This window comes from Natronorubrum bangense, assembly GCF_004799645.1.
Classification (GTDB): domain Archaea; phylum Halobacteriota; class Halobacteria; order Halobacteriales; family Natrialbaceae; genus Natronorubrum; species Natronorubrum bangense.
Genome location: NZ_CP031305.1, coordinates 445933 through 1346158 on the forward strand (window position 1 = coordinate 445933; position 900226 = coordinate 1346158).

At 61.8% G+C, this 900226-nt stretch carries 887 protein-coding genes, 10 tRNA genes, 3 rRNA genes and 3 pseudogenes (2 of these 903 running past the window's edge); 483 read left to right on the forward strand and 420 right to left on the reverse strand.

Features of this window, described 5'->3' with window-relative positions; all coding sequences use genetic code 11:
• The 15 genes from DV706_RS02300 to DV706_RS02370 form a co-directional block, all read right to left on the reverse strand.
• Positions 1 to 220, reverse strand: partial view of a CBS pair associated ParBc domain-containing protein gene (locus DV706_RS02300; RefSeq protein WP_006066765.1) — the beginning only. The gene continues 581 nt to the left of window position 1, outside the view; only the first 220 of its 801 coding nucleotides appear in the window; its start codon is at positions 218 to 220; its stop codon lies beyond the left edge, outside the window.
• A gap of 62 nt (positions 221 to 282) precedes the next feature.
• A complete protein-coding gene (locus tag DV706_RS02305; RefSeq protein WP_006066764.1) occupies positions 283 to 1782 on the reverse strand; it encodes a DHH family phosphoesterase in 1500 nt (499 codons plus the stop codon).
• A gap of 49 nt (positions 1783 to 1831) precedes the next feature.
• Positions 1832 to 3361, reverse strand: coding sequence for an NADH-quinone oxidoreductase subunit N (locus DV706_RS02310; protein WP_006066763.1), 1530 nt, complete (start codon positions 3359 to 3361; stop codon positions 1832 to 1834).
• Positions 3361 to 4887 (reverse strand): complex I subunit 4 family protein, encoded by a 1527-nt coding sequence (locus DV706_RS02315; protein WP_006066762.1) that lies wholly within the window; start codon positions 4885 to 4887, stop codon positions 3361 to 3363. Before DV706_RS02315 ends, DV706_RS02310 begins: the two co-directional genes overlap by 1 nt.
• Positions 4884 to 6920: an NADH-quinone oxidoreductase subunit L gene (nuoL, locus tag DV706_RS02320; RefSeq protein WP_006066761.1), complete on the reverse strand. Its 2037-nt coding sequence runs from the start codon at positions 6918 to 6920 to the stop codon at positions 4884 to 4886. The genes DV706_RS02315 and nuoL overlap by 4 nt, the downstream gene beginning before the upstream one ends.
• A 1-nt stretch (position 6921) precedes the next feature.
• The gene (gene nuoK / locus DV706_RS02325) at positions 6922 to 7227 is read right to left on the reverse strand and encodes an NADH-quinone oxidoreductase subunit NuoK (RefSeq protein ID WP_006066760.1); all 306 of its coding nucleotides are present in this window, start codon (positions 7225 to 7227) and stop codon (positions 6922 to 6924) included.
• Positions 7224 to 7616: a hypothetical protein gene (locus DV706_RS02330; protein ID WP_006066759.1), complete on the reverse strand. Its 393-nt coding sequence runs from the start codon at positions 7614 to 7616 to the stop codon at positions 7224 to 7226. The genes nuoK and DV706_RS02330 overlap by 4 nt, the downstream gene beginning before the upstream one ends.
• Entirely contained in the window at positions 7613 to 7882 is a 270-nt protein-coding gene (locus DV706_RS02335) for an NADH-quinone oxidoreductase subunit J (RefSeq protein WP_006066758.1), read from the reverse strand. The genes DV706_RS02330 and DV706_RS02335 overlap by 4 nt, the downstream gene beginning before the upstream one ends.
• Before the next feature lie 2 nt (positions 7883 to 7884).
• On the reverse strand, positions 7885 to 8346 hold the full coding sequence (locus DV706_RS02340; protein WP_006066757.1) for a NuoI/complex I 23 kDa subunit family protein: 462 nt from the start codon (positions 8344 to 8346) through the stop codon (positions 7885 to 7887).
• Positions 8343 to 9419, reverse strand: coding sequence for a complex I subunit 1/NuoH family protein (locus DV706_RS02345; protein ID WP_006066756.1), 1077 nt, complete (start codon positions 9417 to 9419; stop codon positions 8343 to 8345). Before DV706_RS02345 ends, DV706_RS02340 begins: the two co-directional genes overlap by 4 nt.
• Positions 9420 to 9421: 2 nt before the next feature.
• On the reverse strand, positions 9422 to 11077 hold the full coding sequence (locus DV706_RS02350; RefSeq protein WP_006066755.1) for an NADH-quinone oxidoreductase subunit D: 1656 nt from the start codon (positions 11075 to 11077) through the stop codon (positions 9422 to 9424).
• Positions 11074 to 11781, reverse strand: coding sequence for an NADH-quinone oxidoreductase subunit B (locus tag DV706_RS02355; RefSeq protein WP_006066754.1), 708 nt, complete (start codon positions 11779 to 11781; stop codon positions 11074 to 11076). Before DV706_RS02355 ends, DV706_RS02350 begins: the two co-directional genes overlap by 4 nt.
• Positions 11778 to 12191 (reverse strand): NADH-quinone oxidoreductase subunit A, encoded by a 414-nt coding sequence (locus DV706_RS02360; protein ID WP_006066753.1) that lies wholly within the window; start codon positions 12189 to 12191, stop codon positions 11778 to 11780. The genes DV706_RS02355 and DV706_RS02360 overlap by 4 nt, the downstream gene beginning before the upstream one ends.
• 445 nt (positions 12192 to 12636) lie before the next feature.
• Positions 12637 to 13269 (reverse strand): AIR carboxylase family protein, encoded by a 633-nt coding sequence (locus tag DV706_RS02365; RefSeq protein ID WP_006066752.1) that lies wholly within the window; start codon positions 13267 to 13269, stop codon positions 12637 to 12639.
• Positions 13270 to 13310: 41 nt separating this feature from the next.
• Positions 13311 to 14477: a 5-(carboxyamino)imidazole ribonucleotide synthase gene (locus DV706_RS02370; RefSeq protein ID WP_006066751.1), complete on the reverse strand. Its 1167-nt coding sequence runs from the start codon at positions 14475 to 14477 to the stop codon at positions 13311 to 13313.
• Between the two features lie 170 nt (positions 14478 to 14647).
• Here DV706_RS02370 and ribH point away from each other — a divergent pair, with 170 nt between their 5' ends.
• From ribH to DV706_RS02410, 8 genes are all read left to right on the forward strand, one after another.
• A complete protein-coding gene (gene ribH / locus DV706_RS02375) occupies positions 14648 to 15064 on the forward strand; it encodes a 6,7-dimethyl-8-ribityllumazine synthase (RefSeq protein WP_006066750.1) in 417 nt (138 codons plus the stop codon).
• Complete coding sequence (locus DV706_RS02380; protein ID WP_006066749.1) at positions 15061 to 16209, forward strand: pyridoxal phosphate-dependent aminotransferase; 1149 nt, start codon at positions 15061 to 15063, stop codon at positions 16207 to 16209. Before ribH ends, DV706_RS02380 begins: the two co-directional genes overlap by 4 nt.
• A gap of 114 nt (positions 16210 to 16323) precedes the next feature.
• On the forward strand, positions 16324 to 17073 hold the full coding sequence (locus tag DV706_RS02385) for an HNH endonuclease (protein WP_049889853.1): 750 nt from the start codon (positions 16324 to 16326) through the stop codon (positions 17071 to 17073).
• Positions 17074 to 17173: 100 nt separating this feature from the next.
• Positions 17174 to 17276, forward strand: a tRNA-Gln gene (locus tag DV706_RS02390).
• A gap of 292 nt (positions 17277 to 17568) precedes the next feature.
• Positions 17569 to 18894 (forward strand): phosphoglucosamine mutase, encoded by a 1326-nt coding sequence (gene glmM / locus DV706_RS02395; RefSeq protein WP_006066747.1) that lies wholly within the window; start codon positions 17569 to 17571, stop codon positions 18892 to 18894.
• A 226-nt stretch (positions 18895 to 19120) separates the two neighbouring features.
• Positions 19121 to 20806, forward strand: a complete 1686-nt coding sequence (locus DV706_RS02400; RefSeq protein ID WP_049889852.1) for an alkaline phosphatase family protein — start codon at positions 19121 to 19123, stop codon at positions 20804 to 20806.
• Between the two features lie 103 nt (positions 20807 to 20909).
• Positions 20910 to 21572: a helix-turn-helix domain-containing protein gene (locus DV706_RS02405; RefSeq protein ID WP_006066745.1), complete on the forward strand. Its 663-nt coding sequence runs from the start codon at positions 20910 to 20912 to the stop codon at positions 21570 to 21572.
• A 380-nt stretch (positions 21573 to 21952) separates the two neighbouring features.
• Entirely contained in the window at positions 21953 to 23608 is a 1656-nt protein-coding gene (locus DV706_RS02410; RefSeq protein WP_136350778.1) for a right-handed parallel beta-helix repeat-containing protein, read from the forward strand.
• A 26-nt stretch (positions 23609 to 23634) separates the two neighbouring features.
• On the opposite strand, the gene DV706_RS02415 is transcribed toward DV706_RS02410, so the two are convergent.
• A complete protein-coding gene (locus tag DV706_RS02415) occupies positions 23635 to 24711 on the reverse strand; it encodes a polysaccharide deacetylase family protein (protein WP_006066743.1) in 1077 nt (358 codons plus the stop codon).
• A 392-nt stretch (positions 24712 to 25103) separates the two neighbouring features.
• Between DV706_RS02415 and DV706_RS02420 the strand changes: the two genes are divergently transcribed.
• On the forward strand, positions 25104 to 26726 hold the full coding sequence (locus DV706_RS02420) for a flippase (RefSeq protein ID WP_006066742.1): 1623 nt from the start codon (positions 25104 to 25106) through the stop codon (positions 26724 to 26726).
• A 327-nt stretch (positions 26727 to 27053) separates the two neighbouring features.
• Here the strand turns inward: DV706_RS02420 and DV706_RS02425 are convergent, their stop codons facing one another.
• On the reverse strand, positions 27054 to 28103 hold the full coding sequence (locus tag DV706_RS02425) for a glycosyltransferase family 2 protein (protein WP_136350779.1): 1050 nt from the start codon (positions 28101 to 28103) through the stop codon (positions 27054 to 27056).
• Positions 28103 to 28348 carry a hypothetical protein gene (locus DV706_RS02430; protein ID WP_006066741.1) on the reverse strand — a complete coding sequence of 82 codons (246 nt, stop codon included), beginning with the start codon at positions 28346 to 28348 and terminating at the stop codon, positions 28103 to 28105. The genes DV706_RS02425 and DV706_RS02430 overlap by 1 nt, the downstream gene beginning before the upstream one ends.
• 192 nt (positions 28349 to 28540) lie before the next feature.
• Here DV706_RS02430 and DV706_RS02435 point away from each other — a divergent pair, with 192 nt between their 5' ends.
• Together DV706_RS02435 and DV706_RS02440 are read left to right on the forward strand one after the other, a co-directional pair.
• Positions 28541 to 29539 carry a glycosyltransferase family 2 protein gene (locus DV706_RS02435; protein ID WP_006066740.1) on the forward strand — a complete coding sequence of 333 codons (999 nt, stop codon included), beginning with the start codon at positions 28541 to 28543 and terminating at the stop codon, positions 29537 to 29539.
• Between the two features lie 76 nt (positions 29540 to 29615).
• Entirely contained in the window at positions 29616 to 30755 is a 1140-nt protein-coding gene (locus DV706_RS02440) for a sugar-transfer associated ATP-grasp domain-containing protein (RefSeq protein ID WP_006066739.1), read from the forward strand.
• Positions 30756 to 30814: 59 nt separating this feature from the next.
• Here DV706_RS02440 and DV706_RS02445 read toward each other — a convergent pair whose 3' ends face one another.
• Complete coding sequence (locus tag DV706_RS02445) at positions 30815 to 32149, reverse strand: polysaccharide deacetylase family protein (RefSeq protein ID WP_049889845.1); 1335 nt, start codon at positions 32147 to 32149, stop codon at positions 30815 to 30817.
• Between the two features lie 217 nt (positions 32150 to 32366).
• Between DV706_RS02445 and DV706_RS02450 the strand changes: the two genes are divergently transcribed.
• Both DV706_RS02450 and DV706_RS02455 read left to right on the forward strand, forming a co-directional pair.
• The gene (locus DV706_RS02450; protein WP_006066737.1) at positions 32367 to 34067 is read left to right on the forward strand and encodes an asparagine synthetase B family protein; all 1701 of its coding nucleotides are present in this window, start codon (positions 32367 to 32369) and stop codon (positions 34065 to 34067) included.
• A gap of 159 nt (positions 34068 to 34226) precedes the next feature.
• Positions 34227 to 34760: a hypothetical protein gene (locus DV706_RS02455; protein WP_006066736.1), complete on the forward strand. Its 534-nt coding sequence runs from the start codon at positions 34227 to 34229 to the stop codon at positions 34758 to 34760.
• A gap of 27 nt (positions 34761 to 34787) precedes the next feature.
• Here DV706_RS02455 and DV706_RS02460 read toward each other — a convergent pair whose 3' ends face one another.
• The gene (locus DV706_RS02460) at positions 34788 to 35375 is read right to left on the reverse strand and encodes a DUF7344 domain-containing protein (protein WP_006066735.1); all 588 of its coding nucleotides are present in this window, start codon (positions 35373 to 35375) and stop codon (positions 34788 to 34790) included.
• A 388-nt stretch (positions 35376 to 35763) separates the two neighbouring features.
• On the opposite strand from DV706_RS02460, the gene DV706_RS02465 reads away from it, so the two are divergent.
• Positions 35764 to 36756 carry a DUF1616 domain-containing protein gene (locus DV706_RS02465; protein WP_006066734.1) on the forward strand — a complete coding sequence of 331 codons (993 nt, stop codon included), beginning with the start codon at positions 35764 to 35766 and terminating at the stop codon, positions 36754 to 36756.
• Positions 36757 to 37483: 727 nt separating this feature from the next.
• On the opposite strand, the gene DV706_RS02470 is transcribed toward DV706_RS02465, so the two are convergent.
• From DV706_RS02470 to DV706_RS02485, 4 genes are all read right to left on the reverse strand, one after another.
• Positions 37484 to 39463, reverse strand: coding sequence for a DUF2206 domain-containing protein (locus DV706_RS02470; protein WP_006066733.1), 1980 nt, complete (start codon positions 39461 to 39463; stop codon positions 37484 to 37486).
• Positions 39453 to 40415 (reverse strand): glycosyltransferase, encoded by a 963-nt coding sequence (locus DV706_RS02475; protein ID WP_006066732.1) that lies wholly within the window; start codon positions 40413 to 40415, stop codon positions 39453 to 39455. Before DV706_RS02475 ends, DV706_RS02470 begins: the two co-directional genes overlap by 11 nt.
• On the reverse strand, positions 40412 to 41485 hold the full coding sequence (locus tag DV706_RS02480) for a DUF354 domain-containing protein (RefSeq protein WP_006066731.1): 1074 nt from the start codon (positions 41483 to 41485) through the stop codon (positions 40412 to 40414). Before DV706_RS02480 ends, DV706_RS02475 begins: the two co-directional genes overlap by 4 nt.
• A gap of 109 nt (positions 41486 to 41594) precedes the next feature.
• A complete protein-coding gene (locus tag DV706_RS02485; protein WP_006066730.1) occupies positions 41595 to 42995 on the reverse strand; it encodes a nucleotide sugar dehydrogenase in 1401 nt (466 codons plus the stop codon).
• Positions 42996 to 43353: 358 nt separating this feature from the next.
• Here DV706_RS02485 and DV706_RS02490 point away from each other — a divergent pair, with 358 nt between their 5' ends.
• From DV706_RS02490 to DV706_RS02500, 4 genes are all read left to right on the forward strand, one after another.
• Positions 43354 to 44043 carry a helix-turn-helix transcriptional regulator gene (locus DV706_RS02490; protein ID WP_006066729.1) on the forward strand — a complete coding sequence of 230 codons (690 nt, stop codon included), beginning with the start codon at positions 43354 to 43356 and terminating at the stop codon, positions 44041 to 44043.
• 577 nt (positions 44044 to 44620) lie between these two features.
• A complete protein-coding gene (locus tag DV706_RS21400) occupies positions 44621 to 44767 on the forward strand; it encodes a hypothetical protein (protein ID WP_161569786.1) in 147 nt (48 codons plus the stop codon).
• The gene (gene glmS / locus DV706_RS02495; RefSeq protein ID WP_006066727.1) at positions 44767 to 46575 is read left to right on the forward strand and encodes a glutamine--fructose-6-phosphate transaminase (isomerizing); all 1809 of its coding nucleotides are present in this window, start codon (positions 44767 to 44769) and stop codon (positions 46573 to 46575) included. The genes DV706_RS21400 and glmS overlap by 1 nt, the downstream gene beginning before the upstream one ends.
• A gap of 779 nt (positions 46576 to 47354) precedes the next feature.
• On the forward strand, positions 47355 to 47747 hold the full coding sequence (locus DV706_RS02500; protein WP_136350780.1) for a hypothetical protein: 393 nt from the start codon (positions 47355 to 47357) through the stop codon (positions 47745 to 47747).
• Between the two features lie 95 nt (positions 47748 to 47842).
• Here the strand turns inward: DV706_RS02500 and DV706_RS02505 are convergent, their stop codons facing one another.
• Positions 47843 to 48775: a carboxypeptidase-like regulatory domain-containing protein gene (locus tag DV706_RS02505; protein ID WP_006066724.1), complete on the reverse strand. Its 933-nt coding sequence runs from the start codon at positions 48773 to 48775 to the stop codon at positions 47843 to 47845.
• Positions 48776 to 49159: 384 nt separating this feature from the next.
• Here DV706_RS02505 and DV706_RS02510 point away from each other — a divergent pair, with 384 nt between their 5' ends.
• Positions 49160 to 50998 (forward strand): carbamoyltransferase family protein, encoded by a 1839-nt coding sequence (locus DV706_RS02510; RefSeq protein ID WP_006066723.1) that lies wholly within the window; start codon positions 49160 to 49162, stop codon positions 50996 to 50998.
• 73 nt (positions 50999 to 51071) lie between these two features.
• On the opposite strand, the gene DV706_RS02515 is transcribed toward DV706_RS02510, so the two are convergent.
• On the reverse strand, positions 51072 to 52061 hold the full coding sequence (locus DV706_RS02515; protein ID WP_006066722.1) for a glycosyltransferase family 2 protein: 990 nt from the start codon (positions 52059 to 52061) through the stop codon (positions 51072 to 51074).
• 345 nt (positions 52062 to 52406) lie between these two features.
• Here DV706_RS02515 and DV706_RS02520 point away from each other — a divergent pair, with 345 nt between their 5' ends.
• Positions 52407 to 53369 (forward strand): glycosyltransferase, encoded by a 963-nt coding sequence (locus tag DV706_RS02520; protein ID WP_049889850.1) that lies wholly within the window; start codon positions 52407 to 52409, stop codon positions 53367 to 53369.
• A gap of 32 nt (positions 53370 to 53401) precedes the next feature.
• Here the strand turns inward: DV706_RS02520 and DV706_RS02525 are convergent, their stop codons facing one another.
• Positions 53402 to 54433: an FkbM family methyltransferase gene (locus DV706_RS02525; protein ID WP_006066720.1), complete on the reverse strand. Its 1032-nt coding sequence runs from the start codon at positions 54431 to 54433 to the stop codon at positions 53402 to 53404.
• Between the two features lie 333 nt (positions 54434 to 54766).
• On the opposite strand from DV706_RS02525, the gene DV706_RS02530 reads away from it, so the two are divergent.
• Complete coding sequence (locus tag DV706_RS02530; protein ID WP_006066719.1) at positions 54767 to 55225, forward strand: SPW repeat domain-containing protein; 459 nt, start codon at positions 54767 to 54769, stop codon at positions 55223 to 55225.
• A gap of 122 nt (positions 55226 to 55347) precedes the next feature.
• On the opposite strand, the gene DV706_RS02535 is transcribed toward DV706_RS02530, so the two are convergent.
• Positions 55348 to 55839, reverse strand: a complete 492-nt coding sequence (locus tag DV706_RS02535) for a hypothetical protein (protein WP_006066718.1) — start codon at positions 55837 to 55839, stop codon at positions 55348 to 55350.
• Positions 55840 to 56002: 163 nt separating this feature from the next.
• Between DV706_RS02535 and leuS the strand changes: the two genes are divergently transcribed.
• From leuS to DV706_RS02560, 5 genes are all read left to right on the forward strand, one after another.
• Positions 56003 to 58711 carry a leucine--tRNA ligase gene (gene leuS / locus DV706_RS02540; RefSeq protein ID WP_006066717.1) on the forward strand — a complete coding sequence of 903 codons (2709 nt, stop codon included), beginning with the start codon at positions 56003 to 56005 and terminating at the stop codon, positions 58709 to 58711.
• A 185-nt stretch (positions 58712 to 58896) separates the two neighbouring features.
• Positions 58897 to 59184, forward strand: coding sequence for a HalOD1 output domain-containing protein (locus tag DV706_RS02545; RefSeq protein WP_006066716.1), 288 nt, complete (start codon positions 58897 to 58899; stop codon positions 59182 to 59184).
• Positions 59185 to 59292: 108 nt separating this feature from the next.
• Positions 59293 to 59895 (forward strand): DUF420 domain-containing protein, encoded by a 603-nt coding sequence (locus DV706_RS02550; protein WP_006066715.1) that lies wholly within the window; start codon positions 59293 to 59295, stop codon positions 59893 to 59895.
• Between the two features lie 54 nt (positions 59896 to 59949).
• Positions 59950 to 60432: a pyridoxamine 5'-phosphate oxidase family protein gene (locus tag DV706_RS02555; RefSeq protein ID WP_006066714.1), complete on the forward strand. Its 483-nt coding sequence runs from the start codon at positions 59950 to 59952 to the stop codon at positions 60430 to 60432.
• A 74-nt stretch (positions 60433 to 60506) separates the two neighbouring features.
• Positions 60507 to 63608 carry a PAS domain S-box protein gene (locus DV706_RS02560; protein ID WP_006066713.1) on the forward strand — a complete coding sequence of 1034 codons (3102 nt, stop codon included), beginning with the start codon at positions 60507 to 60509 and terminating at the stop codon, positions 63606 to 63608.
• Positions 63609 to 63644: 36 nt separating this feature from the next.
• Here DV706_RS02560 and DV706_RS02565 read toward each other — a convergent pair whose 3' ends face one another.
• Both DV706_RS02565 and DV706_RS02570 read right to left on the reverse strand, forming a co-directional pair.
• Entirely contained in the window at positions 63645 to 64418 is a 774-nt protein-coding gene (locus tag DV706_RS02565; protein ID WP_006066712.1) for an ABC transporter permease, read from the reverse strand.
• A complete protein-coding gene (locus DV706_RS02570) occupies positions 64415 to 65395 on the reverse strand; it encodes an ABC transporter ATP-binding protein (RefSeq protein ID WP_006066711.1) in 981 nt (326 codons plus the stop codon). Before DV706_RS02570 ends, DV706_RS02565 begins: the two co-directional genes overlap by 4 nt.
• A 152-nt stretch (positions 65396 to 65547) precedes the next feature.
• Between DV706_RS02570 and DV706_RS02575 the strand changes: the two genes are divergently transcribed.
• The 17 genes from DV706_RS02575 (at position 65548) to DV706_RS02655 (ending at position 81313) form a co-directional block, all read left to right on the forward strand.
• A complete protein-coding gene (locus tag DV706_RS02575; RefSeq protein WP_006066710.1) occupies positions 65548 to 66504 on the forward strand; it encodes a TIGR03557 family F420-dependent LLM class oxidoreductase in 957 nt (318 codons plus the stop codon).
• Positions 66505 to 66659: 155 nt separating this feature from the next.
• Complete coding sequence (locus tag DV706_RS02580) at positions 66660 to 68012, forward strand: cobyrinic acid a,c-diamide synthase (protein ID WP_006066709.1); 1353 nt, start codon at positions 66660 to 66662, stop codon at positions 68010 to 68012.
• Positions 68013 to 68278: 266 nt separating this feature from the next.
• Positions 68279 to 68953, forward strand: a complete 675-nt coding sequence (cbiT, locus tag DV706_RS02585) for a precorrin-6Y C5,15-methyltransferase (decarboxylating) subunit CbiT (protein WP_006066708.1) — start codon at positions 68279 to 68281, stop codon at positions 68951 to 68953.
• The gene (locus DV706_RS02590) at positions 68950 to 69819 is read left to right on the forward strand and encodes a cobalt-factor II C(20)-methyltransferase (RefSeq protein WP_006066707.1); all 870 of its coding nucleotides are present in this window, start codon (positions 68950 to 68952) and stop codon (positions 69817 to 69819) included. The genes cbiT and DV706_RS02590 overlap by 4 nt, the downstream gene beginning before the upstream one ends.
• Complete coding sequence (locus DV706_RS02595) at positions 69819 to 70763, forward strand: cobalt-precorrin-4/precorrin-4 C(11)-methyltransferase (RefSeq protein ID WP_006066706.1); 945 nt, start codon at positions 69819 to 69821, stop codon at positions 70761 to 70763. The genes DV706_RS02590 and DV706_RS02595 overlap by 1 nt, the downstream gene beginning before the upstream one ends.
• Positions 70764 to 70765: 2 nt before the next feature.
• Positions 70766 to 71749 carry a cobalt-precorrin 5A hydrolase gene (gene cbiG, locus DV706_RS02600; protein ID WP_006066705.1) on the forward strand — a complete coding sequence of 328 codons (984 nt, stop codon included), beginning with the start codon at positions 70766 to 70768 and terminating at the stop codon, positions 71747 to 71749.
• The gene (locus DV706_RS02605; RefSeq protein ID WP_006066704.1) at positions 71746 to 72624 is read left to right on the forward strand and encodes a precorrin-3B C(17)-methyltransferase; all 879 of its coding nucleotides are present in this window, start codon (positions 71746 to 71748) and stop codon (positions 72622 to 72624) included. The genes cbiG and DV706_RS02605 overlap by 4 nt, the downstream gene beginning before the upstream one ends.
• Positions 72625 to 72645: 21 nt before the next feature.
• On the forward strand, positions 72646 to 73674 hold the full coding sequence (gene cobJ / locus DV706_RS02610; protein ID WP_006066703.1) for a precorrin-3B C(17)-methyltransferase: 1029 nt from the start codon (positions 72646 to 72648) through the stop codon (positions 73672 to 73674).
• Between the two features lie 2 nt (positions 73675 to 73676).
• The gene (locus DV706_RS02615) at positions 73677 to 73943 is read left to right on the forward strand and encodes a ferredoxin (RefSeq protein WP_006066702.1); all 267 of its coding nucleotides are present in this window, start codon (positions 73677 to 73679) and stop codon (positions 73941 to 73943) included.
• Positions 73940 to 74686, forward strand: a complete 747-nt coding sequence (locus DV706_RS02620) for a hypothetical protein (RefSeq protein ID WP_006066701.1) — start codon at positions 73940 to 73942, stop codon at positions 74684 to 74686. The genes DV706_RS02615 and DV706_RS02620 overlap by 4 nt, the downstream gene beginning before the upstream one ends.
• A 55-nt stretch (positions 74687 to 74741) precedes the next feature.
• The gene (locus DV706_RS02625; RefSeq protein WP_006066700.1) at positions 74742 to 75968 is read left to right on the forward strand and encodes a CbiX/SirB N-terminal domain-containing protein; all 1227 of its coding nucleotides are present in this window, start codon (positions 74742 to 74744) and stop codon (positions 75966 to 75968) included.
• A gap of 52 nt (positions 75969 to 76020) precedes the next feature.
• Positions 76021 to 76392, forward strand: a complete 372-nt coding sequence (locus DV706_RS02630; RefSeq protein WP_006066699.1) for a DUF3209 family protein — start codon at positions 76021 to 76023, stop codon at positions 76390 to 76392.
• 2 nt (positions 76393 to 76394) lie between these two features.
• Positions 76395 to 77669 (forward strand): outer membrane protein assembly factor BamB family protein, encoded by a 1275-nt coding sequence (locus tag DV706_RS02635; protein ID WP_006066698.1) that lies wholly within the window; start codon positions 76395 to 76397, stop codon positions 77667 to 77669.
• 220 nt (positions 77670 to 77889) lie between these two features.
• Positions 77890 to 78771, forward strand: a complete 882-nt coding sequence (locus DV706_RS02640) for a hypothetical protein (protein WP_006066697.1) — start codon at positions 77890 to 77892, stop codon at positions 78769 to 78771.
• Positions 78768 to 79196: a hypothetical protein gene (locus DV706_RS02645; protein ID WP_136350781.1), complete on the forward strand. Its 429-nt coding sequence runs from the start codon at positions 78768 to 78770 to the stop codon at positions 79194 to 79196. Before DV706_RS02640 ends, DV706_RS02645 begins: the two co-directional genes overlap by 4 nt.
• Before the next feature lie 60 nt (positions 79197 to 79256).
• Positions 79257 to 80351, forward strand: coding sequence for a midas domain-containing protein (locus tag DV706_RS02650; RefSeq protein WP_136350782.1), 1095 nt, complete (start codon positions 79257 to 79259; stop codon positions 80349 to 80351).
• 50 nt (positions 80352 to 80401) lie between these two features.
• Positions 80402 to 81313 (forward strand): hypothetical protein, encoded by a 912-nt coding sequence (locus DV706_RS02655; protein ID WP_006066693.1) that lies wholly within the window; start codon positions 80402 to 80404, stop codon positions 81311 to 81313.
• Positions 81314 to 81422: 109 nt separating this feature from the next.
• Here the strand turns inward: DV706_RS02655 and DV706_RS02660 are convergent, their stop codons facing one another.
• On the reverse strand, positions 81423 to 81638 hold the full coding sequence (locus tag DV706_RS02660; RefSeq protein ID WP_049889842.1) for a hypothetical protein: 216 nt from the start codon (positions 81636 to 81638) through the stop codon (positions 81423 to 81425).
• 106 nt (positions 81639 to 81744) lie between these two features.
• On the opposite strand from DV706_RS02660, the gene DV706_RS02665 reads away from it, so the two are divergent.
• The 9 genes from DV706_RS02665 to DV706_RS02705 all read left to right on the forward strand — a co-directional run bounded on the left by DV706_RS02665 (position 81745) and on the right by DV706_RS02705 (position 94375).
• Positions 81745 to 82176, forward strand: a complete 432-nt coding sequence (locus DV706_RS02665) for a universal stress protein (RefSeq protein ID WP_006066691.1) — start codon at positions 81745 to 81747, stop codon at positions 82174 to 82176.
• Between the two features lie 147 nt (positions 82177 to 82323).
• A complete protein-coding gene (locus DV706_RS02670; protein ID WP_006066690.1) occupies positions 82324 to 82818 on the forward strand; it encodes a universal stress protein in 495 nt (164 codons plus the stop codon).
• An 87-nt stretch (positions 82819 to 82905) separates the two neighbouring features.
• Positions 82906 to 84942 carry a cation:proton antiporter gene (locus DV706_RS02675; protein WP_006066689.1) on the forward strand — a complete coding sequence of 679 codons (2037 nt, stop codon included), beginning with the start codon at positions 82906 to 82908 and terminating at the stop codon, positions 84940 to 84942.
• A 150-nt stretch (positions 84943 to 85092) separates the two neighbouring features.
• Entirely contained in the window at positions 85093 to 87069 is a 1977-nt protein-coding gene (gene acs, locus DV706_RS02680) for an acetate--CoA ligase (protein WP_006066688.1), read from the forward strand.
• 135 nt (positions 87070 to 87204) lie between these two features.
• Entirely contained in the window at positions 87205 to 89427 is a 2223-nt protein-coding gene (locus DV706_RS02685) for a bacterio-opsin activator domain-containing protein (protein WP_006066687.1), read from the forward strand.
• A 286-nt stretch (positions 89428 to 89713) separates the two neighbouring features.
• Positions 89714 to 91687 carry an acetate--CoA ligase gene (gene acs / locus DV706_RS02690; RefSeq protein WP_006066686.1) on the forward strand — a complete coding sequence of 658 codons (1974 nt, stop codon included), beginning with the start codon at positions 89714 to 89716 and terminating at the stop codon, positions 91685 to 91687.
• A gap of 151 nt (positions 91688 to 91838) precedes the next feature.
• On the forward strand, positions 91839 to 92246 hold the full coding sequence (locus tag DV706_RS02695; RefSeq protein WP_006066685.1) for a DUF4212 domain-containing protein: 408 nt from the start codon (positions 91839 to 91841) through the stop codon (positions 92244 to 92246).
• Positions 92243 to 93913 (forward strand): solute symporter family protein, encoded by a 1671-nt coding sequence (locus tag DV706_RS02700; protein ID WP_049889841.1) that lies wholly within the window; start codon positions 92243 to 92245, stop codon positions 93911 to 93913. Before DV706_RS02695 ends, DV706_RS02700 begins: the two co-directional genes overlap by 4 nt.
• 3 nt (positions 93914 to 93916) lie before the next feature.
• Positions 93917 to 94375 carry a universal stress protein gene (locus DV706_RS02705; protein WP_006066683.1) on the forward strand — a complete coding sequence of 153 codons (459 nt, stop codon included), beginning with the start codon at positions 93917 to 93919 and terminating at the stop codon, positions 94373 to 94375.
• Positions 94376 to 94516: 141 nt separating this feature from the next.
• Here DV706_RS02705 and DV706_RS02710 read toward each other — a convergent pair whose 3' ends face one another.
• The gene (locus DV706_RS02710) at positions 94517 to 94753 is read right to left on the reverse strand and encodes a hypothetical protein (RefSeq protein ID WP_006066682.1); all 237 of its coding nucleotides are present in this window, start codon (positions 94751 to 94753) and stop codon (positions 94517 to 94519) included.
• Positions 94754 to 94959: 206 nt separating this feature from the next.
• Between DV706_RS02710 and DV706_RS02715 the strand changes: the two genes are divergently transcribed.
• From DV706_RS02715 to DV706_RS02735, 5 genes are all read left to right on the forward strand, one after another.
• Positions 94960 to 95508, forward strand: a complete 549-nt coding sequence (locus DV706_RS02715) for a tRNA (cytidine(56)-2'-O)-methyltransferase (protein WP_006066681.1) — start codon at positions 94960 to 94962, stop codon at positions 95506 to 95508.
• A 211-nt stretch (positions 95509 to 95719) separates the two neighbouring features.
• Positions 95720 to 95953: a hypothetical protein gene (locus DV706_RS02720; RefSeq protein ID WP_049889840.1), complete on the forward strand. Its 234-nt coding sequence runs from the start codon at positions 95720 to 95722 to the stop codon at positions 95951 to 95953.
• An 88-nt stretch (positions 95954 to 96041) separates the two neighbouring features.
• The gene (tfe, locus tag DV706_RS02725; RefSeq protein WP_006066679.1) at positions 96042 to 96566 is read left to right on the forward strand and encodes a transcription factor E; all 525 of its coding nucleotides are present in this window, start codon (positions 96042 to 96044) and stop codon (positions 96564 to 96566) included.
• Positions 96566 to 97246 (forward strand): DUF2110 family protein, encoded by a 681-nt coding sequence (locus tag DV706_RS02730; protein ID WP_006066678.1) that lies wholly within the window; start codon positions 96566 to 96568, stop codon positions 97244 to 97246. The genes tfe and DV706_RS02730 overlap by 1 nt, the downstream gene beginning before the upstream one ends.
• Positions 97247 to 98020 (forward strand): DUF5803 family protein, encoded by a 774-nt coding sequence (locus tag DV706_RS02735; protein ID WP_006066677.1) that lies wholly within the window; start codon positions 97247 to 97249, stop codon positions 98018 to 98020.
• A gap of 105 nt (positions 98021 to 98125) precedes the next feature.
• Here DV706_RS02735 and DV706_RS02740 read toward each other — a convergent pair whose 3' ends face one another.
• Positions 98126 to 98584: a chemotaxis protein CheW gene (locus DV706_RS02740; protein ID WP_006066676.1), complete on the reverse strand. Its 459-nt coding sequence runs from the start codon at positions 98582 to 98584 to the stop codon at positions 98126 to 98128.
• Between the two features lie 160 nt (positions 98585 to 98744).
• Between DV706_RS02740 and DV706_RS02745 the strand changes: the two genes are divergently transcribed.
• From DV706_RS02745 to DV706_RS02785, 9 genes are all read left to right on the forward strand, one after another.
• Positions 98745 to 99545 (forward strand): chemotaxis protein CheW, encoded by an 801-nt coding sequence (locus DV706_RS02745; protein WP_006066675.1) that lies wholly within the window; start codon positions 98745 to 98747, stop codon positions 99543 to 99545.
• Between the two features lie 139 nt (positions 99546 to 99684).
• Positions 99685 to 100047, forward strand: coding sequence for a chemotaxis protein CheY (gene cheY, locus DV706_RS02750; RefSeq protein WP_006066674.1), 363 nt, complete (start codon positions 99685 to 99687; stop codon positions 100045 to 100047).
• A complete protein-coding gene (gene cheB / locus DV706_RS02755; protein ID WP_006066673.1) occupies positions 100044 to 101213 on the forward strand; it encodes a chemotaxis-specific protein-glutamate methyltransferase CheB in 1170 nt (389 codons plus the stop codon). Before cheY ends, cheB begins: the two co-directional genes overlap by 4 nt.
• Positions 101206 to 104388 (forward strand): chemotaxis protein CheA, encoded by a 3183-nt coding sequence (locus tag DV706_RS02760; protein ID WP_049889839.1) that lies wholly within the window; start codon positions 101206 to 101208, stop codon positions 104386 to 104388. The genes cheB and DV706_RS02760 overlap by 8 nt, the downstream gene beginning before the upstream one ends.
• Positions 104389 to 104422: 34 nt before the next feature.
• Positions 104423 to 105028, forward strand: coding sequence for a chemotaxis protein CheC (locus DV706_RS02765; protein WP_049889838.1), 606 nt, complete (start codon positions 104423 to 104425; stop codon positions 105026 to 105028).
• On the forward strand, positions 105025 to 106281 hold the full coding sequence (locus DV706_RS02770; protein WP_006066670.1) for a chemotaxis protein CheC: 1257 nt from the start codon (positions 105025 to 105027) through the stop codon (positions 106279 to 106281). Before DV706_RS02765 ends, DV706_RS02770 begins: the two co-directional genes overlap by 4 nt.
• Complete coding sequence (locus DV706_RS02775; protein WP_006066669.1) at positions 106278 to 106799, forward strand: chemotaxis protein CheD; 522 nt, start codon at positions 106278 to 106280, stop codon at positions 106797 to 106799. Before DV706_RS02770 ends, DV706_RS02775 begins: the two co-directional genes overlap by 4 nt.
• The gene (locus tag DV706_RS02780; protein WP_006066668.1) at positions 106796 to 107650 is read left to right on the forward strand and encodes a CheR family methyltransferase; all 855 of its coding nucleotides are present in this window, start codon (positions 106796 to 106798) and stop codon (positions 107648 to 107650) included. The genes DV706_RS02775 and DV706_RS02780 overlap by 4 nt, the downstream gene beginning before the upstream one ends.
• An 81-nt stretch (positions 107651 to 107731) precedes the next feature.
• Complete coding sequence (locus tag DV706_RS02785; protein WP_006066667.1) at positions 107732 to 109000, forward strand: hypothetical protein; 1269 nt, start codon at positions 107732 to 107734, stop codon at positions 108998 to 109000.
• A 10-nt stretch (positions 109001 to 109010) separates the two neighbouring features.
• Here DV706_RS02785 and DV706_RS02790 read toward each other — a convergent pair whose 3' ends face one another.
• Genes DV706_RS02790 through DV706_RS02820 form a run of 7 tightly spaced genes read right to left on the reverse strand, consistent with a single transcriptional unit; the run spans position 109011 to position 117589 of the window.
• A complete protein-coding gene (locus DV706_RS02790; protein WP_006066666.1) occupies positions 109011 to 109853 on the reverse strand; it encodes a DUF7289 family protein in 843 nt (280 codons plus the stop codon).
• The gene (locus tag DV706_RS02795; protein ID WP_006066665.1) at positions 109853 to 110347 is read right to left on the reverse strand and encodes a DUF7266 family protein; all 495 of its coding nucleotides are present in this window, start codon (positions 110345 to 110347) and stop codon (positions 109853 to 109855) included. The genes DV706_RS02790 and DV706_RS02795 overlap by 1 nt, the downstream gene beginning before the upstream one ends.
• Positions 110344 to 110814, reverse strand: a complete 471-nt coding sequence (locus DV706_RS02800) for a hypothetical protein (RefSeq protein WP_006066664.1) — start codon at positions 110812 to 110814, stop codon at positions 110344 to 110346. Before DV706_RS02800 ends, DV706_RS02795 begins: the two co-directional genes overlap by 4 nt.
• Complete coding sequence (locus DV706_RS02805; RefSeq protein WP_006066663.1) at positions 110808 to 111458, reverse strand: DUF7288 family protein; 651 nt, start codon at positions 111456 to 111458, stop codon at positions 110808 to 110810. Before DV706_RS02805 ends, DV706_RS02800 begins: the two co-directional genes overlap by 7 nt.
• A 2-nt stretch (positions 111459 to 111460) precedes the next feature.
• Positions 111461 to 111979, reverse strand: a complete 519-nt coding sequence (locus tag DV706_RS02810; protein ID WP_006066662.1) for a DUF7287 family protein — start codon at positions 111977 to 111979, stop codon at positions 111461 to 111463.
• A gap of 1 nt (position 111980) precedes the next feature.
• Positions 111981 to 114044: a type II secretion system F family protein gene (locus DV706_RS02815; protein WP_006066661.1), complete on the reverse strand. Its 2064-nt coding sequence runs from the start codon at positions 114042 to 114044 to the stop codon at positions 111981 to 111983.
• Entirely contained in the window at positions 114041 to 117589 is a 3549-nt protein-coding gene (locus tag DV706_RS02820) for an ATPase, T2SS/T4P/T4SS family (protein WP_136350783.1), read from the reverse strand. The genes DV706_RS02815 and DV706_RS02820 overlap by 4 nt, the downstream gene beginning before the upstream one ends.
• A 352-nt stretch (positions 117590 to 117941) precedes the next feature.
• Between DV706_RS02820 and DV706_RS02825 the strand changes: the two genes are divergently transcribed.
• The 6 genes from DV706_RS02825 to DV706_RS02855 all read left to right on the forward strand — a co-directional run bounded on the left by DV706_RS02825 (position 117942) and on the right by DV706_RS02855 (position 123845).
• On the forward strand, positions 117942 to 119243 hold the full coding sequence (locus DV706_RS02825; RefSeq protein WP_136350784.1) for an ABC transporter substrate-binding protein: 1302 nt from the start codon (positions 117942 to 117944) through the stop codon (positions 119241 to 119243).
• Between the two features lie 42 nt (positions 119244 to 119285).
• Positions 119286 to 120176, forward strand: coding sequence for a branched-chain amino acid ABC transporter permease (locus DV706_RS02830; protein ID WP_006066657.1), 891 nt, complete (start codon positions 119286 to 119288; stop codon positions 120174 to 120176).
• Positions 120173 to 121372 carry a branched-chain amino acid ABC transporter permease gene (locus DV706_RS02835; protein ID WP_006066656.1) on the forward strand — a complete coding sequence of 400 codons (1200 nt, stop codon included), beginning with the start codon at positions 120173 to 120175 and terminating at the stop codon, positions 121370 to 121372. Before DV706_RS02830 ends, DV706_RS02835 begins: the two co-directional genes overlap by 4 nt.
• The gene (locus DV706_RS02840; protein ID WP_006066655.1) at positions 121369 to 122136 is read left to right on the forward strand and encodes an ABC transporter ATP-binding protein; all 768 of its coding nucleotides are present in this window, start codon (positions 121369 to 121371) and stop codon (positions 122134 to 122136) included. Before DV706_RS02835 ends, DV706_RS02840 begins: the two co-directional genes overlap by 4 nt.
• Entirely contained in the window at positions 122133 to 122849 is a 717-nt protein-coding gene (locus DV706_RS02845; RefSeq protein WP_006066654.1) for an ABC transporter ATP-binding protein, read from the forward strand. The genes DV706_RS02840 and DV706_RS02845 overlap by 4 nt, the downstream gene beginning before the upstream one ends.
• Before the next feature lie 228 nt (positions 122850 to 123077).
• Positions 123078 to 123845, forward strand: coding sequence for an SDR family NAD(P)-dependent oxidoreductase (locus DV706_RS02855; protein ID WP_006066653.1), 768 nt, complete (start codon positions 123078 to 123080; stop codon positions 123843 to 123845).
• Between the two features lie 63 nt (positions 123846 to 123908).
• On the opposite strand, the gene DV706_RS02860 is transcribed toward DV706_RS02855, so the two are convergent.
• The 3 genes from DV706_RS02860 to tatA form a co-directional block, all read right to left on the reverse strand.
• Entirely contained in the window at positions 123909 to 125012 is a 1104-nt protein-coding gene (locus DV706_RS02860) for a phosphotransferase family protein (RefSeq protein ID WP_006066652.1), read from the reverse strand.
• 446 nt (positions 125013 to 125458) lie between these two features.
• Positions 125459 to 125531, reverse strand: a tRNA-Arg gene (locus tag DV706_RS02865).
• A gap of 16 nt (positions 125532 to 125547) precedes the next feature.
• Complete coding sequence (gene tatA, locus DV706_RS02870) at positions 125548 to 125862, reverse strand: twin-arginine translocase TatA/TatE family subunit (RefSeq protein WP_006066651.1); 315 nt, start codon at positions 125860 to 125862, stop codon at positions 125548 to 125550.
• Between the two features lie 239 nt (positions 125863 to 126101).
• On the opposite strand from tatA, the gene DV706_RS02875 reads away from it, so the two are divergent.
• Positions 126102 to 126581, forward strand: a complete 480-nt coding sequence (locus tag DV706_RS02875) for a redoxin domain-containing protein (protein ID WP_006066650.1) — start codon at positions 126102 to 126104, stop codon at positions 126579 to 126581.
• A 209-nt stretch (positions 126582 to 126790) separates the two neighbouring features.
• A complete protein-coding gene (locus tag DV706_RS02880) occupies positions 126791 to 127606 on the forward strand; it encodes an HD domain-containing protein (RefSeq protein ID WP_006066649.1) in 816 nt (271 codons plus the stop codon).
• A 254-nt stretch (positions 127607 to 127860) separates the two neighbouring features.
• Here DV706_RS02880 and DV706_RS02885 read toward each other — a convergent pair whose 3' ends face one another.
• Positions 127861 to 128094 (reverse strand): hypothetical protein, encoded by a 234-nt coding sequence (locus DV706_RS02885; protein WP_006066648.1) that lies wholly within the window; start codon positions 128092 to 128094, stop codon positions 127861 to 127863.
• Between the two features lie 150 nt (positions 128095 to 128244).
• On the opposite strand from DV706_RS02885, the gene DV706_RS02890 reads away from it, so the two are divergent.
• Positions 128245 to 128439: a XapX domain-containing protein gene (locus DV706_RS02890; protein WP_006066647.1), complete on the forward strand. Its 195-nt coding sequence runs from the start codon at positions 128245 to 128247 to the stop codon at positions 128437 to 128439.
• Between the two features lie 104 nt (positions 128440 to 128543).
• Here DV706_RS02890 and DV706_RS02895 read toward each other — a convergent pair whose 3' ends face one another.
• From DV706_RS02895 to DV706_RS02920, 6 genes are all read right to left on the reverse strand, one after another.
• Positions 128544 to 129845 (reverse strand): 5'-deoxyadenosine deaminase, encoded by a 1302-nt coding sequence (locus DV706_RS02895; protein WP_006066646.1) that lies wholly within the window; start codon positions 129843 to 129845, stop codon positions 128544 to 128546.
• 102 nt (positions 129846 to 129947) lie between these two features.
• Complete coding sequence (locus DV706_RS02900) at positions 129948 to 131786, reverse strand: FAD-binding protein (protein ID WP_006066645.1); 1839 nt, start codon at positions 131784 to 131786, stop codon at positions 129948 to 129950.
• A 1-nt stretch (position 131787) separates the two neighbouring features.
• Positions 131788 to 132666 (reverse strand): succinate dehydrogenase/fumarate reductase iron-sulfur subunit, encoded by an 879-nt coding sequence (locus DV706_RS02905; RefSeq protein WP_006066644.1) that lies wholly within the window; start codon positions 132664 to 132666, stop codon positions 131788 to 131790.
• 1 nt (position 132667) lies between these two features.
• On the reverse strand, positions 132668 to 133033 hold the full coding sequence (locus DV706_RS02910) for a succinate dehydrogenase hydrophobic membrane anchor subunit (RefSeq protein ID WP_006066643.1): 366 nt from the start codon (positions 133031 to 133033) through the stop codon (positions 132668 to 132670).
• Positions 133033 to 133428, reverse strand: coding sequence for a succinate dehydrogenase, cytochrome b556 subunit (sdhC, locus tag DV706_RS02915; protein ID WP_006066642.1), 396 nt, complete (start codon positions 133426 to 133428; stop codon positions 133033 to 133035). Before sdhC ends, DV706_RS02910 begins: the two co-directional genes overlap by 1 nt.
• Positions 133429 to 133658: 230 nt before the next feature.
• Complete coding sequence (locus DV706_RS02920; RefSeq protein WP_049889837.1) at positions 133659 to 134768, reverse strand: succinylglutamate desuccinylase/aspartoacylase family protein; 1110 nt, start codon at positions 134766 to 134768, stop codon at positions 133659 to 133661.
• 163 nt (positions 134769 to 134931) lie between these two features.
• Between DV706_RS02920 and DV706_RS02925 the strand changes: the two genes are divergently transcribed.
• The 4 genes from DV706_RS02925 (at position 134932) to katG (ending at position 141538) form a co-directional block, all read left to right on the forward strand.
• The gene (locus DV706_RS02925; protein ID WP_006066640.1) at positions 134932 to 135681 is read left to right on the forward strand and encodes a GNAT family N-acetyltransferase; all 750 of its coding nucleotides are present in this window, start codon (positions 134932 to 134934) and stop codon (positions 135679 to 135681) included.
• A gap of 452 nt (positions 135682 to 136133) precedes the next feature.
• Positions 136134 to 137603 (forward strand): flippase, encoded by a 1470-nt coding sequence (locus tag DV706_RS02930; protein ID WP_006066639.1) that lies wholly within the window; start codon positions 136134 to 136136, stop codon positions 137601 to 137603.
• Between the two features lie 212 nt (positions 137604 to 137815).
• The gene (locus tag DV706_RS02935) at positions 137816 to 139159 is read left to right on the forward strand and encodes a RimK family alpha-L-glutamate ligase (protein ID WP_006066638.1); all 1344 of its coding nucleotides are present in this window, start codon (positions 137816 to 137818) and stop codon (positions 139157 to 139159) included.
• Positions 139160 to 139393: 234 nt separating this feature from the next.
• Positions 139394 to 141538: a catalase/peroxidase HPI gene (katG, locus tag DV706_RS02940; protein WP_006066637.1), complete on the forward strand. Its 2145-nt coding sequence runs from the start codon at positions 139394 to 139396 to the stop codon at positions 141536 to 141538.
• A gap of 114 nt (positions 141539 to 141652) precedes the next feature.
• On the opposite strand, the gene DV706_RS02945 is transcribed toward katG, so the two are convergent.
• On the reverse strand, positions 141653 to 142888 hold the full coding sequence (locus tag DV706_RS02945; RefSeq protein WP_006066636.1) for a hypothetical protein: 1236 nt from the start codon (positions 142886 to 142888) through the stop codon (positions 141653 to 141655).
• 271 nt (positions 142889 to 143159) lie between these two features.
• On the opposite strand from DV706_RS02945, the gene DV706_RS02950 reads away from it, so the two are divergent.
• Positions 143160 to 143765, forward strand: a complete 606-nt coding sequence (locus DV706_RS02950; RefSeq protein WP_006066635.1) for a DNA-3-methyladenine glycosylase family protein — start codon at positions 143160 to 143162, stop codon at positions 143763 to 143765.
• A gap of 83 nt (positions 143766 to 143848) precedes the next feature.
• Here DV706_RS02950 and DV706_RS02955 read toward each other — a convergent pair whose 3' ends face one another.
• A complete protein-coding gene (locus DV706_RS02955; RefSeq protein ID WP_136350785.1) occupies positions 143849 to 145708 on the reverse strand; it encodes an L-aspartate oxidase in 1860 nt (619 codons plus the stop codon).
• Between the two features lie 123 nt (positions 145709 to 145831).
• Here DV706_RS02955 and DV706_RS02960 point away from each other — a divergent pair, with 123 nt between their 5' ends.
• Positions 145832 to 146365: a metal-dependent hydrolase gene (locus tag DV706_RS02960; protein ID WP_006066633.1), complete on the forward strand. Its 534-nt coding sequence runs from the start codon at positions 145832 to 145834 to the stop codon at positions 146363 to 146365.
• Positions 146366 to 146789: 424 nt separating this feature from the next.
• Here the strand turns inward: DV706_RS02960 and DV706_RS02970 are convergent, their stop codons facing one another.
• The gene (locus DV706_RS02970) at positions 146790 to 149345 is read right to left on the reverse strand and encodes a heavy metal translocating P-type ATPase (RefSeq protein ID WP_006066632.1); all 2556 of its coding nucleotides are present in this window, start codon (positions 149343 to 149345) and stop codon (positions 146790 to 146792) included.
• A 98-nt stretch (positions 149346 to 149443) separates the two neighbouring features.
• The gene (locus DV706_RS02975) at positions 149444 to 150193 is read right to left on the reverse strand and encodes a helix-turn-helix domain-containing protein (protein ID WP_006066631.1); all 750 of its coding nucleotides are present in this window, start codon (positions 150191 to 150193) and stop codon (positions 149444 to 149446) included.
• Between the two features lie 58 nt (positions 150194 to 150251).
• On the opposite strand from DV706_RS02975, the gene DV706_RS02980 reads away from it, so the two are divergent.
• Positions 150252 to 150782, forward strand: a complete 531-nt coding sequence (locus DV706_RS02980) for a hypothetical protein (RefSeq protein WP_006066630.1) — start codon at positions 150252 to 150254, stop codon at positions 150780 to 150782.
• Between the two features lie 388 nt (positions 150783 to 151170).
• Here the strand turns inward: DV706_RS02980 and DV706_RS02985 are convergent, their stop codons facing one another.
• Positions 151171 to 152322, reverse strand: coding sequence for an acyl-CoA dehydrogenase family protein (locus DV706_RS02985; RefSeq protein WP_006066629.1), 1152 nt, complete (start codon positions 152320 to 152322; stop codon positions 151171 to 151173).
• Positions 152323 to 152437: 115 nt separating this feature from the next.
• On the opposite strand from DV706_RS02985, the gene DV706_RS02990 reads away from it, so the two are divergent.
• Together DV706_RS02990 and DV706_RS02995 are read left to right on the forward strand one after the other, a co-directional pair.
• Positions 152438 to 154420 carry a 3-hydroxyacyl-CoA dehydrogenase/enoyl-CoA hydratase family protein gene (locus DV706_RS02990; RefSeq protein WP_006066628.1) on the forward strand — a complete coding sequence of 661 codons (1983 nt, stop codon included), beginning with the start codon at positions 152438 to 152440 and terminating at the stop codon, positions 154418 to 154420.
• 153 nt (positions 154421 to 154573) lie between these two features.
• Positions 154574 to 155146: a HalX domain-containing protein gene (locus DV706_RS02995; RefSeq protein WP_006066627.1), complete on the forward strand. Its 573-nt coding sequence runs from the start codon at positions 154574 to 154576 to the stop codon at positions 155144 to 155146.
• A 161-nt stretch (positions 155147 to 155307) separates the two neighbouring features.
• Here DV706_RS02995 and DV706_RS03000 read toward each other — a convergent pair whose 3' ends face one another.
• The 4 genes from DV706_RS03000 to DV706_RS03015 all read right to left on the reverse strand — a co-directional run bounded on the left by DV706_RS03000 (position 155308) and on the right by DV706_RS03015 (position 157858).
• Positions 155308 to 156459: an acyl-CoA dehydrogenase family protein gene (locus DV706_RS03000; protein ID WP_006066626.1), complete on the reverse strand. Its 1152-nt coding sequence runs from the start codon at positions 156457 to 156459 to the stop codon at positions 155308 to 155310.
• Positions 156460 to 156594: 135 nt separating this feature from the next.
• On the reverse strand, positions 156595 to 156972 hold the full coding sequence (locus tag DV706_RS03005) for a cupin domain-containing protein (protein WP_006066625.1): 378 nt from the start codon (positions 156970 to 156972) through the stop codon (positions 156595 to 156597).
• 115 nt (positions 156973 to 157087) lie between these two features.
• On the reverse strand, positions 157088 to 157516 hold the full coding sequence (nikR, locus tag DV706_RS03010) for a nickel-responsive transcriptional regulator NikR (protein ID WP_006066624.1): 429 nt from the start codon (positions 157514 to 157516) through the stop codon (positions 157088 to 157090).
• 117 nt (positions 157517 to 157633) lie between these two features.
• Positions 157634 to 157858 (reverse strand): hypothetical protein, encoded by a 225-nt coding sequence (locus DV706_RS03015; RefSeq protein WP_006066623.1) that lies wholly within the window; start codon positions 157856 to 157858, stop codon positions 157634 to 157636.
• 284 nt (positions 157859 to 158142) lie between these two features.
• On the opposite strand from DV706_RS03015, the gene DV706_RS03020 reads away from it, so the two are divergent.
• The 4 genes from DV706_RS03020 to DV706_RS03030 all read left to right on the forward strand — a co-directional run bounded on the left by DV706_RS03020 (position 158143) and on the right by DV706_RS03030 (position 162798).
• On the forward strand, positions 158143 to 158967 hold the full coding sequence (locus DV706_RS03020) for a creatininase family protein (RefSeq protein ID WP_006066622.1): 825 nt from the start codon (positions 158143 to 158145) through the stop codon (positions 158965 to 158967).
• A gap of 134 nt (positions 158968 to 159101) precedes the next feature.
• Entirely contained in the window at positions 159102 to 159704 is a 603-nt protein-coding gene (locus tag DV706_RS22535) for a PAS domain-containing protein (protein ID WP_338043237.1), read from the forward strand.
• Positions 159596 to 162274, forward strand: coding sequence for a PAS domain S-box protein (locus tag DV706_RS03025; protein WP_338043238.1), 2679 nt, complete (start codon positions 159596 to 159598; stop codon positions 162272 to 162274). The genes DV706_RS22535 and DV706_RS03025 overlap by 109 nt, the downstream gene beginning before the upstream one ends.
• Before the next feature lie 68 nt (positions 162275 to 162342).
• Positions 162343 to 162798 (forward strand): hypothetical protein, encoded by a 456-nt coding sequence (locus tag DV706_RS03030; protein ID WP_006066620.1) that lies wholly within the window; start codon positions 162343 to 162345, stop codon positions 162796 to 162798.
• On the opposite strand, the gene DV706_RS03035 is transcribed toward DV706_RS03030, so the two are convergent.
• Positions 162783 to 163451, reverse strand: coding sequence for an O-methyltransferase (locus DV706_RS03035; protein WP_006066619.1), 669 nt, complete (start codon positions 163449 to 163451; stop codon positions 162783 to 162785). The two genes, DV706_RS03030 and DV706_RS03035, sit on opposite strands and share 16 nt — an antisense overlap.
• Positions 163452 to 163595: 144 nt before the next feature.
• On the opposite strand from DV706_RS03035, the gene DV706_RS03040 reads away from it, so the two are divergent.
• Positions 163596 to 164204: a LysE family translocator gene (locus DV706_RS03040; RefSeq protein ID WP_240756844.1), complete on the forward strand. Its 609-nt coding sequence runs from the start codon at positions 163596 to 163598 to the stop codon at positions 164202 to 164204.
• Between the two features lie 218 nt (positions 164205 to 164422).
• On the opposite strand, the gene DV706_RS03045 is transcribed toward DV706_RS03040, so the two are convergent.
• Complete coding sequence (locus DV706_RS03045) at positions 164423 to 165097, reverse strand: HD domain-containing protein (protein WP_083902045.1); 675 nt, start codon at positions 165095 to 165097, stop codon at positions 164423 to 164425.
• Positions 165098 to 165303: 206 nt separating this feature from the next.
• On the opposite strand from DV706_RS03045, the gene DV706_RS03050 reads away from it, so the two are divergent.
• The 3 genes from DV706_RS03050 (at position 165304) to DV706_RS03060 (ending at position 167809) form a co-directional block, all read left to right on the forward strand.
• The gene (locus DV706_RS03050; protein ID WP_006066616.1) at positions 165304 to 165720 is read left to right on the forward strand and encodes a cobalamin B12-binding domain-containing protein; all 417 of its coding nucleotides are present in this window, start codon (positions 165304 to 165306) and stop codon (positions 165718 to 165720) included.
• Positions 165717 to 166790 carry a methylmalonyl Co-A mutase-associated GTPase MeaB gene (meaB, locus tag DV706_RS03055; RefSeq protein ID WP_006066615.1) on the forward strand — a complete coding sequence of 358 codons (1074 nt, stop codon included), beginning with the start codon at positions 165717 to 165719 and terminating at the stop codon, positions 166788 to 166790. Before DV706_RS03050 ends, meaB begins: the two co-directional genes overlap by 4 nt.
• 68 nt (positions 166791 to 166858) lie before the next feature.
• Complete coding sequence (locus DV706_RS03060) at positions 166859 to 167809, forward strand: alpha/beta fold hydrolase (protein ID WP_006066614.1); 951 nt, start codon at positions 166859 to 166861, stop codon at positions 167807 to 167809.
• 17 nt (positions 167810 to 167826) lie between these two features.
• On the opposite strand, the gene DV706_RS03065 is transcribed toward DV706_RS03060, so the two are convergent.
• From DV706_RS03065 to DV706_RS03080, 4 genes are all read right to left on the reverse strand, one after another.
• Positions 167827 to 168222 carry a Zn-ribbon domain-containing OB-fold protein gene (locus DV706_RS03065; RefSeq protein WP_006066613.1) on the reverse strand — a complete coding sequence of 132 codons (396 nt, stop codon included), beginning with the start codon at positions 168220 to 168222 and terminating at the stop codon, positions 167827 to 167829.
• A complete protein-coding gene (locus tag DV706_RS03070; protein WP_006066612.1) occupies positions 168219 to 169385 on the reverse strand; it encodes a thiolase domain-containing protein in 1167 nt (388 codons plus the stop codon). Before DV706_RS03070 ends, DV706_RS03065 begins: the two co-directional genes overlap by 4 nt.
• Positions 169386 to 169494: 109 nt before the next feature.
• On the reverse strand, positions 169495 to 170553 hold the full coding sequence (locus tag DV706_RS03075) for a M20/M25/M40 family metallo-hydrolase (RefSeq protein ID WP_006066611.1): 1059 nt from the start codon (positions 170551 to 170553) through the stop codon (positions 169495 to 169497).
• Between the two features lie 97 nt (positions 170554 to 170650).
• Positions 170651 to 171172 carry an SRPBCC family protein gene (locus DV706_RS03080; RefSeq protein WP_006066610.1) on the reverse strand — a complete coding sequence of 174 codons (522 nt, stop codon included), beginning with the start codon at positions 171170 to 171172 and terminating at the stop codon, positions 170651 to 170653.
• A gap of 120 nt (positions 171173 to 171292) precedes the next feature.
• On the opposite strand from DV706_RS03080, the gene DV706_RS03085 reads away from it, so the two are divergent.
• The 11 genes from DV706_RS03085 (at position 171293) to DV706_RS03135 (ending at position 183146) form a co-directional block, all read left to right on the forward strand.
• Positions 171293 to 172075: an FAD-dependent oxidoreductase gene (locus DV706_RS03085; protein WP_006066609.1), complete on the forward strand. Its 783-nt coding sequence runs from the start codon at positions 171293 to 171295 to the stop codon at positions 172073 to 172075.
• Positions 172076 to 172159: 84 nt separating this feature from the next.
• Positions 172160 to 172843, forward strand: a complete 684-nt coding sequence (locus DV706_RS03090; protein ID WP_006066608.1) for a hypothetical protein — start codon at positions 172160 to 172162, stop codon at positions 172841 to 172843.
• Between the two features lie 62 nt (positions 172844 to 172905).
• Positions 172906 to 174108 carry a bifunctional phosphopantothenoylcysteine decarboxylase/phosphopantothenate--cysteine ligase CoaBC gene (coaBC, locus tag DV706_RS03095; protein ID WP_006066607.1) on the forward strand — a complete coding sequence of 401 codons (1203 nt, stop codon included), beginning with the start codon at positions 172906 to 172908 and terminating at the stop codon, positions 174106 to 174108.
• Positions 174109 to 174279: 171 nt separating this feature from the next.
• Positions 174280 to 174873, forward strand: coding sequence for a DUF7344 domain-containing protein (locus DV706_RS03100; protein WP_006066606.1), 594 nt, complete (start codon positions 174280 to 174282; stop codon positions 174871 to 174873).
• A 175-nt stretch (positions 174874 to 175048) separates the two neighbouring features.
• The gene (gene hpt / locus DV706_RS03105) at positions 175049 to 175618 is read left to right on the forward strand and encodes a hypoxanthine/guanine phosphoribosyltransferase (RefSeq protein ID WP_006066605.1); all 570 of its coding nucleotides are present in this window, start codon (positions 175049 to 175051) and stop codon (positions 175616 to 175618) included.
• 312 nt (positions 175619 to 175930) lie between these two features.
• Complete coding sequence (locus tag DV706_RS03110) at positions 175931 to 177898, forward strand: ABC transporter substrate-binding protein (protein ID WP_049889822.1); 1968 nt, start codon at positions 175931 to 175933, stop codon at positions 177896 to 177898.
• Positions 177899 to 177948: 50 nt separating this feature from the next.
• The gene (locus DV706_RS03115; RefSeq protein ID WP_006066603.1) at positions 177949 to 178902 is read left to right on the forward strand and encodes an ABC transporter permease; all 954 of its coding nucleotides are present in this window, start codon (positions 177949 to 177951) and stop codon (positions 178900 to 178902) included.
• Positions 178895 to 179935: an ABC transporter permease gene (locus DV706_RS03120; RefSeq protein WP_006066602.1), complete on the forward strand. Its 1041-nt coding sequence runs from the start codon at positions 178895 to 178897 to the stop codon at positions 179933 to 179935. Before DV706_RS03115 ends, DV706_RS03120 begins: the two co-directional genes overlap by 8 nt.
• Complete coding sequence (locus DV706_RS03125) at positions 179932 to 181050, forward strand: ABC transporter ATP-binding protein (protein WP_006066601.1); 1119 nt, start codon at positions 179932 to 179934, stop codon at positions 181048 to 181050. The genes DV706_RS03120 and DV706_RS03125 overlap by 4 nt, the downstream gene beginning before the upstream one ends.
• Positions 181043 to 182431 (forward strand): ABC transporter ATP-binding protein, encoded by a 1389-nt coding sequence (locus DV706_RS03130; protein WP_006066600.1) that lies wholly within the window; start codon positions 181043 to 181045, stop codon positions 182429 to 182431. Before DV706_RS03125 ends, DV706_RS03130 begins: the two co-directional genes overlap by 8 nt.
• 175 nt (positions 182432 to 182606) lie before the next feature.
• Positions 182607 to 183146 (forward strand): hypothetical protein, encoded by a 540-nt coding sequence (locus tag DV706_RS03135; protein WP_006066599.1) that lies wholly within the window; start codon positions 182607 to 182609, stop codon positions 183144 to 183146.
• A gap of 162 nt (positions 183147 to 183308) precedes the next feature.
• Here DV706_RS03135 and DV706_RS03140 read toward each other — a convergent pair.
• The 3 genes from DV706_RS03140 to DV706_RS03150 all read right to left on the reverse strand — a co-directional run bounded on the left by DV706_RS03140 (position 183309) and on the right by DV706_RS03150 (position 184580).
• Positions 183309 to 183383: transfer RNA gene (locus tag DV706_RS03140), tRNA-Met, on the reverse strand.
• Positions 183384 to 183449: 66 nt separating this feature from the next.
• Positions 183450 to 183896, reverse strand: coding sequence for a GtrA family protein (locus tag DV706_RS03145; protein WP_049889836.1), 447 nt, complete (start codon positions 183894 to 183896; stop codon positions 183450 to 183452).
• A gap of 417 nt (positions 183897 to 184313) precedes the next feature.
• Positions 184314 to 184580 (reverse strand): HAH_0734 family protein, encoded by a 267-nt coding sequence (locus DV706_RS03150; RefSeq protein ID WP_006066597.1) that lies wholly within the window; start codon positions 184578 to 184580, stop codon positions 184314 to 184316.
• Positions 184581 to 184721: 141 nt separating this feature from the next.
• On the opposite strand from DV706_RS03150, the gene DV706_RS03155 reads away from it, so the two are divergent.
• From DV706_RS03155 to DV706_RS03185, 7 genes are all read left to right on the forward strand, one after another.
• Positions 184722 to 185003, forward strand: coding sequence for a 50S ribosomal protein L44e (locus DV706_RS03155; RefSeq protein ID WP_006066596.1), 282 nt, complete (start codon positions 184722 to 184724; stop codon positions 185001 to 185003).
• A 5-nt stretch (positions 185004 to 185008) separates the two neighbouring features.
• On the forward strand, positions 185009 to 185182 hold the full coding sequence (locus DV706_RS03160) for a 30S ribosomal protein S27e (RefSeq protein WP_006066595.1): 174 nt from the start codon (positions 185009 to 185011) through the stop codon (positions 185180 to 185182).
• Entirely contained in the window at positions 185179 to 185979 is an 801-nt protein-coding gene (locus tag DV706_RS03165) for a translation initiation factor IF-2 subunit alpha (protein WP_006066594.1), read from the forward strand. Before DV706_RS03160 ends, DV706_RS03165 begins: the two co-directional genes overlap by 4 nt.
• Before the next feature lie 3 nt (positions 185980 to 185982).
• Positions 185983 to 186162: an RNA-protein complex protein Nop10 gene (locus DV706_RS03170; RefSeq protein ID WP_006066593.1), complete on the forward strand. Its 180-nt coding sequence runs from the start codon at positions 185983 to 185985 to the stop codon at positions 186160 to 186162.
• A 6-nt stretch (positions 186163 to 186168) separates the two neighbouring features.
• Entirely contained in the window at positions 186169 to 186936 is a 768-nt protein-coding gene (locus DV706_RS03175) for a proteasome assembly chaperone family protein (RefSeq protein ID WP_006066592.1), read from the forward strand.
• A gap of 675 nt (positions 186937 to 187611) precedes the next feature.
• On the forward strand, positions 187612 to 189156 hold the full coding sequence (thsA, locus tag DV706_RS03180; RefSeq protein WP_006066591.1) for a thermosome subunit alpha: 1545 nt from the start codon (positions 187612 to 187614) through the stop codon (positions 189154 to 189156).
• 91 nt (positions 189157 to 189247) lie between these two features.
• Entirely contained in the window at positions 189248 to 189622 is a 375-nt protein-coding gene (locus tag DV706_RS03185) for a HalOD1 output domain-containing protein (RefSeq protein WP_006066590.1), read from the forward strand.
• Here the strand turns inward: DV706_RS03185 and DV706_RS03190 are convergent, their stop codons facing one another.
• Positions 189623 to 190471, reverse strand: a complete 849-nt coding sequence (locus tag DV706_RS03190; RefSeq protein ID WP_006066589.1) for an SAM hydrolase/SAM-dependent halogenase family protein — start codon at positions 190469 to 190471, stop codon at positions 189623 to 189625. It lies immediately after the preceding gene.
• Positions 190472 to 190537: 66 nt separating this feature from the next.
• The gene (locus DV706_RS03195) at positions 190538 to 191056 is read right to left on the reverse strand and encodes a nicotinamide-nucleotide adenylyltransferase (protein ID WP_006066588.1); all 519 of its coding nucleotides are present in this window, start codon (positions 191054 to 191056) and stop codon (positions 190538 to 190540) included.
• A gap of 252 nt (positions 191057 to 191308) precedes the next feature.
• Between DV706_RS03195 and lonB the strand changes: the two genes are divergently transcribed.
• The 3 genes from lonB to DV706_RS03210 are packed head-to-tail and all read left to right on the forward strand — an operon-like array spanning position 191309 to position 194846.
• Entirely contained in the window at positions 191309 to 193510 is a 2202-nt protein-coding gene (gene lonB, locus DV706_RS03200; protein ID WP_006066587.1) for an ATP-dependent protease LonB, read from the forward strand.
• A 6-nt stretch (positions 193511 to 193516) separates the two neighbouring features.
• A complete protein-coding gene (locus tag DV706_RS03205; protein ID WP_006066586.1) occupies positions 193517 to 194467 on the forward strand; it encodes a CPBP family intramembrane glutamic endopeptidase in 951 nt (316 codons plus the stop codon).
• Positions 194468 to 194492: 25 nt separating this feature from the next.
• A complete protein-coding gene (locus tag DV706_RS03210) occupies positions 194493 to 194846 on the forward strand; it encodes a hypothetical protein (RefSeq protein ID WP_006066585.1) in 354 nt (117 codons plus the stop codon).
• A 40-nt stretch (positions 194847 to 194886) separates the two neighbouring features.
• Here DV706_RS03210 and DV706_RS03215 read toward each other — a convergent pair whose 3' ends face one another.
• A complete protein-coding gene (locus tag DV706_RS03215) occupies positions 194887 to 195357 on the reverse strand; it encodes an MGMT family protein (protein ID WP_006066584.1) in 471 nt (156 codons plus the stop codon).
• A gap of 118 nt (positions 195358 to 195475) precedes the next feature.
• Here DV706_RS03215 and trpC point away from each other — a divergent pair, with 118 nt between their 5' ends.
• From trpC to DV706_RS03235, 4 genes are read left to right on the forward strand one after another with little or no spacing between them, the layout of a single operon-like run.
• The gene (gene trpC, locus DV706_RS03220; RefSeq protein WP_006066583.1) at positions 195476 to 196261 is read left to right on the forward strand and encodes an indole-3-glycerol phosphate synthase; all 786 of its coding nucleotides are present in this window, start codon (positions 195476 to 195478) and stop codon (positions 196259 to 196261) included.
• A 37-nt stretch (positions 196262 to 196298) separates the two neighbouring features.
• Positions 196299 to 197564: a tryptophan synthase subunit beta gene (gene trpB, locus DV706_RS03225; RefSeq protein WP_006066582.1), complete on the forward strand. Its 1266-nt coding sequence runs from the start codon at positions 196299 to 196301 to the stop codon at positions 197562 to 197564.
• Entirely contained in the window at positions 197561 to 198565 is a 1005-nt protein-coding gene (gene trpA, locus DV706_RS03230; RefSeq protein WP_006066581.1) for a tryptophan synthase subunit alpha, read from the forward strand. Before trpB ends, trpA begins: the two co-directional genes overlap by 4 nt.
• 24 nt (positions 198566 to 198589) lie before the next feature.
• Entirely contained in the window at positions 198590 to 199387 is a 798-nt protein-coding gene (locus DV706_RS03235; protein WP_006066580.1) for a 2-amino-3,7-dideoxy-D-threo-hept-6-ulosonate synthase, read from the forward strand.
• 18 nt (positions 199388 to 199405) lie between these two features.
• On the opposite strand, the gene DV706_RS03240 is transcribed toward DV706_RS03235, so the two are convergent.
• On the reverse strand, positions 199406 to 200374 hold the full coding sequence (locus tag DV706_RS03240) for a phosphorylase family protein (RefSeq protein WP_006066579.1): 969 nt from the start codon (positions 200372 to 200374) through the stop codon (positions 199406 to 199408).
• Positions 200375 to 200466: 92 nt separating this feature from the next.
• On the opposite strand from DV706_RS03240, the gene DV706_RS03245 reads away from it, so the two are divergent.
• Positions 200467 to 201045 carry a SprT family zinc-dependent metalloprotease gene (locus tag DV706_RS03245; RefSeq protein WP_006066578.1) on the forward strand — a complete coding sequence of 193 codons (579 nt, stop codon included), beginning with the start codon at positions 200467 to 200469 and terminating at the stop codon, positions 201043 to 201045.
• A 56-nt stretch (positions 201046 to 201101) separates the two neighbouring features.
• A complete protein-coding gene (locus tag DV706_RS03250; RefSeq protein WP_006066577.1) occupies positions 201102 to 201635 on the forward strand; it encodes a hypothetical protein in 534 nt (177 codons plus the stop codon).
• 24 nt (positions 201636 to 201659) lie between these two features.
• Here the strand turns inward: DV706_RS03250 and DV706_RS03255 are convergent, their stop codons facing one another.
• Positions 201660 to 202337, reverse strand: a complete 678-nt coding sequence (locus DV706_RS03255; protein WP_006066576.1) for an HAD family hydrolase — start codon at positions 202335 to 202337, stop codon at positions 201660 to 201662.
• Positions 202338 to 202511: 174 nt separating this feature from the next.
• Between DV706_RS03255 and DV706_RS03260 the strand changes: the two genes are divergently transcribed.
• Positions 202512 to 203705: a 3-dehydroquinate synthase II gene (locus tag DV706_RS03260; protein ID WP_006066575.1), complete on the forward strand. Its 1194-nt coding sequence runs from the start codon at positions 202512 to 202514 to the stop codon at positions 203703 to 203705.
• A 130-nt stretch (positions 203706 to 203835) separates the two neighbouring features.
• On the opposite strand, the gene DV706_RS03265 is transcribed toward DV706_RS03260, so the two are convergent.
• The 5 genes from DV706_RS03265 to DV706_RS03285 form a co-directional block, all read right to left on the reverse strand.
• Complete coding sequence (locus DV706_RS03265; RefSeq protein WP_006066574.1) at positions 203836 to 204282, reverse strand: zinc ribbon domain-containing protein; 447 nt, start codon at positions 204280 to 204282, stop codon at positions 203836 to 203838.
• A gap of 146 nt (positions 204283 to 204428) precedes the next feature.
• The gene (locus DV706_RS03270; RefSeq protein WP_006066573.1) at positions 204429 to 205496 is read right to left on the reverse strand and encodes a CAP domain-containing protein; all 1068 of its coding nucleotides are present in this window, start codon (positions 205494 to 205496) and stop codon (positions 204429 to 204431) included.
• Positions 205497 to 205673: 177 nt separating this feature from the next.
• Positions 205674 to 206357 carry a type I 3-dehydroquinate dehydratase gene (locus DV706_RS03275; protein WP_006066572.1) on the reverse strand — a complete coding sequence of 228 codons (684 nt, stop codon included), beginning with the start codon at positions 206355 to 206357 and terminating at the stop codon, positions 205674 to 205676.
• A gap of 190 nt (positions 206358 to 206547) precedes the next feature.
• On the reverse strand, positions 206548 to 206802 hold the full coding sequence (locus DV706_RS03280; RefSeq protein WP_338043239.1) for a UPF0058 family protein: 255 nt from the start codon (positions 206800 to 206802) through the stop codon (positions 206548 to 206550).
• 123 nt (positions 206803 to 206925) lie between these two features.
• Positions 206926 to 207906 carry a transcription initiation factor IIB gene (locus tag DV706_RS03285; RefSeq protein WP_006066570.1) on the reverse strand — a complete coding sequence of 327 codons (981 nt, stop codon included), beginning with the start codon at positions 207904 to 207906 and terminating at the stop codon, positions 206926 to 206928.
• A gap of 219 nt (positions 207907 to 208125) precedes the next feature.
• On the opposite strand from DV706_RS03285, the gene yjjX reads away from it, so the two are divergent.
• The 3 genes from yjjX (at position 208126) to DV706_RS03300 (ending at position 210158) form a co-directional block, all read left to right on the forward strand.
• Entirely contained in the window at positions 208126 to 208671 is a 546-nt protein-coding gene (yjjX, locus tag DV706_RS03290) for an inosine/xanthosine triphosphatase (RefSeq protein ID WP_006066569.1), read from the forward strand.
• A gap of 360 nt (positions 208672 to 209031) precedes the next feature.
• Positions 209032 to 209265, forward strand: a complete 234-nt coding sequence (locus tag DV706_RS03295) for a DUF7123 family protein (RefSeq protein ID WP_049889821.1) — start codon at positions 209032 to 209034, stop codon at positions 209263 to 209265.
• A gap of 203 nt (positions 209266 to 209468) precedes the next feature.
• Positions 209469 to 210158 (forward strand): HAD family hydrolase, encoded by a 690-nt coding sequence (locus DV706_RS03300; protein WP_006066567.1) that lies wholly within the window; start codon positions 209469 to 209471, stop codon positions 210156 to 210158.
• A gap of 27 nt (positions 210159 to 210185) precedes the next feature.
• Here DV706_RS03300 and DV706_RS03305 read toward each other — a convergent pair whose 3' ends face one another.
• The 6 genes from DV706_RS03305 to metG form a co-directional block, all read right to left on the reverse strand.
• Positions 210186 to 210803, reverse strand: a complete 618-nt coding sequence (locus tag DV706_RS03305) for a winged helix-turn-helix transcriptional regulator (protein WP_006066566.1) — start codon at positions 210801 to 210803, stop codon at positions 210186 to 210188.
• 82 nt (positions 210804 to 210885) lie between these two features.
• A complete protein-coding gene (locus tag DV706_RS03310; protein WP_006066565.1) occupies positions 210886 to 212034 on the reverse strand; it encodes an SPFH domain-containing protein in 1149 nt (382 codons plus the stop codon).
• 73 nt (positions 212035 to 212107) lie between these two features.
• Entirely contained in the window at positions 212108 to 212704 is a 597-nt protein-coding gene (locus DV706_RS03315; RefSeq protein WP_006066564.1) for an NfeD family protein, read from the reverse strand.
• Between the two features lie 75 nt (positions 212705 to 212779).
• The gene (locus tag DV706_RS03320; RefSeq protein ID WP_006066563.1) at positions 212780 to 213187 is read right to left on the reverse strand and encodes a DUF7312 domain-containing protein; all 408 of its coding nucleotides are present in this window, start codon (positions 213185 to 213187) and stop codon (positions 212780 to 212782) included.
• Between the two features lie 88 nt (positions 213188 to 213275).
• Positions 213276 to 215033, reverse strand: a complete 1758-nt coding sequence (gene pyk / locus DV706_RS03325) for a pyruvate kinase (protein ID WP_006066562.1) — start codon at positions 215031 to 215033, stop codon at positions 213276 to 213278.
• 68 nt (positions 215034 to 215101) lie between these two features.
• A complete protein-coding gene (gene metG / locus DV706_RS03330; protein WP_006066561.1) occupies positions 215102 to 217210 on the reverse strand; it encodes a methionine--tRNA ligase in 2109 nt (702 codons plus the stop codon).
• 324 nt (positions 217211 to 217534) lie between these two features.
• Here metG and DV706_RS03335 point away from each other — a divergent pair, with 324 nt between their 5' ends.
• Positions 217535 to 218902, forward strand: a complete 1368-nt coding sequence (locus DV706_RS03335) for a sodium-dependent transporter (RefSeq protein WP_006066560.1) — start codon at positions 217535 to 217537, stop codon at positions 218900 to 218902.
• 13 nt (positions 218903 to 218915) lie between these two features.
• On the opposite strand, the gene DV706_RS03340 is transcribed toward DV706_RS03335, so the two are convergent.
• The 5 genes from DV706_RS03340 to DV706_RS03360 all read right to left on the reverse strand — a co-directional run bounded on the left by DV706_RS03340 (position 218916) and on the right by DV706_RS03360 (position 224470).
• Positions 218916 to 219257, reverse strand: coding sequence for a hypothetical protein (locus DV706_RS03340; RefSeq protein ID WP_006066559.1), 342 nt, complete (start codon positions 219255 to 219257; stop codon positions 218916 to 218918).
• 283 nt (positions 219258 to 219540) lie between these two features.
• A complete protein-coding gene (mfnA, locus tag DV706_RS03345; RefSeq protein ID WP_006066558.1) occupies positions 219541 to 220626 on the reverse strand; it encodes a tyrosine decarboxylase MfnA in 1086 nt (361 codons plus the stop codon).
• Between the two features lie 135 nt (positions 220627 to 220761).
• Positions 220762 to 223089 (reverse strand): phosphoenolpyruvate synthase, encoded by a 2328-nt coding sequence (ppsA, locus tag DV706_RS03350; RefSeq protein WP_006066557.1) that lies wholly within the window; start codon positions 223087 to 223089, stop codon positions 220762 to 220764.
• Positions 223090 to 223281: 192 nt separating this feature from the next.
• Positions 223282 to 224079, reverse strand: coding sequence for a methyltransferase domain-containing protein (locus DV706_RS03355; RefSeq protein ID WP_006066556.1), 798 nt, complete (start codon positions 224077 to 224079; stop codon positions 223282 to 223284).
• Between the two features lie 7 nt (positions 224080 to 224086).
• Positions 224087 to 224470: a nascent polypeptide-associated complex protein gene (locus tag DV706_RS03360; protein ID WP_006066555.1), complete on the reverse strand. Its 384-nt coding sequence runs from the start codon at positions 224468 to 224470 to the stop codon at positions 224087 to 224089.
• 118 nt (positions 224471 to 224588) lie between these two features.
• On the opposite strand from DV706_RS03360, the gene DV706_RS03365 reads away from it, so the two are divergent.
• Positions 224589 to 225203, forward strand: a complete 615-nt coding sequence (locus tag DV706_RS03365) for an HD domain-containing protein (protein ID WP_006066554.1) — start codon at positions 224589 to 224591, stop codon at positions 225201 to 225203.
• Between the two features lie 155 nt (positions 225204 to 225358).
• On the opposite strand, the gene DV706_RS03370 is transcribed toward DV706_RS03365, so the two are convergent.
• The gene (locus tag DV706_RS03370) at positions 225359 to 225850 is read right to left on the reverse strand and encodes a PUA domain-containing protein (protein ID WP_049889834.1); all 492 of its coding nucleotides are present in this window, start codon (positions 225848 to 225850) and stop codon (positions 225359 to 225361) included.
• Between the two features lie 103 nt (positions 225851 to 225953).
• Here DV706_RS03370 and DV706_RS03375 point away from each other — a divergent pair, with 103 nt between their 5' ends.
• Positions 225954 to 226136 carry a hypothetical protein gene (locus DV706_RS03375; protein WP_006066552.1) on the forward strand — a complete coding sequence of 61 codons (183 nt, stop codon included), beginning with the start codon at positions 225954 to 225956 and terminating at the stop codon, positions 226134 to 226136.
• Positions 226137 to 226283: 147 nt separating this feature from the next.
• Here DV706_RS03375 and DV706_RS03380 read toward each other — a convergent pair whose 3' ends face one another.
• Entirely contained in the window at positions 226284 to 226781 is a 498-nt protein-coding gene (locus tag DV706_RS03380) for a LabA-like NYN domain-containing protein (protein WP_006066551.1), read from the reverse strand.
• 101 nt (positions 226782 to 226882) lie between these two features.
• On the reverse strand, positions 226883 to 227692 hold the full coding sequence (locus DV706_RS03385) for a M48 family metallopeptidase (protein WP_006066550.1): 810 nt from the start codon (positions 227690 to 227692) through the stop codon (positions 226883 to 226885).
• 359 nt (positions 227693 to 228051) lie between these two features.
• Between DV706_RS03385 and dapA the strand changes: the two genes are divergently transcribed.
• The 7 genes from dapA (at position 228052) to DV706_RS03420 (ending at position 235476) form a co-directional block, all read left to right on the forward strand.
• Entirely contained in the window at positions 228052 to 228981 is a 930-nt protein-coding gene (gene dapA / locus DV706_RS03390) for a 4-hydroxy-tetrahydrodipicolinate synthase (protein ID WP_006066549.1), read from the forward strand.
• The gene (gene dapB, locus DV706_RS03395) at positions 228978 to 229745 is read left to right on the forward strand and encodes a 4-hydroxy-tetrahydrodipicolinate reductase (protein WP_006066548.1); all 768 of its coding nucleotides are present in this window, start codon (positions 228978 to 228980) and stop codon (positions 229743 to 229745) included. The genes dapA and dapB overlap by 4 nt, the downstream gene beginning before the upstream one ends.
• A complete protein-coding gene (locus DV706_RS03400) occupies positions 229742 to 230578 on the forward strand; it encodes a 2,3,4,5-tetrahydropyridine-2,6-dicarboxylate N-succinyltransferase (protein WP_006066547.1) in 837 nt (278 codons plus the stop codon). Before dapB ends, DV706_RS03400 begins: the two co-directional genes overlap by 4 nt.
• A 94-nt stretch (positions 230579 to 230672) precedes the next feature.
• Complete coding sequence (locus DV706_RS03405; protein WP_006066546.1) at positions 230673 to 232013, forward strand: metallophosphoesterase; 1341 nt, start codon at positions 230673 to 230675, stop codon at positions 232011 to 232013.
• Positions 232014 to 232086: 73 nt separating this feature from the next.
• Positions 232087 to 233355, forward strand: coding sequence for a diaminopimelate decarboxylase (gene lysA, locus DV706_RS03410; protein ID WP_006066545.1), 1269 nt, complete (start codon positions 232087 to 232089; stop codon positions 233353 to 233355).
• A 127-nt stretch (positions 233356 to 233482) separates the two neighbouring features.
• Positions 233483 to 234316, forward strand: coding sequence for a diaminopimelate epimerase (gene dapF / locus DV706_RS03415; protein ID WP_136350787.1), 834 nt, complete (start codon positions 233483 to 233485; stop codon positions 234314 to 234316).
• Positions 234313 to 235476 (forward strand): M20 family metallopeptidase, encoded by a 1164-nt coding sequence (locus DV706_RS03420; RefSeq protein ID WP_006066544.1) that lies wholly within the window; start codon positions 234313 to 234315, stop codon positions 235474 to 235476. Before dapF ends, DV706_RS03420 begins: the two co-directional genes overlap by 4 nt.
• A gap of 30 nt (positions 235477 to 235506) precedes the next feature.
• Here DV706_RS03420 and DV706_RS03425 read toward each other — a convergent pair whose 3' ends face one another.
• Together DV706_RS03425 and DV706_RS03430 are read right to left on the reverse strand one after the other, a co-directional pair.
• Positions 235507 to 235923: an EamA family transporter gene (locus DV706_RS03425; protein ID WP_136350788.1), complete on the reverse strand. Its 417-nt coding sequence runs from the start codon at positions 235921 to 235923 to the stop codon at positions 235507 to 235509.
• Positions 235923 to 236345 (reverse strand): EamA family transporter, encoded by a 423-nt coding sequence (locus DV706_RS03430; protein ID WP_006066542.1) that lies wholly within the window; start codon positions 236343 to 236345, stop codon positions 235923 to 235925. Before DV706_RS03430 ends, DV706_RS03425 begins: the two co-directional genes overlap by 1 nt.
• Before the next feature lie 1037 nt (positions 236346 to 237382).
• On the opposite strand from DV706_RS03430, the gene DV706_RS03435 reads away from it, so the two are divergent.
• Positions 237383 to 238075 (forward strand): hypothetical protein, encoded by a 693-nt coding sequence (locus DV706_RS03435; protein WP_240756810.1) that lies wholly within the window; start codon positions 237383 to 237385, stop codon positions 238073 to 238075.
• 20 nt (positions 238076 to 238095) lie between these two features.
• Here the strand turns inward: DV706_RS03435 and DV706_RS03440 are convergent, their stop codons facing one another.
• A complete protein-coding gene (locus DV706_RS03440; protein ID WP_006066538.1) occupies positions 238096 to 238869 on the reverse strand; it encodes a CPBP family intramembrane glutamic endopeptidase in 774 nt (257 codons plus the stop codon).
• A 267-nt stretch (positions 238870 to 239136) separates the two neighbouring features.
• Here DV706_RS03440 and DV706_RS03445 point away from each other — a divergent pair, with 267 nt between their 5' ends.
• Positions 239137 to 240789, forward strand: coding sequence for a long-chain fatty acid--CoA ligase (locus DV706_RS03445; RefSeq protein ID WP_006066537.1), 1653 nt, complete (start codon positions 239137 to 239139; stop codon positions 240787 to 240789).
• A gap of 27 nt (positions 240790 to 240816) precedes the next feature.
• Here the strand turns inward: DV706_RS03445 and purB are convergent, their stop codons facing one another.
• Positions 240817 to 242202: an adenylosuccinate lyase gene (purB, locus tag DV706_RS03450; protein ID WP_006066536.1), complete on the reverse strand. Its 1386-nt coding sequence runs from the start codon at positions 242200 to 242202 to the stop codon at positions 240817 to 240819.
• Positions 242203 to 242379: 177 nt separating this feature from the next.
• Here purB and purH point away from each other — a divergent pair, with 177 nt between their 5' ends.
• A complete protein-coding gene (gene purH, locus DV706_RS03455) occupies positions 242380 to 244017 on the forward strand; it encodes a bifunctional phosphoribosylaminoimidazolecarboxamide formyltransferase/IMP cyclohydrolase (RefSeq protein ID WP_006066535.1) in 1638 nt (545 codons plus the stop codon).
• 317 nt (positions 244018 to 244334) lie between these two features.
• On the opposite strand, the gene carA is transcribed toward purH, so the two are convergent.
• A complete protein-coding gene (gene carA / locus DV706_RS03460) occupies positions 244335 to 245411 on the reverse strand; it encodes a glutamine-hydrolyzing carbamoyl-phosphate synthase small subunit (protein WP_006066534.1) in 1077 nt (358 codons plus the stop codon).
• Positions 245412 to 245513: 102 nt separating this feature from the next.
• Between carA and DV706_RS03465 the strand changes: the two genes are divergently transcribed.
• Positions 245514 to 245927, forward strand: a complete 414-nt coding sequence (locus DV706_RS03465; RefSeq protein ID WP_006066533.1) for an Lrp/AsnC family transcriptional regulator — start codon at positions 245514 to 245516, stop codon at positions 245925 to 245927.
• Positions 245928 to 246008: 81 nt separating this feature from the next.
• Here DV706_RS03465 and DV706_RS03470 read toward each other — a convergent pair whose 3' ends face one another.
• Positions 246009 to 247109: a GNAT family N-acetyltransferase gene (locus DV706_RS03470; RefSeq protein ID WP_006066532.1), complete on the reverse strand. Its 1101-nt coding sequence runs from the start codon at positions 247107 to 247109 to the stop codon at positions 246009 to 246011.
• A gap of 256 nt (positions 247110 to 247365) precedes the next feature.
• Between DV706_RS03470 and DV706_RS03475 the strand changes: the two genes are divergently transcribed.
• Entirely contained in the window at positions 247366 to 247941 is a 576-nt protein-coding gene (locus DV706_RS03475; protein ID WP_006066531.1) for an NUDIX hydrolase, read from the forward strand.
• A 192-nt stretch (positions 247942 to 248133) separates the two neighbouring features.
• Positions 248134 to 248466, forward strand: a complete 333-nt coding sequence (locus DV706_RS03480) for a DUF7853 family protein (protein WP_049889818.1) — start codon at positions 248134 to 248136, stop codon at positions 248464 to 248466.
• Positions 248467 to 248483: 17 nt separating this feature from the next.
• On the opposite strand, the gene DV706_RS03485 is transcribed toward DV706_RS03480, so the two are convergent.
• Both DV706_RS03485 and DV706_RS03490 read right to left on the reverse strand, forming a co-directional pair.
• Positions 248484 to 248789, reverse strand: coding sequence for a hypothetical protein (locus DV706_RS03485; protein ID WP_006066529.1), 306 nt, complete (start codon positions 248787 to 248789; stop codon positions 248484 to 248486).
• 52 nt (positions 248790 to 248841) lie between these two features.
• Positions 248842 to 249870, reverse strand: coding sequence for a zinc-binding dehydrogenase (locus DV706_RS03490; protein ID WP_006066528.1), 1029 nt, complete (start codon positions 249868 to 249870; stop codon positions 248842 to 248844).
• Positions 249871 to 249975: 105 nt separating this feature from the next.
• Here DV706_RS03490 and DV706_RS03495 point away from each other — a divergent pair, with 105 nt between their 5' ends.
• The gene (locus DV706_RS03495) at positions 249976 to 250710 is read left to right on the forward strand and encodes a MogA/MoaB family molybdenum cofactor biosynthesis protein (RefSeq protein WP_006066527.1); all 735 of its coding nucleotides are present in this window, start codon (positions 249976 to 249978) and stop codon (positions 250708 to 250710) included.
• A 1-nt stretch (position 250711) separates the two neighbouring features.
• Positions 250712 to 251449, forward strand: coding sequence for a 5-formyltetrahydrofolate cyclo-ligase (locus DV706_RS03500; protein ID WP_006066526.1), 738 nt, complete (start codon positions 250712 to 250714; stop codon positions 251447 to 251449).
• A 499-nt stretch (positions 251450 to 251948) separates the two neighbouring features.
• Here DV706_RS03500 and DV706_RS03505 read toward each other — a convergent pair whose 3' ends face one another.
• From DV706_RS03505 to DV706_RS03520, 4 genes are all read right to left on the reverse strand, one after another.
• The gene (locus DV706_RS03505) at positions 251949 to 252275 is read right to left on the reverse strand and encodes a DUF7126 family protein (protein WP_049889817.1); all 327 of its coding nucleotides are present in this window, start codon (positions 252273 to 252275) and stop codon (positions 251949 to 251951) included.
• Positions 252272 to 253189, reverse strand: a complete 918-nt coding sequence (guaA, locus tag DV706_RS03510) for a glutamine-hydrolyzing GMP synthase (RefSeq protein ID WP_006066524.1) — start codon at positions 253187 to 253189, stop codon at positions 252272 to 252274. Before guaA ends, DV706_RS03505 begins: the two co-directional genes overlap by 4 nt.
• Entirely contained in the window at positions 253189 to 254874 is a 1686-nt protein-coding gene (pyrG, locus tag DV706_RS03515) for a glutamine hydrolyzing CTP synthase (RefSeq protein ID WP_006066523.1), read from the reverse strand. Before pyrG ends, guaA begins: the two co-directional genes overlap by 1 nt.
• Before the next feature lie 198 nt (positions 254875 to 255072).
• Positions 255073 to 255447, reverse strand: a complete 375-nt coding sequence (locus DV706_RS03520; protein WP_006066522.1) for a hypothetical protein — start codon at positions 255445 to 255447, stop codon at positions 255073 to 255075.
• 201 nt (positions 255448 to 255648) lie between these two features.
• Between DV706_RS03520 and DV706_RS03525 the strand changes: the two genes are divergently transcribed.
• Both DV706_RS03525 and DV706_RS03530 read left to right on the forward strand, forming a co-directional pair.
• Positions 255649 to 256572 carry a PH domain-containing protein gene (locus tag DV706_RS03525; protein ID WP_006066521.1) on the forward strand — a complete coding sequence of 308 codons (924 nt, stop codon included), beginning with the start codon at positions 255649 to 255651 and terminating at the stop codon, positions 256570 to 256572.
• A 21-nt stretch (positions 256573 to 256593) separates the two neighbouring features.
• The gene (locus DV706_RS03530; protein ID WP_006066520.1) at positions 256594 to 256968 is read left to right on the forward strand and encodes a cyclophilin-like fold protein; all 375 of its coding nucleotides are present in this window, start codon (positions 256594 to 256596) and stop codon (positions 256966 to 256968) included.
• Positions 256969 to 256976: 8 nt separating this feature from the next.
• Here DV706_RS03530 and DV706_RS03535 read toward each other — a convergent pair whose 3' ends face one another.
• Together DV706_RS03535 and infB are read right to left on the reverse strand one after the other, a co-directional pair.
• Positions 256977 to 257180, reverse strand: coding sequence for a hypothetical protein (locus tag DV706_RS03535; RefSeq protein WP_006066519.1), 204 nt, complete (start codon positions 257178 to 257180; stop codon positions 256977 to 256979).
• Between the two features lie 69 nt (positions 257181 to 257249).
• Positions 257250 to 259049: a translation initiation factor IF-2 gene (gene infB, locus DV706_RS03540; RefSeq protein WP_006066518.1), complete on the reverse strand. Its 1800-nt coding sequence runs from the start codon at positions 259047 to 259049 to the stop codon at positions 257250 to 257252.
• A gap of 117 nt (positions 259050 to 259166) precedes the next feature.
• On the opposite strand from infB, the gene DV706_RS03545 reads away from it, so the two are divergent.
• Together DV706_RS03545 and DV706_RS03550 are read left to right on the forward strand one after the other, a co-directional pair.
• Positions 259167 to 259412 carry a PRC-barrel domain-containing protein gene (locus DV706_RS03545; protein WP_006066517.1) on the forward strand — a complete coding sequence of 82 codons (246 nt, stop codon included), beginning with the start codon at positions 259167 to 259169 and terminating at the stop codon, positions 259410 to 259412.
• A 4-nt stretch (positions 259413 to 259416) separates the two neighbouring features.
• A complete protein-coding gene (locus tag DV706_RS03550) occupies positions 259417 to 259875 on the forward strand; it encodes an NOB1 family endonuclease (RefSeq protein ID WP_006066516.1) in 459 nt (152 codons plus the stop codon).
• A 97-nt stretch (positions 259876 to 259972) separates the two neighbouring features.
• Here the strand turns inward: DV706_RS03550 and DV706_RS03555 are convergent, their stop codons facing one another.
• The 3 genes from DV706_RS03555 to DV706_RS03565 all read right to left on the reverse strand — a co-directional run bounded on the left by DV706_RS03555 (position 259973) and on the right by DV706_RS03565 (position 262905).
• Entirely contained in the window at positions 259973 to 261097 is a 1125-nt protein-coding gene (locus DV706_RS03555; RefSeq protein ID WP_006066515.1) for a CPBP family intramembrane glutamic endopeptidase, read from the reverse strand.
• A gap of 105 nt (positions 261098 to 261202) precedes the next feature.
• Positions 261203 to 262504 (reverse strand): glucose-6-phosphate isomerase, encoded by a 1302-nt coding sequence (locus tag DV706_RS03560; RefSeq protein ID WP_136350789.1) that lies wholly within the window; start codon positions 262502 to 262504, stop codon positions 261203 to 261205.
• A gap of 83 nt (positions 262505 to 262587) precedes the next feature.
• Positions 262588 to 262905, reverse strand: coding sequence for a hypothetical protein (locus DV706_RS03565; protein ID WP_006066513.1), 318 nt, complete (start codon positions 262903 to 262905; stop codon positions 262588 to 262590).
• 122 nt (positions 262906 to 263027) lie between these two features.
• Here DV706_RS03565 and DV706_RS03570 point away from each other — a divergent pair, with 122 nt between their 5' ends.
• The 3 genes from DV706_RS03570 (at position 263028) to DV706_RS03580 (ending at position 266195) form a co-directional block, all read left to right on the forward strand.
• On the forward strand, positions 263028 to 263501 hold the full coding sequence (locus DV706_RS03570) for a DUF5812 family protein (protein ID WP_006066512.1): 474 nt from the start codon (positions 263028 to 263030) through the stop codon (positions 263499 to 263501).
• A gap of 181 nt (positions 263502 to 263682) precedes the next feature.
• The gene (secF, locus tag DV706_RS03575) at positions 263683 to 264567 is read left to right on the forward strand and encodes a protein translocase subunit SecF (RefSeq protein WP_006066511.1); all 885 of its coding nucleotides are present in this window, start codon (positions 263683 to 263685) and stop codon (positions 264565 to 264567) included.
• Positions 264567 to 266195 carry a preprotein translocase subunit SecD gene (locus DV706_RS03580; protein ID WP_006066510.1) on the forward strand — a complete coding sequence of 543 codons (1629 nt, stop codon included), beginning with the start codon at positions 264567 to 264569 and terminating at the stop codon, positions 266193 to 266195. The genes secF and DV706_RS03580 overlap by 1 nt, the downstream gene beginning before the upstream one ends.
• A gap of 33 nt (positions 266196 to 266228) precedes the next feature.
• Here DV706_RS03580 and DV706_RS03585 read toward each other — a convergent pair whose 3' ends face one another.
• From DV706_RS03585 to DV706_RS03595, 3 genes are all read right to left on the reverse strand, one after another.
• Positions 266229 to 267239, reverse strand: a complete 1011-nt coding sequence (locus DV706_RS03585) for a sodium:calcium antiporter (RefSeq protein ID WP_006066509.1) — start codon at positions 267237 to 267239, stop codon at positions 266229 to 266231.
• 56 nt (positions 267240 to 267295) lie between these two features.
• Positions 267296 to 267979: a ribonuclease HII gene (gene rnhB / locus DV706_RS03590; RefSeq protein ID WP_006066508.1), complete on the reverse strand. Its 684-nt coding sequence runs from the start codon at positions 267977 to 267979 to the stop codon at positions 267296 to 267298.
• A 132-nt stretch (positions 267980 to 268111) separates the two neighbouring features.
• The gene (locus DV706_RS03595; protein ID WP_006066507.1) at positions 268112 to 269491 is read right to left on the reverse strand and encodes a tRNA pseudouridine(54/55) synthase Pus10; all 1380 of its coding nucleotides are present in this window, start codon (positions 269489 to 269491) and stop codon (positions 268112 to 268114) included.
• Between the two features lie 157 nt (positions 269492 to 269648).
• Here DV706_RS03595 and DV706_RS03600 point away from each other — a divergent pair, with 157 nt between their 5' ends.
• From DV706_RS03600 to DV706_RS03610, 3 genes are all read left to right on the forward strand, one after another.
• A complete protein-coding gene (locus DV706_RS03600; protein WP_049889816.1) occupies positions 269649 to 270755 on the forward strand; it encodes a S1C family serine protease in 1107 nt (368 codons plus the stop codon).
• Between the two features lie 275 nt (positions 270756 to 271030).
• Positions 271031 to 271222, forward strand: coding sequence for a DUF7511 domain-containing protein (locus DV706_RS03605; protein ID WP_006066505.1), 192 nt, complete (start codon positions 271031 to 271033; stop codon positions 271220 to 271222).
• A 10-nt stretch (positions 271223 to 271232) separates the two neighbouring features.
• Positions 271233 to 271415 (forward strand): hypothetical protein, encoded by a 183-nt coding sequence (locus DV706_RS03610; protein WP_006066504.1) that lies wholly within the window; start codon positions 271233 to 271235, stop codon positions 271413 to 271415.
• Positions 271416 to 271624: 209 nt separating this feature from the next.
• Here the strand turns inward: DV706_RS03610 and DV706_RS21635 are convergent, their stop codons facing one another.
• Positions 271625 to 271798 carry an HVO_A0556 family zinc finger protein gene (locus DV706_RS21635; protein WP_006066503.1) on the reverse strand — a complete coding sequence of 58 codons (174 nt, stop codon included), beginning with the start codon at positions 271796 to 271798 and terminating at the stop codon, positions 271625 to 271627.
• 205 nt (positions 271799 to 272003) lie between these two features.
• On the opposite strand from DV706_RS21635, the gene trmY reads away from it, so the two are divergent.
• A complete protein-coding gene (gene trmY / locus DV706_RS03615) occupies positions 272004 to 272600 on the forward strand; it encodes a tRNA (pseudouridine(54)-N(1))-methyltransferase TrmY (protein ID WP_006066502.1) in 597 nt (198 codons plus the stop codon).
• A gap of 79 nt (positions 272601 to 272679) precedes the next feature.
• Positions 272680 to 272752: transfer RNA gene (locus DV706_RS03620), tRNA-Pro, on the forward strand.
• A 957-nt stretch (positions 272753 to 273709) separates the two neighbouring features.
• Here DV706_RS03620 and DV706_RS03625 read toward each other — a convergent pair.
• Positions 273710 to 274675, reverse strand: a complete 966-nt coding sequence (locus DV706_RS03625) for a transcription initiation factor IIB (protein WP_006066501.1) — start codon at positions 274673 to 274675, stop codon at positions 273710 to 273712.
• 459 nt (positions 274676 to 275134) lie between these two features.
• Here DV706_RS03625 and DV706_RS21930 point away from each other — a divergent pair, with 459 nt between their 5' ends.
• From DV706_RS21930 to DV706_RS03640, 3 genes are all read left to right on the forward strand, one after another.
• Positions 275135 to 275362 (forward strand): hypothetical protein, encoded by a 228-nt coding sequence (locus DV706_RS21930; protein ID WP_240756812.1) that lies wholly within the window; start codon positions 275135 to 275137, stop codon positions 275360 to 275362.
• A gap of 260 nt (positions 275363 to 275622) precedes the next feature.
• Entirely contained in the window at positions 275623 to 276354 is a 732-nt protein-coding gene (locus DV706_RS03635) for a hypothetical protein (RefSeq protein WP_006066499.1), read from the forward strand.
• Between the two features lie 154 nt (positions 276355 to 276508).
• Positions 276509 to 278029: a DUF4397 domain-containing protein gene (locus DV706_RS03640; protein WP_136350790.1), complete on the forward strand. Its 1521-nt coding sequence runs from the start codon at positions 276509 to 276511 to the stop codon at positions 278027 to 278029.
• A gap of 86 nt (positions 278030 to 278115) precedes the next feature.
• Here the strand turns inward: DV706_RS03640 and DV706_RS03645 are convergent, their stop codons facing one another.
• Positions 278116 to 278391, reverse strand: a complete 276-nt coding sequence (locus DV706_RS03645) for a PadR family transcriptional regulator (RefSeq protein WP_006066497.1) — start codon at positions 278389 to 278391, stop codon at positions 278116 to 278118.
• Between the two features lie 180 nt (positions 278392 to 278571).
• Here DV706_RS03645 and DV706_RS03650 point away from each other — a divergent pair, with 180 nt between their 5' ends.
• Positions 278572 to 279138 carry an NUDIX hydrolase gene (locus DV706_RS03650; protein ID WP_006066496.1) on the forward strand — a complete coding sequence of 189 codons (567 nt, stop codon included), beginning with the start codon at positions 278572 to 278574 and terminating at the stop codon, positions 279136 to 279138.
• Positions 279139 to 279230: 92 nt separating this feature from the next.
• Here DV706_RS03650 and DV706_RS03655 read toward each other — a convergent pair whose 3' ends face one another.
• Both DV706_RS03655 and DV706_RS03660 read right to left on the reverse strand, forming a co-directional pair.
• Positions 279231 to 280367: a hypothetical protein gene (locus DV706_RS03655; protein WP_136350791.1), complete on the reverse strand. Its 1137-nt coding sequence runs from the start codon at positions 280365 to 280367 to the stop codon at positions 279231 to 279233.
• A gap of 372 nt (positions 280368 to 280739) precedes the next feature.
• Positions 280740 to 282149 (reverse strand): hypothetical protein, encoded by a 1410-nt coding sequence (locus tag DV706_RS03660; RefSeq protein ID WP_136350792.1) that lies wholly within the window; start codon positions 282147 to 282149, stop codon positions 280740 to 280742.
• 333 nt (positions 282150 to 282482) lie between these two features.
• Here DV706_RS03660 and tgtA point away from each other — a divergent pair, with 333 nt between their 5' ends.
• From tgtA to DV706_RS03685, 5 genes are all read left to right on the forward strand, one after another.
• Positions 282483 to 283964 carry a tRNA guanosine(15) transglycosylase TgtA gene (tgtA, locus tag DV706_RS03665; protein WP_006066492.1) on the forward strand — a complete coding sequence of 494 codons (1482 nt, stop codon included), beginning with the start codon at positions 282483 to 282485 and terminating at the stop codon, positions 283962 to 283964.
• 189 nt (positions 283965 to 284153) lie between these two features.
• Positions 284154 to 286091: a NosD domain-containing protein gene (locus DV706_RS03670; protein WP_205849538.1), complete on the forward strand. Its 1938-nt coding sequence runs from the start codon at positions 284154 to 284156 to the stop codon at positions 286089 to 286091.
• A complete protein-coding gene (locus tag DV706_RS03675; RefSeq protein ID WP_006066484.1) occupies positions 286084 to 286821 on the forward strand; it encodes an ABC transporter ATP-binding protein in 738 nt (245 codons plus the stop codon). Before DV706_RS03670 ends, DV706_RS03675 begins: the two co-directional genes overlap by 8 nt.
• Positions 286818 to 287714 (forward strand): ABC transporter permease, encoded by an 897-nt coding sequence (locus DV706_RS03680; RefSeq protein WP_006066485.1) that lies wholly within the window; start codon positions 286818 to 286820, stop codon positions 287712 to 287714. Before DV706_RS03675 ends, DV706_RS03680 begins: the two co-directional genes overlap by 4 nt.
• Before the next feature lie 104 nt (positions 287715 to 287818).
• Positions 287819 to 288304 carry a 2Fe-2S iron-sulfur cluster-binding protein gene (locus DV706_RS03685; RefSeq protein WP_006066486.1) on the forward strand — a complete coding sequence of 162 codons (486 nt, stop codon included), beginning with the start codon at positions 287819 to 287821 and terminating at the stop codon, positions 288302 to 288304.
• 80 nt (positions 288305 to 288384) lie between these two features.
• Here DV706_RS03685 and DV706_RS03690 read toward each other — a convergent pair whose 3' ends face one another.
• On the reverse strand, positions 288385 to 288972 hold the full coding sequence (locus tag DV706_RS03690) for a nitrous oxide reductase accessory protein NosL (RefSeq protein WP_006066487.1): 588 nt from the start codon (positions 288970 to 288972) through the stop codon (positions 288385 to 288387).
• A 157-nt stretch (positions 288973 to 289129) separates the two neighbouring features.
• Between DV706_RS03690 and DV706_RS03695 the strand changes: the two genes are divergently transcribed.
• A complete protein-coding gene (locus DV706_RS03695) occupies positions 289130 to 289813 on the forward strand; it encodes an SCO family protein (protein ID WP_006066488.1) in 684 nt (227 codons plus the stop codon).
• A gap of 71 nt (positions 289814 to 289884) precedes the next feature.
• Here the strand turns inward: DV706_RS03695 and DV706_RS03700 are convergent, their stop codons facing one another.
• Positions 289885 to 290193, reverse strand: coding sequence for a HalOD1 output domain-containing protein (locus DV706_RS03700; protein WP_006066489.1), 309 nt, complete (start codon positions 290191 to 290193; stop codon positions 289885 to 289887).
• A gap of 247 nt (positions 290194 to 290440) precedes the next feature.
• On the opposite strand from DV706_RS03700, the gene DV706_RS03705 reads away from it, so the two are divergent.
• Positions 290441 to 290803: a TRAM domain-containing protein gene (locus DV706_RS03705; protein ID WP_049889832.1), complete on the forward strand. Its 363-nt coding sequence runs from the start codon at positions 290441 to 290443 to the stop codon at positions 290801 to 290803.
• Between the two features lie 194 nt (positions 290804 to 290997).
• On the opposite strand, the gene DV706_RS03710 is transcribed toward DV706_RS03705, so the two are convergent.
• Positions 290998 to 292917: a NosD domain-containing protein gene (locus DV706_RS03710; RefSeq protein ID WP_136350793.1), complete on the reverse strand. Its 1920-nt coding sequence runs from the start codon at positions 292915 to 292917 to the stop codon at positions 290998 to 291000.
• Positions 292918 to 293038: 121 nt separating this feature from the next.
• Here DV706_RS03710 and arcS point away from each other — a divergent pair, with 121 nt between their 5' ends.
• Entirely contained in the window at positions 293039 to 294790 is a 1752-nt protein-coding gene (arcS, locus tag DV706_RS03715) for an archaeosine synthase subunit alpha (protein ID WP_006066482.1), read from the forward strand.
• A gap of 276 nt (positions 294791 to 295066) precedes the next feature.
• A complete protein-coding gene (locus DV706_RS03720) occupies positions 295067 to 295984 on the forward strand; it encodes a formyltransferase family protein (protein ID WP_006066481.1) in 918 nt (305 codons plus the stop codon).
• A gap of 39 nt (positions 295985 to 296023) precedes the next feature.
• Here the strand turns inward: DV706_RS03720 and DV706_RS03725 are convergent, their stop codons facing one another.
• A complete protein-coding gene (locus DV706_RS03725) occupies positions 296024 to 297931 on the reverse strand; it encodes a NosD domain-containing protein (protein ID WP_006066480.1) in 1908 nt (635 codons plus the stop codon).
• 118 nt (positions 297932 to 298049) lie between these two features.
• Here DV706_RS03725 and DV706_RS03730 point away from each other — a divergent pair, with 118 nt between their 5' ends.
• A complete protein-coding gene (locus DV706_RS03730; protein ID WP_006066479.1) occupies positions 298050 to 298658 on the forward strand; it encodes a nitrous oxide reductase accessory protein NosL in 609 nt (202 codons plus the stop codon).
• Between the two features lie 10 nt (positions 298659 to 298668).
• Complete coding sequence (locus DV706_RS03735) at positions 298669 to 299265, forward strand: nitrous oxide reductase accessory protein NosL (RefSeq protein WP_006066478.1); 597 nt, start codon at positions 298669 to 298671, stop codon at positions 299263 to 299265.
• 52 nt (positions 299266 to 299317) lie between these two features.
• Here DV706_RS03735 and DV706_RS03740 read toward each other — a convergent pair whose 3' ends face one another.
• The 9 genes from DV706_RS03740 to DV706_RS03780 form a co-directional block, all read right to left on the reverse strand.
• The gene (locus DV706_RS03740) at positions 299318 to 300169 is read right to left on the reverse strand and encodes a sulfite exporter TauE/SafE family protein (RefSeq protein WP_006066477.1); all 852 of its coding nucleotides are present in this window, start codon (positions 300167 to 300169) and stop codon (positions 299318 to 299320) included.
• Positions 300166 to 300429 carry a hypothetical protein gene (locus tag DV706_RS03745; RefSeq protein WP_006066476.1) on the reverse strand — a complete coding sequence of 88 codons (264 nt, stop codon included), beginning with the start codon at positions 300427 to 300429 and terminating at the stop codon, positions 300166 to 300168. Before DV706_RS03745 ends, DV706_RS03740 begins: the two co-directional genes overlap by 4 nt.
• A gap of 92 nt (positions 300430 to 300521) precedes the next feature.
• Positions 300522 to 300947, reverse strand: a complete 426-nt coding sequence (locus DV706_RS03750) for a DUF7471 family protein (protein WP_006066475.1) — start codon at positions 300945 to 300947, stop codon at positions 300522 to 300524.
• A gap of 30 nt (positions 300948 to 300977) precedes the next feature.
• Positions 300978 to 301637: a nitrous oxide reductase accessory protein NosL gene (locus DV706_RS03755; RefSeq protein ID WP_006066474.1), complete on the reverse strand. Its 660-nt coding sequence runs from the start codon at positions 301635 to 301637 to the stop codon at positions 300978 to 300980.
• Between the two features lie 146 nt (positions 301638 to 301783).
• The gene (locus DV706_RS03760) at positions 301784 to 303466 is read right to left on the reverse strand and encodes a bacterio-opsin activator domain-containing protein (RefSeq protein ID WP_006066473.1); all 1683 of its coding nucleotides are present in this window, start codon (positions 303464 to 303466) and stop codon (positions 301784 to 301786) included.
• On the reverse strand, positions 303463 to 303927 hold the full coding sequence (locus tag DV706_RS03765; protein WP_006066472.1) for a response regulator: 465 nt from the start codon (positions 303925 to 303927) through the stop codon (positions 303463 to 303465). Before DV706_RS03765 ends, DV706_RS03760 begins: the two co-directional genes overlap by 4 nt.
• A gap of 1207 nt (positions 303928 to 305134) precedes the next feature.
• Positions 305135 to 306001 carry an FAD binding domain-containing protein gene (locus DV706_RS03770; protein ID WP_006066471.1) on the reverse strand — a complete coding sequence of 289 codons (867 nt, stop codon included), beginning with the start codon at positions 305999 to 306001 and terminating at the stop codon, positions 305135 to 305137.
• Entirely contained in the window at positions 306001 to 308373 is a 2373-nt protein-coding gene (locus DV706_RS03775; protein WP_006066470.1) for a xanthine dehydrogenase family protein molybdopterin-binding subunit, read from the reverse strand. The genes DV706_RS03770 and DV706_RS03775 overlap by 1 nt, the downstream gene beginning before the upstream one ends.
• Positions 308366 to 308848, reverse strand: a complete 483-nt coding sequence (locus tag DV706_RS03780; protein WP_006066469.1) for a (2Fe-2S)-binding protein — start codon at positions 308846 to 308848, stop codon at positions 308366 to 308368. The genes DV706_RS03775 and DV706_RS03780 overlap by 8 nt, the downstream gene beginning before the upstream one ends.
• A 260-nt stretch (positions 308849 to 309108) precedes the next feature.
• On the opposite strand from DV706_RS03780, the gene DV706_RS03785 reads away from it, so the two are divergent.
• The 7 genes from DV706_RS03785 to DV706_RS03815 all read left to right on the forward strand — a co-directional run bounded on the left by DV706_RS03785 (position 309109) and on the right by DV706_RS03815 (position 314206).
• Positions 309109 to 309966 carry a GNAT family N-acetyltransferase gene (locus tag DV706_RS03785; RefSeq protein ID WP_049889830.1) on the forward strand — a complete coding sequence of 286 codons (858 nt, stop codon included), beginning with the start codon at positions 309109 to 309111 and terminating at the stop codon, positions 309964 to 309966.
• Positions 309967 to 309996: 30 nt separating this feature from the next.
• On the forward strand, positions 309997 to 310383 hold the full coding sequence (locus DV706_RS03790) for a hypothetical protein (protein WP_006066467.1): 387 nt from the start codon (positions 309997 to 309999) through the stop codon (positions 310381 to 310383).
• Between the two features lie 45 nt (positions 310384 to 310428).
• Positions 310429 to 310914 carry a hypothetical protein gene (locus DV706_RS03795; RefSeq protein ID WP_006066466.1) on the forward strand — a complete coding sequence of 162 codons (486 nt, stop codon included), beginning with the start codon at positions 310429 to 310431 and terminating at the stop codon, positions 310912 to 310914.
• A 152-nt stretch (positions 310915 to 311066) separates the two neighbouring features.
• Entirely contained in the window at positions 311067 to 312041 is a 975-nt protein-coding gene (locus tag DV706_RS03800) for a TackOD1 domain-containing metal-binding protein (protein WP_136350795.1), read from the forward strand.
• 264 nt (positions 312042 to 312305) lie between these two features.
• The gene (locus DV706_RS03805) at positions 312306 to 313418 is read left to right on the forward strand and encodes a glycosyltransferase (protein ID WP_049889829.1); all 1113 of its coding nucleotides are present in this window, start codon (positions 312306 to 312308) and stop codon (positions 313416 to 313418) included.
• Between the two features lie 102 nt (positions 313419 to 313520).
• The gene (locus DV706_RS03810) at positions 313521 to 313871 is read left to right on the forward strand and encodes a hypothetical protein (RefSeq protein WP_006066463.1); all 351 of its coding nucleotides are present in this window, start codon (positions 313521 to 313523) and stop codon (positions 313869 to 313871) included.
• 50 nt (positions 313872 to 313921) lie between these two features.
• Positions 313922 to 314206, forward strand: a complete 285-nt coding sequence (locus DV706_RS03815; RefSeq protein WP_006066462.1) for a ubiquitin-like small modifier protein 1 — start codon at positions 313922 to 313924, stop codon at positions 314204 to 314206.
• 134 nt (positions 314207 to 314340) lie between these two features.
• On the opposite strand, the gene DV706_RS03820 is transcribed toward DV706_RS03815, so the two are convergent.
• The 4 genes from DV706_RS03820 to DV706_RS03830 all read right to left on the reverse strand — a co-directional run bounded on the left by DV706_RS03820 (position 314341) and on the right by DV706_RS03830 (position 317961).
• Positions 314341 to 315471: a M24 family metallopeptidase gene (locus tag DV706_RS03820; RefSeq protein WP_006066461.1), complete on the reverse strand. Its 1131-nt coding sequence runs from the start codon at positions 315469 to 315471 to the stop codon at positions 314341 to 314343.
• Entirely contained in the window at positions 315468 to 317342 is a 1875-nt protein-coding gene (locus tag DV706_RS03825; RefSeq protein WP_006066460.1) for a UvrD-helicase domain-containing protein, read from the reverse strand. Before DV706_RS03825 ends, DV706_RS03820 begins: the two co-directional genes overlap by 4 nt.
• A gap of 147 nt (positions 317343 to 317489) precedes the next feature.
• Positions 317490 to 317648 (reverse strand): DUF7563 family protein, encoded by a 159-nt coding sequence (locus tag DV706_RS22540; protein WP_449406814.1) that lies wholly within the window; start codon positions 317646 to 317648, stop codon positions 317490 to 317492.
• 127 nt (positions 317649 to 317775) lie between these two features.
• Entirely contained in the window at positions 317776 to 317961 is a 186-nt protein-coding gene (locus DV706_RS03830) for an HVO_0416 family zinc finger protein (RefSeq protein ID WP_006066459.1), read from the reverse strand.
• Positions 317962 to 318135: 174 nt separating this feature from the next.
• Between DV706_RS03830 and ubaA the strand changes: the two genes are divergently transcribed.
• Positions 318136 to 318975: an SAMP-activating enzyme E1 gene (ubaA, locus tag DV706_RS03835; RefSeq protein ID WP_006066458.1), complete on the forward strand. Its 840-nt coding sequence runs from the start codon at positions 318136 to 318138 to the stop codon at positions 318973 to 318975.
• Here the strand turns inward: ubaA and DV706_RS03840 are convergent.
• From DV706_RS03840 to DV706_RS03855, 4 genes are all read right to left on the reverse strand, one after another.
• Positions 318972 to 319997 carry a hypothetical protein gene (locus DV706_RS03840; protein ID WP_006066457.1) on the reverse strand — a complete coding sequence of 342 codons (1026 nt, stop codon included), beginning with the start codon at positions 319995 to 319997 and terminating at the stop codon, positions 318972 to 318974. The two genes, ubaA and DV706_RS03840, sit on opposite strands and share 4 nt — an antisense overlap.
• Positions 319998 to 320049: 52 nt before the next feature.
• Positions 320050 to 320835: an SDR family oxidoreductase gene (locus DV706_RS03845; RefSeq protein ID WP_006066456.1), complete on the reverse strand. Its 786-nt coding sequence runs from the start codon at positions 320833 to 320835 to the stop codon at positions 320050 to 320052.
• Between the two features lie 120 nt (positions 320836 to 320955).
• Positions 320956 to 322431 carry a sodium:solute symporter family protein gene (locus tag DV706_RS03850; RefSeq protein WP_006066455.1) on the reverse strand — a complete coding sequence of 492 codons (1476 nt, stop codon included), beginning with the start codon at positions 322429 to 322431 and terminating at the stop codon, positions 320956 to 320958.
• Entirely contained in the window at positions 322428 to 322700 is a 273-nt protein-coding gene (locus DV706_RS03855) for a DUF3311 domain-containing protein (RefSeq protein WP_006066454.1), read from the reverse strand. Before DV706_RS03855 ends, DV706_RS03850 begins: the two co-directional genes overlap by 4 nt.
• 174 nt (positions 322701 to 322874) lie before the next feature.
• On the opposite strand from DV706_RS03855, the gene DV706_RS03860 reads away from it, so the two are divergent.
• Positions 322875 to 323681 (forward strand): ArsR/SmtB family transcription factor, encoded by an 807-nt coding sequence (locus DV706_RS03860; protein ID WP_006066453.1) that lies wholly within the window; start codon positions 322875 to 322877, stop codon positions 323679 to 323681.
• A 105-nt stretch (positions 323682 to 323786) separates the two neighbouring features.
• The gene (gene dnaG, locus DV706_RS03865) at positions 323787 to 325193 is read left to right on the forward strand and encodes a DNA primase DnaG (RefSeq protein WP_136350796.1); all 1407 of its coding nucleotides are present in this window, start codon (positions 323787 to 323789) and stop codon (positions 325191 to 325193) included.
• A 230-nt stretch (positions 325194 to 325423) separates the two neighbouring features.
• On the opposite strand, the gene DV706_RS03870 is transcribed toward dnaG, so the two are convergent.
• Together DV706_RS03870 and DV706_RS03875 are read right to left on the reverse strand one after the other, a co-directional pair.
• The gene (locus DV706_RS03870) at positions 325424 to 326656 is read right to left on the reverse strand and encodes an orc1/cdc6 family replication initiation protein (protein ID WP_006066452.1); all 1233 of its coding nucleotides are present in this window, start codon (positions 326654 to 326656) and stop codon (positions 325424 to 325426) included.
• Between the two features lie 957 nt (positions 326657 to 327613).
• Positions 327614 to 328960 (reverse strand): DUF92 domain-containing protein, encoded by a 1347-nt coding sequence (locus DV706_RS03875; protein ID WP_006066451.1) that lies wholly within the window; start codon positions 328958 to 328960, stop codon positions 327614 to 327616.
• A gap of 218 nt (positions 328961 to 329178) precedes the next feature.
• Between DV706_RS03875 and DV706_RS03880 the strand changes: the two genes are divergently transcribed.
• Entirely contained in the window at positions 329179 to 329784 is a 606-nt protein-coding gene (locus DV706_RS03880) for an undecaprenyl diphosphate synthase family protein (protein ID WP_006066450.1), read from the forward strand.
• Between the two features lie 43 nt (positions 329785 to 329827).
• Here the strand turns inward: DV706_RS03880 and uppS are convergent, their stop codons facing one another.
• Positions 329828 to 330784, reverse strand: coding sequence for a polyprenyl diphosphate synthase (uppS, locus tag DV706_RS03885; protein WP_006066449.1), 957 nt, complete (start codon positions 330782 to 330784; stop codon positions 329828 to 329830).
• Positions 330785 to 330911: 127 nt separating this feature from the next.
• Here uppS and DV706_RS03890 point away from each other — a divergent pair, with 127 nt between their 5' ends.
• The 3 genes from DV706_RS03890 to hemA all read left to right on the forward strand — a co-directional run bounded on the left by DV706_RS03890 (position 330912) and on the right by hemA (position 333590).
• The gene (locus tag DV706_RS03890) at positions 330912 to 331316 is read left to right on the forward strand and encodes a DUF5778 family protein (protein ID WP_006066448.1); all 405 of its coding nucleotides are present in this window, start codon (positions 330912 to 330914) and stop codon (positions 331314 to 331316) included.
• A gap of 277 nt (positions 331317 to 331593) precedes the next feature.
• Complete coding sequence (locus DV706_RS03895) at positions 331594 to 332250, forward strand: precorrin-2 dehydrogenase/sirohydrochlorin ferrochelatase family protein (RefSeq protein ID WP_006066447.1); 657 nt, start codon at positions 331594 to 331596, stop codon at positions 332248 to 332250.
• Positions 332247 to 333590 (forward strand): glutamyl-tRNA reductase, encoded by a 1344-nt coding sequence (gene hemA / locus DV706_RS03900; protein ID WP_006066446.1) that lies wholly within the window; start codon positions 332247 to 332249, stop codon positions 333588 to 333590. Before DV706_RS03895 ends, hemA begins: the two co-directional genes overlap by 4 nt.
• A gap of 40 nt (positions 333591 to 333630) precedes the next feature.
• On the opposite strand, the gene DV706_RS03905 is transcribed toward hemA, so the two are convergent.
• The gene (locus DV706_RS03905; RefSeq protein ID WP_006066445.1) at positions 333631 to 333810 is read right to left on the reverse strand and encodes a hypothetical protein; all 180 of its coding nucleotides are present in this window, start codon (positions 333808 to 333810) and stop codon (positions 333631 to 333633) included.
• A 152-nt stretch (positions 333811 to 333962) separates the two neighbouring features.
• Here DV706_RS03905 and DV706_RS03910 point away from each other — a divergent pair, with 152 nt between their 5' ends.
• The 3 genes from DV706_RS03910 (at position 333963) to DV706_RS03920 (ending at position 335386) form a co-directional block, all read left to right on the forward strand.
• Entirely contained in the window at positions 333963 to 334244 is a 282-nt protein-coding gene (locus DV706_RS03910; protein WP_006066444.1) for a 4a-hydroxytetrahydrobiopterin dehydratase, read from the forward strand.
• Between the two features lie 9 nt (positions 334245 to 334253).
• Positions 334254 to 334640, forward strand: coding sequence for an LWR-salt protein (gene lwrS / locus DV706_RS03915; RefSeq protein ID WP_006066443.1), 387 nt, complete (start codon positions 334254 to 334256; stop codon positions 334638 to 334640).
• Positions 334641 to 334756: 116 nt separating this feature from the next.
• Positions 334757 to 335386, forward strand: a complete 630-nt coding sequence (locus tag DV706_RS03920; RefSeq protein WP_006066442.1) for an HAD family hydrolase — start codon at positions 334757 to 334759, stop codon at positions 335384 to 335386.
• 9 nt (positions 335387 to 335395) lie between these two features.
• Here the strand turns inward: DV706_RS03920 and DV706_RS21405 are convergent, their stop codons facing one another.
• Complete coding sequence (locus DV706_RS21405) at positions 335396 to 335542, reverse strand: hypothetical protein (RefSeq protein WP_161569788.1); 147 nt, start codon at positions 335540 to 335542, stop codon at positions 335396 to 335398.
• 275 nt (positions 335543 to 335817) lie between these two features.
• Here DV706_RS21405 and DV706_RS21640 point away from each other — a divergent pair, with 275 nt between their 5' ends.
• Entirely contained in the window at positions 335818 to 335994 is a 177-nt protein-coding gene (locus DV706_RS21640) for a hypothetical protein (protein ID WP_006066441.1), read from the forward strand.
• 65 nt (positions 335995 to 336059) lie between these two features.
• On the opposite strand, the gene DV706_RS03925 is transcribed toward DV706_RS21640, so the two are convergent.
• Positions 336060 to 336713 (reverse strand): helix-turn-helix domain-containing protein, encoded by a 654-nt coding sequence (locus DV706_RS03925; RefSeq protein WP_006066440.1) that lies wholly within the window; start codon positions 336711 to 336713, stop codon positions 336060 to 336062.
• Between the two features lie 101 nt (positions 336714 to 336814).
• Positions 336815 to 338767, reverse strand: coding sequence for a molybdopterin biosynthesis protein (locus DV706_RS03930; RefSeq protein ID WP_006066439.1), 1953 nt, complete (start codon positions 338765 to 338767; stop codon positions 336815 to 336817).
• Positions 338768 to 339088: 321 nt separating this feature from the next.
• On the opposite strand from DV706_RS03930, the gene DV706_RS03935 reads away from it, so the two are divergent.
• Both DV706_RS03935 and DV706_RS03940 read left to right on the forward strand, forming a co-directional pair.
• Entirely contained in the window at positions 339089 to 339409 is a 321-nt protein-coding gene (locus DV706_RS03935) for a hypothetical protein (RefSeq protein ID WP_006066438.1), read from the forward strand.
• 77 nt (positions 339410 to 339486) lie between these two features.
• Positions 339487 to 340614: an EstA family serine hydrolase gene (locus DV706_RS03940; RefSeq protein WP_006066437.1), complete on the forward strand. Its 1128-nt coding sequence runs from the start codon at positions 339487 to 339489 to the stop codon at positions 340612 to 340614.
• A gap of 31 nt (positions 340615 to 340645) precedes the next feature.
• On the opposite strand, the gene DV706_RS21645 is transcribed toward DV706_RS03940, so the two are convergent.
• Positions 340646 to 340786 carry a hypothetical protein gene (locus DV706_RS21645; RefSeq protein ID WP_006066436.1) on the reverse strand — a complete coding sequence of 47 codons (141 nt, stop codon included), beginning with the start codon at positions 340784 to 340786 and terminating at the stop codon, positions 340646 to 340648.
• A gap of 86 nt (positions 340787 to 340872) precedes the next feature.
• The gene (locus DV706_RS03945; RefSeq protein ID WP_006066435.1) at positions 340873 to 342180 is read right to left on the reverse strand and encodes a molybdopterin molybdotransferase MoeA; all 1308 of its coding nucleotides are present in this window, start codon (positions 342178 to 342180) and stop codon (positions 340873 to 340875) included.
• Between the two features lie 130 nt (positions 342181 to 342310).
• Between DV706_RS03945 and DV706_RS03950 the strand changes: the two genes are divergently transcribed.
• The 3 genes from DV706_RS03950 (at position 342311) to DV706_RS03960 (ending at position 345539) form a co-directional block, all read left to right on the forward strand.
• Positions 342311 to 342676 (forward strand): Hsp20/alpha crystallin family protein, encoded by a 366-nt coding sequence (locus tag DV706_RS03950; protein WP_006066434.1) that lies wholly within the window; start codon positions 342311 to 342313, stop codon positions 342674 to 342676.
• 76 nt (positions 342677 to 342752) lie between these two features.
• Entirely contained in the window at positions 342753 to 344393 is a 1641-nt protein-coding gene (locus tag DV706_RS03955) for an ABC1 kinase family protein (RefSeq protein ID WP_049889815.1), read from the forward strand.
• A gap of 54 nt (positions 344394 to 344447) precedes the next feature.
• Positions 344448 to 345539, forward strand: a complete 1092-nt coding sequence (locus tag DV706_RS03960) for an enolase-like domain-containing protein (protein ID WP_006066432.1) — start codon at positions 344448 to 344450, stop codon at positions 345537 to 345539.
• 38 nt (positions 345540 to 345577) lie between these two features.
• On the opposite strand, the gene DV706_RS03965 is transcribed toward DV706_RS03960, so the two are convergent.
• Complete coding sequence (locus DV706_RS03965) at positions 345578 to 346150, reverse strand: hypothetical protein (RefSeq protein ID WP_006066431.1); 573 nt, start codon at positions 346148 to 346150, stop codon at positions 345578 to 345580.
• Positions 346151 to 346358: 208 nt separating this feature from the next.
• On the opposite strand from DV706_RS03965, the gene DV706_RS03970 reads away from it, so the two are divergent.
• The 5 genes from DV706_RS03970 (at position 346359) to DV706_RS03990 (ending at position 349892) form a co-directional block, all read left to right on the forward strand.
• A complete protein-coding gene (locus DV706_RS03970) occupies positions 346359 to 346733 on the forward strand; it encodes a translation initiation factor IF-5A (RefSeq protein WP_006066430.1) in 375 nt (124 codons plus the stop codon).
• The gene (speB, locus tag DV706_RS03975; protein WP_006066429.1) at positions 346733 to 347647 is read left to right on the forward strand and encodes an agmatinase; all 915 of its coding nucleotides are present in this window, start codon (positions 346733 to 346735) and stop codon (positions 347645 to 347647) included. Before DV706_RS03970 ends, speB begins: the two co-directional genes overlap by 1 nt.
• 80 nt (positions 347648 to 347727) lie before the next feature.
• Positions 347728 to 348231, forward strand: a complete 504-nt coding sequence (locus tag DV706_RS03980; protein ID WP_049889828.1) for a GNAT family N-acetyltransferase — start codon at positions 347728 to 347730, stop codon at positions 348229 to 348231.
• A gap of 305 nt (positions 348232 to 348536) precedes the next feature.
• Positions 348537 to 349028, forward strand: a complete 492-nt coding sequence (locus tag DV706_RS03985) for a universal stress protein (RefSeq protein ID WP_006066427.1) — start codon at positions 348537 to 348539, stop codon at positions 349026 to 349028.
• A gap of 96 nt (positions 349029 to 349124) precedes the next feature.
• Positions 349125 to 349892 (forward strand): Nif3-like dinuclear metal center hexameric protein, encoded by a 768-nt coding sequence (locus DV706_RS03990; protein ID WP_006066426.1) that lies wholly within the window; start codon positions 349125 to 349127, stop codon positions 349890 to 349892.
• A gap of 25 nt (positions 349893 to 349917) precedes the next feature.
• Here the strand turns inward: DV706_RS03990 and DV706_RS03995 are convergent, their stop codons facing one another.
• Positions 349918 to 350424 carry a small multi-drug export protein gene (locus DV706_RS03995; RefSeq protein ID WP_006066425.1) on the reverse strand — a complete coding sequence of 169 codons (507 nt, stop codon included), beginning with the start codon at positions 350422 to 350424 and terminating at the stop codon, positions 349918 to 349920.
• 106 nt (positions 350425 to 350530) lie between these two features.
• Positions 350531 to 350866: a pyridoxamine 5'-phosphate oxidase family protein gene (locus DV706_RS04000; RefSeq protein WP_240756846.1), complete on the reverse strand. Its 336-nt coding sequence runs from the start codon at positions 350864 to 350866 to the stop codon at positions 350531 to 350533.
• Between the two features lie 301 nt (positions 350867 to 351167).
• Here DV706_RS04000 and DV706_RS04005 point away from each other — a divergent pair, with 301 nt between their 5' ends.
• The 3 genes from DV706_RS04005 (at position 351168) to DV706_RS04015 (ending at position 355247) form a co-directional block, all read left to right on the forward strand.
• Positions 351168 to 351398: a hypothetical protein gene (locus DV706_RS04005; protein WP_006066423.1), complete on the forward strand. Its 231-nt coding sequence runs from the start codon at positions 351168 to 351170 to the stop codon at positions 351396 to 351398.
• Positions 351399 to 351686: 288 nt separating this feature from the next.
• Complete coding sequence (locus DV706_RS04010) at positions 351687 to 353273, forward strand: ATP-binding protein (RefSeq protein ID WP_161569789.1); 1587 nt, start codon at positions 351687 to 351689, stop codon at positions 353271 to 353273.
• 402 nt (positions 353274 to 353675) lie between these two features.
• Positions 353676 to 355247, forward strand: coding sequence for an HU family DNA-binding protein (locus DV706_RS04015; protein ID WP_136350797.1), 1572 nt, complete (start codon positions 353676 to 353678; stop codon positions 355245 to 355247).
• 333 nt (positions 355248 to 355580) lie between these two features.
• Here DV706_RS04015 and DV706_RS04020 read toward each other — a convergent pair whose 3' ends face one another.
• Positions 355581 to 356576, reverse strand: a complete 996-nt coding sequence (locus tag DV706_RS04020) for a linear amide C-N hydrolase (protein WP_006066420.1) — start codon at positions 356574 to 356576, stop codon at positions 355581 to 355583.
• A gap of 639 nt (positions 356577 to 357215) precedes the next feature.
• Here DV706_RS04020 and DV706_RS04025 point away from each other — a divergent pair.
• The gene (locus DV706_RS04025; protein ID WP_006066419.1) at positions 357216 to 357965 is read left to right on the forward strand and encodes an MIP/aquaporin family protein; all 750 of its coding nucleotides are present in this window, start codon (positions 357216 to 357218) and stop codon (positions 357963 to 357965) included.
• 94 nt (positions 357966 to 358059) lie between these two features.
• On the opposite strand, the gene DV706_RS04030 is transcribed toward DV706_RS04025, so the two are convergent.
• The 3 genes from DV706_RS04030 to DV706_RS04040 form a co-directional block, all read right to left on the reverse strand.
• Positions 358060 to 358815 (reverse strand): aldo/keto reductase, encoded by a 756-nt coding sequence (locus DV706_RS04030; protein WP_006066418.1) that lies wholly within the window; start codon positions 358813 to 358815, stop codon positions 358060 to 358062.
• A 204-nt stretch (positions 358816 to 359019) separates the two neighbouring features.
• The gene (locus tag DV706_RS04035) at positions 359020 to 359790 is read right to left on the reverse strand and encodes a methyltransferase domain-containing protein (protein WP_006066417.1); all 771 of its coding nucleotides are present in this window, start codon (positions 359788 to 359790) and stop codon (positions 359020 to 359022) included.
• Positions 359791 to 359792: 2 nt separating this feature from the next.
• The gene (locus DV706_RS04040) at positions 359793 to 360194 is read right to left on the reverse strand and encodes a carboxymuconolactone decarboxylase family protein (RefSeq protein WP_006066416.1); all 402 of its coding nucleotides are present in this window, start codon (positions 360192 to 360194) and stop codon (positions 359793 to 359795) included.
• Between the two features lie 285 nt (positions 360195 to 360479).
• On the opposite strand from DV706_RS04040, the gene DV706_RS04045 reads away from it, so the two are divergent.
• Positions 360480 to 360980 carry an FxLYD domain-containing protein gene (locus DV706_RS04045; protein ID WP_006066415.1) on the forward strand — a complete coding sequence of 167 codons (501 nt, stop codon included), beginning with the start codon at positions 360480 to 360482 and terminating at the stop codon, positions 360978 to 360980.
• A 73-nt stretch (positions 360981 to 361053) separates the two neighbouring features.
• On the opposite strand, the gene DV706_RS04050 is transcribed toward DV706_RS04045, so the two are convergent.
• The gene (locus DV706_RS04050; protein ID WP_006066414.1) at positions 361054 to 361398 is read right to left on the reverse strand and encodes a hypothetical protein; all 345 of its coding nucleotides are present in this window, start codon (positions 361396 to 361398) and stop codon (positions 361054 to 361056) included.
• 105 nt (positions 361399 to 361503) lie between these two features.
• Positions 361504 to 362319 (reverse strand): PspA/IM30 family protein, encoded by an 816-nt coding sequence (locus DV706_RS04055; RefSeq protein WP_006066413.1) that lies wholly within the window; start codon positions 362317 to 362319, stop codon positions 361504 to 361506.
• A 120-nt stretch (positions 362320 to 362439) separates the two neighbouring features.
• On the opposite strand from DV706_RS04055, the gene DV706_RS04060 reads away from it, so the two are divergent.
• Entirely contained in the window at positions 362440 to 363054 is a 615-nt protein-coding gene (locus DV706_RS04060; RefSeq protein WP_006066412.1) for an alpha/beta hydrolase, read from the forward strand.
• Positions 363055 to 363251: 197 nt separating this feature from the next.
• Positions 363252 to 364043 (forward strand): DUF4382 domain-containing protein, encoded by a 792-nt coding sequence (locus tag DV706_RS04065; RefSeq protein ID WP_006066411.1) that lies wholly within the window; start codon positions 363252 to 363254, stop codon positions 364041 to 364043.
• Between the two features lie 193 nt (positions 364044 to 364236).
• Here the strand turns inward: DV706_RS04065 and DV706_RS04070 are convergent, their stop codons facing one another.
• Together DV706_RS04070 and DV706_RS04075 are read right to left on the reverse strand one after the other, a co-directional pair.
• Complete coding sequence (locus DV706_RS04070; protein WP_006066410.1) at positions 364237 to 366093, reverse strand: ATP-binding protein; 1857 nt, start codon at positions 366091 to 366093, stop codon at positions 364237 to 364239.
• A gap of 161 nt (positions 366094 to 366254) precedes the next feature.
• Complete coding sequence (locus DV706_RS04075; protein WP_006066409.1) at positions 366255 to 366887, reverse strand: DUF7344 domain-containing protein; 633 nt, start codon at positions 366885 to 366887, stop codon at positions 366255 to 366257.
• Positions 366888 to 367354: 467 nt separating this feature from the next.
• On the opposite strand from DV706_RS04075, the gene DV706_RS04080 reads away from it, so the two are divergent.
• Positions 367355 to 367690 (forward strand): DUF7113 family protein, encoded by a 336-nt coding sequence (locus DV706_RS04080; RefSeq protein ID WP_006066408.1) that lies wholly within the window; start codon positions 367355 to 367357, stop codon positions 367688 to 367690.
• Here the strand turns inward: DV706_RS04080 and DV706_RS04085 are convergent.
• Positions 367687 to 368967 (reverse strand): DNA double-strand break repair nuclease NurA, encoded by a 1281-nt coding sequence (locus DV706_RS04085; protein ID WP_006066407.1) that lies wholly within the window; start codon positions 368965 to 368967, stop codon positions 367687 to 367689. The genes DV706_RS04080 and DV706_RS04085 overlap by 4 nt on opposite strands.
• 136 nt (positions 368968 to 369103) lie before the next feature.
• On the opposite strand from DV706_RS04085, the gene DV706_RS04090 reads away from it, so the two are divergent.
• The gene (locus DV706_RS04090; protein ID WP_086010030.1) at positions 369104 to 369394 is read left to right on the forward strand and encodes a hypothetical protein; all 291 of its coding nucleotides are present in this window, start codon (positions 369104 to 369106) and stop codon (positions 369392 to 369394) included.
• Positions 369395 to 369472: 78 nt separating this feature from the next.
• On the opposite strand, the gene DV706_RS04095 is transcribed toward DV706_RS04090, so the two are convergent.
• Positions 369473 to 369889: a thiol-disulfide oxidoreductase DCC family protein gene (locus DV706_RS04095; protein ID WP_006066405.1), complete on the reverse strand. Its 417-nt coding sequence runs from the start codon at positions 369887 to 369889 to the stop codon at positions 369473 to 369475.
• Positions 369890 to 369999: 110 nt separating this feature from the next.
• Here DV706_RS04095 and gpmI point away from each other — a divergent pair, with 110 nt between their 5' ends.
• The gene (gene gpmI / locus DV706_RS04100; protein ID WP_006066404.1) at positions 370000 to 371523 is read left to right on the forward strand and encodes a 2,3-bisphosphoglycerate-independent phosphoglycerate mutase; all 1524 of its coding nucleotides are present in this window, start codon (positions 370000 to 370002) and stop codon (positions 371521 to 371523) included.
• A gap of 16 nt (positions 371524 to 371539) precedes the next feature.
• Here the strand turns inward: gpmI and DV706_RS04105 are convergent, their stop codons facing one another.
• Positions 371540 to 372844, reverse strand: a complete 1305-nt coding sequence (locus DV706_RS04105; protein ID WP_006066403.1) for an MFS transporter — start codon at positions 372842 to 372844, stop codon at positions 371540 to 371542.
• Positions 372845 to 372847: 3 nt separating this feature from the next.
• A complete protein-coding gene (locus DV706_RS04110; RefSeq protein ID WP_006066402.1) occupies positions 372848 to 373957 on the reverse strand; it encodes an MBL fold metallo-hydrolase in 1110 nt (369 codons plus the stop codon).
• An 86-nt stretch (positions 373958 to 374043) separates the two neighbouring features.
• On the opposite strand from DV706_RS04110, the gene DV706_RS04115 reads away from it, so the two are divergent.
• Positions 374044 to 374772, forward strand: coding sequence for a helix-turn-helix domain-containing protein (locus tag DV706_RS04115; protein WP_006066401.1), 729 nt, complete (start codon positions 374044 to 374046; stop codon positions 374770 to 374772).
• A gap of 205 nt (positions 374773 to 374977) precedes the next feature.
• A complete protein-coding gene (locus tag DV706_RS04120) occupies positions 374978 to 376267 on the forward strand; it encodes an O-acetylhomoserine aminocarboxypropyltransferase/cysteine synthase family protein (protein ID WP_006066400.1) in 1290 nt (429 codons plus the stop codon).
• 36 nt (positions 376268 to 376303) lie between these two features.
• On the opposite strand, the gene DV706_RS22015 is transcribed toward DV706_RS04120, so the two are convergent.
• Positions 376304 to 376483 (reverse strand): hypothetical protein, encoded by a 180-nt coding sequence (locus DV706_RS22015; RefSeq protein ID WP_083902043.1) that lies wholly within the window; start codon positions 376481 to 376483, stop codon positions 376304 to 376306.
• Between the two features lie 181 nt (positions 376484 to 376664).
• Between DV706_RS22015 and DV706_RS04130 the strand changes: the two genes are divergently transcribed.
• On the forward strand, positions 376665 to 377192 hold the full coding sequence (locus DV706_RS04130; protein WP_006066399.1) for a DUF5813 family protein: 528 nt from the start codon (positions 376665 to 376667) through the stop codon (positions 377190 to 377192).
• Positions 377193 to 377235: 43 nt separating this feature from the next.
• Here the strand turns inward: DV706_RS04130 and DV706_RS04135 are convergent, their stop codons facing one another.
• Positions 377236 to 377466, reverse strand: a complete 231-nt coding sequence (locus DV706_RS04135; RefSeq protein ID WP_006066398.1) for an Lrp/AsnC family transcriptional regulator — start codon at positions 377464 to 377466, stop codon at positions 377236 to 377238.
• A gap of 121 nt (positions 377467 to 377587) precedes the next feature.
• Between DV706_RS04135 and DV706_RS04140 the strand changes: the two genes are divergently transcribed.
• Both DV706_RS04140 and DV706_RS04145 read left to right on the forward strand, forming a co-directional pair.
• Positions 377588 to 378307 (forward strand): potassium channel family protein, encoded by a 720-nt coding sequence (locus tag DV706_RS04140; protein ID WP_006066397.1) that lies wholly within the window; start codon positions 377588 to 377590, stop codon positions 378305 to 378307.
• The gene (locus DV706_RS04145; RefSeq protein ID WP_006066396.1) at positions 378307 to 378537 is read left to right on the forward strand and encodes an Lrp/AsnC family transcriptional regulator; all 231 of its coding nucleotides are present in this window, start codon (positions 378307 to 378309) and stop codon (positions 378535 to 378537) included. The genes DV706_RS04140 and DV706_RS04145 overlap by 1 nt, the downstream gene beginning before the upstream one ends.
• A gap of 132 nt (positions 378538 to 378669) precedes the next feature.
• On the opposite strand, the gene tmk is transcribed toward DV706_RS04145, so the two are convergent.
• Positions 378670 to 379278 carry a dTMP kinase gene (gene tmk, locus DV706_RS04150; RefSeq protein ID WP_006066395.1) on the reverse strand — a complete coding sequence of 203 codons (609 nt, stop codon included), beginning with the start codon at positions 379276 to 379278 and terminating at the stop codon, positions 378670 to 378672.
• Positions 379279 to 379381: 103 nt separating this feature from the next.
• On the opposite strand from tmk, the gene DV706_RS04155 reads away from it, so the two are divergent.
• From DV706_RS04155 to cofG, 4 genes are all read left to right on the forward strand, one after another.
• Positions 379382 to 380269 (forward strand): complex I NDUFA9 subunit family protein, encoded by an 888-nt coding sequence (locus DV706_RS04155; RefSeq protein WP_049889827.1) that lies wholly within the window; start codon positions 379382 to 379384, stop codon positions 380267 to 380269.
• 188 nt (positions 380270 to 380457) lie between these two features.
• Entirely contained in the window at positions 380458 to 381636 is a 1179-nt protein-coding gene (locus tag DV706_RS04160; RefSeq protein WP_006066393.1) for a tubulin/FtsZ family protein, read from the forward strand.
• A gap of 154 nt (positions 381637 to 381790) precedes the next feature.
• Positions 381791 to 382465 (forward strand): 2-phospho-L-lactate guanylyltransferase, encoded by a 675-nt coding sequence (cofC, locus tag DV706_RS04165; protein WP_006066392.1) that lies wholly within the window; start codon positions 381791 to 381793, stop codon positions 382463 to 382465.
• A 57-nt stretch (positions 382466 to 382522) separates the two neighbouring features.
• Positions 382523 to 383710: a 7,8-didemethyl-8-hydroxy-5-deazariboflavin synthase subunit CofG gene (gene cofG / locus DV706_RS04170; protein ID WP_006066391.1), complete on the forward strand. Its 1188-nt coding sequence runs from the start codon at positions 382523 to 382525 to the stop codon at positions 383708 to 383710.
• Here cofG and DV706_RS04175 read toward each other — a convergent pair.
• Complete coding sequence (locus DV706_RS04175) at positions 383707 to 384159, reverse strand: nucleoside deaminase (RefSeq protein ID WP_006066390.1); 453 nt, start codon at positions 384157 to 384159, stop codon at positions 383707 to 383709. The genes cofG and DV706_RS04175 overlap by 4 nt on opposite strands.
• 116 nt (positions 384160 to 384275) lie before the next feature.
• Here DV706_RS04175 and DV706_RS04180 point away from each other — a divergent pair, with 116 nt between their 5' ends.
• On the forward strand, positions 384276 to 384917 hold the full coding sequence (locus DV706_RS04180; RefSeq protein ID WP_006066389.1) for a cyclase family protein: 642 nt from the start codon (positions 384276 to 384278) through the stop codon (positions 384915 to 384917).
• Positions 384918 to 384921: 4 nt separating this feature from the next.
• On the opposite strand, the gene DV706_RS04185 is transcribed toward DV706_RS04180, so the two are convergent.
• Both DV706_RS04185 and cofH read right to left on the reverse strand, forming a co-directional pair.
• Positions 384922 to 385200 carry a hypothetical protein gene (locus tag DV706_RS04185; RefSeq protein WP_006066388.1) on the reverse strand — a complete coding sequence of 93 codons (279 nt, stop codon included), beginning with the start codon at positions 385198 to 385200 and terminating at the stop codon, positions 384922 to 384924.
• A 72-nt stretch (positions 385201 to 385272) separates the two neighbouring features.
• Positions 385273 to 386646: a 7,8-didemethyl-8-hydroxy-5-deazariboflavin synthase subunit CofH gene (cofH, locus tag DV706_RS04190; RefSeq protein WP_006066387.1), complete on the reverse strand. Its 1374-nt coding sequence runs from the start codon at positions 386644 to 386646 to the stop codon at positions 385273 to 385275.
• Positions 386647 to 386809: 163 nt separating this feature from the next.
• Here cofH and DV706_RS04195 point away from each other — a divergent pair, with 163 nt between their 5' ends.
• Positions 386810 to 387829, forward strand: coding sequence for a phosphoribosylaminoimidazolesuccinocarboxamide synthase (locus tag DV706_RS04195; protein ID WP_006066386.1), 1020 nt, complete (start codon positions 386810 to 386812; stop codon positions 387827 to 387829).
• Between the two features lie 49 nt (positions 387830 to 387878).
• Here the strand turns inward: DV706_RS04195 and DV706_RS04200 are convergent, their stop codons facing one another.
• On the reverse strand, positions 387879 to 388178 hold the full coding sequence (locus DV706_RS04200; protein WP_006066385.1) for a hypothetical protein: 300 nt from the start codon (positions 388176 to 388178) through the stop codon (positions 387879 to 387881).
• Positions 388179 to 388334: 156 nt separating this feature from the next.
• Between DV706_RS04200 and DV706_RS04205 the strand changes: the two genes are divergently transcribed.
• Positions 388335 to 388604, forward strand: a complete 270-nt coding sequence (locus DV706_RS04205; RefSeq protein ID WP_006066384.1) for a MoaD/ThiS family protein — start codon at positions 388335 to 388337, stop codon at positions 388602 to 388604.
• Positions 388605 to 388610: 6 nt separating this feature from the next.
• Here DV706_RS04205 and DV706_RS04210 read toward each other — a convergent pair whose 3' ends face one another.
• Positions 388611 to 389918, reverse strand: coding sequence for an acetamidase/formamidase family protein (locus tag DV706_RS04210; protein ID WP_006066383.1), 1308 nt, complete (start codon positions 389916 to 389918; stop codon positions 388611 to 388613).
• 116 nt (positions 389919 to 390034) lie between these two features.
• Between DV706_RS04210 and DV706_RS21650 the strand changes: the two genes are divergently transcribed.
• Positions 390035 to 390193 carry a DUF7576 family protein gene (locus tag DV706_RS21650; protein WP_006066382.1) on the forward strand — a complete coding sequence of 53 codons (159 nt, stop codon included), beginning with the start codon at positions 390035 to 390037 and terminating at the stop codon, positions 390191 to 390193.
• Between the two features lie 44 nt (positions 390194 to 390237).
• Here the strand turns inward: DV706_RS21650 and DV706_RS04215 are convergent, their stop codons facing one another.
• The 4 genes from DV706_RS04215 to DV706_RS04230 all read right to left on the reverse strand — a co-directional run bounded on the left by DV706_RS04215 (position 390238) and on the right by DV706_RS04230 (position 393236).
• On the reverse strand, positions 390238 to 391188 hold the full coding sequence (locus DV706_RS04215; RefSeq protein WP_006066381.1) for a formyltetrahydrofolate deformylase: 951 nt from the start codon (positions 391186 to 391188) through the stop codon (positions 390238 to 390240).
• A 198-nt stretch (positions 391189 to 391386) separates the two neighbouring features.
• Complete coding sequence (locus DV706_RS04220) at positions 391387 to 391644, reverse strand: hypothetical protein (protein WP_006066380.1); 258 nt, start codon at positions 391642 to 391644, stop codon at positions 391387 to 391389.
• A 62-nt stretch (positions 391645 to 391706) separates the two neighbouring features.
• Positions 391707 to 391937 carry a DUF7511 domain-containing protein gene (locus DV706_RS04225; protein WP_006066379.1) on the reverse strand — a complete coding sequence of 77 codons (231 nt, stop codon included), beginning with the start codon at positions 391935 to 391937 and terminating at the stop codon, positions 391707 to 391709.
• Between the two features lie 12 nt (positions 391938 to 391949).
• Positions 391950 to 393236 (reverse strand): GTP-binding protein, encoded by a 1287-nt coding sequence (locus DV706_RS04230; protein WP_006066378.1) that lies wholly within the window; start codon positions 393234 to 393236, stop codon positions 391950 to 391952.
• 85 nt (positions 393237 to 393321) lie between these two features.
• Here DV706_RS04230 and DV706_RS04235 point away from each other — a divergent pair, with 85 nt between their 5' ends.
• The 4 genes from DV706_RS04235 (at position 393322) to purQ (ending at position 396131) form a co-directional block, all read left to right on the forward strand.
• Complete coding sequence (locus DV706_RS04235; protein WP_006066377.1) at positions 393322 to 394557, forward strand: FAD/NAD(P)-binding protein; 1236 nt, start codon at positions 393322 to 393324, stop codon at positions 394555 to 394557.
• Between the two features lie 100 nt (positions 394558 to 394657).
• Entirely contained in the window at positions 394658 to 395029 is a 372-nt protein-coding gene (locus tag DV706_RS04240; RefSeq protein ID WP_006066376.1) for a rhodanese-like domain-containing protein, read from the forward strand.
• A gap of 169 nt (positions 395030 to 395198) precedes the next feature.
• Positions 395199 to 395450 carry a phosphoribosylformylglycinamidine synthase subunit PurS gene (gene purS, locus DV706_RS04245; protein WP_006066375.1) on the forward strand — a complete coding sequence of 84 codons (252 nt, stop codon included), beginning with the start codon at positions 395199 to 395201 and terminating at the stop codon, positions 395448 to 395450.
• A complete protein-coding gene (purQ, locus tag DV706_RS04250; protein ID WP_006066374.1) occupies positions 395451 to 396131 on the forward strand; it encodes a phosphoribosylformylglycinamidine synthase I in 681 nt (226 codons plus the stop codon). It abuts the gene before it with no gap.
• Positions 396132 to 396261: 130 nt separating this feature from the next.
• Here the strand turns inward: purQ and DV706_RS04255 are convergent, their stop codons facing one another.
• Together DV706_RS04255 and DV706_RS04260 are read right to left on the reverse strand one after the other, a co-directional pair.
• Entirely contained in the window at positions 396262 to 397362 is a 1101-nt protein-coding gene (locus DV706_RS04255) for an archaeosine biosynthesis radical SAM protein RaSEA (protein WP_136350798.1), read from the reverse strand.
• Positions 397363 to 397498: 136 nt separating this feature from the next.
• Complete coding sequence (locus DV706_RS04260) at positions 397499 to 397687, reverse strand: HVO_0649 family zinc finger protein (protein WP_006066371.1); 189 nt, start codon at positions 397685 to 397687, stop codon at positions 397499 to 397501.
• Between the two features lie 111 nt (positions 397688 to 397798).
• Between DV706_RS04260 and DV706_RS04265 the strand changes: the two genes are divergently transcribed.
• The 3 genes from DV706_RS04265 to DV706_RS04275 all read left to right on the forward strand — a co-directional run bounded on the left by DV706_RS04265 (position 397799) and on the right by DV706_RS04275 (position 402191).
• Positions 397799 to 399715: a bacterio-opsin activator domain-containing protein gene (locus DV706_RS04265; RefSeq protein ID WP_049889812.1), complete on the forward strand. Its 1917-nt coding sequence runs from the start codon at positions 397799 to 397801 to the stop codon at positions 399713 to 399715.
• Positions 399716 to 399813: 98 nt separating this feature from the next.
• Positions 399814 to 400008 (forward strand): DUF1328 family protein, encoded by a 195-nt coding sequence (locus DV706_RS04270; RefSeq protein ID WP_006066369.1) that lies wholly within the window; start codon positions 399814 to 399816, stop codon positions 400006 to 400008.
• Positions 400009 to 400268: 260 nt separating this feature from the next.
• The gene (locus tag DV706_RS04275) at positions 400269 to 402191 is read left to right on the forward strand and encodes an aldehyde ferredoxin oxidoreductase family protein (RefSeq protein WP_006066368.1); all 1923 of its coding nucleotides are present in this window, start codon (positions 400269 to 400271) and stop codon (positions 402189 to 402191) included.
• Positions 402192 to 402573: 382 nt separating this feature from the next.
• Here the strand turns inward: DV706_RS04275 and DV706_RS04280 are convergent, their stop codons facing one another.
• Positions 402574 to 402960 (reverse strand): winged helix-turn-helix domain-containing protein, encoded by a 387-nt coding sequence (locus tag DV706_RS04280; protein WP_006066367.1) that lies wholly within the window; start codon positions 402958 to 402960, stop codon positions 402574 to 402576.
• A gap of 129 nt (positions 402961 to 403089) precedes the next feature.
• Here DV706_RS04280 and DV706_RS04285 point away from each other — a divergent pair, with 129 nt between their 5' ends.
• Both DV706_RS04285 and DV706_RS04290 read left to right on the forward strand, forming a co-directional pair.
• The gene (locus DV706_RS04285; RefSeq protein ID WP_006066366.1) at positions 403090 to 403755 is read left to right on the forward strand and encodes a helix-turn-helix domain-containing protein; all 666 of its coding nucleotides are present in this window, start codon (positions 403090 to 403092) and stop codon (positions 403753 to 403755) included.
• A gap of 138 nt (positions 403756 to 403893) precedes the next feature.
• Entirely contained in the window at positions 403894 to 404043 is a 150-nt protein-coding gene (locus DV706_RS04290) for a DUF7560 family zinc ribbon protein (protein ID WP_006066365.1), read from the forward strand.
• 51 nt (positions 404044 to 404094) lie between these two features.
• On the opposite strand, the gene DV706_RS04295 is transcribed toward DV706_RS04290, so the two are convergent.
• The 4 genes from DV706_RS04295 to DV706_RS04310 form a co-directional block, all read right to left on the reverse strand.
• On the reverse strand, positions 404095 to 404547 hold the full coding sequence (locus DV706_RS04295) for a pyridoxamine 5'-phosphate oxidase family protein (RefSeq protein ID WP_049889811.1): 453 nt from the start codon (positions 404545 to 404547) through the stop codon (positions 404095 to 404097).
• A 95-nt stretch (positions 404548 to 404642) separates the two neighbouring features.
• On the reverse strand, positions 404643 to 405023 hold the full coding sequence (locus DV706_RS04300) for a hypothetical protein (RefSeq protein ID WP_006066363.1): 381 nt from the start codon (positions 405021 to 405023) through the stop codon (positions 404643 to 404645).
• Positions 405024 to 405284, reverse strand: coding sequence for a hypothetical protein (locus DV706_RS04305; RefSeq protein ID WP_006066362.1), 261 nt, complete (start codon positions 405282 to 405284; stop codon positions 405024 to 405026).
• A gap of 109 nt (positions 405285 to 405393) precedes the next feature.
• Positions 405394 to 405684 (reverse strand): DUF7533 family protein, encoded by a 291-nt coding sequence (locus DV706_RS04310; protein WP_006066361.1) that lies wholly within the window; start codon positions 405682 to 405684, stop codon positions 405394 to 405396.
• Positions 405685 to 405818: 134 nt separating this feature from the next.
• Between DV706_RS04310 and DV706_RS04315 the strand changes: the two genes are divergently transcribed.
• Positions 405819 to 406424, forward strand: coding sequence for a riboflavin synthase (locus DV706_RS04315; protein ID WP_136350799.1), 606 nt, complete (start codon positions 405819 to 405821; stop codon positions 406422 to 406424).
• A 111-nt stretch (positions 406425 to 406535) separates the two neighbouring features.
• On the opposite strand, the gene DV706_RS04320 is transcribed toward DV706_RS04315, so the two are convergent.
• Both DV706_RS04320 and DV706_RS04325 read right to left on the reverse strand, forming a co-directional pair.
• Positions 406536 to 406886 carry a hypothetical protein gene (locus DV706_RS04320; protein WP_006066359.1) on the reverse strand — a complete coding sequence of 117 codons (351 nt, stop codon included), beginning with the start codon at positions 406884 to 406886 and terminating at the stop codon, positions 406536 to 406538.
• Positions 406887 to 406956: 70 nt separating this feature from the next.
• Positions 406957 to 407964, reverse strand: coding sequence for a PrsW family intramembrane metalloprotease (locus DV706_RS04325; RefSeq protein ID WP_049889810.1), 1008 nt, complete (start codon positions 407962 to 407964; stop codon positions 406957 to 406959).
• Between the two features lie 249 nt (positions 407965 to 408213).
• Here DV706_RS04325 and DV706_RS22545 point away from each other — a divergent pair.
• Positions 408214 to 408309, forward strand: a pseudogene (locus DV706_RS22545) (DUF7532 family protein); the annotation flags it as partial.
• Positions 408310 to 408424: 115 nt separating this feature from the next.
• A complete protein-coding gene (locus DV706_RS04330; protein ID WP_006066357.1) occupies positions 408425 to 409855 on the forward strand; it encodes a DUF402 domain-containing protein in 1431 nt (476 codons plus the stop codon).
• 10 nt (positions 409856 to 409865) lie between these two features.
• Here DV706_RS04330 and DV706_RS04335 read toward each other — a convergent pair whose 3' ends face one another.
• The 7 genes from DV706_RS04335 to DV706_RS04365 all read right to left on the reverse strand — a co-directional run bounded on the left by DV706_RS04335 (position 409866) and on the right by DV706_RS04365 (position 417122).
• Positions 409866 to 410324 (reverse strand): NUDIX hydrolase, encoded by a 459-nt coding sequence (locus tag DV706_RS04335; RefSeq protein ID WP_006066356.1) that lies wholly within the window; start codon positions 410322 to 410324, stop codon positions 409866 to 409868.
• A 108-nt stretch (positions 410325 to 410432) separates the two neighbouring features.
• The gene (locus DV706_RS04340; RefSeq protein WP_006066355.1) at positions 410433 to 411422 is read right to left on the reverse strand and encodes a bile acid:sodium symporter family protein; all 990 of its coding nucleotides are present in this window, start codon (positions 411420 to 411422) and stop codon (positions 410433 to 410435) included.
• 137 nt (positions 411423 to 411559) lie between these two features.
• Positions 411560 to 411709, reverse strand: coding sequence for a DUF7560 family zinc ribbon protein (locus DV706_RS22550; RefSeq protein WP_006066354.1), 150 nt, complete (start codon positions 411707 to 411709; stop codon positions 411560 to 411562).
• Positions 411710 to 411886: 177 nt separating this feature from the next.
• Positions 411887 to 412687: a hypothetical protein gene (locus DV706_RS04350; protein WP_006066353.1), complete on the reverse strand. Its 801-nt coding sequence runs from the start codon at positions 412685 to 412687 to the stop codon at positions 411887 to 411889.
• 173 nt (positions 412688 to 412860) lie between these two features.
• Complete coding sequence (folP, locus tag DV706_RS04355) at positions 412861 to 415353, reverse strand: dihydropteroate synthase (protein ID WP_006066352.1); 2493 nt, start codon at positions 415351 to 415353, stop codon at positions 412861 to 412863.
• Between the two features lie 112 nt (positions 415354 to 415465).
• The gene (locus tag DV706_RS04360; protein ID WP_240756815.1) at positions 415466 to 416302 is read right to left on the reverse strand and encodes a DUF5518 domain-containing protein; all 837 of its coding nucleotides are present in this window, start codon (positions 416300 to 416302) and stop codon (positions 415466 to 415468) included.
• A gap of 31 nt (positions 416303 to 416333) precedes the next feature.
• On the reverse strand, positions 416334 to 417122 hold the full coding sequence (locus tag DV706_RS04365) for an ABC transporter ATP-binding protein (RefSeq protein WP_006066350.1): 789 nt from the start codon (positions 417120 to 417122) through the stop codon (positions 416334 to 416336).
• 246 nt (positions 417123 to 417368) lie between these two features.
• Between DV706_RS04365 and DV706_RS04370 the strand changes: the two genes are divergently transcribed.
• The gene (locus tag DV706_RS04370) at positions 417369 to 419030 is read left to right on the forward strand and encodes a hypothetical protein (RefSeq protein WP_006066349.1); all 1662 of its coding nucleotides are present in this window, start codon (positions 417369 to 417371) and stop codon (positions 419028 to 419030) included.
• A gap of 82 nt (positions 419031 to 419112) precedes the next feature.
• Here DV706_RS04370 and carB read toward each other — a convergent pair whose 3' ends face one another.
• A complete protein-coding gene (carB, locus tag DV706_RS04375; protein ID WP_006066348.1) occupies positions 419113 to 422289 on the reverse strand; it encodes a carbamoyl-phosphate synthase large subunit in 3177 nt (1058 codons plus the stop codon).
• A gap of 245 nt (positions 422290 to 422534) precedes the next feature.
• Here carB and DV706_RS04380 point away from each other — a divergent pair, with 245 nt between their 5' ends.
• On the forward strand, positions 422535 to 424457 hold the full coding sequence (locus DV706_RS04380) for a hybrid sensor histidine kinase/response regulator (RefSeq protein ID WP_193787989.1): 1923 nt from the start codon (positions 422535 to 422537) through the stop codon (positions 424455 to 424457).
• A gap of 8 nt (positions 424458 to 424465) precedes the next feature.
• Here the strand turns inward: DV706_RS04380 and DV706_RS04385 are convergent, their stop codons facing one another.
• Together DV706_RS04385 and DV706_RS04390 are read right to left on the reverse strand one after the other, a co-directional pair.
• On the reverse strand, positions 424466 to 425002 hold the full coding sequence (locus tag DV706_RS04385; RefSeq protein WP_006066346.1) for a DUF5815 family protein: 537 nt from the start codon (positions 425000 to 425002) through the stop codon (positions 424466 to 424468).
• A 245-nt stretch (positions 425003 to 425247) separates the two neighbouring features.
• Complete coding sequence (locus DV706_RS04390; RefSeq protein WP_006066345.1) at positions 425248 to 427194, reverse strand: primary-amine oxidase; 1947 nt, start codon at positions 427192 to 427194, stop codon at positions 425248 to 425250.
• Between the two features lie 230 nt (positions 427195 to 427424).
• Here DV706_RS04390 and DV706_RS04395 point away from each other — a divergent pair, with 230 nt between their 5' ends.
• Complete coding sequence (locus DV706_RS04395; protein WP_006066344.1) at positions 427425 to 428255, forward strand: TrmB family transcriptional regulator; 831 nt, start codon at positions 427425 to 427427, stop codon at positions 428253 to 428255.
• A gap of 29 nt (positions 428256 to 428284) precedes the next feature.
• Here the strand turns inward: DV706_RS04395 and DV706_RS04400 are convergent, their stop codons facing one another.
• The 6 genes from DV706_RS04400 to DV706_RS04425 form a co-directional block, all read right to left on the reverse strand.
• Positions 428285 to 429151: an ABC transporter permease subunit gene (locus DV706_RS04400; protein WP_006066343.1), complete on the reverse strand. Its 867-nt coding sequence runs from the start codon at positions 429149 to 429151 to the stop codon at positions 428285 to 428287.
• Positions 429148 to 430065: an ABC transporter ATP-binding protein gene (locus tag DV706_RS04405; RefSeq protein ID WP_006066342.1), complete on the reverse strand. Its 918-nt coding sequence runs from the start codon at positions 430063 to 430065 to the stop codon at positions 429148 to 429150. The genes DV706_RS04400 and DV706_RS04405 overlap by 4 nt, the downstream gene beginning before the upstream one ends.
• Before the next feature lie 167 nt (positions 430066 to 430232).
• Positions 430233 to 431132, reverse strand: a complete 900-nt coding sequence (locus DV706_RS04410; RefSeq protein ID WP_006066341.1) for an ArsR/SmtB family transcription factor — start codon at positions 431130 to 431132, stop codon at positions 430233 to 430235.
• A gap of 117 nt (positions 431133 to 431249) precedes the next feature.
• A complete protein-coding gene (locus tag DV706_RS04415) occupies positions 431250 to 431660 on the reverse strand; it encodes a DUF7124 domain-containing protein (protein WP_006066340.1) in 411 nt (136 codons plus the stop codon).
• Between the two features lie 81 nt (positions 431661 to 431741).
• A complete protein-coding gene (locus DV706_RS04420; protein WP_006066339.1) occupies positions 431742 to 431969 on the reverse strand; it encodes a hypothetical protein in 228 nt (75 codons plus the stop codon).
• Positions 431970 to 432261: 292 nt separating this feature from the next.
• Entirely contained in the window at positions 432262 to 433500 is a 1239-nt protein-coding gene (locus DV706_RS04425; RefSeq protein WP_136350800.1) for an NAD(P)/FAD-dependent oxidoreductase, read from the reverse strand.
• Positions 433501 to 433769: 269 nt separating this feature from the next.
• Here DV706_RS04425 and DV706_RS04430 point away from each other — a divergent pair, with 269 nt between their 5' ends.
• Positions 433770 to 434366 (forward strand): DUF6149 family protein, encoded by a 597-nt coding sequence (locus tag DV706_RS04430; protein WP_006066336.1) that lies wholly within the window; start codon positions 433770 to 433772, stop codon positions 434364 to 434366.
• A gap of 150 nt (positions 434367 to 434516) precedes the next feature.
• On the opposite strand, the gene DV706_RS04435 is transcribed toward DV706_RS04430, so the two are convergent.
• Positions 434517 to 435902, reverse strand: a complete 1386-nt coding sequence (locus DV706_RS04435; RefSeq protein WP_006066335.1) for an ABC transporter substrate-binding protein — start codon at positions 435900 to 435902, stop codon at positions 434517 to 434519.
• A 404-nt stretch (positions 435903 to 436306) separates the two neighbouring features.
• Between DV706_RS04435 and DV706_RS04440 the strand changes: the two genes are divergently transcribed.
• The 3 genes from DV706_RS04440 (at position 436307) to DV706_RS04450 (ending at position 440982) form a co-directional block, all read left to right on the forward strand.
• Complete coding sequence (locus DV706_RS04440; protein ID WP_205849540.1) at positions 436307 to 439489, forward strand: methyl-accepting chemotaxis protein; 3183 nt, start codon at positions 436307 to 436309, stop codon at positions 439487 to 439489.
• Between the two features lie 236 nt (positions 439490 to 439725).
• The gene (locus tag DV706_RS04445; protein WP_006066333.1) at positions 439726 to 440613 is read left to right on the forward strand and encodes a homoserine kinase; all 888 of its coding nucleotides are present in this window, start codon (positions 439726 to 439728) and stop codon (positions 440611 to 440613) included.
• 15 nt (positions 440614 to 440628) lie between these two features.
• The gene (locus DV706_RS04450) at positions 440629 to 440982 is read left to right on the forward strand and encodes a hypothetical protein (RefSeq protein WP_006066332.1); all 354 of its coding nucleotides are present in this window, start codon (positions 440629 to 440631) and stop codon (positions 440980 to 440982) included.
• Here DV706_RS04450 and DV706_RS04455 read toward each other — a convergent pair whose 3' ends face one another.
• From DV706_RS04455 to DV706_RS04465, 3 genes are all read right to left on the reverse strand, one after another.
• Positions 440983 to 441411, reverse strand: a complete 429-nt coding sequence (locus DV706_RS04455) for a pyridoxamine 5'-phosphate oxidase family protein (protein ID WP_006066331.1) — start codon at positions 441409 to 441411, stop codon at positions 440983 to 440985. It abuts the gene before it with no gap.
• 151 nt (positions 441412 to 441562) lie between these two features.
• Entirely contained in the window at positions 441563 to 442471 is a 909-nt protein-coding gene (pdxS, locus tag DV706_RS04460; protein ID WP_006066330.1) for a pyridoxal 5'-phosphate synthase lyase subunit PdxS, read from the reverse strand.
• 82 nt (positions 442472 to 442553) lie between these two features.
• On the reverse strand, positions 442554 to 443333 hold the full coding sequence (locus DV706_RS04465) for an acetoacetate decarboxylase family protein (RefSeq protein WP_006066329.1): 780 nt from the start codon (positions 443331 to 443333) through the stop codon (positions 442554 to 442556).
• Positions 443334 to 443443: 110 nt separating this feature from the next.
• Between DV706_RS04465 and DV706_RS04470 the strand changes: the two genes are divergently transcribed.
• On the forward strand, positions 443444 to 444139 hold the full coding sequence (locus DV706_RS04470; protein WP_049889808.1) for a DUF1405 domain-containing protein: 696 nt from the start codon (positions 443444 to 443446) through the stop codon (positions 444137 to 444139).
• 75 nt (positions 444140 to 444214) lie between these two features.
• On the opposite strand, the gene DV706_RS04475 is transcribed toward DV706_RS04470, so the two are convergent.
• From DV706_RS04475 to DV706_RS04485, 3 genes are all read right to left on the reverse strand, one after another.
• Entirely contained in the window at positions 444215 to 444571 is a 357-nt protein-coding gene (locus DV706_RS04475) for a DUF7344 domain-containing protein (protein ID WP_006066327.1), read from the reverse strand.
• A 236-nt stretch (positions 444572 to 444807) separates the two neighbouring features.
• Positions 444808 to 447576, reverse strand: coding sequence for a valine--tRNA ligase (locus DV706_RS04480; protein WP_006066326.1), 2769 nt, complete (start codon positions 447574 to 447576; stop codon positions 444808 to 444810).
• 291 nt (positions 447577 to 447867) lie between these two features.
• Positions 447868 to 448533 carry a hypothetical protein gene (locus DV706_RS04485; RefSeq protein ID WP_006066325.1) on the reverse strand — a complete coding sequence of 222 codons (666 nt, stop codon included), beginning with the start codon at positions 448531 to 448533 and terminating at the stop codon, positions 447868 to 447870.
• 182 nt (positions 448534 to 448715) lie between these two features.
• Here DV706_RS04485 and DV706_RS04490 point away from each other — a divergent pair, with 182 nt between their 5' ends.
• Entirely contained in the window at positions 448716 to 451301 is a 2586-nt protein-coding gene (locus DV706_RS04490) for an efflux RND transporter permease subunit (RefSeq protein ID WP_006066324.1), read from the forward strand.
• A gap of 57 nt (positions 451302 to 451358) precedes the next feature.
• Complete coding sequence (locus DV706_RS04495) at positions 451359 to 452411, forward strand: zinc-binding dehydrogenase (RefSeq protein WP_006066323.1); 1053 nt, start codon at positions 451359 to 451361, stop codon at positions 452409 to 452411.
• A 672-nt stretch (positions 452412 to 453083) separates the two neighbouring features.
• On the opposite strand, the gene DV706_RS04500 is transcribed toward DV706_RS04495, so the two are convergent.
• The 4 genes from DV706_RS04500 to DV706_RS04515 form a co-directional block, all read right to left on the reverse strand.
• Positions 453084 to 453986: an HFX_2341 family transcriptional regulator gene (locus DV706_RS04500; RefSeq protein ID WP_006066322.1), complete on the reverse strand. Its 903-nt coding sequence runs from the start codon at positions 453984 to 453986 to the stop codon at positions 453084 to 453086.
• 72 nt (positions 453987 to 454058) lie between these two features.
• A complete protein-coding gene (locus tag DV706_RS04505) occupies positions 454059 to 456050 on the reverse strand; it encodes a bacterio-opsin activator domain-containing protein (protein WP_006066321.1) in 1992 nt (663 codons plus the stop codon).
• Positions 456051 to 456188: 138 nt separating this feature from the next.
• The gene (locus tag DV706_RS04510; RefSeq protein ID WP_006066320.1) at positions 456189 to 456860 is read right to left on the reverse strand and encodes a hypothetical protein; all 672 of its coding nucleotides are present in this window, start codon (positions 456858 to 456860) and stop codon (positions 456189 to 456191) included.
• A 36-nt stretch (positions 456861 to 456896) separates the two neighbouring features.
• A complete protein-coding gene (locus DV706_RS04515; RefSeq protein WP_136350802.1) occupies positions 456897 to 457355 on the reverse strand; it encodes a Tfx family DNA-binding protein in 459 nt (152 codons plus the stop codon).
• A 143-nt stretch (positions 457356 to 457498) separates the two neighbouring features.
• Between DV706_RS04515 and DV706_RS04520 the strand changes: the two genes are divergently transcribed.
• The gene (locus DV706_RS04520) at positions 457499 to 458452 is read left to right on the forward strand and encodes an AAA family ATPase (protein WP_006066318.1); all 954 of its coding nucleotides are present in this window, start codon (positions 457499 to 457501) and stop codon (positions 458450 to 458452) included.
• 98 nt (positions 458453 to 458550) lie between these two features.
• On the opposite strand, the gene DV706_RS04525 is transcribed toward DV706_RS04520, so the two are convergent.
• The 6 genes from DV706_RS04525 to DV706_RS04550 all read right to left on the reverse strand — a co-directional run bounded on the left by DV706_RS04525 (position 458551) and on the right by DV706_RS04550 (position 465219).
• A complete protein-coding gene (locus DV706_RS04525) occupies positions 458551 to 459555 on the reverse strand; it encodes an MBL fold metallo-hydrolase (RefSeq protein ID WP_006066317.1) in 1005 nt (334 codons plus the stop codon).
• A gap of 61 nt (positions 459556 to 459616) precedes the next feature.
• The gene (locus DV706_RS04530) at positions 459617 to 461287 is read right to left on the reverse strand and encodes a DUF7519 family protein (protein WP_006066316.1); all 1671 of its coding nucleotides are present in this window, start codon (positions 461285 to 461287) and stop codon (positions 459617 to 459619) included.
• Positions 461284 to 462696: a DUF58 domain-containing protein gene (locus tag DV706_RS04535; RefSeq protein WP_006066315.1), complete on the reverse strand. Its 1413-nt coding sequence runs from the start codon at positions 462694 to 462696 to the stop codon at positions 461284 to 461286. The genes DV706_RS04530 and DV706_RS04535 overlap by 4 nt, the downstream gene beginning before the upstream one ends.
• On the reverse strand, positions 462693 to 463415 hold the full coding sequence (locus DV706_RS04540) for a DUF7269 family protein (protein ID WP_006066314.1): 723 nt from the start codon (positions 463413 to 463415) through the stop codon (positions 462693 to 462695). Before DV706_RS04540 ends, DV706_RS04535 begins: the two co-directional genes overlap by 4 nt.
• Complete coding sequence (locus DV706_RS04545) at positions 463408 to 464622, reverse strand: DUF4129 domain-containing protein (RefSeq protein WP_136350803.1); 1215 nt, start codon at positions 464620 to 464622, stop codon at positions 463408 to 463410. Before DV706_RS04545 ends, DV706_RS04540 begins: the two co-directional genes overlap by 8 nt.
• A gap of 129 nt (positions 464623 to 464751) precedes the next feature.
• Complete coding sequence (locus DV706_RS04550; protein WP_006066312.1) at positions 464752 to 465219, reverse strand: TRAM domain-containing protein; 468 nt, start codon at positions 465217 to 465219, stop codon at positions 464752 to 464754.
• A 205-nt stretch (positions 465220 to 465424) separates the two neighbouring features.
• Between DV706_RS04550 and DV706_RS04555 the strand changes: the two genes are divergently transcribed.
• The 3 genes from DV706_RS04555 to DV706_RS04565 all read left to right on the forward strand — a co-directional run bounded on the left by DV706_RS04555 (position 465425) and on the right by DV706_RS04565 (position 468271).
• Positions 465425 to 466216, forward strand: coding sequence for an electron transfer flavoprotein subunit beta/FixA family protein (locus DV706_RS04555; protein ID WP_006066311.1), 792 nt, complete (start codon positions 465425 to 465427; stop codon positions 466214 to 466216).
• Positions 466213 to 467166, forward strand: a complete 954-nt coding sequence (locus tag DV706_RS04560; RefSeq protein WP_006066310.1) for an electron transfer flavoprotein subunit alpha/FixB family protein — start codon at positions 466213 to 466215, stop codon at positions 467164 to 467166. Before DV706_RS04555 ends, DV706_RS04560 begins: the two co-directional genes overlap by 4 nt.
• A 262-nt stretch (positions 467167 to 467428) precedes the next feature.
• Complete coding sequence (locus DV706_RS04565) at positions 467429 to 468271, forward strand: polyprenyl synthetase family protein (RefSeq protein ID WP_006066309.1); 843 nt, start codon at positions 467429 to 467431, stop codon at positions 468269 to 468271.
• A gap of 86 nt (positions 468272 to 468357) precedes the next feature.
• On the opposite strand, the gene DV706_RS04570 is transcribed toward DV706_RS04565, so the two are convergent.
• Positions 468358 to 469488, reverse strand: coding sequence for a DUF373 family protein (locus DV706_RS04570; RefSeq protein ID WP_006066308.1), 1131 nt, complete (start codon positions 469486 to 469488; stop codon positions 468358 to 468360).
• 134 nt (positions 469489 to 469622) lie between these two features.
• Between DV706_RS04570 and DV706_RS04575 the strand changes: the two genes are divergently transcribed.
• Positions 469623 to 470618, forward strand: coding sequence for a radical SAM protein (locus DV706_RS04575; protein WP_006066307.1), 996 nt, complete (start codon positions 469623 to 469625; stop codon positions 470616 to 470618).
• 325 nt (positions 470619 to 470943) lie between these two features.
• Here DV706_RS04575 and DV706_RS04580 read toward each other — a convergent pair whose 3' ends face one another.
• Positions 470944 to 472290 (reverse strand): helix-turn-helix transcriptional regulator, encoded by a 1347-nt coding sequence (locus DV706_RS04580; protein WP_006066306.1) that lies wholly within the window; start codon positions 472288 to 472290, stop codon positions 470944 to 470946.
• Positions 472291 to 472502: 212 nt separating this feature from the next.
• Between DV706_RS04580 and DV706_RS04585 the strand changes: the two genes are divergently transcribed.
• Complete coding sequence (locus tag DV706_RS04585) at positions 472503 to 473705, forward strand: DUF7096 domain-containing protein (RefSeq protein ID WP_006066305.1); 1203 nt, start codon at positions 472503 to 472505, stop codon at positions 473703 to 473705.
• A 72-nt stretch (positions 473706 to 473777) separates the two neighbouring features.
• Positions 473778 to 474284 (forward strand): type IV pilin, encoded by a 507-nt coding sequence (locus tag DV706_RS04590; RefSeq protein ID WP_006066304.1) that lies wholly within the window; start codon positions 473778 to 473780, stop codon positions 474282 to 474284.
• Between the two features lie 37 nt (positions 474285 to 474321).
• On the opposite strand, the gene DV706_RS04595 is transcribed toward DV706_RS04590, so the two are convergent.
• The gene (locus DV706_RS04595) at positions 474322 to 474945 is read right to left on the reverse strand and encodes a methyltransferase domain-containing protein (protein ID WP_006066303.1); all 624 of its coding nucleotides are present in this window, start codon (positions 474943 to 474945) and stop codon (positions 474322 to 474324) included.
• 157 nt (positions 474946 to 475102) lie between these two features.
• On the opposite strand from DV706_RS04595, the gene ahaH reads away from it, so the two are divergent.
• The 11 genes from ahaH to DV706_RS04650 all read left to right on the forward strand — a co-directional run bounded on the left by ahaH (position 475103) and on the right by DV706_RS04650 (position 486138).
• Complete coding sequence (gene ahaH / locus DV706_RS04600; RefSeq protein WP_006066302.1) at positions 475103 to 475435, forward strand: ATP synthase archaeal subunit H; 333 nt, start codon at positions 475103 to 475105, stop codon at positions 475433 to 475435.
• The gene (locus DV706_RS04605; protein ID WP_006066301.1) at positions 475422 to 477635 is read left to right on the forward strand and encodes a V-type ATP synthase subunit I; all 2214 of its coding nucleotides are present in this window, start codon (positions 475422 to 475424) and stop codon (positions 477633 to 477635) included. Before ahaH ends, DV706_RS04605 begins: the two co-directional genes overlap by 14 nt.
• Before the next feature lie 5 nt (positions 477636 to 477640).
• Positions 477641 to 477904: a hypothetical protein gene (locus DV706_RS04610; protein ID WP_006066300.1), complete on the forward strand. Its 264-nt coding sequence runs from the start codon at positions 477641 to 477643 to the stop codon at positions 477902 to 477904.
• A gap of 22 nt (positions 477905 to 477926) precedes the next feature.
• Entirely contained in the window at positions 477927 to 478508 is a 582-nt protein-coding gene (locus DV706_RS04615) for a V-type ATP synthase subunit E (protein ID WP_006066299.1), read from the forward strand.
• Positions 478505 to 479572 carry a V-type ATP synthase subunit C gene (locus tag DV706_RS04620; protein WP_006066298.1) on the forward strand — a complete coding sequence of 356 codons (1068 nt, stop codon included), beginning with the start codon at positions 478505 to 478507 and terminating at the stop codon, positions 479570 to 479572. Before DV706_RS04615 ends, DV706_RS04620 begins: the two co-directional genes overlap by 4 nt.
• Complete coding sequence (locus DV706_RS04625; protein WP_006066297.1) at positions 479569 to 479898, forward strand: V-type ATP synthase subunit F; 330 nt, start codon at positions 479569 to 479571, stop codon at positions 479896 to 479898. Before DV706_RS04620 ends, DV706_RS04625 begins: the two co-directional genes overlap by 4 nt.
• 4 nt (positions 479899 to 479902) lie before the next feature.
• Positions 479903 to 481666 carry an ATP synthase subunit A gene (locus tag DV706_RS04630; RefSeq protein ID WP_006066296.1) on the forward strand — a complete coding sequence of 588 codons (1764 nt, stop codon included), beginning with the start codon at positions 479903 to 479905 and terminating at the stop codon, positions 481664 to 481666.
• 2 nt (positions 481667 to 481668) lie between these two features.
• Positions 481669 to 483087, forward strand: coding sequence for an ATP synthase subunit B (locus DV706_RS04635; RefSeq protein ID WP_006066295.1), 1419 nt, complete (start codon positions 481669 to 481671; stop codon positions 483085 to 483087).
• Between the two features lie 158 nt (positions 483088 to 483245).
• Positions 483246 to 484859, forward strand: a complete 1614-nt coding sequence (locus tag DV706_RS04640; protein ID WP_006066294.1) for a long-chain-fatty-acid--CoA ligase — start codon at positions 483246 to 483248, stop codon at positions 484857 to 484859.
• 142 nt (positions 484860 to 485001) lie between these two features.
• Complete coding sequence (locus DV706_RS04645; RefSeq protein WP_049889804.1) at positions 485002 to 485721, forward strand: V-type ATP synthase subunit D; 720 nt, start codon at positions 485002 to 485004, stop codon at positions 485719 to 485721.
• An 18-nt stretch (positions 485722 to 485739) separates the two neighbouring features.
• The gene (locus DV706_RS04650; protein ID WP_006066292.1) at positions 485740 to 486138 is read left to right on the forward strand and encodes a DUF6276 family protein; all 399 of its coding nucleotides are present in this window, start codon (positions 485740 to 485742) and stop codon (positions 486136 to 486138) included.
• A 213-nt stretch (positions 486139 to 486351) separates the two neighbouring features.
• Here DV706_RS04650 and DV706_RS04655 read toward each other — a convergent pair whose 3' ends face one another.
• The 4 genes from DV706_RS04655 to DV706_RS04670 all read right to left on the reverse strand — a co-directional run bounded on the left by DV706_RS04655 (position 486352) and on the right by DV706_RS04670 (position 489446).
• Positions 486352 to 486750 (reverse strand): DUF5811 family protein, encoded by a 399-nt coding sequence (locus DV706_RS04655; protein ID WP_006066291.1) that lies wholly within the window; start codon positions 486748 to 486750, stop codon positions 486352 to 486354.
• An 83-nt stretch (positions 486751 to 486833) separates the two neighbouring features.
• On the reverse strand, positions 486834 to 487313 hold the full coding sequence (locus DV706_RS04660) for a pyruvoyl-dependent arginine decarboxylase (protein ID WP_006066290.1): 480 nt from the start codon (positions 487311 to 487313) through the stop codon (positions 486834 to 486836).
• Positions 487314 to 487376: 63 nt separating this feature from the next.
• Positions 487377 to 488609 (reverse strand): proteasome-activating nucleotidase Pan2, encoded by a 1233-nt coding sequence (pan2, locus tag DV706_RS04665; RefSeq protein ID WP_006066289.1) that lies wholly within the window; start codon positions 488607 to 488609, stop codon positions 487377 to 487379.
• Between the two features lie 159 nt (positions 488610 to 488768).
• The gene (locus DV706_RS04670) at positions 488769 to 489446 is read right to left on the reverse strand and encodes a DUF2306 domain-containing protein (protein ID WP_006066288.1); all 678 of its coding nucleotides are present in this window, start codon (positions 489444 to 489446) and stop codon (positions 488769 to 488771) included.
• Positions 489447 to 489621: 175 nt separating this feature from the next.
• On the opposite strand from DV706_RS04670, the gene DV706_RS04675 reads away from it, so the two are divergent.
• Positions 489622 to 490284, forward strand: coding sequence for a helix-turn-helix domain-containing protein (locus tag DV706_RS04675; protein ID WP_006066287.1), 663 nt, complete (start codon positions 489622 to 489624; stop codon positions 490282 to 490284).
• A gap of 40 nt (positions 490285 to 490324) precedes the next feature.
• On the opposite strand, the gene pepF is transcribed toward DV706_RS04675, so the two are convergent.
• A complete protein-coding gene (gene pepF / locus DV706_RS04680) occupies positions 490325 to 492136 on the reverse strand; it encodes an oligoendopeptidase F (RefSeq protein ID WP_006066286.1) in 1812 nt (603 codons plus the stop codon).
• Positions 492137 to 492278: 142 nt separating this feature from the next.
• On the opposite strand from pepF, the gene DV706_RS04685 reads away from it, so the two are divergent.
• Positions 492279 to 494930: a PAS domain-containing sensor histidine kinase gene (locus DV706_RS04685; RefSeq protein ID WP_136350804.1), complete on the forward strand. Its 2652-nt coding sequence runs from the start codon at positions 492279 to 492281 to the stop codon at positions 494928 to 494930.
• Positions 494931 to 494961: 31 nt separating this feature from the next.
• Here the strand turns inward: DV706_RS04685 and DV706_RS04690 are convergent, their stop codons facing one another.
• The 3 genes from DV706_RS04690 to truA form a co-directional block, all read right to left on the reverse strand.
• Positions 494962 to 495282 (reverse strand): NifU family protein, encoded by a 321-nt coding sequence (locus DV706_RS04690; protein ID WP_006066285.1) that lies wholly within the window; start codon positions 495280 to 495282, stop codon positions 494962 to 494964.
• A gap of 115 nt (positions 495283 to 495397) precedes the next feature.
• Complete coding sequence (locus tag DV706_RS04695; protein ID WP_006066284.1) at positions 495398 to 495640, reverse strand: hypothetical protein; 243 nt, start codon at positions 495638 to 495640, stop codon at positions 495398 to 495400.
• 42 nt (positions 495641 to 495682) lie between these two features.
• Positions 495683 to 496531: a tRNA pseudouridine(38-40) synthase TruA gene (truA, locus tag DV706_RS04700; protein ID WP_006066283.1), complete on the reverse strand. Its 849-nt coding sequence runs from the start codon at positions 496529 to 496531 to the stop codon at positions 495683 to 495685.
• 102 nt (positions 496532 to 496633) lie between these two features.
• Between truA and DV706_RS04705 the strand changes: the two genes are divergently transcribed.
• Complete coding sequence (locus DV706_RS04705) at positions 496634 to 497602, forward strand: nucleoside hydrolase (RefSeq protein WP_006066282.1); 969 nt, start codon at positions 496634 to 496636, stop codon at positions 497600 to 497602.
• A 17-nt stretch (positions 497603 to 497619) separates the two neighbouring features.
• Here DV706_RS04705 and DV706_RS04710 read toward each other — a convergent pair whose 3' ends face one another.
• Positions 497620 to 499002, reverse strand: a complete 1383-nt coding sequence (locus DV706_RS04710; RefSeq protein WP_006066281.1) for a sulfatase family protein — start codon at positions 499000 to 499002, stop codon at positions 497620 to 497622.
• 164 nt (positions 499003 to 499166) lie between these two features.
• Here DV706_RS04710 and DV706_RS04715 point away from each other — a divergent pair, with 164 nt between their 5' ends.
• The 4 genes from DV706_RS04715 (at position 499167) to DV706_RS04730 (ending at position 505353) form a co-directional block, all read left to right on the forward strand.
• Entirely contained in the window at positions 499167 to 500678 is a 1512-nt protein-coding gene (locus DV706_RS04715; RefSeq protein WP_240756817.1) for a sulfatase, read from the forward strand.
• A gap of 129 nt (positions 500679 to 500807) precedes the next feature.
• Positions 500808 to 502016 carry a beta propeller repeat protein gene (locus DV706_RS04720; RefSeq protein ID WP_006066279.1) on the forward strand — a complete coding sequence of 403 codons (1209 nt, stop codon included), beginning with the start codon at positions 500808 to 500810 and terminating at the stop codon, positions 502014 to 502016.
• Positions 502017 to 502088: 72 nt separating this feature from the next.
• The gene (locus DV706_RS04725) at positions 502089 to 504626 is read left to right on the forward strand and encodes a heavy metal translocating P-type ATPase (protein ID WP_136350805.1); all 2538 of its coding nucleotides are present in this window, start codon (positions 502089 to 502091) and stop codon (positions 504624 to 504626) included.
• Positions 504627 to 504795: 169 nt separating this feature from the next.
• Complete coding sequence (locus tag DV706_RS04730) at positions 504796 to 505353, forward strand: flavodoxin domain-containing protein (RefSeq protein WP_006066276.1); 558 nt, start codon at positions 504796 to 504798, stop codon at positions 505351 to 505353.
• Here the strand turns inward: DV706_RS04730 and DV706_RS04735 are convergent, their stop codons facing one another.
• The gene (locus DV706_RS04735) at positions 505354 to 506712 is read right to left on the reverse strand and encodes a restriction endonuclease (protein ID WP_006066275.1); all 1359 of its coding nucleotides are present in this window, start codon (positions 506710 to 506712) and stop codon (positions 505354 to 505356) included.
• A gap of 127 nt (positions 506713 to 506839) precedes the next feature.
• On the opposite strand from DV706_RS04735, the gene DV706_RS04740 reads away from it, so the two are divergent.
• Both DV706_RS04740 and solA read left to right on the forward strand, forming a co-directional pair.
• The gene (locus tag DV706_RS04740) at positions 506840 to 507244 is read left to right on the forward strand and encodes a hypothetical protein (RefSeq protein ID WP_006066274.1); all 405 of its coding nucleotides are present in this window, start codon (positions 506840 to 506842) and stop codon (positions 507242 to 507244) included.
• Between the two features lie 99 nt (positions 507245 to 507343).
• The gene (solA, locus tag DV706_RS04745; RefSeq protein ID WP_006066273.1) at positions 507344 to 508474 is read left to right on the forward strand and encodes an N-methyl-L-tryptophan oxidase; all 1131 of its coding nucleotides are present in this window, start codon (positions 507344 to 507346) and stop codon (positions 508472 to 508474) included.
• Between the two features lie 15 nt (positions 508475 to 508489).
• On the opposite strand, the gene DV706_RS04750 is transcribed toward solA, so the two are convergent.
• Positions 508490 to 509410: an LLM class oxidoreductase gene (locus DV706_RS04750; protein ID WP_006066272.1), complete on the reverse strand. Its 921-nt coding sequence runs from the start codon at positions 509408 to 509410 to the stop codon at positions 508490 to 508492.
• 197 nt (positions 509411 to 509607) lie between these two features.
• On the opposite strand from DV706_RS04750, the gene DV706_RS04755 reads away from it, so the two are divergent.
• From DV706_RS04755 to DV706_RS04770, 4 genes are all read left to right on the forward strand, one after another.
• Positions 509608 to 510213 (forward strand): GNAT family N-acetyltransferase, encoded by a 606-nt coding sequence (locus tag DV706_RS04755; protein ID WP_049889803.1) that lies wholly within the window; start codon positions 509608 to 509610, stop codon positions 510211 to 510213.
• An 89-nt stretch (positions 510214 to 510302) separates the two neighbouring features.
• Positions 510303 to 510971 carry a thiamine phosphate synthase gene (thiE, locus tag DV706_RS04760; RefSeq protein WP_006066270.1) on the forward strand — a complete coding sequence of 223 codons (669 nt, stop codon included), beginning with the start codon at positions 510303 to 510305 and terminating at the stop codon, positions 510969 to 510971.
• Positions 510964 to 511803, forward strand: a complete 840-nt coding sequence (gene thiM / locus DV706_RS04765) for a hydroxyethylthiazole kinase (protein WP_006066269.1) — start codon at positions 510964 to 510966, stop codon at positions 511801 to 511803. The genes thiE and thiM overlap by 8 nt, the downstream gene beginning before the upstream one ends.
• A 75-nt stretch (positions 511804 to 511878) precedes the next feature.
• Positions 511879 to 512151, forward strand: coding sequence for a DUF7553 family protein (locus tag DV706_RS04770; RefSeq protein ID WP_006066268.1), 273 nt, complete (start codon positions 511879 to 511881; stop codon positions 512149 to 512151).
• Positions 512152 to 512166: 15 nt separating this feature from the next.
• On the opposite strand, the gene DV706_RS04775 is transcribed toward DV706_RS04770, so the two are convergent.
• Together DV706_RS04775 and DV706_RS04780 are read right to left on the reverse strand one after the other, a co-directional pair.
• Positions 512167 to 512802, reverse strand: a complete 636-nt coding sequence (locus DV706_RS04775; RefSeq protein ID WP_006066267.1) for a hypothetical protein — start codon at positions 512800 to 512802, stop codon at positions 512167 to 512169.
• A 252-nt stretch (positions 512803 to 513054) separates the two neighbouring features.
• Positions 513055 to 513918 (reverse strand): sulfurtransferase, encoded by an 864-nt coding sequence (locus tag DV706_RS04780; protein WP_006066266.1) that lies wholly within the window; start codon positions 513916 to 513918, stop codon positions 513055 to 513057.
• Between the two features lie 282 nt (positions 513919 to 514200).
• Here DV706_RS04780 and DV706_RS04785 point away from each other — a divergent pair, with 282 nt between their 5' ends.
• Entirely contained in the window at positions 514201 to 515004 is an 804-nt protein-coding gene (locus tag DV706_RS04785; protein WP_006066265.1) for a sulfurtransferase, read from the forward strand.
• 9 nt (positions 515005 to 515013) lie between these two features.
• Here DV706_RS04785 and DV706_RS04790 read toward each other — a convergent pair whose 3' ends face one another.
• The gene (locus DV706_RS04790) at positions 515014 to 515235 is read right to left on the reverse strand and encodes a type II toxin-antitoxin system HicB family antitoxin (protein WP_006066264.1); all 222 of its coding nucleotides are present in this window, start codon (positions 515233 to 515235) and stop codon (positions 515014 to 515016) included.
• A gap of 342 nt (positions 515236 to 515577) precedes the next feature.
• Here DV706_RS04790 and DV706_RS04795 point away from each other — a divergent pair, with 342 nt between their 5' ends.
• Both DV706_RS04795 and DV706_RS04800 read left to right on the forward strand, forming a co-directional pair.
• A complete protein-coding gene (locus DV706_RS04795; RefSeq protein WP_006066263.1) occupies positions 515578 to 516969 on the forward strand; it encodes a signal recognition particle protein Srp54 in 1392 nt (463 codons plus the stop codon).
• Between the two features lie 119 nt (positions 516970 to 517088).
• Positions 517089 to 518060, forward strand: a complete 972-nt coding sequence (locus DV706_RS04800) for a hypothetical protein (RefSeq protein WP_136350806.1) — start codon at positions 517089 to 517091, stop codon at positions 518058 to 518060.
• A gap of 12 nt (positions 518061 to 518072) precedes the next feature.
• On the opposite strand, the gene DV706_RS04805 is transcribed toward DV706_RS04800, so the two are convergent.
• The gene (locus tag DV706_RS04805) at positions 518073 to 519191 is read right to left on the reverse strand and encodes a M20 family metallopeptidase (RefSeq protein ID WP_006066260.1); all 1119 of its coding nucleotides are present in this window, start codon (positions 519189 to 519191) and stop codon (positions 518073 to 518075) included.
• A 120-nt stretch (positions 519192 to 519311) separates the two neighbouring features.
• Complete coding sequence (locus DV706_RS04810; RefSeq protein ID WP_006066259.1) at positions 519312 to 520943, reverse strand: globin-coupled sensor protein; 1632 nt, start codon at positions 520941 to 520943, stop codon at positions 519312 to 519314.
• A 168-nt stretch (positions 520944 to 521111) separates the two neighbouring features.
• Between DV706_RS04810 and DV706_RS04815 the strand changes: the two genes are divergently transcribed.
• A complete protein-coding gene (locus tag DV706_RS04815) occupies positions 521112 to 522986 on the forward strand; it encodes a PINc/VapC family ATPase (RefSeq protein ID WP_006066258.1) in 1875 nt (624 codons plus the stop codon).
• A 217-nt stretch (positions 522987 to 523203) separates the two neighbouring features.
• Here the strand turns inward: DV706_RS04815 and DV706_RS04820 are convergent, their stop codons facing one another.
• The 3 genes from DV706_RS04820 to DV706_RS04830 all read right to left on the reverse strand — a co-directional run bounded on the left by DV706_RS04820 (position 523204) and on the right by DV706_RS04830 (position 525865).
• Complete coding sequence (locus DV706_RS04820; RefSeq protein ID WP_006066257.1) at positions 523204 to 523986, reverse strand: lycopene cyclase domain-containing protein; 783 nt, start codon at positions 523984 to 523986, stop codon at positions 523204 to 523206.
• A gap of 165 nt (positions 523987 to 524151) precedes the next feature.
• Complete coding sequence (locus tag DV706_RS04825) at positions 524152 to 525027, reverse strand: bacteriorhodopsin (protein ID WP_006066256.1); 876 nt, start codon at positions 525025 to 525027, stop codon at positions 524152 to 524154.
• Positions 525028 to 525193: 166 nt separating this feature from the next.
• Positions 525194 to 525865, reverse strand: a complete 672-nt coding sequence (locus tag DV706_RS04830) for a bacteriorhodopsin (protein WP_049889802.1) — start codon at positions 525863 to 525865, stop codon at positions 525194 to 525196.
• 220 nt (positions 525866 to 526085) lie between these two features.
• Here DV706_RS04830 and DV706_RS04835 point away from each other — a divergent pair, with 220 nt between their 5' ends.
• Positions 526086 to 526694 carry a hypothetical protein gene (locus DV706_RS04835; RefSeq protein ID WP_049889801.1) on the forward strand — a complete coding sequence of 203 codons (609 nt, stop codon included), beginning with the start codon at positions 526086 to 526088 and terminating at the stop codon, positions 526692 to 526694.
• A gap of 596 nt (positions 526695 to 527290) precedes the next feature.
• Positions 527291 to 528193, forward strand: coding sequence for an NAD+ synthase (locus DV706_RS04840; RefSeq protein ID WP_006066253.1), 903 nt, complete (start codon positions 527291 to 527293; stop codon positions 528191 to 528193).
• Here the strand turns inward: DV706_RS04840 and DV706_RS04845 are convergent, their stop codons facing one another.
• From DV706_RS04845 to DV706_RS04875, 7 genes are all read right to left on the reverse strand, one after another.
• The gene (locus tag DV706_RS04845; protein ID WP_006066252.1) at positions 528194 to 528607 is read right to left on the reverse strand and encodes a hypothetical protein; all 414 of its coding nucleotides are present in this window, start codon (positions 528605 to 528607) and stop codon (positions 528194 to 528196) included.
• A 47-nt stretch (positions 528608 to 528654) separates the two neighbouring features.
• A complete protein-coding gene (locus DV706_RS04850) occupies positions 528655 to 528948 on the reverse strand; it encodes a MarR family transcriptional regulator (RefSeq protein ID WP_006066251.1) in 294 nt (97 codons plus the stop codon).
• A gap of 484 nt (positions 528949 to 529432) precedes the next feature.
• On the reverse strand, positions 529433 to 530611 hold the full coding sequence (locus tag DV706_RS04855) for a DUF5305 domain-containing protein (protein ID WP_006066250.1): 1179 nt from the start codon (positions 530609 to 530611) through the stop codon (positions 529433 to 529435).
• Between the two features lie 144 nt (positions 530612 to 530755).
• Positions 530756 to 531925 (reverse strand): signal peptidase I, encoded by a 1170-nt coding sequence (locus DV706_RS04860; protein WP_006066249.1) that lies wholly within the window; start codon positions 531923 to 531925, stop codon positions 530756 to 530758.
• Positions 531926 to 532029: 104 nt separating this feature from the next.
• Positions 532030 to 533169, reverse strand: coding sequence for a hypothetical protein (locus DV706_RS04865; protein WP_006066248.1), 1140 nt, complete (start codon positions 533167 to 533169; stop codon positions 532030 to 532032).
• 69 nt (positions 533170 to 533238) lie between these two features.
• Complete coding sequence (locus tag DV706_RS04870; RefSeq protein WP_136350807.1) at positions 533239 to 533802, reverse strand: hypothetical protein; 564 nt, start codon at positions 533800 to 533802, stop codon at positions 533239 to 533241.
• Between the two features lie 350 nt (positions 533803 to 534152).
• On the reverse strand, positions 534153 to 535073 hold the full coding sequence (locus tag DV706_RS04875; protein WP_006066246.1) for a hypothetical protein: 921 nt from the start codon (positions 535071 to 535073) through the stop codon (positions 534153 to 534155).
• Positions 535074 to 535271: 198 nt separating this feature from the next.
• Between DV706_RS04875 and DV706_RS04880 the strand changes: the two genes are divergently transcribed.
• From DV706_RS04880 to DV706_RS04895, 4 genes are all read left to right on the forward strand, one after another.
• Positions 535272 to 535814, forward strand: coding sequence for a DUF7344 domain-containing protein (locus DV706_RS04880; protein ID WP_006066245.1), 543 nt, complete (start codon positions 535272 to 535274; stop codon positions 535812 to 535814).
• 205 nt (positions 535815 to 536019) lie between these two features.
• Positions 536020 to 539358, forward strand: coding sequence for a DUF7289 family protein (locus DV706_RS04885; protein ID WP_136350808.1), 3339 nt, complete (start codon positions 536020 to 536022; stop codon positions 539356 to 539358).
• A gap of 111 nt (positions 539359 to 539469) precedes the next feature.
• Complete coding sequence (locus DV706_RS04890; protein WP_006066243.1) at positions 539470 to 539793, forward strand: EMC6-like membrane protein; 324 nt, start codon at positions 539470 to 539472, stop codon at positions 539791 to 539793.
• A 2-nt stretch (positions 539794 to 539795) separates the two neighbouring features.
• Positions 539796 to 541610: a ribosome biogenesis/translation initiation ATPase RLI gene (locus DV706_RS04895; protein WP_006066242.1), complete on the forward strand. Its 1815-nt coding sequence runs from the start codon at positions 539796 to 539798 to the stop codon at positions 541608 to 541610.
• A 65-nt stretch (positions 541611 to 541675) separates the two neighbouring features.
• Here the strand turns inward: DV706_RS04895 and DV706_RS04900 are convergent, their stop codons facing one another.
• Positions 541676 to 542458, reverse strand: a complete 783-nt coding sequence (locus DV706_RS04900; RefSeq protein WP_006066241.1) for a hypothetical protein — start codon at positions 542456 to 542458, stop codon at positions 541676 to 541678.
• Positions 542459 to 542755: 297 nt separating this feature from the next.
• Positions 542756 to 543277: an archaemetzincin family Zn-dependent metalloprotease gene (locus DV706_RS04905; protein WP_006066240.1), complete on the reverse strand. Its 522-nt coding sequence runs from the start codon at positions 543275 to 543277 to the stop codon at positions 542756 to 542758.
• 39 nt (positions 543278 to 543316) lie between these two features.
• On the opposite strand from DV706_RS04905, the gene DV706_RS04910 reads away from it, so the two are divergent.
• Together DV706_RS04910 and DV706_RS04915 are read left to right on the forward strand one after the other, a co-directional pair.
• Entirely contained in the window at positions 543317 to 543721 is a 405-nt protein-coding gene (locus tag DV706_RS04910) for a UPF0146 family protein (RefSeq protein WP_006066239.1), read from the forward strand.
• 85 nt (positions 543722 to 543806) lie between these two features.
• The gene (locus tag DV706_RS04915) at positions 543807 to 544466 is read left to right on the forward strand and encodes a metalloprotease family protein (RefSeq protein ID WP_006066238.1); all 660 of its coding nucleotides are present in this window, start codon (positions 543807 to 543809) and stop codon (positions 544464 to 544466) included.
• 105 nt (positions 544467 to 544571) lie between these two features.
• Here DV706_RS04915 and DV706_RS04920 read toward each other — a convergent pair whose 3' ends face one another.
• Positions 544572 to 545591 (reverse strand): DUF4350 domain-containing protein, encoded by a 1020-nt coding sequence (locus DV706_RS04920; RefSeq protein ID WP_006066237.1) that lies wholly within the window; start codon positions 545589 to 545591, stop codon positions 544572 to 544574.
• Positions 545588 to 546526 carry a S49 family peptidase gene (locus DV706_RS04925; RefSeq protein ID WP_006066236.1) on the reverse strand — a complete coding sequence of 313 codons (939 nt, stop codon included), beginning with the start codon at positions 546524 to 546526 and terminating at the stop codon, positions 545588 to 545590. Before DV706_RS04925 ends, DV706_RS04920 begins: the two co-directional genes overlap by 4 nt.
• Positions 546527 to 546631: 105 nt before the next feature.
• Between DV706_RS04925 and DV706_RS04930 the strand changes: the two genes are divergently transcribed.
• Both DV706_RS04930 and DV706_RS04935 read left to right on the forward strand, forming a co-directional pair.
• A complete protein-coding gene (locus tag DV706_RS04930) occupies positions 546632 to 547612 on the forward strand; it encodes a hypothetical protein (RefSeq protein WP_006066235.1) in 981 nt (326 codons plus the stop codon).
• Between the two features lie 122 nt (positions 547613 to 547734).
• Entirely contained in the window at positions 547735 to 548610 is an 876-nt protein-coding gene (locus DV706_RS04935; RefSeq protein ID WP_049889800.1) for a TIGR01548 family HAD-type hydrolase, read from the forward strand.
• Positions 548611 to 548642: 32 nt separating this feature from the next.
• On the opposite strand, the gene DV706_RS04940 is transcribed toward DV706_RS04935, so the two are convergent.
• Positions 548643 to 549098, reverse strand: coding sequence for a response regulator (locus tag DV706_RS04940; RefSeq protein ID WP_006066233.1), 456 nt, complete (start codon positions 549096 to 549098; stop codon positions 548643 to 548645).
• A gap of 176 nt (positions 549099 to 549274) precedes the next feature.
• Between DV706_RS04940 and DV706_RS04945 the strand changes: the two genes are divergently transcribed.
• Positions 549275 to 550867 carry an FAD-dependent oxidoreductase gene (locus DV706_RS04945; RefSeq protein WP_006066232.1) on the forward strand — a complete coding sequence of 531 codons (1593 nt, stop codon included), beginning with the start codon at positions 549275 to 549277 and terminating at the stop codon, positions 550865 to 550867.
• A gap of 1 nt (position 550868) precedes the next feature.
• On the opposite strand, the gene DV706_RS04950 is transcribed toward DV706_RS04945, so the two are convergent.
• On the reverse strand, positions 550869 to 551696 hold the full coding sequence (locus tag DV706_RS04950) for a glycerophosphodiester phosphodiesterase (RefSeq protein WP_006066231.1): 828 nt from the start codon (positions 551694 to 551696) through the stop codon (positions 550869 to 550871).
• Between the two features lie 194 nt (positions 551697 to 551890).
• Between DV706_RS04950 and DV706_RS04955 the strand changes: the two genes are divergently transcribed.
• From DV706_RS04955 to DV706_RS04970, 4 genes are all read left to right on the forward strand, one after another.
• The gene (locus DV706_RS04955; protein WP_049889790.1) at positions 551891 to 552148 is read left to right on the forward strand and encodes a hypothetical protein; all 258 of its coding nucleotides are present in this window, start codon (positions 551891 to 551893) and stop codon (positions 552146 to 552148) included.
• A gap of 86 nt (positions 552149 to 552234) precedes the next feature.
• Positions 552235 to 552903 carry an NADPH-dependent F420 reductase gene (npdG, locus tag DV706_RS04960; protein ID WP_006066229.1) on the forward strand — a complete coding sequence of 223 codons (669 nt, stop codon included), beginning with the start codon at positions 552235 to 552237 and terminating at the stop codon, positions 552901 to 552903.
• A 311-nt stretch (positions 552904 to 553214) separates the two neighbouring features.
• On the forward strand, positions 553215 to 554165 hold the full coding sequence (locus DV706_RS04965) for an ABC transporter substrate-binding protein (protein ID WP_006066228.1): 951 nt from the start codon (positions 553215 to 553217) through the stop codon (positions 554163 to 554165).
• Positions 554166 to 554172: 7 nt separating this feature from the next.
• Positions 554173 to 554601 carry a desampylase gene (locus DV706_RS04970; protein ID WP_006066227.1) on the forward strand — a complete coding sequence of 143 codons (429 nt, stop codon included), beginning with the start codon at positions 554173 to 554175 and terminating at the stop codon, positions 554599 to 554601.
• Between the two features lie 15 nt (positions 554602 to 554616).
• Here DV706_RS04970 and DV706_RS04975 read toward each other — a convergent pair whose 3' ends face one another.
• From DV706_RS04975 to DV706_RS05000, 6 genes are all read right to left on the reverse strand, one after another.
• A complete protein-coding gene (locus DV706_RS04975) occupies positions 554617 to 556101 on the reverse strand; it encodes a sulfatase-like hydrolase/transferase (protein ID WP_006066226.1) in 1485 nt (494 codons plus the stop codon).
• A 62-nt stretch (positions 556102 to 556163) separates the two neighbouring features.
• Positions 556164 to 556973 (reverse strand): 2-oxo acid dehydrogenase subunit E2, encoded by an 810-nt coding sequence (locus tag DV706_RS04980; protein ID WP_006066225.1) that lies wholly within the window; start codon positions 556971 to 556973, stop codon positions 556164 to 556166.
• 75 nt (positions 556974 to 557048) lie between these two features.
• A complete protein-coding gene (hisS, locus tag DV706_RS04985; protein WP_006066224.1) occupies positions 557049 to 558347 on the reverse strand; it encodes a histidine--tRNA ligase in 1299 nt (432 codons plus the stop codon).
• 87 nt (positions 558348 to 558434) lie between these two features.
• The gene (locus DV706_RS04990; RefSeq protein ID WP_006066223.1) at positions 558435 to 559031 is read right to left on the reverse strand and encodes a DUF7411 family protein; all 597 of its coding nucleotides are present in this window, start codon (positions 559029 to 559031) and stop codon (positions 558435 to 558437) included.
• A complete protein-coding gene (locus DV706_RS04995) occupies positions 559031 to 559381 on the reverse strand; it encodes a DNA-binding protein (protein ID WP_006066222.1) in 351 nt (116 codons plus the stop codon). The genes DV706_RS04990 and DV706_RS04995 overlap by 1 nt, the downstream gene beginning before the upstream one ends.
• 103 nt (positions 559382 to 559484) lie before the next feature.
• The gene (locus DV706_RS05000) at positions 559485 to 559940 is read right to left on the reverse strand and encodes a 30S ribosomal protein S19e (RefSeq protein ID WP_006066221.1); all 456 of its coding nucleotides are present in this window, start codon (positions 559938 to 559940) and stop codon (positions 559485 to 559487) included.
• A 119-nt stretch (positions 559941 to 560059) separates the two neighbouring features.
• On the opposite strand from DV706_RS05000, the gene thiL reads away from it, so the two are divergent.
• Positions 560060 to 560947 (forward strand): thiamine-phosphate kinase, encoded by an 888-nt coding sequence (gene thiL, locus DV706_RS05005; RefSeq protein ID WP_006066220.1) that lies wholly within the window; start codon positions 560060 to 560062, stop codon positions 560945 to 560947.
• Between the two features lie 14 nt (positions 560948 to 560961).
• Here thiL and DV706_RS05010 read toward each other — a convergent pair whose 3' ends face one another.
• The 3 genes from DV706_RS05010 to DV706_RS05020 form a co-directional block, all read right to left on the reverse strand.
• Positions 560962 to 562125, reverse strand: a complete 1164-nt coding sequence (locus tag DV706_RS05010) for a site-2 protease family protein (protein WP_006066219.1) — start codon at positions 562123 to 562125, stop codon at positions 560962 to 560964.
• A gap of 166 nt (positions 562126 to 562291) precedes the next feature.
• The gene (locus DV706_RS05015) at positions 562292 to 562531 is read right to left on the reverse strand and encodes a DUF7123 family protein (RefSeq protein WP_006066218.1); all 240 of its coding nucleotides are present in this window, start codon (positions 562529 to 562531) and stop codon (positions 562292 to 562294) included.
• Between the two features lie 255 nt (positions 562532 to 562786).
• On the reverse strand, positions 562787 to 563614 hold the full coding sequence (locus tag DV706_RS05020) for a molybdopterin synthase (protein WP_006066217.1): 828 nt from the start codon (positions 563612 to 563614) through the stop codon (positions 562787 to 562789).
• Positions 563615 to 563722: 108 nt separating this feature from the next.
• Here DV706_RS05020 and DV706_RS05025 point away from each other — a divergent pair, with 108 nt between their 5' ends.
• The 5 genes from DV706_RS05025 to DV706_RS05045 all read left to right on the forward strand — a co-directional run bounded on the left by DV706_RS05025 (position 563723) and on the right by DV706_RS05045 (position 570899).
• Positions 563723 to 564763, forward strand: coding sequence for a CapA family protein (locus DV706_RS05025; protein ID WP_006066216.1), 1041 nt, complete (start codon positions 563723 to 563725; stop codon positions 564761 to 564763).
• A gap of 159 nt (positions 564764 to 564922) precedes the next feature.
• A complete protein-coding gene (gene pyrH, locus DV706_RS05030) occupies positions 564923 to 565648 on the forward strand; it encodes a UMP kinase (protein ID WP_006066215.1) in 726 nt (241 codons plus the stop codon).
• Positions 565645 to 567339, forward strand: a complete 1695-nt coding sequence (gene lysS / locus DV706_RS05035) for a lysine--tRNA ligase (protein WP_006066214.1) — start codon at positions 565645 to 565647, stop codon at positions 567337 to 567339. Before pyrH ends, lysS begins: the two co-directional genes overlap by 4 nt.
• A gap of 76 nt (positions 567340 to 567415) precedes the next feature.
• Positions 567416 to 569242, forward strand: coding sequence for a site-2 protease family protein (locus DV706_RS05040; protein ID WP_006066213.1), 1827 nt, complete (start codon positions 567416 to 567418; stop codon positions 569240 to 569242).
• A 148-nt stretch (positions 569243 to 569390) separates the two neighbouring features.
• Positions 569391 to 570899 carry a heme-binding protein gene (locus DV706_RS05045; RefSeq protein ID WP_006066212.1) on the forward strand — a complete coding sequence of 503 codons (1509 nt, stop codon included), beginning with the start codon at positions 569391 to 569393 and terminating at the stop codon, positions 570897 to 570899.
• 80 nt (positions 570900 to 570979) lie between these two features.
• Here DV706_RS05045 and DV706_RS21660 read toward each other — a convergent pair whose 3' ends face one another.
• Positions 570980 to 571150 (reverse strand): hypothetical protein, encoded by a 171-nt coding sequence (locus DV706_RS21660; protein ID WP_006066211.1) that lies wholly within the window; start codon positions 571148 to 571150, stop codon positions 570980 to 570982.
• Between the two features lie 87 nt (positions 571151 to 571237).
• Between DV706_RS21660 and DV706_RS05050 the strand changes: the two genes are divergently transcribed.
• Positions 571238 to 571693, forward strand: coding sequence for a hypothetical protein (locus DV706_RS05050; RefSeq protein WP_006066210.1), 456 nt, complete (start codon positions 571238 to 571240; stop codon positions 571691 to 571693).
• A gap of 44 nt (positions 571694 to 571737) precedes the next feature.
• On the opposite strand, the gene DV706_RS05055 is transcribed toward DV706_RS05050, so the two are convergent.
• Together DV706_RS05055 and DV706_RS05060 are read right to left on the reverse strand one after the other, a co-directional pair.
• Positions 571738 to 572121 carry a DUF5611 family protein gene (locus tag DV706_RS05055; RefSeq protein ID WP_006066209.1) on the reverse strand — a complete coding sequence of 128 codons (384 nt, stop codon included), beginning with the start codon at positions 572119 to 572121 and terminating at the stop codon, positions 571738 to 571740.
• Positions 572122 to 572212: 91 nt separating this feature from the next.
• Positions 572213 to 573253 carry a DUF7093 family protein gene (locus DV706_RS05060; RefSeq protein ID WP_049889799.1) on the reverse strand — a complete coding sequence of 347 codons (1041 nt, stop codon included), beginning with the start codon at positions 573251 to 573253 and terminating at the stop codon, positions 572213 to 572215.
• A gap of 177 nt (positions 573254 to 573430) precedes the next feature.
• On the opposite strand from DV706_RS05060, the gene DV706_RS05065 reads away from it, so the two are divergent.
• From DV706_RS05065 to DV706_RS05080, 4 genes are all read left to right on the forward strand, one after another.
• Positions 573431 to 573730, forward strand: coding sequence for a DUF6432 family protein (locus DV706_RS05065; protein WP_006066207.1), 300 nt, complete (start codon positions 573431 to 573433; stop codon positions 573728 to 573730).
• 39 nt (positions 573731 to 573769) lie between these two features.
• Positions 573770 to 574861 (forward strand): CAF17-like 4Fe-4S cluster assembly/insertion protein YgfZ, encoded by a 1092-nt coding sequence (ygfZ, locus tag DV706_RS05070; protein WP_006066206.1) that lies wholly within the window; start codon positions 573770 to 573772, stop codon positions 574859 to 574861.
• 81 nt (positions 574862 to 574942) lie between these two features.
• Positions 574943 to 576250: a TIGR00341 family protein gene (locus DV706_RS05075; protein ID WP_006066205.1), complete on the forward strand. Its 1308-nt coding sequence runs from the start codon at positions 574943 to 574945 to the stop codon at positions 576248 to 576250.
• A gap of 93 nt (positions 576251 to 576343) precedes the next feature.
• The gene (locus tag DV706_RS05080; protein WP_006066204.1) at positions 576344 to 577774 is read left to right on the forward strand and encodes an FAD-binding oxidoreductase; all 1431 of its coding nucleotides are present in this window, start codon (positions 576344 to 576346) and stop codon (positions 577772 to 577774) included.
• Positions 577775 to 577799: 25 nt separating this feature from the next.
• On the opposite strand, the gene DV706_RS05085 is transcribed toward DV706_RS05080, so the two are convergent.
• Positions 577800 to 579230, reverse strand: a complete 1431-nt coding sequence (locus DV706_RS05085) for an MATE family efflux transporter (protein ID WP_006066203.1) — start codon at positions 579228 to 579230, stop codon at positions 577800 to 577802.
• Positions 579231 to 579279: 49 nt separating this feature from the next.
• On the reverse strand, positions 579280 to 580377 hold the full coding sequence (locus tag DV706_RS05090; RefSeq protein ID WP_006066202.1) for a geranylgeranyl reductase family protein: 1098 nt from the start codon (positions 580375 to 580377) through the stop codon (positions 579280 to 579282).
• Positions 580378 to 580502: 125 nt separating this feature from the next.
• On the opposite strand from DV706_RS05090, the gene DV706_RS05095 reads away from it, so the two are divergent.
• Positions 580503 to 582569, forward strand: a complete 2067-nt coding sequence (locus tag DV706_RS05095) for an SLC13 family permease (RefSeq protein WP_006066201.1) — start codon at positions 580503 to 580505, stop codon at positions 582567 to 582569.
• A 72-nt stretch (positions 582570 to 582641) separates the two neighbouring features.
• Positions 582642 to 584027 carry a cryptochrome/photolyase family protein gene (locus tag DV706_RS05100; RefSeq protein ID WP_006066200.1) on the forward strand — a complete coding sequence of 462 codons (1386 nt, stop codon included), beginning with the start codon at positions 582642 to 582644 and terminating at the stop codon, positions 584025 to 584027.
• 14 nt (positions 584028 to 584041) lie between these two features.
• Here DV706_RS05100 and DV706_RS05105 read toward each other — a convergent pair whose 3' ends face one another.
• The 7 genes from DV706_RS05105 to DV706_RS05135 all read right to left on the reverse strand — a co-directional run bounded on the left by DV706_RS05105 (position 584042) and on the right by DV706_RS05135 (position 587947).
• On the reverse strand, positions 584042 to 584611 hold the full coding sequence (locus DV706_RS05105) for a GTP-dependent dephospho-CoA kinase family protein (RefSeq protein WP_006066199.1): 570 nt from the start codon (positions 584609 to 584611) through the stop codon (positions 584042 to 584044).
• Positions 584612 to 584613: 2 nt separating this feature from the next.
• Complete coding sequence (gene spt4, locus DV706_RS05110) at positions 584614 to 584811, reverse strand: transcription elongation factor subunit Spt4 (RefSeq protein WP_006066198.1); 198 nt, start codon at positions 584809 to 584811, stop codon at positions 584614 to 584616.
• Between the two features lie 2 nt (positions 584812 to 584813).
• Positions 584814 to 585383: a DNA-directed RNA polymerase gene (locus tag DV706_RS05115; RefSeq protein ID WP_006066197.1), complete on the reverse strand. Its 570-nt coding sequence runs from the start codon at positions 585381 to 585383 to the stop codon at positions 584814 to 584816.
• Positions 585384 to 585776 (reverse strand): PIN domain-containing protein, encoded by a 393-nt coding sequence (locus DV706_RS05120; protein ID WP_006066196.1) that lies wholly within the window; start codon positions 585774 to 585776, stop codon positions 585384 to 585386.
• 14 nt (positions 585777 to 585790) lie between these two features.
• Positions 585791 to 587023, reverse strand: coding sequence for a translation initiation factor IF-2 subunit gamma (locus DV706_RS05125; RefSeq protein WP_006066195.1), 1233 nt, complete (start codon positions 587021 to 587023; stop codon positions 585791 to 585793).
• A 149-nt stretch (positions 587024 to 587172) separates the two neighbouring features.
• Positions 587173 to 587607, reverse strand: coding sequence for a cupredoxin domain-containing protein (locus DV706_RS05130; protein WP_006066194.1), 435 nt, complete (start codon positions 587605 to 587607; stop codon positions 587173 to 587175).
• 112 nt (positions 587608 to 587719) lie between these two features.
• The gene (locus DV706_RS05135) at positions 587720 to 587947 is read right to left on the reverse strand and encodes a DUF7511 domain-containing protein (protein WP_006066193.1); all 228 of its coding nucleotides are present in this window, start codon (positions 587945 to 587947) and stop codon (positions 587720 to 587722) included.
• A 361-nt stretch (positions 587948 to 588308) separates the two neighbouring features.
• On the opposite strand from DV706_RS05135, the gene DV706_RS05140 reads away from it, so the two are divergent.
• On the forward strand, positions 588309 to 589049 hold the full coding sequence (locus DV706_RS05140; RefSeq protein ID WP_006066192.1) for a DUF7260 family protein: 741 nt from the start codon (positions 588309 to 588311) through the stop codon (positions 589047 to 589049).
• Positions 589050 to 589075: 26 nt separating this feature from the next.
• Here the strand turns inward: DV706_RS05140 and ppk1 are convergent, their stop codons facing one another.
• From ppk1 to DV706_RS05175, 7 genes are all read right to left on the reverse strand, one after another.
• Positions 589076 to 591862, reverse strand: a complete 2787-nt coding sequence (gene ppk1, locus DV706_RS05145) for a polyphosphate kinase 1 (RefSeq protein ID WP_006066191.1) — start codon at positions 591860 to 591862, stop codon at positions 589076 to 589078.
• 155 nt (positions 591863 to 592017) lie between these two features.
• Positions 592018 to 593022, reverse strand: coding sequence for a phosphate signaling complex PhoU family protein (locus DV706_RS05150; protein ID WP_006066190.1), 1005 nt, complete (start codon positions 593020 to 593022; stop codon positions 592018 to 592020).
• A 1-nt stretch (position 593023) separates the two neighbouring features.
• Positions 593024 to 593701 (reverse strand): phosphate signaling complex protein PhoU, encoded by a 678-nt coding sequence (gene phoU, locus DV706_RS05155; protein ID WP_136350810.1) that lies wholly within the window; start codon positions 593699 to 593701, stop codon positions 593024 to 593026.
• A gap of 2 nt (positions 593702 to 593703) precedes the next feature.
• Positions 593704 to 594540: a phosphate ABC transporter ATP-binding protein PstB gene (gene pstB / locus DV706_RS05160; RefSeq protein ID WP_006066187.1), complete on the reverse strand. Its 837-nt coding sequence runs from the start codon at positions 594538 to 594540 to the stop codon at positions 593704 to 593706.
• A gap of 1 nt (position 594541) precedes the next feature.
• On the reverse strand, positions 594542 to 595441 hold the full coding sequence (pstA, locus tag DV706_RS05165) for a phosphate ABC transporter permease PstA (protein WP_006066186.1): 900 nt from the start codon (positions 595439 to 595441) through the stop codon (positions 594542 to 594544).
• Positions 595438 to 596439 carry a phosphate ABC transporter permease subunit PstC gene (gene pstC, locus DV706_RS05170; protein ID WP_006066185.1) on the reverse strand — a complete coding sequence of 334 codons (1002 nt, stop codon included), beginning with the start codon at positions 596437 to 596439 and terminating at the stop codon, positions 595438 to 595440. Before pstC ends, pstA begins: the two co-directional genes overlap by 4 nt.
• A gap of 15 nt (positions 596440 to 596454) precedes the next feature.
• Positions 596455 to 597486, reverse strand: coding sequence for a PstS family phosphate ABC transporter substrate-binding protein (locus DV706_RS05175; RefSeq protein WP_136350811.1), 1032 nt, complete (start codon positions 597484 to 597486; stop codon positions 596455 to 596457).
• A 410-nt stretch (positions 597487 to 597896) separates the two neighbouring features.
• Here DV706_RS05175 and DV706_RS05180 point away from each other — a divergent pair, with 410 nt between their 5' ends.
• The 5 genes and pseudogenes from DV706_RS05180 (at position 597897) to phnC (ending at position 603074) form a co-directional block, all read left to right on the forward strand.
• Entirely contained in the window at positions 597897 to 598892 is a 996-nt protein-coding gene (locus DV706_RS05180; protein WP_006066184.1) for a phosphate uptake regulator PhoU, read from the forward strand.
• 456 nt (positions 598893 to 599348) lie between these two features.
• The gene (gene phnD, locus DV706_RS05185; protein WP_006066183.1) at positions 599349 to 600422 is read left to right on the forward strand and encodes a phosphate/phosphite/phosphonate ABC transporter substrate-binding protein; all 1074 of its coding nucleotides are present in this window, start codon (positions 599349 to 599351) and stop codon (positions 600420 to 600422) included.
• Positions 600423 to 600542: 120 nt separating this feature from the next.
• Positions 600543 to 601292 (forward strand): annotated as a pseudogene (phnE, locus tag DV706_RS22465) (phosphonate ABC transporter, permease protein PhnE); the annotation flags it as partial.
• A 57-nt stretch (positions 601293 to 601349) separates the two neighbouring features.
• The gene (phnE, locus tag DV706_RS22470; protein ID WP_049889797.1) at positions 601350 to 602183 is read left to right on the forward strand and encodes a phosphonate ABC transporter, permease protein PhnE; all 834 of its coding nucleotides are present in this window, start codon (positions 601350 to 601352) and stop codon (positions 602181 to 602183) included.
• 69 nt (positions 602184 to 602252) lie between these two features.
• A complete protein-coding gene (gene phnC, locus DV706_RS05195; protein WP_006066181.1) occupies positions 602253 to 603074 on the forward strand; it encodes a phosphonate ABC transporter ATP-binding protein in 822 nt (273 codons plus the stop codon).
• Between the two features lie 95 nt (positions 603075 to 603169).
• Here the strand turns inward: phnC and DV706_RS05200 are convergent, their stop codons facing one another.
• Positions 603170 to 603802: a histidine phosphatase family protein gene (locus tag DV706_RS05200; RefSeq protein WP_006066180.1), complete on the reverse strand. Its 633-nt coding sequence runs from the start codon at positions 603800 to 603802 to the stop codon at positions 603170 to 603172.
• Between the two features lie 149 nt (positions 603803 to 603951).
• On the opposite strand from DV706_RS05200, the gene DV706_RS05205 reads away from it, so the two are divergent.
• Positions 603952 to 604965, forward strand: coding sequence for a DUF5787 family protein (locus DV706_RS05205; RefSeq protein ID WP_006066179.1), 1014 nt, complete (start codon positions 603952 to 603954; stop codon positions 604963 to 604965).
• Between the two features lie 28 nt (positions 604966 to 604993).
• Here DV706_RS05205 and DV706_RS05210 read toward each other — a convergent pair whose 3' ends face one another.
• The gene (locus DV706_RS05210; protein ID WP_006066178.1) at positions 604994 to 605818 is read right to left on the reverse strand and encodes an MBL fold metallo-hydrolase; all 825 of its coding nucleotides are present in this window, start codon (positions 605816 to 605818) and stop codon (positions 604994 to 604996) included.
• 198 nt (positions 605819 to 606016) lie between these two features.
• Between DV706_RS05210 and DV706_RS05215 the strand changes: the two genes are divergently transcribed.
• Entirely contained in the window at positions 606017 to 606478 is a 462-nt protein-coding gene (locus DV706_RS05215) for a universal stress protein (RefSeq protein WP_006066177.1), read from the forward strand.
• A 13-nt stretch (positions 606479 to 606491) separates the two neighbouring features.
• Here the strand turns inward: DV706_RS05215 and DV706_RS05220 are convergent, their stop codons facing one another.
• Together DV706_RS05220 and DV706_RS05225 are read right to left on the reverse strand one after the other, a co-directional pair.
• A complete protein-coding gene (locus DV706_RS05220; protein ID WP_006066176.1) occupies positions 606492 to 607055 on the reverse strand; it encodes a GNAT family N-acetyltransferase in 564 nt (187 codons plus the stop codon).
• A 2-nt stretch (positions 607056 to 607057) separates the two neighbouring features.
• Positions 607058 to 607426 carry a universal stress protein gene (locus DV706_RS05225; protein WP_049889795.1) on the reverse strand — a complete coding sequence of 123 codons (369 nt, stop codon included), beginning with the start codon at positions 607424 to 607426 and terminating at the stop codon, positions 607058 to 607060.
• A gap of 182 nt (positions 607427 to 607608) precedes the next feature.
• Here DV706_RS05225 and DV706_RS05230 point away from each other — a divergent pair, with 182 nt between their 5' ends.
• The 4 genes from DV706_RS05230 (at position 607609) to DV706_RS05245 (ending at position 611833) form a co-directional block, all read left to right on the forward strand.
• A complete protein-coding gene (locus DV706_RS05230) occupies positions 607609 to 609045 on the forward strand; it encodes an ATP-binding protein (protein WP_006066174.1) in 1437 nt (478 codons plus the stop codon).
• A 129-nt stretch (positions 609046 to 609174) separates the two neighbouring features.
• Positions 609175 to 609957 carry a histidinol-phosphatase HisJ family protein gene (locus tag DV706_RS05235; RefSeq protein WP_006066173.1) on the forward strand — a complete coding sequence of 261 codons (783 nt, stop codon included), beginning with the start codon at positions 609175 to 609177 and terminating at the stop codon, positions 609955 to 609957.
• A 110-nt stretch (positions 609958 to 610067) separates the two neighbouring features.
• On the forward strand, positions 610068 to 610535 hold the full coding sequence (locus tag DV706_RS05240; RefSeq protein ID WP_006066172.1) for a universal stress protein: 468 nt from the start codon (positions 610068 to 610070) through the stop codon (positions 610533 to 610535).
• 50 nt (positions 610536 to 610585) lie between these two features.
• Positions 610586 to 611833: a DHH family phosphoesterase gene (locus tag DV706_RS05245; protein WP_006066171.1), complete on the forward strand. Its 1248-nt coding sequence runs from the start codon at positions 610586 to 610588 to the stop codon at positions 611831 to 611833.
• 148 nt (positions 611834 to 611981) lie between these two features.
• Here the strand turns inward: DV706_RS05245 and DV706_RS05250 are convergent, their stop codons facing one another.
• The 4 genes from DV706_RS05250 to DV706_RS05265 form a co-directional block, all read right to left on the reverse strand.
• Positions 611982 to 612680, reverse strand: coding sequence for a hypothetical protein (locus DV706_RS05250; RefSeq protein ID WP_006066170.1), 699 nt, complete (start codon positions 612678 to 612680; stop codon positions 611982 to 611984).
• Positions 612681 to 612761: 81 nt separating this feature from the next.
• Positions 612762 to 613190 (reverse strand): DUF5807 family protein, encoded by a 429-nt coding sequence (locus DV706_RS05255; protein ID WP_006066169.1) that lies wholly within the window; start codon positions 613188 to 613190, stop codon positions 612762 to 612764.
• 121 nt (positions 613191 to 613311) lie between these two features.
• Complete coding sequence (locus DV706_RS05260) at positions 613312 to 613749, reverse strand: DUF7112 family protein (RefSeq protein WP_006066168.1); 438 nt, start codon at positions 613747 to 613749, stop codon at positions 613312 to 613314.
• A 26-nt stretch (positions 613750 to 613775) separates the two neighbouring features.
• Positions 613776 to 614177, reverse strand: coding sequence for a 30S ribosomal protein S6e (locus DV706_RS05265; protein ID WP_006066167.1), 402 nt, complete (start codon positions 614175 to 614177; stop codon positions 613776 to 613778).
• Between the two features lie 136 nt (positions 614178 to 614313).
• Between DV706_RS05265 and DV706_RS05270 the strand changes: the two genes are divergently transcribed.
• The 3 genes from DV706_RS05270 to DV706_RS05280 all read left to right on the forward strand — a co-directional run bounded on the left by DV706_RS05270 (position 614314) and on the right by DV706_RS05280 (position 616335).
• Entirely contained in the window at positions 614314 to 614598 is a 285-nt protein-coding gene (locus tag DV706_RS05270) for a hypothetical protein (RefSeq protein ID WP_006066166.1), read from the forward strand.
• A 124-nt stretch (positions 614599 to 614722) separates the two neighbouring features.
• Positions 614723 to 615424: a TetR/AcrR family transcriptional regulator gene (locus DV706_RS05275; RefSeq protein ID WP_006066165.1), complete on the forward strand. Its 702-nt coding sequence runs from the start codon at positions 614723 to 614725 to the stop codon at positions 615422 to 615424.
• Positions 615421 to 616335 (forward strand): hypothetical protein, encoded by a 915-nt coding sequence (locus DV706_RS05280; RefSeq protein WP_006066164.1) that lies wholly within the window; start codon positions 615421 to 615423, stop codon positions 616333 to 616335. Before DV706_RS05275 ends, DV706_RS05280 begins: the two co-directional genes overlap by 4 nt.
• A 105-nt stretch (positions 616336 to 616440) precedes the next feature.
• On the opposite strand, the gene DV706_RS05285 is transcribed toward DV706_RS05280, so the two are convergent.
• A complete protein-coding gene (locus DV706_RS05285; protein WP_049889789.1) occupies positions 616441 to 617850 on the reverse strand; it encodes an APC family permease in 1410 nt (469 codons plus the stop codon).
• A gap of 450 nt (positions 617851 to 618300) precedes the next feature.
• On the opposite strand from DV706_RS05285, the gene DV706_RS05290 reads away from it, so the two are divergent.
• On the forward strand, positions 618301 to 619713 hold the full coding sequence (locus DV706_RS05290) for an aspartate aminotransferase family protein (RefSeq protein ID WP_049889788.1): 1413 nt from the start codon (positions 618301 to 618303) through the stop codon (positions 619711 to 619713).
• A complete protein-coding gene (locus DV706_RS05295; protein ID WP_006066161.1) occupies positions 619713 to 620876 on the forward strand; it encodes an acyl-CoA dehydrogenase family protein in 1164 nt (387 codons plus the stop codon). Before DV706_RS05290 ends, DV706_RS05295 begins: the two co-directional genes overlap by 1 nt.
• Before the next feature lie 18 nt (positions 620877 to 620894).
• Here the strand turns inward: DV706_RS05295 and DV706_RS05300 are convergent, their stop codons facing one another.
• The gene (locus DV706_RS05300) at positions 620895 to 621410 is read right to left on the reverse strand and encodes an Lrp/AsnC family transcriptional regulator (RefSeq protein ID WP_006066160.1); all 516 of its coding nucleotides are present in this window, start codon (positions 621408 to 621410) and stop codon (positions 620895 to 620897) included.
• A 133-nt stretch (positions 621411 to 621543) separates the two neighbouring features.
• On the opposite strand from DV706_RS05300, the gene DV706_RS05305 reads away from it, so the two are divergent.
• The gene (locus tag DV706_RS05305; protein ID WP_006066159.1) at positions 621544 to 622818 is read left to right on the forward strand and encodes an MBL fold metallo-hydrolase; all 1275 of its coding nucleotides are present in this window, start codon (positions 621544 to 621546) and stop codon (positions 622816 to 622818) included.
• A 52-nt stretch (positions 622819 to 622870) separates the two neighbouring features.
• Here the strand turns inward: DV706_RS05305 and DV706_RS05310 are convergent, their stop codons facing one another.
• Entirely contained in the window at positions 622871 to 623611 is a 741-nt protein-coding gene (locus tag DV706_RS05310; protein WP_006066158.1) for a DUF5518 domain-containing protein, read from the reverse strand.
• Between the two features lie 364 nt (positions 623612 to 623975).
• Here DV706_RS05310 and DV706_RS05315 point away from each other — a divergent pair, with 364 nt between their 5' ends.
• Both DV706_RS05315 and DV706_RS05320 read left to right on the forward strand, forming a co-directional pair.
• Positions 623976 to 625190, forward strand: coding sequence for an MFS transporter (locus DV706_RS05315; RefSeq protein WP_006066156.1), 1215 nt, complete (start codon positions 623976 to 623978; stop codon positions 625188 to 625190).
• 116 nt (positions 625191 to 625306) lie between these two features.
• Positions 625307 to 626095, forward strand: a complete 789-nt coding sequence (locus tag DV706_RS05320; protein ID WP_006066155.1) for an HpcH/HpaI aldolase family protein — start codon at positions 625307 to 625309, stop codon at positions 626093 to 626095.
• A gap of 47 nt (positions 626096 to 626142) precedes the next feature.
• Here the strand turns inward: DV706_RS05320 and DV706_RS05325 are convergent, their stop codons facing one another.
• Entirely contained in the window at positions 626143 to 626544 is a 402-nt protein-coding gene (locus DV706_RS05325) for a DCC1-like thiol-disulfide oxidoreductase family protein (RefSeq protein ID WP_006066154.1), read from the reverse strand.
• Positions 626545 to 626756: 212 nt separating this feature from the next.
• On the opposite strand from DV706_RS05325, the gene DV706_RS05330 reads away from it, so the two are divergent.
• Positions 626757 to 627446 carry a sensor domain-containing protein gene (locus tag DV706_RS05330; RefSeq protein WP_006066153.1) on the forward strand — a complete coding sequence of 230 codons (690 nt, stop codon included), beginning with the start codon at positions 626757 to 626759 and terminating at the stop codon, positions 627444 to 627446.
• A gap of 95 nt (positions 627447 to 627541) precedes the next feature.
• Complete coding sequence (locus DV706_RS05335; RefSeq protein WP_006066152.1) at positions 627542 to 628789, forward strand: hypothetical protein; 1248 nt, start codon at positions 627542 to 627544, stop codon at positions 628787 to 628789.
• Between the two features lie 3 nt (positions 628790 to 628792).
• Here the strand turns inward: DV706_RS05335 and DV706_RS05340 are convergent, their stop codons facing one another.
• The 7 genes from DV706_RS05340 to DV706_RS05370 all read right to left on the reverse strand — a co-directional run bounded on the left by DV706_RS05340 (position 628793) and on the right by DV706_RS05370 (position 633975).
• Positions 628793 to 629962, reverse strand: coding sequence for an MFS transporter (locus DV706_RS05340; protein ID WP_006066151.1), 1170 nt, complete (start codon positions 629960 to 629962; stop codon positions 628793 to 628795).
• A 306-nt stretch (positions 629963 to 630268) separates the two neighbouring features.
• Positions 630269 to 630580, reverse strand: a complete 312-nt coding sequence (locus tag DV706_RS05345) for a HalOD1 output domain-containing protein (RefSeq protein ID WP_161569790.1) — start codon at positions 630578 to 630580, stop codon at positions 630269 to 630271.
• Positions 630581 to 630790: 210 nt separating this feature from the next.
• Positions 630791 to 631690: a phosphogluconate dehydrogenase (NAD(+)-dependent, decarboxylating) gene (gene gnd / locus DV706_RS05350; protein ID WP_006066148.1), complete on the reverse strand. Its 900-nt coding sequence runs from the start codon at positions 631688 to 631690 to the stop codon at positions 630791 to 630793.
• Positions 631691 to 631828: 138 nt separating this feature from the next.
• On the reverse strand, positions 631829 to 632266 hold the full coding sequence (locus DV706_RS05355; RefSeq protein WP_006066147.1) for a hypothetical protein: 438 nt from the start codon (positions 632264 to 632266) through the stop codon (positions 631829 to 631831).
• Between the two features lie 94 nt (positions 632267 to 632360).
• Entirely contained in the window at positions 632361 to 632825 is a 465-nt protein-coding gene (locus tag DV706_RS05360; protein ID WP_006066146.1) for a hypothetical protein, read from the reverse strand.
• Between the two features lie 55 nt (positions 632826 to 632880).
• Entirely contained in the window at positions 632881 to 633435 is a 555-nt protein-coding gene (locus DV706_RS05365) for a hypothetical protein (RefSeq protein WP_006066145.1), read from the reverse strand.
• A gap of 57 nt (positions 633436 to 633492) precedes the next feature.
• Positions 633493 to 633975 (reverse strand): deoxyuridine 5'-triphosphate nucleotidohydrolase, encoded by a 483-nt coding sequence (locus DV706_RS05370; RefSeq protein ID WP_006066144.1) that lies wholly within the window; start codon positions 633973 to 633975, stop codon positions 633493 to 633495.
• A 271-nt stretch (positions 633976 to 634246) separates the two neighbouring features.
• On the opposite strand from DV706_RS05370, the gene DV706_RS05375 reads away from it, so the two are divergent.
• Positions 634247 to 636217, forward strand: coding sequence for an aconitate hydratase (locus tag DV706_RS05375; protein ID WP_006066143.1), 1971 nt, complete (start codon positions 634247 to 634249; stop codon positions 636215 to 636217).
• Between the two features lie 282 nt (positions 636218 to 636499).
• On the opposite strand, the gene DV706_RS05380 is transcribed toward DV706_RS05375, so the two are convergent.
• From DV706_RS05380 to DV706_RS05395, 4 genes are read right to left on the reverse strand one after another with little or no spacing between them, the layout of a single operon-like run.
• Positions 636500 to 637297 (reverse strand): ABC transporter permease, encoded by a 798-nt coding sequence (locus DV706_RS05380; protein ID WP_006066142.1) that lies wholly within the window; start codon positions 637295 to 637297, stop codon positions 636500 to 636502.
• A complete protein-coding gene (locus tag DV706_RS05385) occupies positions 637294 to 638142 on the reverse strand; it encodes an ABC transporter permease (RefSeq protein ID WP_006066141.1) in 849 nt (282 codons plus the stop codon). The genes DV706_RS05380 and DV706_RS05385 overlap by 4 nt, the downstream gene beginning before the upstream one ends.
• Positions 638139 to 639239 (reverse strand): ABC transporter ATP-binding protein, encoded by a 1101-nt coding sequence (locus DV706_RS05390; protein ID WP_006066140.1) that lies wholly within the window; start codon positions 639237 to 639239, stop codon positions 638139 to 638141. The genes DV706_RS05385 and DV706_RS05390 overlap by 4 nt, the downstream gene beginning before the upstream one ends.
• 6 nt (positions 639240 to 639245) lie before the next feature.
• Complete coding sequence (locus DV706_RS05395) at positions 639246 to 640322, reverse strand: ABC transporter substrate-binding protein (RefSeq protein WP_136350812.1); 1077 nt, start codon at positions 640320 to 640322, stop codon at positions 639246 to 639248.
• A gap of 154 nt (positions 640323 to 640476) precedes the next feature.
• Here DV706_RS05395 and DV706_RS05400 point away from each other — a divergent pair, with 154 nt between their 5' ends.
• The 5 genes from DV706_RS05400 (at position 640477) to DV706_RS05420 (ending at position 645720) form a co-directional block, all read left to right on the forward strand.
• Entirely contained in the window at positions 640477 to 641298 is an 822-nt protein-coding gene (locus tag DV706_RS05400) for an enoyl-CoA hydratase/isomerase family protein (protein WP_006066138.1), read from the forward strand.
• A gap of 2 nt (positions 641299 to 641300) precedes the next feature.
• Positions 641301 to 643505 carry an acetate--CoA ligase family protein gene (locus DV706_RS05405; protein ID WP_006066137.1) on the forward strand — a complete coding sequence of 735 codons (2205 nt, stop codon included), beginning with the start codon at positions 641301 to 641303 and terminating at the stop codon, positions 643503 to 643505.
• Positions 643502 to 644320, forward strand: coding sequence for an enoyl-CoA hydratase/isomerase family protein (locus DV706_RS05410; RefSeq protein ID WP_006066136.1), 819 nt, complete (start codon positions 643502 to 643504; stop codon positions 644318 to 644320). Before DV706_RS05405 ends, DV706_RS05410 begins: the two co-directional genes overlap by 4 nt.
• Positions 644317 to 645144 (forward strand): carbon-nitrogen hydrolase family protein, encoded by an 828-nt coding sequence (locus DV706_RS05415; protein ID WP_006066135.1) that lies wholly within the window; start codon positions 644317 to 644319, stop codon positions 645142 to 645144. The genes DV706_RS05410 and DV706_RS05415 overlap by 4 nt, the downstream gene beginning before the upstream one ends.
• Before the next feature lie 78 nt (positions 645145 to 645222).
• Positions 645223 to 645720, forward strand: a complete 498-nt coding sequence (locus DV706_RS05420; protein WP_006066134.1) for an Lrp/AsnC family transcriptional regulator — start codon at positions 645223 to 645225, stop codon at positions 645718 to 645720.
• Positions 645721 to 645830: 110 nt separating this feature from the next.
• On the opposite strand, the gene DV706_RS05425 is transcribed toward DV706_RS05420, so the two are convergent.
• From DV706_RS05425 to DV706_RS05445, 5 genes are all read right to left on the reverse strand, one after another.
• Positions 645831 to 646412: a hypothetical protein gene (locus DV706_RS05425; protein ID WP_049889787.1), complete on the reverse strand. Its 582-nt coding sequence runs from the start codon at positions 646410 to 646412 to the stop codon at positions 645831 to 645833.
• Positions 646413 to 646543: 131 nt separating this feature from the next.
• Positions 646544 to 647896, reverse strand: a complete 1353-nt coding sequence (gene ftsY, locus DV706_RS05430) for a signal recognition particle-docking protein FtsY (protein WP_136350813.1) — start codon at positions 647894 to 647896, stop codon at positions 646544 to 646546.
• A 21-nt stretch (positions 647897 to 647917) separates the two neighbouring features.
• Positions 647918 to 648358: a prefoldin subunit alpha gene (gene pfdA, locus DV706_RS05435; RefSeq protein ID WP_006066130.1), complete on the reverse strand. Its 441-nt coding sequence runs from the start codon at positions 648356 to 648358 to the stop codon at positions 647918 to 647920.
• A complete protein-coding gene (rpl18a, locus tag DV706_RS05440; RefSeq protein ID WP_006066129.1) occupies positions 648358 to 648531 on the reverse strand; it encodes a 50S ribosomal protein L18Ae in 174 nt (57 codons plus the stop codon). Before rpl18a ends, pfdA begins: the two co-directional genes overlap by 1 nt.
• Before the next feature lie 151 nt (positions 648532 to 648682).
• Complete coding sequence (locus tag DV706_RS05445; protein WP_006066128.1) at positions 648683 to 649636, reverse strand: DUF6159 family protein; 954 nt, start codon at positions 649634 to 649636, stop codon at positions 648683 to 648685.
• Between the two features lie 108 nt (positions 649637 to 649744).
• Between DV706_RS05445 and DV706_RS05450 the strand changes: the two genes are divergently transcribed.
• Positions 649745 to 650056, forward strand: a complete 312-nt coding sequence (locus DV706_RS05450; RefSeq protein ID WP_006066127.1) for an ASCH domain-containing protein — start codon at positions 649745 to 649747, stop codon at positions 650054 to 650056.
• Positions 650057 to 650107: 51 nt separating this feature from the next.
• On the opposite strand, the gene DV706_RS05455 is transcribed toward DV706_RS05450, so the two are convergent.
• From DV706_RS05455 to DV706_RS05490, 8 genes are all read right to left on the reverse strand, one after another.
• A complete protein-coding gene (locus tag DV706_RS05455) occupies positions 650108 to 650773 on the reverse strand; it encodes a translation initiation factor IF-6 (protein ID WP_006066126.1) in 666 nt (221 codons plus the stop codon).
• Between the two features lie 2 nt (positions 650774 to 650775).
• A complete protein-coding gene (locus DV706_RS05460) occupies positions 650776 to 651054 on the reverse strand; it encodes a 50S ribosomal protein L31e (RefSeq protein WP_006066125.1) in 279 nt (92 codons plus the stop codon).
• 2 nt (positions 651055 to 651056) lie between these two features.
• Complete coding sequence (locus DV706_RS05465; RefSeq protein WP_006066124.1) at positions 651057 to 651209, reverse strand: 50S ribosomal protein L39e; 153 nt, start codon at positions 651207 to 651209, stop codon at positions 651057 to 651059.
• A 149-nt stretch (positions 651210 to 651358) separates the two neighbouring features.
• The gene (locus tag DV706_RS05470; RefSeq protein ID WP_006066123.1) at positions 651359 to 652327 is read right to left on the reverse strand and encodes a hypothetical protein; all 969 of its coding nucleotides are present in this window, start codon (positions 652325 to 652327) and stop codon (positions 651359 to 651361) included.
• Positions 652328 to 652484: 157 nt separating this feature from the next.
• Positions 652485 to 653042 (reverse strand): RNA 2',3'-cyclic phosphodiesterase, encoded by a 558-nt coding sequence (thpR, locus tag DV706_RS05475; RefSeq protein ID WP_049889785.1) that lies wholly within the window; start codon positions 653040 to 653042, stop codon positions 652485 to 652487.
• 66 nt (positions 653043 to 653108) lie between these two features.
• Positions 653109 to 654173, reverse strand: a complete 1065-nt coding sequence (locus DV706_RS05480) for an ABC transporter ATP-binding protein (RefSeq protein WP_006066121.1) — start codon at positions 654171 to 654173, stop codon at positions 653109 to 653111.
• Entirely contained in the window at positions 654170 to 654988 is an 819-nt protein-coding gene (locus DV706_RS05485; protein WP_006066120.1) for an ABC transporter permease, read from the reverse strand. The genes DV706_RS05480 and DV706_RS05485 overlap by 4 nt, the downstream gene beginning before the upstream one ends.
• Positions 654985 to 655962: an extracellular solute-binding protein gene (locus DV706_RS05490; RefSeq protein ID WP_006066119.1), complete on the reverse strand. Its 978-nt coding sequence runs from the start codon at positions 655960 to 655962 to the stop codon at positions 654985 to 654987. The genes DV706_RS05485 and DV706_RS05490 overlap by 4 nt, the downstream gene beginning before the upstream one ends.
• A gap of 223 nt (positions 655963 to 656185) precedes the next feature.
• On the opposite strand from DV706_RS05490, the gene DV706_RS05495 reads away from it, so the two are divergent.
• The 3 genes from DV706_RS05495 to DV706_RS05505 all read left to right on the forward strand — a co-directional run bounded on the left by DV706_RS05495 (position 656186) and on the right by DV706_RS05505 (position 659041).
• A complete protein-coding gene (locus DV706_RS05495) occupies positions 656186 to 657814 on the forward strand; it encodes a hydroxysqualene dehydroxylase (RefSeq protein WP_049889784.1) in 1629 nt (542 codons plus the stop codon).
• Positions 657815 to 657883: 69 nt separating this feature from the next.
• Complete coding sequence (locus DV706_RS05500; RefSeq protein WP_006066117.1) at positions 657884 to 658744, forward strand: tetratricopeptide repeat protein; 861 nt, start codon at positions 657884 to 657886, stop codon at positions 658742 to 658744.
• 6 nt (positions 658745 to 658750) lie between these two features.
• A complete protein-coding gene (locus DV706_RS05505) occupies positions 658751 to 659041 on the forward strand; it encodes a DUF424 domain-containing protein (protein WP_006066116.1) in 291 nt (96 codons plus the stop codon).
• Positions 659042 to 659067: 26 nt separating this feature from the next.
• Here DV706_RS05505 and DV706_RS05510 read toward each other — a convergent pair whose 3' ends face one another.
• Positions 659068 to 659943: an ABC transporter permease gene (locus tag DV706_RS05510; protein WP_006066115.1), complete on the reverse strand. Its 876-nt coding sequence runs from the start codon at positions 659941 to 659943 to the stop codon at positions 659068 to 659070.
• The gene (locus DV706_RS05515; RefSeq protein ID WP_006066114.1) at positions 659940 to 660920 is read right to left on the reverse strand and encodes an ABC transporter ATP-binding protein; all 981 of its coding nucleotides are present in this window, start codon (positions 660918 to 660920) and stop codon (positions 659940 to 659942) included. Before DV706_RS05515 ends, DV706_RS05510 begins: the two co-directional genes overlap by 4 nt.
• A 233-nt stretch (positions 660921 to 661153) precedes the next feature.
• On the opposite strand from DV706_RS05515, the gene DV706_RS05520 reads away from it, so the two are divergent.
• From DV706_RS05520 to DV706_RS05540, 5 genes are all read left to right on the forward strand, one after another.
• Entirely contained in the window at positions 661154 to 662398 is a 1245-nt protein-coding gene (locus DV706_RS05520; protein WP_006066113.1) for an aminotransferase class V-fold PLP-dependent enzyme, read from the forward strand.
• A 65-nt stretch (positions 662399 to 662463) separates the two neighbouring features.
• Entirely contained in the window at positions 662464 to 663102 is a 639-nt protein-coding gene (locus DV706_RS05525; protein WP_006066112.1) for an HD domain-containing protein, read from the forward strand.
• Positions 663103 to 663211: 109 nt separating this feature from the next.
• Complete coding sequence (locus DV706_RS05530) at positions 663212 to 663460, forward strand: hypothetical protein (protein ID WP_006066111.1); 249 nt, start codon at positions 663212 to 663214, stop codon at positions 663458 to 663460.
• Positions 663461 to 663645: 185 nt separating this feature from the next.
• Positions 663646 to 664065 (forward strand): Fe-S cluster assembly sulfur transfer protein SufU, encoded by a 420-nt coding sequence (gene sufU, locus DV706_RS05535; protein ID WP_006066110.1) that lies wholly within the window; start codon positions 663646 to 663648, stop codon positions 664063 to 664065.
• Positions 664066 to 664317: 252 nt separating this feature from the next.
• A complete protein-coding gene (locus DV706_RS05540) occupies positions 664318 to 664587 on the forward strand; it encodes a HalOD1 output domain-containing protein (protein ID WP_006066109.1) in 270 nt (89 codons plus the stop codon).
• Between the two features lie 13 nt (positions 664588 to 664600).
• Here the strand turns inward: DV706_RS05540 and radA are convergent, their stop codons facing one another.
• The 4 genes from radA to htpX form a co-directional block, all read right to left on the reverse strand.
• A complete protein-coding gene (gene radA, locus DV706_RS05545; RefSeq protein WP_006066108.1) occupies positions 664601 to 665632 on the reverse strand; it encodes a DNA repair and recombination protein RadA in 1032 nt (343 codons plus the stop codon).
• A gap of 133 nt (positions 665633 to 665765) precedes the next feature.
• On the reverse strand, positions 665766 to 666962 hold the full coding sequence (locus DV706_RS05550; RefSeq protein ID WP_006066107.1) for an outer membrane protein assembly factor BamB family protein: 1197 nt from the start codon (positions 666960 to 666962) through the stop codon (positions 665766 to 665768).
• Between the two features lie 291 nt (positions 666963 to 667253).
• Entirely contained in the window at positions 667254 to 667859 is a 606-nt protein-coding gene (gene pspAB, locus DV706_RS05555; RefSeq protein ID WP_006066106.1) for a PspA-associated protein PspAB, read from the reverse strand.
• Positions 667860 to 667883: 24 nt separating this feature from the next.
• On the reverse strand, positions 667884 to 668768 hold the full coding sequence (gene htpX / locus DV706_RS05560) for a zinc metalloprotease HtpX (RefSeq protein WP_006066105.1): 885 nt from the start codon (positions 668766 to 668768) through the stop codon (positions 667884 to 667886).
• Between the two features lie 324 nt (positions 668769 to 669092).
• Here htpX and DV706_RS05565 point away from each other — a divergent pair, with 324 nt between their 5' ends.
• Positions 669093 to 670232 (forward strand): 60S ribosomal export protein NMD3, encoded by a 1140-nt coding sequence (locus tag DV706_RS05565; RefSeq protein ID WP_006066104.1) that lies wholly within the window; start codon positions 669093 to 669095, stop codon positions 670230 to 670232.
• Positions 670225 to 671376: a class I SAM-dependent methyltransferase gene (locus tag DV706_RS05570; RefSeq protein WP_006066103.1), complete on the forward strand. Its 1152-nt coding sequence runs from the start codon at positions 670225 to 670227 to the stop codon at positions 671374 to 671376. Before DV706_RS05565 ends, DV706_RS05570 begins: the two co-directional genes overlap by 8 nt.
• Positions 671377 to 671705: 329 nt before the next feature.
• On the opposite strand, the gene DV706_RS05575 is transcribed toward DV706_RS05570, so the two are convergent.
• Positions 671706 to 673523 (reverse strand): helicase C-terminal domain-containing protein, encoded by a 1818-nt coding sequence (locus DV706_RS05575; protein ID WP_006066102.1) that lies wholly within the window; start codon positions 673521 to 673523, stop codon positions 671706 to 671708.
• 160 nt (positions 673524 to 673683) lie between these two features.
• Between DV706_RS05575 and DV706_RS05580 the strand changes: the two genes are divergently transcribed.
• Positions 673684 to 673771 (forward strand) — tRNA-Asp (locus DV706_RS05580).
• Positions 673772 to 673821: 50 nt separating this feature from the next.
• Here the strand turns inward: DV706_RS05580 and DV706_RS05585 are convergent.
• The gene (locus tag DV706_RS05585) at positions 673822 to 674067 is read right to left on the reverse strand and encodes a DUF7561 family protein (RefSeq protein ID WP_006066101.1); all 246 of its coding nucleotides are present in this window, start codon (positions 674065 to 674067) and stop codon (positions 673822 to 673824) included.
• 79 nt (positions 674068 to 674146) lie between these two features.
• Between DV706_RS05585 and DV706_RS05590 the strand changes: the two genes are divergently transcribed.
• The 3 genes from DV706_RS05590 to DV706_RS05600 are packed head-to-tail and all read left to right on the forward strand — an operon-like array spanning position 674147 to position 676846.
• Positions 674147 to 675160 carry a YkgJ family cysteine cluster protein gene (locus tag DV706_RS05590; RefSeq protein WP_006066100.1) on the forward strand — a complete coding sequence of 338 codons (1014 nt, stop codon included), beginning with the start codon at positions 674147 to 674149 and terminating at the stop codon, positions 675158 to 675160.
• 55 nt (positions 675161 to 675215) lie between these two features.
• The gene (locus DV706_RS05595) at positions 675216 to 676160 is read left to right on the forward strand and encodes an NAD(P)H-binding protein (protein WP_006066099.1); all 945 of its coding nucleotides are present in this window, start codon (positions 675216 to 675218) and stop codon (positions 676158 to 676160) included.
• Positions 676157 to 676846, forward strand: a complete 690-nt coding sequence (locus DV706_RS05600) for a DUF7530 family protein (RefSeq protein ID WP_006066098.1) — start codon at positions 676157 to 676159, stop codon at positions 676844 to 676846. Before DV706_RS05595 ends, DV706_RS05600 begins: the two co-directional genes overlap by 4 nt.
• A gap of 30 nt (positions 676847 to 676876) precedes the next feature.
• Here the strand turns inward: DV706_RS05600 and DV706_RS05605 are convergent, their stop codons facing one another.
• The gene (locus tag DV706_RS05605) at positions 676877 to 677050 is read right to left on the reverse strand and encodes a DUF5786 family protein (protein ID WP_006066097.1); all 174 of its coding nucleotides are present in this window, start codon (positions 677048 to 677050) and stop codon (positions 676877 to 676879) included.
• 102 nt (positions 677051 to 677152) lie between these two features.
• Between DV706_RS05605 and DV706_RS05610 the strand changes: the two genes are divergently transcribed.
• Positions 677153 to 678160, forward strand: coding sequence for a DUF5784 family protein (locus tag DV706_RS05610; protein WP_049889781.1), 1008 nt, complete (start codon positions 677153 to 677155; stop codon positions 678158 to 678160).
• A gap of 100 nt (positions 678161 to 678260) precedes the next feature.
• A complete protein-coding gene (locus DV706_RS05615) occupies positions 678261 to 679322 on the forward strand; it encodes a zinc-dependent alcohol dehydrogenase family protein (protein WP_006066095.1) in 1062 nt (353 codons plus the stop codon).
• A gap of 159 nt (positions 679323 to 679481) precedes the next feature.
• On the opposite strand, the gene DV706_RS05620 is transcribed toward DV706_RS05615, so the two are convergent.
• Positions 679482 to 679769 carry a DUF5789 family protein gene (locus tag DV706_RS05620; protein ID WP_006066094.1) on the reverse strand — a complete coding sequence of 96 codons (288 nt, stop codon included), beginning with the start codon at positions 679767 to 679769 and terminating at the stop codon, positions 679482 to 679484.
• Positions 679770 to 679928: 159 nt separating this feature from the next.
• Here DV706_RS05620 and DV706_RS05625 point away from each other — a divergent pair, with 159 nt between their 5' ends.
• Positions 679929 to 680726, forward strand: coding sequence for a PHP domain-containing protein (locus DV706_RS05625; protein ID WP_136350814.1), 798 nt, complete (start codon positions 679929 to 679931; stop codon positions 680724 to 680726).
• 56 nt (positions 680727 to 680782) lie between these two features.
• Positions 680783 to 680947: a DUF6757 family protein gene (locus tag DV706_RS21665; RefSeq protein ID WP_006066091.1), complete on the forward strand. Its 165-nt coding sequence runs from the start codon at positions 680783 to 680785 to the stop codon at positions 680945 to 680947.
• Positions 680948 to 681002: 55 nt separating this feature from the next.
• Here the strand turns inward: DV706_RS21665 and DV706_RS05630 are convergent, their stop codons facing one another.
• On the reverse strand, positions 681003 to 681326 hold the full coding sequence (locus DV706_RS05630) for a 4Fe-4S dicluster domain-containing protein (protein ID WP_006066090.1): 324 nt from the start codon (positions 681324 to 681326) through the stop codon (positions 681003 to 681005).
• Positions 681327 to 681450: 124 nt separating this feature from the next.
• Complete coding sequence (locus tag DV706_RS05635) at positions 681451 to 682626, reverse strand: MFS transporter (RefSeq protein ID WP_006066089.1); 1176 nt, start codon at positions 682624 to 682626, stop codon at positions 681451 to 681453.
• Positions 682627 to 682824: 198 nt separating this feature from the next.
• On the opposite strand from DV706_RS05635, the gene DV706_RS05640 reads away from it, so the two are divergent.
• From DV706_RS05640 to DV706_RS05665, 6 genes are all read left to right on the forward strand, one after another.
• Entirely contained in the window at positions 682825 to 683400 is a 576-nt protein-coding gene (locus DV706_RS05640; RefSeq protein WP_240756824.1) for a PH domain-containing protein, read from the forward strand.
• Between the two features lie 223 nt (positions 683401 to 683623).
• A complete protein-coding gene (locus DV706_RS05645) occupies positions 683624 to 684637 on the forward strand; it encodes an asparaginase (RefSeq protein WP_049889780.1) in 1014 nt (337 codons plus the stop codon).
• Positions 684638 to 684718: 81 nt separating this feature from the next.
• Complete coding sequence (locus DV706_RS05650) at positions 684719 to 686329, forward strand: succinic semialdehyde dehydrogenase (protein ID WP_006066086.1); 1611 nt, start codon at positions 684719 to 684721, stop codon at positions 686327 to 686329.
• Positions 686326 to 687432 carry an SDR family oxidoreductase gene (locus DV706_RS05655; RefSeq protein WP_006066085.1) on the forward strand — a complete coding sequence of 369 codons (1107 nt, stop codon included), beginning with the start codon at positions 686326 to 686328 and terminating at the stop codon, positions 687430 to 687432. The genes DV706_RS05650 and DV706_RS05655 overlap by 4 nt, the downstream gene beginning before the upstream one ends.
• Before the next feature lie 102 nt (positions 687433 to 687534).
• The gene (hemB, locus tag DV706_RS05660) at positions 687535 to 688563 is read left to right on the forward strand and encodes a porphobilinogen synthase (protein ID WP_006066084.1); all 1029 of its coding nucleotides are present in this window, start codon (positions 687535 to 687537) and stop codon (positions 688561 to 688563) included.
• A 466-nt stretch (positions 688564 to 689029) separates the two neighbouring features.
• Positions 689030 to 690763, forward strand: coding sequence for an ammonium transporter (locus DV706_RS05665; RefSeq protein ID WP_006066083.1), 1734 nt, complete (start codon positions 689030 to 689032; stop codon positions 690761 to 690763).
• A gap of 70 nt (positions 690764 to 690833) precedes the next feature.
• Here DV706_RS05665 and DV706_RS05670 read toward each other — a convergent pair whose 3' ends face one another.
• Complete coding sequence (locus DV706_RS05670) at positions 690834 to 691724, reverse strand: DMT family transporter (protein WP_006066082.1); 891 nt, start codon at positions 691722 to 691724, stop codon at positions 690834 to 690836.
• 104 nt (positions 691725 to 691828) lie between these two features.
• Here DV706_RS05670 and hemL point away from each other — a divergent pair, with 104 nt between their 5' ends.
• The 3 genes from hemL to DV706_RS05685 all read left to right on the forward strand — a co-directional run bounded on the left by hemL (position 691829) and on the right by DV706_RS05685 (position 695260).
• The gene (hemL, locus tag DV706_RS05675; protein ID WP_006066081.1) at positions 691829 to 693175 is read left to right on the forward strand and encodes a glutamate-1-semialdehyde 2,1-aminomutase; all 1347 of its coding nucleotides are present in this window, start codon (positions 691829 to 691831) and stop codon (positions 693173 to 693175) included.
• 70 nt (positions 693176 to 693245) lie between these two features.
• Positions 693246 to 693929, forward strand: coding sequence for a hypothetical protein (locus DV706_RS05680; protein ID WP_006066080.1), 684 nt, complete (start codon positions 693246 to 693248; stop codon positions 693927 to 693929).
• 233 nt (positions 693930 to 694162) lie between these two features.
• On the forward strand, positions 694163 to 695260 hold the full coding sequence (locus DV706_RS05685) for a glutamate-cysteine ligase family protein (protein WP_006066079.1): 1098 nt from the start codon (positions 694163 to 694165) through the stop codon (positions 695258 to 695260).
• 33 nt (positions 695261 to 695293) lie between these two features.
• Here DV706_RS05685 and DV706_RS05690 read toward each other — a convergent pair whose 3' ends face one another.
• A complete protein-coding gene (locus DV706_RS05690) occupies positions 695294 to 696145 on the reverse strand; it encodes a hypothetical protein (RefSeq protein WP_006066078.1) in 852 nt (283 codons plus the stop codon).
• A gap of 123 nt (positions 696146 to 696268) precedes the next feature.
• The gene (locus DV706_RS05695) at positions 696269 to 696838 is read right to left on the reverse strand and encodes a DUF6789 family protein (RefSeq protein ID WP_049889779.1); all 570 of its coding nucleotides are present in this window, start codon (positions 696836 to 696838) and stop codon (positions 696269 to 696271) included.
• 348 nt (positions 696839 to 697186) lie between these two features.
• On the opposite strand from DV706_RS05695, the gene DV706_RS05700 reads away from it, so the two are divergent.
• Both DV706_RS05700 and DV706_RS21670 read left to right on the forward strand, forming a co-directional pair.
• Entirely contained in the window at positions 697187 to 697543 is a 357-nt protein-coding gene (locus tag DV706_RS05700) for a hypothetical protein (RefSeq protein ID WP_006066076.1), read from the forward strand.
• Between the two features lie 219 nt (positions 697544 to 697762).
• The gene (locus DV706_RS21670; RefSeq protein WP_169331117.1) at positions 697763 to 697900 is read left to right on the forward strand and encodes a hypothetical protein; all 138 of its coding nucleotides are present in this window, start codon (positions 697763 to 697765) and stop codon (positions 697898 to 697900) included.
• Positions 697901 to 698085: 185 nt separating this feature from the next.
• Here the strand turns inward: DV706_RS21670 and DV706_RS05705 are convergent, their stop codons facing one another.
• Positions 698086 to 699036, reverse strand: a complete 951-nt coding sequence (locus DV706_RS05705; protein WP_006066075.1) for a twin-arginine translocase subunit TatC — start codon at positions 699034 to 699036, stop codon at positions 698086 to 698088.
• 141 nt (positions 699037 to 699177) lie between these two features.
• Here DV706_RS05705 and DV706_RS05710 point away from each other — a divergent pair, with 141 nt between their 5' ends.
• The 3 genes from DV706_RS05710 (at position 699178) to DV706_RS05720 (ending at position 702487) form a co-directional block, all read left to right on the forward strand.
• The gene (locus DV706_RS05710; protein ID WP_136350815.1) at positions 699178 to 701517 is read left to right on the forward strand and encodes a twin-arginine translocase subunit TatC; all 2340 of its coding nucleotides are present in this window, start codon (positions 699178 to 699180) and stop codon (positions 701515 to 701517) included.
• A gap of 44 nt (positions 701518 to 701561) precedes the next feature.
• Positions 701562 to 701738: a ribbon-helix-helix domain-containing protein gene (locus DV706_RS05715; RefSeq protein ID WP_006066072.1), complete on the forward strand. Its 177-nt coding sequence runs from the start codon at positions 701562 to 701564 to the stop codon at positions 701736 to 701738.
• A gap of 458 nt (positions 701739 to 702196) precedes the next feature.
• Positions 702197 to 702487, forward strand: a complete 291-nt coding sequence (locus DV706_RS05720; protein ID WP_049889777.1) for a hypothetical protein — start codon at positions 702197 to 702199, stop codon at positions 702485 to 702487.
• 4 nt (positions 702488 to 702491) lie between these two features.
• Here the strand turns inward: DV706_RS05720 and DV706_RS05725 are convergent, their stop codons facing one another.
• Positions 702492 to 703277, reverse strand: coding sequence for a 23S rRNA (uridine(2552)-2'-O)-methyltransferase (locus tag DV706_RS05725; protein WP_006066070.1), 786 nt, complete (start codon positions 703275 to 703277; stop codon positions 702492 to 702494).
• Positions 703278 to 703540: 263 nt separating this feature from the next.
• Between DV706_RS05725 and DV706_RS05730 the strand changes: the two genes are divergently transcribed.
• Both DV706_RS05730 and DV706_RS05735 read left to right on the forward strand, forming a co-directional pair.
• Positions 703541 to 704284 carry a DNA polymerase sliding clamp gene (locus DV706_RS05730; RefSeq protein ID WP_006066069.1) on the forward strand — a complete coding sequence of 248 codons (744 nt, stop codon included), beginning with the start codon at positions 703541 to 703543 and terminating at the stop codon, positions 704282 to 704284.
• A gap of 69 nt (positions 704285 to 704353) precedes the next feature.
• Positions 704354 to 704686: a HalOD1 output domain-containing protein gene (locus tag DV706_RS05735; RefSeq protein ID WP_006066068.1), complete on the forward strand. Its 333-nt coding sequence runs from the start codon at positions 704354 to 704356 to the stop codon at positions 704684 to 704686.
• Between the two features lie 23 nt (positions 704687 to 704709).
• On the opposite strand, the gene DV706_RS05740 is transcribed toward DV706_RS05735, so the two are convergent.
• Positions 704710 to 705576 (reverse strand): alpha/beta fold hydrolase, encoded by an 867-nt coding sequence (locus DV706_RS05740; protein WP_006066067.1) that lies wholly within the window; start codon positions 705574 to 705576, stop codon positions 704710 to 704712.
• Between the two features lie 95 nt (positions 705577 to 705671).
• On the opposite strand from DV706_RS05740, the gene priL reads away from it, so the two are divergent.
• Entirely contained in the window at positions 705672 to 706754 is a 1083-nt protein-coding gene (gene priL, locus DV706_RS05745; protein ID WP_006066066.1) for a DNA primase regulatory subunit PriL, read from the forward strand.
• A gap of 29 nt (positions 706755 to 706783) precedes the next feature.
• On the opposite strand, the gene DV706_RS05750 is transcribed toward priL, so the two are convergent.
• A complete protein-coding gene (locus DV706_RS05750) occupies positions 706784 to 707140 on the reverse strand; it encodes a hypothetical protein (protein WP_006066065.1) in 357 nt (118 codons plus the stop codon).
• Positions 707141 to 707182: 42 nt separating this feature from the next.
• On the reverse strand, positions 707183 to 707446 hold the full coding sequence (locus tag DV706_RS05755) for a DUF7472 family protein (protein WP_006066064.1): 264 nt from the start codon (positions 707444 to 707446) through the stop codon (positions 707183 to 707185).
• 345 nt (positions 707447 to 707791) lie between these two features.
• Here DV706_RS05755 and DV706_RS05760 point away from each other — a divergent pair, with 345 nt between their 5' ends.
• Positions 707792 to 708433 carry an SWIM zinc finger family protein gene (locus DV706_RS05760; protein WP_006066063.1) on the forward strand — a complete coding sequence of 214 codons (642 nt, stop codon included), beginning with the start codon at positions 707792 to 707794 and terminating at the stop codon, positions 708431 to 708433.
• A gap of 93 nt (positions 708434 to 708526) precedes the next feature.
• Complete coding sequence (locus DV706_RS05765) at positions 708527 to 710341, forward strand: acyl-CoA dehydrogenase family protein (protein WP_006066062.1); 1815 nt, start codon at positions 708527 to 708529, stop codon at positions 710339 to 710341.
• Between the two features lie 24 nt (positions 710342 to 710365).
• Here DV706_RS05765 and DV706_RS05770 read toward each other — a convergent pair whose 3' ends face one another.
• Complete coding sequence (locus tag DV706_RS05770) at positions 710366 to 710662, reverse strand: hypothetical protein (RefSeq protein ID WP_006066061.1); 297 nt, start codon at positions 710660 to 710662, stop codon at positions 710366 to 710368.
• A 61-nt stretch (positions 710663 to 710723) separates the two neighbouring features.
• On the opposite strand from DV706_RS05770, the gene DV706_RS05775 reads away from it, so the two are divergent.
• Complete coding sequence (locus DV706_RS05775) at positions 710724 to 710930, forward strand: zinc ribbon domain-containing protein (RefSeq protein WP_006066060.1); 207 nt, start codon at positions 710724 to 710726, stop codon at positions 710928 to 710930.
• 40 nt (positions 710931 to 710970) lie between these two features.
• On the opposite strand, the gene hjc is transcribed toward DV706_RS05775, so the two are convergent.
• The 3 genes from hjc to DV706_RS05790 form a co-directional block, all read right to left on the reverse strand.
• Positions 710971 to 711492, reverse strand: a complete 522-nt coding sequence (hjc, locus tag DV706_RS05780; RefSeq protein ID WP_006066059.1) for a Holliday junction resolvase Hjc — start codon at positions 711490 to 711492, stop codon at positions 710971 to 710973.
• A gap of 85 nt (positions 711493 to 711577) precedes the next feature.
• Positions 711578 to 712390, reverse strand: coding sequence for a CPBP family intramembrane glutamic endopeptidase (locus DV706_RS05785; protein ID WP_006066058.1), 813 nt, complete (start codon positions 712388 to 712390; stop codon positions 711578 to 711580).
• A gap of 113 nt (positions 712391 to 712503) precedes the next feature.
• Positions 712504 to 717279, reverse strand: coding sequence for a PAS domain S-box protein (locus DV706_RS05790; protein WP_240756826.1), 4776 nt, complete (start codon positions 717277 to 717279; stop codon positions 712504 to 712506).
• Positions 717280 to 717525: 246 nt separating this feature from the next.
• Between DV706_RS05790 and DV706_RS05795 the strand changes: the two genes are divergently transcribed.
• Positions 717526 to 717783, forward strand: coding sequence for a HalOD1 output domain-containing protein (locus tag DV706_RS05795; RefSeq protein ID WP_006066055.1), 258 nt, complete (start codon positions 717526 to 717528; stop codon positions 717781 to 717783).
• A gap of 42 nt (positions 717784 to 717825) precedes the next feature.
• Positions 717826 to 718620, forward strand: a complete 795-nt coding sequence (locus DV706_RS05800) for a PAS domain-containing protein (protein WP_006066054.1) — start codon at positions 717826 to 717828, stop codon at positions 718618 to 718620.
• A gap of 91 nt (positions 718621 to 718711) precedes the next feature.
• Here DV706_RS05800 and DV706_RS05805 read toward each other — a convergent pair whose 3' ends face one another.
• The 3 genes from DV706_RS05805 to DV706_RS05815 all read right to left on the reverse strand — a co-directional run bounded on the left by DV706_RS05805 (position 718712) and on the right by DV706_RS05815 (position 722736).
• A complete protein-coding gene (locus DV706_RS05805) occupies positions 718712 to 720001 on the reverse strand; it encodes an adenosylhomocysteinase (RefSeq protein WP_006066053.1) in 1290 nt (429 codons plus the stop codon).
• Positions 720002 to 720327: 326 nt separating this feature from the next.
• Positions 720328 to 721287, reverse strand: a complete 960-nt coding sequence (locus DV706_RS05810; protein ID WP_006066051.1) for a hypothetical protein — start codon at positions 721285 to 721287, stop codon at positions 720328 to 720330.
• 150 nt (positions 721288 to 721437) lie between these two features.
• Positions 721438 to 722736 (reverse strand): amidohydrolase, encoded by a 1299-nt coding sequence (locus tag DV706_RS05815; RefSeq protein WP_006066050.1) that lies wholly within the window; start codon positions 722734 to 722736, stop codon positions 721438 to 721440.
• A gap of 155 nt (positions 722737 to 722891) precedes the next feature.
• Here DV706_RS05815 and DV706_RS05820 point away from each other — a divergent pair, with 155 nt between their 5' ends.
• On the forward strand, positions 722892 to 723890 hold the full coding sequence (locus DV706_RS05820; protein WP_006066049.1) for a stage II sporulation protein M: 999 nt from the start codon (positions 722892 to 722894) through the stop codon (positions 723888 to 723890).
• Between the two features lie 25 nt (positions 723891 to 723915).
• Here DV706_RS05820 and DV706_RS05825 read toward each other — a convergent pair whose 3' ends face one another.
• From DV706_RS05825 to DV706_RS05835, 3 genes are all read right to left on the reverse strand, one after another.
• Positions 723916 to 726522: a heavy metal translocating P-type ATPase gene (locus DV706_RS05825; protein WP_136350816.1), complete on the reverse strand. Its 2607-nt coding sequence runs from the start codon at positions 726520 to 726522 to the stop codon at positions 723916 to 723918.
• 137 nt (positions 726523 to 726659) lie between these two features.
• Positions 726660 to 726968, reverse strand: coding sequence for a hypothetical protein (locus tag DV706_RS05830; RefSeq protein ID WP_006066047.1), 309 nt, complete (start codon positions 726966 to 726968; stop codon positions 726660 to 726662).
• Between the two features lie 169 nt (positions 726969 to 727137).
• On the reverse strand, positions 727138 to 729117 hold the full coding sequence (locus DV706_RS05835; RefSeq protein WP_136350817.1) for an acetate--CoA ligase: 1980 nt from the start codon (positions 729115 to 729117) through the stop codon (positions 727138 to 727140).
• Positions 729118 to 729240: 123 nt separating this feature from the next.
• Between DV706_RS05835 and hisG the strand changes: the two genes are divergently transcribed.
• A complete protein-coding gene (hisG, locus tag DV706_RS05840) occupies positions 729241 to 730104 on the forward strand; it encodes an ATP phosphoribosyltransferase (RefSeq protein WP_006066045.1) in 864 nt (287 codons plus the stop codon).
• A gap of 6 nt (positions 730105 to 730110) precedes the next feature.
• Here hisG and DV706_RS05845 read toward each other — a convergent pair whose 3' ends face one another.
• Together DV706_RS05845 and DV706_RS05850 are read right to left on the reverse strand one after the other, a co-directional pair.
• Positions 730111 to 730506, reverse strand: a complete 396-nt coding sequence (locus DV706_RS05845; protein ID WP_006066044.1) for a DUF7344 domain-containing protein — start codon at positions 730504 to 730506, stop codon at positions 730111 to 730113.
• A gap of 280 nt (positions 730507 to 730786) precedes the next feature.
• Entirely contained in the window at positions 730787 to 731347 is a 561-nt protein-coding gene (locus tag DV706_RS05850; RefSeq protein WP_005554970.1) for a TATA-box-binding protein, read from the reverse strand.
• 204 nt (positions 731348 to 731551) lie between these two features.
• Between DV706_RS05850 and DV706_RS05855 the strand changes: the two genes are divergently transcribed.
• Positions 731552 to 732667 (forward strand): methyltransferase domain-containing protein, encoded by a 1116-nt coding sequence (locus DV706_RS05855; protein WP_006066043.1) that lies wholly within the window; start codon positions 731552 to 731554, stop codon positions 732665 to 732667.
• 52 nt (positions 732668 to 732719) lie between these two features.
• Here DV706_RS05855 and DV706_RS05860 read toward each other — a convergent pair whose 3' ends face one another.
• Positions 732720 to 733376: a class I SAM-dependent methyltransferase gene (locus DV706_RS05860; protein ID WP_006066042.1), complete on the reverse strand. Its 657-nt coding sequence runs from the start codon at positions 733374 to 733376 to the stop codon at positions 732720 to 732722.
• A gap of 319 nt (positions 733377 to 733695) precedes the next feature.
• Here DV706_RS05860 and pheS point away from each other — a divergent pair, with 319 nt between their 5' ends.
• Both pheS and pheT read left to right on the forward strand, forming a co-directional pair.
• Positions 733696 to 735222 (forward strand): phenylalanine--tRNA ligase subunit alpha, encoded by a 1527-nt coding sequence (gene pheS / locus DV706_RS05865; RefSeq protein ID WP_006066041.1) that lies wholly within the window; start codon positions 733696 to 733698, stop codon positions 735220 to 735222.
• Positions 735222 to 736937, forward strand: coding sequence for a phenylalanine--tRNA ligase subunit beta (pheT, locus tag DV706_RS05870; protein WP_006066040.1), 1716 nt, complete (start codon positions 735222 to 735224; stop codon positions 736935 to 736937). Before pheS ends, pheT begins: the two co-directional genes overlap by 1 nt.
• Before the next feature lie 308 nt (positions 736938 to 737245).
• Here pheT and DV706_RS05875 read toward each other — a convergent pair whose 3' ends face one another.
• Positions 737246 to 737443 carry a hypothetical protein gene (locus DV706_RS05875; protein WP_006066039.1) on the reverse strand — a complete coding sequence of 66 codons (198 nt, stop codon included), beginning with the start codon at positions 737441 to 737443 and terminating at the stop codon, positions 737246 to 737248.
• A 234-nt stretch (positions 737444 to 737677) separates the two neighbouring features.
• Between DV706_RS05875 and DV706_RS05880 the strand changes: the two genes are divergently transcribed.
• On the forward strand, positions 737678 to 737986 hold the full coding sequence (locus DV706_RS05880) for a non-histone chromosomal MC1 family protein (RefSeq protein ID WP_006066038.1): 309 nt from the start codon (positions 737678 to 737680) through the stop codon (positions 737984 to 737986).
• A 213-nt stretch (positions 737987 to 738199) separates the two neighbouring features.
• Positions 738200 to 739723, forward strand: a complete 1524-nt coding sequence (locus tag DV706_RS05885) for an amidase (RefSeq protein WP_006066037.1) — start codon at positions 738200 to 738202, stop codon at positions 739721 to 739723.
• On the opposite strand, the gene DV706_RS05890 is transcribed toward DV706_RS05885, so the two are convergent.
• Together DV706_RS05890 and DV706_RS05895 are read right to left on the reverse strand one after the other, a co-directional pair.
• A complete protein-coding gene (locus tag DV706_RS05890) occupies positions 739691 to 740365 on the reverse strand; it encodes a type 1 glutamine amidotransferase (protein WP_006066036.1) in 675 nt (224 codons plus the stop codon). The genes DV706_RS05885 and DV706_RS05890 overlap by 33 nt on opposite strands.
• 112 nt (positions 740366 to 740477) lie before the next feature.
• A complete protein-coding gene (locus DV706_RS05895; RefSeq protein WP_006066035.1) occupies positions 740478 to 740702 on the reverse strand; it encodes a hypothetical protein in 225 nt (74 codons plus the stop codon).
• A gap of 164 nt (positions 740703 to 740866) precedes the next feature.
• On the opposite strand from DV706_RS05895, the gene DV706_RS05900 reads away from it, so the two are divergent.
• From DV706_RS05900 to DV706_RS05910, 3 genes are all read left to right on the forward strand, one after another.
• A complete protein-coding gene (locus DV706_RS05900; protein WP_006066034.1) occupies positions 740867 to 742939 on the forward strand; it encodes a MutS-related protein in 2073 nt (690 codons plus the stop codon).
• Between the two features lie 71 nt (positions 742940 to 743010).
• Entirely contained in the window at positions 743011 to 744105 is a 1095-nt protein-coding gene (locus DV706_RS05905) for an aminopeptidase (protein ID WP_006066033.1), read from the forward strand.
• 222 nt (positions 744106 to 744327) lie between these two features.
• Positions 744328 to 744747, forward strand: coding sequence for a universal stress protein (locus tag DV706_RS05910; RefSeq protein WP_006066032.1), 420 nt, complete (start codon positions 744328 to 744330; stop codon positions 744745 to 744747).
• Here DV706_RS05910 and DV706_RS05915 read toward each other — a convergent pair whose 3' ends face one another.
• From DV706_RS05915 to DV706_RS05935, 5 genes are all read right to left on the reverse strand, one after another.
• On the reverse strand, positions 744748 to 745512 hold the full coding sequence (locus tag DV706_RS05915) for an SDR family oxidoreductase (RefSeq protein ID WP_006066031.1): 765 nt from the start codon (positions 745510 to 745512) through the stop codon (positions 744748 to 744750). It lies immediately after the preceding gene.
• A 518-nt stretch (positions 745513 to 746030) separates the two neighbouring features.
• Entirely contained in the window at positions 746031 to 746534 is a 504-nt protein-coding gene (locus DV706_RS05920; protein ID WP_006066030.1) for a hypothetical protein, read from the reverse strand.
• Between the two features lie 93 nt (positions 746535 to 746627).
• A complete protein-coding gene (locus tag DV706_RS05925) occupies positions 746628 to 747284 on the reverse strand; it encodes an alpha/beta hydrolase (protein ID WP_006066029.1) in 657 nt (218 codons plus the stop codon).
• Positions 747281 to 747904: a VOC family protein gene (locus DV706_RS05930; RefSeq protein ID WP_006066028.1), complete on the reverse strand. Its 624-nt coding sequence runs from the start codon at positions 747902 to 747904 to the stop codon at positions 747281 to 747283. The genes DV706_RS05925 and DV706_RS05930 overlap by 4 nt, the downstream gene beginning before the upstream one ends.
• Before the next feature lie 5 nt (positions 747905 to 747909).
• A complete protein-coding gene (locus tag DV706_RS05935) occupies positions 747910 to 748539 on the reverse strand; it encodes an NAD(P)/FAD-dependent oxidoreductase (protein ID WP_006066027.1) in 630 nt (209 codons plus the stop codon).
• Between the two features lie 361 nt (positions 748540 to 748900).
• Here DV706_RS05935 and DV706_RS05940 point away from each other — a divergent pair, with 361 nt between their 5' ends.
• Positions 748901 to 749971: a glutamate-cysteine ligase family protein gene (locus DV706_RS05940; RefSeq protein WP_006066026.1), complete on the forward strand. Its 1071-nt coding sequence runs from the start codon at positions 748901 to 748903 to the stop codon at positions 749969 to 749971.
• A gap of 40 nt (positions 749972 to 750011) precedes the next feature.
• Here DV706_RS05940 and DV706_RS05945 read toward each other — a convergent pair whose 3' ends face one another.
• Positions 750012 to 751205 (reverse strand): C45 family autoproteolytic acyltransferase/hydolase, encoded by a 1194-nt coding sequence (locus DV706_RS05945; protein ID WP_006066025.1) that lies wholly within the window; start codon positions 751203 to 751205, stop codon positions 750012 to 750014.
• Between the two features lie 235 nt (positions 751206 to 751440).
• Here DV706_RS05945 and DV706_RS05950 point away from each other — a divergent pair, with 235 nt between their 5' ends.
• The 3 genes from DV706_RS05950 to DV706_RS05955 all read left to right on the forward strand — a co-directional run bounded on the left by DV706_RS05950 (position 751441) and on the right by DV706_RS05955 (position 752666).
• Positions 751441 to 751554: a transcriptional regulator gene (locus DV706_RS05950; RefSeq protein WP_240756828.1), complete on the forward strand. Its 114-nt coding sequence runs from the start codon at positions 751441 to 751443 to the stop codon at positions 751552 to 751554.
• A 131-nt stretch (positions 751555 to 751685) separates the two neighbouring features.
• Positions 751686 to 751856: a hypothetical protein gene (locus DV706_RS21410; protein WP_161569791.1), complete on the forward strand. Its 171-nt coding sequence runs from the start codon at positions 751686 to 751688 to the stop codon at positions 751854 to 751856.
• A 357-nt stretch (positions 751857 to 752213) separates the two neighbouring features.
• Entirely contained in the window at positions 752214 to 752666 is a 453-nt protein-coding gene (locus DV706_RS05955; protein ID WP_006066023.1) for a universal stress protein, read from the forward strand.
• A 76-nt stretch (positions 752667 to 752742) separates the two neighbouring features.
• On the opposite strand, the gene DV706_RS05960 is transcribed toward DV706_RS05955, so the two are convergent.
• From DV706_RS05960 to DV706_RS21415, 4 genes are all read right to left on the reverse strand, one after another.
• Complete coding sequence (locus tag DV706_RS05960) at positions 752743 to 754530, reverse strand: BCCT family transporter (protein WP_006066022.1); 1788 nt, start codon at positions 754528 to 754530, stop codon at positions 752743 to 752745.
• 712 nt (positions 754531 to 755242) lie between these two features.
• Positions 755243 to 755317, reverse strand: a tRNA-Arg gene (locus DV706_RS05965).
• Positions 755318 to 755363: 46 nt separating this feature from the next.
• The gene (locus tag DV706_RS05970; protein ID WP_049889776.1) at positions 755364 to 755741 is read right to left on the reverse strand and encodes a YccF domain-containing protein; all 378 of its coding nucleotides are present in this window, start codon (positions 755739 to 755741) and stop codon (positions 755364 to 755366) included.
• Between the two features lie 213 nt (positions 755742 to 755954).
• A complete protein-coding gene (locus DV706_RS21415; protein WP_006066020.1) occupies positions 755955 to 756326 on the reverse strand; it encodes a hypothetical protein in 372 nt (123 codons plus the stop codon).
• A 363-nt stretch (positions 756327 to 756689) separates the two neighbouring features.
• Between DV706_RS21415 and DV706_RS05980 the strand changes: the two genes are divergently transcribed.
• From DV706_RS05980 to DV706_RS06000, 5 genes are all read left to right on the forward strand, one after another.
• Positions 756690 to 757313: an AAA family ATPase gene (locus DV706_RS05980; protein WP_006066019.1), complete on the forward strand. Its 624-nt coding sequence runs from the start codon at positions 756690 to 756692 to the stop codon at positions 757311 to 757313.
• The gene (locus DV706_RS05985) at positions 757310 to 757723 is read left to right on the forward strand and encodes an RNA-binding domain-containing protein (protein ID WP_006066018.1); all 414 of its coding nucleotides are present in this window, start codon (positions 757310 to 757312) and stop codon (positions 757721 to 757723) included. The genes DV706_RS05980 and DV706_RS05985 overlap by 4 nt, the downstream gene beginning before the upstream one ends.
• Positions 757724 to 757829: 106 nt before the next feature.
• On the forward strand, positions 757830 to 759362 hold the full coding sequence (locus DV706_RS05990) for a carboxypeptidase M32 (RefSeq protein ID WP_006066017.1): 1533 nt from the start codon (positions 757830 to 757832) through the stop codon (positions 759360 to 759362).
• A gap of 214 nt (positions 759363 to 759576) precedes the next feature.
• The gene (locus DV706_RS05995; RefSeq protein WP_006066016.1) at positions 759577 to 760320 is read left to right on the forward strand and encodes an SDR family oxidoreductase; all 744 of its coding nucleotides are present in this window, start codon (positions 759577 to 759579) and stop codon (positions 760318 to 760320) included.
• Positions 760321 to 760499: 179 nt separating this feature from the next.
• The gene (locus DV706_RS06000) at positions 760500 to 761024 is read left to right on the forward strand and encodes a hypothetical protein (RefSeq protein ID WP_006066015.1); all 525 of its coding nucleotides are present in this window, start codon (positions 760500 to 760502) and stop codon (positions 761022 to 761024) included.
• A gap of 179 nt (positions 761025 to 761203) precedes the next feature.
• Here DV706_RS06000 and DV706_RS06005 read toward each other — a convergent pair whose 3' ends face one another.
• A complete protein-coding gene (locus tag DV706_RS06005) occupies positions 761204 to 761473 on the reverse strand; it encodes a thioredoxin family protein (RefSeq protein ID WP_006066014.1) in 270 nt (89 codons plus the stop codon).
• 256 nt (positions 761474 to 761729) lie between these two features.
• Here DV706_RS06005 and DV706_RS06010 point away from each other — a divergent pair, with 256 nt between their 5' ends.
• Entirely contained in the window at positions 761730 to 762971 is a 1242-nt protein-coding gene (locus DV706_RS06010) for an FAD/NAD(P)-binding protein (RefSeq protein WP_006066013.1), read from the forward strand.
• A 34-nt stretch (positions 762972 to 763005) separates the two neighbouring features.
• Here the strand turns inward: DV706_RS06010 and DV706_RS06015 are convergent, their stop codons facing one another.
• Positions 763006 to 764274 (reverse strand): FAD/NAD(P)-binding protein, encoded by a 1269-nt coding sequence (locus DV706_RS06015; RefSeq protein WP_006066012.1) that lies wholly within the window; start codon positions 764272 to 764274, stop codon positions 763006 to 763008.
• 261 nt (positions 764275 to 764535) lie between these two features.
• On the opposite strand from DV706_RS06015, the gene DV706_RS21675 reads away from it, so the two are divergent.
• From DV706_RS21675 to DV706_RS06045, 7 genes are all read left to right on the forward strand, one after another.
• Positions 764536 to 764688 carry a C2H2-type zinc finger protein gene (locus tag DV706_RS21675; protein WP_006066011.1) on the forward strand — a complete coding sequence of 51 codons (153 nt, stop codon included), beginning with the start codon at positions 764536 to 764538 and terminating at the stop codon, positions 764686 to 764688.
• A gap of 392 nt (positions 764689 to 765080) precedes the next feature.
• Entirely contained in the window at positions 765081 to 765248 is a 168-nt protein-coding gene (locus tag DV706_RS06020) for a 30S ribosomal protein S14 (protein ID WP_006066010.1), read from the forward strand.
• A 121-nt stretch (positions 765249 to 765369) separates the two neighbouring features.
• Positions 765370 to 765531 carry a preprotein translocase subunit Sec61beta gene (locus DV706_RS06025; RefSeq protein ID WP_006066009.1) on the forward strand — a complete coding sequence of 54 codons (162 nt, stop codon included), beginning with the start codon at positions 765370 to 765372 and terminating at the stop codon, positions 765529 to 765531.
• 124 nt (positions 765532 to 765655) lie between these two features.
• Entirely contained in the window at positions 765656 to 766279 is a 624-nt protein-coding gene (pdxT, locus tag DV706_RS06030; protein WP_006066008.1) for a pyridoxal 5'-phosphate synthase glutaminase subunit PdxT, read from the forward strand.
• Between the two features lie 84 nt (positions 766280 to 766363).
• The gene (locus tag DV706_RS06035) at positions 766364 to 766831 is read left to right on the forward strand and encodes a bifunctional nuclease family protein (protein WP_006066007.1); all 468 of its coding nucleotides are present in this window, start codon (positions 766364 to 766366) and stop codon (positions 766829 to 766831) included.
• A complete protein-coding gene (hisE, locus tag DV706_RS06040) occupies positions 766832 to 767116 on the forward strand; it encodes a phosphoribosyl-ATP diphosphatase (protein WP_006066006.1) in 285 nt (94 codons plus the stop codon). It abuts the gene before it with no gap.
• 106 nt (positions 767117 to 767222) lie between these two features.
• Complete coding sequence (locus DV706_RS06045; protein ID WP_006066005.1) at positions 767223 to 767570, forward strand: four-helix bundle copper-binding protein; 348 nt, start codon at positions 767223 to 767225, stop codon at positions 767568 to 767570.
• Positions 767571 to 767635: 65 nt separating this feature from the next.
• On the opposite strand, the gene DV706_RS06050 is transcribed toward DV706_RS06045, so the two are convergent.
• Entirely contained in the window at positions 767636 to 768043 is a 408-nt protein-coding gene (locus tag DV706_RS06050; RefSeq protein ID WP_006066004.1) for a DUF5518 domain-containing protein, read from the reverse strand.
• 81 nt (positions 768044 to 768124) lie between these two features.
• On the opposite strand from DV706_RS06050, the gene DV706_RS06055 reads away from it, so the two are divergent.
• Positions 768125 to 769120 (forward strand): NOG1 family protein, encoded by a 996-nt coding sequence (locus DV706_RS06055; RefSeq protein ID WP_006066003.1) that lies wholly within the window; start codon positions 768125 to 768127, stop codon positions 769118 to 769120.
• Positions 769121 to 769172: 52 nt separating this feature from the next.
• Entirely contained in the window at positions 769173 to 769481 is a 309-nt protein-coding gene (locus tag DV706_RS06060; protein WP_006066002.1) for a hypothetical protein, read from the forward strand.
• A gap of 87 nt (positions 769482 to 769568) precedes the next feature.
• On the opposite strand, the pseudogene DV706_RS06065 reads toward DV706_RS06060, so the two are convergent.
• Positions 769569 to 770860, reverse strand: a pseudogene (locus DV706_RS06065) (TIGR00341 family protein).
• A 125-nt stretch (positions 770861 to 770985) separates the two neighbouring features.
• On the opposite strand from DV706_RS06065, the gene engB reads away from it, so the two are divergent.
• Complete coding sequence (gene engB, locus DV706_RS06070; RefSeq protein ID WP_006066000.1) at positions 770986 to 771603, forward strand: GTP-binding protein EngB; 618 nt, start codon at positions 770986 to 770988, stop codon at positions 771601 to 771603.
• Between the two features lie 14 nt (positions 771604 to 771617).
• On the opposite strand, the gene ddh is transcribed toward engB, so the two are convergent.
• Together ddh and DV706_RS06080 are read right to left on the reverse strand one after the other, a co-directional pair.
• Complete coding sequence (gene ddh / locus DV706_RS06075; protein WP_006065999.1) at positions 771618 to 772547, reverse strand: D-2-hydroxyacid dehydrogenase; 930 nt, start codon at positions 772545 to 772547, stop codon at positions 771618 to 771620.
• A 264-nt stretch (positions 772548 to 772811) separates the two neighbouring features.
• A complete protein-coding gene (locus DV706_RS06080; RefSeq protein ID WP_006065998.1) occupies positions 772812 to 774143 on the reverse strand; it encodes an NUDIX domain-containing protein in 1332 nt (443 codons plus the stop codon).
• A gap of 215 nt (positions 774144 to 774358) precedes the next feature.
• On the opposite strand from DV706_RS06080, the gene DV706_RS06085 reads away from it, so the two are divergent.
• The 9 genes from DV706_RS06085 to DV706_RS06125 all read left to right on the forward strand — a co-directional run bounded on the left by DV706_RS06085 (position 774359) and on the right by DV706_RS06125 (position 783970).
• Positions 774359 to 775045 carry a cupredoxin domain-containing protein gene (locus DV706_RS06085; protein WP_006065997.1) on the forward strand — a complete coding sequence of 229 codons (687 nt, stop codon included), beginning with the start codon at positions 774359 to 774361 and terminating at the stop codon, positions 775043 to 775045.
• A gap of 92 nt (positions 775046 to 775137) precedes the next feature.
• Positions 775138 to 775641 carry a metallophosphoesterase family protein gene (locus DV706_RS06090; protein WP_006065996.1) on the forward strand — a complete coding sequence of 168 codons (504 nt, stop codon included), beginning with the start codon at positions 775138 to 775140 and terminating at the stop codon, positions 775639 to 775641.
• A gap of 56 nt (positions 775642 to 775697) precedes the next feature.
• On the forward strand, positions 775698 to 776255 hold the full coding sequence (locus tag DV706_RS06095; RefSeq protein WP_006065995.1) for a ribbon-helix-helix protein, CopG family: 558 nt from the start codon (positions 775698 to 775700) through the stop codon (positions 776253 to 776255).
• A gap of 141 nt (positions 776256 to 776396) precedes the next feature.
• A complete protein-coding gene (locus DV706_RS06100; RefSeq protein WP_006065994.1) occupies positions 776397 to 777602 on the forward strand; it encodes an Nramp family divalent metal transporter in 1206 nt (401 codons plus the stop codon).
• Positions 777603 to 777606: 4 nt separating this feature from the next.
• On the forward strand, positions 777607 to 779685 hold the full coding sequence (locus DV706_RS06105) for a hydantoinase/oxoprolinase family protein (protein WP_006065993.1): 2079 nt from the start codon (positions 777607 to 777609) through the stop codon (positions 779683 to 779685).
• Positions 779685 to 781337 (forward strand): hydantoinase B/oxoprolinase family protein, encoded by a 1653-nt coding sequence (locus DV706_RS06110; protein ID WP_006065992.1) that lies wholly within the window; start codon positions 779685 to 779687, stop codon positions 781335 to 781337. The genes DV706_RS06105 and DV706_RS06110 overlap by 1 nt, the downstream gene beginning before the upstream one ends.
• A 5-nt stretch (positions 781338 to 781342) precedes the next feature.
• Complete coding sequence (locus tag DV706_RS06115) at positions 781343 to 782077, forward strand: maleate cis-trans isomerase family protein (protein WP_006065991.1); 735 nt, start codon at positions 781343 to 781345, stop codon at positions 782075 to 782077.
• 82 nt (positions 782078 to 782159) lie between these two features.
• A complete protein-coding gene (locus DV706_RS06120; RefSeq protein WP_006065990.1) occupies positions 782160 to 782930 on the forward strand; it encodes a coenzyme F420-0:L-glutamate ligase in 771 nt (256 codons plus the stop codon).
• Between the two features lie 20 nt (positions 782931 to 782950).
• On the forward strand, positions 782951 to 783970 hold the full coding sequence (locus DV706_RS06125) for a 5,10-methylenetetrahydromethanopterin reductase (protein WP_006065989.1): 1020 nt from the start codon (positions 782951 to 782953) through the stop codon (positions 783968 to 783970).
• Positions 783971 to 783990: 20 nt separating this feature from the next.
• On the opposite strand, the gene DV706_RS06130 is transcribed toward DV706_RS06125, so the two are convergent.
• Positions 783991 to 784191 (reverse strand): hypothetical protein, encoded by a 201-nt coding sequence (locus DV706_RS06130; RefSeq protein WP_006065988.1) that lies wholly within the window; start codon positions 784189 to 784191, stop codon positions 783991 to 783993.
• Positions 784192 to 784371: 180 nt separating this feature from the next.
• Between DV706_RS06130 and DV706_RS06135 the strand changes: the two genes are divergently transcribed.
• The 6 genes from DV706_RS06135 (at position 784372) to yciH (ending at position 789788) form a co-directional block, all read left to right on the forward strand.
• On the forward strand, positions 784372 to 784620 hold the full coding sequence (locus DV706_RS06135; RefSeq protein WP_394295351.1) for a DUF7573 domain-containing protein: 249 nt from the start codon (positions 784372 to 784374) through the stop codon (positions 784618 to 784620).
• A 93-nt stretch (positions 784621 to 784713) separates the two neighbouring features.
• The gene (locus tag DV706_RS06140) at positions 784714 to 784908 is read left to right on the forward strand and encodes a cold-shock protein (protein ID WP_006065986.1); all 195 of its coding nucleotides are present in this window, start codon (positions 784714 to 784716) and stop codon (positions 784906 to 784908) included.
• Positions 784909 to 785056: 148 nt separating this feature from the next.
• Positions 785057 to 786031, forward strand: a complete 975-nt coding sequence (locus tag DV706_RS06145; RefSeq protein WP_006065985.1) for an AAA family ATPase — start codon at positions 785057 to 785059, stop codon at positions 786029 to 786031.
• 2 nt (positions 786032 to 786033) lie between these two features.
• The gene (locus DV706_RS06150) at positions 786034 to 787125 is read left to right on the forward strand and encodes a DUF58 domain-containing protein (RefSeq protein ID WP_136350818.1); all 1092 of its coding nucleotides are present in this window, start codon (positions 786034 to 786036) and stop codon (positions 787123 to 787125) included.
• The gene (locus DV706_RS06155; RefSeq protein ID WP_006065983.1) at positions 787122 to 789407 is read left to right on the forward strand and encodes a transglutaminase TgpA family protein; all 2286 of its coding nucleotides are present in this window, start codon (positions 787122 to 787124) and stop codon (positions 789405 to 789407) included. Before DV706_RS06150 ends, DV706_RS06155 begins: the two co-directional genes overlap by 4 nt.
• An 87-nt stretch (positions 789408 to 789494) precedes the next feature.
• Positions 789495 to 789788 carry a stress response translation initiation inhibitor YciH gene (gene yciH / locus DV706_RS06160; protein ID WP_006065982.1) on the forward strand — a complete coding sequence of 98 codons (294 nt, stop codon included), beginning with the start codon at positions 789495 to 789497 and terminating at the stop codon, positions 789786 to 789788.
• A gap of 117 nt (positions 789789 to 789905) precedes the next feature.
• Here the strand turns inward: yciH and DV706_RS06165 are convergent, their stop codons facing one another.
• Entirely contained in the window at positions 789906 to 790280 is a 375-nt protein-coding gene (locus DV706_RS06165) for a rhodanese-like domain-containing protein (RefSeq protein ID WP_006065981.1), read from the reverse strand.
• Positions 790281 to 790471: 191 nt separating this feature from the next.
• Here DV706_RS06165 and DV706_RS06170 point away from each other — a divergent pair, with 191 nt between their 5' ends.
• Positions 790472 to 790717 (forward strand): hypothetical protein, encoded by a 246-nt coding sequence (locus DV706_RS06170; protein ID WP_006065980.1) that lies wholly within the window; start codon positions 790472 to 790474, stop codon positions 790715 to 790717.
• 24 nt (positions 790718 to 790741) lie between these two features.
• Here DV706_RS06170 and DV706_RS06175 read toward each other — a convergent pair whose 3' ends face one another.
• The 4 genes from DV706_RS06175 to rimI all read right to left on the reverse strand — a co-directional run bounded on the left by DV706_RS06175 (position 790742) and on the right by rimI (position 792824).
• Positions 790742 to 791314: an NUDIX hydrolase gene (locus DV706_RS06175; RefSeq protein ID WP_006065979.1), complete on the reverse strand. Its 573-nt coding sequence runs from the start codon at positions 791312 to 791314 to the stop codon at positions 790742 to 790744.
• 65 nt (positions 791315 to 791379) lie between these two features.
• The gene (locus tag DV706_RS06180; protein WP_006065978.1) at positions 791380 to 791790 is read right to left on the reverse strand and encodes a DUF5809 family protein; all 411 of its coding nucleotides are present in this window, start codon (positions 791788 to 791790) and stop codon (positions 791380 to 791382) included.
• A 45-nt stretch (positions 791791 to 791835) separates the two neighbouring features.
• On the reverse strand, positions 791836 to 792264 hold the full coding sequence (locus DV706_RS06185; RefSeq protein ID WP_006065977.1) for a DUF5810 domain-containing protein: 429 nt from the start codon (positions 792262 to 792264) through the stop codon (positions 791836 to 791838).
• Positions 792265 to 792341: 77 nt separating this feature from the next.
• Positions 792342 to 792824, reverse strand: coding sequence for a ribosomal protein S18-alanine N-acetyltransferase (gene rimI, locus DV706_RS06190; protein WP_006065976.1), 483 nt, complete (start codon positions 792822 to 792824; stop codon positions 792342 to 792344).
• A gap of 365 nt (positions 792825 to 793189) precedes the next feature.
• Here rimI and DV706_RS21680 point away from each other — a divergent pair, with 365 nt between their 5' ends.
• The 3 genes from DV706_RS21680 to DV706_RS06200 all read left to right on the forward strand — a co-directional run bounded on the left by DV706_RS21680 (position 793190) and on the right by DV706_RS06200 (position 794264).
• On the forward strand, positions 793190 to 793336 hold the full coding sequence (locus DV706_RS21680) for a hypothetical protein (protein ID WP_169331116.1): 147 nt from the start codon (positions 793190 to 793192) through the stop codon (positions 793334 to 793336).
• A 53-nt stretch (positions 793337 to 793389) separates the two neighbouring features.
• Positions 793390 to 794079: a DUF7119 family protein gene (locus DV706_RS06195; protein WP_006065974.1), complete on the forward strand. Its 690-nt coding sequence runs from the start codon at positions 793390 to 793392 to the stop codon at positions 794077 to 794079.
• Between the two features lie 111 nt (positions 794080 to 794190).
• A tRNA-Lys gene (locus DV706_RS06200) sits at positions 794191 to 794264 on the forward strand.
• A gap of 655 nt (positions 794265 to 794919) precedes the next feature.
• On the opposite strand, the gene DV706_RS06205 is transcribed toward DV706_RS06200, so the two are convergent.
• From DV706_RS06205 to DV706_RS06225, 5 genes are all read right to left on the reverse strand, one after another.
• Positions 794920 to 794995 (reverse strand) — tRNA-Cys (locus DV706_RS06205).
• A gap of 133 nt (positions 794996 to 795128) precedes the next feature.
• Positions 795129 to 795250, reverse strand: a 5S ribosomal RNA gene (gene rrf / locus DV706_RS06210).
• Positions 795251 to 795375: 125 nt separating this feature from the next.
• Positions 795376 to 798293: ribosomal RNA gene (locus DV706_RS06215) — 23S ribosomal RNA — on the reverse strand.
• A gap of 225 nt (positions 798294 to 798518) precedes the next feature.
• A tRNA-Ala gene (locus tag DV706_RS06220) sits at positions 798519 to 798590 on the reverse strand.
• A 152-nt stretch (positions 798591 to 798742) separates the two neighbouring features.
• Positions 798743 to 800217, reverse strand: a 16S ribosomal RNA gene (locus DV706_RS06225).
• Together the 16S, 23S and 5S rRNA genes with 2 tRNA genes alongside form the textbook arrangement of a ribosomal RNA operon.
• Before the next feature lie 925 nt (positions 800218 to 801142).
• Between DV706_RS06225 and DV706_RS06230 the strand changes: the two genes are divergently transcribed.
• Both DV706_RS06230 and DV706_RS06235 read left to right on the forward strand, forming a co-directional pair.
• A complete protein-coding gene (locus tag DV706_RS06230; protein WP_006065488.1) occupies positions 801143 to 801520 on the forward strand; it encodes a winged helix-turn-helix domain-containing protein in 378 nt (125 codons plus the stop codon).
• The gene (locus DV706_RS06235) at positions 801517 to 801813 is read left to right on the forward strand and encodes a DUF7521 family protein (protein WP_006065487.1); all 297 of its coding nucleotides are present in this window, start codon (positions 801517 to 801519) and stop codon (positions 801811 to 801813) included. Before DV706_RS06230 ends, DV706_RS06235 begins: the two co-directional genes overlap by 4 nt.
• A 232-nt stretch (positions 801814 to 802045) precedes the next feature.
• Here DV706_RS06235 and lpdA read toward each other — a convergent pair whose 3' ends face one another.
• The 5 genes from lpdA to lipA all read right to left on the reverse strand — a co-directional run bounded on the left by lpdA (position 802046) and on the right by lipA (position 808505).
• Complete coding sequence (gene lpdA, locus DV706_RS06240) at positions 802046 to 803482, reverse strand: dihydrolipoyl dehydrogenase (RefSeq protein WP_006065486.1); 1437 nt, start codon at positions 803480 to 803482, stop codon at positions 802046 to 802048.
• A gap of 57 nt (positions 803483 to 803539) precedes the next feature.
• Complete coding sequence (locus DV706_RS06245; RefSeq protein ID WP_006065485.1) at positions 803540 to 805162, reverse strand: dihydrolipoamide acetyltransferase family protein; 1623 nt, start codon at positions 805160 to 805162, stop codon at positions 803540 to 803542.
• 1 nt (position 805163) lies between these two features.
• Complete coding sequence (locus DV706_RS06250) at positions 805164 to 806162, reverse strand: alpha-ketoacid dehydrogenase subunit beta (RefSeq protein WP_006065484.1); 999 nt, start codon at positions 806160 to 806162, stop codon at positions 805164 to 805166.
• Position 806163: 1 nt separating this feature from the next.
• Complete coding sequence (gene pdhA, locus DV706_RS06255; RefSeq protein ID WP_006065483.1) at positions 806164 to 807270, reverse strand: pyruvate dehydrogenase (acetyl-transferring) E1 component subunit alpha; 1107 nt, start codon at positions 807268 to 807270, stop codon at positions 806164 to 806166.
• A gap of 272 nt (positions 807271 to 807542) precedes the next feature.
• Positions 807543 to 808505, reverse strand: coding sequence for a lipoyl synthase (gene lipA, locus DV706_RS06260; RefSeq protein ID WP_049889710.1), 963 nt, complete (start codon positions 808503 to 808505; stop codon positions 807543 to 807545).
• Between the two features lie 158 nt (positions 808506 to 808663).
• Here lipA and DV706_RS06265 point away from each other — a divergent pair, with 158 nt between their 5' ends.
• The 3 genes from DV706_RS06265 (at position 808664) to DV706_RS06275 (ending at position 812338) form a co-directional block, all read left to right on the forward strand.
• Entirely contained in the window at positions 808664 to 809179 is a 516-nt protein-coding gene (locus DV706_RS06265; protein WP_006065481.1) for a PH domain-containing protein, read from the forward strand.
• Positions 809180 to 809302: 123 nt separating this feature from the next.
• Positions 809303 to 809902, forward strand: a complete 600-nt coding sequence (locus DV706_RS06270; RefSeq protein ID WP_006065480.1) for a hypothetical protein — start codon at positions 809303 to 809305, stop codon at positions 809900 to 809902.
• 72 nt (positions 809903 to 809974) lie between these two features.
• On the forward strand, positions 809975 to 812338 hold the full coding sequence (locus tag DV706_RS06275; RefSeq protein ID WP_006065479.1) for a DEAD/DEAH box helicase: 2364 nt from the start codon (positions 809975 to 809977) through the stop codon (positions 812336 to 812338).
• Between the two features lie 24 nt (positions 812339 to 812362).
• Here the strand turns inward: DV706_RS06275 and DV706_RS06280 are convergent, their stop codons facing one another.
• On the reverse strand, positions 812363 to 813040 hold the full coding sequence (locus tag DV706_RS06280) for an HAD family hydrolase (RefSeq protein WP_006065478.1): 678 nt from the start codon (positions 813038 to 813040) through the stop codon (positions 812363 to 812365).
• A 294-nt stretch (positions 813041 to 813334) separates the two neighbouring features.
• Positions 813335 to 813931, reverse strand: a complete 597-nt coding sequence (locus DV706_RS06285) for a DJ-1/PfpI family protein (RefSeq protein WP_006065477.1) — start codon at positions 813929 to 813931, stop codon at positions 813335 to 813337.
• A gap of 268 nt (positions 813932 to 814199) precedes the next feature.
• Between DV706_RS06285 and DV706_RS06290 the strand changes: the two genes are divergently transcribed.
• The 9 genes from DV706_RS06290 (at position 814200) to DV706_RS06330 (ending at position 821232) form a co-directional block, all read left to right on the forward strand.
• On the forward strand, positions 814200 to 814751 hold the full coding sequence (locus DV706_RS06290) for a hypothetical protein (protein WP_049889709.1): 552 nt from the start codon (positions 814200 to 814202) through the stop codon (positions 814749 to 814751).
• 84 nt (positions 814752 to 814835) lie between these two features.
• A complete protein-coding gene (locus DV706_RS06295; protein WP_240756831.1) occupies positions 814836 to 815057 on the forward strand; it encodes a hypothetical protein in 222 nt (73 codons plus the stop codon).
• A 317-nt stretch (positions 815058 to 815374) separates the two neighbouring features.
• Entirely contained in the window at positions 815375 to 815623 is a 249-nt protein-coding gene (locus DV706_RS06300) for a hypothetical protein (protein ID WP_006065474.1), read from the forward strand.
• A gap of 111 nt (positions 815624 to 815734) precedes the next feature.
• On the forward strand, positions 815735 to 816859 hold the full coding sequence (locus DV706_RS06305) for a DUF7343 domain-containing protein (RefSeq protein WP_006065473.1): 1125 nt from the start codon (positions 815735 to 815737) through the stop codon (positions 816857 to 816859).
• A gap of 174 nt (positions 816860 to 817033) precedes the next feature.
• Entirely contained in the window at positions 817034 to 817729 is a 696-nt protein-coding gene (locus tag DV706_RS06310) for a hypothetical protein (protein WP_006065472.1), read from the forward strand.
• A 55-nt stretch (positions 817730 to 817784) separates the two neighbouring features.
• Entirely contained in the window at positions 817785 to 818015 is a 231-nt protein-coding gene (locus DV706_RS06315) for an Lrp/AsnC family transcriptional regulator (protein ID WP_006065471.1), read from the forward strand.
• Between the two features lie 64 nt (positions 818016 to 818079).
• Complete coding sequence (locus tag DV706_RS06320) at positions 818080 to 818856, forward strand: endonuclease NucS (RefSeq protein ID WP_006065470.1); 777 nt, start codon at positions 818080 to 818082, stop codon at positions 818854 to 818856.
• A 92-nt stretch (positions 818857 to 818948) separates the two neighbouring features.
• A complete protein-coding gene (endA, locus tag DV706_RS06325) occupies positions 818949 to 820001 on the forward strand; it encodes a tRNA-intron lyase (RefSeq protein ID WP_006065469.1) in 1053 nt (350 codons plus the stop codon).
• 85 nt (positions 820002 to 820086) lie between these two features.
• Positions 820087 to 821232, forward strand: coding sequence for an FtsZ/tubulin family protein (locus tag DV706_RS06330; protein WP_006065468.1), 1146 nt, complete (start codon positions 820087 to 820089; stop codon positions 821230 to 821232).
• A gap of 46 nt (positions 821233 to 821278) precedes the next feature.
• On the opposite strand, the gene DV706_RS06335 is transcribed toward DV706_RS06330, so the two are convergent.
• Complete coding sequence (locus DV706_RS06335) at positions 821279 to 822961, reverse strand: PQQ-binding-like beta-propeller repeat protein (protein WP_006065467.1); 1683 nt, start codon at positions 822959 to 822961, stop codon at positions 821279 to 821281.
• A 193-nt stretch (positions 822962 to 823154) separates the two neighbouring features.
• Between DV706_RS06335 and DV706_RS06340 the strand changes: the two genes are divergently transcribed.
• Entirely contained in the window at positions 823155 to 824735 is a 1581-nt protein-coding gene (locus tag DV706_RS06340) for a tryptophan--tRNA ligase (protein WP_006065466.1), read from the forward strand.
• 104 nt (positions 824736 to 824839) lie between these two features.
• On the opposite strand, the gene DV706_RS06345 is transcribed toward DV706_RS06340, so the two are convergent.
• The 3 genes from DV706_RS06345 to DV706_RS06355 all read right to left on the reverse strand — a co-directional run bounded on the left by DV706_RS06345 (position 824840) and on the right by DV706_RS06355 (position 827745).
• Positions 824840 to 825574, reverse strand: coding sequence for a hypothetical protein (locus tag DV706_RS06345; protein WP_006065465.1), 735 nt, complete (start codon positions 825572 to 825574; stop codon positions 824840 to 824842).
• 81 nt (positions 825575 to 825655) lie between these two features.
• Positions 825656 to 826849 (reverse strand): inorganic phosphate transporter, encoded by a 1194-nt coding sequence (locus tag DV706_RS06350; protein ID WP_006065464.1) that lies wholly within the window; start codon positions 826847 to 826849, stop codon positions 825656 to 825658.
• Positions 826850 to 827022: 173 nt separating this feature from the next.
• Complete coding sequence (locus DV706_RS06355) at positions 827023 to 827745, reverse strand: DUF5828 family protein (RefSeq protein ID WP_006065463.1); 723 nt, start codon at positions 827743 to 827745, stop codon at positions 827023 to 827025.
• A gap of 267 nt (positions 827746 to 828012) precedes the next feature.
• Between DV706_RS06355 and upp the strand changes: the two genes are divergently transcribed.
• The 5 genes from upp to DV706_RS06380 all read left to right on the forward strand — a co-directional run bounded on the left by upp (position 828013) and on the right by DV706_RS06380 (position 834281).
• Positions 828013 to 828690, forward strand: a complete 678-nt coding sequence (gene upp, locus DV706_RS06360) for a uracil phosphoribosyltransferase (RefSeq protein WP_006065462.1) — start codon at positions 828013 to 828015, stop codon at positions 828688 to 828690.
• A 445-nt stretch (positions 828691 to 829135) separates the two neighbouring features.
• On the forward strand, positions 829136 to 830092 hold the full coding sequence (locus DV706_RS06365; RefSeq protein WP_136350819.1) for a TAXI family TRAP transporter solute-binding subunit: 957 nt from the start codon (positions 829136 to 829138) through the stop codon (positions 830090 to 830092).
• Positions 830093 to 830125: 33 nt separating this feature from the next.
• Positions 830126 to 830650, forward strand: a complete 525-nt coding sequence (locus DV706_RS06370; RefSeq protein ID WP_006065460.1) for a DUF1850 domain-containing protein — start codon at positions 830126 to 830128, stop codon at positions 830648 to 830650.
• Positions 830651 to 830657: 7 nt separating this feature from the next.
• Positions 830658 to 833360, forward strand: coding sequence for a TRAP transporter permease (locus tag DV706_RS06375; protein ID WP_006065459.1), 2703 nt, complete (start codon positions 830658 to 830660; stop codon positions 833358 to 833360).
• A 51-nt stretch (positions 833361 to 833411) separates the two neighbouring features.
• Positions 833412 to 834281: a hypothetical protein gene (locus DV706_RS06380; RefSeq protein WP_006065458.1), complete on the forward strand. Its 870-nt coding sequence runs from the start codon at positions 833412 to 833414 to the stop codon at positions 834279 to 834281.
• A 26-nt stretch (positions 834282 to 834307) separates the two neighbouring features.
• Here the strand turns inward: DV706_RS06380 and DV706_RS06385 are convergent, their stop codons facing one another.
• Positions 834308 to 834928 carry an IMPACT family protein gene (locus DV706_RS06385; RefSeq protein WP_006065457.1) on the reverse strand — a complete coding sequence of 207 codons (621 nt, stop codon included), beginning with the start codon at positions 834926 to 834928 and terminating at the stop codon, positions 834308 to 834310.
• A 226-nt stretch (positions 834929 to 835154) separates the two neighbouring features.
• Between DV706_RS06385 and DV706_RS06390 the strand changes: the two genes are divergently transcribed.
• Together DV706_RS06390 and DV706_RS06400 are read left to right on the forward strand one after the other, a co-directional pair.
• Positions 835155 to 835346 (forward strand): hypothetical protein, encoded by a 192-nt coding sequence (locus DV706_RS06390; protein WP_006065456.1) that lies wholly within the window; start codon positions 835155 to 835157, stop codon positions 835344 to 835346.
• 208 nt (positions 835347 to 835554) lie between these two features.
• Positions 835555 to 835959 (forward strand): DUF7522 family protein, encoded by a 405-nt coding sequence (locus DV706_RS06400; RefSeq protein WP_006065455.1) that lies wholly within the window; start codon positions 835555 to 835557, stop codon positions 835957 to 835959.
• Here the strand turns inward: DV706_RS06400 and DV706_RS06405 are convergent, their stop codons facing one another.
• A complete protein-coding gene (locus tag DV706_RS06405) occupies positions 835960 to 836463 on the reverse strand; it encodes a hypothetical protein (protein WP_006065454.1) in 504 nt (167 codons plus the stop codon). It abuts the gene before it with no gap.
• Positions 836464 to 836613: 150 nt separating this feature from the next.
• Here DV706_RS06405 and DV706_RS06410 point away from each other — a divergent pair, with 150 nt between their 5' ends.
• Together DV706_RS06410 and DV706_RS06415 are read left to right on the forward strand one after the other, a co-directional pair.
• Complete coding sequence (locus DV706_RS06410; protein WP_006065453.1) at positions 836614 to 837324, forward strand: prolipoprotein diacylglyceryl transferase; 711 nt, start codon at positions 836614 to 836616, stop codon at positions 837322 to 837324.
• Between the two features lie 73 nt (positions 837325 to 837397).
• Positions 837398 to 838654, forward strand: a complete 1257-nt coding sequence (locus tag DV706_RS06415; protein WP_136350821.1) for a glycosyltransferase family 2 protein — start codon at positions 837398 to 837400, stop codon at positions 838652 to 838654.
• A gap of 26 nt (positions 838655 to 838680) precedes the next feature.
• Here the strand turns inward: DV706_RS06415 and hisB are convergent, their stop codons facing one another.
• Positions 838681 to 839268: an imidazoleglycerol-phosphate dehydratase HisB gene (gene hisB / locus DV706_RS06420; RefSeq protein WP_006065451.1), complete on the reverse strand. Its 588-nt coding sequence runs from the start codon at positions 839266 to 839268 to the stop codon at positions 838681 to 838683.
• A gap of 293 nt (positions 839269 to 839561) precedes the next feature.
• Here hisB and DV706_RS06425 point away from each other — a divergent pair, with 293 nt between their 5' ends.
• The 3 genes from DV706_RS06425 to DV706_RS06435 all read left to right on the forward strand — a co-directional run bounded on the left by DV706_RS06425 (position 839562) and on the right by DV706_RS06435 (position 842484).
• On the forward strand, positions 839562 to 839831 hold the full coding sequence (locus DV706_RS06425; RefSeq protein ID WP_006065450.1) for a hypothetical protein: 270 nt from the start codon (positions 839562 to 839564) through the stop codon (positions 839829 to 839831).
• Between the two features lie 99 nt (positions 839832 to 839930).
• A complete protein-coding gene (locus tag DV706_RS06430; protein ID WP_136350822.1) occupies positions 839931 to 841460 on the forward strand; it encodes a TrkH family potassium uptake protein in 1530 nt (509 codons plus the stop codon).
• Between the two features lie 103 nt (positions 841461 to 841563).
• Positions 841564 to 842484: a manganese-dependent inorganic pyrophosphatase gene (locus tag DV706_RS06435; protein ID WP_006065449.1), complete on the forward strand. Its 921-nt coding sequence runs from the start codon at positions 841564 to 841566 to the stop codon at positions 842482 to 842484.
• A gap of 562 nt (positions 842485 to 843046) precedes the next feature.
• On the opposite strand, the gene hisA is transcribed toward DV706_RS06435, so the two are convergent.
• Positions 843047 to 843784 (reverse strand): 1-(5-phosphoribosyl)-5-[(5-phosphoribosylamino)methylideneamino]imidazole-4-carboxamide isomerase, encoded by a 738-nt coding sequence (gene hisA, locus DV706_RS06440; protein WP_006065448.1) that lies wholly within the window; start codon positions 843782 to 843784, stop codon positions 843047 to 843049.
• A gap of 126 nt (positions 843785 to 843910) precedes the next feature.
• On the opposite strand from hisA, the gene DV706_RS06445 reads away from it, so the two are divergent.
• The 3 genes from DV706_RS06445 (at position 843911) to DV706_RS06455 (ending at position 847537) form a co-directional block, all read left to right on the forward strand.
• Complete coding sequence (locus DV706_RS06445) at positions 843911 to 845767, forward strand: SLC13 family permease (protein ID WP_006065447.1); 1857 nt, start codon at positions 843911 to 843913, stop codon at positions 845765 to 845767.
• A gap of 139 nt (positions 845768 to 845906) precedes the next feature.
• Positions 845907 to 847070, forward strand: a complete 1164-nt coding sequence (locus tag DV706_RS06450; protein WP_136350823.1) for an inorganic phosphate transporter — start codon at positions 845907 to 845909, stop codon at positions 847068 to 847070.
• 41 nt (positions 847071 to 847111) lie between these two features.
• Entirely contained in the window at positions 847112 to 847537 is a 426-nt protein-coding gene (locus DV706_RS06455) for a universal stress protein (RefSeq protein WP_006065444.1), read from the forward strand.
• Between the two features lie 160 nt (positions 847538 to 847697).
• Here DV706_RS06455 and DV706_RS06460 read toward each other — a convergent pair whose 3' ends face one another.
• Positions 847698 to 848477 (reverse strand): hypothetical protein, encoded by a 780-nt coding sequence (locus DV706_RS06460; RefSeq protein WP_049889706.1) that lies wholly within the window; start codon positions 848475 to 848477, stop codon positions 847698 to 847700.
• Between the two features lie 329 nt (positions 848478 to 848806).
• On the opposite strand from DV706_RS06460, the gene DV706_RS06465 reads away from it, so the two are divergent.
• The 3 genes from DV706_RS06465 to DV706_RS06475 all read left to right on the forward strand — a co-directional run bounded on the left by DV706_RS06465 (position 848807) and on the right by DV706_RS06475 (position 851784).
• Positions 848807 to 849988, forward strand: a complete 1182-nt coding sequence (locus tag DV706_RS06465; protein WP_049889704.1) for an inorganic phosphate transporter — start codon at positions 848807 to 848809, stop codon at positions 849986 to 849988.
• Positions 849989 to 850254: 266 nt separating this feature from the next.
• The gene (gene fer, locus DV706_RS06470; protein WP_006065441.1) at positions 850255 to 850644 is read left to right on the forward strand and encodes a ferredoxin Fer; all 390 of its coding nucleotides are present in this window, start codon (positions 850255 to 850257) and stop codon (positions 850642 to 850644) included.
• A gap of 144 nt (positions 850645 to 850788) precedes the next feature.
• The gene (locus DV706_RS06475) at positions 850789 to 851784 is read left to right on the forward strand and encodes an A24 family peptidase C-terminal domain-containing protein (protein ID WP_049889707.1); all 996 of its coding nucleotides are present in this window, start codon (positions 850789 to 850791) and stop codon (positions 851782 to 851784) included.
• Positions 851785 to 851787: 3 nt separating this feature from the next.
• On the opposite strand, the gene DV706_RS06480 is transcribed toward DV706_RS06475, so the two are convergent.
• A complete protein-coding gene (locus DV706_RS06480; protein ID WP_006065439.1) occupies positions 851788 to 852012 on the reverse strand; it encodes a hypothetical protein in 225 nt (74 codons plus the stop codon).
• A 71-nt stretch (positions 852013 to 852083) separates the two neighbouring features.
• Positions 852084 to 852539, reverse strand: coding sequence for an HIT family protein (locus DV706_RS06485; protein ID WP_006065438.1), 456 nt, complete (start codon positions 852537 to 852539; stop codon positions 852084 to 852086).
• 168 nt (positions 852540 to 852707) lie between these two features.
• Here DV706_RS06485 and DV706_RS21685 point away from each other — a divergent pair, with 168 nt between their 5' ends.
• From DV706_RS21685 to DV706_RS06500, 4 genes are all read left to right on the forward strand, one after another.
• On the forward strand, positions 852708 to 852878 hold the full coding sequence (locus DV706_RS21685) for a hypothetical protein (RefSeq protein ID WP_006065437.1): 171 nt from the start codon (positions 852708 to 852710) through the stop codon (positions 852876 to 852878).
• An 843-nt stretch (positions 852879 to 853721) separates the two neighbouring features.
• Complete coding sequence (locus tag DV706_RS06490) at positions 853722 to 854708, forward strand: CDP-glycerol glycerophosphotransferase family protein (protein ID WP_006065436.1); 987 nt, start codon at positions 853722 to 853724, stop codon at positions 854706 to 854708.
• Positions 854696 to 855376 (forward strand): NTP transferase domain-containing protein, encoded by a 681-nt coding sequence (locus tag DV706_RS06495; protein WP_006065435.1) that lies wholly within the window; start codon positions 854696 to 854698, stop codon positions 855374 to 855376. The genes DV706_RS06490 and DV706_RS06495 overlap by 13 nt, the downstream gene beginning before the upstream one ends.
• Positions 855377 to 855529: 153 nt before the next feature.
• Positions 855530 to 856228, forward strand: coding sequence for a glycerophosphodiester phosphodiesterase (locus tag DV706_RS06500; protein ID WP_136350824.1), 699 nt, complete (start codon positions 855530 to 855532; stop codon positions 856226 to 856228).
• 148 nt (positions 856229 to 856376) lie between these two features.
• On the opposite strand, the gene DV706_RS21690 is transcribed toward DV706_RS06500, so the two are convergent.
• Complete coding sequence (locus tag DV706_RS21690; protein ID WP_006065432.1) at positions 856377 to 856535, reverse strand: DUF7556 family protein; 159 nt, start codon at positions 856533 to 856535, stop codon at positions 856377 to 856379.
• Positions 856536 to 856823: 288 nt separating this feature from the next.
• On the opposite strand from DV706_RS21690, the gene DV706_RS06505 reads away from it, so the two are divergent.
• The 6 genes from DV706_RS06505 (at position 856824) to DV706_RS06530 (ending at position 862918) form a co-directional block, all read left to right on the forward strand.
• Entirely contained in the window at positions 856824 to 857675 is an 852-nt protein-coding gene (locus DV706_RS06505; protein WP_006065431.1) for a CBS domain-containing protein, read from the forward strand.
• Positions 857668 to 859452: a glycine--tRNA ligase gene (glyS, locus tag DV706_RS06510; RefSeq protein ID WP_136350825.1), complete on the forward strand. Its 1785-nt coding sequence runs from the start codon at positions 857668 to 857670 to the stop codon at positions 859450 to 859452. The genes DV706_RS06505 and glyS overlap by 8 nt, the downstream gene beginning before the upstream one ends.
• Before the next feature lie 72 nt (positions 859453 to 859524).
• Complete coding sequence (locus tag DV706_RS06515) at positions 859525 to 860496, forward strand: acetamidase/formamidase family protein (RefSeq protein ID WP_006065429.1); 972 nt, start codon at positions 859525 to 859527, stop codon at positions 860494 to 860496.
• 164 nt (positions 860497 to 860660) lie between these two features.
• Positions 860661 to 861800, forward strand: coding sequence for a bacterio-opsin activator domain-containing protein (locus tag DV706_RS06520; RefSeq protein WP_006065428.1), 1140 nt, complete (start codon positions 860661 to 860663; stop codon positions 861798 to 861800).
• A gap of 46 nt (positions 861801 to 861846) precedes the next feature.
• A complete protein-coding gene (locus tag DV706_RS06525; RefSeq protein WP_006065427.1) occupies positions 861847 to 862176 on the forward strand; it encodes a HalOD1 output domain-containing protein in 330 nt (109 codons plus the stop codon).
• 157 nt (positions 862177 to 862333) lie between these two features.
• Complete coding sequence (locus DV706_RS06530) at positions 862334 to 862918, forward strand: diacylglycerol/polyprenol kinase family protein (RefSeq protein ID WP_006065426.1); 585 nt, start codon at positions 862334 to 862336, stop codon at positions 862916 to 862918.
• A 4-nt stretch (positions 862919 to 862922) separates the two neighbouring features.
• Here the strand turns inward: DV706_RS06530 and DV706_RS06535 are convergent, their stop codons facing one another.
• Positions 862923 to 863429 carry a TspO/MBR family protein gene (locus DV706_RS06535; RefSeq protein ID WP_006065425.1) on the reverse strand — a complete coding sequence of 169 codons (507 nt, stop codon included), beginning with the start codon at positions 863427 to 863429 and terminating at the stop codon, positions 862923 to 862925.
• A 141-nt stretch (positions 863430 to 863570) separates the two neighbouring features.
• Between DV706_RS06535 and DV706_RS06540 the strand changes: the two genes are divergently transcribed.
• Both DV706_RS06540 and DV706_RS06545 read left to right on the forward strand, forming a co-directional pair.
• Positions 863571 to 865217, forward strand: a complete 1647-nt coding sequence (locus tag DV706_RS06540) for an HTTM domain-containing protein (protein ID WP_006065424.1) — start codon at positions 863571 to 863573, stop codon at positions 865215 to 865217.
• A gap of 98 nt (positions 865218 to 865315) precedes the next feature.
• Positions 865316 to 867748, forward strand: a complete 2433-nt coding sequence (locus DV706_RS06545; RefSeq protein WP_006065423.1) for a DEAD/DEAH box helicase — start codon at positions 865316 to 865318, stop codon at positions 867746 to 867748.
• A 29-nt stretch (positions 867749 to 867777) separates the two neighbouring features.
• Here DV706_RS06545 and DV706_RS06550 read toward each other — a convergent pair whose 3' ends face one another.
• The 3 genes from DV706_RS06550 to DV706_RS06560 form a co-directional block, all read right to left on the reverse strand.
• Complete coding sequence (locus DV706_RS06550) at positions 867778 to 868515, reverse strand: Sjogren's syndrome/scleroderma autoantigen 1 family protein (protein WP_049889703.1); 738 nt, start codon at positions 868513 to 868515, stop codon at positions 867778 to 867780.
• A gap of 112 nt (positions 868516 to 868627) precedes the next feature.
• Positions 868628 to 869167 carry a hypothetical protein gene (locus DV706_RS06555; RefSeq protein WP_006065421.1) on the reverse strand — a complete coding sequence of 180 codons (540 nt, stop codon included), beginning with the start codon at positions 869165 to 869167 and terminating at the stop codon, positions 868628 to 868630.
• A 33-nt stretch (positions 869168 to 869200) separates the two neighbouring features.
• Positions 869201 to 869662 carry a TIGR00725 family protein gene (locus DV706_RS06560; RefSeq protein WP_006065420.1) on the reverse strand — a complete coding sequence of 154 codons (462 nt, stop codon included), beginning with the start codon at positions 869660 to 869662 and terminating at the stop codon, positions 869201 to 869203.
• A gap of 180 nt (positions 869663 to 869842) precedes the next feature.
• On the opposite strand from DV706_RS06560, the gene mdh reads away from it, so the two are divergent.
• Entirely contained in the window at positions 869843 to 870757 is a 915-nt protein-coding gene (gene mdh, locus DV706_RS06565) for a malate dehydrogenase (RefSeq protein ID WP_006065419.1), read from the forward strand.
• Between the two features lie 52 nt (positions 870758 to 870809).
• Here the strand turns inward: mdh and DV706_RS06570 are convergent, their stop codons facing one another.
• Entirely contained in the window at positions 870810 to 872303 is a 1494-nt protein-coding gene (locus DV706_RS06570) for a cytochrome P450 (RefSeq protein WP_006065418.1), read from the reverse strand.
• Between the two features lie 81 nt (positions 872304 to 872384).
• Here DV706_RS06570 and DV706_RS06575 point away from each other — a divergent pair, with 81 nt between their 5' ends.
• Positions 872385 to 873038 (forward strand): helix-turn-helix domain-containing protein, encoded by a 654-nt coding sequence (locus DV706_RS06575; protein WP_006065417.1) that lies wholly within the window; start codon positions 872385 to 872387, stop codon positions 873036 to 873038.
• Between the two features lie 5 nt (positions 873039 to 873043).
• On the opposite strand, the gene DV706_RS06580 is transcribed toward DV706_RS06575, so the two are convergent.
• Positions 873044 to 873289 (reverse strand): ferredoxin, encoded by a 246-nt coding sequence (locus DV706_RS06580; RefSeq protein ID WP_006065416.1) that lies wholly within the window; start codon positions 873287 to 873289, stop codon positions 873044 to 873046.
• 220 nt (positions 873290 to 873509) lie between these two features.
• Here DV706_RS06580 and DV706_RS06585 point away from each other — a divergent pair, with 220 nt between their 5' ends.
• Positions 873510 to 874496, forward strand: coding sequence for a poly-gamma-glutamate hydrolase family protein (locus tag DV706_RS06585; RefSeq protein WP_006065415.1), 987 nt, complete (start codon positions 873510 to 873512; stop codon positions 874494 to 874496).
• A gap of 149 nt (positions 874497 to 874645) precedes the next feature.
• Positions 874646 to 875854 (forward strand): inorganic phosphate transporter, encoded by a 1209-nt coding sequence (locus tag DV706_RS06590; RefSeq protein ID WP_006065414.1) that lies wholly within the window; start codon positions 874646 to 874648, stop codon positions 875852 to 875854.
• 9 nt (positions 875855 to 875863) lie between these two features.
• Here the strand turns inward: DV706_RS06590 and DV706_RS06595 are convergent, their stop codons facing one another.
• Entirely contained in the window at positions 875864 to 876295 is a 432-nt protein-coding gene (locus DV706_RS06595) for a universal stress protein (protein WP_006065413.1), read from the reverse strand.
• A 106-nt stretch (positions 876296 to 876401) separates the two neighbouring features.
• On the opposite strand from DV706_RS06595, the gene DV706_RS06600 reads away from it, so the two are divergent.
• Positions 876402 to 878750: an ATP-dependent DNA helicase gene (locus DV706_RS06600; RefSeq protein WP_136350826.1), complete on the forward strand. Its 2349-nt coding sequence runs from the start codon at positions 876402 to 876404 to the stop codon at positions 878748 to 878750.
• A complete protein-coding gene (gene cgi121 / locus DV706_RS06605; protein ID WP_006065410.1) occupies positions 878750 to 879256 on the forward strand; it encodes a KEOPS complex subunit Cgi121 in 507 nt (168 codons plus the stop codon). Before DV706_RS06600 ends, cgi121 begins: the two co-directional genes overlap by 1 nt.
• Before the next feature lie 102 nt (positions 879257 to 879358).
• Here cgi121 and DV706_RS06610 read toward each other — a convergent pair whose 3' ends face one another.
• Positions 879359 to 880159, reverse strand: a complete 801-nt coding sequence (locus tag DV706_RS06610; protein ID WP_006065409.1) for an iron-sulfur cluster assembly protein — start codon at positions 880157 to 880159, stop codon at positions 879359 to 879361.
• On the reverse strand, positions 880159 to 881223 hold the full coding sequence (locus DV706_RS06615) for an amidohydrolase family protein (RefSeq protein ID WP_006065408.1): 1065 nt from the start codon (positions 881221 to 881223) through the stop codon (positions 880159 to 880161). The genes DV706_RS06610 and DV706_RS06615 overlap by 1 nt, the downstream gene beginning before the upstream one ends.
• Before the next feature lie 178 nt (positions 881224 to 881401).
• Between DV706_RS06615 and DV706_RS06620 the strand changes: the two genes are divergently transcribed.
• Positions 881402 to 882445 (forward strand): NAD(P)-dependent alcohol dehydrogenase, encoded by a 1044-nt coding sequence (locus DV706_RS06620; protein ID WP_006065407.1) that lies wholly within the window; start codon positions 881402 to 881404, stop codon positions 882443 to 882445.
• A 23-nt stretch (positions 882446 to 882468) separates the two neighbouring features.
• Here DV706_RS06620 and DV706_RS06625 read toward each other — a convergent pair whose 3' ends face one another.
• A complete protein-coding gene (locus DV706_RS06625) occupies positions 882469 to 883050 on the reverse strand; it encodes a VIT1/CCC1 transporter family protein (protein WP_006065406.1) in 582 nt (193 codons plus the stop codon).
• 2 nt (positions 883051 to 883052) lie between these two features.
• Positions 883053 to 883337 (reverse strand): DUF211 domain-containing protein, encoded by a 285-nt coding sequence (locus DV706_RS06630; protein WP_006065405.1) that lies wholly within the window; start codon positions 883335 to 883337, stop codon positions 883053 to 883055.
• Positions 883338 to 883430: 93 nt separating this feature from the next.
• On the opposite strand from DV706_RS06630, the gene DV706_RS06635 reads away from it, so the two are divergent.
• Positions 883431 to 884765, forward strand: a complete 1335-nt coding sequence (locus tag DV706_RS06635; RefSeq protein ID WP_006065404.1) for an oxidoreductase — start codon at positions 883431 to 883433, stop codon at positions 884763 to 884765.
• 203 nt (positions 884766 to 884968) lie between these two features.
• On the opposite strand, the gene DV706_RS06640 is transcribed toward DV706_RS06635, so the two are convergent.
• Positions 884969 to 885041: transfer RNA gene (locus DV706_RS06640), tRNA-Gln, on the reverse strand.
• 101 nt (positions 885042 to 885142) lie between these two features.
• Positions 885143 to 885700, reverse strand: coding sequence for a homing endonuclease associated repeat-containing protein (locus DV706_RS06645; protein ID WP_136350827.1), 558 nt, complete (start codon positions 885698 to 885700; stop codon positions 885143 to 885145).
• Positions 885701 to 885812: 112 nt separating this feature from the next.
• On the opposite strand from DV706_RS06645, the gene DV706_RS06650 reads away from it, so the two are divergent.
• From DV706_RS06650 to cysE, 3 genes are all read left to right on the forward strand, one after another.
• Complete coding sequence (locus DV706_RS06650) at positions 885813 to 886403, forward strand: IMP cyclohydrolase (protein ID WP_006065402.1); 591 nt, start codon at positions 885813 to 885815, stop codon at positions 886401 to 886403.
• Between the two features lie 101 nt (positions 886404 to 886504).
• Entirely contained in the window at positions 886505 to 887173 is a 669-nt protein-coding gene (locus DV706_RS06655) for a metallophosphoesterase family protein (RefSeq protein WP_006065401.1), read from the forward strand.
• A gap of 211 nt (positions 887174 to 887384) precedes the next feature.
• Complete coding sequence (gene cysE / locus DV706_RS06660; protein WP_006065400.1) at positions 887385 to 887894, forward strand: serine O-acetyltransferase; 510 nt, start codon at positions 887385 to 887387, stop codon at positions 887892 to 887894.
• A gap of 237 nt (positions 887895 to 888131) precedes the next feature.
• Here the strand turns inward: cysE and DV706_RS06665 are convergent, their stop codons facing one another.
• From DV706_RS06665 to DV706_RS21695, 6 genes are all read right to left on the reverse strand, one after another.
• Positions 888132 to 889367: an MFS transporter gene (locus DV706_RS06665; protein WP_049889701.1), complete on the reverse strand. Its 1236-nt coding sequence runs from the start codon at positions 889365 to 889367 to the stop codon at positions 888132 to 888134.
• A 197-nt stretch (positions 889368 to 889564) separates the two neighbouring features.
• Positions 889565 to 889936, reverse strand: coding sequence for a hypothetical protein (locus DV706_RS06670; RefSeq protein ID WP_006065398.1), 372 nt, complete (start codon positions 889934 to 889936; stop codon positions 889565 to 889567).
• A 113-nt stretch (positions 889937 to 890049) separates the two neighbouring features.
• Positions 890050 to 891450 carry a phosphoglucomutase/phosphomannomutase family protein gene (locus tag DV706_RS06675; RefSeq protein WP_136350828.1) on the reverse strand — a complete coding sequence of 467 codons (1401 nt, stop codon included), beginning with the start codon at positions 891448 to 891450 and terminating at the stop codon, positions 890050 to 890052.
• Between the two features lie 89 nt (positions 891451 to 891539).
• Entirely contained in the window at positions 891540 to 892526 is a 987-nt protein-coding gene (locus DV706_RS06680; RefSeq protein WP_006065396.1) for a hypothetical protein, read from the reverse strand.
• Between the two features lie 79 nt (positions 892527 to 892605).
• Positions 892606 to 892854, reverse strand: coding sequence for a GIY-YIG nuclease family protein (locus tag DV706_RS06685; protein ID WP_006065395.1), 249 nt, complete (start codon positions 892852 to 892854; stop codon positions 892606 to 892608).
• Positions 892855 to 893009: 155 nt separating this feature from the next.
• On the reverse strand, positions 893010 to 893159 hold the full coding sequence (locus DV706_RS21695) for a DUF7563 family protein (RefSeq protein WP_169331112.1): 150 nt from the start codon (positions 893157 to 893159) through the stop codon (positions 893010 to 893012).
• A gap of 589 nt (positions 893160 to 893748) precedes the next feature.
• Here DV706_RS21695 and DV706_RS06690 point away from each other — a divergent pair.
• Positions 893749 to 893916 carry a DUF1931 family protein gene (locus DV706_RS06690; protein ID WP_005578700.1) on the forward strand — a complete coding sequence of 56 codons (168 nt, stop codon included), beginning with the start codon at positions 893749 to 893751 and terminating at the stop codon, positions 893914 to 893916.
• Positions 893917 to 894079: 163 nt separating this feature from the next.
• Here DV706_RS06690 and fni read toward each other — a convergent pair whose 3' ends face one another.
• The gene (fni, locus tag DV706_RS06695) at positions 894080 to 895141 is read right to left on the reverse strand and encodes a type 2 isopentenyl-diphosphate Delta-isomerase (RefSeq protein WP_006065394.1); all 1062 of its coding nucleotides are present in this window, start codon (positions 895139 to 895141) and stop codon (positions 894080 to 894082) included.
• 124 nt (positions 895142 to 895265) lie between these two features.
• On the opposite strand from fni, the gene DV706_RS06700 reads away from it, so the two are divergent.
• A complete protein-coding gene (locus DV706_RS06700; protein WP_006065393.1) occupies positions 895266 to 895697 on the forward strand; it encodes a hypothetical protein in 432 nt (143 codons plus the stop codon).
• The gene (locus DV706_RS06705; protein WP_136350829.1) at positions 895694 to 895891 is read left to right on the forward strand and encodes a hypothetical protein; all 198 of its coding nucleotides are present in this window, start codon (positions 895694 to 895696) and stop codon (positions 895889 to 895891) included. The genes DV706_RS06700 and DV706_RS06705 overlap by 4 nt, the downstream gene beginning before the upstream one ends.
• Positions 895892 to 895894: 3 nt before the next feature.
• Here the strand turns inward: DV706_RS06705 and rpiA are convergent, their stop codons facing one another.
• The gene (gene rpiA / locus DV706_RS06710) at positions 895895 to 896602 is read right to left on the reverse strand and encodes a ribose-5-phosphate isomerase RpiA (RefSeq protein ID WP_136350830.1); all 708 of its coding nucleotides are present in this window, start codon (positions 896600 to 896602) and stop codon (positions 895895 to 895897) included.
• A gap of 148 nt (positions 896603 to 896750) precedes the next feature.
• Here rpiA and DV706_RS06715 point away from each other — a divergent pair, with 148 nt between their 5' ends.
• Positions 896751 to 897515, forward strand: a complete 765-nt coding sequence (locus tag DV706_RS06715) for an ABC transporter ATP-binding protein (protein ID WP_006065389.1) — start codon at positions 896751 to 896753, stop codon at positions 897513 to 897515.
• Positions 897515 to 898804 carry an ABC transporter permease gene (locus tag DV706_RS06720; RefSeq protein WP_006065388.1) on the forward strand — a complete coding sequence of 430 codons (1290 nt, stop codon included), beginning with the start codon at positions 897515 to 897517 and terminating at the stop codon, positions 898802 to 898804. Before DV706_RS06715 ends, DV706_RS06720 begins: the two co-directional genes overlap by 1 nt.
• Positions 898805 to 898832: 28 nt before the next feature.
• On the opposite strand, the gene DV706_RS06725 is transcribed toward DV706_RS06720, so the two are convergent.
• Positions 898833 to 899381 (reverse strand): DUF5518 domain-containing protein, encoded by a 549-nt coding sequence (locus DV706_RS06725; protein ID WP_006065387.1) that lies wholly within the window; start codon positions 899379 to 899381, stop codon positions 898833 to 898835.
• A gap of 52 nt (positions 899382 to 899433) precedes the next feature.
• Positions 899434 to 900226 carry the 3' portion of an AI-2E family transporter gene (locus DV706_RS06730; RefSeq protein ID WP_006065386.1) on the reverse strand. Its footprint extends 338 nt past the window's final position, so the window shows 793 of its 1131 coding nt (coding positions 339-1131); its start codon lies beyond the right edge, outside the window; its stop codon occupies positions 899434 to 899436.

Sequence of the window (900226 nt, forward strand, 5' to 3'; positions counted from 1 at the left end):
CTTTGAAAATGGGGTCGCTGTCGTCGGCCAGCAACAGATCACGAGCACTAATAAACCCCTCAACGCGGCGTCGCTCACAGACAGGAAAACCACTGTGTTCGTCGCTCTCGGCGATTCGCGATGCGACATCGCCGACGGTCGCGTCGGGGGCAACCGTCGCCACGTCGCGTGTCATATACTCCTCGACCTGGGGCTTGCTCCTGTCCGACACGACATCCATGCGTTACCCAAGGGTCCCTGGAAGCAAAAGACTGTCTTCTGACTGGATACGCGGACACGACACTACGCCGATCCCTCGTCCTCACCGCTGGTAAACAGCCATTCGCTGGTCTGGGTGTAGGCTCCAACCGACGTCCCGGGCCGAGTCTCGATCGCTTCGAAAAACCGGTTCGTAATCACTTCCTCGACGACGCTGACGATCGACTCGACCTCGTCTTCGTCGTCGGTACTCGCCAGAATCCCGATCTCGAGTTGGGCGCCGGCCATATCTGCATGGCCACCGGCGCTGCCGATCCGGTTGAACCCATCTCGAAGCGTTTCACCGAGGTCGACGTCGGCCGCCCGCGACCGCGCCGAGAGAAACGCCATCTCATCCCGGAAGCCAAAGACCAGCGTCGTCTCGACACCATCCATCGCCAGCAGTTGATCGGCCGCCTGTGGCAAGGCATCACGATCACTGATCCGACCGACGCTGGCGACGGCGACCGTGTCACGCTGGACGCGGTTTTTGATCGCTCGAGCGATCGTCTCCAGTGTCTCCCCTTCGATCGTTGGCTGCTCGATTTGGTGTAGAACCGATGTGTCGACGTACGGACAGAGGACCGATGCGGCGTTGAAATCCGCCGGTGACACCTCTCTTGTGAAGTCGTTCGTATCGATCCGGATGCCATACAGCAACGCCGTTGCCGTCGCTACTCTGGGCTCGAGACCGAACCGACTGAGATAGTCGGTCAGGACGGTGCTGGTCGCGCCGGCGTGTTCACGGAGATCTACGAACTCGCCGGGAACCGGTCCGCGAGGCGGATGGTGGTCGATGACGATATCCACGTGAAGGTCTTCGGGTAACTGATCGTTGACTCCCGGACGGGAGTGATCGACCAGCGCGAACGCGTCGTACGCGTCGAGAGAATCCGTCGGCGAGAGGTTCCGAAGATCGAGACCAAGCAGGTTGACCATCGCGCGGTTTTCCTGGTGTGATATGTCCCCGAAGTAACAGGCGTCGCCCTCAACACCAACCTCCGCGGCGATATCGACCAATCCGACAGCGCTTGCGATCGCGTCGGGATCCGGGTTGTCGTGCATGACGACCGCCAGCCGCCCGTCGATCGTCGAGAGCTGTTTTCGAAGCCCAATCGCGGCGTCGGCAGACGGACAGACGACCCCATCGAGGATGTGATCGACCATCGCAGTCTCGGCATCGACAACGTGGTCTGCGAGGTCATCGAACGCTGGCCGATCAGCGTCCGTCGCGTTCCCGCCGAGATAGGCGATAATCGATGCCGTCTGGAATTTCGCTCGAGCATCCTCGAGTGCTGCCCGGTTGACGTCGGTCCGATCGCTGGCGATAAATATCACGTCCGGCGACTCGATGTTCGCGATCACCGACGGATCGGTCGGGTCGGCGTGTCGGGCCGGAATACTCTCATCGCGAAGTGCCTCGACGATGCTCTCGTCGTCGGTCACGACGAGCAGTCGATCGCGACCAGTGTCGTCGTACTCGTGGAGCCGTTCGGCGACCTGACGACCGACCGTTCCACACCCGAGCACGAGCCGGAAAACCATGTATCGCGGCTTGCCACCGAGACGGGTAAAAACTACCGGCTGAGCGCCGTCAGGCGAGTGCCGCTGCAGCCGCGTCGGTTGCGGCGTCGGCGATCGGGCCGAAGCCGGCAAGCAACGCAACCGTCATTACGGCAGCGACGACGATCGCTGCGTAGAGACCGACTGGCTGGTCGAGCGCACCACGGTCAGCAACCGGTTCTTCGATCAGGACCGCCTTGACGAGCCGTGAGTAGTAAAACAGCGAGAGCGCGCTGTTTATCACCAGTGCTGCGGCGACGAGCAGCATGGCGGTGCTCCCGACACCGATTGCGCCGGTAAAGAGGAAGTACTTGCTCCAGAAGCCGGCAAACGGCGGCACGCCGGCGAGACTGAACATGAAGACCGCCAGCGCAGCACACGCGATCGGTGCCTGTGCCGACAGGCCGTTGTAGTCCTCAAAGGTGCGGCCGACGCCCCAGTGTTCGGCCAGGCCCACGAACAGGAACGCGCCCGTGTTCATGAAGCCGTAGATGAGCAGGTGCATCAGTGCCGCACCCATCACGAGTTCGCCACCGTCGGCCGTCAGTCCTGCCAGCCCGATCAGCACGTAGCCGGCGTGACCGATCGAGGAGTAGGCGAGCATCCGCTTGACGTTGTTCTGGGTCGCTGCCGCGAAGTTCCCGACCGTCATCGTGACGATTGCGAGGATGATGAACGCGATCGTCCAGTCGAGCCCGATCAGCTGTTCTGTCGCTGCGATCGGGAACGCTTCGGTGAACACACGGAACGCGATCACGAAGCCAGCAGCCTTCGAGGCCGACGAGAGGAACGCACTGATCGGTGCTGGCGCCCCCTCGTAGGCATCAGGGGCCCAGAAGTGGAATGGAACGCTTGCGGTCTTGAACGCAAACCCACCGATCAGCATGAGGATCCCGAGCCCGAGCAGGCCACCGTAGCCATCCGCACCGCCCTCCTCGATAACCGCCGCGATGTTCTGGAGCTGGAGATGCCCCGTTGCACCGTAGACCAGCGAGATCCCGTAGACGAAGATCGCCGACGAGAGTGCGCCGAGCAGGAAGTACTTCAGTCCCCCTTCGACGCTTCCGCGGTTGTCTTTCAGAATCGCCACGAGCGCGTAGGACGGAAGACTGGCCAGCTCGAGCGCGATGAAGATCGTCACGAGACTGTTTGCAGCGGCCATCATCGACATCCCGGTCGCAGCGAGGACGATGAGCGAGTAGTACTCGGCCTGGTAGGCGTGGCCGATCATGTAGTCATAGCTTGCGACCGCGACCAGCGCGGTGACGATCGCGATGACGATCATGAAGTACAGCGCGAGCTGGTCGATGACGAACTGGTCGCTGAGAATACCGATCTCACCCAGGCCGCCGTCGATCGTCGGTGTCCCGACGCCGGCAGTGATAAACCAGACGGCGACGACCATCGACGCCAACGACCCACCGGCCGCGGTTCCAGCCAGCAGCGAGCGGTTGCTCGAGTGCGGTGAGACGCTGTCGAAGACGAACAGCGCCATCGCGGTTGCGGCCAGGATCAATGCCGGTGCGAGTGCTGTCCAGCCGGGCAGGTCAAACACCGCCATTACTGTTCACCTCCGGTCAGGATCGGATCAACTGCGTCGGTTATCATCTCGAAGATCAGGTCAGGAGCGACACCAAGTGCGATGATGAGGCCGAGCAACACGAACATCGGCACGACGTCGTGCAGCGGGGCGCGGGTCACTTCGTAGTCGGTTTTGAGTTCGTACGGACCGAAGACAGTGCGCTGGAGTGCAAACAGCAGGTAGCCCGCGACGATGACGATACCGAACATCGCCAGCGACGTGAGCAGCTGCGAGTACGGGAGCTGTTCGGAGCCAAAGGCTCCAAAGAAAATCGTGAACTCGCCGAAGAATCCACTCATCAGCGGCAGTCCCATGTAGCCGAAGGCACCGGCAACGAGGATGCCCACAGCGACGGGCATCCGATCTGCGATTCCCGACATGTCGGTGACGAGCCGGGTGTGGGTGGCGTTGTAAATGACGCCGACGGCCATGAACATCAGCCCCGAGATGAGACCGTGTGAGACCATCTGGAACGTCGCACCGCCGACTCCGAACTGCGTGTAGGCGATCAGGCCGAGAATAACGTAGCCCATCGAGGAGACGGAGGAGTAGGCGACGATCCGTTTCAGGTCAGTCTGTGCGAGTGCGAGCATCGCACCGTAGATGACGCTGATCACGGCGATCGCCGCGATCGGCACCGCATAGGTCGCGACCTGCTCCGGGAACATCGTGAAGTTGAACCGCAGCAGTGCATAGGTCCCCATCTTCAACAAGACACCAGCCAGCAGCACCGACGCGGGTGTCGGTGCTTCAACGTGGGCATCCGGCAGCCACGTGTGGAACGGGACGATGGGCACTTTCACTGCAAAGCCGAGGAACATCGCGATAAAGACCACCGAGGCGAGTGTCGTTCCCTCGAGTCCGAGGAAGCCCTCTGGACCGGTGGTGAGCATCGCGTCCGCGACTTCGGGGAGCGCAAAGCTCGTGACGGTGTCACCGAGCCCGAAGACGAGCGCGATGAACGCACCGAACATCACGAGCGACGCCACGTTCGTGTAGACGAAGAACTTGATCGCGGCGTACTTCCGGCGTGGGCCGCCCCAGATACCGATTAGCAGATACATCGGGATCAGGACTGCCTCCCAGAAAATGAACCAGAGGAAGAAATCGAGTGCAGCGAAGACACCGATCAGGTTCGCCTCGATGAACAAGAGCAGCCCATAGAACTGGGACTCGCGTTCATCGATCGGTGTCCACGAACTCATGATCGCAAGCGACGTGAGGACCGTCGTCAGGACGACAAGCGGCAGGCTGATGCCGTCGAGACCGACGAACCACGCGATTGAGTACTCGCCGAGTTGCAGCCACTCGACGTGGGACTCGAAGGCGAGCGTGCCATCGAGCAAGGCGTTCCCGCTGCCGTCGAACGCCGTAAACATCCACAGGCTGAGCACGGCGGGCACGAGGCTGATCGCAAATGCCAGCCTGCCCGCGATACGATTTGGCGCAACGAACGTGACCAGTGCGCCGACCAGTGCGACCGCAATCAGTGCTTCGATCATCATAGGAACCACCCTCCATACAGTCCGAGCACGAGCAGTAAGCCGATGAACCCGGCCACCAGCAGTGCCGCGTAGTTCGTCACGATACCCGTCTGGATGCGTTTCACCCAGCTACTGCTGAACAGGCTGACAGACGAGATGCCGTTTACCGTCCCGTCGATGACGGTCCGATCGAATCGATCCGCGACTCGTGCAACCGGCTGTGTAACTCCTTCTGCGAGCCAGACCTGATACTCGTCCTGGTAGTAGTTGGCTTCAGCGACCTTTCCGACGCTACCCAGCCGTTCTTTGTGCGCGACCGGCTCGGGAACGTTGTACAGTTTCCAGGCCAGTCCGGCACCCGAGAAGGCAAGCAGCAAGGAGACACCGGCAGCGATCAGGACAGTCTGTTGTTCGGTGCCGATCTCGCCTGTTTCGTAAGCCAGCAACTCACCGTAGGCGCCGTAGGTCAGCCCCTCGAGTGCGCCGTACTCGCCGTCGAGCCAGGACTCGAGGAAGGTGAGTTCGATGCCGGTGAGTTTGTAGACTGGTGCGAGATTCGCGATCCCGGCCACGACAGCGAGGATCCCCAGTGTGATCAGTGGAAGCTTGATCGCCCAGCCGACCGGGTGTGGGTCCTCGGCAGCCTCGGAACGAGGCTCACCGTGGAAGGTCAGGAAGACCATCCGGAAGGTGTAGAAGCCGGTGAAGAAGACGGCGACGAGCGCCATTGCGTAGGCGGCGAGGATAACTGGCTCCTCTAAGCCGACGATCATTGCGTCGTACAGAATTTCGTCTTTGGACCAAAAGCCCGAGAACGGGATGATTCCGGCGAGCGCGAGCGCGCCCGCGAGGAACGTGTAGTAGGTGACCGGCGCTTTGTCTTTGAGGCCACCCATCTTCCACATGTCCTGTTCGTGGTGCATGAGGACGATGACGGCTCCGGCACCGAGGAACAGCAGCGCCTTGAAGAAGGCGTGGTTCATGAGGTGGAAGACGCCAGCGACGTAGCCGCCGACGCCGAGTCCCAGCATCATGTAGCCGTACTGGCTGATCGTCGAGTACGCAAGCACCTGTTTGATGTCGTCTTTGACGACACCCATCGTCGCCGCAAACAGTGCGGTAAAGCCGCCGACGAAAGCGATGATCGCCAGCGCCGTCGGGCTGAGTGCGTAGTAGCCGAACATCCGGGCGACCAGATAGACACCGGCTGCGACCATCGTCGCCGCGTGAATCAGTGCGGAGACGGTGGTTGGACCTTCCATGGCGTCAGGAAGCCAGGTGTGGAAGGGGAACTGTGCGGACTTGCCGAGGACACCACCGAGCACGAGCAGCCCGGTGATCGTCACCCACGTCTGGGCGTCAAAGCCGAACAGCTGTGTGTCGTCGTTGATCGCGGTTTCGGCTGCGGCGATGAACGACTCGTCGCCGGCGAACGCGACCGTCCCGAACGTCGCTGCGATTGCGACAACCCCGATCAGGAAGAAGTAGTCACCGAAACGAGTGACCAGGAACGCCTTCTTCGCGGCCGACGGTGCAGATCGCGTTCGGAACCAGAACCCGATCAGCAGATACGAACAGAGGCCGACGAGTTCGAAGAACATGAACGCCATCAGCAGGTTGTCCGCGTAGACAAAGGCGAGCATGCTGAACGTAAAGAGACCGAGCCCGGCGTAGTACCGGGGGAGTCCCGTCTCACCTTCCGCGTTCATGTAGCCGAGACTGAACACGTGGACGAGGACGGCGACGAGTGAGACGATCACCAGCATCAGCGCCGAGAGCGGATCGATCAGGATCCCGAACGTGAACGCGATCCCCTCAGCACCGACTTCGCTCGCAGCGTCGCCGGCTGTCCACTCATAGAGCGTTTCGTGATACACTTCACCACTCGCAACGGCCGCAAGCATCACAAGCGAGAGCAGTAACGAGCCTGCTGTCGCGAAGATACCCGCAATTGCTCCCTTCTTCGGCAGCCACTTGCCGAACGTCAGAGCAACGACGAAGGCCACGAGCGGGAACGCCGCAATCGCTGGAGCATAATCGAATACACCTTCCATCTTACCACCTCATCGTCGTCGGAACCGTGACGTCGACGTCACGGAAGTTACGGTACAACACCAGGATGATCCCGAGTCCAACAGCGACCTCTGCAGCGGCAAGCGCCATCGTAAACAGCGCAAACACCTGCCCCGTGAGGTTGCCGTGATAGAACGCAAAGGCGATCAAGTTGATATTCGCTGCGTTCAACATCAACTCAACGGACATCAAGAACATTAGTGCGTTGCGACGCGTCAAGACCCCGAAGAGACCGATACAGAACAGCCCCATCGACAGCAGGATGTAGTACTCGATGGCGATGCTCATCGATCGTCACCTCCACTCGAGTCGGATACGCCACGAGTGGTGTCCGAACCCGTGCTCGAAAGCGGCGAGACTGGCTCGCCACCCTCCTCGCGTTTTGCGAGGACGAGCGAGGCGTCGAGTGCCGCATCGAGTGCGATTGCAACCAGCAAGAACGACGCGAGGAACGGCTCAGTTGCACCGATCGAGCCCTCTGTCGACTGCAACACATCGAGGTCGAACATCGCGTAGCCGATTTCGGACGTAATCGCGATCCCGTCTGGATAGCCGGCGTTTGCCATCGACGCAAACGACGTGTTCAGGACGATCAGTGCCATCAGCCCGAAGAGGGCGACGGCAAGCAGTCCTGGCAGCAGCGTCTTTCCAACTCTAAACTGTGGCCCGGTCGTCATGTCTGTACCACCTCGTCGGACGCCTGCTCGTCACGCTGAGTCAACATCACCGCGAAGGTGATGAGGATGAGCACCCCGCCAACGTAGACGAGAATCTGCATCATCGCGACGAACTCGGCAGCGAGCATCACGTAGTGAACCGCGATACTCAAAAGCGCCACACCGAGCATCAGCGCCGAATGCCACGGATCCTGCAAGAGGACCACGCAAAGCGCGCTGGCAAGCGTCACGAACGCAAACAGTGCGAACGCGATCGTTTCCATCATTGTTACTGGTAATCCACGTCTCCGTCTCCCTCGCCGATCCACGCACCCCGGTCAGGCTCACGTGACTCGAGCGGGTCAATATCTTTATACCACGGTACCGCTCGCAGCTGGTCTTTGTTGTAGACCAGATCGTGTTTGGTGTCGCCGGTGAACTCGAAGTTCTGTGTCAGCAAGATCGCATCGACAGGACAGACCTCCTCACAGAGCCGACAGTAGATACACTGCCCGATGTTGAGGTTGTACTGTTCGCCGTTGCGCTTGTCGTCCATCACGATCTGAATCGTGTCGTTTGGACAGACGTTCTCACACTGACGACACCAGATACAGCGCTCCTGGCTGAACTTGTGGACGCCCCGAAACCGCGGGGAGACGTCCGGTGCAGTCTCGGGATACTCGACGGTGAACGTCGAGCCATCCAGTGCGTGTTTCATCGTCGTAGCCATGGATTTGAGTAGTCCGATCATGCAATCAGCCCCACAATTACTGCGGTAATGACGAGATTAGCGAACGAAAGGACGAGCAGTCCTTTCCAGCCGATCTCGATGAGTTGGTCGATCCTGACACGTGGGATCGCCGAGCGAAGCCACTGGGTCAGGAAGAACACCGCCCAGATCTTGATGATGAACCAGACGATGCCCGGCAGCACGGGTCCGGCCGGGCCACCGAGGAAGATCGTCGCGATGATCGCCCCACCGAGGAAGATGTGGATGAACTCCCCGAGGTAGATCAACACGAAGTAGACGCTCGAGTACTCGGTCTGATAGCCAGCAACGATCTCTGTCGGCGCTTCGGGCGTGTCGAAGGGGTTACGGCCGACTTCAGCGAAGTTCGCTATCAGAAAGAGCACGAACGCGAACGGGTTGACCAGCGCATACCACGCTGGAATGTCGAGGCCGCCGAGGGAGACGAGCGTCTGTGCCTGTGCATCGACGATCGTACTCATCTGCAGTGAGCCGGCGAAAATAACGACCGACATCCCGGTGACGACCAGCGGAATCTCGTAGGCAACGTTCTGTGCGACCGCCCGCAGGCCGCCGAGCATCGAGTACTTGTTCGCCGACGCGTAGCCAGCCATCACCAGCCCGATGCTGGCGATGCCGGCGACCGCGAAGACGAACGCGAGGCCGACCTCGGGGTCTGCGAGGTGAATCCCGCTGCCCATCGGGATCACGGCAAATCCGAGCAGCGCCGACGATGCGATGATGAGCGGCGCGAGATCGTACGCCGGTCGATCGGCATCTTCGGGGATAATGAGCTCTTTTGAGAGCAGTCGCACGGAGTCGGCGACGATGATCAGCAAGCCGGCCGGACCGAGGCGATTAACGGCGATCCGGTCGGTGAACGCAGCCGTGATCTTTCGTTTCGCCCACGGACCGGCGACACCGGTCATCGCCAGCATGATGTTGCCGACGATAAACGCCGCGAGGAACGTCGCGAGCAGTTCGCCGCCGACACCGAACTGATCTAAGCCGGTCAGCTCGCCGATTCGCTCGGGGAGCAACACGGTGTCTGTCTGTAACGGGAGTGCACCAACCATACTTACCGATCCACCTCCCCAAGAACGATGTCGAGACTGCCCAGTGAGGCGACCAGGTCAGGGATGTACTCCCCTTCGGACATGACCTCGAGCGCCGAGAGGTTGTGGAAACACGGACTTCGGATCTTGAACCGGCCGGGTTTGTCCGTTCCGTCCGATCGAATGTAGATCCCGAGTTCACCTTTCGCGCCTTCGACCGCACGGTAAACTTCCGTGTCGGCGTCCGGTTTGAGCGTCCGTGGAACGTTTGCCTGTACCTCGCGGTCGTCTTCGGGCCAGTCCTCGAGCAAGTCGAGACACTGCTCGATAATCTTTGCCGACTCCTCGACTTCCTGCATGCGAACGAGGACGCGCGCGTAGTTGTCGCAGCCGTCTTCGGTGATGACGTCCCACTCCAAGTTCTCGTAGTAGCCGTAGGGGTCGTCACGGCGAAGATCGTAGTCGACGCCGGAGCCACGGGCGACGGGGCCCGTACAGCCGTAGTCTTTGACATCCTCGGGTTCCAGAACGCCGGTGTTGTGACACCGAATCTGGAAAATCTCGTTCGAGGTGATCATGTCGTTGTACTCGTCGACTTTCGCCGGTAGTTCGTCGAGGAAGTCCCGGGTCTTTGCGATGAACTCATCGCGCGGTTCGGGCAGATCCCAGGCGACCCCACCGAGTCGGAAGTAGTTGAACATCAGCCGCTGGCCAGTGAGATCCTCGAGGATGTCCTGGACGACCTCCCGGTCACGGAACGCATACTGGAAGACGGCGGTAAAGTCGCCGTAGACGTCCAGTGCGAACGTTCCGAGTGCGAGCATGTGCGAGGCGATCCGGCACAGTTCAGCGCCCATCGTTCGGATGATCTGGGCGTATTCAGGCACGTCGATATCTGCCATATCTTCGGCCGCACGGGCGTACGCCCACTCGTTTAAGAGTCCGGCCGAGACGTAGTCCCAGCGGTCGGGGTACGGCATGATCTGGTGGCGATAGGTGCTCTGCTGGCACATCTGCTCTTCACACCGATGGAGGTAGCCGATGTCGGGATCGACATCGACCACCGTCTCGCCGTCCAACACCGTCTTGACGTGGAGCACGCCGTGAGTTGCGGGGTGGTGTGGACCGATGTTTAAGAACATCGTGTCCGACTCCTCGTCGTGGTGATCGGGCTGGATCGGATTGGCGTGTTCCGACAGCGTGACGATCTGTGGTTTCTCCTGATCGTACCCCTTCGAGAGCGGATGGCCTTGCCACGTCTCTGGCAGGAGAATCCGTCGCGGGTCGGGATGGCCCTCGTAGTCGATTCCGACGAGGTCGAACGCTTCACGCTCGTGCCAGTCTGCCGTCCGGAAGACGGGTTCGGCAGACTGACTGACGGGGTCGTCGGTCGACGTCGGAACGACCACCGAGACCTCCTGAGTCGGATCGGCGTACTTTTTGAGGTGATAGATCGATTCGTACCGATCTGAATACTGCTGGGCGGTGAGACAGGAGAGGTGATCGAAGCCGGCTTCGTCTCGGAGGTCGGTCAAGACATCCTGGACGTCGTCCGGTCGGATGACGAACCCCGGCGCGTTGAGATGATCGTCGCGACCGAGTGCACGATCACCGAGTAACGCCTCGAGATCGCCTTCGCTGACCTCGATCGGCTGCTGTCGCTCGAGTTCCGTGCTCATGGTGAATCAGCCCAGTTATACCGCATGACGAGGTCGTCCTCGTCGATTTCGCTCGCGAGTTTCTGCACGAGTTCGTCTTTCGGTAAGTCGCCGAACTGCTCGAGTTCGTACGGCTTGACGACAACTGGCGACGACTCGCCGTTTTGAATCCGTTCCTGGAGTTTGGCGACGCCGTAGATGAGCGCCTCCGGCCGGGGCGGACAGCCCGGCACGTGGATGTCGATCGGGATGATCTCCTCGGCACCCTTGACGACGTTGTATCCTTCCTGGAAGGGGCCGCCGGAGATCGTACACGATCCCATCCCGACGACGAACTTGGGTTCGGGCATCTGGTCGTAGACGCGCTTCATGCGGGGGCCGAACTTCGAGACGATCGTTCCGGGGACGATCATCACGTCGGCCTGTCGCGGTGAGGCGCGAGGAACACCAGCACCGAAGCGATCGAGGTCGTGTTTAATCGCGTAGGTGTGGATCATCTCGATACTACAGCAGGCGATCCCGAACTGTAGCATGAACATCGAGTTGCCCCGGACCCAGTTCATGAACTGATCGAACTTCGTGAGGATAAACGGCGATGCGCCGAATGCCTCCCGAAGTTTGGAGTTGAACCGGTCGTCCGGCCCTTCGCCGATCCGCGAGTCGCGGGTATCCGTCGACGGGGCGGTGCTGCCGTGGATCGATTGCCGTGGATTGTTGCTGCTCATTGTCGATCACTGCCAGACGTTGCCTGACTGGGTGTCTGTGCCCACTGTACTGCACCGGTGCGCCATGCCCATGCGAGTCCGACCATCAGAATGGCGACGAACAGCAGCATCGGCCCGAGGATCTCGAGCAGCGAGACGGCGTCCGATTCGACGGCATCCAGGTAGACAACCGCCCAGGGGAACAGAAGGACGGTCTCGATATCGAAAACGACGAACAGAAGCGCAACCATGTAGTACTGGATGTTGAACCGAATGCGCGTCCCGCCGGTTGGAACCTCGCCACTCTCGTAGGTGGCGCGTTTACTCGTTTCAGGGACTGACGGCCGCAAGAGGTACGATACCGCCATCATTCCGAGCGGTATCAGTAGTCCGACGAGCGCCAGTGCCCCGATCGCGATCCAATCATTCATCTCCGTAACGTTCGAGGGTTCAAACCGCACGCATATAAGGGTTGATTGTTCGTTTTTCGGCAGAACACGGACTCCAACGCCGTCTTTCGTGATGAATCACGCACTTGGGTTTTACTCAGTTGTCATTCGTAGCTATCGAGAATCAAACTAATCAAGATCTGTGAGCCATGGCTGTTTTCCGCCAGCGTGGACCGTTGGGTCCGGTAGGCCCTGATTTTCTACCGGCGACGATCTCGCTCAAGCGCTGTCAACTATCCGACGTGCGGGCTGCTGGCTCGCTATCGTAACACCTGCACTGAGGGACACACTACCAACGGCCGTCGTGCGATCAGGTGCGTGCTGACGGGTAGTCAGCAGTAACACTCAGCGATCGCGTGACTGTCTTGAACGCGCGCTGAATCGTGGCCTCCACTCGAGAGACCAGCGTCTCAGCTCGACCAGGTCGTTACTCGCGTGTAAACTCCGCCGTGCCCTGGTCGTGTACGTCTCGAGAGACTGCACCGACACCCTCGCGGAGGTCGTCGTGGTAGGCAACGAGTCGGTCACGAACGGTCTCGTGTTGGCGGGCAAGAATCTGGGCCGCCGAGAGCGCGGCGTTGAACGATTTGCCGGCGTCGACGGCGACCAGCGGTGCGCCGGTGGGCATGCCAATGACGCTGTCGACGGATTTCTCCTGGACTGGGACGCCGATCACCGGCAGCGGGTAGGCGATCGAGGCCGTCATATTCGGCAGGTCGGCCGACTTCCCGCCCGCGCCGGCGATGATGACCTCGAGGCCGCGATCCTCGGCTGTCTCGGCGTACGCCGTCATCAGATCCGGGGTGCGGTGGGCCGAGGTGACGTACGTCTCGAACGTAAAGCGCTCTGCGGGCGGGCTCTCGTAGTCGGTCTGTTCGGCAAAGTCGAGCTCGTCGACGAAGGCGTCGTAGGCGCCGCGGCGCTTCCCGCCGGTCATCATGACCTCGAGGTCAGAATCACTTCCCATGACGATCCCGACGTCTGGCGTCTCCGCTGCTGGGCGGTCCTGTTCGGCTTCACGGTGTAGACGGTCGATCAGATCGCTGACGCTGTCGCTCATAGGAAAGGATGGTCGGGCAGGTGACTTCAATCCGCCCGAAATCACTCCGCCGTGAACGTGAGGGCGTCCTCGAGTTCACGTGCAGTCTCGAGGAGAGCCTCGACGTCGGTATCCGGATCGCTACCCGAAACCGTCACGTGGCCCATCTTACGGCCCGGACGGGACGTACGCTTGCCGTACCAGTGGAGGTGTGCACCGGGGGTCTCGAGGATTTCGTCGATGTCTCGCAGCCGTGCGTCTTGATTCTCCGTGACGTCGGCCAGCAGGTTCGTCAGTGCTGTTGGCGAGCGCAGTTCGGTTGAGCCAAGCGGCCAGCCGAGGACGGCTCGGGCGTGCTGTTCGAACTGGGAACTCTGTGCGCCCTCGATCGTCCAGTGGCCCGAGTTGTGCGGACGCGGGGCGATTTCGTTGAGCAGGATTTCATCACCGCTCGTTTCAAAAAGTTCGATTCCATACACGCCGCGCCCGTCCATCACTTCGAGGACATCGCGGGCGACCTCGTAGGCGCGTTCGGAAGCGGCCTCGATCGAGCGTGCGGGGACGATCGTCTCCCGAAGGATCTCGTCTTCGTGGATGTTCTCGCCGAGCGGGAAGGTCGCGACCTCGTCGTCGCCTTTGACGGCGATGACTGAGACCTCGCGTTCGAACTCGACGAACGCTTCGACCATTGCAGGGCCGGCGACCGACTCGAGGGCGTCCTCGGCGTCTTCTTTCGATTCGACGGGGACGTTCCCGCGGCCGTCGTAGCCACCAGTCCGCGCTTTCAACATGACTGGTGCGCCGTAGTCGTCGATCGCCGCGCGGATGTCGTCGGCGCTGTCGACCGCACGGAACGGCGGCACCGGAACGCCGGCGTCCTCGAGTTCCCGTTTCTGGACGAGTTTGTCGTGGATCGTCCGTAGTGTCGACGGCTTCGGGTGCACGGGCGTCCCCGTATCCTCGCTGATGCGCTCTAAGACGTCCTGGTCGGCGAGTTCGATCTCGAACGTGAGCACGTCCGCGCGGGCGGCGAGTTCGCGAATTCCCGCTTCGTCGTCGAAGTCGGCGACGATCTGATCGCGGGCGACTGGCGCGGCCGGGCAGTCCGGTGTCGGATCGAGCACGACGACCTCCACGCCAAGCGGCGACGCGGCCTCGGCGAGCATCCGCCCGAGCTGTCCGCCACCGACGACGCCAAGCGTCGGTCCCGGCATCTGTAGCGTTGTCATTGCGCGAACGGTTGACGTTGCCCGGGGTTAAGGGTTCCCAATAGAACGACGCGGTTCGAATCTCGATCGCTGTCCGTCCCGCCGGTTGCGGGTGATTTATCGTGATCGATTATCCGGGTTTGTTACTCGATAACGGTACCTCTTTTACCCATCCACTCTACCGCTCGCGTATGACCACGCTCGGACTGGTGGTCGCGGAGTTCAACCGCCCGATCACCGAGCAGATGGAGCAGGAGGCCCTCGAGGCGGCCCAGGCCGCCGGTGCCGAAGTACACGAAACAGTCACCATCCCGGGCGTCTACGACGCCCCGTTGGCGGCGGACCGACTCGCCCGACTCGAGGCAGTCGATGCCGTGGCCGTCATCGGGACGGTCATCACGGGTGACACCGACCACGATCAGGTGATCACCGACGCGACCGCTCAGCGACTCGCTGACGTGAGTCTCGAGCGTGACACGCCCGTGACTCTCGGCGTGACAGGGCCCGGTATGTCCGCCGCCGAGGCACGCGAACGCGTCGCAAACGCGGCGAAAGCCGTCGACGGCGCACTCGATCTCGTCGCACAACTTCCCGACCCAGACCAATGACTATGGAATTCACTGACCGCGTAACCCGAGTCGAACCGTCCGCAACGCTCGCGATTTCCGCACTTGCGACCGAACTCGAGGCCGACGGCGCAGACGTCGTCGACCTCTCCGTCGGCGAACCCGACTTCCCGACGCCGCGGAACATCACCGACGCCGGACAGGACGCGATGGACGCCGGCCACACGGGCTACACGACCTCGGCTGGCATTCTCGAACTTCGCGAAGCGATCGCCGACAAGCTGGCCGACGACGGCCTCGATCACACGGCCGACGAGATCATCGTCACACCCGGCGCCAAACAGGCGCTCTACGAAATCGTGCAGGCACTCATTCAGGACGGCGACGAGGTCGTCCTGCTCGATCCTGCGTGGGTCTCCTACGAGGCGATGGTCAAGATGGCCGGCGGCGACCTCACGCGCGTCGACCTCTCCGACGCTGACTTCCAACTCGAGCCAGCGCTCGACGACCTCGCGGAGGCCGTCTCCGACGAGACCGAGCTGCTGGTCGTCAACTCGCCGTCGAACCCGACCGGCGCGGTCTACTCCGACGCCGCACTCGAGGGTGTTCGCGATCTGGCCGTCGAACACGATATTACTGTCATCTCCGACGAGATCTACAAGGAGATCACCTACGGTGTCGAGCCGACGAGCCTGGGCACGCTCGAGGGCATGGCCGAGCGCACCGTGACGGTCAACGGCTTCTCGAAGGCGTACTCGATGACCGGCTGGCGGCTGGGCTACTTCGCCGGTCCCAAGGACCTGATTGATCAGGCCGGCAAGCTCCACAGCCACTCGGTCTCCTCCGCGGTGAACTTCGTCCAGCACGCCGGCGTCGAAGCCCTCGAGAACACCGACGAGGCCGTCGAAGAGATGACCGAGGCGTTCGAAGAACGGCGTGACCTCGTCGTCGACTTACTCGACGAACACGACGTCGACGTCGCCGTCCCCGAGGGCGCATTCTACATGATGCTCCCCGTCGACGACGACGACCAGGCCTGGTGTGAGGGCGCGATCGAAGACGCCCACGTCGCGACGGTTCCCGGCAGCGCGTTCGGGACGCCCGGCTACGCGCGGATCTCCTACGCCGCGAGTGCAGAGCGACTCGAGGAAGGCATCGAGCGATTGGCAGAGGAAGGCTACCTGTAACGCCGCTGCTGGCGTTTCGACTCGATCACTTTTCGACGGTGTCTCACGCCAGCGACGGCTGTCTCTCGAGTGTCCGTCCTCGAGTTTATACGGGATGACGAGGCCAACCCTGTCGTGGACTGTCCAACGTGCGGGAAGACGCTCTCGACGGAGCGTGGCATGCGCCAACACTACACGAAAGTCCACGGCGAGCCACTGCCGAATCGAACGTGTCGTGGGTGTGGCCTCGAGTTCTACGACCCGAAGGCCAGACGGGAGTTCTGTGAGGACTGTAATCCGAACGCTGGCGAGCACAACGGCAACTGGAGCGATGCGATGGAGACGACGTCCTGTGAACGGTGTGGCGAAGCGTTCGACTACTACCCGTCGAACAAGGACGGGAAGTACTGTTCGTCGTGTGTCGACGCCGCCGACGGCCTCCTTCCCGAGAATCCAGCGACGAAAGGTGACCGAGTAGCAGTCCACTGTCGGTCATGTGACACCGAACTTGAGGTTCGGCCGGCGCGACTCGAGGAGCAAACACGTGGCTTCTTTTGCACACTCGAGTGTTACGGGACGTGGCTTTCGGAGACCGTTGTCGGCCCTGCCCATCACCAGTGGAAGGGTGGCCCAATTCCATATGGGCAGAGATGGTGGCGGATTCGGCGGCAGGCACTCGAGCACGACGACTACGAGTGTCAACACTGTGGGGCAGACGCCGACGAACTCGGACAGAACCCGGATGTCCATCATCGACAGCCTGTCCGATCGTTCGACCAGCCCGACGCTGCACATACGATGGACAACGTGATCACGCTCTGTCGGAGCTGTCACCGGCGTGTAGAAGAAGGAACAATAGTGGTGTCGCCTCGCGACGAAAGGTAACACTATTGTACGACGGTGGTCTATCCAGCGAGTGAAGTCCCGTGGTGGCGAGCAGTTCCGGTAGAACTGCGAGGTACGCGGGTCGACAAACAAAGTGAGAAGTCCCGTGGTGTAGTGGCCAATCATATGGGCCTTTGGACGTGTTCGGTTTGGTCCGTCACGGAAGACAGCCTATGACGGCGGTTCGAATCCGCCCGGGACTACTTCTGCTGCGAACAAACTCGTGAGCAGCAGGTATCCTCGGCGGTTCGAGCCCAGCAGACGAGAGGATTCGAGTCTGCGCGGTTCGAATCCGCTCAAGACTACATTACAACTATTTTTTGTGAAATTAAGTCTGGTAGCGGTCGAACTACGTCTCTCACTGACCAAACTCGAGAGCGCCTCCCATCGATTCGAACCCGCAACTGGCCGTGAGACGCGTCTTACTGATACCATAGTCCGCAATCAGATCGTTAGCGGCCCTATAGTAATCCCCGTTTCCTCGAGGGGACAGGTATGTTCGGAACGAGCGGAATCCGAGGCCCAGTTGGAGACGATGTGACAGCCGACCTCGCCCTCGCCGTGGGGCGGGCGGTCGCCTCCGAGGGCTACGAGCGCGTTGTGGTTGGACGGGACGCTCGAGAGAGTGGGACGATCCTCGCAGAGGCACTGATCGCCGGCGTACGGGAGTGTGGAACGGACGTCCTCGAGGTCGGCGTCGCACCGACACCGACGATCGCAAGGGCTGTCCCGTGGACGGACGCGGATGCGGGAGTCGTCATCACGGCCTCGCACAACCCTGCGCCGGACAATGGGATCAAACTCTGGACGGCGTCGGGCAAAGCCTTCGGCCCCGACCAGCGGGAGGCTGTCGCCACGCGAGTCGAACGCGAGGCGTACGACCTCAAACCCTGGAACGAACAGGGCGCACTCGAGTCACTCGACGGTGTGTTAGCACACCATGCCAGCGAACTGACCGACGCGGTGTCGATCGACGACCCGCTGAGCGTCGTCGTCGACGTCGGCAACGGAACTGGCGGGATCACCGCCCGCGTGCTGGCTGCGTTGGGTTGTGATGTCGTGACGCTGAACGGCCAACAGGACGGGAGCTTTCCGGGCCGAGCGAGCGAGCCGACTCGAGAGACGCTCGCCGGCCTCTCGTCGCTGGTGGAATCGACAGACGCCGACCTCGGAATTGCCCACGACGGCGACGCCGATCGGATGATGGCTGTCGACGAGACTGGCGCATTCGTTCCCAAAGACGTGCTGTTCGCGCTGTTCGCACGTGAGGCTGCGGGTGATGGCGACGTCGTCGCCGCCCCAGTCGGGACGAGTATGACCGTCGACGACACGCTCGCGAAAGTCGGAGCGTCAGTTACACGAACGCCGGTCGGCGACGTGTTCGTAGCCGAAGCAGCGAAACGGCCGGACGTCGTCTTCGGCGGCGAGCCAAGCGGGGCCTGGATCTGGCCGACCGAGACGCTGTGTCCAGACGGCCCGCTCGCGGCGTGCAAACTCGTCGAACTCGCCGCCGAGCGCGGACCGCTCTCGACGCTCGTCACGGGGATCGAGACGTACCCCATCCGACGAACGTCACTCGAGGTCGAGGACAAAGCTGCGGTGATGGACCGTGTTCGTGAGCACGTCCACGAGCGCTACGACGACGTCGAGACGCTTGACGGGGTCTCCATCACTGTCGACGACGGTTGGATGCTCGTGCGAGCCAGCGGGACTCAGCCGATCGTTCGAGTGACGGTGGAGGCCCGAACCGAGTCGCGAGCCGAGGAGTTAGCAGCCGATGCCGTGGCGATCCTCGAGCACGCAATCGAAGCGGGCACGTGACCCACGGTGGACAGACGCCGGGTCTCGAGGGTCCGAGATCGGGTGTGTCGACCTAGTCACGCGCCTGTCACGAACCTGATTTTCGGGTTTACAGCCGTTTTAGCGAGCCGATAATGAAGTGTCTCGTCAACCCCGTTTCGGGTAGTTCACTGTGCAGTATCGACCACCGTCGCTACCGGAGCGGTGGTGGGTGACCGAGACAGGATACGACGAGACATATGAAACGATGAGTGAGGCCTTCGACCGCGACGACGACGCATCGACGACGACTACCACGAGCGACTCGCGCGGATTGGAGACGCTGGTGATCGGGATCGACGCGGGGTGTCTTCCGGTCTTCGAGCGACTGTTCGAAGACGACCGCATCCCGACTATCGAGCGACTCTGTTCGGAGGGCGTGACGGCGCCACTCGAGTCACAGATTCCGCCGTGGACGCCGAGTGCGTGGCCCTCGATCTACACTGGAGTCAACCCCGGAAAACACGGCGCGGTCGGCTTCGTCGGTTACGACGGCTACGACTGGCACGTCACGAGCAACGACGACGTGCACGAACACCCACTATGGACGTTGCTTGACCGTCATGGTCACTCGAGCGTCGTCGTCAACGCCCCTGTGACGCATCCACCGGATGAGTTCGACGGCGCGGTAATTCCCGGCTTCCTCGGTCCCGAAGATCCCGACTGCCACCCCGACGGAGTGCTGGACGACGTTCGTGACGCGATCGGTGACTACCGTGTGTATCCGAAGTACACACGCGACGACGACTCGCTGTCCGACGTCGAAAAGATCGCAGAGTATGAGACGCTGGTGGGCATGCGCGGAGCGGCGTTTCGATATCTCGTCGACGAGTTCGAGCCGGATCTCGGCTTCGTCCAGTTCCAGAAGACGGATACGGTGTTTCACGAGTTCGACGGCGACGAGGCGATGGTCGAGCGTGTCTATGAGGCGACCGACGAGCAGATCGCATCGATCCTCGAGGCGTACGACCCAGACCGCATCTTCCTCGTCAGCGACCACGGTATGGGGCCGTACGACGGCTACGAGTTCCAACTCAACGAGTTCCTTCGCGATGAAGGCTACCTCGAGACGACGACAGGTGGCAAGGGGATGCCGTCGTGGACGCCGATGCGAAGACGGCTCCGTGAAGGCGAGGAGTACGACACCTGGGAGCCGGGGACGGCTGCGCGCCTCGCGGCGGTCGCCGCTCGATCCGGAATTACGGCCCGTCGGATCAGGATCGCCCTCGAGAAGGTGGGCCTCGCGGAGGTCGCAAAGAAGTACGCGCCGGGTGGTGTCTCTCGGACGGCGAACGAGCAGGTCGATTTCGCCAACTCGAAAGCGTACGTCCGCGCCCGGACCGAGCTTGGCGTTCGGATCAATCTCGAGGGACGCGATCCCGAGGGCGTCGTCCCAGTCGACGAGTACGACGAAGTGCGTGAAGAACTCATCCGAACGCTTCAGGCCGTCGAAACACCTGATGGAGAACCGTTTTTCGAGACGGTTGCCCCACGCGAGCAGTACTTCCACGGCGAGAACGCCGACGATACTGTCGATATCGTAACGATTCCGAACGAGTTCGAACACGCTCTCTCCGAACAGGTCGGCGACGGCGAGTACTTCGGGCCGGTGGAGCCGTGGAATCATAAGCTCGATGGTGTGTTCGTGGCGATGGGCGAGGGAATCGACGAGTCGCAGTCGCTCGAGCACGTCCATCTGTTCGACGTTGCGCCGACGGTCATAGCCGCGATGGGCGTTCCGGTCAGCGACCGCATGGATGGGACCGTCGCTCCGATCGTCGATCCCGTCGACTCGATCTCGTATCCGACGGTCGGTGAATCGGAGCAACGAGAACAGGCGTCACCGGACGAAGCGGTCACAGATCGGTTGGCCGATCTCGGCTATCTGAACTGAGCTGTCGGCCCAGCACAGACGGTTGCAGCCGCTGCAACTGCGGCTACGCGTCTGATAAATAAGGGGATCGAATCCGACGGTACAGCACGTCACAAGCATCTCTATGGGATTTATCGCCGAAGTGCAGCTCTCTCACGACGATCTAGTGCTGGTACCGACGATCAAACAACTACCTGAGGTCACGTTCCGGTATGAGTACAGGACAACAGCAGACGGCCGTTCCCACCAGTTTGTGTCCGCGTTCAGCGATGAGTATACCGCACTCGAGGAGGCGATGGAGGGGGATCACACGATCTCGAACCCGACACGCATCGCGACGTTCGAGAGCCGGGCCGTCTATCGAGTAACAGTCGAAACTGACATCCAGATCATCCCCGATGACTGCGCCGAGTGTGGCCTGTTCGTCTTCACGGTTTCGAGCAACGAGCGAGGGTGGGTTGCGCGTGTTCATCTCCCGGATCGCGACGCACTGGCCACGTACCGAGAGTGTTGTCGACGTAACGATATATCGTTTCACGTAACCCAGCTACACGACTCGTCGGTATCCGACGATGGGACGTACGTCCTCTCCGAACAGCAGTATGAAATTCTCACGATGGCGTACTACGCCGGCTATTTCGATGTGCCACGGGAAAGTACACAGGATGACCTCGCCGGCCATTTCGGGATCTCCGATTCGGCGGTCTCGAAACGACTTCGCCGTGCTATTGCGGACCTGATCGCTGGCACGATCGAAAACGATCGCTCCACTCCTGAGCACGAATGAGTGCGTTCGGAACCGATCGTATCCCCAGTCGCCACTGCGAGAACGTTACAGTAACAACTAAACCGGTTTCCACACCGACACAGAGCTATCGTTCAATGGGATGTACACTGCCGGTCGGTGGCTACTGTACTGCGATGTGTTTAGCTGGTTCCGCAGTTGGCTTCAACCGACTGGTCCCACATGGCGACGGCTTAGCTAGCTATTAAGCGGCTGTCTCGAGACCGAAGACGCTGATGGCATCGGTCCGAACGATGACGATTTGGCGCTGTGAAACTGTTGACAGTATTGAAACAGTGACAGCTGTCGGTCGAACTTAAAACGTTGCTATCCGAACGGATAGTTACTGAACCCCTTCATTACTCATACTAAAATGACTATCAATGTCGGAACGAAGTGGGATGCAGAACTCGGATGGGAGGGGGACGGCTCGTTCTCGGTCACCTCGTGACACGACCACTCGATCGTCGCCCGAGGATCGAACTGGACCACAACGATCACGACGAACGTTTTTACAGGGGTTGACGGTCGCTGGTGTTGCCGGAGTTGGATTGGCGTCGGCTGCCAGCGGGACGTCGGAACCGTTTGGACAGTATTACGACGACTATGAGAACGTCGTCGACGTCGTCGAGGCCGGGGCAGACGACACCGGAACCGAATCGATTACACCGGTTCTCGAGGAGGTCCGGGCTGATCAGACACTGTTCGTCTTTCCTGAAGGGAAGTACTATATGGACGAGCAGTTCCGGTTTACTGGGTTCGACAACATCGGCTTCGTCGGTGAGAACGCGACACTCGTGCCAGCGAACTACCACGACTTCGACGGGCCACGGTTCCGCCTGTTTCGACTCGGTGTGTCGTATCGCCCCGGTGATCGCCTTCGATTCGAGGGGTTCAACGTCGATCAGACAGCCCCTGATACGGGCATTCGGGTGATCGAGGCGGCCATTGCTCAACAGCTCGAGGTTCGAGATATCAGTATTGCTGGAGAACACGACAGCGGGACGTGGGGGCCTGGGATGTTTGCCATCACCGACCCGAGCGGACATGGAACTGTCGAGCGCTTCCGCGCGCCGGATGGCGGGCTTCACGCCGACGAGACGCCCAACGCGGGCAACATGTGGCGAGGCCCGATCGGGATCGAAGCGAACACGAACGTCGGCCACCTCGAGTTCAGAGACTGCGAACTCGGCGGGTTCCCGGACAACGGGCTGTACGCTGTCAATGACGAGGGGCAGATTACTGTCGACGGCGGCCGCTTTGCAAACAGCAACGGCGCAAACGTCCGCCTCGGTGGCGAGGGGAGCCAGATCAAGAACGCGACCATCGAGGTCGATCGGACCCGGTCCTACGACAACAGTCAGCGGGGGATCCGACTCGAGAACGGCGACGAACTCCACGTCGACGACGTCGAGATATCGATCACCGCACCACAGCCGACCAGCCATGCGATTTCGGTGATGAACAGCTGCGAGACAGCACGCATCGAGGATACAACGATCGAGATCAGTGGCGAGCAAGTAAACCACGGAATCGTCGTCTCGCCACAGGCAGGGTATACACACATCGTCGGCGGCGAAATCGTCCACGAACCGGCCGGTGGCTATCCCATCTGGATTCGGGAGACGGACACGCAAGATCAGATACTCGTCGAACTTCTCGACGTGTCGGGCGAGGCCGGTGTCACCTCGGCTGGCTTCCGCGACGGCATTCGGTGTGGACGGAACAACTGCCGGTTCAGTCACGTGACCGTCGACCAGCCTGGCCGCAGCGGCGTCGATCGAAACGGGCTCGTTATCACGGGTGACGAGGCCACGATCTACAAAGGAACCTTCCGCGCGAGCCAGTACCCCTACGTCGACCAGGGTAACGGGAACCATCTCCGGAACTCGGACGCTGAGTCGTATCGCGACGGTCTCGAGGGCGTCCGTCTCTACCCGGATATCGATGGCCCCGAATTCAGAGTGAACCGGATCGTCAACGGCATTGACGATCTCGGTGCCAACGATGTCCTGACCTGGCGCAACACCTACGAATAACACGCTCGCAGGGGCGACGACAGCAGTCAGCTGCCGTTCCCAGCAGTTGCCCGGATCGCATCACGAAGCGTCAGGACCTCGAGGTCGCGCTCGACGACCCACTCGAGGGTTTCGCGGATTCGTTCCGGGGTGACTTCTTCTTTGAACGTGTGTGCACCGAGTATGCCAAGCGCGTCTTCCGCGGCGACCTGATCGAGCTGTGCCTCGACGGCCTCGCGGCTGGTGAACTCGACGAAGTAGTCGCGTCGCGTCTCGAACGGGTCGAACGTATCGGGATCGTTGACCATCGAGCCTGGCTGCACGTTCGCGATTCCATCGTAGTGCTCCCTCGCAATGTCGACCGTCCGTTCGTCGACGATATCGTAGGGCGCAAGCAGCGTGTCGACCTCGAACCCCAGCGACTCGAGTTCTTCTTTCGATCCGCCGAGGAACTCGTGCATGACGTCTTCTGGATAGCGTTCGACCGTCTCACCCGCCTGAAACGACGTTCCAAGCGGCTCGGCGAACTCGAGATAGCCGCCGACATCGTCCTGGTCGGAGTCGACGACAGTCCGACGAACGCGCTCGTTTCCGTCAGTGATCTCGAGGTCGTAGCCGTGATGGAAGCCGTGGTTGCGCTGTTCCGGGTAGATTCGGACGTCGTCCGGCCCGGCGTCCGCGACGAGTTCGAACGCTCCCAGCGCGGTGTGAGCGGTCGTGTGTGAGCTGATCTCCCAGCCAGCGTCGGCGAGTTCCTCGAGGTGGTTGACAGCCATCCAATCGGTGCCGTTGAACTCCTCGCGGCCGATCCACTCAGTGACGATACCCGTACTCGCGGGCGCATCGAACTCCTGATGGACCGGGAACGCCTGCTCGTAGTCCTCGATCGGCCCGTCGTCGTAGACGAAGACGACAGCACCGCCGTCGATGCTCGGGCTATCGTCCGATTCACCTGACCCACCGTCACTCTCGTTTCCGTTGGGATCGGTTGACTCGCCGTCCTCGTCGGTGTCGTTTGCTGTCCCGAGTTCGCCTGCCAGGCCGTCAATACATCCGGCTGTCAGCCCGATCGCGCCTGCTCCAGCTACACCGATGAAGCGACGGCGCGTCGATTCGTGACTCATCGTTGTTGGAACGCACTCGAGTGAGTGTGCCTATACTTATACCTCAGTTAAGCCCCTGTTCGATGGAGCGTTGGCGCTGTTCACTCGGGCGCTCATCGACGGCTAACCGTTCGGATCGCCAGCAGGTCGGTTGGCAACACTCGCTATCGTAGCCACTGACCGTCAGTGCGCACCTGATCGCACGCCAACTGTGCGATCGGTGTGCAACCAGTTTCAGTTGTTACTATCGCTCATCGGACTCCCGGCTGCTGATTCGTCCGCCAGCGGCGTTTAATACGCGTATAATAAGGCCCCCTCGGCGGCATCGATTCAACACTGTGGCTATCGCTTGCGAAAACAGCCGACCGTGCGGGGATGGGGCCCGTTGGTCGTCGATTATAGGGAGTTGAACAGTGAACAGAAGTATCGCGAGTGGTGTGTTTTCGGTCGTCAGCGCGAAGGTCATCGTCCTCGTCGTGACTGCTGTCTCGACGCCGCTTTTGTACCGGTTTCTCGGCGCCTCGGCGTTCGGGGACTACGCGTTCTTGCTGTCGGTGTTCGCCATCTACATGATCTTTGTCAGCTCCGGCATCACCGACGGCGTTCGGAAGTTCCTCGCTGAGGACCGCAACGCAGCCAACTGGAGCGAACACGTCGTCGGCTTCTACTTTCGACTGGCGATCGTTCTTGCCGCCGTTGGTTCCCTGTTGTTGGTCGCTGCTGCCCAGTTTGGGATCGTTGCGCTCGCGTTCGGAGACGAGCTGACGATCTACTTCTATGCCCTCGCCGTGCTCGTGCTCACGGCGCAGTTTCGTGATTACGCCCGAAAGACGCTCATGGGATTCGGCCTCGAGCGATACTCGGAGCCGCTGAAGGTCCTCGACAAGCTCGGCTTCGTCGTGGTCGCGATTCCACTCGTTTACGTCGGCTACGGGGTAATGGGGGCGCTCGCTGGCCACCTATTTGCGAGCGCACTCGTCGCTGCTGTCGGGCTCGTCCTCGTCCACCGTCGAATCTCGCTGTCGTGTCTGTTCAGTCGGCCGACGAAGCGGTTCCCGCGAGCAGAGATGCTCACGTTCAACTCGATGAGCATCGTTCTCGTGTTCCTGTTGATGTCGCTCTATCACATCGACATCGTGATGCTCCAGCGATTTGCCGAGAGTTCGGACGTGGGTAACTACCGGGCGGCACTCACACTCGCCGAGTTCCTCTGGTTCGTTCCGCTAGCACTGCAGACCGTGTACGTCCACTCGACGTCGGAGCTGTGGTCGAACAACCGTCACCGGAAGATTACGGAGCTCGCTTCCCGGACGACGCGGTATACGTTTCTGCTGACAGCCGTCATGGCGGTCGGTCTCGCGGCACTTGCGGATATCGCCGTGCCGCTCTATTTCGGCTCCGAGGCAGAGCCAGCGGTCACACCGCTGTTGTTGTTGCTCCCAGGCGCACTCGGGTTCGCGCTTGCACGGCCGATTCTCGCTGTCTCACAGGGGAACGGGACGCTTCGGTACCCGGTCGCGGCCACCGGCACCGCAGCCGTGATCAATGTCTCGCTCAACGCCGCCCTGATCCCGCGATACGGGATGCACGGAGCAGCCATCGCGACGAGCGTCGGCTACGGCACGATGTTCGCCTTTCACTGCTGGAGCGCTCGGCTCGTCGGCTTCAACCCACTTGCCGATGCCCGACTCGGACAAGTGACCGTGACGACCGTTCTCGCAGCTATCCCCATCGTCGCGCTCTCGATGGCGATCCCGAATCAGTTGCTGGCGCTTGCAGTCGTCCCACCGGTCGGCTTCGTGATTTTCCTCGTCTTCGCGTTGCTCACCGGCGCGCTGGATCCAGCAGAGCCGTTCGAGATTCTGGCGGCGTTTCCCGACCCGATCGGCTCGAGAGCGGACTCGGTCCACAGCCGCCTTGAGGGACGCTTGAGTGGTGACACGACACGAAACTGGTTGCAGAATCTGCTGTTCGTCGCCGGACTCTCCTTGCTCGTCTCGGGACTCGCGCTCGGAATCCTCGACGCCAGTATTTGACCTCGTTTCGCTGGCAGCTTCTTCGACGTGGTGGCGCTGTACACCTCCCGTTTTCTGCCTCGGGACTCCGTGCTTCGCTCGGAACCACTCGGCGCAAAATCTACGATAAAAAGGCCGCTCGTTCCGACGGTCGGCGTTTTGGGTGACAGAGTTGGCCGACGACGAGTCTACGCTCTGCTGTACCGGTCTCCCGGTGCACCCGCAGGGAGGGTCGCGGGTACACCGGCACTAACTGATAGCAGTCCGTACAAAGCGCGTATCAGTAGCGATCCGGTCTCTGCTCGAGTCAAACGACGACACCGGAAACCAGTGCTCCGCCTCGCCCCGTCACTGAATCTGGCGCTCGAGGTGTTCGCTCTCGGCCATGTCGAACACCATAGCAAACAGCAACAGCGTGATACCCGCGAGCGTTGCCAGCACGCTCGTTTGCCCGACCGAAACGCCGGCGCCAAGCAGTGTCGAGAGCAGGGTCAGCCCTGCGCCGGCGACGCCAGCCGCGGCCGTTCCGGCCCCGATGAAATAAAACAGCGCGAGGGGGTGAAAATCGAGCACGAGATACTTTGTCTTGAGTCGCCACAGGAAGTTCCGCAGCAACATCGACGAGACCTTCGGGATGTAATCGGAGTAGATGATACTCGACTCCTCGTCACCGTAGACGGCTGGCATCGCGACATCAGCGACCCGCATGCCCTGCACGTTGAGCTTGACGAGCAGGTCGTTACAGTAGCCGTAGTACTCGTAGAGTTCCTCGAGGTCGATCGCCGCCAACGCGTCGTGAGAAATCGCCGTGTAACCGTTCTGGGGATCCATCGTCTTCCAGTATCCCGAGGCGATCTTCGTCAGAAACGTCAGGATCGAGTTCCCGACGAACCGAAACCGCGGCATCGCGGCGCGGTACTCCGTGGAGAGCAGCCGATTTCCTTTCGCGTAGTCGGCCTCGCCCTCGACGATCGGATCGAGCAGGCGTGGCATTTGGGAGAGGTCCATCTGCCCGTCCGCGTCGACAGTGACCGTCGCGTCCACACCGTCCTCGAGGGCGGCGAGATAGCCGGTTTTGATCGCGCCACCGGCACCACGGTTCTCGCGATGTTGGATCGGGACGACCCGGCCGATGGGGTCGTGAACCGCGGCTCGAGTGGCGAGTGCGGATGCTCCACCGTCCGCGACGAGCGTGTCACCTGTTGTGGTGGGGACCGATCTCGTCTTCGCATCGGCTCGAGCAGCCTCGAGAATCTCGTTCCAGGTGTCGTCAGTTGATTGGTCATCGATCACGTAGAGTCGGTCGACGGACGCTGGCATCTCGCGGATGACGTCGCCGACGAACCCCTCCTCGTTGTAGGCGGGTATCACGACACCGACGGTTGCACCCCGATACATCAGGCCCCCTCCAGCAGTTCCGTCGCGGTGACGACGTCGGCGTGTTGCTCGCCGGTGCGATCCACGAAGCACTCATTCGAGAGGTCGGAACGGTTGCGTGCGGCCCCGTACTGGGTCGACTGCAGTCTGGGTGATAGCCCCTTCTCGTCCGACCTCCACCGCTCGTCGAAGAGACAGCTGGCAGGGCCACCCGCTCCAGCCACGCCAGCAGTGGCCACGACTGATCGTCGGTTTCGAGTCGTCATTGCCGCCGTTGACGAATCTATCGCTCTTTCTTATACAGTGGTTAGGCAGTTGCGTGGCCGGGCAGCGCTTCGATCGGCGATCCACAGGCCTGTTCGATAGCGCCTGTTCGAACGGGAACTACCGGCTACGCGACTGCCGTGTGTGGTTTACCAACTCGATAATAATGCACTGGAGTCGGGTAGCATCTAGAAATGACTCGTGTTAGTGTCATTATCCCGACGTACAACAGAGCAGCGACGCTTCCCCGTGCGATCGACAGCGCTCTCGAGCAGACAGTCGACGACCTCGAGGTCGTCGTCGTCGACGATGGCTCGACGGACGAGACTGGGTCAGTGCTAGCCAGCTACGAGGACCCGCGAGTGCGTCCCGTCGTCCACGCGACCAATCAGGGCGCCAACGTCGCCCGGAACACGGGGATCGAACACGCCCGTGGCGAGCACGTTGCGTTTCTCGATTCGGACGACGAGTGGCATCCCAAAAAACTCGAGCGACAGCTCGAGTGTCTCGAGAACCGCTCGAGCGAGTGGATCGGCGTCTACTGTGCGTCTGCGTTCGAACTGTCGGGGACGAGCGGTCGGGCTCGGACAGCTGCCGCATCCGTCCTCGCCCGTGGTGACGAAACGCCCACGAGAGAAGGTGGCGAGGAACTGGTCGGTGAGATTCTGGCGGACAACGTCCAGCCAGGGGCTGGCTCGACGTTACTCGTTCGAACGAGCGTCGCCAGAGCGGCCGGCGGGTTCGACGAGACGCTCGATCGGTTTCAGGACCCCGAGTTCTGTCTCCGCGTGCTCGAGCACGGGAAACTCGCCTACGTCGACGATGTGCTCGTTCGCCGAGAGGAGACCGGCCATCCGCCGGCAGACGTGATCAAAAACGCGAGTGAGCAGTATCTGTCCGCGTACGAAAACGAGGTGGAGTACTTCGAAACGGCGGGCTACGAGATCAGATCGACGCACGAGCTCATTCTTGCAAAGCGGTACTTCGCCGAGGGACGACTTCTGCAGGGCATTTGGCACGCCCGAAACGCGTCGATTTCGGCGCGACATCTGCCCGGGCTTTGCTGGGCAGCCGGCGCTGGCGTTCAGCGCCGGCCGATTCCGATCGCTACAACAGTCGGCTTTCTACTCGTCGCAACTGTCCTGGCCTGGATCGGGCTCTCACAGCGTATGCCGACGGCATCGTCCACGTAGCCACTCTCGTTGCGTTCACCTTTGAAACGGTCTTGACTGGTTGGTAACTAATACACTCACGCTGGCAGAGCCAGTCATGACCATTCGGGCACTGTATCATACGGCAAGAGGGCTGCAGGGACTCACAGCAGCCGAACGCGAGTCGACGGCCTCACGATCGATCCGTCGCCGACTGTGGCTCTGGCGCCGTGGCTTCGTCAGCCAGTCGGACGCCGTGTACGATCTCGATGAAGCGAGCTACGAGGAGTATCTGAGCGACTACCAGCGATACGTACGGACAAAGCGGATCAACGGGACGTGGTCGGTTGCGCTGTCGAACAAACTCCTGTTTCACCGAGTGATGCAGCCGTTTGACGATCAGCGGATGGCCGTCTATGGGATGCTCCGCGACGGAACGTTTCATGCCGTCGACGCGGGGACGATGCCGTCTCCTCGAGAGGTGACCGACGGTGGATCGACCGTCTCAGCGGCGACCGATGACGGCCACGGAACAGCCACGGAAACGCACAACGCCGCCCAACGAGTCGTCGAACGACTCGAGGACGAGCAGCGACTGGTCCTCAAGTGGGTCCACGGTGGCGGCGGAAACAACGTCTTCCTCTGTACGCGGACCGAAGACGGCTATCAGGTAAACGACGACCACTACACCGAAGCGGAGTTCCGGTCGCTGGTCGCCAGCCTCGACGAGTATCTCGTCTGCGAGTTCGTCGAACAGGGCTCGTTTGCGGCCGGTCTCTACCCGACGACACCGAACACGATTCGCCTCATCACGATGTACGACGAGGTCGCCAACGAGCTGTTTATCGCCGCGGCGATTCAGCGGATCGGAACCGACGCGTCCGCGCCGCTGGACAACTTCACGCAGGGTGGTCTTTCGGCTGCAATCGACCTCGAGACGGGTGAACTCGGCCCCGGCGCGCAGCCACCCGACGGCGACGGCGTCGAACGACACCTGACCCACCCCGACACTGGAGCGCCAGTCGAAGGGGTGTCCGTTCCCGGCTGGGATCGGATTCGGGAGCAGGTGCTCGAGATGGCGGACGCCTGCTCGTTCGTCCCGTATATTGGCTGGGACGTCATCGTTACCGGGCCAGACGGAGAGTTTTCCGTCATCGAAGCGAACAGCTATCCTGGCCTCAAGTCGATCCAGGTCCACGGACCGCTGTTGGCAGACGACCGTGTCCGGCGGTTCTACGAACGGATGGATGTCTGTTAGGCTGAGAAAGAATCGGTCGACTGATCAACACGGCAGTCGACGACGAGCGACGAGAACGATCAGTAGTGCTGGGCGGTCCGCATCTCCCAGAGGTCGTCGAACGTAATAACTTCGACATCTGCGTCGTCAATATGCTCGAGGAGCGCTTCGTAGTCGTCCTCGGGCATCGTATTGTGCGATTCGAACGTGTGGAAGTTCAAGATCGTACACTGGTTGTGCGCCGCGGCGAGATCAACACACCGTTTCGAAGTCTCGAGGTCGTTACCGATCGTTCGCGGCAGCGCAAGCGGATCGAAGCCGTAGACACTCGTCGTGTTGACGTCGCCGGCCTGATTGAATCCACCGCAGTAGTGATAGTCGGTTTTGTACTCGAGGCTCGTCTTGTTGTAGCTGTTGTGCGGGTAGACGATGTAGTCGGCCCCTTCGAACTCGTTGTCGATGTACCACTGTTTGTCAAACCGGAGTCGGGACTCCATCTCGGCTCCCTCGTCGTACTCGTGAATCGGCGTGTGCGTTCCGTGGACGACGATCTGATCGCCCGCCTCCTGACGCTCTTGCAGTTCCGAGACCGACATGATGCCGTCACGACCCTGCTCCGTCCAGCTCGGAACCGGTGCCTGAACGGTTCGGAAGCCGTACTCGTCGTGCAGCGGCGAGGCGATGTCGTAGTAATCACGGTTGCCGTCGTCCCAGGACAGCATGACGTACCCCTGATCGGGTTTTTCGTGAGTCCGCAGGTCGTCGAACCAGACCTTCGCCTCGTCCATGTCGTGGCGGACCTCTATTTGCAGCGTCTCGAGATTATCCATCGACGGCTCGTACTGGCTCTGCTCGAAGACACCCGGACTCGAGCGGAACCAGCCGACGTCGGGGCTTCGGTAGGTAATCTCCCGCAGCGAGTACACCTTTCTGCTTCCAAACCGGTCGAAGAGCCACACGTTGATCGTGATGTTCTGTGGCGTCGTCGTCCGAACGGCAAAGGAGAGATCTAATCCGGTCAGATCTTCTCCCTCGAGGCTGCGTTCGGCGATGATGCGTTCCTCGCCGTTCGACTCGAGTTTGAAGCTCTGGTCGCCGTCGAAGACGACGTCCGTGTCCGCTTCGCCGGACCCCTGTACGACCTCCCAGCCCTCGAGATCGCTAAAGTCGTCAAAGGAGTCGCCCGGCTGTCGGTACTGCTCTCTGCTGTTGTACTCAGTTTCGAGCGGTGGAACGCCGTCGGCGAGCGCCGCAGCAGTTTCGCCGTCCGAATCGGACGCGTTCCCGTTCGAGGAGTCGCTGCTATCTCGGTCCGTTACCGACTCGAGACGGTCAGCACAGCCCGCCAACCCGGAAATCCCGGCCGCACCAGAGAGGGCGAGAAGTCGTCGTCGCGTCATTCGATTCTGTGACATCGTGAATCGATGATATCGACAGTACAACCATTATTATGGGTTTGATAGGCGGATTCGTCCGTCAGCCAGATCGGTGTTTGACGGCCGTGCTGGCGCTTAACGGTAGCATAGTTAATGACGACTCGTCCGGAGGAAAGACCAGTTGCGCGTACGCGAGTGCGGTGTCGGCTATGAAATCGACAGCTCGCCTCCCGATCGTGTACGGTGATCCTCGACGATGAACAGGGAACTCTTCGGTGTGTTCGGCGGTATTGAGACGTTCGATCGACTTAGATCCAGCACTGAGTTCGACGAAATCCTCGACGGGCCGACGGTTACAGTCGGGATTAGAGATGCTGATCTCGGTGTCCCAGGGTGGAGCGCCCGATACACCGGCGACGATGGCGTCTGCGTTATCTGGGGCGAGGTGTACGTCCCCAGTGACGGCTCAAACGCCGCACGGTGGCTCCTCGAGCGATATGAGACGGACGGCGCCGACGCACTGTCGGCACTCAACGGGTCGTATCTCGCCGTCATCGATACTGCGGCGAGCGACGGCGCGTTCGTCGCCACCGATCCGGTGCGGTCTCGAGAGTGTTTCTACACCGACGAGCCCGGGGTTCGAGCGTTTGGAACCGACGCCGCCGAAGTCGGCCGAACGATCACGGAGCCAACGATCAACCGGAACGGTGTCCTCGAGTTTCTGCATCTCGGCGTTATCCTTGGCGAAAAGACTGCGATCACGGAACTCGACCGGCTTCCGATCGATAGCAAACTGACAGCGACCGCAGTCGAGTCGCTCGATCGATTCGTCTACCAACCACAGGAGTTCGAGTACGCGAGCGAACTCGCTGAACGCCTCGAGCGCGCGTTTCAACGCCGATCAACACTCCCTGGACGAAAGGGCGTGCTCCTCTCGGCCGGCTACGACTCACGCATTATCCTCTCGCAGGTATCCGATATCGATCACAGCTACACCGTCGGTGCACCGGGCGCACAGGAAGTCCATGGAGCAAAACAGCTCGCCAAGCAGTACGACTCCGGTCACACCGCGTTTCCGCCGGACGAGCGGTATCTCCGTCCCGACGAGTCGAAGATTCGATACTCGCAGGGGATCAAAGAATCGCTCCACATCCACCACGCTGGTTACACGGATGAAATCGGGGTTGAGACGATGTATCACGGCCTCCTCTGTGATACGTTCTTCCGCGGCCATTTCACCGCACAGGACACCGTCGATATCCTGGATAAACGAGTGCCGCTCGGACGGCTCGATCCCGATCCGAACCCCGTCGACGTCTTGCTCGAGAAGTTCGGCTACGACCGTGCGGCCAGTCTCGAGATTGCCGACCGAACGTCGTTCGACACCGACCCAGAGACGTTCGTTCGGGAGGCGATCGCCGATGAGTTCGACTCGAGAGGGTCGCGAGCGGAGACGATACAGAACACGCTCACCTGCGTTGGAATCGCCAACCAGCCGTCGATACCGTTTCACAACCACCTGTCGGACCAGTTCATCACGTCGTTTCTGGCGACGGACCGCGAGCTGATCGTCTGGCATCTCCAAACGCCGCCAGCTCACCGAACGACCGACACCTTCCTCGAGGCATGTCAACAGCTCGATGGCGATATTTTGCGACAGCGACCACCCGACCGACCCCATGACAGCACGCTCCTCAACGAGGTCGAAGGATTCGTTCGTCGGAAGACGCCGTTACTTCAGTCGTTTCAACCTCCGTGGCCGAACCGTGAGGTCCTGTTTGATCGATACGACCTCGATCAACAGCTGCTATCCGATGCCGAACATGTCCATCCGCTGCCGGCCAGGCACAAACTCCGGTTCACCGACCTTCGCGGTTGGCTCGAGTGCTGGTGGGAGTCACCACCGTCACTCCTCGCGGAGCAGCCATCGCGATCCCAGATACCGAATACTATTTAGATACTGTCCTGAGCACTACTAAATAACGTCCCTTCACTCTTTGATTGTCATATTTGCATCGTACAAAAAACAGGCGGAAACACTCTAACAAGGAGGTATATTGTTCGTAATCATGGAACCGTGAGAATATTTATATACCAATGGGTTTTAGCGTGGAATATGCGTCTGACACCGTCTTGGTTTCGCTCTTCATCGGACGATTCTCCGGAAGAGCGACCCGGGGATTCAGAGACCACTTCGGAGGTCACGATCTATCATTCTCCACCAAGTGATCTCTCGAAGACCAACACGAAGACGGAGCAAGCTGCGGAGTTTATTCCCGAATCGGATACGGCGCTGTTAGGTGTCCTCGACGAGATGCGTTCGCCAACGACTGTCGACGAAGTTACTGATCAGTTGGTCCGGCCCGCTCGGCCACCGATTGACACCTGGGCGACTGTTCACGAAAAATTACATCAGGACCGACTTCCGGAACTCGAGACAGCGGGGTATCTCGAGTTCGACACGGACCAGGGGACGATCGAGTATCAGACAACCGCCGCAAGCACGGAGTCACGACTTTCATCGGCTACTCAGCCGCTCTCGTTGCTCAAAAGTCTGTTTGCGCTCATCACACTGATCGCTGTTTCGGTGCTTTTTGCCCTGGCGGTCGCATCCGTTACGAACACGACTCCAGTTTTGCCCGTCTTGTGACAGCCATAGCGAGGTCGTCGAGTACAGTCAGTCGATAAGCCGGCTGATCGTCAGCACCGTAAATAGCAGGAGGATCGATGCGCTCAACGCGATACCAGAGAGGAGCGAGACGATCGGCAGTTCGATCACTGCACCGAGCAAGAGGACATAACAGAAGACCGTGGCGCTGATGTAGTAATCGTCCCAGCTGCTCTCAGAATGCTGTTCGTCCGTTGTGTCAGTCGATGGCTCTATCTGGAGATACTGATCGATCTGATCTGCAAGCGGTTTTCGAACGACGATGCCACGGTTCTGTTGGTAGTCGATTATCCCTGCCTTGTCGAGCTTCGAGAGATGGGACTGATAGAGCGGGATGTAGACACGCTGGCGTTGAGTCGACGTGAGTTCTTGCACAGTGGTGTCGTGCTCCCACGCGGCCACTTGTTCTGCGATATCGCGCATTCGGACGGGCCCCTCTGTACCACGGAGATATCTGAGGACCATCCGACGACGTTCGTTTTGTAGGAGATGGAAGATTTCGTCTTTCGAGAACGCAGGCTCTTCGGTAGGACGGTCAGACTCATCGCTCACATCTACCTCACCCTGTTGTTCCGAGCTGATATGTGTCGATTTCATCGCACCAATCTGCCCTAATCAGAAGTAGGTAATAAAGCATTGGATCCCTTCCGATGTAAAATGTATTCTTTCGCTATTTTCATCGTCGCTCGCTATTCTTCAAGAGTTTTCAAAACTGCCGAGAAGCTACTTCTAAAGCGCTCTAGACAAGGATTCTAATAGAGCTAAGCGATTTATTACACAAAATATACTCGAATATATCTCCCAAGAGAATTCCGTTTTAGCGATTGTTTCGTTCTATGGAACAGTTCAGAACCGCCGAAAGAGCCTTATGCAGATCCAGTGTCGATATTATTAGACATCGGCGTCAGACGGCCGTCAGACTTGCCCGTTCGAACGGGACTTACCTGGGCGATAATAAACCATCGTCACACCAATTATCGGCCATATGAGCGACACTCACTGGTGGTTTTTCGACCTGACAGCCGTCATCGTGCTCACTGGCGCCCTCACATTCGGGGTTTTTTCTGGCATTGATGGGACTGCACGGATTCTGCTGACGATCCCACTCGTCGTCTTCTTTCCCGGGTATGCGCTCGTCTCGGCCATGTTCCCGGACAAGCCAACCAACAACTCTCGGTCGTTCGACGAAGCGAAAACTGGTCTCGGGAATCCACTTTTAGTCACCGGAGGACTCGAGACGATCGAACGGCTAGTCCTCTCAACTGTCTTTAGTGTTGCACTCGTTTCTGCGATCACCCTTTTGACGTCCGTAACCCCTGGGGGTTTGGCCCTCGAAACGGTGCTCCCCGGAATCGCGTTGGTCACCGTCGCCCTCGCACTTCTCGCGATCGGCTCTCGCTATCGATGTCCGCCGAATCAGCGATTCATTCCACCACTTTCGATGGGGGGGCTGTTTTTCACCCAGCAACGGCCCACTGCCTACGATCGATCGAACACCCGACCGTACAACATCGCGATCGTGATCGGATTACTCCTGTTGGTTGCAAGCGGTGGGTTCGCGATTACCAACCAACCACAATCAGACGGGTTTACCGAGTTTTCAGTGGACACTGAGAACGTCACCGGCGAGACCGACAGCATGTACGAGTCGACATACACTGCCGGAGAGTCCCAGGAGGTGCAGGCCACGATCACCAACCAGGAACACGAAGAGCACACCTACACAACCGTGGTGCTACTCGAGGGGGTGAGCTACGACGATGGTGGGGTGACTGTCCACGAGACGGACGAAGTGGACCGCGCGTCGGCAACAGTCGCTGACGGCGACACACACCAGCAGACACTCGAGTTCACGCCATCGATGGAGGACAACGATCTTCGACTGACACTGTTGCTCTACGACGGCGAGCCGCCAGCAGAGCCCACAGCAGAGAACGCATACCGGACAGTGCAACTCCCGATCGAGGTCGAGTCATAGCCACTGATCGTCACTGCACACCGCATCACACGACAACGTGATGGGTGAGCCACCGGCTCAGTCGGGACGACGACGTGACCACTATCGGGTCGTGTCTCATCGTCTTCATACTCGAGTCGAGCGCCCGACCACCGGCATTCCACCTACTGTCGGTCACGCTTTTCGAGGGCGTTTGGAGCGGTACTGGAGGCGTCGAGAGGGGTGAGTGACCGAGAGGCTCGTGGCGCCGTGATGAGGGCGTGCTGTACGCCCGGGACCGTCGATCGATTCGCAATCGAAGTGGGGGTCCGCCTTACGGGTCATCGAGGCACGCTCGTGGGCTGTTCGGAACAGGGACCAGTGTCGTAGCGAGATGATGGCGTCACCAGTCGATCTCTGGTGTGCAGAGCGGCCCCGATCGAACCCACGATACAGAGACAGCCCGATCAGCTACGGACAACGACTGACTCGGCATGTTGATTTCAGTGAGTCTTGAGACGACCGAGTTCACGCTCTGTGCCTCTGACCCCCCTCTGCTGGGGACAGCTGATGCTCTCGACGGAGCCCTCGAGACGCCTTCACTGTCTCAAACGGAGGCCCACGCGTGTCTACATACACGATATCCCAGCAGACGGCCACACATAGTAGTCAAAACCAGCGTTCGGATTCGGGGTTGTCGGCCCTACTCATCGAACCAGACGAGTGAGTTGTCGCTCTGCCCCGGATACCGAACGTCTCGTCCCAACGACTAGCTGGACGCCGGCGAGGCCGCACACATCGTCACATCACCGTTCGTGTAGACTGTGGCCTGCGCCGGCGAACAGAGCCGCGTCTGGGAGATCTGTTCGATCCGTCCGTTTCCATCGGCGTCGTTGAAGTACGTCGCGCCGGTCGACTGTGTCGATCGGTAGACGGCGTAGTCATGCTCTGCGATGCCGTCATCTGGCACCGTCGCTGTCGTCGTCGACGGATATGCACCCGTTCGGCTAAACACCGTCTGATACGGATGGTCCGTGTGAAGTTGCTGGTCCGGACGGATCTCCTGGCCGCTTGGCGAGCCGGTCAGGTGACCGATCGATTCGACAGCGGCGAGTTCGGACTCGTCGTAAGCGAGCCGTTCGTGTTGCTCATCGAAGACCGGATTGTCGACGTTGCTCTCGACCGCGAACATCATCGCACCCGGGTAGATGAGCACGAACACCAAGAGCACAGAGACGACGATTTTGGGATTGAGCCCCTGGCTGAGCGTTCGAAGGCCGATCGCGCCGAGGATCGCCATCGGTGCAAACAGGAACGCAAACCAGCGGGTCGGGATGAAGTTCCTGATGCCGAACATCGGCAGGCCAAGGACGAACACCAGCATGAACGCCGCCGCCAGCAAGAGCGTGAACACGGACTGTTCGGCCCGTCGCCTGTGGACGACGTACAGACAGCCGACGAACGTCGCCCCGAGCAAGAACAGAAAGCCAAGGGCGTCGACGTAGGGTACGACCTGCTCGAGCAGCGTTGGTGTCGCCTCGGCCCCCGACTCGGGCGCCTCGGCCGAGGTACCACTCGCGATGTTGAGGAAGCCGGCACTCTCCTCGAGTGTCTGGCTGAAGTAACTCAGGACAGTCGCCAGAAACGACTGCTGACGGTACGGTGTCAGCGACCAGACGAAGATCGTCAGCCCGATGTTGAAGGCAACGAGCCCGACGAGGTTGACCGGCTTTTTCGCCCGGAAGACGCTCGTGTCGAACCGCGTCAGCCCGAGCGGGCCGACCTCGAAGACGAGTTGTGCGAGAAACGCCGCGAGTAACACCACGAGCATGATGAACGTCGACACCTGGTGGGTGAGGATGACGGCGACGCTCATCAACAACAGCAACGAGAAGTCGCGCACGGTGTACTCGATTCGCATTACTCGGATCAACGCATACACCATGCCGAGGAAGAAGACCAGCCCCAGACTCGTGGGGATCAGATGGAGCCCCCACATCGAGACGTGGCTCGCAAACGCAAAGAGCGCCGTTGCCAGCGTCGCCCATCGCTGTGAGACGAGGAGGTTCGTGGTCGCGTAAATGAGCAACACCGAGAGTGGCATCACGATACCGACGGAGAGGTACAATGCCACGCGAAACGGGACGTCGTAGAGCACCGAGGAGGCAGCGACCAGCAGGTGATAAAACGGTGATGCGTAGTGTTTGTCGTCGGAAATCCCACCGACGGACCCTTCCTCGAGGATCGCGTGTGTAAGCTCTGCGTGGGTCCAGATGTCGATGCCGATGTATCCTGTCGTCGCATACAGTGCGGTAAACCGGAAGACGAACGCAAAGAGGACGATCTGGAGCAAGAGGAGCCCCGGTTTGAAATCGCGGTCGTTCGCAAACACGATCTGACCGACGATGAGCGTCCCGACGACACTTGCCAGCGCGAAAAAGACAGTCGTCCGTGCTCCCTGTATCGCTGGCAACACTACCAGCGCAGAAAGGCCAGCTAAAACGACCGTCGGGAGTGCCATGGTGACTGGCGACGGCAGCGTCGGAATCGTCGCCGTGTCCTCCTGTTGATACAGGCCAATAAGATACAGCAGACACGCCGTCCCAAGGACGAGCGGGACGGTGTTGAGGTACAGCTGTGACGCGAAAAACCGTAGCGGGAGCAGCGCCAGCGCGATCAGGAGGCCAGCGATCGCCGCAACGGTGTCGAGCCGAAACGGACGGAGCTCCGAGAGCGATTTATACCCCATGACCGGCCTCCGTTCGGTGACTCGTCGGCTCGTCTCGGCCGAGGACGCGGCGATACAGCCCGTGGAGGTCCGCTCCCAGTGCCTCGATGCCGAGTCCATCGATCGTCTCGCGACCGTTGGCCCTGCTGTCCGATTCGACGACGGCCTCGAGTCCGCCGATCAGTGCATCATCGTCGTCGCTGACGACGCAGTTTTGCACGTGTTCGATCGTCTCGCGGACGAATCCAACGTCGGTCGAGACGACCGGGAGGCTACATGCGGCGGCTTCTTTGACGACCATCGGCCCACTCTCTCGCTTTGAGGTGACGAGCAGAACATCACTTGCGTTCATATAGTCGGGTATTTTATCATGGTCGACGCCGGTGACCGTTCGGAGTTCGAGGTCGACGGCCGCTCGGTCGACGAGCCGTCGAGCACGGGGATAATCCTTCACGGCACGGCTGGAGTCGTATGGAAAGAGCGCGATCGGTCGGTCGGTGTCCCAGCCGATTCGGTCCCGTGCCTCCGCTTTGGGCATCGGTCGAAAGAGCTCCGTGTCGACGCCGAACGGAATGAGTTCGTGGTCGGTCTCGAGTGCACGTGACATCGTTCGGGTGGGAACGACCGTCGCGGCCGCGTGACGGGCACTGTACTGGCTGAGCGATCGCAGCCACGACTGCTCGCTCATCAGGTCCGTCCCCCACAGAGTCACGACCACTGGCCGGGTTCGCTGGGCGAGGGCAAACGGTGCGACGAGCCCGTAGTTCGCGTGGACCAGATCGTACTCCCCTGACCGAAGCGTCGAGCGGATCTTCGGGTAAAACCGCAGATAGTCCGTCGGCGACCGGGTCGAATCACCTCGATGTGCGCCGGGGACGCTACAGACGGTACAGTCGACGCCACGCGCCTCGAGCGCCGACACCTGCTGGTCGAAAAACGGTCGCGGTGAGGTGACCAACTGGAGTACTTTCATGATTCGCTTGGATTGGTTGCAGAGGCTGATCGGTTCGACGCCTGTGGCCCCGCGATCGTCTCGAGTTGTCGGACGACGAATGCCGTCACGTCGATCCGGTCCTCGAGCAGGCGCTCGCGATGCCGTGTCCACGTGTCGGCGGGCTCCTCGAGGACCGAATCGAGCCGATCGAGTGCGCGCGTGTGGCGGTCCTGACCGTTGAAACCAAACAACAGCCCGTACTCGTTCTCGAGTTCGGCCGTGTAGCCGAGGGTAGCCGGATTCACGTAGATCGCTGGCGTCCCGAGCACCGCTGCCTCGGCGGCGGTCGTTGCCCCTTCGCTGACGACCACGTCGGCGACAGCGAGCAGATCGTGCATTCGTTCCGGCGACGTCGTGAACTGGTAGGATGCGAGGTCGGCTGGGGGCTCGCCTTCCACGGTCAGCAGGACCGAACAGCCCGCGGCCTCGAGCCGATCGATGACCTCGCGCGGATCGTCGAACCCGCCGTGGCCGACGTCGTGTGAAGCCTCCCAGCTGCTGAGTCGGACGAGGGCGAACCGGTCGTCGGGCTCGAGTCCGACGTCCTCGAGGACCGTCGGATCGGGCTCGAAACGATCGGGATGGAGGTAGGCGAGTTCGTGATATCCCGGGTAGCGCTGCTGAGCCGGCCCGATTTCGGTTCGGTAGCACGACGGTGTACAGATCACGTCCGCGAACGGGTAGGCGAGTTTCGTGATGAGCGTCGCGTGTTCGGTGTCGTAGAAGACGACACTCTTTGTGCCCAGTATCGACGCCACGTGGGCAGCAGCGACGCCACCGATCGCCGTGATCACGTCCGGCTCGATCCGTCGCGCCCGGGCCAGCAGTCGCATCTCGTAGGTCGCCTGCACGGCCGCCAGCGAGAGCAGCGAGCCCGACTCGCCAGCCAGCACCTCGTGGTCGATGTCGTACGCCTCGAGGAGCGCGATTGCGACGTCGCTCTCGCGGGCGAAGACGTGGACCTCGTGGCCACGGGACTGCAGTTCCTCGATGGGGTGGCGAAAGAAGTGGACGTGTCCAGGATGCTGGATCGTCACCACGACGTGCATCGTCAATTCACCCCCCTGCTGCTGGTGTGTTCTCGAACGGCAACCGCCATGGCTGGACTCTCTAGCACTCTCGAGGCGGTCCCGACGTCGAGCACATGACTGTGGTGGCTCATAACCGTCGGTAGACAAACCCCGCCTCGGCGGCTGCGTCTTCCTCGAGTGCCCCAGTGACGTCGATCAAGGCCGGATCGTCCGCGAGTTCGGTCGAGACAGCCTCGAGATCTAGCTGTTCGAACTCCTCGTGAGGGGTCGCGAGCATGATGGCGTCGACTCCCTCGAACGAAAGTCGCTCCTGGGCTTCGATCCCGAACTGCTCTTGGATCGTCTCGTCGTCCACGAACGGATCGAATCCCTCGATATCGATCTCGTACTCCTGGAGGGTGTCGATGACTGCCTCGACTTTCGAGCTTCGAATGTCACCGACTCCGGGTTTGTACGAAAGTCCGAGTACAAGCACCCGGCTCTCGCGAAGCGTCTTGTGACACTCGTTGAGCGCCTTGATCGTCAGTTCGGCGACGTGGTCGGGCACCGACTCGTTTACCTTTCGACTCGTCTGCATAAGTTCCGGTTCGAACCCTTCCTGGGCCGACCGGTAGGTGAAAAAGTACGGATCGACGGGGATGCAGTGGCCGCCGACCAACCCTGGTCGGTAATCGTGGAAATTCCACTTCGTGCCCGCGGCCTCGAGGACCGCCTGGCCGTCGACATCCAGGCGCTCGAGTGCCATCGAGAGCTCGTTGACGAACGCGATGTTGAGGTCACGCTGGGTGTTCTCGACGACCTTGCAGGCTTCGGCGACCTCGATCGATGGGGCCCGGTGGACGCCTGCGTCGACGACCGACTCGTACAGGGTCGCGACATCGTTGAGCACCTTTTTGTTCTGTCCACTGACGACCTTGACGACGTCTGCGAGGCCGTGTTCTTCGTCGCCGGGTGTTGCGCGCTCTGGCGAGTAGCCGACGAAGAAGTCTTCGCCGGCGGTGAGGTCGGATGCGTCCTCGAGCGCTGGCACGAGGACGTCGCGCGTCGAGCCAGGGTAGACGGTCGACTCGAGAATAACTGTGCTACCGGGATTCATTTTCGAACCGACCGTGGTCGCTGCGCTTTCGATGTAGCTGAGGTCGGGCTGGTTGTCCTCGTCGATCGGCGTCGGAACGGCGATGATGATGTAGTCCGCCTCGCTGATCTGGCTCGCGCTGGTCGTATAGGAGATCTCACCGTCCTGAATGGAGTCGTCGGAGAGATCGCCGGTCGTATCGACGCCAGCCTGCAGTTGCTCGACTGTCGATTCGTCGATGTCGTATCCGATGACGCGATAGTTCGACTGCGCGAACCCAACTGCAAGCGGCAATCCAACGTAGCCAAGCCCGACGACACAGATCGTTGCCTCGCGGATCGACTGGTCGTCGGTGTGTCGAAGGGTGGTTCCCTTGTCACTCGTCTGTACTGAGTGCCGATCGCTTGCTTGTCCGTCCCCTCGTGTCTCCGTATCGCTGATTGTCGTGGTCATGGATGATGCGGTGTCGCTGGACCGTCACACGACTGGGTGCGACGGTAGCTCCGGGCCAGTCCGCTCGTCTGCAACTGCCGGATGTTCCTCAGAACACCCAACTCACCATGACGGGTTTACTATACCGCGGATAAACGGTTGTAGCAGGGGCATCTGACGACGAATCCGACTGCTTTGTGGAGCTACAGCCACCTCAGCAGGCTTCGGACAGAATCGCCCGTATGAGTGTTTAAACCGTTGTTAAACGGAACTATACAGACCTATAATGAAGTCACCGTACGTCCCATCACCAGTGCGGTCGGCGCGAGTACGACCATCGTGGTCACTCACAGGCTGACCGTATCAGAACCGCGAAACCATGGTGCACACTTCCCAGATCGGAGTCAAAACCGCATTGCGGTCGATTCACGAGACGAGATCGGCCGACATAGTGCCGGCTTTGAGTTACCATCTCGACGGACAGACGGTCGCATCAACGTTCCGCACGGCTGGTGGTCAGCCCGACGGACTGTTGTCTTGGATGTCATTCCTTCGTGTTGCAACGCTCTGGGAAACAGCCCTGATCGTGGTTCTGTTCTTGCTGGTCGGCGGGCTCGTCGGTGTCCGTCTCGCCGAGACGTTGTCAAAACGTAACGGCGGGATTGCCACGCTCTTGACAGCATCAGCGGGAACAGTCGGCACGACGGATGCAGATGGGCACGCAGTCGACACAGCAGCCGACCGCCCGGTCGAACCGGCAGCAGCCGATAGCTCACCCACTGATGTGCACTCGTATGCGCAGTATTTCTCTCCTGAAACACCATCAGTTCTCTTGAGCGACGAGGGAAAGGTGGTCAGATTGCTCGTTGCAAATCACGGCCGCATTCGCCAACATCAGATCGCTGAGGAGACTGGCTGGTCGAAGTCGAAAGTGAGCAGAATCTGCTCGCAAATGCACGACGACGGCATGATCGAGAAGACATCGGCCGGTCGAGAGAATGTTATCAGTCTGTCTGACCAGGTCGACACCGCGACACAGTCAGACGACGCCGGGAATCCGGTTCCGTAGACGCACCGCTTCGATCCACTTGGCCGGGTTGCTGTGCCGACGTACTGGTTTGCCCGCACCCGACCCTGCGGGTACACCGGTACTGACCGCCAGCAGTCCGTCTCAATCAGCGAACGAAAACCCGCGTGGATCCGAATCAATCGCACCACCCACCGTTTCTGACGGGTGCAGGTTGTCCCCGATAGCTGACTCGAGACAGTGGAGACGCTGTTGGACGACCGTTAGTGCTCCCGATTACGACACGACAGACAGCGGCGTGAACTCGAGCGATGAACGGTTTATTTTGTGACTCCACCTCTCTCCAAGACGGACGATCACAGCCGTGTCACGCAGGGAGTGGACACCAGCGCCGTCTTGCGATAGCCAGGTCTTGTCGTTCGAGACGAATCGAACGACGATCGCGAAATCACCATCCAACGGACAGGAGAGGACCTTGTTTGCAATATCTGCAACCGAGCGCAGCGTTGTACAACCGATGGCGACTGTCTTATTCGTGGTATAGTAATGGGCTGTCCCCAACTGGAGAGGAGTAGAGACCCGACGGCCGGTAATCGGCGAACACGGGTCGGTGACAACAATGACAGACACACGTACTGCATCTCAGGCAGCCGTCCCGAACCGACTGGATACGACCGTTGCGAACGTGACACACCCCATTGCATCCCGTTCGTCTGGTGATGTGACGTGGTCGACGACTGTCGCTCGAACGACGGTGGTTGGCTAATGTGTGGTATTATTGCGCGTATCGGTCACGGCGACGCGGCAGACACACTCTTGTCGGGTCTGGAGAACCTCGAGTACAGAGGCTACGACTCGGCAGGAATCGCCGTCCAGAACGGTTCCGGCGTCAAGGTTCACAAGTGTTCAGGAGAGGTTTCAGACCTCAAATCGACGCTGAGCGGACGTCCAAACGGGAATATGGGAATCGGCCATACCCGATGGAGTACCCACGGACCGCCGACCGACGAGAACGCTCATCCACATACGGATACCGTTGGTGACGTCGCCGTCGTTCACAACGGAGTCATCGACAACTACGACGAGCTGAAAGCCGACCTCAAAGCGAAGGGCCACGAGTTCGAAAGCGACACCGACACGGAAGTGATCCCACATCTCATCGATGAGTACCGGGAGAAAACCGGCAACACCGAACTGGCAGTCCAACGCGCCGTCGACACGCTCGAGGGAAGCTACGCGATCGCTGCGATCGTCGACGGCGAGGAAGCAGTGTACGCCGCACGGAAAGGCTCGCCGCTCGTGCTCGGGCTGGACGACGAAGAGTGGTTCCTTGCCAGCGACGTGCCGGCATTTCTCGACCACACCGAAGACGTGATTTACCTCGAGGATGGCGACCTCGTCGTTCTCGAGCCCGACTCCTACCGGATCACCGACCTCGAGGGACAGCCAGTCGATCGGTCGGTCGACACCGTCGACTGGGATCCCGAAGACGCGGGAAAAGGCGAGTACGACCACTACATGTTAAAAGAAATCAACACACAGCCGACGGCGCTCTCGAATACGATCGAGGGTCGGATCGAAGACGGCGACGTCGCCTTCGAGGACCTTTCTGCTGGCTCGTTTGCGGACGTCGACACCGTCCAGTTCGTCGCCTGTGGCACCTCCTATCACGCGGCGATGTACGGCGGACAGCTGTTGCGAGCCGCAGGGGTCCCGACTGAGGTGCTTCGTGCAAGCGAGTACGAAACGACGTCGGGACCGGTCGACGAGAACACACTCGTCGTCGCCGTCACACAGAGCGGCGAGACGGCCGACACGCTTGATGCCGTTCGAACGGCCACCAGCCGCGGTGCACGATCGCTCGCCGTGACGAACGTCGTCGGCTCGACGGCGGCACGCGAAGCCGACGATGCGATCTACATTCGTGCTGGACCGGAGGTTGGTGTCGCCGCGACGAAGACCTACTCCTCACAAGCAGTCACGCTTGCGTTGCTCACTCAACAGCTCGCAGCTGACGTGCCGGACGCAACGCCAGCTGCCGATCGAGCCGCGATGCTCGAGGCACTCGAGTCGCTCCCAGAGCACGTCGAAACCGTCCTGGAGACGTCGCAGGCCGAGGCGCTCGCCCGTGAGACGCTCGACAGCAAGTCGTACTTTTTCATCGGGAGCAGACTCGGTCACTCCGTCGCACTCGAGGGAGCGCTGAAATTCAAAGAGATTACCTACGAGCACGCGGAAGGGTTTGCTTCGGGCGAACTCAAACACGGGCCACTCGCCCTCGTCACCGAGGAGACGCCAGTGATCGCAGTACTGACTGGCAGCGGCGACGAGAAGACGAAGACGAACGCGATCGAGGCCAACTCCCGCGGTGCGCCGATTATTGCCGTCGGTTCGGACGGTCATCCCCTCAGCGACGTCGCTGACGCACAGCTGTCGATTCCCGAGACCCACCCCGTCTGGGCAGGGCTGCTCGCAAACGTCCAACTCCAGTTGCTCTCCTATCACGCCGCAAATCTGCTGGAGCGACCGATCGACAAACCACGGAACCTCGCCAAGAGCGTGACGGTTGAGTGATCGAACCGGCTCGTTTGTAGTGTCGAGTTCGACGAGACGTTCCTGCCTCGAGTGAACTAGCGATCCGTTCTCGCCACGCCGTGTTCATTCGCCCAGAGATATTGCTTAAACTGTCTTTAATTTAGATATATGTCTAGTTCTAGTACTAATTGCTATACAAATATCCACAAAGTACTTATTACGAGAGCGAACGAGATTCACTAACCGAAGATAGTCATAGAATCCATATGATCGTAGACTGGATCAAACAGTACACCGAAACAACCCGACACGCAACCGTTCACCACGAGTGTCGACGCTGCGGAAAGACCGTTACGGCCGATGACACCACCTGTCCGCTCTGTGGATCGGACGAGATCGCAACCATTCCACTGTAAGCGTCGGCTTCGAGACGAGCCACACCATCCTGTCGCGCTCGCGATGGACCTCGAGCGTCGCAGCGTCATCCGTCGCCGATTGATCAGACGGCTCATCGCACGCGACGAGGCTTCGAGCCGCGAGCGACGGCCGTCAGTTCCCGGATGCGTCTCATCCTGGCGCTGTGACGAAGACCGCGCTTCGAGTGCTACTGACTCGGTCCGTCTCAAATCGAGCCATTGCGCTACTGTGTGCACGGAGCAGTCGTTGCTATCCACGCCCTCGATGGTGGCCTCTCTTTGTATCCAGCGTCTACTGTGACTCTCGAGTCGACTCCTGGAAAGCGTGCTGGCCGAACCTGTTCGGAGAGACGGGCTACTGGACGAACATTTATGTCACGCGACATGAATGTTGAGAAGCGCATGTCCTCGCAACTCCGTGTAGCTCAGCACCTCCTCGCTGCGTTCGTCCTGTTGATTGCCATCAGCACGTTTCTTGGACTGCCACGGCCGTATCCGTCGTGGCCGACGCTTGGGCCACTCCCGATCAATCCGGAGCTGCTCGTGCCGGGTGCGCTCGGTTTCGTTGCACTCCTCGAACCGATCCACCAAGGGCTCAACGTTGGGTCGGTCACCATCGCGACCGTCGGCGCGGTGACGCTGTGGCTCGCAGCGACGAGTGTGTACACGTTGTCCGCGTCGTCCACGGGCGGTGTCTTCTGGGGTGGGTTTTTGACGCTACTCAGCGGCGCCGTGCTCGCCGGTCTAATCCTCGTTCAGCGTGTCGTCTACCGACGTCGACAGGGCGCTGCGTAGCGATTCGAGCCGTGGAAGCGGACACGAAACAGCACTGTTCACTGTTCGAGTCTCGAGTACTGCTGCCGAGAAGGAGCCGATTCTGACAGCGCCGCTCAGTCCTCTTCGAGTGTCAGCGTCACCGTTTTGTCGTCGCCGTCGATTTCGACATCCGTTTCAGCGTCGTCGTAGTTGTCCGCAACCGCGATCACTGTGTAGTCGTCGTCCTCGAGGTCGAACTCGGCCTCGCCGTCCTCGTCGGTCTCCTCCTCAGCGACCGTCGGGGAGAAGAAATTATCTTCCATGACTTCGACGGTGGCGTCTTCGATCGGGTCGCCATCGTCGTCCTCGACGACGGCTGTTAACGTGTGTGTCTCGTCGTCATCGTCATCTGCCTCGAGTGTTAGCGTCACCGTTTCGTCGTCACCGTCGATCTCGACGTCGGTTTCAGCTTCGTCGTAGCCGTCTGCAGAGGCAGTAACCGTGTACTCACCGTCCTCGAGGTCGAAATCGGCTTCACCGTCCTCGTCGACCAACTGGTCTTCGGAGCCGTCAACGTCGACGGTGGCGTCGTCGATCGGCTCACCGTCGTCGTCTTCGATGATTGCCGTTAGCGTGTGCGTTTCGTTATCGGCGTCGTCATCGCTGTCATCGCTACTCTCGTCACTTCCGTCGTCGCTGTCGTCGCTATCGCCGTCATCGCTACTCTCGTCACTTCCGTCGTCGCTGTCATCGCTATCGCCGTCATCGCTACTCTCGCCGCTTTCGTCGTCGCTGTCATCGCTATCGCCGTCATCGCTACTCTCGCCGCTTTCGTCGTCCGAGTCATCACTACCGGCATCGGCATCGGCCGCATCACCCTCGGCAGTCGATTCTGAACTGCCCCAGTCGTCGCTGAGAGAGCCGATTGCACCGCCGACGGCACCACCACCCGCAGCGAGTACGAGTCCAGCGGCTAACAACACCACGCCGCTGACAGTGAGCAGTATCTGGATACTCGTCTGAATCGATCGTGTCTCCGAACGCTGTTGTCGGACGTTGCGACGCATAATCGATCTCTGGTTTTAGAACGCGGATAGTCGTCTGCGGTGTGTACTACACGGGCAGTCGTGACGCACGATTCGGTGCATTGGCAGACAGTTTCTCAGCGCTACAGTTCACTATACGGCTGCTAAAACCGTTCAGCTCACGTGAACTGTCCCGGGACGAGGATCAGAACTCCCGGTATCGGCCGCGAGCACGTCTGCCACTGGCGATGGGACGATAACCACTTTCGGACCAATTGTCACATCGTGTGCCGACTGTTCTGTGTCGTCCGAGCCGACGGGCCACTGACCAGCCAAAACCGAGCCAGAACCGTCATCCGAAGCCCACTCGAGAGGGCATTTAATAGGCTCATAGTATCAGTCGGTGGGGAGAGATGTTCAACGAAGATGAGTGACTATCGACTCGCGTTCAAACCAGCGATCGGACTGTACGGACAGCACGACCCCAGTGCTGTCCTGTTCGAAGATGGAACGCCAGTCTTTGGCATCGAAGAGGAGCGGTTGACTCGAGAGAAACACGCCACCGAGACGTTTCCGACGAACGCCATCGAAGCCTGTCTCGACTACCGCAACCTCGAGTTCGACGATCTCGGGACGATCATCCTCCCGTACGATCCCAGCCTCCGCGCTCGGATCCGCTCACACTACATCACCGACGCGCTCCGGGCACCTGGTCTGACGAGAACGCTCTCCGCACTCGAGAACACGATCGTCACCGAAGCCCAGAGTCGGCTGGCACCGACGCGCCAGATCGAACACCGCCTTGCCGAGATCGATACACCGGTGCCACCGATCGAGCTGCGCTCTCACCACCGCTGTCACGCCGCCAGCGCGTTCCATCCATCGGGGTTCGACGAGGCGCTCGTCGTCACGATCGACGCAAAAGGTGAGTACGACTCGACTGTCGTCTGGCGCGGCGACGAAACTGGACTGACTCGCGTGCACACGTACGAGCATCCGAACAGTCTCGGTCTCTTCTTTGCAGTTATTACGGAGTATCTCGGCTACCGGATGTTCAACGGCGAAGGCAAGGTGATGGGACTCGCACCCTACGGCGAGGAGAACCCGTCGATCGAGCGGACGTTGCGCGAGCTGATCGACGTCGGCGCAGACTACGACGTGACCGAGGTGACCAAACGCTGGGGCACCGGCCACGGCGTCAGTCTACTCGAGGATGTCTTCGGCCGCCCGCGAAAGGCGTCGCCGGAGGAGTTCGATCAGTGGGAGAAAGACCTGGCGTATACGGCACAGAAACTGCTCGAGGAGATCGTCCTCGATATCGTCCAGGCGTATTCGGGGACGGTCAAGAGCGGAAACGTCGCCCTCGCTGGCGGGGTCGCGCTCAACTGCAAACTCAACAAACGGGTTCGTGAGGCCACCGTCGTCGATGACGTCTTTGTCCAGCCTGTCGCCCACGATGCTGGACTCGCACTCGGTGCGGGCTGGATCGGACAGGACCCTGCGTCGGTCGAGCCCCTGTCGACGGTCTATTTCGGTCCCGAGTACGATCTCGAGGCGATCGAATCGCGGCTCCAGACGAACAAGATCGCGTACGCAGAACCAGACGATCTCGAGGGATATGTCGCCAAGCGACTCGCCGACGGTGCGCTTGTCGGCTGGTTCCAGGGCCGAATGGAGATGGGGCCACGGGCGCTGGGGGCACGAAGTATTCTCGCCGACCCACGAACGGCTGCCTCGCGTGATCGCGTCAATCGGTTCGTCAAACACCGCGAGGAGTGGCGCCCGTTCGCTCCCTCGATGCTCGAGGAGGCCGCCGAGGAGTATCTCGTCGATGGCCAGCCTGCGCCGTTTATGATCGATGCGTACGACGTCCGCTCCGAGAAGTTGGACGAACTCGAGGCAGTCGTCCACCCGGCAGATGGCTCGACGCGCCCACAAACCGTTCGCGAAGACCAGCACCCACGATACCATCGTCTGCTCTCGGCGTTCGAGGACATCACGGGCGTTCCGGTGCTGTTGAACACGTCGTTCAACGACCACGGCGAGCCGATCGTCAACACGCCGACGGAAGCGGTCAAGGACTTTTACGGCATGGGGCTCGATCTGCTCGTTCTTGGAGACTACGTTCTCGAAAAGCCGACACAGTTGGTCGACAACCCAGACCGGATCGGCGAAGCAACCGTCAACCCGGCCGCCGGGGAACAGGAGTCAGGCACCGACGAGACAGCAACAGGACCACGGTCTGGCGAGCAACTGGTACAGTAATCTCGAAAAACCGACCGGTTTGACTCGAGTGACTGGTTGTCGCGTTCGGGTCGGTCGACTCATCTGTCGTCGATTACGTTTGTGGCTCGAGTAAGCCCTCGGCCGACCGCTCGAGCTGGGTATCTGTGACAACATCCCGACCGAACCGAGCAAAATCGAGCGCAGACGATCCCAGAACAGCAAAGCAGCAGATCGCGAGGCCGGTGACCGTCGGCCCGTGCTTTGTGGCTTCTAGGCCGTATCGAAACGCCCGCCGTCGGTTGTTCCGGGAGATCTCTGCCCAACCGTATGAGACGTGGCGGCCGTATCGGAGGCGGCGTTCGATGGCCGGGTGGCGTTCGATCTCGTCACGATATTTTGACCAGATTTTGCCCGAGATATCCCCAGCCTCGTCGAGATCGAGTTGGAGCCGTTCGGGTCGGTCATCGGCCATCTGCGTCGTGACGTTGTGGTCGTGAAACTGGCGAACGACTAGCGGTTCGTCGACGTACTCGAACTCGTACTCGCGGGCGATCCGAATCGTCTGGTCCCAGTCTTCGCCGCGTTCGAAGTCAGTGTCGTACGTGCCGACCGTCTCGAAACACTCAGTCCGGATCATGTGGCTCGAGTACGGTTTGAGATCGAACTGGGCGAGGATATCCGGATAGATGTCACCACGCATCGATGGCGTATACGAACCGACAGTCCGGCCGTTCTGTCTGATGTGGCCACCAGTGTAGACGACGCCACAGTCCGGCTGCGCCGCCATGACGGCGAGTTGTGTTTCGACTTTCTCTGGAGCCCAGCGGTCGTCGTCGTCCAGAATACAGATATATTCGCCCCTGGCGTGTTCGATCGCCCGGTTCCGGCTGGCCGCGATTCCGAGGCGCTCGTCGTTGTAGATCGGCCGTACACGGTCGTCAGCAGCGTACTGCTCGAGGACGGCCTGTGTTTCGTCGACAGGAGGATCGCAGACGATCACGACTTCGATTTCGTCGTGGGTCTGGGCGAGTGCAGTCTCGACGGCCCCGTCGATAAACGAGGGTCGATCGTAGGTCGGGATAATAACACTGACGAGCGTCATCTCCGTGACTCACCTGCTGGTCGGCCCCGACAGGCAAGACTGTGAGTGCGCGCTACGAGAGACATAGCTGAACTCATCAGCAGACAGTACTTATTCATGCGCAGGATTATCACCATTTCACGATCGCTTCACCGTGATTGTCGCGAGTTAGAGACCGATTGCTCGAGTCGATCGTGAAGAGACACATTCGTGCTCAGTTGACTGGATGCGGCGGAATAGAGACCGTTTTGGATGGATTACTGTCGTGAGTCTGTGATCGTCGTGGCGCGAAGGGTGTCGCTACTTTTGGCGATCCTGCTCGAGTGTTTGACCAGCGATCGAGGACACGCCCGACTACAGTCGCTCATGAACGCAGACAGCACACACGAGGATCGACGGATGGATGCATGGCACAGCGACAGATGGCCAACGGTTTCAGTGATCGTTCCGGTCTATAACGATCCGTCGGGGCTTCGAGACACGCTCGACTCGCTGACGAGACAGACGTATCCGGACGCTGCACACGAGATCCTGGTCGTCGACAACAACTCGACGGACGAAACACCAGCGGTTGCGCGGGCGTATGCGGACAAACACGACCAGGTCACGTTTCTGGTCGAAGAAGACAGACAGAGTTCCTACGCGGCACGGAATACGGGCATCGATCATGCACACGGCGAGATCTTCGCGTTCGTTGATGCCGATATGCTGGTCGAAACCGAGTGGCTCGCGGACGCGATCACGGCGTTTGCGGACACTGATGCCGAGTACATGGGCTGTAACGTCGAAATGCTGCCCTCGGAAGACCGTGAGTCCATCGCCGAGCGGTTCAATCTGCAGACTGCCTTCCCAATTGGCCACTTCATCGAGACGCTCGAGTTCGCACCGACGTGTTGTCTGGTCGTCCATCGAACAGTTCTCGATGACGTCGGCGCATTCGATCCACGACTGATCTCGGGTGGCGATCGGGAGTTCGGCAATCGAGTGCGTGATTCGGGTCGAGAGCTCCACTTCGCCCCGGAGGTGACGATGTACCATCCCACTCGCTCGACGACCGATGCGATGGTACGAAAGTCACGCCGGATCGGGCGCGGCCTCTACCAGCTGCGAACGTTCCATCCCGATCAGTACGACAGTTGGCTCCCGCTTGCGCTCAACCCGATGCCGTTTCTCCCGCCACGACTCGAGCAGCTCCGAGCGATCGACGACTGGGAGGCACTCTCCCGTCGCGAGAAGGCCGGCTTCTATCTGTTGTCGTACGCACGAAACGTTTCGAACGGCATCGGTCGGCTCGAAGAGATGGTCCGGCGGCGTCTGCTCCCACGTTAAGAGAGTGTGCCGGCCCGACCGTAGTTCGCACGTTACTTCCGTGCGATGAGTTCGATTGAGTGATCGCTCTCAGCCATCGCCCGCCGAAGGTCGCCAATGTCATCGACATCGCATTCGAGGCCGTGCCAGCGACGTTCGTCGGGGACGCCGGCCGCAGCATCGGTCCGAACCGCCGAAACGACCTCAAAGCCAGTGTCCGCAAATCGATTGATGAGTTCTGTCTTCGATTCCGAAGTCAACTCGAGCGGGTGGAGTTCGACGTAGACGAGCGTTGGTCCGGAGGCTTCGAGAACGTCAGTCAGTCCCGCGAGGACGTCACGCTCGTAGCCCTCGACGTCAAATCGGACGACGTTGATCGATTCTGGGGCGAGGTCACGGGTGGCGAGATATCGATTCCCCGTCGTCTGCTCGACCGAGATGGTTTCGCTGCTCTCGGCTCGCGTTTCGTCACCCGATTTTGGGTCACGAACTCGATGCTGGTTCGAGTGCGTGCTCAGTTCCATCTCGACAGTTCCGGTCTCGTCACCGAAAGCAAGCTGTTCGACGACGGTCACGTCGTCGTAGCCGTTGTGCGCGATGTTCTGTGTGAGGAGGTCGACGTTCGACGGGATCGGCTCGACTGCGTGAATTCGTGCTCGATCGCCGAGGATCTCGGCCTCGATCGCACAGAAATACCCGATATTCGCGCCGATCTCGAGGACGTGGAGTGGGCCGTCGACATCCTCGGCGAGTCGCTCGAGCGCTCGTCTGAAGGCGACAGTCGAGCAGTACTCGTGGACGCCGTAGGCAAGTAGCGTTCGCGAGATGCCGGCGTCTGCCGTATCGACGATCAGTTCGTGATCGGCGATCTCGACTGCTTGATACCGGCTGTCCTCGAGTCGAAATTCGTAGTACGGGTTCCAGCCGGTGAGCAGTTCCGTGGCGAATCCGACGGTGGCACCGGGCTGACCTGCACGCAGCAACCGCCCGAGTTTCCGGCCCTCGAGACGCAGATGTCGTGCGATACGCGACGTTCTGCCAGCTGTCGAGCGGAGCCGCGTCGTCGGTGTTTGGCTCTCGTTCATCGAATCGGTTGTGACAGTGTCCAACTCAGTCGAGCGCCCATACGTGGCTGTGATGGTATTTCATACGTGTAGATAAGTCTGGAGAGCGCTTTCGGTCAGTGAGACGACGGCAATTTACGGACTCGAATCCGGGCTGGAGTAACCAGGTATTAACCGAGTCACAGGTGGGCGACCAGTAGCTGATTGGCGCGGCGAAAGCGGATCTTGTTCGAGCGCGCCAACTGCACGGATCAGTGGCGCTGGATGGCGGTTTCAGTCTGGGCCTGAGCGGCAGACTGGAACAGTCACGACGCTTTTTGCGAGGTCCCGGCCGTCGTTTAGCTGGCGATCATTATGAGCGAACCCACGACCAGCGATCCAACTGGAGAGACACGCACCCGAGGCAAAGGTGAACCGGAGAGCCAGAAATGGCTCAGTGGCATCGTCTCCGTAATCGGCCTGTTGATCGCCATCTCACCGGCGATCTACGAGAGCGCGGCGTCTATGGCATGGAACAACGTCCTGGTGGGAGCAGCCATCTTCCTGCTCGCGGGATACAACTACTATCGACTCACCAACGGCTACTCGACCAGTACCGGCGTGATGTCACTCGTCGCCCTGCTTGCGCTGTGGACCATTGCCACTCCGTTTGCCTTCGAGGGGCAGTTCGCGATGGACGGACTCGATGTCGCAGCCCAGGGACTCGTCTGGAGTAACGTGATTGGAGGTATCATCATGGCAGTACTCGCTGGGTACATCGCGTACGCAGCGCGGACGGCTGTCCGGGCTGGGACGGCAGCCGGAACGAGCTGATCTCTCATACGGGCCGTTGTCCGTCAGTGCCGGCGCGATCGCAGGATGTTGCGGTCGCGTCGGGAACTCGAGACAGCACGCCGTATCAGCCAGCACCAGCGGTGTTCTCCGTCTGCGATGGCTTACGGTGGACCGGCAGTGTTGGGTGGCCCAGCATCGTCGGGTGCACCGACATCATTCGGCGGGCCAGCGTCCGCTGGCGGACCAACATCGCTTGGCGGTCCGTCGTCGTCATCGAACGGTCCGTCATCCAGCCCGCTCGGTGGCTCTCCCTCGACCAACTCCGCCGGGTCGTCGCCGTCGAACGGATCAGAGCGGTTATTGACGTCCGAAACCGGTTGCTCCCCCGCAGCCGGTTCGGTAGCACCATCGACTGTGTCCTCATCGTTCAGCCCAGCGTCAGAACCGTTGCTGGTGTTCTCGGCAGCCGTCATCCCATCACTCGAGTCGCTTTCCGGCTGCTCGGATTCGGAGTCGTCGGTCGAACTCGGCTGGTCGGGTCCCATAGCGGGGGCGAAGAGGAGCCCGAGAGCGACAAAGGTGAGCAAGACGACCACGATAGTCACGAGTACCGTCGTCGGTGTCGCCTCCGGCGCATCGCGTGAACGTGCCATTCGGTGAGACTGCGGTTCGGTTCCGATCGACTTTGTTACGGTCAGCCAACAGCCACCCGCTCGAGACGGCTGTCTCGGGCAGCGTTGTACACGAACCCCGTTGTGAACAGCCGAACAATGAAATAGCCGGCACACCCAGTACTCCCCAAGACTGCTCGCTACTATGACGAACCATTACGATCACGCGCAAGTCCAGGAGTTCTGGCAGTATGTTTGGGAGCGCGACGACGTCTATGCGCTGCCCGAGGACGCCAACGACCCAACCTACGTTCTCGGAATGTTTCCGTACACGTCCGGAACGCTCCATATGGGCCATATTCGCAACTACGCGATCACCGACGCGTACTCACGATATCGCCGGATGCAAGGCGATGACGTCCTCCACCCCATGGGGTGGGACGCCTTCGGGCTGCCCGCCGAAAACGCCGCGTTTGAGCGCAAGACCGATCCCCAATCCTGGACGGAGGCGTGTATCCGCCGGATGCGCGAGGAACTCGAGACCATGGGCTTTGGCTACGACTGGTCTCGCGAGATCACGACCTGCGAGCCGGTGTACTACCGGTGGAATCAGTGGCTGTTCAAACGCCTCTACGAGGCAGGGCTCGTCGAGTACGACTCGGCAGCGGTCAACTGGTGTCCTGACTGCGAGACCGTCCTCGCCGCAGCACAGGTCGAGGAACGCGAGGTCGAACGCAGTGAGACCTCGGAGTCAGCGAGCGGCGACGCCGCGAACCGCGAGGTTGAGCGCGTCTGCTGGCGGTGTGAGACACCCGTCGATCGGCGCGAACTCGACCAGTGGTTTTTCACGATTACGGACTACGCCGAAGAACTCTACGACGGCCTCGAGGACCTCGAGGACTGGCCCGAAGGCGTCCGCGAGATCCAGCGCAACTGGATCGGCCGTCAGGAGGGCGCACGGATCACGTTCGCGGTCGCCGACCACGGCGACGTCGACATCTTTAGCACGCGGCCAGAGACGATCCATGGGGCGACGTATCTCGCGGTCTCGCCCGGCCACGACCTCGCTCGAGCGCTCGCCGAAGCCGACGACGAGGTGGCCGACTATATCGAAGACGCCCGCGAACGCGATCCGAGCGAGGTCGGCCTGTCTGGAATCGAGACGGATGCGACGGCGATTCACCCACTCACCGGGGCGGAACTGCCCGTCTACGTGGCTGGCTACGTCTTAGAGGACGTCGGCACCGGCGCAGTGATGGGCGTTCCCGCTCACAACGAGCGCGACCACGCGTTCGCGAGCGAACACGACCTGCCGGTCGAAGGCGTGATCGTCCCCGACGGTGACACGCCGCTCGACCTCGAGGAGGGGGCCTTCACCGGCGAGGGCGTCCTCGAGGCAAGCGGCGAGTACGACGGCGTGGCGAGCGAGACGGCTCGAGAACGGATCGTCGCCGACCACGACGCCCTCGCGGAAGACGTCACCTACCGGCTGCGAGACTGGCTGATCTCCCGCCAGCGCTACTGGGGGACGCCGATTCCCGTTGTCCACTGTGAGGACTGTGGCCACGTGCTCGTGCCGGATGAGGAGCTGCCGGTCGAACTCCCCGAGTTCGTTCGCACCACCGGGAACCCACTCGAGGAACACGAGTCGTTCCGCGAGACCGACTGCCCGGAGTGTGGCGGCCCGGCCCGCCGCGAGACGGATACGATGGACACGTTCGTCGACTCCTCGTGGTACTACCTGCGCTTTCTCTCGCCGGATCTCGAGGATGCTCCGTTCGACACCCAACTGGCCGAGGAGTGGCTGCCGGTCGACGTCTACGTCGGCGGCGAGGAACACGCGATCCTCCATCTGCTCTACACACGATTCTTCACACGGGCGCTCGCGGATCTGGACTTGCTCGATCGACGCGAACCCATCACGGAGCTCAAGAGTCAGGGGACGGTGTTGTACGACGGCGAGAAGATGTCCAGTTCGAAAGGCAACGTCGTCGCGCCACAGGAGTACGGCGCGGAGACGACGCGGCTGTTCGTCCTCTCGGCAGCCCACCCCGAACAGGACTTCGAGTGGACCGCAAACAACGTTCGCGGAGCCTACGATCTCCAGCAGACGCTCTACGATATGGCGTCCACGTTCGTCGAAGAAGGCGACACCCGCATCGAGACGCGAGCCCACGACGAGTACATTGCCCGGGAAATCGACCGGACGATCGCCGCCGTGACCGACGAGTACGAGCGGTTCCGGTTCCACCGCGCTGCCACAGAGATTCAGGAGCTGGCACGGCGACTTCGGCGCTACCGGGCCTACGATCGGCCACACGAGGAGATCTACCGACGTGGCCTGCTCACACTCGCAGCCCTGATCTCGCCGATGGCACCCCACCTCGGCGAGGAGCTGTGGAACAAGCTCCGCGGCGAGGGACTGGTCGTCGAAGCCGACTGGCCAACAGCCGAACGCGACGTGAGCCAGTACCGACTCGAGCGCCAACTCGTCGAGTCGACGCTTGCAGACGTCCGTGATATCGTCGACGTCGCCGCGATCGACGAGCCGGAACAGATCGAGCTCGTTATCGCCCAAGACTGGAAGTACGACGTGGCACGGCTCGTCGCTGAAGCCACCGACGAAACCATTGATGACGTCGATACTGGCTCGCTCGTCGACCGCGTCCTGGCGGCCGATCTCGAGGGTGATCGTGAGGCCGTCGCGACGTTTGTCGTCGACCTGGCCGAACAGGTCGGACGGACGGAGCTCGAACAGCTCCTCGATGCCGAAGAGGAACTGGCAATCGCAGAGCAGAGCGCGTGGCTGCTCACCGACGAGTTTGGCGCCGATGTGGTCGTCCGACGGGCGACCGATGGCGACGATTCGGTTGGAAGCAGCCGGCCAGGCAAGCCAGCGATTCATATCAGCTAGCTGCCCGTCGTGTCTCGAGGTGGGCCGTGTGAGTGACAGCGAGGGGAGTGGTGTTATCGACTCACGATAGCCAGATAACCAAACGGGGCTGTACGCTCCAATACCGGTAATCAGCGGTCGTGTTCCTGTCAGAAATAAATCGGAGAAAGACAGTTTTATTTCATCGGGTTTGATACAGTGGCAATATGACTGCGGGGGGCCACGATCATGTCGACAGACCGAATCGGAACGAACCGAGTCAAGCAGTCGTCGAAGCGATCGCCGAAGCAGAAGACGTTCCCACCAGACAGGTGCGGCCACCAACGTACGAATCGTTACACGCCGCTGTCGATCCAGAGGCGCTCGACCGTCTGTTTGCGCCTCGAGCCGACGGCACACCACGAGCCGGTGGGCAAGTCTCGTTTCCGTTCTGTGGCTACGACGTGACCGTCGAACAGAACGGGTCGGTTACACTCGAGAAGACGATCGACTGATCGCGTGCGGTGGTGTCGACACGACTGCTGGTTCACCGGCAAGGTGAGACGCGAGTTTTCTGGTCGGGAACAGCAAGACAGATACGGAGCCTGTCCTAACGCAGCATAATGGCAACCGCCACCGCGAGACGACGGCTTCGAGAACAGCCACTGGCTGCCACGATCGCGCTGACGATCGTCGGCTATGCGCTGGTCATTGGAACGTTCCTTCTCGACCTTCCGATCTATCCGGATCTCACGCAGGGACAGGTCAACCTGCTCACCCATGCCATCGCAGTCATCAATGCGGCGACGACCGTGTTTCTGGCCGCCGGCTGGTACTGGATTCGTGCCGGCGAGGTCGAAAAACACCGTCTGTCGATGATCACGGCGTTCGTACTGATATTGCTGTTCCTCGTTGTCTACCTGACCCGCGTCGGGGGCGGGGGAGATAAGCTCTTTGTCGGTCCTGATCCGGTCTACTACGCCTACCTGATCATGCTGGCGATCCACATTATCCTCTCGATCGTCGCCGTCCCGGTCGTCCTCTATGCGTTGATTCTTGGGCTGACCCACACCCCGTCGGAACTGCGGAACACCGCCCACGCGAAGGTCGGCCGCATCGCCGCCGGCTCGTGGATTCTGAGTCTCGTCTTGGGCGTCGTCACGTACCTGATGCTCAATCACATCTACAGCTACGAGTTCGGGATCGTTATCGGACCCCTGTTTTAGCCGACTCGAGCCCGTCGGCTCGGTATTTTAGGCCTCGAGCCCGTTGTGACTGCTATGCACGTTCGTGGAACCCTCTCACAGTCGGCGATCACCAGCTTTCTCGAGGAGACGACAGCCCCGGTCAGAGTCGCCTGTCGGACCCCACAGGACCACCTCTGGATGTGTTCGCTGTGGTATCGACTGGCGGACGAGTCCACCGAAACCAGCGGGGACGACTGGCGACTGCAGTGTGCCACGTCGGCTGGGGCGGACATCGTCTCGTTTCTCGAGGCCGACTCCGAGGTCGCCTTCGAGGTGTCGACGAACGACCCGCCGTACACGGGCGTCAGAGGGCGGGGCACCGCAACGATCGAGCCGGACCCGGAAAAGGAGACGCTTCAGATGCTTCTCGAGCGCTACCAGGTCGGGCCGAAGTCGGATCTGGCACGGAACCTGCTCCGTGAGGAGCGCGACGAGGTGACGATCACGGTCGAGCCCGCGGTGGTGTACGGCTGGGACTTTTCAGATCGAATGGGAGACGCCAGAAAGCGGACGTAGCGACGCCGCCGACGACATGCCGGCAGTATTCCGAGGGAAGCCTTTAGGCTTATCTGGCGACTAACCCAAGCGAGATGGATCCGTCGTCCACCAGTACTGAAGCGACACTTCAGCGTCGCGTTCGCCAGCAGCAGGCCGTCGCTGATTTCGGCCGTCGAGCACTCGGGTGTGATGATCTCGAGGCGCTGTTTCGGGACGCAACACAGACGGTGGCCACGACGTTAGAGATGGATACGTGCGCGGTTCTCGAGTTTGTATCCGGCGACAGTCAGTTCTTGCTTCGAGCGGGCCATGGATGGAGCGAGGAACACGACGGACGGACAACGATTCCCGTCGATTCGGATACACAGCTCGGGTACACGCTCGAGGCGGCAACGCCGGTCGTCGTCGACGACCTGCGAACCGACGAGCGGGTCACCAGATCGGCGCTGCTTCGCGAGGTCGACGCTGTCAGTGGCCTCAGTGTCGTCATCGGACCGGACGAGGAGCCGTGGGGGGTACTCGGAGCATACACGACGAGCAAACGTGAGTTCGACGAGGGAGAGACGGCGTTCGTCGAATCCGTCGGGAACGTTCTTGCGTCGGCCATCGAGCGCGACCGTGTGAGCCGTCGTCGCGATGCGGAAGCGATGCTCAAAGACAAGCTCGTCGATACGAGCCCGATCGGCATCACCATCGTCGACAGCGATGGTGTGATGCAGTTTGCCAACGACCGTGCCGAGGCTATTTTCGGCCGGAGCAGAGAGCGGATCAACGAACTCAGATTCGACGACCCCGAATGGGACGAAATCGGACCCGACGGCGAACCGCTCGAGCGCAAGGAACTACCGTTCCCGCGGATCGTCGAGTCGGAAGCGCCGCTGTTCGACCAGGTCAGCGGCGTCTTGTGCCCGGACGGCGAGCGCGTCTGGATCTCGGTCAACGGCGCACCGCTGTACGACGATCGCGGCGATATCGATGGCGTCGTCTTCGCCATCGAGGACATTACGGCACAGTTCCTTCGAGATCGGGCACTCGAGCGCTACGAGACAATCGTTGAAACGGTCTACGATGGAATCTATGTGCTCGACGACGAGCGTCGGTTCGAACTCGTCAACGATGCCTTCGCCGAGTTGACCGGATTCTCCCGCGAGGAGTTACGCGGGCAACACGCCTCCGTCGTGTTCGGCGATGCGTTCGAATCGACCGAATCCAGCCAGCTCGAGGCCGCAGACGGGACACAAAGCTCGACGTTCGAGGAGACGATCTTGACGGACACGAACGGGACGGAGCGTCTGACGATCGAGAACCGGTTTACGATCCACCAGACAGCGAGCGGAACGAAACGATTCGGGATCATCCGTGACATCACCGAACGCAAGCAACTCGAGTCGGCGCTTCGAGCCGAACGCAACCTGAAAGACCGGATCCTCGAGACGAGTCCGGTCGGGATCACGCTGATCGACGCCGACGGGATGAACGTTTTCGCGAACGACCGCGCCGAAGAACTGTTCGGCCGCTCGCTTGAAGAGCTTCGGACGTACGTTCACGACGACGATCGGTGGAACCTCATCGACGAAGACGGCGAGTCGCTGTCCGGAGCGGAGCTGCCGTTTACGACCGTCAAAGAGACCGGCGAGCCAGTGTACGACGAGGTGCTCGGCATCGACCAGCCGGACGGAACGCGAGTGTGGCTGTCGGCCCACTGTAGTCCGCTGTTCGACGCCGACGGGACGTTCGACGGCGCAGTGTACGCGCTCAGAGATATCACCGAACAAAAACGCCTCGAGAGTGAACTCGAGCAGACGCTCAACCGGGTTACCGACGCGTTCAACGCGATCGATACGGACTGGAATTTTACGTACGTCAACGAGCGCGCCTCGGAGTTGCTCAACGCCGAGGATCGTGAACTGGTCGGCAAGAACGTCTGGGAAGAGTACCCAAGCGCCGCTGGCTCGACGTTCGAACGGCAGTACCGGCAGGCGATGGAAACCCAGGAGACAGTCACGTTCGAAGAGTACTCACCTGTGGCCGACGCCTGGCTCGAGGTGGCTGTCTACCCCTCGGAGACGGGGCTGTCGGTGTACTTTAGGGATATCAGTGAACGAAAAGCACGCGAACGTCGACTCAAACAGTTCGAGCGGATCGTCGAAACGGTCAACGACGGCGTCTACGTCACGGACGGTGAGGGCACCTTCGTTTTCGTCAACGACGCGTTCGTGTCGATGGCCGAACAGACACGTCAAGAGTTGCTTGGTTCTCACGGCTCGGTCTTTTTCGGCGATCGGTTCGTCGACACGGACGAGGCGGAGTGGCACGAACTCGTCGCTGGTGAGCGCGACTCGGTCGAGTTCGAGACGGCCGTCACCGGACCGGGTAGTGAAACGCACACGGTCCAAAACAAGTTCGTTCCCCTCGAGATGGACGGCGAAACGGGCCGCGTCGGCGTCACTCGTGACATCACTGACCGAAAAGCGCGCGAGCGCGCCCTCGAGGAATCGAACGAACGGTTAGAACAGTTCGCGTACGCCGCATCCCACGACCTGCAAGAACCCTTGCGGATGGTCTCGAGTTACTTACAGCTCATCGATCGACGGTACACCGACGAACTCGACGAAGACGGGCAGGAGTTCATCGAGTTCGCCGTCGACGGCGCTGAACGGATGCGGGAGATGATCGATGGGCTGCTCGAGTTCTCCCGGGTCGAGACACGGGGCGAACCGCTCGAACCGGTCGAGTTAGATGACGTCCTCGCTGATGTTCGCAGAGACTTGGCTGTCCAGATCGAGGAGCACGACGCCGAGATCACTGCTGAACCGCTGCCCTGCGTCGAAGGCGACGGCAACCAGTTGCGCCAGGTGTTCCAGAATATCCTCTCAAACGCCATCGAATACGCGGGCGACGACCCCCCACGGATCGACGTCTCGGCTCACCGTGCTGGCAGCAAGTGGGCGATTTCGGTCAGCGACGAGGGTATCGGCATCGACCCCGACGACACAGACCGCATCTTCGGGTTGTTCAACCGACTCCACGCTGCCGGCGAACACGACGGGAGCGGCATCGGACTCGCGCTCTGTAAACGCATCATCGAGCGCCACGGCGGGCGGATCTGGGTCGACTCCGTGCCCGGTGACGGGGCGACGTTCTCGTTTACACTGCTAGCGGAAGGCGAGACAGAAGCGAACACACCGCGATAACTGCGTCGTAACACTCGAGTCGGATCGAGCGGAACGTCAGTCAGTTCGTGGGATCGAGCGGGCACCGATCGCGAACACGGTCCCAGCAACGACGACGAGAATCCCAAGATTTGCAAGCACAGGGTCGATCCCGGCCACGTCGGCTGCGCCGGCTTCGGGGTACGTCGCCGCTCGGACACCGCGAGCAAAGTACGTCAGCGGCGAGAGGTTGACGAACGGCTCGAACCAGCCGGGGAGTTGATCGAGGGCGATGAACGTCTCCGAGAGAAAGAGCAGGGGAAGCCCGATAGCGTTGCTGGCAGCGATCGCACCGTCCTGTGAGTCGGTGTAGCTCCCGAGTATCGCGCCCATACCGCAAAAGCAGATAACGCCGATGAGGACGTAGACGATCAGGATCGGCGTGAAGACGATCTCGGCACCCGTCAGCGCGATCACCAGACCGAGAATCAGCAGGCTCGCGAGGCCGATAATCACGGCGTTGACGGCCGTTTGGGCGAGCAGCCATTCGGCGCGGGTCAGCGGTGTCGTCGCGAGCTTTTCAAAGCGGTTCCCTTCGCGGTGGCGGGCGACCTCACTACCCATCCGCGACAGCGGCGTAAAGAGCACGACGACGGCGAGATAGCCGGGTACGTAGTACGCTGGCTCCTCCGCGAACAGTCCACCGCCAGCTGGATCCGTTCGCACGAGCGCGCCGAAGATGACGATCAGGATCACTGGGAAAAAGAACGTAAAGAAGACCGCCGTTCGGCGTCGAACGAACGAGCGCCATCCAGCGCTGGTTTCAGCACGGACGCGACCAAGGCGGCTCATGCCGTCTCACCCGTCTGTTGGAGATCCGCCCCATCGTCCGTCTCATCTGCGCGGTCAGTCCGTTCGAGTTCCGTCCCGTCGGCTAACGCGAGATAGACGTCCTCGAGGTTAGGTTCGGACCACGTCAGCCCGGTGTACTCGAGGTCGTGACGCTCGAGATAGTCGACGACAGTGGCGATCGCCACTGGATCGATGTCGCGAACGACAACGACGCTGTCTGGGGTTTGGCCTCGACCACGTTCCGGCCGGTCAACCGGGTACTCGAGGTCGGCGAACGCGTCGGGACCCGCGGCCGTCTCGATCGTCAGCCGACTCGAGCCGCCGTGTTCGCGGACGAGTTCGGTGGGGGTTCCTCTGGCGATAACCGAGCCATCGGCGAGGAGGCCGACGCGGTCGGCCAGCCGTTCGGCTTCGGCCATATCGTGGGTCGTAAGGAGGACCGTCGTTCCGCTTGCGGCGAGCTCTTCGATCAGTCGCCACACCGTCCGTCGGCCGGCGGGGTCGATCCCCGTTGTCGGTTCGTCCAGAAAGAGGACATCTGGATCGTTGACCAGCGTTGCGCCGACGCAGACCCGACGCTGCTGGCCACCGGAGAGATCCTCATACCACGTCTCGCCCGTATCGGCGAGGCCGACGTCTGCGAGCACGTCGTCCGGATCACGCGCGTTGTCGTACAGCCCTGCATAGTACGCGATCAGCTCGTGGGCGCTGAGTCGGTCCGGCGGCGAGAAGTTCTGTGGGAGCACGCCGAGTCGGCTGCGGTCGACAGCCATCGGCGAGTCACCCATAATACGTGCTCGCCCCGAATCGGGCTCAGTCGTTCCCGTCAGCGCGCGCACGAGTGTTGTCTTCCCGGCCCCGTTCGGGCCGATCAGTGCAAAGACCTCGCCACCCTCGACGGACAGCGACGCTCCCGACAGCGCGACCGTCTCGCCGTAGGTCTTTCGTACGTCCGTCGCCTCGACTACGGCTTCCATACGGAGCGCTACCCACGCGTGGCGGGTAAGGGGTTCGATCCCGGATCCCGGCCTTTTCATCCCATCCCCGACACACCACAGCCCTCTCACGGGCGCGTTCCTGCCCCTGCAGGCTCAATCGTTACCGGTTTTGTCGTCGTACTGAGCCGGGCATGACAACACTCGGATACGCCCTCTCGAGCGAAGAGCACGGCCCCACAGCACTCGTTGAGAACGCCCGCCATGCCGAGGAGGTGGGATTCGAGTTCGTCTCGATCTCGGATCACTTCCATCCCTGGGTCTCGGCGCAAGGTGAGTCGCCGTTCGTCTGGTCGACGCTGGGTGGGATTGCGGCGACAACCGACGAGATCGACGTCGGTGTCGGTGTCACCTGTCCCACGTTCCGGATCCACCCGCTCAACGTTGCCCACGCCGTTGGGACCGTCGCCGAAATGTTCGATGGGCGCTTCACGTTCGGCGTCGGCACCGGCGAGAACCTGAACGAACACGTCACCGGGAAGCGGTGGCCGGAACACGACGTCCGCCTCGAGATGCTTACGGAGGCGATGGAGCTCATGCAAGCGCTCTGGACGGGCGAGACCACGAGCCACCACGGCGAGCACTTCACGGTTGAGAACGCACGCCTGTACACCGTTCCCGACGAGCAGCCGACGACGATCGCAAGCGCGTTCGGCCCGCAGACGGCGCGGTGGGCCGCCGACCACGGCGACGGGCTCTGGTGTTCCGGTCCACAAGCGGATGTCGTCGACGCCTACGAGGATGCCGGCGGTGACGGGCCCACGTACACGCAGCTGCATGTCTGCTACGCCGAAACTGAGGCGGACGCGATCGACACCGTCCACGAGTACTGGCCCAACGGCTCGCTGCCGGGTGAGCTCCCACAGGTGTTGCCAACACCAGCCCACTTCGAGCAGGCGGCCGAGCTGGTCGACCGCGAGGATATCGCCGAGGCCGGGACCGTTACTGATCCCGACCCGCAGGCCCACATCGACAGCATCGAGCAGGCAATCGACGCCGGCTACGATCACGTCTACGTCCATCAGATCGGCCCTGATCAGGCGGGACTGCTCGAGTTCTACGAGGAGTCGGTGTTGCCGTCGTTTCGGTGACTCTCCACGGCGAGGGGCCCGACCGAATCAGCCATGAGATCGCTCGATCGACTGCGTTGTGACAGTCAACAGCGCCTCTCGCTGGCCACCTAGCAAACGACGGTCCCAGCAGCACCGACGGATTCAAGTTCAGTTGTCCGAACGCAACTACAATGATGAACGGATTCGTCCTCGGCGGTGTCAGCTCCGGCGTCGGGAAAACGGTCGCGGCGCTGTCGATTATCCAGGCACTCGAGGACGCCGGTTACGCAGTCCAGCCCGCCAAAGCAGGCCCGGATTTCATCGATCCGAGCCACCACGAGGCGATCGCCGGCCGCCCCTCTCGCACGCTCGATCTGTGGCTCTGCGGTGAGGACGGTCTCCGGCGGAACTACGCCCGCGGCGAGGGCGATGTCGACGGGTCACACCCGTCTACCCGGGGGACGTCGTCCCCCGCTATCTGCGTCGTCGAGGGCGTGATGGGGCTCTACGACGGCGACGGCTCGAGTACGGCGATGGTCGCCGAAGCGCTGGATCTCCCGGTGGTGCTCGTCGTCGACGCCAAAGCGGGGATGGAAAGCGTCGCGGCGACGGCGCTTGGGTTCCAACAGTACGCCGAGACCATCGGCCGCGATATCGAGGTCGCTGGCATCGTCGCCCAGCGCGCCCACGGCGGCCGCCACGAGCAGGGGATCCGAGACGCGCTGCCAGACGATCTCGAGTTTTTCGGACGGATCCCGCCAAACCCGGACCTCGAGATCCCGGACCGCCATCTCGGCCTCGAGATGGGCGCGGAGGCTGCACTCCCGCGAGAGGCGCTGCGGGAGGCCGCCGAATCGCTTGCAGCCGAGCGACTGGCCGCGGTTGCAGACGAACCGTCTGCGCCCGAGACGCCGACCAACGCTGCCGATCCTGTCGACGCGACGGTCGCTGTCGCCGACGATGCTGCCTTCTGTTTCCGGTATCCGGCCACCCTCGAGCGGTTTCGCGAACGGGCCGAGCTGGTGACGTTCTCGCCTGTTGCGGGCGACTCCGTCCCCGACTGCGACGGCGTCTATCTGCCGGGTGGCTACCCCGAACTCTACGCCGCAGAACTCGAGTCGGCCGGCACACTCGCCGAACTCGGAACGCTGGCCAGCGAGGGACTCCCTGTCCTCGGTGAGTGTGGTGGACTGATGGCCATGAGCCAGTCGTTGACGACAGCCGAGGGCGAGACGAGCGAGATGGCCGGCATCCTGCCAGCGGACGTGACGATGCACGACCGCTATCAGGCACTCGACCACGTCGAACTCGAGGCCACCGAGGGGACGCTGACGGCCAACGCTGGCGACCGGATTCGGGGCCACGAGTTTCATTACTCGAGCGCCGGCGTCGACGCCGACGCCCGCTTTGCCTTCGAGACGGTGCGCGGCGACGGGATCGACGGCGGTCACGACGGGTTGACCGAGTACAACTCGCTTGGCACCTACGTCCACGTCCACCCCGAAAGCGGGGCGTTCGATCGGTTCCTCGAGCGCCTCGAGCGGTGACAGCGGCTTCTTTCGTGGGATCGCAGCCCGTTCTTTCGCCCCCGGCGGTCGCTGACTGCCCCCTCTCGGCCGTGACTGTGGCAGTGGTGTCGGTTCAGTTGCTGGACGAGCGCTCTCCGTGGGCCTCTGAAGTGTGAACGCACCGCTGCTGGACGTCATGCTGTACTGACCAATAGCGATTGTACTACCGCAACTACCCCTGGGCAATCGGAGTTGGGCTACAACAAACAAAATTGTTTTAGGGGCGGCCGCTGTTGCCACGGGTGATGCCACCCATCGCGCTGCCATACGACGCGAAGGCCGGACCCACGAAGCCGGAGGTTCGGGCCGTCGTCCACTCGAAACTCGCACTCGAGGACGACGACCACTTCGCGGAGGTTGGCTCCTGTACGGGAGCCATCACGATCGAAGCCGCACAGCGGGCCGCGCGGGTGACCGCACTCGAGCGGAAACCCGAACGGCTCGAGACGACCGAGCAGAATCTGGCCGCCAACGAAGACGCGATCCGGGCCGACGTCGACCTCCGGAACGTGGAAGCGCCCGCGGGGCTTCCTGACGACGCTGACGCGCTCTTTTTGGGCGGCAGTCGAAACTTCGAGGCCGTCCTGGATCACGCTGTCGACACCGAAATCGATCGCGTGGTCATGAACGTCTCGCGGCTCGAGGTCGCAGGGAAAGCAACGGAAGCGTTCCGCGAGCGCGGGATTCTCGAGGAGGTCGTCCAGTTCCAGGTGAGCCACGGCTACGAACTCGCCGGCGCGACGAGTTTCAACTCGGACAACCCGGTCTACATGCTGGTCGGGAGCGCGACGCCGAGCGACGAGGACGACGGCGGCAAAACGGTCGCTGCCGACGGCGGTGAGCGATCCTTGTCGGAGCAAAGCACCGACAGCGGCCGAACCGTCGCTGGCGATTCGAAGAGCGGAGGGGGTCAGCGATGACGCTCTACGGCGTTGGCCTCGGCCCCGGCGAAGCAGATCTCGTGACTGTTCGTGGAAAACAGGTTCTCGAGGCATGTGACGTCGTCTACTCACCGGGTCGCCTCTCGAGAAGTGTCGCCCTCGAGCACGTCGACGAGTCGAAGATCGGAGATGTGGATTTCCCGATGACGAGAGACGAGGAAAAGCTGCGGTCGGCATGGAAGGAGGCCGCTGCAGAGATCGCCCCGAACGCACGCGACGGCGACGTCGCCTTCGTCACGCTCGGTGATCCGAACGTCTATTCGACGTTCGGCCATCTGCGCCGGACGATCGATGCGTTCCACCCCGATGTCGAGTTGGAGATCGTCCCCGGTGTGAGTGCGGTCACTGCGTTCGCGACCGCAATGGGCGTCGAGATCGAAGCCGGCGCGGGACTCTCGCTTCGCGAGGCCGCAAACGGGGCCAGCCCGACAGGGCCGGACCGGATGATCCTGTTCAAAGTCACCGACGCGCCTGCGACCCACGATGGCCTCGTCGACGCTGGCTACGAGGTGACCTACGGCCGCCGACTGTTCATGGAGCAAGGCGAGACGATCATCACTGACGATCCCGAGGAGATCGACGAGCGTGACTACTACACGCTTGCCTACGCCGAGAAGGAAGCCCTCGAGATCGAGCAGGCGACAGCGGCGTTCCAGCGACAGTCTGGCACCGAAGACGAGACAGGACTGTCCTCGAGGACAGCCGAGAGCGACACCGGAAGCGACGAGAGCACTCGAGCGGAGACGACCACGGCCGGTGAACCGGTCGGACTCGGAAGCGAACTGCACGAACTCGAGCGGTCGGAAGGGTTCGAACATGGCGACTGTGAACAACACTGGTACTGATGGAAGAGACGACACCACCTGACGAGACGGCGGAGACAGTAACCGAGACGGAACCGAAACTGCGACCTGACGGTGGCGATCCCCAAGAGGCGATCGACGCACAGGGCGATCGGCGCCGTGAGGGACTCGACGACCGAATCTTCGACCACAACGCCGGCGACGAACAGGACGGCATTCCGTTCGTCGGCGCTGGTCCCGGCAACCCGCGGCTGCTGACCGTCGCGGGGAAGGAACTGCTCGAGGCGGCCGACCTCGTCGTCCACGCGGGGTCACTGGTCAACAGCGAACTGCTGGACGAGTACTGTGCCCACGCCGAACTCGTGAACTCGGTCGGCAAGGACCTCGAGGAGCTTATTCCGCTAATGAGAGACGCCTACGAGGACGGCGAGAACGTCGTCCGCCTGCACAGTGGCGACCCCGCGATCTACGGGGCCGCACTCGAGCAGATGGACGCACTCGAGCACGAGGGCGTGCCGACCTACTTCGTGCCGGGTGTCACGTCGGCCTTCGCAGCCAGCGCGACGCTACGGACCCAACTGACGCTCAACGAGGTCTCGAACCACGTCGCGTTCACTCGGCCACAGGGCAAGACGCTGACTGAGGAAGAAGACCACATCTCCGAGTTCGTGGAGATGGGCGACGTAACGACCTGTATCTACCTCGGGACACACGCCGTTCGCGATACGATGGATCGGTTGCTCGCGGACGACCACGACCCCGAGACGCCCGTTGCAGTGATCTACCACGCCTCATGGCCCGACGAGGACGTCATCGTCGGCGACATCGGGACGATCGCGGACAAAGTCGAGGAGGCGGGCTACCGTGCGTCGGCGATGGTCGTCATCGGCGACGCCGTGACTGGTGCGGGCTACGAGCGCTCGTTCCTCTACGGTGACTGGGCGAATCGCGGTTCAAACGACGCTGACGAAGCCGAGAGTGACTAATCATGAGCACTGACGACGACAACTCGAGTACGGATACGGATTCGGGCGGCCACTGTTCGACGCCGGATTCGGACGGCGAAGTCGCCGAGGAGATTGCGATTATCTCCTTCGAGCGCAAGATGGACACTGCCGAGGAGATCAAAGCCGAACTCGAGGATCGCTACGAGACGATCGAGATCCTCGAGTACCACGGCGACGTCTTCGAGGAACACTGGGGCGAGTACGACTGCTTTATCGGCCTGATGGCCTCCGGAATTGCAATGCGCAAGACCGCGCATCTGTTAGACGACAAGTGGGACGACCCCGCGATCTGTGTCGTCGACGAGGAACTGACGTGGGCGATTCCGATCACGGGCGGCCACCACGGCGCGAACCAGGTCGCACAGGATCTGGCGACGATGGGGGCGATCCCGGCGATGACCACCGCGAGCGAGGCCGCCGGCAAACAGGGAGTCGAATCCCGCGCGAAGGCGATGGACACCCACGTCGTCAACGGCGACTCGACCGTGAAGACGAATCTCGCCGTCCTCGACGACAATCTCGGCCCCGTTGCCCGACTCGAGGGCCCCAAGGCTGTCCTCGTCGGCGACGACGTCACCGTTCTCAAGCGCAACAAAGACGAGGGCTGCGTCATCGGCACTGGAAGCGTCTCCGGAGCCGATACGGAGTCGTTCATCGCAGCCTGGGAACGCGCGCTCGAGCAGACCGACTACGACTTCGACGACGTCGAGTTCGTCGCGACGGCGACTCGAAAGGAAGACGAACCGGGGCTGCTCGAGGCGGCCCAGGAACTCGATCTCGGCGTCGTTGCGTTCGACAAGGAAACCCTGCTCGAGCACGAGGGGCCGACACCGTCGAAATCGAAGGAGTTGATCGGCTGGCCCGGCGTCTCGGAGGCCAGTGCGATCGCCGGCGGGGCCGAACAGGAACTGGTCCTCGAGAAGATCGGTTACGAAAACGAGGTTACGGTGGCGATCGGGCGATGAGTTCCGAGAGCGACACCTCGGATTCGGTGGCCGACGGCACCCCAGACGACCACGGCACCCTCTACGTCGTCGGCATCGGCCCCGGGCTGCCAGATCACATGACTGCAAAGGCAAAGCGAGTCATCGAATCGGCGGACGTGGTCATCGCCTCGAGTCTCTATCAGGAGTTCCTGCGCGACGACGGCACGCTGCCCTCGAAAGAGGCCGTCAACGACGACGGCTTCGCGACACGCGACGATGGGTTCGAACAGGAGATCGTCCGTTCGACGATGGGCCGACAGATCGAACTCGCTCGCGCGGCGTTCGACTACGTCCGCGAGGGGAAAGACGTCGCCCACGTCTCGGGCGGCGATCCGTCGGTCTACGGCAAATCGGATCTCATCTTCAAGATGGCCGAGGAGGAGGGCGCGACGGACGTACCGATCGAAATCGTTCCCGGCCTCACGGCGGCACTCGGCGGCGCGGCGAACGTCGGCGCGCCGTTGTGTAACGACTTCTGTACGATCTCGCTGTCCGATAAGTGGCGCGGCTGGGACGAGATCGAGGAGAAACTGCGCGCAGCGGCAATTTCGGACTTCGTGATCGTCCTTTACAACTGCTGGCGAAACTACGAGAAGGCCGTCGAGATCGTCCGCGAGGAGCGGACCGACGACGCCTACGTGGCCATCGTCAACGACGCCGGCCGTGAGGATGCCGGCCGAAACGGCGAGAGCCAGTTCATCACCAGCCTCGGCGAGGCAGCCGACCACGACGACAAGGTCTCGGGGATGGGCACCTCGCTGATCATCGGCAACCACGAGACCGACACCTGGCGCAACGACGACCGAACGTATCTCGTCACCCCGCGCGGCGGGCGTGACGTCGACGACTTCTGACTACTAATCACCACGACATCCATGAGTACGGACACCAACACGGACGCTGACGACGAATCGACTTCCAAGTGTGGCGCTTCGACGACCGAAACGGAAACCTCGAGTGGCTCCAAATGCGGTGGCTCATCGAGCGAGACCACCGACGACTCGAGTTCGAAATGCGGCGCCTCGAGTTCCAGTTCCTCGTCCTCGAGTAGCTCCAAATGCGGCGCCTCGAGTTCCGACGACGAGTCGAACGAGCAGGAAGTCGGCGCGACGATCGAGGACTTCGACGCCGAGCCCGGCCAGCTGATCGCCGTCGGCCTCGGCCCTGGCCATCCGGAGGGGATGACCAAACGAGCCAAGGACGCCCTGCTCGAGGCCGACCACATCGTCGGCTACACCACCTACATCGAACTCATTCCGGACGAGATCACCGAGCAGGCCGACGACATCTACGACACGCCGATGTGTGGCGAGGTCTCGCGCACGGAGGAATCGATCGACCGCACGCTCGCGGGCAACGACGTGGCGATCGTCGGCAGCGGCGACCCTAACGTCTATGCGCTCGCAGGGCTGGCCCTCGAGATCTTGGAGTCCAAGGGCGCGACGGCGTCGATGGTCGACTTCGAAGTCGTGCCCGGCGTGCCGGCGGCCCAGTCCTGTGGGGCCCGGCTGGGTGCCCCCCTCGTGAACGATACCGTCTCGGTCTCGCTGTCGGACCATCTGGTTCCAATGCCCGAAATCGAGTCCCGACTGCACGCGGTCGCGAGCGAAAACTTCACTATCACGATCTACAACCCCTGGAGCCGCAAACGCCGGGAGAACTTCGAGAAGTGCTGTGAGATCCTGCTGACTCACCGTGACGAAGACACGCCGGTCGGCATCGTCCACGGCGCCGGCCGCGAGGACGAGCAGGTGATGATCACCGAACTCAGCGAACTCGAGGCGCTCGGCGAAAGCGAGATCATCGACATGACGACGACGATCGTCGTCGGCACGGAGGACACCTACGTCTGGGACGACCGGATGGTCACGCCGCGTGGCTACGAGACGAAGTACGACTACTGACCATGCCACGCTACGAAGTCACCATCGAAAAGGACGCCTGTGACGGGATCTTCGCCTGTCTGACCCGCGACCCGCGATTTATCGAGGGTGCGGACGGCCTCGCGACGATCGACCCGACCGCAGATCCGGTCTACGACTGCGAGGGCGAGGTCACCGATACTGACGAACGGGTCGTCGCGACGTTCGACGATGACCGCATCGAGGAAGCTCGACAAGCCGCGGCAGCCTGCCCGACGGACGCGATTATCGTTGAGGAGGTGGGCGAATGAGCGACAGCGAGTTGTCGACCGACGGCGATCTCGAGGTTGCGGTCCCATCGGACCCGCTCGCGGGCCATCCCGCGACCGCGTACTTCTGGGGCCACGTCGCTGGCAGTGGGCGCGTGGTTCGGAGCGAAGCGAGAGCCACGGACAGCGACCGGCGACGACGCGAACATCTCGAGGTCGTCACCACCGACGAGCACTCTGCGCAGGTGCTCGCCGCGATTGCAGGTGGCGACATCGACCACGAGACGAGCAGCCGCGAGTACGCCCACGACACGTCGATCACGCGCACCGAAGACGAGTACACGCTCTCGATCGGCAAGGGCGAGGATAGCGAGGAGCTGTTAGGTCGCACCACCGCACTCTCGCTGCCCGTCGACGGCCGTGGAAACTACCGCTTTGGGGCGTTCTCGAGTCACGATCGCGAACTCCTTCGCGGCCTGCTCGAGGGCTGTGGGACGATCTGTTTCAAGTCCTCGAGTGGCACTGTCGGGATCTCGTTCGTCCACGACGACCGCGCGCTGCTCGAGGCGACACGGGAACTGCTCGCCGACTGTCCGGTCGACACACCCGTCGGCGAGCTTTCGGAGACGTCCTCGGGCGGCTACTGGTTCGGCGTCGACGACGATGCCGTCCCCGAGTTTGGCACGTGGCTCTACGAAGGCTGCGAGACAACTGGCCTGTTCGCGCCGAGCCGGCGTCGAAAACTCGAGCGGAGTATCGAGCAGGCAGACAGCTACGACGAGTAACCACCCCGAGCGCCGTGTTCGAACCGCGTTCAGTATCCACCCATACCAACAACTGATGAGCAAATCCGACGATTCCAGATCCACGTCCGCATTCGACGACGAGGCCGTCCTCCTGGTGGGGCATGGCTCCCGTCGAGCAAAGTCGAACGAACAGGTTCGAGAGCTCGCTGCCGGCCTCGAGTCGCGACTGGGGATTCCGGTCGATGCAGCGTTTCTCGAGCTGGCAGAGCCGGCGATCGATGACGCAATCGCGGAACTCGCAGCCGTCACGTCACAGGTAACTGTCGTCCACTGCTCGCTGTTCGCTGCGAGTCACGTCAAAAATGACGTGCCGCTGGCGATCGAACAGGCCCGGGCGACCCATGACGTCGAACTCAACAACGGCGCACATCTCGGCATCCATCCGGCGATTCTGGATCTACTTGATGAGCGAGCCGCGTCGGTCGAATCAGAACTGGATGTCGACCGCACCGACGACGACGTCGCCGTCGTCGTCTGTGGGCGTGGCTCGAGCGATCCGGATGCCAACGGCGACGTCCACAAGCTGGCCCGACTGCTGTATGAAGGCCGCGCGTTCGACCGCGTCGAAGCGTCGTTTATCGGCGTCACTGAGCCGACGCTCGAGGACACCCTACATGGCCTCTCGAAGCACCGTCCCGACGCGGTCGTCGTCCTCCCCTACATGCTCGGCGACGGCGTCCTCACCCAGCGAGTCCGGGACTGGACGGCCGAGTTCGACGACGACTACCCCTACGTCGACGCGCTGGCGGGCGACCCACTTGGCACGGACTCGCGACTGCTCGACGTTTTCGCCGACCGCTGGCAGGAGGCTCGAACCGATAGCGTCGAGATGTCCTGTGACACGTGCAAGTACAAAGTCGACCTCGAGGGCTACGAAGAAGATGTCGGCGGCGCACGGGCCATGCTCCGGGCGCTGGCTCATCAGGACGCCCACGCGGATCGAGAGGACGTCGACGACGAACCACACACCCACGACGCGCCGGAAAAGCACGTCATGGTCTGTACGAACCGGACCTGTGCCGACATGGGGTCGCCCGCGGTGCTCGAGCGCCTTCGCCAGAAAGCTCGCGACTCCGAGCACTGCGATGCCCGCATTACGCGGTCGTCCTGTCTCGGTCGCTGTGGCGACGGACCGATGGTTGCCGTCTACCCTGACGGGATCTGGTACGGCGACGTCGCAGCCGAGGATGCCGAACGACTCGTCGCAGATCATCTGGATCGGGACCGCATCGTGAGCGACCTCGTCGACCAGACGCTGTAGCAGACGCATAGACACACGACCAACCCACGACCACGAAATTACAGAACTAGATATGAGCTGTCACGAAATCGAAGCGGTACGACTCGGATTGATGAACGTCCTCGGCGTCGGGGACCAGAGCGCCCGCGAGCACGCGGAGAAAGAACTCGAGGGCCATCTCGAGGGCCCCATCGAAGGCCTCGTTGAGGCCGACACCCTTGCAGAGATCCAGCGCCACCTCGATGCGGCGTTGGTCGACTTGGAGGAGGAAGTCGCAACCATGGACAGCGAGGACCCCGAGTACGATTACACCCGGGGTCGACTGCTCGAGGTCCGCAACGCAGAGCGTGCGGTCGAGCGGCTGAGTGTTCAGGGCGAGAGCATCGTCGACGGGATGGGTGAGGCCCACGACACCCTCCACGAGACGTTCCCGGTCGAGGAGTGAGCATGGCTGGAACCGCTGGCTCCGAACCAGAGCACGAGCGATCGCTCCAACGACGACCGCTTGGCGAGATCGAACCGGCTCGCAGCCGGCACATGTGGACTCGCTCTGCGGTCGCCACGACTGGCGACCTCGTCGTCACCGGCGAGTGGGACGGAACCGTAACCGCCCACGAGGCCGACTCCCTCGAGCCCCGCTGGACTGTTACCCATCCGGATCACGCCGTCGGGATTACGACGCTTTCGGACGATGAGACGGCCGCCAGCGCTGCTGCCGTCGTCGTCGCCGGTCGCGGCGAGACGGGAACGATCGCGGTCTACGACGCCGAGACGGGCGAACAACGCTGGCAGTACGATACTGCCGCGGACATCGGCACTGCGGTCAAAGACAGCGTCTTCTACCTGCCCTACGTCGTCTCGCTCGAGACGGACGGAGACCGACTGTACGCGGCCGCAAGGCGCTACGAGCGCGACGGCGAGCATCGACAGTGGCACAGCACCGTCTACGCGTTCGACCCCGACGGCTCGGTTCGCTGGACCTACGAGACCGACGCCTCACCGATCGCGATCGATCTCGACACCGACGGTGACCGCTTAGCCGTCGGCTACAATCGCTGCATGGGCGACCACGACAACGGACTCGTCGTCCTCGAGACGGACACGGGCGACCTCGAGTGGACCTGGGACCCCGGCACCGAGGGCGATCGACGCGTCGGCGACGTTTCGTTCGACGGCGACGTGATCGCGGTCTCGAGTCACGGCGACAAACGGGGCTACCTGCTCGGTTCTGGCGGGGCCGAGCGCTGGGCCGTCGATCTGGCGACCGAAACAGAGGTCGACGGCGAGACGCTGTATGCGTACCCGAACCACGTCTACGCGAACGACGGCCGAGTCGCGTTCGTCACTGGGAACACCTACGCCCTCGAGCGCCGCGAGACCGAGAGTCGTCATCCGAACGAGCATCGGATCGCGACGTTCGATTCCGACGGTAGCCTCCTGTGGGATGAGCAGGTTCGCGGGTTCGTCCACGGACTCGCCACCGATGGTGACACGCTCGTCACACCGTGTGCCCAGAACTTCCGCGTTCGTGACCCCGAGACCCACGCCGTTCGCTGGTTCGACCTCGAGTCCGGCCCAACCGGCGTCGACTCGCTCGCAGGAATCGCGACCGCCGCTGCCGTCGACGGTGAGACCATCGCCGCGATCGAAGAGCCCGTCGAGTATCACGACGAGGGCGACCGGCGCGGCGAGTACGCGCTTCGCGTCGGGTCGCTCGAGTAAGCGGGCCAGACGACTGATCGATTTTCCATTAAGCTGGTCACTGCAGCAGTCGCACACGCAAGGCCAATCCCCACAATGCCGTCTGCCGTCTTGTTTTCGTAGAATGACACTGAGCCAAGAACGAGATGGATCCGAAGAGTGTTCGGATCCCGTGGCGGTCCATACCTGCTCGAGGAACCGCTGCGTCGACAAGCAGGCGAGATCGCCGGATCACAGGGTGATGACCGACGGCGGCCAGGCCGAAGTGACGGTGGAAGACGAGAGCGAGGAAGCGGGCGACGATGAATCGACGACCGACGAGGAAGGTGAGACGGAATCTTCAGCCGACGAGGGTGAGGAAGAAGACGAAACGGCGGAGGCGACCGAGGCCGAGGAGGACTCAGCCGAAGAAGAAGAAGCCGAGGAGGACTCAGCCGAAGAAGAAGAAGCCGAGGAGGACTCAGCCGAAGAAGAAGAAGCCGCCGAGGAGGAATCAGCCGAGTACCACGTCGAAGATGCCGAGGACGTCTACCAGGACGACGACGCGTCCGGCGTCCTCCATCTCGATCTCGATGGCCTGTTCCTCGACCTGCTTGGCCTCGAGGTGAACCTGAACCCGGTGACGCTCGACGTCTCAGCCCGTCCAGGCGAGAGTAACCTGCTCGGGAACCTGTTGTCTGCAGTGACCGGCCTTCTCGATGGTGCTGGCGGCCTCTCAGACGCAGTATCGTCACTCCTGGACAAGCCGAAGGAACTGCTCAGCAGCCTGCTGGAGAAACCGAAAGCGCTCCTCAGCGGACTGGCGAGCAAGCCAAAAGAACTGCTCAGCAGACTCTTCGGGCTTGGCGGTGACGAATCGGAAACCGATGCCGAGGAACCGGAAGCCGAGACCGAAGAGACCGAAGCGACAGACGATGAGTCCAGTGGTCGGATCGCCAACGCCTGGAGCTGGCTGAAAGAGAAGCTACTCGGGCTCATCCCCGGCTTCCCGATCGAAGACCTCGTGGCAACGGTCGTCAGCCGGGTAATCGAGCAACTGATCGAGCAGCTCGAGCCGGATCGCGAGCAAGTCGAGTCAGACTCCCAGTCCGACGCAGCGTCACAGACGGAGGCGTCATCATGAGTGAGCAATCGAAATCAGTGACCCAGCGAATCGACTACGGAAAGATCGCCGAGAACGTTGACGTCGATGAGCTCGTCGAGGGAACGCAGTGGGAAGACGAAATCAACGAAGAGAAGCCGCTCGGCGAAGCACTCGGCGGTCAGATCGGTGCACTCGTCGGTCGAAAGGTCGGCGAATCAGTCGGCCGAACGATCGGTGAGCTGGTCATCGAGGAACTGCTCGGTCCCGACGAGGAAGCCGAAGACGAACCGGCGGAGGAAGCCGAAGACGAACCGGCGGAGGCAGAAGACGAACCGGCGGAGGAAGCCGAAGACGAACCGGCGGAGACAGAAGACGCCGGCGACGACACGGAAGGTAAGGGGGAAAGCGACAACGCTGAAGCCGACGACGCTGCGGCCACGGACGAAGACGAGGAAGAAGAGTGACCATGCTATCGTATCAACTGCTCTCCGACGGATCGGATGTCCCGCCTCGAGGTGAGTTCGATGAGTGACGCCGGGTTGAAACAGCTGGTTGCCCAAGAGGTGAGCAATCAGGTCGCGGTAGCCGATCTGCTCGGTGACGGCTCCATCGAAGACGGTATCGATGGTGGCGAGATCGGTGCCGCGGTCGGTCGCGAGTTCGGCGCTCGAGCGGGACGGGAACTGGGGTCATCGATCGGCCGCGCGATCCACGAGACGATCGCCGAGGGGATCGAAGCCGAAAAAGACCGCCAAGAGCTGCAGTCGGATCTCACGACGGCGATCCGGGACGCCCTCCGCGAGACGATCGACGAAAACGGCGCCAAGGAATCGGTCCAATCGCTGGCACAGGGCGCGACCGAAGGGAGTAGCCTCGAGGGACTCCTCGAGAGCGACGGAGAGGAATCGACAGACGAGGCGGATGAAGCCGACGCAGAGGGCGACGAAGCCGACGAAGAAAGCGAGGAGTCCGGTGCTCGAGCGGCGGTCGAGTCGGCCGCCAAGGACGTAAGCGAGGCCAGCGGACTCGACGATGTCCTCACGGACGACGATGCGGACGAATCTGGGGACGACGAGATGACGGAGGACGACGAAGCCGAGACGGAAGGCGACAGCGAACTGGACGCCGAGGAGGATGCGGCGGATGAAAGCGACGGCGAACCGGATGCAGAGGAGGACACGGCGGACGAAAGCAACGGCGAATCGGATGCAGAGGAGGACACGGCGGACGAAAGCGACGGCGAACCGGATGCAGAGGAGGACACGGCGGACGAAAGCGACGGCGAACCGGATGCAGAGGAGGACACGGCGGACGAAAGCGACGGCGAACCGGATGCAGAGGAGGACACGGCGGACGAGAGCGACGGCGAATCGGATGCCGAGGGTGATGGTGAAGACGACTCCGAAACGTCGGCCGAGGATCTCGAAGGGCTCCGGAAAGACACGCTCACGGACTTTTTGGGGGTAATGTCCTACGACGATCTGCAATCGGTCGCAAAGGACGTCGGTGTGAAGGCAAACCTCAGCCGCGAGGAGATGACCGACGAAATCGTCGCGGCGGTGACGGACGACGAGTCGGACGCCGAATCGGCGGACGAGGCGGACGCGGAAGCCGAGTAATCGATCGAGATCGACGCCTCGAGTGCGGGTTCAGAACCGAGACACGACAGATGAGCCAAGAACTACGCGAACACGTGAACGAGGTACTGCGCGAGGCCGATGCGTCCAGCGGCTCGCTCGTCGAGACGAGCGACTCGGACGAGGAAGACGACGAAGCGGCCCAGACGGACCTGCTCGAGACCGCGACAAAGGCGAACGACCTGCTCGAGTCCGCCAGTCCGGACGACCTGCTCGAGGCAGTCGGCCTAGACACGCTCCCGGACGGGACCGAACCGGATTCGGTTCCCGAGGCGATCACGCAGGGAGACCCGGAGCACGTCGAGGAGTTACAGCGACTGGTAGCACTCTCGAAACTCGCCGACCGGGGCGATGACGAGACGCTTGAGGAGGCCGTCGGCGAGTTACGGGAATCGATCGGCGACGAGGCGGAAGGCGACGACTCCGAATCGGAGACCGACGCTAAAGCGGACACAACTGACGAGTCCGAAAGCGATGACAATAGCGCTCGAGAGACGATCGAGTCGGCCGCTGAGACCGTGAGCGAGGCCAGTGGCCTCGACGATGTCCTCGAGAGTGACGGTGACGACGCGTCGGCCAGCGGCGAATCCGATGCTGGCAGAGCAGAGACATCCAGTGAGCTCGGCGAGCAGCTTCGATCGGCAATGGAGTCCTCGTTCGACGGGATCGGTGACGACCTCGAGAACCTCCGGGACCGACTCGAGGAGGCGAGCGCCGACGCCGTCGACGGGGAAGCGGAGAGTGACAGCGAGGACGAAGCGAGCGATGACGAAGCTGACGCGGACGAAGACGACGGATTGCTCGATATCGACCTCGAATCAAACCAGGACCGCGGCACGTCCGGTGGCAGCGGAACCCGCTACTCGACAATGGCCCCGCCGCCGTCGGAGCGAGCCGATATGAAAGGGACCGCGCGTCACTCGACGATGCCCGACAAGGGCTGATCGGCCACTCGAGTCGGTCGTCGTCTCTCCAGGCGGGTGCCAGACAAGAGACCGCTGTCGACACCGAGCGGGCAAAGGACTGCTCCGGGACGATCAGCGCCGTTGGCGACTACTCGTCGTTCCAGTCGTCGAGGAACAGTCGAATCCCCATCACTGGAATGAACAAGAAAAACGCCAACAATACCATGCCGAGGAAAATCGTACTGATAAATTGCGTAGAGAGCGTTGGTGTGACGATCAGTGACGCCAGAAGAACGCCGCCAACGATCGAAACGATCATCAGGATAAGGAGATCCGTGCGCCTGACCGGGACTTCCTCAGTCATACGTGAACGTACGAATCCAATCATATAGTGCTACAAGGTTTCGATTCGGGGGGTCGAGTTCGGTAACAAGGACAGGACTTACTGGGAGTATCCTGTATGAAGACGCATGTACGAGTCGATTCTGGTCGCGACTGATGGGAGCGAAGCGGCACGCGAGGCCATCGCCCACGCAGTCGAACTCGCCCGACAGTTCGACGCGAGGCTGTACGGGATCGCCGTCCTCGAGAGTCGAACCGAGTACGACAACGCGATCGTCGACCCCGCAGAGGCCAGGCGACGACAGCGCGAGCAGGCCAACAGCGTGCTCGAGACACTCGAAGAAACTGCGACTGAGGCCGGCGTGACGGTCAAAACGGATGTCCGAACGGGTGTCCCGTACGAAGAGATTCTCGCATACGCGAGTGAACAGGATGTAGATGCAATCGTGATGGGTGCCCGCGGCCGCTCGTCGTTCCGGCGCGCACTTCTCGGGAGCACCGCAGATCGTGTCGTCAGATCCACGACTCGCCCAGTCATGTTGATTGACGAACCAGCCTGATACGGACTGCTGGAGTCAATTACCGCCGATCACCGACCCCGTCTCTGGTGATCGGCGGTCACTCGGTACAGCAGACCGTATGAAACGACGCCGTTCTGGCTTGTCGAAGACCGAACATTTACTTCCACTGTCGTATGAGATACGGGTATGACGCTACTCGTCCCGTTCGATGGTTCGAAGTTGGCACAAAACGCACTCGAGAAGGCCTCCACGTTCGGTGACCTACTCGATGAGGAAGTCGTCGTACTGACGGTCATCCCCGACGACGACGAGTACGCGCGAGAGCGAGGCTGGATTACGGCGGGCGAACCGTTCGATCTCGAGGCGATTGAAGCGGGAATGAAAACGCGAGCCGGAGAGGTTGCCCCGGAGGCAACGGTCCGGACCGAGCGTGTCAGCTCCGACGAACCGACGTCGACGTCCACAACGGATGTCGTCCGCGAAATTCGGCGAGTCGCAGGCGAGGTCGAAGCGTCGGTCGTCTTCATCGGTTCGGAGAACGCTGGCTCCGTGATCGCACCACAGTCGAGTGTCGGAAGCCCGGTCGCAAACGACCAGCGCTACGACGTGTACGTCGTTCGCGAACCCGGTGACTCGGTCGATCCCGAAGACATCGCTGACATCGACTCAACGATCGAGTAAGCGAGACTGTCGTGCTCGCCGCCCAATGACGAACGCGGATACGAGATCCACGTCCCGTACGGGCACTGCTGGCGGGAGCGCCATCTGATGGCGCCGTTTCTGACGCTTCCAGTCACCGATCCAATTCTCATCTTCGGACTGGCGATGATCGTCTTTCTGATCGCCCCGCTCGTACTGGACCGATACCGACTGCCGGGGATCATCGGCGTTATCCTCATCGGGGCGGTCATCGGCCCGAACGGGCTCGGCGTGCTCGAGCGCGACGAGACGATCATCTTGCTCGGTGAGGTCGGCATCGTCTATCTGATGTTCGTTGCGGGTCTCGAAATCAACCTCTCCCAGTTCATCGAGTACAAATATCGGAGCCTCGTCTTTGGACTGCTCTCGTTTGTCATCCCACAGGTGGTCGGAACGGTCGTGGGCTACTACGTGCTTGGGCTTTCTGTTGGGACCGCAGCCCTGTTTGCAGCCATCTTTGCGTCCCATACACTGCTTGCGTATCCGGTGGTCAGCCAGCTCGGGATCGCGAAAACCGAAAGCATCACGGCGACGATCGGCGGCACGATCATCACCGACACGCTCGCGCTGCTCGTGCTTGCCATCGTCATTGCCGGCGCGGAAGGCGACCTCGGGGCCAGTTTCTGGCTCGAGTTGACGGTCGGACTCACGCTCTTTTTCGTCGGTGTCTGGCTGCTCGTCCCCCGGATCGGACGGTGGTTCTTCCGGACGGTCGACCAGGAGAGTTACGTCGAATTCCTGTTCGTGATGGCCGTGTTGTTCGTCTGTGCCTCGCTCGCAGAACTCGCCGGCGTCGAACACATCGTTGGGGCGTTCCTCGCCGGCCTGGTCCTCAACCGGCTCATCCCAGAAAGCGGCCCGCTTATGAACCGAATCGAGTTCGTCGGAACCGCCCTGTTTATCCCTTTTTTCTTGCTGTCGGTCGGCATGCTCGTCGATGTTCGCATCCTGACTGCGGGACTCGAGACGCTGTTGATTACCGCCGCGCTCATCGGGCTCGTCCTCACGACGAAGTACGCCGCGGCTTGGCTGACGGCGTGGCGCTATGGGTACTCGACAGCGGAGACGATGGTCATGTTCGGACTGTCAGTCGGCCAGGCTGCAGCGGCGCTTGCGATCGTTCTCATTGGGTTCGACGCGGGACTGTTCGGCGAGGAGATGCTCAACGCCGTCGTCTTGATGATCCTCATCGTCAGCGTCATCAGTCCCGCCGTCGTCGATCGCTACGGGCGAGCGATCGTCCGCGTCTCAGCGCACACCGAGTACGATCCACGAACCGCACCACAGCGAGTCATGGTCCCGTTTTCACGTGACTCTCAGTACCGTGATCTACTCCTCGATCTCGCGATGATCGTTCGGAAAGCAGCGGACGAACAGCCGCTGTACACGGTTAGCATCGCACAGCCGGGCGCTCGAGCCGAGGCCGAAGTCGCTGCAATCGAATACTCACTCGAGGAGACAGCGGCGTACACTGCCGGCGCTGAAGTGCCCGTCGAGCGCCAGACCCGCGTCGAGAGCAACGTCGCGTCGGGTATCGTCAGGGCTGCCCTCGAGAACCGAATCACGACGCTGGTCATCGGCTGGGACGGCACGCCGCGCCACCAACGTCTCTTCGGCGACGTAATCGATCGGATTCTGATACAGTCGGAACAGCTCGTGTTAGTTTCACACGTCCGTCAACCGCTGAACACGACGAGCGAAATCGTTGTCATCCTCCCGCGTGGGATTGACCACAACGACGGGTTCTACGAGGCTGTCCACACGGTCGAGCATCTCGCAGAACAGATCGGTGCGCCGATCCGGGCAATCGTCGTCGATGGGAACCCCGAGCAGTTCGAACGACTGTTCGGACTGGTCGAGCCGGACGTTCCCGCGACCTTCGAACGGGTCGATAACTGGGATGACGTCTCGACTCGGCTTCGCGAAGACGTCGACGAGACGGCTCTCGTCGTCCCGATGAGTGCCCGTCGCGGAACGATGGGCTGGCAGTCGGCGCTTCGAACGCTTCCAACTGAGATTGCGACAGCGACGGATGGGAACTTCATCATCATCTACCCGGCTGTCGGCGACCGGAGCGACGATCGACAGTTCCTCCAGTTTCGATAACGGTCCCAGCTCGTTGGTGAGTCGAACCACGGCGTCGGTGTGACGACACAGACAACACCGGCAGTTCCAGTGTGAGCGTTGTTCGAACTGTCATCCAGACACCGTTCGGAGGAACGTTTATTCCGCTGACTATCTTCGGTTCGAACGATCATGGCCGATCGGAACGGGTGGGGACGCGACCGTCCCGTCCTCACCGGATCGCCCCGAAGCCCGCCGCCGTCGTTCGTCGAGCAGGCGAACGTCACGGATCCGGGGATCTATGACGAGTTCGAGGAGAACTGGCCCGAGTGCTGGGAGCAGGCAGCTGACCTGCTGTCGTGGGACCAGTCGTATGAGACCGTCCTTCGTGATGAAGAGGCCCCGTTTTACCAGTGGTTTCCGGGCGGGAAACTGAACGCCGCCGCGAACTGTGTCGACCGCCACCTCGAGTCCGGACGCAAGACCCACACTGCGATCCGCTGGGAGGGCAAACACGGCGAGCGCAAGACTTACACCTACCAGGATCTCTACGTCGCAGTCAACGAGTTCGCCGCGGCCCTGCGCGATCTCGGTGTCGAAGAAGACGATGTCGTGACGATCTATCTGCCGATGATTCCGGAGTTACCGATCGCGATGCTGTCGTGTGCCCGGATCGGCGCCCCACACAGTGTTGTTTTCGCCGGGTTGTCGGCCGATGCGCTAGCCACGCGGATGGACGCCGCCGACAGCGAGTATCTGGTCACCTGCGATGGCTACTACCGCCGAGGGGATGCGTTCAATCAGAAGAGCAAGGCGGACAACGCCCAGCTCAAACTCGAGCAAGATGTCCGGACGGTCGTCGTTGATCGACTCGGCGATGACCTCCCACACGTCCTGGGGGACGACGAGTACGATTATCACGGCCTTCGAGAGACATTTGCGGGCGAAACGATCGAACCGGTCCCCAGAGACGCCGAGGATATGCTGTTTCTGATGTACACGTCGGGAACGACCGGCGAGCCGAAAGGCGTCGTCCACACGACAGGTGGGTATCTGGCCCACGCGGCCTGGACGAGCCATGCTGTCCTCGATGTCAAACCCGAAGACACCTACTGGTGTGCGGCTGACATCGGCTGGATTACGGGCCACTCATACATCGTTTACGGCCCGCTGGCACTCGGGACGACCACGGTAATGTACGAGGGCACACCGGATTATCCTGATCGGGACCGACTCTGGGAGATCGTCGACCGAAACGCAGTCGACATCTTCTACACCGCACCGACGGCAATCCAGGCGTTCATGAAATGGGGGTCGGAGTACCCTGCTCGTCACGATCTCTCCTCGCTGCGCCTGCTTGGCACTGTCGGGGAGCCGATCAGTCCGCGACCGTGGAACTGGTATTACGAACACATCGGGAACGAGCGCTGTCCAATCGTCGACACCTGGTGGCAAACTGAGACGGGTGCAGTGACGGTGTCGACGCTTCCGGGAGTCAGTGAGATGAAACCCGGTGCGGCCGGCCCAGGTCTGCCGGGAATGGACATCCGCGTGATCGACGAGTCCGGAACGGAGGTCGATCCCGGCGACTCCGGCTATCTCACCATCGCCCGCCCGTGGCCAGGGATGGTCCGGACGCTGTACGACGGCGATGAGCGCTTCCGGACGGAGTACTGGGATCGCTTTTCCGATCCCGACACTGACGAGTGGCACTATTTCAGCGGTGATGCTGCTCGGGTCGACGAAGACGGCTACATCACCGTCCTCGGCCGTGTCGACGACGTGATCAACGTCTCTGGTCGACGACTAAGCACGACAGAGATCGAGAGCGCGATCACTGGCGTCGCCGGTGTCGCCGAAGCTGCCGTCGTCGGTCGCTCGAGTGAGACGAACGGAACGGACGTCTACGCCTACGTCAGCACCGAAGGTGGGTACGACGACGACATGGCCGTTCGCGAGGCGATCATCGACAACATCGAGACGGCGATCGGACCGATCGCGCGTCCAACGAACATCCTCTTTACGCCTGAACTTCCCAAGACGCGCTCGGGGAAAATCATGCGCCGGCTCCTCGAGGATGTCGCAAACGGCGAGGAACTCGGTGACACGAGTGCGCTGCGGAACCCGGAAATCGTCGGCGAAATCCAGGCTGAGATTGGCGAGGAGTGAGTTCGCGACCTCGTTTCGGAGATTCATATACTCCGAAATCGAAGCCGAGAGAAATACCGGTAGAAAGTCGATATCCTATCGCAAACGGTGTGACAGCCGACACAATTATATTCGTGCTATTAGAAAAGACGAATCATGAGTCTCGAGGGGACTGACTCGTCGGTACTGTCACGTGAGCGCTACGAGTCGCTCCTCGATGCCGCCGAAACGTATCGCGAGGCGCTCGTCGTCCAGCTCTGTGGTGACGTCGGGCTCCGACCGACGGAGCTCACCGAACTAACGATCGAGAGCGTCGAGCAGGTAAGAATCGAGCCGCCACGCTACCTGATCCGGGTTCCAGCGGTCGATGGCAGGTCGGGACGAACAGCGTATCTGCCGACCCACGTCGAACGGGAACTGCGCCGATATGCACAGAGCAACGGCCTCTCCACCGATGACCGGATCTTCCCCGTCACGGCGCGCCGGCTCCAGATGCTCGTCTCGGACGTCGCCGACCGGGCCAGCGAACTGTACGACCAGCCGGCGCTTGCCGATCTCTCGACGAGCGACCTGCGACAGTTTTTCGCTCGCACTGCGCTCGTCGATCATGCGGTCAACCCCAGAGTCGTCAAAACCGTCGGCGGCTGGGGGAGTTTCGAAGCACTCGAGCCGTACCTCCCCGAGCCGACGGACGCGGAGATCGTCGATGCCTTCGATGCCACCGAACGGCCGTCTGGACCGGGTCATGGTCGCTCGAGGACACAGGCTGGACCGATGGTGAGCGACGACAGCGTCATCCGGCTGCTGTTGGCTGCAAGCGACCGCTATGCACTGATTCGCCTCGATGCAGACGGCTACGTCGAACGCTGGAATCGCAGTGCAGCGTCGATGTTCGGCTATCGGGCCAGCGAAATCGTCGGCACGCACGTCTCGACGTTCTATACGGACAACGCCGTCAACGATGGCGTCCCAGAGCGGGCGTTGTCGGCTGCCTTAGAGGAAACTGGCTACGAAAACGAAGGGTGGCGTGTCCACAAGGACGGATCCCAGTTCCGGGCGACCGACGTCATCTCGCCGCTCCGAGACGACCGTGGTCGCCATCGCGGCTTCGCCGTCTTCGTTCGTGACGTCTCAGCCTCACATGCGGAACTCGAGGGCGTCCGCTCACGCCGCGACGAACTCGAAGGGCGCTATGCGGTTGCCCGAGCCCACCGCGCGGTCGCGCGGTCGTTGCTCGAATCGACCGACCACGAGGAAGTCGAGACACGGACCTGCACAGCACTGACCGGTGGGCGAGCCTACGAATACGCCTGGATCGACCGAGCGACCGTGACGGACCGCCGGACTGACTGGCGGGCCTCGAGCGGGATCGAACCCACGGACGTCGATCGTCTCGTTCCGGAGCAGTGGCTAGAAGACGGGCCAACGACGGACGATGGCAGCGCTGCGGTCTCGGTTGTCACCGACGTGAGCCTCGATGTCGAGAACGGAGACAACGGTGCGTCAGCGGACAAGACCGGAGCCATCGCACGCGTCCCACTCCCGTACGGCGATACGGTGTACGGAACGCTGACGGTCGTGACCGACAGACCGGCGGCGTTCGATGCCGACGAACGCCAGTGGCTCGAGACGATCGGGGAGCAGGTCGGATACGCGATTGCCGCCATCCGACGGCGAAACCTCCTGTTGTCCGACCGCGTCGTCGAACTCGAGTTCGCCTGTCGCGACGACGATTCGTTCTTCGTCGACGCCTCACAGCGTCTTGGCTGTCGGTTCGAACTCGACTCGCTCGTTCCGATTTCGGAGTCGACGCAGCTGTACTATCTCCGCCTGCAGGGGGCGTCGCCGGCCGACGTCTTCGACCTCGCAGCGGACGACCCCGGCATCGACGACTGTCGGCTGGTTGAGACCGACGAACATGGGTGGCGTGTCGAGTTCGTCGTCGAGGGTTCTTCACCGACGTTGACCCTTACCGAGTACGGCGTCACCGTTCTCAATGCTGCCACTGAAGACGGTCTAACGACGATTACGGCCGAATCTGCAGCCGATGCAGATCTGCGAACGATCCTCGCTGGCCTTCGCTCCGGGTTCCCCAACTCGGAACTGGTCGGCAAACGCGAAGCCGAACGAACCGTCCAGACCGCCCGCGAGTACCGAGAGGGACTCGAGGACCGCCTGACAGATCGCCAGGAGGCGTCGCTGCGGGCTGCATACTTCGGGGGGTACTACGACTGGCCGCGCGAGAGTACTGCCGAAGAGATCGCCGATGCGATGGGCGTCTCATCGCCGACGCTGCACAATCACCTCCGAAAAGGCCAACACGAACTCCTGCGAACGTTCTTCGACGACCCATCCGGGGAGTCGTCCACGAACAACTAACGACACGTCGCTGACTCGAGGTGTCTCATCTGAGCCGATATCGCCGTTGGGTTTCGGCCGGCGATACTAAGCCTCTAGAGGAAGGCGATCCCCAATCCATTCTGGGCCGTGACTGGGCGCGCTCGACGGCAACCACCGTGTCGCATGACCGATTAGCACGGAATTTGGCCGCATATGCTCTCCTAATACAGTCAATATCCCCTAGGTTACCTCCCTGTATAGGGCCCAATTTTGCACAACTAGATGCCGGCTTTACTATGGTAGTTGCATATTGAGCTGTTGTATCATGTCACAGGAGGATGGCAGTCTCGAGGCTCGCCTCGAGGAGCAAGACACGTTTGAGCCGCCCGAGTCGTTCGTCGAACAGGCGAACGTCTCGGATCCGGGGATCTATGAGGAGTTCGAAGAAAACTGGCCGGACTGTTGGGAACGCGCCGCGGAGTTTCTCGACTGGGAGGAGGAGTACGACGACGTCTTAGACGAGTCGGACGCACCCAGCTACCAGTGGTTTACGAACGGAAAACTCAACGCATCGCAGAACTGTCTCGACCGCCACGTCGAGGACGGGGCGAAAAACCGGGCTGCAATCAAGTGGGAAGGAGAGCTTGGCGAGACGCGAACGTACACGTACGGTGACCTCCTGAACGAGGTCAACGAGTTCGCGTCGACGCTACGTGACCTCGGCGTCGAGGAAGACGACGTCGTCACGCTGTACATGCCGATGGTACCCGAGCTCCCGATCGCGATGCTCGCATGTGCCCGTCTCGGTGCCCCTCACAGCGTCGTTTTCGCCGGCTTCTCGGCCGATGCGCTGGCGACTCGGATGAACGACGCCGACAGCGAGTATCTGATCACCTGTGATGGTTACTACCGTCGCGGTGACGCACTCGATCATATTTCGAAGACCAACGAGGGACTTGAGGACGTCGAACACGAGACGACGACCGTTGTCGTCGACCGACTCGGCGACGCTCTCGAGCACTCTCTCTCGGAGAACCAGCACGACTACGACGAGCTGATCGACGAGCACGCTGGCGAAAGCGTCGAGCCGGTCTCTCGAGACGCCGAGGATATGCTGTTCCTGATGTACACGTCGGGAACAACGGGTAAACCCAAAGGCGTCAAACACACGACGGGTGGCTACCTCGCCTACTCCGCGTGGACGTCTCACTCGGTGCTCGACCTGAAACCTGAGGATACCTACTGGTGTTCGGCCGACATCGGCTGGATTACGGGTCACTCGTATATCCTCTACGGGCCGCTCGCGCTCGGAACGACCACCGTGATGTACGAGGGAACGCCGGACTACCCAGACAAGAATCGCTTCTGGGATATCATCGAACGAAACCGAGTCGACGTCTTCTACACCGCGCCGACGGCGATTCGCGCGTTCATGAAGTGGGGCGAGCAGTACCCTGCACAGCACGACCTCTCCTCGCTGCGCCTGCTTGGCACCGTCGGGGAGCCAATCAACCCACGCGCGTGGAAATGGTACTACGACCACATCGGCGGCGGCGACTGTCCGATCGTCGACACCTGGTGGCAGACCGAAACCGGTGGCCACATGATCACGACCCTGCCCGGCGTTTGTGATATGAAACCCGGCGCGGCCGGTCCCGGCCTGCCCGGCATCGACGCACAGATCGTCGACGAGGCTGGCGAGGAAGTCGACGCTGGCCAGGCGGGGTACCTGACAGTCCAGAAACCGTGGCCCGGCATGCTCCGGACGCTGTATCAAAACGACGAGCGCTTCGTTAACGAGTACTGGACGGAGTACTCCGACCCAGAGAACGACGAGTGGGTCTACTTCCCCGAAGACGGCGCGAAAATCGACGAGGACGGCTACATTACCGTCCTCGGCCGTGTCGACGACGTAATCAACGTCTCCGGTCACCGACTAGGCACGATGGAGATTGAGTCGGCTGTCGTCGGCGTCGAAGGGGTCGCCGAAGCCGCCGTCGTCGGCGGCGACCACGAGGTCAAAGGCGAGGCCGTCTACGTCTACGCCATCCCCGAAGACGGCTCCGAGCCCGGTGCTGAACTCGAGGAGAAAGCCATCGAGGCGATCCTCGACTCGATCGGGCCGATCGCCAAACCCGAGGAAGTGATCTTCACCCACGAGTTGCCGAAGACTCGATCCGGGAAGATCATGCGCCGCCTGCTCGAGGACATTGCAAGCGGCAACGAACTCGGTACCACGTCGACCCTGCGCAACCCCGAGGTCGTCGACGAGATCGCAGAACAGGTCAACGAAGACTAATCTGGGGCACTTTCTTTCAGAGAACAACCACGGACGACACGAACACAGCCACATTACATGACAGAGAATATCACTCACAGATTGGGACGAACCACCGACACAGACGGTGGCGTGCCGACTGAATCACGCGACAAAATTGGAGGAGAAACGAATGGGAGATAACGAACCACAAACCGATGGCGGAACCGCCACGGGAAGAGAGGGAGCACAGACCGTCGACTACCTGGACGAAGAGATTAATCTGTTCAAGCCAGCGACCCCGTTCATGCGGGACAACCTGAAGATGATCTTCGGGCTATTCGCGATTTGGCTGGCGTTCGTCTTCGGCCCGGTGACGGCGAGCTACTTCGCGCCGGAGTTTATGACTGAGACGCGAGTACTCGGTGGCTACCCGCTCAACTTCTTCCTGACGGCAATCGTCGCCCCGGCTGCTGCGCTGGTGCTGTCGGCAGTCTACGCCTGGTACCGCGACAAACTCGACGCGAAGTACGGTATCAGCCACGAGACAGAAGAGGAAACCGGTGCGGCCGCAACCGCCACGGACGGAGGTGAACAATGATGGAGTCGGTTCTCCTGCAGTACGAAACCGCACTCGACCCCGGTTTCAAACTCATTCCGGCGCTGACCGTCATCGGGATGATGGTGCTGTTCCTCGGTGTTGGATACTTCTTCCGGGTCGCCGCAGTCGACGAACTGTGGGTTGCCGGTCGATCTATCGGTCCGATCGAGAACGGGATGGCGATCGGTGCAAACTGGATGAGTGCTGCATCGTACCTCGGTGTCGCAGCACTGATTGCGACAGCAGGGTACTACGGCCTTGGCTTCGTCGTCGGCTGGACGACAGGATATTTCATCCTGCTGATCTTCATGGCCGCACAGTTCCGTCGCTTCGGGAAGTACACCGCACCCGACTTCGTCGGTGACCGATTCTACTCCCAACGCGCACGCGGTCTCGCTGCGTTCACCACGCTCGTCATCGCGTTCGTGTACGCAATCGGCCAGGGGAGTGGCATGGGCCTGATGGCACAGTACATCCTGGGCCTGTCCTACGAGGCTGGTGTGGTCATCTTCATGGGTGTCACGATCGCCTACGTCGCGCTCTCGGGCATGCTCGGGACGACCAAGAACATGGCGATCCAGTACGTCATCCTCATCATCGCGTTCACGCTCGGTCTTTACGCCGTCGGCTGGTCGCAGGGCTGGTCGACCGTCTTCCCGTACCTCGAGACCGGTCCGGAGACGGCCATGCTCATCGACGAGCTCAACCAGCAGTTCGCCGAGCCGTTCGCATTTAGTACCTTCTACGCGTGGGTCGCGCTGACGGTCAGCCTGATCCTCGGGACGTGTGGTCTCCCACACGTCCTCGTGCGTTTCTACACGGTCGACAACGAGCGGACCGCCCGCTGGTCGACCGTCTGGGGACTGCTGTTCATCTGTATCCTGTACTGGGGTACTGCAGTGTACGCCGTCTTCGGCGGACTGCTGTACGAAGACCCAGCACAGCCGGGTGCTGAAACGGCAGTGACCGAGGGTGTTGCAGACACCTTCATGGGAATGCCTGCTGCAGACAGTGACGCACTCGTTGCGCTGACGGCCCAGCTCGCGGATCTTCCCGAGTGGCTCGTCGGCCTCGTCGCCGCTGGTGCCGTCGCTGCCGCACTGGCGACGACTGCGGGACTGTTCATCTCCGCGTCGTCGGCAGCCGCACACGACATCTACACAAACCTCTACAAACCGGAGGCGACCCAGCGCGAACAGATGATCGTCGGCCGATTGACGATCCTCGGCATCGGGGTCCTCGTCACGCTCGTCGCACTGAACCCACCCGCACTGATCGGTGAACTGGTCGCGATGTCGTTCGCAATCGCAGCCTGTGTGTTCTTCCCGGTGTTCTTCCTCGGTCTGTGGTGGGAGAACGCCACTCGAGAAGGTGCGCTGGCTGGGATGGTCACCGGCATCGTCGTCTCCTTCGGTGCGATCGCAAACGATACCGCGATTCCGATGTACACTGGCGTCGAAGGCGCCGTCTCCGCGGAACTCGCCGCAATCGTGCCAGGACTCGCCTCGGCGCTCGTCGGCGTGCCACTCGCCTTCGCCGCGATCATCATCGTCTCGCTGATCACTGAGGACCCACCACAGGACGTCAAACGTCTCGTCCGACAGTGTCACAGCCCAGAGCCGATGGAGCAGATGGAATCCGCAGAAGACGTCACCGCTGACGACTGATCAATGTACGATACAATACTCGTCCCAACTGACGGCAGTAACGTTGCAGAGAACGCTGTCGAGCACGCAATCGACATCGCAGCGAAATACGACGCCACAGTCCACGCACTGTACGTCATCGACACGAGCGCGATGGACATCGGGCTTGGCGCCGAACAGGTCGACCGGATTCGACAGGGCAAGTACGACGAAATGCCCGAAATCAAGGAACGAGCCGACGCGGCCACCGGCTCGGTCGCCAAGCGTGCCAGCGAACACGGCCTCGAGGTCATCGAGTCGGTCGGTGCCGGACAGCCACACGACCGGATCGCTGGCTACGCTGAGAAAAACGACGTCGACATGATCGTCATGGGATCGGCCGGTCGTGGCGGAGTCAAACGGGTCTTACTCGGCAGTGTCGCCGAGCGAACCCTTCGGTCGACGGACATCCCCGTCCTCGTTGTCGACATCCGAGAAGAGTAACTGCGTCGTCGTTGCTCGTTCCTTTTTGTTGTCGTATCGCTACCTGATGCCTCGAGAGTGATCAGAACGCGACAACGCGGCATTCGAATCCGGCCGGGACATCCAGCGATGGAGTGTGCCCGATTGTCTCTCCGTTACTCGTCACTGACTGGTGTCTTTCTCCTGGCTCCCTTTTGCGAGCTCGAGGTTCCAGAACAGCCCGAAGTACGCGACGATACCGGCGAGCATGAGCATGTAGTACGCCCACGTCGGCCCGTCGATCACCTGGAAAATGAGATCGACCATCGTCACCCAGACGATCGCAAACACGAGGTCGACGATCACGCCCCATTTGTCTTCTCGAGCAGTCGCAATCCATTCTCGAACGGGCGTCACCATCCCACCACCTGCTTCGACACAGTGTCACACAGCATGTGGAGTGCTACGGCAGGCCCCTCAAAAAGCCTACCGTCAGCGACGGCTCCGTCGCGCGGTTGCAGTTATCCACCGTCTCCGCGCCACGACAGCGACCGGCGACAGACCGACTGGAGACCCCAGACGCGGGAAACCGAACCCACATATGAGAGACAACAGAAGAGTCGAGCATGAACGAGACACCCGAGGTCGTCATCCTCCGACTCGGTCACCGCCCCGGCCGTGACGAGCGAATGACGACCCACGTTGGGCTGACCGCGCGGGCGCTGGGCGCCGACCGCGTCTGCCTCCCGGACAACGCTGGCCAATCAAAAGCGACCGTCGCAGATATCACCGACCGCTTCGGCGGCCCCTTCGACGTCGAGTTGACGGACTCGCCACAAGCGATGGTCCGCAACTGGGACGGAAAGGTCGTCCATCTCACGATGTACGGCGAGCGCGTCCAAGATGTCGAAGGCGAGATTCGAGACGCCCATCGAGATGCTGGTGAGCCACTGCTCGTCGTCGTCGGTGCTGAAAAGGTCCCCTTCGACGTCTACGAGGAAGCCGACTGGAACGTCGGCGTCACCAACCAGCCCCACTCCGAGGTCGCCGGACTGGCCGTCTTTTTGGACCGGCTGTTCGAGGGCCGCGAACTCGAGCGCGAGTGGGACGACGCGGATCGGCAAGTGATCCCGATGGAGACGGGCAAACGCGTCGAATCGGTCGGCGAGGAGTAGCCAGCACCTGGGCCGGTGACGTATAGTAGCCACTGCAAGTCAATGCACACCTGATCGCACGACAGCTGTGCGATCAGGTGTACATCGTTGCAGTTGTTACTATAGCTGAACGGATCGGTCTAGAGGGTGCAAGATCGTGGTGTGTCGATCGGACGAATAGCAGTTTCCTATCGACAGTATAGTTTTTCTGCCAGGGCGACGCAGATCCGGTATGGGTTCATCGATGTCGCTTCCGCGGACGCCGATTGAGTGGTTCATGCTCGGACCAATCCTCGTCGTCCTCAACGTCGTCGTCTTGCTCGCGACCAACCACACGCTCCCAGCAGCGGTCGCGATGGGTATCTTCTACGGGTTCGCGATGGCGCTCGTGCTCGTCATCGTCGCAACCGTCTGGAATACGCTTCGTGAGTCGAACGAGAGCTCGAGCGTGGATTCGACGGACTAACCATCGGGACTGTTCGGCTCCCGTCTTCGCCCCACGGACGCGGGGTAGTTGACAAGACTTAATGGACCGACGGCGTTACACATAGGTAATGGCTTTTGAGGACCTGCTCGAGGACCCGGTTATCCAGAAGTACTTACACGAGCTGGTCGGTCCCAAGGGAATGCCCGTGGCGGCAGCACCGCCGGACGGGGAAGTGACCGACGAGGAACTCGCAGAGGAACTGGACCTCGAGTTGAACGACGTGCGGCGCGCGCTGTTTATCCTGTATGAGAACGATCTCGCCAGCTACCGACGGCTGCGTGATGAGGACTCGGGGTGGCTTACGTATCTCTGGACCTTCGAGTACGACAACATCCCAGAAAACCTCGAAGAGGAGATGTACCGCCTCTACGACGCCTTAGAAGAGCGTCAAGAGTACGAGCGCAACCACGAGTTCTATCTCTGTGAGATCTGTTCCATCCGCTTCGAGTTCGGTGAAGCGATGGAGTTCGGGTTCGAATGTCCCGAATGTGGCTCGCCGCTGGAATCGATGGATAACGATCGACTCGTCAATTCGATGGACGACCGCCTCGACGCCCTCGAGGACGAACTCAACATCGACGCGGACGCCTAATGGTCGTCCTCGCAACCAAACTCTACGTCGAGGGCGACGCACGCCAGCGCTCGCTCGACTCGCTTCGCTCGCTGGTCGACAACGAGGTCGGCGATCTCGACGTCGAGTTCGAACTCGGCGTGCGCCACGACGATTTCCCCTCCGTTACGATCGAGGGCGACGACGCGACCGTCGCCCGAAACGTCCTCGGCGAGGAGTTCGGCGAAATCGTCCCCGATCTCGAGGCCGGTGAGACGTACGTCGGCACGCTCGAGTCGTGGGACGATGACGGCTTCGTCCTCGACGCGGGACAGGGCGACGGCGTTCGGATTCCGACCGACGAGCTCGGACTCGGTCAGGGAACGGCATCACAGATCCGCGAACGCTACGGATTAGTTCAACATATGCCACTGGAGTTCGTCTACGGCGGCGACGACGAATCGTCACGGCTTGCGGAAGAAGCACAGGACCGCCTCTACGAGTGGACCCGTGGGAACGGACGACTCAACGTCAACAGCGCCACCCGTGCGGAGGTTCGAGCAACGCTCAACCGTGCTGGGCACGCCCAGGACTACGTCACCGTCGAACGACTCGGCCTGCTAGAGCAGAGCGTTATCTGCACCGAAGACACCGACCCACCGGGGCTGCTAGCGAGCGTGGGTGAGTATCTCCCAGCGGAGCTCCGCTGTGTTGTTCCGTAAATGAATCGCCGGCTCGTTTTCGCAGTGCTCGCGGTTGGTTTGCTCGTCGGATTAGCCGGCTGCACGGCGCTTTTTAGCGGTATTTCAGACGAAGAGCTCGACCGCGAGCAGGAGTACGACGACCTCCGGGAGGGCGATGCTGATGTGACGATCGATATCGAAGGCGGCAGTCTCATCAGCAACAGCGAGTTCCGTGCCGTCTACGACTTGAACGATACCGAGGAGCTGTCACTGTATCGATCGAACATCTACAGCGACCGGGCGCTCGATATCCACAGCGTCCGCTACTGGCATCCAAACGGGACCGAGATGACGGGCTCAGAGCTGGATATCGAACAGAGTGATACGAGCACTGACGTTCGCGTTCCCGACGGCAACGGGACGCTCGCGTTTTCGGGTGATGCCGGGCGCAAGACGTTCACTCTGCCAGCCTACATGCATGGGTCGTACGAGGTGACGATCCCCGACAGCCACCGGACATCGAACTTCCTGTTCGGAAGTGTCAGTCCGAGCGGCTACGACCGTGAGATCGTCGACGATCAAGAGCGGCTGACGTGGGAGGACGTCGACAGCACCGTCTCGCTTCGATACTATCTCGCTCGAGACATTCCGTTGTTTATCGGGCTCGTGACGACTGTCGCTCTGATCGGCGGTGTTGGCATCGCGTACTACTATCGGCAGGTCAAACGCCTCCGAGAACAGCGCGAAGAGCTGGGACTCGACGTCGAACTCGACGACGATTCCGACGACGGACCACCGCCGGGAATGCGATAACCGGTCCGTCTCACCCACTCGACCACCAGTCAAGAGCCACTCCGAGAGTAGTCAGCAGTGCCGCTCGAGACGTTTGGTAATCCACTGTACGGATAGCAGACTGTCTCAACCGTGAATCGTTTGCTCGTCGAGCCAGATGACGTCGTCACCATCGAGTTCGAGACGACCCTTGACGTGTGTCAGTGTGGTGTTCGTTTGTGTCGGCTCGAGACGGTCCAGATGGACCGTTTGGGTAGCGTCGACGTCGTCGACGAGCCAGCCGTAGTAGGCATCGTCGGCGTCGGTAGCGGTAAAGACGAGCAGTTTCGGATCATCGATCCGCGTCATCGTCTGTGAGGAGGCCGTAAACGCCCGCGGGAGATCGATAACCCGGACCCGTTCACCGGCAACAGAGACTGACCCTGCGTTCCACGGGTCGTCCGCCGAAGCGATAGATCGGTCGTCCGCTACGCCGAGAACGGATGCGACGGCATCGGCCCTGACACAGTACCGTTCGCCCTCGAGGTCGAACGTGAGGACGGTAACCGGGTCGTCGGTCTGGTCGCTCTGTGTCGCCGATCCCATTCTGGTGCGTACTTTCAGAGAGAGAAAATAAAGATTTCGAGATAAAGCGCCTGTAATAACGCTGAAAACGGTGTGATCGAGTCGAGACGAGACAGTGCCGGGGTCGCCAGCGTTCGGAGTCAATGTTTTAGTCATGGAACTTGATACACGAGCAGGAACAATGGCCCCGGATCTGTCCGAAAAGTTACTCGGAATCGATATTGACGGCGCTGACGATCAACGACGCCAGGATGCGGGCGACTCGGAAGAAGAGCAAGAAGAGCTCGAGCGGTTCGTCTTCTTCAAGAGCGGGAGTAACCGACTCGCAGTGTCGGTCGACGCTGTGAGAACGCTTGCAGAGCTTCCCGAAGAGCTGACGCGAGTCCCACGGACGCCACCGGCGATTGAGGGCATGGTTGATCTCCGTGGTGAGGTCACCGCGGTGATCGATCCCACCGTCCACTTCCCAACTGACGACAGCGAGACCCAACGTGGTCGAGAACGGCTGCTCGTGCTCGATCGTCCGTCCGACCAGCAGTCAGCAGCGATTCGGGTCGACGATGTCATCGGCGTTGAGACGGTTCCGGTGAGCAACGTGCTCGACGAAGCGACAGTCGAAGACCGGCCGTTCTCCAGCGACCCGCTGACACACCCGCTCGTCGATGCGCTCATCGAACAAGAACACGAGCATGAGGCCGACGACGATGGAATCGTCGCCACGACTGAATCGGGAGTCGAAAGCAGTTCTGCGGCAGGAACAGCGACCCAAGCCGGTGTTGGGATGACGTCGTCGCCGCTGGGATCGAGCCATGCCAACTCGAGTGACGACACTGGGACACCGTTTTCGCTCGACGCAGACGAGACGGCGACCGACTCGTCAGACGAGACTGAAGCACCTCGAGAACTCGTTATCGAGGTGACGCCACTGGTCGACATCGAAACGCTTCTGCTGGCGTCCGGACGCCGGGACCAACAACCGTAGGAAAACTGCGACGGATTCGGGTGGCTGATCTGGGCGTTGAGTGTGCTCTCTGCTCCGTATTCGTTGCTTATCAGACTTGATAACAGGGAGACAGCATTTATGGTAGTCGTATTGTTATCAGCGGTTGGTGTACTACTGAATGTCGACAGGGGTGCTCATCGTAGACGACTCTCATTTTATGCGGAATTTACTGCGCCAAATCTTGGAACAGGATTACCGCATCGTTGGAGAGGCGTCTAACGGCGCCGAAGCAGTCAAACTGTACAAAGAACACGACCCCGATATCGTTATGATGGACATCGTGATGCCGAAAGCAAACGGCATCAAAGCCACCGCGGCGATCAAGAAGATCGACCCGGATGCGCAAGTCATCATGTGTACAAGTGTCGGGCAACGTGAGAAAATGAAACTCGCCGTGAAAGCTGGTGCCGACGGCTACGTCACGAAGCCGTTCGAAGAACCCAGCGTCAGAAAGGCCCTTTCAGACGTCGTTGCGGCATGACGCGGGTACTCGTTGTTGACGACTCGCCGTTTATGCGGACAGTCATCAGCAACGCGCTCACAACCGCTGGCTACGACGTCGAAACAGCAACGAACGGCTCGAAAGCCATCGAGGCTGCCGCGGCATACGACCCCGATGTCATCACGATGGACGTCGAAATGCCAGAAATGGACGGGATCGACGCCGTCGAACAGATCATGGCGACGAATCCGGCCTTAATTCTCATGCTGAGTGTCCACACGGATCGTGGAACCGAGGCGACGCTCGATGCGCTCGAGCGTGGTGCCGTCGACTTCCTTCACAAACCCGACGCATCGGACTCACGAACCGTGACTCATCTCAGTTCCGACATCGTCGAGAAAGTCGACGAACTCGCTGATGCAAACGCGTCGTCGGTCGCGCTCGCCCGCGCCGCTGCATCCGTGCATGCGACGCGATCGAGTCAACCAAACGGCGCAGTCACGACAGTCACTGAGATCGGTGGCGAAACGCAGACCGAACCAGCACAGTGTGAGTCGACTGGCCCCGACTTCGAGACGACGACCGAACCCGGAGTCGAAGACGAGCGTGCGGACAATCCAACCGTCGTTATCGGAGCATCGACCGGTGGTCCGAAGATCATCGAGGAGCTGTTCGAACGGCTCCCGATCGATCTCGGTGCGAAGATTCTCATCGTCCAGCATATGCCTGCGGAGTTCACCGAGCGCTTCGCCCAGCGCCTCGATTCACGCAGCGAGTACGATATCCGCGAAGCGGTGGACGGTGACCTGATCCGTTCTGGAGAGGCAGCGGTTGCACCGGGCGACGCCCATCTCGAGGTGGCGACCAACGTCGGCGGCCTGCTTCGGGTACGCCTCGACGACGGGGAGCGGATCCATGGCGTGCGACCGGCGATCGACGTCACGATGCAAACAGCAGCCGAACAGGTCGATGACCGACTCTGTGGCGTTGCCCTGACCGGGATGGGTGCCGACGGCGCAGCCGGCATCGAGGCGATCAAGACCGCCGGCGGGCACACCATTGCACAGGACGAGGCGACGAGTCCAGTCTTTGGAATCCCGTATCAGGCAATTCAAACGGGCTGTGTCGACGCCGTCGTACCCGCCACAAAGCTCGTCGAGACGATCGTCGACGCGTTCAATACGGATGGTGAGACCGATGACTGATTATCTGACCGACTTCGTTCAAGAGAGCGAAGAACGAATTACGGAGCTGAACAACGCGTTGCTCACCTTCGAGCGCGAGCCGACCAACGACGAGGCGATGGAAAGCATCTTCCGCGTCGCGCATACGCTCAAGAGCAACTGTGGTGCGATGGGACTCGACGCTGCGAGCGATCTCGCACATGCGATCGAGGACCTCCTCGATGCCGTCCGAACGGACGACCTCGAGGTGACGCCCGAACTGATGGACGTGATCTTCGAAGGAGTCGACGAACTCGAGACGCTGCTCGACGAAGTCGCAGCCACTGGCGAGACCGAAACCGATCCGTCGGCGACGATCGAGGCGCTTCGTGAGCACCTCGACAGCCAGACAGCGTCGGTCGTCGTCACGACCCCTTCGGCCGAAGAGATCGATACCGTCCTCGAGCGGGTCGACCCGCCGGAGGACGACGATCACGAGATCTATCTGAGCCGGCTCGGACTCACTGAGTGCGACAACGCCAACAACGGTGTGCTCGTCGTCGATGCCCTGATCGATGCGTTCGATCTGCTTGGCACCGAGCCACCACGCAGCGATATCGAAGCCGGTGACGACGACGGCCGAATCGACGCCGTCTTCGCCAGTGCGGTCGGAAAAACCGCCATCGAATCCGGTCTCGAGCCGGTCGAGGCGGTTGCCGACTTCGAACTCGTTACCGTGACCGATCGGTTCGAATCGCTCGAGGCCGCGGACACAGAGCCGTCGGGTTCGGAACACACCGAACCGCAATCGGCTGATCCCGGTGACGAGATTTCGTCGGACGAAGCCAAGGAACTCGAGGTCGACGAACTGCTCGATGAGTTCGACGAGTTCGATAACTTAGACGAGATGGTCGAGGACGTCGAGGACGACGACCTCGAAATGTTCGATGATATGGGTGACGCTGGCTCGTTCGACGACCTCCTCGACGAGACACAGCCGGATGACGACGAACACTCGAGTACGTCTACAGCTGACCACGGATCGGCCGCGGCGTCAGAGACGGCTGCCGATGCTGATTCGACAGCCGACGAGTCCAGTGAGAGCGTCGACGACGCCAGTGCAGTGTTCAACGAACTCAAAGACGAAGTCGAGATGGTCGGCTTCGACGAACTCCAGGACGAACTCGATGAACTCGAGTTCGACGAGTTCGACAGCGACGACGAGGTCGGGATGGACGAACTCATCGGTGAGGACGTCGACGTCCACGATGATTCGTTCCTCGACGAGACAGCTGACAGCGAGATCGATGAGCTGCTGGTCGAGGCGGACGACGCCGACGCGGACACAGCGTCGGCGACACCAGCAGCCGAGTCGTCACCCGAGGCCGAGACAGCGACCCGCTCCGAGCCGGATGGCGAACACGACACCGAGCCGTCGACAGCGACTGCGAGAGACGATGCTCCCGACCCCGTCGACGACACGACTGGGCCGCTCGAGACCGGCGAAGATGGGGCTGCAGAGCCCACCGACGCCGAAGCCGACGCAGTCGCCGAGAGCGAACCCACAGATCACTTCGGAACGACTCTCGAGGACGACGCCGATTCGAGAGCGGAGTTCACCGCTGAGTCGGCTGCAGAGCCGTCTGCTGACGACGCCACCGACGGGTCGCCCAGCAACGAGGCGTCAGACGATCCGTTTGCCGGTGATGATGACTTCGAGAACTACACCGGGTTTACCGGGTCTGAAGACGAGTCCACCGAGGCGTCGACTGAGTTCACGTCGTTCGATGACGACGCGTTCGACGACGATTTCGACGATGAGGCGTTCGAAGACGACGTGTTCAGCGACGACGACTTCGATACTGCCTTTGGCGACGATTTCGATCCCGACGCCGGCAGCACCGACTCGAGTTCGTCGGCGCTCTCGGGGACGCCTACAGAGTCGTTCGGTGACGACGCAGTCGAGACCGAAAGCGAGGGCGACGACGTTATCCGACGGATCGACGAGCCGACGTTCGGGCAGCCGGAGATTACGATCCCCGAAACGACCGATCAGCCGGCTGTCGACGAGCAGACCGACGACGTTCAGTCGATCAGAGTCGACGTCGAACAGATCGATTCGTTGCTGACCCTCGTCGAAGGGCTGGTGACGACACGTGTCCGACTCCGGGATGCAGTTTCCGAAGGCGAGGACACCGCTGCACTCGAGACGGAACTCGACGATCTATCGGAGGTGACCACAGAGCTTCAGGAGACGGTGATGGATATCCGACTCGTCCCACTGGAATCGGTCGCAAACCGGCTTCCTCGTGTGGTCCGAGACATCGCACGCGAACAGAACAAAGAGATCGAGTTCGAGATGACCGGCGAGAGCGTCGAACTCGACCGGAGTATTCTCGATCGGATCGGCGACCCGCTGATCCATCTGGTCCGCAACGCCGTCGATCACGGGATCGAATCGCCCGACGAACGCGAGCAAGCGGACAAGTCCCGCGATGGAACCGTCGAAGTCCACGCCGATCGCCTGCGTGATAGTGTGACGATCACGGTCGAAGACGACGGCAGCGGACTCGATCCCGATCGACTCCGATCCGAGGCTGTCGAAGCCGACGTCATCACTGAAACGGAGGCTGCCACGTTGTCGGATGCGGATGCCTACGAGCTTGTCTTCCATCCCGGCCTCTCAACGACCGACGAGGTAACAGACGTCAGCGGCCGCGGCGTCGGGATGGACGTCGTCAAACGGACGATTGAGGACCTCGAGGGGACTGTCTCGATCGAAAGCGAACGCGGCGAGGGGACACGCGTGAACATGACGGTTCCGGTGACGGTTGCGATCGACGACGTGCTCTTCCTCGAAAGCGGCGGCGAGGAGTTTGGCATCCCGACGAAAGCCGTGCTGGATATCGAATCCGCCAGCAGGCTAGAACAGAGTGACGGTCACCCTGTTCTCCCCGGAAGCGATGGCGAGTATTCGCTCATCCAACTCGCCGACGCACTCGAGACGCCGAACGCGGGAGCCAACGGCGACGGCATGCTCGTCCGTATTCGGGACGACGTCCGCCCGGTCGTGTTACACTGCGACCGCGTCCGCGGCCAGCAGGAAGTCGTCGTCAAGCCGTTCGAGGGGTTCATGGGCGGCATTCCGGGACTCAGCGGTGCAACGGTACGGGGACGGGGGGAGGTAGTCAACATTCTTGACGTGACGACATTATGACAATTAACGAACACCCACACCCACGGAGGAATCCATGACGCTAATGGTCGACATTCGAAAGTTGAGTCTTATCAATGAAATGGCGAAAGTCGGGACGAACGGCGTCGCCGACAACATGAGCAAATTGACGGGCGAGAACGCCCAGATGGAGGTCACGAAAACGAACTTCATCGACATCGACGACATCGGATCACAGCTCGATCCAGGCAAGCGAGTCGGCGTTCGCGTCCGATTGCTCGATCCGCCACACGGACACATCCTCATCCTCTTCCCCGAGGCGAGTGCAAAGAAAATCACGGCGATCATGCTTCGAGACGTCGTCGACGACATCTCCGACGTCTCGGGTAAGATGGCCAGAAGCGCCGTCGAAGAGATGGGGAACATGATGGCGAGTGGCTTCATCGACGGCTGGGCCGACGTCCTCGGTCGCGCGATCGATATCGCAGCCCCCCAACTCGTCTATGCACAGACAGGGGAGATCGTCACCCGGACAGCCGGGCTCGGTGGCGACGATCTCGCGCTGTTTTTCGACTCCGATCTGACCGTCCCAAGCTATCAGATCGAGGCCGAAATATACGCCTTCCCCGAGTTAGCGGAGTTCGTCGAAATGGTCAACAACATGGAAACGCCGACGACATGAAACTCGACGTCAACGCACTCGGAACGTTCTACCGGATGGCTCGAGAGGGTGCCGGACTCGCCGCTGGCCGGTTGACGCATATGACCGGCGTCGAGACACAGGTCGGCGTCACGAAACTCAACTTCATGCGCGGCGAGGAGATCCGCCGAGAGTTCGAGGACTCGACGGAGAAAGTCGGCGTCCGTGTCAAACTGACCGGTGCGATCGAGGGCTACTCGATGATCGTCTTCGAACGAGAGAACGCGTTTCGCATCATCGAAACCCTGCTCTCGGAGTCGGGCGCTGACGACGCTGTTGACGTCGACGGCGAGTTCGATGAAATGACACAAAGCGCCGCGACCGAAGTCGGCCACATCATGAACAGCGGGTTCGTCGATGGCTGGGCCGACGTGCTGGAAGCAGTGATCGACGTCTCAACCCCCGAGTTCGTCGAAGGACAGTCCGCAGAACTCTTCTTCGGCGACATCGAGGAGACGCCCGACGACGATGACCTCGCGTTGCTCTTCCAGAGCCAGATCGAAACCGTCGGGACTGAAATCGGCTTCAGCCACTACCTCTTCCCGAAGCGGGCGTCGATGGCGTCGCTGCTCGATCGGCTGCGAACGAGCGGTGGCATCGAGTACGATAAACTCGATGGCTTCGACCGCATGGCTGAGCGCGGCGCCAAAGAGATCGCCAACACAGCCACGACGCTGACTGGCATCGAAACCAGCGTCGATATTCGACGGCTGAACTTCGTCTCACTCGAGGCCATCCCCCAACAGCTTCCGGACGAAACGCTCGTCGGCGTCGCCTTCGAGTTCGATGGGATGCCAAGCGGCTATCTACTCTTCCTGTTCGACGAGGAGTCCGCCCACGAGATCGTCGATGCGATGGTTCCGATGGCTGTCGACGAGGACGGGTTCGGCGAGATGGGGACGAGCGCGATCAAAGAACTCGGCAACATCATGGCCAGTGGCTTCCTCGATGGCTGGGCGAACGTGTTGGATACGACGATCGACCACTCACCACCGGAGTTTATTCACGACATCGGCGCCGCAGCGGTCGATCCCGTGATCATCCAGCTCGGCGAGAACCAAGAGTTCACGTTCGTCTTCGACACCGTCGTCATGGCCGACGGCCGTGAATTCGACTGTGAAGTGTACGCGATCCCGGATGAAAACGACTTAGAGCGTGCGCTGAACGACCTCGAGGTCGATCGCATCGAGGAAACGCCGACGACAGCTGAATTTCAGGAACTCGATAACACATGAAGACGTACGGAAGCGAGCCAGGTGCACCGACACCGGTTCAGGTCGGAATCTCTGAGCTGGTTGTCAGCGAAGGCGACGATACGCTCAAATCCTACGGATTGGGGTCGTGTCTCGCGATCGCGCTGTACGATCCGGACAGAGAGATCGGTGGACTTGCACACGTTATGCTACCGGATGGTGATGCTGCCGAAAACAGCGATCGCAAGCCCGGCAAATACGCCGACACCGCGATCCGGGCACTGCTTCGACGGATGGTCGAACAGGGCGCCAACTACACCGCCGTTGAAGCGAAAATCGCCGGCGGCAGCGATATGTTCGAGTTCGAAAGCTTCGGTGAGGGAGTTGGCCAGCGAAACATCACCGCGGCCAAGGCGGAACTCGAGAAACTCGGCGTCCCGCTCATTGCCGAAGACGTCGGCGGTGACCACGGCCGAACCGTCGAGTTCACACCTGGAACGGGAACCCTCATCATCAAAACCGCTGACAAAAGCGTCGAACACGGGGTGACGGAGCTGTGACCAACGAGGAGTTCGATGCGCTGTTGGCATACGTCGAGGACGAACTGGCGTTTGCGACGAGTCACTACAACGATAGCTATCTCGACCGGCGAATCTCCTCGCGAATGCGTCGGACCCAAAGCGAAACGTACACCCAGTACCTCGACACGCTTCGAGCTAATCCCGACGAACAGACGGCGCTGCTCGAGGCGCTGAGCATCAACGTCACCGGTTTCTTCCGGAATCCCGACGTCTGGTCGGGAATCCGTGAGGTACTGCAGTCTCTCAGCGACGCCAACAACACCGTTCGCGTCTGGAGTGCCGCGTGTGCTGACGGCCGTGAGCCATACTCGGTCGCGATGCTCGCTCACGACGATCCACTTATCGACGAATCTGCCGTCACAATTCTTGGGACTGATATCAGCGAACCGGCGCTCGAGACCGCCAAAAGTGGCGTGTACGAGGCATCCAGAACCATCGATCTCGATGAGCAACTTGGCTTCCTCGACGACTACACCAGATACGTCGATCGAGACGGCAACACGTTTCGGCTCAAAGACGATGTCAAACGTAACGTCACCTTCGAGCGCCATGATCTGATCAACGACGAGCCTAAAACGGGGTTCGATCTCGTGATCTGCCGGAACCTGTTTATCTACATCGACAACGAGTACAAACAGTCGATGCTTCGGACGATCGCCCGCTCGATCCGCCGAAACGGCGTGCTCGTCATCGGGAAGGCAGAAACGATCCCCCCAACCCTCAAGTCCGCGTTCACCGTTCGTGACAGTCGACTCCGGATCTATCACCGGGAGTCGACAGAGACGAACGGCCTGGCCTGTAATCAGCCAAATCCAAACTCGAGACCGTAAGATCGTAGCCGTTCTGGACGCCGATCACGGCGGTTGAAACACACACGGGAGCTTACATACTGGCACACCGAACACTCACCAATGAGTGCACTCGACCTGCAGGCCTTTGTCGATCGTTCCCGGGTGCTCGTGGATTCGACACCCCCTACGACGGGCCGGGAAACACGTGCCTGGCTCGTCGACCCGTTTCTCGCGACACTCGGCTGGGACATCCACGCCGACTCGTGTGTAACCGATACGACCGTCGACGGCACAGCCCTCGAATACGTCTGCTCGGTCGATGGGATCCCAGCGCTGTTCGTCGCCGTCGAACCGCTCGACGGCTCACTGAGCAAATCTCGCGCCGTGGCGCTTCTCGAGACGATGGCCTGGACAGGCGTCGACCGCGCAATCTACACCAACGGCGAGACGTTTCTCTTCCTCGCCGGCACGACCGATGTCGAACAGCTCGCATGCCAACTGCCGTCGCTTTCTGACCACGAATCCGCACTCACACACTACTCACAGGCAGCGGTTTCTCGTCGCCTCGAGCGCCACTCCCGCACATTCGTCGCCCGCCAACTCGCTGTCGAGCGGCCGGCACTCCTCGAGTCGATCGTCACAGCCCTCACGAATGCAACCGAACAGGGCGACGTGTACACCACGGAGTTCGAATCTGCCACCGAACGATTCCTCGAGCAACTCGTCGCCTCGTTTGCGGATGACACTCGCGGGCCTGTCGCTGGTGACCTCGAGTCGTCCAGCCCCACGGACGTCTCGGTTCGGTTTTCCGAAACCGATATTTCGGACGACTCTCCCGTCGACCAGCAGCCGGTGACCGAAACCGAACCGTCACGTGATGACACCGCTGGTGCTTCTAGTTCCGACAGAGGACCATCGGACCAACCCGATACGGACTCGAGTGGTTCCAGTGGCGACTCTAGAGCCGACGCCGCCGACACCGATTCACCGACGCCGAGAGAGCGCAACGTTGAGGACTCGGGCGAGTCAGCGTCTACTGACGACGGCGAGTACGTCGTCCGGTTTTTCAACGACCACACCTCCATCGGCGCGATCGGCCACTCGAGTTCAGCACAGGCGTTGCTCGGCACCGCGGAGTATCTTTTCGACCGTGGCCTTTCCGGCGTCTCTGTTCCCTGGCAGCCCGATGAGACAGCCGACGACTGTGCCGTCCTGAACGACTCACCAACACACGCCGATGGCTCGCCGATGACTGCGCCACAGCAGCTCTCGAACGGGCTCTATCTCGAGACCGCCGGAACCGTCGACGACCACGCCGCTCGCGTCGACGCGCTCGTGGCTCGAGCCGGCTTGCGAGCGATGTTGACCGGCGACTGGGAGCGAGAATAAGCTGTAACAGTTAGTACTCGAGGTCGACTTCGACGATGGTGACGACGACTCGCTCGAGGTCGCTACATGTCCGTTTGATCTGATCACTTTCGTCGGCAGTATCCGTCCAACTGCCCTCAGTATCGAGTATCGAATCCCACGCATCGTCGTATGCAGTATCGCCCTCATCGATCGCGATAGAAACGCTGTCGACCTCGTCGGTGTAAACAGCACTACTGCGGCTTTCGACGGACATCGTGACGCCCAGTCCGCTGCTGCTCTGGACCGATCGGTCGTCTGCCGAGATCGTAACGAGCGAGATGACCGCTGCCTCGCGATCATCGCTACACACTATCTGGGGCTGTTTGCGAACGAGACTCCACTCTTCGGAGTCATCACCACGGACGAGGCCACCACCTTCGTAGGCGATCCGATCACCATCCGACGTATAAGCGAACTTGCCCAAATCGAGCGTTTCGCCGGTGGTGTAATACTGCGAGAAGTTCGCCTTATCTCTGTCAGTATGATTAATTGATTTGTTCTCACCACGTTTCTCGATCAAAATGTCGAGATTGGTTCCACTGTCACTCGATCTGACAGCCCCATCTCGCAACGAGAGTTCGCCGTAACGCTGGTTGATGCCGCTGTATCGGATGACGTCGTTGAAGTTGTCCGCAAGCGCGTCCATCGCCCGCTCGGCGTTGACGAGTTGTTCGTTTTCCTGGTAGTCGTCCATCGCCTGAAACCCGGTCGAGTACAGAATGCCGACAGAGCCGAGGATAATCGCGAAGACGAGAACGAATGCGACGACTTCGGAGACTGCCCGGTCGTCGTTCCGGGGTCGTCCGCTGGCGTCTGGCTTATGTTGTTTCATCAGTCCACCGCCTCCAGTTCGATACCGTCACCCTCGTATTTGATTTCAATCGTCCCGCCTCGAACGGACTGTGGCGGTTCCTTGATCTGGTCACCGTCGACTGCGACGGGTACGTAGACCGTTACGTCGATGTCCTGGGCAGTCAGTCGTAGACAGGTCGTCGAATCGTTAAGCAATGAGGCATCCACCTCACTACAATCCTCTTTCAACGCCACAGAGTACTGTGAGTTCGCGACGGATCGTGGGTGCTCGGCTGTGAGCGTGACCCTATCGTTGCTCTCGTTTGCGATCTGATCGACGTTATCGATCTCACCCGCCAGTCGCTCGCCGACGGTCTCGAGTGACGTCTGTGCCGACCGTTCGGTCTCCGTCTCGAGCATCGTACTGCCGGACATCAACAGCATGGCGATGAGGATCGTCGTGATCCCGATCGTCAGGACGTGTGTGAGCGCGATCGACATCCCGCGGTCCGTCTCGTGTCTGGGTCCGATCATGAGTTCTCTGGGCAGTCGCTAGCTTTGATCGTTCGTTCTTGTTCGTAGTGGTGCTCGTTCGAGTCGTACGTGATCGTGACGGTCGCATTGTCGCCTGCATAGATCTCATCAGCGTCCGCGCTGATATTCACCACTGCTGGACTCGAGTGGGCAGTCGAATTCTGATACAGATCATTGAACGCCGTGATGTTCTTTTTGGCCAGATCATCGTCGTCCTGCTCAGCGATCAGACATCCGACCCCTTGTTGAATCTCGAGTTCGGTCGCTTCAGCAGTGGTCGCACTCTGGCCCGTCTCGGATGACGAGAGCGTCTCGGTGTAGACGACGCCGTTGAACACGACGACGACGCCGAGGATGATGAACGCGAGCGCGAGCGCGCCGATGAGGATCACTTGTCCTCGCTCGGTTCGAGTAGACTCACACGAGCGATTTCGCTCTCGACGTTCGCGAAGACGATCAGTCACCATACGGCGACGCGCACCTCCACCACGTTGTAGACTTTGGAGTCATCATCAGTTGCTCGAGGAATTGGATAGTCATCATTTTCATCAACTGTTCCAGGACCACCCGTCAGTTCGTCATCCTGAAATAATGTCACCATGTAACTCGCAGTCACCGCTTCGGATTCGCCCTGATAGACGAGATACTCGCTTTCGTATTCGTCTTCAGATTTGTTCCAGTAGACGAGTTCAACGTTGTAACTCATCCCACGTTCGGTGAACCGGTCCGAGAGGATCTCTCCGAGGACGAACTCGTCATACAACTCTGTCTGGTTCGATGCGTTGTAGTATCCTGTCACAGAGTCGCTTTCACTCGGATTGTGGAACTCAGAGGGGTCTGCACTGTCGCTGTCGTTCCAGTAGCGAACCATCTCGGAGAGATTCTTCTTTTCATCATGGTCCGCCGCCGCAGCGACGACGAGTGCATCCTGTGTCTCCTGTTGAACCTGTGATTGGGCCGTCCGGTCTGCTAACCCACCCGTCGTCGGCGTGATGACGACCGACTGCAGTGCCAACAGGATCGCCATCAAGACGATCATGGCACTGATGAACCCCTCGAGAGTGTAGGCCTGTCCTCGGTCACTGTCGTTCGTAGAGTCGACTCGAGGCATGGTTACCACACCCTCACGACGAGTCTGTACGCCGCCTCGTCGCCGAGGCCTGATGGCGGCTCGTTGATCGTCACGATTCGGGCCGAACTGGCCGCTGACTGACCGTTGTACTCGTGACCGATCGACATGACCGTTTCGCTCTCGTTGAGCTGTTCGATCTGCACGCTCACTTGGTCGCCTGCGGTCCGAAGGCCGACGCGCTTGTCCAGTTCGCCATCGGCTTCGTCGAACGCGGTCCCGTTGATCGTGTTCGGTGACGTATCCGAATCCGACAGATTGTCCACCAGCCGATCCGCGATCCGATCCGCCTGTGCCGTCTGTCCGCCGCTGACTGACGAATCGAACGGCGTCAGAATCGTCGGCAGAAAGGTAAAGACGAAGGCGACGGCCAGAATGAACACGCCGATCCCAACCGCGAAATCCTGCGTGGTCTGGCCACGATCGCGCAGCGAAATCGACAGCGTCCGCTGGCGGCGGCCTCGAGCCCGCCCATTCCGGTTTTGCGTTCGTTTCCGAGTCATCTCAGGCCACCAGTGTCCAGCCGACGAGTGCGACTGTCGCGAGGATGACGGCGTATTTCAGGCCGCTGAGCAGGTCGGCATCCCGGATGTAGCCACAGATGAACCCGGAGATGATCGCCTGCATCGTCACGGCGTGGAAGAACAACACCGAGAGCATGTCGACCTGAATGTTGTCGCTCAGGTCGGCCTGTGCGAGTTCGCCACCACCACCACCGCCATCCGTGTCGCCACCGGTGGACTCGAGGCCAGCCATCGTATCGATGAACTGGGTTTTGAGGATCGCAATCACGGCAAGCACCGTCATGAACGTCATGATGATGATCACGACCTGCATCCGGGTTCGGGACTTGCGTTCCCGTTCGATGTCGTCGTGGTTCTCGCTGGCGCGGGCGGCCGTCCGAAGGACGTCCGAAATCTGGTTCGACGCCTCTTGGGCTTCCGTGATCAGTCGGGTCGTCCGAGCGAGGCGAGGGATGTGGTATTTGTTGTTAAATTCGATGAACGCCTGTTTCAGGCTCGTTCCGTAGTTGACCTTCGTGTGCATCACCTCGAACTCGCGCGCCAGCTTCCCGCTGGTCGTCTCCGAGACGGCCTTGAGCGACTCGAGCAACGTCAGCCCGGTGTCGTTCGAACTCGAGAGTTTTCGGAGGTCCTCAGAGAGCTGGCTGACGACGGCGTTTCTGTGCCGGACGTTCCACTCGCGGAAGATCGCCAGCGGAATCGCCATGATGTACAGCGGGACGTAGACGTAGATGAACGTCCCCCAGACGGCGTTGCCAAGGAGCTGGTCCCACGAGGTGGGGGCCGAGCCGTTGACCATCGCCATGGTGACGATCACGAGCGATGCGGGCAGTGTCAGCGCGAGCGTAAAGAGGGGGTTGTCCCGGAAGAAAATATGTGGCCTGCGGAGGACTTCCTTCGTCTCGTAGGTCCCCTCCCGGTTTTTGATACGGTCAAAGACGCTGTGTTCGCCCGTGAACTGCTCGATGAGGCCGAGATTTAACACGCCCTGATCTCGTTGGGTCTCAGTCCGCTGTTCTGTGTTCCCCATCGAGAGGTAGCCATCACCCGGCTCGTCGTGTTTGACCGTCGAGACTAACACGAGAAAGCCGATTCCGGTCAGTGGAATCAGCCCGTAAACGGTCATGTACAGCATCTGATCCGTCACCTCCGCCTGCGGAATCATCTGCATGACGACCATGATGATGATCAGCAAGAGCGGAAACAGCGACAGCGTCATGTACATCTCGCCGAACAGCTCGAGCGTCTCGAGTGTGAGTTCCTGTTCTTGCTTTGCAGTCCGCAGATGCTTTTCTTTCTTGTCTTCCAGAAAGCTCTCCATGTCACCGCCGCTGTTGACGATCGAGAGCATATCCGTCAGAAACTGCGACAGCTCGTCACTCGGCGTCTCGAGGGCCTGTTTTCTGATCGCGGTTCGGTAGTCGATATCGAAGTACTCAGTCTCTTTGACGATGCTCTGGAACTCCATGGCCACCTCGCCGTAGGTGTCGTCGGCCTGGGCCATCGCCTCGATGATCTCGAGTTGGTTCAGGCCACCGACCGACAGCGCGTACATAAACGAGACCGAGTCGGTCAGCAACATGTTGATCTCGCGTTTGCGAGCCGAGGCACGCGAGTAGGGGATTGCAACGAGCGAGCCGAAACCGAGCGCAAAACCGATCGAGCCAAAGATGAGGCCGGTGACGAAGACGAGCGCCGGCACTCGGAACGTTTCGATAAGTTCGAGGACCAGTTCGCTGCTAACCGGAATGCCGAGAATTTCGTCGACCTGGACGAGCCCTGTTGCGAACAGGCCGTATCCGAGCAACAGCCCGAGCAACCACAGTGCAAGTCCGCTGATAAAGCCGATACCGAGTGCTCTGGAGAGATAGAGTTCGACCGTATCGGTCATCCGAGCCTGTGCGAGTTTCGTCTCGACGTCGCTGACGAACTCGCTGTCCTCGCTGAACAACCGATCGTACAGGGGATAGAACGTCTCTCCTAAGATATTGGAGCCGCCCGAAATCCCGCCGGAGCCGCCACTGCTGTCGGTCTGTAAGCTCATGAGTCGGTCTCCTCGTCACTGTCGTCGAACAGCCTGGTGTCCTCGTCGTCGTCAGTCTCGTCACGCTGTCTGAAAATCGAAGTATCGGTCTGAGCGTGCGCACTGCTATCGTCGAACAGCGAGCCGTCGTCTGTCTCATCGTCGTCGTCGGTAGAGAAGATCGAATCGGAGTCGCCGGCGAAGATCGACTCCGATTCGTTGGCGGCGGATTTCGAATCAGTCACACTGCCGGAATCCGTGCCTGCTTCGGCATCGGGTCTCTCCTTCGCCATCTCTGCTGCGGTGTCGCTCTCGTCGGTTGTCTCGAGTTGATCGCTGAAATCACCTGCCGTATCGTCGTCCGAGTCGGGATCGAAGATAGACGCGAAATCGTCGTCCTGCGACACCGATTCGAAGGCAGCGTCGTTCTGGCCCGTCTCGGCTGTGTCGTCGAGTTTGTCGACCGTCTCATCGATATCATCGAAGAGGCCACCAAGCGCCTCGTCCGTAGAGTCATCTCCAGGGTCTGCGTCAGGCGTCGGCGGTGCCGAATCAGTTCCAGAAGCCGGCGCGGATGCGGGTTCGTCGTCAGCCGACGAATCGGCTGCTGTCTCGAGTTCGACTGGACGCTCGTCTCCTGTCTCTTCGTCAGCTGGACGCCCGTCGTCTGCTTCAGGCGTCGACTCGCCCGACTCGGGTTCTGCTGTCGGCGCGGGCAGTGTTTCCTCAGCGGCCGGCGTATCCGTCGCCGTCTCGGGTGTTGGATCGTCAGGACTCGAGTCAGCCGTCTCGCCGTCGTCAGTGATGTCGAACCCGGTATCATCACTGAGCCATGCAGGCTCGTCAGTGTCCTCGCTCGAGGCAGTGTCGAACGTGGTCGAACTGTCGCCGAGTTCCCACTCGTCTTCGTCGACACTGGTGTCGACCTCGCCGGCGAACTCGAACTCGTCGGTTTCGGCGCGGTCGACGTCGATCGTCTCTTCCTGTTCGACCCCGCTGAGTGCGCTTGCGAGGCCGCTTGGTACCTTCCCGCGGTACTCCTCGAACAACGACTCTTCGGCCCGCTCTAAGAGGTCCATCGAGAGATTGTAGGTCTCGTCGGTCGCCTCCGGCCGGGGCACGAGTTCCTCTTTCTCTTGATCGACGTCAATCAGAACGCTCTCCATCTCGCGTAAGTCCTCGAGGCTGTCTTCGAGATAGCCGTTTGCGATCAGCGTCAGGATCGTGTCCGGATCGTTGATAAACGCCTGAACCGTCGCTGCAACCTCTGCATACGTGTTCAGCCCGTTTTTGATGAGGTAGGCGATGATAACCTCGCGTTTGAACAGTTCTTCCTCGAGTTTCTCTTTGCTCCAGCCACGGTCGAACTGGATCTCTTCTAAGGTGTTGGAGTCCCCCATCTTGAGGAACTCGTCGGTTTCGGCCTGCCACTGATAGACGTCTTGAACGTTGATTTCGTCGTGTTCGGCCTCGTAGTGGTTGATCTCGGTCAGCGATTTGTTTCGCCGAACTTTCCGGCCCTGCACCCGGGTCTGGGTCTGGATCGAAACCAGATCCAGCGCCGTGAACATCGTCTTCGAGACGTTGATCGGGTCCGTCGTAAATCGTTTGAGGACTTCGTCGACGGAGTCGGCATGGAACGTCGTGTACGTCGTGTGGCCGGTCGACATGACCTGGAACAGCGTCCGGCCTTCCTCACCCCGAATCTCACCCATCACGATGTAGTCTGGTCGCTGGCGCAGTGCGGCCTCGAGCAGGTCGAACTCGTCGACGTCACCCTGTTCGTCGTCGGCGAAGGAGGGTCGGGTAACGCTCGCGATCCAGTTACGCTGTGGGAGTTCGACCTCGCGAGTGTCCTCGATGGAGACGATTTTCGCACTCGAGGGGATAAACAGCGAGACCGCGTTCAGCGATGTCGTCTTCCCGGATGCCGTCCCGCCGGCGAAGATCAGGCTCTTGTGGTTCTCGATGGCAAGCCAGAGAAACGCCATCTCATCGAGGCTGAACGTGTTCCAGTTGATGAGGTCGATCGGCGTGAACGGGACGTCCTTGAACTGCCGAATGGTGTAGTTGGTCCCGTGGTCAGAGACTTCTTGTCCCAGTGTCAACTGTGCACGCGAGCCGTCTGGCAAGGTCGCGTCGACCTGTGGGAGCCGTTTACTGATCCCCTTGCCCGACCGCTGGGCCAGTTTGACCACGAAGTCGTCGAGTTCGTCCTCCCCGTGATAGATGTTCGAGATAATCTGTTCGTATTCGGAATGGTAGACGAAAACCGGGGAGTTGTAGCCGTCGACGGAGATGTCCTCGACGTTGATGTCGTGTTTGATGCCGTCGATACGCTCGTAGCCGATGAAGTCCCGTTTGAGCTGATAGAGGAGCTTCTCGACCTGATACTCCGACAGCGTGTCCGGATCGTCCGCGAGAATCGCGGGTTCGGGTCGAACTGAGATGCCCTCGAGCGGTGTTGGTCCAGACTCCTCGTCCACATCGTCTTCGTCGTCGTCGAGCAACGTCTGCAGTGTCTCGAGGAGGTTCTTTTGGGTGCCGGCAGCGGATTTTTCGAAGAGGTCGTACCGCTTCAGCAGGCGTCGGGTTTCGTCTTCGATAACCGTCCGGCGGCCGTCCTCGGTTGCTTTCTCTTTGATCCCGTCCTCGGAGTATTTGATCGCCGTCCGAAGTTTGCCCGAGAGGAACTCCTGGAGTTCCTGCTCGATCTCGTTTCGGTACGGCTCGATCATGTAGTATTTCTTTTCGTTTTCCTTCTCGGAGTGGAAGATGACGACGTAGGCGTAGGGTTTGTTCACCCAGTAGCGCTCGACCTCCCGAAAGTGGGTCTTCTTGTCCATCGGGACGGCCTTCTCGAGATCGTAGCGATTGGAGACGGTGGTGTTGCCTGCAGCCGTCGAGAAGAAGTCATCTTCGTCGATCTCCTCTTGAATGTTGACGGTTCGTTCCTCGATGAGGTCGTCCAGAACCATCGCAGCCTCGTCGCCGGCGAACAGCCGCTGCTCGATACTGTCGGGATCGAATCCGAGCGCGTCTTCCTCGTCGTGACGAATAATCTTGCCATCGCTGTCGCGCGGCCGGGAGCCGTCGTCTTCGTAGTAGTACTCCCATTTGTAGTGTTCCCACGTCCAGACGTCTTTGGTGACAGGTGTCGTCTCCGGGTCGACGTACTCGAGAAATGCCTCTTGAAGCGTTTCGGCGTTCGGTTTCGCTGGATCAGCGATAACCGACTCGAGGGTGTCTGGATGTCTGCCGAGGTAGGAAGCGGGGTCGAAGTCGACCCGGTTCCAGTCATCCCCGTGAGGGACTGTCGGTTCGACCGTTTCGTCGGTATCGAGTCCAAGTTGGTCGTCAACCTCGGGTTCGGGGTCCGGGTAGAGCGCAGAAACTTCGTCACCGTGTCCGTGTTCTGCCATGAAATCCGCCCACGTATACTCTCCGACGCGGACGCCCGAATCCGAGTCCTGTTCGTGGGATTTTCGATCCGCCGACGCTGGTTCAGATGCCTCGTCTTCAGAAAAATTCCCGGCATCTGATTGGTCGGCCTCGTCAATAGCCATTGAATTCAACCTATCTTTCCCCCTTCAAAAAAGTCACGTGCATATTACCACATCTGATAACTTCGCGGGGTATAGTCACTAGTTCTGATACGAATGTGTGATTGAATGTAGTCATTATCTGCGTGTAGCGTCGTTTGATACCACAAGGCACACAACGGACAGCTCGGATGGATCATATGGGTAAACACACTGACTCAGGGACGTGACTGAGAGCAGCCACGGTTCGAACGTAGAAGATGGTTGTAATTATATGAATATATGTCATCTTCCCTATGTGCATTCTGTATAAACATAATATTTTTATATTTACCATACAGTGTTGTTGCTGTGATTGTCTGTGGTTAACAATAACATGATGAATGGTCACAAGGGTAATACTTCTCGAGTGGCAGCAGGAAAAACAGGAGTTGGTCGACGAACGTTCCTGAAAACGACCGCTGCTAGTGCCGGACTCGCGACGGTCGCAGGTTGCCTCGGTGGCGGCGACGATGGTGGGATCTCGCTCGGTGCACTGTACATCACCTCGGGGTTCGCGTCACTGTACGGTGAAGAGGCAGCACGAGGCTACGAACTGGCTGTCGAAGAAATCAACGACAACGGTGGGATCGATGGCGAAGAGGTTACGGTTATCTCCCGGGATACGGAAGGCGACGCCACCACGGCGGGTCGACAGATGCGGAGTCTGATCGAGGAGGAAGGCGTCGACGGCCTCTTTGGGTTAGACAGCAGTGGGGTCGCACAGGCGCTGGCACCACAGGTCGCTGAGTTCCAGATGCCGTTTATGGTTACACACGCAGCGACGCCATTTCTGACGTCGCCGGAGGGAGAACACGAGGACTCGGTTGGCAACGAATACGTCTTCCGGAACGCCAACAATCTCACACAGGACATCTACGGTGCGGCACGTGTCGCCGACGAACTCGACGCAACCGAGTGGGCGACGATCGGGCCGGACTACGCGTTCGGGTACGAGACCTGGGATTACTTCCAGGCGTTCTGTGAGGGACTCGGCGTTGACGCGGAGTTTACCACCGAACAGTACCCGGGGCTCGAGACAGGTGATTACTCGCCGTACATCAGCGCGGTCATGGACGAAGAGCCCGACGGCGTCATCACGCCGCTGTGGGGGGCCGACCTGACGACGTTCCTCGGACAGGCCGAGGACGCTGGCTGGTTCGATCAGATCGATCACACGCTCTTCAGCGTCGGTATGGGAACGGATCTGCCTGCCGATGGATCGCCGCTGGTCGAAGGCGAGCACGCATCGACACGGTACGATCCGTTCGAGCCAGATACAGACGAGAACAGTTCGTTCCGCGAGCAGTACTACGACGAGTATGACAATCTTCCGACGTACAACGCAGAGGGAGCCTACCGAGCAGTCTACCTGTACAAGGGGGCGATCGAATCGGCCGGCAGCACCGGTCCGGACGAACTGGTAGAGACGTTCACCGGCATGGAACACTCCGGGCCGGTCGGAGACTACCGATTCAACGAGGAAACGAACCAGGCGACCGTGCCATCTATCTGGGGCACAGTCAGCTACGACGACGAGTGGGAGAGCAACGTCCTCGATCCCGTTGACGTCTACGAAGCCACACCAGACGTAGTGAACGACGCACTCGGCGACTCCGACCTCCCGTCGGGAGTCTGATCACTTCGTCGCTGTAGTCATACCATCGAAAATGTTACAACAATGTTAGACACAATTGCCTTTATTGGGCTGTCAGATGTTATCAATGGCCTGAGCCTCGGGAGCCGCCTGTTCCTGATCGCCGTCGGTTTGAGTTTGATCTTCGGCGTGCTCGGCGTCCTGAACTTCGCGCACGGGGCCTTCTACATGATCGGGGCCTACGTCGCACTCGCCGTGACGAACAACCTCGTCGATAACTTCTGGCTCGCGGTCATCATCGGCGCAACGGCCGTCGGCATCATCGGTGTGCTCATCGAGGTCAGCACGATCCGGCCACTCTACGGTCGACTCGAGGGTGACCTCGACCAGCTTATCGTTACGTTCGGATTCGTCCTCATCATCCACGAGGCGATCCGGTTTGTCTGGGGCTCGCAGCCACTCTCGAGAATGGACTACCCTGCAGCTCTCGACTTCTCCGTCTCGATTGGCGGCAGTACGTTCCCTGCCTACCGATTGTTCGTCATCGGTGCCGCGTTCGTCGTCATGCTCGGGTTGTGGGTGTTCATTACGAAGACGTACTTCGGCGCACTCGTGCGCGGGACGTCGTCGGACCGGGAGATGGCGTCGATTCTCGGCGTCGATGTGCCGCGGCTGTACACCGGGGTCTTTTTTCTTGGGAGCTTCCTCGCCGGTCTCGGTGGGGCGCTCGCTGCACCGCTGCAGTCGATCAGCCCAGCGCTCGGTGATCAGGTTATCATCGACGCGTTCATCATCGTCGTCATCGGCGGGCTCGGCTCGCTCTCCGGTGCGTTCGTCGGCGCGATGTTCGTCGGTATGATGCAAGCGATCGGCCCACAGTTCATGGCAGCCGGCCACATCGCAATCCCGTTCCTCGCGATGGTGCTCGTGTTACTGTTCCGTCCAGAAGGACTGTTCGGAGGGTTCGGCGAATGAGTACACAAGACAACAGCATCGGTGCACGGATCGGCACCTTCGGCCGAGAAGCCGTCCAGAACGGCTGGACCAGAGAACGGTTCACCGTGCTCGGGTTGATCGGGATGGTCCTGGTCGGACTCGGTCCCTCTTTCCAGGTGTACCTGTTCACCGAGTTCCTGATCATCGCACTGTTTGCGCTCGCGTTTAATCTCTTGTACGGCTACACCGGCCTGCTGTCGTTCGGCCACGCGTTGTTCTTCGCCGGCGGCTCCTACGGACTCGCAATCGTCATGCGTGACCTCCAGCCGCTCATCGCAGACGCGGTCGGCAGTGGTGTCGCGCCGCTCGTGACCTTCGTCGTCGGCGGCATCGTCGGCGTCCTACTGGTCGTCCTGATCGCGATCCCAGTTGGCTGGCTCTCTGTCCGACTCGAGGAGATCTACTTCGCGTTGATCACACTCGCGTTCGGAATGCTTGGCTTCTCGCTGATCGTCCAGAACCCAGGCGGTCTCACGAACGGCACCGACGGCGTGCTCGTCCTGCTCGGGCTCGTCGAACTCGGTGGGATGGAGTTCAGACTCGGCGATCGTCGGGTCTACTACTATTTGACGCTGGCAGTCGTCCTCGCGTCGACGTACGCCCTCTGGCGGATCGTCAACTCACCGTTCGGGACGATCTGTAAGTCGATCCGCGAAAGCCCCGACCGGGCCGCTGCACTCGGCGTCGACGTCCGCCACCATCGGTGGATGACGTTCATCCTCTCGGCGTTTTTCGTCGGGGTTGCCGGCGTCCTGATCGCCGGCTTAGCAAGCGTCGCCTCGCCGTATCACTCCCACTGGACCCAGAGTGCAACCGCCGTCGTGGCCACCGTCATCGGCGGCGCGACGTTCTTTGCCGGACCGATTGTCGGGGCGTTCATTTACCTCTACGTCCGTTGGGGGATCAGCCGCTTCCCGGCGCTCGAGGCCCACTGGGAGTTCTTCTTCGGGGTTATGCTCATCGTCACCGTGCTCTACTTCAAGCAGGGTGCCGTCGGTGGGTTGCTCATGCTCCACGCGTGGCTCCTCGAGGTCCAGGCGGTGTACGAACGCGACGGCGCTGGCGCTGCAGCGTCGTTCGTCAGTGAATCGGTCAGCAACAAACTCAGATCGGTGGGCGATCGCTTGACGTCGACGGGACACGGCGACGCTGCCGATGGAGGTGGGAAGCAATGACGACAGTGCTCAAAACCGAAAATCTTCGTAGACAGTTCGGCGACCTCGTCGCCGTCAACGACGTCTCGCTCGAACTCGAGGAGGACGAGATTACCAGTATCATCGGCCCGAACGGGGCTGGGAAGACGACGTTCTACAATCTGTTGACAGGGGTGCTCGAGCCGACATCGGGTGCGATCCACCTCTGGAAGGACGGCGAGTTACAAGATATCACCGACGCACCGCCCCACGTGGTGGCCCAAAGCGGCCTCTCGCGGTCGTACCAGATTACGAACGTCTTTGAGCGGCTGACCATCCGTGAGAACGTCCAGGTCGCTCGAATCGCCCATGAGGGGCGGACGCTCGATATCCGTTCGCGTGCGGCCAACGACGAGCAACTCAACGCGGACGTCGATGAACTGCTCGAACTCACGAACCTCACCGACATGGCGGAGGTGACGTGTGACAAACTAAGTCACGGTGAAAAGCGCAACGTCGAGATCGCGCTTGCGCTCGCGATCGAGCCGACGGTGTTCTTGCTCGACGAGCCGACGGCCGGGATGAACCCGACCGAGACGAAAGAGATCGTCTCGCTCATCCACGAACTGAACGAGGACATCGACGCGACATTCGTCGTCACCGAACACGACATGGACGTCGTCACCGACATCTCGGATCGGATCGTCGTCCTCGCCGACGGGGCGGTCCTTGCGGACGGCGATCCACAGGCGGTCCTCTCGGACGAACGCGTGACGGAAGCGTACCTGGGGAGTGAGGCAGTATGACAGTACTCGAACTCGACGACATCGACACGTACTACGGGAACAGCCACGTCCTCCACGGCGTCTCACTCGAGCTTGCAGAGGGTGAAGTCGTCGCCCTGCTCGGCCGCAACGGGGCCGGAAAGACGACGACGATGCGATCGATCATGGGCGTGACGCCGCCACGGCGTGGCTCGATCGTCTACCGCGGCGAGAACATCGTCGGCAAATCGCCCGATAAATTAAACGAGCGCGGCATCAATCTGGTGCCCGAAGACCGTCGGGTGTTCCCGACGTTGTCCGTTCAGGAGAACCTCGTGCTCGCGCACAAACTCGCCGCCGACCCGAAACCGATCGAGGAAATGTACGAGCTGTTCCCGATCCTCGACGAGTTGCGGACAAGCGATGCCCAGAACTTGAGCGGGGGCGAACAGCAGATGCTTGCAGTCGCACGCGCGCTCGTCCAGCGTCCCTCGTTGCTCTTGCTCGACGAGCCGACCGAGGGGCTCGCCCCGGTCATCGTCGACGACTTACAGGAGATGCTCCAGGCGGTCGTCGACGAGGACGTGACTGTCTTGCTCTCCGAACAGAACGTCAACTTCGCGTTCGAGTTGGCGACACGGGGCTACGTCATCGACACCGGCTCGATCGTCTTCGAGGGTTCAGTCGAGGAGATCCAGAGCCGCGAGGACCTCCTCGAGAAGTACCTCGCCGTCTCACCGGAGGAGGTCGCCTAAGATGTCCGATCTGACGCACCGGCCGTCTTTCTGGCGACCGCTGCCACGGGACGCGAGTCGTCTCACGAACCCACGAGAGGGCGCTACAGCCCCATCTCGCAGACGAACTCGACTCACCAAAGCGGTGGCTCACCGACGAGAGCAGGGCGGTCGAACCCATTCCGAAGGCGTCGACCGGCAAGTTCGACAAAAAAGGATTACGCGATCGGATCGACGTGGTGATAGACGATGAGTGACCTCTTTGACCTCTCGGGACGTGTCGCACTGGTAACCGGCGGCGGACGCGGTATCGGACGCGCGATCGCCGTCGAACTCGCAAACGCCGGGGCCACGGTGGTCCCATCGGCCCGCTCGACCGATGAGATTGAGGCTGTGGCCGACGAAATTGAAGCCAACGGCGGTGACGCGCTCGCCGTCGCGACCGACGTCACCGATCCGGATGCTGTCGCGAACGCGATCGAGCGCGCCGAAAGCGAGTTCGGCAGCGTCGACGTCGTCGTCAACAACGCCGGTTTCAATCCCAGTGATGCCCTCGGACGACCGGAGGACGTCTCGACCGAGAGCTTCGATCGAGTTCTCGACGTGAACTTGAACGGAGCGTACGAGGTGACGACGGCAGCGGCCGACTCGCTGCTCGAGAGCGACGGCGGCTCGGTGATCAACGTCGCCAGCGTCGGCGGACTGGTCGGTCTGCCGCGCCAGCACCCCTACGTCGCCTCGAAACACGGCCTCGTCGGCCTCACAAAGAGTATGTCGATGGACTGGGCACCGGACGTGCGCGTCAATGCGATTGCGCCGGGCTACGTCGCGACGGAGCTCACCACAGGCCTGCAGGAAAACGAGAGCCTCCGCCAATCGATCATCGACCGCACGCCGCTCGAGCGCTTTGCTGAACCCGAAGAGATCGCCGGCCCGGCGGTCTTCCTCGCGAGCGACGCCGCGAGCTACGTCACCGGCTCGGTACTCGCCGTCGACGGTGGCTGGACGTCACGGTAATCAGACCGTTCAGTTCGGGCGGCTCGACACTATTTTGCGACCGATGCTCCGGCTGACGAACGTTTAGATCTCGTACTCGCCGTCGATGACCGCCGTCGCCTGCTCGAGCAGTCCTGGGACGCCGGCTTCCATCGTCGGGTACATCGGATCGTCGCTGTTGCCCTCGAGATAGCGCCGGAAGAACATCTCTCCGAGTGCACCCATCTTGTACGTCGCGAGGACGATGTAAAACCGGGGCTCGTCGAACGTGTAGCCGGTCTCCGTCTCGTACCGATCGATCAGCTCCTGTCGCGAGAGATAGCCGTCTCGAGCTGTCAGCGTCGGGTACAAGTCCGGAATCGGTGGCTCGGGATCGTCCTCGTCGTGCCAGAAGGAGAGCATCCAGCCGAGGTCAGTGAATGGGTCACCGAGCGTGGCCATCTCCCAGTCAAAAACGGCGATGATCTTCGGCTCGCTCCCGGTGGCCGCGTCGTCACTGGCGACCGTCCCCTCGGCTGCGGGAGCGACCATCACGTTGTCCAGTTTGTAGTCGCCCTGGACGAGCGTCTCCGGATGGTCCTCGGGGACGTTCGCCTGGAGCCACTCCGTGATCCGCTCGAGCGACGGGAGGTCGCGATGGTCGGCTGTCGTCTCCCGTGCCCATTTGAACTGTTCATGCCATCGATCGACCTGTCGCTGTGTAAATCCCTCGGGATAGCCAAACTCACCGAGCCCGACGGACTCGTAGTCGACATCGTGGATGGCTGCGAGCGTGTCGACCAGCTCGGTGCTGAGCTGTCGGCGTGCGTCCGGGCGCGCGAGCCACGCTGGCTCTTCGGTCCGGATAACGTCTCCCTCCAGTTTCTCCATTACGTAGAAATCACTCCCCATGACCTCGTGATCGTCGCTCTCGAGGACGGTTCGTGGAACGGGCACGGCCGTCTCCTGTAACGCGTCGACGACGTGGTGTTCCCGAAGCACGTCGTGTGCCTTGTCTGCGGTCTTCCCCGGCGGCGGTCGCCTAACGACCAGTTCCTGCTCACCCCACGTCACGAACAGCGTCTCGTTCGAGTGGCCAGCGTCCACCCGTTTGACCTTGAGGCGATCGGCCGGGCCGAGTGCGTCCGCGAGATATGCCCGTAACTGCTCTTCGTCGATCAGCCGATCGAGATACGTCTCATCGCTCATCGACTCACCCCACAGATATTGACAACTGTCATCATTGACCAAAACACTACGTTCGTCTTACGCACAACTGAGGTTAAATACTTCGGGCGACCGAACTGGTCAATCGGCGGGAGAGACTGCCACGACCGATCGTGGCGGCGCTGTCACTGGATTTGTCCAGACTCGGTCGCGTGGCCGACAACTGCCAACTGCCAACTGCCGTCCACGAGACGACATTCGAACCCTGTCCGGACGCCCACAGCTTGTACACACGGCTTCCTAGATACGATTATCTCTCAAAAGAGCGGGTGTTGTGTGGGGGTATGAACGTCACGAAAACGGTCGCTCCGTCCGCGCTGTGACTGGCGGGGATTCGAACCACGTCCGAGAACCTGCCCACTGCGTTCGCAGAATCTCGGTCTCGTTCGAATCCGTGCCCGTCCGCTCCCCAGTCCGTTCGTCGCGGACGGGCGTGACGGGATTCGAACCCGCGATCAGAAGGTTAGGAACCTTCTGCCCTCTCCGCTAGGCCACACGCCCCCTCGAGAAAGATCCGTTATTTCGTTTCCGTTTCGGTCTCGGAGTCGCTTTCCTCAGTGACGGGTTCTGTATCGACGAACTCGTCATCGTCGTCGAACTCGCCCTCTTCGAAGCCGTCGTCTTCTTCGAATCCTGATTCGCGCATCTCCTCGAGTTCCGTTTCGACCTTTTCACGCCCTTTCTGGAATTCGCCCATGGCCTCCCCGGTCGACCGGGCCAGTTTCGGGATCTTGTTGGCCCCGAACAGCAGAATGGCGATGAAAAGGATGATCAGTAGTTCCGGACCCCCGGGTACGCCGGGGATGAACAGCGGTGCGATTTCGGCTACCATCTCTATACGTGGGTTACCCGCTGGCAATTATAACCTTTTTGGACCACCAAGTAGCGCACGTCTTGACGAACGTCCGTTTGAGTCGGGCTATCGAGCTAATTACAACCGGACGGCGCAGGGATATATATCACTGCTTCGAGTGACCGCTCCACCTCGAGGTAATGGTTCGCATGAACGTTCGTTAGCGAACAGTTCCGCGAACGAAACTGTCTTTCCGGTTTACCCGCAAGTAGCCAGTGATGCCAGCAACTGGAGACACTGCACCTGATTTCACCGCACCGCTTGCAAACGGCGACGTCGACTCCTTTACCCTCTCAGAACGGCTCGAAGACGAATCCCCGATCGTCCTTGCCTTTTTCCCGGGCGCGTTCACCGGCGTCTGTACCGACGAGATGTGTACGTTCCAGGACCGACTCGCCGCGTTCGACGACCTCGATGCCAATGTCTACGGCGTCAGCCGAGACTCTCCGTTCGCACTGAACGAGTTCCGCGACCAGAACGGCCTCGAGTTCGGACTCATCAGCGACTACAACAAGGAGATCATCGACGACTACGACATCGCGATGGACTTCGCTGACCTCGGCGTCTACGGCGTCGCCAAGCGTTCGGTGTTCGTCATTAACGGCGATGGAGAGGTCACCTACGAGTGGGTCAGTGACGACCCCGGCGTCGAGCCCGACTACGACGAGGTCGAGGCCGCTGTCGAAGACGCAGCCTAACCAACGCGACTGGCTGCAACGGCCCCTGAGAACGATATCCATCGTGAAGCCCATTTTTGTCGCAGTTTCCTCGAGACAGACTGTCTGACAGTCGGCAGTAGATTCGATCACCCGGTCAGTCAAAATCCGTCAGTCAGTACGGCCAACAGTATCACCGTCCCAACGTCGCTTGCCGTAGGGCTTTTTTAGTCCGCTGTCGACGCTACTGTATGAGCGATTCTGCCGGTGACGACGCTGGTCGTCGTGTCTACTCCCCTGAAGCAGCCCACAACTTTCCCGATACGAAACTCAATCGCGTCCTCGAGTTCATCGCGGCGGACGAAGAGATCAAGACGTATCTCGAGGCACAGAACGTCAACGCGGTCGATCGGATGCAGTACAACGACCACGGAACGAAACACATCGAGATCGTCCGCAACCGAGCGCTGTGTCTCTACGATCTGCTCAAAGCTGGCGACGTCGATTTCAACGGCGCGCGCCAGCAGGGCCTGGCCGAGGAAGACGAGTCAGTTATCATCGCGCTCGCAGCCACACTGCACGACGTCGGCCACGTCGTCCACCGCGATCAACACGCCTACTACTCGATTCCGCTGGCTTCGGATATCCTCGATCGCATTCTCCCCGAGTTCTACGACGTCGCCGAATCGGTCCGAGTGAAAGGCGAAGTCCTCCATGCAATCCTCTGTCACCACCGTTCCGAGACGCCGCTGACGACCGAAGCAGGTGTTATCCGTGTCGCTGACGCCCTCGACATGGAGCGTGGCCGCTCGCGGATCCCCTACGAACACGGCGGCCGTGGTATCAACACCCTCTCGAGCCAGGCGATCAGCCGCGTCACGCTCCAAGAAGGTGAAACCAGCCCCGTGATGGTCGAAATCGCCATGACCAACGCTGCTGGCGTCTACCAGGTCGACAACCTGCTGAAAGCGAAACTGAGCGACTCTGGGCTCGAAGAACAGATCCGGATCGTGGCAGTCAACACGAACGAGAACCGTGAGCAGTTAGTCGAACGGATCGAACTCTGAACCCCCAGACCTGACTCGAGCGCTCGGACTTACTGCTTCCAGACGAAGCCCAGCATCCGAACTCAGCGGCCAACCTGTTTTGATACCGACCATCTGCGCTGCGCTCATAGCGGCGCTCAGCGCCACAACTGTCTCGTTCGCGGTGGGTAGCGTGAACTGCACCCGCCCGCGTTGAGCAGGAGAGTGCGTCTCCGATGCTTGAAGCGTGCGTTCGCTAAATCGCAACTTCCAACCGCCTTTTGATCCGCTCTCGATCAGTCACCGCAGGCAAGCTCGAACCCCGAATTCGTTCGCTCGAGGTAGCCCCGTCTCCGAAGCGTGCTGGTGACCGAGAGGACGGTTCCAGTGGTGAGTTCGAGCGCAGTGCAGAGATCCGCAGTCGTCGCACTCGGCCAGACGGAGAGGTAGAGATAGACGAGCTTAGCCTGTGCTGACTCGATGTCGTCCGGAATCGATACTGCCGATCGTGACTGTCTGCGGTGGTGCATACGACGAGGTCAGAAGTTCGACGATATTAAAACTGAGTGTCGACAGCTGTCGAATTATGTGGCTCGAGTCAGGCGACTCCAGCGACTCGAGTTGATGGGGACGGCGCGAAAGTCAGTGTATTTTTGTCGTCACCGACCCCCCTCACCGGTATGAATCTCCAACTCATCTTCCTCGGCTTGCTGACTGGCACGCTCACCGGTGCGTTCTTTGCGCTGTTTGATGTCCCCATCCCAGCACCGCCGGAGTTGCCGGGGCTAATGGGAATTATCGGCATCTATCTGGGCTACAAACTGGTCCAGGCTGCAGACATCAGTATCGACGTGCTCGACTCGCTCGGGTTCTAACACGATCGTCGATTCCATTCGTCGGCTGTCGAACCGGATTTTTGGTCTGCTGACCAACACGAGTCACCCGCCGACCGCAGTCGAACGATAGTAGCCGGACGATCTCACTCGAGATCCAGATCGGCAGCGAACTCACGCGCCCGTGCTCTGATCGCGGCGGCGTCGGCGGCGAGGACTTCCCCGTCGCGCATGAGTACGTCGCCGTCGACCATCGTGAACTGCACATCGTCGCCGTGAGCAGCGAAGACCAGATGCGAGAGCACGTCGTGGATCGGCGTCGCGCGGGTGATGTCCGTCTCGAGGGCGATCACGTCGGCGGTCCACCCCTCGCGGAGTTTGCCGACGCGGTCGAAGCCCGCCGCCTGCGCGCCGTTTATCGTTGCCATCTCGAACACCGTTTTCGCGGGCAATGCCTGTGGCTCGAGGCGATCAACCTTCTGGAGCAGTGAGGCCTGTCGCATCTCGGTAAATGGATCGAGCGTGTTGTTACACGGCGGGCCGTCGTTGCCCAGCGCGACGTTGATCCCCCGATCCAGATAGTCCAGGACTGGTGCGACACCGCTTGCGAGTTTCATGTTCGAGGAGGGACAGTAGGTCACGTTGGTACCGGTCTCCGCGAGCACCGCTCGCTCCGAGTCGTCGGTCCAGACACAGTGAGCGAGGACGACGTCCTCGCCGGTGAGTCCGACCTCGTCGAGCCAGTGGATGTTTCGCCGGCCGGTATCCTCCTCGACGGCCGCGATCTCGCCGCGGTTCTCGCTTGCGTGCGTGTGGATCATCACCCCGTCGTAGGTGTCCGCAAGCACTCTGGCACCGCGAAGGGCGGCCTCGGTGCAGCTGACGGCGAATCGCGGCGTTACGGCGTACTGGATTCGACCGTCGTCGATACCGTGGTAACGGCGAATGAGTCGCTCGCTTTCGGCGAGCGCCTCGTCAGTGTCCTCTAACAGCCCCGGCGGTGAATCCTTGTCCATGATCACCTTCCCGAGCCGGCCACGGATTCCCAGCTCGCGGGCTGCCTCGAACGCCTCCGCTGCGTGGGCAACCGAGAGGTGATCGATACAGGTCGTCGTCCCGCTCTCGATCAACTCGAGATAGCCGAGTTCGGCAGCCGTCCGCATCTCCTCGGCCGACAGTGACGCCTCCATCGGGAGGACGTACTCATAAAGCCAGTCGAGTAACTCCGTGTCGTCGGCGATCCCCCGTCCGAGGCTCTGGACGGAGTGGACATGGGCCCCGACAGTGCCCGGCATGAGCACGTCGTACGTCTCGTGGACGTGGTCCGGATACTGCTCGAGACAGGCTGCTCGTTCCCCAACGGCGACGATCACGTCGTCCTCAACGACGACTGCCCCATCGTGGATCACCGTTTCAGAATCAGCGACAACCGTCCCCGACAGTAACATTCGACCCAGAATAGCCCGTCGGCAGGCTTAGGACTACTGGTACGGTGACTCGCCTCGAGGCACTCTCCGAGGCTCTCGATCAAAACCGCAGAAGTGGGGTCGTTAGTAGCTGCGGACTTTCGGCTCGTAGGTCTTGTCCTCGCCCTCGAGGATCACTGGGCGGTAGAAGATCGACGGCTCACCGTCGTCCCACGAGATGAGCGTGTGTTTGAGCCAGTTCTCGTCGTCGCGGATTTGGTTCTCCTGTCGCCAGTGGGCACCGCGGAACTCGTTGCGCACGAGCGCGCCGAGTGCGATCGTTTCGGCGACGTCGATCAGGTTGCGCGTTTCGATCGTCTGCTGAAGGTCCGTGTTGAACGTACGCGATGGGTCGTCGACGTAGACGTTCTGGTACTCCTCGCGGCACTCGCGGATGATCTTCAGCGCCTTCTTGATACCCTCTTCGGTACGGAAGACGTTGACGTAGTCCGTCATCGCCTTCTGGAGTTTCGCGCGGATTTCGGCGTGCTGGACGCCGTCGTCCTTCTCGATTAGGTAATCGATGTGTTCGCGGGTCTGCTCGACGGTGCGCTCTAAGAGCCCCTCCGTGTCGGCCGTGACACCACCGTCTGCAGCGACGCCGCCGGACTGATCGAGGCCAGATGCGCCAGGTGCGACCGGCAGATCGGCGTCGGTTTCGTCCTCGACATCGTCGCCGTAGCCGGTCTTGATCTGTGGCTCGCCGAGGTCTTTGCCGGCAGCGTGGTAGCCAGCGCGCTTGCCGAAGACGATCAGTTCTGGCAGTGCGTTGCCACCGAGTCGGTTGCCACCGTGAACGGAGACACAGGCACACTCGCCGGCCGCATAGAGGCCGTCGATACAGGTCTGACCGTTCTCGTCGGTCTCGATGCCGCCCATCGCGTAGTGCTGGCCGGGCTTGACTGGCATCGGCTCGACGAGGCCGTCAACGCCTTCGAAGTCCTCTGCGAGGTGGAGGATGTTCTCGAGGCGGTCGAGAATCCGTTCCTCACCGAGATGGCGCATGTCGAGGTGGACGTACTCGTCGTTGACGCCGCGTCCTTCCTGCACTTCGGTCAGCTCGGCACGCGCGACAACGTCTCGGGAGGCGAGTTCGCCGTCGTTGTTCGCGTAGCCGTACTCGAACATGAACCGCTCGCCGTCGTTGTTGTAGAGAATGCCACCTTCGCCACGGACACCCTCGGAGATCAGCACACCCGTCGACGGCAGCGAGGTCGGGTGAAACTGGATGAACTCCATGTCCTCGAGTGGGGCTCCTGCGCGGTAGGCCATCGCGTGGCCGTCACCGGTACAGGAGACGGCGTTGGTGGTGTGGTCGAAGGCCTGTCCGGGGCCACCGGTCGCGAGGACGACGCCCTGGTTCGCCTTGAACCCTTCAACTTTGCCCGACTGAACGTCGTAGGCGACGACGCCGTGACACTCGCGGTCGTTGGGGTCGTCTTCGTCGGTCGTGACGAGGTCCATGACGTACCACTCGTCGTAGACTGGGATGCCACGTTTGACGACCTGCTCGTACATCACGTGCAGCAGGTGGTGGCCGGTTTCGGCACCGGCGTAGGTCGTTCGGGGGTATGAGAGCCCACCGAACGGACGCTGGGAGACGCGGCCGTCTTCCTCGCGGGAAAACGGCATCCCCCAGTGTTCGAGTCTGATCGTGTCTTCGGGGGCGTCCTGTGCAAGCGTCTCGACTGCCGGGGCATCGCCCAGGTAGTCGGACCCTTTCATGGTGTCGTAGGCGTGGAGCTCCCAGTCGTCGCCCTCCTGGAGCGCCGCGTTGATTCCGCCCTCGGCTGCACCCGTGTGGCTGCGAACCGGGTGAAGTTTCGAGACCAGTGCGACGTCCGCACCTGCCTCGTCCGCTGCGACCGCAGCTCGAAGGCCAGCGCCGCCGGCGCCGACCACGATAACGTCGTGTTCGTACATGTTACCAGAACTTCAGGTTTTTCTTGACTGCTTCCCGCTTGAGCTCCTGAATGTGCTCGGTAAGCGGGATGTCTTTTGGACACACCTCAGTACAGGAGAACTGGGTCTGGCACCGCCAGACACCTTGTTCCTGTTCAAGGATACGGAGTCGATGCTCTTTAATGTCGTCCTCTTCGCGGTCGTCCATCGCAAAGCGATAGGCCTTGTTGATCGCTGCCGGGCCGAGATAGTCGTTGTCGCCGGCGGCGATGTTACACGAGGACATACACGCACCACACCAGATACAGCGCGTGGACATCTTGACCTTCTCGCGGTTTTCTCGAGTCTGGCGCTGTTCTTCGAGGTCGCTTGCGTCGGGCGTATCCTCGCTCTGGAAGTACGGCTCGACGGTGTGCATCTGGTCGTAGAAGTGGTCCATATCGACGACCAGGTCCTTGACGACCTCCTGATGTGGGAGTGGCTCGATGCGAACAGGATGTTCCAACTCAGAGATCTGGGTCTTACAACCCAGTCGCTGTTTCCCGTTGACGAAAAAGGCGTCCGAGCCACAGACGGCCTGCCGACAGGAGTGTCGGAACGTCAGCGAGGAGTCGTACGTGTCTCGCGCGTACATGACCGCGTCGAGGACGGTCATCCCTTTCTTGAAGGGGACGTGGAAGTCGTCGAAACGTGGTTCCTGTTTGTCCGCGACTTCGGGGTCGTAGCGGAACACCTTGATGAGGACCGTCTCCTCATCGGCATCAGGATCGGCGGTCGACTGCTCGTCGACCATGCTGCTTTCTTTCTCTTTGAGTCGCTCTTGCTGTGGCGACTCTGCGCCTTTCATTTCCGGGTCTTCCGGAGACTCCTGCGTTTCTGGTTTCTGTTGTTGAGTACTCATGTTAGGTCCACCCCGCCATAACGATTGCAACGTAGATTCCCTGGACGATGAGTGCGACGCTCGCGATGACGAGCACTGCAAGCACAACTTTCCGCTGTGCTCCCTCGAGTCCCTGGTTGACAAGGGCGTTGTAGACGCCGTTGACACCGTGGAACGTTCCTGCGATCAGGAACAACACCATCGTCAGGAAGTAGCCGACGTCCTGCATACGGGCCTGTGTGCCGGCAAACGTCACGTCTGCAGCGTGGTTGACGAAGTGCAAGAGGAAGAAGTGGAAGGCGAGCACGACGACTAAGAAAGCCGCCGTAATCCGCTGGAGCAGCCACGTCGTGCCGCCTGGTGCGAACGAAGAGTATCGTTCTGCCATTAGATCGTCACCCCGTCCATGAAGGTTGGAACACTGGCAACGGTGATGATCGCCGTCAACACCAGTGACGCATAGAAGCTCTTGTCCTGTGCGTCGAGTCCGACGCCGAGGTCGACCATCAGCAGTCGGAGTCCGTTCAGGATGTGGAAGACTGCCACGGCAAGCAATCCAACCTCGAGCACTCGGATGATGAAGAGACTCTCGAGACCCTGAATGGTGTTCGTATACGCTTCGGGGCCGGTGACGGCGCTACTCAGCACAGCGATGTGGGTAAACAGGTAGCCGATCAGCATCCACCCGGTGAACTTGTGGAAGATCCACGCCCACATGCCGGCCGAGAACTCCTTCCAGCGACCGAAGTCCTCGATGAGACCGCGATTGTAAGACTGACTCATACGCTCGTGTGGTCCGTTAGACCGCGGAGGTATAGAAGTTACTTTTATCGCTCCTGTTATGCCCCCTCTTGGAAATAGTGAGTCGAGATCGAATTAATATCGATCTCTCCGACGTCGGTCGGGTGTCCATAGATCCCTCCTCCGATCATGCGCAGGCGACGCCGTGGTTACAGCCTGCGAGCTGGCCCCTCAACGGAGCGAGGGCCCGTCTACAGAGGCAGTGGTCGCTCTCATTCGAGGTCAGGGGCAGCCTGGCCACTGCTCTGAAGCCCTGACTGTGAGTGTTCTGCCATCCGTTCGCGTTCCAGTGCAGTTAGCGTGTCCGGTGAGAGCCCGACGAGATGACACAACGGGTTTCCTGGGTAGACGACCGGGTTCTCGAGGACACCGACGATAAGCCCGGTAAACGGGGCTTCGACAGTGACGATGTCTTCTTCCTCTTTGAACGGATTGGTGATCGCACAGATCACTTCACCTTCCTGGACGAGTTCGCTCCGGCCGCGTTTCATATCGACAATACCTCCCGCGTCCGCGCGGATCCACGTCTTTTCGTTGTCGTCGTCGATGATGGTCCGCCAGCCGGGCCAGTGAACGGATGACTCCGGATGGAGCCCGAACTCGGCGAGAACGCTTGCAACGCCAGTCAGCGCGCGGTCGATCAGCTTTCGCTGAAACCGGTGTGCCTCCCCCATCTCGACAGTGATCGTCGGAATATCTGCCGCTGTCGCCTCCCGCCGAAGCGTACCCGATGGGCCCTCGCCGGCGATGATGACGTTGGAACTGAATGCTTTCGCGACTCGAGCCGTCTTCAGGTTCTCCATGTTCGCCCGAACGTGGAGCATGTTCGTTCGCCCGCGCGTGGACGTATGGAAATCGACCCCGAGGTCACAGGGTTCGATGAAATTCGTGAAGATCTGATAGGCCATCCGTCGGGCGCTCGTCGAGCCCTCACGGCCGGGGAACGAGCGATTGAGGTCCCGATCGTAGATCGGTAGATAGCGCTCCTGTGCAAGAAAGCCATGGACGTTCATCACGGGCAGACAGATTAGTGTCCCATGGAGATTCGAGTGATCCCAGTCGTGGGCGACCTCACGGACGACCTCGATGCCGTTGAGTTCGTCACCGTGGGCTGCCGCCGAGAGGAAGACAGTCGGTCCGGGGTGTTCACCGTTGATGACCGTTACGGGGATCCGAACTGGATCTCCGAGATACGTTTCGCTGATACCGTACCGAATGTTTGCTGACTCGCCGGGATCGACACGACCACCGTTGTACGTGAACGGCTCCGCCGTGCGGTCAGATGGACCGCCGTCGGGCGGCTCATCGAAATCGTCGCTCATAGCAGTGTCTCCGGCGGCAACCATGTGAATCTTCTCCTGTTGGGTCGTCAGGGAGCCGCCAGCGTTAATTCCACGAAAACGAGTGTCGTTTTATCGAACAGCGACCGGGGAAAAACTCACCCCGTGGGCATATGTTTTGTATGATGATGTGTTATGACCATGCATGGAGATTCGTGAAGCAACTGCTGCCGACATCGATGCGATCCGCTCGATCGCCCACCGTTCGCTCAGTTCGACGTACACTGACTTCCTCGAGGAAGCAACGATCGAAAACGCCGTCGAACAGTGGTACGGCGATTCGTTTGCCGACGAACTCGACGACGACCACACGCTCGTTCTCGCTCTCGAGCGCGACGGTGACACCGTCGGCTTCTCCCAGAGCGATCTGGTCGGCCAGCGATACGACACCGGTCGCATCCTGTGGCTACATATCGACCCCGACCACCGCGGCGGTGGCACGGGCGTCCGCCTGCTCGTTCGGACGCGAGAGAAACTGCTCGACGAAGGGGCTGACAAGATTCAAGGGCTCGTCCTCGAGGACAACGAGGGTGGCAACGAGTTCTACCAGGACCACGGCTTCGAGCAGGCCGGCCAGCGCGAGGTCGAGATCGGCAAGAAGACCTTTACCGAGAACGTGTACGCCGAAAGCGAGATGGACAAGGACGGCTGGGGTGCCGTCGACGAACTCGACGTCGATGGCGAGACGATCTACGTGAGCTACGGTGAGGCGTCCCGTGGGGCAAAGGCACCGTTTTACAGCGCCTACAAGAACGAGGACCGATCGGAACGATACGCGCTGCTCTGTGGCAACTGCAACTCGATCGATAATGCGATGGACGCGATGGGACGTGTCGAGTGTAACGCCTGTGGAAATCGGCGGAAAGCGACGCGATGGGACTCGTCGTACCTCTGATACGGACTGCTGTAACGAGTGACCGCCAATCACCAGAGACGGGATCGGTGAGCGGCAGTAATTGATTACAGCAGCCCATATGAGTGCTCCCCCGTGTCGGCGCTCGAATGAAGTCGATACCTACCATCTTATACTGTGACCACTGCAGGCGTGGACTACCCCATCTCGATGTGACCGCTGTCGCAGCTTTGGCAGGCAAGCCGCGATTCGATCCAGCGGGTGAACATCTCGGGAGAGCGCGCTCTCGGATGGCCGACCGACCGTTACCACACCAGTAGCGACACGCCACGGCGATCCATCGCGACGTTTTGGCCGGGCGTATCGGACCCGGTATCGAAAGCATACAGCTGTTGTCACCGCATTACAATTGGTGGCTCAGTCTTCGGGGCAAGTATCTCGATCGCGCGCGATTCGGGCGGATTGGGCCTCCCATCAACTGAGATATATTTCGAATGAGTAGACAGGATCACATCGTCCACGGCTTCAAGGCAACGCTCGTCGCTCGAGCGATTTATATGGTCTCGAGCGCGCTGTTGATGTTTCTGCTGGCGCGGTATCTCCTCGATCCGGACGGGTATGGAACGCTATACTGGGTGATCGGTGTGCTCGCGATCGTCCAGCTGGTTGCGGATCTCGGATTCGGCAAGTCCGCAGCCCGCTACTTTTCGGAGTACAGCGAGAAGGCGCCAGGACAGATCCCGCATCTGATCCGGACAACGATTACGGTCAAGATCGTGGCCATCACGCTCGTCGTCTATATGCTCTTGTTGTTTCACGAGCAGATCGCAATCGGCTTGGGCGATCCGACAGCTGCCCCGTTTCTCGTGGCTGGCGTGCTCTACGTCACTGTCTTCTCGTTTAGCACCTTCACACAGATCGCGTTTCAGGGGTTCAACCAGCTCGTCTACAGTGCCGTCGTTCAGGCAATCAGCGGCGTTGGTCGTCTCGTCTTCGCCGTCGGATTCGTCCTTCTGGGTCTGGGTGCACTGGGTGCCTTTTTCGGCTACATCGTCGGCTACATCATCTCGGCTATGGTCGGGTTAACGGTGCTGTACTACAAGTTCTACACGCAGTACGAGCCGGCGAGCACGTACGAGGACGGACTCTCACGACGGCTGCTCGAGTACAGCGTGCCGCTGACGGCGACACGCAGCGCAAACGTCGTCGACAAACAGATCGACACCGTCCTCGTCGGTGTCTTTCTGACGCCGACTGCCGTCGCGTTCTACACGCTGGGAAAACAGATCTCAGATTTCGTCCTTGCGCCCGCTGAATCGCTTGGCTTTACCATCTCGCCGAACTTCGGTGAGCAGAAAGCAACGGGCCAACTCGACCGAGCACGCCAGATCTACGAGACGTCGCTGACACACACGATGTTGCTGTATATTCCAGCAACCGCCGGGCTCGTCATCATCGCGGAACCGCTCGTGACGATGGTGTTCGGAAACGACTACGCAGGTGCGGTGCCTGTCTTGCAGATCCTCGCCGCCTTCATCGTCCTGCAGGCGATTACGAACTTGACCAGTGACAGCTTAGATTATCTCGGCCGTGCTCGCGCGCGCGCCATCGCGAAAGGCGGAACGGCCGCAGCGAACTTCGGACTGAATCTCATTCTTATCCCAACGATTGGCGTCATCGGCGCGGCGATCGCGACAGTCGCGACACATTCGGTGTACGTGGCAGTGAACCTCTACATCGTCCACTCGGAGCTTTCCCTGCGGCTTCGTCGTCTCGGCCGATCGATGGGTGTGATCTGTGGAATCACTGGCGTGATGGCGCTTGCCGTGTTGCTCGTGACGCCGCTGGTCTCGAGTCCCCTGATGTTGATCGGCGCGATCGCAGTTGGAACGTTGACGTGGGGCGTTCTCGCCGTCGTAAGCGGGCTGGTCGATCCACAAGACGTTCGATCGGCGATGACCTAACGTGGCCCGTCGACCAACGATCGAAGACACTGATGACATCGTCGCGGTCGATCGGCAAATGCACCACAATGCCTGCCAACTGGAGAGCTACCAACCCTCATGCAGTAGCCGCCAATCGCGCTGCCGTCATGCGATCGAGAGGGATTACATCTCAGACACCTGTCGATTTCGATGACAGTATACTTTTTGCCTACGTTGCCCTGTAACCCGGTATGGCTGTTGCAGATCCTGTCACTGTCGGGGTATTGAGTCTTCATACGAGCAAAGAGACAAAGGCGATTTTGAACGCGGTCGAAGCACTGGGTCATGATACCGAATGGCTTCGAAGCGAGAACACCGCCGTCAGCGTCGCTGACGGGGAGGTCGTCCTCGAGCCGGATGTCGACGTCATCGCCAACAGAATGCTGTTGTCGAACACCGAACAGCCCGCCGAGGAACTCGGGCTTGCGAACACGTTCGCACAGCTGATGCCGATGCTCAACGAGCCGGCGACAGTGCTGACGGCGATGCACAAACTCTCGACGGCGACGACGCTCGCCGCAAACGACGTCCAGACCCCCGACGTCACACTTGCACTCAACAGCGAACAGCTCAACGCCGCGCGCGGTAGGTACGGTGAGGAGGCCGTCTACAAGACGGCGATTGGCACCCACGGCGGCGGCACGTGGAAAGTCGGACGCGATGAACCGATCAACGCGAAAGTCGGCAACCGGTACGCGTTCCTTCAGGAACTGATCGATCGTGACGGCGCCAAACACCGCGACGTTCGCGTCTACGTCGTCGGTGGCGAGATCATCAGTGCAATGTACCGCTATGCACCTGACAACGACTGGCGAACCAACGTTGCCCTTGGCGGCTCCGTCGAGGACGCAACCAACGACCTCCCCGAGGTCGCCCGTGAGATGGCCCGTCAAGCGTCTACGGCCATCGGGCTCGACTACGCTGGCGTCGACCTCGTTGAAGGTGACGACGGCTGGTTCGTCCTCGAGGTCAACCCAACGGCAGGGTTCAAAGGCCTCTACGAGGCAACCAACATCAGCCCGGCCCCATACATCGCGAAACTCGCCATCGAAAACGCTGGCGGCGAGGTCGACAACGAGCGTGTCAAAGAACTCTCGAAAGTGCTCGACGACTCAAAGCCGACCGCCCAGCCGTCACAGGCGATGCAGCCGGACGTCGAGACAGCCGTGATCGGCTACACTGAGGAGATCGTTCTCTCGGGAACCAGCGGCTCGAAATCCGTGATGGCGAAATCCGACACCGGTGCGACCCGGACGAGCATCGACACCGGGCTCGCAGCCGACATCGGCGCCGGCCCGATCAAGTCCATCACCCGGGTTCGATCCGGCAGCAGCAAGACCGCAAAGAGTCGGCCCGTCGTCGACGTCGTCATCGGTGTCGGCGGGAACCAGCATACGGTCACCGCAAGCGTCGAAGACCGCAGCCACATGGACTACCCTGTCATTCTCGGCCGCGACATCCTCGAGAACTACCAGGTCGACGTCAGTCGGCGGACTGACGGCGACGCCCGCGACACGCCCGAAGAAGAGGAGTAACACGCCGTCACGAGTGGCGTTTTTATCGGTTTTTGTGTCCGCTCTCGAGTCGTGCGTTCTTGCTCTCAGTTCAATTCGTTCGCGCCAGAAGGTGTGAATGATCGGTACTGATCGACAGCGCGTGGATCAATCACCGAGAAAATTTTTTCGATCGAATAAATCGCTTGACCTAGAGCGAAGACTTCCTTGCTGGATTGGACAATGTTAATATGCGTTCGCAGCAATTGCCAAATGATGACTGAATCCGACCAAGACTGGTGGCCGAACAAGTTAGACCTAGAGGTACTCGATCAGAATGCTCGTCCAGCTGGCCCACTGGAGGAAGAGTTCGACTACGCCGAGGAGTTCGAGAAACTCGACTTCGACGAAGTGAAAGCGGACATCGCAGAGGTGCTGATGACGTCCCAGGACTGGTGGCCGGCTGACTACGGCCACTACGGGCCGCTCATCATCCGGATGGCGTGGCACAGCGCAGGGACGTATCGAACCAGCGACGGCCGCGGCGGCGCCTCGGGCGGTCGACAGCGCTTTGCACCGCTCAACGCCTGGCCCGACAACGTCAACCTCGACAAGGCACGCCGTGTCCTCTGGCCGGTCAAACAGAAGTACGGCCGCAGCCTCTCGTGGGCCGACCTGCTGGTCCTGTCCGGAAACGTTGCCCTCGAGTCGATGGGCTTCGAAACCTACGGCTTCGCCGGCGGACGCGAAGACGACTTCGAGCCCGACAAGGGCGTCGACTGGGGACCAGAAGAAGAGATGATGGGCGACGAGCGCCACGACGAGGAGGGCAACCTCGAGGGCGATCTCGCCGCCGACCACATGGGTCTTATTTATGTGAACCCGGAGGGTCCAGGCGGCGATCCCGATCCTGAAGAGTCGGCGAAGTACATCCGACAATCGTTCGATCGGATGGCGATGAACGACGAGGAGACGGTTGCGCTCATCGCCGGCGGACACGAGTTCGGGAAAGTCCACGGTGCTGGCTCCGACGATAACCTCGGTCCGGATCCAGAAGAGGCGCCTATCGACATGCAGGGGCTGGGCTGGGAGAACGAGTACGGCACCGGCAAGGGCGACGATACGATCACCAGCGGGCTCGAGGGCCCATGGACCGAGTCGCCGATCGAGTGGAACCACGACTTCCTCGAGAACCTATTCGAGTACGAGTACGAACTGGACAAGAGCCCTGCTGGCGCCTACCAGTGGACGCCGGTCGACGAGGAGGCACAGGGCGCTGCACCGGCTGCCCACGACCCCGAGGGGAGCCAGACGCCGATGATGCTCACGACGGACATCGCCCTCAAAGCGGATCCGGACTACCGTGAGATTTCGAAGCGCTTCTACGAGAACCCAGAGGAACTCGAGGACGCCTTCGCGAAAGCCTGGTACAAGCTGATCCACCGCGACATGGGGCCGACAGAGCGGCTCCTCGGTCCGGAAGTTCCAGACGACGAGTTCCTGTGGCAAGATCCCATCCCCGACGTCGACCACGAACTGGTCGGCGAGGCCGAGATCGCCGAGCTCAAATCGGAGATCCTCGAGTCGGAGCTCTCCGTCTCCGAACTGGTCAAGGCCGCCTGGGCGTCCGCCTCGACCTACCGCGACAGCGACAAACGCGGCGGTGCAAACGGTGCCCGCCTCCGTCTGGAGCCCCAGAAGAACTGGGACGTCAACGACCCAGAAGAGCTGGCGACGGTGCTTTCGGTCCTCGAAGAGATCCAGGAGGAGTTCAACAGCTCCCGATCCGACGACGTGCGAGTCTCGCTTGCCGACCTGATCGTCCTTGGTGGCTCCGCCGCCGTCGAGCAGGCCGCAGCAGATGCCGGCTACGACGTCGAGGTTCCGTTCGAACCAGGCCGTACCGACGCAACGGCCGAGCAGACCGACGTTGAGTCCTTCGAGTGGCTCGAGCCGGACGCCGACGGCTTCCGCAACTACTACACCGAGGGTGACGTGATGGACCGCTCGGCAGAGGAGCTGCTGGTCGACAAAGCCGACCTCCTGACGCTGTCGGCCTCCGAGATGACGGCGCTGGTTGGCGGCATGCGCGCACTGAACGCCAACTACCAGAACTCCGGCCTCGGCGTCTTCACCGACGAGCCCGAGACGCTGAACAACGACTTCTTCGAGGTCCTGCTCGACATGAGCTACGAGTGGGAAGCGACTGACGAAGACGAGGAAGTCTTCGAACTGCGCGACCGCGAGACGGGCGACGTCGAATTCAAAGGCTCCCGCGTGGACCTCATCTTCGGCTCGAACTCCCGACTTCGCGCCATCACAGAAGTCTACGGTGCCGAAGACGGCGAGCAGAAGCTCGTCGAAGACTTCGTGGACACCTGGAGCAAAGTGATGAAACTCGACCGTTTCGACCTCGAGTAACGCGACGCTGCGGCGCAGCTGACTCGCGTTCCGTTTTTTGTGCCACTACAGACTGCCTCGCTCGAGCACCGTCTCGAGCGTGAGCTACGAGCTGTTCGAGAGCGGCTGTTTCGACTACTCGGCGTCGCTCTCGATGATCACTTCGTCGTCGGTGATCTGATTGATCTCCGACGAATCGACGGGATAGTCGTCGTCGCCGTGTCCACCCCAGTTCAGTCGTGCTCTGAGTCGGTCCGTCAGTCCCGGCTCGGGGTCGATGTATGCCGTCTGTCCCTCGACCTCTGCAACGATACCGATTTGTTGGCCCGTCTCGTCGACGACGTCTTTGCCGTGATCGTCACTCGAGAGTTCGACTGGCCCCGTATCGACGGGCGGCGTATCCGTTCCTGCACTGGCTTCCGTTTCTGCCGTCGTGTCGGTCGCACCGTACTCTTCGACGTCAATGATCTCGCCCTCGAGGACGTCGCTGCTGACCACCGTTGACTCGAGCAGTTCGGTCTCCTCAAGCGTAAAGCGCATCTGCGTCCGTTCATCGATCTGTTCTTCGATGGTGCGGCGCTCGATCAGTTCGCTTTGGACGATGTCGCCTTCGGTGCGCTTGCTCCGGATAACCTCCTGGTCGACAACCTCGTCCGCAGTGACGTCTGCGCGCACGACATCGCTCTCGAGGATCGAGCGCTGGACGCTCTCGAGTTCGATATTCGTCTCGATCTCGTCGTGCTCGAGTTCCTCGCGTTGTTCGATGTCGACGTCGACCACCTGGCTCTCGATCGTGTAGCGTTCGATCTCCTCGATCGTCTCGAGACGCGTTTCGTCGGTGACCACCTCGATGATGTCGTCGCTGATGAACTCGGTGTCAACGAGTTCTCGGCTCAGTAGTTCCGAATCGACGACCCGGCGCTCGGCGAGTTCGGTGTCGACGACCTCGCTCTCGATCGTATCGCGTTCGACGACCTCAGTCTCGACGACCTGTGTCTCGACGATTTCGGTCGTCACTGTCTTGCCTTCTCGAAGCTGATCCTCGAGTTCGTTGCGGCCAAGTGACGCGCGATCGAACGCTGCCTCGCGTTCGACGATTTCGAAGTGGCCCAGTTCCTCACCCGAGGGGTCGTCCTCGTGGTAGACGAACACCAGGTTCTCGTTATCGAGCGTTTCTATGAACTCGTCCCAGGTGTACTCCTCGTGGTCCGCTTCGAGTTGGCCCTGTCGGGCGAAGGAGTAGCCGTGATCGTCGCTGTCTCGAATCGTTACAGGAACAGCGTCGTGGGATTGCGCCCACTCCCGGATTCGCTCGGGGTCGGTAGTCATTCGTCGCTGTTCGGGTCCGTCGTCGGGTGTCTCGTTTGCCATCTCGATTACCCACCCGGGCGAGTCGCACTTTAGTCAGCAGGGCCGTCTCAGCCGGTCAGTTTCTTATTTCTTCCGCCCCCTTTTCTGGCTTGCACAGTCGGGGATGTAATCACCGCTTGCCTGCTCAGCGAATTCGGCTGATGGTGCTCGAGGCGAGGACAGTGGTCTATTACTGCTGGCGGCACCACCAGTGGCTCACTCGAACACTGTTTCAGTCAGTTCGCTACCGAGCAACGTTCTTTTGCATACTCGAGCCGACGATTCACTGAGAATGTCCGTCCCTGATCCCGACCGCGATCCAGAGGCCGTCCTTCGGACCGATCCCGTGATGGCGGCTGTCATCGACCGCCGCGAGCCACACCCGCTCGATCCGAACCCCGACGAGTACGAACGCCTCTGCGTGTCGATCATCAACCAGCAGCTGTCGACGGCGAGTGCTGCTGCGGTCCGTGAGCGCGTCTTCGACGTCCTCGGTGGCGAAGTAACTCCCGAGGCGGTCCTCGCCGCATCGAGGGACGACCTGCGCAGTGCTGGACTCTCCCGAACGAAAGTCGACTACGTCGAAAACGCCGCTCGCGCGTTTCAGGAGCGCGATCTCACGCGTGAAGGGCTCGCAGACTACACGAACGAGGACGTCCGCCGTGAACTTACCCGCATCAAAGGAGTCGGTGACTGGACCGCTCGCATGTACCTCATGTTCGTTCTCCAGCGACCCGATGTGTTGCCGCTGGGTGATCTCGCCGTTCGCCGTGGGATCGAGCAGCTCTACAACGACGGCGAAGCGTTGTCACGAGCCGAGATGCGTGCGATCGCCGATCCCTGGCGACCCCACCGCAGTCTCGCATCGCGGTACATCTGGGCGGAGTACGAGGCCTGATACGGACTGCTGTACCTGTGTCTCGCGCGACGCAGGACGGGCGCAATCGCGCCGGCACTGACGGACAACGGTCCTATGGGTGCTTACTCGAGGTGGTGATAGTCGAGTTCGTACCCTTCCTCGAGCGCCTCGCGGACTGGCTCGCTGGGTTCGGCGACTCCCCGCCGTCGGATCGAGAGTCCGTGCTCGTCGGCCGAAACGACGAGGTTCTGTCGCCACTCTGGGTCCGTCTCCGGGTAATCCGTCCGGTAGTGTGCGCCACGGGACTCGGTTCGCTCGAGGGCCGTCCGGAGCAACACCTCGGCGACGGTGAGGCTCACGGAGAGGTCGACGGCGTACTCGAACGATCGGGAGGTGCGGTCGCCGTCAACCCGGAGGTTGGCGGTCCGCGCGCGGAGATCTTCGAGTTGGTCCAGCCCGTTGCGAAGCCCTTCCTCGTCGCGGAGGATGCCGGCGTGGGTCCACAGCAGGTCGCCGAGCTCCTCGAGCAGCGTCTCAGGCGTGACGTCGCCGTCCGAGGCCGCAAGCTCCGCGAGCGCGGCAAACTCGCGTTCGGCCAGCGCTCGCTGGCCATCGGTGGTCGTGGGCTCGTGGTCGCTCGCCTCGACCTGCTCGCTGACGTGTTCGCCGACGAGTTTTCCGATGGCAACGGTTTCGGCAAGCGAGTTACCGCCGAGACGGTTCGCGCCGTGGACGCCCGCGACGGCCTCGCCGACAGCGTACAGTCCGTCGACACCAGTCTCGCCCGTCTGGAAGTCGATATCGACACCCCCCATCGTGTAATGGGCCGTCGGCCCGACTTCCATCGGCTCGTCCGTGATGTCGACGCCGAGTTCGGCGAATCGCTCGACCATCGTCGGCAGTCGCTCGCGGATGTACTCGGGGTCGCGATGGGAGATATCGAGGTAGACGCCGTCGTTCTCGGTTCCGCGCCCCTCCCGAACCTCTTGGGCAATCGCGCGTGCGACGACGTCTCTGGCATCGAGTTCCATCTGGTCCGGCGAGTACCGTTCCATGAAGCGTTCGCCCGCTTCGTTGTAGAGTCGACCGCCCTCCCCGCGGACCGCCTCCGTTACGAGCCGGCCGTCCCACTCCTCGCCGTAGCGTTCTCCGACCATCCCGGTTGGGTGGAACTGGACGAACTCCGTGTCGAGCAGGCGAGTTCCTGCCTCGAGCGCCAGCGCCTGTGCGTCACCGTTGTTCTCGTCGTCTCTCGAGGAGTGACGCTGGTAGGCCGCCGAGAACCCACCTGCCGCCAGCACGACGTTATTGGTCCGGAACAACAGCCCCTCGCCGGTCTCCATATCGAAGCCGACCGCGCCGTCGACGCGCGTGCCGTCGGAGAGCAGCCGGGTTATCATCACGTTCTCGCGGTAGGGAATCTCGAGCGCCTGCGCGCGGTCGATCAGCGTCTCGAGCATGGCTTCGCCGGTTCGATCGCCGACGAAACAGGTTCGGCGATAGGACTGCGCGCCGAAGTAGCGCTGGTTGATCGTCCCGTCGTCGGTTCGGGCAAACGACATCCCCCACTCGTCGAGCTCTCGGATTCGGTCGGGCATGTGTCTGGCCGTTAGCTCGACGGCCTCGGGGTCGTTCAGGTGGTGGCCCTCGTTCAGCGTATCCGCGGCGTGGATCGCCCAGTCGTCGTCGGGGTCGAGCGAGCCAAGCGCGGCGTTGATCCCGCCGGCCGCCCACGTCGTGTGGGCGTCGCCGTAGTCGCGTTTGCCGATGACGAGCGGCTCGAGGCCCGATTCGGCCAGTTCGATGGCGACTCGAGCCCCGGCAGCACCCGCACCGATGACGAGGACCGGCGTCGTGACGACGTCGTACTGGGCCTCGTGGACGCCATCGGCCTCGTCTCCGCCCTGCGGCAGCCGTCCGTCGACGCCACCGTTGTCGTCGGCTGTCGGTACACCGTGGTCAGCAGGCGGTATTTTTGTCATCAATATATCGTATGGGCTGACCGAATATAGGTCGCATACCAAACTACGCAAATAGGCATAAACGAAGGCTACGGGCAATTACACAGGGGATTTAGCATGCCAGAGACGCTACTGTGAAGGAGGATGCAGCCAGTCGTTCACCTCGTCGTCGGCTACTGCTGCTATGCGGCGTACACACGGTTGGATCGTGGCGAACCACCGTCGGCAGCACCTGCAGGGGTTGCCGTCGTCGGTGCAGCGATTCCGGATCTGCTCGACAAGCCGCTTTACTCGGCAGGGGTCGTTCCCGTCGGGCGCACCATCGGCCACTCGCTTCTGTTCGCCGTCCCGTTCGTCCTGCTCTTGTGGCTGCTCGCCCGTCGATTCGGCCGGGCCCGACTCGGCATCGCGTTCGGAATCGGCTACGGCTCACATCTCGCCGCGGATATCCCCTGGCACGTGCTCTCGGGCGATTATGACGAACTCGGCTTTCTGCTCTGGCCTGTCACGCCGATGCCCGCTTACACCGGGGTCAAGCCCCTCGGAACGGTCCCGGGAGTCGATATTGAGGCGACGACGCTGTGGCTCGAGGTCGTCATCGTTGTGGTCGGTGTCGTCGTCTGGTGGCTCGACGGGCGGCCGGGGCTGGACGTGATTCGCCGAACACTCGAGCGATGACGTGATATCGCGTGGTCGATACGTGTTCCCGTTCGGCTGTTTTATGACTGCTCGAGTGGCACTGTCGCTTGGCTCGCGTTCGACGATCACTGGTCCTCGTTGCAGTTACCGGGTGATGTGTGCACTCGTGGCACAGCTATAGTAGCCACTGAAAGTCAATGCACACCTAACCAAACGACGGCTGTGCGATCAGTGTGTAAATCGTTTCAGTTGTTACTATATTGGCCGTCGAACAACCGACGACGCGGTGCGGTCGGCGTAGAGGGTACGACGAAACCGGTGTCTCCTCGTCTCCAGTCTTTCAATGAGCTCGGCTGTGGTACTCACGGTCTACGAGTCCATCCTGCGGCTCGGAGAATCTAGAAGCGCCGTGAACGATAGCTGAATCGGGTACACAGCCATCAAAACAGCGGTGACGCGACGCTCAGTAGCTGTTCGCTGTTCGATCGCCACCCTCGTGCTCGACGCCGGGCGGCGTTTCGGGTTCGACGTTCGCCAGTCGCATCGCGTTGCCAGTCACACCGAGGCTCATACCCATGTCGCCGATGACGACCGCGTGAATCACCGTGACGATCCCAAACGGGGCGCCGGCAGCGAGGACAGCTTTGACGGCCAGGCTCGCCCAGATGTTCTGGCGGATAACACCGTTTGCCTTCCCCGAGAGAGCAAAGAGATACGGCAGGCGCGTCAGATCGTCGCCCATCAGCGCGACGTCGGCCGTCTCGAGGGCCGTATCCGTGCCTGCAGCCCCCATCGCGATGCCGACGTCCGCGGTCGCGAGCGCGGGCGCGTCATTAATCCCGTCGCCGACCATCGCGACCCGTCCTTTCTCGTCCGTCCCGCCGTGTTCGTCTGCGAGCCGGTCGATCCACTCGAGTTTTGCGTCGGGCAGGAGTTCGGCGTGATACTCGTCGATGCCGACCTCGTCGGCGATCGCGCGGGCAGTACCCTCGTTGTCGCCGGTGAGCATGACGACGCGGGTACCCTGTGCTTGCAGGCGCGAGACGGCCCATTCGGCTTCGGGACGCACGCGATCCGCGACGCCGATGACGCCGATCGGGCCGTCCTCGGTGCCGACGACCACGACGGTCTTGCCTTCGGCCTCTAAGTCGGGGACGACTGCCGAGAGGACGTCCAGACAGCCCTCGCGCTCACACTGAGGGTGGTCGGCAGGCGACTCGAGTGTCGTCCCTCCGTCGGTCGTCCGATGAACGTGCTCGAGGTCCGCGAGCCCATCGAAGAGGGTGGGTTTGCCGACGTAGTGGGTCGTGCCGTCGATGTCGGCACGGACGCCTTTCCCCGTCAGCGCTTCGAAGTTCGAGACCCCGTGCTCGTCGGTCATGACTCCCTGCTCGTCGGCGTAGCCCACGATTGCCTGCCCGATCGGGTGTTCGCTTCGTCGTTCCGCGACGCTTGCACGCCGGAGGACCTCGGTCTCGGTGGCCCCCTCGAACCCGATTACATCGGTCACGGAGAGGTCGCCCGTGGTCAGCGTCCCCGTCTTGTCGACCGCGAGGACGTCACTCGCGCCGGCGGCCTCGAGATGTTTTCCACTCTTGATCAGCACGCCGTTTCGGGCGGCGCTGGTGATCCCCGAGACGACGCTGACGGGCGTCGAGATGACGAACGCGCAGGGACAGGCGATGACCAACAGCGTGAGCCCGACAAGGAACCAGTAGCTCCAGGACGCGCCCACGAGCACGGGCGGGACGACTGCAGCCGCGACCGCGCCGACGACGACAATCGGTGTGTAAACGCTTGCAAAGCGATCGACGAACTGCTCGCGGTCGGTCTTCTCTCGCTCTGCGTCCTCGACCATGCGGACGATCTGTGCGATCGTCGACTCGTCAGCCTCGCTCTCGACTTCGACCTCGAGATAGCCCGACTCGAGGATCGTTCCGGCGAACACCTCGTCGCCGGCTGCCTTGTCCGCGGGCACGCTTTCGCCCGTGATCGGCGACTGGTCGATCGCACTCGAGCCCTCGAGGACGGTCCCGTCGGCCGGGATCTTCTCACCTGGCCGGACGACGACCGTGTTGCCGACCGTGAGGTCGTCGACGGGAACCGTCTCTTCGCTGCCATCTGCCCGCTTGATGGTCGCCGTCTCCGGCGAGAGATCCATCAGCTCCCGCAACGAGTCGCGGGCTCGGTCCATCGAGAACCGCTCGAGCAGTTCGGCGACCGAGAACAGCACTGCGAGCATCGCCCCCTCGAATGGATGGTGGGCGGCCACGCTCGCGACGATCCCGATGCTCATCAGGAAGTCGATGTCCAGACTCCGATTGCGCGCGGAGTAGTAGCCGTTTCGCAGGATCGGCGTGCCGGCAACCACCACAGCCAGCATAAACAGGAGGTGTGAGAGTTCGTAGGATCGGCCCGCAACCGTGCCAAGCGTCGGATCGAGTGCCGGCAGGACGAACTCGAGAGCCATTCCCACCGTCACGACCGCAGCCCCGATCGCGGTCCCGATGGCTCGACGGCTCTGCCAGACCGGCCGTTCATCGCCGACTGATTCGCGCGCGTGGCCGACCGGCGTCGCATCGTAGCCAGCACTGTCGATAGCGTCGACGACTGTCTCGGCTTCGGTGCCGTCGAAGGTTTCGACGGTCACGCGGCCCGAGGTCGGCCGTGTTTCGATTTCACCGACGCCGTCGATGTCCTCGAGGGCGTTCTCGATTTTGCCGGCACAGGACGGACAGTCCATCTCGGGAACCGACAGCGTCAGTTCCGACGCTGCGGAGACGATTTCGTAGCCGGCCGCACGGACACGCTCGCGGATCTCGGCGTCGCTCGTTTGCGTGGGGTCGTACTCGACGACGAGGCGACCGCTCGTCACCCGCGGCTCGATCCCGTCGATTCCGTCCAGTCGTTCGACGCTGTTGGTCACCTTCCCGGCACAGGACGGGCAGTCCATCTCGGGCACCCGTACCTCGAGCGTGCGACTCGAGTCGTGCGGTGTTGATGGCGCAGACTCACTCATTAGCTGCCAGTAATCGCTCGTCTCCCATACCGGTTATTTGGCGTGCGCCAACTTCGGTATCGATCCGCCCAATCCGCTGTCGACGATCACCGAGTCGCTCACGGCTCCACTGGCAGCGCCTCGAGCGATTCGTTGGTGACAAACCCCGTCGCAAGGCTTGCTTCAGCCCGACGAAGCCGGTAGGACAGCGTCGATCGCGGCACGTCCAGTCGCTTGGCGAGTTCGGAGAGATCAGTCCGGCGCGGAGTCTCGTAGTAGCCGTGTTCGACGGCTGCCCGAAGGGCAGCTCGCTGTTCGCTCGGCAGTGGTGTCTCGTCACCGGGCTCGACGCCACCGTGGTCTGGATCGAGTTCAGTCAGTCGAAGCATCTCCATCCCCGTACACTCGCCGACTTCCTCGCCCAGTGCGTCGAAAAAGTCATGAATCGGCGCGTCGCTACCCAGCACGATCCGCCAGCGATAGCGCCGGCTCTCGCGATAGGTCTCGAACAACAGTCCCTCGCCGAGATACTCGAGGGCGACGTGTGGAACCGACGTACAAATCTCGGTGCGATCCCAGTAGGTGTAGACGACCAGCGTGTCGCTCGAGCGATCGAGCACCTGCACCTCACACTCCGCCCCGCAGTCGTCTTTGACGAGACAGTCCGCGAAGAAGTCGGCCGTTTTGTAGGCCTCCTCGAGCGCCTCGAGCGCCTCCGGTGGCCCCTCGGCGTGGTCGACCCGCCAGAGGCTGTCTTCGGTGACGTGACACGACAGCGACCGAATCGACGCCGCCGGATACTCGGCGAGAACGTCGGCGACCGGGTTCGTGTCCGTCTCGTACTCGAGGGCGAAGACGAATTCTCTCATTGAATGTAAAAGGGGCTCGTGCGCCAAAGGGTTTCTCGGTGGCCGGTGTACGATCCGTATGGCATCGTCGGTGGTGACTCTTTCCGTCACGACATGGCTTCGTGGCCTCTGGTCGTTCTACCGCCGTTATACCACCACTGCGGTTCATACGGCCGCGACGGCAGCGCTCGCGATCTTCGGCATTCTCGTGGTCGTCGATCCGTGGTTCGCGGTGGTTGCCATCGCCTGTTACATCGGTCCACCCCTCGTGCTGTACGTCCTCGCTGACGAGCCGGCGTCCGACGAGAGTGAGGAGGACGTGTTCGAGGAGTCGCCGTCGCCCCATGCCGATCGCACCGTCGACCCTGCGACAACGGAATCGGAGACGGGTGGCTCGAGTAGCACGGACGTTTTGGGACCGACCATGGACCGACCCACTGGTGACGGAGATACCGACAGCGATAGCGACGACGGAGACGCGGATTTCGACGGTGTCGGAACTGACACCGATTCTGACGCCGACGGGACCGACACCGATTTAGATCGTGACGATGGCGACACGGATTCGGACAGCGACGACGGTGATACCGACTCGGACGCTGACGGCTGATCAGTAGTTGCGTTCGTCGTTGGACGACTATGAAGACGACAACTGGCCGGGAGCGCGACTCGAGCGGACGCAAAGGTCCACTCAACGGACAAAGGCAGGCTGTCGACAGTCACTCACCGCGAGCGAACGAAAGCGCGGTGCATCGCGCCGCGGAATGACGAACAGTCGAAGGCCGTGAGTCAGGGAGCGAGCGGGCCGACGACTGACTCGGTGCGAGTGATACGGTCTGCTACAACGAGTGACCGCCGATCACCCGCGGTAAGTCGGTGATCGGCGGTAATTGACTACAACAGTCCGTATGAAACGAGCGGAGAGAAAGGAGGAGTGTTCTTCAACGTATTTTCGCCGAGGGCCGGCGTACGCCGGCCCGCAGAGCAAAACTTCGTCTCTAGAAGCCCTTGCCGAGCAGTTCGCGCGCGATGATGTTCTTCTGGATCTCGGTGGTTCCTTCGTAGATTTGGGTGATCTTCGAGTCGCGGTAGAGTCGCTCGACAGGGAAGTCGTTGACGTAGCCCGCACCGCCGTGGATCTGGACGGCCTCGTTCGTCGCGTCGACGGCAACGCGAGAGGCGTACTCCTTAGCCATCGAGGCGAGTTTGGTGATGTCGTTGCCCTGATCGACGTTCCAGGCGGCCTTGTACGTCAGGTTGCGGGCGGCCTCGGTTTCGGTCGCGATGTCAGCGAGTTTGTGCTGGATGGCCTGGAACTCGCTGATCGGCTGGCCGAACTGTTCGCGGTCCTGGGCGTACTCGAGGGCTTCACGCAGTGCCCCTTTCGCGATGCCGACACCCTGTGCGGCGACGCCGGTTCGGGTGGCATCGAAGAACTGCATCTGCTGCATGAACGCGGCGTCGCGGGTCCCGATGAGGTTTTCCTCGGGGACGCGGACGTCGTCGAGGATGAGTTCTGCCGTGTCCGAAGCCCGAATCCCCATCTTGCCGGTAATTTTGTCGGCCGAGAAGCCGTCGCGGTCGGACTCGACGACGATCTGGCTGAAGCCGTTGTAGCGACCCTCGGCGTCGGGGTTGGTCTTACACAGCATGACGAAGAAGTCACCGACGGTCCCGTTGGTGATCCACATCTTGTTGCCGTTGACGACCCACTCGTCGCCGTCTTTCTCGGCGCGCGTCGAGACCGAGGAAACGTCCGACCCGGTGTCAGGTTCGGAGATTGCTGCCCCCGAAATCTTCTCGCCCATCGCAACGGGCTCTAAGAAGCGCTCTTTCTGGTCTTCGGTCCCGAACTCCTGGATGGCTTCGGTCCCGAACGAACACGCCATAATCGAGAGCGCGATCCCGGGGTCGTAGGAGAACAGTTCCTCGGCGATGAGGACCGTCTCGAGCGTCGAGTAGCCCGCGCCACCGTACTCCATCGGGATCGACGAACCGACCAGCCCCATCTCGGCGGCTTTGTCGACGATGTCGTGTGGGAATTTTTCGTCGACGTCGTACTCCTCTGCTGCAGGGACGATTTCGTTCTCGGCGAATCGCTTGACTTCCTCGCGAATCTGCTCCTGTTCTTCGGTGAGACCGAATTCCATGTCAACGAGTTCCTAGCCCACGGATAAAGAGTTTTGTAACCGACAGTAAACAGAACTATAGTTTTCTTGAGAAGATAGGGAAACGTTGAAAACCGTGCCGATTGGATGTATGCTCATGGAGCTGGAAGACATCAACACCGTCGCAGTTCTCGGCGCAGGAAACATGGGTCACGGCATCGCGGAGGTCGTCGCGATGGCGGGCTACGATGTGAACATGCGCGACATCAAAGACGAGTTCGTCCAGAACGGGTACGAACAGATCGAATGGTCGCTCGACAAACTCGCCGAGAACGACCAGCTTACCCAGGAGGAAGCTGACGCCACCTTAGAGCGGATCACGCCGCTTGTGGACATGGGAGAAGCCTGTGGCGACGCGGATGTCGTCATCGAGGCCGTCCCAGAGCAGATGGAGATAAAAAAAGACGTCTACACCGAACTCGAGGACGTCGCGCCCGATCGGGCCATTTTCGCGACGAACACCTCGAGTCTCTCGATCACGGATCTCTCGGAGTTTACCGACCGAGCGGAAGAGTTCTGTGGGATGCACTTTTTCAACCCGCCGATCCGGATGGACCTCGTCGAGGTCATCTCCGGTGGGCACACCGACGACGCCACGCTCGACGTCATCGAGGCGTTCGCGGAGGATATCGGGAAGACGCCGGTTCGCGTCCGCAAGGACGTCCCCGGCTTCATCGTCAACCGCATTCTCGTCCCGCTGATGAACGAGGCTGCGTGGCTCGTCGAAGACGACGTCGCGACGATCGAAGAGGTCGACGCAACGACGAAGTTCGACATCGGACTGCCGATGGGGAGTTTCGAGCTGGCGGACTACGTCGGCGTCGACGTCGGCTATCACGTCCTCGACTACATGCACGATGTTGCTGGCGATCGCTACGAGCCGTCGCCAACGCTGAAAGCGAAAGTCGACGACGAGGAGTTCGGTCAGAAGTCCGGTAAAGGCTTCTACGACTACGAGGACGGTGACGGCGCGGACGTCTCGATGGACGACGACCTGTTCAGCGAGACCGTCAAAGAGCGCCTGCTCGCCGTGCTCGCAAACGAAGTCGCCTACCTCGTCGGTGACGACGTCGCCTCACCCGAGGAGATCGACACTGCCGTCAAACTCGGCGGCCGCTGGCCGAAAGGCCCCGCGAAGTTCGCCGATGAGTATGGGGTCGAAACGCTCGCCAACACGCTCGAGGACGCCTACGAGGAAACCGAGCATCCCCGCTACGAGCCGTTCGACTACCTCGAGACCGTCGTCGAGGAAGGTGGCTTCTACGATGACGCGGACGAGGAAGACGGCGCAGTGGAGTTCGACACGATCGAGCTGACCTACCCCGGCGACAAGGTCGCACAGATCGAACTCAACCGGCCCCAGCAGATGAACTCCATCAGTCTGGAACTCATCGAGGAACTCGACGCCGCGATCGATCTCCTCGAGGACGACGACAGCGTGCGCGCGCTCCTGTTGACGGGTGCTGGCTCGAAGGCGTTCTCTGCGGGTGCAGACTTCATGAGTATCGCCGGCGGTGGGGCAGATCCGTTCGAGGCAGTCGAGCTTTCGAAACACGGTCAGGAGACGTTCGGTCGTCTCGAGGAGATCGAGATGCCGGTCGTCGCCGCGATCGACGGCTACTGTCTCGGCGGCGGGATGGAACTCGCGACGTGTGCCGATATCAGGATCGCGACCTCGCGCTCGGAGTTCGGCCAGCCGGAGTTCGACCTCGGCCTGCTGCCGGGGTGGGGCGGGACCCAGCGTCTCCAGCGCATCGTCGGTATGGGCCGTGCAAAAGAGATCATCTTCACGGCAGAGCGGTTCCCCGCCGAGGAGATGGCCGAGTTCGGGTTCGTCAACGAGGTCGTCGAACCGGACGCATTCGAGACGGCCGCACACGACTATGCCGCAAAACTCGCAGGCGGGCCACCGCTTGCGATGCGCTTTACCAAACGCGCGATGCACAAAGGCTGGGACAACCACGAAGCCGGTCTCGAGGTCGAATCGATGGGCTTCGGCCACGTCGTCAACTCCGAGGACGTTCACGAGGGCATCAACGCCTTCTTCGGTGACGACGATCCCGAGTTCGAAGGGAAGTAACACAGCACCGACACCACTAACGGGGCTTCCGACGCCGGCCCCTGCTGTCAGTAGCTGAATGACAACACACCATCTGGTCGCGAGATTTATCACCCGGAGGGACTATTGATGACCCGTGGCTCCAATGGATGATGAGAACGGAGGGGGCAGCCGATGAGTGAGATGCTCGAGGTGCTCGTCGTCGACGACGAAGCGCGTCTCGCAGACCTGTTTGCTGCATGGCTCGAGACTGAATGGATTGTTGACACAGCCTACGACGGTTCGGAGGCGCTCGAGAAGATGAGCGACGCCGTTGAAATCGTCTTGTTGGACCGGCGGATGCCGGGACTCTCCGGCGACGAAGTCTTGTCCCAGATCAGAGCGCACGGCTACGACTCGCGGGTCGTGATGGTAACCGCAGTCGATCCTGACTTCGATATCATCGAGATGGGGTTCGACGACTATCTCGTCAAACCGGTCTCAAAAGACGAGCTCGTCGAGATCGTCGGCACCGTTATTGACCGATCGGCGTACGAATCACACATCCGAGAGTACTACGCGCTCGTCTCGAAGAAAGCATTACTCGAGTCTGAAAAGGCAGCGCACGAACTCGAGACCAACGACGAGTATCAACAGCTCTGTGAACGCGTCACTGATCTCGAGGCCAGTATCGACGAGACGGTTTCGGAAATGCGCACCCACGACGACTTCGTCGATGCGTTCCAGGACCTACAGCCCGAGAACTGAGCCATCGACCGGCTCGCAGCTAGCCCAGCCCCCCGTTCTCTCTTAGTCGCGGGATCGTCCGTCTCGGCAGCGACTGTTTCAACCGGCCGGTGTCGAGGTTTATTTCGCCATGGTCACCGTGGAGTGCGGCCTCGAGACCGCCTGTCGACGCCGGGTTTGGCCTATGGCGCTTGGCCGTAAATCAGGTTTCGCTGGATTTCGTTTGCGCCCTCGTAGATGACGGGAATTCGGGCATCGCGGAAGGCGCGAGCGATCCGTCGGTCGTCAAGAACTGAACGGCCGCCATGAAACTGCATTCCCTGTTCGGAGATGTCGACGGCAGCCTCCGTTGCACTCGTCTTTGCCAGTGCCGCCCAGTAGCCCGCGTTCTCACCGTTCTCGACCTTTTCGCAGGCTCGCCAGGTGAGCGCTCGAGAACGTTCGAACTCGAGCAGCATATCCGCGAGGCCGTGTTGAACTGCCTGAAACTCGTTGATCGTCCGGCCGAACTCCTCACGGTCGTGGACGAACTCCCAGGTTTCTTCGATGGCGGCCGCAGCGAGGCCGAGTCCGTGGCCAGAGACGATGACTCGCCCGTGGTTGAAAAACTCCGCGACCATCCAGAAGCCTGCGCCCTCGGAACCGATCAGGTTTTCCGCAGGGATTCGACAGTCATCGAACTCGACGTGTGCCTGCTTGGAGGCACGCATCGCCATCTTCTCCGGAATGTGCTCGGCCTCGTAACCCTCGGTGTCGGTGGGGACGATGAACATCGAGTGGTTTCCATAGCGGTTGTCTTCATCGTCACCCGTTCGGGCGTAGACCGTGACCCAGTCAGCTTCGACGCCGTTGCCGATCCAGTACTTCTCGCCGTTTAGGACGTACTCGTCGCCGTCTTTTTCAGCTGTCGTCTGCATTCCGGCGAGATCACTGCCCGTTTCGGGTTCCGATACTGCGAGTCCAGAGCGCTGTGTCCCCTCCGCAACCGGCCGGATATACTCCTCACACTGTTCGTCAGAGCCGTACTTGTAGGTGATTTCACAGCCGAAACTCGCCAGTTGCAGCGTCAACGCGATCCCGGCATCCGCTCGATAGAACTCTTCTGTCAGTGCAAGTAACTGTGGGAGGTCGAGCCCGCGTCCGCCCCACTTCTCCGGAATATCCTGTGCGACGAGATTCGCTTCCTGGCCTGCCTCGAGGATCTCTTCGGGGTACGTTCCCGCCTGAAAATGCTCCTGTGCGTTGGGTTCGATGTGTTCGCGTGCGAACTCGCGTGCCTCGGCTTTGATTTCGCGTGCGTGCTCCGGGACAATGCTATCCTCGAGTAGTTCCATAACGTGTCATACGGTAGCACTGTTGATATAGCCGTGGGGTAACTGTGTAAGGCCGCACACGACGGTTCAACAGGCTGTTATGGGTTACTCACGGGCCGACAGACAACGAGCAGGAACTGCCGTTCACTCGAGCGCTCAGCCGGCAAACCCCGACAACAGCCAGTCGCCGTCACCATCCTCGTCGTCTCCGATACTCGGCGCGCTGACGAGCACGAACGCGCTTTCCTCGTCCCCGTTGCGGATCTGGCGTGTCGACTCCGGTGGGATCCAGAGTGCGTCTCCCGTCTCCATCGACACTGGGTCGTCGTCGACGATTACGGTCGCCTCGCCTTCGATGAGCACGTAGACTTCTTCGTGGTCGTTGTCCGTGTGGTCGTGTGGCTTGCTGTTCCAGCCCGGATCACACCGCGCCACCGTCACACCCACCCGCTCGGTCTCGAGTGGATCACTCAAAAAGTGCATCGCACTCGAGACTTGGTCGACCTCCTCGTAGTTCACCTTCCGGTAGCTCATGCCTGAGTCTTCGATGGGCAAACGGTAAAACAATACTGTTCGCTCGAAGTGCGTGATAAATTCGCCGTCTCAGCTGCCGAAACCGATTGTGTCTCCCGTCAGCGGTTCGACGGTCTTAGCTGTCTTGTGAAATCGGGTCGAAGCTATCGACGGGAATCACCGAGTAGTCGACCGTCAGCGCATCTTTGGTTGCTCGGATCTTTCCGACGAACGTCGAGATATCCTCGAGTTCGCCCTCGAGGACGAACAGTTCCATACAGTAGTGATCGCCGACGTGGCTGTGGAAGTTCGAGGCGACGAGGTCCTCGTGTTCGTGACGGAGATGCATCATTCGCTCTTCGACGCTGGTCGTCTCGTAATCGAACAACACCGTAACGATTCCCATCAGCTCTCGATCCTCGAGGCGAGTGTCCTCGAACTCGCCAAGGAGGTTCCGAGAGGCCTCTCGGACGACTTCGCTGCGGCCAGTATAGCCGTGTTCGTCTGCGAACTGGTCGAGTCGCTCGAGGAGTTCGTCCGGCATGGAGACGCTTACGACTGCCATATAATAACTGAGCGCCGTTAGAATAATAACCTTTATCATATCAACGGCTGGTGTCCGATTGATTACGGTACTGAATTTCAAACGTCGGACGGTGAAACGTGCCGTTGGGAGAAGCGCCTACGTTCGCTTGAGTAGCCGGCTCAGATATGGCTTGATAAGCGGGCCCATGACGAGCAGGAAGATGACCGTCGAGAGACCGAGTGCAAGCGGCTGGTCTGGACTGACGAAAATCGCCCACGAACCATCAGAGAGCTGTAACGATCGGTCCAGATTTTCCTCGGCCGTGACGCCGAGGACGACGCCTAACACGAGGGCGATGATCGAGTAGTTGTACATCTTCATGTAGTAGCTTGTCTACAATCTTCATAACATATCTATGATATTGTCATATTTTAGTTCGATAGAATACGTTTACACGCTAATATCCTTCTTATCTTAGATTCGATCCCAGAAAACCCGTGGTAACTGAACGGTTGTGATGCCACGATAACAACAGGCATTCGCGGGTTGGGACAAACGAGCGCTTCCGCTCGAGTTCCAGAAACGATCTCTATCAGTGTCATGAACGCGATCTGTCGGTTACCCAAAGTACCCAACGTTTTGCACGTTGCGGCCGAAGAGAAGATATGTACCTTCCAGAGCGTGCCTGGCCAGAGATCGGCGAGTACGTCGCGGACGAATCGCTCGCTGTCGTTCCACTCGGCTCGACCGAACAACACGGCCCCCATCTTCCGGAAGGCACCGACCACATGATCGCCGAGGCGCTCGCCCGGGAGGCGACCGATCGGACGGGGTATCTCTGCACGCCGCCGGTTCAGATCGGCGTCAGCTCCCACCACCGCCAGTTTCACGGGACGATGTGGGTCGAGCCGCAGGTGTTTCGGGATTTCGTCGAGAGTTTCTCGCGGAATCTTACTTACCACGGAATCGACCGGATCGTCTACGTCAACGCCCACGGAGGGAACGTCGCCCACCTTCGGGAGGTCGGCCGACGGCTCCACGACGATAACACGGCCTACGCCATCGAGTGGATGTGGAACGAATCGATTCCCGGCCTGATCGAGGAGGTTTTCGAGACGCCTGGCCCCCACGGCGGCCCCAAGGAAACGGCGATGATCATGCATATCGCCGAGAATCTTGTGCGTGAGGACCGCCTCGAGGACGCTCGCGACGGCGGCGCAGTGTTCGATTACGACGCCGAACGAGTCCACGGCGCGACCACGTTCTACGACTCGATCGAGAACAGTCAAAACGGCGTCTTCGGCGATCAAACGGACGCAACGCCCGAAATCGGCGAACAGCTGTTCGAGGCCGCCTCGGACCAGCTCGTGGCATTACTCGAGTGGCTCGACGACCAGCCGCTCGAGTCGCTCATGCCCGATCCACATGTCGAGCCCCAGCCCGGACGTGGTCGCGGTCAGAGTTTCGACCGAACGCAGTCACAGCGGTGATCCTGACAGGAAATGAGTGGTTCGACGACAGCACAAGCGTCGCGACACGGTAAACAGCGGCCAAGCTGCACAGCCGCGACCAGATCTGTCAGGTGGACGCTAGACTTATGCGTCTAAGTGGCCTGATGCGGACAATGAGCGAACGAACAGGGCCGTCGAACATGGAGTTTTGGGCGGGCGACGACGATCGGACAGCGCTTCACTGTTGTCAGGCGCTCGTCGAGACGATCGAAGGCGGCGTCTTCCAGCTCGATGCCGACGGTCAGTTCGTCGCAGCTGATGAGACGTTTCTCGAGATGACTGGGTATGGCCGTATAGACCTCTTTGGCCAACACGTCTCGACGTTGTTGTCGTTCCGGGGCGTGGCACAGTTCGAACGAGACGTTCGAGCCCAGTGGCCTTCCGGCGGAGACGGCGTCACAGCACTCACGGGCATGATCGAGACGGTCGACGGAACGACCGTCCACTGTGACATTCGTCTGAATCAGCTCCAGACTGATGGCTGTCCCCAGGGCTCAGTTGGGGTCGTTCAAAAGTCGATCGAGCGGATGCTGGCTCGGAGCACCATTCGACGGCGGAAGCCGTCTTTGGCCCGACGGCTGCGGCGCTCGAGGAAGCCGACATCGGTGTGTTCGTCCTCGACGAGGAGTTCAACGTCGCATGGATCAACGAGACGGCTGAGCAGTACTTCGGCATCGATCGCACAGCTGTCCTCGGACAGCAGAAGCGACAGCTGATCGAGGAGCGGATTCAGGACCGGCTCGCCGACCCAGAGGCGTTTGCGGACACCGTCATAGCAACGTACGACGACAACAGCTACGTCGAACACTTCGAGTGTCATATCACCCCTGGCGACGACCGTGAGGAACGGTGGCTCGAGCACCGTAGCAGACCCATCGAAGCCGGACCCTACGCCGGCGGTCGAATCGAACTCTACTACGACGTGACCGACCGGCATCGGCGCGCCTACCAGCTGCGACGGCTGAACAAAGCCGTCCGTGAATGGATCGATGGCGACAGCCGCGAAGACGTCGCCAAGCGTGCCTGTCAGGATCTGCTGGACATTCTAAACTTCGAGCTCAACGGAATCCATCTCTACGAGCCAGAGACGCAAACTCTCGAGCCAGTCGCCCGATCTGAGCCTGCTGGAGCGCTCTTTGACGAGCTCCCAACGTTTGGAGAAGGTGAAGGGGTCGCCTGGCACGTCTTCGAGAGCGGTGAGCCAGCGATCTACAGCGATGTCACCGACGATCCGAGGGTCTACAATCCGGCGACGCCGATTCGGAGCGAGCTCTGTCTCCCGATCGGTGACCACGGCGTCATGCTGATCGGCTCAGAGAGCCGTGACGCGTTCGACGATAGCGACCTCTCGTTTGCGAAGATCATTGCTTCGAGCCTCGAGGCGACGTTCGATCGGCTCCGCCACGAACACCACCTCGAGCGCGAGCGCGCACAGACGGAGGAACTGCTCCGAACGGCCCCGGTCGCGATTTCGGTCACGGATGCCACCGGCGATCCGCTGCTGTTGAACCGGCGCGCCCGGGAACGCTACGGGGCGGTCGACGATGCGACGATTGCCACGATCGCAGCAGCCGACGAGTGGACAGTGGCCGACGCCGCTGGACGGTCACTCACGACAGACGAAACCCCGGCAGCACGCGTCCGTGCGACCGGTGAGCCGGTTACCGACGAGGAGCTTGTAATCGACAGCCCGTCCGGTGAGCGAACCTGGCTGTCGGTGAACGCCGCGCCGGTATTCGATCCCAACGGCTCGCTTGCTCGCGTGATTACTATTGGAGAAGATATCACGGTTCGAAAATCCCACGAACACAGCCTCGAACGCCGCAAAAGCGAGCTCGAGACAGAGTTGAGCGAGATCCTCGGCCGCGTTTCGGATGCCTTCTACGCACTCGACGAGTCGTGGCGGTTCACACACGTCAACGAACGGGCCGAAGAACTCCTCGGCTACTCGAGCGACGAACTCCTTGGAGAGGTCATCTGGGACGTGTTCCCCGGTGGAACACGATCAGAGCTTGTCGATCGCTATCAGGAGGCGATGAACACACAGGAATCGATCACCTGGGAACGATACTCACGGTCGCTCGAGCTGTGGATGGAGATCCAGGTGTATCCCTCGGAGACGGGGCTGTCGGTGTATTTCCGCGACATCACGGCTCGAAAGCGACGAGAGCAGCAACTCGGACGGTACGAGCGGATTATCGAGACCATCGACGACGGAATCTACGTCCTCGACGGAGACGAACGATTTACTGCCGTCAACGACGCCTATACGGAGCTGACCGGCTACGACCGTGACGAACTGCTCGGTGCCCACGCGTCGCTCGTCACCAGCGAGACTGTGATCGGGCACACGAAGCAGGTCGCCACCGATGACAGCGAGCCGTCGACGATCGAGACCACACTCAAGACGAAATCCGGGACACAGGTCCCGATCGAAGCGACCGTCACGGCGATTTCGACGGCCGAACAGACAGCCACGGACGCGGCTGCTGACAGCCCGAGTGACGCCGAGCGAGCCGCCGTCGAGACGACTGGCCACGAACGGGCTGGCATCGTTCGGGATATCACCGAACGCAAGGAGTACCAGCGCAAACTCGAGGCGTCCAACGAACGATTAGAGCAGTTCGCCTACGCCGCCAGCCACGACCTACAGGAACCGTTGCGGATGGTCTCGAGCTATCTCCAGTTGATCGAACGTCGTTATGCTGACGTCTTAGACGACGACGGACTGGAGTTTCTCGGATACGCTGTCGACGGTGCCGAGCGTATGTCGGCGATGATCGATGCCCTGCTCGAATACTCACGGGTCGAAACACAGGGGAACGAACTCGAGCCGGTCGCTCTCGACGCCGTCTTCGATGACGCTCGAGAGGATCTAACGCTTCGCATCGAGGAACAGGATGCGGACGTAACGACAGCGTCTCTCCCCGCCGTTTGCGGTGATGCGAATCAGCTCCGACAGGTCTTCCAGAACCTCCTCTCGAACGCACTCGAATACAGTGGTGACGGGCCACCACAGGTTCACGTCTCGGCCGACCGCGATGGGGATGAGTGGACCGTCTCGGTTCACGACGAGGGAATCGGCATGGACCCCGACGAGACGGACCGCATCTTCGAAGTGTTCCAGCGATTGCACTCCCACGACGAACATCCTGGAACCGGGATCGGACTGGCGCTCTGTCGTCGGATCATCGAACGCCACGGTGGCGACATCTGGGTCGAGACCGAGCCTGGGGAGGGAGCGACGTTCTCGATGACGCTCCCAGCACTCGAGCGCTGCGAGTGACGCCACGTCACGGATGCACGTGAAGCCAACAGCTATATATTCAACCGCCGATTCATCCCAGCAAAGCGGTGCATGACGTGATTCCGACTAGTCTCCGTTCGGATCGACTGCTACTCGCTGTATCGTTCGTCTGCTTTGGCGTTGCCGGCCCGCTCGGTGCCGTCGACGCACTCGTACCAACAGTCGTGGCGACGGCAGTCGCTATCGCGGGCGTCTACTGTGTCGCCCGCTATGCGTCACGAGTCTCTCGACGAACGCTTGCCTCCCTGTCGCTCGCTCTCTGGACAGTCTTCCTCGGGGTTGCCAGCGTTCACATCGTCGGCCTCGAAACGGTCGGGGCGGCCGTCCCCGGGAGCGCCAGACTGGTCGTCTACTCGCTGACCGCGACCACGTGGGCGACCTTGCTGTCGGCCAGTTCGGTGACCGCGTTTCTCGGCTTCCGAGAGTATGGCGCGACATCGAGCGCGGACACGCCCGAAGACGGCGTTCTCGAGGGCGAGACATCTGATTACTCGACGCGGTAACTGACCGCGATCCCTTCTCCAAGCGGCAGGACGATCGTCTCAAACGCCGGATCGCTCCGAACGCACTCGAGATAGTCCACAATCCCCTGTGTGTGTTCGTTGGCGTCGTCTGGGTCGTCGCCGACTGCGTACTCGAGTAGGTTCTCGAACTCGATGGGGCCGGCGGTGATCGCGTTGTCCGCAACGACGACGCCACCGACGGGGACCTTCGGGCGGACCGCCTCGAACGCGTCGGCATAGCGGTGTTTCTGGTGATCGATCAACACGACATCGAACGGGCCGTCGTAGCGCTCGATCGTTGCCATGGCGTCCCCCAGTTCATACCGCGTGAACTCGTCGTAGCCGCCTTCGCGAAGGTACTCTCGAGCCAGTTCGAGTTCGTCAGCGTCGACCTCAGTGAGAACGAGTTCGCCGTCGTCGGGCAGTGTCTCGGCCATCCAGTACGCCGAGTAGCCGTAGCCGGAGCCGAACTCGAAAATCCGCTCGGCGTCGCTCATGCGGGCGACGAATCGAAGGAACGCTCCAACCTCGGGGCCGACGTGGGGAAACCCCTCTCGGTCGGCATAGTCGTCCATCTCCTGTAGCTGGTCGTCTGGCTCCGGCCCGACCGCACGAATAAAGCGACCGATGTCATCTGGCAGGACGTCAACCATGACCACATCTACGATGGCCCACAGAAAAGTCACTGGCCTTTTCACCGCCGCTGGCCGAGTTGAGAGCGAACAGCCGTGACTGGCATCACAACAGCTCTTGCAGGTGTGGTCTTCGGGCTCGCACTGGCTGCCCCACCGGGACCGATGAACGCCATTATCGCCGAGGAAAGCGTCGTCAGCGGCTGGTCGGCTGGCTTTCGGGCTGGTCTCGGCGCGATGGTTGCAGACGTGCTCTTTTTCGTTCTCACGCTCGCCGGTGCGATGACCGTGGTCGATCGCTATCCGGCTGTGCGGCCGGTGCTCTATCTCGCCGGCGGCGTTTTGATGCTGTATTTCGCCATCGGTGCCGTCCACGCGGCTCGAGATGCCACATCCTTCACTGACAGCGGCCAAAGCGCGTCGAAAGGCTTTCGCAAAACGTTCACGCTCTCGCTGACGAACCCCTACCAGATCGGGTTCTGGCTCACCATCGGTGTCGGCCTCCTCGAGTCCGGAACCCTCGACGTCCTCGCGTTCATCCCCGGTGCTGGCGACGCTCTCGAGGGCGTCCTCGTCGTCCAGACGGGATCACCGTCGCTGCTTGCTGGCTTCTTCGCGGGAATCGCGGTCTGGATCATCGTCTATCCGGCAGCGCTGGTCGCGGCCGACCGGCGTGTCGATTCCTTTGCACCGATGATCGCCGCCGCAAGCGGGGCCGTCCTGGCCGGGTTCGGGGTCTGGTTTCTCTGGGCCGGTGGCACAGCACTGCTGTAGCCAACACCGTCGGAAGCGACGCCGGTTTTCAGTCAGTGGGGACGATCGAAACGATCAGTACTCACCGTTTCCCTGATCCGAGTATGGGCCTCGGTTGGTATCTCGCCGCACTGGTCTATCCAGTGATCATCGTCGGAATCATCTACTTCGTCGTTCGATCTCGATCGAGCGACGCCGAACAATGAGCGGGCAGTCACAGCGGCGTGTCGACGGCCGTGTCAGTCGCCCATCGCCGCAATCTCGTCCTCGAGCCACTCTCGGAACCACGTCACCCGTTTCAGACGCTGGTGGGCAATCCCCTCAGCGGTCTCACTCTGGACGCGCGAGGCGGCATCGTAGCCGCGCTCTAAGACGCGCTCGACCATCTCGTCGGCGTCCATATGCGTCCGCGCCTCATACCCCATGCGCAACAGCATGAGTGCAGTGCCGTTCGCACCGATCTTGTCGAGGAGATCGGCTTCGATCAGACACTGGGTCTCGAGGGCGAGGTCGGTGAGGTCGCCCTGAAACGAGTGGTGTTCGATCGCGCGACACACCTGCTCGGTGAACGAGTCAGGATACTCTGCCCGAGAGTCGAGGTATTCGCGGGCGACGCGAGCGCCAGCCTCGGCATGGAGTTCTTGATCGGTCTCGAGTTTGGCCACGTCGTGAAAGAGGGCTGCGACGCGAGTGACGTCGACGTCTGCCCCCTCCTTGCGAGCGATTTCCTCGGAGAGTTCGACGACGTTGAGGATGTGGTTGTGCCGGTACTCGGCTGAATGCCAGGGGTACCAGCGCATGCGGCCACCCTCCTCTTCTTTCTCGACGCTGGCTGAGAGATACTCGAAGACGAATCCTTTCATCTCCTCGAACTCGGCGTCGGTCACCCTGGTTTCTTTTATTTCGACGCCCACGAGAGATCCCTCCGCAGTAAACGAACGATAGTCATTAATAGATTGTTCGGTCGTTTCGCTCTTTAGCCTTTGGTTCAGCATGATTCTGCGAAAACATGACTGAAACACGACACTGAACGGCGACAGAAACAGTCAACCAGCTTTCAGCTTTGGGAATACCCACAAATTTCCGTTAAAGTCAAACAGGCGGCTCGGGAAGTAGTGGTATGAGCAGCGAACAGGAGCAGGAGTCGATTCGGTGTCTCGTCGCGAAAGTAGGACTCGATGGTCACGACCGCGGGGCACACGTCATTGCGCGAGCGTTCCGTGACGCTGGGTTCGAAGTCATCTACTCCGGACTGCACAAAGCGCCGGACGAGATCGTCCAGGCAGCCGTCCAAGAGGACGTCGACGTCCTCGGGATCTCGATCCTTTCGGGCGCTCACGACACGCTCGTCCCGAAGATCATGAGCGGACTCGAGGAGTACGGTGCGAAAGAGGACACGCTCGTCCTCGCCGGCGGCGTCATTCCGGACGAGGATCGTGATGAGCTCAAAGCACAAGGCGTTTCGGCCGTCTTCGGTCCCGGGACGTCGATCGAAGAGACGATCGAGTTCGTCCGCGAGAACGCACCCGAGCGATGAACGCAGACGACGATGCATTACTCGAGGCCTTGCTCGCGGGCGAACACCGCGCGCTGGCCAGAGTAATCTCAAAAATCGAGAACCGGTCGTCGGGCTACCGGGAGCTCGTTTCGGCGCTCTATGCGCACACCGGTGACGCCGACGTCATCGGGATTACGGGCAGCCCCGGGGCGGGGAAGTCGACACTGGTCGACAAACTCGCAGAGACCTACCGGGATCGCGGTGAGACGGTCGGTGTCATCGCGATCGATCCCTCGTCGCCGTTCTCCGGCGGTGCGGTGCTCGGGGACCGCATCCGGATGGCGGCGACCGTCGGCGATATGGATGTCTTCGTGCGCTCGATGAGCGCCCGCGGCACCCTCGGCGGACTGTCGACGGCAACTGCAGACGCCGTCAAGGCGATGGACGCCTTCGGAAAGGACAAAATCATCATCGAGACTGTCGGCGCTGGCCAGAACGAGATCGACATCGTCCGGACCGCAGACACCGTCGCCGTGCTCGTCCCGCCGGGTTCGGGCGACGACATTCAGACGCTGAAAGCCGGCATCTTAGAGATCGCCGACGTCTTCGTCGTCAACAAAGCTGACCGACCGGGTTCCGACCGAACCGTCCAGGAACTCCAGGAGATGGTCCATCTCGGCGACGGCGGTGGCCTCGGTGCCAGCGGCGCTGGCCACCACAGCGCCGACGAGAGGGGCGATGTCGACGACTGGGGCAGCGTCGACGACGAAGCGAGTTGGAGCCCACCGATCGTCGAAACCATCGCCACGAAAGGGGACGGCATCGAGACGTTCATCGACGAACTCGCCAACCACCAGACGTATCTCGTCGACTCGGGTACCCGTGCGAAAAAGGTTCGCCAGCGCTACGCCGAGGAGATCCGCACCCTCCTGCGTGAGGACGTCCACGACATCCTCGAGGACGAACTCGCGGCCGCCGGCGGAATCGACGACCTCGCCGAATCCGTCCGCAACGGTGAGACCGACCCGTACACGATTGCCGACGAACTGTTGACCCCCGTCGAAGACTGTATCGACGAACTCGAGTCCGGCGTCAAAAATACGCAGTAGACGAGTTCCGTCGGCAGCTTTTGAGCCCGAACCGCAGGTTGAAGGCCGATGATGAGCTACTGACAGGCATGAACGTCCGAACAGCCCTCGGTGTGGCAGTCGGCGCTGTCGGCACAGCCGTGCTCGGAAACCGACTCCTCGCGAACCGTGCTGACGACCTCGAGAATCCGATCGTCGGCGTCGAACGGACGTATCGCTGGCGCGGGATCGAGACGGCCTACACCGTCGCCGGCGACCCCAACGATCCGGACATGCTCCTGTGTCACGGGATTCACGCCACCGCGAGCAGCCAGGAGTTCGCGCCGATCGTCGAGCAGTTGGCCGAACACTATCACGTGATTGCAGTCGACCTGCCCGGATTCGGCCGTTCCGAACGGCCGCCGCTGGTCTACTCCGCAATGCTGTATGCCGAGTTTATCCGCGATTTCGCGGCCGATATCACGGACACGCCGATTGTCGTCGCATCCTCACTGACCGGCTCGTTTGCCGTCGACGCGGCCAAAGAAAGCGAGTTCGAGCAGCTCGTCTTGATCTGTCCGACCGACGAGACGACGACGGAACGGTCGTGGCTGCGAACCCTCTTTCGGACACCCATCGTCGGGACGACGCTGTTTAACCTGCTTGCCAGTAAACCCTCGGTCCGGTACTTCTACGCTCGTGACGGCTACTACGACGCGTCTCGAGTCGATGACGAGACAGTTGACTACGCCTGGCACAGCGCCCACCAGCCGGGTGCTCGCTACGCGCCCGCTTCTTTCGCCGCCGGCACGCTCGACCCTGAGTTCGACCTCCAGACCGAACTCGCGGCTCTCGAGACCCCGACGACGCTCGTCTGGGGTCGTGACGCTGACCTCGTGCCGCTTCGTGCGGGCCGGGATCTCGCCGACGCCGCCGACCTCGAACTCGTCGTCATCGATTATGCGACGCTGTTGCCCCACGCCGAACACCCCGAGAAGTTCGTCGAGTATCTGACCGCGGAGCTGTTACACGTCGGCGCTGATATGGATCGCAAAGAATAGGCGTGGCAGACGGAGTTCTAGACCGGACTGAATCCGATCACGCGCTCGCCCGTCGTCTCCGAGACCGTGATCTCGAGTTCGACCTCGAGCCCAGTCTCGATCGCTTCGAGATCGATGCCGACGAGCTGTCCAGTCAGCGAGACAGGTCCGAAGTCGGCGATCGCTGTCGCGTACGGCGCGTCGTCTTCGAACGCCGGTGTCGGCACGTGTGTGATGGTGAACGTCTCGACCACGCCCGTCTCCGGCAGCGGGACCTTCTCGAGGTCCGTCGAGCCACAGTCGGGACACACCCGCCGCGGTGGGAGCGAGCCGTGGCCCTCGGGACTTTCGAGGTAGTAGGCCGCACCCTCTTCTGCAGCGTCGAGCCAGTCGTCGAACCCTGCGTCCTGCACGCCGGTTTCTGGGTCCGTCATTCGACCACCTCCAGCACGTGGACCGTTGCACTGGCAACCGTCCCACCCGCATTGTGGGCAACGCCAGTCGTCGCATCCTCGACAGCCGAACTGTTCGGATGCGTGCCAGCGAGCAGTTTGGCAACCTCGGCGATCTGAGAGGCGCCGGTCGCACCCACTGGGTGGCCTTTGGCTTTCAGGCCGCCCGAGAGGTTTATCGGCGTCTCACCGTCAGCGGTGGTTCGGCCGTCCCGGGCCGCCGTGATTCCCTCGCCTACTGGCTCGAGATCGAGTGCCTCGAGCGCCAGCACTTCGGCGATGGTAAAGCAGTCGTGGACCTCCGCGAGGTCGACATCGCCCGCGTCGACGCCGGCATCGGCGTAGGCTTCTTCGCCGGCCTTGCGGGCGGCGGGCGACCGAGCGAGATGTTCGCGGTCGTGTAAGGCCATGCGGTCGCCACCCTGTCCAGTGCCCGTGATCGCGACGGGTGCCTCGAGGTCGTGTTCGTCGGCGTATTCCTCGCTCGTGAGGACGACCGCGGCGGCGCCGTCGGAGAGCGGACAGGAGTCGTACAGGCCGAGCGGACTCGAGATCTGTGGGGCCTCGAGGACGTCGCTGACCTCGATTGCGCTCTGGTACTGGGCTTTATCGTTGGTCAGTGCGTTCTCGTGGTTCTTGACAGCGATATGGGCCAGATCCTCGTGTTCGCCGCCGAACTCGTCGAAATAGGCCTGGGCCATCAGCGCGTACGCGCCGGGGAACGTCGTCCCCGCTCGCACTTCCCAGAGGTCGTCCGCGGCGATAGCGAGTGCCTCCGTCGCGCCCGCAGTGCCGAGGTTGGTCATTCGTTCGGCACCGCCGACGAGGACAACGTCGTCCTCGCCGTTGCGAACACGCATGACTGCGTCTCGAACGGCGGCCCCGCTCGAGGCACACGCAGACTCATAGCGGGTTGCCGGTGCCTGAATCCCTGCGGCTTCGGCCATCAACGGTCCCTGATGACCCTGATGTTCCGACAGTTCGCCCATGAAGTTCCCATAGAAGAGGGCGTCAACATCCTCACGGGGTACACCGCTCTCCTCGAACGCCTTGATACTTGCTTCCGCGAAGAGGTCTCGGCTCGTTCGCTCGGGAGTGTTCCCGAACGGCGTCAGCCCGACACCTGCGACACGCACGTTACTCATACACATGTCTAACAGGTCATCCCGTTAATACTCCGCGGTTGTGTTCACACCAAAAAAGGCAATGGGCTCCAACGATCACGGAGACGAACATCGTCCCGCCCGCGGGCGATTATCGCACGTCGACGGAAAACTCGTGTTCGTGAGCGACGGCCGCGAATTCGGCGAGCAAGTCAGCCGCGGCGTCGAGATCAGTGAGATCCAGTAGCTCGGCGGGCGTGTGCATGTAGCGGTTCGGGATTCCGATGTTCAGCGACGGAATCCCGCCGCGGGAGGTATAGAAGGCGTCGGCGTCCGTGCCGGTTCGGTTCCCAGACGCCTGCAGCTGCACGTCGATCCCCTCGTCGGACGCCACCTCACGGATGGCCGTCACGAGCGCTGGGTGATTCGCACTCCCGCGGACGACGACTGGTCCCTCGCCGAGTTCGACGCCCGTTTTCCGAGCCGACGGCGTTCCTGGCGCGTCCGTGGCGTGTGTCACGTCGATCGCGACGACCGCGTCGGGGGCGAGATCGAAGCCGACCATTTTCGCTCCCTGCAACCCGACCTCTTCCTGAACCGTTGACACGGCATAGATCGTCGCCTCGAGGTCACCCTCGGCTGCCCGACGAAGCGCTTCTGCGGCGGCCCAGATGCCGATTCGGTTATCTAGCCCGCGGGCTGCGATACGATCGTTTGCCAGTTCGGACACTGTCTGGTCGAACGTGATCGGATCGCCGCGCTCGACCAGTTCTGCTGTTTCGTCTTCGTCCGTGGCACCGATATCGATGTGTTGTTCGTCAATTTCGTCGATCGAATCCTTGTCCGTATCGCGGAGATGAATCGCGGTCTGGCCGACGACTCCCGGGACCACGCCGTCAGCGGTATGGATCCGGACATGCTGGCCTTTCGAGACGGTCTGATCCGAGCCACCGATCGCGGTCATTCGAATCGCGCCGTTGTCCTCGATATCCCGCACCATGAAACCAATCTCGTCGCTGTGGCCCGTCAGCGCGACCGACGGCTCGCCGCCGTCGACCACGGCGACGGCGTTTCCGTACTCATCAACCTGCACCTCGTCGGCGAACTCCTCGACATACTCTATCCACAGGCGCTGCCCCTCCGTTTCGAAGCCGGATGGCGTCGCGGTCTCGAGCAACTCGTCGAGGAACTGTCGTCGCTGTTGGTCCATACTCAGTGTATCGTCCCGTTCAGTGAAAAGTTCAGCCACTCTCTGACCGTTCGTCGCGTCGTGTGCAGCCAGCGCCGACGCCGGGCCGCTGAGTGGGCTACGGCATCTCGTGAATCGTCAACTCGACATCACGCGTCTGCCCTTCGATGTCCGCGACGAGTCGCTCGACGACGGCCTCGGCTTCGGAAAGCAGTTTGGGTTTGACTTTCTTGATTACCCAGTCAAGCGAGACGAACCGTGGCAGCGAGAGCACGTTTTTGTCGGCCGAGTACGGGTCGTAGGCGGCCTCAAAATAGATTCGACTCGCCGTCTCGACGCCGTCAGGGGCCGACTCGGGCTCCGGTTCGACGCGCCACTCGCCGTGGGCGTGGAGGTTGTTGATCAGTTCCCACTCGAGTGAATGGGGGGCGTCGATACTGAGCACCTTCGAACGGGCGGTGTAGCTGAGTTTCCACCACGTCAGCCGGAGGTCGTAGACGGAGCCGACGCCGCCGTCGCCGTGGACGCGAACCTTTTGTAAGTGGTCCGTGTACCGCGGGTAGTCGGTAAATGACTGGACGTAGGGAAACACCTCCTCGGGCGAGCGATAGGCGAGTGTACTGAGGAGAATTCGATCCACAGCGGTTATACGACGGCTCAGAAAGTAAGAGTTGTCATCCAGACAGTTCAGCGAATACACACGACCGACCCGAAACCGAGAGTCGGCAATTTCTATAGCGACCACTCGAAACGCCGAGATATGCGAGACGTTTGTATCGTTGGCGGCGGCGTCGCTGGCCTCGCCGCAGCGATCTTTACGGCACGTGCGGGACTGAACACGCTGGTCATCGACAGCGGGGGGCGAACTCCCCCACGCAGCCTGACGCAGTCCGGCAACGGCGACGGATCGACCCTCGAGCGCAACGCCAGCCTCGAGAACTACCCCGGCTTCCCCGATGGCGTCGACGCCCGCCGGTATCTGGATCTGACGCGTGAACAGGCCCGGACCGCGGGCGCGACGATCGAACTCGGACGTGTGACGAGTATCGAACCGAAAGATGAGACCGCTCTCGAGGCCGGATTCGTCCTCGAAACAGAGGGTGGAAAACCTCTCGAGGCGCGACGGGTGATCGCGGCGTCGTGGGCCGACAGCGAGTATCTCGTCCCGCTTGACGTCGGTCGCATCCAGCGCGGGAGCAAGCAGTTCGTCTCGGTCGACGACGCCGGCCGAACGGCCGTCGACGGCATCTACGCCGCCGGCCGACTCGCGAACGAGCCCCATCAAGCCATCGTCGCGGCCGGCCACGGAGCGAAAGTCGCACTCGCCGTAATCCACGACTCCGACGCGAACTTCTATCACGACTGGGTCGCCCCCGAAGGCTACTTCACCGACCGCGGGCGCGAGGTGCCGCCGGGCTGTGAGGAGATCAGCGACGACGAACGGCGAAGGCGTGACGAGCAGGCCAGAGCGCGTCTGCTCGAGGCGTTTGCCGAACCGCTCGACGAACGGCCGACGATGCATCCAAGCGTCGCTGAGGAGTAGGTCGGCTGTCAGCTGGCAGCTTCAAACTGTCAGACGCGATACGACAGCCGCAAGTTATGTCAGGGACACCGATCAGTATTGACTATGAAAAGACGGGGGCTTCTGTTGGCGACGGCTGGGGCGGTTACCGTCGCAGGCTGTTCGTCGGACGACGAACAGACAGCGGATGGGGAGGGCGAGGCAGCGGCCGAGATCATCGAGTGGGACGTTTTTGCAGCGCCCGCCCGGGGTGGTGGTTCAGACAGGTCGTGGCTCCGAGTTGCTGTCGAAAACGAGACCGCGGTTCCACACGGGCGTCTGGAAATTACCTCGACATTTCGTTCGGCTGATGGGTCCGTCGTCGCCGACGGAACGCACATTACGAGCTACATCCCACCGGAGACGACGCTCCGATACTACGTCCAGAGTAATTTCGAGGTCGACGAGGTCGACACTGTCGACAACGAGTTCGTCGACGCGAATACGCAAGTAGCGCGTTCGGCACTCGATGCTGTGTCGGTACAGAATACGGAGCTCTCTGCAGGCGGTGACGTGCTCAACGTGACCGGCGACCTCGAGTTCGACGCTGTCGAAAGCGACCGAATCGTCGTCGTTGCACCGATCTACGACGAGGATGGGTGGTTGCGTGGGACCGGGACCGACATCCTCTACGATCCGTCACCGACGGCGACGAGCGAGTTCGGCGCCAACTCGAATGGGTTTCGGGCTCCCGAGGGGAGTGCTGTGCTTGATTCGTACGACGTCCTCGTCTTCGGTGGCCGCGCCTGACCCATCTCCCCACGGTACGCCCTCGCTACGCTTAACACAACGCAAGCGAGAGTACGAGACGAATGCTCGAGGGAGTCAACGTTGCGCTCGGGGTGACGGGATCGATCGCCGCCGTCAAGACGGTCGAACTGGCCCACGAGTTGCGACGACAGGGGGCCACCGTTCGAGGCGTGATGACCGGCAGCGCACAGGGAATCATCCATCCCTGGGCCGTCGAGTTCGCGACCGACAACGACGTCGTCACGGAAATCACAGGGAGCGTCGAACATGTCGACCTCTGTGGGTACGACGGCTGGGCGGACGTCTTGCTGATCGCGCCTGCCACGGCAAACACGGTTGGCAAGATCGCCGGAGCCGTCGACGATACGCCCGTCACAACGTGTGCCACGACTGCACTCGGCGCTGACACGCCGGTCGTCATCGCACCCGCGATGCACGAACCGATGTACGACCATCCCGGCGTCCTCGAGGCCATCGACACCGTCGCCGACTGGGGCGTCGAGTTCGTCGACCCGCGCATCGAGGAGGGGAAAGCCAAGATCGCAAGCGAAGAGGCGATCGTCTGTGACGTCGCTCGAGCGGCCGGCGAGCGATCGCTCGCGGGCAAACAGATCGTCATCACGACCGGCGCGACGAGCGAGGCGGTCGACCCCGTCCGGGTGCTGACGAACCGCTCGTCGGGCAAGATGGGCCGCGCCGTTGCGAAAGCGTGCTACGCTCGCGGAGCCGACGTGACGCTGGTCCACGGTGTCGTCGGCCCACAGCCAGTGACGCGAGACGGCATCCATCCCGGCGGCGAAATACCCTACGCGACGGTTCGATCCGTCGAGAGCGCCGCCGAGATGCTCGAGACGACCCGAGAGGCCTGTGCAGATGCGGACACACTGGTGTCGGCGGCTGCCATCGGCGACTACACTGTCGAGGGAAGCGACGAAAAGATCCGTTCGGGCCAAGAACTCACGCTCGATCTCGAGCCGACACCGAAGCTCATCGACGAGCTCCGCGCCGACCACCCCGAGTTGCCGATCGTCGGCTTCAAAGCCGAAACGTCGGGCGACGAGGCGGCGATGATCGAGCAGGCACGCCAGACGCTGTCGCGTGCGGGGTTGGCGTTTGTCGTCGCCAACGACGCGAGCGTGATGGGTGCAGATGCAACGAAGGCGCTGTTCGTCCACGAGCGAGACGTGGCTCGCTACGAGGGAACAAAAGCGGGACTGGGCGGCGAAATCGCCGACTCCATTGCCGCCATCGTCGGCGACGAGTAAGGCCGAGTATCCGGACTGATAATCCCGACAGGGATGTTATATAGGAGGCGTTCCTCGGACGAATTAACAGGTATGCGACCGGTTTCAATTGGGGATGTCTCTGTAGTTACAGATCCAGCGATAGATCTCACCGATAAATCGACTTCGACCACTGTCTCGAGGTGATCCGTCGTGGCTCAACAACAAAAACAGCGGGCTGCCGAGCCAGACGACCATGGCACTCTCTCGAAAGGCGAAATCTTCGAAGTCTTGCGCAACCAGCGACGGCGCTATGTCCTCCAGTATCTGAAACAGGACAACCGGCCCGTCGAACTCGGCGACCTCGCCCAGCAGGTCGCCGCCTGGGAGTACGAAACGACACTCGAGAAGGTGACACCAGAACAGCGAAAACGCGTCTACACGACGCTTCAACAGACCCATCTCCCGAAGATGGATCAGTCCGGGATCCTCGTGTTCGACTCCGACGATGGCGTTATCCAGGCGACCGAGCGAACGAAAGATCTCAGCATCTATCTCGAGATCGTCCCCGGCCACGAGTTCGCCTGGCGGGAACTGTATCTCTCGCTTGGGGCGATCAGCTGTGCGCTGGTCGCCGCGCTGTGGATGGGAATTTATCCATTGACCATGCTCTCGGAGCTGGGCTGGGCAGGAATCATCGCCGCAACGGTTACCATGACCGCCGTCGCACACATCTACCACGAGCGGAATATGCGACTGGGCCACGGCGAGCAGCCACCAGAACTCAGCTACGGTCGTGACGACTGATGACCGATTGCAGTCGCGCACGCGAAACACGGCCGATGGGCCACGAATCGCGTTCCAGATCGAGTGATACCTGGCGATCGACCACTCGGACAGACTGAGTCACTGGCCGATGTTCGACAGTGTCATGCCTCGGTCGGATCGTCAACTTTTACTCGGTTAGCGCCAGACCCACGACATGGATCAGTTGAAGCGGTCGCTTCTCGAGGCGCCGATTATCGAGAAAGATGGGTATCACTACTTCGTTCACCCGATCAGCGACGGACTCCCAAAGCTCGATCCGGGCTTGCTTCGTGAGATCGTCATTCGGATCATCCGCAAGGCGGAACTCGAAAACGTCGATCGGATCGTCACGCCCGCAGCGATGGGGATTCACATCTCGACTGCCGTCTCGCTGATGACCGACATCCCGCTGACGGTCATCCGAAAACGCCAGTACGGCCTCGACGGGGAAGTCGAGATTGCCCAGAAAACAGGCTATTCCGAGAACGAGATGTACATCAATGACGTCCGCGAGGGCGAGCGCGTGCTGGTGCTCGACGACGTCCTCTCGACTGGCGGCACGCTCGCGTCGGTCCTCGAGGCACTCGACGAGATCGGTGCCGAAGTCATCGATACGGTTGCGGTCATCAAAAAAGTCGGCGGCGAGAACAAAGCCGCAGACGCCGGCTACGACATCAAAACGCTCATTAACGTCGATGTCATCGACGGTGAGGTCGTTATTATCGACGAAGACGGCGACGACTAGGGGCAGTTGCGCCAAACGGATTTTGTATCTATCGAACAACAACACGAGTAACTTTACTTGTGTCAGCTTGAAGAACAGTAAAGTGACACTCGGGAAGATATGATTCAGTGCATAGGTAGTCCGATTACTGGACGTGTCTAAGTGAACTTGTTTACTATTCACTAAATCTCCCTCCTCTCAGATACTACATATGTACAATAATACGACACAAAGTCGAATATATAATGGATTGAATGGCGATTTGTTAGAGGGGGAAATTATTGCTTAGAGGGGAACAGCACATATATATGGTCCAATCTCAGATACATTTTCATGGGTAAGGCTGACAATCATAATAGATTGACTGTCGATCGACGTCGTCTCCTTCAGGGTCTCGGCGCCGCAGGCGCGATCAGCATTGCAGGCTGTCTTGGAGGGAACGACACCGATGACATTGCCTTCCCACTTGACGTCCAGCTCGAGGTTGATGCAGACAACACCGACCGTCACGAGCTCACGCAGGTTATTGGGCAGGTGATGGAAGAGACTGGCTATTTCAGGGTCGACATAGAGACGCACTCGTTCGATGATCACATCGGTCGGGTACTTGATCCAGGATATGCAGATAGAGGAAATATTCCGTTTGTCAGATTATCGGGAACGTTCAATCCAGAGAGCTTCTGCGACGCGCTTCACGGGACATCGAACCAGGGTCAGTGCTGTAATGTAAACGGGCTCGGATACGAGGAACTCGACCGGATGATCGAGCACGCTCGATTCGGTCTCGATGTCGCAGAAGACCCGGATCTGCGGCGAGAGCGATACGACGAAATCTGGCACGAACTGGCCGACTACCGAGGCAGTTCGCTCGTCCATTTCGCGACTGACGAGTACGTCAGAAACACCGATGTACACGGCTTCGCACCGTTCCCGTTTTCTGAGACCACGTTGAGCTACGCGCTTCACGCGCCGGTCGACCAGCAAGTCACGTGGATCGACCGCGGCGAAGCGACGCCCGACGAAACCGATCTCTCCGATATCCAAACGGGTGGCACGCTGAGATACGGTGTCGCAGCCAACATTGCTTCGCTGGATCCACCGTACAGTACTGATACGACGGCGATGATGGCACAGAACCTCATATTCGAGCAACTGGTCACATCGGATACGGAGGGGAACGTCTACCCATGGCTGGCCAAGCGCTACGAAGTTCTGGAGACACAGGACATCACTCGCGAGGCGTACGAGGACTACATGATCACCGTCTCAGCAAACGACAACGGCGTCCTCGAGTACGATAGCGACGACCCAGTTCAAACGATCATGGTCCACCCCGACGACAGCCGGACTGCAGACGACGACGTTCGGGCTCTGACGCCCGATGGCGCATCCAAAGCGGTCGACGACGATGTCTTTGGAATGCAGTGGCGGTACCACCTCCAGGAAGGTGTCGAGTTCCACGATGGAGAGGAGCTGACCGCGGAGAACGTCGTCCTCTCTGTTGAGCGGTATGAAAACTCCGATCTGGCGGCACAGACCTTCGACTCGCTGCTACACGCACGAGCAGTCGACGAGTACACCGTCGATCTGTACGCTCAGATTCCGGATGCCGAAGCTGAGCGAGAACTCCCCGGGGCCTACATCCACTCGACAGAGCAGGCACAGCTCGGTCCCGACGGAATCGACCCACTCGGAGACGGCGTCGAACCGGTCGGCACTGGTCCGTACATCTACGACGAGTTCGAGGACGAGGAGTACTTCATCGCGACGAAAAACGACAACTACTGGCTCGAACAGCAGGGACTCGACGCACTCGAGTGGTACGACGGACCAACTGATTTCCCCGCAGGCCCTGTGGTCGACGAAATCGATCTGCATATCATCACGGAAGACTCCACGCGAAGTGCTGCACTGCAAAAGGACGAAATCGACGCCACATACAATCTGGTGTCGGATACGCTCAACGAGTACGACTCGGACGAGGAGTACGTTGTCGATTCGATCGGAAGTGGTGGCTACAATTACTTCCAGTACCCCGTTCAGATAGAGCCGTGGGACGATCCTCGACTTCGAAAGGCCGTCAACCACCTGGTTCCCCGTCAACAGATCGTCGACGAGATTCTCGACGGCTGGGGTGAGCCGGCGTGGACGATGGTTCCGGAACTCGCAAAAGGACTCGGTACCGCAGATTACGACGCACTCGAGTCGGACATACGCCCGCAAAACGAGTTCGATACGGAGCGTGCGGTCGAACTGATCGAAGAAGTCATCGCCGACCACGGCTACGAGTCCAACATTTGAATGGGCCGACGGTGTTTAGCTCGAAACGAACATCGGGTTTTAGATTTACAATGAGCCTCCGACGTTTTATACTCAAACGGCTGCTGATGACCGTTCCCATTCTCTTTGGGGTCTCGGTGATCACGTTCGCACTCGTCCATCTGACGCCGGGTGATGCGATCAGCCAGATGGTCGCACAAAACCCCAACGTCTCGCGGGCCGAGGAAGCCCAGATTCGGGCCCAATACGGGCTTGACGGTCCGGTTTGGGAACAGTACGCAACGTGGATTGGAAACGTCTTGGCAGGAAATTTCGGTGACGTCTACGGAAGCAATCAGACTGCCGCCGGCGTCATTACGTCTCGGCTTCCCGAAACGGTCGCACTTGGACTGTTCGGCTGGGTGTTCGCCCTCGTCATCGCGATTCCGACCGGGATCTATGCGGCAGTGAAGAAAGATCAGCTTGGCGACACAGCCAGTCGATTTATCGCGCTGTCCGGGATTTCGATCCCCAACTTCTGGCTCGGTCTCATGCTCATCCTCGTCGGCTCGCTGTGGCTCGGCTGGTGGGACGTGACACCACCACGAAAACCACTGTATCACCCCGAGATGCTGTGGCATCTGATACTACCCGGCGTAACGATCGGAACCGCCGCTGCGGCGTCGATCATGCGGGTGATGCGAACGTCGATGGCCGAGGAGTTGAACAAAGAGTACGTCATGGCCGCTCGAGCCAAGGGGCTTCCAGAGCAACGGATTATCTTCAAACACGTCCTCCGGAACTCACTGATCTCGGTCGTGACGCTTGCAGCGACGCTCACCGCTGGTATCGTCGCCGGTTCGGTCGTCGTCGAGGTCGTGTTCGCCTGGCCGGGGCTCGGCCGCGAACTCATTCAGGCGATCCACGGCAACGAAATCAACCTCATCATGGCGATTACGCTGTTTGTAGGTGTGTTTATCATTCTGGCGAACCTGGTTGCAGACATCTTATACGCCGTACTCGATCCAAGGATTAGATATGACTAAACCAACGACTGAACGCGGACGGATACAGATCACTGGGTTCGACGCCGAACACGTTGAAAACCGTGAAAAGTTATCAGATTGGTGCGAAGAGACCGACGGTGAAACCGTCGGACGGTGGACGCGGGCGTGGAACCGATTTAAACGAAACCGAACAGCACTGATCGGAGTTGCGATCGTCGCGGCGATGTCATTGCTCGCGATCTTTGCCCGTCCGATCGAGGTACTGAATATAACGATTCAACCGTTCTCGATTGCGCCATACTCCTCGACCGATATTCTCTGGCTCGAGTCCGATGTCTCCCGGAACGACCCCCCTTCCTGGTCACACCCAATGGGCATCGATGGCTCGGGACGTGACGTGTTCTCACGTGTCCTTGCCGGTGGCCGGTACAGTATCTCCATCGGCTTTATCGTCGTTGCCCTCACCGGAACGGTCGGGCTCGTCTACGGATCGATATCGGGATACTACGGCGGATGGCTCGACGAAGTCTTGATGCGGATCGTTGATATGGTTCTGGCGTTCCCGAGTCTCATCCTCGCGCTGATCATCGTCTCGATGTTCGGTGGTGGCTACTGGCAGCTCGTGGCCGCGTTTACGTTCGTCAGTTGGGCCACGTACGCTCGACTCATCCGCGGTGAAGTCCTGAAACTCAAAGAAAACGAGTACGTGCTGGCCGCAAAAGCACTCGGCGCTCGCGACCGGTCAGTGATCTTCAGACATATCGTGCCGAACGCGATGCCGCCGTTGCTCGTCTACGGCACGCTCAACATCGGCACCGTCGTCATCGGTGTTGCAGCACTCGGATTCCTCGGGCTCGGCATGTCTGCTGAGACAGCTGAGTGGGGAACCATGCTCGAGAACGGGCGTGATGCGATCATCCCCGGACCCGGCGGTGACGTTCGCTGGTGGATCACGGTGTTCCCCGGCGCAGCGATTTTCCTGTTTGTGATGTCGATGAACATGATTGGCGATGGCGTCAACGACGCACTCGATGCACAGGAGACCGGCATCGGTGGAGGCGAACACGAATGACGTTACTCGAGGTAACCGATCTCACGGTCAAGTTCTACACTGAAAAAGGGGTTGTCAATGCCGTCAACGACCTCAGTTTCAGCATCGAACGCGGTGACACGTTTGGCGTCGTCGGTGAGAGTGGTGCTGGGAAGAGTGTCACTGCACACTCGGTAATGAGACTCATCGAACGTCCAGGGCATATCGAGAGCGGAGAGATCCTGTTCAAAGGCGAAAACATCCTCGAGATGAGCGAAGCGGAGATCCGATCGATCCGTGGCAACGAAATTTCGATGGTCTTCCAGGATGCTCAGACGGCACTCAACCCCGTGTATCCCGTCGGCGAGCAGATCGCCGAGATGATCAGACATCATCTCGACTACGGGAAGGCGGACGCGAAAGAGCGGACCATCCAGTTGCTCGATACGGTCGGTATTCCAGACGCCCCAACACGGTACTCGGACTATCCGCACGAATTCTCTGGCGGGATGCAACAGCGAGCGATCATCGCGATGGCACTGTCGTGTGATCCAGATCTGCTCATCTGTGACGAGCCGACGACGGCAGTTGACGTGACGACCGAGGCGAAAGTCCTCGCGGAGATCGAGTCACTTGCCGCGGAGTTCGATACGGCGGTCCAGCTCATCACGCACGATCTCGGCATCGTCGCCGATATCTGTGATCGTGTCATGGTGATGTATGCAGGAAGGCCGGTCGAGAAAGCTCCTGTTGAAGAGCTCTACTATGACCCGAAACACCCCTACACAGTCGGGCTCATGAGCTCGATCCCACGCATCGGCGATGATCGAGACCGACTCCAGACCATTCCCGGAACGATGCCTGACCTCATCGAACTCCCATCCGGTTGTACCTTCCATCCACGATGTCCGTACGCGGAGGAGGCCTGTACCAGAACCGAACCTGCCCTGGTCGACCCTGAAACTGGAACGGAACCAACGAACGACGCCGAACACATAGCCGCCTGTCTTGAGTATACAGGCGAGTTGAACGCCGGGCTCGATTATGAAGTCCAGGTGCGTGAGTCGACGACTGACGAGCGGGTCGAAGCCGCCCCCGAATCTGGTTCGGTGGCTGAGACAGAGCTCTCGAGCACCGACGGTGATCACGATGACTGATAACCCACTGCTGCGAGCCGAGAATCTGAGGAAGTACTACGACTCGAGTGGCGGGTTTCTCGAGCGCTTGCTGGGACGAACACAGGAGGTCAAAGCCGTCGACGGGATCGACCTCGAACTCTACGAGGGGGAGACGCTCGGTGTTGTCGGAGAGAGCGGCTGCGGAAAGAGTACGCTCGCGAGGACACTGCTCAGGCTGGTCGAGCCGACCGGCGGCTCGGTGTACTACCGAGAACGTGTCGACGAAGCTGTCGATGCCCCGTCGCCCCGTCGCGAAATCGATCTGACAGCCGTCTCCGATCGAAAGCTTCGTAATCTCCGGACTGACCTGCAGTATATTTTCCAGGACCCGTTCTCGAGTCTGAACCCGCGATTGACTGTCGGGGACATCATCGGTGAACCTCTAGACATTCACGGGATCGTAACGGGTGCCGAGCGAACCGAACGTATCTACGAACTGTTAGAGACCGTCGGCCTGAATCCGAGTCACACTCACCGATATCCTCACGAGTTCTCTGGCGGCCAGCGCCAGCGGATCGGGATCGCACGAGCGCTGGCAGTCGATCCGGAGATCATCATCTGTGACGAACCGGTGAGTGCACTCGATGTCAGCGTGCAAGCCCAGATCCTGAACCTCCTCGGGGATCTTCAGGAGGAGTTTGGACTCTCGTATATCTTCATCGCCCACGATCTGAGCGTCGTCGAGCACATTTCCGACCGGATTGCCGTGATGTATCTCGGCGAGTTCGCAGAGGTTGGTTCGACTGACGAAATCTTTTCACCCCCATATCATCCGTACACCGAAGCGCTGCTGTCAGCGATTCCAGAGCCCGACCCCCTCTGGGAGGGTGAACAGATTATCCTCCCGGGAACCGTCCCATCACCGCTGGATCCACCATCCGGCTGTCGATTCCACACACGGTGTCCTCGCATCATCCAGCCAGCGGCGCTCAACCTCGAGCAATCCGTCTGGCGATCGGTTGTGGATTTTAAACGCCGTGTTCTGGAGTCCGAAACACTCACATCGATTGCAACGGCCGCTGGAGACGGTGCTGGACAGACAAGCCGAACCGACCTGGGCGAATGCGCTAGAAGCACACTCGATGAGATACTCCGAGCTGAGTTTGATATTCCTCCGGAGCTCTCTGATCCGGACGCCGAAGCCGTTCTTTCACAGGCGATCGACGATCTTCACGCAGGAAATATCGCGGACGCACAGGAATGCCTCGAAGATGCGTTTACGTCGCCCTGTGAGGTTCACCATCCAAATCACGTCCAGACCGGCGACACCCACCGAATTTCGTGTTTGCTCCACGACGAACGATACGATGGAAGCCAGTTGCAGGTCGGAAACGCTACCGACGCCGTCGCGGATGATTAGCGTAGCCACTGTCCGTCACTGGACATCCGGTTGTGCGGCGGCAAGCACGATCGGTATATGACTCATTTCAACTGTTCCTGTCGCCGTATCGCACAGCTTGGATTGCATCCACTCCGAACAGCCCAGCATTACGGTTATCCGAACGTTTTAATTCGTGTGCATCCAGCGAGTACCAATGCGTCGGATTTACGACTCGAATTCCCTCCGTCGTGATGACGACCCACAAACACCGACGACGACAGATAGTTCAGATCGGATTCAGGCGCTCCGGTGGGTCAATAGCACCTCCCTCAGTCGGCATCTGTTGCCGACGTGGCTCTGCTATCGGGCGCTTTCGATTACCGTCACGACACCACGAACTGAGTATCCTGCCGGAACTCCTGTCCCATTTACCGTGACGATGAAAAATTCGTTGCCCGTTCCGGTTACGATTCAAACGAACTCGCCCGTACTTTGGATGTGGGATATCAGTGGTGTCTCTGAAGCATCGCACGTCTCACTCCGGACGCCACCTGAAGAATCAGGTGCGTTCGTATTCAATCGTGGCGAGCGAAAACAGTTCCACAAGCAGTGGGATCAGTCGTTTCGTGTTTCCGAGCGCGAGTGGGAACCGGCCGATCCGGGGACGTACACGATTGGTGCCGGACTCAATGTTTCAGATGCTGATCAAAAGGGACTTTACGGCGAGACAACAGTTCAGATTCATCCAGCCTAAGACAGTTACCAGTGTGAGCGTGTAAATCGTTTCAGTTGTTCCTATAGCTCGCTCGACGTTGAGGGATACAGTACACACAACAGTCATCGCTGCGTCGAAACGTAGTTGGAGGTAGATTCAAGACTCGTTCGTCACTTTGTTTATCGTTGAATCCCCGAAAAGTAGCGGGAGGTAGATTTGAACTACCGGTCTGCGGGTTATGAGCCCGCCGGAATCTCCTGGCTATCCCATCCCGCTATCACATTATAACGGAGTGCACTAATTAAGGGTTGTGATTCGGTTCCCGTATGGGGGTTTCTACCGTTAGTCGCGATGGACCTTCCACGTAATGAGGCTCTCACAGGTGTAGTTGACGAAGAACCCGATTCCGGTTCCGATCAGATTCGCTGTGAGATACCAGACGTCGAACCAGCCGACGAGTATCGCAAGTACGGACAGCGTCACCAAAAAACCGGCAAACCGGACTGCGTTCGAGCGCACAAACCGTCTTCCGAGCGCACGCGGCGTCATTGCACCGTACTCTGCGAACGTCCACCGTTCGTTGATCGCGAAGATCACCATGATCGACAGCTCCCAGCTGAGCACCTTCGCGGCGACTGGGCCGAGTGCAGTCACCTCGACTAGCAAGAGGAGCGCAACGTTGTCGACAGCTGCACCGGCCACACCGACGCCGACGAACTGACTGAACCGTGCAGTCGAGAGTAACGCACGAACTCGTCTCCGGACAGCCTCGGAAAGCGAATTACTCATCATCGTTGATTCGGCCATGCCGTTGTCGAACACCTGACACGGGTTCCACACCGGCACAGGGTCGATATGTTCGGGGTGGACGCGAAACTAGCTACGATACGCATCGTCTTCCATCGACGTTCGCGATCGATGAACTGGTCGTGTCGGTCGACAGTCTCGTTCGGTACTGGCTTCGGCACCCGTATCCGTTTTGCGGTCCGCGCACGGAATCGATCATCCTCGAGTCACTGTCACGGTCGGTTCCTCGCCTCGAGTTCGTGGAGTGCGACGGAGCATGCCATCTCTCTGTGTGACTTTCGAGCGCGCGAGCGCACGCGAGAGGGAGGAGTTGACCGAGCTGGCCCGCGTAACTAACTGGAACGTCACGAAGAACGGCCCTCAGCACGGCGAAGGTCGCTCGAGGAGGGAAACGTCGACTCAGAGTGCGAGATCGCCTTTCGGCCGCACGACGTCGACGGCATCGGCATCGACGCGGTCGATATCGAGGAAGTGGGGTACGTAGTTTCGTTTCTCGTAGTCGTCGTACTCGTCTTCGGTCCCAACGGTACACCACAGCTGAACAGTCTCGGGGCCATGCCACTCACCGTTTCGGTTAATGCCAAAACAGACCAGTTCCTCGCCGTCGTAGTCGATGATGGCCCCTTTTCGAATTCCAGGATCGCCGTGGATGATGACCTGCTTCATGGGTACTGGTTCACACGAGAAACGATTAAACGCTTCGAAGGGATGGACACGGTAGGCGTGTTCCAACACGACACAGGGGCCGACGACGAACCAAACGGGTTTTAAACAGCGCTGTCTTAGCCCACGCCAAGTGAGATAACCATGGAGATGCCACGCCGATTCAATACGTACTGTCCGCACTGTGACGCACATCACGAGCACGAAGCCGAGAAGGCCCGATCGGGCCGCTCATCCGGTATGAAGTGGGACGCTCGCCGAACGCGGCGCAACAGTGCGTCCATCGGTAACTCCGGTCGCTTCTCGAAGGTTCCCGGTGGCGAAAAGCCGACCAAGAAGACCAACCTCAAATACCGATGCAGCGAGTGTGGGAAGGCCCACCTCCGTGAGGGATGGCGCGCCGGCCGACTCAAGTTCCAGGAGTGATTACAATGGCAGGAAATTTCTACAGCGTTCGATGCAGTGATTGTGAAAACGAACAGACCGTCTTCGGCAAAGCCTCTACGGAGGTCGCCTGTGCCGTCTGTGGCACGACGCTTGCGCGACCAGCCGGCGGCAAAGCCGAGATCGACCACGAGATCCTCGAAACAGTCGAGTCACGATGAAATACAGCGGCTGGCCAGATCCCGGCGAACTCGTCGTCGGCAAGATCGACGAAATCGAGGACTTCGGTGTCTTCGTCGATCTCGAGGAATACCGAGACAAACGCGGTTTGATCCACATCTCAGAGGTCGCAAGTGGCTGGATCAAAAACGTCCGCGATCACGTCCGCGAGGGACAGATCGTCGTCTGCAAAGTCCTCGATGTCGACGAGTCCCACGAGCAGATCGATCTCTCGCTCAAAGACGTCAACGACCACCAGCGCTCGGATAAGATCCAGGAGTGGAAAAATGAGCAGAAAGCAGACAACTGGATGGCCCTCGCACTCGGCGAGGACGTCGATGACGAGTCCTATACCGCGGTCGCCAACGAACTGATCGGCGCTCAGGGAAGCCTCTATGAAGGGTTCAAGCAGGCGGCGATTCACGGCGAAGCGGCTCTCGAGGAGACGGATCTCTCGGACGACGAGATCGAATCGCTCGTCGAGACCGCCCGTGAGAACGTCTCGGTGCCGTACGTCAACGTCACCGGCTACGTCGACCTAGAGAACGCATCGCCAAGTGGCGTCGACGGCATCCGCAAAGCGCTGTCGGCTGCCGAAGGCAACGGCGAGGTACCAGAAGAGGTCGACCTCGAGGTCAGCTACGTCGGAGCCCCCGAGTACCGAATCAAAGTGAAAGCGCCCAACTACAAAACCGCTGAGTCCCAACTCGAGGAAAGCGCCCGGCGCGCGGTCGCAGCTATCGAGGACCAGGGTGGCATGGGCGAGTACCACCGCGAGCGACGGACGGACGACGAATAACGCATGAAGTCGGATATCCGGGTGTGTTCGGCGTGGCGCGAGGTCCACGACCGCCCGGTGTACACCCTTTCTGAGACGTGTCCGGAGTGCAACAGCGCGACGGAAAACAGCGCCCCGGCCCCGTTCGATCCGAACGACCCCTACGGCGAGTACCGACGCGCTCTTAAACGTCGCAATCGCTGATATGGTATGGACGAACTCGAGATCGACGTAGTTGCCGAGGTCGACGTCACCGACCCCGTCCTCGTCGAGGGGCTGCCTGGTGTCGGACATGTCGGAAGTCTCGCCGTCGAGCACCTGCTCGAGGAACTCGAGGCAGAGAGTACGCTCGTGCGGCGCATCTACTCCACGGAGTTCCCACCACAGGTGACCGTCGAGGACGGCGTCTCGTCGCTTACCTGTGCAGAACTGTACGCCGTCTCTGTTCCCGACGGCCGTGATCTGCTCTTGCTGACTGGTGACCATCAGGCCCAGACCAACGAGGGCCACTACGTGCTGACCGATGCGTTCCTCGACATCGCCGAGGAGTTCGGTGCAGCCGAGGTGTACGCACTCGGTGGCGTCCCAACCGGCGAGCTCATCGACGAGTACGCCGTCATCGGCGCTGTCAGTGACGACTCGCTGCTTGAGGATCTCGAGGACGTCGGCGTCGAGTTCCGTGACGACGAGCCGGCAGGCGGTATCGTCGGCGTCTCGGGTCTGATGCTTGGTCTAGGCGAACGTCGCGGGTTCGACGCGGCCTGTCTGATGGGCGAGACCAGCGGCTATCTGGTCGACCCGAAAAGCGCTCGCGCAGTGCTCGAGGTGCTCGAGGACGTGCTCGGATTCGAACTCGACTACGAGTCGCTGGACGAGCGCGCCGACGAGATGGAAGAGGTCATGGGCAAGATCCAAGAGATGGAACAACAACAGCAGATGGACGTGCCGACGGACGACGACCTGCGGTATATCGGCTGAGACTGTCTCGAGCGGTCACTATCGCAGCTCACGGCGTGTTCGCCTGCGATGATGGCTGGTTACTGTATCGGCGTGTTCGACGGACTCCTGTCCGTCGGTGCCGACGTGACCGCAGGGCGGTCGCGGTTGCACGGGTACAGCTGCGCAGATGATAGCGGTTGTTGTAGTCTCGTACCGGTGAGCAACACCTCCGTTTCGTTGCTTACCGGTGCAGAGTTACAACAGTCAGTATGAATCGTGTTCGCCGACAGTTTCCTGTTGAGTGGAACGAGAGCGTACTGACCAGTGGGTGGTCGGCAGGGTTCACTGACGGATAGCGGATACGTTCTTATGGACGACAATCGTCGGAAGGTGACGTGTGTCTGTCTGGCGCAAAACGCGAGACGCAGTTCGAACAGCGCACGGAGCCGTCGATCCGCGCGAACAATCGTTCCCCACAGTCAGGACAGCGCCCATCAGGATACCGAACCATACAGTGATGAGATAATAAGTATGGCATATACTTTGTGACTCCACGTCGTACCGAGACACAACGGAACAACGATGTCGGTCTCTCGAGGGGCGCAATCGCCAGACGTGGCGAGGGTGGTTGCAAAAGATTTATATAGAAGTGCTGACGACATAGTTAGTGAGGATTCAACTATGGCACAACAGCGACGCATGGGCGGACAGCCTATGTTCATTATGAGCGAGGATAGTCAGCGAACGCAGGGTCGCGACGCCCAGTCGTCGAACATTATGGCCGGCAAGGCCGTTGCCGAAGCGGTACGGACGACACTCGGGCCACGCGGGATGGACAAAATGCTCGTCGACTCCGGTGGGGAGGTCGTCATCACCAACGACGGGGCAACCATTCTCAACGAGATGGATATCGAACACCCCGCAGCCCAGATGATCGTCGAAGTCTCCGAATCCCAGGAAGAAGAAGTCGGAGACGGCACGACGACGGCGGCCGTCATCGCCGGCAACCTCCTCGGTGAGGCCGAAGACCTCATCGAACAGGACGTCCATGCAACGACGATCGTCGAGGGCTATCACGAAGCCTCCGAGATCGCCCTCGAGGCGATCGCCGAACAGGTCAACGAGGCCGACGTCGACGACGAAATCCTGAAACAGGTCGGCGAATCGAGCATGACCGGCAAGGGAACCGGTGGCCTCACCGCCGAATCGCTCGCCGAAACCGTCGTCGAGGCGATCCGACACGTCGAAACCGACGATGGCGTCGCCCGCGACAACGTTACGGTTCACACCCAGATCGGCGCCTCCTCGAACGCAACGGAGCTCGTCCCCGGAATCGTTCTCGACGAGGAACCAGCCCACGACAGCATGCCTCGTGAGGTCGAAGACGCTTCGATCGCCGTTCTCGACGTCGAACTCGGCGTTCGCACGGGCGACATCGACGCCGAGTACGCCATCGACTCGATCGACCAGCTCAACACGGCGATCGACGCCGAGGAGAGCGAAGTTCGGGGCTACGCCGAAGACGTCGCCGAGAGTGGTGCTGACGTCGTCATCACCACCGATGACGTCGACGACCGCGTCTCCTCGTATCTCGCCAGTGAAGGCATTCTCGTCTTCGAAAACGTTGGCAACAGCGACGCCCGAGACATCGTCTCCGCAACGGGCGCACGCCGCGTCGGTGCCCTCGAGGACCTCGAGGAAGCCGACTTCGGTGCAGCCGATCGCATCCGAGCCGAGAACTTCGGCGACGACGATCTCGCGTTCATCGAAGGCGGCGCAGCCGCCGAGACCGTCACCGTCTTCGTTCGCGGTGGCACCGAACACGTCGTCGACGAACTCGAGCGCGCCATCGGTGACGCACTCGACGTCGTCGCAACGGCGCTCGCCTCGGGCGAGGTCGTCCCCGGCGCTGGGGCAACCGAAATCGCGATCGCGGACAAGATCCGCGAGGAAGCCGCCGGTATCGAGGGTCGCAAACAGCTCGCTGTGACGGCCTTCGCCGACGCAATCGACATCGTCCCCCGAACGCTCGCCGCCAACACCGGCCAGGACCCAATCGACGCACTCGTGGACCTTCGTGCCGCCCACGAGTCCGAGGGCCGAGCCGGGCTGATCACGACCGGCGAGGACGTCACCATCGATGATCCCTTCGAACACGGCGTCGTCGACCCTGCCGACGTCAAACGCGAAGCCATCGAAAGCGCGACCGAGGCCGCGACGATGATCGTCCGCATCGACGACGTCATCGCCGCCGAATAACGCCACACCTCGTTTTTTCTTTGGTTAGCAACAGAGAGAGTCATCGGTCCATCACTGTTAAGTGTTAACGTATTGTATTCGGCCTTGTATCATGTCCAAAACAACTCGAGATCGACTTTCACCGGTCGACGACACTACCGAGTGGCCACTCACATACAAAAAGCGCCACGGGACATATCACACGCGGTGTGCTGATACCGATTACGAACCGGTGAGTACAACGGTGCTCATGGCCGTCTCATCGGTAGTCGGGACCGAGCCTGACGATCTCGAGTCACTGTCGGCGTGTGTCGATCCCGATGCGCTGAACGCAATCGTCGTCAACTGGTACGAAGACGGTTCACGAGCCAGCGACGGCTCGATCACGTTTCCATTCAACGAGTGTCTCGTGACGGTACACGCCGATGGGGAGGTCGTGATCGATCCGGACCACAGCGACGGCGGCGGCAGGCGAGTTCATCTGTGATCACTCCTCACCGACCGCCTCGAGGACGAGTTGCTCACCCGCCTCGAGGCCGAACGCCGCCTCACCCCGGCCTTGATTGACATCGAGTTCGACGTAGCCGTGGCTCCCGACGGTTGCGAGTCGCTCACCGGGCGAGACAGCGGCAAACGTCTCGCCAACCGGGACGACGGTGCCGTTCGCGGCGATCCGATCGTGGCCCGCGAGAAAGTCACCGGGCACGTTCGTAATGACGTTCCCAAAGTCGTCGACGACTAACACCTCACCGTGTGCGCACTCGTTCTCGAGCGCTGCCTCGGGTAGTTCGAGAGCAACAGGCGACGTCTCGAGCGGTGTGAGCCACTCAAGGTCGGCAAACGTGTCGCGGTCGGTCTCGTGGACGGCCGCCGCGGCGGGTGCAAAGACGTCCCGGCCGTGGAACGTATTGCTCGCTGGCCCGTCGCGACTGGGAGCCTGTGCAGTCGCCCGCCCGCTCGAGGGGGCTCCGTTCCCGGTGGGAGTGACGGCCTCGAGGCGCGTCTCGTCGATCGTGTAGGTGTCGAACGCGCCATCGCCGGCGAGTCGTTTCGCAACGGGAATCAGGACGCCGTTGTCGGGACCGACGAGCGTGTGCTCGCCGGCACGAACGACCAGTGCGTGACGGTCGGTGCCGACACCGGGGTCGATCACGACGAGATGTGTCGCTGGTGGGAAGTACGGCAACACCTCTCGGAGCCAGAACGCGGCTGCTCGAACGTCTTGCCGGGGGAAGTCGTGGGCGACATCGATCAGTTTCGCAGTCGTTCGCTGACAGAGCACGCCTTTCATCGCCGCAGGGTACGGCGTTCCGAAGTCCGACGCGAGCGTAATCATGAACGTAGCTACAGCCCGATCGCTCAAAGTGGATGCGGCTTGCGATCAAAATCGAGAACCGACGTCTCAGTTGCGGTCAGAATCCGAGCCGCTGATCATCTGAATCCGTTCGATGCCGTCGATCTCGTCGACGACGTTGACGACGGCTTCGGGAACCAGCGTCTCCCAATCGCCGTCGTTGATCATCCGCTCGCGGACCTCACTGCCTTCAAGGACATCGCGGTTGAACATCGGCGACTGTCGGATCTCGATCTCGGCCTCCCGAAAGAGTTGGATGACAAGCGGGTTGTTCGAGTAGGCAACGTCGAAGTCCGGGCTCATACTCTGGATATGGCTCACCCAGACGGAGTTTCGCTCTAAGTCCTCGATCGGGACCGCATACGTCACGAGATCGTGGTCGACGAGTGACTTCGTGAGCATCATGATCCGCTCACCGGCTGTAAACGGGTTGCGAACCGTGTGTGAATCGTCTGCGCTCCCGATCCCAAGAACGAGTTCGTCGACGTCCTCAGCGATCTGCTCGACCATACTGAGATGGCCGTTGTGAAAGGGCTGAAAGCGGCCAATGTAGAACCCCCGAGTCATGCTGTGAACTGCTCGCGCAGCGTGTATAAGAGTGGCGAGTTCGTGGTCAGGTGGCCGCTCTTGGCAGTGTGTGACTGTACACAACTTTGCTACATATTTTGCCGATTATCGTATCGGATGAAACCAATGGTCCAGATCGCCAATCACTCGTTTCGAGCGCTGTGTCCCCGGTTTCAGCCACTGTCACGATCCTCCGCATGGAGAAAGTATATCAGTGGCAATCCCTTCGGACCAGATACTGAACAGAGTTCTATGAGTAACGATACGAACGTTGACGACCCTCCCGAAGACGCCACTGGCGCTGGGCCTGAGGAGGAGCAGGCACAGTCTCAGAACCAAGAGCCAGCGCGTCAGGGAGACCGGACACCGCCCGAAGAGGGCGGTGGCCAAGGCGACGACGTCGGCGGTGTCGACGACGGTGACGAGTTCGACGACCCGATCGACGAGTTCGAACCCGAGTCGACCGAGCCGGACGACGATATCGAGACCGTCGACGATCTGGGGAGCACGGTCGAGGTCGATCCAGGAGTCGAAATAGACGAGGAGATCGCTGAAGACGACCTTCTGGGCGGCCTCAAAATCGACTCCACGGAAGATATCGAAGTTCCCGACCGCCTCGTCGACCAGGTCATCGGCCAGGATGAGGCACGAGATATCATCATCAAAGCAGCCAAACAGCGTCGCCACGTCATGATGATCGGCTCGCCGGGGACCGGCAAGTCGATGCTGGCGAAGGCGATGAGTCAGCTGCTTCCAAAAGAGGATCTGCAGGACGTTCTGGTGTATCACAACCCAGACGACGGCAACGCGCCGAAAGTCCGTACCGTCCCCGCAGGCAAGGGCGAACAGATCATCGACGCCCACAAAGAGGAAGCCCGCAAGCGCAACCAGATGCGCTCGATCCTGATGTGGGTCATCATTGCGATCATCATCGGCTATGCGATTCTCAGTCCCGCCAGCATTCTGCTTGGCATCCTCGCGGCAGGGATCGTCTGGCTGATCTTCCGCTACACCTCCCGTGGCACCGACGCGATGGTGCCCAACATGATCGTCAACAACGGCAACCAGCGCACCGCGCCGTTCGAGGACGCAACCGGTGCCCACGCCGGCGCGCTGCTGGGCGACGTCCGTCACGACCCGTTCCAGTCCGGCGGGATGGAGACGCCGAGCCACGACCGTGTCGAGCCCGGCTCGATCCACAAATCCAACAAGGGTGTGTTGTTCGTCGACGAGATCAACACGCTCGACGTCCGTACCCAGCAGAAGCTGATGACGGCGATTCAGGAAGGCGAGTTCGCCATCACGGGCCAATCCGAGCGTTCCTCGGGTGCGATGGTCCAGACCGAACCCGTCCCCTGTGACTTCATTATGATCGCTGCAGGGAACCTGGACGCGATGGAGAACATGCACCCCGCACTCCGCAACCGTGTCAAAGGGTACGGATACGAGGTGTACATGGAAGACACCATCGAGGACACGCCCGAGATGCGGCGCAAGTACGCCCGCTTTATCGCTCAGGAGGTCGAACGAGACGGGCGTCTGCCTCACTTCACCGACGACGCCGTCGAAGAAGTGCTCCTCGAGGCCAAACGTCGCTCGGGCCGCAAGAACCACCTGACGCTGCACTTCCGCAGCCTCGGTGGACTGGTCCGTGTCGCGGGTGACATCGCCCGCGCCGAAGACCGTGACCGCACCACCCGCGAGGACGTCTTGCAGGCCAAACGTCGCTCCCGGTCGATCGAGCAACAGCTCGCCGACGACTACATCGAGCGTCGCAAGGACTACGAACTGCAGGTCGCCGACGGTGGCGTCGAGGGCCGTGTCAACGGCCTCGCCGTCATGGGTGAAGACTCCGGGATCATGCTGCCTGTGATGGCAGAGATCGCTCCCGCTCAGGGGCCAGGCCAGGTCATTGCGACCGGTCAGCTCAAAGAGATGGCCGAGGAGTCGGTCCAGAACGTTTCGGCGATCATCAAGAAGTTCTCCGACGTGAACCTCTCGGAGAAGGACATCCACATCCAGTTCGTCCAGGCTGGCGAAGGTGGTGTCGACGGCGACTCCGCCTCGATTACGGTCGCAACAGCCGTGATTTCCGCGCTCGAGGATATCCCGGTCGACCAGTCGATTGCCATGACCGGCTCGCTCTCCGTGCGTGGTGACGTGCTCCCAGTCGGTGGGGTTACCCACAAGATCGAGGCCGCCGCCAAGGCCGGCTGTGAGACGGTCATCATCCCGAAAGCCAACGAACAGGACGTGATGATCGAAGACGAGTACGAGGAGATGATCGAGATCATCCCGTGCTCGAACATCAGCGAAGTCCTCGAGGTCGCCCTCATCGGCCAACCCGAAAAGGACTCGCTGCTCGACCGGCTCAAGTCGATCACCGGCACGGCGTTCGATCAGGGACAGAGCACCGTCGGCTCCGCAAGCGGGTCGAACCCGAGCCCACAGTAACGATCGATGACTGATTGGGCGACGTTCGCCGGCATTACGGGCGTCGTCCTCGTGTTGTTGCTGGGTTTGTCGCAACTGACACAGTCTGCGTTTTCTGAAACCGCTGCCGGTGACGACAGCAATGGGTCAGCGACCGAGTCGTCTGCGGAACTGCCATCGGAACCGCCTCACGAGCCGGCGGCCGCTCCCGAACCAGTGACCAACACCGTCGACTCGAGTGACAACCGTGGGCCTGACCTTGAGGGTGAGACGACCTCCGACACCGGCGATGGTCTCCCACGGACGTCGTCAGAGGAAACGCCGGGAGTCGACGACGGCCATTACCAGCCAGCTAACGCCGATCCCCGGTCGCTGTCGACCGGCGAACTCCTGGCAAACGTCGCGCTCTCGCAGGGACTGTTCGCGCTGGTCTTGCTCGGCGCAGTAATCTACACGGCGATTCCCGCCGACGCGCTGGGAATCGAATTCTCCGTCGCCTACCTTGAGCAGGGCCTGGTGTTGGGGACGGTCTTCGGACTCGTTCTCTACGTCGCAAACGAACTCAGCGCCGCGGCGGCGACTCGATTCGGCTTCGAACACGACGAACAGCTTCGAGAGCTGCTGGCACCGGAGTCGAAACGGGGCTGGCTGGCCCTGCTGGTCATCGTGCTCCCCATTATCGCGGTCTTCGAGGAACTGCTCTTCCGGGCGGCGCTGATCGGTGTCCTCTCGGCCGGTTTCGGGGTGTCGCCGTGGCTGCTTGCCGTGATCTCGTCGGTTGCCTTCGCCCTCGGACACGGGATGCAGGGATCGGTGGGAATCGTCGTCACGGGCGCGCTCGGGTTCGTCCTCGCAGGGATCTTCATCCTCACCGGGAGCTTTCTCGTGGTCGTCGTTGCTCACTACCTGATCAACGCCCTCGAGTTCATCGTCCACGAGGGGCTCGAAGTGGAGTGGACACAGACCCTCGAAAGCTAAGCGGCAGGGGCCGTTCAGTACGGGTATGAATGGCCTTGATAACGTGTCAGAGTCGGCCCATCGACTGATTTTCTTCGGTATCGTGTTCTACTTCGCGTTGCTCGTCTACGGACAACTCACAGGCGATCCACTGGCAGTGATTGTCTCCGAGATCGTCTTCGGCGTGATCGCGGTCGGCGTGGGAGCAGTGCTCTATGTACAGGCTGGTCGCGGACGCGGTATCTCTTCGATCGTGGGCGCAGCCGTCTGTCTCATCGTGGGTGGACTCCTCCAGTTTGCGTTCTTGCTGACCGCCACACCAGCGATCGGACAGGTGTCGTCGCTCGTCGTCTTCGCCGGCATCGGACTGTACATCTATGCCGTCTGGTACGCCGAGTGAAAGTTGAAAAAAGAACGAAGAGAGCGCGACGACTGTGACGTTACAGTCCCTCAAGCGATCGCAGCCGCTGTTCGACGGTTGGTGGCGCAGCGCTTGGCCCATCGCGGACACGATGGTCCGGAATGAGAATTGGGGCTGGATTCTCGTCTAAGGCGGTGCGGACGAGAATAATGTCGTCTTCGTCGTCCGGGTCCAGTTCGGCCGTCATCCGGGCGAGTGCCTTGACGTCGACTTGCTCGCCGTAGGGGATCTCCCGAACCTGTTCTAACACCGCTCGTTGGTCGGTTGGAACGGTCAGCGCCACCTGTACGTCGTCGAACTCGATCTCCTCGAGGCCGTCGAGATACTCGAAGATGCGATCGAGAACGGGATGGTCAGATTCGGCGTTGTCCTCGGGTGTTGTGGGAAACGATACGCTCAGGACGCGCCCACTGGCGGCACCGAACTGGACGTATCGGTCGAGATACGACGATTCCCGCGCGTAAATTCCGGCGTCCGTGACGTCCTCCATATGAGTGGTTTGGAGGCAGGGCCTTGAATAATCGCCGGTCACAGCCAGCGATCGACTGTCGACGTCGACAGGGTATGGCGCAAGGTTTTTGTACATATGAGTACGTTGATGTACAATAATGAACTCCGAGACGGAGCTCGCTCCCGCAGTAGCATCGATTCTCGAGGCTGCTCGGGAACGGGCTGGTGACGTGGATGCGCAACTCGCCGTAGACGCGCAGTCGCTGCCCGACGCGATTGCTGGGGCTGAAGCCGACGGCCGTGTCCCGGTGATTGCCGAAGTAAAACCGACGAGCCCAACCGCCGACGGAACCCGTGATGATGACCCCGTCGAACTGGCACAAGCGATGGTCGACGGTGGTGCGACGGCGATTTCTGTACTCACCGAACCGAGCCACTTCGGTGGCTCGCCGGAGGCGCTGACACGCGTCCGCGAGGCCGTCGACGTCCCCGTGCTTCGGAAGGATTTCGTCGTCCGAGAAGACCAACTCGACGTCGTCAAATCCGATCTGCTCTTGCTGATCGTCCGTTTCGTCGACGACCTCGAGGCCCTCATCACCGCCACCCGTGAGCGGGGCTTCCAGCCGCTGGTCGAGGTCCACGACCGCGCGGAACTCGAGACTGCTCTCGAGGCCGGTGCCGATATCATCGGGGTGAACAACCGGGATCTCGGTCGACTCGAGGTGGACCTCGAAACCTTCGAGTCGGTTGCGCCCCACGTACCGGACGACGTGACGTTGATCGCCGAAAGCGGGATTTCGTCGCCAGCCGACGTCCGACGGATGCGCGAGGCGGGAGCCGACGCCCTGCTCGTCGGCAGCGCCATCATGGACCATTCTGGCGGCGACAGCGACGTAACCGAAAACACGCGACAGCTAGTCGATGCGGGTGACGGAGACGATTAGACATGAGCAACCAGCCACACCAGCACGGAGAAGACCGATGAGCACGAGCGACCACGACAACTACCGCGAGCGCGACAGCGAGGCGACGTTCGGCGACTACGGCGGCCAGTACGTCCCTGAAGCCCTGATGCCAGCGGTTCAGGAACTCGAGGACGCCTACGAACGCTACGTTCTCAACAACGAGGACGGCTTCATGGACGAGTTCCGCGAGCGGATGGCCGACTTCGGCGGCCGACCGACGCCACTCCAGCGCGCGGACCGACTCAGCGAGCGCTACGGTCGAGAGATCTACCTCAAACGCGAAGACCTGCTCCACGGCGGTGCACACAAGCTGAACAACGCGCTCGGACAGGTCCTGCTCGCGAAGTACATGGGCAAAGAGCGGATCATCGCCGAAACCGGCGCGGGCCAACACGGCACCGCGACCGCGATGGCGGCGGCGCATCTCGAGATGCCCTGTGAGATTTACATGGGCCGGACGGACATCAACCGCCAGCGGCCGAACGTCTACCGGATGCGGATGAACGGTGCGGAGGTCAACCCCGTCACGGCCGGCAGCGGCACGCTGAAGGAAGCGATCAACGAGACGATGCGCGACTGGGCGACGACCGTCGAGACCACTCACTACGTGATCGGCTCGGTCGTTGGCCCGCATCCGTTCCCGAAACTCGTACGGGACTTTCAGGCGGTCATCGGACAGGAAGCCCGCAAGCAGATTCGAGAGCGCGCGGGACGACTCCCTGACAGCGTCGTCGCTTGTGCCGGCGGCGGCTCGAACACGATGGGGACGTTTCACGCGTTCGTCCCCGACGAATCAGTGGATCTGTACGCCGTCGAGGCTGGCGGCTCGAGTCTCGAGATCGACGAGAAAAACGCGCTGGCCCCGAACTCCGCGACGCTCTCGACGGGGACCGACGGCGTGCTCCACGGCGCGATGACCAGACTCCTCCAGAGCGAGGACGGCCAGATCATGGAATCCCACAGCGTCAGCGCCGGCCTCGATTACGCCGGTGTCGGCCCCGAGCTCTCACATCTCGTCGACACTGGGCGCGTCACGCCCGTGAGCGTCGACGATGAGGCCGCGCTCAACGGCTTCCACCGGCTCTCGAACCTCGAGGGGATCATCCCCGCCCTCGAGACGAGTCACGCGTTCGGCTACCTCGAAGAATCCCACGAGGAACTCGGCGAGGTCGTCATCGTCAACGTCTCCGGGCGCGGCGACAAGGACTTAGAAACGGTGCTCGAGGAGACCGAAAAACGCGACCTCGAGGCGGCTCCGGATGTGGAGGTGTTTGACCGATGATCGACGAGGATCGACGACCAACGGGAGACGATCCTCGGAGAGCGGGGAGCGACGGGACAGAGCGACCCGCGAGCGCGAGCGGCGAACTGCGAGCTGACGGCGGCGAGCAGTTCGACAGCGACATCGAAGCGGCCATCCGCGACAACCACCCCGCGCTCATCACCTATCTCACCGCGGGCGATCCGTCGCTCGAGGACACCAAAGCGTACGTCGAAGCGCTGGACCGAGGCGGTGCGGATCTGATCGAACTCGGCCTGCCCTTTTCCGAACCGATCGCAGAAGGGCCGACGATTCAGGCGGCGATCAACCGCGCGCTCGAAGCTGGCACGACGGCGGCCGGCTTTTTCGAACTGGTTGATGACCTCGAGACCGAGGCCCCGCTGTTGGTGATGACCTACTACAATATGATCTTACAGTATGGTGACAGCGAGGCGCCACGTGCCTCGGAGAGCGATGCGGCGCCGCCGCAGAGCAAACCCGATGTTCGTCCCTTCGTCGAACGCGCGGCCGAGGTCGGACTCTCGGGGATCATCGTCCCCGACCTGCCCGCCGAGGAGTCGGAGCCGCTTCGCGAGGCCTGTGACGACCACGGCCTCGACCTCGTCTTCATCATCGCGCCGACGACCGAGGGCGAACGGCTCGAGACGATCATGTCACAGGTGTCGGGCTTTGCCTACGTACAGGCCCGACTCGGCACGACGGGCGCACGCGCGGACGTCTCGAACGCGACCCACGACAGCCTCGCGCGTCTCTCGGCGTACGATGTCCCGAAGGCGGTCGGCTTCGGCGTCAGCAAGGGCGAGCACGCGGCCGAGATCATCGAGGCCGGCGCAGACGGCGTGATCGTCGGCAGCGCGCTCATCGACATCGTTGCCGACAGCGACGATCCGGCGAGCGACCTCGAGGCTAAAGCCCAGGAACTCAAACGCGGTGCGCTCCGCGGTGCCGGCGGTGGCACTGAGGCGGACCCGATCGACGCTCCAGAACCAGAACAGCCATAACTGCAAGCTTGCTACACTCCCGCAATGACTACGACAGGAATCGACGCACGACTCGATCGAATCGGCACAGACGGCACGTACGTAATCATCCCGATGGACCACGGCATCACGATCGGTGCCTGCCAGGGGCTGAAAGACATCGAATCGACGATTGATGGCGTCACCAGCGGTGGAGCCGATGCAGTCCTTACCCAGAAAGGCATCGCGCCTCGCGTCCACGACAACAAAAACGGGAAAGGATACATCGTCCACCTCAACGGCTCGACGACGATCGGCCCCGACGAGAACGACAAGCGCATGACCGGCACCGTCGAGGAAGCCGTCCGCGTCGGCGCTGACGCCGTCTCATTCCACATCAACGTCGGCTCGGACCACGAACCCAACCAGATCGCCCAGCTCTCGGAGGTCACGGCAACCGCGAAACAGTTCGGAATGCCAGTGCTCGCGATGGCCTACGCCCGCGGGCCAGGCGTCGACCCCGAAGATCCCGAAGCGCTCGGTCATGCGGTTCGACTCGCCGAGGAGCTCGGTGCAGACATCGTCAAAACGGGCTACAGCGGCGATGCCGAGAGCTTCCAGCACGTCGTCGAGTCGACTCGCCTCCCGGTTGTCATCGCCGGTGGCTCGAAAGGAACCGATCGCGAGACGATCGAGATGGTCCGCGGTGTGATGGACGCCGGCGGTGCAGGCGTCTCGATGGGCCGATCGATCTTCCAGCACGACAACCCCGAAGCGATCGCCCGCGCCGTCGCGGGCGTCGTTCACGACGACCTCTCGACCGAGGAAGCGCTTACGGAAGCCGGACTCGCGCTCGAGGCCTAATCAGGCGACTCCCACTACCTACTTCTCGCTGTCGCCGATCGCGAGTGGATCAGTCGCGACGAGCGCCTCGATAACTGCTGAACCGACTCGAGCGGCGTTGTCGATCGCCAACTCGAGAGTCGACGGGTTGCCGTCGAAACTCTCCTCGACGGATTGGCCAGGGGCCGGCCGGTCGTAGTTGGCGACGGCACGCACACTCAGATAGCGCTCGCGAAGATCAAATCGCTCGAGAGCGGTCGCCGTCGCGGCGTCTTCCATCTGGGTCGTCACGTAGGGTGCGACGTCGTAGGCCTCACAGAGCCACTCAACCTCCCGCGCGTACTGGGGGCCGTGCCAGAACTCATCGCCACAGACAGTCGTCCCGCGCTCGATCGACGGCCCGGCGTCCGCTGCCGTCGGGTACTGGTTCTGGTAGTCCCGGACGGCGTCGTCCGCGCTGAGCTCGACGCGTTCGGCGGTAGTGAGTGCACAGTCGACGACGGATGGCTCGAGGTGGTGAACGTAGTCGCGGGGCCGATACGCCAGTAGATCGATCGGCGTGCTCTCGGATCCGCTCGCTGGTACCGTTTCGGTGTCGCTCGTTGTCCGTCGATCCCAGCGGTGTTTTCGATCCCAGTCGACGACCGCGTCTGCGATCGCGACGGAGCCGAGTGCGGTCGTTTCGGGTGCGGAGCCGGCGATACCGCTCGAGACGATATACGCCGAGTCGAGATCGACACGTGGACTCGCGAGCAACGCAGTGACCGTCGTCGCCGCGTCGCTTTTGCCGATGCCAGTCGTCGTGATGGCGAGTCCCGAGACAGTCAGATACAGCGGCGTCTCGGTTCCCGGGATTGCGAGCGCGTCGACGATCTCGTATCGCTCGAGCCACGGCGCTCGTTCGTCCAGTGGCGACTCGGCGACGGCGGTGAGAACCAGCCCAGTGGGGCAAACGGGCGTGTTCGGATCGGGCTCCCGTGGTGCCGGGAGCGATTCGTCCGCGTCCATAGCGAAGACCTGGGGATGGCCCACCAAAGTATCGCTCGTTTCTGACGGTCCCGATCGGAAGCATTTCGACCGCCGGCGTCGTTCCCTCACCCGTGAGCGACAGCGACGACACACCCCTCACGATCGACGACGAAATCGTCGCTCGAGCCCGCATTCACACCCGCGAGGTAATCGACGATCACGGCCTCGAGATCGACCGTGAGGCCCTCGAGTGGACTGTGACGACGCGTGCTCGTCGACGGGCGGGGGCGTGTCGGTGGGACGCCGACCGCGGAGTGGCGACGATCGTGCTTACGCGGCAGGCCTACGAGCAGTATGCATGGCCGGCGTTCGCTGGCGTCATCAGACACGAACTCGTCCATGCCTGGGAGTTCCAGCGCTTTGGCGAGTCGGGTCACGGGCCACGGTTTCGTAAGCGAGCAGCGGCAATCGACGCGCCACGCCACTGTCAGGCGTTCGCCGCGCCACGCTACATGCTCCGGTGTCTCGAGGCCGACTGTGAGTGGCAGGCGAAACGCTATCGAGCCTCGAAGCCAGTGAAAGCGCCCGATCAGTACCGCTGTGGTTGCTGTGGCGGTCGCTACGAGGTCGAACACGCAGCAAGTGGACGGAGATGGACGACTGCAAGCGGCTTTGGCGGGGCGAAAGCAGCAGTTGGAGATGCGTGGTGAGGGCGGCGCCGAACAGCCACGGAACACTTATTCGACTTCCTCTATCTGTTTCAGGTATGGGTATACTCGACTTGATGCTGGGGAAATCAGACGCTGGCGAACACGGGGTCGAAGGCCGGTCGTACAAACTGCCACAAGACACCCACGACTTCGTCTATCCGATCGCCGTCCGACGAACCGAACTCGAGGCGTTCGTCGAGTTGCTCGAGGCTGATGCCGACGCGCCATCACTCGATGACAACGCCGCAGAGTTACAGGACGTCTTCGATGACGTCCTCGGTGAGACCGAACTCGATGTCTCACAGCTGGCTGAAAAACAACGCACGCGACGGCGTGAGATCGAACGGCTACTCGACCACTGGACCGATCAGGTCACCGAGGATATCGGCGTCGTGTACGCTCGAGAGGGGACCGACCAGACGTTACTCTCGTTTGTTAAACACTGTACGCGACGCGACAAGCGAGACGACGATCCCTTCGCGCTTCCCGAGGAGTTCGCCGAAGGAACTGCACTGCTCAAACGACTCGAGGCAGTGACCAGCGACCAGTATCGGGCCGTCGTCCACACGGATCTACTTCCCAAACAGTAGTCACGTCTCCGGCCGCCCGATGGGTTACACGATCGTCTCGAACGCTTCGAGCGACGGGAGTTCGTACGTCGGTCTGTGTGGCGTGTCGTCGAGGCTTGCTTGCCCGGTGTCGATCCACGCCGAATCGATCCCCATGGCGTTCGCACCCGCGATATCTGCGTGGAGCGAATCGCCAACGTGGATCGCCGCGTCGGCAGCGACCTCGAGTTCCGCAAGCGCCCGTTCGAACGGGACCGTGCTCGGTTTGGGATCGATCCCGGCACCTGGGTCCGTGAAGACACGGACGTCGAAAGCGTCTGCAATGTCGAGTGCATCGAGTTTCTTCGTCTGCGTCGGTCGTCCGCCGTTGGTGATGAGACCGACCGGCCCACACTCACGAGCACGCTCGAGGGCGCGCTTCGCCCCGGGACGAAACTGGACGGCAGTCGGATCCTGTACCTCGAGATACTGATCTGCGAGCGACGAGGAGATGGCGGGATCGACGGAAGCGCGGTTGGCTGCTTCGGCAAACAGATTCTCGTAGAACTCACGATCCGTCTGGGCCGTCGGCAGCGACGGCACGACGGCCCGCAGATCAGCTGGCGTACAGAACGGGTCGACGTCGACCCGGTCGAACGTCGACTCGAGCAGCGTCGCAGCGTCCTGCGTGGGCTCACAGAGTGTCCGATCGAGATCGAAATAGATCGCCTCGTACGCAGTCATTGCCCTGTCCTACGAGGGCACGCGTTCTCAACGTTTCGCCGCCGTCGGTGGTCGATACAGGCAAGTGCGGTCGAGCGCCTCGGGTCGCCGGCATTCGGCGCTGGCCACGACAGCGTGGCGGTGAGGTCTGTGGCATTCGCCACGTTCAAGCCAGTGCCCTTCGTCGGTCGATTTATGACGCGATCTGTCTGGGTAAAAGCCGACGACACCGTCGGCGACTGGGACGACCGCCGCGCGCGGATCACCACCGCGCTCGAGGCGGGTGCAGACTGGGTACTGGTCGACGAAGATGACGTCTCCCGTGTGCGCGAACTCGGGGATATCAACGTTGCAGCGTTCCGAACCGACGGTGACGTGACGCTGGTCGATGACGTCGACGCCGACGATGTCGAGGAGGCCGAGCCGAACGCACAGCCCGACGCCGTCATCGTCGGGAAAGACGGCGAGGGTGACGCAACGATCGACCTCCCCGAGGACTTCTCCGGATCGGCGGATCTCTCGACGCTTCGCCGAGACGGCGACTTAGAGCGCGGTGCCTACATCCGCATCCTTGCCAAGGAGTACGAACAGTTCGCTGAAACCGCAGCCGAGGAGGCCGACTACACCATCGTCATCGGCGAGGACTGGACGATCATCCCACTCGAGAACCTGATCGCCCGCATCGGCGAGGAAACCGACCTCATCGCCGGCGTGACCAGCGCCGAGGAGGCCAAGACGGCGTTCGAAACGCTCGAGATCGGTTCCGATTCGGTTCTGCTCGACTCGGACGATCCCGACGAGATCCGCAAGACCGTCGAGGTCCGCGACGAAGCCGAACGCGAGTCGCTGGACCTCGAGTACGCAGAAGTGCTCGATGTCGAGCAGATCGGCAGTGCCGACCGGGTCTGTGTCGATACGGGCAGTCTGCTCGAACACGACGAAGGGATGCTCGTCGGCTCGATGGCGCGCGGGCTCGTGTTCGTCCACGCCGAGACGGCCGACTCACCGTACGTCGCCTCACGCCCGTTCCGGGTCAACGCCGGTGCCGTCCACGCCTACGTTCGCACCCCCGATGGCGGCACGAAGTACCTCTCGGAACTCCAGAGCGGTGACGAAGTCCAGGTCGTCGACCTCGCGGGCAACACCCGTGAAGCGATCGTCGGCCGCGTCAAAATCGAGAAACGGCCGATGTTCCGCGTCGCCTTAGAAACCGACAACGGCGACCGCGTCGAAACGCTGCTCCAGAACGCAGAGACGATCAAGGTGGCCACGCGCGACGGTCGGACGGCCGTCACGGACCTCGAGGCCGGCGACGAGCTTCGGCTGTTCTACGAGGACACTGCCCGCCACTTCGGTGAGGCCGTCGAAGAGAGCATCATCGAGAAATAACGCGGCTGCGCTGCGGAACTGGTCTGACGGCGGTCGTCACGCCTGCTGTCGAACCGTTTTCATCGAGGCGAACAAATAGGACGGCGATCCGATCTCACCGAACCGAGAAGGCGAGACTGGGGCCGTTGGCTTACGGTCGCGCTGTTTCTTCCTGGTCCTGGGCGGGTTCGTCAGCATCCTGCGGCTCGATTGGCTCGAGGCGGGTCGTACACCAGTGGCAGAACTCGAGGTCGTCGTCGAGTTCTTTGCCACACTGTGGGCAGGACGGCCCGTCGCCGGAGCTGTTGCTGCTCGGTGGGAAGCCGGCTGCCCGGAACGTGGCGTCGATCGCTGCAAACAAGACGAGAAACGAGAGGGCAAACTGAGAGACGGTATCGGTTTCTGCAGTGAGGACATCCATTGCCTCGGATATCGAGCCAGCGGCAGCGATCTGATCAGTTGGGAAAAAGAGCAAGATTGCCGAAAAGTAGAGACCGGCAAACACGAGTGCACGGAGCCAGTCCCGAATGAGAGCGTGACCTGCACCGGGCATGAGCACTGAGAGGCCAGCGGCAGCGATCGCGCGGAGCCATGTCATCGTACGTGGTGCTAGGGCACCGGTGCCCTTAACATTCCGATTTCTCTTTTCGTCTCATCTGGCGATCAATCACGGCCGCCGACGCCTCGGCTCGAGTCCGTTCAAACGATCCGAGGAAATGGTGCCGGTACTGCTGGGACTGGTCGCTAGCAGAAGTTCTGGGTCGCGTACACCCGATCGTTGTCAGTCACAGCGATCCCGATCCCTTCGTTGTTCCAGTGGTCGGCGAGGATGTTCTCGCGATGCTCATCCGAGTTCATCCACTGCTCGACGAGGCCGTCGGCCAGTTCTCGTTCGGTCGTGTGGCGGACGACGTCGCCCGAGTCCGTCTGGACCGGTTGGTCGACGTACGTGTAGGCGATGTTCTCGCCGCCAATGTAGTACGTGCCACCGTCCGTGTACGCCCGACACTCGTAGCCGTGTTCCGCGTAGCGATCAGCGAAGGCGTTGCCCTCCGGGTCGGTGTGGCTGAAGTAGCCGCGTTCAGCCATGTCTTCGCTGTGTCCGCGTGCGATTTCCTGCAGGTCTTCGTCGAACTCGAGCGCCTCGAGACCGCGGGTAGTGCGTTCCTCGTTGATCCCTTCGTGGATGTACTGTTCGACGAGTGCCCACTCGAGCGTGTCCGCATCGCTCCCGTCGGCGTCGTCTGCACCCGTGTCGTCGTCGGCATCCCCAGCGTCGGTATCGCTCTCATCGCCGTCTACGCCAGTGTGCTCATCGCCTGCATCGTCTCCATCCGTGTCGTCGGTTTCGTCGGCGACTGACTCATTCGAGTCGTCCGTCTCTGAACTGTCGTCGTCGGTATCGGAGTCGCTCGAGTCGTCCGTCTCTGAACTGTCGTCTTTGTCCTCGTGGGACTCCTCATCGGCAGTGTCATCACGCTCGCCGTCGGACCCGTCTTCGACCGACTCGGACGAATCAGCTTCCGGCTCCGTGTCGACCTCGCTCGAATCGTCATCGTCGACGTGGACCGACTTGGTATCCAACATATCGAACACACTCGAAAAGACGGTGTTGAGCACATGCTGGATAGACAGCATCGTGTCGGTGGCTGTCGACTGATCCTCGGTCGTTATCGACCGCTCCTCATCGAACGGAGTCAGCGTTGAGACGTCGACAACCCAGTCATCAGTATCATCGTATGAATGTGAACCGGCTGCGCCAGGTGTTGCGGCCCCGACACCAACCGCACTTCCGACAAGGACCGCAATCATCGCAATCGTTACTACAGTTCGTGACAGTCTTTTCATCCGTACACTCACGGCTGTGTGAACGATTGATAACAGCAGTCGGGTTCACATGTACACCAGTATTATGACCAGCGTTGCCACTCGTGGCACAATGATCGACGGTCCAAAGCAAGCAGTCGTCTCGCCGGAGTGCTGGCGCGATTAACTGAGTTCCGCGACCAGTCGCGAAAGCGTCTCGAGGTCGTACTGGCCCGGCGCAGTCGCGTTGTCGGGGTCGACGGGCGCGTAGCCGATTTTCGATCCGTACACTGGTGCAACCGCACGTGTATGACTGCCCAGTTCGCCCATCGCCATCGTCGCAACGGGATCGCCGTGGGCAGTCAGCTGTTCGGTCGCCGCAAGCACGGCGAGCGTGTCTTTTCGCGACTCGGCAGTCACAGCGATCTTGGCAACGTCCGCGTGCTTGTGTGCTTCCGTCAGCGTCGAAACCAGCTCGCCGCGCGTCGGCGTCCCCTCGAAGTCATGTGCCGACGCAACCACCGCAACGTCGCGTTCGCGTGCCGTCTCGAGAACATTGTCGGCGTCGCCTGCGAGGATCGTCTCGAGTTCGATGTCGATCGCTTCGACGGCACCGATGGCAGTCGCCTCGGCAAGTATCTCGAGTCGTCGCTCGTCGTCACCGCTCCACTCGCCGCCTTCCCACTCGGCTCGGTTCGTGGCGAGAATCGGGAGCTCGCCGTCGCCATCGTCGTAGGCCTCGAGGGCGACCAGTGGCTCGTCAGCGAGATCCATCCGATACTCGATCGCGTCAGCGTGTTCACGGGCGGCGGGTTCTTCGGAGAGATCAGCGGTCGATGCGGCGAGGATGAACGAATCGAAATCCATGTGCGAAGAGTCGTTCGGATCGATAAAAAGGCGTCTGCTCGAGGCGCTGGCAGTGGTGTCTCACATGTCGATGGCAGATCGAACAGGATTGAACGGCTCGGTAACGGTACACTCTCATACGGATTGCTGCCCCGCTTTCCCGGGGCACCCGCACGGACAGGTCGTGGGTGGCGAAAAAGACCGACAGCAGTCAGTATCGGGCTGCTACTTCCGCGGTGGTCCGTGCGTCGATCGTGTCGCGGATTCCCGCGAGGAGTAAGAAGATCGCCCGTCGATGGTCCGCTTTCGAACGGTGGACGTGTGCCGGCCGGATGGGCTGGGTGTCGTACGCTGCAAACGCGTCTGTCATGTATTGGTCCCCGTCGACAGTCGAACGTATCTCTTCAAGCAGCGCGTGAAGCTGCACGTACTCCTGTGATCGCATGCTAGATTTTCTCACGACCATCGTTCACTTAGAGCCTTTTGCATACTCTCGGAGTAAAACCGTCGCGCTGACGTATTCGGAAAGCAGCAAACAGCGAAGAGTAACTGTCTCACAGAACACTGACCGTGGATCGATTGCCGCCGATCAGGCCAGTCCGAGCGTCTCCTCGGCCTCGAGGAGTTCGTGGTACCGGTTCCGGATCGTCACTTCGGAGATGTCGGCGACGTCGCTGACGGCGGCCTGCGTGGTCTTCTCGTTGGTCAGCAGTGCAGCAGCGTAGACGGCCGCTGCGGCGAGGCCGACTGGCGATTTGCCGCTGTGGACGCCTTTCTCCTTGGCGTTCTGGAGCAGGCCGCGGGCGCGGTGTTCAGCCTCGTCGGAGAGATCGAGCCCGGAGGCAAACCGTGGCACGTAGCTTTCGGGGTCAGCCGGCTGGACCTCGAGGCCGAGTTCTCGGACGACGTAGCGGTAGGTGCGGGCGATCTCGTTTTTCTCAACGCGGGAGACGTCGGCGATTTCGTCGAGACTGCGAGGAACGCCAGCCTGTCGAGCAGCGGCGTAGACACAGGCCGTGGAGACACCTTCGATCGAGCGACCGGGCAGCAGGTCCTCGTTGAGTGCGCGCCGATAGATCACAGAAGCGGTCTCGCGGACGTTTGTCGGGAGGCCAAGCGCGGAGGCCATACGGTCGATCTCACCGAGGGCCTGTTTCAGGTTCCGCTCTTTGGAGTCGCGCGTGCGGAAGCGCTCGTTCCATTTGCGCAGCCGCTGCATCTTCTCGCGCTGGCGGGAGCCAAGCGAGTTGCCGTAGGCGTCTTTGTTTCGCCAGTCGATGTTTGTCGAGAGCCCCTTGTCGTGCATCGTGTTCGTCGTGGGTGCACCGACACGGGACTTCTCGTTTTTCTCGGCGGCGTCGAACGCTCGCCACTCGGGGCCACGGTCGACGGAATCCTCTTCGACGACGAGCCCACAGTCCTCACAGATGGTTTCACCGTGTTCGTCGTCGACAACAAGGTTGCCAGCACACTCTGGGCAGGCAAGGTCGCTCTGTTCGTTTTCTGTCGTCTTTTCGTTCGTTTCGGGTCCGGTACGCCGTACTCTGGTGTTCGATGTGGTGTTGGTCATGCGATGGCAAATGCTGACCGGCCGAACTGACTGCAAAAGCCCGGACGGATTCGTTACCTACCTCGTTCTGACACTCAAAGGTTAAGGGTTTCGAAATCGTAGCCAGACAGCTCTCGAGAACGGGTAATTCGCGGAAACTAGCATTAACGATTAAAACATTAAAACGAAGCTGTCACTCCGGATCGGTACCCCCAAAGTCGCGCCGTTCGAATCGCGCGTATGGACGTCGCAGTCGGAAGTACGAACCCGGTCAAAATAGACGCAGTCGAACGGACACTCGATCAATTCGAGCCGACCGTCATGGCGGTCTCGGTCGACTCTGGCGTTCCCGAGCAGCCGTGGTCGATCGAAGAAACCGTAACGGGTGCTGAAACCCGCGCTCGCCGAGCACTCGAGGCGACTGATGCCGACTACGGTGTTGGTCTCGAGGGTGGTGTCGCCCGACTCGAGGGCGTCCCGGGGCTTTCGCTGATCATGTGGGCTGCCGTGACCGATGGCGAACGGATCGAACGCGGTGGCGGTCCAACGTTGTCGCTTCCCGACGACGTCGCAACCCGTCTCGCGGACGGAGCCGAACTGGGGCCGGTGATGGACGACCGGCTCGGAACCGACGGCATCGCCGAGGACGACGGCGCTGCGGGCGTGCTGACGGCCGGGCTGACGAGTCGGACACAGGCACTCGGCGAGGCAGTCGCCTGTGCGTTCGGGCCGTTTATCGCTGCCAGCGACGACCGTCGTTCGACTGCCGAGGGCCGGAACAGCTGACAGTCAGCGTTGCCTGATCGAACAGCGGCGCTGCAATCGTTAGAGTGCGTCTCAGTTGGTAGACGGTCGTCGTGTGGATGGCGTTCGATTTATACGAGCCACTGAACGTCAGTGCGAACCCGTCGCACGACAGCTGTGCGATCGGTGTACAAATCGTTTCAGCTGTTACTACAGGACGATGTTTCGGTGGAACAGTCACGTCTCGATGACAATCCTCGGCTGCAATACATTAACCGGCCGTACCAACGGAAGCTTTCTACCCGGTTATTGGTATCTTACTCGCCCCGAAAATCGCAAGCAGTCGGTGGGTTAACTGCACGTACCAAACCCCCTAAGCGTGGGCCCGTCATACAGTGATGTATGAGCACTGCAATGGCCGCCGACCTCACGAGCAAACAACGTCAGATCCTCCAGTATCTCCGTGATAACGCTGGCACGAAGACCTACTTCAAGTCCCGCCTCATCGGACAAGAGCTGGGAATGACGGCAAAAGAGGTCGGCTCGAACATTACGGCGCTCCAGAACGGCAACCTCGACGTCGAAATCGAGAAGTGGGGCTACTCCTCGAGTACGACGTGGAAGGTCAATATTTAACTTCCCGAAGCCAGTTCGACGCCTCTCCGGCCGCCGCGCGACGCTCACCGTCTCGTTGTTTCTATAGTAGCCATTGAACGTCAGTGAACACCGCATCGCATGACGGCTATGCGATGCGTGTGTACATCGGTTCAGTTGTTACTATAACAGCGCTATCATCGCATCCGCTTTTTTACAGCAGCCGACGTACTGTCGGGTCACAGATGTCGATACCGATCCTCTTCGATATGGACGGCGTGATCCTCGAGGGACCACGAACCGATCCTCAGGTGTATGCCAAGGCCGCCGATATGGCCCTCTCGGAGCTCGGTGCTGACCCGACTGACACACACCGAGACGACCTCAGACGACACGATCTCGACAGCATCAGGACCCACTGTACGGCTCTCGAGATCGATCCAGCGGCGTTCTGGGAGCTGAAGGAAGAGTACGCCTCAGAACTGACCCACGAGCGGATTCGGTCGGGCGAACGTGGTCTTTACGACGATATCGACGCGATCGGTGATCTCACAGCGACGACGACGGTCGGACTCGTTACCAACAACCGCCACGCGACCGCTGAGTTCGTTGCTGACTACGTGCCGTTCGATTTCGATGTCGTTCGTGGCCGTCGGCCGACGTTCGCAGAGTACAATCGGCGGAAACCCGACCCCTACTTCCTCGAAGACGCACTTTCTGAACTGGCTGTCAACAGCGGCATCTACGTCGGCGATTCGCTCAAAGACGTGACGGCTGGACGGGCAGCTGGACTCGAGACGGCATACCTTCGACGACCGCACAACCGCGATGTCGATCGACCGGCAGACGCGACCCGGGTTCTCGAGTCATTGTCGGAGCTGCCGTCGCTCTATGCAGCAGCCAAGCGCGAGAATAAATCCGAGTATACGTCGTAAGACGAACTTACTGGCTGTAGCACATTGCTAGCCGTGATAGTCGATGAACTGATCTGCGCTCTGAGCGAGCCGCTGGGCCGATTGGCCGAAGGAGTCGGCGTGGCGAACGATCAGTATGAGCACCGTCTCGGGCCGTTCGACGGTGTAGCCGTCCTCACGTGAGAGGAGCCCAGCAGTCTCGAGTTCACCAGCGTACTTGCTCACCGTCGGCGGCGAGACGTCGAGTGCAGTCGCGAGGTCACCGGCAGCCATCTCCGGATCGAGTAGTAGTTCAATCAACATGCCACGCGGCGTCTCCCGTCGGAGATAGCCAAGCGCCTGCTTTTCGAACTCGTCGAATCGATCCGCTGGAACGAATCGCTTGTAATCGCCATCGGGGTACTGTTCGATCGCCTCGAGCTCTTCGAGACGGCGCAGATGGTGTTGGGTTTCACCGGTCCCAAGCTGGAGGTCGTCCCGGATTTTCGAGAAATGCGCGCCGGGTGTCGTCGACAGATACCCGACGATCGCATCGCGTGCGTCGCTTTCACCGGTATCTGCTGCCGCTGGTTCGGACAGACCCGCAAGCGGTGTTGCGGCACCGAGTGCCGCAAAGCGACGCAGGGTCGCTCGTTTTTCGTCGTCGACCCCATCAGGATTCGTCATGCTATGCGTACCAGCAGAGATGAGACGCGCGGTAAAACAGGTTTCGCTCCGCTTTACTCACCGAAAACTGACGTTCCGGTTATTATGAGCTTCGGTCGGACTCGGCGCCACCGGCGAACTCCTGGTCCATCTCCTCGATGACTTCGTCCGGATCGGAGATGGTGCCGGCGTCTTTGCCCTCTTTGATCGCTTGGGCTTCTTTCTCCATCGCCTCGAGATCCATCTCGGCTTCTTCGTCGATCTCGCCGATGATCTCGGCGATGTCGTCTAAGCCGATCAGTTCGCGGGTCTCGTCGTCGAACTCGAGACTCTCGAGTTGCTGACCATCCTCTTTGACGTCGCTGCCAGAGAGGTGTTTGCCGTAGCGACCGACCATGGAGGTAAGCTCCTGGGGCATGACGAACGTCGTCGACTCGCTCTGGCCGATCTCAGAGAGTGTCTCCATGCCCTGATCGATGATCGCGCGTTCGCCCATCGATTCGGCCGAGCGGGCGCGCAGGACGGTCGAAATCGAGTCACCCTGTGCCTCGAGGATCTGGCTCTGTTTCTCACCCTGTGCGCGGATGATCTCACTCTGTTTGTCACCTTCTGCCTTTTCAACGGCACTGCGGCGTTCACCCTGTGCCTCGAGAATCATGGCACGGCGTTTGCGCTCTGCGGAGGTCTGTTGTTCCATCGCGCGCTGGACGTCTTTCGATGGGTTGACTTCACGGACCTCGACGCTCTCGACACGAATTCCCCACTCGTCGGTGGGTTCGTCGAGCTCCTGGCGGATGCGGGCGTTGATCTCCTGGCGTTTGTTGAGCGTGTCGTCGAGTTCCATGTCACCCAGCACGGCACGCAGGGTCGTCTGGGCGAGGTTGGAGGTTGCTCGCTTGTAGTCATCGACCTGCAGGAACGCCTTCTTGGCGTCCATCACTTTGATGTAGACGACGGCGTCGGCAGTGACTGGCGAGTTGTCCCGCGTGATCGCTTCCTGTCGGGGGACGTCGAGCGTCTGTGTTCGCATGTCGAACCGATAGGTGTTCGAGACGAACGGTGGGACGAAGTTGATACCCGGCTCAAGGAGTTTGCGGTACTCACCGAAGACAGTCAGCGCTCGTTTCTCGTATGCGTCGACGATCTCGATTGCACTGAGCAGTGCAGCGATAACGACGAGAAGGACGAGGGCACCGACGAACAGCAGGGCACCACCGGCACCGGTTTGTAGTGGAAGTAGTTCCAGGACCATGTTTCGGTCTTACGGCGGTGACGGGAAAAGCGTTCCCTTGTTTCAACTACATATCGGGCTGATTCCGGCAATCTTAGCTCGATTTTTCCGTCTCAGTTTCGGCTTCGGTGTCGGCCGACGACTGCTCGCTGTCCGTCTCCTCGGCCTGTGCATCGGCTTGTGCGGCCCCTTCTGCGAGTGCGCGATCGATCTCGTCTTCGCCGATTGCACTGAGTGATTCGACGGTGAGGACGTTTCCACCGCCGGGATCGAGTACGATGATCTCATCGCCCTCTTCGATCGTCCCACTCGTCGAGCGGGCGCTGTAGTACGGTGCAAAGCCACCCTGGTCGAGTTTGACCTCACCATTTCGGGTCGTTACGGTTTCGGTAACGTACCCCGTCGAGCCAGCGAGGGAACTCGAGTCGGTCGTCTGGGCAGTGCCCTTGCCGCCATAGAAGTCGAACTCGTTGTAGACGTACGCCGCCGCAAGCCCGATAGCGAGCGTCAACGCCGCCAACACGAACGGGCTCAGTGGAGACGGAAAGAGCACACCGATCAACCCCGCACCGACCAGTGCGACCCCGATAACGATGAGGTGTGCGCCAGGTGAGAGGGCCTCGAGCCCCATCAGTACGAGACCTGCGATCAAGAGCACGAGGGGCATGTTCTCGAAGAGAAGTTCGAGCATGTGCTGAGCTAAGTTCTCACCCGGATTAAAGGTTGCCGAGGTCTCGCATCAGCTCCCGAATACGCAGTCGATATCTCACAGCGGAATCGACACGACTCGGAAGATGACGAGCAACATCGCAACTGCACCGAGGAACACAAAGAGGATGCTCTCGAGTTCGGGATCGCCCGGTTCGACCGGCGTCGAACTCGGTTCCGGTCCGTACGGGTCGTCGTCGGCATCGTCAGGTTCGTCGTCGGGTTCGTCGGAGAGATCCAGTGGGATTCGATACTCATCGCTGCCGTCACTGCGATCGCTCGGCGAGCGCTCTCCACCAACGCTGATCTTCGCATTGTAGTCCGTTTGCTCGTCGAACTCGCTGTCCGCCCAGTGATCTGTGACGTCGTCCTGCGCTGTGTCCGAACTGTGGACGTCCGGCGCTCCCGTCGACGACGCATGGGTGCTGTCGTCGTCACCGTCGGCTCCGGACGGATCATCTGCCATATCCAGCCGTAGTCGGTCCGGCATCAAAAACCCGTGGTCCGAGCGTGCGCCTCGAGACAGTGTCGGTCAAGCGGGATCTGTGGGTTGATCAGGTGCGGTTTGCTCGGTCGCTGATGTCGCCGCCGTAGACGACGCCGCGTTCAGCATCGAGTGTCACGACGTCACTGTTTTCGACCGCAGTCAGAACGGCCCCGCTGATCATCGGGATCGACATCTCTCTGGCGACGAGCGCCGGATAGCCGGTCAGACCTCGCTGGGCATCGATGATTCCACCGATCCTCGTCGGGTCGCCCTCGAACTGCTCGTCGAAATCGGCCGGCAGTGAAAGGATGGCTCCGTCGGGGATATCGGTGATGTCACCGTCCGAGAGGTGCACCAGCGGGCCGGTTGCCCGGCCTTCGACGACGACACGGCCAGTCGTCAGCGCCTCCGCTGCGACGTGGACTTTCATCATGTTCGTCGTGTTCGCTCCCTCGAGTTCGGTCATCATCCCACAGAGGACGACGACGGTGTCGCCGCTCTCGGCGACACCAGCATCCAGTGCCGCCTGCACGGCCTTCTCGACGACAGCGTCGGCACCTTGGTCCGAAACGTTCGCGTACAGCGGCGTCACACCCCACGACAGCGCCAACTGGCGGCGAACGCCGTGGCTCTGTGTCGATGCGACGACCGGAACACCGGGACGGTACTTCGCCGTCTTGAGCGCCGTGTATCCGGATTCCGTCGCGGCCACGACCGCGTCCGCACCAATATCACGCGCGAGGAATCGCGCCGATCGAGCCAGTGCGTCCGTCCGCGCTTCGCCCGCGGTGGGGACGCGTTGCTCGAGCAACTCGTCGTACTCCTCGGAGTTCTCGACCTGCCGGACGATGCTGTCCATCGCCTCGACGACGGCAACCGGGTGGTCACCGATCGCGGTCTCGGCCGACAGCATCACGCCATCGGTGCCGTCGAGGACGGCGTTCGCGACGTCCGACGCCTCCGCCCGCGTTGGTCGACGGGCATGAACCATCGAGTCGAGCATCTCCGTCGCCGTGATCACCGGCGAGCCCGTGTTGCGACACTTGCGGATGATCCGTTTCTGGATCATCGGGACGTCCTCCATCGGACACTCGACGCCCAGATCGCCCCGGGCGACCATGACCCCGTAGGAGGCATCGATGATCTCATCGAGGTTTTCGACTGCACCCGCGCGTTCGATCTTCGCGATCAACGGAATTTCCGCGCCCAGTTCCTCCAAGACCTCGCTGACTTCGTAGACGTCCTCGGCATCGCGGACGAAACTCGCCGCGACGAAGTCGACCGCTTTCTCGGCGGCCAACTCGAGGTCCTTGCGATCGTCTTCGGTGACGATATCCAGGTCGAGATCGACGCCGGGGACGTTCACACCCTTGCGGCCGGCTAACTCGCCACCGGTGTCGACTCGAGCGCGAATCGCATCGCCGTCGTGTTCGAGCACGGTCGTCTCGATCAGCCCGTCATCGAGCAGAATTTGGTCACCCGCTTCGACGGCGTCGATCGGCAACGAGAGGCCGACCTGCTCCGACGAGGCCTCCTCACCCTCGACGAATCGGATCTCCGACCCCGTCTCGAGGGTGATGGTTTCTCCCTCCGGAAGCGGCGCGGTCCGAACTTCCGGCCCCTGCATGTCGAGCATCACCGCGACGGGTTCGGCTCGGTTCTCGTCGACAGTGCGGACGCGATCGATCAGGTCGGCTCGGTCCGCACGCGTGCCGTGGCTTGCGTTGAGCCGAGCGACTGACATCCCTGCGTCCGCGAGCTCCCCGATCGTCTCTCGATCGCTCGAGGCGGGCCCGAGCGTGCAGACGATTTTTGCGTTTCTCATAGCTCGACGTAGCGCAAGCACGGTCAAAAAGATAGGTGATTAACTCGTGTCTGAGTTGTTTTTTGTGCTTACTGAACCTTCTCGCCGATCTCGGCATCCCCGTGGGTCGTCAGCAGGTCAGCCTGATCACCGGCAGCGAGGATCATCCCGTTCGATTCGACGCCGAACAGCTCCGCTGGCTCCATGTTCGCCAGCAGAATACATGTCTCGCCAGGCAACTCCTCGAGGTCGTGGAGCTGTTTGATGCCCGCGACGACCTGTCGTGTCTCGAAGCCGATATCGACCTCGAGGCGTGCGAGGTCGTCTGCACCCTCGATTCCTTCGGCCGTCTCGATCTGGCCAACGCGGATATCGAGGTCTTGGAAGTCACCGAACCCGATTCGATCCTCGAGGAGTGGCTCGAGGTCGCCCGTGTCTGTCATACTGTCCGATTCGTCCGCCGCGATGTCGTCGCTTTCGGTTTCGTCTTCGTCTTCGTCACCGTCGTCCGTCGCGGCCTCGACACGGGCCTCGAGTTTTTCGGTGAGTTCCTCGACGCGCTCGTCCTCGATCTTTTCGAAGAGTTCGCCGGGTTCCTCGAAGGTTCGGGGCGGGGCCTCGAGAGCGGCTTCGAGGTGAGCGTCGGCGATTGCGCCGTCTTCGCCGAGTTGCGCCCACAGCAGTTGGGCCTTGTCGGGTGCGATCGGCTCTAAGAGGACGCCGACGGCTTTGGCGATCTGGACACAGTCGCGGATGACCTGTGCGGCCCGTTCGGGGTCGTCGTCGGTGAGCTTCCAGGGCTCGTTGCGCTGGATGTACTCGTTGCCAAACTGGGCGAGTCGCGTCGCTGCCTGTCCGATGCCGCGAAGCGAGTAGTCGTTAGCGCTCTCGCGAACCTCACCGATGGCTCCCTCGATGCGCTCGGCGACGTCGTCGGAGACCTCGGTTTCGGGCGTGCCCTCGTAGTTACGGTAGGCAAACAGCAGCGAGCGGTACCAGAAGTTGCCGACGGTGCCGACGAGTTCGCCGTTGACCTTCTCCTGGAACGCCTCCCACGAGAAGTCGACGTCCTGCTGGAGGCCACCCGTCGTCATCAGATAGTATCGCAGCAGGTCAGGGTGGAACCCTTCCTCGAGGTACTCCTTCGCCCAGATCGCGCGGTTTCGGCTGGTTGAGAGCCCCTTGCCGTTGATCGTAATGAAGCCGGTGGCAGCGATTCCACGTGGGGCGTTGTAGTCTGCACCCTCGAGCATCGCCGGCCAGAAGATCGCGTGGTGCTGGATGATGTCTCGGCCGATGAAGTGGACGATATCACCGTCCGCGCGCCAGACGTCCTCCCAGTCGTACTCCTCGGCACCGACGCGGTCGGTGTGCTGTTTCGTCGAGGAGATGTACTCGATTGGCGCATCGACCCAAACGTAGAGCACGAGATCGCTTTCCGCGTCACCATCACCGCTGGGGTAGTTAATTCCCCAGTCCATGTCTCGGGTGATACACCAGTCTTGCAGGCCGTCTTCGATCCACTGACGGGGCTGATTGCGCGCGTTCGAGGTGCCTTCGAGGTCGTCTAAGAAGTCGGTGAGGTAGTCCGCGAACTCGGAGACTTCGAAGAACTTGTGCGTGCGTTTGCGATACTCGGCCGGGTTCCCGGTGATCGTACTCGTCGGTTCCTCGACCTCGCCGGGCTCGAGATGGCGCTGACAGCCCTCGTCACACTCGTCGCCGCGGGCTTTCGCCCCGCAGTACGGACAGGTTCCCTCGACGTAGCGGTCGGGAAGATACTGATCAGCGTCGGGGTCGTAGGCGACCTGAATCTCTTTCTCGTAGATATGACCTTCCTCGTCCAGCGTGCGGACGATCTCCTGGGTGGTCTCGACGTTGGTCTCGTCGTGGGTGTGGCCGTAGTTGTCGAAGTCGACGTTGAACTTCGGAAACGTCTCCTTGTACTGTTCGTGCCAGTCCAGCGCGAAATCCTCGGGATCGACGCCTTCCTTCTCGGCATTGACGGCGACCGGCGTGCCGTGCATGTCCGAGCCACAGACGTACGCCGACTCTTGGCCCAGCGTCTCGAGTGTGCGATTGAACGCGTCTGCACCGATATACCCCCGCAGGTGACCGATGTGGAGATCACCGTTTGCATACGGCAACCCACAGGTCACGACCGCGGGCCGGCCTGTCGGAAACTCGTTGTTGCTCATATCTGTGCTGAGTCGGCGGGAGGCGTAAAACCCGCCGGTTTTCGATTGACTGGACGGCCGTCGGTCGCTGGCGGCGGGTCTCGAGGGACATCGAATCGTTCGACGACGTGACTCATACGGTCTGCTGTCCCGACGGATCGGCGGCACTCCCAGAGCGGGCCGCGGGTGCAGCAAAACAGACGGAAAGCAGTCCGTCCCACGAACGGCGACGCCACCGATGACGCACACGATTTGTGAAAACTCATGTCGACCACATGAGAAATAGTGGCTTACTCGCCTGGACGATTACGTGAGTTTTTGACACACACACTGGTGCTGCCGAGTATGAGTTCCGTCGATGTCCCTCGTGAACAGTGGGCTACCCGGATCGGGTTCATCTTCGCTGCCGTCGGGAGCGCAGTCGGCCTCGGGAACATCTGGCGGTTCCCGTTCCAGGTCGGTCAGGAGGGTGGGGCCGCGTTTCTGTTGATCTACCTGCTCTTTATCCTGCTCATCGGGTTTCCGGCGATGCTCGTCGAGTTCGTCGTCGGTCGGTACACCGAACGGAACCCTGTCGGGGCCTTGCAGGCGATCGGTAGCGGGCTCTGGCAGTACGTCGGCTGGATCTTCATCGTCACCACGTTCGTCATCCTGTCGTACTACAGCGTCGTCGCCGGCTGGACGATCCGCTACACCCTCCTCGGGCTTCAAGACGGCTATCTCGCCGACGCTTCCGAGGCAGAAGTTCAGTTCGTCGACCTCGCGACGGGACTCGACGCGATTGCCTTCCACGCGCTGTTCATGGCGATCGTGGTCGTCATCGTCGCCTACGGGATCCAACACGGGATCGAACTCGCGGTGAAGGTGATGGTCCCGGCGATCATCATCATCACGGTTGGGATGGCGATCTACGCGTTTACACTCGAGGGGGCAAGCGAGGCCTACGCCTACTATCTCTCGCCCGAGTGGGGGACGATCACCGCTGAGTGGACGAGCATCCTCCCCGCAGCAGCCGGACAGGCGTTTTTCACTCTCTCGCTCGGGATGGGCGTGATGATTACCTACGCCTCCTATCTCGGTGAAGACCGCAACCTTGCCGAAGACGGCGCGATCATCATCGGCTTCGACACCACAATCGCGTTTATTACCGGGCTGATCGTCTTCCCGATCCTCTTTACCGCGGGCGTCGATCCAGCCGACCCCGGTGCCGGCGCGATTTTCGTCTCGCTGGCGGCGGCGTTCGGTGACCTCACGCTCGGCTGGCTCATCGGTGCGCTCTTCTTTGGCACCGTCGCGGTCGCAGCCCTCTCGAGTGCCATCTCGCTGCTCGAGGTCGTCATCTCCTATCTGATCGACGAGCGCGATATCAGCCGCAGGACGGCGACGTTCGGCGTCGGTGTCGCACTGTTTCTGCTCGGCATCCCCTCGGCGTCTGACCTCGTCTTGCTCGACCTGTTCGATCTGTTCGCAGACCAGGTCCTGCTCGTGCTCGGTGGGCTGTTGTTGATGATCCTGATCGGCTGGTCGCTCCCTGACCTCGCCGTCGAGGAACTCGAGCTCGGAATCGGCGACCTCGACTCGCTCGGGTCGGCCTGGATCTGGGCCGTCAGGATTCCGGTCGTGCTGGTCCTGTTCGTTGCACTCGCACTCGGCGTGCTCGACTACTACGAGTTCCTCACCGTCGACTTCGCCGACTGGCTCGGCGACCAGTAGCCGTCGACCGCCGTCAGTCGGCGCCGTTGGCTTCCTCAGCTCCGTCGTGCCATATCGCCGGCAACAGCTCCATCCGACTGCCGAACAACAGCCCGAGCCCGACGACCAAACAACCGAAGAAGGCGATCAGAAACGCCGCCCCACCGGGGTTGATTACGAGCGCGACAGCCGCGCCAACCCACGCCAGCCAGGCGATCGCTTCCCAGGGTCGGCCGTCGTACAGCCGCCAACTCGACAGCGAGAGCGCGAACCCCCCGAGTGCGGCTGCAACAGCGATCCCCTCCACGACCGCTGACGCTGCGACCAGCGCCACGAACCCGGTGATCGCAACCGCGTCGATCCGATCCATCGTCATACTCGAGTCTGTCAGCGACGCGCCAAACCGCTACCGATTGTTCGTTACGACCCGACCTTTCGCCCGCGGTGGCGCGTGCTGTCGATCGGCCCGGGGTGCTCACGAGTGTCGATCGATGACACCGTGCGAGAGATGAGGGATCGAACGGAGTGAGCGAGTCGGATGGGGTGGGTGTGGAAATCCCGAGGAGCCAGTACGAGTAGCGTAGTGAGTCGTCGGCGAACTGGTGTACACTCGAGCAGCGACAACTGTGCCCAAAATTCAGTCGATCGTCACAACGCAGTCAATCGTCGCCCATCACGGGAGCGCTCGCTCGCACCTCGAGACGGTCGAGGTCGCTGATAAAGGAGGCCAGCATCTCGCGGGTAACATGGGGCATACAGACGACCCGGAGTTCGCCGGTTGCAGTCCGGGAGATACGCCACCCATCGGCTCGCAGAGCGTCGAACGTCGACCGCGGAAGGTCTGCCGCCACGAGCGGCAGCGTCGGCTCGACGACATCGTAGCCGCGTTTCTCGAGGGCGTCAGCGAGCCACTCAGCGTTGTGCTGTGCGCGGACGTACTGTTCGCGATACCCCTCGGGCCACAGCTCTCTCATCGCCGCGACCGCGCTTGCGACGCCAGCACCCGATCGGGTTCCAGTCAGCGTCGCCTGTGACGTCGACTCGAGATACGGCGTGTCGACGGCGAGCGCATCGAGCAGGTCATCCGAGCGAGCGAGTAGCCCACCAGCGGGGACAGCGGCCTGGCCCATCTTGTGCGGATCGATCGTCATCGTGTCGACTGGCGCGTGGCCGAAGTGCCACTCGTGGTCGGTAAACGGCAAAACGAACCCGCCCCAGGCAGCGTCGACGTGGAGCATGGCGCCGACCGACGCCGCAATATCGCCGAGTTCGGAGATCGGGTCGACGCGGCCGTACTCGGTCGTTCCCGCGACGCCGACCACCATCGCCGTCTGCTCGTCGACACATGCACGGACGGCCTCGAGATCAGCCCGAAACGAGTCGTCCGTCGGGACGATTCGAAGGTCGACGCCGAGGACGTCGGCAGCTTTCTGGAAACTGAAATGACCCGACTCCGGCATGACGACGTTCGGCGTTCGCGTCTCGGCGCGCTCACGAGCGATCCGAACGGCCTGAATGTTCGCTTCCGTCCCGCCGCTGGCGATGTAGCCCGCCGGCTCCTCGAGGCCGGTGATCTCGCCGAGCATCGCGACCGCGTCGTCCTCGAGTGCCGTGATCGTCGGATACGTGCCAGGATCGCCGGGGTTCGTCGCGAGAAACCGCTCGGCCGCCTCGCGCGCTACCGGGTGGGGCTCTGTACACATCGAGGAGAGCACCCGATCGAACGCCTGCGGCTCGATTTGCATATCACGTACGTCGATTTGGGCTAATTTATGCGTTCTGTTTGTCGAATTCACACCCACTGTGAGGAGGCGAGGCGGCGACTCGAGTATCGCCGTCGCTCGGGACCAACAGCCAAAAACGCGTCTAGACGGTGGTGATCAGCGAACCGAATCGAGCAACAGCTTCTGCTCGGTCCGTTTGACTTCGTGCTGGACATCGCGGACGGCGTCGATGTTCGCCGAAATCGAGCTCACACCTTCGTCGACGAGGAACTGGACCATCTCCGGTTTAGAGCCGGCCTGGCCACAGATGCTCGTGTCCACGTCGTGTTCGCGGCAGGTCTCGATGACGGTGCCGATAAGCCGCAGGATTGCGGGGTGAAGTTCGTCGAATCGATCAGCGACGTTCTCGTTGTTTCGGTCAACCGCGAGCGTATACTGGGTGAGATCGTTCGTGCCGAACGAGGCGAAGTCGATACCTGCCTCGGCCATTCCCTCGACGGACAGCGCGGCGGCCGGCGTCTCGATCATCGCCCCCCACTTGCGTTTGTCGGGGTCGATGCCGGCGTCTTTCATGAGCTCCTTTGCGCGGTAGACGTCCTCGGCGTCGTTGACCAGCGGGAGCATGATCTCGACGTTGTCATACCCCATCTCGTAGAGCCGGCGGAACGCCTCGAGTTCGTGGGCAAAGACGTCAGGCCGGTCGAGCGACCGCCGGATACCGCGGTAGCCGAGCATCGGATTATGCTCTTCGGGCTCGTCTTCGCCGCCCTCGAGCTGTCGGAACTCGTCGGTCGGCGCGTCGAGTGTCCGCACGCGAACGGGTCGTGGATAGAACTCGTCGGCGACGGTTCGAATCCCCTGAATGAGCTCTTTGATGTAGGCGTCGACGCTGTGTTCCTCGATGAACTTCTCCGGCGTCTGGTTCAGCGAGAGGATCATGTGTTCGGTCCGCAGGAGGCCAACGCCGTCGGCACCCGTCGCAGCCGCACGTTCTGCGGCTTCAGGGATCGAGACGTTGACCTTGACCTCGGTCGCGGTCATCGGTTTGACTGGCGACTGCGGGCGAACCTCCTCGACTGGTTCGGTCTCCTCGTCGTCTTCAACCGTCTTCCCCTCGAGGACCGCACCCTTGTCACCGTCGAGCGTGACGACCTGTCCATCTTCTAAGACCGTTGTGGCGTTGGTTGTCCCGACGATGGCCGGGACGCCCAGTTCGCGGGAGACGATCGCGGCGTGGCTGGTCATACCGCCCTCGTCGGTAATGATCCCGACGGCTCGTTTCATCGCTGGCACCATGTCCGGCATCGTCATCTCGGTCACGATGACGTCTCCCTCGTCGACTTTCGCCAGGTCGTCGAGCTTTTTGACGATCCGAGCTGCACCGCTGACCGTACCCGGGCTCGAGCCCAGTCCGTCGACGAGGACGCTACCGGTACTCGCACTCGAGGTGTCAGTGGTGCTGGCGGCTGCCGTCCCGCTGCCGTCGGTGACACCTTCGGAGACGTCGATGGCGGAGCCGGTAGCTGTCGCCTCACCGTTGCTCTCGCTGATCGTCGTGATGGGACGCGACTGGAGCATGAAGACCTCGTCACCGACGATTGCCCACTCGACGTCCTGCGGATTGTCGTAGTGGTCCTCGACGCGTTCGCCGAGATCGACGAGCTGTTCGATCTCGTCGTCGCTGAGAACGCGTTCGGTTCGTTTCGCCTCGGGCACCTCTCGCTCGACGGTCTGTCCAGTCTCCTCGTCTTTTTCGTGCATCACCTTCTTTTCGGCGACGGTGACGTCGATATCGCGGTCCTTGCGGGAGATAATGTAGTTATCCGGCGAGACAGCGCCGGAGACGACGGCTTCGCCGAGTCCCCACGCGGCCTCGATGATCATCGTCGGATCGCCGGTCGAGGGATGACTCGTGAACATCACACCCGACTTTTCGGCGTCGACCATCTGCTGAACCACGACGGCGATGTTGACCACCGAGTGATCGAAGCCTTGCTCCTGTCGGTAGTAGATCGCACGCTGAGTGAACAACGAGGCCCAGCACTCACGCACACGGTCAAGCAGCGCCTCCTCGGTGACGTTGAGGTACGTATCCTGTTGGCCCGCAAACGACGCATCGGGCAAGTCCTCTGCCGTCGCCGAGGACCGAACGGCGACGAACGCCTCGCCGTCACCGACCTCGCTGTAGGACTCGAGAATCTCCTCACGCAGCTCGTCGGGGAACGGCGTCTCGAGAATGAGTTCTTGCGCGCGATCGGCCGCGTCCGAAAGCGCACTCGAGTCGTCGACGTCGACATCGACGACCTCGAACAGTTCGTCGTCGATTTCAGCTTCTTCGATGAACGAACGGTACGTTCCGGCAGTTACTACGAATCCCGGTGGAACGGGTAGCCCAGCACCCGTAAGTTCTCCGAGGGAAGCACCTTTGCCGCCGACTTTCTCCAAGTCGCCAGCACTGATCTCGTCCAGCCAGAGTACAGCCATCTCTATGTTCGCAGACAGGCGAGTCAATAAAGAAGGTTGCGAACAGTCGCCACGATTCGAAACTCGAACCTGAATGAGAGTTGTGACGATGAGTGGGTTACAGTGCTCAACTCAGTCTGTGGCGTACACTGCGGCTCAGTGGCGACACGACCATTAAAAAATTATTTCGCGGCGGGTCAGACCGAGTCGCCACTACACGTTCCGAGCGATCGTCAGATAGCCCGTATGGCCGACTGGCGCGGTCGAAGGCCGGGAGCCACGATCGTCGAACTGCATCTCTCGCTGGATCGTCTCGCGCGTGCGGACGTTCGATAAGCCGGCCTCTCGAGCCGTCTCGACGACCTCGCGAGTCGACTCGATGAAAGGGCTGTAGATCGCGACGAAGCCACCCTCGACCAACAGCTCTGGTGCGTGGGCGACGATCGACGCCGCATCGCCCGTATCGAGTGTGAGGACGTCGAACGACTCGTCCTCGAGTTCCTCGAGTTCCTCGGTCAGATCGCCCGTGCGGACGTCGACGGCGTCGGCGACGCCGCCAAGTTCCATGTTCTCGCGAGCGACCTCGGCAAACTCCGGATTACGCTCGTAGGTGACGACCGAGGCCCCTGCGCGTGCCATCGACGCCGACAGGACGCCCGTGCCGGTCCCGGTGTCGAGCACGCGGTCGCCGCGGGAAATCCCCGTCTCGCCGATCACGAGACCGATATCGCGGGGCACCATCGGCGCACCCGTGCGCTCGAAGTGGTGAAACAGGTCCGGGCCGCGCAGCCGACGCACCTGGAACGCATCTCCCAGATGCGTCTCGATCGTCTCGCCTGGCTGGACGTCCTCGGGTACCTCGAGGACGCCGAGGTCGGTCCCCTGCTCGCCACCGGGGGCGACGAGATACTCGCGGTCACCCCGGACCAGCAAGACGGGAACACGGCCGCCTGCATCCTCGTCTGCTGGGTCCGCCTCGACTGCCTCGTCGGTATCTGGATCGCTACTCACGCGATCGTCACTCGAGGGAGCCGACTGCTGCGGCGAGGTCGCCGTCGTTTTCCTCGAGCGCCTCACGCGCCTCGTCTTCGCTGACGCCCGTCCGAGCGACGACGAGGTCGACGTCCTCGTCAGGGATCGCACTCGAGGCGTCATCGTCGCTGTCGGCACCAGCGATGGCACCGGCCGTGCCGGATTCGACCTGTTCTGGCGAGCCGATGACCTGATAGGTCTCCTGGCCGCGAGCGTCCATCTTCGTGACCTCGGCGTTGTCGAAGACGAGATCGTACTCGTCGGTCCGGATAATGACCTCTTCGGCCTCGATATCCTCGACATCGATCCCCATCTGTTTCATCATCTGTTCCATCTTGCGCGGGTTCAGTCCGCCGCCTCCTCCAAACATACCCGACACGTCGCCATCCGCGACCTTTTACTTTGTCGTTCGGACTACGCAGTTCGACAGCCCATCGCCGAACGAGAATCAACGTTTTCAACCGGCCAGCGAGACCATAGACGGTTCAATGGCCGATAAACTCGATTCGCTCCTCGAGTTGCTCGAATTGAAAGACGAACTGCGGACGGGGTGGGTCCTCCGGGGCATCGAGTCACCCGAGTCGGTCGCCGCTCACACATGGGGGACGGCCACACTGTGTCTCTTCTACGCCGACCGGGCCGACGTCGACCGCGACCGAGCCGTTTCGATGGCGCTCGTCCACGACCTCGCGGAGGCGCGCACGGGAGATATTCCGACCCGTGCCGCAGACGTCGATGACACACAAGAACTCTCGAGCGACGAAAAGGAACGCCTCGAGCGAGCCGCCATCACGGACCTGCTCGAGCCGTTCGAGACGGACGAGTGGCTGTCGCTCTGGGAGGAGTACGAGGCTCGAGAAACGCCGACCGCGCAGTTCGTCAAAGACATGGACCTGCTCGACAACTGCCTGCAGGCGCTGCAGTACGAACGCGAGGACCGCTACGACGAGACCGAACCAAACGATGCGTTTACCGAGTACGAGAACCTCGACGAGTTCTTCGCGACGGCTGCCCCGCGGCTCACCACGTCAGTCGGCAAATTGCTGTTCGAGCAGGTCAAAACGCGATACGAAGCGGAGATCGGACGTGACTGCATGCTTTGACCTGCGAACTGACTGCCGGCTCGAGCGAAATGAGTTGTGTGCAGTTTTCCACACCGGCCAACAGCTGAAAAAGCGTCTCGCAGCAGTGTCCGTCAACTGAACCAAGTTGCACACTGCTTGAGCAGCCGTCGTCTGCCTGGAGACGCGAAGCGAGGCTACTCCGCAGGCGCGCCTTCGCGCACGGCCACGGCAACCCCAGTGTCGAAGTCTTCGATGGCGTCAGCGCTGAGCTGTGCCGTCCCGACGGCGATCAGTTCGCCGCGCTCGTGGACGATCAGTACCTCGTCGCCGGGCCGGATCTCGTCACCCGCCTCGAGAACGAATTTCGCGAACACGTTCTTCTCGTCGCGGACGAACGGCTCGCTCTCGTCGTCGACGACGACGCGGTAGGCTGGATGCTCGAGGGCGTCGTGGAGTCGGCGGCCGCCCTCGAGTCCAAGGGTGAATCGGCCGTCGATACCAAAGGACACGAGACGTCCGGTTTCGGCGTGAACCTGCTGGGGACGTCCCGACGTGGTGCGTTTGATCGTCAGTGATTCGGTGGGTGGGAACAGTGCGTTGCCCGCGCCCGACCCGAACTGGTAGTCCGCGATCGTTCGAAGATTCGGGAGTCCCGCCTGTCCGTTCCCGTCGGCTGGCTCGCTCATTGGACGGGGTTTGACGTGGGCCGTCGAAAGCCCTTCGACCTCGCTTTTGATCGGAACGAGATAGCGAATATTATAATCCTCGACCGAGTAGTGTTGGTATCTCATGGACGTCACGCAAATCGGCCTCGGGGTTACCCTGCTCATTTTCGGCACCCTGACGCTGGCCGGCCCGGCCTCGTTCGTTTCGGGGACGGCCGTGTATCTCCTGACCGGTGTGACGCTTTTTATTACGGGCTACGCGCTGTTGATCGGCATCTCACAGCGTCGGTACTCGAATCAGTCCTGACCGCCGTCGGTCGTCTGCCGACTGCTCGTCGCTCACTGAGACGAACGCTTGTCAGTCAGTGCTGGTGTGTTCACGACGCGTGCGAGGCCATCGGGACATGGAGACTGCAGGCCGTCGACGACGTCGGCCGGACTCGAGACAGAGCAGCTAAAGGAGGAACGTTTCGTGGCGGTCGCCGAGGTCAAGAAACGAGTCGGTCGCTTCGATGAGTTCGTCGGCGGTCGACGATTCGAACGCCATCACTTCGACGCGGACGCCCTCGTGGCGCAGGTGTGAACAGAGCCGCGAGAAGTCGCCATCGCCAGTACAGAGGACGATCGTGTCGACGTGGTTCGCGAGTGTCACTGCGTCAAGGCTCATCCCGACGTCCCAATCCGCCTTTTTGGTGCCGTCGGCGAACGTTTTGATGTCCTTGATTTTGGGCTCGAAGCCGATATCGACGAGTGCCTCGAAGAAACTCTCCTCGTCGGGCGCTTCCGCGCGGATCACGTATGCGATGGCGCGAGTGAGTTGGCGATCCTGAACGGCTTTGTCGAGAAGCGCAGAGTAGTCGATATTGCGGCTGTAGATGCTCTGTGCCGTATGGTAGAGGTTCTGGGCGTCGACGAGAACGGCGACGCGCTGACCGGGATGAATTTCCGTCACGTCATATACTGTTATCGGTGGGTGTAAAAAATTACGTCGGTCGATGCGACCGAACTGCGGTCACTGCGTTGGGCCAGCCGACAAACGAGACGGGTCGGCTGTTAGCGGCGGAGGCGCTCGATGCGCTTTTCGGTCGGCGGGTGGGTCGCAAACAGCTGTGCCAGCAGGCTTTTATCCGAATTGAAGATACAAAGCGCGTTGACGTTGTCGTCGACTGTCGACTCGCGCCCTTCAGAACCGCGAGAGATCTTCTCGAGTGCGCGGGCGAGGGGATCACCGCTGCCGATGTGCTGGCGAGCGTCGGCGTCGGCGACGTACTCGCGGTAGCGCGAGATGGCCATCACGAAGATCAGCGTCAGCATCTGGGCAGCGATCGAGGCGGCGTAGGCGACGAAGAAGTTGTTGTCGTCGCGGACGAGGAAAAACACTGCGTAGCTCACGACCATCCCAACTGACTGACCGAGAATCATCGTGATGGTGTCGCGGTTGTTCAGGTGCGCCAGCTCGTGAGCGATGACGCCCTCGAGTTCGTCGCGGTCGAGCAACTGCATGAGCTCGGTCGAGACACAGACGACGCCAGCGCCTTTGCGCCCGGTCGCGAACGCGTTCGGAACGCCCATATCCTGCACGACGAGTTTGGGCTTGTCCAGTCCCATATCTCGCGAGAGCGATTCGGTCATCTGGTGGACCTCGCGATAGCGACCCTCGTTGGGCATCTCCTCGGTGCCACGGAGCGCCATCCACTTGCCGAACTTATACTGGGCGGCGGGCAGGACGACGATACTGACGAGGAGGACGGGAAGCAGCGGGACACCCCATGCCGTCGAAAAGAACAGGGCAGCCCCGAAGTAGAGGGCAAAGAGGATGGTCCCGACGATTGCCATCCGGAGTTTCAACTGTGTGTTTCGCATACCCAGCAGTAAGCAATCGAGAAGTATAAATGAAGCGGGAATCGGTCCAGAAATCGATAGCAGGTGTCATGATCTCGCCACAGTATACAGGCGAAGACACAACGAATAAGTTCGTCCAGCACAACCGCCAACGTATGCGTCACGTCGCTCATCGAACCGACACGCTCGTCGTGAGCGACGCCGTTTCTCACTTTTCGAAACGTAAACGCGTGTGAAGTGTGCTCGAGGCGGGGGTAGCGACCCCGTCCCGGGTGCGAGCCGAAGCCAGTCTGACTCGAGCGACGTCGAGTCGGGCACCCCACGCGTGAATCATCATAATAAAGTATCCAACGACCGACCCACACAGCAGTAGACAACCTATGACATCCACTATCGACTTCACCGGCGTCTTCCCCGCGATGTGTACGCCGTTCAACGACGACGAAAGTATCGACTTCGAAACCCTGCAGGCCGACGCCCAGCGACTCGAGGCAGCCGGCGTCGACGGCCTCGTCCCTGTTGGCTCGACCGGCGAATCCGCGACGCTGACCCACGACGAACACGTCGACGTCGTCGAAGCGGTCATCGAGGCCGTCGACGACGTCCCTGTTATTGCGGGTTCGGGCTCGAACAACACCCGCGAAGCGCTCGAACTCTCCGAGCGATCCGCCGAGGCTGGCGCTGACGGCCTCCTGCTGATCTCGCCGTACTACAACAAGCCCGAACAGCGCGGCTTCGTCGAGCATTATCGAACGATCGCCGACGCGATCGACCTCCCACAGATCGTCTACAACGTCCCCTCGCGGACGGGCCAGAACATCGAACCAGACACCGCCGTCGAACTCGCAAGTCACGAGAATATCGCGGGTTACAAGGCCGCAAGCGGCGATCTCGGCCAGATCGGCGAGATCGCAGAGCGAACAGTTGACGAGGAGTTCGCCGTTCTCTCGGGCGACGACGCACTCACCCTGCCAACCATCTCCGTCGGCGGCACGGGGACCATCAGTGTCTCTGCGAACATCGAACCCGAGCGCACGTGTGCGATGGTTGGTGCGGCCCTCGACGGCGATTACGACCGCGCTCGAGCGATCCATCACGAACTCGGCCCACTGTTCCGGGCGCTGTTCATCGAGACCAACCCGATTCCGGTCAAGGAAGCGATGGCGATCCGGGGCTACGGCCCAGCACGGATGCGCTCGCCGCTGACCCGACTTTCCGAGGAGCACCGTGCCGGCCTCGAGGCCGTTCTCGCTGATCTCGAGGCCGAACCGGCCGCCGTCGCCGACGGCAGCGGAGAGGGTGATCGATGACGGTCCGCGTCGGCGTCACCGGCGCGACGGGCCGGATGGGGCGAGAAGTGATCGCTGCAGTCGACGACCACGCCGACTGTGAGGTCGTCTTCGCTGTTTCCCGAAGCCCCGACGGTGAGACGGTCGACGGCGTCGAGATCGAGTCCGCGGACGAGATCGACTCGCTGCTCGTCGAGCGCGAACCGACGGCCGTCATCGATTTTACTGGTCCCGAATCGGCTGTCGAGTACGCGGCGGCCTGCGCTGGGGCCGACGTCGCGTTCGTCACTGGTACGACCGGCTTCGACGACGCCCACCTCGAGGCCCTCGAGGAGGCAAGCGAGGAGATCGCCGTTCTTCATGCGCCGAACTTCGCCCGCGGGGTCCAGGCCCTGCTGAACGTCGTCGGCGAGGCCGTCCAGAACCTGCCGGGGTACGACGTCGAACTGGTCGAGACTCACCACAACGCAAAGCGCGACGCGCCCAGTGGCACGGCAAACCGCCTGCTCACCGAGATCGAAGCCAACGGTGAGTTCACTGAGCGCACGCACGGCCGGGAAGGTGAACAGCCACGCGAGGCCGGCGAGATCGGTGTCCACGCGCTCCGTGGTGGTAACATCACGGGCGAACACGAAGTGCTCCTCGCGGGCAACCACGAGGAACTACGCCTCACTCACCGCGCCGAGGATCGAGGAGTCTTCGCGGCGGGTGCCGTCGACGCGGCGGCGTGGATCGCTGGACAAAAGGCAGGCTGGTACGACTTTGCGGACGTGATTGCCGAATGAGCGCACTCGAGAGCGAAATCACGGAGCTGTGGGGACAGTACCAGAACGACGACGTCAGCGCCGACTCCGCCGGCGAGGACGCGTATGCCACCCTTGACGCCTTCCTCGATTCCCTCGAGGCCGGCGAGATCCGCGCCGCCGAGAAACACGGCGACGCGTGGGAGGCAAACGAGTGGGTCAAACAGGGCATCCTGCTCAACTTCGGCCTGCGCGCGACCGAGCCCCGCGAGTACGGCGGCGTCACGTACAACGACGTCCTCCCGCTTGCGGACTCGAGCGACTACGGCGACCGGGGGAGCCGCAACACGCCCGACGGCACCGTCGTCCGCCGCGGTGCCCACATCGGCTCGGACTGTATCCTGATGAGTCCGGCGTTCGTCAACATCGGTGCCCACGTCGGCGACGGCACCCTCGTCGACTCCTGTGATACGGTGGGCTCGTGTGCCCAGATCGGTGCGAACGTCAAACTCGGCGCGAACACCCTGATCGGTGGCGTGCTCGAGCCAGTCGAGAACGCACCGGTCATCATCGAGGACAACGTCTCGCTGGGCGCTGGCTGTCGCGTCACGAGTGGCTTTGTCGTCGGCGAGAACAGCGTCGTCGGCGAGAACACGCTGCTGACACCGCGCATTCCGGTGTACGACCTCGTCGAGGAGGAAGTGCTCTACGGCGAACTGCCCGCCGACCGACGCGCCTTTACTCGCTTTGTCGAGTCCTCGATCAGCGACCACGACCTCTTCGAGGGCGGGGCGTACAAGCCCGCTGTCGTTGCGACCGACCTTCAGACGGAGACCCTCGAGGCGACCGAGCGCGAAGACACGCTCCGAGAGTAACCCCAACCGCTCACAGCCGTCGGTCCAGCACCGACTGTGCGACAGCGCGGGACGACACGAAACCGTTTTTACACCTGAGTGAAAGGCTGGCCCAATGGGAACGACCGATGAGGACCGGGTCTACTACGTCATCAGCGATCTCCACATCGGTGGTGACGAGCAACTCGAGAACGTCGAGTTTCTCGATGAGTTGCTGGCGTTTCTCGAGCGACTCGAGCAGACCGACGAGCCGGCCGAGTTGGTGATCAACGGCGACGCCTTCGGCCTCTGGGAGTTTACCACGATTTCGGGAATCGAGAAGTTCGACGCGCTCGAGGAGACGTATCCGGAGCTGTTCGAGCAGTTCCGGGCGACCGGGGAAAACATCCCGATCACGATGGTGCCGGGCAATCACGACCACGAGTTGGCCGCCTACGACGAGTACGTCGAGCGCTTTGCCGAGTACAACGTCGACCTCGTCCAGGAGCAGTCGATCACGCGGCCGGTCGGCAGCCGGACGATTCACTTCGAACACGGCCATCAACAGGATCCCAACAATCGGATCGAAGACTGGGGGAATCCGTACGCCACGCCGCTTGGCTACTTCTACAATACGCTCGTCACCAGCCGAGCAGGACAGCTTTCGGATCGAGGCCGGTACAACTGGCTGAAAGACGTCCAGGCGGTAACACCCACTGAACGGATGCCGGTGTGGCTCCTCTCGAAGTACTTTTACCGCGAAATGAACCCGCTGCTTCGGTACGCGCTGGTCCCGTTTCTGTTACTGTTCAACATCAGCATTCTCCTCGTCATTCTGACGAGCCTTGACCTTGCAGGCATCTGGTCGATGCCGGTCGAGCGAACGACCGGCTTCCTCAGCCAGTTCGGCACGGCTGGCACGGCAGTCTGGTTCCTGCTCGCTATCAACGTCACGATCACCGGGTTAGTGATGCTCGTCGGGATTCCGCTGTATTTCATCCGACGAGACGTCAGGAAGACCGTCAGCCGGTTCGGGATCTTCGAGACCGAACTCACTGTCGATGCCGAGACGCCTTACGCCGAGGCGGCCCGCGAAGTCTTCGAGGACGACCCGGAGACGGCCATCTTCTGTTACGGCCACACCCACCGTCCGCGGCTGCAGGAACTCGAGGGCGGCGTGGCAGTCAACACCGGGACGTGGCTCAAACGTCTCCATCGACGCGACGGGATCACCGGCATCCTCCCGCCAGTGTTCTACCCGTCCTACCAGCTGTGTACGGTCCGTATCGCCGCCGAACCCGAGGCTGGCGGCATAGCCATCGACTACGAGGCCGTTGAGAAACCGAGCCCGAAAGCCGAGGAACTCACGCTCACCGAACGGCTGTTCACCGTCGGCCGAGAGCCCGAACTCGAGTTACCCGACGGGACGGTTATCGAAGACGAGGTGCAGGTCTCGGAACCACAGCCGGCCGAGTAAGCGAGAGAGGGGGACCGCGCTCACCGCTCGCGAATCCAAAGCCTTGAGGTCGAGCGGTTGCGTACACGCGGTAATGACGACACTCGAGGGATCGCCGGCGGTTCGCCGGCTGACAGCGTGGGAGCCGACGAGACTCGAGTCCCTTGCGGGAGCGTACGGGACGCCGTTGTACGTCCTCGATCTCGATCGAGTCAGAGAAAATGCACGCCGACTCGAATCAGCGTTTCCCGACGCCGAGATTCTCTACGCCGTGAAGGCAAACGCCCTCAGCGACGTCCTCGAGACGCTTCACGGGGAGGGGGTCGGCCTCGAGTGTGCGTCTGCGGGCGAACTCAGGCGTGCAGTCGCCGTCACCGACAGCGGGGCTGACGTCCATTATACGGCCGTCAACCCGCCGGCCCGCGATCTCGACATCGCTGTCGAGGCCTGGGAAGAGCACCCCGAGCTGACGATCACTGCTGGAGCCGAGGACACGATCGACCGCCTCGAAGAGCGCGGCTACGACGGCCGACTCTGTCTCCGAGTCAACCCCGGGATCGGAGCCGGCCACCACGAGAAGGTCCAGACCGGTGCGAACGCGAAGTTCGGTGTCCCAGCCGAACGCGCCGTCGACGTGCTCGCGGATGCTGCCGACCGCGGCTTCGATGTCGTCGGTATCCACGCCCACGTCGGCTCTGGTGTCTCGAGCGACCAGCTCGACGCCCACCGGGAGTTCGTCTCGCGGATGGGTGAGCTAGCCCGGTCAGTCACGGAGGCGGTCGGCGACCTCGAGTTTCTCGACATCGGTGGCGGCTTCGGCGTTCCCTACCGCGAGGACGACGCGCCGCTGGATCTCGAGGCGGTCGCCGACGCGACCCGCGAGGCAGTCGGCGACGTGGACGCGCAACTGACGATCGAACCCGGTCGCTACTTCGTCGCCGACGCCGGCGTCCTGTTGACCGAGGTTAATACGGTCAAGGACGCACGCGAGACGACGCTCGTCGGCGTCGACGCCGGCATGACGACGCTCTTGCGGCCCGCGATGTACGACGCGTACCATCCGATTCGAAATCTCACTGCCGACTCGAGTGACACCGAACGTAGTCGCGAGGAGACGGCACAGACCATCGCCGGCCCGATCTGTGAGAGCGGGGACGTTTTCTGTGCGGACCGCAAACTCCCGGCAAGCGAGCGCGGGGACCTCCTCGCGATCGGAAACACTGGCGCGTACGGCTACGAGATGGCCAACCAGTACAACTCCCGTCCTCGACCCGCCTCCGTCGTCATCGACGACGGCGTCGCGCGACTCGCTCGCCGACGCGAAACGATCGACGACGTTACGAGAGTCGAACGCGAGAGTTGATTCATCTCGATCGTCTCGACGGTGGAAGACGACGCACTCTCACCCACCACGGCGAGCGAGAACATGCAAAGCAGACAGCCGACCCTGAATCGGCTCCGACTCCGACAGCAATACAGCCTACCGAACGATGACCGTTCCATTCCAAAAGTACCACGGCACCGGCAACGACTTTCTGATCATCCATGCGGCCGAATACGTCCCCGACCGGGCCGCACTCGCCAAACGCGAGTGTGACCGCGACACCGGCGTCGGTGCCGACGGGATCCTCTATCTCGCCTTAGAGGAAGATTTCAACCCACCACGCGTCGTGATGACGCTGGTCCAGCCCGACGGCTCGACAGCACCCATGTGTGGCAACGGCGCTCGCTGTGCCGCCGAGTGGGCCATGCAACGTACCGACACCGACAGCGTCATGATCGACACACAGGCAGGCACCCTCCGCGCGGATCGAACTGCCGACGGCATCACCGTCGAGATGGGGTCGCCGACGTTTGCTCCCGAAGACATCCCCGTCGACGCCGACGAACCTGTCTTCGAGGAGTCGATCGAAGGCCTCGAGGTCTCCGTCGTCAACACCGGCGTCCCACACGCCGTCGCGTTCGTCGACGACGTCGGCGACGTCGACCTCGAGGAGATCGCTCCGCCGGTTCGCCACGCTGACGTCTTCCCGAAAGGAACGAACGTCACGATCGCCAGCCCCGACGGCGACGGCAGCTTCCGCCAGCGAACGTACGAGCGCGGTGTCGAAGGCGAAACCGACTCCTGTGGCACCGGCGCGGTCGCCATCGCCGTCGTCGCGCGTCGACTCGGGCTCACTGACGCCGACCCGGTCGCCGTCTCGCCACCGGGTGGCGAACTCAACGTAAGCTTCAACGACCGCGGGCGGGCGACGCTCGCCGGCCCCGTCGAACACGAGTTCGATGGCGAAGTTGTCGACGCGATCGGAACGGCCGAACAGTGACTGGAAACCGATCCGACGCGGCGGACACCGACAGCAGTCGACAGTTCGATCCCGTCGACTTCCTCGAGACAGCCGTCCAGACGGCCTCCCACGAGGACGTCAGCCCGATGCGAGAGTTCCTCTGTGAGACGCTCGAGGTCCACGGCATCGAGCCCCGCGTCGACGACGGCGGGAACGTGCTGGCGACTCGTGGCCCGGCCGACGCCGACACCCACGTCGTGTTGAACACCCATATCGACACCGTCTCGCCACACGTCCCCTTCGAACGCGACCGAGAGGGGACAGCGGCCGGCGGAAGCGACGTGATCCGTGGGCGGGGCTCCTGTGATGCAAAAGGGCCACTTGCCGCGCTGTTGGCAGCCTTTTTCGCCGTCGAACCCGCCGACGGCCGCGTCACGCTCGCGATCACGCCTGACGAGGAAGTGCTCTCGACGGGCGCGTACGAACTGGTTTCCGGCTCCGGTTCGCCGACTCGAGACGCCGACGCAGTGATCGTTGGCGAACCCACGAACCTCGACGTCTGTACGGCCGCGAAAGGCCGTTTTCAGGGCACGATTCACCTGACTGGGGCCAACGCCCACGCGGCTGAACCCCATACCGGTGTCAACGCCGTCGCCGCCCTCGAGGCCGTCCTCGAGGCGATCCGAACGTTCGGCGACCGCGAGGACGCGCCACCGACGCATCCCCAACTCGGTGCGGCGACGCTGACGCCGACGGTCGTCACGGGTGGCGAAGCGACCAATCAAGTGCCGGCCGACTGCGCGCTGACGGTCGATCGCCGAAGCGTGCCCCCGGAAACGGCTGATGCGTTCCACACCGCGTTGACCGACCAGTTGCAGGCGGCCGTGCCCGACGACATCGGCGTCGAGTTCCGGTTCACCGACCGGCCAACGCCGTTTCTCGAGGCCTGGGATACCGACCCCGACGCGCGGGTCGTCGACCTGCTCGCCGACGCTGCCGGCGGCGACGTGCGGCCGTTCACCGCGGCGACCGAAGCCTCCTACTTCGCGACGGACGCACCGACGGTCGTCTTCGGCCCCGGTGTGCTCGCCGACGAGGTCGGCGCCGTCGCCCACGCGCCGCGGGAGTATGTGCGCGTCGAGGCAGTTCGCGAGGCCGCTGGGGCACTCGAGGCGACGCTCGCAGCGTTGCTCGAGTAACAGGGCTGTTTTCGACGCCGAGACTGTTCCTCAGATCGCCATCAACACGATCGCGAGCACGCTTGCTGCGATGGCGGCGATCTTTCGGGGTGTCACCGCCTCTTCGAACGCGAGGATGCCGACGAACGAACTGATCACGATGAACAACCCGAAAATCGGGACGACGACGCTGACGGGGCCGAGTGAGAGCGCGCGATAGTAACTCAAGAGCCCAACAGCCAGCAGAACACCCATCACGAGGATGTGCGGACTGTATCGGTGGCGAAGGTAGTTCCGAAGCGGCAGCCGCCGAATGACGACCACCGCACCGACGGCGACGAGCATCACCGAGTTCGAGAGGAAGACGGCGGTCGTACTCGGAATGTCGGTCATCGCGATCGAGAGCAGCGGTGCGACGAGACTGTACGTGAAACAGGCAACCACCGAGAGCGCGAGATAGCGTCGCATCAGCGATCACCACTCGCCGCCAGATAGATCGCGAGGACGGCGACCGCGATGCCGGCAGCGCGGGTGCCGGTCAACTCCTCACCGAGAAAGACGATGCCGACGACGGAGCTGCCGACGATGAACAGCCCATAGATCGGCACGACGACGCTGACTGGCCCGGCCTCGAGGGCGGAGTAGTAGGCGAGGATGCCGGCGGCGAGAAAGAGGCCGGCGACGTAGACGTATCCCGCTGCCGGCGTCGTCGCATACGCCGGTTCGGCGGTTCCAGTCACGAGAAGCACCCCGAGCGTGAGCAGCAGAAAGACTGCCGTGGAGAGAAACAGGGCGACTGCCGGCGGAACGGCCCTCGTAACAACGCTCGTCAGCGGCGGGATGAAGCCGTAGGCGACGAGCGCAACGGCGACCCACAGGAGATACTCCATGTACCGAGAGACACCTATCGAGGGAGTTATCTGTACCGGTCGATGCACCGGCGGTAAGAGACGTTAGTCGCCGTATATCCACTAGCAGTCGTGTTCGCCCATGGAGCGCCCTATCCTGGAAAGACCGGTGTCCGAACCCGATCCAGAGCACGGGTCGTCGTCTCGATCAAACCCGACGAATCAGCCATTTGAGGGGGAGTCTACGACAGTCGGACAGGACAGTTGGTTGTCGCTCGAGTGGCTCGACAGAGCCGTACTGCCGGCCTGCGATGAACGCGGTGGATCCTGCCCAGCTCACCATCGAGTCGAAATATACAACAGTGCGATCATACCGAGAATCGCCAGCACGAACAGCGCGATCGTGGCGATTTCCGGATAGAGGGCGTCGATCATCGCATCGCTCATACCTGTGATTTGGCGTAATCGAACAAAGCGGTGTTGATTCTACCAGTGCTTCGGACAGAGTAGTGGACGACCGTCGATAGCAGTTTCACCCCCCTCGGTCAGAACGGAATTCGGTGCGTTCTCTGGAGGACGTCACCGATCGTTCACGAACCCTAACGAGAATCGGTAACAATAGTAAAACAGACCGTACAGCTGCTGACAGTGGTGAAACCACCACTTTCGTCAACACCACTCACGAAAGACATATGTGCGATTCCTCCCTCGCCCTATTTAATGGCAGAATCCCACTACAAGTGCAGAAACTGTGAGGAAGAGTTGCACTATCAGACCACAAAACACAACGGCTGCCCGAACTGCGGAGTGATGCCGCTCCATAGCGCAGACTGAGCCGACGTTTCACGACGTACTGACGGTGTGATCACGCCGATCAGTTCGTGCCGGCTGGATCGGAAAACGAGTCGCGGCGATGTAGTCATGAACTCGGCTGCTGATGGCCGTTCTGGGGAGGTCCGCGCCGTCACAATCGGTCGACACCTCACGAGCAGTCGTCGACTGCTTCGACCGCACGCTTTTTGTTCACACTGGCGAACATACACGCTAACTCCGTGTTTCCTGCTGTCGTCGACACTGCCGTGACATGCGCTACACAGAGCCACGTCGCGACATACTCGAGTGACGGCATGCTCGCAGTTGTCGTCCCCGATCTCTCTCGAGCGCTCGGTGTGACTGCCGGCTGGATGCTGCTTACGCTCGTGCTTGGCGCGGTCCTGATCGGAGGGATTCCGTCCCGGACGCAGGCGATCAGAGCCGAGCTTACCAGCCGCCCAGATCGCGTGTTCCCGGCTGGCTTCATCGTCTTTTTCGGACTGCTTGCGGTCGCCTCGATACCCCTGTTCGTCGCGATGGTTCTCGAGCACCCGCTGGTCTTCGCCGTCGGCGCTGTCGTTACGCTTCCAACGGTTGCACTCTGGGGCGTGTTGCTGGTCGTTGGAGGATGCTTTGGTGTTCTTGCGGTCGGTGACTGGCTGGTCGGTCGGGTTGGCTACGAGTCGCCGTCACCGTGGTCGTCTCTCGTCGTTGGAACGCTTGTAATCGGCTCGAGCCAGCTCGTTCCGGTCCTCGGTGCAGTCGTACTATTGGGGGTGGCAACCATCGGTACAGGAGCCGTCGTGAGACGGCGTCTCGGTCCCGATGGTAGAGACGAATCACTGACTGCCACTGACGACGAACCGGTGTCCGCTCCGACAGTGAGTTCAGCGACTGACGACGGGTCAGCCGTGAAGTGGGAGGGGGACAGCGACCCGGAACGTGACTCGAGTGAGTGATACCAGCCGTCTCGACGCGCTCACGTGTACAGGAGGAAGTTTTGCAGGTAGACGACTGCATTGAAACCTCCGTGAACCAGCGCTGGAACGACGAGATTGTCGGAGAGTTCGTAGAGAACGCCAAGGTAGAGGCCAAGTGTCGTGACGGTGCCGAGACTGACGAGCACAGCACTGATGTCATCGCCCATGTAGACCGGAAAATGGACGGCAGCGAACACGACGGCAGCGAGAACGACTGCCAGTGCAGTCGGGAACGTCTCGGTGAGCCGTGACTGAATAACGCCGCGGTAGAGCAACTCCTCGCCGGGTCCGGTGAGCAAGATCGCGATCGGGATGCCGAGCAACAACAGGAGCGGGTACTCACGTCCCTGCTCGATTCCGGAGTGGGTCGTTCCCTCGCCACCCACACCGAACGGATCGAACAGATCGACGGCGAACTGATAGCTGACCGCGACGATAAACGCACCGAACAGCCCGACGATGATCCACACCAGATCCCAGCGATCGGGTTTGCGAAGCCGGAGGAACTCGAGGACGAACGCCCGGTCGAATCCGTGACGCCGAACGAGCAGGTACGTCAACGCGAGTCCGCCAGCCCCGACGACGTTGAACGCGACTGACGACGCAAGCTGGGTGACAGTCTGTGTCGTGTATCCAAAGAGGAGCAGGTGGCCCTCGACGCCGAGGGTTGCAGCAAAGCCAGTTAGCCAGCCGACGACCCCGAGACCGAGACAGAGGCCGATGGCACGAACGCTTGGTGGAACGGGCACGGACGACCATCGGTTCGCTGGCATACGTCTGGGTATCGGTTCGCAATAAAAATAAATACTGACTGTGACACCGACGCCTGTGGAGCGACCAGTACTTGTTGGGGGGCTCGTTTTAAACGATTAGTGAGTTTTCGTGGCTGTTTTTCGACTGAAGCCGAGATGCCGTGACTAGGCCGCCACTGCAGCTGGCACGGCCCTCGAACTGCTTGACTAGACTGTTATCGTGAGACAAGGTAACAAAAACATTACAAAAAGAATAATGGATCGTTTGTGTCTCTAAAGAAGATGAAGATGCCTTCTGCAACAGACCAAACGCTTCGACCGTTCTTGTGGCGCGCAGCCAACCTGTATTCCGACACGGAGATCGTCTCCCGGAATCACGACGGCATGCAACGGTACACCTACAGTGAGTACGACGACCGGACAGCCCAGCTCGCGAACGCACTTGACGAGTATGGCATCGAGGAGGGCGACCGGGTGGGAACGTTCTGCTGGAACCACTCACGGCACTTCGAGACATACTTCGCCGTCCCATCGATGGGAGCACAGCTCCATACGATCAATCCGTTGCTCCCCGACGCACACATTCAGTACATCGTCGACAACGCCGACGACCAGCTGATCTTCGTCGATCAGTCGCTCGCACCGAAACTCGCTAGCGCGGTCGCCGACGCCGACGACGAGTTTGACGGCGTCGACTTCGTCGTCATGGGTAGCGAGGAATCCGACGCCCTCGAGGCAACCCCCTATGAGTCGTTCATCGATGGTTACTCGACCGACTACGACTGGCCGGACATCTCCGAAGAGCAGCCGGCAGGGATGTGTTATACCTCGGGGACGACGGGCAACCCGAAAGGTGTCGAGTACACCCAGCAGATGCTCTGGAGCCACACGATGGCGACCCAGGCGCCACAGGGGATTCCAATGGCCGACGACGACGTCGTCATGCCCGTTGTGCCGATGTTCCACGTCAACGCCTGGGGAATGCCGTTTACGGCGACGGCAGGCGGCGCCAAACAGGTCTTCCCCGGCCCCTCGCCGGACCCCGAAGATCTCGCTGGACTCATCGAAAACGAGGGCGTGACGATCAGTGCCGGCGTCCCGACCGTCTGGCTGGGTCTGATGGAGCACTGCTCGGAGAACCAGGTCGATCTCTCGACACTCGAGACCGTGATCGTCGGCGGTTCGGCGGCCCCGAAGTCGATGATCGAGTGGTTCGACGATCAGGGCGTCGAGGTGCTCCACGCATGGGGGATGACCGAGATGTCACCGATCGGATCAGTCTCGCATCTCAAAGCCGACCTGCAGGACGCAGACTACGATACACAGGTAGAAAAACGCAGCAAGCAGGGGCTGATGGTGCCCGGCCTCGAGTTCAAGGTCATCGACGAAAACGGCGAGGAGATTGCCTGGGACGGGGAGGAGTTCGGCGAGCTATGGATCCGCGGCCCGTGGGTGACCAAAGAGTACTTCAAACGGCCTGAAGCCAACGAAACGGATTTCGAGGACGGCTGGCTCAAGACCGGTGACGTGGTCACCGTCGACGAACACGGCTACATCAAGATCGTCGACCGAGAGAAGGACGTGATCAAATCCGGCGGCGAGTGGATCTCCTCGGTCGAACTCGAGAACGCGATCATGGCCCACGACGACGTCTCCGAGGCGGCCGTCGTCGGCGTGCCACACGAGCGCTGGCAGGAGCGACCGGTTGCGTTCGTCGTCCCGACGGCGGACGCTGACCGAGAGGCGCTCGTCGAGGAGGTCTCCGAGCTGCTCGCCGACGAGTACCCCAAATGGTGGCTGCCGGACGAGATCGAGTTCATCAAAGAAGTGCCGAAGACGGCGACGGGCAAGTTCTCGAAAAAGGACATCCGCGAAGAGTACGCTGACCAGTCGCTCGTCGAGGGACAGGTTCCAGAAGACGCTGCGCCGGACCGCGACTAGCGACGCACGGATGTCGCTACTTCGGTTTTACTCGAGGGCGTCGACGAGGTCGCTCGCGACGCCGGTGTAGCCTGCCGGCGTCAGGGCGTGGAGTTCCTCGCGGACGGCCTCGTCGACCTCGAGGTCGTCGAACATGTCACGGAAGTCCTCGATCGAGACGTCTTTGCCGCGCGTGACGGCTTTGACGCGCTCGTAGGCATCCTCTTGGCCCTCGCGTCGGAGGATCGTCTGGACGGCCTCGCCGATGATCTCGGGGGTCGACTCGAGGTCTTCGCGCATGACCTGCTTGGTCGGGACGACTTTCGAAAGCCCTGCCGACGTTTTGCCGTAGCCGATGAGACAGTGAGCGAACGCGGCACCGATGTTTCGCTTGACCGTCGAATCGGAGAGGTCACGCTGGAGTCGCGAGGTGGTGACGTAGTCCGCGAGGAAGGTCAGATCGGAGTTGGCCTTCGAGAGGTTCCCCTCGCTGTTCTCGAAGTCGATCGGGTTGACCTTGTGTGGCATCGTCGACGACCCCGTTTCGCCCTCGACGGCCTCCTGGCCGAGATAGCGATCGGAGACGTAGAGCCACACGTCCAGATCGAGGTCGAGGAGGACGTCGTTTGCGCCACGGAAGGCGTCGAAGACGGCGGCGAGGTCGTCACACGGGTTGACCTGCGTCGTGAGGGATTCGAACTCGAGGCCGAGTCCCGTGACGAACTCCGCAGCGAACGCCGACCAGTCGACGTCGGGGTAGGCGGCGACGTGGGCCGCGTACGTTCCGGAGGCCCCGCCGAGTTTGCCGCTGAGTTCGTCGGTCGTGCGTCGAATCCGGCCCGTCGCACGGCCAAGGCGGGCCGCGTAGACGGCCATCTCTTTGCCGAACGTCGTCGGCGTCGCGGGCTGGCCGTGAGTGCGGGCGAGCATCGGGAGATCGCGGTGCTCGCGGGCCATCTCGGCGAGCGTCTCGCGGACGTCGTACAGCGCTGGTAGGAGGACCTCGTCGACGGCGTCCCGGACGAGCAGTCGGTGGGCGAGGTTGTTGACGTCCTCGCTCGTGAGTCCGAAGTGGATCCACGCCGAGGCGTCGCTGTCCTCGGGCAGGCGGTGGCGAACGAAGTACTCGACGGCTTTGACGTCGTGGTTCGTCGCGTCGAAGCCGGCGTGGCCCTCAGTCTCGAGTTTCTTGATCAGTTGGGCGTCCTCCTCGGCGAAGTGTTTGTACAGCCCGCGGAGGTGTTCGCGCTCCTCGAGGCCGAGTTCCAGCGGCGTCGCCTCGAGGTCGGCGAGTGCGATCAGGTATTCGACTTCGACGCGAACCCGGGCTCGCATGAGCGCGGCCTCGCTCGCGTACGGTGACAGTGGTGCAGTCCGACTGCCGTAGCGACCGTCTAGGGGTGAGACGGCGTACAGGGCGTCAGTCTCGGTCATTGTCCGAGTCTTTCCAGCACGGTGCAAAAGGGTATCGAAACGACGAGCCGGACAGCACCACGAGTGTGCATATCTCGAGACGACAGTGTGGAAATGGTGTCGTTGTAATGCACAAACATGAATAGATTGGTGATCGAGACCGCAACCACTTTGTCGCTTGCAGGCGGGTGTCCGACCATGACGCGAATCGCCGGGATGGCCGGCAACCGAGGGCGCAACCTGTTGAACATCGCCGACCGACAGCCGGGTGGAGCCGAACTCGCCGTTATCCTCACCAACAGCGAGGACGCACCGGTACTCGAGACCGCTGCCGATCGCGGGATTCCGACCGAGGTCGTCCCACTCGAGGATGACATGAGCCGCAGCGAGCACGAGGAAGCCGTGCTCGAGGCACTGGCCGAGTACGAGTTCGACCTCGTCTGTCTCGATGGCTACATGCGCATCCTCTCGAACACCTTCCTCGACGAAACGCCGACGACGCTGAACGTCCACCCATCGCTGCTGCCGTCGTTCCCCGGCATGGACGCCTGGGGCGACGCACTCGAGGCCGACGTCTCAGTCACTGGCTGTACGGTCCACGTCGTCACCGACGCGACCGACGACGACGGCAACGTCGTCGACAGCGAGGTCGACGGCGGCCCGATCGTCACACAGGAGCCGATCCCGGTCTACCAAGGCGACGACGCCGACAGCCTGAAAGAGCGCGTCCTCTACGAGGGTGAGTTCCGCGCGTACCCACGTGCAGTCAACTGGTTCGCCGAGGACGCCGTCGACGTGGATCTCGAGGCCGGTGAGGTCACCGTCGACGCTGACGTGGCGAGTACGGAGAGCGATGACCACGACGGCCTGGCCGCACGACGACTCGTCTCCGATGACCGCGTCGACACCCTCCGCTACGGGGAGAACCCACACCAGGACGCCGCCGTCTACGCCGACTACACCTGTGACGAAGCCAGCGTCGTCCACGCCGACCAGCTCAACGAGGGCGCGAAGGCGCTGTCGTACAACAACTACAACGACGCCGACGGCGCGCTCAACCTGATCAAAGAGTTCGACGAGCCCGCTGCCGCGGTGATCAAACACACCAACCCAGCCGGCTGTGCGACCGCCGACTCGGTGGCCGAGGCCTACGAGAAGGCCCTCTCGACGGACCCGATGAGCGCCTTCGGCGGCATCGTCGCACTGAACCGCGAGTGTGATGCCGACACTGCCGAACAGATCATCGACTCGTTCAAGGAAGTCGTCGTCGCACCGGGCTACACCGACGACGCGCTCGAGGTGCTCTGCGAGAAGGACAACCTGCGCGTGCTGGACGTCGGCGAGTTGGGTGAGCGAACCGAACGCTTCACCGAGAAGCCGCTCGTCGGCGGCCGACTCGTGCAGGAACGTGATATGCAATCGATTTCGGTCGACGAGTTAGAGGTCGTCACCGAACGCGAGCCGACCGACGAGGAACTCGAGTCGATGGTGTTCGCGTGGCAGACGCTCAAACACGTCAAGTCGAACGGGATTCTCTTCACCAAAGGTACCGAGACGGTCGGCGTCGGGATGGGACAGGTCTCTCGCGTCGACGCGGTGCGACTCGCGGCGATGAAAGCCGACGAGCACGCAGAAGGCAAGGACGCCGAGGGCGCAGTGATGGCCTCGGACGCGTTCTTCCCCTTCCCGGACGGCATCGAGGAGGCCGCGAAAGCGGGCATCGAAGCCGTCGTCCAGCCCGGTGGCTCGGTCAACGACGACGACGTGATCGAGGCTGCGGACGAACACGACATCGCGATGGCGTTTACCGGACAGCGATCGTTCCGACACGACTGAGCGCCAGCGACGGAGTGTCAACGGCACAAAGTATCTGCCGTTCACTTCGACACGGTCCATACGGTCTGCTGTCCCGATCACCAGCGTGGAGTCGTGATCGGCAGGAACTGACGACAGCAGTCCATCTGAGACCGCAGGCGGTGTGTCCCACGGCGAAACACGATCGAGAAGTGGAGTGAGCTGGAGCTCAGACACCGGTTTTTTGCTCCGAACTGATCGGTCTGCTATGGGCGCCCTATCTACTCACGATCGCACCGCTCTGCTGGGGTCGAACGGGACGCGATGAAAAACGGCTTGCGAAATTCGAAAGCTACCGATCAGTCGTCAGCAGGGACGGCTCGCTGGTTCTGTGGGTCGGCCATCGCGAGCACGTCGTCGAAGAAGTCGAGGGTGTCCTGTGGGCCGGGGTTGGCTTCTGGGTGGTACTGGCGAGTGATGATGTCGTGTTCGACACCGTCGAGGCCTTCGGGTGTGTCGTCGTTGACGTTGATCTGGGTCACCTCGAGGTAGTCCCCGGGTTCGGCGACCGTGTAGCCGTGGTTCTGCGTCGTCATGACGACGCGGCCGGACTCGAGATCCATCACAGGCTGGTTGACGCCGCGGTGACCGAACGTCATCTTCTCGGTCGTGCCGCCGAGCGCCTCGGCGACGATCTGCTGGCCGAGACAGATGCCGGCGACGGGAGTCTCCTCGACGAACGCATCGACGATGTCAATCGCCTCCTCGTAGTTTGCGGGATCGCCGGGGCCGTTCGAGATGAACAGGATGTCGGGGTCGACGGCCTCGATGTCTGCCTCGGTCGCGTCGTGGGGCAGGACGTGGACCGTTGCGTTGCGCTCGACCAGCGAGTCGATGATCGAGCCTTTCGCGCCACAGTCGACCAGTGCGACCGTGTCGCCATCGTTGTCCTCGCCGTGGACGACCGTCTCGTCGACACTGACTTGCGCGCCGATATCCGTGTGGTCGCTCATCGCTTTGCACTGTTCGAGCTGTTCGAGTGCGTCTTCTTCGGTGACGTCGTCGCCGACGGCGATCCCACATTTCATAGCGCCGCCGTCACGGATGTCGGTGACGACTTCGCGGGTGTCGAGATGGTCGACGGCGGGGACGTCCTCGCTTTCGAGCCACTCGGTGACGTCGTCGGTGAGCTCCTTTGCGAGCACGGCGCGTGGGTGGATACGGTCGGACTCGAATCGCTCCTCACGGACGCCGTAGTTACCGATCAGCGGGTACGAGAAGGTCAGGATCTGCTCCTCATACGATGGGTCGGTCAGACTTTCTTCGTAACCGGTGTATGCCGTCGTGAAAACGAGTTCGCCACGAGCTGTGCCAGAAGCACGACCACGCCCCTCGAGTACGTGGCCCCCTTCCAGTGCAACGTAGGCTGCTGTCATTACGATCTACGTATTGGAGCAACCGGCATAAGTGTTGTCTTCGAAGCTGAGTTACGAAATTCGTAATCGGTAAGTGCGTCTTCAGCGTAGTTACAGATCTCCATGGACGACCTGGACCGACAGATCCTCGATATTCTCCGTCGAGATGCTCGAACGCCGTACACTGAGATCGCAGACGAGGTCGAGACGAGCGAAGGGACTGTTCGAAACCGCGTCGAACGGATGATGGACGACGACATCATCGAGCGGTTTACGATTTCGACACGGACGGGCAACGTCAAAGCGATGCTCGAGATCGGTGTTGCGGTCGACGTCGACACCAAAGCCGTCTCCGAACGGATGGCTGAATGGGAAGAGGTCGATTTCGTCTGGATGGTCTCTGGCGAACAGGATATCGTCCTCGTCGTCGACGCGGCGGACACGCGCGGCGTGAACGACCTCATCACGCAGGCTCGAGATCAAGAGGAGGTCGTGAGCACGAAGACGCGCCTGATCCTCGATGAGGAACTCGGCTAACGTACTCGCGTCATCACGGCCACGCTCCCTCGAGAGCAGCGCGATCGGGTGGACGGCTACAACCCGTTTCGACGGTGACAATCACCCGTATCGGTTGTACAGCGAACGACCGGTCTCGATGAGCGTCCAGGTCGGCCCCGTGCCACGCTCCCAGTAGATGTTCGGGATCAGTTCGCCGCCGAACTCCTCTTTGAATGTGAACGCGCCGTCTTGAAAGTCCGCACCGCCGCCGCCGAAGTCGTAGGTCTCATACCCGTTTTCGATAGCCCACTGGAACAGGTAATCGTAGAGCCGTTCCGAGGCGTGGTACTCGAAAGACTCAGACGGAACACCAGCGAAGAAGCCGTGGATGGTGTCTTGCTCGTCGTTGAGCAGTTCGAGAAAGCCACCAGCGTACTCGCCCTCGACGTAGAGCATCAGCAACAAGATCCGGTCGTCCATCTCGATAAGTTGCTCAAAGAACTCGATGGGGTAGATTATGCCGTCGACGTCTCTCATGTGCTGTGCGTACTTTTTGTGGAACTGTTCGATAGTTGACCGGGTGAGTTCCGCCTCGACGACCTCGTGATCGGTTTCTCGGCCACGACGAATGGCGCGACGTTTCGAACTGCTCATCTCGTCGAAAAGTTGGTCGTAGCCCTTCGCGAGGTTGAGCACGAATCGGCCACCGACCCGACTGGAATCGTAACCCTCGGCTTCGAGATAATCGTTGTAGCGGAGAAAGTTCGTGTTACAGGCACGGATCTCGTGGACGATCGTCCGGCCATCACAGAGTTCGGAGATTGCCTCGAGCACGAGCGAGAGCGAGTCGGAGACGTCGGTCGTCAGCAACGGGCCACCAAATCCGGGGTAGATCGATGTCAATCGGTCAAACGGTGTTTTCGGCAGTCCGACGATGAAGTTCGGAAACAGCCCGATGAGGTTCGTATCTTTCTCGACGATCAAGTGTCTGGCTGGGTGCCCAAGTCCTGTTTCGACCGCCTCAAGCCACTCATACCGGTGGAAGACGGTCCCGAGGTCGGACCGGTCGACGACATCGTTCCACCGCTCGCTGTCGATCCCATCGAGCGTGTCGAGAACGGTTACTGTAAGGCCAGATTGAGAGTCAGTCAGTCGCTGAATAGATCCGGTAGTCGTTGCCTCCCGGTTTGGGTATGTCTGCTCCGTTGTGTGCTGGGCCATCTGTCAGTCGTACGAATCCCCCGGTCGGTGGCTGGTTAAGTTATTGTCGCCTACGTGCGTATGTTAGGCAGTTCGAACACTGTATGACCACTGTAATCGCGGTCGGATGTCTGGCCACAACTGCAGCCTCCTCGGTACGGAAACCGGCTGTGAACACGACCGCCCATCTCGTATGATCTGGTTTCAGCCCGTTGTGTCACCACCGAAACTGGTTCGGGACGATACTGGTTTGAGGGGCCACCACAACTAGCCCAGTATGCAGACGCCACAGGACGACCGTCCTCACGAGAACGCAGGGCAGGACGTGATCGCTGTCGATGCAGACGATACCGAACTCGAGTTGGTCAATCGACTCGAGGCACACACCGGGGAAGGGATTCGCCACCGGGCGTTTACCGCACTCGTCTTCGACGGCGAGGGAAACGTCTTGCTCGCCCAGCGAGCGCCCGAAAAGCGCCTTTGGGGCACGTATTGGGATGGGACCGTCGCATCCCACCCCGTCAGAGGCCAGAGCCAGGAGGAGGCGACCCGCCAACGGCTCGAGGAAGAGCTCGGGATCACTCCTGACCAGTACGACGACTTGCGGCTGACCGACCGCTTCGAGTACAAACGCTACTTCGAGAACGCAGGCGTCGAACACGAGGTCTGTGCCGTCCTGAAGCTCACACTGTCAGACCGCAGCCTCGAGCCAAACGAAGACGAGGTAGCGGGGTTGCTGTGGGTTCCATACGAGCGACTCCACGAGAATCCAGACTGGTACCGCCAGCTCCGACTCTGTCCCTGGTTCGAGATTGCGATGCGACGTGACGTCCGGGAGTCGAGTTCCAACTGACGCGATGGAGACACCCCTCGAAGGGCCGTCGTGCGAGCAGGGTTCCCTGCCATCCAGTGGCTATCACTCACACGGCATGAGTGACGGTTGCTCCGTCGGCGTGTATCGACGCATGATAACAAGCAACAAGGCTTATTACATCACCCTTCGTAGCGTTGGTTGAGGGCCGACACAATCGGTCCGTGTGACGAAATGAGCTCCCCACAACCGGAAAAGACCGAGACGCACGAAGTCACGCTCTCTAGAGACGAGCAATGGGTTACCCACCACATGCTCGCGAGCTATCTCGACGAGTCGATCGACGGGGGCGAGCGCGCCCCCGAATGGATCCTCGAGTCGATCGACGCAGTCGAGGCTGGTGACCAAACAGCGGTACTCACCAGCTCCCAGACTCGCCGGCTCTTCGAGGCAATGACTTCGTATGTCGACGATGGGGATATCCCCGATGAAGACGCCGTCCACGGATCGACCGTCGCGGACCGGCTCGAGACGCGTCTCGAGTCGGTCGAGTCGACGAGCCAGTAACAGTCCGCGTTGTTTTTTCAGGGTCGCGTCGTCGCCCAGACAGCCGTCAGGGCAAGGAACAGCGCCGGAACCAGCGGCAAGATCAACAGCGCAAAGCGGTAGCCAACGCCCGGCGGCCACAGGGTGATCGCAATCGGTGCGATGATAAACGCGACGACGATCATGCCGACGACCACCCAGCCACGCCAGTCGAACTCTCGATCGACCTGTTCGGGATGGACTGGCCCGTCGTCCCAGTTGTCGTCGGCTGACTCCGCTCGCGTTCCATCGTCGTCGAACGCGGACGGATCGTGGACGTAGCCGCTGTCGTCGCTCGAGGTCACAGTCGACAGTTTCGAGTCTGTAGTAAAAGTCCTCTCGATTCCGGAACCGGGGTTATTCGAGTTCGCTGTCGGGACGGACGACGACTTTCCCGAACCCTTCGCGGTTCTCGATGATTTCGTGGGCGCGCTTGCTCTCACTCATCGGCAGCTCCTCGCGGATCGCTGGTTGGAAGGTGCCATCCCAGACGAGTTCCATCACGTCGTCGACCTGGCCGGGCGTAGCCATCGTCGAGCCGATGATCTCGAGTTGGTTCCAGAAGATCCGTGGAATGTCCGTCTCGGGGTTGCCACCGCCGGTGCCGCCGCAGGTGACGAGCCGCCCGCCTTTGGTGAGACTCTTCAGGGAGTCCTGCCACGTGGGTGCGCCGACGTGTTCGACGACGACGTCGACGCCACGACCGTCCGTCTCCGAGCGGACCCAGTCCGCGAAGTTCTCCTCTTCGTAGTTACAGACGTGGTCTGCGCCGTGTTCTTCGGCGTACTGCAGCTTCTCCTCGGTACTGCCTGTCGCATACACTTCCGCGCCCGCGTAGTCAGCGATCTGCAAGGCAGCGTGACCGACGCCGCCGCTTGCACCCAGGACGAGTACCGACTCGCCAGCCTCGAGATCCGCACGGTCGATCAGCATCCGCCAGGCGGTCTGGAAGACGAGACAGCTCGAGCCGGCGACCGCCCAGTCGACATGCTCGGGGACCGGGATCAGGTTGTCCTCGGAGATTGCAGCGTACTCGGAATGGATGCCAGTGACGTGCTCGCCGATGATATGAAAGCGTGAATCGAGCGTCGGGTCGTCCATCCGGAGGTCGCCAACGCCGGCCGAGAGCGCGACGTGGTCGCCTTCCTCGAACCGGGTGACGTCCTCACCGACCTCTGCGACGACACCGGCCCCGTCACTGCCTGGAATGTGGGGCATCTCGAGGTCGATTCCCGGCATGCCTCGGCGGGTCCAGATATCGAGATGGTTGAGCGCCGCCGCCTTTACGTCGACCAGCACCTCGTCGCGGTCGATTTCCGGGTCGGGGTACTCTCCGTACTCGATGACATCGGTGTCGCCGTGTTCAGTCACTTTGACTGCTTGCATACACGGGGATCAACGCAAACCCTCTTGATAACAGTTGGGTAATGCTGTCGGGTAGCACGATTTGCCCATGGTGTGTTTTACCTGTCGGCCTGTGAACGGTACGGTATGAACGAACGAGAAATGAATGCAGACGACGCGGCGACGCCGTCGAACGACGAGCCGCCGGCGCAAACGAACCACGACGATACCAGCGAAGCCGATGTGGATGCCGACGGCGACAGCCGCTCGCTCGGCGTTGGCGTCATCACCATCGCGACAGACAGAGCCATCGGGAACGATATCGCCGGCGAGACGATCATGAAGCTCCTGAAAAAAGACGATCACGAGATCGTCATTCGAGAGCACGTCGAAACCGATCACGACCAGGTTCAGTCGACTGCCTCGCGGCTGCTCGACCGCGACGACGTCGATATGATCGTCACCGGCGGCGCAACCAGTATCGAACCCGAAGACGTCACTATCGAGGCCGTCGAACCACTGCTCGAGAAGGAACTGACGGCGTTTAGCGAGCTGTTTACCACGCTATTGTACGACGAAATCGGCACCCGCGTCATCGGCGCGCGGACGATCGCGGGCGTCGCCGACGGCATCCCGGTCTTCTGTCTCCCAGGTAACGAACCTGCGGTTCGACTCGGCCTCGAGGGAATCATCTTGCCTGAGATCCACCAGCTTCTCGCACTCACTCGAGCAACCGATGACGAAGACGAACCCAGCTCGGACGACGAGGACGCCGATCTCGAAGCGGAGGCAGCCGACGGAGACGAAGCCGGCGTGAGCGCTGACGAGGCAGAAAACGGGGAAGAAGCCGACCGAGACGATTCCGAACACGGAGGACGCTGAGATGGGCGCTGCTGACGATCACCGGGACGAGCCCGCCGACAAAGCGACCGTTCGTGAGCGTCTCTGGGATGATCTCGAGGAGAGCGGCGAGGCCCGGTTTCCGTTCCCGCCACATGGCCGGATTCCGAACTTCGCCGGGGCGGACGAGGCAGCCGACCGACTCGCCACTCATCCCGAATGGCAAGCTGCCGAGACGATCAAGGCCAACCCCGACGCACCACAGCTGCCAGTTCGCCGACGAGCGCTCCGCGAGGGGAAGACGGTGTATATGGCTGTCCCACGGCTCGCAGACGAACAGTGTTTCCTGAAACTCGACCCCGACGACCTCGAGGACTACGACGCCGCAACCACGGTCTCGGGCTCGTCGAAACACGGCGAACAGGTCGGTCCGGACGCACTCGAGGAGATCGAGCTGATCGTCTCCGGCAGTGTCGGCGTCACCGACGACGGGGAGCGAATCGGGAAAGGCGAAGGCTACAGCGACCTCGAGTATGCGATTTTGCGCGGCCTCGGACTCGTCGATGCGGAGACACCGGTTGCGACGACGATCCACGAGCGCCAGCTGGTTGACGAGCCGGTTTCAATCGACGAGCACGACGTCTCGATGGATCTCGTCGTCACCCCCGAGCGGACGATTCGTCCCGACGATCACGAGCAGCCGACGGGAATCGACTGGGAACTCCTGACGGACGAGCGACTCGAGGAAATCCCGGTGTTACAGCGGCTTCGAGAACAGTAGTTGGTCGGTGAACGGATCCGTCCAAGGCGCGAAAAGACTCGCGCCCTGGGTGCCAACCGCAGGGTCCGACACAGGCTGGTGCAGGGGCCCGTGTCGGTACCGGGAAACGGAACGGTGTGGCAATGGTGGGGGAAGGGTGCTGTGGTGGGGTTGCTGGAAGTCACGGGAACAGGCAATGGATGCCTTGGTGGGGTTTGCCCGTCGACCTCCAGCAGGTGATAGCGCTGGAAGCTACTTCAACGGGGGAGACGGTATGAGATGCTTGGGCCGGATTCTCTCGAATTCAATCCGATTTTACTCGGCCGAATGTTTCCTCGAGAACGTTCATACTCCGAAGACACTCCATAATAAGCAGTTTCGAGAGACTGTTCAGTACACTATCATTCGACAGGCGTTCTCTCGGCGAAAAATCCGGTTCGCTGTCTGTCAGGGTTCGTGTCTTCGAGCCGGGTTCGGACACAGCCGGTCGTGCCCGCCACAATCGGCGTCGGGAAGCCGATCAGCTCGTCAACTCGTCGGCGACGACTGCGGCGTCCATCAGCTGTGGGTCGACGGCGAGGTCGAGCTGTCCTTTGATGAAATCCGGAATCGTCTCGCGAGCATACACGACCGTCCGAACGTCGTCGTTGAGATCACAGACGATCGGGATCGTCGTCGCCTCGCGGACATCAGTCAAGACGTACAGCTCCGCCTCGAGAGCACCGGCCTCCTCGAGCGTGGGTCGCGAGAGTACGCCCGTAACACGAGCGACATCGGCACCCGCGGCCTCGAGAGCCTCGGTAATCCCGTCTTCGTCCGGGCCGGCGACGATAGCGTCCATGCTCATTCGTACTCGATCGTTGCGGGTGGTTTGTGGGTTACGTCGTAGACGACGCGAGCGACGTTTTCGTGGCCACCGGTGATCCGGGACTGGATTCGCTGGAGGGTGTCCCAGTCGATCTCCTGGGCGCGGGCGGTCATGCCGTCGCGGCTCTCGACCGAGCGAACGGAGACGACCCAGCCGTGGACGCGATTGTCGCCTTTGACGCCCGTCGCCTTGCCGATGACGGCGGCGAGGGCTTGCCACGGCTCGTACTCCTCGAGTTCCTCCTCGACGACGTGACAGGCGAGGCGCGCGACCTCGAGTTTCTCCTCGGTCACTTCGCCGATGACGCGCACGGCGAGGCCGGGGCCGGGGAACGGCATCCGTTCGGCGACGATTTCGTCGAGTCCGAGATGGCGGGCGACCTCGCGGACTTCGTCCTTGTAGAGGTCACGGACGGGTTCGACGATGCCATCGAAGTCGACAACGTCCGGCAGGCCACCGACGTTGTGGTGGGATTTGATCCCGCCCTCGCTCTCGATGCGGTCGGGGTAGATCGTCCCCTGCACGAGGTAGTCTGCATCGGCGTCCGTTGCCTCGCGCTCGAACTCGCGGATGAACTGCTCGCCGATCACCGCGCGTTTCTCCTCAGGGTCGGTGACTCCCGAGAGCGCCTCGAGGAAGCGATCTTTGGCGTCGACGATCCGCAGCGACTCCATGTAATCGAACGTTTCGCGGATCTGGTCGGTCTCGCCTTTGCGCATCAGGCCCGTGTCGACGTAGACCGGGGTGAGCTGGTCGCCGATGGACTCGTAGGCCAGTGCGGCGGCGACCGAGGAGTCGACACCGCCCGAGAGGGCGATGACTGCGTTTGCGTCGCCGATTTCGTCTTCGATCTCTGCAACTGCCTCTGGAACGAACGTCTCAGTGTCTACCATTAGTGGGTTACCTCGGTTTCGGTGTCTGCGTCTGCGGATTCCTGTTCGGTGTCGTCGGCGCCGGTTGCACGCTCGAGGACGGCATCAACGAGGCCGACAAAGGGTGGGCTCGGCTGGCCAGGTCGGGACGTGTACTCGGGGTGGAACTGCGTCCCGAGGAAGTAGGGGTGGTCCTCGAGTTCTAAGATTTCCATCCGGTTGCCCGCCGTCCCAGAGAACGTCAGCGGTTCGTCCTCGAACTGGTCAAAGTAGTTGGGATTGACCTCATAGCGGTGGCGATGGCGCTCGGTACAGGAGGTGTCGTCGTAGAGGTCGTAGGCCAGCGTTTCCGGTTCGATGACGGTCGTGTGCTCGCCGAGTCGCATCGTGCCGCCCATGTCCTCGACTTCGTACTGTTCTGGAAGGATGTCGATGATCGGGTGTGGGGTGTCCTCGACCATCTCGGCCGAGTGGGCCCCCTCGAGTCCGAGTACGTGTCGGGCGTACTCGACGACGGCCATCTGGAAGCCAAGACAGAGACCCAAAAACGGAACGTCGTTTTCGCGGGCGTAGCGCACGGCTTCGATCTTGCCCTCGGAGCCACGCATCCCGAAGCCACCAGGAACGATGACCCCATCGACGTCCTCGAGTTGGCCGTCGTGGCCGTCGGCCATCTCGTCGGCTGACACCCAGTGGACGTTCACGTCGGCACCGAGTTCGAAGCCGGCGTGTTTAAGCGACTCGTGGATCGACATGTACGCGTCTTCTAAGTCGTATTTGCCGACCAGCGCGACGTCGACCGACTCGTCTTTCTCGGTCGTGACGATGTCGCGCCACTCGTTGGCGCGCTCGCCCCGTGGCAGTGCCTCGTCGGCGATTCCGAAGTGCTCTAAGACGTACTGGTCAAGTCCTTCTTCCTCGACCATCAGCGGGACGTGATAGACGTCTTCGACGTCCGGGTTCGAGAACACCGCCTCGGTCGGGATGTCACAGAACAGGGCGATCTTCTCTTTTGTTTCGGGGTCGAGTCGGTCCTCACAGCGCCCGACGATGATGTCGGGCTGGAGACCGATCGACCGGACCTCCTTGACGCTGTGCTGGGTCGGTTTGGTCTTCTGTTCGCCGTTTTTCGAGTACGGAACGAGGGTCACGTGCGTAAAGAGGACGTTCTCCTCGGGTTCCTCGTGAGCGAACTGGCGCAGGGCCTCGAGGTAGGGCATCCCCTCGATGTCGCCGACCGTGCCACCGACTTCGATGATACAGACATCGGTGCCTTCGGCGGCCTCGCGGATGCGCCGTTTGATGTCGTTGGTGATATGTGGGATGATCTGGACCGTCTTCCCGAGATAGTCGCCGGCACGTTCTTTCTCGATGACGTGCTGGTAGGTTTTCCCGGTAGTAATATTGTGGTCCGAGGTCATATCGATATCGAGGAACCGTTCGTAGTTCCCCAGATCGAGGTCGACCTCCCCACCGTCTTCTAAGACGTAGACCTCGCCGTGCTGGTAGGGATTCATCGTCCCTGCATCCACGTTGAGATATGGATCGATCTTGACCGCGGTAACATCGAATCCGGCGTTTTTCAAGAGCCGACCGGTGCTTGCGGCTGTAATCCCTTTCCCCAGTCCCGACATCACACCGCCGGTGACGAAGATGAACTTGCTCCCCAGATCGGGGTCATAATGAGTGTCCGATTCCGTCGGCATACCGAGTGTCCGTGTGAACGGTTGAAAACGATTTCGGGACCGGTCCGTCTCCGGCAACCGCTGTCATTCTCGCATATGACAGGTCCGAGAGCTGGACGGCCAGGTCGTGGTCCGAGTCCACATACGGCTCAAACGAGGCACTCGAGGTCGTGTTTCCGAACGTCGGATCGCGGCGACTGTGACGTCTCCCGACGCGGACTACGGCTCCTCATCTATGGTCGCCTGTGGATTCTCGTCTTGGACTTCGACGATCTCGGCCTGCGCGACGTGCTCGACGCCGCCGTCCATCCGGAACTGGATCGTTTGCCCGGGCAGATCCGGGTCATCCTCGTCAGTGGGTTCTTTCGGGACGGACACCGCAGTGACTCCCTCGACCGTGACGGTGCGACGCTGAATCGGATCACCCTCATGCTCGACAGTGTCCCACGTCTCGACACTGAGCTCGTCCATCTCCGTGCCGAAGTAGTCCTCCGCGTCCGGGTTCACCGTGTCTTCGGTCTGGGACTCGCCGGTCGTCCTGTTGTCGTCGAACTGAACCTCTTCGTGTTTGTACTGGCGGACATGTACGCGCATACTGGGTCCACCAGCATCACACAAGTAATCGTTTCAGTGGGAGACTCAACTAGTTTATAACCGACCGGCGTCTCGGACCGACTTCTCGCGGTACAGCGGCGCGCCGGCGCGGGCACAGGGCGCGACAGCCGTCGATTCGGGCCGACCACCCGTTGCTGACCCAGCCCTATTTATTATCATACACACAACCAATACGATACTGTGACGTCTCACGATCCCCGATCGGTCTCGGTCCCCAGTACCCCTGCCCCTGATCTCGGCTTCAAGGCTGGCTTCGGGTTCTATCTCGGGGTGATCGTCGCCGGCCTCACTGCGATCGGTGGCATCGTCGTGGACGCAGCGACGGCGACGATCCTCGCCACCGCACCGAGTACGCTGACGGCCGTCCTCCTGCTCGTCTTCATCTTCGGCCATCGGCTGCGTGGCCTTCCCGAACGAATCGGCCAGTCTCGCCGTCGACGGCTCGCGTGTTACCTCCCCGCGGTCGCGTTTGCGGCTGTGGCGGTCTTCCCAGCAGTGACGTCACTCGAGTCCACGGCCCGACTCGGGACACTCGCGATCGCACTCAGCCTACTCAGTGGGGCCGTCGCCGTCGGCGTTGCCCGAATGGCCCGAAACAGATACGTCGCCGCGATGACGCCCGACGAGCCGGTCACAACCTGGACGTACCACCACGCCGGCTACTGGACGAGTGAGTGGGTCGCCACCGGCGGGATGGCGCTGCTGGTCGTCTCCGGCCTCGCGCTGGCCTGGAACGGGAGCTGGATCGGCCTGCTCTGGGCAGGGTATGGACTCGTGTTCGTCCTCACGAGTCGCTTCGGCTGGTTCGACACCTGGTACGACATCGATCCGAGCGACCGCTGGAACGCGCCGTCGATCCGCGCCCACGCGGCCGGTCTCGTCCTCGAGCAGTCGTTTGCCACGAAACTCGTCCCCTGGGCTGCAATCACCGACATCTCCCTTACCGACGACGAACTCGTCCTCGAGCGCCGCTGGCGCGACATCCGCTGTGACCGCGCGGCGATCGACGACCCCGAAGCCGTCCTTGAGGGAATCAAACGCGCACGCGATGGACGCGAGCCATCGACCGACGCTCGAGTTGCACGAACAGATAACACGAAGTAGTGTCCGTGTGACGGCAGCGATATGACGGATCTTCGTGTCACCGTTGGTGATCGGGAGCTGGCAGCGACCTGGACCGACGACGCCCCGGAAACGAGGGCCGAACTCGAGGCCGCGTTGCCCGTCGGGGGCGATGGCACCCGCTGGGGCGACGAGCTCTACTTCGATCTCGCACTCGACGTGCCAGCCGAAAACGCCAGCGAGGTCGTTCCGGCGGGGGCGATCGCCTACTGGCCTGACGGCAACAAACTCTGTCTGTTCTGGGGCGAGACGCCAGCCAGCGTCGACGGCGAGCCGCGCGCTGCTGCGCCCGTTACCGTCGTCGCTCGGCTCGAGGACGTGTCGGCGCTCACAGCTCTCGAGGGTGGGGCGCGAGTGCGACTCGTGCGAGCGGAGTAACGCCGGATTCAGGTTCGATCACGCGGGATCGGTCCCGGCTTGGGCGTTCGATCGTCGGCGCTGGAGTAGACGATCCGCTGGGAAACGGCGAGTACCGCGAACAGTCCACCGGCAGCGAGAAACAGCGTCGGCGAACCGATCGCCAGCCCATAGACGAGCCCAGTTCCGAGAGCGATGTACGACACGACAAGGATCCAGACGAACTGAGTCATACGACTTACAGGCTCGCAGAGAGGTTAAGGGTAGCGACCGGTTCCGTGCCCATCAGCCGGCGACGATTGCTACTTGCCCCAGAAGGGATCACGACTGCGCTGTTTGTCAAGATACATGTTCAGCGCCTCGAGTTCGTCACCCGGAATCTCGCTTGCCAGCTCCTGCTCTAAGATTTTCGCGTGTTTCTCGGGGACTGCAGTCCAGAGTTCGTCGTCCTCTTCGATCTGGCGGCCGACAGTCGGGCCGTCGATGGCGACGCTCACACGGTTGCCGGCGCGGGCCTCGTCGACGTCTTCGCCCTGTTCCTGAATGCCTTTGACCTGGCCGACGCGTTCGGGCTCGTTGTTTTCGAACTTGACCACGTTGGCGTTGTTCTGGATCGTGCCCGAGTTCACTTCGACGCCGACGACTGCGGGGTCGTTCTGACGGAACGTGTGATCCGGCAGAATGCGGAATCGAGCGGGCCGGACGATGTTGTCGAGGATCGTATCCTGCTGGGCGCGCTCGAGTTCCTCGATGTGCTGTTCGTACTCCTCGATGAGCTGATAGATGACCTCGTCGGTGAACAGTTTCACGTCGTCGATCTCGGCGCGCTGTTCGGCATCGCTGAGCACGTCGACGTTGAAGCCGAGGATCGCCTGCTGTTTCGAGTCCTCGGCCGTCGAGGCGACCGAGATGTCACGCGGAGCAATGTCGCCGACCTCCGCGCGGACGATCGGCACCTCGGCTTCGTCTAGGGCGTCGGCCATCGCCTCGAGACTGCCGAGCGTGTCGGCTTTGACGACGACGCCTTGCTCTTCGGTGTCGACGGCGATATCTGCGAGTTCGGCCTCGACCTCGGCGACGACGTCCTCGAGGGGACGATCGCGGACGACCCGAACTGGTGCGCCAGCCATTGCATCGGCGAGGTCAGGTGCGGCGACTTTGATCCCGGATGCAGCCGACACCTCGTCAACTTTCTCGAACCGGCTCTCGGTTCGAATCTCCGCGAGTGGACGGGGCTGGAGCAGCGCCCGAACCTCGGTGACGATGGGCTTGTTCATCCCGCCGACGACGATCGTGTCGTCTGCTCTGATCGTCCCGTCGTAGAGGACGGTGTCGATGGTCGTCCCGAAGCCTTTCTCCTCTTTGACCTCGAGGACGGTGCCGACGCCGGGGCCGGCGACGTCGATCTCCATCTCTTCTTTCATGTAGCGCTGGGAGAGCCCCATCATCACGGTCAGCAGGTCGGGGACACCCTCGCCGGTCATCGCCGAGACGGGGACGACGCCGACGTTGCGCTGGAAGTTCTGGACGCGCCAGTAGAGGTCGGCGGAGAAGCCCTCATCCGAGAGGTTGCCGATGATCTTATAGAGATTTTCGTCAAGTCGCTTTCGAACGCGGTCCGACTGGGACTCGTAGGTGTCGTTGATCGGGGAGTCCTCGTTGACGTTCCAGCCGGGGACGGTGTCGATCTTGTTCGCGGCGACAATAAACGGCGTTTCGGAGCGTTTGAGGATTTCGAGGGCCTCGAGCGTCTGGGGCTGGAAGCCGTCGTTGACGTCGACGACGAGGATCGCGATGTCGGCGAGTGCGCCACCACGAGAACGAAGCGTCGTAAAAGAGTGATGACCTGGCGTATCGATAAACAACAGGCCGGGGAGATCGAAGTCGTCCGGGTCGACGAGGTCGCCGGCGATCGTGGAGATGATATCCAGCGGCACGGCGGTTGCGCCGATGTGCTGGGTAATCGCCCCTGCTTCGCCCTCGATAACTGCTGAGCCGCGGATTTTATCGAGGAGACTGGTCTTACCGTGATCGACGTGTCCGAGTACAGCGACGATCGGTGTTCTGAGAGATGTGGGGTCGCGCGTATCCGTATTCGACATGGTGAACCACCCGAGAAGGTCTTATCTAAAGCGTCCGCAGGACGGTAGTTAAACCCATCGTCATCCACGTTCGGAGAGCCCGTGGTTTTTAATACCGATTAGTAAATACGAGTATGCATGAGCGATATACTCGCTGAAAACCTCTCGGGGAAATCCGTCATGGGTTCCGACGGCGTCGAACTGGGACTGCTTTACAACATCACGATGGACATCAAATCGGGTAAGCTACACGATCTCGTCATCGATCCTGACGAAGAGCTGCCAACCCGAGCAGTCGATTTTGATGTCGACGAGGCTGGTCGATTCCTCGTGCCTGTCAACCGCGTTCAGGCGGTGAAAGATTACATTGTCGTCCAGCGCTAACGGTATGTACGTTCTTGACTCCTCGGCGTTTATTCACGACTTTCATACGACAGAACAGACTGCAACGATCCCACTCGTCCGCGAGGAACTCGAGGACGAGAGCGCCTATCGCTACGATGCGATGGAAGGCTCGGGGATGCACATTCACATTCCGAACGAGGACACCACCGAACGAGTCAGACGGGCGGCCAAAGAGTCGGGTGACCTCGATGTGCTCTCGAACACCGACATTCGCCTCGTCGCCGCGAGTTTCGAACTGGATGCGACGCTCGTCACCGACGACTATGCGATGCAGAACGTCGCCGAGAAACTCAACGTCACCGTCGAAGTGATCGCTCGAGAGGGAATCGACGAACAGCGCCACTGGCAGTATCAGTGTCAGGGCTGTGGTCGGGAGTACGACGAGCATAAAGATCGCTGTCCGATCTGTGGCTCCGATCTGGCGCGCAAGAACCCGACGTAACGCTGTCGCGACTTTCATAGGGTCTGTTGTACCGATTTGCCGGCGCGGCCGCGAGCCATCCTGCGGTCGCGCCAGGACTGACGGACGGCAGACCGTATCAGACGATTATCATCAGAACGACGACTGCGTTGTACAGACCGTGGACGAGCGCCGGGACCAGCAAGTTCGCCGTTCGAACGTAGAGCACGCCGAGGATCATCGAGAGCACGAACAGCAGCGAGAGGCTCGCGAGTATCTGTCCTGCACCCGCAGTCGCATACGCCGCGATGTGGACGAGCGTGAACACGACGCTTGCGACGACGACAGCGCCGTATCGTGAAAACGTTCCATAGAGGGATTTCTGGATGATGTTTCGATAGAGCAGTTCCTCGAACGGGCCGACGATGAACACCATCGCCGGGACGATGACGAACAGCAGCTCGGGCTGGTCGATCACATCCTGTGTCAGGGAGTGACTCGAGCCCTCGATCCCGGCGGCACTCATCAGCGATGAGATCGCCAGATTCACCCCGAAAATCAGCCCCAGACCGAGGACGATCCAACCGACCGTCCAGCGAGTGGGCGTCTCGAGGTCGATAAACGACAGATCGTGGTCGCGAAACGCCAGATAGCCCGCCGCGACCGCGCCCAGCCCGAGGCCGAAAGAGAGATACTCGATCAGCCGTCCCTGGAGCGCCGAGAGCTCAGCCCCCGTCAGAACGACCGGAAGCGAGAGGAACAGCTGTGCGATCGAAATTCCGAACAGCCCGATCACGCCGAGAACGAGCAACTCGAGTGAAAGCGCCAGCCGACGGTACAGCCCTCGACCGGAGACGCCCGCGAACTCCGCGACGCCGAGGCCGACGGTGCCAGCGCCGACGAAAAACGCCAGAAAGAGCAGCGAGATCGACCACTCGAGGCCCGGAACAACGACTGAGCCGTACACCCCCTGTGTGATCGCATACCCCGACAGGACGACGACGAGCAGACTCGAGCCGGCAGCAACCGGGCCGGCGATGCGGCGCTCGATGAGTTCGTGCCGGCGTGTGAGAAACAGCCCTGTCGTGAGGAGGGCTCCGACCGCGGCGATCCAGAGCGCCAGTTCGTCGGTCCCAGCGCGAGCGGGAATCGCCAGTGCAGCGGCAGTGAGAGCGGCGAGGACGGTGCCGACCGTCGGGACGACAGCCGACGACAGTGGGTCGCCATCGTCCTCGCCCTCGACGGCCTGTGCAGTGTCGCTCATACGTTGCTGTTCGCGTGCGTGCTCATAGGCCCACCGCAACCGAACGACCAAGTGCCGCTCGAGCCGGCGTCGTAGCGAACGAACAGTCAACAGGATACTGCGTCGCTACCGTTCGACGCGAAGCGACGTCTTCTCGGCGACGGCCTCGGCTTCCTCGAACTCGCCGCCACCGAGCAAGCCACGAGTTGCCTTTTTGGCCCACTCGACGGCAGGCTGTTCGAACGTGTTGACAGCGTAGAGTTCACCCGCGAGCACGCAGGCAGCCTCCAGCCCATAGAGCAGCCCACCAAGCTCGTACTCGTCGACACGCTCGAGTTCGAGCCGGACGTTCGGGCGGCCGGCCGCCGCGAGGCTGGCTTCGGTCGCCTCGAACTCGGCCTCGAGCAGCTCGCCGAGTGTCGAATCGCCGAGATAGGCGAGGTCCTCGACGTCGGTCTCGGGGATCGCTCGATCCGCGGTCTCGCCCGGCGAGACGAACGTGACGAGCTTGTCCCGCGGCCCGGCACGATACAGCTGCAGTTGGGAGTGTTGGTCGGTGACACCGAGTGCACGCACCGGCGTCTGGCCGAGGTCGTCCTTGCCGAGGCTCTCGGCCCACAGCTGTGCGAACCACTCGGCGGCGGTCTCGAGCGACTCCGCGTACGGAACCATCGCGTTGATCCCGGCACCGCGCTGGTCTAAGGCGTAGGTCGTCGCGCCGTAGGCGTAGGCCGGACACTCGAACAGCGAGCCTGACAGCGTCTCAGCTTCCGCAGCGGCCCCTTCGAGAAGCGCCTCGAGGTCGTGGCCACAGACTTCTGCGGCGACCAGCCCGACTGCAGAGAGCGCCGAGAACCGGCCCGGAACCCCGTCGGGGACTTTCAGTGAGGGGAGGTCGTGGCGATCGGAGAGATCACGCAGCGGGCCGGCGTCGCCGGTCGTCACGATCGTTCGCTCGGTCCAGTCGACACCGGCCGACTCGAATTCGTCCCGAACCACGAGGAAGTTCGCCAGCGTCTCCGCCGTCGTCCCCGACCGCGAGACGACGTTGATCGCCGTGTTCTCGAGGTCGAGTCGATCGAGGTGGCTCGATACCCATTCGGGATCGACGTTGTCCAGATAGACGGCCTCGGTGTCGCTTTCGTCGGCAAGCGCGTTCGTGATCGTCGCCGCACCGAGTGCACTGCCGCCGATGCCGACCGTAATGAGGGCGTCAGCGTCGGCGACCGGCTCGACGGCGGTACGGATCTCGTCGGGGTCCGTTCGATGCGGGAGGTTCAGCGCCTCGTAGCCGTGTTCGTGATTGTCCATGCCGCGTTCGATGCGCTCGTGGGCGTCTGCAACTTGTGTGTCCAGTCGCTCGAGGGCGGCTCTCGAGACGCCCGGCGAGGCGACCGATGCCAGTGCGTTACCGATATCGACGTGCATACGAGAGCAGGCGACCGCCGGCGCTAAAGGCGTTCCGTCACGCAGTCAGACAACGGCAAAAAACGACCCGAAATCAAAGTGGGTTACTTGTCCGATTCGTCGCCGTCGACGTCGACCTCTACGATGTCGACCGCCGATTCGTCGCCGTCGGCGGGTGCAGCCGCCTCACGAGCACGCTCCTCGAGCGCGAATCCGGCAATACCAGCGACGATCATACCGATTCCGACTGCACGGGTGCTGCGGACGTACCACGGTTTCGGCTCCAGTTCGGAGACGTTCTCGAAGCCGCGCTTCCAGCAGTTCAGTGACAGCGACAGGCTCCGTTTCGGGGCCAGCGCCGTGAGGAGTCCGTACAGTGCACTCGAGGCATAACAGAGTTTCAGCAGTTTCGAACAGACCATGCAGAAGATACTCAGATCCGACCCATAAGAGTGGTTTCGGTCCCCGTCGACTGGGAACCATCACGCGGACGAGTCGACCGAAAGGCGAAACCCCGAAACCCGTCCTGTGCGTACGACCCGATATGACCGAGAAGACGGGCACATTTGTCGTCACCCACGCCGAGGCCGACTCGGCCGTCGTCCGTGACGTTGAGACTGCACAAGTACACACGCTGTCGTCGAATCCCGACCTCGAGATCCACGACGTCCTCGAGGCGACCGTCGCGCCGGAGCCGCCGCTCGAAGTCACGTGGCAGCTCGTCGACGTCGAGGACAGACGCACGATCGAGTTGGTCGACAGCGACCTCGAGCCGACCCAGCACGCAAAGGAACTGGCAGCAGACGCCGAGGTCGGCGATCTGATTCAGGAAGAGCGGGCCGGAACCGGCGAGATTCATATCTTCTGTGTCCCTGCTGCCGACGTGGAAGCAGCGGCCACGGACGTCCTCGAGGACGAGGAGACGATCGCTCGAGCGGCACGCCTCGAGGCGGTCCGCGTCGAGGTCCGTCAAGCAGTCGACGACGGTGTATTGAGCGTCCGCTACCTGCCGGACTGAGTGTGCCAGGTCAGACGGGTTCATGTATGGTTCGATCGTCGTTTCGAGCCGATTCGAACGATAGCTCCCGTAATCGGGCTCAACAGGCTTCAACCCGTCGCATTTCTTGATATAATTCGTTTCAGAACATGCTGTAGAAATTGAGAAGGCTTACACGGGCTGACAGCCAGTGGTCGGATATATGGGGTATTTCGACGTACCGGAGATCAATTACACCCGGTACAGCAACCGCCAACTCGCGGCGGTACCGCTTGCGGTTCTTGCGGTTGCACTGCTCGTCCTCACTGGTTCGTTTCTCGTGACAGGAACGCCAGTCCAGCTGGGGATGGACTTCGCTGGCGGCTCGGAGCTGACCGTCCAGACGACCTCCTCAGAGGAGGAAATCGCGAACGCATTCGACGAAGAGCCCGAGTCAGTGCAGGCAGTTACAGCGCCCGATACGGACAACCAGTACATCATTCAGTTCACCTCGACCGATCTCTCGAGTCTCACTGAGCAAGCCGAACAGAACCTCGAGCAAGACGGCGATGCCGATATCGTCCAGCTCGAGTCGACGGTCTCCGAAAGCTTCGGCTCACAGACCCAGCAAACCGCCCTGCTTGGGATCGCCGTTGCATTCCTCGGTATGAGTGTCCTCGCGTTCTTGCTGTTTCGGACGTTCGTCCCGTCGATCGCGATCGTCGTCTCGGCGTTTTCGGACATCGTGATTCCGCTCGCCTTTATGGCGATTACCGGTATCTCGCTCTCGCTGGGAACCGTCGCCGCTCTGTTGATGTTGATCGGCTACTCGGTCGACTCGGACATCCTGTTAAACAACCACATCCTTCGGCGTGGCGGTGACTTCTATGAAAGTACCAACCGTGCGATGGAGACTGGTGTGACGATGACGGTGACCTCGATGACGGCGATGCTCGTAATGGGTATTTCGGCGTGGTTGTTCGGCGTCGAACTGCTGGCATCGATCGGGATCATCCTCTTCGTTGGGCTCGCAGCCGACCTGATGAACACGTATATGCTCAACCTGAGTTTGCTTCGATGGTACAAGTTTGAGGGGGTCCGATCATGATGGGGCCAATAAGTTTCATCAAGGAGTACTGGCGGATCCTCCTGTTAGTGACCTTCGTCGCCGGTGCACTCGTTGCCCTGTTCATTCCGGGCGGCATCATGGCCGACGACAGCCTCGTCGAAGACGACGAGATCGACGACAACCCGACGAACATCGAGTACGGGCTCGGTCTCGACGGCGGGACACGGATTAGCGCGCCCGTGATCGGGATGACCGCCGAGGACATCGACGCAGGCGCTGTCAACGAAGAAGACGGCTCCGTCGACCGAGAACGGCTCACCGAGATCGAGAACACGTTGTACGACAACGACGAGTTCGAACTCGAGACGGGTGACGCACGCGTCAGTGTCGACGACAGCGGCAACGTCCACGCCGAAATCTTCGACCCCGACGTGACCGAAGCGCAGTTCGCTGCGGCACTCGGCGAAGCGGGCGTCGACGTCGACCCCGATGACATTCGTAACGGAGTCACGGAGGAGACACGAAACCAGATCATCGAGACGATCGACTCGAGGATCAACGCAGCCGGACTCTCCGGTGGCTCCGTCTACGACTCGGCCAGACTCGGCGGCGAGTACTACATCGTCACCGAAGTGCCGGATATGGACCCCGACGAACTTCGCGAGTTGCTCTCCGAACGCGGGATCGTCGAAGTGGTCGCATATCACCCAGATGAAAACGGCACACAGCAAAACGAGACGGTGCTGACCGGCGCCGATATCGCAACGGTCGATCCGCCAGAGCCCGACGAGCGAGGGTCCGGGTATGTCGTCCCGGTCGCCGTCGACAGCAACGCCGCACCCGGATACCAGGACCGGATGAACGAGCTCGGCTTCACCGGTGAAGGAGTCCAACAGTGTTCGCTGCGTGGTGACGGTGAGACGATTGAGTTCGATCACGAGGGCGAAGAGTACTGTCTGCTCACCGTCGTCGACGGCGAGGTCGTCGACGCTCACAGCATGGGGCCGTCTCTCGCGAGTAACATGGCCGACGGAAGCTGGGCAAACGATCCGAGCTTCCAGATGGGTGCCCAGACCCAACCGCAGGCCCAGTCACTCTCTGTGAACCTCCAGTCTGGAGCGATGCCTGCAACGCTTGATTTCAGCCAGGACGAGACCTACTCGCTGTCGCCCGCACTCGCCGACCAGTTCAAGCTCTACTCGCTGCTGATCGGCGCGCTATCGGTGTTGACCGTCAGCGGAATGGTCTTCCTGCGCTACCGGGATATCCGGGTCGCCTCACCCATGGTCGTCACCGCGATGGCAGAGGTGGTGATCCTGCTCGGCTTCGCGGCGCTGATACGCATGCCGCTTGATCTCTCCCACGTCGCCGGATTCATCGCGGTCGTCGGGACGGGGGTGGACGACCTCATCATCATCGCCGACGAGGTGATGGACGACGGCGACGTCAACTCCCAACGGGTGTTCGAATCCCGCTTCCGCAAGGCGTTCTGGATCATCGGCGCTGCCGCAGCGACGACGATCATCGCCATGTCGCCACTGGCCGTGTTGAGCCTCGGCGATCTGCGCGGGTTCGCGATCATCACCATCCTCGGCGTGCTGATCGGAGTGCTCATCACCCGGCCCGCCTACGGTGACATCCTCCAGCGGCTGATGACCGACAAGTAATCGCGTTCGCTCACGGTTTTCCACGGTTGCGAGTCAGGTTGGGACGACGTTCGTCACGCCGATGCTCTCGAGGAGCAACCAGCCAACGAACAGGCCGTACAAGACGAGCAACAGCCAGGCTTCCGACCGGGAGAGCAACATATCCGTCCGGGCGATAGTAAAGAAGACGATCGTCGCGAAGATCAGAAACGCCATCATGGGGACGATGTGGGCAAACGTGATCGTCAGGGTCCCAGCGACCAGCACACCGACTGGAACCGCAACGAGCAAGTCGAAGACGTTGCTGCCCAACACGTTAGCGAGGCTGACCGCCGGCCGATCCGCCCGGGCGGCAGCGACACTGACGAACGCATCCGGCACACTCGAGCCGGCAGCGACGACAGTCATTCCCCAGAGAAACGCAGGCGTCCCAAACGCGTCGCCGAGCCCAATCGCGGATCGAACGAGTCCTTCGACGCCGACGATGATGACCACCAGCCCGAGGCCGAACCACAACCAGGTAGAAACGAGGTCGACATCAGCGTCGGCCGTGCCCGTGTACTCTGTGGTGTCGAGATACTGAGTGAAAACGTACAGTCCGTACAGCAACAGCGGGAACAACGCCAGCGACCGAGTGACGTTCCCCTGAAGCCCTGCCCCCTCGAGTGGGTTGTAGATCACTGCCAACGAAAACGTCAACAACAGCGCAGCGACCGCGAGCATGTAGAACAGCGCCTCTTTATAGACCAGATCCCGGCCCGTCGACATCGTCCCGCTACCAACGAGAACTGCCGCGGCCGGGATAACCAGCAGGTTGAACACGGCCGAGCCGACGATCGCGCCGACGCCCAGTTCGAACTCGCCGTGTAGCATCGTGGCGAGGATGACGCTGACCAGTTCCGGCATACTCGAGCCCGCAGCGGCGATGATCGCACCCTGCACGATCGCCGGCACGCCGTAGCCCGCGGCGAGCCGATTGGCCGAGGTCTCGAGCCACGTGCTCCCCTTCCAGACGACGGCCGTCGCGACCACGGCAAGGCCGAGGAGCGCGATCACGTCGAGCATATTTCAGAAGTGTGTCGAGTGAGCGTATAAAACGGTCGCCAGGAGAGATCCACGAGTTAGAACTGCTCGAGGCCCGTCTGCTGGGCCTCGGCGAGTGCGCGCTCGCAGGTCGACCAGGACGCGCGGGCACACGGCGGGAGGTCGCCGTGTTCGTCGACGTAGGACTCGAGGAACGTCTGTGTCGTTGGATCGCTGGGATAGCCGCTGCCGACGGGGCCGTACTCGTCGGCAAGCGCCGCGACGTGGGCGTCGCGTTCGACTTTCGCGATAATACTGGCGGCACCGACGAGTGTCGAGTCGTCGTCAGCGCCGTGTCGGGCGTCGATATCGAGACCGCTCGAGATCGAACAGGCGTCGGCCACCCGGCGAGCAAAGCGGTCAGCGTCGGTGTCACAAGCGTCACAGAGCCCCGAAACCGAGTCGTCACAGAGCCCCGAAACCGAGTCGTCACAGAGCCCTGAAAGCGCCTCGTCGATTGCCTCGGCATGGGCCGTGACAGCCAGTGCGTTCATGTCCGTCTCCGGGTCGTCGATTCGTGTCGTCGTAATCTCGGCGACGCCGACAGCGATCTCGTCGTCCTCGCGGATGAGCGTCGCCAACTCCTCGCGTCGGGCGGGTGTGAGTCGCTTGGAGTCTGCGATGCCGTCGGGGAGCGCTGTTCGGTCCTCGAGGAAGACGGCTGCGGCGAACATCGAGCCGAGCGCTGGCCCCTTTCCTGCCTCGTCGACGCCGAATGGCATACGACATGGCTCAGCGGCCGTGATGAAAATCGTTGTGACTCGCTGGTCACGCAGCCGGATTCCTGTCCGTCAGTTCCGGTGCACCCACGGGATAGTCGCGGGTGGACAGAGATGTCGTTTCGCCAGCCCGGATCACTCAGCGGCTTCCGCGGTGTCGTCTGAGTTGTCGGCTCGCGGCTCGTCGTGGAAGTACGCCTCGAGTTCGAACGGCTCGTCTTCACCTTCGACGCCGAGCACGTCCAGCGCCGTCACCTCGGCGTCAGTCTCGAGCAGGCCGGCCAGACTCGGTACCGTCCGGCCCTCGTCGCTGCTGATGAGTTCCTTGATGTAGAGGCCGCCCTCGCCATGAACCCGGACCTCGGCCCGTGTCGGCTCGAGCAGTTCGCCGTCGATGTCGTAGACGGTTCGTTCGCGCGTGAGCGAGGCTCGCCGGTGGTCGACGCGCTGTGGTGTGTCCTGATCGACAGTCGTTCCCGTGAGTTTCTCGAGTACCGCCTCGAAGTCAGCCTCCTCGATAGGGTCGGCGAACTCAACGTCGGCCCGGTACTGTTTGCTCGCATCGTGTTCTTTGACACGCTCGACCATTTCGTACGTTGCCAGTCGCAGTCCCTCGACTTCGACCGCGCCCGCCGCGGCCGCGTTGATCTCGCGCTCGAGTTCAGCCGGGTCGGGGTCGCGCACGTTCGGACGCGTGACCTCGAGGACGAACGGCCGCCCCTCCTCGAGCATCAGGGCGTCGACGTCCTCGCGGCCCGCGCCGTGGAAGGTGCCTTCCTCACCCTGCATGGCGTCGACGACGTGTGGCCGGACGACCTGCTCGACGCTCGTATCGTACATGTAGCCAGAGCCACCACAGTAGTCACAGGGTTCCTCACCGTCGTCGCCCAGTTGAACGCCGCTGCCGCCACACTCTCGGCACGGCCACTCAGTCTGTGGAATGTCGCGCTCGAGTTTACGATAGCGGCCGTAGACGAACGCGGGGTTGACCTGTAGGTCGACGGCGTGGCTCGTCACCGAGTCGGATTCGATCGCTTCGAGCGGGTCGAACGCCTCGAGGTCGATGATCGCGAGCACATCTGGGCGGTCGAAGTCGACGTCGGTGCCCGTCTTTGCGCCGATGCGGCGGCCGACCTCTCGGTTGCACTCCTGTTTGAGCATCTCGCCAACATCGGGCTCGAGACCGGCGTCTTCCCGGAGAAGCCGTTCGTTTTCCTCCACCAGCGGCGGGACTCGAGTGCCGACCTGATAGGTGGCGAAGTCGACGCCCTCGAGGGCGTCGACGATCGTTTCGGCGATGGCATCGAACGTCCCACAGTATCCCTCACAGACCCAACACTCCTCTGGGGTGGCGGGATCGAAGTCGTCGTCGTCGGCCATCGCGACCGTCGTCCGTAGCGCCCGGCCGCGTTCGGCGTTCGTCAGTCCGAAACTCCGCTCGGCAAACGGTCGGCCAAGACAGGAGTCACAGACCGCACCCGTCTCGAGTAGTGCGCGGGCGTCTTCCGTGATCATAGACTGGAGTCGGGCGGCCGTGGGTAACACGTTTTCCCTTCTGGCGGACAGTGGCACTCCTCGTGAGTCGTGTTCGCCCGCAGCCGACGGTCGGTCCCGCCCCAACCGACACGTCGGTATCCCAGACGTTCAAATGGTGTGGGTCCTACCAGAGCACATGAACGAATCTCGAGTGGATCGCCGCGGGTTTCTCGCGCTTGCCAGCGCTGGCCTCGCCGGCGCGGTCGCTGGCTGTTCTGAACCCCGGGTCGACAACTCGATAGAAGGGAGTTCGGTCCATTCGATCGACCGCGACAACGCTGCCGACGGATCGGCCTACACAGAGATCTACCGTTCTGTCATCGACTCGGTGACGCAGGTCCGCGTCGCCGGCGTCAGCGATCCGGACACCGGTCAAGAAGGCCGTGGGCAGGGATCTGGATTTCTCATCGATGAGACCCACGTCGTGACGAACGACCACGTCGTCGCCGACGGCGAGTCGGTCGATCTCCAGTACATCAACGGCGACTGGACTGGGACTCGGCTCCTTGGAACCGATTTCTACAGCGATCTGGCCGTCCTCGAGGTAGATCACGTCCCGAACGCGTCGACACCACTCTCGCTGACCGACGACTGGCCCGTCGTCGGCCAGGAGGTGCTCGCGGTCGGCAATCCATACGGGCTCGAGGGAACGATGACCCAGGGCATCGTCAGCGGCGTCAACCGCACGCTCGATCTGCCGGATCGGGAGTTCTCGATCTCGAACGCCGTTCAGACCGACGCCGCCGTCAACCCCGGCAACAGCGGTGGCCCGCTCGTCAACATGGACGGCGAGGTGCTCGGCGTCATCAACTCCGGCGGTGGGAACAACATCGGTTTTGCGATTCCAGCAGCGATAACACAGCGCGTCGTCCCCGCACTCATCGAGACAGGAACGTACGACCACCCCTATATGGGAGTCGGCATCCTCACCGTCGATCGCCACATCGCCGAGGCCAACAGCCTTCCAGAAGCGACCGGCGTCCTCATTACAGCGATCGCAGACGGCGAAGCCGCAGACGGTGTGCTCGAGCCAGCAACGTCCTCGCAACAAGGTACTGAGGCACCCGTCGGCGGCGACGTCATCGTCGCGATCGACGGCGAACCAATCCCCGACCGACACGCCCTCTCGACGTATCTCGAACTCGAGACCAGTCCGGGCGACACGATCCAGCTCGATATCTGGCGAAACGGCACCGAGCAGACAGTCTCACTGACGCTTGGCGCACGCCCCGTCCCCGAGTAGGCCACACGGTTGGTGTCTCAGAACCACCACACTCGACCGTCGGACACGCGCACAATTATCACCTACACCGACCACTTTTTCCGCTCGCTGTCAGGCCGCGATCGTAGTCACACCGTACACGTTAGCACCGATTTTGTTCTCAAAGACGTGAGTGACCGAGCTGAGTCGGGCCAAAATCAGGTGCTACCATCGGTGTAAAACGGATTATTGAGTCGATAACAATAAGTGAAACACTAGAATTCGCATCTGGAGCGATTACCAATCGCCTGAGACATATGAACACGGACGCCGACAGCCATCCCCCGACTGAGGAACCGACGGCCGAGCTCGATCATGCAACCATCGAGAACGAAAACGCGCCTGACGAGTGTGCGATCTTTCCGCGAGAGGCAACCGAAGAGGAGCTAATGACAAACTGGATTACCGCCCACGCGGACTCGTTCGTCTCACTCGAGTCGATGCAGTAGTGTCAGAACAATGCATCTGGGGAACGCCGTCACCGCCGCTGGCTTCTGGCTCGGCACCCTCCTGCCGGTCGCCTACTTCCCCGTCTTTCTCGTCGGCATCGACTCGACGACATCGCTTTCGATTCTGCTCACCCTCCTTGCAGTCCACATGGTTGCGCTCGTTATCGGTCACGACTATCCCGGCTCGCGCTGATCGAACTGACCGTGGTCGGCCGATGCCGACCCACCGCTCTCGTACGCTTTGATATAGTAGCCACTGCACGTCACTGCACACCTGATCGCGCGACTGCTGTGCGATCAGTGTGTACATCGTTGCAGTTGTTACTATAGAACGTGTCCACACTCGATTGCCGAGTCTCCGCAACTGCTCAGCGTCTTACCGATTTCCGAGAACCAGACTCGCTACCACAGCTGTGCGTGTGGCGTCTCGCAGTTGCCACAGACCACCGCTTGATTCCCCTTGTAGACGCCCTGCTCGAGTTCGCCTGCACGACAGTACGGACATGGCCGCCCCTCGAGGAGGCTCAGAAGCCGCGGCTCGTCGCTGCCCGTCTGAGACGACTGTGATTTCGCCATATAGGTACTCCATACGCGAAATACTGGAAACAGTTGGCCATGCCTATGCAATGTCAGCGGTCGTGATAGTCCCCGAATTCGCGTGACAGCACTGTCTGTAGCAGCCGCACACCACCCCATTTCCGTGGTATGTGTATCCTACACAGTCTCTTCGACACGCTCGAGAAATCGTGGGGGCTATCCCATCGGTCGTCCTCCCACCAGTATGCGCCAGTTCGTACTCATCGCTCACGACGTGCCGACCGAACCCGAGTTTTCGCTCGACGACCTCGCCGGCGGGGCCGGCCGACTCGACGCACTCTGTCGGTCGATCACCGCCTCGTTTGTCACTTCGCATGGCATTCGGGAGGCCGTTCGTACCCACCTCGTCATCCAGGACAAACTCACGATCACGTTCGACGGCAGCGAGCTGCGGCGGCTCAATCCCGACGAGCGCAGCACCGCCGCGCTCGTGCGCAAGGCCCTCGAGCACCGCGAGGACGCGATCGGTGCGCTCCCCGCCGAGCCAAGCCCCGGCATCGAACTCTACCGCCGCGGCTTCGAGGCCACACTCGAGGCGATCGCTGACGATGGAACCGTCGTCCAACTCCACGAGGATGGCGACGCCGTCGTCGAAACGGACGGCCTCGAGAACCCCATCTTCGTTCTCTCGGACCACCACGATTTCACCGCCGAAGAGGAACGGGTGCTCGAGGCAGCCGTCGACCAGCGGATTCGACTCGGCCCAGAGTTGTTACACGCCGATCAGGCGATCACAGTGGCCCATCACTATCTGGATACAGAGGGCTACGAGCGATTTTGAGCACTGTATAACCGCAAGCAAGCGCTCCGATTGGCGGGCCCGAAAGCGTTAAACAAATCGGTGTCGTCACTCCGACTGCGGGCCGGTGGGGTAGCTTGGTATCCTTCGGCCTTCGGGTGGCCGTAACCGCAGTTCGAATCTGCGCCGGCCCACTGTTCCCGCACCACAGACTCGTCGCTGACGCTCCTCGGTTTGTGGTGCGGGGAAATTGACCCAAGCAGATTCGAGCAGGGAAGTCGCGGCGCTCGAGTGAAACGAGAGTGACTGTCTTCCCGTGTTCGAATCTGCGTTGGCTGATCCCTCGAGTGTTTTGAAGAGATAGCGAACGAATACCGTCATCAGCAGTCGGTATCGATCTTTTTCAATCCCCATCGCGTATCGTGCCGCTGGGTGTCGGGGCAAACCGACTGGGGGCGATATGTCCCGGCCTACCGCACGGATCTGGATTTGACTGTAGAACCGCTGTTCGCTGTCTACACGGGGATAGAGATGATTAGACAGGTGGCAGGGGACGTGCCAGGTCGATGTCTGTCTCTCCCGAAAATAGTCCCTGATTCATGCGTTAGCTCTCGATCATCCGACTACACCCTGGTGGAAGCGAAAGGAGACAGTTCTGGCGCGTCGCAAAGCGGCAGCACAAAAATTGCAGCGCCCTTCCCCCGCCTCCGCACAAAATCTCCAGTTAAAGTACATGAAACGGAGGGTGTTTCAGAGATGGATTGTCGCCATGTTTTTTATCAAATCGTCTCTGATCGATTAGCATGGACTCTGAAACGCTCGTGTATTTCATGTCTATCGGACTAATATTACTCGTTATTTGTACAGCTGTGGTCTTGGCGGTAGCGTACGGGGCGATAGATGTGCTTACCGACTACTACGGTTGGTTGTTGCTTGGTTTCTAATTCTTGGACCGGCGATCTTGGATCGACCCCAGAGATTGCATGTCGACGGAATCCGTTTCCCGAATCTGTACACGAGGTCGGGAACATCGTGTGTCTGATTCGAGTCCTCACTCACTCGAGCGAGTCACTCACTGCCCGCTGATACCACGCTAAAAAACCGTGAACAGTACCGACAACGACGAGTCACACGCAACCGCACTCGAATCCCTAGCTATAGATCCCCATCGCGTCAATCTGCTCCTGATACCGGTTTCGGATGGTGACCTCGGTCACCTGTGCGACGTCGGCGACCTCGCGCTGAGTCTTTTTTTCGTTACACAGCAGCGCGCTTGCATAGATCGCCGCGGCGGCGTAGCCGGTTGGCGACTTGCCCGAGAGCATCCCTTGCTCGGCGGTGGTGTCGATGATCTCGTTGGCCTTCGCCTGGACCTCTTCGGAGAGATCGAGTTCCGAACAGAACCGAGGGACGTACTTCTTCGGATCCACGGGCTCCATCTCGAGGCTGAGTTCCTGAGAAATATATCGATACGTGCGGCCGATCTCCATGCGTTCGACGCGTGAGACGGCTGCGACTTCATCCAGCGAGCGCGGAATGCCCTCCATCCGACAGGCGGCATACAGCGTGCTCGTGGCGACACCCTCGATCGAGCGACCCCGAATGAGGTCCTCGCTGAGCGCGCGCCGGTAGAGAACACTGGCGACCTCCCGCACCGAGCGCGGGACACCCAGCGCGGAAGCCATCCGGTCGGTCTCGGAGAGGGCAAACTGGAGGTTTCGCTCGCCAGCGTCTTTCGTTCGGATGCGCTCTTGCCATTTGCGCAGCCGGTTCATCTGGGTTCGTTTGTCTGAGGAGAGCGATCGACCGTAGGCGTCTTTGTTTTTCCAGTCGATCGTGGTCGTCAACCCCTTGTCGTGCATCGTCTGAGTCGTCGGCGCGCCCACGCGGGACTTGCTATCCCGTTCGGAGTGGTTGAACGCCCGCCACTCCGGGCCGCGGTCGATGGTCTCTTCCTCGAGGATCAACCCGCAGTCTTCACAGCTGATTTCGCTTTCGTCCGAACTTCGAATGAGCGAACTCGAGTCGCATTCAGGACAGGTTCGAACGCCCTCTTGCTCAGTTGTTTCGTGCTCTGTCTGATCCTCACGCGCTTTCTGGCGAGTCGGGCGTTTCATCGGTCATGTAGAGAGAATCGCCGGAGAGGGTTAAACACTGTGAGCGATCCCAGCCGACCGGATTCGGTTTAGATCCCCACTCCCACACCTAGCCGACAGCGCTTCAGACCCGTGGAGACGGCGGATGAACGAAATCTCAGAAGCCGTTTTTGACCGATTTTCGAGGATCTGAAGGCCAGATTCAGTGACTATCATGACGCACTGAATGAGTGCATCCGCATCCGAACAGCATATCCGATTCGCTCCTCGAAACTGATGGTCATCTATAGTAGCCACTGAACGTCACTGCACACCGCATCGCACGATGGCTGTGCGATGCGTGTGGAAATCGGTTCAGCTGTTACTATAGCGGGTTGTCGTCGACGTGGGCAGATCGGGCTGGTTCACGGCAAACGAATGGCTTTCGACCATGCGAGTGTCGGCTCCCGGTTTATTGATCTCGAGGAGGACATCAGAGGTATGGGACAAACACGTCAGACACGACGGCGACTGCTCCAGATGACGGGTGCCATGGCGTCGATGGCCGTTCTCGCGGGTTGTGGTGATCCGGACGAAGAAGAGGAGGAAGAGCCGGACGAGGAAGAGCCGGACGAGGAAGAGCCGGACGAGGAAGAGCCGGACGAGGAAGAGCCAGATGAGGAAGAGCCGGATGAGGAAGAGGAACCGGACGACGAGGAGGAGACGTAGAGCGATATCGAAGACGACGAAATGGCAAAGATGGGGAGGGGACGGGAGACGCGAGCCTCGGCTGATGGAGTAAGGCTGGACCGCTGGGAAGTGAGCTGAGACACCAGCGGTCACGAGCCAGATCATCGGGCTGTCAGCACTGTACGATCGAATCCGTCCTCGAGGCGGAGCCGCTGGCCCCATCACTCCGTTTGATTATCGCTTTTCGGTCGTAGTCCTCGAGCGCAACCGTTACTGGCCCCTGGTCCCTTTGGCGACCAATGACCGAGGGACTGGACGCTGCGGTCGAGGAGATGGGCGACGTGTCCGAACGGCGTGATGAACTGGCAGCTCGCGTCCGAACACACGCTGGGAAAATCGCACGAGAGCTTGCCGTCTTTGAGGGTGGCGACTACGGACAGGCGGAGTTTGAGACCGACAGCGGCACCTGGACGCTCAAATACGAGGCTGGCGACGTCCAGTATCTTCGATACGATCCCACCTCCGGTTCGGAAACGTACGTTGTCTCGAGCAAGCAGCCGCCAGATCCCGACGCCCTCGAGACGGCGATGGCGGACTACGCGGCGTTCGTCACGGCCTACAACGAGTACGCCCAGTCCGTCGAGGGCTTACTCGAGAATGTTCCGGACGAGTTCCCCGCCGTCGAGTCGACGGCAGAACTGGTCGCCGAGCGAGATCGGATCGTCGAACGGATTCGTGACGTCGGCAACGCGATGGCGAGTGAACTGTACCGGTATGAGGGGGAGTATGGGACCTACGCGACGACAGTCTCGGGAACCCGCTGGGAGCTCAAGTGGGATGGAGACGTCGCCGCCTATCTGCGAGTTGGTGGTTCGGATGGAACCTATCTTCTCTCACAGTACGGGCCGCCGTCGGCGACCGAGGTACGTCGACTCGCTGGCGATGTGGAGGCGTTCGTCGAAACGTTCAATGAGCACGTCGACGACCTCGAGGCCGACCTCTCACGGGTCTCTTTCGACGGAAATACATAAACACCTCGATGTTCGGTGATACTACTCGGCTGTAGGATCGCGTTACGATCCGTTATGGACGTTCTACAGCGAGAGGGAGCGAGTAAACGAGAGGACAATCAGGGCAACTGACTGAGCCGTTTTTCGGTGTTTGGCACCCCGTTCGATTCGTAGCATGACGCTATCACGACGCTCGACAATCAAGGCGATCGGTGTTATCGGTGCGGGAACAACGCTCACTGGGACGGCACTGGCCGTCAGCGAGCACGAGGACGACGAACGCGATCCTGAGGAGATGCCCGAGGATGAAGACACTGGTGCGCTTCGCGTCGGCCACTTCTCACCGGACGCGCCGAACGTCGACGTGCTGATCGATGGCGAACAGATCCTCGAAGACGTTGCATACGACGAACTCTCGCCGTATCTCGAAGTCGCTCCCGGGACGTACACGGTAACGATTACCGCGACTGGCGATCCGGAGGCAGTCGTCTACGAGGAATCAGTCACCATCGATGCCGAGTATTACACGGCCGCTGCAATCGGCGAACTCGAGGCCGACGATGAAAACGACCTCGAGGAGCCGATCGAGAACGACGAGCCGAACGAGTACGAGAATAGCGGAGAGTATGACGATGACAGCGAGTCAAACGGGTACGACGACTGCGGACACGACGACAACGGCCGCGGACACGACGACAACGGCCGCGGACACGACGACAACGGCCGCGGACACGACGACAACGGCCGCGGACACGACGACAACGGCCGCGGACACGACAACGGCCACAGGCACGACGATGAAGACGAGATCAGCGACGAACCCGAGCCGGAGCCGACAGACGAACCCGACGAGGTAGACGAGGACCTCGAAACGGGGACGTTCGACGTTTTGTTGCTCGTCGATGCCGGACCAGAAGACATCGAGGAAGGGATGTCACAGGTTCGAGTCGTTCACGCGTCGCCTGATGCGCCCGCTGTCGACGTGCTCAACGCAGCGGACGGCATGCCGTTCTTCGAGGACGTCTCCTTCAGCGAGTCGTCGGAGTACGCACCACTCGATCCGGGTTCATACACCGTCGACATCGTCCCGGCCGCAGAAGACGACCTCGAGGATGACGAGCCCGTCACCGACGATGCGGAAGACGACTTCGACGACGTTGAGGACGATGTGGAAGACGACTTCGACGACGTTGAGGACGACGTGGAAGACGACTTCGACGACGTTGAGGACGACTACGACAACGAGGAAGACGATGCACAGCCAGAGCCGGTCGCCTCAGCCGACCTCGAACTCGAGGAGAACACAGCGTACACGGCGTACGCGATTGGCTACCTCGAGGAGACCGACGCTGCTGAAGAGGACGACCCTGTGACTGCAGCCGAGGACGAGCCTGCTGATGCGATGGACGATGCCGACGAACCTGCTGACGGAATGGACGAAGACGAGCCCGTCGACGAAATGGACGAGGACGAGCGTCCGTTCACCGTCCGCGTCGCTGTTGACGGACCGATGGCCGATGAAGAGGAGGAGCCAGAAGAGCCAGTTGAAGACGACGTGATGGATGAGGACGACGAACTCGAGGATGAGGTCGAAGAAGCACCCGTGCCGGACGAAACGGAGCCAGAAGACGATACAGAGGAGTACGAAGACGATGCCAACTACGGTGCAGAGGAACCGGTCACGGCTGACGACTAAGCACGGAGATCCACGCAGACGATCGATCTCACTCGAGCAGCTTTTTTACAGTCCGACAGCCGAGCGTTGAGAACGGTCAGGAGTGTCTACACGTCGACGTACTGATCGACCCACTCCTGACGGCGCTGGAGTACACGTCTGCCTTTCGGCGTCAACGCGTAATAGTTCGTCCGCCGATCGAGCTGTCCTTTTTCAACAAGTTCCTTCTCGACGAGCGTGTCGAGATTGGGATACAGCCGGCCATGGGTGACCGGCTGGTCGATATAGCTGTTGATATCGTCAAGGATCTCCTGTCCTGACGGACGGTCTTTTCCTGCAATCACGTACACCAAATCGCGTTGGAACCCAGTTAGCTGATCCATGGATCACCCTCTGAGTGACGACGTTCACCGATCTGTGGTTTTGTTATAGAGCAGGTACGAGCGGCCATCGTTCAGAACGGGCCACATATCCTCTCGAACTGAACCCACCCACCATCGAGTCCGCGTCGGACTCTCGATCGTGACACGGTGCTTTTGACGGCTACTCCCGTACGGGCCGGTATGCCCACCCCAGATCCGCTCGCCTGGAAGACCCTGGATCAGCAGGTAGCCTACTCCTGTCCAGGCTTCGATATCGTTAACGAGTCCGTTCAGTTGCCCGATGGTACCGAAACCGAGTACGACTATCTCTCCGAACCCGCAAGCGTCTGCATCCTCCCGTTCACTCCCGACGGCGACGTCGTCTGCATCGAAGAATGGCGCCAGGCCGTCTCCCGCGTGAACCGTGGGCTTCCCGTCGGTGGCACCGAACCCAACGACGACGACCTCGAGGCAGCCGCCCGTCGTGAACTCGCTGAAGAGACCGGTCACGAAGCAGATCGCCTCGAGCCACTGGTGACCGTCGAGCCGGCAAACGGCATCACCGACGCTGTATTACACATCTTCGTCGCCGAGGGCTGTCGACCGACGGCCGAACAACAGCTCGATCACAACGAAAGTATTCGGGTGACACAGCTCGCGTTCGAGGAGCTACTTGAGGCCGTCCGCAGTGGTAACCTTCGTGACGGACGGGCCGTCCTCGCTGTGTCGTACTATCACCTGTTCGAAAACAACGAGCAGGACCTGTAGTCGACGGTCGCCCGACGGATATCGGTCGGCAAAAATCGATCACGGGTGGCGACCTCGCCCAACGAACCACGTCGCCAGTAGTGTTCGTTCGATTAGCTCAGACTGGCGATCGACAGCTGGTCATCGTCCTCGTCTGCATTGTCGACATCGTTGTCTTCGTCGTCAACGTCGTTTTCCTCGTCGTCGACATCCTCGAGGTCTTCTGCGTCGGCGATAGTCAGTGAGTCGGCGGTCGCAGTGTCGATTGCAATCGAAGTCGCGGATGCCTGGGAGACGACTTCAGCATTGTCGACCTCATCGTTTTCGTCGTCAGCGACGTCGTTTTCCTCATCCTCGGCAACATCGTTCTCCTCAGCTTCAGCAGTATCGTCCTCCTCATCCTCGGCAACATCGTTCTCCTCAGCTTCCTCGAGCTCTTCAACCGTCATCGAATCGATGACAATCGACTCGACATCGAACTGCTCGATGGTGAGCTCGCTGATCTCCTCTTCTTGGACATCGTTCTCCTCGTCTTCAGCGACGTCGTTCTCGTCGTCAGCGTCGTTCTCTTCATCTTCAGCGACGTCATTGTCCTCCGCGTCAGCATCGTTCTCGTCGTCATCGTTGAAGAGATCACCGACGAAATCAGAAATGTCGTCGAGAAGTCCGTCATCTTCGACTTCTAGCTCGTCGATGGTCATCTGATCGACGTTCATCGATTCGATGGTGAGCTCCTCGATAGTGAGTTCGTCAGCGTCCTCGTCGATCAAATCCATTTCTTCGTCGGCGTCGTTCTCCTCATCAACGTCGTTCTCCTCATCAACGTCGTTCTCTTCGTCGGCGTCGTTCTCCTCATCCTCGTCAAGCTCGAGGTCCTCAATCGAGACGTTCTCGAACTCGAGCTGTTCGATCTGGATGTCAGAAATCGTCACTTCTTCGTTCGCGTTGTCCCCATTAGCGACGTCGTTCTCCTCGTCAGCATCGTTCTCGTCGTTTTCTTCATCGATTGCCTCGTCGAGTTCCTCTTCGTTGACATCGAGTTCATCGACGTTCAGTTCCTCAATCGTCGCGTTCTCGATCGTAACCTCCTCGAGATCGAGTGACTCTACCTGTACGTTTTCGAGTGTTACGCTCATGTCTCCGGCGTCGTCGCTCGTCCCTGCCATTGCACCTGCGAGGGCAGGCCCCCCCGAAAGAGCAACCATCAGCGCGACGAAAACGACACCGAGTTTCTGCGGTCGTGAAGCCATGCGCTCGAGCCTACTGGCGGATCCGGGCTAAAACAAGCTGACTGTTACGGACTTGCGACAGGGAAACACACAGTTTGAGACCGCACTCAGTGCCCTAATCGTTCGTTCATCGTGTCCGCATGGAGAGTACCTCTGTAAGTAGCTACGGTTGATGAATCGTCTAATATTCCTTTTTTGCCTGCATGTGCCGCTTACTTATTACACACTCTCGAGAACAACCTGTTACTGATCTCGATGGTGAACGGTCAAGTGGCAATACAGTACTGTCGGTGGGTGTGGCAAGAAATAGCGTAGTTGGAACGGCTGATCAGTACCGCACTGACCGTTGGGATACGTCGTGCCGATCGCGGCTGATCAGGTAATGATCAGCGTTCAGACGGCGATCGAGAGCAGCCCATTGTCGTCATCCTCTTCTTCGTCGTCGAAGACGTCATTATCTTCCTCTTCGTCTTCATCGTCGACCTCTTCATCGTCGGTCTCCTCGAGGTCGGCAGCGTCGCCGAGAGTTAGCGAGTCGGCGGTCGCGTCACCGATGTCGATGGTGGACGCAGAGGCCTGTGAGACGGTCTCCTCGTCGTCAGCGACGTCGTTCTCTTCGTCATCGTTCATCTCATCGTTGTCGTCGGCGAGGTCGTTCTCGTCGTCCGATTCGAGGTCATCCTCTTCGTCCGCGTTCATGTCGTCGTTGTCGTCAACGAGTTCGTCGTCTTCATCGTCAACCTCGTCCTCTTCGACCGCTTCGACAGTCATCGAGTCGATGGTGATCTCGTCAACGTCGAACTGCTCGATCGTCAGCGACTCGATGTGTTCCTCTTCAGCCTCGTCGTTTTCGTCGTCAGCCTCGTCGTTCTCCTCGTCATCGTTCATCTCATCGTTGTCGTCAGCGAGGCCGTTCTCTTCGTCGTCAGCCTCGTCGTTGTCGTCAGCGAGGCCGTTCTCTTCGTCGTCAGCCTCGTCGTTGTCGTCAGCGAGGCCGTTCTCTTCGTCGTCAGCCTCGTCGTTGTCGTCAGCGAGGCCGTTCTCTTCGTCGTCAGCCTCGTCGTTGTCGTCAGCGAGGCCGTTCTCCTCGTCGTTTTCAGGGGCTTCATCGTCGTCATCGACGGTCAGCTCGTCGATGGTCATCGTCTCGACATCCATGGACTCGATGGTGAGCTCTTCGATGGTGAGCTCGTCAGCGTCCTCGTCGATCATGTCCATCTCGTCAGCCTCGTCGTCATCGTCGAGGCCGTTGTCCTCGTCATCAGCAGCGTCGGCGTCGTCATCCTCGTCCATCCCGTCGTCATCGAGGCCGTTGTCCTCGTCATTAGCAGCGTCATCTTCGTCGTCAACCTCCATCTCGTCGTCCTCATCGAGTTCGAGATCCTCGATCGAGACGTCCTCGAGTTCGAGGTTCTCAATCTCGATGTCGGAGATCGTCACTTCCTCATCGTCAGCGACATCGTTCTCTTCGTCGAGACCGTTGTCGTCAGCGACGTCGTTCTCGTCATCGTCGGCTTCGTCCGCGTCGTCATCGTCCATCTCGTCGTCAGCCTCGTCGAGTTCGTCCTCGAGCGCTTCGGTGTCCGCATCGAGGTTCTCAACGTTCAGCTCTTCGATCGTGGCATCCTCGATAGTGGCGGTATCGAGGTCGAGTGTCTCTACCTGTACGTTTTCGAGTGTTACGCTCATGTCTCCGGCATCGTCGTTCGCTCCTGTCGTTGCGCCTGCGAGGGCAGGCCCCCCCGAGAAGGCAACCATCAGCGCGATGAAAACGACGCCGAGTTTCTGCGGCCGTGAAACCATGCGCTCAATCCTACCAGCGGATCCGGGCTAAAACAAGCTGACTGTTACAGAAGTATCTCGATGAAACGTACAGTTTGAAACCGTGTAACGGTCCGTAATCCGATGTTCATCCCGTCGGCAGCGATGAGAGTCAGTGGATCGAAAACTGGGTGGGACGTGCGACCGCGCATCTGCATTGTGCCTGCGACCGCCACCGGCGTCCCCCATCTACTGGAGAACAGAACGTTTACCCACGGATCCGTGTTCTAATGGTCAGATCGAGTGATAGATGTCGATCGGCAGGTCAGGCACAAATCTTCACTGACTTACGTCAGACGGCACAACACACGATCAATGCGCGAGTGCTTTGAAGTCCGGGATACCGACGTTGGCGGCCGAATCGGCGAGCTCACGGTGCCGCGTGCCGACGTTACCGTCGAGACACCGGCACTGCTGCCAGTTATCAACCCGAATCTGGATACGATCGCTCCCCGCCGGCTCGCCACCGAGTTCGGTGCTGAAATCCTGATCACGAACTCGTATATTATCCATGGGACGGATGACGTTCGCGAGCAGGCACTCGAGGACGGGCTCCACGACCTGCTCGATTTCCCGGGCGCGATCATGACCGACTCGGGCTCGTTCCAGCTCTCCGAGTACGGCGAGATCGACGTCACGACAGAGGAGATCCTCGAGTTTCAACACGCTATCGGCTCCGATATCGCCACCCCGGTCGACATCCCGACGCCGCCGGACGTCTCCCGCGAGCGCGCCGAAGACGAACTCGCCACCACGCAGGAACGCCTCGAACTCGCCGACGAGATCGACACGGGCGAGATGCTCGTCAGCGCCCCCGTCCAGGGCTCGACATATCCGGATCTCCGTGAAGCGGCGGGGAGACATGCCGACGGCACCGACCTCGACGTCTTCCCCGTCGGCGCGGTCGTCCCGCTGATGAACGACTATCGGTACGACGACATGATCGACGCCGTCGCAGCCGCCAAACGAGGGCTGGGAGCCGACGCACCGGTTCACCTCTTCGGGGCCGGCCACCCCATGATGTTCGCACTTGCCGCGGCGATGGGCTGTGATCTGTTCGATTCGGCTGCATACGCCCTCTACGCCCGAGACGACCGCTATCTCACGGTTCGGGGGACACGCCACCTCGAGGATCTCGACTATCTCCCGTGTTCGTGTCCCGTCTGTACGGCTCACTCGCCAGCTGACCTCCGGGCACTGCCCGACGACGAGCGTGAGGAAGCACTCGCCGCCCACAACCTCCACGTCACCTTCGAGGAGATCCGCCGGATCAAGCAGGCAATCCGCGCGGGCAACCTTCTCGAACTCGTCGAACAGCGCGCCCGGGCCCACCCCACGATGCTCGATGGCTATCGAACCCTGCTCGACCACGCTGCCCAACTCGAGCGCGCCGATCCCGTCTCGAAAGGCGCCTTTTTTTACACCTCTCACGAGAGCGCCCGCCGGCCAGAAGTCCTGCGCCATCACCAGCACCTCGATCGGCTGTCGGTTCCCGACTCGCTGTTTCTCACCGAGGGGAGTTCCGCACGCGGTGACGAGTTCGACGACTCCTGGCGGGTCAAACCGCCGTTTGGCCCCTTCCCGCGTGCGCTTTCGAAGAGCTACCCACTGACTGCAGAAGCGCCCGACCGGACCGACCGCGCCGCGCTCGAGGCTGCTGCCGACGGTGTCACCCGGCTCGTCGAATCGAATCCGGAGACCGAGGTCACGCTGGGTCACAAGGGGTGGCCTGCTGGTGTGCTCGAGACGCTCCCCGAGGAGGTAGCCCTGGTCGACCTGACTGCGGATCGAACGTAACGCTGTCAACGAACAGTCAGTTCCCCGGTGTGTCACACAGCTCGTCGCCGACGGAGTGTCACTATTTGCATACTCTGTGTGAACGTCGGGCCGGTCGGAACGTCCGTGTTGGCGCCCAGACGACGGCCCACAGCTTCGTTCGAGGTGTGAACCAAACTGTATATTTTCTGTAGGTGCTAAGCACCAGGCGTGTTCGACCTGTCTCTGACAAACGTATTTCTGGGTCTGCTCTTTCTCGTCGTTCTCGGTGGTCTCGGGCTGTTCGTCGTCGACGCGGGCTCGACGACACCCGATCCCGTCGAGTTCGACGATACGGTCCCTATCGGCCTCACACTCGAGTCCGAGCGCGGACTCGATGAGGAGGTCGAACTGCCGCGTGCGCAGGTGTTCTATTCCCAGTATCAGTACGTTGTCGGGTACTACGGGGTCGAAACATTCGTCGATGACCGCCAACGGGCGGAACACGAACAGCTATTCGGTCACCCACTTGCGGTGTACGTCTCCGACTACAGTGACACCGAACTCGAACTGACGGATGACAACTATCCAGTTACCGATCCAGCACCTGGATGGACGACTGCCGAATCGGCGTGGTTCGTCGTCGACAGTGACGCTCGAACGCCTGCCGGCGAGACGATCGTCCCGTTTAGCGACGCCGATGACGCAGCAGCGTTCCAGGACGAGCACGGCGGCACTATCCACAGCTGGGAGTCGGTTCTCGAGCGCTCGTTCGACCGTGACGATGCGACGGTCGCCCGCGACCGTGTCGACGACTACCACCAGCTGGCGGACGAACGGGTCGAGGCAACTGCCGACCTCACGGAGCGACAGACGTCGCTCGTCGTCGGTGAAGACACCGACACCGTCCAGGCGGCGATCGACGACGCCCCGGCGAACACGACGGTCGTCGTTCCCGAAGGCACCTACGAGGAACAGCTCGAGATCGACAAGCCGCTCACGCTCGTCGGCGACGGTGACGTCGTGCTACGTGGCGACGGAAACGGGACGGTCGTGACCGTCACCGACGAGCGGGTGGCCCTCCAGAACCTCGAGCTCACCGGCGTCGGAAACGTCACGAGATCGGGCGATGAGATTCCCGTCGAGGTCGACGACGAGGAGTGGGACGCAGCCTTCCTGCAACATTACGCCGGCACCGACGCCGGGATAGCAGCCTACGACGCCGACGAACTCCTGGTCCAGGATGTCGACATCGACACACCGGCGAGCGGGATCATCGCCTACCAAAGCGATGATCTCGCCATTCGTAACGTGACCGTCGAAGGACACGATGATCCGACCGACGGACTCGCCGGCATGCTAATCTTCCAGTCACCGGGTGTGATCGAGAACTCGACGGTCCATGGCAGCCAAAACGGCATCTATCTCTACCGATCTCCAAGCACTGTCACCCGGTCGAATACGGCCGTTGGCAACCGGCTTGGGATCCACCTGATGCATACGGACGACATCCTCATCGCGGACAACGACCTCCAGCACCAGCAACACACCGGCATCTACATCATGACCGGCCCCGAGCGAAACGCAGTCGTTGGAAACACGGTCGAAGGCACGGAGTACGGCATTACCACGGGCGGGAGTGATACGTACGTTGCAGCGAACATCGTCGAGAGATCCGACATCGGGCTGCGTATCGATACGACAGGCTCGATTTACGAAGACAACGTCATCGCCGGCAACGACGTCGGCACAGACGTTGCCGCCGTACTGCCCACCAACCGCGTCGTTGGCAACGATTTCGTCGGCAACGACGAACACGCCACCACGACGTGGGGTCCACTCCGGATCTGGACCCACGACGGCGCAGGCAACTACTGGCAGGGCGGTGCCACCGTTGCCGACGGCGCCCACGCCGACCAGTCGTACACACCGACGAACGCTCTCGACAAACGGCTCCACCTGACCGACGGCACACCGACGCTCGCTCGAGCACCAGCACTCCAGGCGCTTGCTGGTCTCGAGGGGTCGGTGCCCGGGATGCGAACCGGCAGTATCGTCGATCAGGCACCGCTCTGTGAGCCACACAACCCGGCCCTGCTCGAGCAGACCGAGTGGGCCGACCACGCCTGGCCCTGTTACGAAACCACACGCACGACGAGCCATGACTAACCAGACACCAATACTCGAGGCGACCGGTATCGATCACGACTACGGGACGGTCTCCATTCTCCAGGACGTCTCAGCGACTATCCAGAGCGGAGCCGTCACGGCACTTATCGGCCCGAACGGGGCCGGCAAAACAACGTTCATTCGTGGACTTGCCGGCCTGCACGAGCCGACGGCGGGCGAGTTCACCTACCACGGCCCCGACACCGCACGGCAGATTGGCTACCTCCCCCAACATCCATCGTTCCGACCCGGATTTACCGTCTTGGAGACGATGCAGTTCTATACCTCACTCGTCGGTGCAGACGAGACGGAGGCGATGCGGTATCTCGACCGCGTCGGACTTGCGGACGCAGCCGATCGACCGGTCGAGGCGCTTTCGGGAGGAATGACACGGCTACTCGGTATCGCACAGGCGACGGTTGGTGATCCACCTGTCGTCATCCTCGACGAACCCGGCAGTGGACTCGATCCAGGGATGAGCATGCACGTGTTCGACATCGCGTCGGATCTCGCTGACGATGGCATTGCGGTCCTGCTGAGTTCACACTACTTAGAACTCGTCGAACGGGTCGCAGACACCGTCTTGATCCTTTCGAACGGTCAGCTCATCGAACAGGGGTCGATCACCCAGCTGCAGTCGAAACTGGGTGCCGACTCGCTGCGATCGGTGTATAAAAACGCGGTCGGCGGTGACCTTGCTACGGTCGACGTACAGGGTGAGCGCGCATGAGCGGCGATGTGCAGTCGACGGGCGCCGGCACGGCTGTCCAGGAAGGCGACACCGAAACCGAACACCCGAGTCCAACAGCACCTGGGTCGAGTCGACTCCTCAAAACGATCGTGGGACGCGAACTCCAGACGATCGTCCGGACGCGCATGTTTTTCATCCTCGGAATCGCGTTCGCTGCCGTCTTGCTGGGGATCGCCTGGGTTGGTGGCAGCGTCGAAGCTGGCTACGTTCCAACCGTGGTCGATCTCCTGACACCACTCGAGTTGCTCGTCCCGGTCATCGCCATCGCGTTTGGCTATCGTGCGATTCTCGGCGACGAACAGCGCGGCGAACTCGACGTCCTCGAGACGTATCCCATCTCGAATCGCGAGATCGTACTAGGCGTCTACGCCGGCAGAGCCGTCGGCCTGCTCACGGTAATCCTCGTTCCGCTCGTGGCTGTCGCGGCGATGGTGTTTCTGTTCGAAGCCGATGGGCTCTCGATCTATGCGACACATTCCGGTGCTGACTCACCGATCCTGTTCGCCCGATTCATCGTCCTGACGCTGCTGTTTGCCCTGACCGTGCTTGCCGTCGCAATCGCGATTTCGTCGCTCGTCAGTGCGACGCGGAGTGCCCTCGCACTCTCGGTCGTCGCCCTCGTTGGGCTGGTGATCGGGCTGGACCTGCTGTTGGTCTATGGCTTCTCGATTGGGCTGATCGGTGACTCGGCGCTCATCCATTCGCTTGCGATCAGTCCACTCAGCGCCTACCGCGGGCTCGTCTTCGAGAGCGTTGTCGTGGTTGCTGCGGGGACTGGGCCAGCAGTTGCGTCGCCGATCGCAAGCATCGTCGGACTCGTCGTCTGGCTTGGTGCGTCGCTCGGAATCGCGGTGTGGGCACTGAACCGGTAACCGAACTCGAGACACAGACTCGACGGTTCGCTCGTTTTGCAGCATAATACCCCTGTGCATCAAGCGATAACAGTTATAAGCTGAGGCGGGGTCGGGATGTGTCCATGAGTGATCCACCGCGACGGACTGCTGACGAACCGGCGGCCCAGAACAGACTGGTGGCGATCCCTCGAGAACTGCCCGACGAGGACCGTCGCCGGCTGTTGAGCGCGGTGGGTGGTGTGGGTGCCGTTGTGCTCGCCGGCTGTCTCGATGCCGATACAGAACCCGAGGACGAGCCGAACGACGATGACGACGTGGCCACCTACGACGTCGCCTTCCTCGATCACGATGAGACCGTGTCGGTCACGGAAGACGAGGTACTGCTGTATCCGGCGCTCGACGCCGGTGTCGACATTCCGTACACCTGTGAAGTGGGCACCTGTGGGGAGTGCACCGCGAGATACGACGGTGATGCCACCGAGGTGATCACCCACGACGGCAACGAGTATCTCGACGACGACCAGGTCGAAAACGGCTGGGTGCTGACCTGCGTTGCCTCCCCCGAGGACGATTTCGAACTCGAGGTCGCCCATCCCGACGATGAGTAATCGGCTGGACGACAATCCACAGACAGCCGGCTATCAGACCACGCTGGCACAACCGCGACTCAGGGACGAAAACAGGAGAGTCACATCAGGGACATTACGAGTTCCTGTGTGATGTCGTCGTGGTCGTAGATGTCACCACCGTACTCGTCCTGGAACGTCTCTGCGTTATCGGCGTCGCTAAACGGGATGAGCGATGCTCCCATTGCACCGTCGACGTCACTGTCCGTGACGAGTGTGAGCGTCGATGCGTTCTCGAAGGCGTCTGCCTCGAGATGTCGAGAGACCGTGGTGCTCCCGTTGTCGTCGGAAACAGTGTAGTCGACCGTCGAGTAGTCGGTCAGATGGATGCCTTCGGGTTCGGCCGTGGCTTCGTTATCGAACGTGAAGGCGTACGCACACAGCGAGCTACAGAACTGTGCTGGCCGGTCGTCGTCGACGACCTCCGTAGGGTCCTCGTAGTGGGCCTGTCCGGCCGGTCCGGGATGGTTGCCGATGACCATCGTACACTGATCGCAGCTCTGGTCGTCGTCGATACTGATCGGATCGGGAACGCTCGCGTCGTCACCGTCGAGACAGCCAGCAATCGATCCGAGACAGACGGCCCCAACGCCACCCAAGACGGTTCGACGAGTTACGATCCGATCGACAGCTGCAGTCGGTTCGTCCATGCCGGTCCTTGGAAGTCTCAGAGTAAACCAAATGTGGTATAGTTCGCGAAACAAAAACGCCCGCGCAGGGCACATGATGGTGGCACAACACGTGTACGCCCGGTCTTCGACAGTTGGACCAGACGGCACTTCACCGCCACGTCCATACATCCGCGTGATGCATCGACGAGACGTTCTCGCTACGGGGGCCGGGCTCAGCACTGCACTCGTTGCCGGTTGTCTGACCGGGCGACTCAGCGGTGACGACGCAGCCGAACACGCAGTGCTCGAGCCGCCGGAAGACAGTAAGTTACACGGCGACGACTACGCCTATCCGACGTATGGCGATCCGTTTCCGACCATTGAACTTCCGGATCCGCTGGCAGAGACTGACGTCAACACCGATTCGTTCGGCGACGACTGTCTCGTCTGCACGGCTTTTTATGCGACCTGCCCAGCCGAGTGTATTCCGCTGATGCAAGCCCTGGCGCAAGTTCAGGCCGAGAGCATCGAACGCGGCGTCGACGACTCGGTCCAGTTTATCGCTGTTACCTTCGATCCGGAGCGAGACACGCCCGACGAGCTCCGTGACCATGCAGACATGGTCAACATCGACCTCGAGGCCGGCAACTGGAACTATCTCCGGCCAGCCGATGCCGACGAAGCCGAATCAGTCGTCAACGACGATCTGGGGATTCTCTTCGAGCGAGAGGGCGAAGGCGAAACGGCGGAGTTTATGCATATCACAGTGACGTTTCTCGTCAACCCCGACGGCTACGTCGAGCGAAGCTATCGCGGCGAGAACCCAAGCGTCGAGCAGATTAGCGATGACCTAGAAGCAGTTGTCGAAGCGACGAACTGAATTCTCGAGTCGCCGGCAGAGCTGTGTTGCCGACCGAGGCCACACGAGCCGTCGTCTCGACTCGGCGTGGTTCAGACATCAGCTGACTCGGCTACTGTGGGACAGCAGTCGTCGACGATGGACACCCCATCGACCGTGATCACGAGACTGTCGTCGCACTCGAGGACGATCTCGTGGCCATCGTACGGAAACTCGAGTCGACCACGTCGCAGCCCGCTGGATCGCGTTGGTTCAAAGAGCGCATCGACGGCATCGGGGTCGATCCACTCGTACAGCGGCGGCAGCTCGGTCGGCGAGACATCCAGATGGGACGCGACAGCAGTCACGACCGCGATACTTACGGACTCACTGTCAGCCGGACCGGTGAAAGAGGTGTTCACGTCAGTTCTAGAGGACGAATGAGTAAAAGGATGCCGGCGAAATCCCTCACGGACGACCATTATCGGTGTGATTTGCGGTCAAAAGCGTACTGTAACCACCACGCCGAGCATGACTCCTGAACGGCGGTAGACAGCCGATCGTCCGAGAGCAATGCAACCGAACTGTGCTGTCGTCGAGCGCGACCGAGTGGCGACTGCTTACCACGACACCAGAACACCAAAGGTGTGGGCGGCACCTGGTTCGAGTATGCTCGGGGTAACGTCGCTGTTGCTTGGAATGATCGTTATCGTCTTGTTCGGCTCGTGGCTGTTCAAACGGGTCCGAGGTGGGACGCGATCGACAGCACAGCAGGCATCATACGAACGCCACAGAGAGGCCCAAGAGCGCGAGCCGCCGGTCGATCTTGGCGACGTCAGACAGGTCGCCGTCCAGGAGTTTACCGACCACCACTCCGGGCAGCGACAGGCAGTCTGCAAGATCGAAGGCTTCGTGGTTTTCGTCGAAGAGATCCCAACCAGTCTCGACATAGGCGACGTCATCGAAGTCAAGATTTTGTCGTTTAATCGCGGCCACACATCCGCGACCGCGACCTTTCTCGAGTCGGCCTGACGAACGCGGTCAGTGGCCACAGAGCCGCCACGCCTGATCGGTTGTGTACTCATCACTCGAGCGCCAATCGTAGGTGAGCGTGAATGCCAGAAGCAGCCAGTATCGGCGACACGAATCCATGTCGGTTCACATCACCGTAGTCGCCACTGCGTTGGACGCTAGTGCGCGGAAATCAGCGACTGAGGGCGGGGCGATCAACGACAGCGCCAGGCCTGTTCAGCCCACTCGGTCTGCTCGAGCAGGGCCGGGTTGTGTGGCTCGCAGGTCGGTGCCGAGTCGGTCACGGCACCGGTTCGCAGGCCGGGAACCATCCCTTCGAAACCAGACACCGCCTGCAGTGCCGGAGAACGAGCAACCATCGCGGCACCGTCGGTCAGATGCAAACGTTCATCGACTGGGTCAGTCGGCGAGTACGACGATGGGCGCTCGCCCACATCGGAGAGCATCGTCGCTCCTTGCCAGTAGTTACCCGCGTCGTCGTGGCTCCAGATTCGAAGCGGGCCGCCCGACGACTGGACGTGGTCGTAGTTGCCGACGAAATCGTTCCGGACGATTCGGTTCGTCGGCAACACCGACCGTGCGTCGACGCCGACGATGTTGCCGGCGATGACGTTGTGCTCGATGAGCGAGGCAGCTGTGTTCTGCTGGATGCCAACACGATTCCCTTCGACGATGTTCGAGGCGACGTAGGCGTCGTCACTGTCCGGGATGATTCCCGTCTCAGTGTCCCTGACCGTGTTGTCGACGATCGCGATCCGTTCGGGACCAGTCATAACGTAGATCCCCGTGGTGTCCTGTTCGCGGAAGTCGTTGCCAGCGACCACCGCATCGGACGTATGCATCAGGTGGACGCCGAGACGGTTTTCGACGAGTGTGTTGTTCCGAATCACGATATCCGGAGATTCGTGGGTGTAGATGCCGTCTCGGCCGTCACGGATCGTCGAGTCTTCAATAACAGCCGACGAGTAGATCGCGTTGATACCCGCCCGTCCGTCGTTCGAGATTTCGTTCCCGTTGACGGTGACGTTCCGGACGACTGCGTCCGGGCTCTCGTGGAGCAACACGCCCGTCGACGGCGTCTGGATAGTGACGTCGGCGACGAAACTTCCCTCACCCTCGGTGATGGCGATGCCAGCATCACCGCCGGTGTAGTGGGAGGTCAACTCATCGTCCCATCCCTCGCCTCGCTCTTCTGGAGCGTGTTCAGGGATGCCGTCTATGCCGGACGTCTCGTCGCCGACACCGGTGATATCGAGGCCAGTAATCGCGGTTTGGTTGGCCGTCACCGCGATGACGGTTCCCCAGCCTGAACCGGCGATCGTCACGTCCCCATCGCCAGCGAGCGTGAGCGGCTTGTCGATCTCGAGCTGTTCCTCGTAGGTGCCTTCGGGAACGACGACCGTCGTGTTCGCCGGGGCGTCGTCGATCGCCGCCTGAACGGTGTCGGTGTCCTCACCGACGACAGTCGAGACGGGACGGTCCCGGAGCGAATCCGCCTGTGCACTGGTTTCGTCGGCGTCGTCCAACCGGTCGTCGAGTCGATCACGGACGACTTCGGCATCGTTGATCTCGAACTCCGAGTTGAGGATGTCGTCCCAGGTATGGACGTCGCCCCCGTGAGCCGCAGCGAACGCCGTTGCATCATCTCGGTCGGAAAACGCCATGACCGTCTCGCCAGCCGGTGAACGTGCATCGCTGCCGGCGACGAACCAGGCCTGTTCCGCGTCGATCCAGGGCGGCACACTGTCGGCGACTGGATGGCCATCGTCCGACAGTTCGACGTCGACAGCGCTGTAGTCGGAGACGTACACCGCGAGCGGATAGCCAAACCGTTCGGTGTGCGTTGGCTGCTGGTGGTCGTCAACGAACCGTTCGACACCCTGGTAGCCGACGACGTACGAATACTTGGAATAAAACACCTGTGCCCGTGGGAGCCTGACATCCTCCTCGAGAGCGAACTCGTCCTCGAGTGAGAGGCCGACCTGCACCGTATCGTCGAACTCGACCGGATCTGGCGAAGAAGACCCAACGTCGGCGACGAAAAGTGCGCCAGCCCCAAAGAAGACGGCTGCGATGGCGACGAGCAGCCACCCCTTCCGTGAGATCGCGAGCATACCAACACTCAGGCATCGGGTATCGTATGCGGTCTGGTTTGCTTCTCGAAGGCGTCGCCAGCGCCTCGTCGCGCTCGCTCGCTATCGACAGTCTCTTTCACGCTCCCCAGTCATATCTGGTATGACCGACTACTTCGAAGTACACGCGCGCGATGGGGCAGCGCGCGTGGGCGAACTCCGCCTCGAGTCCGCTCTGACGACCCCAGCGCTCGTCGACAACGTCCTCGAGGATGCGGGCTCGCTCTGGGCCGCCGATCGTGACGTCCCCGAGGGCGACGAGTCGACACTCACCGTGCTCCCACACCGAGGATTCCCCGGCGGCACCGCCCCGGAGGTCCAGGAGTCGTTCGCCGTCGACTACCCCGATGTCGACTATCCGAGCGTCGCCGTCATCTCGAGTGAGCACGCTACGGACCACGGGACGGACGCCTACGCTGTCTCGGACGTCCAGTCGATTACGGGTCACGGCGCAGCGCTCGTCGAGGCCGTCGTGAACACCCGAAAGGCGATCCCCACCGACACCGCACTGTTGTTCTCTGGCGTCGCCACGCCGCGCAACGTTGCCCTGCTTGCTTACGCCGGCGTCGACTGCTTTGATGAAACCGCAGCCGTCGTCAAAGGGATGGAAGGCCGGTATCTGACGACCGACGAGGCCTACTTCCTCGAGGACCTCGAGGAACTCCCCTGTTCGTGTCCAGCCTGCCAGCAGCCCCGCGAGGAGTTCACTCGCGAGGACTGTGCTGAACACAACGTCAACGCGCTCGAGGCCGAACTCGGCATCGTCCGGCGACGTATCCGCGACGGTCGCCTTCGCGACTACGTGGAGGGACAGGCCCGTCACGATCAGTGGCTCACCGCCGCCATGCGCGAACTCGATTCCCAGTGGGGGTATCTCGAGGAGCGCACGCCCATCCTCCGAGACGCCCAGATCAACGCAGCGACCGGGGACACAATCCGTCGCATCGAGATCCAGCGCTTTGCCGACCGCGTGACGACGCGCTATCGCAACCGGTTTTCGAACCCGCTCGTGTTGGTCCCTTGCTCGGCGACGAAACCATACAGCGACTCTCAGAGTCATCGCCAGTTTCACGACGCCATCCAGTGGCGTGGCCATCTGGTCTCGATGACGAGTCCGATCGGCGTCGTTCCACAGGAACTCGAGACGACCTATCCGGCCCAGCAGTACGACACCGTCGTCACGGGTCGGTGGTCCGAAGATGAAAAGCAGTTCGTGAGCACGGTACTTGAACGCTATCTGGAACGTAACGAGTACCCGAAGATTATCGCCCACGTCCCCGGTGAGGGGTACCGTGACATCGTCGAACGCGTCGAAAAGGCACTGGACCTCGACGTAACCTACACCGTCGAGGAGCATCCGACCGACGACGAGTCACTCGCGAACCTCTCGGCAGCGCTGGCAGGCGAACTGAAGTACTCCAAACGCGAGCGCGAACACAACACCGTCCGTGCCATCGCGGACTATCTGCTCGGCGACGGCGCTGGCGACGAACTCTTTGCGGATATCCAGACGACGAGCCGCTATCCGAAGATTCAGGTTCGAAACAGCGAGGACACTCAGCTCGCGACAATGGTGCCCCAGTACGGGACGCTTTCGTTTACCCTCGAGGGTGCGAAACGATGGGTTGACAGCGATGCACCGACCAAACGAGTCGAAATCGATAGGTTCGTTCCCCACGGCAGCGTGCTCGCACCGGGGATCGTCGACGCTGACGAGGATATCCGTGTCGGCGATGAGGTCGTCGTCGAGGGGCCGAAAGCCTTCGGTGTCGGCCGCGCGGAGATGTTCGGTCGTGAGATGGCCGAGAGCACACGCGGCATCGCCTGTGAGATCCGCCACGTCGAAGAAAAGTAGCGGACTCGAGGACCCGCGACTGCCCGGACAGGCTGTACGCGAACGATTACAGAAGATGACGGCGGGAACTGGGACGCCACGGAGTTCACAGTCTCGATGAGAGCGGGTGCCGTCGAGCATGATTTGTCAGCCGGAGTGGGCCACAATCTCGGTTGACTGATGCGTCTCCAGTGTCTCACGGGAGGATGTCAGTATCCCGTAGTATATCGGTTTTCGATACATATCCGATCTGAATGGTGGCGGTAACTAAGGATCGCAGTGTGTCTGCTCCCATATATGTCTGAGGTCGAGCCAGCGACAGTCGGAATTCTGACTGAACCGTTTCTCTACGAGTGGCAAGTGCGCGCCATCGAACGCCTACAAGATGAGACCGACATCACCGTTTCGTTGGTCGTTCAAAACGTCGCCGATACGGAGTGTGAAGCTGAGTCGTGGAACACGAAACAGCGGCTCGGACTCGACGACGTCACCCAGTTTTTCGAGGTCTTCCGACAAGAGAAAGCGTGGACACTCGTTCTGGCAGAACGGAACATCGCTCGACTGCTCGGCGACGAGCAGACGCTCTGGCACCGACACTCGGTCGAGAACGTCGACTGTCTCGACGAGACGGAACACGTCCAGTGTGTGCCAGAGACAGAGAACGGCTGGAACGAACTCCCCGACGGCGTCGTTTCCCGACTCGAGGCGGAGTGTGATGTCGCAGTTCGATTCGGATTCGGTCTCGTTCGTGGTGACGTTCTGACCGCCCCGAAGTACGGCGTCTTGAGTTTCCATCCGGCGGATATTCGACGCTACCGTGGCATGGGTCCTCCAGCGATCTTCCACGACGGGCGAGCGCGTGCCGGCTCGACGTTACAGCGGTTGAACGAATCGATCGATGGCGGTGAGATCGTCGCGTACGACGACGTCTCGCTCGCCGACTGTCACACACTGTGGGATGTCTTCGATCGCCTCGCAACGCTACAGATCTCACTGCTCACGTCGGGTATCACCAGCCTGCGTGATCCGACGTTCGAGCCGCGAACCATCTCAGACGAACAGCTGGGCGAGTTCTACTATCGAGACCAGCGGCGGACTGTCTCCTTTTCGGGGCGAGTGTTGGCCAAAAACCTCGCCGGCCGAGTTCGCCACGGACTCGAGCGAGCCCGCTCGTCGGAGGAGACAGACCGGCGTTCGTCTCCACTCTCGAAGTGACCTCGAGATGCGTCAGGACGAGGCGGTGAGCGTGTCGGGCTAGCGACAGTCGCGATCCGGTGCCTCCCAGTCAGTTTGCTCGAGCAGGTCAGGGTTCGACGGCTCACAGAGCGGTGCCGTATCGACGATACTCTCCTCTCGCATCCCGGAGACGGAGCCTTCCAGTGCGTTGAGTGCGTCGGATGCGGGTGCCCGAGCGAGCGTCGGTGTGCCGTCGACACGGTGGAGGCGCTCGTCGACGTGATCGGTCGCCGAGTACGAGCGATCGAGGACTGTCCCGTCGCTCGTTCCGACCGCACCGTGCCAGTAGTTACCCGCGCCGTTTTCAGTCCAGATGCGGAGCACACCCACTCGTGCGCTCGCGTGGCGGTAGTTCCCGACGAAGTCGTTGCCGACGACCTGGTTAGTCGGCAGGAGATGGCTCGCCTGAATGCCGTCGACGTTCCCGGCGAGGACGTTGTTCTCGTATATCGAGTTGCCAGCCCCGGCCGCCAATCCGACTTCCGTGTCGGTGATGAGGTTTTCGGCGACGTACGATCGTGAGCCGTCCATCAAGAGCCCGCGAGACGTCTGCTGGATCTCGTTCCCGACGATGGCGTTGTGTTCGGGGTTAGTCATGACGTCGATGCCGGTCGTCTGTGCGTTTCTGATCCGGTTGTCGGCGATCAACACGTCCGAGGTGTACATCAGATGGACGCCAATCCGATTTCGCTCGAGGGTGTTGTTCCGGTAGACGAGTCCGTGAGAGCGGTGGGTGTAGATCCCATCACGGCCGTCGACGAATCGTGAGTTTTCGATCACGCCGTCCGGTGATCGCATCGTCATGACGCCCATGTAGCCGTCGTTCCAGCTGTCGCTCCCGTAGACGGTCACGTTTCGAACGACGGCATCTGGGCTATCGCGGAGCAAGACACCGTTCGCTGGCGTCTCGACCGTTACATTCTCGACCAACGTTTCGTTCCCATTCTCAATCTCAACGCCAGCATCACCCTGCCCATAAGCCATCTCGAGGACGTCCTCGCTTCCTTCATCCGCTGCCGTCGTCTCTCGGTCTTCGGGGCGTGTCGTGTTCCCGACGCCAGTAATCCGGAGATCCGTGACTGCGGCCTCGGCGGCGGTAACTGAGACGACTGTGCCGGTCTCATCACCCTGAATCGTCGCGTCCCCGTCGCCGGAGAGTGTGATCGGACGATCGATCTCGACGTGCTCCTCGTAGGTCCCCTCCGGCACGACGACCGTCGACTCGTCGGGAGCCAGCTCGATGGCATCCTGAATCGTGGCCGCGTCATCACCGACGACGACCGTCTCGGGGCGGTCAGCCAGCGTCTGCGAGGTCGCGACCTGATCGTCGGCGCGCTCGTGGCGCTCGTCGACGCGCTCTCGAATCGCGTCGGCGTCGTCGATCTCGAACTCCGACTCGAGGAGTTGTTCCCAGGAGAGCACAGTTCCCCCGTGGGCCTCGGCGAACGCAGCAGCATCGTCCTGATCAGAAAACGGCATCACCGTCTCGCCGGCGGGCGTTTCTGCGTCGCTGCCAACGACGAAGGCGGCGGACTCGGCGTCGGTCCAGCCGAGCCGCCCATCGGCAGTCGGATACCCCTGATCGGTGAGTTCAGCATCCGTCTCGCTGAAATCGGAGACGTAGACCGCGATCGGATAGCCGAATCGCTCCTGATGGCCCGGCTGCTGACGGTCGTCGACGAACCGTTCGAGACCGTGATAGCCGACGACGTAGTCGTACTGTGAGTAGAACACCTGTGCTTTCGGGATCTCGATATCCTCACCATCGGGTTCGTTCTCGAGGGTGACACCCATCGTAACCGTATCCTCGAACAGGACCGGGTCCGGAGACGTCGAGCCGGTATCGACGACGAAGAGTCCGACACCGCCGACCAGCAAAACGCCGAGTGCCAGCGAGAACAAGAGATACTGCGTGGTCTCGGCCATATCAGTTCGTGGGTGGCACCGAACAATAGGCAATCTGGTTCGGTTATCGAAGTGTTTGAGCGGGTGTTACGGCAATCGTACCAGATTCCCTAATGCGATTACCTGCCAACAACTGCGTATGAACCAGCCCGATCGCCAACCGAACGAGACGGCCAACACCCCCCGCCGCCGGTTCCTTCAGACGGCCGGCGTCGCGGGCAGTATCGCCTTCGCCGGCTGTTTCGGCGACGACGGGACCGACGAAGTCGACGATCCGATCTCGATCGAGAGCGAACACGACTGCGTGGTCTGTAGTATGGTCGTCGATCAACACCCCGGGCCGTCCGGACACGCGTTTTATCCAGCTGACGACGACGTTCACGGCACAGACGACGACGGCATTGTCGCCTACTGCAGCAGTGCCTGTGCCTACGAACACTACTTCGAACAGCGTGAATCGGGACACGAACCGCTCGTCCTCTACCTGACCGACTACTCGTCGGTGGACTGGGACGTTTACGAAGAGCAGGGCCTCGAGTTCATCACCGCCCATCTCGAGGCGGAAGCACACGCCCCGGCAACTGACCTCGAGTTCGTTGTCGACAGCGACGTCCTCGGCGCGATGGGCGAGTCACTCATCGGCTTTGGGTCGGCCGAGGATGCTGACTCGTTTGCCGACGAGTACGGTGGCGAGCGGTTCGATCACGACTCGGTGACGCGGGAGCTGGTTGACAGTCTTGGAGGCTAACGCGCTGCCAATGCCACGGTCACAGTGCAACCAACGAAGTCGTCGACGGCTGCTCGCCGCGGTCGGTACCGGTGTCGTCGGTGGGCTTGCCGGCTGTTCCGACGATGATCGTGACGACCCAAACGTTGCTGATCCGGACGCTGGCTTCGACTTCACTATCGAACATCCAGTCGACGAGCCAAAAGAGTTCGCCGACGACCAGCTGTGTGGCGTCTGTTCGATGACCGTGACTGATTACTCCGACCGGAACTGTCAGGTTGCCCACGAAGACGGCGTCGGAATGATGTGCTGTAGCCCCGGCTGTATGTTCGCTTATTACGCCGAGCCAACCTACTTCGGTGGCTCTGAAGCTGAAATCGTTGGCGCATGGGTCACCGACTTCGATACAGGACGGCTTATCGATGGCTTCGAGGCGTTCTACGTCCTCGAGCACGACGAGCGGCGTGTCGACGACCCGATGGATATCGATCCACGGGTGTACGCCAACCGGTCGACGGCCGTCGAGTACGTCGAACAGTACGACGACCTCGAGGAAGACGACATCGTCTCGCTTTCGGACGTCGATACGGATATCGCACGGATCTATCGAGACACTCGACTCCCGTGAGGGGGCACACAGCTACTTGTAGATAGCAAGGAGAGACAGGTGCGGGACGATCTCAGAACGGTTGGTAGTGGGGAAGCGGAATCGCGGGGAGGTGAACGCCGAGCGTCATGAGACCGTGCTGAAGCGGAATATATCCGAGTGCGAGGAACGCAACGCCAAGCACGCGGTGGAGTTTGATTCTGGTCTCGACGCTGAGCGACTGAAAGAGGGTGCCGTAGATGAACATCGACGGCACGGTTCCGAGTCCGAGGACGGCCAGCGCGAGAAAGCCGCCACGTGGCGATCCCTGCACGAACGCATACAGAAACGCCGGATAGAGCAGCGGGCAGGGCAACAGCCCGTGGGCCGCTCCGAGCCCGACGATTCTGGTGTCACCGACCCACGAGTCGACATGAGCGACCAACCACTGCTGGACCCGGGTAAGAACCGATTCGACGCCTGGAATCGTGACCGAACCGCCGAGCAAGCCACGGCCGAGCAGATAATGAAGCCCCATCGCAATGATCACCACTCCGACGACGATTCCGGCGACTGCGTGAACGTCGGTGACGACCGCCGTCACCGTGCGTGCGTTCACGAAGACAAGCGAACCGGCGAGCCCGAAGATCCCACCGAGAACGGCATAACTGCCCGCCCGGCCGAGGTTGAACAGTGCATGTTGCCGAACGATACCGAGGGTCAGCTGGTTTCGCCGTGCCGAGCCTTCGTTCTGTTTCCGCATCCGATCCGAGTACGTCGTGACGAGTGGCCCACACATCCCGAGACAGTGGGCCCCGCCAAGAAGGCCGATCAGCCCGAAGACGACGAGACTCACCGGCTCGATCGCTGCCGGGTCGAGCGACGGGTCATAACACTGATGAAATAAAACGGGCTCGAGAATCGAGAATGTAGCGAGCCAGGTCATCGTTCGGGTTCACTAACAGCGGCGATAGCAGCAGGCGCCGAACCGCAGCAGTCGTCACTCTCAGTTGCGGCGACCGTCTCGGTGTCGTCGAGGCGATGCTCGAGGCCGAAACACCTGCCAGCACTCGAGGCATGCAGTGTAGACGCCCCGCCGGGAGCCACGGTCGTTCCCACGTCGGTCCCACCCAGTTCCGTCGGCTGGCCAGCGACGGGCCTGACACCGTCTGTGGCCCCCCTGCCGGGAACGCTGCGTCGGGTCATCGGTAGGCGCTACGGAGTACCCACTAAAGTAGCGTCTGGTGCAATTGTCTATCGCGGCGACCGGAACGACTGGTGCCGTCGACCTCAGTGGCTTATTTCGAGGTCTCGGTCGCGTTCTCGCCGACTGTTCCGTGCCGGAAAATCAGCGAGAGCAACAACGCCGCGATGAGCACGTCGAAGCCGTGTTCGATCAGATGGTGTGCGGTCATCGGTACCAGTCCCAGCACAGTTCCCATGCCGACGACTGATCGAGCCACGAGCGTACCCAGCACGATCGTTAACACGAGATACGTGGGCGTTCGTCGTCGAAGATACCCACAGAGGCCGACGAGAAAAAGCACCATCGTCCCGAGGACGGCGAGGATGATCACCAAGACGAGCACTGGTGCCAGGTGTGGTGACAGCCAGTCATCGAACGAAAGCATGGAGACAGTCGTCTCTGAGAGTCCACCCCACGCCTCGAGGAGACCGGCTGGTGTCAGTCCGTCGAGCGCTGGCACCATCGTCTTGGAGATCATTCGAGTACCCATTACTCGGTGAGAGTGGCGTTATGCAGCGTGCAGACTGTGGTTGTGACCATCGTCACTATCGTCGTCGAAGAACCGACCTCGATAGAATTCGCCGAGTTCTCTGTCGAATGACTCGAGGGTGATGATGTCGTCGTCGTCGTACTCCTCGAACTCGTCGACGAACGCCTCGGCGTCTTCGCGGTCGGCAAACGGCGTCGGGTTGCGCATCATGATGTCGTCGACATGGTCTTCATCCGTCACTTCCACGAAGTATGCCTCTGTGCCATCGATCAACTCACCCGTCTCATAATCAGTAACCCAGACGCCCTCGATCTCGGAGTCGGGACCACCGAACTCCTCAGGCGCTCCGTAGTAGGCAGCCAGACAACCCGACGAACAAAAGTACTCTCGATGTCCGTCTTCGTGGATTAGCTGTGCGTTCCAGTCGGGGTATTCGCCAGCGACCATACTACACACTGCACACTCTCGTTCGTCCGGGAAATCCGCTGCCTGCTCAAATTCAGCGTCATCGTCTCCGTTTTCGTCGGCGTCCCCATTGGCGTCGTCCCCATTGCCGTTCTCATCGTCGGGTTCCGAATCGTCACCACCGAGACAGCCAGCAAAACTGGCTGTAGCTCCGACGCCGATCGAACTGAGGAGGGCTCGTCGTCTGTACGCAGGTGTGGGCTGATTCACCATACGTCATTGAACGAAGGGGTATTGTAAATCACGTCTGGTGCTTTTCTCGAATTAATTCGATGATCAAACCAGAACCGCTCGGTTATGGCGAGGAAACCAGCTGGTATTTGTAAAAGCCATCGTCGCTCTCGAAATCGACTGTGGCGCTACTCGCCCAGTACCGAATCGAAAAATTTCCGTTCGGCCGTCCGGAGATGCTGGTTGAACGTCGCTGGCGCGATGCCAAGTCGTTCGGCAATCTCCTCACCGGTACTCTCACGGGGCCAGTCGAAGTAGCCCGCAAAATAGGCTGTCTCGAGAGCCGCTCGCTGTTTGTCGGTCAGGTGATCGTCGAGGACGGACATCGACCGTGACTCGTCTCGCTCGCTTCGCTCGCTGGTTCGTTGGGCGAGATACGTGACGTCCGGCCGCTGTTCATTGATGAGTTCGATCATCTGGCGGGTGTCCCGTCCGCGAGAGAGTTCGACGACAAAACGGAACTCGCCGTCGTCGATCGTCGCTGACCGAACCCGGCCGCCGTGGGTCGCGATCGTCTCGAACAGCGAGGTGGCAGCTGGTGTTATGAGTTCGAACTCGAACTCGTCGCGCCTGACAGCGAGAAATCGGACGTCGCTGAATCCATCCGTGTCCGCGATCGTTTCGCGGAACACCTCTTGATCGACGCCCTGGGCAGATCCGTAGGCGAGCAACGTCTCGTCTCCGCGGATCAGTTGCTCGAATTCGATCGTACACGAGTTCGTTTCCGACAGCTCGATCAACGGCTCGGCCAGCTCTTCGATGCGGAACTCGAGTTCGATGACAGCGTCGGTGACGAGTGCGTCTTTCCGCTCGATTGCCGTGATCGCGTGCGCGATCACATCACCAATTCGGGCGAGAATCGTCGTCTCCGCCCCCTCGAACGCGCGCGGTGACGACGAGTAGACGTTGAGGACACCGTAGATGAGATCCTCGTGAATGAGTGGAATCGCCGCAGACGAATGGTAGTCACGCTCGAGCGCCGCTTCGCGCCATGGCTCGAATCCTGAATCGGTTTTGGTACTATTCGAAACTTGGACTGTTCCGGTTCGGATGGCCGTTCCTGACGGCCCCTGCCCAGTCTCATCGTCCTCGTCAACGGTGATATTGACAGAATCTAGATAGCCGTCCTCGACACCAGCCGCTGCTCTGGGTACGACGCGGTCGCTACCCGGATTAACACCGCCGATCCACGCGAATCGGTAGGCGTCGGACTCGGCGAGTCGATCACAGACTCGCTGTTCTAACTCCGCTCGTGTCTCTGTTGTGATCACCGCGTGCGTGATATCGTGGCCGATCCGGTTGAGACGATTGAGGGCCTCTAGCTGCTCGCGCTGGCGCTTTCGTTCGCGCTCTTGGCGAGCGCGTTCGATCGCGTGATGGATCGTCCGCACGAGCAACTCGCTTGTCACCTCGTCTTTGACGAGAAAATCCTGTGCACCACGCTGGATGGCCTTGACACCGACCTGCTGGTCACGGAGCCCGGTCAGGACGACAATCGGTGCCCCCTCACATTTTGCGTGGACCGTCTCGAGTGTCTCGAGGCCCTCACTGTCGGGCAGATGGAGGTCGAGCAACACGACGTCGATCGGCTCTGATTCGAGCGTCTCGACTCCTTCCTGAAGATTCGACTGGCACGTTATCTCCGGGGTGTTTCCGGCCGACCTGTCCGAACTAACACGTTGAGCGAGCTCTTCAGTTCCCCGAAGCATCTCTCGAATCAGGCGTGCGTCGCCAGGGTTGTCCTCTATCAAGAGGATCTCCAGGCTGTCGGTGTCGCCGTTCGTTTCAGCCTGTGTATTCGTTTCGCTCATGTGTGTTCATCCTCCGGTGGAAGTCGAACAACCGAGAACCAGAACTTTTCGAACGCACGGACGGTTTCGATGAACTCGTCTGGATCAACCGGCTTCGTAAGATAGGCGTTTGCATGCAGTTCATAGGATCTGACGACGTCTTCTTCCGCTCGAGAACTCGTCAGCACGATGACCGGGATCGATCGCAACTCTGGATCTGCTTTCAGTTCCTCGAGGACATCTTCACCGTCTTTTCGGGGCAGGTTGAGATCCAGCAGAATGAGATCTGGCCGTGTTGCATCGGCGTACTCACCACGGCGGTACAGAAAATCGAGGGCCTCATCGCCGTCGGAGACGACGTGGAGATCATTCTCGATACGACCCTGCTTGAAGGCTTCTTCAGTCAGGCGAACGTCGCCCGGGTTATCCTCGACTAGCAGGATCTGTGCTGGTTCCGGCCTGAACGGTCTCGAATCACTCATTGTTTCGGAGGGCGCCAACTGGTATCCACAAGTCGACTGGTGGGGATAAACCTAGTGGCAAAGTTCGATTCTGAAACGTCTTCAGAACGAACAGTTCGTCTGACGATACCAATCGACCGAAATGCGATTTCGAAGGGACCGCCGGGCGATTTTATATCGTACTATATGGTTTATTGGGCGTCGTTCTCGGCGAATCTGCCCACAGGTGACAACAGCAGGACTACTGGTCGCAGACTCGGCTCCCCTCGAGTGATCCATTCGGACTGATTTCGGCTCGAGTTCCAGCGGTTCCCCGAGCATGCACGGCTAGGACTCTCAGACGCAACTATAGTAACAACTGAAACGATTCACACACTGATCGCACAGCCCTCATGCGATCAGGTGTGCAGTGACGTTCAGTGGCTACTATAGGCTGAACCTGATAGACAACTGATCAGCTAGACAGGACGATCACGCCGCCGACCCCCTGGTTCGAGGTGAGAGAACGGGTCCCGACGCCATGGGTCGCATTGAGAGTCGCTTGCCAACTCCGTTCGAAGTCCAGGGTGTGCATTCGTCGACGCCGCTCGAAGCAAGAACGCGACAGACAATCTGAACCGAAGTGGTGTCATCAACTGCCGCGCGCGTATCGCTGCTGGACGACCGTGCAAGCGGGAGCGTGACGGCGGGCGCTCGAGGACAGATTCCGTATCAGTGGGGTACTCTCGCGTGCCGTTCCGATGTCAGTGAGTCACAACCCGTTCTCGAGCGATACCCAGTCTCCGCTTCGATGCCAACTCGATGAGACGGTCCGTGTCGAGTTGGAGCACACAACTGCTGGTACTTGACCCAACGTCTCAGACGGTTTGCTGTCCCGATCTTCCGGTGGCCTCGCAGGACGGCTTGCAGTCGCGCTGAACCTGCCGGACAGCAGCCCAGATCAGTCAACAGCGACGAACAGGTAGTTAGCCAGTGTGAGGAGACACAGTGTCGGCACAGCGACCGTCTCCCCGGCAAGTTCTCGAGATAGTGTTTATATCGGTACGACCGACTATCACTACTTCGTAAACTCTATACAGCGATATGAAATGGTGGGTCCACTGTTCGCAAACACTCATCGCACAGCCGCTATGAGAGCAGCCGTGCAGTGACACCGCTGGCAGTATCCGTTCCACGGAGCAGCAATCGAAAACGCCCGCGAGTGACGCGCTTCTGTTGTTCGGTGCCGTTACTCCCCGTCGACGTCGAGGACGTCCCGAAGGCTGCGTTCGGTGTGGACCGACAGCAGGTGGCGACAGTAGGCCGGCGACGCCTGTACGTCCGGTCGGAACTCATCATCATCGAGCAACGTTGCCTGTTCTGCCGCAGCCGTGATCGTGTCCGCCTCGAGTGATTCGCCCTCGAGCGCCTCCTCGACAGCGGACAGCCGTCTGGGGTAGGCGAGATTGCCCGTGGCAGCGACACGAACGCGCTCGATCGTCTTGCCGTCGGTGTGTGTCCACGCTCCAACCCCAATCAGCGGGTAGCCCGAAAGGGGGTTGCGGTGTTTGTGATACGCACTCGAGGAGTCACCCTCGATCGGAATCCGAAGCGCTGTCACGATCTCGTGGTCGCCAACGGCGGTCTCGAAGTGGCCGGTAAAGAGGTCGTCGGCGTCGATCGATCGGTCGCCGTCGGGACCCGTCACCGCGAGCGAGCCCCCGAGTGCAAGGACGGCGGCGGGGTGGTCGGTTCGGGCGTCGCCGTGGGCGAGGTTACCGCCGATACTGCCCCCGTTTCGGACCTGAATGTCACCCACCTCGCCCGCGGCGTCGGCAAGCGCCGCGGCGTGTTCCCGAACGAGATCCGATTCGGCGAGTTCCGCGTGGGTCACGAGCGCCCCCACCGAGAGGTCGCCGTCGGTGCGCTCGATACTCGAGAGCCCGTCGACTGCGTTGATGTCGACGAGCACCGACGGGTCCTCCTCCCCGGTCCGCATCCGGGGGAGCAACCCGTGTGAGCCGGCGAGCAGTTCGGCCCCCTCGTGGTCAGCGAGGAGGTCGACGGCCTCGTCGACGCTTTCGGCGCGATAGTACTCGAAATCGTTCGCGTACATCACTCCTCACCTCCCATGGCCTGCCAGACCGCTTCTGGTGTGATCGGCATATCGAGGTGGTCGACATCGAACGGCTCGAGGGCGTCGACAACGGCGGAGACGACGGTCGGCGCGGCAGCGATGGTTGCCGACTCGCCGACGCCTTTCACGCCGATGGGATTGTGCGGACTGGGCGTGACCGTGTGGTCGGTCTCGAAGTCCGGCACGTACGTCGAGTGTGGGACGGCGTACTCGTCCATGCGGCGGGTCAGGAGGTGGCCATCGTCGTCGTAGGCGGCCCCCTCATACAGCGCCGCGCCGATCCCCTGGGCGATCCCGCCGTGGACCTGCCCCTCGACGATCATCGGGTTGATGATCTCGCCACAGTCGTCGACGGCGACGTAGCGCTCGAGGTCGATCTCGCCCGTTTCGGGTTGGATTTCGACGACGGCGACGTGCGTGCCGAAGGGGAACGTGAAGTTCTCCGGGTCGTAGAAGTTCGTCGCCTCGAGCCCGGGATCCATCTCCTCGGGGAGGTCGTGGCCGAGATACGCCTCGGCGGCGATCTCCTGGATGTGGTACGAGCGGTCGGGTGCACCCGCGACGTGGAACTCGCCGTCGTCGAACTCGATGTCGTCGACGCTGGCCTCGAGTTGATGGGCGGCGATCTCGCGGGCTTTCTCGCGCACCTCGCGTGCGCCGCGGGCGATGGCCCCGCCGCCGACGGAGGCGCTTCGGCTGCCGTAGGTTCCCAGTCCCTGTGGGATCTGATCGGTGTCGCCTTCGACGACGTCGATGTCGTCGACGTCGACGCCGAGTTCTTCGGCGGCGATCTGGGCGAACGTCGTGCGGTGGCCCTGTCCCTGATCGGCCGTGCCAACGAGGACCGTGACGGTTCCCGTCGAGTCAAAGCGCACGATCGAACTCTCCCAGCCGCCAGCCTGCGCACCGAGGTCGCCGGCGAGTCCCGACGGCGAGAGGCCGGCCGATTCGACGAAGTTGGCGACGCCGATACCGAGATAGCGCCCTTCCTCGCGGAGTTCGGCCTGTCGGTCCCGGAGGTCGTCGTAGCCGACGTGCTCGAGTGCCTTGTCCATCGCCCGTTCGTACTCGCCGCTGTCGTAGATGACGGCCGCAGCGGTCTCGTAGGGGAACTCGTCGGGCGATACGAGGTTCGTCCGCCGAAGTTCGGCGGGATCCATCTCGAGTTCCCGCGCGGCGACGTCCATGAGTCGTTCGATCACGTAGATCCCCTCCGAGCGGCCGGCCCCGCGATAGGCGTCGACCGGCGTCGTGTTGGTGAACGCACCGATGACCCGACAGTAGATGGCCGGGATCGCGTACTCGCCGGAGAGGATCGTCGAGTACAGATACGACGGCGTGGCGGTGGCGAACTGCGAGAGCTGTGCCCCGAGTCCGGCGTGGGTTTCGACACGAATCCCGCGGACGGAACCATCGTCATCGACGGCGATTTCGGCGCTTGTCGTGTGATCGCGCCCGTGGCAGTCGGTGACGTAGCCTTCCATCCGGCTGGCCTTCCATTTCACTGGTCGACCGAGTTGCATCGAACACCAGGCCGTGACGGCCTCGTCGGGGTAGTGGTAGATCTTGCTCCCGAAGCCGCCGCCGACCTCGGGGGCGATTACCTGAATTTTGTTCTCCGGAATCCCAAGCGTGCCGGCCGACAGCAGCATCCGGTGCAGATGGGGGTTCTGGCTCGTCATCCAGAGGCGTAGTTTCTCGGTCGCGACATCCCAGTCGGCAAGCGCCGTCCGCGGCTCCATCGCGTTCGGAATGAGCCGCGGCTGGCGGAGGTCGACGCTCGCGACCCGGTCGGCGTCGGCAAAAGCCTCATCCACGGCGTCCGCATCGCCGAGTTCGAAGTCGAAGGCGACGTTATCCTCGGCCTCCTCGTGGACCGGTGGCACGTCGCGCTCGACCGACTCGACTGGGTCCGTGACGTGTTCCAGCTCCTCGTACTCGACTTCGATGGCCGCGAGTGCGTCGCGGGCCGCCTGTGGTGTTTCGGCGACCACCGCGGCGATCCCGTCGCCCTCGTGTCGGACTTTGTCCACGGCGAGCATGCGATACTGCGGCGTGACGAGCCCGGGTAACATCCAGGCCGTCGGGATAGTGTTGGGAACGCCACTATCCTCGACGTCTGCGCCGGTGTAGACCGCGACGACGTCGTCCATCGCTTCGGCCGCGCTCGTATCGATCTCGAGAATGCGGGCGTGTGCGTGATCGGACCGGCGAATCGCCAGATGCGCCGTCCCCTGGAGCTGAACGTCGTCGGTGTAGGTCGCCTCGCCCGTCAGCAACGGGACGTCTTCGTCGCGCTCGATTGCCTCGCCGAAGACGCGCTTTTCCGCTGGGTGGTCGCTCTCACTCATGGCTTGCCTCTCGCTGCTCGAGTGTCGCTTCGATCGCGTCGACGATGTTGTGATAGCCGGTACACCGACAGAGATTGCCCTCGATCGCCTCGCGGATCTCCTCCCGAGAAGGATCGTCGGCGTCTTTCAGATACGTATCCGCCGTCATCAACATCCCGGGCGTACAGAAGCCACACTGGAGGCCGTGGTTCTCCTGAAACTGCTCTTGTAACGGCGCAAGGTCGCCGTTTTCGGCGAGTCCTTCGACGGTTTCGATCTCCGCCCCGTCCGATTGGACGGCAAAGCGCATACAGGATTTGATCGCCTCGCCGTCGACACGGACGGTACACGCGCCACAGCGGGCGGTCTCACAGCCGACATTTGCGCCGGTGTACCCAAGCTCTTCTCGGAGTGCAGTGACGAGCAGCGTTCGCGACTCGACAGCCAACTCGTGGTCAGTTCCGTTTACAGAGAGCGTGATCTCGTGTTCAGTCATCGATATATCCCTCCACAAATGCGGAACTCGGCGATCAAAACGCCAGTGGCTACTAACATGTTGTGTGTCTACACATCCCAATGCTGTCATCGAGTAAAAAGATTCGTGTCAGAAGACCTGCTAGCGGCGTCGTTAGCCGGTTTCTGGCCGTTGTAGACAGTATGCCGATATCGCGGTGGCCGACTCTTCGAGCCGTGTCCACTCCCCTGCTTGCTGATACAGCGTGCATACTAATGACGTTCGTCGGCGGTGGGGCCCGTATGAGCGTTCACCCGACGTTGTCCTTCGACACGGAGATCCAGCGAGCGGTCTACGAATACATCGAGCAACACGGGGCCGTCGAACCCGACGAACTGGCGCGATCGATCCGCCTCGAGTCGGAGCCATCCCACTCGAAGCCCGCCCGATCGGGGTCGTACACCGAATCGATCTGTCCCTCGATGGACGACCTCGAGTCCTGTCTCGAGGCGCTCGAGACACAGGGCTATCTCACTGAAGCCGACGGAAAGTACCGGGTTGCGCTCTCGACGACGCCGAAAACCGTCGAACTCGAGGACGGGACAGTGACGATCAGGGCGGCACGGGAAGAAGACCGACACGGTGTCATCGACACGATGCACGAGGTCGCAGCCGAGGGCACATACATCGTCGCCGAAAACGTCGCGACCCAACTCGAGCGCGACTCGGCGCTAGTTCGGGCCAACGAGAACCGATCGCGAATCTTTTTTGTCGCCGTTTTCGAGCCGGAGACCGAGGCCGATAGCGACGATCCACGGCAAGCGGCCGCCACAACCGACGCCGAAAGCGGGTCACGCGTCGTGGGCTGGCTCCACATCGATGTCAACGAACTTCCGTCGCTGTCTCACACCGCAGAACTCACCGTCGGCGTCGCGTCCGACGTTCGCCACAACGGAATCGGCTCACACCTCCTCGAGTACGGCCTCGAGTGGGCCAAAAACGCCGGTTACCGGAAGGTGTACCAGAACGTCCCGGCAACGAACGACGGCGCGATCGAGTTTCTCGAAGCCAACGGCTGGCACCGCGAGGGCGAACACGAAGCCCAGTACCGGATCGGCGACGAGTTCGTCGACGAAATCATGCTCGCGACGTGGCCGTAGTTTCTTGACAATCGGACACATACTCGAGATATGGACGAAATCTCACTCGGCGTGCCGAAACCGGTGCTCGAGCGACTGCCAGCCGACGACGAAACCGCTGGCGCGGACATGCAAGAGGCAGTCGCTGGCTGGGAACAGCGGTTGAATCGAGCGATCGACGACGCCGACGACGACCGGGAAGCTGCGGCCCGCGTGCTCGAGGCGATCGATCGCTTCGAACAGCGCCACGACACCTACGACGAGCTGGTGCCGGAACTGCGAGCGTGGGGACAGTCGCCGATCTACGCCATCGCGTGGCGGACACTGTACGCCGACGTGATCGCCCAACTCCACGCCCACGACGACCTCGGAGCGCATCTCGATCGGGAGCGAAACGCACGACTGGTCGAAGACGGAATCCGGATGCGGGACCTGTAGCAGCCCGACCACAACGGTTTTGCGCTCGGACTCGATACAGATATCGTGGCTTCGACTGACGACCGCGACGATGCACACGCGATCGACCTGACGACGCGTGTACGCCGTCGCGTCCTTCCAACAGTTCATCGCATCAAAGAACCGTTCGGGGGCTTTGCACAGTGTCTCCAACATCCTGACGAGTACGTCGGCACGATCCAGTACGGTCTCGGCCAGTTTCGATCCGATCTCGAGACGATGTCGTTCGCGCCTGAGCCGATTGCCTCGCTGAAGATCCACCGGGACGGCCGGCAGTCAGCCGGGAGTTGGGTACGGCGGCCGTCGCCGTTTGCGACCTGGCAACTCCATGTCGCGCTGTTTGTCACTGACACCGATGCAGTCGACGTGTTCGCTCATCGAGAGTACTCGTGGCTACGCCACCCGTACAAACATTATACCTCCGAAGGCTGGGACACCCACGGCGGCGTCAAGCGAATGCGAGCACTGCTCTCAGAACACGACGTCTCGTTCCGGATCGATAGGTTGGACTGATACGTCTGTTTTGCTACTGCAGTTGTGTGTCACGCTCGCTGTTGTAACGCTTCCACATCTTGTCAGATAAAGCAGATTATACTAAAGCCGGTCTGGGAAGTCTGACCCAAAGAACAACGTTCACTATGGTCTCGCCAGGCAAACTCCGAGCTTTGAGCACCCTCACGGACGGAGAACACAACGCGTTCGAACCCCCAGTCGATGAGACAGGGGAGATCACATACCCACGCGTCGAGCAGGCGCTCGACAAGCAGGACGGGGAGCCGGTCGACTTCCTCGAGACAATGACCGACCGCGGGATACTGGCATCGGAAGTCAAGTACAAGCTGTACCGCTGCCCGGACTGTTCTCGCACGGGGATGCGGTACAGCACCGGCTGTCCGAACTGCGAATCAGTTCGCACGACACAGGAGTCGACAGCCGTTCATCCGAGTTGTGACACACCGCTCGAGCAGAAGACAGCGACAACTGCTGAGACGACTCCGGAAGAGACGGATGAGAAACTGTACTGTTCTGACTGTGCGGAAGACGTGTCGGCCACCGAACTCGAGAACGATCGGCGGTATCGGTGTCACGACTGTACTGAGTGGTTCGACTCCCCAACACACAGACTGTGGTGTCCTGACTGCGAACAGGTGTCGCCGCCAGCCGAGGTCCACGAAGAGCCTGCGTATCGCTACCCGTTGACCACGTTCGGAAACCAGTGGATCGCAACACAAGTCGAAAGACGCCAGTTGCTCGTCGCGGCCTTCGAAGAACGAGGGTACGAAACGAGCGTTGAGACGACGATTCCGACGTCGGCAGGTGGCGAACTGCCGGTTCACGTGTACGCGGTCGACGAACTCTTCGATTATCGAATCGTTGCTGGCGTTCATGACTCACCACCCATCGAGGACGTCCAACGGCTCGTTGAGGCAGCACGTGAAGTCGACGCCCAGCCAATACTGCTCCTGTCAGACGACGCCGGAGACGACCGCGTTGCTGAGTTGGTTGACAGAGAAGAGATCACGGTCGTTGCTGCGTCCGATGGAACGCTTTCCGGCGAGTTCGAGATGAGTAGCCGATCGCGGGCGTCCAATCTCGTGGGGGGCTGGTTTGATTCGCTGTTCTCGACCGCCAAGCGTTGATCCCGGCGACGCCGTTCGGAGCGCCAGCCCGAACACGGTGTGTATCAGGATCCTACCGCGTCGAGACTGGATCGCCACCTGGCTCTTCACGGACCAGCGTCCGTTGTACACAGCTGTTTCTATCGACCAGGCGTGGTGTCGAACGCAGCACGTACAGACTGTTTCGCTGGCTACAACTGTGCGCTCGTCCCCAACGTGGCGACACTCGAGGCAGTATCTCTCGGTTCCACAACCAATTTGGGCGCTGACAGTGGATCGCCATCGATGACCGGGACTCAGACCGTCACTGCGTTCACTGATCTGTATCTCCCGACAGTCAACGGCGTGACGTACACGGTCGCACTCTGGCGCGACCGGTGGTCCCGTCACCACGGTTCGATGGACGTCGTTTTCCCCGAGATGGGGGGCTACGAACCCAGAGACGGCGAGTACGACGTGCCAAGCGTCGGCGCGCCGCTGTATCCTCGATATCGACTCGGACTGCCAGCGGTCCCCAGCGGACTCGAGACGCCCGAAATCGTCCACGTACACACACCGTACACCGTCGGCGCTGCAGGCATTCGCTTCGCTCGACAGCGTGACGTGCCCGTCGTCGCCTCGTATCACACGTTGCTCGACGACCGCGTCGATCAGCACGTCCCCCCACCGCTGGTGGACGTCTGCAAACGAACCCACCGGGCCTACGAGCGAGCGTTTCTCGAGCGAGTCGACCACGTCGTCGCGCCGACGGCGTTTGCCAGACGCCGCCTGCTGACAGCCATTCAACCGGCTGTCGATGTCACCGTCGTCTCAAACGGCATCGACACGACGATGTTTCGGCCGGTCGATCCAGCAGCGTTCTGTGACGCCTACGAGTTACCCGAGGGGCCAGTGCTCGGATACACCGGCCGCCATGGACCCGAGAAGAACCTCGAGGAAGCGATCGACGCCGTCGACGCCACCGACTACACGCTCGTTCTCGCTGGCGATGGCCCTGCCAGAGCGTCTCTGGAAGTATATGCCAGAACGGTCGACGCCGACGTTCGGTTTCTCGGCTTTCTCGACCGCGAGGAGTTGCCGGCGTTTTATTCGACCCTCGACGTCTTCGTCTTCCCGAGTCCGGTCGAAACGCAGGGACTGGTCGCACTCGAGGCGACGGCGTGTGCCACGCCAGTTGTCGCCGTCGATGCGGGCGCGCTGACTGACAGCGTCATCGACGGCGAAACCGGCTACCGGTACGAGCCCGGCGACCTCGAGTCGTTCCGGTGGGCGATCCGTCGGACGCTCGCCGAACACGACCGGCTCTCGGATCTCTGTCGCAGGCGGCGCCAGATGCTCTCGGTCGAGCACTCTCTCGAGCAGTTAGGGGATCTCTACGACGACGTTCGTGGAAACTGAACGTCGGTCGCCATCACGTCCTCGAGCGGCACTGGACTGGTCGGAGTGTACACTGTGAAGATAGCCCAAGCGTTCAAATCCTCTCAGTTGATAGAAGAGGGTATGGAGTTTGCAGTTTCGCGGGAGGGAACGACGCTCATCACGTTACACGGCGGCAGTGACACGACTGCCCGCGAGGAGGCTACCGAGCAGCTCGCGGCGGCTCTCGAGCACCTCGAAGCCGAGGGGACAGTCTCCGCGTGGGAGATCGACGACGCATCGGTGTACGAACAACCGACCGCACCGTTCGATCCGTATACGATCACACTCGAGTTTTCGATCACTGTCGTCGTCGAGGCCGACGATGCTGACGAGGCGACGGCGATTGGTGCCAACGCGATCGACGACGTGCTCGAGCAAGCCGACGTCACCCCGATTACGTACACCTCCTCACCGGCCGCCTCTGCCGATTAAGCAGGCGATCGGGCACCCGAACTTATGAGCATCGGCCACGAGAGACCTGTATGGAGATCGAGATGCGGTTTTTCGCGACCTTTCGTGAGGCCGTCGGTGAGAAGACACAGACACGCCGGTTCGAAGACGAGGAGACAGTTGGTGACGTACTCGCTACGCTCGAGGCCGAGTACGAGGGGCTCGAGGGGCAGTTGCTCGAGGACGGCGGAAACGCGATCAGACAGCAGCTAAGTGTCCTGAAAAACGGCCGCGACGTCGTCCACATGGCGGGTCCGGAGACGCCCCTCGAGAGTGGCGACCGGCTGTCGGTGTTCCCACCGGTCGCAGGCGGGTAACGACAGCTGGTTCGTCGGGACGCGTTCAGACGCCCGCCTGACAGTCAGTGCCGGCGTGTCCGCGACGTGTGCGAGGCCGTCGGGAACTCGATCCAGCAGACTGTACCAGCACCGACACCGGATCTTCTCACCGCTTACTCCTTGCAAAGTGCCGTCGGCTCGAGCGAGCGCGATGGGGCCGGAATGTAGGTGGCCCGTTCGCCTTCCTCGCCTTTGATGAGTAGCTCAGCGATCCGAAGCCACTCACCGTCGGCGACATGGACAGCCGACTCGAGTCGAATCACCGCTCCCGGCTCGATCTCGTCATCGCCGGCACGCGGTCGTTCGTCGGGCTCGAGGCCGACACCGGCGACCTGCGTCTGGACTGCGTCGGCGTCCTCGAAGCCAAACGCGCGGACCTCGGCCTCGAGATCGGCTTCGACAGCCGCCACCGATTCGATGTCTGCGGTCAGCATCGCTGCTGCAGAGCGAAACGACTGTGTCACGCCGACGTGTGCACGGCGCTCTCGGCCACCGTCGCTGTCGACGACGAGCGTTCGAACGAGGCCGCCGTAGTAGCCCTCAGGGCCGCGAGGGGCCGTCTCGAGGACGATCGGCTCGCCGGGTCGAAGCGCGTCGTCAGCATTGTCGAGCGTTGAGGGGTGATGGCCCGGATCAGGGTTGACAACAGTGTTTCCCGCCGGGAACGCACCCTCGGAGACGATTTTGCGATCGATCGCCTTTCGGAGCCGACCCGGCGTCACCACCTCACCATCGGCGACGAGCCGGCCGTCGGCGACTGTCGCATCCGCGAGCAGCGATGCCGCTCGGCGGACTCCGACAGCTGCGGCTCGTTGTGCAGCGCCGATTCGCTCGCGCTCACGCGAGGCTTTCGTCGCTCGAGTGCGCGCGATGACGTCCGTCGACGCGAGTTCGAAGCCAGCCTGCTCGAGATAGAGCGCGGCGTCGTGTGGGAGTCGTGCTGGCGTCAGGATCGGTCCCGTCCCGATGCGGTCGGCCAGCGTCGCACCGAGACGCTCGGCCGGATGACCGGAGCCATCCGACTCCGTCTCGAGGAGCCATGTCTCGCCGTCGAAGGCGACGGCGGCGAGACCCCGCTCGAACGACGGACAGCAGTACCGAACGTCCGGATCGTGATGGGAGCCGACGTGGACGAACGCCGCGGCGCCGCGGGCGTCGAGTGTCTCAGACAGCGCCGGCTCGAGGTGTGACGTGACACCGGAATCGATGGTGTCAGTGCCAGCAGTCGACTCGGTGTCGGTCACGGTGCTTCGGCTTCGACCTCTTCGCCGTCAGCGTCGGTGTCCTGTGGCTGCTGGGCCTCCTCGATAAGCTCCTCGAGTGGCGTGTCGGTCAGCCGGTTGTTGAGCAGGACGTCGATCGGCAGCGTCGGGGCACCGTCGACCAGGTTCTCGAGCAAGACGAGTCGCTCTCGAGCCCGGGACATGCCGACGTAGAAGACACGGCGTTCGTTGTCGGTCAGGACGGGCACTGGCGAGGAGTTCTTTGTGAACTCCTCGACGCCGGGAACGTCCGTCGGATCGTCGACGGTGGCGACCATCTGCTCGACGACCTTCTCGGTGAGGTCGGTGCCGACGATGACGTGGTCGGCCTCACGACCCTTCGCGGAGTGGATGGTGCCGACGCGGACGCGGTCGGTTTCCATACCGAGATACTCGCCGATCGCGAAGTACGAGCGGATGCTTTTCTTCTGGAAGTTGGTGACCTTCCGGACCATATCGCCCGCCGACGCCGGGCCGGGCATGAACGGCGCGTGGTCCTGAATGACCTCTGCGGGGATCATGAGCTCTGCGAGGTCGTCGATACCGGCTTCCTCCTGTCGGTCGTCGATCTCGTCGAAGAGATCGTCACGCTCGTTGGTGCCGAACGCCGATTCCTGAAGCATATCGGCGAGTCGACGGGCTTGCAGCCCGGTGACGTCCTCGCCGCGGTCGATCGCTTCGACGGCACGGACGTACTGGGTGAGCCGATCGGTCCACATCCGCTGGTCGGTCAGCGACGTGAACGGCACGCCCTCGGTGATGAACTCATCGATGAACTGGAACATCTGGTAGCGTGCCCGGAACAGGATCATGATCGTCCCGTCGCCTTCGATGAGTGTCCGTCGAACGTTTCGGACGACGTCGAGCATCGAGGCGTTCCGGCGCGCCTCGACAGCGCCGCCTTCCTTGCGCGGTTTGAGGTCTTTGTCCTGGCGGGTATCGATATGGCGAATCTCCTGATTGACGGCGTTGAGGACGTTCGAGGGGAGACGGTAGGAGTTCGGCAGAATAACGTCTTCATCGACCTCCTCCTCGAGCAAGAGCGCGGGGTCGGCACCCTGCCAAGAGTAGACGACCTGGTCGTCGTCGCCGGCGATCAACACCTCTTCCATGTGGGGTTTCCACTCCTGGTAGACGTCGTACTGCAGCGTCGTAATGTCCTGGAACTCGTCGATAACCAGATAATCGACGTTGGGCAACAGCGAGCGCTGGCTAACACGCTCTAACATATCTGCGAAGCCGATTTTTCCTTGCTCGCCTTTGTAGTTGCGCCAGCCGCGAATCGCCTCGGGGACATCGATTCGGTCGTCGTCGGATGGCCAGGTCGGGGTGTACTTGTTACCTTCCTGGGCGTTCGGGTCGATTTCGGGTGGCAGACGAACCTCCTCTTCATTCCACTGGAAGGGGACGTCGTACCAGTCCGTAACGTCACGACCGGTCCGCTGGAGCCACTGGCTGGTCGCGATGACCTTGTTGCCGATCGTCGTCGATCGGGCGGTACGGCGACCAGCACCGCTGTACTCGTCTTCGTACTCGATGCCGTAATCTTCGCAGAACTCCTCTTTATCTGATTCGCCGATGACGTCGCTCCGCGAGAGATCTAACAGCTCGTAGGCTTTCGCGTGCATCGTACAGACGTTGCCCTGCAGTGCACGCGGACTCTCATCGAGTCGCTCGGCCAGTCGCTCACGAACCTCCTGTGCGGCTGCGCGCGTGTACGAGACGACGAGAATATCCCGGAACGTCACACCCTCTTGCTCGAGGATCTCTTCGACGTGATCAAGCAGGGCAGTCGTTTTGCCGCTGCCCGGCCCTCCGAACAGCCGGGTCACCTTCGTCTCCGTGGTAGTCATTGTAGCTGTTCAAGAGGGCTATACCCATAAGTCACGTGGGTTTTCCGCGATAGAAACTATCCTGTCAGCGATGACAGTCGATGTGATTCAGTGTTGGAATGCGCTTTCGAGGCCCGTTCCAGCAGTTGCAGTGTTGCGGTCAGGCCACTATGGATTTCGTGAGGAACGGGCCGCTCGTATTTCAGCGCCATCACGGATTTTGTCCTGACAGTCAGGACAGACCCGTGGGTCGTCGACACCAGGTGGAGTGAACACGCGAGCGTACGCGTCCGTCACGAACGCGCCACAGTTCTGGCATTCTGGCATTGTCGTTCTCACTGAACTATTGGTGAACAAGACATTATAATTGTATTGCATAACCGCGTTCGAGAACGCGCGAACCACAGGCTGATTGGCGGTGAGCCTGCCAAAAATGGGACGTCAGCGCAGTCGGTTACAGCGTCGGTTCCCACCCACAGACGGTACAGGAGCTGGCAGCCGTATCATGGAGGCCGCCACATTCCGGACACTGCTTCTTGTTATAATCCTGTTCCCACCCGACTCGTTCTACCGTGTGACCGCGGTCTGAGAGGAATTGGTCAATGACGTCGTCACCGGCATCGTTGGGTGAGGTTGCCATACCCATGTCAATAACCACCATAGTATTAAATCATCGGGTTCACCCACAGATCTGCCTCGAGTGCAACGAAGATATTCCCTGTTCGAACACGAACGCGGTCACCAGACGGTCACTGCGCCGTTTTACACCTGTTCAACCCGCGGGTTTTTCTCGCTCACGGCCCAACTGGCTGGTATGAGCGACCTGCGCCTCGACGCGACCCAGCTCGATCGCTACTCGAGACACGTAATCATGGACGAAATCGGTCCTGAAGGCCAACAGCGGCTGCTCGAGGGATCGGTGCTGATTGTCGGCGCGGGTGGGTTGGGCTCGCCGGCGATCCAGTATCTCGCCGCGGCGGGCGTCGGCCGGCTGGGAATCGTCGACGATGACGTCGTCGAACGATCGAACCTGCAACGCCAGATCGTCCACGGCGACGGCGACGTTGACCGCCCAAAAGTCGAGAGCGCGGCCGACTACGTCCACGCCCTGAACCCAGATATCGACGTCGATACCTACGAAACACGCCTCAGCGCCGACAACGTCGCGGATCTCGTCGCCGACTACGACATGGTGCTCGACGCCAGCGACAACTTCGCAACCCGATATCTGCTCAACGATCACTGTGTGCTCACCGGGACGCCGCTGTCCCACGGCGCAATCTATCGCTTCGAAGGCCAGGTGACGACGTTTACGAACGAGCGCAGTGGAGCGGGCGACGAGCCGCCGTGTTACCGCTGTATTTTCCCCGAAGCGCCCGAACCCGGCACTGTCCCCGACTGTGCGACCACCGGCGTGCTCGGTGTCTTGCCCGGCACCGTCGGCTGCATTCAGGCGACGGAAGTCGTCAAATACCTGCTCGGCAAGGGCGAGTTGCTCGAGGGGCGACTGCTCATGTACGATGCGATGGACATGAGCTTCGAGACGGTCGACGTGTTATCGAACCCGAACTGTCCGGTCTGTGGTGACGACCCCGCAATCGAGTCGGTCGAGGACGTCGCCTACGAGGGCAGCTGTGAGATTTCTGCCGACTAAGCAGTTGTCTCGCCGGATCCCACGATCCGTTTGACGACACTGACCACGCGTCCGTGAAGCTCGAGTCCGCCGATAACGGCGATACAGGCGACGAACGCGGTGGTTCCGAGCTTGCCACCAGCACCGGCGAACGCAGGTGCAACCGCGAGGAAGACGAGTCCACAGAGGCCGCCGGCGAGTGCGACGTGGCGTCCATCGGTCAGCCGCTCCGTACTCGACATCCCGACGAAAGAGGCACAGAACGCGACGGTGGCCAGTGTTGGTCCCAGTTCAGGGAGCGCAAGCGGAAAACCGAGTCCGGCACCGATCCCGACCAGTCCGGAGCCGACGACCGCACCCAACTCGAGGCGCACACTCAGGAGGACCGTCACGACGGCTCCGATGGCCGCAACTGGCACGACGAGGTGGGCGAGATCCCACTGTGGCGTGCCCGGGTCGGTGTACTCCAGGCCCACGGCGGCGGCCGTCGTCGCACATCCAAACAGCGCGAGCGTGCCGAGTTTGCCGCCCACGCCGCCGAATGATTCGGTCGCCGCCACGTATCCAAGCGCTGCGACGACTCCCGCCACGGCGACGTACTCGAGGGACCCGAACACGGCGGGCGAGGCCATGCCGACAAACGAGCCACAGTAGGCCGGCGCACCGACGTTCGGAAGCGCGAGGCCGACAGCCACGCCGACGAGGGCGGAGGCAAGCACCGGCCCGAACCCGGCGGAGACGCTCAACGCGTAGGTGACGACGGCACCAGCGACGACCGCGAGTGCGTCGAATACGTCTGATCGATCGAATCCAGCGACCCCGAACGGCCCCTCGTGTTCGATCGTCTTCCGCCGTGTCTGTCTGATGACGCTCGTCGACCGGAACTCGAGTGCACCAGCGACAGCAGCGGTGAGGGCAACGCCGAGCTGCACGCCGACAGTCCCGGTCGACAACTCGGCAGGAGCAAACAGCGAGCCCGCGAGTAACGCGCCAGCTGTCACGACCAGTGCAAGATAGCCGCCGAGGTGGACCAGACGGGACACATCCCGTGTGACGAACGAGCGCAAAGAGAGGGTTACGATCCGCCGCGAACCACTAGCTCCGCAACAGCCCGCCGTCGATCGGCACCGCGACACCGTTGACGAAACTCGCGCGCGGACTCGAGAGGACAGCGACGATATCGCCCAGTTCGCGTGGCTCGCCGATGCGATCCATCGGGATCTCGCTTGCGAGCGCCGTCAGCCCCTCCTCGTAGTCGTCGTAGACACCACGCTCGATGTTCGCCTCGATCAGCTCCTCGATCCGCGGCGTCTCGATCGTTCCCGGGAGGACCGCATTGACGCGGATCTCGGGGGCAAACTCCCGCGAAACCGTTTTGACGAGCCCGATCACACTCCTGCGGACCGAGTTCGACAGCAAAAGACCGTCGGCAACCTCTCTGACTGTTCGGGACGTGATACAGGTGATCGAGCCGTAGTCCGACTCGAGGAGGTGCGTGTGGGCTTCCTCGATCGTCCAGACGACGCTCATCACGAGCTGGTCGTAGGCCTGATACCAGTCCCGTTCGTCCGTCTCGAGGAAGGTCGTACTCGGCGGGCCTCCAGCAGAGGTGACGAGATGATCGAGGCCGCCGAAGGCGTCGACGGTCTCGTTGACGAGTCGAGAGACGTCGGCGGGGGCCGTGAGATCCGCCTGCTGAGCCCGCACTTCCCCCGTCGCCGTCTCGGCGATCTCGTCACGGGCAGCCTCGAGTCGCTTCTCGTCGCGACCGCAGAGCATCACGTTCGCGCCCTCCGCGGCGAGGGCCTGCGCGCTCGCGAAGCCGAGGCCGCTCGAGGACGCCGTCACCAGTGCGCTGTTGCCGTCGAGGTCGAGATCCATGCGCGAGTCCACGACGGGGAGTGACAAAGTCTCGGTGCCACAGGCAACCGGCTCAGATCGACGAGAGCCGTTAGTTCTGGAGGAGACAGGTTGCTTAGGAGTGCCGTCGAGCCGATCGCCTCAGTCCGCGCCGAGGCCGTCGAAGTAGAGCGCTCGCCGTTCCTCGGTTGCCGGCGATGTGACCAGCGAGACGCCGACGGTGACGACGAGGCCAAGCCCCATCCCGACGATGCCAGCCGTCCAGCCGGCATAAGAGCTGGGGACGGCAGCGAGGAAGAGACTCGAGAGGTAGAACAGCTGGCTGGTGAACACGCCGGCTGTAATGCCGGCTCGAGTCGTCTTCCGCCAGTAGAGGGCGACCATCACAGGCAGTGCAAGCTGGGCGAAGCCGCTAAAGGCTGCATCGCCCAGTTCGAACAGCGTCGCCGGGTTGAGTAGACTCGCGCCGAAGGCGGCAGTCGCAAAGACCACGACGCCGACGCGAGCCAGCAGGTCCTCCCGGCGCTCCGTAATGTCCTGTTCGATGAACGGCCGGTAGAGATCCCGCGTAAAGTACGACGACCCCGAGAGCAGCATCGAGTCCGACGAGGACATCATCGCGGCCATCGCCCCGGCGATGACCAGCGCGGCGAACCAGATCGGGGTGTACTCGGCGAGAATCGCCGGCAGAACGTTGTCTCCAGCAGGAATCGTGACCTCGAGGCCGCGTGCCCACGCGCCGAGCATGAACGAGGGGACAAAGAGGAGGACACAGAGGATCGGCCAGAGTGCGAACGATCGCTTGAGCACCGTTTTCGAGCCGGCAGCGAAAAAGCGCTGATTAACCTGCGGGAACATCGCGACGCCGAATCCGATCGTGATCGCCGTTGAGAGCATCCACTGGGGCGTGTAGTACGCGCTGCCAAGCGAGAGGAACGCGGCAGTTGCGTCGGTTTCAGCGAGCGTCGACGTCGCGGCCCCCGGACCACCGACGGCGGCGAGGACCCACAGCAGCGCGACCCAGGTGGTGACGAGCATGAACACGCCCTGAAGGGTGTCCGTCCAGGCGATCCCACGCATCCCGGCGACGACGACGTAGAGGATCATGAACGCGGTAATCAATCCCGCGCCCGCAGCGTAGGGAACTGCGCCGTCGGTCAGCGCCTGTAACGCGGTCCCGGCGCCCACCTGCTGGAGCATGACGTACGGAAAGAGCCAGAGCAGGCTGACACCCGCGACGAGTCCGCGGAGTCGCCTCGAGGCGAATCGGTCACCGAGCATCTCCCCGAGCGTGACGTAGCCGTACTCCTGTCCGAGCAGCCACTGCTTGTAGCCGATGACATACCAGAGGATGGCGAAGATGATCCCGTCCATCAGCCCCATCACGAGAATCCATTCGGGCCCCTGCTGGTAGGCGATGTTCGGCCCGGCAAAGAACGTAAACGCCGACAGCAACGTCGCGAACGTCGTAAACAGCAACACGATCGTCCCGAACGTCCGACTCGCGAGATAGAAGTCCTCCGCCGTTCGATCAGTGAGCCGGTAGGCGACCAGCCCGATGGCCAGTGCCAGGATCAGATAGCCGACGATGATCCCAAGTTGGAGTGTGAGGCTCATGGCCGCTCACCACCGGGTGCTGGGGAGGTGCGATCCGGCCCGTGCTCGTCGCTCGAGTCTGCCGGTTTCGTTTCGATGCCGATGCCCCACGCCCGCTGAGCAAACAGGTGGAAGATGACCGCTGTGAGTCCCATCCAACCGATATGCCACCAGAGCCACAGCGGCAGGCCAGCGACGATCGTCGACGATCCCCAGAGGAACCACGGGATCGCAAGCCCGCTGAGGATGATCGCAACCGTGATCCAGCCAACGAGTTCCAGACGGCGCATATCCAGTGGTTGGGTCCGACGTTGGTAACAGTTTCCCTTCAACGGTGCATATTGAAGAGAATTCGCTATCGGACCGGGGACGGCGTTTCTCCCTCGCGTTTTCGTAGCTAAAATCGCTCTTTCAGGGACGAAAAAACGTATAGCAGTCGGCAGGCGAATGTAAGTCGAGCTGATATGGCCCGGCTGTTCCCGTTCCGTTCCGAGCCCGACCAGACCGAGGGCCACCCACGGATCGTCGACCTCGAGGGCGAGGACGCCGACGCGGTGTTCAGTGCCCTCTCATCGACGACAGCCCGTCGGATTTATGCGCGACTCGAGGACGAACCTGGGACCCCGAGCGATATCGCCGACGCGGTCAATTCGTCGATTCAGAACGTTCGCTATCATCTGGAAAAGCTCGAGGATGCCGGGCTCATCGAGGTCGTCGACACCTGGTACTCCTCGCGAGGCAACGAGATGAGCGTCTATGCAGCGACGGATGGACCGTTGATCGTGACGAGCGATGAGTCGACGGCGAACCGGTTGCGCGAGGCGCTCTCACGATTTCTCGGCGGCATCGGAATCCTTGCCGGCGGAAGCCTGCTCGTCCAGTATGGGCTTACGCGCTGGGCCGAGACGACACTGGACTCGTCGGCGGGGACAGCCCCAGCTGGCGCGGACGACTCGAGCGAGGTAGACGAGAGCGAGGAGTCAGACGCGACGGCGGAGTCGGACACGAGCGAAAGCGAGGAGACGTCGGATGAGATCGGAACCCAGGACGCAGACACCGACGACGAGCCAGTAGAGAGCGACGATGTGGCAGCTGACGAATCGCCGACCACTGACGGGGATACTGCCACCGAAACTGCAGCCGACGGCGGTGTCGAGACAGTCGAGGCAGTCTTTGCGACGATTCCGCCGGGGCTGCTCTTTTTTTGTGGCGGCCTCCTCGTACTGGCTACTGTCACGATCTACTGGTACTGGTATCGACCGACGTACTGATACCCCGGGTTTTGCAGACAGGTCAACAGCTATTTCCCCATCACGACCCAAAAACCACATAAACCGTTGTGGTACCGTCTTTGCGGTGCCACGGGTCGATCTCCCATGGAAGACACCTCCAAATACCTCATTCACGCGGACGTCACGGCCAACGGGGTCGTCGAGCGCAGCGACGTCGTCGGTGCCATCTTCGGGCAGACCGAAGGCTTACTCGGTGACGAACTCGATCTCCGCGATCTCCGCCAATCACAGAAAGTCGGGCGTATCGACGTCGAAATAACGAGCACCGGCGGCCAGTCACACGGCCACCTCACCATCGCAACCGGCCTCGATAAGGTCGAAACCGCAACGCTTGCTGCCTCCCTCGAGACGATTAGTCGGGTCGGCCCCTGCCGAGCCGATCTCGAAGTCACCGAGATCGAAGACGTGCGTGCGGCAAAGCGAAAAGAGGTCGTCGAACGGGCGAAAGAACTGCTCCGAACCGGGTTCGACGATAGCGTAATGACTTCCGAAGAGATCCTCGCGGAGGTGCGCCAGCACGTCCGCGTCGAGGACATCACCGAGTACGAAGGACTTCCAGCGGGCCCCCGTGTGACCGACAGCGACGCGATTATTATCGTCGAAGGGCGTTCAGACGTGCTCACGCTCCTCAAGTACGGTGTCAAAAACGCGATTGCGGTCGAGGGAACGAACGTTCCCGACGCAGTGGCCGAATTAACCCGCCACCGCACAGTCACGGCCTTTCTCGACGGCGACCGCGGTGGGGACCTCATCCTCGAGGAACTCTCGCAAGTCGGTGACATCGATTACGTCGCATTCGCACCCTCGGGCAACTCCGTCGAGGACCTCGATCACCACCAGCTGTTTGCGGCCCTCCGAAACAAGGTTCCGTACGACACGGTCTCCGAACTGAACGAACCTCGAGAGGCTGTCGCCGCAACTGACGGGAGTGCGACGCCGGCACCGGCACCAGCCGACACAGACCACGGCAACTCCGAGACTGAATCGACGGCCGACGAGCCATCCGATTCGAACGCTGGGACAGCGAGCCCGGCTCCGCCATCCCCCGACACGAGCGTGACTGGCGACGCTGGTGCCGAACTCGAGACTGGCAGCGAGCGTGCATCGACAGCACAGTCGACTCCGGGTCCAGACGACCAGGCAGCTACCGAGGCCCCACCAGCGGAGTCGGAAGCCCCCGAAACCGTCTACGACCACGCGACAGAGGTCATCCGCGAGCAGACCGGCCGCGTTCGCTTTCTCGATGCCGACGACACCACACTCGAGGAAACCGATGCGGGCGACGCATACGATATCCTCGAGTCGCTCGAGACGGCTCCGTCGACGATCATCCTCGACGAGATTCTCGAACAGCAGCTCCTTGATCTGGCAGCCGACCGCGGCGTCGATCAGTTCATCGCACGCTCGCTCGGCCAGTTCACGAAACGGCCGACCGCCGTCCGTATTCACGCGATCGACGATGTTGCTGAGAAAGCGCCCGAGACGGGGTGATGAACGGGCTGACATAGAAATAGACACTCGAGGCTGACGGTGGTCAGGTCGCCACGCGGGTCGGACCCCCACCCCCTACATTTCCGACGTTACTGTCGCCGCCGTGTGTCGGCTCAGCCAGACCCCACGTTTCCGACGTTGGTTCCACCCCTCCCCCCGTATTTCCGTCGTTTCCTCACGTCCCACCCCGTGTTTCCGTCGTCCGGGCGGGCCAGATCAGCACATCACAACTACTCGCTCGACCAGTCTTGCATCCAGGCATCCTCGAGAATCGTTTCGCGGACGACGTGTGGGTCTTCGATAAGACGGTTCTGGAGATGGATACCACCAGCACTCCCCTTGTTGATTTTCTCGATTTCGACGACGCCAAGAAACGCCTGTTCTTTTAAGATATCTCGGAAGCGACGAACGGAGAGCACATCCATCTCGAGGTGGTCACAGATCTGTTCGTACTGATCATACACGCGGCTCGTGAGAAACGCATCATCGTCAGAGTTGACGCTGAGTTCGGTCAACGCGAGTAGTGCAGCCTTCGCCTGTGTGGGTGCGCCGTTGACGAGTTCGCGAAAACGGTCTTTTTCAGCGTGTTGTTGGGCCTGTCGGACGTGTTTCTCCTGTACTTTCGCAGCGCCGTCTTCGTAGGCGACCTCGCCGGCGTGACGGAGAATATCGATTGCCTTCCGGGCGTCGCCGTGTTCCTGTGCGGCAAAGGCAGCGGAAAGTGGAATTACCTCTTCGGAAAGAACGCCATCTCGAAACGCGTCTTCCCGGTTGGCCATGATTTCACGGAGCTGGTTCGCATCGTACGGTTTGAAGAACAGTTCCTTGTGCTGGAAGCTACTTCGCACCCGTTCGTTTAGCTTATCGATATACTGGATTTTGTTACTGATCGCGATGACACCGATGCTGCAGTCGATTTTCCCGGCCTCCTCAGCGCGTGAGAGTTTCATCAGTACGCTGTCGTCGTTCATCAGATCGATCTCGTCGAGAATGATGATCACGGAATCGAACTGCACGTCGAGTATCTTCCAGAGGAGTTTGTAATACTTCGACGTGCTGAGACCGGTGTGAGGGACGGAGATCTCAGTGACTGTCTCATCGTTTAGCTTCGCCGCAAGCGATGACACCGCCTGGGTTTCCGTGTTGTCTTCTGCACAGTCGATGTACGCCGTTCCGATATCGACGCCGGCCTCAGCCGCATTTTGTGCACGTTGAGAGACGTGTCTCGAGACCAGCGATTTCCCGGCTCCGGTCTTCCCGTAAATCATCACGTTCTCCGGGGAGTATCCATGGACGGCGCCGTTCAGACGTTTTGCCAGTTTTGCGATTTCCTCATCCCGACCGACGATCCGATCGGCTTCCGGAACGTGCCCAATCTTCAGGAGGTCTTTGTTCGAGAAGATCCGGTGGCCGGAGTCAAAGAGCGGATCGTCGACGGAGTCGGATGAGGAGTCAGGTGTCATCTAGTGTGCTGAGTGAGAACGGTGTCTGTATAAAACTGGTGAAGTCGGCCACCCCTCGTTTCCGACGTATATTTGGCGAATCTGTGGGATATGAGCCTCAGACAGCGAGAGTAATATATTTGATGAGATATCCGCGTTTCCGACGTCCCGAACCGAAAGAACGTGACAGCATCGGGGTCGCACCGCTAGTCGGTCGACCCACACACCCCACGTTTCCGTCGTAATTCGGAGAACGAGTGGGGGTCCAGACGAACTGGTCCTCCGAAGAACGAAACGCGAAGTGAGAGCCGTTCTCCTCGGACGTAACAACTGAATCGATAGCACTGTCCGAACCGTTGTTTCGACCGACAAAACGAAGTGTTACTGTTTTGTCAGTACACGAAGTATACTCGACGAGTTGTTCTCATCTTCTATACTTCAATCTAGCTGATTTGAGTGCAGTCAGACAGCGGACTGTGACACCATAGTAACAACTGAAGCGATTTACACCGCATCGCACGATGGCTGTGCGATGCGTGTGCATTGACGTTCAGTGGCAACGATAACTCGCCACAGCAACTCGGGGTCCCGCCCAGTTTCTGTTCTCAAGCCACACATCGTGCCACGAAACGACGGAAACATGGGGTGTGGGTACCACCGACAGTCGATACAGTCACAGTCGAACTGAGGGCGACGCACAGTGCACGACAGCTGTGTCATTCGGTGTGTAATGACAGAGTGACGGGCAGTGGCGACGAGAGGACCCTCCCTCGTCGCTCGTTACGTCGGAAACGTGGGGTGGGTGTGTCCGGCGTGTGCCGCTGACTCCCATCGTCACGAGTCAGACCCGCCCGTCACGAGTCGGACTCTTCTCGCCACGGGTCGAGTACGACGACGGCTCAGGCGTATCGCCATCCGCTCGAGGCCGAACACTACCCGAGCCGAACGCTGGGAACTGCGCAGATCCAACACTGGGAGCTACCCGAGCACGGCAAACGACAGCACCAGCAGTGCAGAGACGATCGCACCCGATAACGTCGCGAGGAAGTTCACGCCTTGATTGCCCAGTACACTCCCCTCGAGCGTCGCACCGAGGAGACTGTCGACGGTCATGCCGATGATACCAGCAGCGACGATAATCGCGGCGCCGACTGCGGTCACCTCGGGAAAGAGGGCATACGAAATTCCAGCGACGACGGCTGCACCCACGATTCCAGCGAGCTCGCCCTGCCAGGTCACACCGCCATCAGTGCCGGGTTCGACGGGTTCGAGCGTCGTAATCAGCCGCGGTGTCTCGAAGACGCTGCCAATCTCACTCGAGAGGGTGTCGCTCATCGCGGTCGAGACGGAGCCGGCGAAAGCGAACAGAAACAGGGTCGGGTTGGGATCGCCGGGAACCAGGGTGGCTGAACTCGCCGCATAGCCAAGGACGGCCACGATCGCAACCGCAGCGTTACCGAGTACGTTGCCGCTGCCACGGGCTCCATTGTTGTCCTCGGCGACGCCGATCGTCTCTTTCTGTTCGTAACGGAACTTCGAAGAGAGTCCACCAATGGCGAAAAACGAGATCAGGACGACGAACCAGCCATAGCCCCCGAGGACGATCGTCAACAGCCCAAGCAGGATTCCGGTGAGCATCCCCGCGATCGAGGCCGTCTCGAGCGCGTAGGAGATGTAGCCGAGTGCGATCGTCACGGCGAGTGCAGCGACGATCCCCAGCGCACCGTGAGTTGGCTCGAGTTCTGCGAGGAGCCAACAGAGCAGTCCCACCGACAGCATGACGATGGGATCGTCGCGAGAAAACAGGACGTCACGGAGCAACGCGGCGAGCAACGCACCGCTTGCAGCAAGGAAGGCCATCGTCGGGAGCGTCGGTATGACCGATTCGACAGCGCCAGCACCGTCGGTAACCGAGATCGAAATGGCTTGCCCGGCAATGCCAGCGATAGCTGCGACCAGACAGAAGACGGCCACGAGCGCGACGTCGTTGCCTGTCCGACGGCGCGCAGCCTGCTCTGCGAGGTTGCCGTATCCAACGAGGAAGACGGTACCGACGAAGATCGAAACGGACATCGATGTCGTGATCGCGATCAGGCCGAGCGCGACGGCCGCGAGGACGAACGTAATGAGCCCGTAGAGACGGCCATCCTCGTAGTCGCTTGGATAGGCGAGGAGATCGAAAATGGGGCCGTCGGTTATGGCAAGGGCCCCAAGGATCACCACGACTGCGATCGCGGCCCCGACCCAGGGACCACCGAGGGGGACGGCGAGTGCAAGCGTACAAATGAACGCAAAGACACTTGCTCGCCGAACGGGTGCTGTCACGATATCGAGTCCTTTCTGTGGCGTTCACTTGAAGGTTCGTGAACCACGCTGCGGCCGTTCTCACCCGTCTCAACGCTGTTGCTCGGAGAACGCGTGACCAGACGGGAATTCTGTCTGTCTCGAGAGCTAGACATCCACGACGGCATGACAGTTTCGGTGGCACCGCTGGCAGCGAACAAATCCGTAACCCTATACCATCGGACCGGAAACGCAAGCGCGTGGGACTGTACGAACGGTATCTCGCGCTCCGGATCCGCCGCCACGGTGGTGATCCTCCCGATCACATTGCACTCGTGATTACCGAACGCGACCTCCTCGAGCGTGGCGCATACGAGACGCTGACGGACTGCTTTCGCTGGGCGTTCGAATACGCCTCTCAGGTGACGGTCTACGTCAGCGTGCTCGATGCCGCGGCTGTTCCGGCCTTGCGGCGCGAACTCGAGACGATCGACGCGCCGCGCGAGGTGGCCGTCCGCGGCCCGGATGATCGTACGCGTGCGGACGCACCAATCCGAATCGGGATCGGCCTCGGCGGCAAACACGAGTTTACCAGTGCCGTTCGAACGCTCGCCGAAGACGTCGACGCGGGCGACGTCGACCCCGATGAGATCGACGCCGAACAGGTCGAAGAGCATCTCATCTTCCCGTCGGAGCCGGATCTCGTGATTAAGACCGGGGCGGAGCGACTCTCGGATTTCATGATCTGGCAGTCAGTTTACTCGGAGCTGTACTTTACCGACATCAACTGGCGGGATTTCCGCAAACGCGACTTCCTTCGCGCGGTGCTCGAGTACTGTAATCGATCCCGGCGGTTCGGACAGTAGCGGCTACCTGTCGGCCAGCTGTTGTCGCCCGAAACTCGACCTCCTAGTCGGCGGTTTGTCCGCTCGAGTCGATTCCGTCGACCGACTCGGGGTTGGATCCCGCCAACTCCTCTGGAGACGGCTGTTCGGCCGTTGGCAACGAGTCTCGAAACCGTTCGACGACCGACCGGGCCTCGACGAGTTCGGTGTCGCTAACTGCACCGAGCAAGGCCAGGCCGCGCCGAGCACGGGTCCGACGCCACGACTCCTCGCGGTGTTCGTACGTGCGAATGCCACGGAGGAAGTCAGTCTTTGAAAACTCCGGCCAGTAGGGGGTACAGAAAAAGACGGCCGCCTCGTTGCCGTTGGCATGCCACGGCAGGAAGTTCGACGTTCGCTCGTCGCCACCCGTCCGAATAATGAGGTCGACGTCGCGAACCGGCCGGTCGTAGAGTCGGTTTTCGATCGTCTCGACGTCGATCTCGTCGGGGTCGACGTCGCCCGCATCGACGTCTTCGGCGACGCCGTGGACTGCCTCGAGCAGCTGTGACCGTCCACCGTAGGCAAGCGCGATGTTGAGCACGAACTGGTCGTAGCCGCTGGTGCGCGCTTCGGCGTAGTCGACGGCCTCACGAACGCGCTCGGGGAGCCGTTCGACCTCGCCGATCGCGCGGATGTGGACGTCGTTGTCGTGGACACGGTCGGCGTCGGCGAACTCGCGAAGCTTCTCTTCGAGGAGATCAAACAGCGCCTCGTTTTCCTCTTCCGGGCGATCGAAGTTCTCCGTCGAAAACGCATACAGCGTGAGCTCTTCGACCCCGATATCTTGGCACCACTCGAGGACGCGTTCGGTCGTTTTGGCCCCTTGACGGTGGCCTTCGTGGGCGTTGTCTCCGTTCCCACGGGCGTACCGACGGTTCCCATCCTGAATCACCGCAACGTGAGTCGGTGCGCCGGATATCTCGCGCGAGAGCACCCGCTCGTAGGCCGCATTGATACGCTGACGGAGCCACCGCTTCATTGTGCGACTAGATGTTATGGTTACCTATGTGTTTTGTGTGTCACATAACAACATGAGAGAGTGTAGCGAGACGTGGCTGTCGCGGAAATCGTGACGGCTATCAGTCCAGACATCTTCGTCACGGGCAATGGCAGACGCGATCGACGACGACCTTTATCAGCGGACTAAAGCGTTACTCGAGCCCGGTGAAATCGAACTGAACGGCGCTATCGTGCACACAACACACGACAGCAGCGAAGACGTCCAGATGATGCAGGCGACCATCGACGTCGGTGACATCATCGCCGAACACTCGGGTCAGGACCCGAAAGACTGCTACGTCTACTCGGGCAACGACGACACCGACTTTTCCTCGAACCAACATCAGGGACTCACCCTTGAGGACGAGGAGTTCGTCTGGGAGTGCCAGCAGCTGCTACGTCAGGGGACGTTCGATATCGTCATCTACTACCGGGCCAGCGCCGACCACGAGGCGATCCTCGAAGACATTCAGGAACTCGGCTACGAGGTTACCGGCGTCACCGGCGACTGAAGACAGCTCACTGGCGTTTTACGACCCGCGGTGGTGTTGCCGATTCGAGAGCGAGATGTTTCTGAAGAGAGTGATGCTGTGTCACACGAGAGCGACCGCCATGAGCCACCATGTCCGGATTCCTTATAACTGGTCGGTTCCGATATTTACCTATACGGACGATCATCGACCTGGTGGCGTCGACAGTCTGACCGAGACCGGCAGCCGACTGGACGAGCACGCAGACACACACCTATCGAATCCAGATCACCGCCGACGATTGACACCACAATCCAGTATGATTCCACTCGCACACGATTTCACCGGGACGACAGTACTCGTCTTTGGGGGCGGCCCCGTCGGTTCCCGGAAAGCCCGGCGGTTCGCCCGCGAAGCCGATGTAATCGTCGTCAGTCCCGCGTTTGCCGACCGCGATTTCGGCACGGCTGAGCTGATCCGAGCTGCGCCAACGCCCGCCGAAATCGACGGCTGGCTCGAGCGAACCGAGCCCGCACTCGTTGTTGCCGCGACCGACGACGAAGCGGTCAACGACGCCGTTGCGACGGCGGCTCGAGACCGAGGGATTCTCCGCAATCGCGCGGACCGAGCGGGCGAACGCGACCCTGGTAGCGTCGTCGTCCCCGCGACAGTTCGCGATGAGCCCGTCGTCGTCTCGATTGCGACCGGTGGGACGGCCCCGGCACTCAGCAAGTATCTTCGACAGGAGTTCGAGGAGACGCTTTCGGAGGCTGGCTCGATGGCAACGCTCTGTGGACAGCTCCGGACGGAGCTCAAATCGAGAGGCGTCGACCCAAAACGACGACACGAGATCGTCACCGGTGTCGTCAGTTCCTCGGATGTTTGGACAGCTTTAGGTACAGGTACTTCCAACTGTCCCCAAGTGATTGAGGACGTGTTGGACGCAGAACTGTCTGCTGGGGGTGACCAACAGTGATTCCGGCTGGAGTCGTGACTGCTGGACGGGTAACTCACGAGAGTGGGAGTGTCGACGATCTCGCCGCCGTGACTCCCGAGAGTCAGCGCATTGCCGTTGCTGACCTACTGTCCGTCCCGTCGGTCAAGGAAGCGTACGTCCTCTCGACGTGTAACCGAGTCGAAGCCTACGTCGTCGCCACTGACAGCGTCGTTGGCCGGGCCGCACTCGACGAATTTTTCGACCCGGTTGACAACGACGCCGTCATCATCGCCGACCACGATCAGAGTCTGCGTCACCTCCTTTCCGTCGCAGCCGGGCTCGAGTCGGTTGTGCTAGGCGAAGATCAGATTATCGGTCAGGTCCGAACTGCCTACGAAGACGCCCGCAGCGCCGGCGGAATCGGAGAGATGCTCGAGGCTGCGGTAACGAAAGCGATTCACGTCGGCGAACGCGCCCGGACCGAGACCGAGATCAACGAGGGCGTCGTCTCGCTTGGCTCTGCAGCGGCCAGACTCGCCGGCCGAACCGTCTCACTCGAAGGCGCGACCTCGCTTGTCGTCGGCGCTGGCGAGATGGGACAACTCGCAGCACGGAGTCTCGCGGAGACCGGTATTTCGGAACTCATTATCGCGAACCGAACGACGTCACACGCCGAACACCTCGCTGATGAAGTCGACGTCGAGGCCAGTGGCGTTCCACTGGAAGCGCTCGACACCGTCGCCCGCGAGTCGGATGTCGTCGTGACGGCGACCGGCAGCGACGAGCCGATTCTCGGGCCACAACAGCTCGCAACCGACGAGGCGGCGACGGCCGAGGTCACCGAGCAGGTCGTCGTCGACCTTGGCCAGCCGCGTGACGTCGTTCCAGCGGCTGATTCGCTCTCGAGCGTGACCGTCTACGATCTGGACGATCTCGAAACGGTCACCGAGGAAACCAGAGCACAGCGTGCCGACGCGGCTCGCAAAGTCGAGTCGATGATCGACCACGAGTTCGAGTTGCTCTGTGAGCAGTACAAACGGGCCCGCGCGGACGAAGTGATCGCCGTGATGTATGAGTCCGCAAACCGAATGAAAGAACGCGAGGTCGAAACGGCACTCTCACGCCTCGAGGGCGAGGGGTTCACTGACGAGCAGCGCCAGATCATCGAGGCGATGGCCGATGCGTTGGTCAACCAGCTGCTTGCACCGCCGACCAAAAGTCTGCGAGAAGCCGCTGCCGAAGACGACTGGAGCACGATCAACACCGCGCTCCAGCTGTTCGATCCCGACTTCGGCGGCGACGACGGGCCAATCGCCCCATCGATGCACACTGGTTCGATGGCCAGAGAGACCCCACTCGAGGCGACTGACGACGACTAACGCGACATGCGGTGTTCGTTTTGTGTGAGATGGCGCAGTACTAGCGCCAGAGCTTGGTCGCGTTGACGACGTGGAGTTCGTCGTCGTCTTCGACCTCCCAGACGCGAAGAACGAGATGTGCCTTGCAGTAGTACTCGGTCGTTTTGATACCCGTGTGCTCGTTTTGAAGCACGAGTTGACAGGTACCGTCGTTCGAGCAGTCTGCAGACAGATCACACATTACGCTGTCAGCACATACTCGATTCGCCGGTAAGTCCCTGTCGGTGGCCTCGGGAATAAATCCATGTCGAATCAACACACGGCATGGCGGTTGCGACGGTGAGAATCTGGCGTGGCACAATCATTATCTGACTGCGTTCCGTTCGAGCGACCATGGCCGACCTGCTTTCCGACGACGAAATCGAGGCACAGCTTCCAGACGACTGGACGCGTGACGGTGACGAGATCGTCCGAACCTACGAGTTCGACGACTACCTCCGCGGTGTCAACTTCGCCCAGATGGTTGGCGAGATCGCCGAGGCGCAGTTTCACCATCCCGAAATCGTGATCCGCTACGCCGAAGTCGAAATTAGACTGACCTCCCACGAAGAGGGCGGGATCACTGACGCCGACATCGAGATGGCCGACCTGATCGAATCCGAACGCAACGCCTGAATTCGACTGATGGACGCTCGCTACGTCTTTCGCGCGCAGGTCCGGCTCGAGGCCGACGAGCCGTCAGTCTCGCTCGAGCCGTCGACGGCTGAGACGAGCGTCACGTTCTTTCTCGAGGCACCGGAGCCGGGAACCGAGGGCTGGCTGTTCTTCCGGGATACGCTCTGGCGAGGCGAAATCAGCGATTCGGCGTACGGTGGTCAACGTGCCGAAGAGTGGCTCGGCGAACCCGTCGAATCGATTCGCTTCAGCGAGTTGCAGGTCGACGAAGCGTACTTCGAGGCACTGAAAACCGAAATCGCGGCCGACCTCGAGGCGTTCAACGCCGAGACGGTCTCGGAAGTGCTCTCGAAGTACCTGGGCTCGAGTATCAGGGTTACCGATAAAAACGAGTAGCACAGCGTCGGCTGGACTCGAGTGCGATGTCGAACGAGGGCTGTGTACACAGCGTGTTGACTGCCGGTCCGGCAGGCGATACATCTTTACTCGAGACGCACATACAATAGTGTCCGATGGATGGTGAGTATGACTTCTGGCTGCTCGATCTCGACGGGACGCTCGTCGACGTCGAGTGGTCGTATACCCGTGAGGTGTTCGACCGGGTCGGCAACCACCTTGGCCGGGAGTTCACCGACCGAGAAGCAGACATCCTCTGGAACGGCTTGACCGGCTCTCGCGACCGACAACTCGAGAGATGGGACATCGACCCGCGAGCGTTCTGGGATGCCTTCCACGAGGAGGAGGACCCACTGGTCCGGGCCGAACAGACCTATCTGCACGACGATGCTGCGTTTGTCACCGACCTCGAGGTCCCGGTCGGACTGGTGACACACTGTCAGGAATTCCTCTGTGAGCCGGTGCTCGAGCACCTCGACATCCAAGACTGGTTCGATGCCCGCCTGTGCTGTACCGAACAGACGGGCTGGAAACCTGATCCCGAACCAGTCCAGTGTGTGATGGACGACCTCGGCGTCGGACACAATGGCCATCAGGGGGTGCTCGCAGGCGACGGCTCGAACGACATCGGCGCGGCCTGGAACGCCGGACTCGACGCGATCCACGTCGAACGCGTCGGCCACGAGCGCCGCGGACAGTGCGTGCGTGGCGATTACCGCGTTCGGTCGTTCGACGAACTGTTCTGAGAACGCTGTTCAGCGTCTCCGTGAGCGGTCTCGAGACTCGGCGTCAAAGAACTGCTTCAGTGCGAGCATCGTCCCGGTGTACGACGCAGCCAAAACGCCGCCGAGAAACAGCAAGCTGAAGAAGACGGTCTGGCTGAACAGGAGTTCCAACACCATACCCAGTACACATACTCTACCGAGAACGTCGTGTCGGTCATTCAACTAAAACGGTCGCGCGGAGTCCGCTTTTGCTCATGCGGTCGCCGGTTGCCCAGTCAGCGGCCCCTTTCGTTTCGCACTGCCCTCGAAGGACGAGCAAAGCGAGTGAGGGGGGTGGGAAGGTGCGTGTTCGTCTAACAGCGCATCTCGTCCAAGACGTCATCGCGTCCACTCGAGTCGAGCGAGATCAAAAAAGATTCACGAGTGCAGTCGGAGAGTGTGGTAGAACGCCGATGAAGTACTGTCTCAACTGCGACTGGCAAGCGAGCGCGACTGACGATTCGGACCGATCCCCGTCGCGGAAAGCGATCGACCACCACGTCGAGACGGGCCATACGATCGACTCGAGCGACGGTGTGATCCCGTTGACGATCGTCGACGAACCAGCCATATCACTTGTTCGTGAGTAAACTGTTTCGAGTGGTTCGACCGCGAGTATGACCGCCAGCGGCTCGTTCAGCGCCGGAGCAGGCGATCATTCGAGTGGTGGCTGTTCGCCAGCCGGCTGGAGTTCGTCGCCAACCAGCGTCTCGTAGGCACGTCGAAACCGTTCGGAGAGCGCCTGGTGGGAGATTCCAAGCTCGTCGGCCAGTTCTTCCATCGAGATCCCGCGTGGAATCTCGAAGTAGCCATGCTCGAGTGCGGCTTCGAGGGCTTCCTGCTGTTCGGGAGTCAGCCGGCTCTCACTGTCCGTGACGCCGGTGACGTCGGTCACACGTCGCAAGTCGACGGAGATCCCGGCCGCCTCGACTCGGTCGTACGCATCACAGAGCGACTCTCGGTCACGAAAGCGGACCCGTACCTGCCACCAGCCGTCGGTGCCCCACATCTCGAGCAGGGAACCGCCATCTGCGAGTAGTTCGTCGCGGAGCCGGACCGCCTCATCGACGAAGCTGACGTCGAACAGCAGCCGTGATTGGGTTTCGACGAGCAGTTCGTAGTCCTCGACCGACGGATCTGCCTCGAAGGCTTCGGTTGCCGTCTCACGGTCGACGCCGGACACCCAGAGGGAGGGCCGTGTCTTCGACACAGAGGACTCGAGTTCGAACGTGGCTTCAGGTGCGTACTCGAGTGCTGTCCCCAGTGTTGTCTCCGCCGCGGGTAGCCGGAATTCGGCGATCGTGGACATCACCAGTCGTACACCGTACTGGCGTAAAAATCACTGTTCTGGAGTGTCTGACTGTCTGCTTCAGTGAATCGAGGCGCTCCCAGTGCCCGCGTGGGCACCCGTCAGTGCTCCGTGGGTGGTTCCTCGAGGGCGGCCGCGAGTTCCTGCACGCTTTCTTTGGCTGTCCGATCCGGATTTGCGAACACTCGCACTGGCTGGTCGCCGAGGGGAACAAAGCCGAGATTGAGTCGGTCGGCAGTTGCACGCAGCCCCACCCCAGCGTCGGCGTCGCCGGCGATCACCTTGCGGGCGGGACTCTCGTGGGCGCGGAGCCCAAGGTCAAAGCCGTCGATCGCCGCGATGAGCTCCTGGCGGTCTCTGCCGCGATCGGCTGCGAGATCGTCGACCGCGGCCTCGAGACTCGAGCGAAGCCCGGAGTCAGTCGTCCGGTTGACAAACCGCAGGTCGCGATCGACCAGCTCTGCCAGCCCTTCGAGCTCTTGTGGGTTGCCTGGCCGAACGACGAGCCCCCACTCGCGGCTCCAGCGACCGATTTCCTCAGCCTCGAGGGCTCGCTCGAGCGGGCCCGCGATCACGGCGACGTCCGGGACGCCCTCGCGGAGTCTGCGCACGGCCGGACGTGAGCCGACCGACAGATAGCGTGGGTTCTCGAGGCCATCGAGCAGTCGGTTCATCGTGGGGTCGTCTTCGCCGACGCCGAGCAGCGTTGGTGGCTGAACGTCCGGCGAGAACAGGTCGACGGTTACCGATTCACCTTCCTCGAGGTAGTCGGTCTCAGGGTCGACGGTGACGACGCCGTCGGCTTCGGCGAGGCTGGTTGTTGCGCCGCTGCCCTTGTCGACGGGGTAGACGAGCGTTTTGCCGTCGCCGTCCACGCCGGCGGACTCGTGGGCGGGTTCCGACGGCCCGCTTGTCACGAGGCCGACGGGCATCAGTCGAAGCCGTCCCTCGGCGTAGCGTTCCGATCTGGCCATCCGTCCGGACACGGTTGCCGCCTTCGGCGCAGCCAAGCCAGCAGCCTTGCGGATCGCCGGTGCGACGAACGTCCGGAAGACCATCATCGCAGAGACGGGGTAGCCGGGAAGGCCGACGTAGGCAGACGACTCCAGTCGGCCAACGAGCATCGGCTTGCCGGGTTTGACACTGACGCCGTGGAGTAGTAGCTCGCCTTGCTCCTCAATGATCCGGTAGATGACGTCGACGGCACTCGCGCTGGTCGAGCCCGAAGAGAGCACGAGGTCACACTCGTCGGCGGCCTCCCGAAGGACGCGTTCCATCTCGTCTTGATCGTCGCCGGCGTGGGGGTAGAGGACGGCTTCACCGCCGGCGTCTTCGACCCCCGCGGCGATCGTGTAGCTGTTGACGTCGTAGATCTCGCCCCGCTCGCTGTCGAGGTCTCCGCCCGGACGTACCAGTTCGTCGCCCGTCGAGACGATCCCAACGCGTGGCTTTGCGCGGACAGGCACTTCGTCGACGCCGAGTGCGGAGAGCAGTCCGATATCCCGCGGTGTGATCGTCGTTCCGGGGCCGAGCGCCCGCTCACCCGCGGCGACGTCCGCGCCGGCGAACATGACGTTGTCGCCGGGGGCGACCGACGTGCGGATTAGCACTTCGTCGCCATCCTCGGCCGTCTCGCTCACGGCGTCGCCGTTCGCGCTGTCCGTCGAGCGTGGCTCGACGCGATCAGTCCGCTCCACGGGAACCATCGCGTCCGCACCCGACGGCATCACCGCACCGGTCGAGATCTCAACAGCCTGGCCCGCCTCGAGGTCGATCGTCGGCTCCTCGCCAGCGTGGACCGCGCCGACGACCTCGAGCCGGGCGGGATCCGCCTCGTCCGCCCCGAACGTATCCCGTGCTCGAAGTGCGTAGCCGTCCAGACTCGCCCGGTCGAACCCCGGCACGTCGAGTTCAGCGTCGAGTCGAGCAACGAGCACCCGGCCACGGGCGTCCTCGAGTTCGACGCGGTCGATTCCTCCTTCGAGCGACAGCGAGTCGATCGCCTCGCGGGCCGCCTCGGGGGAGGCGAGATCGCGAAACTCCTTGCGGCTCATACCTGCAGTTGGTGAGCCGGGGGTAAAAACGTCGGTCGAACAGGACGCTGATTCCGGGACTCGACCGAGAGGAACACCGGATGGTAGTCGTCCCATCGCATCACGACAATCGCGTGTGCAGCAACGTTCGTGAGACAACGACGGCGAGCAGTGGACGCCGAAAATGCTCGAGCGCGGTCCAGAGTGGTTTACGACCGATCGGGCTGCTCAGCAGACCGTCCCAGTACCCATCTAACCCGCTGCGTTCTCCCCATCAAAACTGTGCCTGATAATCGTGAAGAGATAGATGTCTTTTTCACACTGAGTTTCATATCGGTTGGTATGGCTACCCATGGCTTTCAGAACGGTGGTGACACGACCGTTTCTCTTCCTGAAGTCGTCCCGTTCGACTTTCCGCATCTTACTCGATTGAGCTGGGAGCTCGGATCACGTGTGGTCGATGACAATGGCGTCTTTCACAGCAAGTGGGAACAGACGGGAAGCCGCTGGTCGCTGTCGATTTTCCGTGTCACAGAACACACTGTTATCCTGTGCGTTCACACCCCTGTCGGTCGGGAGCGGTTTTACGGCGCTGCGAAACTCGATCTCGAGCGGGCACTCCCCCACCTCGAGTCGACATCCAACTGGCGCCGTTGTGAGTGACGGATCCGGCAGCTGTCCACCGGTTCCCCGCCGGCTCGAGGGGAACGGTTACAACCCTCCCGCTTGAGTCGAGTGGTATGGCACGACTTGCCGAATCCGATCGCGAACGGATCGCTGCCCTGTTCGATCGCCATCTCGAGGTCGGCCTCCACCACGGCGCCCAGTTAGGTGTCTACGTCGACGGCGAGCAGGTGCTCGACCTCGCGGGTGGGACGACCGGGCCGGATGGGGTCGACGAAACACCGACGCAGCGACACGTTCTCTTCTCGTCGACGAAACCGTACGCGGCCGTCACCCTGCACTCACTCGTCGAGGATGGCGCACTCGAGTACGATGATCGAGTCGTCGAGCACTGGCCCGAGTTCGCCGACGACGGCACTGAAAAAGCCGAGATCACCGTCCGACAGGTGCTCAGTCACACTGCCGGCCTTCCACAGGGCGAGATCGACAAGCGACCCGACCGCTGGCGTGACTGGGATGCCGTCATCGAGGCGCTCGAGGCGCTGGAGCCCGTCTACCCGCCGGGTGAGGTGCCTGCGTATCATCCGCTCACGTTCGGCTGGCTGGTCGGCGAACTCGTTCGCCGGGTGTCAGGCACACCGATCGAGGTGGCTGCTGCCAAGCGCGTCTTCGACCCGCTCGGGATGGATGATACGGGTATCGGTCTCCGTGAAGACGAGGCCGACGACGTTGCGACGATCGTTCCGTTCGAGACGTTCGACCGCTGTCGTGATCCCGGCGAAGGACTGGGAGACCACACCGAAGTCGCAGCCCCGTTCAACACCGAAGCGCTCCACCGGGCCGTCATCCCTGCCTCGACTGGAATCGGAACCGCGAGCGATATGGCTCGATTCTACGCCTGTCTCGCCAACGGTGGCGAACTCGAGGACACTCGAATCCTGACCGAAGAGACTGTCGACACGATGACGCGTCTCGAGGCTGAAACTGAGTCGGACGGAACGCTCGGGCGAGAGGCACGGTTTGCGCTCGGGTTCTGGAAGGGTGGGACGACGATCGCCCCGTATGGATCGCTCTCGCCTCCACACACGTTTGGACACGCCGGGCTCGGAAGCAGCGTCGGCTGGGCAGATCCCGTGGAAGCAGTCGGCTTTTCGTACGTGACAAACGGGGTCCGCGACGGCTCGTACGAACACGTCGCCCGGGTAAATGCAGTTGCGGATGCGGTTCGACTCGCAATTCAGTAGACGACGATAGTCACGCCGCTGCCGTCGCGTTTCAGACCAGTGCCCGGAAAACATCACTGAACAGGATCAGGAACAGTCCAGCGAGAAGAATCAGGATCAAGAACCCAAAGAAAATAGCAATGGCTTGTTTTCCAGTCAGCGACTCACCCTCAAGGATTTCGTTCACGTCCATGCGTACCGGCCGAGTACACACACAAACCTCTTAAAACGATGGTGTTGTTCGGCTCCGTCAGACGCAGTGGCTCCCAGTGTTATCCACTACGCGTTTGGCTCCCAGTTCTGGACGGCGACGGTCTCGCCTGCTGGAATTCCTTCGCGGTCGTCATCAACGACCACCCAGCCGTCGGCTAACGCGACACTCGAGAGCACGCCCGAGCCGCTCGCTCTGGTTGGCGTCGCCGTGAACGTGGGCTCGTCGCTCTCGGTGTCATCAGTCTCGCGGGCTTCGAGTTGGACTCGTGCGAACGTTCTCGTCCCGGGTTCGCTCGGAATCTTTCGCTCGAGTGTTGCCTGCGTCGTGAGATGTGGGTCGGGGTCTGTCCCCTCGAGCCAGCGGATCACTGGCCGCAGGAACTGGACGGCGTTGACGATACAGGCGACGGGGTAGCCGGGCAACGCGAGGACGGGAGTGCCCTCGACGAGTCCCAGACAGACGGGATGGCCGGGTTTGAGGCCGACGCCGTGGACGAGCACCTCGCCGAGATCGTCGATCACTTCGGGCAGCAGGTCCCGCTTGCCGACGCTCGAGCCGCCGGTCGTGACGACGACATCGTTCGTCAGATCCCGCTGGATCGCGACGCGAAGCGACTCGGCATCGTCGGTGACGACGTCTCGGTAGGTCGCTCGGCCGCCCCACCGTTCGACCAGTCGAGAGACGGTGAGGCCGTTGGTCTCGATGACTTCGCCCGGATCCGGATCGCCCTCGACGAGTTCTTCACCAGTCGGAATCACGCCGACCGTCGGCCGTTTCGCGACCGACACCTGTGCGTAGCCCACAGACCGGAGCAAGCCGAGATCGGAGGGGCGCAGTCGATGGCCCGCCTCGTAAAGCGGTTGGTCCTCCTCGACGTCCTCGCCGACTGGGGCGACGTTTTCACCTTCTGCCACCGCATCTTCGACCTCGAGTTCACCGGCCGACTCAAGCGTCTCGACGTGTTCGATCATGACGACGGCGTCTGCACCCTCGGGGAGCGCGCTGCCAGTGTGGACACGGGCAGCCGTCTCCGGTGCGACGCTGGCATCGCCACCGGTGCCGTCGGCGATCCGGAGGACTTCGGGAGAGCGGGCGCTGGCACCGAACGTGTCCGCGGCACGGACGGCGTAGCCATCCATCGCAGCTCGCTGGTAGTGTGGAACGTTTCGAGCGGCCGTCACGGGTGCCGCAAGCACTCGTCCGTCCGCACGCTCGACATCGACAGTCTCGCGTCCACTTTTCGCGGGGGTATCACCGTCCCCGTTGCCGTTGTGAGCACTCTCGACGGCAGTTCTGAGTATTCGGCGCGCCTCGTCGACCGGTGTTCGAACCTTGAACCCGGACTCTTTGCGCTCGCTGTCGGCACCTTCCATACTCGAAGTCGGGTTGCGGGGAGCCAAAAGCGTACGGGACCGTCACATTTGTCGGCCACTGTCCAGCCACAAAGGCGTCGAATCCACCGCTACCGCGGGGTTTTTCGTATCGGCGTTCAAACGTGTAGCCATGTCAGCGCTCCGTGATGCACTGCGGGATCTCTCCGAGGACGTGTTTTTCGATCTGCTCGAGAGTGAAGAGGCGTACCTGCTCGTTCTCGATATCCCCGGTGTGTCCGCCGAGACACTCGATCTGTCGGTCGAAGACGGCCGCATCTTCATCGACGCCCACCGGGAGAAAGATCCCGACAGTGATTTTCGCTATCTCGAGGAGAACCGCTCGCTGTTTCTCGAGGTCGATCTCCCGCTGCCGGCGGATGCGATTGGAACGGACTCGGAGGCTGCAGTCGAACGCGGCGTCCTCGAGTTGACACTCCCGAAATCGTCAGCCGGTGGCGAGACGACGATCGACGTCGTCGACGAGGGAACCGACTAACGTGAGGTGAGCGAGACTGGCTTCTCTCCGCGCGTACAAGCGCTTCGTCGTCGTCGTCTGGCAGTTCCTCCCCTTGTTGATCGCCTACGCCCGCGACCGGCGTCGGTTTCTGCTGTTCGGTCGCCCACGGCAGGTCGACCCCGAGACCCACCGCCACCGGGCTGAGGTGTTGCTCGAGTCGCTGTTGACGCTCGGACCGACATTTATCAAACTCGGACAGTTGCTCTCGACCCGTCCTGACGTGTTGCCGCCGGCGTACATCGACGTCCTCGCGGCACTACAGGACGAGGTCCCACCCGCAGAGTGGGAGGGTGCCAAGGCGGTCCTCGAGGACGAACTCGGGCCCGTCGATGAGAACTTCGCCGAGTTCGAAACCGAGGCGATCAGCGGCGCAAGTCTGGGACAGGTCTATCGAGCACGCCTCGACTCCGAGACAGAATCGTCCCGATCGGCGACGGACGCCGGTCGTGCAGTCGCCGTCAAGATCCGTCGACCGGAGATCGAATCTCTCGTTGAGGCGGATCTGCGAGTTGTCAGATGGTCGCTTCCGATCCTGCTGTATTTCGTCGGCGAATCCCGGGCGTTCTCGCTCGAGAACCTTGCCGACGAGTTTGCAAAGACCATCCGTGAGGAGATGAACTACGAGCGCGAGGCGACGATGCTACAGGAGATCCGCGCCAACTTCGACGGCGACGACCGCTTTGTCATCCCCGACGTGATCGAGAGCCACTCGGGACCGCGTGTGCTCACGATGGAGTACATCGGGGGGACAAAGATCAACAACGTCGACGAACTCGAGCGTAAGGGGATCGATCGCACACAGGTCGCGGAAGACCTCCAGCGGTCGTATCTCCAGATGATCATCGACGATGGAGTCTTTCATGCCGATCCGCATCCGGGCAATCTCGCGGTGACCGACGAGGGCCAGGTCGTCTTTTACGATTTCGGAATGTCTGGTCGGGTCGACGAGTTCATCCAGCAGAAGATCGTCGAGTTCTACATCGCCGTCGCCAACCAGGATATCGACGCCATCCTCGATGCACTCACTGAGATCGGCACGCTCTCGCCAGACGCCGATCGGGCCGTGATGGCCGAGGTCATGGAGCTGGCGATTCAGGACGCCCGCGGCGAAGATATTGAACAGTACCGGGTCAACCAGATCATCGGCCAGATCGAGGACTCGATCTACGAGTTCCCGTTTCGACTGCCGAAAAACCTCGCGCTCGTCTTGCGAGTCGCGACGGTCGTCGAAGGTGTCTGTGTCACCCTCGATCCGGAGTTCGACTTCATCGACACCGCGACCAGCTATCTCACCGAACAGGGCTACCGCGAAGAATCTATCCGAAAGTACCTCGAGCAGTCGGGTCAGCAACTCCGTCGAACTGGCGAGTCGCTCACGAGACTGGCACCGAAAACCGAACGCACCCTCGATCGACTCGAGCGCGACGACCAGTTCATCCGCATCGGCGTCGAGGACTCCAACGGCGTGTTCACGACGCTCGCCAAACGGCTCATCTACGGCCTGTTGCTCACCATGTCGCTGTTCTCGATGGGCGTTCTCTATGCGCTTGAGGCACCCGAAGCGTCGGTCGCCGCCGCGGCTTTTTCGGCGCTGGTGGTGATTCAACTCTACCGATCGTTCCGCAAGCCGCGGTCGACCCGCGTGCGCCCGCAGTTCACCCGACAGAACCTGCGCCAGCGACGCGACGAGGAGTAGCCAGCGCGCACAACGACGGTCAAACGTTTTTTCGCTGGCACTCGACTACGTAACATGGCCTACCACCGGCTCGCAGCGCTGCCTCTGTCGATCGGCGACGTCTCGATTTCGCGCCTCGAGCGCGAGACCTCGAGCGAGTTTACGCGCGTGACGACCGAAATCACGCTCGCTGGTCCCGAAACCGATGGGACGACCGTCGTCGGCCGGGGCGAGGACGTCACCTACGAGACCGACGACCACGACGCGCTGGCCGACTCCGGACTGCCCGACCTGACCGGCGACTACACCGTCGACTCGTTTGCCACCCAGCTCGAGTCGATCGACCTCTTCCCCGCAGGCCCACCCGACCGCGAAGAGTTTCGAAACTATCGTCGCTGGGGTGTCGAGAGCGCCGCACTCGACCTCGCGCTTCGACAGGCCGGAACGGACATCGCGAGCGAACTCGGGCGCTCGCTCGAGCCGGTTCGGTTCGTCGCTAGCACTCGCCTCGGCGAGCCGCCGACGACTGACCGACTCAAAACACTCCGAGAGCGAGTGCCCGACCTCGAGTGCAAGCTCGATCCGATCCCCGAGTGGGACGACGCTCTCGTCGACGACATCGTCGAGACGATCGGTCCGGACGACGTTCGCATTCTGGACCTGAAAGGCCAGTACGAAGGGACCGACGTCGACGTTCCTGCCGACCCCGAGCTGTATGCGCTCGTCCTCGAGGCGTTCCCCGACGCTGTCGTCGAGGATCCTGCATTCACCGACGAGACGCGGCCGCTGTTCGACGACCCCGATGTGCGCCAGCGTGTCTCCTGGGACGCCCCCATTCACGGCGTCGACGATCTCGAGGCGCTGCCGTGGGAGCCCGACTGGCTCAACATCAAACCCTCGCGCTTTGGCTCACTCGAGTCACTGCTCGAGACGATTGCGTACTGTGCCGACCGGGACATCCGCTGCTACGGCGGCGGCCAGTTCGAACTCGGCGTCGGCCGTGGCCAGATTCAGTTGCTGGCGTCGCTGTGCTACCCTGACGGGCCGAACGACGTTGCGCCGCGAGCCTACAACGATCCCGAACTCAGCGCGTCGTTGCCGTCGAGTCCGCTCGAGCCGCCGGCCGAACCGCGTGGGTTTCGGTGGTCTGATCCGGGTTCCGACTGACGCGGTCAGCCGCCGTCGTGAGTGGCTCCGTCCGCTGGTCATCGACTGCGGCCGCGCCGACAGTGACCCCACAGCGTCGTCGGCGTGTCGTCGCTCCGATCAGCGTCTTTGACAGCTCGCCAGAGCTCGAACGCGCCGTAGCGCTCTTGCTCGAGCAGCCGAGCAGCCAACTCTGGCGCGACCGAGACGCGGCGACACTCCCCCTCGACGAACAGGCCGTCGGGACCAAACGTGAACTCCACGTCGTAGTGGTCGACGCGCTCCTCGCGCCCGTCGAGGACGGGATGGATCGCCTCGAGGACGGCTGCCACGTACTCGAGAACGAGTTTCATCCCGGGCGCATCGGTCGTTTCGAGATCGACGCGGACGATGGGGACGACCAGCGGTGTCTCGGTCTCGCTGTCGACGACGGCAATGTGGCGAACCGTCGGCGACTGCTCGAGATGGGAGGCGGTGCCCGTCGGGAGCCGCTCGGCGAGTCGGGCGTCGAGTTCGTCTACGAGTGCACATCGGCTGTGAGTCTGCCGTCGATGCCGAGCGAACAGCACCAGACCGATACCTATCAGTAGGGCGACACCAACACCGATACCGGCGACCAGACCGCCAGTCATCAGGAGCAGGTTGTCGCTCCATCCAGTAGTGGTTTCCCGTCGAAACGAGCTGCTGGAGACACGATCGCGCCGCGAGTGACCTGGCGTGATGGGTCTCCAGCAGATGATGGCTACTGCCAGCACACAGCTGCTTGAACGTGTTGTTAGACTGACTCCACCGAGCGACCATTCCAAACGGTTTATGGCCGTCGGTTGATTACGGCGGGATATGGCGAAACAGCAGACCGAAGTTCGCGATCTCCAGGAAGGAAGTTACGTCATTATCGACGACGCAGCCTGTAAAATCAACGCTTACTCGACTGCCAAGCCCGGAAAACACGGCAGCGCAAAGGCACGTATCGAGGCCAAAGGGGTCTTCGACGGCAAAAAGCGCTCGCTCTCCCAGCCAGTCGACGCGAAGATCTGGGTCCCGATCATCGAGCGGAAAAACGGGCAGGTCGTCTCGGTCGACGGCAACGACATGCAGGTCATGGACTTAGAAACGTACGAAACAATCACCATGCGTATCCCCGAAGGCGAAGACGTCTCCCCTGACGAGAACATCGAGTACCTCGAGATGGAAGACCAGCGAAAGATCGTCTAATGTTTCCCGGGGCGACTGCCGAACGCGAAGGGACCGACACACGAGGACACGAGTCCGACGATGACGGCAACACCAACGTGCGAGGCCGAGAGGCTGACCGCGGAGGCGCGAACTTCGTGGTCGTCGGTGCGCCCCTGGACGCCACGACGACCTTTCAGCCGGGGACTCGGTTTGGTCCCCGACGTATCAGGACGTTTGCGGAGACGTTCGACGATTACGACCGTCGAACCGACCAGTACTTTTCGGAGCTCGGTGTCGCCGACCACGGCGACGTCCGCGCGTGGGATGACATCGAAGCATACCTCGAGTGGCTCGAGGGGACGCTGCGAGATGTCGTCTGGGAGGACGCCATCCCCTTGACGCTCGGCGGCGAACACACCGTCACACTCGCAGGCGCACGCGCGGTTGAGCCCGAGGTCGTCGTCTCGCTCGACGCCCACCTCGACCTCCGCGATGCCTACGACGGGAATCCGCTCTCACATGCGGCCGTGATGCGCCGGATTCTCGACGACGTCGACTCAGTCGAGGAACTGATCGTCCTCGGTGCCCGAACTGGCAGCGAAGCCGAGTGGGAACGGGCGGCCGACGACGACGTGACCGTCGTCGCTCCCGAAGACGTCGGTGACTGGTCGTTCGGGGACCGACTCGAGGGCCGAGACGTCTACTGCAGCGTCGATATCGACGCGGCCGACCCCGCGTACGCGCCGGGGACGGGCACGATGGAGCCCTTTGGCCTCGAGCCACGCGAGATGCGTGACATCGTCCGCGAGGTCGCGCCGCACACGAGTGGCTTCGACGTGGTCGAAGTCAACGACCGCGACGACGGCCAGGCTGCCTCGCTCGCGGGCAAACTCGTCCGTGAGTTCGTCTTTTCGAACGCGGCAGCGACGGTGGGCGCGTCACGCTCGGCGTAACTGCACCGTCATTTCTCGTTGGAACCGACGACGCCGCGCCAATCACCAGCGTTATGCTTGCTCCAGCGACCTACACGTATATGTCGATTAGACCGTACGATCCGGCGTCGGACGCCGACGCCCTCTGGTCGTTGAAACGAGCCTTTGAAACCGGACTCGGAGCCAACACCGGCAGCGACGACAAGGAGAGTCGGTACGCCGAAAAGCTCACTGACGACTACCGCGAGGGCTATCTCGAGTGGGTCGACCGCTGTGTCGCCCACGACGAGCGGAGCGTACAGGTAGCCGTGGCCGACGGCGACGGTCCCGACCCTGACCTGACCGGCTACGTCTTCGTCCTCCCCGACACCCACGCCTACATCTGGGATGCCGCCGTTCTCAACGAGATCTACGTCGCCGAGTCTGTCAGGGGGACCGGCGTGGCAGACGAGTTGATCGACGCCGCCGTCTCCGCTGTCCGCGAGCAGGACCTGCCGCTCGAGCGACTCGTCCTCGACGTCGACCGAGAAAACGAACGCGCACGGGCGTTCTACGAGCGCCACGGGTTCGACCACTGGGGCGAGCTGGTCGCCCGAGAACTCTGAGCGACCCGGTTTACGTTCAGAAAGCGGTCTGAGAGGACCGCCGTTGGCGCTGCGTTGCTGACCGTCACCAGCGGATCGGCCACCTGCACGTCAGACTCGTCCTGAATCACGTCATCTATGCGATCTCAGATTCCGATCGCAAGTGTCGTTCCCGACTCGATCGTGGCGACATCTCGAGATGTAGGGCGAACTTGTAGATCGCATCGCCCTCGTCTGTGGTGATTATAGAACGTGTGAAATGCCAGCACTGTCGCTTGGCTGTGAGTATCCGTACCAATTTGACGGTGTGGTACCTACTATCACATATGTTCGACCGCGTTCTCGTTCCGACGGACGGCAGCGAGGCAGCCGAACTGGCGGTCCCCTACGCCGTCGAACTGGCCGAGCAGTTCGATGCGACACTGTACCCGATGTACGTCGTCGATACCGACGCGCTCAGTCACGCACTCGGCTCCGAGCAGGTGGATCGAATCGACGCGGGGCAGTTCGGCGAGATGCGTGAACTCCACGAACGGGCCGCTGCTGCAATCGACCGCGTTCGTGAGTATACCACTGCGGCGCTTGAAGTCGAACCCGTAATCGAGGCGGGTGTCCCACATGAGGTCATCACGACGTTCGCTGAAGACACCGATATCGACCTCATCGTCATGACGTCGCAGGGCCGGGGCGGTGTCAAGCGCGCGCTGCTTGGCAGCGTCACCGAGCGTGTCGCTCGAGGCACTTCCGTTCCGGTGTTGGTCGTCGATTCGGGCGACGACTCACAGCCCCTGGTCGAACCAGATCCAGATCCAGCCTAACTGCTCGCAGGCCGCCGACGGGCTCGAGTGGCCCACAGTTCAACGCCCACTGTGTCGATCGAAAGGATACAAGCGACCAGCACCGCAAGCACGTGTATGGATCTCTCGGAGTTCGTCACCCGACTCGACGAGAAGCTGCGAACCGACGACTACGCCGATGTCGATGCCAGCGCGAACGGCCTGCAGATCGGCCCCGACAGCGGCGAGGTCGATCACGTCGCTTTCGCGGTCGACGGCGTCGCTGCGACGTTCGATCGGGCGGCCGACGTCGACGCGGACGTCATCGTTACCCACCACGGGCTCTCGTGGGGTGGCTTCGACCGCATAACGGGCCGCACCTACGACCGGATCGCACCCCTGATCGAGAACGAGCTCGCGCTCTACGTCTCACACCTCCCGCTGGATGGCCATCAGGAACTGGGCAACGCAGCCGGCGTCGCCGATGTCCTCGGCCTCGAGGATCGTGCTCCCTTCGGCGAACTCGGCCCGGAGTACATCGGCCAGCGCGGAACTGCGGCCGAGTCGTTCACCATCGACGAGTTGTGTGCACGCCTCGAGACGGACCTCGAGACTGGCGACCAGCCCGTCCAGTCGCTCGCGTTCGGTCCCGACGAGATCGAGGACGTGGCAGTCGTCACCGGGAGCGGAACCGACTGGCTGGACGAAGCCATCGATGCCGGTGTCGACGCGCTCGTGACGGGTGAGGGAAAGCAGAAAGCCCACCACGAGGCCAGGGAGGCCGGCATCCACGTCGTGCTGGCGGGTCACTACGCGACCGAAACGTTCGGCGTCCGGGCGCTGCAGGAACTGGTCGACTCGTGGGGCCTCGAGACGAGTTATTTCGAGATTCCGACGGGGCTGTAACTGCCGATCGACGCTGGCCGACTACTCAGACGATCCCGAGCAGCGAGAAGCCAAACACCGAGACAGTGACCAACACGACCGTCCAGAGCCCGATCCCGACGGTCATCCATCCCGCGACGGCACGCGTGGGGCTGCCGGCGAGCAAGGCAACGAGCGCAGCGATATGAACGCCGGTAAGTATCGGCCCGCCGACCGACAGGCCCGCCAGCCCATACCGGTCCCACAGGCTTCGTGCGCGAGCGTATCGCTCACCGGCGCTCTCGGTAGTATCTGGTCCACCGCGCCGGCCGCGCCACCACCTCGAGAATCGCTGATGAAAAGCGACGAGCGCGTAGACCGAGCCGACGTTGCCAGCGAACGCGACGACTCCCGTCGCGATGGGATCTAATCCGAGCCCGATCGCGACCGGCACGACGACGAGGATCTCGACGACGGGGATCGCCGCGAACACGAAGACGAGCACGTACTGGAGGAGGCCGCTTGCCTCCTCGAGGAGCGGTTCAATCTCGACCAGCAGTAGTGTCGTCGTCATCTCCGTGTTGGCCGGCGATGCCAGCGCGTTCTCAGACCGTAGGCAGAGATTCGAGAAATAGCTGGCGTTACTGTCGCTATCGGTCCGAACACCACGCTCTGGAGTGTCAGTACGTCCGGTAGCTTGCAGAGCCGACGTCGACCCGAACGAGCGTATTCTCGGCGTAGGCGTCCGGCTCGGCGTCATACTTCTCGTTGATCCGACGACGCGCCGTCTCCGTTTCCTCTTCGTCGTCGACGACCGTCGCCGTCCCGAGTAGCGTCACCATCCACTTCGTCGCCCCGTCCTCGTCGTCCTGTACCGAGAGTGCAACCCGCGGATTCTCCCGAATGTTGGCAAGCTTTCGGCCCGCCGTCACGATTTCGACGGCGTCGGCTTCGTATCGGTACCAGACGGGTGCGACGTGTGGTCGACCCTCGAGACAGGTCGCGAGGTGGGCCATCAGCGGCTTGCTCTCGAGGAGTCGCTCGGCTTCTGGTGGAACCGTCACAGTGGGGCCTCCACGGGAGCGATCAAAAGCGGTTGCCCTGAGATGTCGATCGATACCACAAATCGTGCTAAACCCTCTCTAGAGGCTTGCTTTCACACGTCTATCGACTCGAGGATGATCTATCATGAACATTTATATTGGATGAGCCTGTAGGGGTGAGTACAGATGTCGGTCGTACACGTAGCAGCCTAAATTCGAGTTTGCCCCCGACGAGATCCGTACCGTTTCCGACGATACCCACTACCCGACCGACATGAGCACCCAACACTTGCAGACCCAAACCGAACCCGAATCGTATCCGAACCAAACGCCGACCCACACGACGCCAGCCGACGCGACAGCTGTCATCGACGACCCACGAACGGCGACTGATATGGCTCCTCGAACGTTCTCTCACCGGAACACGGCTCGCCTCGAGAATCTGATCGACGAGTGGAACACCGCCTTCGCAAACGCGGATACGGACTCGACGTCCGAGGCGTAGTCGGGCTGTTTTGCGCTCTGGATGCAAACTGTCTTTGGAGCGGCTGCCATAGCGTCGGCCGGCCGATGACGATTCACTCGTTCCGAGCCGGACTCGGCACCCGGCAGTGACGAACCCTATGAGTGCCGAGGCCTTTGATTTACATGTACCACCTTCTTTGATCGGCTGAATATGCCATCTGAGTGCTACGGTTGGCGAGGCAATCTATTTACATGACCGCAGCAGCAAACCTGCTGCTTGGATGTATATTACCAAAGGTATTAGATGTATCAACATTATCTATTACTCATGCCAGAATTAGTCGAGTCTGAAGAGTGTAATATAGGGTTGGATGTTGAGGGCCACTTTTCAGGTTTAGCTAAGCAGTCGATGAAATTTCATAATGCTATTGCCGAGCTTATTGACAATTCTATAAGTGCAAATATAAAAAATAAAGATTACTTTTCCGACGATAATGTTGGTGAAAGTTTCCGCATTCAAATTACGATAACACGGTATTCCGATCGGGTGGAGGTTATTGTAGCCGATTCTGGGGAGGGAATGTCCCCTGAAATGCTACGGAATGACATTTGGACATCAGGAAATACGGATAATGCAGATGGTGTTCTTAATGAGCATGGGTTTGGTTTGAAAAACGCGTTAAGTTTCCTCACACGGAATCAGGGAAATCCTCCCTTCACCATCATTTCAAGAACCAGTGACGATTATAAAGAGGGTCATTTTGGGAAGGTAAAAGGCCCAATCAGCAGAGAAATGTCGAGAGATATTGGAAAATTCCGAGATCTTTGGAATGAGGGTGCAGAAGCATTAGAAGATCCGGAAACGGGTACCCGTGTTCATTTAACGACTTCTAATGAGATTCTTCAAAGTTCATACCGTCGTGCAACAAGACTTGAAACTATTTCAAAAGCTATTCGTGAACATTTTGGGGTGACTTATCGCCATTACTTACAGAAAACCGATCGAAACCATATAATAATTGATTGGGAAGATAAAGTCACCAACGATAGCGGTGAGGCATCTGTTAAACCAATATATCCAGAATTTAAAACAGGCGAAGATGAGAATGGCAATGAATGGTATCGTAGTGATGATATTGTTGTCGAAGGTGAAGACGGGAATCAGTACTCTGCAAAATATAAACGAGGAATTGTAGACTGGGAAGCGACATGGGAAAAATATGAGCGTGACTCATATGATGGTATTGCTACTGGTGAAGGAGATTCACCTTTCCGAATTTATTATCAAAAAACACAAGCAACACAGGGAATTGACATCGTCTATAATGGGAGGACGTTAAAAACAGGCCTAATTGAAAAAGTATGGGATCGACCCACCCATAATCAATTTAATGACTTTGTCGGGGAAATAATAATATCTGACGAAGCTTTTGAAACAGTCAATAACAAGGTAGATATAAATGATAATTCTATTCTTTGGCTTGAGCTTAAAGAAAACCTAAACCAGGAAGAATGGTACGAACCGATAAAGTATGGTCGAACTGAAAAAGAGGCAGGTATTAAACAGCGTCTTAGACGGAAATTAGAGGCGCAGATGGCAACCGAGAACGTGCGTGCTGAAAAAGGATTTGATGGTGTGGATGTAGATCTTCTACAGGAATTTGAAGAAGATTATGAATACATCTACGAGGTGAAACGCTCAAATGCAAATCCAATTGATGTGTATCAATGTGTAATGTATTGGGACGCATATTCACGAACAGATGATAGCAATCTTAGTAAAGTGATTCTGGTCGCTCGGTCGATTGGCGATAATGCAGCCTCGATGGTTGATCGTTGGAATAACCGTCAAGATGAATACGGAGATGAATATAATATTGAATTCCAACCACTCTCAGAGTATGATCTAGACTAAATTGAATAAATCCAACTGTAGACTTCAAAACATCGGCTCTTAACCCTTTCAAAATATTTTGGGTTACATCTACGCCTCGAATTCACATAAGGGCATGTTTACAATTAATTCGAGTCTAGGTCGTTCCTGTTCGAGTGTCGAGGCCCAACTTCTGATGGGAGACGGAGTCTCCAGCGGCAGTTAACTGACGACACCAATCCCTCTCAGTCCCAGTCAGTTCACCGAGAGCGTGGTGTCTGCGAGCTCGTGCTTGTCTGTCCGAATTGCGGATATGTGCACAGGTCACAGCAAATTGCCCCTGGTGTTTTCCTATTTACTTCATTCGTGACTATCTGTCCACTGAAATGTAGTTCCCAGTACAGATACTGTTAAGCTCTCGTGTATCATAATATATTTGATGAAATGAACACCAACAGTCGGCGGCGAGGAAGCGATGGACCGATCCCGAGGCGGAAACTGCTCGCCGCGGCTGGAGCCCTGGGATTGGTGGGTCTGAGCGGGTGTGTCGGCGATATCCGGGGTCGGGTCGAGGACGAAGCAGTTGCGAGACTCGTCTCGACGACGGCGGCAACCCCGTCGTTTTTCTACGCCGGTGGAGAGAACCGCACCGGTGAGCGCCAGCACGCGGAGACGAGCTACACACAGGAGTACGTGCCCATCGTCGCCAGCGGCGAACTCGAGGGAGTCTCCAGAACGGTTGAACTCGAGGGCATCTACACGGATTCGACGGCGAAAGCCCAAGATTACAACAGCGTCCGGTCGAACAAACGTCGGAGCGAGGTCGATTTCGGCGACGACGGCGACGACCTCGACGAGGACACGCTCGACCGACTCTACGAGTATCTCGATGACGAGCCGACGGTCTCCCAGCGGTTCGTCGTCGTGGTGCCGGATGCGAGCGTGACCGGCCGTGAGGAGTCACTCGCAGACGCCATCACGCCGGAGAGACTGCTCGATCAACTCGCTGCCGAGCCGTCCCGGCTCGATGGCGAGGGAAAAGTGTACGCGTGGGGACGGGCCAAGGCGGGAACCGATACCGGGAATCTGTACTGCTGGGGCAACAATCAAACCAAAGCCGCCGATTCGGGTGGCGACAACGAGATCCGCTGTCGAACGACGCACCTCGCCATCGATACTGACGGCAGCAGCCGGGGGATCGCCGTCGAACGCATGGGTGCGGGGGTCGCCGTCTGCACCGTTCCCGGTGACGAGGGGGCGCCATCGTGGCGGTTCGTCCCGGACTTTCTCGATGACGACGACGACGGCGACGGGATTCCGACCCGCCTCGAGAGCTGGGGCGAGGAGACGAGCGTCGGTGGGACTACGATGAGTTCCTGTCTCGTCGGTGCAGTTACGGTCCAGCCGCCGGGGTGTCCGTGCCCGATGCCAGCGCTGTTTCACGCCCGGCGGATCCGTCACGACGACCAGTTGCTCTACGTCGGCGGCTGGATCCTCGACGACGCGCCGCTCTACGAAAACAGTGTCACGATGCTGGTCGCAGATGGCCTGAACGATATCGTCGATATCGAACACGGAGACGACTTCGAGGCGATGCGGCAGGCGGCGGAGTCAGGATTCACTCGCGAGCGAGGCCGATTCGGTTCGGTCTGCTACGATGGTGCGTTCGACCGCGAATCACTTGCGTATCTGCCGCCAGTCTTCCACGAGGGAGACGGGCCACAGCGACTTGCGTCGATCAGCAAACGCTCGGCGCGCACTGGTCGGAACCCCCAGACAGGAAAGGAAATCCAGGGGGTCGACGACGGTGAGCGGCAACACCACCAGGAGCGGATGCGGTTTCCGCTCGTCGACGGTGATGGCGAGGGAGAAGCCATGCGCTGTCTGGTTGGCGCACTCGACTGTCCAATCGTGCGTGTCGATCCAGCCGAGCCCTGCCACAACGGGTGCTGTTGCCCCTCGAGGGACTGTGAGTGTAACTGGCTCCCGGCGATGAACGGCCAGTCGCCACGATGAGCGAGCACAGAGATGTGAGGACCGAGGCCATCGATCTACAGGTGTCGGGGCGACTCAGCGATTCGCCGACCATCGAAACGCTTTGCTCGCCAAGAGGCTCGAAAATCGCGCAGGGATTTTCGAACGCCTGCGGAGACTGCCTCCCTGTGGTTTCCCTTGGGGAAGCTGCAGGGCGCGTCGTAGACACAACTCGAGGCTGAGCACTTCACTCGTCACACTTGTGCCACCGCTGCCCTCTCGACTGGCCCCACCGCTCAAACCGATCAGTCGCCACCGCCACTGGCACGGACTGCCGACGTGCCCAAGCGAAGAATCTGTCGGGCGGAGCCTGGATCAACTCGAGGAAGCGGGAACGCCGAGAAACTCGAACGGCTCGGCCTCGACGAGGTCGTTGGCGACGTCGCCAGCGAAGACGTTCGCCTGATACTCACCGAGTGGCAGCGATCGAACGCCGGCAGCGACGTCGAAGTCGATTCCCTCGAGGTCCAGCCAGAAGACGTTCGGGGAGAGCGCCGATTCAAAGTAGTAGCGCCGGTCCCGGTGATCGGCGACGGTGCGCCAGCGCGTTGAGGAGATATGCGGTTCATCCGGCGTACTGATCCCGTACGGGACGGACACGTTGCGGATCGCGCCGAAGACGCTCGCCGTCGCGGCTCGGCGGTCCGAGGTCTGCGGGAGTGCGTCCACGTAGAAACTCGCACGGACGAATCGGTCGGCCGGCCGGTTCGTTCCCGGTAACATAACTGTTCCACCGATCTCCGACCAGTACGCCTCGAGTGCGCGTTGCTGGTCGAACGGCGGGGAGTTCGTCATCACCTGATACGCTCGATCGTGATAGATCGTCAGTTCGCCGTCGACGTACTCGAGGATGGCGCTGTCACCCGTAGCGTCCGAAATGGACAGATGCAGGGTGGCGAACCGGCCTTCATCCGGAATTTCGTCGGAAACGACCACGAACTCCTCGTTTCGGTGGGTCTCGACCGCCTCGGCAACCGTCGCGAAGTTGTCGAGGACGTACTGCGCCCACAGCGAGATCGACAGGCCGGGTGTGTCGCCGTCCCATTCGGGATAGTCGGATTCGGTGAGCCACAGGACGTTCGCGGCCAGCCCCGCCTCGTTCATCCCATCGGTCGTCGCGATGTCGTACGCGGAGGCGATGACGCTGCCGTACTCCGCGGTCCACGCTATCGAAGACGGACCGACCTTGCCCGTTCGCTCCATCCCGCGTGGGAATACCCAGATGTTCGTTCCGATCTCGCCGTGCCAGTCCATTGACCGGCCGGTGAGCACGATGTCCTCGGGTCCGAGATACACCAACCGCGTACACATCTACCGTCTCCCTCCCGTCGCTTGGCTGTTGTATGTCATCACTTTGAACATATATCTGCTATCCCTCGAGCAGAAACATAAGTTGCGTCCGGTCCGAGCTGATACGTCCTGGCTGGCTAGGTGTCTCTCCCTCGCGTTCGGAACCGAAGTTGTTCTTTTTCGAGTGCCAAGGCCTCCAATCTGCGACGAATTGGGTCGATGGTTGCCGTCCCCAGTCGCTGTACACCTGCTCGACTGTCAGCTGTCCCATCAGTGTCCGTTCGCTTCAGTTATTGCTCGAGGAACATCCACTGCTAGCGGCCGTCGATCGCCCCGAGGTCGACTCACGATGAGTAGCGTAGCCGCTGAGAGTCGCTGCACACCCATCGCACGACGGCTCTGCATCGGTGTGTAACCCGTTTCAGTTGGGATGACCGTTCTCAGACGTCGACAACGGTCGACAGTCAGTCAGACAGCCTTCGATGGCGAGCGTCTCAGCGCTACTGACACACGGGAGTCCGCATCGGTTCAGTCTACAGACTGATAGATAAAAACATCAAATACAGTTCATTTACTCAGCAGTTCCGAAAAGACGGATAGTACCGCTATCGGGCGGTTTGGGTGTTTGTTTATGTTATTTCCCGTTCTCACTGGTAGCTAATGTCTACCGAACAATTCACAACTAGACAGAAACTCATCGCGGAGGCCTTCGGCTCTGCGACGCTCGTCTTCGTCCTCGTGTCGTCGGGACTACTCGCAGATGGAATGCTGCAAGCGACACCGAGTATCGGCGTGTTATTCATCGGACTGGCGACGGCTGGCTGGCTGTTCGTCATCGTCCAGATACTCGCACCGATCAGCGGCGCCCACGTGAACCCGGCGGTTACGATCGCCCTTGTCGTGACTGGCGATGTGGACGGCAAGACCGCACGACAGTACATTCCGGCCCAGTTCCTCGGCGGCGTGATCGGCGTTGGACTGGCAGGACTCACCTTCGTGAGCACGATCGGCTGGGAGGTGTTTGCGATCTCCGCCGTCGAACGGCCCGCATCCACCTGGCTTGCCGAGTTCGTCGGCACCATCGTGCTCGTGTCGGCCGTTATTTCGCTGCTCAGACAGGAGAGCGACTGGATCGGCCTCGCAGTGGGCTTTACCGTCGGTATGGGGATCATCGCGACGTCGTCGACGGCGTTTCTTAACCCACAGGTCGCCTTTGCGCGGATCTTCACATCCGGGATCGCAGGTATCCAACCGTTCGATGCTGTCATGTTCATGTTCGCCTCCACGCTCGGCGGCATTGCAGCCGGCCTCCTGTGGCGGTATCTCTGGCCGAGACCCACGCCGATCGACCGGCTGAAACCCGAACCCGGCGACGACAGCCTGCTCGACGAGGTGGCGACGGAGACCTAGCCACGCCTCGAACGGGTACATGCCCGCGAGTCGTCGAGAGAGTCGGTACACCGACGGATGAGCGCTAACAGAACACCTGAGAGGACGCCGTCGGTTACTCGGGGAACAGCTCACGTTCTCGCTCGAGGCCATCGATCGCCTCGAGATCGGCAGCCTCGAGTGTCACCTCGATCGCTTCGAGGTTCGCCGCGAGGTGACCGTGACTCGAGGCTTTCGGAATGGGGTGGATACCCTTCGCGGTGAGCCACGCCAGACTGGCCTGTTCGGGTGTGATGGCGTGGCGCTTGGCGACGTCGACGACCGGTTCAATCGTCCCGACGCGCCCGCCCGACAGCGGCGAGTACGCCACGAGTGGGTAGTCATGCTTGCGGGCGTGTGCAAGTCGATCCGTAGGCTGGAACAGCGGGTGGTACTCGACCTGGTTGGCCGCGGGTGGCTCGCCGAGAACGTCGATAAATCGCTCGAGGTCGGCCAGTTCGAAATTACTCACCGCGATAGCGTCGATCACGCCCGCGTCCTGAAGGTCGGCCAGCGCTGGCAGGGTCTGGTCGGGATCGTACGCGCCCTTCGGCCTGTGGACGTACAACAGGTCCACGCACTCGAGGCCGAGTCGCTCGAGGCTTTCGGCGGTGCTCTCTGCTACCCGATCGAGTTGGTCGATCCAAAGTTTCGTCGCCACCACGAGGTCGTCCCGGTCGACGGCCGCACGAGCGATTCCCTCGCCGACGACGGCCTCGTTGTCGTAGATCTGTGCGGTGTCGAGGTGGCGATACCCAAGCTCGATCGCCGTCTCAATCGGGTCGGGATCGTCGATACCCATCGTTCCCAGCCCTCGCTCCGGGAGTTCCATACCCGATCCTCGCGGTCGGTGATCCTGTATCTGTTGCAGTCGGCGATTCATCTGACTCTGGACCACGGCGACGCCCGTTCGACGTCGCGCAAAATCGCATGCATCGCCTCGAGATCTGGCTTCGGGCAGCTGTGGCGTATCCAAATGCGGCTCCGAGAGGCCGGGACTCGACCCAGCTTCGACTGGACCGACCACAGGGCGTTGTCAGCGTTTGCGGGCGCCGAGTGAGATGCTCCGGACGCCGTACGTCTGGCACGCGCCCTGTGCTTGCTCGGAGATGAACTCGTACTCGTCGTTCTCGCGAACCGTCGTGAGTTCGAACCCGGCCGTTTCGACCATCGTCGTGTAGTCGTCGACCTGTTCGGCGCCGCCGATACAGGCCGCCCAGAGGTCCGCATCACTTTTGATTCGCTCGGGCAGTCGGCGTTCGCTGGTGATATCCGAGAGCGCCACTCGCCCGTTCGGCCTGAGCACGCGATTGATCTCCTCGAAGACGCGGTCTTTCGCTGCTGAGAGGTTGACAACGCCGTTCGTGATCACGACGTCGAACATCTCGTCTTCGAACGGGAGCTCTTCGATGTAGCCCTGTTCGAAGGAGACGGTCTCCATTCCTGCCTCGTCGCGGAGCTGTCTGGCGTTTGCGAGTTGCTCGTCGGTCATGTCGAGGCCGGTCACGCTGCCGTCGTCGCCGACGTGAAGCGCCGCGACGAACGCGTCCATTCCGGACCCGCTCCCGAGGTCGAGCACGTCGTCGCCGGCTTCGAGGGCAGCGAGGTCGAAGTGGTAGCCCACGCCCGCAAAGGAGTCGACCGCTTCGTCGGGAATCCGATCGAGGTCGGCCGGCGAGTAGCCGAGTCGCTCGGCCAGCGCCCGCCCCATCTCGAAATGGAACTCCTCGTCGGGAGCGTCGGCGACGTCTCGGTAGACCGATTTGACCTCGCGCTCGAGTCGGTCGATGTCGAGTGATTCAGCCATGGTCAGTCATCGCTCGCGAGTTGACCCTGGAACTGCTCGGCGATCTGTTCGGCTTCGGTCTTGAACGTCTCGAGGTCGTACTCCTGGGCGTGTAACATGGCACTGTAGCGGGCGGTGTAACTCGCCAGGAACGAGAGTTCGGCGAGTTCCGCGTCCGTTGCACCCTGTAGCTGTGCGGCCCCGCGGTGGAAGTGCTGGCAGTATGGGCACCTGATGTTGGCCGCGACTGCGAGCCCGATGAGCTCGCGGTACTTCGCCGGAATCTCTGTCTCGGCGACCAGATACTTCTTGAACGTGGGCCACTCAGCGACGAGGTCGTCGTCCGGCAACGCCTCCAGAAAGCCCGGCACGATGCCGAGTGTCGATTCGATGTCGGTGATCGTCGTTTCGTACGTGTCTGTCATGGGTTCGGTTCGCCCCCGTGGCAACTGTCGCTACGATACGATGACACCTGTAGGCACCTCGTGCCGGGTTGGCAGCCACTGCGCACTGTGCAGCTACTGCTCAGCGTGCAGACGGTGCCGTGTCGTCATGTCCGGCAGTAGTAGTCTCGAGGACACACCGATCGCTGCAGCGCGAGTGAACAGTGATGGTTCAGGGCCGACACTGAAATGCATCCGCGGTATCAGTGTGAGTATGACTCGCCACGGAACCCAGCTTTCAGCACCGTTTCGACGACTGCGAGGGCAGTGGCAGTGACACGACCGAGGCCGAGCCGTCGACGCGTTCTCGCTGCAGCCGGCGCCGGGGCCGTCGCTGTGCTGGCTGGCTGCAGCGACAACGGCGTGGGCAGCGAGCCCGACTACGAAACGGGTTCAGTCGGCGATATCGATGCAGAGGAACGGTCCGCAGCTGAGCTGACTGCAGCGGAATCGCTCGCCCAGCAGGAGACACAGAACGGCGTCACTCCCCTCGAAGGAGTGACGATTGCCGACCACGAGTTCGTTCTCGAGGACGATTATCGCGGCTCGACTGTCCAGGGAACCGTCGAGAACACCGGCGACAACCGGGTCGAAGTCGTCGAAATTCGTGTTCGTGTCTACGACGACAACGGAGCACAACTCGACTGGTATCTGGACAGCACCGGAGACCTAATCGGTGGTGCAAGCTGGTCGTTTCAGGTCGTTATCCTCGAATCACCGTCGGACATCGCCAGCTACGATATTACTGTCCTCGGAACACCAGCGTAAGTCGTGACTGCCGCCCACTGGCGCGCGAGTGACCGTTATCTGCGGTCGGCCAGCCGCTACGGGAACCCCGTGGTCAGCGGTTGCCGTCTTCGAGAAGGTTGTCGTTGACACCCTCGTACACGTCATCGGGTGCGAAAGAGAGCGTGTAGGCCGGTCGCCCTTTTCCAGTCGGTGACGTCTGATCGGTCTCTTCCTCGACGAACCCTTCGTCCTCGAGGCGGTAGAGCGAACGCATGATGTCGGCTTCAGTGATCGTTCCAACGACCTCAGTGTCGACGCCCTCCAGTTGGGTTTGACAGACCTCGCGAAGGTCGTGTGTCTGGACGGGCGTCTCCCCATCGCGGTGTTGTGCAGCGACGGCTAGCAGAATAACCTGCTCTGTCAGCGAGATGTTATCAAACTGTGATTCAGTGGCCATGGCTGTACTTACACGTCAACCATGGTAGTCGTTGCTTTTCTATACAGAGATAAAGATGTGGAAAATAGTTGGAGCGGTCGGGCTCGGCGCCGACTGCGTTCCCGATCAGGTGTTTTCTTCGTCCTGTAACTCCGCTAGTTCTGCTTCGACGTCGCTGTCTTCGACATCGGCTTCGAGGTCCTCGAGTTCTTCTGCATCACTCTCAGTCTGCTCTCGTGGTTCGTCCGCTCCCATCTCGGATTTGAGCGTCTCGAGTTCGGCCTCGACGCCGCTATCGGTCGAGAGTTCCTCGAGTTCGCGGTCGATACTATCCTTGTCCGACAGCACATCGTCGAACGCCCCGGTTTCGTGGAGTTCGTCGAGGGCGGCGGCGCGTGCCTCCATATCCTCGGTCTGTTCTTCGGCCCGTTCGATGGCACGCCCGACGTCCTCGAACTCCTCGCCAGTGGCCGTCATCGCTTCCGAGACGGTTGAACTCGCCTTGGCTGCTTCGTGGCGGGCTTTCATCGTCTCCTTTTTGGTCCGGAACTCCTCGATACGGGTCTGCAGTTCGTCTTTCTGCTCGATTAGACTGTCCTGCTGGCTCTGGAGTTGTGAGACCTGCCGCTCCAAGTCTTCGATCTGGTTCATCTTCGTCTTCTTTTTCTCGAGTGCGCGGCGTGCCAGATCCTCACGGCCCTGCTGGACGGCAGTGCGGGCCTGTTCGTTGTGTTTGTCGACGTTCTCCTCGAGGCGGCGTTTCTGCATCTCGAGGCGTTTTTTCTGTGTGGTGAGGTCGGCGATACCGCGTTTGACCTGCTGGAGCTGGTCGCGCATCTGCTCGTAGGAGTAATCGAGCGTCTGCGTCGGATCCTCGGCCCGGTTGAGCACCGAGTTGATTTTCGACCGGATGACGTAGGAGGTCCGAGAGAGGATGCCCATATACCTACGTATCGCTCGTCACCCTTAAAAACATCACATCAGCGACAGTCCTCGATGAAAGCGACCCGTTAGCCGGTGTTTCTCGCCGGTTTGATTAGCGGGCACCACAAGAGATGCGCTATGAGCGACGTCCTCATCCCCGGCGGTCGCGACGTTCGTGGAACGCTCGAGGAGCCAGCCGACGACCCAGATGCGATCGTCGTCGCCTGTCCACCCCATCCACAACACGGCGGGAGTCGATCAGACCCGCGCCTCGTCGCAGTGAGTGAGGCGCTCCGGGACGTTGGAATCGCCTGTCTCCGGATCGACTACGGGTCATGGGACGACGGCTACGGCGAGCGCGAAGACGTCTGCAACGCCATCCGCTGGGCCGACGAGCAGTACGACGGCCTCCCAATCGGCGTCTTCGGCTACAGCTTCGGTGCGAGCCAGGCGTTGCTCGCCGCGGCTGACGTCGACCGCGAGATCGCCGCCGTCTCCGCGCTCGCGCCGACGGCCCAGCTTGCTGACGACCTTGACGCGCTCGTAGCGCTCGAGGCCATCGCGTCTCCGACCCAGATACTGTACGGCGAGCGAGACTCGACTGTCGACTGGGACCCACTCGTCGAGCGCGCCCGCGAGCGCGGCGATACGGTCACAGCACTGTCGGGCGATCACTTCTTTATCGGTCAACACGGGAAGATTGCCGACTGCGTCGGCGGGTTTCTCGAGGACGTGTTGCTCGAATCGATGTAGCTGCACTCTGTTCCGTTGAGCAATCAACTTATTGATATTTCTCCGTGATGACTGATTCGGGGTGTCTAAAAATCAGATTCTTCATTTCCTATTTCTAAGGCGTTATTATACCTGAGATCACATGTATAAGTCTAATTGCACAGAATCTAATTAAACCAAGACCAAAAGCATTTATTATGTTCATGTCTTGTGACTGTATGGACAGACGGACATATCTTGGAAGTGTTGGTGCAGTTGTTGCGACCAGTACGATTGCAGGCTGTACAGGTAGTGACGACAGTGAGGAAGGCAGTGAGGATGACGATGAAACGCAGTACGGTACGCTTTCGACGAGCATCACTGACCAGCCAAACGACATCGACCATTTCGAGTCGCTCGACGTGACGATTCAAGGAGTCTGGATCAAGCCAGCAGAGACAGCGGACGAAGACGCTGAAGACGGCGACACGGAAGAGCAAGACACCGAGGGCAACGAAACCGAAGACGAGACGGAAGAGCAAGACACTGAGGACAACGAAACCGAAGACGACGAGGATGTCGACCTCGGTTCGGGCCGCTACTACATCGAGTTCGATGAACCCCAAACGGCAGATCTCGTCGAGTTGCAAGGAGACAACACACAGCTCATCGATGAGACTGAGGTCGAGGTCGGCGACTATCAGTTCCTCCAGTTAGACGTGAGTGACACGGTGGGAACTCTCAAAGAGGGTGATGATGAGCCGGACGTCGAGACACCGGGTAACGCACCGCTCCAGTTCAAGCAGTCGTTCGAAATTCGTGCCGAGGAAACCACGCGATTCATCGCCGACTTCGCACCGTTCCAGACGGGACAAGGAAAGTACATCATCCGTCCGGTTGCAACCGGGACACAGGTTCTCTACGGCGACGAGGAGTACACTGGCAACGAAAACGACGAGGATGGAGACAGCGAAGACGACGACGAAGCTGCAGGCGGCAATCAGGATATCGCGGCTGGAAACGGGAACTAACGAGAGCCAGCGCCTCGATCTGAGCGGACACACGATTGGCTGACGGCTCGAGGGGCTTCACTCGAATCCGGAACGGACGAGTTTCGGGCTCGAGGGGCTTCACTCGAATCCGGAACGGACGAGTTTCGGGCTCGAGGGGCTTCACTCGAATCCGGAACGGACGAGTTTCGGGCTCGAGTTTCGGACGACAGTCTCAGTCCCGCCCGTGACGTGTGAGACACTTCGGCAGGCCGATCAGCTCGACGGGTTCGGAGTTGTCGGGCGAGTAGACGACCATCTGACCTTTCTCCATGTAGGGGACTTTCGACTCTAAGTTGCTGGGGATGTTGACGCTCTTGATGGCATCCTCGTCGCCGAGATTGAGGACGATAGTGGTGTTGATCTGCTTGAAAACGGCGTCGTGGATGTCCTGTGGGTCCTGCGTGATGAGGAACAGTCCTAGCCGCTCCTTTCGGCCCTGTTTGGCCGCTTCGGTGAACTTCCGGATGACCTTGCCCGCTTGCACGCTGTCGGCGTCGGTCAGGAAGTTGTGAGCCTCGTCCATCCCCAACACGAGTGGCGTCTCCTTGATTCGGTCGTAGATCGGGTCGTTCGAGAGTTTCTGGTCGATCAGCAGCGAGGAGACCGCGAGGACGATTGCCTCCGTCGCCCGCGTATCGTTGATGTGGTAGGTCGGGACGACCGTCAGCCCACCGGGGCGAACGAAGTCGTGGACCAGTTCGGTGATCGGTCGAGCGTCCTGGTCGAAGACGTGGCCGAAGCCAAGCACCCGCCGGCGGACGGCGTCGAACGTCGCCTCGTGAACCCGGCCCGACTCGTCGAGTTCCTCGCGCAACGCGGGGTCGTCGAGGAAGGTAGTAAACTCCTCGTACGTCCCGCCGTTGCCGTACTGCTTGCGGAATCGCGGCAACAGGACGCTGACGAGCGCGCCGTACTGGTTGTCGTTCAGCCCGCTGCCCGCGACCAGCCACGGGTTCTCATAGACCATCGAGAACGGAATCGTGAACTCGACCTGTTTCGCGCGGTGATGGCCCGCCGAATAGGTGGCCGAGCCGACTTTCGGAATAAACGCCGTCGTATCCTCGTGGCCACCGTAGGCAATTCCTTCACGCTCGAGTCGCCGGGCGAACTCCGAATCGAGGTCGGGGTTGTCGTCGTGCATCTGGGCGTACTCGTCCTGTGGGTCGAACTGGACGACCGCGGTGCCGACTTCACGGCCATCGGCCATCGGATACGTCCGCTCCGCGGCGAGATACTGCCGAAGGATGTTTTTTGCGCCGTGGGTTTTCCCGGAGCCGGTGCCCCCCGCGATCAGCGTATGGCGGAAGACGAGCGGATCGCCGGACGCGTAGTCATCTTTCAGCCGGTAATCGATCGTCGGCGGCGACGCCGCCGTCCGAACCTTCTCTCCGCCGACGGAGAGGTGGCCGAGGAAGACACCGTCTTCGGGCATCTTCAGCCCGGTTTTGATCGCCTCGATGTCGTCGGCCGTCCGGATCACCGTCTGGGGTTTCGGGACGCGGTCAGTCATCCGTCGCTTCAGTTCGCCATCATCGTCATAGAGGACAGCCACGGGCTCGAGGGTCGCGACGAACTTGTAGTCGGCTTCGTCGACCTCGTCGGTTCGCATGGCACGGCGGGCGTGGATCTCCGTCGCGTCGTCGGCGTGGTACTGCTGGGCGTACTCGAGACCGGTGATCCGACAGAACAGCGTCTCGCCGTCGGGATAGGGTGCGAGCAGATAGCTCCCGATACGGATCGACGAGCGGTTGTCCTGCGTGACGTACGCGCGCAGGGAGGTGTCGTCTTCGTCCTCGGCGATACGCAGTCCCTGGGAGACACAGAGCGTGCCGATCCCGACGTCCTCGCCGCGAGGTTCAACAGGTGTAGATTCGAATGCCGTGTTCGATTCCCCGTTCGTCCCTGTCGAGTCGCTGGCACTCGACGCAGCCGATGCCGTGTCGCCCACATCGGCAGCGACGGCGTCTGTCGCGTCGGAATCGCCGTCCGAACCGGCGTCAAAATCACCAAAATCACCCAGATCGGTCATATCAGTTCCATCCGGGCGGGTCCACAAACGCGTTTCCCTCCGCTCGCCTCGAGTCAGCCGTGACTCGTCGTTGTCGGACGCGATGTGCGGGCAAAAGGTCTTCGTTGCAGGCCAATGAGCGCCAAGGATACGGCTCCCGTCTCAGCGGCAGTGGCTTTCGGTTACTGGACGAGCGCTGGTACTGGAGCGTGACCCGTGACCACTCCAGCCTCGGGATCGAACTCGAGCAGGCCGGTGTCTGCGAGCAGGGGGAGATGCGTGTGATACAACGAGAGTGTCGCGCGTTCGGAATCGGACAGCGACGTAGCGTCGTGGGAAACAAGTCGCGATGCGAGTGTCTCGACCGACAGCGGGTGGTCGCGATCGGTGACCATCGAGCAGACACGGAGCCGGGTCGGATGGACAAGCGCCTCGAGCAGCCGGGCACAGTTTTCACGCTCGCATAACTCCAAAAGTGAGGTAAGCGTCGTGCGATCGACTGGCAATTCGGCGTCGAGTTCCACACCAGCTTCGGCATCCCACGTGATGATGCCGTCGTCGGCCAGTCGCGGCAGATGATTGTGGTGGAGGCTAGTCCGGACATCACGTCGTGCCTGCTCGGCCGAGCCGTCAAACGGCTCGTTCTCGACGATTGCTGTCGTCAGTTCTGTCACCGACAGCTGTGTTCGACTGGCGCCGAGAATCGCAAGGAGTCGAACCCGCCGTGAATGACTGAAGGCGTCGTACCACTCCGCCGGAATATTCTCGAGCGTATCCTGCTCGTTGTCACCGCTGGAGTGAACGTCCGAACTCATTGCTCATACGGAGCGGTGCAGCAGTGATAAGCCCATTTCCAAAACGATTTGGGTCGGGAATCGGCTCGGAGCCGAGTGCGTTCGAGAGCTCGCGTACAGGCAATCGAAATCGGCGGTCGAACGCGGCCGTGGGCTCGCAAGTGGGTGTCCGGTTGTCTTACCACCCGACACGGATCCTGTCCATCAGCGCCGGTGTGCCTACGACCGTTCTGCGGGAGCACCGGCCAATCGATGCAACAGACCGCCTGCGTCCGTCCGCAGCGGTGGTCGATAGCGCTTCGTTTCGTGCCTTTCCAGGTCGAATCGCTCGGCAGAATCTGTCTCGAGCGACTCATACGGTCTACTGTATGTCAGTTCCGGTGCAACCGCAGACGGTCGCGATTGCACGGTAAACCGGTACAGCAGGCCGTATCAGCGAGTGGACAACGAGCACTGTCTTTTTGCAGCCAGGAATCCTAGACAAGCGTATGATACTGGTACGCGGTCGTGCCGGCGGAACCGAACTGACTGGCACGCTGTACGAACGGGGCGAGCGAGCGCCCTCGTTCCGTGGTGCGCCCGATGAAGACGCCGCGTACGTGTGGGTCTGTGATGAGTTCTACGAGGTCGACAGCGGCGGCTCGATCCAGCTCGTCGACGGCCGCGAGGTCAATCTCGCGTTCGAATCGCCGATGCCACGCGGGTTCGACACCCGAGAGCAAGGGCTCGAGGGAGCCAAAGAACACGTCCGGACACAGTTCGCCCGAATCGGTGTCGATCCCGACGACGTCACCTTCGAAGTCGACAAGAAAGAAGCGCCTTAGTACGGCTCCTCGCTCCAGCGGTGGTCGTCGTAAGTACGATCCTGTGACGTATCGAACTGCGTCTCGAGCGTTTCTCGAAGCGATCGTTTCTCCGAGCGACTGATTCGCGCGAGTTCGTCCGCCTTTTCGACGATCGTCGGCGGGCCGTGGGCTATCGCGACGTCCTGTAACACCTGCATGGTCAGCTGCTCGCGTGTCTCCGGGTCACGAGTGAACGCATACGGCGCCTCGATCCGGTAGATGAGATCGTCACGGGGATCGTAGACGATGAAGAAGGTGACCTCGTACTCCTCGAGTGAGTGTTCGCGTTCGACGCCGAGGGCATCGCCGTCGACCGACAGCGGGCGGTCGACGCCGCCACGCGAGCGAAACCAGTTGGTGTATGTTAGCGCCGACGTCTCTCGCTCCCAGCGGTCGCCGTCGATATCGGGCACGTACTCGCCGCGCTCGAGCAACCGAGTAAACAGCGCCGAGTCGTCGCTCCAGGGACTGGCGATGTCGACATCGCGTTTGTTCTTCAACGTCCGCGTGATGACGCGAGTCGCCGGATTCTTGACGAAGCCAACGAGGGGAATCCCTCGGTCGACGAACCGTTCGATCAGCCGGACGTAGTTCTCGAGGACCGTCGTCGGCCGCGGGTCCTCAAGCAGGAAATCCGACAGATCGGGATGCTGGTCGGCCCAGCGGAGCAGTCCGCGCGGGTACAGCGGACCGTCGAGCACGAGCAGGTCCTCGACGTCGTCGGCGTGGTCACAGGCGTGTTTGCTCTCGGCGAGATAGAGCGCCAGTGCGTGGACGACACCCTCTGCAAAGCGTGGCAGCGGTGGGATCTTCACGGCCCGACTCTGACTGTAGCCCTCGTCGAACGTCCCCCACGTCTCGTCGACGGTCATCGTCTCGTCGTTCGAGTGGACGGTCATCACGGTGGTTCGCGAGCGATGGAGGTCGAGATCGCTCGGCGTCGCGCTCATCGCCGCCTGTGCGATGTCGATGACGAGCCCGTTTTTGAACGTCGTTGGGTTGATCGTTCCCGCGTCGAGGCCGTGTTCGGTCTCGAAGGGGCGGTCGTGAAGGGCAACGTCCTCGCAGTCGACGAACCGTCGGCGCTGGTCATCGACCGGCTCGAGGATCGTCCGGCCGCTGTCGTCGATAAGCGGGTCCAGAAACGAGTCCCAGACCGTCTCCGCGAAGGCACGGCGGTCGCGTTCGTCGGCCCCGTGGTCGATCCGTCTCGCGAGCCGTGCGATCCCGTCGAAATGAACCGGATCGAGCGTCATATGCTGTGGCTCCCACCCCACCCGCAAAAAGTCAGCGGTGCGGACACTCCGCAGTAGCCGATGCCATTCACTCGAGTACGGGTAAATTACTATCAGAAAAATTATTTGATCGGATCGCATGGAGTCACCTGTCCTGATGTCCAAGCGAGGTCTGGAAGCGGCCGAATCCGACGACGATGCGATCAACTGGCGACAGAACGGCTCCAGTGTCACACTCTACGACGAAGCGAACGCCGACGCCTGGGTCCGAATGACGTTCGAAGCCGGAACTCCGCCCGAACACCGGCTCTACATGATCTGTGACGAGTGTGGGGCGGTCTTCGCACAGCGAACGACTCCCGGCCACAGCACTGTCTGTGGCGACTGTGGCACGACGTTTAACCACCGCGACGATTCAGCGACCGAACACAGCGATTCGCTGCGGTAGCTCGAGCGATTGCACACCCACCAGAAAATGCACGATTTCTGAACGGTCGGATCGAACGCGACGTGTCCGAATCGGTCGCTACTCGAGAATGCGATCCTGGACGTTCCCGGTCGGCATCATACACTGCTCTTTCTGGCCGAACAGTCGGTAACGATGGTCGGCGACGACATCGTACGCCCAGTCTCGAAGGCGGCGGGGCAGGAAGCGAAACGGCCCGGCCAGGGCGTAGACGCCACCGAGCAGTCTCGCGATTCGGAGGACGGCGTCCGATTTGACGTAGGCGTCTTCGCCGTCGATCAGAACGACTGACTCGAGGGCATCTGTCTCGAGGCCGTGGGCGGCCAACAGCTCCTGTCCAACGTCGGACTGTAAGGATGCGAAGTAGAACTGCTCGTCCGTGTCCCGGGGGACAATGAACTGCACGAACCCGTGACAGAGGTTGCAGACGCCGTCGAAGAGGACGATCGGGGCATCGTCGGGCACGTCCGATACCATACCGTGTCTTCGGACACGACGCAGTTCAGCGTTCCGATCAGTCACCTGTTCGGCTCCCAGCCCACGACGACAACGACAGCTAGTTACGACAGGCTGGCGACCCGTCGCACATGGATGCTGCGCTGATTATCCTCGACGGGTGGGGACTCGGCGATGGAACGAGTAGAGACGCCGTTGACGCGGCCGAGACGCCGACGTTCGATTCGCTTGCCGCGGCGGGTGCGGACGGCTCGCTCGAGGTCGCTGGCCGACGTGTTGGCCTGCCGGAAGGCCAGATGGGCAACAGCGAGGTCGGCCACCTGAACATCGGGGCCGGACGCGTGGTCTATCAGGAGTATACGCGCATTTCGGATTCGATCGCCGACGGCTCCTTCCGGGAGAACGACACGATCAACACGGCCTTCGACCATGCACGTGAGAATGATGGCCAGGTTCATTTCCTCGGGCTCGTCAGCGACGGTGGGGTCCACTCGGATCACGAGCACCTCCACGCACTGATCGAACTGGCGGCTGACCGTGACGTCGAGGCCGTCACCCACGCCATTACTGACGGTCGAGACACCTCTCCGACCGGCGGACGGGAGTATCTCTCCGAACTCGAGGACGTCATCGCCGACCACGGCACCGGCGACGTGGCGACGGTAACGGGCCGGTACTACGCGATGGATCGTGACCAGAACTGGGAGCGGACGAACCGCGCCTACAAAGCGATCGTCGATCGCGACGCCGAGTGGACCGCCGACTCGGCGCTCGAGGCCGTCGAAGCCTCCTACGACCGTGGAGTGACCGACGAGTTCGTCGAACCGACGCTCGTTTCGGAGCAGCCGGCGCTCGAGGACGGCGACTCGGTCGTCTGGTTCAACTTCCGGTCGGATCGCGCCCGTCAGCTCACACGGATGCTCGCCGATATCCGGCCGGACGACTGGGCAGGCGAGTTCGACACGAACCCGCCCGAGACGGAAGTCGTCATGCTGACCCAGTACGACAAGACGTTCGACCTCCCGATCGCGTATCCGCCGAACCAACCCGAACAGGTACTGGGCGAGGTGCTCGCTGACGCGGGCAAGACCCAGCTCCGGATCGCCGAATCCGAGAAGTACGCCCATGTTACCTACTTCCTCAATGGCGGCCGCGAAGTCGAGTTCGACGGCGAGATCCGCAAAATCGTTGAGAGTCCCGACGTACCGACCTACGACCTGCAACCCGAGATGAGTGCCCCCGAGGTGACCGACACCGCAACAGACACAATCGAGTCGGACGATCCCGATGTGCTCGTGCTCAACTACGCCAACCCCGATATGGTCGGCCATACGGGCGACTACGAGGCCGCGATCGAGGCCGTCGAAGCCGTCGACGAGCAGTTAGGGCGACTCGTCGACGCGCTCGAGGCTGCGGGATCGCACGTTCTCATCACTGCCGACCACGGCAACGCCGACGACATGGGGACCGTAGACGACCCGCACACGGCACACACCTACAACGACGTGCCGCTTATCTATCTCGCTCCGGGCGGCACTGCTGGTGGTCGAACCGTTCGCACGGGCGGCACCTTAGCCGACATCGCGCCAACGATGCTCGAGTGTCTCGACCTCGACCAGCCCCCCGAGATGACCGGCGAGTCGCTGCTCGAGTAACCGACAACACCCTGTCTCAGTTTTCTGTTGGCGTGTTCTCTGCCTCGAGGTCCACTGACGGCGGCTCGTGGGTGCCAAGTTCGGGATGCGTTTCCTCCATCCAGACCACGACGAGCCCGCCGGAGAGAAACATCGCGATCGCGGTGGCGTAGAAGGCGGCGTCGATCGAGATGAGGTCGACCGACAGACCGATGAGGACAGCGCCGACGGCATACCCCAGATCCCGCCAGAGGCGATAGACGCCGAGGCCGGTCGAGCGCCACAGCGGGTGGGCCGCGTCGCTTGCCACCGCGATCAGGTTGGGGTAGTGAAGCGCCATCCCGACGCCCGACAGTGCCGAAAAGAGGATCCACAGGGCATAGCCCTCGACCAGCACCATCCCGAGGACACCAGCGCCGGCGAGGAAGAAGCCAGCGACGATCGGTGGCTTGCGTCCGACCCGATCGCCCAGCCGGCCGGTGTAGACCTGCAAGAAGTACGCCGCGCTGTGGACACCGACGACGACGCCGACCTGGGCGACGTTGAGCCCCTGGGAGACGAGGAAGATCGGGAAGGCGATCCAGACGAGCGTGTCGACGAAGTTCTCGACGTGGCCCGCCTGCGCGGCCGTAAACAGCGTCCGATCTTTGTACGTCGCCCGCTTGACGATCTCGGTAAACGAGAGCTCTGCCTCTCGAGTGCCACCGTCTGGTTCGGCGTCAGCAGCGGCTTTCGCCTCTGCCTCTGCGTAGGGCAGCGTCTCCTCGATCAGGACGACTGCGATGAGTATGGCGACGATGATCACCGCCGCGAGGAAGTAAAACGGCTCCGGCCGGAGACTGTACTGGGCGGCGATGACGCCCGTCAGCCACGCGCCGGCAGCGACGCCGGTGTAGCCAAAGGCCTCGTCGATCCCGGCTGCGAGCCCACGCTCACCGGGCCCGGCGAGTTCGATCTTCGAGATCATGCTCATGCTCCAGGCGACCCCCTGATTGACGCCGAGCAAGACGTTCCCGACGGCGATCCAACTCCAGCTCGGCGCGTAGATCAGGATAAATGGAATCGGGATCGCCGCGACCCAGCCTGCAATCAGGATCGGCTTGCGACCGTAGGTGTCGGCCCACTTCCCGGAATACAGGTTGAGGACGGCCTTGACGATCCCGAAGCTCACGACGAACGAGCCGATCACGAGCAGGGACTCGACGCCAAACGTCTCTTCGCCCATGATGGGCACGACGTTGCGCTGTGAGCCCATCGTCAACCCAACTGCAAAAACCGTCAGCACTTGGAGGGTGAACTGTCGCCAGTTACGCTTGATCCCCTGTGTGAACTCACCGCTCATTACTTACTCAGCAGCACATCGGTTGGGACCAAGCTCGAGTTCGTCCGCCTCTTCGTCCGAAATCTCCTCCGTGCCGACGTTGGCGAGTTTGATCCGCTGGAAGTTCGCCGGCTGGTCCGGAATGTCACCTGCAAGTGCTGCAACCAGTGTTTCTCGATCCTGACAGAAGGCCTCGTTTCGATCTTTGACCTCGCTCAGGCGTGCGGCGACGGGTGGCTGTGGCGTGCCGGGGTCGTGTGCCGGCAACACGAGTGGGTCGCCATCGACGGTGCGGAGTCGTTCGAGGCTCTCGTACAGCGTTTCGGCGTTCTCTTCGACGTTCGTCTCTTCGAGGCCGGCGTCGACACCGAGTTCGACCCGACCGACGCTGTCGTGAAAGAGCGTGTCGCCGGTGAGCAGCGCTTCGTCCTCGACAGCGAAGGTGACGCTCCCTGGGCTGTGGCCGGGCGTGTGGATCACCGTGATCTCGACCGCGCCGACCTCGAGGACGTCGCCGTCTTCGACTGAACGCGCCTCGATTCCGGAGGCATCCGCCGGATGCAGGTAGTAGGGGACGCCGTTGCGTTCGGCGAGTTTCGCGCCGCCAGAGACGTGATCGGCGTGGGCGTGGGTGTCGAAGACGCCGACGAGGTCGGCGTCGTACTCCTCGAGAAGAGTCTCGTACTCCTCGACGTACTGGGACGGCTCGAAGACGGCCGCATCGCCCTCGGAAATGAGGACGTGGGAGAGACAGCCCGTGCCGGGCCGGGCAACCTGGATCAGTTCGCCGTCGATATCGGCCTCGAGTTCGGCGTGGCGGTGGACGCGCGCCCAGCCGTTCATGCCGTTTTCGAGGGTTGCCGCGTCGTGGCCGGCTGCCTCGAGCATGTCGGCGGCATCCGACGCGAGCACACCGGCTGCACAGACGGTGATAAGCTCCTCGTCAGCCGGCAACTCGGCCAAGGTGGCTGCTGCGCTGTCGGGGTCGTTTTTTAGGTCCTCATAGACGTCGACGTTCTCGCTGCCTGGAATATGCCACTCCTCGAAGTCCGCAGCGTCGCGGACGTCGATTAGTGTGAGTTCCTCGTCGTTCTCGAGCCGTTCGGCGACGGTTTCCGGCGTGATTTCTGCCATCGATAGCTGATAGGGAGAGCAAAGGCATATGGTCAGTGCCAGTTATGACCGGCACCATTATCCAAATTCCGCCCCTCAGAGGGAACATGAGCATGTACGAAGTCTCGTTCAAACTCCGCCACGAATGCCCCTACCGGGGGGTATCCGAGCAGTTTCCCGGTGTCTCGATTCGGGAGTGGTATCTCCAGGACTGTCAGGTCCTCGAGATTACCGTCCCGAACGCCAGCGACGACGATCTGCTCGAGAAGATCAACGAACTCGGGACGATTCTCCACACCACGGCCGACGGCACTGACCTGCACGTGATCGTCCAGTCCTGTGCCTGCCCCATCGAGGAGTCGATCGTTCGGCGGTTCGAGCGCCACAACTGCGTGCATCTCCCGCCGACGGTGTATCGCAACGGCTGGGAGCACTACTCCGTGATCGGCTTCGACGAGGGTGATATCAACGCACTGCTTGCAGAGCTCGACGACGACCGCGAGATCGACGTTCGCTCAAAGACCTCGATCGAAGAGCGCCACGTTCCCCACAGCTCGCTGGTCTCGGTCGATCGGCTGTTCGACGGGCTCACCGAGCGCCAGCTCGAGGCGCTGCGGATCGCTCTCGACGCGGGCTACTACGACCAGCCACGAGGCGCGTCGGTCGCCGAACTCGCAGCGGAGACGACTGTCGCTCGAGCAACGTTCGAGGAACATCTGCGGAAAGCCGAGAACAAGCTCGTGACGAACGCCGGCCAGTTCGTGCGGTTACTGACCGAAACCCAGACGGACGTGTTGCGAGCCGAAGGCACGAAGCCGACGCTTGCAGACGACTGAGACGGATTGCTGTCCCGATCAACCGACACAACCCAAGATGCTCACGGTCGCGCCGGCCTTGACGGGCAACAGACCGTCTGAGAAGGGCTGTTGTAGTCGCTACTGACTGTCACTGCACACCCTCCCAGCACGGGCAGCTCCGAGATCCCGACCGTTTTTGCTGGGAGGAGTGGGGATTATAAGCACTCGAGTTCGTGTTCGGCGTATGACCGATGACGAACCCGAAACCGGCTTTTCGACGCACAGTGTCCACGCAGGACAGGAGCCAGATCCCACGACTGGCGCACGGGCCCCGCCGCTGTATCAGACGACGTCCTACGAGTTCGAGGATACGGAACACGCGGCCGCACTGTTCGGCTTAGAGGAGTTCGGCAACATCTACTCGCGGATCATGAACCCGACGAACGCCATGCTCGAGGAGCGTATCGCCACCCTCGAGGGTGGTGTCGGGGCACTCGCAACCGCGTCCGGGATGGCCGCGTTCGATCTTGCGACGTTCATCCTCGCAGAAGTCGGGGATAACATCGTCTCCTCGTCTTCGATTTACGGCGGGACCTACACCTACCTCACCCACACCGTCGCGAAACGGGGGATCGAGACGAAGTTCGTCGACACGCTCGACTACGAGGCCTACGCGGAAGCGATCGACGACGACACCGCCTTTGTCCATCTCGAGACGATCGGCAACCCCGCGCTCGTCACGCCCGATATCGAGCGCATCGCCGACATCGCTCACGACCACGACGTCCCGCTCTTTGTCGACAACACCTTCGCGACGCCGTATCTGTGCCGACCGCTCGAGCACGGCGCGGACCTCGTCTGGAACTCGACGACGAAGTGGATCCACGGCGCTGGCTCGACGGTCGGTGGGGTTCTCGTCGACGGCGGCTCGTTCCCGTGGGACGAGGGTGATTACCCCGAAATCGCCGAACCGAACCCCGCCTACCACGGGGTCAACTTCTACGAGACGTTCGGCGAGCAGGCGTTCTCGATCGTGGCTCGTACCCGCGGGCTGCGCGATCTGGGCAACCAGCAGTCGCCGTTTGACGCCTGGGTTACCCTCCAGAAACTCGAGTCACTGCCGCTGCGGATGGAGAAACACTGCGAAAATGCGATGGCCGTCGCCGAGTTCCTCGACGACCACGACGCCGTCGCCTGGGTCAACTACCCCGGCCTCGAGAGTCACGAAACCCACGAGAACGCGAGCAAATATCTCGAGGGCGGCTACGGCGGCATGATTACGTTCGGCCTCGAGGGCGGCTACGACGCCGCCGAGACGGTCTGTAACGAGGTCGATCTCACGACCATGCTCGCAAACGTCGGCGACGCAAAGACGCTGATCATCCACCCCGCGAGTACGACCCACCAGCAACTCACCGACGAAGAGAAACTCGCAAGCGGTACGACCGATGATCTCGTGCGCCTCTCCGTCGGCATCGAAGACGTCAACGACGTGATCGCCGACCTCGAGCAGGCGATCGAAGCAGCAAAATAAGGCAGCGCCGCGGCTCCGTTTTTCGGGTGTCTGGATTCAGCGACCGCGAGATCGGCTGCTGGAACGCGTCTTTTCAGGCTGGTCTGACGACTCTGGATGGTCGTGATCTGCGTGACTCGAGCGAGAACCGATCGGCAGGCCGCAGCCGTGTTCGCCATCGATTCCGAGAAGGCGGGCGAACCGGCGGCGTTCGGCAGCGTGTCTATCGAGACTCATGCCGATGAAAAACGACAGGATCCGTTGTAGTAATGCAGGTCATTTCACGTGGAAACGACCGACTAGAACCGTGAAACGATCCCGTCGCCGTCGGTCAGTTTTAGCGATGTAACTGTTTCATACCCGGCATCCAGCCACGGGCAGCGTAACACCCTTTTCCGTGACGGCCATTGAGTCGGATATGACTGATCTTCCCGCCGCCGTCGAGCGCGAACTCGAGTCCCACGACGCCTTCGCTGCGTCGGCCGACACCGCTGGGTACGAACTGACGACGACTGTCTTTGATACGACCATCACCGCGGACGACGCGGACGGAAAACGAGACGGTCGGTTTCGGGTGACGGTCACCCTGCCGACCCTCGACGCTGCTGTTGCCGGTGACGCCGTCGCCACCGTCGTTGAAGACGGCTGGTTCGAAACACTCGAGCGTCGACTCGAGGACGTGTTTACCGTTGCCCAGACAAGCACCCACGACGAGCCGACCATCGACCGTGACACGGACGAAGTCACGGTCGTCCTCGAGTACGTCGCCTGGGACGCAGCGGAAGGTGTCGCGGACGCCAAAGCGCTCACTGAGTACGTCGAAGGGACGTTCGCACAGGGGATCATCCCCGGCTACGACTATCGCGGCGAGGCTGCAACGTTACTCGAGAACGCACAAGATCGTAGCCAGCAGGCCACAGAAGAACGCGACGGCATGCCGATGTGACTCGACGGACAGTTGCTGTGCTCGATCCACGACAGGCTGGTCGCTAATCCATCGCGATGTACGTCTTCGTGTCACTGACTCCCTCGAGTGCCTGCATCCTCGAAGAGACTGTCTCGAGAACGTCGTAGACCTCGGGAGCATCGACCTCGGCGATGACGTCGTAGTTACCGGCGACGATATGGGCGTCGGTGACAGGCTCGAGATCCCTGATCGCCTCGAGTAGCCCCTCGGATTTTCCGGCGGCCGTTTTAATCATAATAAACGCGTGAACCATCTGTCGAGGGTGTGGTACACCATGTCACGACTAAAGTCTTTGCCTGGCGGCGACTACGTTCGGGTGAGTAACATGGTAACTGAGGACAAGCTTATTGACGGGGGCGAGCGTACCCCTGTCCATGCGGTTCGTGATCATTGGTGCTGGACGGGTTGGCCTGCGCACGGCGCGTGTCCTGCGCGATGAGGGCCACGAGGTGACGCTGATCGAACAGGACGAGGCGATGATCCGACGCGCTCGAAGCCAGGAGTTCCCCGTCGTCGAGGGCGATGGCTCCCGCGAGGACGTCCTCGAGGACGCTGGCATCACTGACGCCGACGCGCTGGGCGCGCTGACGAGTGACCTCAACGTCAACTTCACCGCCTGTATGATCGCCAACCACTACGGCTGTCGGACGATCATGCGCATCGACGAGGCCTACCGCGAGGGAATCTACCGCAAGTACGCCGATGAGGTCGACGAGGTAATCTACCCCGAACGCCTCGGTGCGATCGGGGCGAAAAACGCCTTGCTCGGGGGGACGATCCGTGCAATCGCGGATATCGCCCCGCACTTGCAAGTCGTCGAACTGACGGTTTCTAACGGCGCTCCCGTCAACGGCTACACGATGGGCGAACTGCAACTGCCCGCCGACGCGACTATCCTCGCATTCGGCAAGCGCGACCAGCCCCTTGAGATTCCGAACGCAGATCTGTCGCTCGAGGACGGTGACCGACTCGTCGTCCTCGCTGACTTCGACGTGTTGAACGAGGTGCGCCAGTTGCTGGTCGGCGAGACGCCAGATGAGGCCGCTTCGAACGCGGGAACCGACGCAACGTCGGGCACTGGAGGTGTCAACTGATGGTTACGGCTTTCATTATGATCAAAGCGAACACGGGCGAGGCGGATCGACTCCGAGACAGTATCGAAGCGATCGACGGCGTCCAGTCGGCACATATCGTCGCCGGCGACGTCGACATCATCGCGAAAGCGCAGGTCGAGACACCGGCTGCGGTCAAAGAGATCTCCGCGACCCAAATTCAGGGGATCGACGGCATCGAGACCACGCAAACGTACATCGCGATGGATTAAGGAGCGAACGGTTCGGCTGTGTGTAGTCACAGAGCGGCCGCGTTCGGTAATCGACTCGCGATGACGGACCATTTTCTCGTCCCCAAAGCACGCGCCTCTTGCAGTCCTCGAGTTGCAGTTGGCCAGCTCGGCTTACAGTCCCCTGTCGGGGACCGCGTCGGCCATAACGTCTGTGACCGCCTCGAGCACCGCATTTGGTGGCTGTGTCGCGTCGATGCGGACGAATCGGTCGGGATCACGCGCGATCAGGCGCTCGTAGTTCTCGGCGACCGACTCGAGGTACGTGGCGCGTTCGAACTTGTTCGTCGCACCCGCACGTTTGGCAGCCGTTTCGGGGTCGACATCGAAGTACAGCGTCAGGTCGGGCTCGACCGAGAACGGCTCGTGAATGTCAACGACGTACTCGAGTGGATCATCGACATCGAGTCGTGACGATGTCTCGAGCGTCGCCCCCTGATAGGCAAACCGCGAGTCCGAGTAGCGATCCGAGAGTACGAGCTCGTCGGCCTCGAGTGCGGGTTCGATCACTCGCGAGAGATGGTCGGCGTGGTCTGCGGTGTAGAGAAACAGTTCAGCAAGCGAGTCAGCATCGTCGTCTTCGATCGATCGGTAGACGGCCTCGCCGTACCACGAGTCGTTCGTCGGCTCACGTGTGAACGTGGCGTCGGGATAGCGCTCCTGTAGGGCCTCCCAGACCGTTGTCTTGCCGCTTCCGTCGACTCCCTCGAGCGTGACCAGCATGCTCGCACGTGAGACCGTGAGCTATTACAACCTGTCGAGAACCGTTCCGACCCAAACAACGGAGGCGATCAGTTATTTATCATTGCGCCTGTATCTTTTCTGTATGAACGTCCTCGTCGCCGGCGGAACCGGATTTATCGGCACGGCTCTCTGTACGGAACTCCACGAACGCGGCCACGAGGTGACGGCGCTCTCTCGCAGCCCGCGCAGCAGCGACCTACCTGCGGCTGTCGAAGTCGCACGGGGCGACGTCAGTGCGTACGACTCCATCGCAGAGACAGTCGCCGAACACGATGCCGTCGTCAATCTCGTCGCGCTGTCGCCGCTCTACAAACCACCCAGCGGTGCTGACCACGAGACCGTCCATCTCGGCGGCACGGCGAATCTCGTTCGGGCCGCCGAAGACGGCGACGTCGACCGCTTCGTCCAGATGAGCGCCCTCGGAGCCGATCCCAACGGCGACACCGAGTACATCCGTACGAAAGGCGAGGCCGAACGCGTCGTCAGAGACTCTCAACTCGAGTGGACGATCTTTCGCCCCTCCGTGGTCTTCGGCGAAGGGAGTGAGTTTATCGAGTTTACCAAACAGCTGACGACGCCGTACGTGACGGGGCTGCCCGGTGGCGGAAAGACTCGTTTCCAGCCGATCTGGGTCGGCGATCTGGTCCCGATGCTTGCAGACGCCCTCGAGGACGCCAGCCACGTCGGCGAGATCTACGAGGTTGCCGGACCCCAGATCGTCACGCTTTCGGATGCGACGGAACTCGCCTACGAGGCTGAAGGGAAATCCGTCAGCATCCTTTCGATCCCGATGCCACTCGCGAAATTAGGGCTGACGGCAGCCGACCCGCTTCCGTTCGTTCCGTTCGGGTCAGACCAGGCCAAATCGCTCGAGCAGCACAACACCGTCGTTACCAACGACGTGACCGCGTTTGGTCGTTCGGAGGACGACCTGATGACACTCGGCGAGTCACTTGGGCTGGATCGGTAGCCAACGATCTGATATATGGCCCAGTATCAGTAGTGAGAATAGTCCTGTGAGCAGATCATAGATTGTGCCTAACAGCAGCCCTGCTGTCGGTTTTCAGCAATACAAAACAAAGCGTGACATTCACTGCAACAAAAGACTTATGTCCCTGATTACACTGGTTCCTATCCAACGGAGCCCCCTTACAAACAATGAAGCTGGCGATGATCGGATTCGGACAGGCCGGTGGGAAAATCGTCGATCGATTCCTCGATTACGACGATCGAACGAACAGCGGAATCGTCCGCGCGGCGATCGCTGTTAACTCCGCGAAAGCGGATCTCATGGGTCTCGAGAATATACCACAGGAGAATCGCGTACTCATCGGTCAGGCCCGCGTCAAGGGCCATGGCGTGGGTGCAGACAACGAGCTCGGCGCGGCGGTCGCCGAGGAAGACATCGACGAGGTACAGAACGCCATCGATGCGATCCCAACCCACGAGGTCGACGCCTTTCTGGTCGTCGCCGGCCTGGGTGGCGGGACCGGTTCCGGCGGTGCACCTGTCCTCGCAAAACACCTGAAACGGATCTTTACCATCCCCGTCTACGGCCTCGGCGTACTGCCAGGAACCGACGAAGGTGGAATCTACACGCTCAACGCGGCGCGTTCGTTCCAGACGTTCGTCCACGAAGTCGACAACCTGCTCGTGTTCGATAACGACTCGTGGCGACAGACCGGCGAGTCCGTTGAAGGTGGCTACGACCAGATCAACGAGGAGATCGTTCGCCGGTTCGGTATTCTCTTTGGTGCTGGCGAGGTCGGCGACGGTCAGGAGGTCGCCGAAAGCGTCGTCGACTCCTCCGAGATTATCAACACGCTCTCGGGTGGCGGCGTCTCGACGGTTGGCTTTGCAAGCGAGGAAGTCGAATTGAACACCGGCGGCGGACTGCTCTCGCGGTTTACCGGCGACGACGGGGGCAGCGACAACCTAGACGCTGCGAACACGACCAACCGAATCACGAGCCTCGTCCGGAAAGCCGCACTCGGCCGACTGACGCTGCCGTGTGAGATCGAAGGCACCGAGCGGGCCCTGCTCGTGCTTTCAGGTCCATCGGAGTATCTGAACCGGAAAGGCATCGAACGCGGCCGCAAGTGGCTCGAGGAAGAAACTGGCAGCATGGAAGTCCGTGGTGGCGACTTCCCCCGCCAGGAGCCAGAAGTCGCCGCAGCGATCTTGCTCTCGGGCGTCACGAACGTCCCACGAATCAAGCGTCTCCAGCAGGTCGCAATCGAGGCCCAGGAGAACATCGACGACATCCAACAGGAAAGCGAGGATAACTTAGAGAGCCTCGTTGAAGACGACGAAGACGAACTCGAGCCGCTGTTTTAGGCTCGCAGTTCCGTTCCGAGCCACAGGCGCTAGCGACCGCATTCGTTTGGGGGCACAACGATGTGACTGTCGCTGCCGTGTCAGTGCTTGGAAGCCCACTCTCGGGGGTTCGGGTCCGACGTGTTTTTCACCGTACTCGGGCTACACTGGATCGATGCACGTCGTCGTCCCGTTTGCCGCCACCGACCCGAAGACACGGCTCGCGTCAGTCCTGACGTCTACGGAGCGGTCGACGTTCGCTCGAGCCATGCTTGCGGACGTCCTCACTGCGATCGTCGAGGCGGACGCGGAGCCGACGGTGGTGTCGACGGCGCCGCTCGACCCCGCCGCCCTGTCACTCGAGGGTCGTCTGCTCGATGCAGTTTCGGTAGCCGTCGACGATCGACCGCTGACCGAGGCCGTCAACGCACGGCTGCCGGCCGATCACGACGAGGCGGCCACCGCCGTCGTCATGGCCGACCTCGCGCTTGCGACACCCGAGGCACTCGAGCGCCTCTTTTCGCACGATACTGGCGTCGCAATCGCACCAGGACGAAGCGGCGGCACGAACGCGGTCGTCGTTTCCCATCCCGATTTTCGCGTGGACTACCACGGCGCGTCGTATCTGGACCACTGTGAGATCGCTCGTGACGTGGACACACACCTCGAGACGATCGACTCGTTTCGACTGAGCACCGACATCGACGAACCCGAAGATCTCGCTGAGGTGCTCGTCCACGGCGCGGACACTGACCGCGCGCCAGCCTGTCTTCGGGAGTTCGGATTCGCTCTCGAGACACGAGACGGCCGCGTCGGTGTTGCCCGACTCGAGGAATCGACGCGCGAGTGACCGATATCCCTGCCCGAAGTGAAGCGCTTATCTGCCACGCGATACCACTCCGACCTAATGACTGCCGGGGCGAGCGAGTACGGTGTCGACATCGCGATCGACGACACAGCGGTCGCTGATCTGCTTGCGGTCACGCCCGACGACGTCGACGCGCCCGAGGCGCTGACGTTCGCCCGGAACGTCTTTGTCCCGTTGACGACGGCGTGTCGTTACACCTGCACCTACTGCACGTACTTCGACGCGCCCGGACAGGCCTCCCTGCTCAGCCTCGAGGAGGTTCGCGACATCTGCCACAACGGAGCCGACGCAGGCTGTACGGAAGCCCTGTTTACGTTCGGCGACGATCCCGACGACCGCTACACCGAGATCCACGCGCAACTCGAGGAGTGGGGCCACGACTCGATTCATACCTATCTGCGCGACGCCTGCGAGGTCGCCCTCGAGGAAGGGCTGCTCCCCCACGCCAATCCGGGCGATCAGACCCGCGAACAGCTGGCCACCGTGGCCGACGTCAACGCCAGCATGGGCGTGATGCTCGAGACGACCGCCGAGGTCGGTGCCCATGCTGGTCCCCGGAAGAAAGAACCGGGCCAACGACTTCGAACCATCAAAAACGCGGGCGAACTCGACGTTGCCTTCACCACCGGCATTCTCGTCGGAATCGGCGAGTCCTGGCGCGACCGCGCGGAGAGTCTGCTTGCCATTCGCGAACTTCACAATCGATACGACCACATCCAGGAGGTGATCATCCAGCCGGTCGTGAACAACGAGCGCTGGGACGAGGGCTCGCCCGCCCTCGAGACGATGCGTCGGGTGACGGCGATGGCCCGCGTGGCGTTGCCCGAGGAAATCTCCGTGCAGGTGCCGCCGAATCTCGCGCCCGCCCGCGACCTGATCGACTGCGGCGTCGACGATCTGGGCGGCGTCTCGCCAGTCACGGACGATCACATCAACCCCGATTATAAGTGGCCCGCGCTGCGCGAACTCGAGGCGATCGCCGATTCCGCGGCGCTACCGCTGCGCGAACGGCTGCCGGTCTACGAGCGGTTTCTGCCCGCCGACCTGCGACCCGACGCGTTCGACGGCGTGGCGGCCGACGGCACGGCCGGCGCGAGTGACGGTCGTGACCCGAGCGCAGATCGTCAGTGGATCTCGCCAACGATTCGCGGCGCGCTCGAGGCCGACGACGCGGCTGGCAGGCGCTACCGAGCAGTGCTCGACGGCGAGTCGCTGTCGACGCGTTAGAAGTACGCTCGGTGGACCGCGATCCCTTCGTCCTCGAGCACTGGCCCCTCGATGGTCGTCGTCGCGTCGGACCGATCGACCACTTCCTCGCAGGGGATCTCGATTACGCCGTCGTCTCGCAGCGCTGCGAGCGAGTCGACGGAAACGCTGTAGACGATCCGGCCGAGGCCCGCGTAGGCGATCGCGCTCGCACACATCGGACACGGCTCCGTGCTGGTGTACATCGTACACGCCGCGCGCTCGTCGGCCTCGAGTTCGCGGGCGGCCCACCGCGCCAGTTTGAACTCCGGATGGGCGGCGATGTCGTCGTCTGTGAGCGTCGTGTTCTCGGCCGTCCGAACGACGTCGTCGTCGACGACGAGCAGCGAGCCGAAAGGGGTGTTGCCGTTGTCGACTGCGGTCCGTGCGAGGTCGATCGCCCGTCGAACGCCGGCTTCGTCCGTGGTCATAGCTCATCGAACGTCACCGACGGGTTTCGACGCTCCGGTTTTGCGACACCGCCTCGAAACGCGCCCGGCCCGGCAATCACACAGCGTTATCCCCCTTCGAACGTGGAGAGTCGCGTATGCACGTCGATCTGAGCCACCCGATCGAAACCGGGATGCAGACGTACCCAGACGATCCGCCGGTCGTCGTCCAGCCACACGCGACCCACGAGGAACACGGAGCCAGCGTCGCCGCCCTCGAGTGTGGCAGCCACACCGGGACACACGTCGACGCTCCGGCACACATCGACCCCGACGGGAACACGCTCGCGGCCTACTCGCTCGAGCGGTTCGCCTTCGACGCCGTTCGAATCGACTGTCGCGACCTCGAGGCGCGCGAGCCGATTCCGGCGAGTCGGATTCCCGACGTCGACGCCGATCTCGTGGCGTGTTGGACGGGGTGGGATACCCACTGGGGCAGCGAGCGGTATCTCGAGCATCCGTATCTCTCGCCGACTGCGGCTGAAGCGTGTGTCGAGCGCGGGTTCGACGTCGCTGTGGATACACTCAACCCGGACCCGACGCCGACAGCTACCGCCAGCGCGGCCGAACCCGACGGCTTCGTGGCTCACCACACGCTGCTTGGCAACGGAGGGGTGATCCTCGAAAACCTCACGAACCTCGAGGCAGTCGGCGATCGGTTCGAACTCCGGGCGTACCCCCTCGCACTGGACGGCGACGGCGCACCGGTGCGGGCCGTCGGTCTCACAGATGAAAAATGACCAGTTAGGACCGGACGATCCGGAACTGATCCGGCGCGGATTCCTCGAGTGTGGCATCCGCACGGAGCTTCACGATCTTGCCCGTCGGCTGGGGTTCGACCGTGGCGGGAGCATCGACCGACTCGAGGGTGCCGAGCAACTGCGCTTTCGGTGGTTTCTGGGCGGCGCCGCAGTCGTAGATCGTGAGCAGGCCGCGATCGCTGTCCTCGCGTTCGTAGACGACCACGTGGGCGTGATTTGGCAGTCGCCAGCTGGCGTCGTCGGTCTGAAAGAGGTGGTTCATATCAGTGGTAACGGGTGGCATCCACAAAAAGTGCTCCTCCGTTCGCGCCGACCCAACAGTGGTCTGTGACGATCAGTCGTCGGCCGGCGGCGCTCGCTCCTCGGGTGTCAGAATGGGCGTCCCGTCGGATTTCGGCCCCAGTCGCGGGCCAAACGGCGGCTCGTCGGGGTCGATAATACGGCGCGTCTCGTAATCCGTCGAGCGCTCGACCGGCACCCGACCGATCGAGGAGATGAGGTCGACGTAGTCTGCAAACGAGCGATACTCGCCGTACTCGCCGCCGGCGCGTTTGGTAATCTCCTCGGAGAGGATCGTCCCCATAAAGTCGTCGGCCCCACAGGAGAGCATCTTTAGCCCCTGCTCGTCGCCGTATTTGACCCATGACGACTGGATGTGGTCGATGTTGTCGAGGAACAGTCTCGAGACGGCGATCATGAGTTCGTCCTCGTCGGTGCTTGCACCGCCCGACACCACGTCGTGTTCGAAAAGCGGCGTGTTCTGGTGGACGAACGAGAGCGGAACGAACTCCGTGATCGCGCCGTCGACGCGCTCTTGAAGCTCACGAACCCGTTTGAGGTGCATCGCGCGGTGGGCCTCGTTCTCGACGTGGCCGTACATGATCGTCGCCGTCAAGCCCAGACCGACGTTCGCGGCGGCTTCCATCGCCTCGAGCCACCCCTCTGTACTGATCTTGCCGGGACAGATCACGTCGCGGACCTCCTCGACGAGGATTTCGGCGGCCGTGCCGGGCACCGTATCGAGGCCGGCCGCTTTGAGTCGGCCGTAGACGTCCTCGTAGGACCAGTCGGTCCCCCGCCGGGCGTGATAGGCCTCTTCGGGCGTCATCGAGTGGACGTGGACGCCGTCGACGCTCATCGCCGAAATCTGGTCCGTGTAGGTGCCGGGATCGATTTCGTACGCTTCGGGCGGCTTGTAGTTGACCGCCTTCGGGTCCGGGTGGGCCTCGAGTATGTCGCGGTGTTCGCCGTCCAGCGCAAACGCGGGGTGAAGTCCGGAGACCGATGTCACCTCGTAGACGCCGCGGGAAACGGCGTCGGCGACGATTTCGCGGGACTTCTCGGGCGTTTTCGTGAATCCAGCGCTTTGCAGTTCGGTATCGCGCTCGAACGTGTGGGCGGCGTCTTTGAAGTTACAGAACAGACAGCCCACGTTACAGGCCGTCGTGACGTTGTTGTTTAAGTTGGCGACGAAGGTGACCTCCTCGCCGACGATGTCGGCGCGTCGGCGATCGGCAGCCTCGAGCACCTGCTCTTTGCGCGTCTGGTCGATACCGTCGACGTCCGTCCCGGTCGTGAGTAACTCGATCGCGTCGTCGACCGTGAGCTGGTCGCCGGCGCGAGCCTTCGTGAGTGCGTTCTCGAACGACTGGTCGGTTTCGGGGACGTGGTCGAACGTGAGGTCTGCCTCGGTCACCGGTCGCTCCATCGGCGTATCAATACCAGTACAGCGAGAAAAGCGTGATGGATCGCCGGGTCGGCGGCGAATTTCGTTGTTCGGGCGAGCAAACCGATACTGAAACCTTCTTACGGTCCGGCCACGGCAACTCGGGTATGAACTGCGGCGGCAGAGACAGCCGAAGGTGTCCCGTATGACGAGTGTCAAAGAATTCCGCATCGACGAGGCGGCGACTGACGACGAACTCGGCCGCGGCTCGTTCGTCTTCACCGATGCCTACTCGGTGTTCGACTGGGGCCAGATGCCCGATTCGATCCCCGAGAAGGGCGCGAGCCTCTGTTCGATGGGCGCGTTCAACTTCGAACTCCTCGAGTCCGAAGGCGTCCCGACCCACTACCGCGGTGTTGTCGAAAACGGCGACGTCGTCCCCCTCGAGGACGCCTCGAGTCTGCCCTGGGAGATGGCGATCGACCTCACGCAGGTTCCTGACCTCCCCCACGAGGGTCGCGAGTACGATTACGACCACTACCACGAGGCGGCCGGCGAGAACTATCTGATCCCGCTTGAGGTCGTCTTCCGCAATCGCGTCCCCGTCGGCTCGAGTCTGCGACGCCGAACCGATCCCGACGACCACGGCCTCGCGTTCGACAGCTGGCCCGAGGAAGCCGTCGACCTCGATGAGCCGATCGTCGAGTTCTCGACGAAATACGAGGAGGGCGACCGCTATCTCGACCGCGCGGAAGCCGACGAAATCGCCGGCACAGCCGAGATCGACGACCTCGAGTCGATCGCACTCGAGGTCAACCGAATCGTCACTGAGCAGGCCGACTCCGCCGGACTGGTTCACGAAGACGGCAAGATCGAGTGTCTGTACTATCAGGGCGAGATCCGCGTGGCGGACGTCGTCGGGACGTTCGACGAGAACCGCTTTAGCTACGAGGGCACGCAGCTCTCGAAGGAGGTGCTCCGACAGTACCACAAGCGCACCCAGCCCGACTGGGTGCAGGCCGTCGAAGCCGCGAAAGCCGAGGCCAAACAAGAAGATATCGCCGACTGGAAATCGCTCTGTGACGTCGAGCCCGAGCCGCTCGAGGACGATGTCATCGAGACCGCTCGCGACCTCTACTGTGCTGGTGCCAACGCCTACATGGACATGGAGCTGTTCGACGCGCCGCCGCTCTCGAGTGCGATCGGTGCCGTCCAGCGTCTCTGACGCTCCAATTCCGTTCCGCGCCCGGCGGCGAACGCGGTGCTCGAGGAATTTACACCCAGCCGTCGGGAAGCCGCTCTCGATTGGAATCTAACAGCTCGAGCAGCGGCTCGACCTCATCGAAGTTCGATCCTCGCGTTACTCGGTTGCTTTCCGGGTTCCAGTCGATGACGTCGTGGTCCGCTAACTTCGGCAGATGGGCGTGTTTCACCTCCGCGAGTAAAAGTTTCTTTTCCCCCTCGCTCATGTTCAGTTCGCTCGTGTGGACCATGGGCGTCTCCAGTAGCTGCAAAAGGAGTCGCCGGCGGTGAATGTGACCGATCGCCCAGAGATATCGGTCGAGCTCAGGCATCTTCAGTAATGGTATGCAAAGGCGAGTCAAGTGCCTGCGCCACGCAGTGGCAGGCGATGATCGAGCCGCGAGTCGGTGGGCTCGCCCTCGAGTGCAAACGGTGTGTGCCGGTGTCTCGTGGCGACGGTATTTGGGTGCTCGAGTCCAACATCGGCTATGCAACTCACAGTGTACGGCCCCCTCCGGAGTGCGACCGGCGAGAAGACGGTCACCCTCGAGTTCACGGGGACGACTGTCGCGGATGCGCTGGCCGAATTTACCGCCGCATATCCGCGGGCGACCCCGTACCTCTACGACGGCGAGACGGTACGACCGAGCGTTCGAGTGTCGATCAACGGCGAACGGGCGCCGCTCGAGGCCCCGGTGTCGAACGACGCCGAACTGACGCTGATGCCGGCCGTCCAGGGCGGCTCGACCGACAGGTGAGCCGTCTCAGAGATCGTACTGTTCGCGCACCAGGTGGTCGATCCCGCGTTCCTCGAGGACGGCCATCGGCGCGAGCATGTCGAGTTGGACAACGCCTGGCAGACGGCCGATCTGGACGCCGCCGGTGAACGTACACCGCGAGCGAACCTCGCCTTCGCTCATCTCGAGCAGTTTCGTCGCCCGATCGAACGCATTTTGGGTCGCATCGTTGACCGTCGCGCCGGAGCCGATGACCTGAATCGGGCCCATGTCATCCTCGAGGTCGACGCCGTGCTGGTCGGCGAGGTCGTGGCCAGCCTCGCGTTCCGCGTCGCTGTAGGGTTTGCTGATGAAAGGCAGGTCCTCCTCGGGTGGCAACAAGACCGGCCCGTCGAGCTCGAGGCCGTCGATGACCTCGACGTCCATGCGGACGGTGCCGCTGACGTCGGTCGTATGCAGTGAGAGTTCGCCGTCGCCCTGATTGGCGTGGAGATCGCCGACGTAGATGCCAGCCCCGTCGACTTTGACGGGACAGATGAGGGTCGCGCCGGTCCGGACCTGCGGGATGTCCATGTGGCCGTCAGTTCGGTCCTCGAGGTCGGCTTCGCTCTCTATGCCGTAGTCGTGGTCGGCCCCGATGAGGAACTGGCCGAAGTCGCCGGCGTTGTGCGAGTCGGGCATCGTGACCGGCGGCGTCGTCCCGACGTTGCCGATAAACGGTCGCAGGCGCCCGAGCGTGCCGGGCATCTCGCCGGGTTCGTACAGCAAGATTGGATGTTGGCGTGAGTTCTCAGGAATGTCCATCACGTCGTCGGCGTTCTCGGCGAGGTCGTGGGCCGCGTCCTCGTCGAGCGTGATGCCGACGGTGCCGTCGTCGTCGAAGGCGACGGTGTAGCCGTACTCGAAGCCAAAGGAGGAGGCGTTCGCGCCACACTCGGCGCACTTGATCGCCTCCTCGCCCGTGCCCGAGACGATCGTCTCGGGCCACTCGGTTCCACATTCAGGACAGCGGTGGTCGACGAACGGATCGTCGCCGAAGGCGTCCTCGCGTTCGGCCATCGAGCCCGTACTCGTCGCCATACTCGTCACCTCGACGTCGTGGATGTGAAGCGCCACGGCGTCGCCGACGCTCGCCCCCTCGACACGGATCGGTCGCGTGACCTCGTGGCCACCGCGGAACTCCGGCGTGATCATCGGCCCCCAACAGCCCGGCGGCGTATACGTCTCGATCGTCCCGCCGTCAGCGACGGTTCCCGCCCACTCCTGATCGGGGCCGACGAGGCCGAGCGTGTACTGGTCGACGAAGAGCTCCTCTTCGATTTCTCGTTGTGCCATGCCATACCAAAATACGCCACCGACGTCGATAAGCCTACTGTCACCGAGGCTGAGTGAACTGCGGACAATGGTAACGATAGATTCGTTCAAGTGTGACGCTTGCATCCAGTCGCATAATGGTCGAACTCACAGACGAGGACCCACCCGAGTGTCAACAGTGTGGCGACTCCGTTGCATCGGCGTCTGAACAACGCGTCGTCAGCACCGTCGAGGACGGCACGGCGATCCACCAATATTTCTGTAGCGACGCCTGCCTCGAGCTCTGGGAGGCGTAGCCAACGCGACACGGGTCCGAAAAAACGCTCGCCGACTGGCCCAGCTACTGGTCGTTCGCGACGACGCTGCCGATCCCGTCGACCGGCCGATCCGGCGTGAACTGTTCGATCTCGTCGGGCAGGCCGAGCTGGTAGCCAGTTCCGTTTTCTCGGACCGACGTTCGGCCGCGATGAACCGAGACGTCGCCGTTTAAGTGGAGTTTGACAGCTTCGAGCAGCGCGTCTGCCTCGAGTGGCTGGCCGCGGCGTTTCATCTCATCGAGATCGGCATCGTCAGGGACGTCGAACGCGCGCTGGGTGATGATCGGTCCCTGATCGAGGTCGGTCGTCACGTAGTGGGCGGTCACGCCGGCCACGCGGACGCCTTCTTCGACGGCCTGTCGGTACGCCTCCGCACCGGGGAAGGCGGGCAGCAGGCTCGGGTGGACGTTGATGATACGGTCCTCATAGCGGAAGACGACGTTCGGGCTGAGAATGCGCATGTATCGCGCCAGCACGATCAGATCGACGTCGTACTCACCGAGGAGGTCGAGCAGTTCGTCTTCGTTCTGCTGGCCGCCATCGTCACCGATGTCGTGAAACGGCACATCGTAATGTTCGGCAAGCGGCTGGAGGTCGTCGTGGTTACCGATGACGACGCCGATATCCGCGCCGAGTTGGTCGTTCGCCCACGCCTCGAACAGTGCCTCGAGGCAGTGGCTCTCTTTCGTGACGAGGACGGCGATCTGTTGGGTCTCGCGGTCGGCGGGGAACCGAACCTGTACGTCGAGGCCGAGTTCGTCGCCGAGGTCGTGGAGGTCCTCGCGCAGTGTTGCTTCCGTACAGACCATCTCGGAGGTGTCGACGGCGAGATACATCCGGAAGACGCCGTCCCGAACGGCCTGATCGAGGTCTTCAATATTGATCCCGCGCTCGAACAGGAGACTGGTCACGCCAGCGACCAGCCCGGTATCGTCGTCTCCGATAACGGTAATCTCTGTTACGTTCGTCGTCATCGCAACCACCTCCGCTCGAGCGAATTCTGGTCCATCAGTACGAGTTTCAGTCTACGTGTGGTCAAAAGTCCTGCTTTCTGCCGATGATTCTGCGGGCAGACAAGTAGCAAGATAGCAATATCGCTTCTCAACAATCGTTCACGATCGCCGAAAACGAACCACTGGGTGACGGTTCGCGGCAGTCTGTGCGGGGCCGACTTAGGCGAGATCGCGTGCGCGACGGCGCAACGCCGGTTCGAGGGTCTGCTCTTCTGCAAGCGTCTCGAGTTCGGCGGTCGCCCGACAGTCGGCAAGCCCCTCGAGTGCCTGTCGACGGAACTCACCGCGGAGCCCGTCTAGCTGGACGATAACCGAGAGGTTCAGTCGCTCGTCGCTCTCGATCAGTCGGTCGATCGCGTCGCGACGGTGGGTGTGGTGGACAGTCGATTTGACGGCGGTTTGGAATGGTGTGGACATGATGTGTAGGGAAACTGCTAGGTGGTCGTACGACGGGGCGTCTGTGCGTCGACCGCGGCGGGTTAGCGCATCGCGTCTCGAGAGACGAACGCCGAGCCGGTCGCTCTGATCCACGTCTCCTCGATGGAGCCGGCGGTCACCGCCGAGTAGATCGTACAGACGTCCGGCCGGTGATCGTTGCACTCGAGATACGCCTGATAGCACGGCGAGATGTCGCTAGGCGAGCGGTCACCAGCGGCTGGTGGCTCGGCTGTATCCGCCCGACGTTCGACGTCGGTGTTCCGTTCCGTCATTGGCGAACGGCGTCAGTCTGCAATGCCGAGTTCCTCTGTCTGCTCTTGCTGGTCGTCGGCATCGGGTTCGTCGGCCGCATCCTCGGCCGCAGGCTCTGGCGGTTCGAACGTCGGGAATCGATCCTCGAACGCTGACCAGTCGGCCTCGAGTTCGTCGTCGGTCAGCAGACAGTCGGCGAGGTCGTCTCGCAGCGACTCGTGGTCCATTTCGGTACCGATCACGACGAGCCGGACGTTGCGGTCGCCCCATCGGTCGTGCCACAGCTCCTCGAGTTGCGGGTTTGCCTCGAGCTGTTCGCGCCGCTCTTCGGCCGGCAGCGTGTCGATCCACTGCCCACCGGGTCCGACACGAACTGATTGGCCGGCGACGTTGAACGTCAGCGCCTCGTCTTCTCGGGTTGCGAGCCAGAAGTGGCCTTTCGCGCGAACGACCGCATCGGGGAACGCATCGAGCAGGTCGGCAAAGCGCTCGGGGTGGAACGGCCGACGCGCCTCGAAGACGAACGAGCTGACGCCGTGTTCCTCTTCGGCCGACTCGTGGGGCTCCTGGAGCTCCTTGATCCAGCCTGCCGACTGGCTCGCTTCCTCGAAGTCGAAGCGATCGGTCTCGAGGATGTTGTCGGGGTCGATCCGGCCGTGTTCGGTGCGAACGATCTCGGCACGGGGCTGGAGCACCTCGAGCGTGGATTCGACCTTCTCGAGGGTTTCCTCGTCGACCAGATCACACTTGTTCAGCACTAAAACGTCGCAGAACTCGACCTGCTCGACCAGCAGGTCGCCGAGGTGCTTTTTGGTTCCATCGTCGTCGAGGATCTCGTCGGACTCCATCGCGGTGTGGAACTGGTGGGCGTCGACGACCGTGACAGTCGTATCCAGATGGCACCCCTCGAGCGGTTCGATACCGGTCTCCTCGTAGAACTCGGTGGGATCGAGATCGGACTGGTCGAAGCCGAGCGTCAGGGTCTGGGCGACGGGGAGTGGCTCGGCGACGCCAGTCGATTCGACGATGATGCCGTCGAACGCGCGGCGCTGGGTAAGTTCGCCGATGGCATCGAGCAGATCGCCGCGGAGTTCACAGCAGATGCAGCCGTTGGAGAGTTCGACTAGCTCCTCGTCTTCGTCGGCGATATCAGAGGATTCGGCGACGAGGTCGGCATCGACGTTGACCTCACCCATGTCGTTGACGAGCACGGCGAGGTCCCGATCGTCGCTCTCGTGCAGTACGTGGTTGAGAACGGTCGTCTTACCGGCGCCGAGGATACCGGACAGCACCGTGACGGGAATCGAGTTGTCGGACATTCAGTTAACAACACGAACTCGGTGCTAATAGTAGTTATTATCCTATTCGGTATAGTTATTAAGACGGCGACGGAACATCCGTCCGATGTTCGAGTGCGTTATCGTCGGCGGTGGCATCCACGGCACGTACGTTTGTCAGCGGCTGCTCGAGGACACGACCCTCGAACGCGACGAGGTGCTGGTGGTCGACCCCCACGAGCGCCTGCTCGAGTCGTTTCGCCGGAAGGCTGACGCCTGCGAGATGGACGAACTCCGGTCGACGTTCGTCCACCACATCGGCACCGAGCCGTTCGGCCTCGAGAGCTTCGCCGAAGGGCGAGGTCGGACGGACGAACTCCTGCCGACGCCGGGGTATCCACAGCGGCCGACGCTGTCGCTGTTTCTCGACTACGCCGACTACGTGATCGCGGGCAACGACCTCGAGCGGCTCCACCGTCAGGCAAACGTCGATGCGATCCGTCGGACCGAATGCGGCGATGGGCTCGTTCTCGAGACGCCAGCAGCCGACGGCGCTGGCTCGAGCGAGGCGATCCGGACCCGAAACTGCGTGCTGGCGATCGGCCACGGCGGCCGCTACCGGAAGCCAGCGTGGGCAGATGGTGTCGACTCGGTCACCCACGTCTGGGACGGGTTCGACCCTGAGACGCCTGCCGAGGAGACGATCGTCGTCGGCGGCGGGATCACGGCCGCCCAGCTTGCGACCTGTCTCGCCGAACGCGAGCGCGAAGCGGTGACGCTCTGTTCACGCCACGAACTCGAGACGGCGACCAGCGAAGCCGACCCGCGCTGGATCAACTGGAATCACATCGAGAACCACCTCCACCGACAGCCAGCGGGCTCACAGGACCGATACGAGATCGTTCGCGCGGCGCGCAACGACGCTACGGTTCCCCAGACGCTGCTTGAGCGCCTCGAGTCGGTAGCCGACGACGGACCGCTGTCGGTTCGCTGCGGGGACATCTGCTTCGCCCGTGAGGTTGACGGACAGGTACGGCTGTTGCTCGAGACTGGGGGCTGTCTCTCGGCCGACCGCGCCGTGTTGGCGACGGGCTTTGCACCCGTCTTCGACCACCCGTTCGTCGACCGCGTCGCCAGCGAACTCGGCCTCGAGCGAGGATATCGCGGCATGCCAGTGCTCGACGACGAGACGTTGGCGTGGTCGCGAGCCGACGGCGGCGAGTCGTCGCTGTTCGTCACCGGCGCGCTGGCGGCCGGCACGGTTGGCCCCTTCGCGGGGAACATCGCCGGCGCGCGGCGTGCAGCCGACCGGCTGACGGGGGCGATCGCGACTAAGGACAGGCTTCCGCTGGCGGCCGATTGAACGCCGTCCGATAGTCGATTCCCTCGGGTCGCCGACAGCGACCTGCCGGTTGCCACGTCGCATCCATGCCGTTTTGTATGTGTGTGTAGTATTGTGCTCTATGAGCAAGATCAGGCCGCCCGAACTCGAGGAGCGACTGGAAACCGGGGAGTCGCTGTACGTCCTCGACATTCGCCCGCGCAAGACCCACCAGCGTGACGGCATCGACGGCAGTCAGAACATCCCCGTTTACGACGATCTTCGACGTGGCGACGACGCCGAATTTCGACAGTCACTGTCGAAGATTCCGAAGGGAAAGACGGTCGTCACGGTCTGTAAGGCAGGTATCGTTGCCAAGAAGGCAACAGCGGTGCTCGAGGAGGAAGGCTACGACGCCGTGACACTGTCCGGCGGAATGCGGGGCTGGAACGGCTATCAGAATGGCTCGATCGGCTACCGACTCTCGTCGCTGCTTCGCCGACTCGTTCCCTGACACGGACTCCTGTCAGTCAGTACCGATGGACCCGTAACCAGCCTCCAGTTTCACCGGGAACTCGAGACCGCAGACCGTGTGAGTCCGGTGGCTGCGCGGGGTATCCACGAACGTGCATGACAGACGCAAGGCGAAAGCGTTTTTGAGCATGGTTACGGGGTAACAGGTAATGACTGGCTACACCGCGACGGTGACCGTCCGACTCAAACACGGCGTGCTCGATCCCGAAGCCGAGACCACACAGCAAGCCTTAGAGCGGCTTGGCTTCGAACTCGAGGATCTGCGCGCTGCGGACCGCTTCGAGGTCGACCTCGAGGCCGAGTCGGCTGACGCCGCGAGCGAGCGCGCAAGCGAGATGGCAGAACGACTGCTTGCGAACCCGACCATCCACGACTACGACGTGGAGGTCGACGAACGGTAGATGACGGTTTCGATCATCCGCTTTGGCGGCTCGAACTGCGACCGGGACGCCGAACGCGCCCTCGAGCACCTCGATATCGACGCCGAAATCGTCTGGCACGAGGACGGCCTCCCCGAAGATCTCTCTGGGATCATGCTGCCCGGTGGGTTCTCCTACGGTGACTACCTGCGTGCGGGTGCGATGGCTGCACGCTCGCCGATCATGGAAGCGGTCCGCGAGGCCGCTGCCGATGGCATTCCCGTGCTCGGCGTCTGTAACGGGGCCCAGATCGGCTGTGAGTCCGGCCTCACTGAAGGCGCATTTACGACCAACGAGAGCGCACGCTTCCAGTGTGAGCACGTCTACCTGCGTGTCGAACGCGACGACACGCCCTGGACGGCCGCCTACGAGGAAGGCGACGTCATCGAGATCCCGATCGCCCACGGCGAAGGGCGCTATGAGGTCGACGACGACCGACTGGCCGAACTCGAGGACGAGGATCGCGTTCTCTTCCGGTACTGCGACGAGAACGGCGAGACGGGGCCCGATGTGAACCCGAACGGCTCGAAACACAACGTCGCCGGCGTCATCGGCGACCGCGAGACCGTCGCGGTGTTGATGCCCCACCCAGAGCGCGTGACGCTGCCCGACATCGGTCCGACCGACGGACAGGGCGTGCTGCAGGGCTTCGAGTCGGCGTAACACTGTTTTCTCGACGGTGGACGGTTTTTTGTCGCTGATCGCTCGAGCAACAGCGGTCGCGTCTCGAGTCGGGAGCGCACTGGAGAGACGACGCCGTACAGGACGGGATCGACTCGACGGCTCGAGGGCCTTATCGCGTCAGTGGCTGGTTGAAGCTGCGTTCGCGTTCCATTACGACCTCCCAGGTGCCTTCGCACTCACAGGAGACCTGTTCGAAGACGGTGGGGTCCTGTCGGAGGTCGAAATCCTTGATCGCCTTCTGGACACGGTCATCACACTCTTGGCAGTTGTGTGGGCCGCGGTCGGAGCCGTGGCCGACGGGGTCCGAGACGACGATGGCGTCGACGTCGGCCGTCTGCTCTAAGACGTGGGCGACCGACCAAAGCCACGGCGGCCGGTAGCCGTCGCGGAAGTAGAGTTCGTCGACCATCGTGTAGCGCTGGACGTTACACGGGTTCATCGAGACGGTGTGACAGCCGTCGACGTCGGCACAGCGCTCGATCGAGCTGATCATGTCTTCGACGGCCTCAGATTCGGTGAGGAACGGCGGCTTCATCAGGAGGTAGGCTTTGATCCCCGCGTCGGCGTCGTCGCCCGCCTCCGCGTCGGCCTCGGCGGCTTCCGCGCAAGCAGCTTCGAAGTCCGCGAAATCGAAGTACTTGTTGACGCAGTCGTGTCGGACCCGGTCGGTCGCCGTCTCGAGACCGATCGCGATGTCCGTGTCGATACCGTGGCGGGTGAAGTCGCCGATCTTCTCGCGGTCGACGAAGTCGGGCAGTGACTCGAGGACGATGCGCTCGCGGTCGGCGAACGTCTCGCCGATGGCGCGGCGGGTGTCCGCGCCGACTTCGCGCTCGTCAAGGAACGAGCCGGAGGTGTAGATCTTGATGAGTTCGGCTGGCTCGTCTGCGTTGTCGGCTTCGTGCTCGAGACAGACGTCGATCTGATTCATCAGGGCCTCGTGAGAGACGGAGCCGCCGTCGACGCTTTCGGCGACGTAGCCACACATGGTACAGCCACCGGCGCGAGCCCAGCGACAGCCACCGGTGTTGAGAATGATCGTCAGACTTCGTTTGACGCCGCCAGGGGTGTTGTCCTCGTCGAGCCAGACGCGAGTCGGCTCGTGGGGATCGTAGCTCGCCTCTTTGCGCGAGCGGATCTCCCGCATGACCTTGTTGTGGGCGTCCATGCCCTTGCCCTGCTCGTAGACGTCGGGCGTGGGTTTACTCATTGTGGGGAAAAAGCGCGTCAGCGCCTAAAGCGCCTTCGTCTAGCGGCCGGCACCAGCGGTGTTGTCCTCGAGACGGCAGTCGATCACCTGTCGTCATCACTCACGATGCTCGTCATCACTCAAGAATGGAACGGACCTAAAGACGCATCTCACGCGTCTCGATGGCGTCGCAGGTGGGACAGATGAACTGGTACTTGACGCGGCTCCCCGCAGCGCTGACGCGCCAGTTTCCGTCGTCGTCGATGTACCCACACGCCGAGCATTCGAGGTCCGTCTCGTTGAATCTGTTTCGGAGCTGTTCAAACGGTGATCGTGCCTTGGACATATGTCATCATATGACATAGTCCCTCATAATAGTTCGGGTCAGATTCGAAACTGGTTGTTTGTCCGAGCAATCCCCGTGGCTCTTAGGATGCTGCCGCTCGAAGAGGAGACCATGGAACACGCCGATGCGGAGTATGGGGGTGGTGGCGGTCACGCGACCGCTGCAGCCAGTGCGCTCGAGTCAGTCGTCGATCCCGTTGTCTCCGTCGCTGATGAGACGGTCACGTATGCGAACGCGGCCGCACGGGATGCATTCGAGTTGCCAACCGACGAGCGGACGGGCGACTGGGACCCAGCGACCGTTCTCGAGTCATGGCCACGAATCGAGTCGGCCATCGACGAGACGACGGTCGGCACGGTTCGGACGGTGTCGCTCGAGCGCTACAACGCGCGTATCCACCGCTCCGTCGACGGAGCGACGATTACGTTCGAGCACAGCGGTCGCGCGGGGGAGCCTGACCGTCCGGCTGACGAGTTCACCCCCGTCGGGGAGAGCGACCGCGCGGTCAAAGACCGCGCGATCAACGAGGCCCCGGTCGGGATCACGATTTCCGATCCGGATCTCGAGGACAACCCGCTCGTCTACGTCAACGACGCCTATCGAGACATGACTGGCTACAGCTTCGACGAGGTCGTGGGACGGAACTGCCGGTTCCTGCAGGGCGAAGACTCGAGCGAGGAGGCCATTGCCGAGATGGCAGCGGCGATCGACGAGGATTATCCAGTGACGGTCGAACTCAAGAACTACCGCAAAGACGGCACCCCGTTCTGGAACGAGGTCACGATCGCCCCTGTCCGCGACGACGATGGAACAGTCACTCATTACGTCGGCTTCCAGAACGACGTGACGGCTCGCAAACGGGCCGAGTTAGAACTCGAGCGCCGAACCGCGGAACTCGAGTACATCTTGGATCGGGTCGAGGGACTCATTCAGGACGTCACCGACGTTGTCGCGGGATCGACCACTCGATCCGAACTCGAAGCAGAAGTCTGTGATCGGATCGCGATGGAGACGGTCTACGACGGCGCGTGGATCGGTGAACGAAATCCTGCGACGGGGACGATCGACGTCCGAACGAGTGCAGGAGGCTGTCCCGAAACGGGCGTTCCGGCTGACGCTGACCATCCGACTGCGGCCACACTCGCTGAAGATACTGCGACGACCGAGACGCGTGAGGGGACGACACACGCCTCGTTTCCGCTGACGTACAACGACATCGAGTACGGCGTACTCACTGTCTGTGCCGGCGACGGTCGAACCATCAACGAGCGTGAGACGGTTATTCTCTCTGCGCTTGCCCGCGCAGTCGCAAGCGGTGTCAACGCCCGTGAAACCAGCCGCGTGCTCGAAACCGACGCTGTCGTCGCTGTCGAACTCACGCTTACCGATTTGGCCGTCGCGCCAGCAGCCCTTTCGGCTGCGGCGGACTGCCGACTCGAATACCGCCGTTCGGTCCACCGCACCGACGACGAGACGGCATCGCTGTTTACCGTCACCGGGCCCGACGCCACCGCTGCCGACCTCACTGCAGCCGTCGGCGAAATCCCCGACCTCGACTGTCGTATCCTTGTCGAACACGACGACGAATGTCTGGTCGAACTCTCCGGTGGCGACGATCTCGTCGGGTGGCTCTCCGAACGTGGCGTTCGCACACAGTCGATCGAAAGCGAAGACGGACGCACCGACCTCGCACTCGAGATTCCGCGTTCAGCAAACGTCCGCTCGGTCGTCGAGGGCGTCGAAGACCGTTACCCCGGCACCGATATCGTCTCGTTCCAACAACGCGATCGTGAACACGAGACCCGACAAGAGTTCGCTGCTCGGCTTGAGGGCGATCTCACCGAGCGCCAGTTCGCTGCGCTACAGCGAGCGTACCTGAGTGGCTACTTCGAGTGGCCTCGTCCGACGACCGGCGAAGAACTCGCCCAGTCGATGGGCGTCTCGCGACCAACGTTCCACGAACACCTGCGGACAGCTGAGTCGAAACTGTGTCAGGCCTTTTTCAACGATACGCAATCCTCGGATTGAGACTGCAGGCTGAATGCCAGTCTTAATCCGCTGTAGTGCGGGATTATGAGGCTAGACGGTCGCAGGTGTTTATCTGCCATCTGGTGATAGCCCGGGATATGCTCGAGAACGCAATGGCGGATCCACTGCAGATGGGTGGCGGCGGCTTCCTGTACTGGGCAGTGATCTTCTTCGTGCTCGCGATCGTCGCCGCAGCCGTCGGCGCGCGTGGCGTTGCCGGTGTCTCGATGGAGATCGCCCGCATCTTCGTGTTGATTTTCGTTATCCTCGCGATCGTCGCTCTCCTGTTATAGAGTCGGTCCCAGTGGGTGCCGTCTACTGGCAGGGCTGTAGCCACCCACGCAGGTGCCGTCCAGTCCCGGATGAAATTACCGCTACTAGTTACGAGTTGGCAGTATTTGCTCGCCGGCGTTACACCGAAAGTCGAGACTTTCTAGCTTCTGTACGCGCCTCCCCCGACAGCACTCGCCTCACGAAACGTAACCATAGATGGTTACTGTATGGTGGGAACGACTAACATTGTGGGCGTCCAAATAAAGAGTGAGAAGTTACTATGACAGAACTCGGCGGTTTCCAAGACAGAGTCGCACGCGTCGACCTCTCGGACGGATCAGTAGGATACGAGTCGATCGACGAGGATGACGCGAAAAAATACATCGGTGCTCGAGGACTCGGCGTGAAGTACGTCTTCGATCAGGGGCCGGACGTTGACCCGCTCGGTCCCGATAATCTGCTCGCGGTTATGAACGGGCCGTTGTCGGGCACACAAGTAACGATGAGCGGTCGGGTCGCCGTCTGTACGAAGTCACCGCTTACAGGCACCGTTACCGACAGCCATCACGGCGGCTGGTCGGGCGCTCGCCTCAAATGGGCCGGCTTCGACGGCCTGCTGTTCGAGGGCGAAGCCGACGAACCAGTCTATGCCTACATCGAAGACGGTGAACTCGAGCTTCGTGACGCCTCCCATCTCTGGGGCAAGGGAGTCCACGAGACGCGAGACCACCTCGAGGAAGAGGTCGACGGAGCCTATGGGAAGAACCTCTCGCTGATGGCGATCGGACCTGGCGGCGAGAACGAAGTCAAGTACGCCTGTATTATCAATGAGGACGACCGGGCCTCGGGCCGCGGCGGCACGGGCTGTGTCATGGGGTCGAAAAACCTCAAGGCAATCGTCATCAAGTCCTCGACGAAGATGCCCCAGCCGGCAGATCCGGAGACGTTCAAAGAAGGGCACCAGCAGGCGATGAAGGCCATCCAGGAATCCGACGTCACCGCACCCAACGAGGGCGGGCTCTCGATGTACGGGACGAACGTCCTGATGAACATCGGCGAGGAGATGGACGGTCTCCCGACCAAAAACGGCCAATACACCTCGACCGAAGCCATGCGCGATGCCGAGGGCGTCGACATCGACGCCGAACGGGTCTCCGGGGAAAACGTCCGCGAGAACATTCTCGTCGACGAGCCGACGTGTCACTCCTGTCCAGTCGCCTGCAAGAAGGAAGTCGAAGTGCAGACGATGCACAAAGGCGAGGAAATGAACGTTCGGATGGAGTCCTACGAGTACGAATCGGCGTACGCCCTCGGACCAAACTCCGGGCACACCGACCGCGACGCCGTTGCGCTCATGATCGACCGCTGTAACGACATGGGTGTCGACACTATCGAGACAGGCAACATGATGGCGATGGCCATGGAGATGTCCGACGAGGGCAAACTCGAGGCCGAAGGCGAACTCGAGTGGGGCGATGCCGAGACCATGATCGATCTGATCGAGCGGATCGGCCGCCGTGAGGATGACCTCGCGGACCTGCTCGCAGAGGGGCCACGCCGCGTCGCTGAACAGAAGGCGGCCCACGACAACTCGCTTGCGGTCAAAGGCCAGACGATCGCTGCCTACGACCCACGCTGTATGAAGGGTATGGGAATCGGCTACGCCACTTCGAACCGCGGGGCCTGCCACCTGCGCGGGTACACGCCAGCCGCCGAAATTCTGGGCATCCCAGAGAAAGTCGACCCCTACGAGTACGAGGGCAAGGGCGAACTCACGGCTGCCTTCCAGGATCTCCACGCAATCAGCGACTCCTTCGACATCTGCAAGTTCAACGCCTTCGCCGAAGGCATCGAGGAGTACGTCCTCCAGTACAACGGGATGACCGGACTCGACGTCAGCGAGGACGAACTCATGGAAACGGGCGAGCGCATCTACAACTTAGAGCGCTACTACAACAACCTCGCCGGCTTCGACGGCACGGACGACTCGCTGCCCGCACGCTTCCTCGAGGACGGCATCCGCGGACAGGGTGCAAGCGAGGGCGAGTACTGCGAACTCGAGGAGATGAAAGCCGAGTACTACGACCACCGTGGCTGGGTCGACGGCGTCGTCCCCGATGAGAAACTCGAGGAACTCGAGATCGATATCGGGCCGGGAACAGGTGTCAGCGCCGGCGACTCGCCAGCACCAGCCGACGACTGATCACCGTCGCCTTTGGACCAACGAGAGATCGTTTTTTCGCGGTCGTCCCGCTCGACGATCAGTTCGACGACTCCACGTCGCCCGAGTTGGACGATGACCCGTCCTCGAGGTTTCGGCCGACGTTCTGGGTCTCGTCGCGATGACTACGACACTGCCTCTCAGTTCTGATCCAACCGCAAGCGGGTTCGCGGTCGCTCCGAGACACAGGGACAGCAAACCGTATGAGCAGACGGAAATAGCCGAGAGAAACAGAGCTCGATCGCAACTGTCGCGTCGTCCGCTACGACTGCTGATTTGGACGCGACGAGCGCGTCAGGACTGCTGTCAGTCAGTGCCAGCCCGACCGAATGTGCCCGCGGTCGCGACGAGACAGCAGACCGTATCAGTCGTCAGCAACGGCGAACTGCGCGCTGGCGTCGGTGTCGGCTTCGGGCTTCGTGATTTCGATTTCAATTTTACCGTCGTCGAACGAAATGTGTACATCGTCGAAGCACTTGTGATACTCAGTCGCATGCTTTCCGGAGGTGTTGATACGGACTCGCTCTTCGACCAGATCGGCGTCGGTCAGCTTCTCGACTTTCCGATAGGCCGTCGACATGGGGATATCACACTGCTCGGAGAGCTCCGTCGCCGTTAGTGACTCTTCGCTCGTCGCCTCGAGAATCGCTCTGCAAGCGTCGTCGTCCAGTGCAGCGAGTACTGCCTGTGCGTCAACGGAGTGGTCAGCTGTCGACCAACCTCGCTTCGTAGTGGCGTTCGTCGCGGACATTGTGTTCACTCCAAGAGAGTGACCCTGCCCCCTCCAAATATGCCCCAATAAATACAGGGTGTTTTATACGGGGGCAGGCGGTTCCGTTCGGACACAGGGTTTAGAAGGACCCACTGCTAACGATGGTTGATGGCTTCGGGGATTCGCGCAGAAATAAAGATCGACAATCCGGCCAACTGTGTCGTGACAGCGGCGTCTGCGGCGACAGACGGACGCGTTCTCTCGGTCTCGAGGAGTACGAGCGCGGATACACCGGAGCGCGTTTCCGTGGAGTTTCTGCTCGAAGCCGAGACGTATCCCGAGACGTTCGACATCGACGTCGAGCTGTCGCCGGTTTTTTCATACGGCTCGAGTCGAGTGTATCGGTTTACCCGTGAACTCGGTGATGGCTGTCCGTGTGAGTGTATCGAACGCCACGGATCGCCAGTAGTTGACGTTAGCACGCTCGGCTCGTCGCTGTTTCTGACGTTCCATGCGGAGGATATGGAGGGGTTGCAGGCGATTATTGGTGATCTCAAACAGCAGTGCTCGAATCTGGACGTTCAGCGACTACTCCAGTCACAACAGGAACACACCGAACAGCAACTCGTCTTCGTCGATCGGAGCGAGCTGACTGCCCGGCAACTCGAAGTGCTCGAGACGGCACACCAGATGGGCTACTTTGATCACCCAAAGCGGGCCAATGCTGGCGAAGTTGCCGAGGAACTCGGAATTGCGAGTACGACGTTTACCGAACATCTCGCGGCTGCACAGACGAAGCTCCTCGATTCGATCCTCGAGTACGACGAGCGATGAGCGGGTCGTGGCGGCAGTTTCTGGTTAAAGAACCCTTCGGCAACTACTGGATTTCGACGGCGAACCGCAGCACTATATACGGATCATGCACAACGATGTACATAGACTTCACCGGCTTAGACAAACGTCGCCCCCCTCATGAGTAGATACGAATTTACCTGTCCTGACTGCGGACAAGCAATCGAGGTTAACGAGGCAATGCGCGAGGCCACCCTGAGACACGGCTGTCCAGTCTGTGGTGCTGAGGTAACAGCCGGGGATTTCGCTGCCGAGCAACCGACGAGCTGATACTGTTGGAGACGCCTCGACAGCAGTCTCGAGACGCAATGGCTTTCGAAACTACGCCTCGCGGTCGATGTCGGTCTGTCGGCCGTTGAGCGAGTCGGGTGTCAGTCGATACAGTTCGATATCGAGTTCGTCTTTTTGCTGTGCCCAGATCTCGAACAGTGGCCGTTTCGCGTCGCCGTACTGGGCAATCTGTGACGGCGTCAGCTCCGCTGGTGGGATGTTCTCGAGTGTTCCGGTTGCGATGACGCTCCGATAGCTCGAGGCCTGCTCGTCGTAGACGACGAGCCGTGCCGACGGAGAGGTGTCGAGGAACGCTCGCTTCTCGCTTTCCGGTGTCGACACCAGTCGCATATAGAAAACTCGATCATCGTCGTCATAGCCGTATGAGATCGGAATCGAATATGGTTCGTCGGTGCGTGCAAGCGACAGCACTCCCGTCTCGTGATGACCGAGAAAATCGTCTATCGCCGCGGCAGTCATTTCTGTTTCCTGACTAATAGCCATCGTCTCAGTGCATCGAGAGAGGGCGAACACACTCTTTATAGTTGCCATCGGCATCGGCCGCCGTCTGGCTGCTGGCGGTTTCGGGGAGAGACGGCTCACACGCCGTTCGTGCGATCTCCGTCGGTCCCGATACAGACCGGCTCTCGAATCTCGAGTGCGGTCTCGAACGTGTCCTCGCGATCGGTTCGTCGCCCGATTCGCAACAGCTGTTCCTCGTGGGCACGGCGGATCGCCGCTAGCTCACGGTCGCTGACCTCGAGGTCGTCACCGAGTGTCTCCCAGTGGCCCCACTCCACCAGGAATACCTCACGCTCGTCGTCCGCATAGAGCCGTTCGTACTCGCGGCGGTATCGTTCGAGGGCCGGCGCCAGCCGTTTCTGTGCTCGGTCGACGAGGTTGGGCAGTCGGGCCGGTGGGACGCTCGCTTTCGCCGCGGTAAGGATGAGCACCTGGCCGTCGATCGGTTCACCGGCCATCTACCCACCTGCTCGCATCGCTTTCTGGGCGAACTCATCGACGAGTGGCTCGAGATGGTCCGGCTCGCCTTCGAACACGATCGTAATCTCGGTCAGCGTCAGCGAGGGACCGACGGAGACCGTTTCCGATGAGAACGTCGCCGTCCAGTTGTCACCTTCGACGGTGTCGTCGTCGACCTGCTCGCCACCCAGCTTCGTCAGATATCGCACTGTGAGCCGCTCGGAGATGCCACGAAAAGAGCGTTCGACGTGTGTTGTCATACCAATAGTTTGGTCTCCATGCCGATAAATTCGAGCCTGAGAGCGTCAGAACGTCCAGCACACGGACACCACCGCTGTCTGCGCCGTAGAGAGTGTGACCGTCAAGCCGTTACGGCTGACCGTCACGGCGGCGGTCGGTGGCAGTCTCAGAGTCCTCATCCGAACCCGTCTCCGCGTCGCTCGTTACGACGTCGGCAACGCGCTTGGCAGCGAGTCCGGGAACGTCCGATGGCGTCGTCAGTCGCCGCTGGATGACCACGAGCGCAACGGCGAGGACAAGCAGGATCGTCCCGGTCATCGTCTCCCCGCGAACGAACAGGAACTCGAGTCCGGCAAGTGCGGCGGGCAGCGCGAGCACGAGGACGCCCGCGAGTTTGATCGTATCGATGATACCGGCCATTATGCGCTCATAATGCGGATGTAGTCAAAAGGGCGACGACTGTCACCCCACCAGTGCTCGTCGTACGTAGTTCACGGAACTGGAACGCGTCACGAGTTCGGAACGGATTTATTCGACGGCTCTCATTTTCGAGTATGTTCACGGGAATCGTCGAGGAAACCGGCGAGATCGTCGCTCGAGAGCGAACCGACGACGGGCTTCGGCTCAGAATCGGTGCCGACGAGGTCGCAACGGGGCTCGAACACGGCCAGAGCATCAGCGTCAGCGGCGTCTGTCTCACGGTCGAACGCTTCGAGGAGGGCGCGTGGTTCGAGGTCTTCCTTGCGACTGAGACCGTCGAGCGGACCTACCTCGGCGAGCTCGCTGAGGAAGACACGGTCAACCTCGAGCGGGCAATGCCCGCGGACGGCCGCTTCGATGGCCACGTCGTCCAGGGACACGTCGACGCGGTCGCGACGGTCTCGAACATCGAATCCGTCGACGAAGACTGGTTTTTCGAGTTCGAACTGCCAGCGGGCTATGGCCGCTACGTCGTCGAGAAAGGATCGATCACGCTCGACGGCATCAGCCTCACTGTCGCCGATTTAGATGCCGACAACGGGCGGGTGACCGTCGCGATTATTCCAACGACTTACGAGCTGACGACGCTTTCGGAAAAGGAGCCCGGCGATCCGGTGCATCTCGAGGTCGACGTGCTCGCAAAGTACGTCGAACGGCTGCTCGAGGCCCGTTTCGAGTAGATCCTCGAACAGGACAGCAGACGGCTCCTCATACGGTTTGTTGTACCGATGTACCGCTGATCACCAGAGACGGGGTCGGTGATCGGCGGTCAGTGACGACAGCAGTCCGTATCAGACGCCCGGCACGCCGAACGCGCCAACACCGAGGCCGAAGACGGCGTTGAGCACGAAGAGGATAGCGAGCGCGGCGATCCAGGCGATCAGCCCGATGAGCCCGGCGTTGATCCAGCCGCCAGGATACCGCCAGTTGATGACCCAAACCCAGGCAATCAACGCGAGCAACGGCCCAAACAGCGGGATCCAGGCTGTCAACGCCCACGCGATCGCGCCGACGAGTGCCGTCAGGATCGCGTGGGAGTAGTCCTCGACGTCGGCGACGACTGACGCGGCGACGTAGATCGCGAGCCCGCCGACAAGTAGTGCAACAACAAACGCGACAAGCGAACCGATAACTGGGACCATCACAAGGTGGTACTCACTCGAGTCGGATATACACTGGGACAGCAGGTGCGCCCTTGCTGCCGGCTTGCAGCTACCGTTGTGGCGGCTCGAACTCCGTTCGTCCCGGCTTGGATGGGACAGTGGTCTCGTCTCTAACTGCGCGGTACGTCCGACGGTAGCGAACGATTTTGCGGTAGAGATAGTAGCCGACGGCGAGATCGAAAAGGATCACGTAGGAAACGAACGCCAGCCCAAAGCTGATGGGGTAGGCCGAGGCGACGACCTCGGGGACGATTCCGACTGTAACGTTGTACGTCCCGTGGACGAACGCCGCAACGAGCAGTCCTTTCACGACGAGTGGGCCGGCGTGTTGGGGGTTGAACTTCGCGAGGCCGAGATAGTAGCCTGCGATCGCGGAGTAGATGACGTGCCCTGGCCCGACGAGTGCTCGGACAGTTGCAATGCCGGTCGCCGCGGTAACTGTCCCGACCCCGGCCTGTGCGACCGTACCGGCGATGTAGATCGCGTTCTCGATCGCGGCAAACCCGAGTCCGGCGACCGCACCGTACACTGCGCCGTCGATGACCGCATCGAACGTATCGCTCCGATAGGCGAAGACGCGAACCGCGAGTAGTTTGACGGCCTCTTCGACGGGGCCAACGATCAGATAAAAAAAGAGGAGCGTCCCCACGACGGGAATGGCCTGAAACGACGGTCCCATCGTCGAGTTCACGACGGCCGCAAACGTTGCAAAGAGTACAGCCAGAATGAACGTCGCAACGAGGAGTCCGAGTGGCTCGTTCGTCGTGATATCCGAATACCAGATGAACGCGGCGAGCAACGCCGCGGGAACGACCGAGAGTCCGAAGAACACGGCCAGTGGCGGTTCCTCAACGACGAGCACTGCCGGCTGGGCGAGCAAGGCGAGGGTGATCACGAACGCGACGGCAAGAACGATCGTCTGGAGGCCGTAACTGATCCCGTTGTAAACCGAGCACGCGAGCCGGTCGAGCGCCGACCGTGGCTCCCACGTCGACACATCGTAGAGGTCCCTCGAGTGCTCGTCGGCTTGTTCGACCGGGTCGCGCCTACCCTGCATGACTGTCACTATGAGCCCCGTGCCGGTAAGCGTTCGGCGGTAAGTCGTCATATCGTTCAGTAGTATCCGCTGGCACCGAGTCAGACGTGAGATGAACGCCCTGCTCGAGAAGGGACGGTCGGCTCACCACGGCACAGACGAACCCTCACCACAGCCGCTTCTGTTGGCTCTCCACTGTCCAATCCCGACAGCTGACGGCCACGACATGGACTCGGAATCCACAAAGGCCTCGCTGCCCAATCGATCGATATGCACTTCGATCAGCGGACTCAGCGGGCACGTCGGGACGTCGGTCTCGAGACCGACGACCGACAGGCCGCCGCAGCCACCGTTGCCGAGGCCGTCGAACTGATGTTCGGGCCGACAATCACCGACCGCGTTCGGTTCGCACCCAGCCACGAGCGTCTGCGGTGATTCTCGTGGACGCACGTGTACACACCACCGTGACGGAGGAGAAGCGATGACGACGGCTCGAGTGCGCGGGATCTACACGACGGCGATCACGCATCTGCTCGGGGAAAACGGCCTCGAGATCGTCCAGGCATCTGAGCCGATTCGAGAACGGTTCGACGAGTCGTTCGACACGGCCCCGGCGGACGTGGCGATCGAAACAACGCGAGACAGGCAGGGCGTCGAGGTTTCAGGCGAGCCCGAGACGGTCGAAACGATCACCAGCGAACTCGCGGCGCTCGCGATCGATACGTTCCGCTGGGACGACACGGTCGCCCGTGGGTCGGTCTTCGATGCCGAAGTGATCGAAGCCGGTGGCGGGAGTGGAGCGGTCGTTGACCTTGGAGACGGTCGGCGTGGCTATCTCAACTACGATGATGTCGACGGCTACGTCGGCGAGGGGAACCGGTATCGAGTGCAGGTTGTCGAGCCGACACCGCCGTGGACGGACGACGACCCGCGGGTCGTGCCGACACTGACAGTACAGGGCGGGCTCTGTACGCTCTCGCAGGACCGAATCGGCGTCTCGGCGGCACTCCGCGGTGACCGAGCCGACGAACTCGTCGGCATGACCGATCTCCTCTCGGTCGACATCCCGGAGGGGTGGGGGCTGCGCTGGCAACACGCAGCCGTAGACGCCGACCTCGAGGCGATGACGACGGCAGTAGAACAGGTGACGAGTCGAGCACAGACGCTCGAGGACGCACTTGCAGACGCACCCGACGAGGTCGGTGAGCCAGCCCAACTCGTGACCCCACAGGCGACGACGTGGTGTTGGTTCGGCCGCGAGTCCCGGTTCGCGTTGGACGACTGTCGTCGCGAGGTCGAGACGACGATGCCGGGCCACCACCGAACCAAAGCCGCCGACAGGGCCGCAAGCGCCGCGGTTGACTTCGCAGAGGCCGTCTGCGGTTCGACCGGTACCGACGGGGACGACGAGTTTCCCTTCGCCGCCGTCAGTCGACAGTTCGGTCCGACAGTGGGCGATCGTCTCGCGATCGATCACGGCAAACCCGATGGACGACTGTTCACGCTGGGCCGTGGCGACGTGACCGACTGGGACAGCGACGGCTCGCTCACCCTCGAGCGCCGGCTGTCCGGCGGGGGCAGCTACGATGCCCTCGGCGTGCCGAAAGAAGACGGCGACGTTGCCGTCACGAAGTTCCGTGAGGGTCGGTGGTGGTATCCGACGACGTACAAAGACACACAGGGAACCGCCAAAGGAACCTACGTCAACATCTGTACCCCAGTCGAACTGTTCCCGAACGCCGCACGCTACGTCGACCTCCACGTTGACGTGATCAAGCAGACAGACGGCACAGTCGAAATCGTCGACGCGGACGAACTCGAGGCCGCAGTCGATGCGGGCCATATTTCGGAGCCGGTAGCGGAGAAAGCAATGACCGTCGCCGAAGCCGTCGAGCGGGCGCTTTCGAACTGATCGGGACCGTTCAGTCAGAGACCGTCGCGGCGTCTTCGGCCAGGGAGACGTTCGGGAGCAGGTGGACGTAGTCGTTGAGATCGAGTGCGAACTCCTGTGCCGTCGTTGGCTGCACCCAGTGGAGATTGAACTCAGAGCCGTGTTCGTCGCCGCCATCCATTACAGTGTGAATCCACTGATCCCGAGGCTCGTGGACCGTCGCATGAAAGAAGTGGCGAACGTATCGTTTCGGCGGCGACTCTCGGCGCGTCCAGACGTCTGTCGTGAGGTGTGTGACCGAGTTCAGCGTTCCGAGACCAGTCTCCTCGATGACCTCCCTGAACAGCGCTTCGCGCGGTGATTCTTGGGCCTCGAGCGTTCCTTTTGGGATCTGTAACCCGTCGTGTCCTGGCCCATCGAAGACCAGTAGTTCGCCCGTCTGGCGTGTGATGTATGCACATGCCTTCTGGACGTGTGTTACGGTATCCATGATATAACTACACACTCTGTCGACACATAAAAACGTACCACCCGAATGATTAAAACTGATTAAGGGTATTTGAGGGGTGCTAACATGACACACTGACAGCAGAGCCGCTTAGTCGGCGGCGACAGTAGAGTCGTCGTCTCCAACAGGTGCATCCCCGTCAAGATGGGTAAACAGCGTCGCGAGCGCCGGGCCGGAGACGTTGTGCCAGACGCTGAACAGCGCCGGAATCAGCGCCGCGATCGGGTCGAAAAAGGCGACCGCAAGCGCCACTGCAAGCCCGCTGTTCTGAAGGCCGACTTCGAACGCACAGGCGCGGGCGCGATCCTCGCGCATCCCCGTGAGGTGTCCAACGCTGTAGCCAGCACCCAATCCCAGGCCGTTGTGCAAGACGACGGCGAGGAAGACGAGCGCGCTCGCCGTCATGATCTCCTCGACGTTGAGTCCCACGACGGCTGCGACGATGGCGACGATTGCGATCACACTGATCGCCGGGAAAATCGACAGGCCAGCCTTCGCCACGGATGGGGCGTACGCATCGAGGACGTACCGGAGCACCAGTCCCGCCACGACAGGCAGCAAGACGATCAGCACGATCGACTGCGCCATCTCGCCGAACGTGACCGTGATCGACTCACCCGCAAGCAAGACCACCCAGGCCGGCATCACGAGCGGTGCGGCGATCGTCGTCAGTGAGGTGATCGTGACCGACAGTGCGACGTCGCCACGACCGAGATAGGTCATCACGTTCGACGCAGTGCCACCGGGTGCTGCACCGACGAGGATCAGGCCGACACCGATCTCCCAGGGTAGTCCGAGGGCGACGACGAGAACGTACGCAAACGTCGGCATCAGGAGCCACTGGGCTGTCGCGCCGATGAAGACGTCTCGAGGCCGCTCGAGAATCCGCCGGAAATCCGCAGGCGTCAGTGTCAGCCCCATGCCGAGCATGATAATGCCCAGCAGCGGCGTAATGTATGCGCCGATCGGCGTGAACGTCTCGGGTGTGTACAGCGCGATGGCGGAGACCGCCACCACCCAGACGACGAAGTATTTGCTCGTAACCTGTCCGATTCGTTCCAACAGCGACTGTGTATTCATTTGGGAGACACCATCATGCGATGAACACAGTCAGCAATCAGCGACAGTCAAGTAAGAACACTCGTGTTTCGGCTCCGGAGGGACGCTGCGCTCAAACTGGCTCAACGAGACTGTGTCACTCGAGCGATTCGGTTCGCTTACGCACTCGGTGCCGGCGGAACGAAATGGGATCCAGTGACCGAGCGAGCACAGACGGGACAGCCGCTTGTCAGCGCTGCCTCGCGCATGGATGGGGTAACAGTGAACGACCGACGGCAGTCCGGGCAGGTGAACTCGTAACGTTCCATCGTCTATCATACAACGCGACTGGAGCGCATAGTGGCACAACCCCGATATGGAGGGAGTCCCATGCAGACTGGCCGACGGATGCGGAACTGCTCTCGACGATGGCAGGTTGTGAGTGGACAGCCATCGAGCCATCCTCAACACCAGTCAATGCATCCGAACGGGTCATGACCGTTCACTTACTGATTCTCATCGTCTTCCGTCTCGTCCATCCTGTCGGCCGCATCAGCGCCAGTGTCGTCGTCTCGAGTGTCTGATGCTGTCTCACTCTCTTCGTCCGGCTCGCTGTTTGTCGGTGCAGCGTCGTCGTCGGGCGTCGATTCTGGCTCGGTCGCGTCGGTCTGGGTCGGCTGGGCCTGTTCGGGATCTGGGCCAGTCGCCTCGCTGACCTCCTCGGCCATCGCCGAGTCGGAGATATCGATCTCGGTCGTATCGTCGTCGGCGTTGCGCCGGGGATCGTCCGATCCGTCGTCCTCGTCCGGCTTCGATCGCGGCTCCGCATCCGCCGCGTTGTCGGTAAACTCGATCCGCGAGCTCTCGCCGCTGTCTCGCTCGTCGCCCAGCTGTGCTGTGTCGTCAATCTCGCCGTCAGCGTCGATCTGGGATTCCCGACCAGAGTCGAGACGTTCGGCAGCGGCACGCGCTTCGTCGGACAGCTCTTTCCCTTCGGTTCCGCTGTCGATCTCGGCCGCCCGTGGCTCGAGCGTCGAGTCATCGCTCGAGCGTCGATTCCGAAGCCCGTAGCTAATCAGGCCGACGCCAGCAGCCCCTTTCGGAAGCGCCCGGAGCTGACCCCGCCCGAGCGAGCGAAGGGCCGAGAGGAGCAATGCGCCACCGCCTAGCAACGGCACCAGCTCGCGTCTGATATCGGCGGTGGTGACCGAGAGTGCCGTCTCCACCGGGTCCGGTGTCTCGAGGTTGTCGACACGGTCCTCCATCGGAACGTCTGCCGTCAGGTCGTAGTCGTGTTCGTCAGCCATTGAATGTGCCTCCGCGCACGCTGCGCTCACAACAGGTATCAGTCCCACACGGTTGAAGCTTGGACCGGCACAGTACTGTCGGCTGTCATCGTATCGCGGTACCGACAGCCCGTGTGGGTGTGGGAAAACGACTGCTGGCAGTGTGGCTCCCTATCGAGTGATATCGGCCACGACTACCACTCGAAGCGGTCGGGATCACGGGCCGCCAGTGCCGTTCGAACTGCGGCAACGTTCTCGGGCACGTCGTGCACTCGGATAATGTCGGCCCCGCGATCGGCTGCGATCGCACTCGCCGCGACGGTTGCCTCGAGTCGCTCGCCGGGCGCACAGCCGACGTGCTCGAACATCGATTTGTGGGAGTGACCCACCAGGATCGGACAGCCTAAGGCGTGGAACTCGTCGATGCGACCGATCATTTCGAAACTCTCCCGGGCGGCCTTGCCGAACCCGATTCCGGGATCGACGACGATCTGCTCGCGGTCGACGCCGGCCTTTTCAGCGAGCAAGATCCGCTCGGAGAGCTGATCGATCACGTCCTCGACGACGTCGTCGTATGCGACCTCGCGGTCCGGGACGACGATGGAATCGATGCTGTGCATCACGACCAGTCCCGCGTCGTACTCGGCCGCGACGAAGCGCATCTCGGGATCCTCGAGCCCCGAGACGTCGTTGATTATGTCGGCCCCGGCTTCGAGGGCGGCGTCAGCGACGGCGGCTTTGCGGGTGTCGATCGAGATGTGGACATCGAGATCCGCGATCCGCTCGATAACAGGCGTGACGCGGTCGATTTCGTCTTCGATCGGAACGGGGTCGGCGCCGGGGCGAGTCGACTCACCGCCGACGTCGACCACGTCGACACCGGCCTCGACCATCGCCTCGGCGCGGGCGACGGCGTCCTCGAGTGCATCGTACTCGCCGCCGTCGTGGAAGCTGTCGGGTGTGACGTTGAGAATGCCCATGACAGCAGTGCGGTCGTCCCACGGATACTGCGGCCCATCAGTGTCGGCCCCTGCCGCAGCGTCGGATTCGCTCGCGTCGAAATCGAGCGTCTCGCGAAGTGTTCGAGTGGCATCTGCGACGCCGTGGTCGGCCAGCGACGCCGACTCGAGACGCTCGAGGAGGCGTTCGAACTGTGAAAGCGTTCCCATCAACACGGCGTCGACGGCTTCATCCTCGTGTTCGAGCCCCGAGAGTGCGCATTCGCCGCCGAGACGCAACAGCTCCTGTTTGACTGTCGTCGCCTGTCGGTGGCCGAGGGTCATCTTGACCACGCGATGGACGGCATCACCGCTGAGATGACGGCTGCCGGCCTCGGGGACGTTCGCCGTGGCAAGCGCATCACGCGCGTCTGCACTGTTTCGGATTCGCTTTGGCACGCCAGCGTCCGTCCAGCGCGAGCGAGCTTCGGCGACGGCAAACAGCGAGCCCGTGACGAGCACACAGTCGTCGCTTCCAGCGTCCTCGAGGGCGGTCTCGAGGGCGTCCTGGACGGTTGTATCCGTTCGAACGTCGTCGACGCCAGCCTCGGTGAACACCGTCGCGAGCACGTCGCGATCTTCGGCACGCTGGAGTGGTGGCTCCGTGGTGATCACTGAATCGGGCGTCGGCAGCGTGGCAGCGATCTCGCGGTGGTCTTTCTCATGCATCGCCCCAAAGACGAGATGGAGGTCGTCGTACTCGTAGGTCCCGAGCGTCTTCGCGAGCCCCGCGCATGCACCGGGGTTGTGTGCGCCGTCGAGAACGACGAGTGGGTCCGTGTCCATCACCTCGAAGCGGCCCGGCCAGTGGGCGTTTCGCAGCCCGCGGGCCAGCTCCGCATCCGAAATGTCGGTGAGCTGGCGTGCGAGCGTGGCCGCGATACCCGCGTTCTCGGCCTGATGGGCCCCCAGGAGGGGAATCCGCGTCTCGAGATGCCAGTCGTCGGTCTCGACCGTGACGGCCGCCTCGGTGTGGTTGGCCCGGCCGTCGTAGGCGACTCGAACGTCTGTGGGCGATGTGTCCGAGGCGTTCGTCGACGAGCCGACGGTGACGACATCCCCGGCAACCGATCGGATCGCCTCGAGCGCGTCGCCGGAGACGCCGGTAACGAGGGCGTTCTCCTGTGGAGCGACGTGGGCTTTGTCGCGGGCGATTTCGGCTTCCGTGTCGCCGAGGATTCCCGTATGCTCTAACGTGACGCTCGTCACGGCACTCCCAACGGGGTCGACAACGCTCGTCGCGTCGTACCGGCCGCCGATTCCGACCTCGAGGATAGCGATATCGACGTCCTCGCGGCCGAAGTGCCAGATCGCCATCGCCGTCATCGTCTCGAAGAACGTGGGTGAGTCGCCGTCGGCACCGCGACCCATAATGTACTTTCGGGCGGCCTCGACGTACTCACAGACCGCTGACCGTGGGATCTTCCGTCCGTCAACACGGACCCGTTCGCGCAGATCCTCGAGATGTGGCGAGGTGTAAAGTCCGACGGAGAGCCCAGTCTCGCGGAGGCTCTGCTCGAGCATCCGTGCCGTGCTCCCCTTGCCGTTCGACCCCGCAACCTGGACGAAGGTGACGTCTTCGTGGGGGTTCTCGAGATGGGCGAGCAGCCGCGCTGTCGACTCCGTCCCCGGTTTCGGGCGGAACCGCCGCAGATCGAATAAAAAGTCCGCGGCCTCGTGATACTCCATATCTGACCCAGAAAGTCCGCGCGCTTAGGGGTGTCGGACTCGCCGCTGGTCGGCGTCTCGACGGCGGTGTGGGCAACACACAGCGATTACGACGGAGCGTGGAGACCGAATGTCAGCCGCCGAGATGGCGGGTTCTGTTGACGAGGTAGACGACCGACAGGAGCCAGAGCGCACCGAAGAAGCTGTAGCTGGCGTATTCGGGCGGGTACGAAACCCCGCGAACGATTCCCAGCAAATAGACGACCACAGCGATGCCGATCGGGCCGCCAACGTACAGCCACACGCTCGGGAACCAGTCAGTCGCATGTTTCCGGGGTGCAGTTGCGTCGATGAACAGCCCCACAAGGCTCACGACTGAAAGCGGGACCAGAACGAACAGGCCCGCGACCATGAGACCGACTTCGAGACCGCTGTCGGGGCGCACCCCGAGCGCATAGTACAACACGAGCGGGGTGGCAAGTGCGTAGAGGGCGATGACCAGCCACCACCTCGAGTGGCCACGGCGTTCGACGGCATCCGCGGTCTCGGGCACCCGGTGTTCGCTGTCGACGCGCGTCCGCACCCAGCCAGCGAACACCGCACTGGCCATCGAGACCAGCACGGTGAATCCAACGCCGAGCACAAGGGCAACCGGCATGACGGCGACCGCAACGATGCTCAGCCACAAGGACAGCGTTCCGATCGACGCGAGCGTGTTGGCGGTGAAGATGAAAGCCGTCGCACTCGAGCCGACGAGACCGGTCCAGAACCCGGCACGGCGACTCGCTGTCGGGCGATCGTAATAGTGGTAGCCGACGAGCAACCCAGCCAAAAGCAATGGTGTCCCGGCGATGGAGCCACCGATGACGACACCGTTGCCACTCGACACCTGTCCCCACGAGAGTGCGAGCGTAAACGGAATCGAGACGAGACCGACGAGAATCGCAACCCGAAGCGCGTCGTCGGTCACACCCTCGCGAAGAGAGCGCAGCCACGACATCTTAGTCTATCGATGGCTCCGCCGAACGGCCCGACTCGCCGCCGGGCGTCTCCTGTGTGACCTCGAGGAACGCGTCCTCGAGGCTCCGTGCCTCGCCGGTTTCGGCGCGGGATTTCAGCGTCTCAGGGTCGCCTTGTGCGACCAGTTCGCCCTCCCGGAGGACGCCAATCTCGTCGGCCAGTTCGTCGACGACGGGGAGGATGTGCGTCGAGAGGAAGATCGTCATCTCCCGGTCCGCGAGATCGGCGATCGTCTCCCGCATCGTCCGAGCCGCACGCGGGTCCAGCCCGCTCGTCGGCTCGTCGAGGAAGGCGACGGCGGGTTCGTGGAGGACCGCCTGGATAACGCCGACTTTCTGGCGCATCCCCTTCGAGTAGCCCTCGATCCGTCGATGAGCGTCGTCGACCAGATCGAAGCGCTCAAGCAGTGAGTCGATGCGCTCGCTCGCCTCGGCTTCGGGGAGGTCCCGCAGGCCGGCAGCGTACTCGAGTTGTTCGCGGCCGGTGAGTTCGTCGTAGATCGGCGGCTCCTCGGGCAGATAGCCGATGTGGGGGGTGACGGACTCACGATCGGTGATCGAGTGACCGGCGACGTGGGCCGTCCCCGATGTGGGTCTGGTGAGCGTCGTCAGCATTCGCATCGTCGTCGTCTTGCCCGCACCGTTCGGGCCGAGAAAGCCGTAGACTGCGCCGCGTTCGACGGTCATCGTCAGCCCGGTGACGGCTGTCGTCTCCCCGTAGCGTTTCGTGAGGGCATCGGTTTCGATGGCAGGGGCATCAGCAGGGCTCATACCCGTTTTGTTTCGCCGCGACCTGTATAAAAGCACACATGTTTCGCCAGCGTGGCATGTTATCTGGACTCGAGTCGATGCCTCCTGCGCCGAAACGAACGCACGGGTGGTGACTGGTGAGGGTTGTGACTGTTCGCAGCGAACGAATGACAGAAACCGAACTATTTACTGGATTCGGAACGCGCTCTCGGGTATGGTCCTCCACGGTACATACACCCCTCACGCGGTCGATATCGGTGATCGGTAATGTCGCGGCTCTCTCTCACCGTCGCCAAAACGGAGGTGCGACGAACGGTTCGTGCGGTGTCGACCGAACGAACGAAACTGCTGTTGATGGGCGTGCTCGCGGTGGTGATGCTCGGTCCGGTTACGGTCGCCGGCAGCTACCTCCTCCCGAGTCTGGGCGCGGAGTTCGCTGGGGAATCCCTCCCCGTCGACGCCGCGACGATAACAGCGGTCGTCACCGGTGGCGTCGCCGTCGGCTGGCTGTTTCTGGTTTTTATGGCCAGTATTCGGTCGTTTACCGCCACCGCGTCCGTCGACGAACCAGCGTTTCTGCTCGTCTCGACGCCACTCAAAAACACCGTCATCGGCGTCATAATCGCCGAGTTCTTCCTGTTCGCGCTGTGGGTCGTCCCGCCGACACTGGCGCTCTCAACTGCGTTCGCTTACGGCGCGGGAACGGTGTTCCCCGTACCGTTCGCGCTGCTCGTCGCCACGGTTGTGCTGGGGAGTGCAGTCCCAGTCGGGTTCGTCGTCGGGATCTGTGCCAAGCATCTGGTCACCGTCTACGAGCCGATCGCTCGCTACCGAACGATCCTATTCATCGGCTTCTGGGTGCTGTACTTCGGTGCGCTCGCGACCGGCCGGTTCGATCTGGTGATGAGTCGGCTGTTTACCCTCCTGCAGGACAGCCCGCTCGGCTGGCCCGGCCACCTCCTCTTGGCTGGGATTCCGAACGTCTCCGCCTCGAGTCCGCTCGTCCTTGGTGCAGTCGTCGGCACAGTCGTCGTCAGTACGGCCGCCGTCGCCGTCGGCATCGCCGTCGCGCGGATCCACTGGTTCGCCGATCCGGCGCGGTTCGAGGCATCCACGGAATCGACGGCAACCGAATCCTCGAGCCGGCTCAGCGGCGTCCTCTCTCGCGGTCTGTCACGTCCGGTCCAGACGGTAACCGTCACGGCGATCCGCCGAACCAGACGCGCCCCGATCCGACTGGCGTACGTCGGCTATCCGCTGTTCGGCGCGATCGGGTTCGTCCAGAGCATCATCCAGAGCGGCACGGTTCCCGAACACGCCGCCGTCATCCTTTCGCTGTACGTCGTCTGGGCCGCCGGCGCGCTGTTCACGCTGAACCCCCTTGGCGACCTCGGGCGGGCGCTGCCCGCCGTCGTCACCTCGACGCTCACCGGCCGCCAAGCCATCACCGGGCTGGTGGTCGCTGGAATGGTCGTTGCCGCCCCCATCGCACTGGTCGTCTCGCTCGTGTTGGGTGTCGTCAGTCCGCTCTCGCTCGAGCAGACCGCCGTCCTGATCGCTGGCACGGTCGTCGCCAGTGCCGTCACGCCGGCGCTGGCGACCGGGATCGGCACGGCAGCACCCCGCTTTGGCAGCGTCAACGTCACGAACAACCGCGAGGCGGTGATGCCGAGCAAGACCGCATTCATCATCTACTCGGTCGCGATTATCCTCCCGACAGTCGCCGCGGTCGTCCTTTACACCGACTCCGCCACGCTGCTCGCCGAGTTGATCGGGGCGGTCTCCGCGATGGCACCTATCCCCGACGTCTCGGTTTCGGCCCGCGGGCTCACGCTCACCGCTTGGACCGTCTTGGGAATCGGCGTGCTCGCGCCACTGGTGTCGTATTTCTACGCCATTGAGCGATTCGACTGGTACACACTCGAGTGAGAAAAAGTGCTTCGACCGCGACGGAGCGCTCTCGAATCAGCGTTCGAAAAAGCGGCGATTCAGCGCTTCGGGAGCCGCGTCGTTACTCTGACTTGCCCCACTTTGCGGTCTGCTTCGGACGATCCGTCACGGAGGCGACCTCGAGGTCGCCGTCGAACTCGTCGAGTGCTTCGACGTAGGCCTCGGCGCTCGCCACCGTCGACAGATACGGAATCTCTTCCTCGACGGCCATCTCGAGCGAATCGCGGTCGCGGCTGACGACGAAGTCGACCTTGCTCTCGCGGATCGCCTGTGGCACGTCGTCGAACTCCGCGACGTCGAAGTGGTTCTCGAAGCCGTCGACGTCCAGATCGACCACGGCGGTACCCTCGCTGATGGCGTTTCCGGCCGCCTGCTGGGACTTCCAGTAGGCCGTGCCGAACTCGCTTGCGGTCCCCATCACTTCGCCCGTCGATTTCATCTCTGGGCCGAGACGTGGGTCCGATCCTGGCAGACGGTCAAAGGGCAGGACGACCTCTTTGATCGAGGTGTGGTCGGGAATCTGCTCGTCGATCTCGAGACTCGAGAGGGTCTCGCCAGCCATCACCTGGGCGGCGAGTTTGGCGATCGGGACGCCAGTTGCCTTGGAGACGAACGGGACGGTACGCGAGGAGCGTGGGTTGGCCTCGAGGACGTACACCTCGCCGTCTTTGACGGCCAGCTGGACGTTCATCAGTCCTTTCGTCTTCAGCGCTTCGGCGATGTCTTCGGTTACCTCGCGAACGCGATCTAAGGTCTCTTCGTCGAGCGAGCGCGGCGGGATCATACACGCCGAGTCGCCGGAGTGGACGCCGGCGGTCTCGATGTGTTCCATGATGCCGCCGATGAGGATCGTGCGGCCGTCGGAGACGGCGTCGACGTCGAGTTCGATCGCGTCCTCGAGGAAGTCGTCGACGAGGATCGGCTTGTCCGGGCTGACGCGGACGGCTTCCTCGATGTAGGTCTCGAGTTCGTCGTCGCTGTAGACGACGTCCATCGCACGGCCACCGAGCACGTAGGACGGGCGAACGAGGACGGGGTAGCCGATGTCGTGGGCGAGCTCGAGTGCTTCCTCCTTCGAGACTGCCGTCCCGCCTTTGGGCTGGGCGATGCCCAGTTCGTCCATCAGTGCGTTGAAGCGGTCGCGGTCCTCTGCGAGGTCCATCGCTTCGACGCTCGTACCCATGACCTCACAGTTGAGGCCACGGCGTTTGATCTCATCCTGGAGCGGTTCGCCGATGTTGACGGAGGTCTGGCCGCCAAACTGGACCATCACGCCGTCGGCGTCGATGGCTTCGGCGACGTCGGCGACCTCTTCGGCCGTAATCGGCTCGAAGAACAGCCCGTCGGAGGTGTCGTAGTCCGTCGAGACGGTTTCGGGGTTGTTGTTGACGACGTGGGCGTCGACGCCGAGTTCGCGCAGGGCACGGACTGCATGAACCGAACAGTAGTCGAACTCGACACCCTGTCCGATACGGATCGGGCCGCCGCCGACGACGATCACGCTCTCGATATCGCGGTCGACCTCGAGTTCGCCCGAGGCGGCGTCGCCGACGAGTGGGCCAGCCTCGAACTCGTTTTTGCGTGCGGAGTAGTAGTACGGCGTCTCGGCCTCGAACTCACCCGCGCAGGTGTCGACCTGTTTGTAGGTGCGGCCGGGGACGTCCTGCTCGACGGTGTCGACGTCGGTGCCCGCAGCGGCAGCGATGGTGGCGTTGGTGTGGCCGGCGATCGCGGCTTCGGTGAAGTCACCCTCCTGGGCGGCACGCGTCGAGTCGGCGATGTTCTTGTAGCGTTCGGTGTACCACTCGAAGATACCCGTCAGGTCGACGACCTCATCGGCCGTGTAGCCGCGTTCGAAGGCCTCGAACATGGCATAGGGACGGTCGGGCGAGGGACGCTCGAGATAGTGCTCCTCGAGTTCGTCGTCGCTGACCTCATCCCAGTCGACGTCGGGTTCGTACTCCGAGGAGCGAAGGGCTTTGAGCAGGGATTCCTCGAAGGTGCGGCCGATTGCCATCGCCTCGCCGGTCGACTTCATGGCCGTGGTCAACTCGAAGTCGACGTCGTCGAACTTGTCTTTGGGCCATCGTGGGACCTTGGTAACCACATAGTCGATCGCTGGCTCGAACGCAGCGGTCGTCTCGCCGGTGATCTCGTTTTCGATCTCGTGAAGGCGCTTGCCGAGAGCGACCTTTGCGGTCACACGGGCGATCGGGTATCCGGTCGCCTTCGAAGCGAGTGCCGAGGAACGAGAGACGCGGGGGTTGACCTCGACGACCCTGTACTCTCCTCCAGGAGTGCCGTCGTCGCGCCAGGCGAACTGAATGTTACAGCCGCCCTGAATACCGAGTTCGCGAATAACGTCGAGCGCCGCCGTACGCATCTCCTGGTGGCCCTCGTCGGGGACGAGCTGGGAAGGGGTGACGACCGTCGACTCCCCGGTGTGGATCCCCATCGGGTCGATGTTCTCCATGTTACAGATGATGATACAGGAGTCGTCGGCGTCGCGCATGACCTCGTACTCGTACTCGACCCAGCCGGCGATCGACTCGGTGATGAGCACTTCGCTGTTACGCGAGAGGCGCAGTCCCTTGCGGACGCGGCGGAGGAGTTCGTCCATCTCGTGGACGACGCCCGATCCCGACCCGCCGAGCGTGTAGGTCGTGCGAGCGATGACTGGGAGGCCGCCGACTTCGTCGACAGCGTCCTCGACGCGTTCGGTGAGGTCGTCCTCGGTCAGTTCCGACACCGATTCGCCCTCGTCGAGCGAGATGGTCGTCGACCGGGGCACTGGCTGGCCGATCTTCTCCATGCGCTGGCGGAACAGATCGCGGTCTTCGGTCGCGTAGATCGTGTCCAGCGGCGTGCCCATGATATCGACGTCGTACTCCTCCAAGACGCCCTCCTCAGCGAGTTCGGCGGTGACGTTCAGTCCGGTCTGGCCACCGAGGCCGGCGATGACGCCGTCTGGCTGCTCTTTGCGAATAATCTCGGCGATGGCATCGGTCGTGATCGGCTCGATGTAGACCTCGTCGGCCATCTCCGGATCGGTCATGATCGTCGCGGGGTTCGAGTTGACGAGGACGACGCGAGCGCCCTCCTCCTGAAGCGCCCGACAGGCCTGCGCACCGGAGTAGTCGAACTCGGCTGCCTGCCCGATCTGGATCGGTCCACTGCCGATCAACAGGATCGTGCGTCCGTCCCCTGCCTCGCCCTCGCTCTGCTGGTCCGTGCTCATTTGCTTGTTCGTCCGAAGTTCGCACATCGTAATAAGCCCCACGATACAGTACGAATCTCGAAATGGCTTTTCGAAATTCGAACTGCGGTATCTATCACCCCACCAACGTAGCTTGCTGTCGCCCTCACGCGGCGTGCACGCGATGATTCCATTGCTAGTGAACCGACACAGCGTGGGACGAACGACCGCCGTCGTGGGTGACACCCGACCCAATTTATATCCCTATACTGGCGAGAGACATGTGCATGACAGTATCGGGCACCCCATCCTGCGAGAACGCCCAGTCGAACTGCATCCGGATTTTATATGTGGATGCGAAGCCGGAGGTCGCAGCCCGGACTGCCGAGCGCCTCGAGTGCGAACACGACCGGTTCGAGACGAGCACGGCCACGAGTGCGGCTGCGGGCCTCGAGTGTCTCGAGGAGGACTCGATCGACTGTATCGTCTCGAGAGACGAGCTGTCGGGCGTCGACGGACTGGCGTTTCTCAAACGAGTCCGCGAGCGAGATCCGACACTGCCGTTTATTCTGTGTCCCACCGATGGGTCCGAAGCACTGGCCAGCGACGCCATTTCTGCAGGGGTCACGGATTACGTACGGACAGTCGAGGACGCCAGCCAGGACCCGAGTCTGGCAACCCGGATCATCAACGCCGTCGAGACCACGCGCACTCGTCGACAGCGAAAACGCCAGCTGCAGGCGATTGAGACTGCCCAGGAAGGAATCAGTCTCCTCGACTCGGCGGGGCGGTTCAGCTATGTCAATCAGTCGTACGCCGACTGTTTTGGGTACGACTCCACAGAGATGATCGGGGAGCACTGGGAGATCCTCTATGAAGACGAGGAGGCCGTGTACGCTACCGAGGAACTGCTCCCGACGGTGATGGAAACGGGGGGCTGGCGCGGCGAATCCGCCTGCGTCCGGGCGGACGGAAGCCGAATCGTCGTCGATCACACGCTCTCGCGAACCGAACACGACGAACTCATCTGTACTGTCCGCGACATCACCGACCGAAAAGCGCGCGAGCGCGAACTCGAGCGCTACGAGACGATTCTCAAGGCGATCCCCGACGAGGTGTACGTACTAGACGCCGACGGCATGTTTACGAACATCATCCCGCCAACCGATTCGGCCCTGACCACGTCGAAATATCGGCCTGCGGAACTGATCGGCGAACATGTCTCGCTCGTCCTCGACGATACGGACATCGCGAAGGGAGAGGCGGCGATTCAACGACTGTTAGCCGGCGATGACCGTGAGAAGGCGTCGTTCGAACTGGATGTCCACACGAAAGACGGTGAGCGAATTTCGAACGAAAACCACATTTCCTTACTGCCGATGACCGAGGATGGGCAGTTTCAGGGGACCGTCGGCGTCCTCCGAGACATCTCCGACCGGAAGAAACGCGAACGGAAACTGAAACGACAGAACGAACGCCTCGAGTCGTTCGCCAGTATCGTCTCTCACGACCTCCGGAATCCGTTGAACGTGGCACACGGAAACCTCGAGTTGGCTCGAGAACAGGCCGACAACGACCACCTCGAGGCGGTGGCCACCGCTCACGAACGGATGCAGACCCTGATCGAGAATCTCCTGACGGTTGCCCGTGAAGAAAGACCGGTGGTCGAGACCGAGCCGATCGACCTCGAGACAGTCACTCGAACGTGCTGGCAACACGTCGAAACCGCTGAGGTGACACTGACCACGACGACTGATGCCGTCGTTCATGGCGACAGAGCCAGACTCAGACGCTTACTGGAGAATCTGATACGAAATACTGTCGAGCACAGCTCAACGGGCAGCCGGCCTACAGCCGACGACAGCGTCGGACAAGGCTCGCCAACCCCCGGCTCGCACACTCGTCAGGACAACGTCGAACGCGAGTCGACGCCCCGCGATGGACGGCCTGCTGCCGCGAGTGTGACACTCACTGTCGGCGATCTCTCGGGAGAGACTGGATTTTACGTTGAAGACGATGGGAGGGGAATCCCGGCCGAGCAACGCGATGCGGTGTTCGAGACTGGATACTCGATGGCGGCTGGCGGCACGGGTCTTGGACTCGCGATCGTCGAGCGAATCGCCGAGAATCACGGCTGGACAGTGACGGTTACCGAGAGCGACACCGGTGGTGCACGATTTGAGTTTCGCGATGTCGAACTCGAGCAGTGAACGAGAGCCTACAGCGCGCGGTCGTGTTCGCTTTCGAAATTACGCTGACGGCGGTACTGGTCGACGAACTCACTGACATCGAACTCGAGCATCTGTGATTCGAAGTCGGTGACGGCGTCGTCGTCCTCGGCGTGGCTGATCGCGTGGTCCATGAGTTCGACGACGAGTTCGACAATGATTTGATGAAGTCGCCGACTGTCAAAGTCGGTCACCCACACCATTGCGTACCCAACACCACCGTCGTTGCTGCCGTCATAGGTCACTACTTTTTCGGGGAACTCCTCTAAGACGACGCCCATCAGATGGGGCGTGCCGAACTCGCCGAAGTCGTCATCGGTTTCGATCGTTTCCTGAAGAATCGTCACGAGCGATTCAGGGAAAAATCGGGACGGCGGATGAACGTCGGTGACGACGGCATGGGAGTCGCCACAGCCGCATGTATACTCGCGCATTCCGAGGTCGATCTCGTGTGGGTCGATCGTCGTCCCACAGGGAAGTTCGAGTGTCCGATCACCGCCGGAACCCGGGACGCGGGGCTCTGCCATTGGCTACCGTTAGGCTGGACCGGGCATAAGGGCGACGACTCGGTGTGGCCACTGCATGCAGGATTTCCATCAACGGTCGCGTGACTGCCCAACCATTTCGGCCCGGCGGGACTCGAGACGGGCTTCATTGCCCTGTCGAACTGATCCGTTGAGACGGGGTCCGTTAGGGCGTTTTCCGGCGAAAAAGGCAGCATAGCGAAACGTATCAGCCGGCCGAAACCAGCGGCCGCCAGCCCGTGTCGTCGTCAGTCGTCGCCGGGACTGGTGAGGTCGTACTCAGTGTGACACGGCTCGGGGGGCAAGGAAATCGAGGGGTTGCTGTCGAGAAAGCCCTCGGGTTTGAGATGGAAGCTCGCGATTTCGACCGGCAGGACGGGCCAGTCCTCCGCTCGAGGTACGTGATTGACCCCCTGTGTGTACCAGACGACGAGGTCCTCGTCGACGAGCGACCGGTCTTGTTCCGTCCACTCGGGCAGGCCGGTCGTGTCATCGTTCAGATTCGGATAATCGCCTGCAGCGAACAGTTCGTCGTCGTCGTGTGGAGTTACCCAGAAGTGGTTCTGGATGAATCCAGACCGTTCCATGTAGCTCGAGGTCGGCTTCATCGGCGCCGAGACGTTGGTGTGGGGCTCGAGCTTGTAGCCACAGCTGCGTCCGTAGGCGTTTTCAGTCTCGCTGCTGGCGATCCGCCAGTACCGACCGCGAAGCGGATCAATATCCTGTCTGGCCTCGTTCTCTCGCTCCAGTAACGTCTCTTTGGCCCGGAACCCGTTCTTTCGGTTCCGTTCGCTGCCTGTCGGCTCGTTGTGGACCTCGTACGCCCGCATTGGGCTGTCGTCGATGTCGAAATCGAGCCGGAAGTTGAAGAAGTGCTGATGAATCGGGGCTTTGACCTGTGGTGCGACGATCGCGTACTGGCCGTAGGTATCTTCGGCAGTCTCGTCGGCGGGCACGACCCCGTTCGAGTCGACGCCGGTCAGGCGAACCTCGGCCTCGATGCTGCCGTCCGGGTAGAAATACCAGTAGAAGCCGTAGTCGTAGTTGTACACCGTCGCAATAAAGGAGATCACGAGTCGGCGGCGGCGTCGAACCTCGGTGTGAGGTTTGCGCTCTTCGGTGTGTTTCCAGAGGACACCGTCGTCCTCCTCGTGCATACAGATCGCACTCTCTAAGGTTTCTGCCTCGCCGTCGATGGTGTTCATCTCGACATCGAAGTACTTCATCACGCCGAGACAGTCACAGCCTTCGGTGAGTTCGTTGGCCATGCGGCCGACGTGATACTCACCGATGTCGAACGCGTTCTTCCAGGAGTGGTTCGGATCCGGATCGCCGTACGGGACGGCCATTTCACAGGCGGATGCACGGTGGAGGACCCGACGAGACTCATCACCGTCGTCGAATTTCACGTCGTGAAAGACGAGTCCCTCACGGGCGGTCCAGCCGACCTGTAGCTCCCAGTCGAGCCATTCGACGGTGTTTCCGTCGACGTCCCAGCTGGGGCCATCCGGCTGAACGACATCGAGATGTTCGAAGTCGTCTCTCGTTTCGACTCTGTCGGCGCGGTAGTCTGCGTCTTCAGGGGGGAGTGGGCTGTCCGGATCGGGAACCCCGTTGTCCTCGATCTCGACGACTGTCATTTCGTCGAGATCGACGAACGCAAACAGCCCTTCGATCGGCCGTGCACGACCGTTGTCGTTCTCGCTCGTTCGAATCCACGAGATCGCTCGGCAGAGTCGTTTCCCCTCGTGAGCTTCGGGTTCGAACCCGCTTGCCGACCAGGGGTCGATCATAACGAGATCGAAGTTCTCAACACCGCGTTTAGCTGCGGCCTCACGCCATTCCGGATCGTTTTTGACGACTTCTCGAGCCTCCTCGATCTCCTCCGGCATCACCGCAGGCTGGGCGTCCGGCAAGTGTTCCCACTCGAGAAGTGTCCCATCGGTGATCGAAACGGTCCCTTCGTACGTCTCGCCGTCTGCTCTGGCGACGACTGTCGCCGCTCGGTCGAACGAGTCGCCGGGTTCGAACGACTTGACGGCCGCTTTCGGCGGTTCGTCGAGCGTGATGTTATGGTACTGTACACTGTCGAGATCGGTTTCGACCGCGACGATTTCAGCGGCGGTTTCGATCTCCGACGCAGTGAGTGGGTCGAGCGGATGGTCGGCGGTTGTTGATTCTTGATATTTGCTCATGGTGTCACATGCTCAGACAGTGGACGTTTGTTGTCTGTCCGAGCAGATATGTCGATGTGTCCACGGATTTCGTAATGGAGATTATTTACAACTCGAGTGTGGTAGTCGGTAGCATTTAAGCGACCCACGCTGCGGTCTCGGGACCCAGGCGGTATCCACGGATTATACAACAGTTACGTATGTGGAATAATCGAAAAACTCCTTCATGAAGTGTGTTATCTAGCACCAATATGGAGCACCAGACGTCGATGTATCTGAAGGAACTCGGACTCTGTCAGTACGAAGCAAACGCCTACGTCTGTCTCCTCCAACGAGGGACGTCGACTGCACAGGAAGTCGCCGACGGTGCCGGCGTGCCACAGCCGCGAGCGTACGATACACTCGACAGTCTCGAGGAGAAAGGATTCGTCGATGTCCAGCCCGGCCGCCCCAAGAAGTACGGCCCGATCAAGCCTGAAATCGCCATCAACCGGTTCTGTGAGTTCAAAGAGCGCCAGTACAACCAGGAAATCGCTCGAATGCAACGGCTCGGTGACCACCTCATAGACGCGATCGAAGACCAGACCACACCCGAGGAACGGTCTGAAATCTGCTGGACGTACTCCGATCGTCATCGGATCCTCGAGAAGCTGTCCGAACTCACGGCTGCGACCACGTCGGAGATTCGGATGATCACGACGCCAGTCAGTTTCGAGCGGATTCTCAATCATCACGCCGAGCGACTGGCCAGCAAGGCAGACGAGGGGATACCCATTCAGGCAATCGTTGCCGACGACGGAACCGTCTCACCCGCGGTTTACGATCGAGCAACCGAGATTATGGACGTTCGATGGGTCGAGAATATCGAAGGCCGGATCTATCTCTACGATACTGCACACGTCCTCGTCGCGTTCGCTGCCAGCAACGCCGATGGCTACGTTGGCATCTCCGTTACGAGCGAGACGCTGTATAGAACGCAGTCCCAACTGTTCGATCTGCTCTGGGCAAACGGACGAGAACTGAGTCAGCAAGCTGCCGGAACCGATGCTGGTACCGTTCGCACAGGAGATGACGTGGTTTAGTGGCTCACCGAGCGATCTGGCGCCGTCCGTTAGAAGTCCGACTTATCGAACAGGACGTAGCCGACGACGATCGAGACGACCAACCAGCCCGCGAGAACGACGATCCCGATCTCGGGTGACGTATAGAACGGCTCGGCCTCGGTGGCCGTCACGTCGACGCCAGCCTGTGCCGGCTCCGCATTGACACGCTGTGCGACGTCGGGCAACAGTGCGACGATGGTCGAGAAGTACGCCGACGAGGGCGAGACCTGCATTACGGGGTATACCCAGTCTGGAATCGCTGCCGGAAGCGAGAACCCCTCAACGACGTAGAGAAGTCCCATCGGGATTACGTCCCACAGCAGTTCGAAGACGACGAAGAAGCCAAGCGCCAGCGTCGTCGCGCGCGACGTCGACCCGGTCGTCGCCGAGATGCCGACGACGATCGACGCGTAGACAGTCGTGAACCCAACCGTCGCGAGCACGAACACTCCCATTGCGGCGATGTCGACCTCGCCAAGTAACGCGGCACCGAACCCGAGGCCAACGAGGAGCCCGACACCGAGCCCGAACGCGAGGACTGCTGCCCGGCCGACGACTTTTCCAGCGAAGACCTGTCCACGCGTCGTCGGCAAAGAGAGCAGCAGTTTGATGCTCCCCAGCTCGCGCTCGCCTGCAAGCGACTTATAACAGACGACGATCGCCGCCAACGGGACGAACAGTCCGACGAGCCCGATCGTGAAGAAAATCAACCCGCCGAAGGTCGCCCCACCAGGCGAGCCGAACAGCTCAGGGACCTCGACGTAGGCGTACGTCGACACGATCGAGACGACGACGAAGACGGCGACAAGCGCCCACAGCGCCCGCGACTGGACGGCATCCCGGAAGTCCTTCTTGGCGACGACGAGCCAGGTCATGCTTCGACCCCCCGACCCTCGTTCGTGTAACGGACGAACAGGTCCTCGAGCGACGATTCGACGACCGAGAAGTCCTGCACCCCAGCCACCTCGTCGATGGCGTGTAAGACGGCGAACTTCGAGACGCCATCGACAGTCACCCGCAGGCGACCGTCGTCGATCGCCGCGCTCCCCACGCCCTCAAGACCACGCACGTCCTCGAGGACCCCCTCGTCGAGCGTCGAAACGTAGACGTACAGCGTTTCGCCGATCTCCGTCGCGTCCCGAAGGCCGTCGATCGTATCGACGGCGACGAGATGGCCGCCATCGATGATCGCGACGCGGTCACAGACCGCTTCGACCTGCTCCATGATGTGACTCGAGAAGAAGACGGTCGTTCCGCGCTCGTTCTCCTGGCGGATGATCTCGCGCATCTCGCGAGCACCGTTCGGATCGAGTCCAGTCGAGGGTTCGTCCAAGACGAGCAGATCGGGGTCGCCGACCAGCGCCATGGCGAGCACCAGTCGCTGGCGCATCCCCTTCGAGTAGCCGCCCGCCTTCCGGTCGGCGGCGTCGGCGATCCGGACCCGCTCGAGCAACGCGTCGGGATCGTCGTCGACGCCTTTCATTTCGATAGCGAACTCGACGTGCTGGCGACCGGTCAGACGGTCATAGACGTGGTAGGCGTCGGGGAGCACGCCGGTTCGGCTCCGGACCGTTTCGCCCTCGGTCTGGGCATCGTGGCCGAGGACGGTCACAGTGCCCTCGGTCGGGCGGATGAAATCGAGGAGCATGTCGATCGTCGTCGACTTCCCAGCCCCATTCGGGCCCAGAAAGCCGAAGATTTCGCCCTCTTTGACAGTCAGATCGAGATCGTTGACGGCGACGACGTCGCCGAAGCGCTTCGTCAGCCCCTCGAGTTCAATCGCGGGCATGCTCGACCCTCCGAGATGCAGTCACAGTTGACGAGAAGATGGAGTGCATGAAGAACACATAAGCGGGGGATATGATAAATATTATCGTTTATTTTACATATTGGCAGCGAGACTACTCAAAGTTATTTGAGCCGGGACAAAGACACGACTCGGCGGCGTCTCGGCGGTCAGCGACCGTCAGTCGGAATGGGGGTAACCTGAAACGAGTCGTCGATCGCGAGCCGAAGCGTTTCGTCGTCGAACGTAATTTCGACCGTCGCCTCGAGCGGATCGGTGCTCGCAACGTCGGTCGTCATCGTCTCCGTAACGATGAACTCGAAAAACTCCCAGAGCGGGGTATCGAGTACCGAGATTCCATGGTCCCAGAAAAATCCTACCGCCGCAGGGTGAAACGCTGCCGTTACCTCGAGGGGCATGTGGATCAGAAACTGACACTCGCGACACGTATGTGCGAGCGTATACGCCGTGAAATCGTCGTGGTCATGTTCGTCGACGGCGGTGTCGACCGCCCCATAACACTCGGGACAGACGCCCCCGTGAACCAGCGTGTGCGTACTCCAGATGCGGTACCCGACGCTGTCGACGACGGCCGCTGGAGACCGGTTGCGTGTCTGACTTCGGGGTAAGAGATCAACCAGCAGCGGCGTCTCGCAGTCGCGACACCGAACGACGAACCGCTCTCCGTCGACCGTTGCAACGAGCGAGTTGCCACCGCAAAACACGCAGCATCCGCCGACGGCGACATCGTCGAACACGTGGGTGCTTTCGTAAAGTCCGGAACGGATCGTCCGCACGATTTTGTCGCCACCGTAGGTCAACCGATACCCTTCCGGTGTTTCGGCGATGAACCAGCCACACAGTTGCTCAAGATGGTAGGAAAACTGTGACGTACTCTCGATGTCGACGGCGTCGTACAGCTCCGTAAACGACATCGTCAGCCACTGCTGTTGCTGTTCTCGTTCCGCCTCAACGAGCGCGAGCAGGATTTCGAGTCGCGTGCGGTTGCTGAGTGCGCTGATCGCATCGACGACACCATCGTCGATCGGCAGGTCGGTTGGTGAGCTCATTGTCGGGCGGTGTGATGATCGCTGTCTGTACGCACCACTCGGTGGCTATTCGTTGCTCGAGAAAACGAACGTGTCGGTGGTGTGTGCTCGGTCGAACAGCCAGCACTCGGCGTGTACTCAGGGCCAGTCGTCTCGGACCGGTTCTGGGTCGTCGTCCTCGCTTTCGACGTTGGTTGCGAGGATCCAGTCTGCAGCCTCGGCAGCGTCTTCGACGGCGAGATACTCCCAGTCGACGTCGTCGGCCAACTGTTTGTCGTCGTCGCTCGAGCCAACGAAGACGTATCGGTCGGTGTCGAACTGGCCTTTGACGCCCTCGAGGCTTTCGGCTTTCCCGCGCGGACCGGAGAAGAAGTCCTGCCGGATGCGGTTTTTCCGTGTGAAGTTCGTCACGACGTAGGTCGGTTTTTCGGAGACGACGCCGATGTACTCGGTCCAGCCTCTGGCGTCTTCGAAGACGGTCTCGGGGGAGGCGAGTTCTTTCAGCGCCTCGAGTTCAAACGCGAGGGTCATGTCGCTGCCGCCGTTCATACGTTACCGAAGGCCCGCACTGGGGAAAACGGCTTCGATACTTCCGACAGCCGACTGGACTCGCACTCGGTTGGCGCGTTGCTACACCAGATCGACTCTGTAGTACTCGGGACCAACGATTACATCGCCGGCATCGAGTCCGATCTCTGCAGCCGTGATCGGCCGGTTTCCCCCAACTGCTTCATAAAACGTGTCCAGTGCCTCCGATTCGAGTTGATCGACGTGGTGGACGGTCTCGTCCGCGCTAACGGATTCGATTCGCGTGAGTTTGAGCGACGACCCTCGGAGTTCACTGGTTGCCATGTGCATTGGTACCAAATGACTGTATTCTACTTAACAATTTTGTCTCCGGAAAAACAGGAGTGATCGACCGAGATCACTCTCGAACGGTCGTCGAACGTGATATCTCCGTGATCCCGGCGGGTGGGGCTGTCGGCTGTTCGTCCCATCCCAGCCGTTCGCCCGCTGGCCGCACTCAAGCGACAGCGAAAGCCACTGCGACCGCCTCGCGGCCCCGAGGCCCCGGCGAGTGGTGCGTGGGCCACTGGCGATTCGACTCGAGGTGGCCCTTTGGCGTAAAAAACCGTGTAGGTTGCGACTGTTACTGCTCCTGTGTCGGCGCGAGTTCGTCGAGGTCGACGGACGGCTCGAGGAGAACTTCTTTCTGGTCGGCGACGACTCGCTGTTCGCGCATCAGCTGTTTGAACGCAGTCTGTGGCGAGAGATCGCCGATGAGGACGCCACCGACGATCTTGCCGTCTTTGAACGCGATGCGGCGCCACTCGGTGTCGCTGTACTTGCGCTCGGCGTGGTCATCGCCAAGCGTCGGGTGACCGAACGACAGGAACGGGAAGTCGAAGTGGGTGATCGAGTACGACGACACCCACTCGAACTGCTCTGCTTCGTTGTCTGCGGCCATGTTGACGGCGGCGATGCGGCCCTGCTCTTTTGCCGAACCCCACGAGCCGTTCTGGGCCTGTTCGCCGAGCAGGACATCGTGGAAGCGCGTGATGTCACCGGCAGCGTAGACGTCGTCGACGTTCGTCTGCATGTACTCGTCGACGATGAGTCCGTTCTCCTCCTCGAGGCCAGCCCCACGGAGGAACTCGGTGTTAAACGAGAGGCCGATCGCGACGCCGGCGAAGTCACACCCGTAACGGTCACCGTTCGGATCGACGGCAGCCGTGACGTGGCCGTCGTCGTCGGTCTCGAAGTGGTCGACACCGCTGTCGAAGACGGGTTCGACGCCGACGTCACGCATCCCCTCGTGCATGATCTCGGCACCGTCGGCCGAGAGCGCATAGCGCCACCAGCGGTCGCCGCGCATCAGGTATTTGGCGTCGATTCCCTGTGCGCCACAGACGGCCGCGAAGTCGATACCGAGCAGGCCGGCACCGACGATGACACCCGTATCCGACTGTTCGGCGTGCTCGCGGATGCCACGAGCATCCTCGAACGTCCAGAAGTGGTGGATACCGTCGGCGTCGCTGTTATCAACCGGCAGCTGGGTCGGCGTTCCGCCCGTCGCGACGAGCAGTTTGTCGTACTCGAGGTCGCCGCTGTCGTAAGTGTGGACGACCTTTGCGTCGGTGTCGACGCTCGTGACGTGGGTGTTGAGCGAGAGTTCGATGTCGCGTTCCTCGTACCACCCTTCGTCGTGGATCGAGATCGGCGCTTCGGGGAGTTTCCCCTTGGCGTGTTCTTTGATCAGAATCCGGTTATACAGTGGCTCCCCCTCATCGGTGATGACGGTAATCTGCGCTTCCGGGTCCTTCTCCCGGAGGGTCTCGGCGGCTGAACTGCCCGAGATCCCGTCACCGATGATCACGTACTGGGTCATACTGTAATCGTTCGTAATGCGGGTTAAAGTGGGTTGCTATCTCGTCTATTTTGCCACCCGAAACGACACCCCCCTCACAGTCGCACACTGATTTCGGAAATGGCTGCCAGAGATTTGCTCAGACAGAATATCTTCGGGGTTGTTTTTTGAGATTGTAAACTTTTCTTGCCGTCTGCCACCCCAGTGTTTCCGACAGCGGTCGCGGGTTTCGGGCCATACCTGCGCTGTTTGCCGAACCGTTCTTTAGGCCCCTGTTCATAGACGTCGTCATGAAACTCCGCCAGAACGCCCGCCACTTTGCCTCGCGCAAGGCCCTCGAGACACCAGTTGTCCGGTCGGTTGCGACAGCCGGACTCGTCCGACTCCACACCAAAGTGTTCCTCGAGAAGGCCGACCCGGACCACAGAGACGAGCGCAAGGACCATCTCGATGGGCTCTTCGACGCAACGATCGACACCTATCTGCGGGCGCTGCAGGACGGCTACTCCGAAGCCGAGGCCCGTGAGATCACGCATATTCAGGCGAACTTCGATTTCTACAACCACGGCTGGACCGAGATGATGGAGTTCCCTGCCGACGAACTCGAGGACCACTACGAGCGGTACGAAGAGTTCTTCGAGACGTGGGGGATCACGATCGACGATCCGCTCGGCCAGTTCACACCGCCGGCAGGACTTCCCGAGGCACCGTCGACGCCGGAGCGACTCGATGATCCCACCCATCCCCACGCCGAGGGCGGGTTCGCCGACGACGTCTATGTCGAAACTGAAGATGGCGACCTCGTCATCGGCGGGCAGGACGGACCCGACGACCCCGACGTTTCGAAGGCAGTCGGCGTGAGCGACGAGGAACTCGAGGATCAGTAGCGGCCCCGATGGCTCGTTTCGTGGGTTGAGTGCACCTGTGCTATGGTTGTTTTCGGTTGTCGACACGAAACGGATGCCGTCAACACGAACGTAGATTGAACCGATTGAATAGGGTGTACTCAGTCTCGCTAACGGGATCAGTTGGGCCGCTCAGAGCCAGTCCGGCTCGACGTAGCCGTCCGCATCACCGACTTCACTTTTCGGCCAGATAACGTTCTGGACCCCCTCGCCGTCTTCGTCTTCTTGCCACTGGAAAAACAGCGGCTGGAGATTGTCCTCGCCGTACACGACGTCGTGAGTGTGGCCGTACTCTCTGCCCTCGGCCTGATGCTCCGGCCCGTAGAACTCGAGTGTACCGGCTGTGCCCGTAAACGTCGCGTCCTCGAGTGCCGGAATCAGATCGTCGGCGTCGACGGTTCCGGTTTCAGCTGCCTTCTCAGCAAAGAGCATGATTCCGTCGTAGGTGTGATACCCGGTGTAGACCGGGTTCGAGCCATCGAACGTGTTCTGATACTGTTGGATGAACTCTTGTGTCTTCGGAGTGACCGTGCTCTGGGCCGTTGCGCTGGTGTAACAGACACCGTATTCGGCGAGCGAGCTGTCGGTTTCTGGATGACGAAGCTGATCGTAGTATGCTGGCAACTGCATTGGGACGTGGATGCCACCGAACGCGAACTGGCGTTGGGGGAGTGCCCAGTCGACCAGCGCGTCGGTACCGGTGTGTGCAGCCGTAATGAACGCCACGTCAGCATCGACCGCCTCTACCTGGTCGTACAGCTCGGAGAAATCGTCGGTCGCGGGCGGATACCGCTCATCCATGACGACATGGACGTCTGACGCCGTAAGCTGCTCCTGAGCGATGTCCCAGAGCTCTTCAGTCCAAGCGTAGTCCTCTGCGAGAAGCGCAACGGACTCCCACCCGATTTCGGCTGCCATATCATCCATGAAATCGATCTGGGTCCGTCCGAGGTCGTAGTCGTTTATTGGGCCAACGCGGAAATGATATTTGTACTGGTCGTACGCCTCGTTGACCAGTCGACTCACTTCCGTCGTCGCCGCACCGGCGGTGAGATGGATCGTCTCCTGTTCGGCAACGTCGTCAATAATGCCCATCAGCGCCTCGCTCCTGAAGACACCAACCGTCACATCGGCTCCCTCCTGAAGAACGAGTCGCTGGTACTGGCGGCGGGCCTCGAGTGGGCTCCCGTTCGTGTCACCGACGACTAACTCGACGTCTCGCCCGTTGATGCCACCGTTGCCGTTGAGCTCTGTGACGGCAACCGCTGCACCTCGGACGATCGACTGCCCAGTATAGTCGCTGTCCGGGTTCGGAGCCAGTACTCCGATCGTCACCGGCTCCTCGCCGTCGCTGGGTCCAGCGAACGTTTCATACGAGTCGAGACAGCCAGCAATCGATGCGCCTGCCACGACACCACTCGAGGTTTTGAGCAGGCGTCGCCGGTTCAGTGTCTGCTGTTGGCTCTCGTTTCTTGAACTGTCGCGTGACGTCGCCTCCCGTCGTCCGATATCAGTCATGGTAACTGTTATGTATAATCATCTTCCTTAGTGTTTTTGGGTAAACATCAAAAACAATATTCCTTTTCCGGGCATGCACATGTGCGTCCGAAGAGGCGAACTGAGCGGCAGTATAGAGGTTGCGAGCTGATGGGATGCACGAACAGGCACATAGTATCAGCTACAAAACTATTTCTACTGGAGGAAATATACTCGGAACATCTGGAATAGTATCAGCCTGATGTCGTTTAGATAGGAGTGATACGGGTCGCCGCTCCCCACGAATGGATGGTTCTGAACAATAAATCGGGTAGGACACGATAACGAAAATGCCGTGGCAGGGAACGCCTCACACCATCCAGTTATCAGCCCCGATAACTGTGGATTACAATTTATGTAGGGACACTCAGATCCGTACTATATCTATGGACGTCCTTCGACGATTGGTTCCATCAGCGATCCGTCGCAGATATGCGGTCAAGTTTGGAATCGTACTGCTGATACTCGGTTTGGGAGTTGGATTGGTCGGGTTCGTCGCAACCGCTGGCATCACTGGAGAGGTCGAAGAGCGTGTCGAGAGCGACCAGACCTCGATCGCCAGTCAGGAAGCGCAGAACCTCCAGATGTGGAACGAACAGAACGAGCATACAGTCGGGGTGATCGCCTGGTCTGATGCCGTCGAGAGCGACGATCCGGAGACGATCGAAGCACAGTTCCTCAACTGGCAGGAGCATCTCGATGCGGATACGTCCGCGATTAGCTACGTCGACACTGACGAGGGAACAGTGCTCGCAAGCACCGACAGTGACGTCCGTGGCGAATCGACCGATAGTATCGAAGGCATACCCGCCGACGCCTACGAGGAAGCGACGGCTGACGTTCCGTGGGTCTCGAGTCCCTACACCGTCGAACGCGAACTGGGCGATGACAACGTCGCCGTCATGAGCTATGTCCTCTCCGTCCCCGGCGAAGACGATAGAGCAATCATCTACACTGCAGAACTCGAGGCGTACGCGAACCAACTCGCCGACGACGAGCACGTCACGACGATGGTCCTCGACGGCGATGACAATGTGATGCTCGATAACGTCGGCTACGGCGATGATCACGAGACACTCGGTCTCGCATACGGCGGCGACATCGACACGATCGTGCAGCCGGCACGAACCGATGGGGCCGGCACGTATCAGATCGATGGCTCTGCGCTGAGTTTCGATACGACTGCCTACGCCTTCGATGACGATGCATACGTCGTTAGCTCTGCACGCGTCCTCGGAACTGACTGGGTCGTCGTCACTCACGAGCCTGAAAGCCAGGCCTACGGCTTCGTCAACACAGTCAACGATTGGGGCTACATCGCGACCCTGATCGGCGTGCTCATGATTGGGCTGGTCGGTGCCGTGCTCGGTCGGAACATGGCTGTCTCGGTCGACCGACTTACGCACAAGACAAACAAGATGGAAGAGGGCGATCTCGACGTCGACTTAGAGACCAAACGCATCGACAATATCGGTCGACTCTACGACGGCCTGGACTCGATGCGTGTCGCCTTGCGCGAACAGATTCAGGAGGCTGAAACGGCCCGCAGAGAAGCCGAACAGGAACGTGAGCGGATCGAAGAGATCAACAGCCACCTGGAAGAGAAAGCCGGCGAGTACTGCAGCGTCATGGGCGATGCTGCAGACGGTGATCTTACGGCTCGCGCCGACGCCGACAGCGACAACGAGATGATGGCGCAGATCGGGGAGGACTTCAACCAGATGCTCGATGAAATCGAGCAAACCGTTGCCGAACTCAACCGGTTTGCAACCGACGTTGCGACGTCCTCAGAACAGGTCACGGCCTCGAGCGAAGAGGTCCGCTCGGCGTCCCAGCAGGTTACTGGCTCGATCCAGCAGATCTCCGACGGCGCAGAACAGCAAAACCAGTCGCTGCAGTCGGTCGATCAGGAGATGAGCGGCCTCTCGACGACAACCGAAGAGATTGCTGCCTCCTCGAACGAAGTCGCCGACATCGCCGAACGGACGGTCAACACTGGAGCAGATGGCCAGGAAGCCGCCCACGAGGCGATCGCCGCGATGGAAGAGATCGAGACCGAGGCCGGCGGTGCTGTCGACGAGATTCGTCGCCTCGAGCAAGAGGTCCAGCAGATCGACGAACTGATCGCAACGATTTCCGAGATTGCCCGCCAGACCAACATGCTGGCACTGAACGCCAACATCGAGGCCTCCCGATCCGCAGGTGGAAACGACGATGAAGGGTTCTCCGTCGTCGCAAAAGAGGTCAAAGCCCTCTCGGAAGACGTCGCAAAAGCAGCCGACGAAGCCGAGGACCGGCTCGAAGCGATCCGCAACCGGACCGAACGATCCGCCGCCGAGGTCGAAGGGACCAACGATCAGATCGAAAATGCAGGGGAGCAGGTTGAAGAAGTCGTCGACGCCTTAGAAGAGATCGCAGACCTCGCTGAAGAGACCAATATCGGTGTCCAGGAGATCTCTGCAGCGACCGAAGAACAGGCCGCCTCGACACAGGAGGTCGTTGCGATGGTCGACGACGCAGCGTCGATTTCCGAGGAGACGACTGCGGAGGCCGAAACCGTCGCCGCAGCCGCCGAAGAACAGACGGCCGCGCTGACCGAAGTGACGACCTCCGCATCGACTCTCACCGGACAAGCCACACAGCTGTCCGAAGCACTCGACCGGTTCGAAACCGACGTCGATCCGTCGGAGTTCGAGATCGAAGGCGAGCTGTCAGGCGACGACTCGCCACTCGCTGTCTCGGAGTTCGACACCGAGCTGGCGTTCGAGGAGCCGGCTGAGAGCCAGACGGAGGGGCTTCCGCTCGACACAGGGCCAGCCAACACCGAGTCGTCGGTCGAGGCCGAACCGATGCCTGCATCTGACACCACGCAGGATGCGCCAACCGAAGCCGGTGAACCCGACGACACAGCCGGTGAGATCAGTGCCGAGGAGATTCTCGGAATCGACGGCGACGCTGCGTCAGAGACACCCGAAGCGACACCAGACGAGACGACCGGCGCTGACGCTGACGCCGCTGCCGATCTGTTCGGAGACGACGATCCGTTTGGAGACGACGCTGCCGATCCACTCGGAGACACGACGCCGCCCGCAGACGACACCGCCGACCCGCTCGAGGATGCGGATCCGCTCGCAGACGACGCCGCTGATTCGTCTGCAGAGGTCGCACAGCCACTCGAGCCAGTCGAAGACGACGCCGCTGATTCGTCTGCGGAGGTCGCACAGCCACTCGAGCCAGTCGAAGACGACGCCGCTGATTCGTCTGCGGAGGTCGCACAGCCACTCGAGCCAGTCGAAGACGACGCCGCTGATTCGTCTGCGGAGGTCGCACAGCCACTCGAGCCGGTCGAAGACGACACGGGTGAACGCGACGACCAGGCAGATATCGATGCTGGTGTCGGTACCGAATCCGTGCAAGATGACGAAAGCGATGCTGAAGACGCCGATACAGACGACGCTGACGAGAGCAACGAAAGCGATGCTGAAGACGCCGATGCAGACGACGCCGACGAGAGCGACGAAAGCGAGTCTGAAGACGACGTGTTCACGTTCGGGAACACCGACGAGTGATGCGTCGCCATCGCGTCGAGTCGGTCTAGCGAATCGTCGCCGGTGACGGTTGCCGGCGATCGATCTTCTCATTTTGTATTTTTGATAAGTGACGATCAAAGGCGTCTCGTCGGCGAAAGCTGTGGGGCCCAGATCGCCGTGTAATGGGATGAGATCTCGTCCCACAGCCGGCGTCCTCGCCCATTGAGTCGTCGTGGTCCGCTACCTTTTTGACTGCAGTCTTGGAAGGAATCGGCATGCTCACCGTGCGGGCACCAGCGACGAGTGCGAACCTCGGGAGTGGTTTCGACGTCTTCGGTGTTGCCCTTGGGACGCCCGCCGACGTGATCCGGGTCGAGCGCGCACCGGAAACTCGGATTACCGTTACTGGGGCGGGTAGCCAGTACATTCCGGAGGATCCAGACCAGAACACCGTCGGCGCAGTTGCCGACGCCCTCGACGCACCGGCACATATCAAGATCGACAAAGGAATCCGCCCCTCGTCGGGCCTTGGCTCCTCAGCTGCGAGCGCGGCTGGTGCGGCCGTCGCCTTGAACGCCCTCTACGACCGTGGCCTCTCTCGAGAGGAGTTGGTTCCGATCGCAGCCAAGGGCGAGGCAATCGTTTCCGGCGAGGCCCACGCCGACAACGTTGCGCCCTCGATTCTCGGCGGCTTTACCATCGTCACCGACGACGGCGTCACACAGGTCGACACCTCGATCTCCGTCGTCGCCTGTCTCCCCGAGACGACCGTCTCGACGCGCGATGCACGCGGCGTCGTGCCGGGATCAGCATCGCTCGATGATGTCGTGACCACCGTCGGCAACGCTTCGACGCTCACCGTCGGCATGACTCGAGACGATCCCGACCTCGTCGGCCGCGGTATGAACGATAGTATCGTCACCCCCCAGCGAACCGCCCTGATCGACGGCTACGATCGAGTCCACGAGGCAGCCCTCGAGGCGGGTGCGACCGGTGTCACGGTCAGCGGGGCTGGGCCGGGCGTGCTCGCAGTCTGTCACGACCGCGACCAGAACGCGATCGCCGGCGCGATGATCGACGCCTTCGATAGCGTCGACATCGAGAGTCGAGCCTATCAGACACACGTCAGCGAGGGGGCACGCCTCTATCCTGACCGATCGTAACCCGTCTCACTGACGATGGGCGCTCGGACCGACGCAGCGCTTGCACTGCTTGTTCTCGTCGCTGTTGGAACGGCGTTCGTGATCGTCGAGCCAGGGATCTCGTGGGTCGCTGCCAGTATCGGCGGCCTCGGCACGCTCGGATTCGAACTCGCCGCCGCTCGAGATCCCGACTCCGTTCGCCGCTACTGGGAGCGTCCTCTCATACAGAGAGGGAGTGTCATCCTCGCACTGGCCGGTATCGCCGTTGGCGCAGTCGTCGCGCCCTCGAGCGTGTTGTCGTTCGCGTTCGGCGCGCTGGTGACGTATCTCGTCGTGTTGCTCGTGGTTCAGAGATCCGCGAACGGAGAGTCGAGTGTCAGTATGGAGTAATCATGGACCGGGATCAAACGCCCGCCCCGACAGCTCCCGTGGAACCAATCGGTAGAACTCGAAGGCGAGCTCGTCAGTCGCCGTCTCGAGACTGACGTTGAGCGCCGGAATCGTCGCGTTCGCCGCGATTGCACTCGAGGCACGCTCTTGATCCGCCTCGGGGACGGGCTCGAGCGGACCACGAACGAGCACGCTTCGTGGGGGATCGTCGGTGAAGGCAGTGAGCGTCGCGATATTGGTCGTTTCGATGAACGACAGTTTCTGGCTATCCGAGTCGGAGACCAGTTGAAAGTAGAGAGAGCCGCCCTCGTAGCCGAATGACTCGGGAACGGCATACGTTTCTGCCCCATCGGTTAGCGACAACACACCGGTGCCCTGTGCGCGGAGAAAGGCGTCGATTTCATCCCGAGTCAGTGCAGTGGCGGTCATCAACTGGTGTTCTTTCGGGATCGAGTTTATAATTTAAATCACCTATTTATGGGAGTATCCCAAACAGCTAAGTCATCGCGCCAGTCGCGAGAAACGGCTTCAGACGGGAGCTGCCGGCGACAAAAGATTGTCTTGTGACGTTACTGGCGTCTCAGACGCCGCGGCCCTGCAGTTTCTCTTCTTCGGCGAGGTCGGCGTTCGCGTCGCCTTTCATCCCCTTGCCGAGGTTCTTCGAAATCTCGGCGAGGCGGTCGGGGTCGTCCCAGTTGTTCGTCGCTTCGACGATCGCTTCTCCCATCGCTTCGGGGTTCTCCGCACCGAAGATCCCGCTGCCGACGAAGATGCCGTCGCATTCGTGGTGCATCATGAGCGCAGCGTCGGCAGGCGTCGCGATTCCGCCCGCAGCGAAGTTGACGACCGGCAGACGCCCCATCTCGGCGGTCTCATGGACCAGTTCCGCGGGCGCTTCGATCTCGCGGGCGTAGGCCTCGCGTTCCTCGTGTTTCATGCCCTCGAGTTTTCGGATCTCGCCTTTGATCGTGCGCTGGTGGTGGACGGCCTGATTGACGTCGCCGGTGCCGGCTTCGCCTTTGGTTCGGATCATCGCTGCCCCCTCGCCGATCCGGCGCAGCGCTTCGCCGAGGTTACGTGCGCCACAGACGAACGGGGCCGTAAACTCACGCTTGTCGATGTGGTAGGCGTCGTCGGCCGGAGTGAGGACTTCCGACTCGTCGATCATGTCGACGCCGACGCTCTCTAAGATCTGGGCTTCCTTGGTGTGGCCAATACGGGATTTCCCCATTACCGGAATTGAGACCTCCTCGACGATCTCTTCGACGTCCGCAGGGTCAGCCATCCGGGCAACGCCACCACGCTTGCGGATGTCTGCTGGGACGGCCTCGAGTGACATGACGGCGACCGCGCCGGCGTCCTCTGCGATACGGGCCTGTTCTTTGTTGACGACGTCCATGATGACGCCACCTTTCTGCATCCGAGCAAACCCTCGTTTGATGAGGTCAGTCCCGCGTCGCAGTTCCTCGAGATCGGTGTCTTCGGTCATGTCGCGCCGTTAGGATCGATTGTACTTACACGTGTCCGTTCTCCCCTGTGTTTGCCTCCTCTCGTGACAGATCGGATATCAGTTAGGTCCCGTCGGCCACGGCGACCGGCTCGCCATCGAACAGCCACGCGTGTACTCGCACACCGTACAGTCGGGCCAGCGGTCGGTTCCAGATCCCAAGCGCTGCCTGCAACTGGGGGCTGCTCTCGAATGTCGTGCCCAGCGGCGTTCCAACGGTTATTTCGCCTCGAATCCGCATCCGTGATCGCAACAGTTTGTCGTTCATCATCGTGTAACTCCACAGCGACACGTCACGATCGCTTGTGCCCACTCGAGCCCGTGGCCGCGGGACCTCGAGGCGAACCCGCGCCCCGTCAGTGCCATCGACGACGGTGTGAATTCCGCGTGGCCCGTCTGTGACGGTGATCGCGACCCGTTCTTTCGGATACCCCCAGATCTCGCGTCCGAGTGCGACTGACGCCTCGGTGGTCACGGGCAGCCAATGAACGTAGCCGCCGACCTCGCCGTCGGCCAGCTGTGCGATGGGGATCGTCGTTCGACCCCCACGGACGGCTGGGACGATGACCGCAAACTCGTCGTATGGCTCGAGGCCGGTGGCTGCCGTTTCGCGCTCGTCACCCCGTCCACCGACTCGATGGTACTGGATTCCGGCGAGTGTCACGCAGCCGACGCCGGGTGCGATGGCGAGCGACGTGAGCGGGGCCGGCAGAATCGCCTCGAGTCGTCGGCGCTTGGCCGGAACCGTCACGCCGCTAACGGTACACGAAAGCGCCAGCGGCAACTCGATCTCGTGACCGGTCGAGAGGGTGACTCGAGATCGATCGCCGGTCGGGACGTCCATACGGCGACGAACGGTGTGGAGGCTGATATACTCAGGGCGCTGAAAACGAGCGCCGAGGCGGGACAACCGCTACTGTTTTGCGGGTGTCGACCGTCACGCCAGATGAAACGATGTCTGCGACGACCGGGTTGCCCAAACGGGACCCACTGCCGAGATATCTCGCGCTGCTGCCGAAGGCGGTCGAAGACTTCGGATTGCGGTTTGCATGGCTCATCGTCGCGATTAATCTCGTGGGGACGGCGTTTGGTTTCTGGTACTACTCCGGACAGTTCGCCGCCACGGCGACCGTCATGTGGCCGTGGGTTCCTGACAGTCCGATGGCGACCCTGTTTATTGCACTGGCGATCGCAGCATGGAAACTCGGCTACGAACAGCCGTGGCTGACGTCGCTTGCATTTTTCGGCAACATCGTGCTGGGACTGTGGACGCCGTATACGCTGCTTGCGTTTTATGACTCGTACTCGTACCTCCATCCGCTGATGTTCCAGTTTCTCTTCTGGAGCCATCTCGCGATGGTCGTGCAGGCGTTCGTGCTCCATCGAATCACCGACTTTCCCGTCTGGGGCGTTGCCGTCGCCGCCGTCTGGTATACGAGTAACCTGATCGTCGACTACTTCATCCCGATCGTCGGCGAGCCACATCACACCGTCATCCCCGTCGCGCGCGACGAACCGATGTTCCTTGGCGCGGACGCACTCGGCGTCATCGCTGCGGGCGAAGTGACGTTCGTCCTGCTCGCGCTCTTTCTCGCACTAGCAACGCGAGTCAAAAAGTGTGAGGCGACGTCTACGCATAGTAACAACTGAAACGATGTACACACGCATCGCACAGCTGCCGTGCGATGCGGTGTGTATTGACGTTCAGTGGCTACTATAACGTACCTAACGCAGGTCATCGACGAACGCGAGTTCGAGATAGGAATCGAGCACACGAGCCGCCGGCTCGCGCTCGATCGTTTCGGCGGCTGGATCGTGCGCCACCACACCCGATTCGGTCAGTTTCGGGAGATGAGTGTGGTGGAACTCGAGGCGGATCTCTTCGCGTCGTTCGCGTGTCGGTGCTCCCTCTCGATGAGCGAGTCGGTCGACGACGTCGTCAAGCGCCACTGCGCCGATCTTGCGGGAGAGGTAGTACAACGTGTACCGACGTCGGTCCTCGAGTAGCAGTTCGAAGACCGTGTCCGTGGGGAGACCAGCGTCAGTGTCGGCGTGTTCGACAGCAGTGGTATCGGTGTTCATAGTGCTCTGTACTCGGCTTACGCGGCGGCAAACGACGATCTCGGCTCCAAGCAACTTCAGCAGAGCACAGCAGAGATTTCGCCACAGTAATTATAACTTTTCTCCAACGTTCTACGAATCAAACTCGTTCGAACGAGACTTTCTCTGCCACTGGACGACCCGAAACGGGCGACTGTCAGTGACACAGTCCACACGACGCGATAGTGGAAATAAGTGACAGAAAAGAGACTGTTCGGTCAGTCGTGTTGGAGGATGACGACTGCCGACTCGGTCTCTATCATCTCACCGTCGCCCGAGTACGTGCGCTCGAGGGAGACCTCGAATAAGTCGTCCTCGAGTTCCTCGCCGGCGACTCGCAACACACCAGCGTCATCGTCGATTTCGTACTCACCGCTGTCGATTCCGGCGTCGATCTCACCGACTTTCGAGCCGAACTTCGGCCCGAGCGTCGAGTAATCGAGATCGATCGAGGCGACCTCGGTCGCCACCTCGGGTTCGGCCTCGAGGACCGACAGCTCCTGGACGTGCATCACGTGCTGGATGGCGCCCTCGAAGCCCTCGATCGGGCCATAAACCGACACCGACTCGAGGTCGGCGTTCAGCGGCAGCTGGTTCTCGCTCTTGTAGCGTCGCAGCGCCGAAATGACCTCCATCGCGGTCTCGCCGGCCTCGAGGTCGGCCTCGTACCCCTTCGGGGTGGGCCACTCGCGGGTGTGGATGCTCTCGAGGGCAGCCGCGTCCGCTGCATACACCGCCTGCCAGATTTCTTCGGTCACGTGGGGCAAGAACGGGGCCCACAGCTCGAGGAAGGTCCGATGTGCCGTCCGCAGCGCGTACTGAGTCGACGGCTCGTCCTCGCGGGTTTTGGCGATCTCTAAGTAGTCATCACAGAAGGTGTTCCAGAAGAACGTCCGCAGCCGGTCGCGAGCCTTGGCGAACTCGTAGTCCTCGAGATGGGCCGTGAGATCGGTGACGGCGTCGTCGAGTTCCGCGAGCAGCCAGCGGTCGATCGCCTCGAGCGTCTCGGGCTCGTCGGGGTCGCGAGGAGCGAGCGTGTCGACGAGTTTCGAGGCGTTCCAGAGCTTGCGCAGGAGCTTCTCACCGGCCGTGAGGTCTTTCTCCTGATACGGGAAGTCGTCGCCGACGGCGGCGCTGGCTGCCCAGAAACGGACTGCGTCGACGGGGTACTCCGAAAGCACTGCGTCGGGTTCGACGACGTTGCCCCGCGATTTCGACATCTTCTCGCGGTTCTCGTCGAGCACGTGACCGTTGATCATCGTCGCGTCGAAGGGGACCTCACCGGTGTGCTCGTAGCACTTGATGACGGTGTGGAACAGCCAGAAGGAGATGATGTCGTGACCCTGTGGGCGCAGGTCAAACGGATAGAGTTCCGGGTTCTCCATCGTGAACGCTTCGTCATCAGCGTCCCAGTCCCAGCCGGCGTTGATCAGCGGGGTCAGCGAGGAGGTCGCCCAGGTGTCGAAGACGTCCTCTTCGGGCACGAACTCGTCGTTGCCACACTCCGGACAGGTGTCCACTGGCGGCTCATCAGAGAGGGGATCGACCGGCAGGTCCTCCTTTTCGGCGAGGATCTCGTGGTCACACTCGCGACAGTACCAGACCGGGAACGGGATGCCCGAGTCACGCTGACGAGAGATCAGCCAGTCCCACTCGAGGCCCTCGATCCAGTGTTCGTAGCGGGTAAACATCTTCTCGGGGTACCAGTCCATCTCCTGGCCGGCCTCGAGGTACTCCGCTTTGTGATCTAAGACCTCGACGTACCACTGTTTGGAGACGCGGTACTCGACGGGGGTGTCACAGCGTTCGTGGACGCCGACGTCGTGGACGATTTCACGGCGGTCACGAAGGTATCCGTCGTCGTCTAAGTCCTCGACGATGGCCTCGCGGGCCTCCTCAGTCGAGAGGCCTTCGTAGTCGCCGGCGAGGTCGGTCATCGTCGCCGTCTCGTCGATAGCGACGCGCAGGGGCAGGTCGTGTGCCTGGTACCACTCGATGTCCTTCTGGTCACCGAAGGTACAGCACATGACGATCCCGCTGCCTTTCTCCATGTCGACGCGCTCGTCTGCGATAACCGGCACTTCGTGGCCGAAGATCGGGACGCGAGCAGTCTCGCCGACGAGATCCCCGTTGGCCTCGTCGTCGGGGTGGACGAAGACGGAGACACACGCCGGAATCAGTTCCGGTCGCGTCGTCGAGATGACGAACTCCTCGCGGTCCGTACCGTCGCTTGCGAGTTCGAACGCGATGTCGTTGAAGTGGGCGTGGCGCTCGTCGTCTTCGGTCTCGACCTGCGAGATCGCGGTCTCACATTCGGGACACCAGATCGCGGGTGCTTTCTTGCGGTACTCGCGGTCTTTCTCGTAGAGATCGATAAAAGACAGCTGGGAGATGCGCTGGACGCGTGGTTCGATCGTCTTGTAGGTGTGCGACCAGTCGATCGAGGTGCCGAGTGACTGCATCTTGTCGGTGAACTCGGCTTCGTACTCCGTACAGACCTCCCGGCAAAGCTCCTGGAACTCGCGTCGTTCGTAGTCCTGGTGGCGAATGTCGAGTTCCTTCTCGGTCAGGCGTTCGCTGGCGATCCCGTTGTCGTCGTAGCCAAACGGAAAGAGGACGTCGCCGTTGGCCATCCGCTGGAAGCGAGCGGCGAAGTCCTGCAGCGTCGAGCCATAAAGGTGGCCCATATGCAGGCTGCCCGAGACCGTCGGCGGCGGCGTATCGATCGCGTAGGTCGTGTTCGGATCTTGGCCCGGCTCGCCCTCGTAGGCGTAAGTCTCCTCGTCGACCCAGCGCTGTTGCCAACGCGTTTCGACGGCGTCAGGGTCGTAGCCGCCCTCGAGCGTCGGTTCGGTCGCTTCGGGGTCGTCCATGCTCATGCTCTCACCGCCCGAAATGGGCGTCGTCGATACGTCGTCGTGACGTGGGAATGGTGTTCGTCCATTGGTGATACCGGTCGTTGTTCGGTGAATGCTGGTCGCCGACAATACATCCGTCGAAACAGGGTGGGGAGTGTGGGGCTAGGTCGCCCCTACGAAAACGGCGGTCCACGGACCGTCGAGCGCATCAGCCGTGACCGCGACGGCGTCGGACATAGTCGAACGTAGCACCGGGCACGGTGTTAGGTGTTTCGTCGTCCCGGCGTCGGTTCACAGCCCTGTCCGTCCCGTGGCCGTTTCATAAAATCATTCACGCACTGATCGTACGCGAACGATCGTCGCTGGAGGCGACGGGCCATGAGACGAGATCGAGCGGTTACTGACTGTTGTTCGGCAGTCTCAACACTGGTCGTCCGCATCCGCAGCCATCCCCTCGAGGCGAATCACTGCTCGCGAGTCACTGACGGATCTGAGTTCGCCGTCGAGATACGACGCCAGTCGCTCGAGGAAGCCATCGGGCGTCTGCTCGTCGTCGGTCCTGACCAGCGTGATCCGGTCGTGGCTGCGTGCGTCGTACGTCCCTTGCATGACGAGCGAGAACAGCTCTCTGGGTGTGACGGGTTCGTCGGCGTCCAGTCGCGCGGCAACGCCCTCGAGTGAGGATTCGACTGTCGTCTCGACGCCGAAGGTGACGTCGACTGAGACGTTCGCCTCGCGGTCGGTCGCCGCGAGGTACTCCTCGGAGCTTCGGATCGCGGGCTCGAGTACATCCTCGAAGTCGACGCCGTACGTTTCGGTGCCGAGATAGAGAAAGGCAACCAGTGCTCGCAGGCCGTCCAAAAACGCGTCGTCGGTCGTTGTCTGGACGAAGAGCTGTTTGCGATCCTTCTCCGGGAGCGTATGCAAAAGCAGGTCGAAATCGAGCACCGCTGCGTGAATCCGCCGTCGGATGCGTGCCTCGGCGTTGCGTTTTGACTGCTCGTGGCTCATCTCCCGCTCGCCGAGCAGATAGGCTCGATCTGCGGGACTCAACACACCGCGTTCGCGGTCGATGTCGGAATTCATAATCGGATATCGATTATACAACACCCGATACGATCCGAACTGCTATGACTCTCCCGGTCCGAATGACTGCCAATGCATTCGTTTCCTGATATTGTTGCGCGGACGCCATCGGGAGAGTCTGGCCAGCCCGTCGGACGGATTCCTCTCCACTCAGGTGTCCAACAGACCAACGGGGGTGACCGATGAGCGGGTCCATTGCAGCCCGATACGCGGACACGATCGTCTCGCATAGCCGGCTCGTCGTCGTCCTCGTCTTACTGCTGACCGCCGTCGTCGCCGCTGGCGTCGCCTTCGGCGACAGCGAGGACGGTGAGATCGGCCAGTTCGAGACTGACTCCGAAGAGACCGATGCCTTGGAGGAGATCGATGCGACCTACGGCACCGACGACGGGGTCGTCGCCCAACTCGTCGTCCGCGATGAGGGCGGTGACGTCCTCACTCGCGAGTCGTTACTCGAGGGGTTGCGCCTCCAACAGGAGATCCGCGAGAACGACGAGTTGAACGCCACACTCGAGGACGAGGGCTTCGTCGGCCTCGAGAACATCGTCGCGACGGGTGCGGTCTTCGAGGATCGGGCCGCTGCCGGGGGGCCGCCGGACACGAGCGAGCCGACCCTCGAGGAACAGATCGCCGCACTCGAGGACCGCTCTGACGAGGACGTCGAGGCGCTGCTTGCTGACGTGCTCGACCCTGACGCCGAGCAGGGTGGGGAGGACGCCTACGAGTTCCTGCCGACGAACTACGAACCGGGCTCGACCGAGGCTGAATCGCGGATCACGTTCATCTTCCAGGTCGACGACAGCGGCCCCGACGAGGACCCACAGGCAGCCTACGACGCACAAGTCGAGATCGCCGACCTCGTCGACCAGCGATTCGACGACGCCTTCGTCTTCGGGCAGGGGATCACCGACGCGGCGTCGGCAAGCGCGGTCGGTGACAGCTTCGCGATCATCACGCCCGTCGCGCTCGTGCTCGTCCTCGGTGTGCTCGCGATCACGTACCGAGACGTCGTCGACGTCCTCATCGGACTGTTCGGCATCGCCGTCGTGATGGCGTGGCTCGCGGGCATTCAGGGCTGGCTCGAGATTCCCTCGAGTCAGCTGTTGATCGCCGTCCCCTTCCTCCTGATCGGGCTGAGTATCGACTACGCACTCCACGTCGTGATGCGCTATCGGGAGGCCAGAGCCGGCGAACTCGAGGCCTCGAGCGAGGCGCAAGCGAGGGCTGCGAGCGACGGTGGATCGATCATCGGCGCACGCGCAGGGATGACGCTCGGACTCACGGGCGTCGTGCTCGCACTCGCTGCAGCGACCGTCTCGACGGGCGTCGGCTTCCTCTCGAACGTCGTCAGCCCGCTGCCGGCGATTCAGGACTTCGCGATCTTGAGCGCCGGTGGGATCCTCGCGACGTTCGTCGCTTTCGCCGTCCTGGTGCCCGCGCTCAAGGTGACTGTCGACGACGTCCTCGAGACCCGGTTCGACCGCAACCGAGCGAAACCACCGTTCGGGACGGGCACCAGCGTCGTCAACCGCGTGCTCTCGAAGTTCGTCACAGTGGCTCGTCGGGCACCGCTTGGAATCGTGTTCGTCGCGCTCCTCCTGGCCGTCGGCGGTGCATACGGCGCAACGGGGATCGACACGGAGTTCAACCAGGCGGATTTCCTCCCCGAAGACGCCCCCGAGTGGGCCAAATCACTCCCCGGACCGCTCGCGACAGGGACCTACACGATTAGCGACGACGCCGCGTATCTCGGCGCGAACTTCGCCGACCGTGGCGAGGGGAGTCAGACACAGATACTGATACGCGGGGACGTCACGGATCCGGACGCGCTCGTCGCGATGGACGACGCGATCCGTGACGTCGACAGCGACGGAACGATCATCGTTCGGCCAGGCGGGCAAGCAGCCATCGATGGCCCGCCAGCAGTGATCCGAGAACTCGCAGCCGAGAACGAAACCGTCGCTGCCGCTCTCGAGGAACGCGATACGAACGATGACGGCCTGCCGAACGAGGACGTCGCCGGCTTCTACGACGTGCTGTTCGAGGTCGATCCGGATCGTGCATCAGACGTCCTCTACCGTGGCGACGACGGCGGGTACGAGTCAGCACGGCTCCTCGTGGACGTGCAAGGTGACGCCGCCGCCCAGACCGTCGCCAACGACACCCGCGACGTGGCAGCTGCGATTAGTGACAGCGGCGTCATCACGGCGATTGCGACGGGTGGGCCCGTGACGACGGCCGTCGTCCAGGATGCGCTGCTCGAGACGCTCGTGCAGGCCTTTGCCGTCACACTGGTGGTGATCCTGGTCTTCCTGACGGTGCTCTACTGGGTGCGCCACCGCGCGATCTCGCTCGGGGCGATCACGCTTGCACCCGTCGTCGCCGCGCTCGCATGGCTGCTCGGAACGATGGCGCTACTAGATCTTCCGTTCAACAGCGAGACCGCAGTGATCACGAGCCTCGCGATCGGCCTCGGCGTCGACTACAGCATCCACGTCGGCGAACGGTTTATCGCAGAACGAGACGAGCGCGCGTCACTCGAGGAGGCCCTTGCGGCGACGATCACCGGCACTGGCGGAGCGTTGCTGGGGAGTGCGGCGACGACGGCCGCCGGCTTCGGCGTCCTCGCGCTGGCACTTGCGCCACCGCTGCAGCGGTTCGGACTGGTGACTGGCCTGAGCATCATCTTCGCGTTTATCGCCTGTCTCACCGTGTTGCCGTGTCTGCTCGTGCTTCGTGAACGAGTGCTCGAGCGCGTTAGTGCGTGAGTTAGTCGCTGAAATCTTTTTACTGGTCGGCGGTGTCCGAGATAGCGCACAATGAGCATGAACGCATTTGTCATGGATGGGATCGGCGAGACGGGAATTACGGAGAAGGAGCCGCCGGAGCCGGGACCGGCGGACGCGATCCTCAAGCCCACGAAGGGGCTGATCTGCACCTCGGACTGCCACACCGTCCACGGGGCGATCGGCGATCGCGAGAACCTCACGCTGGGCCACGAGGTTGTCGGCGTCGTCGAGGAGGTCGGCGACTCCGTGAGCGACTTCGAGCCCGGCGACCGCGTCGCTGTCGGCGCGATTACGCCCGACTGGAACTCGAAAGCTGCACAGGACGGCCACTCCTCGCAGTCGAACGGGGCGCTTGGCGGCTGGAAGTTCGCGAACGTCAAAGACGGGACGTTCGCTGAGTACGCCCACGTCAACGACGCCGACGGGAACCTAGCACACATTCCAGACGACGTCAGCGATCACGAGGCACTGTACACGACGGACATGATGTCGACCGGGTTCGCCGCGGCCGAAAACGCCGACATTCCGGTCGGTGGAACTGTCGCCGTCTTCGCCCAGGGACCGGTTGGGCTGATGGCGACGAAGGGGGCCGAGTTACAGGGCGCCGGCGAGATCATCGCCGTCGAAACAGTCGACAAGCGCCAAGAGCTTGCCCGAACCTACGGTGCTGACCACGTCGTCGACTTCCAGGAAGTCGATCCGATCGAGGCGATCATGGACCACACCGACGGCGAGGGCGTCGACGCCGCCATCGAAGCGCTCGGAACCGATCAGACCTTTCAGGACTGTATCAAGGCCGTCAAGCCTGGCGGGACCATCTCGAACGTCGGCTACCATGGCGAGGGCGAGTTCCGGCACATCCCCCGCGAGGAGTGGGGCGTCGGGATGGCCGAGATCGACATCGTCACCGACCTCTGTCCGGGCGGCCGGCTCCGTATCGAACGACTACTGCGACTGCTCGAGAACGACCGGGTCGATCCGACCGAGATGACGACCCACGAGTTCGAGTTCGACGAGATCGAGGACGCCTTCGAGATGATGGACAAGAAAGAAGACGGGATCATCAAGCCGCTGATCCACTTCGAGTGAGACGGCCCCCTGTGCCGGTGTGCCGGCGCACTCGCGGGACGGTTCGCGGTTGCCGGCACCGACGAACAGTCGTCCAGATGATCCTACGGCCGCGTCGTCAGTTCTGGTGTGTCACTTCCCGGGAATCAGCAGCCTTTCAGCGATGATCCTCGAGAATCGGCCAGCGAAGGTCACGGGCACAGGGCGTCGTAGCCGAGTGTGAGGCCGCCGCCGGCCGCGACGAGCGTCCGCCGGACGGTGTGACCTGGTAGATGCCGACGACAGCGTGGTCGCCATAACAGTAGTTTATAATAGGTTTCTTTATTCAAAGTGGCTTGTGAAACTCGAGTTCAGTGGAGGCTGAGACGGTATCACTAGCAACCGCGAGCGAACGGAGTGAGCGAGCGGGCCAAGGAATCCCTCGAAGCCGCGCCAACGGCGCGGCTGAGGGGGTGACGCCGTGCTTTTCATCAACGTTTTGCCGAGTGCGGTCGCTTCGCGACCGCACGCAGAGCAAAAGGTTGGCACGTGTAGTGATCCAACTGTCTGATTCAGTTTCAGGTATAATTCTGAATGAAGAAACCGCGCTACAATCTACTGACGATAACGAGATTCGACGACGAGGCTCGTGGCCACCGGAGGCCGACGACGATACGTGCAACTCGAGGTGAGAAACCGTGTTCTTCCGACCTGTTACTGCTCGAGGCCGCTATCGGAGTGGGCCCGAACCCACAATTCGCCGATACGTGAAAGGCGCGTCCGGTAGGATTTCCCGTGTTCTTCGCGTTCGATGTAGCCTTTGCCGCCGGGACCGAGTCGATCGACGTTGTAGATCACTTTCGAACGGAAACTGTCAGTATACTCTTCGTTCAGTTCGCGAGCAAGCGCTTCAGCGAGCTCCGAGACCGAGTCGAACTCGCCGTCCTCGCCGAGTTTGTACAGAATAAGTTCCTCGAAGGGTTTGACGTTCGAGAACGACGCGACGGGCAACTCGACGATGTGTCCGCCATCGATCTCCTTCGCACCGATCGTCGTCCCGCGTTCGTCGAACTCCGAGAGGAGATCCCGTGCGCTCTCGAGGCGGTCATCGACTCGATCATCCTCGAGGTCGTCGGCGCCGTTGAGTTCCTCGAGCAGCGTGATCTGCTCGCGTAGTTCCTCGGCGAGTTCCGTCTCGAGGTACTTCTCGGGGGCGGTGTAGTAGGTGTGGATGTGCTCGCGGTCGTCTTGGCGCTCGACCATCAGCGAGTGGGCCGCGTTCGCAAAGGCGAAGCTGACGGTACGTGGCATGGCGGCGACGTTGACCCAGACCTCGTTGCCGGCGTCGAGTTCGGCGGTGATGAGCTCGTAGGCCTGCTCGAAGGCGGCGTCGTAATCGTAGACGTCAGCCAGCACGAACCGTTCCGTACTCGCCCCTAACAGGTTTCGAAAGTCCGTCTCGAGTTTCTTCGAGAGCCGGCGAGAGTACTCGACGTTGGCCTCGCTGCCGACGGCACCCTCGAGCAAAATGACGCTATCGACGTCGATCTGATCGCGAACCAGTGGCGCGATCAGCCGGTCGTAGTCGAAGCCGACCGGAACAATATGTGTTTGCATACGCGATACGTAGACACGACATCGTAATCAATCCCGCCACGTTGAGAGTAGCGTGGGTCACGGTCTCGGCGATCAGGGATCGTCGGACTGGTCCCGGTCGAGCAGCGTCGGCTCCTCGAGGATCGCGGTGATGAGTTTTCGCTGCGCTTCCCGGAGGTGTTCGTGAAACGTCGCGGGTGTCACGCCCATCGCGTTGGCGACCTCCTCGCCGGAGCTGTGACGCGGCCACTCGAAGTAGCCGCCGTAGTAGGCCGTTTTGAGGGCCACCTGTTGGCGGTCGGTCAGCGTCTCCGCCAGCCGGGTCTGAAGCTGTTCGATCGATTCCCTCGGGGGCGTGACCTGTCGGCGGGCGACGGTCCGCATCCCGGGATACACCGCGGTGATCTCGTCGACGACATCTCGAACGTCCGTTCCGGTCGAAAAGCGCACCGTCGTGGTGTAGTCGCCGTCCTCGATGGCTGCCGACTTGACGTAGCCGCCGTAGGCGTCGATGACGCCGATCATCGGCGGTTCGCTGATCGTCAGCTCGAAGGTCACCTCGCCGGCCGATTTGTCGATCACGGTTACGCCATCCCAGTGTGAAACTGACTCGACGAGGGTTTCCACCACTGGAAACGTCTCGGCGGCTGTGGTCCCGTACTCGAGATACTGCTCGTCGTCGATCCTGATGACACGGTCGAACCAGACCGAGCGGCCGCTCATCGAGGGGCCGTCGAAAATCTCGACGGCGTCGTCGATCACGAGTTCGAGTTCGATCAGTTCCTCACCCAACAGCACGCGCCGTCGCTCGAGGGCGGCGATCGCGTGGCCCAGAATGTCTCCGAGCTGGCCGATAACGTCCTGTTCCTCGTCGGTGAACGCGTTCCGGCGGGCACTCGTCACGCCAAGGACGCCGTAGAGGATGTCGTCGTGTGTGATCGGGATCGCCGCCGCCGAGGCGTAGCCGTGCTCGCGGGCGTCCTCATGCCAGGGCTCGAACGACGGATCCGAGAGGACGTCGTTTGACACCTGCATCGTCCCGGTTCGAATCGCCGTTCCTGCCGGTCCACGGCCGGCAGGGTCGTCGGCGTCCGTCGACAGCGGAATCGTCTCGACGTAGTCGTCGATTCCTGCCTCGACACGGTGTGTGATCTGTTTCGATCTGGCGTCGACGTCCGCGATAAAGGCGAACTCGTACGACGGCGAATCGGCCAGCGATTCGCAGGCGACCCGCTCGAGTTGGGCTCTGTTTGAGCCGTCGACGATCGCGTCGTTGATCTCGCGGACGACGTGGTTGACGTGATCGAGCGCCGCCAGCCGTTCGCGCTGGCGATCGAGTTGGCGTTCACGACGGCGATTGTCGGTGACGTCCCGAAAGATGGTGAGATGGGAGCCGGGCAGTACGTCGGCGACAGCGTTGTACTCGACGATCCGTTCCGTGCCGTCGGGCCGACTCAGCGAGACCGAGTCGCGAAGCCGTCCCTGCTCGCGGAGGGCCGTCCAGGCCGACTCGACATCGTAGTCGTCGTGAACGAACTCCTCGAGTGAGCGCCCGGACAGCGCCGAGCACTCGAGTCCGAGCAGCTCGCTTGCGGCCGGGTTGGCAGCGACGATTTCGCCGTCGTCGTCACTGATGAGGATCGCATCGTGTGCATCCTGAACGATCGACCGAAGCCGTCTGTTTCCGTCGACGAGAGTCTGCTCTCGTTCCTTGCGCCCGGTGATCTCGCGAACGAGGACCGTCACACCCGTCTCGTCCGGATAACACCGCGCCTCGAGCCACGTCCCTGTGGTGTCGTGGAGCTGTTCGACTATAATCGGCTGCTGGGACTCGAGGGCGCGTTCGTGTGCATCCCCGAAAAGCGATCGAATGGTCTCGGTCGTCGATGCCGCGACAGCAGTCGTCTCATCATCGCCAGTCCGACCGAAAAGCGCCCTGGCACGGTCGTTGACGGCGATAGACTGTAACTCGTAATCGAGAGAGTAGGCGGCGTCGGAGATCCGGTCGAACGCGTCCTCGAGGTCGGCGCTTGAGTCGGATTCCAGTCCGGCGGCGGGATCGACCGGTCGCCGTTTATCTCCCATACCAGTCCCCTGCTAGCCAATCCCAAAAGCCTAGCGATTGACAGGGTTACACAGCGATCCAGTGGCGCGACTCGACAACCCGAGACTCGGCGTCGAACGGAGCCGAGTGCTGTCGCCAGCGATCGCCGAGACCAGTCGTTACCCCGCTGTCTCGTCGTCGGACTCGAGGTCGATCGTCCGGACCAGTTCTGCGATCGTCTCGCGGTCACAGTCCGGAGCGACCTCGATGTCGGCTGGCAGATCGGCGGCGGCCAGTTCCGTCTCGCCGACGACGTCGGCAACGCTCTCGAGAGGGACCGTACCGCCGGCCATCCCATAGCTCGTCTCAGTCGGCCAGACGGCGACGTGAACCTCAGCATCGATCGGGCCGATTTCGGTCCCCAGCAGGTCAGGATCGACGGGGTAGCCCACGTCAAGGACGTACCAGATCCCTGACTCCCCGTTCGTCGCTTCGAACTCGAGGGTGGTTCGCGTGCCGTCGATGACCAGCCCCTCGTCTTCGATCGTGTTAACAAACTGGCGTTTTGCTTTCGGTGCTGCCTGCGAGAAGACCGACGACGGCGGGATACCGACGTTCGGGAGTGGTGGCGAAAACGAGAGGTCGACGGTAAACAGCGAGCGGACCGGTATTTCGCTTGCGCCGACTGTTGTCCCTCGGACAGCGGGTTCGACGGGTTCGTACAGCGTTGTCTCTGCAGTAATCGAGAGAACGAGGACGTTCATCTGCCCCGTTCGAGTTCCAAGCGGGCGCCACGAGGTGGCCAACGGCTCCGGCAGATCGGACGGCATCACGCGGCAGTACGCGATCATCACCTTTCGGTCTGGCGGTCGCTCGAGCGACGGCGTTCACTCCTGGTGACGGACCCGAACCATGCCCTCCGTAGTGACGCCGACGATCAGCGGTGTCGAGATTTTCCGTCCCGTGACCGCGGCGCCGGCAGCGTCACTGACGGCTTTCATGAGCTCCGGTGCAGTGTAGTCGACCTTGACACCTTGTTCGTCGCAGGCCTCATAAACGAGCTGTGGCACGTCATAGAGGTCGGTTCCAGCAGGAACGCGGATACGAACTGGCGCTCGGAGCGCTTCCGCGAAGGCGACGGTCTCGCGAGCTTTCGACAAGTTCTCTCTGGCGCTCGACTCGATCGAGGAGACGTTCGCTCGTGACGTTCCGAGTGCATCGGCGATGTCGGCCTGTGAAATCCCGCGCTCGCGCAACACGAGCACCTGTGCCTGTCGGTGGGTCAGCACGCTCGTCTCCGGTTCGAACCCGATCTCCTCGAGGAGTTCCTCGACCTCGTCGATCACGGCGACCGCCTCCACTTTCGGTACCACCGAATTTCGCGTGCGTCCATATATAAATAGTAAGACGGCGGCGGGATCAAAGCTTCCCCGGTCTGTTCTGGAAACGGCCGAACCGTATATATCGATCGCGTGACTGTTCATCGAACATGAACGTTGCTGCGGCCGCCGAAACGTGCGACGACGTCCGCGACGAGATTGGAACCGCCGTCATCGGTGCAGGGGACCTGTTCGAGACTATTCTAACCGCCGTCGTTGGCCAGGGTCACGTCCTCCTCGAGGACGTCCCGGGAACCGGAAAGACCCTGACCGCACGATCGTTGGCAACGGCACTCGATCTCGAGTTTACACGGATTCAGTTCACACCGGACCTGCTGCCGGCCGACATCACCGGCACGCACATCTACGACGAACACGCCGGGGAGTTCTCGTTCGAAGCCGGCCCCATCTTTGCAAACGTCGTGCTGGCCGACGAGATCAACCGTGCCCCGCCGAAGACCCAGGCTGCCCTGCTCGAGGCGATGGGTGAACGCCAGGTTTCGATCGGTGGTGAGACCCGCGAGCTGCCGGACCCATTCATCGTTATCGCTACCCAGAACCCGGTCGAGCAGGAGGGGACGTTCCCGCTCCCCGAAGCGCAGGTCGACCGCTTTATGATCAAAACGAAAATGGGTTACCCCGACCGCGACGGCGACCTTGAGTTGCTCGACCGGCGGGCGGACCGGCACTCGCGGACGCCAACGGTCGAAAGCATCGTTGACCGAAAGTCGGTACTCGATCTGCAAGCGGTTCCGGAGACGATCAGCGTCGATCCGGCGATTCGGGCGTATCTGGTCGACGTCTGTCGGGCGACCCGCGAGGACGACCGCGTTGACGTCGGGATCTCTCCCCGTGGACTCCAACGGCTGTTCGAGGCGAGTCGTGCTCGCGCCGTGCTCGCGGATCGGGAGTACGTCGCCCCTGAAGACGTTCATACGGTTGTTCACCCCGTGCTGGATCATCGAATCGTTCTGACGACGGAGGCGGCCGTCCGCGGTGTCGATCCGCGAACAATCGTCGAGGGAGCGGTCAACAGCGTTCCGGTGCCGTCGATGGGTGACTAGTCCCCTCTCGGCCAGGCTTGCGATGCCACTTTAGTAACAACTGAACCGATGGACACACAGATCGCATAGCCGCCATGCGACCTGGTGTGCAGTGACGTTCAGTGGCTGCGAGAGTACTCGAGTGGCCAGCGGTCCGCGTCTATCGTCGCGAGTTCGTCGGCGACGCCGTCGGCAAGCCGGTACTCGGTGCCCTCTCTGACGACGGTGCCGGCCCGCTCTACGTGTTCTAGGTGGGCGTAGGACTCGCCAGGACCGTGAAGGATGTGAATGCTCTCGAGGTCGCCAAACAGGTCGTCGCTGACCGTCCAAGTATCACAGGGTCCCTTCCGGTCGAGGGCGTCGAGCACCCGCCACGACCGTTCCTCGTGGTGGTCGATGATGTACTGCGCGCGTGTGACCGGGTCGTCAATCGGATCGCGATGGCCCGGCCAGGCCCGGTCGTAGTCGGCGTCGACGATCCCCTGCAGTGCACGCAGGTACTTCTCGAGCGGGCGCTCCACGCGGACGTCCGCGCCGCCGACGTTCGGCGTATAGACTGGCAGCAACGCATCCCCGGAGACGACCTCACGGCGGCCATCTCGTGTGAGTTCGAACATACAGAGTCCCGCGGCGTGGCCCGAGGTGTGGACGACCTCGAGATCGGTGCCGTTGACCGAAAACGTCTCGCCGTCTTCGAAGGCCGTCACCGTTGGTGACTCGCCCGTCGGCTTCCCGCCAGCCAACACCTCCCGAAGGACGTCCCGCTTGGATTCGGGCATCCCCCACTGCTCGAAGTACTGCTCTTGCAGGTCGGACAGCTCGGCCCACGCGTCCTCGTCGCCTTCGATGAGCGGTGCATCGGCGGCGTGGGCGTAGACGTTGGCCCCGCTTGCGGCCTGTAACTCGCCTGCCAGCCCCGTGTGGTCGCCGTGCCAGTGTGTGAGAAAAATGCGATCGATATCCGAAAACTCGAGCTCACGCTCGTCGAACGCGGCCTCGAGTTGCTCGCGTGTCGTCGCCATCCAGTCGCCCGTATCGATCAGGACTGTCTCCGGCCCGTCGTTAAAGAGATACGTGTTGTTGTTGCCCTCGAATGCGGAGTTCGACAAGGATATTCGCTCCATGTCAGTATACCACACGGAAAACGTGAAAACTGTTGTGAGACTCGCGAGCAGTTGGCAGTGATTAGCCTCGCAACGCCCACACAACGAGGACGACGGCGAGCAGCCCCGTTCCGACGGTAACCGCCGCGTGTGCCGGCGTCGTGATCGTGAGTTCTCGCATCGCCCACCGGTAACAGGCCACGGTCGCGACGGCGACGACCGCCCCGGTTAACACCGCGCCGCCGATGTGGACGAGTTCAGCCCGCAGCGTCGCCGCCCCACTGCCCAGTTCCGTTCGAACGCCGTCGGCGTACTCGCCGATGTCCCACAGCACGAACGCCCCCGTTGCCGTGAGGATCGCGGGCTCGACCTGTCCGGCGATCGCGAGCCCGACCGCAAGGACACCCACCGCACCGGCCGCGAGCGCAGCTCCGATCGCTTGCGGGGGCAGGATCCGGAACGTGCGTACCACAGTAACAAACCATAACATCGATCCGAGAACGGTCAGCGTCACCACGAGCACGGCCGCCGCCAACGCAAACGCCGGGAACGCCCCGATCAACTCGACCACCGACGGCGGAACCGCTCCCTCGAGTGCTCCCTCGAGGTCTGTCTCGAGTGCCCTCCCGGACAGTGCCTGTGCAACGACGAGCGTGACAGCGGCCCCGCCGACAACCGGAGCGAGCAGGCGGGCACAGACGCGAGCGACGTTCCGACCGAGGAGCCGACGGCCCCACTCGAGGCCCAGGAGTGCGAGCGCGACGGCAGTGAGGACAACCAACACGAATCGCAGCCCCGACGCCGTCACCAGCGTTGCGAGCCCCGTACCGACGGGTGCGGGGAGCCCCGTCTGCAGTTCCGCGGGCGTCACCGGTCTCGTCTCGAACCGCGCGCTTACCGACGACGCGGCAACTGCCACGATCACCAGGACGAGCGCAACACGGCTCACGCGCGAGCAGACCCACCGAAGCCGCGCGATGCCGGCTGCGAGCGAGCCACGACGATCGGGCGGGACGATCCGCTCGAACGGAAGATATCGAAGCGCCCGACTCGAGATGAGCGCCGCGAGCAGCACTAGGCCGGCAAAGGAGACGACCGCCCACGAGTCGTTTGCGGCGATGACGGCGTCGCCAGCAACCCCCAGTACGTCGACCACGGCAGCGCTGGTGCGGTCGCGAACGGCCGACTCGGGGGCTACCCGGAGAGCGACGACGCCGACCACGCCGAGTGCAGCGAGCGTCGTCCCCGTTGCACCGCGGCGGACGCCACCGTTTCCGAGTCGATTCCAGGGGGCAACGCCCGCCGCAAACGCGGCGATGACGAGCGCCCAGACGGTGAGGGCAGACACGACGCCGATGCCCGAGGACGTAAGCACGAGCGCACCAGCCAGCAATGCGGGAGAGGAGAACAGTACCGAAACGGGGACCACGAGCACGCCGCCGAGCCCACGAACGAGCGGACGTGTGCTCCCAAGCAACATCGTCACCATCGCCGCGCCGAGTCCGGCACCCATCGCGAGGGCGGCCAGTTCGAACCCGACGAGCCGCGAGCCGATCCCGATCCCAATCGCGAGCGTGCACGCGATCATCACCACATCGCTTGCGGTCGGGCGAGCGAGTGCCCGCCAGAGCCCCCGCCTGCCCGCCGTCAGCGCGTATTTTCCCGTCTCGAGGGCGACCGACCGACGCGAGCGAGCGCTCGTCCCCTCCTGGCCACGGTCAGTTCCAGTCCCGGTAATCGAGTCGGGCGTCACGCCGCACCACCCCCAGTACCGGCCCGAAACGCCCGCGCGAGTGCGATCGAGATCCGATCGTCGAGATTCCAGTCGACGACGGTCACCCCGAGACCGCGGAGAGCAGCCGTTCGGTTTGCCCGCTCGAGGCCGGCGATCCGGGCACCCATCGAAGGTGACGCCGTTGCGAGACCAGCGGCCACGTCGGGTGTAATAACTGTCACTGAACGGCCATGGCTCCGCAGCGTCTCGACGAGATCGACCGCCTCGTCGTCGAGCAGTGGCGTACAGAACGCGACCTGTGCCCGGCGTGGCAGCCGCCGCTCGAGGTCGGTCGCGAGTGCATCCCCATCAGTGGACGCGTTCGCTGTTGGTTGCTCACCGCCGTCAGCAACGGCGCGGGGATCGTCGACAGCCGATTCAGAAGCAGGAGACCGGGTGTCCTCGAGGACAGCGTCGATCCGTCGGCGGACGTCGCTTCCGGCACCCGGCTCGATCCACGCTTCCCCTGACAGTGTCGCTAATCCGGTTCGGTTGCCGTTCTCGAGCGAGGCGACGACGCCACGCGAGGCGGCGTACAGGGTAAGATCGAACGAGTCGGGACCGCCACCGGGAGTCTCGCGGTGGTGAGTCAGGCGATCGTCGATAACGAAGACGATCGTCACGGCCCGTTCCTCGCGGTACTCGACGGTCGCGAGGTCACCAGTCCGGGCGAATCGGTGCCAGTCGATCCGGTTGATCGGGTCGCCACGGCGATAGTCACGGGTCGAAAAGAACTCGATGCCGCTACCGCCGTCGTCGGTCGGCGTCTGTCCGACGAACTGGATCGTTCGGTCCTGAAACGGGAACCCATCGAGCAGCGTCTCGCAGGCGAACGTCGTGTCGCCGTCCGGTTCGCGTTCGTCGGTCGTGACAGCCGTCGCCGGAAGCGAACGTAGCCGCAGCGTCGCCGGGCCGAACTCGTGCTCGCCTCGCGGTGGGGTGAGTTCGTACTCGTGTGTGACCGTCTCACCCGGCGAAACAGCCGTTGCGAACGCGGGGGAGCCATGCGTTACTGCCACGTCCGCCGGCGGGTCGTCGGCGATACGAACATCCGGCAGGACTCGCGTCCCCTCGTTCGTCACCGACAGCGTCACCGTCACCGACTCGCCGGGCCGAAGACGGGTTTCCCCGAGCGTTCGCTCGAGTCGAACCGGACCGCCGGTGTCAGCATCGGTCTCAGTCCCGGTCTCGGCCGTGTCGGCACTGTCGGTATTGGTATCCGAACCTAGTATGGGTGTCGAACTCGCCTGCCCGACGAGGACGAACCCCAGCGCAACGATTGCGAGGAAAAACAGCGACGGAACGCCGAGCACGATCGCGAGCAAACTCGCTGTCAGCGCACCGATGAGCGCGGCCTGCCAGCGTGCCTGTCGGCTCGTTTCGGTCACGACGACACCCCCTCGATCTCGGCATTTCGTGGTGTCGTCTCCGTCGGTGTTCCCGAACCCGTCGTTGATTGCAATCGATCGATCTCCTCGATTGTCCGCTCGAGGCTCCGTTCGAACGGCTCGCCGGTACTTACGAGGTCGATCAGCCAGAGCCACAGCGGAATCCGCGGCCCGTCCGCGGTCGCGAGGAAGGCAGCAGCACGCGGATCGTCAGTCCACGTCCCGGCTTCGATTGCCGCCATCGCGTCGTCGGCACGTCCGGTGTGAGTTCCGTAGGCAGTCGCCGCGATTCGACGAAGCGACTCGAGGAGGGCCATCCGTGCCTCCTCGCGACTGGCACGCGGTTCATCGTCGTACGCCGTCGCCACAGTGACCAGTTCCTCGGCCGTCGCGCCGACAACGGGCTGTCGGTCGGACCGGGGAGAGCCATCATCGAATCGCGGCTCGGTCTCGGTCAGAGCGTCTGGGGCGACGAGTGCAGTCGTCGACGACGAGCGACGCCGTCCAGCGATCCCGAGCGTTGGCGCGAACAGCACGAACACCACGGCGAGTCCGAGAACGACGAGCTCGGGATCGACGGCCGCAAGCAGCGCCTCGAGTTCAGGCACCGGCTCGAGGAGGAGTTCCGGCCGAACGGCGACGACTGCACCGACCGCAACCAGGATCGTCGCGAGGAGCGTTCCCAGCACGAGTCCCGTCGTCGACGGCGTTCTACTCATCGGTATCGGCCCCACGGTCGTCGGCTCCGTCTTCGTCTGGGGTCGCCTCGAGTGCCGAACGAAGCTGGTTATGTGCAGTCGTCGTCCGCTCGAGGTGGGCTTCAGGGTCACGATCCCCATACTCCACATCACGGAATGTGTGGGTAATCGTCTCGACCGGGTCGTCGGGCGCACCGGCATCACGGGCACTGCGGGCGACGTCCGTTGGTGTCGCCGTGGCGACGCGTCCACGGGGCATCCGTGAGGCATCGATCACACTCTCGAACGCCTGTCTGATCCGCTGACGTGCGCTGGCATATTCCTCCTCGTCGGGTGCCGAATCGTCGACCCCGCCGCCAAACAGCGACGAACCGGTGTTTCGAACCCGTTTTCCTGCCGTGTGGAACACATGTACGAGCGTCGCCATCACGAGCCCCGGCAACTCGGCGACCGACCGCAGCCTGCCCAGCGCCCGGATCGCCCGCTCGAGCGCCTGCGAGCAGGCAACGACAGCCGAAAGCGCGACCGAAACGAGCCGTCCGGGAATCGAGAGCAACGTGGCGATCGGGTTCGATCGCGTGGCGAAGACGTAGGCAATGAGCAGGAGGCCACCCACAATGAGCCCACCCAGTACCACACCATCGGAAAGTCCGGGGATTGCATCCTCGAGACTCGAGTCATCGCCACCGTTATCTGCATCCGCGGTGCTCTCGTCCGCCAGTTCATCATCAGTGCCTCCGTCGTCACCGCCGTCTGCATCCGCTGTGCTCTCATCCGCCGGCTCATCATCAGTGCCTCCGTCGTCACCGCGTTCATTGTCCAGGCTACTCTCGTCGGTACTCCCCTCCTCAGCGTCACCGAAACCGGCCTCGTCCACGCTGCCGTCATTGCCGGCGCTCGAGTCGCCATCGAGTGCGGAGAGTAATGCAGCCAGTCCGTACAGCGCGCCTTCGACGACCGGATTCTCGCTGTCGACGGTGCGTTCTACGAGCGCTCCACCCGGTATATCGCTGTCGAGGCTGTTCTGTCCCCCGATTTCAGCCCCTTCCGCTGCGTGCTCGTCTTGTGCAACTGCAGTATCCATTCCTTCAGCCGTCCGTTCGCCAGAATCGCCGTCGAGGAAGTCACTTGCCGGCGATTCCGACGCCACCATCGGCATCGCACTCGCGGCGAGAACGAGCCCACAGACCGCACAGAGAACGGCAGTCGTCACGAACAGTCGTCTCATCTTCGATCCAGCAGCCATCGATCAGGCTACAGTTGATGTAACTGATACTTACGTCTTGTTGCCAAAAACGCGCTGAAAATGTCGAGCGTGCTCCAGTGAACTGTCCACTCGTCGGAACGCACTCGAGGATTACGAGCCCCAGAAGTTATCGCGGCTTCCGAGCCGTTCGCGACGGGTTTTCTCGTCGGATTCGTCGGCGTCGGTGTCCGAACCCTCTTCGTCTGCAGAATCTGTCTCGTCGGAGTCTGCCTCGTCGTCTGGATCCATCGGCAGCAACTCGAGTTCTTTCGCGCGTGCGTGATTGCTGTGCACGCGAGTGATTTCGACGCGAGCACGCGCTTCCGGCAAGACACCATCAACCATCACAATAAAGCCGTCCTCGGTCCGACCGACACCGGCCCCGCTTTCGTGCATGTCGACGACATCGATGATCACTTCTTCGCCGGATTTGACCGGCTGTGTTTTGAGATCCTCGATCGGCTGGCTGTAGTGTTTACACCACTCCTTGCCACCCCGGTCACCGTAATGTTGACACCCCATTCCAGAGATCCGTTCTGAAAAGCTCGGACAGTCGTCGGCAAGTGGACAGTCTGCCATACGGCGTACTACCAGCGGCGCCGTTAAACCGTTTCCGTCTTCTGAATCGAAACCGCCGCAACCGAAAACGCCCGTAACACCATCTGTTTCACGGTAGAATGCGTAATGCAAAAGGAAGTAATACGCAACAATTAGTAAATGAACGGAACCCATCTGACGGGGCGTTTCGAAAAGGTTTACGGTACGGACGTTGCAGTGATAGATGATGAAAATCCTCGTTACGGTCAAAGAAGTCGCGACCGTCGAAGACGAGTTCGAGATCGAGGGGACTGAGATCGCAGACCAGTATCTCGGTGCCGATCTCAACGAGTGGGACGACTACGCCATCGAAGAGGCAGTTCAGCTCCAGGAAGCTGGAATCGCAGACGAAGTCGTCACGGTCACGATCGGTCCAGAAGACTGCGAGCAGACCATCCGTCAGGCGCTCGCAAAAGGTGCCGACCGCGCCATCCGTGTCTGGGACGACGCACTCGAGGGCGTCGACCTGCTCGACGTGAACGCGAAGACGGAGATTCTGAGCGCCGTCGTCGAGGCAGAGGACCCCGACCTCGTACTGACGGGCGTGCAGGCCGGCGACGACAGCTTCGGTGCGACCGGCGTTTCGCTGGCCGAAGAGATCGACGCCCAGTGGGGAGCCGTTGTCAACCACCTCGAGCACGACCTCGAGGACGGTATCGCCGCTGTGCGGCGTGAACTTGAGGGTGGTGTCGAGGAACTCACCGAGATCGATCTGCCTGCGGTCCTGACGATCCAGACGGGGATCAACGAGCCCCGCTATGCGAGCCTGCGTGGTATTCGACAGGCCCAGCGAAAGGAACTCGACGTGCAGGGTCTCGCCGACATCGGCGTCGACGAGAGCGCAGTCGAATCCGAACTCGAGCTGACGGACATGTACGAACCTGAGAGCGAAAGTGACGTGACGGTCTGGGAAGGCAGCGCCGACGAGGCCGCCGCGGAACTGGGTGAACTGCTTCGCGAGAAGGGGGTGGCACAATGACGGACGTTCTTGCAGTTACCGACCACCGCCGTGGCGAACTGCGCGATGTCAGCTACGAGATCATCACCGCGGGCCGAGAGCTCGCCGACGAGACCGGTGGCGACCTCCATCTGGCCGTCATTAGCGGGACTGTCGACGAGTTTGCAGACGGCCTCAACCGCGAAGGCGTCGACGCCATCCACACCGTCGACCACGGCGAGGAGTTCAACCACGACATCTACACCCAGACGATCACGCAGCTCTACGACGAGCTCGCCCCACAGTACGTCGTCACGCCAAACAGCGTCAACGGCCTCGATTACGCGCCTGCTGTCGCCAACGAGCTCGATCTCCCGATCGTCACCGACGCGGTCGGTCTCGAGACCGACGGCGAGACGCTGATCGCCACCCGCGAGATGTACGGTGGCAAAGTCGAGACGACGAACGAACTCGAGGGCGACGCGGTTGTCACGATCCGAAGCGCCGAGTGGCCGAAAGCCGAAGGCACCGGCGACGCCTCGATCGAGGCCTTCGACGCCGACATCGACGAGGATGCGATCGGCTCGACTGTCACCGGCTTCGAGGAAGTCGGCGGCGGCGACGTCGACATTAGCGAGGCGGACGTGCTCGTCTCCGTCGGCCGCGGGATCGAAGAGGAGGACAACATCCCACTCATCGAGGAGCTCGCCGAGGCGCTCGACGCGACGGTTTCCTCGTCGCGCCCGATCGTCGACAACGGCTGGCTGCCGAAGAACCGGCAGGTCGGCCAGTCCGGGAAAGTCGTCACCCCTGACGTCTACATCGCCATCGGTATCTCCGGTGCGGTTCAGCACGTTGCTGGGATGAAAGGCTCCGATACGATCGTCGCGATCAACACGGACCCCAACGCACCGATCATGGACATCGCCGACTACGCGATCCACGACGACCTCTTCGATGTCGTGCCGGCGCTGACCGAGCAGTTCCAGTAACTGGACGCTCCCAGCTTTTCTTGATCGAGGCAGGTCTACGAGTGATTACCGAGCGATTCGAACGGGGAGATACGACCCGCGAGTCCCACGGGTCAAACTGAACGGAGCGAACCATTCGATCGGGTTACACACGAGCGCCGCCGGCGGGCGCGTTGTACTAACGCCAATCGACGTTCACACAGACGTGACAAACACGACCGCGAGAAGAAAATCTGGATTGTGATCCGTCACCTACTTTTTACCCCCGTCCTAAGCGCTGGCAATGGAACGTCTGGAGCGTCGTCGGGCGCTGATCGAAGCGCGTCTCGTCGAGGTGGTCGATGGCCTCGAGCCGGACACGCTCAGGGAGGAAGTTCGCCACACAGCGCTGTCGGGAGGCAAGCGCGTCCGACCGATGGTGACGCTGTTAGCTTGTGAAACCGTCGGTGGGTCCGCCGAGGAGGCGGTCGATTTCGGTGTCGGCATCGAACTCGTCCACAGCGCCTCGCTGGTCATCGACGACATCATTGACCGCTCGGAACTGCGCCGAGGGACGACCAGCGCATGGGCCGAGTTCGGCTACGGCCCAGCGATCGTCTCGAGTGATGGCCTACTTGGAGAGGCGTTTGCCCTCTTTTCTGCCGACCCTGACGCAATGCAGGTCGTCGCCGAAGCGATGGTCGAACTCGGAGTCGGCGAGGCGACAGAGCTGTCAGCAAAGCCGGAGAGCGAAGCGGAGTATATGACACTGGCCCGCCGGAAGACCGGCGCACTCTTTCGGGCCGCTGCCGAACTCGGAGCGATCGCTGCCGGGTCGGACCCAGTGACCGTCGAGGCCCTCGGCGAGTACGCCGAGCGGGTCGGGATCGCCTTCCAGATCAGAGACGACGTTCTGGATGCGGTCGCCGACCCCGACGAATTGGGCAAACCGACCGGCCACGACGCTGCCTTGGAGCGACCATCGGTCGTCCAGGTGACCGATCTCTCCGCCGACGAAGCCAACGACCGCGCTCGAGCCGAGTCCGATCGAGCAATCGAGGCCTTAGATCGTGTCGAGGTCGCAGATCAGGCAGCGAGAGATTACCTGGTCGAACTCGCGGAGTTCGTGGTTAAGCGCGAGCGATAACTCAGAGGGATTGTCGTCGGCGTTCTCCAACGACAGACCGCTGACGGCCGGGCCTCGGAAGGTCCGGTTGGCTACGAGACGCCCTATCAGACGCGGCCCAGTTGCCGCGTCTCGCTGTCTGTCTCCTGATCGTCGGTGCCCACATCGGACAGTCTGGATTCGGCAACGGCAAAGGTGAGCGTACTCACGATCCCCAGAAGCGTACCAGCCGTCAGCGCTGCTGCTAGATAGCTGATCCCGACCTCATCGAGGAAGAAAGCACTCACCGCATAGAGGACGACGGCGATCGAGAGGACATAAAAAGGCGCGTTGAGATACCGCCACTCGAGCGTGCCGGCGATATACTCGTCGGTGATCTGGCCGAGACTGGTCGTCACACCCGCCGCAGCGAGCCACTGGATCGAGCCGTAGACGACTGCAGCGAGCATGACTGGGACACTGACTTCGCCAGGAGTCGTGTGCTGTACGTCCTCGAGGGTGTTCATCCCACTGACACCGCCAAGGACGAGTAACGTCGCGGCGACGACGTAAGCGAGTAGCGTCGTCCGGCCGGCGTACAACGACCGACGGGCGCGCTCGACAGCGTCGTCGAGCCGGTCCCCAAGCCCCAGCCCGCGGGAGATGAGATACAGACCGAGCAGTGCTGAGGTCGTTCCGAGCACGAAACCCGGCATCTCGAGGACGGTCCCGATCAACGCAAGCGGGTAGATGAGCAGCAGGATACCGAGCGGGATCAACACGGTCCCGCGCGTTTCGGGATCGTTCAACACCTGTTTAATCGTATAATACATCGATTCGAGGTTTTGGGCCTGCCGGACAACGACGCGACGGACGCCATCGATCGGGACTCGAGAGCGAATAATCGGGATGACGGATTCGTCCTGCGCGCCGTCGGTGACGACGAGCGCGGTCACGTCCTCGGCAGTCGAGAGACTTGCGAGGACAGTATCGACCTCGTCCCCGACTTCGCGGTTGGCGCTGACGTCGCCGTCGTCGTTGCCGGTGACGACAGCAACCTCGACGCTCTCGTCGCGCGCATCGAGGTCGTCGTAGATGTGCAGTCCCTGGAAAATCACGTTGACATCGGAGTCCTCCGGGTCCGCGGTCGCGAGCGCGACGGCTGCCGCTTCCGCCGACTCGCGGCCGATAACTGGCGTCGAAAAGCCGGTTTTACGGCCAAGATCGTCGTCCAGATCAACACAGAGGACCAACAGCATTGGATCACACGTTCGAGCGCAGGGTATTTCCATCTTCTGGGGACGACAGAATGCGACACCGACACACGAGGCCGACAGGCCCGGCACGGTCGTTTCGCACGGCTTTTGTGAGTTGGCCCAGTACGTAACGTTGAATGATCTCGAAGGGCTGTGAGCAGTGCGCGGAAGGTGGCAAGATGGTGCTGTTCGTCTACGGTTACTGCGACCAGCGTGACTGCTTTTACTGCCCGCTCGGTGAGAACCGCAAAAACGTTACCGACGTCTACGCTAACGAGCGACAGGTCGAACGCGACGAAGACGTCCTCGAGGAAGCCCACCGGATGGATGCACTGGGGACCTCGATCACCGGCGGCGAACCCCAGGAAGCCCTCGAGCGCACCTGTCACTACCTCGAGTTGCTCAAAGACGAGTTCGGCGAGGACCACCACACCCACCTCTACACCGGCATCACGGGCGGCCGCGAGAACATGCGCCGCCTCTCGGAGGCCGGCCTCGATGAGATTCGGTTCCACCCGCCACTCGAGCAGTGGGGCGACCTTCATGGAACCGAGTGGGAAGACATCCTGTATATCGCCCGTGAGGAGGGACTGACGCCCGCGTTCGAGATTCCCGGTATCCGCGCCGAAACGGAGTTCCTCGAGTTCCTCGATGAGGGGGCAGCCGAGTTCTGTAACGTCAACGAGTTCGAGATGAGCGACGGGAACTATCGCCGAATGCAGAAGGAAGGGTACGAACTCAAAGAAGACCACATGAGCGCCGTCGACAACGACCGCGACGGCATCCTCGACGTGATGGGTGACCACGAGCGGGTCTACTTCTGTACCTCTGTCTTCAAAGACGCCGCCCAGCACCGCCGTCGGCTGAAACGGATGGCTCGCAACGTCCGCCGGGAGTTCGACGACGTCACCGACGACGGCACGCTCGTCTATGGCAAGACGTACGCCGACCCCGAGCGATTCGAGGCGCTTGGCGTCCCAGAGGAGTTCTACACCGTCAAAACGAACCACGTCGAAGTCGCCTGGTGGCTCTTAGAGGAGATGATCGAAGCGGGCGACCTCGAGGACGGCGAAATCGTCGAGCAGTATCCAAGCTACGATGGGCAGGTCGTCGAGCGAACGCCGTTGGCCTGACATTCTCCCTGCCCTCACGGACGAAGCGGTTTTCTCGATTCCCCGGCTGCTCAGCGATCGACTGGTTTTCGGCTCCAGATTGTCCGCCGAGGCCGAAGCGAGCCCCGCTCGTGCCGGGCAGTGTGCCCGGGAGAGAGCAGGCACTCGAGCCAACGGCTCGTGAGCGGCTACGAGAGCGGCGGGCTCTGGTGGCTCCGCTCTCTTTCAGTCGTCTCTGCTGAAGTCCTCGTTCAGTGTGAACTGACTCGGAGTCACGCCTCGAGGTACTCGCCCTGTGCAACCTGTAGATCAGTTCCACCGAGAACGACGCCCGCCGAGTGGCCGATCAGTTGATCTCGGTTGGGTCGACGTCGGGAAGCGTAATGAGGTTCTCGCGGCCGATCCGGAGCTTCTCGATCTCATCGTCTTCGTCCATCTGTGAGAGCAGTTGTGAGACCTTGGCGTTCGACCAGCCGGTCTCCGAGACGATCGAGCCCTGTTTCATCCGGCCACTGTTTTGTTTGAGCAGTCGGAGGACACGTTCCTCATCGCTCAAGAGCTCTGGATCGACCCCGTCGTCGAACTCCTCTTCGAACTCGAGTTGTGTGCCAGCCCCACCAGGTGGAGCACTGTCAACTGGGCCCGTTGCGGTCTCGAAGGAACCCCCGTCGGTATCCGTCGTCCCTGACTCGGGATGGGACTGGTCGTCTCCCGTACGTGGGCGGAGTCGACGGACGATGCCGAGGGCCATGACACGCTCGCGGAGCCGATCGGCCGGTGGTGGGAGCTCGACCTGTGGCCGCCGCGCAAGAAGATAGCTCCCGATGCCGACGGCGAACATGAGCCCAACGACGCCAGCGATCAACCACTCTGACATCGCAGGTGGCGGCGCGACACCACCGCCAGCGCCAGCGCTGCGGACGAAGACGATCTGGAGTTCATCATCGCTGAACTCGTGGGGCCCAGTCCACTCGAGGGAGGTCGGCGTCTCGAGGGCGAAGTTCGACGGCGATTCGACGACGAGACGCTGGGTATCAGTCAGCGAAAACCACACACCACTCTCGGTCTCGAAAGCGTCACCGAAATAGATCCGATCCTCATCAATGGTTGCGAAGTTCGTCCAAGTAAACGAGTAGGTGATCACGCCCACACGGACTGACGAGTCCTCGTCGGTTTCGGGGAGTTGCTGCTCACTGAGACCCGCGTCCTCGGGTGAGACGATCTGTGGCTCGTCCCAGCCTGCGTTCTCGAGGCTCATCTCGCGGTCGGTCGCCTGTTGAGCGTCCTGGCGGAACGGTTCGAACTGCTGGACATCGTACACAGCATCTCGTTGACCGCTCGTCACCTCGTCAGCGTACTCGGTAAACGCCTCCTCATCGTCGTCGTCAGTGAGGAGGAAGCGACTCTCGATGGTCCACTGTGCGTCACCGGTGTCACCGACAGAGATCCGAATAACCTGGTCTGGGTCGGTGTCATCGAGCGCAGGCTGGGTCGCTGTGAGAGTTGGTGCGGTTGCGGAGGTCTGTGAGAGTGTCGTTGAAGCGGAATCTATCAGTGGCCGATCATCGACTGGCGCCGTCTGGGTCTGTTCGGGTCCGGAGGCGGCTACAGCCGGTGTGGCGGCCACCGCCCCAAACAGGGATGTCGCGAGGAGGGCTGTGAGGGCGAGTGCAATGGCGGTGGATACCCGCATACGTACCAACAGGGTGGTCCCCCGGGGGAAAAAACACTTTCCATCGAAAAATAAAGTCTTACCATCGGCTGTGAACAGTCTCCGCAGCGAGAACGAGGTTTCGAATCGAGACGAAGCGGCCGTAAGACACTGCTGAATTTGAATAAAGGGTTATTATTACAGCACGTCCGAGTGCGACCCGCTTTTGTATCAAGAGTTCATACAGTGGCTCGATGAACAGCGCGACTTCCGCCCTCCTCGCGTTGCTTCTCGTCTTCTCGCTCGTCGCGATCCCGGTCGCAGCGGGTCCCGGAGATGGGATGCAAGCCCAGTTGCAGGCTGAACAACAGGAGCAGACGACCGACGACGACGCAGCCGAGGCGACGACCAATCGCCTCTCTCTCGAGGGAGAGATCAGAAGCGAGACTGTGCGGTACGGCGCCGACCTTGGGGTGGTACTCCAAAGTACGGACGACGAGTTGCGGACTGATTATACCACGTATACGATCCTTGATCGCGAGTTCAACGATGCGGGTGAGGATGAACAAGAGGCGATGGTCGACGACGTGTACGACCGGATCATCGATCGAGCAGCCGAACTCGAAGAGCGAGAAGAGGCTGCCGTGGAAGCCCACGCCGCGGGCCAGCTGTCGACGACGGAACTCCTCCAGATCGTGCTTCGAAACCACAACGAGGCAGCAGTCCTCTCGGATGCACTCGATCATATCGACGATCGAACGGACCGAATTGACGACTACTCGCTGTCGATCCAAGACCAGCAAGACGCACTCGAGATGCACCGAACCCCGGTTCGAGCACAGCTCGAGTCGGCAGCTAACGGTATCGAGGACGGAACAGTCATCACCGTCGAAACGTCAGAGGAAGGGTACGCACTCTCGCTGATCAATAGTAACTACATCCGTGAGGCAACCATATTCGACAACCGCGAGGCGGCCTGGGGAAGCGACTTCGATGATATCTCCGACGCCTACGAGTACGCCGGCGAACTCTACCCGTGGGTGTTCGAAAACAGACAGTCAGCAGGGGCAAGAGAGCACACTGACGTAAATCTCTATCATATCGAAGCCTCACACGACCAGGGCCAGCTCGAGGCGTATCTCGACGGTGGAACGGGTGAGGTGTACCGAGAAGTACAGGAGCTGAGTCACACCTCGCTGCCGACGGAGACTGAAACGATCTGGTCCAGCGGCGACTACCGACTCTCGCTCAACGAGACGCCAGCGAGCGGACCGGCCAAACTGACGGTGACCGACGCCACAACCAACGAGTCCAAGACAGCGACAGTTGCAGTCGATGGATTCGAGATCGGAACGACTGACGGTGAGGGAACCATCTGGTTCGTTCCACCGGCCGAATCGTACGAGCTGACAGTCACGGCTGAAGACGAGCGTATCGAACTCACCGTCGGCAACTAATCCTCGAGGACGCAACGCGGCACGCGTGTTTCGAGCGAATGTTTATATTAGAACGGGCGACCAGAGCGGTGCGTGAGCGGAGGTCCGAGCACAGAGACACCAGCTGTTTACTCGAGGTCACACCGCGGGATCAGTCCAGTCGTCGGGCTCGTCGTTCTGCTTGCGCTCACCGTCGCTCTGGCGGCTGTCGTCGCCGTCGGCGTCGGCGCAATCTCACTCGAGTCAAGTGGCCCGACTGCAGCGTTCGACCTCGCTGTCGATGGCGACCCCTCGAGGATCACGATCGAACACGTCGGCGGCGACCCGATCAACGTCTCGGAGCTGTCTGTAACGATCACGGTCGATGAGCAGGAACTGATCGAACAGCCGCCCGTCCCGTTCGTCGGTGCAAGCGGATTCGATGGAACGCCAACTGGCCCGTTCAACTCGGCAACCGATCCTGAATGGCGGGCTGGCGAGCGTGGGAGTCTCGTGGTTGCCGACACGAACAAGCCGACGATCGAGACCGGAGACGCGGTCACCGTCACGCTCGCCGTGGACGACACTCGTATCGCAGTGCTCGAAGCGACGGCAACATAACAGCTGGAAAAAACGCAGCGATGCAGGTATGCCGCTGTTACTCGGGTGCGCGCCCGATCGTGGTGATCGCAACCTCGGGGTCGTAGGACGGACCCTGGAACATGTGTTTGACGTCCTCGAAGCCGGCTTCTTTGAACATTCGGTCGGCTTCGTACTCATCGTAGAAGAGCATGATCGAGTCGGCGAGTTTCTGTGCAATGACGTTGTCGGGGTAGTTCGGACCGACGACGAGCACCTGCCCACCGGGTTTCAGTACGCGACGGAACTCCCGGAGCGCGAGAATTGGGTTCGGCCAGTACTCGATCGAGCCGGAGGACCAGACGACGTCGAACGTGTCCGTCGCAAACGGCAGCCGTTCGGCGTCGCCACGGTGGAAGTGGACGGGAGGTGCGCGCTTTCCGAACTTTGCGTAGGCTTTCTCGAGTTGGTGTTCGCTCTGGTCGAGCGCGTAGATCTCGTCGACGTGCTCGAGTAAGCCTTCAGTCGCAAAGCCGGTGCCACAGCCGACGTCGAGAACGGTCATGTCGTTCTCGAGATCGAGCAGTTCGAGAGCCTCCGTTCGCATCTCCTCGTTCCAGATGAAGGGGTTGATCTGGTCGTAGACCTTCGAGAGGTACTTATAGAACAGTCGAGCCCGGGCCTTGTTCTCGAGGATTCCCATTATGCAGTCGTTTCGACCGGACCGGGATATGTCTGCTGTTCCGGGCGATGGAAACCGCAATCGATCGATTCGGAATGTCCAGACTCGCCCCGAAAATACTGAACGACTTTCGCAACTACCATATACGCGCTCTGGTAAACATCTGTTTGCTTAGAGTATGCCGAGGCCAGAGGTTCTCGAACGAATAAAGTCGGCGGAAGAGGAAGCCGACGAGATCGTCGCATTGGCACAAAACGACCGCGACGAGCGAATAGCCGAGGCCCGGAAACGTGCCGAGGAGATTCGCACGGAAGCGGAACAAGAAGCGCGGGATCTCAAAGAGCGCCGTCTCGAGGAGGCGCGAGAGGAGATCGATGCAGAAAGCGAACGCGTCCTCGAGGACGGTGAACAGGAACGCCAGGCGCTTGCCGAGCGTGCCCAAAACCGTGTCGACGAAGTGACCGACCACGTCGTCGAACTGTTCCAGGAGGACGTTCATGCTCAGACCTGAACGGATGAGCAAGGTCTCGGTGACCGGATCCAAGGGCGTCATGCCCACGGTCATCGAGACGGTACACGGACTGAACCTGGTCCATCTCTCGGACTACGACGGCTCCTGGGAGGGCTTTGACAACGGTAACCCGATCGAGGGTGCCGACGCCGCCTCCGAGAAGCTGGTGACCGTCCGAGCACTCGAGAGTACCCTGGAGCTGTCGGCCGACGAGGCCGATCCGGGGACGCTCGGAGACGACTGGGAAGACCGAATCGAGGAGATTCGAACCCGAGTCAACGAACTCGACGACCAGCGTGCGGAGGTCCGCGAGGAGCTTCGACAGGTCGACGAGAAGATCACCCGTGTCGCTCCCTTCGCGGAGCTTGGGATCGACCTCGACCTGCTGTCGGGGTATGACTCGGTCGCTGTCGTCGTCGGCGAAGGTCCACAAGACCAGATCGAAGCGGCCGTCGACGCATCCGAGGACATCCGAGCGTTCGAGCTGTTTACCGGTGGCGACGTCGTGGCTATCGTGGCCGCGCCCACCGATGACGCCGGCTCGGACCCGCTCGGCGATGCGCTCGTTGGGATCGAGTTCACCCGGCATCCGGTGCCGGAGACTGAACAGACTCCAAGTGCGTACGTCGAGAAACTCGAGGAACGCAAACGCGAACTCGAGTACGAAATCGAAGATATCGACGCGGAACTCGAGGAGATCAAGCAGGCGGAAGCCAGCTTCCTCCTTCGCGTCGAAGAGAAGCTGACCATCGAGGTACAGCGTGCAGAGGCACCGCTGCAGTTCGCGACGACGGATCGCGCGTTCATCGCTGAGGGATGGATCCCCAGCGATGAGTACGAGCGACTCGCCTCGACACTCGAGAACGCAGTCGGAGAGAGTGTCGAAATCGAAGAACTCGAGCGCGCGAGCTACGACCGACACGGTGGCTCACACCACGAGACGGTTGCAGACGACGAGCAGCCAACAGCGGAAACCGAAGACGACGGCAAACAGCAGAAAGCCGTCACCGACGGTGGCTCGACCGTCACGATGGACGATCAGCCACCGACGATCCAGAAGAACCCGTCGGCTGCCAAACCGTTCGAAACGCTCGTGCAGGCGGTTAACCGGCCGAAGTACAACGAACTCGATCCGACGATCTTCATGTTCCTGACGTTCCCGCTGTTCTTCGGGTTCATGATCAGTGACATCGGCTACGGGCTGTTGTACGTGCTGATCGGGTTCTACATGTACCAGAGCTTCGATAGCCCCGGGATCACGAGTCTCGGTGGTATCGCGATGTGGTGTGGTGGGTTCACCATCCTCTTTGGGTTCTTGCTCGGAGAGGTGTTCGGAACGCACGAACTCGGTTACATCGTCTTCGGAGACGGTGGGCCACCGTTGGGAGATAAAGGACTCTCACCAGCCACGCTTGACTTCGCGTTAGGATGGCTTATCGTGAGCCTCCTGCTCGGTGTCATCCACCTGAACATCGGCTACATCCTGGATTTCGTCGAGAACATCCAGCACGGCCACGGCCTCTGGGGAGCGCTTACCCACAGTGGCTCGTGGATGCTGATGCTCAACGGGATCTGGATCTGGGTGTTCACACCACAGGCAGCGGACGTCAAACCCGACTTCCTGTTTACCACCTTCGACGGCGCAGCCTTCGATTTCGGTTTCGATGGCTTCCCGATGATGACGCTCGTCGAACTGCCGATTGCAGGCGGGTTCGAGCTGACCCTGCCGTTCCTGTTGGTCATTATCGGACTCGTCCTGCTCGCACTCGGTGACCCCGTCGAACTCGCCGAGTTCGCGATCCCGTTCGCGCACGTCGTCTCTTACACCCGAATGGCAGCAGTCCTGCTCGCAAAGGGTGGGATGGCGTTCGTCGTCAACCTGCTCGTGTTCGGTGGGATCCAGACGGCGGAGGGCGACCGGCCCTTCCTGGCACCCTGGACCGGATACAGCCCGGCAGATGGAGAGGTAATGTTCGAAGGACTCTTCCACATGGGTGATGGCGTTACCGCGATCGGCGCGTTCATCGTCGGCATCCTCGTCCTGGTACTCGGCCACATTGTGGTCCTGCTACTTGGTATCACAAGTGCCGGATTGCAGGGTATCAGGCTCGAGTACGTGGAGTTCTTTGGGAAGTTTTATGAAGGCGGTGGAAAGAACTACGAACCGTTCGGAACCGATCGAAATCACAGTGAGGACTAACTAACATGGCAATTGAAAACGCACCAGAACTGGCGGAACTCGCACTGCAAGCAGAAGAAATGAGCGGCCCAACCCTCGAGAACGAGGGTGCTGCGGCACTCGCAGTCGGTCTCGCTGCACTCGCAGCAGGATACGCAGAACGTGGTATCGGCGCAGCCGCAGTCGGCGCAATCGCCGAGGACGACGACATGTTCGTCCCAGGTCTGATCATGACCGTCCTTCCTGAGACGCTCGTGATCCTGGCACTGGTCGTCGTCTTCGTCGTCTAAAACCGCACCCCTTCTCTTACCAATGAGTTTGGACACAGTCGTAGAAGACATTCGAGAAGAGGCCCACGCGCGTGCGGAGGACATCCGTGCCGAGGGCGAAGCGCGCGCCGAAGAGATCGAATCGGCCGCCGAGGAGGACGCCGAGGAGATCGTCGACGACGCAGCGCAAGATGTCGAGCGCGAGATCGAGCAGCTGCGTGAACAGCGACTCTCCAGCGCCAAACTGGAGGCGAAACAGAAGCGTCTGGAGGCCCGCCGTGACGTCCTCGGCGACGTCCACGACCAGGTCGAAGACGAGCTCGCTTCCCTCGAGGGAGACAGCCGCAAAGAGCTGACGCAGACCCTGCTCGATGCTGCAAGCGACGAGTTCGACGCTGACGACGACGTCAGTGTCTACGGTCGCGCCAGCGACGAGGAACTCCTCGAGGAGATCCTCGAGTCGTACGATGGCTACTCGTTTGCCGGCGAGTACGACTGTCTCGGTGGCGTCGTCGTCGAGAGCGAGCAGTCCCGAGTCCGAGTGAACAACACGTTCGACTCGGTCTTAGAGGACGTCTGGGAAGATAACCTCCGGACAATCAGCAACCAACTCTTCGAGCAATGAGTGTAGGTGCCTCAAATCCGGAATACGTGAACGCTCGCGTTCGGTCACGCCGAGCCTCGCTGTTCGCGGACGAAGATTATCGGAAGCTGATCCGGATGGGGCCGAGCGGGATCGCACGGTTCATGGAAGAGTCGGAGTACGAACGCGAGATCAACGAACTCGGCGCGCGCTTTTCGGGAGTCGACCTGATCGAGTACGCGCTGAACCGGAATCTCGCGAAACACTTCCATGATCTGCTTGATTGGTCGAACGGACGACTGTACGACCTCATCTCGCGCTACCTGCGAAAGTTCGACGTCTGGAACCTGAAAACGATTATTCGCGGGATCTACACCGAAACCGATCCCGAGGAGATCCGGACGGACCTGATCATGGCCGGCGAACTCGAGGAAGGAACGATCGATCGCGTGCTCGAGGTCGACACGATCGAGGACGCAATCGAAGTCCTCAACCGGACGATCTACTACGAGCCCCTCTCCGACGCCTACGAGGAGTTCGAAGAGACCGGTGCGCTCGTCCCGCTCGAGAACGCACTGGACCGAGAGTTCTACGAGCACTTGCTCGACGACCTCTCCCGCGGTCCGGTAGCCGAGCCCCAGGAGGGACCGGAGGCGAAGTACGTTGAGTTCCTGCAGGCCGAAATTGACTTCCGGAACGCCCGGAACGCCCTGCGACTCGCTCGCAGCGGTGCCGACCTCGACCCCGCGTCCTACTACATCGAGGGCGGCGTCCTGTTCGGCGAGTCGGAACTGAACCGTCTCGTCAACGACTACGACGCGCTCGTCGATCACATCGGCGAGAACAAACGCTACGGCAAGCGACTCTCCGGAGCGATGGATCGGCTGCGCGATGCTGACAGCCTTATCCAGTTCGAGCACGCACTAGACGCTGCATTGCTCGAGTACGCGGATACGCTCTCGAGCATCTACCCGGCCTCCGTCTCGGCCGTGCTGTCGTACATCCTCGCGAAAGAACGTGAGGTCGAAAACATCCGTGCGATCGCGCGCGGTCGAGAAGTCGGCCTCGACGAGAGCGAGATCGAAGAAGAGCTGGTGATCCTATGAGCCAGGAAATCGCAGTCGTTGGCAGTCCGGAGTTTACGACCGGCTTCCGTCTTGCGGGCGTCCGCCGGTTCGAGAACGTCCCGGACGACGACAAAGGAGCGGAGCTCGACGATGCCGTCACTGACGTCCTCGATGACGAGGGAGTCGGGATCGTCGTCATGCACGACGACGACCTCGAGTATCTGTCGCGAAACGTGCGCCAGACCGTCGAAACGAGCGTCGAACCGGTCGTCGTCACCATCGGAAGCGGAACCGGTGGCGGCGGACTGCGCGAGCAGATCAAGCGTGCGATCGGTATCGACCTAATGGAAGAAGACAGCGAGTAACACTATGAGCCAGGCAGAAGACATCGAAACCGTCGACGAAGACGGTGTAATCGAAAGCGTGAGCGGTCCAGTCGTGACCGCTGCGGACCTCGACGCCCGGATGAACGACGTCGTCTACGTCGGCGACGAAGGGCTGATGGGAGAGGTCATCGAGATCGAAGGGAACCTGACCACAATTCAGGTCTACGAAGAAACCTCCGGCGTTGGGCCGGGCGAACCCGTCGAGAACACGGGCGAGCCCCTGAGCGTCGACCTCGGACCGGGTGTTCTGGACGCCATCTACGACGGTGTCCAGCGTCCACTCGACGTCCTCGAGGAGAAGATGGGAACGGCCTTTTTGGACCGTGGGGTCGACGCCCCCGGTATCGACTTCGAGACGGAGTGGGAGTTTACGCCAACCGTCGACGAAGGCGACACGATCGAATCCGGAGACATCGTCGGCGAAGTCCCCGAGACCGAAAGCATCACCCACAAGGTGATGGTGCCACCGGATTACGAGGGTGGCGACGTCACGTCGGTCAAGAGCGGCCAGTTCACGGTCGACGAAGTCGTCGTCGAACTCGACTCCGGCGAGGAGATCACGATGCACCAGGAGTGGCCCGTTCGACAGGCCCGCCCTGCTGACACGAAGGAAACGCCGACGGTACCGCTGGTCAGTGGCCAGCGCATTCTCGACGGTCTCTTCCCGATCGCCAAAGGTGGGACGGCCGCGATTCCCGGCCCGTTCGGTTCCGGGAAGACGGTTACCCAGCACCAGCTCGCCAAGTGGGCCGACGCGGACATCGTTGTCTACGTCGGCTGTGGTGAGCGTGGCAACGAGATGACTGAGGTCATCGAGGACTTCCCTGAGCTGGAAGACCCGAAGACCGGCAAGCCGCTCATGTCTCGGACGTGTCTCATTGCAAACACGTCCAACATGCCCGTCGCAGCCCGTGAGTCCTGTATCTACACGGGAATCACCATCGCGGAGTACTTCCGTGACATGGGCTACGACGTCGCACTGATGGCCGACTCCACCTCCCGGTGGGCAGAGGCCATGCGTGAGATTTCGAGCCGACTCGAGGAGATGCCCGGCGAAGAAGGGTATCCAGCGTATCTGGCCGCCTCGCTCTCGGAGTTCTATGAGCGTGCCGGCAAGTTCCAGAACATCAACGGGACCGAAGGCTCGGTGACGGCGATTGGCGCTGTCTCGCCACCTGGTGGCGACTTCTCCGAGCCAGTGACTCAGAACACCCTGCGTATCGTCAAGACGTTCTGGGCACTGGACGCCGACCTCGCAGAGCGTCGGCACTTCCCATCGATTAACTGGAACGAGTCGTACTCGCTGTATCGACAGCAGCTCGACCCGTGGTTCCGAGAGAACGTCGAAGAAGACTGGCCGGAGGTCCGTCAGTGGGCCGTCGACGTGCTGGACGAGGAGGACGAACTCCAAGAGATCGTCCAGCTCGTCGGGAAAGACGCGCTGCCGGAAGACCAGCAGCTCACGCTGGAAGTCGCACGCTACCTGCGTGAGGCATGGCTCCAGCAGAACGCGTTCCACGACGTCGACACCTACTGTGAACCGAAAAAGACCTACCGGATGCTTCTCGCGATCAAGACGTTCAACGACGAAGCCTTCGATGCACTCGAGGCAGGCGTCCCAGTCGAGGAGATTCAGGATGTCGATGCCACGCCACGCCTGAACCGGATGAACACGTCCGATGAGTGGAACGAGTTCATTGACGAACTCGAATCGGATCTCGAAGAACAGATTCGGAGTCTGTACTAACCATGAAAGAATACCAGACAATCACTGAGATCAGCGGCCCGCTGGTGTTCGCCGAAGTCGACGAACCAGTCGGCTACGACGAAATCGTCGAGATCGAAACCGACGACGGACGAACACTCCGCGGACAGGTGCTGGAATCGAGCGAGGGACTCGTCTCGATCCAGGTGTTCGAAGGGACGGGCGGTATCGACCGCAACGCGTCCGTTCGATTCCTCGGCGAGACGATGAAGATGCCCGTCACCGAGGACCTGCTCGGTCGGGTGCTTGACGGGTCCGGACAGCCGATCGACGGCGGTCCGGAGATCGTCCCCGAATCCCGTGAAGACATCGTTGGCGAAGCAATCAACCCCTTCTCCCGGGAGTACCCCGAAGAGTTCATCCAGACCGGTGTCTCCGGTATCGACGGGATGAACACCCTGGTCCGTGGCCAGAAGCTGCCGATCTTCTCTGGCTCTGGACTCCCCCACAACGACCTCGCACTCCAGATCGCCCGGCAGGCAACCGTGCCGGAAGAAGAGGAAGGCGACGACGAAGATGGCTCGGAGTTCGCAGTCATCTTCGGTGCGATGGGAATCACGCAAGAAGAGGCAAACGAGTTCATGGACGACTTCGAGCGCACGGGTGCACTCGAGCGATCGGTCGTCTTCATGAACCTCGCGGACGACCCCGCAGTCGAGCGGACGGTCACGCCGCGACTCGCGCTCACCACGGCCGAGTACCTCGCATTCGAGAAGGACTACCACGTGCTCGTCATCCTCACCGACATCACGAACTACTGTGAGGCGCTTCGTGAGATCGGTGCCGCACGTGAGGAGGTTCCGGGCCGACGTGGCTATCCCGGATACATGTACACTGACCTGGCACAGCTCTACGAGCGTGCCGGTCGAATCGAGGGGAAGGAAGGATCGGTCACCCAGATTCCGATTCTGACGATGCCCGGCGACGACGACACCCACCCGATTCCGGACCTGACCGGTTACATTACCGAGGGTCAGATCGTGATGGATCGGGACCTCAACAGTCAGGGTATCGAGCCGCCGATCAACGTCCTGCCAAGCCTCTCGCGGCTGATGGACGACGGGATCGGTGAGGGTCTCACTCGCGGTGACCATGCTGACGTCTCCGACCAGATGTACGCCGCCTACGCAGAGGGTGAAGACCTTCGCGACCTCGTGAACATTGTCGGTCGCGAGGCGCTGTCCGAACTGGACAACAAGTATCTCGACTTCGCAGACCGCTTCGAGACGGAGTTCGTCGAGCAGGGGTACGACACCAACCGCTCGATCGACGACACGATCGAACTCGGCTGGGATCTGCTGTCGGACCTCCCGAAAGAGGCGCTCAACCGTATCGACGAGGACCTCATCGAAGAGCACTACCGCGAAGACACCGAGGAAGCCGAAGCGGTTCAGGCCGACTGACCACTCCCTCAATTTCCCGCGGAACCCGTTTTTTATCGATGGACACGGCACTGCCGAGACACGCGTATGTCCCGGGGCGGATTCGTGTTGGCCTGACAATATGACGACGGTGTAATATATCGAAACAATCGTATACCCGGTGGCAGAACATGGCACATATGCACAAGCCACTGCTCGTGCCGGAGTTCTTAGATCGAGCGCGAACGCATTACGGGGACAGTGAGGCGGTTGTCGCCACAACAGGGGAACGGTTCACGTACAACGAGCTCGGCGAGCGGGCCGATCGGTTCTCGGCAGCGCTTCAAGAGCGTGGGATCGAGAAAGGAGATCGCGTCGCAGTGTTGGACCCGAACACGCACTACCATCTCGAGGCCGCATACGGCTCGATGCAGATCGGCGCGGTCCACACGCCGCTGAACTATCGGCTGACCCCCGATGACTTCGCATACATCCTCGAGGACGCGGGCGTCGACGTGGTTTATGCCGACCATGCGTACGCAGAGAAGATCGAGCCGATCCGTGAGGAGGTGCCGACGGAGACGTTCATCACGAACGACGCCGACGCCGTCGATGGAGAGTGGGAGGCGTTCGACGCGGTCCTCGAGGATGCCGGAACGGAGTACGACCGTCCGGAGATGGACGAAGAGGAGATCATCACGATCAACTACACTTCGGGGACGACGGGTGATCCGAAAGGCGTCTGTCGGACCCACCGCGGGGAGACGATCCACGCCTATCTGACCACGACCCATCAGGGGATCAGCGACGACGACGTCTATCTGTGGACGCTGCCGATGTTCCACGTCAACGGCTGGGGTCATATCTACGCCATCACTGGCATGGGGGCCAAACACGTCTGTACCCGCGGGATCGATGCCGAGTGGATCTTCGAGACCGTCCGCGAGGAGAACGTCTCCTACATGTGTGCCGCGCCGACGGTGCTCAACATGCTGATCGACTACTACGGCGACAACGACATCGAGACGAGCGGTGCAAACGACGTTCGGATCGCAACTGCAGGAAGCGCGCCGCCGGAAGCCACGATCCGGACCATCGAAGACGAGTTCGGGTGGTATCTCAAACACGTCTACGGGGCGACCGAGACGGGGCCGCTGATCGCGACCTCCGACGCCGGTCGACACTTCGAAGCGGACAGCGACGACCGGTTCGCGGTCAAGAAACGCCAGGGGCTTGGGTTCCTCGGGACCGAGATTCGCGTCGTCGACGAGGACGGCGAGGACGTCTCCCAAGATGACAAATCGATCGGCGAGGTCGTCGTCAAGGGCAACCAGGTCATGGAAAAATACTGGAACAAGCCCGAAGAGACCGAGGAAGCCTTCTCCGACCGCATCGAGGGCTACTACCACACCGGCGACCTCGCGACGGTCGACGAACACGGCATGATCGCGATTCAGGACCGCAAAAAGGATATCATCATCTCCGGCGGCGAGAACATCTCGAGTATCGAACTCGAGGACACGCTGTTTGACCACCCCGAAGTCTCGGATGTGGCGGTTATCCCGTCCCCGAGCGAGAAGTGGGGCGAGACGCCGAAGGCGTTTGTCGTCCCGACGAGTGGCGACCCCGACGAGCCCGGTATCTCCGAAGACGATCTCGTTGCGTTCACCCGTGAAAACCTCGCGAGCTACAAGACCGTCGACCGAATCGAGTTCGTCGAGGAGCTGCCGACGACGGCGACAGGGAAGGTCCAGAAGTACGAACTTCGCGAGGAGGAGTGGGAAGACGAAGACCAGATGGTCGGGCAGGGATAACGCCGCGTCCAGCGCGCGGCTGAGCCGGTCGGCAGCGGCGACTCGGTGCATGGCAAGGGGGGAGCCGTCGAGGCGTGGCACCGGCTCACGACGCAAAAAACTGTAAACAGTTATCCGACTGGGGGCTCAATCCCCCCACAAGATGGCCAAGGACGTCAAGCCCACCCGCAAGAACCTGATGGAGATCGAGGATCGGATCGAACTCTCCGAGCGCGGGCATGGCACCTTAGAGAAGAAACGGGACGGGCTGATTATGGAGTTTATGGACATCCTGGACAAAGCCCAGGACGTCCGCGGTGACTTAGCCGACGACTACAACTCGGCCCAGAAGAAGATCAATATGGCTCGAGCCATGGAAGGCGACGTCGCCGTTCGCGGGGCCGCGGCTGCACTGCAGGAACACCCCGAGATCACCACCGAGTCGAAAAACATCATGGGCGTCGTCGTCCCACAGATCGAGTCCTCGCGGGTCTCGAAGAGCTTAGATCAGCGTGGCTACGGGATCATGGGCACATCCGCCCGTATCGACGAAGCCGCCGAAGCCTACGAAGACCTCTTGGAGAGCATCATCCTCGCCGCCGAAGTCGAGACGGCGATGAAGAAGATGCTCAAAGAGATCGAGACCACCAAGCGCCGTGTCAACGCACTCGAGTTCAAACTCCTGCCCGACCTCTACGAGAACCAGGAGTACATCGAGCAGAAACTCGAGGAACAGGAACGCGAGGAGACCTTCCGCCTGAAGAAGATCAAAGAGAAGAAAGAACAACAGGAGAAAGCAGAGCGGGAGGCTGAAGCAGAAGCCGCCGAGGCCGAGGAGGCCGACGAGTCGGAACTCGAACAGGCACCCGCTGGCGACGACTGAGCGCGTCTGAGACCGACGATGGCCTGTTCAGAGTGTGGAACGTCGACGATCGTCTTTTCGGTCCCCGAATCGTATCGACAGTATACGCCGGCGAACGCGACAGTCACAACGCTCTGTCCGCGCTGTCTCACCGTCGAGGCGGCCGCGTCGGTCGACCCCGCTGGCGAGCCGGATTTTACGCGCGTCAGCGATGCGTTTCCGACGGCGGCGAACGCAGCGGTCCCACTGGCGCTTGCACTGGGGCTGTGTTCCTCGCTTGCGACCAACCGGTCAGCGATCGAGACGCTACTCGAGGACGTCGAGCGGGCGGGAACGGACCCGCTGTTGGTTCTCGACCGGCTCAGTGCTGATCCCACGGTGGAGCCAGCGATCGACCTCGAGCGACGACGACACCAACTCGAGCAGCTGCTGTACTGAGTTCGCAATGGCGACTCGAGTGGCCACGTCGGGGGCTCCGGAGCCGCGACACTGAGTAGCGATAGTAACAACTGAAACTGGTTGTACCCGACCGCACAGCTGTCGTGCGTTCGGGTGCGCACTGACGGTCAGTGGCTACGACAGTCGGTGATAGCCACAGCTTTCTGGTCGGTGAAAACGTGTGGGCGCGATGCCCGAGAACCGAGCGTGGAGTTACTTCGCAGTCGGGGTGACGCCGTCACTGACGGCCTGTTTGACCTGCAGTGCAGCGCTTGCAGCGAGGCCACGGGCGACCTCGTCGCGTTCGGCGGCAGTGATGAGTTCTTCAGCGGCTGCGACCTCTTCGACGTCGGGGGTAAAGCCAGCACTGACGGCGTGGCCGATCGGCGGTCGGACGGCGACGGTGACCTGTGGACCGGTGAGCCCACTGGAGATATCGGAGTCGACAACGTATTCATCGGGGAGGAACTCTCGCGTTCGAGCAGCGATTCGCGAGACATCACGGTGAAGCAGACGTTTCTGTGCCCTCGAGAGGTCCGGAACGTCCGCCGCGGCACGCTGACCAGCACCAGTTTCTCCCGGCAGCCCTGCGTACGGCGTATTTCCGTTCATGAGAAGTGTGTACCCGGACCAATGCGCTGACGGGTAAAAAGGATTCGCCTTCAGACAATCCAGACGAGGCGACTTGTCACAGACTAGCAAATCGGCTCGCTGTCGCCGTACACAGCCAGTACGAGCGCTGTCGTGTACGTTCCTGACTCGGCCTGCTCGCTCTCGACGACGACGTTCGGCTCGGTGAACTCCCAGTCACGCAGCTCCTGTCCTGCACGCAGCCCCTCGTGGACGCGCCGGTCGACGTCGTTGGCGTCAGTTTCGCCCGCAACTTCGTAGAACAGTCCCGGCCCGTCGTCGACGGCTTGGGACCACGCGAGCGCGGCGGACACCTGTCCCGGGCCGGCCGTGGTGGCTCGAGCCTCGACGACGGTCAGCCGTTCGCCAGCGGGGCCGAGGTCGGGTGCGGTGCCGACGGCTTCGACAGCGGTCGCAGCCGGAATAACAGACGAGACGGAGACGAGATTGTAGTTTTCGACGCCTGCCGCTGCGAGTGCAGCGTCGTAGGAGGCCATTTCGGTCGGCGCAGATGCCGATCCCCAGACGACTCGAATCAGACTCATATCCGTGTTCGGGGATGGACAGCGTAAGGCGTTGCGATCCAACAACGAAACGGTTCAGGAGTCTTACTGGTAGAAGTAGCCAGCCGAGGAAATGACGTCACTCGAGTCATCGTCTTCGATCTTTTCTAAGGCCTCGAGGAAGTCGCCGTGGTTGACTTCGTCACGGTCGTCGCGGATAGCGAACATCCCGGCTTCGGTGGCGAGACTTTCGATTTCGGCACCGGAGTACCCCTCAGTCTCTTCGGACAGCACCTCGAAGTCGACGGCGTCTGAGACGCTCATGCCGCGGGTGTGAATCTGGAGAATCTGTTCGCGGCCGTCGCGGTCGGGTTCGGGCACCTCGATGAGGCGGTCGAACCGGCCGGGACGAAGGATGGCGCGGTCGAGCATATCGAATCGGTTCGTCGCGGCGATGATGCGGATCTCACCGCGGGCCTCGAATCCGTCCATCTCGGAGAGCAGTTGCATCATCGTCCGCTGGACCTCGGCGTCGCCGGAGGTCTTCGATTCCGTGCGTGTGGTTGCGATTGCGTCGATCTCGTCGATAAAGATGATCGCTGGCTGACGCTCGCGGGCCATCTCGAAGAGATCGCGGACGAGCCGGGAGCCTTCGCCGATGAACTTGCGGACGAGTTCCGAGCCAGCCATCTTGATAAAAGTCGCGTCGGTCTCGTGAGCGACCGCTTTGGCGAGCATCGTCTTGCCGGTGCCCGGTGGGCCGTACAGCAACACACCGCTTGGCGGCTCGATACCGACTTCGTCGAACAGTTCGGGTTCGGCGAGTGGCTGTTCGACAGCCTCACGAACTTCGCGGATCTGTTCGTCGATTCCGCCGATATCCGCGTAGGTGACCGCCGGCTTCTCGGTGATCTCCATCGACTGGGCACGCGCGTCGGTTTCGGCGTCCAAGATCGTCTGGATCGCAAACGAGTCGTTGACGGCGACGCGGTCGCCGGCGCTGACCTGCTCGAGAATGCGCGGCGAGACGTCGGTGAGCACCTCCTGGTTGTTCCCGTGCTGTTTGACGATTACCTCGTCGTTCTCGAGGACGTCCTCGACGGTCGCGATGTATAGCGAGGAGCTTTTGAGCGTCTCGTTTTCGCGCTCGACGCGGTCGGCGCGCTCGCGCAGTTTCCGGCGACGGTCTTCGGCGTTCTCGAGTTGTTCGGAGAGCTGTTCATTGACGTCCACGAGATCGGCATAATGCCCGCGGAGCGCCTCGAGCCGCTCATCGTCGGGGAGATCGGGATCGATATCGCGGTGAGGTCGGTCTGGAATAGACGGGCTTCGAGACATCCTGACGTACGCTGGTAAGTCCCCCACGATAAATGTGCCTTTGGGTCGCGGACGGTTTTTGCGCCACCAGTCTGACGCCGTCGGCGGCGTTTCTCCCGTTCGCAGCCCTGCAGCGCGGATTACAAGGGACCGACTGGGGGATGTCGAACGGACAAGCGGTCACCGCGTGGAAGTGGGCTGTGGTTCCCAGACCCGAATCGCGTAGATGAGAAACGGGACACCGATCGCCGTTGGCCCCAACCAGCGGACCAGCGCCGGGATCATCGTGAGGTTGACCGTGATCGCAGCGGTCACGGTCGCGATATAGGCACCACCCATGAACCCGATGTGCGAACTGAGCCACGGGCGGCGATCCGCTGGCGGCGAGCGGAGTTCGTCCAGCGTGCGGATGGCGAACCCGGCTCCAATAGCACCGAACATGGCCAGAGCAGGTGCCAGTCCGACTGGCCCAGTGATCGTTTGCCAGCCGCCTGCGACCAGCATCAGACCCCCGATAAGCACCATCGTTCCGTGGCCAGCGTAATCGATCCCCGTCGGTGCTGCCAGCCCAGCCCGTCGGCGTGCGATTACCCGATACCCCCCAAACACCAGATAGCCGCTGAACACGGCGATCGCGAGGAGAAACCAGTTTTCGTCTCGGCCAGCGAGCGGAAGCGCCGTCACAACGACGATCACCATCGACAGCACGTACCACTTCCCGGCGACGTTGTGTCGCCTGCCACCCTTTCGTGTCACGATCGCGCCAAGCCCCGCCCCGAGCGCCACGACTCCCGCGACGATGTGGATGGAAAGAAGCGGATCAGCGAGCAGCGAGTTGAGTTCACTCTCGCCCGTCATCGATACACCTCGCGTCTGTCGACCCGTGTTCGTCTCTCGAGCATGGCTATGGACTGGACGACTCGCAGGGAATAGCTTCCCCCAACATGTTGGCGATCCCGCGTGGCAGCCGACGCGGCTGGCACTCTGACCCAAAGCGATTGGTACAGTGGGCACCAATACGAAACAGAACGGAATGATCACAGCATCGTTTCGGATTCAGCTCCCGGAGGGCATCTGGGTGACTGACCTGTCACAGGCGTTTCCCGACGCGACGTTCCGATTACTGACCGGCGTCCAGATGGGCGAGACGGCGGTTGAACTCGGTGAGGTCATCGCCAGAGAGCCACGCCCCATTTCGGAGCGGATCGCGGCCCACCCGTCGATCGAGAGCTATCAGCGACTCGAGGTAACCGACGATCGATCACTCGCGAAGTACGAGACGACTGATACGGATCTCTACGCCTTCATCAAGGATTCCGCTTTCCCGCCGGAGTTTCCGATCGACGTTCGAAACGGATGGTACGTGCTGGATTTCACCGGCACGAACACCGCGTTCGACCGCCTTTGCAACGCGCTTGATGCAATCGACTACCGATACGAACTCCTGTCGTGCGTCGAAACCCGAGAAACGGGCGGTCTACTCACCGACAGGCAACAAACAGTGCTCGAGGCAGCACTCCGGGCGGGCTACTTCGACGTCCCGCGAGAGTGTACGCTCGCCGAACTCGCGTCGGACCTTGGGATCGATAAGTCGACGGCAAGCGGGATTCTCCGTCGTGGCGAACGGCGGATTCTGACGCAAGCGCTGACGGGCGCTTCCGGCGGTCGATTCGACGACGTCGACCGCCCGCGGTGAGCGTGCGTTGGTTCCGCAGGTGAAAACGATCCGTACCCGATCAGTCGAGCAGCGCTTCCAGCTCCTCGAGTCGCTCGCCGTAGGTCTCGAGAGCACGATCGATCGGCTCGGACGTACTCATGTCGACGCCGGCGATCCGCAACAGCTCGAGGGGATACTCGCGGGAGCCACGCTGGAGGAACTCGAGGTAGCTGTCGGCCGCCTCCCGGTCCGGCTCGCCGCCGGCACCGTTCGGCAGAATATCGTCGACGATGGCCAGTGCGGCGGAGATCCCGGTCGCGTACTGGTAGACGTAGAACGCCCGGTAGAAGTGGGGAATGCGCATCCACTCGGTGGCGATGCGATCGTCGACCACGGCGGGCTCGTAGTAGTCCTCCTTGAGTTCCCGATAGCAGTCGTCGAGACGGTCGGCCGTCAGCGGCTCGCCCGCTTCCTCGAGTTCGTGGGCTTTGTGTTCGAACTCCGCAAAGAGCGTCTGCCGGTAGAGCGTCGATCGGACGCGCTCTACGAACTCGTTCAAAACGTGTTTGCGGAACTCGGGGTCGTCGCTGGTCTCGAGTAAGTGTGCCGTCAGCAGGGCCTCGTTGACCGTACTGGCGACTTCGGCGACGAAGATTTCGTAGCCCGAGTAGACGAACGGCTGTTCGTCTTTCGTCAGTTCCGAATGCATCGAGTGGCCGAGTTCGTGGGCCAGCGTGTACATCGAGGAGATGTCGTCCTGATAGTTCATCAGAATAAACGGCTGGGTGTCGTAGGTCCCCCCGGAGTAGGCCCCGGACTGTTTGCCCTCGTTCTCGTAGACGTCGACCCACTGGGAGTCGAGCCCCTCGGCGACGCGAGACTGATACTCCTCGCCAAGTGGCTCGAGCGCGTCGACGACGTACTCGGTCGCCTGCTCGTAGTCGACCTCAGGGCCTTCGTCACCGGTCAGTGGCATATAGATGTCCCACATCTGGAGGTCGTCGACTTCGAGCGCCTGTGCTTTGAGCTCGGCGTGGCGGTGGAGTTTATCGAGGTTGTCGTGGACGGTCTCGACGAGCGTATCGTAGACGTCGACAGGGACGTTGGGACCGTCGAGAGCAGCTTCGCGAGCGGTATCGTAGTTGCGTGCCTGGGCCGTCTTGACGTCGGCTTTGACGCTGTTTTTGTAGGTGGACGCGACCGTGTTCCGGACCGCCTCCCACTCGTCGAAGTACTCCTCGTAGACCTGTTGGCGAAACTCCCGGTCGGGGCGTTTGAGCAGGTTGACGAAGTTACTCTGTGTGATTTCGACGGCCTCGCCATCGGGATCCTCGACGGTGGGGAACGTCATGTCCGCGTTCGAGAGCATAGTGTAGACGTCACCCGTTGCACCCGTGACCTCGCTCAGGTCTGCGAGGAGCTCCTCGACTTCTGCCGATCGGGTGTGCGGTTTCATCCGGAGGACGTCATCGATGTAGTGGTCGTACGTCTCGAGGTCGGGTTCGGCCTCGACCATCGTTTCGAACTCCTCGCGGGTGAGGTCCTGAATCTCGGGATCGATGAACGACGCCGCAGACTGTGCATCGGCGGCGAGTGACTGCGCTCGCGCTGTCAGTGCCTGATACTCCTGATTGGTCGTATCCTCGTCGCGGCGCATTCGGGCGTAGGCGGCGACCGTCGACACCTCTCGCATGATCTCATCGCGCAACTCGAGGACTGAACGGAGCGTTTCGGCATCGTCGGTGACCTGCTCTTCGTAGGCCGCGAGCTCGTCGACACGTTCGGCGACTGATTCGTAGGCGGCCTCCCAGTCGTCGTCTGTCGCGTAAATGCTCTCGAGGGCCCAGGTATACTCCTCGTCGACCTCGGAGCGGTCGGGAACGGAACTCATACCCCCGATTTCGGAACGGAGGTGGTAAAACGTGTCGGACGCCGAAGGTAGTGTACAACGTGGCGAAAGCGCCTGTTAACGGGGTGTGGCGATTATTCGGCTGGGAAAAGGGTTTAACTACGTCTACCGAGTGGACCGTGCAATGGGTAATCGGGACGCAACGGGTGACTCCCAGGCGGACGACGAGCGACTCGGCCAGGAGTACCGGGCGGTCGCGGACCTCGTCGACGACGGTGTCTATCGGCTCGATGCCGATGGCTGTTTCATCGCGGTTACCGACGCGTTCGTCGAGCTAACGGGCCACACTCGTGAGGGGCTGCTTGGCGAACACGTCTCGAGTCTCGTCGACGGGCAGGACGGTGCGCGGTTTGATGAACTCGGAACCCGACTCGAGAGTGACGCCAACAGCACGTTCGAGATCGCGATCAAGACTGCTGATGGCGACCGACAGCCGTGTACAATGCAGGTTAGTCCGCTCGTGGCAGACGGCGAGGTCGATGGAACCGTCGGCGTCGTTCGACCGATCGAGAACGGAGAGCAGCCTGATCAGCCACTGGCCACAGCAGTATCCGAACCGCTTGCGACCGTGATCGACGAAGCGGATGTTGGTGTGGTCGTCATCGACGATGCGTTCGACGTCGTCTGGATCAACGAGACTGCTGAGGCGTACTTCGGTGTGGACCGAAGCGACGTCATCGGGCAGGACAAGCGGACGGTGATCGAAGAGACGACTCGAACCTCCCTCGCTGAGCCCGATGCGTCCGCAGAGACCGTCGGTTCGGCCGACGTCGAACAGTTCGAGTGTCGCATCACGCCGGGGCCTGATTGCGAGGGGCGCTGGCTCGAGCATCGGAGTACACCGCTCGAGTCAGGGCCGTACGCCGGTGGTCGAATCGAACTGTACTACGACATCACCGACCGAAAAGAGACGGAACTGGCCCGGGTGGAGAGCGACCAACGATTCGAGTCGCTGGTCGACGCAGTCGAAGAGCACGCGATCTTCATGCTCGACACTGAGGGGCACGTCGTCAGCTGGAACGAGGGGGCAGAACGGATCAAAGGCTATGACGAAGCAGAGATCATCGGCGAGCATTTCTCTGCGTTCTACACCGACGAGGATCGTGCAGACGACGTGCCACAGCAGAATCTCACACAGGCACGCGAGACAGGCATGGTCGAAGACGAAGGCTGGCGTCTCCGTGCCGACGGCTCGACGTTCTGGGCAAACGTGACGATCACGGCCATCCGCGCTGACAGCGAGTTACAGGGATATGCCAAGGTCACACAGGATATGACCGACCGACGGGAACGGGAACGGCAGCTGCGACACGAACGCAACCTGGTCGAGCAGATCCTCGAGACCAGCCCGGTTGGGATCGCAGTCGTGAACCCGGATGGCTCGACCAGTCGAGCCAACAAGCGGATGGCACAACTGCTCGAGCTCCCAGCGGAAGACGCCTCGGCGTACACCGCCGGCCAACGAGCGATGTTTGACGCGGATGGGGCGTTCCTTCCAGTCGAAGAGCGGCCTGCGTTTCGGGTGTTCGAGACGGGTGAGCCGCTGTACGATCAGGAGCTCCTGTTGGACCCGGACGGAAAGCGGCGGTGGCTGTCGGTTAACGCCGCGCCAATCGCCAGCGAGGAGGGGGACCCACAGCGAGTCGTCGTGACGGCAACGGAGATCACCGAGCTGAGATCGTTGGCCGAACAGCGCAAGCGAGAACTCGAGGAACGGGAAAAGGAACTCGCCACGGTCAGACTCGCCACAAACTTGCTCAAGACCGGTGAGCAACCGACTGAGGAGTTACTCCAGGAGTTCGTAACGAAACTCCCGCAGTCGTTTCGGTATCCAGACCGGACCGCAGCGCGTGTTTCGGTCGGTGAACACGAGGCGGCCAGCGAATCGTACGAGCCATTCGAGCGATCGATCACCGCCACCGCCACCACGGCAAACGGCACGCCAGTTACGATCGACGTCGTCCTCACAACGAGCCAGCCAGAAACAGACACGGAGCCGTTTCTCGAGGGCGAACAACAGCTGATCGAGACGCTCGCGACGCTCGTTGCGTTTCATTTCGAACGCCAGGAGTATATCGACGAGTTGCAAGCCGAAACGCGACGCCTCGAGCAGTTCGCCTACGCCGCCAGTCACGACTTACAGGAGCCGTTGCGGATGGTCTCGAGCTACCTCCAGCTAATCGAGCACCGCTATGGAGACGAACTCGACGACGACGGCCGTGAGTTTCTCTCCTTTGCCGTCGACGGCGCCGAGCGAATGCGGTCGATGATCGAGGGACTGCTCGAGTACTCGCGTGTCGAGGCCCAGGGTGGCCCGTTCGAGCCGGTCGATCTCGACGCAGTACTCGAAGACGTTCTCAGAGATCTCGAGGTGCGGATCATCGAGACCAACGCCGAAATCACGACTGCATCGCTGCCGACGGTCGAGGGCGATGCGAGCCAGCTCCGACAGCTGTTCCAGAATCTCCTCGAGAACGCGCTCGAGTACAGCGAGGGGGAGCCTCGGGTTCACGTCTCGACCGAGCGGAGAGGAGAGAAATGGGTCGTCTCCGTCTGTGACGATGGCATCGGCATCGAACACGAGGAGACGGACCGAATCTTCGAGGTGTTTCAGCGGCTCCATAGCCGCGAGAAGCACGACGGATCCGGGATCGGATTGGCGCTCTGTCGGCGAATCGTCGAACGACACGATGGTGAGATCTGGGTCGAGTCCGAACCCGGCAACGGATCGACGTTCTCGATGACGTTACCAGCGGTCTCCGAGAACGAGGCGTGACTGGCAAGCGCCGAGCGAGCGATAGCGCCGCTCAGAACGGGACATCGTCCGGGATGTCGCGTGACGTTCCCTCCGTCAGCCCGTCGAAGCCGGTGGTGACCGAGACGTGGTCGATCTCGTCGATTTCGCCGGGCAGTCGTCGCTGGATCGCCTGTGTCGTCATCGGGCTGACGCCACAGCCGCTGCAGGCGCCGGTCAGGTTGATCGAGACGTGCCCCTCCGCGAGATCGACATCGGTGATCGACGAGTCACCGCCGTGGGCTTGAATCTGCGGGAAGTTCCGCTTGAGGAACAGGGAGACGGCTTCTCTGACGGCATCTTCCGGAGACTGGGTGTCGGCGGAGTTGCTCATGGGAGCACGAACGGACTGGGCGAATAAATCTCTGTCCACCGCTCGGATCTGCGCCAGAAGAACACGATGGCCCTGCTCGAGCAAGAGAGCGTCGCCTCGACGTTGGTCTGCGTGATCAGCGTCGCAACTCAGCGTCGACCGCAGTTCGGACCACGCGAGCAACACCGAGCATCGCGATGAACGTACTCGCAAAGATGACGGTCACGAACAGGAAGACACCGAGCCCGATCGCCCCGGCGTTTGGATGCGAGAGCAACGGCGACGTGAGACGGGTGCCAAGAAACGCGATGACGATTCCTGCGGCAACGTAGATCGAGGCCCGCCAGTAGGCACCGTACTCTTCCGGCGACAGTTCCATGCGCTGAACAATTAGCGCCGGCCGTAAAAAGCGCTCGTCCACTCACTGGATGCCGTCGGCGACCTGCCCTGCGACCCGCGCGCCTGTCTGGCGGTCGATACGACGCGTCTCGAAGACCGCCCGTGCGCTCGAGGCAGCGTCGTCGTCGATGTCGAACTCGAGGCCCGGATAGTCGACGTCTGTCAACACGAGTGGCTCCGGCGGCGCAGGCGCGATTCCCTCGTGGCCGGGCAGTGGCTCGGACTCGAACGTGCGGTCGATTTTCGCGAACGACGCCGCGCCGGTGGCGACGGTCTGTGCGAGCGAGACGAGTCGCCGGACGAGTTCGCGAGCGAAGCCACCCGCGGTGACGGTGACGACGAGATAGTCGCCGTCGCGGATCGCCGAAAGCGTCGGCGAACGCTCGGTGTTGTGGTCGTCCGGCGTGAGGTTGTGGAAGTCGTGCGTATCGGAAAGAGCCTCACAGGCGGCGTGGAACCGGTCGTCGTCGATTGGGTGCTCGATTTCAGCTGGAGTCGCACTCGAGTCGTCAACAGCGGCCGGCGCGTACAGGTGATACGTATACGTCCGGCGCGTCGCGTCGTGGGTCGCGTGAAACGAGTCGTCGACGTCGGCGAACGCCCAGGCCCGAACGGCGGCGGGGAGTTCGGCGTTGAGCGCTCGCGGTGTCAGCCACGCCGGTCCCTCGAGAGTGATCGTCTGGGCAAGCGCGGAGACACCGGCGTCGGTTCGGCCGGCAGCGGCGTAGCCCGCGGGCTTGTCTGCGTCGGGAGCGAGGACATCGAGCGAGCGTAGGGCGTCGAAGATGGTATCCTCGACGGTGGAAACATCGGGCTGGCGCTGGAAGCCGTAGTAGCCGGTGCCGTCGTAGGCGATCCGAAAGGCGCGCATCGGTCAGTTCCACCGACGAGTGCGGCCGTGTTAGGGCCGTCGAACCCACGCCAGACGGTGCCGACCGACAGTATATACACCGCGAGGGCCGACGCTTCCCGTATGACGGTACTGATCGATACCGATCCGGGCTGTGACGACGCCGTCGCACTCCTACTGGCGCTGGAACGGTCCGAACTCGACGTTGTCGGGCTGACAACTGTCCACGGAAACGCCCCTGTCGAGGAGACAACCGAGAACGCCCGCTCGATTCTCGAGGTGCTCGATCGGACGGACGTCCCCGTCGCAATGGGTGCTGACCGGCCACTGCTCGTCGACCTCGAGACGGCCGAACACATCCACGGCGAGGGCGGTATCCGTGGCGAGTTGCCTCAACCAGGCCCCGAGACGCAGCCCGTCGACAGCCATGCTGCCCAGTTCATCATCGAGCAGGCCCGCGAACACGAGGGTGAGCTCACGCTCGCGGCGATTGGCCCGCTGACGAACGTGGCACTCGCCCTTGCGATCGAACCCGAGCTGCCAGAGCTGCTCGACGAGCTCATCGTCATGGGTGGGGCCGCGTTCGTGCCGGGCAACATCACGCCGCTTGCGGAAGCGAACTTCCACGCCGATCCGCACGCGGCCCGGCGGGTCGTTCGAGACGCCACACCCACCATCGTCGGCCTCGACGTTACGACGAGTGCGACCCTTTCGCCCGATCGAGTCGAGTCGCTCCCGCAGGACGATCCGCTGGGTCGATCTATCGACGACTGGCTCACCTACTACGACGACGAACGACTCGAGCGCTACGGCATCGAGTCGGCCGCGATTCACGACGCGCTCGTGATTGCAGGACTCGTCGACGACGCGGTGCTCGAAACCGAGCCCTATCAGATGGTGGTCGGCACCGATTCGGAGCTCGACCGCGGCGCGCTGGTCTGTGACGCAACCGGCGTGACGGGCGAGCCGCCAAACGGTACTGTCGCCGTCGGCGTCGACGACGAACGGTTTCGAGAGCTACTCGCCGAGAGCCTCGAGCGCGTCCTCTCGCGTGCCGACGTGGAAGCGACCGGGTTCCAATCGTCGCGATAGTGCTGTGAATCGGCCACTCAGCGCCGACCGTCGGTCGAAGAGAGACTGATTGCGTCCCAGTCACCCGGCAGGACGGGGCCCTCGAGCAGCGGATCGTTGGTCTCGTCCATCCACTCGCGTAACTCCTCGCGAAGCCGGTCGCGAGTCCGCTCGAGGTCGGGGTCGTCGGGTCCATCCCCGGCGACGAGATTGTTCTGCTCGAGCGGGTCGGCCTCGAGATCGTACAGCTCTTCGTAGGCTCGCTGCTCGCCGTAACAGTCCTCGTGGACCTCGCGGCCGGCGTCGCTGCAGTAGATGTCGGTCGTGAGATAGACAGCTGGCAGGTGCCAGAAGTTGCGCACGTACTTCCAGCGCTCCGTTCTGATCGCTCGAGTCGGATTGTATCGGTCGTGCCAGGTCATGCCGGCGAACACGCGATCACGCGGTTCGTATCCGTCCTCGTCGTCGAGCAACAGCGGGGCGAAGCTCCGGCCGGCGATCCCTCCATCATCGACCTCGAGTTCGGGCAGTTCCACGTCTGCAACGTCGAGCAGCGTCGAAAAAACGTCGACGTTGCTCACGAGGTCGTCGACGACGCGGCCCGACTCGAGGACGCCCGGATACCGCAGTAGAAGCGTCGCCTCGATACCGGGGTCGAAACAGCTGCCTTTCGCTCGAGGCATGGCCAGCCCGTGTTCGGTCGTGAAGACGACGAGCGTGTCATCGGCGAGGCCGGCGTCCTCGAGGGCATCGAGGACCGTGCCGATGCCGTCGTCGATGGCTGACAGCATCCCCTGCATTGCGGCGATATCCGACCGAATCCCGGGCCGGTCGGGAAGAAACTCGAGTGGATCGACCGTCTCGGGATCGGGTGTCTCGTAGCGGTCGCCTTCGAAGCCGAAGTGCCCGTTTTCTCCGACACGGTGGAGTTCGAAAAAGCCCACAGACGCAAAGAAGGGGTCGTCGTGATCGCCGGCAGTAGCCATTGTCGCGAACTCGTCGGCGACGGTTCGAGCCCGAGCGGTCTCGTGAATTGACGGCGGCGTCTCCGCCGTCAGTGGCTGTTCAGTGTGGATTCGATCGTAGCCGAGTCGGTCGGGGTACTCGGTGACGTGTTGGAGCCCGAACAGATGGGTCTCGTAGCCGGCTTCGGCGAGGAGTTCGGGGAGGAGGTGCTCGTCGTCGTGAAGCTCCCAGTCGGCGTGTGCAAGCCCGAGCATCCCGTTCTGATGTGGGTGCCGTCCGGTCAGCAGACTTGACCGACTGGGCGAACATTGGGGTGCAGTCACGAAGTGACGGTCGAAGCGAACGCCGTTGTCAGCGAGGTCGTCGATCCGTGGAGTATCGACGGCCGCGCCGTAACAGCCGACGTACTTCCCCAGGTCGTGACAGTGGACGAGGACGATATGAGGCGAGGTCACGGCGACAAGGTACGGGGACAACGGGAGTAAGCGTTCGGACGGCTACAGGCGCGTGAATATCGCCCAGCGATGACCGTCTGGGCGTCGGTACGTTCCAGGAGTCTGAATCACCTGCATACTCTGGGCTGGTGGCCTTCCCTCCAAGGGGCGGAGTTGTGCCATCCATGGCGGAATCTAATGGACACGACGCAGTGTCGGCTAACGGACGTGATCCGGAGTCACACTCGACTGTGCGGAACGTCGTTCTCGTCGTCCTCGATACGGCTCGAGCGACAAGTACCGGCCAGAAAACAACGCCAACGCTGACCCAGCTTGCAGACGAGGGAACGGCGTTTGACAACGCGTTTGCGACTGCCCCGTGGACCCTTCCATCCCACGCCTCGATGTTTACGGGAACCTATCCGTCCGAACACGGCACACATGGCGGGCACACCTATCTCGACGAGGCGTTACGAACTCTCCCCGAGGCGTTCGCCGACGCAGGGTACGAAACTGTCGGCGTCTCGAACAACACCTGGATCACCGAGGAGTTCGGCTTCGATCGCGGGTTCGATGAGTTACGGAAAGGCTGGCAGTACATCCAGTCCGACGCGGATATGGGGGCAGTCGTCCGTGGCGAGGACCTCCGGGAGAAGCTGCAGGCCACGCGGCGGCGGCTTTTCGATGGCAACCCGATGGTCAACGCGGCGAACATTCTCTACAGCGAACTCCTTCAGCCGACAGGTGACGATGGTGCCGATCGGTCGACAGCCTGGATCGCCGACTGGCTCACGGCGCGAGACGACGACCAGCCCTTCTTTCTGTTCTGTAACTACATCGAGCCACACGTTGAGTACGATCCCCCGAAAGCGTACGCCGAGCAGTTCCTCCCCGAAGATGCGAGCTACGACGAGGCAGTCGCAATCCGGCAGGATCCTCGCGCCTACGACTGCGAAGAGTACGAACTCTCCGATCGGGAGTTCGCGCTGCTTGGCGGCCTCTATCGGGCGGAGCTTGCATACGTCGACGACAAGCTTGGCGAGCTTCGGACGGCACTCGAGGACGCAGGAACGTGGGACGAGACCCTGTTCGTCGTCTGTGGCGACCATGGCGAACACATCGGCGAGCACGGCTTTTTCGGCCACCAGTACAACCTCTATGACACACTGCTCAACGTGCCGCTGGTCGTCCACGGAGGGTCGTTTACCGGCGGTGGCCAGCGGCCCGATATGGTCCAGTTGCTTGACCTGCCAGCGACGCTGCTCGAGACTGTCGGCATCGAGGACCCCGCCCTCGAAAAACAGGGATCGGGCCGCTCGATGCATCCGGATTCAACATCGAAGCCGCGAGACGTCGTCTTCGCCGAGTACGTCGCCCCACAGCCATCGATCGACCGCCTCGAGGCGCGGTTTGGCGACATTCCTAATCGAGTACGGGCGTTCGACCGACGACTGCGAGCCGTCCGCACGGCGAAGTACAAGTACGTCCGTAGCGACGACGGGTTCGAACGCCTACACGACATCGAGACGGATCCGCTCGAGCACACCGACATCGCAGCCGAGGAGTCCGCGCAGGTCCGAACGCTTCGTGATCGCCTCGAGGAGCGATTCGAGCCACTTTCAGACGCTGGGACGACGGATGACGTTGCGATGCGCGAGGGGACGAAAGAGCGACTTGCGGATCTGGGCTATCTGTAGCAGGCCACATCGCGGCCGTGCCTGCAGTACCCGTTTGGTTGGCAGTCCGCGACACCGGAAGCCGACGAGTTGCCACACCGAGTTCGGCTCGAGCGACGGAACGAACGACAATCATCGACGCTTCGATCAATGACATCACACACTGTCCGACTCGAGGAGGGCGGTTTCGTCCCGTTTTTTCGGTCGTACACGAAGACGTGGATCCACGCCGTCGCGACGGCTGGGCTAACCGCGTTCGGGACGCTGACGATCGTTCACCGCTGGTTTGCCGGCCTCGCGCTCGCGATGTACGTTGTTCCGCCCATCGTGCTCTATCTCCGCCAGCGAGGACGGCTCGAGGACGGCAGTGAGTCTCGAGCGGTCGACTCGCCGGAAGCAACACGACGCGAGCACTCCGAACCCGACGACAAGCGACCCCCCAGTGAAGGCGAACGACAGGCTGACCAGAACGACGCTTCGCCCGTCGGCTGGAACACGACCGAGACACCCACGGACGCGACGCTGCACGACGTGACCGTCACCACGTCGAACGACGGCTACGCTGTTGGCGACGGTGGGATCGTCCTCTCGAGCGACGGCGACGAGTGGGACGCCGTCCTCGAGGACGGGCCGGCGGCCAAGGGCACCGACCTCCGTGGCGTGGCTGCGACGGCAGACGGCGAGGCGATCTGGATCGCCGGCGACAGCGGCGTGCTCGGTCGCATCGACGGCAAGACCGGCCGCCACACGAACTATACGGCCCCGGAAGACATCACAGACAACTGGCTGGGCGTCGCCGTCGGCGGCTCGGGCGGCGACGAACGGGTGCTGTTGATCACTGGCTCCGGAGCCGTCGTTCGCGGCACCTACCGTGCTGGGACAGTCGACTGGGCAGGCCCAGACAAACCCGGCAGCGGCTCGAGTCTGTGCGCGATTGCGCTCGCCGACGCAGCGGTCGGCTACTGCTGTGATACCAACGACGCAGTCTTCGAGACGACCGACGGCGGCGAGTCGTTCGAGCGTATCGGCCTCGAGGGAGTCGACGGAACACTCACTGACATCGCAACGGGAGGACGCGAGGACTGCGCCGTCAGCGACGATACCGGCATCGTTCACCGCTACGATGGCTCGACGTGGACACCTGATCGCGTCGTCGACGGTTCGCTGTCGGGACTGGCCCGTCACGTGGACCGAACAGTCGCGTGTGCTGGCGACGGCAGCGTCCTCGAGCGGAGATCCCCCGGGGCCGAATGGGATCGGTTCGACACGGACACGGCTAGCTCGTTGCTGGCAGTCTCGCTCGGCCCGGCTCGTGCGGTGGCGGTCGGTGAAGGTGGGACCGTGGTCGAACACAGGTGACGAGACAGCACGCCCGGACGAGCAGCCGGTCGTCGACCACAGTTATTGTGCTCGGCGGTGGATCCATCTGTAGTGAGCGACCAGCGAACAGCCCACGACCGCTGTCGCCTCTGTGGGACGACGGTCACCGAGTCGAGCGACGAGACACCCCCAGAGACGGACGAGGATGGTCCGTTCTGCTCGAGTGGCTGTCGCAACGTCGTCGCGGCACTCGGAGCCGCCGACAGCGCCGAGACGGCCACTGCGGAGCCGACGCCTGCGAAGACTGACGCCGACATCCAGAGTGAGGCACAGACACGGACGTTCTTTCGGATCGATGGCATGCATTCGGCGCTCTGTGAGGCGTATCTCGAGTCGATCGCCGAAAAGCAAGACGGCGTCTCGAACGCGGCGGCAAGCTACGTCACGGAGGCCGTTCGGGTCGATCACGATCCGGCACAGGTTTCCGCCGAGACACTCGAGGCTGTTCTGACTACGACCGGCTACACGGCGTACCGTCGCGAAGACGCGGCTGACGCGGCCGAGACTGATCCCCTCACAGCGGACTCGAATGAGACACACCGATCCCGCGAGATGCGGGGGATGCGAAAACGCCGCTCGGAGGACATGCTCGAGATCCGGTACATCATCGGGATCGTCTTCGGCTCGTTTCTGCTGGTGCCGTACATGACCGTGTTTTATCCGGTGTATCTCTCCGCGTTCACCGACTACTGGCTGTTCGGGCTCTACGGCGAGGCGTTTGCGAGTTTCGACGGCATGCTGTTCCTGCCGATCTTTTTCGTGGTGACCGGGATCGTGCTCTATCTGACCGGGATGCCGCTTTTGCGTGGTGCGTACGTGAGTTTGTGGCTCCGACGGCCGAGTACACATCTGTTTGCGGCGCTGACGATCGTCGCCGCCTTCTGTTATGGGACGATCTCGTTCGTCGTTGGCGATCCCCAGATCTATTACGACCTGACGATTCTCGTCGCCGCCACCGTGATGGCCGCGGTTTTCTACGAAGAGACGGTCAAGCGCACGGCGCTGAATCGGCTGACCGATCTCACGGTCTCGCAAGTCGGGACGGCCCGTGTCCTCGAGTCCGATGGAAGGACTCGAGAGTTGTCGGTCGAAGACGTCGACGCCACCGACCGCCTGCTCGTTCGCGCGGGCGAACGAATCCCGGTCGATGGCACGCTCGCTGAAGGCGAGTGTACGGTCGACGAGGCGGTCGTCACCGGCGAGTCGCTCCCGGTCTCGAAATCCGTCGGCGACGAAGTGGTCGGCGGCTCCGTCGTGACGGGCAACGCTGCCGTCGTCGCCGTCGGCACGCAAACGACGAGCAGCATCGATCAGCTGACACGCACCGTCTGGAATCTTCAGAGCGCCGACCACGGCGTTCAGCGACGGGCCGACGCCCTCGCCGGGATGCTCCTCCCGCTCGTTGTGGGTGTCGTCATCGCCGTCGGTCTGGGAGCAGTGCTCCTTGGTGCGGGCGTCATGGCCACGACGACGGCTGTCCTCCTGGCAGTCATCGTCGCGAGTCCGTGGGCACTCGGGCTCGCAACCCCGTGTTCGATCGCGACGAGCATCCGCGACGCACTCGAGTCCGGAATCGTCGTCTTCGACGAGAGCGTCTTCGAACGGCTCCGCGCAGTCGACGTCGTCGTCTTCGACAAGACGGGGACGCTGACGACCGGCGAGATGACCGTCCTCGAGGCAGACGCCCCACAAGAGCTCCTCGCTGCGGCCGGCGTGATCGAACGCCGTGGCGCACATCCCGCCGCAGCCGCGATCGAGAACGCCTTCGCCGACGGCCTCGAGCGCGACTCGACACGAACCGACGGCGGCGTTATGAATGAGGGCGCAGACGACGAGCGCGAGGGACAGATTCAGGCGTTCGAACGCCACGCGACCGGCGTCGAGGGGACCATCGACGGCCAGCGAGTGCTCGTCGGCCACCCCGACCTCTTTCACGAACAGGGGTGGACGTTCGAGGACGGCCTCGAGCAGCAAGTTGCGGCCGTTCGAGACGACGGTCACCTCCCTGTCATCGTCGGTCGTGACGGCCACGCAGCGGGGATCATCGTCGTCGGTGACGAACCGCGTGAGGAGTGGACACAGACGGTGACGGCGCTTGCCGACAACGGCATCGACGTCGTGGTCTTGACCGGTGACGACGACTCGGCGACGGCTCGGTTCCGAACCCACCCGGGCATCGATCACGTCTTTGCAAACGTCTCGCCGGCCGGGAAGACGGCAGCGATCAGACGGCTGCGAGCCGACAACTGCGTGGCGATGGTTGGCGACGGGACGAACGATGCACCCGCTCTCGCTGCGGCAGATCTGGGCATCTCACTCGGTGGCGGGACGGCGCTCGCCGCCGATGCAGCCGATCTCGCGATCGTCGAGGACGACCTCACTGCCGTCGAGCGCGCGTTCGAACTCGCACGTGGCGCTCGCCGGCGTGTCGTGCAGAATCTCTGGCTCGCGCTCGTCTACAACGCGATCGTGATCCCCGTCGCGCTGGCAGGGCTGTTGAGCCCCGTGATCACAACCGCGGCGCTGGCTGCCAGTGGCCTGCTGATCGTCGGCAACGCCTCACGATCACTGCTCGAGGACGGCGAATGAACGCTTTCGAGGAGTAGTCCGGTCTCGAGACGTTCAGTTCGATGATAGCAGTACTTGATAGCGCTCCGTCACGTAGGACTCGTATGACCGTCTTCGAGAGTGGTGGTCGTCCGTCCAGTGGGGTCGTCCCAGTCGATTACACGAGCCGACAGCAGCGAGGGGAGCGCTGATGGGCCGCGTGCTCGTCGCTTTCGGCTCGAGCGAGGGCCAGACGGCGACGATCGCCGAACGGATCGGTGACACCCTCGAGGACGCGGGCCACGACGTCGTCGTTGTGCACGCGAAACACCCGCCAGCGGAGCTCGATCCGGGGCGTTACGATGGCGTCATCGTCGGCGCATCGATCCACATGGGGTCTCACCAGTCGTACGTCGAATCGTTCGTCGACAAGCACAGCGAGGCCCTGAATCGCGTCCCATCGGCGTTTTTCTCGGTTAGCCTGACGGCCGCACACCCGGATCCTGACGACCGCGAGCCAGCCCAGGAGATCCTCGAGGCGTTCCTCGAGGAGACGGGCTGGGAGCCAGACACCACGCTGCTGGTCGCCGGTGCACTCAAATACAGCGGGTACGGCCTGTTGAAACGCGTCGTCATGCGCCGGATCGCGGGGAAAGCCGGCGGCGACACCGACACTGCACGTGACTACGAGTACACCGACTGGGACGAACTCGAGGCGTTCATCGATGCGTTCAGGGCGTTGCTTCCCGACGCACCCGAACAGTCCTGATCAGAGGCCACCGACAGAACTCGCGACAAGGAGTGTCACGACCAGCAGGGCAAGCACGGCTCCGACGGCCAGCGGGACGTTTTCCTGTGCCTTCTCGATGACGGACATCTCGTCGTACTGCTCGCGGAACGCCTCGAGATTGGCCTCGTCGGAGAAGTACTTCGTTTTGAACGCGAAGCGTTCGGTGACGGCACAGCCGTGACAGACCGGGTCGCCCTCGAGTCGCTCCGTTTCGATGTGGTCGTCGCAGTTGATGCTGCCGCAGTTGGCACAGTAGGTGTACGACTCGCTCGCGCCAGCAGTCTCGCAGTGGACACACCCCTGAAGATCGTTGGTTGTGGTCGACCGCGAGGGGCCAGCAGCGTAGTAGCTGTACTCGTACTCGTATTCGCCAAGCGAGAGCAGCGAACGGACGTGTGGGACGTAGACTGGATCGATCTCCTGAACCGAGATATCCGAGCGCGTTGGCGTACAGGTCTTCTCGTAGTCGACGTTGTTCCCGCCCGTGTAGTGGACCGTCGTCGTGTGGGCCTGCCGGAGGCGGTCGATCGCCCACTCCTTGTACGCCGTCTCGGTCTGGCCGAAACGCTTGCGCTCGACGCCGTCGAACGTCGCCTCGAGCGCCGCGTCCTCGAGGTCGATCCGGGGTGCCGTTCGGGTCGCGACGAGGTCTCGCACGTCACCAGTCGCCACGGCGGGCGCGTCGCGGTCGGCGTGAATAACGAACTCGTTTGCCTCATCGATCCGGTGGATGACGCCGACGGACGTCTCGAACGTGGCGTCCGTTCGCGCGCGGACAGTCACCATCGGCTCGAGTGAGACCGTCGTCTCCGGTGTGGGGATGGTGACGGCCTCGAGATTGTCGATCTCCCGGACGGCTTCGAAGACCGGGGCGTCCCGGCCAGCGGTGGGGTGGACCGGCTGGAGGGTTTCGTGACACAGGATCTCGATCCGGCCGTTGTAGAGGTTCATCCCGATCTCCTCACCGATCTCTCGGAGGGCTTGCCCATCGAGGAGTTCGACGCCGCCGTCGCCGTCACCCAGTTGGCGGGCGTACTCGCGGGCAGGGTCGGTGAATCGGCCGGTCGTCGCCACCATCCCGCGGACCGGACCGTCGTACTCGTAGGTCGCCGCCGCCGAGTGGAGTTTCTGAATTACCGGGCGGCTTACAGTGTCCGTGTGTTTGCACTCGACGACGACCGCCCGCCGGGTCCCGTCGACGACCTCCTCCATCAGAATGTCTCGGCCCTCGTCGGCTGTCCGTCGTGATTGGCGGACGTTCTCGTAGCCGAGGTGTCGAAACACGTCCTCCATCAGGTCCTCGAACTCGTAGCCCGAGAGGTCGTCGAGTATCGCCATCGCGTTCAGGTCCGACTACCGAGTCGACCGCCGATAGCGTTTCGACTCGAGACAGTCTCGATTCCCGAACATCGGCACCCATTGCCGGGCCTGAAACGCCTTTTCACCCGTCCGTCGTTCGACGACTATGTCGACCGATCCCGACGACCTCGAGTTGAGCGACGCCGAAGCTGAGGCACTCCACAACATGCAACTCGGTATCGAGTACGTCTATCGAGCCTACGGCAACTTGCTCGAGTTCCATCACGAACTCGGCCACGCGATGGACCGAATGAGCGACGCCGAAGACCGGCTTCGTGAGGCCGGCCACGAGGAGTGGGCGGACGAACTCCGGGACAACCATCTGCCAGCCGGGGCGATCAGCGACCAGTGGACGTTCGAACTCGTCGAAGAATTTTCGACTGCGTTTCTCGAGGAGGTCGACGCGTTCGAAGACGACGTTCGGGACGAACTGGCCGACGGCGTCGACCACGTCACCGAGCGTCGCCAGAAGCGACGGTTGCGCGAGCGAGCCAAACGGGACGACGACTGAGCGGCGTGGCCGCACAAGCCAAAAGGGTGTGGAGACGCCGGTAGACGTCCACCAGTCCGAACACCAACTGTTTTCGCGCTCGTCGTTACATCGTCTGCTATGGCTGATCGGTACGACGTGATCGTCCTCGGTGTCGGCGGGATGGGCAGCGCGACAGTCGCACACCTCGCTGAACGCGGTGTCGACGTACTCGGCCTCGAGCGCTACGATATCCCACATAGCTACGGCTCTTCACACGGGAGCACCCGGATCATCCGGCTGGCCTACGCCGAACATCCCGCGTACGTCCCGCTGTTGGAACGGGCGTACGAACTGTGGGACGACCTCGAGGCTGATCACGATCGGCAGCTACGCTACCGAACCGGCTCGATCGACGCCGGGCCGGCCGGCGACCCGCTCGTCGAGGGATCGAGACGTTCCTGTGAGGAACACGGCCTCACGTACGAACAGCTCTCGGGTGCGGAACTCGGCGAGCGATATCCGGGCTACGGGCTGCCCGAGGAGTACGAAGCGATCTACCAGCCCGACGGTGGCTATCTCGTCCCTGAGCAGTGTATCATCGCCCACGTCAACCGCGCCCATCGAGCGGGTGCGACGATCCGCGCTCGAGAACGCGTCGTCGACTGGCAGCCAACGGCCGACGGCGGCGTTCGCGTCGAAACCGATTACGACCGATACAAGGCAGACAAACTGGTGCTCACTGCGGGTTCCTGGGCAGCCCAGTTCGTCGACGCACTCGAGGGCGTCGCTGTTCCCGAGCGACAGGTCCTCGCGTGGCTCCAGCCCCACGAACCCGACCTGTTTACGCCAGCGCAGTTCCCGGTCTGGAACCTGCAGGTGCCCGAGGGCCGTTACTACGGCTTCCCCGTCCACGACGTGCCGGGGTTCAAGTTCGGCCGCTACAACCATCGCGAAGAAACGGTCGATCCCGACGCCCTCGAGCGCGAACCCACACAGGCAGACGAACGACTGCTTCGAACGTTTGCCGAACAGTACTTCGCCGACGGCGCAGGACCGACGATGCGCCTGCAGACCTGCCTGTTTACCAACACGCCTGACGATCACTTCGTTCTCGATACGCTGCCCGACCATCCACAGGTCACCGTCGGCGCTGGCTTCTCGGGCCACGGGTTCAAATTCGCCAGTGTGATCGGCGAGATCCTGGCTGACCTTGCACTCGAGGGCGAGACTGACCATCCGACTGAGCTGTTCTCGATCGATCGGTTCTGACGCATCGACACGCCACTACAGCGTGTCGATAACCTCGTCGGCGAACGTCGACAGCGCGGCTTCTTTGTCGTCGTTCTGGATACCGACGATGGCGTGGTCGAGACCGTACTCCTCGAGCCGTCGGAAGTAGTCCTGGAACCACTCGATGCCGGCGTGAAAGCCCAGATGGAGCGGCTCGGGCGCTGCCGTTGGATCGTCAGCCAGTTCGACGCGAATCGCGATCGCGAACGGTTTCTCGCCCGCCGCCTCGCGCCAGTCTGCGAGATAGTTCTGGAGGGTGCGTTCGGGCAGGTGATAGAACAGCCAGCCGTCGCCGTGGTCGGCGATCCACTCCTGAGATTGGCGGGCGTAGCCGGTCGGCAACAGCGGAATCGTCCCCGTCGTCGGCTTCGGCACCACGTCGAGGTCGCCCTCGAGCGCCCCCCACTGGCCTTCGAGCTCCGGGAACTCCTCGCGCCAGACGGTTCGCATCGCCTCGACGGACTCGCGAAACAGCTGGCCACGTTCCTCATGATCGACGTCGTAGGCCGGGTACTCCGGGTCGCGGTCGCCGGAGGCGACGCCGAGGACGAGCCGGCCATCCGAGAGCTGGTCGACCGTCGCCGCGGATTTCGCGACGTGAAGCGGATGCCGGAGCGTGAGCACGACGCTCGAGGTGCCAAGTGCGATATCGTCGGTGTGGGCGGCGACGTGAGAGAGCCACGGCCAGGTGTCGAACGTCTGGCCGGCGTCGCCGAACTTCGGCCAGTAGGTCGGGACGTCCCGCGCCCAGAGGCCGTCGAAACCGACAGCCTCGGCGTGTTTCGCGAGGTCGATCTCGCGTCCGGGAGCAGGCGTGGATCGGTTCGTGCCGGTGAGAGGAAAGCCCGCGCCGAAGGTCAGTCCATCGCGGTCGAACAGCCGCCGGTAGCCCGCGTTGGCGTCGTCGGGAGACATTCGATCGAGTTATCGGCCCGATCTACAAGACGGTGTTTGTTCACAACGGCTCGACACCGTCACAGCGTACTCGAGTAGGGTCGTCGCTCCCCATCGAATTCGGCTCCGGCAGACACGGTCGCTGGCTCGTCGCTGCTGTCTCGAGGCCGGCCGTCGAGTTCCGCGCGTTTATTGCCGCCGCGCTGAGAGCCACCGCTATGGAGTCCGATCCCCGCATCCGGATCGCAGAGCCAGGCGACGCAGACGCAGTTCGGGAGATCTACGCCCCGTTTTGTGACTCGACGGCAGTCACCTTCGAGGAAACCCCACCGACCGAGACCGAGCTGGCCGAGCGCATCGACTCGACGCTCGAGCGCTATCCCTGGCTTGTCTGTGAACACGCTGGCGAGGTCGTCGGCTACGCCTATGCGGGGCCACTGCGGAAGCGTCGCGCATACGAGTGGGTCGTCGAACTCTCCGTCTACGTCGCCGACGGTGTCCGCCAGTCGGGTGTTGGCCAGGCGCTGTACGCGTCGTTGTTTGCGATCCTCGAGCGACAGGGATACTGCGATGCCTACACTGTGACGACACTGCCGAACCCCGCGACAGTCCGGTTCCACGAACGGCTCGGCTTCGAGCGCGTCGCCGACTTTCCCGCGATGGGGTACACCCAGAACGCGTGGCACGACGTCGCCTGGTGGCGACGGCCGATCGCCGAAAAAGAAGCCGCTCCAGACCGGCCGACGCCGTTATCGGCGGTGCGCGAGTCGCCCGATTGGGACGCGCTGGTTCAGACAGGGATGGATCACCTCGAGTTGTCGTAGTTGGTTCTCACGGCGTGTACAGCGCCGACTACCTGGCGTCTGTTCGCCCGACCGAAGCCACTTAGTGGCTCAGTTCCGCTGGTCTGTACATGAATCCCGCGACCTACGGAACCTACCTCGTCACGCAGGCGTCGGTGTCTGCGGGCCGAGAGACGACTGAGATCGTCGAGGCGGCGCTCGACGGCGGTATCGACGTCGTCCAGCTTCGAGAGAAGAAGACGACCGCGCAGCGGCGGTACGAACTCGGCCTCGAGGTGCGTGAGATAACTGCTGGTGCGGATGTGGACCTGATCGTCAACGACCGTGTCGACATCGCACAGGCGATCGACGCCGATGGCGTCCATCTGGGCCAGTCGGATCTCCCGGTCGCGGTCGCACGCGAGTTGCTCGGCCCCGAGGCAGTGATCGGCTGTTCGGCGTCGACGGTCGACGAAGCCAGACGGGCAGAAGCCGACGGCGCGGACTACCTCGGTGTCGGGACTGTCTACGGCACGACCTCGAAGGAGGTCGATGCGTACAAAGACGGCGTCGGTCCCGAACGGATCGCCGAAATCACCGACGCAGTGTCGATCCCAGTCGTCGGTATTGGCGGGATAACGGCCGCAAATGCCGGCTCGGTCGTCGATGCCGGCGCGGTCGGCGTGGCCGTCATCTCCGAGATTACCGCCGCTGAGGACCCCTGCGCGGCGACCGAATCGCTCGCGGCGGCCGTCGAAACTGCGAAGGCCATGGGAGACACACCCCCACACGATGGCTAGCTCGCTTCCAGCCGCTGTCTCCGGTGGCGACCTCGCGTCGTCGCTCGAGGCGATCGGTGAGACGACGCCGCTCGTCCAGCATCTGACCAACACCGTGACGATGAACGACGTCGCGAATCTAACCCTCCACTGGGATGCGCTCCCGGTGATGGCCGACTCGCCCGGCGATGCGGGCGAGATGGCTGCCGGTGCGGCCGCCCTCCTGTTTAACACCGGGCAGGTCCCCGAGGGAAAAGTCGAGGCCATGCACGACGCTGGGTCGACCGCGGCCGACCGTGACATCCCGATCGTGCTCGATCCCGTCGGCGTCGGCGCAACGCCGACCCGAAAATCGGTCGCCGAAGCCTTACTCGAGGAACTCGAGTTTTCGATCATCAAAGGCAACTACGGCGAAATCAGCGCGCTCGCGGGTGTCGAAGCCGAAGTACGCGGCGTCGAATCCGTCGGCGAGTACGACGAGATCGAAGACGCGGCCCAGTCGCTTGCGGACGCGACCGGCGCGACGGTCGTCGCAAGCGGTGTCGAAGACGTCGTCGCGAACGCCGACGAGGCGGCTCGCATCACGGCTGGCCACGAACGACTCTCCGAGGTCGTCGGGACTGGTTGTATGCTCGGCGCGACGCTGGCCACGTTTCGTGGCGCGCTCGAGGACCCCGTGACGGCTGCCGTCCACGGCACACTTGCGTTCGGGATCGCCGGGGAGCGCGCAGCCGAACTCGACCACAATGGGCCGGAAAGCTACCGGACGAACTTCCACGACACCGTTGCTGGACTCACGCCCGAAACCGTTTCCGAACTCGATCTCGAGGACCGAATCGAACGCGTCGCCTGATCGCTCCCACGCTGTCTCGACTTCCCGGTCACGACCGATGAAACCGTTTTGTCGACCACTGCCGAACGGTAGCATATGATGCGAGAAGAACTCACAGCTGCTGCCGAAACGCTGCAGGATGCAGACGACGCCGCGACGGACGACGACGTCCGTGAGCGGCTCGAGAACCAATCGCACGCGTTCGCGGAGCTGGCCGAAGCCGCTCGCGGTCCGGACCACGGCACACTCGCTCGGCACGAACATATCCTCACCGAGGTCGCGGCCGATGCTGATAGTGATGTCACAACCCACGTCGAAGACGCCCTCGAGTCGATCCGTGCGTTCCGCGAAACAGTCGAGGGCGTGTAACGACTCGAGCGGGGATCAGCAGACGGGTTTTGGATTTGCGCCCATCGCCTCGAGGTTTGCGACGTACTCGTCGTAGGCGGCCTCGATCGCGCCGGTTGCTGCCCTCTGGGCGCGTTCGTCGTCGTCGGCACTGTCACAGACGTCCTCGAGAAGCTCCCCTGCCCGCTCGAGTTGGTCGTCTAACTCCGCGCCGAACTCGCGAAAGACGCCCGCGGTCTGAGGGTCGGCGTCGCCGACGAAGTAGCCGACCACCTGCTCTTTCGAGCGCTTGCTCGCGAGGATACGGCCGATAAGCGCGCCGGCGCGTTCAACAGTCGACTCGAGGCCACGCAGATACTCGTGAAGGTCGGGGATCTCGCCCGGTTCGTAGTCCTCGACATCAAGGTAGTCGATGACGGTCTCATAGTGGGCTCGTTCCTCTGCAGCCGTGGTGTCGAAGACGTCGCGGGCCGCCTCGTCTTCCTCACTATCGGCCCACGCTTCGAACGTCTGCCAGGCCGCGTGTTCGGCGTCGGCCGTCGCACGAAGGACTGGTTCGGTGTCGATATCGCCACCAGTGTCGGCATACAGCGACTTCGAGGACCCCAATCGTGAGAGTTCGGTCTGGTTGTCCTCACGTACCGCCTCAATGAACGTTTCGGAATCGGTCATGGCGACTTTTTCGGCCGGACTCGAGTTAGGTCTGTCGCGCTGGGCGCTGTCGTGCGGGCGGAGAACGGGGTAGTGGTCGCCCCTGTCAGCCGTTCTGCAACGAAATTTCGTTCTTTTCAGTCGTCACCCTCGCCTTGCTCTACGGCTCACTCCGCTCGCTGTTTCGCCTCGAGGTCGACTCCTTTCAGTTGTCGCCCTCGCCTTACTCGCGGGCTACGCCCGCTCGCTTTTTCGAGGCCTCGGTCGCTTTGCTCACTCGGCCTCGCCTGTCTCTATCGGTGCGTTGACAAGATTGCCCCATTCGGTCCAGGATCCGTCGTAGTTGACCGTGTCTTCGTAGCCGAGCAGTTCGTGCAGGGCAAACCAGGCAACAGACGAGCGCTCGCCGATACGGCAGTAGGCAACGGTCGTCTCGTCGCCGTCGATACCTTCTTCGGCGTAAAGCTCCCCGAGCTCGTCACGATCTTTGAACGTTCCGTCATCGTCGGTGACAGCGGCCCACGAGATGTTCTTCGCACCGGGGATGTGGCCGCCGCGCTGGGCGGTCTCCTGGAGGCCTGGCGGCGCAAGGATCTCGCCGCGGAACTCTTCGGGGGAGCGAACGTCGACGAGTGGGACGCCACGGTCGATCGCCTTTTCGACGTCTTCGCGGTAGGCACGGATGCTCTCGCGTGGCCCGGCGGCGTCGTACTCGACAGCCGAGAACTCGGGTTCCTCGTCAGTCGTTGGGTAGTCGTGCTCGAGCCAGTACTCGCGGCCGCCGTCGAGGAGATACACCTCGTCGTGGCCGTAGTATTTGAACTGCCAGTAGGTGTAGGCGGCGAACCAGTTTGCGTTATCACCGTAGAGGACGACCGTCGAATCCTCGCTGATGCCGTGACTGCCGAGCAGGTCCTCGAAGTCGTCTTTGGTCAGGACGTCTCGAGTGGTCTGGTCTTGCAGTTGGGTTTCCCAGTTGAACCCGATCGCGCCGGGGGCGTGGGCCTCCTCGTAGGCTTCCGTATCGACGTCGACTTCGACGAGTCGATACGCCGGATCGTCGGCCTGGAACTCCTCGAGGTGGTCCTCGACCCAGTCGGCGGTGACGAGTACGTCATTGGCGTAGTTTGTTGCCATACATAATCCAACGGCTGCCAGGGTCATAGTGGCACCCCAACCGGACAATTCGGACGCCGGTCAACCGTGGCGGAGACTGTTGCCGCTACTTCGAACGGCCCGAATAGACGCGATTTGAGACCGGCCGTTCCTGCCAGCGACCGATCCGTCTCATCTCACGGTGAACCTGTCTGTGCCCCAACAACTCCCGTTGAAGCGGATTATGTTGCCGGAAGCTCGGTACCCAGGGGAGTGGTGCCGGGACCGGTGTGTTCTCAGGGCTGGCTCTCGAATCAGCCGCCAATGGATGAATCCGTCGTCGTTGCTCCTGACTGGCTCGCGACACGCCTCGAGGATCCCCAAATCCGCATCGTCGACGTCAGAGACGCCTGGGAGTACGAGGGCATCGGGCACGTTCCCGGTGCTGTAAGCATCCCCTTCGACAGCTATCGCGACGAAAGCGACGTCGACCGCGGAACGCTTCCCGGTGCCGATGCGTTCGCAGCGTTGCTCTCCGAGGCCGGCATCTCCCCCGACGACACGATCGTCGCCTACGACGACACCCACGGCGTTTTCGCCGCTCGCTTCGTGCTCACAGCGCTCGAGTACGGCCACGACGACGTGCGACTGCTCGACGGCGACTACAGCGCTTGGAACCGCGCGTACGAGACGACGAGCGACGTTCCTGAGATCGAGCCGACGGGCTACGAAGCCGAGCCACTCTCTCGCGAGGAGAGCCCGCTGGTCGACCTCGAGACCGTCGAAGACGCCCTCGAGCGCGATGCGCTGTTCGTCGACACGCGCGATACCCACGAGTTCGAGGAGGCCCGCCTGCCCGGGGCGGTCCGGTTCGACTGGCGGGAGGCCGTCGACGACGAGACACGCCGACTGAAGTCCGAGGCCGACCTCGAGGCACTCCTCGACGAGCACGGCATCACGCCCGACCGCGAAATCGTCCTCTACTGTAACACTGCCCGCCGAATCAGCCACACCTACGTCGTTCTCCAGGCGCTCGGCTACGAAACTGTCGCCTTCTACGAAGGAAGTCTGACGGAGTGGCTGGCACACGACGGCACGATCGAAACCGGACCGGTTGTTGACGAGTGAGCGGCCAACTCAGAGCCAGTCGTCGCCCGAATCGTCGTCCGTCGCTTCTCTGTACGACTCGACCGCCGCGGCGAGGTTTTCGAGGGCCGCTTCGGGCGTCTGTCCCTGACTCGAGACCCCGGTTATCTCGTCGTCGGCGATGTAGAGGCCGTGGTCGTTTTCCCGCATCGTCACGTCCGCGTCCTCGAGCGCGTCGTACTCGCTTGGATCGGCGTCTGCGTCGGCAGTCATACGGAGACGTTGTCACGGTCGGTTGAAATACGCTCCGACGCATCGACAAACTCCACAGCCTCCAACCAGTTCGCTCGCTCGGCTTTGAACTGTGGCTCACGGTTCGTTCGTACAGCCAGCGCACAGGCCCGGTGAGGTGTCGATATATGGTAGCCACTGCAAGTCAGTGCACACCTGATCGCACAGCCGTCGTGCGGTCAGTGTGTAAATCGTTGCAGTTGTTACTATAGCGTAGCCATCACAGCATCTTCGAGAACCACCCCACAACCCGGTCGCCGGCTCGAGGATGCGAGATGACCAGTAGAAAAAGCCTTTAACGACGTCATCCCGTATATTGGCCAAATGGTACTCGACGATCTCGGCAGTTCTCTGCGGGGCACTTTAGATAAACTCCGCGGGAAGTCACGCATCAGCGAGGAAGACATCGAGGAGATCGTCAAGGAGATCCAGCGCTCCTTGCTTTCGGCCGACGTCGATGTCTCGCTCGTGATGGAGCTGTCGGACAACATCAAAGAACGCGCACTCGAGGAAGAACCGCCAGCCGGCACGCCGGCGCGGGATTTCGTCCTCCGAATCGTCTACGAAGAACTGGTCGGGCTCATCGGTGAGTCGACCGAGTTGCCACTCGAGGAACAGACGATCCTCCTCGCAGGACTACAGGGGTCCGGGAAAACCACGTCCGCCGCGAAGATGGCCTGGTGGTTCTCGACGAAGGGGCTGCGCCCCGCCGTGATCCAGACGGACACGTTCCGACCCGGTGCCTACGAGCAGGCCCAGCAGATGGCCGGCCGTGCTGAAGTCGACTACTACGGCAACCCCGACAGCGAGGACCCCGTCGAAATCGCTCGGAAAGGCCTCGAGGAGACCAGCGAAGCCGACGTTCATATCGTGGACACGGCGGGTCGCCACGCACTCGAGGACGATCTCATCGACGAGATCGAGCAGATCGAAGGCGTCGTCGAACCCGACACCTCGTTGCTCGTCCTCGACGCAGCGATCGGGCAGGGTGCCAAAGAGCAGGCGAGCCAGTTCGACGAGTCGATCGGCATCGACGGCGTCGTCATCACCAAACTGGACGGGACCGCGAAAGGTGGTGGCGCGCTGACGGCCGTCGACCAGACCGACTCGTCGATCGCGTTCCTCGGGACCGGTGAGGAGGTCCAAGACATCGAACGCTTCGAGCCTGACGGCTTCATCTCCCGGCTGCTGGGGATGGGCGATCTCGGCCAGCTCGCAGAGCGCGTCGAGCGCGCGATGGAGCAGACCCAGGTCGAAGACGACGACTGGGAGCCCGAGGACATGCTCCAGGGCCAGTTCACCCTCAATGACATGCAAAAGCAGATGGAGGCGATGAACAATATGGGGCCGCTCGATCAGGTGATGGATATGATCCCCGGCTTCGGCGGCGGGATCAAAGATCAGCTCCCCGACGACGCGATGGACGTCACTCAGGATCGAATGCGCACCTTTAGCGTCATCATGGACTCGATGACCGACACCGAAAAGGAGTATCCGAAAGCTATCGGCGCGAGTCAGATCGAACGCATCGCCCGTGGCTCGGGCACCAGCGAGGAGAAAGTCCGGGAACTGCTCGAGCAGTACAAGATGATGGAGAAGACGATCAAGCAGTTCCAGGGGATGGGCTCCGAACAGGAGATGCAGCGGATGATGAAACAGATGCAACAGCAAGGCGGCGGCGGTGGCGGCGGCATGGGCGGGATGGGGCCGTTCTAGGATCCCACGTTCTGGCTTTCCTCGGTCTGTGTTCGGTTACAGGACGATACAGACTCGTTTGAGCATTCTTGACGGCTGCCACTACGTTCATACGTTTCTAGACGTATGCTCGAGTATCAATGAATCGTCGACAGTATCTCACACGCGCCGGCACGGGTGTCGGCACACTGACGCTGCTTGCGGGCTGTCTCGGTGATCTGACCGGCAGCGAAACCGATGGCGAGGTCGCTGATCGAACTGGTGAGCGTGCACTCGATCGTGCAACTGGGAAGCTAAACGAGGCCGCGCTGGCGTTACAGGTGAACGACGATGCCATCGACGACCCCGAAGAAATCGAGTTCGACCCCGCGAAACCGAATGGCCTGATCGACGACGCGCGAGAGTATCTCGAGACTGCGGCAGCTGAACTCGCCGACGATCGGCAAGCCGACGTCGACGGGCTGGAGACGTACGCCGATATCCTCGAGGGACTGGTCATCGTGACCGACGCGATTACCGACGAGACACTCGAGGACGACATCGACGACGTCGCTGCGGCGATCGGTGGCGACGGCGATCTCGATTCGGCAGCCGGCGCTGTCGACGAGCGAACGGCGACACTTGCAACGGCACAGACACGCCATGACGAGGCAGCGGCCGACTTCGAGGCGTTCGAGAAAGCCCGATTCGAGGAGCTCGCCCGGATCGACTACGCGGAGCTCGAGGATGGCATCACGACGCTTGGCGACGTGCTTGACTCGTTTGTCACACTCGGGGACGGCTACGAGTCGCTACTGGACGGCTACGAAACCCTCGAGCAGGGACAGTCCCAGTTCGACAACGGCGAATACGAACGAGCAGAGACGTCGTTCACTGACGCCATAGCGGCGTTCGAGATGGCGACGGACACCTTCGAGAGCGACCCGGAGCCGCCGTCCGGACTCACCACAAACGTCGAGACGGCACGCTGTCAGAGCAACGAACTCGCGGACGCCGCGACGGCCTTCGCAGATGCAGCGGCTGCGGCGGCAGCCGGCGACCCGATCACTGCAGATCGGCGACGGAACGACGGCGAACAGTCACTCGAGGCCGCGCGAAACTGTTCGCAATAGCACAGCCAGACCTCACTGCAGCCACGATTCCGCGACCCGCCGATAGGTGTCTCGACATCGCTTCAGCACGTCGATGGAGACGCTTTCGCTTTCGGTGTGAGCCTCGCCGGGTTCGGCAGCACCGTAGATCACACACTCCGTTCCGGCTTCCGAAAGCCACCCGGCATCGGTCGCGTGGGGCTTCGTCACGAGGTCCGGCGACCCCGGCTGGACAGCGTTGGCTGCCTCGAGCACTGTCTTGGCAAACGCCTCGTCCGTACAGCGCATCGGCGGGAGATCCTGATCGACGGTCCAGTGAACCCCCTCGAGAGCGGCGACGTGCTCGAGTGGCGCTCGCTTGCCTGCCACCGTCCGCTCGTCGACGGTCAGCTCACAGCGGTCGGGAACGACGTTCATCGCCGATCCGCCGTCGATTTCGGTGACGACGAGGCTGCCCTCGAGTTGGTCACCTGCGACCTCGATCGACGGCACCTCGAGCTCGCGGATGCGGTCGACGGCCGCGGTCGCGCGGTAGATCGCGTTCTCCCCAGCACCGACCTCGCTCGCGTGGGCGGCCGTTCCGTCTGCGGTGATCGTACTTCCGCGACGGCCTTTGTGGGCGACGGCGACGTCCGTTACGCCCGGACTCGAGTAGCCCGTCGAACCCTCACCGACGATTGCGTACTCGGGGGCAAAGCCGTGCTCGATGGCGTGTTGTGCGCCGACGCCGCCGATCTCCTCGCCGACGAAGCTGGCGAAGACCAGTTCGCCTGTCGACGCCGACTGGGATGGCCCAGACGACTGGAGTTTGCTGTCGCGAAACGCGAGCATCGCGGCCGCAACTGCGCCTTTCATGTCTGCGGTGCCACGACCGTAGAGACGGCCATCGCGATGTTCGACGACGTACTCGAGGTCCCCACCAACACCGCTGTTGACCTGTGATGGCGCCGGCTCGACAACGTCGTGGTGGCCGACGAGTGCCAGTGTCTCTCCACCAGTTCCTTTTCGCGCGATCACGTTGCCCACTGCGTCACGCGTTACGTCGGCGTCGGTCTCACGTCGGAGCCACGTCTCGATATAGTCTCCTGCGGCCGTCTCGTCTTCGTGACTGGGAATCGAGACGAGCGCCTGTGTCAGCTCACGGACTGTCATAGCGACCACTATGGCGTGGAGTGTGTTGTGTCCATCGAGCGACCGACAGCGTACCGCTCTGACAAAACGAGTTCGGTCAGGATGGTCGAGCGCCGTCGGTGACGCTCTCCAGTGGGGTTTCTAAACTTGCTCGTAGACTGGCTGCTCCTCTTCGTCGTTCTCGTCCGTCAGCCTCGAGACCGTCTCGCCGACGCTCTGGAGGCTGGCGGTCTGTTCTTCGCTCGCTGCAGCGACCGATTCCGTGGCGTCGGCAACCTGATCGGCCGTCTGCGAGATCTCTTCGACAGTCGTTGCGGCTGACTCGACGTTCCGTGCCTGCTGGTCAGTTGCCGCCGCGATGTCTTCCATCTTCGTGGCCGTCTGCCCGACAGCAGCGTGGATCTCCTCGAGCGAGTCCATCGTCTCGCGGACCCGATCCGTTCCGTCATCGATCCGTTCGGCCGTCTCCTCGGTCGTTTCGACCGTCTTCATCGCGTCCCGGCGAACGCCTTCGACAGCGTCTTCGATCGCCGCGAGATCGCGTTTGGTCTGTTCAGCGAACGACTCGACCTCGTTCGCGATGACACCCATCGTCCCCGAGTTGGAGTTACCCGACCGAGAGGCTTCGATCTTCGCGTTTTTCGCCAGCACAGTCGTTCGTTCGGCGACGTCATCGAGTCGCTCGAGCACTGCGTCGATCTCTTCGGTTCTCGTCTCGAGGTCGGCGGCGGACTGGGTCACGTCTTCCGTCGCGCCCTCGATGGCCTCGAGTTCGTCCAGGGCATCGTCGGCGGCGTCGACACCCTCGGCGGTGAGCTGTTCGGCCCGCTTGCTCTCCGATCGGACCTCGTTCGCGACGCTTGCGACCTCCTCGACTGCGGCACTCAGCTCGCCGAGTTCGGTCGCGGCCTGATTCGTGTTTCTGGCCTGGGCCGCCGTGTGACTGCTGATCGTCTGGGCGCGACTGGCGATCACGCCACCCGCTTCGTGGAGTTCTTCGATCGGCCCCTGCACGTCTTTTTCGACCTCGCGTGCGAGCCGCTGGCGGCGTTCGATCGAATCCTCGAGTCGCTGGGCGTAGGAGTCGACGTACGTGTCAGTCGCGATCTGCATGTCGAGGTTGATGATCCGCAACAGCGAGAGCACGTCCATCATCCCGTCGTCGACTGCGTCTCTGACGGTTTCCTCGAACGATTCCTCGAGTCCCTCATCGTCGTCATCGCCACCGAATCCGAGTGCGTTGACGAACCCACCGAGTCCACTGCCATCCGAGTCCTGTTCTTCGACCCACTCCTCGATCGCATCAACGACCTGCTCTTGGGCACGCTCGTTCAACTGGTGGAGCAACAGCGTGTAGTAGACGCCGTACTGTCCCACGTAGTGTTTCAGCGGCATGTCGAGAATCTCGTGGAGTTTTCCGACTCGAGCCCGGTTTGCAAAGAACGACTGGTCGTACTCGCCCGTCGACAGCGAGACGAGATACGCTCGCTGGGTTTGCTTAAGCGATTCGACGCCTTTCGGCGAGCGGTCGATGACGTCTCTGGTCTGTTTGTACTGCAGGATCTTGTCGTAGAAATCGTCCGCGATCTCGTTTTGGTTCTCGCGCAACAGCGTTTCGAGATCCGCCAGTCGTCGCTCGTCGGCTTCGTCAAAGCCGACGAACTCTTTTCGCCACGCGATCTCGTCAGTGTCGAGACCGATACGGTCGATGAGTTCATCGGCTGCGAGGAACTGATTGAGCCCACCCTGCCCAAATGTCTGCTTCGGATCCATTATCTGAACGTGTTCGGTGCATACTTAATATCCAACGAATGTTCTCTCTGAACAGGAATTCAGCGCCCCGTAATGAGTGACGGTAGCGCCCCGCTCGCACTGGTTATCGCGGTGAGCGAGGTTCGCTCGGTGGAACATCCTTATAGGTGTCCGTCGAACAGTTACGGTATGCACGTCGTGCCGGACACAAGCGTGGTCATCGATGGCCGCGTTTCGGCGACGATCGATGATGGGCAGTTCGAGGGAGCGACGATTTCGGTGCCGGAAGCCGTCGTCGCGGAACTCGAGGCGCAGGCAAACGATGGGATCGACAGTGGCTGGGACGGCCTCTCAGAGCTCCAGCGGCTCGCCGAGCTCGCCGACGAGGGTGTTATCGTCCTCGAGTATATCGGCGAGCGACCCGACGCCATCGAACGGGGCCACGCCGCCGAAGGCGAGATCGACGCGCTGATTCGCGATCTCGCAGAGGATCTCGAGGCGACGTTCCTGACGAGCGATGTCGTCCAGGCCGAAGTCGCGAAAGCGAAAGGCCTCGACGTCGAGCACGTCTCGCCAGAGGTCCGCGAAGTAGGGACGCTGACCGTCGAGAACTTCTTCGACGACCAGACGATGAGCGTCCACCTCAAGACGGATACGATTCCGATGGCCAAACGGGGCGAACTCGGCGAGATGCGGTATGAACAGATCGCCGACGAAGCGCTCGATGAGGCGACGATGGACGAGTACGCCCGCGAGGTCGTCGACGGCGCGAAGGAATCCCCCGACGGCTTCATCGAACTCTCCGAACCGGGTATGAAGATCGTCCAGTTCCGAGATTACCGGATCGCCATCGGCCGACCACCGTTCGCCGACGGGATCGAGATCACGGCCGTCCGGCCGATCGCCCAGACCGACATCGAGGACTACGAGAAGGCCGATGAGCTGAAAGATCGGCTGCTCGAGCGCCAGCGGGGTGTCCTCATCTCGGGAGCACCGGGTGCCGGGAAGTCGACGTTCGCACAGGCAGTCGCCCGATTCATCTCGGATCACGATTACGCCGTCAAAACAATGGAGAAGCCGCGGGACCTGCAGGTCGGCCCCGAAATCACCCAGTACACCGAACTGGCCGGCGAGATGGCCAAAACGGCAGACGCCCTCCTGATGGTCCGACCCGACTACACCATCTACGACGAGGTCCGCAAAACCGACGACTTCGAAGTCTTTGCGGACATGCGACTGGCCGGCGTCGGCATGATCGGCGTCGTCCACGCAACCCGACCGATCGACGCCCTCCAGCGTCTTGTCGGCCGCGTCGAACTCGGGATGATTCCCCAGGTCGTCGACACCGTCGTCTACATCGAGGCTGGTGAAGTCAACACGGTCTACGACGTCAAAACGGAAGTCAAAGTCCCTGCTGGCCTAACCGAAGAAGACCTCGCTCGGCCCGTGATTCAGGTGACGAACTTCGAGACAGGCGACCCCGAGTACGAGATTTATACCTTCAACCGGCAGGTCGTCACCGTCCCCCTCAAAGACGAGGAGGGTGGCCCCGGAACCGAGTCCGGCGTCGACCGAATCGCCAAAAGCGAGATCGAACGCGAGATCCGGTCGATCGCTCGCGGCTACGTCGACGTCGAACTCACGAGTCAGAACAAAGCTGTCGTCTACGTCGAAGAGAACGATATCTCGAGCGTGATCGGCAAGGGCGGTGGCCGAATCACGGACGTCGAGAACCGGCTGGGGATCGATATCGACGTCCGCACCCACGACGAGAATCCCAACTACGGCGCGGGCGCTGGTGGCGGCGCTGGTGCTAGCTCAAACGGCGGTGGCGGACAGCCCCCGGGCCAGATGGTTACTCCCGAGATCACCTCCAGACACGTCATCGTCCCCGTCGACGGCAACCACGGCGAAACCGTCGAAGTGCAGGCCGGCGGCGAGTATCTGTTCACCGCGACAGTCAGCCGCGGTGGCGAAATCCAGGTCTCTCGCGGAAGCGCAATCGCCGACGAGCTAGAGCAGGCGATCGACCGGAAAGAGCCGATCACGGTCGTGCCGTCGTAGGCACCGGCTCGCAAACACGGGTTGGAAGAACGCCGTGTCCAATCTTTTTAGCGTCGGTTCGTCGAGGAGTGGTGAGTGAACACTGTGAGCGCCCCCGCCACCCTCTCCGGAAGCCAGACCTGCGGGTGCGATCAGTCCGCCCACGGTCAGCGGGGCTGCATCACGGGCGAACAGCCGATTCTCGTTGCCTCCGACGGCGACGCAGCGAGAGGTCGTCTCACGACTCATCGGAGGTCGCACCGACTCGAGTCAGCGCTTGAGAGAGCGTCGGCACTTCGTGGATGCGATCGAGCAGCCACAGATACATGACGATTCCCTGAACGATGAAGACGTTGGTCAGGAGAAAGAACAGCGCTTCCTCGATGGGGAGTCCCAGCAGCATATGTCCAGTCGTGTACGTGTCCGAGATGACCCAGATACCGAGTTCGATCGCGAGCCGGTCGACGATCCAGAGGTAGAGCGTCGGGACGGCGATAGCGACCAGTACCGGCCGACGGACGGTCCAGAGGTACGTAAGGCCGAACCCCCATTGGATAGCGAGGATTGGGCCGGACCAGAGCAACAACCAGCCGAGATAGTACGTCGAGGTGCCACCGGTCAGGAGCCAGCCGATGCCGGCGATCAACAGGCCGCCCCCGATGCCGATCAGCCGGTGTGTGAGCGGGATTGCTAGCGATCGATCGGCAGTCGCCGGGATCTGGAATAGCCAGAACGCGGTTAGTATCGGCTGGAGAACGAAGAAGAGGTACTCTTCGATCGGCGTGTGCCAGATAGTCGTGACGACTGCGCCCTCGCCGTACCACCAGACCGATTCAGGGATGAGATGATTCGTAAACGGTGTCGTGTAGACGACGGCAAGTCCGATCATGATTCCGAGTCCGGAGAGCGGGCGGACGCCCCACCAGGCCCGGTCGCGCCGGAACGCGAGCCAGCCCAGAATCAACAGCGGTGGGAGGATAAACGCTAAATGAACACCGAAGTATGTGAGTGGAACGGCCATGAGCGTGTTAGCGTTTGTCGTCGGATCTCAGTACGGAGTCGTTGTCCCGTAGCGAAATTACGATCGGCGTCTGCAAAGCCCTGAATCCGAACTGGTTAGGCCCGATCAGGGCGCGAGTCGGCGTGCGGTACTGACGTGGACGCTGGGTCGACGAGTTCGGTTCGGTCAGTCGTCTGCTGGGCTGGACCCGGAGAGAGTGGAGCCGTAGTCCGCACCGCCAGTGATCGACGCCGGTTCGTTAGCAACGTAGAACATGGCGACGAATGTCACGATGTACTTCGTGATGATGTCAAGGATGCTGTATCCCCACGAGGTGATCGCGACATCTAAGATTGCGAACCCTTCGACGCCGAGTGCCCAGAGGATTGGATAGCCGAACCAGCCGACGACGGTGAGAATTTTCAGCGTCGTGAACAGGTCCGCGGTGCCGGTTCGCTCGGCCTCGCGGGTCCAGTCGACGAGGATGACGTACACGATCACAAGGAAGAAAGTAGAGCTCAGCACGAACCACCACCAGCGCAGCGCCAGCGAGGACGTCGTCAAAGCCGCCGCCAGACCGGTGACACACATCGCGATCGTAAACGCACAGGTCGTCAGGATCTTCGTCCAGTTCGATCCGGCGATCATTCCGAGTGCGATCAGAATGAACGGTGTGGAGAACGTCCACGTGAGGTATCGACCCCACATTACCAGTACGCCGTCCTCACCGGCCGTCGTCGAACCCGCGGCGGGGTGGTTCGCCGGCATCTCGATAATACCCAGCGTCAGCCCCGATGTGAGTCCGGTGTAACTCGAGATCGAGACAACCGAAATCAGCATCAGCGCGGTCGCGATCGCCTTCGAACGCGGATCGGTGAGGGACCGCCCGAGGTAGACGATGCCGAGAATCGTGAGTCCGGCGAGGACGATGTTGACAACGAACGACAGCGCGAGCAACGTGTTGCCGCCACCGAAGACGTACTCGACCAACTCTGCGTCGGTTAGGCCGTTTTGGAGGACGTGATGTCGCCCGTCGAATGCGAGCGCAGTTAGTGATTGCATACGTACAGGTTATTTCAGTGCCACGACACATAAACAGATATCCGTCCCGAAACGGATATTTACAGGTGCTGAAGGGTCACAGCGCGATGAGGGCCGAGGCGAAGACGGGAGATCAGCGGAACGCGATGTCACACTCAGTCGAACTCGAGCGAGTAACGCCGAGTCGTCACACAGCCGCGGCGGATGGTGTGACGGCCCGTTCGAGCACAGAGCGGCTTCGGAGCAGGATCACTCCGAAGCCGACCTTCGCCGAGAGGTCGAGGATCATGAACGCGGCCGTCTCCCAGTAGAGCGGGAGAATGCCGAACGTTCCTTCAGTTCCGAGGATCCAGACGACGGGGTAGAGCAGCCACAGCACGATGAGCAGGTTGCGCAGCGTGCTGAACAGCGACGCCACCTCTGGCGACTGGTTCCGGGCGCTCTGGGAAAGCGTCCCGACGAGGACGTACAGCAACACGAGCAGGGCACCGGTGCTGATACCCCACCACGCGATCCGAGTGCCGGGGGTCGCCGCGAACGCCGCGATCGTGCCGGTTCCGATCATGAGGACGTCGAGACCGATCAGCGTCGCGATCGTGTTGCGGTTCGCGCCGGCGAGCAGCGCGAGGTCGAGCAACAGCAGCGGTGTCGTGAAGATCCAGTCTGCGTACCGCGCCCAGTAGATCGTAAGCGCCTGGTCGCCGACCATCACTTCGGTGACGCCAAAGCCTGTCGCCATCGCGAAGTACATCACCGCCGCGATCGCCGTTATGAAGATCGTGATGATGTAAAACTCCTGCATCTTCGGATCTCGAACGCCGCGTCCACGACCGATGAAGTAGAGCGTTCCGAGCGTCATTCCGATCGTTCCGATCCACAGCCACAGGGATTCTGGACCAACTAGTGTGGTCATATTTACGAGTAGAACTTCGCAAAATATACCGGTAAGCCCTAACGGGGATAACAGCTAGCCGCGAGTGTATGTCCGGTGTTCTGACTCCGGGTTTGAAATCGGAGTGTATATTTCGACGCTCCGTGTTCGGCCACCTGAACCGGCGGCCAGTCACACTCTCGAACTGATGACTTCAACTGATCCAAACGATCCGATTGCGGACGCACTCCTCGGTGAGTCGACGTACGAGCGGCTTCGAGTGGAGCGATACGCGCTGATCAAACGACGAATTCCGCAGAAGCTCGTCTATCAGAGCGGGCTGTTGCTCGTGCTTGCACTCGTCGTGCCGATTGCGGCCACCTATCCGTCCTCGGTCCGGGCAGCCTTCCCAGGAGGTGAGCCCCTGTGGGCGTCGCCGCTCGTTCTCTGGGTCGGCGTCTGCGCCGGCGCGATCCAGCTTGGAACTGCGTCGTGTCTCATCGCGGTATCGATCGTGCGTCGCAGCCGTGAACCGGAGTTATCGGAGGCAACGGCACACACATTACTGAACGTTGAAGACGTCGCATCGATGTTCGGATTAGCGACCGGTGGGTTCGCCATTCTGCTTACGGTTGGGTTCTTTTTGCTCGGCCACACGGGAGGAGAAACGTTCTATTCAGTTATCAACGCTGCACCGCGAAACCCATACGGACAGACTGACGTCTCGGTCCCCGTAATCGCAGTCGGCACGGCAGCGGCGGTCAGCTCCGCTGTTGTCTACCTCTGCAGCCGGCATCTTCGGTCGGAGTCGGCCTGAAAACACGAGCTGGGGCTGGTGACGTCGCTCGACCACTTGCCACGCCTGAGACGGTCTGCTGTCCTGTTTCCCGGCGCAATCGCAGAGACGGCACGCGGGCACGCCGGAACTGACACCAGTCCGTACGAGTGTGGACAGTCTGGGACTGATAGCCGATCGATTCGGCACGGCACGTGTATAACCAGTGCCCATTTTTGAAGATCACACTCATATGAAACGCCCGTTCGATAGGGTGTGGCCGTGAGCCAACGATAGCGTACCAACTGAATCGACGGACGACAGGAAGAGCAAGCGAGAGGCGGCCCAACGTGCCACAGAGTCGCGAACGGGAACGGAGCCGACCCACACGCGAATTGGACAGAAAGCCCTGCGTAGGAGAGTAGGACAGACAATTTAAACGAATGGTTATTTTAGTGCCGGTTAAAGAGATATACGTGGTATCTTTCCACGAAAACCATTGAGATACATTCGCAAACGCGCCTTCGACTACCTGTTTGTTTATCAATGTCACACCGATCTACTAGCTGTTTAAGGATCAGGCATTTATACAAGACGAATGTTTGAATCGAGTATGGATAGAATGGTGTTCGATGTCTATGGGAGCTAATAGGAAAACAATCGGATACTCTGGTACCCAGATATCGACAGGATCGTTCATTACGGACCCGAACGGCCTCGAGCGAATCCGCTCGCTGATCGTCGATGATATCCGAACGGCCGTCGACGATGCAGGCGCACAGGGTGCCGTCGTCGCAATGAGCGGTGGAGTCGATTCTACCGTGACGGCGGCGCTGGCCGTCGAAGCGCTCGGAAGCGACCGCGTGGTCGGACTGGGGCTGCCCTGTCACAAGGCCGAATACCCCGGCGTCAGCGAGGCCCGCACTATTGCGGAGGGGCTTGGCATCGAGTTTACGGAGATTCAGCTCCGGCCGTTGCTCGAGACGTTCGAGGAGACAGTCGCGAGTGAACTCGAGTCCAATGCCGATCCGGATTCGAGTGGGCGCCCACACGAGCGAAACCACGCGATCGGCAACGTGATTGCGCGACTGCGGATGTGCTGTGCGTACTATACGGCGAACCGACAGCAGCGACTCGTGCTCGGAACGGCGAACCGCTCGGAGTGGCTGCTCGGCTACTTTACGAAGTTCGGTGATGGTGCAGCCGATACGTGTCCGCTCGGCGACCTATATAAAACAGAAGTGCGCGCGCTCGCAACACAGATCGGCATCCCACGACGGATCGTCAACAAGGAGCCGACGGCAGGGTTCTGGGCTGACCAGACCGATGCCGACGAACTCGGTGCGTCCTACGACGTTATTGACCCGCTGCTACAACGTCTCGTCGACAACGGTGAGTCGATCCGTGACGCTGCGGCTGCGCTCGGTATCGATCGTGAGACGGCCCGATCGATCGCGTGGTTGTGTGCTGAAACCCAACACAAACGAGTCACGCCGCCGATGCCAGCGGTTGGCGATCGAGAGAGCGATACTGGCTGGTAGCTAGCGACTGGCCTCGGCGCGATACAGGGTCGGATTTCGCCACCAGAACAGTCCCCACGACAGCATGAAGCCGGCAGCCATCGCGCCGACGTCCTGAAGAAGGCGTGGGAGCCCGATATCGACGATTGCGACGAGTGCGATCGCCGAGCCGACCGCGGCACCCACGAAGACGAACAGCACATCACCGGCGATATGTTCCTGAGACTGCTCCCAGTAGTGCTGGCGCTCCTCGTCGTACCAGACACCGATATAAATCAACACTGGTGCCATCAGCGTGATCACTGTAATTACCTGGAACTGCTCGGGCAGTCCTGCTGGCCCGAGGACGACGATATTGAGCGTGTTCGCGATGATTGCCATCGCGAACAGGCCGATCAACAGCCATCCCCACCGTGGGAGTGTCTCTTTGTCCATGCTGGTGGACAGTCATCGCAACAAAATAATCTGCCGTTTACGCTCGATTATTCCGCGCAGCAGGCGTCCTTTTTCGGGGATTCGTCGACACCGTTACCGTCTGCGGCAACCGGTTCTTCGATTCGATAGAGACTCTGCCGAGCATCTGCAAAGTAGATATTCTCGTCAACAATCCCAATACCCTCGAGACGTTCAAGTGCGTACCGGACGGTCCGGGCTGAGAGCATCGATTCTTCGACGATCTGTTTCTGGGTCAATGGCCCATCGTACTCGAGAACCTTGAAGACGAGTTTGGCGCTCGGTGGCAAGTCTTCGATGTCCTCCCCGTCGGTCTCTGCCATACTACGAATCGAACGGTCCCAGCGGCATAAAAGTTGAGCCTTACGAGGCGTTACTGAAGTGAAAAATTCCGATACAATCGAGACGGTAAAGTAGACTCAGATTGCGTGTATGGCAGTATATCGAAACCTGACCCGGTAGTCAAATACTGGTAGATTCTGCAGCAACCGAGACTAGCATCACTATGGTATCACGTCGTTGTCAGTGGGTGAAAGGAGACATGCTGTGTGATCGGCTGCCCAGTCTCTGTGCGAACCGATGGCCGTGATTCTATAGTAGCTACTGAACGTCACTGCACACCAGATTTCACGAGGGCTGTACGGTCGGTGTGTGAATCGTTTCAGTTGTTACGATACCACGTCTCGACCCTGCGGCTGTCGCTTTCCCTACCGTTCCACTCACAATGGGTTCCACCCCATCGCATAGCCGTTGTTCGATTCCGTCTACTGCCGTTCAGTGGCCACATCCCCGCGACACCTCTGACAGTTACAGCTGCTTCCAGACGTCCTCATCGTCCTCGAACCCGCCGTCGGCAGGGTCGGCGAACTCGGTTTCGTCCTCGAGTCCTAACTCCTCGGCTGAGAGCGCCGGCTTCTCGTCAGTCGCGTGTTGTTGCTTCGTGAGGTTCATCTCCGGCCAGGCGGTCTCCTCCCAGAGACCACGTTCGCTGTAGTAGTAGACCACGCCGTCGCTGACGACGGCAAACAGACCACGCTGGCGGTCGTTGACGACGCGCTCGTTCGTATCAATGGCGACGTCGACGACGTCTTCTAACGTATCGAGTGAGATGTGATAGTCTCCAACCCACATCGGAATCGACCCACGCGAGATCCACTCGGCATAGCGCTGTTCGTGGACTGCACGGCGGGCAGCATCCTCGTTGATCGGCGCTCGTCGAGCAACGAGCGCGGCACCCACGAGCGCGAGCGTGCCGAGTACGGAGAGCCCACCAATGGCTCCCAGACTTCGCGACTCGGTCGTCTGTTCTGTCGCCGTCTGGTACGTGTGGCCGTCGGAGGCAGACAGCGACTCCGCCAGCCAGTATGCGTCGTCGGTCACGTGAAACGTTGTCGTTGCCTCTTGTGTCCCCTGATTTCTCGCGGTCTCGTACTCGACGTGGACGTCGACCTCGAGATCGATGTTACCGACGCCGGACAGCTCACGCTCTAACTGGCGCTGGCGGTCGCGGTAGGATTCGACGTCGATCGTCGTTGTCGACATCGCGACACCGTCTTCGACTGCCGGCGACTCGTCGATTTCGGTGTGTGTCTCGTTCCAGAACGATTCCCCGTCTCTGGTTGCCTCGAAGCGAAGCGTCAACTCGTGGTGGACGCTGGCGTCGTCGATCGGCGTCCTGTCGCCCTCGTCGACGAGTCTGGTTTCGGGCTCGAGGGTCAGCTCTGGCGAGGCGTTGAGCACGTAGACACCACTGTTCTCGAGTCGATCACCCTCGTTCCAGAGCTCGCCATCCTGGACGACGACGGCACTCGTTTGGACGTCGGTCGAGACGCGTTCGTCGCCGTACTGGGTGGTCGTCTCCGTCGTAGGGTTTGCGACAGCCCACCCTGTCGCGACGAGTGCGAGTACACCGATCACGACCAGTGCGATCGTGAGTAGGCGACCGTACTGGGCGAGCACGAGCTCGAGACGCGGATTATCGATCACGGTTCGAACACTTTGCTAGACATATTGGCTCCGTCCTTCCACTGTTCCCGGCCCGTCCCAATGGGTCGGCTGGAGGACGCGCACATACACATTCACTTTTTGCGACCATTATAACGATATCGGCCCTTCCCACTGGATCGATGGTTACAGCCATTTTCGGAGTCGCCGTGCGAGACGCGTCGACAGCGAGACGTGCGTGCCAGCAGAGCGAAGGCGCAAATCGCCGCGGCCGAACACCACGAGGACGATTGTGACAGTAACCCCGACAATAACGCCGTTGACGGCGGCGATCGCGACGAGCGGGTGGAGTCCGTGGAGCCAGACCAGAAGCGACGGCGGTAACACCGCAAGATAGCGGTGCTCTCCGACATGGCGGGTGTACTCCCCGGTCGTCTCGGGAGCTGTCAGGAAGACTGTTGTCTCCCCACTCGAACGAAGCCCCACTGTCTGCCAGGGCGGGTCCGTCTCGACGTTGTTGCTTCTGGCCTCGTGGACGACCACAATCGGCAGATAGCCCGCGTTGTCGACCGTCCGGGTGAGTTCACCCGTCTCACCGGGTGCGAGGATCTGTGGATTCTCCTCGGGCGTCTCTGTGCTCACGAGTTCGTACTCGGTGGTTCCGGCTGGAATCACCATCGCTGCGGTCGCAAACGTCACGAACACGAGCAAGACCAGCCCGAGTGTCGTCCAGAACGCGAGCACGTTCTCGCGAGAACGCGAGCGCGTCTTGTCGCGCTGTCCGGGTCCGAGGCGCTCGAGGAGCACGCCGAAGCCGAGCAGGGCGACGCCGACGGCGACCAGCAGTGAGCCGATCCCCTCCGAGTCGGGCGACGTCGTCAGGCCGAGAATCGGGGCGATCGTCCCGACAACTGACTCCACGGTGTGATGGACGCCCATAATCGCCGTCCCGAGATGCGGGATCGTGACGACCTCGCCGTTTACCTGCCAGGCCTTGGCGACGATCTGGCCGTCCGTGACGTGGGGCTCACTGCCGTCCTGGTCAGTAAACGGGTTGGCGTCACCTTTCGTGACGTACCCCTCACTGGTTTCGCCGACGACGCGATGAGTCGTCAGCCCGCCGCCGTGGAGCTCTCGCGCGTCGAAGACGACCACGTCGCCGTCCGAGACCGACCCCGTGACGGCGCTTGGAATCGCGACGAAACCGTCGCCGGCGTTCATCGTCGGCTCCATACTGCCCGTCGCGACGTAGCCCAGCAAAATCGGCTGTCCCAGTAGCTGGCCGATCAACAGCAACACGATGGCGAGTGCGACGACAACGCCGAACACTCGCTTGAGGAGCGTCGCTGACGTCATTGACTCGTCCTGCGGACGTTCATGAACACCTGACTATTTAATTGGATTGTTATTCGAGATCGACCGTCTTAAACGCCTCGTGGAGTGGCCTCGAGTCGCCACGCTTACCTCGAGACGAACGCCCAGCGGCGGTTCGCCGCGGCTGCCAGAAACAGGAACCCGGCCGCCGTCGGCGGGGCAAGCGCTGCCGTCGTCGCCGCCGAGAGTTCGCGGTCCCGAATCTGGAACGGTTCGGAGTCAGTGACGGTGACCGAGCCCGCGTCGACGCCACTGATCGCGATCTCGTACGTTTCCGCCTCGTCGAACTGTCGCTCGAACGTCACCGTTCGCTCCGAGTTCGGCTCGATCGTTACCGTTCGCGTATCGACGACGATGCCGTCGACGGCGAGCTCGAGAGTGCGATCGACCGCGACGTCCGTGGGATTGTGAACCGTCGCGTCGATCGTCGCCGTCCCGCCCGTGGTGATCTCCGTGGTGGTGACCGACGCGTTGAGGACGTCGATCGGCGGCCCCTCGACGGTGACCGAGGTGGTCTGCCCGTCGACGCCGATCTCGTACGTGCCGGGCCACTGCAGCTCCCGTTCGAAGATCACCGACACCGTCTCGCCGGGGCCGATTTCGAACTGCGTGGTGTCGACGACGACGCCATCGACGGTCAGCTCGGCTGTCCGCTGTTTCGTCGTCGGACCGTCGTTCCGGTAGGTCGCGTTCACCGTCACGGTATCGCCCGTCTCGACGGCCGTCGTATCGAGGTCGACGGACTCGAGGTCGACATCGGTCGACTCGTCTTCGTCGTCATCCTCCTCGTCGGCCTCGTACCGGACGTGAACCGTGAACGTCTCCGTCCCACTCTCGGCGAGGTGGGTATCGACCGCCACGCCGATGCTCGTCGTCTGCCCGGCCGTTGGCTCGAGCGGGTTCGACGCCGAAACAGTCGCTGCACGGTCGCCATCCGCGTAGAACTCGAGGCCGTCGACGTCGTTTTCGATCCAGATATCCTCGACGGCGTCGTCGTTGGCCGCGATCGTGAAGACGCCATCTGCGTGTGTGATCGCACGGTCGTTGAGCGCCTCGAGGTCGAGTCGGAGCTCGTCGTCTTGGATTGTGGCGTAGGAAGAGGTTGGCTCGAGGACGACGTCGTCGGCCGCCGTGTCTTCACCCACCGTGATCGCGACTGTTGGGACTGCCAACGCGAGGAGAAAGCAGGCTGCGGCAGCGGTGAGGAGGATCTTGGTGGATGGCATTCATCTGTGTGACTGCCCGATTGGTGTCTGTGGGAGGCTTGCCTGAGTATTATTTCAAGCCTTGCCGTCCTATTCTGAGTCTTCCTCTGCCGTAATCGTCACTGTTACCTCAAAGCTGTCATCACTGTCGAGAGCGTCGGGAACATCGACTTCATCTTCGCGAAGGTTGATCTCCAAGTCGTATGCAGCACTCTGGTTAGGATTAAGAGGTTCTCCATTAGGGTCTATCCCACCATCTCCATCGTCGAAATCACCCTCATTATTCTCGTTGAAGGAGAACACATTGCTGGCATCGGTCGTGTCATCTATCTCCACCTCGAACGTAATTCCAATATTTTCTTGTGTCCCATTATTTTGGATAAGGAGAACCTTATCCAATGTGGTTTTAGCGTTCTCGTTTATTCCTTCAGCACCATTGCCAGCGTTTTCAAAATTCAGATCGATCGTGTTTTCATCGGCAGCTAAATCATCTCGAATCTGTAGTCCGAGGAAGGCGTCTGCGTCACCGGCAGTCTCGACAGTTACCGTCCGGTCGGCAGTCACACTACTAAACGCACCCGTCCCCAGCGCAGCTCCGCCGCCCGCGACGATCGTTCCCAATCCAACTAACACATTGCGTCGGTTCATGCTCATGATTGTAGTCTCCATGTAGCCACGCCGCCCCCAACGGCGAGGGGCGGAACGCGGCTCTTACTCATCCCTTGGAACCCCACCTACTTTGTATTGCGTATCGAGACTTCCTTCAAGGTTGATAATACCCGTCGCAGGACCCCCGATATCCGCTTCAAGCCCGGCCTGAACCGCCGAAATCGGCTAGCTCGAGCGTTTCGGACTGTCATCAATGAACACAGGTCTCGCTGATATCACTGGCTGCCGATCGCTGATCTCGTAGTTGATTTATGTGGCGAGTGCCGCCCCATGCTGTTTCGTGTCTGTAACCTCGTTTATATGACACTGATCAGTGCGCCAAAGCCAATTTTGTGTTAAAACGCGAAAGTAAACTGCTGTTCGTAGCTTCCATCGCCGTCCTCGTATACGAGTGTGATACTGACGGTTTCACCGACGAGGGAGACCGGATCGTCTGAGTCGTCCTGCAATTGTTGGATCGTGAATGTAGTTTCGTCACTCACATCACTTCCACCTTCGATGGCTTCCTTCTCTCCGATCATCCAGCTCTGGGTTGTGCCACCTTTGAAATCAATCTCACCGCCGTTCCCGTCAGTTAGTTCGGGATCATTTTCGTTCCCGACAAAAGTGGCATCACCTGCTTCGTTGATTGTTGCATGGGTAAACGTTGCAGGGTCTCCACCGTTCGAAAGCGTAAATTCGAGGATGCCCGCTTCTGAAGAAGTGAATTCTTGCACGCTAAATCGGCTGTCAGGTACGGTGTCTACTTCTTCATCATCAGTATTCCCACCGCCACCACCGGGGTTCGTTACTGTGACATCACCACGACTTAGCGTGACTGTCGGTCCGTTATTATTTACGACTACGTCTATGTCAAAGGTAATCCCATCCTCGCCGACTTCGTTATGACCACCACCCGAGACATCAATATTTATTTGCTGACTATTTTCGGGACCGGGGTCAACCGATTCCGTTGCGATGTTTCCTTCATTCGTTCCATTAATAACTAATTCAAAGTCATTGCTCGTCGCATCCCCAGTTAATTCAATGGTGAACTCAAACGAGTCCGTGAAGTTATTTGTCACAGTCAGGAGTTCACTTTCCTCGTTCGATTCAACCTCGTCTGCGATATCAAGACCAACCAGCGCTGTGGAATCCTCCGCTGCACTAGTCGAGACCCCGCGTCCGGCTGTGATGGAGCTAGCTGCCCCGGTGCTGTGCAGCGTGCCGGCGGCGATTGCTGTCACCCCGAGTCCCATAAACACCCGACGCTTCATACTAGAGTATTCGTTCTAACAAGCAATAACTCTGTGGGCAAGACAGTCACGTCTACTTGTAGGTTGCAGCCGTTCCGATGACCCTGTCGGTGTGGCCGTGACTCAGAGTGGCTCTACACAGAGTGCAATTCCCACGGTTTCGTGATACTACAGTATACTTATTGGTCGTGAGTTCCTCGGTTTCGCACAGAAGCTTCAATGGCGACACAGGCTGAGACGCGGTCAGATCCAGGCCAGGGGGAAATTTTCGATCTCCTGAGCAATCAGCGCCGTCGCTACGCGATTCATTACTGCAAACGCGAGGGCGAACCCGTCGAACTGGGCGACCTCGCCGAACACGTCGCCGCCTGGGAACTCGACAAAGAGATCGACGAACTGACCTCAGCCGAACGCAAGCGCGTCTACACATCGTTACAGCAGACCCACCTGCCGACACTCGAGCGAGCCGACATGATCCAGTTCGACGATCGGACGATCGAACTCACTGAGAACGTATCGGATCTGGAGATCTACCTCGACGTGGTTCCGAGCGATTCGATCCCGTGGAGCACGTACTATCTCGGACTCGCCGCCGTCGCGACGATCGTGATGGGTGGGCTGTGGCTCGAGTGGATCCCCACCGAGACAGTGCCGGAACTCGGTTGGGCGACGATCGTCGTCGCACTGTTCGTCGGGTCGGCGGTCGTTCACGTCGTCCAGAGTCGGCGGCTGCGATTAGGAGCGATGGAGAAACCACCGTAGCTCGGCCTCGAGCACCAGTTTGAGTCGCGTTTCCGACTCGATTGATGTCCGGCCTCGAGACGGGATCGTCACTTTTAGGAGTGATAATCAAGCGGTCACTGTGGACTTTTGTCCCGTTTCAAGCCGTTCCTGATGTACAGACAGACATTCTTCTCTACTTTAATATACGTAGGATATATAATATGGTTCTTCGATAGCTCAATAAATGACTCCCCGGACACGCGCCGATGACCGATCAGAACTGTCCGCTGATCGGGGTGGCGCACCGATCATTGGCATCGTCTTGCTCTTCGGAATGGTACTGGCAGGTGCAGTTCTGGTCTTTGTCGCTGCAGGGCCGCTGTTCGATGCCCTAGAGAGCCAAAGCGAACGGGAGCGGGCGATCACCTACATGGGACAGACCGATCAAGCGCTCGCGACGGCGACGATTTCGGACGGGCCACAGTCGCTCGAGGTGCCACCTGATGCCGAGATGTCGGCCGCCGAAGACGGGACGCTCGAGGTTGCTTGGTATAACGATTCAGAGGATCCATGGGATGATCCAGTCGAGAATTCGGTGACCCTCGGTGCACTCAAGTACGAACTTGACGATCGGACGATTGCCCATCAGGGTGGTGGGATCTGGGAACGAACTGGCTCCCAGACAAGTGTCGAGAAACCACCTCAGATCGGGTTCGGGCCCAACGGTAGCGTTGAGTTGAATTTTGTTCAAATCAACAGCGAAGCCGGTGGAGACTCGCTCTCGAGAGTCCAAAATGACCCCAGAGCTGGTATGAAAGCCGGCGGTTCACTCAATGATGTAACAGAAAATCCCACTGGTGATCATTTTGCTATTAGGGTTGAAAGTGAGTATGCTGAAGGGTGGGAACAGCACTTCAGAAGCGAGAAAGAGGATGTCAACAAGGGAGATGTCACGGTAGATGGGCCGGACGAACTTGGCGAGGATGCCGCCGTCGTGAAAGTAAAAGGGCTGGGCAATCCTGAGTCCCAACCACATTTCTTGATTGAAGACGACAACGGGCTAACGCCACACGATGAGGGACAACCACATACGATCGAAAACAACGTTGTTGAGTATGGTACTAATTTCCATATAAATACCACACTGAAAAACTACGGAGACACCAAGGACAATGTCACGGCCACCCTCTCGATCTGGAATGAAACCGACGGGCTTGTTGAGGACCGATCGATTTCATCAAAAAGTAAAATTGAGAAGAACGAAACAATATCAACGGCGTCTCAAAACAAGTGGGACGGTGGAAACCACTTCTTCCGGACAGGCGGTGGGTCGAACACTACTGATGTCGAGCCAGGAAATGAGTACCGGTACGATGTCGAAACTGATCCGGACGGAGACACCGGAGACACGCTCGACGACCGAGGGACATTCATTGTAGTCGATGAGGCACCGACGTTCGCTATCGACGATGTCAGCTTCAATGGGCCGCTCAAGCCAGGAGACACACTGACAGCTGACGTCCAAATTACAAACGAAGGCCCAATCGCTGACCAGCAGTTCGTCAGACTCGAGGGATTCAATGAGAACCCGGTTGATATTGGCACAATCGAACTTGATGAGGGGGAAAGCGAGACAATAGAACTCGAATGGGGCGCTGTTGACGTTCCAGAACCGAACGATCAGATAACGGTTGAAACGGACACGGATAGCCATACGACAGATGTTGACAATCTGGTCAATTTCGTCGAATTAAAAGATGTCAGTATCGACGGACCGATTGAGCAGGGCCAGACTGCAGATATCGAAGCCGATGTTGAAACAGTCAGTGGGGATTCTGATAACTACGTCGCTCGATTAGCAGACCCAGACGGCGACGAGATCAATACTGTCGAGTATGGAATCAATGACTGGAGCGGTGGAACAGTAGATTTCGAGTATGAGACTGACGACGACGAGATCACTCACCGGGTTACGGTCGAGATCTACGACGAGGCAAACGGTGTCGTGGACGACGAGATGGAAGCTGTCGTTGTACTCGAGCGCGACGGTCCCGTTTGCAGTGAGGTCAGCTACGAGGGAAGCGGTACGAGCGATGATCCGTACAATGTGAGCAATATTGACGAACTCCAGTGCATCAACGACGACCTATACGCTCACTATGAACTCGTCGACGATATCGACGCTCACGGAACAGAGTTCTGGAACGGTGGTGCCGGCTTCGAACCGATCGGTCAAGACGGTAATGCATACGCTTCTCAGTGGCTTCAAGGCTCTTCTAGTGGCTCGTTTGATGGGACGTTCGATGGTAACGGCAATCTGATCGAAGGGTTGTACATTGACCGTCCGGACGAGCGGTTCGTCGGGCTGTTCGGTGCAACTGGTCACACCACGAACATTGATCCGGTCGGTTCCGGCTCGACGATTGAGAACGTCAGACTCGCCGACGTAGACGTTCACGGACAACAACACGTTGGTGCACTCGTTGGACAGGCTGGCGGCAAAGTGATCCAATCACGGAGTGAAGGCAGAGTCGAGGCCGAGGAGCAACTTGTCGGTGGGTTGGTTGGTGACGGCGTCCACGCCAGTCTCGACAACGAACTCGTCGCGGAAGGGACTGTCATCGGTGGACCGAACAGGGACGGCATGAACGGTGAAGGGATTGGTGGCCTAGTCGGTCGATCGACGTTCCAGACTGAAGTGTCAGTCGGATATACACAGAATATGATGGTGATCGCCGACGGGGAGAAGTATACCCAGTTTGGAAGTTCGCCGGACCGGAGCCATGCAGGTGGGCTCATCGGGACGTCGTCCTATCGGGACTCCACGTTCGAACAAATGTATACGATCACCAACGCGGAGGGATTCGACGGTGCGACTGGTGCAGTCGTTGGAACGATCCTCGGCGGCGCATCTGTGAGCCACCAAGGCGATACGTTCGCCAAGAGTGTCTACTGGCGCAACACCGAAGAGCCATACGGCGTCAACGATGTCGATCGATTGGCACCAGACCCTACGCTCGGCTGGAACGGGCGGAGCAAAGACGTAATGACTGGCGTCGACGTGAACCAGGACGGTCGGATGGGAAACCTTGAATTCGAAGAAGAGGGTGGTCCCTGGGTTGCGATTCCAGACGATTATCCGCGGTTCATCTGGGAACTTGAAGCAGAGGGTATCTTCGAGGTGGAGATCGACGACATCGAGGAGAACGTGACTGCTGGGGAAGACGCAACAGTCACTGCAACGATCACGAGCCTATATCAGGACAGACATAATCAGAACGAGACACAAACGATCGTTCTCACGGCTGACGACCGTCCGGTCGACACGAAAGAGGTAACGCTCGATAGCCTCCTCGAGACAGAGGATAGCGAGCAAATCACACTCGAATGGGCTACCAGTTTCTCCGACGATGGAACCAGTGAACTCACCGTTCAGAGCGAAGACAGGGAAGATTCGGTGGATATTAAAATCGAGGAAGCAGATCTTGAGGAAGATCGGTTCGGAGGGTCGAATAGTTCAGCTGATGACGTTATAGGAGATACAAATATTGGTATTGCTGTCGACGCTGTTAGCGTAGACTAATCCGGACTGTCGGCTAACCCCTTCGGTACCTATCTCGAGCCCCACCACGAATCGAACATCCCTCGAGACCAACCCGAACGCCTTTTTAGGCCCGAACGCGGACATCGAGCCATGTCGACCGAATCGATCAGTGACCGACGCGAGCACATTCGCTCGATCAGCGTGACGGCACTGTCAGCGCTGCTCGGCGTCGCCGCGGCATTCGCCTCGATGTCCATTACGGGCGATGTCGGCCCGGCGGACGCGGCTGGAGACACGCGAGCGCTCATGCTCGTCGCAGGGGCGATCCTCGCGCAGTTTCTGCTCTACGATTTCACCGGGATTTACGGTGAGGACGAGTTCGGGGTGAAACACTACCTGTTCATCACGTTCATGACGTTCTCGCTGTGGTTCGTGACGTGGGGGATCCTGCTGACGGCGGAGGCCACGATCTAACGATGGCCGACGACAGTATCGCCGTGGTCGATCTGGATCGGTGCCAGCCCGACCGCTGTAGCTACGAGTGTAAGAACTACTGCCCGCCGAACCGAACGGGCAAGGAGTGTATCACCCTGCGTGGCGAGGAGACCACCGAGGGCCAACCCGAACAGATCCACATCTCCGAGGAGATCTGTCTCGGCGAGACCTGCGGGATCTGTGTCGAGAAATGCCCCTTCGACGCGATCGAGATCATCAACCTCCCGAAGGAACTGCAGGACGATCCAGTCCACCGCTACGGCGAGAACGCGTTCTCGCTGTACGGACTCCCCGCGCCACAGGACGGGCAGGTCACGGGGATTCTCGGGCCGAACGGGATCGGGAAGACGACCGCCGTTCGCATTCTCGCGGGCGAACTCGAGCCCAATCTGGGCCGTCACGACGAGTCACCTGGCTGGGACGAAGTGCTCGAGGCCTACCGCGGGACGGAGCTACAAGACTACATCGCGGACGTTCGGGACGGCGAGATCACCGTCGCCCGAAAGCCCCAGTACGTCGACCAGATTCCGAACAGTTTCGACGGCAACACCCGCGAGTTGCTCGAGCGCACGAACGAGCGTGACGCACTGGAATACCTCGTCGAGCGCCTCGAGATCGGCCCCGTCATGGACCAGGCGATCGACGACCTCTCGGGCGGTGAACTCCAGCGGGTCGCACTTGCGGCGACGCTGGCACGAGACACGGATTTCTATTTCCTGGACGAAATTACACCGTATCTCGACATGAGCCAGCGGGTCACCGCAGCGCGGCTGATTCGCGAACTCGCCGAGGAAGAAGACAAGTCGGTGCTCGTCGTCGAGCACGACCTCGCGATCCTGGATCTGCTCGCGGACACACTCCACGTCGCCTACGGTGAGCCGGGGGCCTACGGTGTCATCACGTCGCCGAAATCCGTCCGAAACGGGATCAACGAGTATCTCTCGGGCTATCTCGACAACGAGAACATGCGGATTCGGCCGAACCCGATCGAGTTCGAAGAACACGCTCCGCGTACGGAATCTCGCGGCGACACGCTCGTCGAGTACCCCGACCTCACCAAAAGCTACGGCGACGGTGAGTTCACCCTCGAAGTCGAAGGCGGTGCGATTCGGGAGAACGAAGTGCTCGGAATCGTCGGCCCGAACGGGATCGGGAAATCGACGTTCGCAAAGCTGTTGACGGGTAACCTCGAGTCGGATGCCGGCGACACGGACTTGGATCTGGACATCTCCTACAAGCCCCAGTACGTCACCATCGATCAGCCGATGCGGGTCGACGCCTTCCTCTCGTCGATTACGGACCAGTTTGGCTCGTCATACTGGAACACAGAAATCGCCCAGCCGCTCCAACTCGAGCGAATTATGGAGCAGAATCTCTCTGATCTCTCCGGTGGTGAGCGCCAGCGGGTCGCCATCGCGGCCTGTCTCTCCGACTCCGCCGACCTCTACCTGCTCGACGAGCCGTCCGCCCACCTCGACGTCGAACAGCGTGTGCAGGCGACGAGCGCGATTCGGCGGTATGCCGAACAGCAGGACGCGACCGTGATGGTCATCGACCACGACATCTACACGATCGACCTGCTTGCCGACCGACTGATGGTCTTCGACGGCGAGCCAGCCGTGTCCGGTCGTGCTGGCCAGCCACAGCCGATGCGCGATGGAATGAACGAGTTCCTGGCAAACCTCGACGTGACGTTCCGCCGGGACGAGCGGACGTCACGCCCGCGGATCAACAAACCCGACTCGCAGCTGGATCGCCAGCAGAAAAGCGAGGGCGAGTACTACTACGCACCCTGATCGAACGGTCGATTCGGGATTCAACGGCGAATGCGCGTCAGCTGATCGATTTCTGCGATCTCAAACTACGACTCATCGAGGAGGATCGCGAGTCCGAACCACGCGAGCACGAGCCCCGGCAGCGCATACCCGAGCACGGCACTCGAGACGACGAGCCCGCCCGTCGCCCCGAAGACGGCACCCGCCGCGGCGACGAGGCTGCCGAGGACGATCAGTCCGGCGGCGACGACGCGCGTCGCAGCCGCTGTGGAGTCGTCGTCTCCACTCGAGGGACGCTCGAGTGGATCGACCAGCCGCCACTCGGGAGAGTGGGTTTCCTCGAGTCGGTACCGATCGCCCATCAGTGAGGCGACGACGGCGTCGCCGGCGCGTCGAGTCAGCGGTGTCCACCACGCATCCTCGTCGGCCCGTGTATCACGGTCTATCCGGGCCAGATACACCGACTCCCCGACGAGATGACCGATCGATGCGGCGTCGTAGCCGACGTCCTCGACGATTCGCGCGAGGAGATACTGCTCGGACCAGGGGATCGGCTTCTCGAGCGTGAAGACGGCGACCTCGTCGTGGGGCAGGGTGACCTCGAGTCGGACCGTTCGTTCGTCCACCGATTCGAGGCCCGTTACGCGTCCCTCGACGTAGCCATCCGGCGTCGTCAGCAGGTCGATTCGACCGAGTTCGTCCTCGAGGGCTCGCTCGGGAGCGGTGGCGTCGACCGCGTCCGACGCAGGTGGTCGCTCGTCATCGTGGGTCGATCGATCCGCCGTCGACGACCGTGTCTCGCGTTCGATTTCGATCTCGATTTCGTCGTCGGTCGAGTCGGTCACTGGCTCCACCCCCAGCATCGACATCGCCGATGGTGACGAGCGTCCTGACTGGTCGAGGGTCGCGCGTCGGTCGGCAAGGACTGGGTGTGCGGTGACACGGTGATTCGGATAGTCGCGTTAGGCGGTCGAGAAATAAATCGTTGTTCCGCGATCGATCGAACCGTCGAACGCGTCGTGACACATCGACCTCGCTTGAGCGCGGTGTACTCGCCACGAAACGTTGCTGGTCGCGAGCCGGTCATCGTCGTCAGGCCCTGCGTCAAACGGGCTGACAGCCCACACTGTAGGGGAACGAGACGGTTCGAGAACGCCACTCGAGTGTCAGCTAATCAGTCGTTGACAGCTTCCACAGAGGTTCTCCTCTTTGATGTCGACCTCGCGAACGGTCGGCGAGAAGTTCATAACACAGCGGTTGTTGTCACAGTGTTCGAGACCGTAGGTGTGGCCGATCTCGTGGACGATCTCCTTGCGGACGCGGTCCTCGAAGATGTCGGCTGCGCTCTGGTTCGAGAAGCCGCCGTCGCTCGAGGTCTGGAGTCGGTAGGTCGAGACGACGCTACCGCTGCCGTCGAGGTAGGCCAAGCCGAAGACGTAGTTGCGACGGCGGTAGAAGAGATCGTGTGGCGTGATGGCGATATTTTTGTCTCCTCGGCCGACCCGTTCAGCGAGTTGGATGAACGTTTCGGCGGTGTACTGGTTCCGGTCAGCGTCGTATGCGCCGTTCGGGACCGACTGAGCGTCGTTGACCGTAACGTCGCAGTCGTAGACCGATCGCAATGCGGTCGAAGCCGCCCGCTTGACGTTCGCGGAGACATTGCCGACCGGCACGATATCGACGAGCATGGCAAGGGCTATGGCCGCGGATGGCATAAACGTCCCGCCGTGGCACACTCTCGCCGGAACCTGGAGCCGTTGCTCGACACCCTGTCGATCTACGATCGAGTTATCGAGGTCGGAATCGGTCGACGAACCGACATGGCGGCGGCACTCGTCGACGAAGACGTGTCCGTCACCGCAACCGACGTTCACGACCGCGACGTTCCCGATGGGGTTCGATTCGTCCGCGACGATATCGTCGACCCCGACTCGTCAATCTACGCCGATGCGGACGCGATTTACGCGCTCAACCTCCCTCCAGAACTCCACCGCCCAACACTCGAGGTCGCTCGCACAGCCGACGCGGTGTTTCTGTTTACGACCCTCGGTGGCGACCAACCCGCGGTGCCGGTCGAACGCCGGACAATCGAGACAGGGACGCTGTACGTCGCCCAGCCAATGGGTCGATGACGCGACCAGCGCAGTCATACTGCCGGACACAGCTCTGTTTCAAGAGTCGAAGGTATTACGAACGGTCACGATAGTTGAGTGATCGATGCCCGTCGATGTCGTCCTCCCTGTCGTTGCGCTCGTCTTCGCACTTGCCGTTCTCGCGACCGCGATCATCGGCATCGGGACGCTCTGCTGGTTCGGGTTGCAACTGCTTACAGTTCCGGGGGTCGTCGTCCACGAGTTCGCCCACAAGCAGGCCTGCCATCTCGTCGGCGTCCCCGTTCTCGAGGTCGCGTACTTCAGATTCGGCGACCCGTCGGGCTACGTGCGCCACGCACAGCCGGATCGGTACCGCAAGTCGTTCGTCATCAGTGTGGCGCCGTTTCTGGTCAACACTGTCGTCTCGCTGGCGGCGTTTCTCGGCGTTGCCATCCTCGTGACCTCCGTCGTCGGGAGTCCGCTCTCACTCGAGTTGCTCGCCGACCTTCGGACAGTCTCGAGCGAGGTGCTCGTCCTTGCCGCCGTGCTCGGCTGGCTGGGACTGTCCGTTGGCATGCAGGCGTTTCCGAGCACCGGCGATGCGAACACGCTCTGGGTCCGGTCGCGAGCAGAGTGGCGGCGATCACCGGTCGTTCTCCTCGGTGTGCCGGTTGTGCTTGTCATCTACGTCGTGAACCTGCTCTCGTGGCTGTGGGCAGACGTGGTCTACGCTATCGGGTTGGCCATCATCGCGTTCTATGCGGTCGGCTCGGTGGGCCTCTGAAACCCCTCAAAAGAGACGCACTGAGGGCGACTGCCGTTTTCATACAGCTTCCGAGCGACAGTAACGACAGTCGGTGTGGCTCATCGATGGTGGGACTCGAGCCAGCTACGGTTCGTCTATCGGCTCTGTTTCGATCGGTTCCTCATCCGGTGGCTGTGCTCCGGGATCAGGTCCGACCGGGTCGTCAGGTCCGAACTCGCCCGTCGTCTCTCCGGAGACGAGGAACTCGGCGACGTTGCCGATGAGGATGTTGTTATCGGCCCGATGGGCGTTTTCCGGAGCCAGGAAACTCGAGTCACCGATCACCGCGAGATCACCGTAGTGGGCACCGACGGCGTAGCTGTCTGCCTCGCGGGTAGTCGAGAGCCGCGTGTCGGCGCTCGTCTTCATCGTGGTCGTCCCCTGTGCGGTTCCGACTGCGGCTGCACTCCGAAGAACGACCTCGTCGACACCCGTGGTCAGCGGCGAGTCACCTGCCGGCTCGGCGTACAGACTGAGGTAGCTGTTGTCGTTCTCGGCGAGGTTGTAGAGATACCCCGATTCGGTGTACATACCGGCCGACGAGCCGAGTTCGATGACGCTGTCGGAGTTGCCTGGATCCGCGGCGATCACGACGCGGCCGCCAGCGTCGACGAACTCGTCGATCTGGTCGCGCTCAGCACTCGAGAGCTGTTCCGGCGCGGTCGTCACGAACGCGTCGGCGTCGGCAAGTGTCTGCTCGAGTGGCTCGTCCTCGAACTCGTCGGCGTAGAACTCGACACCGTGGCCGTTCGAGACGAGTGTCGTGGCGAGTGGGCCGACATCGCGTTCCGGACCGCCGGTGGAGCCGGTCGACAGTTCGCGATCGCTGCCGTCTTCGGCCATCATCAGCAGCCCTCCACTTGGCATCCCGGTTCCGGTGTGGATTACCACATCGTTTGCCGGTTCGGCACTGTCCATCGGGATCTCTCCACCGTCAGCCGTTTCCTCTGGAAGTGCGTTCTCGGGCTGGAAGTGGTCTGTTTCGACGGCTGGCTGCTCGGGTGTCCCTTCCTCGAGCGCCAGCGTTCCAAGTGAAACGACGCCGACTGTCAGCACGAATACGGCGACAAAGGCAGCGACCAGGGTTTTCCCGCGGCCGCTCATTCGATCTCACCTCCGTTTTCGACCGCCGTCTCCTGTGGGTCGGTTGTCGCGTTGTCGTCAGTGTTTTCGACCGCGTTATGCCATACCTCAGGAGCGACTAGCTGGGGCTGGTGGGGGTTGAGGCCCTCACCTGATCGGTCGATGACATCGTGGTCGTCTTCCGCAGCGTCGAATCCGATCGGCATCCCAGCGTTAGTTTCTGAACGGTGTGTGACGACGTCGTACGACCCCATGCCGGCGTCAGTTGCGGCGTCGTGAATCGCGTCGTCGACCGTTCCGATCTCGTCTGCGATTCCGTTGTCGACGGCTTCGGTGCCGAAGTAGATCCGTGCGTGTGCGACTTCCTCTCGGGTGAGCTCGAGTTCGTCTCCTCGCTGTTCGAACACGCTTTCGAGGAACGTCTGCTTGATGAGTTCGGTATCCGACCGAGTATCGTCGGGATGTGAGGTTCCCTTATCCGGTGCCGTTGTGCCCTCGCTTGGTCCCGCCGGCGTTGGCGCAGGCCCCATCACACCGACGCTTCCGACGGTCGAGGACGATGTCACGTATATCTCGTCGGCTGGAAGCATCGCGTAGTAGCCACCGGACGCACCCATCTGGTCGACAGCCGCGATCACCGGCATCTCAGCCGACGTGCGTTCGACTGCCGTGTACATCCGTTCGCTCGAGGCGGGCTGGCCACCGGGGCTGTCGACATCAAGCACGACGGCGCCGACCGACTCGTTGTGTCGAGCCTCTCGGAGCTGGTCTTCGAACTCCTGTGCGGTGTTCGAGTCGATCGCCCCGTTGATTTCGATTACTGCAACGGTTTCATCCGATCCATTCGCCTGGGCATAAACCTGTGGCGCTGCGAGTGCACCCGCCGCGATTGCGACGAGCACGACTGCAGCGACCTGTTGTCGGCGTGTGAGACGCCGCCACGGACGTAATTCCATGTCGTTGCACCGTTCTCAGATCGGACATGTATGAATACGAGTGTGTTTTCTCAACGAGAATGTTGTCGTTCGTATTTATATATCTTCTCCCGGAACCATCGGCTAATGGTCTCAAGACGGTCGCTCGCTCGGAACGCGTTGGCCCTCGTCTGTGGTGGCTTCCTGTCAACCGGTGTTGGGACGGCGGCGCGATCGCGGTCGATCCCGACGGCAGGTCGGTACGATGCCAGTGCCGTCGCTGATGCCGCGACGACGGCGGTCGCAGCAGTCGATTCAGCGGTCGTGGAGAGTGTCGGCGTTCCCGACCCGATCGACTCGGTACTGACAGACGTACGTGCTCGGGCGCGCTCGGTTTCGGTCGACGACATCGAGTCCATCCACGGAAGCGTCGCCATCGATGGCAACGCTGTCGCCGGTGGCTGTGCCGCCGCAGTCGGCTCGTTCGACACCCAGGCCGTCGAATCCGAACTCCGCAACCACGAGCTCGAGTTTACCAGACCCAGCGCCCGCCGATCCGACGGCGTTGCCCAGTTCGTCGCCGCCGACGGGCCGTACGCGGTTGCACTCGAGCCGTCAACGCTTCGGGTAGGGTACGGACGGACTCGAGAGCGTGCCGTGAGCCATCTCGACGCAGCGCTCGCAGATGGATCTCGAGGACAGACTCGAGCGCACACGCCGACCGCCAGCTACGGCTCGCTCCCGTCGCTACTCGACGGCGACGCTGTCGCGTATGCCGATCTCGGCTCGAAAACTCGGTCGCAGCTCGTCGACAGCGCAGCCGACCGCTCCGAGTCACTCGCGGCGGTTGTCGAGACCGCCAGCGCGATCGGCTGCTCGCTTCAGGTGGGGTCGACCCGCTCACGGATCCGGTACGGCCTCGTCACCGGCCCATCTCGCCTCTCGAGAGCGTCGATCGACGCACTCGTCGACGAAGCCACGACGGGCGACCACGCTCTGACGGAGCCGACGATCCACCGCTCTGGACGGACGGTCGTCGTCGATGCCGCGGTCGAGACGCCGTCGCTGTGGGCCGTCCACGAACAGTTCGCCGTGGACTCGCCCCAGCCGTCCACGTCGATCGACTGACTCCGAGCGGGTCGTGATCGTGTCCATCCCTCGAGCGTGCCGATCCGTCTCTGTGCGTCGTTGCTCGAGCGCTTCGATCCGTCGCCCTTTATTCGCAGTAGTCCGTTAGCCCGCGTATGACCATCCGTGCCGATGCCGTCGTCCTCGATATCGATGGCGTACTCGTCGACGTCGCCGACTCCTATCGCCGCGCAATCGTCGAGTCCATCGATCGCGTCTACGACCGAACGATCCGCAAAGCCGACATCCAGCTATTCAAAGACGCTGGCGGCTTCAACAACGACTGGGAGTTGACGTACGCGGCTGCGATGTATATCCTCGCGACGGCCGAGGGCTACAGTGCGTCTATCGAGACGTTCACCGATGCGATCGCCGAACACGGTGGCGGTCTCGAGGCAGCCAAGGCCGCGGTCCGAGACGACCTCGGTGCGCGGGCGACCCAGCGCGTGACCGATCGCTTAGATTGCGACCGCCTCCGTGACGTCTTCCAGCAGTTGTATCTCGGTGCTGAACTCTATCGTGGGCTCGAGGGCGGCGAACCCGACATCGAGAGTCGAGGGTTCATCCACGACGAACCCCTGTTGCTGGACGACGAGACACGCGCGGCGTTGCTCGAGGGCTACGATGTCGGCGTCGTGACCGGCCGGCCGGAAGCCGAAGCCGAGATCGCCCTCGAGCGCGTCGGCCTCGAGGACGCGATTCCCGTCGACCACCGGTTTACGATGGACGACTGGGAAGAGGGGAAACCACATCCGAAAGCGCTGCTGACGCTTGCCGAACGGTTCGACGCTGACACCATCGTCTTCGTCGGCGACACCTTAGACGACATCCGAACGGCCACCAACGCTGACGAGACAGATCCTGATCGCGAGTATCACGGTGTTGGCGTGCTCACTGGTGGGCTCACCGGCGAAGAGGGACGACAGAAGTACGACGATGCGAACGCGTCGGCTGTCCTCGAGTCGATCACCGAGTTGCCGGCATTGCTCGAGGAGTAAGCTCGTCACACGAGCTCAGTGGCTACGATAACTTACGCGCCGTCGCCGTCGCCAGGGAGTCGAACGAACGTCAGCCAGAACTCTTCGAACGAGCGAACGAGTTCGACGAACTCCTCGGGATCGACCGGCTTCTGGAGGTAGGCGTTCGCGTGGAGATCGTATGACCGAGCGATATCTTCCTCAGAATCCGAACTCGTCAGCACGATCACGGGGATCGACCGCAGGGACGGCTCGGATTTGAGCTCCGACAGGACGGCTTCGCCGCTCGTGCCCGGAAGCTGGAAATCAAGCAGGATAAGATCTGGTCTGAGAGTGTCGGCGTACTCGCCACGCTGGTGGACGAACTCGAGTGCCGCTTCACCGTTGGTAACGGTGTGGACGTCGCTTGCGATGCTCGCATCCGCGAACGACTCGGTAAACAACCTCGCATCCCCAGGGTTCGGCTCGACCAGCAGTATCGCGATCGTATTCTCAGCCGGTGGTGTCATACGCTCGTTACGGCCGTGTTGAAAATGAATGGCGTGGTGGCCCACCTGTACTCACTGTGCAGCCTGTCCCACGTTCACCGACGGCTCAGTCCACCGATACTCGTATCACAGCGTGTGCGACCTTCCAGCCGCCCAGCCCTTTTTGTCCACTCCTGCTGTAGCTCGCCGCAGTTCCTATGGCCGAGTGTTTCCCCAGCGACCTTCCCGGCGAACCGACTTCGTTCTGGCTTGCGAGCACGCTCGAGTCCGATCACGACGACCTCGAAGATGACCGACCGGAGACGGCCACACACGACGGGACGCTCACGTCCGATCGAACAGTCGACGTTGCCGTCATCGGCGGCGGAATCGCCGGTCTCTCGACGGCGATCACGCTTCGTGAGCGTGGTGAGACGGTCGCCGTCCTCGAGCGGGATCGTGTGGCGACGGGGACAACGGGGAAGTCGACGGCGAAGCTGACGAGTCAACACGGGGCGATCTACGATCACCTGCGCCGGGAGTTTGGTCGCCGGCAAGCGACCCAGTATGCACGACTCCAGGAGAACGCAATCGACGAAGTCGAACGGCGGATCGACGAACTGGATATCGACTGCGGGTTCGAACGCCACCCCTCGTATCTCTACAGCAACGAGCCGGACGAGATACAGCGCGAGACTGACGCTGCACAGGCTGCGGGACTCGCCGCGAGCTACGTGACCTCCGTGCCGCCGTTCGAGCGGGCGCAAGCGGCGGTCAGATTCGACGAGCAGGCGTGGTTTCACCCGCGACAGTACCTCCTCGGAGTCGCGGCCGAACTCGGAGGCGATGACGGCGCGGCTATCTACGAACACACCCGCGTGACAGACGTCGAGCCGGGGCAGCCGTGTCGCGTCCGGACCCGCGAAGCGACGGTGACGGCCGGACGGGTCGTCCTCGCGACCGGCTTTCCCATCCTCGATCGGGCGGGCTACTTCGCCCGAATGCATCCGAAACGCTCCTACGTACTCGGGATTCGCCTCGATGGCGATCCACCCGAAGGGATGTACTACCGGTCGGGAGACAACTACCGCTCGGTGCGAACCCACCGCGATTCGGACGGCGACCTCCTGCTCGTCGGCGGTGAGAACCACAAGACGGGACAGGGTGGCTCGACTGCCGACCGCTATCGACGACTCGAGCGCTGGGCACGCGAGCGGTTCTCAGTCGAGTCGATCGACTACCGGTGGTCGACCCAGGACTACCAGACGGTCGACAAGGTTCCGTTCGTTGGCCGAGTCGGCCCTGGCGGTGAGAACGTCTTCGTTGCGACCGGCTTTCGCGGCTGGGGGATGACAAACGGTGTCGCTGCCGGACGCCTGCTTGCCGACCTCATTACGGGCGAACACCCGCGAGAACGCGACCTCTTCTCCCCACTTCGGTTCACGCCGAAAACCTCACTCGGCACGACGCTCACCGAGAACGCCGACGCGGCGAGTCAGTTTGCGACTGACTGGGCGCGAACCCTCTTGACGCCCACGCTCGATGCGCTCGGGCCCGGCGAGGGACGGGTCGTCCGCCGCGGCGGGAAACCGATCGCCCGTGCACGCGACGACGACGGTGTCCTCCACACCACGTCGGCGGTCTGCCCCCATCTCTCCTGTCTCGTCCAGTGGAACGATGCCGAACAGAGCTGGGACTGCCCCTGCCACGGCTCGCGGTTTGGACTCGACGGCGAGCTCCTCGAGGGGCCGGCGACGGAGGATTTGCCGACGCGACGGCCAGGAGCCGATCCGAATCCGGACCAGGAGTGACTCAGCGAACGCTCGAGGGCACACCCAGTCCCGGATAGTCGGCGATGATCCCGTCGACGCCTGCGGCTGCCAGCTGGTCGAACTGGTGCCAGTTCGTCACTGTCCAGACGTTGACCGTCCGTCCCTCCGCATGAGCTGTCTCGAGGATGTCAATGTCGGGCGCTGCGTCGGAGAACCCGGCGTATGATGTCGTTGCCAGCCCCGTCCCGACGATCACGTTTCGCGGTGGATGGATCGCCTCACAGTCGTAGCGACGGGCGATCTCGAGACCTGCCTCGAGGTCGTCGAAAACGAGCGGGGCGGCAGCGTATTCGGGTGCGATATCTCGGATAGCCGCGAGTGCACCCTCACAGAACGACGAAAAGAGGAGTTCGCCGTCGAAGCCCGCACACACGTCGACGACACGCTCGACGAACGGCGTCCAGACCTCGCGGCGCTCGGCTCGCACGCTATCGCTGAGGGACTCGGCGAATCGCAAGTCGGTCGTTCCCGGATTCTTCAACTCGACGTTGACGCCCACCGTTTCGGGAATCGCCTCGAGGAACTCGGTGAGCGTCGGGACCGTCTCATCGGTACCGAGAACACGGGCTAACTGGAGGGTCTCGAGGCTCGTTTCCCAGACGAGTCCCGACGCGTCGGTGAGCGGGCGACCATTGCGACGCCCCTCGAGTCGTTCATCGTGGAGTACGACCGGTGTGCCACAGGCTGCTGGCTGGACGTCGATCTCGAGCATCGTCGTCTCGCCGTCCTCGGCGGCGCGGATGGCCGCAGCGACGGTGTTTTCGGGAGCGACGCCGGCGTAGCCACGGTGGGCGATCACGGTAGCCATACTCGAGCGACGACGGCAGGGCTATAGTAGCCACTGAAAATCAGTGCGCACCCGATCGCACGACAGCTGTGCGGTCGGTGTGCAAACCGTTTCAGTTGTTACTATAATGGAGCCTGTGTTCGCCAGTGTGGCGACCGTCGAACGTGGCGAGTGACGGGGTCGTGTTGATGACACTGGTCGTAAAACGGATGCCTATGACCGATACCACGCTCGAGGACGTCGAACACACGCTCGACCGCGCGACTGATCTCGAGGCCGAGGCCGCCGTCGACGAGCTACGGACGGCCAAAGGTGAACTCGAGGCGCTCGAGTATGATTCGGACATCGACCAAGACCGCCGCCAGGAACTCGCAACGACGCTCGAGCAACGGATCCGCGAGGTGAAAAACCGTGAGGCCTACGACAGCGCGTTCGGTGCGGCGATGAATCCGGACGACGAGGACGCACCGTAGGCTGTCTGCTGGGAGCCCCAACGAAAACCCGGCGAGATCGGCCGCGCTCCACCCCTTTTATTCGGCTGCCGTCCCGAGTGTCGGACATGCGAATCGCACTACTCGGCGGAACCGGCGACATCGGACAGGGACTGGCCCTGCGTTTTGCGCGCGACACGGACCACGAGGTCCTCATCGGCTCTCGAGACCCCGAAAAGGCCCGCGAGGCAGTCGACGACTACGAGGCCGAACTCGAAGCGCGCGGTGTCGACGCGAACATCAAGGGCTTCAAAAACGGGATGGCGGCCGACCGTTCCGATATCGTCGTCCTCAGCGTCCCGCCGTATCACGTCGGCGACACCATCGAATCGGTCGAAGACAGCCTCGACGCGGAGACGATCCTGGTCACCCCCGCAGTCGGAATGAAAGGCGACGAGGACGGCCTCCATTACCATCCCCCAGGAACCGGCAGCGTCACCGAACTGGTCGCTGAGCGAGCCCCCGACGAGGTGCCGGTCGTCGGTGCGTTCCACAACCTCGCGGCCGACGCGCTCTCAAACCTCGACACCGATCTCGACCTCGACACGCTGTTGGTCGCAGACGACGACGATGCCAAAGAAACCCTCCGCAACCTCACGAACGAGATCGAAGGACTCCGCGCACTCGACGTCGGCCCACTCGCAAACGCCGCTGAGGTCGAGAGCGTCACGCCGCTGGTCATCAACATCGCCAAGTACAACACAGATCTCCACGACGTCGGCGTCAAATTCCAGTAGCCGCGTTTCGGCGTTCGTTCGCTCGAGACACTCCACGTAAGCGGCGCGCGCTGTCGACGCACTCTCGTGGCGCTCGAGCGCGTCGACGACACCGCGCGAGGTAAGTGAACGACCGACAGGAGTGAACGAATCGGCTGGGGAGGTCATGGCAATCAGTGGTGCCAGTCTGAGCAGTTCGCTCGAGTGAGGAACTCGAGTCTGTTACTCGAAATCGTACTCGGGTCCTCATCAGTAGTTCTCAGTTCGATCAGACCGACTCGAGGGTGACCTCGAGCCGGCTGTTTTTGCCCGTCCGCTCCCTACGACCCTCCATGCGAATCGTTACGACGCTTCCCTCGGCAACCGAAACCGTCGCCGCCCTCGACCTCGAGCCGGCGGCCGTCTCCCACGAGTGTGACCACCCGCCTGGCGTCGAGACACTCCCGTCGGTTACGGCCTCGAGAATCGACACCGATGGCTCGAGTGCCGAGATCGACCAACAAGTCCTCGAGACCGCCGACGACGGGGGCGTCTACGACGTCGATACCGACCTGCTCGCGGAGATCGACCCCGAGTTGATCGTCACCCAGGGAATGTGTGACGTCTGTGCAGTCGACGAGACGGTTATCACCGAGGCCGTAGACACGCTCGAATCGAACCCGGAAATTCTGACGACCGACCCCCACAGCGTCGGCGATGTCCTCGACGACCTCGAGCGAGTCGGCCACGCGACGGGCTCCGAGAACCGGGCCAGCGAGGTCCGGGCCGCCCTCGAGTCGCGAATAGCGGGCATTCGAACCCAGACCGCCGATCTCGACCCCAACGACCGTCCGCGCGTCGCCATCTTCGACTGGACCGACCCCGCCATGATCGCAGGCCACTGGACGGCCGAACTCGTCGAGTGGGCCGGCGGCACGTACGGGCTAGCCGACGTCGGCGAGCGCTCGCGGCCCCGCGAGTGGGGGGATATTCGCGCCTACGACCCCGAACTCGTGATCGTCGCGCCCTGTGGCTTTGGCCTCGAGCAGATCGCCGCCAACGCGGCAGACCTCACCGAGCGTGAGGGCTGGGACGAGCTTACCGCAGTCGAGAACGGTCGCGTCTGGGCGATGGACGGCGATCACTACCTCAACCGGCCCGGCCCGCGGCTGGTCGACACGCTCGAGGCGTTAGCACCGATCGTCCAGCCCGACATCTTCGACGAGGAGACGCCGTCGAAACCGCTTGCGGAGATCGCGGTTCCGTTCGAGACGCTTTCGGCGCGACTCGAGGCGGACGCCTAACCAGCTGATGACCGCTGATCCCGAACTCGTCGTTCCGATCGCGATCCGTGACGCGATCCTCGAGCGCGCCCGCGACGGCCACCCCGAGGAGGTCTGTGGGGTCTTTGGTGGCGGATACGACCCCGACGGGCGAAGTCGCGTTCACTCGCAGTACCCCGCCGACAACGTCGCTGAGACGCCACGAACGCGCTATCGAATTGACCCGGAGGCCCAACTCGAGCTTTTCGATCGGCTCGAAGAGCGCGGGGAGGAAATCGTCGGCTTCTATCACACCCATCCCCGCGGCCCACCGCGACCGAGCGACACCGACGTCGCGCGGGCGACCTGGCCGGATCGCTCGTATCTGATCGTCTCACTCGAGCCACACGAGATTGGCTCATGGCGCTGGCGGGCCGACGACGAGCGGTTCGAACGCGAGGCCGTCGTGTTCGAGTGACGGATATCGTGTGGCTCAGTCCTCGTTTGCGGCTCGGAGCACGTCCGGCACCCACCCCTGATTCGGGTCGTCCGTTTTTTTCATCCACCCGATGAGTCGCTCTCGCAGTTCCCGTCGAACGTCCGTATAGCCCGGATGGTCGATCAGGTTCTGGAGTTCGGCAGGATCGGCCTCGAGATCGTACAGTTCGTCGATATCCGGCCCGTTGTAGACGTACTTGTATCGCGCCGTGCGGACCATTCGCTGGGTGTAGAGGCCAAACTCGTCGCCGTGATACTGAGCGAACACGGATCTGGGCCACGTCGCCGGCACTCCCTCGGGGTCGCCGCCGGACTCGATCAAGGGGACGATGCTCCGAGCGTCGAAGGCGTCCGGGACCGCGACGTCGCCGATTTCGAGGAACGTCGCCGCGAGGTCGTGGAGGTGAACGGGAGCGTCACAGACCGATCCCGGGTCGGTGACGCCGGGCCAGCGAACCTGCAGTGGGATTCGATAGGTATCGTCGTACATCACCGGCCCTTTGTTGAACTGGCGGTGACCGCCGGCGAAATCGCCGTGGTCCGAGGCGTGGACGACGACCGTCTCCTCGGCGAGCCCGTGGCGCTCGAGCGCCTCGAGCACGCGCTCGAGTTGGTCGTCGAGCATCGTCACGAAGCCCCAGTACTTCGCGATGGCTTCGGCCCAAATGTCCCAGTCGAACCCGGCGACACCACGATACGAGAGGTAGTTTTCTTGCGCCCGTGGTTTCCCGTCGTAGGTCTCGGCGTAGCTTTCGGGCCGCTCGATCTCGTCGGGATCGTACATCGAGGCGTACGGCTCGGGGACGACGTAGGGATGGTGCGGCCCATAGAAATCGGCTCGGTGGAAAAACGGCTCGTCTCGGTCGCGCTCGGCGTGGGCGTCGATCGCCTCGATCGTTTTCTCGGCGAGAAACCAGGCACGGGTCTCTTCGACGTCGATCGGTGTTTTCGCTGCGACGAACGTTCCCTCGGTACTGTCTCGAGGATTCGTCCCCGTGTAGATCTCGTCCTCGAGTTCGACCGCTTTGATGGGCTCACCGCGCTCGCGGCGATACTCGCGGAACGCGTCGTCGATGTCGTCGTGGTGGACGTCACTGCCGCCGAGATACGAGAAACCGAACTCCTCGGGCGTCTGGTCGCGGCCGACGTGCCATTTGCCGACGTAGCTCAGATCGTAGCCGTGTTCGGCCAACTGTTCAGAAAACGTGGGATGCTCAGAGGGCAGGTTCGGCTGAATCGAGTCGGCCTCGTGGCTGTTGTTCAACATTCCATGACTGTGCGGATACCGGCCGGTCAGCAACGATGCGCGAGCGCTCGTGCAGATACTGATCGGCGTGAACGCGTGTACAAAGCGCATTCCCTCACTCGAGAGCCGGTCCATCGTCGGCGTCTCGACGGGCGGCCCCTCGGGCGCGCTGCAGTCGTATCGCTCCTGATCGGTGAGGACAAAGAGGACGTTCGGGCGATCGGCGTCGACCATCGAGGGTCGTACACCGAGAGCGTAGTTAATGCTGGGGCCTGCTGTGGATTCGACGCGACCGGTCAGTCAGTTCCTGATGGCTGCGACTCGAGCGCCGTCTCGATTCCCTGGCCGTCCTCGACGAGTTCTTTCAGCCGCTGGACGAACCGCGCGGCCGGCGCACCGTCGACGACGTCGTGGTCGACCGTCACTGTGAGATTAAGGAACTCGCGGGGCTCGATGGTCCCGTCGACGATACCCGGTTTTCGTTCGATGCCACCGACTGTCAGCTGCAACGAGTAGTTCGTCGGACTGATCCCCCAGCCACCGCCCGTTCCGAACATCCCGACGGACGTTACGGCAACGGTCCCCGCAATCCGTTTCCAGCGTCGCGGAAAGAACTGTGGCAACCGCCAGAACAGCCGTCGAATGGGGGCTGGGAGTCGAAGGCCCAGAGATGCCAATTTGGGTTGCCGGCCCTCGTTGGGGTCGCGTTGGGCGGTGCGAATCTCATCGTGGATCGATCGCAACGATCGCCGATTTGCCGCCCTGATCACGTGTGGGACACCGGTTTGTGCGCCGTCGACCTGCGTTTCGACGATGACCATCGCGTCTACGTCGTCGAACCGAACGATTCGTCCTCGCCAGTTGCGGTACGACTGGAGCGTGGGGTGGTCCTCGAGGGCTTGCGCCAGACAGGACACGAGAAACGCCGTGAACGACAGCTGTGCTCCGCGCTCGGTTTCTCCGTTCCGGATGCGACGCCGCACGTCGGTGACGTCGAACTCGACGAGTCCGTGGACGACGCTCCGTCTGCCGGCCGCTCGCATGTAGTCGACGGTTCCGCGGCGCTGAATCGGGAACGACTCGACTGTCTCTCCTCGGTCGGCCATGGGCGCTGTAGTCTAACGAGGGGGGAAACGTCTTTGCCTGCAACGGATCGCTCGAGGCCGTCAAAACGAGACTCCCTACTCGAGGTCGTCGAACGTCGGTCGCTCGAGATCGCCTGGGAACGAGTCAACTGGAACCTGCGTCTGGTCGCCCGATTCCATGTCTTTGATCGTCACTTCGTCGTTCTCCAAATCCTGCTCGCCGACGATGACGACCGTCTCGGCGTTGATCGAGTCAGCGTAGTTCAGTTGCGCGCCAAAGGAACGGCCCGCGACGTCGGTTTCGACGACGTGACCGCGGTCGCGGAGGTCGCGGACGATCCGGGCCGCCTCGGATCGCGTGTCGCCGATCTGGAGGACGTAGTAGTCCGTCGTCACTTCCTCCTCGGGCCAGACGCCTGCGCGCTGCATCAGGAGGGGCAGCGTTGCGTGGCCCGGGGCGACGCCGACCGCGGGCGTGGGCTGGCCGCCGAACCCTTCGATGAGGTCGTCGTAGCGGCCGCCGCCGAAGATCGACCGCGAAACCTCGCCTGCGGAGTCGAAACACTCGAAGACGACGCCGGTGTAGTAATCGAGGCCGCGCGCGGTCTCGAGCGAGATCGTACAGTACTCGCGCGCGCCGAAGTCCTCGGCGGCCTCGAGGACGTTCTGGAGGTTCTCGACGGCTGCCGTGACGCGCTCGGTGTCGGCGAACGCCTTGACTGCCTCGAGGTTACCGCCGGCGATGAGGTCACCGAACTCGGCGGCCTGGTCTGCCGTTAGGCCGGCCCCGATCAGCAGGTCGTGGTACTCGACCTGTGAGATCTTATCGGACTTGTCGACGGCCCGAATCGCCGCGTCGGTGTCAACGTCGGCCTCGTAGCTCTCGAGGACACCCTCGAGAATGTCTCGGTGGGAGATTCGGAACTCGAAGTGCTCGCCGGTCAGTCCCAGCCCGGTCAGTGCGTCGGCGGCCCAGGCGAGGATTTCGGCATCAGCCTCGGGCTCGCTCGAGCCGAAGATGTCGACGTTGGTCTGGTAGAACTCGCGCTGGCGGCCCTGCTGGACCTGTTCGTAGCGCCAGAACGGCCGCGTCGAGAACCACTTGATCGGCTTCGAAAGTGCCTGTTGTTTGGCGACGACCATCCGTGCGACCGTCGGCGTCAGCTCCGGAGTGAGCGTGACGTGTCGTCCGCCCTGATCCTCGAAGGAATAGAGTTCGTCGACGATGTCGTCGCCGCTTTTGTCAGTCCACATCTCTGCGCGCTCGAGTGCGGGGGTGCCGATCTCGCGGAAGCCGTAGCTGCGGGCAGTGTCCTCTAAGGTGTCGATGGTCGCCCGTCTGGCGGCCATCTCGCCGGGATAGAAATCACGAAAACCCTTGATGCCGTCGTACATGCCCCGGTATTAGGGCACGGCGAACTTCTATCCTGTTATTTAGTGATTGCTCGTTTGCCGTCGGCACGCGGCGGTCGCTGCCAGCTCTTAGCCGCGGTGGACGCCGGTCACGTACGTCTGGTCGTGTTCCGGGAACAGCTCTCTGATCGCCGCGTGCCCGTCTTCGTCGGCGATGAGCGCTCGCAGTTCTGCCTCGTAGTCGGCCCGAGTAATCTCCTCGCTCGGTCCGGCGATCACCTCGAGTCGATCCTCGACTACCCGATCGACGGCGGTGCGGCCAAAGCCAGACAGCGGCGCAATGTAGTCGACGTCGTGACGATCCTCGAGGCTCTGGGCCTGCGCCCGAGAGACCGTCGGGACGCGGTCGTCACGCCGGGTGCCGTCGGCGATGGCGTCGAACTCCTGTCGGGCCAGCCGCTCGAGGGCGTGCTGATGGATTTGCTGGATGCCGTTTCGAGGGAAGCCGTCAGCCCGAATCTGGGCGACGGCGTCGTGGGCGACCGCGGGATCGAGTTCGAGCCGGTCGAACGCGAAGCCGATGGCGTCGGCAGTCTCGCGGGCGTGTTTCCAGTCGTCGCTGATGCCAAAGTGGGCCGTGACGAGCGTCACGTCGTAGAACTCTTCCAAGAGAAGGGCCGCGAGCGTCGAATCTTTGCCACCGCTGTAGAGGACGCCGAGCTCCATTAGCGGCGCTTGATGTCGAAGCTCTTCGAGTCGGGCTTGAGCTCTTGGAGGAGCTGTTTCATCTTGTCGTCGTCGATCTTCCCCTGAAGGCGACCGCTGCGGGCGAGCGTGACGACCTGTCGTTCGACCTGTTCGCCGAACTGCGGCTTGCTCATCTTGACGGTGTTGAGCCGCTTGCGAGCCTCGTCGGTCAGGTGCTGGCGCAGGACGGCTTTTTTCTGGGCTTCAGCCTGTTGCTGGGCCGCCTCCTGGGAGGCACCGCCTTGCTGACCCTCTGCCTGTTCTTGGAGCTGTTCCATCTTCTTCTGACGGAGTTCCTCGAGTTTCTCCTCGTCGGGTGAACCACTCATAGCTACACACATCTACCGTCGCACGGCGGAAAATGATTACGGACGACAGTGAGCTACTGACGGCTCTCTGCGGTTGTGTCGGCGAGAAAACTGGATTTGTCGTCTACGCGTAGCGCTCGAGTTCCGGACGGTCGAGCTCTTCGAGAACGGCGCCGGCGGTGTCGTCAAGCAGGCTGCGTCCCTCGGGCGTGATACGGCGACCCTGGCCCTCTGCGGTCTCGACGAGGTCTTCCTCTTCGAGCTGCTGGAGGATCGTTCGAATGAGGTTCTTCGAGCCGTCTGCGCGCTTGTCGGGAGCGACCTGATACCGGTTCGAGCCGTTCTTGCCGCCGCCGTACTCCGTCGAGAGTCGCTCGACGCCGATAGGGCCGCGGTCAGCGACCTTGCGCAGGAGACTTGCGGCACGCGTTGCCCAGAAGTCTTCCTGTTCCGGTGGGAGTTCGCGGTCGACACCAGTCTTTGCGAATTTGCCCCAATCGGGTTCGTCGAGTCGGTCCTCGAGGTCGTCGGCGAGCGCCTCGATGAGGTCGTCCGCCGGAACGTCGTACATCGTAGCCATTGGCGTGTGGTTCCCGTCCGCGGCATTTAAGAGCATCGTATCGCCGTCGGAATCGTGTCGCTCACACACATCCGCCGCCGGCCCGCATCGCTTTTCGCCCTCGAGTCGAAACGGAGTGCATGGACGAACGCGCCGCCCTGGCGCTCTTAGCGCGAGAACTCGAGTTTGCCGGCGACGACGCCGCCATCATCGACGGGCTCGTGATCACGACGGACATGCTCCACGACCGGACGGACTTTCCCGACGGCACGACCCGCTACACAGCAGGCTGGCGAGCCGTCGGCGCATCGCTGTCGGACGTAGCTGCAATGGGGGCGGAGGCGACCGCGGCCGTCGCCGCCTACGCTGCCCCCGAGTTCGATCCCGAGGAACTGCTCGGCTTCGTCCGTGGCGCACGCGATGTCTGTGAACGCGTCGACGCAAAATACGTCGGCGGCGATCTCGATGGTCACGACGAGTTTACCGTGACGACGACGGCCATCGGCCACACCGATGACCCCGTTCCGCGCAGCGGCGCTCGAGCCGGTGATCTCGTCTGTGTTACCGGGACGCTTGGCCGCAGCGCCGCTGCACTCGAGTTCTTCGAACGCGGCGACGACGCCGCACTCGACCGCGCAAACGAGCTGTTCCGCTTTGAGCCACGCGTCGCGGCCGGGCGGGCGCTTGCTCCCCACGCGACGGCGATGATGGACTCGAGTGATGGCCTCGCCCGGTCGTTGCACCAGCTCGCCGACGCCAGCGACTGCGGCTTTGCGATCGAGTCCGACCCGGTGCCGATCGCCGACGCCTTGCTGGAGGTGGCTGCCGACGATGACGTTCTCGAGCGTGCAACGACGTTCGGCGAGGACTTCGAACTCGTCGTTACGCTGCCCGAATCGGCACTCGAGGCCGTACAGGCAGCGATCGGTGTCGATCTCACAGTACTCGGGCACGCCACAGCCGCCGACCACGGAATTACACTCGACGGCGAGCCACTTGCGGACCAGGGCTTCACTCACGGTGGGTAGCTCCAGTGTGTTCGTTACTGGATGACCTCGAGTGGCACCGGCATGAAACAGAGCAGCCCGAGACCGAACGTTACGATGCCGACAACGACTCGCCACGTTCCCAGTCGCTCTTCGGCGACCGGGTGTGCTGCGCCTGCGGATGCGAGCACCATCGTCAACAGTCCCCAGAAGACCCAGATGAACACTGTTTGGAGGCCGTAGCCACCGATGTAGTAGAGGTAGGCTGCGAGACCGAACAGCACGGCCGGAACGAGTGCGCCGATCGTCTCGTGGAACTCACCCGCCATCGCTCGCAGGATGTGGCCGCCATCGAGCTGGCCAACAGGGATCAGATTGAGGAACGTGACGAACATCCCGACCCAGGCACCGATAACGACAGGATTGATGTTTCGCGTTGGGTCGTCACCGTACAGCGGCTGGTCGACCGCCGTCGCGAGTAACTCGAGCAACGGCGGGATCCCGAGTCGAACCCCGCCCGTGTTGGACTCCTGGACGAGTGACTCCGGAACGGTCACCGGCGGTAAGTGAAGCCCGATCACGGCGACGATGATCGTTGCGACCAGTCCGGCAAGCGGGCCGGCGACGCCGATATCGAACAGCGCCTTCCGGTTTGGCATCCGCCCGTTCAGTTTGATGACTGCACCCATCGTCCCGATGATCGTCGGGACGGGAAGGAAATACGGCAACGAGGCGTCGACCTCGTGATACCGGCTCATCACGTAGTGACCCAGTTCGTGGATCCCCAGTACCGAGAGGATTGCGACCGAAAACGGCCAGGCGTGAACGATCTCGAGTGGATTGGCGAACGGATCGATCGATGGATACCACCACAGCGCACCGACGAGCAGTGTCGAGAAGACTGTCGCCACAAACAGGATAATGTTCGTCCACGGAATCCCGTTGATGCCGAGACTGACCGGTTTGGCGACGATGACATACTCTCCGTACTTGGTCGTCAGCTGTGGCTCGTATCCCGCCTTCCGAAACGCGGGCCACAGCTCTTGCATCGCCTGCTCGGGATGGACCCGCGGATCGCCGTAGTACACCAGCTGCTCGTCCTCGATTCGGACCTCGTAGATCGAAAACACCGATTCGATCTGCTCGAGTGGTGGGCCGTCCGTGACTGACGGCCGCTCCGCCCGCGATGATCCGAACCCGGGCGATTCGACGTCATCCATTGCTCGCTACTCAGGGACCATGCCGTATAAATCGACTGCGTCCACAGGGCCGACCGACCGCTGCCGTCGGTGACCGCGCTTTCGTCTGGTCGTCAACAAACAGTAGAACATCGGTACGAACTGTGCCGGATGGCGGTTTCAAACGCGCCGGCACGACGGGGACCGATCACGCTGGTTCGACGCGCCACGTGGTTGCGCTCGTGTACGACCACTTCTCGATCTCGAGTTCGGTCGCCGACTCCGAGAGCTTGACCATCAACGCGCCGATCTCTTTCGGGGACATCCCGACTTCGTCTGCGATGAACTTGCCTTTGAAGTACAGTTCACCGTCCTCTGCGCGATTGCGCAGGTAGCGCTTCAGACGGTGTTCCTTGCTTTCCGTGGAGGGTTGGGCTGTGGTGCTCATCGACAGTTACCCGTTGTGGGGGAGATCTGTTATAAAGGATGGTTGGTTAGCGGCGTTTCGTTTGTGTTCAATTATCTGGGGAGTAATCATCGTTTTACCCGTGTTTACAGGACTCTTCAGTAAACGACGAGAAGCGTCTAGACGTTTTATAGCCTGCTCTAATCTATTATCGCTGCGCAAATATTCATGGCCGATAGACAGTCATTTCTCAAGACAATCGACCTATTTTGAACAGTATCCCGGTGAATATATCTCTTAGGATTGATCGTGAACCCAGAACTCGTCGTCGACTGTGACCTCCTTTTTGAACAGCGGAACTTCGTCTTTCAGACGATTGATTCCGTCTTCGACGGTTCGAAACGCCTCCTCGCGGTGGCCGGCGAGGATGACGACGAAGACGATATCTTCGCCGTCGGCGACGACGCCGGTCCGGTGGTAGAGTTCGACCTCGAACACGCCGTCACGTGCCTCGAGATCCGTCTCGAGAGCGGCCATCCGTTCGTCTGCGACGCCCTCGTACTTCTCGAACTCGAGATACTGGGTGCGCGCGTCGTCCGCGTCGTCTTTCGCGCGAACCCGGCCGGTGAAGGTCGCGATCGCCCCCGATCGATCCGCCTGCGGCGAGCGTTTGACCCGGTCGACCAGCGACTCGAGCGTCTCGTGGGGCTCTGTCGCCTCGAGGGCGGTGATGATGGCGTCGACGTCGAGTTCGTTGGGCGTGTCGACGGCAGCGATGACGCCATCGGCCTCGTCATCGCTCGAGCCAACGACGAGTTTCGGGTATCGAAGGTCGTCGACGCCGACGACGACCGCGTAGTCACAGGTTGGCGTCAGTTGATCGAGCGCGTCCGCGACGTCCATCCCCGTTCCAGTGGCAGTCCAGTCGCCGTCGGCCCCGAGATCGTAGATGACGTCGCCGCCGACGGCCGTGGGTTCGTGGGCGTGCATCCCGTCTGCGATCGTCGCATCGTATCTGATGACGCCGACGCGTCCCTCCTGTGTGAGTCGATCGACGGTTCGGTCAACGATTCGATCGAGTCTGTCGCCGCTCGCGCCGTGGTCGAGGATACCGAGTACGTGCATGACTGAGATATGGTGACGTTGGACTTTGTAGCTGTCGACGTCCAGAACCGTTCGCCGTGTCGCAATCGCTGGTGGGGGATTTTGCGCCTGGGTCGTGACGGTTCAGCCATGGCGTGGCACATCGGCTTTACCGGCGATGTCATGCTCGGTCGACTGGTAAACGAGCGACAGCGCCAGAAATCCGTCGACGCCGTCTGGGGGTCTGTCCTCGAGCGGCTCTGTGAACTCGATGGCCTCGTGATCAACCTCGAGTGTTGTCTCTCGACTCGCGGCCGACAGTGGCAACGGACCTATCGCCCGTTTCATTTCCGTGCCGATCCAGAGTGGGCGATTCCCGCGCTCGAGCGTGCTGGTGTCGACTGCTGTGCGCTCGCGAACAACCACGTTCTCGACTACGAGGAGGTCGCCTTGCGCGATACCCTCGAGCACCTCGATTCGGCCGGGATTGCCCACACCGGGGCCGGCGAAACGATCGACGAGGCACTCGAGCCGGCGGTCGTCTCGATCGACGGTCTTGAGGTCGCCATCGTCGCGTTTACCGACAACACGCCGGAGTACGCAGCCGACGAGGACTCACCGGGAACGGCCTGGATCGAGGTCGACGACTGGCAACGCGACTCGAGCACTCGGACTGCGTCCGGCGACGGTGTCGAACACGAAGCGACACGCCAGCGCGTCCGGGAGGCACTCGAGCGAGCACGCGCGCACAATCCCGACCTACTGGTTGCCTCGCTCCACTTGGGGCCGAACATGGTCACGGAGCCACCCGACGCCTTCCGGGCGTTTGCCCACTGGCTGGTCGAGGCAGGCGTCGATCTGATCCACGGCCATAGCGCCCACGTCTTTCAGGGAGTCGAGGTCTACGCGGGAGTGCCCATCATCTACGATGCGGGTGATTTCGTCGACGATTATTCGGTCGACGACGAGTTGCGCAACGACCGCGGATTTCTGTTCGAGCTGACGGTGACAGCCGACCGAACGCCGACAGAACTGCGACTGCATCCGACCGAAATCAGCGACTGTGCAGTCCACGAGGCAAGTCCGGGTGCAGCCGAGTGGTCCCGCGAGCGGATGCGAGAACTGTCCGAACCGTTCGGAACCGAGTTCGAACGTGACGGTGATGGGCTCGTTCTCTCGCTCGAGTCGTAGCCACGTCCAACACTCGAGCTGTCACGTCGCCTCTCTTGGATCGCGAGGGAACGCCGTCGCGACGGATCCCCGAGAACTGGTCCCATGGTGGTGTAAGACTCGCGTAGTGCCGGACAGTTGGCAACCCTTAAGATTGGCTCGCGGTTACACCGCTGTAGTATGAAAGTGGTCGTCTCTATCGGCGGAAGCGTACTCGTGCCTGAACCCGGGGCGGATCGGGTCGCCGAACACGCTGCCGTCGTCGAAGACCTCGTCGAGGACGGCTGTCGTGTCGGTGCTGTCGTCGGTGGCGGCGGCGTCGCGCGTGAGTATATCGGTGCCGCTCGCAATCTGGGAGCAAACGAGATCGAACTCGATCAGCTCGGGATCGATGTCACCCGGCTCAACGCACGCCTGTTGATCACCGCACTCAGCGAGGATTCGGTGACTGCACCGGCAAAAAACTACGACGAAGCCGGCGAGGCGCTTCGCAGAGGTGACATCTGTGTCATGGGCGGTGTTGCCCCAGCACAGACGACCGACGCCGTCGGTGCGGCCCTTGCAGAGTACGTCGACGCCGACTTGCTCGTCTATGCGACGAGCGTTCCCGGTGTCTACAGCGACGATCCGAACGAGAACGACGACGCGACGAAGTTCATGGAGCTTTCGGCCGCAGAGCTCGTCGACGTGATCGCCGACCTCGAGATGAACGCCGGTGCGTCCTCGCCTGTCGATTTGCTGGCGGCAAAGATCATTCAGCGCTCGGGAATGCGAACGATCGTTCTCGACGGCACCGATCCGGACCGGATCGCGCGTGCAGTTCGGTTTGGCGATCACGAAGGGACGGACATTCTTCCCGAAGGTGCCGGCGAAGAACCGACCTACTGGGCACAGAACGAACGATGAGCGGCGACGACGCTCCTGACTCCGCAGCCGAACGGGACGTCGAGAGTCCCTACACCCTTCAGCGCGAAGATGGCGATGACACACGCCATGCCTTCTGGGCGGATACCGTCGCGGATCGAGTAGCGAACCGAGAACCCGACGAGCCGATCGTCGTCAAAGGCGGCATCTCGCCGTCGGGCGTCCCGCACCTCGGCAACGTCAACGAGATTATGCGTGGCTACTACGTCGCCGAAGCCCTGCGCGAGCGCGGCCACGAGGTCCGACAGGTCTTCACCGCTGACGACCGCGACCCGCTGCGTGGGCTTCCGCGAACGCTCTGTGATCTCGAGGGGAACCTCGTCGATCTCGGCGAGGTCGATGCAGGTGCGCTCGGACGCAATCTCGGCGCGCCCTACACCGACATTCCGGATCCCTTCGGCTGCTGTGACTCGTATGGCGACCACTTCTCGACGATCATCCAGGACAGCGCCGACGCGCTCAACGTTCCGATCGAACTGATCTCGAACACGGAACTGTACGAGAACGGCGATCTCGAAGACGTCACCCGTTACGTGCTCGAGAATCAGGATCGCGCACGCGAGGTCCTGGCTGCCTACCAGGACAAAGTCGACGAAGACTACGTCCCGTTCAACCCGATCTGTGCGGAGTGTGGCAAGGTGACCGAGACCGTTACGAGCGTCGATCTCGAGGGCGAGACACCGACCGTCGACTACCGCTGTACCGACATGGATGCCGGCGATCAGACGATCGATGGCTGTGGCCATGAGGGGACGGCGACCCTGCGCGAAGGGAAGATGCCCTGGCGCTTCGAGTGGCCCGCCCAGTGGCAGGTCCTCGGTGTCGACTTCGAGCCCTTCGGCAAGGACCACGCCGAAGGCTCCTGGCCAAGCGGCCAGGACGTCGCGCGCAACGTCCTCGAGATCGAGCCGCCCGTCCCGATGGTCTACGAGTGGTTCACCCTCGACGGTGAGCCCTTCTCGTCGTCGGCTGGCAACGTCATCCTCGTCTCGGACGTGCTCGAGTTGTTAGAGCCCGAGGTGCTGCGCTATTTCTTCGCGAAAGACCCCTCGAAGGCGCGAGACTTCAGCATCGAGCGCCTCGATCAGCTGGTCGACGAGTTCGACCGCCTCGAGGCGATCTACTTCGATGAGATCGATGCGAGCGAGGACGAACAAGCGTTCGCCGATCGCGTCTACCCGCTCGTGGTCGAAGAGCCGCGAGAAGATCGCATTCGACTGCCGTACACCTTCGCGGCGGTGCTTGGAATGACCGACGATCCCGACCTGCGCGAGGAGATCGCTCGGCGAGAGGGGCACATCCCTGACGACGCTCCCGAGTGGGCGATCGACGGGGCACTCAAGCGCGTCGAACAGGCCCGCAACTGGGCCCGACGAACTGAAAACGAGTTCGACTACGAACTCAAGCGCTCGGCCATTCCGGACCACGAGTTCGACGACGCGACCGAAGACGCACTCGCAGACCTCGCAGAGTTCATCGAGGAGGGCCACGAACCAGACGAGATTCAGGGCGAAATCTACGAGACGGCGCGACGTCACGACGTCGACGTCGGTGAGTTCTTCAGTGCCGGCTATCGGCTCTTCTTCGACGAGTCTCAGGGGCCAAAGCTCGGCTCGTTCCTTGCGAAAGTCGACCGTGAATTCGTCGTCGCCCGACTCCGCCGAGAACGGTAACACAGACGACTGGTCGGTCATCTGACCGACTTGATAGACAAAAGCCCTTTGAGAACGCCGCTCGGACATACGATCGATGGATCACGGTTCCCCCGCTGTCGTCTCGGTTCCCGAACTCTTCGGCTCTGAGCTGGCGACGTGGACTCTCATCGGCCTGCTCATCTACTGGCTTGGCGTTATTGCACTCCGAAGAGCTGATCTCTTGCCGGAGTACGTCGGGACCCAGGGTCCGATTCTTACGTTCCACACCAAACGCGGTCGGGAGTTTCTCGACCGACTCTCGGGTCCGAAACGGTTCTGGCGTGCGTGGGCAAACGTTGGCGTCGGCATCGCAATCGTCGTGATGGTGGCCATGTTCGTTCTCCTCCTCCTTGCAGCGATCTCTGCAGTCACGTCACCACAGCCAACTGGTTCCGGCGTCCAACAGCCCCGTAACGTGACGCCGATTCCCGGTGTTAACGACTTCCTCCCGCTGTCTGCAACGCCCGGGATCGTCGTCGGACTCCTCGTTGGACTGGTCGTCCACGAGGGCGGCCACGGCCTGCTCTGTCGCGTCGAGGATATCGGCATCAACTCGATGGGCGTCGCGATGCTTGCGATCATCCCATTCGGTGCGTTCGTCGAACCCGACCAGGAGAGCAGCCGAAAGGCCTCGAGGGGCGGGCAGACTCGTATGTTTGCGGCGGGCGTCACCAACAACTTCGCGGTCTCGTTGCTCGTCTTCGCACTTCTCTTTGGGCCGATTGCCGGCGCGATTGCCGTCGCCCCCGGCGCTTCAGTCGGCGGCGTTGCGCCCGACTCGTCTGCTGATGCCGCAGGGATCGAACCTAACGACCGGATCACCGCCGTCGATGGCGAGGCCGTCGAGACGAACGACGACCTTGCCGACCGCCTCGAGGCCGCGGCTGGTGACCAGATCACGATCGAACTCAACGGCGAGGAAACCGTTACTGTCGATCGCTCGTTGCTCGTCACCACTGCAATGGAGAACGGGCCGGCAGATGTCTCGGCTGGTGACACGATCATCGCCGTCAACGGCCAGCAGGTGGCAACCGAAAGCGGCTTTTTTGATGCTGTCGGCGACGACGAACGCGTCACGCTGACGACCGAAAACGCAGCCGGCGAGCAGGACGAACGCGAGGTGGCGATCGGTGCCGCCGTCGAAGTCAGTGACGATGGGCCACTTGCGGCTGCAACTGGCCAAACTGACGAGACGTTCGTCATCACCGAATTCGACGGCGAGCGAACACACTCGTATGCGGAACTCGGCTCGCTGCTCGAGGAGAGCGAGCCCGGTGACGAGGTCTCGGTCGTGGGCTACTTCGGCGACGACCGCGAGGAGCACGAAGTCACACTCGACGACCATCCGCGTGAAGACAGCGGCTTCCTCGGGATCTTCGCGAATCAGGGCATCTCCGGCTTCGAGGTCAGCGATATCGGCGTCCAGCTCTACCCTGCAGAGGAGTACCTGTCGATCCTCGGCGGGAACGGCGGCGACGGTGGCGCGACGGACTCCTTTTTCGGCAAGATCGGGCTGGCGATCTTCCTGCCAGTGATCGGTGTGATCGGGCTTCTCCCGTTCAACTTCGCTGGCTTCACTGGCGGTGTCGAAAACTTCTATGAGGTGCAGGGCTCGCTGGCCGCACTCGGCGACAGCACCGTCTTTATCGTCGCGAACCTGCTGTTCTGGACCGGCTGGATCAACGTCCAACTCGGCTTTTTCAACTGCATTCCGGCGTTCCCACTCGACGGCGGCCACATCTTGCGGACGAGCACCGAGGCCGTCGTCTCGAGACTGCCCATCGAGGCGACCCGTGGCCACGTGCGGACGGTGACGACGACGATCGGGCTAACGATGCTCGTCAGCTTCCTGACGATGCTGTTCCTGCCCTTCCTGCTCTAGGCGTTCTAGGTTTCGGTCTGTTTGCTTTCGCGTGAGCATCGTGATCCTCGAGCCAGTCGTGCTCTCGACTCGGAGCGATAGGCCCCGGGTTCGAGGGGTGCTGGGAAGAAGCAGTTCCTTCTTGTCGGTTGCCTTCTAACCGTCGACTATGGAACGACGGACACCACCGCGAACGAAAGAGGGCTGGTACATCCTACACGACTTCCGAACGGTCGACTGGGACGCGTGGCGGGATGCACCTGATCACGTCCGTGAACGGGCACTCGAGGAGGGCGCGGCGTTTCTCGCCGACTGCGAGGACGTCACGGACGCCGAAGACGGCGATTCGGGGCTGTTCGCCATGCTCGGCCACGAGACCGACCTGCTGTGTATGCACATTCGACCGACGATGGCCGACGTCGAACAACTCGAGCGGCGGTTCAACCAGACCGCGTTTGCCGAGTTTACCGAGCAGACTGATTCGTACGTTTCGGTTGCGGAGGTCTCCGACTACGTCACCGACGCCTACTTCGAGGAAGACGAGGAGGTCGAAAGTGCTGGCCTCTCCCGATACTTAGAGCAGAAGCTCTACCCACAGATTCCCGACGCGGAGTACGTCAACTTCTATCCGATGGAAAAGCGCCGCCAGCCCGAACACAACTGGTACGACCTGCCGTTCGAGCAGCGCTCGGAGCATATGAGCTCCCATGGCGACATCGGCCGCAGCTACGGTGGGAAAGTCAGCCAGATCACCGCCGGGAGCATCGGCTTCGACGACTACGAGTGGAGTGTCTCCCTGTTTGCGGACGACCCCGCGAACATCAAGAATCTGCTCGCCGAGATGCGCTTTGATCCATCGACATCGAAGTACGCCGAGTTCGGTCGGTTCTACGTCGGCCGACGATTCGAACCCGCCGACCTCGACGCGTACATGGCCGGTGATGCCGTCCCGGCCGAAGCGGATGCAGACGACACGAGCGCCCACCCACACGCCGAGGGACACCACGGCGACGCCGATAGTGAGGGCCACGGCCATGGCAGCGGCGACGGCCATGCGGGCGGCTCGAAGCGTGCAGACGACGAAGAGGTCCGCAGCGAACTCGAGGACCTGGGCGTCTATGCAGGCAAACCACACGGCGAGGACGTCCACGCGGTCGTCCTCTACTCGGCGGCGGACCCAGACGAGCTGTTCGAGGAGGTCGATGGACTGCGGACGAACTTCGACCACTACGATACACACGTCAAGACCGCGGTCTACGAGTCCGAATCGGGAGCCGACGACGCCGAGACGGCGATCGTCAGTCTCTGGGAAACCGAACGCGCCGCGAACACGGCAGCCGGCTTCCTTGCAGATCTCCCCGAAATCGTCCGACAGGCGGGCGACGACGAGGACGACTCCTGGGGGACGATGGGGATGTTCTACACCGTCAAGCCGGACCACCGCGAGGACTTCACTGGCGTCTTCGAGGATGCGGCCACACTCCTCGCCGACATGGACGGCCACCGCAAGACCGACCTGCTGGCAAACCGTGAAGACGAAAACGACATGTTCATCGCCAGTCGGTGGGACTCCCGTGAGGACGCCATGCAGTTCTTCCGCAGCGATGCGTTCTCGGAGGCCGTCGAGTTCGGTCGCGACATCCTGACCGACCGGCCACGACACGTCTTCCTCGCCTGAGACAGCGTCGACGCGTCGCTGTTCGACCGTTCTCGGTCGTATTTTTTCAGCGACTCACCGCTCGAGTGATCGTCTCGCTCTTATCGCTCGTCGTAGAAAAAGTAGCCAGCAACGCCCGCAAGCCCCAGCACGAGCGTAATATACGGCCAGTTGCCGGCGTCGTGGTCGGTCAGTGCGGCGTGTGCGGTGACGAAGATCGCAAAGCCGATGTGTGCGACGAGCGTCGCGGCGAGAAACGCAGCGAGATCCATCACCCGGAAGATTCGACGTGCCGGTAATAGCCGTTTCGGACCGGGCTGGCGAAAGGTACTCCAAAGCACTCCACGAACATTTCGACAGTGAAACGACGTGCGTTCCTCGCAGCCGCAACGTCGATTGCGCTCGCTGGCTGTGCGACCCGTCTCGGGCTCGCCGACCGCGTCGAGATCGATCAGCAGACCGTTCGTGGATACCCCGCGGACGAAGCCGACCCGATCGATGTGGCTGTGAGACGATACGACCCTGCTGACGGGCCGTACTATGAGGATGCGCTCCACGAGTTGCTGGCCGACGACCTCGATGCAGACGACCCACTCGAAATTTCGGACCGACTCGCAGCGCGTCTCGAGTCCGAGTTCGAAAGTGTCGAGTACAGGATCCGTGGCTGTGACGTCGACGGCGGCGACTGTCGACAGACGACGCTCGTCCGATCGGATTTCAACGATCTCGAGGCCGGAGATATCGCTGACCTCGTCGTTCGAAGCTCCGGTGCAGGGCTGCTCTCCGTCCACGAGTCACATGAGCAGCGTCGCTGATCAGTATGCTGTCCGCGTGTTGTGGATAACTCGAACAGTGGGCCTTAGAAGTCGTGATCCGGATCGTCTTCGACCTTCCGTTTCATCGACTCACGACGGGACTTGGCGTCACGGCCGGTCGCCTCGAGCAGGAAGCTGTTTTTCGCGTCGACGGCCTCACCGGCGGCCTCGAGTTCGTCGGGGCCGAGTTCGGTTGGGTCGCGTTCGTAGAACTCGACGCCGAGTTTGTCCTTCTTGCCGGAGTACTCGACGGCGCCGACGACGACCTTTTCGAAGACGGGGTTGTCGGGTTCGCCGATGACGTAGAGATCGCTCCCCTTGAACTCCTCAGTCCCAGTGATCGGACCGAAGTAGTCCTCGACTGTCGCTTCCATGTCGGGGATTCGCTCCTCGAGATACTCTCCGCGGCGCATCTTGTACTCTTTCATGGATTGGAGATACACGGCGGACTGTTTACCTCTTTTCATAGCCGGCGTCGCGAAGGTCGAGTTTTGCCGGCAGTGAAGGCCGGGATGCCAACTAGCGACGTTCCCGTTCGCTGAGATATCCCTTTCGGCACTCGGGACAGATGTCGCCAGTCCGAAGCGAACTACGGGTGCCGGGCGCGACGAACGCACACTGTGGACAGTAGAATTCAGTTGGAACGCCCTCGCGCGCTGTCCCGCCGCTTTCACCGGGAGCCGGTGCCGACGTCGCTCGCTTGATACCGCTTCCAGCATCGGCTTCCGGGTGCTCGTCGTCGACCTCGGACTGTGTGTCGGCCGCTGGTGGCTCCGTTGTCGCCGTTCTGGCGTCTGCTGCGGCGGCTGATTCAGCGCCTACACCACCGGCTTCGTGATCGGAGTCATCCTCGAGAACGATTGCATCGTCCGTCACCTCGGTATCCATGGAGTCGACCGTCGAATCGGTGGCCGTGGCAGCCTCGTCGGTGTCCGACTCGTCATCTGGCCACCCCGCCGGAGTCGTCTCAGAACCGACTGGTGGGCCGACGTCTTCCGATTCCGGCCACGCTCCGTGTTCGCGATCACGGTCCGGGTCCGTCTCATCGGTCTCCTCGAGGATTTCGCCGTCGTCGGTCACCGGCTCGCCGTGTTCGTCGGTTGGCACGTCGAACCCATCGTCAGCCTCGCTTGCGTCGGCGTCAGACGGTGGTGTCGTCGACTCGGCGGCCTCGGCCTCGTCGTGGATGAACTCGGCGTCGTCCTCGCTTGCGTCGGCGTCGATGAACTCGGCAGCATCGTCTTCGTCGTCGATCAACGCCGTCGCATCGGTTTCGGTGGCCACATCGGGTGGTGTTTCGACACTGTCGGCAGCTTCGGTGTCTGCCGCTGCAGCCGTGTCTGGCTCGGGTTCGGGCTCGGTGGGAAGCGAGTCGGCGTCCGCCTGTAAGGAGAGACTCGTTATCTCGGTGTTCTCGCTGATGACGTTTCGTTCGCCACAGCGGACACACTCTTCGTACTCCTGGACGGTTACGACGACCTCACTGCCCCGTTCTTCGCGCTCGCGTTCGACTTCGGTCTCACCGTAGTCGTGTCCGAGCAGCGAACATCGCAGGACCATTGTCCCACCGTTCCCAGTCATGGCATAAAAAACGTACTGCCTGTCGGAACGTATTCTGCACAGGAGACTGTTTCACATTCTGCAACCGACACCAGCGGCCCCTCGAGTTGGCTCGAGAGCGTCAGATGCTGGAAAAACAACAAACGTCAAATCCCCGGTCGTCGAATACAGAAACGGATGAGAGCAAAGCGGGAGTACCGAGACCGTGAGCCGACCGAGGTAGCGGTACTCGACGAACTCGTCGATCGGACCGACGACGGCATGACCGTCTTCGAACTCCGTGCTGCTGTCGAGGTGGATATCGACGACCTCGAGCGCGCCCTCTCGACGCTCAAAGAAGACAACTTGATCGTCGTCGAGTCCACTCACAACGAGACGGTGATCAAGCCGGACGAACGGGTTGTCCCCGAAATCCCGACCGACGAGGACGACGAACAGTCGATCGGCGAGTGGCTCCGCGAACGGTTTCCTTTTTGAACCGAAACGCCTGATACGTTCAGGCCCCTGAGAGTAGGCATGAGCGTCATCGAGTCTATTCATACTGACCACGGGGCGACGTTCGGCGAGCGTGACGGGCGAACGATCGTCGAACACTTCGGGCGACCTGAGCGCACGCATCGTGCGGTTCGCAACGTCGTCGGCTTGCTCGAGATGGCCTACGGCGTGGTCGTCGTCGAGGGAGCGGATCGCCTCGAGTACGTCGACAACGTCGTCTCGAATCGCGTCCCGGACGAAGACGGGCAAGGCTGTTATGCACTCGTTCTCGATCCACAGGGCGGGATCGACGTCGACCTCTATATCTACAACGCGGGCGAGCGACTCCTTCTCTTTACGCCGCCGGCCGAAGCCCAACCGCTGGCCGAAGAGTGGGCCGAGAAAGTCTTCATTCAGGACGTCGAGATCCGAGTCGCAACCGACGACTACGCAATCTTTGGCATTCACGGCCCCAAAGCGACGGAAAAGATCGCGAGCGTCCTCAACGGGGCCGCCTCGCCCGACAAGCGCTACTCGTTCGTTCGCGGCACGATGGGCGACGAGGGCGTCTCCGTCATCCGCACCGACGCCCTCACCGGCGAGGAGAGCTACGAGGTCATCTGCGCAGCCGACGACGCCGAGGGCGTCTACGATACCCTCCTCAATCACGGCCTGAACGCCGCACCCTTCGGCTACCGAACCTTCGAGAGTCTCGCCCTCGAGGCCGGCTCGCCACTTTTCGAGACCGAACTCGAGGGAACGCTCCCGAACGTCCTCGGTCTGCGAACCGCGCTGGACTTCGAGAAAGGCTGTTACGTCGGCCAAGAGGTCGTCTCCCGCGTCGAAAATCGCGGCCAACCCAGCCGGAAACTCGTCGGGCTAACCCTCGACGGCGAGTCCGTTCCCGAAGCCGGTGGGGCCGTCTTCGACGGCGATGCAGCCGTCGGCGAGATTACACGGGCGGGCGAGAGCCCGCTGCTCGAGTCGGTCATCGCACTCGCGCTCGTCGACTACACCCTCGAGAGTGAGACGCTGACGGTCCGTGTCGGTGGCGAAGAAGTCTCCGCGACGGTCACCGCGCTGCCGTTCGTCGAGGGGTCGGATCAGTCGGCTCGACTGCCAGCATACCAGTAGCCCCACAGCGACTGGGCCAGCCGACACACAACCGCGCCGTCCCGCCCGCAGTATTATTGCGGACTCCATGGTCGGTCCTGTATGCGCTATCTCGAGGTGACGGTCCCCAAGGGGAAACGAGCGGCCGTCATCGACATTCTCGAGGACGAAGGCATCGAGTACGTCGTCAGCGACGAAACCAGCGGTCGGGGGTACACCGCTGTCGTCCGATTTCCCATTCCGACACGGGCCGTCGAACCGGTGCTCGACCGCCTCAGACAGGCCGGAATCAGCGAGGATGCGAGTGTCGTCGTTATCGACGCCGAGACAGTGATCTCCGAGGAGTTTTCGACGCTTCGAGAACAGTACAGCCACGGTGGGCAGGCTGGTTCGCGAACCTCGAGGCAGGTCCTGCGGACGAAAGCCGACGAACTCACGCCGCCGTTTACGATCTACGCCGTCATGTTGCTCATCAGCGCCGTCGTCGCCACTGCTGGGTTGCTCGCCGACTCGCCGGCGGTCGTGATCGGTGCGATGGTGATTGCGCCGCTGCTCGGGCCGGCACTCGCCGCGAACGTCGGCATCGTCACCGGCGACAGCCGGCTCAAATCGACCGGGTTCAGCTATCAGATCGTCGGCGTCGCGATAGTCATCGGCGCCTCGATCGGACTCGCGACGCTCGCTCGGCTTGCGGGGCTCGAGCCGGCGGGCGTCGATATCGTCGTCGCCACCGAACTCCAGGAGCGCGTTGCGCCGAATCTCTTCTCGCTTGCGGTGGCGCTTGGGGCAGGAATCGCAGGCATCTTGAGTCTCACACGAGGCTTTTCGGAAGCCATCGTCGGCGTGATGATCGCCGCCGCATTGATCCCGCCGTCGGCCGCGGTCGGGATCACGGTCGCCTGGGGGATGTACGGTGCGGCAACCGGGGCCGCCGTGCTCGTGATCGTCAACGTGCTGTCGATCAACCTTGCCGCACTGGCGACCCTGTGGATCGCTGGCTACCGCCCGCAGGGGCTGTTCGAGGTGTCACCGACCCGGACGCCAACGTACACCTACGCGGCGATCTTCGGGATCGCCCTGTTGGTGTTGGCGGCCCCGCTTGCTGGGATCACCCTGCTCGATTTCCACACGACCGAACTCGAGTCGGTCGCCACGGACGAAGCCGAGACGGTGCTCGAAGAGCCACAGTATGCTGACCGAGAGGTCGACGATGTCACGGTCGAACTCGATGGCAACTACCCGATCCAGTCGGTCGACCGGATCGTCATCACAGTCACTGGACAGACACCGGGGCCGGAGCCGGGGCTCGCCGAGCGACTCCACGCGGCGATCAGCCAGCACAGCGACGAATCGCTGGTCGTCGAGGTCCAGTACGTCGTCGCCGAAGAACACGGCGACGTCGGTGATTGATCCCGATCCGTCGCGCGCTCGTCACGTCGATGCGGTGGACCGTCACGTCTGCAGTAAAACTGGTTTATCGTCACTGTCGGCATAACTAATCTCATGGCACAAGTTGGCAAACATCCGGGCGAGAAAGCGCTCGCCGAGCTCCCGGGCGGTGCGGTCCGGTCGTTCGAAACAGGGGTTAGCGGCGACGTGATCTTTCCAGCAGATCCGGAGTACGAACGGGAGCGACAGGTCTGGAACGGCATGATCGACAGATACCCGGCGATCATTGCCCGCTGTGCCGGCACTGCAGACGTCGTTTCGGCGGTGACGTTCGCCCGCGAGCAGGACCTGCCGCTCGCGGTTCGATGTGGCGGCCACAACGTCGCCGGCACCGCCGTCTGCGACGGCGGGCTCGTCGTCGACCTCTCGCCGATGCGCGGCGTGCGCGTCGACCACGAGAACCAAACCGTCCGCGTCGGCGGCGGCGCGACCCTTGGCGATGTCGACCGCGAAACACAGCTGTTCGGGCTGGCGACGGCGCTCGGTGCCGTCTCGGAGACAGGTGTCGCGGGGCTCACACTCAACGGCGGCTACGGTCACCTGAGTCGCCAGTACGGGCTCGCAATGGACAACCTGCGAAGCGTTGACGTCGTGACCGCAGACGGGCAGGTTCACACCGCCAGCGCCGACCGCAACGAAGAGCTGTTCTGGGGCGTTCGCGGTGGCGGCGGCACACTCGGTGTTGTCACGTCCTTCGAGTTCGAACTTCACGAGGTCGGCCCCGAAGTGGATGCCTTCTTTGTGTGGTTCCATACCGACGACATGGCCGACGTGATGGCCCGATTCCTCGAGTGGACCGACGACGCGCCACGGGAGGCGGGCGTGCTCGTCTTCACCGCACACGTCCCCGACCTCGAGGAGTTCCCCGAAGAGGCGTGGAGCGAGCCAGCCGTTGCGATGCTCGGGACGGCTCGTGGCGACCTCGAGGCCGACGACGTCTTCGAGCCGCTGCGCTCGAGTGCAACGCCGATCGCCGACCTTAGCGGGCCGATGGCGTACGCCGATCTGCAGTCGATGCTCGACGAGGACTACCCCGACGGACTGCGCTACTACTGGAAGTCCATCTTCCTGACCGACGTTACCGACGAGGTCGTCGAGATCATGGCCCGGTACACCGAGTCGGCTCCCTCGACGCTTTCGACGGTCGATCTCTGGCATCTGGGTGATGCGGTCGCTGACGTGCCACAGGACGCGACCGCGTTCTGGCACCGGGATAAGCCGTACATGCTCAACTTCGAGGCCAACTGGGAGGACGAAGCCGACGACGATGCGAACGTCGCCTGGGGACGTGACGGAATCGCCGAAGCGGCGGAACTGGCGGTTGCGTCGGGAAGCTACGGCAACTTCCCGGGCATGAACGAAGATCCCGCCAAACTGCGCTTTGGCGACAACTACGAGCGACTGCTCGAGGTAAAGTCGACCTACGATCCGGAGAACCTGTTCGGCGCGATCGTCCCTTCAGCCGGCAACAGCGCCGACAGCTGAACCCGTCAGCCTCCGTGAGCCGCCGTCAGTCGCCCTCCGGCGCTGGCCGATACCGCCGACTCACGGCTTTCCAGCGGCCTCGCCGGAACAGCCAGTAGTTGATCCCGCCGGGGATGGCTGTCTCGAGCACCAAAGCGAGATAGAGGCCGCCGATTCCGAGCGGGGTGACCAGTCCCAGCGCGGCTGCCGGGAGCGCGAAGGCGTACCGACCGACGAGCGAGGCGACGAAGGGCAGGCGCGTGTCACCAGCACCCAGCAGCGCTCCCGTGGCCGCGCCATCGATCCCAAAGCCGATCGAACTGACCGCACCGACGGCGACGAACGTGGCCGCCAGCGCGAGTTCCTCGCTTCCGGAGACGAACAGGCTCGCAATCGGCTCCGCAAAGACGACGACCAGAATAGCCAGTCCGGTGTAACACACGGCTGAGAGTCGAATAATCGCTGCGCCGTACGCGCCGGCTTCGTCCTCGTCGTTCGCACCGAGATGTTGGCCGACGAGCGAACTCGAGGCCAGTGAGAGCCCCCAGTTGACGCTGTTGATCAGACTCCGCACCCGGCGGCCGACCTCGAGGGCGGTGACGACCACCGGGCCGAAGGTGGCTGCGATCCACAACAGCGGGAAGACAGCGACTCCCTGTGCGAGTCGGCGGCCGATCTCCGGCGTCGAAATCTCGATGACCTGCCAGAGAAGCGCTGGCTCGAGCCACGATCCCGAAAGCGTCACTGGAACTGGGCTGGGTTCCATCCCGAGAATGCCGTAGGATCGGCCGGTCATGCCCCACGCGAGGACGAGCGTGACGAAGCCCGTCGAGACGGAGGTCCCGATCGCTGCGCCGGCGACGCCGAGCCCGAAGCCGAAGATGAGGACGGCGCTGAGAGCGATGTTGAGCACGGCCCCGCTGGCGCGGGCGACCATCTCCGTGAACGTGTCGCCGACGCCTGTATAGGTTCGACTGGCGATCAGATTGAGCAGCTCGAACAGGACGGCTGGCGCGACGAGAACGAGATAGGTGCGCCCGTGGGCGAGCGACTCCGGGCCGGCACCGAACAGCCCGATCAGCGACTCGGCAAAGAGGACGAAGCCGACCGCGATCGGCACCGCGAGCGCCACAGTGAGCAGGATGCTCTGTTTCACGACGAGCGTGGCCCGATCGGTCTGCTCGCCACCGTAGTTCTGTGAGACGAGACTGACGGTCCCACCGGCCAGTCCGAGCCCGAGCATCGTCACGATCTCCCAGAACGCGAGCGCAAAGGCCAGTCCCGCCGTCCCGGCCGTCCCGACGGCGATGCCGACCATCGCGAGGTCGGCCGTCTGCTTGGACATGATCGCAAACCCGGTGACGATTCGGGGCCACGCGAGGTCGACCGTCGGCCGAAACCGCTCGCTGTCGATGATGCCGAGTCGCTCGAGTGTCTCGGCGAGAAACGCGACGGCTGCTGCCTGCCGGCCTGTCATCGACCGGGCGTTTCGGGTGCGGCGGCTTCGGTCTGTCGGCTGCGCTCAGCTATCGCGATGGTCGCAGCCTCGAGAGCATCGCCTTGAGATGGGACGGCGAGACGAGTGAGGTTGGCCGGTCCATGTGGACGCCGATTTCGCCCGACAGCGCGTTGAGGCCGACTCGCTGGACGGGTTCGGGAAACGAGTACGCCCGCCGGAGGGAGTGGCCGAGCTCCATCTCACGCTCCAGGTCGTCACGCCAGGCGCGTTCGTAGGCGGCGAGTGTGGCGGGCCGGTCGGGGTTGATCTCGCGGGCAGCGTGGTCAGCACAGGTCATGCCATAGAGGATGCCGCCGCCGGTGAACGGTTTCGTCTGGGCGGCCGCATCGCCGATGAGAAACGCACGACGGCTCGTGACGCGGCTGGGTGGCCCAATCGGGATCGCGCCCGAGCAGCGATGGGCAACGTCGATCTCGTAGCCGTCGATCAGTTCCTCGAAATGTTTGGTGACCTGCACGCCCGGCGGGGCTGCGAGCCCGTACTCGACGCCGGCCTCGCCGCGGGGGATTCGCCACGCAAAAAACGTCGGCGCGGTCAGGTGGACGTCGACGAAGTTCTCGTGGTCGACCTCATCGGAGAAGGCGAGCACACCGTGAAGGAGTTCGTCGGGTTCTGGCAGCGACAGCGCCTCGCGGACGCGCGATCGAGGACCGTCACAGCCGGCCAACATTTTCCCTTCGAACTCGAGGGTACCGTCGGGGCCGTTGACGACAACGGTGACGTGATCGTCGTGTTCGGTCACCTCCGTAACGGTATGCGATTCGCGGACGTCTGCGCCCGCCTCCCGTGCGAGATCCGCGAGATGGCGATCCAGTCCGACACGGTCGATGACGTTCGAAGCGACGTCGTCTTTATAAAAAGGGTAGGCAGTGCTGTGTGGCCCGCCGACATGAAAGCGCGCGCCGTAGATCTCGTTCTGGAACAGTTCCTCACGCGCTCGCTCGCCAGTAAACGCCCAGATGTCCGTGCTCACGTGGCCCGAACAGGCCAGTGGTGTCCCTACCGTCCCCTTCTCGAGTGCGAGCACGTCGTACCCCTGTTCGGCGGCCCGTCGCGAAAAGCGCGCCCCGGCTGGGCCGACCCCCACGACGACGAAATCGTACATGTCCGTCACGTACTCGGCGGGCAGTAAATAGTTTCTCGAGATTCTCTCACCAGCTTCCGGCCACCGTCGACACTAAAACGGGCACCTCTGTGAACAGGTATTATTTTGTGAATTGTCCGTCCTCGATGAAGTGTGAACGCGAGATCTGTAGCGTCCGTGGTGGATGGTGTGAGATGATCGCCGGCGTGTCGACCGGCGCGCTGGTCGTTTTCGGACTCATCGCCGTCGCGCTCCTCCTGTTCGTTACCGAAGCGATCCCAACCGACGTGACGGCAATCGGGATCATCGTCGCGCTGGCCGCCCTCGAGCCAGTGACCGGCGTCGGCTACCGAGCAGCGATTTCGGGCTTTGCGAGCACCGCGACCATCACGATTGTCGCCATGTACATGCTCAGCGCAGGGATCCAGCAGACTGGGCTGGTCCAGCGACTCGGCCTCTGGCTCGCTCGGTTTACTCGCGGCAGCGAGACGCGAGCGTTAGCGGCGACGATCGCCACGACAGGGCCGCTTGCGGGCGTTATCAACAACACGCCCGTGGTCGCGGTCTTCATCCCGATGATCTCCGAACTCGCCGAGAAGACGGGCATCTCGCCGTCGAAACTGCTCTTGCCACTTTCGTATGCGGCGATCCTCGGTGGTACCCTGACGCTCATCGGGACGTCGACGAACCTGCTCGCCAGCGAGTTCGCCGTCGACCTCCTCGGGCGGGATCCGATCGGCATGTTCGAGTTCACGCTTCTCGGGCTCGTCATCCTGTCCGTCGGCTTAGCGTATCTCATGACCGTCGGCCGGTGGCTGACGCCCGCACGAATCCCTGCCGACGCGGATCTCGTCGAGGAGTTCGACCTCGAGGACCACCTCACCCACGTTCGTGTCGGCTCGAACTCGGCGGCGGTTGGCAACACTGTCGGCGACCTCGAGGAACGAACTGAGGCAAACGTTCGGATTCTGCAGCTTCGCCGCGAATCCGACCTCGAGACGGATGAGACAGCACAACTCCTCGAGTACGACGCAGACGACATCGACGCAGCTGCCGGCCCAAGCACTCGAGAGCAGCAGCTACAGGAAGTCAACGGCCTCGAGTCCGAGCCTGTCGATCCCGACGTCATCGATACACCCGACGACGACCAGCGCGACGCCGAGGACGAATCGTACGTCGCGGTCAGAACTGACCAGCGAATTCGCGAGGATGACGTGCTTACGGTCCACGGCACCCTACAGGCAGTCAACCAGTTCGTCGCGAATCAGGGACTCCACCAGCTCGTCCGCAAGCCAGTGACCGACGAGACGTTCGACGAGTCGACCAGCGAGGATCTGCTCGCGAAGGCGATCGTGCCCGACAAATCCTCGTTCGTGGGCGAAACCCTCGCCGAAACCCGTCTTCGTGAGCTCTACGGGACGACCGTGCTCGCGATCCGTCACGACGGCGAGTTGCTCCGGACCGATCTCGGCGACCATCGGCTCGAGGCTGGTGACGTCCTTCTGGTTCAGACGATCCCCAGTTCGATCCGCCATTTCACCGACTCGAGCGACCTCGTCGTCATCGAAGAGGACGCCTTCGACTGGCTGCTCGAGGACGATGTCGACGACCTCGCGCCGCTGTCGCCGAAGACCCCAATCATGATCGCAGTCATGGCAGGGGTGGTCGGGACGGCCGCACTCGGGGGTGCCCCCATCGTGATCAGCGCACTCGCTGGCGTCTTCCTCATGGTCGTCACCGGCTGTCTCTCGATCGGCGACGCCTACGACGCCGTCTCCTGGAACGTCATCTTCCTGCTCGCCGGCGTGATCCCGCTCGGTGTCGCCCTCGAGGCCACCGGCGGCTCACAGCTCATCGCCGCCGGGCTGGTGTCGACGGCGAGCTACCTCCCGCTCGTCCTCGTCCTGTTGTTGTTTTCGATCGTGACAGGACTGCTCGCCAACGTCATCACGCCAGTCGCGACGGTGGTGTTGATGAGCCCCATCGCGATCAACGCCGCGACGAGTCTGGACGCCTCGGCGTTTTCGTTCCTGCTCGCGGTGATGTTCGCCTCCGCGACGTCGTTTATGACGCCCGTGGGCTACCAGACGAATCTGATGGTGTACGGCCCCGGTGGCTACGAGTTCACGGACTTCCTGCGCGTCGGTGGCCCGCTTCAGTTCCTGCTGGCGGGTGTCACGACGGCCGGCATCGTCCTCATCTGGGGGCTGTAGCGACGGCCGGACGATTTCGGTCACCAGTGCCGGTACTCGAGGGGTTTACACGCCACAGCCGCTAGCTTCGCTATGATCCTGTTCTGGCATCGCCGCGACCGACGGCTCGCGGACAATCGCGGACTGGCCGCAGCAGCCGACGCCGACGAGAGGCCGGTCGTCCCCGTCTACGTCTTCGATCCTGCTGTCACCGAGCAGATGGGTGAGCGGAAACGCGCGTTCGTCGAGCGCACCGTCGACGCGCTCAGACGCCAGTATCGCGCGTTGGGACGCGAGCTGCTCGTTCGACACGGCCCCGCAGCTGATGTCCTCACTGCTCTCAGTGGCGAGTACGATGTCGAGCGGCTCGTCTACAACGACTGCACCGACGCCGCCCGCCAAGCGCAGACCGATGCCGTCGAGGCCGCCCTCGAGATCCCACTCGAGTCCCACGTCGATTCGGTGCTCGTCGATCCCGCCAGCCTCGAGCCGTCGTATCCGACGTATTCGCAGTTCGCTGCCGACTGGGAGACACACACGAACGCACCGCCGGCACCCGAACCCACCCCCGACGCGCTCGCCGACATCACGGACACCGAATCGATCCCGACGACCGCGACGGACATCGAGCTTCCGACGGCGGGATACGACGCCGCAAGCGCCCGTCTCGAGTCGTTCTGTGCGTCGGGAATAGTCCACTATCGTGAGACACGGGACGACCTCGCGCGGGCCGTCGACGAGCCGACACAGGCCGTCTCTCGGCTCTCACCGTATCTGGCCGTCGGCGCGATCGGGATTCGGGAAGTCTGGCAGCGAGTCACGGACGTCCTCGAGACAGTCGACGGCCGCGACCGGCGAAACGTCGAGAAGTACGCCGACGAACTCACCTGGCGCGAACACAACTATCATCTGCTCTCCGACACGCCCACCCTCGAGACCGAGAACTACGACGATCCACCGAACGAGATCGCCTGGCGAAACGACGCCGACGAGTTCGCGGCCTGGAAACGCGGCGAGACGGGGTATCCACTCGTCGACGCCGGAATGCGCCAACTCGAGTGCGAGGGGTACATTCACAATCGGCCGCGACAGGTCGTCGCGAGTTTCCTGACCAAACACCTCCTGATCGACTGGCGACGCGGCGCGGCCCACTTCAGGGACCGACTGCTCGATCACGACCCAGCAGTCAACGCCGGCAACTGGCAGTGGATCGCCTCGACGGGCACCGACTCCGTCGACGTACGGATCTTCGACCCGGTCGCACAGCTCGCAAAATACGACGCCGACGCCACGTTCGTCCGCGAGTACGTCCCCGAACTCGAGTCGGTGCCCGCCGAACACATCGTCGAGTGGCCGACGCTCTCGAGTGAGCGTCGACAGGCGCTTGCACCCGGCTACCCGGCCCCGATCGTCGATCGAAACGGAGCCTACGAACGAGCCCAGCGGGTCTTCGAGCGAGCGCTCGGAAAACGAGACTGACGGCGTTCGGCGGGCTACTCGAGCACGTCCCAAAACCGCTCCGTGTCGCCCTCAAATCGCTCGAGCAGGGCACGCATCTCCGCACGGTGGTCGTCGGTGACTTTCACGTGGACCATCCCCTCGTCGGGCTGGCCGTAGACGACGCTCGCTCCTTCAGGAGCGGCGACGATCGCCGGCAGCGCGACCAGATCCTCCTCGCCGTCGACGAGGATCGTCGTCGGCTTCTCGCGATCGAAGGCGTCGACAAGCGTTTCGATCATCTCCGCAGAGAGCGCGCCAGGCGGGTTCGTGGCCTCGAGCGTTGTCTCTTCGGTGACGGTCGCGCGGATCTCCTCGTCGACAGCCTCCCGTTTGGTCCGTTCGTCGACGACGGCGACATCCGGCGGCCGTCCGGCCTCGAGGAAGTGATAGGTAACGACGTCGCCGACGGCGATCAGTGGGCCGTCGACGGCCTCGAGCAGCCGGTCGGCATCGGTTTCGATCGGGCCCATCGGCTCTTTGAGTTCATGTCGGAGCGCGTCGGGAAGAACTAGCAGTTGCTCGTCGCTGTCGGCGGACGCCGAACGGTCGTCCTCGCCAGGCACGGCTACCGGACCTTCAGTGCGTACGCGCCGGGTTCGGTCACCTGCATCTCGGTCGCGATTTCGCTCTCCTCGGGGTGGGCGATGACGACGTAGCCGGCCCAGTCTTCGGTCAGCGACGAGGAGTTACAGGCGTCGCAGGTTTCGTTGTCCGGATCGTTGACCCGGTGACACTCACGACAGACGAGACGGTCAGCGGCCATGGTTATTCACCCGCTGGCGCTTCGCGTTTCTCGTGTTCTTCCTCGAGCCAGCCGTGTTTGCCGAGACCGGGCTGTTTCGCCGTCAGGCCGATCTTCGAGTCACGCGGGTTGCGCTCGTCGATGCTCTTGGTGACGATACGAGCGCGGACGGCGTCCTCGACGCCGAGTGTTTGGTTGGATTCGCTCGAGGCGAGTTGCTGGTTCTCGCCGTCGAACGCGAGGTACTCGTCGCTGATCTGTGAGACGTGGAGCAGGCCGTCGACGGGGCCGATGCCGACGAAAGCGCCGAACTCGACGACTTCGACGACGGTGCCGTCGACGACTTCCTGCATCTGTGGATCGAAGGTGACGGCGTCGAAGTCGGCTTCGTAGTAGACGCCCGGTTGGTTGGGCAGCACCGTCCCCTCACCGATGTCGTGGACTTCGGTGACCGAGACGACGCTTCCGACCTCTTCGTCCATGCGGCCTTCGAGTTTGTCCTGCAGCAGTCGCTTCACGAGGTCCGGCGAGACGTCGCCGAGTTCCTCCGGTGGTACTTCTACCGTGTCTTTTAGTCTGACCCGTTTGTACATCTATGGTTGAGTGATCGCTAACTTGTTTCTCCCGCGTAATGCAATTACCGGTACACGCGCTTCGAGTACCCGGTCGCCCAGCGGGCGGTCGTTCGTGACGACGTAGTCGACGACACCCTCGCGGGCGAGTTCGACCAGCGCGTCGTCAGCGTACGATGCGTCCGTGTCGACGACGAGACAGCGCTCGGTCGCGAGATCGTGACCGACGTTTGCTGCCGTCCCCTCGCAGCCGCCCTTCTCCGAGAGTCGACGGAGCTCTTCGATGACGGCCTGAGGGGCCATCAGTTCGTATCCATCGAGCACTCGGTCAAGCTCGTCGAACAGTCGAACGTCGAGTTCGACCGGCATCATGAGCGCGCTCGTATCGAGGGCGACCTGCGTCGGGGAAGTCATGCTCGTCGCTGTCGTTATTCTTTGAGCGTTCCGAGTCCAATCAGCCGCCAACGAGCGCCGATGCGGCGGTTGATCGCGATCTTTGCGCCTGGTTCAGCGGCAACGGGCCGTTTGAGATTGACCTCGCATTCGCCCTCACGGGCACTGGTCACGGCACCGACTGTCGTCGCAGTTCCAACGGTCATCATCAGCGGCTCGCCAGTGCTGATCTCGTCGACGGTCTCGCCGTGTTCGGCCCCGACGATACGATCAAGCAGGTCGACGTCCATAGTGAACTCCTGCCAGGTCGGCGGCAGCGTCCCCGGTGGGCCTGCCAGTCGACCGGCGAGGGCGTCGCCTTTCGTCAGTGCGGGGTCGAGTCCGGTGCCGACGCCGAGGAGGCCACCCGGTGTGACTGTCTCCGCGGACTCGCCGCCAGCCTGCAGCGAGCGAATCGACGTCTCGATCGGGACGTACTCGGTCTGGCCACCTTCCTCGATTTCGCGGCCGGGACGGATCTCGATCTCGTCGTCGACCTCGAGTTCACCCTGGACGAGGCTGCCGCCGAGGACGCCGCCGGCGAGGTTTTCGTGGGTGGTTCCCGGTTTGTTGATGTCGAAACTGCGGGCGACGTGCATCCGTGGGTCGGCGTCGGGATCCCGGTCGGGTGTGGGGATCTCCTCTTCGATCGCCTGCATCAGTAGGTCGAGGTTGACTTCCTGGCCAGCCGAAACCGGGACAACGGGTGCGTCTTCGGCAACGGTTCCCTCGACGAACTCCTGAATCTCCTCGTAGTTCTGTCGGGCCTGATCGCCGCTGACGAGGTCGACCTTGTTCTGGGCGATGACGATGTTGTCGATGCCGATGATGTCGAGCGCCATCAGGTGCTCTTCGGTCTGGGGCTGTGGGACGGATTCGCTGGCACTGATGACCAACACGGCACCGTCCATCAGCGATGCGCCAGAGAGCATCGTTGCCATCAGCGTCTCGTGACCTGGGGCGTCGACGAACGAAACGGTCCGCAGCGGCTCACTCGGCGAGCCGTCCGGACACTCCTCTTCGACGGTGTAACATTCGGGTTCGTCAAGCTCCGCACAGTGGCGGAACGTGGCGTCGGCGTAGCCAAGCCTGATGGAGATTCCGCGTTTCATCTCCTCACTGTGCTGGTCAGTCCACGAGCCGCTGAGGGCCTGTACCAGCGTGGTCTTGCCATGGTCGACGTGACCGACGAGCCCGATGTTCACCTCCGGTTGTTGATTTCCTGCCATAAGACGGTGAGTAATCTTAGATAAGGGTTCCGTCGTGCGCTTGATAAACCTACTGTTCTGAGGGCGGTTCAGCCCTGGTGATTACCATCATCTCGGCGACTGTCACGCACAGTAGGACCGTCTGCGGACGGACGCTGGTCCGATCAGTGCTACGGATCGACGACGAACATGGTGCCAGTGACCTCCTCGACGTCGGGTGACGAGTAGCCGATCACGTACTTCCCTTCGAACGGGAACGTCCACGAATGGCTGGTTCCGCCGTCGCTGCCGGACCACTGACACGGGCTATGCATCTCGACCGGTTCGATCTCGCCGGCACTATCACTCCACCGCCAGGTCACCTCCGTATTCGAGTCGACCATAACAGGATCCGGATCGAACGCGGGCTCACTGCCCGGCGAGATCTGTATCTCGATCTCCGACTCACCGGTTCGATCGACCGGATCGTAGTCATCGATCTCGTCGAGTTTCGGATCGTAGCCGTTGTCCTCCTCCTCGTCAGCCTCATCTTCGTCGCCCTCGAGACAGCCTGCTAACAGGGCTGTCGCACAGGCCGCTCCGACGACCGTCCGTCGTGTCCACATATACGTCGCTCTATGGAATCACCGGGGATAACAGTTCGTCCATATTCGACTGTCGTACCACGGTCGTGGCGTCCCGCGGGGTGTTTCGACGGTCAGACGGCATCCGGCACCGTCAGCGAACCGCATCGAGATCAACGACGGCGCCGATGTCGGCCGACAGCCAGGTGGTAAGTCGTTCCGTCTCGGAACACTCACGCGGTGTGATCGTACAGCGATCGGGCCGGTCCTGATAATGGACGACGACGCACTCGAGTGGTGGTGGCTGTTCCGAACTCGCTGCAGCCGCGGCTAATCGCTTCCGAACGGAGTGGTCGTCGTGGCCGGTTGCAGAGCCGCTCATGGATTGATTCCCTCGAACACTATCACTAACGTGGGTGGAGACAATCAAAACCGCTTCTAGTTGGCGTATTGAGCACTCAGTATCCACGCTGGGGTGACAGTACCAAACCGGAGATGGGCGACCCGCGGTCGTCGGCGTCTTGACACACAACCGCGCTCGACGCGTCGTCCGCGAGTGAGCTGCAGTCAGGCAGCCAAAATATATAGCCCACCGGTCCGCACACAGCCGTCTATAGCTCTCGGCAGAGCTATTAGCGAGCTTTAGGAGGGCTGCGTGGCCAACAGCTGATGCCGTGTGTTTATCGACGCCTACCCCCACGCTCGAGTCAGCACGAGACGCCCTCGAACGAGAGTGCACACAGTTGACAGACGAACGACGGGCGTTCGACCGGTTTCGGAGGCGTGTTCGGCGGCTCGAGGCGACACCGCTCGAACCACCACGACGCAGTGTTGGCTCCCAGCCAGCCGGACAGGTTCTCCAGCAAGCGTCACTCAGCGCGGCGTCGCGCCGACCCGATCCAACTCGAGATGCGCTTGCGACCGTCCGAACCGCCTATCGTGAGACGGTGATGGCTGTCCCACACTACGATGATGTCTACGGCGAGTCCCGGCAGGAACACATGGCGGGAGAACTCGGCTTGGAGGTCACAACGGCGGTCACACAGGGCACCTGGAATCTGGAGCTGAAACGATGGCTCCTCGAGTCGATCGACCACGCACTGACCGTTCGGACACAGCTTCTCCAAGCGATCGACGACGATGCCGATGCGATCGAGACATTCGAGCGCGAGGTCACCGCGTTCCTTTCGACCCTCGAATCGCTGCTCGCCCAGCCACTTGCTCGGCTCGAGTTCAACGCGCTTCGGCTCACACGCGACAGAATTCTGTCCTTACAGACGGACTGTGACGACCTCGTCGAACGGCGTCAGGCACAGATCAGCCGGCGTCGGCGACTCACCATCGCCGAGGTTGGCTTTTTCGAACAGTACTGCTACCGAGACTGTGATGGTACGTATCCGATACTCGACCTGCTTGCGACCTGTGGCACTCTCCTACAGCGAGCCTGCTCGCGTGTCGAGCGATATCTGGCCGCTGCGCCGTAGCAATCGGGTTTTTAGCTGTGAACCGATCACTGTCGCTGTTCTCGTGCTGACTGCATGAACGTCTCGTGGGCGTTGATACGCGAGTCGTCAGTCGACGGCTGGCACCGATCGTAGCTTCCGTCCGCATTCATCGTCCACCTGTTTGTGGTATCCTGGAGCAACGTCTCGAGGATCTCCCGGAGCCGGGTCTGGAGTCGATCCTCGTTGATCGGCGTCACCGCCTCGACGCGGCTGTCGAGATTGCGGGTCATCCAGTCGGCCGACCCAATGTAGTACCGGCCGTCGCCACCGTCCCGGAAGTAGAACATTCGAGAGTGCTCGAGAAACCGGCCAACGACACTGTGAACCGTGATCGTCTCGCTGATGCCCTCGAGTCCCGGGCGGAGCCGGCAGATGTCACGCACGATAAGATCGATCTCGACGCCGGCCATCGACGCCCGATAGAGTTCGCGGACGATATCCGGGTCCTCCAAGCGGTTCATTTTGGCGACGATTCGGGCGTCCTCACCCGCTCGCGCCCGCTCGGCTTCGGCTCGAATCAGGTCGGTAAAGCGCTCGCGCATGTTCCCCGGCGCGATGAGCAGTTTCCGGTACTCGCGGTGCATCGAGTGGCCGGTGAAGTAATTAAAGAGTCTGACGAGATCCTGCCCGATATCTCGATTGGCTGTCAGCAGGCCGAGGTCCTCGTAGTGTTTTGCGGTCTCGGAGTGGTAGTTACCGGTCCCGATGTGCGAGTAGAGGCGGACGGCGTCGTCCTCTCTGCGGACGACCAGTGACGTTTTCGTGTGGGTCTTGTAGCCGACCGTGCCGTAGGCGACGTGAATCCCTTCCTCCTCGAGACGGTTCGCCCACTCGAGGTTGTTCTGCTCGTCGAAGCGAGCCTTGAGTTCGACCATGACGGCGACCTGCTTGCCGTTCTGGGCGGCCTCGATTAGGCTCTCGATGATCTGCGAATCGCTGGCCGTCCGGTAGATTGCTGCCTTGATCGCCAACACGTCGGGATCGTTCGCTGCCGTCTCGAGAAAACGCTGGACGGTCCCCTCGAACGCGTGATAGGGGTGGTGGACGAGCACGTCCTGCTCGCGGACGCTGTCAAAGATGTTCGTCTCCTCAGCTCCGCCAAGCCGTGGGTGGGGTTGTGGTGTCCAGTCGGCCACCTGTAGCTCGGGCCGCTCTAGCGCCGTGAGCTCGAGGAGATCCCGGTACTCGAGGGGTGCATCCAGCTCGAACACCTCCCGGTCGTCGAGCTCGAGCTCTCGAGTGAGAACGTCACGGATCGCGTCCGGCGCGTCACGTTCGATCTCGAGGCGAACGACAGTTGCAAAGCGGCGTTCCTCGATCACCTCTTCGATCATCTCGATCAAGTCCTCGGCGACGTCCTCGTCGCGTCGAACCTCGGCGTTGCGCGTTACCCGAAACAGCGCCGTGTCGACGATTTCGACGTCTGGAAAGAGTAACTCGAGGTTCGACCGAACGACGTCCTCGAGCGGGACGTATCGTGTCTCGTCGCCGATCTGAACGAACCGACGCTGATTGCGGGGGATCTTCACTCGTGAAAACGTGACCTCGGCGTCGGCGCGTTCACGTGTCAGGACAGCAAGTGAAAGGCTCTGGTTCGAGATGAACGGGAACGGGTGAGCCGGATCGAACGTCAGTGGGGTCAGAGTCGGCAGAATCGAACTCTCGAAGTGCTCACAAAGCCGCGTCTGTTCGGCCGCCGAAAGCGTGTCGTAGTCGACGATTCGGATGTCGTTCGCCGCGAGTGCGGGATGAATCTCTTCCCGATAACAGCGACTCTGTCGTTCGAACAGCAATTGGGCCTCCTCGAGGGCGGCTTCCCACTGCTCGGTTGGTGTTCGACCGTCGGGTGTCTGCTCGGCGATTCCCGCGGCGATCTGTTGTTTCAGGCCGCCGATCCGCTTGCGGAAGAACTCATCCATGTTCGTCGTGAGGATTGCGAGGAACTTCGTCCGCTCTAACAGTGGCTGCTCGTCGTCGAGGACTTCATGTAGGACACGGCGCTGGAAGGCGAGTTCGCTAAGCTCTCGGTTGAGGTAGTACGCCGAATCGTCGAGATCGATCGCCGACGCATCACCCTCGTCAGTGTCGGACACCGACTCGACCCCGTTCGGTGGGGTGACGATCTTTTCGTCCGACCGCTCTTTGTGGCCGCTCGTAGAGACGCTGATGAACCGGTCTCTGCGGACGTCGTACGCCGTGAGGCTGCCGCCGTACACACAGCCCGTATCGAGCCCGATCGCCCACTCGCTCTCGAGCGGGTCCTCGAGGACCGTGTGGCCGAAAAAGACCCGCGGTGGCCCCTCGTACGTCTCGAACCAGAACGGACCGTCGTAGCCGTCGCCGCCGGGCGCTCGCATCGTGAGCACCTCCTCGTTCGAGTGTGCCGACAGCGATCGACCGGGTTCGACGCCGCCGTGGACGACGAGACCACCGTCCCAGGAGATCGCGGTCGGGAGCGATTCGAGATACTCGTGGGCGCGCTCATCGAGTGACTCGAGCGTGACATCTCCGTCGAGGACTTTCTGTTCGTTGTTCCCTCGGACGGACAGCAGCTGTGAGGTCGTTCGAACGCGCTCGAGGACGGCGTCGCTTGCCGGCCCCTTCCGAACCAGATCGCCCACGAAAATGCCGAGATCGTTCGGGCCGAGCTCGAGTCTCGAGAGCAACGTCTCGAGGGTCTCGAGACAGCCGTGGACGTCGCCAATGACGTAGACGTCGTCGTAGTTCTCGAGGTCGAGTCGACGATGACCGAAATCGGCTGGGGAATCGGACGCAGGGTTGGCGATTGTCACAGTGGTCAGTATATTCGTGAACGAAGACGGGATAAGCCGTTTATATGTGCCTTCTGGACGGCTATATAGGCGCATATAGCTGGATATGATACTGGTTCCGCTCGATCGCAGCCGGGCGACTCGCGATCGGCGGTCAGCGAGTCCAGAGAACCGTCTCAGTTGTCGAGTCCCGACTCCGTCGTCGTCTCGGCGATCCGTATTCCGCTGGCGGCCGTCTGGCGGAGCTGTTCGAGCACCGAACCGTACAGATAGATGTTAGGATCGGCACAGTCTGACAGCTGTTCGTCGAGTCCTGCAGTCACGTCGCGAACGGTATGCTCCGTTTCGAGAGCAGCGCTGTGCTCGCCGGCGAGTGCCTGTTCGACGACGCGGCGCGTGTCGGCTGCGATCGACTCGAGTTGCGCGCCGAGCGCCTCGTCCGGCGGTCCGGACTGGCGCTGTGCAACCGCTGCGATTCGCCCCGTGTGGTCCGTGATCCGCTCGAGCTGGCGGGCGATCCGATACTCGCGAAACGCGGTCGTTCGGTCCGTCCCCAGCCGGGTGATCTCGTGGACGTCCTCGAGGCCGCGGTGAACGCCGCGGCTGACGAACGCGAACAGTCGCGTGACGTCTCTCTCCCGGCTCTGAACTTGTCGTGCCAGCTCGTGGTCGTTCGTTACCACGGCATCGACCGCGTCAGCGTGGTGCTCGAGTGTGAGCTGGCGGGCCTGTGTGACCGTCTGGGACAGTGAGATCTCGCTTGCATCGAGCACGTCGGCGATCGTGATCTGCTCGTCGGTCATCTCCTGAATCTCGAGGCCGATGAGTCGACTGACCGTCCGCTCGAGTGCTCGCCGTTGCTCGGCGTCGAGACCCGTGACATCGGTGACGGTAATTCGATCGTATCCCGCGGCGTACGCCGCTCGAGCCTGTCGTTCCACGCCGTCGCTGGTGTCCGACCGTGCGTCGATCGTCACCGCCCGCTCCTGCGTCGAGACGCGCTCCGGTGCAGCGACGACTCGGTCGTCGGCCGGATACAGATACATCGACATCCCGGACTCGAGGTTCTGTGCCGTCGCCCACGCTTTCGGGAGCGAGACGACGAACGTGGAGTTGCCGGTCAGCTGGAGCTTGCGTTCGACGGGAACGGTCGCGTCGTCGGCCGAGCGTCGTTGACTCATCTCAGTAGATCAGTTCGTCGTCGTTTTCGACCATGTACAGCGTTCGGGCAGCGATGTTCACGGCGTGATCGCCCACCCGCTCGAGATCACGGATGGTCAACAGCATCCGCGAGACGTCCTCGAGCAGCGCGTCATCGGTCAGCTCGTCGATCGACGTCGTCTCGGCCTCGAGGAGGTCTCGAACGACGACTTCACTTGCGCCCTCACAGAGCGTGTCGATCTCGTCGTCGGTCGCCGCGATCTCGTGGGTCGCCGCCGCGTCGTCGGCTGCGTACGCCTCGACTGCCATCTCGACCATTTCGACGGTCTGTGTCCCGATGTAGTCGATGTCGATCTCGGAGTAGCGCTCCCGTTCGGCCTGCTTGGTGTACTCCGCCAGATTGACCGCGAGGTCGCCGATCCGCTCGAGGTCGGTGATGATCTTGAACGAGGCCGCGATGAATCGCAGATCGCCCGCGACGGGCTGTTGCAGGGCGAGCAGTTCGATACATCGCTGCTCGAGATCGAGATAGAGCTGGTTGATCTCGTGGTCGCCCGTGATGATCCCCTCGGCGAGGTCGGTGTCTTTGGTCTCGAGGGCTTCGAGCGCCCGGCGAAGCCGCTGGCAGACGAGGGCGCTCATCTCGAGGACGTCCTCGCGCAGTTGCTCGAGTTGCTGTTGGTAGTCGGTTCGTGCCATGGTTATCCGAACTTGCCGGTGATGTAGTCCTCGACACGGTCGTCGTCGGGGTCTTCGAAGATGTTTGCCGTCTCGTCGAACTCGACGAGTTCGCCGCCGGTGAGGAAGACGGCGGTTTGATCGGAGATCCGGGCGGCCTGTTGCATGTTGTGGGTGACGATGATGACCGTGTACTCTTCGACGAGTTCGTCGATCAGGTCCTCGATCTTCGAGGCCGCGACGGGGTCGAGCGCCGAGGTCGGTTCGTCCATCAGGATGACCTCTGGGTCGGGTGCGATCGCGCGGGCGATACACAGGCGCTGCTGTTGGCCGCCGGAGAGATCGAGTCCCGAGGAGTCGAGTTTGTCCTTGACTTCGTCCCACAGAGCTGCCCCGCGAAGGGCGCGCTCGACGGCGTCGTCGAGATCGACCTCGTCGTCTTTCCCCTGGATACGCAGCCCGTAGGCGACGTTGTCGTAGATCGACTTGGGGAAGGGGTTCGGTTTCTGGAAGACCTGCCCAACCTTTCGGCGCAAGGCGACGGGGTCGACGTCCTCGTCGTAGACGTTCTTCCCGTGAAAGGAGAGATCGCCGTCGACGCGACAGACGTCGATCTGGTCGTTCATCCGGTTGATCGAGCGCAGGAACGTCGACTTCCCACAGCCCGAGGGGCCGATAATCGCGGTGACCTCGTGTTCGGGGATCGCCATCGAGACGTCTGAAATCGCCTGCTCGTCGCCGTAGTAGACGTCGAGATTTCGGGCTTTCACGACGGTGTCGTGTGAGCGGTCGGTTCGGTCTCTGGCTCCGGTCTGTACGTCGGTCGTGATCAGCGATTGATCTGTGTCTTTCGTGGACATGTTATACCTCCGTCTCGTACTTGTGTCGGATGTACATCGCGACCGCGTTCATCACGAACAGGAACGTGAGCAACACGACGATGCCGACCGCAGCGAGGTGGATGAAGTGCTGGCTCGGTTCGTTCGCCCAGTTGTAGATCGTCGTCGGCATCGCGCTGAAGCGGTCGAACGGCCCGTAGGGCATCCGGTTGATGAAGACCGCCCCGACCATGATCAGCGGGGCCGTCTCTCCGATCGCGCGTGCGAGTGCGAGAATCGTTCCCGTCATGATCCCGGGGATCGCCGCGGGCAGGACGACCCGCCGGATCGTCTGCCACTTCGTCGCTCCCGTCGCGTACGAGCCGTTACGGACGCCGTCGGGGACCGACCGCAGCGCCTCCTGTGCGGAGACGATAATGATCGGCATGACGAGCAAGGCAAGGGCGATGGATCCGGCGAGCAGGATCGGGCCCATCCCGATCCCGTTGACGAACGCCGCCAGTCCGAGCAAGCCGTAGACGATCGACGGGACACCCGCGAGGTTCGCCAGGTTCGCCTCGATGAGGCGGGTGATTCGGTTGTCTGGGGCGTACTCCTCTAGGTAGATCGCCGAGCCGACGCCGACGAAAAACGACAGGATCGTGACGAGGACCATCAGCATGATCGAGGCGACGATCGCTCCTCTGAACCCAGAGAGTTCCTCACGTCGGGAGCCGTCCCGGGTAAAGAAATCGACCAGACTGATGTTGTACTCGGTCAGGCCGACGTAGAAGTCGGTGGCGACGTCGAACAGCAGGAGTGCGAGCATGACGACGCCGAACATCGACGCGGCGAAGATGACCCAGAGGAAGAGTCGGTTCTTCAGGTGCTCCCAGCCGAGGTCGATGTCGCTGAACAGATCGGTGTCGGTTTCGGTACTCATCGGTACTCCTCCTGGAAGCGGCGTTTGAACCAGTCGTTAAGCAGATTCATCGTGAGTGTCATGACGAACAGCAGTAAGCCGACGGCGAACAGCGACTGATACTCGACGGTGCCCACCGCGGTCGTCCCGCGTGCCATCTTCACCATGTACGCCGTCATCGTCATGATCTCGTTGAAGGGGTTGGCGGTGAGGTTCGCGGTGAACCCGGCCGCGAGGGTGACCGCCATCGTCTCACCGATCGCTCGAGAGACGGCGAGGATGTACGACGCGAAGACGCCCGAGATCGACGCCGGAAGCACGATCCGCGTCGAGACGTTGAACTTCGTCGCGCCGAGGGCGTAGGCGCCGTTTCTGAGCTCGTCCGGGACGGCCGACATGGCGTCCTCGCTGATCGAGGAGACCATCGGGATCGTCATGATGCCGACGACCAACATTCCCGAGAGTAGGCTGTATCGGCCCATGTTGATGCCGAACAGCGCGGACGCGATCGGGGCGACGAGAACCGGGTTGATGAAGGCAATCGCGAAGTAGCCGTACACGATCGTTGGGATCCCGGCGAGAATTTCGAGTGTCGGTTTGAGTTTCGAGCGGACGCTGTCGGGAGCGTACTCCGAGAGATAGATCGCGGTCGCCGTCCCGATCGGGATCGAGACGAACGCCGCGCCGACCGTGATCGCGAGAGTCCCGAAGATGATCGGGATCGCGCCGTGAGCCGGCGTCGCGTGGTCGGGTGCCCACCGCGTTCCGGTGAAGAACTCGGTGAACGTCACCGTCTGCTCGGGGCTTGCTCCCATGAGCATCTCGGTCAACTTCGCGCCGAAGAAGTAACTCGCCGCGTTGTCGATCAGGACGAAAAAGATCGCAAGCGTGGTCAGGACTGTGATCGTCGCACAGCCAAACAGGATTCGGCGAGCACGACGGTTGGCCTCGTTGTCGGCCTGCACGGGTCCATCGCCGCTGATCCCAGCCCCTGACTCGTGGTGTGATTCGGTGCTCATTGGATGTCTCGAGGCTTATGCGCGCTGTACGGTGAGGTCGTCAGGCGACGAGCCGACCTCCTCGAGCCACTCGTCGATCTTCTCGTGGTTCTCTTCGGTCACCTCGTCCGGGGCGGCATAGAAGCCCTCATCGCGGGCGAACTCTTGGGCATCGTTGGTGTAAAAGCGGGCGAACGAGCCGATGAGATCGGTTCGTTCCTCGAGGCTCGCGAGGTTGACGAAGGCGAACAGCGGACGGGCGAGTGGCGAGTAGAGCCCTTCTTCGATGTTTTCCTGCGTCGGAACGTAGAACTCACCGTCGGCGTCGCTTTCAACCGGAACGGCTTCGATCGGCTCATCGTCTTCGATCTCGCGCAGATAGCCCAGTCCACCCCAGCCGAAGCCGTGTTCGTTGTCCGCGACTGCGGCCATGATCTCGTTAGTCTGGCTGGTCGCCGAATAGTCGTCTCGGATGTTCCCGATCTCGCCGTTGATCTCGCGCGTGAAGTAATCGAACGTTCCTGAGGCGCTGTCACGGGCGTGGAGTTGCATCTCCTCGTCGGGCCACTCGTCACGAACGTCGCTCCAGAGCGTGACTTCGCCGGTCGCCTCGAACTCCCAGACGCGCTGGAGTTCCTCGAGCGTAATCTCGTCGACCCAGTCGTTCTCGGAGTTTTTCACGACCGAGAGCCCGTCGAGGCCGACCTCGAGGAAGCCGTAGTCGACGTCATTTTCGTCACAGAGTTCGATCTCGTCGTCGGTGATCTGTCGACTTGCGCTCTGATAATCGGAGTTGGCCCGGCAGAACTCCTGAAAGCCGGCTCCGGTTCCTTCTGGTGCGACGTCGACCAAGACGCCCGAGAACTCGTTTTCGAAGTTCTCGCCGGCCCACGAGGTGATCGGTGCGACCGTGTTCGATCCGGAGGCATCGATCGTTCCGGACAGATCGCTATCATCACCGCCCATACAGCCCGCGATTGCGGTCAGCCCCGCCATGCTAGCGCCGGCGAGGAATGTTCGTCGCGATGCAAACCCGGTCAGGTCACCCTCGGACGTGTTGTCCGTCATCACCCGATCGATTGGGGCAGTCATATAAAGAGAGTGCTAATATCTATATATCTCGTCCCATACATCAATATATTTCTATGTATACAACTATAGACCAACTGGTATCGCCAGAGAACGGCAAATAGAACGTCTGATAGGCCGGTTTGAACTGCTCGAGTCCGATTCAACAACCACTTCGAACCGTCTCAGAAGCCGTTTTTATCGATGTCTCGGTGAATTTGACGGCTCACTAGCCACGCCCATACAGTAATATATAGTACTATGAGATACTACTAATTACACCATATATCTATATTTGCCTCCATCCACAATACCAGCTTCTACACCTTTTTGAGCCGCTAATAGCACCCTCTGGAAATGGCTCTATAGATTCGAGTAGATTTATATTCCTGCCATCGAAACCGCGCCCTATGGAGACACGCAAGGTCCAGGTGACCGGTGGCTCGACGTACACCGTCTCACTTCCGAAGACGTGGGCCATCGATAACGATATTAGCAGTGGTGCAACCGTCGAAATCTATGCTGAAGACGATATGTTGCTCGTCACGCCACAACGTGAGACCGACCATCAAGAAGGCCACCTCGATGTCTCCACTCTCGAGGACGAGCAACTCACTCGTGCCGTCCTGACGATGTACGTCAGCGGGTTCGATATCATCCGCCTCGAGGCCGGCCGGATCACAACGGCACAACGGCGGGCGATCCGCAGTGCGATTCAGGGGCTGATCGGCGTCGAAGTCGTCGAGGAGTCGGCCGACTGCGTCGTCGTCCAGGACCTGCTGGACTCCTCGGAGCTGTCGATCGTCAACGCCGTTACGCGAATGCGCCTGATCGCGACCTCGATGCTCGAGGACGCCATCCACGCGCTCGTGGAGAACGACGACGAACGCGCCATCGACGTGGTCGAACGCGACGACGACGTCGACCGACTCTGGCTCGTCGTCTCGCGGATCTTCCGGGCGACGCTGCGCTCGCCACGGGCCGCGGAGTCGCTCGGCGTCTCCCGCGAGGACTGTTTCGATTATCACTCGAGTGCCCGCCAGCTCGAGCGGGTCGCCGACCACGCCGTCAAGATCAGCCAACTCGCGCGCAAACTCGGCGACGTTCCCGAAGACGTCGCCGACGCGTTGCTCGAACTCCACGCCGATACGGCGACGATCCTCGAAAAATCCCTCGATGCGCTGTTCGCCGACGACAGCGCCGAGGCGACCGACCTGAGCCACGACGCCCTCGAGTCGGTGCTGGATATCGACGAGCACACCCGAACCATCGACGATATGCTCCGTGAACTCGACCCCGTACAGGCCCAGTCGCTGGGGCTGATCCTCGACTCGCTCTCCCGAAGCGCCGACTACGGCGGCAATATCGCCGAGACGGCGCTGCAGAAGGCAGCACCACGGCCGTAGACGTTCGATTAATTCGGTTCAGATGGACGTCCGCGATAGCAACTGAACCTACGGTTGTCCCGCTTTTCGATCACGTCTCGCTTTTAGCTAAGAGAGAAACCGCGTGATAGCAGCGGTTATTGAGGCGGCTTTCTGAAACGAATGAGGAATCCGAGTTTGTAGACGATAACCTGCCACCACGAGTGAGTAGGCGGGGGTAGTTCACAAGCGAATCAATCTTGGAGTTCAACGGAATCCTGTCCACGAAACCGCTCGGACACCGCGGACAGTCAGTACTCTAACAAGCGTATGAGCCGTACATTTTTCTCCGGATTTCTCCCGAGAGAGACGTCGAAACACGTGGCTGTCTATCCATCTCATAGCAACCTTCACTTTTGGAACGGCAGCAGGGATGATTGTACAATGGACAAAAACGTCAATTCAGATACTGTACCGCTCTCGCGGCGGCGATTTGTTATGGCTGGTGGCGCGTTTGGGATCGCATCTCTTGCGGGCTGTGTCTCCGATAGCGACGACGGAAACGGAGGGGCAGGCAGCAGCAACGCTATCGAATTTCAGGACTTCGATACAGACAATCCTCACGAGACGCTTCCACAACCGACCGATGTCCTGTTTGATCACGGCTTCAACGAAGGGGACGAACAGGCACTCGCGAACTTCGAGCCCCGTGACCAACCCCACTACGGCAACCCGGTAATGGAGCTTGGATCAAGCGATTCGTATCTCGACCCGGATACGATCAACTTCGCGTTCGGATCGGGGGAGTCGGCCGCGACGATTTACGCCGACGCGATGGATCCACTCGTCGAGAACATCGAAGCCGAAACCGGCCGTAATGTCGATTTCACCGTCCTCGATAGCAGTGCAGCGCAAGTAGAGGCAATGCGGTCCGACAGACTGCATCTCTCGACGTTCAGTGCGGGGACGGTTCCCTACGCCGTCAATATTGCCGGAGCCGTCCCGTTCGGGATGTTGGTCAAAGAGGGGACGTTCGGCTATCGGCTGTGGGTCTGTGCCCAGCGAGACAACGAAGAGATTACCGAACTGGATGATTTGCGTGGCAAGGTCGTCGCGCACGCCCATGACACCTCGAACTCGGGCCATCTTGCACCGATGGCACTGATGCCCGAGGAAGGAATTATCCCCGGCGAAGACTACGAGATTCAGTTTTCCGGTGATCACAACAACAGCGTCCGTGGCGTTGACATCGGCGACTACGACGCGGGGATGATCGCGAGTAGTTCGTACGGTGACTTCGTTACGTCGGGGAACTTCGATCCGACACGACTTCGGTGTATTTGGATGAGTCCACCGTTTGCCTCCCAACCGTCCTGTTATCACTATCGGCTTCACCCCGACCTTGTCGAGGGAATCAAAGCCGCCCACCTCGAGTACGATTACTCCGGGACATCGATCGAAACCCAGACCGAGCAAAACGAGTTTATCGAGTTCGACTACGCTACGCACCACCATCCAGTCCTGCAGATTCACGAAGCGAACGATATCGAGTACAACATCGGTGACCTATAGCACAGTCTTCGCCACTGTTTCTCGGCAGGCATTCGCGTAAACGTCTCTCGACGTTCCATCCGACCTGAACAGCGACCGACTCAACACACAGCAGCAAATTCAGCCCCCCTCAAGACACAAATGAAAACGGATACAGAGGCGTCGTCTCCGACCGATTGGGATCGTCCCACGATATTCTACAACGAATATGTGAAGTGGACTGTCTATCTACTGATCGTGCTGTTTGCGGCGTGGAGTTACTGGGAGATCCGCATCACTCCCGGCCGTCTTCTCGTCGGACTCGAGCAGTCCAGTCAGCTGATGGCTAACGCGTGGCCGCCTGACTTCACGCCTGAAAGGCGAGAAATGATCTGGCGTGATATTCTGGAAACCCTCGCAATGGCCGTCATCGCGACTATCGGTGGTATTATCCTCTCCGTTCCAGTCGCCATCCTCGGGTCGAGAAACCTCGTCTCCGAGCGAGTGTTCTGGATTGGCCGGACTATTATCGCGACTTCACGCGCGTTTCACGCGCTGATAATCGCGATTATCGTCGTCAAAGCCGTTGGGTTCGGCCCGCTGGCCGGGATCATCACGCTGATGATCAAGACCGTCGGTTTCTTTGGGAAACTGCTTGCCGAGGAGATTGAAGATATTGATCCGACACAGCTCGAGGCGATCGAGGCGACGGGTGCGGGCCGATTCCAGACGTACTTTTACGCCGTCGTTCCGCAGATCACACAGCGATTCGTCGCGCTCTCGATCTACCGCTGGGATATCAACCTTCGAAGCAGTGCCATCGTTGGCATCGTCGGTGCGGGTGGGATCGGCCAGACACTGGTCGCATCATTCGACCGCTTCGAGTACGACTTCTCGGCTGCGATCATCCTGGTCATCATCGCGCTGGTTTTGTTAGGCGAAGCTGTGAGTGCCGTAGCCCGAAAGCGAATCGCGACTGGAGCTGCGGGTGTAGAGACAACTCCCACGAGAGATGCCGGCAGGCGCACCTGGAATCGGTTTACGAGAGGCCAACAGCTACTGCGGTACGGTTCCGTTGCCCTTGTCGCTGGTGTCATCGTCATCTCCTGGCGTCATCTCGAGATGGGCATCGGCGTTGTTCGAACCGCTCCCGCAGAGCTATACGACCTCTGGACCCGAATGTGGCCGCCGTCGACTGGGATCGTCGCGGAGATGGTTGATCCGCTGTTGACATCATTGCATATCGCCATCCTCGGAACCGTGCTCGCAATCGCCCTGTCGATCCCGACGGCGCTTATCGCGGCCGATACAACAACGCCAAACAGAGTTACGTACACACTCGGGAAATTGATCGTCACCACGACGCGCTCTGTGAACGTCATTATCTGGGTCCTCGTGCTCGTTTTGCTGCTCGGACCCGGCGCGCTTGCGGGCGTCGTCGCTATCGGTATCCGGTCGGTTGGGTTCATCGGGAAACTCCTCGCAGAGGCCATCGAAGAGATCGATATGACCCAAGTCGAGGCGATGACCGCGACTGGGGCGAGTCGCCTCGAAACAGCTGTGTATGCCATTGTTCCGCAAGTGAAGCCGGCGTTTATCGGCATCGCGACGTACCGATGGGACTCGAACGTTCGTGCATCGACCGTGATCGGATTCGTTGGTGGTGGTGGGATCGGTAGCCTGCTCATGTCACAAATAAACCAGTTCCAGTGGGCAAACGCGATGACGATCCTGATCGCAATCCTCGGTATCGTTCTCTTCAGCGAAGTCGTCTCTGCGTACGCACGAAAAAAGGTGATGTGACGATCAGTCGGTAGCCCACGCAACGAGGACACTGTATCGCCTTTCGAACACAACGCTTGCAAATAAACAATGTTAGAAACAAAAAACTTGGAGAAGGTGTATCAGACTGGTGACCGCGCGCTGGACGACGTGTCTGTCACACTCGATGGAACCGAGGTCGTCGCGATGATTGGGCCGAGCGGTGCCGGCAAGAGTACGTTCATCAGGTGTATCAACCGACTGGTTGAACCGACCAGCGGTGACGTCTGGCTTGACGACGTCGAACTCACCGCACTCTCGAAGCCGGAACTTCAGCGAGAGCGTCGGAACATCGGAATGGTGTTTCAGGAGTACGGACTCGTCGAGCGTCTGACCGTCATGGAGAACGTCCTCTCAGGGCGGCTCGGCTACGTTGGCTTTTGGCAGTCGCTCCGGCGGAAATTCCCCCCTGATGCTATTGAACACGCCTACGAGACCCTCGAGCGCGTCGGTCTTCGTGGCTACGAGAACAAGCGTGTCGACGCGCTCTCGGGTGGCCAACGCCAACGTGTCGGGATCGCACGAGCAGTGCTCCAGCGACCGAAACTGTTGCTTGTCGACGAACCGACGAGCAGCCTCGATCCGGAAACCTCACACGCGGTGATGGAACTCCTGGCCGAAATCGCGGTCGATACCGATGTTCCAGTCGTGATCAACATCCACGAAGTCCATCTGGCAGAGGAGTTCGCGGATCGGATTCTCGGTCTTTCAGACGGCAGTCTCGTCTTCGATGGACCACCTGCCGAGCTCGATGAGGCGGCGAAAACGCGGGTGTATCAGGGCGCGACCGACAGCGTCGGAGCGTCTCGGTCAACAGGCGAGTCAGCTGACAATCAGCTCAGTCAAGATGAACTGCTGACGAAAAACGGCTAACGGCCGACGGGACGTTCATCCCGGCACTACGTCCAAAAGCGGTACCCTCATCGGACTCGCCCGAATCATCTCTCCGTCACTCGATTTGAGAGGGACTATCGGAGCGCCTCGAGATGTGCGGTGTCGTTTACGCGTTCGAGTGTCCAACTGCCGTTGTACTCGAGGACGTTGAGTGCGGTGTTGTTCTGTGCGATTCGATGACCCCACATACAATCCCCGCTCGTGAGGGCGGCGAGCAGTGTCTTGTTGACGCCGCTGTGAGCAACGATCATGACTACCTCACCACGGTGCTCGTCGATGAGCCGTTCGACAAACGGCACAACTCGATCTGCGACGTCTTGTCTGGTCTCACCACCGGGTGGACACCATTCGCTTCGATTCACGTTCGTCTCGGCCCTACTGCGCTCGACAGCGGGTTTGTGACGCTCTTCGAGTCGACCGAAGCTGCGTTCACAGAGCGTGTCGACCGTCGTGATGTCGATCCCGTGTGGTTCGCTCGCGATCGTCGCTGTCTCCAGCGCACGACTGAGCGAACTCGAGTACACGGTATCGAGCTCCGTGTCTCGGAACCGTTCGGCGAGCGCTTTGGCCTGCCGTTTGCCGCGAGCATTGAGTTCGACATCAGTGCGTCCAGCAAGTCGGTTCTGCTCGTTGTAGATCGATTCGCCATGCCTGACGAGTAACAGTCGAAGGTCGTCGTCTGTATTCGGATGGTCTGCCTGAGTCACGTCTCTCGGTACTGAGCCTGCGCTTGATCGGGTTAACCGATTATATGTGCTCTCGATACGGCACGGTCGTGCTCCGGTCCGCTATAGAGGCATCCGTCCCACAGTCGGGCATCGTTTCCACTCGAGTCCGTTCCGGTTCCAACCTGCTTATGCCGGTCGCTCTCGTTCCTGTAACCGTGTCCGAGTTCGCGTTCGAACTCGAGTTGTGTGCCCACCTCGAGAACCACCAGCCGGGCATCGTCGCCCGCCAGCTTGGAGCCAGCGTCGCCGAGCCCGGTGGCCGAATCCTCGACGTCGTCTGTGTCGAACCTGGCCCAGCTTTCGAGGAGCGACTCGAACTGACGAGCGCGTCCATTCCGGCGGCGGCGATCGAGTCGGCCGTCGGCACCGGCCGCGCACGCTACTGGAAAGACGCCTTCGACTGCCATCCTGATCGTGCTCGTCGAGCTACGGAGCGAGCCTGTGAGATCGGCTTTTTCGAACGCGACCGACGCAAGGGCCGCGAGTACGTCAGGCAGGTCGCGCGCTATCCGGAGTGGGACGGTCGCCTCGTCGGCATCGAGAACAAACCCGACCTCGAGCGGCCGGGCGACCTCGAGGCCCAACTCCGAACGGACGTCAGCCTCGCGCTGGTCGACGAGATCGTCCTCGCGACCGAGAGCTACGTCACGGGAGCGCATCTGCACCGCATTCCCGAAGCGGTCGGCGTCTGGCGGGTCCACCGCGACGGCGACGGCGACGCATCGACACTCGAGATCGAGGTCGTTCGCGAACCGACGCCGCTTGCCGCCGCCGAGCCAGGGATCGAGCCGCTCGAGTACCAGCCGGGGCGGACCGAGATCGCCGTCGTCTCGCCCGAGGCGAAAGCCCGGCGGCGGCGACGCATCGCCGAACGCGCCTACGGCAAGGGGTGGCGAACGTACGGATTTCCCGACTGTGGGGCCTGTCGAGCCGACGACTCGAGCGGCGCGACGCTGCCCTACTGTGAGCAGTACGACCGCGTCGTTGACGCCAGCGTGGAGTGTGGGCCGTCGTGTCCGGGCTACGACTCCGCAGCGGCCCTCGAGGTAGATCTCGAGGCAGAGCGTGACCGTCGAACGCCCTGGGTGGCGGCGCCAGCGGGCAAACGTCGCCAGCAATCGGGGCTGGATCAGTTCGGCTGAACAGCGGGCGATAAGTTGTGCGTTCCAGTCAGAGGTCGTACTGCTCGCCGTCGACCGCCAGTGGCTCCTCGAACGCCTCGTCGGCCGGGTAGTAGTGGGCGAGATGGACCAGTCGCGTCTGCTCAGCGTTCAACTCGTCGGCGAGATCGAGCGCGCCCTCTCGCGTCATGTGTTTCGTCCCGAACGTCCGGGGGACGCCGTCGTTGTTCTCGTGGCGACCGCCCATCGGATGGTACTCACAGAGATGGGCAGGGACGATCGCGTCCGCGAGCAACAGATCGGGATCGGCGAGCACCGTCCGGGAGGGATCGGGAATGTCGTAGCTTGTATCGCCGGATAGCGACAGCTTCGCGCCCGTTTCTGGATCCTCGATCGCGACGCCGTAACAGATCAGCGGGGGATGGTCGACCGGCACCAGCGTCACGTCGAACCCACAGATTTCCACTGGCTCGAGCGGCGTCGTCGGATGGACCTCGAGCATCTCGAGGTAGTGGTAGTCCTCACGGACCGTCTCGGCGACGCTGTTGCCTGTCTTGGGATCGGTTTCGTTTGCCGCGTAGAGGTCGAGTGCGTCGAAGACACGAAAGACGTTGCCTAGCCCGTCGAGATGGTCGAAATGAATGTGAGTCACGATGGCGGCATCCGGCAGCGAGACACCATCGCGCAGAAACTGGGTCCGAAAGTCCGGACTGAAATCGATCAGTAGCGACTCACCCGTGCGTTCGTTCTCGACGTGGACCGAAAACCGGGTGCGCTCGATACCGCGCTCGCGGGCCGTCTCGCAGGTGTCACAGTCACAGCCAACAGTGGGCGTCCCAGTCGTGTCACCGGTTCCGAGCAGCGTCACCCGCATCGTCACGTCACCCCTCCGACCGCGCCAGCGAGGTTGCTCATTGCGATGTGATAGGTAGCCGTCGCATAAAGGGTGTTTCCCACGACCAAGACGAACCGTCTCCCGCCGACAGGCGACGCGGCCAGAAACGGTATGTCTCTCCCCGCCTGGCAGGGCTTGTCGGGTGGCTTTTTCAATACGGGGCACGCATCACCGCGTATGGACGACAGCGAGCCGTTTACCGTCGATACTGTTCTCGCCCCGGTCGACGGAAGCGAAGAGTCTGCAACTGCCGTCGAGTACGCCGTTGCCGTCGCCGACCGCTATGATGCGACGGTCCACGTCCTGTTCGTACTCGGTCGCGGCGTCGTTCGTGGGCTGAACGCCGGCACCGTCGATGAAGAGACCGTCGCAACGGATACGCAGGGCTTTTTCGACGAAATACAGGCTGTCGCAGATGCAGCAGACGTGCCACTCGTGACCGCCGTCGACGACGGCTTCTCACAGACACGAAAGACACGCCACCCCGGCAACGTCACGCTCGACACTGCCGATGCGATCGACGCCGACTTCATCGTCTTGCCTAGAGAACCGGTTACCGACACCGCCACATCAGAGGTCCTCGAGAAAGCTGCCGAATACGTGCTCGCGTACGCGAGTCAGCCAGTTCTCTCGGTGTAGCTCCCGTCTCAGTTCACTCGAGTCGGATCGCCATCTCCTGTTCGAAGCTTTCGGTGCCGGTCGACTCGAAGCCGACACGTTCGTAGAGGGCGATCGCCGGATTGTTCCAGCGCTCGACGGTCAACCACACCCGTTCGATGCCGCTGTCGCTCGCGTGCCCGAGCAGATGCTCGAGGAGTTTCGTCCCGATCCCGGCCCGCTGGTAGTCCTGTAAGACGAAGATCGCGAGTTCCCACTCGATGTCGCCTTTGTCGGCGATCGATTCCGGATCATCAGTGTCGGGGACAAGCGTTGCGTGTGCGACGACGTCCTCACCGTGGCGGGCAACGACGTTGACGCTCTCGTCGGCGATCGTCTCGAGCCAGTTGCGGATACGGGATTCGCCCGTCGGTGGAATCCCCTGTGCCCGGTCGGTGGGATCAAACTGGTCGTACATCTCGACGACGTCTTCGAGTACCTCCCCGAAGTCGGCCTCGGCACTGATCTCGATGGGGCGTCCCTCCCGGTCCTCGAGAACCGTGGTCGGCGAGGGGAACGGTCCGGCCGGCTCGTCGGGGTACGGTCGCGTTCCAGCCATTGTTATCGCACCAGTTTGACCGTCGTCGGTGCGTTCAACAGGACGAACTCGGTGATGGGGCCGAGCTGAATCTTCCCCATCGGGCTCAGAGTTCCGCCGCCGATCACGAGCTGATCGTACTCTCCCTGTTCGGCATAATCGACCAGGGAACTGCCCGGATCGCCCTCGAGGATGACGATCTCTGCGTCGATGTTCGCTTCGGTGAGGAGTTTTTCGGCTTGCATCTTCATCTCCTCCTGTGAGCGTTTCGCCTCGGGTTTGTCGACGATGGCGACGGTGAGATCGTCGCCCATCTCGCGAGTCCGATCGATCGTCCGCCGAAGCGTTTTGATCGATTCGTCGCTTCCAACGAGACCCACTAGGACGTTCATACCCATGCGTGTGCACCGGTGGACGAAAACCGTTGTGCCGCAACCCCTCTGAAATCTCCTCAAGCCGGCATCCGGCCAGCGCTTTCGATAACCGTGATGAATACTCGCGTGTGAGTGCGGGTCACTTGCAGGCGTTGCGTATGACGACGATGTTAAGACCGTGTGGTGAATACGTTGACGGAATGAGTGACGCGGCGCTCGATGTCGTGGAGTTTCTGCTCACGACGAGCGTGTATTCGGACGATCGGACACTGGATGAGAACGATCTCCCACCGTCGTTCCGTCGGGTATATTGGACCGGCGGCGTCGATAACGACAGCGACGATGGGGACGGTCGCAAACACGCCGGCATCAGTCGGCCGCTCTCAGCCACGAACAGTACTGCCCGTGAGGCGACGGGTGTCAACCAACCCTGGGAGGCCGTCTCGGAGCTGATGTTTACCGATCGCGACGAGTTCTCGGGGACTATTACCCTCGTCCAGGAAGCAATGGCCGAACAGTGGTTCGCTGAACGCGTCGACGACGATCGACTGCGTGAGAACCCGACCCTGGCCAAACACTTCACGACCCACGAGGAGTTCGTCGACATGTTCGACGTTACCCACGAGGAAGCTCGAGAGCAAAACCGCCCGATTCAGGCCGATCGGGTCTGGATCGACGGGCTGCTCGAGGAGTACTTCGACGAAGAAGACGACGAGGAGATGCTCGATCTCGTCGAGGTCCGCGCGCCGGAAGAGGTCGACATGTCCTTGGACGAGCTCGTCCTCACGGACGATCAGGAAAACGAACTCGACAAGATCGCCAAAGCGATCGAACACCGCGACTACCTCGCGAATATTGGCTTGCGCGAGATCGGGAAACTGCTGTTCGTCGGCCCACCGGGGACCGGCAAGACGTCGACGGCACAGGCACTCGCCCAAGACATGGATCTGCCGTTTGTCGAAGTCAAGCTCTCGATGATCACGAGCCAGTATCTCGGTGAGACGGCGAAAAACGTCGACAAAACGTTCGAGGTCGCCAAACGGCTCTCGCCGTGTATTCTCTTTATCGACGAGTTCGACTTCGTCGCCAAAACCCGTCGCAGCGACGAACACGCCGCGCTCAAACGCGCCGTCAACACCCTGCTCAAGAGCATCGACAACATCTCGCTGATCGATGACGACGTCTTGCTCATCGGCGCGACGAACCACCCGGACCAGCTCGACGACGCCGCCTGGCGGCGCTTCGACGAGATTATCAACTTCCCCAAGCCCGATCACGGTATGCGGGCAGATATTCTCGGCGTCATCACGCGGACGATGGACATCGAAGAGTTCGATCCGCAGCTTATCGCCGAGGTTACCCAGGGACTAACTGGTAGTGACCTCCGGATGGTCCTCCGAGAAGCCGTCCTCGAGGCCCTGACCGAGGACCGGATGACGCTGACCCAGCAGGATCTGTTGAACGCCGTCGAAGAGTTCGAAGAGCGAGACACGCTGAAAAACATGGATATGATGGGTGGCGACCACGATGCCCTCGTCGCGGGCGGCGACCTCGGCAGCGATGGCAGTGGTCATTCACACGACCACGATCACGATCACGACCACGACCACGACCACGATCACGATCATAGCCACTGAACTGTCTGCTGTCCCGGTGGCCTCGCACGCGTCGCGGGTACACCGGCACTGACGGACCGGTGTCCGTATACGGCGTCAACGTGGGTTCACGGGCGAAACGCCCAACTGTCAGCCCGGTGTCGTCGTCGTATGCACGATTTCCATACGCATACGAACTACTCCGACGGGGGGTTTCTCGAGGGCATGGTGCAGGCCGCCGATGCAGCCGGACTCGAGGGGATTGGGCTGACTGACCACTGTACGATCTCGGCTCGCGGCGGGCCGGCGGCCGTCCGCAGCGTCTATGGCTTTAATCTGGATCTGACCTACGAGCGACGGCGACAGGCGATCGAAGCCCTCCGTGATCGGACGACCGTCTCACTCGAGATCTACGATGGGGTCGAGATGGATTACGACCCCCGGGACGAGCGCGCGATTCGTGAGTTTCTCGACGATGCAGAGTTCGAGTACACGATCGGGAGCGTCCACGTCATCAACGGACAGAACGTGCAGGTGTCGAGCAATTTCACGGCATCGAGCGAGACGACGCGTGATGCGATCGTCGACGACTATTTCGAAGCGCTCGTCTCGTTGATCGAGTCGGAGTTGTTCGACGTCGCGGCCCATCTCGACCTGATCGAACGGACCCCACCGTTACGAGGCCGTGCCACAACAGCTCACTACGAGCGCGTCGCCCGAGCACTGGCCAACTCGCGGACGGTTCCCGAGATCAACGTCGGACGTGCGACCGCCGACGCAGCGATCGTCCACCCGAGCGATTCGTTTCTCGAACTGCTCCGGGAGTATGACGTCGCCGTCACCGTCGGCTCAGACTCTCATCGCCCAGCCGAGATCGGCGACCGAGCCGCGTTTCTCGAGACATATCTCGAGTCACGGGCACTCGAACCGGTCAAACCACCCGGGCTCGAGTGAGGTCTGAGACAGCCTGCTGTACCGAGATCACGGCGTCGCCGACAGCGCCAGAAGCCAGGCGCGTCGAAGAGGCGCCGGTATTTAAGCCACCCCAGTCGTAACTACGACATATGTTCGATACGGTTGTCGTCGCCACTGATGGCTCCGAGAGCGTCAAACGAGCCGTCGACGTTGCACTCGATCTCGCGGATCGTTTCGATGCCGACATCCATGCGCTCTCGGTCGTCGATGCCAGCGAGGTCGATGCCTCGCCCCAACAGCTCCGGGACGAACTCCGGACCGCCCTCGAGACGACCGCTGACGCCGCACTTGCGACCGTCGAGGATCGGGCGGACGAGGACGTCGAGATTACGGCTGCCGTCCGCGAGGGACGCCCCGCAGCCGAAATCTGTGAGTACGCCCGCGAGATCGATGCCGATCTGGTTGCGACCGGGACCCGTGGCCGTCACGGCGAGAACCGCCTCCTGCTTGGCAGCGTCGCAGAACGCATCGTTCGCACCTCACCCGTTCCCGTTCTCTCCGTTCGACAGCTCGATCCGGTGGCTGAAGACGAGGCCGACGACGCGCCAGCCCAGTAGCGCCACGCCAGAGGGGAAGTCACTTCCCCGCCCGTCCCGCAGGACGAACCATGTACGACGAACTTATCGACAGTGGCGATCTGCCGCTCGCCCGAAAGTCGGTCCTGCCGGGCACTGGCTTTTTCCTGCCTGATACCCTCGAAGACGATCTCGAAGACGAGCAGACGGCTGCCGCCCTCGAGGGGGCCGACGTCGCCGTCATCGCCGACCCCGACGCCGACGGCCTCGCCTGCGTCGCGCTGATTCGGGAGGCCTACGACGACGTCCAGAACGTCCCGGAGCCTGACGACGATGACGACCCCGTCGACGAGCGAACCGACGCGGCGGATGCCGTCGACGACGCCGCCGACCCCGTCATCGCTGGCGACGTCGACGAGCCACTCGAGGAACCCGAACCGACACCACATAGCGTCGCCCTGATCCCCGCAAGCCCCCACGACGTCGAGGACGCACTCGCCCGTGTCGCCGAGTTCGGCGACGAGGGCATCGACATCTTCGTCTGTGACCTCGCGCCGGATCGCTACGAGTACGTCGAAGACGAACTCGAGGCCGCCCTCGAGACCGGAGCCAGCGTCGAGTGGTACGACCACCACCAGTGGGACGACGACGTCGCCGCGTCGGTGCGCGACGCCGGGGCAACGTTGGTCGTTGGCGACTCCGACGAAGAGTGCAGTGCTGACGTCGTTTACCGCTCGCTCGAGTACGAGTTCGGGCCGATGTATGAGGAGTTGGCGACCGTCACGCGTGATCACGACCTCTGGCTGCGCGAGGACCCACGCAGCGACGACCTCGCGGATTACGCCTACTGGACCGACCCCGCCGAGTACGTCGAGGTCGTCCGTGAGTACGGCGTCGACCTGCCCGAGTGGGTTGGTGAGTTCCTCGAGGAGCGCCGCGTTGAGAAGGAAGCGCTCATCGAACAGGCGGTCGGTCGCTCGGAGTTCCGCGAAATCGGTGGCTACACGGTGGGGATCACCTACGGCCGCTGTTCACAGAACGAGGTCGCCGAAGCGATGCGCGAGCAGGGGGCCGACGCCTCAGTCGTCGTCAAACCCGCCGGCTCGGCCTCGATTCGAGGCACCGACGAGTTTCAGCTGTGTCACGAGGTCGCGGGCAAAGTCAACGGCGGTGGCCACCCGAAGGCTGCGGGCTGTAAACCCGACATCTACGACGACATGCTCGATTACGCCAACCACTGGACGACCCGCGGCGCGGTGACGAAACAGGTCATCCTCGATGCGTTCCGCGACGTCGTCGCCGAGGCTGACGCGGCGGACGACGAACAGGCCGACGAGTAGCTGACTCACCACCCCAAATCGAACTGCGAACTGTCGTAACAACTGAACCGATTTATACACTGATCGCACAGCTGTCGTGCAATCAGGTGCAGTGACTTGCAGTGGCTACTATGCCCTCGAGCGCTCGAGGGGAGACGTCGACACCGACTTAGTCCTGAGAGAGGACGTATCGCATCACGAGCTGGAGGACGTGGACGAAGACACCAGCGACGGCGATGTAGACGCCGATCGTCTGCAGAGCAACGGAGGCGTTGCGCTGATCACGAACCTGCCAGATCTCATAGCCCAGTCGAAGCAGAAAGCCCAGGAAGATGAGGACGAAGCCGACCAGCAACAGCACCTGCAGGACGAACGTGCCGACGAGGATCACGCCGACACCGCCGAGGAAAGCGTAGTTCGCGAATCGACCCCAGTGTTCGAACGTCGTCGAGCGTGCGTAGATGTAGCCCGAAATCAGCGCCGTCAGCAGTGCGGTGACCACCGCTGTAATGCCAAGCACCAGCAGCTGTGTCTCTTGGGGGACAAACGAGATAATTCCGGCACCGAAGATTCCGAAGGCCAGTTGCAAGACGACCATGCCGATGAACGCCACCCCCATGTCGCCGTTCGTGACCCCGCGCTCGGCGATCAGCTCCCCGCCCATGATCGCCGCCCCGTAGACGAGCACGCCGACGATTGGGAACGCAAAGAGGTAGTCGTTGACGACCGCAAGCGGTGTCGCCGCAAAGACGTACATCAGCGCGACGGTGATCGTCATCAGCCCGGTCGCGCCGCCGATCACCTGTACCTCTCGACTCGAGAGGCCGAAGCCACGGCCTGTCTCGTGTGGAGTTTCGAAAGAACTCATGACTCGAGTGTACGCCGTCCGGTCGCAAAAGAATGGTCTTTGCGCCCGACCAGTGTCCGCGCCGCTGTTTCGACCCGCCGCTTACGCGTCGGCGGGGTTCCAGCGGTCCGAGTACGCCGTTCCACACGTACACTGCGCGTACGCGTGAATCACATCGCCCTCGGCGTAGATGCCGCCGACGTCTTCGTTCTGTTCTTCGGCGAAAGCGAAGATGAACTGGACCTCGTGGTCGCCGTCACCCGGCGTCTCCGGACAGGTGCCGCCAGTGAGATCCGCGTCGATGATCCCCTCGAGATCCATCGCGGATTTGGCGAACTGCATCGCCTCCATCCCGGTTGCAGCCTGAAACGCGTTCCGGCCGCGCTCGCCGTCGACGACGATCAACACGCCGTCATCGACGGGCTCGCCGAACTCCGCCAAGCGGTCGTCGGAGACGTACGAGTCGGCCAGAAACAACGCGACATCGTCCGGTCGCTCGCCGGCTAGAAACTCCTCGCGTGGGTCAGTCATACCCCTGTATTTCCGCTCGAGGTGGAAAAAAGGCGCTATACTGGTTCCCGACGGCCGGCCGCTGTCGGCGGTCGAACACCCGTTGCTACCGGTGGCGTCGCCTCTCGAACCCGCGGGCGGATCACTGCTCTTCGAGATCCGACGCGATATCCTGCAGACTGCTACTTGGGGGTTCTCGAGCGTCGTAGTAGACGGTCTCTCCAGGAGAGCGAAGTCCGTAGAGGAACTCGGGCTCGATGACGTCGATCAGGACCGAGCCACCCATCGAGACGCTGTGGCCGTCGATCCAGTCGACGAGTCGATCCGTCGCGCCAGTTGGGTCACGGGCCTCGTCCGGCGTTTCGTAGATGCCGGGGACCGAGAGGTCGTCACCGGTTAGCGCTCGTTCGACCCGTGCGAAACACTCGTCGCCGTCGAGGACGACTCGGACGACCTCGTCGGTCGTGAACGCATCGCGATCGTCGGCCGGTACCTCGAGACGGACACCGGTTGCCGTCTCTGTACACGTCGACCGGACCGTCTGCACTGACGGGTGGTCGCTCGAAATTCGGTCTGCCATTGACGAACTGAAAATTCGGCTATGAGTTATTCGTCGGCGTCTTCGCCGTCGCCAAGAAGCGTGTCGATGTCGGTGCTGCCGGACTCGACGACCGTGGCGTTGATCTGTGCGACGACGTCGGAGACTTCACGACCTCGAACTGTGATGCGGCGACGCTCGCCGTCACGCGATGGCTTGTAGCCCGTCTGTCGCTCTTTCATCAGCACTTCCTGCAGGTTCGAGCCAGCGACTTCCGGGTTGAGTGGTCGCCCGGCTTCGTCTGAGCCACCGGTGATCTCGAGTGTGTAGCCGTCGAGGCCGACTGCCCCGCCGTCGACTTCCTCGCCGATCGACTTGCCGATAAACCGGTTTGCGTCCTGTTCTTCCGCCTCAAGCTGGTAGGACGACCCGGAATCGGGATCGCCGACGACGACAGTGAAACTTGCCATGTTCGACGGAAGACGGCCGTTGCTCAAAAGAACATCGATACGACCTACAACTGTCTGCTGTGATCGGCTTCGGTCCCGGCCGTTGACGGTGTTCGGGGCTCGAACAGTCAAGTGCGTTGCCCGCCTACGCCCACTCGTGTTCATCGATCCCGAACGACTCGAGAGTCGTCTGTGTGAGGAGTTTGGCGGGACGACGGGAGAGTCTCGTGTCGTCGTTCGCCAGGCCGTCGACCTCGCAGACTCCGGCCAGTATCAGGCTGACGTCGGTGCGACACTGACGACCGACGCCGTCATCGAGGAGCTGTCGGATGCACCCGACGGTACCCCGCCGGAGCGGTGGAACTGGTGGATCGGCTCGCTCGAACTCGCCTATGGTGGCTACGGGCAGTTCGGGATTCGACAGTACCGGGACCACGACTGAGACAAACCGTTGCCCGTCAGGTCCGACGCGAGCGCGACTCGTCCCTGCGGCCACGCCGATGATCGGGACAGCAGTCCGTCTGAGACCGAAACAGCTTTTCCGGCGCTGACTGACTAATCAGTCAGTGACCGATCCCGACGTCCGCGATGCGATCATGACCGCCACCTATGAAGCGCTCTGCGAGAAAGGGTATAGCGACCTCACAGCCCAGTCGATCGCCGATCGGACCGACCGAAGCAAGTCCGCGCTGTTCTATCACTACGACTCCAGAGAAGCGCTCGTCGCCGAACTCATCGAGTACCTGATCGAGGGGTTCGAATCGCGCGTCGCCAAAACTCGCGACCAACCGGCACTCGAGCGACTCGTTGCGTTTATCGACTGGTTTCTCTCTGCACCGGACGACGACGAGCGGGCGTTTCACACCGCGTTGCTCGAACTTCGGGCACAGGCACCCTACAACGACGTATTCCGTGAGAGACTCCGAGAGAGTGACGCCCACCTTCGCCATGCCCTCGTGGAGATCCTCGAGGACGGAATCGAGGAGGGTGTCTTTTGCGACCACGACCCGGACGCCATCGCGACACTCCTGCTTGCGGCGTTCGACGGCGCACGGATCCGCCAGGTTACGCTCGACAGAAACGAGTATCTCGAGACGATCAGCACGGGCGTGGTCGACCACATTCTCGCAGACGTGCTTGACCCGGACGCCGAGTTGCCAGCTGAAGCGAGTTTCGCGTTCCCACGTGATGAACGACTGCGAAACGATGAGAAGTCACCGGTCGAGACCGCAACTGACGATGCCGAACCCCGTGACACGGACGAATGAGTGAACTAAGACGACGCATCGCCCGCTCGAGCATTGCCGATCAGAACGCCGGACTGGCACCGCCAGTCGACGCGGTCGTCGACGACGCACTATCACCACCCGACCAGTCGCTCCCGGTCGCACTGTGTACCGTCGCCGGTGAGTTCGCCTCCGACGACGTCGACCATGGACAGGGACTGGACCCGGATACTCTCGAGTGTGTCCTCGAGCCGGTCTGTGGTGCAGTCAGGCTGCTCGAGGGATATGTTCGGCTTCGGCTGGCGCTAGCTGGCAGTGACCGAACGACCGCCGAAACCGATCCCGTCGCCGACTGGCTCGAGGGGCAATCGATCGATCGGGACACAGCGCTGCTCGCGAGCGATCATCTGCACGCCAGCGCCTACGTAACGGTTGCCGAGACACCGGTTTCCGATGCCCAACTCCTCGAGTTGCTCGAGCTCGTGATCCAGGGGTCGACGGCGCTGGCTCAGCAGACAGTCCCAGCTTCCAGCACGGACGAGACAGCCGACGACCGGGTCCCCGTAGAGGCGACGCTTGCCGGTCTGGCCGGCGCACTCGGCGTGACAGCTGTCGGTGGATCGACCGAAACACGCGAGACGCTGCGACGCTATGGACACGAATTGGTGACTGCACTCGCGTCCCAGTCGGCGGTTACGAGCGCCGACCCTGCGCCTCGAGCGACTGCCGTTGGCGTCCTGTTCGATGGCCAGTCCCGACGAGTCGTGGGCGAACAGAGCTCCATCGAACGCTGTTCTCCCTCCGTTCGAAACGCTCTCGAGCACGCACGGTCGGCCCTCGAGTCGCTTGCGGCGGGCGAGGTCTCTTCGGAGTCGGAGTGGCCGCCCGGCGACACACTGCCACCGCTTGTCCGCCTCGAACAAGCAACACGACTACCATTTCAAAACAGTTGAATTTCGGGGGACGGTGGCGTCCCACTCGAGCAGTTCATACGGTCTACTGTCCCGATCCCTAGCGACGGGGTCGGTGGATGACGGAAATTGAGACCGCAGTCCGTATCAGTCGTCGTTGAACGTGTTGACTCTGTTCACCACTTCTTCGGATGTCTCGACCGGCTCATCGCCCGAAAAGGCATAGAGGACGACACCGAGGACACACCAGCCGAGAACGATCAGCCACTCGTAGGGCCAGAGCAGTGCGGATTGGCCGCCTGGCAGATAGAGCGAGATGAAGATCGCGGTCAGAACGAACGCGACGATGCCGACAACCGAGCCGCCCGGAACCTTGTATGGGCGGTCCATCTCGGGTTCGCGGTAGCGCAAAACCAGGAAGGAGACGACGACGAGGAACCAGGCGACGACGATGCCGAGTCCGCCGGCGTTGACGATCCAGCCGAGCATCTGTTCGCCGAAGAACGGGGCGAGCACGGAGAGACCTCCGATCAGCAAGATCGCGTTGCTCGGCGTGTTGTACTCTGGGTGGACCTTCGCGAGTGATTTCGGCAGCATCCCCGACTGAGCGAGTGCGAAGAGTGCGCGACTGCCGCCGATGATAAACGCGTTCCAGCTGGTCATAATCCCCGCAACACCTGCGAGTGCCATCAGCTGACCCGCAGCCGTGCTGCTGAACAGGACCTCCATTGCCTCTGCTGCTGGCAGTGGGCTGTCGACGAGCGCTGCACCCGAAAGTGCGCGGCTCGAGCCCCAGATGACGGCCATGTAGAACATCGATGCCAGTCCAACCGACAGCAAGATCAAAAGCCCCAGTGTCCGGGCTGGAATGTCAGCTTCCTCTGCTGACTGTGGGATAACGTCGAACCCGACGAACATGAACGGAGTCATCAACACGACGGCAAAGATACCGGCCGTTCCGGCCCCGAAGGAGGGGTCTGGTGATGGCTGCCCGCTAGTGATCGCGCCGGAGATCAACACGACGCCGGCGAACGCGATGACGACAGTCATGATGATCTGGAACTGCGCGGCGATTCGAATGCCGATGTAGTTCAAATATGTGACGCCGATCGTTCCCAGAACGCCAACGAGGACCCAGGTGCCGTAAACCGGCTCTCCAGCGACTTCCCAGAGCGGGATCGCATTGAATCCTGGAATGATAAACGCCATTGCGGACGGAAGCGCAACCGCCTCGAAGGCAGCGACAGTGACGTATCCAAAAATGATCGCCCAGGTACAGACGAACGAACCGATCGGGCCCAGCGCACGAAGACTGTACACGTGCTCGCCGCCGACTAACGGCATCGACGAAGCCAGTTCACTGTAGATAATTGCGACGATACTGACGACAATCCCCCCTGCAATGAACGCGGCAATCGCACCCATTGGACCTCCTTCGTTGATCCAATCTCCGGCGAGGATAATCCACCCCCAGCCGATCATTGCCCCAAACGACAAAATCAACATCTCCTTGGTACCCAACGCCTTTTCTAAGCCACTTTGTGTTGTATCTGACATGAGTATCGTGCCTGAGTTTCGTTACCGTATGGGCCATAAATACGACACCTAATGTATCTTTCGTAGATATTGTATTACGAGCAAATATTGTACTATATCATGGTTCAAATCCAATATCGGGCCATTCTGTTGTGGGAGAGCCAGTGATTTTGGAAACATCCTATAAAATTCATCCTTCATAGACAAACGTTAAACTAATCCATGTGTGAAGTTGTCACTAATTGGACGCACGAACCGGCCGTATTATTGGTTACTTGACTGTTTCACTGACCAACTGTCCCCGACCACTGTCCAACAGAATGCGCCGATCTCACAGCGTCCACCTACTGTCCAGCGCGACAATGTTGGATGAAATCCAATACCGATAGTACTTCTTAGATTATTGCTGTCTAACGCAATCCATGTGAGATTTCGCATCAAATATATATGCGATGATGGAAATAGTATACTATGGCAGTAGGCCCGTCAATCGAAGACCTTCATTTCGCGATGGAACCATCCGTTGATGAGATTCCAGGACCGAACTCACAGAAACTCCTTGAGCGTCAACAGGAAGTCGACAGTAGCGCCGTTGCGTATCCGAAACGAATTCCAATCGCACTCGAGGAGGCACGCGGGGCAACGGTTCGTGACGTCGACGGCAACACGTTCCTCGACTTCTTCGCCGGGATCGGCGTGCTGAACGTCGGCCACTCGAATCCGTACGTCCTCGAGGGGACACAAGAACAACTCGAGTCGGTTGCGCACACGATCGACTTCCCGACTGAAGCGCGAATCGACCTCATCGATAAGCTTCGAGAGATCGCCCCCGGCGGACTGGCTGGTTCGAGTAACGTCGTCTTCGGCGGCCCGAGCGGGAGCGACGCGATCGAAGGCTCGATCAAACTCGCCAAACACAACACAGGTCGACACGGCCTGCTTGCCTTCGAAGGCTCCTACCACGGCACGACTGCCGGTGCGCTTAGCCTCACTGCGGGCAAAAAGTACAAGAAAGGCTATGCGCCGCTGCTTGCGGACACCGTCCACGTGCCCTACCCCTACCCCGCCCAGGATCCCGACACCGGCGACGCTGGCGCACTCTGTCCGGCCGACGACTGCTGCATGGACGCCGGCTGTGCCCGCGCACTCGACGCCGTCAAACGGAAGTTCGAGGCACCTTACGGCGGCCACGAGACGCCGGCTGGCATCTGGGTCGAACCGATTCAGGGCGAGGGCGGCGTCATCGTCCCGCCGAAGGGCTTCCTGCAGGGGCTTCGTGACATCGCAGACGACAACGACGCGATGTTGATCGTCGACGAGATCCAGACCGGACTGGGCCGAACCGGCGAGTGGTTCGCCACGGACCATTTCGACGTGACGCCGGACGCGATCACGATGGCGAAAGCGCTCGGCGGCACCGGCCTCCCGATCGGGGCGATGCTCTACCACGAGAAGTTCGACACCTGGGGTCCAGGTGGCCACGTCGGCACGTTCCGCGGCAACGCGCCCGCGATGGTCGGCGGCCTCCGTGCGATCGAGTACATCGAATCCCACAACCTGCTCGCACACGCGACGGAACTCGGCAGCTACCTCCGAGATCGGATCAGCGAAGTCGCGGAGACGACCCCGGAGATCGTCGACGTGCGCGGGAAAGGGCTGTTCGTCGGTGTCGAGTTCGAAGACGCCGACGGCAACCCAGACGCCGACATCGTCAAAGCGATCCAGACCCATTGCTACGAGAACGGCGTGCTCGTCTGGAGCGCCGGCCGACACGGGAACGTACTGCGGCTCATCCCGCCGCTCGTGCTCACCCACGAACAGGCCGCGTTCGGCATGGACGTCCTCGGCGAGGCCGTTCGTGCAGTGACCACGGAGGCACACTGATGCTCGACTATCTCGGCCTCGAGGAAGACATCACCGACGAGGAACGACTGATCCGCGATACGGCACGCGAGTTCGTCGACGAACAGGTTCGCCCGGATATCGGCGAGCACTTCGAAAACGGGACGTTCCCAAAAGAGCTGATTCCCGAGATGGGCGAGATGGGCTTTTACGCTCCCAACCTCGAGGGATACGGCTCGCCGAACGTCTCCGAGACGGCCTACGGGCTGTTGATGCAGGAACTCGAGGCCTGTGACTCTGGTCTGCGCTCGATGGCCTCAGTCCAGGGCGCACTCGTCATGTATCCGATCCACGCCTACGGCAGCGAGGAACAGAAAGAAGAGTGGCTCCCGAAACTCGGGGCCGGCGACGCAGTGGGCTGTTTCGGTCTGACAGAGCCCGAACACGGCTCGAACCCGACGGCGATGGAGACGTACGCCGAACGCGACGCCGACGGCTACGTGCTGAACGGCTCGAAGACGTGGATCACGAACTCCCCGATTGCCGACGTCGCGATCGTCTGGGCGCGTGATCGCTCGAGCGACGACACGCCCGTTCGTGGCTTCCTCGTCGAGACCGACCGCGACGGCGTCAGCACGAACAAAATCACCGAAAAGCTCTCGCTTCGCGCCTCGATCACGGGAGAGATCGGGCTCAACGACGTTCACGTCCCCGAGGAGAACGTGCTGCCCGGCGTCTCCGGCATGAAGGGGCCGCTGTCCTGTCTCACGCAGGCACGCTTTGGCATCGCCTGGGGCGCCGTTGGCGCGGCTCGAGACTGTTTCGAGACGGCCCGTCAGTATGCGACGGACCGCGAGCAGTTCGGCGGCCCGATCGGTCGCTTCCAGCTCCAACAGGAGAAACTCGCTGAGATGGCAACCCAGATCTCGCTTGCACAGCTGCTCGTCTATCGCTTGACGGAGCTCAAAGAGCGCAGCGACCTGCGTCCACAGCACGTTTCGATGGCCAAACGAAACAACGTCCGCATGGCCCGCGAGCAGTCGAAAGTCGCCCGGGAGATGCTCGGCGGCAACGGCATCACGACTGATTACTCGCCAATGCGTCACCTGTCGAACATGGAAACGGTCTACACCTACGAAGGCACCCACGACATCCACACGCTAATTCTCGGTGAGGATCTGACCGGGATCGCCGCCTACGAGTAGGTCGCTCCCCGTTTTTCGTTATTCGCCGCTGGACAGCTCGTGAGAGGCGAGCAGCGACTCCTGACTGTAATCGCGCAGCGTGCCGATCCCCGTGTTCGTCTTGATCGTCGAGATGACGAACTTCGAGCTCGTCCGGCGGATCTCGTCGATCGACTCGTAGTCGTCGACGAGCTCTTCGACCATGTCCCGCGAGGTGAGCCGCCCGATGACGACGAAGTCCGTATCACCCATCGTGAAATAGACCTGATTGACACCCTCGATATCGGCGAGCTGTTCGCCGACCCGCTCGTGATACCCCTCGCCGAACTCAGCCCAGATTTCGGAGATGATCGTGATCCCGAGGCCGACCTTTTCGAGGTCGAGTTCGTACAGTTCGTTGGTGATGACACCGTCTTCTTTGAGACTCTGCAGCCGGTAGTGCACTGTTGATTTCGGAATGCCGGTCTGTTCGTGGATGACTTCCGTGTTGTCGGTCTCCTGTTCTGCGATTGCGAAGATGATCTTGATGTCCCGCTCGTCCAGTGTGGCGCTCATCTATGTGTCCGTTTGACGTAGCCCCCCCTATTCCTTTTCGGTGACTGGATGTCATCGGACATCTGTGTCTGCGTTCGACGGGCAAACGAACGGAAGCGATGGATGAAAACGGCTCGAGAACCCAGCGACGGTAATGGATATCCGATTTCTCGGTGGCGCTCGCGAGGTCGGGCGCAGCGCGATTCTCGTCAACGACGCGCTGTTGCTCGATTTCGGGATGCTGACCGCCAACCCGCCCCAGTTTCCCCTCGAGACGCCCGACCCCGAGGCGGTCGTCGTCTCACACGGCCATCTCGACCACGTCGGGACGATTCCGACCCTCCTCTCGGGTGATGAACGGCCGCCGATCCACTGGACCCCGCCAACGGCCGAACTCGCGCGCACGCTCGCTCGAGACACGCTGAAACTGCACGGCGGCTCGTACAACTGTCCGTTTACCGAGCCCGATCTCAAACGCGTCACGCAGGTCTCGGAGACCCACGGTTATCGAGCGCCGTTCGAGGCCGCCGGCCACGAGATCACGTTCTACAACGCTGGCCACATTCCGGGCAGCGCTCACGTGCTCGTCGACGACGGGGAGACGCGGCTGCTCTATACGGGCGATTTCCACATCGACGCTGCCTCGAGCGAGGCAAACAGACACGCCGATCCTGTGGTCGGACAGCGACTGGTCGAAGGGACGACGGCGCGTCCGGACGCCGATATCGTCCTCTGTGAGAGTACGTACTCCGACGTCGACCACGAGCCTCGAGCCACCGTCGAAGAGCGCTTCGTCGAAAGCGTCGAGACGACACTGTGGGATGGTGGCACGGTCGTCGTCCCGGCGTTCGCGATCGGCCGAACACAGGAACTAATGCTCGTCTGTGCGGCCCACGACATCCCGTGTTACGTCGATGGGATGGGGACACAGGTCACCGAGATGTTGCGCCAGTATCCCAGCTACGTCCGCGATGGGGAGGCGTTTCGACGGGCGATCTCACACGCCCGATTCGTCACCGGCCGGGACGGCCAGCGCAAGCGGATCGTCGACCAGAAAGCCGTGATCATCACCACCAGCGGGATGCTCTCGGGCGGGCCGGCGATGACCTACATCCCCGAAATCCGGCGAAATCCGGCGAACAAGATCACCATGACGGGGTATCAGGTTGAGGGGACGCCCGGCCGTGATCTGCTCGAGACCGGCAGCGCCGAGATCGACGGCCGAGTGATGCCCGTCAGCGCGCAGGTCGAGCAGTACGATTTTTCTGCCCACGCGGACCGAGACGGCCTCCTCGAGTTCCTTGCATCCTACCGCGACAGTTCGGTCTTGATCAACCACGGCGATCGCTGTGGGGCGTTCGCCGAGGAGTTGCGAGGCGATGGATTCGACGCGAGTGCACCCGAACTCGGCGACGTCGTCTCCGTGTGATCGTCGGCGGAACGCATCGTGAATGTGTGACGGGAGGCGAACCGCGGGGGAGTCAGCTGGCCTCTCCTCGACGTTCTGCGAGCCGACCACCGACGTACCCGCCGAGAGCGCCGAGGCCGGCACCGACGGTTGCGATGAGCAGTCCCGAAAAGAGTAGTGTGGCTCCGATGACGACCGCGTTTCCGGCCTGCCCGATGGCGAGTAGTCCGGACAGTAGACCGCCAAACACGAACAGGAGAATCAGCAGGAGTGGGAGCATGGGCAAGAGCCCTGCGAGCGCTCCGACGCTGACCGTCCGATCAGACTCGCCCCGCTCGAGGTAGCCTGCAAGTGCGCCGCCAAACGCGGGCGAGACGGGAACGAACGAGAGAACGACAGTGGTCACGGCACCGAGAACGGCAACCGTGCCAAACGAGGTGACGGACTCGCCTGTCCGGGCTCGACGGTGAGCGCGGTGTCTCAGGATGACGTATCCGATCGCGAACAGAACCAGCCCGCCGCCGGTCAGGAGCAGTCCCGGTCCCAGCCACGAGACGACAGCGTCGGCGACCGTCAGCGACTCGGCGTCGGTGAGTTCGGTTGTGCCGACAGTGACCGTGATACTTTCCTCTTCGATCCCCTCCGCGAGAAGCGCTCTGTCGACGAGGAACACGAGCACGCTTCCGCCGACGACCAGGAGCAATCCGCTCAGCGCGATGATGGCCCCGAACAGCCAGTCGACGAACTCCGGGAGCGGACGCCCGTCAACAAGGTGTCCCTCCGCGCTCGTTCCTTCGGTCGATGTACTCCCCATAGCACTGTGTGCTGGCGTGGTTCACCTATGTTAAACCACAGCCTCGACCCACTCTGCAGTGACGAACTTATGACGACATCCTTCACAGAGCGAAAACTCGACGACTTGGCCTGTGGACAGATGGACGTGATAGCGTTCGACTGGGTACGCCGTCGCGCCGCAGTTGGTGCATGTCACGGGTTGTCACTTCCGCCGGATACACCACCTACGGCTACGACCGACATAATTCCCACGTGGGTGCAGTGATGATCGCCACTGGCGGTCACTGCATGTCCGCTCACACGCCGACACGCGATCGGTGTGCTATCCGGTCGTATCGACCCATATAGCAACCTACTCGGTGTGCCAGCACACACTCCGCTGCATGGGTCATGGTACCGGTGGTCACCGACAGGCGTACGCTCTCGTCGTCCTCGCCGCGGGGAGCTACACCTGCCTCATGTTCGTCTGGTTCTCGCTGCCGGCGTTTCTCTCGACGATTATTGCGGATCTCGACCTCTCGAGTACACAGGCTGGTGTGCTTGCCGGAGCCGTGCCGCTGACGTACATCCCGCTTGCGCTGTTTTCCGGGCTCGCCGTCGACCGAGTCGGACCCGGTCGAAGCCTCGCTGCCGGGGTGTTGATATACGGCGTCGCACAGATCGTTCGAAGCACGGCCGGCGACTTTCCGTCGCTGCTTGCCGCGACGCTCCTGCTTGGTGTCGGCGCGACCGCCATTACGTTCGGCCTCCCGAAGTTGGTCGGCGTGTTGTTCCCGCCCGAGGCGACCGGTCGCCCGTCGGCGATCTATCTCATCGGGGCTTCAGCGGGCTCTGCGCTCGTCTTCGCGGTCGGACGCCCGGTGCTGGGGCCGTGGCTCGGCGGCTGGCGACCGCTGTTCTTTTGGAGTGGCGTCGTCGCCGTCGGCTACGGCCTCTGCTGGCTGCTTGTTACGTGGCGCGTCGACATCGACGGCCGAATGGCTGCCACCGACTCGTTTTCCCTCGAGTCGGTCGTCGACGACCTGCGGCTGGTGCTTTCCCACCGTGAGCTCCGGCTGGTCGTCGTCATCGGGACGATGTACCTGCTGTTGCACCACGGCCTGCAAGGGTGGTTGCCGACAGTGCTCGAGTCACGCGGGTTCTCGGCTGCCGTGGCCGGGCAGGCCACGAGCCTGCTGATCGGTGCCTACGTCGTCGGCGTGTTGGTCGTGCCCACACTGGCCGATCGGTTCACTGCTCGGCGACTCGCGCTGATGAGCTGTGGCAGCATCGCGTTTCTCGGCGTTGTCGGGATGATCATGGGTGGAGTAGGCGGGGCCGTTGCTGTCGGAATCGTCTTCGCCGGGTTCGGGATCGGCGGCGTCTCACCGCTCGTCCGGGCGATTCCGCCGGCACTCGAGGGGATCGGGGCGCGGTTGACCGGGACGGCGGTCGGCTTCATTTTCGCCGTCGGCGAGATCGGCGGCTTCTTTGGCCCGATGCTGATCGGCGTCTTTCACGACGTGACGGGGTCGTTCATCCCCGGGCTGGTCATGCTGTCGGCCGGTGCACTCGTCGTTGTGCTCGCCGGGGCTATGCTTCGATACGAGCGCCGGTAAGTGCCCGCAGTCGCCGAGATGTCCCACTCGAGGCTGGCGAACCGACGAGCGGACTAACTAGCCGACGGTGCTGACTCACCGCGAAGCTTTATTGACGTTCTGCTGGTCCGTCGCCTATGCCGACCACTCCCCGCAGCAACCGGCTTCGACAACCCCTCGAGGACGACGCCGTCGCTCTCGGCATCCTCGAGAACACGTACAATCCAACGCTCGTCGAGTTCTACGGCGAGCTCGGGCTGGATTTCGTCTGGATCGACCTCGAGCACGCCGGCCCGAGTCCGTGGGACGGCGACCGACTCGAGGCCCTGCTTCGGGCCGCGGACGTAACCGAGACGGAACTGCTCGTTCGCCTGCCCGAACCCGATCCGGGAATGATCCGAAAAGCGCTCGACGCCGGCGTCCGCTCGCTGTTCGTCTCGCGGATCGAGACGGCCGACGAAGTCCGGCAGGCGCTCGAGGCCTCCCGGTTCGAGTACGACGGCGACCCCGGAAGACGCGGCTTTGCAAGCCCCCGTGCGAGCCGCTGGGGGACGGCCGACGACTACGCCGGCACCGAAGACGACGAAATCGTCCTCGGCGTGACGATCGAGAATCCGACGGCGGTCGACAACATCGACGACATCCTCGCAGTGCCCGAACTGGGCTTCGTCTTCGCCGGTCCGCTCGATCTCGCTGTGTCAACGGGCCATCCTGGGGAGCCGACCCACGAGGACGTCGAGCAACACGTTGACCGGATTCGAGAGGCAGCGCTCGAGGCCGACGTCCCGCTCGGCGGGCTCGGCTTCGGAATGGACGACGTCAACGAGAAGGCCGAAGCGGGCTACCAAATCCTGAATATAGGGAGTACTACCGGTGCCCTGCAGGGGACGGTACAGTCGTGGCTCGACGAGTACGGCAGTGGCTAACAGGCCAGAGCAGGCGTGCGATAGGGCGGCTGGGTCGCATATAGGTCTCAGCGGCTCCCGCTGCCGTCCGACTCTCGCCTCGCCGGCGGCGTCTTCGAGACGAGTTGGCCCCACGTCTCGCGGTTGTCTGCCACCTCCCGGTAAGCCCACTCGCGGACGCGTTCGTACTCCTCGAAGTGACGGCCGAACTCGATGACATCGCGAACGGTGCTGTTGGTGGTCGTCCGACGGAGTGCCTCCTCGATCGACGCCCCACAGGAGTAGACCGCGTCGTCGGTTACGAGATGCGAACACTGCTCGTAGTGAGTCGGCAGCCGCTCGCGAAGCTCGGGTTCCGCCGACAGGTCGCTGAAGCCGACGATACGCAGTTCGCCGTGTCGATCGACGTAGTCCGCCCACCACGTACAGAACCCGCAGTCGTCGTCGTAGACAAGCGTCGGTTCGATCATACGCGAGTGAACGGACTCGAGGCACAAACGCCTGTCCTCAACCTCGAGGCAATGCTCGGAGTGGGGAGGCCGACGTGTCAGCAATCCGCTCGAGCGCTCGGCTCGTGTGGTCACCAGACCGCAACCGTCGTCGGGCGTGACTCATCACGCTGTTTCTGATCCTGTAACTGGATGTGACCCTCTTTATTTGTGCGCGAGAATATTCAGTCGAAATGCCATCTGCAGCTCGTTCAAGCCGCGAGCGTAGCTATTCAGTCGCCAGTCTCGTTGGCGTCGTCGCCAAGCGACAGACGTACAAAAACCTCTGCTATCTGGCTGTGGCGTTTCCACTCGGAATGGTGTACTCGGTGGTGTTTCTCGTCGGCTTCGGGTTCGGAACCATCCTCTCTGCGCTCGGCATCGGCATCCTGCTGTTGCTCGGTACCGTCATCGGCTCGCGACTGCTTGCGCGGTTCGAACGATGGCTCGCAAACGCGTTGCTGTCGGTCACTCTCGAGACGACTGACGACGTTCGGTCCTCGTCGGCCGGACTGCTGGCGACGGTGAGACGATATTTCGACGCTCCCTCGACCTGGCGCGGACTGGGCTTTCTCATGGTGAAGTTCTGGTTCGGGTTCGTCGCGATCGTATTGCTCGTCGTGTTCGTCACCGCGCTCTCGTTTCTCACCGTCCCGTTCCGATATCCACACACGGAAGAGCTGTTCAGGATCAACGACGAGCCGATCACCTGGACGATCGACACGCTCCCGGAAGCAGCCCTCGCAGTGGTGCTCGGTGCTGTTCTCGGACTCGCGTTCTTCCATCTTTCGAACGCCTTTGCGTACGTCGCTGGCCGAATCGCGGTTGCCCTGCTCGATGACTCGAGCGGGGCGGAGGCGGCACCGACCGAGCCGACGGACTGAGCCGGTCCTCGAGCCGAGTCCACTCAAACGGTGGCGTCCGGCCCGATCCAGCAGGCTGCCAGAACATTCTTGATCGTTGTCCCGAATCGAGAGACATGAGCAGCGCGGCACGGCCGCTGTCGGAACCACAGGTGCTGGCCCACACCAAGCGACGGCTCTTTCCGAGTCAGACCGACGACGACTCGCCCGCGTACGTGGTCGCCGACACGCAGTTCTCTCAAGCCGAGTGGCTCCCCGGCCACCCCGTCGATCCGGACGTTCGAGACTGTCTCGCCCCGTTCAATCACGTCCGGATCGGCGGCGGCTACCCGGATCTCGTCGGCGTACGCACGCTCGAGTCCGACCTGCTGGCCGTCGACCGACTCGGTGACGAGCCGCCGCTGATCGCCATCGAGGCGAAAGGGGAGACGAGCGGCGGCGTCGACACCCAACGCGGAATCGTCCAAGCCTACGACCGACTCCACGAGGCGAACGCGGCGTATCTCGCCGCGCCGGCGACCGCGATCTCGGAAACCGACCGCACGCTCGCGCGGGAGTTGAACGTCGGCGTCCTCGGCGTCGCCGAGTCGGGGACGGTCGACATCCTCGAGGTCCCCCGAGTCGTCGGCAATCGGACCTCGAGCGAGGCGACGGCGCTGCGATTTCAGGCTGGTGCACAGGGTGTCACCGACGCCTCGTTCGGCCTGAACCATCCGAAGAACTATCTGGGCTATCCGCTCGCACAGTACGCAGATGGGGACACCGAAACGCTGCTTTCGGCGTACAAGGTCGTTGGTGCGGCCGACGATGCCAGACGCGGCGCTGCGTTCCTTGGATTGATCGAGCCCGGCCCCGCCTCGGAGTTAACGTCACTTGGGCAGGAGGTCGTTCGATTTGCGACGGCACAGTACGGCTCCGTCGAAGCAGCACTCGCCGAGTTCGAAAACTGGTACCGGTCGTCGAAACGGTTCGTCGACGTCGCGCCAGCGTGGGGGCGACTGGCTCGCCGCGTCCTGTTCGAGTATCCGGCGACGGAACTGCTCGTGACGGAACTCCAGACCATGCACGATGACTGGAGCCCGGAACCGTCGCTCGTCGATCTGGTCGTCCACATGCACGAACTCCATCCGACTTTTACCGTCGAACTGTTCGTCCGCGGCGACGAGGCGGTTCGACGACGAGTCCTGACCGAAGACGGCGACCTTCAGCGCTCAGCGCTCGAGGACGGCACCGTCTATCACTCGCCGACGGTCTTCCAGCTGAAGGCGATGCTGTACCACGCTGGGATTCTGACTGCTCGAGGGGCAGAGCCACATCGCCTCGAGCCGACCGAGGACGTCTGGGCGCTTCGGGAAGTCGTGTAAGCCTCAGCGCCCGCGCACGACCGCAAGCGCGACGATTCCGAGCATGGCCGCCGTCGCCGCTGCGCCGAATACCCCGCGAACGCCGAACAGCGGGACCAGCGGGCCGAACAACACCGGGGAGAGAAACTGGCCCGTATAGCCCGCCGACGCGAGATACGAGCTGAACTGCCCCTGCCGACCGGCGGGCGCGAGCGCTTCGATCCAGGCAAAGGCCGATGGGAAGACCAGCCCGAGCCCAAGCCCGAACGCAACCACTGACGGGACGGCCGTCAGCGCCGACCCCGCGACGGTTGCACCCGCGAACGAGACGAGCCAAAGGCCAAGCGCCGCCGCGACGAGCGCGTGGCGACTCGTTCGTTCGATAAGGCGGTCGTAGACTGCCGCCGAGACGCCGCCGGCGAGTCCGTTGGCGGCAAGATAGAGGCTGATCGACAGCGAGGAAGTGATCCCCAGCCCCGCAAGCAGTTGGGGGTAGAAGATGACGATGCTGTAGAGCAAGACGTTCGCCCCGAAGTACAGCAGGTACACCGACAGGAGCCCGGGTCGGCGTCGAAAGACGGCAAGAACCCCGGCAAGGCCGCTTTTCGCGTCCGTTCGGCTGCTGGCTCCGCGGATTCCCGTCTCGGGGATGGTCGCAACCGCGAGGAGCCCGAGCGGGAGCGCGACCAGATAGACGCCGAAGGGTGCCTGCCACGAGAGGGTGCCGAGCGCACCACCGACCAGCGGCCAGATCACCGCGCCGACGCTGTTGGCGCTGCTTCGCAACCCCAGTGCCCGCTCCATCCGCTGGCCCTCGTAGAGTTGGTAGATGAGCACCGTGATCCCGGTGTAGACGAATGCGACGCCAACGCCCAATACCGCTCTCGAGGCAAGCAACGGCCCGAACGAGTCGACGACGAGTCCAGCCCCGCCGCCGGCCGCGTACAACAGCAGACCGAAAATAAACGGACGGCGAGGACCGACGCGATCGATGAGCGCTCCCGCGATCGGACTGACGAGAACGATTAGCGCGCCGTGGGTCGTGATGATGAGGCCGGCGTTTGACTCCGACACCCCGAGGCCCGACTGGATCGCCGGTACGATCGGCCCGAGGATCGCCCCGGCCATCACCGTCAGCGTTGCCGACGCCAGAATCACCCACAGCGTCGTCCGTCTTTCCGGCGCATCCGTCATCGAGTCCTACTCACGAGAGCAGCGCCAACACGGTTGTGGTTTTCACGGTACACGTCACTCGCTGCACCGTCGCTGCGGCGCGACAAGCTCGTCGAACCCGTGGCGGTCACGATGTGTCGGTTCCGTCGTCGCTCGTGGCCCCTCGTGGCCCGCGCGGTCGATTCCATCCAAGAAGCGATCTGTGAGTCGGTCAGCGACACCCGTCGGATCGGTTCCGTTTCGTGCGAGAGAACAAGTCGTGTCGTAGACCAGCAAGCGTCCCAACTGCAGTACGGGAAGCCTTGGCCGGTTATCGCGAGGAGGATGTCACGCCGATGGCTCGGAGTCAGCGATTCCGTGAGTGTTCTCGGCACTGATCGTGACCGGCTCGAGTGAGAGTTCGACGCCACTGTCGACCGGTTCGACGACGACAGTGTGTCCCACATACTCGAACTCGATGGAAGAAAAACTGGCGTCGGGTGTACAGAGCGAGTCGAGGGCTTCGGGATCAATCGCGTTGTAGAGTGGCTCGAGATCGACTGGATCGGTATTGGTTACCGCTGCAACGAGAGAAACGAGCGCCATGCTCGGCCGCTGCTCGTCTACAGCCGTCACTGTCGTCGAGTGATGAGAGTGCATCAATGGTGTTGTCGAGGCCGGGAATAAAGAAAATAACCCAATATTCCGAGGGGGCATCTGCAAACAGAATTACAGTCCAACTGAGTGACAACCGCACCGAACGTGGGCCCAGAACCCAGATTCGGGTTAGAACCACGTCCAACTGTTGGGTTGGTCTTGTATGATCTGTTCACACACTCGTCGTTCTCTGCCGTGTGTGACTGGGGCTTGTTACTCCCGACGCGGGACCTCGTGGCGGCCAAAGCCGTACCGGAGTCGGTTTGCCAGCCGCCGCGAGAAGCGACCGTCGTCGGCTCGAGAGCTGAACCGTTCGCCAAGCGCGGTGTAGATCAACGGCAGCGGCACTTCCTGCTCGAGGCCTTCCTGGACGGTCCAGGTGCCCGTCGAGCCGCCTTCGATGCGGTCCGCGACGTCGCCCAGATCGGTTCCTTCCTCGCGGAACGCCTCCTCACAGAGTTCGAGCAGCCACGAGCGGATCACCGCGCCGTTGTTCCAGACCGAGGCGACGTTCTCGAGGTCTAAGTCGTAGCGCCCCTCGTGGAGCAGTTCGAACCCTTCGCCGTAGGTCTGCATCAGCGCGTACTCGACGCCGTTGTGGACCATCTTCACGTAGTGGCCCGACCCTGCCGGCCCCATCCGCTCGTGGCCGTCGGGGCCGGTCGCGACGGCGTCGAAGACGGGGACGAGTTCGTCGTAGGCCCACTCGGGGCCGCCGACCATCAGCGAGAAGCCCAGATGCGCGCCCGCGGGGCCACCCGAGGTCCCACAGTCGAGATACGCCGCAGGGCAGGACTCGGCTCGCCGAACGGAGTCCTCGAAATAGGAGTTGCCGCCGTCGACGACCACGTCGTCTTCGTCGAGTTGGCCCTCGAGTTCCTCGAGCGTCGCGTCGACGGCCCCGCCTGCCGGGACCATCAGCCAAATGCGTTTGTCGTCGCTGAGTCGGTCAACGAGGTCGGCAACCGAGTCAGCCGGCTCCGCACCCGCGTCGGCAGCCGTCGCGACGGCCTCCGGCTCGAGGTCGAAGGCGACGACGTCGTGGCCCGCCTCGAGGGTGCGGTCGACGACGATCTGTCCCATGCGTCCGAGTCCGATTACGCCTAGTTCCATGGGCGTCACTCTGCGGGGGTGAAAAGTAGTGGTTGTGATTTGTGGCTCACGCTGACTGTGGGAGCGTCAACTCCGTTATAACAGACGAGTCACAGTGGTAGTGGCCAAATCAGGCAGTTCGAGGGCCATGTGTCGAGGCTACTGAAGCGGCTCCTCGAGTCGCGCCCAGCCGATCGCATCGAGAACGACGATTCGGTCGCCAGAGTGGACGTAGACGCCGTTGTACTCGGTTTGGTCGCCGTCGTGGTACGGCAGCGAGCCACGGATGGAGTCGACGACGGACCAGGCACCATCGTGCTCGATGGTGACGTGTTCCCACTCGTCGTGGGCTTTGTTGCGGACGGCGCGGTCGATCGCACGCCGTGCACCGGGGATATCGTGCAGTCGGCGAGAGGCGCCGTCGACGATGGTGGCCTCCGCTGGGACCTCGTCGTGGTCGACGATCCGTGCGCCGAGGTCGGCCTTCGACCGTGAGGTGTGGTCGACCTGCTGGCTCGAGCGAAGCGCGTAGCCGACAACTGCGGCCGCACCGACTGCAAGTGCCGACAGCGCGAGTTCTTTTCCCCTGATCATCATGGGAGTACGTTACAGTAACTGACTAAGTATCTTTCGTAAGAATGTGCGCTTCCAAAATGTCAGTCGGGAGACTGAATCAGGGGTGGTGGCTGGCCTACAGGAGCCGCGCGACGTTCGACGTGATCAGGCCAGCAACGACGAGCAACGCGATGGAGACGACCGCTGCTGCTCGGTACAGTGGTAAGGCATCGCTTGCCGGCTCACGCAGTTTCTTCCCGTTGAGTCCTGCTTCGAATCGCTTCGCACCGACCTCGATGAGCCCAGCCAGCATGGCCCAGAGGACGACCATCACGAGCACGAGTTGTCCGTTGAGCGTATTGAACAGGCCCTCAGGGGAGTATCCCGTGCCCGCGAGATGCCCCCCAGTCACCAGCAAGAGGAACGCGCTCACACGCGAGAGCATCGTGAGCTTCCCCGAGATGACCTCGAGTGGCTTTGTCGTGTTGAACGCGCCATCGCGGGCGAGTGGCAATACGACCGCTGCGACGTAACAGACGCTGCCAGCCCAGAGGGCAGCGAATATCAGATGGATCGTCTGAGCGACGAACGTATCAACCATACCGAGTCCCTTGGAGAGGTGGAGTATCAGCGTTCCGACTCACCGCCGCGGCCGATCACTCGAGCCAGTCGGGAACCCACGCGACCAGCTCCCGGCGGACGAGTGCGTACACGAGCGACACGGCGACGCCGCCGAGGACGACGGCGCTGATCCAGTCATCGAAAACGAGAACCGCGGGGATGGCGAGGACGACCGCGAGCGCGGCGTCTTCGGGCGCGCCGTCGTAGCGAATCCAGCGCCGCGGCCGAATCCACCGCCCGCGAACGTGGTCGTAAACGGCTCGCTCGCTCCGGTCGTTCCACGGGTCCATCTCGGGGCCGCCGCCGATGGCGTCGCTTGCGGCGTGGAGCCAGGCGGCGACAGCGAACGCCGCAAACCCAACGGTGGCACTCGAGGGAACACTGACCGCGATGCCGACCGCTGGGACGACCACCGCGAGCCCACTGAGCGGGAAATGAAGCGTCCGCCGATGGACAGCGACGAGATCGAAATCCGGGGCGAGCCCGCCGAGGATCGCGCCGACTGCAAGCGCTATTGCAAACTCGGGGGCGGCGTAGGCGATCGGGGCAACGACAGCGAGCCCGGCGAAGACGTGTGTGGTCGCCATCATCGTTCGAACGTCCGACGGGAACGACCAAAACAGTACGCGACCCGGTGGTTCGTAGGACTACTCGAGGTTTTCGCCCTGATAACTACCGTCATAGACGTCCTCGTGGTTGGCCTCAGCGAAGACCAGTTGAGCGATTCTGGCGCCGCGTTCGATCTCGATGTCGTGGTGGACCTGTAACAGCCCCTCGCCACGACCCTCGTAGCCCGCGTCCCAGACGGCCGTATTCAGCATACACGAGTTCCGCATCAGCGACGAGCGCGGGTAGACGAAGCCAATGTGACCCTCAGGAATCCGAATCCGCTCATCGTAGCGGGCGACGTAGGCCCCTTCGGGCAGATAGAAGGTATCGGGGTCTTTCTGCTCGAGTTCCTCGAGTGGGCGCGCGATACGGTCGCCGATCTCTTTGCCGTCGCGACCGATACGACCCGGCTCGAGTTGCTCGAAGACGACGTCTAACGTGAGGTCGACGCCGTTTGGCTGTACCTGTTCGACAGCCGTCGGCGAAACGTGGTCGGCAACGAACGCACCGGAACGGAACATACAGTGACAACGCTCCGGGGCAGAGAAAAGGGTATCCGTTCATCACGGCCCGTTCGGGACGTGTACACGGCACAATCCATCACGGTCGAGTCGACGAACGATCAGTTTTCCCGACTCGTCGAGCGGAGTCGCTGCTTCTCGGACAGCCGTCCATGCCGATGGCAATAATTTCTCGAAACACGAAGCCGTTTCCGTTGGGACGCTCGAAACGGCCGCTTCCTCACAGAAACACGCTGGATTTATCAGGACGGACAGCGCATTTCGTAGTGCTATGGGACAGACTCTCACCGAGAAGATTCTCGACGATCACCTCGTCGAGGGCGAACTCGAGACCGGCGAGGAGATCGGGATCGAGATCGACCAGGTACTTACCCAGGACACGACCGGGACGATGGTCTGGCTCCAGTTCGAAGCGATGGGACTGGACGAAGTCCAGACTGAGATCGCCGCCCAGTACTGTGACCACCAGACCTACCAGTTCGACTTCAAGAACACGGACGACCACCGTTTCCTCCGCTCCGCTGCCGGCACATATGGCGCTCATTTCTCTCGCCCCGGCAACGGTATCTGTCACAACGTCCACCGCGAGAACTTCGCAGCCCCCGGGAAGACGCTGCTTGGCTCTGACAGCCACACCCCAACGCCCGGTGGAATCGGCGAACTCGCCATCGGTTCCGGCGGGATCGACGTCACCGTTGCGATGGGTGGCGCACCCTACTACATCGAGATGCCCGAAATCGTCAGCGTCCGTCTCGAGGGCGAACTCCCCGAGTGGGCCACCGCGAAAGACGTCATCTTGGAACTGCTCCGTCGCCTCTCCGTCAAAGGCGGCGTCGGCAAGATCCTCGAGTACACCGGCCCCGGCGTCGAGTCGCTCACCGCCCCCGAGCGGATGACGATCACCAACATGGGAACGGAACTCGGCGCGACGACGTCGATCTTCCCAACCGACGAGCAGACCAAAGACTACCTCGAGCGCGTCAACCGCGGCGAGGAGTACGTCGAGCTCCAGCCCGACGACGACGCCGAGTACGACGACGAGATCGTCGTCGACCTTTCGGATCTCGAGCCGCTGATCGCACAGCCCTCGATGCCGGACAAGGTCGTTCCCGTCAGCGAAGTCGAAGGCGAATCCGTCGAGCAGGTCATCGTTGGCTCCTGTACGAACGGTGGCTACGAGGACATCCTCCCCGTCGCCAAGATGCTCGAGGGCCGCGAGACCTCGATGGAGACCGAGACGATCGTCGCCCCCGGCTCCAAGCAGGCCTCTGAGATGCTCGCCCGTGAGGGCTGGGTCGCGGAGATGATGGCTGCTGGCGTCAACTTCTCGGAAGCCACGTGTGGTGCCTGTATCGGTATTGGCCACGTGCCTGCCTCCGATTCGGTCTCGCTGCGAACCTTCAACCGTAACTTCGAGGGTCGCTCGGGTATCGAAGACGACAACGTCTACCTCTGTTCGCCGGAGGTCGCGGCCGCAGCCGCGCTCAAGGGAGAAATCATCGATCCGCGCAACCTCGCCGACGAGCTTGGAGACCTCGAGGCACCCGGCGTCGAGCTTCCTGACGAGTACGACGGCTCCAAGACGGACCTCATCGCCCCTGACGAGGCCGTCGACGACGAGCTCATCAAAGGTCCGAACATCGGCGACGTCCCGCTGAAAGACCAGCTCGGAACCGACATCTCCGGCGAGGCCCTGCTCAAGATGGAAGACAACATCACGACCGACCACATCATTCCTGCAACGCAGGACATCCTGATGTACCGGTCGAACGTCCCCAAACTGAGCGAGTTCACGCTCTCGCGTGTCGACGACACCTTCGCACAGCGCGCACTCGACGCCGACGGTGGCTTCCTCGTCGCTGGCGAGAACTACGGCCAGGGCTCCTCGCGAGAACACGCCGCGCTTTGTCCGATGTATCTCGGCATCGAGGGCGTCCTCGCACAGAGCTTCGCCCGCATCCACCGTGCGAACCTCTTTAACTTCGGGATCATCCCGCTGACGATCGACGAGGAGACCTACGAGTCGATCGACCAGGGCGACGAGATCGAGATCGTCGACGACGTCTACGAGGCCGTCACGAGCGGGCAAGAAGAGTTCACGGTCCGCGTCGGTGACGAGGAGTACACCGCCACGCTGGACGCCTCCGAGCGCGAGCGCGACATCCTCGCCGCCGGTGGCAAACTCGCCTGGACGAAAGAGCAGGCCGAAGGCGGCAGCGGTGCCGCACCCGCCGACGACTGATCGCGATCCGTTGACCTCCGTTTTTTGCCGTTGATCCTCGAGGAGTGACGACGCGCGCTCCATACTCTCAGCAGTTCACTCGACAGCCACCATCAGGCTCACCGTGGGCGCACGGTTGCGGTCGGCTTCACGGGATGTCTGGAGGGGAGCGACACGCTCTCAGCCGGGACAGCCGGCAACGCTGACTCGAGGATATGGCGCGAGCGCTGAACGAGCACGACCACACGTGGGTAGGCCGTCGAAAGCACCCAGAGCGTGTAAAACTGCGGCCAGAAACGGTGATCAGCTCTCGAAGTAGCGGCTGAGCAGTGCCGCCACCACCATGATGACGACGAGAACCGTCGAGAGCGCGTTGATCGTCGGCGTCAATCCGGTTCGAAGCATGGTGTAGATCTCGACCGGGACGGTACTCGAGGCCGGTGAGATGAGAAACTGCGTCGCGGTGAACTCGCCGAAGGAGACGACGAAGGCGACGAAAAAGCCCGCCAGCAGCGCCGGCGAGATGATCGGCGCGGTGACGTTCAGGAACGTCACCGTCGAGTCAGCACCGAGCACGCGAGAGGCCTGCTCTAGGTCCTCATCGAAGGTTACCAGCTGTGACCGGACGAGCAAGAAGACGTACGGCACCGTCAGGATCGAGTGGCCGACGATCAGCGCCGGGTAGCCACTCGAGACGTCGACCATCCCGAAGTAGCGGATCAGCGCGATCCCGGTGATAACGGGCGAGATGATCATCGGCAGCAGCATGATCGTCGAGAGCTGCTGTTTGTACGGGAACTCGGCGCGAACGAAGCCGACCGCGGCGGCAGTGCCAAAGGCGACGGCCAGCAGCGACGCCGCTGTCGCAACGATGAAACTCGTCACCAGCGCGCCCAAGAGTTGACTGTCGGTCAGTAACTCCGTGTACCACTGGAGGCTGATACCGTCGTAGGGGATCGCCGGGAACGTCTGGCCGGTAAAGGACGTGAGGACGACGATCGCCACCGGCACGAGCAAGAACGCATAGATGAGCAACAGGACGAATAGCAACGTGCCCTGTCGTACCAGGCTGGCCCGACGAATCGAGGAGGTCACGCTCATAGGTTACCGAGCGCCTCCTGAAGGTTGAAGACGGCGTTGAACGCCGCGATGAACGCGACGAGCAAGACGGTGTAGATCACCGCCAGCGCCGATGCCAGCTGAATGTTGTACGCCTCGAGGAACGTGCGCGCGATCTCGTTTGCGATCATCGATTGGTTCGGTCCACCGAGAACTGCAGGCCCGAGGAACGACCCGGTCGCAAGGATGAACACGATAACACCTGCGGCGACGATCCCTGGCATGGATAACGGCAACACGACTTCGCGGATCGTTCGGAACTGCCCGGCGCCGAGCACTCGAGATGCATTGATCGTCTCGTGGTGGATCGCGTTCAGTGAGTTGTAGATCGGCAGTACGGCGAACGGAAGGTACGCGTTAGTCAACCCGAGAACGACGGCTGTCGAGGTAAACAACAGGTCAATCTCGAGGCCGGTGACCTGTGCAAGCGGTCCCGTCGGTGAGAAAAACAACATCAAGCCGAAGTAGCGGATGATGTAGGCGATCCACAGCGGGACGACGACCAGCGTCAACAGGAGTCGAACGCGCTTGCTCGCGAAGACGAGGTAGTACGCGAGCACGTACGCGAACACGAGTGTGAGTACGGTCGTTACGAACCCGTAGATGAACGACCGAACGAACGCACTGACGTAGACGCCGCCGGTCGCCCGGTGGTAGGCCTGGAAGAGGCTGCCGTCGCCGAAATTAAGACTCTCGACGACCAGAAACAGGATCGGGAACACGAAAAAGAGCGTGACCCAGCCGATGCCGATTGCCACGAGGTGGCGATTACTGATGCGCTCGGTGAGCCAACTGGGGACCGGACTCCGGTCAACGACGACGCTCATACCACGACCACCGACTCGGGGTCGAACGTAACCGTCACCGCATCACCGACTGCGATGTCCGGGAACCGAGGCGTGTTCGCCATCGCCGTTTCGCCGCTCTCGAGTGTGACGGTGACCTCGGTCCGATTGCCGAGGTTGGAGACCTTTTCGACGGTGCCGGGGAACGCGTTGTCGGCGGTCGCTGCTGCGGTCGGTGCCGCCGACCCCGTTTGTGAGACGGTTGTGCCACCGTCCGCGGTCGCCGAAACGGGTTCGACGTCGACGTCTTCGGGGCGAACGAACAGACTGACGTCCTCGCCGTCGTCGTGGTCGCCGGTGACGGTGACGCGAGTTGCGTCGGTCTCGACGGTCGGCTGCTCGTCGACGGTCGTGACAGTCCCACCAAACGTAGTGGATTTCCCGACGAATGTGGCGACGAACTCGTTGGCCGGCTCCTCGTAGATCGTTTCGGGATGGGCTGCCTGCTGTTTCTGCCCGTCGTCGAGGACGACCACCTTGTCAGACATCGAGAGCGCGTCCTCCTGATCGTGTGTGACGTACAGCGATGTGACGCCGAGTTCGCGCTGCAGTGTCATCAGCCACTCGCGCATCTCCTCGCGAAGGACGCGGTCCAGTCCCGTCAACGGCTCGTCCAGCAACAGGATGTCGGGTTCGTATGCGAGCGCTCGAGCGAGCGAGACGCGTTGTTGCTGTCCACCCGAGAGTTCGTCCGGGCGATGATCGCCGTGGTCGGGAAGATCGACGAGTTCCAAGAACTCTTGGACCTGCGCATCGCGTTCCTCGGCATCGTAGCCGTGCATTCGGAGGCCGTAGGCGATGTTCTCTCGGACCGTCATGTGGGGGAACAGTGCCGTACTCTGGAACGCCATTCCGATATTGCGGTCCTCAGGTGCCAGGTCGGTGACGTCCTCGCCGCGGAGTTTGACCTGGCCGTCGGTTGGCTCACGGAGTCCGGCGATCATATGCAACAGCGTCGTCTTCCCACAGCCAGACGGTCCGAGCAGTGTGACGAAGTCGCCTTCGTCGATTCGGAAACTGACGTCGTCGACGGCGAGCAGCTCTCCGTAGTACTTCGTGAGTCCGGTGACTTCGAGCATCGTTAGTTATGTCTGTTTGACTTCCTGGAACTGTTCGGACCACTCGTCTTGCAGCGGCAGGATCTTCGACCAGTCGCGGAAGGCGAGATCCTCGACGGGCGCGTAGTCCGGGAGGTCAGTCATCTCCTCGGGTGGATCCTCGATCTGTACCGTGTAGTTCATTGCATCCGACATGTCGATCAGATTCTCTCGCTCGTAGGTGAAGTCCAGCAGCTCGTGAACGGTCTCTCGGTTCTCAGTGCCGTCGACAACCGCGAGCGTGTCGGTCCAGGCCATCGCTCCCTCCTCGGGCATGACGTACTCGATGTGGTCATAGCCGTCCTCCTGGAGTGCGAGGACGCGGCCACCCCACGCCTCACAGACTGTCGCGTTCTCCTGGCGCAAGTACTGGATCGACGTCGCGCCGTCGGACCAGTAGCTAAAGCAGTTCTCGTTCTGTTCTTCGGCCTCGTCGATCACGTCCTCGAATAGGTCCTCGTCGTCAGCGGCGTCGTTGATGTCGGCGTCGATCGCAACCGCGCAGTTCGAAAACCGGTCGACTGCCCGGTCGAGCAAGGCGAGTTCGCCGTCGAACTCGTCGTCTTTGATGTCGTCCCACGAGGTGAGCTCGCGGTCGACGAGCTCGGTGTTGTACGCGTAGCCCGTCGCACCGTTCTCTCGGATCAGCCCGATCGTGTCGCCGTCCTCGACGAGGAACGTCAGGTCCTGGGCCCCATCGCGGATGTTGTCGGTGTAGTTCGGGACGTCGTCGACGTCGATCGGCTCGAGGATGGGCTCGTCCTCGGCCGCTGCCTGCGCCATCCCCGTGTCGTTGAGCGCGACGATGTCGAACTCGCCGGGGTTTTGCTGGATCATCGAAATCATCTCCGTGGTCCCACCGGCCGACGTCCCCTCGATTTCGTACTCCGAGTCGTCGGCCCAGCGTTCGAAGATCTCCATCTGAGACTCCTGCGTGTTGCCACCGAACCCGAGGAATCGGAGTGTACTCGAGCTGCCTCCGAGACAGCCCGCAACACCCGCGAGTGATCCTGCACCGATCGTCGCCAGCGCCTTCCGCCTTGTTACCATGTTACGGTCAGTCATGGGTCTGACAACTGGTATGATAAGGAGCTATATAATTCTAACGCCGACTCCGAATTAGAAACGGGATTTTAAGAAAACCTCCGAAATAGCTAAGTGAGTTAGGAGAAATTATGACTAGTAACTCTCTCGCTACGGACGAGGGAAAACGAGAACAATGGACTGCACTGATGATCGAGGAGTGGACACTGTCGAACCGACAGCGACTGATGCCGTGGAGTACGACCTCGACGGCGACGTCGCCACAGTCACGTTGACACGCCCGGATCGGCTCAACGCCGTGACGAAGGAACTGTACGCAGGCGTCCTTGGTGCACTCGAGCGAGCGAGTGACGAGGATGCACGCGTCATCGTTATCCAGGGAGCTGGCCGGGCATTCTGCGTCGGCGCGGACATGAAAGCCCACGGCGAGCGTGAGCGAACCGCCGGCGAGAAGCGCGAGTACGCCTGGGCCGCCCAGCGCGCCTGTCGGGCGCTTCAGACCCACGAGCGACCCGTCGTCGCAAAGGTACAGGGGTACGCGATTGGTGCCGGCGCCGAACTGGCACTCAGCGCGGATCTGATCGTGATGGCCGACGACGCAGAGATGCGATTTCCCGAGACCGGGATCGGAACCTACGTCGGCGGCGGTGTCACCTATCGGCTTCCCGATCGTGTCGGCACTGCGACGGCAAAGCGACTGTTGCTCACTGCAGCCAGCGTCGACGGCGACGAGGCCGCGGCGATCGGGCTCGTCGACGAGACTGTCCCTCCCGACGAGTTGAACGCTGCCGTCGACGATCTCGCGGGCGAGATTGCCGGCAACGCGCCGATCCCAGTCGCGTTCGCGAAAGAACAACTGGACCGGCGGCCGGACGATCCCCAGCTCGCGTTGACCGCGGAAGTCGACGCGCTGCTTACCTGCATGGAAACTGACGACTGGCAGGAGGGTGTCGATGCGTTCGCCGAGGACCGCGAACCGATCTTCGAGGGGCAGTAATCATGCGTGATCCGATCGATCGCATCTTAGAGCCGTCGTCGATCGCCGTCGTCGGTGCCTCGTCCGATCCGTCCAAACGCGGCTACCAGGCCATCAAGACCCTCCAGGCGGGTGGCTTCGAGGGCACGATCTACCCGGTCAACCCGTCGGCCGACGAGATCCGCGGCCTCGAGGTCTTCGCCTCGATCGCCGACGTCCCCGAGCCGGTCGACCTCGCGTTGATCGTCGTTCCGGGACCGATCGTCCCGTCCGTGCTCGAAGACTGCGGCGAGATCGACGTCGGTGGCGCAGTCGTCATCGCCGTCGGCTTCGGCGAGACCGACGAGAAAGGCGAAGCCCTCGAGGAGGAAATCGTCTCGATTGCGGCCGAGAACGATGTCAGACTCGTCGGGCCGAACACGTCCGGGCTGATCAACGTCAGCGACGGGGCGAACCTCGTCGGTGCTGACGGCGTTCCCGAGGGTGACCTCGGACTGCTGTGTCAGAGCGGGAACCTCGCTATCGCGCTCTTTACCGAAGCCGCCGGCCGGGAAGGCGTCGGCTTCAGCCACTACGTTGGCGTCGGCAACGAGGCTGACCTCCAGTTCGACGAGTATCTCCCCTACTTCGAGCGAACCGACGAAACCGACGCCGTCGTCTGTTACGTCGAAGGCTTCTCCGACGGTCGCGCGTTCCTCGAGCAAGCTCGCGAAACTGGAGCGAAGACGCCGATCGTCGTCTGCAAGAGCGGCCGCTCGGACGTCGGCAAGCAGTCGGCGAGTTCCCATACGGGGTCGCTTGCGGGCGATGCAGCAGTCGCGGACGCCGTCTTCCAGCAGGCGGGCGTCGTCAGCGCCGATCGATCCGACGAACTGCTGGCGGCAGCCGACGCGCTGGCCTCCCAGCCACCCGTCGATGGCGGGAACGTCGCGGTCCTCGCCGACGGCGGCGGCCACGCGACGCTGGCAGCCGACGCCCTCGCCGAGCGTGGCCTCTCGGTGCCGCAGCTGGCAGCCGACACCCAGCGCCGACTCGAGAGCGTCCTTCCCGACGCGGCGAGCGTCCGAAACCCAGTGGACGTCGCCGGCGGGACCGACGATGATCCCTCGGTGTTCGCCGACTGTGCGCTGGCGCTGTTCGACGATCCGAACGTCGACGCCGTGTTGCTCTCGGGACTGTTCGGCGGCTACGGCCAGCGCTTTACCGACGACCTCGCGCCGATCGAGCAGGCCGCCGCAGCGGAGATCGCCGACGCCGCCGCGGCGACTGAGACGCCGCTGGTCATCCAGAGCGCCTACGAGAGCACCGAGCCCGAAACCCACACCATCCTCCGAGAGCACGACGTTCCGGTGTACGAGTCGCTGGACATTTCTGTCGCCTGCCTCGATGCGCTGTCGACGTACGGCACGCACCTGCAGGTCGCCGACCAAAAGAGTTCGTTCGAGCTCGATTCCGAGTCCGCCGACGGCCCCGACGGCGTTCGAGCGCTCGAGGACCGTGCCACCGACGGCACCCTCTCGGAGTACGACGCCAAAGCGCTCCTCGAGGAGTACGGCGCGCCGGTGACGCCGTACGCGCTCGCCGAAACGGCGGCTGACGCCGAACGCATTGCCGCCGAGTTCGACGGCCCCGTTGCGATGAAGGTCGTCTCGCCGGATATCATTCACAAAACCGAAGCCGACGCCATCGCACTAGACGTCGCGGACGAGTCAGTTCGATCGACACACGAGAGCGTGCTCGAGAACGCTCGAGCCTACGATCCAGACGCCGCGATCGACGGCGTGCTCGTTTCGCCGATGCGGACCGACGGCGTCGAGGTGATCGTCGGTGCGACCCACGACGAGCAGTTCGGCCCCGTCGTCATGTTCGGCCTCGGTGGGGTCTTCGTCGAGGTGCTCGAGGACGTTGCCTTCCGTGCCGCGCCACTGACCGAACACGACGCGCGGGCGATGCTCGGCGACATCGACGCACAGGACGTTCTCGAGGGCGCTCGCGGCGATCCGCCGGTTGACCGTGACGCGCTCGTCGACGTCCTCCTGTCGGTCTCCCAGCTCGTCGCCGACCACCCCGAAATCGCGGAGATCGACCTGAATCCGGTGCTCGCGGGCGAGGACGGTGCCGAGATCCTCGACGCGAGTATCGTCCTCGAGTCAGGCGATGGCGACGACGACCCCGACAGGCAGACACAGGAGCCAGATGCGGTCCCCGATGGAGGTGTCGATGAATGACAGATCCCACTGAAACCGAGACCGACGAACCGCCCGTCCGCGTCGACCGTCCCCGCGAGCACGTCGCTCGCCTCACACTCGACCGCCCGGATGCGATGAACGCCTACGACGAGTCACTCTTGCGGACGCTCGTTGCCCGCCTCGAGGAACTCGACTCGGACGACGACGTTCGCGCCATCATCCTGACCGGCGCAGGTGATCGGGCCTTCTGCAGCGGCGTCGACCTCGAGAACATGCCGCTGACCCCCGAGATGGAGTTTGCCGACTACGAGGCGGGACTCGGCCTGTTCCAGAACGTCGTTCGCACCCTGCGGACGATTCAGACGCCGGTCGTCGGCGCACTCAACGGCTACGCGCTCGGGGCCGGCTGTGATACGGCACTCGCCTGTGACATCCGCATCGTCAGCGAGAACGCGGCCATCGGCGAGACGTTCATCGACGTCGGCTTCGTCCCCGGCGACGGCGGCGCATACCTCCTGCCGCGACTGATCGGCGAAGCCCGCGCGAAAGAGCTGATCTTCACCGGCCGCCACCTCGAGGGCGAAGAGATCGTCGACTGGGGCCTCGCCCGTGAGTGTGTCCCCGCCGACGAGTTGCTCGAGACAGCCGAGTCGTTCGCCGCCGAACTCGCCACCCAGCCGCCGATCGCACTCGGCTTCAGCAAGTCGCTAGTCAACGAGAGCGCCGACGTCGACCTCGAGACGGCGTTCGAACACGCCACGCGCGCTCAGCGGATCTGTGCCCAGACCGACGATCACGCGGAAGCGGTCGATGCGTTCGCCGAAAACCGCGAACCGGAGTTTACGGGCGAATGAGCCTCGACACCGTTGCACTCGTCCAGTTCGATCCCACGCTCGGCCCGGCCGACGACGGCACCACAGCGCGACTCTGCGATCGGATTCGAGAGACCGCAGCCGAGGCGGACCCGGATCTGATCGTCTTTCCCGAACTCGCGACGACCGGCTACTCGATCTTTGATCAGATCGATGCCTGTGCAGAGCCGATTCCAGGGCCGACGACACGGGCCATCGGCGAGGCGGCCGCTGCCGTCGAGTCACACGTCCTCGTTGGAATGGCGGTCCGCGACGAGCGTGGTGTTCGAAACAGCGCCGTCTGGATCGATCGGAGAGGGGCGGTCCGGGCCCGCTACAACAAGCGAAACCCGTGGGGTGACGAACGCGACGTCTTCGTTCCCGGCGACGACATCCTCGTCCTCGAGTGTGAGGGCCGAACGCTCGGCATCCAGATCTGTTACGATCTGAACTTTCCTGCACAGAGCGCGGCGTTTGCACGGGACGCCGTCGACGCGATCATCAACATCTCCGCGTGGTCGGTTCCGATGGCAGGCGACTGGGATCGGCTGCTCCCCGCTCGAGCACTCGAGAACGGGGCGTACGTCTTTGGCTGCAACCGGGCCGGATCCGAGGGAGCGCTGTCGTTTTACGGCCACACCACGGCCTACGAGCCCGATGGCTCGATCGCAAAACGACTCGACGACCAGTCCGGCACGCTCGTCTCTCAGATCACCCACGAGACACTCCACGACGAACGGGAGCGAAACCCGATGCGACGCGACCGACGCGCCGATCAACCAACGACGAATCGAGTTTCAATCGGTTCTGGGGGTGGGAAGCACTGACATGTCCCCCAGCGGGATGTTTGGTGCATGATTCAGGGGTTTCGACGACATTTCAAGGAGTAGCAACAACCTAGTACTATGGCCGAAATCACACTCGACGAAACCGACTTCCGCTTGCTCAGAGAGCTAGATGAGAACGGAGAGATCGATGCCGACGAGATCGCTGAAGAACTCGACGTCAGCCAGTCGACAGTCTACTATCGACTCGAAAAATACCGCGAACAGGGGATCCTGACGGGAACGATCTCCCATCTCGATCGACACAAACTCGGCCTCGGTATGACGGCAATTTCTGAGATCAAGACCGTCTACGGCCCTGAAGCGAAGGAGGTCGGTGAACGACTCGCACAGCTTTCGGGCGTTCAACAGGTGTATTCGATGATCGGGGAGATGTCGTTCTACGTCATCTCTCACGTTCGCGATCACGACCACCTGCAGTCACTCATCGAGGAAATTATTGAAACCGACGGTGTCGAAAACTCCGCGACGCACATCGTTCTTCGGACGTTCAAAGAGGAGTCGCGACTGCTGGTCAACTACGATGACGAGGATTTAGAACAGCTGTTCAACAGCTGAGACCGACCACGTGTCGACAGCGGGATACCGGCGGCTGCGCTCAAGACCGACTCGACAACGAGAGACGGGACACCGTCAGCCCAACACGGAAACGGCAACGACTGGGTCGCCTACTCGAAGCAGGCGACTGGGTCGCCGGCGTCTCGAGGATCCGGGTCGAACGATGGCTCATCCGCGAGTCCGCCGCGGTATCGTGCCCGGAGCACGACGTTCTCATCGACGTAGTAGGTAACGCGAGTGTCTCGTTCGGTTGATGCGTCGGTCTGGCGTGTCGACGTCGTCAGATCGTACACGATCGAAGCCAGTACAGCCTCCATCTCAGTGTCCGATTCGATACCATCGATCTGTCGTTCCTGAAACCTGAACTCGAACTGGTCCGCCTCCGAGCCGTACGTCTCGAGAAACGTGTTTCGTCGATAGGCCTGCTCGAACTCGAGGACGTACTGATCAGCGCCGTCGGACACCGACGACGGCGGTGAGGGATACGGCGCTGGTTCGACGTCGTCTGCGTGAGACAGCGTCTCTGGATCGGGGCGGTCACTGTCGGCGCAGTCGTATCTGTCCGGGGGAACGATTCCAGGGTCGGTCGGCTCGTCGTGGCTCGTGAATTCCCTCTCGAAACAGCCCGCAAGCGCCACCGCAGACGGTATCGCAGCGGCGAGGAGGGAACGACGGGAGCGGGGAGGGCGCATAGTGTAATGTCAGCAATACATTATATATGGTTTTCGAACTCGTTACAGCTGACTGGCGTTTTGACACCGGCATCAAAAATAGCGTCGCGTCCTCAAGTGTGCGCTGTGAGCAACCGAACAGGGCAGTGACGTTACTCGTCTGCGAGCAGTCGGTCGACCATCTCGTCGGGGTCGAACCGCTCTAGGTCGTCGTAACCCTGTCCGACGCCAAGGAAGAGAATCGGCTTTCCGGTGACGTGGGCGACGGAGATTGCCGCACCGCCGTTGGAATCCGCGTCGGCTTTCGTCAAGATCGCTCCGTCGATCGCGGCCGCATTGTTGAACTCGCGGGCGCGATTGACTGCGTCCTGTCCCGCAACGGCTTCGTCGACGAACAACGTCATATCGGGGCCGACAACCCGATCGATCTTCTCGAGTTGATCCATCAGCCCCTCGTCAGTGTGGAGTCGGCCCGCGGTATCACCGAGCACGACGTCGATGTCGTTTGCCTCGGCGTACTCGACGGCGTCGTACAACACGGCTGCGGGGTCGCCGCCCTGCTCGTGGGCGATGAGCTTCGTATCCAGTGCGTCGGCGTGTTCCTGGATCTGCTCGTTGGCACCCGCACGGTAGGTGTCGCCGTTTGCCATCACCGTCGAGTAGCCACGCTCCTCGAAGTAGCGGCTCAGTTTCGCGATCGATGTCGTCTTGCCGACACCGTTGACGCCGGTGAAAACAATGGTGACGGGTTTGTCTTCGATCGCGATCCGCTCGTCGAAGTCGAACTGTCCGACGCTGATCACGTCGTAGATCGCATCGCGCAGTGCGTCTTCGACGACCTCGCCCGTCGAGGTCGTAAACGTCCGCGTCTCGCCAACCAGTTCCTCGCGAATGTTGTCGAGGATTTCCTCGGCAACGCCCATCTCGACGTCGCTCGAGAGCAACGCCATCTCGAGTTCGTGTAATGGGCCCTCGAGGTCTTCTTCCTCGATGACGAACTTCCCCTTGACGAGGGATCTGGCTTTGGCACCGAAACCGGTCGAGTTGTTGTCCTCGTCGGCCGTATCGTCTTCGGCCGTATCGTCTTCAGCTTCGGCGTCGGCGTCGGCCGCATCGTCGCCGTCATCTGCCTCGACAGCCGTCTCTGCGTCCAGCTCGTCGGGTTCAGTCTCGGGGACAGATTCGGGCTCGGTGTCGACCGATGGCTCCTGAGCGGCGGTGCCATCAGCGGCCGAGGTATCCTCTGTCGCCGGGGTCGCCGTTGCAGTCTCGACCTCGCGGTCGCTCTCGGATAGCGACTCAGCCTCGGCTTCACCATCGCCGTCGGCCTCGTCAGGGATCGTCTCTGGGGCTTCCGATGCCGCGTCCACGTCGGCTTCGGCCGTCGCCTCGGAGTCAGCTGACTCTTCGAGTTCGTCTTCGTCGACTTCTTCGACGTTCTCTTCGGCGGCTTCTTCCGCGTCTTTCCGGAAGCTCCCGAGTTTCTTCTTCAGGTTATCGAACATGCTAACGGTAGAAAACCGACGTTACTCGTCGCCCTGGCCCATCTGCTGCATCTGCTGTTGCATGGCCTGCTGCTGGAGCTGCTGGGCCTGCTGCTCGAGTTCCGTGCTCTCGGCCTCGAGTTCGGCGATTTCGGCGTTGACCTCGTCGATGCGGTCGTCGAGGTTGTCCTTTTTGTTCTTGAGCGTCTCGACAGCGTCGGTCTGCTCAAACTCGCCGGCGTAGTCTGCACCGAGCTCGACGATCACTTCGTCGATATCCTCGACGTTCGCGCGGAGGTAGGCCCCGCCACCGAGTGGGACCTGAACGGTCGAGTCCGTCTCGAGGGTCTCGAGCGCTTCGATGGCCTCGTCGGTTTCAGTCTTCTGCTGCTGGATTGCCTCGACGTCTGCTTCGAGCTCTTCGATCTCGGCTTCGATCTGCTGGATTTCCTGAGAGAGCTGCTGGAGTTGCTGCTGACCCATTATGCGCTCACCTCGTCGAGTTCGATTTCGCTGCGCTTCAGTCCGTGCTGGCTCCCAAGCTGAGAGTAGACGTGTTCGCGGGCGACGTTTTCGTTTTCGGCATCGATCGTCGTTTCGAACGGCGAGTAGCCGTCGCGGCTCTTGAACTGGCCAGTGACCGTAAATTGACTCATGACTACCCCTCCGGCAGGCAGTCGGAAGAATCTTCCCTTCTGTCGGAGCCAGCCCGGACCGGAACGACGGCCAGATCGGGGGGCGATACTGGTGTTCCCGGCAGACAAGCGACCATGCGAGAGAGAAGCCGTGGAACTCGAGCGAACGCCGTCAGATCTGTCCAGGCTGTTGGCCCGGCGGGCCACTCGAGAGCGCACTCGAGCCGCGTTTTGGTTTCACGATCTGGTCGGGATCGATACCGTCGAACTCGGGTGGCAACTCGCCGTCGGTTGCATACTGGTACAGTGCCGTCTTCGCGATCGCCGTCGCGGCGATGTGGACGACGACGAGTCCGCCCAGCGCCACCACAGTTGGGATGACTGTGAACACGAGCACTGACTGAGGGTTTGCGACCAGCAACAGTGGTGCGCCGATCCCACCAGCAACGACGAGCGCGCCCAACAGCACAGTCACTAGCCCCACCCCGAGGCTGACTCCACCGGCCTCACCCCAGGTGTCGCGAAAGAGGCTCACGCTGTCGCGCAACGACTCCCGAACGCCACCGTCTTGGAAGACGATTACGGGGACGATGAAGAACGTCATCATGAACCATGCCGCACCGGCGATCGCTCTGACGATCTGGGCACCCCACCCCTCCTGACTCTCGAGAGCCTGAAAAATCAGGCCAACGACGGCGCCGACGACACCCCACATGAGGATCGTCCGTTTGGACTCCCAGGCACCAGCGAGGCCATCGCGAAGACTCGTTGGCTCACCGTGGAACAGGTTGCCGACCGAGTGGACGAGGGCGGCGCTGAAAAAGGTTGCAATCGCCGTCGCGGCGAACATAACGAGAAACGAGGCGATGACGCCAAGGACGGTCATCGCCGTCTCGCCGCCACCATCGGGGAGAGCACCGGCCTGCTCGATGGCCGCCAGTCCGAACGTGGTTCCAAAGAGGGCCACAGCGAGACCAACGACGAGAACGACCAGCCCTGTAATCCACGTCAGTCCGTACAGCAACGGAAACGTCAGTAGCCACGTCTCGCGCCGAAGCACGCCGAACGACGCTTTCGCGATCGCAAGCCCGTTTCGAAACCGGGCGAACACTGATTGGAGGGACATGAGTGAGGTATCAGCAGCTGCGAATATAAGTTTTGACGACTGATTGCAGCGCTGACAGCCAGCCAAGTTTGGCCAAACGGTTTTGTCCAGCGAGTCGTACGCTCCGGTATGAGCGAACTCGAGCCAAGTGAACTGTTGCCAAGTGAACGGATGCAAACCCAGGTCCTCGAGGGCGAGGTCACCCAGATCCATCGTGGTCATAAGTATGCCGACGTGGGCGATACGTTCACGATCGACGAGACGACGTTCGAAGTTACCGATGTCACCGAGCGCACGCTCGGGGATTTGACCGACGAGGACGCCCAGGCTGAAGGAATGGCAGACCTCGAGGCCTACCGCAAGCTGCTCGAGCGAGCGCACGATAATTTCGAGTGGGATGACGACAGCGAGGTCGTCTTACACCGGTTTAAAACGCAGTAGACGGGATGAAAAACGGCTGGGCAACCAGAAACGAGACGCGACCGACCGCGATCAGTCTAGATAGCCCAGGGCGTCTTCGATCCGGCCCAGTTCTGGCCCGGTGGTATCCGATCCGACAACGTAGCCGGCGTCGTTGGCGATCAGTCCGGAGCCGACGAGTGGGGCCCCGTAGTTGACAGTGCCGACGTCGGCACGGACGTCGAGGGCGTCCTCGAGGACGTCCAGTTCCTCGTCGGTCGCTTTGGGGTGACAGAGCACACCAGCGTTCGTCGCGACCGCGGCCGTGCCGACGGTTCGGACACCCGCGAGGTCGCCGCGTTCGACGGGGACCTCGAGCGTGTCTTTGACGATCTGAATCGCCTCTCGTGGGAGGTCGGGGTGGACGTACGCGCCGTAATCGTTGGCGAGCACGACGTTCCCCGCGGCGTTGATGTTCCCCGGGAGTTCCGCAACGGGGAGGTCAACGTCCTCCTCGAGTCGTTCGCGTTCGTACTCGAGCACACGAGCGCTGACGAGCAGTCCGTTCTCGTTGCCCGTCGCTAACGCGCCGACCGTCGAGGAACCGCCGACGGTCGTCCCGATTACGGGCACCTCGAGTTCGTCGGTCAGGTCAGCGATGACGTCGTCGTCGACGTCTGGGCGGACGAGCACGCACGAGTCGGTCGCGCGGGCGAAGACGCCGACGTAAGCCGACCCGGCGAAAGCGAGACGCTTCAAATTTACTCGGCGACCTCGGCCTCGACGACGGCTTCTCCGTCTTCGTCGAAGCGAGCAGCGCGAACACGGAGTTTCCGTGGCGGGTTGGATCGGCCCTGCGACCAGACCGTCTCGTTGATCGAGGGGTCCAGACGGATGGCGTCCTCGTCGACCGCGAAGTGTTTCGCAAGGTGCTCGCGGATGAGTCGCATCGCGTAGTCGGCGGCCTCGTGGTTGGCTCCTTTCTTGACGTCGCGCAGTGGAACGGTTACAACGCGTTCCTCGAAATCACTTGCACTCATTGTTATTCGTCAGTGTCGTTGCGCCGCCAGTTGCGTCGCTTCGGGTTTCGCTGCACTTCCATGTTGGTCTTCATCATGACCCAGGCCGGAACGCGGCTGTTCTGGTTCTCGAGTTTGGCAAGACGCTTTTTCTTGCCCTTCGATTTCTTACCCATAGTAGCCGGACGTAGCCCGCGGTGGCTTAAAATCTTGTCCATCTCGAAGACACGCACACCGTACTGTCAGCGACACAGTCAGTGGTATCATAGCCATTCCCACTCACCGCCCACCTGCTCGTGCTTGTGCGATCACTGCATCAATCAGCTCAGTGGGTTCGATCGACGAGTTGCTCGAGCGTGCGCGTGACGGCCTCGAGAGTGGCTTCGCTGAGAGACGTCGTGTACGACCAGTTGTCGACACCCTCGTAGCCGTCGTGGTGGTGGAAATCGTCGTGATTGCCACAGCCACGTCCGTGCCAGCGAGTCCCACCACCGATCTCGTCCGGCCCGGCGTAGGCGGTCGCCATCGGTGACACACGCATCGTGTCGTCGTCGGTTCGTACCGCAGTCCCGAGGGAGTGATCGCAGCCAGAGCCGCCGACTGTCTCGGCAACGCTGGACGAGATGAACGTGTGTAGCGTCTCGTGAATCGCCATATTCCGTGTCACCGCCCGCGAGTCCCAGAACTCGGTTGCGCCGAGGTTTGCGACGGTTCCGGCGTCTCCGGTAGTTCCTTCGGTGTCGTTTCCGACCAGTGCGTTCGGTGACAGCGTCCCGCCGTAGCCGAGCCGGTAATTAAACGGTGCCCAGCACAACAGCAGATGGCAGGTCGATCCAGTGAGAGCGTTTCGCTCCCGGAGGCGATCGTCGAAGACCTCGAGGACCGTCTCGAGTGACGGGAAGAGTGCCTCCGACGACCGTGGCGTCGCCGAGAACGGAAAGCGAACCAGCGTGCCGCGGTCGATGCGTGCCTCGAGTCCCTCGAGTCGCGAGCGCTCGTGGGCGTACGCGAGGATCTGGTCGAACGCATCCTCGATCGCCGAACGAGCATCTCGAAACGGTGGCGGCCAGTCGTCTCGGATGCCGTCGAACCCGTATCGGACCCAGGCTCGAAGCGCCACTGGGCCGGGATAGACGCGGACGTGAATCGGTGTGCCGTCGACGGCTTGCTCGTCGAAACGGTGGGTCAGCGTCGAGAACGCAGCTGCACCGCCGACCGATGTAAGCAGCTCTCGACGAGAGACGATTCGTCTCGCCCTATCCGCGGAGCGGTGGGTTCGAAGCGAGGGAGTCACGGCTGATCGCTGCGCGGTCCAGTCGCCATCGTTCCGTAGACACTACACCAGTGACCAGAATGGGAGTTTGACTTGCAGGTGCCGCCCGAGTCAAGTCGGGACGGCCGTGGTAGACTCGAGCGAGTCGGCAGTCAGTGCTCGCCCGCGACCGAGACAGCTACTCGAGCGGGAACGAGTCGACCGTCGAGTACACCGGCCCTTCATCCGTGAGGGTGCTCTCGGTCAGCTGAATCGCGTCGACACGCGCTTTACCGATCGTTGGATCACGTTCTCGAACGAGGTCCTGTACCAGCTCCTTCCCGCCTGCATGCTGCATGCGTGCGAGCGTGACGTGGGGCGTAAACTCGTGTGACTCCGGATCGAACCCCAGAGCCGTCATTCGGCTCTCGATCGCGTCGTGGAGTCGTGTGAGTTCCTCGCCACCCGTTTCGGTACCGACCCAGACGACGCTGATGTACTCGAGGTCGGGAAAGACCCCCAGGCCACCGTACCGGACGGTGAACGGATCGACGTCGGCGTCGGCGACAGCGGCCTCGAGTTCGCGCTCGAGGGCCGGGAGCTGATCCGCATCTACGTCGCCGAGAAACTTCAGCGTCACATGGGTCTGTTCGGGATCGGTGAAGTTGAGCCCACTTGCGTCTTCGAACTCGGCTTGCAGGTCGGCGACCGCTTCTGTGAGGTCGTCTGGGAGGTCGACACTGACGAACAGTCGCATACTCGAGCCATCGCTGGCGGTGTACTCAATGGTGACGGTGGGGGCGACCACGGCCATCGGGGTCGGTTAACAGGTGTCGGGACCGAATAGCTGTATGCTGTCCGGAGGGAACTCGACCCAGAGCGTCTCGCCAGTTTCGTTCGGGGGTTCGGACTGCTCGACGACGAGTTCGTCACCCGTTATGGACTGCACGGTCACGTCGTACCGACGGCCGATATCCGCGATATGGACGACTTCACACGGCAGCGACGGCGTCGTCCCGGGGGTCGCAGAGTGCCGAAGCGAGAGGTCTTTCGGGCGAATATGACACGTGACCGGCGTTCCCGCTGACAGCTCACGCGCTGTGTTGTCGAGTCTGATCTCGTGTGTCCCCAGTGCGATCGTAAGTGGGTGTTGGTCGACGACGGTCGCCGCGAGCGTGTTCGAGCGGCCGAGAAACGACGCCACGAAGGGGGTTGGTGGCGACTCGTAGAGCGTTCGTGGCTGCCCAACGCCAGCAACCTGCCCGTCGTTCATCACCACGAGCCGATCCGCAAGCGCCATCGCCTCCTCCTGATCGTGAGTAACGAAGAGTGTCGTAACTCCGGTTTCGCGCTGGATACGTGCGATCTCATCTCGAAGCTGTTCACGTAACGTTCGGTCGAGCGCCGACAGCGGCTCGTCGAGGACGAGGACGTCCGGCTGTGGCGCCAGCGCTCGAGCCAACTCCACGCGGCGCTGTTGGCCACCGCTCAGTTCCGAGGGAGCGGCGGTCCGCTGGTCGTGGAGATCGACCAGCTCGAGGTAGTCGGCCACGAGTTCGTCACGCCGAGCAGGTTCGATATCGCGTGCGTTGAGTCCGTATGCGACGTTCTCACTGACAGTCATATGTGGGTACAGCGTCGGTTGCTGGAAGACGATGCCGACGCGGCGTGTCTCGGGTGGGGTGTCGGTGACGTCTTCGCCGCGAAGCACCACTCGGCCCGTTGTCGGTCGAACGTGGCCGGCGATCGCCTGAACGATCGTCGTCTTTCCACAGCCACTCGGGCCGAGCAGTGCGACCAGTTCTCCCGACTCGAGGCCGAACGAGACGTCGTCGACGGCCAGTTCGGTGCCGTATCGGTGCGAGAGCTGCTCAAGTTCGAGGATCATTCGTCGACCACCGTCGGGACCCGTCCAAGTCGCTGGACTGCTGCGAGGACGACGAGCGTAATGGCGAGGAGTGCAAGCCCCAGCGGGACGATAGCGTCGATCCCGCCGGCGATGAAGTCAACCCAAATACGGGTTGGCATCGTTCGTGGGTTGTAGGCGACCATCATCGTCGCACCGAACTCCCCGATCGCCCGTGCGAACGTCAGGACGATCCCCGCGACGATCGCACCACGAGCCATCGGAATCGAGACGTTCCAAAACGTCGAGAGCGGCCCGTATCCCAGCGACCGTGAGGCCTGTTCCAACCGCTCGTCGATGGCACCGAAGCCAGCTCTGGCGGTGATGATGACGAACGGCGCGGCGACGAACGTCTGTGCGAGGATGACACCGAGGAGACTGTCTGTAAGCGAGATCCCGACGGCAGCAGCAGCCGCGCCGATCGGTGTAAACCGGCCAACGGCCGTCAGCAACATCGCACCGCCGACGACCGGTGGGATGATCAGCGGCAACACGACCAGTGCCTCCACGAGACGCTTACCCACGAACGACGTGCGAGCGAGTACGTACGCGAGCGGGACGCCGAACACGGTCGCGATTGCCGTCGAGATGGGGGCCGTAAGCAGCGAGTTCCGGATCGCCACCTGCGCTTCCGGCGTCGACAGTCCAGCGACGACGTTTGATATCCCGGTCCGGGACAGGAACGCGACGAACGGAATCGCAAAGTAGAGCAGAATCACCCCACCGAGGACGGCTGGGAGCAGGAGCTCCGGCATTCGCCGAGAGTAGCCGGACAGGGGCGGCCGAGAGAGGCTCATACGTCGATTACCTCCGGAAGCGCCCCCTCCGGACGCGGGAGGCTCTCGCTAACAGTGAGTCCTGCATCGACGAGCAGGTTCGGGTTGTCGATGAGAAACTGGACGAGCTGGTGGCCCGCATCGGGGTCGTCTGCCTCGTCGTTGACCGTGGCGTTGTACAGTATTGGCCGCCCTTCAGCAGTGTATCCCTCCTCATCCGTCGTGAACTCGACTGTCGCGTAGTGGGCTTCCAGTTCGGGGTTTGCGAAATTGTACGCGTCGGGAAACTCGAGAAACGGCATCTCGTGATCGACCGCCATATTGTGATAGACGACCGACGCCGCTCGAGACCCGCTTTCGACGCCCGCCATCATCTGTGGCTCTTCGGGCTCCTCGTAGACGCGCTCCAGTAGTTCGTCTTGGAGCCCCTCGAGGCCGTGTTCGGCCTCCGCAAGCTCGAACGCCTGGACGGCGCGATAGCCGAGCGGGTCGAGATCCGGATCACCGATCGAGAGATCGCCGTCGTCACTCTCGAGGGCTAGCTCGTACCACGGGATACCGTCCTCGAGGTCCTGTCCAAACGCCGTCTCCGGGTTGTATCCGATCCCGAGACTGTTGGTCGCAAACTCGACGTCCCAGTCGGTGAACTCGCCGTACAAACGATCACGGAGCAGCGTCGAATCGGCGCTCACGATGACGTCGGGCTGTTTGGTTCGGTCTTCGACCATCCGCATCACCGCGTTGGCCCCATAGTACTCTCCGTGAACCGAGATTCCAGTTTCGTCCTCGAACGCCGGGCCGATGTGGGATTCGAACGTCTGTGCGAGACTGCCAGCCGAAAGCACACGTACCGAGTTCGTCCCAGTTCCCAAACAGCCAGCGACACCGATGCCGACGAGGCTACCCGCTGTGGCGAGAGCTGTACGGCGGCTGACGCCGTCCCCATCATAATCGCCACCAAGATCCATATGACACAGTTTGGTTTCCTCGTTCATATAACCATATCCAATTTCTAATTCCTACTAATGTAACCACAAACAATTACTTATTCAGCGAGAGTGAGCATATGTCACAACCGGGTGAGCCCGCTGGACGGACGGTTCGTGTCGCCAACGCTGCCGTGCCGAGCGCCGACCGTCTGGCATTCGGTTACCGGTGACGGTTACGTGAAGGCTGTTAGGGCCGACGATTATATTGATACGACACTTGCATACGATGATGACCGACGTTGTCGTACTTGGCGGTGGGATCGGCGGCCTCACCACGGCGCACGAACTCGCCGAGCGCGGGTTCGACGTCACCGTCGTCGAGGCCAACGACCGCTTCGGTGGAAAGGCCCGATCGGTACCGATCACGGACGATCCGAAGGCGCTACACGGTGAGCACGGCTTTCGGTTCTTCCCAGCGTTCTACCAGCACGTCATCGAGACGATGGATCGAATCCCCGACGGAACCGGGACCGTCGCCGAAAACCTCGTCGAGACCGAAGCGACACTCATCGCGAACGCCGACAGCCCGGGCCGGATCGCCGAGACGCGGACCCCCAACTCGCTGCGTGGGTGGCTCGAGGCACTGCGTCCGGCCTTTGCCGAGGACTTGCCCGACGACGACGTTCGCTTTCTGCTCGAACGACTCCTGTATCTGCTGACAGCCTGTGACGAGCGACGTGAGGGCGAGCTCGACGACATCTCCTGGTGGGAGTTCATCGATGCCGACAACCGCTCACAGGAGTTTCGTGATCGCCTCGCCTACGCGACCCAGTCACTCGTTGCGCTCCGACCCCAGGTCGGGAGCACCCGGACGATCGGCACTATCTATCTGCAGCTCCTGTTCGGCCAGCTCGATCCCACCCAGCCGACCGAACGCGTCCTGAACGGACCGACCAGCGAGGCCTGGATCAAGCCATGGGTCCGCCATCTCGAGGCGCTCGACGTCGACCTCCGACCGGCCACGCCAGCGACGCAACTCGAGTTCGATGGCCGCCGGATCACCGGCGTCACGTTGGCCAACGGGGAGACGATCACAGCCGACGAGTACGTCCTCGCTGTTCCAGTCGAGATCGCCACCGAGTTCCTCACACGAAAGATGAGGCGTCTCGCACCCGAACTCGAGCGGATCAGTCAACTCGAGACGGCGTGGATGAACGGGATCCAGTTCTACCTGACCGAAGACGTCGAGTTGACGCGGGGCCACCAGGTCTACGCCGACGCGCCGTGGGCGCTGACATCGATCTCACAGCGACAGTTCTGGACAGGGTACAACGTCGCGGATCACGGTCCCGACGCGGTCGAAGGTGTCCTCTCGGTGATCGCCTCCGACTGGGATACACCCGGCATGCTCCACGAGAAGCCAGCCAGATCGTGTACGCGCGACGAGATTGCAACGGAGATCTGGGCACAGCTGAAAGCCCACCTGAACGTGACCGAGACGACGCTGGACGACGACATGCTCGTCGACTGGTTCCTCGATCCGGCGATCGTCGAACGCGACGACGGCGGCGTCGAGAACCGCTCACCACTGCTAATCAACACCGTCGGCGCGTTAGCGAACCGACCATCGGCCGACCCGGCGATCGACAATCTCACACTCGCAAGCGACTACGTGCGGACGAACTCGGATCTGGCCTCGATGGAGTCGGCCAACGAAGCCGGCCGCCGCGCAGCGAACGCGATCCTCGAGCGACACGGACGGAAGGCAACGGTCGCGACCTGGGAGCTTACGGAGCCAGCCGTATTCGAGCCGTTCAAGCGACAGGACCGGTTTCGGTATCGGCTCGGCCTCCCGCATCCCGGTGACGTGACCCACTCGATTCGAGGCGCAACCAGACGGCTCAGCAGCCGGCTCTGAAGCGTCTCTCAGGCACAGAGCCGATACCGGGTCGCAGCCCTTAACAGTCGTCGTCGCCAACGTCTGGCAATGACTGATCGAGAGGGCAATCGCGACCACCAGTTCTCCGAAGGAGAGGGCTTCGAGGACACCTACGACGAGTTCGATCTGGATCCACCGGAACTGAACGTCGATCCGTCGAAGGTCGACCCGGTCGACTCCCGCGTCCTCGCCGACACGCTCGATGCGCGGACCATCAATCAGGACGAAGTCGATGCGAGCGAGTTGCTCGACGTCGGGCTGAACTACATGCAGATCAACCGCTACGAACAGGCCACCGAGGCCTTCGAGCGGACCGCCCGCTTCGCCGAGGATGACGGTCTCGCACAGGAGGCCTGGGTCAACAAAGGTGTCGCCCACGCCGAACTCGAGGAGTACGACGAGGCGATCGGTGCCCACCGCGAGGCGATTCGAATCGACGGCGAGAGCGAACACGCCGCGACGGCCGAGACGAATCTCGCTTACGCACTCTGGGAGTTCGGCGAGACGACACAGGCTCTCGAGCACGCCGAACGCGCCGTCGAGATCGACGAGCGCTTCGCCGAAGGCTGGTTCAATCGCGCCTTTTTCCTCTCAGAGCGTGGCCTGGCCGAGGAGGCACTCCACTGTATCGACAACGCCATTCGGCTGGGACTGCGCAACGCCAAAGTCCTCGAGGAGAAAGCCGAGATTCTCGAGGAACTGGGCGAGTACGACGAAGCCGAGGAGATCGCCGAGGAAGCAAACGAGATGCGTGAAGAAGCCGAACAGCGCATGATCGAACAGCGAAAGGAGATGCAAGGTCACACCCCTCCCGACGTCGATGAGCAGTCCGAGCGACAACAGGGCGGGGTCGATATCACGGATCCGGGGCGCGCATCCGATCGCGATGGCGAGTGGGAACTCGAGTAACGACGGATGATCGTCAACGAACGACAGACACCAGAAGGGCTGTTGGTCGCCGTCTGTGACGAGGCCGTCCTCGGCGAGACCTTCGAGGGCGAGGGAATCTCGCTGGCCGTCACCGAGGAGTTCTACGGCGGCGAGACAGTCGACGAAGACGTCGTCGTCGACAGCCTCGCTCGAGCGACTGTCGCCAACATCGTCGGCACGGAAGCTGTCGAACTCGCCGTCGAGAACGGGTTCGTCGACGAGGCGAACGTCCTCGAGGTTGGGCCGACGCTGCACGCGCAGTTGCTGTGGCTGTAGCCGGCGACACCGAAGGCAGCGCGGAGCTATAGATCAGTGTTTCTGAACCGATAGTAGCCGACGGCGACGGGGACGACGAGCCAGAACAGCAAGACGACGACGCCAAACCAGTCTTGCAGATAGAACGGCGCGTCACCTGCGTACCGTTCGGCCGGCGTCAGCTGGCTCGCCTCGAAATCCTCGAGTCCGTACTGAAACGTAAAGGGGAATACCTCGCCTTCGATAGCGTTGCTCGAAAGCGTCGTGTAGGCGGACATCGGGTTGAACTGCTCGAGGACGAGATACCACGTTTCGGCTTCGACCGGCGGCCCTTCGTCGTAGAGCAGGTAGTACGGCCCGGCAGTGACGAGTTCCCAGAGTGCGACAAAGAGCATGTAGAGGCCGACGACGAGCGCCATCGATTTGCCTCGTGTCGAAACACCAGCGGAGACGCCGACTGCGAGGCCCGCGAAGGCGACGCCGAACAGGAGCGTGATTGCGCCAAAGGCGACCCAATCGGCAAGCGGCACCGAGCCGAAAAAGGCCGCGCCCAACACGAGCGCGACGAGGAAGGCGAGGACGACGGCCGTGCCGACGACAGCCATCCGTCCGAGCAGTTTGCCGAAGACGACGTCGGTGCGGTTCGGCGGCAAGCCAAGCAGGAGTTTGATACTGCCCGAGCGACGCTCGCCGACGACGGCCATGTAGCCGGCGATCAGCGCGGCGATCGGCACGATCGTCTGCAGTGGGAAGCCAAGGAAGCCAAGCACCTCGGCCGCCGTCGCGTCGTCGGCCGTATACCAGATCGCCGTATAGCCGATGACAACGATCCCGACGAGCAGGCCGATCAGCGACCAGAGCAGTTTCGATCGGCCGGCGTCCTCGAACTCCTTGCGGGCAACAGTCGTGATCTGTGCGGTCATTGGTCCACCTCCGTGGCCACAGCCTCGGGAGCCGCTGTGTCGTCAGTTGCCTGCACCCCAGCGTCCCCCTCACCGTTGGTGAGTGTGGTAAACAGCGACTCGAGCGAGACGTCGTCGATTCGAAGGTCCTGAATCGTTGCGCCTGCGGCGTCGAGCGCAGTCACGATGGTCGCTTTCGCCGCCGGATCGGCGATCGAACACTCGAGCGTCTGTCCAGCGGCGGCGACGGCAGTGATTCCAGCAACGCCACGAGCGGTCTCGAGATGGCCATCGGCAGCGTCGGCAAGTGTGAGTTCCATCGTCGCCCCGTCACCAAGCGACTCTCGGAGCCCCTCAATGGTGTCGACGGCGACGAGCGTACCCTCATTCAATACGCCGATACGATCACAGACTGCTTCGACGTGCTCTAAGATGTGACTCGAGAAGAAGACGGTCGTCCCGCGGTCGGCCTCCGCGCGGACGAGGTCTTGCATCTCACGGATCCCGTGGGGATCGAGCCCGGAGGAGGGCTCGTCCATAATCAGCAGGTCGGGGTCGCCGACCAGCGCCATCCCAGTCGCGAGGCGCTGGCGCATCCCCTTGGAGTAGTCGCCAGCCGGCCGCGCGGCGTCCTCGACCGAGAGGCCGACGCGCTCGAGGATCGCCTCGGGGTCGTTCGTGGCGTCTTTGGTGTCGATTGCGAACTCGATATGTCGACGGCCAGAGAGTCGCGGGTAGATGTCGAACCCCTCCGGCAGGACACCGACACGGGGGCTGATCTCGTCTGCCTCGTCCTGAGCGTCGTAGCCGAGCACTGTCGCCGATCCCGATGTCGGGCGAGCGAAGTCGAGTAACATGTTGATGGTGGTCGACTTCCCCGCCCCGTTTGGGCCCAGAAAGCCGAACACTTCGCCGTCTTCGATCGTCAGATCGAGGTCGTCGACGGCGGTCAACTCACCGTAGGTTTTCGTCAACCCAGTCGTTTCGATCGCGGTCATCTTGTTGGTACATACACAGGAATTGCATATAATCGACGGGCCGCAGTTTCAGGTACGGAAACTCCTTCAACACCCCCAAAGTGTGCGTTTTCGCCATAGCCAGCATCGTCGCCACTGGTACCCTCGAATCGACGGCGAGATCCCACAGCTTGCAGGTCGAGAGTGGACGATTCCATCCGTCTAGATGCCCGAGACCGAAGGAGTGTTTTGTCTGCGATACCTCTGGCTACATAATGAGTCAGCAGAACCTCGAGCCGCTGGATGTCGAGGCGATTCGTGAGGAGTTCCCCATTCTCGAGCGGGAGTTCGACGGCCAGCAGGTCGTCTACCTCGACAACGCGGCGACGACCCAGACCCCCGATGCGGTCGTCGACGCGATGAGCGACTACTACCGTGAGTCCAATGCGAACGTCCACCGGGGCATCCACCACCTGAGCCAGGAGGCCTCGATCGCGTATGAGGAGGCCCACGACCGCGTCGCCGAGTTCATCGGCGCTGCGGGGCGCGAGGAAGTCATCTTCACGAAAAACACGACCGAAAGCGAGAATCTAGTCGCCTACTCGTGGGGTCTGCACGAACTCGAGCCCGGTGACGACGTCATCCTCACGGAGATGGAACACCACGCTTCGCTGGTCACGTGGCAACAGCTCGCCAAGCGAACGGGTGCAAACGTCGAGTACATCCGCGTCGACGACACCGGTCGGCTAGATATGGACCATGCCCGCGAACTGATCAGCGACGATACCGCGATGGTCTCGGCCGTGCACGTCTCGAACACGCTGGGGACGGTCAACCCCGTCTCTGAACTCACCGATCTCGCCCACGAACACGGTGCGCTCTCGTTTATCGACGGCGCACAGGCAGTCCCGAACCGTCCCGTCGACGTCGCAGAGATCGACGCCGACTTTTATGCCTTCTCGGGGCACAAGATGGCTGGCCCCACCGGCATCGGTGTTCTCTACGGCAAGCAAGCCCTGCTCGAGGACCTCGAGCCCTACCTCTACGGCGGCGGCATGATCCGTAAGGTCACGTTCGAGGACTCGAGTTGGGGCGAGCTCCCCTGGAAGTTCGAACCCGGGACGCCGCCAATCGCCGAAGCCGTTGGGCTCCACGCCGCGATCGACTGGCTCGAGGACCTTGGTATGGAGCGCGTACAGGCCCACGAGGAAGAGCTCGCAGCTTACGCCTACGACCAGCTCGAGGCTGAAGGCGACGTCGAGATCTACGGTCCCGAAGGCGGTCCCGACCGCGGCGGACTGGTCAGTTTCAATCTCGAGGGCGTCCATGCCCACGACCTGACCTCAATCCTGAACGATCACACGGTCGCCGTGCGAGCGGGCGATCACTGTACGCAGCCGCTACACGACAAACTGGGCGTGCCGGCATCGACTCGAGCGTCGTTTTATGTCTACAATACACGCGACGAAGTCGACACACTGATCGCCGCGTTGGACGACGCACGACAGCTGTTCGCATAGCAACGCCGTCTACACTGCGTTTTCGCGATCCGTTCGTTTAGTATCCGTCGCCAGAACACGACGTCATGCTCGAGGCAGTCCGCACTCAGGCCCGCCCGTATTTCGACGACGCTCCACCGGCACACGACTGGCACCACGTCAGGCGTGTCGAGACGCTCGCGGAGACACTGCTCGAGCGCCACCCACAGTCGGCGTCGATAGACGACCGCGTCGTTCGCCTTGCGGTCGTACTCCACGATATCGGCCGCGAGCGGGAAGACCGTGGCGAGATCGACGACCATGCGATCTGGGGCAGTAAGGAGGCGGGCCGGATTCTCGAGGGCGTTGGCGCGGACGCAGAAACGATCGAGCACGTAAAACACTGTGTGCGTTCACATCGGTACTCGAACGAGATCGATCCGGAGACGCTCGAGGCAAAACTCCTCAGTGACGCGGACAACCTCGATGCCCTTGGTGCGGTCGGTATCGCTCGCGTCTTCGCCCACGGGGGTGCGCTCGGAACCTCGCTGTACGATCCCGACGTGCCGGTTGCCGATGACGATACGTCGGCCGGCCAGACGCAGTACAACCACCTCCACAAGAAGATCCTCGACCTTCCGGATCGGATGTACACCGACGTCGGCCGGGCCGTTGCGGAGCGTCGAGGCCGGTTCGTCCGCGAGTATACAGAACAGTTCGAGGGAGAACTGTCCGGGGAGCGATAGCAGCCCTCGGCCTCTTGAAGAGAGACCGCCGCGCAATTGTAATGAACAACAAACTCACACAGGATTTTTGGGCTCGCCAGTTGTACATGGGAGTGCCGAGGTGAGAATAATGTACGAGAAACCGATTAGTCGTCCCAAGCGGGACCCGTTCGACGCACTGGTTGACGTTCTCGCCGCGGCAACCCGGTACGATCTTCATCTCGTGATCGTCCCGGTTGCGTTTGCGGTTGCACTGGTCGCGGCGAGTGTACTGGGCGTATCGATAGTGCAGGCGATGCTCATCGCAGCACCGATCGGTGTGTTCGTCATCATCGATGCCTGCTATCTCAACCCCCCAGTCGATCAGGGGTCGCCGTAGCAGCATCGGCCAGCAACCGTTCGACGTGTCGACAGCGTGTTCTCACAGTGGAGATCCATACCTGATTGTCTCCACAGAGAACCGCTTATCATTTCGTACGGCGAAGTTGCGTAACCATTCGTGGTAACGAGATACTGTGTGCCCCGGAACCCTTTTACAACTCTCAGTGCTACTCGAGGATACCAATGGGACTGGGCTCGGATATGTACAGACAGCAGATCCTCGACCACTACAAGAACCCGCGGAACTACGGGGAACTCGAGGATCCGACGTTTACCCACATCGGCGAAAACCCGATGTGCGGCGACGAGATTCGTATGGACGTCAAACTCGCTGACGACGAAGAGACGATTGAGCAGGTTGCGTTTTCGGGCGACGGCTGTGCGATCAGCCAGGCCTCTGCGAGTATGCTCTCGACGAAGCTTCGTGGCAAAACGGTCGAGGAGTTACTCGAGATGGACCGTGACGACGTGGTCGATATGCTCGGTGTCGATATCTCGCCAATGCGAGTCAAGTGTGCCGTTCTGGCCGAAAAGGTTGCCCAGGACGGCGCGGAGATCTATCAGGGCGAACTCGATGTCGAGAAGACGACGACCGAAGACTGATCCTGTCGAAAAAACGGAGTGACGGATACGCACTCCGGAATCGGTCGCGGATTCGCGGCCGTCATACTGACCGACAGCCCACGAGAGCGGCCGATCAAACGTTTTCAGCTAGCTCCCTGAGACCGACAGCAACGGTGTCCGAACCCAACTGTGTCGTGGTGACCGACTCGTCCACAGACGGCTTTGCCAGCCAGTGTGACCACTGCCCCGTTCAGAGATAGGTTTTTGCTAACTCGAGACATACGATGTTCGATGAGTAGCACCGGTTCGTCGAAACGGGACGGCAACCGTGACTCGGTCACCGACGCAATCGTCACAGCAGTCGCCGACGCGGAAGGTGTCGACGTCCTCGAGTTACCGCCGCTGTGGGACGTGGTCAATCCTGACGCACTCGAGACGGCGTTTTCGCCGTCGAAACGTGATCGGTCAGTAAACCGAGCCGGTCAGATCGCCTTCATCTACTGTGGCTACAGGGTGCTCGTCGAGTACGGCGATTCAGTCACGGTCTCACTCGAGTCGTAAAAACGGGCAGTCGTTACTCCGGCTTCAGTCCGCCGTCTTCGACGCGCATGACGGCCTCGCCGTCGGCGAGGTTCGGGGCGTCGACCAGTCGAACGATCCGTTTGTTACCTTTGGATTTACGCAGATAGATCCGAAACGTCGATTTGTGTCCGAGGATGTTCCCACCGATCGGCTGGGTTGGGTCGCCGAAGTAGGAGTCGGGGTTCGAGGCAACCTGATTGGTGACGATAACGGCGCAGTTGTAGAGGTTACCGACCTTGTCGATATCGTGGAGGTGTTTGTTGAGCTTCTGCTGTCGGTCCGCAAGTTCGCCACGACCAACGTACTCCGCACGGAAGTGTGCCGTAAGCGAGTCGACCGCCAGCAGTCGAACGGGGTAGTCGGAGTCTTCGTGCTCACCGGCCAGTTCCTTCGCCTTCTCGGCTAGCAGCATCTGGTGGTTGGAGTTGAACGCCTTCGCGACGTGGATCTTATCGAGGATGTCGTCGACGAGTTCATCGACTGCCTCCTCATCAGCCGCAGTGCCCTCGATCTCGCGATCCTCGAGCGTTGCGTTGATGACCTCATCCTCGAGGCCGCGGACCATGTCGTCGATCCGTTCCGGACGGAACGTGTCCTCACTGTCGACGAAAATCGCACAGCCGTGAAGGCCGCCGACTTCCTTGGGAAGCTGGACGTTGACGGCCATCTGGTGGGTGACCTGCGATTTCCCGGAGCCGAACTCACCGTAGACTTCGGTGATCGACTGGGTTTCCATACCGCCACCGAGCAGGTCGTCGACTTCGTCGATGTGCCAGCTCAGCTTGCCGATCTCGTTTCGTCGTTCGAGAACAGTCGAACCGGTCTCGAAGCCACCGATATCAGCTGCGTCACGAGCGGCGCGAACGATGTCCGCTGCGGTCGACTCGCCGACGTCGGCTGTGTTCGACAGTTCAGAGGGAGAGGCGACGGCGAGACTCTGGAACGAGTCGAAACCAGCGTCATGAAGCTTGTCTGCGGTTGCGGGTCCAACACCGGGGAGGGTCTCGAGGTCTGCGTCTGGCATACTCAGTCGTTGTGCCGGACCCTGTATAAACCCTCGTTAACAGGAGAGTGAAAGTGAAAGTGCACGACTGCGACGCGGTACTCGAGCTGGTCGTCCACGAATTTATCTAGAATGGCGCAGTTGTCAACTCCAGTCAGGGCGTGCGGTCACCGGACTGCCACTCAAGGCAGGTGAGTTGCTCGTCGCTGCCGACGTACAGTTGGCCGTCGCCAACTGCAGGCGTACTCGTTACCGCTCCCTCGAGCCCGTGGTGCCAGCACAGGTCACAGTCATCGGAGACGTCGATCCCGTACAGTGAGCCGGTCGAATCGCCGATACAGAGGATATCACCGACGATCACGGGACTGGAGGTGACCGGGCCATCGAGGGCGACGCCCTTCTTCGAAAACAGCCAGCCCCGCAGTTTCCGGCGGCCGAACGTCGTGTCGGTGACGTGGAGATAGCCGTCTGCGGCACCGACGTACGTCGAGTCGATTGCGTCGAGGACGGTCGGCGAGGATGTAAACGAGCCCTGTATCTCGTAGGTGAACCACGACTGCCCGCTGCTGGTGTGAAACGCGATCAGCGTCCCGTCGTCGTCGGCGACGTACACCCGGTCGTTGACGACTGTCGGCCCGTCGACGACTGTGCCGCTGGTCGGGGCATCCCAGCATGGTTCACCAGTCGTCGCCTCGAGGGCCAGAACCGTCCCATCAGCGGTGCCGACGTGAACCTGGTTCCTGTCGTGTGTCTGGTCGCCATCCGCGTCCATCTGGGCATCATCGAGCGACAGCAGGTCGATCTCTTGGTCGGGGTCCGAGCGCTGTCCCCAGCCCCCCTGTCGGTCGCGGTCCTCGTCGCTATCGACGGCCGGCGCGCCGACGACAGGTGTGTCGGTCTCGTGTGTCCAGACGAGTTCGCCGCTGTCAGCCTCGAGTGCCGAGAGTCCGGCCGTATGGCTGGCATAGAGCACCGTTCCCGACAGCGCAAGTGCAGAGTCGAGTGTGCCTGGAAGTTCGGCCGTCCATCGCTGCTCGCCAGTCGCGGGCTCGAGGGCGTAGACGACGCCCTCGCCTGTCGCGAGATACAGGTGGTCGTGTGTGACGATTGGTGCCGTGTCGGTCGCCGCAGTCGTCTCGAACACCCAGCGCCGGCGCCCGGTTTCGCGTTCGAAAGCGTAACAATTCCCGTGGCTCGTCCCGACGAAGACGGTATCGCGGTCGAGTACCGGTGATCCAGCCGCGCCGACGAGGTCGGCCGTCCAGCACTCTGCGATCCGCTGGGGACCCTCGAGATCACGCCGTAGCCCCGAGTGCTGGGGATCGCCTTTGAATTGGTTCCAGTCTGTCACTGGATGGAGATACCGAACGGATCGGTATAATGGATGCGACACCGGATGACGGGCGAGAACGCTCGTTCGTCGGCTGGTATTGCCACTCTGATCACACACTTGACGACTCAGTGACTGGACGGAACGAAACGGCCCGGCAGGAAAGGGGGGGGCAACAACTGGTGTATGGCGCAGTTGATGATGATAGGGGGTTCCTGCCGTACAATCTTGTATGGAGTCAGAACTAATACCGGTGATGCCAACAGAATTTGGTATCGGCACTCATTGCGGTGCAGTTGGCCCGCTGGCGGTTCACTCCCAGGGATGGGTCCCGCCCGAACTCGGCCACAACGGGTACCAGTACTCTTTCTCGCGTTCGATCTCGAGTTCGCCATCCAGCGTCGACTCGAGTGTGAACTCCGCGCTCGAGTCGCGCTCGCGGCCGGGTCGGGGCGCGAAGGGGTAGTATGCCCCGCGACGGAACGAGTAGATCCAGTAGGCCGGCCCGTCGCGGTCTTCATACGCGAAGACGGCCGCAAGCAGCCGCGAGCCATAGCCGTGCTCGATGAACGTGTCCGCAGCGAAATGCATGCTCGTAATGAGATCCTCGGGGTTGTCGTCCTCGAGGACGACCCAGTGGTAGCCGTGGTCGTCGCTGCTCACGGAGAACTCGGTGCCGGTTTCCTCGCGGCCCGCCTCGAGGATGGCTTCGACCTCGTCGACGGCGTCTCGAAAGCTCCTCGAGTCGACACCGGAGAAACAGAGCGCGCCGACGTCCGCCGAGTCGTAGCCGAGGTCGGCCTCCATCGTCAGATAGGCGGTACTCATCCCGAAGAGATCGTCCGGATCGGCGTCGCGTCTGGCGTCCGTCTCGGCGCGCAAGCCGAGGACGGCGCGGAGTCCATCGAGCAGTCCCATACGATGACAGAGGATAGCGACCCCTTAGAACGATTGCATCTCGCGCTCGAGGTCGCGCAGTTGTTCGACCCGTCGCTCTGTCGGCGGATGGGTGCTAAAGAGGCGACCGACGACGCCGGACTTGATCGGGATGATGAAGAAGGCGTTCATCTCGGCCTCCTCGCGCATGTCCTCCTTGGGGACCTTGTCCATCTGGCCGGAGATCTTCATGAGTGCCGACGCCAGCGCCGAGGGGTTACCCGTGATCGCCGCCGCCCCGCGGTCGGCGGAGTACTCGCGGTACCGCGAGAGCGCCCGAATGAGCAGGTAGCTGATGATCCAGACGATCAGGGAGACGAGGATGGCGACCATGATGCCGCCGCCCCCTTTGCCCCCGCGACTCTGACCGCCGCCGAAGAACGCGCCCCAGCGGACGATCATGAACGCGATGGTCGCGAGCAGCGAGGCGAACGTCATCACCATCATGTCCCGGTTTTTGACGTGGGCGAGTTCGTGAGCGAGAACCCCATCGAGTTCGTCCTGATTGAGCGTGCGCATGAGTCCCGTCGTCACCGCGACGGCGGCGTTTTTTTGGTTCCGGCCGGTCGCAAAGGCGTTGGGAACGTCCGAGTCGATGACCGCAATCTTCGGCTTGGGGAGGTCAGCCTGCTGGGAGAGCCGCTCGACCGAGCCATGCAGTTGTGGGTACTCGTTGGCCGAAACCGTCTTCGCACCCATGCTCTTGAGCGTGAGTGTGTCGCTGAAGTAGTACTGGACCAGCGACATGCCGCCGAACAGGAACGCGAAGACCATCAGTCCGCCACCCATGTAGGTGGTGATCACCCCAGCAAAGACGATGTACAGCGCAAACAACAGAAACATCGTCAGGAACATTCGAAACCGAAGCCCCCAGTCTGCCTGCCAGTTCATATCTCGAATGAAGTGGGCTGGACGAATAAGTGTCACCGACACGACCGCCACGGAACATGACGGGCTGAAATCACATTTGCAAACCGTGTGCGCAACCCCTTCGTTTCACATGGAGACCACTGGACATGGCGTCGTCTGACACGATTAGAAAGCAAAATTATCAGTAAACAATGAGTGGAGTCGTGCGCTTTCGCCCTCCATCTCTGTGACACGACTGTGTGAGCACTGGCGACTCGAGTATGAGACTAACTGGGTGAGAGCCCAGCCGGATTTGGCGGCGAGTGGAACACGCCGTTTAACTCCGTGAGCCACTAACTGGGAACAATGAAAGAATCGCGTGCGTTCTGTCCCCGATGTGGGGACACGGTACCTGAGCGGTCGGAGAGCGACGCGAACGACGAGTCTGCGGCGGATCCCCTTCGACCCGGTGCGGAGGTCGAACTCTGCGATGCGTGTTATTTCGAGGATTTCGACTTCGTGGATGCGCCGGATCGGATCGACGTTCGCGTCTGTGCCCAGTGTGGGGCCGTCTATCGCGGCAATCGATGGGTCGACGTCGGTGCGGAAGATTACACCGATATCGCCATCGAAGAGGTCAGCGAAGCGCTAGCCGTTCACGTCGACGTCGAAGACGTCGCCTGGCAGGTCGAACCCGAACAGATCGACCCGAACACGATTCGGATGCACTGTTATTTCACGGGTGTCGTCCGTGGAACGCCGGTCGAAGAGCAGGTGATGGTCCCAGTCAGGATGGCTCGCCAGACCTGCACCCGCTGTGGCCGGATCTCCGGCGACTACTACGCGAGTATCGTCCAGATTCGCGCTGAGGACCGGACCCCGACGAGCGAGGAAACCGAGCGAGCCAAGGAGATCGCCAATCAGATCGTCGCGGAGATGGAGGCGACAGGTGATCGAAACGCCTTCGTCACCGAGGTCAGCGAGGTCGACGACGGTCTGAACATCAAGATCTCGACCAACAAGATCGGCAAGAAGATCTCGAACAAGATGGTTGAGGAGTTCGGCGGCACCGTCAACGACGCCGAAACGCTCGTCACCGAAGACTCCGACGGTAACGAGGTCTATCGGGTGACGTTCGCCGTCCGCCTGCCGCCGTACCCGCCGGGCGACGTCATCGACCTCGCGGACGACGACAAGGGACCGGTGCTCGTCCGCAGCGCTCGAGGCAACCTCAAAGGCGTCCGGCTGACGACCGGCGAGCGCTACGAAGCGAGCTACGAAGAAGGGGACTCGCCCGACGCGCGCAAACTCGGCGAGGCCGACGATGCCGTCGACGCCACGGTCGTCACCGTCGAGGACGACAACGCCGTCCAGGTGCTCGACCCCGAAAGCTATCGGGCAAAAACCATCGCGCGTCCGGATTACTTCGATCCCAACGCCGAAACGGTGCCTGTGCTGAAGAGCCGCGCTGGATTGCACATCCTTCCCGACGAAACCGATGCGTGAGAACGACGGCGACCCAGCGTTGCCGACCGACGGCCCGGTCGACGACGTCCTCGAGCACGTCGGCGCGGAGACCGACGCACCGCTTGCTGCGATCGTCGCAAAGCCACGCACCGAAACAGCCATGCAGTCGCTTCGCGCCGAGGGCGTCTACGACGACTCGAGGCGGGTTCGCGAGGACGGCCCGGAGCGGGTCGCCCTCCCCGTGACGGCGCCGCCGACCGACACGCGCGTCCTCGAGGTGGTGCGCCAACTCGAGCCCGAAATCCGGAATCCAGATCTCGAGGGCATGCTGGCCGACCGAGGGTGGAACGATGACGCGCTCGAGTCGGTTCCGGGTTCGTGGGCCGTCATCGGCTCGGTGATCCTCCTAACGGTGCCCGACGACTGTCACGACGAGACGGCGCTGGCCGAAGCCTTGCTCGAGATCCACGGCGAAGCCGACAGCGTGCTGGCAGACGAAGGGATCGCAAACAACGGCGACGCTGGCACCTATCGCGAGCCACGCACGCGTCTGCTTGCTGGCGCGCGAGATACCGAGACGATCCACACGGAACACGGAACGCGCTATGGGCTCGACCCCGCGAAAGTCATGTTCTCACCGGGGAATCAGGCCGAACGCGCTCGAATGGGCGAGCACGTCGAGCCAGACGAGCACGTCTTCGACATGTTCGCTGGCATCGGCTACTTCACCCTCCCGATGGCACGGGCCGGCGCGCGAGTGACGGCAACCGAACTCAATTCCACGGCCTTTCGCTACCTGCTCGAGAACGCCATGTTGAACGACGTTACCGAGCGGGTCGACGCCTATATGACCGACTGCCGCGAGATCGCCGGCGAGGTCGACGCCGATCGGGTCGTGATGGGGTACTATGGTCGTGCGGACGAGTCGGACGACGACGCCCACGGGACCAGGACCGACGAGGCCCACGAGTTCCTGCCGAGTGCGCTCGAGGCGCTCGTCCCCGGCGGCGTCGTCCACTACCACGAGGCGACGCCGGAGCCGCAGCTCTGGGATCGCCCGATAGCGCGCCTCGAGGCGGCGGGCGAGGCGGCTGGCAGGGACCTCGAAATCCTCGAGAAACGCCGTGTCAAGAGTCACAGCGCTGGCGTGGAACACGTCGTCGTCGACGCCCGATTCGAGTAGCGCCGACGCTGTTATAGTAGCCACTGAAACGATTTACACACGCCTCGCACAGCCATCGTGCGATGCGGTGTGCATTGATTTTCAGTTGTTACTATAGGTGCCGACTGGCGGCCGAACGTCGTGACATTCATGCTGGCGGAGTGAGTGATACCACGTATGGACAGAAACCAGTTCATCGCCCTGACGTTCGCGTTCCTGATGGTCTCTTCGATGGTCGCCTGGGGCGCGCTCGCGGCGTTCTGAATCGGTTTTCGACCATCGACCGCTCTTGGGGAGCGACAGCTCACCGCCACGAGACTCGTGTTTCTTTCGAAATTCAGACCGCTCGATCAGCCGTCCGTATCCCAGACGTCGGCCAGCGGACTCGAGGACGACGACCGTCCCGACCGCCGAGAGCGCGAGCGCGTCCGTCGCGAGCGCCCCGTTTGCTCGCCACCGCTGTCTCCTCGAGTCCCACCACTGTCGCCAGCGATCGCTGCGGACGGGTCGAACGCTGGCAGATCCGGCTGCCCCATTCGGTCGACCTGCACCGCGAACCAGTCGGGCATGTCCGTTCGTGCACGTTCGAACAGATCGAGGAGGCTCGAGTCGGCGAGATACGTCGCCCCATAATCGTCGGGCGCACGGACAACGCGGCCGCAGGCCTGAATGACGGTCCGCAGCGCGGTTCGGTAGTACCACGCCCACTGGCCGTCCTCGAGTCGGTGTGCGACCCGGGAGTCGCCGGTGTTGAGAAACGGGGCCTTACAGAGCACTTGCCAGCGACAGAGTTCGCCTTTGAGATCGAGCGCTTCCTCCATCTTTACCGAGAGAAAGACGTCGGAGCCGTCGCTGGCTTTCCACTCCTCGAGGGCGGCATCGCGGCCGTCGCGATCGTGTGTCCGCACGCGGTCGCCAACGCCGAAGTCGGTGAGTAACTCGGCGAGTCGCTCCTGAATGCTGTAGGAGTGGGCGTGAATCAATCCCTTCTCGTCGGGGTGGTGTTGCATGAGTCGGACGATCGTGCGAGCGATCTTCGGCGTCGTCTCGGATCGCTGGTCATAGGTCATCTTCCCCTGCGTGACGTCGTACAGCGGCCGGTTCTCGACGGGGAAGGTGTGTTCGACGTCGACCAGCGCGACGGTCGCGGGGTCGAGGCCGACCTGTCGGCAGAACGCATCTTTGTTGAGGATCGTCGCCGACAGCAACGCGAACGTGTTGCCTCGGTCCCAGACGGTGTGTTGGAGATACTTTTCGGGGCTCATCGGCTTGATCGTCAGCGGCCCGCCCGCGGGGTCGTCGTCCTCGTCGCGACTCGCCGCACGCGCGCTCGAGGGGTCGGATTGGTCGACCAGCCACGTCGTCGGACTCTGTGGGTCGCGATAATCCGAGACGAACCACTCGAGTTCGCCGATGAGTTCCTGCAGTCGATCGCGCGTGCGGACCTCGGCCGCCGAGAGCGACTCCTGGGCGAGCAGGTCGTCTTTCCGACGCGTGCAGATCTGGGCGACGTTTTCGGCGTACTGGACGGCGCGCTCGAGATCGTCGACGACCGGGACGCGGAGGTCGTCCCAGAACGGCACTGTTCGCGGGCCGAGCTGGATCGTCGCGTACATCTCGGCCCACTCAGCGAGGCCGTGGGCCTCGTCGACGACGACGACGTCGCGCTTGCGAAACACCTCGCTGCCGGCGGTCTGCATGAAGTAGGCGAGCGTCATCGCTGCAATATCTCGGTTCGAAGCGATCGCCCGGTCGGAGAAGTACGGACAGCGGTGCTTGACCGAACAGTCGTAGCCGCGCTCGCGGACACAGGGTGCCTGGTTGACCGGCGTCTCCCGCTCGTCGGGGAGAATGCAGGTGTAGTTCGACTTCCCACGGATGACGTTCAGATCGGCGAGCAGGTCGTCGGCCGCGACGTCGTCGAGCTGTGAGACCTGCGGGGTCGTGTAGTAGGCCCCGGTGGCATCGCTAGGGTCGGCCTCGTCGACGCGACGGGCACAGCCGGCGACGGCGCGGGCGAGCAGGGACTTGCCGCTACCCGTTGGAGCCCGCACAAGCACGACGTCGTTGCCGGCCGCGAAGGCATCACGAATGTCGCGGAGGGCCTGTTCCTGAGTCCCGCGGTAGCTCGGTGCGGGAAACTCCTCGAAGATCCGCTCGGGATTCACCGTTCGTTCCACGGCGCGGCCGCATCCTAAAGGCTACGGACCGTTGCCCACGATGAACTGTCACGGTCCGCGAACGGTCCTCGAAGTCGATCGTAGGTGGTGTTTACCTGCGGGTAGTCAGCCGATTACAAATACGGAATCCGTCCTCGCATACAGATGCGGAAGGGTCGCTCAGCGGTAGAGCACCGCGGTGTCACATGACCCGCGGCGGCATTATGCCTCGTGGCGTTCAAATCCCACCCCTTCCGCTTTCACCGTTTTCACCACAGACAACTGGCACACAGCGTCGAGCCCGTTCTTACTGTGTCCTAAGCTGTGAGGTCTCCTCGTCGACCTGCTCGAGGCGGTCGATATCTGCAGCGGTCGGCTCCCCCTCATCGGGCAGCGCCTCGATACAGGGATAACACAGCAGATGCGTCGTCCCGTCTGCGAGTTCCAGCGTCATCGCGGTCCCCTCGCTGCCGTCGCCAAACGTCCAGAGGTTGGCGATGCCGCCAGTGACCGTGACCTGTCGACCACAGCCATCACAGGAGTCCGTTGCCATGCGTGTATATGGATGGCGGGCGCTGAAAGTCGTTCCCCCCTACCGACAGTATATATACGGTGTCGTGGTAGCGCTGCGCATGGAGGTGAACTGCGAGGGCTGTGCGGGCTGCTGTCTGAACTGGAAGCCGTTAGTTGAGGCGGAACTCGCGGAGACGACACACAAGCGCCGGCAGACGCCGTTTAGCGCCACGGGTGACGCTCCACGAGCATCGCTCGATGACGACACCAACTTCGTCCCGTTGACCCGTGACGAGATTCGAGCGTTTCTCGAGGCAGGGCTAGCGGCCGCACTGACGCCGCGATTCTGGCACGCTCGCGACGGACGCGAGGGATCACGTTCCTCGGACTCCTCGAGCGGAGAGACACCGCAAGCGTCCGAGGGCGTCGAGATCGACGGCCACTCGATCGCAGCCGTTGCCGGTCGACCCGTGTTTTTTGTGGGGTTGCGAAAGCCACCGAAGCCGGTCGCGCCCATCGGTCGCGAGGAGCCGGCGTGGCTCCCGACCTGTGTCTTTCTCGACCCGACGACGCTACAGTGTCGCGTCCACGGCGGCGATCACTTTCCCGACGAGTGTGGCGCGTATCCAGCGTACAACATCGAACTCGAGCAGGAGACGGAGTGTGAACGCGTCGAGGCTGCCGGCGGTGGCGAACGCCTGCTCGATGTGGCCGTCGACGACGACCTCGACGGCCTCCTGTTGGGCTCGCAGGCACTCGGTGCGAAGCTGTTCGCTCATCCCCGGCCGGACGCACTCGAGGGAATCATCGGTCGAGCTGCGAATGAAGCACTTACAACCGCAGACCGCGCGGAGTGTCTCGCCGTCGCTGCGGCCTCGAGTCCCGGCACGCTCGCGACCTCGGAGTATCACTACGAGCAGGCAAAGACACGGATACTCGAGGGAGACAGCGACCACGACGGTGGCAGTGAGCAGGCGGAGGGCGAGTCCGAAGACTCGTGGGTCGGACCAGCGATTCGCGAGTGGCAGCGCCGACGAGAGACGAGCGAGACAGTCCCGTCACCGAGCGTTGCCGAACGCGTTGAGGACGCTCGCGGCGCACCCGACACGCCGGGCTGGGATGCCCTCGAGTGAACCCAACCCCGACAGCGTGGGCGACTGTTAAGCCCGTTCCGGCCGAAAGAACGCTATGAACGTACTCGTGACGGGGGCAACCGGGTTCGTGGGTCGACAGCTCGTCGACGCCATGCTCACAGAAACGGACCACGACGTGACCGTCCTCGTCAGAGACGCCACCGCCTACGAACCACCCGGCGACGTCACCGTCGTCGAGGGAAACGTCCTCGAGCCGGGCGGGTTCGAGGCGAGTCTCGAACAGATCGACGTCGCGTACTACCTGATTCACGCGATGGACGCACGCGGTGATTTCGCCGAGCGAGATCGGCGAGGCGCACGAAACTTCGCACTGGCGGCCAACGCTGCCGGGGTCGAGCGGATCATCTATCTCAGCGGGCTCGGCAGCGACGCCGACAAACTCTCGAGCCATCTCGCCTCTCGCCGGGAAGTCGAGTCGATTCTGGCGACGGGTGACGCCGAGGTGACGGTTCTCAGGGCAGCCGTCATCATCGGCGACGGCAGCGCAAGCTTTCGAATGATCCGCCAGCTTGCGACGCGGCTTCCGGTGATGGTGACCCCACAGTGGATCCGAACACCCTGCCAGCCCATCGCGATCGACGACGTCGTCGCATACTGTCTCGCCGTCCTCGAGCGACCGGAGACAGCGGGCGAAACCTACGAAATCGGCGGCCCAGATAGACTCACCTACCGGGAGATGCTGCTGAAAACAGCCGAGATCATCACCGGTCGACGACCGCTGATTATTCCGGTACCGATCCTGAGTCCACGGCTCTCGGCGTACTGGGTTGGGCTCGTCACAGATGTGCCAAAAGAGCTCGCCTATCCGTTGATCGGTGGCGTTCGTAACCCAGTGATCGTCACCGACGACCGACTGGCACAACTCGTCGACGTCGAGCCGACGCCGTTCGAGGTTGCTGTCCGGCGTGCTGTCAGTACCGAGGTCGGAACAGACGAGCGTCTCGAGGCCGTGACTCGGCCGGGTCGGGACGCCGAATGACGTCATCGCCGGAGTACGGCGAGACGTGGGTGTACGAAAGCCTCGTCGGGACGGTTCCCGGGCTCAACGTATCGGCTCGAATGGCAGTCGGCATCCAGTTTGTCGGGTTCGAAGCCGCAATCCTCGTTATCGCAGCCGTCTACGACCTCCAGGCAGCCGTGCTTCCTGGAACGGTCGCCGTCGTCGTTGCGACGATCGGGAGCTGGCTTATGGTGCAGTTCAGTCGCTCCGTCCGAGAGCTTCCGACGCCGGAGCCGTATCGCCGGCTGCTGTTTGGCTCGAGCATCGACGTCGTCCTCGGCGTGTTCGCGTTCGTCACACTGGTCACCTACTTGTTCGTGGCTGATCCGGGATGGAGCGAGCAGCCGCTCGTGACCGACCTGTTCGGGGCCGATCCGCCAGTCGTCGCAATCTGGCTGGCACTGCTCGTTCTCTGGGACGTCGTCTACCGGATCGGCACCTGCTGGTGGGCGAGTCTCGTCGGGCTCTGGCGGGCGCTCGTCTACGAGTTCGATCCGGAGGTGACACGGCGGTACCGTCGGGCCGACATGATAAACGTCGGCTTCGCCGTGGTGCAGCTCCTGTTGGTTCCGTTCGTGATTGGCTACCCGCTCTTACTTGCTATCCTCAGCGGCCACGTCGTCGCCGTCGTCACTGTGACGGCGCTCTCGAGACGGCTCCAGTAATCCAGAAAACAAAGTTGCGGGTAGTCGACACTACTTCGACTTGATCTGCTCGAACTGGTCTAGCAACTCCTCGGCTGAGTCACCGGAGTCGTACTCGACTTCCCCATGATAGATCGTTCGCTCGTCGTCGAAATCGGCGTCGACCCTCGAGGCTTGCCGCTCGCGTCGCTCGTGTTCGTCTTCGTCATAGGCACCCATTGACATGGCGAGTGTATTCATGTTATACGGTGTCGTATATCAATGTAACGGTCACACACACTACAGGATGGACGTAACATGTATGGCTTCCCACGGCGTAGTACCGATGTGGCACGGCCGCTTCGCTTTCGTTATTCGCCCACGTCTTGGAGCGAACAGCGAGTTCGACAGGAAATTCTCCAGCCGCTCCGTTCGAATATCGGGGCCCGCGCGGTGACACCGCGGTTCGATATCGGCGCGAATTGGGAGACACACCGCTTCGAGATGCAAAACGGCGATATCGCTCTCTTTGCGCGAACTGACGAGGAAGCCTACTGGATGGGCAACACCGAAACGCCCTCGTCGCTATGGCGGACTGATAAGTTCGGCTGGCAATCGGTTCCCCATCACGTCGCCCGCTGGAGCAAGCGCGAACTGCTTGCGACCCTTCACGATGAAGACCCGTGGCTCGCGGACTATCCATACATTTCGTGGTTTTTCCTCCCCGTCTTCATGTCAAAAGACGGCCGCGAGTCGACACGGGCGTTCTTTCGTGAACACGCCGCCGGCTTCCCCGATGCTGGCCGACGCGAGACGACCCGCTTTTTCGAGGAGTTCTTCGAAACCGGTGTTCTCGACGACTACCGACACGTCATGTCCGGCAAACTGGGGACCAGCGACCACGTCGATCGCGTCCGCATGAGCGCCGCGATGGGTGAGTTCATCGCCGCCAAAATCCTCACCGACGCCGGCTACGAGGTCGTCCCCGAGATCGAGGTCACAACCGGCCATTCGCTGGATTTCCGCGCCAAAGACGACGAGACAAACGTCTTAGTCGAGGTCACTCGACCACAGCCGCCAGCCAACCGTGCGGCAGCCGGTCCCGTCGCCGCCGTCCGCGACACCGCAGAGACGAAAGTCAACGGCCAATTGGCCGAACACGGCGGCGGTGCCGTCCTCTTCGTCGACTGCTCGAGTTTCCGTGACGATACCTGGAACGCCGTCCGTGGGGAACAGCCTGACGTGCGTCACCGTCCCGCCGTGGTCTATCGCGCCCGTCCGGACGGGCGGGTCGAAGGCTACCGGAAAGGATCGGTGCCGCTCGAGTTTGCAGACGCAATCGAGCTACTGGACTGAGTTTTTCGGCGGTTTCTCGGGTGCACGACTGGTAGTCAGCTCCCCCCACGAGAGTTCCGCTTCGCATATCTATATGATATATGGTGACAATACACCTAGTATGCGTGCAGCAGTCCTCGAGGAACATGGCGAACCGCTATCGATCAAAGACGTCGAAGCGCCCGATCCAGCGCCCGACGGTGCGGTCGTCGAGGTCGAAGCCTGTGGTGTCTGTCGGAGCGACTGGCATGGCTGGCAGGGCGACTGGGAGTGGCTCAACCTCGAAACACAGCCAGGCCAGATTCTAGGCCACGAGCCCGCCGGACACGTTGTTGCCGTCGGAGACGAGGTCGAAGGCGTCGATGAGGGCGACCACGTCGCGATTCCGTTCAACCTCGGCGACGGTGCCTGTCCGCGCTGTCAACGCGGGCATTCGAACATCTGTGAGAACGTTATGCCGCTTGGCTTCGTCGAGCCGGCCCAGGGCGCGTTCGCCGAGCAGGTACACGTCCCCGTCGCCGACCACAATCTCGTCCACCTGCCCGACGGCGTCTCGTCGGTCGATATGGCAGGCCTGGGCTGTCGGTTCATGACGTCGTTTCATGCGCTGGCCCACCGCGCTGACGTCAGCGCTGGCGACTGGATCTCGGTCCACGGCTGTGGCGGGATCGGCCTCTCGGCGGTCCACATCGCCGACGCACTCGGTGCGAACGTCGTTGCGGTCGATCTCACAGACGACAAACTCGAGCACGCGAAAGAGCTCGGTGCTGTCGAAACAGTCAACGCCGCGGACGTCGACGACGTGCCCGGCGAAATCAAGGGAATCACGGACGGCGGCGCGAACGTCTCGATGGACGCGCTGGGTATCGCAACCACGTGTCAGAACTCCGTGCTCAGTCTCGATGCACACGGCCAGCATATCCAGGTCGGGCTGACGACACAGGACGAACAGGGGATGGTCAGCCTCCCGACCGACGCGATGGTCATGCAGGAGATCGAGTTCATCGGCTCGCTTGGTATGCCGCCGACACGCTACGACGAGATCTTCCGGATGGTCTCGACGGGGAAACTCAAACCCGAAAAAGTCGTCTCCGAGACGATCGGTCTCGAGGACGTCAACGACAAACTCGAGGCGATGACCGACTACGAAACGGTCGGCATTCCGGTGATCGACGAGTTCTGAACTGATTCGCCGATCGAAGCCGTCGTTTTCTGACGACCGCGACGAAATCGAAGCCGCTCACAAAAGCAGTCGAAACTACCAGTACAGGCCCGCTAGACGGACGAGTTACTCACTGACTTCGTCGCTGGATCGCAGAAAACAGTCGTCTACCGAGACGTGTTAGAACGACATCGGCTCGGGTGCGTACGGGCTTCCCAGCGGTGTCGGGTCACGGTCGCTGTAGCCGACGCGGCCAATCGCCTTGTTGCTGACAGCACAGGAGAGCGCGAGCCGAACGTCTTCGGGTGTTTCGAACGTTTCAGACTCAAGGCGAGCGAGTACATCGCCGACCGTCTCGGAACCGTTCTGGAGTTCGAGGGTCAGATCGCCGTACTCTTCGATGAGCTCCTCGGTCGTAACGGGATAGTTGCGGTCAGCAGCGAATTCGCCGGAGCCGTTTGGGAACATTACACCTGTTTCTGGGTGAACAATGATTATAAACATTGTGCATGTAGGTTCTCTAGGAGAGCCATACACCTAATATTCCTAGAACAGGGCGAGGCTGTGTGGAACACTGGCTCCGACGGAGAAACGATTTTACGCACATCGGCCTTCGCCTCGAGTGAAATGCCCTACGCCGACCTCCATGTTCACACGACGCGTTCGGATGGGTGCCTCGAACTCGAGGCAGTGCCGGACGCTGCCCGCCGTGCCGGTGTGGCCGTCGTTGCGGTGACAGACCACGACCGATTACAGCCGTTCGATGCGCCGGTGGTCGAACGCGACGGCGTGACGCTCATCAACGGGATTGAACTCCGAGTGTCGACGCCGGCCGGACAGCGCGTCGACCTGCTTGGCTACGGCGTCGACGCGACGCCGGCACTCGAGGGACTCGTCGAGGAGATTCAGCTCAACCGGGTCGAACGCGGGCAAGCGATCGTCGACTGCGTCGAAGACCGACTCGGGATCGATCTCGGTGTCACTGTCGAGGACGGGTTCGGCCGGCCACACGTCGCCAGAGCGATCGACGCCCATCCCGAGACGGCATACGACTACGGTGACGCGTTCGAACAGCTCATCGGCAACGACAACCCCTGTTATGTCCCACGCGATGTGCCGTCGTTCGAGTATGGGTTGGGTGCGCTCACCGCGTCCTGTCGGCTCGTCTCGCTTGCCCATCCGCTGCGGTATCCCGATCCCAAAGAGGCAGTTGCACTGACAGCCGAACCCTCGCTCGAGGCTGTCGAGCGCCACTATGCGTACACGCGTGAGGGAGTCGATCACGGGCTCGTCGATCGAGCAATCGAGCGCTATGGGCTGTTCGTGACCGGCGGGTCCGATGCCCACGACGATGAGCTCGGAATTGCCGGACTGTCACGACACGAGTACGAACAGCTAGGAATCGAAGAGATACCAGAGAAATAGTGTGAATCGTCGCCGATAGCGGAGGGTTCAATGCGACGTAGTCCCAACGGGCGGGCATGAACTGCCACTACTGTGACCGGGAGGCCGCTTTCGCCGCCGAATCGGAAGGCCTCAAAGTCGGTCTCTGTGAGGAACACTTCCGCGAACGGTTACAGGAACTCGCCGAAGCCGACGGTCTCGAGACGTTGAAAGAGAAAGTCGACGTCGACCGCGCAGAGTGACCCGGCACGTGGTGTCGGTGCGTGTCACGCCGGTTCCGAGATCTGACTGAGCGTCTCAGTCCGTGCGGCTGGCGTCGACGTCGATCGCATCAACCGGACAGACGTCGACACAGAGCATACAATCGATACACTGGGCTTCGTGGGTCGGCTCGGCTTTCTTCTCGCTTTCGGGGTGGCCCGGCGTGTCGACCCACTCGAAGACGTCGACGGGACAGTCCTCGAGACAGGCACCGTCGGCGATACAGAGGTCGTAATCGACCGCGACGTGTGTGCCACGAATGCCGAGTTGCTCCGGTTCGTCGACCGGTCCCCAGACGGAAACGCCGTTTTCTTCGCCTACTTTCTCTCGGTTCTCGTTGAACTGTGGATCTATGGCCATTGCTAACAGTCACACGCAGGTGGTGCGCACGTAAAAGTGTGTACGCATCGGTGGGCAGTAGATCGCCGGACAGTGGTGGGATACACGTGCCGGATGCGAAGAGAGTCGCGACGCGTGGCCCACGTCAGTAGCCGAGCGAGAGCGCCCAGTTGATGAGGAGTGCAACGAAGACGACCGCGAGCAACGCGGCGAGGACGCCGAAGGCGACACCCCAGCCGAACAGATCAGCAAGCAGGCCGGTGATGACGGAGCCGAGTGCGCCGATGAAGCCATAGACGCTCCTGATGAGACCGAAGCCAGCCCCGCGTTCGGCCTCGGAGAGAACATCCATGAACCGAGGCAACAGTGCCGCCCCCCAGCCGAGACCAGTCCCCACGAGGACGACTGCGACGAGGATCGCAACGGTCCCTGGGACAGCGATCAGTACGCCGAACCCAGCCGCAGCGAGGACCATACAGCCCGCCGTTGCGAAATCACGGCCGTACCGGTCTGAGATGGCACCTACGCCGACCTGTGTCGTCGCCTGGATCACGAAATACCCCGCAAAGACCGTCCCAGCGAGTTCAGTCGACTGCCCGCGGTGCTCGACGAGGAACGTCGGCAGGAACGACGCCGTCGCCTGCCAGACGAACGCCGCCGCAATCGCGAGACAGATCGGGAACGCAATCTGTGGCCGCAAGAGGAGTTCGACCAGCGGCTCGAGTTCGAGTCGCTCGGCCATCGGCTGGTCGGGCCGGCGTGGCTCTGTCGGCCGGATTCGCCAGGCAAACAGGACGAACACCGGGATCGCCATCGCGGCACCGATGGCAACAGCGGGACGCCAGCCGTACTGCACGCCCACCCAGGCCGCGATCGGTGGGGCGATCAGCCCAGCTGCGGGGCCGCCGCTGTTGTGGACACCGATCGCCGTGCCGATCTCGTCGTAGGTCCGGGTTAGCAGCGTCGTCGCAACGCTGTAGTGGAGACCAGCGACACCCCCAAGCAGGATCGTGCCGATCACGAACAGCCCAAACAGCGGCGCGAGCGCAAGAAACGCACTCGCGATCGCGGTGCCGCCGACGGCGACGAGGATCACCGGCCGCTCACTGAACCGGTCGGCCAGAATCCCACTCGGGAACTGCGCGGCGAAGTAAGCCATCCACATTCCCGTCAGCGCAACCCCGACCACCGAGTTCGAGACGGCGAACTCCTCGAGGATCATCGGGACGACGGGGCTGATCACCAGTCGGCCGGCCATCGTCGCAAAAAAGGCGAGCGTACACAGTGCGAGAACGGTTTCGCGATATCGCCAGCGTCTCATTCGAATTCCATCACCAACGACGACACCTGCCAGTCAGTTCGGGACACCAGTTCGGTCGTCAGTTGCTGGGAGTCAATGAGCGTACTGATTCGATGCCGCTCGAGTCGGCGTATAGACGGCATTCTGGGACAGAATGCTGTTGAATTTCCATACTATTCAGTACTCTTATATTAGTGTGGTTTTTGATAGGCACATAGAATGAGCAAGCAGGCGACACGTGGTCAGTCGATGGATGACAGAGAGGGGTCGAGCGATGAACCGGCGTCACAGCCGCAGGAACGACGGCAACCAGCACCATCCGAGGAGACGGCATCGATCCCGCTGCTCGAGGGTGAGGAGATACTCATCGACGAACGGCCGGCGTGGTCTGCATGGAGCTACCATCTGATCGTTGCCGGACTCGTCTTGCTCGGATCGATCGCGTTCGAAGAATTACTCGTCGGCGTAATCGGGGCCGGCCTTATCGCTGCTTACGTCTGGTACCAGCGAAGCAAAGTCACGTACGTCGTCACGGACCGTCGAATCGTGGTCGTGACGGGCCACTCGTCGAAATCGACGAACGAAACGTGGATGGAAGACGTCCGTGGACTGCAGACCGGTGCCTCCGCAGTCGAGCGACTGCTGGGACACGGTCACATCACGGTCTCACACGCCGTGCTTCCGACCGGCTTTGGCCGGTTCAAAGGGCTCAGACTGGGCGGGGTTCCGAACTACGAAGAGATCGCCGCCGTGATCCGAACGCGCCAGTCAGATCGAAAGGACGGGCGGTACTGATACTGTCGGACAGCAGTCAGTGAAACGTTGGTCGCAAATTCGCGGCCGTCACCTCGAGGACGGCCGCAGTAGCGCGATCGAGCGTTGAATGGTTCTGTTCGACAGTATGACACGAACCCACAACGACACCCCAGCAAACGGCCGCAAAAGCCGGAACACGTTTTCACCGAGCATCGTCGTCGGAGCGGATAGACACTTATCGCGCCGGGTTCACGACCACCGTATGCAGCACGAGATCCGGATCGTCAGCACTGGTGGAACGATCGCAAGCACCTCGAGCGAAGACAGCGACACGGGGAAGACACCCGCGGTCTCCGGCGACGACCTCGTCGAAGCGGTGCCGGAGATCGCCAACCACGCCACAATCGACGTTGACGACGTCTGTCAGGTCTCGGGCTTTCAGGTAGATTTCGAAACCGGCGGGCACATCGTCGATGCAGTCGAACGTGCCGCGAGTAAGGGCGCGGCCGGTGTCGTCGTCACGCACGGCACTGATACGATGGCCGAGTCGGCCTACTATGCGGATGTCGTCCTCGAGGCCGAGTGTCCCGTCGTCTTCACCGGAGCCCAGCGGCCGTTCGACCAGTTGGGAACTGACGGGCCGACGAACCTGTTGCTGGCCGTCCGCGCTGCAGCCGACGAGCGGTTCCGAACAGCGGGTGGCAGCTATCTGGCGTTCAACGACAGCGTCCACGCCGCGCGCTGGGTCGTCAAATCCCACACGAGCAAACTCGAGACGTTCGCCTCACCCGGCAGCGGGCCGATCGCCGAACACACGCCAAATGGGCTGCGAACGCTCCGTGAGCCGGGACGGTACTCGAGGCCAATTCCAGGTGCACGGATCGATCCCGAGGTGCGGGTCGACCTCGTCACGAACGCGATGGGCGTCGACGGTCGCCAGATCGACCGCGCACTCGAGGACGGCGTCGATGCCATCGTCGTCGCAGGGACCGGGCTGGGGAACACGACTGGCGCGCTCGGTGCGACACTCGAGAACGCGATCGATGCGGGCGTGCCGGTCGTGCTCACCTCGCGCTGTCACGCCGGGACGACGGCCGGGCTGTACGGCGGCCCCGGTGGCGGGCAGACGCTGCTCGAGGCCGGGGCGATTTCGGGCGGCGACCTCCCGGCATGGAAAGCACGGCTCCGGGCCGCACTGGCTCTCTCGGCGATCGATGGCGCGAATGCCCACGACCGGATGCAGGAGGCGTTCGCGGGGATCGACTCGGTCGTCTGAGGCGATCGCTGGCGGTCGATTTCTCACCGAGGGGGAAGACATATCAGCGAATACACACATGTATCCAACAGGACACGCACCATGGCTCCCCAAACAGACACACAGACGCGAACCCTGCTCGAGGAAACGCGGCTCTCGCCGGACAGACTCGAGACGCTGTCGAGGCGGATCGAGGGCGACAGCACCGCGGCGATCACCGTTCGCGCGCCGGCGACGGACACGGCAATCGGCTCGATTCCGACCTGCACCGACGCTGACGTCGAACGCGCCGTTTCGCATGCGCGCGACGCCCAGCTGTCGTGGGCTGAGACTCCGGTCGAGGAGCGCAGCGACATCCTCGAGCGCTTTGGTGACCTCGTCCTCGAGCACCGTGGCGAACTGCTCGATCTGCTCCAGCTCGAGACGGGAAAGTCCCGCCAAGACGCCGTCGAAGAGGTGCTCGATATCCCGCTGACCTGCTCGTACTACGCCGACACGGGGCCGAGCGTGCTCGCTGAGAAACGCCGACGGGGCGCGCTGGCACCCGCGACGACCGCCCGTGTCACTCACGAGCCGGTCGGCGTCGTCGGCGTCATCTCGCCGTGGAACTACCCGCTGACACTCTCGCTGACCGACGCCGTTCCAGCCCTCATAGCTGGCAACACCGTCGTGCTCAAACCCGACGAGAAGACGCCGTTTACCGCCCTCGCGCTCGCGGAGCTGCTCGAGCGTGCCGGGCTTCCCGACGGCGTCTTCGAAATCGTCACCGGTCAGGGGCCAGTCGTCGGCCCGGCGCTGATCGGTCGCGTCGACTACGTGGCCTTCACTGGCAGCACCGAGACGGGCCGCGCCGTCGCCGAACAGGCCGGTCGAAACCTGATCGACTGCTCGCTCGAACTCGGCGGGAAGAACCCGCTTGTCGTTCTCGACGATGCCGACGTCGAACAGGCCGCCCGCGGCGCGGTTCAGGCCTGTTTTACCAACGCCGGCCAGCTCTGTCTCGCCGCCGAACAGCTCTACGTCGACGAGTCGGTGTACGACGCCTTTCTCGATGCCTTCGTCGGCGAGACGCGCCGGCTCACACTCGGCACCGGCTTCGATTTCGACGCCGACGTCGGCTCGTTGATCGACGGCGACCAACTCGAGCGCGTCGAGGCCCACGTCGACGACGCCCTCGAGTCGGGCGCGTCGGTGCTGACCGGCGGGAGACGCCGTCCCGATGTCGGCCCGTTCTGTTACGAGCCGACGATCCTGACCGACGTCGACCCCAACGCCGCAGTCGCCTGCGAGGAGACGTTCGGACCCGTCGTTTCCGTCGAGCCAGTGTCGGACACCGAGGCAGCGATCGCGGCCGCGAACGATTCAGACTACGGGCTCAACGCGAGTGTCTGGACCGGCGACCGCGAGCGTGGCGTCGCCGTCGCTCGCCGGATCGACTGCGGCACCGTCTGTGTCAACGACGGCTACGTCTCCGGCTGGGCGGCCGTCGATGCGCCGATGGGCGGAGTCGGTGACTCCGGGCTCGGTCGCCGTCACGGCCGTGCGGGGATCGAACGTTACCTCGAGGCGAAAACGATCGCCACGTCTCGAATCGGCCCGCTCGACGCGCCACCGGGTGTGCCGGCGTCGTGGTACGCTCGCGGCATGGTCGGCCTGACGCGACTGCAACGGTGGTTGCCGTCCGTCTCGAGTCTCGTGGGGCGGCTCCGATGAGCGAGCACACCGCCAGCGGCGGTGCTCGGGAGCCACCGCAGGTCCTGCTCACCGGCTTTCCCGGCTTTCTGGGCTCGGCGCTGGTCGAACGGCTGCTCGAGCGCGGCGACGGTCCGATCGCCTGTCTGATCCAGCCGAAATACCGCGCGCTCGCCGAGCGGCGGGCGAGCGAACTCGCCGGCTCCGACGACGCGATCCGGCTCTACGAGGGCGACATCACCGAGCCCGGAATCGGACTCGACGATGGGACGCTCGAGGCACTCGACTCCGTTACGGAGCTCTATCATCTCGCGGCGATCTACGATCTCGCCGTCGACCCCGAACCGGCCGAGGCGGTAAACGTCCGCGGGACCGAGCACGTCCTCGACGTCGCCGAGGCCCTCGCTGTCGACCGATTCCACTACGTCAGCACGTGTTACGTCAGCGGGCGTTACGACGGGGTCTTCACCGAAGACCACCTCGAGGAGGGACAGTCGTTCAACAACCACTACGAGCGGACGAAGTACGAAGCCGAAGTCGCCGTCCAAGAGCGAATGGCCGACGGGCTGTCGGCGACGATCTACCGCCCCGCGATCGTCGTCGGCGACAGCGAGACCGGCGAGACCGCTAAGTACGACGGCCCGTACTACCTGATCCGGCTGCTGCTCGCCCAGCCAGCGGCCTGCTCGATCATGACGAGCCTCCCCGGCGGTGCCGACAGCGAACTCAACGTCGTCCCACGGGATTTCGTCATCGACGCTATCGAACATCTGAGCGGCCGTGAAGACACTGTCGGTGAGGTGTATCAGCTCTGTGACCCGTCCCCGCTGTCGGTCCCGAACGTTATCGAGGAGATGGGCGATGTGATGGACCATCGCGTCGTCTCGATTCCCGGGTCGAAAGCGCTCACGAAACGGCTACTGGGCACACTCAAGGCGCGTGGCTGGCCCGCCGAGCCGGCGACGCTCGACTACCTCGACCATCCGACGCGATACGCCTGTCCGAACACCCAGCGAGCGCTCGCCGGAACGGGACTCGAGTGTCCGCCGTTCGAGTCCTACGTCGACGCTCTCGTCGCGTTCGTTCGCGACAACCCGGCCGTCGGCGACGAAGCGATGACGTAGCAGCCTGCAGTTCCCGCCTGTCTCTCGAGAGGCCGGGAGAGACGGTCGTGAGCGTGCGGCGTCGAACGCACCGCTTTTGCCCACGCCGTTAGTAACGCCGGTATGAACCTCACACATCGTCCCCGGCGGCTTCGGCAGGACGGGGTTCGCGGGCTCGTCAGCGAGACGAGCCTCGAGCCTGCAGATCTCATCGCCCCGGTGTTTATCGACGCGACGACCGACGAGCGGATTCCGATCGAGTCGATGCCCGGCCACGAACGGGTCCCGATCGACGAGAGCGTCGCCCGCGTCGAGGAGATCCTCGAGACGGGTGTCGAAGCTGTGATGCTGTTTGGCATTCCAATCGCGAAAGACGCCCAGGGCTCGCGTGCGTGGGCAGATGACGGCGTCGTCCAGGAGGCAACCCGACGGATCACAGCCGAAACGGACGCCTACGTCATCACCGACGCCTGTCTCTGTGAGTACACCGACCACGGCCACTGTGGGGCACTCGAGGACGAACTCCGTGGCGAAGCGGGCCACGACCACAGCGAGGGCTGTGCCCACGAGCCGACGATGACGGTCGACAACGACGCGACGCTCGAGAGCCTCGAGCGGATCGCCGTCTCCCACGCCGAGGCGGGCGCGGACATGATCGCGCCGAGTGGCATGATGGACGGGATGGTTGCGGCCATCCGTGAAGGACTCGATCGCGAGGGATTCGAACACGTCCCCATCATGAGCTACGCCGCAAAGTACGAGAGCGCTTTTTATGGACCGTTCCGGGACGCCGCCGACGGCGCGCCCGCGTTTGGCAATCGCCGCCACTACCAGATGGATCCCGCCAACGCCCGCGAGGCGATGCGCGAGGTTCGACTCGACGCCGAACAGGGGGCGGACGTCCTGATGGTCAAACCTGCCCTGCCGTATCTCGACATCGTGAACGACCTTCGACGGGAGTTTGACCACCCCATCGCTGCCTACAACGTCTCCGGCGAGTACGCGATGCTCCACGCAGCGGCCGAGAAGGGCTGGCTCGACCTCGAGGAAGTCGCTCTCGAGTCGTTGCTGTCGATCAAACGCGCTGGCGCGGATCTGATTCTGACGTACTTCGCAGAAGACGTCGCACAGGGGCTGACTGCGGGGCGGTAGCGAGGCAGCGATGGACGCAGCCGACACGTTCGATGTCAGTTGACCGCGGATCGGCTCTTTTGCAGCATTCGGACGAACGTCCAGCCGAGATAGCCGCCGGAGATACCAGTGACAATATCTGCCGCGCGCGAGCGAAAGGCGCGACTGAGCGGCGAAAAATGACGGTATTTGCGTGGATTCCGTGAGTGTTCTCGCGCGTTCGGGTTTACAAACTGAAAATATATAACCAACGATCGAAAAATGCGCAAGATCAGATGCCCTTATATAGATTAAATTGCCTCTAGATTTGTCTGCTTGTCCCTATTACGCCACGATTAGTTGACGAACACCAACGCTAATCCTTATATGGAGTTGTTCCATCCAGCTTAAACGTGATTCAGAAGACAACCATGATCTCGAACGAATCGAGCGTGGACAAACGTCTACAACGCAGCGAGAGCAGAGCGGTATCGATGGAGGGCCAGCGATGATCGAGTCAGTGTTCCTCGAGGTCAGCGCTGGTGACCTCGAGTCGCTTGCGACGGGGATGAACCTGATGTGGGCGCTGACGGTCACGTTCCTGATTTTCTTCATGCACGCCGGCTTCGCGATGCTCGAGGCAGGGCAGGTGCGCTCGAAGAACGTCGCGAACCAGCTGACGAAGAACATGCTGACCTGGGGGGTCGGCATCTTCGTGTTCTTCATCATCGGGATGGGGATCTCGAACAACGTCGGCGCGGCACTCGGTGGCGGCGACTCGAGCCCACTGACGATGTTCGGCGAGGGATCGTTCGACTGGGTGATGTGGCTCTTTAGTGCGGTGTTCGCGATGACCGCGGCCACGATCGTCTCCGGTGCCGTCGCCGGCCGCGCGAAACTCCGCGCGTACGTCACCTACACCTTCTTGCTGGCGGCAGTGATCTACCCCGTCGTCGCGGCGATGGTCTGGTACGCCCCCGGTGGCGAACCGATCCTCGCTGCCTTCGGCTTCGCCGACTTCGCGGGCGGGATGGTCGTCCACGGCGTCGGTGGTATCGCGGGGCTCACCGCAGCCTGGATCCTCGGGGCACGGATGGACAAGTACAACGACGACGGTTCCTCGAACGTCATCCCCGGTCACTCGATGACGTTCGCCGTTCTCGGCACGCTGATCCTCTGTTTCGGCTGGTTCGGCTTCAACGTCGGCACGGCCGCGACCGTGATCGATACCGGCACCTTCGAACTCGCCGACTTCGACTACGTCGGCAGCGTCGCGATGGTCACCGCACTCGGGATGGGGCTTGGAGCGCTCGGTGCCTCGGCAGTCTCTCTCGCGATCAACGGGAAAGTCGATACGCTGTACGTCGCAAACGGCATGCTCGCTGGCCTGGTCGGTGTGACGGGTCCGACTGACCTGATCACGCCAATGGGCGCGATCGCAATCGGCTTCCTGGCTGGCGCACAGCTCCCGATCGTCTTCCGATTCGTCGAACAGAAACTCAAGATCGACGACGTCTGTGCGGTCTTCCCGGTCCACGGGACTGCAGGGATGCTCGGCCTGATTATCTACCCGCTGTGGTCCGTCGAGGGCACGGCAATCGGCGGTGGCCTCATCGCTGGCGGCATCCTCTCGATCGAAGCGAGCGCGTTCGTTCCACAGATCGTCGGCGTCGCCGTCATCACGATCTGGACGGTCGTCGCGACCGCAGCCGTCTGGGGTGCGTTCAAAGCCGTCGGCCAGGCTCGAGTCACCTCCGACCACGAGCGTGATGGACTCGACATCGCCGAACACGGCGTCGACACCTACCCCGAGTTCGGCCAGCCCGACCTCGCAACCGACGGCGGATACACTGATGACGACAGCGTCATCCGAGCCGACGGCGGCGAGCCAAACGACGGCGAGATCAAGATGGTTACCGCGATCGTCCGTCCGGACCGTCTCGGTGCGATCAAGCAGTCACTCGCTGAAATCGGTGCCCCATCGTTGACCGTCACCAACGTCTCCGGACGTGGCTCCCAGCCCGCAAAGAAAGGCCAGTGGCGTGGCGAGGAGTACACTGTCGACCTCCACCAGAAGATCAAAATCGAGTGTGTCGTCGCCGACATCCCCGCTGACGAAGTCGTCGACGCGATCGGAACGGCCGCAAACACCGGCGAGCCGGGTGACGGGAAGATCTTCGTGATTCCCGTCGAGGACGCCTACCAGGTCCGAACCGAGAAGACCGGCCCGGACGCCGTCTGAGCGGAATCAGCTATCAAGTTTTGATCTTCGGCGTTCTTTTTTCGCGACCAGGACACTGTGTGGGACACGTTCAGAGATCAAGGAGCCGTGCCAGCGCACGCCGCTTGACGAGCCCAAAGCCGACCGCAACGACGAGGAATCCGACGATCGTCGTTGACTCGAGTCCTTCGTCGAGAGCCAGCCAGCCGACGAGTGCGGCGAAGACGGGCAGCAGGTAGCTGACGAGGTTGATCTCAACCGACCCGATTCGATCGAGCAGGTCGAAATACAGCAGATATCCCAGTCCACCCGCGATGGGGACGAGATAGACAAGCGCCAGCAGTGCAGCGGGGGTCCAGTCGACCGACTGGGGTTCGCCAAGCGAGAGGCTCGCGGCGTGCAACACCGGCGCACCGGCGAGCATCATCCAGCCCTGGAGTGATGCGACCGGGAGTTCGGTTCTGGTTCGCTGGGTGAGCACTGCGCCGAGTGCGAACGCGATGGCAGCGGCGAAAATAAGCGCGACGCCGAGCGACTCGGCGGTGTACAGCGCCGCCGGGTCCGGGTTGGCGACGATTGCCGTCCCGAGGAATCCAAGGCCGAGGCCGAACACCCCTACCGCACCAAGGGCGGTGCTCGGGAGCAGGAGTCTCGAGAGCGCGGCAGTCAGGATCGGCACCGTTGCGACGACGACTGCGGCGACAGCACTCGTAACGTACTGCTGGCCCGCAAACAACAGCGCATGGTGGAGCGCGATCAGGAACACACCCCCAGCGAGGATGCTGGCCCACTCCCCTCGGGTTGGACGGACACGATAGCCTCGTACAGCAGCGTAGCCGAGGATTAGCAGGGCCGTCGCGTCGAAGCGAAGGGCTGCAAACAGGACTGGCGGGACGACGTCGACCGCGGCGCGAACGGCCGGGAACGTCGTTCCCCAGATTGCACCGACAAGCACGAACAACAGCGGCGTTCGATAGCGCACGGTAGTATCTGACAGGTCAGCAAAGCACCCTTGTAATCGTACCGATCGTCCGATGTGGGCCGAACCCCGGTACTACTTTGCCGTCCCGTTTCCAACCGTGGCGTATGACCGACGAAAATTCGCGCGCGCTGTACGACCGAGCGCTCTCAGTGATGCCCGGCGGCGTCAACTCCGCGGTTCGAGCGGCGATCGAACCCTACCCCTTCTTCGTCCAGAAAGGCGACGGCGGCCACGTCATCGACGCCGACGGTAACCGTTACATCGACTGGGTGATGGGGCTTGGCCCGCTGCTGTTGGGCCACAGCCTGCCCGAACAGGTACAGGCAGCGATCCAGAAACAGGCAAGCGCAGGGCCGATGTACGGCACGCCGACGGAAATCGAAGTCGACCTCGCGGAGTTCGTCGTCCGCCACGTCCCGAGCGTCGAGAAGATCCGCTTCGTGAACTCGGGCACCGAAGCGACCGTCTCCGCAGTTCGCCTCGCTCGCGGGTACACCGGCCGCAACAAGATCGTCGTCATGCAGGGCGGCTACCACGGCGCACAGGAATCGACGCTGGTCGAAGGCGACGCCGAAAACCCAGCGCCCTCCTCGGCGGGGATCCCACAGTCTTTTGCCGAGCACACCCTGCCAGTACCGTTTAACGACGAAGCTGCCGTACGCGAGGTGTTCGACGAACACGGCGACGACATCGCCGCAGTCCTCACCGAACCCATTCTGGCCAACTACGGCATCGTCCACCCCGAAGACGGCTATCACGAGTTCCTCCGAGAGATCACGGCCGAACACGGTTCGCTGCTGATCTTCGACGAAGTGATCACCGGCTTCCGCGTCGGTGGCCTCGGCTGTGCCCAAAGCGAGCTCGGCGTCATACCCGATCTGACGACGTTCGGCAAGATCATCGGCGGTGGGTTCCCCGTTGGCGCGATCGGTGGCCGCGCCGAGATCATCGAGAGCTTTGCCCCCTCCGGACCTGTCTTCCAGGCTGGCACCTTCTCCGGCCATCCCGTCACGATGGCTGCCGGCCTCGAGACCCTGCAGTTTGCCGCCGAAAACGACGTCTACAATCACGTCAACGACCTCGGAGAGCAGCTTCGAAGTGGGCTGACCGATATCGTTGCCGACCAGGCACCCAGCTACACGGTCACCGGCACCGACAGCATGTTCAAGGTGATCTTCACCCGCGATGGACCCGGACCCGACTCGCTCGAGGAACAGTGTAAGACCGGCTGCCGGCAGAATCCGACCTGTCCGCGCTACGACTACTGTCCGAAAAACTCGGCTGACGTCAAAAACGCCGAAACTGAACGCTGGCGGCGGATCTTCTGGGGCAAGATGAAAGCCCAGGACGTGTTCCTCTCACAAAACCAGTTCGAGTGTCAGTTCGTCAGCTACAACCACACCGAAGCAGACGTCGAGAACACGCTCGAGGCGTACAAGAACGCGCTGTAGCTCGGTCGGCCGACAGCAACCACTGGAGCGGTAGACGTATCCAGCCACGCCGAAAATCACTCGCTAGCAGATGGGTCGGAACGAGACACACCACCTCGATGTCGACTGGGCGCGCATGACAGAGCGGCTGCTGTATCTGTTTCCGCCAGTGATTGGCGTCGGTCTCATCGGGATCCTCCGCGAGGCCGATCCCGGTGTCCCCGGCCTCGAGCGCGGGCTCTTACTGGTCGGGAGCTTTGGCTACACGGTTCTGACACTTGGGCTCGCAGTCGCCCTCTTTCTCGATGCCCGCCGGGTTCGAGGCCAGGGTGGCGCAAGCAGTCACTGGAAGCCGAATCCGTTGCTCAACGCCGTGTTCGCACTCATCTGGGCGCCGGCTGCGGGCGTCTACTATCTCTTCCGCCGGCACAAGCGGTTCGGGACGAAACCAGGATGGTCGGGCTGGTGGTTCGTCGTCGCTGTCTCGCTCACAGCAACGCTTTTTGGCGCCATTACAGCCGGTATCGCCGTAATTCTCGTCCTCCCCGGGCTCTTTTTGACCGCGGTCGGACTGGCCGGCGCAATCGCGTTCGGGACGTTCCCAATCGCAATCCACCAGGACGCTGCCTACGTCTGTACTTACGGTGACGGCTGGCGACCGAATCCGGCGTTCTACCTCGGCGTCGCGTTCGTGAGTCTCTTCGTCCCCCCATTACAGCCGATCGTTGCTGGCTACTATCTCACCAGACGGCGACAGGCGGTCCAAACAGTGTGAGCCGGCGACGACAGACGCTTCCGTAGGCGTGGACACTGAATCGCGACGGTTCCAGTCGACACCAGCCGTCGGCTCGGCTGTGAAGCGACGGGGCAGGCTGCTGCAGGCACCGGCACTTCAACGAACCACCCACAACTGACCGGTATCCAACAGTATAGGCTGGTGTCGACAACGGCGATCGGCTCACGACCAACTGCAGAGACAGGACGACAGCCACACACCTTCCCTCGAGTATGAATACAAGCATCGAAGTCGAATACTGGGTTATCGATACCGCCGGCGAACTCACGTCGCCGGGCGAACTCGCGGAGATCTCCGAACGGACCGAACGGGAGTTCGTCGAACCGCTGTTCGAGCTGAAAACACCTCCCTGTGAGACGATCGCAGAGCTTCGGACGTCGTTCGTCGAGCAACTCGATGAGGTCCTGTCGAAAGCCGCGGCAGTGGACAAGCGACTCGTCCCACTGGGAACGCCGATCAACTGCGAGTCGATCGACCGACGGCCAGATGAACGCGGTCGCATCCAGAAGGCAGTTGTCGGTGAGAACTTCGACTACGCGAAGTACTGCGCCGGCACGCACATCCACGTCGAGAAGCGAAACGTCACCGATCAGCTCAACACGCTCATCGCGCTGGATGCAGCGCTTGCACTGGTCAACTCCTCACCCTATTTCCACGGCGAACGGATCGCAAACAGCGCCAGGGCGTACTGCTACCGGAAAAAGAGTTACGCGGAGTATCCCAAACACGGCCAGCTCTGGCACTACGTCGACACCGTCGGGGAGTGGCATCGCCGCCTCGAGGATCGCTACGATGAGTTCAAGCAGGCGGCACTCGAGGAAGGCATCGACGAGCGCGCAGTCGAGGACCAGTTCTCGACTGATGACGTTGTCTGGACACCAATCAGGTTGCGCGACGAGATGCCGACCGTCGAGTGGCGTTCGCCCGATGCAGCCCTGCCGAGCCAACTGCTCCGACTGGCTGATGAACTCGAGACGGTGATGGAACAGCTCCACCACACGAACGTCGAAATCGAAGCGGACAGCGACCCCAGAAACACGGGTCATGTCACGGATGATGGCATCGTCCTCCCCGAGTTCGATGTCGCCTGTGATCTCGCTGAAGCAGCGATGCACGACGGACTCGAGTCGGCCGACGTCGCGAGCTACCTCGAGCGCATGGGGTTTACCGTCGACGACTATCATCCGATCTCGATGCAGATCGACGGCCGCCAGTACGTCCCAACCAGTGACGCCCGAGCGTTGCGCGTAGAGTCCGCGAGGCGACTCGAGGAAGACGTCAAGAGCCTGCGTCAGTCAGTCGAACACTAACCACGCGGCGACATCGATACTGGCGGAGTCGGCTCAGATGAGCCCGAGAATAAACGCCAGTCCCATCCCGATCAGAACGACTGCGGTGACCGTCGGCAGATAGGGCGTCACGCGCTCAATCCGCGCCTGATGGCGTTCATAGCCCGCGATCAACAGCAGCGTTGGGGCGATGATCGCGACGATCACTGCAAGCGAGTAAATAAGCATTAGCTCAAGGCAGAGTCCAGTGCCGGCACCGCTACAGATCGCCAGTATCTGAATCGGCTCCTCGTGGGCGAAGCCGAGCAAGAGCGCTGTCGTTCCGAGAGCGACCAGTCCGCGTTCGGCGTGTTCCTCGGTCAGATGCTGGTGGCCACCACCACCCGGCAGGGCGTTTCGGAGCCGCTCGAGCACGCCTCGATCGTCGTGGTGGTCGTGTGCATGGTGGTCGTGAGTGTGCTGTCCGTGCTCGTCTGTGTGGTGGTCGCTGTGTGCTGTCTGCGTTCCGCCGTCAGTGTGATGAGCGTGATCGTCGTGGTCGTGGTCGTGGCCATGGTCATCGTGGTCGTGACCCTCGAGTCCGTGTCCGTGACCCTCGAGTCCGTGTCCGTGACCACCGTTGCGGTACTCGTGGATGCCGAGGAAAATCAACAAGACACCGGCGACGTAGCCGAGCCATGGGCCATCAGCGAAGTCGGCGAACGTGCTGAACCAGAAGTATGCGAGCACGAGCACGACGCTGCTGATGAGATGGCCGACCCCAAGGATCAACGCCGCGAGAAAGCCATACAGCCAGCGGCGCTGTCGATTGAGTGCGTACGTCGCCGCGATGGGCCAGCCATGATCTGGCAAGACACCGTGGACGAAGCCGATCGCAACGACACCGAGGACGACACCGAGTTCCATACCCAAACGGCATCGGTGCCGAGGTTTACGGGTTGTTATGATTCAACTCGAGGCTGCGTAATACGCCTGTTACAGATTAATAACCCAGTACGCTTCACTGCTAACGCGTGCTCTGAAAACCGTTCAGTTGCCGTCGCCGTACTCGTACTCTTCTTCTGGATCCTCGACGCCCTCGGTTCGAGAGCCAATCCACGCACCAAGCGAGAGGCCATAAACGAGGTGACCAGCATGAAACAGCGCCAGTTCGTCAGCGTCGAGTCGGATATCGAGCAGTTCTTTCAACATGAACTGGGAGCCAAACGCCGACAGTGCCATCCCGTAGACGGATCCCCAGACGAGGCCGCGTTGTTCGGGTTCGATCGACCGTTCTGCATCCTGGAGTGCGAACAGCGCACCGAAGACTGCGCCGGCCTGAATCCCGTAGGCCAGATGTAAAACGAGTCCAGCAACCGGATGCTCTTCCGGATCACCGCCAGTGACGTACTGCGCCCAGAAGTTCGCCGACGGCGGCAGTGACCGCAGGATCGGGAGCCGGAACGCCGTCATGATGAGCGTTGCAATGAGCCCCGCCTGGAGTCCGCGGACGGCAGCGGACACGGTATGTTCCATGCGAGACTGCGTCTCGTCTGTGTCTGGTCCTTCGCGTGGCTCGCTCGTCGATTGCAGCCGTCGGAAATGATCGGAGACGGACATACTGATCACACAACAGCATCCCACGGGCAGTCCCTTAACGCTCTGGCGCGCGGCTGACGGCCCTGCCGGACGGTGTCGCCCAGCACAACGTCCTCATATCACCCGTTGTGATGGCCTCGCTGCTGACCACCGCTCGACGGCTGCTCGGTGTCGAGTCGCGTTCCGACGCCACCGGTCGACAGTCCGATTTCGATATCGTATGGATTTAGCCGCAGGAAACCGACGGTTTGCCAAAATACAGTCTGATTCAGTATTCCTAACCCACCATTAGCGCAGTTTCTGGACCAACGTCCGAGAATATTGCACATTCCGATACGGACGTGGGGGTCGGGTTGGTATAGGTCGGTAATGGACGCCGACGCACCGCGCGCGTGGAACAGAGAAGCGTGTCGGACATACACGCCGGCCGATAGCGACCGGGAGCTACAGTATCGGACGTATCGCCACGAATCAGGTGACTTGCGGTTGAAAGTCGCACCAGCGTCGCTCGACGGCGAGGACCACCCCGGATACGCGCTGACCGTAACGACGTATCCCGGGCTCGACCTCTCCGAGACGCTTCGTATCAGGACCGTCCTCACGTTCGACCGCTGTGACCGAATCGCCACCCAGTTTATGGATCTCTTTTCAGCCAGCTACGACGGCCCCGGCTCACTCGAGGACGCCCTCGAGTACGCCTCCCACCGAACGCGAGAACATCGATGACGAACAGCCCTACCGGGAGGAACTGATTGCAACGGATTCGACGCCGTGTTCTCGCGTTCGGTGGAACGGATCGTCGATTGTGGAGTGTTCACGCCAGCCGGGAGACGGCTACCCAGTACAGGACATACCGTGAGATGGTTCCTCGATAACAATTGTTGGTTTATAATTCCACAATTATATCTGCGAAAATATAAACGTGCTAGGCTCGAAGCCGTTCGTATGGCAGCAATAGAACCAACCGAGCCGACGGATACCGACACGACCGACCAGACCGATGTACCGGTTTATCTCCCCGGAACGCCGACGCTCGGATTTACGAGTCGCCTCGAGCAACTGTTCGATACGCTGGTTCGCTGATTCGGCGAACGAGATGCCGGAGACGGGTTCGCGACCAGAATCGGACGTTCGGTACCCAGGCTGTTCTCTGTTGGGATAGTGAGTAGACACCACATCGTGCGGCAGTTGCAATGGTGTGTGAGCCATTGCAGCCAGTAGGGTAGCAGTGTCAGCGTGGAACGCCACAGATCAGACAGCGTGACCGATCACTCCCGTCCGACCCACTTGAGGATCAGCAACGTCCCCTCGAACAGCAGAATCATCGTGATCGCGACGAGGATGGGAGCCATCATCGTCGGGTCCATCGTGAACATGAACGACAGCCCCGCGAAGGCAGCCCAGAAGTAGAGTCGTTTCTGGGCCAGCCAGCGGCGGGTCGTCACGCCCATCATGATCGCGAGCATGATGAACAGCGGGATCTGGAAGACGATCGCGAGGAAGCCGATCAGCGTAATAACCAGATTGAACGTCTCACCGAGCGCGTAGGCGATCTCTGCGCTCCCTTCGGCATAGAACGTAAAGTACTGAAACAACACCGGCAACACGAGCAGATACGAAAACAGCATCCCCAGTCCCGCAAGGATGACACTCGAGGGGACGGCTGCGAGGTAGTACTTTCGCTCGTGGGGGTACAGCCCCGGCTTCATGAACAGGTAACACTGGTAGACGAACATCGGCAGCGCCACCATGATGCCAAGCAGCGCGGAGACTTTGATCCGGGTCAGCCACAGCTCGAGTGGGTGATAGATGTGTGGCGGTGGAACCTCTTCGACCGTGTAGGGGAAGACGTTGAGCCAGATGTGCTCGATGGCCTGTGAGGCCCACAGCAATCCGATCGCGGTCCCGGCCGAACCAACCAGTAAGACAACTGCAAGCCGAAGCACCATCTCCTCGATGTGGTCGGCCAGCGGCATCTCCTCGTCATCCGGTGGTGTCGAGATGCCACCGACGTCGTCGTCGGGGTCAGGATAGGCAGGCTCGCCGCCCTGTTCGTGGTGGTCGCCGACAACGCCTTCGCCGTCGGTTTCGACCGGACGATCGGATCCGTCGTCAGACTCGTCTGCGGTCGGCATCCGCTCGTCGGATGACTCCTGGGGCATTTCAGGCGCATTGACGGGGTCCTCGGCGTCACCACCGTCCGCCGGATCGTCCGACATCTATCGGGATATCAAAAGGCCAGCGGTTATAGGCCTTTTTCTTACGAACACTGGTGGAGAGCGACAAGATCCGAAATCGACGGGTTCGGTCTACTCACTCGAAAGGTTGATAACTGGATGTCAGTTACCAACAGCCAGTAAATGAGTTCTGCCGTCGGAGAAGATACAGCCAAAGCGATCACCACTGGCCGGGAGACGATCGGCGCACTACTCTCCAGCGCGCAGACGCATCTCCAGAAGGTGTTTATCGTCTTCGTGCTCGGGTTCATCGGCTCTTTTTATGCACTGCGGGTCTTCATCTGGGACTTCCTCGAGGCGACGGCGAAAGCCGAGATGGGCCAGGAAGTCGCGCAGGCGACCGACATCATTACCAGAACGCCGTTCGAGGTGATTCTCTTACAGGCGAAGATCGGAATGCTGGTCGGCGTGATCGTTGCGCTGCCAGCGTTGCTCTACTACTCACGGGATGCACTCCGAGAGCGCGGCGTTCAGTCGGTTGTCCCAATCTCCAAGGGGTATCTGGCCGGACTCGCCACGGCCTCGTTTGTTCTGTTCTGGGTCGGTGTTACCTACGCCTATGTGATCTTCTTCCCGTATGCGTTCGACTTCCTCGGTGCCGTTGCCTTCGACGCCGGTGTCAACCCGAGTTGGGGGATCACGGAGTTCACCGAGTTCGTCGCCCTGTTGACGCTCTCGTTCGGTCTTGCAGCACAGCTGCCGCTGTTGATGAGCGTGCTGTCGTACACCGAGATCGTCTCCTACGAGACGTTCCGGGACAAATGGCGCCACGCGATCGTCGCCATCACGGTCTTCGGCGCGATGTTCTCACCACCGGACCCGTTCACGCTGGTCATGTGGGCGCTGCCACTGGTTGCACTCTACGTGTTCAGTCTCGGCCTCGCAAAGGTCGTCGCCAACATCAGGCGACGCGGCTCGGCCGAACTCGACACGGGTACGGGGCTGATGAAACGACGCGTCTTCCAGTTCGTCGGCGGGCTGGCAGGTGTCGGCGTCCTGACGGCAGCGTTCGTCAACCAGGGCGGGTTCGACCAGCTCGAGGAGGCCGTCTACCCGCTGCTTCCCGCCGGCTACCGCCCCGAGGGAACGTTCGGTCTCGAGGCCATCGCGGTCGAACACGGGCTGCTCGGCGACGTTGCTGTTGGAGCAATCGTCGCCGCGGTCGTCGGCCTGCTCGTCCTCATCGGCTACACGACGATGGTGCTTCGCTCCCCAGTCTACCCGCGAGAGGGAGATATCCGAACTGCAGACGAGCCTGACGACGTCGATTTCGAGACGCTTGCGGCCGAGGACATCGCGGACATCCCGGCACCGGTCTTCCTCAAGATGAGCGAAGACGACGCCCTCGAGTACTCCCGACAGGCGATGTACGACGACAATCGGGAGAAAGCCGAAGCGATCCTCAATCGGTTCGATACGCTGCAAGAACAGCAACAGGCTGGCGATGGGAAAGACGCTGCAAGCAGTGGCGGCACCGCGGCAGGCGCCACAGCCGCGTCGGAAGGCAGCGATGAGGAGGGAGGCCTCTTCTCGAGCACTGCTGCTGGGATGCTCGACCCATTTACGGAAGACGAGACGACCGAAGACGACATCGGTGGCTACGCCTACGACCTCGCGTTTATCGTCGACAGTCTCACCTCGAAAACGATCTACATCGTGGGTGTCTTCATGGCCGTGCTCGGTGGTTCCTTTATCGCGCTCTATCAGGGCGGGTTCGGGGTCATCCTCACGCAGTTCGTCGACCGGGTGCCACCCGAAGTCCTCGACGAAGTCACCGAGGAGCCGATGACGTCGGACGAGGTGACGACGGAAGTGATCGGCGACCTGGGGCTCGTTATCGCGCTCCACCCCGTGGAAGTCCTGATCTTCATGGTGAAGGTCAGTACGATCCTCGCGTTCATCGCCGTCTTACCGATGCTCTTCTACTGGGGCTGGCCGGCGGCCAAAGAACGTGGGCTCGTTCGCGGAGACCAGCGCGTGTTCCTCATCTGGGGCGGCGCGCTGTTCGCCGGCTTCGGGCTTGGGTTGTTCCTCGGGTTTTACTGGATCGCCCCGGCGGTCATCTCGTATCTCATCACCGACGCCGTTCAGAACGGGATGGATGTTACCTACCGGATCAACAGCTTCTCGTGGCTCGTGATCTACACGACCCTCGGCGTCGGATTCCTGTTCAACATCATCGTCACGATGGCACTGTTCCACGTCGGCGGGATCATCAGCTACCGGACGATGCTCGCTCGCTGGCGGCCAGTCGTCGTCGGCATCTTCACGATCGCCGCCTTCGCCAGCCCGAAAGGCATCCTGACGATGCTGTTGTTTGCCATCCCGATCGCGCTGACCTACATGCTAGGACTTGCCATCCTCTACGTGTTCACCGGTGGCGGACGACTGTTCGGCGGGGGCGGCGACAGCGGCGAGACCGCATCGGAACCGGAGCCAGACTCCGGTGCCGTCGCCAAATAGTCCGACAGTATAAGAGACTCCCCTTCGAACGACCACGCAGACTGATGCCAAAGATCAGCGTCGAAGTCCCACAGGAACTCCTCGAAGATCTCGATGAACACGTCGGTGACGACGGCAAGTTCGTCAATCGAAGCGATGCAATCCGTGCCTCAATTCGGAAAACACTCGACATCTTAGACGAGATCGACGACCGCCACGACCGCCTCGAGACCGACGAGTAACCCGTCACGACACCGGCTTTCATTGCTGTACCGAGTTCCCGGCGCGACCACAGGACAGGTCGTGGTCGTGTCGGAACTGACGGACAACGGTCCGTACCAGAGCCGTGCGCTCGACACAGCGGTCAACCACGACGGCGCTTCTGCCGTCGGTCGTGAACTCAGTTGTTATCTCCCCATCGAAACCAACGTGTTCCGATAGCAGCCGAAAGCCGCTGGGAAACCACTTCAAATCGCTCGTCTCGCGGACCGTCTCGAGCCACAGTAATAATTATATACTCACAGTTAATATCTTCTTCCCAACAGCACGAGTCAGCCACTGGTCGGAACGATCGAACGCCAGCAAACCCTCGTCTGAGGGTGCCGATAATCGGATAACAGTTTTTGGTCGTATTTCCAATCTTTGTTTCCGTTGCTTATTATGAAAGGTATTATGTGGGATGGAAGCCGTCTCGTACGGCATGACACCATCGGCTTCAGAGAGCATGGACGAGACCGAAATTCGGACGGTCAAGCTCCCAACAACAGCGACGACACAACGTGCGCTCCACGAGGCGGTCGGGCACCTCTACGACGAACTGGCAATCGCCCACGAAGACACTGGCGAACTCGACCACGAAGACACTGGCGAACTCGACCACGCGACGGAACTGTTCGAACAACTAGAGACACTCTACGTCGCGACTGCAGAAGAGTCGACGACGGATATCGAACTCACGTATCGCCTCGAGAACGGACACGGGCCGCAGTAACGGCTTACTCGTCGTCGACCGGCGCTGCAAACCCGAAGTTCGGTTTGACGTCCTCGACACGAACTGTCAGTTTATCACCAGTTTCAGCCCCGGAGACAAACAGTCGGTAGCCGTCGATGGAGGCGATACCGTCACCTTCGGAGCCGACGTCGATGATCTCGACCTCGAGTTCGTCGCCCGGTCGCACCGGGGCAGTGAGTCGACCCTTGGCAATGAAGTAGATCTCGGACGACTCCTCACGGCTGGCTTTCGGCGAGGTGACACGAACGTACTGGAACTCGTCTTCGACGTCGGCACGGAAGTCGTCAACGTCCGGCCCCTCGAAGATCTTGACGACGAAGTTGCCGCCGGTGTCGAGAATCTCGAGTGCGGTCTCGAACGCCTGTCGGGCGAGATACAATGACCGAGCCTGGTCCAGTGAGTACTCGCCGGACATGTTGGGTGCCATGTCCGAGACGACGGCGTCGACGGGGCCACCTGCGGCGTCGATAACGCGCTCACGGGTTTTGTCTTCGGTCATGTCGCCACGGAGCGTTTCGACCCGGTCGTTGAGCGTCGAATCCTCGAGATCCTTGATTCGCTGGAGGTCGACACCGATAACCGATCCCGGTGGGCCGACCTTCTCGGCGGCGACCTGAAGCCAGCCACCGGGTGCAGCCCCGAGGTCGACGACCGTATCGCCGCCAGAGATGACGTTCTCGAGATCGTCGAGCTGTTTGAGCTTGTAGGCTGCGCGACTCCGATATCCTTCCTGCTTCGATTTGTTGTAGTACTGATCGCGTCGTGTCATGAGCTGTCTCCGGTAACGATTTGCTGCCGAAGCCGGACCAACGAGTGGCCGACAGCATCGGCACGACCGATGTTACCAGTCGGATCGAGGACGCTCGATCTGATTCGTACCCACGGTATGGGCCAGAAGCGGAAAGACCTGCTGATACGGGCCGCCGACACGAAAAACGCGAGCCGAACAGCCGCTTTGAGTGCGATATCGACCTTGCGCTGGCCACGCGCAAAGGGTGCCTTTTTATGGCAACCGTTCGTACCCAGAGCTATATGTTCAAGGCCATCGTGAGCGCGGAAACGCTCACCAGCGCGCTCGATTCGGTAAGTGTGCTGGTCGACGAGTGCAAAATCCACCTCGAGGAAGACGGCCTCGAAATCCGGGCCGTCGATCCGGCCAACGTCGGGATGGTCGACCTCTCGCTCGATGCGGCTGCGTTTGAATCCTACGAAGCCGACGGCGGGCTCATCGGTGTCGACCTCTCCCGACTCGAGGACATCGCAGGCATGGCCGAATCCGGCCAGCTCATCCAGCTCGAACTCGACGAAGAGACGCGTAAACTCCAGATCCAGATCGACGGGCTCGAGTACACGCTTGCGCTCATCGACCCCGACTCCATCCGACAGGAGCCGGACATTCCGGATCTCGATCTTCCCGCAGAGGTCATCCTCGAGGGCAAAGACGTCAACCGGTCGGTCAAAGCCGCCGACATGGTCTCCGACCACATCGCACTTGGCGTCGACGAGACCGAGGAGTACTTTTATGTCAATGCAGAGGGCGACACTGACGATGTCCACCTCGAGTTGACTCAGGATGACCTGATCGATCTCCAGGTCGGTCCGGCACACTCGCTGTTCTCGCTCGATTATCTCAAGGATATGAACAAGGCGATCCCCTCGACGACCGAGGTCACGCTCGCACTCGGCGAGGAGTTCCCGGTCAAGATCTACTTTGGCTTCGGCGAGGGACAGGGACAGGTCACCTACATGCTCGCCCCGCGCATCCAGAGCGAGTGAACAGCCGCATTTAAAAGTCGAACATAGGAAGGAGACTGCCTACCAGTCTTTCTCCAGTATAAGACAGTAATGCCCTCCAGAGACGACGCCACAGACACACCAGCAACTGGTGAGCCACGATGTGTAACGACGTTCGATCCGGACGCCGGTGAGCAGGCGAGTGACGCGATCATCACGGCGGTCGCAACACTGCTCGAGACCAGCCAGCTCGAGCTGACGCCGCTTTATGAGGCCGTCGAGCCAGATGCGCTCGACTCGCTGGTCGCGCACGCTCGACGAGTCGACGACGCTGGCACCCACCAACTACAGTTTATTTACGAGGGGTTCGACATCGGCGTTCGAACCGACGGGCAGATTCGAATCCACGACGCACCCGCCGCGAGGAGTTCAAACGGGACATAGCGGCTGGCAGCCGCCACGTCCGATCACTCGTGTTCGTCGAGAAACGCCAGCAACTCCTCGTTGACTCGGTCGGCGTCTTCGATGAAAAACAGGTGTGAGCCACCTTCGATCCGCTCGAGTCGCGCATCCGGGATTGCTTCTTTCAACAGTCGACCGTTCACGGCAGGAACGACCTGATCGTCAGTGCCGTGGAGGATCAGCGTCGGCACTCGCAGTCTGCTGAGCCGATCGCTCACATCGAAGTCCAGGACGGCAGCAGCCTGGGCCTCCCGTGCCGGCTCGGTGGCATCCTGCTCGAGTCGCCACTCGATGATCCGGTCCATCAGATGCGGGTTGCGGTTCGTAAAGCGTTCGTTGAACGCAGGTCGCATCCGATGGCGCAGCGTCTCACGTTCGCTTGCCCCCTTTGGAACGTCGAAGATGAACTCTTGGGTCTCCTCGGGGACCGGCGCGGCGTCGGGACCGCCGTGGCTCGTACAACAGAGCGTCAACGTCTTCGCCCGGGTGTACTCGAGGGCGTAGCGCTGGGCGATCATCCCACCCATGCTCGCGCCGACGATGTGTGCCTCGCGAACGCCGGCATCGTCGAGGACGGCCTCGAGATCAGCCGCGAGCCCACCGATCGAGTAGCCCGCCAGTTTGAAGATGAGCAGTGCGCGGAGTTTGCGCGGCAATCGCGGGACGAGCGGCGGAAGACCGGCATCCGACTGGCCCGTCCCGCGGTTGTCCGGGGCAACTACGTCGAAGGCGTCTCGAACAGCCTCCCGCTGCCAGCGCCACATCCATCGACCGTAGCCCAGTCCCTGCACGAAGACGACCGGCGTGCCGCCGTCTTCACTCTCGTCGTACCCGTAGTAAATCGACACGCCGTCTCGTATCGCCCGTGACATACTCGACGTGACGTATCGGATCCCCTTGAAGTCGACCCTCGAGGATCGGCGCACAATCAGCGGCTTTAACCCCGCGCAGTAACATCGGATTACCGATGCAGCGACTGCACGCCCGGTACCCGTTTCTCGAGGCAGCCCGCGACGCTGTGGCGACTGAGGCCGTCGATCTGGCCACCGTCGTCGAACAGGACCGGGCAGTCGTCGACCGCGCCCGCGAGCGCGTTGTCGCGGCACTCGAGGACGGCGAGACCGGCGACCCACACCGAGAGCCACGTGTCGAGTTGCTCTCGTACCCCGTTGCGCGCGTTCTCGTTTCGATGGTTGACGAGCGCATTCTCGTGCGCAAGTACGCCCGTGCCGAGGCCGCGACCGCGTACGACCGGTTCACCGCCGATTTCGAGACGACAACCGAACTCAAAAGCGTCGACTCGACGGGACTGGATTTCGAGACCGTGCTCTCGGAGTTCGACCTCCAGGCTGTCGTTCGAGAAACCACTGACGGGTATCGGATCGACGTCGGTACTTATCTCCCACTGGCGGAGGACCTCTGGGAAGACGAGTGGCATCTGGTCAATCGTGCGCTGGCCGACGGCGAGGTGCCAGTGACAGAGGCTGAACTGCTGACACTCCTGCAAGAAGCCGTTCGGAGCCGTATCGAGGATGGACTACCGTTCGACGTTCCCGACGTGATCGAGGCCGCACTCGAGGACGACGTCGCCGAGATCCGGGAGGTACTGGCGGACCTCGAGTTGACTCGCGAGATAGATACGGTCGTCCCGGAGCTGTTCCCGCCGTGTATGAAAGCCCTGCTCGATGGGATCCAGAAGGGTGAACATCTGCCACACCACTCCCGGTTTGCGATCACCGCGTTCCTATCGAACATCGGGATGGAGACCGACGAGATCGTCGATCTCTACCGGGTCAACTCGTCGTTTGGCGAGGAGATGACCCGCTACCAGACCGACCATATCCGAGGTGACTCTTCGCCTACGGAGTACTCGGCCCCATCGTGTGCGACGATGCAATCCTACGGCGACTGCGTGAACAAAGACGACCTCTGTGAACGAATTCCGCACCCGATGGCCTACTACGAGGAGCGGATCGACGACGCCGACGACGACGAGGTCGAAGACTGGCGCGACGAAGAGAGCGACGGCGAGTCCGCAAGCGGCGACTAGCCGAGCGTCACACCCAGGTCGTCAAAGGGCTACGATTCGTGATCTCTAGACAGTTCGTCGGCCTGTTCTTGGATCTCCTGGAGCGCACGTTCTTGCTCACCACGGGCGAGACCACCTGATTCGACGTGTCGACCCCCATACTGCCAGGATGGGATCGCGTTCCAGACGTCGGAGTCGTCGTCCTCGTGTTCGTCATCCGCCGTCGCCGTCCGAGAGCGTCTCCACACGAGTCCAGCGGCGACTCCAGCAAGGACCACACCAGCGGCGGCTGGATCGATCACGGACGTCGATCTGACGAACAGTGACGATCCGAGCAACACGGCGACAGCGACAACGAGTCCCCGAAGTCGCGAGGGCGACTGAGTCGTTGACTCTGAGTTGTCCATACATCATGTTATCGAGACGACGTGAAAACGCTGCTGCCGTTTTTATGCCGCGCTCTGGGCGTCCGGATCGTCGTCCGTCTCGAGTCCGTCTTCGGGCTCGTTCAAAAGAAACGCCAGAACGAGGCCGACAGCGGTCAGCAGGAAGATAAAGCCAATGATCGCACCGACGAGTAACTCGCCCCCTTCAGGCGACAGAGTACCGTTGTCGGCCCCGTATTCGGAACCGATACCGATCATGACGCCAAGCATCAGGATGACAGAGGCGACGGCGACGACGATTTCAATGATTCGCTCACGCTCGAGCATTATGGAATCGATTCCGTCGGCCGGGTCAAAAGCGCTTCGAAGGCCGCGCCGACGCACCGCCACGAGAAACGCGCCGAGATGATCGAGCACAGGCGACTACTATCATAACAACTGAAACGGGTTACACACCGATCGGACAGCTGTCGTGCGACCGGGTGTGCACTGACTTTCAGTGGCTACTGTACCCACGGTCACGAGGGCGCGCCCTCGCGCTGAAGCGGTCATATAAAGCGGGAGCTTGCAGCTGCCGGCGAGTTCGTTATCACTCTCGAGTGCCTACTATCTTCGAATAGCTAGCCGACCAACTGCGAGCCGATCAGTCGTGATCGGCACCCTTGACGCATCATGAACACAACAGCGTCACCGAAAACACCACTGCCAGTACCGTCAGGCGACCGCCTCGAGGGGCGCTCGCGCCGTGCCCGCACCGAACCGATGTCGGTGCTCCCGCTCGGCGACGGGCTGTACGAAGTCGAATCAGCCAGCGAACAGACCTATCTCGTCGATCTCGAAGGGGGTCGCTGTACCTGTCCGGATCACGTCTTCCGTGGGGTTCGGTGTAAACACATCCGACGAATCGCCATCGAGATTACCGACGGGCGGACGCCACCGCCGGGCGAGATCACCGTTCCGTGTCACGACTGCAAGACGACGGTGTTCGTCGACGAAACCGATCCCGGGCCGTTCTACTGCGAGACGCACACGATCTGGCCGGGAGATACCGTCGTCGACCGCGAGACCGGCGACCGGCTCACCGTCGTCGACGTCTCTGTGCTGCGAGCCGACGCCGTCCGCATTGGCGCGGCCGACTGCACCGTCGCCGAGTACGGCACAAACGAGAGCTACAATCCAGACGTGCCTGTCGTCGGTGCGGTCTATCCCCACGCCACCGTGGCCCGTCACGGCGTCGTCCCCGAGTCGCTGAAGGTGTACGTCTTCCCACGGACGCGACTCGAGAAGCAGCCGGCTCGTCTCGGTTCCTCGTGACGAACCCGGCTGCTGGTCGCCGACAACGCACACCAACGGCGGAATCGTTGCTTCACTCCTGTTTTATTGTGATTCGACAACAATAGCCATGACATGCACTCGAGCATCGACTACGGACAGTTCGATGAGGGACGGGCCATCAGTTACTGGGACCTCGACCACACGCTCGAGCGCGAGCTCCGGCGAATCTACACCGCTGCGGAGTTCGAGTGGGCAGCGCCACGACTCGCCGAGTTCGGCCACGCCGTCGGCCATACGATCGCAGACAACGCCGACTACATCGACGACCACGGGCCGGAACTCGAGCCCTACGACAAACACGGCGAGAGACAGAACCGAGTTCGGTATCCGGCCGAACAACTCGAGAACGAGCGGCTGGCTTACGAGCTGGGCATCGTCGCAGACGCGTTCGAGGCGCCGCCGGGGCGGGACGAACCGATGCCGTTGTCACACAACCTCGCGATGCAGTATCTACTGAGCTACGCAGACCCCGGTTTCGACTGCCCCGTCGCGATGACCGCAGGTGCGGCGCTCGTCTTGGAGAAGTTCGACGACGGCTCGCTCAGCGAGTACTACGAGGGGCTGACGAGCCGCAGCTACGACGCTCTCATCGAGGGGGCGATGTTTCTCACCGAAAAACAGGGCGGCAGCGACGTCGGTGCGAACGAGACACGAGCCGAGTGGGACGCGGACGAGGGGTGCTGGCGGCTCACCGGCGAGAAGTGGTTCTGCTCGAACATCGACGCCGAAGGCACGCTCGCACTCGCCCGGACTGACGATGCCCCCGACGGGACGGACGGTCTCTCGATGTTTCTCGTTCCCCACGCTGATCCGGACCTCGAGAGCAGTCCGTACACCAAAGGCGACCGCCTCGAGGCTGGCCCACTCTCGCCCGAGGACGTCAACGACCAGTTATATCGCCGGCTCAAGGACAAACTCGGCACCATCGCCGTTCCGACGGGCGAGGTCGAGTTCACCGGCGCGAAAGCACACCTCGTCGGCGAACAAGAACGCGGGTTCAAGCAGATGACCGAAATGCTCAATCTCGAGCGACTGTCGAACGCCGCGGCCTCTTGTGGCATCATCGGCCGGGTGGTACTCGAGAGCAAGATCTATGCTGCCAACCGCGAGGCATTCGGCGAGACGATCGACCAGTATCCGTTGATGCGGGCAGATCTGGTCGATATGGCCGTCGACCACGAGGCTGCGGTGGCGTACGTCTTCGAGACAGCGCGGCTGTTTTCGGCACGCGAACAGGCGCAGCGAGCGGGTGACACTGCCGACGAAGCCTCCCGGCTGATGCGACTGTTGATTCCGATCGCGAAGCTGCGAACGGCCCGGATGGCCGTCGAAACGGCTTCCTACGGCATGGAGATCCACGGCGGCAACGGCTACGTCGACGACTTCGTCACGAACCGCTTGCTCCGGGATGCACAGGTGTTGCCGATCTGGGAGGGCACCGAAAACATCCTCTCACTGGACGTGCTTCGCGCACTCGAGCGTGAGAACGCCCACGAACCGCTGTTCGGGGCGATCGAGGGCCGCCTCGAGAACGTTTCACATCCGGCCCTCACAGCGACCGCCGAGACGGTCGAAGCCGAGTCTCACGATCTTGCAAGCGCGCTCGCGACGCTGGCCGGTGCAGACACCGAGTACGCACAGCTCTCGGCCAAGCGACTCGCCCACTACATCTTCGACGTCTTTACGGCCGCGTTGTTGCTCGAGCAAGCCCAAACGGGTCTCGAGGACGGGAACGGCCGGCTGGCGCTGGTCGCACAGCGTTTCGTTGCGACCGAACTCGAGACGCCGTCGGCACGCGGGATCACGGGCGGTGATCGGCTGGCGCTCGAGGCGTTCGACTCGATCGTTCGGTACGCGCCGGTCGACCTCGAAACGCTCGAGCGGTGACTGCTCGATGGTGGCCGCTTCTCGTCACGTCCTGCGGCGATCGGAACGATCCTCGTCGTCCTCGAGACGACTGTACCCCCACGAGTCGGTTTCGGTGTCGTCGCTGGCACGCCCGCTTGCGTCCGCGCTCGGGCCATCTCGACCGTCGACATTTCGATCCCGGCCGCGGGTTCCGAGCCCGCCCTGTGCTTTCGCCTCGCGTTCAGCGGTTTCGCGGTCGACGAGGGTCGGGTTCGCGGTTTCGTTGCTGATCAGGAGATAGAGGGCGAGTGGGACCAGTACCGACAGGAGGAGCACGAATACGAGTAAGGCGGCGACCATGGTTCCACGTTCGACATCACCCGACAATAAAGTATTCAACGAGCCATCACGAACGGCGAGTATGGTCTCCGATAGCGATCAGGGCTGTCCGAAGTGTGGCCACACCGAGACGGAAGTCGACGACATCGCCACCTCCGGCACCGGGCTCTCGAAACTCTTCGACGTTCAGAACCGACGGTTCCGAGTCGTCTCGTGTGCCAACTGCGGCTACTCGGAACTGTACCGTGGCGACTCGAGCAACAACATGATCGATCTCTTTCTCGGCTAAGTCGGCGCGGACTCAGCCGGTGCTAGGAAATCCGACTCGCTCACTCGAGCAATGTCGCAGCTTCCTCGATCTCCATGACGCCCTGTTCGACGGCGTTCAAGACGCGAAGGATGTCTTCATCCGGGCCGTCGTCGCCGCTGTCGCCGACTTCCTCGAGGGTGACTTTCTCCGAGCGGCCGACGAACTCGGCGAAGTCGGTGCCATCGGCGATGGCGGTTTCCTTTTTTACCCGGTAGTTGCCGCCGTCGGTGACGTAGAGGTCGGCAGGGTGGAAAAAGTACCAGTCCTCGCGGTCGAAGCGAACGCCAATACGGGGTTTCGCACCGAAGTTTTGGGCGAAGTAGATCAGCGCCTCGACCTCTTCACCGGTGAGATAGATCGGGTCGCCGGCGCTGGATTTGGCCTCGATTGCGTAGAACTGCTCGCCATCACCGGCGAGCACGTCAGGGAGTTCGCGTTCCGTTGCGGAGCCGCTTGCGGGGGCGCGCATCACCGCGAAGCCAGCGTTGTCGAGTTCGTTGACGAGTTCCCGTTCGCGGCGGTCACCCTTCGCCTGAGACATACCTCTCTCTCACCAGCGGGCACTAATAAAAGAACGGACGGCGACGCGGACGTGGTGACGACGAAACGGTAACCGAGAACGAGCGCTACAGCGGAACGGCCGCGACGGCGTCGAACAACACCGAAGGCGCTGTCTGGGCTTCCTCGAGGTCGTACTCGATTGCGAGGTACAGAACGCCGAACTGGAAGGCGTTGAGCGCGGCGTGAGAGGCGGTCGGTACGAGGAGGTTATCGGTTTTCGCGTAGAGGTAGCCGAAAATAACCGAGCCGCCGAACATGATTGCAAGCGAGGAGACGGTCGCCAGCGTCGATTCGGCGAGGGTAAGGTACATCGGGAGGTGAACGAGCGCGAAGATTGTACTCGCGAGAAGGATCGACTGGAGCCGCGTAAAGGCGTCGTAGAGCCGTTTCTGGATGACGTTTCGGAAGAGGAACTCCTCGGCAGGTGCGTTGAAGAAAAAGACGATGACGATCATGATCAGGATCATCGTCTGGTCCTGGCCGACGACTTCGACGACCTCGCTCTCTGCGGCTGGCACGGAAAAGAGCTGAAGCAGGATGTTGACAGCGAACAGGAAGGCAATGCTGGCGATGATGCCACCGAGGACGTACCACCAGCCGGTCTTCGTTGGCATCCGAATGTCGACATACGACCAGCCACGGCCGGTCGCAGCCAGATAGATCGCCCCTGCCAGTGCCATCCCGACGAAGTTCAGGATCATATACAGGGTTCGGCTCTCGATCGAGGCATCAGCCATCCCCTCGAGGAGTGCTGGATCAGCGACAATCGCTGGAACGGTTGCGATGCTGGCCCCAACCAGTCCGAAAATTGTCAGTCCAACAGCGACGAGCGCCGATCGAAGCGGCGCACCATCGCGATGATCGGAGGACGTTTCCATACGACAGTCTATGTGGGCCCCATTCTTGGGTGTTCCTTTCTCGAGAGTCGTACTGCCAACTGCATACTGAGTGGCGTTCGACCGTCAGTGCAGTCGAACGCACGCCACTGGTCTCACTGCTCTTCGGTGAGTGAGAGTGTCGTGTCCCCGAACAACTGTTCGAGGAGTCGTTGTTGTCCGATGCGGAGATGTCGGTTGACCGTCGGCTGTGTCACCTCGAGCAGTTCGGCGATCTCCTCACCGGTGCTCTCGCGTGGCCACTCGAAAAAGCCGGCCAGATACGCGGTTCGAAGGACCTCGAGTTGTCGATCAGTCAGTTCGTCGAACAGCGACGTCACCAGTTCCTGTCTGGTGTGGGTCGTCCGCTGGACGTGACGCCGAGCGGTGAGGTCGACGCTGGTGTAGTGATCTTCAAGCATCTCGACGAACTCACGAACGTCAGTCGTCGTCGGCACATCGACGGTGACGTCGAGGCCCGCGCTGGTCGCCTGAATCGTTCTCGGGCTTGCGCCGTGGCGGACCAGCCGCGAGGCGATAACATCGCCCGAAACGGTCGCCTCGAAGAAACAGGAGTCATCCGACTCGGAGATGAGTCGATACTCCGTGACGGAGACGAGCGTCTCGAGGGCAGCCGTGACGTCGGCTGACGGCACCCCACTGGTCTCGAAAAAGAGGACCGTCTCCGATCCAGAGTGTGTTCCAAGCCCCTCGTAGACGACGCGTGCACCAGTCTTGGATGCGATTCGAGACAGGATATCATCGTCCGCCTCGAGTGCAAGCGAGAGTTCGACAAGCGTCTCGGCGTGTAACGCCTCCTGGGTTTTCGCCGCGTTGATCGCGCTCGCGATCCCTTCACCGAGTTCGGCAAACACCGTTCGCTCGAGGTCGGTGAAGGCGTCCGGCTCGGTGGCGTACACCGACAGGACGCCGTACCCATACTCCTCGAACGAAAGCGGGACGGAGATGACCGACTGGAATCCTGCGTCGAGTGCACTCCGTCGCCACGGCTCGCGCTTGAGCCCCTCGACGACGTTTTCGACGAGCATCGGCGTTTCTGACCGAATCGTCTGGAGCGCAGGCTCACCGGAATCGCCCTCGACGTCGAGCGACAGCGCGTCCAGATACTCCGGTTCGCTACCAGCCCAGGTTCGTGGCTCGAGCGTCGTCCCGCTTGCATCGAGGGCGCCAATCCAGGCAAACGAGACGTTGTCGGCCTCGAGCAACCGTTCGGGAACGGTTCGTTCGATCTCACCGCGGCTATCGGCACCGATGAGTGATCTGTCGATCTCTCTGATGATGTTGGTGATCTGGATCTGGCGTCGAAGGCGGCTGTTCTGGGCTTCCAGCTCCGCATCGCGTTCTCGCACGTTCGCCTCGCTCTCGAGGCGGTCGAACGCCGCCTCCGTCGTCGCGACGAGCGTTTCGACGAGCTGTCGGGTCTCGTCGTCGATCGTCGCCGGCGAAGCAACCAGAACGAACACGCCGTGGTTGCCGATCGGAACGAGCAGCCCTCCCGGCATATCGTCGCCAAACAGCGGCGATCGGGCACCGATGTCGGGGTCGTCGACGACCGTCTGTGTTCCCGTCACATAGGTGTTCCAGAGAACGGAATCACCGTCACCGGCCCTGATCGACGGTGCACCACCGGATTGGTCGACGAAGTCGGTCGTCGACGCGGCTGGCTCGAACCGGTTCGTCTCGGCATCGAGCAGATAGACGCTTGCAGTTCCTGACTCGAGTAACTCCGCGGCTGTCTCGACGACGAGATCGGCAACGGCTGGTGTCGTCTCTGCATTGAGCAGCTCACGGGCGGTGTCGTGAAGTGACTCGAGGGCCAGTTCCCGTCGCTTCTGGTCGGAGATGTCCTTGACCGTGCCACGATACCTGTCGAGATTGCCGTCATCGTCGTGGATGGGTTCACTGATCGCGCGCACCCATCTGACGTCTCCGTCGTCGGACTGGAGCCGCGCTTCGAGGTCGTACCCCGTCTCGGTTTCGATCGCTGTCTCGAGCTGTTTGCGGACGAACTGGCGGTCGTCGGGGTGGTAGCACTCGATCGTCCGTTCGAGATCGGGTGTGACCCCGTGGGGGAGGTCGTGGAGCCGGTACATCTCGTCGGTCCAGATCGCCGTCCGTGGCGTTGCGTCGACGTCTAACTCCCAGCCACCGACTTTCGCCATCCGCTGGACACGCTCGAGCAGGTCCCGCGTCCGCTCGAGTTCGCGTTCGCGTTCTTTTCGCTCAGTGATATCGCGGATGACGCCCGCGGTCCCGGTGAACTCGCCATTATCCATCGGTAACAGTGCGACGTGTGTCTCCGTCTCGATCATGTCTCCGTTCGCGGTGACGATATCGCCTTCGTAGGCCTCGTACGGCGTTCCCTCACGGAGGAGGTCACGGACCAGTTCCCTAGCCGTTTCGAGGTCGTCCGGTGGCAGGAGGTCGGAGACATCGGCACCGATCAGGTTCGACGGCTCGTAGCCCGCGAGCGTTTCGATCGCGTCGTTGACGAACTGGAACTCGCCTTCGGCATCGAGTGTGTAGACTGGGTCACCGAGTGCCTGAATAATCGTCTCGTAGCGCTCGAGTTCGCGTTCGCGCGCCTTGCGCTCGGTGATGTCACGGAAATACACCGATAGCCCGCTCTCGGAGGGGTAGGCGTTCACCTCGACCCAGGCGTCGACGACCGGCGAGTACTCTTCGAACGTGACTGCTTCCTGTGTCTGCATCGCGCGGCGATACTCCTCCTCGAACCGAGAGTCGACGGCACTGGGGAACTCCTCCCAGATCGAGTTCCCGATCAGGTCGCGGTCTTCTGCACCGAGTAACTCCTTGGCCTGTGTGTTGACGTAGGTAAAGTTCCACTCCGTATCCATTGCATGGAACGCGTCGCTGATCCGGTCGAGCGTGCGCTCGAGTTCGTTCTCGAGGCGCTTGCGTTCGGTGATGTCGTTGTTGATCCCGACCACCCGCCGCGTGCCGTCGTCGTCGACCACCAGCCGGCCGCGGCCGCCAACCCAGATCCAGTCGCCGTTCTCGTGTCTGATCCGGAACCCGTCCCGGTACAGTTCGTCGTTCTCGATGGCTCGCTCGAGTGCGGCCTCGATTCGGGGAACGTCCTCCGGATGGACGCGTTCGATGAACTCTTCGTACGTTCCCTCGAACTCGCCGGGCTCGAGGCCGACGATCTGCTGTAAGGTGTCGTTCCAGTCGAGGTCGTTCGTTTCGACGTTCAACTCCCAGATTCCCGTGTTCGTCCCCTCGAGTGCGAGCTCGAGTCGTCGTTTCGTCTCGCGTAAGTCCCGTTCACGACGCTTTCGCTCGGTGATGTCCTGTATTGACCCCTGGAGTTTGACGATCTCGCCGTTCTCCCGAACGGGTTCGCCAATAGTCCGGACCCAGCGCCGGTCGGCGTCCTCGCCGGCCGGATCGAGCCGGAGTTCGAGCTCGTACGGCTCACCCGTTTCGATCGCCCGTTCGATCGCCAGCCGGAGCGCACGCTGGTCCTCCGGATGATAGGACTCGAGTGACTTGGCCAGACCGACGTCAGGGCTGGGTTCGAGGCCGTAGATCCGGGCGACCTCGTCGGTCCACCGGAGATCGTACGGCTCCTCGCGAACGTCGAGTTCCCAGGCCCCGATGTTTGCCAGCCGCTGGGACTGCTCCAGGAGGCGGGTCGTGCGCTCGAGTTCCTGTTCGTTCTCGACCCGCTCGGTAATATCGGTGATGACGCCTTCTAATGCCTCGAGTGAGCCGTCGTCGGCGAAGACGCCGCGGCCGCGTTCGGTGACCCAGCGGCGTTCGCCGTCGGCTGTTTCGATCGGAAACGTCACGTGGTACGGTTCCCGGTCGTCGACGGATTGCTGTACCGTCTCCCAGAGCTCGTCGTGATGGTCGAGAATGATGTCCGACGACCAGTTGACAGCACCGCTCACGAGGTCGTCAGGATCGTAGCCAGTGAGTTCGAGACAGCCGTCACTGACGAACTCGAACAGCCATTCAGGCTCGTTTCGACAGCGATAGACCATCCCGGGGACGTTGCTCATCAGCGTGGTCAGCTGGCGGTCACGCTCACGAAGAGTCCGTTCGCGTTCCTTCCGGTCGGTGATGTCTCGACTGATCACGAGAAACCGATCCTTCTCAACGAGGTCGATCCTGATCAGGTGGATCTCGACGGGGAACGTCGAGCCGTCGTGACGTTGATACTGACCTTCGAACTTCCGGCGATCGCCGATGGAGACGCCTTCAAGAAGGGTCTGGACCTCGGCTGCATCGAACGACTGATCGTACTCCCAGATCTTCGTCCCGAGCAGTTCGGCTTCGGTATACCCCAGTTCGTCACAGAATCGCTGGTTCACCTCGACGAGGGTCCCTTCGGTGTCGAGGACGTCGATCATGTCGGGTGAGCGTTCGAACAATGCCTCGAGTCGCGCGCTCGTCGTCTGGAGTTTCTGTTCCCGCGCAGTGAACTCGCGTTCCCGGTCGACCACCGCCGTCGTCAGGTCGTCGATCGCCGTTACGAGCCGGTCGAAATCATCGGTTCGCTCGTGTTCGGTATCGACGGCCGCAGTTGCCTCCTGAATGCGATCGACCCGGTCTCGTGGCGACTGTTCGGACGCCTCGTGCTCGCCGGTGCGGACCGTCGCGACGAACGATTCGAGTTCGGTCACGAGTCGCTCGAGAGCGCCGTCCCGGTTGGAGTCGCCGTGGGCAGCAAGGCCAAACAGGACGATGGGGACTGGCAACGAGTCAGGTCCCACGAACTCCACGGCCGGTGTCACACCGAGCCACGAGCCAGAGACGAGTACGACCGCGGTGGCGACAAACAGCGCAAGCAGGCGATCGGTAGCCCACTCACCAGATCCGCTCCAGACCGAAGACACAGCCATGGGGTGGCTACACAACGAGCGTAAATGATAGGTGCGGTTTTTCTAATCGATGAATATACAAAATACAATTGTACTCAACCACAATATTGTGGCAAGTCCGACGGTGAGCGTCGCACGCGTGCCGATGCAGACCCACGCAGTCGTTCGATTCCGGCACACCTTCTATACATGTAGTGTCCGACAACCGACGAGATTACGTGTATAATGGATAGCCAAATACCCATCCCTGGCATTGCTACGGATATCATGCCTGAAACGACGCTCGACTATCACAACGATTCGATCAGTCTCTCCGTCGTCGAGGCCCTCGCTGACAGCCTCGACACCGATCCCGTCGAACTCGAGCCGCTGTACCACGCTATCGACCCCGAGGCACTCGACCAGCTCTTTCAGGAAAGCACGCCAATAAGTGCGCGGGTAGAGTTTACGTACGGTGGGCATACCGTCGAGGTGCAGGGCGATGGAGCCATTCTCATCGATGGAACGGTCCACACGCGGTCGTAACGACCTCGGATCGATGCAGTCGAGACAAAAAGAGGTACACCGATGACTGTCCCACCACTGCAAACGGTCGTCCGGACCAGTTCGTCGGCTAGCGACTCGATTACGGCACTCGTCGTCGCCGACGACCGCCAGTATCGAACCCAGGTCGAAACGACCCTCGAGGACGATGCGCTGACGGTCCGAACGGCGACGTCACTTCCCGACGCGTTGGGGGCGCTCGACGACATTGACTGTCTCGTCAGCGACTGTCCGACGGCTCGAGACGAAACCGTTGACGACTTCCTCGAGCGAGTCAGACAGCGAGCTCCAAACCTCCCGGTTTTGCTCCTTCTGGATCAACTCGCCGACCCAGCGGCGGCCATCGACAGGGTCCAGTCCTCGCAGTGGGTCGACTACATGATTCAGGGCCACTCAACGACCGCCGTCGAGCGATTGCGCCATCGAATTCGAACACTCGTCGAGCGACGACGGCTCGAATCGCTCTCGCAGCGCTCGTTGGCCAGCGTCGAACTCGCCAACGACGCGATCGCGACCGCCGCTCCTGACGGCGATCTCGAGTTCGCGAATCGCTCGTATGCGGTCCAGTTCGGCTACGACCGGGACGAACTCGTCGGAACGGCGTGGCAGGCGCTGTTCACCGCCGACAGCGTCGAACGGCTCGAAACGGCCGCAATTCCGACTGTCGCGGACGGCTGGCGCTGGACCGGCAGCTGTACCGGCCAACGAAAGACCGGCGAGACGTTTCCCGTCAGCATTCGGCTCGGCAGTCTCGAGGACGATAGTTTAGTGTTCATAGTCGAGACGGTCCCGACCGACGCAGACAAAGAGCTGAGCTGAGCGTTACTTCGAGACACGCAGTGCAAACCGATCAGCAGGTCCGTTCCGACAGCGTTCCGTTCCGAACCGCACCACTGGAGCGCAGTGGCGCTTATGTGCCGTGGTCCCAGGAGCCCATGTACTCGCGTTGGGTCTCCGTAAGCGAATCGAACGCAACGCCTTCGGCCTCGAGTTTGATCTCGGCGATCTCTTTGTCGAGTTCGTCGGGGACGTCGTGGACGCCCGCATCGTAGGACTCACCGTTTTCGACCAGTTCACGCACACAGGCTGCCTGCACGCCGAAGCTCTGATCCATCACTTCGACGGGGTGGCCAAGCGAGACGGGCGCGGCGAGGTTGACGAGACGGCCTTCGGCGACGACGTTGAGTCGGCGACCGTCCTCGAGTTCGTAGGCTTCGACGCCGTCACGGGCTTCGTAGCGGTCGGCTGCGAGGTCGTCGAGCGCCTCGAGGTCGATCTCGATGTCGAAGTGGCCCGCGTTCGCGAGCAACACACCGTCTTGCATCTTCTCGAAGTGCTCGCGAACGATGACGTCGCGGTTGCCCGTCGTCGTGAGGAAGACGTCGCCGACCTCGGCGGCCTCGGCCATCGGCATCACGTCGTAGCCTTCCATATGGGCCTCGAGGGCGCGGCGTGGCTCGACTTCGGTGACGATGACGTTGGCGTTCTGGCCAGCGGCCTTTTTCGCGACGCCTTTGCCACAGTAGCCAAAGCCGGAAACGACGACGTTCTTGCTGGCCCACGAGAGGTTCGTGGTCATCGCAATCGACGCCAGCGAGGATTCGCCGGTACCGTGGACGTTGTCGAACAGACGCTTCATCGGCGTGTCGTTGACTGCGAAGACGGGGTAGTCAAGCGCCCCGTCGTCGTCCATCGCGCGCAGTCGGTGGACGCCCGTCGTGGTCTCTTCTGCGCCGCCGATGATGCTCTCGATGAGTTCAGGGTAGTCCTCGTGGATCGCGGCGACGAGGTCCATCCCGTCGTCGACGGTGATCGTCGGCTCGTGGGCGATGACAGCCTCGATGGCGTCGTAGTACCCTTGGTCGTCGACGCCGCGTTTGGCGTAGCTGGTGATGTTCTCGTGGGTGTCGAGCGCCGCGCTCACGTCGTCGTGAGTCGACAGCGGGTTACAACCCGTCACCGCAACTTCTGCGCCACCCTCTGCGAGCGTCTCGACGAGGATAGCCGTCTTCGCTTCAACGTGCATCGCCATTGCGATGCGTTCGCCGTCGAACGGTTTGTCGGCGACGAACTCCTCGCGGACGTGCTCGAGGATCGGCATATGCTGGGCGGCCCAGTCCATCTTCCGACGACCCTCCTCCTGTGCGGCGTCAAGCTCCGCCAACTGATCGCTGATCGGCGGATACGCAGATTCGGTCATATCTCGACAGAAGGACAGCGGAGGCAAAACGCTACCGAAGCAGTGACGACAGTCCGCCACACCGCTGACTGCTTGTAGTAACAACTGCACCGATTCACACACTGATCGCACAGCAATCGTTCGATCAGGTGTGCAGTGACGTTCAGTGGCTACGATAGTGGCGATCGACTCGAGCACAAAAAACAGTGGTTCGAACGGGTCACAATCGGTTGTGCCGATCAGCCACGCCAGCGTCGCGCGCCCGATCGAGCCGAACACCGGCGACGGGATCGTGCCTCTGACACGACGAAACCGCCGCCGTCGACCGGAGTCCGGCGCTCAGGTCGTTAGTTAGGGCCAGCGTGGGACGGCGGTCCGCCGCCGTTACCCTGGCTGGAGTTGTCGTCTTCGTCGGTTTCAGCATCCTCGTCGGCTTCTTCAGCGTCTACGTCTTCCTCACCTGGTGGGCCACCAGCGTGTTCCGGTGGGCCCTGATTGTCTGTCTCCTCGTCACCGTCACCTGATGGACCAGCGTGGCTTGGCGGGCCAGCGTGGTCGGGTGCGTTACCCGGGTTGTGCTCGAGGACGAAGTTCGCAACCGTCAGTCCGAGCGGCCCGTCGGAGTCGTCCTGTGCGTTCCCGACGAACGCGGAGACGAGCGAGCCGAAGGTGTCGTACTCGGCGGGCTCGAGCGTCTTCGTCGTCTCGACGGATTCGTTGTCGACCGTCGTGTTGAAGGCGACCTCAACGCTCTCGTTACCGAACGGTGCGTCCAGGCCCACCGTGCCGTTATCGCCCGTCGTGTACGTTCCCTCGTCGGCGTACGACGCGTTCTCGTCGACCGTCGAGACGTCGACGGTGGCGTTCGAGACGGCAGTCTCGTTGTCCGTCACCGTCACGACGACGTCACCGTTTTGCTCGACGGAGATCTCGAGGCCTTTCGGTTCTGGCTCGAGTGTTTCTTCCGTCTTATCGGTGAGTTCCTCACCCGATGCGTTCTCATACGACGCGTTGACGGTCACGTTGACCGTCTCCTCGGGTTCGGGAAGGTCGACCGTGCCATCGGCGTCAGTCATGTTATCAACCGCGTACGGCGTGTCCTCATCGGTCGAGGTCACGTTGACAGTCGCGTTCTCGACCGCAGTTTCGTTCGATGTGACCGTTACGACAGTGTCGTCGACGGCCACAGTTATTTCATCGATCACTTCATCATCGCCTGTTTCCGCCGTGGCTGCCCCCACCGGGGCCAGCACGGACAGCATCATAACGGCAGCCAGTGCCACCACGAACAGTCGGTTTCGATTCATCTCAATCGAGACATTCAGGAGTTTATGAATAAACCCACCCGGCGGTTTTGGACGGTTTCGGGTCGTTGAAACCGTCCGAGAATAGTTTTGAGCGTTTATAACGACCGCTGAACGTTCGGTTTTCGTTCAGCCGGCTTGAGGGAAACCCGGTCAGTCCTCGGCACGAGCAACCAGCGTCTCGGCCGCCTCACTTGCCCGCGCTCGAACGGCCGCCTCGTCGAGCGTCAGGACCTCCCGGTCGCGCATGAGCACCTGCCCATCACAGACCGTATGGCGGACGTCCGACGCCGCGGCAGCGTAGGCGAGATGACTGACGAGGTCGTGTCGTGGGGTCAGATGTGGCTGCTCGAGGTCGATCACGGCGAGATCGGCGGGTTTACCGGCTTCGATGCGGCCGGTGTCGAGCCCAATCGCATCAGCGCTGCCCTGGGTTGCCATCGTCACAACGGCTTCGGCGGGTACCGCGCTCGCATCGTCGGCAGCGAGTTTGCCGAGCATGGCTGCGTCGCGGGCCTCATCCAGCATCGAGAGATCGTTGTTCGAGGCCGCGCCGTCGGTTCCCAGCCCGACCGTGACGCCCGCCTCGAGCAGCCGTTGGACGGGTGCCATCCCGCTGGCCAGTTTCATGTTCGAGGCCGGACAGTGGATCACACTCGTCTCTGCCTCCGCGAGCAGGCCGATCTCGCTTTCGTCTACGTGGACGCCGTGTGCGATGAAGTCCTCAGACTCGAGCATCCCCTTCTCGGCGGCGTAGGCGAGCGGCCGGACGCCGTGGTTCTCGACGATCGGCGTCACTTCGTCTTTGGTTTCGTTCGCGTGGTAGTGAACCGGCACGCCGAGCTCACGCGCCTTTGGGACGTACTCCGAGAGGTACTGGCCATCGACGGTCGTCAGCGAGTGGGGCATAAACGCCGACGTGATCCGGCCGTCAGCCATGCCGTCGATCTCTGCAGCGACCTCGAGGCCTTCCTGGGCGTCCTCGTGGACTGCTGCCTCGTCTTTCCCGACGGAGATCACGCCGTGGCCAAGGCGAGCACGCAGTCCCGCTTCGTCGACGACGTCGGCGATCGTCGGCACGAAGAAGTACATGTCCGCAAACGACGTCGTCCCGGATTTGATCATCTCGAGGGTGCCGAGTTCGGTGCCAGCGCGAACGGTCTCAGCCGTTAGTTCGGCCTCGACGGGCCAGATATCCTCCTGCAGCCACGCATCGAGGGGTTTGTCGTCGGCGTAGCCACGGAGCAACGTCATGGCGACGTGACAGTGACCGTTGACGAAGCCGGGTGTGACCAGCGACGCCGACGCGTCGAGAGTCTCGTCGGCCTCGCCAGCGAGATCGTCGCCGATCTCGAGGATCTCGCCGCCGTCCTGATCGACCAGTACGTCCGCACGTGTCACCGTGATGTCGGGCAACAGCACGTGCCCACCGGTGATCGCCAGTGTCGTCATTGGCCGACGTTTCTCGTCGGGTGGCGTTATACTGTCGATCCCGGCGATCGACCGGGGTCGGATCGTCAGCGACGGCGAGAACGGCTGCTCGAGACACAGCGACACAGTGTGTCACAGTCGGCGGGTTTAACCGTCGTTTTGTCACACATTCCACTATGAACGGAAACAGAGACGAGCACGATGGACAACCCACAAGAGCGTCCGAGCGCGACGGGTCACCGGCTGCCGACCGCTCCGACAGCGACAGTCTCGGTCGCGGTCGCGACGAGTCGACCGCCGAACAGCCGACGGTCGATCCCCGAGACACCGAGGGTGCACCCTCGAGCCCCGAGCCACACACGGATCGCGGCATCGGCCCATCGGAGCCGCCGGATTCGGGAACCATCCGTAACTGGACCGGACTCACGGTCGCGCTCGCGATAATCGCGTTCGCAACCGCCGCAACGATTCTCGCCGCCTACGACGCAGCAACGGCGGCTGCCGGGGCGGCCGTCCTCGGTGCTGGGTTGGGTGCGATCGCACTCGCCGGCCGAGCGAGACCATCCGTCTTCGGGGTTCTCGACGACGCCTGGGCCGAACACCGGCTATACACCTGGTTTTCGGCTGGGCTGTTCGTCTTCGGAGCCGCCGTCGGGGCAGCGCTCTACGCTGCTGGCATCGATCTGACCGAACTGTTCCTCGAGATGATCATGGAGGAGTTCGGCGAGGACGAACTGCCCGGCGACGGTGAGGCGAGTTTCGATCTCTCGGCGACGTTTTTCATCGTCAACAACACGCCGCCGTTTCTGGCGGCGATCGCCGGCGCGCTGACGCTTGGCTTCGTGACGCTGCTCATTATGGTGTTTAACGGTGTTCTCGTCGGTAATCTCGTGGCAGTCACCGGCACAGAGGTCGGCGTGGGCGTCATTATCGCACTGATTGTGCCCCACGGGATCTTCGAGCTGCCGGCGCTGTTCATCGCTGCCGGTGTCGGATTTCGGTTCCTGCACCGTGTTGGCGAGCGAATTGCCGGCTCACGGAGCGCGCTGTTTACAAAAGCGTATCTCGTTCGAACGACCGCGCTGGTTGGCTTCGCGTGGCTGATTCTGGTGCTCGCAGCGTTCGTCGAGGCCTACATTACGTTCCTCATCGCGGACGCACTGTTTGCGATCTGAAACCGTCTCCAGCCAGATCGCCACACTATCGTCGAAGCCATTCGAGTGGTTTCAAAATCGCGAGCTGGTAATCCTCGTGCGGATCGTAGGTCGCAAACGAGAGGCTGTTTGCCATCACGCTCACGCTCGAGGCAGCCATCGCCAACCCGGCAAGCGCCGGGTTCAGGAGACCAAGCGAGGCGATCGGGATCAGCGTGGAGTTGTAGACGAACGCCCAGAAGAGGTTCTGGCGCACCTTCGAGATGGTCGCCTCGGAGATGCGGATGGCTTTGAGGACGTCCGCGGGATCGTCACGCATCAAGGTCACGTCGGCGCTCTCGAGAGCGACATCGGTTCCCGAGCCGATGGCGACGCCGACCTGTGCCGTGGTCAGCGCGGGCGCGTCGTTGACGCCGTCGCCGACCATCATCACGCGGGAGCCGTCTTTCTGGAGCGCCTCGATGTGATCTGCCTTGTCCTCGGGGAGGACTTCCGCGCGCACGTTCTCGGGATCGATCCCGACCTGCTCGGCGACCGCCAGCGCGGTGCGTTCGTTGTCGCCGGTGAGCATCACGACCTCCGTGCCTCGTTCGTGCAGGGCCTCGACGGTCTCTGTTGCGCTCTCGCGAACGTCGTCAGCCACTGCGAGTGCGCCACGCAACACGCCGTCGACGGCAACTGGCATTGCCGTCTTCCCCTCGCGCTCGAGTCGAGTCAGTGTCTCCTCGACGGGTTCGGTGTCGATAGCTGCGTCCTCGAGGAGTTTCCGGCGACCGATCAGGACGGTTCCGCGGTCGGTCTCGGCCCGAATGCCGTGGCCGGGGACGTTCTCGAACGCGCTGACCTCGCCGAGTTCGACGCCGCGCTCGTCGGCTCCGTCGACGATTGCCTGGGCGATCGGGTGTTCGGAGCCGGATTCAGCCGTCGCGGCCGCCCCCAGCATGTACGACTCGGGGGATTCAGTCCGACCCGCAAGCGCGCCGCCGTCGGGAGCCGCCCCCTCGTCGACGAGTTCGACGTCCGTCAACACCATCTCGCCGTGGGTCAGCGTCCCCGTCTTATCGAAGACGATCGTGTCGATCCCACGGACCTGCTCGAGTACGTCTCCACCCTTGAAGAGGACGCCGTTGGTCGCGCTAAGCGTCGAGCCAACCATCGTTGCGGCCGGCGTCGCAAGCCCCAGCGCACAGGGACAGGCGATGAGCAGCGCGGAGGCGAGGACGATCACCGAGAACTCGAGGATGGGGACGCCCACTCCACCGACGGCAGCGACCTCGGGACCGCCACCGACTGGCCCCCACAGCGGCAGCCAGTCGACGACCGCGGCCAACGGTTCGGGAAAGAGAAACCAGAGCGTCGCCCAGAGGACGGCGTTTGCGATGACTGCCGGGACGAAGTAGGCGCTCACTGTGTCGACCAGTCGCTGGATCTCGGGCTGGCGCGACTGGGCTTCTTTGACTCGGTCGACGATCTGCTGGATCGCCGTCTCGGAGCCGACTTTCGTCGTTTCCACGAGGAGCACGCCGTTCTCGTTGATCGTCGAGCCGACGACCTCATCGCCCTCGCCTTTCTCGACAGGGACCGACTCGCCGGTCAGCATGGACTCGTCGACTGCGCTCTGGCCGTCGACGACGACACCGTCGGTCGGAATCTTCTCACCCGGCCGGACTTTCAGCACGTCGCCGACCGCGACGTCCTCGAGTGGCACCTGCCGTTCCTCGCCGTCTTCGATTATGGTGGCTTCGTCGGCCTCCATCTCGAGCAGTTCCCGCAGCGCGCTGCCCGCACGGGCTTTCGAGCGGACCTCGAGCCAGTTGCCCAGCGTAATGAACCAGAGGATGAAGGCGACAGCCTCGAAATAGAGGCCAGCACCCGCGATGAGTCCGAGCAGGACGGCTATGCTGTAGACGTAGCCTGTCGAGGTCCCCATCGCGACCAGCGTGTCCATGTTGGCCCGTCGATCGTTCGAGAACGCCCGGTAGGCTCCGACGAGGAACTCCTTGCCGAGCGTCGCCATCAGCGCCGTCGCGAGGACGAACTCGAGGGCGTCAACCCACACCATCTCGATGCCGAGCAGCTCGTGAGGTGGTGGAGCGAGCCCGAGCATCGCGAGCATGATCGGCACGAACGGCAGTGTGAGGATGCCACCACCGATCACGAGCCGACGCTGTCGGCGCAGTTCTTTCTCGACAGCGCGTTCGCGCTGGCTCGTCTCTCGGGCAGTGTCTCCCGCATCACGGACGGGCTCGTAGCCAGCATCTTCGATGGCTCGATAGATCTCAGCGAGCGAGACGTCGCTGGGGTTGTACTCGACGCGGGCTTCGTCCGAGGCGAAGTTCACGTCCGCCCGGAGCACTCCTGGCAGGGCTTCAGCCGCGTCGCCGACTGCTTCCGAGCAGGTCGAACACGACATCCCCATGACGGTGATCGTGTCTGTCTCCCCGGCTGCCTCGTAGCCAGCGTCGTCGATCGCGTCGTAGATCTCTGCCAGCGAGATCTCCTCGGGGTCGTATGCGACCGTCCCCTCGTCGGTCGCGTAATTGGCGCTCACCGACTCGACACCATCGAGATCACGGACAGCGTCCTCGACGGACCCTGAACACGTCGAACAGGACATGCCTGTAATCTCGAGATGCGCTCGTCTCGTACTCATAGAAGTAAGTATGAACTACACGTTCAAGCCGGTTTGGGATTGTAAATAGCTATTATTTCAAATATGAGGTTTTGAATGTAAACTAGAAGGGGGAAGAGTTTTAATGAAAAGTTAGGTCGTGTCGCCGAGCAGCGAGTTTACTCCTCGTCGTCCGAGCGGAGCCACCAGAGAACAGCAGCCAACACGAGGACGACACCAACCACTTTGAGGAGTGTGACGACCGTCCGTGAGTCGTCGGATGCCGTCTCCGTGTCGGGTTCGGCTTCGCTTACGGCTGTCTCGTCCTCGCGTTCGGTCGATTCCGTATCGGCTTCGTTCTCAGTCTCGTCCTCGCGTTCGGTCGGTTCCGTCTCGGCTTCGTTCTCTGCCTCATCCTCGTGTTCGGTCGTTTCCGCATCGGTCTCGTCTTCAGCCGTCTCCGCATCTGTCGACTGCGTGCTTGCCATGTGAGTTCGTTACACTCGTCATGAATATAAGAGGTGTGGATGATTCGTGCTCGCTGTGAATCGATTCCATGCGAGACAGCGCCGAGTACGCAGCGACGTTTATACTAACAACTGAACCGATGTCCACACGCATCGCACAGCCGTCGTGCGCTGCGGTGTGCAGTGACGTTCAGTGGCTACTATAGTTGCGGCCCCACAGCGTCGTGAGTTCGCCGACGATCTCGGGGTTTCGAAGCGGTTCGCTGTCCTCGAGCGGGGCATCGTCGACGATCCCCTCGAGCACTCGATACATCGTCTTCCCGGTGTGCGTTTCCGGCAGCTCCGGCGTGAACACGACGGCTGCCGGGCTGGCAAAGCGGCCGATTCGGTCGACGATCGCGTCGCTGATCGATTCGCGAAGCGCCTCGCACCCCGTCCGATCCTGTTCGGCCGTTGCAAAAACGTAGAGATCGGTGTCGCCGTCGGCGCTACCGGCGACCGCGGCGGCTTCGGTCACGCCATCGACAGCGGTGATCGCGGCCTCGAGTTCGGCTGTCCCGAGCCGGCGGTTGCCGATCGTGACGACGTCGTCGTTGCGGCCGATGATGGTGAGATAGCCGTCGTCATCGACGACAGCATGATCACCGGTGGCGTACTCCCAGGTGTCGGCGCGCCGATCCGAGAACTGTTGCCAGTACTCTGCGAGGACCCAGTAGCGATCGCTCTCGAGCGGGGTGATCATCGACGGCCACGGTTTCGTGATCGTCAGAGAGCCCGATTCACCTGGTGGCAGTTCCCTGCCGTTCTCGTCGACGACGCGGGCCTCGATCCCGGGTAGCGGCGGGCCGACGGCGCCCGGTTTCATCTCCGAGACGCCGGGGAGCGTCGACAGCAGGATACTGCCGGTTTCGGTCTGCCACCAGGTGTCGACGATCGGACACCGTTCCTCGCCGACGTGGGTGTAGTACCACTCCCAGGTATCGGGACCGATCGGCTCGCCAACCGTGCCGAGCAGTCGGAGCGACGAGCGGTCGTGAGCGGCCGGGAACGACTCGCCCCACTTCATGAACGTCCGAACGACGCCGGGGGTCGTGTAGAACACGTTGACAGCGTTGCGTTCGATCACTTCCCACGGACGGTGGCGATCCGGATACCGGAGACTCCCCTCCGTGAGAACGACCGTCGCACCGCGTGCGAGTGGCCCGTAGACGACATACGAGTGGCCAGTAATCCAGCCCATATCCGCTGTACACCAGTAGGTATCTCCCGGCGAGAGGTCGAAGACGGCCCGCGTCGTCCAGGTGGTGCCGGCGAGATACCCGCCAGTTGCGTGGGTCATCCGCTGGGGCTCGCCCGTCGTCCCGGATGTGTGGATATGAAAGAGCGGGTCGGTCGCCGCTCGAGAAACCGGTGGGACGGTCGCTCCCTCGAAGCGATCGACCAGCGCGCTGTACGCGTACTGGTCCGGGCCGAGTTGTGTGTCGTGGTCCGCACCGAGTCGATCGACCACGATCGTCGGAATCGTCGACTCGAGGGCAGCCAGTGCCGCGTCGGCCTTTCGCTTCTGGCCGACTGCCGTCCCCTCGTGGAAGTAGCCATCGCACGTGACGAGCACGCTCGAGTCGTCTTGCTCCATGCGACCGAGGAGCGCATCGGGGGCAAAGCCCGCAAAAACCACGTTGTGTAAGGCCCCGATTCGGGCACAGGCGAGCATCGTAATCGGCAACTCGGGAACGGTCGGCAAGTAGAGCGTGACGACGTCGTCGGCTTCGACACCGAACTCTCGAAGCGCAGCGGCGACAGCCGTTACCTCCCGGTGTAAGTCGTGGTAGGTGTACGTTCGCCGCTCGCCGCGTTTGCCTTCCCACCGAATCGCGACCTGATTCTTCCGGCCGGCCTCGAGATGGCGGTCGATACAGTTTTCGGCCGCGTTCAGGCGACCGCCGACGAACCATCGATAAAACGGCGCATCGTCGGCATCGAGGACCTCGTCGTAGGGCTCGTCCCACTCGAGCAACGCAGCGGCGTCAGCCCAGCAGTCTGGCCACTCTCGATCGAAGCGTTCGTAGACGCCCGTGTCGGTGACAGTTGTGTCTCGAGCGAACGTCGACGGCGGACGACGTGCTGTCGCAGCGTCGCCGGGGACAGGGTCCAGCGAATCCTCGACCATAGATCGAGGCCTACAAGATCGGTACACCTGAGTATTGTGGTCATAGTGAACGGTTGACACACCATGTGGCGACTGCTTTCTGAATGAAAAGACAGTTGCCCCCTCGTCGCTAACGCGTTGACAATGCGAATCGCCGTTCCTAACAAGGGCCGCCTGCACGAGCCGACGATTGACCTCTTAGAGCGGGCGGGCCTCCATCTCGAGAACGGTGCCGACCGGAAACTCTACGCCGACACCGTCGACCCCGACGTCTCCGTGCTCTTTGCCCGTGCAGCGGACATCCCGGAGTACGTCGCCGACGGCGCGGCCGATCTCGGGATCACCGGCTACGACCAGGTCTGTGAGGCCCGCGTCGACAACGTCGAAGAACTGCTCGACCTCGAGTTCGGGCGCTGCCGGCTCGTTCTTGCCGCGCCGGAAGACGGTGCCCTCGAGACTGTCGCCGACATGGCCGGCAAGACCGTCGCCACGGAGTTTCCGAACATCACCGCGGACTTCTTCGCTGACACTGGCGTCGATCCCGACATCGTCGAAGTCACTGGGGCGACGGAGCTAACGCCCCACGTGGAGATGGCTGACGCCATCGTCGACATCACGAGTACGGGGACGACGCTCAAGATGAACCGACTGGCCGTCGTCGACGACGTCCTCTCGAGTTCCGTGCGGCTGTTCGGCCGCGACGACGTCCTCGAGAATCCGAAAGTCGAAGAGGTTCGGACGGCGCTGGCCTCGGTCAAACAGGCAGAAGGAAAGCGCTACCTGATGATGAACGTCCCAACAGCGAAACTCGACGACGTCCGTAATGTCATCCCCGGGCTTGGCGGCCCGACAGTGATGAACATCGCTGGCGAGGACGACGGCGACGACGCGGCGGTTGCCGTCCACGCTGTCGTCAACGAGCGTGACGTCTTCGAGACGATCACGGAGGTCAAAAATGCCGGGGCAAGCGATATTCTGGTGACCGAAATCGAGCGGCTGGTCGAGTAGCTGTCGCTACTCGAGTACCGATTCGAACACCGGGAGCGCCACATCCGGGAAGACGTGACCATGGTCCCGGTCGTACGTGAGAATGTGGTGTTTTTCGAGCAGCGGAAGGTGTGTCTGGCACAGCGAGACGTGGATTCGCTGACGGAGATCGAGCAGCGGCGTCACGGCTGTCGGATCGTGCTCGGTGTCAGCGATCCGGGCGACCAGTGTGCGGACTTCGAGTGGCCCCTCCTCGGTGAGTAGACAGCGAAGTACCTCGCGGCGACGATCGTTGTCGAGCACCCGCTGGGCCGCCACGCGTGGGATGGAGCCATCGAGCGCAAGTGACGTCTCGAGAGAATCGCCACCGCCAGACGCGCGGCGATCCAGGGCGGTCGTCAGTCTGTCTGTGTGGATCGTCATCGATAACTGAATCTCAGTAACAAGGGCGATAAACGCGACCAGTCGTTCGGCTCGCTCAGGCCCAATTCAGCCCAGTATGAACCGTTCGAACTGGAATAAACAGTCGAAAACCCAGCCAAAGAAACGAGTGAGCGGGTAAACCGTCTCGTCTGAGACAACTATCGTCGCTACTGATAGGTACCGTCTGTCACACTGTGCGGCCGCTGTGTGTCGTCTGTGCCTATCAGTTCAGTTGAGACGGGAACGACGGCGAGAAGCGATCGATCGAAAACAGATGATGTTACTCGAGCAAGCCGAGATCTTCGAGTCGAGAGACGATTTTGTCGACGGCGTGTTCGGCATCTTTCGGTTTTTTACCGCCAGTAATCACGAGTTTCCCGGAGCCAAACAGCAGGGCGACGACTTCGGGTTCGTCGAGTCGGTAGACCAACCCAGGGAACTGCTCGGGTTCGTACTCGATGTTCTCGAGGCCGAGCCCGATTGCGATCGCGTTCAGGTTGAGATTTCGGCCGAGGTCGGCGCTGGTGACGATGTTCTGGACGACGATCTCGGGATCTTCGTTCACCTGAATCTGGAGTTCACGGAGTTTGTCGAAGACGATACGCAGACTCTCGTGTACGTCGTCGGTGCTTTTCGCGCCGGTACAGACGATCTTCCCCGACCGGAAGATCAGGGCGGCGGATTTTGGATTCTGCGTGCGGTAGACGAGACCGGGGAACTGCTCGGGATCGTAGTCGGCCCCCTCAAGATCCATCGCAACGCTCTGGAGGTCGAGTTCCTGTCCGATGCCGGTCGACGCCACCACGTTTTCGATGTTGATGGTGTCCTTCGGGTCGGTCATAAGTCGCTTAAAAAGACGTATTTAAGATTTATAAAGGTTAGTACCGCCACGTGATATGTCCGGTATATACGTCGGCTGCGTCCGTCAGTTACAACCCGATTCCGTGATGTACAGCAGCTGACAGGCCGGTTCACGAACACTGGTTTGTGGACAGCAGTCGCGAAAAACGGTAGGCTCATGGCCAGCCCACGGTGACACGTAGCCGTGTACGTACTCGAGCTTGGCGGCGAGGACGATGCGTTTGCAGCCCGCGAAGCAGCCAGTGGCGCGGCCGACGTCCGTCGGATCGCCCCCGGGCTCGCAATCGCGAACGCCATTGCACCCGAACGCATCCGTGGATTGGCATACACCCATCGAGCGAGCGACCTGCTCGGCCGTACCGACGCCGACCTCGCAAGCGCCCGTGTGTTACTCGAGACGGCGCCGATCGATCGCGAGGGGACCGTTGCAGTGCGAGCGACCGATATCCACGGCTCGAGCGGCGTCGATACCGAGCGTGCCGAGCGCGAACTCGGTGGGATTCTGGTCGATCGCGGCTTTGCGGTCGACCTCGACGATCCGGACCACGTGCTGCGGGCGACGTTCTCTGCGGGCGTCCTCAAGCGTGGTGGGCGGCTCGAGGCAGCGAGCGCCACTGGCGCGCTGTCTGCATCCACGGCGGAACTCGCCGGCGACGTGTCTCTCGGGGACGAGGTCTCCGTCTGTACGCTCGGCTGGCTCGAAGCCGAGAGCGTCCGGGACTTCGGGACTCGCGCACCGACGGACAAACCCTTCTTCCAGCCCGGGAGCATGGACCCGCTGCTCGCCCGCGCCGTCTCGAACATCGCCGGCGCTCGTCCCGGGGCGACGATCCTCGATCCGATGTGTGGCACCGGCGGCGTGCTCGTCGAAGCCGGCCTCGTCGGCGCAGACGTCGTCGGGACCGACGCCCAAGACAAGATGGTTGCGGGCGCACGGGAGAACCTCCAGCACTTCCTCGAGTCCGACGAGCCCGCCCCAACTGGTGTCGATCGCGGCTCGTGGCACGTCGGCCGCGGCGACGGCACCCGACTCCCGCTGGTCGACGACGCCGTCGATGGCGTTGTCTTCGACGCGCCCTACGGCCGCCAGTCGAAGATCGAATCCCATCGCCTCGAGGACCTCGTCTCGGGTGCCCTCGCCGAAGCGCACCGAGTCGCCCGGCGGGCCGTCGTCGTTGCAGATCGCTCGTGGGCGAGCGAAGCCCGTGCAGCCGGGTGGGAACTCGAGGCTGCGTTCGAACGACGCGTCCACCGGTCGTTGACGCGGTACGTGCTCGTGCTCGAGCGCCGTTCCGAATAGTCACCGCCGTCGAGCCACAGCACAACGGAGGCCGTTTACGGCGTTATGCAGCTCATAATTCCGGCGCTGTCCCACTCTTTTCGAGATAGACCATCGGCGTCTTCGCAACGAGAAACGACTCGTCTTCGGCCGCATCGACGGCGTCCCAGTAATCCCGCGGCTCGGTGTCACAGCACTCTCGGATGTCCGCACTCGAGAGGACGTTCTCGCCGGCAAGGACGAGGTCGAACGCCTCGCGTCGCCGGCCCTCAAGCCACTGATCGAACCGGGCCGGACACTCTGGGTCGGGGTAGTTGATGACGAGATAGCCACCGTCTGCGACGTGTGCATAGAGGTCAGCGACGGCCGCGGCGGTGTCGGGGACGAAAAACAGCGTCGCCGCAGAGTAGACCAGGTCGAAGCGCTCGTCGGTCTCGAGCGCGGGGAGTGCGTCGACGGCGAAGGTGAGGTTCTCGAGGCCGCGTTCGGCCGCGCGCTCGCGGTTGTCGGCGACGACCTGCTCGGAGATATCGATCCCGTGAAACTCGGTGTCGGGATAGCGACTCGCGAGGGCAAAAAGGACGCCGCCGGGGCCACAGCCGACCGACGCGACGCGCTCGAACGGGCCAAAGCGCTCGAGAAAGCGCTCGAGGTAGTCGACCATCGCCTCGCCCCGGAGGTAGATACAGCGGTCGTAGTCGGCGTTTCGGTAGAACTCGTCCCAGTCCATGTCGTCTCGTCTCACTGGACACGAACTTAACAGGTTCGAGTGCCGTGTCCACACGGACCGCAACGTTTTTCTGCCGACCACAAGTCCCTCGAACTATGGCACCCGAATCCCGCGTCAGTGCCGGTATCGACGACCAGTCAGACCGTCCACAGTCGGGATTCGGTTTCTTCTTTGCCCGGTAATCCGGGCCGGTGGAGCCGCGCTCGCCCACGCCGGGCGGGCGCGTCGAAACCGACCGCGCCGTCGACAGCGCTCGAGTTCAGACTCGAGCCGAGTCGGAACCGCTAACTGACACCCACGCAGCCATACGAACAAGCGAATGCAACTTCCAGCACAACAGGTTGCGGTCTTAGAGGCCGCAACCGCGGACGATGCAACGTCCGTCGACGCCCTCGCCGCGGCGACCGACCTGCCACCGGAGACCGTCACCGGAGCAGTGTTCGAACTCGAGGCCGAGGAACTGGTCGCCGTCACCGAACGCGTCGACGAAACCGTCTCACTCACCGACGAAGGGCGGGAGTACGCCACCGATGAACTCCCCGAAGTCCGGCTCTACGAGGCCGCACTCGAGGCCGGGGCTGGCGACGAGCCGGTCCAGATGGGCCGCGTGATCGGGACCTCGGGACTCGAGGGGCCACAGGTCGATATCGCGCTCTCGAACTACGCGCGCAAGGGCTACGGCAGCATCGACAGCGGCGAGATCACGGCCGATCCCGACGCCGAGCCAGCTTCGGATGCGGAGGCGAACGCACTCGCCGAACTCGCCGACGCGGACGACACACCGGTCGAGGGCGTCGACGTCGACGCGGACACCCTCGAGGAACTCGAGCGACGGGGCTTACTCGAGCGAGCGGAGTCGACTGTCCGCGAAGTGACGCTGACCGACGCTGCCGTCACGGAGCTGATGGCAGGGCTCGAAACCGCTGAAACGGTCGGCCAGGTCACGCCTGAACTCCTGACGAGTGGGGAGTGGGAGGACGTCGAGTTCGCCGAGTACAACGTCGAGGCCGACGCCGAGACCGTCGAGGGCGGGAAGGTCCACATCCTGCGCCAGATGTCCGAGCGCGTCAAAGACGTGCTCGTCGGCATGGGTTTTCAGGAGATGGACGGCCCCCACGCCGACGCGGACTTCTGGATCAACGACTGTCTGTTCATGCCACAGGACCATCCCGCACGCACGCACTGGGATCGGTTCGCCCTGGAGCAGCCGACCCACATCGACGAGTTGCCCGAAGACCTCGTCGAGCGCGTCGAACGCGCCCACCGCGAGGGCGTCGGCGAGGACAGCGAAGGCTACCACTCGCCGTGGGACGAGGACTTCGCCCGTGCGCTCGCGCTTCGGGGCCACACGACCTCGCTGTCGACCCGCTATCTCTCCGGCACCGAAATCGGCGAGATCGAACCCCCAGCGCGCTTTTTCAGCGTCGAAAAGGCCTACCGCAACGACACGCTCGACGCAACCCACCTCCTCGAGTTCTACCAGATCGAGGGCTGGGTGATGGCCGAAGACCTCTCGGTGCGCGATCTGATGGGCACGTTCGAGGAGTTCTACGCCCAGTTCGGCATCACCGACATCCAGTTCAAACCCCACTACAACCCCTACACGGAGCCGTCGTTCGAACTGTTCGGCACCCACCCCACCACGGGCGAACTGATCGAGATCGGTAACTCGGGCATCTTCCGCGAGGAGATGCTCGAGCCACTCGGCGTCGACTGTGACGTCATGGCCTGGGGACTGGCCTTAGAGCGACTCGCCATGCTCACGACCGGCGCGGAGGATATCCGCGACCTGCACGGCACGCTCGCCGACCTCGAGTTCCTGCGGAACGCGGAGGTGACTTACTGATGCCCACTGTCGATATCGACCCCGACGAACTGCGCGAATTGACCGGCCACGAGGAGACGAGCGACGACGACCTCATCGATGACCTGTTCGGACTCGGCCTCGAGTTCGAAGGCCGAACCGAAGACGGCGAGTTCGAACTCGAGTTCGCCCCCGACCGTCTCGACCGGCTCTCGGTCGAAGGCGTCGCGCGCTCGCTGCGCTACCAGTACGGCGACGCCCGCGGCGTCCACGTCCCGTCGCCGAACGCGGCGGAGTGGACGATCGAGGTCGACGAGTCGGTTCCCGACGAACGGCCGTACGTCACGGGCGCAGTAGTCCGTGATGTGAATCTCGACGAGGATGCCCTCGATTCGCTCATTCAGCTGCAAGAAAAGCTCCACGCGACGATGGGGCGCAAGCGCGCGAAGGGCGCGATCGGGATTCACGACCTGACGATGCTCAAAGGACGGGACGCCATGGACGATGGCACGCCGTCGATCAAGTACGTCGGCGTCGAACCCGACGGCGACCGCTTCGTCCCACTCGATTCCGACGCGGAGATGACGCCCGCGCAGGTGCTCGAGGACCACCAGACGGGACAGACCTACGCCGACCTCGTCAGCGGCTACGACCGCTACCCCGCGATCTACGACGATATCGGCCTGTTCTCGTTCCCGCCGGTGATCAACGGCCGCCGGACCGAGGTGTCGACTGACTCGAGAGACCTGTTCGTCGAGATGACCGGCACCGACCAGTGGACGATCGACAAGATGCTCAACATCGTCTGCTATGCGCTGTCGGCACGCGGCGCGACGATCGAGGAGGTAACGGTCGAGTATCTAGATCACGAGATCGTCCGCCCGGATCTCTCGACGAAGACGAAGACCGTTTCCCACGCTCGCATTGAGACCATTCTCGGCATCGACCTCGACCCCCGCGAAGTGCTCGATCTGGCCGAACGATCGGGACTCGAGGCGGAAAAAACGGAAAGCGACGACGGCAATCTCGTCTACGAGGTGACGGTCCCACCGTACCGCGTCGACGTCCTCCATCCACTCGACATCATCGACGATCTCGGGCGCGCCTACGGCTTCAACGAACTCGAGCCGACCTACCCCGACGTGGGGACCGTCGGCGGCCGTCACGAGCGCTCTCGTCTCGAGCGCGCCGCGCGCACCCAACTCGTTGGCCTCGGCTTCGAGGATCTGCTGAACTTCCATATGATCAACGAGGAAGAAAACTACGATCGCCTCGAGCTGTCGCCTGACACGGACGCCTACGGCGCTGGCGAGCCCGCGACGATCAAAGAGCCCTACAGCGAGGATTACACCATGCTCCGGACGTGGGTTATGCCCTCGCTCATGACGGTCCTCGAGCGAAACACCCACCGCTCGTATCCACAGCATCTCTCCGAGATCGGCTTCCGTGCGGCGCTCGACGACAGCGAAAACACTGGCGTCGGCGAGAGTCGCCACGTCGGAGCCGTCCTCGCGAGCCACGACGCCGGCTACGAGGACGCCAAAGCACGCCTGCAGACGCTCGCGCGCAACTTCGACGTCGATCTCGAGACGCCACCAACCGACCACCCGGCCTTCATTTCGGGTCGAACCGCCGCGGTCGTCATCGACGGCGAAGACGTCGGCGTGATCGGCGAGGTTCACCCAACGGTGCTGATCGAGTACGATCTCGAGGTGCCCGTGGCAGCCTTCGAGTTCGACCTGGCGGCGCTGCAGTAGTCGGCTGTCGGTCTTCCCTCTCGAGTGTAGAGGTCGGTCTGCTGTCGCGGTTCAATCGATTGTACCGCGAGCGAACGAAAGCGCGGCGCATCGCGCCGCGGAATGACGAACGGTCGAAGGCCGTGAGTCAGGGAGCGAGCGGGCCGACGACTGGCGCGGAGAGCGCGGCGCAAAGCGCCGTGAATAGGCGAGCGGCGAAGCCGCGAGCCGAAAGGAGTGCTTTTGATCGATATTTCGCCGAGTGCCAGCGCACCGTACGGCAGCTACGCTGCCGTCAGCGTGAAACAAACGCAGCGTAAACGGTGGTTTTAGAACTCGTGTTCGACCTCGTCCTCGTCGGCTTTCTGGATGATGATCTTCCCGTCCCGGACTCGGACGAAGACTTCGTCGCCGATATCCATACCCGCGACTGCGAGCTCGTCCTCGTGGAGGTTGAGGTGGACGTTGTGATAGTTGCCATCTTCGTCTTTCGCACCGCTTGGACTCAGCTTCTTTTTCCGTACCATCGCGGGATTCTATGACGAACTTCGCCGCAGGATATACTTAAGTGTTTTCGACGACCGAACCCATGCCTCTAGTACGCATGGATACCGAGAGATCGACACTGAATCTCATCGTCAAACGGGTTGATTCCAAAAGGTGGCGTGGCCGATTCACTTAAAGATACCGACGCAGTCGGTCGGTTTTCGGGGATATCTTTATGTCGAGTCGTGTGCTGAGTTGACACGGAGGCTAAAACCATGGTACGTGAAGATGGTAAACGAAACTTTGCACTGCGCGAGTCGGGCGGCGACGAGTCGAGCGTCTTCTCGGGGAACACCCCCCGCCAGGCTGCCCTGAAAGCAGCCCGGCGACTCGAGCCCGGCTCGAGTGAGGACGAGGCAGAGCGTGTCGAACTCAAACTTCGAGAGAAAGGCACGGACAAGGTCCACATCTACGACGGCTGGGCGTGGGAGGAGACCGCACCCGACGACAAGCCGGACTGGATGCCAAACGAGATTACGGAGGCAAACGTCTCGAAGAAAGGAATCGACCACCTAGAGGAGTGACGTGCCGTTGAAGCGGAGTTTCGTTCGATACTATTTGAGTGGGTGCTGTAGCACACACTGTATACAGAAACAGCGTTTTATCCGGCGATCGGTTGGCAGCCATCAGCGACGGTGCTCGAGTGTCAGTGTTCGAGATCGAGCACACTCATAGTACGGCGACAGTCACTGCCGTAGCCAACTACGCATTTTGCCGCCCCTCGTGACTGGATTGATATGCCGTTTCGACCACCGACCAGAGACGATCTCCGCGAGCTCGGCCGCTCACTGTTTCTCGAGCTCACCGACGACGAACTCGACTGCTTCCTCGAGATGGCCGAGCGACGAGCCGACGCCTACGATACGGTTCGGTCGTACAACCCCGAGCCACGACTCGGAGGCCGTAAACGCCGCGAGCGAACGTCCGGCGTTCGTCCAGCCGACACGGCGGATCCACACAATGCGTGGGTGAGTCGGTGTCAGATCGCTGGTGACGATGGCGGCAAACTGGACGGGATGGACGTCGCGATCAAGGACAACATCTGCGTCGCCGGCGTGGAAATGACCTGCGGATCTCACGTCGTCGAGGGGTATGTGCCCGACGTCGATGCGACGATCGTCACCCGGCTGCTCGAGGCCGGCGCAGACATCATCGGCAAGACGAACATGGACGACTTCGCCATGACGAGGACAGGCTACAGCGCCTTCGGACCGATCACAAACCCACACGACGACGCGTTTCTCGCAGGTGGCTCAAGCGGCGGCAGTGCAGTCGTCGTCGCGACTGGCGAGGCCGACGCGGCTATCGGCTCCGATCAGGGTGGCAGCGTCCGGATTCCAGCGTCTCTGTGTGGTGTCGTCGGGCACAAGCCAACCTATGGACTGGTCCCCTACACAGGCTGTATCGGCCTCGCCCACTCGATCGACCATCCGGGGCCGATTGGACAGGACGTTGAGACAGTCGCGCGAGTTCTTTCGGTGATCGCCGGCAGCAACGAACGCGACCTGCGAGAGCCGGCGCCCGTTCCGACCGAGTCGTACCACGAACAGCTCGATGGCGACGCCGCCGACCTCTCGATCGGCGTCCTGCAGGAGGGGTTCGACCATCCCGGGGCCGATGCTGGCGTTGTCAAGTGCGTTCGAAACGCCCTCGAGCGACTCGAAGCGAATGGAGCTTCGCTCGAGGAGGTCGCCGAGCCGATGCATCTCGACGCGAGCGATATTCAGGCCGTCTGCACGGCGGAAGGCTTGCTCGATGCGATGATCGGTGAGGGACTGGGCCATGGCTGGAAGGGGTGGTACAACACGTCCTGGATCGAGTTCTTCGGCTCGGCACGACGCGTCCAGGCGAACGACTTCCCGGCGTCACTGAAACTGTCCTTGCTCGTCGGTGCCTACGCAAACGAGAACTACCACTCGAGATACTACGCCGACGGGATGAACCTCGTCGTCGAACTCACCGAACGGTACGACACGCTACTGGCAGATCACGATCTGCTCGCGATGCCGACGACGCTGGGGACGGCACCCGAACACGACCCCGAACGGAACCAGTACGACCGGCTGCAGGAAACGCTCGTCGTCGCAAACACGGCCCCGTTCAACCGGACCGGCCACCCCGCGGTCAGCGTCCCTGTCGGTGAGATCGATGGACTTCCGGTCGGACTCATGCTCGTCGGCTCACGGTTCGACGATGCAACCGTTCTCGACGCCGCCAGCACGGTCGAGTCAGTCGTCGACGGTGTGGGGGTGCGTAGTTGAGTCAGCGACGATCGAGGCGAAGTTCTCGACGATCTGGGTCGCGTTGACGGCGTCGAACCCGTGCTCACCATCGGTCCAGTCGAAGTCGGCCTCGAGTCGCTCGCGGTGTGTGCTCGTAAATTCCGGGTGGAACTGAACCGTCCAGAGCGGGGCAGTTCGATGCCGCGTCGCGAACGCGTGGTAGTAGTCAGTCGTCGCGATGACGTCCATTTCGTCGCCGGGCTGGGTGACGACGTCGCCGTGAGCGACGGGAACGACCGGCGCCACGCCGTCGAAAAGCGGGTCAGCAGCGAGGTCGACGTCGACAGGTCGACAAGTCGTGCCGACGTGTTCGACAGTGCCACCGAGTGCTGCGTTGGCGACCTGATGGCCGAAACAGACTCCGAGCGTCGGAATCTCGCGCTCGACTAGCTCGCGAACAAGTCGCTGCTGGTCGGTGATCCACGGCCGATCAGCAGCCTCGTAGACGCCTGCCGTACTGCCCGTCAGAACCACGCCGTCAGCATGCTCGAGATCAGGACGCTCGCCCGCGGGGTAATCAACTGCCGTCGCGTTCGGAACGTATCCCTCGAGGGCGTCGCAGTGATATTCACACGACGGATCGACCTCATTTCGAACAACAGCAATCGTCGGCACCCTCATGTACACAGTAGTGGTCCAATATCGACAAAACAGTATCGGAAAGACAAGTAATTGCGTCAGTATGGTAAGACTGTGGGTTTGAGCCTGACAGAACCCGTCAGTTTCTCAGAGACTACGGGGTGGAACTCGAGCCCGAGCGGCCACCACGAACCAGTTTGAGGACACCCTGGGCAGCCAGTCCGAGTATTGCCCACTTCCAGGCGAGGGCGGCGAGGCCGAGCAGCAAGATGCCGCGAGTCCGCTTCCCTCGACTGAACGCCGTTTTCGCTTCCGAAAGCACAGAGAGAACGGTCAGCGACCGCGTCGCTGTCGATCCGAGGAGTTTCTTGAGTACCATACCTCTCATTAGGGCTCCGACCGGATAACGAACGCCCCGTCTCGCGCAAGTCACAATCGATGTCATCGACACCCTTCCCCGATCACTGTCAACAGGTGTCGCAGCAATCCGAAACCCGGGCGGGAACTTTTTCTCACTCCGGTTTGATACGCTGCTCACGAAGCATGGATCTCGAGTCGATTCCGGGTGTCGGCGAGAAGACCGCACGAGCGCTCACAGCGCTCGACGAGCCCGAGCGCGCGCTGCGACGTGGTGACGTCGCGACGATCGCGACCGCCCCAGGGATTAGCCAGGGCCGGGCTGCTCGGATCGCACGCGGTGCGATCCGGCTGGAACACGACGATCCTGGCGGCTTTCTCGCGACCGACCGCGCTCGTGAGGTGTACCGAAACGTGCTCGCCTTGCTCAAATCGCGGACGGTCACCGATTACGCCGCCCAGCGACTCGAGACGATCTATCCCAGTCCGCGTCGCTCGCGGATCGAGGACGTCCAGGCGTTCGCTCGCGATGCACTCGAGCGCGAGTACGACGAGACCGTGCTCACGGCACTCGAGGGCGTTGAACCGCTCGAGAAGCCGGGCGATATCCGGGTTCGTGAGCGCTGTCTGGCGACGGCCGACGCCGAACGCTACAGCGAGGCCCGAGACGCGATCCCGGAGCTCTCAGTCGAAATCGTCGAGGACACACAGGGATTGGCCGAACTCGCGCGCGGATACTCCACAGTGGTTGCACTCGATGAGTCGTTTGCCGGTGTCACGATCGACGGCGACGTCCAAGTCAGGCCCGATGCACTCGAGACGCCGGCCGAAATCGTCCCGGAACGGCCCCTGTCGTTTTTCGCGCGCAATCGGAGCCGGCTTCAGGCAGCTATCGACGTCCACCGGGCTGGCGACCTCGAGGCCGCCTGCGATCTCGAGGCACTCGAGGACGGCCTGTCACGTCTCGACGAAGATGGGACGGTCGCAGGCGACGACGAACTCGATCGGCTGACGACGGCGATCAACGACCTCGAGACAGCAGCAGGCACAGCCGAAAGCGTCGCCAACGATCATCTTCGGGAAGCGATCCGCGAGGAGGACGTCACGATCGAGGGGTCGGATCTGCTTTCGCTGGTCGAGCGTGGCGCTGGTGTCGACTCGTTGCTCTCGCGGGAGCTCGCCGACGAGTACGCTGCAGCCGTCGAAACGGCTCGGGAGCACCTGATCGACGCACTCGATCTCGATCAGGGCGAGGCCGAACTCGCCCGTCGGGCGTTCAGCGACGAACCGACGTTCCCGGTCGAGCGCGACGGCGACGTCGTGTCACGGCTGCGTGAGGAGCTCACAGCGGCCAAAGAGCGTCGTGCGGGCCGACTCAAACGCGAGCTTGCAGCCGACCTCGCCGACCAGCGCGAGGGGGCCCGCCAGCTCGTTCGGGATGCTCTCGAGCTCGATGTCGAACTCGCGATCGCCCGGTTCGGACGGGAGTTCGAGTGTACGATGCCGGAGTTCGTCGACGGCGATGCACAGAGCGCCTCGGCAGCGAGCAGTGAGCGGTCGGCTCGCGACGAACAGGTCGGCTTCGCGATCGACGGTGGTCGTTCGCCGCTGCTCGACGAACCGCTCGAGGCGATCGATCCCGTCGACTACGAGGTGACAGGCGTTGCGTTGCTGTCGGGTGTCAACAGCGGTGGGAAGACGTCGACGCTCGATCTGGTTGCAAGCGTCGTCGTGCTGGCACACATGGGTCTCCCGGTTCCCGCCGAGCGGGTGCGTCTACAGCGATTCGACGATCTGCACTATCACGCCAAAACACAGGGAACGCTGGATGCGGGCGCGTTCGAGTCCACCGTCAGGGAGTTCGCCGATCTCGCCCAGGGCGGCGAGGGATCGCTTGTCCTCGTCGACGAACTCGAGAGCATCACCGAGCCCGGCGCGTCGGCAAAGATCATCGCCGGCATTCTGGAAGCGCTGTCTGAAAACGGCGCGACGGGCGTGTTCGTCTCCCACCTGGCAGGCGAGATCCGCGAGATGGCCGACTACGACGTGACCGTCGATGGTATCGAAGCGATGGGGCTCGTGGATGGGGAGCTCGAGGTGAACCGCTCGCCGGTCAAAGACCATCTGGCGCGGTCGACACCGGAGCTGATCGTCGAGAAACTGGCCGACGAGGTCCGAGAGCCGGCGACAAACGGTGGGAACGTTCCTGACGGGACGGGGCCGGATTTCTACGATCGGCTCCTCGAGAAGTTCGACTAACTCCGGACTGATCGCTCAGTTGGAGTGTTCGATTCGAAAACGGTATCCCGGCGCTCGGATACGTGTGACACATGGACCCACGTATCCGCAAACACGCCGAGATCATCGCGAACCACTCGGTCAACCTCCAGGAAGGGGACAACGTCGTCGTCGACGCCCATCCCGTCGCCGAAGACCTCGTGGTTGCTCTCCACGAAGTAATCGGCGAGATCGGTGCGAATCCGTTCACGACGAGCCAGCGGACGGGCGCACGCCAGCGCCGGGCGTATCTCCGCGCGGGTGACGACGAGTACGAGACGCCCGCCCACGAACTCGCACTCATCGAGGAGACGGACGTCTACATCGCCATCCGGGCCAGCGACAACGTCACCCAGACTAGCGACGTCGACCCCGAGACCAGTGCGGCCCACCAGCAGGCCCACCAACCCATTCTCGAGGAACGGCTCTCGACGCGCTGGTGTCTCACGCAGTTCCCCGCGCCAGCAAACGCCCAGCTCGCCGAGATGTCGACGGAAGGCTACGAGGAGTTCGTCTGGGATGCCGTCAACAAAGACTGGGACGAACAGCGTGACCACCAGGCGAACATGGTCGAGCTCATGGATCCCGCCGACGAGATTCGGATCAGAAGTGGCGACACGACCGACGTGACGATGTCAATCGACGGGAATCCGACGCGCAACGACTACGGCGAGCACAACCTCCCCGGCGGCGAGGTCTTCACCGCACCCGTCCCCGACAGCGTCGAGGGTGAGGTGCTGTTCGATATGCCGCTCTATCATCAGGGCCGGGAGATCACGGACGTCTACCTCGAGTTTGAGGGCGGCGAGGTCGTTTCCCATTCGGCGGCGAAAAACGAGGAGCTGCTGACGGAGGTTCTGAACACGGACGATGGCGCACGCCGACTCGGCGAACTCGGGATCGGGATGAACCGCGATATCGACCAGTTCACCTACAACATGCTGTTCGACGAGAAGATGGGCGACACCGTCCACATGGCCATCGGCCGCGCCTACGACGACACCGTCAGCGAGGACAACGAGCAGAACGATTCGGCGGTCCACGTCGACATGATCGTCGATATGAGCGAGGACTCGCTGATCGAAATCGACGGCGAGGTCGTCCAGCGTGATGGGACGTTTGTCTTCGAGGACGGGTTCGAGCAGTAAGACCGCGAACGACCAGCGGAAGTGAGCGGCTTTTTCATCGACGGTTTCGCGCGAGTGAGTGCTCGAAGTACCCCGAGCGGAAAACGTTCGGAGTGACTCGCTGATCAAGATCGACGGCGAGGTCTGAGCCTGCAAAGCCCGCGAACGGCTCCTCGACGACCGAAAACCGCCCGCCGGGCCGTCATCGGCTGGCTTTATACATCCGGACTCAGTAGCGATCGTATGGCAGTCCTCGTAGCGTACGATGGGTCGGCGCCCGCACGCAAGGCAGTGGAACACGCCTTTGAGACGCACTCGGACGAGGAGATCATCCTGCTGCGCGTCGTCGAGGCAGCAGAGGGCTCGACGGGAGCGGGAATCGAACTCCTGAAAGACATGTTCCGGGACCGCGAGGCAGAGATTTCCGAGGGATTCGGTGACGAGGTCTCGGACATCGTCAGCACCGATGACGTCGACTTCCGCACGGAGACAGCCGTCGGCCAGCCCGCTCGAGAGGTCGTCGCGTTCGCGGACGAGAACGACGAAATCGAGCACATCATCATCGGCAGTCACGGGCGAAAAGGTGTCTCGCGCGTGCTGCTTGGCAGCGTCGCCGAAAACATCGTCCGACGGTCACCTGTTCCCGTGACCGTCGTCCGGTAACTACTGCGAGTTCGTCATCCCGCCGTCGACGACGAGCGATTCGCCGTTGACGTAATCCGAGAGATCGCTCGCGAGATACAGCGCCGCGTCCGCGACGTCCTCGGGTTGGCCCGCACGTCGCGACGGGATCGCCTCCAAGAACTCCGATTCGGCGTCGGTACCCATAATCGGGAAGTCGTCGGTCGTCATCGTCGTCTCGATCAGACCGGGGTGGATGGCGTTCACTCGCACTCCATCGGGACCCAGCTTTGCAGCCATCGAGTACGTGAACAGCCGCACGGCACCTTTCGTCCCACAGTAGGTGACGAACTCACCCGATCCCTCGAGGCCGGCGACCGACGAGAGATTGATAATGCTCCCGCCATCGGCTTCGACCATCCGTTTTGCTGCCGCTTGCGCGCCAAAGAAGACGCCTTTGACGTTGATATCCATCATCCGACCGAACCCGTCCTCGTCGACCTCGAGGAACTCCTCGCCGTGGAAGATCCCCGCGTTGTTGACCATTACAGTGACGCCGCCGAACTCCTCGGCGGCTTCGACAGCCGACTCGAGGTCGTCGACGTTCGTGACGTCACATTCGACGAACGTCGCGTTCGCGTCCGTCTCGTCCTCGATCAGTTCGTGGGTCGGCTCACCGCCCTCTCGAGGCGACTCCTGAATATCCGCGACGACGATGTCGGCCCCTTCCGCGGCGAATCGCCGGGCGATCGCGCGTCCGTTTCCGCTCGAACCGCCTGTAACAACTGCGACGTCGTCTGTGAGCATTGGTGACATTGCACTGTGAACTATGTAGTGAGTATCGATAACGTTTACCTCGATTTACAGCCCGTAAGAACGAGTTCTAAACGGAAAGCAGCGCGAGTTCCCCGCCCCACCGTGGGCAGGGGTGAAGCGCGTACACTCGGTTGCGTCCCTGTTTTTAACTATCGGGACGCCCCACTTCAGTATGGAACCACGTTATCGGCCTCGCAAAATCCGCGCACCCACTTCGGGATAAGACGCGGTGCGCCGGGCCTGTGTCGCGCCCTCGTGAAGGGGCGGACGCCCACGGACACACCCGCCACGGCAGCAACAGACGACCTCTGTTGCGGTGGCAGTTCCGGTGTGTTCGAGTGTTACCGGTTCCACGCAAGTCCCCGCAGGGACGAGCGCGGGTGGAATTAAATTTGCCATCGGTCGTTCCGCTGGCTTTGTGCCAGAGACCACGGCGAAGCCACGGACCACCGTGCCCGTGGTACTTCACACGTGTGGGACCGTCTCGTGCCTACCGATGGTGACCATTGCTAGCCGTCGAGCACGCGAACAGCACCGATCTGGCCCACCTGCTGGTACTCACAGAGGTAGTTCTCCATCTCGGGGGTGGCTTCGAACTCGAGCGTTTCGACCTCACCGACGGTTTCGTTGCCCGCGGTGGTGTACTCATCGACGACGTCGCGATTCGCGTCCCAGAACGCGATGTTGTGGTGGACACCATCCATGTTCTCCCAGGTAATCTCGTACTTCTGGCCCGCGACGAGCACGAGTGTAGGGTTTTCGACGCGGTCGATCGCAGACGGCGCGGCACCGACCCAGCCGCCGACGTAGCCGTCGAACCGAATCTCCTCCACAGCTCTCCACGCGTCGGGATCAGTGTTACCCACAAGTGAGTCCGCCGCGTCGACGACGGGTTCAGGCTCGTCACCGTTGTCACTCGCGTCGCCATCCAGACAGCCGGCGACGGACACGGCTGTAAGCGACCCAGCCACTGCCGAGAGAAACGTCCGCCTGCCCGTGCTGTTCGGATTCATTGTAGATCGTATGCGATCAAGTGGCATAAGCGCCAGCCCGACGAGTGCACGAGCGTTGCCGAGAGTGACTGTCGTCCGATCTACCCGGACAGTTCAATCCTCGAGGAGGTCCGCGACCATTCCCGAGACGGTTTGGAGTTCGTCCTCGTTGACGCCGTGGACCATCCCCTCGTACAGTCGTTTCGTGACGTCGGCAGCCATCGATTCGAAGACGGCGGCCGTCTCGTGGACGCGTGTTTCGGGAATGTGTGGGTCGACGTCGCTACAGCCGAGGAAGACGGGAGTCTCCTCGAGGGTGCCGGGATACGTCTCGTCGAGGTCCTCACCGATGAGGCCGCCGCTCAGGGCGGCGAGCCCGCCGTAGCGGTGCGGATTGCGAGCGAGGAACTCGCTGGCGAGACAGGCACCCTGCGAGAAGCCGACCAGCATGACGCGGTCGGTCGGGATACCGGCATCGTTGGCCTCGTCGATCGCGTCCGCGATCGCCTGCAGTCCCGACGTTCGGCCCGGCTCGTTCGCCTCGACGGGTGCGAGAAACGAGTTCGGATACCACGTCTTGCCAGCGGCCTGCGGGGCGAGCAAGGCGACGCCATCGTGGTGGATCTCGGTTGCGAGGTCGAGCATCCCCTGTGCGGTCGCTCCGCGCCCGTGGGTGAGCACGAGCGCAGCAGACGCCTCCTCGAGCGACGTGCCGCCGGTGACGAGCGGTTGTCCCTGATGGGGGCCGTCCACGTCGTCACCCGCGCTCATTCAACACCACCGACGCCCGCACTCGCCTCGGGCAGGTCGTGCTTGACGACCTCGAGGCCGAGTGCTTCGATCGCGCCGCGGAGGTGTTCGTCCTTGGCGTACTCGGCACCGTCGGCCTCGCGGAGTTCCTGGGCTTTCGCCAGAATCTCGCCGCGGCGGTCGTTCGGAATCTCGTACTTGTCCGCCGAGAGTTCGATGACCAGCCCGTTGTTGTCCGTCGTGTAGATCGAGTGGAAGATACCCCGATCGAAGACGTTGTACCGGTGACCTGCATCCTCGAGTGCCTGCATCGTCTCCTCGTACTCGTCGGGGTCGACGCTGAAACAGAGGTGGTGGACAGCGCCGACGCCGCCGCGCTGGCCTCGCTGGTTCGATGGCCGATCATCGCTCACGAAGAACGTGAGGATGCGGCCGTCGCCCGTGTCGAAGAACAGGTGTGTCTGGGACGGGTCGTCGAGGTTGGGCTGGCGAAGAACCAGGGACATGCCGAGGAGGTCTCGATAAAACTCGATCGTATCGGCCTCGTTGCTTCCCCAGATGGTGATATGGTCGGTCCCCGTCATGTGGACGGGGCTGTCGGGCAGTTCGGGCGTGACTGGGTTTTGAGGGTTGTTGGACATGGGTTTCACTCCGCAACGAGGTCGCCGAAGACGCGCTCGGCGTCTGCAGGGACGTCGAAATCGTGGTAGTACTCTCCCTTGACGGACGAGAGGATGTTCAGTGCTGCGGCCGCACCGTCGCCGACGGCGATGGCGGCCTGCCACTCCTCCGGACGGACCATTGCGCCCGTCGCGTAGACGCCGTCGATGCTCGTCTCCATGTTGACGCCGACATCGACGATCTCCTCGTCGGTGAACGCACAGCCCAACTCGTCGGCCAGGTCGCGGTTGGCACCCGTCGCGAGGACGACGTAGTCGGCTTCGTACTCACCCGCATCGGTCTCGATGGTGAAGCCATCCTCGGTCTCGCTGACCGCAGTTACCGGTTCGTCCTGTCGGCGGTCGACACCGAAGTCGTCGACCTGCTGGCGTGCCGTCGCCATGAACTCGCTGCCACCGACGGAGCCAATGCCGAGATAGTTGAACAGGTGGGCCTTGTGCATCCACGTTCCGTCGGTGTCGAAGACAGTCGTCTCGAGGCCGTTTTTCGCCGTAAACAGGGCTGCGCTCAATCCTGCCGGGCCGCCGCCGACGACGGTCACGGTGGGCGTTCGAGTCGAGTCAGCGGAGTCAGCCGACGTATCAGTGTCGCTCATATGTAGTTACACAATGTTACTGCAGGGGTATGAACCCAGCAGAGACGTCAGAACAACCACGTGACATGAGTGTTACTACTGTCGTCGAGTGGTCACCAGGCCGTCAGCCAGCTGTCTGCCCGTCATTTCGTGGCGTGTAACTCTCTCGGTAACAGCTGCCTACAGTCGCTGTAGTCGGTTGCTACGATCTACCATGCACTTGCGCATGAAAGCTCAACGGGTACACGTGGAACCGACCTCCCTCAAGACACAGAAACAATCAGTCGAACGGCGGGACTGCGTTTGGTGACGCCGTCGACGTTGGGCCCGGTGACAGCGCACTCGAGGGCCATCAGCTGCTCACAGCCTACCGGAGACATCCATGAAAACTAGCCTTGAAATAGAGTACTGGGTCATCGACGACGCTGGTGACCTGGTCGCTCCCGGATCGTTGCTCGACGCCTCGCCACAGTTCGATCCCGAGTTCGTCGAGCCGATGCTCGAGATTAAAACGACGCCGTGCTCGTCGATGGTCGAACTCCGCGAGGAGTTCGTAGACCGCATCGGAACCGCCGTCGACGCCGCACGCGATCAGGGGAAACGGCTCGTCCCACTGGCGACACCCCTCCACGCGAATCCGGCGGAGATCCCCTATCGCGGGAAGGAGAGTACCGACCTCCAGCGCCGGATCGTCGGTCGATCGTTCGACGACGCCCGCGTCTGTGCCGGGACGCACATCCACTTCGAGCAATCGAACGTCGTCGACCAGTTGAACACGCTGACCGCGCTCGATCCTGCATTCGCGCTCGTCGCCAGTTCCGCCCACTACCGCGGCGAACGCATCCTCGAGTGTGCCCGGCCGTTCCTCTACCGGCGCTCGTGTTACGAACAGTGTCCCGAGCAGGGCCAGCTCTGGCCCTACGTCGACAGCGTCGCCGAGTGGGAGGGCCAGCTCGAGGACGCCTACGAGGGCTTTCGCGAGCGCGCGATCGAACGCGGAGTCGGCCCGCAGACGTTCGACGACGCGTTCGATCCCTACGACGCAGTCTGGAACCCGATCCGGCTACGAAAAGCGATGCCGACAGTCGAGTGGCGCTCGCCCGACGCCACCCTCCCGAGTCAGATCCTCCAGCTCACGGAAGCGGTCCGCTCGATCGTCACCCACGCCGACGCTCGCGGCACCACCATCGGCGCTGAGTCGGCCACCGGCGCGGTCACCCTGCCCGCGTTCGATACCGTCGAAGCAGTGACCGACACCGCAATTCACGACGGCCTCGAAAGTCCGGCTGTAACAAGCTATCTCGATGACCTCGGATTTACCCCGTCGGCATACGACCCGCTGGCGACTCGGCTTCCCGAGACACACCTCTCGAAACGACGGGCGAAGCAGTTGCGACTCGAGGCCGCAAAACAACTCGAGGCCGACCTCGAACAACGCCGTGTTCGAGCCTGAACACGATTCTCCGTACTGACACAGCAGCGACGGCCGGACGTTACCGCAGTCGCTCGAGCCATCGCTGTCCCGTCCGGAGGTCGGTCGGAATCTCGTCGCCAAAGACACACCGCGTGCGCTCCAGTGTGCAAGGGTTGCCCGTCGCGATATCGATCACCGGGGAGCCACCTTCGAACACGGCTGCACTCGCGGTCGTTAACTGGCCAAAGGCGTGGGGTTCGTCCGTCTCGGGCTCCGGATGGCGACAGATCGAGTCGTCGCCGGGGCCGTTCTCGTGATCCTGTGCGATCGCCCACAGCTCGTCACGATCGATTCCGTCGACACCGTTGAGTAACTCGAGAGCCCGCTGTCGCCGCGTCGTCGAACTCGCCGTCTCGGTCGACGCCGAGCACACGAAGTGGTTCGTTCGCGTAACAATGGGATCGTCGTCGACGGCGATTCGTGCGTCTGCTGGATCGATCTCGAGCAAGACACCCTCGGTTCTGTCAGCCAGAAACAGCGTCTGGCTCATCAGCTGCCGGATCGGATGTGACTCGAGAAGAGAGCGTGCCTCCGCGACGGTTGCACACTCCTCGAGGAGCATGCGAATGACGGTGCCGTTTCGAAGCTGATTTTCTGGGTCGACGTCGTCGCGGTTGCTATCGATGTACGTATTGGCCGCAACTAGTCCCCGCTCATTGACGCCCTTATAGATCGAAATCGTCCCGCAGGTGTCGACCGTCAGAAAGCCGTAGTAGTCGTCGATCGGCGGCTGCTCGATGATCGACTTCGGTCGGGTGCCACGCCCCGAAATGTCTCGGTTTTTGAGCACGAGTGGGCCGGTATCGGGTGTTTCCCCACCGTTCGACTCGAGTCGCGATGGGATCACGAGCGCGTTCGTACATCCCTGCGGATGCTTCTCGGACCGGCCCTCCTCACCGGCCAGTTCCTCGCAGAGTTCCGCGTACGCGAAGACGTACACTTCGTAGACGTCCGAGTCGACATCGAACACCTCAGCCATCGCCTCGTAGGCCCGCCGATGCCGCTCCGGTAGACTGGCTCGGCTTCGGCGAGCGTACTCGAGTAACGGCCCGAGGACGACGTTCTGGGCGGTGATTTCCGACTCGAGTTCGTCGATCGCCCACTCGACGGCCTCGCGTTCGAGTTCGGCGCGTCGGCGTGCCCGATCGGCGAACGTCTCCGAGTCGGCGATCACGTCGCTGTATGCAGTGGTGTCGCCGTCCGGCTCGTTCATGTTTTGAGGAGGGGCTCGAGGGGGTTGTATCGTTGGCTTGAAAACGTCTGGCTCCGGCGGTGACTGGCGGCTGGTACTACGCCGTCGTCTCCAAGACCCACAGTCTCAGTGGGCCGACGGTGCTAAGGCTATAGTAGCTACTGAATGTCACTGCATATCTGATCGTACGATAGCTGTACGATCAGTGTGTAACTAGTTGCAGTTGTTACTGTACGACGAGCCACGCGAGACGTCCATGGTGGAACTGGCATCGCTGCTCGATCTCTCGCCGACAGCAGTCGGCGGCCAACTCAGACGTGGCTCCGCTCGACTCATCGAGGACGTTCTTCTCGACGACGACCGGGAGTGACTCGACAGGACTGGGTTGTGTGAGCGATCGCAAACGTCCTTAGTCATGAGATACCATGATAGTACTGACAGTTCTTATGCCATACGTCCCCATGCCGGAATTCTTATGTTATTAAGGGTCAACCACACGATATGAGCTCGGACCGATCGAAGACCGACGATCCACATATCCCGAATTTCTACCTACCAGCGACAGCCCCGACAGCGAAACAGCTCGGTCGAATTGGGAAGACCCTCGCCTCGCTCTTTCGCCGCCGGGGCGGGATTCGAGCCGATCGGCGATCCAACCGAACGGATCGATAACTGCCTTGGCCGACCGGCGGTACCGATGGACAACAGTCCGCCTCAGACACTGTTTTCGGCACATTGATCGGCAGCCCAAACGACGTTGTGAGCCACCATCGCGAGCGTCACCGGCCCGACAGCCGGGAACTTGCGTGATCGCGCTGGCCGTCGCCTGCGGGCTGGCGATCGTGGCGCTCTGGGCGTTTGCGACGAGGCGACACATGCTCGTGGGGACGAGTGTTCTGTTCGTGAGCTTCAGTCTGTATTTCAGAGAAACACGAACGTAGTCACGGATCGTCAGCAAAATTGGGAATAACTGTAAAATATAATAAATTACTTGCAGTTGACGGTCGAATACTCGTTCTGAGACCGAAGATGTACGAGACAATTCTCATTCCGACTGACGGGAGCACGCCGGCGCGGAAGGCTGTCGACCACGGTATCGGACTCGCTAACGCGTTCGATGCGACCGTCCACGCCCTCTACGTGATCGAGACCAAAGCCCACTACGTTTTCACAGCTGCGGGACACGATCCCGGGGAGATGGACGAGTACCGCACCTACGGCGAGGAACTCGTCGAGCGCGTCGTCGACAAGGCCGTTGAGAACGGACTCGACGGCGAGGGTGCAGTCAGGACCGGTAGCGTCGCACAGGAAATCGTCAGCTACGCAGACGACAAAGACATCGACGGCATCGTCATGGGTGCACAGGGACGGAGCGGGATCGACGACTATCTCGTCGGGAGCACAACCGAAAAAGTCGTTCGGACGGCGAACATGCCGGTGACGACGATACGTCACCGTAAAAACGAGCCGATCGTGCGGTAATCGAACACAGCGATCCGTTCCGTCGAACCGACACCCGAAAACCGGTTCGACGCATCAGTGCAGGCGTGGGACGTCACTAGTCGTCTTCGGCGGTCCCACCTCGTCCACTCCCGGTATCTCGAATGTTCGTTACCACGCCAGAACCGGATTTTTTTACGACGACGCCTTGTTCGTCCTCGATCTTCTCGATCCACTCGGCGAACTCATCGGACTCGAGCGTCCGATACTCCTTCGAGAGCCCTAGATAGAGGCTATAACACAGGAAAACGAGGACAAGCGCGAACGGGAGCCCGGCCGTGATCACCGCCGTCTGTAACGCACCGAGACCGCCACCGATCAGGAGCACGGATGCGACGATCCCCTCGGCGAGTGCCCAGGCGATCCGCTGGTTTCGGGGGGCGTCGTGTTTCCCGCCTGAGGACAGGTGCCCAAGGACCAGCGAGCCGGAGTCAGACGACGTCACGAAGAACGTCGTTACCAGGATGATCGCCAGTGTGGAGAGTAGAATTGTAAACGGTAGCAGGGTAAACAGTTCGAACATAGCGACTTCCTCACCGACGTCGAAGACCGTTCCCATAATGCCCTGCTCGGTGAACAGTTCGAAATGCAGTGCCGTGCCGCCGAAGACTGACATCCAGAAAAAGGAGAAGATTGCTGGGATGATCAAGACGCCGCCGATGAACTCACGGACCGTTCGACCACGGGAAATGCGGGCGATAAACAGCCCGACAAACGGCGACCACGCGATCCACCAGCCCCAGTAGAAGATAGTCCAGTCGTTCATCCAGCCCGCGTATGGAGCGTTATCGAAGCTATCAGACCACAGTGCCAACTCAGGAAAGTTCGACAGATATGTTCCCAGTGCCTGGGGGAACAGTCCGAGGACGAACACTGTCGGCCCGACGATCAGAACCGTAACCATGATTGTGAGCATCAGGCCGACGTTGATAGTACTGAGTCGGCGAATGCCTTTGTCCAGTCCGGCACCAACCGACACGAGTGCGATCGCCGTAATAACCGCGATGATACCGACTTGCATCCCCGTCCCCGTAGGGACTGCTGTCCCGACGACCTCGTTGCCCATAAACGAGAGCCCAGCCGAGATCTGGAGCGCGCCGAGCCCGAGTGATGTCGCGATCCCGAACAACGTCGCGAAGACAGTCAGGATGTCGATAACGTGGCCCGGCCAGCCGTAGATCCGATCGCCCAGAACCGGCCAGAACACCGATCGAAAGGTGAGCGGGAGCCCACGGTTGAACGAGAAAAAGGCGAGGCCGAGCCCGACCAGTCCGTAGATCGCCCACGGGTGAAAGCCCCAGTGGAAGTAGGTGGTGGCCATGCCGACTTCGGCTCCAGCGGCCGTCTCGCCTTCAGCGCCGAGCAACGGATCGGCGAAGTGAAACAGCGGTTCGCCGACGCTCCAGAACATGAGTCCGATCCCCATCCCTGCGCTAAACAGCATGGCGACCCACGAGAGATCGCTGAATTCCTTTTCTGCGCCGACGCCGCCGAGTCTAATCTTTCCGAACCTGCTGAGCGCAAAGAACAGTACCACGAGAATAAACAGGTTTACTGCGAGAATGTACAGCCAGCTAAAGTGTCCGACGATACCGCCCTGTATCCAGCCAAAGGCCCCCTCTGGAGAGGCGAACGTCTCGCCGAAGGCGTTTGCCATCAGCTCACCCGGATAGAACAACGTCAGCAGGATGAACGCGATGATGACACCGATCGAGATGAAAAAGACGTGAGGCTGGACGTCCAGTCCAGCCACCTGTATGTTCGTATCGCCCGGTTCCACGTCAGTATCCGCCTCGAACCAGTCATCCGTCAACCGATCGTCCCATGGCTTGCTGTCATCTACCATATCTACCACCTCCGTTGACCCGTTCGGTGAATCGTCGTCTGACCATGGTCAGAGGTGTACGAACGGCCAGCCGTTCAACGCCGTCAGACCTGCGTATATGTGTCCAACATACCACACGGGACGGACCCCACGGAGTGGCTTTGTTGTTTCCCCGGAACAAGAAATCGAATTAGTTCATAATGGCCATAATTAAATACTCTTCCGCCGGACTATTCGTATTATCAGTATTAAAACATTTACTGGAAGAGGAATCAGCCGATCCCGATCGCTATCCGGTAGCCCGTACCCCGCGGATCGACCCACAGTGGGGACACACTGTCTTGTCACCGCGGATGTCGCCGCCACAGCGGCAACAGTGGCGCTCGCGACCGAGTTTTCACTCGGACTGGGATAGCACACACGCGTCCGAACGTACCAGAACAACACGGGCACAACAACCACCACAGGGCGGGGAGGATGTCAAAGCGCAGTAACGCGTCGTATCAATTGGAATCGCCAGACAGAGTCGACTGCCGTAATGCAGGATAGCGATATCACCACGGTTCGAGGGTAAAATTCAGACAGAACCCCAAGCAGTCTGGCATATCTGACCGTGATTTGTGGTAGCGGGCACGATGGGATTTGAACCACGCCCGAGAACCTGCGCTTCGCGCAGAACCTCGGCCTAATTCAACTCCCCGGTGCCGTTACTGCTCACGTTGTTCGCAGATAACGGGCACGATGGGATTTGAACCCACGACCGTCGGATTAGAAGTCCGACGCTCTTTCCGGACTGAGCTACGTGCCCTCGAGTACGAATCAACGGCGGATTGGCATAAACAGTGTGGATTCATTCAGCCGTGAAAGCGGTACAGCGACGTGACGAACGGCAGTCGGTTGATCATCCAGATGGCAATCGGAAGGCCGATGATCGTCACCGCAAGCAAGGCTGCGAGGTTGGCCCAGAAGAAACTCAGCCACCAGCCGATGACGACGAAATACAGCGCCCGAACCACCAGCGAGTGCTGGCCCCGAGCCAGCTCGGGGTTCGTGAACGTCCGTGGTTCGGCCAGCGTCAACACTGTTGGGACGAGGTTGATCAGCTTGATCCCGATTGGGGCGAGGACGACCGTGACGGTCAGCAGCCACGCGAAATTGATGACGATCGGCGTCGCCCACCAGCCAATGGCCAGAAACCAGAGCGCACGCACGAGCAGCGATCGTTGAGTCACAGCGAACTGTACGACAGAACGGAAGATAACCACAGCGATTAACTCCACGCATGGGACTGTTCACCGGTTCCAACAGTCGGCGTGCTCTCGAGTCGTGGCTGAAACGGGTTCCACGTCACAGAGTCGTCTCGCGATCGGGTTGCAGTGCCGTGTGGCGGCTGGTATAGCTGCGTCGCTTGAAAAAGAGAGTCCCCTGGGTGTTACTCGCCGGGCTTAGTCGTCTTCGTCGTCCAACTCGTCTTCGTCGTCTACGTCATCGTCTTCATCGTCGAACTCATCGTCTTCGAACTCGTCGTCGTCATCCTCATCGCCAAACGCGTCGTCATCATCCTCGTCTTCAAACTCGTCATCGTCGTCTTCATCGCCGAACTCGTCGTCGTCATCCTCGTCTTCGAACTCGTCATCGTCGCCCTCATCGCCCAGCTCATCGTCTCCGTTATCGTCAACTCCGAGGTCGTCTCCGTCGTCGTCGATCTCCTCATCGGTACCGTATTCATCGTCGTCCATACAGCCGGCCACTGCCGCGATCATGCCAACACCGACGACTTTGGTGAATCGGCGCCGGTTGAGTCGTGATTCTGTCATAGCGTGCATTTATTCCAGCGAGCGACTGCAAGATAATACGGAGAGTCCGTTTTGATTATCAGTCCCGCTTCAGACGGATTATCGATAATTCAGTCGTGACGAACAGACCGTTGCAGCCGTGACTGCTGTTGATCGTTGTGCAACCAACCGTCGCCCCAGACAACACCGTATTGACAGTCCAGTTCCGTTTACTACGACAGTTGCTCGAGTCCCTATCTGACAGTTGTCCCGTATCACACGGGGGTACACCCGTCCTAACGTTGTTTCGAGAGCTGCAATTGGGCTGGCAGGGAGCCAGCACTGATGCGATCACCGCGGCGACGAACACAGCGTTTATGCACGTCTCGCCGGTATGATCGCTCGATGCACGTCATCGGAACAGTGGGACTCCCCGGCAGCGGGAAAAGCGAGGCTGCCACCGTCGCACGCGAGAACGGAATCCCGGTGGTGACGATGGGCGACGTCGTCCGCCAGGAGACGGCCGATCGTGGCCTGGATCCGACGAAAGACCATGGAAGCGTCGCGCAGGCGCTTCGCGACGAGAACGGGCCAACGGCGATCGCCGAGCGCTCACTGCCGATGATCGAGGATCGTCTCGAGCGCCACGAGATCGTGGTGGTCGATGGGATCCGCTCGGACGCCGAAGTCGACATCTTCGAAGACCGCTTCGGGGAGACGTTTACACTCGTCAGTATCGAAGCGCCGTTCGAGCTGCGAGCCGAACGTATTGATGCTCGCGGCCGGGACGCAACCGAAGCAGACGGCGGCGAAGGACTGGCTGCCCGCGACGAGCGCGAGCGCAGCTTTGGAATGGACGACGCGATGGAGCGTGCCGACGTGGTCATCGAGAACACCGACACACTCGAGACATTTCACGAGCGAGTCGAAACAGTCGTCCAAGAAAAAGCTGGAGCGGCCGTCGCCGACGGCTTCGAATCGGAACCAACACCTGAGTCCGGATCGAACACGGAACGAAATCAGCCATGACCGACATCTACAGCGTCGACGTCGAAATCACGGCTCCAGTCTACGACACGGAGGTCACCAGCCGAGTTGCCGACGCCGTGTCGAACATCTTTCCCAACGCCGAACTCGAGGAAGAGTTTGGCGAAATCAGGGCAGACGCCCACACGATGGACCATTTCTCCGAGTTGCTCCATCGTCAAGAAATTCTCGACACGGCCCGTGGCGAGTTCTTTTCGAACCAAGAGGGAGATGGGTTCTCGTTTGCACTTAAAAAACAGGCTGCCTTCGAAGATCGTGTGAACTTCTCAGTCGGCGAGCCGGACGAACTCGGCGAAATCAGCGTTCGAGTGCGCGTCACTGAGCCAACTGTCGAAGAGTACATCGACCACATCGCGCCGCCGACGGAAGACGGCCGGCCGATCGACGGCTGATCAAGCCCGCTCACCGACGCTGTCGAAAATCGGCGAAACGCAGGCGGTCGAATATGAGGGTGCCGGAACCACGACGTTGATACTTCGTCTACGCTAGATTACGCCTATGGCGACCGATCAGTCCCAAAGCGACGGGACGTCAGCGGAGACGTACAGCGAGTTCGAAACACGCGTTCGACGGATCTCGAACGTATCGAACGCGGCTGGGATCCTCAAGTGGGACCAGGAAGTCGTGATGCCCGACGAGGGGACACCAGCCCGGGCCCAGCAGCTCTCGACGCTCTCTTCGATCGGTCACGAACTGCTGACAGCCGACGAAACCGGCGAGCAACTCGAGGAACTCGAGTCGATGGATCTCTCCGACGAACGGGCTGCCGTCGTCCGAGAGGTCAGCCGGCGGTACGACCGCGAGACCAGCGTTCCACAGGAACTCGTCGAAGAGATCTCCGAGACGACTGCGAACGCCCATCCGAAATGGAAGCAGGCCAAGGCAGAAGACGACTTCGAGGCGTTTGCTCCGACTCTCGAGAAACTGGTCGAACTCAAACGGGAGTATGCCAACCACATCGACCCCGACGCCGACCCCTACGAGGTGCTGTTTTCGGACTACGAGCCGTACATCGACCTCGAGACCGCAGAGGGAGTGCTCGAGCGCCTGCGCGACGAACTGGTTCCACTGATCGAGGCAATCGACGACAGTGACGCGGAACTGACCACGGACGCCTTCGCGGGGGAGTTCGATGACGACGATCAGGAAGCGCTTGCACGTGACGTCCTCGAGTCGCTCGGCTACGACTGGGCTCGCGGCCGACTCGACACCGCACCACATCCGTTCTCCTCCGGCACGCAGTTCGACGCCCGCGTGACGACCCGGTTTGAAGAAGACGACCTACTCGGCTCGATCACCTCGACGATCCACGAGTTCGGCCACGCAAACTACACGCTCGGGCTGCCCGACGAGGGGTATGGCACCCCGCTGGGCGAGGCTCGAGACCTCTCGGTTCACGAATCACAGTCGCGGCTCTGGGAGAACCACGTCGGCCGCTCGCGGCCGTTCTGGGAAGAATTTCTCCCCATTGCGCGAGAACGGTTCCCCTCCCTCAAGGACGTCTCTCCCGAGGCGGCCTACGAGTCCGCAAATCAGGTCTACGACGACAACCTGATTCGCGTCGAGGCGGACGAACTTACTTACCACCTCCACATCGTGATCCGTTTCGAGATCGAACGAGACCTGATTTCGGGCGACCTCGCGGTCGAGGACGTCCCCGAGGTCTGGAACGACAAGTACGAAGCGTACCTTGGCGTGCGTCCCGAAACCGACGCGGAGGGCTGTCTGCAGGACATCCACTGGTCCCACGGCTCCTTTGGTTACTTCCCGACCTACTCGCTCGGATCGGTGCTTGCCACCCAGCTGTACGCGGCCGCCGAGGAGGGACTCGGCGACCTCGACGACGACATCCGCGAGGGCAACTTCGACGATCTGAACGGCTGGCTCCGTGCAAACGTCCACCAGCACGGCAAGCAGTACACGACACAAGACCTGATCGAACGGGCGACCGGTGAGGCGCTCACCGCCGACTACTTCCTCGAGTACGTCACGTCGAAATACGGTGAACTGTACGACCTCGAGGCGTACTGAGACAGTCTGCTGTCCCGGTCTCCCGATGGCCTCCCAGAGGGGGTCGTGGATGCCCCGGCACTAACGGACAGCGGTCCGTATAAAAGAGAACACCGAGCAACACCATCGCTCCAGATCAGCACATCACTGTCCCCGGAGCGCACGATTCGAAGACAAAGACGCAGTCGGGTTCCGAAAACCCGGTCTTTTAGGGCACCGTAGCCGTCGCTCAGGTATGACAGCAAACGCACTCGAGAGGAAGACGGCGATCGTCACGGGCGCAAGCACGGGTATCGGAGCGGCGACCTGCCGGGCGCTCGCAGCCGAGGGCGCGACCGTCGTCCTCGCGGCTCGCAGCGAAGACAAACTGGAAGCCCTTGCCGAGAGTCTCGAGGAAACCCACGACGTCAAGACGCTGGTCGTCCCGACAGACGTCCGTAATGAGGATGACGTTGACGCGCTCATTGAGGACACTGTCGGCGCGTTCGGCGGGTTCGACGTGCTGGTAAACAACGCAGGGCTGTCGCGAGGCAGCGATGTCGAATCGATGGCGACCGACGACTACGAGACGATCCAAGAGACCAACGTCGACGGCGTCTTTTATGCGACGCGGGCAGCGATCCCTCACGTTCGCGAACGCGGCGGCCACCTGATCTTTGTCGGGAGCTTTGCGGGCCAGTACCCCCGGTCGTTCAATCCCGTCTACGCTGCGTCGAAGTGGTGGGTCCGCGGGTTCGCCAAGAGCGTCGCGGCCCAGGTCGGCGACGACGACGTCGGTGTCTCGATCATCAACCCCGCCGAAGTTCGATCGGAGTTCGAGGCGACCGATGGGAAAACCTTCGAGGAACACTTCGCAGAAGGAGAAGCCAGCGAACCCGAAGAGGTCGCCGAGGCCATCGTCTTCGCCGCCACCCGCGAGGGCTCGAGCGTCAGCGAGATTGACATCAACCGTCGGGACAAGTTTGCCGACGGCTTCTGATACGGACCGCTGTCTGTCTGTGCCAGCGCAACCGCGAGCCGTCGTCGGTCGCATACGGGATGCGGTCCCGAATCCCGGCGCGACCGACGACGGCTGGTCACCGGCTCTGGATCTCTGTATAAAACGAGGGTGGAACTGCCGGGTGTATACTCACCAGTGGTGGGCGTCATCTCTCGAGTATGCGTCTCTCCATTCCAGGCATCCCCGGCGTCTACTACGACACCGATTCGGGAACGACAGCCATCAGCGTCGCACTGACGGCTGCGGGCCGTAAGGCACCGAAACCGAACGGATACGCCATCCAGCTCCTGCCGTATCTCTGGTCGTTCGACGTGGATCTCCGCGAGGTGCCGACCGATCACCCGATCCAGTATCTCCATCCCGAGGGTGCACAGAGTCTCGGCGAACGCTCGCCCGAACGCGGCATCCGACAGGCCGGCACCGAACTCGAGGCCGTCTTTCGATTCGTCTGGGAGGTCAACCGAGAGCTCGAGTCGGCGACGAACCAGCTAATCGGCCGCGCTCCGGAGCGTGACGGAGTCGTTATCGAAATTCAAGACGGGAGCGTCGGCGTCGACGGGCAGGAACTCGAGACCGACGAGTTCGATCTCGACGACGAGTCCGCGACCGAAACGTTTGGTGCCAGCGAGGAGCCAGCAGCCGACGAGTTCGACACTGACGACATCGATCCAGATGAGCCGTAACTGCGGTCACTGATACGGTTTGTTGTCCCGGTGTCCCTGCGTAACCGCGACCCGTCAGCGGTCGCGCCGACACTGACTGACAGCAGTCCGTATGAGGGGGTGTCGGTTTTGAGAGGGCCGTTGCTCACCAGCGTTGGGACAGCATAAAAACGACACCGACTCGAACGTTTGCTCGTCGCTTACGCGCCAGCCGACTCGAGGGCGTCCTCGATGTCCTCACGCTGGGTGACACCAACGAACCGCTCGACGATGCCGTCGTCGTTCTCGATAACGAGCGTCGGCAGCGAGCGAACCTGGTACTCGTTGGCGATATCCTGTTGTTCGTCGACGTTTACTTTCTCGACTTCGAATCGGCCCTCCCAGTCATCCTCGAGCTCCTCGAGGATCGGATCCTGGGTCTTGCAGGGGCCACACCAGTCAGCGTAGAAGTCCTTAAGTGTGACAGTCATACGGTCCAGTGATAGTTCCCACGCAGCGCGCATAAGGGTTTCCCACTGCGGGCCAGCCAGCGGCGACACAGAGCAGACAGCGAACTGCTGAGCGGCCGCAATAATTGCGAAGCTGAGCTGTGCGTTCGTCTCGAGAGATGGCGCGTGGAGACGGGCCATCGCAGCAGGGCAGTCACGTCGTGCTGACGGCCGAAGGAGCTGTGACGACGTTCGGTGTTGTTAAAACTGTGGGGTTGAATAACAACAGTTGTGAGAAATGACGACTGAGGCTGCGACCGTCACGATCGTCGGTGGCGGCGTCCACGGCGTCCACCTCGCAACGAGACTGCTCGACACGGGGATCGTCGAGCACAGCGAGTTGCGAGTCGTCGATCCAAACGGGCTACTCGGTGGGTTTCGCCAGAAATGCCGCCAGTGTGGCATGCGCGAGCTTCGGTCGCCGTTCGTTCATCACGTCAGTAGCGACCCGTTTTGTTTGCGGGACTTCGCGCGAGCGCGAGGTCGCGAAGACGAACTGATCGCAAGCGACATCGGCGCAGAGCGACCGACTGTGTCGTTGTTCTTCGATCACGCCGACTGGGTCTGTGACCAGTACGGGCTCGAGTCCGTCCACGTAGATGCGGCGGCAACGACTCTCGTAGACAACGGCAAGTCCGTAGACGTCGTGACCACGGCTGGCCAGTTCACAACGGAGTGGTGTCTCCTCGCCATCGGGAACGGAACGGCCTACAGCTACCCGAAGTGGGCACGCGAGCTATCGGCGACAGCCCCAGTGACACACGTCTGGGAACCGGGGTTCGACCTCGAGTCGACCGGAGAGACGGCCGCAGTCGGCATCGTTGGTGGCGGCATTACGGCGGGTCAGCTCGCGACGGCGCTCGCCCAGCCCGGACGGACGGTGACGCTGTTTGCTCGCAGCCCGTTTCGTGTCGAATCGCTCGAGGCAAGCACCGACTGGATGCATTTTTCCGATGTCGTCGACGACCTCCACGACCTCCCGTCAGCATCGCGTGCCCGGGCACGGACCGTTGCCGACGCACGGTACGACGGAACGATCCCACCGCACGTCTTTCGCCGGCTTCGCCGAGCGCTCGATCGAGAATCGCTCACACTCGAGCAAACGGAGATCACTGTCGCGACCGAAGCCGGCGGCACCGTGGTCGTCACGTGTCGAGATGGCACGGCGAAATGTCTCGACACGATTATCTGTGCGACCGGATTCGACTCGCCGTACGAGGGATCGCTGTTTCAACGGCTTCGGAGTGAGTCGTCGCTCCAGACGGGGTATCGCGGCGCGCCGGTGCTCGACGACGAGTCGTTGCAGTGGGTGCGTGAGGACGGCACACGCTCGCGGGTCGTTGTCTCGGGCGTCGCTGCACAGCACGTGCTCGGCCCGTTTGCCCGCAATATCATCGGCGCACGACGGGCTGGAGACCGTATCGTCGAAACACTCGAGGGCGAACTGGCGGCCACCGCGCGTGAGTCGGTCAGGGTGTAAGCCGAGACACCGCAAGCAGCCGTTCCGGAGCGAGTCAGTCGGAGACGCCGTCGCCCTGTACGTGTCGGGGCAGGTGAGGCGTTCGATCACAGACGGTACGATCCTCGATAGCCCGCGTAATTCGGTCGGCAGCACGTCTTGCGCCCGGGATGTTGGGTGCATACGGACCGACGGTTCCAAGCGCGAGGGCACCAGAGACGTACAACGGCGTCGACGTACCGTCGCTGCGTTGCCACGCCAGCGTGTCGTCTTCGAGGATCGGCATCCCCCAATAGCCACGAGCTAACTCGAGTTCGGTGGCAACGCGATCGACGAACGGATGCTCGAACACCGGTTCGAAGCCGGTTGCGAGGACGACACGGTCGGCAGTGATCTCCCTGTCGTGTTCGACGGCGATCCGAACAGTGCCGTTTGTCGACCGAGCAGATGCGATCTCGTCTTGGACGATGGTGAGTGTTCCTGCCTCGAGCCGACTGTCGAGCCGGCGATAGAGAGACGGCGGGATCGTCGCCGCATTCCGAGCCGTCGTAACGGTGTCGAATCGCTCGCTCGAGCCCGGCGGATGGACGTGAAGCTGTCGCTCGATGTGTGGCCAGTTGATCCACGGAGGAGCAGCCTCGGAAACCTCCCACTCGAGTGGGTGACGAGCAAGCAGCGTCACCGACTGCGTCTCGCTCAACGTACACGCGAGCTGACCCGCCGTGATCCCGCCACCGACGACGATCGTACTGTCGACATCGGCGTCCGGATCGACAGCATCCCAGATGTGTTCAACACCATCGAGCGTCGATGCCCAGTCGGGCCACCGGTACCGACCACCGTGTCCGATCGCTAGCACACAGCTCCGTGCCTCGAGCGGGCCTGCAGTCGTCTCGACGCGAACACCGCTCCCATCGGGAGCCGCACGAATCGTTTCGACGGTCGCCTGCAGGTGAAGCGAGTCGAGTTCGGCCGTGTCGATGACGTGTGTAGCGTGGTCGAGGAACAACTCGAGCGTTGGCCGGGGTGGGTAGTCGACTGTCGGCACGAGTTCGTCTTCCCGTCCGGTCCGCTCAGCGAACGCCTCGAGGGCGAACGGCTCCGCGCCGATGTGGTGGACGAACGTCGACCGAAGCACGTCCATTCCACAGGCCCGTGTCTTTTCGCGAAACGATGCGAGCAGCCGTTCGTGTGGGTCGACGATCGAGATCGCCGTTCGATCGAGCGACGTCTCCTCGAGGAGTCGGCGAGCGAGAACCGTACCGTGGATGCCACCGCCAACGATGACGCAGTCGAGTTCGCGGGCTTGTGATGTGGAGCTCATACGAGAGACAGCACTGCCGTTGTCGCTTGCAGTCGCTGCTGAGTAATAAGAATAGTGCTACAAATAGTAACAATCAATACTATACTGCCCTATATTACTAAAGCAGGAGTAAGCCACGTCTCGGGCATCGAAACCGCCATTTAGCACCGACCGTGGACGGGCGACTAACACCTCGAGAACCATATTTATTAAATTGTATGGTCCAAACTAACCGATTTCCTAGTAACCTTTTTTAAGCAACCTCGCCTGCGTTGTTATTGTATGGGATACACCTGCTCCAACTGCGACGAAGAGTTCCAATCAGCCGCTGGTGTCACACAGCACGTCGCACTTCATCACAACACCTGTGCAGAGTGTGACGAGACGTTCGACGAGGTCGACGGCCTCCGTAATCATATCCACGAAAACCACTGATTGCCCCCGATTGCGAGTGAACTGCAGTTTTTCGACGACAGTGCGTGGCGATAGTAACAGCCAAATCCGTTGTTGTACCCATCGCAGGGCTGTTGTGCGATGAGGTGTGTGCTGACGATCAATGGCTTCAACACACACTCGAGCAGACAGCATCGGCTCAGATCGATGCCCGTCTGAGCGACCAACTCGAGGGCGGTGTCCGAAACTAGCGTTCACCGTCGCCAGGCGTTACGGACTAACTCCCTCGAGCCACCGGCAGACAACGAAACTATAGTTAATAATATGGCCCCACTAGTTAGCAAAGTATTTGATTCTCCGGGTCCGTATCCAAAACAGATGCGTCGGCGTGCAGGACCGTGCGGCCGAAACCGTCGATCAAACTGAGTATAAGAATGACCGAAGCTGACGACAGCAACGAGGCGGCGGAAGAGACTGGACAGACTCGCGTTTGCCGAGCGACCGGACGCGAGCAGGGACTGGTCGGCAAGTACGACATCTGGCTCTGTCGCCAGTCGTTCCGTGAGATGGCCCGCGATATGGGGTTCCGAAAATACGACTGAGGCCGGCGCCAAAACCGCGCGATCCACCGGCGAGACATCTCTTCGCCGCGCGGGTCGCGTCTTCCGTTCGCCGAACAGCCAGGGACGAAAGCTTTAGTTTGACCCAGTCGTAGTAACCAGTATGGACAAAGGACAAAATTCCGGTGGGCTGATGTCCAGTGCCGGACTCGTCCGGTACTTCGACGCAGAGGACTCAAACGCGATCCTGATGGATCCAAAAACGGTCATCGCGACCGGCGTCATGGTCGGCGTACTCGTACAGCTCCTGACGTTCGTCTCGTAGACGGCGTTTCCACCGTTTATCGCGATCATCACACCGCCAGCGCCGTCGCCGGGCGTCTCGAGTCCGAGACGGCTGTCGACGGTCTGGCGCGACCTTTTTGACCCCATCTTGCCTACCCGCGAGCATGTCACTGACCGCTGGTGTCGTCGCCGTCCAAGGCGACGTTGAAGAACATGCAGCCGCGATCGAACGGGCCGCCCAGGCACACGGCCGCGAGGTTACCGTCCACGAGATTCGCAACGCGGGGCTCGTCCCAGACTGTGATCTGCTCGCAATGCCCGGCGGCGAGTCGACCACCATCTCTCGACTGCTCCACAGCGAAGGGATCGCCGCCGAAATTCAGGCCCACGTCGAGGCCGGCAAACCACTGTTGGCGACCTGTGCTGGACTGATCGTTGCCTCGAGTGACCCGAACGACGACCGCGTCGACGAACTCAGCCTCCTCGATGTCACTGTCGAACGAAACGCCTTCGGACGGCAGAAAGACAGTTTCGAGGCTCCCCTCGACGTGGCGGGACTCGACGAACCGTATCCGGCGGTGTTCATTCGTGCGCCGGCGATCGACGACGTGAGCGACGGCAACGCAGCGGTGCTCGCTTCGTGGGACGGCCGGCCAGTTGCAGTCCAGCAAGGACCGATCGTCGGCACCGCGTTTCACCCTGAACTCACTCCCGACAGCCGCATCCATGGGCTGGCCTTCTTCGAAAACGACGACGCGACGGTGCCAGCGCTCGAGAACACGTCGTAGCGACGGGAACGCCGGGCGATCCAGACTGGCGCCCATGCATTTGCGACCGGACGTGTTTTCTCCATGGCACGCAATACGCATGGTATGCAGGCTTCTATCGACGCAGTCCGCGTCGCGGGGACTCCACAGGGGCCGGTTCCGGTGGTCGTCCTCAGTGTCGACGGCGAAGACGACGTCGTGCCCATCTTCATCGGGTTTGAGGAGGCGACGAGCATCGCCCGCGGCTTAGCGGCCGAAGACATCGGCCGGCCGATGACACACGATCTGTTGCTCGATGTCATGGAGGAACTGGGAAGCCGAATCGACCACATCGTCGTCAGCGAGATCGAAGAACGCGACGACGGACAGGGTGGGACCTACATCGCGGATCTCCACGTCCAGACGCCCCGCGGCGAGACGGTTATCGATGCCCGCCCGAGCGATTCGCTCGCGCTTGCGGCCCGGACGAACGCTCCGATCGAAGTCACCGAAGCCGTCTTCGAAGGCGGACGAGACGACACCGAAAAGTTCGAGCAACTCGAAGATATCCGTAACGTGTCGGGTGAAATGTAAATGGAGGAGACGCTCGAGGAACTGTTCGCCGTCATCGAAGATCGAAAAGAAACGCTACCCGAAGGGTCCTACACCGCTTCGCTGTTCACGCATGAAAAAGGCGAGAACGCAGTGTTGGAGAAACTCGGCGAGGAAACGACCGAACTCGTGCTCGCAGCCAAAGACGACGACCACGACGAAATCGCCTACGAGGCCGCTGATATCGTCTACCATCTGCTCGTGCTCCTCTCGATGAAAGAGATGGATCTCGAGGAACTCGAGGCAGAACTCGAGTCTCGGCGCTGAAAACAGCGGGCTGTCGTCGAAAAGCACGTGTTGGCGGTGCTCGCGCTGTGTTGCCTTGCAGGCGCTCGTCACAGCTTGATGATCGTTCCGCCCATCACTGGGTTTGATGGCGCTCCAACAACTCGAGCACGCGGATGACCACATGCAGGAGTGTATCGACAACTGTCTGGAAGCCGCACAGGTCTGTGAGTGGTGTGCCGACGCCTGTGTCGACGAAGGCGAAGAGATGGCCCGGTGTATCCGGCTCTGTCGGGACGTCGCGGACATCACGACGTTACATGCTCGCTGGATGGCTCGTGATTCGGGCTTCCACCGAGAGCTGGCGGCAGTCTGTGCGGACCTTTGTGAGGAATGTGCCGAAGAGTGTGCACAGCACGACCACGACCACTGCCAGGCCTGTGCGGAGCTCCTGCCCGACTGCGCCGAGAGCTGTCGCGAGATGGCGTCGGCCTGAACACGGGACCACAGCAGTCGTCCACGCCCGAATTCGAGACCAGCGGTGTCACATCGAACAGTCGACTATCGGTACGGGTCGCGTCCGCTCCGACCGGGACGGTCAGGGTTGAGTACGCCACCGAGCGCGCCGGCGATGGCGCTCTCGAGAGCCATCACAAACGAGATGAAGATAGCGAGAGCGAGGATTCCAAACCCGGCAGCGCCGGAGATGAGGCCGCCGACGGGGCCTAGCGTCCAGCCCGCAAGTCCCACGACGATGGCGACGAGGAGGCCGCCGACGATTCCACCAAGGGCGCCCGCGAGCAGCCCGTGCCAGAAGCCGCGACCGAGGCCGCCGCCAGCGAGGTAGCCGGCGACGAACCCGCCGACCAGGCCCGCTGCAAGCTGGCCCAGTCCCGGCAGAACGAGCCCGAACAGTCCAAGCACCGTCGCTATGAGAAAACCGATGATCACGGCACGCCAGTTCGTCATACAACACGTAGGCACTGGGGGAGAATAAGCCCTCGCCGCATAACGAACGACCTTTTAAGACCGCGTGTCTTACGTCAGGGTATGATTTTCGAAGACCTTCCGACGACGCCCACGTCGGAAGAGCTGATCGACAAGGCGTTTTCGCGGGCAGCGCGGGCCGGCAAGGCCAAAGGCGGCCTCGAGGCCCAGCAGTCGATGCTCCAGACAGCGGCGAACATCATCTCGGACAACTTGGAAAACGTGGTCACGGCATGGCCGGATTTCGAGTACGAAGACGACGTCCATCCGTTCTACTACGAACTTGCGGATGCGATCGTCGACGTCGACAAACTCCGCCAGAGCCTTTCGGAGGTGATGTGGGCCAGCCGGAAAGCCCGCGAGATCCACGAGGAGTACCAGCCAAAGCTCCGCAAAACCGACGTCGATACGGCTCGCAAGCACCGAAAGCAGGCCTTTGCACGGCTTGCAGACATCGTCGAGCAGGTCGACGACGAACTCATCTACATCAACAAATCTCGCAACGATCTGCGAGACCTGCCCGAGATCAACCCTGACGAGCCGACGATCGTCGTCGCTGGCTATCCCAACGTCGGCAAATCGTCGTTCGTCAACGACGTCACCAACGCCCGCGGTGAGACGGCATCGTACCCCTTCACGACCAGAGGAATCGGCCTCGGCCACTTCGAACGCGATCATATCCGGTACCAGATCGTCGACACGCCCGGGCTGCTCGACCGACCCCCAGCAGAGCGCAACGAGATCGAGTCCCAGGCAGTCAGCGCCATCGAGCATCTCGCCGACTGTATGCTCGTCATGATCGACCCGAGCGCCGAGTGTGGCTACCCACTCGCGTCCCAACTCGAACTTCGTGACTCGATCGCTGCCCAGTTCGAAGAGGTACCCGTCCTCACGATCGCGAACAAGGTCGACCGGAAGGACGTCTGGGACGAGTCACTTACAGACGAACTGGACGCCGACTACACGATGAGCGTCGAAACCGGCGAGGACGTCGAGACGGTGCTCGAGGCAGCCGTCGAGGCAGTCGACTACGAGCCGAAACTCCCCTTCGAAGGGTGACAGTGCACGCGACTGACCGAGATCGAGTTCAGCACCCAACACGGAACCGACCATGAAAGGGCCAGGAATCCTCTGGATGCTCCAGACCGCCGCCGGCATGTCGATGGCCGGGCCGATGTTCGTTGTCGGAATCGAGTTTCTTCGGACTGGCCGGCCCATTGGCGGCGTTGCCTTCCTTGCACTCGGCGCTGTCGCGCTGTACTTTCCCACGTATCTGATCAACCGAATCGGCGGGCCACGAACGTGGCTTCGCCGACGGCTCGGCCGCGAGGAGTCGGCACCCAGCAGCGACGCTGAGGCCACGAGTGAGGCCGACGACACCGGCAGACAGGCGACATTTCTCGATCGGTTTCGGCGATAACAGCCGCGTCTAGCCACGTCGAGAGCGTGAGAGACGCTACAAGTCAGTGACAGACACGAGATGAGCGGTCCGAACGCGCTCGACCACTCAGCGCTCGACGAGTCCGACGGTCCTGATCTCGACGCTGACCGTCTCATCCGTATGTTGATTGATCCGTTCGTGTAACTGATCGGCTAGCTCTGGTGGGATCTCTCCCTGTGGCCCCCAATGGTGACGGTCACCTGCTCCGGACTGACGAACGGATAGTTATCGTCCATGATGACCTCGAACTCGAGCAGCTGATACGTTTCGAACTCGCTCTCCGAGAGCGTCATCTCGACCTCACCGCGAGCGTTCTCCTCGAAGTTCGAGACGACGAACGAGGAGTAGGTGATGGCCCCCAGAAAGACCGCGAAAACGAGGACGATCACGGCCAGTCCAAACACCCGTCGTCGAACGCGTTGTTGTGTTTTGTCGAGCGAGAACAGGTTCTCCGGTCGGTAACCGACGTACCACAGTGTCAGGAGGCCGGCGAGGTTCACCGAGAGGACGTTGACCAACACGAGCGCGGTCGACCCGATCGCGGCCGAGGGCTGGCCCCACGCGATCGCGATCCCGGCCGCTGCGGCGGGTGGAATCAACGCCGCCGCGATCATGACGCCGACGAGCGCGACGGAGGTTCCGGTCGCGATGCTGATGATTCCTGCAATGCCGGCACCGAGCGCGATCGCAAGCGACAGGAGATCAGGTGCAAGGCGTTCGGAAATCTCGTCGACGCCGGTGATATCCAGTCCGGGCGGGACGATGTTCATCGTCCTGACCGACCACGCAAAGACGGCCGCTGCCACGATCGCGAGGACGACCCCTACCACCTGATAGCTCACACTGTGTCTGAACAGTTCCTCGTCGTCGATCACCGAGCCGACGCTCGCGCCGAGTGCCGGCCCGATCAGTGGCGCGATCACCATCGAACCGACGACGACAGCCGGGGAGTCGAGCAACAGCCCCGCCGTCGCGACGACGGCACTGATGATCGTCATCACCGAGTAGACGCTAAACGTCGGCGTGAGCGAGTCGGCCTCCGCCTGGAGTTCTTGTCTCGAGATTCGATCCGTCTCGACGTCGCCGTTCTCGTATTCCTCGCGTAACGCCTCGAAGCGCCGAGAGACGACCGTCTCCGCGTCGACGACGACCGTGTAGGCGTCGTCGTCGATCCCCGCGTCCTGAATCTCGTCGAGGACCGGCTCGACTGCAGACGCCGGGAGCGGGAAGTAGACGACCGCAGTGTACTTCCGGTCACTATTCTCGTCAGTCATGACGTAATCGATCCCACGCTCGTCGAGGGTCTCGAGAATCGTCTGGCGCTTACCCGTCGGAATCGTCAGCTGTACGAGCCGCACGTGTGCCGACAAGACCACCCAGGGTCATAACTTGGGACACTTTGGTCGGACAACCGATGGGTTTCGGGGCGCGTGCATCGCGCCGACGCGGTGCGTATAAACCCGTGACGTGCCTACGACGGCGTATGTTCGAAACCCGTCCCGACCGCGAGGCCGAAGTCGCCCTCGTCGGTCGCTCGAACGTCGGCAAATCGACGCTGATGCGCGAGTTGACCGGCCACAGCTTCGACACCGGCGGCAGTCCCGGCGTCACCCGCGAGCCGAATCACTACGACTGGGCACCCGAGGACTTCGTTATCAGCGATCTGCCCGGCTTCGGCTTTATGAGCGGCGTCCACGAAGACCACCGTGAACAGATCAAGACCGATATCGTCCACTATCTCGAGGAGTACGCCGACAACATCCTCGTCGCAGTGCTGGTCGTCGACGGCAAGAGCGTCATCGACATCATCGACCGCCACTCGGGGCCAGACGAGATCCCCTACGACGTCGAGATGTTCCACTTCCTGCGGGAACTCGACGTCCCGACCGTCGTTGCGGTCAACAAGATGGACAAAGTCGATGACGAAGACGAACGCCTCGACGAACTCTGTGATCGACTCGGCCTGCTCCCGCCGTGGAAACAGTGGCAGGAGATTATCGCCCCAATCACGGCCAAACGCGGTCAGATCGATCCGCTGAACGAGGCCGTCCGCGAGCACCTCCACGAACAGAACCGGGACGACCTGTTCAAGTTCTTCTAAACCGAGATCCCGTCTCAGACGACGCGGTTGTGAAACGCCTCGCCAGACTCGAGTCGATCGACGTTTTCACGGACGATCTCACCGACGTCCCGGAAGTAGTCGCGCGTGAAGGCCCCGCAGTGTGGTGTGACGATGACGTCCTCGAGGTCCCACAGCGGCGACTCCTCGGGCAGCGGTTCCTTTTCGAAGACGTCCAGTGCCGCACCCGCGATCGAGTCCGACTCGAGAGCGTCGATCAGCGCCGCTTCGTCGACGACGGCGCCGCGGGCGACGTTGACGAAGTAGGCGTCTTCACGCATGGCGTCGAACGCCGCGGCGTCGAACAGTCCCTCGGTGTCATCGGTCAACGGCACGGTGGCGATGACGAAGTCGGCGTCGCTGATCGCCTCGAGCAGGTGAGTGTTTGCGTACACTTCCTCGAAGCCGGGGACGGCCTCACCCGAGCGCCGAACGCCGGTCATTCGCACACCAAGCGCGCCGAGTGTGTCTGCGACACCACGGCCGAGCGTACCGGTGCCGACGACACAGGCCGTCGTTCCGGGGAGCGTAAACGCTTCGTCCCACTCGGGGCGGTCCCACCGGCGGTCTTGCTGGGCGGCGACGTAGGTGTGCAGCCGTCGAGAGAACGAAAGCAGGTAGCCCGCAACCGTCTCGCCGATCGTTCGGTCGTGGATACCAGTGCTGTTGGTCAACACGACGTCGTTGGCCTCGAGTTCGTCGAACGGAAACCGGTCGACGCCCGCCTGAACGGAGTGAATCCACGAACACTCGAGAAAGTCCTCGTGATACTCGAGGGTGACGACAGCGTCACAGGCATCGATTCCGCCGTCGCTGATCACATCAACAGGAACTGGAAGATCAGCGAAGAAGTCGGCGAGTTCCGACGGCGGAAACACCGCGTCGACCGAGTCGTGAACACCGAGTCGCTCGAGAGCAAATTGCATAGCCGCCAGTACGGACGAGCCGACGTTCAAGCTTTGCACCGACGATGCAGGCGCTGTGCGGTGTCATACGGTTTCCTGTAGTCACGTCTCGTCGATCGCCGACCCGTGCTGGCGATCGGTGGGACATCGGTACGGCAATCCGCATCAGTATCGAAAGGCGGCTCGGGAAAAAGCCTCGTCACAAGGGGCTCGGAGGGGGTAACAGTTCGTCACGGCCGCCAGTCGACTGTACTCGCTCGAAGGGTTTCGGTCTGTCGCTTCTGGCTACCGGTCGGTCCACCCCTCGAACGCCCGCAACTCGGCGACGACGTCGTCGATTTCAGTGGGCTCGAGCACGCCACGTTCGGTCACAAAGCCGTCGATGCAGTCGGCTGGCGTCACGTCGAACGTCGGGTTCAGAACGTCGAGGTCGGCGTCCCCGTCGTACACCGCCGATCGGTCGCCGGACTCGAGGTTGACGGCCTCGCGCGTCGAGATTTTATCGGTGGCGGCGACGACCGACACCGGGATTCCCTCGCGAGCGGCGGCGAGCGCCAGTGTGCGTGTGCCGGTCTTGTTCACCACCGAGCCGTCGGGGCGGATCGTATCCGCGCCGACGACGACCCGATCGACGGCTTCACTCGAGAGCACGTGGGCCGCGGCCGCGTCGGTGTGGACCGTCACGGGACAGTCGAGGTCGTCGGCTGCGGCCACGTCCTCGGCGACGTCGATCCCCTCCCGTGCGGGTCGGGATTCGGCGACGAACACGCGCGATGGATCGCCGCCTCGAATCGCCTCGAGGACGGTATCCGACCGCGACAGGGTCGCGACGGCACCGTCGATGTGCTCGCTCGCGGTCGCCGCGGCGTCGTCATCGGCTGCAAGCGCGCGCTCGAGTCCTGCGAGGGTCGCATCGAGAATGGCCGGCGCACCGGTGGCGTCCGGATCGGCGTCGACTGCCCTGGACATCGCCCGGTTGACCCGGTTGCGAAGGACGGCCATCGAGGGTCGAGTCTCGAGCAGTCGGCCGGCGAGTTCGGCGAGTTCGTCCCACTCGCCGTCGGGATCGGTGCCGAACTCGGCTCGCTCGGCCGTCGCGACCGCCGCCCGATCGCGAAGCACCTCGAGCGCGCGACTCGACAAATATGCCGCGCCGTGCTCGCCGTCGGCCGTGATCGAACGGACCGTCGGAGCCACACGCTCGTACGCCGTCCACAGCTCCGGCACCGGCTCGCGGTCGTCGTCGGGATCGAGGATCACCGTCGGCGAGGCCCACTCGAAGGCGTCGTGTTCTGCGCTCAGGTCGATATCGCGCGTCTCGCAGTCGAACAGATACGGATGGACGACCCACTCGCGCTCGAGGGTGGCGTCCTCGAATCGGACAGGCTGTCCGCTCCGGGTGAGCGAGACGTCGTCGCCGGCCTCGAGGCCGGTTTCCTCGCGGATCTCGGTGCGAACCTGTGTGTCTGGATCGCCTGCTGCGAAGCCGGAGACGCCGCCCCACTGGCCGGTATAAGTGCCGACAGCGTCGCTGCGGCGGAGCATCAGTATCTCACCACGGTTGCGGAGGAATGCGGTTACGACGTGTGTCTGCTCGTCACCACTCGAGTCGTACATACGCAACCCAACGGGTCCCGGTGGGGTGGACGTTTCGGAGTACTCGAGACGTTCCTACCGGTACAGCTCATAAAAGAGGCGAACATGTTCAAGGTGTATGAATAGATAGATACTCATTAAATTGTTCGGCAATAAGAACTATTAGCTCTGCTCATAACCACTGTTTATGTCAGCAATAGTACTTATTTGAGGTGCTATTGGAGGAATATACATCAATGACGAAGAATACAAATAAGTCTGATAGCAGTGGATCGAATCGGCGAACGTTTCTGGCTGCAACGGCAGTCGGCAGTACTCTTCTAGCTGGCTGTCTGAGCAGTGACGACGGTGGGGACGACGGTGGCGACAACAACGACGAGCCGACAGCCGAACTCCACGAACGGTACGGCTATCCGACGACGGAAGGCGAAGAGCCGCCAGTCGAGCCGGACCACGAGGTTGATCTGCTGATGGACCAGCCTGAGCAGGGGCCACCTGTATTTTATTTCGAACCAGTCGGACTCGCGGTCGAGTCAGGTGACGTCGTCCAGTTCAACTTCAATTCACCCGACCACGCGGTCACGACGTTCCACGAAGCGTTCGGCCGGAGCCACCGTGCGCCGGAAGGCGCCGAGGCGCTGTCCTCGCCGATGATGGCCGTCGGCACGAACTGGCTGGCCGAGTTCGAGGCGGAAGGCATCTGGGACCTGTACTGTCCACCCCACGAGTCGATGGGGATGGGAATGCGAATCGTCGTCGATGAGACGACGGGTCCGGCGACGGAACCCGCAGGCGAGATGGAGTACGTGCCCGGCGAGTCGCTGCCGCCCGAAGAACAACTCGCAAAGACGTACGACAACGAGGCCCTCGAGCCCGAAACCATCCTTGAGGAAGGGAGCGTCGCCTGGGACGACCTCGAGTAACGTCCGCTCCGCGTAACTAATCGAGCATGTGCGAGCGGTGACCGAGCCACACGCCCGGTCAATTTTCGAAGATAGACGTCGTCGGTTCCAGTATGTCACGAGTTGCCATCGTGTCCGATACGCACATTCCGTCGCGAGCCAGTCGCGTTCCGGACTGGATCGTCGACGAGATCGAGCGAGCCGACCACACGATTCACGCGGGCGATTTCGACTCGAGACGAGCCTACGACCGGATCGCCGACCTCGCTGGCGGCGAGTTGACGGCAGTGCGTGGAAATACGGATCCCGCAACGCTGCCCGTTCCGACGACGGCGACTGTCGAACTCGGTGGCGTGACGTTCGTCGTCACCCACGGGACCGGCTCGTCTGCCGGCTGGCACCAGCGAATCGTCGCCACTGTTCGTGAGGCGGCCGAGCCGGACACCGACCCGGTCGCTGTCGCCGGACACACCCACGAGGTGGTCGAAACGACCGTCGACGGCGTGTGCGTGCTCAATCCCGGCAGCGCGACGGCTGCCAGTCCAGCCGATCGCGAGACGATGCTCGTCGCAACCGTCGACGGCGGGTCGCTCGAGGTCGACCAGCGAACGATGTAGCGCACAGCCGTCAGGAGTGCGTGAATTTATACGTTCCTTGCGTCCTACTTACACCCATGACACAGCGCGTCACTGTATCGCTCGACGATGACTCGAGTGCGGCACTCGAGCGGCTGCTCGCCGAGACGGGAAACGGCCAGAGTGAAATCGTTCGGCAAGCGCTTGCCTTCTACGCGGCGAACTTCGAGGCCGCGAGCGGACGGCCAAGCGACAACTTAGAACAGTACTATCAGATGCTCACGTCGGGCGAGCACGTCCTCCTTGACGTCGACTTCTTACACGCTTTTCTCGAGCACTGCCACGCGGGCGGCGACCCCGATCCGGCGTTCGTCGAGGCGGCCGACCGCGTCTCAGACTATCACGCCCGCGAGTACGCGGCCCGGTTCGAGGAAGTCGGCGAACTGCTCGAGTGGCTCTCCTTTTGTGGCTTTCTCGAGGTTCGCTGTGAGGGAGATGGCGTCTACCATATCGTCTTTCCGTCGGAGGCAATCCGCTGGTTTATGACGCGGTTCATCGAGCGGAGCACGGTCGATCTGCCGACGGAGATTACGATCGAACAGGGCGTTTCGAAAGTGATTATCGCTGAGGATGAATACGACGAACGAACGCGCTGAGCGCTTTCTGTCGAGCGTTCATACTACTTCATACATTTTCACACAACATGTGTGTCGATTCAGCCGACAGTGAGTGTGGTATGTACACCGCTTAACAACCCTTTTGTCTCTCTCAGAAAGGGGTTCATGTGGACACATATCATGGGAGTTATTGACCGACTCAAGGCGATCGGACCGGGCGCGCTCGTTGCAGCAGCGTTCGTCGGTCCGGGAACGGTAACGACGGCAAGCGTGATCGGCGCAGAGTACGCGTACCTGCTCGTGTGGACGATCGCGTTTTCGATTCTGGCGACGATCGTGCTCCAGGAGATGAGTGCGCGACTCGGACTGGTCTCGAAGGAAGGACTCGGCGAAGCGTTCCGAGATGAGTTCTCGAACCCGCTGGCGAAGGGCATAACCGTCGCGCTCGTCGTGAGCGCAATCGGGATCGGGACGGCGGCGTTCCAGACGGGGAACATCGTCGGCGGTGCAGCCGGCCTGTCGACGATCACCGGCATTAGCGAGAACATCTGGGGACCAGTGATCGGGTTGGTTGCCGCCAGCCTGCTGTGGACGGCCAACTACAAGCTGATCGAGCGGGTTTTCATCGGCCTCGTGATCGTCATGGGGCTTGCGTTCGTGATCAACGCTGCTGTCGTCCGACCGGATCTGGGCGCGCTCGGCGGCGGGCTCGTGCCGACGGTTCCCGAGGGCTCGGCGTACCTGATCGCCGGCCTCATCGGAACGACCGTCGTCGGCTACAACCTGTTCTTGCACGCGAGTACCGTCCAAGAGCGCTGGGATGGCGCGAGTGACCTCGCGGAATGTCGGACGGACACGGTCGCGATGATCGCCATCGGCGGCCTCATCACGACCTCGATCGTCGTCACGGCAGCCGCGGTGTTCCCCGAGGGGACCCAGATCGCTGACGTCGGCGCGATGGCCGACCAACTCGAGCCCGTCTTCGGCGGCTACGCGCTCACGTTCTTCGCGATCGGTCTCTTTGCGGCCGGCTTTACCAGCGCGATGAGCGCTCCGCTTGCGGGGGCCTACGCCACCGCAGGCGCACTCGGCTGGGAACGCGACCTGAAATCGACGCGCTTCCGTGCGATCTGGATGACGATCCTCGGTACCGGGATCGTCTTCTCGGCGCTGGATTACAACCCCGTCGAGGTGATCGTCTTCGCACAGGTCGCAAACGGACTCCTCTTGCCGATTCTGGCCGTCTTCCTCATCTACGCGATGAACAACGACGACCTGCTGGGCGAACACACCAACACGACGCTCCAGAACGTCCTCGGTGGTATCGTGACGCTGGTCGTCATCGGTATCGGTATTCGAACGCTCTACGACGTTTTGATTCTCTAAGTACATGGCAGATTCAGAGACACACGACACGGCGACGGACGTATCGAACGACAGCACCGCAACCACCAGCGACGAGGCCACGCGAATCGGCGTCGACGTTGGCGGGACGTTCACCGACGTCGCGCTCTCGGTCGACGACCGACTCGTCACCGCGAAGGTGCCCTCGACCGATCCCCAGCATCTGGGCGTCCTCGAGGGCCTGTACAAAGCCTGTGAGCGAGCGGACATCGATCCCAGCGAGATCGACGAGTTCGCCCACGCGATGACCGTCTCGGTCAACGCCCTGCTCGAGCGCGGCGGCGCGAAGACCGCCCTCGTGACGACCGAGGGGTTCCGCGACGTACTCGAGATCGGTCGCCAGGATCGGCCGGATCTCTACGACCTCGAGGCCGAGAAACCCGAACCCGTCGTCCCACGGGAACGGCGCTTCGAGATCGACGAGCGGACGACGCCAGCGGGCGTCGAAACGCCGGTCGACCCCGAAGACGTCCGCGACCTCGCGGCGACGCTGCGCGACCGCGACGTCGAGGCGGTCGCGATCTGTCTATTGCATGCCTACGCCGACCCCGAGAACGAACAGCTCGTCGCGGAGACGCTGCGCGAGGAACTCGAGGTCCCCGTTTCGGCCTCGAACGAGGTGCTCGCGGAGTTCCGTGAGTTCGAGCGCACGTCGACGACGGCCGTCGACGCCTACGTCCGGCCCGCGATCGACACCTACGTCGGCCGGCTGGTCGAGGAAGCCGAAGATGCCGGGGTGCCGGCACCGCAGATCATGCAGGCAAACGGTGGGATCGCCGACCCCGAGACAGTGCGCGAACACGCCGTCACGACGACGATGTCCGGCCCCGCCGCGGGCGTCGTGGGCGCTGCAGCGACCGTTGACGACGACGACACCGAAGGGCTCGTCACCTTCGACATGGGCGGCACCTCGAGCGACGTGAGCCTCGTTCGGGACGGACAGGCAGCCCGGACTACCGACGCCGAGATTGCCGGCCTCCCGATCCGAACGCCGATGGTCGACGTCAACACCGTCGGCGCGGGCGGGGGCTCGATCGCGTGGGTCGACGCTGGCGGCGCGCTTCGCGTCGGCCCGCAGTCGTCGGGTGCCGACCCCGGCCCGGCCTGCTACGGCCGCGGCGGAACCGACCCAACTGTCACGGACGCCAACGTCGTCCTGGGCTACATCGGCCCCGAGACGGCACTCGGCGGCGAGATGACCCTCGATGTCGAGGCAGCCCACGACGCCCTCGAGCGACTGGCCGACGAGGCCGGCCTCGAGAGCGCACTCGAGGCGGCCCGCGGCGTCTACCGCGTGGCCAACGCGACGATGACTCGGACGATCCGATCGGTGACGGTCGAACGCGGCCACGACCCCCGCGAGTTCGCACTCGTCGCCTTCGGCGGCGCGGGTCCGATGCACGCGACGGCGCTCGCCGACTCACTCGAGGTCAATCGCGTCGTCGTCCCACGACCGGGTGGAGTGCTCTCGGCGTTCGGGCTGCTCGCAGCCGATGAAAGCTATGACGCCGTGCGAACGGTCGGCGTTGGACTCGACGGCGCAGAAACGACCCGACTGGAGGACGTCTACGACGACCTCGTCGAGGACGTGCTCGCGGACGCCTCCGACCGCGAGGCGGCACGCGTCGAACGCGCGGCCGACTGTCGGTATGCGGGCCAGAGCTTCGAGCTGACCGTCCCCGTCGACGAGTCGGTCGACCCTGAGGCGGTCGCAACGCGGTTCCACGAGGCCCACGAGCAGGCCTACGGCTACGCGATGGCGGAATCGATCGAGATCGTCAACCTCCGGGCGACGGCAACCGTTCCCGGCACTGACCCCGTCGTTCGCCACGACGGCGCGGGCGACGCGCTCGTCGGCACCCGGGAGGCGCACTTCCCCGGGATCGGCACCGAGCCGCGAAAGGCGACCGTCTACGCGCGCGACCGCCTCGAGGCTGGCGCAACGATTTCCGGGCCAGCGGTTCTCGAACAGGCCGAAAGTACGACCGTCGTCCCGCCGACCTGGGCGGGCGAGATCGAAGCGGATGGAACCCTCGTGCTGACTCGAGAGGGGGTGGACAACTGATGACGACGAACCAACTGCAGCCGACCGCCGACAGTATCGATCCCGTGACCCTCGAGGTCCTGCGCAACCAACTCGAGAGCGTCGCCGAGGAGATGGGCCAGACCCTGATCCGCGGTGCGTACTCGCCGAACATCAAGGAACGCCGTGACTGCTCGACGGCGCTGTTCGACGCCGAGGGGCGGATGATCGCCCAGGCCGAACACATCCCGGTCCACCTCGGCGCGATGCCCGCATCCGTCGACGCCGTCCGCGAGTACGACCCCAAGCCGGGCGACGTCTTCGTGCTCAACGACCCGTTCAGGGGTGGGACACACCTTCCCGACGTGACGATGGTCTCGCCGCTTGCGCCGCCCAACGGCGACGGCGAGGGCGAAATCGTCGGCTACGCGGTCTCTCGAGCCCACCACGCCGACGTCGGTGGGATGACGCCAGGGAGCATGCCCGCTGGTGCACGGGAGATCTATCAGGAGGGGCTTCGACTCCCACCAACGCGGCTCGTCGACGGCGGCGAACCCCGCGAAGACGTCCGTGCGCTGATCCTCGCGAACGTCCGCAACGCCACCGAGCGCCGCGCCGACCTTCGCGCCCAGCTCGCGGCCAACGAACGCGCTGAGGATCGACTCGCCGCGCTGTTCAACGAACACGGCCGTGAGACCGTCCTCGCCGGCTTCGACGCCGTCATCGACTACTCCCACGAGCGGATCGCCGACGAGATCGACGCCCTGCCCGACGGCAGCTATCAGGCGAGCGATGTCCTCGAGGGCGACGGCATCACCGACGACGATATCGAAATCTGCGTTACCGTGACCATCGACGGCGAGTCGATCGACGTCGACTTCTCGGGGACCGACGACCAACTCGAGGGGAATCTGAACGCGCCGCTGGCGGTCGCCAAGAGCGCGACCTACTTCGTCGTTCGCTGTGTGACCGACCCGGAAATTCCGCCGAACCACGGCTGTTACGGGCCGGTAAGTGTCCACGCACCCGAAGGCTCACTGCTGAATCCGGAGGTCCCCGCGGCGGTCGTCGGCGGCAACGTCGAGACCAGCCAGCGAGTCACGGACGTCGTCTTCACCGCACTCGCCGAAGCCACGCCCGAGCGTGTCCCCGCCCAGAGTCAGGGGACGATGAACAACCTGACCATCGGCGGCCGGGATAGTTCCTTTACGTACTACGAGACGATCGCCGGCGGCTTCGGCGCGCGCGCCGACCGCGACGGGATGGACGGCGTGCAGGTCGGGATGACGAACACGCTCAACACGCCCATCGAGTCACTCGAGACCGAGTACCCGCTTCGCATCGATCGCTACGCGTTCCGGGCCGACAGCGGCGGTCGTGGCAAGTTCCGCGGCGGCCTCGGCCTCGAGCGAACGGTCACCGTCGAGACGGATGCGACGGTCTCGCTGCTGACCGAACGCCGTCGCCACGCGCCACGGGGTGTCGCCGGCGGCGAGAACGGTGCCACCGGGGAGAATCTGATCGACGGCGAGCCTGTCGCGGCGAAGACCACTGTCGACGTCGACGCCGGGACCACGGTGACGGTGCGAACGCCCGGCGGCGGCGGCCACGGCGACCCCGACGAGCGCGACCCCGACGCGCTCGAGGCCGACCGCGCTGCCGGCAAGCGAACCGAGTCCGACGAGGAGGCGTGACCACGATGGACCCCGACGCCGACGCGAGCGGCCGACTGGGGCTGGTTGTCCCCTCCTCGAACACGACGGCTGAACCGGAGTTTCGCCACGCCTTGCCCGACGACATCACCGTCCACGGCGCGCGCATGGCACTCGAGTCCGTGACCGTCGACGCGCTCGACGCGATGAGCGACGACGCGGCGCGGGCAGCCGAGTTGCTGGGTCACGCCGACGTCGACGCGGTCGCCTACGCCTGTACCACCGGCAGCCTACTCCACGGGCCGGGGTTCGACGCCGAACTCGAGACCCGACTGCAGGAGGCGGCCGGCGTGCCGGCGGTCGCGACGGCTCGGTCGGTCGTCCGCGCCCTCGAGGCACTCGACGCCGACCGGATCGCGGTGCTGACGCCGTACACCGCTGATCTCGACGCGAAAGAACGCGCGTTCCTCGAGGCCGCCGGGTTCGAAGTGGCGACGATCGAGGGTCGTGGAATCGAGGCGAACACCGAGATCGGCGCGTTGACACCAGCGGACGCGACCCGACAGGTGGAAACGAGCCTCGGAGATGCGGCCATCGGCGACGACGTCGACGCCGTCTTCGTCTCCTGTACGAACTACCGCTCGCTCGCCGCCGTTTCGGGCCTCGAGGCGACACTCGAGGTGCCGGTAATCACGAGCAACGGGGCGACGCTGTGGGATGTCTGTGGGGTCGCCGGCGTCGACTGCGACGGGCCGGGTGTGCTGTTCAACCGCGAACCGTAAGCTCGGCGAACGCCGTCCCGAAACAGTGACTCCATTCTCCGGTGACGGTGCGCTTTTGACGCCGGTGTCCTACCCATCGAGTATGGAACTCACCCCAGTGACGGATCTGCCCGAGATCCGTCCCGGCGACGACATCGCAGCCCTCGTCGCGGATCGGGCCGATCTCGAGGCCGGTGACGTCCTCACGGTCGCGAGCACGATCGTCTCGAAGGCTGAGGGGCGAATGGCGGATCTCGAGGACTACCCTGTCAGCGGCCGTGCCGAGGAGATTGCCGACCGACTCGAGGAGCTCACCGGCGAGGAGAAAGACCCGCGGTTCGCACAGGCCGTCTTGGAGGAGAGCACGGAGTTGCTGATCGACGCCCCCTTCCTGCTGACCGAGACCCGGTTCGGGCATATCAGCGTCAACGCGGGCATCGATCGCTCGAACGTGCCGAATCACGACATCTTGCTCCTGCCGAAGAAGCCGACCGAGAGCGCCGAGCGGATTCGGTCGGGGCTCGCGGCCCGCAGAATCGAGGACGTCGCCGTGATCGTCACCGACACCTGCGGCCGTCCGTTCCGTCACGGCCAACGTGGCGTTGCACTCGGCTGGGCGGGGATGCCCGCGAGCCGGGACTGGCGTGGCGAACTCGACCGCGACGGCCACGAACTCGGCGTCACCGTCCAGTCCGTGGTCGACGAACTCGCATCGGCGGCGAACCTCGTCACTGGGGAGGGTGCCGGCGGGACGCCCGCGGTCGTCGTCCGCGACTGGGCGTTCGGCGACCACGCGGGCAGCGACGAACTGTTCCGATCGGTCGAAGACGACCTCGTTCGACAGGCGCTACGGGAGTGGAGTATCGACGACTGAGCACGATTTTGACTGTACTTATGACAGACAACACGACGACCGACGAGCCGACCTGGGGTATCGAACTGACGCCGGAGCATCCGCCGGAGCGCATCGCCGAGCTGGCGGCACTGGCCGAAAACGAGGGCTACGACGTCGCCTTCACGAGCAGCCACTACTTCAACCGCGACCCGTTCGTGACGCTCTCGCGAATGGTCGAGGCCACCGACGAGATCAGACTCGGACCGGGCATCGTCAACCCCTACGAGACCCACCCCGTCCGACTGGCCGCCCAGACGGCGACGATCGACGAGCTCAGCGACGGCCGCGCCGTTTTCGGCGTCGGTGCTGGCGACCGCTCTTCGCTTGCCAACCTCGGCATCGAGCGCGACAGCCCGCTGCGGCGCGTCCTCGAGACGTTCGACGTCGCTCGTGACCTCTGGGCGGGCGAGACCGTCACCCACGAGGGGACGTTCACCGCTCGCGACGCCTCGCTCAACCTCGAGTCCTGTGAGATTCCGACCTACGTCGGCGCACAGGGCCCACACATGCTCCGGATGAGCGCGAAACACGCCGACGGCGTTCTGATCAACGCCGCGCATCCGAAAGACCTCGAGTGGTCGGCCGGCCAACTCGAGCAGGGACTTGCGGACCGACCCGACGAGTATGGCGAGTTCGAGGCGCTCGCGTTCGCAAGCGTCAGCGTCGCTGCAGACGAAACTGAGGCGCGCGAGGCCGCCCGTCCACCCGTGGCGTTCATCGTTGGCGGCGCAGCCGACCCCGTGTTGGCACGCCACGATATCGACCGCGAGGCCGCCAGCGACGTCAGTGCAGCCTTAGAACGGGGCGACCTGACCGACGCCTTCGGGCACGTCACCGATGACATGATCGACGCCTTCTGTATCGCCGGCACGACCGAGACCGTCGCCGACCGGTTCGAGGCGGCACTCGAGCACGTCGACGGGATCGTCGTCGGCTCGCCACTGGGGCCGGATCTCGAGGACGCTGTCGTCCGCGCGAGCGAAGCGCTGGAACAGGCGACAGCGCGCACAGAGAAATAACACTCCGCTGGAAAGTCGAGTTAACTCGAGCTCGAGGAAAAGAGGCTACCGATCGCACCGAGAGTCAGCAGGCCGAAGACGCCGAGCGTGAAGGCGACTAGAATCGTGCCGATCAGGACGAGCAGCGGCGCAAGCCCCTCACCCATCGCGACATCGGCGAAATACTCGTTCATCTCGATGATGTTATCCACGATCACGTTCATTGGTGTGACGGTATCCATGTGCGGGGGTTGTCACCGATGCTACTTGGCGATGCCGGTCCAGCGTCGTCGCGAGATGGAACCGAGGGAACTGACCGGGCACTGATCGCATAGTTTGTCGTGCGAGCGGGCATGTGGTCGATGACGACGGTCGCTACAGCGACCAACACAGCCCACGCGGTCGGAGCGACTATACGCTCGATGCTCGTAGATGCCACCGTGACCGACGACGCGACACTCTCGGAATTCGGTTCACCCACGGAGTCCGACGATCCCGTCGAACAGGCATCAGCCTCGAGTGGGGACGACGCGGATGCTCCGGACGGAGCCGACAGCGGGCTCTCGACGTACGCGTGGGGAACGTATCGTTGTCAGCAGTGTGACGCCGAAACGGAGCGCGTCTGGCGTGCAGACGGACAGCTCGTCTGTCCAACCTGCAAGCGCTGGTAAGTACGTTTCAACGATCCAAACGGGAACTCGCGCTTGCCCATCGACAAATACCCCCGAAGGTTTATATCTCAGTCAGGGGTTTGTACACATGCAATGGCGAAAGGTACGGTCGACTTCTTCAACGACACTGGCGGCTATGGCTTCATCGAAACTGACGACGCAGACGACGACGTGTTCTTCCACATGGAAGACGTCGGCGGTCCTGACCTCGAGGAGGGGCAGGAAGTCGAGTTCGACATCGAGCAGGCCGACAAGGGCCCGCGTGCGACGAACGTCACACGCCTATAAAACGGTCCAGTCGTAGTGGTATCGTTCTCTGACTGCTACTCGAACAGCGACGGGTACGTGGTTCGACACAAAACATATGTTCGGAAGTCGCTTTTGACGTACGCATGAGAGGTTCGATCGGGTCCTCGCGTCGATATGTGTTCGAGCCATGACCGATGCCAATCCGCCGCCCGAAAGCGAGAGCAGGCCACCAACTGAGACAGTTACCGTCTCACAGGTTGCCGATCTCTGTGCCGAAATCGAAACCAACGTCGCCGACGTCATCGTCGGCCACGACGACGCGATCGAACACGTCGTCACCGCCATGCTCGCCCGGGGCCACGTCCTGCTCGAGGACGTTCCCGGCGTCGGCAAGACGATGCTCGCCCGGTCGATTGCGACGTCCGTCGACTGCCCGTTCAGTCGCGTCCAGTTCACCCCCGATCTCCTTCCGGCCGACGTCACCGGGGTGAACGTCTTTAATCAGAAGACACGAGAGTTCGAGTTCCAGTCCGGGCCCATCTTCGCCAACGTCGTGCTGGGTGACGAGATCAACCGCGCACCGCCGAAAACGCAGTCGGCGCTGCTCGAGGCCATGGAAGAACAACAGGTGACTGTCGACGGAGACACCCGTGAGCTGCCCGATCCGTTTACCGTCATCGCGACCCAGAACACCACTGAACCCAACCGAACCTACGACCTCCCGTTTGCCGAACTCGACCGCTTTATGAAGAAACTCGAGCTCGGCTACCCCAATCCCGAGGAGGAAGCCGAGTTGCTTGGTCGGACAGTCGGTCACCACCCCATCGACTCACTCGAGCCGGTAACCGACCGCGAGACGCTCGTGGCCGCTCGCGAGACCGTTGCTAACGTGCGAGTCGAGACGCCGGTTCGGGAGTACGCCACCCGACTGGTCGGCGACACCCGCGAACACGCCCACATCGGCGTCAGTCCCCGAGGGACGATCGCACTCCTACGTGCAGCCCAGGCTCGAGCCGTCGTCAACGGCCGCGAGTACGTCCTCCCCGACGACGTCCAGACCGAAGCCCCCGTTGTCCTTCCACATCGCATCAAGACGGCCGGCCGCGACCGCGACGGAGCCACACTCGTCGAAGACGCACTCGAGCGCGTCCCCGTGGAGTAACCATGCGACTGACCATCCGCGGCTGGGCTGTCGTCGTCGTCGTGCTCGCTTCAGTTGTGATGGCCTGGCAGTATGGCCCACGGGCGCTGAACGCCGTCGTCACGCCACTGCTGGTCGTGCTGGTCGCCGGGCTGGTCGTGACTGCCCGGGCAGACCGTCCCGAGATCAGCCGTCCGCCGGTCGATGACGGATTCGTTGGCGACCAGCGAACGGTCGACCTCGAGATCGAAACCAACGCGACCGTCGCAGCGACCATCCACGAACCCGTCGACGATGGGCTCTCGATCGATAGAACCGACGCGGACACCGCGGACGACAGCAGCGACGCGGGTCGGAGCCTCGTCCTCGAGACGATCCTCGAGGGCGACGATCGGTTCAGCTACGAGATTCGGCTCACCGACCGCGGCGAAAGGCAGACCGGCCCGCTCACGATCACTATCAGCGACGTGTTTGGCCTGGTTGAGCGTCGGTTCAGCGACGAGCAGCGGACGTCGGTGCTCGTCTATCCACGCGTCCACGAGCTGGCTGGCGCTGCCGGAACCGATTTCCAGACGCTCGTCGAAACGACCGATAGACGGGCACGAGACGAGTTCGATCATCTGCGGGAGTACCGGCGTGGAGACGCGCTGAGTGACGTCAACTGGAAAGCCGCCGCCAAACGACCCGACGGCGACCTCGTCGTCACGGAGTACGCCAGAGACGAGAACGTCGGCTCCGCACTGATTGCCGCCGACTGCCCACCCGGCTGGGCTAACGAACTGGCAACGGCCGTCGCAAGCGTCACGACGCACTTGCTCGAGGGCGGCGTCAACGTCGGCCTGAACGTGCCAGACGGCGACTACGAACCGGACTCGGGAGCAGCCCACTACCGCGAACTCCTCGCCCAACTCGCCACGCTCGAGGCTGGCGAACTCGAGGAGCGACAGCGCCAGCAGGCAGACGTGCTGGTCCAAGCCGACGCCGACGGGACGCGGGTCGTGGTGAATGGGCGCGTCCTCCCGTTCGATCAGCTGACAGAACGAGACGGAACGGGATGGAACGAGCCCGCCGATCACGAACGGGACAGCGGGAGCGAGTCGGGGGTGGCCACATGAGTACCGACTCACGCTCACACACCGGCGATCGAACGGCTCGTCTCGATCTCGAAGAGCCGATCGGTTCCACCCTGTTTCGACTGCTCGCGTGTGGGAGTATTCTGGTTCTGACGGCGTCGTACGTCCACGTCCTCCACGAGGTAACTCAGGTCGTCGGCGGGACACAGGCGCTGTTCGCCCTCGTCGGCGCAATGCTCGTGGCGGCGACAGCCCTCGCGTGGCTAATCCGGCCCCGGACGGCGACGGTCGGTGCAGTCGCTGCCGGAATCATCGGCTTTGCCTACTATCTCGAGCGCAGCGGCGTCGGTATCGGTATCGTCCGCACGGCAAGTGACACAGTGCTCTCCGATACAGCCGCGCTCGCGGCTGGGCTTCCGCTGCTCCGGATGGTCGAAGCAGGGATCTGGTCACTCGCGTTCGTCCCCGCACCCGTCTTCCTCTCGTGGTATCTCGCTGTTCGGGGCCGGTACGCGCTCAGTGTGCTTCCTGGCGGCTTCGCGCTCATCTTCCTCGTGTTGACCGGCGACGCGGGGACGATCGTTACCCTGGTCGGCACGCTCGCTGCTGTCGGGGCCATCGCCTTCGGCGAACTCGAGCGGCGAGGCGGCTCGATCGCGCAGGCGGACTTGCTCGCCGTTCTCTTTGCGCTGATCGTCGTCCTCTCGCTGTCAGTGACGTTCGTTCCCGACGGCTCCGGGACGACAGAACAGTTCGCCGGGAGCGATCCAGGCACGCTCGAGGGAACGATGGACTTCGCCTCCGATCAGTCCCAGATCGGCGGTCCGGTCGAGCTTTCGCCAGAAGTGCGGTTTACCGTCGAAGCTGAACAGGCATCCTACTGGCGAACGGGTGTGTACGATCGATACACCGGCGACGGCTGGATTCGAACCGGTGAGAACAGGGCGTACGACGATCAACTGCCGGAACCGCCCGGGCAGTACGAACGCGTCTCACAGGTCGTTACCGCCGAAACCACGCTCGGTGTGATGCCGACGGCACCCCAGCCACTCGCCATCGACGGCGATCTCGCCCAGCACGCCGAACTCTCTCGACACGGACAGGTCCACCCCGAATCCCCAATCCTCGAGGGCGATCAGTACGCCGTCGAGAGTGCGATCGTCGACCCCGAGCCGGAACAGCTCCGGGCGGCGGGAACGGACTATCCCGAGCCGATCATCGACGGCTTCGACTACCTGCAGACGCCCGAAGGGACCTCGAGTGAGTTCGAGGCCGAGACCGCATCGATCACCGCCGACGCCGAGACGCCGTACGACAAGGCAGTTGCCATCGAACACCATCTCCGGTCGTCGAAAGGCTACTCGCTCGACGTCGAGCGCCCCGACGGCAACGTCGCTGAGGCGTTCTTGTTCGAGATGGACGAGGGCTACTGTGTCTACTTCGCGACGACGATGGTCCAGATGCTGCGGACCGAGGATATTCCGGCTCGGTACGTCACTGGCTACACGAGCGGCCAGCAGGTCGCTGATGACGAACACGTCGTTCGCGGAACGGACGCCCACGCCTGGGTCGAGGTCTACTTCCCCGATCACGGCTGGGTTGCCTTCGAGCCAACACCCGGCGACTCTCGCGATGCAGTCCACAGTGACCGCGTCGAACAGGCCCGCGAGGACGGCGACGAAAGCGTCGACACCGAAACGAGCGCCGACGACCCCGTCTCTGACACCGAACCCGACGAGATCGAACAGCCCGACGCCGACAACGGGATCGAAGAACCAGCGGACGGCCAGCCCGACTCCACCGACGAAAACGAAACGGTGACAGACGACCGCGAGTCGGGAGACACCGAGTCCGAGGCAGACTCCAACGCGAGTGTCGACGACGATGACGAGCTGTGGAACAGCCTGCTATCACTGGTGACCGTCTCGCGTGAAACAGCTACAATCGTGCTACTCACGCTTGTCGGGCTGGTCGCCGGCGCCCATCGAACCGGGGCAAGCGCCACTGCCCGCCGGGAACTCGGCCTCTACTGGCAACGCCCTCGAGACGACCCCAACCAGGATGCAGAGCGGGCCTACCAGCGCCTCGAGCAGCTGTTCGCCCGCGAGTATCGGCCACGAGAGCGGTCGGAGTCGGCCCGACAGTATCTGGATGCCCTCGCGGCGGACGAGCACTCGATCGATCCACGGGCAAAAACAGTTCTCGAACGGTATGAACAGGCCGTATACGGCGGCGGCGTCAGTCAGGCAGTCGCCGACGAATCGGTAGCGATCGTCGACGATCTCACTCGAGCGCGGCTCCCAGCGCTCGGCAGACGGCGCTGATAATTCATCACACGCTCAAAAAGAATCACGCGACGGGATGCGGGTCCCGATAGTGTTTAATATGGCCGTTTCGTACCATCGACCGTAATGTCGGAAGTCTGCTCGACGTGCGGGCTGCCCGAGGAACTTTGCGTCTGCGAAGACGTGGCCAAGGGACAACAGCAACTCAATATCCGCATTGACGAGCGCAGATACGGAAAAGAGGTAACGATCGTCGAAGGATTCGATCCGAAGGATGTCGACTTAGACAGTCTCTCGTCGGATCTCAAGTCCAAATTCGCTTGTGGTGGGACTGTCGAAGACGACCACATCGAACTCCAGGGGAACCATACCGGCCGCATCGAGGATTTCCTTCGGGACCGCGGCTTCAACGTCGCCTGATGCCCGCGATGGTCTGAGACGACTTCCGAACCCCACGGCCGTCTCGCGTACCGCCTCTTCACTAACTGCGTTTTTTACACGACACGGACGTCCAGACAACCAGTAGCGACAGCCTGGTCAAAAGGGAGATTCAGCGTTCGCGGATTCGTCAGTGTCATCGGCGTCGTCTGACTCGCTGACGAGTCCGAACTTCAGACCATACTTATCCAGCCCGCCCTCCATGCTCTCGACACGGGCGTCCGCAGTACCCTCGTAGGAGCTGATGAGTCGGGCTGCCTGAATACTCGATTGGCCGTGTGGGCAGACGGTCACGATGTGGTCTTCGCCTTCGAGTTCTTCGATCCGCCTCGAGAGTTCGTGAAACGGAACGTTTTCGCTGTCAGGAATGCGGCTGTGTGCAAAGCTCCGCGCATCACGAATATCGACGATGCACACGTCGGCATCGTCCTCGAGAAGGTCGTGGACTTCATTGGGAGAGATTTCGCCGTCCATCACATCCGGCTTGGGACGCCTGCAGAATAAGGCCACGGGTCAACTCCGACGCACAACTCCCCTCGCAGGCTGCCCGGAGCGCCACTCGAGGACCTACTTCCGTCGAAGGAGTTCCGAGAAACCATCTAAAACACTGACAGTCCAGTGGGTCGTCTATCCCGGTTATCTACGTTGGCGTCATTTGGTACCATATGAACAGAGAATTACTGACCTTCGAGGCCCTGTTCGTCGGCCAACTCATCGGTTCGATCATCCTCGTCGTCGGGCTGTTTCTCGGTGGTCTGACGACACTGACAGCCGTCGGCGGCGCGATCATCCTGTGTTGTATCGTAGGGCTGGCAGTCATGGCAACGTTCGACGAGACGCATGATCGAACGGTCGAGACACCCGGCGGCAGTGGTCGACTCCGCTCGCTCCTGAGTCGCAGTTCGAAGTAACCAGCAGCCCGAACTGACGCCAACTCAGATCAATCCGTCTTCTTTCGCCAACAGCAACGAGGTCAGTGTCGAGTCGTTCGCCGGCTGCTCGCGTGCACGCTCGAGCGCCGACTCGATCGGCACCGTCGCCACCTCGAGAAACTCGTTGTTGTCGAGTTCGCGCTCGCCAGGTACGAGTCCCTCGGCGTAGACGACTCCCCGATCGTGACGAAGTACACCGGTTGCGACCGCGTACTCCTGCAAGAGCGCAGTGCTCGATGGCTTGAAACCAGTCTCTTCCTCGAGCTCGCGGGCTGCGGCGTGCGTGTAGGATTCTCCATCTTCGACGATTCCGGCTGGAAGTTCGAGATGCGTTTCCCGGATCGTCGGCCGATACTGCTCGACGAACAGCAGGTGATCTCCATCAGTTCCGTCGACGGACTCGAGAACGTCGGCGCTGATTCGGGCAACCACAACCACTGCCGGCGGCAGGTCCGCCCAGTAGTACCGTTTCTCGGTGCCGTCAGGTTGCTCGAGCAAGTCGTACCCACCGTCGTACCACGGCGTCTCGTACTCGGTGACTTCCTCGTGGAGGTCCCACTCGTCAGGTGTCGTCATTACCACGGAGTGTTGGTCTCAAGGCCGTAATAGATGCCGTTTCGTCGGTTCCGATGACTGTGTGATCAGACCCGCTCTCGATACAGCCGGCCAAACGCCTGCCGTCGAAGCGTCGCAACCGCTGCATCCTCTTCGTTCTGGAACGTGGCGGCAACGGCCTCGTCGCCAGGACCGGCATGCCAGACGACACGGTCGACGTTCTCGTGGCCAACGACCGTGACGTCGCCGTCATACGAGTCCTGCCAATCGTCGAACGCCTCGCGACTCCCGACGTTGACCTCGAGCAGGCTTGCAAACAGTGCATCCCGTGCTGTCTCGACGACGTCGCCCGTGACACGGTCATCGTACTCCTCGCGGTCGAACTCCATGGCCTTTGCAACCTCGCGAACGACGGTCTGTGCCGCCGGCCCGATATCTTCGTAGTACTCACGCGCTTCCTCGATCGACGCGGGCGAAACCGTCCCGACAGTGTGCATACCTCGACGTGCTTGGGGCATCAAGTTACCAGTTACGCGTTTGGCCTACGTCCTCGAGTCGTCCGTCGACTCCGCTGCAGCCGTGGTCCCGTCGACAGACCCGTCATCGTCACCATCAGACGCCATCTGCTGGGTCAGTTCCCTTGCCTCTTCGAGGACGCTTTCGGCTTCAGCAGACAGTGCCCCGCGGCCGGGCTGGCGACTCTGCCGGGCAAGTCCTTCCTCAAGTGATTCTGGACGGCCATGATCGTGTCCGTGGCTCGACGCCTCGGCTCCAGATGTATCGATCTCAGGAGCGTACCGGCTGACAATCTCGCCCAGCTCCGCGGGTGTACACTCACTCCACTCGGGGGCGTGCTCAGCGAGCCACTCGCTGTGGTCTTGCCGGCCAAGCGAGGCGGTGATCGCGAGGTGATTCGCGAGATGGACGGCGTCTGCCTGTTCGGTGTCACAGACGGGGCAGGCGTAGCTCATGCTCGTCACTAGGAGCGCCGACAGTAAAACGCCACGCCCGACGGCGCTCGACGAGACAGCTCACACGAGTCGAACAGTTACTCGAGTTTCCGAATCATCACGATTGCGTCCTCGCCGTCCTCGTAGTAGCCCGGAGCGAGCCGAAGCGGCTCGAAACCGAACTCTCGGTAGAGCCGCTTCGCGCCGTCGTTCGAGCATCGAACCTCGAGTTTGACTGTCTCGGCACCGTGGGCCGCAAGCACAGCAAGTGCCTGTGTAAGAAGTGCGGTGCCGACGCCCGTTCCACGGCGGTCGGGATAGACGGCGATATCCTTGACGTGGCCGAGTCGCTGTCCGAAGTTCTGCGTGACATCGGCAACGATGTAGCCGACGATCGCATCGGCTCCATCGAGCGCGACGAGAAAGCCAGGCTCACCGAGAAACCGTTCGAAAGCGTTGTAGGGCCATGGCTGGGCGAACGACTCGTTCTCGATACGGGCGACAGCGAGGAGATCGGCCCGCTCAGCGGCCCGAATCGAGAGCCCGCCGCCATCGCCGATCCCGGGTGCCTGCGTTGTCACGCTCGAAGATAGCGCGTCGAGTACCAAAAATAGTACTGGCACCCAATCTTCTCACTTCAGACGGCCTGCTGTACCGGTGCGACCCAGGACTGCTCGCGGTCGTGCCAGAAACAACGCACAGCAGACCATATCAGTCGTTCATTCTCGAAGGGTGCCTCACTTACCAGAATATTTTGCCGTAAACATCAAATGACACGACAGCGCGAACGGAGTCGCACCCTGACGTGCCGGGGTGTACAGCCTCAGCGCTGACCAAGCCAACACGAGGTGTCCGGGATAGCGGCATCACTAACCGATAGGCCCAAGCAGGGGTATCGCTTGCAGCCGAAGCCGTACTTATGCACCCGCCGTTCGAAGGCGTATCCATGACTGATACGGCCGAATGTAAACCAACGCCGATCTCCCACGAACACGAAGACGATGAACGGGACGACGCTCATCTCGACGACATCGAAGAAGGAGCAGGGTGCACAGAGATCTGGGAGCACCTCGCCGAGAAACGCGGTGAATAAGCTGCTGGCACAGGTAGCGACATTTTTCCCCCTAAGTCTCCTACTGAAAGACCATGACTGATAATCGACCCGGCACACACCGCCGTCGTGACGACGACCGCTCGATCCCGACGGACCGCGAGTCGCCCGTCGGTGCACCAGTTATCCGGGGCGACGAATCGGTCACCGGTACTCGTGCTCGCGACGCTGTTCAGTTCAATCCTGACGATCCCAACAGTCTCGCTGACGCCGCCGAGACCGTCCGCCAGTTCGCCAACGGCGAAATCAACGACGATCACCTCTACATGCTTCGCGGTGCCGCTGCCTGTGCTGCTCTCGTTCGTGGTGAAGGGTCGTACAAGGCTGCAGCCGAACGTGCCGGCGGCGACACAACCGTCTCGTTCATTCGAAAGTGGGCTCGTGTCCACGACCTCCCCCGATCGGTCCGTAAACAGGTTGCACTCGGCCGTATCGCACCCACAGCCGCCAAACACATCGCCCGCGTCGGCGGCGAAGCGCGACTCCTCCTTGCATGGGCCACCCTCGACGGACCCCTTACCGTCCGCGAGGTCCGCAGCATTGCAAGCGCTGTCAACAACGACACCCCGATCGAACACGCACTCGCCGAACACGGCGTAACGCTTGGTCAACTCGAGCTTACGCTCTCGCCACCAACCTACCGTGATCTCCGCCGCCAAGCCTCGATCAATGGCGTCGAACCCGGGACGATCGTTAGCGACGCACTCGAGGAGTACTTCGAGTGACGGTCACAGCACGCATGTCTGCTTTTCACACGATTGTGCACCCTCGAGACCGTCCGCTGGCCGATGAAGAAAGAAACGTTTAACCACATAACCCCAAAAGTAGGATGTACAGGGCCGGTAGCTCAGTCTGGCAGAGCGTCTGGCTTTTAACCAGACGGTCGCGTGTTCAAATCGCGCCCGGCCCGCTTTTGCTCCGAGCAATTACGCGAAGAGCAAAGCGGCTAGAGCGATTTGAAGTGGACGAATCGCAGTCCGTGAGCGAGCGCAGCGAGCGAACTGGAACGTTTCGGCGTAGTTCACAATCGTGCCCGGCCTGCTACTCTACTGCGAACAAATACGTGTGGAGCAGTTCGCGTATCCGAAGCGATTTGAACGAGACCAGAAAGACACAGCGAAGTTGTTCCGTGATGACGGGAGCGCCTTGTGCTCTCGAACCACGAGCATTTCTGGGGGAGTTCATAATCGCGCCCGACCCGCTTTTACGACGAACAACTCCGTGAGCGACAGGTGGCAACAGTTGATCCAAACCAGAAAGCCCGGATTGTCCGGCCATCCCAGCGACGGACCGCTCTAACGAGTGCTGGCTTGTATTGATGGGCTGTCTTTTCGATCCGAAATCACACACCACCTCGTCACCGCGGTTAGACTTGAGGTCGAACACGACGCTCATCAGAACCAGCCCGGACATACGCTGCTGTAACTCCCGGATCACGATCACACTGTGCGTCGAGTTCGAGCTTCATAACTGTGGGCGCAGGATATGGCGAGTGACACAGCCGAAGCTTGAACCGACCGCTCGAGCGTAGTAACACGTCTGTCGGCGTTGGAGTATCGTAAAAAAGCCAAGGGCCGGATTTGAACCGGCGGTGGGCGGCTCTGCAGGCCGCTGCGTTCGGCCGGACTCTGCCACCTTGGCGCACCTGATTATTGTTGTTGCGTTCGTTTAAGCATAGCGGTACGGCACGAGCGGTGTGTCATGACCACGCAACCCATAAATACGAAAACCCCCAGCGAGCCGGAGCTGTGGCTCACTGAGGGTGAAGTATGAATGGAGGCGGCGAAACGGATTTCCCAGAGGCTCGCGCACTCCAGTACTCGCCGGAACGCAGGCAGGCTTATCTTCCGTGTTCGGGATGGGTACGGGAGGAACCCCGCCGCTGTGGCCGCCGTAACGCCGATCAACGGAATCGAACCGTCGTCAAACCGTAATCGGTGGTCTCTCTGACCGAGTGTATGTGTAGTCCAGTTTGCGTCCGGACCCGTTCTCGCGTCACGGATCCAATGCGATGTAATATGAATGTGTGGCTTGGCCGATTAGTGCTCGCGGACTCAACGCCTCGTTGCCTTGGCGCGTACATCCCGAGTCTATCGATCTCGTCTTCTACGAGTGGCCTCAGTGGTATCTCTTTTCCAGGTGGGTTTCGAGCTTAGATGCGTTCAGCTCTTACCCCGTGGTGCGTGGCTGCCCGGCACGTGCTCTTTCGAACAACCGGTACACCAGTGGCACCCATTCGTAGTTCCTCTCGTACTATACGAACGTTCCCGTCAGATACCTCACACCCCCAATAGATAGCAGCCGACCTGTCTCACGACGGTCTAAACCCAGCTCACGACCTCCTTTAATAGGCGAACAACCTCACCCTTGCCCGCTTCTGCACGGGCAGGATGGAGGGAACCGACATCGAGGTAGCAAGCCACCCGGTCGATATGTGCTCTTGCGGGTGACGACTCTGTTATCCCTAAGGTAGCTTTTTTGTCAGCAATTGGCCGCATCAAGCAGCCTAATTGGTTCGCTAGACCACGCTTTCGCGTCAGCGTCCGTCGTTGTGCCGGACACTGTCAGACTTCCTTATGCTCTTGCGCTCTTTCTCGGGTCTCCGACCCGAGTGAGGAAATCTTGGGGCGCGCTCGATATCTTTTCAAGCGCGTACCGCCCCAGTCAAACTGCCCGGCTACCAGTGTCCTCCGCCAGGAGTGAGAGTCGCAGTCACCATCGGGTAGTATTTCAATGCTGCCTCGGTGGCCCGCTAGCGCGGGTACCTGTGTAACGGCTCCTACCTATGCTGCACAATGGCGACCACGTCTCAGTGACAGCCTGCAGTAAAGCTCTATAGGGTCTTCGCTTCCCCTTGGGGGTCTCCAGACTCCGCACTGGAACGTACAGTTCACCGGGCCCAACGTTGGGACAGTGGCGCTCTCGTTGATCCATTCATGCAAGCCGCTACTAAAGCGGCAAGGTACTACGCTACCTTAAGAGGGTCATAGTTACCCCCGCCGTTAACGGGTCCTTCGTCCCCTTGTAAGGGGTGTTCAGATACCCGCACTGGGCAGGATTCAGTGACCGTACGAGTCCTTTCGGATTTGCGGTCACCTATGTTGTTACTAGACAGTCGGAGCGCCCGAGTCACTGCGACCTGCCTCTTCGCGAGGCAGGCATCCCTTATTGCGAACGTACGGGACTAACTTGCCGAATTCCCTAACGTCGGTTGCTCCCGACAGACCTTGGCTTTCGCCGCCACGAGTACCTGTGTCGGATCTCGGTACGGACAGTGTGCTTGCCTTTTCACGGGCTCTGGGTTGACCTGACTTGCGCTATCCTGCCGTTCGCTCGCTTCGTGCCATTACGGCTTCCACGAACTTTGACAGTTCGACTGGGCGAAAGCCCAGCTCAGGCGGCCCCAAAGCGTTGGCTTTGGATGCACACTGGCATAGGAATATTAACCTATTTCCCTGTTGTCAGCTTCGACTTACGGGCTGACTTAGGACCGGCTAACCCTCAGCTGATCAGCATTGCTGAGGAACCCTTACTCGTTCGGCCGTCGGGGTTCTAACCCGACTAACGCTGCTACTATGACCAGGATTTTCGTTACTGAACGGTCCACACGACCTCTCGGCCGTGCTTCCGCCCGAACAGAACGCCAACCTACGGGATCATCCGATCAAGGATGCCGCTAGGTCTCGGTGGTGGACTTGAGCCCCGATCATTTTGGGCGCCTCAAACCTCGGCCGGTAAGCTGTTACGCTTTTCTTAGAGGGTAGCTGCTTCTAAGCTCACCTCCCGGCTGTCTAGGGCTTGAGACCACCTTCGATCGCACTTAGTCCACACTTGGGGACCTTAACCCAGCTCTGGGTTGTCTCCCTCACGGTACACAGGCTTACCCCGCGCACCGGACTCCCTGCGTCAAACGGCGTTCGTAGGTTCGGAGTTGGACAGGGGGGCGCACTCCTCTCGGAGTGCGGTCCCCCAATCCGTTGCTCTACCCCACGAACTACCTCGGCAGAGGTCATGCTTCGACATGTTTCGGTTGGAACCAGCTGTTTCCGGACTCGATGGGCCTTTCACCCCTAGACGTAGATCACGAGAGGGTATTGTAGGACACCAACTCTAACAGGCCTCCACGTGCCTTTCGGCACGCTTCACCTTGTCCACGCCTAGATCGTCCGGTTTCGGGTCGTGCCCGTTTGACTCCCCGCGCTTGAACACGGTGACCCTGGTGCAAAGCACTGCGGTCATATCGGTTTCCCTACGCCTTCCCTGATGATCAGGTTAGACTCGTCAAACAGGCACACTCCCTGGTTCGTTTTTCAAAACGTACGACAGAACACCGGCTTCCCGTACGGCTTACTACAGGCTCGCGCCTGATTCATTTGATACGGGACCTTTTGTGCCCTGTCGCTCTATCGCCAACTGAGTTCACGCCCTATTGCACCTCCCTTTGTGGGGTGCTTTTCAGCGTTCGTTCACACTACTTGTTCGCTATCGGTCTTGAGGAGTGTTTAGTCTTCGCGGTCGATGCCCGCGATATTCACGAGGGATATCCAACCCCCGATACTCTGGAGCTGACTCGTTCCGTACTCAACGACACTACGGGACTGTCACCCTGTTTCGTGCTCTATTCCAAGAGACTTCCTGTCGTCTTTCGAGAAGTGATCGTCAGTCCGAACACCACATTGCCCGAAGGCTTCGGTTTGGACTGTGTCGCGTTCATTCGCCATTACTAACGACATCACGTTCGTTTTCTTTTCCTGTCGATACTAAGATGTTTCAATTCTCGACGTTCCCCATTGCGCGAAGCAATTGCGGTGGGGATTCCCATTCGGAGATCCCAAGTTCTTTGCCTCCGTGCGGCTCCCTTGGGCTTATCGCAGCTTGGCACGTCCTTCTTCAGCTCTCAAGCCGAGCGATCCACCAGCTGGCACAGTAGCCACGTTCATCGGATCGGCGTTGCGACAAAGTCGCAACGTATAGTGACCCGGGAACGGGTCCAGTGGACGCCTGGACTACACGTACACACGGTCTCATCTGCACGCCGGTAGACGGCCGGCCTGCATTGACCCTTCCCACCCACACTTACGCGGGGTGGTGCATCAGTTCAGTCGTACTCAATCACAATCCCGTCGCCCACTTAAGGGCACGGATCTGTGACCGGTACGAGTCATGGACCCACAGGGATTCGAACCCTGGGCATCCTCCTTGCAAAGGAGGCACTCTACCACTGAGCTATGGGCCCACGTCCGCCCAGACGGGCGGACAGAGATATACGTGTTAGCCTCGGTAGTTCTAAGGTGCCCGATCGGCCCAGCGATGGGTCAATCGAACGTGAACCGCGTAGCGCAAAACGCTACGACTTGTGGGCTGGGGCGTCGCCCCAGTCCCGGTCTGTGGAGGTGATCCAGCCGCAGATTCCCCTACGGCTACCTTGTTACGACTTAAGCCCCCTTGCGAAGCCCAGATTCGACCGCCGTTGCGGCGGCCTCATCCGGACCTCACTCGGGTGCTTTGACGGGCGGTGTGTGCAAGGAGCAGGGACGTATTCACCGCGCCCTTCTGAGGCGCGATTACTACCGAATCCAGCTTCATGAGGGCGAGTTTCAGCCCTCAATCCGAACTACGACCACGTTTCGGAGATTAGCGTCCCCTTTCGGGGTTGCATCCCACTGTCGTGGCCATTGTAGCCCGCGTGTCGCCCAGCACATTCGGGGCATACTGACCTACCGTTGCCCGTTCCTTCCTCCAGTTTGGCACTGGCAGTCTACCTAATGTACCCAGCTACCACAAGGGTACTGCTGGCAATTAGGCATGCGGGTCTCGCTCGTTGCCTGACTTAACAGGACGCCTCACGGTACGAGCTGACGGCGGCCATGCACCTCCTCTCAATGGCTCAGGTAAGCTCATCACACTGACCGTCACTGCACATTGTCGATGCTGGTGAGATGTCCGGCGTTGAGTCCAATTAAACCGCAGGCTCCTCCGGTTGTAGTGCTCCCCCGCCAATTCCTTTAAGTTTCATCCTTGCGGACGTACTTCCCAGGCGGTCTGCTTCACGGCTTCCCTACGGCACAACGCAAACTCGTAGTTTGCGTCACACCTAGCAGACATCGTTTACAGCTCGGACTACCCGGGTATCTAATCCGGTTCGTGACCCGAGCTTTCGTCCCTCACCGTCGGATCCGTCTTCCAGAGGCGCTTTCGCCACCGGTGGTCCGTCCAGGATTACGGGATTTCACTCCTACCCCAGACGTACCCCTCTGGTCTTCCGGTCCCAAGCCGAGCAGTTTCCACCGGACGCCTGTGTGTTAGGCACACAGATTTCCCGATAGACTTGCACGGCCAGCTACGGACGCTTTAGGCCCAATAATAGCGGTCATCACTCGTGCTGCCGGTATTACCGCGGCGGCTGGCACCGGTCTTGCCCAGCACTTATTCTACCACCTCCTTACGGTGGTGAAAAGCGAGGACTATATGCCCTCGCACTCGGAGTCCCCTTATCGCACTGGCGTGCAGTGTAAAGGTTTCGCGCCTGCTGCGCCCCGTAGGGCCCGGTATCTTGTCTCAGATACCGTCTCCGGGCTCTTGCTCTCACAACCCGTACCGATTATTGGCACGGTGGGCCGTTACCCCACCGTCTACCTAATCGGCCGCAGCCACATCCTATGGCGCCTGAGCGTTTCGGATTCCCAGCAGTTCCAGCTTGGGAATCGTATTCCGGATTGGCCTCAGTTTCCCGAGGTTATCCGGATCCATAGGGTAGTTTGGCCACGTGTTACTGAGCTATCTGCTACGAGTCTAAACTCGTACAACTAGCATGGCTAAATCGGACTCCAATAGCAATGACCTCCGGCAGGATCAACCGGAATGCTATCTACTCCCAACCACTGTTGGGAGGGTTCATTTGGCGGTGAATGTTCGAATACACACTCACACATAAATGGGTCCACGTTCGGTGACCGCGATCGACGACCGATCAGGCGTCACCGAACTACCAAGGCTAACATCAGATCCCATCTGTACGGCGGACCGCAGGGGTAGGATCCTCATTTCCTTCGGACCTATTCGTAGGTTGTCTGGGGTACATAACCCCTTCGAACTCGAGTGGTCCGAGATGACGAAACGGATTGAACGCTTCGTCGATCACATCTTCTTTGCATTCACATCCGAGTTGTCTTGTACACTTAAGGGCGTCGGATCGGACCTCGCCGGAAGCCGCATCCGCCAAGGTGTTTTCGATCCAGCGCGATCGCCCAGCAACGTATAAAGGCAGTGAACAGTCGCGGTCGGCGAGACCGACTGCGAACTGATCTGGACTGCCCAGATACGTTAACCGTCGGAGCAATCCGACGGATCGTGTACGAGGATGGATGATGTATTTCGCCCGTGCCGGAACACGGCCGGAGGACGTGGCGATGTACGCCACGACGTTTGCATTAGCATCGAATGGCTGGTTCATGTATAAGGCCGTCGAAAGAACTGTCAATCGAAACTCGGTACCATGATAGGGAGTCCCATCAGTTACACAGCTCGATCACAGCGGCAAACACGGTAGACACTCGAGGCGTGAGTTCACGGACAGAATGTCACGCGGGCGGAGGTCGGTCGATCATCCCACCCTTGTAGACGCGGTCGGACCGAATGAGACCCGCGTGGAATGCAGTTGAGCGTGCACGTGCAAGAAAGCTTCGTGACTCGATCAGTAGGAATGCGTCGAGAGCGTGTTGGTATCGACAGCAGGAGGAACAAACGCATCGATGCCGATAAACCGCGTGCGTTGTAAGGGTAGAACGAATGGTCCGGGACCCGATTGCTTCGGAGTCAACGCCGTCAGCAGAGGAGATCTGCTCTGCACTCGACGATCCCGACTGCCGTGAAATCATCCGGAACCTCGAGGAGCCCATGACAGCCGCTGAATTAACGAATCAGTGTGAGATTCCACAGTCAACGCTATATCGGAAGCTGGAACTGCTAACCGAGTCGACATTGCTTGAAGAGTCGACAGAAATCCGTCAGGACGGCCACCACGCGAGCAAGTACGCAGTCGCGTTCGACGAGATCACGCTCGTGTTAGATGAAGATCGAACGCTAGCTGTCCAGATCGAGCGCCCGGCTCGGACGGCAGACGAGCGGTTGGCCGAGCTGTGGTCGGAGGTGCGAAAGGAGACATGAGTCCACACCAGACTGGCACGGCCGAAATTGCACTCGCGCTTGCGGTTGTCAAAACACTCGTTCTCGTGGTTGGAGGCGTCATCACGTATTTTGCGTTCAAAGCATACCGGCGGACACGCCAACAGGCGCTTGGCTATCTTACGATCGGGTTCGGACTCGTAACACTCGGACTCGTGCTTGCCGGACTACTGTATGAGCTGCTCGGTGTCGGACTCGCGATGGGTGTTTTACTCGAGAGTCTGCTCGTGCTGGCTGGCTTTCTCGTGATTGCGTACTCGCTGTACGTCCAGTAAGTGTCGAAATTGGGACGGGACTGCCCGTGATCGCTCAACAGCTTGACTTGCGTTGTTGCTTGAGTATTAGCTCGCGGTGGAGAAAGCTCTCAATCATGATGTGGTGGGTCGGAGAGCGGCGAATCGAATCAGTTTCGGGTCGAAGCTGGTCCGAACTCTCTCGAGTTCGGACAGCGAATGCGAGACGAGTGTCGCTTCGATGCGGGGACGACTCCGGAAGTGGACTGGAGAGTCAGCGATTCAGCGTGTGAATCGCGTGGCCGAGCGCGTTCTCGGCGGCTTCCATCACCGATTCAGAGAGTGTCGGGTGGGCGTGGACTGTCGAGGCGACGTCCTCGAGGGTCGCACCCAACTCGACTGCCAGACCGAGTTCGGCGATGAGTTCGGAGGCTTCGGGGCCGACGATCGAGGCGCCGAGGACGTAGCCGTCGGACTCCTCGGCGACGATTTTGACGAACCCGTCGGTGTCGCCAGTCGTCAGCGCCCGGCCGCTGGCACGGAACGGGAACGTGCCGACGACAGTCTCGAAGCCGTCATCTTCGGCTGCTGATTCGGTCATCCCGACGGTCGCGATTTCGGGGTCAGTGAAGACGACTGCGGGCATCGCCTGATGGTCGATCGCCGACGGCTCGCCGGCGATGACCTCGGCGGCGACTTTCCCCTCCATGCTGCCTTTGTGGGCGAGCATCGGCTCACCTGCCACGTCGCCGGCAGCGAAGATGTGCTCGGCAGACGTCCGCCCGCGCGAGTCGGTTTCGATAATGCCACGATCATCCGTCTCGATGCCGGCCTCCTCGAGGGCGAGCGTGTCCGAAACGGGCTGGCGACCGACGGCGACGAGGACTTTCTCGGCGTCGAGTTCGAGTCGGTCATCGTCACTATCGTCGGCCGCTGGGTTGGCGATGACCTGTATGCCGTCGTCGCGATCGTGCCACTCCGAGGCGGTGTAGCCGAACTCGAACTCGATGCCGAGGTCGTTCGCTCGCTGTTTGACGGGACGTCTCAGATCGTCGTCGTAGCCCGGCAGGATCGAGTCGAGCATCTCGATGACAGTCACGTCAGTTCCCAGCTTGGCGAACACACCCGCCAGTTCCATCCCGATGTAGCCTGCGCCGACGATGACCATCGAGTCGGGGACAGAGTCGAGCGCGAGCGCCTGTTTCGAGTTCAGTACTGGCTCGTCGCCGTACTCGAAGTTCGGGATCTCGATGGGGCGCGAGCCGGTTGCGACGATGGCATTTTCGAACTCGAGAGTCTCTGAGCCCTGTCCCTCGCCGCTGTGAGAGACGCGGACGGTGTGTTCGTCGACGAACGTGGCCGTGCCCTCAAGCAGGGTGACTTGGTTCGCTTTACAGAGTTTCTCGACGCCGCTTGTGAGCTGGTCGACGACGCCGTCTTTCCACTCGACCATCCCTGCGAGGTCGATCGCTGGATCGGCGTGAATGCCCATCGCCTCGGCGTTGCCGGCCTCATGGGCGATATCGGTCGCCGTGATCAGCGCTTTCGAGGGGATACAGCCGTAGTTCAGGCAGGTACCGCCGTAGGCGTCTTTTTCGACGAGTGTGACGTCCAGCTCGAGCTGGCCGGCGCGGATCGCGGCCACGTAGCCGGCCGGTCCGGCTCCGATGATCAAAAGGTCCGTCCCGGTGGTGACGTCTCCGACGACCATCAGTGCAGCTCCTCCGTGTTCGATGAGTTCGCGTTCATGGTGTGTGTTTGGCTACGCTCACTCGAGCAATAGTAGGCTGGGGTTCTCGAGGTACTCCATAACTGTGTTCGTAAACTGGGCGCCGACCGCGCCGTCGATCAGTCGGTGGTCGAACGACAGCGACAGCGTCAGGACGGATCGGGGTTCGATCGACTCCGCTCCCTCGTCGTCGGTCACCACGCGCGGTTTGCGCTTGATCTCGCCGATCGCCAAAATGCCGGCTTCGGGGTAGTTGATGACCGGCGTGGCGTACTCGCCGCCGATGCCGCCGACGTTGGTGATTGTAAACGTCGATCCCTGGAGTTCGTCGGGGCTGATCGTCCGCTCGCGGGCTTTCTGGACGAGTTCGTTCATCTCCGAAGAGAGCTGTAACAGCCCCTTCTCATCGGCGTCCTCGAGGACGGGCACCATCAGGCCGACGTCGGTCGCGGTGGCGACGCCGATATTGTAGTAATCGCGGTAGACGATTTCCTCGGCGTCTTCGTCGATGACCGCGTTCATCTCGGGATGCTCCTGGAGCGCCGCGACGACGGCTTTCATAATAAACGGCATGTACGTCAGTCGAATGCCTTGCTCCTCAGCGCGCGCTTTGAGTTCTTCGCGGGTTGCGACGAGTGCGGTCACGTCCACCTCGTCGTGGTGGGTGACGTGGGGTGCGCTGTATTTCGACTCGACCATCGCATCGGCAATCGTCTTACGGACGCCCCGGAACGGTTCGCGACGCTCGCGTTTGCCGGGAGCGAACTCGGCTTCGCTCGTTCCGACCGGGTCGCCCGCCGCTATGGCCTCCCTGTCGGCTTCCTGTGCCTGTCGCTGGGCGTCGGCGTACTCCCGGACCGCTTCAGGGGTAACGAACGCCTCGCCGTCGCGCTCCTCGGTCGCGGGGACGGCGTCGATGTCGACACCTTCCTCCTGTGCGATTCGACGGGTTGCCGGCGCGGCGAGAGTCGTCTCGCGGTCAGCAGAGTCGGTCCCTGCTTGCGGTTCGGTCGTCGTCTCGACCGGGCTGGTGGACTCGGCCGGTTGTCCCGACCCGCCGGCAGCCGCGGCGTCCGCAGCGCTCGAGTCCCCGGTTGGCGTTGGTTCCGCTACCGGCGCCTGTTCGTCCCTGGCGGGACCACCGCGGGCGGCGGCCCGAACGTCGGCTGCGGTGAGTCGGCCGCCCGGCCCGCTACTCTCTATACTCGAGAGATCGAGTCCCTCCTCGCGTGCCATGCGTCGCACGCGCGGGGGCGCGAAGACTCGGTCATCGAGTGTCTCGATTTCGTCGCCCTCGGTTCCGGTCGCATCGGGGCTGCCAGCGCCAGCGGTCTCCTCGGTGGCTTCACTGGCAGTGTCGTCGCTGGCGTCGGAGTCGCTCGCGGTTTCACCGCTCGGCGACTCCGAGGCGTGTGGCGCCTCGCCGTCGACGTTGAACGAGATGATGACCGTTCCAACGGGAACGACCGCGCCTTCTTCGACGTGCAACTCGCGGACGGTACCGTTGACCGGCGAGGGGATCTCGACGAGGGCCTTGTCGGTTTCGACCTCTGCAACTGGCTGGTCCTCCGAGACCGCATCGCCCTGCTCGACCAGCCACGAAACTAGTTCACCCTCTGCGACCCCTTCACCGACGTCGGGGAGTTCGAACTCTCTGACCATGTTAGAACTCCATCGCGTCTCGAATGCCGTCTTCGATTCGAGCCGGTTCCGGCAGGTAGTAGTCCTCGAGTGCATACAGCGGGAACGGCGTGTCAAAGCCCGTGATGCGCTCGATTGGCGCTTCCTGGTACAACAGCGCCTCCTCCTGTAAGGTCGCGGCGATCTCCGCTCCGAGCCCGCCTGTTTTCGGGGCCTCATGGACGACCGCGGCCCGTCCCGTCTTTTTGAACGACTCGACGATCGTTGCCTCATCGAGCGGTGACAGCGTCCGCAGGTCGATCACCTCGACGTCGATCGTTCCCTCGAGGGTGTCTGCAGCCTCGATCGTCGGTCGGGTCATCGCACCCCAGGTGTAGACCGAGATATCGCTTCCCTCGCGGCGGACGGCCGCCTCGCCGAGTGGCACCTCATAAGTGTCGCTGGGGACCGCTTCGCGGAACGCCCGGTAGATGAGTTTCGGCTCGAGGAAGACTACTGGATCCGGTGAACGGATCGCACTCGCTAACAGCCCCTTGGCATCGTGGGGTGTCGAGGGGATGACGACCTTGAGTCCGGGCTGGTGGACGAACATCGCCTCTGTCGACTCGGAGTGGTGTTCGGGGGCGCGGATGCCACCGCCGTAGGGTGCCCGGATGACCATCGGACATGTATACCGTCCGCGCGAGCGCGATCGCAGGCGCGCGGCGTGAGAGACGATCTGATCGAACGCGGGGTAGATGAACCCCAGAAACTGGATCTCCGGCACCGGCCGCATCCCGTAGGCGGCCATCCCGATCGCCGTCCCGATAATACCGGATTCGGCCAGCGGGGTGTCGATGACTCGGTTCTCGCCGAACTCGTCGTACAGGCCTTCCGTCGCGCGGAAGACGCCGCCGTTTTTCCCGACGTCTTCGCCCATGACGATGACGTCGTCGTCGCGTTCCATCTCCGTCTGTAATCCGTCTCGTACCGCCTGTACGAGCGTGAGGTTCTCCGATCGTGCGTCTGATTCTGCAGTCATATTATTCTAGAAGTTCGTCGTCGCCGTGGCGTTCGCGAAGCGATTCGAAGTACTCGAGTTGTCGCTGCAGGCGTCGAGGCATTCCTTCGTACACCTGCGCGAAGATTTCTTCTGGGTCGGGCCGTTCGTACGACTCCGCGGCATCGATTGCGTCGGCCACGTCCGCCGTGATTCGGGATTCAATCGCGTCGACGCGTTCGTCGTCGAGGATCCCCTCGTTTCGAAGATACATCTCGAGGCGCGGAATCGGGTCCTTGTCACGCCAACGCTCGACTTCGTCGTCGTCCCGGTAGACGGAGGGGTCGTCTGCTGTCGTGTGCGCCCCGAAGCGGTACTGCACCGCCTCGATCATCGTCGGACGGAGTTCGTCATTATCCGGGTTCTTCGCCTTCTCGACGGCGTCGTGGGTGACCTTGTACACTGCGAGCGGGTCCATCCCATCGACCTGCACCCCTTCGAAGCCGTAGGCTTCGGCCTTCTGGGCCAGCGTGGCGCTTGCCGTCTGGCGCTCTCGTGGGACTGAAATCGCCCACTGGTTGTTGTTACAGAAGAAGACGTTCGGCGTGTCGAAGACGCCAGCGAAGTTGAGCCCTTCGTGGAAGTCGCCTTCGGAGGTCGCCCCGTCGCCGAAATAACAGATGAACGCGTTCGCTTCGCCTTTGAGTTGCGACGCCCAGGCGGCCCCCGTCGCGTGGGGGATCTGGGTCGCGATGGGGACCGCGACGGTGAAGATGTTTGCGTCCTCGGGGATGAAGTTGCCCTGTTCGTGGCCCATCCAGTAGAGCAAGGTTCGCTCGAGAGAGAGCCCACGAACCAGCCCGACGCCGTGTTCGCGATAGCTGGGGAACACCCAGTCGTCGTCATCGAGGGCGTGAGCACTGCCGATCTGGGCGGCCTCCTGACCCGATAGCGGGGGATATGTTCCCATCCGGCCCTGTCGCTGGAGGCTCACTGCTCGTTCGTCGAAATGGCGAACCAACCGCATCTGCTCGTAGATTTCGACGAGTTCCGCCTCGGAGAGGTCGGGCACCTCGGCGTCCTCGAGAACCTGCCCGGAGTCGTCGAGTATCTGTACTCGCTCGCGGGGATCGCGCTGTATCGTGCTCACGGGGAGTCCCACCTGTCCATACCTAAACGAACTATCGCTCAGGATAAAGGAGTTTCCCAAAATAGTTTACTATTTACGAGATTCTTGCCACCCAATCGAAGAATTTCGTCCGTCAGTGGCTCTTTGTGGACATCGATGGGGCGAGAGCGACATTTCAACTCGTTTGTCCAGCACGAGCGCCGTGCCGAGAGGATACTGAACGAATACACGGTTCGAACGCGGAAAAGCGGTGAAATCGCGTGTCGGCGTCGATCGAGCGCTGTCGCAGCCGATCAGGACTCAGTCTGCGGTGACTGTTGGCGGCGCGCATCGGCTCTGGCCGTCTCGACGTCTTTGCCCTCACGCAGGATGGCATCGACGAACAGCTCACCCGCTTTGTACGACGATCGGACCATCGGGCCGCTCGCACAGTACAGGAATCCGAGTTCCTCCTCGGCGACGCGACGCCACGTCTCGTACTTATCCGGGTGGTCGTAGTGTTGCACCTCGAGGTGGTCCATCGAGGGGCGGAGATACTGGCCGAGGGTGACGATGTCGACCCCGCGTTCGCGGAGATCCGCCATCGTCTGGTAGATTTCGTGGTCGTACTCGCCGTGGCCCAGCATGATCGAGGTTTTCGTATAAATATCGGACTTGCGCTCGACTTGCTCGAGGACGCTCAGGCTCTGTTCGTAGCCCGCCCGTCGGTCTCGCACGGGGAACTGCAGGCGGGAGACGGTTTCGACGTTGTGGGCGATCACGTCCGGATCGGCGTCGATGATCTTCCGCACGAGGCGCTCCTCGCCCTGAAAGTCGGGAATGAGCACTTCGACGAGAATGCCGGGGTGGCGAGCCTTGATCTCGCGAATCGTCTCCGCGAAATGGCCCGCGCCCTGATCCGGCAGGTCGTCCCGGTCGACCGACGTGAGGACGACGTAATCCAACCCGATCTCAGCGATGGCGTCGGCGACGTTTGCGGGTTCGTCGGGATCGAGCGGCTCCATCCCCCCGGTCTGGACGTCACAGAAGTTACAGGCTCGAGAGCAGCGATCGCCCATCAACATGAACGTGGCTGTCCCACCTTCGCCCTCGCCGGTGCCGGCGCCGCCGGACCAGCATTCGCCAAGGTTCGGACAGTTGGCCTCTTCACAGACGGTATGCAGGTTCCGCTCGCGCAGCGTCTCCCGGATGCCGGCGAACTCACGACCCGACGGCGGCCGCATCTTCAACCAGTCGGGCTTGCGTGCGCTGCTCATACTCACACAACGGGTTGCGCAGTCAAAATCATGGTGGTTACGGCGGTCGAGACACCACGCCGTGTCCATCGAGTGCCGATCTCGAGGGATGTATGCCGCGGTTACCGAGGGTAGCCACCTGATAGCTTTAGGCTGGGCGCGCACCTAGACGAGAACAGATGGCGTTTGGCACGACCCCCGACTGGTTTCATATCAGCGACGACGAGGACGTCGTCTGGGAGAGTCGTCCCCACCCGATTACGATGGGGCTTGGCCTCCCTGTCGGGGTTGGCATCGCACTCGTTGGCCTCATCCTCACCGGCTGGACCGCAACCGACAGTGCCGGGCTCTTGACGATCGTCGGCCTCCTTATAGCGGTCGCGGGCATCGGCCTCGCGTTCGCCCGATATCTCGTCTGGACGAACACCCGCTACGTGATCACGAGCTCGGAGCTGTACAAAAAACACGGCGTCGTCTCGAGAGACGTTACCCAGTTTCGCCTCGACCGCGTCCAGAACACGAGCCTGAGCCAAAGCGCTGTCGGCCGTGCGCTCGGCTACGGCGATCTGACCGTCTACACCGCCGGTTCGGGCGATCCTGAACTCGTCTTTGAACGGGTCGCCAACCCCGAACGCGCCTCGAGACTGTTGAGCGACCAGCTTGAGGCAGCAACGACCGACGAGTCAGTGGTCTGACCGACCTCGAGGCCCGTTTCAAACTAGGTAGCGAGGCGGATTCCCCGCCCCACCGTGGGTGGGGCAGTTGACTACCGCAAACCACAAAGCCCATACGACCGACCCTATTCGAGAGTCGGTACGATGACCGCACAGCGTTCGGCAACAGACGACAGTACCGTATCACGTGGCTCGAGCGTCGCGGCAAGTGCGGGCCTCGGTGTTCTGGCTGCGGCGATTGGGTATCTCGTGACGTACGTGCTGATCGTCAGTGAGGTCCGTGAGGCCGTCGGCGACGACGTCGCCGACTGGAAAGGTGTTGCCTGGTATTTTTATAACGCCCACATGGTCGACGTTGAAGCCAGCGGAGCGTTTGGCTCGTTTGGCGGCGCAAGCACCGTTGATTTCATCTCGCAGTCGAGCAGTAGTGGGGCCAGTCTACTGTACGTGATCCCGCCGCTCGTGTTGCTCACGATCGGTGCGATTCTGGCCGTCCAGTGGGACGTGACAGACATCGGTGAGGCAGTCGTCGTCGGCGCACCGGTGACGATCGGCTATGCGATCGTCATGGGTCTTGGCGCGCTCGTCGCCGAATCCAGCACCGAAGTCGAAGTGTTCGGTATCGAAGCGACCGGGTCGATCGCGCCGGAGTTCGTCCCCGCACTCATCCTTGGCGGACTGCTCTACCCACTCGTGTTCGCGACCGCTGGCTCGGTGCTTGCGGCGGTGTTCAACGCACGGTAGTCGTTCGGCCGTTGCCCGTCTCTGCGAGCGCGAAGGAAACGCCTTTGGCCTGTCACTCCCCGGTTTCGTGTGATGGAGGTCGCCGAGGTTCTCCCCGAGTTCGCCGACGCTTTTGCCTTCGAGGAGTTCAACCGAATGCAACGCGAGGCACTGCCAGGGCTGCTCGAGTCCGACGAAAACGTAGTCGCAAGCGCGCCGACGGCGTCGGGCAAGACTGCCCTCGCCGAACTGGCGATCTGTAAGGCACTTTCCGACGGCGGCACGGCGCTGTTTATCGCCCCGCTACGGGCGCTGACCAACGAGAAAGAAGACGACTGGGAACGGTTCGAGAACCTTGACTACTCGGTGTACGTCGTCACGGGCGAACGGGACTTGAACCCGCGGCGCGCACGCCGCGCGGATATCCTCGTGATGACGCCCGAAAAACTCGATTCGGCGACGCGCAAACACGACTCGCGACGATACGACTTCGTCACCGACATCGACGTCTGTGTGATCGATGAGGTCCACCTGCTCGATGCCGACCGCCGCGGCTCGGTGCTCGAGGTGACGATCTCGCGGCTGCGGCGGCTCTGTGCGCCCCGCGTCGTCGCGCTGTCGGCGACGATGCCGAACGTCGACGACGTCGCGGCGTGGCTCGACGCGCCCGAGGAGACCACCTTCGAGTTCGGCGATAAGTACCGCCCCGTCGACTTACACGCCGGCGTCAAGACCTACACCCACGGCGAAAACTCGTTTGCCGATAAGTATCGCCGCCTCTACCGCGCGCTCGATATCGCAGAGCCCCACCTCCGCGAGGATGGGCAGGCGCTCGTGTTCGTCTCCTCCCGGCAGGATACCGTCCGCGCGGCGGAGAAGGCCAGAGACGAGATTGCCAAGCGGGACGTCCCGATGACAGCGCGACACGATTTCCACGACTACGACTTCCACGACGAGAAGGAGGATCTCGAGAACGAGACGCTATCCAAGTCGGTCACCGACGGCGTCGCGTTCCACCACGCGGGGTTGTCGAAGAACGATCGCGACTTCGTCGAAAAGTGGTTCAAGAAGGGTGCCATCGAACTGCTGTTTTCGACCTCGACGCTCGCGTGGGGTGTCAACCTCCCCGCCCGCTGTGTCGTGATTCGGGACACGAAACACCACGACCCACTCGAGGGCGAAGTCGACATGAGTCCACTCGACGTCCTCCAGATGCTCGGGCGGGCGGGACGGCCCGGCTACGACGACGTCGGCTACGGCTGGGTCGTCTGCGACGGGGCGGACGCGGACAAATACCGCCAACTGCTCCGGGACGGCAAGGAGATCGAGTCACGACTCGCCGAAACGTTAGAAACACACCTCAACGCCGAAATCGCGATGGGGACGATCGCCGATCTCGAGGACGTGATGGACTGGCTCGAGACGACCTTCTACTACGTCCGCGGCCAGTCCAAACCCGACGCGTACGACTTCCCGAACCTCCGCCAGCGGGTTCGAGACTGCCTCGAGGGACTGGTCGATCGTGGCTTCGTCGAGACCGGGCCGGAGCTGTCGATCGAGGCGACACCGCGGGGCGTGCTGGCCTCGAAGTACTACCTGCGCCTCGAGACGGCCGCGACGTTCGCCGAACTGTGTGACCGAGTCGAGGAGGGCGAGAGCCTCGAGCCCGAAGACATCCTTGAGGCAGTCGCGACCGCCGGCGAGTTCGACTCGGTGTCGGCCCGTCAGTCAGAACGCGACGCGATCAACGCCGTCCTCGTCGGGCAGGAGACAGGCGACCTCGAGGCCGGCCAGCGGAAAGTGCTCGCAATCCTTCGCGGGGCGGCCAGCGGCTCGACGCCGTCGGAACTGCGCAGTGACGCCTGGGTGATCCGGCGCAACGCGACGCGACTCATCTCGGCGCTGGGTGCGTTTCTCGACCGACTCGCGGGTCCGCACGCGGCAAACCTCGCTCGGCGGGTCGAAGCTCGAGTCGAAAACGGCGTTGCCGAGGACGCAGTCGGGCTCACGGCTATCGAAGGCGTCGGCCCCGGCCGAGCGAGCAAACTCGCGACGGAGGGTATCTCGACCCCCGAAGCCGTCATGGACGCCGGCCTCGAGGGCCTCGTCGACGCTGGCCTCTCAGAAGGTGTCGCCCAACGAGTCTATGAAGGAGCCCAGTCGCTGCCCGTCCTCGAGATCGACTGGGGGTCGTTCCCCGAGTCGATCGCGATGGGCGAGAACGACGTCCGCGAAGTGACGGTTCGCAACGTCGGCGAACCCGCACGCGCCGGCATCCGCGTCACGGTCAACGGGGTCGAGATGAGCAGTACGAGTACGTATCTTCGCGACACGGAAACGGTCCCTGTCGGCGTCTTCGGGGCCGACGAGGACGACCTCGAGTTTACTATCAGCGTCGCCTTCCCCGAGGAACCGCTGGTGCCACTCGAGGAGTCCCGAACCGTCGACGTCGTCTGAGGCTGCTCGCTTTCTCTCCCGCTGTCAGTCGGTGTACTGTGTTGCCGGATCAGTCTCGACAGCCTCGAGAATCGTCTCTCGAAGCTCGGCAGGCGAATCAACGACGACGTCGGCCGCAGAGAGGTCGAGGTCGTCGTGAGCGTCAATCCGGTAGGCGACGACCGTAGTGTTGGCGCGTGCGGCTGCCGTAACCCCGTTTTCCGAATCTTCGACGACGAGACACGCCTCGGGTGCGACGCCGACCTCGGCAGCAGCGTACTCGAAGACGTCGGGTTCGGGCTTGCTCGCTCCGTCGATGTCGTCGGCACTGATTACGTGATCGAACGCGTCCACGAGCTCGAAGCGCTCGAGGACGATGCCGATCCAGTCGTGGGGCGACGAGGAGACGACCGCCGTCTCGACACCTCGGTCCTCGAGTTCCGCGAGCAGTTCTGGGAGGCCGTCCAGCAGGTCGACGTGCTCGGTGTAGATTTCCTCGGCAGCATCAGCAAAGCGGTCGACGAACGTCTCACGGGAGATGTCGGTGCCGTACTCGGCCTCGAGGTAGTCGTAGATTTCGTGGTAGTTCATCCCGGTAACCTCAGCGACGTCGACGTTTGCGTCAGGCACGGCTGCGGGGAGGATCTCCTCGCGCTGGAACTCGACCCAGTAGTCCTCGCTGTTGACGATGACGCCGTCCATATCGAACAACACTGCGTGCATGTGAGCGGCCTACCCGGTCGTCACGGATAGCCGTTTGGCATGGGACAGTGGGATTCGGTCGGTCGGACTCTCGGCGATGGCGCACGCTATCGGCCGGCCGAGTGAGAGCGAGGACGGCCGATGAACACGTGCGAGGGATGAGCGAGCCTCGCGAGCGAATCGGTTGGGGAGGACGTGGAACTCATCGCCGCCAGCGGGAAGCGTCCTCGAATTCAGGGCATCGCCTTCGAAAAAGAGCCCGCGCAGTGAACGCGGCGAGAGCGCGACTTGTGCGAGCCCTCGAGACGGCTCCGACTAGCCAAACACCTCGCCGCGGCGCTCGTGGACCATCAGGTCGGCGACTTCGGTCGCGATATCCGCGCCGAACTCCCGTTCGACGAGCCACAGCGCCAGATCGATGCCGGAGGTGACCCCGCCCGCGGACAGCACGTCGCCGTCGTCGACGACTCGCTCGTCGACCACCCGTCCGGCGTGGGCCTCGAGGTCGTCCACGGCGACGGGATGGGTTGCAGCAGGTCGACCCTCGAGCAGCCCCGCTTCGGCAAGGATCATCGCACCGGTACAGACCGACGCGACTGTCGCCCCTTCGGTATAGCAGTTATCGACCGCATCGGGTAAGACACCGTCCTCGACAGCCGCTCGAGCACCCTCCGTCGGCGTCGTCCAGCCGCCGCCGGGGACGAGCAGGATGTCAGGCTCGCCGAGCGTTCCCTGCGGTTCGACGCGCAGGTCGTGGCTGGCAGTGACGAGATCGGTTTCCTCGAGCGTGACCAGAAACGTCTCGAGGGACGCGCCGAACTGGGCTGCGTTTTCGAACACTTCGTAGGGACCGATGGCATCGAGTTCGTCGAAGCCGTCGAACAGCACGATTTCCGCAGTCGTCTCGACCATGTTCGGTTGTCACGGGCGGTGGGGAAATTCGTTGTGCTTAGTTATCTCGTGCCACGGACGACTACCATCGTGGTGGCGAGCGCGCCCGCGGTGGATCACCGACGGTCGTCGCGACGGCGTGGCACACCGGTTCGATCCCGTTCCAACCGTGTCAAACGGGAGCCAAAGCAACGAAAACGTCCCGAGAAACGGATGCAAACCGTCGAAAACCGCGTTCACGGCATCCCCCCTTCAAGTCGGTCGAGCCACCCAGGATCGGATGCACGCTATGAACCGAACAACGCTCATCGCAGCCGTCTTCGCGGTACTGATCGTGGCGACCGGATTCGTCGCCGCCGCACCAGGAAACGCACCCGTGTCCGTGGACGCAGACGCGGACAGTGCCGACGACTCACAGGCCGAGTACGCAAACGAACACGCAGCCGACGCTGAGAACGCGAACGAACGCGACGCTAATAACGCAAACGAGGCCGCTGACAACAGCGCCGCCGACGAACGGAACGGACAGGGACCGAACGTCGATCTCCCTGACCAGGTTCCCGATCACGTCTCCGCGATCCACGAGCGGATTTCCTCGTTCCTGAGCGGTGCTCTCGAGAGCCCGCTCGGTGACGCGGTTAGCGAAGTGACGCCGGACGACGAGAGCGCTGACGACAGCGACGAGGCTGTTGACGGTGACGACGGCGCCGACGAGGCTGTTGACGGTGACGACGGCGCCGACGAGGCTGACGACGCTAGCGAAGCTGACGACGACAACGACGACTCGCAGGCGACCGAAGACGCTGACGACGACGGAGACGAATCGGACAACGACGAATAACCTGACACGTTCCTGACCACCTCATTCTCCCGACTCGCTTCGCTGACAGCAATCGGCTTCGAGGAGCGACTGCTAACGGTCGCCGTGAGCTTGGTGATCGGCGGTATCGATCTCCACGCCGGCACCGTCGCCGTCTCGAGCGCTCGAGACTATGCCCACGCAGTGTTGACCGCGCTGCTCGGGGCACTGGTCTGGGCGCTCCTCGAGCCGATACCGCTTGTCAGCGGCGTGCTAGCACTCGTGGCGTGGATCGCCGCCGTAAAATGGCGCTACCGACTCGGCTGGTTTCGGTCCGGTGCGGTCTGAATCATCGCCTAGGCGGCCGCTGTAGTCGTCCTCACAGCTCTCGAGTTAGCACCGGCCCAGTCTCGGCACTCGGCGTGCCGGGTACCTGAGTCGCGTCCGCGCCGACGACTTTTGCCACTGACACCGCTCCCGCTGACGTCACCACGCACCTGCTGAAACGATCCTGACAATTCTGAAGACGATAGGTGATCGTCGGGTTTCACGGTGCATGTCGGTCCCCGATTGCTCGAAAACGACCACTATCCGGCGCAAACCGGCGCAATTTCGGTTGATTAACTGACTGGTTAATGTGGGTGAATGTCCTCCATCTATTCGTGATGAAGAAACGAACGATACTCACGATCGCGGTTGCGATTGCGCTGCTCGTCAGTGCAACAGGTACTGTGGCGGCACAGCCAGCCGACGGCCCACCGAACGACCTTCCAGAGCCAGTGCCGGAGTTCGTCTCCGACATCCTCGGAGCGATCGCCGACTTCGTCGGCGGGGCGCTCGAGGCACTCGGTGAGACCGTCCGGGGCCTCACCCCCAGTAGTGGCGCGGCCGGGTTGAACGCCAGCGGGAGCTGAAAGTCATCCAACATGTTTTTACTAGATGTCGATCATAGAGCCGAGAGAGTCGTTATAAACGCGTTCTATGGGTTTCGCATATTTTAATGGGGGTGGCAGATACTGACTCGTATGAACGTTCGCGTCGGCTTGACAGTCGTCGTCGCGGTACTTCTGGTCGGGATGGGGCCGATTGCAGCCGCAAGTGGACCCACAGCCGTCGATCAGGACCAGTCAACGCCGTTTTCACTCCAGCAGGATCAGCTCGACGCGGACGAGATCCGAATGGACGTCACACTCCGGGAAAACGGGACCGCCGAGTGGACCCTCGAGTTCTGGGTTCGGCTGGACGACGAGGAGAGCACGACGGCGTTCGAATCGCTCGAAGAGGACATTCAGAACGACCCCGACAGCCACATGCAGTCGTTCGCCGACCGGATGGACGAGACGGTCGTCGCGGCGAGCGACACCACGGGTCGTGAGATGTCCGCCGAGGGGTACAGCGTGACCACCGAGCGCCAGTCGTTCGCACGCGAGTACGGCGTCGTCAGATACACGTTCCACTGGCACGGGTTCGGCGCCGTCGATGGCGACGAGATCCACGCGGGCGACGCCATTGAGGGCATCTACATCGACGACGGGACGCGGTTGTTGGTCGCGTGGCCGGAGGACTACGAACTGCAGTCGGCCACGCCCGACCCAGATGAGGAACGCGAGCACGCAGTGATCTGGCGCGGCGGCGAGACCGACTTCATCGCCGGAGAGCCGCAGGTCGTCATCACTGCTGGAAGCGGCCCGAACGCGACGATAATCGCGGGTGCCGCGGTCGTCGCACTCGGGCTCGGCGCCGTCGGTGTCTGGTGGTACCGAACCCGCGATCCGACGGCGGATCGGCCGGCCGGCGGAGACGAGAATTCGGGCACTGAGTCGGGAGCTGCCCCCGCAGCCAGCGCGGAGACCGCGACCACGACGGCCTCGAGTACGACCGACGAGTCGGCGGCCTCGAGTGGGACCGAACCCGCCGAAATGGAACTACTCAGCAACGAAGAACAGGTCCTCCGACTCGTCAGGGACAACGGCGGGCGGATGAAACAGCAAACGGTCGTCGAGGAACTCGGCTGGACCGACGCGAAAACCAGCAAGGTCGTCAGCGGACTGCGCGAGGAGGGTGACCTCGAGTCGTTCCGCCTTGGCCGCGAGAACGTGCTCTCGCTGCCCGACGCGGACGACGAAGTGACGGCGGAGACCATGGAATGACAGCCACAATACCGGTCTGCAACGGATTCAATCGGACGAGCGCCAACGGCCGGGTCAAACCGACGAAATCAACAGACAAAGGCGGATCGAAAACGGCGTTGAATCGCGTTAACGGTCGTTGAACCGGAGCCATCGTCTCGAGGATATATCACGAAACAAATACAACATCCACCAATGAATCAAACCACGTCGATCACGCTGGCCGTGATACTCGTCGCCGCGACGATCGCGGTTCCACTCGCTGCGGCGAGTGCTGTCCCGAGTAGTAGTGTCCAATCCGAATCCGACGCGGGGAACGAATCGATCGCCCCCGGCGAGCGGTTCGCCGCCGTTGTCGGTGTCCAGAACGCCGAAGTCAACGGCGACGTCTCGGAACGGACCTTCGAAGCCAAAGTCGCGAACGCAACGTCTCCCGAAGCGAAAGCGGCCGTCGTCGCCGAACAGTTCGAAGCGAGCGAAACGCGCCAGACGGAACTCGAGGACCGACTCACGGAGTTGAACGAGTCCCGCAACGCCGGTGACCTCAGTGAGGGCCGCTATCAGGCGGAAGTCGCGACAACCGTCGCCGAGATGCAGACCGTCGAACGACAGGCTACCGCAGCTGAGACGGCTACAGCTGAACTCTCCGAAGACGTACTCGAGGAACAGGACGTCGACGTCGAGGCGATCCGTGCGCTCAGAGACCGCGCCGGCGAACACGGCGGGCCAGAGACTGCAGCGATCGCTCGCTCGGTTGCTGGCGAGGACGTCGATCGATCGACGACCGATGACCGGACACCCGCTGAATCGACTACGCCCCCCGGAGAGGAGCAGGTCGACGACCGGGACGATAGCGAGCGTGAAACCGTCGCGACGTCGGACGAGAACTGAACAGCGGCCGCGATCGCACGTCCGTTTTTGCCCATTGGTACCGTAACGCAATGAGATGGTCCACGCGTATGCGACGATCGACACGGCAACTGGAACCGCCGAAGGCATCTGTCAGACCCTGCGGGATACCGACGGCGTCGTCGAAGCGCACGTCATCGCCGGCGATTTCGACGTCATGGTCGAGTTCGCAGGCGAAAACACCCAAGAGATTCTCGCGACGATCACTGAGTCCGTCCGACCCCTCGAGGGTGTCGGGGCGACGCGAACGTACGTCTGTCTCGACTGAGCTCCCGGTCGGCACGTCCTCGAGCAGCCGCGGGTTTACATACGAAAGCGCGCCCAAACGAGCTATGATCGACGACGCGATCCGCGTGCTCGCGGGTGACTGTACCGTTATTACCGACGGCGCCGACCGCACGGAGTATCGCGGTCGGGTAACGACGATCGTCAAGCCCGACAACACCGTTCTCGTCCACGATATCGACGGCTACCAACCCGTGGCGTGGCTGACTCGAGCCGACAGCGTCTCGAGCGATCGTGCGAACGATTTCACCCTCGTCGCCAAAAAGGACACCCAGACGCTGCGGATCGCCGCCCACGACCAGGACGGCTTCGCCCACTACCCGGCGTCGGCAGCGGGCACGCCCGTCGGCGAGTGCCCGGAGTGTGGTGGCACGCTCATCCGCTCGGGTGACGTCCACTGTATCGACTGCGGGAACCGCTACGGTATCCCTGCCGACGCAACGATCCGTGACGAACAGTGTGACTGTGACTGCGGGCTGCCGCGGATGCGCGTCGAGCGCGGCCTCGCATTCGACGTCTGCATCGATCGGAGCTGTGAGTCACTCGACGACGCGGTCCGCGAAGCGTTCGACCGCGAGTGGGACTGCCCGGAGCCGGGCTGTGACGGCGACCTGCGAATCCTCCGGCGTGGCGGGCTCATCGCGGGCTGCGAGCACTACCCCGAGTGCGATACCGGGTTCGCGATCCCTGCCGGCATCGTCACCGGCGACTGCGGCTGTGGGCTCCCCACCTTCGAAACGAAAAGCGGCACCCGCTGTCTCGATGCGACCTGCGAGCGAGCGCTCGAGGGGACACTCGAGGCCGAGTCCGCGGCAGACGACTGACGACCCATACAGCTGATCCAGAAATCCGCGAGTCCCAAACCGACTGGGAATCGATCCGCAGCCACTTAGTCACGGCCGGCCAACGCCCGGGTATGACACTCGAGGGGCGGTTCGACGAAGCGGTGGGCGTCATCCGCGTGGGCGGGGACGCACGCCAGCGCTATCACGATTCGCGGGGGTATGGCTATCCACTCGAGGGCAACGAGATCGCACTGGCACCCGTCGAGGCGGCCCACCTGCTCTATCGGGGCGACCTCGGCGCGGTCGTCACCGAGTCGGGCGAGCGACTCGAGTTCCGGTCGTTTATGGCCCGCGAACCCGGCGCAAAGTTCGGCGTCAGATTCCTCGTCTACGCCGATCTGCGAGAGCGCGGCTTCTATCTCTCGCCGGCCCGCGAGCCGTGGGTCGACCCGCCGGACGGGGAGGTGGATTTCGCGGTGTTCCCACGCGGGAAAGGCCCCGGCGACGGCGAGATCGAGTACGCCCTGCGCGTGCTCGGCGAGCGAACCGACGTGCCGTCGGCCGAACTCGAGGCCGGCGTGCTCGCAATCGTCGACGAAGAGAGCGAGATTACCTACTTTGAGGTCTCGGAGCGCGATCCTTCGGGTTCGTCGACGGCGGCACTACCCGAGGGCTGTGACGCGGACTTACTCGAGGACCGGGTCGTCGTCTGGGAGCCACCGCTCGAACTCTACGAACGCGGCTTCTACGGCCAGCCACTCGAGGGCCGGGAGTACGACGAGCCGACGCTGCAGTGTTCGCTGCTCGAGGCGGCGTCGCTCGCCGAACGCGGCGTGATCGACCTCAAGCCGGAGACGGTCCGAAAGCGGGGCCGCGAGGTCGAAGGCGAACGGTTCGTCCGCCGGCTTGCGGTCTACACCGCCCTGCGCGAGCGCGACGTCGTCCCCAAGACGGGCTACAAGTTCGGCGCGGACTTCCGAACGTACGCCGACGTCGAGTCCGTCGAGAACCTCGGCCACTCCGAGTTGCTGATCCGGGTCCATCCCGCCGATCACGTTTTCGAGCCGCGCGACCTCGCCCTCGACGTGCGCCTGGCCCACGGCGTGCGCAAGACGATGGTGTTTGCACTCGTTTCCGACGACGGCACGATCGACTGGTGGTCGATCGAGCGGCTGACGCCCTGACGACCCCCGTACTACCGTCGGATCGGCTTCGTCCCGCTCCCTCGTGAACGGAATTATATAAGTCTCCACGGACGAGGGTTCCAGCATGCAACTCGAGGTAGTCGGACTCGGCGGCGCGGGCTGTCGGCTCGCCGACGCGATTCGGGCCGCAGCGCCGGCAGACCATGCGTTTCTCACTGACGTCTTTGCCTTCGATACGGACGAGTCGACCCTTCAGGGAACCGTGATTCCGGAATCACACCGTGCCCAGTACGGCCAGGGAACCGCCCTCGAAGGGTCGAATGGGCTCGACAGTGATCTCGAGCCGGGCTTCGAGGCTGGCCAAGCGGTCGTCGACGACCTCCTCGCGGTACGCGAACGAAGCGGGTCGACGGCGGCGGATGCGATTCTCGTCACGGTCGGCCTCGGCGGCACGACCGGCGGGCCGACGGCACCCGCACTTGTCGCCGCACTCCAGCGGACTGTCGACGCGCCGGTGTACGTCCTCGCGACGCTACCGGCCGATCAGGAGTTCGATCCCGACGCCGGAGCGGCCGACCGTGGGCCACATTCGGGAGTGACGACGAGAGCTGAAACCGACGAGCCACCGCGGCCAGCCGCGGCGTCACACGCGGTTCGGACGCTCGAGACCCTCGACGGACTCGCGAGCGCAATCGTGCTGTTCGACAACGAGACGTGGCTTCGTCCCGGCGAGACGATCGCTGACGCACGCGATCGGTGTAACCGCGAGCTGGCGACTCGAGTTGCAGCCATCTTCGCCGGCAGTGACACGAACGGCGCCGTCGCCCAGAACGTCGTTGACGCGAGCGACATCGATCGAACTCTCGGCAGCGAGTCGGCCATCGTCAGCCTCGGCTACGGCGAGCAGACGGTCGAGACGACCAGTTCGCGGTTCGGGCTTGGCCTCCTGTCGACTGATCGGGACGTCGAGACGAGTGAGGCCGTCAGCGCCGTCGAAACCGTCGTCAGAAAAGGGGTTCACGGAAAGCTCTCCCTCGAGTGCGAGCCCGAAACGGCAGCGCGGGGGCTGCTGATCGTCGGTGGACCACCGGCCTGGCTCAACCGACAGGCGATCGCAGAGAGCCGGCGGATGCTCCAGTCGACTGTCGGCGGCAACGGTGTCCTGGGTGGTGACGCGCCACGATCCGACGGTGAGACCGTCTTCGCAGCGGTCGTGCTGGCTGGCGTCGAATCGGCTCGAGTTGACGGATTGCGGGCGATGGTCGACTGAGACTGCCAGCTTACCTGACAGACGTCTGTGTGAAAGACGGTTCGAGTCACTCCGTCGACTCGTCAGTCGTCGCTCGACGACGGAGCCACTCGAGCGTGAGTCCGCCACCGACGAGTCCAGCGCCGGTGGTGAAGCCGGGGACGCTATCGTTTTCATCTGTGGTGCCGGCTGACTCGCTCTGGTTCGCGGTCCCGGTCGATTCACTCTCGTTGGCAGCTTCCGTTTCGGAGCTATTTTCCGGATCGTCCGTTCCGAGGTCTGCGTCCGTTTCGTCGCTGTCACGGTCGGCTTCGCTATCGCGTTCGTCTACCGACGTTTCGTCGGCGGTTTCATCTTCCGTCTCACCGTCTTGTGATTCATCAGCGGTGCTCGCATCGGAATCAGTCTCTCCGTCGGCGACAGCGTCGGACGATCGAACGGCGATGAGTCTCTCGGCGTTGAGATAGAGGGCGTCTTCACTAACGACGTATGGGAACTCATCACCGGCGATGTCGAAGCCCTCGAGATCCGTGTAGGGGATCGCCCATCGCTTAGAGCCGTCGGTCAGATCGACCCCGATGATCGCCGGTTCTGTTCCGAACACTTCAAGAGCCGATGATTCGGTTCCGGACCCGTCGATGACCGCCTCTTGCTCGTCGTCAGACATCGAGGGTGGATGGTAGGAGACGATGGCTGTGTCACCAGCGATTGCTGGCCACTGAAAGAGTTGGAGTTCGGAGAGATACTCGTACGTCCACCGGAACTCGTCGCGCTCGTTGTCCCACGCCTTGAGGTGTCGTCCATCTTCAGTGATGACGATCCGCACCGCATCCGATGTTGCGAAGGCATTAGATTCCGTGAACGGATCCGCGAACTCCTGACGTCTCGAGGGACCAACGTCCTCCGGTTCATCTTCGTATGCCGTCTGATACGCCTCGCCGGCCATGTGGCCCGCTTCGAAGCGGTCCACGTAGACGCCATCCGCTGTCGGGAGAACGAGATTGCCACCCGTTTGCAGATCCGTCGTCCACAACGTGTCGCCCGAGGCGGCATCAAGGGCGACGAATCCCGACGGCGAGATGGGGGCGTAAACGGCGCCATTAGCGACGGCGACGGGGTCCGCCGCAAACGAACGGACCGCTGTGGCGTCGTCTTCGGTCTCGTCGTAGACGCCGAGTTCAATGGTGTCGTGCTGCCAGACAGTCGATCCATCGGTAGCGTCGACCGCGTAGAGCGATCCGCCGGCGACGACGTAAACCATCTCGTCTGCAACCGTCGGACTCGCTACTGACTCGCTCTCATCGAACGGCATCTCCCACAGCACGTCGCCGGTGGCGCCGTCGAGTGCGGTCAACTGATCCCCGGCGACGTACACCGCTCCGTCGGCGACTGCAGGGGTCCCCGTGGCGTTGCCCTCGGCGTGTTTCCACTCGCGGTTGCCGTCAATCGCGTCGAGTGCGTGGACCTCCCCGTCGTCGGTCCGCACGTAGACCAAGTCGTCGACGGCGGCGAGCGCACCGGTTCGTTCGTACTCCCAGGCGATCGTCTCCAGTTGTGGGAACGCGTCAGTCTCGACGTGTGCGGTATTCGCTGGCGTTCCCCGATGGGACGACCAGCCGTTCGCATCCATCGGTGCTGGTGGACAGGGACACTGCTCGTCGGCACTGCTCGTCCCAACCGTGGTGAGTACCCCGCCCGTCAGCGCTGCTGCCCCGATGGCCAGCATCGATCGTCTGGTACGTTCGACCATATGCACCCTGTCACTGGACGATAATATTCTTATGTGCGTACTATCTCGATTTCGTCTGCACGAACAGTTACGATAACGGAGCGTTCAGTCGAGCGGGAGACTGCTATAGTAACAACTGCAACTATAATTCCGAGTCGGGCTACCACAACGAAGCCGAAGCCTTTTGCGCGCTGGCGCGCCAAGGCAGTCAGTAATGACTGGAGACGATCCACTCGAGGAGTCAGCGCAAGGGGAACCGTTGCCCGACGGCGGGGCCGCAGGTGCAGATGATGTCGCGCTCGACCCCTGGGGCTCTTCGAGCGTCTCCGACTACCGCAAACTGTTCGAGGAGTTCGGCATCGAAGAGTTCGACGAGGTGCTCGAGGAGGTGCCGAACCCCCACTACCTGATGCGTCGGGGTGTGATCTTCGGCCATCGAGATTATCGGCCGGTCGCACGGGCGCTCCAGAACGACGAGCCCGCAGCGGTCCTCTCGGGCTTTATGCCGACGGGCGACCCCCACATCGGCCACAAACTCGTCTTCGACGAGATCATCTGGCATCAACAGCAGGGCGCCGACGCCTACGCGCTGATCGCCGACCTCGAGGCCAACTCCGCCCGCGGGATGAGTTGGGACGAGATCGACGAGCACGCGCGCAACTATCTCCTCTCGCTGTTGGCACTCGGCTTCGACCCCGAAGCAGGTGAGCTCTACCGACAGTCGGCACACCGCGAGGTGCAAGACCTCGCCTTCGACCTCGGCGCCGAAGCCAACTTCTCGGAGCTACAGGCGATCTACGGCTTCGACGGCGAGACAGACGTCTCACATATGCAGTCGGTCGTCACCCAGATGGCCGACATCCTCTACCCGCAACTCGAGGAGCCAAAGCCGACCGTCATCCCCGTCGGTCCGGACCAAGATCCCCACGTTCGGCTGGCTCGAGATCTCGCCGAACGGATGCGGTTTTTCAAGGTCTCGGAGGCCTACGCCAGCTTCGAGCTCGAACCCGTCGAACGCGACCTCGTCGCGGAGTTCTACGAACGACTCGACCCGGCCGAGTTCGACGACGATACGCTGCGCTGTGTGCACGTCGCTGAGGCGCTCGAGGAGGCGCCGCTGTCGGAACTCGGCGTCGCCGCGGACATCCTGCGTTCAGTGTTGACGAAGCTGAACGAGGCCGGGATGGAGCCGATTCGGCCACGGACGCGGTTTTCCGACCGCCGAGCGACTGAGAAAGCGTTCGACGCGCTCATCGACGCCATCGAGGGCGAAAAACGCGTCTACGAGAACCACGTCGACGCGTTCGAGATCGACCGCGACGAGGCCGAAGAACTCGCCCGACAGGTCGAAGTCGACACCGGCGGCTACGGCTTCCGCCCGCCGTCGTCGATCTACCACCGATTCATGACCGGGCTGACCGGCGGCAAGATGTCCTCCTCGATTCCGGCGAGCCACATCTCCCTGCTCGACGACCCCGAGGACGGCTACAACAAGGTGAAATCGGCGACGACGGGCGGTCGTGAGACGGCAGAGGAACAGCGCCAAAAAGGCGGGAAAGCCGACGAGTGTCCCGTCTACGAACTGTACGCCTATCTGCTGTCCGGCGACGACGACGAGTTCGCCAAGCGTGTCTACGACGAGTGTGTCGGCGGCGAACGACTCTGTGGCGACTGCAAGGAGCAAGCGGCGCAGCTAATGCGGGAGTTCCTCGAGGATCACCAGGAGAAACGCGACGAGGTCGAGGAGTTACTCGAGGCAGCCGAGATCGAACTCGAGTCGCCGCGGCGGCGATAACACGAGCGGCTGTTTTTTACAGGCGAACTCGCGACATGATCGATCTCACCAGGAGAAGCGAGTACTAGAGAGCTGAAACGCCAACGACACGCTTGTCGTCGGTCTCAGACAGTGGTCTCGTCGACGAGTGACTGTAGTTCCTGTGCAACGGCTGGCGGAACAACGATCCGGCGCGGACCGGCGACGTACTGGCCATCCGGCTGGGCGTACTCGAGTGTCAGAATCGTTGCATCGCCCAACTGGCGCGTCGAGATTGCATTGATCACCTCGAGATCGATCGCCTGGTCCGGATCGTAGAGATAGATCGTTCGTTCCTCGCGGTCGAGTGCGCCGACGGATCGGAGAAACGAGGCGAAAACGAGCGCGACGAGTGCAAGCGGGATCGTCAGCGCGGCCAGTCCGGTAAACGGGCCGGCACCGACCTCCAACAGTTCCCGTTGGGAGACGATCCGGCCGGCGATCATCAGCGACCCGATGACGATCATCATCACGACGGTTCCGATGACAGCGTCAGCGCCGCGCTCGAGGCCTCTCCCTGTAGGCAGGTCGACCGGGAGTCGGCGGGAGAGAGCCGCGACTCGTTGTTCGGTGTTGCTGGTCACGGCGAATGCGAACGCGGTCACGATGAGTGCAGCGAAGAAGGCAGCGACAGTTGCCTCAGCGAGCCTGCCGATCTGGCCCGCGATATCAAACAGGCGCCAGAAGACGATGATTCCGATTGCAGCGAAGAACGTGCCGACGCCGAGCGACCACAGGAGGCGAACGGTCCGGGACGTCGACGCGTCGCGTCGCCACTGGATCATCTCGGTGTCGGGTGAATTCGCGGCGTCCTCGTCCATAGATTGACTCACGACGCGTGGTGTAAAGCCTGTTCGATGTCGAACAGACCCACAAACCAGCTGTGGGCGCTCGAGGAGGGTCTATCCCAGGACGGCGAAAATCACGATGTAGCCGACGTAGGAAATGACAACCGAGCCGACGAGCGATGCGACCCATGCGAGGACAGTATACCCCATCTTACGGGCGCTGACACCACCACCAGCGCCGGCTGCAGCGTACCCGCTGCCGATGATCGCACTGACGATAATTTCGTTAAACGAAACCGGAATGCCGTACAGCACTGCCGTCTGTGCGATCATAAACGAGGGAATAAGTGCGGCGATCGACCGGCGTGGTCCAAGCGAGGAGTAGTCCTGTGAGATCGCCTTGATCATCCGCGGCGCGCCGGTCCACGACCCCAGCAAGAGCCCGAAGCCGCCACCAACGAGCAGGGCAAGGAGTGGCAGGCCAACGTCACCCGACAGCGGGATCAGCGGGCCAACTGCCAGTCCGACCTGACTCCCACCCGCGGAGAACGCGACCAGTCCGCCGAGGACGAGCAGGAAGTGGCGTTCACCGCGTTCGATATCGCCTCGCAAGTCGAACCCAGTCACCCCCGCCCAGAGCGCCGCGATGACGACCGTCACTGCGGCGACACCAGCGATATCGGGGCCGGGAAGCCAGCCACTCGAGGCCTCGGCGATCGACGCCCCGCCGCCAGCTCCGGAGCCGAGGATCGCGAACTCGATGTTGGCGACGACGATGCCGATCAGCGCTGCGAGCATCATGATGAGATACTCTTCGGCGATCGGTTTACTCCGCAGCAGGCGGGCGATCCCGTAGGCGAGTCCGCCGCCGACGAACGGCGTCAGAATCCAGAGGGTGGCGATCTCCTGATATTTCGCCCATGCTGGATCGCCGCCCATCGCGAGCCCAACGCCGATCACCGCTCCGGTAACGGTAAAGGCAGTCGCGATCGGATACCCCGCGAAGACGCCGATCGCGACCAGTCCGGCTGCGATAATCAGGGCGATCGTCGCCGCCATCGGCGACAGCGTCACGCCGCCGATCAGGTCGGCACCGACGGCCTCGGAGACGTTTGCACCCTGCAAAACGGCCCCAGCAAAGCCGAGAATACCAACGAGAAATCCAGCCCGCATCACCGATATCGCGTTCGCACCAACGGCCGGTGCAAACGGAGTCGACCCGCTCGAGCCAGCACCGATCGCCCAGGCCATGAACAGACTGGCCACTGCAGCCACCAGAAACGTCCCGATCGTCACGAGCTCGACCATCTATTCCGCCTTTCCAGCTAGCCCTACAAGTGTGTGCCGACCTTCGACTGTCGTGTCGGGTGCCGACCTTCGACTGTCGTGTCGGATACCGACCACTCGACGTGGGATCATGAGCCGCGACCGGGGGCGATCAGTATCCACACCACACCCGCAGTGTGGGCGTGGACTGTCACTCAGTTCGTCGTCGATTTCGAGTTGTCGTCGGGTTTCGGCGGCGGTTCGGCACCCTCGATCGCTTCGGCCGCGTCGGTGTCTTTCTCGACTTCGACGTGCCAGCGGTCGATCTCCTCGTCCATTTCGGCGAGTCGATCGGAAACATCGTCTTTGAGGACGTCGTCGTTGACGTTGACCTCGAAGACGAACTGCTCGCCGTTGTCGGCGCCGCGAGCCGACTGCTGAATGTTCGCACTGATCAGTTCGTTGTCGAAGTAGTACGGTGCAAGCTGGGTCATCACGTTCTGGTAAACCGTGTCTTCAACCCGGCGTAAGGCCTTGCGTCCGGCGGAGTCAGCCGCCCGCGCGACGTAGTCGATCGACTCCTTCCAGTTGTCCACCGCGGCCCCCGGCTCGTCCTCCTCGAGTTGCTCGTACGACTCCGAGAGTTTCTCGCCGGCAGTCTTGATGTCCTCATCGGGCCCTTTGCCGGCCTTTTCGCCTTTTCCCTCCTCGACACTTGCTTGGTCGGCCGTCTTCTCGCTGACGTCCGACTCGAGGGTTTCGTGGGCTTTCGGCCGCCACTCCTCCCAGTCATTGAACGCGCGGGTCAGGCTCGCACCGTAATCGTGTGCTGGATCGTGGACGCCCGCGTCTCGGAGCGCGCGCGTGATTCGTTCGCCGTGTTCGACGACGTCGCCCCAGTCACCGCGAACTTTGAATCCTGAGATGCTCTCTTCCATTCGGCTGGGCGAGTCATAGGCGTGGCCCAATATAAACTTCTTCGCCGTCGGACGACTGCAGTTAGGGTTGCCGTCGTCAACCGGAGATTCTGAGAACCGGCCTTCGGCGGTGTATTTCAGTTCTTCGTCAGAAACCGATGAACTCCGACGAGCATCCCTAACTGCAAGACGTCGGCGACGGGTGGGGTGTCGAGTCCCGATGGCAAGCCGTTCACACAGTCGACGCTGATCGATAAGGTGAACTATCCGGCGCAAGCCCGTACAGATATGCCGATCGAAGACCGGGACAACGCACATCTCATCACCCACGCACTGGCAAAAGACACGCTCTCGCGGCTTCGGGATGTCGAAACCGAGCAGGTCAGCTTCCGGAAAGGGCTGGTAAAGCTCGGGCGCATCAGTGGCTACGAGATCATCGACGGCCGGATGGAAACCGAGTACGTCGAGATCGAAACCCCACTCGAGCCGACGATGGGCGAGCGCGTCCGCGGTCTCGACGATGTCGTCATCATCAACGTCTTGCGCGCGGCGACACCCTTTGTCGAAGGCCTGCTGAAGGCGTTCCCCCGCGCCCGACAGGGCGTCATCAGCGCGAGCCGCGACGAGGAGGCGGGCCGCGACGAGGACGGCTCGTTCCCGATCACCGTCGACTACGTGAAACTACCCGAGATTACCGAGGACGACACCGTCATCATCGCTGATCCGATGCTCGCGACTGGGAGTACGATGTGTACCGTCCTCGAGCACGTCATCGAGAACTCGCCCGAACCCGAGAACCTGATCGTCCTCTCTGCGGTGTCGGCACCCGAAGGCCTGCTCCGTGTCGGCGAGGAACATCCCGAGGCCGACCTGTTGACGGTCTCGATCGACGACCGACTCGACGACAACGGCTTCATCGTCCCTGGGCTGGGCGACGCCGGCGACCGAGCGTTCCGAACGACCTGAACTCGACGGTTTCGGCTATTGCACTGTGACGGGGCTGACAGAGCGGCAGAAACGAGCGCTCTAACCATTCGATCTCGATTCCGGTAGCCGCCCGGGCAGCACGGTTCCGAGCGAAGTCCGTCGTACGCGACCGACGCCACCGAGTGCGTTTCCACGGACGAGCGAGCGGACACGCATCACGTTGTGCGATACGCAGACAACCCCCTTGTTTCCGGTCGAACCCGACTCTCGCACCCGTACTCGAGCGGTCTGATGTCTGCAGGTCCACCGGAAACGGTCCAGCAATGGACACAGAGTTGTTTGCAGGTAGTTATCAAGACGCGTTTGAGCAGAGACATCGATAATCTATGCTGTAGTAAGCATATCTCAGATGAAATCAGTGACTTGTTCACATTGATAAGGGAGATCGAAACAGCTATTAACATACTATGAATAAAAAGCGGGTATGGTTGGACATATCAAGAGACGCAATTTCATCGCACTGAGCGGCGCTGCTGGACTGGCTGGACTCGCTGGCTGTCTCGGTGGCGACGGCGATGATAACGGCAACGAGCTGTCGTGGCACGCTGGCGGTCAGGGCGGAACCTACTACCCACTGTCCGGGGACTTCAAATCAATCGTCGACGGGGAGACGGAGTACACGCTCCAGGTCCAGTCGACCGGCGCGAGCACCGCAAACGTCGGCAGCCTCCACCGCGAGGAGGCCGACTTCGCGCTGATTCAAAACGACATTGCCCACTTCGCCTACACCGGCACCGGCATCGAAGAGCTCGAAGACGCCGAGATGACGAACCTTCGTGGGGTCGCGTCGCTGTACCCCGAGACGATTCACGTCATCACGCAGGCCGACTCGGGTATCGAAACGATCGAAGACCTCGAGGGGCAGACGGTCAACACCGGCGACGCCGGCAGTGGCACGCAGGTCAACGCCCTGCAGATTCTCGAGAGCGCCGGCATCGACGAAGACGACTTCGACGAGCAGAACACCGACTTCGACACCGCAACGGACCAGATCAGTGACGGTGACGTCGACGCGGCGTTCGTCGTTGCTGGCTGGCCAGCCGGCTCCGTCGAGAACCTCGCGACGAGCAACGATATCTCGCTGGTCGAGGTCAGCGGCGACACGCGCGAGGCAGTCATGGGCGACGCCGAGTGGTTCGCCGAGGACACGATCCCCGCAGACACCTACGACGGCGTCGACGAGGACGTCGAGACGGTCTCGGTGCAGGCGATGATCGCCACGCACGACGGTGTCGACGACGCCGTCGTCGAGGCAGTGACGGAAGCGATCTTCGAGAACCTCGATAGCGTCTCCCAGAAGGCCGACTTCATCGACCTCGAGACGGCCCAGGACGGGATGCCGATCGACCTCCACGCCGGCGCTGCAGCGTACTTCAACTAATCTTCGGCTCGCGACAGCCGACGGCTTTCAGTCGTGCACCAACCGACTCACCGGTATATTGCCGTTGTCGTTCTCGCCGTTCTGCTAGCAACAGCAGCCGTCGTGGCTGCGGTCCCATCGGAGCGGACGCTTGTCGTTACCGACGCCGACACCGGGGAGCAACTGCTTGAACAACCGGTCGACGAGGGCACGGAAGTGACACTCGCGTACACACACAGCGTCGAGAAGACGCCGGTCGAAGATATCTACGTTGTCGACGGGACGACGCTGGAACTGGATCGGATGGTGTTTCACTCACACGGAGCAGGACTTCCAACAGCAGGGGGGATCGAAAAAACGGATGACGGATTCGTACTCCCGTTAAACGAGTCCTACGAGGAGGTCGTGGTCGCGCCGCGAACAGTCCCCGGTCACGAACTCGTCGTCGGTGAGAAGCGACACGATCTGGTCGCGCTGACTGACGGATCGGTCGTCATTACAGTGGCCGAACAGCGACTCACTGACCAGGTACCCCTACAACTACCGTTCGACGATCGATCCGCACAACTGATTCACTGATTGAGCTATGAGCGTAGATAACCGCGATACAGAGGCACATTCGGACGAAGAACAAGATGACCTATTAGAGACGATCGAACGGAGCCGAAGCCACCGCGGCGCAGCGGCCGCACTCGTCACACTGATTGCGATCACGTTTTCGACGTTCCAGCTGTGGATCGCCGCCCGCAGCTACAGCTTCGGCTGGCTCGGTTCGCTCCAGCAGCTGCAGGTCAACACGATTCACGTGACGTTTGCGCTGGTGCTTGCGTTTCTCCTGTTTCCGGCGAGCCGGGGCGAAGGCTTCGTCGCCAGCCAGTTCGGGGCGATCGAGCCCGCCGCACGCAAGCGGTTCGGTCCCGAAAGCGGCCTGACCCGGCTCGTCGAGCGACTCGGTGACGGCGTTCGCTGGGCGGCTGTCGACCGCAATCTGGCACAGGTGACACCGTTAGACGTCGTGCTGATCGCGCTCTCGTTGCTTCCCGCCATCTACACCGCTCGGGAGTACAGCGAGATCCAGCAGATGGCCCTCTTTGGCATTCAGGGCGTGCGTCCGATCCACGAGGTGTATCCGACCCTCGAGCCGGTCGTCATGGGAATTGCCGCACTTGGCATCCCGATCGACGACGTTTCTTACGGCTTCCTGCTCGGGATCCTCGGGATCTTGCTGGTGCTCGAGGCAACTCGGCGAACGCTCGGGCTGTTGCTTATGTCGCTTGTGTCGCTGTTCATCGTCTACGCTCGCTGGGGATATCTGGTCCCGAGCGATTCGGCGATCGGGGCGATGTCGATCCCGGCCGAAAGCTGGGGGAACATCGTCTACAACCTCTGGTACACCACCGAAGCCGGGATCATGAGCACACCCGTCACCGTCAGCGTTCGCTTTATCTTTATTTTCATCCTCTTCGGAGCGTTCCTCGAGATGAGCGGCGCTGGCAAGTGGTTCATCGATCTCGCGTACTCGCTGACCGGGACGAAACGCGGTGGGCCGGCCAAAGCGAGCGTCGTCTCGAGTGGCTTCATGGGGATGCTCTCCGGGTCGTCGATCGCGAACACGGTTACGACGGGCGCGTTCACGATCCCGCTGATGAAACGGGCGGGCTACTCCCCCGAGTTCTCGGGTGCTGTTGAGTCGTCGTCATCCTCCGGCGGCCAGATGCTCCCCCCAGTGATGGGGGCTGCCGCGTTCCTCATCGTCGAGTTCACGGGCACGCCGTTTGCGGATGTCATCGTCGCCGCGGCGCTGCCTGCGCTCGCCTTCTTCTTCGGCATGTGGGTGATGGTCCACTTCGAGGCGGTCCGGGGCGGTATCGGTGGCCTCTCGAAAGCAGAGTTGCCGGATCCGATCGAAGAGCTTCGGACCGGGTGGTTCTATCTGCTTCCGATCGTGTTGCTGTTGTACTTCCTCGTGATCGCTCGGTTCTCGATCAACCGAGCCGGCTGGTACACCATCGTTGCAGTCGTCGCCTTACTCGCTGTCGTCGCCGCCTACAACGAACGGACGCGACTGCCGTTGCTCGGGACGATTGCAGCGCTCTATCTAGGGCAGGCCGCAGCTTACGCAACCACTGGCAGCGGTCTCGTCAGTGCCGTCCAAACGCTCGCTGGCACCGGGGCAGCCGCCGACCCGATCCCGATCACGGCAGCGGCAACCGCAGCAGTCTCGGATCTCGGCACGATTGTTATCTTTGTCAGCATCGCGTTCTTGCTCGCACAGCCGCGTGGTGACGCGCCGCTGCTCGAGTTCGCCGACGACGTCGACACGGCCGCCACCCGGAGCGCGACAGCAGTTGGCCGACCCGAACTGGCCTCGAGTCGCGCCTACCAGTATCTGACGTTCGTCGGCAAATCGATGGACTCCGGTGCGCGAACCGCGACGACGGTCGTCGTCGCCGTCGCCGCTGCGGGTGTCGTCCCCGGTGTGATCAGCGTCTCCGGGCTCGGGCCGAACCTCGCGGCACTTATCGACATCGTCAGTGGCGGGTCGATCCTGATCCTGCTCGTCCTGACCGGCTTCGCCTCGATCATCTTCGGGATGGGGATGCCGACGACCGCGATGTACATTATCCTGGTCGCGATGCTCGAGACGCCGATCTCAGATGTCGGCATTGCGATCCTCGCCGGCCACCTCTTTATCCTCTACTTCGGGCTGATGGCAGACGTGACGCCACCAGTCGCTGTCGCCGCCTTCGCCGGGGCCGGCGTCGCCAAAGCCGATGAGCTCAAGACCGCGACGATCGCGTTCTTGCTCTCGCTGAACAAGATCCTGGTGCCGTTCGCGTTCGTCTTCTCGCCCGGGATTCTCCTCCTTCGACAGGGGTCGGACGGGTGGAACGTCATCGGCTGGGCTGACGTCGCTGACGTCGGCTTCTTCGTCCCCGATGTGCTGATCCCCGTGGTCGGGATGTTCCTCGGTGTCTACGCACTCGGCGTGACGATCATTGGCTACCAGTACTCGTCGGTTTCCTCGGTCGGGCGAGCACTCTACTCGGTTGCATCGGTGTTGCTGATGGTGCCGGAGCTTCCATTGCTCGTCGCCGAAGGGCTACTCACAGTCGTCGGCGTAGCGCCTTCGTTGACGACGTTTGAGGTAACCGTCTCGCTGCGAGGGATCGGGCTGGTGATGCTTGCCGGTCTGACCAACCACAACCGTTCACGCGGAAAGAAAGAAAGCGGTGAGAGCGAGCGCGATGAGTCCGCCGTGACCGCCCCGACACCGGGTGAGGCCTGAGCGGCCGCGTCCGGGGAACTATTATTATTCGAGCATAGAGACGGGTAGGTAGTGGCTGTCCGAACTGCACTCACGTCGTTCGATGCAGGTCTCCGCGGGAGTGACGCACCAGACACGGCGTTTCAGCTCGCAACCGCCATCTACGGTGGGACGCTTCTCGCAGGATTCGTAACGACAGCGATCGCGCTGGTCGGATCATCACTGATCGTTCTCGCTGCAACGTCTGCAATCGGCTTCATCAGTGGCTGTCTCGGCGGTCTTATTCTCGCACGAGTCGATCACGAGCTGCCGGCCCGTCTCGGTCGCACGTTCACTCGCCAACTCGCACTCACCGTTCCAGCAGTGCCGCTTGGTGTCGTTGGCGGTAGCACGTGGGTCCTCTCGCTCGAGCCATACGTCGACGTCGTCGCTTTCCCGTCAGCAGTCGTCGTGTTCGCGACAGGCTACGCTCTCTCGAGGCTGGCTGGAGACCGGTACGTCGATACCGTCGTCGGTGACGACCCCATCGACACGTGGCGGTGGCTACCACCAGGCTCCGTCAAACTAGATGGCGTCCTCGTCTTTCTGTACGTGGTTCTCGCAGGCGGAAACGCCATCGTCGAAAACTGGCTGCAAGCGCTCTTGTGGGTCAGTCTTGGCAGCCTCTGGGTCGGCAGCTGTCTCGTCGAGGGACGATGGCGATTCGGACCGAGTGGTGATCGAACCGAGCTGCAGCTCTACGACGCCGGAATCGTCAAACAGCGACCGTACACGCGAACGCTCGTTCACTGGCGCGACGTCGACCACGTCCGCATGCGAAACGGCGGCCTCGTCTTCGATTGCGGGCTGCGTAGCGTTCGATTCAACCGCGACGAACTCGAGGAGCCCGACGCTGTCCTCGAGGCAGTTGACCAACAGCTGGCAGCACAAAACGCCTGGTAGTCACCCTGTTCGAAGACGCCAGACGATCACTCGAGAGCAACACGCCCGCTCGTCGCACTGCGGAGCCGATCCCGAAAGGCGTCGGCTTCCTCGAGAGGCACCCGCACATCGAAGGAGACGTCTTCCTGATAGTCGGCTTCGAACTCGTAGCCCTCGCTTTCGACGATGCCACGCACCGTCCCCGAGTCGTCGTACGCGACGGTGATCGAGACGCGCTCGTGGGGCCGTTCGGTGACGACGCCCGCCGCCTCGACGGCGTCTTTGACCGATCGGGAGTAGGCCCGAACGAGACCACCGACACCGAGGTTCGTCCCGCCGTAGTAGCGTGTCACGACGACAGCAACGTTCTCGATGTCCTGCTGGGTGAGGACGTTCAACGCTGGCTTGCCCGCCGAGCCTGAGGGTTCGCCATCGTCACTCGAGTACTCCCGAAGAAACTGACTGTCGGGATCGCTCTCGTCGCCAGTCCGAACCCGATAGGCGGGGACGTTGTGGGTCGCGTCAGCGTACTCCTCGCTGACGGCGTCGATGAACGCCTCGGCTGCCGCGACGGAGTCGACGGGCCGGATATGACCGATGAACTCAGAGCCCTGCACGACAAACTCGGCCGTCGCCGGCTCCGCGACGGTTTGGTAGGTTCGACTCACCGTTTCTCACCCCACACAGCGCATGCGTGACGTCCCACCCAGCGGCGTCGAATGCCCATGCTGGCACTGCGTTCGCCGGTGAAAAGAGCCCATCGGTCCCTCCGACTCGAGCGAAACGGTGTGGGTGTCGAGTTGAAACACGTTGTTTGACCATGGCCCAGCGCTCGAGAAGAAACGGAGAACATGGCACCAAAAAACATAAACAGTGTATGACATCAGCGACAGTATGGATCACGCTACCTGGTTTCTCGCCGCAATCACGTTCCTGTTGGCAGCGGTCGTCTTCGAAATGGGGGACGGAAACACGCCTACAGTGATCGTCGTTCCCGTTCTCATCTTTTTGTACGGAATCCCGGTCTATCTGGTTGGCGCTATCGTGACCGAGTTCGTCAAAGCTGGCAGCGATAGCAACAACTGAAACTGGTTGCACACCGATCGCACAGCTGTCGTGCGATTGGGTGCGCACTGACGATCAGTGGCTACTATAGTGAGCACAGACGCGCTCCGTGCCCCACAGAATGTGAGTCTGTTCAGTTCGTGGGTCGACAGCTGTCTCTCCTCGAGCAACGGCGGCTAAAAATACGGCGACCAGTACGTTATTCACATGGATTGTGGTAGCACCTCATATGGAAGACGAGGCTATCGACCCAGCACTCGCGGAGGAGTTACACAGCGTCTGCCGGACAGCCGTCGGTGACGAACTTCGCAGTATTACCTACTTTACTGAAGACGATGTCGAGCAAGTGTATCTCAGATCGGATCTCGATCGAACGGCCGACCTCGTCGGCTTTGCCGATCATGAACGACTCGGCTTTCACGGCCAGTCGGCGTATCGCAACACCCAACTCGGCGAGTATCAGGCCACGATTCGGATGTTCGAAAACGGCTACCTCTCGCGGGTGATCCGTGGGCCCCACGGCGTCTGGGTGACGACCGATCCCATGTCGATGGAGCGATTCGAAGAGCTCACGAGCGCACTCGCGGTGGTCCTCGACGAGTTTGCAGACGGCGTCGATGCCGACGGCGCGTAGCTACTGAATTTCGATTTTCCGGACGAACTCGAGGTTGCGAATCGCGGTGATCGCCTCGCCAGAGAGTTCCTGATCCGTGATCAGGTAGAGTCGTGGCTCGTCGGTAAACTCCGGGTCCTCGCTGATCGTCTGGCGGATCGAGATCTCGTGCTCTGCGAGCGTGCCGGTGATCGTTGCGACGATGCCAACCTGCTCGGCGTTGTCGACCGCGATCGAAAGAACCGTCAGGTCGAGCACTGGTGCGAGGTCCATCAGGCTCGGCACCTGTGAGATGTTCTGGAAAATCCGCCGCAGTTCGGGGTCCTCGAGGATGACATCGGTCGTCGAGTCGACGACCCGGCGGTCGACACCGATCTCGCGGGCGATTCCCGTGTTCGGGATTTCGATCCCGCCGGAAACGACACGGCCGTCATCGTTGACCGAGAACCCACGCTCCAACAGGAGCCGAATAACCGCCTGCTGGCTCGGCGACCCCTCGAACTTCTCCATGATCTCGTCAAACATTCGTTGTCGAACATATGCGGGCTACCCTATAATGATCGGTGATCGGTCCCGCCGTTCGTCTCGGCGCTGGTCGATCACTGTCGATGCGACAGTATCCTCAACAGTCTGTCTGACGGACGATTTTTGACCGTCCGAACAGTAGCGGCGTCCATGCGCGCACTCCAGACCTGTGATTTCTGTGGCGCCGACGCCGTCGGCACCTTCGAGGTCATCCCGCCCGAACTCAAGCCGACGGATACCGAACAGCGTCGTGTCGTGCTCTGTCCCGACTGCAAAGCCCGCCTCGAGGACCTCCTCGGGCCACTGCTCGCGCGTCTCGATGCCGACAGCGCCGGTGAACCAGCCAAAACAACACCGGAGCGGACCGACGATCACGCGGTGCGATCGATGACTCCAGAGTCGGCTGTCGGTGCTGCCCGTGAAGCCACCACAGTCGAGGAACGTGCCACCGCCACAGCCGACTCGAACGAGAGCGAGAGCCAGACGCCGACGTCATCGAACGACAACGCCGACGACGCGGGCACACACGCCACGCCGGCACTCGAGAGCGGGATCACGTTCGACTCCGCAGGCACACGCGACGACGGGGAGACAAGCGATCCAGCGGAGCCAACAGCTGCGGACGACTCGAGCGACGACACAGCCGAGGAGTCGGTGAGCCAGAAACAGCGGCCGCCAGCGGGCTACGGCAAGGTCATCCGACTGCTCCAGAACCGAGAGTTCCCGATGGCCCGCAGCGCCGTCGAGGGACTGGCCGCCGGGGCCTACGACCTCGAGTCCCACGAGGTCGACGCGATCATCGAGCATGCGCTCGAGGACGGCGAGTTCGTCGAAGAACGCGGCCAACTGCAACGGCCGTAAGGAGGTCGTCGCATCGCTGTGCCCGTACATCGGGAGCGAAACATATTCCTGGTGGTTATTCTATTATTCATGAGTGTTCGGATCAGTTTCACTAGATGCGGGAATAGTGCTCTTCGCCGCGGTGCTCGGCGTTGTGCTCGTGTTGTACGGGCTGTCGGCGCTCTGGTGGCTGTTCGAAGTCGTCGTGTTATCGCGAGGCTGGCGACGCGACAGCGAATTCGAGTGGGGGCTCGAGGACGTGCAGATACGGATCCTTACGGTCGACGCCGAACAGGTCGTTCAGGGAACCGTCGATACAGTTCCCGACGCAATCGACGACGTGCGTGTCATCGCCGAAAAACCGATGCAGATCGACGGCGCGACGGTCCACGTCGTCCCGGACTCGTTCGAGTGTGCGGCGACGAACAAGGGCCGTGCACTCGAGTGGGCCAGTCGAACGCTCTCCTGTGAGCGTGAGTACGTCTGTTATCTCGACGAGGACACGCTGGTAACCGAGTTCACCGGAGTGCCCGATGCGGACATCGTGCAGTTCACCGAGCGGCCGGTCTACACCGGCTCGTGGCTCGCCTACTGCTGTGAGGTGTTCCGTGTCGGCTACCAGTTCGAGCAGTTCGGCTTTCACCGGCTCCGGTATCCACTCTACGCGTGGGGTGGCGGCGTGGCCATCCGGTCCAGCCTCGAAGACCAACTCGGCTGGGACGTCGAGACGATTACGGAGGACACCAACTTCGTGTGGCGAGCTGCCCGCAAATACGACGTGACGTTTCGAGTCGTCGACACGCGCTTTCGGAACCAGGCACCACCGTCACTGAAAGCGATGTTCAGACAGCGACGCCGCTGGATTTCCGGCTCACTACGAGATGACGGTATTCTCCCGCTGTCCTATCGGCCGCTGTATTTTACTCGAGTGTTCGCCTGGGCCTGCTCGCCGGCAATTCCGATAGCGCTGCTTGTGAGCCCGTTCATGCCCGGCACAGTGGCTCTTCCGTCCGTCCTCGATCCGTTGTCGATACTGCTCGGCGTGGTGCTCGTCGTCTACATATGCTGTGGGCTCTGGGCGTATCGGATGCGGCCGCTTCTGTGGCCAGTCTTTATGCTCGCAACGCCGATCGCGGTCGTCCTCCATGCCGTTGGGGCGGCCTGGGGCGTTCTCTCGCCGGTCGATGAGTTCGAGGTCACGGAAAAAGTCACTCCGACGACGCTCGAATCAGTGCATCCGTCCCTCGAGAACGGTGACATCGCGGCCCACAACGGTACCGAGCGGCTGTTAGGTGACAGGGAATCGCGTTCCGACGAAGCCGACATCGAGCAGCCACTGGTCCAAAAGTAGCGCCACCACGCAACTCGACGAGCGAACTACAGCGTGCCTTTCGTACTCGGCGTATCCGTCCGTCGCTCGTCGACCTGGGTCGCGTCGTCGAGCGTCCGGGCAAGCGTTTTGAACAGCGCCTCGACCTCGTGATGGGCGTTCTCACCGGTGACCTCGAGATGAACCGTCAGCCCGGCGTGCATCGCCAGCGACTCGACGAAGTGACGGGCCATATCACTCGTGAACTCGCCGATCTGTTCCTGTGAGAATTCGCCGTCGAAGTAGAATCGAGGCCGCCCGCTGACGTCGACGACCGCGCCGGCGACGGCTTCGTCCAGTGGCACCTGCCGATCGGCGTAGCGGACGATGCCCGCCCGGTCGCCGAGCGCGTCGTCGATTGCCTCCCCGAGGACGATGGCGACGTCCTCGACCGTGTGATGGTCGTCGATCTCGAGGTCCCCATCACAGTCCACAGTGAGATCGAACAGTCCGTGTTTGGCAAACGCCGTCAACATGTGATCGAAAAAGCCGATCCCAGTATCGACGTCGGCAACGCCGTTGCCGTCGATTGCGACCGTGCACTCGATCGACGTCTCGCCCGTCTCGCGCGTGACAGTCGCGACTCGTTCGCTCATGTCGGATCGATGTCGCCGCCGGTACAAGGCGATTGCGCTCGCCGCCACGGCACCACCTGTGGGCGCAACGCGACCGCATCGTCCGCCAGCGGACCTGTAGCTGTGTTAGTAGTTCAATATGGAGATACTGTCTGAAAATCGTGTATAAAATTTTTAACGATCTCTCGAGCCGTTTCGAAAGATCGTCTCGAGAGCAAACGCGGGTCTAAAACGGACCGAAACGGAGCTAATGTTCGCCCCTTTATATGACGTGTGGGGAGAGTGTCTTGTGTACGAAGAGGAGACCTGAATCGATGTCCAATCACACCCCGCTTTCGAACGAATCGGTCACACCGTCTAGCCCCGAGGCAGACCGAAACGAGGAGCGGCGCTCTCACCGCGCCGTCCGCTCACTCAAAAGGCCACTGCAGTTCGTCTCCTTTTGGGTTGCAATCGCCCTTCCGTTTGTCTACCTGCCGCTTCTCACACGAGGGCTTGGCGATCCACAGGTAACCTTCAGCTTCCTCATGCTGCTTGCACTCAACGTCTTCGCACTCTACATCGGTCACGGCTACGGGGAGTGACGGCACAATTGGGGACGATCGACAGTCGTTGATCGACTATTTTGATTCTCTGGCTTTCGAACCGATTAATGCCTCTCCAATCACAGAGACAGATACGCGATGACAGTACGTGTCGATTGGCGCTCAAGTTGTAGCCTCACTGGGACGGTCCTCAAGTGGCTCGCCGTCCCGCTTGCGGTGCCACTCGTCTTGGCGATACTCGATGGTGACAACCCCTTCCCGTTCGTGGCCGCAGTCGTGGCCACGGTCGCGGTCGGCGTCGCCCTCGAGCGACTAAGCGACGAGCAAGACCTCGAGCAGCGAGAGGCGTTCTTGATGGTTGCGCTGACGTGGCTCGGCGTCGCCGTTATCGGCGCGATTCCGTTCTATCTTACCGGCCTGGGATCCGATCCGAGCTCTGCGTTTGCGGCACCCGTCGGTGGCCTCGTCAACGCCCTCTTCGAGAGTATGAGTGGCCTCACGACGACCGGTGCGACGGTGATGAGCGGTTGGGATTTCGACAACCAGTCGCGTTCGATCTTGCTCTGGCGACAGCTGATCCAGTGGCTCGGCGGCCTGGGTATCCTGATCGTTGCGATTGGTCTGCTCTCGAATCTGATGGTCGGTGGTGCACAGCTGATGGAGACCGAAACCCAGACCAGAAACGTCCGCAAACTCCGGCCGCACCTCGACGAGACGGCTCGACTCATCTGGGGGCTGTACGTCGGCTTGACAGTGCTCGCCGCCGCCACCTTCTACGCCCTCCATCTGCTCGGGCTGGCTCCTAATATGGATCTCTTTAATGCTGTCTCACACGCGCTGACGAGTGTCGCGACTGCGGGCTTCTCGCCGGAGCCCCAGAGCGCTGGTGCGTTCACACCGATCGTCCAGTGGGCCATCATTCCGTTTATGATCCTCGGCGCGACCAACTTCGTCCTGCTCTATTATATCACTCAGGGCGAGTTCCGACAACCGCTCGAATCCGAGGAGCTACGATTTTACCTCAGCGTGCTGGTGAGTTTTAGCGCGATCGTCGCGGCGATCATCTGGATCGATCCGGAGATCGATACAGGCCTCGAGCCGACGCTCAGACACGGGCTGTTCAACGTCGTCTCGCTGGTGACGACGACGGGGTATGCGTCGACCGACTTCGCGCTCTGGTCGTCCGGTGCAACGCACATGCTGTTTCTCAGCATGTTCATCGGCGGGATGGCAGGCTCGACGACCTGTTCGATCAAGTCCTTGCGCTGGCTGGTGACGTTCAAGGCGTTCCGGCGCAACCTCTTTACCTCGATCCATCCGGAAGCAGTTCGGCCACTTCGTCTCGGCGACACCGTGGTCGATGAGGAGACGGTCCGAGATATCTACGCCTACGTTTTGCTGGCGATCATCATCTTCTTCCTGTTGACGATCTTCGTCGTCGTCGACGCCGCCCGCGCCAGCACGGCCGTCACGGAGTTCGAAGCGCTTGGTGCCTCCGCGTCGATCTTTCTCAATATCGGCCCCGCGTTTGGAATGGCCGGCCCGATGGACAACTACGCCGGCTTCCCCACCACCACACGCGCCGTCATGATCGTCATGATGTGGGTCGGCCGCATCGAGATCATTCCCGTCCTCGTCCTGTTGACACCGGCGTTCTGGAAATCATGAGTGTGAAAAACACACGCACAGATCGGCTCGAGGGCGAAAATCCGGTTTCAGTGAGCGAGCGAAAAGACCTCACTTTTTAAAACTGTAGCCCGAGATAGCGACCATGTCACAGACCAAGTACGTCATCGGTCACCAGCAGCCGGACACGGACACGATCATCTCCGCGCTCGCGTGTGCGCGATTAAAACAGGCACAGGGCGAAGACGTCATCGCCGCGCGAGCCGGCGAACTGAACCCAGAAACGCAGTTCGTCCTCGAGCGCTGGGACGTCGAGGAGCCGACGCTGCTCGAAGACGCCACGGACGAACAGCTGATCCTCGTCGACCACAACGAACACAGCCAGACTGTCGAGGGCGCACGAGAGGCAGACGTCGTCGAGATCATCGACCACCACCGAATCGGTGACGTCGAAACGAGCAACCCGATTCGCTTCCGGAACGAGCCAGTCGGCTCGACTGCAACGATCCTTACGGGCCTCTACGACGAGGCCGACGTCGAGATCGACGAGCAGACCGCTGGGCTGCTGCTCAGCGGCCTGCTGAGCGACACCGTCGTCCTCCGCTCACCGACGACCACTGAGACCGACGAAGTCGTCGCCGAACGCCTCGCAGAGATCGCTGGCGTCGACTACGAGGAGTACGGCAAAGAACTGCTCAAACAGAAGAGCAAACTCGGCGAGAAAGAGCCTCGAGAGATGGTGCTTGGCGACTTCAAGGAGTTCGAGTTCGGTAGCTACGACGTCGGCATTGGTCAGATCGAAACCGTCGAACCGGCTCCGGTGCTCGAGCAGCGCGATGCCGTTCTCGAGGCGATGGATGAAGTCGTCGCAGAGCGCGAGTACGACCTCCTCGTCTTGCTCGTCACGGACCTCCTCGAGGAAGAATCCACGGCGCTGATCGCCGGCGACCACACCGACACCGTCGAAGCGGCCCTCGACACCACCGTTGAAGATCGCGAAGCCTTCCTGCCCGGCGTCATGTCCCGGAAAAAGCAGGTCGTCCCGCCGCTCGAGGACGCGTTCTGACGCAGTCGGTTCGAACTCGACTCTCGCGTCGGTCGCGCGATCGTCCGACCGCGTGACGACGACTCGGCTTTGTTTTTATCAGCAGATCGTTGCATGGGCTCATTGTTTAGATTGCCAGTCAAAACCAAGCAGAATGGCTGAAGCGCGCGTGTGCGAACTGATAAATGCCAGAATAGAAAACCAAGATTTTTAACATATATGGCGGATGGTAATAGTATGAGTGTGTTGAAACAATTTTTCACAGATCACGAATGGCATCGGACTCGCGTGCAGAATTTTAAACGATGTGTGGAAGACTGCAATCAGATGGCGCTAATTTCTGAACACGAGGATGGATTCTGTACGGAGCTTGAAATTCTCATTAAACCATCCTACTCTCTTACCGATGAGCTACGGCAAATGCTTCGCACAGACCGTGTGCGAATTTCGGATCTGCGAGTCGAGCAGTCATCCACGACACTCATCATTCACATTTTTTAACTGGCTAATGAGATAGATCGTCTCTACTGCGCGTGGGTTTCACGGCTCACGCTAACCGACGAAACGGTCTCCCCGACTCCGACTACTCGTCGACGGCAGCCTGCGCGTCCTCGAGCGTGAAGTTGCCCTCGTACAGCGCACTGCCGACGACCACCGCCGCCGCGCCGGTCTCCGCGAGCGCACGCACGTCCTCGAGGGTCGCGACACCACCACTCGCGATGACCGGGATGTCGGTCGCCTCGACTAACTCCCGAACCGGTTCCGTTGCGACGCCCTCGAGTTGCCCCTCGACGTCGACGTTCGTAAAGAGGATCGCGGCCGCACCCAGATCCTCGTAGCGCTCGGCGGCCTCGATTGGCGTGATGCCCGCGCCTTCGGTCCAGCCCTCGACGACGACCTCGCCGTCTTTCGCGTCGAGGCTGACGACGACGCTTTCGGGGTGGGTTTCGCTGATTTCGGCGACGATGTCGGGGTTCTCGACGGCCGCTGTCCCGAGGATAACGCGGTCGAGGCCACGCTCGAGGAGGTCAATTGCGCCTTTGGCGGTCCGAATGCCGCCGCCGAGTTGGGTGGGGACGTCGACGGTCTCGAGGACGGCGTCGATGGCGTCCGCATTCTGCCGTTCGCCCTCGAACGCCCCGTCGAGGTCGACGAGATGGAGCGACGACGCACCAGCGTCGATCCATCGCTGTGCGGCTTCGACCGGGTCGCCGTAGGTCTTCTCGGTGCCGCGTTCGCCCTGGACAAGTTGGACGACTTCGCCATCCTGGACGTCGACTGCGGGGATTACCTCGAACCCGTCGTGTGTGTTGGTGCTCATACTCATGTGCGCGCGTCGGACTCGAGTAAAGGCGACGGTTTCACGCAACAACCATCGGCCCAACACTGTTCGAATTCCGTGCAGAATTGTTACATGTTTCGGTACTGTGGACTCGGATGAGAGTGAATGGGAGGAAGTCTGGCGCTCGCCCAGCAGCCGGTGACACAGCCAGCGCTGACAACCGAGATGCTCGTCGTCTTCGGCGTCGTTGCATTTGCGCTCGTGATGTTCGTCACCGAGCGGCTCCCGATCGACGTCACTGCGATCCTGTTGATTGTCATACTGGTCGTCTTAGAGCCCTGGACGGGAATCGATCCGAGCACTGGAATCTCCGGGTTCGCCAACGACGCGACGATCACGGTGCTCGCGATGTTGATCTTGAGCGGCGGTATCGCTCGCACGGGGCTCGTGCAGGAACTCGGCCGACGGATGGCGTCGTATGCGGGCGACAGCATTCACAAACAGCTGTTCGCCACCGTCGTCGCGACGAGTCCCGTCTCCGGCTTTCTGAACAACACGCCTGTCGTCGCGTTGTTGGTGCCGGTCGTCACTGACGTCGCCAACCGCGGGAACACGTCGCCGTCGAAGCTGTTGATCCCGCTGTCCTATGCCTCACAGGTCGGTGGCATGCTCACACTCATCGGGACCTCGACGAACATCCTCGCAAGCGATATCAGCGCTCGACTCGGCGCTGACTACCCCGAGCTCCACCGGTTTTCGATGTTCGAGTTCACGCAACTGGGCGTGATCGTCGTCATCGTCGGTGCACTGTATCTGATCTTCGTCAGCCACTACCTCCTGCCCGAGCGGGTCCCGGCACGGGCGGACTACGTCGAGGAGTACGACGTCGGTGACTACATCGTCGAAGTCGCCGTCGTTCCAGGGTCACCGCACGTCGACTCGAGGGTCGGAGCTGTAACCGAACGCCTCGGCCCCGAAATCGACGTCGTACAGGTCGTCCACGATCGGGATCAATCGGTCGCCCCACGCCAAGAGACACGACTACGCGAGGGCGACGTTCTCGTCATCCGGACGAACAGGGATGCGATTACGATGCTCGAGGGCACCACGGGCGTCGAACTGGTCGGCAACCCCCAGTCCGACGCAGAGCTATCGACCGACGATGAGGCGGGGATCATCACGGAACTGGTCGTCTCGCTCGACTCTCGACTGGTCGGCGAGCGACTCGATCCCGAAGCGTTTCGCGAGGAGTTCAACGCTGCCGTCCTCGGCCTGCGCCACCACGGGTCGCTTGTCAGCGACCGCATCATCGACAGGCGACTCGACGTCGGCGACACCCTCCTCGTTCAGGCCCCGCCGGATACGCTCGATCGACTCTCGCGGCGCGACGACGTGATCGTCGCCCGCGAGCCATCTCTGCCCGAGTACCGGGCCGATAAAGCGCCAATCGCCGTCGCCATCATGATCGGCGTCGTCGCGGTCGCCGCGTTGGATATCTATCCGATCTTGCTCTCGGCGCTTGCCGGTGTCGTTGCGATGGTCGTCAGTGGCGTCCTCGAGCCGAACGAGTTGTACGATGCCGTCGAGTGGGACATCATTTTCCTGTTAGCGGGTGTGATCCCGCTCGGGATTGCACTGGAACAGTCCGGTGCGGCAGCCTACCTCGCGTTTCTGGTCGTTTCGACAGCCGGGTTCCTCCCGACGCTCGTCGTGTTGTGGGTGTTCTACATCATAACAGGGCTGATCACGGAGATGATCAGCAACAATGCGAGCGTCGTCTTGCTGATTCCGGTTGCAGCGGCCGCAGCGGTGGGGATCGGTGCAAACCCGCTCGCGTTCGTCTTCGCGGTCATGTTCGCCGCGAGCACCTCGTTTCTGGGCCCGATCGGCTACCAGACGAATCTATTCGTCTACGGCCCCGGCGGCTACCGCTTTAGCGACTACTTCCGTGTCGGCGCGCCGCTGCAGTTGCTGCTCTCAGTCGTGACCGTGCTTGGGATCGCGTTCTTTTGGGGTGTGTAAGATGGGCGATAGTAAACAGAAGCAGCCGAACAAAAACAGCAACATCTGTCTGCTCACATTCCATAATACACATATAATCTAAGGAACGTATCAAAGCATTCCAGTACTTATTTTACAATTACACCCATATCTTTCAATAATGGTCGAAACCGTTCTACTCGTCGGAGTTATTGCGTCGATTTTCGTTGGCTTCAATATCGGCGGGTCATCGACCGGGATCGCGTGGGGACCAGCCGTGGGGGCCGGTCTCCTTGGAAAAGCCACGGCCGCCGCACTGATGACGTTCTTCGTCTTTCTCGGCGGCTGGACCGTTGGCCGGAATGTGATGGATACCCTCAGCGGCGACATCATCGCGATCGAAATCTCGCTTGCGGCTGGCGTCGCCGTCCTCTTTTTCATCGGGATGGGAATTCTCATCGCGAACGTCTTCGGCGTCCCCGTCCCGACGTCGATGACGACTGTTGGGGCGATCGCGGGACTGGGACTGGCGACGGACACGCTCAACTTCGAGACAATCGGGTGGATCGTCTCGTGGTGGATCGTCACCCCGATCCTCGCGCTCTGGATCGGTGCGACCGTCGGACGGTATATTTATCCCGAACTCAACCGCCGGTTCGAGATCAGTGCCTCGGAGGGCCCGTTGCTCGGGCTGGATCGCAGCGGCTCAGTTCCGAAACCGGCGCTCGGACCGAACACCACGTACCAGGAACTCGGCGGGACGGTAACCGTCCTTGTCATCGGCTGTTACATGGCGTTTAGCGCCGGTGCGAGCAACGTCCCGAACGCGGTCGCCCCGCTGGTCAGCAGCGGCGCACTCGAGATCAACACCGCCATCATCGTCGCGACGGTCGCGATCGGGCTCGGCGGCTTTACCATCGCTCGACGGACGATGGAGTCCGTTGGCAGCGAACTCAGCGATATCCCGCTGCTGGCAGCACTGATCGTCATGATCACCGCCTCGACGATCACGACCGCACTCTCGTGGGCCGGCATTCCGATCAGTCTCGTGATGGCATCGGTGATGACGATCGTCGGCCTGGGCTGGGGACGAGCGACCCGTCCCGTGACGGCTCGAGAGGCCGTTCGTGGGGACGTCGACACGGAGATGACGATGGGGGCACTGAAGGCAGAACCGGACGCGCCAATCACACAGATCGGCGAGGAAGAGTCCGATGAGGCTCTGAGTGCCGATAACCTCTTTAACCCGCGAGCGATCATGAAGTACGTCTCGATGTGGATCATCGGCCCGTCGATGTCGACGTTGCTCGCCTACGGGTTCTTCATTGCAGTCCCGTTCGTCTGAGAGTCCACCGCGTTTATTCACGCCGATGTCGTAACTACCGTATGATTTCACGCGTTCTCGTTCCGATGGACGGCTCCGAAATGAGCGAACACGCCCTCGAGTACGCCCTCGAGGCCTATCCAACAGCCGAGATAACCGTCCTGCGCGTCGTCGGCGAGCCGTCTCCGCTGTGGGGAGAGGCGTCGGGCCTCGCACTTGCCGAGGACTTCGAGGAGGCCGCACAGGACCTTGCAGCGTCGACGTTCGAGCGTGCACGTGAACTCGTCGCCGACGCTGAGGGCGACGCGGACCTCGAGACCATCATCGAACTCGGACATCCCGTCCGAGCGATCGTCAACCGAGCTGACGACTACGATACGGTTGTGGTCGGGAGCCATGGCGGAACCGTCGCAGATAACCTCTACGTCGGCAACGTCGCCAAGAAGGTCGTCCATCAGTCGCCGACTCCGGTCGTGGTCGTTCGATGACCGATGCCGTGAAAGAACAGTGGATTGTCGAACGGTATCGGGACGGTGACACCACATTGGACTGATGCTACCGGGACTATAATCACTCACGCGGACTGGGGTCAGTCAGTGCCAGTGTACCCGCGCCCCGCTCTGCGGGCCACCGGTACAGCAGACTGTCTCAGCTGTCGTCGGTGCGCTCGGTCTTCTCGTCGTCGGTTCGTTCCGCTTGCTCGTTGTCAGCAGATCGGTCAATTAACTCCTCGACTTCGTCCTCTCGAGGACGGCGATCGATCCGCTCGTCGACGGCTTCGACTTCGGCTTGCATTTCGTCGAGGTGTTTGCCAACGGTTCGCTCGACGGCCTCTTCGACGGTTTCGCCGACCTTCTTTTCGACTGTCTCGCTGACCGTCTCCTCGACGGTTTCGCCGACCTTCTCTTCGACCGTCTCCCCAACGCTTTCCTCGACTGTCTCGCCGACCGTCTTCTCGACCGTCTCCCCAACGCTTTCCTCGACTGTCTCGCCGACTGTCTTCTCGACCGTCTCGCTGACGCTCTCCTCGACGGTTTCGCCGACCTTCTCTTCGACCGTTTCGCCCACGCTCTTTTCGACCGTTTCGCCGACCTTCTCTTCGACTGTCTCCCCAACGCTCTTTTCGACCGTTTCGCCGACTTTCTTCTCGACCGTCTCTCCAACGCTCTTTTCAACGGTTTCGCCGACCGTCTTCTCGACTGTTTCGTCCATGCTTTCCTCGACCGATTCCTGGACGGCCTTGGTCATCCAGTCGGGATCGAAGCGCGCCATCTTCCAGACGACGTGGATGACGTACGAGGCGAACACACCGATCCCGAACGCGATCCCGACGTTCGTTCCGACCATCATAATGAGCACGATCGAGAGGGCGATCAACGCCCCATACGCGATGTCGACGGCTGCGTCGACCCGGACCGGGTTCAGCACGGATGACCGCCACCGAAACGCGCAGATTGGACGGTTTGTACGTGTTCATCGACAGGGTCAGTTCCGGCGCACTGGCGTGTCGTTCCAGTTCGCCCCTGACAGTTTCTCGAGACGAGTTTCCAGTCGGAGTACATGATACTGTAATCCAGGGTGTGACTGTTGAAGTCATTTAGGATCGAGCCCTCTCGTGGACGCCCGTCCGGCGGACACGTCTCCGTGACGATCCCGAAGAGACGGCGAGGAACTCGAGCGACGACCGAACCGAACTCGGTCGGCAGTCGTCGCCACAAATAGGCGCGTTTTTACGGATTGAGGATGTGCGTAGTGGTGTGACAGAAGTACTGCTTATTGTGGGGCTTCTCGTTGCGGTGTTCGTTGGCTACAATATCGGCGGCGCAACAACTGGACCCGCGTTCGGGCCGGCCGTTGGTGCCAACGTGATCACGAAACTGATGGCCGCAGCACTGATGTCGATCTTTTTCTTCCTCGGTGCGATCACCATCGGTCCGCAGGTCGTCGACACGCTCGGCCGTGAACTCGTCACCGACACCGACATCTTCACGATGCGTTCGAACGTCGCCGTCCTCTTTTTCATCGGCGGCGCGCTGTTCGTGGGCAACTACGCCGGAGTCCCCGCCTCGACCTCGATGACGGCGGTGGGGGCGATCGCCGCACTCGGCCTCGCGACCGGTGAGCTCAATCTCGCAATCTTGGGCGAGATCGTCATCTGGTGGATCGTGGCCCCGATCATCGGCTTCTGGGTGGCCGGCATCGTCGGCCGTTACTTTTACCCGCGAATCAACGCGTGGGTCGCCATCGAGGGCAACCGAGAGGGACGCGAGATGGTCACGATCGACCGCTCGGGCCTCGTTCCGCGACTCCAGTTTGGCGAGAACGCCGATCGGCGCGAGATTTCGGGTGCGCTCGTCGTCATCGGGATCGGCTGTCTGATGGCCTTTTCGTCGGGGACAAGCAACATCGCCAACGCCATCGCTCCGATCTACGGCACCGGTGATATCGACATGATTCCCCTGATCCTGATCGGCTCTGTGGCCGTTACGATCGGCTGTTTCACGATCGCCCGTCGGACACTCGATACACTCGGGAACGACATCACGAACCTCCCGCTGACCGCGGCGATCGTCGTCGCCGTCATCAGTTCTGGGATCGTTATCGGGCTCTCGTGGATCGGTATTCCCGCGAGTTTCGTCGTCATCGCGACGATGAGCATCATCGGGCTGGGCTGGGGACGAGCAACCCGGACGACGACGCTGTCGGAAGCCAAAGCCGGCGAAGAAACCAGAGTCTCCGTCGGCGCCTTGACCGCCGAAGAGGAGGGCGAACGCTCACCCAGAATCGGTGAGGAAGAACCACAAGACATCCCGCAGGCCTCCGACCTCTTCGATCCCTCGACGACGGCTCGAGTCGTTCTGATGCAAAACGTTGTTCCGATCCTCTCGACGGTCGGTGCCTTTCTCACCTTCCGGTTCGTCCCGATATTCGGCTTCTGAATCGACCGCAAGCGCCGAGTCACACTCGAGGTCGCTCGCACTGCTCATCGACCCCGCCACGGACGATGGTTGCCACCGCTGTCGAAACATCGATCAAGGCGGTTGCCGTGCACATTTGTGCTGGTATTTCCATTTTTCCTACCTTTTTTCGCGCTCTTGTTCGGCAAACGACGACGTTCAATGGTTTAGATATACCAATTTCACCTGAAAGTCAATTTAGGACCGAACAGCAAGCTATACCAGTACGGGACTCGAACCGGGGAGTGATGCCCACGGTAGAATACCTTAACTACGAAGTACTGGACGACCAGGGCTGGGAAATGGACGACGACGACCTCTTCGAGAAGGCTGCTGACGCTGGCCTCGACACCGAGGACTACGACAGCCTCGAAGTCGCCGAAGGCGAGTACATCCTGGAGGCCGCCGAGGCCCAGGGCTACGACTGGCCGTTCTCCTGCCGTGCAGGTGCCTGTGCGAACTGTGCCGCGATCGTCTACGAAGGCGAGATCGAGATGGACATGCAGCAGATCCTCTCGGACGAGGAAGTCGAGGACAAAAACGTCCGTCTGACCTGCATCGGTTCCGCAGAGACCGATGAAGTGCAGATCGTTTACAACGCAAAGCACCTCGACTACCTGCAGAACCGCGTCATTTAAACGACGCAATCCAGATCACATTTTTTATTGCAGCCGTCAGGTAGCCACGGCACTCCTCGAGTTCCGTGAACGGTGGCGACGCGCTCGAGACAGGCTGCCGTCGAGGTCGAAACAATAACGCCGCCGCGCTCGAGAGAGACGCCTGTGACATTCGTAGGCGCGTCGGCGACGGGACCGGATCTGCTGCGACTCGTCGCCGTCCCCGTCTTCGCCTGGGTTGCGGTTCGAGATATCAAGACCAGACGGGTCTCGAGTGGCGTCTGGATTCCACTGGCACTGCTGGGGCTCATCGCTCTCGTCTGGGAGGGGCGACTCGCCTGGGACGCGGGTGGCTTCGCTTGGAGTCACGAGTTTCTCATCCCGACGGCGGTGAGTCTCGGCTTCGTCGTCCCCATCGCGTACCTGTTCTGGTGGTTCGGGGGGTTCGGCGGCGCCGACGCGAAGGCGTTGCTCGTACTCGCGCTCCTGTTTCCGACCTTCCCACAGTATACGGTCGGCTCGTGGACCCTGCCGATGACGACCACCCCCATCGGGACGTTCTCGTTTACGGTGCTGACGAACGCCGTCGTCGTCGGAATGGCCATTCCGATCGTCCTCACGATTCGTAACGCCGCTGCTGGCCGCATCACGCCCGTAATGGTCATCGGCTGGCCAATCTCGTGGGACGATGTGCCCGAAACGCACGGCCGACTCCTCGAGACACTCGAGGGCCGTTCTCGAGGCGGGCTCGACCTCGACGCCCTGCGGATGTATCTGCGCTGGCGGGGCCTCTCGCTGGCCGACGTTCGCACCCACCCTGATCGGTATCGTGATCCCGCAACCCTGCCAGCCGAGCCGAATCCGCCAACCGACGGGGCCGTCACCGCCACCGTTCGTAGCGATGGTGGGGCGACACTCGAGGCTGACAACTCTGATCTGACGGCCGCCACCGACGATCCGTGGGGAGCCGAGGCGTTCCTCGCAGATATCGAAGGGACAGCCTACGGCACCACGCCCGAAGAGCTTCGGGAGGGTCTCGAGGTCCTCGCAGAGAAAGACACCGTCTGGATCTCGCCGGGTGCGCCGTTTCTCGTGCCCGTGTTCGTCGGGCTGGCGATCGCGCTGGTGTACGGCGACCTGCTCATCGGGACGCTCATCTGACAATCACAGCGACCGTTCGTACAGCGGCACCAGCACCGTCCAGAAGACAACGAACGCGGCTCCAAGCCCGATAAGCGCGAGCCACGGGTCGCCCCGGCCGGTCGGCGGGCCACTCGAGAGCAACCCGAGCGTCCCGACGAACAACAGCACACAGACGAGGAGGCTCCCGAGTTCGAGCACCGCAGCGATGGGAACCGCTCGCAACCGGGCGACGAAGTCGGCGATCATACGCGAGGCTCACGCGCGAGCAAGAAAAACGTCACGACGAGGCGTCGACCGACCGACTCGAGTCCCACCAGTTAGGCTCGAGACTCGATATCTGCCGCGATCTCGTCGAGTTCGTCGTCCGAGAGGTCCTCGGTGATCTGATCCAGGTCGTCGACGTTGAACGAGCCGGCGTCGCTGAAAATGCTGTGAATGGGGCCAGCGCCGTCACCTTCGAAGCGGGGGACGATGTGGCAGTGGACGTGTGGCACTTCCTGTCCGGCCGCCTCGCCGTTGTTGAACGCGACGGTCGAGGCGTCGGCGTCGACGCTCTCCTCGACAGCGGGGATCAGCTGGTGGATGGTCGCATAGAGGTCGGTGGCGACATCGTCAGGGACGTCGTTCACTCGCTCGTACTCCTCTTTCGGGATGACCAGCGTGTGTCCCGGTGCCAGTGGGTTAGCATCGAGGAACGCAATCGTCGTCTCGTCTTCGTACACGACCCGTGCGGGGATCTCTCCCTCGACAATCTGAGTGAAGATCGTACTCATACGAGAGTGTGTGTCGGCCCACTGTAAGAAGGTTACCCGCGACAGACATGCCACGCGATTGCGATTGACATAGCTTTCGCGTCGCGCCGTGAGCCGGCGCGTCTCCGCTAAGCAGCGCGGAACTTCGCAGTGGTTACGACCCCATAGCGACTAATAGGCGGACGACAGATGAGTGATTCAAAACCGAGCGGCGGGCTGATTCGAGCGCTGTTGCGCGCTGAACAACGGTTTCACGAGAACGCACCGATCAAAGACAGCTACAGCAAAATCCTCGTCAGATCGATTTTCTGGTTTCTACTCTTTTCAGCCACGTACACCGTCGTAACGACGCTTTTGTGAGCGAATCGGACGGCCAAGCGAGGGGAAAACGGCAGTAGATGCCACAAAAACGGCGGCGTGGGTGTCAGTTGACTCGAGCGAAACTGGTTATCGGCTCTATAGTTAACCAGTGTTGGGTACGTAGTCTATCTGGCGGGGACGGACCACTGTCGTTGCCGACGGTGTCCGGCTCTGAGACATCATCACATCGCCCCGTCGACAAGAGATCATCCCAACGTCACCGGTCTCTACTACCCCTACCCGTTGTTTCATTTCCAAACGGAGAGGGGGGCTCCAATGCCAGCCCTCGGCTGGCGATTTTTACGCACCAGTGGCGACGCGGGAGTCACGCAGTCCTCGAGTACCGGTATCGAAGACCCGTCGGACTGTACAGTGCAGTGGGTCCGGATGTCGTACTGACGACATCGTCGCACTCGAGGCGTGGCAAACACGGCCGCGTTCGACACCGACCGAGCTCCCGGGAACTGACGTACTGATGTGTGATTTAACCAGAGAAATGCGTTTTCAGTAGACAATCACGACATCCAACCCCTGCAAGCTACAACTATTATAGTGCTCGTCGGGATAGACCGGACCATCGTTTAATCGAAGACGACACGGGGCTGGTTTCAGCGGCCGACCATCCGATCCGCCACGGTGTTCGTCGGCACGTCGGGAGAGCAGCGCTCCGTGGCCGAACGGCGGGCCGGTGTCGAGTGCGATCACCCGATTACGTCGATCGGCAACTGTCGCGGTGGTCGCCTGTCTGGCGCCGATGGTTTCGACCTGCCAGCCTGTCAGCGATGTCTCGAGGACGGGACGACTGTCACTTGAGGATCCAAGGCGCAAGCGAGGACTCACACGATGGCAACGATACTGTACGCGATCGAGCGACCGTTCATGCGAAAGACGTTCGAGGCGATCGACCGCCACGTCGATGACGAGTCGGCGTACATCCCGGTTCGAGCAGACGCCCGCGGCTGTAGCGACCGCATCGACGAAATCGAGGTGGACGATCCCGGTTCGGTTGACGAGAATGTCCGGACGATCGACCCCGACGTCGTCGTCTACAACCACCGGTTCGGCCTCGAGCGCTTCACGTTCTACGAGGAGTACCCGCTCGTCCACGTGCGCCACGGCGCGTCGATCGGTCGCGGCGAGAGATCAGTGACGGCGACGACCATCTTAGCGCACGTCAGCGCCGCACTCGCACCCGGCGAGCGGTGGGCACGGGCATACCGGGAGGCTGCCCCGCCGGACGCGCGCGTCAGCGTCGTCGGCATCCCGGAAGCCGACGTGTTGGTCGATTCGCCACCGCCTCGCGAACGGCGAGTACTCTACGCGCCGACCAACTACATGGTCGGTCAGGGCGCGTACGCGAACACGGCCCGCTCGGTGCTCGAGTGTTTCGCCGACACCGAGTACGAACTGTGCTTTCGACCCCATCCAACCGACAGACGCGAGGGGCCGGGACTGGCCGTCACGCAAGCCTGTCGCGACCGGATTGCGGAGCTCCCGAACGTCGTCTTCGATACGGCCGCGACGCCCGCCGAAAGCATGCACCGCTCGGACGTACTCATCTCGGACTACTCGGGATCGATCACCGAGTGGCTCCACACGGGCCGGCCGCTGATCCAGTTGACCGACATCGACGCGCTGGATCGTGAGGTGCCACAGATTGGTGCGACGACGGACACACTCGAGATCGAACTCGTCGACGACCTCTATCACGACGGCGAACCCGAGGCCGTCGCACGCCGACGCGAGGCGTGGCTCGCAGACCTCGGCATCCCGATGGACGGCCGAGCGGGCGAACGCGCCGCCGAGGAGGTGATGCGATGCGCGGCGTGATCTTGGCCGCAGGCGAGGGTAAACGGATGGGACATCACACCAACGACGTCCCGAAAGCCTTCCTCGAGTTCGACGGGCGGACGCTGTACGACCGCCAGCGCAGCTTACTCGATCCACACGTCGACGGCACGAGTATCGTCCTCGGCTATCGTCACGACACGGTTCTCGAGCGGTACGATCCTGACGATCCGATCGTCCTCAAGGACTGGGAGCGGTACGAAAACGCCGCATCGTTGCTCCTCGCACTCAGACGGATCGACGACGACGTCCTGGTCATAAACGGCGACATCCTCGTCGACGAACGCGAACTCGAGCGGTTGGCCGAGCAGTTCGACGCGCTCAGAGGCCGGCTCAACCTCGTCGGCTGTATTCCCGGTCTCCAGCACGAAGCGACCGCGATCCGCTGGGACGAGTCGGGACGTGTGACGGCGTACGGACTCATCGAGGGTCACCAGCACGCCGGCTTCGGCATCGTGAGCCGCGAGCACCGGTCGGCGGCGATGGATATCCTCCGCGACCGACTCGGGGAGTGGTACCCCTATGTTTACCCACAGACGCCGACACAGCCGCTGTTGATCCCGGACACCCGTCACGTCGAGGTCAACCGTCCAGCAGACCTCGAGCGGGCTCGAGCGTGGCTTGCGTCCGAGCGGATCCAGTGTGCTTGATTGACGAATTGCGTGAGGGCTCTCCCGACGGGGACTCGCTACCGATTGTCGGTGCACAGAACAGTACAAAGAACAGTAGATTCTGTACGGTTGACCGATATAGCACGTGAAAAAGAAAATGTTGATGGGGTCTGACTCCCGCGGTCTCGGTAGATGGAGATTATCGGCCATCGTGGCTGTGCAGCGCAGGTTCCGGAGAACACACTCCTCGCAATCCGCGAAGCCGCCCGCCGCCTGCCCGCCGTCGAGGTGGACGTGCGGCGCTGTGGATCGGGTGAACTGGTCGTCGTACACGACGAAACCTTAGCCCGCGTCGCCGACGACGACCGGCGAGTCGCGGAGACGCCGTGGTCCGAGCTTCGTGAGTTCACCGTCCTCGAGTCGGATGAGTCGATTCCGCGCCTCGAGGCGGTGTTGCAGGCCGTTCCGGACGACGTCACCGTCCAACTCGAACTGAAAGAGCGAGAGATCGCGGCGGATACGTTGCAGTTGGCGATGGCGGCCGGCGCGGACGTCCGCGTCTCGTCGTTTCTCCCCGAGGCGATCGCGGAAATCGAGGCGGCCTGTCTCGACGTCCCAAACGGGCTGCTCTTCGGCGAGGAGCCCGGGGCCAACCTCTCGCGAGCCCTCGAGTACGACTGCACGCACGTCTTTCCCCACTACGACCTCTGTGTCGAGACGGATATCGTCCACAACGCGCGCGAACACGATCTGAACGTCATCGCCTGGAAGGCCGCGCGGACGGTCGACGACATCCGCACCCTCCACGAACTCGGCGTCGACGGCGTCACTGCGGATCGCTGGGATATCGCCCCACCCGCGCTCGAGCCGACGGTCACGACACGAAGATAGTCACGAATCGCCGCCCGGACGCACAACTCGAGCACGGCAAGCGCCGCGTGTCCCGCCGGAGGCGTTCACATTCTCCCGGCTCGGAATTGGCCGCTGCTGATCGGCTGGCCCTGCAAAAATCAGTCGCTACTCTCTGAGTACACCCCACTTATCGCCACGCTGGAAGCGTCGGCGCGTCATCCGCCTGCATCGAAAGCCACGCCCCGTCGGCCGAGATGTCTGCGATGACGTATTCCGCACTCGAGTCACTCGAGTCGATCGAACCGACGACGGTGTCGGACGTCACGGTGTGGGGTTCTGCCACCATGTATGTTAGTGACACCCACCCACATATAAACTCGTCGAATTATAGTCCGAATTGAAATGAGTGACACGCACCGTGAGGTCACCGGGAGGGAACCTAGACGCTAGAGTAGACTGGACGTCACTGCACAATACATCGCACGGCAGCTGTGCGATCAGTGCGTCGTTTCAGTTGGTACGATCCCGATCATCGGCTCCGGACAACTGTCCGTTGAAACAACTGATTGGCGGACGGCCGTCGTGGGCGCACGAAACATTGGGTTTATACTTATTTTGGCCGTACCCTGAGGACATGAACGTAGCCGACGCGATGACGCCGCGCGAGGACGTGGTTACCGTCGAACTGCCGGGCACTCGCTCGGACGTCCTCGAGTATCTCCAAGAGCAGTCGTTCTCCTCCGTTCCGGTCATTAAATCGACCGACGACGGCCTGGAGTACCGAGGACTCGTCTCTCGAGACGCGCTGATCGAACAGCCTGACGAGGACCAGCTCGTCATGCTCATGGACGACGTGCCGACGACGACGGCCGAGACGTCGCTCGAGGACGTCGCGCGGACGATGGTCGAAGAAGGGGCGCGGCGCGTGCCAGTCGTCGACGGCGAGTTCGAGGGGATCGTGACGGTGACGGACGTGATTCACGCGATCGCGGCGGGCGACCAGGAGACTGATGGAGTCCTCGAGGACTACGCGAGCGAGAACGTGAACACGACCTACGAAGGCGCACCGCTGCCGGTCGCCGAGCGCGAACTCTACTACGCGAACGTGCCTTACACCATCGCGCTGTCCGACGACGGACGGATGAGCGGCGTCCTCACCGAAGTCGACATCATCGACGTTGCCCGCATCGTCGAAGGCGAGGAGTCGACGGGCGACAACTTCCCGGATCAGGACTCGGAGTGGTCCTGGGAGGGCATCAAAGCCGTCGGCAGCCGCTATCTCCCGACGCGGGACATCGAGCTTCCGACTGGTCCTGTCAGCGATTTCATGACCGACGACGTGGTGACGGTTTCGGCTCAGACGTCCGTTCAGGAGGCCGCACAGCGCATGATCAGCAACGACATCGAACAGATCCCGATGCTCACCGGCGAACAGCTCGTCGGCATCGTCCGAGACATCGATCTGCTGGAGGCTTTGTATGAGTGAACACCAACAGGCGGATGCAGACGAATCGACAGCCGACCACACGAGCGAGAAGCTCGTCGAACTGGCCAAACGCCGCGGCTACTTCTTCCAGTCGTCGGGCTCCTACGGCAGCGTCGGCGGCTTCTATACGTTCGGGCCACAGGGTGCAGCGTTAAAGGGCAACGTCGAAGACGCCTGGCGCGACCGCTTTGCACTCGCCGAAGGCAACATGGAGATCGACGCGCCGACGATCATGCCCGAACCCGTCTTCGAAGCCTCGGGCCACCTCGAGGGGTTCGACGACATGCTGATCGAGTGTCCCGAGTGTGGGACGAGCAGCCGCGCGGACCACCTCGTCGAGGACAACACGATGTACGAGGACGCAGAGAGTCTCCCTATTCCCGAGGTCGAGGAGGTCATCGCCGAGTACGAACTCGCCTGTCCCGAGTGCGGTGCTGGCCTCGCTGACGTCGCCGTCGAGGACTTCAACCTCATGTTCGCGACCAACATCGGCCCCGGTGACTCCCAGCCGGGCTACTTACGGCCCGAGACGGCACAGGGCATCTTCGTCGAGTTCCCACGGCTCAAAGAGTACGCCCGCAACCAGCTTCCCTTCGGTGTCACCCAGATCGGCCGGGCCTACCGTAACGAGATCAGCCCACGGCGATCGATCATCCGCACCCGTGAGTTTACCCAGGCCGAACTCGAGTACTTCATCGATCCCGAAGAGGACGAACCCGATCTGTCGGCGGTCGAAGACGTCGAGGTGACGCTCTACCCGGCAACCGAGCAGAACGACGAGGACGGCGACGAGATCGAGACGACGATCGGCGAGGCCGTCGACAACGACGTGATCGCCAGCCCGTGGGTCGCCTACTTCCTCGGCGTCGCCAAACCGTGGTACGACGCCGTCGGCGTCGACATGGATCGGTTCCGTTTCCGCCAGCATCTCTCGGGCGAACGCGCCCACTACGCGAGTGACTGCTGGGACGCCGAGAGCGAGATCGACGGCAACTGGATCGAGATGGCCGGCTTCGCCTACCGTGGCGACTACGACCTCTCGAAACACAGCGAGCACTCCGGCGACCGCTTTACCGTGTTCAAGCAGTACGACGAGCCCAAAACGGTCGAGCGAGCCACCGTCGACCCCGATATGAGCTATCTCGGTCCCGAGTTCGGCGGCGACGCAGGGGCAGTCGTGGAAGAACTCGAGTCCCTTGCGGGCCGCGATCGAGCGGCGTTCGAGGGCGAGACGGTCGCATTCGAACTCGAGGGCGAGACCCACGAGATTCCCGTCGAGAAAACCGGCTTCGCGGTCGAAGCACAGACCGAATCCGGTGAGCACATCATCCCCCACGTCGTCGAACCCTCCTTCGGTGTCGACCGACTCGTCTACACCGTCCTCCACCACGCCTATCAGGAAGACGAGGTCGACGGCGAAGAGCGAACCTATCTCGAGCTCGAGCCCGAAGTTGCCCCGACGTTCGTCGGCGTCTTCCCGCTCCAGAACGACGCAGAACTCGAGGCCCAGGCCGACGACATCGTCGACGACCTTCGCGAGGCCGGCCTCTCAGTTACCTACGACGATTCGGGTAACATCGGCCGACGCTACCGTCGGCAGGACGAGGTCGGCACGCCGTTCTGTGTGACGGTCGACTACGAAACCGTCGAGGCCGACGAGACGACCGTCACGGTCCGCGAACGGGACTCGACCGACCAGACGCGCCTTCCTGTCGACGAACTCGCGGAGACGCTGGCGGCGATCCGCGACGGCGACCGCGAGTTCGAGGATCTGTAACGCCAGCACGACCGACACCGGTGCCGTTTCGGGGCGATTGTTTTATTTACTGGCCGCGTAGCGTGCGTTCAAATGGCTAGCGAGAACAACGCGGTAGATCACCGGGTACGCGCCGACGACGCTGTTCACAGCGCGTGGGATAACGAACTCGAGCCGGTGTGTACAGTCGAACCAGGCGACGTCGTTCGCTTCGAGTGTCGAGACGCCACAAACGGGCAACTCGGTCCCGACGCGACGGTTGCGGACCTCGCCACGCTCGATATCGATCCCATCCACCCGCTAACCGGCCCCATCGCGGTCGAGGGCGCTCGTCCAGGTGATGTTCTCCAGGTTGATCTCCTCGAGATCGATCACGACGGCTGGGGGTGTACACTGGTGCTCCCGGGAGAGATGGAGCTCGGCCTTCTGGCCGAGGAGTTCCCGGAGCCGGCACTACACGTCTGGGACCTCGAGGACGGCATCGCTCACTTCGTCGACGGAATCGAGATCCCGATCGATCCGTTCCCCGGCGTGGTCGGCGTTGCGCCCGCCGAAGGCGGTGCACACAGCACGTTCCCGCCTCGATCGGTCGGGGGGAACATGGATATCAAACAGCTCACGGCGGGATCGACACTGTCTCTCCCCGTCGCAGTCGACGGCGGGCTGTTCAGTATCGGCGACGGCCACGCTGCACAGGGCGACGGCGAGGTCTGTGGGACCGGCATCGAAGCACCACTCTCTATCACGTGCCGGTTCGACGTGCGATCGGGCCGCTCGATCGACGGGCCGCAGTTCGAAACCACGGGGCCGTTCACTTCGACTGGCCGGGACGAGCGGATGTACGGAACGACGGGCATTGCAGACGATCTCATGGATGCAAGCCGGATGGCCATCCGGCACATGATCGATCACCTCCACGACGAGCGTGGCCTCACCCGAACCGAGGCTTACATGCTGTGTTCGGTTGCCGTCGACCTCAAACCTAATCAGATCGTCAACGACCCGAACTGGACCGTGTCCGCGTACCTCCCAGAACACATCTTTCCGGCGTCGCATCGTCGGTAGACGGCGAAGACGTGACGAGCCAAGTCGGCCGCGTGTCCCCTGAGCAGCCGCGACCGTTCCGATTTATAACCTGTGTAACACATTTATTTGGTGGCGGCCTATCAGCTGTATGAACAACGACCGGCTCGAGGGGACCGTCGACAGTTCCAACGAACAGTGAAACGATGACGGAACCCCAATCAGGTGAGCGTGACGACAGAGCGACCGATCGACGGAATGCTACGCTCGAACACGCGCCGCCCGAAGACCTCGCGCGGCGCATGTTCGACGTGAGTCCGATCAGTACCGTCGTCGTCGACACGACAGGAGCGATCTCCTTTGGGAACAAGCGGGCAGCGCAGACGCTTGGCCTCACGTGTGACGCGCTTACCAGCGGCGCATGCAATATCGCCGACTGGAATCTCTACCGGGACGACGGAACGCCTATCTCCGTGGACGAAAACCCCGTCATGCGTGTCTTTGAAACCGGGGAGCCCGAGTACGGGTTCGAGCACTGGATCGAGCTACCGGACGGCTCCGAGCGATGGCTTTCGAGCAGTTCGTCACCCATCCTGGACGACGGGGGTGCGGTCGAGTACGTCGTCGTCTCGTTCGAGGACGTGACCGCATTGAAACGGCGCGAAGAGCGGCTGACCAGCAATCACGTGCGCCTGCTCGAGTTCTGTACGGATCGATCTGCGGTCCCGCCCACCCTTCGCGTCAACGGCGACGAAACGCGAATCGAGGTCGATTCCGTCGTCCCGCTGCCGGACGGGACGACCGTCCAGTACATGGGAACGGATGATCTCTCCGCGAGTGACTTCGTCACCGCCGTCGAAGAGGTTCCCCACTATCTTGACGCGCGGTTGCTCAGTTCGATCGACGGCTACAGCCGCATCGAAGCCCACGCCGAGTCGACGACGGTGTCCCACGTGTTTCCAACCCTTGGCGGCCGCGCCCGCGCCGTCATCGTCACGCCGGAGGAGGTCAGATTCCTCGGCGAGCTGCCAGGTGACGTCGATCCACGGCTAGCTGCAGACGGGATTCGGGAGTTCCACCCCGAAGTCGAACTGGTGTCCGAGGAACTCGTCTACTCGCCACACCTCCTGTACGATGTCGTCGCCGACGCGCTCACCGATCGACAGCTTGCGGTGCTCGATTCGGCCTACTTCGGCGGCTACTTCGACACACCGCGGACCAGTACCGGCGGCGAACTGGCAGACCGGTTCGGCGTCACGCGCCAGACCCTCAACCAGCACCTTCGCAAAGCCCAACGAACCGTCTTCCGACACCTCTTCGAGAAGTCCGGCGCGGATGCACGCTGACTGGTCAGCGTTCCCTCTTAGTACAACGTCTCGTGTAGTCAGGCCAATGACTGACACAGCCCACTCTGATTCCAGCGCAACGCACCCATTTGGCGAAGATTCCGTCGGCTTCGATCCCACGACAGGGACGTTTCACGCCCGGTTCGACGGCGACCCCAAAACGCTCGTTGTCACGATCGTCGAGGCTGTGGGCTCCGTCACGAACTGTGATCCGGTTTCCATGCCGCCGCTGTTCGAGACGATCAACCCCGAAGCACTCACCAACCTCCTGATCTCGAGTCGAGAGACGGATATCGAGGTGACGTTTGATTACGAAGGCTGTCACGTGACCGCCTCGAGCCACGGCAGCATCGTCGTCGAACCGCTCGAGGAGTGACTGTGCCGAACAGGAGAGGCGGTTAGTCACCGACACTGTCGGCCGGAACTGTTCGTTGAATCTGGCGCTATCAACTGATCCCAACTCGCCAACGGACAGCCGAGGGTGTATCGGCGAACCGACGGACTCAAGGGAGCTTCTTTCGAGGCTTCCGGTGATGGCCGACGAACTGAAACGACGATTGGTCCATGCAAGTGGCTCGGGACTGGTCGCACTCTATCTCCTCGCGAACTACTTCGATTTCGGACTGACGTGGGCGCGGTTCGGCGTCCTGATGGTCGTCCTCTCGCTGGGCGTGATCGGCCTCGAGTTCCTCCGTCTTCGCGTCGGCCTCGAGTGGGTGCTGTACGACAAACTCACTCGAGAGTACGAACAGGACCAGTTCGCCGGCTACGGCTACTACATGCTCAGCATGACGATTGCCGTCCTCGTCTTTCCGCCCGAAATCGCGCTGCCGGCGATGTTGATGCTCGCACTCGGCGACCCGATCAGTGGGGCCGTCTCCGACGACAGCCTCAAGTTCATCAAAGGCCCGAAAGTGCTGGTCACGATGTTCGTCGTCTCAGCGATCATCGCCGCGCCGTTTCTCTACGAGACACCGCTGGCCGTCGTCGCGGCAGCGTTCGGCGCGACCGTCGCCGACGGCATCAAGCTCCGTATCGGGGACTACATCGTCGACGACAACCTGACGATCCCCATTTATGCCGGGGTACTGGCCTGGCTCGCGCTCGAGTTCTTGTAAGATTTTAGCCGTTCAGCCGCCAGAGTTCGTAATTGAGTACTGCAGCGAACGTCACCCACGCCAGATACGGCACGAGCAGCGCCGCCCCACGGCGATCGACGCGGGCGAAAGCGGCGATCGTGGCGACGATTCCCAGCCAGAGGACGACGATGATCCCGAACGCACCACCCAGTGCCTCGAGCGTGAAGAACGCGGGCGTCCACACGACGTTGAACAGCATCTGGACCGCAAACAGTCCAAGTGCGAGGCGGCGACCGGGGGCGTCGCTGCGCCAGACCAGCCACAGCGCGATGCCGAGCAGTGTAAAGAGCGCCGTCCAGACGACCGGAAACGCGATCTCGGGTGGGTAAAACCACGGCTTCTCGAGGCTCCGGAACCACGCACTGTCGGGCGACGAAAGGATGCCGGGGAGCCCACCGATCACGTTGATGGCCACGATGAACGCGGCGACCTGAACGAGGTCGCCACGGTCGGGCAAGCGACGGCTGGCTCGAGTCGTGTCGGCGACCATACGAGTTGTACGACCTTGGTACGGATAGTGCTGCTGCCAGCGACGCGGGAGGCCTGTGTCGGCTCACCGCGGAGACAGCCGTAGTAGGGGTGGGACACTGATGACAAAACCTATACTAATTCTGCACAGACACAATGGCAGATGCGTCCCTCCGCACAGTCCGCCCTCCTCGAGTCGAGCCATCGGTTCCGACGCGCTCTCGAACGGCGTGTTCGAATCGACACCCGAACGCTGGCTGTCTTCCGGGTCCTCGTCGGCGTGCTCATCGTCGCTGATCTGTTTCTCCGTGCGCGGAACTTCTCGTACTTTTATACCGACGACGGCGTCGTTCCGCGCTCGCTTGCACGGGAGTTTACTGCAGAGTATGCACTCTCAGTCTACCATCTAACGACGAGTTCGACGGTCATCGCGGCCCTATTCATCCTCCAGGGGCTGATCGCGCTCCAGTTGATCGTCGGCTACAAGACACGAGTGGCGACCGTGCTCTCGTTTCTGTTCGTCGTCTCGCTGGATCACCACAACCCGTTCGTGTTGAGCTACGCCGACACGCTGTTTCGACTCCTGCTGTTCTGGGCGATCTTCCTCCCGCTTGGCGAGCGCTGGTCCGTCGACGCCGTCCATGCTGGCCACAACCCTCGGCCGTACGTCGCAAACGTCGCCTCTGCACTGATTCTGGGGCAGATGGTCTTCATGTACTTCTCGAACGGGCTGATCAAATCCCAGTCCGCCGTCTGGACCAGCGGCGACGCAGCCCCGCTGGTGTTTGGTCTCGACGAGATGACGTTCCTACTCGGCGATATCGTCCGCGGGTTTCCGACGCTGCTCGAGTACGGTGGCCTCCTCTGGTTCTACATGCTCGTCGGCTCGTGGCTTCTCCTCGTCTTGCGTGGGCGACCACGGATGCTGCTGGTCGGACTGTTCGTCGGCGGCCATCTAGCCTTCGCGCTCACGGTTCGAATCGGTGCGTTTCCGTACGTTGCACTCGCTGGCGTCTTGCTGTTCTTACAGGGGCAGTTCTGGACGGATGCGAACACAGTGGCGAGACGAGTCGGGCTCGACAGGCGGCTGGCCACTCGAGTACCGAGCCTCAGCGTGCATGCAGCGCGGTTCCCGAACTATCGGCTGGGCGGCGAGCGTGTGAGGAACGTGCGAGCATACGCACACACTGCCGGCCTCGGGATCATCGTCGTCACCATCCTGTTCGTGATGGGTCTCTTGCTGTTCAGTGTGGCCCCGATCGCACTCGATAGCGACAGTGAGCGCTCGATAGAAGAACGGGTCGACAGCGCAATCGAGGAGACGATGGACGAGCGAACTGGGGTGACACAGGTCGAGCTGGTCGCCTCGAGTATCGGGATCGACCAACCGATGGGCTGGGGCGTCTTCGCCGGACCCGATCCACGGACGACGGATCGCTACTACGTCTTCCCAGCCGAAACCGAAGACGGCGAACTTGTCGATGCCTACAACGAGCGGCCGTTGACCTACGAGCGACCCCACGACGAGTTACAGAACCAGTACGACACCTACCGAGAGCGCTTCTACATGAACAGCGTTCGCCGCGGCGGGTTCCACAACGACGTTCCGGTCTTGCTGGCCGACCATCTCTGTGCACAGTGGGCCGACGAACACGGCGACGAACTCGTCGCCATCAACATGTATCTAGTCAGTGAGGAGATCACACACGAAACGGTCGACGACCAATCGAACCGAGAGCGAACGTACACCGAGATATACCGACACGGCTGTGGCGACGCCGAGCCGACAGTGCTCGCGCCGCCACCATAATCGACAGCACCGGTCGAATCCGACACCATGGGCTAGCACAGTTTCACTTTCACCGCGGTACGAGAACCCTTATTCACGACGACGGTGAACCACTGGCAATGGCAGCACAGGACGAGGAACCGCCCTCGATCGAGCATCCGCTCCTCGAGCCGAACTTCCTCGAGCGTCGACTCTACCAGCTGAAACTCGCCGGCACTGCGGCGAACGACCACACGCTCGTTTGTCTCCCCACCGGGCTCGGCAAAACCACCGTCAGTCTGCTCGTTACCGCCCGCAGACTCGACGAAGTGGGTGGGACGTCGCTGATGCTCGCGCCGACGAAACCGCTCGTCCAGCAACACGCCGACTTTTATCGCGAAGCACTCCAGATCCCCGACGAGGAGATCGTCGTCTTCACCGGCGACGTCAGCCCGGATGACCGCGCCGAACTGTGGACCGATGCAACGGTCGTGATGGCCACTCCGCAGGTGATCGAAAACGACCTCGTCGGTAGCCGGATCTCGCTGGCCGACGTCTCTCACATCACCTTCGACGAGTGCCACCGCGCAACCGGCGACTACGCCTACAACTACATCGCCGAACGCTATCACGGAGACGCCACTCAGCCGCTCGTGACGGGCATGAGTGCCTCACCCGGCGGCGACGAGGAAGCCATCCTCGAGGTCTGTGAAAACCTCGGAATCCAGGACGTCGAGGTGATGACTGAAGACGACGCCGACGTCTCGAAGTTTACCCACAACACCGACGTCGAGTGGGAGCGCATCGACCTCCCCGATGAGGTCCTCGAGATCCGGGATACACTGAACGACGTGATTAAAAACCGCCTCGAAAAGCTCAAAGAGTTGGGTGTCGCGAGTTCGACCCAACCGGATCAGTCTCAGAAGGATCTGAACCGGATGCGCGCGGAACTCCAGGGGCTGATCAACAACGACCAGTCGAAGGGGTTCAAAGGGATGTCCATCCACGCGGAGGTGATGAAGCTCCGCCAGGCAGTCACGCTCGTCGAAACCCAGAGCGTCGAGGCAGTCTGTCGGTACTTCGACCGCCAGCGCAATCAGGCCCGCTCGTCGGGCGCGTCGAAGGCCAGCCAACGGATGGTCTCCGACCCGCGCGTCCGCGAGGCGATGCGGAAAGCGGAGTCGTTCGACCAACTGCATCCCAAATACCGCAAGACGCGAATGCTGCTGGCCGAGACACTGGGTCTCGAGGGCGGCGAGCGTGTCATCATCTTCACGGAGTCTCGCGACACTGCAGAAGCGCTGACGGAGTTTTTGAGCGAGAGCTTCGATGCCAAGCGATTCGTCGGGCAGGGCGACCGCGAGGGGTCCGATGGAATGACCCAGAAGCAACAACAGGCGGTGCTCGATGACTTCCGTGCGGGGGAGTTCGAAGTGTTGGTCTCGACGTCGGTCGCCGAGGAAGGGCTCGACGTCCCCGAGGTCGATCTCGTCCTCTTTTATGAACCCGTCCCGACGGCGATCCGGTCGATCCAGCGCAAGGGACGAACGGGCCGCCAGTCCGAGGGCCGCGTCGTCGTGCTCATGGCCGAGGACACCCGCGACGAGGCCTACTTCTGGATCTCCCAGCGTCGCGAAAAGGAGATGGAGTCCGAACTGCGCGACCTGAAAGGGGTCGCTGACGACCTCGAGAAAGAACTCGACGACTCCCAGCAGGCGCTGACGGACTTCGACGGAGAGAGCGAAGTGAAAGTAGCTGGGAACGGGGGTAACCCCGACGCAGTCGGCGACTGTTCCAGTGGAACTGAAGGGGTTGGGGCACAGCCCGGACTGACGGATTTCGCGGGGAAAACACCGAGTGAAAACGACGGTGATGACGACGGGACGTCAGTCGAGACCCACGAGCCCCACGCTGAGGGCGACCTGATCGAGATCGTCGCCGACCAGCGCGAGATGGACGCCACCATCGCACGCGAACTCTCGAAGCGAGAACAGATCGAGATCCGCCTCGAGACGCTCGACGTGGGCGACTACGTCCTGTCGGATCGGGTCGTCGTCGAGCGCAAATCCGTCGCCGACTTCGTCGACTCGTTGGTCGACGGCGACCGATCCGTCTTCGAGCAGGTTGGCGCGATGGCCAGACACTACTCGCGGCCTATCGTAGTCGTCGAGGGAGATGGCCTCTACGAACAGCGGGACATCCACCCGAACGCGATTCGGGGCGCGCTCTCGAGTCTCGCCGTCGATTTCGGTGCGAGCGTGCTCCGGACCGAGGGCGAAGACGAGACGAAAGAACTGCTCGCCGTAATCGCAGGCCGAGAACAGGAGACGGCCAACCGCGAGGTGTCGGTCCACGGCGAGAAACAGTCAAAGACGATCGGCGAACAACAGGAGTACGTCGTCTCCTCGATTGCCGAAATCGGCCCCGTCACGGCCCGGTCGCTGCTCGAGGAGTTCGGTACCGTCGAGGCGGTGATGATCGCCAGCGAAGACGAGTTACAGGCGGCCGACGGCGTCGGAAAAGTAACGGCCGAACGGATGCGAGAGGTTATTGGGAGCGACTACACCGGCTGAGTCGGCGCACAGCCTCGGATTCGATTGGGTTAGCGCAGCGTCTCGAGCGTCTCGCTTGCTTCGCGGGCAGCCTCGAGGCACTCTTTGGCGTATCGAGGGTCGTCGGTGGCGGCCGCCTCGGCCGCGAACTTCTCTAAGGCCTGCACGAGCGAGGCGTGGGCAGCCTCGAGGTCGTCGCTGGCGGACGGGGAGGTGGCTGGCGGGCGGCGTGCGGATTGCATGTCACCCGTCGCGGGCGCTGCGGTGTTCCGGTTCGGCGAGTCAGCCTGTGGCTGGGCTCCGGCGGGCGATGGGGCCTCGTCTCGGCCCGCGGCGTCGGTCGTCGCGTCGGCATTCGAGGACGAGTCAGTCGCTCGAGTGTGGCGTTCGTTCGCCGTCGTCTCGGCGGGCCGTTGTGGCTGGTCGTCGCCATTGCGGTCGCTAGCAGCTGCTTCGTCGTCCGCGACACCGGACTCGGCTGCCGGTTCGCGGTCTTCGCTGTGGGCAGGCAGTTCCGTGGCCGCCGGTTGGTCGTCCGTCTCCTCGGCCGGCTGGGCCTCGAGGTCGGTTCCCCGAACGGCGTCGGGATTGCCGTGACAACTCGGACAGAACGTGGTGTCGTCCTGCTGGAAGAGTGGATCGCCACAGGTGCCACAGTGGGAGTTCGTCATCGTCGCGCCCTTGAGCAGTAGGTCGCTCATCCGCTGGGTCGCCTGCCGCTCCTGTTTGTCGCGTTCGTACTTCTCCCGAAGTTTCTCGCGCTCGGCTTCCTTATCGAAGTCGCTCATACCCATCTAGACGCTGTGGAACGTCGAAAAAGCTGCGAAGTCGACAGTGGTCGAACGAGAAGCGACAGGAGGCGATCGCGGGCCAATCAAATCGACGGTGCGTTGGGGGAACTCAGGCATCGATGCGCCCGAGTGTCCGTCCATCCGGGCCGGAGAGGGTGATCGTCGCGGAACGGGGAACGAACGCGCGCGGCCGTTCGAACCCCTGCACCAGGGTGTACTCGAGTCTGTCGGCGTCGGCGAGCGAATCCGGAACCCCGGTCCACGGTCGAGCGTCGGCGTCGGCGGACAGCCCACGCAGCCCTGATCGCTCCGGTCCACCCGGACCGAAGCCGATCGACGCCGCCGTGTCGGCCGGTCGGCTGAGCTGGACGACCAGCAAGGCGTTTCGCTCCCAGTCAGTGTCTGTGATCGCCTCGGCCGCCGGCAGATCGGCTGTGGCGGTGACCTCGTCGGTCGCGTCCGCATCCGAGTAGATCACGCCGGCGCCGACGCCGTCAGCCGGATCGCGATCGCCGAGTCTGATCTCACCGGGGCGATGGAGGGAGCCGACGCCGCCCGACCACACAATCCGATCGACGGTGTCGAGACAGCCGGCGGTGACGCCGAGGGCGGCGACGCATCCGCTGCGGAGGAGGGCTCTGCGGTGCACATGAGGCCGGTTTCAGGCGTGGTATCAAAAATGTTACGTCTCTCCAGCGGCGGCTTCGACGGCGTCGACGGCTGCCTCGGGCGTTGTAACGCTCTCGAGGGCGTCTTCGAGGGCGGGGACGGCGTGGGTTTTGAGGCCGACGACGGGCCGGTCGTAGATGCCGGCAAATCCCAACTCCGAGAGCGTCCCAACGCCGCCAGCGAGCGCGATGACCGCGTCGCCGTTCAGTGGGACGAGCGCGTTCCGCGCGTGGCCCAGCCCGGTTGCGATGGGGATGTCGACGTACTCGTTTGCCTGCTCGCGGCGCTCGCTGGGCAGGATGCCAATCGTCGTGCCGCCTTCGGCTTTCGCTCCGCGGCAGACGGCTTCCATCGTCCCGCCACGACCGCCACAGACGACCGTATGGCCTCGAGTCGCGAGTTCGCGGCCGACGGCCTCGGCGCGGGCTGCCTGCTCGTCGGTGATCACGCCGCCGCCGATAACGCTGACACGCATGGCCGAACATCCGCAAGCAGCGATCATGATCGGTTCGATCTCGAGCCGGCGGGACGTCCTCGAGGACGCAGGATGCGATAACCGGTAGTTCGGCAGCTGTCGAAAACGTCATCGTCACGTCGTGCGAACGAGTGTCATTCCGACGGATTTAACGCATAGGACGGCTGAGGTTTACGTAGTATGACGAAAGTTAGCGTGGTCGGCGCGGCTGGAACGGTCGGAGCCGCTGCGGGCTACAACATCGCGCTTCGGGACATCGCGGATGAACTCGTCTTCGTCGACATTCCGGACCAGGAAGACACGACGATCGGGCAGGCTGCGGACGCCAACCACGGCGCGGCCTACGACTCGAACACGACGATCCGGCAAGGTGGCTACGAGGCGACCGAGGGGTCGGACGTCGTCGTCATCACGGCTGGCATCCCGCGCCAGCCGGGCCAGACCCGAATCGATCTGGCTGGGGACAACGCCCCGATCATGGAGGACATCGGCTCCTCGCTGGCCGAATACAACGACGACTTCGTGACGGTGACAACGTCGAACCCCGTCGACCTACTCAACCGCCATCTCTACGAGGCGGGCGACCGTGCACGTGAGAAGGTAATCGGCTTCGGTGGTCGACTCGACTCCGCGCGTTTCCGGTACGTCATCTCCCAGCGCTACGACGTCCCCGTCCAGAACGTCGAGGCGACCATCCTTGGCGAACACGGCGACGCCCAGGTCCCCGTCTTCTCGAAGGTCCGTGTCAACGGGAAAGACCTCGAGTTCACCGACGAAATAAAAGACGAACTGCTCGAGGAGCTCCAGGCCTCGGCAATGAACGTCATCGAGAAGAAAGGCGCAACGGAGTGGGGCCCGGCGACCGGTGTCGGCCACATGGTCGAGGCCATTCTGCGAGATACAGGCGAAGTACTCCCCGGCAGTATCGTCCTCGACGGCGAGTACGGCCACGAGGATACCGCCTTCGGCGTCCCCGTCAGGCTGGGCTCGAACGGCGTCGAGGAGGTCGTTGAGTGGGACCTCACCGAGTTCGAACGCAACCAGCTCGGCGAGGCCGCAGAGAAGCTCTCCGACCAGTACGACAAAATCGCGTAAGCGATCAACGCCACATCTTTCGTTTTTTCTCGCTCGCTCGAGAGCTGCAGGGCTATCGTCGACGAACTCGCATCTCGACCGGACCGGGGTCGAGCGACACCCTCGGCGTGGGGTCGATCGACTCCGTCACTCGCTCGAGGTCGACGCGTCGAACCATCGTCGCCAGCGACAGCTGTAGTTCGGCCATCGCGAATCGCATCCCGATGCAGTGGCGCGAACCGCCACCGAAGGGGAAGTAGGCGTACTCAGGCCGGTCGTCGCGGTCGGCGACTACGGATCGGCCGTCCTCGTCGTTCGACAGCCATCGATCCGGCCGGAACGCGTCGGGCTCGGACCACCATCGCTCGTCGCGATGGATGCCGTACATATTCAACTGGACCGTCGTCGCTGGCCCGATCCGGTAGCCGGCAAGTGTTGTCGCCTCGTGGGGCTCGCGCTGCAGGAACGGCAGCGGCGGATAGAGCCGCATCGCCTCCCGGCCGACGGCCTCGGTGATCGCCAAGTCGGGCAGGTCCGCAAACGTTGGGTCACGGTCACCGCAGACGGTCGTGACTTCCTGCTCGAGTCGCGACCGGACGTCCTCAACGTCGGCGGCGGCGAGCAGCCAGCAGGCGTAGGTCAGCACGGTCGCCGTCGTCTCGTGGCCGGCCAGCAGGAACAGCTGTAACTGGCCGGTGATCTCCTCAGCCGTCGGCCTCGAGCCGTTGGGGTACTCGCCGGTCGCGAGCAGCGACAGCAGGTCGCCACCCGCTGCGTCGGAGCGGCGACGCTCGGCGACCATCTCCTCGACGAGGGCCTCCACGTCGGCCGTCGCACGCCGGTACTCGCGCTCGGCCCGGCTCGGAAGCCACGTTGGGAGCACGGCACGGATGCCGAAGAATTCGCTGTCGCTGTACGCACCCATGGCCTGAACCCAGCGCTGCACGCAGTCGGCACGGTCGCCACCGAACGATCGCGGGTGTGACCCGCGATTGGGTTCCGAGAAGCGTGGCTCCTTGTACTCCAGATCGAACAGCGATCGCGTCAGTGCCCGCAACGTCAGGGTCGACATGGCCTCCCGGACGTCGACGACCTCGCCGTCCGACCAGTCCTCGACGAGGCGTACGGTTTCGTCGACCATGTCGTCGGCGTAGGACTGGATTCGCGCCGGCGTAAACGCGTTCTGGAGGAGCAGACGCTGGTTTCGCCAGCGTTCGCCCTCCGCAAAGAACAGCCCCTCCACGTCGAGGACCTCGCTGAACTCGTGTTCGAACTCACCGCGCCAGAACTCGTCGTCGCGGGCGACGAGCACCGTCTCAACGAGGCCGGGGTCCGAGACGACCACGAACTCGCGGCCGAACGCCTCGTAGTGGGCGACATCGCCGTACTCGCGAATCGAGGAGAGAAACTCGAGCGGGTCGCGAGCGAACCCGAGAGTGCTGTTGATCACGGGAAGTCCGCGCGGGCCCGGCGGCGGCGTTCCGACCGCTGCTCGCGTCGGTCCAGTTTTCCCCTCCGCGTCGGTCGTCGGTTCTCGGTCGTCCGCTGTCGTACGTCTCTCGTTCATACGCGTTCGTTCGGAGCGAACGAGTGTGGGTGCTCTCCCGAAGCACTGAACTTGTTTAAGTATAACCGTCGAACGACACGTATGCAGTCGGCAGACCTCACTCTCCAACTCCCACCGTCGATGCGACTGCCGTCGCCCGAAGAGCCGCTCGAGTCGTTCCAGCGCGAGGAGGTACTCTCCTGGGAAGTCGACCGGCAATCCGAAACCGTCCGCTTTCTCTCTCTGGTCGTCGGCGACTCCAGCGCTCTCGGGAATCTGGCCGAGAATCTCGAGTCCGTTCACCGATACGACATCACACCCGTCGACGAGGACACGTTCTACGGCTACGTCGAGATGGACCTGCGGGCCGCCGACGCCACCCTGCTGGGAACGTTCGACGTACCCGGGCTGGTAATCGTCCCACCGATGGTCTACACCGGACGAGAGAACGTCCACGTCACCGTCCTCGGCGAACCTGAGGCCATGTCGCGACTGCTCGAGCGCGCCCCCGATGAGGTCGACATCGAGGTCACGCGCGTGAGCGAACACCAGCGACGCTCGGAAACGCTGGCCGGCCGGCTCACGGCCAGACAGTTCGAGGCACTCGAGGTTGCCCGCGACGGAGGGTACTACGAGGTGCCACGGAGTGGCGCCCTGACGACGGTAGCCGAGGAACTCGAGTGTTCCGAAAGTGCGGCGTCGACGCTGCTGCGATCGGCAGAGGCGGAACTGGTCGATGCTGCGTTACTGCGGTAGAAGAGTCAGGGAATCAACTGCTCGCCGTCGTCGTCGTAGATTTTGATCGCGTCGACGGGACACGTTCGAGCGGCGAACTTCGCGTCGAGTTCCGCGTCCTCAGGCACCTCACGAACGAAGACGCCGTCCTCGAGTTCTTCCGAGTCGTTCAGAATTGCTTTCCCTTTCGATTTGTCCTTCTCGAACCCCTCCCACTCGGCGACACACTGAAACATCCCAATACACGTATCCTCGTCGTATTCGATCTTCATGTGCGGTCGTTCGGCGGTCGTCAATAAAGCCCTGACGGGAAGTTTGAGAGAGACGAAGTTCCCCGCCGTGAGGTAAATATCAATACTGACTAGGTTAGATTTAAGCAGCACAAGTAAAATTGTTCTTGTTGGAATGAAGGATAATCAGAATCAGTGCCCGGGGCCACCACGCCATCTGAGCCGACGCCGAGTAATCGGGTTGAGTGGCGGTATAGCGGGTGTGGGTCTGGCAGCGGCCGGGCTCCAACACAGCACGATTGTCTCCGGGACGGACGACGAGACGACCGCGTGGCAACCGATCGACGACGATGGAGACTGTAACATGATGCCGAGTTGGGAAATTACACTCGAGGAAACGACCGCTGACTGGAGCACCCGATCGGACTCGAACAAGTACTGCTCTGTCCCCTGTGGGACGACCGACGACACCGAACTAGAGCTCGGACAACAGGTCCGAATCAGTGCCGGTGAGAGTGAGGACGATGGGTTTCCCGACGCGATCTATACGATTGTTTCGACACACGAGGGGGCGGCCGTTCGGCTGACCCAGAGTGGTCTCGATCGGATCGGTGCGAGCGACTCGTCGACGGCGACCGTCGGTGGACAGGCAGTCCATCCGGAGTACGACACGCGCCGAGCCGGTCAGTATAACGACGAGTACGTCGAGTACGTCGTCGGTGAGGAAGACCAGGAGACTGACGTGTTCGCGATCGCGCCCCACGGGGGGTTCATCGAGTACGGGACTGATTTTCAGGCCGAGCGTGTCGCTGAACAGCGTGACGACGTTGGATGGATCTGTTCCGGATTCAACGATGGCGGCGGTTCGTTCGACCGCTGGCACGTCCCATCGACCGAACTCGACCGTGGCTCGTTCCCGTTGCTCGAGGGACTGTCCGACGAGCCCGCCGACTGGGCAGTTGCGTTTCATGGCTACGCAGACGAGAACATCTTCATCGGCGGCACCGCCAGCGAGTCGGACAGACAGCTCGTCGCTGACGCGATTGACGACCGTGTCGATGGGACCGAGGTCGTGCTGGCGAGCGCTGACGCGACCGACTACGGCGGCGCTGCACCGAGCAACATTCTCAACGAGGTTGCCCCAATCGGGCAGACGATCCAACTCGAGCAGCCGACTGACGTTCGACAGACCCAGTGGATGGCCGTCGCCGACGGCGTCGTTGCCGGCCTCGATGCGATCCTCGAGTAGGAGTGGGCGGCGTCATACAGGATACTGCTCGGTGGAGTAGCGCATCGAAGCAGAGTGCGACACGCTATGACGACCGGCCGAAAGTGCCCGTCAACTGGTGTTCCCAAAGGAACGCTTTTGCCGGCGGTGGCTCAACAGTAGCGGACGGAATGGTCGCACTGTCGTTCGTAGTACTCGTCGGGGCTGCTATCGTCACCTGTCTGTTTATGGCGTGGGTGCTTGGTGCAAACAGCAACTCGCCGCCGTTTGCGCCCGCGATCGGCGCGAACGCGATCTCAACGATGCAGGCCGCGTTCGTCATCGGCCTGCTCGCGGCTGCGGGGGCGCTCATGCAGGGTGGGAGTATCTCCGAGACGGTCGGTGCTGACCTCATCGACGGCGTGACGATTACGCCGCTTGCGGCTACCGCGGGGCTGCTCACTGCGGCGACGTTCATGGCAATTGGTATTTATACGCGGTATCCGATCCCCGCGGCGTTCGCGACAACTGGTGCAATGGTCGGTGTCGGCCTCTCACTGGGCGGCGATCCGGCGATGGCGACCTACCAGCGACTCGGTACGTTCTGGCTACTCGTGCCGTTCATGTCGGGTGGGCTGGCGTATGCGACCGCAGTCACCCTGCGCCGCGACGACATCCCCGAATCGGTCGGCGTGCCGCTACTGGCGGGCATCGTCGGTGCGATCGTCGCAAACATCCGCCTCGGCGTCATCCCCGATCCGACGGCCGACCAGGGCAGTCTCGCGAGTTTCGTCTCTCGTCAGCTCGGTGGTGGCCCACCGCTCGTCGCAGGCGCGGACCTCGGGACCGTGCTCGTGACGATCGCATTCGGTGCGCTCGCCTTCTACTGGGTTCGAAAACGCGTCCTCGTCGATGTCGACGGCGGTATTCGGTCGTTCCTGCTCGTCCTCGGCGGCATCGTCGCCTTCTCCTCCGGTGGCTCGCAGGTCGGGCTGGCAACTGGCCCGCTCGAGAACCTCTTTCGGATCGAACTCGGTCTTCCGGGCATCACGCTGCTCGCGCTGGGTGCGGCCGGCATCCTCGCCGGCGCGTGGATGGGCGCACCGCGACTGTTGCAGGCGACCTCTCGAGAGTACGCCCAACTCGGCGTTCGGCGCTCGATCGCGGCGCTCGTCCCTGGCTTCATCATCGCCCAACTGGCGATCGCGCTCGGGATTCCCATCTCGCTGAACAACATCATCCTCTCGGGGGTCATCGGCGGCGGACTGGCAGCCGGCTCGGCGGGCGTCTCGCGGCGTAAAATCGGCTTCACGATCACGTTCTGGCTGTTGACCCTCGGCAGTTCGATCGTCGTCGGCTACGGCGTCTATCAGCTGTTCGAAGCGGTTATCGGCGGCTGACGCGGCGACTCATTCGAGAACCGTCACCGGCTCGTCGGTGCGATCGACGACAGTCGTGGCGACGTTGCGGCCGAGAAACCGCCGGACGAATCCGGCTGTCGTCGTTCCGTGTCCGTGCATAACCACGTGATCGACATCCTCGTCGTTCGCGTACTGGGGGATGACTGTGCCGGGCCGTCCCTCAAGGACGTCGATCCGAACCCGTTTGCGCGCCGCGTCGCCGTCGACCGACTCGAGCAGTGAGGCTTCGCGCTGGCGTGTCTGCTCGAGGCGGTCCTCGTCTCGCTCGAGCACCCCGCCCTCGCTCAACGGGGCGTCGAGCGGTGTCACAACGGCCAGCAGCGTCACGTCCGCATCGGGAAACGTCTCAAGAGCATAGGCAAGCGCCTCGTCCTCTCGCGGCCTGCCGAGCGTAGGGACGAGGACGTGATCGGGAGCCATACGGCCGTGTTCAGTGGCGAACCCTATCGGTCTATCGGCGGGCGGGTGCAGGGAGCGCGCTTCTCGAGACGATAGTTTAAACCGGGGGACGCGCCAAAGGCGGATAATGAATCTCGAGGAGCTGTCGGGGCTCCCACCCGGTGCCATCGACCACTTCCAGCGCGACGGCATCGAGGAGCTCTACCCGCCACAGGCCGAAGCGGTCAAGGCCGGCGCGACCGACGGTGACAGCCTCGTCGCCGCCGTCCCAACCGCCAGCGGGAAGACGATGATCGCTGCCCTGTCGATGCTGTCGGCGATCGAACGCGGTGGGAAAGCACTCTATATCGTCCCCCTGCGAGCGCTCGCCAGCGAAAAAAAGGCCGAGTTCGAGGCCTACGAGGAGTTCGGCGTCACCGTCGGCGTCACGACTGGCAACTACGAATCGACCAGCGAATGGCTCGCCACGAAAGACATCATCGTCGCGACCAGCGAGAAAGTCGACTCGCTCGTGCGAAACGGCGCTGACTGGCTCTCGGAGCTCACCTGCGTCGTCAGCGACGAGGTCCACCTCATCGACGACCGCAATCGGGGACCGACGCTCGAGGTCACGCTCGCCAAACTCCGGCGACTCAATCCCGGGATGCAGGTCGTCGCCCTCTCGGCGACAGTCGGCAACGCCGACGAGATCGCTGACTGGCTTGATGCCGCGCTCGTCGATACCGACTGGCGACCGATCGACCTGCAGATGGGTGTCCACTACGGCAACGCCCTCAATTTCGACGACGGCTCGACACGTGAGGTGCCCGTCGAAGGGAGCGAAAAGCAAGAGGCTGCGCTCGTCCGGGATATCCTCGAGGAAGGCGGCTCCTCGCTCGTCTTCGTCAACTCCCGGCGTAACGCCGAAGCCGCCGCACGGCGGTTGGGGCAGGTCTCGACTCGTGAGCTCACCAACGACGAGCGCGCCGAACTGACTGAGTTGGCCGAGAAGATCCGCGAGGACAGCGACACCGAGACGAGCACGGATCTGGCCGACTGCGTCGAACAGGGCGCTGCGTTTCACCACGCTGGCCTCTCGAGCACCCAGCGAACCCTCGTCGAGGATGCCTTCCGCGACCGGCTGCTGAAGGTCATTTCGGCGACGCCGACGCTCGCCGCCGGCGTCAACACGCCCGCCCGCCGCGTCATCGTCCGCGACTGGCGACGGTTCGACCCCAGCGCCGGCGGGATGGCCCCGCTCGACGTCCTCGAGGTCCACCAGATGATGGGGCGGGCGGGCCGACCGGGGCTCGACCCCTACGGCGAGGCCGTCTTGCTCGCGAAAAGCCACGAGGACAGTCAGGAGCTGTTCGACCGCTACATCTGGGCCGAACCCGAGGCCGTCCGCTCGAAACTCGCCGCCGAGCCAGCCCTGCGAACCCACGTGCTCGCGACCATCGCTTCCGGCTTCGCCCGCACGCGCGAGGAACTCCTCGAGTTCCTCGAGGCGACCCTGTATGCAAGTCAGTCGACCGAGGCAGGCCGACTCGAGCAGGTGACTGAGACAGTCTTGCAGTATCTCGAGTCAAACGATTTCATCGAACGCGAGGGCGGGACCGAGACGACCGACGACGCCGGCGCGTTCACCTCCGCGGCCGACCTCGCTGCACAGCAGTCTGCACAGACTGACGAACGGCTCGAGGCGACCAGCCTCGGCCACACCGTCTCCCGACTGTATCTCGATCCGATGAGCGCCGCCGAAATCGTCCACGGCCTCGAGGACGCCGACGAGCGCCCGACCGCACTCGGGCTGTACCAACTCGTCTCGCGGACGCCCGACATGTACGAACTCTACCTCCGGTCGGGCGAAGACGACACGTTCGGCGAACTGTTCTACGAACGCGAGGCCGAACTGCTGGGTGACGCGCCAAGCGAGTACGAAGACGACCGTTTCGAGGACTGGCTGGCTGCGCTCAAGACGGGCAAGCTGCTCGCAGACTGGGCCAGCGAGGACGACGAGGAACAACTCACCGAACGGTACAAGATCGGGCCCGGCGACCTCCGGGGAAAAGTCGACACCGCCGAGTGGCTGCTCGGAGCGGCTGAATCACTGGCACGCGAAATCGATAGCGAGTGGACCGTCGCCGTCCGCGAGGCACGCGCGCGCGTTGAACACGGTGTTGGTGAGGAACTGCTCGAACTCGTCTCGGTCGGCGGCGTCGGCCGCAAACGCGCCCGCCGGCTGTACGAGGTCGGCATCGAGGAGCCGGCCGATCTCCGGAGCTCGGACAAGGGGGTCGTGCTGAACGCGCTCAAGGGGGCGAAGACGGCCGAAACCATCCTCGAGAACGCCGGCCGGGAAGACCCCTCGATGGAAGGCATCGAGCCAACGACGTCGGCCAACGGTGGCGAGAGGGCCGACTCGAGTCGCGACACCGAACCGGCATCGAACAGAACCGACACCGACAACAGTCAGTCGAGTCTGGGTGATTTCTAATGGAACTCCTCGAATGCGTACTCGAGATCGACGATATCGACGCGTTCGTCAGCCAGCTCGGCGAGATCGGTAAGCGCCACGACGTGACGATTCAGGCGTTCGACGCCAGCTACGTCGCTGGCCGAGCTCACCTCGAGCGCGCCGTGGAACTGGCCGACCGCGCCATTGCCCGCGGCGAGAACGTCGCCCGAGATCGGGCGGTCGAAATCCTGCTGTACGCCGCTGGCCGCCGACAGATCGACGACGCCCTCGAGATGGGTGTCGGCGAAGGCAGGCAGCGTGCCGTGATTCTGGTCGATGGCGAGGACAGCGACGACGAGACGACCGCCCTCGAGACACTCGTTGAACTGGATGCCGTCGTCAGAACCGAGCCAACACTCGAGCCACAAGATGAGGCGACGCTGTGTGCGTTCTTCGAGATTACCGACGCCGAACGCGAGGCGACCGACGCGTCGCTGGCCGCGCTGGTCCGCGAACGAGTCGTCTTGCTCGAAGTCGACAAATAGTCGGCGTCGACTCCCGCCTTCATACTATCTGCTGTAAGTCAGTTCCGGTGGGACCGGTATCCGTCCTGCGGTCCCACCGGTAAATCGGTACAACAAACCGTATCAGTCGTCAGCAGTTTCCTCGAGCCGACTCTCTCTCGCTTCTCGAAGCCCGTCACAGATCCCACCCTGACTCGACATGTTGACCTGTGCGAGTCGCCCGCGCTGGTGGACGAGCTCGAACGACTCGGAATCGATCGGCTCACCCTCGGGCGTTCGGAACAGGCGGTCGTCAGGGTCCGTCACGAGAGACGTCTCACGGGCTTTCTCGAGATAGCGCTCGAGCGATGTCGCGGGAACTGAAACGGCAAACGAGCGATCAGCGACATAGATGGCGACCGTGTCGTCGTCGGTCGCTGTCTCGGTACGGTCCGGTTGAGTCGTGTTGGGCTCGAGGTCCCGAAGTCGGAGGTCGACGATCGTCTCGGCGTCGAGTCCGGCCTCGAGCAGTGTCTCGACCGCGTCGTACTGTCGTGCGACCCGTGCCTTCTCGTCGAGTTCCCGACGGACGGCCTCGACGTCGCCGTCGGCGTCGGGAAACGCGTCAGCGAACGACAGCCGTTCGTTGACACCACGATTGATCTCCGTCTCGTGCATGTGTTCTGCGAGCGTGATCCGAGCCGTCTCGACCGCTTGCAGCGACTCGACCTCGTCACGAGCGTCGACTGCCATCATCCAGGCAAACGCCGGCGAACACCACGCCGTCGGCAGTGTGAACGTGACGCTGACGCGGCCGCCGTCGATCTCGATCGAATCGATGTACTCGAGGTCGACGATCGACCGGTCGAGTTCCGGATCAGTCACGCGGTCCAGTCGGTCGCGGACGGCGGCTCGAGTCGGGCCGTCGGACGTCTGGGCGCTCATTAGTCGTCCGCCGCGGCGGGCTCTTCGCTCGCGTAGTGGTCCTCGAGCCCGAACTGCTGGCTGATCTCGTCGTCCTGGAACGCCCGGCGTTTCGCCTCGATATCGATGTCGTAGAGTTCGGCAGCGTTCTCGCCCATCACCTTCTTTTTGGTCTCGAGATCCCACTCGACGCCGTACTCTGCGCGGTGTTCCTGGGTGAGTTCGGCCTCGAGAACTTCCTTCACGAGCCAGTCGGGGTTCCACAGCGCATAATCCGACCCGAAGAGGAGTCGATCCTCACCGAGCCACCAGAGGAGTTCGGACATGATTTCGGAGAACTTGCCCGGTCGGTTCTGGGCGAACGGTGCAGCGACCGCGAGCCCACCATAGACGTTCGTCTCCTGGGCGGCGATCCAGCAGAAATCATCGAGTCGAGGTAAGCCGACGTGTTCGACGATGAAGTTGAGTTCCGGGAACGACGAGGCCGCGTCGTCGACATCTTTCACGTCGAACGCGTCACGATTGAGGGGACGGATCGTCGGCCCCTTGTGGGCATGGATGTTCTCGATACCGAGCTCTTGGCACTTCTCCAAGAACTTGAACGCCTCCTCGTCGTCGAGTCGCCAGCCCTTCGACTCGCCGCGCCACTCGGCGGTGTAGAGTTTGACACCAGGAATCTCGTACTTGTCGTGGAGCTTCTCGAGGTACTCGAGGCCGTCCTCGCCGTCACGCGGATCGAACGTCCCGTTGAGGATGAACCGCTCGGGATGTTCGGTCGCGAGTTCGGCGTTCTGTTCGGTGGTATTGAACCCCTCCGTGTAGAAGTCCGTGAGATACGTCGGCTGGAAGATCGCCATATCCGTGGCAGCATTGGCGAACAGGTCCTCGACCATCCGATTAGCGCCGTATTTCCGGTACTCGGAGATATCCCACTGGCGGTCCTCGGGCGTGAACGTCGTGTGGTAGTCGTAAAAACACTGGATAAACTCCTCCCCACCGTCGTGTTTGATGTTGTCCTCCGTCGCGTCCCACAGGTGTACGTGGCCGTCGATGACGAAGATCTCTTCACCGTTATCGCGGTACATTGTATCATGATTATTGTTATCATAAGCCATCAGTCTTTTTCAGATTTTCATGAGTTATAATTTCTGTGTAATGTGTGCAGATAGAGGCGAACCTACTGTCTCAACAGCTATAGATTCACACGGCGCGACGGTTTGGGGGAACGTTTTCTCTTCGTGTGTTGAACTGTGACTTGGTATCATGCAAGCAGCCCGTCTTCACGAGTATACGGACGACATGAGCGAGGCGCTTTCGATCGACGACGTCGACCGACCCACCCTCGAGCGCTCCGATGGCGTACTGATCGAGGTCAAAGGCGCGGGGTGGTGTCAGACTGACAACCACATCATCGAGGGAATGTGGCAAGAGTACGCGCCACAGGACCTGCCGATGACGCTGGGCCACGAGAACGCCGGGATCGTCGCCGAAACTGGCGACGAAGTAACGCTGGTCGAAGAAGGCGATCCGGTCATCTGTCATCCGGTCCAGACCTGTGGCATCTGTCGGCCCTGCCGGCTTGGCGAGGATATGTACTGCGAGAACAGTGCGTTCAACGGCCTCACCACCGACGGCGGCTTCGCCGAATATCTCCAGACCAACGAGCGCGCAGTCATTCCGCTGCCCGACGGCGTCGACCCAACTGAGATCGCTCCCCACGCCGATGCGGGAATTACGGCCTATCACGCCACAAAGAAGGCCGTCCGCGAACTGAACCCCGGCGACACCTGTGTCGTCATCGGCGTCGGCGGCCTCGGCCATATCGGCCTGCAGTGTCTCGACGCGATGAGCGCCGCGGATATCGTTGCCGCCGACATCAAAGACGACGCGCTCGAGTTGGCCACAGACCTCGGCGCACGCCACACCGTCAACTCCGCCGATGAGGACCTCGCCGACATCATCGCGGATCTAACCGACGACGAGGGCGCTCAGCAGGTGATCGACTTCGTCGGCAGAGACGAGACGACCGCGCTGGCACCCGAGATCGTCGCCGCCGGCGGCGACCACCACATCGTCGGCTACGGCGGCCACATCCACGAACCCAGCCAGGCGCTGGTCAACGGCGAGTTCGCCTTCCGTGGCACGCTGGTCGGCAAGTACGCCGAACTCCAGGAACTCGTCGCCCTTGTCGACCGCGGCGACGTCGAACTCCGTACCGAACGCCACGACCTCGGCGAGATCAACACGGTCGCCGAACGCCTCGAGCACAACGAGATCGAAGGTCGTGCGGTCGTCCTCCCACCCTAAGCCGCAGTTCTCTCGAGCCCGCACTACCCCGGCAGGATGAGGTTGATCGCGGCGACGACGACCCCTGCCAGCCCCATCCGAGCCGCGGCGACGTACCATCGCTGTTTCGAGATCGAGGCGAGATAGACGCCGAACGTTGCCAGGATCGCGATACCGACACAGATCGACGCCAGAACGGCCTGTAACATCGTGAAAACGACGCCCTCGAGTGCCAGCGGCGAGAGGGTCACGACGATAGCGAGAATCGGCCCGGTTGCGCTGGCGACAGCGTGGACGATCTGGGCAGCCCGATGTTCGCGCTGGACACGTGTGTCCTCGAGTTCGGTGAGCATCGCCCGCTCGAGTCGTTCCTGTTCGGCCAGTGCCTCCGCGCGCTCGATCTCCCAGACGCTCCAGACACCCGAGGTTCCGAGGCCAACAGCCGCACCGAGGCCGATCATGATCGCGGTGACGCCGTCATCGATCCCAGAGAGGTACGCGCCGACGACGACGCCGATGCTCGTGAGTGTGCCGTCGAAGCCGTTGGCGATGAAATATCGCCGAGAGATCGACCGGACGTCTTCTTTGCCGAGGACGCGACGGAGTCGGGCACGTCGGCCAGCCATCGTCAGCTACCGAACCACGGATCGTCGACCGTTCGCGAGCCACACGCGACCTGATCGACCGAGTGAACCGACGCGCTCAGGTCCTCGATTTCGGCGCGGACTGCCTCGAGGTCGAGATCGTCGCCCTCGAGGGTGACGCGCAGGGTCTTGACGTTCTCGTCGACTTCGACGACCGTCGCGGTGGCCGCGTCGATCCCATCGAGATCGCCGAGTTGCGTCGTGAAGGTGACAACGCTTGGGTCGTGTGGTTTCAACACGTCGAGTACGAGCCGTCGTATCGGGGCCATAGACGCTTGCACAATGGGCGAACGGAAAGGCCTACGGAACTACTGGCTGGCAGTCGACGGCACGCTCTTGTACGGTCCCGTGATACGGCCTGCATGGCCACTCTCGAGGACCCAATCGAGATCGGCGGCGTCACGATCCCAAACCGGCTCTATCGCGCGCCGCTGCTCGAGTGTGCTGGCAACGGTCCCGACGCCGTCGACACGCTGATCGACGACCTCGAACCCGCCGCCGAGTCGGGCGTCGGCCTCATCTGTCAGGGGGCGACGATCGTCAGCGGCGATGGCGGCTGTGCCGCCCCGGGGATGACCCGCGTCCACGACCCCGATTTCGTCGAGCGACTGTCGCGGCTGACCGACCGGATTCACGACCACGGCAGCCGGATCGTCGTCCAACTCGAGCACGGCGGCCTCCGAAGCATGGAAACCTGGCATGCCGAGTACCGCAAAGACCGTCCGGATCTCGAGCAACTCGCTGTCTCCGAGCCGCCATGGCAGTTGCGAGCGCTGGATCGTCTCGGCTTTCTGTCGTACGACCCGCACGTCCTCTCGACCGACGAAGTGTACGAGCTCGCGGCCGATTTCGGCCGATCGGCAGCGTACGCCGCTGACGCGGGCTACGACGGCATCCACCTCGCGGGCGCGAACATGGGCATCGTCCAGCAGTTCCTGTCTCCCTTCTACAACCGCCGGAACGACGAGTTCGGCGGCTCACCCGAGGCCCGACTCGAGTTCCTCGCAGTTGTTCACGACGAGATCCGCGAGCGGGCCGGGGACATACCGCTGCTCACCAAAGTACCGGCAGAAACGCCCGCACCGCCCTCGCCCGTCGTCCGGCGAACGCTCTCGCTCGAGGACGGCGTCGAAATCGCCCGACGACTCGAGAAAATCGGCTACGACGCGGTTGTCCCCGTCCAGACATCAGTCGTCTGGGATATGAGCATCGTTCGCGGAGAGTATCCCGAACGGGCCTGGGAAAACGAGGGGTTACACGACGCGTACGACGCGGTGTTCGGTGGGACAGCGCGCAGGAAACTCGTCGCCGCCGCAAACCGAATCCAGTCGCTACAGTACGATTTCGACCCGGCGTGGAACGAAGCGTTCTGTCGACGGGTCCGCGAACAGGTCTCGATCCCAGTGCTCGCCGAAGGCGGGATTCGCGAACGCGGCCAGATGGATCGACTACTGGGCGGCGACGACAGCGACGAGCCGGCCTGCGATATGGTCGGCATGGCTCGTCCGTTCTACGCCGAACCTCGCCTCGGCGCACGACTCCTCGAGGGCGCCCCCGACGAAACCCGCGTGCTCTGTGAAAGCTGTAACAACTGTACCGTCCCACAGGTGACCGGTGCACCGGGGATGTGTCGAACGCCCGCCGTGTTGCGAAAACGGGGCGACCTCGAGCGCGAGGGTGTCTACGAACGGCGGTGACTGTCTGAGAGATGTGTCCTCGAGTGCGAGTTCGCTGTCAGTGTCTTATTTGTTACCATTCTTTGATAATTCGACCAGCGCGAGTTTCACTCGCGTCTTCGATCCACGTTCTGCGATCCGTCCAGTCGAACAACCCCCTTCGTTTCCACTGGAAAAGCGAAGACTGAGAGCGGATTTCTCTCGAGTTGAAAAGTTGGAAGAAGTAGTCCATCCTGGATTCGAACCAGGGTCGAAGCCCCCAGAAGGCTTCAGGATTGGCCGCTACCCCAATGGACTGATATATTTTCGTCGGCTCCGTTTCCGACGACGTACCTACCAGTAGGGGGTATCCATATTAGAGTGTTACGAACTCGACTGTGAGTGCGAACAAATAGCGATCAGTCGAGCGGTGGGTTATAATGTTCTTTTCGGTGACAGTTCGCACAGAGAACAATACACTTCTCGATCTCAGCCTTGATTCGATCTCTGGAGTATCCAAAAGAGATCATCTTTCCGACAGCCATCTCTTTCTCGTCTTCGTCCACATGGTGAAAGTCGAGACATGCAGGGTCCTGCTCTGCACACCGGTTGCAGCCACCACGCGTTCGCTGAAGTTCGTTTGCCCACGCTCGATGTGCGTTCTGGCGCTGGAGTGACCGCTCGGTATTCCAGTCGGGGTGTTTGTAGTGCCATCGCTGATCTTGAGAGAGGTCCTCCCACTCCATTCCATCCGGCAATTCAACCTTCTCAGGCTTCGGTGCAGTGCGTGTTCCCGTCGACGGTTCCGTTTCGAGGTCGGCTTTCGTTTTCGCCGCGTTCCAGCCACCGACAACCCGCAAGATGGTCGATGCCGACGGCGTCAATCCCAACTCCTCGTACTGTGCTTTCGTCGGCGACTCGCCGAGTCGCGCTGCCGCCTCGCGCAACGACTCGAGACACTCCTGTTCGGACGTCACACACCCGTTGGCCGCCCAATCGTACATAAACTCTCGTCCCCCGCAGCAGCAGAATAGGGACGATGGTGCACAAATCGACACACATTTTCCTCGTGGCTGTGCACATTCGCGTATGTACGTTGGACGATTTGTCGTCGTCGGCCCCGAGGTCGGCGCCTACCGCGTCTCGTCACGCTCGTTCCCGAACCGCAAGCTCACCGCTCGAGAGGACGCGCTCACCGTCGGTCCCACCGACGACGCGCCGGAGACGGACAACCCCTACGTCTCCTACAACTGCCTACGCGTCGTCGACACCCCCACGGGCGAGACGGCCGCGTTCGGTAACGGCTCGCACGTCGATCCGATCGCGGAGAAACTCGAGTTGGGCTACCCTGCCCGCGACGCGCTCGCCGAGAGCCTGCTGGCGCTGGATTACGAGAAAGACGACTACAACACGCCGCGGATCGCGGCGACAATCGGCGACGACGGAGAGGCTATGATCGGCACGGTTCGCAAAGACGCGCTGCTCGTCGAGACCGTCGAGGAACCGACGCTGGTCGCGACCTACGAGAAGAACGCTCCCGAGTCGTTCGAGTTCGAGGCCGACAGCGCCGAGGCCGCCGCGAGTGAGGCGTTCAACTGCGAGTTCGAACACGCTGTCTGTGCGGCCGGTATCGCCCGAACCGACGACGGCTTCGAGACGGCGCTCGAGAACGGCAACTAGCGTCCATTTCAACGACGGTTTTTTACAGTGCGAGCGGTTGCTGTGGTCCCCAATCGGTCCGCGGCGAACGTACAAACCGTTCGAGCGTGTTAGCTTTGGGCATGCGAATCGGACTCGTCTCCGATATCCACGGCAACCGAGTCGCCCTCGAGGCCGTCCTCGAGGAGATGGCCACTGTCGACAAACTACTGTGTGCCGGCGACGTCGTCGGCTACAACCCCTGGCCAGCAGCGTGCGTCGACGAACTCCGCGAGCGGGACGTGCCGACGGTGATGGGCAACCACGACGCCGCAGTCGTCGAAGGGGACGCAAGCGGCTTCAACCGGATGGCGCGTGCGGGCGTCGAACACGCCAGCGAACAACTCGACGACGGCCAGCTCGCGTGGCTCGAGTCGCTGCCGACCGAACGCCTCGCATGCGACGACCGGGTAAAGGTCGTCCACGGCCACCCGGACGATCCGACGCGGTACACGCGCTACACCCGGCCGTCTGAGTTCTCGCCACGGCTGCTCGACGAGGAAGACGTGCTGGTGCTGGGTCACACCCACGTGCAGAGCGTCGAACAGTACGCCGAGGGAATCGTCGTCAATCCGGGTAGTGTCGGCCAGCCACGGGATGGCGATCCACGGGCGGGCTACGCGGTGGTCGATCTCGAGGCGATGACTGTCGATACCTATCGTGTCGAATATGATCTCGAGGCGGTCCAGAACGCCGTCGCGGACGCGGGACTTCCGGACCGAATCGGCCACCGACTGGCCCGCGGGAAGTGAGAGACGGCCACGATATACGAAGACCGAGAAACGAATCTTTTTACACGGACTGCGCTGCTAGGTCCGTTCATGGTATCCACCGGCCACACCGCGTGTACCGACAGCAAGCGACCGCGTCACGCTGTGGCCCGGTGTTGTCGCCCGCCGACTCCGCTGTCGGCACGATCCGGCCAGTATCGTCTCACGACCTCCTACTCGAGCCAACAGACAGATGTTCGGACGCATTCGTGAAGACGCCCGGACGATGTGCGAGCGCGACCCCGCCGCGACGGGCTGTCTCGAGGTCATCCTCGCGTATCCAGGCTTACACGCCGTCTGGGCCCACAGGGGAATCCACTGGCTCTGGAACCGGGGCTTTCGACTCGTCGCGCGGCTGTTGGCACACATCGTGCGCGTGCTCACGGGCGTCGAGATCCACCCCGGCGCGACGATCGGCCGCCGGGTAACGATCGATCACGGGATGGGCGTCGTCATCGGCGAAACGGCCGAAATCGGCGACGACGTTCACATGTACCACGGCATCACGCTCGGGGGCGACGCAAACGAACCCATCAAACGGCATCCAACCGTCGAATCTGGTGTCACGATCGGGACGAACGCGACGCTGCTCGGCGATATTACGATCGGAGAAGACGCCGCCGTCGGCGCCGGATCGGTCGTTACTCGAGATGTCGAACCGGGTGCGACGGTCGTCGGCGTCCCGGCCGAACGTGTCGACTAACACACAGGTAGAGTGATAGTGGTTAGCGTAGCCATCTGGATTTTCGGCCCGCCGGGATTCAACACTGGGTGTCGGTTCCGACGCACGGAAGCGATGCGTTTTGACGCTAGTCGAGGAAACCTCGACAGGCTGTCAGACCAGTCTGACAACGTCGTGGAAGCAAGAAGTCCCTCCACCAACGAGCGAGCACACGCGAGCGAGTAGGGCGGGGTAGTTCGCATGTAGACAGTTTGCCGCTCAATACTCGTCACCGGTTGTAATCCACAGCAATGATGCACAGAGACCACCGACGAGGAGGACGATCGCGAGGAGTCCGAATCCGGCGACACGACCGAACTGAGCGAACGTGAGACCGATGCCGACGGCTCCGATACCGCCGCCGAGATAACAGAGTGATCGTAAGCCGCCGATCATCGCACCCGTCTCGGAATCCGAACACGCCCTCGAGTGGACGTTGACAACGTGATCGCGTGCGGGAAGGACGCTGTTGAGCGCGAGACTAAATACGCCGAGGACGAAAAGTACCCAGAAGAGGCTCGAAACGACCGCGAGAAACGGCACGGCGAGCGCCGCGCCGGCGAAACCGCCGACGAGGATCGGACAGGAACCGATCCGGTCGCGGAGCACGCCGCCGATGAGGGCGGCGACGGCACCGGCACCGAATATGACCCCCGCGTAGAAGTTTCCGACCGTGAGAGAAAGTCCGGTCGTATCGACGACGTACCACGGAAGGATCGCGATTAGCGCGTTCGTCGTTGCCGAAAACGCCGTTCCAAATCCGACGATCAAGAGCGTGATGCGGTCGAAGAGGTGATCGGCAACCGTCGAAACACCGGTTCGAAGCGACGGAGTTTCGACCGGGGTCTTTGTCGTCTCCTGTTGGTAGTGCATGCCGATAGCGAGCGCCCCAATGAGGGGAAGCGGCGTGAGTGCGAGAAATAATGGCATAGTAAAGAGTCCGCCCCGTTCGATCAGCACCGCGACGGTTGCCGGGCCGACGACGTAACTAAACGGTTCGGCGGCCGTGAGTAACCCGAGTGCCTTCCCTTCGTTGTCTTTCGACGCATACGCCGAAATCGCGACCTGGCTGGCCGAGCGAAAACTCCCGATTCCAGCGCCGATGAGGAACAGTGCGCCGAAGACGTGGACGTAACTCCCTGCGACCGACAGGGACGCCAGCGCGACGCAAGCGACGCCTGCGCCACAGAGCAGTACCGTCCGAATGCCGAGTTCGTCAGCCAGCGATCCCGCCGGAAATTGGCTGACTGCGTAGCCGACGAAGAGCGCACCGAACAGCACGGTTGCTTGTGTATACGTCACGCTCGTCAGCGCTATCACGTCCGGGATCGCAACCGAAAACATCACTCGATAAATACTGAAGATGAACCACGTCACGGCGAGTAGCCCAACTAGGGCGAAGACGCGACCCCGTCGACTCAGATACTGATCGGAACCCGATGAAACAACACCCATACAAATTGACACTATCTAATCATATTGTCAACCTTTTGTTTCAATCTCACCGCTCGCGTCGGTGCTTAGTGAACGAAGAGGCGACCGACCGCTTTTACGAAGTCATCAACGCTGCACTCATGTATTCACCTCAATTTTCACGCCCTGCACCGGGTAAAGAAGCCGTATTACCGACTACTGTTATAAAACGAGCCGGACTACTGCTGATCGGTGTCGACCGTGCCGTCCGTGCCTGCCGGCTGCCCTTCAGCCGGGACGCCCTCGTCGGTCGTGACGCTCTCGGCGGAGTGTTCGGCATCCGACGCCGTCGCCTCTGGCTCAGGATCGGACGTATAACCGAGTTCGAACCAGAGTTTCGCCGTACAGTCGAACGCTTCCTCGTCGAGTTTGGTCTCAGATTCTCGTTGGTCGAGATAGCCGTTACAGCGACCGTGTGCGACGACATTCATGAGCGTCGCCGCGGAGCCACACTCCGGACAGTCGATGTAGTAGTTGCCCTCGTCGTTTTGATGCCACGAGTCAGGAGTCAGTTCCGTGTAGGCGGCGTCCTCGCGGGAGTGTTCGCTCATGGCTCTAGCCTACGGGCCAACAGTGGTAAAGAGGAGCCCGGAGCACGCAACCCGCAGCACACACTCGAGTCCCGCCGTCTCGACAACATCAGCACACTGCCGTGGCTCGACCGTTACACCAGCGGCTCGAGCAACGCCTCGCCAGCCTCGAGCAACGCTCCGACGCGTTCTTCGTCTGCAGCTTCCGCGTAGACCCGTAACACGGGCTCGGTCCCGCTGGGACGGATCAACAGCCACGAGCCGTCGGCGAGCTGGAGTTTGAAGCCGTCGGCGGTGTTGACGCCCTCGACATCGGTTCCGGCGACGGTTTCGGGGATTTCGTCCTCGAGATCAGAGAGAACGCGCGCCTTCTCGTGGTCGGGACAGGCGACGCTGATCTTGTCCTGGACGACGGTCCCGTACTCGTCGAGCAGTCGATCCACGCGCTCGTCGATGGGTTCTTCGGCGTGCATCGCGGCCGCGAGCACTGCCATGAGGACGCCGTCTTTCTCACGGACGTGGCCGCGGACGGTGAAGCCGCCGGATTCCTCGCCGCCAACGAGGGCGTCGCCGTCGGCCATCGCTTGTGCGACCCATTTGAAGCCAACGGGGACTTCGTGAACTGACTCGCCGTGGGCGTCGGCGATACGGTCGATCAAGAACGTCGTCGAGACGGTTCGGACGACCGCTCCCGAATCGTCTTCGAGCAGGTAGTCATAGAGCGCAGCGAAAAACAGGTTCTCGTCGAGATAGCCCCGTTCGGGCGTGACGATGGCGATACGATCTGCGTCGCCGTCGTTTGCGATCCCGAGCGTCGGTGCGGTCTCGTCGGCGGTGACGAGGTCGATCAGCGCCTCGAGGTTTTCGGGCGCGGGCTCGGGTGCCCCACCGCCGAATGTCGGATCGCGCTCACAGCGCAGACATTCGAGAGAGACGCCTACGCGATCGAGGATGGCGTCGGTCGTCCCGCGGCCGCTGCCGTGCATAGCGTCGTAGGCGACGGTGAGCGCCGCCGCCGAGAGGTCGCTACTGCCGGTGATCTCCTCGACCAACTCGAGGGCAGCGTCAGCGTGTGGCGTCGTCAGGTCGACCTCTCGGACGGAGCCGTGTTGGGCTTCGGGGAGCGCCTCGGGTTCGGCGAGGCGGTCCGCGATGGCGTCTGTCACTTCGGGCAACGCCGGCGCGCCGTCAGCGGGGATGAACTTCACGCCGTTGTACTCCGGCGGATTATGTGAGGCCGTGATCGCAAACCCACCCACGAACTCACGCTCGACGATGGCGTGGGCGACCAGCGGCGTCGGTCGGTCGCGCGCTGGCATGATGACGTCGAAGCCGTTCGCACACAGCGTCCGGGCCAGTTCTTCGGCAAAGCCACGCGAGGTTTCGCGCGCATCGTAGCCGACGACGACCGTTCCCTCGAGTCCCTCATCCTGTAGATACGTCGCGACGGCCTGTCCGATCATCCGAACCCGCGGCGTTGTGAACTCCTCGAGCGTCGCCCGCCAGCCATCAGTACCGAAGCTGATCGTCTCCATACACGTGCGTCTATGTCACCGGCGAAAAAGGCGACGTTGTCACACGGCAGCTGACACGAGTGGGCTGTTCGGACGGCTGGGCACCCGTCTCAGACGTCGACGGTGTCGAGTCGTTGCTCGAAGAGCCGTTCGCCCGTCTCATCGCAGGTCACGGCGACCACATCGTGTGCACTGCAGCAGGATTCGACGACGTCCTCGCCCATGCTGACCGTGCCGCCGGTTGGACACGTCTCGAGGAACATCCGGAGGCTGTTACAGATCCGACCTTTCGTCTCGGGGTCGTGGTCGTCCCAGACGGGTGTCCACGTCTCGAGAGCACGGCTGGCGGCGACGTCAGCGAGCAACGCAGCGCGGGATGGCCAGCGGCCGGCCACTCCCTGCTCGGAACGGAGGAGATAAGCGTCGTCGTGGCGCTCGAGGTCGAACGCCTCGGGATCAGCGTCGAATCCGAACGCGTCGATGGGGGCTGCAGCGTCGAGTCCCGAGTCGGTCAGGGCTTCGATCTGCTCGAACCACGACTCCTCGAACGACTCGGTGAGACAGAGGTCGTCTTTGTCGGCACACGGCTCGAGGATCTCGTGGTCGAGAAAGTACGTCTCGAGGTCGGTGACGACCGGGTCGGCGTCTGCAGCAGACGTCTCCGCAGCAGCGACGTCCGAGTCGGTGGTGTTGGTCGCTGATGTGGCGGCACCCGCCTCGTCAGCGGACTCTTCGGTCTCTGTAGGAGCCGGGTCACTGTCGGCTGGTTCCGAGCGCTCAGCGCTGTGTGCCAAGCCAGTTTCCCCAGCCCCGAAGCCGCTGGCGAGATCGGGCTCTGGGTCCTTGCCGAACCAGCGCAGGACTTCGGGCGGCAGATACCGTTTCGTCAGCGTCGGCGTTCCGGGAACGAGATAGCCGCGCAGATAGATGAGGACGATAGAGAACCCGACCGCAAGCAGTCCGCCGAGTCTGGACTTGCGTGCGATGAGCGAGCCGACCGCGCCAGCGATGAGGAGGTTCAGTATTGTACACGGTTCACACCGGTTCTCACCGGTGTACGCCGGCTGTTTGAGATCGTCGACGATGTCGATATCCATATGCTACCAAAAAACGTGGTCGAGGAGTATCTGCTTTTTGGACCCATCACTACGCTAATGGGTTCGCTCTCGACGGGCCTCACTCGAGGCCCACAAGTCGCTCCTTTTGCTGGCGTGTGAGTTGCTTGATCTCGTACTCGCGAGACATCGCGGCCGATTTCGAGTCGAACCGCTCGGTGTAGCGGAGTTCGACGGGTGTTCGACCACGGGTGTACTTTGCGCCCTCACCAGCGTTGTGTTCGCCGACCCGTCGCTCGAGGTCGGTCGTATACCCGGTATAGAGCGAGCCATCGGCACACTCGAGTACGTACACGGCATGATCAGACATGTCCTGGCGGACGTACGGCGGAGACAGATTTCGGTCCACCGATTCAGCGATCCGTCACAGGGGCGGCTGTGAGGGGCGCAGGACGATCATACCGAGGCGGGAAAAGCAACACGCAGTGGGGGCACGTGGTGATTGGGTTCGGTTCTCGGGAGGGATCAAGCGCCGCGAGCGCGTTCTTTCGCGGCTTCTGCGATCCCAGCATTGGCCGAGCAACTAACACACGCGCGGATTTCGCCGTTCTGGTCGGCAAACACACGCGCAAAGCGCTCGGAGACGTGCGCGCCGCAGTGGTCACACTTGGGCATTGGACAGTGGTCACACCGGCCGAAGCCGGTACCACAACCTACCCGGTGAATAGGTAAATAAGCTTCTCCAAACAGAGTTTGGCTTTTTGATCTGCCCATAATATTTTCTGGAACCGGCACACGAGTTTCCGTCATGGATGTCACTGTTTCGACAATCGATCAATACTACCGGTATAGGGTACCGAATCCAGTGGCGGCATCGAGAACGCGACACGACTGGTGTCTCGTCGAAAGCGATGTACTCCCGTTCCAGCCGTATCCGCGACCACTCGAGATGGTGACCGATCACCGTCGTGTCGATGAGGGTGACTATCAAGAGGTCATAAACCCAGTCGATGGTGGCGATTACGGCGACGACGCTGCGGGGGTCAAACACAGACGACCGAGCGGCGAAGTGCGCCCGGATCCGACACCGCGCGCGAGCGGGATTCTTCCCGCCGGCAACGGTCAAATCGAGGTCGGTAGCTCATCAAACATATACTTTCCGGTGGTTAGTGCCGTCGAAACAGGCGGGTCAACCGCTGCAGACACCGTATTCCCGAAAGTAACCAGAGCATTTATATTGGGGAAAGAGGAACGCGTACATCGTATGGCAGATCTTATCGTCAAAGCCGCCGTAAAGGAAGCGCTCGATGACAAAAACGTCGCTTCGGACTTCTACGAAGCACTCGACGAGGAAGTCGACGAGCTTCTCGAGGACGCTGCACGACGTGCAGAAGCAAACGACCGGAAGACGGTCCAGCCCCGCGACCTGTAAGGCTCGCTACTCGAGTATTTTTTATTGACGCTACGGTAGCGAGCCGCTGGCTTGGCTGTCGTCGAAAACGGAGTGATACGGATTACTGTACCGGTGTGCGGGTTCGGCCCCAGAACAGGTCGTGGTCGTGCCGGCCTGACTGACAGCGGTCCGTATGAGGGAGTTACTGCTGTCGGCCGTCGAGGTACGTTTTCGTTCGCCCGAGGACGACGTGGTCAGCCGACTGCAACTCCTCGACCGAGGCCGAGCCGGTGACGAACATCGCCGTTCGGAGTTCGAGTTCGAGCGTCTCGAGCAGGTCGACGACAGCCTCGGTTCCCTGCCCCGCTGGACGGAGGAACGGCTTTGCAAGGCCGCCAGCGCGGGCACCGAGCGCGATCGCTTTCGCGATATCCAGTCCCGATCGGACACCGCCGCTGGCGATGACACAGTCGTGGACCGAAGCGGCCTCACGCGTGCTCACTGCCGTTGGGACGCCCCAGGCACGAAAGAGCTGTCCGATCGCTTCCTGACGGTCAGCGCCAACGGCGGCCGCCCGGTAGGACTCGATGCCGGACCACGTCGTGCCGCCCTGTCCGGCGACGTCGATCGCATCGACGCCGGCGTCGGCGAGTCGCGTCGCCGTCTCTCGAGAGATGCCGTTTCCGGTCTCTTTGACGACGATAGGGACTGAGAGGTCGGATGCGATCTGCTCGATTTCGGCCAGACAGCCACGGGCATCGACGTCGCCTTCGGGCTGGACGGCTTCCTGTAAGAAGTTCAGATGGATCGCCATCGCGTCGGCGTCGATCATCTCGACGGCTTGTTCGACGTCGTCGACGTCATACTCGAGCAACTGTGCCGCGCCGACGTTGCCATAGAGGAAGGCGTCGGGGGCGACGTCTCGGACGACTGTGTAGGACTCGAGGAGCGCCTCATCGTCGAGTTCGATGCCGGCACGCTGGCTGCCAACACCCATGGCGACGTTCATCTGCTGGGCGGCTTCAGCGAGATTGCGGTTGATTTTCGTCGTGTTCGGGTGGCCGCCGGTCATGCTTTCGATGACGATTGGGGCCGCTAGCTCGTGGCCGAACAGCGTCGTCGATGTGTCTATCTCGTCGCGATGGATCTCCGGAAGCGCGTCGTGAACGAGCTCGATATCGGCGAACCCCGTTCCCGAGGTTTCGACGTCCTCTTCTTCGATAATTCGGATATGATCGTCTTTTCTGTCGGATGTCTCGGGCATCGAATCGTCTCCAGTGGAAAATAGCATGAGGACGTTGAAAAGGTGTCCATCGACGCGTGTCGAGTGGCGCTGTCTCAGCCGAGACCGACTGGCGTTTTTTCACCCATGCCGGTGTACGACGGATATGCTCCACCCGTTACGATCGTTACTGATCGCGTTCGGAATCGCCGAGATCGCGAAACCACAGCCAGTGATCAACGCATGCGAGCGAATCGGCCTCGAGAACGCCGAGGAAGCAGAGCTCAGACCGTGGGCGCTCTGGGGAGCCCGACTCGAGGGTGCCCTGTTCGTCTGGCTACTCGCTCGACGGGAGTCGGGCTGGACACCCGCCAGCTGGCTGCTTGGGATCGCCGGCGTCGTGCTCGTCGTCCTCCCGAAGCCGATCATCGACTACAGCCAGCAGCTGGTCTACGCGAACGCCGACGACCTCGAGTTGAAACCGGTAGTGAAACCCACGGCCCGCCTGCTCGGCGTGTTGTATCTGTTCGTCGTCGCGCTCTCGGCGTCGGGCACCGAACCCGACGACAGCGAAGACGTGGTCGAGCAGCGTACATGATGCGAGCAGTGGCGAGCAGGTTCGGACTGCTCGAGGTCGCCTACGAGAACCCCGAGGCACTCGAGACGAAATCGTGGGCAATACCGGCAACGCGTCTCCTCGGTACACTCTACGTGGCCACCGGCGTGTTCGCTGGCCGTGGGGCCACGCCGGAAGATGAGCCCCGCACAGCGCAGTCGCCACCAGAACAGTAGCGGTCAGTACTCCCGCACGTCGACGCCGTCGGCCGTCCCGACGTAGGTCTCGTCGGCCAGCCCGACGAACAGGCCGTGTTCGACGACCCCTGGAAGCTGCGAGAGCTGCGTTGCAAGCGTCTCCGGCTTCTCGATCGGGCCGAACGCACAGTCGACAACGAGGTTCCCGTTGTCCGTGACGACCGGCCCGTCTTTGTGTTCGGCGTCGCGAAGCGTCGGCTCGCCGCCGAGGTCGCGAAGTCGATCCGCAACGACGGTGTGGGCGTCGGGAATGAGTTCGACCGGGACCGACCGCTCGAGCACCGACTCGAGTTTCGAGGGGTCGGCAACGACGATAAATCGGTCGGCCGCCGAGTCGACGAGTTTCTCGCGGGTATGTGCAGCGCCGCCGCCCTTGATAAGTGCGCCGTAGCCGTTCGCGTCCGGGTCGTCGGCGACCTGATCCGCACCGTCGATCGCGAGATCGACGCCGTCGACTGCGTCGAGTGTCGTCAACGGAATCCCAGCCTCGAGCGCCCGCCGGCGGGACTGGAACGAGGTCGAAATCCCCTGTACCTCGAGGCCGTCGTCGACGGCTCGTCCGATCGCGTCGATCGCGTAGGCGGCCGTCGAGCCGGTTCCGAGCCCGACGACGAACCCGTCTTCGACGGCTTCGGCTGCGCGTTCACCAGCGCGTCGCTTCGCTGTGTTTGATCCGCCCTCCGTCTTCATGCGTTGTACGGCGCACGGCGACGGGAAAAACGTTGCAATATCGTGGCCGTCCACAGCCACACGGGGTGTGTCCGATCGGAAATTATCAGAAACGATATTACTCCTGTTTGGCTCGAGGTTTTTTCCTCGCGGCTGTATACAAGTCAGTATGGCAACACCCGCAGCCGAGGGAGAACCCGGAACCGGTACAGCAGTCTCCCTCGAGAACGTTCGCAAGATCTACCAGCTCGGCGAGCCGGTCCACGCCTTAGACGGCGTCAGCCTCGAGATTCCACGCGGATCGTATACGGCGATCATGGGTCCGAGCGGGTCGGGGAAATCGACGCTGATGAACCTCGTGGGCTGTCTCGACACGCCGACGGATGGCACTGTCGTCGTCGACGGGCAGGACGTCGCGACACTCGACAGTCGGGAGCGAACCACGCTTCGCGGAACGACAGTCGGCTTCGTCTTCCAGACGTTCAACCTCATGCCCAGACTGACCGCTCTCGAAAACGTCGCTCTCCCCCAGCTGTTTCAGAACGTCGATCGCGCCGAGCGACGCGACCGGGCCCGGGAGTTGCTCGAGCGAGTCGGCCTCGCCGATCGAGCAGACCACCTGCCAAACGAGCTGTCGGGCGGTCAGCGCCAGCGGGTGGCACTCGCTCGCGCGCTGGTCAACGACCCCGCGATCGTGCTTGCTGACGAGCCCTCCGGAAACCTGGATACGGAGACCGAAGCCGACATCCTCGACCTCTTTGCGGAGTTTCACGACGCCGGGACGACGATGGTCGTCGTCACCCACGAACGTCACGTCGCCGAACGTGCCGAACGGATCGTGCACCTCCTTGATGGCAAAATAGAGCGTATCGAGGACCTCGAGGACACGGGTAACGGAGCCTCGAGTCCCGCCGGAAGCGAGGCGAGTTCCTGATGCGGCCACTCGAGAGCCTGCGGCTTTCGTGGCGTTCGATACGCGGGCACAAACTTCGGTCGTCGCTGACGACACTCGGGATCATCATCGGTATCGCGGCAGTGATCACGTTCGTCACGCTGGGGGCGAGCCTGCAGGCAGGCATTATCGGCGACATCAGCCCCGACGATCAGCGCAACAGCTACGGCTGGGCTGCCGAGCCTGATACCGAAGGCGGCCCACTCGCCGGCGCTCAGCCCGTGTTCAGCCAGACTGACCTCGAGACACTGGACGCTGACGACGATATCGAGGCGGCCTACGGCTATATGCCGTTATCGACGCAAGCGCTCATCTACGAGGGGGAGATATCACCCCAGAGTGACGCCCTGGTCGCGGCCGGCCCGCCGTATATCAGGGAGGATACGCTCGAGGAGGGTCGCCAGTTCGAGCAGGGCGAACGCGAGGCGGTCATCAACCCGGCCGTCGCCGGACAGTTCGAGGAGGACGTCGGCGTCGGCGACGAGCTCACCATCGCCTTACAGGGTGGCCAACAGACGACCGTCACTGTCGTCGGAATCACCGACACCTCCGAGGGGCTGAGTCCGTTCGAAGGGTTCGAGCCGTCGCCGCGTGTCTACGTGCCGACGGATCCGTACTACACGGAAGACGCTGCCGGTGCGCTCCCGGGTGGGGTCGGTGGCGAAGACGAGGCCGACACCCCGATGGGTGAGGACGCACTGTTCCTTGCGATCGTCGTCGAAGCCGAATCAGCCGACGAGGCGGCGGTCGACCGCGCCCAGGAGAGTGCGATCGCGTATCTCGAGAGCGACGAGTCGGACGCGAGCGAACTGCTGGGTGATGACCTCGAGATTACGCTGCAGACGAGCGCAGATCTCCTCCAACAGCTCCAGGACGTCCTCGACCTATTACAGAACTTCATCGTCGGGATCGCAGCAATCTCGCTCGTGGTGGGTTCGATCGGCATTGCGAACATCATGCTCGTCTCCGTGACCGAACGGACCCGCGAGATCGGGATTATGAAAGCGATCGGCGCCCAGAATCGAGAGATACTGGGGCTGTTTCTGGCCGAAGCAGTGATTCTCGGCGTGATCGGGGCAGTTCTCGGGACGTTGCTGGGTCTTGTCGCTGGCTATCTGGGCGTGTGGTACATCGACCTGCCGCTGGTCTACCCATACGAGTACGTCGCGCTGGCGATCGCCGTCGGGATTCTCGTCGGGGTCGCCTCGGGGCTGTACCCAGCTTGGAAAGCGGCACGAACGGACCCGATCGACGCACTCAGATACGAGTGAGCTGACGATCCGCGACGGAGCGGAGACATTACCGTTCTCGTTCGGTATCGCGGTCACGACTCGAGCCCTCCGTGTCGAACTGCTCTCCCCCGCGGTCGTGGTCCCCCGGTCGGTCTGACCGCGGTCTCGGCGGTTGCGTCGGCTCGATCGCTCCCGATCGGCCCGTCGATGGCGAGAAGCCGATCGCCCGCCGCGTTCGGACGTGCTGGTCTGGATACTCTCGAGCGAGATATGCGCCGAGATAGCCGCCAAGCAGCGACAGTCCGACCGTATAAACGAACAGGACCGAGACGAACACGAGGATTGCAAGCGCCACAACGGCGAACCCTTCGATCGGAGCCGCAGCGATCCCCATTCCGAACCCGAGGATGCTGAGCCCGATGATTGCAATGCCGGCAAATGGCAGAAACGTGATCGCACCTGCGAGCGCGCCGACAATCGCCCCCTCGCGAACGTCTGGTCCCTCGAGAAAGCCCGCAACGACGCCCCCGATGACAGTCGAGAGCGGGATAAACGAGAGCACGACCCCGACGACGGCACCGATGACGGCGTTAATGAGCGTTTTTGTGGTTGACATACGACATAAACGAGCGGGATGGCGAAAAATGGTGGGGAGACAGCGACCCGATTCAGTCGTCAGCCGGGCGTGAACCGGACTCTTCGGGTTTCGTCATCGTAGTCTCGGTTCCGGCGTGTTCCTCCGGCGGCTCCTCGGGTTCGGCCTCAACAAGGTCACTGAACGTGGCCTCGCCGTTGACCTCGTCAGCGAGGAGATCGACCGCCTCGACGAAGACGGCGACGATCAGCGGGCCGACGACGATCCCGATCGCGCCGAGTGTGAACAGGCCGCCGGTGAAGCCGACGAAATAGAGGCTCCCGGGCAGGCCGGCGGAGCGACGGGCAAGTCGTGGCCGGACGCCGACGTCGGGGAACCAGGCGACGAGCCCAACTCCGAGGACGCCGACGAGAATGGCCGCAGCGAGCTCGCCGACAGCGACGTGATAGATCGCAATCGGGAGAATCAGCAGGCTTGGACCGATGATCGGCACGAACTGCAAGATCGCCGCAACGATCGCGAGCGTAAAGGCCGCTTCGTAGCCGAGCAGCCAGAACAGCGGGTAGCCGATGAGCAGCGTCGCGACCGACGTCGCAAGCTGGAGGACATAGATCGCGTACAGCGTCTCGCGGGCGCGTTTGGCGAGTGCGTAGACGACGTCGCGATACGCGTGTGGGATCGGCGCGATTGCGGCCCGCCCAGCCGCATCACCCTTGAGCAGGATCGCAAACAGCAGGATAACGAAGAGGGCGAACTTGATCGCAAGCACCGGCAGCGCCGAGGCAAACGAGACTGCAATACTGCTCAGCGCGTCGAGTGCGGGTGCCTGAATTTCGGCGACGTCGACCGTGTACGTCATGTCGAAC

What these genes read in the sequence shown, in the direction of transcription:
- DV706_RS02450 (WP_006066737.1), top strand. Translation starts at nt 32,367, where the DNA reads ATGAACAGGGAACTCTTCGGTGTGTTCGGCGGTATTGAGACGTTCGAT.
- DV706_RS06545 (WP_006065423.1), top strand. Translation starts at nt 865,316, where the DNA reads ATGGCAGCACAGGACGAGGAACCGCCCTCGATCGAGCATCCGCTCCTC.
- DV706_RS02550 (WP_006066715.1), top strand. Translation starts at nt 59,293, where the DNA reads ATGGCAACCGCCACCGCGAGACGACGGCTTCGAGAACAGCCACTGGCT.
- DV706_RS05805 (WP_006066053.1), bottom strand. Translation starts at nt 720,001, where the DNA reads ATGACCGAATCTGCGTATCCGCCGATCAGCGATCAGTTGGCGGAGCTT.
- DV706_RS02510 (WP_006066723.1), top strand. Translation starts at nt 49,160, where the DNA reads ATGAGTGACTATCGACTCGCGTTCAAACCAGCGATCGGACTGTACGGA.
- dapF (WP_136350787.1), top strand. Translation starts at nt 233,483, where the DNA reads ATGACCGTTCCATTCCAAAAGTACCACGGCACCGGCAACGACTTTCTG.
- DV706_RS05685 (WP_006066079.1), top strand. Translation starts at nt 694,163, where the DNA reads ATGAATACAAGCATCGAAGTCGAATACTGGGTTATCGATACCGCCGGC.
- htpX (WP_006066105.1), bottom strand. Translation starts at nt 668,768, where the DNA reads ATGAACTGGCAGGCAGACTGGGGGCTTCGGTTTCGAATGTTCCTGACG.
- DV706_RS05925 (WP_006066029.1), bottom strand. Translation starts at nt 747,284, where the DNA reads ATGAGCGCGGGTGACGACGTGGACGGCCCCCATCAGGGACAACCGCTC.
- ubaA (WP_006066458.1), top strand. Translation starts at nt 318,136, where the DNA reads ATGAGCGACCTGCGCCTCGACGCGACCCAGCTCGATCGCTACTCGAGA.
- DV706_RS06275 (WP_006065479.1), top strand. Translation starts at nt 809,975, where the DNA reads ATGGAGGTCGCCGAGGTTCTCCCCGAGTTCGCCGACGCTTTTGCCTTC.
- DV706_RS04825 (WP_006066256.1), bottom strand. Translation starts at nt 525,027, where the DNA reads ATGCAATCACTAACTGCGCTCGCATTCGACGGGCGACATCACGTCCTC.
- pdxT (WP_006066008.1), top strand. Translation starts at nt 765,656, where the DNA reads ATGTCACTGACCGCTGGTGTCGTCGCCGTCCAAGGCGACGTTGAAGAA.
- DV706_RS03075 (WP_006066611.1), bottom strand. Translation starts at nt 170,553, where the DNA reads ATGGACCAACAGCGACGACAGTTCCTCGACGAGTTGCTCGAGACCGCG.
- DV706_RS05365 (WP_006066145.1), bottom strand. Translation starts at nt 633,435, where the DNA reads ATGATGGCGACCACACACGTCTTCGCCGGGCTCGCTGTCGTTGCCCCG.
- DV706_RS04790 (WP_006066264.1), bottom strand. Translation starts at nt 515,235, where the DNA reads ATGACTGCCGACGCAGACGCCGATCCAAGCGAGTACGACGCGCTCGAG.
- DV706_RS05010 (WP_006066219.1), bottom strand. Translation starts at nt 562,125, where the DNA reads ATGGATGACGTCGAATCGCCCGGGTTCGGATCATCGCGGGCGGAGCGG.
- DV706_RS03755 (WP_006066474.1), bottom strand. Translation starts at nt 301,637, where the DNA reads ATGGTGAATCAGCCCACACCTGCGTACAGACGACGAGCCCTCCTCAGT.
- DV706_RS05690 (WP_006066078.1), bottom strand. Translation starts at nt 696,145, where the DNA reads ATGGAACTCGGTGTCGTCCTCGGTGTCGTTGCGATCGGCTTCGTCCAC.
- DV706_RS05305 (WP_006066159.1), top strand. Translation starts at nt 621,544, where the DNA reads ATGGATATCCGATTTCTCGGTGGCGCTCGCGAGGTCGGGCGCAGCGCG.
- DV706_RS06725 (WP_006065387.1), bottom strand. Translation starts at nt 899,381, where the DNA reads ATGTCAACCACAAAAACGCTCATTAACGCCGTCATCGGTGCCGTCGTC.
- DV706_RS05725 (WP_006066070.1), bottom strand. Translation starts at nt 703,277, where the DNA reads ATGACACGACGCGATCAGTACTACAACAAATCGAAGCAGGAAGGATAT.
- DV706_RS02590 (WP_006066707.1), top strand. Translation starts at nt 68,950, where the DNA reads ATGACGCTCTACGGCGTTGGCCTCGGCCCCGGCGAAGCAGATCTCGTG.
- DV706_RS04070 (WP_006066410.1), bottom strand. Translation starts at nt 366,093, where the DNA reads ATGACCGATCTGGGTGATTTTGGTGATTTTGACGCCGGTTCGGACGGC.
- DV706_RS03585 (WP_006066509.1), bottom strand. Translation starts at nt 267,239, where the DNA reads ATGCTCGACGTGATCGCGCTCCTCGGCCTTGCCGTGGTCGCGACGGCC.
- DV706_RS03165 (WP_006066594.1), top strand. Translation starts at nt 185,179, where the DNA reads ATGAAATACAGCGGCTGGCCAGATCCCGGCGAACTCGTCGTCGGCAAG.
- DV706_RS04635 (WP_006066295.1), top strand. Translation starts at nt 481,669, where the DNA reads ATGAAAGAATACCAGACAATCACTGAGATCAGCGGCCCGCTGGTGTTC.
- DV706_RS04145 (WP_006066396.1), top strand. Translation starts at nt 378,307, where the DNA reads ATGGTTACGGCTTTCATTATGATCAAAGCGAACACGGGCGAGGCGGAT.
- DV706_RS03560 (WP_136350789.1), bottom strand. Translation starts at nt 262,504, where the DNA reads ATGCACGTCGATATCGGTAACGCACTGGCATCGGTCGCCTCGCCGGGC.
- DV706_RS02855 (WP_006066653.1), top strand. Translation starts at nt 123,078, where the DNA reads ATGAGTGACCTCTTTGACCTCTCGGGACGTGTCGCACTGGTAACCGGC.
- upp (WP_006065462.1), top strand. Translation starts at nt 828,013, where the DNA reads ATGCCGATCGAAGACCGGGACAACGCACATCTCATCACCCACGCACTG.
- DV706_RS02305 (WP_006066764.1), bottom strand. Translation starts at nt 1,782, where the DNA reads ATGGTTTTCCGGCTCGTGCTCGGGTGTGGAACGGTCGGTCGTCAGGTC.
- folP (WP_006066352.1), bottom strand. Translation starts at nt 415,353, where the DNA reads ATGGAGTATCACGAGGCCGCGGACTTTTTATTCGATCTGCGGCGGTTC.
- DV706_RS04860 (WP_006066249.1), bottom strand. Translation starts at nt 531,925, where the DNA reads ATGACGTCAGCGACGCTCCTCAAGCGAGTGTTCGGCGTTGTCGTCGCA.
- DV706_RS06250 (WP_006065484.1), bottom strand. Translation starts at nt 806,162, where the DNA reads ATGACTGCAGAATCAGACGCACGATCGGAGAACCTCACGCTCGTACAG.
- DV706_RS04875 (WP_006066246.1), bottom strand. Translation starts at nt 535,073, where the DNA reads ATGAAGCGTCGGGTGTTTATGGGACTCGGGGTGACAGCAATCGCCGCC.
- DV706_RS05265 (WP_006066167.1), bottom strand. Translation starts at nt 614,177, where the DNA reads ATGGCAAGTTTCACTGTCGTCGTCGGCGATCCCGATTCCGGGTCGTCC.
- DV706_RS05125 (WP_006066195.1), bottom strand. Translation starts at nt 587,023, where the DNA reads ATGGCAGGAAATCAACAACCGGAGGTGAACATCGGGCTCGTCGGTCAC.
- secF (WP_006066511.1), top strand. Translation starts at nt 263,683, where the DNA reads ATGGGGTATTTCGACGTACCGGAGATCAATTACACCCGGTACAGCAAC.
- DV706_RS02805 (WP_006066663.1), bottom strand. Translation starts at nt 111,458, where the DNA reads ATGCCTCGAGTCGACTCTACGAACGACAGTGACCGAGGACAGGCCTAC.
- engB (WP_006066000.1), top strand. Translation starts at nt 770,986, where the DNA reads ATGTTCGAAACCCGTCCCGACCGCGAGGCCGAAGTCGCCCTCGTCGGT.
- DV706_RS03725 (WP_006066480.1), bottom strand. Translation starts at nt 297,931, where the DNA reads ATGGCCGAGACCACGCAGTATCTCTTGTTCTCGCTGGCACTCGGCGTT.
- DV706_RS03675 (WP_006066484.1), top strand. Translation starts at nt 286,084, where the DNA reads ATGACTAACCAGACACCAATACTCGAGGCGACCGGTATCGATCACGAC.
- DV706_RS05960 (WP_006066022.1), bottom strand. Translation starts at nt 754,530, where the DNA reads ATGGTAGATGACAGCAAGCCATGGGACGATCGGTTGACGGATGACTGG.
- DV706_RS05115 (WP_006066197.1), bottom strand. Translation starts at nt 585,383, where the DNA reads ATGTACAAACGGGTCAGACTAAAAGACACGGTAGAAGTACCACCGGAG.
- DV706_RS03655 (WP_136350791.1), bottom strand. Translation starts at nt 280,367, where the DNA reads ATGGCTTCACGACCGCAGAAACTCGGTGTCGTTTTCGTCGCGCTGATG.
- DV706_RS05385 (WP_006066141.1), bottom strand. Translation starts at nt 638,142, where the DNA reads ATGAGCGTCGTCGTTGACCGGAGTCCGGTCCCCAGTTGGCTCACCGAG.
- DV706_RS04220 (WP_006066380.1), bottom strand. Translation starts at nt 391,644, where the DNA reads ATGTCCACACCATTCCAAACCGCCGTCAAATCGACTGTCCACCACACC.
- DV706_RS02570 (WP_006066711.1), bottom strand. Translation starts at nt 65,395, where the DNA reads ATGGAAGCCGTAGTCGAGGCGACGGACGTACGAAAGACCTACGGCGAG.
- DV706_RS06705 (WP_136350829.1), top strand. Translation starts at nt 895,694, where the DNA reads ATGATGCGAGCAGTGGCGAGCAGGTTCGGACTGCTCGAGGTCGCCTAC.
- DV706_RS04195 (WP_006066386.1), top strand. Translation starts at nt 386,810, where the DNA reads ATGACGAGTGTCAAAGAATTCCGCATCGACGAGGCGGCGACTGACGAC.
- rpiA (WP_136350830.1), bottom strand. Translation starts at nt 896,602, where the DNA reads ATGAAGACGGAGGGCGGATCAAACACAGCGAAGCGACGCGCTGGTGAA.
- DV706_RS03275 (WP_006066572.1), bottom strand. Translation starts at nt 206,357, where the DNA reads ATGGATTTCGATTCGTTCATCCTCGCCGCATCGACCGCTGATCTCTCC.
- DV706_RS04885 (WP_136350808.1), top strand. Translation starts at nt 536,020, where the DNA reads ATGACTCCCCGGACACGCGCCGATGACCGATCAGAACTGTCCGCTGAT.
- DV706_RS03710 (WP_136350793.1), bottom strand. Translation starts at nt 292,917, where the DNA reads ATGCTCGCGATCTCACGGAAGGGGTGGCTGCTCGTCGCCATCGCAGCC.
- DV706_RS06050 (WP_006066004.1), bottom strand. Translation starts at nt 768,043, where the DNA reads ATGACGAACTGGCGTGCCGTGATCATCGGTTTTCTCATAGCGACGGTG.
- DV706_RS03300 (WP_006066567.1), top strand. Translation starts at nt 209,469, where the DNA reads ATGTCGATACCGATCCTCTTCGATATGGACGGCGTGATCCTCGAGGGA.
- DV706_RS21690 (WP_006065432.1), bottom strand. Translation starts at nt 856,535, where the DNA reads ATGGTGGCAGAACCCCACACCGTGACGTCCGACACCGTCGTCGGTTCG.
- DV706_RS05220 (WP_006066176.1), bottom strand. Translation starts at nt 607,055, where the DNA reads ATGGCTGGAACGCGACCGTACCCCGACGAGCCGGCCGGACCGTTCCCC.
- DV706_RS04200 (WP_006066385.1), bottom strand. Translation starts at nt 388,178, where the DNA reads ATGCCTGAGCTCGACCGATATCTCTGGGCGATCGGTCACATTCACCGC.
- DV706_RS03185 (WP_006066590.1), top strand. Translation starts at nt 189,248, where the DNA reads ATGTCCAAAACAACTCGAGATCGACTTTCACCGGTCGACGACACTACC.
- pheS (WP_006066041.1), top strand. Translation starts at nt 733,696, where the DNA reads ATGCAACTTCCAGCACAACAGGTTGCGGTCTTAGAGGCCGCAACCGCG.
- DV706_RS05180 (WP_006066184.1), top strand. Translation starts at nt 597,897, where the DNA reads ATGGAGACACGCAAGGTCCAGGTGACCGGTGGCTCGACGTACACCGTC.
- DV706_RS05330 (WP_006066153.1), top strand. Translation starts at nt 626,757, where the DNA reads ATGCCATCTGCAGCTCGTTCAAGCCGCGAGCGTAGCTATTCAGTCGCC.
- DV706_RS06055 (WP_006066003.1), top strand. Translation starts at nt 768,125, where the DNA reads ATGATTTTCGAAGACCTTCCGACGACGCCCACGTCGGAAGAGCTGATC.
- phoU (WP_136350810.1), bottom strand. Translation starts at nt 593,701, where the DNA reads ATGGCACGAACCGACTACCAACAGCAACTCGAGCAACTGCGCGAGGAC.
- DV706_RS02620 (WP_006066701.1), top strand. Translation starts at nt 73,940, where the DNA reads ATGAGCGACAGCGAGTTGTCGACCGACGGCGATCTCGAGGTTGCGGTC.
- DV706_RS02560 (WP_006066713.1), top strand. Translation starts at nt 60,507, where the DNA reads ATGGATCCGTCGTCCACCAGTACTGAAGCGACACTTCAGCGTCGCGTT.
- DV706_RS05390 (WP_006066140.1), bottom strand. Translation starts at nt 639,239, where the DNA reads ATGCTCGAAGTCACCGGACTCACGAAGTACTACGGAGAGCTGCTCGCC.
- DV706_RS05290 (WP_049889788.1), top strand. Translation starts at nt 618,301, where the DNA reads ATGGCAGTAGGCCCGTCAATCGAAGACCTTCATTTCGCGATGGAACCA.
- DV706_RS04610 (WP_006066300.1), top strand. Translation starts at nt 477,641, where the DNA reads ATGGCAATTGAAAACGCACCAGAACTGGCGGAACTCGCACTGCAAGCA.
- DV706_RS02710 (WP_006066682.1), bottom strand. Translation starts at nt 94,753, where the DNA reads ATGGTGACGCCCGTTCGAGAATGGATTGCGACTGCTCGAGAAGACAAA.
- DV706_RS05360 (WP_006066146.1), bottom strand. Translation starts at nt 632,825, where the DNA reads ATGGTTGATACGTTCGTCGCTCAGACGATCCATCTGATATTCGCTGCC.
- DV706_RS02500 (WP_136350780.1), top strand. Translation starts at nt 47,355, where the DNA reads ATGTCCTCGCAACTCCGTGTAGCTCAGCACCTCCTCGCTGCGTTCGTC.
- DV706_RS06150 (WP_136350818.1), top strand. Translation starts at nt 786,034, where the DNA reads ATGCGACTGACCATCCGCGGCTGGGCTGTCGTCGTCGTCGTGCTCGCT.
- mdh (WP_006065419.1), top strand. Translation starts at nt 869,843, where the DNA reads ATGACGAAAGTTAGCGTGGTCGGCGCGGCTGGAACGGTCGGAGCCGCT.
- DV706_RS04060 (WP_006066412.1), top strand. Translation starts at nt 362,440, where the DNA reads ATGAGCGACGTCCTCATCCCCGGCGGTCGCGACGTTCGTGGAACGCTC.
- DV706_RS04695 (WP_006066284.1), bottom strand. Translation starts at nt 495,640, where the DNA reads ATGGAACTGTCGCCGGAAGAGTACGGTGCCTACTGGCGGGCCTCGATC.
- thiM (WP_006066269.1), top strand. Translation starts at nt 510,964, where the DNA reads ATGGCTAGCTCGCTTCCAGCCGCTGTCTCCGGTGGCGACCTCGCGTCG.
- DV706_RS03545 (WP_006066517.1), top strand. Translation starts at nt 259,167, where the DNA reads ATGAGCGATATACTCGCTGAAAACCTCTCGGGGAAATCCGTCATGGGT.
- DV706_RS06320 (WP_006065470.1), top strand. Translation starts at nt 818,080, where the DNA reads ATGATCGACGACGCGATCCGCGTGCTCGCGGGTGACTGTACCGTTATT.
- DV706_RS06600 (WP_136350826.1), top strand. Translation starts at nt 876,402, where the DNA reads ATGAATCTCGAGGAGCTGTCGGGGCTCCCACCCGGTGCCATCGACCAC.
- DV706_RS05845 (WP_006066044.1), bottom strand. Translation starts at nt 730,506, where the DNA reads ATGACGATCCACACAGACAGACTGACGACCGCCCTGGATCGCCGCGCG.
- DV706_RS03495 (WP_006066527.1), top strand. Translation starts at nt 249,976, where the DNA reads ATGAACGAACGAGAAATGAATGCAGACGACGCGGCGACGCCGTCGAAC.
- DV706_RS04340 (WP_006066355.1), bottom strand. Translation starts at nt 411,422, where the DNA reads ATGAATACACAGTCGCTGTTGGAACGAATCGGACAGGTTACGAGCAAA.
- DV706_RS05245 (WP_006066171.1), top strand. Translation starts at nt 610,586, where the DNA reads ATGTACGACGAACTTATCGACAGTGGCGATCTGCCGCTCGCCCGAAAG.
- DV706_RS05740 (WP_006066067.1), bottom strand. Translation starts at nt 705,576, where the DNA reads ATGTCACGGGCGATACGAGACGGCGTGTCGATTTACTACGGGTACGAC.
- tgtA (WP_006066492.1), top strand. Translation starts at nt 282,483, where the DNA reads ATGCGCGAGTGCTTTGAAGTCCGGGATACCGACGTTGGCGGCCGAATC.
- DV706_RS05645 (WP_049889780.1), top strand. Translation starts at nt 683,624, where the DNA reads ATGCAGCACGAGATCCGGATCGTCAGCACTGGTGGAACGATCGCAAGC.
- DV706_RS03935 (WP_006066438.1), top strand. Translation starts at nt 339,089, where the DNA reads ATGGCTACCCATGGCTTTCAGAACGGTGGTGACACGACCGTTTCTCTT.
- DV706_RS04840 (WP_006066253.1), top strand. Translation starts at nt 527,291, where the DNA reads ATGGGAGCTAATAGGAAAACAATCGGATACTCTGGTACCCAGATATCG.
- DV706_RS02565 (WP_006066712.1), bottom strand. Translation starts at nt 64,418, where the DNA reads ATGAGCCGCCTTGGTCGCGTCCGTGCTGAAACCAGCGCTGGATGGCGC.
- DV706_RS05250 (WP_006066170.1), bottom strand. Translation starts at nt 612,680, where the DNA reads ATGAGTTCTTTCGAAACTCCACACGAGACAGGCCGTGGCTTCGGCCTC.
- DV706_RS06715 (WP_006065389.1), top strand. Translation starts at nt 896,751, where the DNA reads ATGGCAACACCCGCAGCCGAGGGAGAACCCGGAACCGGTACAGCAGTC.
- DV706_RS02310 (WP_006066763.1), bottom strand. Translation starts at nt 3,361, where the DNA reads ATGGCGGTGTTTGACCTGCCCGGCTGGACAGCACTCGCACCGGCATTG.
- DV706_RS05895 (WP_006066035.1), bottom strand. Translation starts at nt 740,702, where the DNA reads ATGGTACTCAAGAAACTCCTCGGATCGACAGCGACGCGGTCGCTGACC.
- DV706_RS02455 (WP_006066736.1), top strand. Translation starts at nt 34,227, where the DNA reads ATGCGTCTGACACCGTCTTGGTTTCGCTCTTCATCGGACGATTCTCCG.
- DV706_RS02370 (WP_006066751.1), bottom strand. Translation starts at nt 14,477, where the DNA reads ATGACAACGCTACAGATGCCGGGACCGACGCTTGGCGTCGTCGGTGGC.
- DV706_RS04945 (WP_006066232.1), top strand. Translation starts at nt 549,275, where the DNA reads ATGGCCGAGTGTTTCCCCAGCGACCTTCCCGGCGAACCGACTTCGTTC.
- DV706_RS04265 (WP_049889812.1), top strand. Translation starts at nt 397,799, where the DNA reads ATGGAACACGCCGATGCGGAGTATGGGGGTGGTGGCGGTCACGCGACC.
- DV706_RS04740 (WP_006066274.1), top strand. Translation starts at nt 506,840, where the DNA reads ATGTCGACCGATCCCGACGACCTCGAGTTGAGCGACGCCGAAGCTGAG.
- DV706_RS06665 (WP_049889701.1), bottom strand. Translation starts at nt 889,367, where the DNA reads ATGGGTGTTGTTTCATCGGGTTCCGATCAGTATCTGAGTCGACGGGGT.
- DV706_RS03340 (WP_006066559.1), bottom strand. Translation starts at nt 219,257, where the DNA reads ATGACGATGGATCGGATCGACGCGGTTGCGATCACCGGGTTCGTGGCG.
- DV706_RS04845 (WP_006066252.1), bottom strand. Translation starts at nt 528,607, where the DNA reads ATGGACAAAGAGACACTCCCACGGTGGGGATGGCTGTTGATCGGCCTG.
- DV706_RS22535 (WP_338043237.1), top strand. Translation starts at nt 159,102, where the DNA reads ATGAGCGAACGAACAGGGCCGTCGAACATGGAGTTTTGGGCGGGCGAC.
- DV706_RS03260 (WP_006066575.1), top strand. Translation starts at nt 202,512, where the DNA reads ATGACGCGATCTGTCTGGGTAAAAGCCGACGACACCGTCGGCGACTGG.
- DV706_RS05130 (WP_006066194.1), bottom strand. Translation starts at nt 587,607, where the DNA reads ATGTGGACACGACGGACGGTCGTCGGAGCGGCCTGTGCGACAGCCCTG.
- DV706_RS02355 (WP_006066754.1), bottom strand. Translation starts at nt 11,781, where the DNA reads ATGAGCAGCAACAATCCACGGCAATCGATCCACGGCAGCACCGCCCCG.
- DV706_RS03760 (WP_006066473.1), bottom strand. Translation starts at nt 303,466, where the DNA reads ATGAGCGAAACGAATACACAGGCTGAAACGAACGGCGACACCGACAGC.
- DV706_RS02470 (WP_006066733.1), bottom strand. Translation starts at nt 39,463, where the DNA reads ATGGGGTATAAATCGCTCTCGGAGCTCCGTCCGTTTCGGCTCGACACC.
- DV706_RS04115 (WP_006066401.1), top strand. Translation starts at nt 374,044, where the DNA reads ATGAGCATGTACGAAGTCTCGTTCAAACTCCGCCACGAATGCCCCTAC.
- DV706_RS03020 (WP_006066622.1), top strand. Translation starts at nt 158,143, where the DNA reads ATGTACCTTCCAGAGCGTGCCTGGCCAGAGATCGGCGAGTACGTCGCG.
- DV706_RS03660 (WP_136350792.1), bottom strand. Translation starts at nt 282,149, where the DNA reads ATGGTTTCACGGCCGCAGAAACTCGGCGTCGTTTTCATCGCGCTGATG.
- DV706_RS05710 (WP_136350815.1), top strand. Translation starts at nt 699,178, where the DNA reads ATGAGTTCTGCCGTCGGAGAAGATACAGCCAAAGCGATCACCACTGGC.
- DV706_RS06020 (WP_006066010.1), top strand. Translation starts at nt 765,081, where the DNA reads ATGACCGAAGCTGACGACAGCAACGAGGCGGCGGAAGAGACTGGACAG.
- DV706_RS03690 (WP_006066487.1), bottom strand. Translation starts at nt 288,972, where the DNA reads ATGGACGAACCGACTGCAGCTGTCGATCGGATCGTAACTCGTCGAACC.
- DV706_RS03040 (WP_240756844.1), top strand. Translation starts at nt 163,596, where the DNA reads ATGAACGCCATTATCGCCGAGGAAAGCGTCGTCAGCGGCTGGTCGGCT.
- DV706_RS04010 (WP_161569789.1), top strand. Translation starts at nt 351,687, where the DNA reads ATGCCAGAATTAGTCGAGTCTGAAGAGTGTAATATAGGGTTGGATGTT.
- DV706_RS05540 (WP_006066109.1), top strand. Translation starts at nt 664,318, where the DNA reads ATGAGTAGCACCGGTTCGTCGAAACGGGACGGCAACCGTGACTCGGTC.
- hisA (WP_006065448.1), bottom strand. Translation starts at nt 843,784, where the DNA reads ATGAGCACCAACACACACGACGGGTTCGAGGTAATCCCCGCAGTCGAC.
- DV706_RS21675 (WP_006066011.1), top strand. Translation starts at nt 764,536, where the DNA reads ATGGGATACACCTGCTCCAACTGCGACGAAGAGTTCCAATCAGCCGCT.
- DV706_RS04520 (WP_006066318.1), top strand. Translation starts at nt 457,499, where the DNA reads ATGAACGTTGCTGCGGCCGCCGAAACGTGCGACGACGTCCGCGACGAG.
- DV706_RS05800 (WP_006066054.1), top strand. Translation starts at nt 717,826, where the DNA reads ATGACTGTCCCACCACTGCAAACGGTCGTCCGGACCAGTTCGTCGGCT.
- DV706_RS02535 (WP_006066718.1), bottom strand. Translation starts at nt 55,839, where the DNA reads ATGGCACGTTCACGCGATGCGCCGGAGGCGACACCGACGACGGTACTC.
- DV706_RS02645 (WP_136350781.1), top strand. Translation starts at nt 78,768, where the DNA reads ATGAGTGAGCAATCGAAATCAGTGACCCAGCGAATCGACTACGGAAAG.
- thiL (WP_006066220.1), top strand. Translation starts at nt 560,060, where the DNA reads ATGGACGAACGCGCCGCCCTGGCGCTCTTAGCGCGAGAACTCGAGTTT.
- DV706_RS04335 (WP_006066356.1), bottom strand. Translation starts at nt 410,324, where the DNA reads ATGGATACCGTAACACACGTCCAGAAGGCATGTGCATACATCACACGC.
- DV706_RS04815 (WP_006066258.1), top strand. Translation starts at nt 521,112, where the DNA reads ATGCACGTCGTGCCGGACACAAGCGTGGTCATCGATGGCCGCGTTTCG.
- DV706_RS04330 (WP_006066357.1), top strand. Translation starts at nt 408,425, where the DNA reads ATGACGACGGCTCGAGTGCGCGGGATCTACACGACGGCGATCACGCAT.
- DV706_RS05425 (WP_049889787.1), bottom strand. Translation starts at nt 646,412, where the DNA reads ATGCGCCCTCCCCGCTCCCGTCGTTCCCTCCTCGCCGCTGCGATACCG.
- cofH (WP_006066387.1), bottom strand. Translation starts at nt 386,646, where the DNA reads ATGGAGCGACCGGTGACCGAGGCAGACCTCACGTTCGACCACGTCCCC.
- sdhC (WP_006066642.1), bottom strand. Translation starts at nt 133,428, where the DNA reads ATGAGTCAGTCTTACAATCGCGGTCTCATCGAGGACTTCGGTCGCTGG.
- DV706_RS05730 (WP_006066069.1), top strand. Translation starts at nt 703,541, where the DNA reads ATGTTCAAGGCCATCGTGAGCGCGGAAACGCTCACCAGCGCGCTCGAT.
- DV706_RS05990 (WP_006066017.1), top strand. Translation starts at nt 757,830, where the DNA reads ATGGCGACCGATCAGTCCCAAAGCGACGGGACGTCAGCGGAGACGTAC.
- DV706_RS05065 (WP_006066207.1), top strand. Translation starts at nt 573,431, where the DNA reads ATGAGAGCAAAGCGGGAGTACCGAGACCGTGAGCCGACCGAGGTAGCG.
- DV706_RS03310 (WP_006066565.1), bottom strand. Translation starts at nt 212,034, where the DNA reads ATGGTCCTGGAACTACTTCCACTACAAACCGGTGCCGGTGGTGCCCTG.
- DV706_RS05285 (WP_049889789.1), bottom strand. Translation starts at nt 617,850, where the DNA reads ATGTCAGATACAACACAAAGTGGCTTAGAAAAGGCGTTGGGTACCAAG.
- DV706_RS02345 (WP_006066756.1), bottom strand. Translation starts at nt 9,419, where the DNA reads ATGGTTGGTGCACTCCCGTTACAGACAGACACCGTGTTGCTCCCCGAG.
- DV706_RS05765 (WP_006066062.1), top strand. Translation starts at nt 708,527, where the DNA reads ATGCACTCGAGCATCGACTACGGACAGTTCGATGAGGGACGGGCCATC.
- DV706_RS04835 (WP_049889801.1), top strand. Translation starts at nt 526,086, where the DNA reads ATGACTTCAACTGATCCAAACGATCCGATTGCGGACGCACTCCTCGGT.
- DV706_RS03315 (WP_006066564.1), bottom strand. Translation starts at nt 212,704, where the DNA reads ATGCTCGAACTTCTCTTCGAGAACATGCCCCTCGTGCTCTTGATCGCA.
- DV706_RS05490 (WP_006066119.1), bottom strand. Translation starts at nt 655,962, where the DNA reads ATGAACGAGGAAACCAAACTGTGTCATATGGATCTTGGTGGCGATTAT.
- DV706_RS05900 (WP_006066034.1), top strand. Translation starts at nt 740,867, where the DNA reads ATGGATCTCGAGTCGATTCCGGGTGTCGGCGAGAAGACCGCACGAGCG.
- DV706_RS03785 (WP_049889830.1), top strand. Translation starts at nt 309,109, where the DNA reads ATGAGCGTTCACCCGACGTTGTCCTTCGACACGGAGATCCAGCGAGCG.
- DV706_RS06435 (WP_006065449.1), top strand. Translation starts at nt 841,564, where the DNA reads ATGTCACAGACCAAGTACGTCATCGGTCACCAGCAGCCGGACACGGAC.
- DV706_RS03550 (WP_006066516.1), top strand. Translation starts at nt 259,417, where the DNA reads ATGTACGTTCTTGACTCCTCGGCGTTTATTCACGACTTTCATACGACA.
- DV706_RS05045 (WP_006066212.1), top strand. Translation starts at nt 569,391, where the DNA reads ATGGAACGACGGACACCACCGCGAACGAAAGAGGGCTGGTACATCCTA.
- hpt (WP_006066605.1), top strand. Translation starts at nt 175,049, where the DNA reads ATGGATCAGTTGAAGCGGTCGCTTCTCGAGGCGCCGATTATCGAGAAA.
- DV706_RS05590 (WP_006066100.1), top strand. Translation starts at nt 674,147, where the DNA reads ATGGAGGTGAACTGCGAGGGCTGTGCGGGCTGCTGTCTGAACTGGAAG.
- DV706_RS02800 (WP_006066664.1), bottom strand. Translation starts at nt 110,814, where the DNA reads ATGGTGACTGATCGTCTTCGCGAACGTCGAGAGCGAAATCGCTCGTGT.
- DV706_RS06285 (WP_006065477.1), bottom strand. Translation starts at nt 813,931, where the DNA reads ATGGTCGAGACGACTGCGGAAATCGTGCTGTTCGACGGCTTCGACGAA.
- DV706_RS04310 (WP_006066361.1), bottom strand. Translation starts at nt 405,684, where the DNA reads ATGGCCGGTATCATCGATACGATCAAACTCGCGGGCGTCCTCGTGCTC.
- DV706_RS02985 (WP_006066629.1), bottom strand. Translation starts at nt 152,322, where the DNA reads ATGGAATTCGGTCTCACCGAAGAACAGGAGCAGATTCGCGAGGAAGTC.
- DV706_RS06675 (WP_136350828.1), bottom strand. Translation starts at nt 891,450, where the DNA reads ATGGAGACGATCAGCTTCGGTACTGATGGCTGGCGGGCGACGCTCGAG.
- DV706_RS04315 (WP_136350799.1), top strand. Translation starts at nt 405,819, where the DNA reads ATGTTCACGGGAATCGTCGAGGAAACCGGCGAGATCGTCGCTCGAGAG.
- DV706_RS05310 (WP_006066158.1), bottom strand. Translation starts at nt 623,611, where the DNA reads ATGGGGAGTACATCGACCGAAGGAACGAGCGCGGAGGGACACCTTGTT.
- DV706_RS05420 (WP_006066134.1), top strand. Translation starts at nt 645,223, where the DNA reads ATGGCCGAAATCACACTCGACGAAACCGACTTCCGCTTGCTCAGAGAG.
- DV706_RS03555 (WP_006066515.1), bottom strand. Translation starts at nt 261,097, where the DNA reads ATGAGCGACACTGCACAGGCCGTCGAGGGCGAGGACGATGGCGACCCA.
- DV706_RS04240 (WP_006066376.1), top strand. Translation starts at nt 394,658, where the DNA reads ATGAGCAAGATCAGGCCGCCCGAACTCGAGGAGCGACTGGAAACCGGG.
- pyk (WP_006066562.1), bottom strand. Translation starts at nt 215,033, where the DNA reads ATGAGAAACGCAAAAATCGTCTGCACGCTCGGGCCCGCCTCGAGCGAT.
- DV706_RS06720 (WP_006065388.1), top strand. Translation starts at nt 897,515, where the DNA reads ATGCGGCCACTCGAGAGCCTGCGGCTTTCGTGGCGTTCGATACGCGGG.
- DV706_RS03305 (WP_006066566.1), bottom strand. Translation starts at nt 210,803, where the DNA reads ATGACGAATCCTGATGGGGTCGACGACGAAAAACGAGCGACCCTGCGT.
- DV706_RS03240 (WP_006066579.1), bottom strand. Translation starts at nt 200,374, where the DNA reads ATGGACGCGGACGAATCGCTCCCGGCACCACGGGAGCCCGATCCGAAC.
- DV706_RS05530 (WP_006066111.1), top strand. Translation starts at nt 663,212, where the DNA reads ATGTACGAGAAACCGATTAGTCGTCCCAAGCGGGACCCGTTCGACGCA.
- DV706_RS04705 (WP_006066282.1), top strand. Translation starts at nt 496,634, where the DNA reads ATGACGGTACTGATCGATACCGATCCGGGCTGTGACGACGCCGTCGCA.
- DV706_RS05040 (WP_006066213.1), top strand. Translation starts at nt 567,416, where the DNA reads ATGGATCACGGTTCCCCCGCTGTCGTCTCGGTTCCCGAACTCTTCGGC.
- nuoK (WP_006066760.1), bottom strand. Translation starts at nt 7,227, where the DNA reads ATGAGCATCGCCATCGAGTACTACATCCTGCTGTCGATGGGGCTGTTC.
- DV706_RS04255 (WP_136350798.1), bottom strand. Translation starts at nt 397,362, where the DNA reads ATGAGTAAACCCACGCCCGACGTCTACGAGCAGGGCAAGGGCATGGAC.
- DV706_RS05315 (WP_006066156.1), top strand. Translation starts at nt 623,976, where the DNA reads ATGGGTCATGGTACCGGTGGTCACCGACAGGCGTACGCTCTCGTCGTC.
- DV706_RS04715 (WP_240756817.1), top strand. Translation starts at nt 499,167, where the DNA reads ATGGCGGAATCTAATGGACACGACGCAGTGTCGGCTAACGGACGTGAT.
- DV706_RS04870 (WP_136350807.1), bottom strand. Translation starts at nt 533,802, where the DNA reads ATGAGCATGAACCGACGCAATGTGTTAGTTGGATTGGGAACGATCGTC.
- DV706_RS03770 (WP_006066471.1), bottom strand. Translation starts at nt 306,001, where the DNA reads ATGTACGCGAACGATTTCGAGTACTATCGCGCCGAAAGCGTCGACGAG.
- arcS (WP_006066482.1), top strand. Translation starts at nt 293,039, where the DNA reads ATGACCGACTACTTCGAAGTACACGCGCGCGATGGGGCAGCGCGCGTG.
- DV706_RS04365 (WP_006066350.1), bottom strand. Translation starts at nt 417,122, where the DNA reads ATGAGCCCTGCTGATGCCCCTGCCATCGAAACCGATGCCCTCACGAAA.
- DV706_RS06165 (WP_006065981.1), bottom strand. Translation starts at nt 790,280, where the DNA reads ATGGACGGCGAAATCTCTCCCAATGAAGTCCACGACCTTCTCGAGGAC.
- DV706_RS04030 (WP_006066418.1), bottom strand. Translation starts at nt 358,815, where the DNA reads ATGGAACTCCCGGAGCGAGGGCTGGGAACGATGGGTATCGACGATCCC.
- pheT (WP_006066040.1), top strand. Translation starts at nt 735,222, where the DNA reads ATGCCCACTGTCGATATCGACCCCGACGAACTGCGCGAATTGACCGGC.
- DV706_RS06610 (WP_006065409.1), bottom strand. Translation starts at nt 880,159, where the DNA reads ATGAGCGCCCAGACGTCCGACGGCCCGACTCGAGCCGCCGTCCGCGAC.
- thpR (WP_049889785.1), bottom strand. Translation starts at nt 653,042, where the DNA reads ATGCGACTGTTCGTCAGTGTCGACCTCCCAGACGACCTCACAGAAGCG.
- DV706_RS03120 (WP_006066602.1), top strand. Translation starts at nt 178,895, where the DNA reads ATGACTAAACCAACGACTGAACGCGGACGGATACAGATCACTGGGTTC.
- DV706_RS04780 (WP_006066266.1), bottom strand. Translation starts at nt 513,918, where the DNA reads ATGGCAACAAACTACGCCAATGACGTACTCGTCACCGCCGACTGGGTC.
- DV706_RS03150 (WP_006066597.1), bottom strand. Translation starts at nt 184,580, where the DNA reads ATGAAGCAGGTCATCATCCACGGCGATCCTGGAATTCGAAAAGGGGCC.
- DV706_RS03210 (WP_006066585.1), top strand. Translation starts at nt 194,493, where the DNA reads ATGAATGGCCTTGATAACGTGTCAGAGTCGGCCCATCGACTGATTTTC.
- DV706_RS05370 (WP_006066144.1), bottom strand. Translation starts at nt 633,975, where the DNA reads ATGTTCCGTTCCGGTGCGTTCGTTGCCGACCACGTTTCGCCGACGGCT.
- glmM (WP_006066747.1), top strand. Translation starts at nt 17,569, where the DNA reads ATGTTCGGAACGAGCGGAATCCGAGGCCCAGTTGGAGACGATGTGACA.
- glmS (WP_006066727.1), top strand. Translation starts at nt 44,767, where the DNA reads ATGTGTGGTATTATTGCGCGTATCGGTCACGGCGACGCGGCAGACACA.
- DV706_RS06595 (WP_006065413.1), bottom strand. Translation starts at nt 876,295, where the DNA reads ATGGCTCCCGATCACGTCCTCGTCCCTACGCTCGGCAGGCCGCGAGAG.
- DV706_RS04900 (WP_006066241.1), bottom strand. Translation starts at nt 542,458, where the DNA reads ATGTCGATGCTGGGGGTGGAGCCAGTGACCGACTCGACCGACGACGAA.
- DV706_RS04380 (WP_193787989.1), top strand. Translation starts at nt 422,535, where the DNA reads ATGACAGTATCGGGCACCCCATCCTGCGAGAACGCCCAGTCGAACTGC.
- DV706_RS04445 (WP_006066333.1), top strand. Translation starts at nt 439,726, where the DNA reads ATGCTCACCGTGCGGGCACCAGCGACGAGTGCGAACCTCGGGAGTGGT.
- DV706_RS05025 (WP_006066216.1), top strand. Translation starts at nt 563,723, where the DNA reads ATGGCGTGGCACATCGGCTTTACCGGCGATGTCATGCTCGGTCGACTG.
- purS (WP_006066375.1), top strand. Translation starts at nt 395,199, where the DNA reads ATGACTGGCTACACCGCGACGGTGACCGTCCGACTCAAACACGGCGTG.
- DV706_RS05405 (WP_006066137.1), top strand. Translation starts at nt 641,301, where the DNA reads ATGCGTGATCCGATCGATCGCATCTTAGAGCCGTCGTCGATCGCCGTC.
- lysA (WP_006066545.1), top strand. Translation starts at nt 232,087, where the DNA reads ATGACGACACTCGAGGGATCGCCGGCGGTTCGCCGGCTGACAGCGTGG.
- DV706_RS06670 (WP_006065398.1), bottom strand. Translation starts at nt 889,936, where the DNA reads ATGAGCGAACACTCCCGCGAGGACGCCGCCTACACGGAACTGACTCCT.
- DV706_RS02900 (WP_006066645.1), bottom strand. Translation starts at nt 131,786, where the DNA reads ATGTACGAACACGACGTTATCGTGGTCGGCGCCGGCGGCGCTGGCCTT.
- DV706_RS04020 (WP_006066420.1), bottom strand. Translation starts at nt 356,576, where the DNA reads ATGTGTACGCGGTTGGTGTATCTCGGACCCGAGGACATCGTGCTCACC.
- DV706_RS05335 (WP_006066152.1), top strand. Translation starts at nt 627,542, where the DNA reads ATGAGCAGCGCGGCACGGCCGCTGTCGGAACCACAGGTGCTGGCCCAC.
- DV706_RS06135 (WP_394295351.1), top strand. Translation starts at nt 784,372, where the DNA reads ATGCTCGTAGATGCCACCGTGACCGACGACGCGACACTCTCGGAATTC.
- DV706_RS05570 (WP_006066103.1), top strand. Translation starts at nt 670,225, where the DNA reads ATGCGTGAGAACGACGGCGACCCAGCGTTGCCGACCGACGGCCCGGTC.
- gpmI (WP_006066404.1), top strand. Translation starts at nt 370,000, where the DNA reads ATGGATGCTGCGCTGATTATCCTCGACGGGTGGGGACTCGGCGATGGA.
- DV706_RS04440 (WP_205849540.1), top strand. Translation starts at nt 436,307, where the DNA reads ATGGACGTCCTTCGACGATTGGTTCCATCAGCGATCCGTCGCAGATAT.
- DV706_RS06080 (WP_006065998.1), bottom strand. Translation starts at nt 774,143, where the DNA reads ATGTACGACTCGAGTGGTGACGAGCAGACACACGTCGTAACCGCATTC.
- DV706_RS03320 (WP_006066563.1), bottom strand. Translation starts at nt 213,187, where the DNA reads ATGGCAGATGATCCGTCCGGAGCCGACGGTGACGACGACAGCACCCAT.
- DV706_RS03295 (WP_049889821.1), top strand. Translation starts at nt 209,032, where the DNA reads ATGAGCACTGCAATGGCCGCCGACCTCACGAGCAAACAACGTCAGATC.
- sufU (WP_006066110.1), top strand. Translation starts at nt 663,646, where the DNA reads ATGGGACTGGGCTCGGATATGTACAGACAGCAGATCCTCGACCACTAC.
- DV706_RS03650 (WP_006066496.1), top strand. Translation starts at nt 278,572, where the DNA reads ATGCCCACCCCAGATCCGCTCGCCTGGAAGACCCTGGATCAGCAGGTA.
- DV706_RS04430 (WP_006066336.1), top strand. Translation starts at nt 433,770, where the DNA reads ATGAAACTCCGCCAGAACGCCCGCCACTTTGCCTCGCGCAAGGCCCTC.
- DV706_RS05500 (WP_006066117.1), top strand. Translation starts at nt 657,884, where the DNA reads ATGACTGATCGAGAGGGCAATCGCGACCACCAGTTCTCCGAAGGAGAG.
- DV706_RS05775 (WP_006066060.1), top strand. Translation starts at nt 710,724, where the DNA reads ATGGTCTCCGATAGCGATCAGGGCTGTCCGAAGTGTGGCCACACCGAG.
- DV706_RS06535 (WP_006065425.1), bottom strand. Translation starts at nt 863,429, where the DNA reads ATGGTCGCCGACACGACTCGAGCCAGCCGTCGCTTGCCCGACCGTGGC.
- DV706_RS05480 (WP_006066121.1), bottom strand. Translation starts at nt 654,173, where the DNA reads ATGATCCTCGAACTTGAGCAGCTCTCGCACCGATACGGCACCGAACTG.
- DV706_RS06280 (WP_006065478.1), bottom strand. Translation starts at nt 813,040, where the DNA reads ATGCACGCAGTGTTGTTCGATATGGACGGCGTCATCGTCAACAGCGAG.
- DV706_RS05525 (WP_006066112.1), top strand. Translation starts at nt 662,464, where the DNA reads ATGCTCGAGGCAGTCCGCACTCAGGCCCGCCCGTATTTCGACGACGCT.
- lysS (WP_006066214.1), top strand. Translation starts at nt 565,645, where the DNA reads ATGAGCGGCGACGACGCTCCTGACTCCGCAGCCGAACGGGACGTCGAG.
- DV706_RS02340 (WP_006066757.1), bottom strand. Translation starts at nt 8,346, where the DNA reads ATGATCGGACTACTCAAATCCATGGCTACGACGATGAAACACGCACTG.
- DV706_RS05815 (WP_006066050.1), bottom strand. Translation starts at nt 722,736, where the DNA reads ATGACGACACTGGCGATCACCGGTGGGCACGTGCTGTTGCCCGACATC.
- DV706_RS04895 (WP_006066242.1), top strand. Translation starts at nt 539,796, where the DNA reads ATGGCCGACGACAGTATCGCCGTGGTCGATCTGGATCGGTGCCAGCCC.
- DV706_RS05985 (WP_006066018.1), top strand. Translation starts at nt 757,310, where the DNA reads ATGACCGACATCTACAGCGTCGACGTCGAAATCACGGCTCCAGTCTAC.
- guaA (WP_006066524.1), bottom strand. Translation starts at nt 253,189, where the DNA reads ATGGTAGACACTGAGACGTTCGTTCCAGAGGCAGTTGCAGAGATCGAA.
- DV706_RS03815 (WP_006066462.1), top strand. Translation starts at nt 313,922, where the DNA reads ATGGAGATCGAGATGCGGTTTTTCGCGACCTTTCGTGAGGCCGTCGGT.
- DV706_RS02960 (WP_006066633.1), top strand. Translation starts at nt 145,832, where the DNA reads ATGCAGCCAGTCGTTCACCTCGTCGTCGGCTACTGCTGCTATGCGGCG.
- DV706_RS03605 (WP_006066505.1), top strand. Translation starts at nt 271,031, where the DNA reads ATGAACACGGACGCCGACAGCCATCCCCCGACTGAGGAACCGACGGCC.
- DV706_RS06290 (WP_049889709.1), top strand. Translation starts at nt 814,200, where the DNA reads ATGAACCGAACAACGCTCATCGCAGCCGTCTTCGCGGTACTGATCGTG.
- DV706_RS04185 (WP_006066388.1), bottom strand. Translation starts at nt 385,200, where the DNA reads ATGAACCACCTCTTTCAGACCGACGACGCCAGCTGGCGACTGCCAAAT.
- DV706_RS02575 (WP_006066710.1), top strand. Translation starts at nt 65,548, where the DNA reads ATGACAACACTCGGATACGCCCTCTCGAGCGAAGAGCACGGCCCCACA.
- DV706_RS06170 (WP_006065980.1), top strand. Translation starts at nt 790,472, where the DNA reads ATGAACAGAGAATTACTGACCTTCGAGGCCCTGTTCGTCGGCCAACTC.
- DV706_RS02635 (WP_006066698.1), top strand. Translation starts at nt 76,395, where the DNA reads ATGGCTGGAACCGCTGGCTCCGAACCAGAGCACGAGCGATCGCTCCAA.
- DV706_RS06230 (WP_006065488.1), top strand. Translation starts at nt 801,143, where the DNA reads ATGGTCCGGGACCCGATTGCTTCGGAGTCAACGCCGTCAGCAGAGGAG.
- tfe (WP_006066679.1), top strand. Translation starts at nt 96,042, where the DNA reads ATGGCTTTTGAGGACCTGCTCGAGGACCCGGTTATCCAGAAGTACTTA.
- DV706_RS04690 (WP_006066285.1), bottom strand. Translation starts at nt 495,282, where the DNA reads ATGAGCAACTCCGCCGACACCCAGTCTCCGGAAGATGCCGTCAGAGAA.
- DV706_RS03765 (WP_006066472.1), bottom strand. Translation starts at nt 303,927, where the DNA reads ATGAGTGATTCGAGACCGTTCAGGCCGGAACCAGCACAGATCCTGCTA.
- DV706_RS05830 (WP_006066047.1), bottom strand. Translation starts at nt 726,968, where the DNA reads ATGGCAAGCACGCAGTCGACAGATGCGGAGACGGCTGAAGACGAGACC.
- DV706_RS04455 (WP_006066331.1), bottom strand. Translation starts at nt 441,411, where the DNA reads ATGACCGCCACTGCACTGACTCGGGATGAAATCGACGCCTTTCTCCGC.
- DV706_RS05750 (WP_006066065.1), bottom strand. Translation starts at nt 707,140, where the DNA reads ATGGACAACTCAGAGTCAACGACTCAGTCGCCCTCGCGACTTCGGGGA.
- ygfZ (WP_006066206.1), top strand. Translation starts at nt 573,770, where the DNA reads ATGAGCGTCATCGAGTCTATTCATACTGACCACGGGGCGACGTTCGGC.
- DV706_RS06130 (WP_006065988.1), bottom strand. Translation starts at nt 784,191, where the DNA reads ATGGATACCGTCACACCAATGAACGTGATCGTGGATAACATCATCGAG.
- DV706_RS06350 (WP_006065464.1), bottom strand. Translation starts at nt 826,849, where the DNA reads ATGGTCGAGCTCGTGACGATCGGGACGTTTCTGGTGGCTGCAGTGGCC.
- DV706_RS04075 (WP_006066409.1), bottom strand. Translation starts at nt 366,887, where the DNA reads ATGAGTTCGGACGTTCACTCCAGCGGTGACAACGAGCAGGATACGCTC.
- DV706_RS03680 (WP_006066485.1), top strand. Translation starts at nt 286,818, where the DNA reads ATGAGCGGCGATGTGCAGTCGACGGGCGCCGGCACGGCTGTCCAGGAA.
- DV706_RS02705 (WP_006066683.1), top strand. Translation starts at nt 93,917, where the DNA reads ATGTACGATACAATACTCGTCCCAACTGACGGCAGTAACGTTGCAGAG.
- DV706_RS03060 (WP_006066614.1), top strand. Translation starts at nt 166,859, where the DNA reads ATGAACGTCCGAACAGCCCTCGGTGTGGCAGTCGGCGCTGTCGGCACA.
- cbiG (WP_006066705.1), top strand. Translation starts at nt 70,766, where the DNA reads ATGAGCACTGACGACGACAACTCGAGTACGGATACGGATTCGGGCGGC.
- DV706_RS06060 (WP_006066002.1), top strand. Translation starts at nt 769,173, where the DNA reads ATGAAAGGGCCAGGAATCCTCTGGATGCTCCAGACCGCCGCCGGCATG.
- DV706_RS05715 (WP_006066072.1), top strand. Translation starts at nt 701,562, where the DNA reads ATGCCAAAGATCAGCGTCGAAGTCCCACAGGAACTCCTCGAAGATCTC.
- DV706_RS04305 (WP_006066362.1), bottom strand. Translation starts at nt 405,284, where the DNA reads ATGACAACACACGTCGAACGCTCTTTTCGTGGCATCTCCGAGCGGCTC.
- DV706_RS03465 (WP_006066533.1), top strand. Translation starts at nt 245,514, where the DNA reads ATGGACGACCTGGACCGACAGATCCTCGATATTCTCCGTCGAGATGCT.
- DV706_RS21695 (WP_169331112.1), bottom strand. Translation starts at nt 893,159, where the DNA reads ATGCCCAAGTGTGACCACTGCGGCGCGCACGTCTCCGAGCGCTTTGCG.
- pyrG (WP_006066523.1), bottom strand. Translation starts at nt 254,874, where the DNA reads ATGCCGACGGAATCGGACACTCATTATGACCCCGATCTGGGGAGCAAG.
- DV706_RS06405 (WP_006065454.1), bottom strand. Translation starts at nt 836,463, where the DNA reads ATGTTTGACGAGATCATGGAGAAGTTCGAGGGGTCGCCGAGCCAGCAG.
- DV706_RS03265 (WP_006066574.1), bottom strand. Translation starts at nt 204,282, where the DNA reads ATGACATGGCTCCGCGCGATCGCTGCCGCTGGCCTCTCAGTGCTCATG.
- DV706_RS02650 (WP_136350782.1), top strand. Translation starts at nt 79,257, where the DNA reads ATGAGTGACGCCGGGTTGAAACAGCTGGTTGCCCAAGAGGTGAGCAAT.
- DV706_RS06195 (WP_006065974.1), top strand. Translation starts at nt 793,390, where the DNA reads ATGACTGATAATCGACCCGGCACACACCGCCGTCGTGACGACGACCGC.
- pstA (WP_006066186.1), bottom strand. Translation starts at nt 595,441, where the DNA reads ATGAGTACCGAAACCGACACCGATCTGTTCAGCGACATCGACCTCGGC.
- DV706_RS05150 (WP_006066190.1), bottom strand. Translation starts at nt 593,022, where the DNA reads ATGAGTCAACGACGCTCGGCCGACGACGCGACCGTTCCCGTCGAACGC.
- DV706_RS04225 (WP_006066379.1), bottom strand. Translation starts at nt 391,937, where the DNA reads ATGACGGAACGGAACACCGACGTCGAACGTCGGGCGGATACAGCCGAG.
- DV706_RS05510 (WP_006066115.1), bottom strand. Translation starts at nt 659,943, where the DNA reads ATGACCGCACAGATCACGACTGTTGCCCGCAAGGAGTTCGAGGACGCC.
- DV706_RS06000 (WP_006066015.1), top strand. Translation starts at nt 760,500, where the DNA reads ATGCGTCTCTCCATTCCAGGCATCCCCGGCGTCTACTACGACACCGAT.
- DV706_RS05395 (WP_136350812.1), bottom strand. Translation starts at nt 640,322, where the DNA reads ATGACTGACCGTAACATGGTAACAAGGCGGAAGGCGCTGGCGACGATC.
- DV706_RS06525 (WP_006065427.1), top strand. Translation starts at nt 861,847, where the DNA reads ATGACTGACACAGCCCACTCTGATTCCAGCGCAACGCACCCATTTGGC.
- DV706_RS05085 (WP_006066203.1), bottom strand. Translation starts at nt 579,230, where the DNA reads ATGACAGGCCGGCAGGCAGCAGCCGTCGCGTTTCTCGCCGAGACACTC.
- DV706_RS04140 (WP_006066397.1), top strand. Translation starts at nt 377,588, where the DNA reads ATGCGGTTCGTGATCATTGGTGCTGGACGGGTTGGCCTGCGCACGGCG.
- DV706_RS06570 (WP_006065418.1), bottom strand. Translation starts at nt 872,303, where the DNA reads ATGAACGAGAGACGTACGACAGCGGACGACCGAGAACCGACGACCGAC.
- DV706_RS03595 (WP_006066507.1), bottom strand. Translation starts at nt 269,491, where the DNA reads ATGATCACGGAAGACGCCCGCGCACTACTCGAGACGGGTGCGGTCTGT.
- DV706_RS21665 (WP_006066091.1), top strand. Translation starts at nt 680,783, where the DNA reads ATGAACTGCCACTACTGTGACCGGGAGGCCGCTTTCGCCGCCGAATCG.
- DV706_RS06145 (WP_006065985.1), top strand. Translation starts at nt 785,057, where the DNA reads ATGACCGATGCCAATCCGCCGCCCGAAAGCGAGAGCAGGCCACCAACT.
- trmY (WP_006066502.1), top strand. Translation starts at nt 272,004, where the DNA reads ATGCGCCAGTTCGTACTCATCGCTCACGACGTGCCGACCGAACCCGAG.
- DV706_RS02505 (WP_006066724.1), bottom strand. Translation starts at nt 48,775, where the DNA reads ATGCGTCGCAACGTCCGACAACAGCGTTCGGAGACACGATCGATTCAG.
- yciH (WP_006065982.1), top strand. Translation starts at nt 789,495, where the DNA reads ATGTCGGAAGTCTGCTCGACGTGCGGGCTGCCCGAGGAACTTTGCGTC.
- hjc (WP_006066059.1), bottom strand. Translation starts at nt 711,492, where the DNA reads ATGTCTCAGGCGAAGGGTGACCGCCGCGAACGGGAACTCGTCAACGAA.
- pan2 (WP_006066289.1), bottom strand. Translation starts at nt 488,609, where the DNA reads ATGTCTCGAAGCCCGTCTATTCCAGACCGACCTCACCGCGATATCGAT.
- DV706_RS03520 (WP_006066522.1), bottom strand. Translation starts at nt 255,447, where the DNA reads ATGCGCGTACATGTCCGCCAGTACAAACACGAAGAGGTTCAGTTCGAC.
- DV706_RS04085 (WP_006066407.1), bottom strand. Translation starts at nt 368,967, where the DNA reads ATGACGCTCGATCCGGTTCATTTCGACGGGATCGCACGGCTCGCGAGA.
- DV706_RS06505 (WP_006065431.1), top strand. Translation starts at nt 856,824, where the DNA reads ATGAACGTAGCCGACGCGATGACGCCGCGCGAGGACGTGGTTACCGTC.
- DV706_RS03285 (WP_006066570.1), bottom strand. Translation starts at nt 207,906, where the DNA reads ATGACCAACACCACATCGAACACCAGAGTACGGCGTACCGGACCCGAA.
- DV706_RS06410 (WP_006065453.1), top strand. Translation starts at nt 836,614, where the DNA reads ATGCGCGCACTCCAGACCTGTGATTTCTGTGGCGCCGACGCCGTCGGC.
- DV706_RS03110 (WP_049889822.1), top strand. Translation starts at nt 175,931, where the DNA reads ATGGGTAAGGCTGACAATCATAATAGATTGACTGTCGATCGACGTCGT.
- DV706_RS05795 (WP_006066055.1), top strand. Translation starts at nt 717,526, where the DNA reads ATGCCTGAAACGACGCTCGACTATCACAACGATTCGATCAGTCTCTCC.
- DV706_RS06335 (WP_006065467.1), bottom strand. Translation starts at nt 822,961, where the DNA reads ATGGTCGAACGTACCAGACGATCGATGCTGGCCATCGGGGCAGCAGCG.
- DV706_RS03490 (WP_006066528.1), bottom strand. Translation starts at nt 249,870, where the DNA reads ATGCAAGCAGTCAAAGTGACTGAACACGGCGACACCGATGTCATCGAG.
- DV706_RS04400 (WP_006066343.1), bottom strand. Translation starts at nt 429,151, where the DNA reads ATGACCTGGCTCGTCGTCGCCAAGAAGGACTTCCGGGATGCCGTCCAG.
- DV706_RS03730 (WP_006066479.1), top strand. Translation starts at nt 298,050, where the DNA reads ATGAACCAGCCCGATCGCCAACCGAACGAGACGGCCAACACCCCCCGC.
- carB (WP_006066348.1), bottom strand. Translation starts at nt 422,289, where the DNA reads ATGAGCACGGACCAGCAGAGCGAGGGCGAGGCAGGGGACGGACGCACG.
- DV706_RS02400 (WP_049889852.1), top strand. Translation starts at nt 19,121, where the DNA reads ATGAGTGAGGCCTTCGACCGCGACGACGACGCATCGACGACGACTACC.
- DV706_RS03985 (WP_006066427.1), top strand. Translation starts at nt 348,537, where the DNA reads ATGTTCGACCGCGTTCTCGTTCCGACGGACGGCAGCGAGGCAGCCGAA.
- rnhB (WP_006066508.1), bottom strand. Translation starts at nt 267,979, where the DNA reads ATGCCATTCGGCGTCGACGAGGCAGGAAAGGGGCCAGCGCTCGGCTCG.
- DV706_RS04965 (WP_006066228.1), top strand. Translation starts at nt 553,215, where the DNA reads ATGCGAATCGTTACGACGCTTCCCTCGGCAACCGAAACCGTCGCCGCC.
- DV706_RS06355 (WP_006065463.1), bottom strand. Translation starts at nt 827,745, where the DNA reads ATGGAAGAGAGCATCTCAGGATTCAAAGTTCGCGGTGACTGGGGCGAC.
- DV706_RS05600 (WP_006066098.1), top strand. Translation starts at nt 676,157, where the DNA reads ATGACGTCATCGCCGGAGTACGGCGAGACGTGGGTGTACGAAAGCCTC.
- hisG (WP_006066045.1), top strand. Translation starts at nt 729,241, where the DNA reads ATGCGAATCGCCGTTCCTAACAAGGGCCGCCTGCACGAGCCGACGATT.
- DV706_RS05875 (WP_006066039.1), bottom strand. Translation starts at nt 737,443, where the DNA reads ATGGTACGGAAAAAGAAGCTGAGTCCAAGCGGTGCGAAAGACGAAGAT.
- DV706_RS04770 (WP_006066268.1), top strand. Translation starts at nt 511,879, where the DNA reads ATGATGCGAGAAGAACTCACAGCTGCTGCCGAAACGCTGCAGGATGCA.
- DV706_RS02480 (WP_006066731.1), bottom strand. Translation starts at nt 41,485, where the DNA reads ATGCACGTCGTGGTGACGATCCAGCATCCTGGACACGTCCACTTCTTT.
- DV706_RS03930 (WP_006066439.1), bottom strand. Translation starts at nt 338,767, where the DNA reads ATGAGCCGCAAGGAGTTTCGCGATCTCGCCTCCCCCGAGGCGGCCCGC.
- DV706_RS04755 (WP_049889803.1), top strand. Translation starts at nt 509,608, where the DNA reads ATGGAGTCCGATCCCCGCATCCGGATCGCAGAGCCAGGCGACGCAGAC.
- DV706_RS04820 (WP_006066257.1), bottom strand. Translation starts at nt 523,986, where the DNA reads ATGGCCGTTCCACTCACATACTTCGGTGTTCATTTAGCGTTTATCCTC.
- DV706_RS05650 (WP_006066086.1), top strand. Translation starts at nt 684,719, where the DNA reads ATGGCTCCCCAAACAGACACACAGACGCGAACCCTGCTCGAGGAAACG.
- pyrH (WP_006066215.1), top strand. Translation starts at nt 564,923, where the DNA reads ATGAAAGTGGTCGTCTCTATCGGCGGAAGCGTACTCGTGCCTGAACCC.
- DV706_RS03720 (WP_006066481.1), top strand. Translation starts at nt 295,067, where the DNA reads ATGTCTGAGGTCGAGCCAGCGACAGTCGGAATTCTGACTGAACCGTTT.
- DV706_RS03370 (WP_049889834.1), bottom strand. Translation starts at nt 225,850, where the DNA reads ATGAGCGAGCCAGCCGACGGGAACGGACAGGCGGGACTCCCGAATCTT.
- DV706_RS03635 (WP_006066499.1), top strand. Translation starts at nt 275,623, where the DNA reads ATGACCGAGGGACTGGACGCTGCGGTCGAGGAGATGGGCGACGTGTCC.
- DV706_RS02330 (WP_006066759.1), bottom strand. Translation starts at nt 7,616, where the DNA reads ATGACGACCGGGCCACAGTTTAGAGTTGGAAAGACGCTGCTGCCAGGA.
- DV706_RS06425 (WP_006065450.1), top strand. Translation starts at nt 839,562, where the DNA reads ATGTCCAATCACACCCCGCTTTCGAACGAATCGGTCACACCGTCTAGC.
- DV706_RS05810 (WP_006066051.1), bottom strand. Translation starts at nt 721,287, where the DNA reads ATGAATCGAAACCGACTGTTCGTGGTGGCACTGGCTGCCGTTATGATG.
- DV706_RS04325 (WP_049889810.1), bottom strand. Translation starts at nt 407,964, where the DNA reads ATGCAGGGTAGGCGCGACCCGGTCGAACAAGCCGACGAGCACTCGAGG.
- DV706_RS02530 (WP_006066719.1), top strand. Translation starts at nt 54,767, where the DNA reads ATGAGCGAACCCACGACCAGCGATCCAACTGGAGAGACACGCACCCGA.
- DV706_RS06180 (WP_006065978.1), bottom strand. Translation starts at nt 791,790, where the DNA reads ATGCACACTGTCGGGACGGTTTCGCCCGCGTCGATCGAGGAAGCGCGT.
- DV706_RS02920 (WP_049889837.1), bottom strand. Translation starts at nt 134,768, where the DNA reads ATGAGCGACGATTTCGATGAGCCGCCCGACGGCGGTCCATCTGACCGC.
- DV706_RS04450 (WP_006066332.1), top strand. Translation starts at nt 440,629, where the DNA reads ATGGGCGCTCGGACCGACGCAGCGCTTGCACTGCTTGTTCTCGTCGCT.
- DV706_RS04980 (WP_006066225.1), bottom strand. Translation starts at nt 556,973, where the DNA reads ATGGCCGACCGAGGAGAGACAGTCGAGTCGTTCCCGATTCAGCGCCGC.
- DV706_RS05885 (WP_006066037.1), top strand. Translation starts at nt 738,200, where the DNA reads ATGCCGTTTCGACCACCGACCAGAGACGATCTCCGCGAGCTCGGCCGC.
- DV706_RS03125 (WP_006066601.1), top strand. Translation starts at nt 179,932, where the DNA reads ATGACGTTACTCGAGGTAACCGATCTCACGGTCAAGTTCTACACTGAA.
- lonB (WP_006066587.1), top strand. Translation starts at nt 191,309, where the DNA reads ATGAGTAACGATACGAACGTTGACGACCCTCCCGAAGACGCCACTGGC.
- DV706_RS04995 (WP_006066222.1), bottom strand. Translation starts at nt 559,381, where the DNA reads ATGAGTGGTTCACCCGACGAGGAGAAACTCGAGGAACTCCGTCAGAAG.
- DV706_RS21405 (WP_161569788.1), bottom strand. Translation starts at nt 335,542, where the DNA reads ATGGTGTTGGAACTCCTGTTCAGCCAGACCGTCTTCTTCAGCTTGCTG.
- DV706_RS02525 (WP_006066720.1), bottom strand. Translation starts at nt 54,433, where the DNA reads ATGAACGAGAGCCAAACACCGACGACGCGGCTCCGCTCGACAGCTGGC.
- DV706_RS06120 (WP_006065990.1), top strand. Translation starts at nt 782,160, where the DNA reads ATGGAACTCACCCCAGTGACGGATCTGCCCGAGATCCGTCCCGGCGAC.
- DV706_RS04095 (WP_006066405.1), bottom strand. Translation starts at nt 369,889, where the DNA reads ATGGTATCGGACGTGCCCGACGATGCCCCGATCGTCCTCTTCGACGGC.
- DV706_RS03990 (WP_006066426.1), top strand. Translation starts at nt 349,125, where the DNA reads ATGGATCTCTCGGAGTTCGTCACCCGACTCGACGAGAAGCTGCGAACC.
- DV706_RS04205 (WP_006066384.1), top strand. Translation starts at nt 388,335, where the DNA reads ATGCAACTCACAGTGTACGGCCCCCTCCGGAGTGCGACCGGCGAGAAG.
- DV706_RS06110 (WP_006065992.1), top strand. Translation starts at nt 779,685, where the DNA reads ATGACGACGAACCAACTGCAGCCGACCGCCGACAGTATCGATCCCGTG.
- DV706_RS05340 (WP_006066151.1), bottom strand. Translation starts at nt 629,962, where the DNA reads ATGACGGATGCGCCGGAAAGACGGACGACGCTGTGGGTGATTCTGGCG.
- DV706_RS04580 (WP_006066306.1), bottom strand. Translation starts at nt 472,290, where the DNA reads ATGCGGGTATCCACCGCCATTGCACTCGCCCTCACAGCCCTCCTCGCG.
- hemL (WP_006066081.1), top strand. Translation starts at nt 691,829, where the DNA reads ATGACCGACGAAAATTCGCGCGCGCTGTACGACCGAGCGCTCTCAGTG.
- DV706_RS05415 (WP_006066135.1), top strand. Translation starts at nt 644,317, where the DNA reads ATGAGCCTCGACACCGTTGCACTCGTCCAGTTCGATCCCACGCTCGGC.
- DV706_RS05880 (WP_006066038.1), top strand. Translation starts at nt 737,678, where the DNA reads ATGGTACGTGAAGATGGTAAACGAAACTTTGCACTGCGCGAGTCGGGC.
- DV706_RS05910 (WP_006066032.1), top strand. Translation starts at nt 744,328, where the DNA reads ATGGCAGTCCTCGTAGCGTACGATGGGTCGGCGCCCGCACGCAAGGCA.
- DV706_RS03740 (WP_006066477.1), bottom strand. Translation starts at nt 300,169, where the DNA reads ATGACCTGGCTCGCTACATTCTCGATTCTCGAGCCCGTTTTATTTCAT.
- DV706_RS06115 (WP_006065991.1), top strand. Translation starts at nt 781,343, where the DNA reads ATGGACCCCGACGCCGACGCGAGCGGCCGACTGGGGCTGGTTGTCCCC.
- DV706_RS03400 (WP_006066547.1), top strand. Translation starts at nt 229,742, where the DNA reads ATGAGCGCACTCGAGAGCGAAATCACGGAGCTGTGGGGACAGTACCAG.
- DV706_RS03475 (WP_006066531.1), top strand. Translation starts at nt 247,366, where the DNA reads ATGCAGACGCCACAGGACGACCGTCCTCACGAGAACGCAGGGCAGGAC.
- DV706_RS04175 (WP_006066390.1), bottom strand. Translation starts at nt 384,159, where the DNA reads ATGACCACGGACGAAGCCGGCGTTCGACGGGCGATCGACCTCGCACGG.
- DV706_RS04295 (WP_049889811.1), bottom strand. Translation starts at nt 404,547, where the DNA reads ATGGCTATTAGTCAGGAAACAGAAATGACTGCCGCGGCGATAGACGAT.
- lwrS (WP_006066443.1), top strand. Translation starts at nt 334,254, where the DNA reads ATGGACGCTCGCTACGTCTTTCGCGCGCAGGTCCGGCTCGAGGCCGAC.
- DV706_RS04015 (WP_136350797.1), top strand. Translation starts at nt 353,676, where the DNA reads ATGAACACCAACAGTCGGCGGCGAGGAAGCGATGGACCGATCCCGAGG.
- DV706_RS05205 (WP_006066179.1), top strand. Translation starts at nt 603,952, where the DNA reads ATGCCGGTCGCTCTCGTTCCTGTAACCGTGTCCGAGTTCGCGTTCGAA.
- infB (WP_006066518.1), bottom strand. Translation starts at nt 259,049, where the DNA reads ATGTCGAATACGGATACGCGCGACCCCACATCTCTCAGAACACCGATC.
- DV706_RS02695 (WP_006066685.1), top strand. Translation starts at nt 91,839, where the DNA reads ATGGGAGATAACGAACCACAAACCGATGGCGGAACCGCCACGGGAAGA.
- DV706_RS02700 (WP_049889841.1), top strand. Translation starts at nt 92,243, where the DNA reads ATGATGGAGTCGGTTCTCCTGCAGTACGAAACCGCACTCGACCCCGGT.
- DV706_RS02605 (WP_006066704.1), top strand. Translation starts at nt 71,746, where the DNA reads ATGAGTTCCGAGAGCGACACCTCGGATTCGGTGGCCGACGGCACCCCA.
- pepF (WP_006066286.1), bottom strand. Translation starts at nt 492,136, where the DNA reads ATGAGTTCCGTTCCCGACCGCTCCGAGGTCGACGAGGAGTATACCTGG.
- DV706_RS04950 (WP_006066231.1), bottom strand. Translation starts at nt 551,696, where the DNA reads ATGGCTACCGTGATCGCCCACCGTGGCTACGCCGGCGTCGCTCCCGAA.
- DV706_RS05720 (WP_049889777.1), top strand. Translation starts at nt 702,197, where the DNA reads ATGACACCATCGGCTTCAGAGAGCATGGACGAGACCGAAATTCGGACG.
- DV706_RS03850 (WP_006066455.1), bottom strand. Translation starts at nt 322,431, where the DNA reads ATGAGCCTCACACTCCAACTTGGGATCATCGTCGGCTATCTGATCCTG.
- truA (WP_006066283.1), bottom strand. Translation starts at nt 496,531, where the DNA reads ATGCGCGCCTTTCGGATCGCCTACGACGGCACCGGCTACTACGGCTTC.
- DV706_RS05100 (WP_006066200.1), top strand. Translation starts at nt 582,642, where the DNA reads ATGATCCTGTTCTGGCATCGCCGCGACCGACGGCTCGCGGACAATCGC.
- DV706_RS03360 (WP_006066555.1), bottom strand. Translation starts at nt 224,470, where the DNA reads ATGTTTGGAGGAGGCGGCGGACTGAACCCGCGCAAGATGGAACAGATG.
- DV706_RS05060 (WP_049889799.1), bottom strand. Translation starts at nt 573,253, where the DNA reads ATGGTCCTGCGATGTTCGCTGCTCGGACACGACTACGGTGAGACCGAA.
- DV706_RS06310 (WP_006065472.1), top strand. Translation starts at nt 817,034, where the DNA reads ATGAATCAAACCACGTCGATCACGCTGGCCGTGATACTCGTCGCCGCG.
- DV706_RS04025 (WP_006066419.1), top strand. Translation starts at nt 357,216, where the DNA reads ATGTCTACCGAACAATTCACAACTAGACAGAAACTCATCGCGGAGGCC.
- pfdA (WP_006066130.1), bottom strand. Translation starts at nt 648,358, where the DNA reads ATGGGTCAGCAGCAACTCCAGCAGCTCTCTCAGGAAATCCAGCAGATC.
- fni (WP_006065394.1), bottom strand. Translation starts at nt 895,141, where the DNA reads ATGCCCGAGACATCCGACAGAAAAGACGATCATATCCGAATTATCGAA.
- DV706_RS02720 (WP_049889840.1), top strand. Translation starts at nt 95,720, where the DNA reads ATGGGTTCATCGATGTCGCTTCCGCGGACGCCGATTGAGTGGTTCATG.
- cofG (WP_006066391.1), top strand. Translation starts at nt 382,523, where the DNA reads ATGACTGCCGGGGCGAGCGAGTACGGTGTCGACATCGCGATCGACGAC.
- DV706_RS02660 (WP_049889842.1), bottom strand. Translation starts at nt 81,638, where the DNA reads ATGACTGAGGAAGTCCCGGTCAGGCGCACGGATCTCCTTATCCTGATG.
- DV706_RS03130 (WP_006066600.1), top strand. Translation starts at nt 181,043, where the DNA reads ATGACTGATAACCCACTGCTGCGAGCCGAGAATCTGAGGAAGTACTAC.
- DV706_RS05300 (WP_006066160.1), bottom strand. Translation starts at nt 621,410, where the DNA reads ATGAGCGCCACACTGGACGAGCGGGACATCAAGATCATCTTCGCAATC.
- DV706_RS03445 (WP_006066537.1), top strand. Translation starts at nt 239,137, where the DNA reads ATGCCTTCTGCAACAGACCAAACGCTTCGACCGTTCTTGTGGCGCGCA.
- DV706_RS05760 (WP_006066063.1), top strand. Translation starts at nt 707,792, where the DNA reads ATGAACACAACAGCGTCACCGAAAACACCACTGCCAGTACCGTCAGGC.
- DV706_RS04280 (WP_006066367.1), bottom strand. Translation starts at nt 402,960, where the DNA reads ATGTCCGCGACGAACGCCACTACGAAGCGAGGTTGGTCGACAGCTGAC.
- coaBC (WP_006066607.1), top strand. Translation starts at nt 172,906, where the DNA reads ATGCTCGAGGGAGTCAACGTTGCGCTCGGGGTGACGGGATCGATCGCC.
- DV706_RS03135 (WP_006066599.1), top strand. Translation starts at nt 182,607, where the DNA reads ATGCGTCGGATTTACGACTCGAATTCCCTCCGTCGTGATGACGACCCA.
- DV706_RS06685 (WP_006065395.1), bottom strand. Translation starts at nt 892,854, where the DNA reads ATGTCTGATCATGCCGTGTACGTACTCGAGTGTGCCGATGGCTCGCTC.
- DV706_RS04320 (WP_006066359.1), bottom strand. Translation starts at nt 406,886, where the DNA reads ATGGTCCCAGTTATCGGTTCGCTTGTCGCGTTTGTTGTTGCACTACTT.
- DV706_RS05630 (WP_006066090.1), bottom strand. Translation starts at nt 681,326, where the DNA reads ATGGCCATAGATCCACAGTTCAACGAGAACCGAGAGAAAGTAGGCGAA.
- DV706_RS04930 (WP_006066235.1), top strand. Translation starts at nt 546,632, where the DNA reads ATGGTCTCAAGACGGTCGCTCGCTCGGAACGCGTTGGCCCTCGTCTGT.
- DV706_RS04735 (WP_006066275.1), bottom strand. Translation starts at nt 506,712, where the DNA reads ATGGCGATACTCGACGACCTCTCGGGCTACGAGTTCGAGGACCTGATG.
- DV706_RS05665 (WP_006066083.1), top strand. Translation starts at nt 689,030, where the DNA reads ATGATCGAGTCAGTGTTCCTCGAGGTCAGCGCTGGTGACCTCGAGTCG.
- DV706_RS02890 (WP_006066647.1), top strand. Translation starts at nt 128,245, where the DNA reads ATGAATCTCCAACTCATCTTCCTCGGCTTGCTGACTGGCACGCTCACC.
- DV706_RS06025 (WP_006066009.1), top strand. Translation starts at nt 765,370, where the DNA reads ATGGACAAAGGACAAAATTCCGGTGGGCTGATGTCCAGTGCCGGACTC.
- hisB (WP_006065451.1), bottom strand. Translation starts at nt 839,268, where the DNA reads ATGAGCGAACGAGTCGCGACTGTCACGCGCGAGACGGGCGAGACGTCG.
- DV706_RS04785 (WP_006066265.1), top strand. Translation starts at nt 514,201, where the DNA reads ATGGATGAATCCGTCGTCGTTGCTCCTGACTGGCTCGCGACACGCCTC.
- hisS (WP_006066224.1), bottom strand. Translation starts at nt 558,347, where the DNA reads ATGTACGACGGCATCAAGGGTTTTCGTGATTTCTATCCCGGCGAGATG.
- DV706_RS03810 (WP_006066463.1), top strand. Translation starts at nt 313,521, where the DNA reads ATGGAGTTTGCAGTTTCGCGGGAGGGAACGACGCTCATCACGTTACAC.
- DV706_RS02820 (WP_136350783.1), bottom strand. Translation starts at nt 117,589, where the DNA reads ATGGCTATTGACGAGGCCGACCAATCAGATGCCGGGAATTTTTCTGAA.
- ftsY (WP_136350813.1), bottom strand. Translation starts at nt 647,896, where the DNA reads ATGTTCGATAACCTGAAGAAGAAACTCGGGAGCTTCCGGAAAGACGCG.
- DV706_RS05485 (WP_006066120.1), bottom strand. Translation starts at nt 654,988, where the DNA reads ATGAGCCTCTCTCGGCCGCCCCTGTCCGGCTACTCTCGGCGAATGCCG.
- DV706_RS04300 (WP_006066363.1), bottom strand. Translation starts at nt 405,023, where the DNA reads ATGGCCGGTGAACCGATCGACGGCCAGGTGCTCATCCTTACCGCGGCG.
- DV706_RS02425 (WP_136350779.1), bottom strand. Translation starts at nt 28,103, where the DNA reads ATGTATCGGGGTGCAACCGTCGGTGTCGTGATACCCGCCTACAACGAG.
- DV706_RS21930 (WP_240756812.1), top strand. Translation starts at nt 275,135, where the DNA reads ATGGGACAAACACGTCAGACACGACGGCGACTGCTCCAGATGACGGGT.
- DV706_RS02810 (WP_006066662.1), bottom strand. Translation starts at nt 111,979, where the DNA reads ATGACTCGGAAACGAACGCAAAACCGGAATGGGCGGGCTCGAGGCCGC.
- mfnA (WP_006066558.1), bottom strand. Translation starts at nt 220,626, where the DNA reads ATGCAAATCGAGCCGCAGGCGTTCGATCGGGTGCTCTCCTCGATGTGT.
- DV706_RS06005 (WP_006066014.1), bottom strand. Translation starts at nt 761,473, where the DNA reads ATGACTGTCACACTTAAGGACTTCTACGCTGACTGGTGTGGCCCCTGC.
- DV706_RS05460 (WP_006066125.1), bottom strand. Translation starts at nt 651,054, where the DNA reads ATGAGTGCAAGTGATTTCGAGGAACGCGTTGTAACCGTTCCACTGCGC.
- DV706_RS03870 (WP_006066452.1), bottom strand. Translation starts at nt 326,656, where the DNA reads ATGACACCTGACTCCTCATCCGACTCCGTCGACGATCCGCTCTTTGAC.
- DV706_RS05465 (WP_006066124.1), bottom strand. Translation starts at nt 651,209, where the DNA reads ATGGGTAAGAAATCGAAGGGCAAGAAAAAGCGTCTTGCCAAACTCGAG.
- DV706_RS06235 (WP_006065487.1), top strand. Translation starts at nt 801,517, where the DNA reads ATGAGTCCACACCAGACTGGCACGGCCGAAATTGCACTCGCGCTTGCG.
- DV706_RS04285 (WP_006066366.1), top strand. Translation starts at nt 403,090, where the DNA reads ATGGCTTCGGGGATTCGCGCAGAAATAAAGATCGACAATCCGGCCAAC.
- purQ (WP_006066374.1), top strand. Translation starts at nt 395,451, where the DNA reads ATGACGGTTTCGATCATCCGCTTTGGCGGCTCGAACTGCGACCGGGAC.
- DV706_RS02625 (WP_006066700.1), top strand. Translation starts at nt 74,742, where the DNA reads ATGAGCAAATCCGACGATTCCAGATCCACGTCCGCATTCGACGACGAG.
- DV706_RS04615 (WP_006066299.1), top strand. Translation starts at nt 477,927, where the DNA reads ATGAGTTTGGACACAGTCGTAGAAGACATTCGAGAAGAGGCCCACGCG.
- DV706_RS04270 (WP_006066369.1), top strand. Translation starts at nt 399,814, where the DNA reads ATGCTCGAGAACGCAATGGCGGATCCACTGCAGATGGGTGGCGGCGGC.
- DV706_RS04230 (WP_006066378.1), bottom strand. Translation starts at nt 393,236, where the DNA reads ATGTCCGACAACTCGATTCCCGTCACGGTGCTGTCCGGTATCCTCGGC.
- DV706_RS05995 (WP_006066016.1), top strand. Translation starts at nt 759,577, where the DNA reads ATGACAGCAAACGCACTCGAGAGGAAGACGGCGATCGTCACGGGCGCA.
- DV706_RS04110 (WP_006066402.1), bottom strand. Translation starts at nt 373,957, where the DNA reads ATGGCAGAAATCACGCCGGAAACCGTCGCCGAACGGCTCGAGAACGAC.
- DV706_RS04005 (WP_006066423.1), top strand. Translation starts at nt 351,168, where the DNA reads ATGAGCACCCAACACTTGCAGACCCAAACCGAACCCGAATCGTATCCG.
- uppS (WP_006066449.1), bottom strand. Translation starts at nt 330,784, where the DNA reads ATGAAGCGGTGGCTCCGTCAGCGTATCAATGCGGCCTACGAGCGGGTG.
- DV706_RS02745 (WP_006066675.1), top strand. Translation starts at nt 98,745, where the DNA reads ATGGCCCCGGATCTGTCCGAAAAGTTACTCGGAATCGATATTGACGGC.
- DV706_RS04065 (WP_006066411.1), top strand. Translation starts at nt 363,252, where the DNA reads ATGGACAGACGGACATATCTTGGAAGTGTTGGTGCAGTTGTTGCGACC.
- DV706_RS04805 (WP_006066260.1), bottom strand. Translation starts at nt 519,191, where the DNA reads ATGACAGTCCGTGAGCTGACACAGGCGCTCGTCTCGATTCCCAGTCAC.
- DV706_RS21645 (WP_006066436.1), bottom strand. Translation starts at nt 340,786, where the DNA reads ATGGACGTGAACGAAATCCTTGAGGGTGAGTCGCTGACTGGAAAACAA.
- DV706_RS05940 (WP_006066026.1), top strand. Translation starts at nt 748,901, where the DNA reads ATGAAAACTAGCCTTGAAATAGAGTACTGGGTCATCGACGACGCTGGT.
- DV706_RS05755 (WP_006066064.1), bottom strand. Translation starts at nt 707,446, where the DNA reads ATGCTCGAGCGTGAGCGAATCATTGAAATCGTCGTCGCCGTCGCCTCT.
- yjjX (WP_006066569.1), top strand. Translation starts at nt 208,126, where the DNA reads ATGGACGTCGCAGTCGGAAGTACGAACCCGGTCAAAATAGACGCAGTC.
- DV706_RS05210 (WP_006066178.1), bottom strand. Translation starts at nt 605,818, where the DNA reads ATGCGGGTGACGCTGCTCGGAACCGGTGACACGACTGGGACGCCCACT.
- DV706_RS06105 (WP_006065993.1), top strand. Translation starts at nt 777,607, where the DNA reads ATGGCAGATTCAGAGACACACGACACGGCGACGGACGTATCGAACGAC.
- DV706_RS04410 (WP_006066341.1), bottom strand. Translation starts at nt 431,132, where the DNA reads ATGAGCTCACCAACCGACCTGCCGATCGACGATGGTGTCGTCGATGCG.
- DV706_RS06035 (WP_006066007.1), top strand. Translation starts at nt 766,364, where the DNA reads ATGCAGGCTTCTATCGACGCAGTCCGCGTCGCGGGGACTCCACAGGGG.
- DV706_RS06140 (WP_006065986.1), top strand. Translation starts at nt 784,714, where the DNA reads ATGGCGAAAGGTACGGTCGACTTCTTCAACGACACTGGCGGCTATGGC.
- DV706_RS06455 (WP_006065444.1), top strand. Translation starts at nt 847,112, where the DNA reads ATGATTTCACGCGTTCTCGTTCCGATGGACGGCTCCGAAATGAGCGAA.
- speB (WP_006066429.1), top strand. Translation starts at nt 346,733, where the DNA reads ATGTTTCCCGGGGCGACTGCCGAACGCGAAGGGACCGACACACGAGGA.
- DV706_RS06340 (WP_006065466.1), top strand. Translation starts at nt 823,155, where the DNA reads ATGACTGGAGACGATCCACTCGAGGAGTCAGCGCAAGGGGAACCGTTG.
- hemB (WP_006066084.1), top strand. Translation starts at nt 687,535, where the DNA reads ATGAACCTCACACATCGTCCCCGGCGGCTTCGGCAGGACGGGGTTCGC.
- DV706_RS03235 (WP_006066580.1), top strand. Translation starts at nt 198,590, where the DNA reads ATGACTACGACAGGAATCGACGCACGACTCGATCGAATCGGCACAGAC.
- cbiT (WP_006066708.1), top strand. Translation starts at nt 68,279, where the DNA reads ATGCCACCCATCGCGCTGCCATACGACGCGAAGGCCGGACCCACGAAG.
- DV706_RS03205 (WP_006066586.1), top strand. Translation starts at nt 193,517, where the DNA reads ATGACTGATTGGGCGACGTTCGCCGGCATTACGGGCGTCGTCCTCGTG.
- DV706_RS03750 (WP_006066475.1), bottom strand. Translation starts at nt 300,947, where the DNA reads ATGATCTCCAAGACGATGGTGCCAGCGCTCGACGGACTGACACCAGCC.
- DV706_RS04040 (WP_006066416.1), bottom strand. Translation starts at nt 360,194, where the DNA reads ATGACAGACACGTACGAAACGACGATCACCGACATCGAATCGACACTC.
- DV706_RS06090 (WP_006065996.1), top strand. Translation starts at nt 775,138, where the DNA reads ATGTCACGAGTTGCCATCGTGTCCGATACGCACATTCCGTCGCGAGCC.
- purH (WP_006066535.1), top strand. Translation starts at nt 242,380, where the DNA reads ATGACGCGAATCGCCGGGATGGCCGGCAACCGAGGGCGCAACCTGTTG.
- DV706_RS04545 (WP_136350803.1), bottom strand. Translation starts at nt 464,622, where the DNA reads ATGAGACGACTGTTCGTGACGACTGCCGTTCTCTGTGCGGTCTGTGGG.
- DV706_RS03500 (WP_006066526.1), top strand. Translation starts at nt 250,712, where the DNA reads ATGGGCGCTGCTGACGATCACCGGGACGAGCCCGCCGACAAAGCGACC.
- DV706_RS02685 (WP_006066687.1), top strand. Translation starts at nt 87,205, where the DNA reads ATGAGTCTCGAGGGGACTGACTCGTCGGTACTGTCACGTGAGCGCTAC.
- DV706_RS04925 (WP_006066236.1), bottom strand. Translation starts at nt 546,526, where the DNA reads ATGGAATTACGTCCGTGGCGGCGTCTCACACGCCGACAACAGGTCGCT.
- DV706_RS03735 (WP_006066478.1), top strand. Translation starts at nt 298,669, where the DNA reads ATGCCACGGTCACAGTGCAACCAACGAAGTCGTCGACGGCTGCTCGCC.
- meaB (WP_006066615.1), top strand. Translation starts at nt 165,717, where the DNA reads ATGAACGCAGACGACGATGCATTACTCGAGGCCTTGCTCGCGGGCGAA.
- DV706_RS02640 (WP_006066697.1), top strand. Translation starts at nt 77,890, where the DNA reads ATGACCGACGGCGGCCAGGCCGAAGTGACGGTGGAAGACGAGAGCGAG.
- spt4 (WP_006066198.1), bottom strand. Translation starts at nt 584,811, where the DNA reads ATGGCCGCTGACCGTCTCGTCTGTCGTGAGTGTCACCGGGTCAACGAT.
- DV706_RS03035 (WP_006066619.1), bottom strand. Translation starts at nt 163,451, where the DNA reads ATGGTTGACGTCCTGCCAGATGACATCGGTCGCTTTATTCGTGCGGTC.
- DV706_RS05120 (WP_006066196.1), bottom strand. Translation starts at nt 585,776, where the DNA reads ATGACTTCCCCGACGCAGGTCGCCCTCGATACGAGCGCGCTCATGATG.
- DV706_RS06375 (WP_006065459.1), top strand. Translation starts at nt 830,658, where the DNA reads ATGAGCGTAGATAACCGCGATACAGAGGCACATTCGGACGAAGAACAA.
- DV706_RS03645 (WP_006066497.1), bottom strand. Translation starts at nt 278,391, where the DNA reads ATGGATCAGCTAACTGGGTTCCAACGCGATTTGGTGTACGTGATTGCA.
- DV706_RS05410 (WP_006066136.1), top strand. Translation starts at nt 643,502, where the DNA reads ATGACAGATCCCACTGAAACCGAGACCGACGAACCGCCCGTCCGCGTC.
- DV706_RS02515 (WP_006066722.1), bottom strand. Translation starts at nt 52,061, where the DNA reads ATGACGCTCGTCAGTGTTATTATCCCGACCTACGATCGACCCTCGTTT.
- tmk (WP_006066395.1), bottom strand. Translation starts at nt 379,278, where the DNA reads ATGCTGGTCACGCTCGAGGGAGTCGACGGAAGCGGCAAGACAACGGTC.
- glyS (WP_136350825.1), top strand. Translation starts at nt 857,668, where the DNA reads ATGAGTGAACACCAACAGGCGGATGCAGACGAATCGACAGCCGACCAC.
- DV706_RS04260 (WP_006066371.1), bottom strand. Translation starts at nt 397,687, where the DNA reads ATGTCCAAGGCACGATCACCGTTTGAACAGCTCCGAAACAGATTCAAC.
- DV706_RS02875 (WP_006066650.1), top strand. Translation starts at nt 126,102, where the DNA reads ATGCCAGCAACTGGAGACACTGCACCTGATTTCACCGCACCGCTTGCA.
- DV706_RS04565 (WP_006066309.1), top strand. Translation starts at nt 467,429, where the DNA reads ATGGAACGTCTGGAGCGTCGTCGGGCGCTGATCGAAGCGCGTCTCGTC.
- DV706_RS05980 (WP_006066019.1), top strand. Translation starts at nt 756,690, where the DNA reads ATGCACGTCATCGGAACAGTGGGACTCCCCGGCAGCGGGAAAAGCGAG.
- DV706_RS03535 (WP_006066519.1), bottom strand. Translation starts at nt 257,180, where the DNA reads ATGACTCAGTTCGTCTGGATCCTTGTCGTGTCGTACATCGCTCTCGGA.
- DV706_RS05055 (WP_006066209.1), bottom strand. Translation starts at nt 572,121, where the DNA reads ATGAAAGAGTACAAGATGCGCCGCGGAGAGTATCTCGAGGAGCGAATC.
- dapB (WP_006066548.1), top strand. Translation starts at nt 228,978, where the DNA reads ATGACGGTCCGCGTCGGCGTCACCGGCGCGACGGGCCGGATGGGGCGA.
- DV706_RS06680 (WP_006065396.1), bottom strand. Translation starts at nt 892,526, where the DNA reads ATGGATATCGACATCGTCGACGATCTCAAACAGCCGGCGTACACCGGT.
- DV706_RS02950 (WP_006066635.1), top strand. Translation starts at nt 143,160, where the DNA reads ATGTCCGTCCCTGATCCCGACCGCGATCCAGAGGCCGTCCTTCGGACC.
- DV706_RS06245 (WP_006065485.1), bottom strand. Translation starts at nt 805,162, where the DNA reads ATGGTCAGAGAGTTCGAACTCCCCGACGTCGGTGAAGGGGTCGCAGAG.
- DV706_RS02415 (WP_006066743.1), bottom strand. Translation starts at nt 24,711, where the DNA reads ATGAGTCACGAATCGACGCGCCGTCGCTTCATCGGTGTAGCTGGAGCA.
- DV706_RS05325 (WP_006066154.1), bottom strand. Translation starts at nt 626,544, where the DNA reads ATGATCGAACCGACGCTTGTCTACGACGACGACTGCGGGTTCTGTACG.
- DV706_RS03175 (WP_006066592.1), top strand. Translation starts at nt 186,169, where the DNA reads ATGGACGAACTCGAGATCGACGTAGTTGCCGAGGTCGACGTCACCGAC.
- DV706_RS05605 (WP_006066097.1), bottom strand. Translation starts at nt 677,050, where the DNA reads ATGTCAATGGGTGCCTATGACGAAGACGAACACGAGCGACGCGAGCGG.
- DV706_RS06620 (WP_006065407.1), top strand. Translation starts at nt 881,402, where the DNA reads ATGCAAGCAGCCCGTCTTCACGAGTATACGGACGACATGAGCGAGGCG.
- DV706_RS02885 (WP_006066648.1), bottom strand. Translation starts at nt 128,094, where the DNA reads ATGCACCACCGCAGACAGTCACGATCGGCAGTATCGATTCCGGACGAC.
- DV706_RS04605 (WP_006066301.1), top strand. Translation starts at nt 475,422, where the DNA reads ATGCTCAGACCTGAACGGATGAGCAAGGTCTCGGTGACCGGATCCAAG.
- DV706_RS03005 (WP_006066625.1), bottom strand. Translation starts at nt 156,972, where the DNA reads ATGAGCTACCGGAAGGTGAACTACGAGGAGGTCGACCAAGTCTCGAGT.
- DV706_RS21670 (WP_169331117.1), top strand. Translation starts at nt 697,763, where the DNA reads ATGGCAGCAATAGAACCAACCGAGCCGACGGATACCGACACGACCGAC.
- DV706_RS04655 (WP_006066291.1), bottom strand. Translation starts at nt 486,750, where the DNA reads ATGAACGGAAATACGCCGTACGCAGGGCTGCCGGGAGAAACTGGTGCT.
- DV706_RS04500 (WP_006066322.1), bottom strand. Translation starts at nt 453,986, where the DNA reads ATGCAAACACATATTGTTCCGGTCGGCTTCGACTACGACCGGCTGATC.
- cofC (WP_006066392.1), top strand. Translation starts at nt 381,791, where the DNA reads ATGCACGTCGTCGTCCCGTTTGCCGCCACCGACCCGAAGACACGGCTC.
- DV706_RS04905 (WP_006066240.1), bottom strand. Translation starts at nt 543,277, where the DNA reads ATGCTCGTCGATATCGTGCCGGTCGGCAATGTCTCCGCGAACGTCAAG.
- DV706_RS06635 (WP_006065404.1), top strand. Translation starts at nt 883,431, where the DNA reads ATGGCCACTCTCGAGGACCCAATCGAGATCGGCGGCGTCACGATCCCA.
- DV706_RS03270 (WP_006066573.1), bottom strand. Translation starts at nt 205,496, where the DNA reads ATGATTGCGGTCCTTGTCGGAAGTGCGGTTGGTGTCGGGGCCGCAACA.
- DV706_RS02405 (WP_006066745.1), top strand. Translation starts at nt 20,910, where the DNA reads ATGGGATTTATCGCCGAAGTGCAGCTCTCTCACGACGATCTAGTGCTG.
- DV706_RS04880 (WP_006066245.1), top strand. Translation starts at nt 535,272, where the DNA reads ATGGCGACACAGGCTGAGACGCGGTCAGATCCAGGCCAGGGGGAAATT.
- DV706_RS03365 (WP_006066554.1), top strand. Translation starts at nt 224,589, where the DNA reads ATGGCCGATAAACTCGATTCGCTCCTCGAGTTGCTCGAATTGAAAGAC.
- DV706_RS21635 (WP_006066503.1), bottom strand. Translation starts at nt 271,798, where the DNA reads ATGGCGAAATCACAGTCGTCTCAGACGGGCAGCGACGAGCCGCGGCTT.
- DV706_RS04800 (WP_136350806.1), top strand. Translation starts at nt 517,089, where the DNA reads ATGAATCGTCGACAGTATCTCACACGCGCCGGCACGGGTGTCGGCACA.
- DV706_RS02815 (WP_006066661.1), bottom strand. Translation starts at nt 114,044, where the DNA reads ATGAGCTTACAGACCGACAGCAGTGGCGGCTCCGGCGGGATTTCGGGC.
- DV706_RS06305 (WP_006065473.1), top strand. Translation starts at nt 815,735, where the DNA reads ATGAACGTTCGCGTCGGCTTGACAGTCGTCGTCGCGGTACTTCTGGTC.
- hisE (WP_006066006.1), top strand. Translation starts at nt 766,832, where the DNA reads ATGGAGGAGACGCTCGAGGAACTGTTCGCCGTCATCGAAGATCGAAAA.
- dnaG (WP_136350796.1), top strand. Translation starts at nt 323,787, where the DNA reads ATGGAAGACACCTCCAAATACCTCATTCACGCGGACGTCACGGCCAAC.
- lipA (WP_049889710.1), bottom strand. Translation starts at nt 808,505, where the DNA reads ATGAGCAGCGCACGCAAGCCCGACTGGTTGAAGATGCGGCCGCCGTCG.
- DV706_RS06270 (WP_006065480.1), top strand. Translation starts at nt 809,303, where the DNA reads ATGACCGCACAGCGTTCGGCAACAGACGACAGTACCGTATCACGTGGC.
- DV706_RS02555 (WP_006066714.1), top strand. Translation starts at nt 59,950, where the DNA reads ATGCACGTTCGTGGAACCCTCTCACAGTCGGCGATCACCAGCTTTCTC.
- DV706_RS05095 (WP_006066201.1), top strand. Translation starts at nt 580,503, where the DNA reads ATGAAGTGTGAACGCGAGATCTGTAGCGTCCGTGGTGGATGGTGTGAG.
- DV706_RS03790 (WP_006066467.1), top strand. Translation starts at nt 309,997, where the DNA reads ATGGACGAAATCTCACTCGGCGTGCCGAAACCGGTGCTCGAGCGACTG.
- phnD (WP_006066183.1), top strand. Translation starts at nt 599,349, where the DNA reads ATGGCTGGTGGCGCGTTTGGGATCGCATCTCTTGCGGGCTGTGTCTCC.
- DV706_RS05280 (WP_006066164.1), top strand. Translation starts at nt 615,421, where the DNA reads ATGAGTGAACTAAGACGACGCATCGCCCGCTCGAGCATTGCCGATCAG.
- DV706_RS02910 (WP_006066643.1), bottom strand. Translation starts at nt 133,033, where the DNA reads ATGGCAGAACGATACTCTTCGTTCGCACCAGGCGGCACGACGTGGCTG.
- DV706_RS21400 (WP_161569786.1), top strand. Translation starts at nt 44,621, where the DNA reads ATGACAGACACACGTACTGCATCTCAGGCAGCCGTCCCGAACCGACTG.
- DV706_RS03940 (WP_006066437.1), top strand. Translation starts at nt 339,487, where the DNA reads ATGGCACGACTTGCCGAATCCGATCGCGAACGGATCGCTGCCCTGTTC.
- DV706_RS06345 (WP_006065465.1), bottom strand. Translation starts at nt 825,574, where the DNA reads ATGGACGAGGACGCCGCGAATTCACCCGACACCGAGATGATCCAGTGG.
- DV706_RS02790 (WP_006066666.1), bottom strand. Translation starts at nt 109,853, where the DNA reads ATGAAACAACATAAGCCAGACGCCAGCGGACGACCCCGGAACGACGAC.
- DV706_RS04490 (WP_006066324.1), top strand. Translation starts at nt 448,716, where the DNA reads ATGAGCGGGTCCATTGCAGCCCGATACGCGGACACGATCGTCTCGCAT.
- DV706_RS02630 (WP_006066699.1), top strand. Translation starts at nt 76,021, where the DNA reads ATGAGCTGTCACGAAATCGAAGCGGTACGACTCGGATTGATGAACGTC.
- DV706_RS03980 (WP_049889828.1), top strand. Translation starts at nt 347,728, where the DNA reads ATGTCGATTAGACCGTACGATCCGGCGTCGGACGCCGACGCCCTCTGG.
- DV706_RS06155 (WP_006065983.1), top strand. Translation starts at nt 787,122, where the DNA reads ATGAGTACCGACTCACGCTCACACACCGGCGATCGAACGGCTCGTCTC.
- DV706_RS05520 (WP_006066113.1), top strand. Translation starts at nt 661,154, where the DNA reads ATGAGTCAGCAGAACCTCGAGCCGCTGGATGTCGAGGCGATTCGTGAG.
- DV706_RS05565 (WP_006066104.1), top strand. Translation starts at nt 669,093, where the DNA reads ATGAAAGAATCGCGTGCGTTCTGTCCCCGATGTGGGGACACGGTACCT.
- DV706_RS05320 (WP_006066155.1), top strand. Translation starts at nt 625,307, where the DNA reads ATGCCGACCACTCCCCGCAGCAACCGGCTTCGACAACCCCTCGAGGAC.
- DV706_RS05450 (WP_006066127.1), top strand. Translation starts at nt 649,745, where the DNA reads ATGAGCGAACTCGAGCCAAGTGAACTGTTGCCAAGTGAACGGATGCAA.
- DV706_RS03065 (WP_006066613.1), bottom strand. Translation starts at nt 168,222, where the DNA reads ATGACGGACCCAGAAACCGGCGTGCAGGACGCAGGGTTCGACGACTGG.
- DV706_RS04810 (WP_006066259.1), bottom strand. Translation starts at nt 520,943, where the DNA reads ATGGATCCGAAGCAGACATTTGGGCAGGGTGGGCTCAATCAGTTCCTC.
- DV706_RS05090 (WP_006066202.1), bottom strand. Translation starts at nt 580,377, where the DNA reads ATGTACGATTTCGTCGTCGTGGGGGTCGGCCCAGCCGGGGCGCGCTTT.
- DV706_RS04370 (WP_006066349.1), top strand. Translation starts at nt 417,369, where the DNA reads ATGTCGCGGCTCTCTCTCACCGTCGCCAAAACGGAGGTGCGACGAACG.
- DV706_RS05825 (WP_136350816.1), bottom strand. Translation starts at nt 726,522, where the DNA reads ATGAGTACGAGACGAGCGCATCTCGAGATTACAGGCATGTCCTGTTCG.
- DV706_RS02760 (WP_049889839.1), top strand. Translation starts at nt 101,206, where the DNA reads ATGACTGATTATCTGACCGACTTCGTTCAAGAGAGCGAAGAACGAATT.
- DV706_RS05615 (WP_006066095.1), top strand. Translation starts at nt 678,261, where the DNA reads ATGCGTGCAGCAGTCCTCGAGGAACATGGCGAACCGCTATCGATCAAA.
- metG (WP_006066561.1), bottom strand. Translation starts at nt 217,210, where the DNA reads ATGAGCAACAACGAGTTTCCGACAGGCCGGCCCGCGGTCGTGACCTGT.
- DV706_RS06330 (WP_006065468.1), top strand. Translation starts at nt 820,087, where the DNA reads ATGCAACTCGAGGTAGTCGGACTCGGCGGCGCGGGCTGTCGGCTCGCC.
- ahaH (WP_006066302.1), top strand. Translation starts at nt 475,103, where the DNA reads ATGCCGAGGCCAGAGGTTCTCGAACGAATAAAGTCGGCGGAAGAGGAA.
- DV706_RS02520 (WP_049889850.1), top strand. Translation starts at nt 52,407, where the DNA reads ATGAACGCAGACAGCACACACGAGGATCGACGGATGGATGCATGGCAC.
- DV706_RS04650 (WP_006066292.1), top strand. Translation starts at nt 485,740, where the DNA reads ATGGCCTGTTCAGAGTGTGGAACGTCGACGATCGTCTTTTCGGTCCCC.
- DV706_RS02410 (WP_136350778.1), top strand. Translation starts at nt 21,953, where the DNA reads ATGTCGGAACGAAGTGGGATGCAGAACTCGGATGGGAGGGGGACGGCT.
- DV706_RS02905 (WP_006066644.1), bottom strand. Translation starts at nt 132,666, where the DNA reads ATGAGTACTCAACAACAGAAACCAGAAACGCAGGAGTCTCCGGAAGAC.
- DV706_RS03805 (WP_049889829.1), top strand. Translation starts at nt 312,306, where the DNA reads ATGACCGGGACTCAGACCGTCACTGCGTTCACTGATCTGTATCTCCCG.
- DV706_RS06045 (WP_006066005.1), top strand. Translation starts at nt 767,223, where the DNA reads ATGGCGCTCCAACAACTCGAGCACGCGGATGACCACATGCAGGAGTGT.
- DV706_RS02665 (WP_006066691.1), top strand. Translation starts at nt 81,745, where the DNA reads ATGTACGAGTCGATTCTGGTCGCGACTGATGGGAGCGAAGCGGCACGC.
- DV706_RS04050 (WP_006066414.1), bottom strand. Translation starts at nt 361,398, where the DNA reads ATGGCCACTGAATCACAGTTTGATAACATCTCGCTGACAGAGCAGGTT.
- DV706_RS04850 (WP_006066251.1), bottom strand. Translation starts at nt 528,948, where the DNA reads ATGGCAGAGACCGACGGGGAGGACATCGAAGACTTGCCACCGAGCGCC.
- DV706_RS02880 (WP_006066649.1), top strand. Translation starts at nt 126,791, where the DNA reads ATGAGCGATTCTGCCGGTGACGACGCTGGTCGTCGTGTCTACTCCCCT.
- DV706_RS02980 (WP_006066630.1), top strand. Translation starts at nt 150,252, where the DNA reads ATGGCATCGTCGGTGGTGACTCTTTCCGTCACGACATGGCTTCGTGGC.
- DV706_RS02475 (WP_006066732.1), bottom strand. Translation starts at nt 40,415, where the DNA reads ATGAAAGTACTCCAGTTGGTCACCTCACCGCGACCGTTTTTCGACCAG.
- DV706_RS05015 (WP_006066218.1), bottom strand. Translation starts at nt 562,531, where the DNA reads ATGAGCACCACAGCCCAACCCTCCACGGAAAGCAAGGAACACCGTCTG.
- DV706_RS05215 (WP_006066177.1), top strand. Translation starts at nt 606,017, where the DNA reads ATGGACGACAGCGAGCCGTTTACCGTCGATACTGTTCTCGCCCCGGTC.
- DV706_RS21660 (WP_006066211.1), bottom strand. Translation starts at nt 571,150, where the DNA reads ATGGATCTCGCTGCGTTTCTCGCCGCGACGCTCGTCGCACACATCGGC.
- DV706_RS03895 (WP_006066447.1), top strand. Translation starts at nt 331,594, where the DNA reads ATGATTCCACTCGCACACGATTTCACCGGGACGACAGTACTCGTCTTT.
- DV706_RS03170 (WP_006066593.1), top strand. Translation starts at nt 185,983, where the DNA reads ATGAAGTCGGATATCCGGGTGTGTTCGGCGTGGCGCGAGGTCCACGAC.
- DV706_RS04955 (WP_049889790.1), top strand. Translation starts at nt 551,891, where the DNA reads ATGACCGATACCACGCTCGAGGACGTCGAACACACGCTCGACCGCGCG.
- DV706_RS02360 (WP_006066753.1), bottom strand. Translation starts at nt 12,191, where the DNA reads ATGAATGATTGGATCGCGATCGGGGCACTGGCGCTCGTCGGACTACTG.
- leuS (WP_006066717.1), top strand. Translation starts at nt 56,003, where the DNA reads ATGACGAACCATTACGATCACGCGCAAGTCCAGGAGTTCTGGCAGTAT.
- DV706_RS04510 (WP_006066320.1), bottom strand. Translation starts at nt 456,860, where the DNA reads ATGATCGCGTACTGCCGCGTGATGCCGTCCGATCTGCCGGAGCCGTTG.
- pdxS (WP_006066330.1), bottom strand. Translation starts at nt 442,471, where the DNA reads ATGACCGAAGACACCGATCTCGAGGAACTGCGACGCGGGACTGACCTC.
- DV706_RS03250 (WP_006066577.1), top strand. Translation starts at nt 201,102, where the DNA reads ATGGGTATACTCGACTTGATGCTGGGGAAATCAGACGCTGGCGAACAC.
- DV706_RS03570 (WP_006066512.1), top strand. Translation starts at nt 263,028, where the DNA reads ATGACCGAGAAGACGGGCACATTTGTCGTCACCCACGCCGAGGCCGAC.
- trpB (WP_006066582.1), top strand. Translation starts at nt 196,299, where the DNA reads ATGAGCACGAGCGACCACGACAACTACCGCGAGCGCGACAGCGAGGCG.
- DV706_RS04730 (WP_006066276.1), top strand. Translation starts at nt 504,796, where the DNA reads ATGGGCCGCGTGCTCGTCGCTTTCGGCTCGAGCGAGGGCCAGACGGCG.
- DV706_RS02485 (WP_006066730.1), bottom strand. Translation starts at nt 42,995, where the DNA reads ATGACCACGACAATCAGCGATACGGAGACACGAGGGGACGGACAAGCA.
- DV706_RS02895 (WP_006066646.1), bottom strand. Translation starts at nt 129,845, where the DNA reads ATGTTACTGTCGGGGACGGTTGTCGCTGATTCTGAAACGGTGATCCAC.
- DV706_RS02490 (WP_006066729.1), top strand. Translation starts at nt 43,354, where the DNA reads ATGGTGCACACTTCCCAGATCGGAGTCAAAACCGCATTGCGGTCGATT.
- DV706_RS05705 (WP_006066075.1), bottom strand. Translation starts at nt 699,036, where the DNA reads ATGTCGGACGATCCGGCGGACGGTGGTGACGCCGAGGACCCCGTCAAT.
- DV706_RS02945 (WP_006066636.1), bottom strand. Translation starts at nt 142,888, where the DNA reads ATGGCAAACGAGACACCCGACGACGGACCCGAACAGCGACGAATGACT.
- DV706_RS02460 (WP_006066735.1), bottom strand. Translation starts at nt 35,375, where the DNA reads ATGAAATCGACACATATCAGCTCGGAACAACAGGGTGAGGTAGATGTG.
- trpC (WP_006066583.1), top strand. Translation starts at nt 195,476, where the DNA reads ATGAACTCCGAGACGGAGCTCGCTCCCGCAGTAGCATCGATTCTCGAG.
- DV706_RS03890 (WP_006066448.1), top strand. Translation starts at nt 330,912, where the DNA reads ATGGCAGACGCGATCGACGACGACCTTTATCAGCGGACTAAAGCGTTA.
- DV706_RS06575 (WP_006065417.1), top strand. Translation starts at nt 872,385, where the DNA reads ATGCAGTCGGCAGACCTCACTCTCCAACTCCCACCGTCGATGCGACTG.
- DV706_RS04685 (WP_136350804.1), top strand. Translation starts at nt 492,279, where the DNA reads ATGGGTAATCGGGACGCAACGGGTGACTCCCAGGCGGACGACGAGCGA.
- DV706_RS04575 (WP_006066307.1), top strand. Translation starts at nt 469,623, where the DNA reads ATGATCTCGAAGGGCTGTGAGCAGTGCGCGGAAGGTGGCAAGATGGTG.
- DV706_RS04210 (WP_006066383.1), bottom strand. Translation starts at nt 389,918, where the DNA reads ATGGCACAACGAGAAATCGAAGAGGAGCTCTTCGTCGACCAGTACACG.
- rpl18a (WP_006066129.1), bottom strand. Translation starts at nt 648,531, where the DNA reads ATGAGTCAATTTACGGTCACTGGCCAGTTCAAGAGCCGCGACGGCTAC.
- DV706_RS04775 (WP_006066267.1), bottom strand. Translation starts at nt 512,802, where the DNA reads ATGACCGATTCCGAAACGTTCATTGAGGCGGTACGTGAGGACAACCAG.
- DV706_RS03860 (WP_006066453.1), top strand. Translation starts at nt 322,875, where the DNA reads ATGGCCCGGCTGTTCCCGTTCCGTTCCGAGCCCGACCAGACCGAGGGC.
- DV706_RS06590 (WP_006065414.1), top strand. Translation starts at nt 874,646, where the DNA reads ATGGTCGCACTGTCGTTCGTAGTACTCGTCGGGGCTGCTATCGTCACC.
- DV706_RS03280 (WP_338043239.1), bottom strand. Translation starts at nt 206,802, where the DNA reads ATGGTCGTGAGAAAATCTAGCATGCGATCACAGGAGTACGTGCAGCTT.
- cobJ (WP_006066703.1), top strand. Translation starts at nt 72,646, where the DNA reads ATGAGTACGGACACCAACACGGACGCTGACGACGAATCGACTTCCAAG.
- DV706_RS03090 (WP_006066608.1), top strand. Translation starts at nt 172,160, where the DNA reads ATGAAAAGACGGGGGCTTCTGTTGGCGACGGCTGGGGCGGTTACCGTC.
- DV706_RS04035 (WP_006066417.1), bottom strand. Translation starts at nt 359,790, where the DNA reads ATGGCTGAATCACTCGACATCGACCGACTCGAGCGCGAGGTCAAATCG.
- priL (WP_006066066.1), top strand. Translation starts at nt 705,672, where the DNA reads ATGCAGCGACTGCACGCCCGGTACCCGTTTCTCGAGGCAGCCCGCGAC.
- ribH (WP_006066750.1), top strand. Translation starts at nt 14,648, where the DNA reads ATGACCACGCTCGGACTGGTGGTCGCGGAGTTCAACCGCCCGATCACC.
- DV706_RS06300 (WP_006065474.1), top strand. Translation starts at nt 815,375, where the DNA reads ATGAAGAAACGAACGATACTCACGATCGCGGTTGCGATTGCGCTGCTC.
- DV706_RS03775 (WP_006066470.1), bottom strand. Translation starts at nt 308,373, where the DNA reads ATGAGTGAGAGCGACCACCCAGCGGAAAAGCGCGTCTTCGGCGAGGCA.
- ddh (WP_006065999.1), bottom strand. Translation starts at nt 772,547, where the DNA reads ATGCAATTTGCTCTCGAGCGACTCGGTGTTCACGACTCGGTCGACGCG.
- DV706_RS06085 (WP_006065997.1), top strand. Translation starts at nt 774,359, where the DNA reads ATGACGAAGAATACAAATAAGTCTGATAGCAGTGGATCGAATCGGCGA.
- DV706_RS03480 (WP_049889818.1), top strand. Translation starts at nt 248,134, where the DNA reads ATGAGCTCCCCACAACCGGAAAAGACCGAGACGCACGAAGTCACGCTC.
- DV706_RS03705 (WP_049889832.1), top strand. Translation starts at nt 290,441, where the DNA reads ATGCTCGGGGTAACGTCGCTGTTGCTTGGAATGATCGTTATCGTCTTG.
- DV706_RS06655 (WP_006065401.1), top strand. Translation starts at nt 886,505, where the DNA reads ATGCGAATCGGACTCGTCTCCGATATCCACGGCAACCGAGTCGCCCTC.
- DV706_RS05930 (WP_006066028.1), bottom strand. Translation starts at nt 747,904, where the DNA reads ATGTCCAACAACCCTCAAAACCCAGTCACGCCCGAACTGCCCGACAGC.
- DV706_RS04620 (WP_006066298.1), top strand. Translation starts at nt 478,505, where the DNA reads ATGAGTGTAGGTGCCTCAAATCCGGAATACGTGAACGCTCGCGTTCGG.
- DV706_RS21685 (WP_006065437.1), top strand. Translation starts at nt 852,708, where the DNA reads ATGAGTGATTCAAAACCGAGCGGCGGGCTGATTCGAGCGCTGTTGCGC.
- DV706_RS03470 (WP_006066532.1), bottom strand. Translation starts at nt 247,109, where the DNA reads ATGGCCCAGCACACAACGGAGCAGACATACCCAAACCGGGAGGCAACG.
- DV706_RS02925 (WP_006066640.1), top strand. Translation starts at nt 134,932, where the DNA reads ATGGAGATTCGTGAAGCAACTGCTGCCGACATCGATGCGATCCGCTCG.
- DV706_RS03145 (WP_049889836.1), bottom strand. Translation starts at nt 183,896, where the DNA reads ATGAGTAATTCGCTTTCCGAGGCTGTCCGGAGACGAGTTCGTGCGTTA.
- DV706_RS02615 (WP_006066702.1), top strand. Translation starts at nt 73,677, where the DNA reads ATGCCACGCTACGAAGTCACCATCGAAAAGGACGCCTGTGACGGGATC.
- DV706_RS05380 (WP_006066142.1), bottom strand. Translation starts at nt 637,297, where the DNA reads ATGAGCGTGACCTCCTCGATTCGTCGGGCCAGCCTGGTACGACAGGGC.
- DV706_RS02350 (WP_006066755.1), bottom strand. Translation starts at nt 11,077, where the DNA reads ATGAGCACGGAACTCGAGCGACAGCAGCCGATCGAGGTCAGCGAAGGC.
- DV706_RS06625 (WP_006065406.1), bottom strand. Translation starts at nt 883,050, where the DNA reads ATGGCTGGCCGACGTGCCCGACTCCGTCGCGTCCTCGGCAAAGAAGAC.
- DV706_RS05135 (WP_006066193.1), bottom strand. Translation starts at nt 587,947, where the DNA reads ATGAGCGGCTCTGCAACCGGCCACGACGACCACTCCGTTCGGAAGCGA.
- DV706_RS04275 (WP_006066368.1), top strand. Translation starts at nt 400,269, where the DNA reads ATGACAGAACTCGGCGGTTTCCAAGACAGAGTCGCACGCGTCGACCTC.
- DV706_RS05955 (WP_006066023.1), top strand. Translation starts at nt 752,214, where the DNA reads ATGTACGAGACAATTCTCATTCCGACTGACGGGAGCACGCCGGCGCGG.
- DV706_RS04465 (WP_006066329.1), bottom strand. Translation starts at nt 443,333, where the DNA reads ATGGACGTCCCGACCGGCGATCGATCTCGAGTCACCCTCTCGACCGGT.
- DV706_RS03610 (WP_006066504.1), top strand. Translation starts at nt 271,233, where the DNA reads ATGCATCTGGGGAACGCCGTCACCGCCGCTGGCTTCTGGCTCGGCACC.
- DV706_RS03425 (WP_136350788.1), bottom strand. Translation starts at nt 235,923, where the DNA reads ATGCGACGCTATCTCGCGCTCTCGGTGGTTGCCTGTTTCACGTACAGT.
- DV706_RS03695 (WP_006066488.1), top strand. Translation starts at nt 289,130, where the DNA reads ATGCATCGACGAGACGTTCTCGCTACGGGGGCCGGGCTCAGCACTGCA.
- DV706_RS06015 (WP_006066012.1), bottom strand. Translation starts at nt 764,274, where the DNA reads ATGAGCTCCACATCACAAGCCCGCGAACTCGACTGCGTCATCGTTGGC.
- DV706_RS04865 (WP_006066248.1), bottom strand. Translation starts at nt 533,169, where the DNA reads ATGCCATCCACCAAGATCCTCCTCACCGCTGCCGCAGCCTGCTTTCTC.
- DV706_RS02930 (WP_006066639.1), top strand. Translation starts at nt 136,134, where the DNA reads ATGAGTAGACAGGATCACATCGTCCACGGCTTCAAGGCAACGCTCGTC.
- DV706_RS04485 (WP_006066325.1), bottom strand. Translation starts at nt 448,533, where the DNA reads ATGAATTCCGACATCGACCGCGAACGCGGTGTGTTGAGTCCCGCAGAT.
- DV706_RS04385 (WP_006066346.1), bottom strand. Translation starts at nt 425,002, where the DNA reads ATGGCAGAGCCCCGCGTCCCGGGTTCCGGCGGTGATCGGACACTCGAA.
- pspAB (WP_006066106.1), bottom strand. Translation starts at nt 667,859, where the DNA reads ATGGGACTGCTCGATGGACTCCGCGCCGTCCTCGGCTTGCGCGCCGAG.
- DV706_RS04475 (WP_006066327.1), bottom strand. Translation starts at nt 444,571, where the DNA reads ATGAACACCGATACCACTGCTGTCGAACACGCCGACACTGACGCTGGT.
- DV706_RS05345 (WP_161569790.1), bottom strand. Translation starts at nt 630,580, where the DNA reads ATGCACTCTCATCACTCGACGACAGTGACGGCTGTAGACGAGCAGCGG.
- DV706_RS04660 (WP_006066290.1), bottom strand. Translation starts at nt 487,313, where the DNA reads ATGAGTCTGATTCGAGTCGTCTGGGGATCGGCATCTGCGCCGACCGAA.
- pstC (WP_006066185.1), bottom strand. Translation starts at nt 596,439, where the DNA reads ATGAGCACCGAATCACACCACGAGTCAGGGGCTGGGATCAGCGGCGAT.
- DV706_RS02990 (WP_006066628.1), top strand. Translation starts at nt 152,438, where the DNA reads ATGGAGCTGGAAGACATCAACACCGTCGCAGTTCTCGGCGCAGGAAAC.
- phnC (WP_006066181.1), top strand. Translation starts at nt 602,253, where the DNA reads ATGTTAGAAACAAAAAACTTGGAGAAGGTGTATCAGACTGGTGACCGC.
- acs (WP_006066688.1), top strand. Translation starts at nt 85,093, where the DNA reads ATGGCCGATCGGAACGGGTGGGGACGCGACCGTCCCGTCCTCACCGGA.
- DV706_RS03215 (WP_006066584.1), bottom strand. Translation starts at nt 195,357, where the DNA reads ATGGAGGACGTCACGGACGCCGGAATTTACGCGCGGGAATCGTCGTAT.
- DV706_RS06530 (WP_006065426.1), top strand. Translation starts at nt 862,334, where the DNA reads ATGGCCGACGAACTGAAACGACGATTGGTCCATGCAAGTGGCTCGGGA.
- DV706_RS02770 (WP_006066670.1), top strand. Translation starts at nt 105,025, where the DNA reads ATGAAACTCGACGTCAACGCACTCGGAACGTTCTACCGGATGGCTCGA.
- DV706_RS03855 (WP_006066454.1), bottom strand. Translation starts at nt 322,700, where the DNA reads ATGCGCCGTCTGGAACTCGTTGGCTGGATCACGGTTGCGATCATCCTC.
- DV706_RS03405 (WP_006066546.1), top strand. Translation starts at nt 230,673, where the DNA reads ATGGGAACGACCGATGAGGACCGGGTCTACTACGTCATCAGCGATCTC.
- DV706_RS06365 (WP_136350819.1), top strand. Translation starts at nt 829,136, where the DNA reads ATGGTTGGACATATCAAGAGACGCAATTTCATCGCACTGAGCGGCGCT.
- DV706_RS03430 (WP_006066542.1), bottom strand. Translation starts at nt 236,345, where the DNA reads ATGGAGTATCTCCTGTGGGTCGCCGTTGCGCTCGTCGCCTACGGCTTC.
- DV706_RS02970 (WP_006066632.1), bottom strand. Translation starts at nt 149,345, where the DNA reads ATGAGTGAGTCTGCGCCATCAACACCGCACGACTCGAGTCGCACGCTC.
- DV706_RS02655 (WP_006066693.1), top strand. Translation starts at nt 80,402, where the DNA reads ATGAGCCAAGAACTACGCGAACACGTGAACGAGGTACTGCGCGAGGCC.
- DV706_RS03505 (WP_049889817.1), bottom strand. Translation starts at nt 252,275, where the DNA reads ATGAGCATGGACGCTATCGTCGCCGGCCCGGACGAAGACGGGATTACC.
- DV706_RS03995 (WP_006066425.1), bottom strand. Translation starts at nt 350,424, where the DNA reads ATGACGACGACACTACTGCTGGTCGAGATTGAACCGCTCCTCGAGGAG.
- DV706_RS04645 (WP_049889804.1), top strand. Translation starts at nt 485,002, where the DNA reads ATGGCCAAGGACGTCAAGCCCACCCGCAAGAACCTGATGGAGATCGAG.
- DV706_RS21415 (WP_006066020.1), bottom strand. Translation starts at nt 756,326, where the DNA reads ATGACAGAATCACGACTCAACCGGCGCCGATTCACCAAAGTCGTCGGT.
- katG (WP_006066637.1), top strand. Translation starts at nt 139,394, where the DNA reads ATGACTGAATCCGACCAAGACTGGTGGCCGAACAAGTTAGACCTAGAG.
- DV706_RS05020 (WP_006066217.1), bottom strand. Translation starts at nt 563,614, where the DNA reads ATGCACGTACTCGGTATCCTCGACCACGGCGCGAGCGGCGACAGACTC.
- DV706_RS06010 (WP_006066013.1), top strand. Translation starts at nt 761,730, where the DNA reads ATGACGACTGAGGCTGCGACCGTCACGATCGTCGGTGGCGGCGTCCAC.
- fer (WP_006065441.1), top strand. Translation starts at nt 850,255, where the DNA reads ATGCCCACGGTAGAATACCTTAACTACGAAGTACTGGACGACCAGGGC.
- DV706_RS05890 (WP_006066036.1), bottom strand. Translation starts at nt 740,365, where the DNA reads ATGAGGGTGCCGACGATTGCTGTTGTTCGAAATGAGGTCGATCCGTCG.
- DV706_RS06390 (WP_006065456.1), top strand. Translation starts at nt 835,155, where the DNA reads ATGGATCACGCTACCTGGTTTCTCGCCGCAATCACGTTCCTGTTGGCA.
- DV706_RS03965 (WP_006066431.1), bottom strand. Translation starts at nt 346,150, where the DNA reads ATGACTGGCGGTCTGGTCGCCGGTATCGGTGTTGGTGTCGCCCTACTG.
- DV706_RS02740 (WP_006066676.1), bottom strand. Translation starts at nt 98,584, where the DNA reads ATGGGATCGGCGACACAGAGCGACCAGACCGACGACCCGGTTACCGTC.
- solA (WP_006066273.1), top strand. Translation starts at nt 507,344, where the DNA reads ATGGCTGATCGGTACGACGTGATCGTCCTCGGTGTCGGCGGGATGGGC.
- DV706_RS06125 (WP_006065989.1), top strand. Translation starts at nt 782,951, where the DNA reads ATGACAGACAACACGACGACCGACGAGCCGACCTGGGGTATCGAACTG.
- DV706_RS04080 (WP_006066408.1), top strand. Translation starts at nt 367,355, where the DNA reads ATGATACTGGTACGCGGTCGTGCCGGCGGAACCGAACTGACTGGCACG.
- DV706_RS06265 (WP_006065481.1), top strand. Translation starts at nt 808,664, where the DNA reads ATGGCGTTTGGCACGACCCCCGACTGGTTTCATATCAGCGACGACGAG.
- DV706_RS04130 (WP_006066399.1), top strand. Translation starts at nt 376,665, where the DNA reads ATGACTGATCTTCCCGCCGCCGTCGAGCGCGAACTCGAGTCCCACGAC.
- DV706_RS06175 (WP_006065979.1), bottom strand. Translation starts at nt 791,314, where the DNA reads ATGACGACACCTGACGAGTGGGACCTCCACGAGGAAGTCACCGAGTAC.
- DV706_RS05235 (WP_006066173.1), top strand. Translation starts at nt 609,175, where the DNA reads ATGCACGATTTCCATACGCATACGAACTACTCCGACGGGGGGTTTCTC.
- DV706_RS04830 (WP_049889802.1), bottom strand. Translation starts at nt 525,865, where the DNA reads ATGACGCTCGGAACGCTCTACTTCATCGGTCGTGGACGCGGCGTTCGA.
- DV706_RS04415 (WP_006066340.1), bottom strand. Translation starts at nt 431,660, where the DNA reads ATGAACGGCGGCAGCGACATGACCCTCGCGTTTGAACTCGAGGCGCTG.
- DV706_RS06540 (WP_006065424.1), top strand. Translation starts at nt 863,571, where the DNA reads ATGCGTCCCTCCGCACAGTCCGCCCTCCTCGAGTCGAGCCATCGGTTC.
- purB (WP_006066536.1), bottom strand. Translation starts at nt 242,202, where the DNA reads ATGACCGAGACTGACGCCCTGTACGCCGTCTCACCCCTAGACGGTCGC.
- DV706_RS02380 (WP_006066749.1), top strand. Translation starts at nt 15,061, where the DNA reads ATGACTATGGAATTCACTGACCGCGTAACCCGAGTCGAACCGTCCGCA.
- DV706_RS05770 (WP_006066061.1), bottom strand. Translation starts at nt 710,662, where the DNA reads ATGGTCGCCGCCTTACTCGTATTCGTGCTCCTCCTGTCGGTACTGGTC.
- DV706_RS04890 (WP_006066243.1), top strand. Translation starts at nt 539,470, where the DNA reads ATGTCGACCGAATCGATCAGTGACCGACGCGAGCACATTCGCTCGATC.
- DV706_RS05935 (WP_006066027.1), bottom strand. Translation starts at nt 748,539, where the DNA reads ATGAGCGACACTGATACGTCGGCTGACTCCGCTGACTCGACTCGAACG.
- DV706_RS02545 (WP_006066716.1), top strand. Translation starts at nt 58,897, where the DNA reads ATGACTGCGGGGGGCCACGATCATGTCGACAGACCGAATCGGAACGAA.
- DV706_RS02730 (WP_006066678.1), top strand. Translation starts at nt 96,566, where the DNA reads ATGGTCGTCCTCGCAACCAAACTCTACGTCGAGGGCGACGCACGCCAG.
- DV706_RS04395 (WP_006066344.1), top strand. Translation starts at nt 427,425, where the DNA reads ATGGAGCACCAGACGTCGATGTATCTGAAGGAACTCGGACTCTGTCAG.
- DV706_RS02830 (WP_006066657.1), top strand. Translation starts at nt 119,286, where the DNA reads ATGTTAGACACAATTGCCTTTATTGGGCTGTCAGATGTTATCAATGGC.
- DV706_RS03745 (WP_006066476.1), bottom strand. Translation starts at nt 300,429, where the DNA reads ATGACCCGACGCAGCGTTCCCGGCAGGGGGGCCACAGACGGTGTCAGG.
- gnd (WP_006066148.1), bottom strand. Translation starts at nt 631,690, where the DNA reads ATGGAACTAGGCGTAATCGGACTCGGACGCATGGGACAGATCGTCGTC.
- DV706_RS04920 (WP_006066237.1), bottom strand. Translation starts at nt 545,591, where the DNA reads ATGAGCGGCCGCGGGAAAACCCTGGTCGCTGCCTTTGTCGCCGTATTC.
- DV706_RS04405 (WP_006066342.1), bottom strand. Translation starts at nt 430,065, where the DNA reads ATGCCCGCGATTGAACTCGAGGGGCTGACGAAGCGCTTCGGCGACGTC.
- npdG (WP_006066229.1), top strand. Translation starts at nt 552,235, where the DNA reads ATGCGAATCGCACTACTCGGCGGAACCGGCGACATCGGACAGGGACTG.
- DV706_RS02860 (WP_006066652.1), bottom strand. Translation starts at nt 125,012, where the DNA reads ATGAGCGATGAGACGTATCTCGATCGGCTGATCGACGAAGAGCAGTTA.
- tatA (WP_006066651.1), bottom strand. Translation starts at nt 125,862, where the DNA reads ATGGTAGCCGAAATCGCACCGCTGTTCATCCCCGGCGTACCCGGGGGT.
- DV706_RS05700 (WP_006066076.1), top strand. Translation starts at nt 697,187, where the DNA reads ATGGACGCCGACGCACCGCGCGCGTGGAACAGAGAAGCGTGTCGGACA.
- DV706_RS02335 (WP_006066758.1), bottom strand. Translation starts at nt 7,882, where the DNA reads ATGATGGAAACGATCGCGTTCGCACTGTTTGCGTTCGTGACGCTTGCC.
- DV706_RS22550 (WP_006066354.1), bottom strand. Translation starts at nt 411,709, where the DNA reads ATGGAACGTTACGAGTTCACCTGCCCGGACTGCCGTCGGTCGTTCACT.
- DV706_RS05295 (WP_006066161.1), top strand. Translation starts at nt 619,713, where the DNA reads ATGCTCGACTATCTCGGCCTCGAGGAAGACATCACCGACGAGGAACGA.
- DV706_RS05595 (WP_006066099.1), top strand. Translation starts at nt 675,216, where the DNA reads ATGAACGTACTCGTGACGGGGGCAACCGGGTTCGTGGGTCGACAGCTC.
- DV706_RS05505 (WP_006066116.1), top strand. Translation starts at nt 658,751, where the DNA reads ATGATCGTCAACGAACGACAGACACCAGAAGGGCTGTTGGTCGCCGTC.
- thiE (WP_006066270.1), top strand. Translation starts at nt 510,303, where the DNA reads ATGAATCCCGCGACCTACGGAACCTACCTCGTCACGCAGGCGTCGGTG.
- DV706_RS06495 (WP_006065435.1), top strand. Translation starts at nt 854,696, where the DNA reads ATGCGCGGCGTGATCTTGGCCGCAGGCGAGGGTAAACGGATGGGACAT.
- DV706_RS06615 (WP_006065408.1), bottom strand. Translation starts at nt 881,223, where the DNA reads ATGTACCGCGATAACGGTGAAGAGATCTTCGTCATCGACGGCCACGTA.
- DV706_RS04640 (WP_006066294.1), top strand. Translation starts at nt 483,246, where the DNA reads ATGCACAAGCCACTGCTCGTGCCGGAGTTCTTAGATCGAGCGCGAACG.
- DV706_RS05625 (WP_136350814.1), top strand. Translation starts at nt 679,929, where the DNA reads ATGCCCTACGCCGACCTCCATGTTCACACGACGCGTTCGGATGGGTGC.
- DV706_RS04570 (WP_006066308.1), bottom strand. Translation starts at nt 469,488, where the DNA reads ATGCTGTTGGTCCTCTGTGTTGATCTGGACGACGATCTTGGCCGTAAA.
- DV706_RS21680 (WP_169331116.1), top strand. Translation starts at nt 793,190, where the DNA reads ATGACTGATACGGCCGAATGTAAACCAACGCCGATCTCCCACGAACAC.
- DV706_RS02825 (WP_136350784.1), top strand. Translation starts at nt 117,942, where the DNA reads ATGATGAATGGTCACAAGGGTAATACTTCTCGAGTGGCAGCAGGAAAA.
- DV706_RS05075 (WP_006066205.1), top strand. Translation starts at nt 574,943, where the DNA reads ATGCGCTATCTCGAGGTGACGGTCCCCAAGGGGAAACGAGCGGCCGTC.
- DV706_RS05905 (WP_006066033.1), top strand. Translation starts at nt 743,011, where the DNA reads ATGGACCCACGTATCCGCAAACACGCCGAGATCATCGCGAACCACTCG.
- DV706_RS03115 (WP_006066603.1), top strand. Translation starts at nt 177,949, where the DNA reads ATGAGCCTCCGACGTTTTATACTCAAACGGCTGCTGATGACCGTTCCC.
- DV706_RS02975 (WP_006066631.1), bottom strand. Translation starts at nt 150,193, where the DNA reads ATGAGAGAATTCGTCTTCGCCCTCGAGTACGAGACGGACACGAACCCG.
- DV706_RS04940 (WP_006066233.1), bottom strand. Translation starts at nt 549,098, where the DNA reads ATGACACCACCGGCTGAGAATACGATCGCGATACTGCTGGTCGAGCCG.
- DV706_RS03640 (WP_136350790.1), top strand. Translation starts at nt 276,509, where the DNA reads ATGACGCTATCACGACGCTCGACAATCAAGGCGATCGGTGTTATCGGT.
- DV706_RS04750 (WP_006066272.1), bottom strand. Translation starts at nt 509,410, where the DNA reads ATGTCTCCCGACGACGCCAACGCGGGCTACCGGCGGCTGTTCGACCGC.
- DV706_RS05680 (WP_006066080.1), top strand. Translation starts at nt 693,246, where the DNA reads ATGGGTCGGAACGAGACACACCACCTCGATGTCGACTGGGCGCGCATG.
- DV706_RS03160 (WP_006066595.1), top strand. Translation starts at nt 185,009, where the DNA reads ATGGCAGGAAATTTCTACAGCGTTCGATGCAGTGATTGTGAAAACGAA.
- DV706_RS02435 (WP_006066740.1), top strand. Translation starts at nt 28,541, where the DNA reads ATGACTCGTGTTAGTGTCATTATCCCGACGTACAACAGAGCAGCGACG.
- DV706_RS03255 (WP_006066576.1), bottom strand. Translation starts at nt 202,337, where the DNA reads ATGACTGCGTACGAGGCGATCTATTTCGATCTCGATCGGACACTCTGT.
- DV706_RS05400 (WP_006066138.1), top strand. Translation starts at nt 640,477, where the DNA reads ATGGACTGCACTGATGATCGAGGAGTGGACACTGTCGAACCGACAGCG.
- DV706_RS04470 (WP_049889808.1), top strand. Translation starts at nt 443,444, where the DNA reads ATGTCTGCGACGACCGGGTTGCCCAAACGGGACCCACTGCCGAGATAT.
- DV706_RS05260 (WP_006066168.1), bottom strand. Translation starts at nt 613,749, where the DNA reads ATGGCAGACCGAATTTCGAGCGACCACCCGTCAGTGCAGACGGTCCGG.
- DV706_RS06500 (WP_136350824.1), top strand. Translation starts at nt 855,530, where the DNA reads ATGGAGATTATCGGCCATCGTGGCTGTGCAGCGCAGGTTCCGGAGAAC.
- DV706_RS05655 (WP_006066085.1), top strand. Translation starts at nt 686,326, where the DNA reads ATGAGCGAGCACACCGCCAGCGGCGGTGCTCGGGAGCCACCGCAGGTC.
- DV706_RS03600 (WP_049889816.1), top strand. Translation starts at nt 269,649, where the DNA reads ATGAACGAATCTCGAGTGGATCGCCGCGGGTTTCTCGCGCTTGCCAGC.
- DV706_RS02775 (WP_006066669.1), top strand. Translation starts at nt 106,278, where the DNA reads ATGAAGACGTACGGAAGCGAGCCAGGTGCACCGACACCGGTTCAGGTC.
- DV706_RS03000 (WP_006066626.1), bottom strand. Translation starts at nt 156,459, where the DNA reads ATGGAACTACTCGAGGATAGCATTGTCCCGGAGCACGCACGCGAAATC.
- DV706_RS06445 (WP_006065447.1), top strand. Translation starts at nt 843,911, where the DNA reads ATGGGAGGAAGTCTGGCGCTCGCCCAGCAGCCGGTGACACAGCCAGCG.
- DV706_RS02580 (WP_006066709.1), top strand. Translation starts at nt 66,660, where the DNA reads ATGAACGGATTCGTCCTCGGCGGTGTCAGCTCCGGCGTCGGGAAAACG.
- DV706_RS05355 (WP_006066147.1), bottom strand. Translation starts at nt 632,266, where the DNA reads ATGATGATCAGGGGAAAAGAACTCGCGCTGTCGGCACTTGCAGTCGGT.
- DV706_RS05785 (WP_006066058.1), bottom strand. Translation starts at nt 712,390, where the DNA reads ATGGAAACGTCCTCCGATCATCGCGATGGTGCGCCGCTTCGATCGGCG.
- DV706_RS06630 (WP_006065405.1), bottom strand. Translation starts at nt 883,337, where the DNA reads ATGGCCCCGATACGACGGCTCGTACTCGACGTGTTGAAACCACACGAC.
- DV706_RS21640 (WP_006066441.1), top strand. Translation starts at nt 335,818, where the DNA reads ATGAAGTACTGTCTCAACTGCGACTGGCAAGCGAGCGCGACTGACGAT.
- DV706_RS02365 (WP_006066752.1), bottom strand. Translation starts at nt 13,269, where the DNA reads ATGAGCGACAGCGTCAGCGATCTGATCGACCGTCTACACCGTGAAGCC.
- DV706_RS05225 (WP_049889795.1), bottom strand. Translation starts at nt 607,426, where the DNA reads ATGAACGTCCTAGTGGGTCTCGTTGGAAGCGACGAATCGATCAAAACG.
- DV706_RS03015 (WP_006066623.1), bottom strand. Translation starts at nt 157,858, where the DNA reads ATGAAGATGTACAACTACTCGATCATCGCCCTCGTGTTAGGCGTCGTC.
- DV706_RS22540 (WP_449406814.1), bottom strand. Translation starts at nt 317,648, where the DNA reads ATGCCAGAATGCCAGAACTGTGGCGCGTTCGTGACGGACGCGTACGCT.
- DV706_RS03825 (WP_006066460.1), bottom strand. Translation starts at nt 317,342, where the DNA reads ATGACTACCACGGAGACGAAGGTGACCCGGCTGTTCGGAGGGCCGGGC.
- DV706_RS04235 (WP_006066377.1), top strand. Translation starts at nt 393,322, where the DNA reads ATGTTCGAGTGCGTTATCGTCGGCGGTGGCATCCACGGCACGTACGTT.
- acs (WP_006066686.1), top strand. Translation starts at nt 89,714, where the DNA reads ATGTCACAGGAGGATGGCAGTCTCGAGGCTCGCCTCGAGGAGCAAGAC.
- carA (WP_006066534.1), bottom strand. Translation starts at nt 245,411, where the DNA reads ATGACAGCAGCCTACGTTGCACTGGAAGGGGGCCACGTACTCGAGGGG.
- DV706_RS05915 (WP_006066031.1), bottom strand. Translation starts at nt 745,512, where the DNA reads ATGCTCACAGACGACGTCGCAGTTGTTACAGGCGGTTCGAGCGGAAAC.
- DV706_RS04120 (WP_006066400.1), top strand. Translation starts at nt 374,978, where the DNA reads ATGACCGATGACGAACCCGAAACCGGCTTTTCGACGCACAGTGTCCAC.
- DV706_RS06700 (WP_006065393.1), top strand. Translation starts at nt 895,266, where the DNA reads ATGCTCCACCCGTTACGATCGTTACTGATCGCGTTCGGAATCGCCGAG.
- DV706_RS02440 (WP_006066739.1), top strand. Translation starts at nt 29,616, where the DNA reads ATGACCATTCGGGCACTGTATCATACGGCAAGAGGGCTGCAGGGACTC.
- DV706_RS03195 (WP_006066588.1), bottom strand. Translation starts at nt 191,056, where the DNA reads ATGACTCGGGGGTTCTACATTGGCCGCTTTCAGCCCTTTCACAACGGC.
- DV706_RS05495 (WP_049889784.1), top strand. Translation starts at nt 656,186, where the DNA reads ATGACCGACGTTGTCGTACTTGGCGGTGGGATCGGCGGCCTCACCACG.
- DV706_RS02465 (WP_006066734.1), top strand. Translation starts at nt 35,764, where the DNA reads ATGAGCGACACTCACTGGTGGTTTTTCGACCTGACAGCCGTCATCGTG.
- DV706_RS06560 (WP_006065420.1), bottom strand. Translation starts at nt 869,662, where the DNA reads ATGCGTGTCAGCGTTATCGGCGGCGGCGTGATCACCGACGAGCAGGCA.
- DV706_RS04630 (WP_006066296.1), top strand. Translation starts at nt 479,903, where the DNA reads ATGAGCCAGGCAGAAGACATCGAAACCGTCGACGAAGACGGTGTAATC.
- DV706_RS04000 (WP_240756846.1), bottom strand. Translation starts at nt 350,866, where the DNA reads ATGGCCCACCTCGCGACCTGTCTCGAGGGTCGACCACACGTCGCACCC.
- DV706_RS05920 (WP_006066030.1), bottom strand. Translation starts at nt 746,534, where the DNA reads ATGAATCCGAACAGCACGGGCAGGCGGACGTTTCTCTCGGCAGTGGCT.
- cheB (WP_006066673.1), top strand. Translation starts at nt 100,044, where the DNA reads ATGACGCGGGTACTCGTTGTTGACGACTCGCCGTTTATGCGGACAGTC.
- DV706_RS03050 (WP_006066616.1), top strand. Translation starts at nt 165,304, where the DNA reads ATGAGCAGCGAACAGGAGCAGGAGTCGATTCGGTGTCTCGTCGCGAAA.
- nuoL (WP_006066761.1), bottom strand. Translation starts at nt 6,920, where the DNA reads ATGGAAGGTGTATTCGATTATGCTCCAGCGATTGCGGCGTTCCCGCTC.
- DV706_RS03190 (WP_006066589.1), bottom strand. Translation starts at nt 190,471, where the DNA reads ATGATTACGCTCGCGTCGGACTTCGGAACGCCGTACCCTGCGGCGATG.
- DV706_RS05850 (WP_005554970.1), bottom strand. Translation starts at nt 731,347, where the DNA reads ATGACCGACCCGAAGGACACCATCAACATCGAAAACGTGGTGGCGTCG.
- DV706_RS03155 (WP_006066596.1), top strand. Translation starts at nt 184,722, where the DNA reads ATGGAGATGCCACGCCGATTCAATACGTACTGTCCGCACTGTGACGCA.
- DV706_RS04585 (WP_006066305.1), top strand. Translation starts at nt 472,503, where the DNA reads ATGAACAGCGCGACTTCCGCCCTCCTCGCGTTGCTTCTCGTCTTCTCG.
- DV706_RS06550 (WP_049889703.1), bottom strand. Translation starts at nt 868,515, where the DNA reads ATGAGCGACTTCGATAAGGAAGCCGAGCGCGAGAAACTTCGGGAGAAG.
- DV706_RS04105 (WP_006066403.1), bottom strand. Translation starts at nt 372,844, where the DNA reads ATGAGCGGTGAGTTCACACAGGGGATCAAGCGTAACTGGCGACAGTTC.
- DV706_RS06515 (WP_006065429.1), top strand. Translation starts at nt 859,525, where the DNA reads ATGGCTAGCGAGAACAACGCGGTAGATCACCGGGTACGCGCCGACGAC.
- DV706_RS03910 (WP_006066444.1), top strand. Translation starts at nt 333,963, where the DNA reads ATGGCCGACCTGCTTTCCGACGACGAAATCGAGGCACAGCTTCCAGAC.
- DV706_RS03070 (WP_006066612.1), bottom strand. Translation starts at nt 169,385, where the DNA reads ATGAGTAACGTGCGTGTCGCAGGTGTCGGGCTGACGCCGTTCGGGAAC.
- DV706_RS05790 (WP_240756826.1), bottom strand. Translation starts at nt 717,279, where the DNA reads ATGGCTGTGTCTTCGGTCTGGAGCGGATCTGGTGAGTGGGCTACCGAT.
- cysE (WP_006065400.1), top strand. Translation starts at nt 887,385, where the DNA reads ATGTTCGGACGCATTCGTGAAGACGCCCGGACGATGTGCGAGCGCGAC.
- DV706_RS05230 (WP_006066174.1), top strand. Translation starts at nt 607,609, where the DNA reads ATGAGTGACGCGGCGCTCGATGTCGTGGAGTTTCTGCTCACGACGAGC.
- DV706_RS04290 (WP_006066365.1), top strand. Translation starts at nt 403,894, where the DNA reads ATGAGTAGATACGAATTTACCTGTCCTGACTGCGGACAAGCAATCGAG.
- DV706_RS05640 (WP_240756824.1), top strand. Translation starts at nt 682,825, where the DNA reads ATGAGCAAGCAGGCGACACGTGGTCAGTCGATGGATGACAGAGAGGGG.
- DV706_RS02795 (WP_006066665.1), bottom strand. Translation starts at nt 110,347, where the DNA reads ATGATCGGACCCAGACACGAGACGGACCGCGGGATGTCGATCGCGCTC.
- DV706_RS05695 (WP_049889779.1), bottom strand. Translation starts at nt 696,838, where the DNA reads ATGTCCGTCTCCGATCATTTCCGACGGCTGCAATCGACGAGCGAGCCA.
- cheY (WP_006066674.1), top strand. Translation starts at nt 99,685, where the DNA reads ATGTCGACAGGGGTGCTCATCGTAGACGACTCTCATTTTATGCGGAAT.
- DV706_RS05375 (WP_006066143.1), top strand. Translation starts at nt 634,247, where the DNA reads ATGGGACAGACTCTCACCGAGAAGATTCTCGACGATCACCTCGTCGAG.
- DV706_RS06315 (WP_006065471.1), top strand. Translation starts at nt 817,785, where the DNA reads ATGGTCCACGCGTATGCGACGATCGACACGGCAACTGGAACCGCCGAA.
- DV706_RS04670 (WP_006066288.1), bottom strand. Translation starts at nt 489,446, where the DNA reads ATGACGGGCGAGAGTGAACTCAACTCGCTGCTCGCTGATCCGCTTCTT.
- ppsA (WP_006066557.1), bottom strand. Translation starts at nt 223,089, where the DNA reads ATGGCTGTACTCTGGCTGGACGAGATCAGTGCTGGCGACTTGGAGAAA.
- DV706_RS02735 (WP_006066677.1), top strand. Translation starts at nt 97,247, where the DNA reads ATGAATCGCCGGCTCGTTTTCGCAGTGCTCGCGGTTGGTTTGCTCGTC.
- lpdA (WP_006065486.1), bottom strand. Translation starts at nt 803,482, where the DNA reads ATGGTCGTCGGAGACGTCACCACCGGGACGGACCTTTTGATCATCGGA.
- DV706_RS04525 (WP_006066317.1), bottom strand. Translation starts at nt 459,555, where the DNA reads ATGGAGCGAATATCCTTGTCGAACTCCGCATTCGAGGGCAACAACAAC.
- DV706_RS02315 (WP_006066762.1), bottom strand. Translation starts at nt 4,887, where the DNA reads ATGATGATCGAAGCACTGATTGCGGTCGCACTGGTCGGCGCACTGGTC.
- DV706_RS04215 (WP_006066381.1), bottom strand. Translation starts at nt 391,188, where the DNA reads ATGACGACGAACGTAACAGAGATTACCGTTATCGGAGACGACGATACC.
- DV706_RS06100 (WP_006065994.1), top strand. Translation starts at nt 776,397, where the DNA reads ATGGGAGTTATTGACCGACTCAAGGCGATCGGACCGGGCGCGCTCGTT.
- DV706_RS05835 (WP_136350817.1), bottom strand. Translation starts at nt 729,117, where the DNA reads ATGGTCGAGGATTCGCTGGACCCTGTCCCCGGCGACGCTGCGACAGCA.
- DV706_RS02675 (WP_006066689.1), top strand. Translation starts at nt 82,906, where the DNA reads ATGGCGCCGTTTCTGACGCTTCCAGTCACCGATCCAATTCTCATCTTC.
- DV706_RS22015 (WP_083902043.1), bottom strand. Translation starts at nt 376,483, where the DNA reads ATGAGTCTCGATAGACACGCTGCCGAACGCCGCCGGTTCGCCCGCCTT.
- nikR (WP_006066624.1), bottom strand. Translation starts at nt 157,516, where the DNA reads ATGGCAGTCGTAAGCGTCTCCATGCCGGACGAACTCCTCGAGCGACTC.
- DV706_RS06450 (WP_136350823.1), top strand. Translation starts at nt 845,907, where the DNA reads ATGGTCGAAACCGTTCTACTCGTCGGAGTTATTGCGTCGATTTTCGTT.
- DV706_RS03950 (WP_006066434.1), top strand. Translation starts at nt 342,311, where the DNA reads ATGTCAGCGCTCCGTGATGCACTGCGGGATCTCTCCGAGGACGTGTTT.
- DV706_RS04160 (WP_006066393.1), top strand. Translation starts at nt 380,458, where the DNA reads ATGAAGCTGGCGATGATCGGATTCGGACAGGCCGGTGGGAAAATCGTC.
- DV706_RS06650 (WP_006065402.1), top strand. Translation starts at nt 885,813, where the DNA reads ATGTACGTTGGACGATTTGTCGTCGTCGGCCCCGAGGTCGGCGCCTAC.
- DV706_RS04720 (WP_006066279.1), top strand. Translation starts at nt 500,808, where the DNA reads ATGACATCACACACTGTCCGACTCGAGGAGGGCGGTTTCGTCCCGTTT.
- DV706_RS06580 (WP_006065416.1), bottom strand. Translation starts at nt 873,289, where the DNA reads ATGAAGATCGAATACGACGAGGATACGTGTATTGGGATGTTTCAGTGT.
- cgi121 (WP_006065410.1), top strand. Translation starts at nt 878,750, where the DNA reads ATGGAACTCCTCGAATGCGTACTCGAGATCGACGATATCGACGCGTTC.
- DV706_RS02845 (WP_006066654.1), top strand. Translation starts at nt 122,133, where the DNA reads ATGACAGTACTCGAACTCGACGACATCGACACGTACTACGGGAACAGC.
- DV706_RS05620 (WP_006066094.1), bottom strand. Translation starts at nt 679,769, where the DNA reads ATGTTCCCAAACGGCTCCGGCGAATTCGCTGCTGACCGCAACTATCCC.
- DV706_RS03830 (WP_006066459.1), bottom strand. Translation starts at nt 317,961, where the DNA reads ATGGCAACCTCACCCAACGATGCCGGTGACGACGTCATTGACCAATTC.
- DV706_RS02430 (WP_006066741.1), bottom strand. Translation starts at nt 28,348, where the DNA reads ATGACGACTCGAAACCGACGATCAGTCGTGGCCACTGCTGGCGTGGCT.
- thsA (WP_006066591.1), top strand. Translation starts at nt 187,612, where the DNA reads ATGTTCATTATGAGCGAGGATAGTCAGCGAACGCAGGGTCGCGACGCC.
- DV706_RS05175 (WP_136350811.1), bottom strand. Translation starts at nt 597,486, where the DNA reads ATGACGGACAACACGTCCGAGGGTGACCTGACCGGGTTTGCATCGCGA.
- DV706_RS02670 (WP_006066690.1), top strand. Translation starts at nt 82,324, where the DNA reads ATGACGCTACTCGTCCCGTTCGATGGTTCGAAGTTGGCACAAAACGCA.
- DV706_RS03905 (WP_006066445.1), bottom strand. Translation starts at nt 333,810, where the DNA reads ATGTGTGATCTGTCTGCAGACTGCTCGAACGACGGTACCTGTCAACTC.
- DV706_RS05255 (WP_006066169.1), bottom strand. Translation starts at nt 613,190, where the DNA reads ATGACTGACCCACGCGAGGAGTTTCTAGCCGGCGAGCGACCGGACGAT.
- pstB (WP_006066187.1), bottom strand. Translation starts at nt 594,540, where the DNA reads ATGTCCACGAAAGACACAGATCAATCGCTGATCACGACCGACGTACAG.
- DV706_RS04090 (WP_086010030.1), top strand. Translation starts at nt 369,104, where the DNA reads ATGTCCAAGCGAGGTCTGGAAGCGGCCGAATCCGACGACGATGCGATC.
- DV706_RS03085 (WP_006066609.1), top strand. Translation starts at nt 171,293, where the DNA reads ATGCGAGACGTTTGTATCGTTGGCGGCGGCGTCGCTGGCCTCGCCGCA.
- DV706_RS04435 (WP_006066335.1), bottom strand. Translation starts at nt 435,902, where the DNA reads ATGACTGATATCGGACGACGGGAGGCGACGTCACGCGACAGTTCAAGA.
- DV706_RS04560 (WP_006066310.1), top strand. Translation starts at nt 466,213, where the DNA reads ATGACGGACGTTCTTGCAGTTACCGACCACCGCCGTGGCGAACTGCGC.
- DV706_RS04990 (WP_006066223.1), bottom strand. Translation starts at nt 559,031, where the DNA reads ATGGAGCTCGGCGTCCTCTACAGCGGTGGCAAAGATTCGACGCTCGCG.
- DV706_RS03580 (WP_006066510.1), top strand. Translation starts at nt 264,567, where the DNA reads ATGGGGCCAATAAGTTTCATCAAGGAGTACTGGCGGATCCTCCTGTTA.
- DV706_RS04975 (WP_006066226.1), bottom strand. Translation starts at nt 556,101, where the DNA reads ATGGTCGACGCCGATCGCCCGAACGTCCTCTTTGTCCTCACCGATCAG.
- DV706_RS02995 (WP_006066627.1), top strand. Translation starts at nt 154,574, where the DNA reads ATGAGTGAGATGCTCGAGGTGCTCGTCGTCGACGACGAAGCGCGTCTC.
- DV706_RS05950 (WP_240756828.1), top strand. Translation starts at nt 751,441, where the DNA reads ATGGTGGAACTGGCATCGCTGCTCGATCTCTCGCCGACAGCAGTCGGC.
- DV706_RS05820 (WP_006066049.1), top strand. Translation starts at nt 722,892, where the DNA reads ATGAACGGAAACAGAGACGAGCACGATGGACAACCCACAAGAGCGTCC.
- DV706_RS05585 (WP_006066101.1), bottom strand. Translation starts at nt 674,067, where the DNA reads ATGGCAACGGACTCCTGTGATGGCTGTGGTCGACAGGTCACGGTCACT.
- DV706_RS03565 (WP_006066513.1), bottom strand. Translation starts at nt 262,905, where the DNA reads ATGGTCTGTTCGAAACTGCTGAAACTCTGTTATGCCTCGAGTGCACTG.
- DV706_RS05000 (WP_006066221.1), bottom strand. Translation starts at nt 559,940, where the DNA reads ATGGCTACGATGTACGACGTTCCGGCGGACGACCTCATCGAGGCGCTC.
- DV706_RS03925 (WP_006066440.1), bottom strand. Translation starts at nt 336,713, where the DNA reads ATGTCCACGATCGCCGAATTCCGGCTACCCGCGGCGGAGACAACACTG.
- DV706_RS03970 (WP_006066430.1), top strand. Translation starts at nt 346,359, where the DNA reads ATGGCGAAACAGCAGACCGAAGTTCGCGATCTCCAGGAAGGAAGTTAC.
- DV706_RS04495 (WP_006066323.1), top strand. Translation starts at nt 451,359, where the DNA reads ATGAACGCATTTGTCATGGATGGGATCGGCGAGACGGGAATTACGGAG.
- DV706_RS04540 (WP_006066314.1), bottom strand. Translation starts at nt 463,415, where the DNA reads ATGAGTAGAACGCCGTCGACGACGGGACTCGTGCTGGGAACGCTCCTC.
- DV706_RS02935 (WP_006066638.1), top strand. Translation starts at nt 137,816, where the DNA reads ATGGCTGTTGCAGATCCTGTCACTGTCGGGGTATTGAGTCTTCATACG.
- DV706_RS06490 (WP_006065436.1), top strand. Translation starts at nt 853,722, where the DNA reads ATGGCAACGATACTGTACGCGATCGAGCGACCGTTCATGCGAAAGACG.
- DV706_RS03920 (WP_006066442.1), top strand. Translation starts at nt 334,757, where the DNA reads ATGGATGGTGAGTATGACTTCTGGCTGCTCGATCTCGACGGGACGCTC.
- DV706_RS04595 (WP_006066303.1), bottom strand. Translation starts at nt 474,945, where the DNA reads ATGGGAATCCTCGAGAACAAGGCCCGGGCTCGACTGTTCTATAAGTAC.
- DV706_RS04505 (WP_006066321.1), bottom strand. Translation starts at nt 456,050, where the DNA reads ATGGGAGATAAACGGCGACCGGTCGATCCCGCCGCCGGACTGGAATCC.
- DV706_RS21410 (WP_161569791.1), top strand. Translation starts at nt 751,686, where the DNA reads ATGAGCTCGGACCGATCGAAGACCGACGATCCACATATCCCGAATTTC.
- trpA (WP_006066581.1), top strand. Translation starts at nt 197,561, where the DNA reads ATGATCGACGAGGATCGACGACCAACGGGAGACGATCCTCGGAGAGCG.
- DV706_RS03385 (WP_006066550.1), bottom strand. Translation starts at nt 227,692, where the DNA reads ATGCGAAACACACAGTTGAAACTCCGGATGGCAATCGTCGGGACCATC.
- DV706_RS06095 (WP_006065995.1), top strand. Translation starts at nt 775,698, where the DNA reads ATGACACAGCGCGTCACTGTATCGCTCGACGATGACTCGAGTGCGGCA.
- DV706_RS05445 (WP_006066128.1), bottom strand. Translation starts at nt 649,636, where the DNA reads ATGTCCCTCCAATCAGTGTTCGCCCGGTTTCGAAACGGGCTTGCGATC.
- DV706_RS06430 (WP_136350822.1), top strand. Translation starts at nt 839,931, where the DNA reads ATGACAGTACGTGTCGATTGGCGCTCAAGTTGTAGCCTCACTGGGACG.
- DV706_RS04555 (WP_006066311.1), top strand. Translation starts at nt 465,425, where the DNA reads ATGAAAATCCTCGTTACGGTCAAAGAAGTCGCGACCGTCGAAGACGAG.
- DV706_RS03845 (WP_006066456.1), bottom strand. Translation starts at nt 320,835, where the DNA reads ATGGATCTCGACCTCGACGGCAACAGCGCACTGGTGACGGCGTCCTCG.
- DV706_RS03685 (WP_006066486.1), top strand. Translation starts at nt 287,819, where the DNA reads ATGAGTGATCCACCGCGACGGACTGCTGACGAACCGGCGGCCCAGAAC.
- DV706_RS05945 (WP_006066025.1), bottom strand. Translation starts at nt 751,205, where the DNA reads ATGAACGAGCCGGACGGCGACACCACTGCATACAGCGACGTGATCGCC.
- DV706_RS04550 (WP_006066312.1), bottom strand. Translation starts at nt 465,219, where the DNA reads ATGGCAGACTGTCCACTTGCCGACGACTGTCCGAGCTTTTCAGAACGG.
- DV706_RS02840 (WP_006066655.1), top strand. Translation starts at nt 121,369, where the DNA reads ATGACGACAGTGCTCAAAACCGAAAATCTTCGTAGACAGTTCGGCGAC.
- DV706_RS05860 (WP_006066042.1), bottom strand. Translation starts at nt 733,376, where the DNA reads ATGGACTGGGACGAGTTCTACCGAAACGCCGACTACGACCGCTGTATC.
- DV706_RS03375 (WP_006066552.1), top strand. Translation starts at nt 225,954, where the DNA reads ATGGACGTCACGCAAATCGGCCTCGGGGTTACCCTGCTCATTTTCGGC.
- DV706_RS04350 (WP_006066353.1), bottom strand. Translation starts at nt 412,687, where the DNA reads ATGGCTGACGAACACGACTACGACCTGACGGCAGACGTTCCGATGGAG.
- DV706_RS02785 (WP_006066667.1), top strand. Translation starts at nt 107,732, where the DNA reads ATGAGTGCACTCGACCTGCAGGCCTTTGTCGATCGTTCCCGGGTGCTC.
- DV706_RS02765 (WP_049889838.1), top strand. Translation starts at nt 104,423, where the DNA reads ATGACGCTAATGGTCGACATTCGAAAGTTGAGTCTTATCAATGAAATG.
- DV706_RS06185 (WP_006065977.1), bottom strand. Translation starts at nt 792,264, where the DNA reads ATGAGCTACGCCTGCCCCGTCTGTGACACCGAACAGGCAGACGCCGTC.
- endA (WP_006065469.1), top strand. Translation starts at nt 818,949, where the DNA reads ATGACACTCGAGGGGCGGTTCGACGAAGCGGTGGGCGTCATCCGCGTG.
- DV706_RS06485 (WP_006065438.1), bottom strand. Translation starts at nt 852,539, where the DNA reads ATGAGTACGATCTTCACTCAGATTGTCGAGGGAGAGATCCCCGCACGG.
- DV706_RS06400 (WP_006065455.1), top strand. Translation starts at nt 835,555, where the DNA reads ATGGAAGACGAGGCTATCGACCCAGCACTCGCGGAGGAGTTACACAGC.
- dapA (WP_006066549.1), top strand. Translation starts at nt 228,052, where the DNA reads ATGACATCCACTATCGACTTCACCGGCGTCTTCCCCGCGATGTGTACG.
- DV706_RS21650 (WP_006066382.1), top strand. Translation starts at nt 390,035, where the DNA reads ATGGTCGAACTCACAGACGAGGACCCACCCGAGTGTCAACAGTGTGGC.
- DV706_RS05515 (WP_006066114.1), bottom strand. Translation starts at nt 660,920, where the DNA reads ATGACCGCGATCGAAACGACTGGGTTGACGAAAACCTACGGTGAGTTG.
- DV706_RS05240 (WP_006066172.1), top strand. Translation starts at nt 610,068, where the DNA reads ATGTTCGATACGGTTGTCGTCGCCACTGATGGCTCCGAGAGCGTCAAA.
- DV706_RS04420 (WP_006066339.1), bottom strand. Translation starts at nt 431,969, where the DNA reads ATGCACATGGCAACCAGTGAACTCCGAGGGTCGTCGCTCAAACTCACG.
- DV706_RS02595 (WP_006066706.1), top strand. Translation starts at nt 69,819, where the DNA reads ATGGAAGAGACGACACCACCTGACGAGACGGCGGAGACAGTAACCGAG.
- DV706_RS03945 (WP_006066435.1), bottom strand. Translation starts at nt 342,180, where the DNA reads ATGGAAGGTGCCGACAGCGAGCGCAAAGAGTCCGGGTTCAAGGTTCGA.
- DV706_RS04180 (WP_006066389.1), top strand. Translation starts at nt 384,276, where the DNA reads ATGCACGTCGATCTGAGCCACCCGATCGAAACCGGGATGCAGACGTAC.
- DV706_RS03780 (WP_006066469.1), bottom strand. Translation starts at nt 308,848, where the DNA reads ATGACTGAACACGAGATCACGCTCTCTGTAAACGGAACTGACCACGAG.
- DV706_RS04425 (WP_136350800.1), bottom strand. Translation starts at nt 433,500, where the DNA reads ATGACCCAGTACGTGATCATCGGTGACGGGATCTCGGGCAGTTCAGCC.
- DV706_RS04055 (WP_006066413.1), bottom strand. Translation starts at nt 362,319, where the DNA reads ATGGGCATCCTCTCTCGGACCTCCTACGTCATCCGGTCGAAAATCAAC.
- DV706_RS02445 (WP_049889845.1), bottom strand. Translation starts at nt 32,149, where the DNA reads ATGTCACAGAATCGAATGACGCGACGACGACTTCTCGCCCTCTCTGGT.
- DV706_RS02955 (WP_136350785.1), bottom strand. Translation starts at nt 145,708, where the DNA reads ATGACAAAAATACCGCCTGCTGACCACGGTGTACCGACAGCCGACGAC.
- DV706_RS05635 (WP_006066089.1), bottom strand. Translation starts at nt 682,626, where the DNA reads ATGAGACGCTGGCGATATCGCGAAACCGTTCTCGCACTGTGTACGCTC.
- DV706_RS04390 (WP_006066345.1), bottom strand. Translation starts at nt 427,194, where the DNA reads ATGAGCAAATATCAAGAATCAACAACCGCCGACCATCCGCTCGACCCA.
- DV706_RS06480 (WP_006065439.1), bottom strand. Translation starts at nt 852,012, where the DNA reads ATGATCGCCGACTTCGTCGCCCGGTTGCGAGCGGTTCCCATCGCTGCG.
- DV706_RS03960 (WP_006066432.1), top strand. Translation starts at nt 344,448, where the DNA reads ATGGCCTACCACCGGCTCGCAGCGCTGCCTCTGTCGATCGGCGACGTC.
- DV706_RS03335 (WP_006066560.1), top strand. Translation starts at nt 217,535, where the DNA reads ATGAGTTCCGTCGATGTCCCTCGTGAACAGTGGGCTACCCGGATCGGG.
- DV706_RS04135 (WP_006066398.1), bottom strand. Translation starts at nt 377,466, where the DNA reads ATGGTTCACGCGTTTATTATGATTAAAACGGCCGCCGGAAAATCCGAG.
- DV706_RS04795 (WP_006066263.1), top strand. Translation starts at nt 515,578, where the DNA reads ATGGTACTCGACGATCTCGGCAGTTCTCTGCGGGGCACTTTAGATAAA.
- DV706_RS04625 (WP_006066297.1), top strand. Translation starts at nt 479,569, where the DNA reads ATGAGCCAGGAAATCGCAGTCGTTGGCAGTCCGGAGTTTACGACCGGC.
- DV706_RS04155 (WP_049889827.1), top strand. Translation starts at nt 379,382, where the DNA reads ATGAACGTCCTCGTCGCCGGCGGAACCGGATTTATCGGCACGGCTCTC.
- DV706_RS05735 (WP_006066068.1), top strand. Translation starts at nt 704,354, where the DNA reads ATGCCCTCCAGAGACGACGCCACAGACACACCAGCAACTGGTGAGCCA.
- DV706_RS03440 (WP_006066538.1), bottom strand. Translation starts at nt 238,869, where the DNA reads ATGCCAGCGAACCGATGGTCGTCCGTGCCCGTTCCACCAAGCGTTCGT.
- DV706_RS03625 (WP_006066501.1), bottom strand. Translation starts at nt 274,675, where the DNA reads ATGAAACGCCCGACTCGCCAGAAAGCGCGTGAGGATCAGACAGAGCAC.
- DV706_RS03530 (WP_006066520.1), top strand. Translation starts at nt 256,594, where the DNA reads ATGACGGATCTTCGTGTCACCGTTGGTGATCGGGAGCTGGCAGCGACC.
- DV706_RS04675 (WP_006066287.1), top strand. Translation starts at nt 489,622, where the DNA reads ATGATCACAGCATCGTTTCGGATTCAGCTCCCGGAGGGCATCTGGGTG.
- DV706_RS06520 (WP_006065428.1), top strand. Translation starts at nt 860,661, where the DNA reads ATGACGGAACCCCAATCAGGTGAGCGTGACGACAGAGCGACCGATCGA.
- DV706_RS05080 (WP_006066204.1), top strand. Translation starts at nt 576,344, where the DNA reads ATGGCACAAGTTGGCAAACATCCGGGCGAGAAAGCGCTCGCCGAGCTC.
- radA (WP_006066108.1), bottom strand. Translation starts at nt 665,632, where the DNA reads ATGCCAGACGCAGACCTCGAGACCCTCCCCGGTGTTGGACCCGCAACC.
- DV706_RS02715 (WP_006066681.1), top strand. Translation starts at nt 94,960, where the DNA reads ATGAACGAGACACCCGAGGTCGTCATCCTCCGACTCGGTCACCGCCCC.
- DV706_RS06690 (WP_005578700.1), top strand. Translation starts at nt 893,749, where the DNA reads ATGGCAGATCTTATCGTCAAAGCCGCCGTAAAGGAAGCGCTCGATGAC.
- DV706_RS04915 (WP_006066238.1), top strand. Translation starts at nt 543,807, where the DNA reads ATGCCCGTCGATGTCGTCCTCCCTGTCGTTGCGCTCGTCTTCGCACTT.
- DV706_RS02835 (WP_006066656.1), top strand. Translation starts at nt 120,173, where the DNA reads ATGAGTACACAAGACAACAGCATCGGTGCACGGATCGGCACCTTCGGC.
- DV706_RS04970 (WP_006066227.1), top strand. Translation starts at nt 554,173, where the DNA reads ATGACCGCTGATCCCGAACTCGTCGTTCCGATCGCGATCCGTGACGCG.